The sequence below is a fragment of the Bacillus thuringiensis genome (assembly GCF_001182785.1).
Lineage (GTDB): Bacteria > Bacillota > Bacilli > Bacillales > Bacillaceae_G > Bacillus_A > Bacillus_A thuringiensis_S.
Genome location: NZ_CP012099.1, coordinates 2,412,776 through 3,335,521 on the forward strand (window position 1 = coordinate 2,412,776; position 922,746 = coordinate 3,335,521).

Genomic DNA, 922,746 nt, shown 5'->3' on the forward strand with positions numbered 1-922,746 from the left:
GTAAATCCTGAAGTAGTACCGTTTATCCAGGGGTTACAGTCTAGTAAATTATAAAATTAGAAAGGGGCTCTATATAAATAGAGCTTCTTTTTATGTTTATAAAAAGAGAAGAAGAAAAATTCTACTCTTAGTGTTAAGTTTGTTTTATAGTTTTTATCAAAACACGATACTGTCGCATGTTTATTCATTGGAGTAATTAAATTTTATTAAGGATGAAAATTTAGTGAAGCGAAGAGTATTTAATAAAAGGAGAAATCCCTGAGGGACAGGGATTCACTAAGGGAGATAATATATGTCGTACAATGTCGAAATTCAGCGTATTCGACAAAAAATATTATCACGAATTTTCAGGAGGTTACGATGGTGGATCTGTCAAAGATGTGTACAGATTTTCTATTAAAGTGACTTTCAATAGAAAAAGGAGAAAAAATTAAGTTCACTCGATCTTAAGATTTCCCCCTTGAAATTTACTATTTGTTCGTTGTAGTATATATGTCTTAATGTGGTAAATCTTCAACATGTAAAGATTGAGTGCTACCCTTTTTGTTTGAATTATGTGCCTGTTGAGATGTTTCTTGCATTTGCTCTTGGGCCTTACTAGGAGTATTTAGCGCATCTGATGACACATGATCAAGTTGTTGACTTAATATATCTTTTTTATCCATGTTATGTAGCTCCTTTTTGAACTTAGATATAAAAACGAAATGTTTTTAAATAGTTACGTGGGTATTATGTATCTTTGAATGGAATTATATACACAAACTAAATTGAGAAATTAACTAATTATAAAAATTACTTGTGATGAAAAAATTAAAAAATACAAAAATCATTAATCTAAATAAAAGCGTTATTTTAGTAGGGCGTTACAAAATTTAATTTGAAAGGCGCACCCAAATGATAAAAGAGCACTATAATGAACTGCACCCCAATTGTTAGACACAGTCTAACAATTGGAGGTGCAGTTTTTCTATGGCTAAATTTACAGCTGATGAAAAAATACAAATCGTTCTACGTTATTTGAACGGAAATGAAAGTTATCGAGAACTGGGTAGATCGCTCGGTATAAGTGACACAATCATTTTGAATTGGGTAAACCAATATAAACAGAATGGTCTGGAAGCTTTTCTAAAACGATGTACAAATTACACACAACAATTTAAACTAGACGTACTAAACTTTATGATTGAAAACGGTATGTCCTTATTTGAGACGGCAGCTATCTTTAATATTCCTGCCCCTTCAACGATTTCTGTTTGGAAAAAACAGCTCGAAACACAAGGAATTGATGCCCTTCAATCTAAGAAAAAGGGGCGTCCATCCATGAAAAAAGATTCAAATAAACAATTAAAACAACCTTTAGCTGAAGGGTCAGTCGAAGCACTTGAAGCACGCATTAAACAGCTTGAGATGGAAAATGAGTACTTAAAAAAGTTAAATGCCTTAGTTCAAAACAAGGAAAAATCACAAAACAAGACAAAGCGCAAGTAGTCTATGAATTAAGGCATAAATATTCGGTCAAAGCACTCGTGGAGCTAGCTACTATTCCTCGAAGCACGTATTATGATTTAGTAAAGAAAATGAATCGTCCAGATGTAGATGCCGATTTGAAAGCTGAGATTAAAGCGATTTATGAGGAAAATGAAGGTCGTTATGGTTACCGTCGCATTCGTGATGAATTAACGAATCGTGGCCAGAAAGTGAACCACAAGAAGGTTCAGCGCATTATGAAAGAGCTTGGGTTAAAGTGTGTTGTGCGTATGAAGAAATATAAATCCTATAAAGGAAAAGTCGGTAGAATTGCACCTAATATTTTAGAGCGTAATTTTCATACAGATGCACCGAATCAAAAGTGGGTAACAGACATCACAGAGTTTAAATTGTTTGGAGAAAAACTGTATGTATCACCTGTATTAGATTTGTATAATGGTGAAATTATTACCTATACAATTGGTTCTAGACCGACGTATTCGCTTGTTTCAGACATGTTAGAGAAAGCATTGGAACGTTTACCCGAAACCCACCAGCTACTGATGCATTCGGATCAAGGATGGCATTATCAAATGAGACAGTACGTCCGGACACTTGAATCAAGAGCTATCGTCCAGAGTATGTCTCGAAAAGGAAACTGTTACGACAACGCAGTAATAGAAAATTTCTTTGGGATTATGAAGTCGGAGTTCCTCTACATAAAAGAATTTGAAAATGTAGAGCACTTTAAAATAGAATTAGAAAAATATATAGATTATTATAATACGAAACGGATTAAGGCAAAATTAAAAATGAGCCCGGTACAATACCGGACTCACTTTTATCAAGCTGCCTAATGAAATAACCGTGTCTAACTTTTAGGGGTCACTTCATAAATCAGTGCTCTTTTATCAGAAATTGCATAGTTCTTAAAAATATAATTATTACGGACAATTCACAATGGTAATAATGACGCTAGCCATTGTTCCAGGAGAATCAAGAAGTGAAGCAGTAACAGTTACTGTTCCAGGCCCATTAGCGGCTAGAAATACAGCGGTAAAGTTACCTGAAGCATTGGTAATGACAGCAAGAGGAACCATGAAAGCAAGAGCTGGGTTACTAAATGAAAAACTGACCACTACCCCTGGAGTAGGACTACCGTTTACTAATACTTGCCCAGAAAAAAATAAAGTATTATTTCCTTGAGTGGATACACATGCTGTGGTTTCGTTAGAAGTCAAAGTAATAGATGCAGGCCCAGCAGGAAGATTAAATCCAGTTGGTCCAGTTGGTCCAGTTGGTCCAGTTGGTCCAGTTGGCCCAGTTGGCCCGGTTGGTCCAGTTGGTCCTGTAGAACCGGTGGGACCGGTAGGGAATTGAAAGGGTTGAACAGGTGGAAGTGTAGGTCCAATAGAACCCGGATTATGTGCAGCAAAAGATAAAAACTCGTCCATTATTTATCACCTCTAAAAATCGTATTACTAATAGTAAATGTAATGATAGAGTAAAGTGAAATGGACAAGTGATTGTATTTTAACAAATTAAACAAAGTAGTTATATGATAGAAAGAGAGATTCGTATGATTCCTTTAGAGATTAAATATAAAAAGGCGATTATCTTCAAATCGCCTTTTGGGTAATGCAGTGTAATTTTATTCAGTTATTTGAAATATAGTTTCATTCGGTTTAGAAAATCCATACAGTTTCCTTGCGAATTTTAAAATTTCTTCTTCACTACTTGTTAAAGCCTTGACATCATTGTTAAGGGAATGCCCATCCTTCTTTACAGAAGATAATTTTTGTTGCTCCGTATTAAGCGTGATTTGTTTTTCTTTAATCATTTCTTGTTGGTTATTCAGAGAATATTGCACGACAAAAATTATAGGTAATATAAAGACTAAAGTAGTTATAATACGGCGTCTTGTTTTTTTTATATTACCTTGTTGGGTATTAGGGCTCACTTGCTGTGAGGGTATATTTGGATTTGATTGGTGTGATGATATTTTTGGGATGTTTCCCATTAAAATGCCTCCATTACTGATTGTAGAATTTAAACCATTTAAAAGTATTATAAATGTTTAATAGGGATTTTAGAAGGTATTTTAATATAGGTGAGTTTTGTAAAGTTTAAACAAAATTTTTATTTAAATAAAAGAAACCCCGATTGTCTATAGGGCTCCTGAAGATAATCGTTAAGCAATGAAGCATTGCACTAATTAAAGATAGCATGAATTTTTTGATGAAAATATTGGTGAATTCGTCAAATCAATAAGCATCTAAAGTTTTATGCGTACGTGAAGTAATTAAAAAATCGATTTATAAGAGTCAGCTTTTTTTCTCAATACCCCACCAATCAGTAAATATATATGTCTGTCTGTTTAAGCCTTTACGTGTTCATTGACAAAAAGCTGACTATACTCAGTCAGCTTTTTATATATTACATTCTAGTATTTATCCCGCTATTTGCCGGGCAGTAAGGCCCCCACCTCAAAATTCAACGAAAGTAAGGAAGTAGGTGTGGGATCAACTATCCGTAAAAGCCCGAGTGGTCCCAAAAGACATATTCTTTCCTTTCAGTTGACATCGAAAATATTACCAATTTTTCCTTTTACAATGGCAACAAATAAAGAAACAATTACAGCGACACTTATTTCGTTTAGAACACCAATCATCATCACGATGACACTTTTCTTTAGATTTCCACCAGTCATCATCACGATGACACTTTTCTTTAGATTTCCACCAGTCATCATCACGATGACACTTTTCTTTAGATTTCCACCAGTCATCATCACGATGACACTTTTCTTTAGATTTCCACCAATCATCACAACAATGCTTTTTCTGAGAACTCCAGCAATCATTTTTCCAAGACATTCATTTCTACCTCCTTTTAATAGTGTTCATATTATTCTATGTTTTAATAAAAAAATGGCTTGTTTATTAACCTACTATTTTCCTTTTATATGATAGAGTATTTTCTACTAGATATAGAGTTCATACAAACAATGCTAATTTTTAAGAGATAATAGACAGAACTACTAGTTATGGTATTTTCCCATGAACATTTGTTAAAGAAAACATTCTGATTATAAATAATATCTTATTTTGGAGTACACTTCTCTGAATGTATATTTCACAATAGCGAAGGAAAAACGGGTGCGTCTTTCGGGGAGAGGGGGGCCTATTAAAAGAAAAAAGATTTGTTTTAGAAAGTGGATCTAAACATTAAATACAGCAGAATCCAACTCTCCTCATTAAACAACATATTAATTATGAGAGGTCTGTTTTTATAATTAATAATGAAAAGAGTGTTTAGTACAAGTGTTTGTTTTTTTCTTTCTATGTTTTTGCCTCGTACCCTTTTAAGCAAGTGGACATACTTTATTAATAGAAAGGATTAGGGGGTGAGGTTTTGGGGTCTCGATTTAATAATTGTAAAAAGAAGTGTAGATGTAAACAGGATGATTGTTGGGATGCTTTCGAAGAGTGTAAAAAAGAACATGAAGAACAAAATAAAAAATGCGATTGTTGCTGTGTTCAAGGAATTAGAGACGAGCTTAAAAAATTAGTACACAGTGCAGTGCGCATTACTACAACAGGAAATAATTTTGAAGGAACTGTTTCTTCAGTAACTTGTGATGTTGTAAGGCTTGCTAATAGTGCTGGCGTAGTTACGGTAATTATATCTGTATGTAAAATTGAAGCTATTGAACTATTGTTGACATAGGAAAAAAGCATAATTATGTTTTTTTATAAAGCCATTCACATGAATGGCTTTATTTTAATTTCATATAAAAGGAGAATATATTCTTTATATAGAAATAAGTTTGAGGCTATAAAGAGTGATGTACGAAAGGAGCATGGAAATGATCAAACTAGAAATCTTTAAAAAATCTGATTTTAAACAATTAATAAACTGGATTAATTCCGAAGAATTTCTAATACAATGGTCAGGAAATGCCTTCACATTTCCTTTAGACGAACAGCAATTAGAGAAGTATATAGAAAGTGCAAATACACTCGCTTTCAAAGTGGTAGATGAAGAGACTTCAGACGTTATTGGTCATATTTCGCTTGGGCAAATAGATAATATTAATAAGTCCGCTAGAATTGGAAAAGTATTAGTTGGTAATACAAAGATGAGAGGACGTTCTATAGGAAAACATATGATGAAAGCAGTACTTCATATTGCTTTTGACGAATTAAAACTACATAGAGTAACTCTTGATGTGTATGATTTTAATACATCGGCGATTTCATGTTACGAAAAAATAGGGTTTGTAAAAGAAGGCTTATTAAGAGAGTCAAAAAGAGTAGGAGAAACGTATTGGAATTTATGGGAAATGAGTATGTTAGAATATGAATGGAAGAAGTAGCAACAATAGTGATTTATAATTATGTTATGTTAACAAAAGGGGCTTGGTGGGTATAGTGGATAATAAAACAAAAATAATTTCAATTGCAGCTGTTTCGGGGGGAGGTAAAACTACAATTACAGAAAGATTAAAGCATAAGTTTAAAAACTCAAAAGCTCTATATTTTGATAGTTATACATTTGATAACTGTCCCGCTGATATTTGTAAATGGATTGATGATGGGGCGAATTACGACGAGTGGGTATTAACACCATTAATTCATGATATTGAGCAACTTATACAAAATAATACCTTAGACTATATTATTGTAGATTATCCTTTTGCATACTTAAATAGTGAGATGCGAAAATTCATTGATGTAACTATATTTATTGATACGCCTTTGGATATTGCGATGGCTAGAAGGATTTTGCGAGATTTTAAGGAAGGTACAATAGATGAAATATATAATGATTTGGAACATTACATGACATATGCGAGAAAAGCTTATTTAGAGGCAATTCATACTGTTAAGCCGAATTCAGATATCGTATTGGATGGTTCTTTATCTGTAAGTGAAATAATTAATCACGCTGTAGAGGAACTTGGTCGAAGAGAAGTGATTGTCAATGGTTAAATGTATAGAGGAATATATACAAGTTACTGATTTTAAAATGTATACGAAAATACTCCAAGGAAAGAAGCAGCAGCCTGTTATTATATTGGAATCAGGCTATGGCGATTATTCGAAGGCATGGAATCAAATTGCTGAAGGACTGACGGAATATGGTACGGTACTTACATACGATCGGGCTGGATTAGGCAAAAGCGGGAAGAGTTCCAAGAAACGTATTAGTTCTGAAATGGTAAAAGATTTGAGAACATGCTTAAATCTTTTACAACTGAAGCCACCTTATATTTTTGTAGGACATTCTTTTGGTGGTATAAATGCACGTTTATTTACGGATTTTTATCCTGAAGATATGTTGGGAATGGTTTTGGTTGATTCTACACCAGTAAATTATAAAGAAGCATTTTTGCAAATCATGTCTCCAGAATTTCAAGAAGCTTACTATAAACAATTTGTACATGAAAGTTCTTATGAAGAGTTTATGTTTAGTCTGGGTGAAGCAGATAAATATTGTCAGTCAACGAGAAATATTCCACTCGTCGTGTTAGCAGCTGGTAAAAAAGCTTTTTATTCGCAAGATGCACAAATAAAATGGTTACAATTGCAAGAAGAATTATTACGATTATCAAACAAAAATAAACTAATAATTGCAGAACAAAGTGGTCATTATATTCAAAAAGATGAACCACATTATATAACAGATGCTGTTAGGTGGATAATTGGAGTAGGGGAGAGATAGATGTGTACACATTATTTCAATATAATTGGCAAGTAAGAGAAGATTGGTTTAAGTGGTGTGAACAACTTTCAGAGGAAGATTTACTTTGCAAACGTGTTGGTGGTGTTGGGGGTATTTTAGAAACATTATTTCATATTGTAGATGTAGAGTATAGTTGGATTAGTGCTCTTCAAGGAGAAGATGATAGAGAACCGCAATTTAAAGATTATCAATCGATTCAAAAAGTGAAAGCGTTATCTGATTTATATAAACGAGAATTAAAAGCTTTTTTGCAGTTGTGGTCATCTAGTCTAGAATGTAAGATGTTTAATGCTTCGTGGACAGATAAAACATATACATACGGTGAAGTTTTAAGACATGTAATCGTACATGAAATCCATCATATTGGTCAGCTATCTATATGGGCGAGGGAGTTAAACTTGCAACCAGTTTCAGCAAATTTGATTGGAAGAGGATTATAGAATTAGAAACCGACTTGCATCTTAAACGCAAGTCGGTTTTTATATATAAGAAGATTTCTTAATTGAAATCCTCGGATTTTTTCTGACGTATATGTAAAAACATTAAGGTGGTAATGATTAAGAAAATCATTATAGTTTGTATAATTAAGTTTTTAAACTGAAGCAATATTGTCCAAGATGTAAGGGTGTCTTTAAAAGCTTGGAGTGCAGAGTACGAGGAAGGATCAAAACCATACTGTAGCAACTTTTTTGTTTCAATAAATGAGATGTTTTCTTCATCTGCATCTAATATTACTGAAATTAGTCTAGTATCTCCTAGTTCTGCTGTACTGACAAAACTATAATTACCGTTAGTTGAAAAACTAGTTTGTAAGCCATCAACACCTTGAAGTTTAATGTTTTCATTAAGGGAATATATCATTTTATTCGTATTGAAAACCTGGGAATCTTTGAAGGTAAATTGGTAAGAGGTTAGTTTCGTAATATTCAATACATCTGGAAAATCTTTTACTAATCGTGCAGCTAGTTTAGCTGCGTCTATTGCTGTTGTAGTTGATTGTTTATTTGTATCATGATTAATTCCAGTAGAGTTTAGAAATGGAGATGGTTGTAATAACTGTAGTTCTTTTGCTTTTTTATTCATTAATATTGTAAAGTTATCTTCATTTCCAGCAATGTGTTCTGCTAGAGCGAGTGCAGAACGATTATTCCCTGCCAGTAGCAATGCATGAAGTAAATCACGAACCGTTGTTTTATCATTCGATGTTACTTGTATAGGGCTTGTCTCTACTCGGAAAACTTCGTTACTTATTTGTACGAAGTCATCTAACTGTATTTTTCTATCATTTAGTTGCTCCAATACGATATATTCTGTCATTAATTTAGATAAAGTAGCTGATTGTACTGGAGTTTCTTCATTTTTTTTATAAACAATTTCACCCGAATTAGCATTTATTAAAATAGCTGATTTAGCTTGAATAATCGGACCATTTACATAAAGGTAAAAATATAAAACGATAAGTGCAGTAATGAAAAAAGATAATAATAAAATAGCGAATTTTTTTAAGAATTGCATAAGCGATCCTCCTATTATGACATCAATAATAGTATTGTAAAAAGGAATGCTTAATTAGGAAGAAAGAAAAGGTAAAGAATTTCTAAAGAATTATAAAGGATTATTAAATTTAGGGAAATAATAGAAAAAGTTCAATTTCTTATATGATAAGAAACTGAACTTTTTATTTGTAATATTAACATTTGTATGGAAGTAGTTTTACGGTGAATGTTGTTTTTTCGTCATCACTATATACTTCAATTGTTCCTTTATGCAACTCGACTATACTTTTTGCAATTGCTAATCCAAGTCCAGATCCACCAGTGTTTGTAGAGCGTGATTTCTCAACGCGATAAAAACGTTCAAAAATATGAGGTAAATCCGTACTAGGAATAGGTTGTCCGTAATTTGTTATATCAATTGTAATCATATTATTGCTTTCATAAGCAGTAAGGTCAATATAGCGACCTTCGCTTCCATAAGCGATAGCGTTTATAATAAGATTTTCAAACACACGCACTAATTTGTCACCATCAGCTAATACCATGAGCTTTTGAGACGGGAAAGAAGGCCGACATTCTATATTAGCTTCTTGAACCTGTATGCGGAATTGAACAGTTAATTGTCCAAGTAACTCTACAATATCAATAGGGACAGAATACAAGCTTAATTCTTTATTTTGAACACGTGTATATTCGAACAAGTCATTCATTAATGCATTAAGACGAGTTACTTTATCGTAAATGACTTGAATATAGTATCGCAATTCCACTTCATCTCTATAATTATCATGATGGATTAAATTTACGTATCCAACTATAGAAGTAAGAGGAGTGCGTAAGTCATGTGATACATTTGTAATAAGTTCACTTTTTGCTTGTTCCGCTTGTCTTTCTTCATCAATTGAGACTTTTAATTGTTCAACAATTTCATTGACCCCGATTGCTAACTCTTCCAGATAGTTATGATTTACAATAGAAACTTTATGATTGAAGTTTCCATTTGCAATGTAACGAATTTCTTCTATCATTTTTTTAATACAAGTTTCATAGTAAAGTTTTCTCTCGTGACGATAAAAAATGTAAAGATAGGATGAAAAAATAGAAAATAAAAACAAATAAGAAACAATCATCATCCATAAAGACTCTTTAATCCCTTTATACTTTTCATAACCAAAAATTCGAATGAATTCTTTACCAAGTTCGGTTAGAGTAAGTGAACTCTCAATTACACTCGTAACGAGGCGATAAATAATTAATTCAGTAATAGGAGTGAGTGTGATAGCTAATAAGAGCCAAAAAATAAGTTTCCATTTAGGAATATCTTTTAATATATCAAATGCTTCATTTCTCAATTTTATAGCCAACTCCCCAAACAGTATGAATCAATTTTTCTCCATTCATTACTGTTTCAAGTTTATCCCGTAAGTTGCTAATATGGACCATTACCGTCTTATTTGAACCATAACCATCTTCATTCCAAACGCGTTCGAAAATTTCTTCTGAACTAAATACTCTTCCTGTATTACTCGCAAGTAAATATAAAATATCGAATTCAATAGAAGTGAGTTTAATATACTCTCCATTTACTTTAACAGTATGATTATGTTTGTGTATTTCAACAGAGCGAATACGAATAATACCATCTTCATTCTTTTGCGAAGTAGCATTTTGGAAAGAGGATCTTCGTAATAAAGCTTTTACTCTAGCTACTAATTCTAATGGATTGAATGGTTTGATCATATAATCATCGGCACCTGTCATAAGACCTAATATTTTATCCATATCTTCTGCTTTTGCACTAAGCATTAGAATTGGTACAGTATTATTTTCACGTACTTCCTGACAAACTTCTAATCCGTTTCGTTTTGGCATCATAATATCCAAAATCATAAGGTCAACTTCATATGTAGAAACCTTTTGCAATGCTTCATCGCCATCATAAGCTTTATAAATGTTATAGCCTTCATTTCGCAAATAAACAGCAAGTAATTCAACAATCTCTTTATCATCATCAATAATTAATATATTTTTATTCATTGTGTAGTTCCTTTCCTTACAAATCATCAACATTACTATAATATCAAACATTTATGTACTTGTAGCGATGATTCTGTATAAAATTTCATGTAACGTATTAAAAAGGAGTAAAAAGATTAATAACGAATATAAAATAACAAGGATATTTAGATTCCACATTATACTGAAAGTTAGTTATAAGGGGGATTTTCTATGCTATATAATGATATATATTCATTTACTCCAACTGGAAAAATAGAAAATGATATTAAAGATTTTCTACTAAAATATAATAAAGAGTTTACATATAAACATTCAATGCGTTTGGCAAATGAGGTAAAAAAGATTGCGGAAAAGTTTCACGTAGATAAAGAAAAAGCAGCAATTGCAGGATATTTACATGATATTAGTGGCATTTTTCCGAATGAGGAGCGGATTGCAGTTACTGAAGAATTTGGGGTAGAAATAGTGGAAGCAGAAAGAAAATTTCCTATGATTATTCATCAAAAATTATCGAGAGTAATCGCAAAAGAAATATTTAAAGTAGAAGATGAAGAAATTTTAAATGCAATTTGTTGCCATACAACGTTGCGTAAACATGCAACGAAAATGGATTTAGTATTATTTGTTGCAGATAAAATAGAATGGGATCAAAAAGGGACACCACCATATTTAATAGAAATAAAAAAAGGATTGGAAAAATCTTTGGAAAAAGCAGCTTTTGTATATATTTCATATTTGTGGGAAAGGAAAGATACATTGAAAGTTATACACCCGTGGCTAGAAGAAGCATATTGGGATTTAAAAAGAATTGTACAGTAGAAAGGACAAGGAAATACAATTAAAAGAATATATGAATCAAGCATTTCCAGGAGTTACATTAGGACCCTACTTATTATCTCAGTGGGAAAATCATTTACATTTTGATTTCGGAAAAGATAAATATCAAATTGTAGAAGGAACCGACGATTTAAATATGGAATACTTTTCTCAACTATATACATATAATAAATTCTTATTTGAAGACATATTTTCAAAAGAAGATGTAGTGTTTGTAGTGACAAATGTTTATAGATTTAAAAAGGAAAACATAAAAACTCCACAGAAAATAAATGTATACAATAAATATATTAAGAAAAGAGATTTAAGATTTCATATAAGACAAGAAACGTTACCGTTTCTATTTGAAGATGAAGAAGCAGATTTATCCCGCATTAACGGGCAGTAAGACCCCCACCTCAAAATTCAGCGAAAGCAAAGAAGGTAGGTGGGAATCAACTGCCCCTAAAAGCCCGATTGGTTCAACTAATAATCAGTGGGGATGAACAAAACCCCCACTGATTAAAGTTTCACTTTATATTGTACATATCAATTTTCTTTAAAATGTCTCGTAGAAGATATTAAGTATGAATCGCTTATACAAGCTGCTAATCATGAGGATTTCTCTGCTCTGTATCCTCGATTTGGACGAAAAAAAGAAATTTCTTATCCAGATGTATTTCTCATAAATGAAACGAAAGATATTGTCATGTTTATGTATGATGATAGAGGATGTGAAGTAATTGCGAAGAATAAAGAAATAATACGAGATTTATATAAGAAATACAAAGAATGGATTCCAGATTATGAACGAGAAAGTATAGATAACTTATTTAAATGACAATAGGGGAAGTGAAGCGTGTAATGAAACGTATTGCAATTGTATCTGCATGGGAACCAGAACTGACATATTTGCATCAACATTATCCGAGTGAACGTGTTGAAAAAAGAGCAGCTTGGGAATTTCATTTTCATACTATTAATGAGCTGGAAATTATATCAGTTGTTACTGGTGTCGGTAAAGTAAGCTGCGCTAGTTGTGTACAATTGTTAATTAGTGAGTTTCAGCCAGATGAGTTGTTTATGACAGGAATATGCGGAAGTTTATCAAACAAGGTGAAAAACGGTCATATTGTAGTGGCACTAAACGCAATACAACACGATGTTACTGCTGCTGGCTCAGGGGAAAATGTTTTTAATTTATATAACGGTAGAACAGCACCTATTGAAACAACAAAATCACTTGTAAGAAGAATAAAAAAAATACGATCGTATGATCCAATACATTTCGGTACATTTTTATCAGGAGATCAACGTATTCGTAGTTCAGAAATGAGATATTTACTCCATACCGTATATGGAGCATTGGCAGTTGATCAAGAAGTAGCAGCTTTCGCCTATGTGTGTCAAATAAATAAAAAACCATTTCTATGTTTAAAAGCTGCTTCAGATCAAGCGAATGATAAAACGAAAGAAGAACAAAAAATCTTTAAAATGCTAGCATGCGAAAGAGCATGTGAGCATTTAATTGCTTTTTTACGTGTTTATGAGATTAATGTAGTAAATAATAGATAGTTAGAGGGTTTTAAGCTTGGAAACTACAAATAAAATAGCTATTTTGGGTGCGAATGGAAAAGTCGGGAAATTCCTCATAAATGAAGCGTTAGAACAGGGATTTCAAGTGAAAATATTAACGAGAAATTCTAAAAATATGCCGATAAATAATGAGAATATAGAGGTTATCATTGGAGATGCCCGTGATTTTTCTTCAATCCAGGAATTACTTCAAGGTTGTAGAGCTGTGATTAATGCTGTCGGTCAACCGAAAAATGAATCTTATATTTTTAGTACAGTTACAAAGCATATTTTAAAAGTAATGAAGGAATATGAAATAAAACGTTATATTCTTATTTCTGGTGGCTCTATAAATGTTGTTGGAGATCAGAAAGGGATTGTAAATAAAATGGGGGCTAACTTGTTTAAATTATTTTTACCAAAAATGATGCAAGATAAATATAAAGAGTTACAAATTCTCCAAAGTAGTGATGTAGATTGGACGGTTGTTAAATTACCATTTGTTATAGAGGGGAATGGTATAGGAAATATAAAAGAGAGTTTAGTGGATATGCCAGGAATTAAAATTCAAAATGGAGATATTGCACCGTTTGTTATAAAACAAATTAATAGTAAGTTATATGTAGGGAAATGTCCGTTCATTTCAAATTAAGAGCTGAAATTTATAATAGATGGAATATATTATATGGGTACATGTTGAGTTTAATACAACCAATTGGAGGACAATTTTATATGATTCAATATAAAAGATGTAGTGAGGTGAATATTGATTTAGTATATGAAGCTTTTAAAGATGGATTTTCCGATTATATTATTAAGATGGAGGTTTCAAAAGAGGATTTTATACAACGTTTTTTGGGACCAGAAGGTAATTTGCTAGAACATTCTTTTCTTGCTTTAGACGGTGACAAATCTGTTGGCGTAATACTAGGTGGTATAAAGGATTATGAAAGTATAAAGACTATGCGCTGCGGAACATTGGCGGTTCATCCTAATTATCGCGGTATTGGTGTGAGTCGAAAATTATTTGAACTGCATAAAGAAGAGGCGATTCAACATGGATGTAAGCAACTTTTTCTCGAAGTCATTGTAGGAAACGACCGAGCGATTCATTTTTATAATAAGTTGGGCTATGAAAAAGTGTACGATCTTTCTTATTATAATTTAAATGATTTGACTAAAATAATGAATAAAGTTTGTAAGGATATTGAAGTAAAACAATTAGAATTTCCAACTTTTAAAGATGAAATTCAGAAATGGTTAAACTTCCATATAAATTGGCAAAATGATATTGATTATATCGAACAAACAAATAATATATTTTATGGTGCATATGTCGATAATGAGTTAAAAGGCTCTCTATGTGTAAATGAACAAGGTAAAATTAGTTTTATTTTCGTAGACAAAGATTATAGAAATATTGGTGTTGGGATGACATTATTACAAGTAGCAAGAGAAGAATTACATTTATCAAGTTTATCAATTGGGTTTCCTAACAATAATTTACTGGATGGTTTTTTAAAGAAATGTGGATTTGAAAAGAATTCTTTAGCACAATATGAAATGTATTTATTACTCTAAAAGCGGAAGGGATTTATTCTTTTCGCTTTTTATTTTTTCTGTTAAGTTGGTAAATTCTTCTCAAATATAATTTGTAATGAGAGGAATTTGTTTATCCTTAAGTTATCTTTTTAATTGTCAATTTTATGCTAATAATTTTCTTTGTATAATATTCTAATTTTATGTAGAATAGATACGATGGGAGGGGATGAAATGAATAATGGATTAAAGTTTAAGATTTTTGAATTGCATTGTCTTGTTCAAAAGACTTATTCTGATATTAAAATAGCGTGTGATATTGCTATTTATCAAGAAAACACTTCTAAATATTTAATTTCATTAGGATTTTTAAATAAATCATATATGACTTATATAGAAGCAAAAAGATTCTATCGCGAAAATGAAGAGCTTGTAAGTGTAGAATTTGATAATTTCTTTGATATGTATGATAAATTAGAAAACGAATTAAAACAAGTTATTTCAACTGAAGATAAAAATCCTTCATTGCTACATAGCAGACTTGATCAGTTTCATCAGAAAGTTGAAAATATAAATGACCTAATAAAAGTATTGCAAAATGCTCGTTAATGAATGCTTTTTTCTTTTTTGTATAGAAATTATGTATTAAAAACATTTTAGGGATATTACATATTAAAGAGGTGGCTTTTGTTGATTACAAAAGTCATCTTTTTATGTTAGGAATAGATTGTATACATTTTAGCAGTTTCATATAAATAATAGGAATTTATACGAGGTAAATATCATGGGAAATAAAAAAGAAATAGCTATAGTTGCATTAACAACAGGATTCGTTTTAACAAGTGTAACACCATATGGAGTAGGTCATGCAGAGGAACCTGTTCAAATGCAAGTTGAAATTCAAGAGGATTCGTTCCGTACAGGTGATCTTACACAACCATCAAAAAAAGCGCCAGAGAATGTAGTGAAAGATGCACTTAAGGAAAATACGGAGCATGCTTTGTCTCCAAAACAAGTTAGTGCAGAAACAGGAGTAGATTACAAGGTTCTTCAAAAACGTGGTTCTTATGATGGAACTACACTTGTGCGCATGCAACAAATATATGAAGGAAAAGAAGTGTATGGCCACCAGTTGACTGCTCACGTAGATAAAAAAGGTATTATTAAAAGCATTTCAGGAGCTAGTGCACAAAATTTAACACAAGAAGATTTAAAGAAACCTATTAATTTATCAAAAGAAGAAGCGAAACAATATATTTATAAAAAGTACGGAAATGAGACTAAATTCATTTCTGAACCAGAAGTTAAGACGGTTATTTTTGTTGATGAAAATCATGGGCAGGCTAGCAATGCATATCAAGTTACATTTGCTGCTACAACACCAAATTATGTATCTGGAACTTATTTAGTGAATGCTCATAATGGTGAAATGTTAAAAGATATGGTACAAGAATCAAGTTTGAAAATAAGTGAAGAGTATGTTCAATCCGTTAAGGAAAATAAAACTAGCAATTTCACATCATTAACTGGAACAGGAAAAGATGATTTAGGCGTAACTCGTACATTTGGTATTTCTAAACAGACCAGTGGGAATTATGCGCTTGCTGATTACACAAGAGGACAAGGAATTGAGACATATGATGTAAATTATAGAGATATTACAAATGAAGAAAGTTATTATCCTGGTATACTAACAACTAGCGTTTCAACAACATTTAATGATCCAAAGGCGGTAAGCGCTCATTTCTTAGCAACAAAGGTATATGATTTTTATAAAGAAAAATATAAGCGTAATAGTTTTGATAATAAAGGGAAAAAAGTAGTTTCAGTTGTACATGCATGGGATTCCGGAGGAACAAATGATCCTGAAAATTGGGAGAATGCATTTAGTACTAATATTAATAACATTAGTATGCTTTTATATGGAGATCCTATGGTAAAAGCGTTCGACATAGCGGGTCATGAATTTACACATGCGGTTACATCTAGCGAATCTAACCTTGAATTTTCAGGAGAATCTGGGGCGATTAACGAGGCATTATCTGATATTATGGGAACGGCTATAGAGAAATACATAAATAATGGAGAATTTAACTGGACAATAGGAGAACAAACGGGATCGACTTTTCGTAATATGAAAAATCCAACTGCAATTAATTTTTCAGAAGGACTACCGTATCCTGATGATTATAGTAAATATAATGATTTAAATGGAGAGGATTATGGAGGCGTTCATTTTAACTCAAGTATTATTAATAAAGTTGCGTATTTAATTGCACAAGGTGGTACTCATAACGGTATAAATGTAAATGGTATTGGTGAAGATAGAATGTTTGATATTTTCTATTATGCAAATACTGATGAATTAAACATGACTTCTGATTTCTCTGAATTGAGATTGGCATGTCTTACAGTTGCAACTAATAAATATGGAACGAACTCAATTGAAGTTCAATCAGTCCAAAATGCTTTTGATGCGGCAAAAATTACAGGAACAGTGAAAGAAAACGAAAAAACAGTAGAAAACCAAGCGCCAGAGTTAACTGTACCGAGTACCATTACACTACGTGTAGGAGATACGTTTGATCCAATGAGAAATGTAAAAGCTGTTGATAAGGAAGATGGTGATTTAACAAATAAAGTAAAGCATAAAGGCGATGTAGATACTTCAAAATCAGGTACATACATTATGGAATACATGGTTGTTGATTCTCAAGGGCGGAATGCAACGGCAACACAGACTGTAATTGTAGAGAAAAATGGAGAAACATCAGATTTAGAACCTAAATTAACAGTGCCTGTTGGAGCGACAATTCATGTAGGAGATTCATTTGTTCCAATGGCAGAAGTATTAGCTATCGATAAAGAAGACGGTGATCTCACTTCTAAAATCAAAGTTGATGGTGAAGTAGATACATCTAAAGCTGGTACTTACGTATTAACGTACACGGTTACAGATTCTAAAGGTCATGAAGTAACGGCGGAGCAAACTGTAACGGTCAAAGTTAGAGAAGAAGTTAAAAATGATAAACCAATACTAAAAGTACCTGCTACAACTTCAATTACTGAGGGTGATCAATTTGATCCGTTAGTAGGAGTATCAGCTACTGACAAAGAAGACGGTGACCTTACTTCTAAAGTAGCGTATGAAGGAACTATAGATATAACTAAAGCTGGTACTTATGAAATAATATATAGTGTAAGAGATTCCGTGGGTAATGAGGTAAATACAATACAAAAAGTGTTAGTGAAAGATAAAGAAACTAGCAAACCTAATGGTCTTGCTAATAAGACAAACAACAGTAATACCGATAAAAAAGAATATACATATAAGGAGCTTCCAAAGACGGGTGTAAGTACAACTAACAGTGCAGCAATCGGCATATTGATGATTCTTACAGGTACAGTACTCATTTTGGTTCGCAAATTTAGAAAGATACAAAAATAATAGTAGGGATTATTCGTTTGAAGAAAAGAGTTCATTATCCAGAAGAAATAAAGTAGAAAGTAAGTAAAAAGAAATATGGATTTTTTACTTAATAAGATTTTAGTAGTTAAGCGGTACATTTGGATTTTGTAAAAATTTACAGTTGGATGCCATTTTGTCTACAGAACTATATTACATATAAAACACGTTACTATTCTCATTAAAATAAAAGAATAGTAACGTGTTTTTTGATTTGAAAATAGCATAAATCCTATAGCTCATGAATATAGGAGTACTTCTAATTTGCCATTGATAAGTTACTGAAAATACTTTGTTTTAATGGAAGTGTCACTCTAAATGACAACATGAGATTTTCGGTATTTACCAGGTGTTTCGTTGGTGAATTTTTTAAAAATTTTAGTGAAATAGCTTTGATCGCTAAAATTAAGCGAAGCGCATATGTCTGATAAAGGATAGGTGGTGAAAGTTAATAATTTCTTTGCTTCTTCGACTCGTTCACGTTGAATGTACTCAATTAATGAAATACCGACCTCTTTTTTAAATAATATAGATAAATAATCTGAATTCACATTTGCAAATTTAGCAAGTTGTTTAACAGATATTGGATTGTAAATATTTTTAAAAATATAGTTTTTGCAGATAGCAATAGTCTGTGAATGTTGCTGTGTTTTTTGTGCCTTTACACGGTCTGCAAAGGTACAAAAAGCATTTTTTAACAAATCCCAAACAGATTCTTTGTCTTTTAAATCTTCTGTTCTTTGAATATGTAAATCATAAATTTTGTAAGCAATCCCAGATGGAAGTCCCCCTTTTATCGCATATCTAGTAGCGAGCGTGATGGATGAAATACAAATGTTTTTATGACGTCTTAATTGATGGAATGAAGATAAAGATGAAAGAGTCTCTTGTTGGAATTCGTAATAATATTTGAGTACGGTTTCTTTATCCCCGTTTTCTATAGAACCAAGTAATTGCTGCTCTATATATAAATTATGATAAATGGATTCGTCTTTTTGCATTGAAATATATACATCTTCGTTTAAGATTCTGCTATGACTTATATGAAGTGAATCACTGTTATTTGAAAAGGTGCTTACATCTGAATTTTTTTTATAGAGAATGTTATAGAACAATATTGCTATATTTACAAAGAAATTTTGATCTTTGACTGACAATGAAAAATAATGGTCTCTTGTTCTTTTATAATTTGGAATGAAATTAAGGTTACTATCCGTTTTACTTGTAGAAAAATTTACATGTGCCAAGGGCCCAATAATAACAGTACCGTTCACCATATAATCGCTCTTTATGTGAATTAAAATGAAGTGCCCTAGATGTTCGTGAGTTCTGAAGATGGGTGAATTATATGTATCATTTCTCTGAAAAAGCACATGTAACTGTTCTATTTTTGATGTATACAACGAATGTGAATCATTTTTTGATGTGAATTCTAAAAGAATATTTTTGTTACAATCTAAAAAACAAACTGGAATTTCAAAAGATTGGAAAAACATATTGCAAATGTACTCTATCTCAACTAGACTGAGCTTTTTAGTCATATTCTTCCTCCTTACAGTTATGCGTAATAGTTAAATAAACATATATTCCTTTTTTCATAAGTAGAAACGGAAAATCTTTATTAATAAAAAATATAAATAAAAGTTATAAACTTCTAAGAATAATACCATAATTTAACATGAATAGCACATATTATTTGAATATACAGGTAATAGTTTTGGGCAGTAGCGTAAAATATGAATCGTCACACTTATTTGTTGGTTATTACTTATATGTATTAAAAATGATTAAGGTTGGATTTTAAATAGGGATAGGAAGTGAGAAATTAATAGATTGACAGTAAGTGACTAGTCGAAATTAGCAGTGAAAGCTATTATGTAACAAATGTAATGATTTTTGAAGTAGAGATATAAGTGTAATTTAGGGGAGAAAATTACATATATCATGTGGAGAGACAACGTAATAATAGAAGATAAGAAAAGTGAATAAGTGATTGTAAACAATGGATTGTTGGACGACTATGTTTTATGTTATTCGTTTAAATCTGATACTTGGCACACTATTGCTTTTAAGAAGGTAATAGTAATAAAGAGATTTTTAAAATGATAGAAGTAGTAAAGGGGATAAGAGAAATGAAAAAAATATTTAGTGTGCTTTTAGTGTTATTCTTAACATTTTCTACATGGTCTAGTGTATTAGTAAAGGCAGATTCACCATCTAAAGGTACTTTAACGATTCATAAGTATGAACAAGAAAAAGATGGAGCGCAGGGACTAGAAGGTGACGGTTCTGCAAATCAAGAGGTGCCAAAAGATGCGAAACCATTAAAAGGTGTAACGTTTGAAGTAAAAAAGGTTGCCTCGTTTGAAAAAATTTCAAACGATGGGAAAATCGTAAAAGAAGATGTGAAACCTGTAATGGGAGCAACTCCAACGCAAGTAGTAACAGATGATAACGGACAAGCTGTATTAAAAGATCTTCCGCTAGGACGTTATGAGGTGAAAGAAGTGGCAGGACCTCCACATGTTAATCTAAATCCCAATACGTATACAGTGGATATCCCATTAACGAATAAAGAGGGTAAGGTGCTAAACTATGATGTTCACATGTATCCTAAAAATGAGGTTAAACGTGGTGCAGTGGATTTAATAAAAACTGGTGTAAATGAAAAAGCATTAGCAGGTGCAGTATTCTCTTTATTTAAAAAAGACGGTACAGAAGTGAAAAAAGAGTTAGTAACAGATGCTAATGGTCATATTCGCGTGCAAGGATTGGTGTATGGAGAATACTATTTCCAAGAAACAAAAGCTCCGAAAGGCTATGTAATAGATCCAACTAAACGTGAGTTTTTTGTTAAGAACTCCGGAACAATTAATGAAGATGGAACTATTACTTCTGGTACAGTAGTTAAATTAGAAGTGAAAAACTATGAAGAACCAATAATTGATAAAAAGATTAACGGAAAATTGGAAGCGTTACCAATCAATCCGTTAACTAATTATAATTATGATATTAAAACATTAATTCCAGAAGACATTAAGGAATACAAAAAATATGTGGTAACAGATACTTTGGATAATCGTTTAGTGATTCAAGGAAAGCCAATTGTGAAAATTGATGGAGCAGAAGTAAATGCAAGCATTGTAGAGGTAGCTATAGAAGGTCAAAAAGTAACAGCTACAGTAAAAGATTTCACAAAATTAGATGGTAAAAAAGAATTTCATTTGCAAATTAAATCTCAAGTAAAAGAAGGAGTACCATCTGGTTCGGAAATTTTAAATACAGCAAAAATTGATTTTACAAATAAAAATGATGTAATTGGAGAAAAGGAATCTAAACCTGTAGTTGTTGTTCCGACAACTGGAATAATTGAGTTAACAAAAATTGATGGTGCTAATAAGAATAAATTAAAAGGTGCAGAGTTTGTACTTAAAGATAAAAATGGAAAAATAGTTGTTGTAGCAGGAAAAGAAGTAACAGGTGTATCAGATGAAAATGGTGTTATTAAATGGTCTAACATTCCATATGGAGACTATCAAATTTTTGAAACGAAAGCACCAACATATACAAAAGAAGATGGTACAAAAGCTTCTTATCAATTATTAAAAGATCCCATTGATGTAAAGATTAGCGAAAATAATCAAACGGTTAAATTAACGATTGAAAATAATAAAAGTGGATGGGTTCTTCCGGTAACGGGTGGCATAGGAACGACTCTTTTTACTGTAATAGGCCTTACGTTAATGGTTACAGCGGCATTTGTTTTCTTTAGAAAAAAGTTTGCTAATAATTAAGATTTTAGGAACATGTAACTATGGGAAAAGGGGAGAAGCAAAATGCTTCCCTCTTTTCGATATTTAAGCATATACAGAGGTGGAAATATGAAACGAAATCTTGTTTTGGGAGGTATTTTTTTATTTGGATTAGGTGTTTTTTTATATCCTACTATTAGTAATTGGTTGGCGACTCGTGCACATTATTCTGAGATTAGCTCTTACGATAAGAAGATCAAAGCGCTACAAAAGAAAGAAGTCGAACGTAGGGAAAAAGAAGCAGCCGAATATAATAAACAAGTTCACACTTCCACGAAAACATTTACTGATCCATTTTCTGAAAAAAAAAGTAATCATCAAGCATATGCTGATGCGTTAAATTTAGGAGATGTAATGGGGTATATTGAAATATCGAAAATTAATATAAAACTGCCAATCTATCAAGGGACATCTGAGGAAGTATTGAGCCGCGGGATAGGTCATTTAGATTTTTCTTCGCTCCCGATAGGTGGAGAAAATACGCACACTATTTTAACAGGGCATCGTGGTTTACCATCAGCAAAATTATTTACAGATTTAGATAAGTTGAGCGAAGGAGATCTCTTTTATATTCATTCTTTAGACAAAGTTCTTGCTTATAAAGTAGATCAAATTAAAGTAGTGTTACCACACGAAACGGACGATCTACAAATTGTAGAAAATAAAGATTATACAACTTTAATTACGTGTACGCCTTATGGAGTAAACACCAATAGATTGCTAGTTCGAGGTGTGCGTGTGGAGTTAAACGAGAAAGAAAAACAAAAAGTGAGTACAGAGATATTTATATTTAATAAGTGGACTGTAATAGTTCCAATCCTATTGTTATGTGTGTTTCTAGTCGTAATTTATAAGAAAAGGTTAACTCGATAGAATGTATTTATTTATCCTGCATTAATGGACATTGGGATCGGAAATTCAGAGATAAGTAAAGAAGGTATATAGGGAATGAAGTAAATCCTCATTGATAAACATGTCATTTTATTCGACTATAGAAAAAATACGGTAAAGGTGGGAACAAAGGAATTGAGGCTACGATTAAAGCTGGTAAGTATTCATTTTATTGTTTTGTTAATGTTAAGTGTAAGTTTTGTCGTATATGTACCACAAGAAGCATATGGATCCACGACAAACTTAGAAGGTCTAGGTGATATATCGCGTTATAATGCAGTTGTCTTTGGTAACCATAAAGCAATAGGTGGCGACATTGAAGGAGCAATTGCAGTTCAAGGTGATATGGATGCATCGGGGTATACAATTGTAGGTGCTGCAGCGGGAACATCTAATATAGTAGGTGAAAAATGGGTTGATGAGGGATATCCGTCCTTGTTATTGTCTGGAAAATTTAAGAAATCAAGAGAAGAATCTTTTATCATTCAAAACGGAATAGTCGTAATGACAAAAGAGAGTGATCCAGATCGCATCATACAATCTTCTTATGATCATATCGTTTATAAAGAAAAACTAGAAATTGACGCGAAATTTAATGAATTTCGCAATATAGTGAACCAAGTCAGTAAAAATGCTGGTCAATATAAAACGAATACCCCAATTCCAAATATGAGTTATGGAATCGGAAAAGATATAAACAATTCTAATATTTATGTTTCATCAGAATTGACAGGGAAAAACAATTTAGATATAAGAGATGTATTTTTACCGAGTGCTAAGGACAAAGATTTTATTGTTATGTATTCGGATGCAACAGAGGTTACATTTAAAAATGGGTCTATACTATATGACACGAACAATATTGGAAGGGCTACAGATATAGTTCCTACATCACAACCATATTCTCCTAATTCCCCGTTTACTGAGCTATATGGGAAAGTGATTTGGGTTTTTCCAAATGCGAAAAAAATTACAACAGAGGGATATGGTGTCGTTGGGAGTGTGTTTGCCCCCAATGCTGTATTAGAAACAAAAGGCGGTTCGATTAATGGACAAGCATTTGTCGGTGCGGTACAACAAACTGGTGGATTTGAATTTCACAATTTCAAATTTAACTGGCAACATTGGAACAAGCCTAGTACTGGAAAAGTAAAAATAAAAAAGGTTGATAGTAATAATGATAATAAAAAATTGGTGGGAGCAAAGTTTCATATAGAAGATTCAAATAAAAAAGTAGTTGGAGAACTAGTAACAAATGAAGAAGGAGAAGCGATATCAAAAGACTTACCAAAAGGAAACTATACCCTTGTAGAAATAGAAGCGCCAAAAGACTATGAATTATTAAAAGATAAAATAGCTGTAAAAGTAGAAAAAGATGCAGTAGTAGAAATTAAAATAGGAAATAAGAAATTGCCAGATCCAATGGGAAAAATGAAGTTAGTGAAAGTAGACATAAGTGATAAAAATAAAAAGCTAGCAGGGGCAAAGTTTCATATAGAAGATTCAAAAGGAAAAATAGTTGGAGAACTAGTAACAAATGAAGAAGGAGAAGTAATATCAAAAGACTTACCAATAGGAAACTATACCTTAGTGGAAGTAGAAGCACCTAAAGGTTACGAATTATTAAAAGAAAAAATAACTGTAAAAATAGAAAAAGATGCAGTAGTAGAAATTAAAATAGGAAATAAGAAATTGCCAGATCCAATGGGGAAAATAAAGCTTGTGAAAGTAGACATAAGTGATAAAAATAAAAAACTAGCAAGGGCAAAGTTTCATATAGAAGATTCAAAAGGAAAAATAGTTGGAGAACTAGTAACAAATGAAGAAGGAGAAGTCGTATCAAAAGACTTACCAATAGGAAACTATACCTTAGTGGAAGTAGAAGCACCTAAAGGTTACGAATTATTAAAAGAAAAAATAACTGTAAAAGTAGAAAAAGATGCAGTAGTAGAAATTAAAATAGGAAATAAGAAATTACCAGATCCGACTGGACAATTTGAAATTGAGAAAGTTGATGATAAGGATATCAATTTAAAACTACAAGGCGCTATATTTCAAGTCTTAGATAAAGAGGGTAAAGAAGTGGCTAGATTAACAACGGATGAAAAAGGAAAGGTGATTTCCAATCAATTAGTACTTGGAAAATATACGATAAAAGAAATAAAAGCGCCAAACGGATACATGTTACTTAGAGATCCAATAGAAATAGAAATTACAGAAGCAGTAAAGACACAAAAAATAACAGTGAAAAATGCGAAGAATAATTGGGTAATTCCTAATACTGGTGGGAGCGGAACAACAATTTTTTACGTAATTGGTATTATGCTAATGTTTGGTGTGCTATATTTCTGTAAGAAAAATCGTATATCATGAACTAATTTTATAAAGTTAGACAGATTGTTACATTAGAGAGCTTATAGGACATGAGTTCGGTATTGTACTGGACTCATGTTACAAAATTTTGAAGGAGGAAGGATAATAGTAAACATAGAATATATTAATGAATTAAAATATTTAAGAGGTGAAAATGGTGGCAATAAAACAAGAGGAAATTAAAGTAGTTGTCGGAGCTGGAGTGTTTAATAATAATCCAGGCTGGATTCAAACGCAAGAAGGTGAACTTAACTTACTAGATAAAGCTACGTGGGAAGGAAGATTTGAATACAATTCTATTTCAGCTATTTTAGCTGAGCATGTATGGGAACACCTTACTTTTGAAGAAGGTGTAAGAGCAGCTGAAATTTGTTATGAATTTTTAAAACCATCTGGTCATATTCGGTGCGGAGTCCCTGATGCATTCTTTCAGGATGAGGCATATCAAAATATAGTTCAAATAGGGGGCCCCGGTCCGAAAGATCATCCAGCAGCAAGTCATAAAATCGTTCATAATTATATAACATTAACGAAAATGTTTGAAACTGCTGGATTCGAGGTAGTTTTACTTGAATATTGTGATGAAAATGGTCGGTTTTATTACAACGAATGGGATGCAAACGACGGTGTTATTTTCCGTTCGAAAAGGTATGATTCTAGAAATAAAGGCGATAAACTTGGTTTTCCATCGCTAATTGTCGATGCGATTAAGCGTTAATCATTCCACAAAAACAGGAGTTAATCCTATGATTTCATAAGTCGCAAATGCGGCTTTTTTTATTTGTACGTAAATCTATATTTAATTTTCAATATTATATAACTCGATTTAGAAAATATTTAAGTTTTTCTCAGCACCATTCACTTTAAATTAACACTTCGTTGTTATAAATATTTATTTTATATTTATATTCGTGTAAAATGAAGTGAGAACATACATTCTATATAAGGAGGCAATCAAAATGATAGCTGAAATTGGGAAACTAACTGATGGATATATTGTAAAATTTGAACGCGAATTTCCATATACGGTAGAGGAAGTTTGGTCTGTATTAACAGAAAACAGTAAGCTGAAAAAATGGATGTCCAATTTACAGATTGAAAGCCTTAAAACTGGTGGAATAATAAAGTTCGACATGATGGACGGTTCATTCATAAACATTGATATTTTAGAATGTCAACTAAACTCAGTACTTGAATTTACTTGGGATAAAGACCGTGTCCGATTTGAAATACATAAAGAGGAGAATGGTACTTTGTTACTTCTTAAAGAGTACATTCATGAATTAACAGATCATACACCGAGAGATATAGCTGGTTGGCATATTTGTTTAAATCTTTTTTCTTACGTTTTAAAAGGAGAAGAGAAAGAATTTTCTAAAGATGAATGGCAACAATGGTTTGAAATATACAAGGATAAGATTCATGAAGTGAGAGGATAATTGCATAATAGGTAATATTCATTATGTAATTATTATATTTTAAAAATGCTTTTGTGAATAAATAAGAATAGAGGTTAATATGAAAGTAAATCAATTAATTGCTAATAACATAAATAAATTAGATGCAACTATACCGTTTAATAAATCGTTTGGAATTGCTGGGTTATCTGGATCGGGTAAAACAACTTTTTGCCAAACAATTGGTGAAGAGTCAAAAAAACGATTAGTTTCTTTATTACCAAAGGCTGAATATCAATATTTATTTCCTAACATTATGGAAACAAATTTTAGTGCCATTAAGATGGAAGAAATGCCTTTAGTACTTTTTCTAGGAAAATCATCGATTTCGTCTAATCCGCGTTCAACGATTGGTACTCATACTGGTGTTTTTACAGAGGTTCGGGAAAAACTTGCTGAAGTTTTTAATCTTTCTCCAGAGGTCTTTTCATTTAATAATCAATTTGGCTGGTGTACTGGTTGTAAAGGCCGTGGTACTACAAAAAATGTTGAGTGTAAAAAATGTAAGGGAAAACGTTATAGTGAAGAAATTGAACAATATGAAATTGATTTGTTGGACAAGCCACATTCAATCTCAAATATTAATGATTTAAGTATTGAATCTATTCTTTCACTAGCAAAAGAGTTAAATATTAGTGAAGAAAAACAGCATATACTGCAAAATATTATTAATATGAACATTGGTTATTTAACATTAAATCGAATTATGGGTACGTTATCAGGTGGAGAGTTAACACGACTTTATTTGGCCGAATTCATGGCAGTAAGTGAAAATGCTGTAATTATTATTGATGAGATTTCAGTTGGACTTGATCATGAAACATTATTACAAATTTTAGAAGAAATTAAACGACTAGGGCGTAAAAATCAAATTTGGCTTATTGATCATTCAGATACGGTACTAGATACAACTGATGAGCAATTGTTCTTTGGACCTGGTAGCGGAAAATATGGCGGGAAAATTGTGAAAGAATCACCAAGACCAAAGTCAATACTGTGGGATCGAAATAAAGAAATACCAACAGAATATTATACATTCTATGATTTATATTGCCGTAATATCCAAATGGAGGAGTTTCAAATTCCTAAAAACAGGCTTGTAACGGTTACAGGAGAATCAGGATGTGGGAAATCTACACTTGTCAACGAATGTCTAGCTACAGATTTTTTGAAACGATATCCAAAAGATAAATTAGTTATGGTAGGACAAGACCGAAATCAATCAATTACAAGTCGATCAACTGTAGCAACTTTCCTAGATATTAAAAAGAAACTGACAAAGTATAGTGAAGACATTGATGATATTTTTGAGCGCTCGATTGAGGATATTATTGATGAACTTCCAAATGAAGATATCGCTTATAAACGTTTGAGCCTACTAATTAAATTAGGACTTGGCTATTTAACATTAGAGAGAAAAACACAAACATTATCGACAGGTGAGTTTCAATGTGTTCATTTAGTTTCGGAATTATTTGCAAACACTAGAAATCCACATACATTATTCATTTTTGATGAGCCTTCAAAAGGTTTATCACAAAATATTTTAAATCATTTTATCGATAGTATTAGAGGTATTCTGCAAGATGAATCAGTTTCTATCATTATGATTGAGCATAATCGTTACATGTTAGAAAGCTCTGATTATATAGTTGATTTTGGAAAAAGGCAGAATGAATCTGTAGAGCATTTGGATGTTGTTAATCATGAGGATTACTATCGTCAAAAAAGTAATGTGAATAGCACAAAGAAAATAAATATCTCTTCAATGCTTAAGCAGAAAAAAGGAGTTCACTATTTAGAAGAAAATCATATTAACTATTTTAAAAACGCCGAAAATGTTTATAAGGGCGGTATTTTAAAAAGTTTATCATCAATGGCTAGGTTAATTTATGGTGAATATGAATCTGATACAATCGCACCTGTTATTGCTATTGATCTTGAAAGACATTTATATAGTCAATATAGTTTCTTATATGAGATTGGTGGATTAATTAATCATATTGTAGCTGCTCATCCAATTAATAAAGATACGAGAAGTTTTGATTTCTATTCACAGGACAATCATTGTCCATCTTGTTCTGGACGTCTTCAAATTGAAGTTTTTGATAAAGATATTGCCATTCAAGATAAAAGTGTTCCATTTTGGGATGGGCTATTCGATCCAGAAATCATGAAGGTATTAAAATTTTATCAGCATGAAAAAATAGAATTTTTATTCGAAGAAATAAAAAATGAGCTTGGTCACGATTTGTCAAAGAGCTATAATGATATGTCAGAAGAAGAAAAGCATACGTTTTGGTACGGATATTTTGAAAAATCATTTTATGATAAAAAAGGAAAGACACGCAGAACATGGGTAGGGTTTAATACAATTATTGGTGGATATATTGTTATTTCAAAAGCACCTATTAAAGAAGAAATTAAGAGTTCAAAAAAAATGATGAAATGTCCAATTTGTGAGGGGACGGTTTTAAATCATCATAAGCCACTTAAATTTGGTAACGTAGATATTCGTGAAATAATCAATCAGCCTATTAATAAAGTATTGAAAACAGTTGGTGATTTACCGGCACTTGTTAAATTGAAGTCTATTGTTGGTGGCGATATGGTATTGACGGAAGATGTTTCTTTATTGCCAAGAAAAGCACAAGTTGCATTGAAAATGTTTGAATTAGAACAAGCAAGCTTTTCAAACTATGAAATGGTGTTACAAAATGTCTTACCATTCTGGAGCGAAATAAAAGGAAATATCGAATCCATTAGTGTTAATAATCAGGTAACTGTTTGTGATTTCCCTAATGTTTATGAAACGAGAGAAACCATTATAGATAAGTATTTCACAAATGGTAAATATAAAAAACTTACGTATGTATACGAAGCGTTTGGATACAAAAAATTAGTTACCCAAATTAATAAAATTAAAAAAAGTAATCCATGTCCATTTTGTAAAGGTAAGAAAGTGATAACCGAAGATAATCTACATGATGGTGTCTTTAAACTAACAATTCCATGTGTAACTTGTAATGCAAGTGGTATTAATGACGAAGGGTTAAAAGAAGTTGTTGAGGGCGTGGATGTACAAACGTGGTTAACTGGAAAAGTAAGTGATGTTGTGAATGAAAGCTTATTAACAGAAGCTGTTGGAGAAATACCAATTTTTAATCGCATACGTGAGTTGGATAAACGAGATATGATGGCGGTTTATGAATGTCTTGAGAGTAATCAGTAAATTTTATTAGTTTATGTGTTATTAACATAAATTAATAAAACATATATTCTTTATAATGTATATATTAGCGCAGTATGACTAATACAAGGTAATGAAGGTAATGAAAGAAGATCCAATTTCTTAATATCAAAATTAAGAAATTGGATCTTTTAGTATTTTTATGTCTCCATACAATATTTTTCAATAAGAAAAGAAGTAATATGGAAGGAGAGATAAAAAACTAATAGTGATAAACGATTAATATATTATGTAATTATTATATTATAAAATCTAAAATTAAGGTTGAAAACGGTTCGTAAGTGATATATTTTGTTTATTAATCTATTTCGCATTGTCTGATTTTTTGAATTTAACAGAAATATATACTTGAATGAAGTATATATTTCTGTTAAATTTATCCTATGGATAGAACAAGTTTAATTAAAGGTCATTTAGAAATGTGTGTATTATCTATTTTGTCGAAAAAGAAAAGTTATGGTTATGAGATTATGAAAGAACTTGAAATAAACAATTTAAAATTGAAAGGAGTAGGAAGTATTTATCCTATTTTAACTAAGTTGAAAAATCAAGAGTGGGTTAATACTTATCAAGAGGTAACAGACAGTGGTAAAGTAAGGATTTATTATGAAATTAATGAAAATGGGAAAATACGTCTTGAGAAGAAAATTAATGAGTGGTTAGAATTGCAATTGGACATTCAAACATTATTAAAAAGCGGTTTGAAAGGAGACCTTCTGAAATGAGGAATAAATTGATAGGTAAAGAAAAGCAATTTTTAAGAGACGTACTTAAGGAATTAAAGCAATACGATATTAGTTTAGAAGAAAGGGAAAATATTAAGCGACAAATATTAGAACATATTCAAGAGTGTCGTGAACATGGTGAAGACAGTATAGATGATTTAGGTACCCCTCAATTATTTGTTAAAGATTTTATAGAAATAAATGAAATTGATTTACAAGTTAAAATGAAACAACTTCAAAATGAAAAAGGAAAATTCAACACATTTATCTTACGTGGCATATTCATCGCATTTATTACTTACCTCATCTCGCAAACTACATTTTCAATATTTTTAACTGAATCATTTAATTCAACTAATAGAAAAAATACATTTAATTATAATATTTTATATCGCATATCAGAGAATCAATGGTGGAACGTTTTATTAATAATGATTAGCTTTATGCTCTCTGTAGTAGTGTTTATTAGCTTAGTAAGTTATAAAAAAAGAAAGCTATCTAAAGTATAATGAAGAAAACTATCTATAAACTATTTCAAATCTATATTCTTTGTAATGTAATAGCATTATGTATCATTCATCCAAAATCATATGCTCAGCAAGATATTAAAGCTACTTTAGATAAGTATATTGAAAAATTTATAAAGGAACAGAATATTCCAGGGGCTGCTGTTGCAATTGTACATAATAAAGATGTATTCTTCACTAAAACGTGGGGGATTACTGGGGAATCTGAAAAAAAAATAACTAGTAAAACACCATTTGCAATCGGCTCAATAAGTAAATCTTTAACAGCTTTAGCTATAGTGAAATTAATAGAAGAAAAAAAGATAAAATTAGAGGATTCAGTTCAACAACATCTTCCTTGGTTTAAACTAAAAGATTCTCAAATATCCTCATCTATAACAATCCAACACCTTTTAACTCATACAAGCGGAATAAACACATATGAAGGCTTATTAATATCAGATAAGCAATCCAAAAGTTCTACAGCATTAAAAGAAAATGTAATGAGACTTTCAAATGTAAAATTAACTGCTCTACCAGGAGAAAAATATCAATATAGTAATGCGAATTATATTGTTTTAGGTGCACTTATTGAGGAAATTACAAATGATACATATTCCTCATATATGGAAAAACATGTTTTTCAGCTATTAAATATGAATGGTGCGTCAGCAAGTAAAGAAACTGCATATGAAAAAGGCTATTTAACAGGTTATCAGTCGTGGTTTGGCATACCAAGAAAAAGTGTAGTGTCCTATGATAATGCTGGGGCACCGTATGGTTATATTACCGCGAATTTGGAAGATATGATTCAATTTATTATGTTTTTGAATCGGCAAGAAGACACTCAATTTTTAAAGAAAGAAAACATTGACCTTTATCTATCACCACTTTATAACATAAATTCAGAAAAAAGCTATGGTTTTGGATTAAGAACAACAAGTATAAATGAAAGCGAAACGATGATTTGGCATTCAGGATCAACGCCCGATGCTCGTGCAGAAATATTTACTTTAAATAATAGTGGCTGGGGTGGTGTGATTTTAACAAATAAAAATCATGTATTAGAAGAACCAGCACTTTCAGTATTAAAAAAGGGGATTATTAATATTTTGAATGAAGAAGAACCGGTTGATCCCCATAAAAGTATACCGTTTACACAAATTGTTATGTGTACAGTTATACTCGCGCTTTTCATTTCTTCAATTATGTTAATTAAAAAATATAAACATAAGAAAACTGTAAAAAAACTAACTTGGTTATTCATAGGGAATCTATTCCTACTATTATCTATTATTTTCATCCCACTTCTTACTTATAGTACAAGCTCACCATGGCGTACGATAAAAATATTTGCGGCAGATGTTGGTTTACTTACAAGTATTATAGTAATTTTATTAGCTGTGAACGGATTATTATCAATCTTTATAGGCATAAGACGGTATAAGGATAAATAATTAAAGAAATATAATTCAAGTGTTATAAACAGTTGACTCTCACACAATGTCATTGTTTAAGATAAAGTTGAGCTTCAAAGTAGATGTAACTTATAGGAGGAAATCATGTTTAAAATAGGGGATTTTTCTAAACTATCTTCCATTAGCATACGTATGTTGAGACACTACGATAAAGTGGAATTATTACAACCAGTAAAAGTCGATGAGCAGAGTGGATATCGATTTTATTCAGCTGACCAATTAAAAAAGGTAAATCAAATTCAAACATTAAAAGCTATGGGGTTTAATATTGCTACCATCAAAGAAATAATAGAATGCGATAATATAGATAGCATAAAAGAGCAATTTTTAAATCGTAGTGCTCAAATTAAAGAAGACATGAATAACCTCCAAAAACAATTACGTCTCCTCGAAGACTCAATGAAAACGATGAGAGAGGATGTTGTTGAGATGAATTATCATGTTTCAATAAAAGAAATTCCAGAAAGAACTGTAGCTAGTGTTAGAAAGATTATTCCATCGTATAATTGCGAAGGTGATTTATGGAGTGTATTAATGCAAGAAATTCAAATGAAAAATATTAGTATTGCCCAACCGAGTTATAGTATTGCGGTTTTCCATGATCGTGAATACAAAGAAAATGATGTAGATATAGAAATACAGCTAAGTATTCTAGGTAAGCACGAAAATACAAAAGACGTTACATTTAAAAATATGGAATCGACTAATGTAGCTTCTATAACAGTTAATGGAAGTTATGAACAGATGACAGCTGTAAATGAGGCTGCGGCAAAATGGATTGAGACAGAGGGTTACAAATTAGCAGGCCCGATGTTTAATATTTATCATGTGAGCCCAGCGATGGAATCCGATCCTAATAAGTGGGTTACAGAAGTTTGTTATCCAGTTAAATGATGATAAAGAAAAAAGGCATTATTTATATGCCTTTTTTCTTTGTAAACTTATCCGTAAATCTCAAGACAAATTACTTCTAGATTCGATTCGTCCAACTACTAGCACAATTTTATTTGCAAATGTACAAAATGAGCGGATTGTAATGGATTCCTTTAATGAATCATCTAAAAACCAACCTGTTGGTACTAAAGAAATGTAATCATCTTTTTGGAAATTTCAGCAATGTTTAAATGAGCAACAAAAGCCACCGTAATAAGGGGCTTTTGTCTTAAATAATTTAATGATATGTGTATCCTCCATCAGGAAACAATACATTACCCGTAGTAAAACTATTTTGCATTAAATATAGGACAGTATGTGCAATTTCATTATTATGGCCAGGCCTTTTTACAAGAGAAAGAGATTTATAAGATTCATAAGCAGCTAGTCTATTTTCGTTTTGTTCATTCTCTCTTTGTATCGTTCCAGGAGAAACAACATTAACTCTTATAGGAGCTAATTCAACAGCTAAAGCTTTCCCTAAACTTTCAATAGCACCATTGCAAGCTCCATAAGCAGGTGCGCCTTTAAGTGGTCTTTGACTAAATGCACCGGACATTAACACGATAGATCCAGAGTTTGAAAGAAAAGGAATTGCATATTTTACGGCATAATATTGAGGCCAAAACTTTCCGATGAAGCTACTTTCAGCAATTTCCTCTGTAGAGGTAATTGGTCCAAGTGTGTAAGAGGCTCCCGGTGTGAATAAATGATCAAAGTTCCCAACTGTCTTGAAAAAATTTTGTAATTGCTCTTTATTTTGATTATCCAATATATAAGTTTGAAGATGATTGTTATTTATTACTTCTCGAGCAACTTTTAATTTTTCTTCCGAGCGTCCGGCAATAATAACATGTGCGCCTTGTTTAATTGCTTGTGTTGCTGTTGCTAATCCAATACCAGAACTCCCGCCAATGATAACAATACGACTATTTTCTAATGTAGTAATAGACATATTTTAGCCACTCCTTTAATAAAAAATTTAGAATATAACTGTGCTTATGCTTTTATTATTCGCTAAAAGGGAGCAAGTGAAAAGTACGCGCTTTATATGTACATAGTCGTAAATTTCGTACTAATCGCTATACATGCGGATAAGTAATTGGAAAAATCGCTAAATATGGTTTATCCCGCATTAACGGGCAGTAAAACTCTCACCTCAAAGTTAGGAAAATGCAAGGAAGTTAGGTAAGAGGTCAACTGCCCGTAAAAGCCCGATTGGTTCAACTAATAATCAGTGTGGGATGGACAAAACCCCCACTGATTAAAGTTTCACTTTATGATATCTGAGGAGAGGTGAGAAAAATGGATTTACAAGAACAGAAGTTAAAAGGAGTAATAGCAACATTACAAATAATCGGTGGGAAATGGAAGCCGCTCATTTTGTTTATTTTGCTAACAGATGGAACGAAGCGTTTTGGTGAATTAAAGCGATTAATACCAGATATATCTCAAGGGACGTTAGCAAAGCAATTACGTGAATTAGAGCAAGATCAACTAATAAAACGCGAAATTTATCAAGAAATACCACCTAAAGTAGAATATAGCTTAACTCAACATGGAAAAACAGTCAGTACTGTTTTGGATAGTATGTGTAGTTGGGGAAGAGGGCATTTAAAATATATAGATAAAGATAAACCATAAAAATGTTATGTAAACTTATTGTAGTGTGAAGGGAAATGTTGTTTTAATAATTTGTATTTTATAATATATAATTAAGGAGTGTCGTAGGTTATTATACATATTTAATTTATTTTTACAAAGGGGAAGTAATAAGATGAACGAATTAGAGTATAAAAGCTTCTATGATAAAGTAGGAAGATTAAATGGATGGGATTTTAGTAAAATAAAATGTGAAACTGTAGGAGATACGTGGGACTTTTATAGTGAGGTAAAAGAAAGGTGCAAACCATCACATATTTTACTTGATGTTGGTACAGGTGGAGGGGAAAATGTACTTAATATAGCATCTTCAGCCAAATTATTAATTGGGATAGATAATTCTAACGGCATGATTGAAACGGCACATTCTAACTTGAAAAAATCAGGTGTACAAAATGTTGAGTTTCTTCAAATGGGTTCTGAAGCTTTAACATTTCTACATGCACATTTTGATATTGCTTCAAGTTGTCATGCCCCGTTTCTGGCATCTGAGTTAGCGAAAGTAATGAAAAAGGGTGCATTTTTCTTAACACAACAAGTAAGTGAGAATGATAAATTAAACCTGAAAGAAGCATTTGGTAGAGGACAATGCTTAGGTGAACGGGATGGTACTTTAAAAGAAAAGTATATGAATGAACTTATTAGTGCAGGATTTGATCTCGTGCAAGTACGTGAATATGATGTTACTGATTATTACAGTAGGTCTGAAGATCTCATTTTCTTATTAAAACATACCCCTATTATTCCTAGATTCGGAGAACAGGAAGAGGATTTTACTATTTTACAAAAGTTCATTGATACGTATAGTTCTGAAAAAGGGATTCGTACTAATTCAAAAAGATTTATGATTATTGCTGTTAAATTATAATGTTTTTTAGTATAAAAGCAGCTTTTTATTTAAAGAAAAGCTGCTTTTTGTGTGGGAAAAAATGAAGGGGAAATTTGAAAATAATAGAAATAAATAAAGTGTAAATTGAAAAATCAAAATATGGAGGATAAGTGTTTTGAAACGTTACTATATTAGCAATGAAAAAATAAATGTACATATTACTGAATGGGGGAATAATGACAAGCCCGTTATCTTTTGTTTACATGGATTAGGTAGTACGAGTTTAAGTTTTATAGAAATTGCTGAGGAATTAAAAGAAGAGTATAGATTTATCTCCGTTGATGCACCTGGACATGGTAAAACACCCCCATTTGAAAGAACAGAAGATTATGAGATGCACAATTTAGCAAATTGGTTAAATGAAATAATAAATGAATTGAGAATCGAATACTTCTATTTTCTATCACATTCATGGGGAAGTTTTGTAGCGTTATTTTATTTGTTAAATCATCCAGAAAAGGTATTAGGGAGTATTCTCATTGATGGAGGGTACCAAACGAAAAGGTTTCAAGAAGAAACCTTGGAAGAAGAAATTGCTTATTATGAAAAGGACTTTGAAGAGTATGTATTTGATAGTTGGGATGATTTCTTTAAAAGTGAAAAAGAAGTGTATACAAGGTGGTCTCCATTATTAGAACTTGCAGTTAAGGATCTTGGTATAGAAATGGATAATAAAGTATGTTGGCATGCGAGGGGTACAACAGCTGGTAATATCGTAAGAGGTATGCACAAGGATGAAACAATGGATATATATGAGGAGTTACCATCTAATATAATATTACTTCGTGCTACAGTACCAGAAATTTGGGATGAATATAGAGGGAAGACAGGGAGTATTTTTAGTGAGAGAACGAGAGCGACAGTAAAACTAATCCCAGATTCTACTCATCTGTTACATTGGGATTATCCGGAAGTTATAGTAGAAGAAATAAGAAAACATTGGTAAAGTCCAATATAACTTAAAAAGGTTGATTCTTGTAATGTATTAGAATCAACCTTTTTGAAGTGTATGTAATAAAACGTATTGAGTAAGTTGTTTGCTTAAAGTGTTATTTTTTTGCTGGTGTATTTCCCATCGCAATAGAAATTCTATTCCAACTATTAATTTGATTAATAATCAAGACAAGGTCAATATATTGTTTTTCATCATAATGTTCACGTACTCGTTTATATAGGGGATCAGGAACTCTTTTAGTAGGAATAAGTGTAATATGTTCAGCTAATTCAAGAGCGACTTTTTCCTCTGCTGTATAAAAAGTGCATTCATCCCAAGTACTTAAGCAATAAATTCTTTGCTCAGTCTCTCCCATTTTTCGTGCATCAGATGTATGTAAATCTAAGCAGTAAGCACAGCCATTGATTTGAGAAACTCTAATTTTAATAAGCTCTCTAGTTGTTCGATTAATTGGTGATTGCTTTGTGTATTTTTCCATGTCCATCATAATCTTCATAGCATCAGGTGCAGCATCATAGTAAGAAATTCTTTGAGTCACAGTACAACACTCCTTTTAGCTTAAGATGGTATTCATTATATCTTGATGTGGTCGTTCATACCAATTATTTGTACTAAAAACGCAAACTGCTTAAAATTCAGATCGTATTGCATTGGCTGAAAATGTTAACGTAACAGCTCTAATACAAAAGTAGTAGTTTGTTAATTAAAGTTTCAATCTCCAGATGGATTTTTCCTGTTAGTTTTTGAAATACAATACTAATAGAAATAATAAATTTGGAGGTTTATTATAATGATTACACACATTTCAGATATTAAACTACAAACAGTTTCTATAGAAGGAGTAAAACAAGTATACAGAGATATATTATCTTTTCCAATAAAAAAAGAAACAGCGTCATTTATTCAATTTGAAGTAACGCCATACACAACAATTAGTTTTCAAGAAGTGTATGAACCAATTGCACCTGCACATTTTGCTTTTGAAATCCCATATTCAAAATTCCATGAAACAGCAAGATGGCTTGAGGAGTCTGGATTACTCATTGTAAAATGGAAAGATGGTCATATAATTGATGAAGAGGATGGTCGATTCAATTTATACTTTAAAGACGGAGATGGAAATCTACTCGAAATTATCGCGCATAGTTATGTTAAAGAAGATGTATTAGTACCGCAGTCACCTTTAAACATTTTATATGTAAGGGAAATTGGTCTTCCTGTTAAAAGTGTACCTATTTTTACGGAATGGCTGAAATCAAATCTAAATATGAAAACGATGGAAGATGGGGATATTTTCAACTTTGTTATAGGTGGCACTGCATATATCGTCGCGACTTGGTGGCAGAGACCTTGGATTCCAATCGCAATGAAAGCTTTACCACCGAAAGTTCATGTTTCTTTCGGAACACCGGATTCAGCATTTTTACAGCGAATCCAAAATAACTTTAAGAAAAATAGTGTACCATTTGAATGTAAACGTAATGAAGTATCATTTATTGAGCAAGGATATGCATTTTCAATTGTGCATACATCAGAGTTTCATTCGGATATTCCTAAACAATTAAACTTACAGCTTTCTATTTAAGGGTGGAAAGCTGTAAGTTTTTTGTATATTCGTGAAGAAGGTTTTAGTTAGGATTATAGTGAATTTAAAGAGAAGTATAAGGTGTTATTCTAATTTATGTTAAGGGGAGAAATGAAGTGGTTTTAGGTAATCCAATTGCAAAAGGGAATACTGCAGAAATTTATTTAACTGATGATAAGGTTGTAAAATTATTTAAAGATTACCTCCCAGATACAGAGTCTATGAATGAAGCAAAAAAACAAAAATATGCCTATTCATGCGGGCTGCCAGTTCCAAACGTATTTGAAGTGACAAAGATACAAAATAGACAGGCAATTATTATGGAACATGTAAAAGGGGACAACATTGGTGATCTTCTGCTTAATAATTTAAATGAGGCAGAGCGTTATATCGGCCTTTGTGTTAATGAGCAAAAAAAGATTCATGCTATATGTGTGAATACCGATGATATGGAATCAATGAGAGAAAAGTTAGAACGACAAATTAAATCTGTACATAAATTGGATGAAAAACAAAAGGAAAATATATTGAATAAGTTACATTCAATCAAATTTGAACCTAGATTATGTCATGGTGATCTTCATCCGTTTAATCTAATTTTCAGTAATGGTAACGTGAAAATTATAGATTGGGTAGATGCTAATTTAGGTGATATTCGTGCAGATGTATTTCGGACATATTTATTGTACGCTCAAGCTTCAGTAGAATTAGCTGAAATGTATTTACATATATATTGCAGGAATACGGGTTTATCAAGAGATGAGATTTTTCAATGGGCTCCTATTATTATTGCAGCTAGGTTAACTGAAAAGGTGTCAGCTAATAACATTGAATTACTAAATAAATTAATGATTCAGTATTGTAATTAAATGAGTAAAATTATTGGATTTTGCTTACAAAAAATAAAGTAGTAAAAAAAGGAGTTCGTTTTATGAAAACTGATGAATCGATTTCATTGACTACCGAATTTGAGAAATCTGCTCCTGCGCTACAACTTTCGAAATTACATAAGCGGTTCGGTGAATTTATTGCAGTCAATCATATTGATTTAATTATTCCAAGGGGATCTTTTTATGGAGTTGTTGGTCCTAATGGAGCAGGAAAAACTACATCTTTATCGATGGCTGTAGGTTTGTTACGACCTGATAGTGGAAACGCTAAAGTTTTTGGGATTGATGTTTGGGGTAATCCAAAACAAGCTAAAGCGCTGATTGGGGTATTACCAGATGGGTTAGCTTTACCGGAAAGGCTTACTGGTCGTGAATTATTAACATATATGGGATTATTAAGAGGAATGAATGCCAAGGAAATTGCTCAGCGGACAGAAGAATTACTTGAAGTATTGGAGTTAAATAATACTGAGGGGACTTTAGTTATTAATTATTCTACTGGTATGCGCAAGAAAATTGGCCTTGCACTTGCACTTCTTCATGCGCCAAAATTACTCGTTCTCGATGAACCGTTTGAGGCGGTAGACCCCATTTCTGCAACTACTATTAAAAAGATTTTACAGAAATTTGTTAGTTCAGGTGGTTCTGTAGTATTTTCTAGTCACGTCATGGCATTAGTTGAACAACTTTGCGATCATGTTGCGATTATTTCGCAAGGGGGAGTACTTTCATCTGGAAAGATGGAAGATGTTTGTGGTGAAGAAAAACTAGAGGATATTTTCATTCGATTAGTAGGTAAACCCGCCAATAAAGGAGGGGAATTGTCTTGGTTAATGTTTTAATTCAAATGAAGTTATCAATACTTAAACATTCAATGAATCGTGGCAGTGCAGTTCTATTTATTATGACAGGATTAGTTGGTTTGTTGCTAGCGATTGGAACTATTCTACTTTTTTCTTTTTATCCAACAGAACAAACTATATCAAAAAGCATTTTATATGTAACATTCGCTATTTGGACACTAGGGTGGATTATAGGTCCGATGCTTACTGGAGGAGACGGAATATTACGTCCTGAATATTTTGTGTTGCTTCCGCTCAATTCTTATAAACTAGCGAGGATGCTTCTCGGTGTAACTTTTATAGGAGTAGGCCCACTGGTTAGTTTTTTAGCTTTCATAGGATTATTAATTTATGCAGCTAGAATTAGTATATATGCAACTGTAGTTGCGGTCCCGGCAATTATTTTACAGTTAGTTTTTGTAGTGTTGTTATCAAAAGTAATAGTTAGTATTATGGGTGAGGCGATGAAATCAAGAGTCGGTATGGAAATGGGAGCCATGTTCATTGGTTTTATCATTGCATTTCTAAATGTGGGCTGGTATGCCCTTCCTGTAATCAATAGAATAATATTTAATGATACCGTGCTACTTTACGTGATGCCATCTAGTTGGACGATACTTGCTGTTGAGTACGCAAGTCAATCTAATTGGCTATTAACCAGTGTTTTCTTGAGTGCAATAACGATATTATGTGGAATTCTTTTATTTATATGGACTACATTATTGACTAGAAGTACAGTGAGAGATTCTAAAAAAATCAAAAGTGAGATTACTAATAAGCATTATAGAAAAGTTTTTAAAATCTTTTTTGAAACTAAAATAGGAGCGATCATAACTAAGGAGCTAAAAAGTTGGGGGAAGGATCCACAACGAGGGCGCTTCTTGCGGATGGGAATATGGATAGGTGTATTTTATGGGATTATAGTTACAATTGCGGATATACCATACTTAATGCCTTGGGCGGGAGTAATTATGATTGTATTTACAAGTATGTTTGCTTGTAATTTATATGGTTTCGATGGAAGCGCATTATGGTTAACGTTGGTGACACCTGGCGCAGAAAGGATTGACGTGCGTGGCCGCCAATTAGCTTGGCTGATAGCTATTGGTCCTGTAGCAATTTTAACTACAATAATTTTTACTTTTACTAGCGGACTTACTTACGTTTATCCATGGGTATTTGCAGTAGTCCCAGCTTTACTTGGTGGGGCAGTCGGCCTTATTGTCTTATTTTCTATAGTTAATTTAATTCCAATTACTGATCCACATCGCCGTGGAAGAGGAACGATAATATCTGGTGACGATATGAATGCGAGTAAAGTGTTTATAACCACGTGGTTCATGCTGTTGATGGTGCTAGTAACAACGATACCCTCGTTACTAGTTGTATGGTTGGGGACATCATTACATATACAATTCATACAATGGTTAGGTGTACCGACTGGGGTTTGTACGGGAGTGCTTTTAGCATGGCTATTTGGGCGCATCGCTTACAAAAAACTTGAAAGAAATGGCCCTGAGTTGCTATTTGAAATGAAAAGTGGGATGAAAATAAATAATGATAATAACAAAAATAAAGTTCGTAATAAAGCAATTGAATTACCCAAGAAAAAACTTGCCGTTGTTGTTCTTCTTGTATTTATAGGAATCTTTTTTTTAGTTCACCAAAGTATAGTACCAATAGTCTTTGAAATATTTGATGTGGATGAAAGAGTCCGTCTTTTCTTTCTTCCGCGCTACCTTCCTCATATTGCTCGTATTCCTGTAAGTATCATTTTCGCTGTACTAGGTATTACTTTTTTGTATAAAGCAATATTAATTAAGAAACAGCACGTAAAAGAATCACAACTAATAAAAGATGAAATGTAAAACATTCTTAATCAATCGAGTTTTTAGCGGATGTTGTTAAACTATAGTTAAGCTCAATATAAAAATAGAAGGGGCGTTTAAAATGAATATTTCTAGAAAAATAGAGGTTGAACAGTTACGAGATAGGAAGAGTGAGCTATTTGATAAAGAGGTACTTAACATATTAAATGGTCAAGTTATGTATGAAGAATTTAAAAACGAAAAGCTAATGGGTGATTCTGATTATGCCCCATTTAATGAGGCAATGTGTGTGAACTCGGCTACTACTCAAGTTTTTAATGAAGAGTTTATTAAAACAAGAGCGAAAGGACATAACAGTTCAGTAGAAAGTTATATAAAAAAGGTTATAGATCCGTTAGAAAACCTTTTTACGAAAAAGTATAAATGTATTGTTCTATGGTTTGGTGAAGATATGTTTTGCCAAATGAACCTACTTACCATACTTTCTCATCTTGAACAGTCTGCTTATGAAGGGAAGGTATACTTAAATAGCTTTAGAGAGGATGAATTTAAAGTAAATCAAATTGAACTTGAATTGGGGAATTATTCTTCTATATACAATGAAGTATTAGTAAACCATAAAAAGACCTCTCATAAAGTACCACCTGTAATGTATCAGGCTATAGACTTATTTTTAGAAATGTTAACAGAAGATAATGCAGTAATGAAATTCATCTCTAAAAATAAAGATTTATCAACTCGTGAATTATTAATAAAGTTGTTTTATCTTTTTCCAACAATCGGATATGGAGATACTCAGTACATAGAGCTGATTAATAAAATAAAGAAGAAAGCTACACCCAAAATATAGGTGCAGCTTTCTTCTTATAATTGCTCAAGTAATTCTAATTCTTTTTCTACAAATAGCATGAGTTCTTTAATTGTTTCACCAGAAAAATCAAAACGAATACCGGCTGCATCATACACTTCTTTTATAGATTGCGAGCTTCCTAGTGATAATGCCTTTTTATAATTTTCTAGCGCTTGCTTAGGATCCTCTTTATATTGTTTATACATTTGTAATGCACCAAGTTGGGCGATCGCATATTCAATATAATAAAATGGTACTTCAAAAATATGGAGTACAGGTAACCAACTCGTTGCTATCCAGTTTTCGTAGCCATCAATATGTATGACGCTAGACTGATAATGTTTTTGAAGTTGTAAGTATTTTTCATTTCTTTCTTCAGAAGTATGACTTGGATTTTCATACAGCCAGTGTTGAAATTGATCGACAATAAGCATAACAGGTAAATATGAAATAACATCTTTAAAGAAGTTAATTTTTGCTTGTTTTAAATCTTTTTTGTCTGTATAGAAGGTATCCCAATAATTAAGCGAGAATAACTCCATTGTCATACTGGCTAGTTCAGCTGTTTCAGCTGGAATTTCTATATACTGTCGTAATTTTAATGATTTTATGAGTTCGTTATGAATACTATGACCCATTTCATGTATAAAAGTGACAATATCATCTTGTGTATAATTTAAGTTCATAAAAATATAAGATAATTGTGAAGCTGGTAAGTACTCACAAAAGCCACCAGCTGCTTTTCCTTTGCGGCTTGTTAAATCAAGACAATTGTGTTTATACATTCGGTTTAAAAGTGCTGAAAATTCAACATCTAGTTTATTAAAGATATGAGTGCTCTTTTCAATTAAATCATTTTCATTTGCAATAGGTTTAAGTACTTTTTGATCTGGAGTTACAGCTGATACATCCCACGGGCGAAGCGTATCAATTTGCAGTTTATCTTTTTTCTCTAGCAATATTTTATCTTTAAGAGGCACAACATACTTACGTATGGATTCAGCTAGTTCATAGCAATCTTTCGCTGAATAATCAAAACGCTCGTATTTTTTGAACATATAATCGCGATAATTCTCTAGTTGAATATTTTTTGCTTTTTGATGGCGAATTTCAATTAATTGATTTAATATGTTTTGGAGTTCTTTTTCAACAGATAAAAATTGTTCAGAAATAATGGTTTTTGCCTTTTTACGGGTGTCACGATTCGAATCTTGTAAATAGGATTGTAATTCTGTTATCGTTTTTTCTTCTCCGTCCCAAATTCCACTTAATCCTCCAGTGATTTCAAAGTACTCTGTGATTAATTTGTCTTCCTTTATTTCTAATTCGATATTTTCCTCACAAAATAACTTTTGAGCATTTTTTATTTTTGTATCTAATAAACCATATACGTTAGAATCTAATTCCATTCGAAAAGGTGACTCTAAATATTTATTATTCAATAAATTTTGGTACCGCTTTAAAAGTGGCTTTACAAATTGTTGATCATGTTCAAAAGTATCCTTTATTTCTTCATCATCCGTATTACATTGAAAGGCGATGTAATGTGATCTTAATTGTTCTTCGATGTCCCAAATAACTTTTGACTGCTCTTTTAACCAATTTTCAAGGTCTAGTTTTGAAGAAATCATTTTATTTAATAAAGTCGAAAGAGTTTTTTCCAATTGTAGTACATTACTAATATCAATCGTATTTACACGTTGCATTATATATCCCTCACTTTTTATTTATTCATAGAGATATTCTATTTATTAATTGTAATTCCCTTGTTAAGTGGGGGAAATGTGAAATAATGTTAAATTTAATGATTAAAGAAGGTATTTATATGTCAAAGTAAAAAGTTTATCGTAAATGAAAATATATGGAGGGGTGCTACATGAGAAAGGGAAAGAAGTTACTTGTATTATTATTTCCATTTGCTTTATTATGTGCCTGTGAGAATGACATTGAAGATGCTAAAAGTGAAGATTCTATAGTGATGGATATTGCCACAGCAGCGGTAAAGGAGGAATCTTTTTTTAGTGCTGCTATAAGAGATGAAAAAGAAAGAATATTAGATTTAGAGATTGTTGATAGCGAAGATAGTAACGAAATAAAAAATGATATTAATAAAAGATTGGCGATACAAGGTGTAACGGCTTATAAAATCAATATAACTCAAAGAAATAGAGAAGTTGTAAAGGCAGAGAGTAGATGGAATCAAGTTTTTGGACATATATTTGATGACGCATTCAGAAAAAACGGATATGAAGGGTTTAGTATTCAGCAAATAAATTATATAAAGAATCAACCTGTTACCATTGATATAAAAACTAAGATTAGCGATGATGAAGTAGGGGCGAGAGAACTTGGACAGAAAATAGAAAAAGAAGTTGAAGGTGTACTTAAAACAGAAGCAGTAAAGAAATGGATTGAAAATGATTCATATGCTATTGGGATTTACGATATAGATGATCGGAAAATTAACTAATTGAGGAATGAATGCTATATGAATAGAAAACCGATGGAATCAAATATAGAATTGTTGGAGGAGGTGTAATATGTATAAGTATTTACATATTTTAAATGACATTGAAAATAAGATTCAAAATGGAGATATAAAAGAAGGAAAGAAATTACCGTCTATACGGTCACTTGTTACGCAATATGAATGTAATAAGGCAACAGTTATACGTGCGCTTCATGAATTAGAAAAGCGTCACATTATATATTCTGTCCCTCAAAGTGGATACTACGTTGTTAAAAAATCAGAGAATACTATAGAAAATAACGAGATAATTGATTTTGCTTCCTCAGCACCAGATCCAGATGTTTTTCCGTATTTAGATTTTCAACATTGTATTAATAAGGCTATTGATACGTATAAAAATGATTTATTTGTATATGGAACGCCGAAAGGGTTACCATCTTTAATACCAGTTATTCAAAAACAATTAGCAAATTATCAAGTCTTTACAAAAGAAGAAAATATTTTTATAACATCAGGTGTTCAGCAGGCACTTGCTATATTAACTTCTATACCATTTCCGAATGGAAATGAAACCATATTAATTGAACAGCCAACATATCATCTATATATTGATTATCTAGAAATAAATAAAGTTCCTGTAATCGGTATTAAACGTTCGAATGAAGGTATCGATTTGAATGAATTGGAGCAAATTTTTCAAACTGGAAAAATAAAATTCTTTTATACGATACCGAGATATCATCATCCGCTTGGAACTTCTTATTCTAAAGATGAGAAAGAAAAAATCGCACTATTGGCTAAGAAATACAATGTATTTATAGTGGAAGATGATTATTTAGCAGATTTAGAAACTGATTTAAAAGCAGATCCGTTATATAGCTTGGATAATTGTAGTCATGTCATATATTTGAAAAGTTATTCGAAGATTATTTTTCCAGGTTTACGGGTTGGAGTTGCAGTCATCCCACCATCCATTGCAAATGCTTTCTATACATACAAAAAGATACTAGATATTGATAGTCCGATGATTTCTCAAGCGGCTTTAGAAATTTATATAAAGAGCGGTATGTTTGAACGTCATAAAACTAAAATTAATTCTTCCTACTACAATAGATCAATAAAACTAGCAAAAACATTAGAAAAAGTGCAAAATGAAAATCCATCATTATTTACATATAATAGACAAAACCCATTTGGAATACACACTTGTTTAGAGATGCAGAAAAACACAGTTACAGACACACTTATACAAAAATTAGGTGACATTCAAATAAGTGTCGATACTATTGATAAGAATTATATGAGGAATTTTCCTAAAGAAAAACTGTTAAAGTTAAATGTTTCGAATGTAAAAGAAGATAAGATTGAAGAAGGTATTCGCAAAGTAATTGAGGAAATCAAGCAATCAGGACAGTTGAATTTTCAGTTCAAAAAAGAATAATTTGAATTAGGAGGTTTGTTGTGAGGCGCAAAATCATTCTCTTGTTTGTATGTATCACTATAATAATTGGAGTAATGGTTGTGACTAAAAATTATAAAAAAAGAGGATCAATGCATAGCCGTTGCTAAGTATTCAAGAGGTATTATCGTAGATCAAAATAACGAACCTATATTTAATGTGAAAATATATGAAAATTCAATTGAAAGTAAGGAACGCAGTATTTCAAATGCACAAGGTGAATTTGAAATACTAGATGGGGTTTGTGGTGTGATTGTTTTACAATTAGTTACTCCAGATGGAGAAATCTATACGAGAAAATATGATAGTAAGTATATACCAGAAGTAATAGAACTGAGTTATAAAAAGTAAGGGGAATTACATGTAACCATTACAAGGAAAATGAGTTAAATTAATATTTTTTAGAGCACTCAATAGCTGAGTGCTCTTTTTATTTATGACATAAGTATTTAAAATGGGAATAAACTACCAATTAATGATATTCTTAAAGTATAGCTTTTATTTTGAATAGGAGGGTGATGGAGTTTATGGCGGTACGCATAGTCGATGATTTACAGCAATTATCATTGTTACTTATGTTTTTAAGTACATTCATATTTTACAGATACTTAAAGAAGGTTAAACGAGAGAGAAAATTGACTGGCTTTGAATGGACAATGTATTTTGTCACTCAATTTGCGACATTAATTTGGGCAATTACTTATTTTATTAAACACTTAGCTGAATCGTAAATACTAATCATTCAATCTAGTTTACTGTTATCTATTTGGGATATAAATATAGTCCGTATCTAAATCAATGACAACATTGCTTATGACGTCTTCTTGTAGTAACTTTGGAATTTTTTTGTAATGATAGCGTACACAAAATAAGCTTAGCAGATCCTCATTAGATATCTCTTCATTTTTTACATTTAAATACATCGTTATTAATTCGTTAATAGAACAGTTACGGCCAATAACATACTCGTTTATTCCATATCCATCAAATTCAATTATCATGTTATCACTGTTGGGTGCTAGCCAACGCTATAGCTTTAATTTTGGATGAATCTATTATACATTGTTTGAAATTTAGTGAGAATATATTTTTATAAAGTGAGAGGATACGAATGGAACATAATAAGTTATTTTTAAAAGGGCCTAAACAACTTGAGTGGGAAACAAATGAAATTAAGGACATACAGGACGATGAAATTATCGTTAAAACAATCGCAGGAGCGATAAGCATTGGGGCCGAGTTACCACAGTATAATGGATCCGATGTTACAGATACGAATCCTTTTTATCTAAGAAAAACTGGATATGAAAGTTATGGTGAAGTGATTCAAGTTGGTAATAAAGTAACACATGTAAACGTAGGCGATAAAGTAGTTTCTTTTTATGGACATGAAACGATAGGGATAGTTAAGGGTTATAAAGTGATTCGAGTGCCTAGTTCTATACAACCTAAAGTTGCTTTATTATCTATTCTTTCGTGTGATGCCGCTAAAGGGGTATTGAAACTAAACCCGCGACAGGATGAAAAAGTACTTATAACTGGAATGGGAGTTATTGGTTTACTCGCTTGTCATTTCTTAAAATACTATGTAGGCGTTGAGCACGTGGATGTTGTTGAGCCTAATAAAAATAGAAGAGATTTCGCAAAGAAGTTTGGTGCGAAAAACATATATGATTCAGAAGAGAAAATAATAGAAACATATAATTATGGTTTCGAATGTTCTGCTACAAATAGTGGGTTCCATACTTTGCAAAAAGCTCTCAAAACTAATGGTAAAATATGTATACTGTCTGATGGTAATATAGAAGAATTAACATTAACCGCCAAATTTTATCAGAAAGAATTGCAAATCATTGGATCAAGTGACGGATACGATTATCAAAAACATGCAGATTGGTTTTTTAAAGAAATAGCACAAACACCATTTATAGAAGAAATCTTTCAATATGAAATACATTATACTTCACTCATACAATGCTTTGATGAATTGAGTTTAGGGATAATTAAGCCATTAAAAGTATATGTTTCATATGAATAACGAAATAATTGAGCAAATATTTGTCACATACCTAACAAATGTTTCGTCACATTTATGATTACTAAATGAGGAGGAACATATATGAAAATATTTGTAGCAGGTGCAACTGGTGTAATAGGACGTTCTTTATTGCCAATGTTAATAAAAAATGGGCATACGGTGTTTGCGATGATTCGTAATACTTCGCAAGTAGAAGCAATGAAAAAGGTTGGTGCCATACCAGTAATAGCTGATGTATTTAATAGAAAGGCTGTGTTTTCTGTATTAGAAGAAACAAATCCCGATGTAGTTATTCATCAATTAACGTCATTGTCTTCATGGAATTTTGAGGATAATGCAAAAATTAGAACAAAAGGCACTCGTAACCTTGTCGATGCCGCTAAGAATGTAGGGGTACAGAAAATAATCGCTCAAAGTATTTCATGGGCGTATGAACCAGGGGAGACATTTGCGACTGAAAAAGACTCACTACATATTACTGCTTCTATGCCTCGGCAAGTCACTGTTAATGGCATATTGAAATTAGAAGAAGCTGTTACTGAGTTACCTGAATCGGTTATACTTCGTTACGGCACATTATACGGACCAGGAACATGGTATGCGGAAAACGGATTAATAGCAAATCAAGTTCGTAATAATGAAATTATCGCATCAGACGGGATAAGCTCGTTTATACATGTTGAAGATGCTGCAAGAGCTACTATGCTAGCCCTTAATTGGCCTTCAGGAATCGTAAATATTGTAGATAATTATCCAGCAACTAGTAAAGAATGGTTACCAATATATGCAGCAGCGATAGGGGCACCTAAGCCTAAAGTTCAAGATGGGAAAAATAGTTGGGAAAGAGGAGCTTCAAATAATAAGGCACGTAAAGAGTATGGATGGACACCTTTATTTCCATCATGGTCTGAAGGGTTTAACAACTTGATAGGTAAGTAAAATACACCTTTAATGGGAATGGTAGTAATATTCACCATTAAAGGATTGGGTTATTATGAATGTAATTTGGGAAAGTATTATATTAACTCTTACTGGAATAATTGTTTTGAAAATGACAGGTAGTACATCTGTCAGCCAAATGACAAGAGCTGAAATAATTATAGTTGTTTCAATTGGCCGTATTATTGTAGAACCTGTATTAAGTAGAAAAGTAGTCCCATCTCTATTTGCAGCTATCATATTTGCAAGCATACTACTTACCATTCATTTCTTTGAATTGAAATCAAGGAAGGTGGAACAATTCCTAAATGGAAGTAGCATTATAATTGTTGAAAACGGAGAGATTGTAAAAGAGAATTTGATGCAGGCAAAAATGTCGGAACAACAACTTTATATGCAATTAAGAGAAAAAGGGATTCATGATGTGAAGAGTTTACAGCAAGTTACAGCAGAACCGAATGGGCGTATTGGTTATCAATTAATAAAAGAAGCACAACCAATAACTTTAGAAATGTTAGAAAAAGTATTAGATCGGTACAATATAAAAAGATAATTTCTCATGAGAAACAGCCAATACTACAATAAAAATATTGGCTGTTTTTTTATTTTCTATAAACGTAAGGATTAATAAAATAGGGTAGATTTTTAACCAATCTTTATATTAGATATAGGCTTATTATTATGCTATATTCAATGGTGTTACGATGACTAAGGTAAGTGGTATGAATAGAAGAAAAAACTGTATAGCAAATACAAAAAATGCTTTTAATTTGATACTAAAAATGGATTAGAAATAAGGAGATAGATACATAATGGAATTTTGGGAATCAAGTTTTATTGAAAAACAAACGATGTGGGGATTTGAACCTACAGAATCTGCAATTTTGACAAAAGATTTTTTTCTTGAAAAGAATGTTAAGGATATATTAGTTCCAGGTATTGGATATGGAAGAAATGCAAAGGTTTTTATCGATAATGGTATAAATGTAACAGGTATTGAAATTTCAAAAACAGCCATTGATTTAGCAAAGCAACATGGACTGGAAGATATTAGCGTTTATCACGGTTCGGTAAATGAGATGCCTTTTAATAACAAACTGTATGATGGTATATATAGTCATGCACTTTTGCATTTGTTGAATAAGCAGGAAAGAGAGCAATTTATTAAAGATTGTTATAATCAGCTAAAACCAGGTGGATATATGGTTTTCACAACTGTTTCTCAAAAAGCTCCAATGTTTGGCAAGGGAAAACAGTTGGATAAAGACTATTTCGAAATAATGGAAGGAGTAAAAATGTTCTTCTATAATTCTGAATCTATAAAACGAGATTTTAATAAATATGGACTAGTACAAGTTTCCGAAATTGATGAACCAAATAAGCACATGGAAAATAAACCTTCAATCAATTTCTTAATGATAAAATGCCAGAAGGAACTATAAATAAAAGTTTTTAAATATTTCTAAAGATGTTTATATATTGATCATGCACAAATAAAAAGGACAAGCATATAGTATAAATACCTCTTAACTTTAAGTAACCTTAACTTTCGTTAATAGGTTATCTCAAAATCCCCGAAAAGAGCACTTGCGGAAACAAGTGCTCTTTCATTTGGAATTTTACACCATAAATATTGCATAAAATGTTAAACTGAAAAGAACACTTGTTTTAATTAAGAGTGTAGCATATGAATGGAGTGTTATTGAATGCAAACAAGAAAAGCCTATCTATATGTATTTGACACGATGTCTGATTGGGAGTACGGACATTTAATTGCTGAACTTAATACAGGGAGATATTTCAAAAAAGATGTAGCGCCTTTTAAAGTTGTAACAGTTGGAATAAATAAAGAAACGATTATTTCAATGGGGGGCTTGAATATAAAGCCGGATATTTCCCTAGATGAATGTATCCTTGAGAGTAACGATTTATTAATTTTACCTGGAGGGAATACTTGGAGTGAAGAAATACATAAACCTATTTTGAAAACAGTTGGTGAAGCTTTAAAAATTGGTACAATTGTAGCAGCAATTTGCGGTGCAACTATAGGTCTTGCAAATTACGGTTACTTAAATTCTAGAAAGCATACAAGTAATAGTTTAGATTATATGAAGATGGTTTGTCCTAATTATAATGGAGAAAATTTTTATGAAATGGGACCTGTAGCAACCAGTGAAAATCTTATTACTGCATCGGGTGTAGCGCCTCTAGAATGTGCAATGGAAGTACTGAAAAAATTAGATGTATTTGCGCCGGATACACTTCATTCATGGTATAAATTGAATGAGACTCATGAAGCAGAATATTTCTTCCAGTTAATGAATTCAATTAATAGCTGAGTAGTATTTCGAATGAAAAGTATATTTTAGATGATGCGAAAACTAATAACAAAATAATTTTATGAAAATAAAAGGTAAGGGTATTCCTATGAATATATGAGGAAATATCCTTACTTTTTATAGTATTATTTCTGAACGACAAACGTAATGGCATTTGTTTTTAATTGAATGTGTCTTTCATTTCGAACAATATCATAAGCTAATTCTTTTATTTCAACTTTTAGTTCTTTCCATTCTTTATAAATGCTTTTTAAAGTACTTATCATTTCTTCGGTTGAAAGATTAATTTCAATTAAAGCTTCTAATTTTTCATTCGTTATTGAATCAATTTCTTGTATGTTAGAGTTAATAATTAAACAATTAATACCACCGTTTTTTGTACCTCTTTTCATAGAGTGGAGTACATTTTTAAAATCTTCTTCTGATCTGACATGCTCTAAACTTGATACTGCAACGATATAGTCATAAGTATTAGGTCTAATATGATAGTTTTCAATTGCTGCTTCTTCTGTTTTTATAACCTCGAATACGTCATGTTCTTTGCTATAAATTTGTAGCTTTGTTAAAGCGGAATCAAGTAAATCAATACATGTAACAGTTCCGCTAGCATTTTTAATCTTTTGTGCAATTGGAATGCTATTTCTACCGACGCCAGAGCCAAGGTCAAGCACTTGTAATTTGTTTTTCTCTTCAAAGTAGTCCATTAAATCCATAACTGTTTTAACCGGCTTGTGAAGCCAAGATCCAGTTTCAAATAGTTTATATTGTTCATAGCAAAGATCGTGATAGTTCTTTTCTTCTTGTCTTATGTAATCGATACGGTTCATATTGTTTCAGCTCCAATATTTTTATTACAAAATGAATAGGTGGGGCAGCCTTTAACATTTGTTTGAATTCGAAAAATACCACCAGCATGTGGATACTCTTTTAATTCGTCATCCGTCATTCTTGTTCTGGCTGTTGTAACATATAAATCAGTTAAGTTAGGCCCACCAAATGTACATGATGTTACATATAACGCAGGAATTGGAATACTTAATATTTGTTCTCCAGTAGAGGGATTCCATCTAGTTATTTTTGAACCTCCCCAATGTGCAATCCATAAACAACCTTCTTCGTCAATTGTCATACCATCAGGTAGACCATCATTTTCAGAGAAAATGATTACATCACTTGGATTATGAATGTCTCCAGTACGTATATTATATTGATAGCGAACCACTTTTTTAGTAGGTGTATCTATAAAGTAAAGGTATGTATGATCAGGTGACCAAGCGATTCCGTTTGAAGTATTTACATGTGAAACTTTTTTCTTTACACTCAAATTATTATGTAAACAATATAAGGAACCTGCAGCATTCATACCGTATGTATCTGTAGTACCTGCCCAGAAACGACCAGCTGGATCACATTTTCCATCATTAAAACGATTTTCTATTAAATGAGGTTCGGGGTCAAAAATATGTGTCAGTTTTTCTGTATTTACATTAATAGAATAAAAGCCGTTTTCCATAGCTAAGAGTAATTTGTCCTCTAAATATGGAACAACACAGCCAATTTGTTGATTGAGAGCGATTACTTGGTTCGTATTGGTAGTAGGATTATATATGCATAATTTTTTCTCCATAATATCAACCCAATATAAAAGTTGCTTTTTTTCATTCCAACATGGTCCTTCAGCTAAACTTGCTTTAACATTTAAAACTAAGTCTATATTACTGAACAAGATGTTCACCTCGCGTTATAAGATATTAATATAATTCGATAAGAATAGAGGTAAACCTTTTAGTCAGAGGATATTATGATTTGTGCTCTAGAAAACTAATCTTCTCAAGTGATTAAAAGGTTTATAAACACGGAGAGGAAAATGCATATGATGTTTTATGAGATTGTTTGCTTTTCTTGTAAGAATATATTTCGTGTTTACGAAGGTAGTGAAAAATATAAGCGATTTAAAGAGAAACCAAAAGGGGCATATTGTTGTGATGAGTGTAGCCACAAAATTCAATTAGAAGCGATAAAGAATTTTTTTAGATAATTTTACGATTTCGATTCGGAAAAGTTTGACAATAAAAGTGTTATAAATTATCATATTAAAAAACTAATATTTAAGGCATAGAAGAGAAGAGTAGTTAAGAAAGAATACGTACAGAGAGCTCTGGTAGCTGAGAAAGAGCGGTATACATCTTAATGAAAAAAGACTTGGAGCTGCGCAAGGAACTAATTTATTTAGGGATGGTGCGACGGGTTCTCCCGTTATAGAGATAGGGTATAAGCATATTTTGCCGTACCTGAAGAGGTTAATATGGTGACATATTAACAAACTGAGGTGGTACCGCGAAGCTAACAACTCTCGTCCTCAAGATGAATAATCTTGGGGGTGGGAGTTTTTTTGTTGCATAAAACTGGAAATGAGAAACGAAAAATAATTGAGGTGAGTAATATATGCATTGGGCGTATGAAGTAGCGCATGAATTAATTAGGAAACATCCAAATAAAGAAATGTTTGTTTGTGCATCTGGAATTAGTCCGTCAGGTTCTGTTCATATTGGGAACTTTCGTGAAATCGTAACGACTTATTTCGTAGTAAGAGCACTTCAAGATTTAGGGAAAAAGACTCGTTTTATATTTTCGTGGGATGATTATGATAGGTTTAGAAAAGTTCCAAAAAATATTGATCCATCTTTTGCAAAGTATATTGGTATGCCATACTGTGATATTCCAGATCCGTATGGATGTCATAACTCGTATGCGGAGCATTTTGAAAAAGAGTTTGAAAAATCGCTTCAAGCATTTGGAATTGAAGTAGAATTTATTTATCAACATGATGAATATAGAAGTGGAAGGTATAATGATAATATTTTAGAGGCTTTGTATAAACGAAAAGAAATATATGATATTTTAATGGATTTTAAAACTGGAGAGTGTAGTGAAGAAGAGCGAGAGAGCTTTTATCCAGCTACATTATATTGTGAGAGGTGCGGAAAAGATACAACAACTATTACACATTTTAATGAAGTATTAAAAACAGTCCGGTATGAATGTGAATGCGGAAATGAAAAAGAGTTATCCGTATTAAATACAAAAAAAATGAAATTGAATTGGAAAATCGATTGGCCGATGAGATGGATGATAGAGGATGTTGTTTTTGAACCGGGCGGTAGAGATCATTCATCAGAAACGGGTAGTTATAATGTATCAAAAGAAATTGCAAGGAAAATATTCAATCGAGAAGCGCCTCATTACGTTGCTTACGATTTCATTGGTATTAAAGGGAATCATGAAAAAATGTCTAGTTCTTCAGGGAATAGTATTACACCAAGCGATATATTGAAAGTGTATATACCAGAAGTAATTCTCTTTATGTTTGCAAAATACAAACCAGGCGCTGCTTTTCATATTGGGTTGGATGAAGATGTGATTCGTAATTATACAGAGTATGAACGATTGAAAGATAGTTATGAAAATAAAACGCTCAAAAATGAAGATTTATTTAATGCAATTAAAATCTCTAAAGTTGATAGCGAGTTTAAAGAATATCCGAAATTTAATCAAGTAGCAGGAACGTTACCATTATTAAATTTTGATTCAACTATTTTACAGGGGATATTAAAGAAAATAGATAGGAGCTATGCATTAGATGAAATGAGAGCGATAAGTAATCGCGCAGAGTATTGGATAAGAAACTTTCAATCTGAAAAATTAATCGCGGTAAATCAGGAGAAAAATGCAGAGTTTTACTACACATTAGATGAAAGGCAGAAAGAATGGCTAGTAGAAGTTTGTAAAATACTTCGTTCTAATAAAGATTACTCTAACTTAATGGAGCAATTATATGCGATTTGTCATCATGAAAATAAAAAAATAATGAAAGAAAATCAAAAACAATTATTCACTATTATATATAAGCTCATTATGAATCAATCAAATGGTCCTCGTATACCATTATTAATACATGTGGTAAGCATAGAAAGATTCATCACACTATTAGATTTCTAAAGCACAGTTATAAGCAACGCAAGTACCAAAATTTCTAAGTACTTGCGTTGCAAATTTTACTATCGTGAATACATTTTCGGACATTCATCACCACTTGGTTCATAAAAACAATGGCTTTTAAACTGTCCTACAAATGGCTGGTTATACCATTCAGGTGGACAAGCTCCAACTGGACGGAAATACCAAAGAGCCCATCGTGCAGGCCAGCGCCATTGACCTTGTAAAACTTTTCTTGCAATTTCTTTTTCTGAATCACGAGCGCGTTGATAAAAATACCCGTATTGCACTGCTTCGAATCCGCCGGGGCTTTGGTATACTGCATCACGTACAGACCGGAGTTGTTTAAAATCTAAGCAATCACAAAATACACGATTTACGACAACGCATCCAACAAGCTCCTCACCTTGGCGACCTTCGCCTTCAGCTTCAGCACGAATTAAACGAGCTAGTAAATCAACATCACTTTCGTTGTATGGAATAAGGGGCATAGTGATACCACCTTTCTGTTATAGTAAAGAGTGTATGTTATAAAACAATCTGCGTGCTTTTTTACATAAAAATAACATTTAATTTTAAGAGGAGCTTGTATAAAAAAAGCTAATTAGTAATAGTAGATAAATATAAAAGGGAGAGGTATTATGTATCGAATTCATAAAGATAATATCATTTACTCAATGTCACCAGAAAATAAGCCGTGTATGGAAGTAGAGAATGGGAGTAGGCTTGTGTTTGAAACGTACGACTGTTTTGAAAACCAAATTGATTCTGAAGATGTCGTGTTTCAAGAATTAGATTGGAACCGAATTAATCCAGCGACTGGGCCTGTATATATTAAAGGAGCAGAACCAGGCGATATATTAGTCGTAACGATTGAAAAAATTAATATTGCAGAGCAGGGTGTTTTAACTACAGGTGCGAATCTTGGTGTAATGGGTGATGAGTTAAATGAAAATATAGTAAAAATCGTCCCAATACATTATGAACATGTTGTGTTTTCAAGTGAACTACAAATCCCGATTAATCCAATGATTGGGGTAATTGGTACTGCGCCGAAAGAAGAGAGCATTTCATGTGGCACACCGCATGATCATGGCGGGAATATGGACTGTAAAGAAATTAAAGAAGGAACAACATTACTACTACCAGTTAATGTCCCAGGGGCACTATTAGCGTTAGGTGATTTACACGCAGCAATGGGTGATGGGGAAATTGGTGTTAGTGGTGTAGAGGTTGCTGGTGAGGTAACTGTAACAGTTCAAACGATAAAAGGAAAACAATGGCCATTACCAATGGCTATTCAAAAAGAAAAAATGATGACGATTGCTTCAGAGAAATTGTTAGATGATGCAGCAAATCGTGCTGTACGTAATATGGTGACATTTTTACATGAAGAATTAGAAATGTCTAAAGCTGATGCAACGCTTTTATTATCAGCAGCAGGTAATTTAAAAGTTTGCCAAGTTGTGGATCCGCTGAAAACGGCGCGTATGGAACTAGGAATGGATTATGTGGAGAAACTAGGATTTACTTTTAGTAAATTTCATATTAAATAGATAAGGGACGAAAAAGGATACTTTTGTATAAAAGCATCCTTTTTTTAATTTACGGATTTTGTGAAAAGAGGTAGTATTTATTTTATATAAGTATATTTGAGATTGTGGATTAAAAAGGAGTTCAATAATGGTCAAAATTATGATTGTAGAAGACGATATGAAAATTGCAGAACTATTATCAACACATGTTGCGAAATATGGTTATCAAGGAGTTATTGTATCGGATTTTCAAAATGTATTAAACATTTTTTTAGAAGAACAACCAGAGTTAGTTTTATTAGATATTAATTTACCGAGTTTTGATGGGTACTTTTGGTGTCGTCAAATTCGCGGAGTTTCAACATGTCCGATATTATTCATTTCGGCCCGTGAAGGCACGATGGATCAAGTGATGGCGTTAGAAAACGGTGGTGATGATTTTATTCCGAAACCTTTTCATTATGAAGTTGTAGTGGCGAAAATTCGTAGTCATTTAAGACGTGCATATGGAGATTATGCACCGAAATTAGAAGAACGAATGATTGAACAACAAGGTCTTTGTTTATATCCCGAAAGACTTGTATTGAAACTTAGAAATGACGAGATTGATATAACGAGAAACGAAGCTATTTTTTTAGAGACATTAATGAAAAATTATCCGCGTGTTGTGAGTAGAGAAGTCTTACTTAATAAATTATGGGATAGTGAATCTTATGTTGATGATAATACATTAAGTGTAAATACAACACGTGTGCGTAAAAAGTTACAAACGTTGCATATAGAAGGTGCGATTGAAACGATTCGTAGTGTTGGATATAGATTTCATATTACTTGGGATAATGGTATAGAAAAATGATAAGGTTGTTTATACGTGATCATATACCACTTATTTGCTTTACCATAATTCAACTACTAGCTATATTTCTCGTATATTGGTTTGATGGGCATAATCATATTACAACGGCGTTATATGCAATGTTTCTAGGTGTTTTCTTTATGGGAAGTTATTTAGTGTTTCGTTATTTTACACATCGTTCTTTTTATGAGCGCCTAGCAAACCCGATGCAATCTTTGGATGAATCTGTTCAAAAATCTGATTTTGCAGCTGTATCGGCTGCTCTTCAAGAACTACTTGAGGTGCAATATAGACATTATCAAAATCAGCTGCAAATGCAAGAGAGAAAAAATAATGACCATTTAACCTTTATGAATCAGTGGATCCATCAAATGAAAACACCTTTATCTGTAATAGAATTAATTACACAGGATGAAGTAGATTCACGTTTTGAAAGTATAAATGAGGAAACTGATCGATTAAAAAAGGGATTAGAAATGGCTCTGTATGTCGCACGTTTAGAAGCGTTTACACAAGACTTTTATGTAGAAAGGGTACAACTACATAAAATAGTGAATGATTCGGTACATGAACATAAACGATTCTTTATACGAAATTTTGTATATCCAGAGCTTGAAATTGATAAGGACATTACTGTAGAAAGTGATGTGAAATGGTTACAATTTTTAATCGGACAAATACTATCGAATGCGATTAAGTATTCATCAGGTAGTAGAGAAAAGATTAAAATGAAAGCTTGTAAGGAAGGTAATACCGTTATACTTGAAATTGCTGATAATGGCGTAGGTATACCAAAACAAGATTTACCAAGAGTATTCAAACCTTTCTTTACAGGAGAAAACGGTAGAGATTTTAAAGAATCAACAGGAATGGGGCTATACCTTGTATATGAAATTACAAAACAATTAGGACATAGTGTGGAAATCCATTCAGAAGTTGGTAAAGGTACGGTAGTACGAATAATATTTTTTTAATGTGTAAAAAAGTAAACAAGGCTAAAGAACTTTGGAGATAAGTTTTTTAGCCTTGTTTTGTACCCTTGATAACATCGGAGAATGAAATGTTATATAGATAAGAGAGACAAAACGAACCCGATAAGAATAAATGTAAGACTACTTACATGAACCATTTTTAATAATAAAAATAGAATCTTATAGAAGTTGCGAATGATAGGAGGATTGAAATGGATATTCGTAAAATGAGATATTTCATAACAGTGGCAGAAGAATTAAACTTTAGTCGTGCAGCAGAGCGTCTTATGATGGCACAACCTCCTTTAAGTCAAGAAATTCGAAAATTGGAAGAAGAATTAGGAGTTCAACTTTTTCACCGGACAAAAAGAATGGTTGAACTTACCGAGGCGGGGAAAATCTTTTTAGAAGGTGCTAGGCAAACATTACTTCAAGTAGATAGAACTATTAAAGAAACACAGCTTGCAGATGAAGGGAAAATCGGGCATTTAATCATTGGTTTTGTCGATTCTACAGAAACAGTTATAGACATATTAAACATATTTCGAGAACGGTTTCCAAAAATTCAGCTCATATTACGTGAGATGACAACAGACCAGCAAATAAAAGCGCTTTACGAAAAACAAATTCATATTGGATTTATTCGTTCGGAGCAAAATAATGAAATATTATCTTCTGAAGTTTGTTCTGAAGAGTGTTTAAAGCTGGTTTTGTATGAAAATCACCCTTTCGTTTCGTTACCTAATATTTCAATCAAATCATTAGTGGATGAACCATTTATTTTATTTCCTCGTCATTTCGGTACAAATTTTTATGATTTAATTATTAGTTACTTTTGGGAACATAAAGTAAGTTTAAATATTGTTCAAGAGGCAGTTCAAATGCAAACAATTGTAAACTTAGTTGCAGCCGGAATAGGGATTTCAGTCGTTCCATCATCGGTGGAAAGCTATAAAAAATCAGGAGTCATGTATAAAGATATTCAAGAAAATACACCAAAAATAAATTTATATGCTGGATGGAGGAAGGATGAAAAGTCTGTCGTGTTAGAGAACTTTTTAACAGCTGTTAGAGAAGTTTATACGACTTCACAATGTGAACTTAACAGATAAAAGCCCATCTTGATAGGATGGGCTGTGGGAAGTTGGTAAGGGGTGTTTATTTATAGGTAAAACTCACTCATGGTTCAACCTGTTTTGCTAGAATCATACTCAGCGAAACCTTTTAATACACGATCAATCTGATCCATAATTTCAGGTTGCAATGTAATACTAGAAGCAATTACGTTTTCTCTTACTTGTTCCGGATTTGAAGCACCAATAATTGCAGAAGAAACAGCTGGATTTTGTAACACCCAAGCAATTGCGAGTTGAGATAGGGTAAGGTTAATTTCTTGTGCGATGGGGTTAAGTTTCTGGATAGAAGTAAGCACATCATCACTCATCCAACGTTGCACGAGTTTGTCAAAAAACGGTTTTCCAGCATCAGAGTTAGCACGCGATTGATTCGGTAATGGTTTACCAGGTTGATATTTTCCAGTGAGAATGCCTTGTGCGAGTGGGGACCATACGATTTGGCCAAGTCCCTCACGTTGACATGTTGGAATTACATCAGTTTCAATAACTCGCCATAACATTGAATATTGAGGTTGGCTAGCGATAAGTGGAATGTTTAATTCCTTAGCAAGTGCTGCACCACGGGTAATTTGTTCTGATGTCCACTCACTTACGCCTAAATAAAGGACTTTACCTTGTCTTACAAGATCTGAGAAAGCTAACATCGTTTCCTCAAGAGGAGTTGTTTTATCAAATCTATGTGCATAATAGACATCGATATAGTCTGTCTGTAATCTTTTTAACGATGCATTACAATTTTCTATAATATGTTTTCTTGATAATCCACGATCATTTTTTCCAGGGCCGGTCGGATGGCATACTTTTGTACATAGTTCTATACTTTCTCGGCGTATATCTTTCAAAGATTGGCCAAGTACTTCTTCGGCTATCGTATCTGAATAAACATCAGCAGTATCAAACGTTGTAATTCCGACATCTAGAGCGGTTTTCACACAATCATTTGCAGTAATCTCATCCACTTTTCCACCATGGTTTATCCAGTTCCCGTATGCAATCTTGCTTACTGTTAATCCACTGTTTCCTAGTTTACTAAATCCCATTGTAGAACCCCCCTTAAAAATGATACCTTTATTATAAGAACTGAAATTTAGTATGTATAATATATGATTTATGATGAATGTATATAAAAATTATATAAGAGGGGATGCTTACAATTTTATTGCTAGGGAAAGCTAAAGCAAATAGTACAACAAATGTGTTTGATGCTTGTTCGATATGAAGTGAAGAAATAATAAATAGACTTTAAAAGAAAGCAATCTTTTTAGCAGCACAAATAATTGCATTTACTCATACAGTACTATTATGGTACAATATGGTTACTAATGACGGAAAGGAATGATGGGTGGACGATGATTAACTAATCTTATTTTTAAATGTTGAAATGAAATAAATTTCAATTTATAAAAATTAGGATTAGTCTGCCCAATTCCAAACAACGGTATTGCTATTTGATTTGCGTAATAGCTTATTTGGGTATAAATAATGTAATGACTAATCCTGCCAAAATTACTTTGGGAGGATTTTTTTGTTCTCCTTTAATGAAAGGGATCGGTAATATGAAAGGAATTTTAAAATTAAATGATGTTTATGTTGAAATAAAGGAAAATACTTTGTTAGAAAAAATGAATGTAGCAGTGAAACAAGGGGATGTTATCGGATTAATTGGTAAAAATGGTGCTGGTAAATCAACGTTACTTCAATTAATAAATGGAAAGATTGAACCTTCAAAAGGGATTGTTGAATGGCAACAAATGAATATGACAACCGCATATGTTGAGCAAGAAATAGAATCTTTTATTAGTAATGATGTGATTTCGCAAGAAGCAGAACTTCTTGCGAAATGGGGCGTGCCAACGAACGATTTTCATACTTTAAGTGGTGGTGAAAAGCTGAAAATTCGATTAGCAAAAGGATTTGCCGAAAATCCTAATGTTTTAATATTAGACGAACCGACAAATCATTTAGATGAGATCAGTACGGGATTTCTCATTAAACAAATAAAAAAGATGAAAGGTACTGTTATCGTTGTATCGCATGACAGATATTTTTTAGATGTTGTCGCAACCAAAATATGGTCAATTGAGGACAAAAAAATAATTGAACATAGTGGTAATTATACGAGCTACATGAAAGCACGTGAGCAAAGAAGGAAGTCGCAGCAGCGTGAATATGAAAAGCAGCAAAAAAAGATAGAACAAGTAGAAACACATATAAAAGAATTGAGTTCATGGTCACAAAAGGCACACGCGCAGTCTACAAAACAAGAAGGTGTGAAAGAATTCTATCGTGTAAAAGCGAAGCGAATGGATGCGCAAGTGAAGTCAAAACGAAAACGACTCGAAAAAGAGCTGGAGAAAACGAAAGTAGAACGTGTGAAAGAAGAGTATTCAGTTGAGTTTTCTATTCAAGCGAACAAAAAAGTAGGAAAACGCTTTTTAGAAGTAAAGCAATTAAAAAAAGACTTTTATGGGAAAGTATTATTTGAAAACGTTAATTTTACAATTCAGCACGGTGAGAAAGTTGCGATTGTTGGACCAAACGGTAGTGGGAAAACAACACTACTGAAGATGATTATGGGAACGGAAACTGCTGAAGGAGAAATATGGATTTCACCATCTGCAAACATCGGCTATTTAACACAAGAAGTTTTTGATTTACCGCTTGATAAAACACCAGAAAATTTATTTTTTAAAGAGACGTTTGAAGAAAGAGGAAAAGTCCAAAATTTAATGAAACATTTAGGGTTCCAAGATTCTCAATGGAAAGAGCCGATTGAGCATATGAGTATGGGAGAAAGAGTAAAATGTAAGCTAATGGCTTATATTTTAGATGAAAAAGATGTACTCATTTTAGACGAACCGACGAATCACCTAGATCTACCTTCACGTGAACAACTTGAAAATACATTAGCTGAGTATAACGGAACATTAGTAATTGTTTCTCACGATCGATATTTTCTAGAGAAAACTACTAACACAAAACTCGTGTTTTCAAACAATACGATACAAAAGCAGCTAGAAGAGCCTACTAAAACAAGAGATAATATTGAAGAGCTACGTTTAACGTTAGAAACAGAGAGACAAGAAGTATTAGGGAAATTAAGCTTTTTAACTTCTAACGACAAGGAATATAAAGAACTTGATGAACGATTTATAGAACTTACGAAGCAGATAAAGGCGCTATAGCGTACGTAAGGGGGATTAGCATGGGAGAAGAGAGTTTGACTAAGTTATTTAGAATAGATTGTGGAGAAATATACTTGCAAGAGTTTATGGTCAAAGATGCAGAGAGTATTTATAAAATAGCAAATCAATCGGAAATAGGAAAGTTTTTACCAGACTGGAAATCAACGAAAGAACAAAGGATGGATTGGATTGCAAATTATGAAATACCAGCAAACAAAGCATTTCTTGAGGCAGTGAAAACTACGAATAACATAGATAATCATATGTTAAAGCTAGGAATATTTAAGGAAGCTACAAATGAATGCATTGGATGGTGTTGCACAGGAATGAAAGAAGAACTCCCTTCACCAAACAGAGAGATAATGTATGCTATCTCAAATGAACATCAAAATCATGGCTATGCTACAAAAGCGACTAAAGGCTTAATTGACTATTTGTTTAAAGAAACAAATTTAAACGTCCTCAACGCAATTGCTTTAATTAACAATGTACCATCAAATAAAGTTATTAAAAAATGCAGGTTTACTTATTTGAGTGAACAGAAGATAGAAAATCAAATATATAATCATTATGTATTGAGTAAATCTGAATGGATAAAAAATATTTCTCTGTAAAAGGAATTAAAACGAAATCATAAAAAAGCTTAGAGCTAAAATTCTAAGCTTTTTTATATTTATTTTATCCCGCATTACCGGGCAGTAAAACCCCCACTGATTAAAGTTTCACTTTATACCTGCTAACATATGAAAGGTACAATTGTAATGACTTCTTGAAGGAATTGCTTTTCAACAAAATAGGGAAATCAAGCTGTACAGGGGATATCCAGTTGAAAATCATTTATGAAAAGGTAATTGGAAGATTTTGTCGAATTTATGTATCAATGATAATACAAATTTCTTACTCAAATCATTCTACAGATGAATTACTTGAAAAATGGAAGGGAAAAGAACAGAACAGTGGGCGGTATAAAGAAGCATTTAGTCTTAGTCAACAAAAATTGCTGGTAAGTCTATTAAAGAGTTACATATAAAACTTACGGTTGAGTGCTAGTAGATTAAATCTTTAAGCCAGGAATTAGTTTAAATGAGGGAGGGGAACACGTATTATAATTTGGTTTCGTCACTTGCCACAAATAAGTATGGATTTTTCAGAATGGACTCCTTTTATACAGAATAATTGGTACCGAAAACATTATATGAAGTTTGTATATTTACTTCAGATAATCATTTTTATAATACCTTATTTTTTTGAAACAGGTTTCACTCATATTAATATATTTTATCTTATCATAATAGGTACCTTAGTCTTCATCATTCACGAATGTCTACACATTTTAGTAATAAGTAAACAAGGGGATATTAGCTTAACGTTTAGTAAAAGATTTTTTTGGTTAAATACAAATGCAGTCTTATCCAAAACGAGATTTTGGGTCTTTATGAGCTTGCCTATTATTGTATTATCAGTAGTTCCTGCCATGATGTCGTTCTTTGTATCAGGAAATATTAAATCAATTTTATTATTTATATGTTGGATAAACGCATTCATTTCCGCCTCAGATATTTACAATTCGTTTTTGATTGCAATGAAACCGAAGCACTCATTTTTTTGCAGAGGCTATTATAAAGTGAAATAGTATTTAATGGGTAACTCAAATATGCTTCAACTACATACAACAGTTAAAATATAATATTTGAAAGTAAAAAGACCGATAAAAAAATCGGTCTTTTCTTATTAATAAAATAAAGATTAGAAAATAGCATTGTAATTCAAACCAATATGCAAATATTATAAGATAGATATGCTTTGTTATAGATTGAAAATAGGTTTGTTATCAGTTTTTTTAGAAATCTTACAAGCGTGTAAGATAAATGAAAGATGAATCAATATGAGCTATAAGACAATTCATTTACACTCTATAGTGAGCGGTGGAAATGAAGGGAGAATATAAATGGAAATTTTACAGGCAAAAAGTATTAGTAAAGTATATAAAGGGAAAGTACCTTATAAAGCATTAGTAGATATTGATTTATCAATTCAAGAAGGTGAATTTGTAGGAATTATGGGCCCGTCAGGTAGTGGGAAAACAACGTTATTAAATATGGTATCTACTATTGATTCTCCATCATCAGGAGAAATATTTATTAATGGCACAAATCCTTTTCAATTATCATCAGAAGAATTAGCATTATTCCGTAGAAAACAATTAGGATTTGTATTTCAATCATTTAATCTTCTTAGCACACTTACTGTAAAAGAAAACATCGTATTGCCGATGACTTTAGATGGTGTTTCCGTCCAAGAAATGAATAAACGAGTGGAAGAGATTGCAGAGAAGTTAAACATTACTGATATATTGAGTAAAAGAACGTTTGAAATATCAGGGGGGCAAGCTCAAAGAACAGCAATCGCTCGTGCGATCGTTCATAAGCCGCAATTATTACTTGCAGATGAACCAACAGGGAACTTGGACTCTAAATCTTCAAATGATGTAATGGAGATGCTTGATACTCTAAATAAAGAAGAAAAAGCAACGATGATGTTAGTTACACATGATCCGTATGCAGCGAGCTTTTGCAGCAGAGTAATTTTCATTAAAGATGGTCAACTATATAATGAAATTTATTGTGGTGAAAGCAGGCAAGCATTTTATCAAAAAATTATGGATGTCCTTTCTTTGTTAGGAGGGAAAAGGCATGACTTTTCGTCAGTTCGCATTTAATAATATCTTTCGTAATAAACGTACCTATGTAGCTCATTTTTTAAGTAGTGCATTTTCTATTATGATTTTCTTTACGTATGCTCTTTTATTATTTCATCCTGATTTACAAGGTGAGTTGAAATCGACAAGTGCAACAATAAGTGCATTTGGTACATTGGGATTTTCAGTTTCGCAAGGATTGATTTTTGTATTTTCATTTTTCTTCATTCTATATTCAGTTAGTTCGTTTTTAAAGACGCGTAAAAAAGAATTTGGTATTTTAATGATGCAAGGTATGTCAATGAGACAGCTTAAGAAATTATTATTAATTGAAAATATGTTGATTGGACTTGGTTCAATTTGTATAGGGATTTTCATTGGACTCATATTTTCTAAACTAGTCTTATTAATAAGTGCAAGTGTATTAATGATTAATAATGGTTTACCTTTTTATATACCAGTTCGGGCTGTATTATTAACAGTTATTACATTTCTTTTCTTGTTTTTAATTGTTTCATTATTTACATTTAAAATGATAAAAGTAACGGAACTTGTGGAACTTATTCGAGCAGAGGAAAAGCCAAAACCTGAACCGAAATCTTCAGTTTTATTATCGATACTTTCTTTAATTAGTATAGGGTATGGATATTTTTCAGTATTTCGCTTCATACCAAGTACCAATTTTATTACGCTTGGAATAGGTGTGCTTCTAGTAATTATAGGAACGTACTTTTTATATACTCAGTGTAGCGTTTATATATTGCACCTTGCTAAAAGGAGAGAATCTTTCTTTTTAAAGAGAACAAATATATTAACATTTTCTGAATTAATTTACCGTATGAAAGATAATACAACGATGTTTTTTATAGTATCTATTGTTTCAGCAGTTGCATTTACAGCAATTGGTACAACAGCCGCAATTGGAAATAGGGATTTGGTAAGGATGACAAATCCGTATACATTTTTGTATGGAAGTTTTGAAAATGACAAAGTATTGAATAAAAATCTTTCTATTATAAAAAAACACCTTTCTGATGCTAATATTCCGTATCGAATGGCTTCATCTTCATATATATACACAGAAAATGGCGTAAATGTAATGAAGTTAAGTGAATACAACGATCTTGCTAAAGCACTAGGCTATCAACAAGAAACAATTGAAAAAGAAGATGAAATTTTATTAATTCCTGGAGTCGTATCACAAAAACAAGAATTTAAAAATGGCGAGTATAAAAAGAATATAGAAGTCATTCAAGGTGACTGGACAAAGACATTTCATGTGAAAAAAGCTGTAGAAAATTTAGTTTTACCACATGATTCTAGAACTATTTATATCGCTGTTCAAGATCAGGTATATGATGGAATACCTCTTACTAGTGACCCAGTTAATAAAGAAATTCCATATCGTACTTACGGATTTGTTGTAGATGATTGGATAAAAACGAAAGAGATTTCAAATCAATTAAAGAGTATATTCGATAAAGATCTTAGGGACAGAGATTTCTACTTTGAAGCTTTAACATTAAACTTGTTGGAAGCAAAGCAAAAGAATGGTTTATTACTTATGGTAAGTATTTTAGTTGGAATCGTCTTCTTTACATTCGCCGCTAGTTTTATTTATTTTCGATTATATACAGATTTGGATCGCGACCAACAGCAATATAAAATGATTTCGAAAATGGGATTAAGTAAAGGTGAGTTGAAAAAAGTTGTAACGAGGCAGTTATTATTAATGTTCTTTTTACCAATTGTCGTTGCAGTGATTCATACTGTAGTTGCTTATACAGCATTACAGCAATTAGTCGATTTTTCTATCATAAATAGCTCTATCGTTATTTTAATTTCATTTATATGTATACAAGTTTTATATTTCTTTATAACCCGTTGGCGTTACCTACAAAAGCTTTATAAAACTATGGAACAGTAGAGAACATCAGCAAGTAACATTGCAGAAAAGCATGTAAAAAAACAATATGAGTTATGAAAGGAATTGTAATGAAAAAAACATTATCAATTTTCATATTATGTATATTAATTTTAATTAGTTTAAGTGCATGTGCTAAAAGTGAAGAATTATTTCCAGCTAACGGTGTATTAATCATTGGAGATGAGAATCATACTGGAGCAATTATGAATCGTTATAAGGAAAATACGAAAGAACATGAAATTTTTCCAGTGAAAACAGGGGAATTTGAAAAAGGAAAGGTACTAATATTAAATGAATCTACTGCACAAGCGATGATTAAAGCAAAGATTTTTCGTAAACGTGACCAAGTAGCCCTTTCCAAACTGGTAGATACGTTACCGAATTTTCCAAAAGAAAGCTCACTACTATTTATAAATGAAGAAGAAAAGAATATTAAAAGTATTAAAATAGAAGGAAAAGAGATACCAGTTGCATATGATAGCGATGCTTGGCTTGGCAATAAACGTGACTATGGAGCACTATGGTATATCATTGTGGCGAAAAATAGTGTGTATAAAGAAATAAAAGCGAATGAAACGAGTATGCAACTTCTACATCTGAAAAAGTCGTTAGGTGATGAAAAACCTAAAATGTCGACAGATAATACATTGATTAATGAAAAAGTAAAAGTAAGAAAGTTAATTGAAGGTTTTAAAGAGAAAGTATCAGTTCAGTTTGTAACGATCGGAGAAAAATCTTAAAAAAGAGTTCGAGGTTGATAGAAAGTTTATCAATCTCGAACTCTTTTTAGTTTATAGACAAATCAATTATTATGCTTTACATTACTTCATTTAATCGAGTCTCATTTGTTTCCTCAATCGCATTTGAATTTTGAACTGAATTATTTTGGGCTTCTTTTTCTTTACGAGCCTTTTGTAGCATTTCAAGGATGATCCATAAAGGAACACCTTTATCCTTTAACATCTTCCATAAATCTAATTCATTAAATTTATGCTCAGGCTGTTTCATTTCTTTTTCAGATGAACGAATATCAAACTTGATAGGATCATTTACTTTCTTACTTTCAAGTTTAGTAGAAGAGATAGTATTATGCTCAAGAGTAGATGGAGTTATTTTAGTAGGTTGAGATAATGTATGAATATTTGATCCGATTTGCATGTTTTTTCCTCCTTTTCAAGCAATGAGATTAGTTTTCTTATGGTTTTTAAATCTTTTTAACATGAGGAAACTATATCTAATTATAAATTCAAATAAACAGATTTACAAGTTGTATTGTAAAAAGTAAATGTTTACTTGAATTAATATTTATCAACATTTGTATATGTTTTCTATATATACAACGTATATAAAATATTTTACATTATGTTTAAGTTATTAAAGTATTCTGTTGATTTTCAAAAAAGAAAAATGTAAACGTTTTAATAGGGGGAGAAAGTATGGGGAAGTTAGTTTTAAAAATATGTTTTTTCGCATTAGTGACCGTATGTTCATTCGAAGCGAAAATATCATACGCTGAAGAGAGGCCACAAAATAATTATCCTATCATATTGGTGAATGGATTTGCTGGATGGGGTAGAGAAGAAATGCTTGGCGTAAAATATTGGGGTGGTGTTCATGATATACAGGAAGATTTGAAACGAAATGGTTATACGGTACATACCGCAGCTGTTGGACCTGTTTCTAGTAACTGGGATCGTGCATGTGAATTGTATGCGCAAATTAGCGGTGGAACAGTAGACTATGGTGTCTCGCATGCTGAGAAACATGGACATAATCGTTTTGGCAGAACTTATAGTGGTTTTGCGCCGAATTGGAGTGAAACAAATAAAGTTCATTTAATTGGACATAGCATGGGTGGACAAACAATTAGAACATTAGTACAGCTATTAAAAGAAGGGAGTTTTGAAGAAAAGAATTATGTGAAAAATCACCCAGACACCAAAATATCACCACTATTTGAAGGCGGAAAATCATATGTTCATAGTGTTACAACATTAGCAACCCCTCACAACGGTACAACACTTGCGGATGGGAGTCTTCTGCTACCGTTCGTTAAAGATTTACTCATTACAGCTGCGAGCTTCGGAGGAAACAATAATTTATCGTTATATGATTTTAAATTGGATCAATGGGGTATAAAGAAGAATGCTGGAGAGTCCTTTTTCCAATATAGTAATCGTATTCTAAATAGTTCACTTTGGAAAAATACAAAAGATATAAGTCAATGGGATTTAAGTACAGATGGTGCAAAGGAGTTAAATAATTGGGTAAAGACGCAACCGGATGTGTATTACTTATCCTATAGTGGACATGCATCACAAGCAGCACCTATAACAGGTTTACATTTACCTCATATAACGATGAACAAAGTGTTGATGGGGAATGCATTTTTCTTAGGTTCTTATGCGAGATATGAAGAAAACCGTCCGTTAGTTGATACTTCTTGGTGGCAAAATGATGGTGTAGTAAATACAAATTCCATGATTGCACCATCTTCTAATGTTGCTGTAAATAATAATGAGTCATTACAGGTTGGAAAATGGAATCATATCGAAACGAAAGCGAATTGGGACCATCTCGACATGGTAGGATTAAGTGTTTCAGACTCTTTAGGTTTTTCTAGCATTCAAGAGTTTTATAGAACAATTGCTGAAAAGCTATCACGTTTACCGAAATAAGTAATAATAAAGCGCTCTCGATGGAATTCGAGAGCGCTTTATATTATATTGAAAGAGGGATTTGGTAGAAAAAATATGGGGGGATATTATGAAAATTCAAGTTGTATTATCAGGATACGGAACAGTAGGCAGAGAGTTTATAAAATTATTAAATGAAAAATATTCATATATATATGAAACATATGGGATTCAATTAGTTGTAAGTGGCGTATTAGGGAGAAATATTGCAATACATAATGAAGACGGCCTATCTCTTCATCATTTATTAATGTATGGTGGCGGTACCGCTGCAATTGAAAAATATTTAGAGTATCATCCAAAGGAACGTGCGACAACTAGCATAAGTGGTACTGTATTGGTAGAATCAACAGTCACAAATCTTAAAGATGGAAATCCAGGGAAACAATATATGAAACAAGCGATTGAGAAACGGATGGATATAGTAGCAATTTCAAAAGGTGCGCTCGTTACAAACTGGAGAGAAATAAATGAAGCAGCAAGAGGTGCAAATGTACGAATTCGATATAGCGGTGCAACAGCCGCTGCACTACCGACACTAGATATCGGACAATTTAGTTTAGCTGGTTGCAGTATTGAAAAAATAGAAGGAATATTAAATGGAACAACTAATTATATTCTTACGAAAATGTATGAGGAAGATATGACATTTGAAGAAGCGCTGAAAGAAGCACAAAATAAAGGAATTGCTGAGACAAACCCTCTATTAGATATAAGTGGTTCAGATAGTGCGTGTAAATTGTTACTTTTGACAAACAGCTTAATGGAAACAGAGAAAACACTTGCTGATATACATATAAAAGGAATCGAGCACGTTACAAAACAGCAAATACAAAATGCTAAGGAACACCATAAAATTATTAAATTAATAGCATCAATATATAAGGATGCGGGTGGCAATGTGAATTTAAATGTTGAACCGTGCGAAATAGAAAAAGATCATCCGTTAGCAAAAGTAAATGGGAGCGAAAAAGGAATTACGTTCTTTACAGATACGATGGGGCAAGTTACTACAATTGGCGGGGCTTCTAATCCACGAGGCGCAGCAGCTGCAGCTTTAAAAGATGTAATTAACTTATATCGAAAAGATTTGTAAGACCGTACCGCCCTTTATAAAAAATACATATGTTGTGGACCTTTTGAGAATGAAATAAATATGCAAAAATGATTGCAGGGGGTAAGGAATTGTTTAAGGATTTTAAAGTTGTTAAAGATCGTCCCGTTTATATTCAATTGAAAGATTATTTGAAGAAGATGATTATGAAAGGGCATTTGCTCGGGGATCAAAAAATCCCATCAACAAGGGAACTAAGTGAATTACTAAGTGTGAGTAGAAACACTGTACTCGCTGCTTATGCAGATTTAGAGCAAGAAGGACTCATTTATGCAGTTAAAGGAAAAGGGAACTTTGTTGCGAAGGTGGATATATCTAACACTTCGTCAGTTGAAATAGATTGGAAAAATAAACTTAATACAGTGACCGCATTAGCGGATGAATTAGATTTAATGAAACATGGTGTTCGTTGGGAAAAGGGAATGATTGTTTTTAATAGTATAGCCCCGGATGAGAAGCTATTTGATGTTGAAAATTTCAAAAGAGCTTTTCTTACTCGTATGTCCATTGAAGGGGACATCGTATTGAACTACGGATATGCAAAAGGATATAGACCATTAATGAATTACTTACTTCATTATATGGAAATGAAAGGTGTAGACATTTCTAATAAAGATATTCTAATTACAAATGGATTTACAGAAGGATTGGATATTGTACTCTCTTCTTTATCAAAAAAATCCGGTCGTGTCATTTGTGAGAATCCAACTCATCACGCTGCACTAAAGCTGTTCCGCTTACATGGCCTTGAAGTTCATGGGATTGATATGAATGAGGATGGTATTGATACGAATGAAGTTGAAAAAAGCTTGCGTGAAAAAGATTTTGATTTTGCATATTTAATTCCTTCTTATCATAATCCAACTGGTATTGTTACGAGTTCAGAGAAAAGAACGGAATTGATGAGATTATTCTCAAAATACAAGGTTCCTATTATAGAGGACGGATTTAATGAAGAATTACGTTATTCAGGTTCACATTTAGCTCCATTATTAACGTTTGCTGGAGCTGGCAATAATGTGATTTATATTAGTAGCTTTTCAAAGGTACTTTTCCCTGGTTTACGTGTAGGCTGGATTATTGCAGATAAAGAGCTGATTCATTATTTAGAAAGCGTAAAAAGAGCAAGAACGATTCACACATCTACGTTAGATCAAGCTGTTCTGTTTCAATATTTACATGAGGGATATTTTGAAAAATATTTAAAAAAGGCAAGATCTGTTTATAAGAAAAAATATGATTTAGCTGTCGGGGCATGTAACCAGTACATTCCTTTCAAAAGAATGACTGGAGATGGTGGACTTCATTTATTTATAGAGCTAGAAGAGCATATGAATGCTCGCACACTTTTACAAAAGTGTTATGAGAAAGGCGTTACGTTTTCACCTGGAGATGTTTTTTACTCTGGTGAAGAAGGAACGAATACTTTCCGATTAGGATTTTCACGCTTGAAAGAAGAAGAAATAGTTCGGGGAATCAAAATAATTGGTGATACAATAAAAAATGAAATTTGGAGTTGAGGGAATGAGAATTGGCGTTATTATGGGCGGGGTATCGTCTGAAAAGCAAGTATCAATTATGACTGGAAATGAAATGATCGCACATTTAGATAAAAGTAAGTATGAAATAGTTCCAATTACATTAAACGAAAAAATGGATTTAATTGAAAAAGCGAAAGACATTGATTTTGCATTGCTCGCATTACATGGAAAATACGGAGAAGATGGGACAGTTCAAGGAACACTGGAGAGTTTAGGGATTCCTTATAGCGGAAGCAATATGTTATCTAGCAGTATATGTATGGACAAAAATATTTCGAAAAAGATTTTACGTTATGAAGGTGTAGAAACACCAGATTGGATTGAACTTACAAAAATGGAGGATCTAAATCTTGATGAGTTAGATAAGTTAGGATTTCCATTAGTGGTAAAACCAAACTCTGGCGGATCGAGTGTCGGGGTGAAAATCGTTTACAATAAAAATGAATTGATCTCAATGCTAGAAACTGTATTCGAATGGGATTCTGAAGTAGTAATTGAGAAGTATATAAAAGGTGATGAAATTACATGTTCCATTCTGGATGGAAAACAGTTACCTATAGTTTCAATTCGACATGCAGCCGAGTTCTTTGATTACAATGCAAAATATGATGATACTAGTACAGTTGAGGAAGTTATCGAACTTCCAGCAGAAATTAATGAACGTGTAAATAAAGCATCACTTGCTTGTTATAAAGCATTAAAATGTAGTGTTTATGCAAGAGTTGATATGATGGTGAAGGACGGAATTCCATATGTAATGGAAATTAATACATTACCAGGGATGACACAATCAAGTTTATTGCCAAAAAGTGCAGAAGCAGCGGGAATTAGTTATAGTAAACTATTAGATATGATTATTGAAACATCATTAAAAGTGAGAAAAGAAGAAGGTTTTTAAGATAGTTATATAACGAATTCTTTTGACAGTTTCACGAAGTATGCTATGATGAATACATTATAAAAACAAAATATTTATCCACTAGGGGGGCCTTTTATAGGCTGAGATCAAATGTGATTTTGAGACTCTTAGTACCTGATCTGGTTAATGCCAGCGTAGGGAAGTGGGAAAGACGTTGCTATTTAATGAGTAAATAAATACTGTCAATTTCACTTTCTTTACGCCTGTAAAGAAAGTTTTTTTATTTTACAGCTTTAATAATTGTGGATAAATACTTATATTTTATACATTATTGGAGGGATTTTAATGACTTTTTCACAATCATTACGTAAAGAAGTAGATTCAATTTGGGAAGCGAGTTTTAACCATCCTTTTGTAAAAAAACTTGGTGAAGGAACGTTAGATTTAGCTAGTTTTCGCTATTATGTGCTTCAAGATTCATATTATTTGAGTCATTTTGCTAAAGTACAAACTTTAGGAGCTGCAAAAGCTCTTGAATTAGAGACGACAGCTCGTATGGCACATCATGCTCAAAATACATATGAGGCAGAGTTATCTTTACATGAGAATTTTGCTAAAAAGCTAGGGATAACAAAAGAAGAAAAAGATAATTTTATTCCTGCACCAACTGCATATGCGTATACTTCACATATGTATCGTGCTGCGTATGAAGGACATTTAGGAGATATCATTGCAGCAATTTTACCTTGCTATTGGTTGTATTATGAAATTGGTGAACGCTTAAAAGAGTGCCAGCCGGAAGAGCCAATTTATAACGAATGGATTTCTGCTTATGGATCTGATTGGTTCCGTACGCTAGTTGAAGAACAAATTACACGTTTAGATACTATCGCTGAAAAAGTAACAGAGGCAGACCGCAAGCGTATGAAACAGCATTTTATTATTAGCAGTCAATATGAATATTCATTTTGGGAAATGGCTTATACATTAGAAAAATGGCCAGTGGATACAGACGTAAAAGATGTAATTGGATGAAGAATAGATGTAATGTTATAGATAGGTATGGATAATATCTATCTATATATATTTCTTATCAAATTTGCGCAAAGTCGATAGTGCTGAGGAAATGCTGAAATGGCATATCGATAAGTTAGCTAGTTTAATTGTCTACGCATTAAATGGATAAACTACTGTCACATATATTTTACAATAAAACGGATATGTTACTAAGCTAACTTCAGATGCACAACGTAATGAGATGAAATTTTACCTTGAACGTAAAGCTTGGAGGTATGAAGTTAAATAAGAAAAGAAACCCGCACTGTTAGCTGTAACGGAGTTGTTTTTTCTTTGCAGGAATTTCTAAATTACCATGAAGTGCTGTTAACACAATATGCAAATATGCATATTGTGTTTTTTTGAGTTCTTTTTGTGTTAAAATCAAATATAGAGATATGGAAAAATAAAGAAGTAAAAGCAGGAATATCCAATGAATTTTGAGAGGTGTTATATGTTTACAAATAAGAAATTAATTCGATTTGGTTTATCATTGTTTGTATTTTTAGGAATCATTAATTTTACAATCAGCTATTTCCAAACATATCTTGAAACAGCAGCAGATATTAAATGGGTAATTCCGGGAATTTGGCAAACTATTTTAATAGATGTTCCTCAAGGTATACTTGTTCTTTTAGGCGCAATTGCTTTATATGATTTCACAAAAGAGGCATCACAAAAAGACGCATCAATCTAAATGCGTCTTTTTTCAATTAGCAATTTCATAGAGAGTTTTGCTAAAGAAATAGAATGAAAAGCCCTAATTAGGGCTTTTTTCTTTGTAGGAATTTCTTATCCGTCATAGAAACCGGTCACTAGGAAATGTTATAACGAAACGCATTTACAGTACAGAAAAATCTAAGTGACAGACGGAAATATATAGGATATGGCACCATAATTATTGAGAAATTAATTGAATTTAGTAAGTATGAAGATATGACGCTAGAATTCATATTTTTTAATTTTTATTTGTCCCGCATTAACGGGCTGTTCGTAAAAGCCCGATTGGTGAGGGCTAATAATCAGTGGGGGATGAGCTAACCCTCCACTGATTAAAGTTTCACTTTATAAAAATGAGCCCATAGTAAAAATAGGTATATGAACAAGGTGCATCATTTAATGATAAGTCATACTTTGTTGGTGTACGTATTGAACTTAGTTTATAGTGCTATTCCTACTTAAATGTAACGAACAGAAACATAGGGAAGCATCGATGAGGTTGTATTTTATAAACGGAGGTTATGAAAATGAATCAGTTTCAACAAGAACTACAAGCGTTAAGTCTTAATGATTACCGATCTGGAAATATTGTCTATTGGGACCAGCAAAATCAATATCCATATTACTATATTGAAGATGCTGCTCGTCGCTGTGGCGGTTGTGGTCGTTGTGGTGGTTGTGGTGGAGGTCGTTGTGGCGGATTCCGTTGTGGTGGATTCCGTTGTATTGGTTGCTTCGGTTGTTTTGGTTGCGGGGGTTGCGGAGGTTGTGGCGGCTGTGGTGGTTGCTCTAACTGTTTTGATGGTTTTAGTGGTACTACTGATACTACTGGTACTATTATAACGTATGAATATTGATTGCATTTATCCTGCTATTTGCAGGGCAGTAAGACCCTAAAAAAATTCAGCGGGAGCAAAGAGAAGTTAGGTGGCGGACTACCCATAAAAGCCCAATTGGTGAGGGCTAATTAAAGTTTCACCTTATCAATTAAAAAACATTAGTTTTATATATGTACGTGCCGACAAAGAATATAGCCATTATTAATGGATATATTCAATCATTCAAGTGAAATAGTAACAATAAGATATATAGATGTAATCAAGAGGTGATAGATAAAGCAGTGACTAGATTTAAAATCTAATCATTGCTTTTTTCTTATGGTTTTATCATCAAATATCTGTCTGGTTTAGGGATTGATTTCTTCTAGCTAATGAATTTATTACAACTTTGTAAGGTTAATGTAATGTTAATCGATAGTAAATGAAGATGCTTGAGTGTAATTTAAATAAGATTAAAAAGTACTGTTTATCTATAAAATAATCGGGTAAATAATATGTAATTAGGAAGTGTATGAATATGATTGGACTAAAATCTATTATCCATTCGTATAAACGAAAGAGAAAAATAGCTAAAGATTTATACGGAAAAAGAGATGAATTGACACTGTTATTAAATGAATTTAATAAAATGAAATGTACAGTAACAACTGAAAAGAAGAAAAGCAATATATTATCTCGTTTGCAACTAATTTATCAAAATATGAAATTAGATAAGCAGTATCCTCTATCAGTTGCTTTTGATAGTAAATTATTGGAGCGATTAGAAAAAGAACCTCTACATACTATTGAGGATGGTGTAACATGTTTACATCTAATGTTAGATGTGAATTATGAGAAAATAAAACAATATGGTTCGAGTACAAGTAGGTCATTTGTTCCATTATCGCAGTCTTCTGTTTGTCTTGCTGATTGTATTTGTTTAACAGGAGTTGTAGTAGGTTTACTAGGAGCAATTTCATTTGGAGGATTACTGTTATCTATATGTTCAATTACATAACGGTTTATATTTGTAAAAAGGGCACCGAATTAAGGTGTTCTTTTTTGGTTTTTTTGTAAAGTTACTGTAAATGATAAGTACAATATATTATATACATTGTATAATTCAAATGTATTGAAATACAAATATAAAGAGGTGTTGTATATGATAATTACTTTTAATTTTTAAAAGAGTCGGTTTGATAATGATTTATGTAGATAAACAGTTTTTACGTTTCTTTTAAATACTTTGTTTAAATGGATTAGATTAAGTAACTATTTCTAGCTTTTTGATAATCAAGACAACTTAAGAAAGGAAGGAATCATTTTATGAAAAAATTAAGGCTGCTAACATTTGAAAATATAGTAGAACCTCTATTAAATGAAAAGGTATCATTTATATACTTTCCTATTGAATGGCTGGACATCGTAGAGATACATTATAAGACGTTTTTATTAACGAGTAAGTTGAAACGTTTGAATGAAAGATTGTATGATATGTTTTCGGATATATTGTTTATTCAGCATAATCCATACGTATTAAATGAAAATACACCATGGATTGTATCGAAAGAACCTATTAGACAAGAACAGCTCGATTATATTTTTCAAAGTTGGTATGAGATTATTCATGATTGGAAACCAAATCAATTAGTTGAGCCACCAAAATATGAATGGCAATCCGATTTGATTTCTAATTTGCCAGTACTACATGATAATGAAACGTATTCTAAGTGGGGGCCCGCTTTAATCTCACATATTTTTTGCGAGCGTCCTATATATTTAGAAAATACAAATGAAGAAGAGATCTATTTTTCTCCTCTTAGATCACAAAATATTTGTGAGGCGATGTCAGGACCGATAAAAGATGAAAAAACACAAGATTTTTTCTCCTATGTATATCGATTCGAATGCATAAGCCGTGGTGGTGAGAACGCTCCATTATTAAATATTTCAATAGGAATTCGGAGATTCTATCAAGAATATAAGATGATAGGTCAAACAAACCTTGATATAACAACGTTTGTTTGACCTATTTTAATGAATTGCAAACATTTTGCAAACATACGTTATCCAAAGATGCTTTTACCAAAGTTTTTAACGGCTTCTTCTTGCATATTCGGTAAAACATGAGAATAGACACTTAATGTCATTGAAATATCTGTATGACCTAATCTCTCACTGATGATTTTAGGGTTAACTCCTTGTTTCAATAGTATAGTTGCGTGTGTATGTCTTAAATCATGGAATTTAATTTCTTTTATACCTATTTTGTGTGTCGCCCTAATGAAACTTTTTCTGAAAGGTGCTCTTTTTATGATTCTTCCAAACTCATTACAATTTATTAAATCTTGATCTAGATAAGCAGAACCAAACCTTAATTTCTCTTTATTAATTAAAATTTTATGTTTTTTTAAGGCGGCTATTGTTTCATCAGGTACAGGAATTGTGCGTTTTGACGAATTTGTTTTTGCAGTTTTTTTGATCTTATTGTCATGGCCAGATGTTTGATTTATTGTAACGGTATGTTTTTCAAAATCAACATCCTGCCATCGTAAACCTAAAACTTCTCCCAGACGCATACCTGTAGTTATTGCAAGTAGATACCCAATGTGATATCGTGATTCTTGTGAATGAGCTAAAAACTTTTTTACTTCTTCCTCTGTCCAAGTCTGGATAGGGGTTTTTTCTTTTTTAGGTATCTCAGCAAAATCTGCTGGATTTCGAGACATAATATTTTGTTTTACGGCTAGGTTTAAAGCGCTTTTTAAAATTCTATGCATAAGCAGAATAGAATTGCTTGCAATCCCTTTATCTATCGCAGTCTTATAGCATTTTTGAATGTGCATAACATTTAATTTATGAAGCGCGACCATTCCTATACTAGGTATAACATGTTGGTTGATAAATGCCCTATAGCCAGCAAAGGTGCTCTTTTCTATGCTCATACTTTTAATTTCTAGCCAATGATTTAGATAATCTTTTAATGTAACTTTAGAGGGCTCTATAAAAGTTCCTTCATTCAACTCTGTAATCTTTTTTGCTACATCGGCCTGTGCTTCTTTTTTTGTCTTATATCCAGAAAACCACTTCTGTCTTCTTTTTCCTGTCTCTGGATCAGGGCCGATATCAATAACGATGCAATATTTATTTCCTCTTTTTCGAATATGTCCTTTCACTTAAAACACTCCTTCATTTGTTTTGAATCATGTTGTATAAGTCTAGTTGTAATTTTGCTGCTATGAAAATTACATGTTTGGACATATCAGCGATGGATATATTTTACCATATATAAATAAATTCAGTTATAGGATATGATTGTCTGCTCTTTGTAAATTATAAAAATATTAACGGATTTGTATGAAGAGAGAAGGGGTGAGAATATAGAATGTTTACAAGAAAATAAAAAATAATTTTAGAGAAAAAACTCCTTTAAGTATTTTACACTGACTTGCATTACTTCAATATATTTCGAATAGTTATTTATTTTAAATTCATATTGTAATCATTTCAACAGGAGAATGTAATTTAGGTTTAGTGAATTATGATAGAAACAAAGAGCGCCCTTTATATTAGGGCGCTCTTTGTTAAATTGCAACAGTCTTTTGCATATTTTTTCTAATGTGTTTGTTTATCTCGTTGTTTAATTCTTGTTCCCGATCAAAAATCAGTACTTTAGCATCGTTAGAATCTTGCATGTAAACCTTTACTAGACAATCATTTTTATCAAAATGATAGAAGTATAAGAGATCGCTACCGTCTTTTACTGTGCACTTCATTTCGCAGACAATCCCAATTTCATTTTTGTAGTAGTTAACATAAAAATAATTATCCAATTTTACATTTTCTAATAAATTATAGGGTGTCAAAACAGGGGAGTGTAATAAATCATATATCCGTTTGACATCAGTATTTGGCATTTTTTACTCCTCCAATTGTTATTAATATAACCTCTATCGTATTGTAACAGATTCTTTACGAATTTATATTATCCTCCAACACTTTTTCTACAAATTCTATGATTTGAGGTAGTTTTTCATAGGCGATATCATAATCTTCTATAGTCCATTCTTTTTTTGGAGCGCCAATTTCAGCTTTAAGATAAGTACTAAAGTACACGGCTAACATTCCACCATTATCGCGAATTTGTCTTGGAATCCAAGAGTATTTTTGCCTAAAAAGACTAATGCTCTTCAAATCATCGGCTTTTTTATCTATAGAAAATTTAACCAATAAATCTGGAACAATTTTTTCTTTTATTGTGATATCAATATCTTTTCTTTTGCTTTCGAAATAAAGGTCAGGGCGTTTAATAGCAGCATTTTCAGCTGAAGCCTGATTAACGATTCTTTCCGCTTCTTCCCGTTTAAGGTTTAGTAGCTTTTGTATATCGAGAATTTTTTGTTCTCTTTCTCTATCTTCCAGTCTCTTTTGTTCAATTAGTTTTGTTGTTAAATACGTATCACCTATAAGTGTCCCCGATCCACTTTCTGTTGCTTCACCAATTGGGTCATCTCGATGTTTAGTAGAAGAAGATGAGTTAGGCGTATTATTTTCTTCCGTATTATCTAAACTATCATACGCTTTAAGATGTCTAATGACTTCACTTTCCTGAATTTCTGTTTTATAATATTCCCATAATTCATCTAATGCTAAATGCTTATGAGCTACAATTTGTCCAACATTATCATCGGCTTTTTTTACCTCATTTTGTGGAATGGATCTTAAAATTCTACCAACAAATTGAGCATAGGGTAAGGGATTACGGAATGCTCTAAATATGGCAGCAATAGAAAGGTAGGGGTGATCATATCCTTCACCTAACATAGAGACATTAATAACGACTTTTACTCGATGGTTTTTTATATTACTAAACGCTCTTTCTTTCTCTTCGGGAAGTAAATCACTATGTATTATAGCAGTGGAATATCCTTCTTCGTTGTAAAGTCTTTCTATCTCTTTAGCATGTGTTATATCTGATGCTACGGCTATAATCTTATGAGGAACAGTTGTATTTATTAATTTTTCTTCGAGTAAATTAATACTTTTCTGAACAACGCTTTTGGAACACTCAGTAGAATAAGCTACCGATCTACTGACCCAATCTTCATTTTTTAATCCTAATTTATAAATTTCTTCTATTGAATGTTTTTTCGTATAATCTCCATCGATTGTTAAATATAGCTTTTCTGGTATGTATTTAAAGTTTTCTAAAGATTTTACATAACCATTTGCCATCGCTTGGCTTAATTTATATTTATATATTAGTTCTCCAGCTATTTTTTCTTTATCCGTTCTGAAGGGGGTTCCTGTTACCTTAACAACTTTTGCTTTTGAAAAATATTGAGTTGTTTCTACCCATGTTTTAGCTACAGAATGATGTGCTTCATCTATTATGATTAAATCAAAAAAGTTGTCTGGAAGGAAATTTAAGGGTGATGAATTTAATCTACTTTGAAGCTTTTGAATATTAACTACTACGATGTTTGCTGCTTCTAAAACTTCTCTCCTTGTTTTTGACCCTTCAAACTCAACTAATGCAGGTAAATCACTTGGACGATCAAATACTTTTTGTTTTAACCAAAAATTATTAGGTAATATGGGGTTTAATGCATCTATTACGGTTTCTTTGATGACAATTTGAGGTGCAATTATTAAGACGCGTCCTTTACTAATTCCATATGGAAGTAATGCCATTACACCTGTCTTGCCTACGCCAGTAGGGAGAACCATAACTGCGTGAGATGTTTTTTCTTTGATAATAAAATGTTCGTATACATGGTAATACCCTTGTTTTTGCGGTTCTCTCAAATGTTCATTTTCATAGATGGAAGGTTGCGCATCTATAAAGTAATTAGGATTATAATCGAAGCCCATTTTAAATCTCTCCTTCTATTAGTTTGGTTATAGGAAAAGGAATACATTAACTATAATTGAATAATAGCATGTTAACCTAATTACTGTAAAATTAAATTCAGAAAAGAAAGAATATACAGAAAGATATAGATGTTTGAAGGGGATAAATAAGCTGAAAACGAAATAAAAAAATTTAATTATAAAATAAATACTGAATTATATGGATAATCTATATTTCTCAAGTATTTTCAGAATATGAGAGAATAGTTGTTTGAATTATTTATGATAGAATATTCTTAATAATATAATTTGACGGAACGAAAAAGACCCATAGCGTGTGTAATTGTGCTGGGAACACTTTTACACCGTTTGCCCTAATTGTAGTAGGGAAAACATTTGCCATGAGCCTTTCAGTTACGACTATGCGTAACATATACGGCTAGTATAACACAGCTTTTAGATGTAATTCATCATTAAGGTGCGTTTTCATGATAGGGAAGTGTGTCTTGTTCCAATAAGGGGGACAAAACATGTGGAAAGCTCTAAATCAAATTGAAAAAGAGTTATGTGCAGCTGGGATAAGGAAAAATAAACTAGCAAATTATTGGGGAGTTAAGCCAAGTACTGTTACAAAAATTTTTAAGGGTAACACAGACATGAGTTTTGGTTTTCTTTCCAAAACGGTCATTCTATTAAACAAGAGAATACAGGTTCAAGAAAATATATTAACAGATTATATAGATGTAACAAAACCGAAATCAGAAAACTTACGTGAAGCAATGGAGGATCTAGCTTTAAGAGGAAAGTTTAATCTTTTAATTAATATTATTAATAGTGAATCACAATCAAAGGTATCAGAAAATAGAGAATTCGCTAATGTGTATCGAATTATTTACAAACGATATATAGGTGAACTTAATACGGCGCATTACCATCAGGCATTAAGCTTGGAGAGTAAATCAATAAGAACTACAGAGATGGAAGTGTTAATTGAAATTTTATTATGCCAAGCGCAATATCAATCAGGAAACTTTACTTCTTTAAATGAGCGATTGAAAGCTCTTGAAATAAAAATAAGTAAAATAAGTAATAGATACATTAGAGAGTGCTATAAATTACGATATAAAGAAGCTATTGCCGTTACTTCTTTACAGGGTGGTGAAGTCATTGAAGCAAGACAAGTTTGTATGGATCTATTAGATGATCTTGAATGGGATAACTTTTTTTCTTTTCCAAAATTAAATGCATATTTAAAGTTAGGTGAATCGTATATTTTTTCAGCGAATGAATATGAGAGGGCAAAATATTATTTGGAAAAGACCCTAGAAGTGATAGGGAATAGCAAGACTAATGGAATTGAGAGAAAAAGAAAAATGGTGCAACATACATTAGCATTTCTAAAGATTCATCATGATAAAGAAATTAGTAGCTTAGATGTTGTTCATCCAGGTGAACTAGCATATTTAAGGATTAAACAAGGTAATAGGATGGAAGCGAGAAAATTATTGGACCAATTACAAGAGAAGAATGGAAGATTAACAGACATACAGACTGCATATTTAGGTTTAACATATGAAGGTACTAAAAAAGAAGAGTTAATGAAACGTTCTCTTTTGATGTGTCAAAAATCAGGGAATATATTTTATTCGAATTTACCAAAAATTCACTTGGGTTTAATTTGAATAATTGGTATAATTATCTTTGGAAAGAGGTGAAATAATGAAGAAAATAATTACAATCATTCCTGCACTATTAATAGCTGCTACATTATTCATTAACACTGATTCTATAAAAGAAAAACCTAGTACAAATGATTCAAAACCTACAGTTCAACATATGATGGTTGATCCTGGTGGAGGTTGGTAAAATACATAATAAATAAAGGTTTATATATATTACAAATGACATCGTCTTAATTGACGATGTCATTTGTAATTTTAGGAGAAATTTCTTTTTCCGCTGAAAGAAGAAAAAAGAAATTTTTGTAAAAAAAATACAAAAATATAAAGAGGGAGATTGAAGAAGATGAAGAGCAAAGAAGGGGAAGTTAATCTAATTAAACAAGCTTTATTACTTTTGCAAGAAGAGGATAATCCAAAAGAGAAATTATTTTCTATTTGTTTGAGTGAATCCAAAAAAGAAAAAGTTATGTAAAAAAGACTATCTAACTTTTGTGATAGTCTTTTTACACTACATATTTCCTTTAGATTTCTCGTAGTTCACAAACATCTCTAATTGCTCTAATGCTTTTTTTCGTTGTTCTTCGGGTAAGTCATTAATGATCTGAAGAATTTCGTGTGCTTCCTTTGTTAGCTGTAAGTCTTCGCCTGCTGTTAAATCTGGTGAATCAGATAAACCTAACAAGTAATCTGTTGTTACTTTTAAATAATTTGCTATCTTCTGAAGTGTACGTGTACCGGGTGCTTTTTTCCCCTCGACATAATTATAAACAGAAACATGACTAACACCAATTGCATCAGCTAACTGTTGTTGGGTGATGCTCTTTTTTTCAATTAATGATTTCAACCTCTCATGACTAAACATAATAAAAAACACCCCAAGTTTATTTTATATGAAATTATTTTTTCTTAACTACTATTATGGTGTCACACTGTCATTATATATTAACTATCAGTTAAGTGGAAAGGTAATTTTTTGGGTAAAAGTTCTAGGAAACACTTGAACTTAACTTTAGGTTAAGTTATTATGTAATTAACAACAAAAACGGAAGAGAGGAGTTGTTTATGAAAACTCTAAAGCAGCTACGTGTAGAACAGGGATATACATGTAGGGAGGTAGCTGAAGCCGTGGGTATTACTGAAGTTTATTATTGGTATATAGAAAACGGGAAGCGTCGACCTTATTATGATTTAATTGTGAAAATTGCTGAGTTTTTTAAAGTGAAATTAGATGCAATTAAAATTTTTTGTCCTTAACTTAACCTTAAGTTAAGTTATTGTTGGTTAAGTAAATTAGAAAGGAGCAAAACAAAATGGGATTAGATCAAATCATTAAAGAGTCAATCCGCGAAGTTGTTCGCGAAGAAATTCAAGCAGCTTTAGCTTCATTTCAACAACAATCACAACCAAACAAGGTAATGAGGGTGAAAGAAGCAGCTGCTTACCTCAATATAGCAGTTTGTAGAATGTATGAATTAGCAAATCATCCACATTTTCCAGTGATTAGGGAAGGACGTAAATTACTTTTCTTGCAAAAGGATTTAGAAGCTTGGCTTGAAGCACAAAAGGAGGTGATTTAGTGGAAGACACAACATCATTAGCTATATTAGCGATATTAATTGCATGTGGTTCATGTTTGTTTTATATAACTTATGAGCCGATAAAACAATGGGCTTGGAGTGATGTGAAGAAAAGAAAAAAGACCCATGGCAGTGGGTCCTTTTCAAAAAACAAGTTGTTATAAGTATACCACGGAAAGTAGGGAAATAGCACATTGGTTTGATGAAAAGGAGTGAAAGTTATGAACAACAACGTATTACAAATAGGGCAAATAAATTTTCGTGGCAATGTTATAGACCATGGATGGTTTAAAACACTTACATTAGATAATGGTAAACCTAATATTGTTGCAATTACTATCTTAGGAGAAATTGTTTATTGGTATAAACCTACTGAAGTAAGAAGTGAAGAATCTAGTCAAGTTCAATATAAACAAAAGTTTAAGGCGGACACGCTTCAAAAGAGTTATCAACAATTAGCCGATTCATTTGGATTTACAAAAAGACAAGTAAAAGAAGCATGTGACTTTCTGAAAGAACGTGGACTTATAAAAATTGAATTTAGGACAATTCTTGTTAACGGAACTAGGTGTAATAACGTTATGTATGTTGAACCTGTACCTGAAATGATTCAGAAAATTTCCATCATGTATTGGGGAAATGGCAACCCTCCTACACTGAAAAGTGATAGCCCTGTGACTTTAGAAAGCAAGAGGGTCTTACATTCTAAAGCAATACCCTCCTCCGATAAAACGGAAGAGTCTCTTACACTAGAACGTAAGACAAATACAGAGATTACTACAAATATTACTACAAATATAAATGATGATGCTACTTCATCTCAGAAATTAATAAATCAAGAATTTAAAATTAGTTACAACTTTTTACTTAAAAAGGGAATTCCGTTAAGTGAAATTGCAATTCAAGAATTAGGTGAGTTTTGCGATAGATTCGGTAATGAATTAATTATTCACGCTGTTAATAAAGCAATTGATGAAAATGTACCAAAGTGGAGATATATTCGCAGTATTTTAAGTAGTTGGGAAAAGGAAAAAGTAAAAACATTAAATGATGTTGCTGCTTTAGATACTCGATTTGAAATGAGTAAGAAAAACAACAAACGTACTGGTAAAGGTTATTCCAAACGAACTGAAGTTGTACCGGATTGGTTACGCAAACAAGAAGAACAAGAGCCAATACAGCAGCCACAGCAAACTCAAAGCGATAATCTTGAAGATAATAAGAAACGTTTGGATGAGATTCTAAATAAATATAAAAATACTAAAGGAGAGTAAGGTATGAAAAATACAGGCGTTGCAAGAAAAGTGGACGAGCTAGGTCGTGTAGTAATTCCAGTAGAGTTACGCAGAACTTTAGGTATTACCAAAGGAACGGCACTAGATTTTCATATCGATGGTGAAAACATTGTTTTAAGAAAACATGAAAAGTCATGCTTTGTAACGGGTGAAGTTTCTGAAACCAACATAGAGTTGCTTGGTGGCCGAATGTTTTTAAGCAAGGAAGGGGCAAGTGAATTACTGGATTTTATTCAGAAGAGTGGGATGGCACATGCCTAAGCAACTAAATATTTTTGATGTAGAGCCAGCAATTTGTGAGTTCGATGCAATGAAGGCAAATGTGAAGAGAGGAACTGGACGCACTACATACGCTGACGTACGCGTCCAAGTTCCAACGAATGCGAAGTGTACGGATGAATTACCACGCACAACTAAACAAGATGATCGCTATGATATTTTTGAACAGTATGTAATGGCAATATGGAGATTTCAAAGAGCTGTAGATAAGTTTTTTAATTGGGATACAGCTGAAGAATTGTGTAAGGCAGCCAGGGATAAAAAAGAAATAATTCCGGTACGGGTTTATTTAGGAAGTGGTTTTAAACCTGATGTTGTCGAGTACATGCGGTAGTAAAAAGGAGAGGGACATATGAAAAAAATAGAAATTGATGTTAGTAGCAACAAACTTTTAATAGTGAAGGACGGAAATGTAACAGCAGTAAATCCACCAATGAGTGGATTCGGTGAGCAAGTTGCGGTTTGGGTAAACGGTAAAGTTGATCGTGTAGATACTAAGTTTACTGAAAAGATAAAATAATTTTTTACTAGAAAGTAGGTTCGCTTATGAGTGTAGCGAGAAACCATGAAGCGATGAAGGAATCACGGTTGAAGGTATACATCGCTTTAGAAGAAGCTAACTTCATTTGGGATGAAAGAGATGTAATTCGTTTTCGTGAAATGTGGAGTCAGGGCATGAGCTTGCCAAAGATGGCAAAAACGTTAAAAAGGCATCAAGCGGAAGTTGCACTCCTTGTAATAGATCAGGCTGATAAGTATTTAATTGAAAATCGTCCGTTAGGATTAGGAATTTGCTAAATAGGAAGGGGAAAATAAAATGAACGTTATGGAAAACGGTGTATATGAAACAACTAAATTAGTTAGTAAATCAAAGGAAGGACAAGCTGTAATGAATATCAATCATATTTGTGAATTAGATCAATATCAAGAAGCGGCATTACGTACATGGAATACAAATAAAGATTTCGGTGGACGTGTTTTAAATGCAGCATTAGGTCTTACGGGAGAAGCTGGTGAGGTTGCCGATGTTGTAAAAAAAGCAATTTTTCATGGTCATGGATTTGATCCAGCTCATTGTCCAGGAGAAGAAGAAGGAAATACACATAAAATCGCTTTAGAGCTAGGGGACATCTTGTACTACATTTCAATTATGTCTCATGAAATGGGATATACCCTAGAAGATATTGCTCAAATGAATATATCTAAATTAGAAAAAAGATACCCAGCCGGATTTAGTCGAGAAGCTAGTCAAAATCGTGTAGATATGAAATGAAAATTGTAATAAAAAAGAGCCATGAGTGGAAAGGCTCGTAGCTCTTTTTTATAAGGGTAATGATTTTATATATAAATATTATCATATAATCCCAAAAAATTCAATGTCAGTCAATTAATTGGTATAAAAATTAGTCAGAAGGGGTTTCCTTAACAACAATTGGCTATTGATGGTTAAAGTGTATTTCAAAAGAGAAATAAATTAACTTTGTAATTAAACTTTAAATATTAATTACTGTAGCAGTTATATTTCTTTCACTAATAGTGTTAGTTGATGTACCAATTCCCGAGGCATTCAGAGATAGACTGTATACATATGTGCCAGGGGGAGGGGTATCTATCCAGACTATTGAAACGTTGTGTGTTAAATTTGTTGAAACATTTATTGGTTTTTGAATATCGTCTTGAAGTTCCATCTGAACCGCAATAGTAAAGACACCTCTTTTTAGAGCAAGAATTGAAGATACAGTAAATTCTGTAAGGGGGCCTAGGGAAACATAATCAGATCTAAAAACTCCTTCTAACTTTACTATTTGATTAACCCCTACACTAATAGCTGGTAATACAAGGTTAGTTGGACTGATTGTAGGAATATGACTTTGGTTAAATGTAAGTGAAACAATGCCAGGTGGCCCGGTATCTCCCGTAGGTCCAGTGTTACCAGTAGGCCCGGTATCTCCCGTAGGTCCGGTGTTGCCAGTAGGCCCGGTATCTCCTGTAGGCCCGGTGTTGCCAGTAGGTCCAGTGTTACCAGTAGGCCCGGTATCTCCCGTAGGTCCGGTGTTGCCAGTAGATCCAGTGTTACCGGTAGATCCGGTATTACCAGTAGGTCCGGTAGCACCCGTTGCTCCAGTGGGACCTGTAGGGAATTGGAAAGGTTGCATAGGTGGAAGTGTAGGTCCGATTGAACCTGGATTAAATGCAGCGAAGGATAAAAACTCGTCCATTATAATTCACCTCTAAAAAATTCGTAGTACTAATAGTAAATGCAACAGTAGAATAAAGTGAAATGGACATGTGGTGGCATTTTAAAAATTAAATAAAAGCCATTATTTTATAAAAAAAGAGCAGCTAGCAAAAGCTAACTGTTTGGCTTGTTAAAGGTAGAGAATATAATATTTTTAATCAATTAGATAATTCTGGTAATATAACGATTTATAAATACGAGGGGATTTTTGTGTATATGAAAAGTTTTAAAATGTTTTTTGATGTATTAATGGTTAGGAAAACATAAATCAGGAAATAAAACCTGATATTCCTGGTTTAATCGAAGGTCAGTAGTTGAGTTTGTAAAGTGTATATAATTTTTTTCTAATTTATCTAGTGTTACCAGGTGATAAGTACCTAATCCATGCTGGATGCTATGTTTAGAAAGAGTAGGACCAATTTGTAATTTTCGATTTTTCATAGCTGTATTCCAGGGGCTGTAAAAGAATTTTAAAACGAAAGCGGGATACATGTAAATCATAAATGGATGCGGTGACCAATGTCGTCCTGCCCAATAACTACCATGAAAATAATTGTGGACTAATCTACCGCCATAGTATGGGGCAGGTGGATTAGGGGTGAGTATTTTCCCATGATAACGTTGTTTGACAAGGGGAATTCCGTATCTCGGATTGGTATAACCGTGAGTAGGATCATCTATCATCAGAATAGTCCTAATAGCGTACATGTTTTGCCCTAAAGTAGCAAGAGATGAGAAAAAGGCATGCTTATCAACACAGCAAAGAAATTCAGTGGTATTTAACACCATTTTCCATCCCATAATTTCTTTTTCTATGTTCATTACTTCTTGATCAACTAATATGGCATCAAATTCTAATACTTCTGAATCGCGGATTTCCCAATGAGGTGCAAATAATTTGCAAATTTCAACTGAACGATCAGTAGACCCACGATTAATAAGAATGCCGTGATCAAATAATTTTGTGTGGTGCATTAACCACCAAGGGAGTAGATACTCTTCATTGTAGAAATGGGAAATTAAAGTTGCATTAATGATAAACCCTCCTTTTAGAAAAGGATAAAATACATTTTGCTCTAATATAGTATGATGCTTATCCTTATAAGCCTTAGTTAGAAATAAAATAGAAAAAAGGCACTATAAAATAGTGCCCACATTCAATTTGCAGGAGTATTATGAGGAAACTTAAGTAGGTGGCTTAAGTTTCTCTGTAATAATTATGAATCTATGATTATAAAAATGCCTATATTTTAGAGGGGAGTTAGGGAGTATTTGTATACAGTGAAATCCTTTTTGAAAATATCTTCAACTAATTGAATAGTTTCGGAGTCATAAAAACTTTCATATGTTGGGAGTCGTGGGAATAGAGGGTCAGTAATATCAGCATCTGCATAGTTACCTTTAAAAATGGTGATCTCACTTTGATGATGCCATGACTTAGTTAATATATCTAATGGGGACTTCTTTAAGTCGTATATCTTCTCTAAATTTGAGATTTCAGAAGAGAAATTTTCAAGGTGAATATAGTTTTTAACAAACTTTTCTTCATCTTGGACATATTGTTGCACATAGTGGGGGTTCACATCATCTAAATTATTCATATGTGCTTTTAAGTAATATAAAAAAAGTTTAAAGGAGATTTTTTTATTACAGTTTTTATCATGATATAAAAACTGTCTAATTGGGTGCCATTCGGGATGTTCAATATTTGGTGGAGGAATTAGTGAGAGAAATGAACTTACTGCCCTTTTATAGGGATTTCTTACAAGTTTATATGTCGGTTTTTCATTTGTGGATAATGCATTAGCAAGTCCAGTAAAGTAGTATACTGAATTTTTGTAAATGTCGAACTCATAATTATGGATGAATGGGTTATATTTAATAGCTTCCTTAAACAAGTTGATTTGATAAAAAAACCAATGAGCAAGTGATGTACATCCACTTTTTTGACTCCAAAATAATATTATGGGGAATTCTTGATGAAAATGGGGTCCACGGGCGTATTTCATAATGAAGTCATAAATATTTGAGTTAGTCATATGTTACCTCCCATCATATTCTAGAAATCTCATCTTTGTATATGGTATGGAGAAAATTCTATATATATGATAAAAGGCTTGCAGGGCTATCAATTACTTTATAAAAGCGTTAATTTAGCAAAAAGAGTATCTAACATAAGTTAAATACTCTTTGACTTAAAATAACTCTTTAGATGTATCTCTAATTGAATAGTTCTCACTAAAATTTACAGTAGCAGAAATCTTTTGTTCTTTATCGTCAGCAACGTATCCGGATAGGTAAATCTCATGTGTTCTATATTCTTCCGGAGGCTCAACTTTTTCAATTACAATATCAAGGTGCTTCTCTTTTTTAAAGTAACCAATTGTAACTAGTTTAGCAGTTTGTTTTACTGCTGGCCATTCTTCGCTGTATTCTTTTGGAATGGATTGAGACGATACAAAATGAATAAATATAATCGGGATAGTTAGAAATAATATACTTACAATTACGTAGCGTAATAATTTTCTTCCCATAATGTGTCACCTGCTTATGATGTTTTATTTAATTTAGTCAACGTTTTGTATGATAAACCAACATTAACCAATTTACTATCAATTTAGGTGACATTAATATTACAAATTTGTAAGGTTTGTAAGAAAAATAGACCAATAAAATTTAACAAAATAGTTATTTGATAGAATTTTGATAAAAAGCGATGATCATTTACTCACTCCTTGATTGATGACAATCGCTTATGTATTGAAAAGTTATTCAGCTATTTGAAATATAGTTTCATTAGGTCTGGAGAATCCATATAGTTTCCTTGCGAACTTTAAAATACCTTCTTCGCTCTCTGTTAAAGTTCTAACATCGTTTTCAAAATAACGTCCTATTAGTTCTAATTCAGACAATTTTTTCTTTTCTTTATTAAGGGTAATTTGTTTTTCTTGAATCATATCTTCTTGTTTATAAATGCAGATTTGAATGGAAATAACCATAGGTAGCATAAAAGCAAGTGCTAATAACAGACGACGTCTTAGCTTTTTATTCGTTTGTTGATTCTTATTAGGTTCAATTTGTTTTTTTGAGATTGATTGTTGTGGTGTTAAATTTTGGACACTACCCATTTTAAAGCCTCCATTACTTATGTATAGAATTTAAATTGTTTAAAAGTATTATATATGCTAAATAGCTAAATTTGAATCTATTTGGATAAAGGGAGGTTTTATTAAATTTAAATAAAAATGTTATTTGAATAGAGAAGCCCTAGATTTAGGGGGTCTAGGGCTTCAAATCTGAGTATATCTCACACGGCATTATAAAGAGAAAAGAACGTACTGAAGATAACATATGAATGTTTCATAAATGTATCAAAAAAGCGAACAAATTCTTTATTTCAAAACTAAAGAGCGCCTTTTAAAGCGCCCTATGACTAAGATGTATATTGAAAAAAAGGTTCACATCATATTGTATGTATGTTTTTAATGATAGTGCAATTTTGAAACAAAATCGTTATTTTAATTAGTTTAGCCCCTTGAAGGGCGCTCCAAGGGGCTAAGATTCGAGAACTTGTAAACTCTTGTTTAATTACATGAAAACTCCCTAAGGAGAATCTAGGATATTGTAACACTCAACTGATTATTTTGACAACTATATATTGGTAAAAGAAGCCCCAATTATCTACGAGGCTTCTAAGGGTAATTGTCAAGTGATGACGTACTCGACTAATTAACAATATCATGAATTTTTTGGTAAAAATACTGGTAAATGTGTCCAAATAGGTGAGGTGTGATTTTCAACAAAAACGCTATTTTAATAAATAGGGAGGATGAATGATGGTTGTAGAAGCGAAGGTGAAATTTGAATTAGATGAAGAACAAAAATTACAGTTTCAAAATGTAAGGGAAAACGAAGGGGAACAAGAAGCGTTTTACTTTCTAGAGGAATTGATAATGAAAGGAATTGATTTAGCTGAATTTGTAGAGATGGAGTACAAGGATAAAAAATAACATTTCAGTCAAATCGAAAGGGGAAACTGTAATGGAAGTAGTGGAGATCGAAGGGCAGTTATCGATATTTGAAATAGATGAAACGAAAATTAAGCTGTATGAAGTCCTGGAGGCTAATGGCTACCATTGTCAGATTAGAAGCTATTACTTACACAATGATTACATGGGTGAAGTTAAGTACTTCTATATTAGAACAACAGACGACACAATTATTGATATGTGTTTGAGCGAGTTTCCTGAAGTATTTACGGTGTATGAGGGATTCAGTGAAGTGGAGATCCAGAAGATATACAAAGGAAGATTACAATAAAAATTTCATTTTGTTATAAAGAAAAGACACTAACAAGAGTGTCTCAATGGGAGTTATATCTTTCGGAACGGGATGTTGCTTTGTCTCGATTTACTTGCGCACTTAGTTTAATTAATAGGTCACGATCTATAAGTAATACATCGTTGGCATGTGCTAATTTACGTGCTGGTTCTGTGAAATAGTTATTAGTTACAACCCAAGCGTGAGCAGCATCGTAATATCTTTTAGCTCCAACAACTTCTTGGACTGATTGAATACCAACTTTATTTTTATAGCGTTTTGCTTGTACAACAATTTTGTTACCATTATTTTTTAAAATCAAGTCGGCTCCAAAGTCACCAGAACTTTTAGTAACTTCTGTTTGGTATCCGAGGGATTGGTATAAGGAACTTAAATATTCCTCAAATCGTCGACCATTCATTTGATCAATTTGATTAATGTTGGATTGACGAAGTTGATTTAAATAAATGTTATATGCCTTCTTATTTTTATGTTTCTTGTAACGATCTAGAGGCCAGAAGATAATTAAAATTAGTAGGCATAATGGCCAAATTTCTTCAAACATAATTCGAACTCCTTTTTTGCAAATATAGCTATATATCAAATTATATATTAATAGATTTATATTTGAAAATAAATATGTGTATGAGAGAAAAACTCAACAAAATAATCCTTTTGTTTATAGAAAAACAAGCTACCACGTTTCATTGATTGGGAATCTTTTCTAAGGTATGCTTAAGGGGATGGGAATAAAAAGAATATTTTCAAGAGGAAAGGGATTAATTTATGTTAGGAAATTGGTTTAATAAATTAAAAGAACCTAAATGTATACATAAATATAAACTTATTAAAAGTCATGACAATGAAGATTTTAAAGCTGGTAAGATGGGGATAGTTAGTCATTATAAATGTGAAAAGTGTGGGACAGAGAAGGAAATTAGCAAATATACTAATGATGTTAATAGTGACTATTGGGATATTTAAAATAACATTCGAATATAGTCCGGCTAGAAAACTAGAGGACACCAATTCATTAAAGCAGCCATTAAAGCTGTTTTAGGAATAGGTGTCCTCTTTATTTTGAAAAAGGAGATGGGGAAATGAAGGTGTTAAAGGATCAGCTATGTGAATGGAAAAAGCAATCAAACCAACCGAAAAAGAAAAATAAGAAAAAACGAGAAGAGAAATTTAGCACTCGTGAAATTGAGGATTTAATGGGCATGCATAGACCTTGTTATGAACGAAGACGTGGAGCAATAAGACAAAAGTAATTTAAAAATAAAAAGGAGTGGTCTTACATGACTAAACAATTATCTTTCTTACCAAAAATCGATAGAACAGCGACACAAGAGGAATTAGAAGGCGTCTTGGAAAGTGTACGTATACATAGACAATTTGGGATGATGCGTAAAGAAATGAAAGTCACTCCTTCTTATGAAGTACGTGAGCATGGTCCTACACATACAGTTGGGAAACCATTAGAAGATGTTGCTTTAGCAAATATTCAACAAAGTAAACGAGAAGAGAGGCTTGAGAAAATGTCATTACGTATTGATCAGTTTCTAACGCGATTAGGAAACGGACGTGCAGGAAGCATTCAAAGAGATATTATTTATAAACGTTATTTAGAAGAAGAGGACGTATGTGATTACATGGTTTATAACGAAATAGGGATGTCAGAGCGTACTTATCGACGTTGGAAGTCTAAAGCTTTTTATAAGCTTGCTTTTGCACTTGGATTAGAAGTTTACGAGACAGAAGAGACTGGAGGTAATGAATAATGAATTTTGTTCAGCCAATACGTAATCCAGAAGAAATACAGCAGTTAAAAGAATATTTTAAAGAAAAGAGCTTACGTAATTACATTCTCTTCATTATGGGAATCAATACAGGCTTGAGAATCTCGGACATTTTGAAATTGAAGGTAGGAGACGTCAAAGGTAGTCATATATCTATGAGAGAAAAGAAAACCGGGAAACAGAAACGAATACAAATTACCGCAGCATTAAAAAGAGAACTTAAATGGTTTATAGAAGAAAGAGAAGATCATGAGTATTTGTTGCAAAGTAGACAAGGGAAGAATCGTCCTATCGGTCGCAGCATGGCATATAAGATATTAAGTATAGCCGCAGCAGAGTTCGGGTTAGATGAAATAGGAACACATACGTTAAGAAAAACATACGGGTATCACATGTACATGCAAACGAAAAACATAGCGTTACTCATGGAGATATTCAATCACTCGTCAGAGAAGGTCACACTACGCTATATAGGTGTAAACCAAGATGCAATGGATAAAGCAATGACTAGGTTTAAAATCTAATTATTGCTTTTTTCTTTTAAATCTAGGGATATCGTAGCATTTTGGGAAAAAAACACGTTAAAAGTATACAAGATTTTATACAGTTCCAGTAACAAATAAGAACCCTAAAACCGCGCTAGGATAGGAATGTATAAAAAAATGCATAGATCCATAGAACAAAAAAAGAAGGTTCCTTGGTGAACTTACGGTTTCCTCTTTTCATTGCTACCGATAAAAAGACGTTATGTTAACTGATCATGTATACAATATACAACTAAAATCATACAACATATCCTCTCTCTTAAATGGTAAAATAGGGGAAAAGAAAAAAGTAAAGGGGGGGGGCATAAGTGAAATATATTAATGGATTGTACATATCACTTATATTGATGATGTTTATTAATTTATCTAATATCACAATATTTAATAATGAATACTCAGGGATAGCAATGTATATCTCTTCCGTTATATTCATAATTGGAACCGCGTTTTTTGGAAGTGCAAAACGGCTTAAAATTAGTGAGGAAAAATAAAACAAAAAGTAACTTCCAATAATGAGACGTTATGTTAACTTTCTATGAATAGTGTATTCACTTAAAAAACATTACCGAACCCAAAATAAAGGAAATTTAATTATAAGAATAACTTGATAGAAAAACATGATACAATAGAAAAGTCTAAAAATTTTAAATTTAAAGATAACTAATGATAAAAGGGGAAAATTTATGATTAAAACCGCTGTAAAACTTGTAGAATTAAATGCAGAAAACTGGTATGAATGTTGTGAATTAGAATTATCCGATGGACAAGCAGAATATATTGAATCCAATGCTATTTCAATAGCTCAATCAAAATTCGAACCAAATTTAAAACCTTATGCAATTTATTGCGAAGAAAAAGTGGTAGGATTTTTAATGTTTAATTCTGAAATGGAAGAACTTGATGGGTATTGGGTATATAGAATAATGATTGATAAGAAATCCCAAGGTAATGGTATAGGGAAAGCAGCAACTAATTTAATGATTGAAGAAATGACTAAATTACCAAATGCAAAAAAAATAGTAGTGGGTTATCATCCTGAAAATAAAGGGGCCCATTATTTATATTCGAGTTTAGGTTTTGTTGATAATGGTGACAGGTTCGGTAAAGAAATGGCAGTTATCAAATATATAAATGATTAAGAGATCAATATAAAAAAAGAAAAACTCAGAGTCACCTTTTACTTCCGCTAACGAAAATTATGTAAATAAGCTGTCCACATGGGCAGCTTATTTTATTTTTCCACATAGCGTAGGTTATTTTGTAAAATGCTGGTGGTATCCCTATACAGTTACTCATAATTTTCGTACTGTGTAACTCAAAAGAGAAAGTTAAATGAAATCAATGATACCAAGGGATTCAGAAAAAGGGGCAGTTACACACAATATAAGATATGGGTAAGTCATTATACAATTGTTAATTGGAATATTGTATTATTGTATATAAGAATTTAAAGAGGGAGTGTAGCTAATGAGTGTGTTGGAAAATTTAACTGCTTATGGGTTTGGAACAGCTGGCGTTGTATATCTTGCTAAGCAAGGTTTTTTACATGCAATAAAAAGATTAGAAGAGAATCACAAAAGTGAACTTAGAAAAAGAGAAGAAGATTATAAAAAAGAACTTAATAAAGAACTGAAAAGGATTGATGCAAAATTTAAAGTGTTGACTGATAGACAAATAGAAGAACATAAGTCGGAATTAAAGAAAGTTAATGATAAATATCAGATTAGATTTAGTAAATTACATATAGATAGAGCAGAAGCTATAAAGAATTTATACGGAAAGATGAGTGACTTAGAATTAAGTATAAAGAGATTATTAGGGCTCGAAAGAACAATGGATGAGGAACTCTCAAAAGATGAAGTGAAAAAGAAATTTGATGAAGCCAATCGTAAGCTAGGTATATTAATCGAATATTACATGATTAATCAAATTTATTTCCCCGAAGAAGTTTGCGAAACATTTGATGTTTTACAATCGGATTCAAGCTGGACGGTAGCGAATTTTTATTCGTATTATGCGGAGGGCGGAGAAGGAAATAAAGAAACAGAAAAACATCAAATAGAGAGCTATATTAATAATGAATTTCCGAAAATAAAGAGGTCTCTTGAAATTCATTTCAGAAGATTACTAGGAGTAAGTGGATAGTGATTTATTTTATTTAGTGGCAGAGTCATGACCGCTTTTTGGCAGGAAATGTGCCGGTTGTTTTGGAATTAACGTGATATATTTGTATTGTGAGAAGTGGCGGAAAACACAACTCATAATATACCTTTATAATCTATATGTTGTCCAAACGATTTTATAATGATGGTACATAAAATCCGAAACCAGCAGGTGGTAACGATTGAATGATACCGTTATTAAGGAGAGTTTTTGCTCTTCTTCCAGTTACTTAATATTGTTGATGTATATCAGTAGATCTTCATTAAGTGATTGGAAGAAGTTTGAAACTTCACGTACCATAATTGAATTAATAATATAAATCAAAGCATCCATTTGGGTGCTTTTTTATTTTGGAGAGGATGGTTTATATGACGGCATACCATAGGCCGGTTTTGACAGAAAATGTGGATACACATACAGCAGTTTGGGTGAAAGGGTATTCTATTGACAATCCGACTATAGGAACCGAAGTGAAAAGTCAGCTCAATCTTGAACTGACTTTTATGAGTAATGATTATTCGCCAAATAAGTACAAGATATTTTTAGAAGAATTTGAACGATTTCTAAGTAAATACGGGTACTTAAATGGTGAACATAGTTAAGATAATCCTATAAAACCAGTTGTCACTTTTACAGCTGTTGCTGAGAGTACACTTAAAGGAACACTAGATAACTTTTTAGTAAGTTTTTTTGTTTTAGCCCAAACTTTTGAGTCTCTAATAGTATCTAGGAATTCATGTCCTGAAAAAGTAATCGATCCTATTCCTAGAGCATAAATTTCATCTCCATCAAACTGGTAAGAGCCGTTTATGTATCCAGCTTCTATAAGTTTTAAAATGGCGTATATAGATTCGTTTTCGCCGTACTTGTTAAAAGTATTAAATTCTTTTAATTGATGAAGATGAATGTGTTGACCTAGGTTTAATTTTTCTTCTAGTTCCAAAAGAACAGAACGAATACAATCTTGATTTAATTTCATGTTATCACCTCCTTACATTCTACAAATTCGACAAAAAAGAAGGTAATCCTACAAATTATAGAATAGGAAAACAATTGGTAATAAAAGCATTTAATTAGAAATTTTTATTTTGAAGGAGGATGAATGATGGAATGTAAAAAATGACACTTAAACCTTTAAAGCAATATAAGATTGGTCCAAATAAAATCCAATCATTAGATGATGTAATTACTATTTTAAGAAATGTGATGATATGCGTGAATGGTGGAGAAGCGTTGGAAGGTCTGGAGCATTTAATCGAAAAGGGTGACGAATAATGAAACTAACTAAACTAACTAAACAAGAACAAGCGGTTGCAATTGGTACATTCATTTCAATATTAGGACAGGACCTTGTAAATGAATGTATTGATAAACAGAAATTAGAAAGTGTAATTCCAATCTTTAATGAGTTGGAAGATAATACAACACCAAAGCAAAAGAGAGAAGCGATGATTAGTTTGCTTGGTAAGGCAATGGATGAATTTGTTTAGAATAGGGAGTGATGATAGATGCAAGTCTATTGTTCTAACTGTAATAAGGATTACGATATGCAACCACAAGTAGAGCAACTTCCAAAAAGAATTGAGAGGTGTTTCTTTATTTGTCCTCATTGTAAAAATGAACATATTGCTGCATATGTGAACGATAAGATTCGTAGGTATCAAGCGGACATTGCTAAGTACTACGAACGGATTAATAAGAAGAATCTAAACATCGAGGATGAAATGAAACGGTTGAGGAAGAGGATGGAAGGTGCCAAGTAAACCATTCAAGCCGTGTAAGTCGTTAGGTTGCAACGAACTAACACGGGATAAGTATTGCGCTAAACATATTGAAAAGGAAAAAGAAACCGTAAGATATTATGACAAACATATTCGAAACAAAAGCTCACGTTCATTCTATAACTCCAAACCATGGAGAGTTATGCGTGAGTTTGTTTATCGTAGAGATCATGGCTTATGTGTTCAATGTAGAATGAATGGCATTATTAAGATAGGCGATGTAGTCGATCATATCATTCCGTTGCTTGTGGATTGGCTAAGGCGGTTAGATCCAGCTAATTTACAAACACTTTGTCACGCTTGCCATAACAAGAAAACAAAAGAAGATGAGAAGAAACACTGAAAATAATTTGAAAGGAAAAAATTCATAAACAGCCCCCCACCCTGAAAAAGCAAAGGACGGCTCTCCGTAGACCGCCGCCTAGCTTTCCGTGTAAAAAGTTCGTTTTATTCTATAAAAGGGGGTTCAGCCGAGGGAGGTGGTCCGCATAGGAAGGAAAGCGAAGCCGATTCACTTGCATTTGTTAGAAGGTAATACAAATCGATTGACAAAAGATGAAATCGAGCAGCGATTAAAAGCCGAAAAACAGTTACAAGCAAAAAAGGATAAGGTAAAGCCACCAACGTGGTTAGATTCAGTTGCCAAGAAAGAATTTAGACGGATTGCTGGTGAATTACTAGAGCTAGATGTTATTACAAACATAGATGTGAATGCATTAGCAACGTATTGCGATGCTTACTCTGACTATGTTGAATGCACCAAAATTATACGAGAAGAAGGACTTCTTGTTGAATATACCAATAAGGCAGCTGAAACCAATAAAGTTCCACATCCACTACTTACAAAAAAGAAGCAACTGCATGAACAAATGAAGGCTTTGGCTGTTGAGTTTGGTCTTACACCGAGTGCAAGAGCAAAAATTGTAATTCCAAATATAAAACAAGGTCCGAAAACTAATGTAGAAAAGGAGTTTGACGTATAACATGATTAAGCAATGGATGTTGGATTATTGTGATGATGTACTAAGTGGTGAGGTCGTTGCCTGTCAAAAACATAAACAAGCTTGTAAACGATTTTCAAGAGATATTGAGCGTGAAGGTTCTGAAGATTTCCCTTATGTTTTTAATGAAGAGAAGGCACTTCGTTTTTTTAAATGGATGTCTTTATTTAAACATACAAAAGGGAAACTGGCTGGACAAAGGATTGAACCGCATTCTATACAAATCTTTGTATTTAGTAATATTTATGGATGGGTTCATAGAAATACGGGATTACGTCGATTTAAAAAAGCTTATTGGCAAGTAGGTCGTAAAAATGCAAAGTCACAATCTTTAGCGTGCGTTGGTTCATATGAAGCAATGGCCTTTGGTGAGAATATGTCTGAAGTATATGTTGGCGCCACAAAAACAGAGCAAAGTAAAATTGTCTGGAATGAGATTAAAGCGCAGATGAATGGATGCGAGGATTTAAAAGGAAAATTTAATATTGCTTATGGAAAAATTGAACATTTAAAGACAAACTCTTTTATCTCAGCATTATCAAAAGATGCTGGTAAGTCTGGTGACGGTTTAAATGTTCAATGTGGGATTATTGATGAGTATCATGCCCATGCTACTTCTGAAATTTATGATGTCCTTGTATCCGGTTCGGGTGCGCGACCAAATCCATTAATGATGATTATTACAACGGCAGGTTTCAACTTGAATAATCCATGCTATCGTGTGGAATATCAATATGTTGCTAAAATTTTAGACCCAAATATTGATATTGAAAATGAAGAATACTTTGTAATGGTCAATGAATTAGATAAGGATGATGAAATTACAAACCCAAGTGTATGGGAGAAGGCAAATCCTATTCTATGTAGTTATGAAGAAGGGTGCTCTTTTTTAAAGGGAGAGTTACAATCAGCATTAGATGTGCCAGAGAAAATGCGGAATTTCCTTACTAAAAATATGAATCGATGGGTTGATATGAAGGAAAACGGCTACATGGATATGAAAAAGTGGAAAGATTGCGATGGAACTGTTGAATTATCTGAATTAAAAGGTTTGGAATGTACAGTAGGAGTAGACTTATCAGCCAAAATTGACTTAACGAGCATTTCATTTGAGTTCAAGAAGGATGATAAGTATATTGTTTTAAGTCATAGTTTTATGCCGGAAGATACATTAGCTGAGAAGAGACAAACGGATAAAGTTCCTTATGATCTGTGGGTGCAACAAAAATGGATCACGCCAACGCCTGGTGCGGTAGTTGATTATGAATTTATCAAAACACATATTAGAAACATGGAGAAAGAGAATAAGTTCAAAATTAAAGAAATATGTGCTGATCCATGGAATGCAACACAATTTATGCAAGACATGGAAGCTGAAGGATATACGATGATAGAGATACGCCAAGGAATGGCGACTTTATCAGGCCCTACAAAAGATTTTAGAGAACAAGTGTATCTAAAGAAAGTCATCCACAATAACAACCCTGTATTGAATTGGGCAACTAGTAATGCTATAACGAGGCAAGATGCCAATGAAAACATTATGCTGGACAAGTCAAAAGCAACAGAAAGAATCGATCCGATTGCGGCTGTAATAAACTCACATGTTCGTTGTATTCTCAATTCTGGTGAGATGGATTTAAATTCATATATCTTAAGTCAAGATTTCTCATTTTAGGAGGAGTTACATGCGTTTTTTATTGTTTTTTATTAGTATTTTAGAAGATATTTTACTTGTTTCGGGGTTGTCCATCATTGTTGGGACGACTTTTTTTATTAATCCAATTTACGGCTGGTATCTGTTAGGGTTTATTCTCATAATGCTGGGGGTGGTAATGATAAGAAGGTAGAAAGGAGGTGAAACTTTTGATTTTTCGGCATTTATTTAAGAATCAAGACACGACGGATTTGAAAAATCCGTCTCCTTGGTTTAAAAGTCTATTTGGTTATCAAGCCGCAAGTGGTGAAAAGGTTACGGTTGAATCATCTTTAGGAGTCCCGACAGTATATCGATGCATTAATATCCTTGCAAACAGTGTTGCAATGCTTCCTTTTCAAGTTTTTAGAAAGACGTCAAAAGGAAGAGAACGAGATAAGATGCATCAAGTGTCATTTGTTTTGGAAAGACGGCCAAACCCTTATCAAAGCCCATTTAAATTCAAACATTTAATCGAAACGCATCGCAATACATGGGGAAATGCTTACATCAATATTCATTGGGGTGTGGATGGCAGACCGAAAGAATTATGGGCACTAAATCCGGCTGTAACAACTCCAATCGTGGACCTGAAGACAAATAAGTTATGGTATTTTACGAATTTACCAGACGGTACACCTATTAAAATAACTGATGATGACATTATTCATCTTACTACGTTGTCTACTGATGGACTGAAGGGTAAACCACCTATTCAGATTGCAAGAGAGTCTATAGGTAGTTCACAAGCGGCACAAAAATTTAAAGGTAAATTCTTTACAAATGGTGCAGCCCATAGTGGGATATTGAAAACACAACAAGCCCTTGGAAAAGAAGCAAAAGATGTACTTCGTGATGCTTGGGAAGAAGCAAATACAGGTTTGAATAATGCTCAAAGGATAGCGATTTTGGATGCTGGTTTAGAATTTGAGAAAGTCGGGATGCCATTAAAGGATGCTCAATTTATTGAAGGTATGAAGTTCGATAAGGCTGAGATTGCAAACATCTTTAATATTCCATTACACATGATTAATGAGTTAGATCGTGCTACATTCTCAAACATTGAGCAACAGGCATTGGATTTTATCCAAAATACATTGAGTCCAATTCTTATTCAGTATGAAGAAGAATTTTCTTATAAAACATTTTCATTTAATGAACAAAAGCGTTATTATTTGAAATTTAATCTAACAAGTTTACTTCGCGCTGATTCTAAATCTAGAGCGGAATTTTATAAGATTATGTTAGATGCTGGTGCTTTCTCAATCAATAAAGTATTAGAGCTTGAAGATATAGATGGAATTGGAGAATATGGTGATAAACATCGTGTCGATCTAAATCATGTATCCATTGAGATTGCGGATGAATACCAATTAGCGAAAGCTAGTGGAGGTTTGTCGCTGAAAGGAGGTGAGGACAATTAAAGACGTATTCACTATTAAAAATCAAACGGAATCGTCAGCTGACCTATTTATCTATGGTGACATCATAAATAATACAGGTTGGAAATGGGATGATTCTGACATTATGCCTGATGATGTGAAAAATATTTTGGGGCAATTGGATGATAAAAGTAACCTTAATATCTATGTAAATAGTGGCGGTGGCTCTGTATTTGCTGGTTTAGCCATTTATAACATGTTAAAGCGCAATAAGGCTCAAAAAACTGTTTATGTAGATGGTGTTGCAGCTTCTATCGCTTCCGTAATCGCCCTGGCTGGTGATCGTGTTGTTGTCCCTTCTAACGCATTCTTAATGATTCATAAACCATGGACTGTTGGTGTAGGGAATGCAAATGACCTTCGTAAAATGGCAGAGGACTTAGACAATATTGAGTCAGGTATCATGAATGTATACAAAGAAAACTTAAAAGAAGGCATTGAAATTGAAGAAATTCAACAATTAGTAGATGCTGAGACTTGGTTAAGTGGTGAAGAAGCTGAAAAATACTTCGATATTGAAGTTGTGGAAGCAAAAGAAGTTGCCGCTTGTATGAGCGATTACTTTGATAAATATCAAAAAACACCTAATAAAGTAGTTGCAAAAGCTCCTTTTATTCCAAAGAAGGACAATAATGAACAATTAAAAATTCAAAATGCACTAGACCTGTTAGAACTATAGGTCTATTTTTTGTGCCAATATAAGGAGGAAATACCGAATGGATAAACGTGAACAAGAATTACGTCAAAAAGTTTCTGACTTAAAAGCGAAAGCAGAAGAGTTTAATAATAGCGGTAAATATGAAGATGCAAAGGCAAAAATTGAGGAAGCAAAAAACGCGAAAAATGAATTAGATAACTACCTAGCAATGAAGCAAATTCAAGTTCCTGAGCCTGTAAACTCACAAGCAGGAGCGTTACCTCCAGCATCAGTTAAAAATGAAGATCCATCATACAAAGACGTATTTATGAAAGCTATTCGTGGTCAAAGTTTAAGTCATGAAGAAGTAAGTGTTATGCAGGAATATAAAGCAGCTTTATCTGAGAATACAGGTAAAGATGGCGGTTATATTGTTCCAGAAGATATTACTACAACTATTAATCAGTTAAAACAAACGGTTGATAACTTAGAACAATATGTAAATGTACAACCTGTTTCAACAAATAAAGGAGCTCGTACATTAGAAAAGCGTGCGGCATCAACACCATTTGCTCCATTATCTGAGTATGGTAAGCCGAATGCAATGCAAGAAATTGCTTCTCCTGAATTTGATCGTTTATCTTATGCAATTGAAGATTACGCAGGATTCTTACCAGTACCAAATGATTTATTAGATGATACAGATCAAGCTTTAGAAGAATATTTACGCCAATGGATCGCTAAGAAATCTATTGCTACTCGTAACTATCTAATTTTACAAGAACTTAACAAATTGACAAAGGTTGATTTTAAAGATTATAAAGGCATTAAAACAGCGTTAAATGTTACATTAGACCCGGCATTTGCAGCTGGAGCTAATATTTTTACTAACCAAGATGGATTCAATTACTTAGATCAGTTAGAAGATAAAAATGGTCGTCCGCTTCTTCAACCAGATCCAACAAATCCAACACGTAGTTTGCTGTCAGGAAAACTGGTTATTACTTTGTCCAATAAGACAATCGCCACAGATAAAGATGGGAAAGCACCTTTCATTGTTGGTAATTTAAAAGAAGCCATCATTCTTTGGGATAGAAAACAATTATCTATCGATATGACTACAGAAGGTGGAAACGCTTGGAGAACAAATACTTCTGAATTCCGAGCAATCGAGCGTGAAGATGTTACGCCATGGGATACAGAAGCAGTTGTGTATGGACAAATTATTGTTACGCCTAAAACAGGAGCTTAATAAGGTAGGAGGTGTCCTTCTTGGTGCTAAAATTAGAAGAAGCAAAGAAGTATCTTCGTGTGGATGGTGATGAGGAGGACGATCTCATTACATCTTTCGTAACAGCAGCTGAAATATATATTAAAAATGCTACAAGTAAAAATGTGGATTTAAAAAGCGAGCTTGCTAAATTAGCAGCTCGCATTTTAATCGCTCATTGGTATGAAAACCGTGAAGCGGTTGGAAAAGCTGAACAATTGGCATTTAGTTTGCAGTCGATATTAGTTCAGTTGCAATATTGTGGTGGTGATTCAAGTGAATCCAGCTAAATTAGATAAACGTCTTACATTTCAAGTGAAAGACGATGAAGCAAAAAGCCCAGACGGTGATCCAATCGAAGGTTATAAAAATTCTTTTACTGTATGGGGCTCTTTTATTTTTTTAAAGGGAAGAAAATACTTTGAAGCAGCATCAGCTAATAGTGAAGTTCAGGGTGAAACGGAAATACGATTTCGCGCAGATGTGAATGCTGATATGAAGATTAAGTACAAGAACGTAATGTATGACATTATTTCAGTTATTCCAACTGAAAAACATACTTTATCAATCATGTGGAAGCGTGGTGGAATGAATGGCTGATGGTGTTGATTTTTTAGGTTTTGATCGCTTGATATCCGAATTAGAACAAATGGGTCTACGTGGGGAAAAGATTGAAGATAAAGCTCTTGCAGCTGGTGGCGAACCGATTCGGAAAGCTATTTCTGAAATAGCCCCAAGAAGCGATAGCCCTAAAAAAGCAACAAAAAGTGAACCTTGGCGTACGGGGCAACATTTAGCTGATAATATCCGTGTTACAAAAGCTAAAATGGAAGGCGGCATAAAAACTATTAAGATTGGAATAGATAAAGCAGATCGTTCTCCATATTTCTATGGAAAGTTCGTAGAATGGGGAACATCTAAAATGCCAGCACAACCATTTATAGAACCAGGCTTTAATTCTTCAAAAGAAGCCGCAATTCGTGCTATGACAGACATCTTGAAGAATGAAATGAGGCTGAATTTATGATGAATTTACGCCCCGAAATTGTGCAAGCTCTTGAAAATAATCAGGAGCTTGTTTCTTTATTAGGTGGAAAACGTGTTTATTATCGTAAAGCCAAAAACGCTGAAGAGTTTCCGCGTATTACGTTTTTCGAACTAGACAATAGACCAGATGGCTTTGCAGATAACAAGGAAAGTGAAAGTGAAATTACATTCCAAATAGATATTTGGTCAAAAGGCAGTACAACAGCAATCCATCAAAAAGTGAATGAAATCATGAAAAGTATTGGTTTCTCACGTTATGCAGTTGCTGATTCATACGAAGATGATACACAAATTTTTCATTACGCGATGCGATTCGCGAAAGGAGTGGAGTTATAAATGGCTGGAGAAATTATTACAATTAGTTCGACTGTAGGTGTTGATAGTCTTGTTTATGCAAAACTAACAAAAGATAATGTAACAGGTGTGGAATATGCAACGGTAAAGAAAATGGAAGGTGCTGTAAAGGTTAAAACATCTAAAAAGGTATCTTCTGAGATTATGTGGAGCGATAATAAGAAATCAGAAATTGCAGAGTCTGACGGTGAAATTGAGGTTGAAATCGAACTTCGTAGTATTTCGCTTTCAACTAAAGCAGACATTGAAGGATATCCTGAAGTTAAAGATGGCGTATTAGACGAAAAACGTGAGGGTGAAAAGCCATATCTAGCTATTGGATATCGTTTTTTAAAGGCAAATAATAAGTATCGTTATGTTTGGCTACTTAAAGGAAAGCTTTCACAAGAGGAAGAAGAGGGTGAAACTAAGAAAGATAAGCCAAACTTCCAAACAACTAAACTAAAAGGAACTTTTATTGAGCGTGATTTTGATGATAGACCAAAATTTACAGCTGATGCAGATGAACCTACATTTACAAAAACGGTAGGTGATAATTGGTTTAGTAAGGTATATGAAAAACCAGTAACACCGCCAGTAGGAAAGTAAGGGGGAGCAAAAGCTCTCTCTTTTTTATTAACTAAGGAGGAATAAACTATGAAATTAACTTTACGAATCAATAAGGAAAATAAAACTTTTAATTTACCAGAGTTCATTCCAGCTCGCCTAATCCGTCAGGCGCCTGAGCTTGCCGATATTCCAAATAACCCTGGTCCAGAGGATATGGATAAAATGGTTAAATTTGTGGTGAATGTTTATGATGAACAATTCACCTTGGATCAATATTGGGATGGTGTGGATGCCCGTAAATTCTTATCAACAACGTCAGATGTAATTAATGCTATTGTCAACGAAACTGTGGATGCAGCTGGTGGTACACCTGGAACTGGAGAAGAAGAAAACCCAAACGCTTAGAGGGGGGAGGGCTGACGTTCAGTGAGTTTATGGACGAGCTCTACCTCTCTTTATTACGTCAGGGATATAAACACCATCACATCGATAACGAAATGGATATTTGGCATTATTTAAGGTTGAATCGCAAGCATCGTGATCAAAGTAATTCAAATAGTACAAATCAAAATTCAAATGAAATTGAAGTTCCAGCGGAAAACATTATCTAGCAAGGGGGTGAGACATTGGCGAATGAAATGAATAATCTAGTAGTTAGGCTTTCCCTTGATAATGTAAATTTTCGCCAAGGTATTGCGAATTCAGGACGTGCAGTAAGGACTTTACAGAATGAATTGAAATCAATTAGTACTGGTATGGGTGGTTTTGCAAACGCTAGTGAGCAAACACGAGCCAAAACGGATGCACTTAATAGATTAATTGAAGCACAAAAAGAAAAAGTTAGAGCATTACGCCAAGCCTATGATCAAAATAAGGCTAAGTTGGGTGAAAATGATGCAGCAACTCAACGATACGCTTCACAGGTTAATAAGGCGGTCGCTGATTTAAATAGATTCGAAAATGAATTAAAACAAGTAAACCGTCAAGCTGAACAAAAAGGGATGGATAAGTTAAATAATTCTTTGAAATCCTTACAGGCTGAATTTCAGTCTATTACAACAGGCATGGGCGGTTTTTCAAATGCAACAGAGCAAACACGGGCAAAAATTGATGTTCTCACTCGCATGGTGGATAAGCAGAAAGAAAAGATTAGGGAACTTCAACAAGCCTATAATCGTGCAAAAACTGAAGAAGGCGAAGCGAGTCAATCGGCACAACATTATGCTGAACAAATTCATCGTGCTACAGCTGAACTTAATAGATTTGAAACTGGGTTACAGCAGTCAAATCGTGAATTAGAGCAGCAAGGTAATCGTTTATTGAATTTTGGTAATCGTATGGAGACATTAGGTAACCATTTGCAAAATGCAGGAATGCAAATCGGTATGGTGTTTGGCGGTATGACTTATGCGATAGGACGTGGTTTAAAATCCGCGGTTACTGAATCAATGAATTTTGAACAACAAATGGCGAACATTAAAGCAGTATCTGGTTCTACTGGAGAAGAAATGAAAAAGTTAAGCGAATTAGCTATTAACATGGGAGAAACGACAAAGTACTCTAGTGTTCAAGCAGGACAAGGTATAGAGGAATTAATAAAAGCAGGAGTTAGTTTAACAGATATTATAAATGGTGGTTTAGAAGGTGCTCTTAACTTAGCTACAGCAGGAGAGCTAGAATTAGGCGAGGCGGCAGAGATTGCATCCACAGCCTTAAATGCATTTAAAGCAGATCACCTTTCAGTAGCAGATGCAGCTAACATATTATCAGGTGCAGCAAATGCATCAGCTACAGATGTACGTGAACTAAAATATGGTTTAGCGGCATCGTCAGCAGTAGCAGCAGGGGCTGGAATGACGTTTAAAGATACAGCTACGACTCTTGCAGTATTTGCTCAGAATGGGTTAACATATAGCCCCGTTGCGGAGAGATTCGCAGCGTAAAGGACGTGAATTGCTGGGAAGCTAAGGTTATATAACTATGCTAATCAGCAGCCGAGTCATTTAGGAATAAATGAAGGGTTCAGAGACTAGGGTATGGAGTCCAGAACGGACAGTAAAACCCCACGAGCGCGCCCCATCCTAAGGTGTAAGGCGAGGATGATGATATAGTCCGATACTCCAGTGAAAATTGGAGAATATGAGATAAAGAGCTCATATATAACGAATGTAAAAGGGTCTGATGCAGGTACTTCACTAAAAACAATGCTTATGCGGTTAAACCCATCTACTAAAGAAGCGTATAACAAAATGAAAGATTTAGGTCTTATCACATATAACGCCCAAGCGGGTTTTGATTTCTTAGTAAAAAACGGTATTCAACCAGCTTCAAGAAATGTAGGAGATATAGAAGTTGCTTTAGAAAAATACGTAATGAAAACCGAAGGGGTAACAAAGTGGAACGATAAATGTGATACAGCATTCCGTGAGTTAGCCACAAGTTCGGCTTTTTTATCATCAAAATTTTATGATCAACAAGGGCATATTCAAAGTCTAGAAAATATTTCAGGAACACTTCATGAGTCTATGAAAGATTTAACAGACCAACAACGAAGTATGGCTTTAGAAACATTATTTGGTTCGGATGCTGTACGTGGTGCAACTATTCTCTTTAAAGAAGGAGCAAAGGGTGTTAATGAGATGTGGGATTCCATGTCGAAGGTTACAGCGGCTGATGTCGCAGCAACTAAAATTGATACTCTACAAGGACGAATTACATTATTAGACTCGGCATTTTCTACAATGAAAAAGACAATTGGTGACGCGCTTGCCCCTGTGGTTAGTGCTTTTGTTGCTGGATTGCAGAAACTTGTGGATGGATTTAACTCATTACCAGGTCCAGTACAAAAGGCCATTGCAATTACAGGTGGTATTGTTCTTGCGCTAACGGCGGTAGCAACGGCAATAGGTGTAGTTCTTGCTGCAGTTGGGATGATCATGTCTGGGATTGGAGCATTAGCAACAGCATTAGGAATTGCTGGTGGTGCAGCGGGTCTGGCAGGTGCTGCAGTTGGGATGTTAGGAAGTGCATTGGGAGTGCTTCTTGGTCCAGTTGGCTTAATTGCAGCCGCTCTCATTGGAACTGGGGTTGTCGCATATAAAGCATATCAAAAAGCAACAGAGGACAGTATTGCTTCGGTAGATCGTTTCGTTACGAATACAGAGGGGAAAGTAAGTTCATCCACAAAGAAAGTTCTTGGTGAGTATTTCAAGTTATCTGATGGTATTAGACAAAAGTTAACTGAAATTAGATTGAACCATGAAGTGATAACTGAAGAACAATCACAAAAGCTAATCGGACAGTATGACAAGTTAGCTAACACAATTATAGAAAAAACAAATGCAAGACAACAAAAAGAGATTGAAGGCCTTAAAAAGTTTTTCGCTGATTCATATGTTTTAACAGCAGAAGAAGAAAATAAGCGCATCGAGCAACTAAATCAGCATTACGAACAAGAAAAATTAAAGACCCAAGAAAAAGAAAATAAAATCAAAGAAATTCTTCAAACCGCAGCGAGAGAAAACAGAGAGTTAACAACATCAGAACGCATCTCCTTGCAAGCTTTACAAGATGAAATGGACAGAGTTGCTGTAGAGCATATGTCTAAAAATCAAATGGAGCAAAAAGTTATTCTTGAAAATATGCGCGTACAGGCTAGTGAGATTTCAGCTAGACAGGCAGCGGAAGTTGTAGAGAATAGTGCCAAAGCAAGAGATAAAGTTATTGAAGATGCGAAAAAGACGCGCGATGAAAAAATTGCAGAGGCAATTCGTCAGCGTGATGAAAATAAAACAATTACTGCTGATGAAGCGAATGCAATCATTGCTGAGGCAAAACGTCAGTATGATAGTACAGTTTCCACGGCAAGAGATAAGCATAAGGAAATTGTGAGTGAAGCAAAATCCCAAGCTGGGGAACATGCGAATCAAGTAGATTGGGAAACTGGACAAGTAAAATCTAGGTTTGAAGTTATGAAAGATGATGTTGTTCGAAAAATGAAAGAAATGGGTTCGGATGTTTCCAATAAATATGATGAGATGAAAAATGCAGCCAGTAATAAAGTAGAAGAAATCAAAAATACTGTTTCAAGAAAATTTGAGGAACAGAAAAAAGCTGTTAAAGATAAAATGTCAGAAATAAAACATGACATTGAGGATAAGTGGAATACAGTCGAAAAATACTTTAGCACTATAAATCTACGTTCCATCGGTAAATCAATTATAGAAGGGCTTGGTAAAGGATTAGATGATGCTTCAGGCGGTCTGTTCAGTAAGGCAGCGGGAATTGCAAATGATATTAAAAAGACTATTTCTGGAGCGTTAGAAATTAACAGTCCATCTAAAGTGATGATACCAGTCGGTAGTGCAGTTCCAGAAGGTGTTGGAGTTGGTATGGATAAGGGGAAACGATTTGTTGTGGATGCAGCAAAAAATGTAGTTGGAACGGTTAAGAAACAGATGGGGAATATGCCATCTGTTTTTGATTTTGGATTCCAAACGTCGCATTATAGTATCCCTTATAATGCATTGGGTGATTTCAATGGGTATACGCAACCACAATCATCCTATAACAATGCACCTACAGCAAAAACTATGTTCTCGGATAGATCAGGTAGAGAACAAGAACTGAATGTAACGGTAAATATGACAAACGTTTTAGATGGAAAAGAATTAGCGAATGGAAGTTACGCATATACTACAAAGCTTCAAGATCGTGAACAAAAAAGAAGAGCGGAATTTTAAGGGTGGTGAGCACGTTGGGGAAAATCAGTTTTACTTTTAATAAGATCAGAAAAGATTATATTCAAATGCTAGTTGGAAGAAAACGCCCTTCCTGGGCTCCAGTTAAAAGAAAATTAGTAAGAGTCCCTCATCGCGCAGGGGCTCTTTTTCTTAATACAGAAACGGAGGAACGTCGTATTGATGTTCCTCTTGTAATTAAAGCGAAAAAAGATATGGCTGATTTACAAAAGGTAAAAGAAGATTTAGCGGATTGGCTATATACAGAGCAGCCAGCCGAACTTATTTTTGATGATGAATTAGACAGGACATATCTAGCTTTAATTGATGGTTCTGTAGACTTGGATGAGATAGTCAATAGAGGAAAAGGTGTCATTACTTTTGTTTGTCCGATGCCATATAAATTAGGGAAACAAAATACTCATACGTTCTCTCAAAATGGCTCTACAGAAGTGGCGACTTCTTTTATCAATCAAGGGAATATAGAAGCACCTCCAATTATTGAAGTGGAGGCCCAAAAACCAAGTACATTTTTAGATGTGTGGTTTGGTGAGCAGCCGTATAATCGTGATTACTTCAGAATTGGTTATCCTTTGAAAACAGAGCAATTACCTGTAGAAAGAAATCAAAGACTTATATGGGACGAAATGGCTACCACTGTAGGGTGGAGTAAAGTCAGTTCAATGGAAGACGGCAATCTAATTGGTGAAATGAAGACAGATAAATACCAATTCTATTGTTCTGATTTTGGTACCAGTACAGGTAAAGGATGGCATGGTGCAGCTGTTAAAAAAAGTATCCCTGGTGGCCCAGTGCAAGATTTTATTATGCAAGCCTATGTTACATGTAAGAGTAAAAAAATTAATGAAATGGGCCGAGTTGAGATAGCGATACTCGATGAAAATAGCAAGGTTCTTTCCAAAATTGCTATGAACGATCTCTTTTGGCAAGCTGAGCAAAATTTCGGAACGATGGTTATTGGATATGATAACAAACCAGGGAAAACGGGATTGATTTATGAGAGTGGTGATTATCCGAATACTTGGAATCAGTATTTTGGTCGATTGTGGATAGCTAGAACCGGAAATGTATGGGAAGCATATATTTCAAAATTCTTGCCGGGGACAGAGAAAGATGATTCAGAACGTTTTGCACGGTGGACAGATGAAAATAATTATCATATGGAAAAAGCCGCACAAATTCAGATTAGTATTATGCAATGGCAAGACGTTCCACCAGTAGAAGCGATGTCAGTTAGCGATTTGAAATTTTGGAAAGTGAATTTAAATACCAAAAACGATCCGCCTTACATTTTTGACGCAGGAGACAAAATTATTATTGATACGGAAAAAAGTCTTGTAACAATTAACGGTAAGAATGCAATTAATTTAAAAGACATTTTTAGTAATTTTCCAACTGTAATATGTGGTGAGAATCGTATCAATATAATGCCAGCAGATGTTAAAGCGACTGTTAGTTATAGGGAGAGATATAGATGAGAACACCAAGCGAAATTTTGCATATTGTGGATTTTAAAACAGATCAAATCGTTGCAGCTATTCAGCCACAGAACTATTGGGACGATAAAAGGCACTGGGAAATCAAAAACAATGTTGATATGTTGGATTTTACAGTTTTTGATGGCACAACTCATTCGGCTACGTTACAACAACAAAACCTTGTTTTAAAAGAAGTACGAGACGGAAGAATTGTACCATATGTTATTACAGAAGCTGAGAAGAATTCGGATAAACGATCCATTACCACATATGCTTCAGGAGCTTGGGTTCAAATCGCTAAGTCAGGCATTATAAAACCACAACGAATAGAAGGTAAAACAGTAAACGAATTCATTGATATGGCCCTAGTAGGAATGAAATGGAAACGTGGAAAAACAGATTATGCAGGATTCCACACAATGACTATTGATGAATTTATGGATCCGTTAACGTTTTTAAAGAAAATAGCTTCTTTATTTAAATTAGAAGTCCAGTACCGCGTTGAGATTCAAGGTTCACAAATCATTGGATGGTATGTTGATATGATTCAAAGGCGTGGTCGAGACACGGGGAAAGAAATAGAACTGGGGAAAGATTTAATAGGTGTTACACGTATTGAACATTCAAGGGATATTTGTACAGCACTAGTTGGCTTTGTGAAAGGTGAAGGCGATAATGTAATTACTATTGAAAGTATCAATAGGGGACTTCCCTATATTGTTGATAATGATGCATTTCAACGATGGAATGAACGTGGTAAACATAAATTTGGTTTTTATACACCAGAAACTGAAGAATTAGACATGACTCCAAAACGTTTAATGACTTTAATGGAAATAGAATTAAAAAAACGTGTCAATTCTTCAGTTTCTTATGAAGTAGAAGTACAATCGATTGGACGTATTTTCGGACTAGCACATGAACTAATTAATGAGGGAGATACGATCCGAATCAAAGATACAGGATTCACACCTAAGTTATACCTTGAAGCACGTGTAATTGCTGGTGATGAATCTTTTACGGACCCTACACAAGATAAATATGTGTTTGGTGATTATCGCGAAATTACTGATCCAAACGAAGAACTACGAAAAATTTATAATCGAATCTTAGGGTCATTAGGCAATAAACAAGAGCTGATAGATCAGTTAGATAAATTAGTGAAAGATGCAAATGAAACAGCTAGTAATGCTAAGAAAGAATCCGAAGCAGCGAAAACACTGGCTGAAAAGGTTCAAGAGAATCTTAAAAATAACACGGTAGAAATCATTGAAGCTAAGAATCCACCGACAACGGGGATGCAACCTTATAAAACACTTTGGCGTGATATTAGTAATGGGAAGCCTGGTATTTTGAAAATATGGACAGGCGCAGCTTGGGAATCGGTTGTACCAGATGTTGAATCCGTTAAGAAAGAAACACTTGAGCAGGTTAATAAAGATATTGAATCAACAAAAACAGAATTAAATCAAAAGGTTCAAGAGACACAAAATCAGGCGACGGGACAATTCAACGAAGTAAAGGAAAGTTTACAAGGTGTCAACCGTACAATTTCTAATATTGAAAATAAACAAGGTGAAATTGATAAGAAAGTAACTAAGTTTGAACAGGATTCTAATGGATTTAAAACTTCTATTGAATCATTAACGAAAAAAGATACCGAAATTAGTAATAAATTAAATACTGTCGAATCAAATGCGGAAGGTACAAAAAGGGCTATTTCTGATGTGCAACAAACAACTAATGATCTAAAGAAGACCACAACTGAAGTTAAAGAACAAGCAGGAAAGATTAGTGAAAAGTTAACAACTGTAGAAACAAAGGTTAATAGCGATAAAGCCGGTGGACGTAATCTGTTATTAGATTCAAATGCTAAATACGAAAAAACGGATTATTTAATCAATGTATTTTCGCTAACTGAAAATTTTGTTGCAGGTGAAGAATATACTTTTGTAATTAAAGGGAGTGTACCTGCAGGTCAAAAGTTTGGTATTTGGATGAATGGTGGGTCTAGTAATGTTGGATATGCAACAAGTGTTTATGCGAATGGAATTACCTATGTAACTTTTAAAGCTGTAGCAGTAACGAGTGGAAATGAAAGAAAGTTGAGCCTATATAACTTTCCGAGTAACACTACAAAAGCCACTGTAGAATGGGTCGCTTTATATAAAGGTAATAAGCCACAGGATTGGACACCAGCTCCAGAAAATCAAGTAACGAATGATGAATTCACTAAAAAAACAACCGAGATTGAAAAAAATGTGGATGGTGTAACAAATACTGTATCTAAGGTGAAGAATAGTCAAGATGGATTCGAAAAGCGCATAACTACAGTAGAACAAACAGCAACTGGATTATCTTCCACAGTGAACGAATTAAACAATGTTGTATCAGATCAAGGGAAAAAGCTTACTGATGCAAATACAAAACTCGAACAACAGGCAACAGCAATTGGTGCAAAAGTTGAGCTTAAACAAGTAGAAAATTATGTTGCTGGATTTAAGATACCTGAGTTGAAGCAAACAGTCGATAAAAATAAACAAGATTTGTTGGGCGAATTAGCTAACAAACTTGCAACTGAGCAATTTAATCAAAAAATGACTTTGATTGATAACCGCTTTATTATCAATGAACAGGGGATTAATGCTTCAGCCAAAAAGACAGAGGTATATACAAAAGAGCAAGCAAATGGGCAATTTGCCACATCATCTTATGTAAGAGATATGGAAACCCGTCTTCAGTTAACTGAAAAGGGTGTTAGTATATCTGTAAAAGAAAATGATGTAATCGCAGCATTCAATATGAGTAAAGAAAACATTACTTTGAATGCGAATAGGATTAACTTAAGAGGTTTTATTACAGCGGATCATATCAAAGGGCAAGTTTTAGAAGGAGTAACACTTAAAACGAGTGGAAACAGATTTGTTGAAATAAATAAACAAGACATGAAGATTTTCGATTTAGATAAGCCACGTGGTTATATAGGATTTATGGAGACAAATGATGGAAGTATTCAACCTTCATTAGTCCTTGGTTCTGATAATAGAAAATACGCTGGTACAGGATCATTTTATATTTATCAAGTCATGCCGCGAATTAATGGAGTCGATCAACCTTCTAAAGCGTATGCAAAATTTGGGGTTTCTAAAGGAGAAAATGCAGAAGGAACTAATATTTGGTCAAATTATATTCAAATGCAGAATGACGGTGGACATCTGAGCGTATATTCAGATGGACAATTTCGTTTTCAAAACTTGAATGATATTATTTTTGAATCTGAAGGGTGGGCTCCAGGATATGGTTACTTCTCTGTAACTACAACTGAACCGCATATTTTTAACAATAACAAGGGACAGTTTACTTTCAAAAGAAAAGGCAGTGACTATAAAATACATTTCATAAACGGCGCCACCGATCATGATTTAATCATGGGTAATGCAATGATAAGATCAAGTTTTGTACAAGGTTATAACAACGGATTACAGATTAAAGATATGATGGGTCAAGGATGGAAAGATATAGAATTAAGAACACTACGAGCGCAAGAAAATATAAATGCTAATGGTCAAATGTGGGCGAAAGCATTTAATCCTACGTCAGCTAGAAATATGAAAGAGAATATAAAAGATATTCCTTTCTCAGCTCTTGATAAAATCATGAGTTTGGCTATAAAACAGTACAATTTCAGAGACGACATGTATGATTTGTATCAAATGCGTGTGAACAAACCAGAAGAACAAACAGAACCATATACAACAAAAGAAATTGAAACGTATTTCGGTATGATTGCAGACGATACGGACGCTATATTTACAGATAAAGAGAAACGGGCTATAAATTTATATAATACTGTTTCTATCTTTATTGTAGCTTTCCAACAGCAGTATCATCAATTTAACGAAGAGTTAACTACTGTTAAAAGTGAGAATAAACAACTAAAAGAGCAGGTTACGACCCTAGCAAGCGATGTGTCCACATTAACAGATTTAGTTCAAAAATTAATTAGTGAGAAACCAGAGCAGCTATAAGCTGGTCTTTTTTTATTGCTTAAAAGGGGTGGTCAAAGTGGAAGGGTTACAAGATGTACGAAGTGATGTTCAAGAAATAAAGCAAGATATTAAGGACATTCGCTTAGAGATTAAAAGTTTAGAAATGCGGACAACAGGCAACGAAAAAGACATTATCAATATCAACAAACAGCTAGATAAAATCAGCGCCAATACTACCTGGATTTTACGACTTATTGTCGGCGGAATTGTTGGAGCAGCTCTCACTTTCTTTTTGAAAGGAGGTGGTATGTAATGTTTGAAATTACTGTAATGATTGGAATTGTAGTAGGTCTTTCACAGATTGGAAAAACAATTGGATTACAAACAAAATATGTTCCGTTACTAAATTTAACGCTTGGCATTATGCTTGGCGTTTTATTTATGGGCGGAGATATCAAAACAAATGTATTCCAAGGAATCATCATTGGACTATCAGCAAGTGGATTATTTGACCATACAAAAATTATGAAAAAGGATGTTGATGCTAAATGAAAAAGACAATGAAACATATTACCTCATTACTTATGATTCTAGTACTTGCTGTTTCTTTTGCTACAAGTGCTTTTGCTGATCGAACACTTATTATTCCTGATTTACCGAAACAACCATACCGTTATGGTATAGGTGCTTATGAGGGCGTTGTAGCACATTCTACAGCAACTCCAGAAGCTCCAGCTATTAACATTCAAAAATATGAGTCTCGAACATGGAGAAATGCATTTGTTCACTATGCAGTCGATTGGGATGAAATAATCCAAATTGCTGATACAAAATACATTGCTTATGGTGGCGGTCCTGGTGCTAATAAACGATTTGTACATGTAGAGTTATGCGAAACAGCGGACTATACAAAATTCAAACGCAGCTATGACAAATACGTTAAGTTACTAGCTAAAATCTTACGTGACCGTGGGTTATCTGTAGAAAAAGGATTGTGGACACATAGCGATGTAACTCATTACCTTGGCGGTACGGATCATGAAGATCCAATTGATTACTTAAAGTCTCATGGCGTTTCAGAAGCTCAATTTAGAGCAGATGTACAACGAGCATATAATAATTCTAGTGTGGATGTTTCTGTTCCTAAAAAGCCATCTAAACCAGCGGAAGTACCAACAGCAGTAACAGACGGTATCGCCTATATTGAAGGTTACAACGTTAACTTACGTAAAGGACCAGGTACAAGCTATTCTAAGATTCGTCAATTAAACAAACCAGAATCTTATATTGTGTGGGCGGAAAAGGATGGGTGGTTAAATCTTGGTGGAAATCAGTGGATTAAGAACGATTCATCTTATGTGAAGTTTAATAAGAAAAGTACAGTAGATTCTTCTATTGTTGGAAAGCGCGTTATTTCAAAAGTTAACAATCTACGTTTCTATGATGCTCCATCTTGGCAGGACAAAGATGTTGCTGGTTTCGTAGATGCAGGTGAGGGATTTACAATTGATGGGAAGTTAAATGTGAACGGTTCACTACAATTGAAGGTGCACAATAGTATAGGGAAAACATATTATATTACGATAAATGAAGTTTATGTATATGTAAGATAACTGTCATACCATAATATAGTACACTCATAGGAGATAGTTAAGTGTTTGATAAAAATGAAATACAAAAAACAAATGGGATATTTCAAACTAATGCATTAACCCCAAATTTAATTGGCCCCACACTCCCGCCAATCCCACCATTTACTTTACCAACCGGCCCCACGGGTCCAACAGGAGGGACAGGCCCAACGGGAGTAACGGGTCCAACAGGGCTAACAGGTCCAACGGGAGTGACGGGTCCAACGGGAGTGACGGGTCCAACGGGAGTGACGGGTCCAACAGGGATAACGGGTCCAACGGGAGTAACGGGTCCAACAGGGATAACGGGTCCAACGGGAGTAACGGGTCCAACAGGGATAACGGGTCCAACAGGAGTAACGGGTCCAACAGGGATAACAGGTCCAACGGGAGTAACGGGTCCGACAGGGATAACAGGTCCAACGGGAGGGACTGAAGGTTGTCTGTGTGATTGCTGTGTTTTACCTATGCAAAGCGTTTTACAACAACTTATTGGAGAAACTGTGATTCTCGGCACTATTGCAGACACACCAAACACGCCCCCACTTTTCTTTCTATTTACTATCACTTCCGTAAATGATTTTTTAGTTACAGTTACAGATGGCCCCACAACCTTCGTGGTTAATATTTCTGATGTAACAGGGGTAGGTTTTTTACCACCAGGACCACCTATCACATTACTTCCACCTGTCGATGTAGGATGTGAGTGTGAATGTCGTGAACGACCAATTAGACAATTATTGGATGCGTTTATTGGATCTACAGTAAGTCTTTTAGCAAGTAATGGTTCTATTGCAGCAGATTTTAACGTGGAACAAACAGGACTTGGTATAGTGCTAGGTACATTACCTATAAATCCAACTACAACCGTTAGGTTTGCTATTTCAACTTGTAAAATTACAGCTGTAAATATAACTCCTGCTACAATATAATAGATTTCTTTCAGAAGTATCTATTTAATTTCATTGATAATGATTATGTCATACAAACATACTTTGAAAAATGAATAATAAATGCACTACCAAAAAGGCAAGCATATACCAATGCTTGCCTTTCTTCTAACGACGATGTTCAACAAGGTCGATTACACCTAAAACGACGTGAGCTAAACCAAAACCAAATACTGTATTTGCAATCATTTTATTAGTTCCACGAGTTTGTTTAAGAGCATAACCTGCTGCTGTCACTGCTGTACCTAGAGCTGTTGGAATTAATCCTTCACGAATGTCCACAGTGATGCCTCCTTGTTCCGTAGTTAGTAAATTTGTTTTAATGCATTGAAGTAAAGTATTAAAACAAGTATTAGTATTTTACTTTTTAATAAAACTATGTAGAATTTCCATGTTATATAATTAGACAAATTTAACATTAAACATACAGTATATACGAAGGAGTATGTGTATTATCTGAACAAAAAAGTGCTAACAAGTTTGAAAATGAACTTGCTAGCACCTATACAAAATAGACATAAATTATCGCTGATATGTCTTCTTCAACAATAGCCATAATCAATTAAAACACACTAATATGAAATGCTCATAAACACATTCTTAATATACATGCAAATATACTCTTAGGCAATGCATATAATATAAATAGTTAATTAGATACATAGGAAGGTGGGATATTGATGGAGAGTGCATCTATTTCTAAAAAGTTTAACGTATTATTTGTTAAGTCTAGTGTTCCTGTATATTTTCCGGTACTAGAAGAATCTATATTTAACAGTTTGAAAAGAGCTATTGATGACGTGACGATGGTTACATACGAAAACTTGGTAAAAACAGCTTTAGAGATACAACCGAGTCTTATTATTGTATTCCATGGTTTTGAAGAAGGAATAAGTAAAGGAATACAAGATTTAAAACAATATAACTTTAAGACCGCACTTTGGCTCACAGACGATCCGTACTTTACAGATGTAACGAAAACCTTGGTAATGGATTATGATTATATTTTTACGCAAGATACAGGGTGTATTAATTTTTATAAAAATCTTGGATGTAATCATGTATTTTATTTACCTCTAGCAGCAGAACCCCCTGCATATACCCCCATATTTAGAGAAGAAGACTATATGTATGATATTAGTTTTATAGGGACTGCTTTTGAAAATCGGCTTGCTTTCATCGATTCAATTTCCGAATACTTGGTGACTAAAAACACCCTAATTTTAGGGAATAATTGGAATAAATTGAAGAGTTATGAATTATTGAAAGAGAAAATCGTACTCTTACCATTTTTAGTTTATGAAAATAATACAAAATATTACAAAAGTAGTAAAATTAATATTAACATACATCGAACTATTGAGGATTCAACATTTAATAGAAATGAACTAAAAATAAATGCTTGTTCAATTAACAACCGGACATTTGAAATAGCTAGTACAGGCTCTTTTCAAATGACAGATATTCGTTCAGATTTAGAAAAATGTTATATTCCAGGGGTACAAATTGAGACATTTACCTCTTCAGCTGATTTTATAGAAAAAGCAGAAATTTATTTAGCAAATCCAGAAAAAAGAAAAAAAGTCGCGATGGAGGGATTCAAGAGGACACTCATCGAACATACATATGATGAAAGAGTGAAACAGTTGTTAAAAATAATTGAAATCAACTTTAAAAAAGAAAATTAAGGTTCTGTGGCAAAGTTTTTTCTTTTTAATTTTCAGAGTAAAGGCGCGAATTAAAAGGATAAATGTTATGAATGTACAAAAAACTTTGTTTATTCAATCGGATATTCTGTTTTATTATCCAGAATTAGAAACATCTATTTATAACAGTCTTAAAAAAACGGATAAAAGGGTGTATCTATTTTTTAGATATGTTTCATTTAATCGAGGTAGATCCCTCACAGAAAATGAAACTGTATAAATAGGAGTGAATATTTTCTATACAAAAGTATGATAGAGTTTTAAGGTATAGTAGCGATAGAAGGACTATAAAAAGTGCTAACAAGTTTGCAAACGAACTTGCTAACACTTATACAGAATAGACATAAATTATCGCTGATATGTCGTCTTTAAAAATAGTCTTAATCAGTTAAATCACACTTATACGAAACGTTCATAAAAACCGTCTTAATATCAAGAATATAATCATCCAGATATTCCTTTACTTTTGAGGCGAAAACGAGGCATGATATTGATTTCTACCCCAGAGCTTGCATCAAATAATAAAAAAATACGGTTTGTAAAACTAAAAATACAACAGGCTACAACCGGCATGAAATGGATTAAGATATTTAGAAATTTAAAAGATAATTTTCATATAGGTGGAGAGGTGGATTTAGACCATATTCTCCAATATCCGAAAGATTATATTGTAGGGGCAAATAAAAGAGTGTTATTTCCATACAATGAGAGAATATATAAAGTTCCAGGCACTAAAATAGAACCGGGTATAAAAGTAAAGGAAAGAGAGTATTTGTTTAAAGAATTCCAGCGCAAATTCTCTTATTTCACAATACTTCCAGAATGTAAAAAGGTAGCAACAAATAACGAAAATGAATTATTTCCTTTATTTGCACCAAAAGGATTAGAGACATTAACATTAGAAGTTTGGTCTGAAAATATAGCACTTGACATAGAACAAGCATTACTTGATAGCGAAGTTGTTTTGGCTAAAATTGGTGAAAATTCTTATGTATTGAATACAGATTTCCCAGTGTTATTAAAGATTGTGAGATACAATATTGAAAAGGTGTTACAAAATCCATATAAAATGCAATATTGCCAAAAATACAAAACAAATCTTGTAGATGATGTTACGAAAGCTGTCTATGCTACCGCGGGTGAGCGTAGTGATGCGACATTAGCATTAATCGCAATGAAAAATTGTGATGGACGCGAAAAAATTGATCCAAAACAAATCATTAGAGAGGGATTTGCACGAACAAACCGTATTTCAACATTTATTAATTTATTTATAGGCCAAAGTGTATCACGTAACACAATTGTAAATAGTGTTTTTAGTTTATTAGAACAAAAAGGATTTTTGAAGCGTGGTTGGAATAAGATAAATTTACCTTGTACATATGTTAATTTATCAATTGAACGAATATCGAAATTTGATTTCTTACCCATTTTTTCAAAAATAAAAGGAAAAGAAATTTTATATAAATTATATGGGAATACAGAGTGGCAAACGATTGATTACGTATTATTAAATATAAATAAACATAATGCATTTTTACCACAACCATCAAAGAGAAATGATATGGGGGCTCTTTTTAAACAATATGTTTTCGAAACATTAATGGAAATCGTACAATATGCAAAAGAACAAAATGAACAAGTTTACTTCATTGTAGATGCGAATTTGAGAAAATATTGGATAAAAGAGTTACAAAATAAAGAAATTAATACAGATATTTTACCTGATATTGTTCCTGAGGTGTTAAAGGTTCCAAACTTAAATCTTATTAGAATAAATACAGGTTTTGATGTACCAAGCTACGGGGCAATAGAACGTGATGATGCTCTAGATAGCATTGGCTTATATGCAGATCAAAAAGGGATGTATTATAGCACTGGTGAATATTCACTTAATTGTAGTGAAATTTTTCAGCGATATATACTTGAAATTCTACCATTAGGTGTAAAACCTGTAGAAAGGGATTATATCGCTAAAATGATACATTACATGTGCTGTAATTCTAGTATGCTTTCGAAAAAGAATATACATATGATATATTCCGTACATATGGAAAAAATAATAAAGAGCTATATTACTGACATAGATGCAAGAGAGTTTAAAGAGTTTGATGATGAATTGGATGTAGATGTAGTAAAAGTAGAAAAAAAAGATACAATTATTCTACTTTAAATACTAGTAAACAAATCCTGCTCGTTATATCGATCAGGATTTGTCATTTTTTTATGTAAATAAGGATATCTTTTGTCAAGTATCTTTTCGTTTACATATTTACTTTATGTGCAGACAGGATTAATATGTTTTTTAGAAATACAAAAACTATATCATATGGAAAAACGATTTTTATTAATTGAAAAAATTTGAAAGGAATGGGGAATTGTGAAGAAATTAGATGTGCTCTTAATGCTACTGAGCGGCCTCTTTCCAATTGCAGGACTTACAAAGCAAATCCCTCTAGAACAATCTCTATTTATTGGAGGGCTTTTATTTTTTACTAGTTTCGGTAGTTATTTTGCTAAAAAGATGTATTCACGTATATGCAGCTGGATAGCGTATGCGCCATTTATAACATTACTGTTAGTTATTTGGCATCAGGATATTTCAACAAGCTCAATCATAGCAAATGCGAAAATTGCTGCATGTGTCGCGTTAATTCCATGTTTATTCCGTTTTCGTACATATGGACTTACTTTGGGCTTATTCTCATTATGGGCCGCTTTACTATGGGATATAAAAGAGGTACAGTCGTTAGTCATACTTGAACGCATGACGAGTTTAATGACAAGCCATTATGTATATATATTACTATTAATTGGAGGGCTTGTATTAGGAGGATTACTTGCGATGTTCATTCACCGCAAAAAGAAAGATAATAATAAAGAAAATATAAATCTACTTGGACCAAAAAAGAAACGCAAAAGATTATCAATTAAGATTCGTCTTCCAAGATTGCCGAAATTAAAGATGAAACTATTTAAGTTTGGTGGGAAAGAATCTAAAAGTAAAATGCCAGAAAAGATCCATGAGTATAAGTACGAAGAACCAGTTGCAACATATGAAATGACTGAGCAAATAGATTCATACAAAGAAAATGCAGTTCAAGGTCAAACAAGGATGGAACGCCGAAGAAATAGGTATAATGCATAATGCAGTTTAATAACCCCGTAATGACTTATCTTAATATTGATAAATCATTACGGTTTTTTATGTAATTAAATAAAGATTGCTAATGAGGGAGGAATAGCATATTTTATAGGTGGGAACTTAAATAAAATAAGGAGAGGATAAAATGCTTATCATTACATATATATCTGCTTGTATATTATTCTTAGTTAGCTTTTTACATGTATATTGGGCTTTCGGAGGTAATTGGGGGACAAATAGTGTTATTCCAACTAAATCAGGGGAAAAGGCGTTTACACCTCGTGCCGGAATGACATTGTTCATTGCATTATTATTAAGTATGGCAGCAATAATTTTGTTGCAACAAGCAAAAATTGTTCATTTTGCAGTTCCTAATGTTATTATTCAAGTCGGTTCCTGGATTTGTATGATCGTCTTTTCTATTAGAGTAATTGGTGAGTTCAATTATTTTGGTATCTTTAAACGACAAAAAGATACGCACTTTGCTAGAATGGATACCGGTTTATATATTCCACTTTGTGTATTGTTATCTTTATCTTTCTTATTAGCAATAATTTTGTGAGTAAATAATAGTAGTTTCTTTTCTCAAAATATATGTAAACGTGAGAAATCTAAGAGTAAATAAAAAGGATGTAAGCGCCTTCTTGTCGAAATGTAAATTATTATGAAAGGCGGTGACACTATGAAGTATGTAAAAGTTAGTATGAATGGTGGAAGTGAACACAAATTTTCAATGACTTTAGATCGGTTTGAAGAACTTATTACTACAGAGAATGGGATATTAGAAAATAAATTAGTATGTATTGAAAATGTAATGATTAATCCTACTAATATATCTTCTGTAGTTGAAAAAATTGGTGTACCGGCTAAGTTTATGGAAGCTTAAAATCGTTAGATAAAAAACATCCATTGAGGATGTTTTTTTAATTTATAATTATGAAATTGTGAAGTGAATTTTTGAGTAGATTTTTTAGCAATGACTATGCATATATTAAGTACCTGAACATGGTGCTTAATATATGCACGAAATAATAAGTACAAGCATATATTATGTAGTAGGACAAGATCTTCGTGTCCTACTTAATACTCAGAAAAAACCTCTAATCACATAAGAGCATCCAATTGCAGGGTGCTCTTATTTTTTATGAAAATCTACTACGAGCCTTATTTTATAGTAGGATGCAATAATAAAGGGCTATTTTGAAATAGTGTTCTTTAGCCTTTAATTTTAAATTTATCTTTAATGTTAATAAATATTAAAAATAATATGATAGCAGAAATTAAGTTAGATAAGTAGAAATCTTGATGAAACAGTAGTTCGAAGATGACATAGAAAGTAACTAATAAGGCGATAGCAGGTAGTATGCAAATAAATATAAATCTCCAATTTTTTAAGTAATGTTTATAATTTGTAAGTACTCTATCCATAAATATAACTCCTATATTTTTGTTTTTATATAATTATACATTTAGATACAAGGATTTTCAAAGTAAAAATATTTAGCAATTCAAAAATATAAGGAGAGCTTTTGTTGAAAATCCAGATTGTTTTAGCAATCCGGATTTGACTTTAAAGAACTATACTAAAATGATACACTATAATCTACGTTATTTTTGAAATGAATAGAGGGATTTGTGTGATAGATAAAATTAAAAATGCTGTAGAGGATATGTACGAAGATGAGGCTAAAGATTTACTTCAAAGCATTCTCATACAGTTGAATTTATTAGAAGAAAACTATAGTGAAGATACAATTAAAAATTTGATGGATATTCCAAAACAATTAACGAGTAATCCTACTTATAAAAGGAATGTAAAAGAAAGTACGCACGTACATATTGCCTTTGATGATTCAACGGCTGGTTGCTTAAAATATATGTTAAATCAAGAAGAATTATATGAAGAGAGTATTGTTACTTTTTCTGAATTCTTTTCAATTGGACCAATATATAAGTTGCATACGAATGAGGGGCAACTAGCAAGACAGAAATGGTTAATAAATAACTTAACTGCTTATGATAGTTATTTTGAAGAAGAATATTTATCAAGATTTATAGCAACTATAGAAGAACTACATACTATTCCTGTTGAAACGCCTATTACAATTTGGAAGGCTGATAATGCACATGAACATGTAGGCTTAAGTTTTGTAATGGCACAATTAAAGGATAAGAAAAACATTCGAGTTATTAATACGTCTGAAGCAAGTAGAGAAATATTAAAACAAGAGTATGATATTCGTGGAACGGGAGAATTACCACCTGAAAGTTTAGCTCTATTCCAAAAAAGTTTTATAAAGCTACCTTATTTAACTGAAGAGAAGCGCATGAAGCTTGAAAATGAGTGGGAAAGATTATCGAAAAGCATAGAATGTTTAAGAGTGTGGGAAGAAAATGAAGTGCATTCTGTACAAGAAGATTATTTTGATCAATTTATAATTGAATGTGCGAAAAGTGTGGGTGCTGATCGAGAGTTCCTCAAAGCTCCTAGAGTAATTGGTGAAGCACTTGGTCTTGTTGAACAATTGGTTGGAGATACTTTCTTAGAATATCGCTTGAAACAATTAATTAAACAAGAAGTATTTGAATTTGAAGGTTCGTTAGATGAAATGCGTTTTTATAGTGTGAAGTTAAGGAAATAATAAACAAATTCTATTTTTAAAAAGCTCGTATTTTTAATAATACGAGCTTTTTAAGTTGAATTTGGGCTATACATAAGCTTCCCAGAGAGGGCATATCACATATGAATGTTAAAGGTAATGAATGAAAAGAAGGTGATTTATTAATATGTATAACCAACACAATTATCCATATGATCAAGCGATGTATTATTATCCACAAAACTACGGGTATGAACCTACAAATGAAGTGAGAGATATTGAACAAGAAGACTATAGACCAGATGATGCGGAAGATGCTCCAACGTCACCACCGCCGTCGCAAGCTCCGTCGTTACCGTCTACGTTTGCGTCTCCAGCTCAAGCAGGCAATATGAAATCATGGATGTGTAACTGTCTAGGAAGATGGGGCTATTTACGTTTACATCGTCCTGGTCCTTTTGGAAGAGATTTATGGTTCTTTCCAACTGAAGTGAGAAGAAATGGGGTATCGGGTTACACTTGGCAAGGTGGTCGTCGTCGTAAAGTAAGTTATCGCTATCAACAAATTAGTAATTTTATGTGCTTCGCATAAAGAGAAGTGGGTGAGTGAAACAATTTTACTCTCTCACTTTTTTATTTTTCAATATACGAAGTAAGATTTTGGTTAAAAATTTACAATTTTCACGTTTTTATTGGAGTATAATGCATATGTTGGGTTGGTTTTCAAAAACAAATGAGAGTGAGGGAATACAATGTCAATGAAAAATAAAGTTGGACTAAAAATAGAGGATGGCATTAATTTAGCTTCAGCTCAATTTAAGGAAGATGCGTATGAAATTTATAAAGAATCTAGAAAAATGCAACCTATCTTATTTGTGAATAAAACTGAACTAGGTGCGGAATGGCTTATCACAAGATATGAAGATGCCTTGCCGCTTTTAAAAGACAGTCGCTTAAAAAAAGATCCAGCCAATGTATTTTCTCAAGATGCATTGAATGTGTTTCTTACCGTTGACAATAGTGATCATTTAACTACTCATATGTTAAATTCAGATCCACCTAACCATAATCGTTTACGATCACTCGTACAAAAAGCTTTTACACCGAAGATGATCACGCAATTGGAAGGAAGAATACAGCATATTGCAGATGATTTGTTAAATGAAGTCGAGCGAAAGAATTCATTAAATCTTGTTGATGATTATTCATTCCCTTTACCGATCATTGTAATAAGTGAAATGCTCGGTATTCCAAAAGAAGATCAAGCGAAATTTAGAATTTGGTCTCATGCTGTCATTGCTTACCCAGAAACACCAGAAGAAATAAAAGAAACTGAAAAGCAACTATCTGAGTTTATTACATACCTTCAATATTTAGTTGATATTAAACGAAAAGAGCCAAAAGAAGATTTGGTGAGTGCTTTAATACTTGCAGAGAGTGAAGGACATAAACTTAGCGCTCGGGAACTATATTCAATGATAATGCTACTAATTGTGGCGGGACACGAGACAACGGTAAATTTAATAACAAATACGGTATTAGCGCTTCTCGAAAATCCAAATCAATTACAGTTATTGAAAGAAAATCCAAAATTAATTGATGCCGCTATTGAAGAAGGATTACGATATTATTCTCCAGTTGAGGTTACAACTTCAAGATGGGCAGATGAACCTTTTCAAATTCATGATCGAACAATTGAAAAAGGAGATATGGTTGTCATTGCCTTAGCTTCTGTAAACCGTGATGAAACTGTATTTGAAAACCCAGAAGTATTCGATATTACTCGGGAAAATAATCGCCATATTGCCTTTGGTCATGGTAGCCATTTCTGCTTAGGAGCTCCACTTGCGAGGTTAGAAGCAAAGATTGCTATTATTACTTTGTTTAATCGAATGCCTGAACTACAAATAAAAGGCGATCGTGAAGAAATTAAATGGCAAGGTAACTATTTAATGCGTTCTTTAGAGGAATTGCCTTTAACTTTCTAGAATAGTTAAAAGGAGACATGCATACATCGAAAATAATTTACATAGAGTATGTATGTGTTATTTAAATTCGAAACGGAAGGGTGAAAACATCCCAATGATCAACTAATTCTATTTGTAAGAGATCTTCGTTAAAAAACGAAATATTCTTCTGAATAGGGTTAGTCTGTACATTTATAGAAAAGGGATGTATTTCGCTCTGCGAATATATAGTCTTTTTATATGATTTGTGCTGCCTCCTGTTCAGAACATGAAATAGGAGGCTTTTTTATGTCGACAAATGTAGTAACGAAACAAAACAATGGGGTATCACAAGTATTAAAAAATCGGTTTGTACAAGGGATTTTAGCATCAGCATTATTTTTACAAATAGGAATATGGGTTCGAAACTTTGCGGTATTACTATATGTAATGGAAATGACAAAAGGTGATGCTTTTGCTATTTCGATGATTTCAGTTGCTGAATTCGCTCCAATTTTTATTTTTTCATTTATTGGCGGTACTTTTGCTGATAGGTGGAAGCCAAAGAAGACAATGATATGGTGTGAAACGTTAAGTGCCATTTCAGTATTCGCTGTATTAATTACGCTTATGTTTGGAACGTGGAAAATTGTGTTTTTTGTGACACTCATCTCTGCAATCCTTTCACAGTTTTCACAACCATCTGGCATGAAGTTGTTTAAACAACATTTATCAACGGAACAAATCCAATTAGCAATGTCCATATATCAAACGATATTTGCAATATTTATGGTATTAGGACCAATCCTAGGGACATTTATCTTTCATAGTTTTGGAATTTATATTTCAATCATCATAACAGGTATCTCTTTTTTACTTGCGGCAGTTGTATTGTTATTTCTTCCGAAAGATCTTGAAAACGACGTAGAAAAGAAAGATATCACTCTGCTACAGGAGATGAAGGATGGTATTAAGTATGTCAAAAAGAAAAAAGCATTAACTTTGCTAGGGCTTTGTTTTATGGCTGCAGGACTAGGTATAGGATTAATTCAGCCATTAGGTATATTTATTGTGACTGAGCAGTTAGGATTATCAAAAGAGAGTTTACAGTGGCTACTAACAGTAAATGGTGCGGGAATGATTGTTGGCGGAGCATTAGCAATGGTATTTGCGAAAAACGTTGCTCCGCAAAAGATGTTAATTATCGGTATGCTTGGTCAAGCAATTGGTATTGGCATTATAGGATATTCTACAAATTTATGGGTGACACTTACAGCTCAGCTTTTTAGTGGCTTAGCTCTTCCTTGTATCCAAATTGGTATTAATACGCTTATTATTCAAAATAGCGATACTGATTTTATAGGTCGTGTAAATGGTATTTTAAGTCCGCTATTTACCGGATCAATGGTAGTAACGATGAGTATAGCTGGCTCATTAAAAGAGATGTTTTCATTAAGTATGATGTATGAAGGGACGGCTTTACTTTTTATAATTGGATTATTGTTTATTTTACCTATATACAATTTAAAGCCAGTAATAGCGGTAGAAAGTGAACTAAGTGGTAAAGGAAGTGCCGTACAAAATGAATCCTAATCCAAATATTAAATACCCTATTGAAGGAAATCAAAACGTTCAATTTATAAAAAATACAATAACAAAACCTAATATACTTGTTGGTGATTATTCTTATTATGATGCGAAAGATGGAGAAACATTTGAAGATCGAGTATTACATCATTATGAATTTCTTGGGGATCTCCTAACTATTGGAAAGTTTTGTTGTATTGCATCTGGAGTTAACTTTATTATGAATGGAGCGAATCATCGGATGGATGGATTTTCGGCATATCCATTTAATATCTTTGGAAATGGGTGGGAGAAGTATACACCTAGTTTGTCTGATTTACCTTACAAAGGCGATACAGTTATAGGAAATGACGTTTGGATTGGTATGGACACAACTATTATGCCCGGAATAAAAATAGGGGATGGTGCAATCATTGCAGCTAAATCTGTTGTGACTAGAGACGTCGCACCATATACAATTGTTGGTGGAAATCCTGCAAATAAAATAAAAGAGAGATTTTCAAATAAAATAATAGAAGAATTATTGCAAATTCAATGGTGGCATTTTGACATTGAAAAAATAACTGAAAATATAGATGTGATTGTACAAGGAGATATTGAACCATTAAGAAAGCTAAAAAGGGAATAAAAAATGCATGACAAAGAGTATCATACCTCCGAATTTTGTTAATGATAATAGAACAAGGAGGTGTGATACTATGGCACAAGACGTTTTATGTGAAGTAAACAACTGTAAATTTTGGGCGAACGGTAATAAATGTAGTGCAGAGGCAATTTACGTAGTAAGTCATAAAGGTAAACATGCATCTACAACGGAAGAAACAGATTGTAAAACTTTCGATCCAGAAGTGTAAATTTTTGAAGGGTAGCCAAATCGTGGTTGCCCTTTTATTAATTATAGTATTGATAATAAATATCATTTTCATTCATTGTTTTTAACTTTTCTTGTTATTTTTTCATATTTTTTTCATAAGTGATGTAATCCAACTCAATTCATGTTCAATTCGTGATTTACTAAATTCAATGACTTCAGTAATAAAAGATGAGGTAACATCTAGAGACTGAATAGCAGTAAGCTGATTATGTAGTACGTTTTGACGTACAGTCAAAATCTCTTTTCTAGCCTCATAGTCAAGTTTTTCAAATAGAGCGATACGAACAAGAAATTCTGCATTGTTTGTCGCAAGTTTTTCGGGAAACTCTCGTAACATTTCAGAAAAAATTTCTTCTCCTGTTTCTGTTATATCGTACATATTTCGGTTTGGTTTTCCGACTTGTTTATGTATTTTTTTCGTTATAGCACCCATATTTTCAAAACGCCGAAGGGCAGGGTAAAGCATGTTGTGATTTAATTCGAAATTCTCACCTAAACGATTTTGAACATTTTTTTTAATTTCATATCCATGTTTTGGTCCTGTCGTTAATTCTGCTAGCAGTAAAATGTCAACGTACATAAAAATCCCCCTTATATATTTCTCAAGTTCTCTAATGAAAAATCCCCTTTAGTATATGTTAAAATAACATATGTTAGTTTATACAACTTTGAACTGCCGACCTATCACTTTTATTGTAAAAGAAAAGGGAGGAAAGAACTATGGCTTCACCTGAAAATGTTATTTTAGTTCATGAAATTTCAAAGCTGAAAACAAAAGAAGAATTATGGAATCCGTATGAATGGTATCGTTTGATGAGGGATAATAACCCGGTTCATTATGATGAAGAGCAGGATGTATGGAATGTTTTTTTATACGATGATGTAAATCGTGTTTTATCAGATTATCGCTTATTTTCAAGTAGAAGGGAGCGCAGACAATTCTCAATCCCTCCTTTAGAAACTAGAATAAATATAAACTCTACAGATCCACCAGAACATCGCAATGTACGCTCCATTGTTTCTAAGGCATTTACTCCAAGAAGTTTAGAACAGTGGAAACCTCGAATACAGGCTATCGCAGATGAACTTGTACAACATATCGAAAAATGTAGTGAAGTTAATATCGTTGAACAATTTGCTGCACCTTTACCTGTTACCGTTATTTCTGATTTATTAGGAGTCCCAACAACAGATCGTAAAAAAATTAAAGAATGGTCTGATATTTTATTTATGCCGTATAGTAAAGAAAAGTTTAATGATCTGGATGCCGAGAAAGGGATAGCATTACATGAATTCAAAGCATATCTTCTACCGATCGTTCAGGAAAAGAGATATCATTTAACCGATGATATCATTTCCGATTTAATTCGAGCTGAATACGAGGGCGAAAGATTAACAGATGAAGAAATTGTAACCTTTTCATTAGGTTTATTAGCGGCTGGGAATGAAACCACTACAAATTTAATTATTAATAGCTTTTATTGCTTTTTAGTAGATTCACCTGGAATTTATGAAGAGTTAAGAAAAGAGCCTAACTTAATTTCAAAAGCGATTGAGGAAGTATTACGCTATCGCTTTCCTGTTACATTGGCCCGGAGGATTACAGAGGATACAAATATATTTGGTCCATTCATGAAAAAGGATCAGATGATTGTTGCGTGGGTTAGTGCAGCGAATTTAGATGAGAAAAAATTTTCACAAGCCTCTCAATTTAATGTACATCGAACAGGAAATGAAAAGCATTTAACTTTTGGGAAAGGTCCTCACTTTTGCTTAGGAGCACCACTTGCACGTTTAGAAGCTGAGATTGCATTAACTACCTTTATAAATGCTTTTGAAAAAATAGAGCTATCTCCATCTTTCTGTTTAGAAAAATGTATATTGGAAAATGAACAAACATTAAAATACTTACCTATTCGATTGAAAGTCAAATAAAAATCTTAACAAGGTGCATACATTTGCATCTTGTTTTTTGTTTCTCAATTGTGAGTTTTAGATAATTACCTTAATATGGAATTGTATGAAACGTAGAGGAGGATTCTTATGTTGACTTGTAATGGAAGTAAATCATTTCAAAAGTTTATTAAAGGTGTTACAGATCTTATGGAAAACGGTTTATTTGAAGAAGAAATAGTGTGTGGCATTGAAAAGTTACTAGAAGAACTTTTAGAAAAGAAAACATGGCTTCCGTTAGATAAACAGAAGGCGAATTTGACTCAATATGCACGACATTTATTGTATGAAGATCCGCTCAAACGTTTTGAAGTACTAGCTCTCGTATGGAAAAATGGACAATCTACCCCTTTACATGATCATGATGGCACATGGGGGGTAGAAGGCGTTTTTTCAGGAAGGATTATGGTGCAGAACTTTATACAAACGAAACAACTTGGTAATTCACTTGTTTATTTAACACATACAGGAAATCTTTATTTGGGAGAAGGAGAAACTGATAAAGTAATTCCGCCAGCAGATTGTCATATTCTTGAAATCAGCAAAAATGAAAGCGTTATTACGATTCATGTCTATGGAAAACAGTTAGAAAAGTTTAAAGTATATATCCCAACTGAAGAAAAAAATGTGTACATGTGTGAGACAAAATACATTAGTTACAATTCATAGTTTAAAATCCAAAGCTTTTTAAAAAGAAAAGCTTTGGATTTTATTTTTAATTATTTCTTGACCTGAAACGCTTTTCATAAATTATAAATAAGAAGTACCTCACGAGGATTGTATGAAAACGATACCTAATAATTAATTGGAACTCGTGTATTTATAGAAAGTGGTGAAGAAATAATGAAATTAATCGCAATTGATTTAGATGGAACTCTTCTTTCGGGGAATAAAATGATAAGTAAAGAAAATGCAGAAGCAATTCGAACATGTCAAGAAGCTGGCCATGTCGTAGCAATTTGTACAGGACGTTCTATTGTTGACATTGAGCGATTATTGTTAGAAGTTGATTTAGAGTGTCCAATCATTGCGGAAAATGGCGCGCTTATATATAAAGATAAGAAAATGATGAAGAGATATCCAATTCAAAATATGCAGGCACTTGAAATTGTAGAATATCTTGAAGAGAATGGTTTATATTATCAGCTCTATACTGATAAAGGTGTGTATGTCCCGGATTATGGAGTAGAGAGTGTACGTAATGAAATTGAGTATGTGAAGAATTCAAAAGAAAATTTCGACTTGAAAGAGTTAGAAACAATCGCAGCATTATATCTTGAGCATACAGCGTTTCATAGTGCGGAAAGTTGTAAACCAATTGTAGAAACAGATATACATGTGCATAAACTATTACCATTTTCTTATGATATTGAGAAATTAAAAAAACTAAAAGAAACATTTCTTCATAATACAGATTTAGCAATTACATCTTCATATTGGCACAATTTAGAGATTAATCATCGAGATGCTCAAAAAGGGAATGGATTATATACTTTAGCAGAACATCTTAATATTCCGGTTGAAAACACTGTAGCGATAGGTGATGGGCTAAACGATGTTTCAATGATGGAAAAAGCGAACATATCAATTGCAATGGGGAATGCAGTTGAAGAAATAAAAGCAAGGTGTAAACACGAAACGTTATCAAATGAAGAACATGGTGTGGCACATGCTTTATATAAATATGTAATGTAATTAAAAAAAGAAAAAAGAATCCAAATGGATTCTTTTTTCTTTTTTATTAGGGGTAAGGTATTCTATGAGATTCATAGAAGCCTTATTACATTTCATTATATAGAATATATTGGAATAAATGTTTATATTTTTCATAAAAATTGTGAATATTTTATGAACTTTATACTTATTGCATGTTTATACCGCTATTAGTGAGGCGTATGACTCTCAAGTGAAAATTCAGTGAATGTAAGGAGGAATTCAAGTTACCTAGACAATAAATGAGGAATGAGCGAAATATATACTAATTAAAGGTGTATTCAGTATGTATATTCTTTTCTTATTTTAATTGAAAAATAAAATTTATTTGAATAATTATTCTACAGCTATATACCTACACTAGCTTTCTTCGTATAATGGAGAAGTATGAATTTTAGATTTGTATTAATTTTACATATTGAGGTGAAAAAGGAATGAATTCGCGGCTAATGGAACTTATTGATGTGAGTACAATAGAAACCATGGCAGAACAATTTTATAAATTAACTAACATATCACATCAACTTCTTGATGCTGAAAAAGAGTGTGTTTTTTCATTCGGAATGAATGAGATAAAAAAGAGTAAACTTCCAAAGATTGAAATCCCCATTTTCTTATACAATCAACATTTAGGTTCTTTTGTTGTATGGTCCAAAAAAAGTGAAATTTTCAGTTGTCAAAAATACTTTGAAATGCTCTCAAGTTTAATTTTAGATGGCGCAATAAAAGTATTTCAAAGTAAAAATACAACGTTGCTTTCTCGAAAAGAGGAGGAACTACATACGATTTTACAAAACATGCCTGTTATGGTCGATGCGCTTGATTATAATGGAGATTTTGTTTTGTGGAACCGAGAATGTGAAATTGTAACAGGTTATACCGCTGAAGAAATAATTGGAAATCCAAATGCACTGCAATTATTGTATCCTGATCATAGTTATCGGCAGCAAATACAAAAGAAATTTTTAACTTGTGGAAAGAATTTCAGAGATTGGGAAATGCACTTAACGTGTAAAAATGGTGAAATCAAAACAATAATGTGGTCGAATATATCAGAACAGTTTCCTGTAACAGGATATAGTTATTGGGCTGTTGGTGTAGATATTACGCATTTAAAAGCGATAGAAGAGCAGTTAAAACAACAAACATCTGAACTGGAATTAATTTTTAAAGCTTTACCAGATTTATGTTTCTTAACAGAAGATGATGGCACGATTATTGATTACAAGGCAGGATCTCCTACGAAGTTTTACGTACCCGCAGAAGCTTTTATGGGAAAAAAGTTTTACGAAGTATTACCATCTTCAGTAGCGCAGCAGTTTCAGGAAGCCATTAATCAAGTGAAGGAAAAAGGAACGAATGTAATTGTAGAATATCCACTCACACTTAATGGAAGTATTGATTTCTTTGAAGCTAGGTGCTTACCATTATTACGTGATAAAATTATGATTATTGTACGCGACATTACAGAGCGAAAAAAGACAGAAGAATTGTTAAACAAATCAGATACGCTTGCAGCAATTGGTCAATTAGCAGCTGGTGTAGCTCATGAAGTGAGAAATCCTTTAACTGTAATTAAAGGTTTTATACAGTTATTCCAAATTAATAAAGAAGATCAAGAAAAATATTTTGATCTTATGCTTTCTGAAATTGAAAGGATAGAAGCGATCCTGCAAGAATTTCTGTCAATTGCTAAAACAGATGAGATAAATACAGAAAAGAAAAATATTTATCAAATTTTTAAAAATGTCGTATCGTTAATGAATACAAAAGCAATTATGACAAATATTCAAGTTGAACTATTTACGGATGACAAAGATATAATTATTGAATGCTCAGAAAATCAATTGAAACAAGTATTTATTAATATTTTGCAAAATTCAATCGAAGCTATGCCAAATGGTGGGGAAATTTCAATTCACATAAAAGAAATAAATGATGATGGTGTCATCATTCATGTAATAGATGAAGGAATAGGCATACCTGAAGAAAGAATTAAGAGATTAGGTGAACCTTTTTATAGTACGAAAGAAAAAGGGACTGGTATTGGATTAATGTTAAGTTATAAAATTATTGAAAGTCATCAAGGGACAATTAGTATCATGAGCGAGGTTGGTGTCGGGACAACGGTAACTATTTACTTACCGAAAGTACAAAGTAAACAACCTCTGTCGAATTGTGACGATAAATGTATAGCAGTACGCACTAGTAGTAATTCTTAAATCACTTAATACCCAATAACAAAGCGATTAGTGAAAGCTAAGCTTTTTGTTATTGGGTATTTTTATATTAAATTTAGTAACCTTTACTTTTTCTTTACCTTTGTTTTAATTTCTATTAAGTTTTAAACATTATATTAATATTTGTACAAAGCAATGTATAGAAAATGTACATTACTTTTAATATAGAAATGTGATTATTATTTGGAATATTGTAAGGAGGAGATTATGACGAGGTGAAAAAGCAAGAGAAGAAAAGTGGTAGAGTATTACCTCTCCGGTTAAATATTTTATTCCTTTGTGTATTTTTATTATTTTCTGGCATTATTATTCAGTTAGGGAAAGTGCAAATTTTTGATGGAGAAACATATAAAAATGAAGTAGAGAAGAGAGAAAATGCAACCGTGGGCCTTTCTGTACCACGTGGGAAAATATTTGATCGTGAAGGAAATCCAGTAGTTGATAATAAGTCTTTACGTACGATTACATATACAAAGGTGAAAGGTGTAAAACAAGAAGAAATATTAAAATCAGCAAGACAACTTGCAGACATTATTGAAATGCCACAAGAAGATATTGATAAGTTAACTGAGACTGATAAGAAAGACTTTTGGATGCAATTAAATCCAGAACTTGCTCAAGACTTAGTATCCAAAAAAGAAATAGATAAGTTCCGAAATAAGGATATTACCGGAAAAGAGCTAGACAAAAAAATAGAAGATTTAAAAAGGAAGCGCGTTACAGATAAAAATCTTCAAGAACTAACAGCTAAAGATATAGAAGTGTTAGCTATTAAAAGTAAAATGACCTCAGGTTTTCAAATGGCACCTCAAATTATTAAAAAGGACGTTAGTGAACAGGAATATGCGGTGATTAGTGAAAATTTAGCGAACCTCCCAGGGGTAGATGCATCAGTTGATTGGGAGAGAATCTATGTAAATGATGGTCTATTCCGTTCTGTCCTTGGTAACGTTTCAAATGCTGATGAAGGATTGCCACGTGAAAGATTAGATTATTATTTAGTGCGTGATTATAGTCGAAATGATAGGGTCGGCAAAAGTTATATCGAACAGCAATACGAAGATGTACTTCATGGTACAAAAAAAGAAGTAAGAAGCATTGCTGATAAACAAGGAAATACTATTAGAACGGAAACTGTTACTGAAGGGAAAAGCGGTAAAAATTTAACTTTAACAATAGATATGGAATTGCAAAAAAAAGTAGAGGAGAGCATAGAAAAAATATTAAAACAATATAAAGGATCAGAATCAATGTTAGACCGTGCTTTCGTAGTGATGATGAATCCCAAAAATGGTCAAGTATTATCAATGGCTGGGAAAAAGCTTGTAGAAAAAGACGGGAAAATGGAAGTAGAAGATTACGCTTTAGGCACGCTGACTAGTTCTTATGAGCTTGGATCAACGGTTAAAGGTGCGACAGTGTTAACAGGGTTTGAAACAAATGCAATAACTCCTGGAACACATTTTTATGATGCACCTATGAAGTTTAAAGGAACTAAGGAGAAGAAGTCTTGGAAAAATTTTGGTGATATAGACGATCTAAGAGCGTTACAAGTATCTTCAAACGTTTATATGTTTAATATAGCATTAAAAATTGCTGGAGTGGATTATGTGAAAAATAGTTCACTAGATATTAAACAAGAATATTTTGATAAAATGAGGTATTATTTCAGGCAATTTGGATTAGGCGTACAAACTGGTATTGATTTACCAAATGAAACTGCAGGACAAATTGGAAGAAAAGATCATCAGCCTGGTTTCTTATTAGATTATTCTATTGGACAATATGATACGTATACACCACTTCAGCTTGCACAATATATTTCGACTATCGCAAATGGAGGGTATCGAATGAAACCACAAATTGTTCAAGAGATTAGAGAACAAACCGTTCAAAAAGATGAGGTTGGTAAAGTAGTACAATCAATAGAACCCGTTGTTTTAAATAGAATCGATATGAAACAAGAATATATTAATCAAGTAAAAGAAGGATTTAGAAAAGTATTTCAAGAAGGAGATGGAACGGGAGTAAGAGTGTTCCAAAAAGCACCATATAAACCAGCTGGTAAAACAGGGACCGCACAAACTGTATATGGTGGAGAAAATGAAATTGGGCGAAATGCGAAAGGCGATCGTAGAGAATGTTATAACTTAACATTGGCTGGATATGCGCCATATGATGATCCAGAAGTAGCATTTTCTGTTGTAGTACCGTGGGTTGAAAATGATAAATCGGGCATTAACTCCGATATTGGAAAAGAAGTTTTAGATGCTTATTTTGATTTGAAAAATAAGCGATTAACTGGTGAAGCGCCAAAAACAGATAACTCTAAAGAGAATTAAAATGGACGAAACGTCTCTAGCATTCATGTGAACTAGAGGCGTTTTTATCTGGGGATAGATTGGAAATGAGGTATATATGAAGCTGTTTATTCTAAAATATTGGAGGAACATATGTAGCTACATCTTAATTATAATAGGGGTTATTTTTATTAATAAGTCATTTTTATTTTGTATGGTAGAAGGAATTTCGATGCAACCTACTTTAAATGAAAAAGATTATATACTTGTTAATAAGGTAAACGTCTGTTTATCGTCTTTTCATTATGGGGATGTTGTCATCATAAAAAAAGAAGACGAGCCTATTTACTATGTGAAACGAATTATTGGATTATCGGGGGATAATATACAATTAAAAGAGGATGAGGTATATATTAACGGTAAAAAGCGTGATGAGTCGTATATACATTTAGATATGTTACAAGTATCCAATCGTTTTTCAAATTTTAGAGAAATAAAAGTTCCTACGCATAAATTATTTGTGTTAGGTGATAATCGTAATCATAGTAAAGATAGTAGGAATACACTTGGACTTATTGATGAGTCAAATATAATAGGTAAGGTAGAAATGGTATTTTATCCATTTGATCATATAAAATGGATAAAATAATTCTATTAACGATTCACATTTTATAAAATAAATCATATATTGATAGCATAGGACAAGCAGAAAAGCTTGTTCTAACCTCACAGAACACTCCTTATCACGGTTAGGCATCTACATAGGTAGATGCTTTTTTTATGTTGATGACTGAAAATTATTTATCAACATAATGTAACAAGCACTTTAGGACTATTAGGGGACGATTACATGTACAAATAACAGTATGCTTAATTAAAACAGTGAAATGTAAGGAGTGAGGAATAAGTGCTAAATATTTTAGTGGTTAATTTTCCAGCAGAGGGACATGTAAACCCTACATTAAATTTAGTAAAAGCCTTTACTGAACGAGGGGATCACGTACATTATATTACAACGGCAAACTTTAAGGATAGAATTGAAGATTTAGGAGCTACTGTACATACTCATCCGGATCTATTAAAGGAGATTTCTATTGATGCTGAAACCTCATCTGGGTTAAATGCTTTCTTTCATGTGCATGTTCAAACTTCTTTATATATATTGGAAATTACGAAAAAATTATGTGAAAGTATAAATTTTGATTTCGTAATTTATGATATATTTGGCGCGGGAGAGTTAGTAAAGGAGTATTTACAAGTTCCAGGTGTAGTTTCCTCACCTATATTTTTAATTCCTTCAGAGTTTTTGAAGACATTACCTTTTCATCCAAATGCAGATATACCATTCCAACCAGAGGAGATCTCTGAAAAATTACTAAATCAGATGGAACATAAATTTGGAGTAAAACCAAAGAATAATCTTCAATTTATGAATAATAAGGGTGATGTTTGTTTCGTATACACAAGTCGTTATTTCCAACCTAATAGCGAATCGTTCGGAGAAAATAACATTTTTATTGGACCGAGCATTTCAAAGCGTAAAACAAATATAAAGTTTCCACTGGAATCACTTAAAGAGAAGAAAGTTATTTACATTTCAATGGGAACACTGCTTGAAGGACTCGAACCATTCTTTAATACTTGTATTGATACTTTTTCAGATTTTGATGGGATAGTTGTAATGGCAATTGGTGATAGAAATGATATTTCAAAAATAAAGCAAGCGCCAGATAATTTTATAATTGCTCCATACGTACCTCAATCAGAAATATTAAATGAAGCAGATGTTTTTATTACACATGGTGGTATGAATAGCGTACACGATGCCATTCATTATAATGTCCCATTTGTAATAATACCGCATGATAAAGATCAGCCTATGATAGCGCAAAGATTAACTGAGCTTGAAGCGGCACATAGACTATTGAAAGAACATGTTAATGTGCACACTTTAAAAGAGGCTGTAACAGATGTTCTTTCAAATGAAAAGTATAAAAATGGTATAAGAAAACTGAATGATAGCTTTATAGAATGTGGTGGTTCAAAAGAAGCAATTGCAGTTATTGAATCTCTTTTAAATAAATAATTGTAATAATATAAAAGCATAGAGGTTCTCACCTTTATGCTTTTATATTCCTATCCAGCAAATTGCACAGCAGTATTTGCATGTAAAAAAGCAGTATCAAAAACGGGAATAGTGAGATCATTTTGGGAGATGAGTAAAGGTATTTCAGTACAGCCTAATAATATACCTTCAGCGCCGTTTTGAATTAATGATTTTGTAATTTGTAATAACTTTTCTTTAGATGTTTCTGAAATGATCCCTCTACTTAATTCATCTAATATGACATGGTGGATAAAAGTTCTTTCCTCGTCATTTGGGATAATTGTCTCAATGTTATATTTCGCTAATCGTGATTTATAGAAATCTTGCTCCATCGTTTGTTTTGTTCCTAATAGTCCGATACGTTTTATATTCTGTTCTACCATTTCTTTAGCACTTACATCACCAATGTGAAGAAGCGGGATAGATATTGCTTGTTCTACTTCCTCGGCAAATAGATGTACGGTATTTGAACACATTAATAAACATTCAGCCCCAGATTTTTCAACTTTCTTTGCAACTGTAACTAGTTCATTTTTCACTTCTTCATATTGATGGTTTTGTAATAAAGTAGTTACTTCACCAAAATCCATACTATATAAAACTAACTTTGCATTTTGATCGTATTGAGAGAGTGTAAGCGTATTAATATGTTTATAGTATAATGATGTAGATTCCCAACTTAATCCTCCAATCAAACCAATAACTTTCATAATGCATTCCTCCCGAAACGATTTTGAATTCATTATTTCACAATTCCGATAAGAAAACAATGATTTAAATGTGCCATTTAACAAAAAATAAAAATAGTAAGAAAAGTGTTGAAATTTACACTTTTTAGTGCCATAATACGAATTACAAATTAATACTTATCCAGAGAGGTGGAGGGAACGGCCCTAAGAAACCTCAGCAACCCCTATGCAATTTTATAGGAAGGTGCTAATTCCGCAGAGGACACGTTGTGTTTTTTGAAAGATAAGAGGATTCTTGAACGTGAAAGAAAATGACCTCTTATATAAGAGGTCATTTTTTGTTGTATAGAAAGGGAGTGTAGATGCATAATTCATTTTTAAATTAAATATAGAGTAATAAAAGTTGACTAATATGAGAGGGGAATTGTAATGAACAAATTATCAACAAAGTTAGTAGTAGCAATCGGTATTGGAGCAGCATTATACGGGATATTAGGACTTTGGGGATTTTCTATTGCACCGAATACATTTATTAAACCAGCATTAGCTATATTAACTGTTTTTGGAGCATTATTTGGTCCAGTGGCAGGACTGTTAATCGGACTTATAGGTCATACAGTAACAGATACGATTGCTGGCTGGGGGATTTGGTGGGGCTGGGTTATTAGTTCAGGGATTATTGGTTTTTCGATGGGTCTTATTCAAAAAAGAGTTGGTTTTAGTGTGAAAAACGGGTCGTTTAACAAGGGGCATATTTCTTATTTAGCAATTACTGGGTTAGTTGGTATTGTCATTGCTATTATATTTGCTGGGGCATTCGATATTATTGTGATGGGAGAACCATTTGACAAAATTGTTATACAAGTATTAGGAGCAACAATTTCCGATGTTATCGTTTTCTTAGTAGTTGGATTGCCACTTACAATTGGCTTGGCAAAATCTAATAAGAAACATACACATTTAAAAATTGAAAAGTAGGGATGTTAACATGCAACCAATTATTTCGTTTGAACAATTTACCTTTCAATATGGGCATGCTGCGCAGCCTACTTTAAGTGATATTACCTTTCATATATACCCTGGAGAAAAGGTGCTAATTGCTGGACGAAGTGGTTCAGGAAAGTCGACATTAGCTCATTGTATCAATGGGCTAATCCCATTTTCTTATGAAGGGATTAGTACTGGTAACGTTTTAATTGCTGGAAAAGATCCGCGAAAAGGCAGCATTTTCGAGCAGAGTAAAAATGTGGGAACAATTTTGCAAGATCAAGATGCTCAATTTATTGGTCTGACAGTAGAAGAAGATGTAGCTTTTTATTTAGAAAATGAATGTGTAAATCAAGATGACATGAAAAAGATTGTTTCGGACTCATTAAGAAAGGTGAAGATGCATACGTTTCATAAACAAAGTCCACATGAATTATCAGGAGGTCAAAAGCAAACAGTTTCTCTTGCTGGTTTATTAACAACAAATGCGGATATATTATTGTTCGATGAACCGTTAGCGAACTTAGATCCACTAAGCGCCGTACATACGATAGAACTTATGAAAGATATACATGAGCAATATAATAAAACGATTGTCATTATCGAACATAGGATAGAAGAAATTTTAAAGCTGGATTTAGACAAAGTTATATTAATTGATGAAGGTAAAGTCATTGCAATAGGAACACCAAAAGAAATCTTAGCGTCAAATATATTGCCACGTATTGGCTTAAGAGAGCCTATTTACATCGAAGCATTAAAGAGATTACATTTTGATCGTAATAATGACGTAATATATCCAATGGAAAACCTTCAAAAAGAAAAGATAGGCAACGTTCTAAAAGAGTGGATGGAGAAACAAGTCATATTAAAAGGTAATACTAAAAACAAGGAATTACTTAAAGTGGAGAATTTATCATTTTCATACCCTAATAAACAAAAAGTATTAGAAAATGTAAACCTTTCAATATATGAAGGAGAAATTGTGGCACTATTGGGACATAATGGAGCAGGGAAATCCACATTAGCTCATAGTCTTATAGGCATAAACAAAATAAAAAATGGGAAAATCTTGTTAGAAGGTGAAAATATTAGTTCTTGGTCTATTCGTAAACGTGGGAAAATCATATCTTACGTGATGCAAAATCCAAATCATATGATTACACAGCCTACTGTTTTTGAAGAAGTTTCATTTACATTAACATTACATAATTTTTCTAAGGAAGAAATTAAGAATAGAGTAGAAGGAACTTTAAAAATTTGTGGTTTATATCCATTTCGTAATTGGCCAATTCAAGCACTAAGCTATGGGCAAAAAAAGAGATTAACAATCGCATCTGTATTAACAACAAATCCTAAGCTTATCATATTAGATGAACCGACAGCGGGACAAGATTATTATCATTATAAACAATTTATGTCGTTTATTAATAACCTAGCTAAAAAGGGTATTTCATTTATTTTTATCACTCACGATATGAATCTCGCACTAGAATATGCAGACCGTGCAGTAGTTCTACATGAAGGGGAAATTATTGCGGATAATACAGTGTCTAATGTATTTGGTGATCAAGAAACGTTACAAATAGCTAACTTAAGAGAGAGTTCTTTAACCAAGCTTGTTAAATTTAGTGGGATTGCATGTCCGGAAAAATTTATGGAACTTTATTTAGATAGTAATAGGAGGGAGGAAGGTGCATAGTACATATTTTCATCGTATGGATGGGGTAGTGAAATTGTTTTTATTTATTTTTTGTATGACGCTTACTTTTTTGTTTTTTGATTTTCGGGTGTTGCTAATATTATTTATCATTGGGTGTATCGGACTCAGCATTGCTAAAATTCCATTTCATAAAATTTTAATTGTTTTTAGTGTCATATTTACATTTAGTTTATTAAACTCTGTCATGATTTTATTTATTACACCAACTCATGGATCTGAATTAACTGAATCATATACCTCGTTTTTACATATTGGATATGCAACGATTACATATGAAACATTATTTTATGCAGCTACACTTTCATTAAAGTATTTTACGTTATTACCATTTACACTTCTTTTTATATACACGACAGATCCAAGCGAATTTGTAAGTAGTTTAAGTAAACTTGGTATCCATTATAAGATTACATATGCAATAAATATTGCACTACGTTATATTCCTGACATCCAGTCTGAGTATAAAATTATTAAACACGCGCAAGAAGCGAGAGGAGTGGCTTTTGAAAAAGGAGAAGCAAGTTTATGGGTTCGTATGAAGAACCGTGTTTTAATTTTCTGGCCACTAATCATTCATTCTCTAGAAAGAATAGATACGGTTTCAAATGCAATGGATTTAAGAGGATTTGGAAAGAAGGATAAACGTACATGGTTTTATACAAGTAAGGCGAAACGTAAAGATTTCATCGCTTTATTTGCCGGTGTTTTCATATTCATTGTTGCGGTATATTTAAAATTAAACGTATTTCAAAACTTTTGGTATCCATTTTAAAGCACTCTTTAAACGAGTGCTTTTACTTATTTTTATGTAGACATGCTCAAAAAAGGGATATACACATAATGTATAATACGAACCAGTTAAAATGATCAACTACCTATTAGTTTTCAAACCAAAAGGAGGAGAAAATATGAGTTACGGTGGTTCTTGTGGTTTTGGTGGAGGTTTCGCTTTATTAGTTGTGTTATTCATTCTATTAATAATTGTAGGATGCAGCTGCTGGGGCGGAGGATACTAATTTTTAATTAGTCTTCACAAATGTAAACTAAAAAAACATTGAAGATACTTATGTATCGAAACAAATAAAAAAGGAGCAACTATGCCCCTTTTTTATTTGTTTAAATGCGTATTCTTACTATATTTCGGGAACGTAATCGTTAAAGTTGTTCCTTTACTAACGATACTTCGGATTTTTAAACTTCCATGCATCGTCTCAATAATCTTAACAGCAACCATCGTACCTAAACCAGTGCCTTTTGTTTTTGTACTAAAATACGGTTCACCGAATCGATTTATTTGCTCCTGTGACATTCCAACTCCGCTATCTTCAATTCGTATTTCAACTTTACTATTATTGATAGATGAGGAAATATTTAAGGTACCACCATTAGGCATTGCTTCAATACTGTTTTTTATTAAGTTTAAAAAACATTGTTGAAAGTGCTGTTTATTACCAACAATGGTTGCCTCAGAAAAATCCTGTGTAATATGTATCGTATTCATATTACATAATGGCAATATCATATTAATAACTCGATTTAACTCTTGTTTTACTGAAATTTGATCTAATTTTTCTGGAGCAGGTTTGGCAAACGTTAAGTAATCATCGATAATTTCTTGGGCACGATTTAACTCTTCAAGTATATGTTTAATATATTCGTCTCTTGATTCAGGAGTTAAATTTGGTGTTTTTAAAAGCTGTGTAAATCCTTTTACGACCGTTAAAGGATTCCTTACTTCGTGCGATATACTTGCAGCGAGTTGGCTAACAATCTCCATTTTTTCCATTTTAATTAATTTTGAGCGCATTAATACAGCATCTTTTATAACTTCATTTATATAAACAATAAATAACATTAAAGTAGTCGGTAATACCATGAAATAAATAATATATAAATTATTCACTTCAAAATCTGATAAAGTTAATACAATTACAGTTGTAAATATTGCTAGGAAAAAGGTTAAAAACATGGAAAAAGCTACTTTAAGTTTTCTATTATATGTATTAAATTTTGAAGATGCGAGTGCTGTAACGATGAACATTATTCCGTAAACAACGACTGTTAGCATGTTAAAACCATAAAATATAAATCTTGTAATTAATAAAATTGTAAACAATATGATACCGACAGGGAATCCACCATAAAGCGTACCTATTATGACCGGAATTTGTCTTAAATCATGAATACAACTTTCATCCATATAGATAGGGTATCGCATACATAAAATAAGCGGGATACTAGAACAAAGGGTAATCAGTAGTATTTTATATTTCTTTAAATAGTGCCGGCTATCATATATGAAATAAAAAACAAATATACTACATAAAATGTATAGAAGATTATTTAATACGTTTTGATTAATATAAACAAAGTCCATAATATTTGCCTCGTTATTCTGAATTTACTTAACATATGTATTATACATGATAACATATGTTAAAGTGAATAAACCTTGTTAATACAAGATTTGTTTGGCTTTTTGTTATAAAATGCAAACATTCTACAAGCGTTAGCTATCCAAAGATACTTTTACTAAAATTTTTTACTCCTTCTTCCTGCATGTTCGGTAAAACATGAGAATAAATCCTAAGAGTTAATGAATACACGGAGATTTCAAAGAGTTGTAGACAAGTTTTCCAATTGGGGTACAGCTGAAGAATTGTGTAAGGCAGTGAGGGATAAAAAAGAAATAATTCCAGTAAGGGTTTATTTGGGAAGTGGCTTTAAAACTGATGTTGTCGAGTACATGCGGTAGTAAAAGAGAGATAGACATATTAAAAAAGTAGAAATTGATGTTAGTAGCAACAAACTTTTAATAGTGAAGGATGGAAATGTAACAGCAGTCAATCCACCAATGAGCGGATTTGGTGAGCAAGTCGCGGTTTGGATAAACGGTAAGGTTGATCGTGTAGATGTGAAGTGAAAATCGTAATAAAAAAGAGCTATGAGTGGAAAGGCTCATAGCTCTTTGTATAAGGATAATGGTTTTATAGGTAAATATTGTTATAAAACCCCAAAAAAATTCAATGTTAGTAAATTAATCGGTATATGATATGGATTTTATAGAAAGAGAGCAGCTAGTTGCTCGGCAGGTTCTGTAAGACAAAACAGTAGAGAATATTAACAGAATATAGAGGGTTATTCTAGTTGTTTGAACGTAGTTAAAGAAAGAATATCACTTACTATCAATGTTATTAAAAACTATCTGTGACTTTCATTTCTTTATTTTATTCACAAATAGTTCCAGTAGCTATTCCGGTTGGAGCGACACCTACTGGGACATTAGTGATAACAGTATTCGTAGCAATATCAATAACGGAAACAGTATTACTAGCTTGATTTGTAACATATGCTCGAGTGCCATCAGGTATGATGGTTACTTGATCAGGAGATAAACCAACAGAAATTGTATCAATCACAGTATTTGTCGCCACATTTATTACAGATACATTATTACTAACTTTATTTACAACGTAAATAAGATTTCCACCCGGTGTAATATCTATACCAACAGGTTCGGTACCTACGTTAATTGTATTAATAACTGCATTGGTAGTGGTGTTAATAACAGAAACAGTATTGCTGTTTTGATTCGTGACATACGCACGAGTGCCATCTAGTGTAAACACGATTATTCTAGGACGAATGCCAACAGGGATGGTAGCGATAACTGTGTTGGTAGCAGTATTAATGACAGAAATTGTGTTGCTTAATTCATTTGCAACATATGCAAAGGCTCCATTTGGGGAAACAGTAATCCCTTGTGGAGCGATGCCAACAGGAATGGTATTACTAACTGTGTTTGTTGCCGCATTAATGACAGAAACTGTATTATTACCATGATTTCCAACATAAACAGTTGTGTTATTTGGAGAAACAGCTACACCTATTGGATTAGTTCCAACAGGAATGGTACCAATCACAGTATTCGTAGCAGTATCAATAACGGAAACGGTATTAGAAAAAATATTAGTAACATAGGCACGAGCTCCATTTGGTGAAACCGTTACTTCAAGTGGTGCATTACCTACAGTAATTGTATCAACTACTATATTTGTTCCGGTGTTAATTACAGATACTGTATCATTTGTAGGGTCATCTATGAGTCCTGCATTTGTAGCATATACTAGGAAATTACATGCAGGTCCGGTTGGCCCGGTTGGCCCGGTCGGTCCAGTAGGTCCCGGTGGACAATCACAATCTCCAGTAGGGCCCGGTGGTCCTTCAGGCCCTTGGATTCCTTGCACACCTTGAGGTCCAGTGGCTCCTGGTGGTCCTTCAGGCCCTTGAATTCCTGGCACACCCTGAAGTCCAGTGGCTCCTGGTGGTCCTTCAGGCCCTTGAATTCCTTGTACACCCTGAGGTCCAGTGGTCCCTTCCGGTCCTTCCAGTCCTTGAATCCCTTGGATTCCCTGAGGCCCAGTAGGTCCCGGTGGTCCAGGAATTCCCATTCCGGTCCCTGAACCAGTAGGCCCAGGTGGTCCTGGTGGTCCTTGAATCCCTTGTACACCTTGAGGTCCTTCCGGTCCTTCTGGTCCTTCAGGCCCCTGAATTCCTTCTACACCTTGAGGTCCTTGAGGCCCTTCAGGCCCTTCCGGTCCTTGAATCCCTGGCACACCTTGAGGGCCTTCCGGTCCTTCTGGTCCTTCAGGCCCCTGAATTCCTTGCACACCTTGAGAACCCTGAGCGCCTCTAGGTCCAGGAAATCCTCTAGGTCCAGTGGCTCCAGTCGGCCCCGGTGTTCCGATGTTGCTTAATAGCGAACTATTTAAGATTCCTTGTAAAATTAAGTTGAATGTTTGCTGTAATAAGGGGTCCGATATATTTGAACAATTTATAAGTGAAGACAAGCTTTGGAATAGAAATTGGAATAATGCTGAGATTTGAGTGAGAGATGCGGTAGGTAAAGAATTAATTAATTGATTTATAGTTCTTATAACTAAATTTCTATTTCGTGTATTTGGTTGTACTGCTATTAATAAATCATTTAATGCCTGTAATGCTGATTGGAGTATTTGTATAGTTGTTGGATTTGGTGTTGTGAAAAAAGAAAGGATGGCTTGATTTAATTGATTTATTATTTGCAATAATTCTTGTTGTTGAGCATTCGAGAAAAAAACAGGTGTACAGCAATTACTTTGATCACAAGGGGATATAGAAACAAAGCAGGGTTGCTGAAATTTATCACACGAATTTGATTTTCGATTATATCTCATAAATACCTCCTTTAAAAAATTAAATGTTAAGTAATTTTTGGTAAATTATTAGCAACTGAATTTGTAGGTATATGTTTAATTGAAATGTTTTTTCCTTCAAAGTATATGCCAATAAAATTGTGGTGTTCATATGGGGGATATAGCCAATACTTGGTTGCTAGGAGGAAATTGTAATCATAGGAAAGGAAATGAAGGTTACAAAGTTTATAGAAAAACGATTGTATTTTAAAAAAGCGTTATTGTAATAAAAGTTGAAGTTTATTAAAAAGAAGGAATGAAGGAAGATGTAAAAGATTTTGAAAGATCCATAAAAAAAGAATTCAATAAAATTCTGAATTCTTCTACACGTATTTTTATTTGTTAATCCATTTGGAAATAATAGGATAATGAAAGTCTTTTTCTTGTAGCACATATAAAATTCCTTTTATAGGTCCAAAAATTAACAAGAGAAACAGTATTAGATATAAAGGAGCTACCCGGAAAATAATCAAAGCGTTATTTGAAGCCAAGTCTAAATTAGACCAAAATAGCATTAAGATTCTTGTTATGAAAAGATTCCAAATTACCGTAATTATCCAAATGAATAGTTGGTAAAAAACAGCTTCAAGGATATTTTTCTGAATGTTTTGTGATTTGCATACAAAATAGAAAACCAAAGGTATATAAAAAATTGTGACACTAAAGAAAATAAGAATAAAAAAAGATAATAATGTAAGAAAATGCATAATTAATTTTATGTTCTTTTCTTGAGTTAGGATCATTAAGGTCCTCCTATATTTATGAGATTTGTTGTGCCTATTAAAATATGTACTGTTGGTAATTATAACATGAAAATGAATTGTAATAGAATAATGCATTAAAAAGAACAAGTAATAAATTAAACAAAAGCTTTATTTTGTTATAGATAAATAGGTGACTCAGCAATTGTGCTAGCCGAGTCACCTAGTACTATCGAACCAAATAATGTTCTTTTTCTATATGTAGTTATGTGGAGTTCTTAGAGGCTAGCCCAATAGACAATTAAGGGACAAATAGAATCATTTTAGAGAGTTTTACATTTTATTATGTTAATGCTACAACAGCAAGAGTTAAGCCCAACGTATTTAATGTATTAGAATATGGTCCTACATTAACAGTAAGAGTACTTGTTATACCTGGAGGTGTAGTGAAAATTGCGGGGGCTGATACAGAAGTGAATCCGGCTGTATATCCTAGAGAAGTACCTGATCCAATGATTGGATTATTATTCAGATACATAGTGATACCTGCCGAATTACCTCCTGGTTGAATGATAACTTGCACTTCATAGATTGCCAAATAGGTTCTTCCACCTTCAAGTAAAACAGTTGTTGGTGGTGTGAATGAGATTGCCGTGCCATTAGAATTTACCACGGTATCTAGTGGAATCGCAGAGTTTACAGAAACTATTGATGAGGTAGTTTGAACAACATTTAAACTGTTAGCCGTGGGAGATGGACAAGAACAAGGTTTGTGAATGTTAGAGTTGTTATCATTTTGATAATTCACAAATAATCAAGCTCCTTTACGTAAGATAATTTTTTATCCTATATAAAACGTAGCTTTTTTGTATCTAAGTTATTTTTAATAAGTTTTTAAAGATAAGTCGAATATTATTGGTCAGTCAACTCTTAAAAGTATTTGATACTCTGGGATTTAAAAGTGCATCTGATAAATATATATGAATGTTTTTTAAGGACATTACTGTAAGTTAGGAAACATAATAAAATTGTTATTTGGAACTGTCCATGAAAAAAGAGCACCACCGAAAGTGCTCTTAGAAAATACATTTTATATTCTGTTTTGAGCTACGATTTTTATATTCTCTGGTGGAATGATATCTTGAATTTTTTCTTTTAAATCTACTTGGACCATTTCTTCAAGATGTTCAAGTGAAACTTCAAAGTTTATACATTCCGCAGTTGGGATGATTAATAAAGAATAATTTTCATTCCTTTTAACAACAAGATATTGCGATTGATCTGTTATTACTATACACCCTTGTTGAATGCCTAATTTACGATTGTCTTCAAAAGTCATAAATGTTTCTCCTTTTATATGTATTGCCGATAAATAGTTTACTACATAAATACATTGGTTCATATTGAGAAACCTTACATTAGTATTACAATTTCATATGGTTTCTGAATATCTTGTGGGCTAGTAATACGGAGAGTGTAAGAAGGTTCAATTGAATATTTAACAAAATCCTTATTTGAAAACAAGAGCCCTAGAGTTAGGGCTCTAGGGCTTCTTGTTTTGGTATTCTCACATGGTTTTTCAAAAAGAATAGAACATATTGAAGATAACATGTGAATGTTTCATAAATGTATCAAAAAAGTGAACAAAATTGCTATTGCAGAAGAAGCGGAAATGAAGTTTCTAATACATAAGTACGTGCAAGGTATTATTTCCATTGTATAAAATGCGTATGGGACACCTAATCTTTGTTTTATTGGGGGAAAAGAATATGTTATGAACTTGGTTGAATGAAAAAATGAAAATTTTACTTTTAGAGTGAAACTAAACAAAAACGCTATTTGAATAAAAGAAGTTAGACAAGAATGAAGAATAGTCATTTCTTGAGCTGGGGAGGTTAACGGATATCCAAATTAAATAAGGGTGATTATGTGTTAAAAGGTAAAGTGATTAGTTTGTTTTTTGGAATTGTAATGGCAGTTTCATTTTTAAATCCGTTAGATATCAAAGCGGTTAATAGTAATGATCAAGAGCTTTATGATTCTTATAATACTTTATTAGCGCCATATGCAAGTCAAGTTATCAGAAGCAAGCTTGGACCAGATCATCAGTATAGTTTAACGGACACAAAAATTATAAAAATTGAACGTTTTCCAGAAGAAAGCTTTAATTTTATTGTTACAGTTCAATATAAAACTTATATAGGAGCTCATAACCCTCCGAATGGCATAGAAACTATTACTTTTAATATAGATCCAAGTGGAGTAAAGGTTATAAATTTTGTTCATAAGGATACTTGAAGAAAAAGTGATATTCTTCATACCTTGATGAGAAGGATATTTGAATTGAAAAATGTAATAAAAGAACCCGTTTGTTATAAACGGATTCTTCTCACAAGATTTGCAAGAAATTCAAGGTAACTAGACCGGAGCACTTATTGAATTTCTTGTGATAATACTGTATGCAAAGGAATCAATAAGGTTAAAAAAATTTAAACAAAATCCTTATTTGCTAATAAATAAAAAGAGCGCACTTTTATATGCACTCTTAGTAAGATAGGCGAATGTCTCATTAAATGCAAATCTAAAAAGTTGTAATCAGATTTTCACGAGTGAATTTTTAATATTGTATGCTTTTCTTGGAGTTATGGAGCCTGTCATTAAAGGAAAGAGACAAGTTGGATTAGATGAAATTGGTATACATACATGAAGAAAGACGTACGGGTATCTTATGTACATGCAAACAAAAAACATAGCATTATTCAATCACTCGTGAGAGAAGGTCACCTTACGTTATATAGGTGTAAACCAAGATGCAATGGATAAAGCGATGACTAGGTTTAAAATCTAATCATTGCTTATTTCGTTTTAAATTTAGGAGTATCGTCAGCATTAAAAAAACGCTATGGGCATGCAAGATTTTATGCAGTTTTTCGGCTAACCCAGTAACAAATGAGACACCTAAGCTGTGTCAGAATAGAAATGTTTAAAAAACGCATAGATTGATAAAAGGGAAAGGCTAGTCCCTTATGAGAATAAGGAATAATAACATTTTCATTACTATTTTCTTCTATATTTATATATAATTAATCTATATTTTATATATAAATAGGAGGGAATTTATGACTACAAATAAGGACTACATTCGTTATATTCGGGGAAAAGTAGGGCACGATTTAATAATTCTTAATTTTGCTGGAGGTATTGTTTATAACGAACGAAATGAAATTCTTTTACAAAAACGGGGAGATAGAAATGAGTGGGGTCTACCAGGTGGTGCTATGGAACTTGGGGAATCTCTTGAAGAAACCGCTAAACGAGAAATATTTGAGGAGACAGGATTAAATGTTGAGGTTGAACATCTTATAGGTGTCTACTCTAAATATTCTGGTGAGTTTCCGAACGGAGATAAAGCTCAGACTATCACTCATTGTTTTCAATGTAAGCCAATTAGCGGAGAACTTACCGTAGATGGTATTGAGACTTTGGATTTAAAATATTTTCCAATAGACCAAATACCAAAATTATTCACAAAACTACACGAAGATGCCTTAGAAGATTGGCTTTCCAAAAGAAAAGGTGTATTTAGATAAAACACTTTCAAATTAATTATCCATAATCTTTAACTAACGGGCGCTTTAATTGAATAAGAAAATAAAAACTTTTAACTGCCGCTAAAGATAATTATGTTAATGATCTAGTGATGGCGGTTCTGGTAAGGACAAGAAGAGGAACGTATAAAAATAGAGTTGTAGAAATAGAAAGGGTGGATTCCTTGAGAGAGAGTAAGGGTCCACCTATTTTTTGCTATCGATAATGAGACGTATGTAAACTTCAGATGAATATGTTATACAATAGATTTAAAAAGAGATGGGGAGAACAATGTGTATAAACTATCCATTTAAACCAAAATCAAATTACTATTTAGTACCAGGACAATTTTGGACTATCCCTTTAGATAACAGGAAATTTGCATGTGGTAGAGTAATTGAAACAGCCCCAAATAATAGAAGGGGATTTTAATTTTTATGATATTTAAAATTTGCTTTTAGATAATGCTTTAAGTTAAGTCTTTACAATTAAGCCCATTAAACGAAAGCCTTTAAATATAGAGCGTACAACTTTCATGAAGATGCCCCCTAAAAGAAATATTAAGTATGTATTATTTCTTTTCTTTAACTTCGTATTTAGCTTCAATAAAATTTAATAATTTACCTTTTGGATCATCATTTTCTTATATTCCCTTATCGTATTGTATAATTGATTACGAGTTACTCTTTCTATTTTGATGTTCCTCTACTTTCTTATCATATACCTTAGAGAAATCATCCTTGTTTTCTTTAGCTAATTGGTAAACTGCTTCTTTCCACTGTTCTCTATCCATGCCTAACAGGTGGGGGAAACTATTCGCAATAACTACACTAACTTCTTTTACATCTTTACCTTTTGCTTCTAATATTGGTTTTGTACCTTTTCTTGCATCCTCTACCCCTTCTAAGATGAGTTTATGCGTGTCTTTATACTTATCAGGTACTTTTACGTTCTCCATTCGGTCTAAAGCTTCATCCAAAATACTTACTGTTTTGAATACCTCTTTATACTTTTCATCACCTTTTTGTGCATAACCTAAACCTATTATTATGTCATCCTTATTAAAGTTAAACTCTAGTAATTGCTCATAAATATAGCTTGGATACTGTGTCTCAGATATTGTAGTTTTTAACATTGCTTTACTAGTTTCTTCAGTCTTAGGAGTAGAATTTTTATCTCCTAGCCCACAACCGAACAATAATAGAACTGGTACTGTTAATGCTATGAGTTTCGTGGTTTTCATTATGTATTCCCCTTTCGGAAAGAATTGTAATTAATTAACATATTGTACCATGACATAAATTATGAATATTAGATATACATATTTCCTATCTTTACCGTGGAATTCATTTATTGTATTAATTAAGAATATGATACACATGCTTGAAAATGAAAATAAATTTATAGCTCGTGAACTGAACAAATACAAAGAAAAAGAAATATTTATATTTTCATCACCCTGTACCATCCATTTTGTCTAAAATATGGGTAGTCAAACCCACACATTAGTACACAATTGGGAACATAATCAGTATATTAAGAAAGAATGTGGGAATTATCTAAACAAACTTGCTAACACCTATAAGAAATAGACATAAATTATCGCTGATATGTCATCTTTAATAATAGCCATAAACAATTAGAACACACTAATACCAAGGAATCATAAAAACATTCTTAATATACATGATACTAGTATAAACTCTATATTTCTTTTAATAATTTAAGGTTATATCTTTTCTTCATTAGCCGCTTTTAACCACGCTTCGTAGAATTCTGTAACTGATGCATATCGTTCTGCTCGATTGTTATTTACAGCACGATACGCTACCTCATATAATTCCTTACTTGCTTCCCATTTTATAAAGGAACGATCTTTTTCACCGCCTAAAAGTGAGAACGCCATTGCTCCCATATTAAATACATTTGTTCTTTCATCAATTATAGCGTTTAGTTCAAATTCCTCTGGTGACATAAAACGGGAGGAACCCCAAAGCCGACCCATTTTATTTATGTAAGGTTTCTTACTGTATAAATCTATATCACAAATTTTTGTCTCGTTTGTATTGAAATTATATAAAATACTACCGTCATAAAAATCTATCGCTACATAGTTTTTCTTTTCTACATAAGTATGGAAAGAAAAAATGGAATGTAAGGAATGAATTCGTTCTATAGCAGATAAATGTCTAAATTTATAAAATGGAGAGTTTGGATTTTTATATTTTTCAGGAGGTGGGAAACGCCAATGCGAATGAAGACATTCACCATCAAACCAATCGAAAATTAATACATATCCAGATTGAACTGGCAAATGATCAATTAGTCCTATGAGCGAGTCATGCTTTAATTCTTCATAGATAGTAACTGAATTTTTTAGCCTTTCAATAGCATCACCCGATGTTCCTTCATATGCAATTGTTTGTGCTCCTGCGTATTTAATAAATTTCTTATGACCATCTTTTTCTATACCAAAACTTATATTACCTGAATCTTGTTGGTCAAAAACTGCAAATACGGTCCCTAATTTAATAAGCCAATCAAAATTATGATATTCTTTTAATTGGAATGTTACGTTATTTAACTGAATTTCCACGGAATTATCTTTCATAGATTACCTCACATTTCATATAATTAAGTTGTACATTCCACTATTCGACATATTTTATGGAAATCCTATGTTAATAATATAAAATTTTATAAATATAATGATAAACACTTATAAAGAGGTGAATACAATGAATCAACAAATTGTTATTAAAGCATATCAAAAAGACTGGGTTGAAGAGTATATAAAAGAAAAAGAGAAATTCTGTTCCTTGTTAGGACAAGAAATAATTGCTGTTGAACATATAGGAAGCACTGCAGTAGCAGGATTAGGAGCTAAACCTCTTATTGATATGATGATTGGCGTAACAGACTTGCAAATAACTGAAAACTGGATTGAAATTCTATCGGAAATTGGATATGAGTTTGTTCCAAAAGAAGCTACGAATTGGCGTTTTTTTAGAAAGGGAAAATGGAGAGCGGGTACTCATCATTTGCATGTTTATATTTATAATAGTTACGAGTGGAGAAACAATATTTTATTTCGTGACTTTCTAATAAGCCATGAATGGGCACGTAAAGAATATAGAGAATTAAAAGAGATGCTTGCTATTACATATGCTTTTGATCGTGTCTCATATACAAAGGCGAAAGCGCCGTTTATTCAAAATATAATAAAGTTAGCTAAAAAAAATCAATAGTAATTGATATTGAAATTCTCATTTTATTTTAATCTTTTTCTCATGTTCTTTTCTTTTTTATTTGATAGACTGCTTGTTACAAAGCCTTTATTAGTAAGGGGATTAAATAAAATGGAGAAGATATTAAGAAATAAATATTTGCATGTGTGTGTTAAAATTATAGGCATTACTATTATTATTTGTAGTGTAGAATTGCTATTTATTAATGTTATGTACGGCAATGCACTGAATGTAAAAGGATTAAATAAAAAATTAGGCTCTTTTGGTGAATATGGGGCGATTATCGCTGCTTCACTATGGTTTTTACGGCATATATGGTTGTTTTTAAAGAATAAAAATATACAAGGATTTAAAAAAGTTAAAGAAATATATCTATTCGCCAAAAAGTTTCATGTATTAATTGGTTACGCTGTAATAGCTGTTACGATTACTCACGGTGTTTATTTTTTAATAAAAGGGAGTCGTCATATTTTACTCATATACAGTGGTATATTTTCTCTATTAGCTATAATTGTACTAGGGATTGTTGGGTTTTATTTACAGCGAATAAATAATAAAGAAAAATTTGTGATGTATAAAAAAGTGCATCAAATCATTGTAATTATTTTTGGAATAGGATTATTTATTCATTTAATCGTCTAGGAGGAACTACTGTTGCAACACATTTTAATTATTGAGGATGAGGAAAGTTTAGCAGATTTTTTAGAATTAGAACTAAAATATGAAGGGTATCAAGTAGATATACAACTTGATGGGAGAAAAGGATTAAGCGCAGCACTTGAAAAGAATTACGATCTCATATTGCTGGATTTAATGCTGCCTGGATTAAATGGACTAGAGGTATGTCGTCGACTAAGAGCTACTAAAAATACACCTATTATTATGCTGACTGCTCGTGATAGTATTATGGACCGTGTGACAGGTTTAGATAGTGGAGCTGATGATTATCTTCCGAAACCATTTGCAATTGAAGAACTGTTAGCACGTATGAGAGTGATATTTAGACGAGAAGAACATAATGAAAACAAGCAGGTTTCATTTCTTACATTCAAAGATTTGCAACTTCAGATTGAATCTCGAACTATAACTAAAGGAAATGAAGAAATTGAACTTACAAATAAAGAATTCGAGTTATTGCTTATGTTTATGAAAAATATTAATCGCGTACTTACTCGTGATATTTTATTGGACCAAGTATGGGGATATGGTGCAATTGTTGAGACAAATATCGTTGATGTATATGTTCGTTATTTGCGAAACAAGTTACATAGTGTAGATAAGGAGGAGTATATCCAAACAGTCCGTGGTGCGGGATATATAATGAAATGATAAAAAATATTGTGTTTCGAATTCGAAATCTACCTATAAAGTGGAAACTAACACTTTGGTCCACTACACTAGTATTTATTTTATTCATTTTATATAGTGCATTACAGTTTATTGTAATTAATAAGTGGACTATAGATTATGAACAGAAACAAATAAATAGGCAAGTGACGGAAATAGCGGCATATTTCCAAGATAAAAATGATACCCTTTCGAGTAAAACATTTGAAAATAGTAAAGAGTTTCTAAACAATATGATTGATAAGCATCAAATGATTCGTATTATTGACATGAATGGGGAGCCGATTATTACTGTTTCACGAGATTTTAATGAAACGTGGATAAAACCGAAGCAGGTTATAAAAGATGAGACATTTATAAAAAGGCATTTAGAAGATCGAATATTAGTTAAGCGCATACCAATAAAAACGAAAGACTTTACTGGCACTATTGAACTTACGAAAAACCTAGAGATATTTGATCATTTATTAAAAATTATTTTAGTGGTAATGGTTATTGCTGGAATATTCGGATTGATATTTAGTTTTTTAGGCGGGATACTTATAACGAAGAAACTATTATCAAGTGTCCAAAGTATAACAGATACGATGAAACGTATTAAGAAAAATGGACTAAATGAACGAGTTCCAGTACGAGAAAATAACGATGAGCTTGCAAAATTAGCACTTCTTTTTAACGAGATGATGGATGAAGTAGAAACTTCTTTTACACAACAGAAACAGTTTGTTGAAGACGCATCTCATGAATTAAGAACACCGTTAACAATTATTCATGGGCACTTAGCGATGTTAAATCGATGGGGGAAAAGTGATCCAGCAGTATTAGATAAATCTCTTCAATCTAGTTTAAAGGAAGTAGATCGTTTAAATAAATTAGTTTCAGAATTGCTAGAACTATCAAGAGCTGAATCTGAACAATTGCATCCAATAGCAGCTGAGCCAGTCCATGTAAATAGCGTATTAAAACATGTTACACAAAACTTTGTAGTACTTCAAAGTGATTTTCAATTTGATATGAAATTTGGGGATGATGCAGCTTATGTGTCAATGCCATCATCTTACTTAGAACAAATTATTATTATCATAATGGATAATGCAGTTAAGTATACAAAAGAGATTAATAAATATATTTGCATAGAATCTAGTTTACAATCAGGGAAAGTTAAAATTTGTGTAATAGATCATGGAGCGGGAATACCTGAATCCGATTTACCATTTGTTCTTAATCGGTTTTACCGAGTTGACAAAGCGAGAAGTCGAAAACAAGGTGGTAACGGGCTAGGCTTGTCTATTGCCAAACGACTTGTAGAAAAATATAACGGAAATATTCAAATAGAGAGTAAAGAAAATGAAGGAACAATCGTTACGATTACATTACCTTGTATAATAAAATAAGCAATCAAAGAAGGGATGCTTTTTGCATTCCTTCTTTTTTTACGATCAAATCATTTTGTTTATTTCGAAATTTCTAGTACATTAAAATTATTAAGGGGGAATAATAATGAAAGCTATCGTACATCAATATAAAACTGGATTTGACGGTGTAGAATATAAAATATCACCTGGGAGAACACTTAATGATGGGGAAGTTAAAGTGAAATTAAAATCAGCAGGTTTAAATCATCGGGATTTATTTATTATGAATAATAGAAAAGAAATGCAATTACCTTTAATCTTAGGATCAGATGGTGCAGGTATTGTTACGGAAATTGGAAATGGTGTTTCTGATAACATACTACATACAGAAGTTATTATTAATCCTAGTATTGGATGGGAACATGCTACTGAAGTACCGGAGTTACCGGAAGTGCTAGGTGGACCAAAAGATGGAACGTTTGCTGAATATGTAATTGTACCAGCTGAAAATGTAGTAGAAAAGCCGTCATATCTTACTTGGGAAGAATCAGGTGTTTTATCTTTATCCGCATTAACTGCATATAGAGCGCTTTTTACAAAAGGTAGATTGAAGTGCGGCGAACACGTTTTAATTCCGGGAATAGGCGGTGGTGTTGCTACTTTTTCCATGTTATTCGCGAAAGCAATCGGCGCAAAAGTGAGTGTTACTTCAAGGGTAGAGAATAAAATGGAACTTGCTGAAAAATATGGTGCAGATATTTCGTTTCATAGTGCCGGAAATTGGGGAGAGAGCTTACAAGGTGAAAAAGTAGATTTAATAATAGATAGTATAGGTCCGGCAACTTTTTTGAAATATTTTGATGTATTAAAACCAAATGGAAGAATCGTGAATTTTGGTGCAAGCTCAGGAGATAAAATTGAATTACCATTACGCGCATTATTTTATAATCAAATTGATATTATGGGAACATCCATGGGTAGCCGTGAGGAATTTAATGAGATGATAAAGTTTATAGAAAAACATCAAATTAAACCAATTATTGATAAAGTTTACTCGTTAGAAGAAGCAATTAGTGCGCTAAGCCGTATGGAGATTGGAGAACAATTCGGAAATATTGTACTTCAAATGAATTAAAAAATATGATTTTGCAATTAGTATATTTAAATGAACATGTTATGTATCCAAAACAAGAAAAAATACGAACCGCCTTATTATAAAGGCTTACCGGCTTTATACATAAATAGCGTATAAAATTTGTTTTATAATTGTCACATGAGTAATAGTAAAATGAGAATTAGATGAAAAAAGTTTAAGCCTATTTTCATAATGGTATTGTATACTGTGTAAATCAAGAACACTTGTATGTAAGGAGAGAGTTTAATGAATTACACAGTATTTCAGTGGTTTAATAATTTTGCTGGTTCATCCAAACTATTAGATACGCTAATGGTTGCTATTACAAATAGCGCTGCATACGTAGCCATTCTATTTATGCTTATCTTATGGTTTAATAATGGAAAGAAAGAGAAAGCAATTAGAAAACAATATACAGTTTTATATACGACGCTTTCGGTTATTATTGCATTATTAGTAAATGTTCTTATACACGCGGTATATTACCATCCGCGTCCGTTCGTATCACATGATGTACATCAATTAGTACCACATGCAGCAGATTCATCATTCGTTAGTGATCATTCTGTACTTGTATTTTCAATCGCCTTCGTATTTATTCTTAGAGGAGAAAAACTGAAATACATCGCGCTATTATGGGCAGTGTTAGTCGGTATATCACGTATGTACGTAGGTGTTCATTATCCTTTAGATATACTTGGTGCAGCATTCTTAACACTTATTACGAGCGCTTTAGTAATGCAAAGTACACGTATGTTTGAACCAATAGCGAAACTTGTATTCAAAATGTATGCATTAGTAGCGAGACGAATTCCTTTCTTAGCGAAATATAATCATATCGCGTAATTTTCTTATAAAAAGTTCCCCTTTGGACATCCGGAGGGGAACTTTTTATAGTAAATACGAAAAGAGTGTAGAGTGCTATACATTCAAGTTTCATTAAGTAATATTCAGAAATTTCACGCACCGTATTTTAAATAAAAAAATAAAGACACAAAATAACAATAGTCAGTTTCGCATTGTTTTAAAGGAATTAAAAAGAAAACTTCGAAACATATAGTATTGCAAACAAAAACTACAAATTTCAAACCATATCTTCGTATAAATCAATCCAAAAAGAAAGGAGATAAATATGCAAAAACTTCAAACGAATAAAGGCGCTCGATATATGATGATTGCTTTTATTGTTTTGTTTCTTATTATGATTTTGCGTATATTCTATATCCAGGCAGTAGGAGTCGTGCATAATGTGAATGTAAAGGATCTTGCGGATGAACAACATAATAAAAAAGGTGTTTTAGAAGCGAATCGTGGCACTATCTATGATCAAACCGGAAAGGTGTTAGTACAAGATTCTACAACGTATCGAGTTGTTGTGAATTTAAAAGGAAAAGATAAAGTGAAAAATAAAGATGAAACCGCACAACAATTAGCTGATGCGCTTGAAATTGATAAAGAAGAAGTATTAAAAAACTTTCATGAAGGACGTACGCAAGTTGAAATTGGAAAAATCGGTCGGAACTTATCTAGGGAAATGAAAGAAAAAATTAATAATTTAAAAATACCAGGTGTATCTTTTATGTCGGAAAAAGCAAGAGTGTATCCAAATGAAGACTTTGCATCCTATATACTTGGTTTTGCTAGACCAGATGATAAAGGGAATACGGAAGGGAAATTTGGACTTGAAAAGAGCTTGGATAAATATTTGCGCTCTACAAACGGGAAAATAGAATATGTGGGTACACGAAGGGGGATTCCGCTTACGAATGATATAGGTAAAGTAGAACCTGCTAAAAATGGGAATAACGTATATTTAACGCTTGATAAACAAATTAATAGCTTTTTAGAAGAAGCGATGAACAAAACACAAGAGCATTATGATCCTTCTATGTTAATTGGAATTATTGCTGATCCAAAAACAGGAAAGGTTTTAGCGATGTCTAGTAAACCTAGTTACAATCCTAATGTAGGTGATATCGAATACTTTTTAAATGATCCAATTGCAAATGCATATGAACCAGGTTCAACAATGAAAGTTTTTACGTTAGCAGCTGCCATTAATGAAGGTGTATATAACGGAAAAGAATATTTTCAATCTGGAAAATATTCCGTTGGTTCATCTGATATAAAAGACCATAATGGTGGATTTGGATGGGGATCAATTACATTTGATGAAGGTTTTGAAAGGTCATCAAACGTAGCTTTTTCTATTTTAGAAGATCAGTTACTGAAACCAAATAAATTTAAGCAATATATAAATAAATTTGGATTCAATCAAAAAACAGGAATAGATTTACCTGGTGAAAGTAAAAATACTTTATTATTAAATACACAAATTCAACAAGTTACAACTTCTTTCGGTCAAGGTTCTACAGTTACTCCGATTCAATTAGTCCAAGCGGCTACTGCTATAGCAAATGACGGGAAAATGATGCAACCATATATCGTTGATAAAGTTGTAAATCCAACAAACAAAGAAGTTATTATGGAAAATCAACCGAAAGAAATTGGGAATCCGATAAAAAAAGAAACAGCGGACAAAGTTAGAAGCTTAATGGAGCGTGTCATAACATCTTCAAAAGGAACTGGTACAATGTATAAAGTGGATGGTTATCCAATTGGAGGTAAAACAGGAACAGCACAAATCCCGAATCCTGAAAACGGCCGATATATGGAAGGGAAAGAGAATTACATTTTCTCCTTTTTAGGAATGGCTCCAATTGATGATCCGGAGTTAATCGTATACTTAGCTATTAAGCAGCCAAAGTTAAAAGGAGATGAGTATGGAGCTCAGCCTCTTGCTGAAATATTTAAACCTGTTATAAAAAACAGCCTTGAATATTTAAAGGTGAAACCGTATACAGAAAAACAAATAGCTGATGCAACGAAGCAATCTCAATTAAAAGTACAAAATTATGTAAATCAATCGATGGGTACAGCAGAGAAAAGTGTAGAAAAAGAGAAGCTACAGCCAATAATTTTAGGAGAAGGAAAAATAATAAAACAATATCCACAGTCTGGCGAGGTCATGAGTGAAGGTGATCGTATATTTTTATTAGGGAATAACGCACAAATGCCAAATGTAAAAGGTTGGTCCATGCGTGATGTTATGTATTTCTCTAAGCTTTTAAAATTAGATTTGAAAACTTCTGGTACGGGTTATGTAACGAGCCAAAGTATTGAAAAAGGACAAGATTTACAAGAAGGAGATACACTAGAACTAGAATTAGAACCGCCGTTACAACCGTTAACAGAGGCGAATACGAATTAATCCAGGCATTTGGAAGGAGCTATATGAAAATAGCTCTTTCTTTAGAGTTGCAAGTAATTTCACGCACCGTAATTTTTAGAAAAAATAAAAAATAAACGAATTAACAATAATACGTTGTTAAATATCTGATTATTTTTTATTTACAGTTAAAATTATTTGTGATAATATGGAAAAAATCAAATGCAGTGAAGAGAATAGTAAATAAAATGAATTTTTCACAGAGAGCTCCATGTAGCTGAAAAGGAGTAAAAATTCTTTATTGAATCAAGCCTCTGAGCAGTACACCGGAACCTGATATGAAGGGGGTGGTGTGACGGGAGCTCCCGTTATAGAGCTATGGTATAAGCATGAATGAGAATGCAGTACCTGATAAGGTTAATATGGTGACATATTAACAAACTAGGGTGGCACCGCGATGATAAATCTCGTCCCTAAGATTAAAAGTCTTGGGGGTGGGGTTTTTTTATTGTTTTAAAACAATTTGGAAAGCGGGGGCCAAAAATGAAAAACTTACTTAAAGATTGGAAATATCCTTTATTACTACTGTCCGGAGTTGGTATTGCGAATTTAGGGGCATGGATTTACTTAATAGCACTGAATGTACTTGTCTATAATATGGGTGGCTCAGCCTTAGCTGTTGCTACTTTATATGTAATAAAACCATTAGCCACTTTATTTACAAACGCTTGGTCTGGGAGTATGATTGATCGTTTAAACAAACGGAAATTAATGATTCACCTCGATATATATCGTGCGTTATTTATCGCTATTTTACCTTTACTTCCGTCACTTTGGATTGTTTATGTATTCGTATTCTTTATAAGTATGGCCAGTGCAATTTATGAGCCAACTGCTATGACGTATATGACGAAATTAATTCCAGTAGAGCAAAGACAACGTTTCAACTCATTACGTAGTTTAATAGGATCTGGTGCATTTTTAATTGGTCCAGCAATAGCAGGGGGATTATTAATTGCAGGTACACCAGAGTTTGCTATATATATAAATGCTATAGCATTTCTCTTATCAGGATTCATTACATTACTTTTACCTAATCTTGATAAGAAAGAAGCTTCGGATACAACAAGTAATACATTATCTCTTACAGTATTAAAAAAAGATTGGAACACTGTTATAAATTTTAGTAGAAAACATGTATATGTCGTATGCGTGTACTTCTTATTTCAAAGTATGTTCGTATTAGCAACCGCTACTGATTCACTTGAACTATCGTTTGCGAAAGAGGTATTACTACTAACAGATAGTGAATATGGTTTTCTAGTTAGTATAGCTGGTGCAGGATTTATTTTAGGTGCCATAACAAATACAATTTTGTCAAAGAAATTAGCACCTTCACTTCTAATTGGAATAGGATCATTATTCATTGCAATTGGTTATTTAATTTATGCTTTTTCAAATGTATTTTTAATAGCTGCTATTGGATTCTTTATTTTATCTTTCTCTATGGCATATGCAAATACAGGATTTTATACGTTTTACCAAAATAACGTTCCCGTTCATATAATGGGACGGATCGGAAGTATATATGGACTTGTTATTGCGTTAGTAACAATCTTTATTACAATAGTATCTGGTGTTGCGACTCAGTTCATTTCTATACAACTTGTAGTTATTGTAGGTTCATTGATCATGTTATTTATTACTATCGTCTTGTGTGTGTTTACGTTATTCCCATCACAATCTAAGTTGTATTCTACTGAATCAATAAAGTGAAACTTTAATCAGGGGGGCATCCCCCACTGATTATCATCCCTCACCAATCGGGCTTTTACGGGCAGCAGGGTCCCCACTTAACTTCTTTGCTTTCGCTAAATTTTGAGATGGGGGTCCTACTGCCCACAAATAGCGGAATACATTCGAAATGAACTTTGTGTTCTCATTAACAATTTATCGTATTTAATAAAAGGGTTCTTTCCCCTTTATATGGAAAAATTAATAAGGGTAAAGAACAATACCGAAAGACAAGGGTGGTTGTCGTGATAAAAACAAAAGATGAAATTAATAAAATTGTAAAAGAAATACAAAAGAAAATAGATTTCTCTGGGGTAGTTTTAGTAAAAAAAGAAAAAGACTTAATCTATGAAAAAGCAATGGAATTGTAAGAAATGTAGGCGGGAATATTTTATTATTAATGCCTTTAGGATTTTTAGCACCAATCTTATGGGATAAATATACGAAATTCAAAAATACTATTTTATTAGGATTTACTATATCAGTTAGTATTGAATTGCTACAATTAATTCAGTCTTTATTTAGTGGAGTGGGACGTATTACTGATATTGATGATGTAATCTGTAACGTTCTAGCTTCTATTTTGGGATATTGTATTTATAAAATCTTTTTAAAAATGGCTAATAAATGTAACATTCGAGTGTTAGATAAAACTAATTCTAAAGGTGTAAAATTAGTTGATAAATAGGAGTTTAAACTAGTTATTAAAGGCGTACGAGTAAAAAGTACGTCTTTTTATTTTTATAAATAATGCTTAAGGCTGATGAGGAATCACATTTCCCATCTTACAATTGAAAGTAGCTATCGTATTTCAAGTATGGAATGAAAAGGGGAGAATATAATTTTTAAAGATAAACAAGTTTATGGGAGGATTCTAAATGGATATTTTACTTGTTATTCTTATTATTGTTTTGATGCAAAGTAAAGAACGAAAAGTGAAAATAAACCGTATTTGGCTCATTCCGGCTTTGTTGTGCTTTGTAACAATCCAGTCCATTATTCATGCGGGACAAATAACTTTGTTGCAAGGACTACTGTTTGTTGTAATGCTTGGAATCGGCTTAGGTCTTGGAATTATACGAGGAAGAGCTTTAACATTTCGAGTAGATAGTGAAACAGGTCATGTACTACGAAAAGGAAATTGGGTAAGTACAATAATCCTTCTTGTTATTTTAGGAGCAAAAATTATGATTAAACAAAGTATGTTTTCTGGTAGTACGCACCAGACATTAATGGTTGTAACAAACGCCTTTTTATGTATTACATTAGGCACTGTGATTAGTAGACGTTATTATATTTGGAAAAAATATAATGAATTAACACAAAAAACGTAAATATATTCACCCCCTGTTTAACATTGCTAAGAACGGTAATACTAATTAACATTGAACTTTTACAACAAGGGATGATAATATGATATACATTTACACAGACTTCGGCGGTACTCATACAACTTCACTTGCTGCAGCGTATCATTTAAATAAATTACCAACGGATCGTAAGTTAACGAAAGAAGAAATTTTGAATGTAGATTACTTTAATAAATTGAAAACAGAAGATATGGGAAAAATTATTTTTCATGGAATCGATGAACATGGTCATCCTGTATATACGATTGGATGTGGCGCATCAAAAGTTGTTGTACCAGCGATGAAGCATTTAGGAGAAATCTTGCAAAAACATTATCAAAGCCATGAAAAGATTATATTTTCTAACACATCACCAACAGTGCCTTTACCAATGACTTTCGGTGGGCTGTTTTCTAGAAGGTTCCATATTGATTTTATTGGCGTACCGTTACTCGTATGGGGAGCAAAAATTTGCTGTGATAATATACAAAGGCTTGTTAGTTATACAAAAGAAGCTGGAAGATTAACGAATGATTATGTTGTAATTTTAGATAATGAAACTTTTAAATAGTATATGATAAGAAGAAAATCGAGCAAATTCCTTGATTTTCTTTTTTATTTGTGAAATAGACAAGAAATAGTCACATTTAATATGCATCTACTATAGCCAAAACAATAAAGTCCTGTTACTATTACAGGGATATTCTCTTTTTATAACATAAATATATAGAAAAATTAGAAAAGAGGAATTGAATTAAGGGAGGAACAACATGAAGCGTGTTGCTTGGATTACTGATAGTACAACTGCGAATTTTAAAACAGAAGGAGATAACTTTGTTATCCCAATCGAAGTTATTATTGATGGAATGTCGTACAAAGATTGTGAAGAAGGTGTGCGTGAACGTGTTTATAATGCGTTAAACGAAGGTAAAACAGTCACTACTTCACAACCTAATATTGGGGAAATGGTAGAGTTATTTACGAAATGCAAAGAAGAATATGAAGAAGGATTTGCAGTTGCTATTAGCGGAAAAGTAAGTGGAACCTATCAAAATATGAAGCTAGCTGCAGAAATGGCAGGTTTTCCATTAACGGTATTAGATAGTGAAACAACAAGTTATCCAATGGATGAACTAATTAGAAAAGCGAAATCGTTATACAATGATGGTATGACTTTACAAGATATACACAAAACATTAGTAGATGAAAAAAGAAGACCTTTTCATGTATTCCCAAAAAGCTTAAAAGGTTTATATGCAAGTGGTCGTGTAAAGGGCATTCAATTTTTACTTGGAAGTTTATTAAGTGTTAACTTAATATTAGAAGTAAAAGGTGGAGAGCTTTTACTTGAAAAGAAAGTTCGTAAAATCCAAAAATGTCGAGAATATATTAAAAATGAACTTGAAAAAGAATTACCAAAAGTACTTCACATGTTCCATGCTAATGATAAAGATGGAGCCGAGGAATGGATTGCAGATATTAGACAAGCATTCCCTGAAATGGATTTCAAATTATATCCATTACCAATTTCATTTGCGGTTCATGCAGGTGAAGGAACAATAGCAATTAGTTATTAAAGTAAAACCCGTGAATAATTCACGGGTTTTTTATTTAATTAAAATGAAATTAGAATACAGAAGCTTAGGAATATTGGATATAAAATATGATAAATACGAGGCATAAGCAAGTTTACAATTTTCATGTCAACACTACAAACTTGACATGTTTATTAAGAAAGAGTGAGAATGAAAATATAACACTTATCCGATACATTCAGGGGATATTAGAATTGGATTTATTTTTAAGGGGGATGTTTAATGAAACCGGAAATAATTATCAGAAATTTCTTTAAAGAAGTGCGTTCAGGGATTAATCCAGATTTTTCAAATCGATATATGGCAAATAAAGTATTGGCACATCAAGTTATATCTGAAGAGGAACAAACAGTATACAGATCGCCGAAAGACTACGCTGAGCATGTAAGAGAGATGATTGAAGTATATGGGAATTTCTCTTTAGAAATTCAAGAATTATTAGTACAAGATAGTAAAGTATATGTACGCTGGAAACAAGTAGGTACACACATAGGAGAAATAGATGGGTATGAACCTACAGGTCTCCCTATAATTCAAATAGCAAGTGCAGTGTATAGAATAGAAAATGGGAAAATTTCAGAGTATTGGATTCAAATTGATAGATCAGGAATTCAAAATCAATTAGAGTGCAATAAGAATATTCAATAAATTATCTTTAAGAATAATAGAAAAAATCATAAAAATAAGATTTTTAAAATACTTATTTCTGTTACATAAAGGATACAAATCAATGTACTTTTTTACTGAAAGATTCATTCAAATTAAAAAAGAGAGCATGTTTTAATAAATCTTTTAAAATATGCTCTCTTTTATTGTTTCTATGTGTACTTACATCAGTTTGATGTAACATTATTATACAGTAACAAGAAATATAGGCATCTGTTTATGAACCAAAAAATAGTGACAATGGTTCATATGGTTTAAATTCGGTATACGCTAGTTAATAATGAAAATAATAGAATCAATTTGTAATGTGTATTTCGTTTTACACTGTAAATCATTCATATTGAGTAATAGAATTGTAGAAACATATAATAGAATATTCGCACTAATATTTATACAGCTACAATCTATTTACATATAAGATTATTAGGATTATATTGACAATGAAAGAGAAAACAATAGATGGAAGGGGATGTTTTTTATGTTTAAAAAAGCAGCACTAGGGATTTCATCGTTAGCAATCACAGCGTTCATCGGATTAGGAATGGCAACAGAAGCTTCAGCTGGACCAGCAGCACCACTTACTTCACTGAACGTCGTACAAGTAGAGTCTGAGTTAGGCGGGGTAGAAACAATTAATCAGAACAGCTTCAGCACATCGCGTAACCACGGGGGAAAATACTTATATATTACAACGAAAGAAATGGGCTATGGCCAAAACCCATTTGCTAAAATGAATGGTTCTAATGTAAAAAGTATTGATTCCACTATAATTGGCGGAAGACCAATCGTTGGCTGGTATTATAAATGGGATGCTTCTGGACACCAACAAGGAACTTTTGAGTACCAAAAGACATCTATAAATGCACCATTTAATACAATGCGTACATCAATTTATATCCAATAATTTTGAAAGCGTTCGCACATATAGAATAGTAAAAAAGGTACTTCTAGGAGTACCTTTTTTTATTTGAATCACGTTCATCTATATTTACAATCCCGATTCCACAGCAAGAATACTACCCATAAAACAAAATCCTTAAACGTCTATAAAATTAATATGAACGCGTAGTACAAGTCCGCTACAGTTAAAGTACGTAACTTTACATATTTCAACTCAATGAAGAAGGAAAAAACTGTAGTACTTACGCCGCAGTTTTTAATTCATCCATGAACTCACAGTTTATAGATATATAAACATAAACGTACTACCTGCTCCTCTTTTTTAAATTCAAGATTAAAAAAGAGGAGCTAAACTTATATAAGCTTAGCTTGATGGGTATGTGGCGTAACTTTAAAATTAATTACATCTTTTTCATAGCATAAATAATTTTGTATAGGGAGATGAAAGGATTTTTTAAAATAATAAAGAAGTATGTATAAACAAATATATAAATGGTAGTGATTAGGATGAAAATCAGTAAGTTTGCAGAAGTAAATAATGTAAGTGTAGATACGATTAGACATTATATGGACCTCGGACTCGTTATTCCTGAGAAAAAAGGAAGTCACTATTTTTTTGACGAGTATTGTCAAAAGGATATAGAACTTATATTAGAGTACAAATGGCTAGGGTTTAGCTTGTATGAAATTAAAGAACTGTTTCTTTATAAAAATTTAGGGAAATCCTTAGACTATGAAAAGGATAATTTGTATCAATCTTTATTTAAAGTAAAATATGAAAAGATTGAACAAGAAATAAAAACTTTAGAGGAACGAAAATGCAAATTAAAGGAAGCGTTACATAATTTATCTATAGAAACTGAAATTTCAAGTTCAATTTTAGGGGTAGATTTAAAAGTACTTCATTTGTTTAAATGTGTTAAGTGTAACGGAAATTTAATTCTTGAAGATGGCATTATTAATAAGAATCAAATTATTGAGGGAAAGTTAATTTGTAATTGTGGTGAAGAATACACGATTATTTCAGGGGTTTTAACAGCTGGCAACTCAGTGAAAGCGTATGAAAAGAAATCACTTGAAGATTCTATTTCGGATTATATTCATGAAACTGATACTGCTTTTTTGGAAAATGTTCAAAGAGGAGGAGAATGGGCGAAAAAGAAAATAATGCAATTAGATTTAAATGAAAAAATACTACTTGATTTAGGGTGTGGTATTGGGTTCTTTTTACGAAATATTTATGAAGAACTACCGGAAGAGTGTTTATATATTGCTGTTGATCGAGATTTGAATAAACTTTTACTTTTAAAAGATGTAATTGAGAGAAGAAATGTGAAAAGAAATATTGTATTTATCTGTGCCGACTTTCTAAACATACCTATTCAGAATAATTCTGTTGATATTGTAATCGATCAATCAGGTACAAGTAATTATAGTTTTGAACATGAGGAGTTCTTATTGTGCGAATTAAATTCCCTTTTTAAACACAATTGTTATTTATTAAGTTCATTTATTTTATTTAATAAATTTAGTATAAATAGCCAAATTGCACCTAGACTCAGAGAGAATTTTACATCTGCAAAAGTAACAAAAGAAATCGAAAATTTACAGTTTCAATCTATTGATGAAAGTACTTCAAATTATTTGATACGAGGGGGAAGGTACGAGGATTTCTTTGTTCAAGGAGAAGAAATTTATACATATTCATTTTTCGGAAAAAGATGGGGTTAACCCCATCTTTTATTTATTTCCCCTTAAAACTTTTCAAATAGTACATATTGCTATTGGGTTGACCCTAGAACTTACAATGTACGTAACACAAATTTAGGCAGGGGGAAAAGTGATGGGAAGTTTACGATTACATATAGAAAATAAAAAAAGAAACCAAGAACTAAGAAATATTTGTTTATATTCAATTGCAAAAACAGTATCACTATTTGGTAGCTCTATTTATAGTTTTGCATTAGGATTGTATATTTTACAAATAACCGGTTCTGCGTTAAATTTTGCAATTTCGCTCATATTAGGAACGATTCCAATGATTGTTATGAATCCATTTGCCGGTGTCATTGCTGATAAGGTTGATAAAAAGAAACTGGTTATTTGTATGGATTTACTAAGCGGATGCTTATTAATAACTGTTTATATATTAAGCAGCTATTATGGATTAAACTTATTCATCATTTATACTACTACCTTTCTTATGACAGTATTTACAACTTTTTTTGGAATAGGTTTAGAGGCCGTAAAACCGAATATGGTCACTAAAGAGCGGTTAATGAGTATTAATTCTATAAGTAAAATTATCGATTCTATATCTTTAATTCTAGGGCCTATGTTAGGGGGGATTGTTTTTGCAGTCTTTGATATGAAAATTTTTATAATTATAAATGGTATTTCATTTATCCTTTCGGCTATTTCCATATTGTTTATTAACTTTAAATTGTTTGAGCAAAACATAAATGAGGAATGTTCAATTAGAGAAATTAATTTTATTGAAGATATAAAGGAGGGATACTCTTATTTATTGGAGCGGAAAAGCTTAAAAAATACTTTTAGTATTTTAATTTCTCTTAATTTCTTTTTAGGCTTTGCTGTAACTGTTCCGTTGCCATACATTATTAACACAGTTCTCAATCTTAGTTCTAAGCAATTTGGTATGATTCAAGGGACTTTCGCGATAGGTATGATAGTTGGTGCAATATTAGTTAAAAAGATAACTGATCGTTTTTCTTACGCTTATCTTTTGAAAAAGTTAAGTTTTATGTTGGCGATTTTTATGATTATTTCAGGAATTCCAGTTTTATTCAAAAATTTTGAGGTAAATGATTTTGTATACGCTATTACCTATTGTGTTGTTATGTTCTTTTTAGGGCTAATTATAGTGCTTATTGATATACCTATAGCTTATTTCATGCAAAAAGAGATTCCTAATGAATATAGAGGGAGAGTTCTCAGCATTGGATTAAGTATAAGTAAAATGATGCTTCCTATAGCAATGGCGCTATCCGGTCTATTATTAAATTATATTCCAGCCTACATGATTACAATTGTAGGGGGAATCTTATATTTAATAGTAATTAAAGTTTCATCGAATTGTTTCATATTAGAAGTTCATTCGAAAGATTATAGCGCTTAGTAGATCTTAGATTATTTATATAATGGATACTGCTACATTTTTCAAGATAAGAAATGCAAATACTATAAAATGAAAAAATGGGCTGATTTCCCATGAACTATTTTGAAAAGATTACATATTCGTTCTGGAGAATAACTTTAAAATTTTAGGTTGAGGGAATGAATATCGTTCCGAAATACAATAATAAAATTTAACTTTGTGGATTGACCTTCCCCTTACAGGAAGCAGTATATTTAAAATAATTAAATACAGGAGGTGAGTATTATGCTTTCAATTGGAGAGTTTTCAAAAATATCTCATCTTACAATGAAGACGCTGCGCTATTATGATGAAATTGGGCTTTTAAAACCAGCTTTCATAGACGCTAAGAATGGCTATCGCTACTATGATATTTTCCAATTAGAAATAGCCTTATTGATTACACGATTAAAAACTTATTTATTTTCGCTGGAAGAAATTAAGGATATTTTAGAAGATCGGGAGAATACTGAATTGCTTAACTCTAAAATGAAAGGCAAACAAGAAAATCTAACACAGCAGATAACATATTATTCTTCTTTATTAAAAGAATTAAAGCTTGATATTCAACAATTAAATGAAGAGGAAAGTATCATAGGTTACTTAAATCGTATTGAGATTAATCTTGTAAATCACTTAACCTATAATATATTATCTCAGCGAAAACAAATTAATACCGCTGATTTCCTAATACACTTTAATGAGTTGTTTAGTAAAATTTTATTTGAAAATTTATTACCTAGTGCAAAACCACTTGCTATATTCCATAGTTCAGAATATGTACCTGAAAATTATGATGTGGAAATTGCGATTCCTCTTGCAGAAGCCATAAATAAAACAAAAGTGTTTAATCCCGGTCTTTGCGCAATGGCTACGCTTATTGGTTCTTACGAAGAATTACCTTTTATTCATACAAAGCTACATGTTTGGATTGAAGAAAATAACTATAAACTGAATGGAGCTCCGTTTGAAGTTTATCAAACGAATCCTTATAGCACACAGGAGGAGAATAATATCATAGAAGTTTATTTTCCTATAAAATGAATAAAGGAAGGAGCGTATCACAATGTATGGTATAAACCGGCCAACAATAAAAGAAAAAATATTAATTTTAGTTACTGAGATTATCTATCTAATCATTGCGTATTACTTACTTTTCATTACTTATTTCAAACCAGGCATTTCAATAGGGCTGTTTATAGCTTTGATTATCACCGCTTTACGATTAACGGCTATGATGTTTATATGGTTGCCTAGAGGGATTTCATGGCAAGAAGCCATTATGAACAGCATTGCTTTTGGAATTTATTATTTAGGTTTTCCAATCTTAATGATTACTAGTAATCAGGATCCTAATTTAATATTACTTACAATAGGTTGGATATTGTTTTTAGGAGGAAGTATGTTAAACACAGTTTCAGAGCTGCTTAGAAAATCCTTTAAAGACAATCCTGTAAATCAAGGTAAGCTATATACAGGTGGTTTATTTAAATATGCGATTCATATTAATTATCTGGGGGATTGCCTTTGGGTGTTAGGTTTAGCATTTATCGCTAGCAATATTTATAGTTTATTTATACCTTTAGGCCTGTTCTTTGTATTCGTTTTTGAATATATTCCAAAATCTGATGGTTACTTACAGAAAAAGTATGGAGAACAATTTACAGTCTATAAACAGAAAACAAAAAAATTAATACCGTTTCTTTGGTAAATCAGTTTCATAAATTATAAAAAGCGCAGGATGCTAATCCTGCGCTTTTCTATCGTAATTCAGCGGTTTTTCTAATGACAATCTTATCAATATCATCTTCTTCATCACCAATAAATAATCCGCGTTCTTTTAAATATGCTTCAAAATATAAATCTGCTTCAGCGCGTTCGTCATATGGCTTTACAGAGAGAACGAAACCTAATTTGTTTTGTTCTTCTAAGTGAGAAGTGGAGATGTAAGCCGGTACATTATGGCGTAAAAAGAGTTCTTTAACCGGAATAATCATATCTTTCATTAATTTCGTTAGCATGCCCATTTCAAACTCGAAATTAAAGCGATCTATACTAGATAAATCAGCGAATACTACACCGATAAAACCTGTATTAAATACTTCTTGATATTCTACATCTTCATCATGGCCGCCATAAAAATTCTTTTCGATTAAATAATTTACAAAATAAGCAACGCCATCACTTTGTTCAAATGGTTTCGTTGAAAGAACAAAACCAATTTTCTTTTGTTTATGTAAATACACACATGACATGTATGCTGAAATGTTATGTTCTTTAAATAAAGCACTTGTTGCTCCAGAGAGACCATCTAGTACGTGATGAACAATTTGAAGTTTTTTACGAGCGAAATAATAGGATTTCTTTTGTAACTCCAATGTATCAATAAAGACAGAGCCGATAAAGCCTGTATTTGAAATAATAGGTGCTTGCTTTTTTCTTCCTCTGCGCTTTAATGGAGCCATTGTTAAAATCATCCCTTCATGTACGTTTAAAATAAAAAGAACGTTTGTTCGTATATTTATATTTTACTATTAAAACGCTCTAAAGTAAAGGGTTTTTGATGAAAATATAACAAAAAAGACACCTTATAAAAGGTGCCTTAAACGCTGTAAGGAATAGGGTTTACCCTAACTATTTATATTATGATACAGAAACAATCTCTTCTGTATCTTCTACATCTAAATGACAGTCCATAGTACGAACATCTTGATCTTCATGACTTCCGAAATAAATAGTAATTTTCATATGTATCGCTCCTTTATTCTAGGAATACCTAAAATAATTACTAGTAATGTTAATATTTATTATATACCACTTTTTTCATTCCGACAACGTTATATCATTTTTAATTATTTTAAACTATAGAGCACAATTTAAAGAGGCACTTTTTATAGAAAATGGTAAATTTCTAATATGTTATATTTAATATAGAAAAATTCGAGTGTTACTTTTTATGAAAAGGAGAACTATTGATGAATTATAAACAACTACTACTAGATAACTTTGCATTTAAAACTTCATATGTTGCACAATTTGTGCCCGGAATGAGTATAAAAAAAACGAAAGATTATATTGCTGTTGATTGTGGATTACCTGCCGATACATTTAATATCATCACTCTACTAAACAATAATTTAACGGAAGGGATCGAGAAATTATATAAAGAGGTAGAATACTATTATCAAAGAAATTTTCCAATGAGTGTTTGGTTATGGGATGAGGAGCAAGAGCGGGATATAAAAAGCGAGTTAATTAAAATCGGTTTAAAAAAAGCGGAACAGAATATTGCGATGGTAGCAGACTTAAAAACAATTTCCCCAACAATAAACATGCCAGTAAGTTTTACTATTCAACAAGCATCTTCACCTGGACAAATAAATAAATTTGGAGAAACGTTAGCTGATCTATTCGGCACATCAGAAGAAGGTATACATGTACAAGCATTCTATAATCAAATTTCTAATCTTGATATATGTAACAGTGAGAATATGAAATTATTTTTAGGGTTATATGAAGGTGAAGTCGTAACTGTTGGTTCATTGATATGTTCAAAAGATAGTATTGGTATTTATGACATAGCAACTAAAGTAGGAATGAGAGGACGAGGGTTCGGATCTGCTATGTTCAATTTCCTTCTGCAAGAAGCACAAAAATTTAAAAATACGTATTGTGTATTACAAGCTTCACCAGATGGAATCAATATTTATAAAAAATCAGGATTTCAAGCTATCGGCAAAATGACTGTATTGGAAAATCGACATTTAATTGAGTAAATCATTCAAGTTAAATCGTCTTTATATAGGAGTTTATAAATTGTTATGAAAAAGATATATCTCGTTACAATAATTTGTGCCTTTATAGTAATAAGTATCTTTGTTTTTCAGAAAATAAATGAACATAAGTATACTAAAGCTATTAATCAATCAAATCATATAAAAAATATCGCACATAGAGGTGCTTCTGCGTTCGCACCTGAACATACAATAGAGGCATATCAATTAGGCCAACAAATGAATGGAGATTATATAGAAATTGATCTCCAAATGACAAAAGATGGACATTTAGTGGCTATGCATGACGAAACCTTAAACCGTACAACAAATGGTACAGGGCTAGTGAAAGAGCATACATTAGAAGAAATAAAGCAACTAAATGCAGGTTCTTTTTTCAACGAAAAATATCCGAACTTAGCGAAGAAAGAATTTGAAAATGCTAAAGTCCCAACATTAAAAGAAATTATTGAAACGTTTGGGCATAACGCAAACTATTATATTGAAACAAAATCACCTAATGAATATCCAGGAATGGAAGAAAAATTATTAGAAATTATTAATCACTATGAAATACAGGATAAAGTTATTATTCAATCGTTTAGTGAAGAAAGTCTGCAAAAGATTCATAGCTTAAATAGTAATATATCTTTAGTACAATTATTACCTTATAAAAAAGCAGTTCAATTAACAGAATTAGAGATAGAAAAGTATAAAACGTACTGCATAGGTCTTGGTATGAATTACAAATATATTGATTCAGATTATGTAAATAAAATAAAGAAAAACGGATTAGAAGTTCATCCATTTACAGTAAATAATGAAAAAGATATGAAAAATTTACTTTCATGGGGAGTCGACGGGATGTTTACTAATTATCCGAATCGTTTACATTCCATATTGGATTTGAAGAGTCATGAATAAGAAGTTTTATTCATAAAGGGGAAATTTACACAACCTATATATTAGGATTAATAATGCAAGATGGCATGTTGCATATAAAAAGAAAATACCAAAAACCGCAACTAGAAGACCTGGGTTGCGGTTTTTTTATTGCTTCGATTTCAGTTTACAAAGTTTGAAGCTAGAAATGTAAATCTATTTAGATGAATTGGCTTCTTATGTATTTGTACTTCGGATCGTTCTAGGTATATGTACAACCCATGAGACGAGTTTTGCATATGATAATAGAAAAGGAGATGTTGCATATTGAAATACCACACTAGAAATGTAAATAATCTGAATAACTTAGCGGATAATACGAAAGCTGCAGCTTTTAAGTGGTATCAGTACTGTATTGACAATGGAATTGAAGTATTAATTTATGAAACAATCCGTACGGTCGAGCAACAACGTGAATATGTTCGTAAAGGAGCATCACAAACGATGCGATCATATCACTTAGTAGGACAGGCATTAGATTTTGTTCCAATTCAGTCGAATGGTACAGAAGATTGGAATGGCTATAATAAAGAACCGTGGGCATCAGCAATTCGTTATGCTAAACAAATTGGTTTTGAATGGGGCGGTGACTGGAAAGGATTTGTGGATAGCCCGCATTTGCAATATAACTACAAAGGGTATGGAACGGATACTTTTGGAAAAGGTGCTCAAAACGTAGCAACTCCTCCCATGTCGAATGATAGTGTAGGGGTTGCTTATATTAACGGTAGTAATGTAAATTTACGAAAAGGACCCGGTACTGGATATGGCGTTATTCGTCAATTAGGGAAAGGAGAGTCCTACAAAGTATTTGGACAATCAAATGGCTGGTTAAATCTAGGTGGCGATCAGTGGATTTATAACGATCCATCATACATTCGTTATACGGGAGGAAATGTACCAGCAACTTCACAATCATCAAACGATGGTGTAGGTGTAGTTACTATAATAGCGGATGTATTGCGTGTTCGTACCGGCCCAGGAACAAATTACGGCATTGTGAAAAACGTGTACCAAGGTGAAAAATATCAATCGTTTGGATATAAAGATGGTTGGTATAATGTTGGTGGAAATCAATGGGTTTCTGGTGAATATGTTACGTTTGTAAAGTAAAAATAAGAGCCGTCCTGCTGGGCGGCATTTTATTTTAAATATTCATAGGACGAGCATTCATAATATCATTTGTGATACATAGAGTATAATTTTTCATTCTAATAATCAGAAAGTAATCAAAATGTAATTAATTTCAACTACGCTTTTTATATTTTTTTGATACACTGGCTACGAGGGGGATACCAATTAAGGTCGGTAAAAACCAAAACCATATAGGCGGAAGTAAATTTATAATGGGAATATGGATGCCGACATTTACTAAAAGTGCGGTGACTGCACCAATATAAGAACCTAACATGCCTCTAATGTGGTGATGGAGCCAATTTTTCCAACGTTTTTTTCGTGCAAGGTATCCATAAATTGCAAATGAATAAGAGAAGATTGCTACATAAAATAAATATGCGATTTTATCCCAGTTGATAATGGATAATATTATTGCCGTAAGGGTGATGACAACATAGGATGCATGATATATTTCGCCCCATTCGGTATGTTTTCCTTTCTTTTTTTTGGCAACCATCGCTACAATTCCAGTGATTAAGCATATTGTTCCAAATAGTATGTGTATGGTTAAAAGAATGTTAAAAATGCTCATAATAATTCCTCCTTTTTTATTTTTATAGTATTGCAGTATAGGAGAAAAGTTGAAAAATATAGTTAGTTCGGCTTAATATATTGAAATAAAGGTATTCCTAGAACAAAAACCAATGATTTAAATGTTTTCTCAAATTTAGTGAGATGATTATTATGTTAAATGAAGGAGAGACTTCTATGTTTACATCTATTACATATTTACAATCGGGCAATGACAAGCAACAAAAAATATATGATGTTTTGAATAGCCTAAACATAATGGAGGATTTAGCTTTATATAATCCCGTTCTTTGCGGGACAATCCCCATAAGAATTGATACTCCTCAATCTGACTTAGATATTGTAATGGAAGTATATAACTTTGATGTTTTTGAGCAGGAAATGAGATCTTTATATGGTTCTTATGGAGGGTTCAACATAAAAAAGAAAAAAATTAAAGGTACTGAATCGATAAAGGTGAATTTTGAATTCGAAGGTTTTGAATTTGAATTATTTGCTCAACCTAAGCCAGTGCGTAATCAAAATGCATATAGACACATGATAGTGGAGCACATGCTATTAATGCAGCATCCGCATATAAGGGAAGAAGTTATTCGCTTAAAGGAACAAGGTTTAAAAACAGAACCTGCTTTTGCTCAAGTATTAAATATTGACGGAGATCCTTATGAAAAACTTATTTTATTAGGGCAGGAAATGAAATTGTGGTAAATAAGATACGTAAAAAATCCTCCAAAAACAAAAGAGGATTTTTTTATGCTGTTAACTTACGAATTAATTCACTGAGCAATTTAATACCGTTAGTCATTTGTTCTGGTGAAGCATATCCATATGATAAACGAATGTACTGATCTGATTCTTCTTCATAAATACGTCCTGGGTTTAAAAGAATTCCTTTTGATAAAGCCTCTGAAAATAGTTTTTTCATCGGAATGTTATGTACAACCTTTAGCCATATAAAAAATCCACCACTAGGAATATCCCACGATGCAATATCTGCACAATATTTATTTAAAGCTCGTATCATTATTTGTCTTCGCTCTTTCAGGTGCATTCTTACGTTTGCTACATATTCTTCATAAAAACCTTCATTTATCCATTCAGCAGCTACTCTTTGAGATAAAGAGCTGGATCCATAGTCTGTTTGCATTTTTATATCTGACAATCTATTAATAACGGGTTCTGGTCCGATTATCCATCCAATTCTAAGTCCTGGGCTAAGTGTTTTAGAGAGACTACCAATATATAATACATGTCCATGTTTATCCATCGACTTTAAAGGAGCTGGAGGTGATTCGTCAATCCATAACTCTCGGTATATATCATCCTCGATGATAGGCAACTGCTCCTTTTCACATATTTTTAATATTTCTTTTCTTCGCTCTTTGGACATCAATATCCCCGTTGGATTTTGAAAACAAGGGATTGAATATAAAATATTATTCTTTTGACTATATTTAATTCGTTTTAATAAGTCGTTAGGTAAAATACCGTGATGGTCCATTGATATACCGGATAAATTTATATTTGCTGATTGATAAACATGAAGTGAATATAAGTAAGAAGGTTGTTCAAATAAAACAGTTGATTTTCTATGTAATAGACCAATCGATATTAATTGTAATGCTTGGAGTGCACCAGAGACTATTAATATAGAATCCGGTGATGCATGTATTCCAAATGATCTTACATATTTGCTTATTGCTTCACGTAACGGATAAAAACCTTTTTGTTCTTCGTATCCGAAATAATCTAATTCCTCACTGACGTTTTTTATTATAGATTGCATAGTTTCGAGCGGGAAAAGATGAGGTGCAAGTTCACCTTTACTAAGATGGATAAGCGTTTTATTTGCTTCTGCTTCATTTATTTCTCGCACCATTAACTTACTTGGCTTATGAATACCGGCTTTTACATATTCACTCCAATCGGGCGGAGGATTAGTTGCTAATAATGACCATGTATTATTCATTACAATTGTTCCTGCTCCGATTTGTCCTTGAATTAAACCATCTGCCATAAGTTCATCTAGCGCAGTAATTACAGTACTTCGATTTACATTAAATAATTTTGCTAACTGCCGCTGACTAGGGATTTTACTTCCAATTGGCCATTCTCCGTTTTCTATTTTATCTTTCATATAGTCTATTATCTGCCGATATTTGGGCATTTTTTTATCGGTTGTCATATAAAAAACTCCTTCGTTAATTTAAAAGATCCAAAGTGGTTGGTTTTTCCGATAAATAACTGGTTGAAGACATTGTATCAACTATTAAATATGATGAAAAGAAATAATTGGTAATTTAAAAATGGTTGGTTTTTAGGGAAGGAGAGAAAATATGCATAATAAAAAATGGGATTTACGCATTATATGTGCTCACGCTTTTACAATTCTTATATGGGGAACTGCTTTTCCAGCAATTCGTATGGGACTTGAATCTTATACGCCTGAACACCTTACTTTACTACGCTTATTAATCGCCTCATTTATACTTTTGTTATTTTCATTTATATACAAACTACGACTACCACATTTAAAGGATATCCCAGCAATTTTCATATTTGGTGCTCTAGGATTTACTATTTATCACATCGCATTAAACTACGGCGAAAAAACAGTAAATGCTGGATCTGCAAGTTTAATCATTTCAGTCACTCCAATAGTAACGGCAATTCTTGCTTCTGTTTTTTTGAATGAAAAAATGAAATTAAATGGCTGGATCGGTGGTGTAATGAGTTTTGCAGGAATTGCCTTAATTTCATTTAGCCAAGGCGACGCTATTCAATTGAATAGCGGGGGATTATTTATATTATTAGCGGCGATTTCAGAAAGTCTATTTTTCGTTTTTCAAACATCTTACTTAAAAAAATACGGCTTCTTACCATTTACCATATATACAATTTTGTCTAGTACTGTATGTATGCTTATTTTCTTACCCGGAGTTTATCAAAAAATACTAGCAGCTCCTCTTGAAGTTAACTTGAGCGTTATATATTTAGGTGTCTTTCCAACAGTACTCCCGTATATTGCATTGGCCTATATTATATCTCGTGCTGGTGCTTCTGAAGCAACAAGTTCTCTATATTTAACACCAATAACTGCGTGTTTCATTGCTTGGATATGGTTAGGAGAAGTGCCAACTTTAGTTTCGATAATTGGCGGAGGAATTACTATACTTGGAATTGTGATTGCTCATATACCAATATTAAGAAAAGAAAAACATAGGAATTTAGCAAATAATCAATCCGTATAATGTAATTCAATAATGATTTTATGATACTTTTTTATATAGTTTCTTTCTTATGTTGATAAATATAATATTTTGTATTTCAGTTAAATATTGTATGTTACATTTTATGTAGTAAGCATTTTAAAAGGAGCTGACAACATAATGAATGGAAAAAGAAAAATTTTCACATGTATTTCTATTGTAGGAATCGGACTAGCTAGTTTTTCTAATTCTAGTTTCGCAGCAAGTGTAACGGACAATTCAATACAAAATTCTATTCCCGTAGTTAATCAACAAGTAGCTGCTGCAAAGGAAATGAAACCATTTCCCCAGCAAGTTAATTATGCAGGTGTTATAAAACCGAATCATGTTACACAGGAAAGTTTAAATGCTTCTGTAAGAAGTTACTACGATAATTGGAAAAAGAAATATTTGAAAAATGATTTATCTTCTTTACCTGGTGGTTATTACGTAAAAGGAGAGATTACAGGTGATGCGGATGGGTTTAAGCCACTTGGAACTTCAGAAGGTCAAGGGTATGGGATGATAATTACAGTATTAATGGCTGGTTATGATTCGAATGCTCAAAAAATCTATGACGGTTTATTTAAAACAGCAAGAACTTTTAAAAGCTCTCAAAATCCTAATTTAATGGGATGGGTTGTCGCAGATAGTAAAAAAGCACAAGGTCATTTTGATTCTGCTACTGATGGAGATTTAGATATTGCGTATTCTCTTCTTCTTGCTCATAAGCAGTGGGGATCTAATGGAACAGTTAATTATTTGAAAGAAGCACAAGACATGATTACAAAAGGTATTAAAGCTAGTAATGTTACAAATAATAACCGACTAAATTTAGGAGATTGGGATTCTAAAAGTTCACTTGATACGAGACCATCTGATTGGATGATGTCACATCTTAGAGCTTTTTATGAATTTACAGGTGATAAAACTTGGCTTACTGTTATTAATAATTTGTACGATGTTTATACGCAATTTAGTAATAAGTACTCTCCAAATACAGGGCTTATTTCAGATTTTGTTGTAAAAAACCCACCACAACCCGCACCTAAGGATTTCTTAGATGAGTCAGAATATACAAATGCATATTATTACAATGCTAGTCGGGTACCATTGAGAATTGTAATGGACTATGCGATGTACGGCGAGAAAAGAAGTAAAGTCATTTCTGATAAAGTCTCTTCATGGATTCAAAATAAAACGAATGGAAATCCTTCAAAAATTGTGGATGGTTATCAATTAAACGGATCAAATATTGGTAGTTATCCAACTGCTGTATTTGTTTCACCGTTTATTGCTGCAAGTATAACGAGTAGCAATAATCAAAAGTGGGTAAATAGCGGTTGGGATTGGATGAAGAATAAGAGAGAAAGCTATTTTAGTGATAGTTATAATTTATTAACTATGTTATTTATTACAGGAAATTGGTGGAAACCTGTACCTGATGATAAAAAAATACAAAATCAAATAAATGATGCAATTTATGAAGGAAACGATAATTAATTAAATTTGAGAATGGTTACTTAAGAAAGGAATTAGCATACGCTAGTTCCTTTTTAATGTTTTGTAAAACATTATCCATTCTAAAATTCGCATAGATCTACTTGCTTTTTTCATATACATAGTTATTGATGACTCTATGTTTTTATGAAGGGAGAGTATTTCTTGGAAAAAGTATTATTTTTCGGAGACCCAGGTATTGATGACTCATTTGCCATTATGTATGGTTTACTGCATCCCGAAATTGAAATTGTAGGTATTGTAACTGGATACGGAAATGTTGAGCATATACATGCTGCACATAATGCAGCGTATATTTTACAGTTAGCAAATAGACAAGACATTCCTGTCATTAGTGGTGCAACAAAACCACTTACAGAAGAAATTACTACGTACTACCCTGAAATTCACGGGGCAGAAGGATTAGGGCCCATCCATGTTCCAGAAAGCGTATTATCTATTCCAATATACAATTTTGGTAGTATCGCTGCGATTCTTGTAAAGTACGGAAAAGATTTAACGATTGTCGATGTAGGAAGATCTACCTCGTTAGCAATTGCTTTTAATTTATGGAGTGACTTAATGCTGAATGTAAAAGGAATCTATTTCATGGGTGGCGTCTTTTTAGAAGTAGGAAATGTAACACCATTAGCGGAGGCAAACGTGTATGGAGATCCTATAGCAAGTAAAATTGTTTTCCATCAAGCAAAGAATTTATTAATATTCCCTTTAAATGTAACAAACAAAGCTGTGTTAACACCAAATGTATTTAACTATATTCAAGCTAATACAAAGAATCCATTTCATATGATAATGAAACCAATGTATGATTACTATCTATCCGCATACCAAAAGCTTAATCCATCTATCGAAGGACCTTTGCTACATGATGTGGTTGCAATAAGTGGATTAGTAAATCCAAGTTTTTTTGAATTTGTGCATCGTACAGTAAATGTAGATACATACGGAGATACGAAAGGGCAAACATTTGCTGATTTTCGCCCTAGCTCTATATCTGATGGAGCACATATAGCACTAGAAATAGATGAACAAAAATTCATTCAAGATTTTATAAAAATCATGTTATAAGTTGCTGTCGAAAAAGGGAATTATTTCACTACGTTGAATATAAACATACATCCTCTATATAAGGGAGCTTACAATATTGAATGTACAGTTAAAGGTTGTTACGAGAGAAAATTGGGAAGAGGCATTAAAGTTACAAGTTAAAGAAGATCAAAGAAAATTTGTCCCCGCTGTAGCAGTTTCACTTGCTAAAGTATATATAAAACCAGATGGTGACAATGTAGAGTACATACCATTTGCTATATACGATGGTGAGCTTATGGTTGGTTTTGTTATGCATGCTGTTGTAATAGAGACATCGGATATGTATTGGATTAACGGATTTATTATTGATCAATCGCAGCAAGGTAATGGTTATGGAAAAGCAGCATTACAAGAAAGTATTAATATAATAAAAAATACTTTTAAATCGTGTAAAGAAATAAGATTAACCGTACATAAAGATAATCTCTCTGCAAAGAAATTATATGAACGATATGGTTTCATATCATTAGGACAGGAGTATGATGGTGAGCAAGTGTATCGTTTATTTGTTTAACTATTATGAAGTAAAGGCGTGAAATTTGAACAAGTATAGATTGAATGACTAGGAGGAATATCAATTGAAAAGTAAATTCCATTATATTGTACGAGCAGTCATGATAAAGGATGAAAAATTATTAGTTGCTGAATATATCGGCCATCATTATTTTTTACCTGGTGGCCATGTTGAAATTGGAGAATCAGCAGAGAATGCATTAAAAAGAGAATTAAGAGAAGAACTTGGAGCAAACTGCAGTATAAAACGATTTTTAGGAGTTATAGAACATCAATGGCAAGATAAAGAAGTGCTTCATCATGAAATTAATCACATTTTTGAAGTAGAGTCACAAGATTTACATACGGACTTAACACCGAAATCTAGCGAGTCTCATTTAGCATTTCACTGGATAGATTATAATAAAGAAGCCTTAAATCATTATGAAATCATGCCAATGCCTTTAGTAAAGGAATTACTAGAAAGAAAGTTAAATGATGAACTACTAAATTGTTGGATTAGTAATTTTTAAATTACTTTATTTATAGTAAATACGTCCATCGAATGAATATAAAGAAAATAGGCTGAAAAACAAGGTACATCACCTAGTGTAAGTTCATATTTTGTTGATGTACGCATTTAGTCTATAGTCTTGTTTCTACTTTGTTTAAAAGAATTTATTAACTTTAATATTTGGACGGAATTTACATTTATAAATGGAGGGTTTCATAATGAATCAGTTTCAACATGAACTACAAACATTAAACCTTAATGATTATCAAACTGGTAATGTTGTGTATTGGGATCAACAACAAAGTCAATATCCATACTACTACATTCAAGACGATGCACGTCGTTGCGGCGGATGCGGAGGGTGTGGTGGACGCTGTGGCGGTTGTGGTGGTGGTAGATGTGGCGGTTGTGGTGGACGTTGCGTAGGTTGCGCTGGCTGTTTTGGTTGCTTTAATTGCTGGAACTGGTGGGTTATTTAAGTATAGAAAATCCAAGTTGTTTTATATGAAAGAAAGGTGTAAATACTGTTTATACTTTTCTTTCATTTTGTAATTTTGTATTAGTGTTAAGGGGGATTTATTTGTATACATACGAAAAGTTGATTTCTTGGGTAGAGAATATAAAAGAAAAAAATTATAGTTCTGCTACAGCTCTTTGTATTATAAAAGATAATAAAATCGTACTAGAGCATTATAGTGGTTATCACTCAAATACATCTACAACCAAGAGAGTAACAGCATCTTCACAATTTAACGTTGCTTCTGCTAGAAAAAGTTATTTAGGATTAATGATAGCGTATGCGCTATACGAGGGGAAAATAAATTCTATTGATGATGAAGCGATAAAATATTTTAAAGACTTTGATCCTGTATTGCTTGGTAAAACGACGATAAGACATTTAGTAACACATTCGCACGGATTAGAAGAAACGAATGACGGGACAATTTTTCGTGAATTTGAACCGGGACAATCATGGGCGTATAGAGATATTAATGTAAGAATGATGACACGTCTTATTTATCAGCTATATAACAAAAGTTTTCCTGAATTGTTAAAGGAGCGTGTGTTTAAACCTGCTAATTTTCAAGAAACAGGTTGGAGAGTTCAGCGAGATGAAAATTTAGTTGACGTTGTTAATAATCCAAATGAAGACGCAATTAGTGAAATTGGTACGGTAGATGACGGTACTGAAAAAAATTTATTTGTCTCAGCTAGAGAATTTGCGCAGTGGGGTAATCTTCATTTAAATCAAGGTATGATAGATGATAAACAAATCGTTCTAAAAGAAGTTATAAAAATCGCTACGAGTTTGCAGAGCCCAACATTTATAAACAAAGAGCTACCACAAAATGGGGTGTTTTGGTTCATCCAAAATGAGCCTGCACAATTAAGCGAACTTGGTGAACGTATTCCAAAAGGGTCGTATCAAATATTAGGGATTACTGGACCGACTATTTTAGTAATACCTGAATATAATGTAGTTGTTGCAAAAATGTATAATAAAAGATATAACTACGGCGGTGATAATTACTTATATTATTTACGTGAATTTAGTAATTTAGTCGCTGATACATTTAGTAACGGTAATAGGGCATAATTACTCCTATAACAAAAAGGAGTGATTGAAAGTGAAAGATAAAGTGAACAAAAATAAAAAGCAAAATATAAAAGATGTAAATACAGAACAAAATGCAATTTATAGCGATCCTAAAGATGCAGCTAATATGCAAACTGTACCGCAGCCGAAAGATTTTGATGAAATCGAATATTAATTTTTCATCCGACTATATGATGAATAAAAAATACGTCTTAAGTCTCATCACATATAAGAAATTATTTGATAACATATATACATAAGCATTTGAAAATGTCTTATCTTAACAAAGCTTTCTTTAGAAATATCTGATATAACCTGCAAAAGGCACTTCTTTATGAAGTGTCTTTTTGTGTATATGAACTTAATTACCATTTTCCGTACAGTATCTTGCAATTTATGATGGATATACTAACTGTGAAAATTCATGTCAAGATAAAAGAAGGGGACAGTTAGTATGAAACAAACTTCTATAAATCCGTTACTAATTGTTCTAGGTACAATCATTGTTCAAATTGGCCTTGGAACAATTTATACATGGAGTTTATTTAATCAACCCCTTGTAAGTAAGTTTGGATGGAATCTTAATTCAGTAGCGATAACTTTCTCCATAACAAGTTTTTCTTTATCATTCTCAACTTTATTTGCAGCAAAGTTGCAGAAAAAATTAGGACTGCGGAAACTTATTGCTACTGCAGGAATTGTTTTAGGACTCGGCTTAATACTTAGTTCACAAGTTTCTTCCTTACCACTATTATATTTATTAGCTGGTGTCGTTGTTGGTTATGCGGATGGAACAGCTTATATTACATCACTATCTAATTTAATTAAATGGTTTCCAAATCGGAAAGGGCTTATTTCAGGTATATCTGTATCAGCGTATGGAATGGGCAGCTTAATCTTTAGATATATAAACGGAAATCTTATCGATAACCTTGGTGTATCACAAGCATTCTTATATTGGGGTATTATCGTGTTACTTTTAGTATTAATCGGATCGTTCTTCTTACGTGAGGCAATTGTAAGTAATGCTGTAACTGAAACATTACACAATGACTATACTCCGCGTGAAATGATGCGAACGAAACAAGTATATCTGCTATTTTTTATGTTATTCACCTCGTGTATGGGTGGTTTGTATTTAATAAGTATGGTAAAAGATATCGGCGTACAACTCGTTGGACTTAGCGCAGCAACTGCTGCAAACGCCGTTGCTATGATTGCAATCTTTAATACAGTAGGTAGAATCATTCTTGGGACGTTATCAGATAAAATCGGCCGAATGAAAATTGTCTCTGCAACATTTATTATTATAGGATTGTCAGTCTTTACTTTAAGTTTTATTCCGCTAAATTACGGAATCTATTTTGCTTGTGTAGCAAGTGTCGCCTTTTGCTTCGGCGGTAATATAACTATATTCCCAGCTATTGTCGGAGATTTCTTTGGATTAAAAAACCATAGTACAAATTACGGGATTGTCTACCAAGGTTTCGGATTTGGTGCGCTTGCAGGATCATTCATTGGAGCGATACTTGGAGGATTTCAACCAACTTTCATTATAATTGGTGTTTTAAGTATTATTTCCTTCATTATTTCAATATTAATCCGTCCACCAACTGCAGAGAAGACAAAGGAACTAAAACATCTACATCGGAAAGTGGCGTAATACTAAAAAGAGTCCTAATATAGGGCTCTTTTTAGTACAAAACATTTTTTGTGTAGAGAGAATAGAGTTATTTAATTTAAAATGAAATGAGTAGCAGATACTTAGAATATTCATATTGTTTTATAAAGGAACTAACATGTTGCTAAAAACATTTAGAAAATTACAGTTAACCAACTTTGTGATGGAACGTGCACTTCATTCATAGACCATTATTTTCTTATAAGTTTACAATGAAAGTAGTTGGCTTTTATTGATTACAACCATAATTTCTTCTGTTGTGGCATTCGCTACAACAAATATTGATGACATTTTTATACTACTTGTTTTATTTTCACAAGTAAGAACAGAAGTAATTAGGAATGAAGGAAGAGCTGTCCGCGAAAAAGCTACGAGAAAAAAACTTTATATTGTTATTGGACAATATTTAGGATTTAGTATGATTATTTTTCTAAGTATCATTGGGTCTTTAAGCTCTTTTTTTATTCCTGTTTCGTGGATTGGATTATTAGGATTAGTGCCAATTTATATGGGGGTTAAAGGACTATTGTCACTTCGTTCTTATAAAAGTAATGAAGTTATCGATAACGTTACTGTTTCATTATTTAAAGTAGCTTCAATTACATTAGCTAATGGAGCTGACAATATTTCGATTTATATACCAATGTTTGCTAGTCAAACACTTGAAACAAATATCGTTACATTAGTTATCTTTTTTTCCATGATAGCGATATGGTGTTTTATTAGCTACAAATTGATAAAAGCTCCTATACTAGCTAAAGTACTTGAGGAAAACTGTCATATTATTGTTCCAATTGTTCTAATTGGTTTAGGAATGTTCATTCTTTTTCGTAGTGGTACAATTGGACTATTCTCCTAAGGTGTTGAAATAACGGAAGTTTTCATAAAAAAGAATTGAACAACTTTAATATTTTTTTGAGCAATTACATTCATTGAGATTAATTAGATTCTACACAACGTATATAAGTCTTATTACAGATGAAATGTAGTAGGGCTTTTTTTATTTTAGTGAAATGAAACAATTGTATTAGTGATCTACGACTATTATTTAAACAGGACATTAGAATTATGAAGTTGAATAGCTATCGTAAAAGGAGTGTGATACTTAAAATGAAAATAGTACAGCAGTGGGTACAAGAAGATAGTGATTACATAAGAGAGAAAGTAATTGAATACAATCAAAAATATCTCGCAGATGAAGAAAAAACACCTTCAGAAAAGGTTAGTTTCATAGTAAGAGATGAAAAAGAAGAAATCGTAGGCGGGGTAACAGCGATAACTTTTTGGCACCATATACACGTTGACTTTCTATGGGTTTCTGAAGAATATAGGAATGAAGGTTACGGAACCAAGTTAATAAAACTTATTGAAGAATTTGCAATTGAAAAAGAGTGCAGGTTAATCAATTTAGATACTTTTAGTTTTCAGGCACCTGATTTTTATAAGAAGCATGGATATAAAGTAATCGGAGTAAGTGAAGATCATCCGAAAGGACACAATCGATACTATTTAGAAAAAAGGTTATAAAGTATATAGAATTCAAAAATGAATCAATTAGAGCATAAAGAGCGTACATTGAATAATCAATTTCAAAATACGCTCTTTTTTATTTTGTAATGAAGGACTATCGATTATTAACTTTGCTAAGAGCAGATAAATGAAATACTCAATTAACTTTTTTATATTTTAAAACGAATAAATGGTAGAATGTAACAAAGATAGAAAATTCCCATTATTAGAGGTGGACTTAGATGAAAAAAGTAAATGTTACATATGCACTTTTATACGATAAAACAAACGAAAAGATCTTAATGGTAAAAAACAAAGGGGAAAATGGTTCTTATTATACATTACCAGGTGGCGCAGTTAAATTAGGAGAAACGTTAGAAGAAGCAGTAATTCGAGAAGTAAAAGAAGAAACAGGGTTACATATAAATGTAAACGGGATTTGTTCTATCAGCGAAGCCTTTTTTGAGGAAAGAGATCATCATGCAATTTTCTTTAATTTTCTAGGTGAAATAATTGGCGGAGAGACATATATATCAAGGCCAAAAGAAATTGAAGAGATCACTTGGATGGAATTACATATAGCAGCTCCATATTTACGCATACCAGAACATTTACTAGATTTATTACAAAGGAAAGAAACAGTACCGTACTTTTTTAACGGAACAATCGTTCATCAATCTTCATAAAAATATTATCTCATGTAAGGTGGGGAAAACATGGAGTTCATCGTTAATCACAAACAATTTACTCAAGCACTTTCAGAAGTTAACAAAGCGATATCAACAAAATCTTTAATTCCTATATTATCTGGTATAAAAATAACTGCAGATCAATCTGGAATTACTTTAATTGCAAGTAACTCAAATATTTTTATCGAAAAATTCATTCCTGTTTCAATTGAAGACGAAAAGATTGCAACTATTATAAAGGCAGGAACTATTGTTGTACCTGCAAAGTATTTCATTGAAATAATAAAGAAAATGCCAAGTGATATAGCAATAAAAAGTAAGAATGAGCAATTAATTACGATACAATCAGAAGAAATCACATTAAGTTTAAATGGATTTCCTGCAGATGAGTTTCCGAATGTACCGCTTATAGACAATCATGCAGAAATCAAAGTAGAGACAGAGCAATTGATTGAAGTATTTAAACAAACAGTCTTTGCGGTAGCGAAAAATGAATCTAGACCTGTTCTTACTGGGGTGCATATAGAGTTATCTAATAATAAGTTAATTTGTGCTGCAACTGACTCACATAGACTAGCGATACGTGAAACATTGCTTTCCTCAGATGTAAAAGCAAATTGTATTGTACCAAGCGCAACCATTAGTGAACTTCTAAAATTAATGAACAGCAATTCGGAATTCGTATATATCTACCTTTCAGAGAGTCATATTATATTTACGCTCGGAACAACTACATTATATTCAAGGCTAATTGAAGGGAAATATCCTAATATTTCTAACCTTATTCCAAATGACTTTAAAACGATTATTAACATAGATAGAAAAAAGATATTACAAGGTGTAGACCGATCAAGTTTATTAGCAAGTGAATGGGCCAATAACAATGTTAACTTAGAAATCATAAACGAATCTACAATTAAAATTTCTTCAAACGCTTCTCAAATTGGGCAAATCTCCGAAACGCAACAAATAGATGCGATTCAAGGCGAAAAACAATTAAATATATCTTTCGATGGGCGTTTTATGGTTGATGCTTTAAGAGCAATAAAAGAAGAAACGATTACTTTAAGCTTTGGCGGTTCTATGAGACCGATATTGATTGAAGCAGGAGAGCAATCTGCAGCAGTACATCTTATATCACCAGTAAGAGCTTATTAGGGATAGAGGAAGGGATTACATTATGTACAAGCAGACTTTTGTTTTATGAAATCATAAATTAATACATTATAAGAATGATGTATTAGTATAGCAAACAGTTTACTAATTCCTACATAATATAATTCATAGACAAAGCAGCAATGGTAATCTGAAATACAAAGCAAAATAATAATAACCTAAATATAAAAGCCATAGATTAATCGATATGGGGTGAGTACGATGAAGAAAATAATTGTTTTACTCATTGGTATAGTTTTAATTATTTTTGCTTTTTATCAATACAACAAAAAAGACTATGCAGCTAAAAGTGCTAACTTGTATGTAGAAGACTTTAAAGGGGCAAATGATTCAATAAAAATACAATCTGCTATTAATAAAGCAGCGTCTAGTAAAATAAAAACCGTATTGCTTGATGATAAAAAGTATAAAATCACGTCACCAATCACTGTTAAAAAAGGTGTGAAATTATTATTTGGTTATGGATCACAATTTGTGGTTGAGGGAAACTTTAGAGTTCTAGAACTAGAGAAAAACGCATCCATTGAAGGAGCGTATATAGCTATTGACGATCCTAAATTTAACTCTGAAGTTATTTATTTAGACGGTAAAAATAAGTATTATAACACTTGGAACAAAACACAAATAAAAGATATAAATATTATCAATTGGACGGAAACGAATAAAGGTACCGGAATTTCTTTATACTCTGCTGGAAAAGAAAATGAAATTTCGTTTGTTAACTTCGAAAACATTAAAATTGTAGGAATGGAAACCGGACTAAAATTAGTAGCAAAAAAACCGAGCACCGGACAAGCTTGGATAAATGCCAATCGTTTTATGAACTTTTCTTTAGAAGACTGTGTAAATATGATTTATATGGATAGTCAAGTAACTACGCCAAATGAAATTAGTGGGAATCAATTTACAAATCTTCAAATACAGCCTTCAAATAAAACAAAAAGCATTATACAGGTAAGTGGGCAGCATAATGAATTTCATGGGATGGTATGGGATTTAAATAAAATAAAACATGAAAACGAACTCGTTGAACTGACTGATAAGAGTATGAATACAGTGGTTGAAATGTCCAGTGTACCAGCAAATAGAGTTTTAGATAGTGGGAAATCCAATATAGTGAAATAAGTTTAAATACAGAAAACAGAGCGAATTCTTTATAAAAGGATTCGCTCTGTTTATATTTTAAAATTAAATTTCCTTCCACCAATCTGATGAAGGATAATTTGTAGATTTAAACGTAATAGATTCGCCAATTTGAGGCGTTGTAATTTTAACTCCTAAACGGTTAGCTTCTTTCGTAACACGTTCTATCGGGTCACTCCATTCGTGTAATGCTAACGTAAAAGCACCCCAATGAATCGGAAGAAGTAATTCTCCTTTAACATCAATATGAGCTTGTACCGTTTCTTCAGGCAACATATGAATCGCAGACCACCTCGGATCATATTGCCCGCATTCCATTAATGTAAGATCGAATGGACCGTATTTATCACCAATTTCCTTAAAGTGAGGGGCATAACCGCTATCACCACTAAAGAAAATTTTAGTCTCTTGACCAAGAATAAGCCATGAACACCATAATGAACGATCTCTATCTGTCATACCACGTCCAGAGAAATGCCTTGCAGGTGCACATACTAACTTAATATTATCAAACGTAATTTCGTCCCACCAATTATGCTCACTAATTTTACTAGGCGAAACACCCCATTTAATAAGATATTGTGCAACTCCAGTTGGAACATAAAAGTGCTTTGCGCGATCTTTTAACTGCATAATACTTTTGTAATTCAAATGATCATAGTGATTATGAGAAATGATAATCGCATCAATTTCTTGAAGGTCATCACGTTCTAAAGAAAAAGCACCACTATAGCGTTTACTATTAAACAAAGGAAATGGGGAAGAGGCATCTCCAAACATCGGGTCTAATAACAGTTTTTTACCTTCGATTTTCAAAAGAGAAGCAGAATGGCCAAACCATGTAACACTCTCTAACGATTCATTATCTTTATTTGATAAAACGATAGGCAAATCCTTTATAGGACGCAGCTTTGATTTTATTTTAAAGTAATCCGTCATTAAACTTATAATATCTTTCGGTTTAAAACTCATATCAGTATGAATTTGATTTGTATATTTCTTATTCATTCGTTCTCCTTTTTACGATTAACAATTTACGTATGTTGTTATTGTAGCTATTTGTAGTTTAAACTATATTATTTTACCTTTCATCTAAAATGCCTTGTATTTCATAAATTCGTCAAATTCATTATTTGTATCTATAAAGTACAAATCGCACAGCAGCAGCTAAGACAAATATTAAGTACATGTAAATTGTTTTTATTTAGTAAATTCCTTCTTATACGCAACGAAGAACATACGTTTCGTTGTATGTTATAGAAGAAAATATGTCTCTAATAAAAGAAAGGAAGGAGAGGATGTAAGTGCACATAGAACGAAAAAAGAAATCAAAATGTAAACTATCAAAATCTGAAATCATGCATTTGTATATTGAAGGGAAGAGCACCTCAGAAATCGCTATGCTTGCTAATGTGTCTGCAAGGTATATTCGTATGGTTCTAACAGACAACAACGTTCCAAGGCGAGCTATAGGGAGCTGGAAGAGAAAGTATGACATAAAAGAAGATTATTTTAAAACTTGGTCAAATAATATGGCTTATATATTAGGGTTTATAGCAGCAGACGGTGCTATACCAAAAGAAAATCAATGTGTCAGTATATCACAAAAAGAAAGTTATATTTTAGAAGATATAAAACAAGAACTAAACACCAACCAGCCACTATATCGAAATAAAAAAACAGGCGTATATATGCTAAACATTAATAGCAAAGTAATAAAAGACGATCTAATGAATATTCACGGAATCATGCCATGTAAATCTTTTAACATTGAATTTCCTTTAGTACCAGAAGAATATTTACATCATTTTGTTCGTGGATATTTTGATGGGGATGGTTACGTCAAGTATGAAACTTATACAGTAAGCTTTGTAGGAGGATCATATAACTTTATGAATTCTTTAAATCAGGTACTACAAAATCAAAATTTACCAGCCGATTTACTAAATCAAAATAAACATTATCGCGTCATTTTAACCGGAAGAAAACCAATACAACTATTTTCAAAGTGGATTTATAAAGACAAAGATATTTATCTGCATAGAAAATATGAAGAATTTCAGAAAGAAAGTCTAAGTCTAGATCAATTAAAAGATCGAAAGCTAAAAAGAACTCAAGCTGCTGTTAAGCAGAGAAAACAAAATTTCCTTAAGGAATATATGAAAAATAAATGTATCGCTAAAACTTGTTCCATTTTAGAAATAAAGGAGCCAACTTTTAAAAGTTGGTTAAAAAATGATAATCAATTTAAAAAAGACTATGAAAGAATTCATTCATTATAAAAACGCAAGAAACCTTAGTATATCTATGCTAAGGTTTTTAATTTTGGATTCTTAGAGGACACTCATTTTCGTTTATAGAACTTAATAAATACATAGATTTTACAATGAATTTATTAGTAAGGAAGGGAATATGAAATGCTCACTAATAATAGTCCGGAGAATATATTACATACGGCTTATGAAACTAAAATGATTTCATCTGGAGATAATTCGCCATCTATAAAAATAAAAGGAACGAAACTTCAATATTTACTTGTATTGGTTCATCTTGGTTTTGAGTCAAATGCTATAAAAATGATGCTAAATTGGACAAATGATGAATTTGAAAAGCACGTTAATTCATTAGAAGTAGAGGGGCTATTGAAACAAACAGGAGGGAGGTACTATCCAACGTGCATGGTGATAACAGCTTGTGAAGGAAAAAAACTTTATAACCTTTGTGAACCTCTAATTAAACCAACACTTAAGATCATTGAAAATCATTCAAATCAAATTGAATTTATTTCAAAAAGAATCGACACGTTTAATCATTTATCTAAAGAATCGTATAGTCTTTTACTGTATAGTGGTGTGTTATTAGATTTTGGACAAATAAATTACATTGAAGAAAACTATTTAAAAAAGAAACGACCTTTAAGAAATAAGAAACGATATTATTATGCTATTCAAGAACAAGAACTAGCAGATATAGAGGCTTTCGGGATGTATGGTAATACGTATTTAGATTTAGGAGAAGTTCAAATTGGTCTTTATGGAAATTCTCGATATTCAACATTAAATTTAATAACAGCAAATAACGAAACATTTGAAGAATATTTTCAAAACACTAATACTGATATTAATTATAAGAAAAAGCAATTAGTAAAAGGTTACGTAGCAGCAGATAGACAAATAGATTTACATTTAAATGTAGTTTATGAAAAATTAGGTTTATATCAAAATTCAAAACCTGTTATCCCTGTATTTAAATCAACAGACTTATCTATACTTAACGAAATTGCAAACACGATCAGTAAAGATTTAGTCTTATTATTTAAAGAAAACGATAAGCCTTTAAAAGAATACTTTGCGAGCAGCAGATACTCACAAGAAATAACTTATGAAGAGTTTTTTATCTGGTGGTATCACTTTTTCTATACAAAAGTAACTGAAGAATTAATAAAACAAGGTGTAATTATAACAAGCGCACAAGAAAATCAAACGTACATAATCCATTAATAACTTTAAATTAAAGTGCTAATATACTTTTACAAATGTAGCAGCTAAATGGATAAATAATTATTAGTAAATAGAGGATAATCTGAAATTAAAATCTAACATATGAAGAAAATGAAATATTTAAAGGGGAGTAGAGCCGTGCAAAAGAAATTTATCAATCCGGAAACGATGTCACCAACTTTTGGATACTCGCATGTAGTCGAAGTTAGTAACGCTAAACGAACAATTTACATATCTGGACAAGTAGCGATCAATACCGATGGTCAAATAGTTGGTGTTGGCGATATAGCTATACAAACGCGACAAGTATTCGAAAACATTAAAAGTGCATTAGATACTTTGGAATTACAATTTAATGATGTAGTAAAATTAACATTTTTCTTAACAGATATTTCTCAAATGGCCACTGTTAGAGATATACGAGATCAATACATTGATACTAAAAATCCACCAGCAAGTTCAGCTGTAGAAGTTAGAAAGTTAATTAACGATAACTTTTTAATTGAAATCGAAGCAATTGCTGTAGCAAACTAATTTTAAAAACTTATTATGAATCATATCCATGCAATTCGTTTAATGCGTTCATTTAAAACGAATTGCATTTTTTATTGTCTTAAATATAATTTATATCTGGAGACATTATCATCAACAACTCATAAAACAAAAACAAATAAGCACACAATCGATTACACAGAATGAATCCGATGAAAAGGGAAGCGTAACAATCTGCACTAACATATAATAAGTTTATTACTTTTATCCAGTTAACATAATATATATTATAGGCAGTTATAGAAACAAAGCAATATCAGGTATCAAAACCCAAGTAAACTATACTTAATGAGACGAAACGGAGATTTTTAGTGAGATTCACAAGAAATCTTATCTAAACAAATTTCTTCAGTTTTTATCGTTTTTATTTGTTATAAATTCATCACAGCAAATCTTAATCAATAATCACTTAAGATTTAACGAATTAAAAACATTTTTGATTGGTAAGAAATTTTTATACAGAAAAATTATTTCTATACAAAATATAAATTAGTAATTTTATTTTATGTTTTACTTAATGAATTTATTGCTATTTGCACATGTTTTACAACTTTACATTATTTGTTGTTATTTCTGTTATTTAGGCTTGACTTTCATTACACATTGTTTTTTATTCTAGTTAACATAACGCTTATTTTTAACATAAAAAAATCCTCCTCACCTTCAGGAAGATTTTTTGTTTGCTATTATTTTATTTATATCTTCTAGTAACAATCCCAATTGTAAATGACATTGAAAAAATCTAGATTTAACAAATCTTCCTTACGTATAAAGAAATTAGCAACCCCAGAATCGCCCCACATAATATTTAATGAATCGTCTGTATCGATTTGCAGCAATAATATGTCATGTTGCTGGTATTTTTCTTCCCATTCTCTCGGATCTGTCTGTGTGAAAAATGGATAACCACCAATTTTATGTCCTTGATCTTTACATAAATCATCATACAGTTCGCCTAATTCTGTATTATTTTCTTCATCAACAATTTCTTCCCAATCAATGTTATCACTAAAAATCATTTCAAATCGATAATCTCTTGGTGTTACTGGTTGATATGCCAACTCAAACTTTAGTTTTGCTGCTTCGGGTATGATAAAATTCTCTAAATCTAAAGTGTTTAAATAACTAAAATCAGTAATAACCTTATTTAAATCTTCTATAATTGTAGAATGATAAATAATTCGAAAGTCTTTTTGGACTGTTGGATGATCAAAATCTGCTCCAAAAAGATCTTCTTCAGCACTTATGAAAAACTGTAACATTCCATGTTGAGGCATATGTTCAATGTTTGGTATTTCTTCAAGGTTTAACTGCGCAAGTAGCATCATAGGTTGTCCGTTTGAGTCTTTAGGATGCTCTTGATCTATAGGTAAATACGGATATCCACCAAACTTACTTTCAAAAAGCGTTGTCTCTGCTTGAGTTCCAGACACTTTAACATACGGTTTCACACTTTCTTCTAAAATACTACGATACTGTTCTAGTTCTTTCGGAATTTGAAGTTGATACGTATTCTTCACTACATTTGCCTCCCTTTAGTAATGAATTGAAAATGCCTAACTTAATTATATAGCAAGCGATAGCTTAATTGAAAATCGTTAAAAATCCATTTTCACCCTCATTTTTTGCGCGCTTGGTGGACAAAGTAGATTATGTTCTAATACCTTTTTATTAATAGTTCGAATTAAATCCGCTGCTTCTGCAGTATTTGTATTTTCTTTTAGCTTTTCTTTTAAATCGTCAATTTCTTTTGAAAGCTCAATCCACCTAGGTAAAACATGATTATTTGCTAAAGTTCTATAAAGTTGCTTTTCAGGATTGTAAGAAAGATCTTTATCAAGATTAAGAGGTTTCCCTTTACCAGGTAAATTATCAAAAGCTCCTTTCTGTTCTGCTTGTTTAACGATAGAACTAATATGATCCTCATACGTATAGGACCAAACTTTCTCATCTTTTACTAAAATCTCTTGTTTTTTTAGTTTTTTATCGAGTTCTTCCTGCTTCATAGATTTTCTCTCCTTTTTATTTTAAAGTGTGGTTTTTATCTATTTCAAAGCTTTCAATCCATCAAACAACTTTTTTCACCCTCACATGCTATCATGACCGTCTTGAAACTCTTCATAAGTGGTTTTGTACCCTTTATCTTTTAAAGCTCTATACAAGTGATTATTGGCCGTTAAAAGAGGTTTATTTTCAAGTTGTCCTGCTACCATATAAAAGTGAAGTTGAGTTGCATTAGAATTTATAGATGAAATTTGATTTTCAATCCAAGGAATATCGTTTTCAAAAGTTAGTTCTTCTAGCTGATTAACATGATCACAGCAATACATGGCGGTATTCCATTTTCGTAAATTAAATAATTGAGTGTTTTTGCGATTGAAGATTACTTAATGCATGGATTTTTATTAAAGACAATGAAATGTTCTTGAAGATGTGAAGTTTGAGAATAATTATGAGGTAGATCAAGATGTTTTGCCCTTGCTGCAATGTGGCAGTAAGGATATTTAATTTTGATAGAATGATATAAGAGCCTTGCTACACTTTTGTAATAAGACTCTTTAAATGAGTTATTTACTAGAATAATTGTCTATTGCTTGAATAGAAAGTTCCAACGATTTTATTCTTCTTTCTAAAAGCGTTCTTTGAGGACTCCCAAGCTTTGACTTAACGTAAATCTTTTCAATTGATGGAAGCAAACCAATTAGAACATTACGAGCTTCTGCTAAATCTTCCTGAGTATAATGATGAGTTTCTTGCTTCCAAACACTTTCTAACATAGCTAAGCCGATACTAGCTGCTTTGAGTCTTTTTTTCACTAAAGTAGTATTTGATCCTTTTTGAGTCATCTGTGATAAGGCATTTTCAAGTTTACTAATTGTTGACTGTAAAGATTTTATTGATTCTACTTTATCTATATTTGATACGTTTTTCATGTTAATGTTATCCCTTCTACGTTGCTAACTTGTTTTGTTTAATGTTCAATGAAATCCTTAAAAGTTTGATTTCACTCGAAATATTTTAACATAAATAACTAACTGTATTCGAGTTGGACAATAACTTAAAGCAAAACAGCTATTCCTCTCTCCTCCCCTGTAGCATTCTATTATATGTACTTCTTTCTTCTCATTAGAATTCCTATATAAACTAGTTGTTAATATTGAATGTTTTATGAACAAAAAAACGTACAAGTAATGTAACCTGTACGTTTTCGCTTTTATTCAGTAAGGTAATAAAGTAATAGCTTCCTGGTCTTCTCATAACTTATGAAATCTCTATACAAAATGGGATAATTCACAATTTCTGTTTCTAGAAAACGATATTGCGGAAACCACTCAAAAAACGATTTTCTTAACCACTTTATTTGTTGAAACGTAATGTTCTGTTCGTTTCCATTTAGTACAGAATTTAAAGTAGCTGCTGTATGCATCCAATAATGATTAAAATCAGCGTTTATACAATCATCTTCGGTAAATTTACTTTTTAAGTCTCGCTGCAATTTTGCTGTAGCACGATAAGGAAACGGTTTATGCAGTGGACTATGCATTTTCTGCAATTCTTTAAAAATAATTTGTTTTCCTAACTTCAACTTTCTCCTCCTTTATTTCTCTATCCAATTTAATAAGTTTTCATAATGATATTGAGCATCTATATACCCAAGATTATATAGATTAACGAGCTTTTCCTTATTTCTTTCTATTCCGCTTATAGGAAGCTGTACACTTGGTTGAATTACATAAAAATTATCGTTTTATTCTTCTCGATTCATATAAGATATCGTCTCATTATAAAAACGATAATGGTCTACTAAATTCTCTGCGATTTTCGGATATTTTCTATATAAAATTTTAGCCAGGCCTGAAAATTTATTTCGCTGCTTCTCATATCCTTCTGGCTTTGTCATAATGACAACGTTCTTTTCATAACCATCCTTTTGGGCTTTCAAAACTGGTATAGGGTCTATAATCCCTCCATCTAATAATTTTCGATTATTATATTCTACAGCAGGTGCTATAAACGGTACAGAGCTTGAGGCGCGAATGATTTTTAAAATATCGTTTCCGTGTTCTGCTTTATTATAATAAATGGCTTGTCCTGATTCGCAATCAGTCGTCCCTATGACAAACTGTTCATTACATTTTAAGAAAGTTTGAAAATCAAATGGTACAATTTTATTAGGTACTTCATCAAATAAAAAATCCATTCCGAATAATTCGCGTTTTCGAATCAAATTTCGATAAGATATATAACGGTGATCTGCTACTAGCTCTGTATTTACTTTCTTATTTCTCCCTTTTTGACGTGATAAATATGTTGCTCCCATACAGGCTCCAGCTGATACGCCGACTACATACGGAAAGAATAAGTTCTTTTCCATGAAATATTCGAGTACACCTGCAGTATATAAACCTTTCATTCCTCCGCCTTCTAATACTAAACCTATATTCTTCATGCTATATCCCTCTGCTTCTTTTTTCTTAATTTCATATTAGCACAAGATTTTAAGATGAGGTTATATAAACTAATTACAACAATAACCAGAAACTACTAAAGTAATGTCATAATATCTTTGTGAGTAACATGTTACAATATAAGTAATTCATTCCACATATATTAAAGGAGGAATTTAATATGGGTTTATTTAGCGGTATTTTAGGAAATGCATCAAATACGAGTTCTGAAAGTGTAGAACGTGATTTAGAGAAGATTATGCTAGACGATGAAAAAGTAGAGCATGCTTATAAATTAATTCGTGATCTAATCGTATTTACAAATCGTCGTCTTATTTTAGTAGATAAACAAGGAGTAACTGGCAAAAAAACAGAATACCATTCTATTCCTTATAAAAGCATTACACAATATAGCATCGAAACGGCTGGGCATTTTGATTTAGATGCAGAACTTAAAATTTGGGTCTCTAGTATGGAGGATCCAATTACGAAAGAATTTAAAGGTGACGATAGTATTTTAAGCATTCAAAAAGCGTTAGTAACCTTTACGACAAAGTAGTGGTTTTCGTATTTTTATTCATTTTTAAAATTACCAATCCGAGTATTTTGGAAGAACATACATTATTTTTGTATATTTAATCTAAAATAACATAAAAAGGTAAAGCGTATTTTATATGCTTTACCTTTCTTTTTTGTAATAAATAAGTGTAGTTTCATCATTTAATTTCTTTATAACTTCTGTTCTTTTATACTCCATCTTTTCATACAAAAAACAATTTTTCTCTTCTTCTAAAATAGTAGCAAGTTCCCAGCTCGTTGCTTCAGGAAACATTTCCTCAATTAATGTAAGTACCTTTTGGGCAATTCCTTTTCCTTGATAACTCGGATGAATAAACATTGGACTGATCCAAAATTTAGAGGGTGTTTCTTTTTGTGAAATGCATATCGCTCCAACAAGATTCATTGCCACTATTATTTTATAGAAGCCACCGTCTACATGATTTATTCTACAAATAGTTTTTTCGATAGTTTCATTTGCTGGATTAGTTTCATAGTCTTTATATTTATGTAATAAAGGGCTAAATGAGTCTATTTGCATTTGAAATATAACTTCTGCATCACTTTCTGTCGCCTTCTCTAATATAATATCCATGTTACCAATTAAGTCGCTTTCTTAACGAGGTAATATGAGCGGTATGATGACGACCATGCCATGCGTATAGTCCTATTGCAACAGCAAGTTTTGTTTCACCAGTTTCAGGATGGTTAAATGTCTTTTCTAAATCTTCAATTTCTAGAGAATATAAAAGGTTAACCCATCTTTTATGTAATGAATCTAGCATAACTAGTGAAACATCTACCGGTAATTTTGAATCGGGTAACTCTGCCCACTTCTCTTCTTTATACGGCTTAATAGTTGGATTCTTTTCTGTCAGTGCTAATTTAAAGCGTATGTAGCTATTCATATGGCTATGAACAACGTGATGAACTACTTGACGTACAGTCCACCCTCCAACGCGATATGGTGTATCTAACTGCTTCTGATCTAAATCTTTAATTGCCTTTGTTAGTTCATGAGGTAAATCTTCAATTTCTTGAATCCATGTATCAATCATTTCTTCAGTTATAGGACGTTTGTATGTAAATTGGCCAATTGGATAACGTAAATCATTCATGAATAAGTCCTCCTTATTATAAGCGTGAAGTATTTCTCCAAATATAATGTACAAACTTCACATGTTCTCCATTTAATTCTACAGAAGTTGTATCTGATTCGTTTTGATAAGAAGAAAATCCGCTTTTTTCTAGTACAATTTTTGATGCGAGATTATTAGTAGTTGTTTTAGCATGAACCCCATGAATTTCATTATTTTTCGCTACGTCTAAAATTAATTTTACGGCTGCTGTTGCAACTCCTTTTTTAGTAAATTTTTCTCCGACCCGATACCCTAGCGAACTAATTCGAGTTTCTGTATCTATATCTACTAAATTTATTCTTCCTACAATTTCTTTTTCTTCATTACGAATTAAATAAAAATAAGAATCTCCATCCGCCTGTTCTATTAATAAATCGTCTAGTAGTTTTTGGAAATATTCAAATTCAAAATATTTCGAGCCGCGATTTGGTACCATTGTTTCAAAAAAAGATTTATTCGTAAGTTCAAACGTAAATAAATCCTTAGCATCTTGTTTCTTTAGTTGCTCTATGTATATTTCCATCCCGTATTCTCCTTCATGATTTACTAACTGTTATACATTCTTTTTTAATCAATTATATTCCTGCTATTTCTTTCGATTAAGCAATACAGATAGTAGCACTTTCGGATGAAAAAGATGAAATGGACTACGAATCAAATTCATCACTCGTACTAACCGAATATAAACATCAGAATTACTTGCGGATAGTCGATATATTTGTTTCGTATACCATAGCTGAAATTTTTGTTTTGTAGTTAATTCTCTCTTTAACTGCGGGTGACGTGATATTTCCGTTGTTGTCATATCCCATGGGGTTTCTATTATATTAGCTGCCTTTTTATAAAATTGTTGTGTAAATGTTTTATCAAGTTGTTTTCTACCTTGCAGAAGTAATTGCAATTGGTGAGCCTCCATAGCAGCAACTGATACACCTTGGCCGAAAACGGGATCAAAACGACATTGCGCATCTCCAACAACTAATAATCCTTCTGGTACATTATTCACTAAATCAAATCGCCGGCGTACTTGATAAGGAATTTTGTATGTCTTTATATCAGTAATTCCCTCAGCCTTGTTTAGGAAATCTGTAACATTAGAAATTGATAGGTTTTCAGCAAAATCATAAAACTCATCATCTGTTTGTGGTGCTTTCTCGTTTGCGTATCCACTGAAAGTAACAAAATAACGATTATCTTCTATCGTTTGAATAAGAACGCCATAAGGGTTATCAGGGAAACTCGGAGACATTAACATATTACAACAGTCTAACTCCTCATTTTCTTTAAGTTTGAACATTTTCGTTGCGTAAAATAAATCAATACGAACTTTCTCTTCTTGTACTTCAATTCCGTATTCTCGTAACCACTCTATACTTTTTGAGCCAAATCCACTCGCATCAACAACAAGATCTGCATGGACTTCTTCTTGTGTATCAGTCTCTAAATATTTAACTTTTACTCCACACACTTTGTTAAGCTTTTCATCTATCAATAACCCTTTAACCAATGTTTCATATTTAATAGTAATATTTGAAATTTGATGTATTCGTTTTTGAATATGCCATTCTAGCAAAGGACGACTTTGTTGAATCATATGTACTTCCCCTATGAACGGTTGTTTCCATAGACCGAATTGATGCCATTTCAAATCACGTGTAAAGTTGTTTATAATACTGCCCGCTTCTATTAATTCATGCGTAATAGTAGGAAACAATTCTTCAATTGCTTTTTCTCCACCTTTTAATAACACGTGAGGATGATTACTTTGTGGAACTCTTTTTCTTGAAGCTTTTCCATCCCATTTTTCACCGACTTCTAAAATGATTACTTCTTTAAAAGAAGTTGATAATGCTTTTGCTGCAAACTTTCCTGCCATACTTCCACCAATAACGATAGCCTTATTAAACATGTTTTCCCCCTTAATAAAAAGAGATCCTGCCTTGTATGAATGAAACAGGATCTTAAACTAATTAACTTCTTTTTCATTATACTTAAAATACATCAGTAAATTGCAACGTTAAAATTAAAATACCTAATCCCCATACGTAATACGCGAATACTTTTAAGGAGTGGCGTTTTAAATATTGAATCATCCATGAAACGGCTATGTATCCAAAAAACGATGCTGATAATGTTCCGACAATTAAAGATGTACTAGAAATAGATTCTGCTTTCCCTTGAAAAACGTCTACAAATTGCAAAATGATAGCTCCGGCGATTGCTGGTGTCGAAAGTAAAAAAGAAAAGTAAGCAGCTGTTTCACGGTCTAATTTTCTCCATAATGCAGCGACAATTGTCATTCCAGAACGGGAAATGGCTGGAAAAATAGCAGCCGCTTGAAATGAACCGATAATTAATGCGTCTTTATATGTTATGTCATCCATTTTTTTACGACCATTCTTTTGTTTATCTGCCATGTAGAGAAAGAATCCGGTCACTAAAAACTCCCAACCGATTGTGATTCCTGTTTTTGAAATATCTTCAAAGAAGTCTTTAAACAATAAACCAATTACAACTGCGGGTATTGTCCCAACGATAAGTAATAACATGAGCTTTGAAAATGGGTTTTTAATTAAATATATAAATTCTTTTTTGTAATAAATAAACACTGCAAGTAAAGTCCCAATATGCAACATCGTATCTAAAAATAAGCCTGCTTCATCTAATTGAAATAAATGTCTTCCTAAATAAAGATGTCCGGTACTACTGATTGGTAAAAATTCTGTTAAACCTTGAATTATACCTAATATGAAAGCTTCTAACCAATTCATGATGGTCTCCTTTCTCTTTTGCTTGTACCAATATATGAGGGTTAAATTTTTGATATGAAAAAAACTATATTTCTCTATGAATTTACTTTTAATTTATGGATATATATGTAAAGAGAATTAAGGAGGGTTATTATGTGGAAGCACACAAAATTCGGTAATGTATTACTTTGGATGGGCCCTATCCTTGTATTTTTAGGACTATGTATGACAAATGTTATTTCAGATATTCCTTTCTTTGAGGGAAAACATAAAACGCTTGGTATTGTACTTATATTTATAGGGATATTCTGTTTTATTGTGGCTAATCATTTAAAAAAAGGAGAAAGATATGAAGAATAAATCTAAATAAAAAACAATCCTGGCATATTAGCTAGGATTGTTTTTTATTAATGTTGATTATTTGTAGAATACTTTATCAACGTTATATTTCGCTTTGTATTCATTAATGATATATGTTTCGTAAATTTCTCTTTCTGTTGGATCTTCTACGATACATGCATCAATGCGGTATACTTCATCACGGTGATTTTTAATTGGTGAAACATTATCTTCAAAATGCTTCTTAATACGTTGTCTAATTTTACGAGCTTTACCTACGAAAAGTAGTTCGTCATTAATATTGTAAAACATAAAAATGCCACCTTTATCTCTAGGGAACAAGTGGAAATCGATAAATCCATTAATTGGAGTAATGATTGGCTCGTCTCCTTTAATAACTTGTTTACGTTCAGTAATTGTAACATCAACTTCAGGGATACTAATTTTAATCAAGTTCATTCACGTCCTCTTTTATTATAAAGATAAATAATAGCATACATAAGTAAGAAAAGCTATGTTCAGGGGCATATTTCATTTTATAATTCAAATATTATAGGTGTATCATGTAAACTTTTCTTCCAAATCATATGATCACTGGATTCTCCCCAGTAATCTTTCAATACATAGCTAGGTTTTCCGAACTTTTTCATCCATATACTTTGCGCATTTTTATATCCACTATCTAAACAATATTCTGTTATCCCTCTGCTAAGTAATGTAAGAAACATTGTATGTAGTAATAAACTCCCTATTCCCTTTCTTTGATACTCCGGAAGTATGAATACAGTTCCTATTTCATACAAATTTTTAAGTACACCACCTGTACAACTAGTAATCAATGTACTTGCTGGACCGGTTTCGATTGTTCCAATGATTTTATCATTACTTGTATCAATCGCTAATAAAAAGTAACGACTTTCTCCGTTACTTTCAAAATCACTTTTCAAATACTGCTTTTTTGAGTTAATTTCATTTTCTATATCATCCAATAATTGTGACAATCCTTCATTTTTGTATGTATTCGTAATAACGATACGGAAAAATAAATATAGTTCATCTACATCATTCAAATTCGGTCTTCTAACTGCAACGTTAGTCATGAATGCATTCTCCAATCTTCATTATGCCATTGTCAATACAACACTTTACATAATCTATTCATCATTATTCTGCAAAAACCTGCATAAATCCAGCAGTATAGAAAGCTCAGTATAAATATTGATAAAATAATTTTTATGTCCATAGTTGTATGAACAGTAGGACCAAGTACCGGAAAACGGAAAATATCGAGAACGATCATAATCCCTATAAGTAGACAAGTCGCTGAAAAGGAAACAATCCAAATTCTCCTCTTGAATTTTAAAAAGGCTAGTCCTAAGGCTAGACCTAATAAGCCTGTAGTAAAAGGAAAGACAATTAGTTCACTTGGCTCAATAATAAATAATAGAAAAATAGTAAGAATATAAGAAAGTATTCCCTCACGAATAGAATAGAAAATAGCAAAAAAAATTGGCAATGTCGAAAATGGACTAATGAGTAAACCTATACCAGGAACTAAGTTTCCTGCTGCTTGAAACATGGTGGCCAATGCACTCATTAAAGCTGTAAGTACTAACTTATTCGCAAGGGACAATTTTCTTTTATGAACAAAGTTCGTATCATGTTCTATCATCAATTGATACCAATAACGTACAAACCAATTCATTAAAATACCCCCTAAAGATACCTCATTCATTACTTTCTATATTATTCATACACTAGTGGTTTATGAGCTGCTTTCTACTTGTTATGAATTACTAGACAATAAAAGACTTTTAGGGGGATAAATTGTGCGTTTTGAAACAAAATGAATTCCCTGGATTATTAAACTGCGAGTGTATATCGCATCAAGGAACAATTTCGAAAATGGTACCTTTGTTAAAATCAGTTACTTTCATAGAACCGTAAACTCCTAAATATAATCTAGTTTGATTCAAATTTGTTCCTAAACTCATATAATAAGCTTCTTGCGTACCAAAATCATAATTGGTTTCAATAGCATGAAACTCAGCATGTTTACCGTCTGTACCTGCTCTAGTATAGGCTAAAACCCCCTTAACTGGAGACTGTGATTCTTCTTTCTGGGCAAGGTCAGTAAATACGACGCTACTTGTTAAATTCGGGATTGCAGTTCCCATATACGGCTGAACTCCTGTAAGTGAAGTTCCTCCAAATTTATCGGGTCTGGAATCTTTATGAAAATAACTAAGTAGAGGCAGAATACGCTTCACTGAAGTTTGTATCGTTTCATCATAATAAGCCATTGTTCTCTCATCCAAAGTCTGATTCTCAGAACAATGTCGTATAAAAGAAGTAGGTAAATCCCCTTCCCATCCTCGCCATCCAAAATTGATAAACCCATCTTGAGTGGGAGTTAGCCTCATAAAATGCATTTGAACAAGTTCTGTAACCGGTATAGGTTTATATTGAATAAATGAAAAAATAGACTCTACAATATCCTGTCCGACATTTCCGGTGTATTTGATATATTGATTATAAAACCTTTGAAATGAAATGCCAGTTATATTACGTACTCCTTTTGCAATTACTGTAAGTGTTTCTTGTATAGATAAAGGAAGTTCATCGAAGCGTGTAACTACAGGAGGGTTATTTATAAATGTATTTTTACTTACATCGATTTCAATTATTTTACCTGCTATTTCTAAATCATCTTGGCTTAAATTAAATGGATCATAACCTGATCCGCCATCTCCATTTGTAAAAACAAGTTTTCCAGTCTCAGGTGAAAAGTTTAAACTATTGACTCCGTTATGATTAAAAAATGGTCTTCTTACATTCAGTAATGTTCGTCGCTTTTGAGCTTGACCATTAGATTGTAAATTCCATTCTTCCACAGTATCAATGTGATCATATTGCGTATTTCTATTAACCCACTTTAAATTTAACGTTTTAGGGTCACAAGGATTCGGTTTAAATTGTTCAGAAAGTGCACCTAGCCCTTGAGTTCCGGCTACTGAATAATGAAGATAAAATAACCCATTTTGATAAAATTTTGGATGGAACGCAAGTCCTAGCAATCCGCGTTCATCATAACCGCTACTAGAAACACCTTCTTCAAATGTACCTAATTTAATAATTTGTTGACGAATATCTAAAAATGTCTTTATAACGCCGTCCCCTATGTAAAAAATCTCTCCTAATTGGGTTGCGATAAATAGTCTTTCGGTCGATTCACCTGGAAGTATCGTTGTTTTCAATACGGTTGGTAAATTTATATTATGAACAATGGGTCGTAAACTAACTTTAACTTTTGTCAATTAACTGTACACCCCTTTTTCTTCTTTTTTATAGAAGAATATGATTAGAGTAGTTCTGTTAGTATCGAATAAGTCGCATTCCTTTTTATTACAATTTTGTATATAATATAATTATAAATACTCTGGGGGACGAACTATGATAATCGTACTACAAATCATCTTACCAATAATTTTCGCAGTCTATTTATTTACCCTCTATCGTAATACGACTATTGGAAAAGCCGCTTTTCTTTTAGCGATCATTATAGGGATTTTCGGTTTAGAGAATATTTTTCAATATGCTAGTCTAACAGATCATGCTATTTATCCATATTGGGGAAGTTTGAAGGCTGTTGTTATCGTTTTATCAGTCGTATTTCTATTTAAAAAAGGTGGTTTAACAGGAAAATATTGATTTGTAATGCGTTACATATTTTCTTGTTAAATTGCTTTTATTTTATAAAAGAAGAAATATTTATGTGAAAATAAGAAGGGATGTGTTACATATGTCTATAAATATTATTTCAATAATCTCTATCATAATATGGATTGTGTTAATTACAGAACTTATAAAACCTTCAAAAGAACAGAATGGACGAAAAATAGTAACTTTAGTAACTGCTGGTTCCGTATCAACACTTATTTTGACGGTTTCATTTATTCAAAATATCCCGTTTTGGAATTGATAGTGATATAACTAACAAAAATATGTATAAATAAAAAGATTAGGATTCACTCCTAATCTTTTTATATTTTGGGATAGCACCACATGCCCAGCAAGCTAAGGTCTTGAAGTAGCCCCTAAACAAAATTTTAAATTTTTCTAAAGTTATTTATGTGAATTCAAATCATTTTTAGGAACAATGCATTTCTTAAGTTTATGGCGATGTAGCGGGATAACCATTTGTTCAACTGGATACTACATGAAATTATAAAATTAGTACCGTACATATTAGACATATCTAAAATGTACGGTACTTTTGTTTACTATTGGTACACTTATCTACTTAAAGATAAGTATGTGGTCCTTTTACAATTTGAATTTCTTTTTAAGTTTCTTATATTTTCTGTACGAACGTCTAACAATGTTTAACATAAAATACGGTATTTTAACGGGGAGAGGCAATTTATAAATGAAAGGAAAATAAAAGGTGAAATATGCCTTTTCTAGGTCTCTCCACTTACTATCTTCTTTTGTTTTTAAGAAATCAGATACATCGACTACATATCCCCTTCCTTTTTCCATCATCACATTTTTCCCGTGAACATCACAAGGAGTTAACCCTTGTTCCCTCGCATACTCTAAAGCCTCATTAATATCAAGTATTACTTGCTTAGGAATTTTAATCCCCTTATGAATAGCATCGTATAAGGTAATTTCTTTTAAACGTTTCAATACTATGAAATTTTCTCCTTTATATATAAGCTTTGAATAAGAAGGATGATCTCCAATTCTTCGGTATACTTCTGACTCTTTTTCAATTCCTTCTCCTTCTCGCACGTAAACTTTCACTACCCAATCTTTGTATTCTTTGTGCATGAATACTGCGGCATAATTACCTGTTCCTAAACACTTCCAAAGTCTAGGAATATCTTTAACTACTACAGGCTCGAATTCATCCTCACTTCTTATACTTACCTCTTTTAATAATTCATCCTTTATCAATCCCACAAAACTATTTATACTCATCATTCCCACTCCGGTTTTGCTAAAAGGGGGCCCACCCACATTTTAACGAAAATATACACTAAGCGAATTTTAGCATAAAACGAGTCATCTTTCTTCTTAAAATAAAAAGCTAACTCGTTTTATTTAAACTGTTGAATACTTAATATTTATTCCGTTATTCATAGCCAAAAACCGTACGATATAAAAATATTTCTAACTATTTTCATTTTTTCAGAGTCAACTGTATAGGGCTTTTCTTAGTACAAGTTCTCTTAGTAAATTACCTATACAAAATCTATATTACTCTATTTTATAATCTAAAACATTGTTTAGAAGTGTAGCAAAGGTTTGTTAATGGTTCAATTCTTGTTCCACTACTATCTTTGTTAGCTAACACTTTTATTGTTTTAATAATCTTTTGTTTAATTCCCACAATGCTGTTTTGTTACTATCCCATTTCAAAAGCGTTACTGCTTCCTCAAAGCATAACCATTTATAATGGAAGTGTTCTTTAGATAATGATATGTTTTTTGTAGGGACTTTAACTCCAAAAGAAAATTCTTTTATTACATAAATCTCTTCTCCCCAAAGGAATCCTCCAACTACATCCTCTACTGGTAGTGAAGACACAGAATCTAATTGTATATATGGACATTCTCTTGTAATACCAGCCTCTTCAAACGCTTCCCGTTTTGCTGATTCAATAGGAATCTCACCGTCTTCTCCGCCACCAGCTATTCCTTGCCAATAACCATAATCACTTCGGTTAAAAATAGCATATTGAATAGAATCGTCAGTTTTTATATAAGGAAATATCAATACTTGATATGGTGCTCTCATTACTTAACCTCCTCTCGAAAATAAGTTTTAAATCAATATGAATAAAGAGCCGACATCACAATTCTACATTATTAATGCAGGTTTATAATGTTGGCTCTCTATTTTTAAAGAATTTTATTTTTCATAAACAGGCTTACTCTTAACAGAGGAAAAACTGCTTATTCTCTGTCGAATTTGTTTAGCATGGTTTTTCCTAAATGTTAGCAGTACCCTATATTATTCAATTGCGCCAGCAACGTCATAATCATTTAAATCTAATTCAATCGGTTGTCCGAGCGCTAATTTAGCAAGTTCCGCTCCTAAGTATGGACCAGCTGTTAAACCCGAAGCTCCTAATCCATTCGCAACGAAAATTCCTTCAAAGTTAGGTAGCGGTCCGATAACAGGTAAGAATCCTGGTGTGAATGGTCTGAATCCAACTCTCGTTTCAAGCATTGTAGCATTTTCTAAGCCAGGTGCAACTGCTAATGCCTTATGGAATACTTCATGTAAACCACCTGCTGTTACACGATGATCGAAACCAGTATCATTCTCATGTGTTGCACCAATTACGACATGACCATTGTCAAACGTTAAAATATATTGATCGTTTGGTGGCATAACAACTGGCATATTTTCTGTTGCTGTATTTTCAATTTGCAGATGAACAATTTGTCCTTTTTGGAATGTAACTAAGAAATTAATTCCTAATGGGTTCAAGATTTCATTCGCCCATGCGCCTGCAGTTACAATAACCTTTTCCGCTAAAATTGTTTCATCGTTTACTGTAACTCCAGTAATATGATTTCCTTCACGGACCAATATGGCATCGCCTTTTATAAAAGTTGCACCATGTTTTTTCGCAGCACTTATTAATGCATTGCGTAATAATCTTCCATTCACTCGTGCAGCACCACTAATATGAACAGAACTATATTCGTCTGATAATGCTGGGAATAATTTTTTTGTTTCTTCAGCTGATAAGCGAGTGATTTCACCAATCTCTGGGGCATCTTCACGTCGTTTATAAGCTCGCTCTTCCATTTGATCTAACTTTTTCTCGTCAGTATGTAAACTAATTGCACCCACACGATTATATCCTGTGTCCGTTTCACCGTCTTCTTCTAATTGCTGAATTAACGAAGAATAGTAACGTGCACCGCCTTTAACAATTTTATACCATGCTTTATTACGACGCTGTGATAGCCATGGACATACAATACCTGCTCCTGCATCAGTTGCTTGCCCTAATTGTTGGCGATCCACGATAGTAACATTCGCACCTGCCTTAGCAAGATGATAAGCAGTAGACGCTCCTAAAATTCCAGATCCAACTACAATATACGATTTCATTTCAAACACCTTTTCTCTTTTGCTAATTATATAAATATAAGAACATTCCTTAGTATAATGGAAGGAATACTTTTTTCAATGTACTCATCACAATTAATTGTTGCAGCATTGTGAATTTCTTAATCATCATTTTTTCTTCTTACGGAATAACTCAATTGTTTTATAGCCTTGTGAAAGGATTTCTATCATTTTCTCTAGACGTTTTTCACGTGTTTTTTCTTGTTTTACAGAAAAAAGATTACGTGCCCAATCTTTCTGATATCCAGGCGTTAAACTTTGATAAAACTTAAGTTCATTTGGGTGATTTGTTAATAATGCTTCAACATCTTTAATTTGATCTGCATAATCGGCAACACATTGACTCATAGCAGATGTTTTCGTTGTTTTTTTCTTTTCACGTTTTAAACCTACAACAGTAAAGACTTCATCCATACTTACCATTCGTGCAAATTTAATATCGCTTTCTCCCACATAACCATCTTCTCCAACGTTTAATGCCGGAAACATCTCATCACGGTGAATAAACGTACTATAACGAGCATTACCTTTTTTCGGATATGCGAAGAATACGTAACCTTTTTCAATTAGTAATTCTTCATTACTAATAATAAAATTCGTTTGTTTCACCATTTCATCAAGCGTTTCTACAAATATAAAGATAGCATCGTGTTCTTTTGAGAATGCATTTTCTTTACCTGTAAAAATGTCATAATCACTTGGTTCGTTAATAACGACCATATTTGTATACTTATTAAGTTTCAATTTATCAATAACTGACATAATAATCTTCCTTTACATTCAAAATTCATTGTACATACTTTTTCGTACTGTTCTAGTGTATTATATGTATTAAGAAAATCAAACTTTAAATCGTGTTGTTCTGCCGCAAAAGAACATAATTCTTTAATAGATAGGGTGGTTTTATGCCATATGTAATCCGAGATGAAGGGCTAGTTTTACAAGGGGATGATGGAAAAGAACCAATTTTTCATACATATGAAGAAGCTGAGGAAACATTAAAAACATTAACTATACCGCAGTTTCCGAAACATATTAGAAGAAAACCATTTACACCAAAAATAATAAAGATAGCCGCTTCTGAATAAGAACCGGCTATCTTTATTATTCATAACTTAATAGCAAATAAAGTATATAAAAACTCTTTATATTGATCTTCTGTAATTTCACGCTTATTTTTTTCCCCATGAATAATTTCGGTTAAACTTGTATTCGTTAATGAAATATGGCCAGAGTTCGTCAACTTTACTGCAATTGGTCCCTTATTAAAAATAGACTTCTCATCTTCTATCACTCTTCTTTGAACATCATTTACTACTATCTCATCAATAATATGTTTATAAAAAGCATGACAAACTTTCCATTCTCCAGCAGCATCTTTTCTTTCTAAAACATAATTTCCTTTACTCGTATCTTTTCGTCTCACCCGGTACGAACCATTTTTTGAAGAAACAGACTCGCCAGTAAAAGGTACAGGAACAAGAGGTACTAACGAAGCTATACCTACATCAATTAAATACTGTACATTATCATAAGTTAAAATAATTGTTATATGGCCATCCTCAAGTGCCCATGCTTTTATATCATTTTTATAAACCGTACCTAATGCCAGTTGTACATCATAGCCACAGTCTTTTAAGAAATAGTAAAAAAGGGTGTTTAATTCATAACATAGGCCACCACGAGAGTTCATTAAGATTTTCTCTTGTAAGTTTTCTTTAGAAATTACTTTTGCATTACCCGCTATAACATCTAAATTCTCAAATGGTATAGTGTGTGCAAATGCAAAGAGAATTGTATTTAATTCTTCAAACTTCACTTCAGTACGCTTTGCAAGATTCAATCTTGTAAAAAGCTTATGTTGTAGACTTGTCATAGTCAGCACCCCTTAAAATGTATAAGTTAAAATAGTATATGTTGATTGTAAATTTGATGGGGTACTGAAACAATGTACATTTCGTTTAACTGTACCGGTACAAAAAGTCTAACCGACAAGATCACTTAAGATAAGAAGCTACGAATAGAAATTTAATAGTTTGTCTATAGGTAGATTATTATGATCGCTTAAATCAACAAAATACTGAAGTTGCCACATTTGGCTCTTTTTAGCTTGATTGCTAACAGTGGTATCCCAAACAGGATAAATTCTCATTGCCATTTTCCCTGTTTGACTTGGTGTTCTCAATATTTTTTCTTTAAGAAGAATCTCTTTAGGAAAAATAAATTGCCCTTGTTTATTATCAGCAATACAAGTGATTACTAATAAATCAGGAGCAGCTTCATAAGAGAAAGCTCTATTTCGCATATTTTCATCTTTCTCCCAAAAAGAAACAAATTGCCCAATTTTATTAGGAGTAACTTTTGATTTTCTAAAACGAATGGTTTTGTTATTTAAGTGGAATAAACATCCTGCATATTCTGCGTTTTGCTTTTCTTCTTTTAGATTCGTAATCATTAAATTGTTAGGTTTGTAAACTATATTATTTAAATTTTGGATTATATTATTAAAATTGTTCAAAAAAACTCCCCCTTTATTCATCTCTTAGTTTACCACAAACATCAGTTCTTCTATATCGTATATAATTATGAACTAAGTGAAATGGGGGAATTTAGCAGGATATAATTATTACTTTAATGTACTTAGTTTTTCAATTGCTTGTTGTTCAGTTGCTAAGTAAAAAATGTCATTCCCTTTATTACATTCATAAATAAAATCCTTTAAGCTTTTACTAGTATACATAGAGAAATCCCCAACAATAGCAATCTTTACCTTGTAGTTTATAAACTTTTGAAGGATATCCCCCGCAAGCCGTGTTTTTAGATTAAAGAAATCTTCACTTATTAAAGATTTATGGATAATAATATGTTTCGCATCTACCTCATATTGAACTGTTGCCATAGTATCTAATGCAGACTGAACATCCGATATTAATACCTTATCGTTTCTAATGACCGCAATATTGATTCCATCGATTACTAATTTCTTTATTTCCATAGTCCCACCCCTTTATAATTTACACAGTATGAGTAAAATTGTTTTACAAAACTTCGTATTAATCATAGATTAAATTAGCCTCAGCTATTAAAATCGCATCTATTTTTTATTGTAAATATCTATTTTTTATTACTAATACGGTCAATGAAATTAATGATAGTTTCTCTTTTTTTATATTTTTGAATATATATAGAATTACTTTTACTTGTTATAAAAATATTGCGGAGTAACATAACTTAACAAACTATCCAAAGTGTTAATCTCGGCATATGGTTGTATTTTGGTAGTATTTTTGATTTTCTGAGGGTTAAACCACACACCTTTTATATTTACATTTTGAGGACCAGCAATATCCTTTTCTAAGTCATCACCAACAAATAAAGTATTTTCCGGCTGTAAATTTAGCTTATTTAATGCTAGTTCGAATATACGTTTATCAGGTTTACTAAATCCCACTTCTTCAGAAATAATGATTGTTTCAAAATACCTATTTAAATTCGTGTTAAATATTTTAGCTTTTTGCCTCTGAGTTGAGCCATTTGTTATAATTCCAACTTTAAAGTGCTTCTTTATTTGATTTAAGAAATGAATAGTATTTTGGTCTATTGAAAAACATCTAGGGAAATTATTATTCCAAAAATCTTGGATGTAATTGCGTGGCAATCTATACTTCGGCGGGAATTCATCAAACAACGATTCTAGAACTGTCGTTTTATTACTTATGCCATATTTTCTTTTATCGTATTCTTTGAATTTCTGTAACATGTTGCTTTTAGTCACACCATCTACATTTTCATAACACTTTTCTAAAACAATTAAAAATAATGCTTCTACTGCTTTATCCCTATCAAGTAATGTATCATCTAAATCAAACAGCATCGCTTTATAACCCATCAAATAATTTCACAACCTTTCTTACATTATATAAATCTCTCCAAGTTTGTACCTTTAAACTTTTGGTTTAGCCAGAACATTGTTATGTAGTGATTAACGATTAAATAGAAACTAGATGAGAGAAATCCAAAGTTCTTGGCACACACTCTAGTATTACAGTAGCTTCTTCTATATTGAAATTCCTTTTCCTCTTTTGGTAAAGAAGCAAAAGTATATTTTCGTAAATTTTAAGAAAATACATACAATTCGCATTATTATACATTAGTTTTTCGTAAATATTAATCGTACATCAATTCATACGATAAGTTTTTTAAAGCAATTATTTCTCCATAAAAAAGTAATATAGCTAATATTACTTTTTGGTAGTAAACGTCCTATGAAGTTTACTACTGTATCTCCACATAAACTCCAGATAGTACGGCTATAATGACTACCAGAGGTGATATTATGAAAAACTATCATATTCTCGTGGTAGAGGACGATCAAGAAATTCAGGAATTAATTAAACAATTTTTAATGACACAGCAGTATACAGTGGTAGTCGCTTCAGATGGACTAGAGGGTATGACACAATTTAATAAGCAATCATTTGATTTAATTCTTCTAGATGTCATGATGCCTAATCTTAATGGATTTGAAGTTTCTAAAATGATCCGAAGTCAGTCAAACGTACCAATTATTATGCTAACTGCGTTGGAAGAAGAGGAAGATCAAATGAAAGGATTCGATCTTGGGATCGATGATTATATAACAAAACCCTTTTCATTTCATGTTTTGATTAGACGAGTCGAAGCTGTACTTAGAAGAAGTTATGATAAAAATGTAAATAATCATTTGATATTTAAAGAAGTTCGTATCGATGTGGATGCATATAGAGTGTATGTAAATGACGTTGAAATTATATTAACGACAAAAGAGTTTGAAATTCTACAACTACTATTTCAAAATGAGAGAAAAGTACTTACAAGAGAAAATATCGTAGAGAAGGTTTGGGGGTACGATTATTTTGGAGAAACACGAATAATTGATACACATATTAAAAATCTACGTAAAAAATTAGCTATCCCTTATATTAAAACAATAAAGGGTATTGGTTATAAAATTGATGAATAGTATTGTGAAACTCATGAAAATGAAGCAAATTACTTATAAACTCTTTATGACTACATCTCTCATTTTGTTATCCTTTGCAGTATTGATTTATTTAACTTTATACTTCTTTCTCCCTACATTTTATGAGCAATACAAAACAGATCAACTTCAAACAGGAATAAAAGAAATCATTGATAAGTCTAAAGATCTTACGTTTCAAGATGCGAAACCACTTTTTGATGAATATGCAAAAAAAAATAATGCGATGCTTTATCTTCAAAATAATGAGGGAATAATTAAATACTCTCCTTCATTTTCTTTTACTCAAAGTGGTTCGCAAACAACAGTAGTTACTAGAGCAACACGGTTCGAGAATGTAGGTACCCTTAGCAATTCATATAACGTTACGAAACCAATTCAATTTCAAGATGGTAGTTTAACGCTTGTAGTGTTTGCTACATTTCAACCGATTGATGAAGCTTCACAGGTTTTAGTACGCTTTCTCCCCTATATTAGTATCATTGTACTCGTAATTGGTATAGGGAGTGCTTATTTTTATTCCAGGTTTATTACAAAGCCACTTATTTATATTAATGAAGGTGCACAAAAGATGGCAAATTTAGATTTCTCCGAAAAAATTGAGGTTCGCTCTACAGATGAGTTAGGAGAATTGTCTAATAGTTTGAATGACATGTCTATTAACTTACAACAAGCTATGTTTGATTTAAAAAAAGCAAATGAACAATTAAAAAATGATATTGAAAAAGAAAGAGAAATAGAAACAAAACGCAGAGAGTTTTTTGCGATTGTAGCACATGAATTAAAGTCCCCTCTCACTGTAATGAAAGGATACTTAGAAGGGATGATATACAATATTGGCCCTTATCAAAATCGCGATCAATATTTAAAGAAAAATCATCAAATTATTGAAAGTATGGAACAATTAGTTCGTGAAATTTTAAGTGTATCGAAATTAGAACAACACACCTTCAAACTAAAAGTAGAGGAAGTTAATCTTTCAAAATTAATAGGTACAATTACAAAAGATCTCGAATTTTTTGCTTCTCAAAAAAGCATCGAAATAATAAAAGAAATTGATTTTGACCTTTCTATTTATACAGATTGTGCTCTTTTAGAAAAAGCATGTAAAAATATTATCCATAATGCGGTTATGTATTCCCCACATAATGAAAGAGTCTATATAAAATTAAGTGAGGATTCTAAACAAAGTCAAATCGAAATGCAAATTATAAATACAGGTGTCAATATTAAAGATGAAGATTTACAACAAATTTTCAAACCATTTTATCGAATTGAAAAATCAAGAAATCGAAATACTGGAGGAAGTGGTTTGGGGCTATATATTGTTAAACAAATTCTTGAGACGCTAGATATAAAGTATTCAATAAAAAATATGGAACATAGTGTGCAATTTCGCATGAGTATTCCATTATCTAAACATAAAAAAACAAACAAACTCTCCTTTAAATAGGACGAGTTTGTTTGTTTTTTTGTAGTAAATATAAACTTATTAACAGGTTTTTCATTTAATGACATATGCTGCTTTTTAAATGGCGATTGTCATAAGTCAACTTAAATATTTACCTTCTACTATAACAGCAAAAAACGAAATTCCGCTTAGCAGCAAATTAGATTCTCTTATTTGACATGCATTTCATCTATGAAACTGAAAAGGAGGATGAAAAATGCATATTTGCCTCCATTTTTCAGATTAATTTGGAATTCTTTTATGATAAGCTATATGTAAAGATTAAACATAAAACATAAAGGATGATTCGTATGCAAATAAGACCAAAGATAAGTGAATATAACTCCTATTATGCAACGTATACCAACTTAGTATCAGACGGAAATATCATACATATTCTAGAACAACAAATGAAGGAAACAAATCTTTTATTAAAGGGAATTTCTGATAGTGAGGGACTTTTCCGGTATGCTCCTACTAAATGGAGTATAAAAGAAGTAATCGGTCATATAGCAGATACAGAAAGGATTATGGCGTATCGATTGCTATCTATCGCTCGAGGCGAGACAGCAGAACTTCCAGGCTATAATGATGATATGTATGTTCTTAGAGCTGCTTTTGATAAGCAATCTATGCAAGATCTTCTTGGAAATTTAATAGTTGTTCGCCAATCTACCCTGTATTTACTTAGAAGCTTAGATAAAGAAGCTTGGTCTCAAAGAGGAAATGCGAACAATTCTGAAGTTACAGTTCGTGCATTAGCATACATCATTGCTGGTCATGAGCTTCATCATCTTCAAATAATAAAAGAACGTTACCTTGGTTCTGATGCATATCCAGCAAGTTAATATTTAAAGAAAAAGAATCCTATTTATGTAGGGCTCTTTTTCAGTATTTATAACGGATTAACGCTTAGAAACATGGCAATTAAATGCATTTATTTATAAAATTCACCACATAATATATATGCTATCCCCTCTTATTCTGTACATAATTTTCTTTGGGCTGATATACTATAAATACAATAGTTCTGGAAAGGTGATGATATTATGTATGAACAACAAAATAATAGAGATAGAGATCAAAAAATGATGTTTTCTATGCAGGGAGTTCCCTCAAATAAAATTAACATGAATCAATTACCTAAATGGATTAGAATTTTTGGCTATTGTGCGTTTGGTTGGATAATAGTATTTTGTTTAATTATGATTGTAGGTTTAATTCTGCAATAACTATACAGATACACAGTTAAACGGGACAGTATTTAGATTATATATCTAGGTAATGTCTCGTTTTTTTATGTGTGATTATCCCATGATATAGATAACTAATTATAATAAAAAGAACTTGTAGAATATCCTACAAGTTCTTTTTCAAATATTATTAAAACGGGAACAACAAACTATTTTAACATTCAGTACAGGGAGACCATTTTGGTTATGGCTTGATTTTATTATAAATCAAATATAAGCTTTTGAAAGAGATAGATTTTGAAAATTATGTGAATTGAACAGTTATGATGTTTATATTAGATTTCATTTACGACCAACTTCTTCTTACTTAAATACACTGCACGATCTGATTTTTTAGCAACCTCCTGTGAGTGCGTCACAACAATAATGCATTTATTCTCTTTATGTGCAAGTTCTTGAAACAGTTCTATTATATCCATTGCGGTTTCCTCGTCGAGGTTTCCTGTCGGCTCATCTGCAATTAGTAAATCAACATTACACGATAGTGCTCGAGCAATTGCTACACGCTGTTGTTGTCCACCGCTTAGTTGCAGGACGTTTCGTTTCGCTTCAGCTTCTGAGAGTCCTACCCTCTCTAATAATTCTAATGCTCTTGCTGTTTTATTTTGCACTTTAACACCTGTAATTTCCATTGCTGTTAAGACGTTTTGAAGAGCGGTCATATAGGTAATTAAGTTATAAGATTGGAAAATTACAGATACATTTTGATTACGGTATCGATCCAAACCGATTTTTCTAATATCTTTGCCATTATACAGTACATAACCATTTTTAGGGACATCTAGTCCACAACCTAAGCTTAGAGTTGTAGTTTTACCAGATCCAGATGGTCCTAAAATCGTGTAGAAATGTCCTTTTTGAAAAGAAAAGTTAACATTATCTAGTATCGCTACATTTTTTCCATTACTTTCATAATAATAATCCAAATTTTTAAACTGTAAAATCGTCTCCATATCGATCCTCCTCATTCATCTTTTAAAAGAATTTGTTTTGGGTTTAAACGTAGAATAGATAATGCTGGAAGAAGCGTTGCTATTATAGCAATAGCTAGTCCAATTCCACCCATTTTCCCTACATCTTCTCCTGTTACACTTACATCAATTTTATCAATCGGATCTTCTTTTTGATTTTGTAGAGTACCACCAGATCCAGCCATCATTACAGTACCATGTTGTGAGGTATCTGTTTCTTCGCTTGCAGTAGCTATTTCATTCGAAAGTAAATTATCCCCGATATATTGAGAAACTTTAGCTCCTGTTGTTATGGATAATCCAAATGCTAAAATAGCGACACATACTACTTCTACTACGAACTGTGCCATCAGTTTCCACTTTTTCTCTCCAATGGACAATAGAATTCCCATTTCTTTACGACGTCCTTTAATTGATAGCATAATGATTAATCCTAAAATAATCGCACCTGCAATCGATACAATATAAATAATCATTTGAGAAGTCGAAGAGATATTTTCGATAGGACCAATCATTTGCTTGTACAATGAATCATGCGCATCTAATTTATAATAATTAAAATCAATATTAGATTTTTTTGCTTCTTTTTTAAATGCATCAATATATTGTGGGTCATTCAAGAAATACACGACTTGAACACTACTTATACCTTGATCCACTTCTAATTTTTTCATAGTTGAATGTGGCATATATAGTTTATTAGCCGGATCCATTATAGGAGGAGCCTGTTGACTCATTGCTTGCTCATTGGTTTCGTAAATACCGATAATTTCAACCTCAAGGGTTTCCTTCTTATCCCCTGATTGTACTTTAACTTTGTCTCCTACTTTCAAATTGTTTAATTCCGCTAATCGTTTTTCCATTAAAGCTACATTCTGATCCTTCATTTGCTCTGTAATTGGTTTTCCATCAATGATTTTACTTTTTCCGTTTTTAAAGCTTTCTTGTAATGCAGTCTTGCGAACTCCCTCAATCATAAAAGAAGCATTCATATCTATTTCTGTACCAGAGCTTGAACCGCCTCGCACAGCCGCCATTCCCACTTTACCTTTACCTTCTTCTTCTCCTTCTGAAGCTCCTACTAGTTTAAGTCCATCAGAAATACCGAATGTGTTAGCTATGTAATTATAGTCTTTTACATACTTGGACTTTGCTAATTGATCTGTTTCTTTTGTATCGAGCTGCGGCGGATTTGGCATTTCTCCAGCTTCCTTAGCTTTTTGACCTAATTTGTCGAAATCAAGACCTAAAGTAACATCTGCACCAAGTTTTTTTCTTGCAGCATCCGCTGCTTTTTTTGATGCATTTTGGATTGTGAAACCTGAAAGAACCAAATTTGTAACAATCAGAAAAACTGCCATCAAAATTAATGATGTTCCTATCCTTTTTTTCATACTGAGAATTGCTCGTTTCATAAAATTCATTTTTTCTTACCTCCTTGATAACTTGTATTCTATATAGGTTATCTAGAGTTTATATGGAGCTAGTCGGTAGTTTAACTAGAGATATAAGGAGTTTATGTGTAGTTATTTACTTGTTCCAGAAAAGCTAGAACACAAATTCAAAAACGCAGCCGTTTTTGAATATTGGTAAGGAGTTATTCCGTTTAATAAATTTATATAAAAGGTTAAGATTAATTTAATGTATGTAGCACAAAAAATATTTACTGTGTAATTTCTATACAATAAATATAGAGAAACCTATTTGGATATCTATAATAGGGATTTTAATATAGTTACTGTATCTCATACAAATCACGTCACTTTAAAAGGTGCATCTTTTAATACGAAAATAAGCAAGTTAATATTCTCTTATATGAATAAGAATATTAACTTGCTTTTTAGATTTTAGTATAATTTATTTATAGTTTTATTTTATTGCAAGCTTTATAATATGATATACAAATTTATCACCTACTATTAGGAAAAGAGAATATTTTATAATTAATTTACACCATAAATTTTGTCCATGTTTTAAACAATATGTATTTTGGAGGAGGTTAATTTGATTTTTTCAAAACTCATTGATCGGTACGCTTTATATGATTTACACAAAAAAAGAAGTGTAGCGTTTCAGTATACTTCCCTTTCTAACACTTCATTAAATATAAAGGACATAGAATCTTTTTATAAAGTAAAACCATCCTATATTCATTTTGACATTAAGCATTCAAAACAGGAAAAGGAATACATGGCTGGGCAATTCAAATATAAAAGCTCAGTTCAATCCGGTGATTCACGCAACGACTCTGTAACTGGGGAATTATTCTTACATAAAAATGAAGAATGGATTCTAACGAACGTGTGAAAAGAATATTCCACGATCATATGACCAGCCTGAAGTGGAATATGTATTATTTCACTCTACCCTATCATTTTGAAAGAAAACCCGATCAATCCTTTTTCAGTGGAGAGTATATGGTAAGTGCAAATATTGAACGAACAGTACAAGCAACTAGACAAGCGGTAGCTGATTTACGAGCTTTGATTAAATGGATTAAAGCAAATAAAAATGGTCCCCTGATTCTAATAGGAATTAGTTTAGGTGGATTTATTACTAACTTAACCTCTCTTGTTGAAGAAGAAATTGATGTGTTAGCATCCATTTTCTATGCAAATCGACTTTCTTATTCTATTTGGAATACAACTCCAGGTAAATTTATTAGAGAAGACTTGGAACATCATGGTGTAACGTATGATGATTTAATAGATTATTGGAAAATCACTGAACCGAGTCAAGCATTACCAAAAGTAAAAAAAGAAAATATTTTATTAATTTCAGGTAAACAGGATTTATATGTGCACTCTGAGGATACAGACTACTTATGGGAAGCTTGGGAAAAACCTACACGATATATTTATACATGTGGGCATGCCGGAATCGTTCTTAAACGTAAAAAAATTGCCGCTGATACTATCAATTTTATTCAAAATCGATTGAACGCCTCGCACTCATCCAATGACAGGTCTTAAATTGTGAGATTACTAAACCAACATTCGTACACTAAGATTCTTTCAACATAAAGATTGTTGATAACTTGTACGTGTCAGTAATGCTGATGTTACTTTAAATACAAAGAGCATGTTTTAAACAAATGATAATAACATGCTCTAAACTTATCTATTTATTTTTATTTCTTACAGATATCTATAGATAATATTGAAACATCTCATGTATTAAAAAGTGTTCCCTGCAGTGCTTTTATGTATCGATCTGCTGACTTCTGAACAGCAAGGTCCACATGCTTTGACACGACTCGATGAAAAGCATTATAAATACGGTTGAATGGTAGCCCTTATACTATATCCGTCAGCTATTTTACTTTACTAGCAGTGGATGTAGATAACTGTACATGAAACTCACTCACTGACAGTTGGCAATCACTTGAAAAATATCACCTGTTAGCAAAATGTCTTAATATAATTTCCACCTTTCCAGTGTAAAACAGTTCTTCCTTTAAAATGACCTCCAAGACGATTTAATGTAATGACATTTGTTAATTCAAAAGACTCACATACTTGTATACTCAAAATCCCTTTGATTTGTTTTTTGATGGTAAAACATGTTTCTCTACTCTTCCATATAGAGTAAGCAAGTTGTTGATAAAAGAAAATTTCGGTATAAACCAATACGAAAATAACGCTGAAACACACCCTATTAAAGCCCCTATTACAACATCAAAAGGATAATGAACTCCTACCCAAATACGAGAGATTGCCACACAAAATGCAAGTATAAGCCATAACCATCCAGTCTTCTTACGAACAAGCCAAAATGAAAAACAAATCGAAAAAAAGAGAATCGTATGGTCGCTAGGAAATGAATTATCTATAGCATGATTGACAAGTTTATTAACATCAGGCAATACTGCAAACGGTTGATAATTCAAATGAAATTTCCCTGCTATTTTCCCGATTACCTCAGCAATTACAAAAGCAACCAGCGCTTGAATAACCATCATTCTACTTTTTTTGGACCCAGTAAACCAATAAGCTAAAATAATTAAAGCAAAAATATATACCATATATTCTGCCAAAAATACCATAGCTGAGTTTAGGAATGAATATTGTTTACCTAAATCATTAATTGCTCGAAATATATCAATATTAAATTGAGAAAAAGACATTTCAAATCCCTCCTTTTTAGTAAGGTGTTTTACTGATTTCCATATACTTTCATTACATAAATAGTTTTGGTTATTGTATCCATCTAAAAATATCAACCTCTTATGACATCACTTTCTTCTTTTTCACTTTAATAAAAAAAGAAAAAGGAAAACATCGAACTTTCTTACAAACATTCATGCATTCTTACAGTTTTGTCATTTTCTTGTCATTTTGTAAATAGGTTCATCGTCTTGCCTTTTGCTATTTTCAAGAACTCTTATATCTACAATTATGGAAACCCTAATTTCACATGAAAAAGAGAAGAACCTTGGTGAGTTCTTCTCTTTTTGTTTATTAAATTGTAATATAATTACAGTATGTGAAATTATATTATTTTAACTTTAAAACAAATGAACTTAATGCAGGAACTTTAATTTTATTGTCATGGACAACATAAAGTGGTTTACTTCCCGCCTGCTTCCCGTCTACTAGTACTTTCCAAGGCCCTTTCGATGGAAGTGTTATTTCAACCGCTTCTCTATTTGCATTGTGAGCCACCGTAAAGTATTCATTTTTATTCCCCTCTATTGTATAAGCTATCGTATTTTTCGGGGCACCTATAAATGAAACTTGTGTTTTTATTTGCTCTGCAGTTGTCATTCGAAAAGCTGCGTATTTTTTGCGTAAATCTATTAATCCCTTCATATAATCTACTTCATTATTAAACGTTGCACGGCGCAGCCAATCCATCTGGTTAATTGAATCTGGAGATTTGTAACTATTATGATCACCATATTTCGTACGCATAAACTCTTGCCCTGCATGTAAGAATGGAATACCTTGTGATGTTAATAAAATCGAAGAAGACAATTTGTGCATTTGTTTTCGCACTTCTTCACTGTCACCTGGATTAGTTAACTCAAGTTTATCCCATAATGTATGATTGTCATGCGCTTCCACATAAGTTAGTACCTGTTCCGGATCTTGATAAGTAGACGAATTTGTATCGTAGTCAATACCTGCTGTAATGCCTTTTTTAATACGATCTTCCATGTTTTGCTTTCCATTTACAAATCCATTTTCTTTCTCCTCAAATACACTACCTTTCAATCCATCACGTATATCATCGTTGAAATGTGCAATCCCTTTCATTTTCTCCGCATTTTTTTGATTTGCTTTCAACTCAGCTGCAAGAGGTGTATTTAAATCCCAGCCTTCTCCATGCAGTATAATAGAAGGGTCAATTTGATTAACAGCTTTACGTATTTCATTCATCGTTTCATAATCATGAATACCCATCAAATCAAAACGGAATCCATCTAAATTGTATTCTTTTGCCCAGTATGCTACAGAATCGATCATAAACTTCCTCATCATTTTTCTTTCTGAAGCAGTATCATTTCCTACACCGGTTCCATTTGCAAATGTTCCATCTTCATTGTAACGATAATAATAACCTGGAACTAGCTTATGGAAATTAGATTCAGCAGCGTTATACATATGGTTATATACTACATCCATTACCACTCGAAGATTATTATCATGTAGTGTTTGAACCATTTGCTTTAATTCAGTTATTCGAACAGTTGGCTCATATGGATTTGTAGAATAGGAGCCTTCTGGAACGTTGAAATTTTTAGGATCATATCCCCAGTTATATTGCGGTTCATTTAAAGTCTCTTCATTTACAGAAGCATAATCAAATATCGGTAAAAACTGAACGTGAGTAACACCTAAATCCTTTATATGATCAAGTCCTGTTTTTACACCTTCTGGCCCTTTTGTTCCTTTTTCTGTTACACCTAAATACTTCCCTTTCTGTTTAATGCCACTTTCAGGTTGGATGGAAAGATCGCGTACATGTAACTCATAAATAATAGCATCTTCCGGATTTTTAAATTTTGGCTTTTTGTTTGCTTTCCATTTTTTTGGATTTGTTTCTTCTAAATTAACGACTGCACCTTTATCCCCATTTACAGAAGCAGCACGCACATATGGATCAACTGCTTCAGTCCACTTATCACCAATTTTGATCTTATACGTATAAAATAGCCCTTTTTGGTTCCCTTTTAATTCTGATGTCCAAGTTCCCTTTTCACCTTGTTGCATGTTTATTTCAGTACCTATTTTATCGTTCCATTTTTTATATGTAACTAACTTCGCTTCACTTGCAGTAGGAGCCCATAAACGGAACTTTGTATGTTGCGCGGTATATGTATTCCCTAAATCGTTACCACTATAATAAAATAAATTATCAAATTCCTCGCTACGAATGACTTTACCAATTTCAGTATTCGTATCAGCTAAGTTTTCTATTTTAACTTTGTATGTTTGTTTTAAATCAATTTTCTGTTCCGTAATTATTTTAACCTTATTAGTAATATCTCCACTGTTTATATCATAAGGACTAATATTCTTAATTTTAATGCCTTCAATTTCAATTTTCTTTTCCCTAATATTAAATGGGACATTAGTCGTTACAGTAATTTCATGGAAACTATCAATAGTTGCTTTTTGAATTGAGAGATCTGAAGAAGGCTTAGAGTTATATACTTTTTCATCACCCGAAAGAATCCATACTTCAGCACGACCATCCTTTATATTTTCAATCCAACGATCTCCACCATCTTTTTCCCATTCATTTGTTCGAACTATAAATCCTACACGATTATAGTCACCGTCTATTTTTATCTTAGCGTATTTTCCAAATTCATCTTCACCAGTAAATTCATAAGATGTACCATTTGCATTTTCTCCCCATAACCAAAGATTCCAGTCTTTTGTATTTCCAAGCTTCTCTTTGTAATGAATGATAACTTCAGTTGTTTTCGAATTTGAAACTGCCCTCACACCCTGAAAGGAGAAAACAGATGATAACATAACGATTAAAGTAAGTAATAAAACTGTTTTGTTAATTAATCTTTTTGTAATTTGCACCACATACACCCTTTCTTCAAATATTACTAGCGATTTATTATGCTTACACTGAATAACACTTCTTAAATTAATCTAGAAATCTCTTTTAATTCACCTCCATATTGGCTATTTTCACGTATGTATTTCAATGACCTTTTAATACGAAAACGTTTGCATTAATAGTTAAAAAAATAGATTTGTGTATGCCCTCATATATTTGTAAATGCTAAAAGGTCAGGGAAATCATTTTAAAGCAATCGTTTGTTATCGCTTTCATTTTATAGATTTTCTATCAAGAGGTCAATATATTATTAATTTTCTGTTTTTACACACTTTAAACCTTATTTATTTGTCGCAACTTCTTACAGATAACGCACCTAATTATTGCTTAGTCAGTTTATTTTCAACAATACATAGTTACGTAAAAAAACAGCTAATATCCTTAAAATGATATTAGCTGTTTTTCATAATGTATTAATATATGAATGATGACTATATTTCTAAATTACTTAATTTTTGCTGCATCAAATGCCTTTTGAACTGCTTGAACTTCAGCTGTATTCGCACCATATTTATTAGTTGCCACTCGAATACATGCTGATCTCAATTCTTTGAAATTAGAAGTCATGTTTAACTCATCAGTATTTGCATAATAGAAAATATCAAACATTTTATCTTCACCAATTCCTTTAACAGTTACTCCGTTATGAGTACCGCCTTTTGCAATGAGATACGCAACTTTATTAATAATACTTGAATTAAAATGAACACCGCCTTGATCCCATCCATTAAAATCGTTAAATTCACTGTAATCATCTGGATAAGGTACTCCTAGTGAAGATGGAACAGAAGCTGGGTTTTCCATATCACGGAAAACAGATCCTGTTTGTTCTCCCATTGTCCAGTTAAAGTTTCCATTATTTACGTATTTCTCAATAGATGTTCCCATAATATCAGATAGTGCCTCATTAATCGCACCAGATTCCCCGTAATATTCAAGATTAGATTCGCTAGAAGTAACAGCATGTGTAAATTCATGTCCAGCTACGTCATATGCTTTAACAATAGGATCACCATATACAAGCATACTTCCATTATTAGCACTTAATGCATTCTGCCAATTCTTCGGATCATTCGTCTCTTCAGAATCCCAAGCGTGTACAACTGAAACTACCTTTTGTCCCTTATTATCAAAGCTATTACGCTTGTATTTATCTTTATAAAAATCAAATACTTTTGTTGCTAAGTAATGAGCACTTACCGCTTTTGGATCGTTAAATGTTGCCGAAGTACTAGTCGCTAATGTACCAGGATAATAGCTTTCTTCTTTAGTAATATCTTTGTAATTCACATCATATGTTTCAATTCCTTGCCCTCTTGTATAATCAGCAAGAGCATATTTGCCATTACTTTGTTTAGAGATACCAAATGAACGAGAAATACCTAAATCATCTTTTCCTGTTCCGGTTAATGATGTAAGACTGCTTTGTTTACTTTTCTTTAAAGCTCCAACTAGTTTGTCACTGGCCTTTAAGTTAGATTCTTGTACCATATTTTTTAACATATCACCATTTTGTGCATTTACTAAATAAGTACCAGAAACATAGTTTGGTGTTGCAGCTTCAAATTTAACTTGGTATGCATTTTTAGCTTGTCCATTATTTTCATCAACAAAAATAACCTCTTTAACTTCTGGCTCAGTAATAAACTTGATATCGTTCCCGTACTTCGTATAAATAAATTGTTTTGCTTCATCTTTTGATAGATTAATAGTTTTTTTCAATTCTTCTTGTTTTAAATTTTGCGCGCTATCACCTGAAACACTTTTAATAACACCATTATTATCTACATGTGCAGTTAATTGATGGCCATATACTTCTTTTCCTTCGTATGTTTGCTGCATACGTATAAGTGTAGTTCCATCATACGAACCACGTTTTTGAAGGACTTTATAATCTACTCCTGCTTCTCCATTGACTTGTTTTTGGGACAGAGCTTGCTCTGTTTTCTCCTTAAGTGCATCCTTTACTACATTTTCTGGTGCCTTTTGTGACGGTTGTGTAAGTTCACCCGAACGGAACGATTCCTCCTGAATTTGAACTTGTAGCTGATCTGTTTCCTCTGCATGACCTACCCCATATGGTGCCACAGCTGTTAAAACTAATCCTGTTGTTAATGCTACCTTAGTTAATGTCTTTGTGTTTTTCATTATTTCACCTCGTATAATTTTTGAAATAGAAAGCTTGTACAAAGTATACTGTCTATTCCTGTCGGAAAAAAGAGAAAATACACAATTTATGTAACATTATGCAAAATTACATAAATTGTGGTCAATATTATAAATAATGAACGGAACACATATGAACATTAATTTGAATAAAAAAGAGTCCTTTTAGGCGCTCATCCAATTGGTTAATTATTAATTATCTATATTCATTCTAATAAAAGTACACTTACATCTAAATACCAACATAAAAACCCACTCTTTACTATTGTAAGAGTGGGTTTAATGCTATTAAAATAACAATTACTATAAGAAACCTTATAATTTATATTTTTTTAGTAATCCTACTAAGTTTTTTGTAAAATTCACCTTTTGTTTTTATATGCTTAAACTGATTTGGATTAATATTTGCTTTTTGTGAGAGTGCTACAATCTCTTCTTTTGTAATTGAATCTTTCGTATTTATAGATGCTATATTTGTGTATTTTCCGTCTTCTGTTTTTGGAATTTCTAAAATCCCTTTATTCACAAGATCAACTACAGCCTTATGCTCTGAAGAATGTAAATCTACACCAGTAATTTTCCAATTATGCATAACTTTTGGTGTGTATACACCGTTCTTTACCTCTTTTAAATATGTAATAGCAAGGTTACGAATGGTTCCACCTGTTTCTCCGAATGCATTCTCTTGTTTAGATGACCAAATTTGTTCAAACTTACGCCCCTCTAAAGCTCCCCCTTTTGCCTGAAGAGCCTCCATTCTATATGCATTCATTCCCAGCGTCATAACATCGCTCATTTTGATTGGTTTATTTGTACGAATAGAACGTAAATTTGTAATTCTACTTCCATATGGTTTTGTTAAGTCAATTTCGTATTTTACGCCTCCAAAGAAATCGTTCGTACTGTATTTAGATGCACGGCGGGTTTTATCAAAGCTAACGGTTACATCTCCAGCACGAGATGAGTTAAAATATCCCGCTGCCCATTCCATATAGTCTTTTAAATCTTTTCCAGAAATCTTATATACTGTAATTTCTCCCAAGGCATATTGGTAATTGTACGCAATATCTTTTTTCTTAATAGGACCTGTATCCAAACGGGCATAATCATTATCAATTTGATGGGCTACTACATCTGCTTTACTGTAGTAGAGCATGACTTCATGAAAGAAATCTGATAAAGGTGTTTCTTGAATCTGAACACTTGGAATACCCTTTATTTCATTTTCAGGAACAAGATTTCTACCCTTTAATTGAGCGACTACAACATTTGCATCTCCTCTCGCATATTCGTGAAAAGGTGTTAGTGTTTCTTCAAGTGTAGGATCAGATAATATCGTTGTTCCATCAGCATTTTTTACAGGTATAGCGGTAGCAGTTTTATCTTTTAAAACCAACTTCCCATCTTGCTTTGTAAAAGTAAGGTCAATACGTGAAATATGTGTTCCATATTTATCTGGCTCTGTAATAATTACGCCATTTACAACTTCTTTTTTTACAAGTTTATGCATGTGAGCCGCAAAAATAGCGCTTAGTTCCGGACAAGCATTTGCAATATCTTGAACACCAGTACCAGGGATACCATTCTCATTTTCTAATCCCATATGCATAACTCCTACCATTACATCTACTTTACCTTCTAATTCCTTAATTGCCTTTTTCGTCTCTTCTACCGGATTTTTCACCACTAAACCATCTAAGTGATCTGTCCCTTTTTCAAAATCACTAATCATTGGTGTATTCATACCAATAATCCCAACTCTAATTCCACCTTTTTCTACAATTGTATATGCAGGAAGAAAGCGCTCTCCATTTTCCTTATAAATATTACCTGCTAACGTTTTTCCCTTATATTGCTCACTAACTTTTTTCAATGTATCTAATCCAAAGTTGAATTCATGATTTCCAAATGCCCAGGCGTCATATCCCATTGTATTCATCGCTACCATCATTGGCGATTGTGGCTTATCGTTGAATAATTCTACTGAGTTTCCTTGAATTGTATCCCCGGCATCTACTAATATGGTATTTGGATTTTCTTGACGGACCTTCTTTATAACCGTATAAAGCTGCGTCAAACTTCCACTCATATTTGCTCCATCAAGTGCATAATCCCACGGCATAAATCTACCATGAATATCTGCAGTACCTAACAATGTAATATTAACTTCAGATTCCTCAGCCATAGAGATAGGTGGTTTGACTATGACTGCTGTTCCGAGCAGTAATAGAATTACAAAGTAACATACATAGTTCTTCCATTTCATTCTTTGCATAATAATAATATTTCTCCCCTTTTTGTACTTTCGTAAAGTTGTTTGAACTTTAAAAATGTAACTTATTATTCGGGAAACTTCAACTACAAAAGATAATTTTGAAGGTGGTTCTGTTGCAAAAATAAAAAGAATAAATTGCATACATCCCCTAACAGAATTGTATTTTATCGTTTCCTGACAGAATACCCCTTCCTTAAGGGTGTGAAGTGTACTTTCAAAATAAGGACATATCATTCATCATCATTTCAATTTATTAAAACGGGCATATACAATATGTTATGATGATTAATTTTTTGAATTTCGTTGCTGATTTATTTCCTTCTAAATAAAAATACTTTCAAAAAAAATAACCCCGCTCTTCATTTAAGACGGGGTTACACTTATACAGAAAATCGGGTAGTTTCATATTTTCTTAAGTTTATTGGTTACTTTCAACTAATTTCATTCTACTTTTGTTTTCTTCTAAATCAATATGAATCAACCGTTTTCCCTGTTTATAATACGTATCAATAAATAGGGGGGATTTTTACTTTTCAATTTCACAAAGCAATTTTATTTCTTTAATTTGTTCTATATGACGCTGTTCATGCAGATAGATCAGTTCTATCCACTGATCAAGGAGTAATTCTCCAAGAGCTGGATGCATCACTGATTTTTTCGCTAATATAGATTCATCTTCTATTGTACTCAGGAAATGCATTAATTCTTTTCTTGATTTGCTTAACATATTGAGCATTTGCTGCACTTCAAATGGTTCTATACTTGGTTCAATCATTTCTGGAGCTATAAACTTTTTCGTTCTATCTAATAAAATAGTGTGAATTTCTTTACGCTCATTTTGGGTACTATCTAACTTTTTTAATCCTGACGAAATAACTGTTATAACTCTCTCATCTAATAAAACTAAATGATGACAAACTTGTGCAATACTCCATTTATCCTTATCTGGTTTCCTATTAAATTGAGCATCACTTAACAAAGTAATTTCCTCAACTAATTGATTTCTCGTTTCATAAAACCTGTCATTTACAAATGTATCCATGTGGATTCTCCTTTCATTGCAACCTACATACTTAAATTCCTACGCTAGAAATATTATCTTCGAAAAAAGATTTTCCTTCACTACTATGCCAATCAAATCTTTTCTTGCTTTTTTATAAATTATCAAGTTTCATTTTAAATCCACAAATAAAGTTATTTGTTTTTTTGTATATTTTTAATTGGCACAAATAAATCAACTTTTAACTTTCCTTCTATATTTTCAGCAACGTTATTTAAGCAAAACTCTAAATTATCTCTATCATAATCTGCATCATACTCACTATTTGGTAGCCACTCTGCATACATGTATTGATACGCTTCACTTAATTTATGAGGTTCATCATAAAACTGGTATAGACCATAGTTACCTCCATCTAACCTTTTAAATTGCACATCATGATACTTTTCTTTATCGAAGTTTTCAGGAATCGTAACACATGCATCATGCCGGCACTTATGGCTTGCAACAAGTTCAGGATTATCTAATGATATTCCAATAAATGATTGCTCTGGTGGATACAGTTTATTTTCAATTGACCAGTTCAGTAACTTCCTCCAGTGATCTTGCGGTTCAAAGTAGCTACCAGTTCGTCTTATATACGCTACTTCTAATGGTGGTAATTTTTTTATAACAACTTTCATTTACATCTTCTCCCCTATAAATACGTACACTGTTTATTTAGCTTTCTTTAATATTTATTCCTTCTTAAACAAAAAGAATTTTCTAATCACATAAAGTGAAACTTTAATCAGCGGTGGTTTTGTTCATCCCCACTGATTATTAGTTGAACCAATCAGGCTACCAGTTAATGCGGGATAAACTTTAATTGATAACATGTATAACAATCTTGAATAATAATGTCCTATCAATTTATCATTAAATAAATGTAAAAAATAACTCTATTTATTCATTTTTAATGCGTATGTATGTACATTTGTTAATTTATTCGATATATTATGGGTATTGAATGATTACGTAAAGTGTAAAGGTCGCTTATATAACACCTTATATTTTTATATCCGTGAAAACTACAAAGTGTATGAAAATCCATTTGTCAAATGAATTTAGTGCGGAAGGAGGTTTGTGGTTACTTCATAGGGTATAATAATCAGTTTTTACTGATAAAAATATAGGAGGCGACATAATGTTTCGTACGATTTCAAATTTCATGAGAGTAGCTGAGATAAGAAGGAAAATCCTTTTTACACTAGCGATGTTAATCGTTTTTCGAATTGGCACGTTTATTCCAGTTCCTCATACTAACGCAGAGGTATTAAAAGTACAAGATCAAGCTAACGTTCTAGGTATGTTAAACGTATTTGGTGGAGGAGCGCTGCAACATTTCTCAATCTTTGCTGTAGGTATTACACCATATATTACAGCTTCCATCATAGTACAATTACTACAAATGGATGTTATACCTAAGTTTTCGGAATGGGCAAAGCAAGGAGAAATGGGCCGTAAGAAATCAGCTCAATTCACTCGATACTTTACAATCATTCTCGCATTCATACAGGCCATCGGAATGTCTTATGGCTTTAATAATATAGCAGGTGGACAATTAATAACAGATCAAAGCTGGACTACATACTTATTTATTGCGACAGTTTTAACTGCAGGTACTGCATTTTTACTTTGGTTAGGCGAACAAATTACCGCTAACGGAGTTGGTAATGGTATTTCGATGATTATCTTCGCAGGTCTCGTTGCCGCGATTCCAAATGTTGCAAATCAAATTTATTTACAACAATTCCAAAATGCTGGCGATCAGCTATTCATGCACATAATAAAAATTGTTTTAATTGGACTCGTAATTTTAGCGATAGTTGTTGGCGTTATTTACATTCAACAAGCTGTACGTAAAATACCGATCCAATATGCAAAAGCTGTTTCAGGAAACAATCAATATCAAGGAGCAAAAAACACTCATTTACCGCTTAAAGTAAATAGTGCTGGTGTTATACCAGTTATCTTTGCTTCTGCATTTTTAATGACGCCGCGTACAATTGCGCAGCTCTTCCCTGATTCAAGCGTATCAAAATGGTTAGTTGCAAATCTTGATTTCGCACATCCAATTGGAATGACACTTTATGTCGGTCTTATTGTTGCTTTCACATACTTCTACGCATTTATTCAAGTAAATCCTGAACAAATGGCTGAGAATTTGAAAAAGCAAAATGGATATGTTCCTGGTATTCGTCCTGGTAAAGCAACTGAACAATATGTAACTAAAATTTTATACCGTTTAACATTTATCGGTGCAATTTTCTTAGGTGCAATTTCTATATTACCGCTCGTATTCACGAAAATTGCTACGTTACCACCTTCTGCTCAAATTGGTGGTACAAGCTTACTTATCATTGTCGGTGTAGCACTAGAAACCATGAAGACTTTAGAAAGCCAGCTTGTAAAACGTCATTATAAAGGCTTTATTAAAAAAGTGAATTAATTATAAAAAACACACTATATTTTAAAGACATAGTGTGTTTTTTATTTTATATAAATATCGCCATTAATTCTCGATTTTAAAATCCTTATTATTGTGCATGTAAAATACCTTGAAGTACAACTTCTAATCCCCAGCGGAACCTTTCTTCTCCACCAGACAACATATCATCTTTTAAGCTTACAATCATCGGATACTTTACTACATCTAATGTTTCGTACGAAGCACGAATTGCGTCAAGTGTAGTTCCCTTTTCTTTACGTGCTGTTTGTTCAAAGGCGACTGAAGCAGCATATAACAGTAGAATATCTACTCCCCATGCTGATGATTTCGCATTTACTCCTCCTAGGTGTAATTGGTGCAAAATCTGTTCGGTAAGAGCTAACGAATTTGGTCCAATTGGAATTGTCATTAAAGCCAATTCTGCCATTCCAGGGGAATTGAACAAAATTCTGAAATATGAATATACAAGTTCAAATAATTCTTTTTTCCATGTTTCATTTTTGACATCTATTTCTTCAATCTTTCCTAGACCATAATCTAATACAAACGCTCTTAATTCATCAGCATTTTTAACATAAACATATAAAGAAGATGGTCCTGTATCTAGCACTTTTGCAATTTTTCTCATACTAAGACCTGATATTCCTTCAGACTCCAGGAGGTTATATGCGGTTTTCACAATGATTTCTTTACTCAATGGTTCTTTTGCTGGTCGCGAACGACGGCTATTCGTTGTATTTGTTTTCTCTTCCATAGTTCTCCTTAATTACATCCAGTTTTATTGTTGTCCATGAAGTTGATTCATAAGATTGTACATTTTAATAGCAGCATCTTCTGAAAAAAAAATTTCAAGGTTATCATTTGAGATAGCAGCAGATTGTGAAGAATAATCGTACATTTTTCCTTCATAAGTTTTGATTGCTTCGTTCAAATCGTCATACTTTACAATAGCCAGTGCAAGTTCTGCTGCATCACGCATAGCTAGGTTCACACCTTCTCCAGCAAATGGAGACATTAAATGAGCAGCATCACCAATTAAAGTAACACCAGGTGTACTATTCCAAGTTAGCCCCACAGGTAACATATAAATTCGTCTAGGAAAGATTGCACCATCTGCACATCTAATATAATTTTTAAGAGTTTCATCCCAGTCCTCAAAATATTGTAGAAGTTGACTCTTTGCTTCTTCTACATTTTCAAATGGAATCCCACAATTATCAAGCCATTCTTTATTAGTTCTAAAACTTAAGTATACTCGAATACTGTCATCTCCATTTAACTGTGCCAAAATACCTTTTTGATCCGAAAGTGCAAAGACTTTACCACGCCGATTAAACTCCGCTATTCCCGGATGATTTTCCGTGACATTTTGCAAATTCAATTCAATCATACTAATTCCAGTATATTGTGGTACCGAATCTGTGACAAGTGGGCGAATTTGTGAAAAAGCTCCATCTGCCGCTACAACTAAATCCACAATATCTACATGTCCATTTTCAAAATGAAGTTTATGCATACCATTTTCTAGAGAAACGGCTTTTATTAAATTATATCCCCAATGTATACATTCTGAATCAACAGAGTTTAAAAGCAACTCACGCAAAGTACCACGATCAATTTCAGGACGATCCCCGCCAGCTGAATCTGCTTCTTCATCTAAATATATTTTTCCACTTTTATCAAATAAGCGAAAATCTTCTCCCTCATATCTAGCAAATTCATAAAATTTCTCTAACAATCCTGCTTCTTTTAGCGCTTCTTGACCAGAATCATGATGGATATCTAATGAACCTCCTTGTTGACGACTCATTGGGGATGTTTCTCTTTCATACACCACACTTTTTAAACCATGTTGTTGTAATGTACGAGCTAATGTTAATCCTCCTGGTCCAGCGCCTATAATGGCAATTCTTTTTTTCGTATTTTTCGTTCTTTCCATCATTAATCACACCTTACATGTTTTTGAATTACTTGTTTTATTTATAACATAACGAACAGTGTTCGTAAAGTACAGCGTTCGTTATTCTCCCAAGGAAATTATGGTAACGGCTCCAATAAGAAAAACATGCTACAAATTAGTAATAGCATGTTTTTTGTATCATCTATTTATTTAAGTTCTCAAAACACTTCAGTCGTTTCTATTTAAAGCTCCTTCTTTAATAGCTTCCCTTGCTTAAAATAAGCTCCAATTGTTGTACGGTTTGCTAAAAATACACCTATCAAAATGAAACAAGCCCCCATTCCCATTGTAGGATTTAAGGGTTCTCCTAATACGATATACCCTACGATAATTGCTATTAATGGTGATACATATAACCACGTCGATGGAAATACTGGGTTTGTCTTTGATAAGAGCCAGTAATATAATCCGTGTCCACCGATCGATCCGATAAATATGAGATATAAAATAGGCCATTGTACACTCCATGAAGTTAATACAGTTACATTTGGTTGTTCTACAATAATAGATGCGATTAGTAGTAAAATCCCTCCATAAAACATTTGAATTCCGTTTATAAGAAATGGTGATACATTTGATAAATCTGAAAGTATTTCTTTCGAACGAATAGAGCCTATTCCGTAAAATAACTCTCCTATAACTAAAACAATACAAGCAATACTCCATATGAAACTTACTTGTTGATGCATTCCTGGTAAAGAAACAAATATAACACCTATTAGTGCAATAACTAAAGCAACGAGTTGTTCCTTTTGTAATTTCTCCCTATTCCTCTTTGCTTGTATTAATAAAATCATCATTGGTCCCGTAGCAGACAGAACAGCAGCTAATCCCGAAGAAATATATTGTTCTGACCAATATAAACTTGCGAATGTCATAAATGTTAAACAAAATCCAGCATACATAATGCGTTTTGAAAATATATGTGGCATAATTTCTTTTCGCTTTAATTTAAAAATAATCATAAGGATTATACCCGCTAAAAAGAAGCGAATTCCTGCTGAAAACAACGGTGGCGCCCCTGCTTCAATTCCAATTTTTATCGTTAAAAATGTTGTCCCGAAAATAATACATACTAAAATGTAATTAAAAATGACCATTTTTCTTCCTCCTTTTTACTCTTAAAATGAGTATAGAGGGTATGGTGTATAACAGTGTATCGGTACATATAACAGTTACTTCAAGTTGTAGTTGATTCCCTATATATTTTTCGCTTTAATTAAATTAAAAAGAAAAATAGGTGAACCTATGAAGATTGTATTGCGTAAAGAATCAAACATACCGTATTACAAGCAAATATATATGCAAATTGTTGAAAGAGTACAAAGTGGTATGCTTTCACATGGTGAATCCCTTCCTTCTTTACGTTGTATGGCCACAGATTTACAAATCAATGTATTAACTGTTCGTAAAGCTTATAAACAGTTAGAAACGAAAGGATATATACGCATCGAACAAGGAAAATGTGCTTACATATATAAACGTGTAAAGAAAGATTTCAAACCGATACCGTATAAATGGCAACAATCAAAATCTATTAATGTTATGCGTTCTCAATATGTAATGAATAAACACCGTAAATATTATGATTTTTCACAAGCCATTCTGTATCCCCGTCTGTTACCAAATCCATTTTTGGCAGACGAAATGCATAAATTGCTGGATAAAAATCCGATGTTGTTAGCAACTTACGGGCCCGTTCAAGGCGATTATGAGCTGCGAGTTGAAATAGCAAATTACTTAAATGAACACCAGAAATTAGTGACGGACCCATCTCAATTATTAATTACAAGCGGAGCACAACAAGGAATTGATTTAATTGCTCAAACATTATTAAAACCTGGAGATACTGTATTAGTAGAAAGTCCATGTTACAGTGCCGCGCTTGATATTTTCATCAATAAAGGTGTTCAAATCATTCCCGTTCCTCTTGATAATAATGGAGTTCGCTCCGACTTAATTGATGATATTTGTCAAAGTAAAAATCCCGTTTTATTGTATACGAATCCCACCTTCCAGAATCCGACAGGTACAGTAATGAGTAAAGAACGAAGAATGGAACTTATAGAACTAGCGGAGCTATATCAATTTTTTATTATTGAAGATGATTCTTTCGGAGAAATATATTTTGAGGATGCTATAGTCCCGCCCCCAATCAAAAGTTTTGATAAAGATGGCCACGTAATATATATAAAAGGATTTAGTAAAACGTTAGCACCAGGACTGCGTATCGCAGCACTTATTGCCGATGGCCCTATTTTTGAATGGCTATATGCAGTGAAAGGTTCAATGGATATCGGTAGTCCTTTATTAACACAAAAGGCACTTCTACCGTTTTTACGTGCGGAACGTATGAAAAATCATTTAGAAAAATTACGAACAGCTTTACAAATGAGACGTGATTTAACAATTGATATATTATCGCCATTAAAAGAACTAAACTTTGAAATCCCAAATGGCGGTTTTAATTTATGGGTGACACTGCCTGATTCGATAGATCCCTTTACCTTATTACAAAAAGCAAATGAAGTAGATGTCTCTTTTTTACCAGGAACAGCTTGTCTATTAAATTACGAAACAAATGATAACCAATTAAGAATTAGCTATTCAATGTTAAACGAGAAAGATATGGCGATTGGATTAGAGAAATTACATGATACAATACGAAACAGTATAGGTTAGAAGTACTATCACAATGGCCAACAATAAATAATATCCAAAAATGAAAATGTGTAGTATGGGATATTATTTATTGTTGAGCTTTTTCGTTATTCAAATCTAGTTACTCTATAAGCTGTAATCTTCATTATCATTCCACTTTAACTACAATCTTTCCTCTAACATGTTGTCCTTCACTCAAAATATGAGCTTCTCGAACTCCTGCTTCATTAAATGGCACCACTTTACTTATGATTGGTTTGATTTTTCCGTTTACAATTAAAGCTGATAATTCTTCTAATTGTTTTCCATTTGGTTTTAGCCATAAAAATCCTGATTTTATTCCTTCTACTTTTTGTAGTGGTTCATGAACAATGGAAACTAGAACACCACCAGGTTTAATAATTCGAAAACTTTTTTCTTGCACTTCGCCACCTATTGTATCTAACACAATATCAAAATCTGATACTAGTTCTTCAAATTTATCTTTTTTATAATCAATAACGAGATCCGCTCCTAAAGACTGTAAAAATTCTTTATTTTTACTACTAGCAGTCGTTGCAACAAAAGCTCCAAATGATTTTGCGATTTGGATTGCCAAACTTCCAACGCCACCAGCTCCAGCATGAATGAATACACGGTCATTTTCTTTTATTTTTGCGTAATCTACAAGACTTTGCCACGCTGTAAGTCCTGCAAGAGGAATAGAAGCTGCTTCTTCGTAACTAATATTATTAGGCATATGTGATACTAAATCTAATTGTACTGCAATGAATTCAGCATAAGAGCCGCTTCCTATATTTTCAGGTTTCGTAAACACTTTATCTCCTATATTGAAACACTCTACATCTTCTCCAACTTCTTCAATAACTCCAGCTACATCTAATCCTAAAGTGATTGGAAATGAAAAGCGTAACTGTTCTTGTAAGTCACCTTTTCTTATTTTCCAATCAACTGGATTAACAGATGTTGCATGAATACGTATTAATACCTCATTATTCTTAACAACCGGTTTTAAAACTTGTCTTTCTTTTAATTCTTCAACACTGCCATATCGATCAATAACAATTGCTTTCATTTCCTCTCCTCCTTGCTGTTTATTTTAATAACATACAATTATTTCTCAAAATTTTTTGCCTTGAATTACCATATACTTATTTTTGGGGGTAATTATGCATGAATCGTTGTGAATTCCAAAATGAATCTTACACACACCTTAGAATCATTCAAAATTGTATTTTTAATTAAATTCAAAAGAAATGGAGTGAACTCTATGAGTGAAAAGATATTTAAAATAAACGGTATTGATATATGTACAGAAAGCTTCGGTAACTCTAATGATCCCGCTATTTTATTAATTATGGGAGCTACTTGTTCAATGATATATTGGGATGAAGAATTTTGTGAACAGTTGGCGAACACAGGGAAATTTGTTATTCGCTTTGATAACCGTGATGTTGGACGCTCTGTTACATATGAACCTGGCACTTCAAATTATTCAGTAACAGATATGGCTGAAGATGCAATCGGGGTATTAGACGCTTATCATATTGATAAAGTCCATCTTTTTGGTATGTCATTAGGTGGTATGATTGCTCAAATTGCAGCTGTAAAATATCCTGATAGAATTTTGACGCTAACTTTACTAGCGACTAGTGTAATAGGATCTGATGACAATACTCGCGATTTACCCCCAATGGATGAAAGGATTTTAACACATCATGTAAATGGCACAAGTATAGATTGGACAAATAAAAATGATGTGGCAGAGTATTTAGTTTCAGGATCTCGTCTATTATGTGGATCAGAACGAATATTTGATGAAAATAGAGTTTATACACAAGTAAAACAAGAAATAGAACGCGCAAACAATTTATTAAGTATGTTTAATCACGCTTTACTTCAAGGTGATGATGCATATGAAGGTGTACTTCACTCCATACAAGCACCAACATTGGTTATTCACGGAACAGACGATACAGCACTCCCACTTGAACATGGCCTCGCACTAATTGATGAAATTCCAAACTCAGTACTATTAACTCTTAAAGGGGCAGGTCATGAAAATCATCCAAATGATTGGGAAAGCATAATTACTGCCGTTTCTAAACATACATCTGAAATTTAGACAAACAAATAATTAACAGAAGGGGCACAAATTGTATTGTGCCCCTTCCATTTACAAACAAAACCCCATCACTGTATTCGTATGTATAGTGATGGGGACTTCTTATATTTTTCTATGTTTAAAAAAATGGACAATCTAATTGATCAACAGATTCCCATAATTTTTTTTTTGCATTTTCGGTGGATGTATTTGCTTCTAGTGTCATGTTTTTAAAAGGGTTTACTTCGACTTTTAATAAGGATGAAGGCTCCACATATAATGAGAAAACATGGCTGCTTGGTAAAGCTTTTGAAACGTCAATATCTCCTACTTGTTTAAATAGTTGCTGCGCAGCAAAAAAGAAGAAATTAGTTGGATTTGATTGTTTATTCAGCCACGCAAGCATTTCAGGTGATACCGATTTATGAATATTGATTTTTACTCGATCACCACGTTTATATCGCCTAGATCGCATACTTCCACCAACTAACTTATCGTTAAGTTTGTAAATCCTAACTCTTTTTGCTTATGCTCTCTATATTTTGGCGAACAAGTATAAACTAATAATCCTCGTGCATTTGTAAATAACGGATTATCTACAAAGATTACATTTTTGAGTCGTCCTTTTTGCTTTAAAATCATTTTTAAACTGTTTTTAATAATTACTGCGCCCCCGCCATAAATAAACACGTATGGATCGTCTTTCATATCATCGATTTTATTTATAATATCTGTTGCAACACGCGCTGCTAAACCTAATAGTGCCGGCTGTGATTCCTCAACTAATAAGATATTTCTCGGATGCTTATCATTTAAATAAATTTGATTGAACTCTGTAATGCTATCAATCGTCTTAGTTGGATACTTCCGGTTCCATCTCGTAATGATTTGTAGTAACGTTTCTTTTACACCATAAGATAAACCTTTACTTAGTTGCGGACGGAAATTTACCCCTAATGAAACAACTTCTTCTGTCGTCCCTGCACCAATATCAAAAGAGAGTAGTGTTTTATCTACAAAATCAATTTCAGAAACTTGATTTTGCTCACATTCTATTTTATGTTTCACAACATTTCCTTCTTCATCATATACAATGCCCCACGTCCCAGAAGCGCCCTCAGGCAGGCATTTACAAAACTCAATTGAAACATTAATTGTCACATCGCGTCCGTTCGGATAATGGAAAATAACCTTATGATTTCCCATATAACGTTTTGCATTTTCAGCAGCTATTTCTTGTGTAATAAGCTGCATAGGAAGAGCGACAGATAAATCATAACGAATATTAATATGGCTAGAAGTTGGACTTTGACGCATAGCGCTTACCGCCAAACCTGATAGTATTGTAATAACCATTAACTCATCCGTTGACTTATTCGATTTTTTCTCTACCTCAGTACCTTTTAATTGATCTTGAATGACTTTTTCTCCAACGATGTATCGTACATTATTTAGCATTAACGATGGCGAACTTATAGTCACATCAATGTGGTTTTCTAATTCTGATAATGAAACATCTACCTCATCTAAGAGTCCTGTCGGCTCACCTATATATAAAGAATAAATACTCGGAATAAAAATAGGGTCTTGCCCTTTCACCATTAACTTCAAACCGTTGTTTCCTGCATCTGCACCAGCTTTTAAAAGTATAGACATAACTACCCCCTAAATTAATCTGACATCCCTTCCAAATATATGCGAGCCCATTCTTTTACATTCAAATGTATTGTAATTTTTTACTTATCATAAAAACAAAATATTACACACTTACATATTGCATGTAAAAAGTATTTGACATGATACTTCTACAATTTTATACTTATATTTGTAAAGAGTTTTTTACAATCGAGGGGGGCAATTATTTATTGAATACTAAAAAAACTATTTTTATAATCATTGTTTTAGCATTAATTGCAATACTAGTACATGGCACATATAAATACATCACTGAAGGTTCTATTTTGGGAGGTACAATTTTTGCTATTTCGTTAATACTTAGTAACTTAATTAATCACATTACTTGGGGAGATCCCCACGGTGTATCAGAAGAAAGTCAAGATGAGATGGGACAACAAATTACATATAAAAGCTTTAAAATTGCGTATTTTATGCTTGTAGTTGTAATGTTCCTTTTATTAATCTTCTCCGAAGGATTTTCTATGGGGGCTAATTTAGATGGCGTTAAAAACCTCCCTCTGTTCATCGCAATTTGCTCTTCATTCTTTATTTATCCTATTGTCGAACTCATAGTTGCAAAACAATATAAGTAAAAAGATGAGGTTTTCTACATGTAGAAAACCTCATCTTTTTATATTTACATACTCTCTACAATTGCTTTTAATTTATTCACAGTACGCCAATTCCTAACTGTAGCTGGTGTATGTAATTTCTGAAACTGGTTCATTAATTTAGAATTTCGAATGCTATTTTTGAAAAACAAATAAGCAACCTTCTCATCTATATAGCAATCTTCAAGTTCACTTTTAAATGTAAGCAATTGACTACTTTCCTCTTCAGAAAGTACATTAGCTAAAAAAGCAACATGAACACTTTCTCCTTCTAACAATGAATGAACTTCATACGGACATTGTTTAATAATATTTATAAATTCACCATATGTTCTTAGCATGACTGGAACATCGAAATCAAATTCATTTTTTATTTCAGATTGTATTCGGTCCTTTAGAAAGTTTATATCTTCCTCAGATTCGAACACGATATTACCACTTTGTATATATGTTTTCACTTGTTTTAACCCTATTGATTCAAACACTCGTTTTAAATCAGCCATTTTGATTACTTTATGTCCACCGACATTGATTCCTCTTAGTAATGCAATATAAAGTGTCATATTATTCCCCCACAATAAAATAAACTTATCAATTGAATCGATTTTCCCACTCATATTTCTCGGATATTTGTTTTAATTCTTCTAACATATCATGAATAGATAATACCTCAAATAAAATAATAGACTCACTTGAAAAATGGTGATGATAATGATTTGGTTTATAATCTTTTAAATCATTTTTATAACTCCAAAATTGCTTGTCTAATTCAGCAATAAGTTTAAAATGTTCCTCATCAATTTCATTACAACGGTTTCTCAATATAGCAATTATAGAATGAATTGTTCGTTGTAATATTTCCCTTTCACTTTGTGACCAGTCACAAGTCTCAATTGACACTCGAGCTAAATTATCTATATGGTAAATGATTTGCTGTAATATATGAAGTTGGTTCTGCATGGTTAAAAAGCTTCTCATTTCCTTCATTGTATGTTGATGATATTTCCAATCTTTCTGCTCATATTGAACAAATTGTATCGCCTTATGCAATAATAAAGTCAATTTAGATAAATCCTGAGCAGTCTCCTTTTTCATACTTTTTTCTGCAACTAATGCAGCAGTCCATTCTTCCATAATATTTGCTGTTTTAGCAAATAGATCCTCTGTACATCCAAAAATCGTTTTCGTGTAGTGTGGTGGGAAAATGAAAAAATTCACTAAAGTAGATACTATAATACCAGTAGATGTAGTAGCTAAACGAATTAAAAATGCAGTGAAATAATGATCTGCCGTAATTGGAATCATAGCTACAGCAGTTAAAGTTGCGACTAATGTTCCCGCGTGTAACCTTAGTTTTTGACATGTAACGATCGTAAACATTGCAGCTAATGCATAAGAAATTGCTTGGTGGCCTAGGAAAAATGTGAAAGTCATGGCATATGCCGATCCAATTGTTGAGGCCGGAAAGCGAATAAGTCCTTTTTTTATTGAGTCTGTTGCAGTTGGTTCAATTGTAACAATTGCTGTTATTACAGCAAAAATAGTTGGGATGTTGAAAAATTCACAAACTAACACTGTAAGAAAAACTGCAATCCCAGTTTTAATTACTCTTCCCCCAACGATATTCCATTTTCTATCTTGATTCATTTTTTATATCCTTCATTTCTATTTCATTTTATATACATATATTATATATTGTTAAAATAAAAAAACCTACTACATGAATATTCAAGAGTAAGTTTTCTATCTCATTATTTCATTATAGGTAAATGCATTATTATTTGTTGGCCAATTGGTCCCATTCTTCTAAAACCTTTATCCTCGAAGCCGACTTTTGCATATAAATTTTGTGCAGGAATATTTCTTTCATTCACAGCAAGTACAACTTCATTTTTTATTGGAAAATAGCGTTTTACAAACTCTTCTAATAATAACAATGACTTTTTAGCGAATCCTTTTCTTTGTCTATTGTGATTAATAGAAAATGACGTTAAAAGTAAAGCATCCTCATTATCTGTGAACTCCTTTACTCTATCTCCCGTTTCCAATGCGAAAAGACCCACCGGTACCCCATTGTAATCTAAAATAACAATCACATTTTTTGTACGATCACTTTTTGCTTTTTCCAGTAATGCGCTTGGATCTGCTGTAAACTGAACTTGTTCACTTGGTAAAGTAAATGTTTGTATAACTTCTTTATATTTCTCCTTATACGGAACTAATTGAATTTCCCCTGTGTGTGTGTTCATGCTAAACTCTCCCATTTTTTAGCTTATTAACTTATACCTTGCTGTGCTTTTGAATGCACTCTTCCATCTAAAAAGGTAATTTCAACAAATGAATTTGGATCGTTTCCTTTCCAAGCAAAAATTTGTTTAATTTGTGTAGAATGTTCTACCCCTTCTTCTATAAGTAAATCCCCTTCAAAACCAATTAAATCTTTCACTTCTGTATAAGTCATTCCTTCATTTATGTTCGAGAAATGATTTATATTGATAGATTCTTTCTGTTGCCTTTCCATCACAGTAGAAGAAGTTGCTGTTTGATTTTTCACTTCTTTTCTCTTTTCACACGCTGTCATACTGAAACCTAAGCATAAACTAAACAATATACATGCGCTTTTTTTCATCATAACAGTTGTCCCTCCCATCATAATTAAACCATATATTCCCTTAAAAATAAACTGAATATTTAATATTATACTTAAAAACCTCGCACAATTAAGTACGAGGCTAATTTCATTTATTCAAATGATTATTTGATTGATCATCCTGTTCTTTTCTTAACTCTTGTTCTTCATCTTTTGGTAATTGTTTATCATTATCTTTAATTGGATTCGTTTCTCGATTTTCAATCATATCATTTGGAACTTGTGGCATTACTCGTCCCACAATAGCCGCTAATTCATCTAGTATACCTTCACCTGTTTTTCCTTTTTTAATTTGCTTTCCGATTTGTTTGAGGCGTTCATACGTATCAACATCTGCTACAACGACTGCATTAGCACCGTCAGGGTCATTTTTTAAACTTTCTGCAACAGAATATTTAATTGATTCAACACGAGTTCGATCAAGTTTTGCTTTTACGTCTATACCTACAATAGCATATTTTCCAACAACGACCGCTGTCGCATCATTCACACCTGGCACACTTGCTGCTAAAGATGCTAAATGATCTGCTGCTTTTTCATTTGGCTTATTTGATTTATTCGTATAATTAACATTTTTCATTGAGACATTTTTTTGTTCTGGTTTTTCGTTTGGATTATCTTTTTTTCCGATACTACATCCAGTAATAACGAAACAGAGCATCAACATATATATTAGGGTTTTCACTATTTTCACCACTTTACTATTAAAGTTTAATCATAAATTTTTTCAACAGCTTGCATTTTCTTTACCTTTTCCTCGGCCCCGCTATTAGCATTAATGAATATTTGGTACGTATCTTTTCCTAAAGTACCTACAAATTCATAGCAAAGTACTTCATTATGCAAATCATTAACTACTACAGCTTTACGTTCTTCCATTACTTTTACATCCGGATTGATTTTCTTTCTTGCTTCTGCTGCAGTTAGCTTTGCCGATGGAACTGTTCGTTTTTGATGTGACGCTAAATATTCTTTTGCGGAGAACCCTACGATAGAACCGTCATCTAAAGCAATTTTCATTTGGATTGCTTCTGGATAAATTCGTACTCCATTTTCATTTACTACATACGTAAATACACCAACATTATCATATTGTGAGCTATTATAAAGCTCCATATTATTAAACTTATGGTCCTTTAAAAATTTTAAACCTTTACTACCTGCATCGTTTAAACTAACTTTCTGTTCTTTAATTTCGCGGTTATTCATAACCCAAATTGGATATCCGCCTTTTCCGGTAATATCCATATAGAACTCATTGTTCGTTGCTTCATCTTTAATTTTCACACTATAGAAGGATTCTTTCGCACCTTTTCCACTTTTCTCTACATCTACTTTTTCATTTCCTTTTAAATTCAAAAACGATTTGGCAATTTTCGCCGCTTCATCTTTAGAAATTGCCTTTCCTTCCGCTTCAAATCCGCCTTTTTTATTTTTTTGCGCACTTGTAAAGGTCGGTCCGAAGTTTGTAGAAGAATATGATGTTACGTTTTTCTCTACAGTTTTCAATCCATCAATAATTGTGTTATCTGCTGGATCACGATTTGATGCAAGTGCCATTTCTACATCCATCCAGCGTAAATTATTTTTCAAAACAAGATGTTGTACTTTTCTTAGTTCATCTTGTATATTTCCTGCATTTGAATATAAAGTTTGTAGCGTTTTATATTCTTGCTCATTTAACGGCTCTTTTTCTAAATCACGAATGGCTGCACGGTAACTGAAATCACCGATATTCGCTAAAAATTCTTCCGTTTTATTAAATGGCATTAATGTTAAAGGAAGTTGTCCTACATCTGAGCGAGCTTCAGATGTTAAACGCCATACATCCGCTAATGCAGGTGATAAAGATGATCGTGAATTCATCGCAAGTGTTGTGCCAATTTTATCGTGTAATAAATCGACTTCGTATGCTAAATCATGGAATGCACGTTGATAGCTATTTTCCGCTCGAATTAAAACCGCATTTTTCTCTTGGTGCTCTTTATAGCCCCAATAGCCTGTTCCTACTACACCGACTGTTAATAATACAATGATAATACCTCGTAACATTGTCCCACCTCCGCTCTATTTACAGAAAATATGTTTACCGATTTTTTTAATTTGTGGACGAGTCCAAATCCATTTACTAGTCGCAGTATCTGGATTGAAATAATATAAAGCATTTCCTGTTGGATCCCATCCGTTAATCGCATCTAAAACTGCTTTTTTTGCTGTTTCATTTGGCGTTAAATATATTTGTCCATCGGCTACTGCTGTAAATGCTCTAGGCTCAAAGATTACACCTGAAACAGTATTTGGGAATGACGCACTTGTAACACGATTCAAAATAACAGCAGCTACTGCAACTTGTCCTAAATACGGTTCACCACGTGATTCTCCGTATACTGCGTTTGCCATAAGCTGAATATCATTTTGAGAATAACCGTTCGGAACATTTGTCCCTTTATTTTGAGGTGGTTTATTCTCTTGTGCAGTTCCGCCGCTATTTCCTTTATTCGTTGTCGTCCCTTTGTTAGCAGTTGACTTGTCATACTTCGTTGCCTTCACGAGCATTTGCTTCGTTTTAGCTCCAGCTAAACCATCAACGGGTAATCCGAATTTCTCTTGAAAATTCCGAAGTGCCCAATATGTACCCCATCCGAAAACACCATCCACTTTTCCCGTATAAAATCCGTTATATTTCAAACGAGATTGCAGTTCAATGACATCTTCGCCAGATGCTCCTCTTTGAATGACTTGATTAGAAAAAGCTTCTACATTCTTTAGTTGTATACTACTGACCATTAAAGACAGTCCTATGAACGTAAGTAAAACTGCTATTTTAAAAATAGCTTTTTGGCGCATAATTTTCCCTCCTTAATTACGGAAATGATTTCTTGGTTATGTTTTGTAAAAGCCTCGCTTTTATGTAAAGAAGACAAAAAAATCCAAACTAATATCGTTGAAAAAATATGTAAACAATATAAAAAAAGGATAAAAGGAGTTCATCATGAAGAAATCGTTAAAACGTGTCGCACTCGTCATTCTGTTCCTAACAACATGTTCAAATATATATACAGGCTCATCAATTGTTCATGCGCAGCCGCCGTATGCCAAATGGGGTAAACTTGCCGTAGAAAAGACGAAAGAACAATACCCAAAAGCAGAAATTATTGACTATCTTCATATAGGTAGAAAACCAAAAACAGTTCAAATAACTATTGAAAAATTTAAATTGTGGTTACGTGAAGATGGAAAAGAATATGGTGTTTTTGTTGATGTAGAATTTGAAACGAAGACGGAGAAATTTATAAAGTTGTCGTTTCAGAAGACGAGTAGATAAAGTGAAACTTTAATCAGCCCTCACCAATCGGGCTGCCCGTTAATGCGGGATAAAATGAAACCCCACTGTTAAAAATGGAAACAGTGGGGTTCCTTGCATTTCTAAAATTCTTTCCTAAAGTTTCGATTCCCTAAAAATCTTACCAATATACAAATAGCGCCAATTACTACAGCTATCCCTATACTATATAAAAGTACTTTACCATATCCACCTATTCTCGGATCTAAAAACGGATATGGATACCAATTCACGATTGGACCACGTATTAAGCTATATACAACGTAAAAACACGGGAATAAGAGCCAACTTGCAGCTTGTTTCCAAGTGATTTTCTTAATAGGTGGATTTAAAATCCAATCTAAAAGCATTGCAATCGGCATGATATAATGTAGCACAGTATTTACCCATGGTATTGCCGTTTGAAGTGACTCTTCTAACCCTCTTAGTAACAAAAAATAAACGAGTCCTGTCGTAAGTATATATACCGTCGCCGCACCACGAAGTATACTAAACTGTTCTGAGCGACCAAATGTAGCTGTTCCGATACTGCTTAAAAGGAGAATACATGCAACTAAAATGTTACTTTCAATAGTGAAAAAACTAAAAAAGTTAACTGGATTAAACGGCTTCACTTGTGCCCTAATTATGAATTGCGTAATAATGGCGCTACACGCTAGAAGACTTAAACATATTCTAAATAAAGATAAAGTTTTTACATCCCTCATACATTCCCTCCTTTTCTTATATATAATCGGAATTATTCTGTACATGCTCAATAAATAATTTCAATGGAACGAGCCCACGTTTTGGCATATGACTACTTATAATAGCTACTATTTCTAACTGAGGAATGATAACGATGTATTGTCCGCCGTATCCCATAGCAAAATATATACAATACGGTATGTGAAATCTTTCGTTATGTAATACCCACCAGTGATATCCATATGCACCGACATGTTCATATGTTTCAAATAGAGCCCTACTTGACTCTTCTAACCATTTCGCTGATACAATTTCTTTTTCATTCCAATATCCATTTTGCAAACATAACTTTCCTAATTTTAACAAATCGGTAGATTTCATTTTCATACCGAAGCCGCCGATATATATACCTTGCGGATCTTGTTGCCACTCGTATTCGTTAATTTCTAATGGATCAAATAAATATTTCTTTGCAAACCGCTCTGTCGACATTCCAGTAGCTTCTTGAATAATATAGCTCAGTAAATGAGAAGAACCTGAATTATAATTCATTTTTGTAGCGGGTTCTTCAATTATTGGCTTTTCTAATATGTACTGTACCCAGTTCTCTGATTCTACAAAGTCATTTGGGAATACTACTCCATTTCCAAACTCTTTCCAATCCTCACCAGTAGTCATTGTTAATAAGTGATAAAGCGTCAAATCATGTTTTTCCCCAGGTACTTTTTCAATCCACTCTGTAATCGGTGTATGTATATCATTTATATAGCTCTTATCAATTGCAATACCAATTAATAAAGATACAATACTTTTTGTAATCGAATTTATTTTATATAAGTTATTTGCACATTCAGGTGTTTTATAATACTCAGTTGTTAATTCCCCTTTTTGATAAACAAGAAATGTATTCACTTTTTTCTTTTCGAATTTATTTTCTAGTTGCTTGAAATCCAAAAACTTTACCTCTATTTAAATAGTTACTCCATTTATTATATCTTGTTACTTCATTTTAAACATAATTGTGCTCAAATAAAAATAAACCTGTCAGCCATAATGAACTGACAGGTTTATTTTTATAATTTCGTACGAACATTCCAAAGCTCTGGGAAGAATTGTTGATCAAGTACTCGTTTTAAATAAGAAACACCGGAGGATCCACCTGTACCCATTTTATGTCCAATAATTCGTTCTACTGTTTTCATATGACGGAAACGCCATTGTTGTAGCCAGTCTTCAATATCAATCAATTTTTCAGCAAGCTGATATAAATTCCAATATTTTTTCACATCCGCATACACTTCTAACCACGCCGCTTCTACTGTTGCATCTTCTTCGTAAGGTTGCGTAATATCACGGTTTAACACATCTTTATGAATAGGGAATCCTTCTTTTACTAATGCTTGAATTGCGACATCATATAGACTTGGTGCATGTAGCGCTTTATGAAGTCGTGCATGTAATTCTGGATCCTTTTCATAAATTTTTAATGCGTGTGGCGTTTTATAGCCAAGTGCATACTCAATCATACGGTATTGATACGATTGAAAACCTGAAGCTTGACCGAGTGAATCACGAAACTCAATATATTCTGATGGTGTTAATGTCGCTAGAATATCCCAAGATTGAATAATTTGAGACTGAATTTTTGATACACGTGCTAACATTTTAAAAGCTGGTTGTAATTTATCTTGTTTAATAGATTCAATCGCCGCATCTAGCTCATGTAAAATGAGCTTCATCCAAAGCTCACTCGCTTGGTGAATAACGATAAATAACATTTCATCATGATGGTCCGATAATCTTTTTTGAGAAGATAGTAAACTATCTAATTGTAAATACTCCCCATACGTCATATTCTCTTTAAAATCCGTATGAATCCCTTTTTCCATAATTACTTTTTCATTTTCTTTCATATTAGCCAAACGCCCCTTTTATATAATTCTACTTATATTGGTCTAATAACGGCTCGAACTGGACTTCCATCTGCATCAGTTAATGCAAGTGGTAATGCAATAAGTTCATAATCACCGTCTGCTACATGATCTAGTACGACATTTTCTAAAATATGAATTCCATGTTTAAATAATTGATGATGCGCTGCTAATTCTTTATCATCTAGCGGATCAACTGATGGTACATCTACTCCGATTAAACGAATACCTTTCTCTGAAAGAAACGACGCTATGTCTGCACGTAAATGAGGGATCACATTTGGAAATTCTTCAGCTTTTCCATGTGAAGATGTACGTAATAATAATCGTTCTACACCTTCTAAATGAAAGCTTTCTAATTCCTTTTTCCCGATGCTTTCAAGATTAGAAACGTCAATAATCCGTGCTGGGCCAACATACACTTGAACATCTAAATCCAATACTTTCTTTCCATCATTATCAAAATGAAATGGTGCATCAATATGAGTGCCTGTATGAATACTCATCGTTAACTTTCCGACATTTACCGAGCCACTTTCTTCTTTTGACCATGAAACTTCATACGAGAACGGTGTATCTCCTGGCCACGTTGCAATATTATTATTTAGCGGTTGTGAAATATCAATCCATTCTGATGTTTTCATACTTATGCCACAACCTCTCGCTTATTTTCAAACTGCTTATACTCTTCATTTTCCATAATTTTCTTTAATATCTGTACAGATTTCCACACTTCTTCGTATGTGTTATATAAAGCGACTGGCGCGAGTCTCACTCCATTTGGTGCTCTAAAATCTGGGATTACTCCATTTGCCTTTAGCGCTTTACATATACGTGCTGCTTCTGTATGCTCTAAATAAATGTGCCCGCCTCGACTTTCATCCTCTAATGGATTTCCAATTGTAAATTCGAAATCTTTTAATTCATGATCAATTAAATTCAACATGTATCTCGTAATATGTAAAGACTTCTCGCGTAAACGTTCAATACCAGCATCTTTGAAAATTTCAAGAGAACCAATTAATGGTGCTGTACTTAATACGTGAGGTGTACCAATTTGATAAGCACCTGCATGATCAGCCGCGGTTAATGTATGCTCCATATCAAACTGCTTATCTTTTCTAGAACTAAACCATCCAGATAATCCTGGCAGTCTATTAAAATGTTTATTATTTACATAAAGTCCTGCAACACCACCCGGTCCTGCATTTAAATATTTATAATTGCACCAAACAGCAAAATCGACATCCCAATCTTTGAAATGATGCGGAATAGATCCTATTGAATGGCATAAATCAAATCCGATATGAATGCCGCGTTTATGAGCTTCCGTTGTTAAACGTTTCATATCCAGAATTTGACCACTTCTATATAAAACAGAAGGTAATAAAATTAAAGCGATATCATCTTCCATCGCATGAATAATATCTTCTTCAGAAAGTGTTCTACCATCTCGGCTTTTCACTCTTACTAGATGCTCCTCTGGATCTAATCCTTTTAAACGAATTTGACTTTGAAGTGCATAAATATCTGACGGGAAAGTCAATTCATCCGCAAGTATTTTTGTACGAATTCCTTTCGGCTCATAAAACGTCGCAATAACTTGGTGTATATTTGTAGTCGTAGAACCGGTTACAATAGTTTCCTCCGGTAAAGCTCCAATAAGAGGGGCTGTAAGTTTACCTAATTTCTCTGAAAGGAAGAACCACGGGTGCTCACCTTCAGTCCAGCCGTCAATTCCATATTCTTTCCACGAATCTAGCAACGTAAGTAATGATTTCTCTGCTCTTTTTGAAAGTAGCCCTAATGAGTTTCCATCTAAATATATAGTACCTTCTTTTTTATAGAATTCAGTTTGAAAATCTTTCAGTTCATCATGTTTATCACATTCAAGCGCATACTCATAAGTTGGTTGAAATGGTTCTTTATACATGGTGTCACCTTCTCTTAATTTTCTTTTTATTCTAACTAATTGAAATATAGCACCTTAATTGATATAACGTCAATGATATTATGTCAGTTGACTTTATATATGAACTTCTTTTACAATACAGTTATATTTTCAGACATTTCAGTATAAAGAGGTGATTCTTTGAAAAACTCTACTCTTTCATCAAGAAAACACCGCTCCTTAGAAACGAAGAAGAAACTATTACACGCTGGTTACACTATTTTTATAAATAACGGATTTCAAAAAACGACAATTACACAAATTATTAAACATGCAGAAACCGGTTACGGAACAGCATATGTATACTTCAAAAACAAAGATGATCTCCTAATTAGTTTAATGGAAGATGTTATGAATCGTTTTTATAATATCGCTGAGCGCTCTTTTTCTCCACAAACAAAAGAAGAAGCACGTATAATGATCCAAAATCAAGTTAGAGCATTCCTGCAATTAGCAGATGAAGAACAAGCTATTTTGCAAGTTGTAGAAGAAGCAATAGGATTATCAAGAGAAATACGTCAAAAATGGGATGAGATTCGGGAACGTTTTATAAAAAGCATTAAACAGGATATTACATACTCTCAAGAAAGTGGATTAGCACAACCTAATTTAAATAAAGAGATTGTAGCACGCGGTTGGTTCGCGATGAATGAATCGTTTCTTTGGACTATTATGCAAAATGATAAAAAGATTAACTTAGAGGAAATTGTGTATACGTTAACGGAGATGTATACGACCGGGTTATATAAATAACACACCTTCAATAAGTAAGGTGTGTTATTTTACATCTATAAAAATATATTATCTGGGTATGGTAGTGCTAAAGTAGGCTTTTCAGAAAATGAGAAATATTGTAGTTTTAAAGATTCACCATCTATCGATTTCAGTTTTCCACTAGTAATTTCACATTCAAACACAACAACAATATATTCTACTTGATCGCCATTCGGATATATATGACGGAACCTTTCCCCTCCAAATACCCCTTTTTGTTTTTTTACTTGCACTTTCAAACCCGTTTCTTCCCACACTTCACGAACTACCGCTTCTTCTGGAGTTTCACCAAGTTCAATTGCTCCAGCTGGCAAACTCCAGTATTCCCCGCCAGGATATTGAAACAAAATATCTCCCTGCCCATTTTTTATAACAGCAGCTACACTTGGCATGAATATTAGTTCATGTCCTAATTGCTCACGGATTTTTTTATAATATAGCGACATTGACATACAATTCTCTCCTAACCTATTAATAACTGTATTTTCTGATATTAATTGTATAATATTCTTAATACAAACTACTATATAGAAAGGATAAGAACATGTCACAAGAAAAACTTGTAAACAAGTTTCTATCGTTTTTAGGTGCTACAAAACAACCTACTAGCTTAAAGTTTTTAAATGAGCTTATTAAAGCTCATCAAGAAAAGGTAAAGTGGGAAACGCTTACTAAAATAATTGACTGGGAAAAAGGTAATGAAACAGAGGATTATTTTCCTTACATTGAGACATACATAAACCGTATTACAACAAAAGGTCTCGGGGGTACTTGTTGGACGCACTCAATTGGATTCCATTGGTTATTATCAAATCTTGGTTTTAATGTTCATTATATGTATATGGATCCCGGACATTTATGCTTACGGGTTAACTTAGACCAACCTTATTATGTTGATGTTGGTTATTGTGCACCCTTATTCCAAGCTTACCCACTTTATGAATCATTTCAAGTAAGTACTGTAAGAGAAACTTTCACTTATCAAGTATCAAATAAGGAAATTCATATTACTAGAGATCCTGGTCCAACAAAATCCTTAATTACAGAACCGATACAATTAACAAGTATGAAAAAACAAATTATAAAATCTAATGATTGGCGTACATCTCCTGTATTAAAAAAGATTCAGATTTTCGGTTATGTTGACAGTGTCCCAACTTCTATTAATGGGAATGTATTAAAGCAATATTTCGCAGATGAGAAAATGGAACATATCCTTAGCACTCCTGAACTTACTTATTGGATAACAAAAAAGTTTTGTATTGATAAAGAAATATATGAAAGAGCTATTAAGATTTTCAATGAAAAATCTTCAAACAGTAAAAGCGTTACTCATGAGATTGAGTAACGCTTTTACCTTAATATATTTTTAATATCAATCTTCTTTATGATAAGCAGCTTCTACACATTCTGCTAGACGTTCCATTTGTTCCATAGTTAAACCTCGTGAAATCCAGCCTGTTAACTTATACATCATTTTATAATAAAAATTACTAGGTTCATATTCTGAAATTAATGTTAGTGCTGTACCTTCCTCATCTTCTTCTAACATATAAGTCATTGCTGAATATCCTTGCTTCATTTCACTACCAAGTGAAATAATATGCGGTGCATCGTATTCAAGGATTTCTACTTCAGCCTCGAATATTTTCTTACCGACTTTTTGAACAGTAATATATTTATCTCCTACACGTGGATTCTCTTTATCCATATTTGAAGGATAGCGATTTTCTATTATAAACGTATTCCATTCTTTTATTTTTTCATCTTCTATTATGTAGTCACATACAATATCCAATGGTGCTTTTATTACTATTTCAATTGCAAAACTCATTATACTGCCCCTCTCAAATACCCTATCCATTTCTATTTTAACTAAATTATTATGCCATATTTTATATAGTGAAATACAAGTAGAATTTTAACTTTTTATTGTGAGGGGGATTCAATAAATAATCATTTTTTATTAATTTAAAAACTTATTCATACAAAATATTTTATTAAAGATACAACAATTAAAAACAAAGCCACGAGTAGTAAAGCAATCCCTATACTTCTATTTTCTTTTTCGTTATTTTTTAAATTTTGCACACCTAAGCTAACTAACATAAACCCTAAAAGCGTTTGTAAAATTAGTACACTCTGTTTTGAATCATCATTCCAGCTATAAATAGAATACCCCATTACAATTATTGCAAGTAAAATCGTTAAGATCCTATTCATACAAAAATCCCTCCTATTTAAAAAGAAGCCGCTAATTTTCCTTAGCGGCTGTATTAACATTCTATATTTGCAAAATTACTTTTTATGAACTTGATATAAGTCCAAAGAATTTCCTAGCCAATATAACTACGCATGTTAGCCCACTTCTTCTTTATCCAGTCTACTTACAATTCCAACTATAAATTTATATTCAATCCTCCTCTTCTTAACCTTTTTAAACCTTTCTTTCGTATCAAAAATTAAACACGTTTTCCGAAACCACACTCGTACATATAAAGACTCAAAATAAATAGGTTTTATAATTCCTCGTTCTTCAAATTCAGTTCCATCTTTATTTTCAGTTTCCGTTCGAACAAACCACTTATTCCCGATTCCAATTTCAATGTACTTCACACACTAACCCCCATTAGGAAATTTCCCTTCTAACAATTCTATTATTTCCCCGGTAAGCGCACATTCCGACAGAACATGAGCCCACAAAGAAAAAGTAGATTACAGAAATCTACTTTATAACTTATATTTTTGCATTCGTTTATAAAATGTACTACGGGGTACATCTAATAGTTTTGCAGCTAATGAAACATTTCCGTTTGTCTTTTGTAATGCTTCAATCATGCTATCACGCTGTATTTTTTCGCGAAAATTCAATGTATGTTCGGTTTTATTTTCAACTTGTAACTCAAGTTGTTGTTGATTTCCCATCATTGTTTGTATCAAAAGAGCGACTTGTTTTTCGCATATTTCCCGTCCTTGCGACAAAATGTAAATACGTTCTAATGCATTTACTAGTTCTCGAATATTTCCGGGCCATGTATGTTGTATAAATTGATTGCAAATACTCTTCGGAAATACAACATTCCAATTCTTCCGTTCGCAAAAGTGTTGTATAAAATATGGGATATCCTCTTTTCTTTCTATTAACGATGGAACATATAACGGATAAACGTGCAAACGATAATATAAATCTTGACGGAATTTCCCTTCTTCTACTAACCGTAGTAAATCTTTATGTGTGGCAGTAATAATACGAATATTTACTGGTACCTCTTTTGAACTTCCTATTGGAGTTATTGTACGTTCTTGTAAAACACGCAATAATGCTACTTGCATCTCTGGTGGTACTTCACCAATTTCATCTAAAAATAATGTTCCTCCATTCGCTTGTTCAAATTTCCCTTTATATCCTTGACGTCGCGCACCTGTAAATGCCCCTTCAGCATAACCGAACAATTCACTTTCCATTAATTCTTTAGGCAAAGAACCGCAGTTAACAGCTATAAAGGGCCCGTCTTTTCTTGGACTATTTTCATGAATCGCTCTCGCGACATATTCCTTTCCCACTCCTGTCTCACCACATACATACACACTAGCCTCAGTCGGTGAAACAAGCTTAATTTCTTCTAGTGTGTGTTGAAATGCTTTGCTTGTCCCAGTAACTCCTGGAAAAGTAATTCCTTTTATAAATGTGAGAGCAGAATATGTATTCATTTGTTTGTTTTCCTTTAAATACATACATTTCCCAATCATTCTTTCATTACTATATACTGGTATCTCTAATTTAGTTTCTAATCCATGGTGCATTAACTCTTCAAGTTTCATTCTTGACCAATTATTTATTCGTTCACGAACGCTCTTACTCGCAGAAACGATAACATCACGATGATTACAAATAACTACTTGTTCATCACTATCAATGACATCTAAAAAACGATGAATTAAGTGTAATTCATTTTGATGAACTCTTATGCTACATTCACGTTCTATCGCATGTGCAATTGAAGTTACCATACCGAGCATATATGGATGCGAAAATTCAATTGGACAGGAGAAATCTAGAACACCAATTAATTTCCCGTCATCATTATGAATGGGAGCAGCCGCACAACTCCAGCTATGAGATGCCACGGAGTAATGTTCAGTACCACTTATCATAATAGCTTCTTCAATTTCTAGCGCTGTTCCTATTGCGTTTGTCCCCACAGCTGCTTCCGTCCATTTTACACCTTCAATAAAATTAATATGTTTCGCTCGCTTTAACGTTTGTTTATTTCCACTTAACGATAGAACATAACCATCTGGATCGATTAATAATGCCATCATTTGTAGTTCATCAATGGTTTTTCTCATATTTTGTATTTGAGGGATTGCGATATTTAGGAAGATTTCACTCTTTTTCTTTTGATCTTGAAAAATATTAGAAGACAAAATTTTCTGGTCTTTATTCATGTGAGGATTCACATTTGCTTGTTTACATCGATGCCATGACTCTGAAATTCTTTCGTTTATACGGTTCGAATCAAGGACTCCTTCATTAATAAACTTTTTCCATGTATGTAAGTAAAACGGTGAAGCTAACATTGTATCATCTCCCTTTTAATTGTTTTGGAGATTTATAAAACATACTTTTATTATAAAACTGAATAAAAGCGTTTTCAACACAACTAGCAAGACGACACAAATATGTTAATAATTTGAATATCCTAATGCGCTTTTTTATTCTTTTTTAGTAGCACTATATTTTGTATAATGGACGCAAAGAAAATAAAGAACCAAAACCACTTTTGTGGATTACCGTTTATAAAGAAAACAATCACGGCTATTGCAAATAAAATAGTGGATGCTAAACTAAAATATAATTTTGTTTTCATTCCTATTATCCCTCACCCCTCTATTACTTTACAGTACATACTAACTCTTCATTTTTCATCTCTACTATGTACTCCTGTAAAACATATTCTTTCCCGCCATGGTTTTCATACCATTCATGTATTCTTCTAATATGCCTCTCGTCACTTCTAATTTTCGATTCTATTTCTTTATACTGTTCATAACTATCATATTCCCATATGGCAAATACTTCAGACGTACCATTCTTATTATCTTTCATCCAGCGTCCTATTAGCTTAGAACCATGCTTTAATTGATTAGGTAAGTTCGTGTTATTGAAATGATCATTAAATACTTCTATGAATTCATTTTTCACTACATAGTACTTCCTTCTGTAAAACATACTTCTTCACCTCTTTTATGAAAAGTATCAGTAAACCTTCCCATCACTACCGTATTATAATACTTTCCGTCCGATAGTCTTTTGTCATTTTTCAAAACGCCTTCTACTTCAAAACCTAATTTTTTATAAAGATGAATAGCTTTCTCGTTTGTCTCTAATACTTGTAAAGATATTTTATTTACTGCATTTTCGTCAGCCCATTTAATAGATTGTTGTAATAGGCTATTACCCATTTTATATCCCCAAAACTCTTTTAAAATGCAAACGCCAAACTCCACTTTATGAGATAATCTCTTAAAATTTGATCCTTCACACCTTGAAAATCCAACGATTCGATTGTGCACTTCTGCAACTAAAAAGAGATTCTTCGTCTCTTCACTATCTGTTTTTATTATTTTTTGAAATCCTAGATTATCTATAAATCCCTCTCCAGCATCTCTATCCATATTTTCAGTTTCTCCATCAATCTGAACTCTAATTTTCGATAACTGGTCAGCATCTTTCTCAGCTGCAGAACGAATTGTATAAGTTAATCCATTTATATGAAACTCTTGCTCTTTTACAATCATGTCAAACTCCTTTCAAATGAATATAATGGCGCTATTACAACTTGTTTACCTTGTTTCTCAAATTCCTGAACAGTTTCTTTACTAGCCTCTTCGTCAGTTATAATAAGGTCAATTTCTTTTAGAGACTCTCCTCTTATAAAACAATCTATTCCAAGTTTATTATGCGGGGCTAAACAAATATTTTTTCTAGCAATTTCACTTACTCTTTTACTAAAATAAGCAACTTCAGGTGTTGCAGTACTAATACCTTGTAATGAAATGCCTCCACCTGTAGAGAAATAAAGATCAATAGAAAATCTACTTATCAATTCAGAAGCAAGTGTATCAGTAATATTCCCTGAAGGTTTTACTTTTCCGCCAATTAAATACGTATCAATATTCTTATATTCTCGTAGATAACCAACTATTTCTATAGAATTCGTAATAACCGTAAATGATACTTCCGGTAAATATTTCAGCATCGCATTATGAACGGAAGCCCCACCAATAAAAATCGAATCACCTTCTTGTATATAAGATGCTGCAACTCTTGCGATTGTGTCCTCATATATTGAACTATCACTATAACGCTTAGCTGGTTCCACAGCTAAGTTTCTCACTCGCGTAAGTTCAATTGCACCTCCGTGCGTTCTTTTTAATAAACCATCCTTTTCCATAATAGACAAATCTCTTCTTATAGAATCAATAGACATATCAAATCTTTCCGCAAGATCCTTTGCTATTACCCTTCCATCTGTATTAAGTAGTTCTAAAATTTTCTCTCGACGTTCTTCAGTAAACATGTTATCACCACCGTTATTGAAGGTTCAGAAACTTAAACTTTATTTTAATTATATGCATGCCTCTTCCGTTTTACAATATTTTCAATTCTTATTTATTCCGTTTTATACAGTCTTCTCCCTCTTTCTATCCTGTTAACTTGACAACCAAATAAATGTATATCTGTATATTACGCAAAAATACTTCCATTTACCTTCCTATTGATGTAAAATTATTCCTATGTTTTACTTTTTAATACAGAAAGGGATTACTATGAACTCTTTAATTAAAGTAACTTGTACAGCATTATTATTTACAGGAATATTAACAGGATGTAATAGCAATACTTCACAAAAACAAGAAAAGAGCGCTCTCAATAAGAATGCAATGCACTATGGAGAAATAGTTAAAAACGAATACTATAGAGCGACAGTTGAGAATGCAAAGTTTGAAAAAATAGACAAAGAGCGGCGCCTTACTACTCGTGTTATGATTAATAATGTTCGAGACGATGGACAAACTATTGATCTTTCGGAAATAAAATATTTCATACAAGATGAAAAAACTGGTGAGAAATATGAAGGTGAAGCTCATCCGATAGATGACGAGCACTATAAAAATGTTCCACACGAATTCTCTTTAACTACTGACATTGTGTTTGAACTGAAAACTTCACCAAAAGATTTAAATAATATGTATTTATACATAGATAGCAAAGCTGCGCCGTTAACAAATACATATTGGAAGCTTGATAATTTAGTATCTAAATAGAAAGACCAGTCTTAAATGACTGGCCTTTTTATATTCATACATTTACCTTTCATTAGCACTTATATTAATTTTCTAATAACAACTTGAATAACATCAGCTAAACCAGTGTGCCCTTTCCCTTCAACTCGCTCTTGTTCTCCATTAAAAAAATGAATTACCTTATGTTCTTCACACCAAGTAAGGATATCAATTGGATCATACAGCATATCAACATCTTTTGGTCCACCAGTACTATAGTTTATTTGTTTTTTTGAGTAAACTTCAAACATAATTAATCCACCAGGCTTTATCGTTTGTATCATTTTACCTAATATCATTTTTTTATAATCATCATGAAAATGTCCAAATACCATAATTGCTGCATCATATTCATTTTCTGGCAAACTATCAGCTAATAAATCTACTTTTTTTGTATGCACGTTTACGTTATGCTTCTCTGCCAATTTTTTTGTCTTTTCTAATCCATCTTCCGAATAATCAATAGCTGTTACTTCGTTCCCTTGTCTTGCTAGAAATACAGCATTTCTACCTTCTCCCTCCGCAAATGCTATTACTTTATTGTGATTTGCTAAACGAAATGCTTGTTCTTTAATAAATGTATTAGGTTCTTCCCCGTAAAAATATTCATCTGATTTATATCGATCATTCCAAAAATTATTCATCATCTTCTCTCCTTCTACATATCATTTTCTAACTACAATTAAAGATATTAAAGAGCCTTTTTATCCTTAATTAATTTAAAAATAAAAGCAGATTAAAAATCCACTTTTATTTTTTTCGCAAGATCTACGATTTTTTGATTTCTTAACTCTTCTTCCATTTTCTCTTCTGCTGCGAGCATTGCCTCATTAATTAAACATCCAGGTTTGTCATGTAAACAACAGTCAAACAATGATGTTTTCCCTTCAATTGCATGTATAATATCTAAAAATGAAATATCTTCCCAATTCTTACTAAGCGAGTAACCGCCCTTTGGACCAGATGATGAATGTATCATCCCTTCCTTTGTCAACTTAGTTAGTATTTTAGACAAGTACGTTGGTGAAACATTTTGCATTTCTGCTAATTGGTGAACACTAACTAACTTATTTGGTGTGGCCTTTGCCAGAAAAAGCATTGTATGAAGAGCATAATTTGTAGCTTTAGAATATTTCATAGTACAGCTCCTATTGTAGACTTCATGTATCTACAATAACTTTATTTTTTTATTATGTCAAACGTTTGTAATACTCCATACAACATTATTTCTTCACAAGTAATACATCTGCTGCGCAAATCGTCACTTCTCTAAATGGAGAGTCAAATAAAACACCTAGTTCAAAACCATCTTCAGTAAGAGCTATTTCATGATATAGCCACCAAGCACTTTCAAAGTTTTCCGGCATAGAACACTTTGTTACTCCTATAAAGGTTACTTCAAGTTTATCAAATTCACTAAAAGTACCACTGCAATCTAATACGATAGACAAAGTATCTTCTGATTCTCTCTTTATTACTTTCATTACACTATCGTGTAGTGATGTCTTGTGTAACTGAGCGACATTTGACGGAAGTTTTTTCTCAATGGAATTAAAATATTCTACGTATGATTGATCTAATTGTGCCACTCTTTTCTCATAATCTGTTGTCCACTCTTGCATACGTTTTTTCAGTTCACCTGATGGGTATTCTGAATTAATTGTGATGTTTTGTATAATTGAGTATATCGATTCAGGAAGGAATTTTAATAAATCTATTTTCCTTTCCTCTATTTCTTCCTTTAAACTTTGTATATCTATTTCTGACCATTCTTTTATAGACTCTATAAAACTTACAAATTCTAAAACTTGCATTTTTTTATACCATTCTCTTGTAAAATATTTCAATGACACCTCTCCTAAAACATCTTTACATCCAGTAAAAGCAATACATTCACTTATTATATCATTCCAATAACCATTTTTTCTAAAGAAATAATGTAAAAATGTAAATATTCCGCCTATTATTTCTAAAACTTCAGAATATTTACAAAAGTATAAAATTAGAATACATTTTAGCTGTACAAGATTCACCTGTACAAAAATTCAAACAAAAAGGGATGGTTATATGTTGAAGAAATTAGTAGCAGGGACATTAGTAGCGGGTTTTGCATTAACTGGAGGACTAGGTGCAGTAAGTGCTGAGGAAAAAAGTAACACAATTAAGTCATTTGATTATTTAAAAGTGGATGAACAAAATGTTAATTCATTTGCAAAATTAAGTGATCAGGATAAGAAAGATATCCAAATTACTATGGTATTACCTAAGCAAAATGAAAATGGAGATTGGCTAGCTTATGGTTTTACTAGCCGCGAAACATTGGATGCGTATATTGCAAAGGATAAAAAAGCAATTAAAAATAATATTAATCCTTTAGGTAGCGGTGCTGGTAGTACTGATTTTTACGAACATAAAGATAAAGGTGGTCAATATATTTACTGGAGCAGCGGCTTTAAAAACTTACCATCTAGCTGGAATGACAGAATTTCTTCTGTAAGTACAGCCTCACCTTCTGCAAGTTATTCAACGACACTTTGGGAGCACACTTCAACACAAGGATATGGAAAAGGTGTTATATTTAAACACGCTGATTGGTATGGTAAAACTGCTAATTTAGCTCCTGATTGGAACGATATTACTTCAGCGATTGAAATTAAATAGTAATAAGATATTTAATTTCTTCTATAAAAATTCAAACCACTATTCTCTCTTTCATTTAGAGAATAGTGGTTTATCATATTTCCATTTAAGCATGTACAGCATGTCCTACCGCTTGCATTAACGCTTCATGAATTGCTTCTGATAAAGTAGGGTGTGCTGCAATATAATCTCTCATTATATCAGCGGTAACTTCTGTATGAATCATTACGGTTCCTTGACCAATAAGTTCAGTTGCATGAGGACCGATAATAGAAATCCCTACAATTTCTTGGTATTTAGGTTCTACAATGACTTTTACTTTACCTACTTGTTCTCCTAAAATAAGAGCTTTTCCGTTCGCTGTAAAAGGAAATTCTCCGATGAGAATATCATCATATTGTTCTCTTGCACCTTTTTCACTTAACCCGACACTAGCTATTTCTGGAGTTGTGTATATACAACGGGGTACAGCGCGATAATTTACTTTCACGTCTTCTCCGCTTGCGTGTAATGCTGCTGTCGTTCCTTCATGGAAGGCAACGTGAGCAAGCTGAATTCCACCGATCACATCACCAGCTGCGTAAATATGCGATATGTTCGTTTGCATATGTTCATTCACAGCAATCCCTTTATTTGAAAACTGAACTCCTGCCTTTTCTAATCCTAATTGTTGCACTCGTGGTTTTCTTCCTACAGAAACAAGAACAAATTCTGGAGTTACTTCGTGAGTAATTCCCTCGTATTCAAATGAAGCTTGCTTCTTATAGTTATTTAAACCTTTTAAAACTGCTCCCGTAAAAATTTTCACCCCATCTTTTTCTAATTTCTCTCTTAAAGTATTCGCGATATCTTCATCTTCACCAGGTATTAATTGCGGTGCCATCTCAACTATCGATACTTTTGTGCCAAGTCTACTATAAATACTTGCAAACTCGCATCCTATTACACCACCGCCAACGATTAACAATGAAGATGGTACACTCTCAAGAGACATTGCATGGCTACTATTTAAAATCCATTTTCCATCGAACGGAGCGAATGGTAATTCTGTAGGCTTGGAACCAGCTGCGATAATAAAGCTCTCTCCATCGATTAATTCTTCTTTATTTTCTTGTACAACTCGCACACGATGATCCGTTTCGAATTTCGCTTTTCCTTTTACAACTTTAATTTTATTTTTCTTCATTAAATATTGTATTCCTTGGACAAGTTGCATTACGATTTGTGATTTCCTCGCCTGTATTTGATCCCAATCAATTGAGATATTTTCTGTATTAATCGTAACTCCATAAGCATTCGCTTTTCTCACAATGTCATGTACTTCAGCACTTTCTAACAGTGATTTCGTCGGCATACACCCAACATTTAAACATGTTCCACCAAGGTCAGCTTCATCAATAAGAGTGACATCTTTGCCATTTTGAGCCGCGGTAATCGCTGCTACATAGCCAGCAGGTCCGCCCCCAATAACAACTAATTTACCCATTCTCTCACCTTCTCTTTATAAAAGAATTGTTATAGGTTCTTCTAAATAATGTTTAATTGTGCGTAAAAATGCAGCTGCTGGTGCACCGTCTAGTACACGATGATCGAATGTTAAACTTAAAGGTAACATACTACCTTTTTTCAATTTTTCCCCTTTATATACAGGAACATGTTCAATTGCACCTACACCTAAAATACCAGTTTCAGGTGTATTTAATACCGGCGTAAAATATTCAATACCAAAGCTACCTAAATTACTAATTGTAAATGTCGTTCCGTGCATATCATCACTACTTAAGCTACCTGCTCGTGCCTGTTGTGCCACATTCTTAATCTCTTTAGACAACTCTACTAAAGATAAATTATTTGCAAAGCGAATAGCTGGAACGACTAACCCTTTTTCTAATGCGACTGCCATGCCTAAATGCACATGTTCAAATTGATGAATTGCATCATCTATATAAGCGCTGTTCATTTCTTTATGCTCTCCAAGTACTAATACAACAGCACGCGAGACGAAATCCGTAATGGTTAATTTATTATCATATCTTTTTTGTACAACTTCCGTTATTTCTTTATGTAAAGCAACTAAATCTGTTACATCTACTTTCATCGTTAACGTTAATTGTGCACTATTTTGTAAGCTTGCGTGCATACGATTTGCGATTGCTTTACGCATACCAGTAACAGGAATCGCTTTACTTTCTTCTTGTTCAGATATTTCCGGAACGTTTACTCTTACCTCAAGTGCTTTTAATACATCTGCCTTTGTAATCCTTCTGCCAGGACCTGTACCAACTAATGCCTTGATATTCAGATTTTCAGACTTTGCAATTTTCTTCGCTACAGGTGAAATTTTAATTCTTTGCTTCGATACTTCTTTCCCATTTGCTTCTTGATTTTGTACATTTTGTACTTCTATATTAGATGTTTTTTCTTCTACAACATGTGTGCTTTCCTGCATTTCTACTTTTTCATTCGGTTTACCGATGTAGCAAATTACAGTACCAGGCGGTACTCCTTCATCTTCACTTACAGCTATATCAAGTACCGTACCATCAGCTGGCGCTTCAATTTCTGTTTCAATTTTTTCTGAGTTAATACTAGCGATCAGTTCTCCTTTTGCTACATTATCGCCTACTTTAATATTCCAGCTCGTAATAATACCTTCTTTCATCGCCATACCTAACTTCGGCATTACAACTTCTACAGCCATGTGTCTCTCTCCCTTCTCATCGTTTTATTACACATGTAATAAAGATTGGTCTCCGATCATTTCTGATACAGTTTCAATTACTTTTTCTGGCGTTGGCAAATACAACTTTTCAAGTGGTGGTGAGAACGGAACAGGTGTATGTGGTGCTGTAATTCGTTTAATAGGTGCATCTAACAAATCAAAACCTTTATCCGCTACAATTGCCGCAATATCTGTTGCGATACTACATCTAGGATTCGCTTCGTCAATGACGATAAGACGATTTGTTTTTTCAACAGATGATAAAATAGTATCTTCATCAAGCGGTGATAAAGATCGTGGATCAATTACTTCTACTTCAATCCCCTTTTTCGATAATTGCTTTGCAGCTGCAAGCGCTGTATGAACTTGCTTTCCGATTGCGACAATTGTTACATCAGAACCTTCCCGTTTAATATCTGCTTTTCCTAATGGAATTGTATAGTATCCTTCTGGCACTTCACCTTTCATATTGTAAAGTGTTTTATCCTCAAAGAAGATTACTGGATCATCATCTTCAATTGCCGCTAATAATAAGCCTTTTGCATCATACGGTGTGGAAGGAACAACAACTTTAATACCTGGTATGCTCGTAAATAATGCGTACAAACTTTGTGAATGTTGAGCTGCTGCACTAAAACCAGCGCCATGCATCGTACGTACTGTAACGGGTACTTTTGCTTTACCTCCAAACATATAACGGAATTTCGCACCTTGGTTTAATACTTGATCAAGACAACTACCGATAAAATCATTAAACATTAATTCAGCTATCGGACGTAACCCAGTTGCTGCAGCTGCCATCGCAGCTCCCATATAACCCGCTTCAGAAATTGGTGTATCCAATATACGATTTCGGCCAAACTCTTGTACAAGTCCTTTCGTAACACCAAGAACACCACCCCAAGCTTCATCATCTTGCAGATGATCAACTTGTGCACCGCCTGCAACATCTTCACCTATTAAAATTACATTTTCATCACGACGCATTGAGATTTTCATCGCTTCATTAATTGCAGTTGACATACTTACTGTTCTAGTCATAATTTTTCACCCTCCTCTTATTTGTAAGAAACGTATACATCTTTTAATAATTCTTCATCGTCTGGGTATGGACTATTTTCACTAAATTCAATGGATCTTTGTACTGCATCATCTACTGCTTTTTCCATATCAACAAGTTCAGATTCCGTTAATAAACCTTCATGAATTAAATGCTTACGGAAATTCACAATTGCATCTTTTTCATTTAAATGTTCTTCTTTTTCTTCTGATGTTTTATATGTTTGCGCTTCACCTTCGAAATGACCATAATTACGATATGTCATACATTCAATAATTGTTGGACCATCACCATTACGCGCACGTTCCACTGCTTCTGCAGCAGCTTTATATACAGCTAAAAGATCTTTTCCATCTACTTGAACACCTGGAATATTATAAGCTTTTGCGCGATCAGCAATAGAATCACAACTTGAAGCATATTCAAATGTAGTTGCTTCACCGTAACCATTATTTTCTGCGATAAAAATAACCGGTAACTTCCAAATCGCTGCTAAATTAACCCCTTCATGAAATGTCCCTTCATTATTTGCTCCGTCACCGAAGAAGCAAACACTTACATCTTTTGTTCCTTTATATTTAGCTGTTAATGCTGAACCGCAAGCAAGTGGGAAACCCCCGCCTACAATGCCATTCGCACCAAGCATTCCTTTATCTAAATCGGCAATATGCATGGAACCGCCTTTACCTTTACATAATCCTGTCGCTTTCCCGAAAAGTTCAGCCATCATACCGTTTAAATCACAACCTTTTGCGATACAATGTCCATGACCTCTATGTGTACTTGTAATACTGTCACTATCCGTTAAGTGGGCACATACACCAACTGCTACCGCTTCTTCACCTGCGTATAAATGAACGAAACCTGGCAAAACGCCTTGCGCGAACAATTCATGCACCTTATCTTCAAACTTACGAATTTCTAACATTTTTTCGTACATCCAACGAGCTTGTTCTTTCGTAATTTCATTCCCTTTACTTTCAGTTGTTTTTAACATGTCCAGCCCTCCTATTTTTTTGTTCGTCTTTTATATTGCAAGTATTGTGCCAATTTTGAATCCTTGATTTAATAGGTTTTCTCTATCTTTTAACAATAAAAAAGTGGACAAAATGAGACGTTTGTCTCGTTTTGTCCACTTTTGTTCCCTTAATAAGAGAATTGTTACTTTATTCATTATCAAAGCTCTTCTGTAGTTTTCGGATGTAAATAATTTGACCAATATGATATGCATTATGAGTTGTTACATTCGCTAGCACTTCCCACCACTTTGCAGAAACAGGAAATCCCACTACATCACTTTCAACCTTTTCTTCATTTATGAGATTTTGCCATTGTAACAGTTTTTCTAGTAGTTTTTCCCGTAATTCATCGAAAGTTTGATTATCTGAGAGCATAAAACTTTTGTTATTATCTCCTATAGCGGGTACTGCATTCACATTTGATTCTTTATACCTAGTTTGCCACGTAGAGTTCCAATACAGTAAATGTTGTACGATTTCAGCTATACTATTACTCTCTTCATTCGGTTTCCAGAAAGCTTCCCTCTCAGATAAATCCTTAACTGCATCTGAAAATGGCATATACCAACTAGGATCATTTGCATTCGCTAATAGCTGATCTGCTAATACATCTTTCACATGGACCATTTTTCTCCCTCCTGTTAAAAAGATTCATTTCATGACAAGACTCACTTCTCTAAATACGCTGAGTTTGTAAGATTTCCTCTTTTTAAACGCAATCCCATACATATGCACATAAAGAAACTGAAAGCACCTAATCCATAAGCTGCTGTATAACCACTTTCCCCAATAATCCAGCCCGCAAGTCCTGGTCCAATCATTTGACCAACTGCATAGAAAACAGAAATAAAACTAATTGCCATTGATACATATTTCCGAGATACTTGCTTTGAAGCTGCAACTTGAATTAATAAAAGTATACCTCCGAGGCTAGAACCCCAAATAATTGCCGACACGATAAAACCAACTATATTTCCAAATATAATTGGAACCATATCACCTATAACAGCTAATAAAAGTGCAATACATAAACTCTTCTTTATACCTATCCAATCCGAAATAAATCCCCAGCCAGGTGCTCCTGCTATTGAACAAATACCAGCAATCGCATAAACAGTTCCCGAAATTGATGCTGAAATACCACTATCAATCATAAAACTAGTTTGATATAAATTTGGAATTAAATATACAACACCAACAATAAAATACATCCATGCTATGATATAGAGCTCTTTCGTTTTCCATAAAAACGATTTATTACCCTTTTTTTTCTCATCTTCAGTAACTTCTGGATTTTTCAAAACAACTGAAGCGGCGAATACAACGATACATGTAATAACTCCAAACAAAAACCATGCACCACGCCAACTATACTCAGGAAATGTGTGCACTACATAAGGAACAATTATTCCACTAAATAGCATACCTATACCTGCACCGCTTAATAACAGCCCCATTACAGTTCCTCTTTTGTCTGGAAACCACCCTACCGTTATTGACATGAGTGGTGTATATACAAGAGCACTACCAACTCCAGCACATAGCATACAAAAAGCAACTATCCAAAATGAAGAAACAAACGCTAATCCCATTAAGCTTATAACGACGAACCAACAGCCTATTAATAAAACTGATTTTGCGCCAAAACGGATAGTAAATATTCCAGATGTTCCTACAGTTAATAAATAACCTAAAAAAAGTATGGTTCCTAGCATACCTGATTGAGCCGTAGACAAGTAAAGTCCTTCCTGCATAAATGGCAGTATTATTCCATATTCCATACGGGCGAAACCAGTTGTTGTTATAATAAGAAAGATTCCTATTAATACAAATATCCAAAAATGACTTTCATTCCGCTCTTTCATTTAAATTCCTCCATAAAAAATTATTTCCAATTGGATGTTGATTGTAATTATAATGATTATGACAAAATACAACTACCAAATGGCGGAGGAGTTTACGGTATAACGGATTTTTAATACATACGCAAAATTTCAGAAGGTTTCATTCCATATTTCTTTTTAAATGACTCTGAAAAATGACTAATATTATTGTATCCAACAGCAACTGCCGTTTCGGTCACATTACTAGTTCCCGAACGTAATAAAAGCATTGCTCTTTCCATTCGCTGTTCTCTTAAATATGCAAATGTGGACGTACCAAATAATTCTTTAAAACCAATTTTTAATTTATAATCATTTAATCCTACTATTTTAGCCAATTCTAATAATGATGGGGGTGACTCTATTCTTTGAAGTAAAATTTCTTCAGCTTGTTTTATTTTATTCAAATCCTTTTTGGATAATTGACTCCTTTTATTTGCGTCACGATCATTAAGTAATACTTTCCCAAAGTATATAGAAAGCAATTCGAGCGCTTTGCTTTCTATTTCGAGTTGATTAATACGATCCTTTTGGGGATTCTCTAACATTCTCTTAATAATATTAGATGTTAGGGAATCAATGGGGGTTTGAAACTTTTTAAAACATTGATTTCCTATTATAGTATGAAAATCATGACTTTTTTCAATAGCGTAATTTAGCATGAAATGATTAAACAACTGTACAGGAATTCCAATTGCTAATGAATATAGTGGAGTTTCTTTTTCATATTCAAATAGAACTTCAAAGTCATTCATAAAATATAAATAGCTATTCCCAGCCATTAATTTATTTGTGGAGTGACCAACTTGTACTTCCCCGGATCCTTGTAAACAAAAATTAAGTTCCACCATTGCTGCATCCGATGCAAATTGAATGCGATGGTTTTTATGAAACTGATAATTTGATAGTACTATTTCCATCCCAGAAAACGAGCTCCACCTTCGCACTTCACCCTTACCTATTGTTTTTGGCACATACATATATCTTTCTTCTACAACTTGTAACCCATGAAAATATTTATTAAAAATGTCATGAAAACTGTTAGTCTTCATGAAATCCACACTCCTTTTATATACAAATTACAATCAATTGATAATCATTTTCAATTATAACAAATATTTTTATACAATAAATAGCTTTTACCTTTATATCTCGTTATGATAAAAGAAAAAGAAAGCGAGCCGACAATGAATAAAAAAATTGCAATTATTACTGGGGCTTCAAGTGGATTCGGCCTATTAACAACGCTTGAACTTGCAAAAAAAGACTATTTAGTCATTGCTACAATGCGACACCTAGAAAAACAAGGAACCTTACTATCTCAAGTTACTAAGCTCAACTTACAGCACAATATAAAAGTTCAACAATTAGATGTAACAGATCAAAATTCTATACATAATTTCCAATTGTTTTTAAAAGAAATTAATAGAATAGATCTCCTAATAAATAATGCAGGATATGCAAATGGGGGCTTTGTAGAAGAAATCCCAGTAGACGAATATCGAAAGCAATTTGAAACGAACCTTTTTGGAGCTATATCAATCACTCAGCTTGTTTTACTATATATGAGAAAACAAAGAAGCGGAAAAATCATTAATATAAGCAGCATTAGCGGCCAAGTTGGATTCCCTGGCTTATCTCCTTATGTATCTTCAAAATATGCATTAGAAGGCTGGAGTGAATCGCTTCGCTTAGAAGTAAAAACTTTCGGGATAGACGTCGCTTTAATTGAACCTGGTTCTTACAACACAAATATATGGGAGGTTGGTAAACAACTAGCTGAAAACCAATCTGATACAACATCTCCTTACAAAGAATATATGGATAAAATACAAAAACATATTAATAGCGGTAGTGATACATTTGGTAATCCGATAGATGTTGCTAATAAAATTGTAGAAATTGCTGAATCTAAGCGTACAAATTTACGATATCCAATCGGTAAAGGTGTGAAATTTATGATCTTTGCAAAAAAAATTCTTCCTTGGAGATTGTGGGAACACCTTGTTTTGAGAAGCTTTAAGAAAATGTAATAAACTTTTTGAAAACTATTTTGAAAGAGGTGCTAATTAAATGTTAGGTTTACCGCATGGGAAAGTGTTTTTAGTGCCGTGGACTGAAGAATGGGAAATTGAGTTTATGAAAGAGAAACAAATCATTGAGGAACAAATTGGCGAACATATTTTAGCGATACACCATATTGGTAGTACTTCTATTCCACATTTAAGTGCAAAGCCAATTATTGATATAGCAATAGAACTAAAAAATAATGCAGTTGGCATACAATGTATCGCAAAGTTGGAACTACTAAATTATAAATACAGAAAAGATGTCTTGCCTGAAAGATACTATTTTAATAAAGGAGAGCCACGAACTCATCAAATTCATATGTATGAACAAGGAAATAAATATTTAATAGAACAATTACAATTTCGAGATTACTTAATAGACAATAAAACTGCTCGTATACAGTATGAACAGTTAAAAATTCAACTTTCACAAGCTAATCCTACTGATAAACATAAGTATGCGGAGGATAAAACAAATTTCATTACATTCATACTAGCTAAAATAAATGATTGAATGAAGAAGACCGAATTTCATACACAGAATAAGAAACCATGTATTCCTAAGTAAATGGTTTCTTATTCATTAGTTATCTCATTATTTGTACTATCAATTTTTTATTATACAGCAGGTGGAACGAAATAAAATAGTATTGAGAGCATCAATATAAGTGCAACCATTCCCGTTATTGAAAGTATATACTCTTTTGATTCTCTATCATACTTCCAATCCATCCATGCTCTTAAAGTCCAAGATATTCCTAAATAAGTGAACATGACATAAGCCATTTTAGAATTTTCAAATTTAAACATATAATAACAACTACCTATTACATAAATAATAATAAGCCCTATTTCTAATTTTACATGTAAACTATTCACATGCTTATATCCAAAGAAGCCTCTTTTCTCCATATTCAATTTTTTTCTTAAAAACTGTTCTAAAAAGTAACCACCTATACCTAGTCCAATAATAATAATCAAAATTGTAGAGGTCCCCATTGTTATCCACCTCCTATTCCTTTATTTATTTTTAGAAATAAAGTGGACTATATTTCGGTTATTCTCTTCTAAACAACTTACAATTCCTTCAGGATATGTTGGTTTCTCCTTTAATTCGTCTAGACTTTTCCAAATTAATATAATATCCTCATGCTCTTTATGCCTTATTTCATTTGTAATTATCTCTTCAACCGTTCCCCAATGTATGAATGTACAATGATGTCCTATTTCGTTGTTCCATTCGAAAATATGCTCATTTTCAGCGGCTAGTTCTTGAACATCAATCTTCAAATCGTATTCTTCCATTAATTCTCGTATTATTGCTTCTTTTGCCGTTTCACCAAATTCAATAGAGCCACCTGGAAAACGATAAAATGTTTCTCTTAAATCACATTGTACAAGTACTTTAGAATGATTTTCATTTAAAATCATTGCTTCAGCACGTAATTTAGCCATTTTCATTTTTTCTCCCCATTCATTCCACATATAATTAAATCCAATAGCTATAAAAGAAAAGGTTAACCATAATTCCTGTTATTACTAATAGCGGAACCGTTCCTAAAGAAATGACATATTCCCTCGATTCTTTATCAAATTTCCACTCCATATATGATTGAAAGCAGTATAAAGTTATTAAAAATAATATGGGTAAATTACTAATATAAATGGGATTTAAAGTAGCGCATATCATCGTAACAATTATATAAGAAATGATAAGAGCCCTAGTACCCCATTTATGAGAGTTGTTTACATATTTACTATTCCAGTCAGTCTGTTTCGGTATATTTAATTTTTTTCTCACTACTTTTTCCAAAATAACTACAAATATGATCCATAATACTAATAAAATTACTTTAACTAAAAACAGTGATGTCTCCTCCTTTACCTTTTATCTGGCTGGTCACTCGGATACGTAGCATTCTCTTTGTTTTCAACGTCCCAACTAATAATTGTCGCACTATCTCGTCCGAATTGATGATGAACGTGCTCTAATACATGATGAACACTTTCTTCAAGCTCTATTATATTTCTATTCATATCATTATACAGATTTAATGGTGTTTCATAGTGTCGTTCCCCGCACTCTAATACTCCATCTGTGACCATTACAATTCGGTTCTTTCCAGTACGTAATTCACGAATGCCTGTTGAATAGCAAGGGACTGGTAAATGAAATGTGTTTATATTTCCAATCCATTCATAAAAATGACGCTGATTTAATGCATATTGCCCTAACTTATGTAATTCTTCATGAAATACATAAATGAGGCAATCGCCAATAGATAACCACCATATATAATTTTCTTTTCTTACACATATTAAGCAAGCTGTTTCACCTTTAATCTTTTGACACTTTTCTTTAAATGAAGAGGACTGAAAGATTGTAAGTATATGATTTTCAACAGATCGAAATACAGTATCAATCGATTCATTCATCATTACTTTTATATTTTCATATTCTTTTTGGATTGTATTTACTACTAAATCAACACTTTCCGCACTATTATGTCCATCTAAAATAGCTGCAAATTCCCAATCATCATTTGACCAAACTAACGCGCCATCTTCGTTCTTTTTTGCTCCAGCGTTTATATTACCGCCATATATACCGAGTACGATATCACCATATTGTTTTACTGAAACTTCGTCTAAACACATCTTCTTATTTCCAACCCATGAGTATTGTCTATTATTTGTTGTATGCATATTCACTCACCAACCTTTTCATATATAATATCATAAAAAAAGGAAAAACAGGATTTATATTCCGAAAATTCATTCTTTTAATCAGGTAATTTTTGAAATAAATTTAATACTCACTATTTCTTCAAAAACGCAATCCCAATTATAATCCCAATCACAATTCCGATTACTAAATTATTTGTAAAGTGCCCTTGAAATACACCGATTACAACCCCTATACCGACACCTATTGCCAAAGCATCATTTCTTTTTTTATTTTTAGCCAAAATTGCATCTCCTCCCATCATTTCTCCCTAAACAACATGCATTCACTTAAATGTATTAATATACGCACTATCTCGCTTGAATCTTTTCAAAAAATGCACTTTAACTTCATATATAATATTTTCCATTTTCTGTACATACTCCTTTTATAATGAAAAAATTTCAAGTAACCATTAAATATATATAGGCATTTACTATAAGAAAGATCCGTAATTTATTGAAGGAGGAACGATTCAAATGCATCCTCATTGGAATCCAAATATAAATCAACAGTATGTTTATTCCCCCCATCCTGTAAGGAATACATTGCATCATGATTCACAATATATGATGCAGCGCATCGCTAGCCTTGAAAGTCAGTTAGCTAAATTAATCTCATTAATCGAAGAAAATAATCAATTAATTAAATCCATGGAACAACAGCAAAACCAAGTTTGTGCACCAGCTGGAGGTTCTGTTATCGTTCGTATGTAAACTGGATGCAATAAAAAACACACTTTGTAGTATAAAAGTGTGTTTTTTGGTCATTATTTTCTTTTCGTATGGAACCCTTGTGTAATTCGGTCTAATATAATTGCGATTACTACGATAGCTAATCCAGCTTCAAATCCCATTCCGATATTAACTTGTGTTACCGAGCGATATACATCAACTCCAAGTCCAGGAGCTCCTACAAGTGACGCTGTTACAACCATCGATAACGAAAGCATAATACTTTGGTTCACACCAGCCATAATCGTTCCGGTTGCAAGTGGTAATTGTACTTTAAATAGTTTTTGTGATGCAGTGGATCCAAATGCATTCGCTGCTTCAATTAAATCTTCTGGAACTTGTCTAATTCCTAAGTCAGTAAAACGAATTGTCGGTGGCATTGCAAAGATTACTGATGCAATAATTCCAGGTACTACACCTACTCCGAAAAATGTGATCGCTGGAATAAGGTATACGAATGCAGGCATTGTTTGCATAAAATCTAATGTTGGTTTTAAAAATTTTGAGAAACGTTCATTTTGAGATGCTAATATACCAATTGGAATTCCGACAATAATTGAAATAATAACTGACGTAAGTACGAGTGCCAATGTTTGCATCGTTTGTGCCCAGTAGTTAATATTCAAAATAAATAATAATCCAATAAGCGTAAAAATGACTAAAGATAGTTTCCTCGTTGTGTACCAAACGAGGAAACATAAGATAATAATCATCAATATGGCAGGTATTATTGTTAAAAAATTAGTGAGTAAATCAACGAATCCTCCGATAATATAAGAGAATCCTCGGAATAATCCTTCAAAGTGCTCATATAAACTTGCAACAAATGAGTCGACCCATTCCCCTAATGGAATACGCGGTATACTATTCATCGTCTTTCACCTCTTCCTCAATGTTTCCTGCAAGAGCTTGAATGACACTTTCACGTTTAATAATTCCTCTTAGCCTTTTCTTCTCATCGATTACTGGTAACGGATATTTCATCTCCGCCATTTTTGCATACGTCTCTTCCAGTAAAGTATCTAAATACACATGTGGAATATCATTAAGTAATAAATCAGCAATCGGCCACTGTTTTTGTACTGCCTTACTCGCATCATCCGCAGTTAATATACCTAAAAACTCATACTTTTTGTTTACAACATATACAGTTGAAACACCAGCATTCCTCATAATTTGAAGGGCTACACGAGGCCCACGATCAATTAATAAAGTTTCTGGTCGTTTTAAAATAGACTCCGCCGTAATTACTTTTCCTAAATTCACGTCCGCAACAAACTTTTCTACAAATTCATTAGCGGGGCTCATCATAATTTCTTCTGGCGTTCCAATTTGGACAATTTCTCCATCTTTCATTAATGCGATACGATCTCCAATTCGAAGCGCTTCATCTAAATCATGCGTAATAAATATAATTGTTTTTTCCATTTTATCTTGTAACTCTAACAATTCATCTTGCATTTCTTTTCGAATAAGTGGATCTAATGCACTGAATGACTCGTCCATTAGTAATACATCTGGATTATTCGTTAGTGCCCTTGCGATTCCAACGCGCTGCTGCATACCACCACTAAGTTGACTTGGATAGTTATCTTTATGATGATCGAGTCCTACTAACTGTAGCGATTCTAACGCTTTTTTCTCTCGCTCTTCAACCGGAACTCCTTGTATTTCTAAACCATATGCAACATTTTGTATAACCGTACGATGCGGAAATAGAGCGAACTTCTGAAATACCATACTCATTTTCGTTCTTCTTACTCTCCGTAACTCTTCTTTTCCCATCGTTGCGATGTCTTCACCATCTATGTATATATGACCTGCGGTTGGTTTAATCAATTGATTTAACATACGAACTAGCGTAGATTTCCCGCTACCAGACAAACCCATAATAACGAAAATTTCTCCAGAGTATACTTCAAACGTTGCTTTTTTCACACCAACGTTCATTCCTGTCTCCTTTAAAATTTCCGATTTATTTTTTCCTTCTTTCAATAAGGAAAGGGCTTTTTGCGGATGTTTCCCGAATACTTTTGTTACGTTTTCAACACGCACCTTTGTATTATCCATGTCACTACTCCTTTTCTACCCATCTATTCACATAGTGTTGCGATTTTACAAAGAAATATTACATAAAAATGACATTCATAAGATTTCTTTAAAATTCTCGTTTCCGTTCATAATAAGAATGCTTACTTATACATTTATTTTATAAGGCAAACGTTACTTAGGAGGTTTTCGATGCGAAAGAAAATTTGGTTTATATGCCTTGCATTATTTATTACTATGATTTTCACTTCATGTAATGCAACAAATGCAAATTCGAAAGGAAAAATTAAACTTGGTGTAACAAGTTGGAAAGAAAATATTGCAACTGCAAACATGTGGAAAGTTTTATTAGAAGAAAAAGGCTACAAAGTTGAGCTTATGTATTTAGAAAAAGCTGCAATTTGGACTGGTGTTGCTCGTGGTGATGTTGATGCGAATTTAGAAGTATGGCTACCTGTTACGGATAAGCCGCTAAACGATCGTTATAAAGATGATATTGTCTTAAAGTCAAAATGGTACGAAGGTACTGGACTTGGTCTAGTCGTACCTTCTTATATGAAAAACATAAACAGTATCGAAGATTTAAATGCTCATAAAGATGAACTAGATAATAAAATTGTCGGTATCGAACCCGGTAGTAGTCTTATGAATTTAACGAATAAAGCAATGAAAGAATATGATATAAAACTAAAACTTGTCCAATCCTCTGAAGCTGCGATGATGAGTGAACTAAAGAAAGCATATACAAAAAAGAAACCAATCGCTGTTACGCTTTGGAATCCGCATTGGGGTTTTTCAGAATTTGACTTGAAATATTTAAAAGACCCTAAGAAAGTATATGGTGAAAAAGATGACATTTATTACTCCGTTCGTAAAGGTTTCGAAAAAGATCACCCAGATGTTATAAAATACTTTGATAAATGGAAAATGAACGATGAACAGCTCGGTACGTTAATGGTCATGTTAAATAAAACAAAAGATCCTGAAGAAGCTGCGCGAAAATGGATTAAAAAAAATCAAGCATTAGTTGATGAATGGGTAAAGGATTAATAGAAAGGCTAGAGAATTAACATATCCTCTAGCCTTTTTCATCTTATTTTTTCGTAACAACATCATCTACAATCCCATATGCCTTCGCTTCTTCTGCAGTCATAAAATAATCTCTTTCTGTATCATGTGCTACTCTTTCAATCGGTTGGCCTGTTTTTTCTGCAATCATTTTATTAATATCATGCTTTAACTTTAATATTCTTTTTGCTGTTATTTCAATTTCTGTCGCTTGCCCTTGTGCACCACCAAGCGGCTGATGAATCATAATTTCACTGTTAGGGAGCGCAAATCGTTTTCCTTTTGCTCCAGATAATAATAGCAATGCACCAAATGATGCCGCAAAGCCCATGCACAGCGTTTGCACATCTGGTTTAATTAAATTCATCGTATCTAATATTGCAAAACCTGCTGTCGTTGAACCGCCGGGGCTATTGATGTATAAGAATATATCTTTCTCTGCATCTTCTGCTTCTAAAAATAATAATTGAGCTACGACACTACTCGCTACTTGATCATTAATTTCTGAACCAATAATAATAATGCGGTCTTTTAATAACCTTGAATATATATCATAGGAACGTTCTCCTAATTTTGTTTGTTCTACTACATATGGAATTGCATTCATTTTAAATCCCTCCAATACTTGTTATGCTGCGCAAAGCATACAACTGTAGGAAGAAGGTTGTTTCACATTAAATAGTAAGACTGGCTGTTTAGATGGTAACTTAGTAAAATCTATTGACGGAAGCAATTTCGTTAATAATTCCGGTCTCTCTTCTCGAATAGACGTTACTACAACTTCCATATCATCTGTGAATTCGACTATCTCGACCCCTTCTTCACTTACAGTTTTCAGCCTATTTCTACTCCGAAATAAAGAAGCTTTCACTGCACCTTCTGATACAGAACACACTTTAGCAATATCAGCGATACTATATTGAAAAACATCTTTTAATAATAAAATTGCGGATTGCTGTACATTTAATGAAGACAATACTTTCCCTACCATTTCATGCAAATCTGCAATGTTCTCATGTGGTTCTTCAAAAGTGATTTGTTCTCTGATTTTTTCATGAACAGACTTAGACTTCATCTGATCTAACCAACGATTTCTTGCTATTTTATAGACGAGTGTCATACAAATATCTTTATTTCTATATTTTTGAAGCACTTTACACACTGTTTCTTGGGCGAGATCTTCCCCATCCCATTTGTTTTTCGTTAAAAAAGTACAGTATCTTTTTAACTCTCCATATTGTTCAATTAAAAAGTTTATATTTGAATGATTCATATCGATACGGTTCTTTAAAACATGAGTTACTTTTGTGCACAAAATAACCACTCCTTTTCAGCGCTTACTTAATAAACGATTCAACATTAAAAAAAGTTACGGGGATATAAAAAAATAATGTTTATGTTCAATAATTCGCGGTCATAAATATGTTATGTACAATTTTACGTGAGGAGGAACAAATTTGCCAAAATTAACAATTGAAGGTGCGGGAACATTTGATGTAAAAGAAGGAACGAAGTTAGTATTAGCAATTGAAGATAGCGGTGTCAACATTCTTCATCGTTGCGGCGGGAATGCACGTTGCACAACTTGTAGAGTAGAAATACTAGCAGGTGATTTCTGTGAAGCGAGTGCGAATGAGAAACATGCAATGACGGAAAAAGGGATTGAAGATCATTTACGATTATCTTGTCAAATGCGTGTACATAAAGATATAGTCGTTCGTCCGGTACTTACAGTTGAAAATTCAGGTCTTGATGCTGGGCCACGTCCCGCGGAGTAAAGCGATGAATTTAAAACAGCTCGCTGGCGAATATGCTGCTAACTTTGTAAACGATGGCATGAAGATTGGGCTTGGTACTGGTTCTACTGTATATTGGACAATACAAAAATTAGGTGAGCGTGTAAAAGAAGGATTATCATTTCAAGCTGTACCGACATCAAAAGAAACTGAAGCATTAGCACATCAACTAAATATCCCCCTAATTTCGTTAAACGATGTACAAAGTCTTGATCTTACAATTGATGGAGCGGATGAAATTGATTCAAATTTACAACTTATAAAAGGCGGTGGCGGTGCATTACTTCGTGAAAAAATCGTTGCCTCTTCCTCTAAAGAACTAATTATCATTGCTGATGAATCGAAACTTGTAACACATTTAGGTACTTTTCCATTACCTATTGAAATCATCCCTTTTTCATGGAAACAAACCGAAAATAAAATTCAGTCTTTAGGATGTCAAACAACATTACGTTTGAAAAATAATGAAACCTATATAACCGATAACAATAACATGATTATCGATTGTATATTCCCTAATCATATTTCTAATCCTGCCCATTTACACACTCAATTAAAAATGATTACTGGTGTAGTTGAAACAGGGTTGTTTATAAGTATGACGAGTAAAGTAATTATCGGCGCTAAAAATGGGATAAAGGAATTGTAATAAAAGCTAACTTTTTAAAGTTGGCTTTTTAGTGTGTTCTTTTTCTCTTGATAGCGCTTTATTATGATATACTATGAAAACACATCATACTAGAAAGGACTGAACATTTTGCAATCCAAACTTATAACAGAACTTACTGATTTAGAAACTGCCTTTCATATTCGAAAAGAAGTATTTGTAAAAGAACAAGGTGTCCCTCTTGCAGATGAATTCGATACATTCGATGAAATCGGAGAGCAATGTAAACATATTTTAGTTTATTATAATGAGCTTCCTGTAGGTACAGGGCGTATACGATTTGTTGATGGCTTCGGAAAATTAGAACGTATTTGCATTTTAAAAGATTATCGTACATACGGATTAGGTAAAGTCATCATTCAAACGTTAGAAGAAATTGCTCGTAACGAACAAGCTACAAAAGTGAAACTACACGGGCAAACACAAGCTGAAGGATTTTATAAAAAATTAGGTTATGAAACTTCTTCTGATATATTTATGGAAGATGGCATTCCGCATATACTTATGACGAAAATGTTATCATAATAAAAAGGGTAGTGTATGAATCTTATGTATTCATACACTACCCTTTTTTATTAATAGAAAAGTGAATTCTCAAGATTCCCTTTTTCATCAAAGCCCATCATCTCTTAGTTCATATCTAGGTAAAGCTTACACTGTTTTCCATAATGATAATGCATAAATCCAGTTCGGATCACCATTTCCTTGATAACTCTGGACTGCTTCATATACTTTTCCTTCGTGTAGAACTCTATCTCCCTTTTTATATGCTTTTTTTGCATCCCACGCTTCATATGAAGCGCTTTCAGTTTTTGTAGTAATTGTGAATATATCACTCTGTACGGATTCATTTCCAGCTACATCAACAGCTTTTACTACATATTTATAAGTAGTATTAGCGAGCAGATTTTTATCCATATAAGAAGTTGTATTGGATGTTGCAATCTTTTTCATTGATCCTTCTGTTTCTCTATAAATTTCGTAATGGTCTACACCAATATTATCGTCAGATGGACTCCACATTAAATCCACACTTGACGCTGTCGTTCCCATACTATGTAATCCTTTTGGTTGTGTTGGTGCTTCTGTATCAGGAATCTCAACTGTTGTTTTTACTGTAAGCGCTGTACTTTCCTTCGATACATTGCCAGCTGCGTCAATTGCTTTTACAGTATAAGAGTATTCTGTGCTTGGTTGTAATTTCTTATCAATAAAATGAGTGCCTATTACTGTATCAATCATCTCTCCGTTACGGAAGATTTGATATCCTTTTACCCCTACATTATCCGTAGAAGCGTTCCATGTTAGTTCTACACTATTTGCTGTTACTTTTTGCGTCTGAAGTCCATTTGGAATACTTGGCGCTTCTATGTCTGGTTTCACATCATTAATAAGATTAACATCAATTACATTATAGAATGCATTTGCTGTATCAGCTACATCCCATACTGCTAAAATCACATGATATCCACTACGATCAGTAGGTACATTGATTTTATGAGTTAAATTATTTGAAGCTGCAGAACCATCATGTTGTACAGTTCCAATTGGTTCGAAATCTGCTCTTGTTAGCGCTTTATTTGGATTCCACCCTTTTTTAGTAATATAGTAATGCCACTTACTCGTTAAGTGAGGCGCAGTATACTTCCAAGTAAATGTATTTTCCCCACCAGTGATTGTATTTTTAAACCAACGATTTGCTGTTTGTTGATCTAAAATACCACCAAATTTTCCGCCTGCTGAAGCAATTTGTCCATCTACTGAACCACCTTGTGGGAACCCTTTTGGAGCTTCTAAACTTTGTGGTTCATACATAACACTTCCACAGTTTACATTTAGCGCACCATAAGTTGAACTACATAAAGCGGATCGGCTACCGGGCTTTTCAACAAAACCGTGCGCATAAGCATTTTGAGGAATAAGTGTCGTACTAATAATTCCAGCTGTTAATGCTACAGCTCCTAAACTTTTTTTGTTCATTTTCATATTTTGTAGTTGTTTTAAAAATCGATTATTCATGTTCATGTCTCCTTCTTGTTATACTTTGTAGTGGAATGTGGGCTTTGATGTAAAAGAATAACAAGAGACAAACTTGTACCGATGTATGTGTTAATTATGCATACACCGCAGTGAAAATATATTTTTTTCTTGTGAAATATTTCACTTTATGAATATATCATGACATAGAAATCGCCAAAACATGTGCAGAAGTTGTGCAGAAATAGTGAAATTATTACTAACACGTAAAACTAAGTCCTAACATTTTAAAATACAATTTGAATATATTTATCTATCATCTTTACTTCATAATTAACAATATATTTAACTGGTTAACTTTTATTCTTATACTTATATCTTTCAGTGCCTTAGTTTTAACCATACTAGATATTAAAAATAAGAATTATAAAGTTAAATAAAAGGCATCCTATTTAGATGCTTTTCTAATGTATAATTTCATTTTTTTCACTGACCTACAAATATAAAAATTTCATCAACAGCTTCCTTATATCCACCTGATTTTTGGAAAGATTCCTTCAAATTCAAAGCAGCTTCTTTATATGAAGGATTATTTAAAATTAGTTCCACATTTTCACGTAGTTGCTCTTCAGTTAATTCCTTCATCTGTAACTGAACTCCCGTCTCAAGACTCTCCACTTGCTTTGCGACTACTGGCTGATCTGCACTTTGCGGTATTACAACGAGCGGAACCCCGTTATACAGTCCTTCATGCGCACTGTTCATCCCGCCGTGTGTAATAAATAGTTTCGTATATGTAAGCAGCTCAGTTTGGGGTACATAGTTTTTCACAATGAAGTTTTTAGGGATTTCGCCTAGATCACTTATTTTTGTTTTATTACCAATAGACATAACAATTGTATGCTCACTATTCTCAAAGGCCTTCATACACAGTTTATAAAAGTCAATCGCTTCATTAAAAACAGTACCTAATGAAATATAAATCGGACTTTTTTCTTCAATCGAAGTAAAATCAACGTCTCTGTTTTTCATTTGTGCAGAGATAGATGGTCCTACAAATTTATATGTTTCATCAAACGTATCACCAAAAGGCTGGAACTCCTTAATTGTATACACAATAGTAAGGGGTGCAGGATTACAGAAAACTTCATACAATGATTTTATTTCAACACCATATTTTTCAGCAATTCCCTTCGTTAAGTTTTGAAAATCATTCTGTATTTTATCATGAATTTCTACTGGGATATTTTTTGACAGATGACCTAACATTTGCTCAAAAGATTTTTCATCCTGCGCAAAAGATGTACATGAATTTATGGATGGCAATTTAAGAATTTGAGCAATTAAGTGCCCACAGCCAAACATAGAATCATGAATTATGTAATCAAAATGTTCACCTTCAATTTGTTCTAGAACATTAGGTATAACAACATCTGCTGTATGTAGAAGACCGTTTATTCTTTCCTGTAAATAATTTCTGCCTCCAGATAGAAACGCTTTTATAAATTTTTGATCGTCAATCGTTCGTACAGTAGCACCTGTCTTCTCAATTCGTTCCCTAAAAGCTTCTATTGAAAAATAAACGACCTCTTCACCGCGAGAAATCAACTCTTCTACAACTGGCAAAGTTGGATTTATATGTCCTTCTGATCCAGCGTTAATAAATAAAACACGCGCCATTATAAACACTCCTTACGTTAGATCATTTCTATGTTGGAAAAGTACGGATTCTCTCCATACTCTTTTCTTAGTTGTTCGTATCATATTCCTGCTAAATTGACCTAGCGAGTCTAAAACCGAGATCATCTATATGAAATGTAGGATGGCTTCGACGACGACAAGTAGTGCCGCACCCTCTCGCTGTTTCAGCCCAACTACCACCACGAAAAATACGGTATGATCCGTACACTGTTTCATCATACAAATCATAACACCATTCCCAAACGTTCCCTAGCATATCATAAAGTCCCCATGCATTCGGTTCTTTTTGGCCAACGTCATGAATCTCTCCATTTGAATTTTCATTATACCACGCTATATCATAAAGTTTCCCGTATGTATATCCGGTTGTACTTGCTTTACATGCATATTGCCACTCCGCCTCAGATGGTAATCGGTAGCCATTTGAATCTAAATTACATTTCACAATTTGACCACCATCACTAATAGAATAATATTCTTTTAATCCCGCTTTTTTTGAAAGTACATTACAAAATGCAATGGCATCGTTCCATGAAATATTGACAACTGGTTTATGATTTTTATCAAAATTATTTAATGTACTATTTGTAATAGCATCATATAGTTCCATTGTTACAGCATACTTTGCAAGAAGAAATGGTTGAATTTGTACTAGCCATTCTTTTTTTATTCGATCATCTCTTAATACTACCTCTCCAGCTGGAATATTGACCATTAATGAATCGATTAGTTGAATTAAATCGTTAGTCATTTTCTATTCCTCCAAACGTTCATTTTATATGAACTTAAAGTCATATACTCATTACAAAATACATTTTTCAAAAAGCGTTAAATTTTTCATAATAAAAAACGATTAGTTTAATTAAACTAATCGGTAAGATCCACAAAGAATTGTTGTGTCACATTCTATTATTATATGTGCTCTAAAAATTTCCGAACCTCATTTGGAGATTTTAAAACAATAACCTTTTTCTCTTCGGACAATTGCTCTAACTCTTTTAAAATTGTAGGTCGTTTAGCATTAGGATATTCCCATATCCATTTAAAAAATTGTAAATCAAATCTTTCTTCACATCCCGCGCCCATATCCGGTCTAGTTTTATTTCGATATTTTGCAATTCTTTTAAAAGCCCTATAAACACAAATTGTTCTATGAATATCAAGGAAGATAATTGTATCAGCTGCATTCAGTCTTATACCCATCGTCCCGCCGTAATTCCCATCAATAATCCATTTCTCATCTTTAATTAAGTTATTTTGAACTGTTATTTGTTCTTCTCTCGGAACACCTTCCCAATTCGGTTTCCAAAATAATGCATCAAGATGATGCACCTTAATATTTAATTTATTCCCTAACTTCCTTGCTAATGTAGATTTTCCTGAACCACCAGAACCAATTAATATTATTTTTTTCATAAAGGGCTCCTTTTTAAAATCGATTATTTCCTCCGTAACATAAACTCACAAAGTATTCCCACTCCAACACCAATTGTATAAGCCACTAAATCACTCCACAAAAAACCGTATCCCAACACGAGTCCGCCTAAAGTCGTTGCACGAATGCTATCTATCCACTCCGCATGATACAATTGGCTCACTTCAATCCCGTAGCAAAACATTAAACTAATAAAAGCCAACTTCTTCGTCTCTGTTTTAGGAAACAAAAATCCAAAGCCAGTGAAAATCATTAATGCCCATAAAGCATCGCCTAAGTAATCATTTAATAGATGTGGTAGTGCAAAAGAAAATTTTCTTGAGCTAAGACCTAAAATAATAACAACTATAGTAAATAGTGCATATAATACTCTATTTCGTTTCGTATTCATTTTAAAGTCTCCTAATATATAATGTATAACTGTAAATAGCTAGTAAAATAAAGTTATTTTACTAGCTATTTATTAGTTGCTTTTATGATAAGAAAATGTGGATTCGTATTTAGATAATAATATGATTTTTCGTCTACTTCTTTCATCTTTTCAACTGCCTTCGGTTCCACTATCTCTTCTAATACAAAATAATTTGTAGTTTCATTTATTATGTCTTGTAGTGACCTTCTGAAAAATTCGACTTCAATTGTAATGTTCGGTTTAACCCAAGTATCTATTAATAACTGTTTTTCAAAATAACTTTCACATGGAAACTTTGTGAAATCCATAAAAGGATGATGGATAGAATATATAAGTTCTCCACCCGGCTTCAATACGCGACGAAATTCTTGAAATACTTGATTCCAATTTTCTAAGTAATGAAGAGTTAACGAACTTACAATCACATCATACGTATTATCTTCAAATGGCAATGTTTCTTGCAGATCATGACAAAGGAGCGTTGCTTTGTCCCTTATACTTTCTTTCGCGGCTTTTACCATTTCAGGACTTACATCAATTGCTGTAACATTTGCTCCTCTTCCTATGAATTGAGAAGTATACCATCCAGCTGCACATCCAGCATCTAGTATCTTTTTTCCTTCTAGTTCCTTTGGAATAAGCTCCATCATCGCCGGTCTTTCATAATAACTGTTATATGGATTTGCGAAATCTAGATTTTCTTTATATGTACTCGCTAATTTATCATACGTATCTTTAATCGAATCTTTCATTACACACACTCCTAATACATATTAATCCATTAACTCCTGCTGCTTTTTCTTTGAAAATGATTGTAGTACTAAATCATACGACCAATCAATCATTTTATTTATTTGCTCCTGTTCTATACCCTTATGAATATAAACGGTATTCCAATGTTTTTTGTTCATATGATACCCTGGAATAATTGTTTCTGGATAATCTTCTCTTATTCTTAATGCGACTTCTGGATTACACTTCAATGTAATCGCAGCTTTTTCACCTTCTTCATGATTTACTATCGCAAATATTTTATTATTAAGCCTCATACATGTTGCACTCCAACCATCTGGAGAATCTTCTGTCGCTTTTTTTTTCGATAAACAGTACGCTCTTGTTGCATTCATTTTAATTGGCACCTCTTTATTCTTTCCCTATTTGATTGCGGTGCATCACAATTTGCTTCGTCGCTTGAAATTGCTGCTCACCGTAAAAGTTTATTAGCTTCTCTCCGCAAAATAGACTAACAATATCAATATGTGATATTTCTCGAAGTAATATTTTAAGCATCTTCTCTCCAATACCTTTACTTCTTACACTCTCATGTACGACAACATCTTCAATGTATGCTCGAAAAACACCATCAGAAACGACTCTAGCAAATCCAACTAATTCATTTTCTTCCCATACTGCAATGGCTATGCTATTCTTTAACATTTTTTCAATATCGACTTCTTTTCTTTCTGGCCACCAACCGACAGAATCATAAAGTTTTTTTATTTTTTCTGCACAGATTGGTTGTTCTTGTTGCAATTTATACGTGTACATATTCTTTCTCCCATCAAACAGTATACATAATATTATTATAATCTCTTTTCAAAAAAGTGCTGACTATGACCTTTCGGGTGATCTTCAACAATTCCATACTCCCTGTAACCATGCTTTTTATAAAATTCTGGTGCTTGAAAACTAAATGAATCTAGTAGTATTAATCTACACCCTTTTTCCTTCGCAATCCCTTCAATTTCATGTAAAAGTTGACTGCCATAACCGTCATGACGAACTGATTCATCAACCCATAAAAAGTCGATATGAAGGTGATAAAAATACATCGTACCTGTTACGCCACCAAAAATTTTTCCTTCTTCATTTTTTACTACGAGGCGTACTTCTTCCATCGTCTGTCTTGCCTCATCTGTTAAGATGGACATATTATATTGAATAACTTTATTTTTAATATATTCTCCTTCAGTGCGTGTACCGTTCTTTATATGTTTCATTTATATTGCTTCCTTTCAGCTTAGTAATCTACATTTTATTTTTTCTCTTTAAAATACTAATACATACGAATCCACCGTATGTAACAAAGCATGAAAAGCCAATTATCCCTGGTACAGAGACATATCCTATCCTTATGTAACTTATAACCGCAAAACAAACGATAGACAATAAAATAGATGGCCAAAATATAAGAGCTGTTTTTCTTCTTCCTCGTTTCGATGTACTTTCTTTCTCTCCAGAAACACGTGTGCCAAAAAGCAATACAATACAAATAAGGATCGCTGTAAAGTAAATTGTATCTAATGACAAATCGTGATCATATAGTGCGATTCCAACTTCAAGAGCAATAATCGTTAAAATTAAAATAATGATTGTTGAAGTCTTTAAGTTTCTTTTCAACCGCTCACTCCTAGCATGTTTTCACTATATTCTTTGTATATGTACTTTAAAACTACTGCAAAAGCTTCATCTACCTCTTTATTTTCACGTCGATTCGGTAAATCTTTTCCCCCAATCACATAAAGAAGCGGAAATTCGTTAAACATTCCTATTATACCAATATTTATTGTAGCTGTGAGCAATCCACCTGTCATATGAGCTAAATGATAATATGGGATTTCTTCATACTCCCCTTGTTGTCTTACCATACCACTAATAATTGGTTCCCATAATTCTGGTTCTGATTTATAACCTTGAAAGGTTTGTATCAAAAGGGCAAGAACTTCAATTAAGTCTCCAATATTTTTCTCATCTCTAGCGTTTTCTTGTATATGAATTTTTGAAAAGTACGTTTGTACATACATTTTCACAGCATCCCATCCACCACAGTGCATTACAACTGACTGTGCAACATAACTATCATGACAAGCTATCATTACCTCGACCGCTTGACTAAGTGTTAAAGAAGTTCTTCCTTGTAAGTGCGGATATAACTGTGCACTATCTTCATGCGGATTAAATTTAATGTGATGAAGTATATCATTCCAATTATGTTTATTTTCCTTCACCATTTGTGCTACTACAAATCCAATAACTAATTTTGCTGCTGATGCTAACGGAATATTTAATTCACTATTATATGAAGCAACTATACGATTGTTTTTTGTAGAATAAATTTCCATTCCCACATAATTAGATTGTACCTCTTTTATTTTATTTATGACAGTTTCCATTTCCATCCCCTCTTTTCATATCGTTATATTAATTTCTAATGATTCAATATTGAATATAAAAAACCTTTTCATCAGCTATTAAAATAAGAAAAAGGTAGCATGAATTTTTTCTTGCTACCGAAAAATATTTATCCTTCTATAGGATTTTCAGGACCGTTAAGCTCCAGCTGATAAAAAGCTAAATCTAGCCATTTATTAAACTTATAACCAGCTTTTTTTATTGTCCCTGCATGAACAAATCCATAGTTTTGATGCAAGGCAATACTTTTCTCATTCTCTGCATCAATTCCAGCAATTAAGGTCATATACTCTCTTTCCTTCGCAATTTTGATTAATTCTTTCATTAATGAAGACCCAATGCCATTTTTTCTATATGCCTTATCTACATACACAGAATGTTCAACTGAATATTTATAAGCAGGCCACGCTCTAAATGGGCTGAATGTCGCAAATCCTACTACTTTATTATCTAATTCATATATGAAAATAGGATACCCTTCAGCCTTTTTTTGTTCATACCAATCTATTCTATTTTCAAGGGTTACAGGTTTATACGCATATACAGCTGTTGTATAAAGTATCGCTTCGTTATAAATATCTAAAATGTATGCTAAATCTCTTTTCGTTGCTTCCCTTATCATTATTTTTTTCCTTTCATCATGTTCATCTTATTTCACTATCTTTTTAATAGTTTTATTTTATCGAAATTTCCGATTTTTATCTACATACGAATACTAGCTTTTCGGAAACCATCAAATATATTTATTGCAGCAGATAACATATAAAAGAAAATTCCTCCCCCAATGAGCCACGTTTTAAACTCCTCTGGGGAAATAGTAAATGCATTTGCCAAATACGTAATAAATCCTGCGTTAAATAAATGTGGATTTACTACAATTACAATGAATACTATCGTCCCAGCTACTTGAAGAATAGCATTTCCAATCGCCAATCTTTGCGTCCATTTTCCTTGTACTAATTTATAAAGGGATATACCTATTTCAAAAACGATCATAATTACAACGATTGGCCAGTACTGCAGTAAAATATCTTGATTAAAAGTTGGCGAGACAAACTTCAGTCCATTTGCCGTACCATGATATACGCCAACAAGATGATTCGCATAAAAGTAAAGTGTAGCCCAAACTGCTGTCCACATTAAACCTCCAAAAACTTCAAACTTCGAGATTGCTTTTTTCTTTGGGATATACGAGATGTTTTTCAAATCATCTGGTGTCCATTTTTTAAAACTTGTCGTCAACGGCTGAATACCTTTGTCTTTATCTGTTCTTTCTAAAATAACAAACACAAGTGTCAACCAGAAAAATACATGAAGACCCACTTCAAAAATTTCCCCAATACCTTTACCTATCAATTGTAAAATAACATTTAATACCGCTTGATCACCACTATAGCCTATAAAATTTTCTGCAACCATTGATATGAGTGCAATGATTGCTGCGATTGGTATAATCATTTTTAACAATGTCGTATATACATCAAAATAACGTGGTCCAATTAAATGCATCGGTCTATCCAAATAACCATTAGCCAATGAAACCGGACTCCCCAATTTTTCGAGAACGCTCTTTACATCTTCTTCATTATAATCTTCAGGTAACATATCCTCTATAGTTGACCTTAGTTCAAGTGTAATATCTTCACGATTTTTTTCAGGTAATCTCTTCGCAACTTCCTGGATATAGAGATCAATTAAATTCATTCTCTTCCTCCTCCTTTAATAAGTTATAAAGTTCTTTCGAATCCTTTATCCATTCCTTTTTTAACTGCAAAAATATTTCTAATCCATATTCACTTAAAACATAATATTTACGAGGTCTACTCTCCGTTTTATCCCAACTACTCGTTACTAGCTCCTGCTTTTCTAATCTGCGAAGTAGTGGATATAAAGTACTTTGATCAATTGTAATCCCTGATTGCTCCAATAACTGGACAAGTGAATATCCGTACTGCGGCGTTCTTAATTGGCTTAAAACGGCTAACGTTAATGTCCCTCTTCTTAACTCAGTAATTAACGAGTTTAATAAAGTATCCATTCACTCACCTCATTTCCATTACTATATGTCATACAGTATGTGTTTTATACTATGTATCGTACAGTATTAGTGTGACAAAAACTGTGCTTTTTTTACCAAAAACAGATAATAAAAAGCGCAAATTATATGATTTGTGCTTTTTTAGCTAAGTTATATATATCTATAACACTCTAAAAGGTAGCAACCTTAACTACTAATTTTGAAATTCCAGTAATGCTATATTAAGTTACAAGTATCGTACACATATGATGTGACCATAACATATCACTATAGGAAGCTAATAAAACGGAAAATTACCATGGTTGAATGATTCCTGTTTTATTCTTTAGGCACTGTTGATTTCACACTGTTTTCAGCACCTAATCAACGTTATTTCCTTCATAAACTTCATCTTGTTCAAAATCTCTATTTTTATTTGGTTTATTAAAGTAAAATAAAAAAACAATTAAATTAGGTTAATTGTTTTTCAAATGCAAAATCTTTATTTTTTTAAATAACCTATGATATTCGAAAAGACAAACTCTCCAAATGCAAGTGGTATATAAATAAACCATAACTTTAATATTGCCTTTGTTTCTTTGTGATCAGAATCCCCCATTAAAACCAACCCAATCCTTTTTCTTCTAATATTTTCATTTTAATTCCAATAACAAGGAAATTATACCATTTATTAATATTATAGTCTATGTTTTCTAAAAATTAGATAAATAAAACTCTTGTATTCCCTCAATATTCAGATAAAAATAATAATTTTTTTACGTTTCATCTTCAAAGTCTATAATGAGTCCTGTTAGAACTGCTTCATTACCAATCGATTGGATCCCGTGACCAATAAAATCCATCTTAAATTCTTCCCACTCTAACTGCTCTTTTGTGATTCATCGTCACATTATGATGAATTACTCATACATTATCTAGAAGTAAAAACCCTAATTTACTTTTCTCTTAAAGAGCACAATTCAAATGTGCTCTTTTTAAGTCTGTTCGAATAAAATTAAAAATCCTACTGATAAACAAAAAATCTCGTTTATCAATAGGATTCATTAGCTATATATAGCAATTATAGCGAACTCCATCGCCTATTACTAAAGTCGAACTGATTTAAGTAATATAAATTCCCCGTTTTCTTTAGAAAATGGAACAACCTCTACAATCGCCTCAACATTAATTACTCCGTAAACATGCGGATATTCTTGACCGTTTGAAGCAAGTTCATATTTTACTTCTGCTTTTAATAGGGCTGGATCAATTGTAAGTAATAAAACATCTTCTTCATGCTTGAAATATTTTTCTGCAACTCTTAAAGCTTGATCTACTAATGAACAATGAATAAATCCCTCTTCTATAAGGGAATCTTCATTAATTTTTCCAATTATTTTTGCGATTTCCCAATTACTTTTCTTAATTACTTTTGTAATCATAGTAACTCTCCCTTTTTAATTTATGTAATGATATAATAACACTAAATTTTGAACACGTTCTTAATAGATTGGGGACTTATAATGGATAAACCTCTCACTACATTACAAACTATTATTATACATATGAATACAAATGAGCATTGGCATGATTTTATTTGTTACTGTCAGCATCGCGAAGCGGGACTTCGAAAATTGGCTTATAAACATTTAGAGATATTTATTTCAAATGCAAAGAAATGGAAAATTAAAAGATCAAGAAGAGTTTGCCATTTCGCTGTTTACTATTTTAGATGCATTAAACGAAAAAGATGAGGTGTTAACTTTCTCACTAAATAGTTTTCTAATTGACATTCTATATAGATGGACAGAAAACAACCCGATTGATTCAAGACCTTTTAGATGGATAGGAATTTATATGGACTCTAGCAATAAAGAAGACGATTTAGAAAAATTCCTTCGAAAAGCGATTGAATTAGGTGGTGATACCGAACAAAAAGCCATGATATACCTAGTTTCTAATTACATCAATACTTTAGAATTTGGTACACATGAATTCCCGTCAGGTTATTGCGGAGATTTAAGCGAATGTATAGAAAAACTACCCTACATGCTTCAATTAACTAATAGAATTCAGAATAAGAACAGTAAGGAACGAAATATTGGGCAATTACAAGTACAACTACACTCAATTCTAGATTGGTTAAAACATACACAAACTCCAGTAGATGCTGTTCGCACATGGGAAAAAGAACAAACTAAGGAATTAGAAAAAAGCATCGTATATCATTTAAACAACAGCTCAAGTCATTAATTCGTCTACCATTTCAATATAAAAAAGAGGATCTTCATACTGTACTAGAAAATCCTCTTTTTATATTTATCCCACATTAACTTGCAGTAAAACTCCCCACTGATTATAGTTTCACTTTATTTTAATCCTTTAATTAAAGGTGACGCTTTTCCGCTATGGAAAATCCATAAATCATGAAGTGATCTCGTACATCCGACATATAGTAACTTTGCATCATGTTTTGTATTTTTGTAATGTTCCTCATCCACATCAATTAAAAGCACTGCATCAAATTCTAAACCTTTCGCTAAATAGACAGGTACTACAGAAATACCGCCTTCATATTTACTTTGGTTTGCTTCAATGACGTTTACCGTTAAACCTGCATCAGTTAATTTCTCATACATATGACGGCATTCATCTTCTGTTCTTCCTATTACCGCAATTGTTTTCACATCTGCATTTTGCAAATGTTTTATCGTCTTCACAATTTCAATAAATTGATCTTCTGCATAAATCACTTTCACATCTTCTCCACTGCGGAAGACTGGTGTTGCGAGTCCTACTGGAATTTCTGCATTTTTAATTATTTCATTAGCAAATTCAATAATTTCTTTTGTAGAACGATAACTTCTTGTCAGTTCATAATATCCTGTTTCTTGGAATACTTCCTTAAAAGCACTCCAATCTTCAATTCCTTGGTAATCATAAATCGCTTGCGATAAATCACCTAATATAGTGAAAGAATTACCTAGTGTAATTTCTTTTAATACATAAACTTGGAAAGGCGAAAAATCTTGCGCTTCATCAATAACAACGTGATGAAACTTCTGCCCGATTTCAATCCCTGTTATACGATGATGTATGTATATTAAAGCTGGTAAATCTTCTACATACACTTCTTTTTTACGACAACCCTTTTCTGTTTCTTGAACAAGTTCTTCAGGTAATACTTCGAGTATTTCTTTGCTTTTCAACATTGAACTGTATAGTGAAAGTGGGCTCATTTTTGGCCAAAAATTCATATAGGTGTTCAATCTCTTTGTTGCTTCTTTTTTTAGTAACTTTTTCTCGTTTGTTTCTCCATACTTTTTAAGTTCAATTTCAATCCAACGTTTCATACGGCCGACTAAACGTTCTCTTCTCTTCTTTAATGGATAATGTTTATATTCCACTTGCATCCATTTTTTAACGTCTTCCACTGGAATAACAGCTTTATCCCATGCCTCAAAATCTTTTGTTGGCACTAAATCGTTTTCAAATTGAGTCATTCTTTCTTCTATAAACGCCTTAAATTCTAGCGTACCTTTTAATTTACCGATCATAATCTTTCTTTCATCGCGATTAATTGAAAAGGCTTCTTTCAGTTTTTCTTCTGTCTGCTTTAGTTTCACGGAACCCTCTAATGTACGTAATGCCCAATCTGGAAACGTTGTTTGACTAATATTTCCTACCCCTAATTCAGGAAGTACGCTGGAAATGTAGTCTAAAAATAAACTGTTTGGAGCGAATACAATCATTCTCTCAGCTTCTAGCTGCTCACGATATTCATAAATTAAAAAAGCAAGGCGATGTAAAGCGATTGTTGTCTTTCCGCTCCCTGCAACCCCTTGAATTAATAATGGCAAGTTTCTTTCCGCACGAATAATATCATTTTGTTCCGATTGAATCGTTGAAACAATATCCTTTAGCTTATTATCTTTATTCTCACCTAATCGATATAGAAGAAAATCATCGGCATGCGATACATCTTCATTTCCTTTTACATATGTATCAACAACACGTTCAAGTTCTCTTTTTCGAATAGAAATGTTTCGTTTTAAATACACATCACCTTCTACTAACCCATCTGGTGATTGATAAAATGCTAATTCTTCTCCACCGGTAAATGAATAAAACATACTTGCGACAGGTGCTCTCCAATCAATAATGATTGGTTTCATCGTGTCCATATCCGAAACCCCTACTTTTCCAATATAAATCGGCATAACTGCTTCTTTACCATCTTCCTGAAAATCTAACCTTCCAAAGTACGGCTCTTGCACACCAATACGTAAATTTTGTCTATTAGACTCTCTCATACTTTCAAGAATTTGCTCCTTAAAATCTTCCCCATAATAAACTGGGATTTTTTCAAGCTTATCCAATTGCTCATCCATCGTATGTAAAGTATCCTTCATTTTTTGTAACTCATCTTCAAATATGTTGCTCATTTCGACGATTCCCTCCTGTCCGTTCTAATTTTTCAGTCGAATTATCATTGTATTAAAAATTCAATCGTAAAGTCAATAGTTTCAATTTAAATTTTCCGAAAAAACTTACTTTTATACAACATCTAAATCACATCACTACACATATAGTATAGTGATGCATACAAAAGATACCACTTTCTATTTGTCACCTATTTAATTTATATATTGACAAACAATGTAAAAGTCAAAGATACATAAAGTGAAAATTTTATAAGTGTGGTTTTACTGCCCACAAATAGTAGGATAAATTAAAGTAAAGGAGTCTATTCAAATGAAAGTCGCGAAAAAGAAACCGCTAAAGTTATATTTACTTATTTTTGTATTCATTATTTTGGCCAGTGGATGGATTGGGGTATTTCTAGATTTTCTTCTAACAGATCAACCTGAAGGAAACACTTTAGGTATGGGATTATGGCTAATATTCCCTTTCCTCGTAAGCATTTTCCTTAGAGTCATTAGCCGAGATTGGAATGATTTTGGCATCAAGCCCAATTTAAAAGGAAACTTTATATGGTATTTCACTGCACTACTTATTTATCCATTCGTTACAGTAATAACGATAAGCATATCGCTCATTTTTGGAGTAGCTCATATTTCTAGTTTTGATATATCCACGTTATTGTCACTCATAGTCATGTCTACTATTGGTAACTTTATTAAAAATATTTTTGAAGAGTTTTCTTGGCGTGGTTATTTAACTCCAAAGTTGATTGAACTAAATCTAAACGATTGGTACATTTATATTATTTCTGGTTTAATTTGGGCACTTTGGCATGCTGCATATTATATAGTCTTTTTGCCAAATGAATATTTTGAATCTATCTCAAGATTAAATACGCTTTTATCTGGCTGTATCCTTATGGTTTGTTGGTCAATTATGTATGTTGAAATATATAGACTTACAAAATCAGTCTGGCCATGCGTTATCATGCATGCGATCGAGGATGCTGTTCCTACTGTTTTAGTTACAATAACAGGGATTATTACTCTTACAAACAGTAGTGATTTTTGGTTAAACCCTATTAGCGGGGTCGCTGCTACTGTTTTATTTCTCGGAATTGGAATCGTACTAAGAACTATAAGAATAAAAAGAGAACGACATTTATTCACACAATAAAAGTAAAAAGAGTAAGGATTTAATCCCTACTCTTTTTCACTTTTACTCGATATGATAAACATTCATTTAAAGATGATTGCTCTTTATATTTCCCAGCTTCAAAATCATACGCTCCTCCTGGGAAAATCCCAACTATACTTAAATGAGCCTCAGCACATAAATTACTAATCTCATCTACAGCATAGCAGCGTAAAGATTGTGTCACGATATCATTTGAAGAATCTATTTCCCACCAATGGTCTAGCATTCTTGCATTTTCACTATCATATTCATACTTTCGCATTGCAGAACCTATCGGCATTTCTTGTCCATTGGCCTTTTCCCAATATAACGGTTGATAAATATCAATAAGTGCACATCCATCATCTTTCAACCAGTTATGTATACGTTTTAATAAAAATAATTGTTCTTCATCGGTTCCTACACCAAATCCGTCTAAATAACAAATAACATCAAACTTTTCTTTAAAGTTAATTTTATAAAAATCGGCGCAATGAACCTCAATGTCATTAGTAGAATGTTCTTTTGCAAACATAGCTAACTCCGGTACAAGCTCAACAGTAGTCATTTTTACATTCAAATTAGACATCGCCCTTGCAAATCCGCCATTTCCAGCCCCTAGTTCTAACATCGTCTGAATTGGATATCCAACTTGTTCTTGCACTTCTTTAGCAACTTCCTGTAACCAATTTTCATTATTTATATCATAGCTTATTAGTTCAAATTGTTTTTTATAAAATTCTTTTACATTTAATTCGTTCATTATTATTCTCCTCCTGCAAATTATTTTTCTGTTACAGGTGAGAAACTAAATTTTTAATCCCCATGAAAAATCCTCCTTTTGATTTCACTATATTTACAATTTATCAAAATAATAAGAATTTTGAAAGTGAAAGTATAAAAAATAGATAATGGATTATACCACTATCTACTCTTTAGCTACTCTTATTTTTCTTTTTGATACTCCACCCAGTCACCAGAATCAATAACTTTTAATATCATCTTTTTATCTTGAGCGATATACACATATGCCTCTATTTTCCTATCAGCAACATATACTGTTTGCGTAATTCGATCATATAAATCAGTCTCCGCATTACCTGTATATTCTTCTAGTTCATCTAACTTACACAATATCTCATCATTTACTACATAAACTTCTCCATACACCTTTTCTTCAATCGAATAAGTCATGGCCGGATATCCTTCGTTCGTATCAAATAATTTTCCATATGTCCAAGCTCTGTCTGGAATGCAAGTTGCACCTAGCATATAATGAGCATTCGTTTGTCCTCTTCTTAACGTGCCATAAACGAAAACATGATACATAAATTCTTATCCCCTTTATATGTCTCTACTTTCTTATTTGTAAATAAGCACGAATCATAAAGTAACTCACTTCATTCGGAAGCTGTTCTTTAATAGATTTCAGACCACCCTCTGCATTTTGAACGGCAGTTTCAATAAGAGATTCATACTCTGCCGGAACAAAACTTTTCCACTCTACTTCCATTCCATCCTCGTAGCAGCGAATTAAATGGTTTTCTATTGTTTGTCTTGATAAGTTGCGTTCTTTTGCAATCTCATTCAAATCAATACCTTGTTTATACATTTCATACGTTTCTAAATGAGAATTCGCGGACGCTTTTCCTGCCTTTTTACGCTCTGAAACTACTTCTGTCTTAATCGTTTCAGCATAATTTGGATTTTCTTCAATAAAATGCTGAACTGCTTGTAAGAAGTGCGAGCCATATTTCACAAGTTTGTGTTCTCCGATACCTTTTACCGTCAACAATTCGGAATCACTTTGTGGCATTTTCACGCACATATCTTTCAATGTTTGGTCAGAGAAAATAACGAACGGAGGTACACCTTCTCCTTGTGCAATTTCTTTACGTACTTCACGAAGCACTTCAAATAAAGGATGGTCTTGAACAATTTGTCTTGTTTCTACTCGTTCTTTTCGTAAAACATTCTCTTTACCAAGTAATACTTCTTTCCCTTTTTCTGTTACTTTTAACGTCGGATAAGTGCCATGTTCAACTGCAATTAACTCATCTGAAATTAAAAACTCAATAAACTCACTGACCTCTTTTACACTACGGTTCGATAAAAGCCCATACGTTGGTAAAGTATGAAAATTAAATTCAATAACTTTCTTATTTTTCGAACCCGTTAATACTTGCGCTATCATTTGCTTTCCAAAGCGTTGGTTCGTTCTAATCATGCATGATAAAACCATTTGTGATTCCCTTGTCACATCAATGCTCTCACGATCGTCTGTACAATTACCACAGCGTCCACAATCTTCTTTCGGTTCTTCTCCAAAGTATTGCAAAATGAATGATTGTAAACATTGTTCTGTATGACAGTAATCGGTCATATTTTGCAATTTTTCAAGTTCATTTGAAAAACGTGATTCTCCAGTTGATTGATCAATTAAAAAACGCTGTACTTGTACATCTTGAGAAGAATATAACAATATACATGTACTATCTAATCCATCACGACCAGCACGTCCTGCTTCTTGATAGTAACTTTCCATATTTTTTGGAAGCTGATAATGAATTACGTAACGAATATTCGATTTATCAATACCCATCCCGAATGCAGATGTTGCTACCATTACACTTACTTCATCTCGTAAAAAGAGTTCTTGTTGCTCATTTCGATCACTATCACTCATACCAGCATGATATTTTGATACAGAAACTCCTGCCTTCATTAAATCTTCATATAACTGATCGACTACTTTTCTAGTAGCTGCATATATAATCCCAGATTCCTTTTGATTTTGACGAATATAATCCGCCAAATATGCATTTCGATCTTGTCCTTTAATGACAGAAAACGATAAGTTCTCTCGCTCAAACGTTGTCATAATTGTATTTTCTTGATTAATTTCAAGTGTGTTACAAATATCATCACGTACTTGCGGTGTTGCTGTTGCTGTTAATGCTAATACGAGCGGTTTTTCTGGAAGATAATCTAATATGCGATGTATATGTAAATAACTTGGACGGAAATCATGTCCCCACTGTGAAATACAGTGTGCTTCATCAATCGCAATCATAGGGATTTTCATATCGATAAGTTGGTCAACAAACTCCATCGAATCAAGACGCTCAGGCGCCACATAAAGTAACTTGTAATGTCCTTGTTTCGCTAATTGAATTCGCTGATTTGCTTCAGCAATAGAAATAGAACTATTAATATATGTAGCTGAAATGCCATTCTGTACCAATGTATCTACTTGATCCTTCATAAGTGATATTAAAGGGGATATAACCAACGTCGTTCCTTCAAATACTAATGCCGGAATTTGATAACAAATCGACTTACCGCCACCTGTTGGCATAATACAAACTGTATCTTTCCCATCTAGTACATTTTTAATTGTTTCATCTTGTCCTCTTCGAAACGAAGAATAACCAAAGTAGGACGCTAAAAGTTCTTGTGCTTTAGTAAACAAAAAAGAGTCACCTGCTTTTCTTTATCTTTCATCTACTTCTATTATATCAATCACTTATACGACTTGAAAGGGATGAATAAATGCTTATTGTTTTTTCATTATTCTATATTTAATATGAATTAGCATCCGTGTTTTATATGTTTTACAACATTTATAACGTAAATCCAGTACACATGAAGAAAGAGTTTCAATTTAGATGTTCATTTTATTTCCATTTCTTGAATACTACTAATTGTATACATATAAATTCAGGAGGTTACTATATGAAACATCGTAATATGAGTTCCATCACGGCAAAAAAGAAAACAACACAATTCCAATTCTCTAATAATGATGCGTGGAAATATGAATCATACTATAAGTATCAGCCATTATTCTCTTATAAAAAGCTTTTACATTTTCTTTCTCAATTTTTTAGACGTTAATATATGCGCAAAAAATGTATCATTCACAGAAGTTTTCTCAATATTAAATGTATAGACTTACTACAATTCAGTTGTTACCATATATAATAATCTGTTGAATAAACCCCTTAAGTTGACCTGCTCATATTAGCAGGTCTTTTTCATGATTACATACTTCTGTCCACTTCAATCTCACTTCCAAGTCTTTTCTCCATTTTATAACCATATTTAAATCCCAACAATTAATGATAATCATAAATTGTTGGGATTTAAATTGTTCACATATAATTATGCAATTCTTCTTTCTCAATACACAAAACACATTTTACTTGTTACTATAAAAGTACTCCAGATGAGTTTTTGCTCATCGACATTATCTAGTTAATGGGGCCTGCCGCGGGAAGCAGGTCCCTTTGACTTTATGACGGTACCAATTTCATTTGGACACATTTACCAGGTTTTTTCAAAAGAATTTTATGATAACATTACGTAGTCGAGTCCGACATCTCGGCAATACCCTTTTGAGGGTCTGCAACTTCCCTTGCAGACCCTCTTTTACTTTATATTCATTTTATTCATATATACCACAACACCATTCATTGAATTTCTCCATTTCAAATTCCCTAAAAATAATCTAGGACACGTAACTAAAAATAAATATTTATCATACTTTGAGTTATACATGTTCAAAGGAGTGTTACTATTTATGTATTCTTATTGGCAATCGTATTACTCCCCCTACCATAACCCTTATGTAAACTATGATTTATCCGTACGTAACTACCGAATTAGTAAAAACGAGAATTTTTTAAAAGGGTATATGCGTTCTTTATGGGAACAACACGTCGCTTGGACGAGATTGGCTATTATAAGTATTGTATTTAATTTACCAGATGTTAACGTTACTGTTGGACGGCTTCTACAAAACGCAACACATATGGGACTATCACTTGAACCGTTTTACGGTGAGGATGCAGTGAAAAAATATAGTGCATTAATTAAAGATCACTTAGTAATTGCAGCAGATCTTGTTAAAGCCGCAAAAACTGGTGATCAAAATGCAGCGGCCGCTATAGAGAAAAAATGGTACGCTAATGGTGATGAAATTACTGAATTTCTTAACAGTATTAACCCATATATTGATAAAGAAGAATTTAGAAAAATGTTTTATGAACATTTAGCACTAACGAAAGCAGAAGCACTTGCCTTCCTAAACAAAGATTATGAAGCAGGAGTAAAACTTTACGATAAAATTGAAAAAGAAGCATTAGAAATGGCCGACATGATAACAAACGCAATCGTAAAACAATTCCCGCAAGTATTTCAATAAAGTGAAACTTTAATCAGAGTAGGTTACTACTCATTAATACTGGATAAAAATAAGTCGATTTCCCAACATAAATCGACTTATTTTCATCCATGATATTTCACCTCTCCTCTTTACATTTAGCTTATATCGATATATTTTATTAATATCCGTTTTTTATAGGAGGAAATAGTTTGATTAACGCCATTGGTCTCGTTTTTATACTCACAAATAAACACGAGAAAAAAAAGAAAGTTTACCTAAATGAAAAATTTGCACTAATAGATATTATTGATTCTAAAGAAGTATTTGATGATGAAGGTAATCCTTTAGTAGAACTAACATGTAAATACAGCATATATTTAGACGAAAAATATTACTGTAAATCTCTCGATGATTATACCGGACAAGTATTTCCTTTCTTAAGTGCAAAAATAGGAAAAGGTCTTCTAAGAAACTTAAACTACTACTTTTCTTACGTTGATGCCTATGATAAGAAACCACCGGTTAAAGAAATAAGACCACTTATGAAACATGTAACTAACAGATAGCGAAAAATACAAAAAAGAAAGCATCTAACTCTGGATGTTTTCTTTTTTATTGAAAACTCATTCACCCTCATCCCCTTCTAAAAATACGTATCCAAGCATAATTTAAATTAAAAACATTGGAGGATTAGACTGAATGAAATACTCAGAAACAATTATAAGCAAACGACTTCGAATACTTAAAATGACGGGTATGTTTTTCATGCTAGTATTAATAGCATGGATTGGATATACAAAATTACTTTATGAAAACGGATTCCTTCAAGAAAAAAAGAATTCAGTAGAAGTAATGAATACTAGCATTACAGGAGAAATAGAGCAGCTTTTTCATATAAACTTGCAAGGTTATCGAAAAACAGGCCTTGATGCTGTTATAGAAGCAAGTAAAACCGATCCAAGCGAACTATCCCTAATTGAACTGGTCAACAAATCCTGCTCGCGAGATTGCATAGGCGAGCCAGTAACATATGTAAACTCAAACAATGGATATATCTTTTATAAGGAATCTAATGGAACTAATGTAGCTATAACGGTTAAAAAGAAAGACACATGGGTAATTGTAAAGAAATCTGTTCAAGATGGATTATAATTGAACTGCACCCCAATTGTTAGACACAGTCTAACAATTGGAGGTGCAGTTTTTCTATGGCTAAATTTACAGCTGATGAAAAAATACAAATCGTTCTACGTTATTTGAACGGAAATGAAAGTTATCGAGAACTGGGTAGATCGCTCGGTATAAGTGACACAATCATTTTGAATTGGGTAAACCAATATAAACAGAATGGTCTGGAAGCTTTTCTAAAACGATGTACAAATTACACACAACAATTTAAACTAGACGTACTAAACTTTATGATTGAAAACGGTATGTCCTTATTTGAGACGGCAGCTATCTTTAATATTCCTGCCCCTTCAACGATTTCTGTTTGGAAAAAACAGCTCGAAACACAAGGAATTGATGCCCTTCAATCTAAGAAAAAGGGGCGTCCATCCATGAAAAAAGATTCAAATAAACAATTAAAACAACCTTTAGCTGAAGGGTCAGTCGAAGCACTTGAAGCACGCATTAAACAGCTTGAGATGGAAAATGAGTACTTAAAAAAGTTAAATGCCTTAGTTCAAAACAAGGAAAAATCACAAAACAAGACAAAGCGCAAGTAGTCTATGAATTAAGGCATAAATATTCGGTCAAAGCACTCGTGGAGCTAGCTACTATTCCTCGAAGCACGTATTATGATTTAGTAAAGAAAATGAATCGTCCAGATGTAGATGCCGATTTGAAAGCTGAGATTAAAGCGATTTATGAGGAAAATGAAGGTCGTTATGGTTACCGTCGCATTCGTGATGAATTAACGAATCGTGGCCAGAAAGTGAACCACAAGAAGGTTCAGCGCATTATGAAAGAGCTTGGGTTAAAGTGTGTTGTGCGTATGAAGAAATATAAATCCTATAAAGGAAAAGTCGGTAGAATTGCACCTAATATTTTAGAGCGTAATTTTCATACAGATGCACCGAATCAAAAGTGGGTAACAGACATCACAGAGTTTAAATTGTTTGGAGAAAAACTGTATGTATCACCTGTATTAGATTTGTATAATGGTGAAATTATTACCTATACAATTGGTTCTAGACCGACGTATTCGCTTGTTTCAGACATGTTAGAGAAAGCATTGGAACGTTTACCCGAAACCCACCAGCTACTGATGCATTCGGATCAAGGATGGCATTATCAAATGAGACAGTACGTCCGGACACTTGAATCAAGAGCTATCGTCCAGAGTATGTCTCGAAAAGGAAACTGTTACGACAACGCAGTAATAGAAAATTTCTTTGGGATTATGAAGTCGGAGTTCCTCTACATAAAAGAATTTGAAAATGTAGAGCACTTTAAAATAGAATTAGAAAAATATATAGATTATTATAATACGAAACGGATTAAGGCAAAATTAAAAATGAGCCCGGTACAATACCGGACTCACTTTTATCAAGCTGCCTAATGAAATAACCGTGTCTAACTTTTAGGGGTCACTTCAATCGTACTCTTTTTTATTATTAATCTCCTTCCTCTTCACCTCTACAATGGCATTTCGGTTTTGTTTTACAATGACATTTTTCACACTCACATTTCGTTTTCTCTTTGCAACAACATTCGTGAAAATCTCTGCGTTTACATCTACATCTCCCAAACATTAAATCATCCCAAAATTTATTACAATTTCGGGAATGCCCACAATGACAAGTATTCCCCATGAATATACTTCCTCCTAAATAGAATTCATCATATTCTATGTTTGAAAGTATACAAAGGCTTGTATATTAGTCTATTTTCTCCGTATCATAAGTAGAGTTAGCAGATTACATTAAAATAAAAATAAGAGCCGTCACATGACGGCTCTTATTTTTATTTAGCAAGCTACTCTTTTGTATAAAAAAATTTAATTCCTTTCGTATCTAACCAAGCCGTTGCTTTGTCCAGTTCGTTCCCTTGACGATAATCTGTCTCAAAATACACAAGCCCTTGGTTATTTCCGCGAGATATTATTTTAGAAGTATATCCAAGCTTATCCATCATTTGAATCATGTCAGGAATTAAATTTACACCAAATTCATAAGTAACTACTTTGTTATATTTATTCACTATAATTCCAACCCCTTCTTGTTTTTTTATTGGCTCAACAGTTTGATTTGTGAACCAAGCTAACGGTTTATTTCCAATTAGCTCATTTAAATCACACTTTCCGATACCAGCTACATTCCCTGTTTCTGTGTATTGCCAAATATCACATGGATACGCCGGTTTGTTACCACCATAACGAGGAATCCATATAAAATCAGAATTGACATTTGCCATTCCAAATGGAGCATACATATGATGAGCAATATATAAACCGACTTTCTTAGCTCCTAATCTGCGTAATTCATCAATAAAGGCTTGTGCACCCGTTCTCATATCGTTCATTGTTCTTACTTCTACGTCAGCTACCCAAACTGTTGCATTTTTATCACCACGGTTCCAAAAGTCTCTCGCTTCTATCCGTGCATCCTCTACTGAAACGAAACGACAGAACGCGTAATTACCAAACGGAATATTTCTTACTTTCATTGCTTGTACATAATTTTTATATAAAGGATCAACATAATTTGAACCATCTTGCACACGTGCAATTACGAAATCTAATTGTGGGGCTGCGATATCCCAGTTAATATTGCCATTCCATTTTGAAATATCTACAATGTAACCCATAATTCATCATCTCCTTTTTTATTATCATATTCAGAGCTTGTATTTTTTGCTCTTATCCCTTAAACAATCAAGTCAGTTTTTTAATTAGCAGTAGAGATTTTGTATTAATTGATAATGATTTAAAATTTAACTTATGTATCGAAAAATAGAATATTATTGCAGATTTAAAAGATGATTATTCCAAAAACTAAAGTATATAATTAAAACAATAAAAGCCAACTTGTATTTTCAACCCACTAATCATTAGTTTTACCCCGCATTAACGGGCAGTAAGACCCCCACCTCAAAATTCAGTGGAAGCAACGAAGTTAGCTGGGGGCGGGCTGCCCGTAAAAGCCCGATTGGTGAAGGCTGATTAAAGTTTCACTTTATCTCACATACTCATAGTACCACTTACGTGCATCTAACCAAGCTGTAAATTTATCGATATTTCCAGCTTGGTAGCCATTCGTTATAGCATAACCAATGCCATCTTTCTGAACGATAATTTGTCCATCAATACCTGCATCAACCATTGCTTGAGCTAAGGCTTGTAAATTACTAAATGCTACACCGCCAGTTTTTACTTTGAGCAAATCCACTGCACCTCCTCCAGTTTGTCCTGTAAGAGCAAATACAATAGAATTAGCGATTTTATCAACATTCCATTTTGCCATGTCGGACTCATTGTCAATAAATCCTAATTCTATAAGAATAGCAGGTGCTTTCGTCCCATTTAATACCGCTAAATCTGTACGCTGTTTCGCACCTCGATCACGCCATCCAATATCTTTTGCTAGTTGAGCTGAGATTTTAGCCGCTAAGTCTTTCTGATCATAATACAGAACCTCAACACCCTGTCCATTTCCATTGCTCGCATTAAGATGAAAAGAAATAACTAAATCCACAGCATTGGAATTGCTTTTACGAATGATATTATTTAAATTTTGTGATTGAGTTGTCCCTACCTCGTCCGTATCGTCATAAACCGTGTGTCCTAAGGCTCTTAACTTAGCCGCCACAGCATCTTTAACTTGCCTATCTAGAACGTGTTCTCTCCGATTCCCAAAATTAGCACCTTGAACAATACTATTGTGTCCTCCGTGCAAACTATATCTGGCCATTATTCATCAACATCTCCTTTCTTAATATCCTATTCAAAACTTGTCTTATTGCTATTCCCACTTACAATCTTAACTGTACCCATATATCCTACATTTTCTAAAGGTGAAGGCAATTCGTTTTCGATTTTAAAAAGAGATGTCACTTCACAAATCGGATTCTTTGTTCTCTAAATTGCATTAACTTGAATGGTGACACGAACAAAAAAGCATCACCTTTTTGGCGATGCTTAAAAACTCTATTTTACGTTTTAGTTCCCTAAATAAAGTTTAAGATCATGGTGATCGAAACTATACCTATATTTCCGCCTCTTCCTTCACTGCCTCTTTCAACCTCTGCAACATATACCCAATCCCTTTGCATCCTTCTAACGGATATGTAATCATTTCTTCTGGATATAACTTTGTCACTACTTTTTTATGCTTTTTTCCCGCTAGTAAGACGATTTCGTCAAACTGTAGTAAACTTTTATCTACCATCTGTTTTTGTAATTGCTCTATACTTATTACCTCATCGCTTTTTGAATCAAATGCAAGATCATAGTTTTCTAATACAATATCATTTGGTCTTAAAAATCCATGTTTCGCTGATAATATAACCCAGTTTTCGAAAAACATAGTTGCGTACGCCTGACATGCTTTTCCGAACGGACTAATATATACATCTTTTGCTTCCATCGGTCCGTAGTTTGAATACTTATCCCAAATTTTCTTTTTTCCACATGGAATTATACATAGCCTTTTCATATATATTTCTACTCCCTTTACTTCTGTAAATAAAATTCGTTATTTTGTACATTTTTCTCTCGAAATACTATATAATAATTCTGAAAGTTAAAATTACACATTTTACCATATACGTACTATGGATTACTCTCGTTGCAAATATTATAATACCATAAAATTTTTGCATTTTTTCTTCAAAATATTAAAAACAAATTGTAATATTAGGATGTATGAATAAAATTAAAAAGGAGGTTCATAAAAATGAAAAATATTATCCCTGCACTATTAGTCTATTTTATCGTTTGCGTTATTTCCGTTATCATTCCAGCATCTGAAGGCTATAATTATGTCAGCTGGAAGTTATTTGTTGGGCAAGTGTATGCGATACCTATTTTCTTCATTACTACTATCATTACATTTTATATAAACAAGAAAAAATCTTACGAATAAACGATTATAAGGATAGCTAACGCTATCCTTATTTTAATTCGTTAATCAAATCTAAAATAGCCCTTGCAGTACTTTGTATCCTTTCTTCCGAAAATTCAAACGCAACACCTGTATTTTTATATATTTCCTGTATAGATAAATTCCAATCTGAACTCGCTCCCTCTTTAAAGAAAGCAATCGCTTGTTCCGGATTCTCTCGATAAATTTGAAACAATTGCATTGCTCCTATTTGTGCAATTGCATATTCAATTTTATAAAAAGGAAACTGAGCAAAGTGAAATGACTCAAACCAACTCGAACCAATTTCATTCTCTACTCCTGCAATATCAACTGATGAATATTTATACCTTTTACATAGTTCAATATATTTCTCATCTCGCTCTTCTGGTGAATGGTTTGGATTTGTGTAAAGCCAGTGCTGAAATACATCTCCTGAAACTGACGATATTAATAACGATAAAGTACGATATAATTGAACTCGCTGTACTTCTTTATAATCATCCTCTTGCGTATAAAAAATATTAAGCTTATCCATTAATAGCAACTCCAGGCTAAGGGAATAAAGTTCCGCCACCTCTTCACGAAGGTACCTTTCCTGCATACTACTTTCATTGTTAAATTGTTTATAAAAATGAAATGCATGCCCCAATTCATGTATTAATGCATTAATTGCATAAAATGAAGGACTAAAATTAGAATAAACAAAAACGTCTTTACTATGAGGTAAGGTAAAGCAAGCTGCCCCTGATGCTTTATTTTTCCGTTCTTGTACGTCAATTAATCCCGCTTTCCTTATATGAGTAAATTCCTCATGAAAACATGAATCTGTCTTCCGAAACATTTCTTCAACCCCATCCAATAAATCAATGTAATTTTCAAATGAAGATTTTTGCAAATTACAAGGAGCAAGATCCCAAGGACGATACGTTTTTACATCAAGATTCTTTTTAAAAAGACTTCCTAACTGTTTCCAAATTGGTACAACACACTTTTCTATCGACTCATGAAACTTATAACAATCTTCAATACTGTAATCTCTATTTTTTTGTTTAAAGGCATATTCACTATAATTATTAAACCCTGCATTTAAAGCCATCTGATTCCGCAATTGTACGAGTTCCTTCATAATACAATCTATTTCTATTTTTATTATACTTCTTGCTTCGCACAAAGCGTACCAAGCTTTTTCACGAATAGCTCTATTTGGGTTATCTAGCCTTGCTTTTACGTATGCATACGTCTTTTGCTCGCCTTCCCAATTAATAGATATGCTAGACATTATTTCTCTATATTTCGTAATAAGTTCTTGCTCTTTAACGGAAAGCGCTATGTTCTTTTCATTAAACATCTCACTCTTCACAAATCTTGCTTTTTTCATAAATCCATATTTCTGCTCATCTAATAAATCAGAAAACGGACAATCTCTAAATTTCTGGTCAAATTTTGCATTGTATCTTTTTAAAAGTGGCTGAATTTCATTTTGGTTATACATATGTATATCACGTATATTACTATCTTTTGTATTTCTATACATAGCGATTAAATTGATCGTTAACTCCTCTTCTATTTCTGTGTTTAAACGCAGCTCCTCCGAAAGCCAGCTCTCTAATTCTGAAACCGACGTAATATTTCGCTCTAAAAGTGACTGTAATTTACTCTCCAAATCATTAAACATACACAATCCTCCCGTTTTTAATTTTCTGTTTTTTAGAGATAAAAAAGGACAAGTAGCCAATCTGACTACTTGTCCTTGCTGTTTATGTGTACTCAATAAAATTAAGCTTGGAATGCTTCTGTTAATACTGGTACGATTTGTTTTTTACGAGATACAACACCTTTTAATGTAGCTGTGTTGTTTTCTAGTGATACGTTGTATGCTTTCTCAACTACGTTTGCTGCTTTACCGATCGCAAGACCGACAGAATCGTTAGTTAAGATATCAGTTACAACGAATAAGAATAGGTCTAAACCTTTTTCTTCTACTACTGCAGAGATTACTTTTTCAAGTTCCGCTTGGTGTACAAGAACGTCGTTTGTATCAACAGCGTTTACTTGTGCGATTTCAACTTTCGCATTACCCATTTGGAATTCTTTAGCGTCAAGAGAGATTAATTGCTCCATTGTTTTTCCGCTTAAGTCAGCACCAGCTTTTAACATTTCTAAGCCGTAGCTATCAGCATCTACACTAGCGATTTCCGCTAATTCACGAGCAGCTGCTACGTCTTGTTCTGTGCAAGTTGGAGATTTGAATAGTAAAGAATCTGAAATAATTGCAGATAACATTAAACCTGCAACTTCTTTACGAATTGTAACGCCATTTTCTTTGTACATTTTGTTTAAGATTGTAGCTGTACATCCCACTGGCTCACAACGATAGTATATAGGATCGCTTGTTTCAAAGTTAGCAATACGGTGATGGTCAATAACTTCTAACACACGAACTGATTCGATATCGTTAGCACTTTGTTGACGCTCGTTATGGTCAACTAAAATAACGTTGTCCACTTCGCTTGCTACTGTCTCAACAAAACGCGGTCCTTCTACTTTAAAATAGTCTAACGCAAATTGAGTTTCACCGCTGATTTCGCCTAAACGTACAGGCTCAGCATTCATTCCTAATTCTTTTTTCAATTCTGCATAAGCAATTGCAGAACAAATTGCATCTGTATCTGGGTTTTTATGCCCGAAAACTAGTACTTTTTCCATGTTTTCCACCTCTTCATGAAAAGGATATCTTAAAGAAGCAAATATGACAATATTTAAAGCATATTTTTTTATAAATAATTGCACTTTCTTCTATATTTTTCATCATTTTCATAAAAAAAATCATCTAAAATGAATTAGATGATCGAAATATATGTTTCAATTAAAATAGTGTAGGAGTTTGCACTACATTGTTAAAAGCGAAATTTGAAGCTAAGCCATTATTCACAAGGTTTACATCTATAACTTGATAAAACGCATTTCCAGTGTCTGCAATTTCCCAAACAGCTAAAATAAGATGGTATCCACTACGGTCAGTTGGTACATTTGCTTCGTGCGTTACTGTTGTCCCCGGTCTAGCTCCACCGTCATTTTCCACATAGAATGGCACTAAATCTAAATCTGATCGCGTTAAAGGTTTATTTGGATTCCAACCTTTTTTCGTAATATAATATTTCCACTCTTTCGTACTATGAGGAGCCGTTAGTTTCCACTTGAATGTATTCGTCCCGCCATTTAACGTAACTTTCTTCCACCTATCTACAGTTTGAACATCTAAAGCGGGAAAGTGACCAGCCCCTGCAATTTGTCCATCAGAAGGTCCTAGTTGCGGAAATCCACCTATCCCTTCTACACTTTGTGGTTCATATTGAATTGGTCCACAATTTACATTTACCTCTTGCTTACATAAATAAGATCGGCTCGCTGGTGATTCTACATATCCATGAGCTGAAGCCTTTTCTGAAAATCCAAATGTTAATAATCCCGTAAGTAATACGCCACCACTTAAAATAACTTTCTTCATCTTTTGTAAACTATTCTTTTTCATTCTTTCATCCCCTTCCGATAATAAAGCGAAAATAACTATAGTTGGCTAGTCATCTTCTCTACATTTATTATAAGACGAGAATCATTACTAAAAGAACCCTCTAAAAACTTTCTCAAATTCATTTAGTGCGTTAAATGGATTATATCAATAAATTTATTTAACACCGCCAGAAAAATATAGACGGTGTTAAAATAGTTTCTTATTATTCAGTATGATAACCTTTTAATCACAATTTATATGCATTTATAATAAAGAACCGTAGCATCTAACTTTCCATTCGGAGAAATTGCATACCCTGGTATTGTTCCAACTTCTTGGTAGTCTAGTGATTTGTACAATTTATTGGAAGGATCTCCTTCTCTAGTATCTAATACTAAAAGAGACCTGTTTTCTTCCTTCGCTCGTTCCTCTGCTTTTTGCATAAGCAATCGTCCAATACCGTTACATCTAAAGTTTGGATGAGTCATTAATTTGCAAATCTCGGCTCTATGAATTCCGTTTGGCTTTGTAACTAATTGTAATTGAATACTCCCTGCTACTTCGTTGTTTATTTTAGCCACATACAATATCACTTCTGGCGCTAATACTGTTTGCCAATACTTTGTTGCGTCTTTTTGTTCCAGTGGAGGCAAAAAACCAATTGATGCCCCATCATTTACAACCGTTTTCAAAAGTTTCGAAAGTTCTTCCATATCATTTTCTAGTTGCTTAATTTCTTCAATTACTAAATTTCGCATTACTTTTCCCCCTTTTGTTTCATTGTAACAATTTTTAAAGAAGGAATAATGAAATAATAAGATGAATTTATTTAGGATATGATTTTTTTAGTGAAAGGATAACTATATGAAATATATATTAGATAGAACATATGCAAAAGAATTACTCGAATGGGCATATGAACAAAACCCCGGCCCTTGGTTTGGACATTCAATACATGTTGCTCATGCAACTGAAAACATAATTATAGAGCTTATCAAAAAAGGGTATGACCTAGACGCTGACATAGCATATAACGCTGCCCTTTTGCATGATATCGGGAGATACAAAGGTTTTACCAAATCGGTCATTCATTCCTATGATGGTTATATGTATATGAATGATTTAGGATATACAGGAAACGCCATTATTTGTGTGACACACTCATTTCCCTGTAAAAATGAACATATAGATATCGCAGCGGAATGGAATCTCGTTCCTGACCATATGAAAAGCCGCTTAGTTGCAATATTGAATGAACATAGTAACTACGACTTATATAATAAAGTAATTACTCTTTGTGACGCTCTTGCTGACGCAGATGGCTTTACTACGCTGGAAAGAAGATTAATTTCAGTTGGTTTGCGTCATGGTACAACATCTCATACATCTTTACATTGGAAAGGTTTTTATGCAATTAAGCAAGAATTAGAAGTTTTAATCGGTAAGAGTATATACACAGTTCTTCCTGATGTAGAAACATCTATTTATAAAGATATGAAATATTAAAGTGAATACAAACTGAAAACGATAAAATTTGTATGTGTGTTTCTAAAAGACTCTTTCAAAAGTGGAGGGATTTCTTATTAGTAAAATAGGATTTGACTTGATAAACCTTGAGGCGAATTTTGATTTTGGATATGAAGATATAAAAGAGATTTCTATGAGATGTAAATTTTCTAACTGTTCACATACAAACGAACCATACTGCGCGGTTAAAAGAGCTATCTCTGACAGAGCTCTTTCTGAAGAAGTAGTAAACAGTTACTATAGAGATTTTCATGAAGCACATTATGTTTCTAAACAGAAAAACAAAACAAAAGCTATTGATTATATGAAACAATTGAAGCTTTTTACAAAACCTTAAAATTAAATAAATAGTTGTTATTTCTCATTCTTACTAAATTTGAAATTCTTCCTTTATTGTATAACCATAAATTGAACCCATCCTAGATAATTTTTATACTCAAATTTAATTTCACATAAAAAACGTTTTAAACATAAAGTTTAAAACGTTTTTCTATTCAATGCTTTTGATTTTTCAGTTCTGTTAAACATTCTTGTACTAAAGTTACCGCTTGACTCATCGCAGCTCCGCCAGCAAATGCTGCTGAAACACCACATGCTTCCAGAATCTCTTTATCCGAACATCCTTGATCAAGACAACCTTTTGTATGATAAATTGTACAATACTCATCTTGCGTTGCTAAACTAATTCCTAATGCAATAAGTTGTTTTTCTCTTTTTGTTAAAGTACCCTCTTGAAAACAAGCTTGCGTGAACGCATTATATGTCTCAGCGATTTCAGGAATTTGATTTGTAAAACTACCTATACCTTCTTTATAATGGTGTAGAATATCATTTATCGAACTATGTTGCTCATGTTCCATCTTATTCCCTCCAGTCATTTTATCCATACCTATTGTAGTATGTGATGAAATGAAGGCAATATACCCCTTTAAAATTAAGAATTTTCAGTTAATTTAGGTTATAATTTTAAATTATCATCTACTATAACTTTTTCTCTAGAACTTTTCCTTTCAACCTCTTTACTTCTTTCTTCCCAAAATGTTAATCCTTCAATCCCTACATTTTTAGGATCAAATACTGGATCTTTCCCTTCTTTTTTCTGCGTTTCATAGTCTTTTAACACTTTTAATGCGATTTTACTTAATAATAGAATCGCGATTAAGTTTAACCATGCCATACTACCAATTCCTAAATCTCCAAGATTCCATAAAAGCGACGCTGATTCAACACTACCGATGTAAACCATAATTAAAAATCCAAATTTTAAAACTGGTTTTAACCAGCCATACTTCAATTGACGATCTAAATAAGTAAGTGTTGTTTCAGCGATATAGTAGTAAGCGAGTAACGTTGTAAATGCAAAAAAGAAAATCGCAATTGAAATAAATATTGGACCAAACCCTGTCATCACAGTTTCAACTGCTTGTTGCGTATAAATTGGACCTGCTTCCACATTTCCTATGTTTTTTACAATAGCGCTTTTCCCTTCAGGTATAACATTATACATACCTGTAATTAATATCATAAGAGCTGTCGCTGTACATACGACAATTGTATCGATATATACGGAAAACGCTTGAACTAATCCTTGTTTTGCAGGATGCGATACTTCAGCAGCCGCCGAACTATACGTCGCTTCTCCGACACCAGCAACGTTTGAAAATACAGCGCGTTTGACGCCCCATGCAATAGCTGCACCAACAATTCCACCAAACATTTCATTTACACCAAATGCGCTAGAGAAAATTAAAGCAAACATACTTGGAATATCCGATACATTCGCAATTAATATGATACATGTAACAATTACATAGCCAATTGCCATAAATGGAACAAGCATTTGAGAAACGCCAGCAATTCTCTTTACACCACCAAAAATAATTGCTGCTAGTAACACGACTAAAAATATACCAGTTATATATTTGTTAATACCATTAGAGTTTTCAAATCCAACTGCGATACTACTAGATTGAATACCTGGTAATAACACGCCATATGAAAGTGTTACAACTACCGCTACAATGACTGCAAACCATTTCATTTTTAAACCTTTCTCAATGAAATATGGAGTACCGCCGCGATATTCATTCCCTACTTTACTTTTGTATACTTGAGATAATGTTGATTCAACAAACGCGCTCGCTGCCCCTAACAAAGCCATTACCCACATCCAAAATACAGCTCCAGGCCCGCCGAAAGCGATTGCTGTCGCTACCCCTGCGATATTACCAATTCCAACTCTTCCTGATAAGGCTAAACAAAATGCCTGAAAAGATGATATTCCCGTCTCTGAACTCTTTCCTTCAAATAATAGTTTAATCATCTCTTTAAAATAACGAATTTGCAAAAAGCGTGTTGCAATCGTGAAATATACGCCTGCCCCTAATGCAAAAACAACTAAACCGATACTCCACACTTGCCCTACTAACCATTCTACTAAATTCTCCATCCAAATCCCCCTTATCATTCTTTTGAAAAACAATTTTGTATATAAGAAAACGGACAACTATTATCAAACTTTCTAGTTGTCCGCATCTTTCATTATTTCATCCCTCAATTTTTGTCAGTAAAACGCCCTATTACTTTATATTTACCCAAACACTTTTCACTTCTGTATAATTGTCAAGCGCATATGAACCTAATTCGCGGCCAATACCAGATTGTTTGTATCCACCAAATGGTGCAGCTGCATTTTCTAAGTTATAATCATTAATCCACACTGTTCCTGCTTTTAATTTATTTGCCACTTGATGACCCGTTTTGATATTTTGCGTCCATACACCCGCAGCAAGACCATAGGATGAGTTGTTCGCTCGTTCAATTACTTCTTCTGTCGAATCAAATGGAAGTACAACAACAACTGGTCCAAATATTTCTTCCTTAACGATTGTCATATCGTCTGTAACGTCTGTGAATACAGTTGGCTTAACGAAATAACCTTTTTCAAGCGCACGTTCGCCACCAGCCGCAACTGTAGCACCTTCTTTCTTCCCTTGCTCAATGTAATTTAACACACGCTCTTGTTGTTTCTTAGATACGAGTGGACCCATCTCCGTTCCTTTCTCCATACCTGCTCCAAGTTTTACGTTGTTCGCCATTTTCACAAGTGCATCTACTACAGTTTCATAATGTTTACGATGAACAAATACACGTGATCCTGCGCTACAATTTTGACCGTGATTATACATAATACCTTGGAATGCACCACTAATTGCTTCTTCCAAGTCCGCATCTTCTAAAATGATATTTGGTGATTTGCCGCCAAGCTCTAACGTTACATGCTTAATCATTTCTGCAGACTGACGCATAATATACTTTCCTGTAACAGTAGATCCTGTAAAAGCAACTTTATCAATGTCATGATGATTTACAATTGCCGCTCCTGCTTCAGGACCAAAGCCTGGTACAAAGTTTACAACACCGTTTGGAAATCCAGCCTCTTTAAAGAGTTTTGCTGTATATAGTAAGGATAAAGGTGTTTGCTCTGCTGGTTTTAATACGATCGTACAACCTGTCGCCAGTGCAGCTCCCATTTTCCAAGAAGACATAACGAGCGGAAAGTTCCACGGAATAATCTGACCTACAACACCTACAGGTTCATGTCTCGTATAGTTTAAGTAATCTTTTGAAATCGGGATTGTTTGCCCAATAATTTTTGTAGCCCATCCTGCGTAATAACGATAATTTTCTACAGTCGCTGAAATATCATCCTCAAGTGCTACTTGATACGGCTTCCCATTATCTAAAGCTTCTAATTGCGCTAACTCTTCTCTATGTTCTTCAATTAAATCTGCTAATTTATAAATAAGATGCGCTCTTTCAGCAGTAGTCATTTCTGCCCACGGACCAGATTCAAATGCAGATCTTGCTGCTTTTACTGCAGCATCAATATCCTCTTCTTGCGCTTCACATACGACTGCTAGAACATCTTCTGTTGCTGGATTGTACGTTTCAAACGTCTTTCCGCCAATAGCAGAAACAAATTCGCCATTAATAAACATTTTAATTTCTTCATTTAAAAACGCTTCCACTTTTGGTTTCAGCTCAATATTTGTCTTTAACATTATGTTCTCCTCCTTATTTAAACAGCTGCATGAGCTGCAATATTTGATAAAATCGTTTGAAGCTTTTGATCTTCGTTAACAGTTAATCCTAGTCTTGGATAGCGAGAAGGTCCTCCCGCTTGCCCATGTAATTCCATGGAACGTTTAACGATTTGAACATATTTCCCTGACCCTTCAAGAAACTCGCAAAGTGGTAAAATAGCATCGTTTATTTCCCATGCTTTTTCTAATTCACCATTTTGAAAATGCTCATACATTTTTGTAACGAGACCGGGAACGATATTTCCTGCTACTGAAACCCATCCCGAAGCACCAACTAAATATGATTCCATAACTAAATCTTCAGAACCACAGAAGACTTGGAAAGCCCCTTCACTTTGTCTTACTAAATCTCTCGCTTTTCGAATATCTCCGCTAGATTCTTTAATATGTGTAACATTTTCACACTCTTTTCCAATACGGAGCATTAGCTCTGTACTCATATCAACACCAGAAGTAAATGGATTATTGTATAACATAATTGGTATATTTACAGAGTTTGAGATTTCTTTAAAATGAAAATAAATCTCCTCTTCCTTCGGTTTACAATAGTAAGAGTTTATAATTAATGCACAATCCGCTCCGTGTGCTTCTGCATGTTTCGTATATTCAATTGTTTCTTTCGTCGTCTCTGCTGCAGTTCCAACAATGACTGGAATACGGCCATCAATTTCTTTCAACACGGTTTCTACCATTTTAAATCGTTCTTCTTTTGATAAACTTACAAACTCTCCTGTACTTCCATTAATGATGACACCTGCAACCTTTTGTTCGATAAAGTAATTTACATTTTGTTTTACCCCATCCCAATTAATTTCCTGAAATTCATCCATCGGTGTTATTAATACTGGAAATGCCCCTTTAATTTTTTGCATATTTATCTCTCCCTATCACATTTTATTTTAATAAGAAACCTGCCGGAAACGGATCCGTAGGGTCTAATAGAAACGTCTGCATCCCTGTAATAAATCCTCTACTTTCAAAACGGAAAATGTATCCTAGTTCCTCCTTCTTCACTTTTTCCACAGTTATAAAACTATTAAATATACTTTCATTTTTAAAAGGTTGATCCGCCATATAATCATTTTTAAATAATGCATGAACATAGGAAACAATAGTAGAAACAAACCCCGGTGAACGAACAATAAAATTATTTTCATGAAATGTAATCGATTTTATATGGTTTTCCTCTTTATTCAAGGAATCTATTAATATAAGTCTTTTTATAAGTAGTTCCTTTTTTATAGCTTGAAGCGTAGCTTCTCCCCATTTTTTTAATTCAGAAATATTTTCCATACAGATTTCTGGTGAATACGCATCCTTTTCTACTACTGCATATACTTTATCTGCCTGTATGAGAGAGTAAGTGATATTACCACTCTTTAAATTTTCCTCAATCATATAGCATAGTTTGCTTTCAAACGAAACAGATATAACTTCATCATTCTCTACATACGCATGAACTAAAAATATTCCAGATAACGTTTCAATTTTATATTGATTGGACTCTCTCTTTTTTAAATACCCACTTTCGAGTAACATCGTTATTACCGCAACAATGCCCCCATAATGAAGCGGAATCGAACCTTCATGATTAAAAAATAATACAGCTGCATCTACTTCATTATGGATAGCTGGAACGACAATACACCCATTCAAACCAATAAAACCACGTGGTTCATTTAATAAAAGCTGCATCTCTTCTGCTAATTCACCTGAAAATTGTTCATTTAATTGCTCCAAACTGTAGTAGTATTTGCATGGTACGTCCTTCATTACACGAAATGCCTCGCCATTTACATGTACGTCTACTGCTGTATACATTTTTTGAATGTTCATTTTATATCCTCCGTTTCATGTTCCATCGGCGGAATTAGCAAAAATCCTTCTTTGAGTGGATCCATTTCATTGTAAAAAAATTTATGCATACCCATAAGCCAAGCTGATCCCGTAATTTTCGTTATGACAGCTTCAATATTTTCAACATGTGTCGTATTCATGACATATCCTTTAAATAAAGAACCAACGATACTCTCATGAATGAACTCTTCACCAATTTTGATTTCTTTCTGAGCGTATAATACAGCTAGCTTCGCAGATGTTCCTGTACCGCATGGGGATCGATCTATTCCGCCTGGTGGTACAACAACTGTATTTTTCACATGCGCACATTCATGAGTAGCATCTGTATAAAATTCAACATGTGTTAATCCTCTTATAAACGAATACTCTGGATGAGTAATTTCAAACTTCTCATTAATTGTGTTTCTTATATGAATCGCCTTATCGATGATTGTAGATGCATTTTCTGGTACTAATTCTAGACCTACTGACTTCGCATCAATAATGGCATAAAAATTCCCTCCATACGCAATATCAGCCTCTACAGTTCCAATGTCTTTGACGTGTACAGTAATATTTTTCAATAAAAAAGCTGGTATGTTACAGAAAGATACCTCTTTTGCTTTTCCATCTTGAACAGCAATATCTACTTCCACTAAGCCAGCCGGGGTATCTAGTTTTAAAGAAGTAATCGGTTCAACTACTGGAATTAAACCTGATTCAACTAACGCTGTACATACACCGATTGTATCGTGACCGCACATCGGTAAGTATCCACCTGTCTCTATGTATATAACACCTATATCAGCCTCAGGATGACACGGGTCTGTTAATAATGCCCCTGACATTACATCATGACCACGCGGTTCATTCATTAACAATTTTCGAATCCAATCATATTCCTTTTTCATATGTAACATCTTCTCTGCCATCGTCTCTCCAATCAACTTTGGAAGTCCGCTAATTAATGTCCTCGTTGGATTCCCGCCCGTATGTGTATCAATAGTCGTAAAGACTCTTTGTGACCTCATCCGTTTAACACCCTTTCTGTAAAACGACTCAAACGAAGTGGTTCAATAGGAATAATTGTCTCTTTTTCATTTAATAACTCTTCAATTACTTTCCCAGTAACTGCTGCAAGACTAATCCCATCACCTTCATGTCCTGCGGCAATGAAATAATTCGGAATATGTTCCACTCGTGAAATAATCGGCAAATGATCTTCTGTCCACGGACGTAAACCAGCGTAAGAACGTATTACCATCATATCTGCCATTTTCGGATAAAAGCGAATTGCTCTATTTGCGATACATTTAATGACTTCATTGTTTATCCTCGTATGAAACCCTACAAATTCACGGCTACTTCCAATTAAGAAATTTTGACTTTCAGTAGGCTCAAATACGAGCGCAACCCCGTATTTTTCAGTTAAAGCATCTACTTTTCGTTTTCCGCCAAATTTAGAAATTAAATAACCGAATTCCATTACTTTACGGCACCCTACGTGTTGTTGCCTTGAAGCTACAATAATATGCCCTTTTCTCGGTTCAATTGGTATATTTATATCCAACATCTGTCCAATCTTAGTAGCCCATACACCGGCTGCATTTACAACTTGTTTTGCTGTAAAAGTACCATTTGTAGTTTCTACAACAAATGAACCATTCGTCTCTATTTTCATACTCTTTACTTCGGTCTGCTTAAAGGCTTTTGCGCCAAACTTTTGTGCCTCTGACAGAAGCGAGAAAGCAAGGAGATATGGATTCACAGTTGAATCCGTCGCACATTCTAAACCTCCTAATAAATCATCAGCAAAAAAAGGCGACTCTTCTCTTATATCTTGCCTATCAAGCATTCGAAACGGTAATCCAGCTTCTTTTTGCCGATTTACCCATTGCTGCGCAGCTTCCATCTCTTCGTCTGACTCACATACGAGAATACTTCCTGGTGCCCTATATTCAAATGAATGCTCTAATTTTTCACTTAAATCAGTTACTAATTTTTGACTTACTAAAGACATTTGACTATCAAATCCCGGATCTTTATCAATGGCCAAAATATTCCCATCACACCGTGAAGACGTCCCGCTGACAAATTCTCCTTTTTCAATGATTGTTACGTCTCTTCCGTATTTTGAAGTGTAATAAGCGATAGAACACCCTATTATTCCACCACCTATAATTAAAACGTCGCAGTGCCTCACAATATACTCCTCCTTTCCCTAAACCTCTCACTTTCTTTTATGCAATTGACGTGCCAATTCTTCATATATACAATTTCCATAAACAATATTTTTATTTGTAAAAATAATTCAAATTTATAGTAAATAGGTGTATTATTTTTTTATCACTGTCAAAATTTTTATACATAACGGGAGGGCATTATGGCATTTTCATTTCCGACTATACAAGAGTTTTTGGAACGTGTTTTAATCGATCATACATGTAGCCTTAATCACATTAAGCAAGTAAACGAAAAGTTTTATTATCTCCCTTCTACTACAGAAGAATATAATTGCACCATTATTTATGTAGATGACTCATTCACTGCATTAATTGACGCTTTTTCTTATGAATTAGCTGTTATCATCCTTAACGAAAACGATGAGCCGATATGCTGTATAACTTCTCAGCAAATGATTCCATTTCTTTATAAGTCCTACAATGAACTACAGGCATTTTATGACACCGTAATAGAAACAACTGACTCTTCTGTTACAGTCATTGATAGTAAAGAATGCGTTCGAACTTGGACAGATGGTGCTGAAAAAATATTTTCAGTCAACCATAATGAAATTATTGGGCAACCGATTACTCGTTTTTTTGATTATAAAGACTTGGAAATTTTACAATCTTTACATGATGGAAAAAGCATAGTCGCTCAGTTCCATCAGCCTCGTCCCGATTTATTCGTATTAATTAATTCAAATCCAGTTTATTGTAATGATGAAATTATAGGAGCAGTCGTTTCAGAAACAGATGTTACAAATCAAGTCGCTTTAAATGAAAAACTATTTAATATGTCACATGAAATGCACCGTTTAGAACAAGAAGTGGCAAAGTATAAAGATGAATCCGATCCATTTCTTGCGATGAATGGAAAAAGTCCTGTTATACAAAGAACAATACAATTAGCTAGAAAAGTTTGTTCGGTGAAATCAACTGTTTTAATACTTGGGGAAAGCGGAGTTGGAAAAGAAGTATTTGCGAAAGCAATTCATGAAGCAAGTGAAGCAGTGAAGGCGCCTTTCATTTCGATTAACTGCGGGGCAATTCCAGAAGCGTTATTTGAAAGTGAATTATTCGGTTACGAGCGTGGGGCGTTTTCTGGAGCTAATAGTAAAGGGAAAAAAGGTAAAATTGAACTCGCACAAGGCGGTACTTTATTCCTCGATGAGATTGGCGAAATGCCGCTCGATATGCAAGTAAAACTGTTACGTGTACTACAAGAACGAAAGTATTACCGAGTTGGCGGAGAAAAAGAAATTAATATTGATTTTCGCATTATCGCTGCTACAAATCGGGATTTACAAGAAGAAATGAGAAAAGGAACTTTCCGAGAAGATTTATATTATCGTTTAAATGTAGTTAGCCTGCATATTCCACCGCTGCGTGAAAGACGAGAGGATATTATCGAACTCACATACTCATTCTTAAACGATTTTTCAATTAACTATAACAGACCAATTCGTGATTTACCTTCAAGCATTATGCATGAACTGCTTCATTACAATTGGCCAGGTAATATTCGCGAACTTCGAAACGTTGTTGAACGACTTGTGGTATTTGCGACAGACGGAATTATAAAACAAGAATATTTACCATTTCATACAACCGAAAATTTAGACAATCATACAGCTCATTCCCTATTACTCAGCAACAATAATACAATCCTTTCTTTACAAGAAGAGATGGATGAGCATGAGAAAAAAGTTATTGAAAGGGCTTTACGAATTTTAAATGGCAATAAATTAGAATGTGCAAAACAACTTGGCGTAACAAGGGCTACTTTATATAACCGTTTAAAAAAACTTGGACTTCAATAAAGAAGCAGTATGCACCGATTAGGCGTTTACAGGTAGCTCTCTCCCTCCTCTATATTGGCATGATTTTTGCATATATAATTTGTGCAAACCGAACTAGAGGAGGAATACATATGACAAATAAAAACAACTTAATCGTTTGTCGTTGTGAAGAGGTTACATACGGACAACTTCAATCGACAATTGCTGAATATAACTGCTCGGCAAGAGAATTAAAACTAAGAACACGTGCTGGCATGGGATTTTGCGGCGGTCGTACATGCAGAATAATGATAGATCGAATGATTGAAAATGCGAAGCCTGGCGTAACTCTTAATGAACTACCGTTAAAATATCAACCACCAATACGTGCAGTTACTTTTGGATCGGTAGGTGAAAGTAAATGAGTAGAATTACACATCACCCTATTTTAGGTACTTTACAAAGTAGTGAGCGTATTACTTTTCAATTTAACGGTCATCAATACGAAGCATATGAACATGAAACGATAGCTGCTGCCCTGTTAGCAAATGAAATACGGACATTAAGAGTTCATGAAGATAGCGGGACACCGCGAGGTATTTATTGTAATATCGGGCACTGTTCCGAATGCCGCGTGACAGTAAACAATCAAACAAATGTACGCGCATGCTTAACTGTTGTAGAAGAAAACATGGTTGTTGAAAGCGGGAAACAGCATCCGAATATCGTGAGAGAGATGGTGAAAAAACGATGAGTGATGTAATTATTATCGGTGCAGGGCCAGCGGGATTATCTGCTTCTATCTCTTGTGCTCGTTTCGGACTAAAAGTGCTCGTTATTGATGAATTTATGAAGCCGGGCGGGAGATTGTTAGGACAGTTGCATCAAGAGCCTACTGGAGAATGGTGGAACGGAATAGAAGAATCGAAGCGACTTCATGAAGAAGCAGAATCACTTTCAGTACATATCAGGTGCGGTGTGTCGGTCTATAATTTAGATAAAGATGAAAACAATTGGTTTGTACATACTAATATCGGTACGTTAGAAGCGCCATTCGTACTACTTGCTACTGGTGCTGCGGAATATTCTATTCCCCTTCCAGGCTGGACACTTCCAGGAGTGATGTCAATTGGAGCAGCTCAAGTTATGACAAATGTTCATCGCGTGCAAGTTGGAAAAAAAGGAATCATTATTGGTGCTAACATTTTGTCTTTCGCCATTTTAAGTGAATTGCAATTAGCGGGAATTAAAGTAGATCATATTGTACTCCCTGAAAAAAGCGAGTTAAGTCAAAAAGCTGGTGAACCTGAAGAAGTTTTAAACTCTCTTTTAAATGCAGCACAACTCGCTCCTTCTGCTATTTTACGAATAGGTAGCCACTTTATGAAATATGATTGGATTCGAAAAGCTGGATTAACATTCTATCCAAACAGCGGAATGAAAATAAACGGAACGCCACTTCACCTTCGGAAAGCAGCTCTTGAAATTATCGGAACAGATCAAGTTGAAGGTGTACGTATTGCTAATATTGACTCTAAAGGAAATGTTATTAATGGATCAGAGAAAATATATGAAGCAGATTTTGTTTGTATTGCCGGGGGATTATATCCACTTGCCGAACTTGCAGCTGTAGCTGGTTGTCCCTTCCATTACATTTCAGAATTAGGCGGACATGTTCCTCTCCATTCCGAAACAATGGAAACCCCTCTTCCTGGTTTATTTGTAGCTGGCAATATTACAGGCATTGAAAGCGGAAAAATTGCGATGGCGCAAGGAACAGTTGCAGGTCTATCAATTGCTAAATACGCAGGTGAAAAACATGATATAGTCGACCAACAATTATATCACGCCATTCAAAACGTTCACTCTGTTCGTCAAAAAGCTGCAATTCAGTTTAATCCGATGGTAGATATCGGTAGACGAAAGATGAATGAAATTTGGCGTGATTATTCTTCTACATATGCACATACTAAAAAGAGCTGCTGAGATTATTCTCAACAGCTCTTTTCTCTACTCATCCGAGTTATTAAATTTCGCTAATGCGTAAATACCTTCTTCATCATCTAATTCAAGTTGTAATCTCGCTGCGAATGAATTGACATTATATTCTCTGTCAAGCAATAAGCGTAATGCTTCGATTAAGTTTGCTTGAATTAAAATTTGCTGGCGACCATTTACCTCTACTTCCGCAGAGAAACCGTAGTCATCGTCATACATGAGTTCAACTAACACTTCTTCTGGACCCACTTGTCTTTTTTCAGCTATATATACGCAAAGCGCATTTATTAATTCTTGTTCAGAAATTTTTATTGTTTCCATGCTACTTCATCTGCCTTCTTCTTACGTTGGTCTTTGAAGTATTTAAATGCACGAACTGCTAACATTACGATACCAGCCATTACTAACATATTTACCATAAACGCTAATACAGAACCAAGAGCTCCCATATTTGCAAATAAGCTACCCATTAGTAAACCACCAAGACCACCTAGTAATAAACCTTTCATAAAGCTTCCTTTATTACTTTTTGGTGCTGTGTTTGTTGCTTTCGTTTTTGAATCTGGAGTCGTTTTTTGAGAATTTACATTTGAGTCTTTTTTGTTTAAATCAACTTTTGACTTTTGACCTGAACTTGGTGTAAATGATTTTTTACCAGATTTGTAACTTTTCGCTGCTGCATGATCTACGAACATAAAGCTGCTAGCCCCAAAGATAACCATGAATGCTGTCATTACTGCTACAAGTTTTTTCAACATATTATATCCATTCTCCTTTTATATAGATATATGTGAAATCTATCTTTCTAGTAAATTCAGAATGATAGATTTGTTTTTAAGAACATTTTAAAGGTTCTTATGAACTTATTATATGAACTTTTGTCGAAATATGCAAGTATTATTTACTTTCAACAGTTTGGTGACAAAGGAAAAATTAAGCAAAACAGAATTGACTTTAAATGAAACAAAACATATTATAAGTTCATAAGAACTTTTTATTATTTTGGAGGTGAAAAGATGGAAACATTTCATCTCACACGAAACGAAATGGCTACCCTTCTTCTATCACTAAGAGGATGGAATACGAAAAAGCCTCTCGGTATTTTACAAGAAGCTTGGGCAAAGTCACATAAAAAAGATATTGAAAGCGGACAAAGCGTTACAGCTTTTATTACTACCGCACTTTCACCTATTTTTGAAAAGCTGATTAAAATTGACGATACTGATGTCGGTTTTTCTTTAAATGAAATAGTTGCGCTTGGCAATCAGATTGAAAACACAAGTTTCTCTGTAACTGCTATGCAAAACTGGGTGAAACGAGATATAAAAGAAATGATTGGCTCTCCTCAAAAAGGGAAAAAATATTCGATTGAACAAGCAGCCTTACTGTTCATTGTCGAAGATTTAAAAACAGCACTTGATTTTGAATCAATTCGTAAGCTATTACGCCTTATCGTTAATGACCCAGCCGATCGAAGTGATGATTTAATCAATCCTGTTCATTTATATGTAGCATACTCTTCTCTATTTGAAGAACTCAATCAAGGGAATTGCTTACAACTAAATGCAACAGATACAGTTCATACAATTGAAAACATCGTAAAAGAAAAAGCTGATAAAATCGCAAGCAAGTTCGATCAAATTAATAACGAACAACGCGAAGCAATTCGTAACGCTATTATTATTGCGACCCTTTCTGTACATACCGCTTATGTACAAATGTTAGCAAAACGTTACGTAACAGCAACGTTATTTTTACAGAACTTAGATGTGAAGCCTTAAAAAATAGGAGCAGAAATGCTTCTATTTTTTTATAACGGAAACAAGCAAGCATCTGTTCCAAATATACAACAAATGCTTGCTTGATTTATTTAAATTTAAGTTTCATTTCATATAAAGCCGTAGTATTACGCATATCTACAAGTAGTGTCATTTAAGGTTCCATATATCCCTCTAACCCTCATTACATTCAGAATTAACTTTTTTTACCGTGCTATTTTCTCATTCTTAATTCTATGCATATCATACACTTTCACTTCATTCTCTATATATGATTTTACTTTTTTAAATTCAGCTTTCTCATAACAACGAATTGCCCTTTTGTTATCTTCCCTTACCTGTAATACAACTGCTTGTATATCGGAATCTAAAAACGATTTACTTATGAAATACTTTGTAATTTCTGTTCCAAGTCCTTTTGAATATAAATTCGAAACGCCAATAAGAATAGAGTATTCCATCACATAGGTATCATCATATTTCGTCTTTTTTAATCCGACTCTTCCTATTACTTCATCTCCCACTATTATTACATGATAACTTGCATAAGACCGCGCTAATTTTTTAGTCCAATACTCCCGAAGTTCTTCTATTGTATATCGCTTAAATGGTTTCACATCTGCTATGTTATGTAATTCTTCGTCGTTATATCATTCTAATATAATTGGTAAATCATCCAATTCTAGAAGACGTTCTTCCCAGTTCACATTTCCACCCCATCTATTTTATGTTTTCAAACCAATTTAAAAAGAATATGCATATTCTTTTTTAGGTAATCTCACTATCTGTTGAATAAAAGGGGATTTTTCTACAATATCCTCTAACTGCCCCTCACTATAAACGTAAATACCACCTACATATGAACTGTACGCCTTTTTCTCAGTTATTATCGCTAAATTGTTATTTTCCTTTTTAAAATCACCCTCCACTCCTTTTTGAAATGATAAACTTTTAGTTGGTGAAACATAAAGTTGAATTAAAGATACTATTTCAACATCATCTGATTTTGCAAAGCACTGTATTTCATTTAAAATTATTTCATCTTGTAACGGAAGAAAGTCTTCTACTTCTAACTTCTCTCCTTTATGAAAAAAGTTTTGAAGTTCAGGAGTATAGAACGAAAGATTTTTCTCCTCTATCATTTTAAAAATTGTTTGCAGCAATATGTCTTTTCCTATCACAAACGGGTGGCCAAATCCATTATTGTAAAGCCCCTCTTTCATTTTCATTAATTGTTCGATGAAGGGGATTCCCGATTCTTCAATAACAAGTTTACCGTCAATTAAACGCATGTTAGCAATCAATTCTTCTATCTGTAAACCTTCTAATTCAAGCGATGAGTAATATAAATCTCTATTCCAAAAATCTAATTGATCCATTCCTAATGAATTAAATAAGAGCTCATCTATAATCGGAAAAACTCCATCTTCTGTTAAAACTTTCGTTACATCACCTATTAATCCAGTTGTTTGATTTAAAATCGTACGTATTTCTTCGTCCTCTTGAATGATTCGTACCGTCCACTCACCATGATCTTCACCCGATATTTGCTGAAAACAATGTGAATATGGCCCATGTCCAACATCGTGTAAAAGGGCTACAGTAGATACTAGCTTTCGTTCATATTTCGATAAATGTATGTCACCAATCTCAGTAAGATGTTCTATCACTTTATTTACTAGCACATATACACCTATCGAATGTTCTTCCCTCGTATGTATTGCGTTCTCATGTAAAAGATAAGTATGTCCTTGTTGTTTAATATTCGCCAACCTTTGAAATGCTTTTGTATCTATCAATCGAAGGATATCTCTATCACGAATAAAGATTGGTCCATAAATCGGATCTGTAATATACATACGTTCTCCTCCTATTTTTGTAAATGAAAGACCTATGCCATTATACTTAATTTTCAGTCTATTATCATTGATATATGAGAAATTTTTAATAATCTTTTCATTAACCCTTCATGAAAACGCGGCTTATATCCTTTACTATAATACTTATGAGAGACATAAAAGAATTGAAATAGCAATCCCCTATGTAAATAAGGTATAATCTACATATAGTGAACCTTTTACGTTATTAAATAAAAGGTTCTTATACTCAAAAATTCATAAACTAGAAGGTGCAACAATGTTAAGTAGTTTTATTCATTCAGTATTAACGTTTTTTGAAGGATTAGGTTATTGGGGCATTATGCTTGGACTTATGATTGAGATTATTCCAAGTGAAATAGTCCTTGCTTATGCAGGTTACTTAGTATTCAATGGTAGTATCTCATTTATAGGTGCAGTCGTATTCGGTACAATTGGCGGTGTTATTGCCCAAATCTTTATTTATTGGCTTGGACGATACGGCGGACGCCCCATATTAGAACGTTATGGAAAATATATTTTCATACATAAAAAACAAATAGATGCTGCAGAAGATTGGTTTAATCGTTACGGAACTGGCGTCATTTTTACAGCACGCTTCATTCCAGTAGTACGTCATGCGATTTCAATTCCTGCTGGTATTACAAAAATGCCTTTACTACGTTTCACTACATTAACAGCACTTGCGATTATCCCTTGGTCTATTATTTTCATTTATTTAGGTGAAAAACTAGGCGAAAACTGGGAGAATATAAACGATATTGCTGGTCCGTATGTGAAATCATTTGCAATTGGTGGCGTCGTACTTATACTTTTATACTTCGTTATAAAAAAATGGACAAAAAAGCGCAAAAATCTTGCTTAAGAATATAATAAAAACCGCTATAAATTCATTCGGAATTATAGCGGTTTTTTATTTATATATGAATTAATCTTCAGGAATTATATAACACCTTTCCATCTACATTTACATGGATAAGCAACCATTCGATCATTCTTTTCGTATATTATCTCAAAAAGGAGTGATTCCCCTATGCATTGGCAGCAAAAAATACCATACTTAATCGGACGCCCTATCGGTATTTCCTTCATAAATGGGCAAGGAACTTCTGGCGTATTATGTTCAGCGCATGATGGTCAATTATATGTGTATGAATACCTTTATCAAGCTCAGTTCGCAATGAAACATTTTGATTATAGACAGGTTCAAGATATACATGCATTCCCAAATTGCCCTCACCAAAATCCTCTATACTAAAAAAATCGGAACGGCTCATAGCCATTCCGATTTCTATACTTTATTTCTCAGAATAAAATTTCTGCACTGCTTCATCAAAATAAATCCAACCTTTCCAGCCTAAATGAATCGTATCTTTTAAGAAATACTTATCATATTCATGACCAGAGAAATCAACTACTGGATATCCTGCTTTCTCAACCTGTTCTCGAACTTTATTATAATACACTTCACGGCGTTCTTTCGGGAAGCCAGTATAATCATACCAAGGCCCATTTACAGGTACAGAAATAAAGAGTGGTTTGACATTTTTCTCTTTAAATAAATCTAAAATAATTTGTAAATCATCATATTCTGGTGATTCATCATATGTTTCATTTGCTCTAAAGTTTTTTAAACCTTTTAGTTTTTTCTTCAGATTATTCTTATGATAATACGGATTTTCAATTCCGAATGTATTTGTAGTAGACTCAGCTTTCCCTTCTTGTTCCGCGTGTTTACGTGCATCTTCCCAAGAAATTGAACGAAGTCCGATATTTGTTTTCTCTTTCATCGGTTCGATTTTAAATAAAGAGTTAAATAAATCTCTATGATCTAAAATATTTCGATGCATATAAGCAAGTGGTTTAGCTAAACCTGCTTTTATGTTATGTTTTGTATCATTATATACAATACCTTCTAATGAATTTTTTAATATATCATCTTCTTGAACAACTTTATAATCTAATAGCCGTTTCGCGATTTGCTTCTTCATTTCAGGATTTATCTCATCATTAAAAATAAAATGATATGCTTGTTGTTTGGAGAAATTATTAGTGAAATCCCCTTGTGAGACACCAGTCTTTGTAAACCATTGTGGTGAAAGAACAAAGACTACTTTTTTACCTTCTAATTCATCCATAGTAGATGTCATATTTAAAATATGAGCTAAGCTTTGTGTACCGCCAGTTCCAATTAAAAACGGTGTAAAACCAGCTGGATTTACTTTGAAATAATTAGACGGATGATATGCATCCATTCGTAAAAATTCTGATGAACCGTACATCGGTAAATACTGTGAATTCTCTAACATTTTTTGCTGTAAGAAAGCACTTTGTAATTTCTCTTTTTGTAAAGAAGTTGCCGCATCTTCTACCTTCTTATCACTAATAAGCGATACTAAACTTTTCGATGGGATTAGAATGATAATGAAAAACAGCACACACGCTAAAATTATAGGACCAAAAGCATGCTTCATTTTCATTTTCTGTCCCTCTTTCTATCGTTATTAACTTGTAACCCTTGTTTTTGACACGCCATCTTTTCTCTCCTTTTTCTCTATACATGTTCCATTCTATTTATCTATTATATACATGTATGTATTTCCTTCCTTGTTCTATTAAGCCCTATATAAATAGCGCCAGAAAATGTTTCCATAGAAACACGTTAATTATACAAGATTCTACATAAATTTCACACTGGAATTTTAGTAATAATTTTATTTTTAAGTCGTGAAAAAACATATGAAATGTCTATATTTCATTCGGAACTGTACAAAAAACAGACTATCACACACGTGAAGTCTGTTTCCCCATTCTTTTATTTTTGTACATCTGCCCATTTTAAACTTGTAGATGGACCAAATTGATGTACATATAAATCTTTCACATATGGTTTTTGTAAGTAAGATAATCCACGCTGGAATACCGGTGCAATTACTGCATCATCAAGTAGCATTTTTTCAGCATCTTGCATTGCTTTCCAGCGAGCCTTTTCATCATTACCTAATTCTGTTTTAATCTTCTTAATTAACGCATCATATTCTGGGTTTGCATATTCTGTATTATTAACACTGCTTCCAGAAAGGAATACTTCTAAGTAAGTCATTGGATCTGGATAATCCGGTAACCAGCGTGATAACGACATTTCATATTCTTTCTTCTTCTCAAGTGCTAATTTTTGCGTATGTGGCTGTAATTTCACATTCACTTTTAATCCAGGTAAATTTTTCTCAAGCTGCTCTTTAATGTACTCTCCGACTTTTTTAAAGTTTTCTAAGTCATAATTTAATAGTTCTAACGTCACTTCATTTGTACCTGTCTCTTGTTTTGCTTTCTCCCAATATTCCTTCGCCTGTTTTACATTCGTCTTATTAAACTCAACAGCCGTACTTCTAAAATCTTTCTTATCTGGGCCTTTTAAGAATCCTTTTGGTACGTAATAATTTGCAGCAACCGAACCATCATTTAAAAATGAATCCGCAAGTCCTTTCTTATCAAAAACTGTACTTAGCGCAAGCCTTGCATTTTTATTTTTAAGAATCGGTACATTTTCATTAAATCGGAAGAAGTACATAACTGGATCTGTGTATTGTTTTAGCTCTTGATTATTTTTATATTTATCTACGAATTCTGTAGAAATAACAGCTCTATCAACTTTATCTGTTTCATATAAATTTACCGCAGTTGAAATTTCTTTTACAATTTGATAGTTTACTTCATCTAACTTCACTTCTTTTTTATCCCAATATTTATCGTTTTTCTTCATTGTAAAGCTAGCTTCATGCTTCCACTCTGATAATGTAAACGGTCCATTATATACCGCTTTATTTGCTTCTAATCCGTATTTATCACCTTGCTCTTTCGCATATTTTTCGTTAATTGGATAGAAAGATGGTAAAATTAATAATTTCGTAAAATACGGTACAGGATGTTCTAGCTCTACGACGAATGTTTTATCATCTTTCGCTTTTACTCCTAATTCATCTAGACCTAGTTGTTTTTTATTTATCTTCTCAGCGTTTTTCACATCGTACGCAATGTATGCATATTGAGAAGCGGTATCTGGATTAATCAATTGCTTCCAAGCGTATACGTAATCATGAGCAGTTACTGGATCTCCGTTAGACCATTTCGCATCACGCAATTGGAATGTATATGTCTTTCCATCTTTACTCACTTCATATTTTTGTACGCCTGCCTCAATTACTTCATCATTTTTCGATAGACGGAATAGTCCTTCCATTACGTTATTCAAAACGTTAAACGAGACTGCATCTGTGACTTTCCCTGAGTTTAACGACGGAATTTCACCCGTTTCTAGTAACTGTAATACTTTCTTTTCATCTTTCGGCTTTGTTGTAGTTTTTTCTTTTGCGCAGCCAACTAAAAATGAAGAAACTAATAGAGTACTAACTAATGAGTAACGAACAACTTTTTTCATTTAAAAACCCCCTCTATTTTTAAGGTAAGTAACGACGAGCACCAGCGTATTCTTCTATATATCCTGGTGTATTTAGTGGTATAATCTCTACCGACCTTTCAGCTCTTGGTGAGTGAATCATATTGCCATCACCAATATACATTGCAACGTGATGGACACTACCTTTCCCTTGATTATGCGCAAAGAAGATTAAATCTCCCTTTTGTAAGTTTTCTTTATCAACTGCAATTCCTGCTCTTGATTGCGGTCCAGAATCTCGCGGAATTGTAATGCCGTGCGATTTATAAATCGTATGCGTGAAGCCAGAGCAATCAAATCCAAAACCACTTGTACCAGCCCATATATAAGGTAAACCTAAAAACATTTTCCCTGTGTTAATTAAATCATCAGCGGTCGGTTTTGGAATATCAGTTTGAGAACGGTAAACTGTTCCATCATTTTTTCGTAGCCATGCTTTCTGACCATTTGGCAACAATACACGGTATGACATTGTGTCTTCACTTAATAGCGGCAGTCTTGTATTATAACTGACTTCAAGTGATTTATGTTTTTCAGAAGGATTTATATATAAAATCGCTGTTGGCTTTGTTATTAACACAAAAGGTTCATTTGTTTTATCTGCAAATTCTTGATTATATGTTAATTGCTTTTCAGGCATCCAGCCCGGATAACCTTCTTCATTTCGTGGTGTTGGCTGTCCATGCACTAATACCTTCACCCATTCGCCTTTCTTATCAATAACAGTTACTTCTTGACCGAGTAACGCTTGTGTTTCTAATTTATTTGCATTTGTTAACCATAGTTTCTCGTCAAGTGTCATTGATTTTGTCCATTTCCATAGATCCACTGGGTTTGTTGCACTTGGTGTATCGATTGACCTTAATGAATCAGGTGCTGTCCATAACGTTGCAGCAGATACATCTATAAATGCTTTATTATCCTTCTTTTCTTCAGCATTTGCCGATGTAAACGATGAAAATATAAATAAAGTTGTTAAAAATGCAGTTCCTACTTTTTTCATATATATCCCCCTTAAAAAAATAGTTTACTAGTCTCTTCTCCTAAGACTTACTATTCACTGTCGATTGAAGGTTTACCTTTGATCCAGAATAAGTCATTCCTTCCGGCTCTTCCATTAACCAAAGCGGTGCATCAAGATCAAAATAATGAATATTAGGATGCGCTGCCGCTAAATGCGCAACAGCACTAACGGAAAGTGAAGATTCCATCATGCTTCCCACCATACACTTCACACCAGCTGTTTCTGCGATATCTGCAATACGCCATGCTTCACGTATGCCACCACATTTCATTAATTTAATATTAATTAAGTCTGCATATCTTCCTTGAACGAGCTTTAATGCATCACTTGCTGAAAATATACTTTCATCGGCCATAATTGGCGTTTGCACACGATCTTTGACGTACTTTAACCCATCCCAATCTTTCGCGTGTACTGGTTGTTCAATAAATTCTATATTTAAATTACGATTTTCCATCTCTTGAATGATAGAGACCGCTTCTTTTGGACTCCAACCTTGATTCGCATCTAAACGTAATGTCGTATTTCTTGGTACCACATTTCGAATTGCCTCAATACGTTCCAAATCTAAATGCGCCTCTTTACCCACTTTAATCTTTAATGTTTGAAATCCTTTTTCTATATGTTTCTTCGCTTCTTTTGCCATTAATACAGGCTCATCCACACTCACTGTAATATCCGTATAAATTTCTTTCTTCCCGCCTAACAATGCATATAACGGCACATTTTGATATTGGCAATATACATCATATAAAGCGATATCTACCGCTGCTTTCGCACTTGAATTTCCAATACAACTCATTTGAATGCGCTCTAGTAACTGCTGAAACTGAATGATATCTTGACCAATTAAACATGAACGCATCGGTCCTAAAATCGCTTCTTCCATTCCACTGGTGAAATCACCCGTAATAACTGGCGTTGCGGCTGCAGCCCCCTTACCAATCACTCCTTCGTCTGTATGAATATAAACATCTATACTTTCAATTTCTATTACAGTACGAAGCGCGGTTTTAAACGGTGTATGAAGTTTTATACGTCTACGATTTACTTTTACGTCTGTAATTTTCATTTTGTTCATCCTTTCGTTCTCCAATGAAGTGAAATCTTAATCCACCGGAAATTTATACCCACAGATTATTAGGTAAACCTATTGAGCATTTACTCTCCTATCTCTCTACTTTGCTTTTGATGTAGGACTTTAATGTGGAATAAAAAAATCCAGCCATAAGAATGATTCTTACGGCTGGATTTTGTCTATGATTGAGTAGACAAAGCAGCAATCTGATTATATTTTTTCTGTGCATCTTTTAGCGCTACAAGTAACGCTTTTTGAGAAGAACCGAAATATCGATTCTTTACTTCCATTACTAACGCCGGGTCATTTATATTTTTATGTAGAAATAAATATTTAACAAATTGAGATGTTAATGCAATTGTCGCTGAGCAGTCTGCATCTACAATTTCCCCTGTATCCTTAACAAGAACAAATGCTACGAAATAGCTTTTAAACTTTTCAGTAATGGGATTATTTTGAGGTGCTTTCGCATCCCCTACGACATAAATTGTATTTGAAGCGTACACAGCTACCTTCCTTTCTTATACGAGGATAACGGGTTTCTTAATAGTCGTATGAGCGATGAACTCAACGTTGATTAAAAAATGTATCCGCTTATCTTGTATTATAATGCAATTAACAGAATTTTAACAATATTTATTTCAGTGTATATTCCATAATTGTGAAAATATCTCAAACTCTTCATTTTTACAATATGTGATTGTTCCTTGTACCATGACATTTAAACATGAAAAAACAGTTAGCTATGGCTAACTGTTTTTTCATTACTTTGGCATCACAAATATAGTTTCATTTGACTTAGAAAATTGATACTCTTTTCTCGCAAACTTCAAAATTTCTTCTTCATCGTCTGTTAATTTTTCTATGTTAGTCTTTAAAGAACCTTTATCTTTCTTTAAAGATACTAATTGTTTCTTTTGATCCATAATCGTATCTTTCTTTTTATCAATTATTTCTTGTTGTTTCGTTAAAATATATTGAACGTACAAAGTAGTTGCCGCAATAAAAAGGACCATTAAAATAAGTCGCCTTAACTTCTTTTTATTTACCCTACGCTTGTCACTAGGTTGTGATAATTGCTCTGGTATATTAGGAACATTTACTCGTTTGAGTTTCCTCATTCAAATCCCCCTAACCCATATTTTTCACTACCATCGGCACGTTTTCTTACTAAACTAAATTCTATTCTTATAAAATAAACTCCTTCACAAAAATATCCCATAAATTAACCAATTAAAGATAGCATTCGACGACATTTCCATATTTACATCGAAATTTTTTATGTATGCTGCTATAAAATAGTAGTTTCTGTAATTCTTTTTCTACTATTGTAGAAGAGTTTTTTTACACACAAAAATCCTTGCCTACATATCCATGTTATAACATGCTTATAAGGAGGGAAAATATGCATTACCGTACATTAGGTAAAACTGGAATAACTGTTTCTGAAATAGGTTTTGGGGCATGGGCAATCGGTGGTGATGAATGGGGACCGGTTAACGATAAACAATCTATAACCGCTATAAAAAAAGCAATTGAGTGTGGTGTGAATTTTATTGATACTGCGGATGTGTATGGTTTAGGACATAGTGAAAAGTTGGTGGCTACCGCGATTAAAGGACATCGTAATGATATTATCCTATCAACGAAAGGTGGTTTAATCGGACACCACTACGACCCTAATGGAGTTCCTGTATATGATACTCCCGAAAAAATCATCGCCGTATTCGAAACAAGTTTACAACGTCTTCAAACAGATTATATTGATCTTTATTTTTGTCATATTTGGTGGCATAATCGTAGAGAAACAGAAGCATTTCTACGTGCATTTGACATATTAAAACGTGATGGCAAAGTAAGAGCAGTCGGTGTTTCGACTCATGATTTACAATACATTCATCATTTCAATAAAAACAACGAAATTGATATCGTACAACTTGATTACAATATATTAAATCGAAAACCAGAAAAAGATATATTACCATTCTTACAAGAGAAAAATCTAGGAGCTATTATTCGTGGTCCATTAAAAATGGGCATTTTAACTGGAAAATTCACAAATAAAACAATTTTTCCAGATGGAGATTTACGCAAAGAATGGCCAAATGAAACTTGGTTTCAAGAAGACTTACAAACCGTAGAAAAACTTAGGTTGCTCTCAAATAAAAATCAGACCCTAGGGCAACTTGCACTTCGCTATATACTCTCTCATCCGGCAGTAAGTGTTGTAATTCCTGGTGCGAAGTCAGGAACGCAAGCACAAGAAAATGCAAATGCATCTGTTCGCCCTATTTTGAGTGATGAAGAGCTTAACTATATTCATTCAATATAAAAAGCCCAATCCGGGCTTTTTAATTTGGCAAACTAATATCATACTCCATTCGCTTCGCTGTGTCCTCCGCAACATGCACACCTAACAAGTTTTTCACAATATGAAATGCCATATTAATTCCAGCTGAAATTCCGGCAGATGTTATAATATGTCCTTCATCTACAAACTTTACATTTTCTATAACTTCAACATTTTGAAACTCATTTTTAAACTTTTCAATACTAGCCCAATGTGTTGTTGCTTTTAAACCTGCCAATAAACCTGCTTTCGCCAGTAATAGCGCTCCTGTACAAACTGACGTCATCAGCTTTACTTCTTTCATTTGCTGGCCAATCCATTTTATTACTATTTCATTTTTTATTTCATATTCTCTAGCACCTAGCCCACCCGGAATTATTAAAATATCCACTGGTGGTAAATTTTCAATACTATAATCTGGCTGTACCTTCAATCCGTTCCTTGCTGTAATTATTTCCCCATTCTCGCTAACTGTATAAACAGTAAATGTTTTTTCTTCATTCACCTCAGTTACAGAAAAAACTTCAAATGGCCCTGCAAAGTCTAACACTTCTACTTCATTAAATAAAAATATACCAACACTCCATTTATTCATCATAAGTTCACTTCCTGTTTCAAATGATGTAATAGGTGATCATATCCTTTTTCTAATGCAATTTCATACGCTGTTTTCCCATCATTTTTCTTAATCATCTTATTAGCTCCATTTTTAAGGAGTAACATAATTATTTCTTCATTTCCTAATAATGCTGCTTCGTGAAGTCCTGTCCAGCCACCACTTTGCATAATATTTACATCTGATCCTTTTTCAATTAAGAAAGTGACAAGTTCACTTTGCTTGTTCGCAATTGCTGCTTGCAAAGGTGTATTTTCATTTTCGTTTTTTGCTCTACTATGTATATCTGCACCGCTTTCTAAAAGAAAACTCGCTATTTCTTTCTGTCCAAAATAAGCTGCTAAATGAAGTGGTGTCCAGCCATCTTCACTACATTCGTTAACAATACTTGGACTCGCCTTTATAAACTCCACTACTTTTTCCCTATTACCACTTATAACAGCTTGTGCTATTGATTGTAAATGCTTCATAATAATCTCCCATCCTTCAAAATATTTAAGCATCCCCCTTCTACATGTTCTATTAATTATTACATTTCCCTTTTAAAGCCCTAAGTTTACATAATAATATTATATATTACTTTTTGTGCTTAATATTGAATAGCAATAATGTTAAAAATAATGCCTTTAAACAATGAAGACTATGATTTCATTATAGTTACTGAAAAAGCAATCAAAAAAAACTATACACATAGTTTTCATCATATTTGTCAATTGCATGAACTAAAACAGGTAATTTCTATTACTGCCATTCATGCTTTCAACATATCAAATAATATTATTCCAATAAAAAAACAATCCTTTTTAAAATGGATTGTTTTTTTATTTCTGTTTTATGCAGTTTATTTTATTTTTGTATTTTCAATAACGAAATAATTACATTCACAAAAATGAAATGCTACTAACTTAACCACTCTTATAGTAAGATTCTCGTTTGAAAACAAAAAACACATTTTCGCCTTACGATTGAAAAAAACATATGTAAAAGCTTCTAAAACAGCCGCCTTATCATATTAATCTATAGCAATTCTGTCTTCTTCCCTTACCTGTTTCCTTTAACACATACGATTTTAAAACTAGCGCCGTTAATGAATCTGTTAATGTTTTATATGATAAATTTGATAATGCCAATAGATCGTTCGTATATAACATTCTATGCTTCTCTAATAGTAATAGTACTAATCGTTCAGACGGTTTTAATGCCTCATCACTTTCTAGTATAAAGTCTATATTTTTCATTTCTCTAATTATTACTCCTTATATAAAAAAATACTTTAAGTGCTAATTTAATATAAAAATAATACACAACAAACTTTGAAATATATTAAAATAACATTACTTTAAGACACTATTATACTATAACATATAAAAAGCATTTGCCGAAATAGGAAATGCTTTTTATATTGCTTATATAATTCTTCAAAAACTACATTTAAAAACGGTTGGTCATTCTCTAAATATGAATGACTAACCGTTTTCCAGCTTCTTCTCAATTACATGTTTTACCTTAAATATTTCTTGCAATATGTGGCTTACTGTAATGACTTGTTCCACCGCCACCTACTACTACTTTACCGCCTTTTTCGAAAATTAATAATTTACTTGAACCATCTGCAAGAAGTACTATTACTTCAGCATTATTACTTGTTGCTACATAAATTACATAACCACTCTTTGATATACAAGTTTCCCAATTCGCATCAAATTCTGATCTTACTACACGATTTGAATACACTTGATTTTCAATTCTATCTTGTTCTATATTTTCCAAATTGATTCCTCCCACTTCACTAAAATAGCATTTATAGGAAAATGACAGCCCTATATAAAATAGTAGCTGACTTTAACATAAATAGTATATGTAGTAAGTAGCAGAATGCTTGGACAATGAAAACCTAATAACATGTAAGCGATATACAATTAAAATAAGGCAATCGATTATTATATCAATTGCCTTATTTTCATAGATAGTTCTTTTATTTCTCGTTCCGCACAGCTTCAAAAGTAATCATTTGATTTGCATTTGACGGTTCTTTTTCATAATCATATTCGGCAGAGCAAGTAATGTTAGAGAAACCTATACTTTCTAAAAGGAGTTTAAACTCTACTATTCCATACCAGCGCAGCGCAAAACGTTGTAACTCTGTTTGTACTAGCTGTCCTTTACTCCACTTTTCATATTTCAAATATGATACAGTAACTTGGTTCAGCCAATCTATTTCAATTGATTTATTTTCTAATGTGATTCCGTCTCCGCTCGGCAAAGAAAAAGTCAATGTATGAATTTCCCCAGTCTTCCAGTCATGCGGAAGCATAATATCTACGATTAATCGTCCGCATGGATTAAGATGTTCATAAAAACATTTCAATGCGTTTATAGAATCCACACGATTTTCAATTAAACAAAAAGATCCAGTAGGAATGATAATTGCCTCATATTTATACGGAAGTGAAAATTGTTGCAAGCTTCCTTCATATAAATTAGGATGTAAGCCTCTCTCTTTACACCGCTTACGGCAAGAATCAAGCATTTCAGGTGAATAATCTATCCCATCAACTTTAAAACCAGCTTCAAGAAACGGAATAATGACACGTCCCGATCCTACTGCAGCTTCGAGAATTCTTCCCTTACAATTTTTTAAACGTTCTTTGTAATACTCAATATCACCATTTAAAGAATAACCGACTGGTTTTGTGTAATCATACAGTTCCGTACAAAGTGTACTATAAAAACTAAACATTTATTTTCTCCTCCGTTTTTACGTACGGAAGATTTCAATTAAACTAATCTTCTCGTACCTCTAATTTTAATGCGCTTTCGAAAGAGCTGACTGTCATAATATATCACTCACTTTCCATAGAATATAATGATATTGTATTACATAACCTTCCAATCCGAAATATAAAATTAAAAATTCAGACTATAAAATAAAAAGCTTACTTTAGTAAGCTCTTTGTAAAAAATATTTATTTCACAATCGGCAATGTCACTTCACTTAATTTCACTGTAAGTTTCGTGCCCGCTTTCGGTCTAATTGTATAATCATAGTCGCTAGCAATTAAAACAACCCCTATTTGATGTCCAGCTTTAAAGACATAATCATCTGGCTGCATGTCCCATGTAAATGTATAATCTTTGCCCGGTTGAATCACTGTTGAATTTTCTATACTCTTTAAGTTTTGTGGATCCATCCAGCCTCGTGTTACGATTTCCGGCTTCGTTCCTCCATAGTCAACAAGTAATGCTGTTAAATTTGATACAGATCGATCAATATTTCCTGTAATTGAAATCTTTGGTGTACCACTTATGCGTGTATCTTTTTGAAGTACAGGCATTGTATATACTAATCGATTGGCTACTTCTAATTCTGGGTTTGCTACTAATTGATTTGATTTCATTTGTGTATCATCTAAGAATGAGAAAACTTTATTAGCCGATCCCATACTTAGTGGCAAATTGACTGATTTATCACTTAAATACATACGGATTTTTGAAGGTACAGCCGCTGGATCTGGCCAATTTTTTATCTTTTGCCACGATTTATTTTCTCTTTGCACATCAACCATTGGTTCATCCATAATTCCATTTTCAATTCCATACAACCAATAATCTAACCATTTATTTTGTGTTTGCTGCCAGTTATTACTTGATGTCCCACCATGACCACCTTGGTGTAGCCACATTTTACGAGGAACATTATTTTCTCCGAGTGCATCCCACCATTGCGCGAACTGCTTCGTCTTAACATTCCAATCATTTAAACCATGAACAACAAATACGCTTGCTTTTACATTTTTAGCATCTTTTACATAATTGCGTTTATCCCAAAAATCATTATAATTACCAGTTTTCCGGTCCTGACCAGCTGTTAACTCTTTTATTACTTGCCCGCAAACTTCAGGATTTTCTCTTGTTAGTACTGCTTCTGCCATATTATCTGTATCTTCTCCTTGATATCCACCTGGCGCAATGACTGCACCATTTGCACGATAATAATCATACCAACTACTAATTGCTGCGATTGGAATAATTGTTTTTAAACCTTCAACTCCAGTAGTCGCAACAGCATTTGGTAATGTACCATTATAAGAAACTCCAGTCATACCTACATTTCCTGTAGACCAATTTGCCTGAATTTCCTCACCCTGTTCTGTAAATGCTTTCGCGCGACCGTTTACCCAATCAATAACAGACTTTGTACCGAGTATTTCTTGTTCATCTCCAGTTGTAGGGCATCCATCTGATTTTCCAGTACCGATACTTTCGCCTAGAATAACTGCATAACCTCTTGGCACGTAATAGTTCCCATACGAACCAAGATTAACCGCTCCATACGGTTTCCCTTCATACGCATACAATTCTTCATCTACATTATATACAGGAACATCTTTTAATCCAGATCGATATGGACTCATTTCATAAATAACAGGAACCTTCACATTCGGATCTGTCTTTGGACGCATAACTTTTATCGATACTCTGTCTTTCTTACCGTCGCGATCACTATCAACTTCTGTCTCTACATATAAATTTTCGATAATGGCTTCATCGAGAGAATAAATCGGTTTTGTCATCCCATTTTCTAATTCAATTTTCGTATTTTTAGTCTCTTCCTTCTTCTCTGCATGCACATCCATAGTAAAGCTAGGTATAATTGTTGCAGATAGCATTGCTGACAGTGTAATTGCCATTTTCTTTTTACTCAAAATGTTCCCTCCCCTTATTCGTTCTCTTTTACTATATAACAAAATAACTGAAAATTCAGTTTTATTTTTATATAAAAGTTGAGAAACTCAAAGATTTCTTATTAAGTAAAATTTAATGCAGGTGTGAAAGTATTTTCCCACTCCCTCCTTCTTTATAAAGTGAAACTTTAATCAGCACTCACCAATCGGGCGTTTACGAACAGCAGGGCCCCCACCTAACTTCTTTGCTTCCGCTAAATTTTGAGGTGAAGGTCTTACTGCCCGGCAAATAGCGGGATAAATAGAGAAAAAGACAACCAATATTTCTATCGATTGCCTTACATTCCATTTATTATTTTTCCAACTCTTTAAAGGTATCTTTCAAGTCTTTATCAGATATCTTTATATCTGCATTTTTAAGCAGATCTCTAGTAACTTGTTGATGGAATTGAGGATCTTGTATACGTTGCTGTTCTAATTCTTTACGAATATTCTCTTTCTCTTCCTCATACGGTTTAAGCTCTTTTTTATCCGTTAACTTAATAATATGATATCCGAAAGAAGATTTAACAGGTTCACTCAATTGACCAACTTCTAACTTATACGCAGCATCCTCAAATTCTTTCACCATCATACCAGGTCCAAATTCAGATAGTTCTCCACCTTTTTCTTTAGAACCTGGATCCTCTGAATATTGTTTAGCCAATGCCGCGAAATCTTCGCCACTATTTAATTTTCCTTTAATTTCTTTTGCTGTCTTTTCATCTTTCACTAAAATATGGCTAACTTGAAGCTTTGGCTTATAGTGATCTTTAATATCTTTTTCCGTTACGGTTGCTTTAATAGCTTTTTCAAAAGCGAAAGTAAGCTTTAATTTCTCTTTCAACTGATCTTCATTTTTCACACCATTAGATTCCATATATGTACTAAAATTATCGCCCATCTTGTCTTTTAATTCTTTCAGTTGTTTCGTTACCTCTTCATCCGTAACTTTATATTTATCATTTAATACTTTCTCTACTACCATTTCAGATAAATTCTGTTTACCGTAGTTTTCTTTTAATTTTTTGTTAAAATCACTTTCTGAAATGCTTCCTGATTTTGTAGTTACAATATTATCTGATGAACCACATGCAGATAAAGATAACGTCATCCCCATTAAAATGCTACCAATTACTAATTTCTTTCTTTTCAAATCCGAATACCTCACTTCATTAAATTCAAATGTAACTATGTAAATATAACGTTTCCCTGTGAACTTCACGTGAATTTAATGAAAGTAGAACATTTGCTAATTCTCCATTTAATACATCGATTTTGAAAATTATGGTGATTCATCCTGTATCGCTAACCTCTAAAGCTGCAAAAAGGACTAATATTTTCATTAATCCTTTTTCACATTTATATAAAATTGAATTTCTCCATCTATAGAGGAAACTCCATATTCAAAACCATGTCTTTCTAAAATACTTTTCACTATCGCTAGTCCTAATCCTGTACCTGATTTTTCTTTACTACGAGAAGATTCTAGTACGTAAAAAGGCTCCCAAATTTTATCGATATCTTTAATTTTTTCCGTATGAATGCCATTTTTTATTTGAAAATATATACTTTTATTTCTATCTTCTAAAGTAATTATTATGTTTTGATTTGCTGAATATTTTATTGCATTAGAAATTAAATTTTGAAACACCATTCTCATTTTATTTAAATCTGCATAAACGATTGTATCGCTCGTATTACAGTTTACTTGCAAGTTAATTTCTTTCGAATCCAGTTCTATCTGATGCTTATCTAATATACTCTGGACCAGTGATTCAATGGGGAATTCTTCTTTTTGTAAAATATCTCTTTCTAGTTTAGAAAATCGTAATAGTTCTTCAATTAAATTTGATATTTGATCTGTTTGTTTAATAATTGTATCTACGTAAGTCCCATCATCTAATCCATCTTTAATCCCCATAGAGTATGCTTTTACTAATGCGATCGGTGTCTTTAATTCATGCGTCACATCACCCATAAATCGTTTTAAATGTTCATTACGATCAGTTAAGTCTTGATGTGCTTCATGTAGTTTTTCACTCATGATATTAATACTATTGGCCAACTCTCCTATTTCATCATTCGTTTTCACTTTCGTTCTTTTAAACTGCAAATGTGAAATATCCTGAGCCACATCACTTAGCTCCTTCAGTGGCGTCGTTATTATTTTTGAAAGTATCCACACAAGTAAAATAATAAGAAGGAGCGAGAAACATACGATGTATAAGTAAAATGTATTTAACGTATTTATAATTTCATTTGAATTCGCAATGGAAGTCCCAATTAAAATTATCGTATCATCTTTCGCAATATATTTAGCAAAAAAACTCGCTTTTACTTTTCCTTGATCGTACAGTTTATTCGATTGTCCTTCCGTCTTCACTTTCATAACTTCGTCTTTCGTAATCCAAAGCTTATTTAAAGTTACTTTCTTTTTCGTAAGTTGCATGCGTAACGCTTCGTTCATAGCATCTTCTGACTGATTAATTGGCGTATACGCAATTGTAACGTTATTTTCACTTTCAATTGTATGAATAACATCCTCTATATTTTCCACTGTTGTATTTTGAATTTGTGTTGTAAATTTATTTAAGTTTTCACGTGTTTTATAAATATTATAGTTCGGTAAGAGATTGTTAATGAATAATAATGAAATCATAAAGATGAGAATAACAGTTGCAGAAATACTGAAAAATAACTTTTTCCCAAGTTTATTCACTTTGTTCCTCCAAACTATAGCCCAGCCCGCGATGCGTCTTAATAATATTTTCTCCAATTTTTTTACGCAGCCTTCTTACATGTGTATCAACCGTTCTCTCTTCTCCAAAATAGTCAAATCCCCATACAATATCTAGCAATTTTTTACGAGTTAAAATCGTTCCTTTATGATTTAAAAAGCATTTTATTAATTCGAGCTCTGTTTTTGTAATTTCTAACTCTATATCATTTTTATATACTTTATTTTTGGCGAAATTTATCTTTACATCTTGTACTTGAATAATATCATCATGCTGAATAAGCTTTTTCGCTCGCGTAATTAGTACTCCTGGATGAAATGGTTTTTTTACGTACTCATCTGCCCCACTTTGAAGCGCTGCTAATTCATCTTCGCTTTCACTTTTCGCCGTAAGCATTAACACTTTTACGCTTGAATTCTTTTTTATTTCCTGACAGACAGTAATACCACTATGTTTCGGCATCATCCAATCCAAAATAGCTAAATCAATTTTTTCATCATAAAACATTTGAAGTGCTTCCTCTCCGTCTTTCGCTAATAAAACTTCGAAGCCTTCTTTTTCAAAATAAGCTTTTAAAATTCTTAACATATCTTGTTCGTCATCTGCAATTAAAACTTTCATATTTTTTCCTCCATTGCTTTTAAACAAAAACCAATTGTATCATACAACATCTTTGTTACATGAATGTGACAGAAAAATATTTAAAGCTTTTGAGGGGATAGTAATGGTGAGGTGTTGTATTATGATAAAAAAAATCGGGGTCATTTCTCTTCTTTTATTTCTATTATCAACAAATGCGTTCGCAAATACAAATCAACAAATTGAAGTGTTTGATTGTCAAAAAGAAATGGTCATTCAAAAACAATCTTTAGATCCAGTAGTCCAAAAAGAAGCAGTTCAATACGCTAAAGCAATTACTGGTCCATTTAAAAACTTAAATGTCGTTCCAAAAGATGGCTATATGATAAAAATCCCATTATCTAAGCCGGTTTCTATTACTAATCAATGGTTACACACTACAATAGACGAAGTACTTATACTACTCCCACTAAATGAAAAGCCTTATATTATGCTTTACGATGATGAAAATAATCCGCATTTTTATTATGTAAAAGGTAAACCAGGATTATTATTGAAACAAATGAACGTTAAAACGTAATTGACTGAAAAGGAGCCACCTTATAAGCTAAATTTTAAAAGCTAAGGTGCTCTTTTTTATAATAACAATTTAGTAAATGAAATTATAAAAGTTGTTTTTTAATATAAGGGTCGCAACTTCATATATATATCAGCGATTTTTAAGATATATCGATTTACCAACAAAAACCCTGTTCGTAGCTATTCTTTGGATAGCACTCGCTATAATAGTTTGTAGTGACTCGATCCCTTATATAATCCCCCTTTTACAAATCCATTTTCAGTATAAAACACATCCCCTTGCTTTGTGTCAGCATATAATACAATCACTTCAAAATACTTTTCCGCATGACATAATAGTTGGTTTAATAATAAGTTCCCTAACCCTATACGCCGAAAATCCTTTGAAATATAAAATCTCCTTAACCGCCCAATCTTATTGTCTTTTGTGTACGGATCCTCATTTAAACCTCCAACTCCAATTAACATATCACCTTGAAAAATACCATATAAACATTCTCCAGTTTTATTGAATGTATTTATTTTGTTTTTATATTCATTTATTAGCCTTATAAGGAAATTAAAACCTTCTTCTTCACTGTCTTGAACGAGATGACTGAATTCATATTCCATTAAATTTTCTATTTGTTGAATATGTATATCTTTCAAGTCCATTCCCCCTAAGTATGAAAATACATAAAAACGCTCGAGAATCATTTATTCTGAGCATTTTTATGGTTGTTAACTTATTTAATTCATAGCGTGCGTATTCTTCACTTCATATCTAAACCGATAATATAGTTGATTAATTTTATTATGAAAATATAAGAGCCTTGCTACAATCTAGTGTGTGATAAGGCTCTTTAAAGTTGTTTAATTCTTATTGAATTAAAGCATGTGTTTGTTTAAGTGTATACATTCACCATTTATAAATTCTCTCAAATATACTATCAGTTTATATATTTCTCATTCTTCTCTAACAGGTTCAAAATAAATTGTAATTGGTTAATCGATATGTTTGTGTAACCACTGTTCAAATATCTTTAACTGTTCTTCAGTATGAAAGTAATGTTCACCCGTCTCCATAACTTCTAATTCACAACGATGTTTTTTTGTAAAATAGTTAATAGTTTCAAATTCGCACAGTTCATCCTTGGCTCCGTACATAATATATGTATCTGTATTCCATGTACTAATAGGATGCTCTTTTACATAGCATAAATAATCCCAATATAACTTTTGACCAATAGGTGTCTCTATAGTCATTTCTTTTTCTAAAAGCTCCGGTGTTACATTAAACCATTTCATCATATTTTCGATAATTCGTTCCATATTAACTACTGGTGATAAAAATAATGCCTTTTCTATCACATCATTTCGAAAAGCTAAAAGGCTAAAATACGCTCCCATACTACATGCAAACACGTTTATTTCTTTCCAATGTTCTTTTGCATAATTCATAATTATAGATAATTCACTAACACAAATCTGTACTTTGCAAGGAGTGTTATCATTTTTTCTTTCTCCATGCTCAGGTAAATCAAAGCTTAGTACTTGATAACCTTTTTGATTAGCTTCTTCAGCTAATATTTGAATAATTGCATATTCCTTATTTGACATATTTCCATGTATTGCAATAAAAACTTTTTCACTTTTATCTCCCCACAAAACCGCGGGAATATTACTAATGTTAAAATTATCTTTAAGCATATTTCCTCCATGGAATAAGATATATAGGAATTGGTAAAAAACTGCACACACTTAATAATCCTCTACTCAGTTTTAAAAAAATCAAACTATTACTAATTTATCACAAATGAATTCTACTCCGTTCGTGGAAGAAGGATTTTTAAAATATTATATGATTTTTCAAATGACTTTATAATCTCTGCACAGTAGGCAATATTTCCTTCAACTCCATTAAATCATCTATTACTATATCAGCCTGAGCAAGTTCATCTTCTTGCGCAAAATCAAAATTACACCCAATTGCAAGTAAACCGTTGTCTTTCGCTGCATTTATATCAGATAGCCGGTCACCAACTACCGCTGCCTCTTTTATATCATATTTATTCATAATACTTTTAACTAAGTCACCTTTATTTAGCGATTGTATTTGTTCAATACTAAACGTTTCAGTCACCCACTTGTCTAAAGCATAATAAGTTACGATTGCTCGTAAATATTCTTTCAAACCATTACTAGCAATGTAAATTGAACAATTATTTTCTTTTATATATGTAAATATTTCTTTTACATTTGGATATAAAGCGCCTTTTCCGCTTTTTATGTTTTCAATAAGTCTATCTAAAAAATATGCATCTGTTTGTTCTCTTACTTCAATAGAATGGTCCGGTAATAAAGCTTCCCAAACTTTCGGTAACGGCACACCCATAATTTCTCTATATTTATCAATTGGTGTTACTGTATCCCATAATTGTAGTGATCTTAAGTGATCAAAAGTATCATCTAACGATAATTCTAAAATTTTATCTGTTTGAAATAACGTTCCGTCCATATCAAAAATTAATGCTTGTAACATCTCATTATCTCCTTTTGAACTATAGTACAGTTTTACTCGTTATATTTTTAAGCATCTCAATAATAATTTCTGAGCAATAATTCGCAGCAGTTTTCGCGAAGTCATCATAAGAAATTTGAGCTTCATCATCTGCGCTGTCAGAAATACATCTTATAATGAGAAACGGTATATCATTTATGTAGGCAACATGTCCAATTGCTGCCCCTTCCATTTCTGTACAATGAGGTGCGTATTCGTCTATTAATTTCGCCTTTAACTTTGAATCTTCAACAAAACATTCACCGCTGACAATTCTTCCTTCATGAACTGCAATCTGTAAACTACTACTAATACAAGCTTTACGTGCTAACTCTACCAATTCCTTACTTGCTATAAATTCCTCTTGGAACGGAAATAAATTTTTCATTTGAGTTTTACTTACATCATGATGAGTAACGTTAGTTGAAATAACTATATCGCCGACTTTTACATCTGAATGTAATCCGCCAGCAACGCCCGTATTAATAATAGAGTCTACATCAAATTTATGAATTAATGTTTGCGCGCATGCAGCTGCATTTACTTTCCCTACACCAGAACGTGTAATAATTACTTCTATTCCCATGAATTCTCCAATATAAAAAGGCATTCCCGCTATCGTCTGTTCCTCTTGTATAACTAGTTTTTCTAAAAGTAAATCTATTTCAATTTGCATTGCTCCAATAATGCCGATTCTGTTCATGTATGTAGTCTCCTCTTTATTTATAAGTCGGCCAATATATTATGTAATACACCATAATTTTCAGCTATCCAATTCATTTCATCTGCAAAGCGTGAAGGTGGTACACTATGCTGATCCATATTGGCATGAATCCACCAAGTACTTTCCATGTACCAAAGGATTTGAATTGCCCGAACAATATTCCCTACTGGAAAGTCTACTTCATTGCGGTAACCTTCTAAAAATGATGCAACAAGACTCTTATTTAATACTCCGTCACTTAATGCACACGATATAACTACACGGCCAATATCTAACTCTACATAATCGTAATCCATGCGATCAAAATCAAGAATCGCTGATACTTTATCATTAAGAAACAAGAAATTATCTACCCATAAATCACGGTGCACCCATCCACATTTGCTATTATGAAATTGATCTACACTTACCAATTGTGTTGCCTCTTGTTGTAATTTTATATAAGGGAGAATGTGCTCTTTTCCTAGATTCTCTACTTCTCTCCTTTTATCTTCCCAATGTTTCAATCTTGCCTCTTTAGTAGGTGGAACAAATTTAGGATTTTCTCCTTTTATTAAAGAGCCATCATTTAACAAGTTATGCATATAACCTATCGTCTGACCAAGAGAGTGAATTTCCTTTTGATTCACTTTTCCTGGTGAAACTAAGCTACCTTCCTTATGTTCTAATACTATAAATCTTTCATCACTTTTTGATATATGCATTACATTATTTTTATAAATTAATACCTTTGGACAACTTACACCATTATTATGTAATCTTTGCTGTTGTTGTAATGCTTGTATTAAAAGGTCCGAGTTATACATTTTGTACCGTTCTTGATTATATTGCTTTAATACAAAATCCCCTGCATCCGTTTCGAGTTTCCACTTCAAATTTAGCCAACCACGATGAATAGGTATTGCATTTCGAATTTTAAATTCAAATAAAGTTTCGCATTCTACTTTCAACTCTTGAAAAATGATTGTAGCTTTTTCATTAGATAACGGCTCTATCATCTTACTTGTCCTTTCTTAACTTGGCATTCCTTTCACTCTCTCTAACATAACCGACAATAAAAATTTCGGAAGTACAAGTTGTCTCTTTAACCTTTTTGGCTGTGAGAGTAACCTATACAGCCATTCAGTTCCAGTATCCCTCATTATTTTCGGCGCTCTTTTTACAGTACCAGATATTATATCAATCATGCCTCCGATACCAATAGATAGCGGAACGTTTAATGTTTGTATGTTTTCATAGATGAACTCTTCTTGTTTTGGTGAACCTAGTCCTACGAGTAGTAAATGCGGCTTGAATTGCTTAATTTTTATTTTTATTTTTTCTATTTCTTCACCATTTACAAATCCATGCTGTCCTTTAAACTGTGCTCCTGGGAACTGCTCATTTAATTTTTCTAATGCCTTTTTATTACTTTCTGGAGCGGCTCCAAAAAGAAAGACACGATATTCATTGTCGTTACAATATTTTATTAAATCGTGAGTTAAATCCGCCCCAGTAACACGTTCTTTCAAAGTTCCTTTTAATATTTTCGAGCCAATTATGACACCAATCCCGTCCGCTGTTATTAAATCCGCAGATAGTAACATCTTTTTAAACTGCTTTGATTTTTCCGTATTTTCCTTTGCAGACATAACAATTTCAGGATTTGCAGTTACTACAAACCTTGGTTTCTCTTGCTGCTCATGTAGCCAACCTTTTAATAAACTTATAGCTTTTGCATATTCTAAAGTTGAAAAAGGTATACCTTTTATAAACTGCTGATCCACTATACTCTCTCCTTAAATAAGCTGCAAATATTCATCAATGTCTTTAGAAATTTGAATAAAAGCCTTATTCCAAAATTCATAATTCCTTATATCTATTTCAAAATATTTTTTCATAAGCTCCTCTACTGGAGCCTTTCCTGTTTCTCGTAAAAACTCTTTATATTTCGGATGAAAAGTACCTTTACTTTCTTGAGCTATTTCTAATAAACTAAAACTTACTAAATATCCAAATGTGTATGGATAATTGTAAAAAGGAACATCTGCTATATAAAATTGAATATATTTCATCCATACAAACGGCTGGTATTCACTTAAAGCATTTCCATATGCTTCTTTTTGTGCCATTATAGATAATTTCTCAATTTCATCAGCACTTAATGGACCCTCTTTACATTTTTCATAAAATGTTCTTTCAAACTGATACGATGCTCGTATTGCCATTACATAATTAAAACTATTTCTTATTTTCCAGCTAAGCAATGCCTTTTTCATATCTTTACTATCCGTTGTTTCAATTAGATAATTTAAGAGTACCGTTTCAAAGAAAATAGATGCTGATTCAGCCGTACTCATCGGCAAATAATCATCTAAAAAAGATGTAGATTGTTCAAAACTCATATTATAAAAATGCCAAGCATGTCCTAATTCATGAGCGAGCACTCTTACACTATCTATACTCCCATCATAACGCATGGAGATTCTCGATTCTTTCTCACTGAAAAATGGAGCACAAAACCCACCTGATGGTTTATTCTCTCTCGGTTCAGCATCTATCCATCCACTTTCTATCGCATTACGTGCAAATTCTGCTAATTCTTCATCAATATTCTTACATGCATCATAAACGTTTTGTACTGCTACTGAAAAAGGAATAGTAACCTCATTACTTTCCTTTACTGTCATAAGTTCATGCCATGTAATCGAAGCCTTCCCTTTCTTATACATGTTTAAAGCACTTACTAATTTATCAAGATTTTCTTCTGTCACATTCCACATTTGTAATAATACAGTTTCTGAAATGCCATTCGCATGAAAAGATTGTGTTAAAATCTCTCTATCTTCTATGTCATTACTCTTTGTATTACGCAATCTTCCTATTTGATTTAATACAGTAGCAAAGATTTCTTTTTCTTTATTTAATGCATTTGTAAGTAACTCGAATACTTCTAATCTTTCCTTTTCATTATCACTATTCATTGCAATAGTATTTGCTTGTCCAAAGGATAAAAGTTTATTATTGTGCTCTATTTCTATTCTATCCCGTAATTGTATGTACATATTTTCCCACGCATTAAGTTCATCTTTTATTAACTTAGTATTATCTGAAGTTTCCACTTCATTATGTTTTATTACTTGCTGTACTTCACTTTTTAGTTCCTTCACTTTCACAGTCAATTTAGTAAGGTCAGATGAAACACTTTCTTCAACCGATTGACAGTAGAAATAGTATTCCGCTTTTTCAATAGCTTGTATAAGCTTTGAAAGAACCTCTACATCTTTTGTTACAAAATATTGCTCTTTCAACTCCAAAATCGGAAATAGAATATCCTCATTCAAATACAATCGATTTAAATCCCATCTAGAAATTTCTTGCATTTTTATAGCCGCCTCCTATTTTTACAAATAGTTACAGATATTTCTCCCTACACAATTATATATGAAATAGCAAAATTTCGATATCATTAAATATTCAGATTCCTATAAATACATTCGTATTTATACTCTTTTCTTCTACCATTAAGTATCATTCCACATATAAAAAATACTCCCTCTACAAGAGGGCATTTGATATAGGAAAACTTCAAAGATTTTATCTTCATCAATACCATATCGACCGATTATCACAGATTAAAAAATAAAAAAGGATTGATCAAAAGATCAATCCTTTACTCTACTTCATTTAAGAAAAATAACGTTATAACGCCAGGACCTGTATGTGCTCCGATTGCTGCACCAATTGTATTTACGATAAATACTTCACAGCCAAATCTTTCCGTAATTAATGATTTTAATGCTTCAGCTGTTTCTAAGTCGTCGCCATGAGTCATAGCAATTGTTTGACCTTTAAGGTCTTTTCCGCGCTCTTCCATAATATCTACAATTCGGCCAAGTACTTTCTTTTTCCCTCGTACCTTTTCAAGTGGTACAAGTTTTCCTTCTTCCACGTTTAAGATCGGCTTAATGTTTAGTAAACCACCGATAAAACCAGCTACTTTACTTAAACGTCCACCTCTAACAAGGTACTGTAAGTCAGCTACAGTAAAGATGTGCTCCATATGGTTCATTAGAAAAGCGACACGGTTTAAAATATCTTCTTTTAATGCGCCGTCTTTTGCCATTTTAGCAGCTTCTAAAACGACAAGACCTTGACCAAGCGAAGCACATTTCGTATCAATAATTTCTAAATCTAAATCTGCATATGTTTCTTTTACTTCCTCTTTAATGACAACTGATGATTGATATGTACCAGATAGTTCAGATGAAAAAGCTAAATATATACAAGGATTACCTTCTTTTGCATAAGAAACAAATTTTTCTTGGAAAGTTTCAAGTGAAGGCAATGACGTTCTATAAACAGCGCCTTCTCTCATTTTTTGCAATAATGTAACTGACTCTAATGTTACTCCATCTAAATACTCTGTTTCTGCTTCATCATATACACGGAGTGGAATTAAATCAATATCATATGCTTGCAGCAATTCTACTGGTAAATCCGCCGCACTATCCGTAATGATTTTAACACCCATTTTTAAACCTCTATTCTGTTATAAATATAAAATAATAAAATAAAAATAGTACTTTTAAATTATATACGTAAAACTTAAATGAAGAAAGGAAAACACTTTATATTGTATGCACTATTCTTCAAAACTTGAACTATTAATGAAAATTATGCGATTCCAACTACTTTTTCCCTAAAATTATTTTCTATATAATGAAAATAGCGCAATTTGGCCAAAGGAGGATGCACATGAGTATTCAACTAGCTACATCTAATGATTTAGAATGGATTAATAATCAATATGAATCGATAGGGTTTGTAAGAAGTGATTTAAAGAGAGATAAAGTTGCAATTATTACATATAACAACGAGTATGCAGGTGTTGGACGATTAGTCCAACTAGATGCAGATACTTTAGAAATGGGCGGAATTTTTATTCTGCCTCAATTTAGAGGGCTACAATTAGCTGGTGAGCTTGTTTCATTTTTAGTAGAAACTGCGAGAAAATCACAAATACAAGATGTATATTGTCTTCCTTTTGAGGAATTAGAAAACTTTTATAAGAAATATGGCTATACTGAAGTCGATACTACGAAAGAAGCAGTCCATCCAATTATTCTAAAAAAATATAATTGGTGTTTGGAGAACTACGAAAAACACGTTCTACTATTTAAATTGTAAATGTAATAAAGTGAAACTTTAATCAGTGGGGGTTTTACTGCCCTTTAATGCGGAATAAAAAAGTATATTCTCAATCGTTTTTCTATCAGTACTCCTAATCGGAGCCTAAGGATTAATCAAAGATATTTTATCTCTCCTTTTATAAATGGCTGATTAAAACTTAATGTTCCGTCAATACTATAGGTAACATGATTGTATTTCTCCATTCTCCCTTGGAGAGGAGCAGTTAGCTTTTGCTAGCTGCTCTTTTATTTTTTCAAAAAGTTACATAAATATCTTTAATTCCAAACATTCAAAAGATAAAATGTGATAAGATTGTTATGAAGATATTTACCAACTAATAAATGCGCCCTAGACTTATGTACTAGGGTGCATTTATTTTTTAGTATGTAATTCCTTCACTCATCTATTATCCACAAAATAAGTATCATACGCTTTATCAAAAACATATCCTAACTTTTCTGCCAGGTTAGCAGATGTAGTATTCGCTGCGTCCCAGTTTGGATACTTTCCATTTTCTAAGCAATCCAATATAAGAGCTGCACTAACTACAGTTGCCAAACCTTTTCTTCTATGATTGTGATCAGTCGCTACTTCAATTTCAATTCCATCATTATAAATACTATACGAGGATGCACCGCATACAACTTCTCCGTTATATAAAATGCTATAACCTATACCACGGTTTATATAATCTTCTACCGACTGAAATTGACTTGTAAAATCTTCGGAGATCTTATGTAATGTAGGGCTATTTGCGATATGCTCATCTATTCTTTTTAACTCATATCCTTTTGGAAGTATTGATATAAAAGACTGTAATTTTGAACGATTAAAACCTTCTGAATTTCGTTTGAACTTATAGCGTAAAAACTTATCTATTTTTCTTTCATGGAATGTTTCTAAGCGTTGTTTCCACTCTTCACTATTTACGATAACTAAAATTCTTTCAGGAATATTACGTAATAACTCTTCTATTTCTTGCACATTTGGGTCTCCAGCGTAAAATGTGAAAATTCCTACCGTAACTTGTGCTACTGTTGGATTTTCAAGATCATTTACCCAAGCAGTACCCATATGCCCTTGTAAATAAGAAAGTAAAACAACGTTATTGAAATCATTAAACATAGAAACTAGTTTTTTTCTTGTATGCATATCCGCTTCATATATCATTTACATTCCCGCCTTCTATAAAATCAATCTTATTCTAAATCTTTAAGAATCAACTTATATAATTTTTCAATCGACCATTTACCATATAAGCAAACACCTATCAAACTAAATTTTTATATAATTATAAATCATTCGCAAATATAAAATTATTATAACATCTAATAAAAAAAGAGTACCTCACTTTTTCGACTTCAGAATATATATCTTATTATCTAAATGAAACCTATTTGTTGATAAAGTTTTAACCATATATCCAATTAAGCTGAATAAATGTAAGATTAATTTATAAATAAGCTTTTTAAGGGGGATTATAAAATGTCTGATTTCTATTCTCGTCTTTCAAAAAGTGATGCCGCTGTTCTTTTAGTGGATCATCAAACTGGTCTTATCTCCAGCCTTGTGCGTGACTACGGTGTTGATGAGTTCAAGAACAATGTTTTAGCGCTTGCTAATACCGCTAATTTTTTTGATTTACCAGTTATTTTAACAACTAGCTTCGAAGACGGTCCTAATGGTCCACTTATGCAAGAATTAATTGAATTATTTCCGAATGCGTCTAAAATAGCGCGCCCTGGACAAATTAATGCATGGGACAATGAAGAGTTTGTCAAAGCTATTGAGGCAACTGGTAAAAAACAATTAATTATCGCAGGAGTAGTTACTGATGTTTGTGTTGCTTTCCCAGCGTTATCAGCTGTAAAGGCAGGTTATGAAGTGTTTGTTGTAACCGATGCATCCGGAACTTTTAGTAAACAAGTTGCTGATGCTGCCCTAATGCGCATGGCCCACGGAGGAGTCCAATTAATGAACTGGTTTAGCGTGGCAGCAGAATTACAGCGTGACTGGCGAAATGATATTGAAGGCTTTGGAAATTTACTTGCTAAACATCTCCCAAGTTACCAAAATATCATCGGAAGCTATAGGACAGCTCAAAAAGAATTTAGTAAATAATTCAATTCTTGATCAAACATTATATCAGTTTTGGAAAACTTTACAAAAACAATAAAGACTTCTAAGAGCTAATTACATAATTAAAAAAGGGCTGCTTAAATAGCCCTTTTCTTATTTGTTTTACCTATATTATCTGTTACGCCCTTACTATATTTAGATTACTTAAATAGTATTTCCCTAGCTTTACTGAAATAATTTATTGTAATAAACAGTTCTGTAATAGGAAATTACTCTTACCTATTAATAATTAACTTTTAACACTCCTATTAACAAAGCACTTACTTTAATACTACAATCCACCTCATATATGTAAAAACCCTCAATATAATGTAAGAGGGTTAATCAATAGATATGTTATAACTCATTTTTATAAATAAAAGATTCCGTCGCGCCGTTCTTATATACTTTAGTCAATTTAACAACCGATTTGTACGTGTTATCGTCATCCTTTATCATTTTTTTCAGATCTTCTATTTCGGCATTACCAGTTCCACTATCTATTTTTAAACAGTTCGAAATGGAAAGGTATCCACTTGATGCCAATATAAAAATAAAAATTGCATCAGGAAAATTAATAAATAACAATCCGTAGTTTAAAGGATCTCCAGCTGGATGCGATAAAAGCAATCGAAAACCTAACAGTTCAGGCACTTGAACGAAATCCCTAGAAACAATCGCCTCGCCTACTATAGTAATTTGCTTTACTACATTCCCAAGTTCATCTGTAAATTCAGTACATCTAGGTGGATTAATTGTTGTTGCTTGGAAAGACACATTTAATTCCGGATTATTAAAATCGAAAAAGATTCTACTCCCCTCCGTTAAACATTGCGGGCAAACATTTCCTAGCAGGCTAAAGTCCTCTTCAATATATTTAACTTTCGATTTGCAACTACAAACTTTTCCTATTCGGATTGCATCAATTTTTGAGCAATCTACAAAAATAACCTCACTGTCTTCTTGTACGAATGATACAATCCCTTTCATCGCATTAAATGAAAGAAAATAGGATACAACGATTTCGTTTCCTGCTATTACAATACTTTCAACTTTAGTATACGGTTCTAGACTTTGTAAAAATTCACATATACTATTTTGGCAACATCCACAATCACGTTTCGGCTCACAATCCACTTACACTCCATCCCTTCTCTATATAGAATAACTAATACATATATATGAAAGGAAAACAAAAAAGCTTGGACAATATAACTTTAACGTAGGAATATCGTTTATTCATAATATTAGTAAGGTAATTACACCAATAATGAGTAAGAACACATAATTTTTACTATAAATACATATAACAATTTCATCTTTCATGAAAAAAACGTTATAATGAAGTGTAGCCTCTACGATTACGTTATAAAGGAGATTAAAACAATGGCTAAAATTAAAGTATACCAAGTAAAAGAAGAAAATATGGAAGTAGTAAAAAACATCATTGATGTTGAGGAACAAAACCCAACTGCTGAAAACTTACAAAATCTATACGCATGTGTATTAGAAACTGAAGATATGGCATTGCCTGAATCATACATTGAAGAAGATATCTTAATTGATTCTATGGAAGTTATGGTTAACGCTTCTCAAAGCAAAGTAAGAGACTTAGGTGCATACGATGTAATCGAAGTTCAAAACAAAGGTAAGAAAACACAAATTTTATTACTTGCAGACGAAGAATACGAAATTATCGAAGGCTAATCTAACACCATACATACGAAAAAGCTCCTTTCCAATTGGAAAGGAGCTTTTTCATTACGCTTTTGATGTTTCGCTCTTTTTATTTTTTTGTTGTTTCTTAATTACCATGCGCTCATTTCCCATAAAGAAAATGAATATGAATGCTAATCCAGCTGGTACCAATGCCCACATGAATGTTTGAACAATTGAACTAGAAAGAGCGTCAATAATCTTATCTAATATTTGCGGAGGTATTTGAGATCTTGCCGATTCTGATAAAATGGCTCTTGAATCCCCTAATTTTGTATTCATTCCCCCGCTCATACCTTTAAACGCTTCTTCTAATTGATCTTGGAAACCTGTTCTTTGGATCATTCCGAAGATTGTAATACCAAGTGTCATACCTAATGAACGAATGAAATTACTCGTCGAAGTCGCAGACCCGCGCTGTTCCATACCGAAGTTGTGAATAGCTGCCATACTTAGTACAGAGAATGAGAAACCGACTCCAAATCCGATAATAATCATATAAACTGTTAATAATGCACGACTTGTTTCTGGCGTTAACGTGCTTAATAAGAATAATCCAATTAGCATAATAACCGCAGAAATAATCATGATGTTTCGGTAGCTAAGTTTAGTTGTTAAAAATCCGCCTAACTGCGCTGTTACGACTGATCCTAACATCATCGGTAAAAGTAATAATCCTGAGTTTGTTGCGGTACCACCGTATACACCTTGAATAAATAACGGAATGTACACAGTTGCTGACATAAACGCAGCTCCGTAACATAAAGCAATAATTGTACTCATTCCGAACAAACGTTGTTTAAACATCTCAAATGAAATGATCGGTTCTTCTACTTTACGTTCAATAAAAATGAATGCAATAATTAAAATAGCGAATCCACCAAATAAACTTAAAATAAAGTTAGAATCCCAATCATACTTTTGTCCGCCAAGTTCAAGTGCAAACATTAAAGAAACTACTGCACCAACTAAAGTAATTGCGCCAAACCAATCAATTTTTTGCTTTCTATAAACTCGTGATTCTTTATAAAAGAATGTAATAAAAATAAGTGCTAAAATGCCAAGTGGTAAGTTAATATAAAATACCCAGTGCCAGCTTATGTAATCTGTAATATACGCACCAAGTAACGGCCCAAAAATACTTGATAAACCAAATACCGCTCCGAATAACCCACCCATTTTCCCGCGCTTTTCAGGAGGGAAAATATCAAAAACGATAGTAAACGCGATCGGCACTAATGCCCCGCCGCCAATACCTTGAATCGCACGATAAATACCTAACTGTGTAATATTTTCAGCAGTACCACAAAGTGCCGAACCAATCATAAAGACGATTAAACCAAAAATAAAAAATCTCTTTCTACCATACATATCTGATAGTTTACCGAATATCGGCATACCTGCCATTTCTGCGACCATATAGGCAGAAACGACCCATACAAAGTTTTCAAGGCCTCCTAAGTCACCAACAATCGTGCCCATCGCTGTTACGACAATGGTATTATCCATTGATGCCATTAAAATACCTAGCAATAAGCCCGCCACAACAAAGCCGAGCTTATTATTCTTCTCAACCATAACCTTGCTCTCCCTCGTACTACTTATATTTGTTTATGTTCTTTTACAACTGCATTACCTTTTTGGTTAAAACTAGTATGATATTCTACAACACTAATTTCACATCCTGGACCAATGGTAACGTTGTTTCCTCTTACCACTTCAGCAATCGTATGCTCTAAATAAATCTCATCTCCTTCAATGATAGACGTTTGGAGGCTTCCAGCATGATTTGTAAATGGAATAAATCTCGCTTTTTTACGAACGGTAATCTTCTTACCGCCAATTTCTCTTACTTTGCTACCTTCATAACGAAGTGAAATTTCAATATTTTCAGCATTAAGTAATCCATCACTTTCAAGGCCACCAGTTAGTGATAGTTCTTCAACTTCAATATCTCCTTTTACATTTAAAGCGCCTTTCACATCTACGAAATCACCAGTTAATTTCCCCTTAACTTCTATCATACCTCTTACTTTTATTTTTTCAATATGAGCATCACTATGCATTTGTGTATTTCCGTATACTTTTACATATTCCGCATCTACATTTCCTTGTACTTCACTATCTCCATACACGACATAACTTTTCACTTTCATATTACCGCACACTTCACTCGTGCCGTACGTTTTAAATTCATTACAGCTCATGTCATTAGAAATCGTTCCTTCACCGCGAATCTTCACTTTATTATAATCTCCGCCTGCTGAACTACCAGAACCATTAACAGTAAGACTATGTTGATGTTCCATATCATTTTCTCCCTTCCATTAAATCTGCTTAATTTCTTTTACATTTGCGCTTTTATCAACAGTAAGAACACCCGTATATTCGATCAGTTCAATCTCACAGTTCGGTCCTACCGTAACATTATTTCCTCTTACCGTTCTTATGTGAGCATAATCAATATCGATATTGTCACCTTCTAATAGTTCAGCCTCTAATTGCATACCAAATACTGATTTAAACAGCCTACTAAAAGTACTTAGTCTATGTTTTACTTTAATCGTTTGACCACCAATTTCTTTCGCTCGACATGTACCGTGAATATTAATATTTATTTCATCAGCGCTTAGTAATCCACCAATTGTAAATTGTCCTTCTGAAGAAAACGTATCCACTTCACAATTACCATCAATTGTCGCTTGACCATTGAATTTAAATTCTTCACCAGTAACATTTCCACCTACCGTACCTTTTCCTGCAATTTTCAAACTGTTTGCCTTCACATCTTGCGTAATTGTTGCTTTTCCATCAATTCGCATCGTTTCAGCATGAACTGTACCGTCGATTTTACCTGATCCACTAATTCTTGCATTGCTACTTTTCAAATTTCCAGTAACGGCACCGTAACCGTTACATTCAAATTGGTCACATTCAACATTTCCATTCACAGTACCTTTTCCGTTTAATTGCACTTTATGAAACTCGCCACCATTCGATGAACCGTAACCATTTATAATCAAATTATCTGTACGCATACTTTCTCCTCCACTACAACAATTTCGTTTTTAATGCTTCGGTATATTTCATAATCGCTTCGCGTAAAACGATTTTAGTGCCTTTTTCAAAAATTAAATCTTCCACGTTTGAAACTAATAAACATGTAGAAATCCCTAACTTTCGTACAATGATTAAATCACAAGTTTTATGTTTAATTGCTTCATAATTTTCACGTAAAACTTGCAAGACCATTTTTCCTTCTTCTAAACTAATATCTCCCGATTGTAATAATTCTTCTAACATGTACACATAAAGAATATCTACAAATTGAAACTCTGCTGTTTTATTCGTTTGTTCTATGAAAAATTGTAAAACTGGTTCTGATGCAATCTCCTTACGTAAAATGTCTTCCTTTGTTAAAAGAATTTCTCTCACACTCGGTGAAAACATATTCGCTAGTTCATCAAGTGATAAATCCTCTTTCATCGTTTGGATTTTATCAATACGCTCTAATATCTTTTCTTTCGGAAAAAATGTCTCTTGACCCGTGAATGTTGACTTTCGTACAAACCAATCTTCCGGTATTAAATTTTTTCTTTTCCACCTATATAACTGTCCGTATGAAATGCCAGTTAGTTCTAATAAATCTTTTTTTGAAATCAAATCTGTACTCAACTGTATAACACTCCTTCCTGATAACAATGTAACATAACACTGTTACGCTGTAAATAGACTTTTATCACAAGTAGCGTAACAATGTGTAAAACAAACCTATTCCCACATACAAAAAAGGCTCTTACACATCTTATGAAAATGCGCAAAAGCCCTTATATATCAAGATTTAAACCAAATATTATAAAAATCAATCCAACCTTGTGAATTAATCATTATATTTTGGACTTTTTCATGTGTACTTACCTCTTGTTTATTACGATACAAAGGAATAATATGAATTTGACGTAACAAAGTATCCTCAATATCGCGTAACAATGTAACTCTTTTCTCTAATTCTTCTTGTTTAAAATAAATAGACAACTTTTCATAAAAGTCCATGTTGCTTTGTCCATGAATAAAACTATTTTTTGTAAGAAACATATATAATAGACTATCTTCTATTCGTTCGCTTATTGTGGCACTATCATGCATCATATCAGCCTTTTGTATCGTACTTACTTCCAATAGCTCTTCTATATCAAGAAAATTATTTTCTACACGAATCCCGTACTTCGCACACTCTTTTTGTATCCATTGTGCATCTTCAACATGATCTCGTCCTGTAAATGTGTAGAGCTGTAGCACTTCATTATGATAAGTACTCCTTTTAATTAAACTTTCTACATCTTCCTCAATCTCTACAATGCTTTCACCTGCTAATATTAGTTTCTTTGCCACTTCTCCACGTTCTCCGCCGAGTTCTTGAACGATTGTATAACCATGAATGATTTTATATAACGCTTTCCGAAATAACTCATCTTGCATTGGTCCTTCTTTCGTAAGATTACATGTTATATATGTCACGTTCGACTCAAGCCGAGACAATTCTTTATTATGTTTTTCTTTATCTTTATACTGCGCCTTTACTAAAACATCTTATGTACTTACACCTTGTTCTACATTCCACAACTCAACACGATCTAAAAAAGGGCTTTCACGAAAATATAAAGGATGACCTTCTAAAATGAACAGATTTTCATTACTTTTATATAATTGAAAAGGCCCTGTTCCAATTAGCTCTCCTGCTTCATCTTCATTCACGATAGAACACTGTTCTGCACTTATCATATGTAAAAACATTTTATTTTCCGTATGTAATTGAATTTCGACAACATAGTCATCCACTGAACGGATACTTTCAACGTGTTGTAACATCCATGCGTGTGCATTATTTTCCAGCTTCATAAATCGATTCAATGAGTATATAACATCATGTGCAGTAAGTTGTTTTCCATTCTGAAAGTGAACTCCTTTTCGTAAATAAAACGTCCATATTTTTTCAGCGTCATTATATTCCCAGTGAAATGCCAGTCTTGGCTCTATAATGTTTGTATTACCGTCTACATACACGAGTGTGTCGAATATATGTTTTACCATATGACATTCTGAACGCATTGTAGCGTATACAGGATCTAATGTGATATCTAAATTCATTTGTACTTGCAACCGGAGTACATCTCTTCTCCCTTCAGATGTCATTTCAATCTTATGACCAAATATTGAATCCACCCAGCAGTGATATTCTCCCTTTACTGACGGAAAATGTGAGCTATAGCGTTCCACAAATATGCTTCCGCTTTTCACATCCCCTTTTTTCGTTATTTCTTTTCCTCTATCTAAAATTAAAGATATCGGGTGCTTTTGAAATATTAACTTAGAACGATTTCCCCTGCCGCGACCTGGAAACCACTTGATCCAATTTAACTCATCTAATTTTTTTATAATTAATTTACTATTACGCTCTGTACAAAATAATGTTTCAGATATATTTTGCACTGTTACTTCCAATCGTGCTCCCTCTTTTTTCCCTTTTCCATAAGCAATCCATAGTTCAATGTATTGATCTAAAATAAACATCATAATCCCCCTAAAAGGTGAAAAATACTCCCTATTGTTTCTACCCTTTTTCCAATTCTTCTTTCATCTTATCATTTCAATATAGAAAGGAGGAATTAATATTGAATTATCTCTTACTTCGTTACAATAAACCTATTTTTATTAGACTGTGTGGTGAATTATTAACCCGAACGACTGAATCTATGCTAGCTATCATTATGATTATTTACGTTAATAAAATGTTAAACGGCAATGTAATAATAACTATGCTGATTTTCGGATTACAGCCACTTTCAGACATTTTATTTACACTTATTGCTGGAGGGATTACTGATAAATATGGTCGAAAAAAGATTATGTTACTCGGCTTATTGCTACAAAGTGTTGCAATCGGTAGTTTCGTTTTCGCTCAATCCGTTTTTATATTTGTACTGTTATATGTCATTAATGGCATTGGCCGTTCCTTATATATTCCGGCTCAACGTGCACAAATTGCTGATTTAACAAAAAAAGAGCAGCAAGCAGAAATTTTTGCTCTTCTACAAACGATGGGAGCAATTGGATCTGTAATCGGCCCTTTAATCGGTGCAAGTTTTTATAATACTCACCCAGAATATTTATTTATCGTGCAAAGCGTAACCCTTACGATATATGCCGTTGTTGTTTGGACACAGCTCCCAGAAACCGTTCCACCTATAAGTAAGTCAAAACAAACAGTTGAGGCAAGTTCACCAAAGCAATTTGTTTTTAAACATTACGCCATATTCGGTCTTATGGTTTCTACACTTCCTATTAGCTTTTTTTATGCACAAACTGAGACGAATTATCGTATTTTCGCAGAACATGTATTTCCTAATCTCGTATTCATACTCGCATTTATTTCAACATGCAAAGCCATTTTGGAAATCATTCTACAAATCTTCCTCGTAAAATGGTCTGAACGATTTTCTATGGCGAAAATCATCCTTATTTCTTATACCTGCTTTACAATAGCTGCAGTTGGCTTTAGTTATTCAACGACGATATTGTCGTTATTCTTCACCTTACTCTTTTTAGTCATTGGAGAAAGTATTGCTCTAAACCATTTATTACGATTCGTTTCAGAAATTGCACCTCCTGATAAACGTGGGTTATATTTTTCAATTTACGGTATACATTGGGATATATCTCGAACGTGTGGACCAGTTATTGGTGCAGTTTTATTAAGTAAACTAAGTGGTAGTATGCTTTTTTATATTTGCGCTTGCTTCTTATTAGTTGGGGGCATCGTTCAAGCACTGTTTGTTCAACATTTGGAACGTAAAAAAATCGTGAACCATCCTACACATAATTTATAGGTTACTACTTTTTCAGTAGGTCAACATTCCTTATTGGATGCATGCAAAAAAACAAAAGTGAAGTATTTCGCATATGAAAGGAGACGTTCCTTGTTTACAACTAAAAACACCTCACTTAAAGAAAGTGAGGTGTTTTTGAAATCACTTAATTTCTTATCCTGCCATTTTATTAATACTATCCTCTGGTGAAAATACGGAAATATGATCTACCTTACCAGTCGATTTTGAAATGACAAATTTCAATTCATACTGTTTATTTACTTTGTATACATATATTTTGTCTTCACCATTCTCTTTAACTGAAGATGGTTTTCCTAATGCTTTTTCAATTGCTTGTAATGTAATCGATTTTAGTTCTGCATGATATGAGCGTACATCAAAAACTTGTGACCCTTTATTAAATCCAAAAACAACATTTTTATTTGTAAAAGTTGCATATATTCCGTTCCCTGCTTGTTCGGTTTTATTCGCTTTCCCCCATGCTTTTTCTATTTCTTCAATATCCCCTGTATGGGCTCCAAATGGTACATTAGGTACTTTTCCTTCTTTTGCTAATTCAAACAAATCTTTAACGTGGTTAATCGATTTTTGATTAAATGTTCTATTTTTCGAATCTGGCTCAGTTGATGGTTTTGTTGTTTTTTCATTACTTGGTTTTGCTTCAGGATTTTTCTGTTCTTCTGAAGAATTGCTTTGTTCATTTTTATTATTTTCCAAGGTCGGATTTGTTTCCTTTTTTTCGTCTGTCCCTTTACATGCTGCTAGCGCAAACATGCATGCTAAAGCCAAAAATAACATGACTATTTTCAAATACCCTTTCATCATTTTACCCCCTATTGCATCTTATTCATTTCGATAACCAACCCATTACACTACTTTTCAAATTATGTTTGTTCCAAAAAGTCAGTGCTTCATTCTCTCCAAAGGCTTGTACAAAATATGTTACAAGAGCTGTTCCTAAAAAGTAACCAAGTCTGTTATATCCGAAATAACTACCTCCCGATAAACGGAACCATTCTTTCTCTTTTTCATCTGTCCATCCTTCAACATAATCTTGTAAAAAACGTTTCTTTATTTTCTCTTCATTTTCTTTATAATATTGTAGCCATGGATCACCCTCACTATTATATGAATAGTAAACAGACTCATTTAAATCTTTAACGATTTTTTTTGATAAATAAGTTGCAACACCTTCACGATACAAACTTACCGACGCATCGGTCCACTCAGCCCTAGTCCAATCCATCCCATTATTTTGTAGCATAACATTATGATATATATGACCTATTTCGTGAGCAGCAATAACACGAAGATGATTCAAATCAGGAGATAATTTTTCTGCCGCAAAAAATATGTCTCCAATGATTTCCCTTTCTACAAATGCATTTGAACCAAATCCTCCAACGAATAAATGAAATTTCATATTTACATCAAAGTTATATTTATTACGATATTCATTTGTTACCTCTTGAATAATGATTGGTAATGATTCTGCAATAATACGAATATCTTCTATTTTTGCGGGATATTGTTTAATGGCATTTGAAAGACGTTCTTTCGTTTTAGGACAATGATACTTAAAGTATTCTTCAAATATCTCTGAATGTGAAGTAAAGTATCGATTAAGGACTTCTAATTCTAAATCGTCACTTTCCCATAATTTTAAAAAACTTGGAATTATATTGTTAATCACTGTATTCATCTCCTTATTTAAACCTTCTCTTCTCAATGATAATATCCTCTATCTATAACTTAAAACATGCTGTCACAACAGCTCCTTGAAACAGAAAAAAACCAGTAGGAAGTGATTACTCTTTTCCTACTGGTTGAAATGAAATTAAACGGTAAATCTTAGTTTCTTAAAAAATGTAGCGATAGCGCTTTTTACAGTTTCAAAATTATAAGCAAATGCATTATCTCCACTTAATGATGAAATACATGTTAAACCTGCAGCTTTAATAAAAGCTTTTACATCTACAAGCATAGAATTAGCCTCCATGAATTTAATTATAATCATTATAACAGGTGTTTTACGATGCTAACATGAAAGTAATAAATAATCCTACTTAACAAATAAATTTCTATTATTAATTTATCCCGATATTTGCCGGGCAGTAAGATCCCCACGTGGAAGCAAAGAAGTTAGATGGGGGTAAGGGCTGCCCGTAAAAGCCCGATTGGTAGGGCTAATAATCAGTGGGGATGAACCCCCCCACTGATTAAAGCTTCACTTTATTTAGCTCAAAGTACACCATTTCAATGTCATATAAAAAAGCTGCCCCAAAAGGACAGCTTTAAATATGTATATTACACTTCGATTGACTTACCGTCTTCAACAATATGATAAAGTAAGTGAGCTAAATGATGAATTGGACCATATTCTTCCTCTTCCTCATCTGTTTCACCTTGGTATTCCAGATCATTTAAGTATAGTGCTAAAAATTGATAGTATAGTTTTAAATCAAATCCATAACACGCAGTTGGTTCTTCATGATCTCCTTCATATTGTAACATTAAGTATTGATCATTTCCTTCTGCATCTTCTGCATCAAAGAATACGAAGAAGCCAACGTTTGTATCTAAATCAAATAAATGACGAGTACCTTTTTCAGTTGCTTTATTGAAGTCCTCTTCACTTAATTTATGTACTGTTGTCGCTTTTGCATTATCTTCTTGATGGAAATTTACTGTAAATGATTTCAATGCTGACACCTCCTGATTGTATAATACTAGCATAACATATAAAAAGGACTGCTTACAAATGTAAACAGTCCTGCTACATTCATTTCCGCATTGCTCGTAGTAAAAAACTCACAATGAAGATCAAAATAACCGCACCAATTAAAGCAGGAATGATTGCAAATCCGCCTATTACAGGACCGAAACTACCAAGTAATTTCGTACCAATCCAAGAACCGATAATACCAGCAATAATATTACCAATTACACCACCTGGTACATCCCTTCCAGTAATTAAGCTTGCAAACCATCCTAATAAACCACCAACGATTAAAGACCAAATCATATAATAACCTCCTTTATATTTAACCAATCAAAATATAATTAGAAACAATTGCTTACCATTAGTTATGTGACATTTTTCATAAGTTATTCATGCTGCTCAACTATAAGATTTTTGAGAATAATACACACCGATAAACTATTTTTCGAACTAACGATTTATCCGACTTGTTATTACACACATTAAGGACAATCTGGCTTCAATATTGTTCGCATAAACTCTTCTTTAAAAGCAGGATAGTTAAAACCAACAGCAATTCTCTGAATCGGCCGATCATCAAACCTTGTTGGTTCAGCTATTTTTCTAAAGTCAGCTACACTTTGGCCCCTAGTCACATCATTTGTCGTACTAATCCACACTGCCGATTTTTTATATTCGAAAATACTATCATTTATAAACGAGACAAACGGTAGTAAATCGTGTATAGGACTTCCACCAATACCCGGATATTCTTTTTTATAAAAATTCTCATAATAAAAATCAATCATTGGTTTAATGAGTTTCGCCTGTCCAGTTCCTTGTTTATCTATTATATTGGCCATTTCAGGCGTAATAAGCGCACCCTGTGTTACATTTAACGGGTATATAGTAGCGTTTTTCGCATATTTCATAACAATATTTGCTGCAATTGGATCACCATAAAAATTCGCTTCAGATACTGGTGTAACATTACCTGGAAATAGGAAAGCGCCGCCCATTATATAATACGAACAAATACGATCCATTATATTTGGATACAATAAAAATAACGTAGCAAGCGTCGTTAGTCTTCCTGTCGCCACAATTATAATATCTTCTGGACAAGGTTCGATTAATTTGATTAATTCACAAAAATTTTCTCGTTTACAAATTCTCATCTCAGGTGGAATAATAGGACCTAAACCGTGATCCCCATGGATTTCAGGGAAAAACAAAGGTTCTTCAGCTGTCATCGGCCTACTCGCACCTTCAATAATTTTCACTTGTGTAGCATAGTACCTTTCTAAAAAATAAACATTTTCCGTAACGATATCTCGTGATACATTCCCGTACTCTGCAACAATACCTAGAATATCTAATTTACATGTTTTATTTGCATAAATTAACGCTACGGCGTCATCAATACCAAAGTCTCCAAAAAAGATGATTTTCTTATTAACTATTCTCACCTCTCTTCAGCATAATCTACTATTATTATTATGTGAAAAAGACAAGGCGGTGAAACAGCGCAAACTAAAAAAGCCGCCTATTTATTGGCGACTTCAATCTTTTTATAAGACAAATATGCTAGTACATTTTTACTTGAATCGTATTTCGGGTTATTTCCTTTTCTTGGCTCTCTCATATGTGTCTTTTCAAATCCAGGAATGTCCGGCATTTTCCCCATAAATTCAAGCATTTCTTCCTCAGTACCTTCAATGCGTACACGAATCATTATAACTATTCCTCAATTCTCAGTTTCTCTGTACTTAGTATATCGTACTTCAGAAAGACTGCAACACATTTATCTTTTTATTGTTTTACTTTTTTTACATATAAACATAGCCATTTCAGTATAGAACGAATCTACTTTATTATTTTTAAGTTGAATATTAAAATATTCTTTCATTTCGTTTGGTGCTTTCATCATACATTCTGTTAATTTTTCACGCTTTTGTACAGGGACATCCATCATATTACACCACCAGTCAAAATCAAACTTCTTATCAAAAGTAAGACATGACTGCATTTGCAAACCGTTTTTTTCTAATAAAGTAAGCCATTCTGTCTTTTTTAGAGCTCGTTCATGACTTGGGTCCCGCTTTTTTTCTATAAAATTATAAAATGTATCATATTCATTATTTTCTGGCGAAACATTATCTATTAAGATGAACAATCCATTATCCTCCAACGTACGATTTACTTCATAAATAAATTGAGCCGGATTCGTAAAATGATGGGCTGCAATCCGGCATGTAATTGTATCAAAAAAATGGTCTACAAATGGTAAATCCTCTGCGTTTCCTGCTACAAAAGACACATTTTCATGACCATTCTGCTTTATAAAACCTTTTGCTTTTTCTAACATCTGTTCTGTTAAATCAAGTGCAACTACTTCTTCAAACATAGGTGCTAACATATTCGCAACATGTCCGCCACCAGTAGCAACATCAAGAAGACGATTATTATGGCGAGATTCAACTTGTTGAACTACATGCTGTAAGTCCTGTCCTTTAGCATGTATTTTACTATTCACATACTTATCTGCATTTCTGCCAAACTGTTTTTTCACAAGTTCTTCTTTACTCATATTATCATCTTCTTTCTATTGTTATTTACATATACGATTCATATAATTATTACAATTCTCTTCATGTATTTTCAAATCCTCTTTTCATCTCACTTCTCATCACATTTACCTAGCATTAAAATAGCATAATTTTACGTTTTGCTATTAAACAAAAAAGGCTACGGGAACTTGTCCCATAACCTGACTAAATATTTATTGCATTTTTGTTTCTTCGTATATGTCTATATAATATAAATCCTCTTTCAACTTCATAATAACATCTACTTCGTTATAAGTAGCCTCACGAGCATGTAAACCTAATTGATCCATGCCAATCCATATCCACCCAGGTGTATGATATAAAACATCTATGTTAAAATAATCTAATTTAGTAAGCTCCGATGTAATAAATTTATCTTTATTAGCGATTTGTTTATCTAGTAAACCGTATTCTTTTCCATTTTCAAATAGCGATATAAATTTCCCTACAATCGGATGTTCACGAACGATAAAATGATATTCCTTTTCCTCTACATTTGCCACAATCAAACGAGAAACAGATAAATCAGCCCCCGAATTCGACATATTTGTTTATTCACCTCCTTATATAGGTTCCTTCAATATAATAACAAATGAATATTCAAATTAAATTAATATAATGTAAAAAATAAAAAAGCTGACTTCCCTATAGAAATCAGCCTTTACAATTTGATCAACTTTATACTTTTACAAATCATTATAATGTTTCTTTTTCCTCATCATTTCCGGAAACTAAACTTTCTATAGCATCTGCTGTTACTTCCACTACAAATTCACAAATACCTGCTACAACTTCTCCAATTACTTCATCCATCTTTTTACCCCCTTATTTTATGTAACTTATTTGTAGTATAGAAGAAATTGATGAATGTAAACTATCGAAAAAGGTGACATAAACCTTACAGAATTGTAAGCTCTTTCATCCCTTTACCTCCCCCCTTTGAAACTCCAAGTATTTTTAGAAGACATATAGGCCATCATAATATGAAGCAAGTAATAATCAAGTATCAGGAGGCGTTTAATATGTATTACGTAAAATTAATTAAAGGTCAATCATTCTACGCTTTTGATCATCGTTTCTTAGTGTCTGAAGAAGAAAAGGTTTCAGAGAAAATTTATAATTACTTACGACGCAATGAATTTTTTGAAGTACGTAAAGAAGAATATTCTGCTTAATTACAAAAAGCATTAAGAAAAATATCATCTTATTGTGATATATTCTTGATGCTTTTATGTAAATTACTTCTTTTCAACAATTGTTGTGTACTCTATTAAAATATTCTAGTATTTGTCCAAGCTAATTCATCACTGCTTTCATATTTTAGTATATGAGGAGGTGACGAACATGACTCATATCATTGATTACCAAGCTACTCAACCTATTAGTAAAACTGGTGAAACAACTTTTGCAATTCCAGCTTCTCCAGATAAAGCAATTCTTGCACAAATTAAATTAAAAATTTCAAGAAGAGACGCACGTAATAATCGTGTGGAATTAATTGCTACAGTTGGAGTTGAAGGTATAACTGAGATTTCACAAGTTTTATTCCGAATTTTCCGTGATAACGTTGAAATTTTCAATGCACAAGTAGGTATTGAATCAACAGACTCTGAACAATTCTACGCTCAAACATTTCAAGCTATAGATCAAGATTTAAACTGCGGCACTCATGTATATTCATTAACTGTAGAAAACCTTACTAGTGGTGCAAGTGCAGAAGTTGTTGGTCCTCTATCTTTTAGCGCTTTAGCTATTGGACAAGAGCGTAAATGTTGCTAAGTGAAATTAATGTTTAATTTTGTACTTGAGAAAAGCAAGACGTAGTTATACGTTCTTGCTTTTTTATATTTATCCTTACTTTCTATTAGCTTTAATCATAATTTTTTGCATTTTGATTCACTTATTTCATCAATTAATACATTAAATTTTTGACAAATCAAAAAGATTGAAATCCAATTATGAAACACGTAATATAGACTCTGACTCTAAAAAAGTTCGTATAAAAATACTACATAAATAAGGAGGTTTTATATACGAGTTTTTCATTTTAAAAGACGGAGAGGTTTTATGTTATGTGGCGTAATAAAAACGTTTGGATTGTTTTAATTGGGGAGTTTATTGCAGGTCTAGGATTATGGCTTGGTATTCTTGGCAACCTTGAATTTATGCAAAAATATGTCCCTTCTGATTTCATGAAATCAGTTATATTATTTATCGGACTATTAGCCGGTGTTCTAGTTGGACCTATGGCTGGCCGTGTCATCGATCAGTATGAAAAGAAAAAAGTTCTTCTTTACGCTGGGTTTGGTCGAGTTTTAAGTGTTATTTTCATGTTTTTCGCTATTCAATTTGAAAGTATCGCATTTATGATTGCATTTATGGTTGCTCTTCAAATTTCAGCAGCATTTTATTTCCCTGCATTACAATCTGTAATTCCACTCATCGTACGTGAGCATGAGTTATTACAAATGAACGGTGTACATATGAATGTTGGTACAATTGCTCGTATTGCAGGTACTTCACTTGGTGGAATTCTTTTAGTTGTGATGAGTTTACAGTACATGTATGCCTTCTCAATGGCAGCATACGCCTTATTATTCCTCTCGACTTTCTTCCTACAATTTGAAGACAAGAAATCAACAGCACCAAGTAAACAAGCTGCAAAAGATAATAGCTTTATGGAAGTATTTCGTATTTTAAAAGGAATTCCTATTGCTTTTACAGCACTTATATTAAGTATCATCCCTCTATTATTTATAGCGGGGTTTAATTTAATGGTTATTAACATTAGCGAAATGCAACATGATCCTACAATTAAAGGGTTCATATATACAATTGAAGGTGTCGCATTTATGTTAGGTGCCTTCGTAATTAAACGTCTATCTGATCATTTCAAGCCTGAAAAATTACTATATTTCTTCGCAGTTTGTACTGCTTTTGCACACCTATCATTGTTCTTTAGCGATATAAAATGGATGGCTCTTACATCATTTGGTTTGTTTGGGTTTAGTGTTGGCTGCTTCTTCCCTATTATGTCGACGATTTTCCAAACGAAAGTTGAAAAAAGTTATCACGGTCGCCTCTTCTCATTCCGTAATATGTTTGAGAGGGTTATGTTCCAAATCGTCTTACTTGGCACAGGGTTCTTCTTAGATACAATTGGGTTGCAATATATGGTTCTCATCTTCGGAGTCGTTTCATTATTGATTATTTCTATTTCCCTTTCTAAGCAGAAAGATTATGAAAAACAGCATTCGCAATCTGCGAATTTATAAAATAAACAAAGAAGTATGGATATAATATTGAATCCATACTTCTTTGTTTTATAATACGCCTATTTATTACGTTTATTGAAATTACCTAAAGGAGTATCCCCCTTTTATTTCGAATAGATTATAAAAAGTACTCTTCATAAAAGGAGTGGTAAAGTGTCTGATGGCATCGAAGTATTTATTGTCCTGCTCTTTGCAATTGCTCTGTTTAGCATCCTAAACTTTTTAGCCATTTCCTTATCTGGACATAGTTTTAAAAAAAGAATCGTGGCAGGTTTCATATTTTTACTACTAACTCCCATTATCTTATTGACTATCACAACATTTGCTTCTATATTCGATAAAGCAGGATTTGGTGCAGGTACTTTAGCCTTTATGATTGCAAGCGGATATATATTAAATGGAATAGTGCTTCTGCTTTCCTCTTTATTTATCCTCAAAAAAGACATAACATAGGCTATAGTACTAGCATGAATCTGACTTTACACTAGATTCATGCTTATTTAATTTCTCCTAAATTTTTATATGAAATTAAATAATTCTTTAAAAAAATTTAAACTTTATTTATTATAATATCCCTATCGTATTCGAACGTTTATTCAAATTTAAAAGAAAGGAGCACAAAATGAAAAAGGTTCTACTTACAATTCCTATACTAATCATCCTACTTAGTGGATGCAGCAATAACGATATATACGGTTCTTGGGAAGTCGTTGACAATAAAAATGGTGAATGCCCTGTATATTATAAATTTGAAACAGTTGTCAAAAAAGAAAATAAAGAGGAAATTGTGCAAAATTTAGTAGAAATGCAAACAACAAAGAATAAAGACGATTTATATAAAGGCTCATTTGTCAAAAATTCTAATGTATATCACATTGATTATGGTAATTCATTTACATCAGAGCAAACTTTAAAAGTTGCCGACGGTACATTAAATGTATACTTTTTGACAACTGAAAAATTATGCACGTATAAAAAGAAATGATTACATTTCAGAGGAAACGCAGAAAATATTTTCTGCGTTATTTCACTTTAGAAATCTTCCACAAATACTTAATAAAAACTATAAAATAACTTAAGTTATATAAAATGAATCATATAATAGATATTTCAATTAACACGTCTACGCTATTTACATCGATACTTTTTCAAAACAGGCTAATCCTTCCTCTAAATTTGTCAATCGTTTTAATTTTCATAAAAAAATGATAAAATGTAAACATGTGTTTTCAGAATAATTAAAAACGCAGAATGAAAGCACTGTTTTTAGGAGGGGTTTTGATGACTTACACGTTAGCAACTAGAATGAAAGCATTCCAATCTTCTATATTTAGTGAATTAGGGGCCTATAAAAAAGAAAAAATTGCAGCAGGTCATAACATGATTGATTTAAGTATCGGAAATCCTGATATGCCGCCCGCTGATTTTGTAAGAGAAGCAATGGTACATACAGCGAGTGAAAAAGAGAGCTACGGATATACATTATCGGGTATTCAAGAATTTCACGAAGCTGTAACTGAATATTACAACAACACTCATAACGTTTTATTAAATGCGGATAAAGAAGTTTTATTATTAATGGGTTCACAAGACGGGCTCGTTCATTTACCTATGGTTTATGCAAATCCAGGTGATATTATATTAGTTCCTGACCCAGGATATACAGCTTATGAAACAGGTATTCAAATGGCTGGTGCAACATCTTACTACATGCCTTTAAAGAAAGAGAATGATTTCTTACCAGACTTAGAAGTCATCCCTGAAGAAATTGCCGATCAAGCGAAGATGATGATTTTAAACTTCCCAGGGAATCCCGTTCCAGCAATGGCCCATGAAGATTTCTTTAAAGAAGTAATCGCATTCGCGAAAAAGCATAATATTATCGTTGTCCATGATTTTGCTTATGCTGAATTTTATTTCGATGGTAATAAGCCAATTAGCTTTCTCTCTGTACATGGTGCTAAAGAAGTTGGCGTAGAAATCAATTCTTTGTCAAAAAGTTATAGTTTAGCTGGTAGCCGAATTGGATATATGATTGGAAACGAAGAAATTGTTCGTGCACTTACTCAATTTAAATCCAATACCGACTACGGTGTATTTTTACCAATTCAAAAAGCGGCATCTGCAGCACTAAGAAATGGCGCTGCATTTTGTGAGAAAAACCGCGATATTTATCAAGAACGGAGAGATACTTTAGTCGATGGATTCCGAACATTTGGTTGGAATGTCGATAAGCCAGCCGGTAGTATGTTTGTCTGGGCTGAAATTCCACAAGGATGGACTTCTCTAGACTTCGCTTATGCATTAATGGATCGTGCGAATGTCGTTGTTACACCTGGTCATGCATTTGGACCTCACGGAGAAGGCTTCGTACGTATTGCACTCGTTCAAGATAAAGAAGTGTTGCAACAAGTTGTTGAAAACATTAGAAATAGCGGCATTTTCGCTCTTGAAAAAGTAAATGAATTAGTTAAAAATTAGTTCCCACTCCCCTGCTTAACTTTAGCAGGGGTATTATTAATTGGAGGTACTTTCATATGCATATTAAAGACACACTTCCCCATCGTTATCCATTTTTAATGATTGATAAAGTAACAAATGTAAAACAAGATGAATTCGTTACAGGATATAAACTCATTACAAATAACGAATGGTTTATAAATGATAGTCACAAACATATGCCTCATATGTTAATTGTAGAAGCACTTGCTCAGCTTAGTGCATTTGTACATACAAGTGATTCTGAAGGACTAGGATTCCTCTCCTCTTTAGATGGAGTTGAATTCCATGGAAAAGCATATCCCGGTGATAAACTTGATTTACATTATGAGCTAACGCGCAATCGCCGAGGTTTTGTTCTTGGTAAAGGTATTGCAACTGTAAACGACCAGCCTATTGTAACTATAGAAAAACTATTAATATATCAAGCAGATTAAAGTGTTCCTTATATCAGTTGGAAATATCTATTCTCAACCAATTAAATAAATAGGAAAACATATTACGTAGTTAGGAGCAGGAAAATGGAACGTACTATCGGTATCGATGCTGGAGGCACATTAACGAAAATAGCTTATTTTAACGAAAAAAAGCTATTAACTTTTAAAAAATTTTATTCTCATGAACAACATAAAATAATAGATTGGGTTAAAAGCAACAATGGCATAAAACAAATATGTATTACGGGTGGTAAATCGAAACTATTACAGCATCTGCTTACAGGTTCATATAAAATAATAGAGCTAAACGAATTTGAAGCTACTCTTGCAGGTGTCCGATACATATTAAAAGAAGAAAAACATACTATAAACAATTTTATTTTAACCAATATCGGTACAGGTACTTCTATCCATTACGTTTATAATGAACAATATATTCGCGCTGGTGGAACCGGAGTTGGCGGTGGGACTATTATGGGATTTTCAAAATTGTTAACAAATATAGATCATTTTGAAGATGTAATCCCTCTAACAAAAGTAGGCTCTAGAAAAGAACTAGATATTACGGTTGGAGATATTTATGGTGGTATTCTTTCCCCAATCGATAATAACTTAACTGCTAGTAACTTCGGGAAAGCAGCTATTACAGAATCAAATAATAGTAGCTCCGATATACTAGCTACTGTACAAGGACTTGTCGGTGAAGTCGTTACTGCATTAAGCCTTCAATTCGCTGAAACAAAAAACATTGAACATATTATTTATATTGGTTCGACTTTATGTAATAACGTACAACTTCAACATATTATTAGTAGCTACACCGAATATCAAAATAAAACACCAATCTTTTTACAAGATGGTGGTAATAGCGGTGCAATTGGTGCATTACTTCATGCTACGAAATAAAAAGCTGACTTTTGTCAGCTTTTTAGAAATGGCACTTCAAATTCAATAATTGATTCCCCGTTCTCTCCAATTCGCTCCACGCTTATTCTATCAATCACACAATTTAACTTCCCATGAAAACTAGGAATCTCCTTCACTACTTCAGCAGCTAACACGGCACTTTCTTTTCTTCCGACTGTTACATGCGGGATGTACGGAATGTCTTCTTTCAAAAATTGTAATAAAGGTCCTGTATATAGAATATTATGTAGTTCCTCTATTTGTTCTTTTCCCCTTTCAACTCGTAAAAACAAATATTCTCTTTCACTAGTAATTTGATTCTTAAATTCAATTTCTATATTCTGTATCGGTTTTGATACATTTATAATATGTAATTTCAGCTCATCATTTGAAATCGAACTTTCAAATGGGAATACAATTGTAATATGCGGTGGAATTAATCCAAATAAAGGATCATGTTTTTGCCTAATGTTCTCGATTTCACTAATGAACATGTTGTTTAGAAAAAGTAAAATTGTACGCATTTTGATACTTCCCACTTTCTCGCGTAGTTTTTATATTTATCATATTGAATAGTAACTTGCACTTCAACAAATTATTTCGCTTACACATAAAAACAAAAAACTTCTCAAATAAGAAGTTTTCATATAGCATGATTATTATTTTCCCGCCAAACTTTTCTAAACTTTATATAACAAGCAATTCTCCATGGAATAATATACGAGACAGCAACAACGTAAAATAATAAACCAATCGTTTGTTGATCTAAATCAACGATAAATTGTCTTGAACCATATCTTAAAACAACAAGCGCAATAAAAGTAATTAAAAAAGCTGCACTTTTTTTCGTATAAATATTCCCATCATCTCTTCGCTCATAATTTGTTAATACTATAAGCGGCACAGCAAAAAGCACACCAATAAATACCGCTATAATTACTTGTAATATAGCTGGATGTACGGGACCTAAAAACCACACTATACCTGGTGTTAAAAATAGTAATGGCCATAAAATACGTTTTCCCGATCCCTTTATTGGCTTATGCATGGAGCGATAACGACGCCAAAATATTAGTAGTGCAATGCATAAAAAGACGGTTATTAGTGAGGACGTGTCTCCCATATATTTTCCTTCTCCCTAAAAGAATAATCTATCACTATTTTAAACTGTTCGTTCAAATGATACTTTACGAATAAATATACTACTAGTTATGATATAAAGAATTGTTAATCCAATTGAAATAACAATAAAATAAGGGATATCTATTAAAGATACATCATTTGTAAATAACAATCCTTTTATCCCTACTTCTCCATACAGCACACTATTTGTTGAAAGGAAAAGCGACCCACCAATCATGAGACCAATCCATTGAAATCTTTGCTTAAAAATTACTACTACTTGAAAGAAACATGCTATCGTAACATAAAATAAAAATTGTAAAATAAACTGTTGTATTAATTGCTCTCCAAAGTTAACATTTACTAAGTTATATTTTATATCTTGTAAAAACAGTATTTGAAGGAATGAAAACAATGCGGATTGCAACACAATATAACAAATCGCTCCGATAAAATATTGTATTCTCGTTATACCAAATGAAACTGCTAAACGAAATAAATCATCTTGAACAATGAAAACACTCCCTACTATAAAAATCATAATTGCAATTGAAGGATTATTGATAATTTCGGGTAAATAACCAACTTTCGCTTCATTTAAATGAGCAGCATATAAAGCTCCTTTTATTAATAAAGCTACAATCCAAAATATTAAAATTGCTTTATAATGAAAATTTATATGTAACCTCAATTGTTTCATTAACATCGTCATTCCACTTCACCACCAGTCATGTGAATAAATAGTTTTTGTAATGTAATTCTATCAATTACTAAACCTTCTTTTTCAAGAGAGTAACAATCTTCATTAGAAAGCTCTTCCCATATAACAGCAATACCTTTATTCCCATAAATTTCTTTATTTATAACTTTTTTATTAATCAAGAACTCCTCCACTTTACCTTTTTGCCCTGAAATAATATGACCTTGTTGCAATAAATCTTCCACTGTTGATTGAACAACAAGTGCACCTTCTTTTATGATAATTACTTCTTCAATAACATGGGTTACTTCTTCTACCAGATGTGTTGATAATATAATTGTTCTGGGATACTCCCCGTAATCTTCTAGTAGTAAACTATAAAATAACTCACGATGTGCTGCGTCTAATCCTGTAGTTGGTTCATCAAAAATAGTAATTGTCGCTCTGCTTGCTAACCCTTTAATAATTCCTACAACTGTTTGCATGCCATGAGATAGTTTATGGTATTTCTCTGTTATATTAAGCTGAAATTTACCCGCCAGTTCTTCTGCAAACTTCTGATCCCAATTTTTATAAAACATGTTACATATCTTAAAAATTTCTTTTACTCTATAACTTAAATGAGACTCTTCTTTTACTCTAACGAAACAAATATTTTGCATTGCTTTACTATTTTCAAATACATTTTCACCAAATACAGTTACGCTTCCACTACTTGAAGTAATTTGTCCTGCTAGTAAATTTAATAAAGTCGTTTTCCCTGCTCCGTTCCTTCCAAGCAAACCATATATTTTATGCTCTTCCAATGAAATCGTTACTTCATTTACAGCTATTTTCTTTTTATATTTTTTCGTTACATCTTTCGTTTCAAGTGCAATCATTCCTCTTTCCCCTCCTTCGTAATCTTTTGAATCATATCCATCAATTCATCTTTTGATATTTCTAGTACTTTCGCTTCTTCCCACACTTTAGGTAAATATTCAGTCATAAAATTATTTTGTCTTTTTTTAAGTACAACTTCTTTTGCTCCTTTTGCAACAAACATCCCGATCCCTCTCTTTTTATATAAAATCCCCTCATCCACTAATACATTCACCCCTTTAGCTGCAGTAGCCGGATTTATTTGTAACATCTTCGCAAATTGATTTGTCGATGGAACTTGTTCTTCTTCAAGCAATATGTCTTTTAAAATATCAGATTCAATCGTTTCTGCAATTTGTATGTATATTAATTTATTTTGTTCTAGAGTCGGCTTCACATTTTCACCACCTTAGGTTCATAGGTTCATTACTTATGTAATTAACCATATCACATAGAATTATTTTTTTCCATAAATTTCTTTTACAAAAAAAGAGAGTCATTCAATTAAGAATGTCTCTCTTTCTAAAAATTCGAAGTTTCAACTCTTGTTCTCAAATTCTTTTCATTTATACCATTTTGACAAAAATTAAACTGTTGTCCCTCAATACATTTTGTACGATCTACTACTTGCCCTAAATGATAGCTTGTATGCTCAACTAAATGTAATAGACTTTGAAGATCAATATGCCTTTTTTCTTCCCAGACCTGTATATATGCTTTGCCCCACTCATCAAATATTTCTTCAACAGTTTTTAACAAAGCTTCAGAGCTTATTTGTTTCACTGGAAAATATTCTTCAATTCCATTTTCAAAAACTATATTTGGATCCTTATAACGCCTTGTATTTCTCTATAAATGTTCACAAATATGTAGTACGATTCCACCAATTGAATTAACAGAGGTCTCTTGTTTCCACAAATCTTCTTCACTAACGAGCCTAATTGCCTGTACTAATTTAGGTAAATAATGATCCTGCATTCTATGATAAGAAATTTTGTATACTAACTCCATCTTCTCCCCTCCATTATTTCAACTGGCTCACTGGATATTTAGCAAATAAAGATTTCCGAAAATCTTTATCTTCCACAAGCATTTTAATTTTTTCTTCATTGCCGTTAAAAAACTTTATAACTTTATTTTTATCCCATATATCTTTTTCTTTGGGAAAATCATCGAATTCCCTATGCAAAATTGATAACATTTCTTCCCTCGTTATCTTAAAGTTTTTATTTTCTATTTGAAACTCATAAGCTTTTGCGTTTGGTACTAAAATTACTAGATAGGTAGCATTAAAGAGAAAATTCTTCTTCATCGTATCTTTCTCATCAAACCAATACGTCTCAATCATTTCTTCTGTAAGAGCCCCACTCTCTTTTGCACCATAGTTCACTTTTATATTTTCATTTTCTAAACTTATACTTTGAACTGTTCCACCACCGGGTAAATGATTAATAATTGCAACCACATCTGAATTATTACCAACGTATGTCCCAGTATATTTCTTAAAATCATCTGACCTAACATCATATATATCTTTTATTCTTTCTCCGTTAGAACAAGCCGTAATGAATAAAAAAATTGTTAGCATAACGATCATGTTATGATGCATATATTTCATTTAGCATCCCCCATTTTTATCGATATTTCGTTAATTACAATATTTACTTTCAAATCCCTTTTAAATATACGCATTTTAATCAAAATTAAAAATTTTCATTTTTTATGTTTACAATTATCCATTAATTGTATATACTTACTAACGTAAGAAAAAAATTCTAAAAGGAGGTCGAAGGAAATGATGAAATTACAATTACATGCATTAACTTTAGCGTTAACTGCACCTGTGTTTTCTGGACAATTAAATATGAATTCGACCACCCTAATGGAGAATTGAAAATCGTACTTTATTTCATTTAATTCATAAATTCGCCACAGGAGGTCGTATACTTTCCTGTGGCTTTTTCACGCCCAGCCATAGGAGAACTGTATCTTCCTGTGGTTTTTTTGCGCGATTTTTTAGTCTCTTACATTATTTTTCTAAGAAAGGAGCAACATTCAATGACTATTAGCGTATTGTTTTTAAGTATTACGATTCAAAGAAATACAATTTCCAAAGATGAAATTCTTCATAATGAGCAAATTGAAAAAGCTATGAATGATGTTAAGGAGCGCCAAGCACTTTACTGTGATCACCTGTAATTCCTTTTCGAAAGGAGGAATTCATTTATGACTTTTCATATTTTCTTTTTTACGACTGTGCTTCAAAAAAATACTTTATCTGAAACTGAAATCAATCGTAAACAACAGTTAAAACAACTGACTGATAAAATAACTGATATTAAAAGTTCATACTACACTCAAATGTATTAAAAATATATTTTAAAGGGGTCATATATTCATGAAATTTAAAGCATTCTTTTTAACTATCACCATTCAAAAACGTAAGCTTTCACAGAAAGAGATTTTACGTGAGCAACACATTCAAAATATTATGGACGAAGTAAAAGAGCGCCAATCTTCTTATTACACTCGTCTTTTCTAAATCACTTATAAAGGGGTTATTATCCAATGAAATTTAAAGTATTCTTTTTAACCATTACCATTCAAAAAAATACATTTTCCGAGTCTGAAATGCTTCATGAGCGACAAATTAATCAGGCTATGGATCATGTAAAAGAAAGACAAAGTCATTACTGTAGTCACCTGTAATCACCTGTAATCACCTGTAATCACCTGTAATCACCTGTAATTTCTTATTACACTCGTTTTTTCTAAATCACTTATAAAGGGGCAATTATCTAATGAAATTTAAAGTATTCTTTTTAACCATTACCATTCAAAAAAATACATTTTCCGAGTCTGAAATGCTTCATGAGCGACAAATTAATCAGGCTATAGATCATGTAAAAGAAAGACAAAGTCATTACTGTAGTCATCTGTAATTCCAATTCGAAAGGAGGAATTCACATATGAAGTTTCACCTTTTCTTTTTAACGATTACGATTCAAAAAGAAACAATATCTCAAAATGAATTAAAACAGGAAAGACAATATAAACAAGTTATTGATGAAATTCGAGATCGTAGAAGCAAATACTACACTCACCTTTAATCGTTTAACTATATAGAATTGAAAGGAGTCGATTATGATGTTGATAGCACGCTGTAAGGAAATGATTTGGATAGTTCAGAGGGATTCCACATAGTTTTATATAGCTTATATCACACAAGTTTATCACTGAATTTGATGTATAAAAAATATATAATAAAATCAAATCAACCCGCTTTTAATTATTTATTTATAAACAAAAGATACACCACTTAAAAAGCGGTGTATCTTTCTCAGGTTTCACTATTTCCGATTACTTCTCTTTGTCTTAAACAATCTCACTAAGTTCGAAACAACAGTTTTTGTTACTGCATAAACTGGTACTGCTAAAATCATTCCGATGATTCCAGCAAAGTTACCTACCCCTAAAATTAGAATAATAATTGTTAATGGGTGAATATTTAATTTCGAGCTCATAATACGTGGTGAAATAATATTACTTTCAAACTGTTGTACAATTGTTACGATAATAATTACGTATAATGCTTGCATCGGAGATACGAACAGTCCTACAATAACAGCTGGTGCTGCCCCAATAAATGGCCCTAAGTTAGGAATGATGTTTGTAAATGCTGCAATAATTCCTAAAACGAACGCGTACGGTAAATCGATAATTAAATAACCGATAAAAGTAAACGCACCTACAAATATACAAACGAGCGCTTGCCCTTGAATATATGCAGATAATGTTTCGTTCGTTTCCTTAATGATACGAAGCCCCTCTTCACGGTAAGACTCGGGTAATAAACTTACCGCTTTTCCTGGAAAGGCATGTCCATCTTTAAACATGTAAAATAAAATGAACGGTACAGTAAATACAACTAATGCAACGTTCGTGATAATACCAAATAAAGCCGTTGCACTCGACGTAATTGTATTTGGTATATCTTTTAAGTATTCAATCGCATTTTTTTCAATTGTTTCAATGGAAACGTAGTTTTGTGTAGATAACCATTCAAACAACCTATGATGTGATAATTCTTGTATGTATACTTTTCCCTCTTTTATGTAGCCTGGCATATTTTTTACTAAGTCCATTAGCTGTTGTGAAATCGTAGGAACAACTACTCCAACGCCAACCGCAGTTAATGTTATGATAAAAAGATATAACAGTAATATCGCTAAATTTCTAGGTACTTTTTTATTCTCCAAAAAGATTAATACAGGATTAAATATGAAGTATAAAAAAAGCGCGATTAAGATTGGGAAAAACAATGTTGATATGAAGATACCAATCGGTTGAAATAAAAATGATATTTTTGTGCAAATAAATATGATTCCTACAACCATTAGCACTTCTAATGTCCAAAAGTGCACTTTTGATTTCAAAAAAACGGCCTCCTTTAAACTAGCACTTCTCTTCATTGTACCAAAATAAGCATGAATTTCACATAATATTTTCCTTTACAATATTCCAAAATGCCGATAAATACACTACAATGAGATTACATACAAATTTGCAGGTAAAGGTGATAAAAATGACACAATGCATCATTTGCAGAAAAGATACGAAAGAACTTAGTGAACAATATGTCATTCCAGAAATATTATGTGGATATTATTTCACAAACTCAATTTGTGATACTTGTCATGAACAAATGACAACAAATATTGATCGTCCTTTAATTAGGCATAAATTGAGTCAATTTAAGATTGAACAAATGAAAAGACAAATTGATTCTCCACTCTATACGAATGAGCACGGTGAGGAACTTGCGGCTGCTGAGACTGATGTTGTCGAAGTAAGCGACGAGATTCTTTATTCTAATGCATTAATTATGAAACTATGTAAAAAGCACGATATTTCCTTACATAATGAAATTTGGAAAGAGGAACGTGTAACGAAAGTAGCGAGTTCTATTCAACGTGAATTACTATTAGATAACCGTAAATATAAAATGAGTGTATTAAAAATGGCTTATACATTCGCTGTACAAGCAGTTGATGGCTACTTTGAAGATCAAGATGCAATTGATATTTCTACCATTCTCTCAAATGCAGATTTCGTGGAACTAAAAGAAAAAAGCATTGTACGTGATTTAAGCAAAAGTTCTTTATGGAATACGCTAAATACAAGTAGTGAAAATCATTACTTTATTTTACTTAGCGATAAAGACGGCCTGTTTTGCTTCATTCGTTTGTTTGACATCTTTGATGTTGTCGTTCATTTATCAGAAAAAAGATTTGACCTTCCATCGCCAATTGTCGGTGTAAATAATGTGAGTATGCAGAAATTTTATGTCCAAAGTTTAAAACAGTATATGGATGGGCTGTTTAAAGAAAAAGCACCTACTATATAATAGAAACCAGAACATACGGTCTCCTTTCTTGATGAAAAGACACTGTGTTATAATGAGTATGAAAAGAACAATACAATCACATAAACCAATTATAAATTGTATATAAATAAAAAAGACTAGTGTGCGGCTACACACTAGTCCACGTAACTTAGCAGATTGGATTGTTCATTTATCCTATTTGTTTCTTACAAACAAAACAACCCACATTCTATAAGCATAGGTGGGTTGTTATTTTTTGAGCTTGTCTATTAAAACGACGACGAACGTTAACAATGCAACGAGAAACAGTCCACCTTGCAGTAGCAACGCTATTTCACTCACGTATTATCACCCCCCTCCTACTCGGAGAAGTGATAATTGAACAACCAACCGCACCTTAAGTTACCCTTTAATTTTACCATATTTTCTAATAATTTACGATGAAAACCCGCAAGCGAATAACTTGCGGGTTTTTTATCCCGTATTAACAGGCAGTAAACAAAATGAAGCAATAAATAGGTGAAACTTTATTTCTCACTATTTTTTTAATGCATATGCATCAGCAATCATTTCACCAACAATTTTATTTTCTTCTTTCTTCTCGTCTTTCAATAATGGGAATAACAATTCTGCGACCTCATACGCTTCTTCTAAATGCGGATATCCTGATAAAACAAACGTATCAATTCCTAACGATTCATATTCTTTTATCCTTTCTGCTACTGTATGTGGATTGCCTACAAGTGCAGTACCTGCCCCACCTCTTACAAGTCCGATTCCAGCCCATAAATTAGGGCTTATCTCTAACAACTCTCTCGTACCTTTATTTAAATGTGTCATCCGCTTTTGACCAACCGAATCATATCTTGCAAATGTCTTTTGAGCAAGCTCAATTGTTTCATTATCCACATATTGAATTAAACGTTCTGCCTCTTCCCACGCTTCTTCTTCTGTCTCTCTTACAATTACGTGTAATCTAATGCCAAATCGTATTGTACGCCCCTTCTCTTCTGCAAGTTTTCTTACTTCTTCTATTTTCTCTTTCACTTGCTCTGGCGGCTCTCCCCACGTTAAGTATACATCACTATGCTCAGCTGCTACTTCTTTTCCAGCAGTTGATGATCCTCCGAAATATATAGGAGGATATGGCGTTTGAACAGGTGGGAATACAACTTTACTATCTGTAACTTTAATATGTTTTCCTTCTAAAGAGATCGTTTCACCTTGCAATGTCGATTTCCAAACTTTTAAAAATTCATCCGCTGCTTCATATCTTTCATCATGCTCAAGATATAATCCATCTCCTTGTAGTTCAACTGGATCTCCTCCAGCTACTACATTAATAAGTAGTCTTCCATCTGAAATTCTATCAAATGTAGATGCCATCCTCGCTGCAACTGTAGGTGACATTAGTCCTGGTCTCACTGCTACTAAAAATTTTAGTTTTTCTGTTTCAGCAGCAAGAGCTGAAGCTAACACCCAAGGGTCTTCACATCCTTGACCAGTTGGAAGTAAAACACCCGTATATCCTAAATAATCAGCTGCCATAGCAACTTGCTTATAATAACCATATTCAGCTGCTCTTCCTCGTTTTGTCGTTCCTAAATATCGACCATCTCCATAAGCTGGAATAAACCATAATAATTCCATACCTTTACACACCCCTTATTTATTTTGAAATGTATACTAACACATTCTATATAAATTACCCCTAATAATTTATATGTTAATTCCCTGTCTCACCTTTAAAATTATCTCGCCATCTTAAAAACTTCACTTCTAGTAAACGTACTAGAGAGTCAGAAAACTTCCCAACAAATGCAAAGATAATTATGCCGACAAATACGATATCTGTATTTGAAAATTGCCTTGCATCCATAATCATATAACCAATACCTTCTGTAGATCCCATAAGTTCTGCTACTACTAAACTCACCCATGCAACACCTAACGATAACCTTGCTCCTAGTAAAAGGTTAGGCAATGCGGCTGGTAAAATTAGTTTCGTGATTAATTTTCTTTTGCTAAACTCTAACACTCTCGCAACATCAAATAACTTTGAATCCACACCTCTAATACCTAAAAATGCGTTTACGTATAAAGGAAAAAATGCACCATCTGCAATTAATAACACTTTCGATGTTTCACCAAAACCGAACCATAATACGAAAAGCGGCGCAACAGCTAAATGAGGTACAGTTCTTAACATTTGCACAGATGGGTCTAAATATTGCTCACTTCTCGTTGAAAATCCAACAATTGTTCCTAAAATGATTCCTAAGCCCCCACCAATAAAGAAACCAGCCGCAGCCCTGAATACACTAATACTTAAATGGCCGAATAACTCTCCTGTTTTAATAAACTCTTGGAAAGCTAGAAAAATATCTAATGGTGTTGGTAAAACTGTTTTAGAAACAAGACCGAATACGCCAGCCAACTGCCAAATTATTAATATAATAACCGGTATAGTAATCGCCCTTACTAAAACTTTTACATTTAACTTTCGTACCTTCTTTATGCCATTTTTCTTAATCGTTATACTCGCTGGTTTCATAACAGCTTTCGTATTTTCCACTTTACAAAACCTCTTTTCACTTCGCTTTCAATGCTTTTTCTACGAAAGAATTATCTATAACTTTTTCCGTCTTAATTTCTTTCTTTATAGAACCGAGCTTATATTGAAAATCCGCTGTCTTTTGTTGTTCTGCTATTATTTCCTTCGTTACCGGAACTAAAATTGGTTTGTCGTGATTAAACACTTCTTTTACAATCTCTGCATCTATCTTTTTTACAGAAGTGTATACTTTTATTGCTTCATCTAAATTAGCATCTTGCCATACACGTGCTTTCTCATAAACTTTGAGAAATTTCTCAACTAATTCTGGATGTTCTTTCGCAAATTTTGTTCTCGTAATTAAAAATTCTGGTGAAGAGACATTTAATGTTTCACCGTCTGCAATCACCTTCGCACCTTTATTTAACGTATGTAATGATATGAAAGGGTCCCAAATCGCCCATGCATCTACTGATCCTGATTCGAATGCAGGCTGCGCTTCATCTGGTTGTAATTGAATGACATTTACATCTTTTGCATCAATACCTTCTTTATCAAGTGCTCGATACAATAAATTAAAGGCACTACTTCCTTTTGCTACTGCAATTTTTTTACCTTTTAAATCCTTTACACTCGCAATCTTGCTATCTTTTTGAACGAGAATTCCAGTTCCTTTTCTCGCATAACTTGTATTGGCGATTTCGGTAAATCCAATACCTGCTGCTTGCGCTGAAATGACTGGAGAATTCCCTACTTCACCAAAGTCTAACCGGTTTGATGCGATTGCTTCAAAATAAGGAGGTCCACTTTGGAACTCTGTCCATTTCACTTTAACTCCTTCTTTTTTAAACTCCTCTTCAAACCATCCCTTTTTCTTTGCTAGTAATAGCGGGCTTAATCCTTGCTGTATACCAATTTGTATTGTTACATCTTCTTTCTTACTACTTGCTGTACTTTTTTCGCATCCTAATAAAAACATTGATATAGCTAAAGCAAAAGAAAGAACTTTAAATTTTTTATACATATAAAATCACCCTTTTCCTATATACTTGTTTGAATCAATCCTCCATATTCAAACTGCTGTAATACTTTCGTTCGAAGTTGTTGGAACGATTGAGAAGTTTTATTTCGCGGATAAGGCAAATTATTTTCAATCACTTTATGTATTTTCCCTGGTTTTGCATTCATAATGATGATTCGATTTGAAAGATATATCGCTTCGTCTATATCATGTGTAACGAATATCATTGTTGTTTTTTTCTGCTCCCAAATATTTAGCAATACTTCTTGCAAATGACTTCGAGTAAAAGCATCTAGCGCTCCAAAAGGTTCATCAAGTAATAATACATTCGGATCTCTTAATAACGCTCTCGCTATCGCAACACGTTGTGACATCCCGCCTGAAATTTCTTTCGGATACGATTTTTCAAAGCCATCTAACCGAACGATTTCAACCCATTCTCTCACCTTATCTTTCACATACTTATCTTTTAACGACAAATCTGCCGCTATATTTTCTTCAACCGTTAACCACGGGAAAAGCCTATGTTCTTGAAAAATAAAACCTTGTTTCTTACTCGGTTTTAAGATAGGCTCCCCGTCAATAACAACTTCCCCTTCAAAATCATTATCTAGACCTGCAACAATTTTTAGTAATGTGCTTTTTCCACACCCACTCGGACCAATTACTGTAACAAAATCCCCTTTCTCTAATTGAAAATTAATATTCTCTAATACTTGAACAGTACCAGTTTGTTTCAAAAAATATTTTGATACCCCATCAATTGAAACAGTCATTTCTTCCCCTCCTTAAAATGATTCATATAAATGAACAGATTCAGTATTTGTGCAATAAAAAAACCAAAGGCATTTTATCAACAGATAAAATGCCTTTGGTTTCTCCAATCAGCAATACGTTATGGAATTAAGTACATATTATACAAATATTTCCGATAAGTCAACTAGGTTTTATCAAAACATACATATGATTCGTTTGAACATTTCTACTGTTGTTTATTTGAACGATATCATTTACTTACTATTTTTTTCTGATCTTTAATCCACTGTAACCAATAAGAAAACTCACATGCTAAATGCATTTGATGGGATTTAATTAGGCTATTCGGACAAAGGGCTGGGAACTCAACAACTAGACTTACTTCTATCCCTGTATCAGTATCTTTAAATTGATGTCGAACTCCACCAATAGTAGTACCATCTTTCATACGTGCAACACCTGTTGATTGGTATTGATAAGATTTATCTCTCGGTGTTTTCAATCCGGTTTCGTCACCAAAAACAATGAAAAATTGAACTGGAAACGGAGAATTACCAGTAGTTTCGATAACCTCTAATTCATTTTCCCCAAAGGGTCTTAGTACATAGTGATCAGGACAAGCAGATAAATTCACTTTGTTGTTTTCACGTGATTGTTCAAGCATCAAACTATCAATTCCATGTATAGCTACTTCTGCTGTAATCCCGTCTAAATAAATACTAGTTTTCGAAATTTTTCGTCTATCACCAGATAAAAGAGTACAGATACGCATACCTATTGCACTTAATCTAAGTTTTGATTTCAACTTTTCGTACATTTCATTGTATGTATATCGCAACTTTATTTCCGTTAGCTGTTTTATCATGACGTCTGTATCATTTATTTCAAGCTCTTTATGTCCTAATGTATATAATACTTTTTTTATCCGTTCTCTTTTCCATTTTATAAGTTGTTCTTGTGAGATATTATTTCCATCGATAATAATTTTCATAAACTTTCTCCTTCCTTTTGATTGTATCGTAGTGTAGTTAATACTAAATTAACCATTTCATGTTTTGTATCTAGATTCAACTTTACTTCTGAATGAGCAATACTGCTAAGACCGTATAGAATAAACCCAGAAGCTAATAATGAGTTATCAGTATAAAAAAACCCTACGTTTACTCCCTCTTCAATTACTTGTCTAATTAACGGTTGCATACGTGCGAATAATTTCTGTTCCAGTTGAAAATGTTGTTCCGTCTGAAACGAACTCACATTTTTATAGGGTGCTAACTTTTCAATAAATGTCCAAAATATATCTAGTGAATCTTTCATCTTTTGCATGACAGACCGTTCATTTGAAACAAGTATTTCTTCAATTAACTCCATATTTTTCACAATAAAGTCATTTAAAACTTCATCAACAAAATTCTCTTTAGACTTGAAGTAATAATAAAATAAGCCTGTTGCTACATCAGCACGATTCACAACATCTTTTATGCCAAATCCTTTCATACCATTTTTCATATATAGTTCAAAACCAATATCCATTAACTCTTGCCGTCTTATATCTGGTTCTTTTGATATTCTTTTCATACGTCATCTCCTACAATGTTTTCACCACGACTGAATCTGATTCAATCATAAACGACTGAACTTGATTCAGTCAATATTATTTCATAAATTTTAAATCCATTTAATAACTAAGCAACAAAATTTCTACCAAAAAAAAGTAATCTCAAGAAATATGCTACTAACCTTAGATTTATCAAAAAAGTTAGACCATATAACTTGAGACTACTCATTTCCATTCAAAATATTTATGTAATTAAATTTTAGTTCTTCTGCACCCTGGCTGTCTCCAAAACTATTTGTGGAAGCTCTTTTTGAATGATTTCTTTCAGTCCATAAAGAGCTTTCTTCACATAACCACCTTCGAAATTTCCTAATGGTTCTGGTAATTCATCCTCATCTAATATGAAGTATTCTCCATTTGGAAGTACCATAATATCGATGATTAAATCTTCGAAGGAAACCACTTCGCCTTTTATTTGTGTGTTTTTTACGATATTAAAATAGGAACCTAAATACTTCCCTTTTATATCTCTCCATACGTATAAATTGTACGGACGATCTTTCCAATAATATGCGATTGTATAACTCCCTTTTGGGATTGTTAACTTAGTATCATTTGCAGTCATTGTAAATGAATACTGCACCTCGTGAAATAAAACGATACTTTGTGATTGCTTTTCAAGTAATAAACAATTGTGATCTACTATTGTTGAGTTATACCGGATTTTTCTTTCTATAATTTCACTTTTCGATGTAAGTAACTTATTCATTATTTTATTTCCCCTTGCACTAGTTCTATCCTCAATTATATACTTCTTTATCTAACGATAAAGAAGTATATAGTTTTTTATATAATGATTTATACAAGTACACAAGAAAAACTCCTTCTTATTTAGAAAGAGTTTTTCACTATCCATGTTTCATATTTTTTCACTTCTAACGGAAGCTCATTTGTTTTTATGTAACTAACAGCACTATTACTCATGTTTTAACTTTTCCTTAACCGCATCATAAAATTTTCGTTCTTCATCAACATTTAAGTGCACACGACTTACTGTTTTAGAAAATCCATATAACAACTGTGCTTTCACTGGCTCTTTTAATGTTATTTCAAAAGTAGCAGGTTCTTTTATGAACTCCATAACAGTTGCATCCAATACCTGTTTCCCTTCTTTTGCCGTTAGCAATTCATCACCCTTGTAGAACGCAATATTATCAATTTGTGTAAATGGTATAACAATTTTCTTTCCTAATCCAATTTGAATGATTACTTGTTCTTCTGTTACGATAAGTGGATTTTTACGCATCGCTTGTATTTCAGCTATAAAATAAATCATCGCGTATACATTTACAATAAGTAAAATCCATGCTATTACTGGATTCCACTGGTGTAGCAAATAATGAAAACCAATACTTTCTATTAAGGTCGCATGGATGATCATGATATATACACCTATTGCACCAGTCTTTTTGTGATATGAGTATACGGATTCACCTTCTGGTACTTTTTCACGCCACGATAAAAATGCATAATAGATTAACTTACACTCCGTTACAATGATATCTATTAATTTATTTCTTTTCATAGTAGCGTCAAACGCAGCATCAATTGCATAAGAAAATGAAGAGTACTCACTTTTATATTCTTTATATTTTTTTATTATGGTAGGAAGCTTTCTAACAATTTTATATAGAAGGAATAACTCTAAACATACAAAAGCAATTTCTCCTGCAACTATAATATAAGAAACGTATGAAAAATCTTGTAAATAGTCACTTGGAATAATAAATCTTGCAAAAATATAACCAGCTATTACAACAGGAACTATATACGTTAACGAGTATCTTTTTCGAATAATGAAGAAATACGTGATGATTGGAATGACAAACATGCAATCTAATAATGACCCAAGCACAACTTCTTTCGGCGCAGCTGGTACAATTGGAAGAGCATACAATAAATAGTTTGATAGCATAATTAAAGAGACGAGTCCAATCCAAATACCTTTTCGCCTTCGCGATAGTGTAACATTCATACGTTCACTCCTTTATTTAAAAACCTCATTTAAGTGGTCTTTATAAAATGAAATGGCACGTTCAAATTCTTTTACTTCCTCTACTTTCACGACAGTTTCAAGTAATAATTTCATCGCTGACTCGTGATCGTTTACGTTATATTTTGCTAATGATAAAAATACTTTCATTGGATCGTTCTCTGGGAATTTTTTCACCCCAGCTTCTAATACTGTAATTGCCTTTTCATATTCCCCTATACAACGATATGTACTTCCTAGACCAATATAAGCACCGCAAAGGGATTCGCCATCAAGTCCATTTGCGATTGCCTGCTCATAATACGGAACTGCTTCTGTTTCTAGCCCCATTACATCATGTATCCACGCACACTGATACAGTACTTCTGCATCCTTTGTAAAGTTTGTTAATCCTATAAGCATCTCTTTAGACTGCGCATATTTCTTTTCGTTTCTAAGTTTAATAGCTTGCTTTAATAAATGTTCCATAGAATCCACTCCTCACCAATTATTCTGTGTATAGCTCTTGATTGATATACGCTTCACATTCGTGTAAAAGTAAAATTCCCACCAATTAAAGTTTCGCTTACTTATTACTATGCGGATTCATTCTTATCTAAAAACTTAATTTTAAAAAGCAGTGACACGATTACATAATACCTCTAAGCTTTTGACAATTTCTTTCGCCGTTTCATCTTTTCCATTACACAACTTCCCTTTACCATCCTGTCCAATTACATAATGTACAGCTCCACGCGAATATAAAGAATGTGGTGAATTTGCAATCATTACATTCGCCCTTGCTTCTTTCATTCTATTTTTCGCTCTTTCAAACAGTTCTTCTTCATTTAAATCACTTTCAAGTTTAAAACCAACAAGTACTGTTTCTGGGTCCCATTCTTTTATTTGTTTTAATACTTTTGGAGCCTTTTGAAAGTGAATAATCGGTGCTATATCACTTGAAATTTTCCCGTCCATATTAAGAACATTACCATCTTGATCACAAATTTTCTCCACAATCCAATCTGATCCAGCCGCTGCCATAATGACTGCATCAACCTTTTCATGTGTGACGATACTTTTCATTTTATCTTGTAAATCAACAATTCCTTCAAATGGATGTAATTCTAACCCTCTATGTACATCGCTCGGTTTCTCCGCAAAATAACCGTGCAAATATATAACATGTGCCCCTTTAGCTATAAGTTCTTCTGCGATTATCCTTCCGATTGTACCTTTAGCCATATTCGTATGCCCGCGTACTTGATCCCATTTTTCTAGACAACCACCGCTCGTAATTAATACCTTTTTCCCCTTCATTGTAACCATCCCTTACTAATTTTTCTTACGAAACCATTCTGTTCCAAAGTCAACTATATCACGCTGTTTCATTAGACGACACGTTGCATTCCCTATCTTCCCGTTTTTTACAGTTCCTTTTCGCTCAAACTCCACACCAATTTCTACAAACTTCTCAGATTCGTAATCCATTTCAACAAACTCTTTCCACACTCTTTCACCGTTTTCTATAATAGGTGCTCCTACTTGTATTAACTCACATGCACCAGTACGCACCTCGGATAAATGAACAGACGTATTTGAATCATATCCAACACCAATTAATAATACGTACCCGTCTAAATCGTATATTTTTCTTAATGGGGATTCTTCTCCAAAGCTCATTGATAATGAATGGTTCATTGTTATTTCTACTGCATGTTTTCCCCATGCAGCAAAACTTCCTAACGGATGATTACTACGTACTACATTCGGATATGTACGAAAACATTCAACTATTTCACCCATTCCCCTTGTTGGGGTTATACGTGAATCAAATGCAGGGACGTTATCTCGGATAATTTGCCACCAGTCTTCCGGTACAGGTGGTCTTGACCAATGTTTCGGATCGGACAAATCCGAAGATTGCGTTGGCATTATTATCGTTCCTTCTTCCGTAACAACTTTCATTAATGCTTCTACTACGGCAACCGCACCACCAGATATCCATCCGATAGAACTTAGTGATGAATGAACGATAATTGTCATTCCTTTTTCGATTCCTAATGCTTTTAAATCTTTTGTTATTGTTTCGATTGTATTTGGAAATTGTGTGCTTGCTACTATTTCATTCATTTTCATATTGGTTCCCTCACTAGCCACGTAAATTTAAACTTTTATATAAATATATTATCATATTTTTCTTAATTTTTAACTTAATCATATTCATTACTACAAAAATATGTATATTGGTGTACTGAAGCCTCAAAACTCTATTAAAATCGTAGATATTGATGAGCGAGAGTTTTTTGAAATGAAGAAAAATGTAAATCTTATTTTTTTAAGCTATACTCCATATGCATATTTTTATACTATTTTTCCAAATAACAATGAAATCTTTCGATTCCCGTATATTTTTCTCCTAAACTTTTAACTTGAAAACCCATTCTTTTATAAAATTCTACCGCCCCATCGTCTGTCTCTGCTTCTATATAAGTCAATTGATATATTCTTACAATCTCTTTAATCATTTGCAGTGCAATTCCTTTTTGACGATAATCTGAAGCCACTGCTATATGACATACTCGTGCTTTAGTTGCTCCGATTACTTCAATACCTATACAAGCTTTTTCTTCATATTTGTACAAAGTCCCTTTATTACTTTGGTAAAATAATACTGCCTTCTTTAAGCTTATTTCATTTGGACCGACGGCATATTGTAGCACATTTAATATTGAATCTTTTTCAATTTGTTCAACACGCTGTAAATTCATATTTTCATCCCTTTCTATGAAAAAAGACTAACTCTTAATAAAAAGAGCTAATCTCATTACGCCGTTATTTTTTCTTCTTTTTTTACAACGAAAGCCACATAACTATGAAGTATCATTCCAATAATAACGAGACTCATACCAACCCAAGATAAAGATGACGGAATTGGTGCAGATAACCAGATCAGCTCTCCTACTAGCGCAAATAAAACTTCACCTGACTGCGTCGCTTCCACTGTTGCTAGTTTTTGTGGATCATCTTTTACAAGATCTGTTGCAAAGAAAAATAATATTGTCGCGATTAACCCAGAACTAACTGCTACAATAAAACATTGAAAAACTTGGCTACTTGACGGTAATCCGCCAGTTGATACTTCGTAACCAGATAATAAAAACCAAAATGGTAAACTTGCTAATGTCATACCGAGTACTCGCTGAAATACATCTAATTCCCCTTTACAAACTTGCATCATTTTTCGATTTCCAAGAGGATACGCAAATGCTGCAATAAGTACAGGAACTACACATAAAACGGTTTCACGAATACCTAATGAAGAAGCATGTTCTACTTGCATGAGAACAACACCGAATAAAATAATGCCCGACATAACTAATTCCTTCATCGGAAGTTTTTTATGTAGTGGATCCACCGCAAAAAATGGTGTTAACAAAATCCCTGCAACGATTGTAATTTGCCATGTTGATGCAACGAGCCAACCTGGTCCGAACGCTCCAGCAAAACTAAGCGGTGCATAAAAGAGACCAAATCCAACGATACTCCATACTAACCATTCTTTCGGATTGTTTTTCATATATTGAAAGAGTTGCTTTAAGTTCCCTCTATACATAACAATAAGTAATAGCATTGGAACCATAAAATAATACCGTAATGATGCACTCCAAATCCAGCTTCCACCTTCTAAGTCCATTGCCCGGTTTAAAACAAAGGTAAAGGCAAAGAAAAATGATGCCAGTATCCCTATAACAATTGCTTTCATTGTAAAACCCCTTGTATTTAATTTTTAATCTCTACAACATATATTTTAGTATACGCGATGAAAAATCTACATACAAACTTACATTTCACTTTCCATTCACTTGCAATGAAAAAGATAATAATACATTCATTTATTATACTTAATATAAAAACATTAAACAGAAATAATTTTAAAAATAAGTTACTTCTATGGATGTGATAACACTGAAAATATACAGAGCCTCTATACAATCTATTTTATTTGTACTTTCTTTCGGAGTTGTTTTCCTTCTAATAAGTGTTTTATCTTTAATGGAAGAATTTGATTTACTAGGAATTATTTCAATATTTTTCTCCTTATGGCTACTAAAGTATGCACTAACCTTATGGAAAACACGTGCAAGCGATATAGGTTCCTATTGGGATGATGAAGGAATTGTAGTAGATTTTCATGGGAATAAAGTGTATTGGTATGAAATCAAGGATATTACATACCAAAATTTTCAAGGGTCAAAATCTACCTTAATCTCGACCCACTATACTCACCATGAAAATATACGAATCCGCCATAAAAGATGGCTACCAACTATTGCACATTCAATTTACTGGTTTTCTATTGAAAAACCAAAAAATCATCATAAAAATTTAATGATAGCTTGGGAAGAAAAACAAACGAATAAAAATAAACACCTCCTTTAATTATTATTTAGGGGCGTTTGTTTATTCAAAAATTAAAGAATATGCAGTTTATATTCTCTATATAATTTCCTCAATCGACTTATATGAGCTTGATGATACCTATTATGATCTGCTAAATGCCATATTCCCCATCTTATAGTCGCATTTTCCCCTTTTTCATACAAAACTTCCTCTCTTAAAAGAACAACACCATATGTTCATCATCACTATACACACCATTCATTTTTATAGCCCTTTTTTCAATTCCGTACGTTTTAAATCCCATTGATTCATATAATCGTTTGGCTGGTTCGTTCGTTGACACAACCCCTAAATTCAATTGCTCTAGCTTCATCTCTTTTGCCCTTTCAATTGCTTTACGTATTAAATCACGTGCAAGACCACTTCTTCGATTTTCAGTATCTATATACATTGCAACGATATGTCCTTTATGCTTATATGCGTCCTTTTCTTCTGTTAATAAAGTAACAACCCCAACTAAACGATTTTCATTATTAAAAGCACCAAATGTAAAACTACTGTTGGATGAAAGATTACTAGCAACTCGTTCAAGAGGGTTTTCTTGACGTACTGCTTCTTCATAAGTCGTTACAAATGCTTCTGGATTTACTTGTAGTGCTTGTAAACGTAACTCCCAATATTGTTTTGCATCCGCTTTTGTAAGTAATCGAATCATTTTATCTTCCCCTTTTTAATTGACATAATATTTTTATAGGTTATTATTTTTTGATTCATACTCTTCTTTTAATATACTGTAACGATAGCGATGAATGAACTTTCCCTGTCTTAATCGATCATTTCTCATTAACCCTTCGCATACAAATCCGGCATTTTCATAAATCTGTTTAGCTTGTGTATTATCTTCATCTACACGTAACCAAATTTTCTCCAATTCAAACTGGGAAAAACCTATTTGTAACATGCTGTTTAGAGCTGCCATTCCAAATCCTTTACCCCAATAGTCTTTATTTCCAATCGCAATTCCTAGTTCTGCATTTTTATTTGTTTTATCAAAATTTTTAAGGTCTACCCATCCAATATGTATACCTTTCTCAGTAACGATCGCCCTTTGTTCATAACCATTTTTTCGGCTTATACAAGCTTCAATCCAGATTCTCGTATCTCCACGAGTGAACGGAGGATATTGGTTTGGTACGACTAAATGCTTTGTTACATCTCTATCTAACGACCATTGATAGCGATCTTCTACATCATCTAATGTCAATTCTCTTAATTGAACATATGGTACATTCATTTTTCTCTCCCCTTTTTATTTACCAATAGAAAATCCTTCGAACACTCTTCCACCATACTGTTCTAACGTCATTTCTATAAAATGAATTAATTCATTTTTCTCTCCCATTTTATAAAAATGATCAAAAGCCGCTACAAATTTGTTTGCATATTGCTCATCATATCTTCTTAGCACTCTAATAAACCATTTTGAACTCCCAAGCCACCTACCATTTACTCTTAATACATATTCATGTACTAAATCCGCTAATAAATTAGCGATAAACAATTCTTCTTCTCTTTTTGTTGCACCAATAAAGTCATCTAAAGTATCCGTAATAAAATATCGCTTCTGCTTAATCGTTTCTTCGGTCCATTTAGCTGGTCCTTTATGTAGTAAATCATTCGCTTCTTTTTTTAATTTCTCAACAATTTCCTTTTCCCCTTTTAATGCAACCCCTTCTGAAACTAATTGTGGTAACGACGGTCTCCCTCGATCACAATCCATTTTGAAAAAGGTTTTATATGTTGTAAAATTATGAACAAACACCTCAACAGGCCATCCATTACTATAGAAAGATTCTCTATAACAAGAAGTTAAACTTTGGTCAACTATTACAATATCAAGGTCAGATGTTTTCGTCGCTTCTCCTCGTGCAACGCTTCCACCGAGTAAAGCTACATCACAATTCGGAAATTGTGATGTAATTATGCTTTGTGCTGCTTCAATTGGTTTCATAGCCGTTCCTCTTTTCTTATTTCACTTTCTTTTTTTCAGCTCTTTCTCTCGCTTTTTTTATATAGCTTTCTGCATCTGGTGTTTTACATGATGTTGCACCGTGATTAACCTCTACTTTTCCAATTTCACGTGCAATTTCAATTGCTTGTCGCTCTAAGTCTTCATTACGAATTCCTATTGCGATTAAAGCACTATTCATCGCTTCTTTTTTTCTATTTTTTTCATTATGTATATTTTCTTTAATCTCTTCTAAGTATGGAGAGAAGAAACCATCATGTAACTCTTTATTTTTAATCGATATATTTGCTAACAAAGACCAGCCAGCTCTTCCAATCCATTCATCATTAGACTTTGTCCACTCTTCCATTCTTTCTATTGCAATTGGCGAAGTACATATAGATGTCATAAAAACATCCATTAAACAGTAATAATCAACATCCTGAACCCAACTATTAAGCTGTTCTGTTGTTAAATTCTTCGGGTCTAAAATATAAGTTGCTAATGTCATTGCGTCCATATTTTTCGTTTCCCACAATTCAACTGCTAAATCGTGATCTTTTTTTATTTTCTTTTTTAACAATTTTAAATTTGCAAAACTAACTCCGAATAGTGGCTCTTTCGCTCCGTGGTTTTTATACGTTTTACGATTTTGTTCTGTTCCATATTCCTCTAGTTGCTGCATTACTTCCTCAAGTAACATATACCCACCTCTTTATCTTTTCTGTTGACTGTATATATGTATGTACGATATATTCTACATTACTTTTCGGTTTTCCTATATTTATTTTTAAAATGCGGTATGTGAAATTTCTAAAGATTGCACAGCTACACCATCAAAAAACTGTACATGTTAAACATACAGTTTTTTGATGGTATCAATTTTGCGTAGAATAAGATATAAACTACGAAAGAACTTTTAATGGTCCTCTCAATCACCTATTTTTTCAACTAAATTTTTTACATCTGACCACTCTTCTATTGATCCTGCGTCCGGAAAAACTGTAACTACATTAAAATTCGCACCTTTTTCTTTCCCAATTTGTTTAGCTGCTAATAAATTCGCTGCCGCAGAAGTTCCTATTTTTATACCAGTATCTTTGTAAAAACGTGCCATTTCATACAGGGTATCTTCATATGAATAAGTCCATTGTTTTTCTATCAAATTTTCTTCCTGTTCTATGAAATGTTGTTTCCTTCCTAAGCCGAACCCACCTGATCCAGCATATTTCTTTAAATCATTTGGTGGTTGTTCCGAACCATAAGGCAATTCAGCAGGCATTACTAAATGTAGTTCAACATTTTTTGTATAATTCTTTATTGCTGTATAGACTCCCATTAGAGTTCCACCAGTACCAGCAGATGCTACCCATGCATGTATTGGTTTTCCAATCATTTGTGCAATAATTTCTCGCCCTGTACCTTCTATATGACTTACTAGATTTGCATTATTATAATGTTGGAATAAAAAGTATAATTCTGGCTTTTGTTTGCTAATCTCTATTGTTTTCTCAATTACTGCGTAGAACCCTTTACATTTATCAACTAAGATTACGTTAGCACCATAACGATCAAGTTCATTTAATAGAGATTTACCGGTTCCAGAACTTAAAACTAACGTGCATTGAATCCCTAAATAATTACAAATACACCCAATTGACCTCGCTAAGCTTCCACCACTATACTCTAAAATATTTTGTTTTTTGTCCGCTTCTTGTAAATATTTATTAATCATTCCAAGTGCCGCCCTATCCTTAATTGACCCTGTAGGGTTATGCCATTCACATTTAGCATAGATAGAAAGGTCCTTCGTTTCTTCGCATTTTAATTTCATGAGAGGTGTATTTCCAACATGTTTAGAAAACTCTTCAAAATGGTTTACTATCATACTTTTATACCTCCTTCATAAATTATGTTTATTACATTTGTTCTCAGCCAAAATACTTTCTACATTTTAATAACTCTCTCAATAAGATCTTCTTATATAAAAATCCCTACAAACACTGTAGGGATTTATGTCTAAATCATTTTGTTACACTCTATTTCATATGAAAATAGTTTCTTTATTCAGATGCATTCATAAGCACAATTCTCCAACCATCTGGATCCTCTATTGTGGTTCCTTTCTCTATCCAATACGGGTTTTCTGGTTCCACCTCATGATAGCCCATATTACTTAATCGATTCACTATCTTTTCAATTTCATCTTTAATAGGCATATAAAAAACTAGTAAATTATCTTTTGTCGGTGCCGGACATGGACTTCCATTAACATGTGTAGTAAACTCCAAATGATACTCTTCATCTGGTAAACCAAACATCACCCCGTCATATCCTTCATGATTGTGAAATTCCCCTATACGTTTTAATCCTAATCCTGTTTCATAAAAACTTATCACTTCTTCAAATTTATCTGTTGGTCTTGCAATTCTAAATTGAACCCAACTCTTCATGCAAATCTCCTCCTTTTCATTTTCCAAAGCTTTATAGTAATTAGTATAGGTTACATATATTCCCTTTAACATCCCTCATTAGTGTGAACTTCCTAAGTTGAAAGACCTATTAGTTAATAAACAATAGGACTTTAGTATAAAATTCATATAAAATTAGTTGTATAAATGTAGAGATGAATTACAAGCTATTACGTATGAAATAGTTCTCCTTGCAGGGCCTTTATATACCGATCAGCAGATCTTTGTACAGCTTTATTCGCATCTTCCACCACACCATGAAATGCATTATATAGTCGACTAAATTGGATATCTTTTACCTTCTCTGCCATATCTCTAACTTTATTCGCTGGTAATGGAATGAGATTGGGATAACTATACATAAAACTTACCCATTTTCGATCCGAAACTACTTGTATAATATCACCTGATAACAAAATACCTTTCCCTTCATTACCGTCTATCCAATGTATAACAGTTCCACCCTTAAAATGGCCTCCTAAGCGATGCAATGTAAGTTCTTCCGATAATATCAGATGCTCCCCAGACCAAAATTTAATTTGCTTACTCGGACGAACCACCCACTCTTTATCATCTTCATGAATATAAATAGGTACATTGAATGTTTCCGCCCATTTAACTTGTGTAGAGTAATAATGTGGATGAGAAAGTGCTATTGCTTGAATACCACCTAAATCATATATACGTTTTACCGTTTTATCATCTAAATAACTAATGCAATCCCACATAACATTTAGAGTTTTACTTTGTATTAAAAATGCTGTTTGTCCAATCGCAAATTTAGGTTTAGTAGTAATGCTATACAAACCGCTTTCTTCTTTTATTATTTCGTTTTTGTATAAATTGCTATTTTGCATCGTTTCTAATGTTGTCCATGACTGCCCAATTGGATTAACATATTGTCTTTCCTCATTACAAATTTTACAGCGAGAAGGTGGTTCTTCATTTTCGGGATACTGTACTCCACATGTAGTGCAAATATAATTATCCATATTCCCACTCCTTTTTTCATGTAATTGTTTCTTTACCAATATTTTAATAAAAAAACAAAAATATTCGAATCAATAATTGGAACGAAAATGAAATGATACGAAAGTATGATTAGTCTCCTTTCGTTTTAAGACTTTAGCCTAAGTACTATATTTTTCATTTCTTCTTTCTGTGAAAGTTGCATATCGTTTTTAATAGAAATTCCAAGTAAATTTAACTTTTTACCCATTAAATAAGTGAATACATCTTTTCAAAATAAATGAACCTATTCATAGATTTCGTCACACCTTTGACACAGTTGCACTAAGCGATACACATTAGGGGTATAGTATATTTAAAGTAACGATAAAAGAATATTCAATAATTTTATCTTCCTTATCGTTACTAGATTCAATTCGTAACAAATAAAGGAGAGGTTTTAATGGAAATCGTTATTATGCTCTATGATGGAATTACTGCATTAGATGCTATTGGTCCATACGAAGTATTTGCTGCAGAAAGCAATAACAACATAAAATTTGTTGCTAAAACGAAGGGATTAATAAAATTAGATTCGAAAATGGGCTATTTACATGCTGATTACAATTTTAATGAAATTACTTCAGCAGATATTCTTGTTATTCCTGGATGTCGTCCGCCTAACTTTACACAACTTATGAAGGATGAAGAAACTCTTAATTGGATTCTCCAAATACATAAAACGACAAAGTGGACTACAACTGTATGTACAGGCTCCTTAATCTTAGGTGCTACTGGTCTACTAAATGGTGTTAAAGCTACTAGTCATTGGAGCTGTTTTAACTTACTTCGTTCTCTCGGAGCTATTCCAACTGAAGAGAGATTCGTGCGCCATGAAAAAATTATAACAGCTGCTGGTGTATCTGCAGGTATTGATATGGCCCTTCAGTTAATAGCTTGGGAATTTGGAGATGAAAAAAGCAAAGCAGTTCAACTCATGTTAGAATACGATCCTAAGCCTCCCTTTGATACAGGTTCTCCTAAAAAAGCACATGCATCCTTATTAGAAGATTTAAATTTGATGATTGAAAGTTTAAATAATAAAGTTTAAATTCATCCTATTTTTCAAAACTGCAATTGATATAAAATCTTGCATACTTTTGAGTAAACTTTTTTACACTTGTAAAAAAGTTTTTTTGCATTTCCCTACCTATAATTGCTAATATAGTAGAGTAGAACTTTTATAGAGAGAAGGAAAATTATGCACAATGGAATTCGAATGACAACTTTAGTAAAAAGGGCTATGTTAGTTTGTGCGGGGGTATTATTCACATACGAAGCGGCTTTTGGATCAGTACATACTGCTCTAGCTAGTACAGAGGATGAAGCAAAATCTGTTCAACTTGTAAGTGAGATTCAAACATCTCTTGCTCCGAAAGAAGCTCCTAAACATTATAACGGGCAAGTTAGAAAAGTCGCTTATTTAACATTTGATGACGGTCCTGGAAAATACACAGCTGAGCTTTTAGATATGTTAAAGAAAGAAAATGCAAAAGCAACATTCTTCCTAATTGGTTCAAACGTAAAAGCTTTCCCTGATCTTGTAAAACGCGAAGATGCTGAAGGCCACTACGTTGGGATGCACAGTATGACTCATAACTACAAGAAACTTTACACAGAAGGTCATTACGTAGATGAAATGAAGGAAGACCAAGGCTTAATCGCTGGTGTTTTAGGTAAATCACCAGTATTAACTCGTCCATCTTACGGCTCTATGCCAGGATTAAACGAAGCTCTTCGCAACAAAGTTGTAGAAAATGGCTTAAAAGTTTGGGATTGGACAATTGATTCTTTAGACTGGAAATACAACAAAATGCAAGTTGATGCTGCATCTGCTAAAATTGTAGAGAACGTGTTACATGGTGCTACAAATCCAACAGAAGTTATCCTTATGCATGATATTCATCCACAATCAGTAAAAGCAGTACCTGGAATTATTAAAGGACTGAAAGAAAAAGGATATGAATTAGAAGCATATAATGAGAACGAACACTTCCCATTAAACTTCTGGCATGATAATCGTATGTAATGAAAAGACTTGATTCCCTCTAGTAGGTTATCAAGTCTTTTTTTATTCCATATATTAAAAAATATAACCTACTAACTTCACAATTTCACTAATCAAAATACCGATCACTGCGAAATCAGAATCCCCGAATGTTGTATTTTCAAATCCTAAACCACCTAATATAGGTAATAATATCGCTGGTAGGAATGAAATTAGTAACCCATTTACAAAAGCGCCAAGTATCGCTCCCCTTCTACCTCCTGTTGCATTTCCAAATACAGCTGCTGTTGCTCCTGTGAAGAAGTGAGGAATTAATCCCGGTACTATTATACTTAAACCGATAAATGGAAGAAGAAACATGGAAAGGAGTCCAGCAATAAAACTTGTTAAAAAGCCAATAATAACTGCATTTGGTGCAAACGGAAAGATTGTTGGACAATCTAATGCCGGTTTTGCATTTGGTACAAGTTTATCTGCAATCCCTTTAAATGCAGGTACAATTTCTGCAATTAACATACGTACACCTGCTAGAATAATATATACACCTGCTGCAAACGTAATGGCCTGCATGAAAGAATAAACGAGATAATTTTGTCCGTTACTTAATTCAGTTTCGATAAACCCCTTACCAGCAAATGGCGCGACAATAAAGAACAATACAGCCATCGTTAATGACATAGATACTGATGTATCACGTAAGAAACCAAGTGATTTCGGAACTTGAATTTGTTCTGTTGATTTTTCTTTATTTCCAAATTTACTTCCAACAAACCCTGCCGCTAAATATCCAACAGAACCGAAATGGCCAATTGCAATATCATCCATCCCTGTAATCTTTCTAACATACGGTTGTAGTAATGCTGGAAAAATCACCATGAGTGCCCCTAAAATAACTGACCCAATAATGACTAGTGAAGCGCCTTGCATCCCTGTAGTTGAAAATACCGCTGAAATTAAACATGCCATGAAGAGCGTATGATGACCAGTTAAAAATACATATTTAAATTTCGTAAATCGTGCAATTATTAAATTTGTAATCATACCAAATACCATGATTAATGCCGTTTCTTTTCCTAATGTTTGCTGAGCTATTGCAACAACAGCTTCATTATTTGGAATTATACCTTTAATATGGAATGCTTTATCAAATATTTTACCAAAAACGTCTAAAGCTCCTACTAATATAGTAGCTCCGCCTCCTAAAACGACAAAGCCCATAATTGTTTTTAAGGTTCCTGAAACTGTGTCTGCAAAGTTTTTCTTTTGCAGTAGTAAACCACACATAGCAAATAATCCAACTAATATTGCAGGCTGTCCCAAAATATCCTTCATTATTATATCAAACATAGCATTACTCCCCTTTCACTGTACTACATCAGGTGTTTTTGTAATGCTTCTTTAATTTCATTTTGATCTAAAATATTTGTTAAACCAGCAACTGTGCGTGTGCCATCTTCAAGATTACAAATAATATCTTTTGCACCTAAATATAAATCAGCTTGCTCAGATTTACTAGAAGCTAAATCTGTATGAGATACTTCTGCTTGTAATCCTAGTTCATTTAAAATTTTCTTCACATTCATTTCCACAATAAAACTACTTCCTAAACCATTTCCACATACAACTAATACTTTTTTCATTTTAATTTCCCCTTTAATTAGAATATTTAGCTATCATTTCTAATAATTTATCTTTTGAATCTGAATGAATTAGCATTTCCACATTTTTTTGTTCAGATAGCATTTCACTTAATTGTGCTAATGCTTTTAAATGTGTTTCATTATCTATAGCCGCTAGCACAATAATCAAATTAGCAGCATGCTCTTGTTTTTCTGAAAATGAAACACTTTCTTTTAACTGTAGTAAACTCATTCCTAGCTGCTTAACTCCTGCTTCTGGACGAGCATGTGGTATTGCAATTTTAGGTGCAATAACAATATAGGGACCTAATTTTTCTACATTTACAATCATTTCATCAATATATTCTTCAATGATATATTGATTTTGTAATAACGGTTCAGCTGCTACCTTTATCGCATCTTTCCAATTATCAACTCGATTTTGAAGTTGAATAAACTCTTTAGTTAAAAGTTCGTTTAACATTGGTTTATATTTCTCCTCCTTCTCAAAATACACCGGACCACTCATAGATTCAGTCAATTCTCTTTTTAAAGATTGTTCATCTACTACATCCGAATATTTTCGAATAATTCCCATGACTACATCAACAGAATCCTTTTGATTCTCACCATACAATACTCCATTTACGTTTCTTAAAAGAGACGCTTTTTCAGAATCAGTTAGAATTGGATTCACCTTAAAAACAGGTACCCCTCTCTTCTCAATTTCAGTAGTTGTAATAATACAATCTACATCAAATGTATTTGATTCATATTCTCGCTTTGAAATTGCATTTAATATATCCACATTTGAAAATAATTTTTCTAATTGGTATTGCAACATACGTGATGTTCCAATACCATTCGGACATACAAGTAGCGCAGTTTTCCGCGGATTGGGAACGATTCCTTCTTTCCTCATCCACGCTCCAAAATGCATAGTAATATATGCAATCTCATCATCTGAAACAGATTTTCTCACATATTCTTCAAAATGATGAATCACTTTTTTCGTAAGACAATATACCTCTTTATAATTTTGCTGAATCGTATTTAGTAATGGATTTTCAATATCTATTCCATACTTCACCCGATAAAACGCGGGTTTCATATGCAAATATAGGTCTGAAGACAGCCCGTTAAAATCTTCAAATATAACGCAAGCATAGTCCTGAAATTCTTTAATCATCCTGTCAACAACCAAATGTATTTCATCCTTATTATTTTTTTCATACATATTTTCCTGGTAATTTACTTTTGCACCTAACAAATGCGTCGTAATATAATAAATTTCATCACTTGGGAATTTAACAGCAAACTTTCGCTCAAACTGCTTCGCGATATACTTTGCTGCTTCAAATTGCTTTGAATCTCGAAGAACATTTTTTTCTGCTTCTTCCATTTCAATGTACTGTCCTTTTAAAATACGTCTATGGAACAAATACATGTAAACGCTTAAATTTTCAAGCACCTCATCTGTATATTGGATACCTAAAAATTCTTCACAGTTTGAAAGAATATTTTTTATGTTGTAAAGTGTTTCTCTTTCCAGAGTATCTTTTTCATTCCTCATGTCAGTTATAATGCATTTTACTTGTGATATTAAATACTCCCAGCCGTTTTTGGAAATAATGTGAGAGAGACTGGAAATTAACAAATTTCGTTTATCCTGTTCATCTCCAGCAATTTGATAGCCTTGTTTACGCCCAAATTGTAATAATAAATCATACTTATTTAGTTCTACTTTTAGCTTTTTTAAATCTGTAAGAACAGTATTACGACTTACTTGTAAAAGGTCCATTAAGTCTTCTAATAAAATTCTGTTTTCCTTTATGAGTAAGCATAAAATTAACCATATTTTTCTTTCTTGTGGAGAATATTCATATTGATCACTCGTAAATTCATTTAATTTTTTTACTATTATCTGTTTCGTTTCATTATTTAAGCAATAACCTAGAGGCCGGATATATTCAATTGAATGTAGCCCTTCCTCTTCTAACCAATCTTCAATCTTCTTAATATCATAATAAATTGTTCGCTTAGAAACTTGAATTACATCAATTAATTGATTTATAGACACATAACCTTCTGCTTGAATAATTTGTTGCAAAATATTTACACTTCGATTATCTAATATCATATATGGTGTACACCCTTTCTATACTTGTTCACTAATTGACTTGCAAGTATAGATACTAACTTTGCAAAATTAGATTTTGTAATCGTTTTCTATTAATATAATATCTTTTATTACCTCCAAATATAAGTCCAAATTTTGTTTTCTATGTAGTGCAATGATTGTGCTTTAAAAATTACTTCAGCATACCTTCCCCCGATGGAAGACATTATTTACCTTTAATTCTAAAGTTCCCCTCATTATTCATTTACACCAATGACAAAAAGATCTTTAGAATTTTTAATTTAGCTTAGTACATATTAATCATAAGGAGTGATATGTATATGGAGTTTCTCTCATCCGAATATTTGTCTGCCTTGCTTGCCATCATTGTAATCGATTTAGTGTTAGCCGGAGATAATGCCATCGTAATTGGATTAGCAGCAAGAAGATTACCGAAAGACCAACAAAAAAAAGTTATTATATGGGGAACTGTCGGGGCGATTGCTATTAGAGCCCTCGCTACCTTAGTTGTCGTTTGGTTATTAAAAATACCTGGTTTACTCCTAATTGGCGGTGTACTTCTTATATGGATCGCTTACAAGTTGATTGCTGAGGGCAAAAATCATGATATTAAAGCCGAAGAAGGATTTTGGTCTGCTATTAAAACCATTATTATCGCTGATGCGTTAATGGGCATTGATAATGTACTCGCTGTTGCAGGAGCTGCCCATGGTAACTTTTCTTTAGTAATCATTGGATTATTAGTGTCTATTCCTGTAGTCGTATGGGGCAGCACATTGATTCTAAAATGGGTGGATCGTTTTCCTGTCATCATTACGATTGGAGCAGCCGTTTTAGCTTATACTGCTGCAAAAATGATTGTAGATGAGAAATGGTTTGCTGGATTTTTCGAAAATAACCCTTTCATTAAATGGGCATTTATCATTATTATCATCGTCGGTGTAGTTTTCTTCGGAAAGGCAAAACAAAAAGCAACAGCTAGTTCTGTCTAATAATGATGGTATATTTACAAATAAAAAGCGCTATTCATATGAATAGCGCTTTTTATTATTTATTTAGCTTCCCCTTCCGGAGTCGTTTTTACCTTCGTTTTGTTTTTATCACGATTGTTATAGTTATACTTCGAACGATCTACTGGAGTGAATCCTTCCGGTGTGTAGAATCGTAATAAGTCACCATTTACGACTTGGTCAGAGTATTTTAGTGAGTTTTGAACCATTTGTTCATTTTTCTTTATTTCATCTGTAAATTCTACAGGTTTTCCAGTTGTTGTATCATAGTATTTGCCGTTCAGTGCAGTAACAGTTGGGCTTACGTAGTTACCGTTACGGAACGCAACGACTTGTTTATGCTCTGGTGATAATAAATCTGAACCGAATTGAACATAGTTTTTCGTATCTGTACCTAGTAAGTGTAATAACGTAGGAAGAACGTCAATTTCACCGCCATATTGATGTTGTACGCCACCTTTCACTCCTGGTACACGAACGATTAAAGGCACACGTTGTAACTGTGCATTTTCAAATGAGTTCATTTCTTTACCCATTACTTTTGACATTGCTGCGTTATGATTATCTGAAATACCGTAATGGTCTCCGTACATAACGATAATTGAGTTATCATATAAACCAGATTGTTTCAAGTAATCGATGAAACCTTTTACAGATTCATCTAAATAGCGTGCTGTTTGGAAGTACGTATCTACTGATGAATCGCCTGTTGTCGCTGGTTCAATTGTTGCTTCTGCCTTATCGATTGGATAAGGGAAATGGTTCGATAACGTAATAAACTTCGTATAGAACGGTTGTTTCAACGTTTGTAATAACGGAATAGATTCATTAAAGAACGGTTTATCTTTTAATCCGTAGTTTACTACATCTTTTTCATTCATATCATAGTATGACGCATCAAAGAATTTATTAAAACCAAATGATTTATAAATATCGTCACGGTTCCAGAATGTTTTGTAGTTACCGTGGAATACTGCTGATGTGTATCCTTGTTGTCCTAAAATAGCTGGTGCTGATTGATACGTATTATGAGATTTCGTTGTAAAGACAGAACCTTGCGGTAAACCAAACATTGAATTCTCTAACATAAACTCCGCATCAGATGTTTTCCCTTGTCCTGTTTGATGGAAGAAGTTATCAAAGTATAGTGTATTCGCATCTTTTGTAAATGAGTTTAAGAACGGTGTAACTTCTTGACCATTTAATTTGTAATCGATTAAGAAGTTTTGGAATGACTCTAAATGAATATAAATTACGTTCATTCCCTTTCCTTTACCAAAATACTCAGGATTTGGACTTGCATAAGTTGATGTTAAATAATTTCTTACTTCTGTCATATTATCCCCATCAGCTAATGCTCGTTCTGTTGATGCTTTCGCACTTTGAATACCATCGTAAATTGTGTAGTTGTATGCCCCTAAATATTTCACAATATAATTTCTATCGAATGTTCTTGTTAATAATTCAGGACGGTCGGATTCTGCAAGACCTAAGTTAACACTGAATAATAAAATACCTGCTACAAATACTAGAGATAATTTATGCTTCGCAACACGAATTGGTTTTGGATTTGCGAATTTTGTTGCGACTAACACAATTAATATAATCGTGTCTAAGAAGTATAGTGGATCATAAAGATGTAGCAACGCAAGAATACTACCACCTAAATCTCCAAAGTTATTCGTTTGTGTTAATGTCGGGAACGTAATAAAGTCACTGAAAAAGCGATAGTATACTACGTTTGCGTATAAAAGAATCGACAATAACAAGTTGATAACGATTAACCAAATATAAGATCGTTTCCCTTTTGCAAATAATGCAAGTCCTAAAAATAGAACTGCTGAACTAAGCGGGTTGAAAAACAGCAAGAATTTTTGGATTGTGTTTGAAATTCCTAAATTAAATTCCGTTACATAGGCTGCATACGTTTTGAGCCACAATAAAATAACGGCAAACAGAAAGAATCCAAAATGATTGCTTAACACACTTTTGCTCTTTAATAAGAACTGTTTCATTTCTCCACCTCTTTTAATCATCCAAGGCTTATTTTTTATAAGTCTGTCTCTCTATTCAAATTTTCTTCTTCAAATAGATTATCTTTATTTAACTATATGAAGAATATTAGTAATTATAATTTGAAGCTAGTATTTATTCAACTATTTCTTTTTAAACATTTTGACCTTGGTTTCTATTTAACAAAATAAATTTGTAACATTTCCTGTTTTCTCCCAAGATTCATCCACTAATTATGACATCCCATACTATATACCTTTATAAACTCATTCGCAAACTATTCTATCTCCAATTTTGGTACATATTTCACATGACAAAATAATGTTATTTAATTATATTGCTCACCTTACATTCCCCTGCTTCAACTAAATCTTAAAGTCATTACATCTCTTCCATACATGAAAAATCCTCATGTTCACTAATATTATATTTGAATAATTATTCATTTACCCCACCAGTGGTGTTATGTTTTCTCGACAAAAAAACTCGCTCTAAAAAGAGCGAGTTTTTTCATGATATATTATTGACCTTTGTACATTGCATCTACTTGTTTTTGAAGTTCTTCATTTTCTAAGTACTCATCGTAAGTTGCCTCTTTATCGATTACACCGTTTGGTGTTACTTCGATAATGCGGTTTGCAATTGTTTGTACGAACTGATGGTCATGAGATGTGAATAACATTGTACCTTTGAAAGCAATTAAACCGTTGTTTAATGCAGTGATAGACTCAAGGTCTAAGTGGTTCGTTGGATCGTCAAGTGTGATTACGTTCGCACCACTTAACATCATTTTAGATAACATACAACGAACTTTTTCGCCTCCAGATAATACAGAAACGTTCTTCTTAACTTCTTCACCTGAGAATAACATACGGCCTAAGAAACCACGTAAGAAGCTTTCTGACTCATCTTGTGGAGAGAATTGGCGTAACCAATCAACTAAGTTATAGTCACTGTTCTCAAAGTATTTAGAGTTATCTCTTGGGAAGTAAGATTGAGATGTTGTAACACCCCATTTGAATGAACCGCTATCTGGCTCCATTTCACCCATAAGGATTTTAAATAATGTTGTCATCGCGATATCGTTACGACCGATAAATGCAACTTTATCACCTTTATTTAAAGTGAAGTACACATTATCTAACACTTTTTCGCCATCAATTGTTTTAGAAAGGCCTTCAACAGTTAATAAGTCATTTCCTATTTCACGCTCAGGTGTGAAGCCAACGAATGGGTAACGACGTGATGATGGTCTAATATCATCTAATGTAATTTTATCTAATAATTTTTTACGAGAAGTTGCTTGTTTCGCTTTAGATGCGTTTGAGCTAAAGCGTGCAATGAAGTTTTGTAACTCTTTTACTTTCTCTTCTTTTTTCTTATTAGCATCTTGTGTTAATTTTAAAGCTAATTGGCTTGACTCATACCAGAAGTCATAGTTACCAACATAAAGTTGAATTTTACCGAAATCAAGATCAGCCATGTGCGTACATACTTTATTTAAGAAGTGACGGTCATGGGATACAACGATTACTGTATTTTCAAAGTTCATTAAGAAGTTTTCTAACCATTGAATCGCTTTTAAGTCCAAGTGGTTGGTAGGCTCATCTAGTAATAGAATATCAGGTTTACCGAATAATGCTTGAGCAAGTAATACTTTTACTTTCTCTGCACCAGTCAATTCTGATAATTTTTTGTCATGAAGATCTTCACCAATACCAAGACCTTTTAGAAGGATTGCAGCTTCTGACTCAGCTTCCCAACCGTTAAGCTCAGCGAACTCACCTTCAAGTTCTGCAGCACGCATTCCATCTTCATCACTAAAGTCTTCTTTCATGTAAATAGCATTTTTCTCTTGCATTACTTTGTAAAGTTGCGTGTGACCCATAATTACTGTTTCTAATACTGGGAACTCTTCATATTCGAAGTGGTTCTGTTTTAATACTGCTAGACGCTCACCTGGCGTAATATGTATGTCACCTGTTGATGGTTCAATTTCTCCAGATAAAATCTTTAGAAATGTTGATTTACCAGCACCGTTTGCTCCGATTAAACCGTAGCAGTTACCTGGCGTGAATTTTATGTTAACATCTTCAAATAATTTGCGATCCGCGAAACGCAAACTAACGTTACTTACTGTAATCATTTGTGTCCTCCTACTAATACCGCTTATTTCAGCGTTTTCTCACCGATTGTCTTAAAAAATCGCATATTACGACTCAATTATTGTAGACTATAGCTATTATATAGTAGAAGCTGGATGAATAGCAACGGTTGATTACCTTTCTATAATGAAATCGGATAGTTTTTATCCATTCCCCTAGCTATTGTATGTATATCATCGACCTCTTTCTCATATAACCATTCACTTCTCATTCTGTAATACATTAGATTCATTTTTCATTCGAAATTTTATATATAGAAAAACTGTAGAGAAATCATCCCCTACAGTCTTCACTTATTTCGTATTTATTATCTTTTCTTTATAACTCTTCAATCTACTCGTTAATCCCATTAAAGCAGGTAACAATATCGGCATCACGATTAAAGCTAATAGTAATAGTGCAACGCCAACAACTGATGCTACTTGTATAAGTGTTAATACACCTGAAGGGATTAATGCTGCAAATGTCCCTACTAAAATTAGCGCCGCTGATAATACAACTCCTCCTATATGACGAGATGCAGTTACAATTTTCGTTACCGAATCCCCTTCTATCTCGTTATAGCGCATCATTACGAAAATACTATAATCCACTCCTAAAGCGACAATCATAATGAAGCTAAAGAATGGAACATTCCAGCTTAATGACTCTACATGTAATACATGTGCACTAATTTGTTCGCTTATACCAAGCGATGCAAAGTACGCTAATAGTAATGAGCCAATAATAAATATTGTATTTAATAATGAACGTGTAATTACAATTAATACAATCGCAATTCCAATTAACATAATCGTAGCTGTACGTAAGAAATCTTGCCCTGTTACTTCTTTTAAATCAACGTTTCTAGCTGTTGTTCCGCCAATTGCTGTTTTCGCATCATGTAATTCCGTTCCCTTTACAGTGCCCTCGATTGTTTTATTGATTTCTTGAATAATCGGCATTGCTTCTTTTGAATACGGATTTACATCTAAAATGATGGTCATTTTAGCAATCTTTCTATCTTGTGACATGTACGTGTTCAATGCTTTTTGGAAATCGTCTCCCTCTAACACTTCTTTTGGAATATAAAACTTCTCAGAGCTTTTCGATTCATTGAGCTCCCCTAAATATTTCTGCGCGTCATGCAGGCCATTGCTTACTTTTCCAAGCCCTTCTGTACTTTTAGATAAACCAGATTGTAATTGCCCCATCTTTTCCTGCAGGTCTTTAAGGCCCGTTAAAAATTGCCCTTGCCCATCGTTTATTTTCGTTAATCCAGATTGTAACTCAGCTGATTTATTCGCAATTTGTTTTGAACCTGCAGAACCTTCATTTAATCCATTTTTAAGATCCGCTGCCCCCTTTTGTAACTTATTAATTCCATTGTTCATTTCTTTTAAGCCGTTATCCACTTTCAGTAACGATTGATTCGCTTCTTTAAATGAACTCATCGCTGCTTTATGCTGCGTTGCTAATTGATTTAATTCTTTTGAAAGTATATTTAATTGTTTTTGAGCTTCTTTAGCAATTCCTATCGTTTGTTGTATGTTTGAATCATTCGCTAGTTCTGGTTTCGTTTGAACGAAATTGGTCATTAACATTTCAATTTGTTCATATCCCTTTTTCGCACCATCAATTGCTTGAGAAATACTTCCGAAGTATTGATCGTAAGAGCTTAAACCTTTTTCTAACTGTGCATAACCAGCATGCAGCTGCGACGTTGCATTAGATAGAACATTTATATTTTCGTTTACTGAAGCTAAGCCACTCTCAATTTGCTGTGCTCCTTGTGCACCGTCGTTTATGCCATTTGATAATTGATGTAAAGCTGTTCCTAATGCTGATACCCCGTTTTTCGCCTCGTTCGTTCCATCAATTAATTTTTGAACATTCGCAAGACTATTTGAATCATTACTTCCCATTTTATTTTTCGCATCCGTTAATCCATCATTAATTTCCTTTATGCCACCATCGGCATCTCCTAATCCTGTATTCAATTCTCCCGCTTGCTTATTTAAATATAATTCTTTTATCTTCTCACCAGTTGGACGTGTCGGTGCATATACTTCTGATACACCTTTAACTTTCGAAATTTTATCAGTTAATTCGTCTAAAATTTGTAGAGAAGTTCCTTCATCCAGCTTTTTATCAGATTGAATGACTAATGTACTCGGTGAAGAGAAACCAGGCGGAAAATGATCCTCTATTACGTTAATACCCATCTTTGATTCATACTTATTATCTACTTCAAATAAATCATTGTAATTTAGTGTATTAGAGTATTTTAATATGAAAGGAATCGATATTAAAAATACGATGATTAAAGCGATAAATGGCCTTGCTACTGAGTTTTTCGCAAAGAATCCCCATAAGCGACTATCCTCATGACCTTTAAATGTTTTAACTGGATAAAACATTCCTTTTCCTAAAAGCACCATAAAAAATGGATTTAAAGTCGTTAATACGAGTAGTAATACTAAAACACCAATTGCTACCGCTGAAGTAGATTGATATAATTTAAAACTCGCTAACGCAAGTGATGCAAAACCAATTAGCACCGCTATACCGCTATATAATACGGTTTTACCTGCCGATTTAAATGTTTCTTTCGTGGCCAAAAATGCATTTTCTTGTTTACTTAATTCTTCTTTAAACCTCATATATAATAAAATGTTATAATCTGTTCCTACTCCAAAGAGGACGACGACTACGAACACTTGTGTAAAGTTTGAAAATGGGAAATTAAATTGATCTACAAGCTGAGCAATAATCCCCATTGAAACTAAATACGACACACCGACTGTAAGAAGAGAAACAATCGGAACAACTGGTGAACGGAATACGAGGATTAATACTACAAGAATGAAGATGATTGAAATAACTTCTGTCTTTTTCACTCCCTCTTGAGAGGATTTAAGAAAATCACCCGCTATTAAGTCACTTCCTGTTAAATACGTTTTTACCCCTTTCGTTTGCACCTTTTCATGAAGATTATTTGAAACCTTTGATATTTCACCATGTTTTTTATCTATCGATATTTGCGTTAAAATAGTCGTATTATCTTTAGAAACTAATTGTTTCTCCAAGTCTTTATTATCTAAATGCGAAACAACTTCCTTAATTCCTAATTGCTCTTTTTCATTTTGCAGGGCGTTGATCGTTTTTGTTATTTCCTTCTTTTGTTCATCTGTTAAAGCTGCCTTATTGCCACTATTAAAAACGGCTATAATTTCATACTTTTCAACCCCTTCTTTATCCATCTCTTTAATTATCTTGTCAGCAATGCTGCTTTGTTCTGTATTAGGGATTGTAATTTTCCCTTTTTCCTTCACTAATTTATCCATATTAGGCATCGTTACAACCATTATAATAGTAATAACTATCCATAATAGAAAAGATAAACTTCTCCAACTTTTTAACTTGCTCATTTAAATCATCTCCCATTATGAAATTTACACGCGGAATGAATATTCATTCCTATTCTTTTGAAAATCCTTTCGGAATGAACGTTCATTCCTATCATTCTATTAAATTATTCATTAACTTTATTAAACTAGGTAATACGGAATGAATATTCATTCCTTTAGTTGTAAAGATTTATCATCTCCTGTTATTCTTTTTCATACCTTTCTCGGAATGAATGTTCATTCCTGTCCTTATAAGGCTATAGAATCAAATGATTCTAATAGCATTCCAACAACTTTCTTCCAATTCCTTTACTAATTCATCTGTATATTCTAACTGCCCTGTTTCCATTACTTTAATTAATTTTTCAATTGGTTGATATACAATAATAATTAAAGCAATTGGTGGTAATGGACGAAGCAAACCTTTTTCGATTCCATCTTCAATCAAGTTCATGAAGAAACCCATGAAGTCCTCGAATATTTCATTGCTATGTTCATCTAGAAAATAACTATCACAGTGAGAATTTGTAAAAAGAAAAGCATCTGCATTTTGTCTCGCAAATTCAAATAAACGGTTGTATGTATGGCTAAACTGTTCACGAATATTTGCATCGACCGGGAAATCATTTTTTATTAATTCCGATAGTTGTAAAACACTTTTCGTAAATAAAGAATTAACAAGCGCTTCTTTATTTTCAAAATAACGATAGATCGTACCTGCGCCTACTTTTGCTTTTTCGGCAATCATCGGAATTGTTGTACCATCATAACCTCGTTCTGCAAAAAGTTGTATTGCAGCGTCAAAAATATCCTCTCGTTTGTTTTTAGCCATTTTTCCACCTCAATTTCCAGGAATGAAAATTCATTCCGTTTTTAATTATAAATTACATGAGTTAAAAGTCAAGTGCGTGACAAAGTATAACTGTGCTGTTTTATCCTCTATTTGTGAATGAAATTATATGAGCGACTTTCTGGATATATTGGCGCTACTCTAATTATATCAGCGATTCTCATGATATATCGACTTACCGACAAAAATTCACAATATAAGAGGAAGCTATCCCGAAATTTCACTTGGGATAGCCCACCTTCATACATGCAAATTAAAAGAAATCATAAATAAATGGCTTACGCACTGGTACTAAATTCTCAAATGACCGTATTGCCTCGTCACTTCCACTAATTAATTCAAGTTCATTTAGTTCTAATGGACGTTTATATCCAAGCATTATTGCTGATAGTGCAGTTATATCCAGTTTAATTCCTTTTTCCGTTGTTTCTTCTACAATTGTTATTTCATGATTTGCAAGTCTCACTGCTACGTTATTCCACGGAGCAAATGCGTCTGTAATGTGTAGAATCACTTCTTGCTGTACATTGTTCCAGCTCAACTCATATTGTTTTAAGAACTGCTCTACATCTACAATTCTTCCCATAAAATATGGTTTTATTTCTGTCTTCACGCGTGGCTCTTGCAATGAATATAGCAACGGTTCGGTTTCACTTACTGTCATTTCAAGTTCTTTAATCATAGAATCATGCTGGCAAATAAAGTTCCACAGACCATTTCGTGCTTCATTATGCAGTGGTACAAATTCTTCTACTGTCATTTTATAGTTTTCTATTTTGTATAACATGTAACCTGCTGCCGTTTTATCTTCATCATAGTAAATCGCTAATGTTAAATCATCATAAACTGCTTGTAACCACCAGTTCTTCTCTCGAACTAACATACCTGAAAAACGTTCTGCAAATACTTCATAGAGCTTTTCGACCTCTTCTGGATGATTTTCTTTATTGAAACGTTTCACAGTTCCATTTACTTGTTTTTTCATCACTAAATCACTCTTATTCATATGACATATGAGTAGATTCGCACAAAGTTCCCAACCGTATTTACGGTAAAATGAAACCGCAAATGGATGTAACATAGAGACTGTATAGCCATCTTTTTTCATCGTTTGAAGTGAATATTGAAGTAGCTCTTTTACATACCCACTTCTTCTGTACTCTGGATACGTCGCTACTCCTGCAACGCCACCCATTTTAAATTTTTCTTTACCTATGTAAATATGAAACGGAATAAGATGTAGTTTTGCTGCTAAGTCTTCCCCTTCCATAATGCCGTATATTTCATGACTTTCCTTCATCTTTGTAAGTTGCTGCTGTAATCGTTCCTCATCTACTTTATATTGAAAAGCGTATTCTGATAAACGTAATGCTTCTCTGAACTTATCTTCTTTTAATTGTATGACATTCATATAATTCTCCTCCATTCCCTGTTTGAATTGTATCATAATTCTTACTTTTGTAGTTCGGTAAGTGAAATTACAAAGACGTTTTAACAAAAAAAGCAGATACATCACGTATCTGCTTTCCATCCTTATTATTTAGCTAACTTTTGAAGTTCATCAAAGAATGTAGGATATGATACACCTACGGCTTCTGCATCTTCAATAATTGTTTTTCCTTCTGCCAGGCAGCCAGCAATCGCAAGCATCATTCCGATGCGATGATCACCATAACTATTTACTGTATTGCCTTTTAGAGCTGATTTTCCGTAAATGATCATGCCGTCATCAGTTGCTTCTATTCGAGCTCCTAGTTTCGTTAACTCAGCAACGACTGTATCAATACGATTTGTTTCTTTTACTTTTAATTCGTGTGCATCTTTAATTACTGTAATTCCTTCCGCTTGCGTTGCCGCTAATGCGATTACAGGAATCTCATCGATTAATCTAGGGATAATATCTCCGCCAATTTCAATTCCTTTTAATGAAGATGTTTCAATTGTAATATTTGCAGCTGGTTCTGATGCCCCTTCGTTAATTAGATCTACAGTGAACGTAGCACCCATTTTCTCTAAAACATCAATAATACCTGTACGAGTTGGATTCATTCCTACATTTTGTAATACTAGTTTACTATTTGGGATGATTGCACCTGCTACTAAGAAAAATGCTGCTGATGATACGTCACCTGGCACTTGAATGTCTGTTGCTGTTAATTTTTGTCCACCTGATAGCTTCACTGTTTTCCCTTCGCGAGTTACTTTAACACCAAATGCTTCAAGCATTCTTTCCGTATGGTCGCGTGAAATATGTGGTTCTGTAACAGCTGTTACACCTTCTGCACGAAGACCTGCAAGTAAAATAGCTGACTTTACTTGTGCACTTGCAACAGGAGAAATATATTCAATTGCTTTTAAATCTCCGCCACGTATTGTTAGCGGTGTAAATGTTCCTTCTTCTCTGCCGTCAATTTTTGCACCCATTTGTTTTAATGGGGTTGTTACACGCTTCATCGGTCTTTTTGCGATAGACTCATCACCTTGTACGCAAGAGAAAAATGGTGTGTTAGCTAATATACCTGACATTAATCGAATTGTTGTACCAGAATTACCAACATCTAATACAGCTTTCGGTTCTTGTAAACCTTCTAATCCTTTACCAACTACAGTAACTTCATCACCGTTTTGCGTAATTTCTACTCCCATTTCTTTAAAACATGAAATCGTACTTAAACAGTCTGCACCGGGCAAGAAACCTTTAATTGTTGTTTTCCCTTCTGCAATCGAACCGAACATAACAGCACGGTGTGAAATGGATTTATCACCTGGGATTGTAATATTGCCATTCAATCCGTTATTAACAGGTTGTATTGTTCTTTCTTTCACGTTTTTCACCTTCTCATTTAAATTGTTTCATAAGTTTGGTATTCTTCTTCTCCAAGCGCTAGCTTTGCTTTCATACGATCTTCTTCCCTTTGGAAACTAATACGTAATACCCCAAGCAGTCCTTCACGCGCTTCTAATATTTGCAAGTTCGTAATACTAATTTCCTCGCGCGCTAAAATACTCGTAATATGAGCCAATGCCCCCACCTTATCTAATACATCAACGTATAAGTCGTGATAGGCAGGAATTGCACCACTCTTTCTTACTGGTAAAGAATCACGGTATTCTTTCGCATCTGCAAAATAGTTTTGAATCTCGCCTGCATCTCCGGTAGAAACTGTCTTATATAAACCTTCCATTTCAGAGATCCACTCTTTTAATAATACCATTAAATGCTCTCGATTTTGCTTTACAATATCACTCCACATTTTCGGACTACTAGATGCGATACGTGTAATGTCTTTGAAACCTCCAGCAGCTAGTTGATGAATGAGCGGATTATCTCCTGCATGTTTCTCAACTTGCTTTACTAAACCTGCTGCGATAAGATGCGGGAAATGACTAACAATCCCTGTTACATAATCATGTTCTTCTGTATTTAAAACAAGAAAATGAGATCCTGTTCCTTTTAACCATACTTTAAGGTCTTCCACTTGTTCATTTAGTACATGATTCATCGGTGTTAAAATGTAAAATGCATTTTCAAATAAATGCGCCTTTGCGCTTTCAACTCCCGTTTTATGAGAACCCGCCATCGGATGTCCCCCAATGAAAGAAACTTCCTTTGAAAATAAAGCTTCCGCTTCACTCATAATAGACCCTTTTGTACTACCAACATCAGTCACTATAACATCTTCTCGTAAACGGAATGACGCAAGTTTGTGTAATAGCTTCTTCGTTTCTTCAACTGGAGAAGCAAAAATAATTAAATGTGCCTCTTCACATGCATGTTGTAAATCAACTGCTACTTCATCTACTACGTGTAATTCTTTTGCACGCTCTACTTGCTCTTGAAATATATCGTAACCTGTTATCGTTACATCGTGCTCTTTCTTAATTGCTAAGGCGAGAGAACCTCCTATTAAACCTGTTCCAATTAATACTACCTTTTTACGCATTTTCCTCATCTCGAGACTTACTTTTTTTATTTTCAAAGTGCTGTTTTAACACTGAAATCACTCCTTCATTTTGCTCCCTTGTTCCAACTGTAATACGGACACCATTTGGGAATGGACGAATAATAAACCCTGCATGTGCACAAGCTTCATAAATCTCTCCAGCATTATCTACCGGTAAGAAGATGAAATTAGTTTGTGACGAATAAAATGGTATTTCGTTTTCCTTACAGAAACTCTCGTATTGCTGTAATCCTTCTGTATTCACGCGAACTATTTCTTCAATAAACTCGTCATCACCAAAAGCAATCGTAGCTGCTTTTTGCGCTAATGAAGATACGTTAAATGGTAAACGTACGACATTTAATTTCTCAATTAGCTCTTCCTGTCCGATCGCATATCCAACGCGGAAAGAAGCTAATCCGTATGCTTTAGAAAACGTTCTAAGTACAAGAATGTTTTTATGTTTTTCTAAAAGCGGTAATGTCTCAGGGAAATCTTTTGCTGTTACGTATTCATAGTACGCTTCATCAATGACAATTAACGTATTTTCACTAATGCCTTCAATAAATTGAGTCAATTTTTGCTCATTCACATATGTGCCCGTCGGGTTGTTCGGATTACAAATCCATACGATTTTCGTATTATTATTTACCACTGACGAAATTTCGTCTAAATCGTATACACCGTTATTTAAAGGAATTTCTTTCACTTCACAGCCTTCAATAATTGCATGATGACGGTACTGCGGGAATGTTGCACCAGCCGTTACGATATTATCTCCTGCTTTAAGTACTGCACGGCTTATCATTTGAATGACTTCATCTAAACCACTACCACAAAGTACTTGTTCTAATTGCACATGCAACTTATCCGCGATTGTTTGACGGAGCGTTGTAGCACCTCCGTCAGGATATAAAGCATGTTCCAACCAAGATTTTTGCAACTCATCTAAAACTCTCGGTGAACAACCGAATGGATTTTCATTCGATGCTAATTTCACAAACGAATGATCTCCGTATACTTCTTTCATTTGTTCTGGTGATTTGCCTGGTTTATATGGTTGTAATGATGATAGTTGCTCTTTTACTTGCACGTTAAACCCACCTTTTTATTAAAATTCTTTTGCGTAGTTATTATGTTGCATAATGTTTTGTTTTAATAAATCCATACGATCTTTTCCGAATTGTTCGACTAGTGCATCTGCAAGTTCCCATGCTACAACAGATTCAGCTACTACACCCGCTGCTGGCACTGCGCAACTATCAGATCTTTCAATACTCGCTTGGAATGCTTCCTTCGTATCAATATCAACGCTTGCTAACGGTTTGTATAATGTAGGAATTGGCTTCATAACGCCTCTTACGACAATTGGCATACCTGTTGTCATACCGCCTTCTAAACCGCCGGCATTATTCGTTTTTCTCGTGTATCCTTTTTCTTCATCCCACAGAATTTCATCATGCACTTTACTTCCTGGTTGTCTTGCCGCTTCAAAACCTACGCCAATTTCAGCACCTTTAAATGCATTTATACTCATAATTGCACCAGCAAGTTTTGCATCTAATTTACGATCGTAATGAACGTAACTACCAACGCCAATTGGCATACCTTCTGCAATGACTTCCACAATACCACCGATTGAATCTCCGCTACTTTTTGCGTTGTCAATCGCATCCATCATTTCTTGCTCTACTTCTTTATCTAAACATCGAACTGGTGAGTTTTCAGTTATCGTTTGAATTTCTTCAATCAGTAAGTTTGAAATATGTTTTGCTTTTACTCCACCAATTTCAAGAACATGTCCTGCAATTTTTACGCCTAATTCGCTTAAAATTTGTTTTGCAACTGCACCAGCAGCTACACGAACTGTCGTTTCTCTTGCAGATGAGCGCTCTAATACGTTTCTTATATCACGATGGCCATATTTAATTGCTCCATTTAAATCCGCATGTCCTGGACGTGGTTTTGTAATTGTACGTTTCATGTCTTTACTTTCTTTTTCCGAAATTGGCTCTGCACCCATTACTTTCGTCCAATGTTTGAAATCATCGTTTTTTACAATTAACGTAATCGGTGATCCGAGTGTCATCCCGTGACGAACACCACTTACAATTTCAACTGTATCTGTTTCAATTTGCATGCGTCTTCCGCGTCCATGACCTTTTTGTCTTCTTAATAATTCTTTATTAATATGTTCCGCCGTAAGTGTCAAACCTGCTGGTACACCTTCTAAAATAACTGTTAACTGCGGTCCATGTGATTCTCCAGCTGTAATGTATCTCATTTCTCTTGCCCCTTTACTATTTTTTTGTACAAAAAAGTCCCTACTGAGCGCTCAGTAGGGACGATGTTTATCGCGGTACCACCCTAGTTGTAGACAACTGTCGTCTACCTCTCTTCTTCTTTAACGATCGTTTGACCGTCTTCCCCTCCATAAGTTGTCGGGAAAGATGCTCCAAGGCTGTAATTCATGCTTACCTTTGTACTGATTTACACCAGCCATCAGCTCTCTTTAACAGTGAGATAAGCACTACTGTTTCCTCTTCAACGCATATATGATATGGAATTAAGATAATTTATTTTTGAAACCTTTTAACTCATCCATGAATCTATGGAATTCTGGAATGTCCATTTGTTGTGCAGAATCTGACAATGCAACCGCTGGATCTGGATGAACTTCAGCCATTACTGCATCTGCGCCAATTGCAAGTGCCGCTTTCGCTGTTGGTAATAATAAATCTCTGCGTCCAGTTGAATGTGTTACATCAACGATAACTGGTAAATGTGTTTCTTTCTTTAAAATTGGTACTGCAGAAATGTCTAATGTGTTACGTGTTGCTCTTTCGTATGTGCGGATACCACGCTCACAAAGAATAATTTGATCGTTACCTTGCGCAATGATGTATTCCGCTGCATTAATGAACTCATCAATTGTTGCTGCTAATCCACGTTTTAATAATACTGGTTTGTTAACTTTACCTACAGCTCGTAATAAATCGAAGTTTTGCATGTTACGTGCGCCAACTTGAATTACATCAACGTAGTCTAATGCCATTTCAACATCGTTCGGATTTAAAATTTCACTAATAATTGCTAAGTCGAACTCGTCTGCTACTTGGCGTAAAATTTGTAGTCCTTCTACTCCTAAACCTTGGAAATCGTATGGAGATGTTCTCGGTTTGAATGCACCACCGCGCATTAATTTTAAGCCTTGGTCTTTCATCGCTTGCCCTACTTGACGAACTTGCTCTAAGCTTTCTACTGCACAAGGTCCCATGATGAACGTTTGTGTTCCGTTTCCAATCAATTCACCTTTTACATCAACGATTGTATTTTCTTGTTTCTTTTTACGTGATACTAGTAACGCTTTACGGTTATCATCTTCTTGTAACTCTAAGCTTGCTTTGAAAATCGTTTTGAAAATATGTTGAACTGTTGATGTTTCGAATGGTCCTTCGTTATGCTCTGCGATCATATCAAGTACTTCACGCTCACGTACTGGATCAAAGCGTTTCGTACCTTGTACTTGCTTTTGTTCTCCAATTTTTTGAACGATTTCACCACGTTTGTTTAAAAGGTGTAATAGTTGTAAGTTAATTTCATCTACCTGTTTACGTAATTGATCTAATTCATGATTTGCCATTTGGAAATCCTCCTCTAATGTTTTAAAAGTATAGTAAGAGAATAAAAGATTCTCTATTTTCTGAACTGGTTAATTATACAAATTTATAGTGGAATCGATACCTCTTCTTATTTTAAACTAATAATTCGTACAAAGACATGAACTACTAGTTAAAAAGCCACTTTTTTGTACAAAAAAGCCCTACTGATCCAATCAGTAGGGACGATATTTATCGCGGTACCACCCTAGTTGTAGACTTCTTTCGTCTACCTCTCTTCATTGTTAACGATCATCTGACCGTCTTTCCCTTCATAAAGACAATACTATCTTTACTACGAAAAAGATGCTCCAGGACTGTAATTCGCTCTTGTTTTTGTACTGGTTCGCACCAACCACCAGCTCTCTGTTACAGGGAAACAACAACTACTGCTTTTCCTTTCAATGCATGACTATTTTATTTTCAAGTTGGACCACTAAAATACAAAAAGTCCCTACTGAATAAATCAGTAGGGACGATATTTATCGCGGTACCACCCTAGTTGTAGACTAACTTTCTGTCTACCTCTCTTCACTGTTAACGATCAATTGACCGCTTTTTCCTCATAAAGACAAACTATCTTTATTACGAAAAAGATGCTCCAAGACTGTAATTCATGATTATCCCTGTACTGGTTCACACCAACCACCAGCTCTCTGTTACAGTAAGACTAACCACTACTGTGATCTCTTCATTGCACTTTGTTTATTCAAATGTTTTTGAAATTGAATAAGTATGATTCGTATTATAGAACGCTTTTCAAAACACTGTCAACAACTTTTTATATATTTTTTAAAATTCCACTTTCGTCCTATAATTCTTCTTGTAAATCACCCATTACAATTCCTATGCGAATTATTTCATTTTCTAGTAAATGTAAAACATATTCCTCTACTCCATACTGAACTAATAATTCTTTTATTTTTATGATTTCTTTTTCAAATAAAACGGCTTCTTGACATGTTTGTAGTAAAATAAAAAACACATTTGCAAACATTTCTTTATGCGCTTTCATACTTTCTTTCTTATGAAGCATTTCAATCAATAACTGCTTCATTTCCTCACCTGTACATTTACCATTTACACTTAAAAATGCACGAGACATAATACATAATCCTTTTTCTAATATTTCATCCATGTATAAAATAATACGTAAAAGCATTACATATTCTCTCGCTGTTATCTCACCCATTTTTGGTCGTTCTCGCAAAAATACACTGAGCCAAGCTGTCCAAAATTTTTGTTGTTCTTTTACACTTAATGTTTTGACGTAATAGCATAAAAACTGCATAAATTTAATTTTATTTTCTTCATTTTCTAATACGAGTAAAGGGTATAACCAATCTGTTTTTTGCTCCCAATATAGTACACATTTAATAAATACAAAGCTAAGCCACTTCAAGAAAGCTTCCCTCGTATGCGGATGTAATACTTCCAAATGTTCTATCGCATACTTAATAAAACGCTTCATTTCTGTAAATAAAGGTAAATTTATTTGAGTGTAACACAAGCCCGCCCATGCATATTCCGTAATTTCATTTTGTTTTTTTAAATCTAAGTATGGTAACAAATATTTCCGGCACCATTGTTTTTCAATATGGTATAGAAATGTAATATCTGCTATTAAACGAGCAAACATAAAGTTTGTTCGTTCCGAATTAACTCTTACTTGTTCTTCAAATAAAAATAAATATTCATATACATTACGATCGTATAAATGATCATATGATAACAACTTTAATAATACAGCCGTCATTTTTCCAACAGGATGCTGAATTGATTCATTGTAAAAATCTTGTTTTCCAAGCTTAAAATCCGTATCACTCTTCATAACTTGAGGAAACACTGAAAAAGCAAAGCGTTTTACAACACGTATACTATTCTCTTCTAACTCTTCTAGTCGATTACTAATTTCATATAGAAAACTACTAATTAACCAATGAAAAGCAGTATTTCTAACAAATTTCTGCAATAGCGGAATAATTTTTTGGATTTGATCATTTGTCAATCCTCGGTTATTTCGCCATTCTCTAATACAAACAAACCATACTTCATTACTTATTTCTTGCACTCCTACTAATTGATATGCGAATGAAATACTCCACTCTGTATTCAATTTACATGCTTTTGATAACATCTCTAAAAAATGGCGTTGTTCAAAAACACCATCTTGCGAAAATTGCCGAACTTGCTTCATAATTTCAAAATCTTTCAGCTGCAATAATCCGTCAGCTGTTACATTACAAGTAATGCTTTGCGCTGTATCCTCTTTCTTTTGTACACTGTATTGTTCAGAATGAAAATGAGGATGCTTTTGCTTCATTAACTCATACCCATTTGCCGTAGATGGACTATTTGAATCACACTTGAATAATAAGTCTAATACGAGACATGCATCAAATACTCTCTCTTCTGTAAGACGCTTTATTACAGTTCGAGTGACTTCTTCTTTTGTTTTTTCCAAACAATTTGCATAATGACTTTTTAAAAGTTGGAAAACTTCGTGTTTATAAGTGAAATCTAAAAGAAGTCCTTCATGTAACAACCATTTCATTTTGTCATCTACACGAACAAAAATATTTTTATTCATCGCATCAATTGCAATTCGCTTTTGAAGTACACTATTCGCTTCTATCATTTCTGTAATATAATAATCCGCTTTTTTCTCATTGTTTTCACATAAATAAGTTAGACACTCTTTTACAATTTGTATTAAAAATGCAAGATCATTTTGATGAAACTCTTTTTCTACATCTTCCGTATTTCTTTTTTTCAGTGCCGTTTGTCTTAACGACAACATTCTCAATTTTTCTAATCCGATCATCATAATTGGAACAGCATAATAGGCGATATATGGCCTCATCTTTTCGTTCCAAATTTGCTCCACATGAGAAAATGTTGATACTGGTAAGCGACTCGATTCCTCGAGTTCTATTGCTTCTTGCGTATCATTTCCCCATTTTCTTACACGTTTCAACTTCAATTTTCCGTCTAAAATAAACGTTAGTAACAATAACGCAATTTCCTTATGCTCAGGAAAAGAACATTTTTGCAGTAACTTAGAAATCTTTTCTATAGAGCTACTATCTTTTTCAGCAGTTTCTAATAAAAGGAGTGTCCACCTGGCAAACAACAATGGGTCCATCTTACTCTTCGTTTCGTTTAAGTAGTTACAAATTGTTCTCCATAATAACGGTGATATTTTAGAATAGTTTTTATAAATTAATTGAAATAATTCTTTCTGATGACTAAAAAGAAATTGTTCCACTAACCATTCTGCAAGTAATTCATCTACTTCATTATAGTTTGGCGTAAGCATAAACAAATTTTGTAATTTACCTTCTGCTTCTAACCATTCGACCCATTCATAATCATGAGCAAATTCCACAAAGTAACGAACTGTTTCAATTTTTTTAATTGATTGCTTTATGTATGATAATTGTTCCTGTTCTACTGACGGGGGAACCGTTACAATATCCCGAATACGCATTCTTTTCGTAATATAATTATCACCCATTAATTCCGCCCAGCGTTTTACCGCTTTTACGAGGGATTGATGATTATTCACTTTATTCGGATACACAATTGGTCTTATCCCCAAATGTTCCCAGTGGTACGTATTTTCTCCTTGTGCGACAAAAGCAAATCGCCTTGTACTTGGTGGTAAACCAGTTGCTAAATATTTCATTACTGGGTCATTATGACTATATCCAACGAATAAAACGGTGTAATTTGAGAATAGATCGACTAAAAATCTTCTCGCCCACCCTTCCGTTAAGTAAGCCCTTCCAAAATCACCGTCTGTTAAAATTAAAGCCTCTTTCTCCTGTTCTACATTACCATGTATATAAGCAAGACCTTTAAAAGCTCTCCCCGTCGGTAAAGCTGGAGCGTAATAAACATTGATATCTCTATTTATTTCTTTAATTGCAGTTGTAAAATGTTGATCAAAATTTGTTGTTACAATGCGGATATCTGTATCTAACGGAAATAACCTTGGAATTGCATAATGTAATGGATTCGGTTTTGATTTCTCTATATGAACAAGATCTCTTGCGACTTGATGTACATCTTTTGTTTTCGCAATTTTACCAAGATAATAATCATGTGGTTCTGTTATTTCACGTTTTTCGACATATAACGTTTTTGCAATTTCATCAACTAAATCATCAAAATTCGGTAAGTTTGATTTCCCTTTCATAGAAACTCCCGCTCCAACAAATAACACTAACTTTCCTTGCTCAATGTGATCAATTAACTCATCTGGAATTTCTACTTCTGAAGTAATCCACATCCTGGATTCCCCCTTACCTAAAAATGTCATACACTCTCATTTTACTATAACATTTTTTCGTTATTTTTATAATATTTAGACTAAATTCCGAACATGAAAAAGTTTTATGTAAATAAATCCGTTACAATGTATGAACTCCAGAATTTATTGCAAAACTATGTATAAATCGGAGGTGTAAATTTTGAATGATTTCACAGTAGTACTTATCAAGTTTATATCGTGCATTATCGCATTTAGCATTGGGCTTGCTTTATTTTTCCCTGCAACGTTTGTTCAAATTATTTCATTCAGTCTCTTTGTTACAATCGTATCCTACATGTTCGTTGATAAAATTATTTTAAATCGAATTGGCAATACTGGTGCCATTATGTCGGATTTCTTATTAACATATTTAAGCGTATGGATTTTCGGTAATATTTTATTAGACAACTATATGCAAATTGCATGGGGCAGTATCCTTTCTGCCATCGTCTTCACTTTATCTGATGTAATCGTTCATCGCTTCTCTAACTCTCATACAAGGCACAACAATGATAACATTCGTATTAATCGCCGCTTTGCATATGGTACGGAGTTTGCTGAAGAACAAAATATATTGGATAAAGACAAGAAAAAGTAACATTTTAATGCAGGAGCACCCTTTTTAATTATGTGGTGCTCCTTTTTTATATATTTTCATTATGGTACGTGAAATTATATAAACGATTATTTCAAAATATCGACTTACCAACAATATTTGACGCTATTTTTCTAATAAAAAAACTGCCTCTTATTTAGAGGCAGCCACTTTCAAGTCTTTTAATGCAACAACATCCGCAAACGCTCCCAATACTGCGTTATGATGTTTCACAATATCTTCAGCACGTAACACTTCTGCATCAAATGTACTATGCGCATCACTAACTAACGTTACTTTATATCCTTCACTACATGCTCTGCGCGTTGTCGTATCTACACAATACTCTGTTTGCATTCCCGAAAGAATAACGTGTTCAATTCCTTTCTCTTGTAACACTTCGCTTAAGTTTGTCTTATGGAATGAATCTGGCGTCGTCTTTTCAACAATATCATCCCCTTCTTGCGGAGCGATTGTTGCATGGATTCGCCATCCATCCGTACCTTTTTCTAACGGATGGTCTTTAGGACCGTTATGTTGGACATAAATAACTGGAATATCATTTGAACGACATTCCCCAATAAGCTCTTGCAATGTTTGTAAAAATTTTTCCCCATTATGTACTGGCATTCCAGCTGTATACATACCCGCTTGTACATCAATTACGATTAATGCTTTTTTCATTTCCCACAGCTCCCTTCGTTTATATAAGCCATTTCATATTCATTATAATTGTTTATATTCCATCATCCAACAATCTTCTAGTTTCCCCTCATGCAGCTCATGTTCCTTTAAAATCTTTACTTTTTTAAATCCGCATTTTTCATAACACTTTATCGCTCGTTCATTATTTACTTTCGGATCCATTGCGATTGCTTCTGCTCCCATTTCACCCATAATGTATGTAATTGCTGCCTGAACGAGTTTTTGTCCAATTCCTTTTCCCCAATAGGCTGGTTCACCGATAAATTGATCCATTCCCCATACATTTTGTGATTCTTTATAGCCATATATCGCTTTCCACTCTGAATCAACTGGGTACATTTGTATGTAACCAATCGGAACGGTATCAAATTCTATTAAACATCTTTTTTCATTATTGTTTGGATTATGTATAAAATGATCAAGCACCTTTTCTACAGATTGCGGATTATCTCGTCCTTCGTAATACTGCAGGACTTCTGGGTCCGTTAACCATTTAGAAATGATAGATACATCATCTTCCATTACGTATCTAATCAATAACCCTTCTTTTTGAAATAGCATATTATACCTCTATTATTCTTTTATATTTTTTCTTGATATTATATCTTTCATTGCACCTACTAATGCATATGGTAGTAATGTTATCGTAAAAAATGCTGTAAATACGTTAAATTGCGGGATTGTATAGAGTGTGAACCATTCTGTGAAAAATTGAGAATTTAATATTCTATTAAAAAACTCTCCGCCTGGTCTAAGGTTTGGTGCCCACGCAGTTATTTCACACAAAATAAAGTGAAACTTTAATCAGTGGGGGTTTTACGGGCAGTTGATTCCCCACCTAACTTCTTCGCTTTCGCTGAATTTTGAGGTGGGGGTCTTACTGCCCGTTAATGCGGGATAAACAGTAACTGAACAATAAAAAATGCCCCTAGATAACGAAACCAAGTCCGTTTCCATATAGGTTGTGCATTTTTTAATATGTCCCCCATCTAATCCCCTCCTTAAATATCCATCATATTAATTATACACTTTCCTCACTTTATTTGTTAAAATTTTCTATATAGTTAATACCGTTGGGGGAATACATTATGTCTAAACCTATACTTACATCCACTTTAATCATTCTTAGAGGAAACTCCGCAAATGGTAAAACAACGATCGCAAAGCAACTACAAGAACATTTCGGACAAGGTACACTTTTAGTCTCTCAAGACGTCGTGCGTAGAGATATGTTAAGAGTACACGACACGATGGGGAACTTATCTCATGATCTACTATTTGAAATTACGAAGTACGGAAAAAGAAAATGTGAATTTGTTATTTTAGAAGGTATATTGAACAGTCGTAGGTATGGTGAGATGTTAAAAGAATTAATTCGTTATTTTGATGAAAATGCATTTACATATTACTTTGATTTATCATTAGAGGAAACTATTAGACGACATAACACAAGGGACAAACGACATGAATTTGGTGAAGATTTCCTACAAAGATGGTATAATCCGCACGATACAATTGAGGTTGCCAGAGAAACTATTTTTACAGATAACTTTACGCAAAAAGATATATTTGATGTGATTCTTAATGATGTTGCGATACAAAAACAAGACTAACATAATATGTTAGTCTTGTTATGTACTTTGTGTTTCCGTTTTTATAATTGAACAATCTTGACATAAATAAAAATAAATATCCATTTCCCCAAACTGGAAATCAACTACTGAAATAAGTCCGCGTTCCTCGATATCTTGTGTAATTGTAGCAACATACTTCATCTCTTTAGAACAAGTTGGACACGCCAAATCCTCTGGAAGATCCGCATATAATGGTGCCCCTAATAATCTACATACATATTCAGAACCGAACAAGTCAAAAGCTTCCCAGTAACTATCTTCATCTGTAGGTATATCTTCATTTTTCATATTTATAAGCTTTACCGTTGTTTTTGGTAATGAAACTGGTAACTTATCTTCCTCTTCCATTATCCATTCTTCTGTATTTTGCTGCTGTAAGATTTGAACTGTTTTACCTCCATCACTTAACTGAAAATATTGCGGTTCCCACACCATCGCGCAGTTCAAGCATGAAACGAATGGTAAAATATTTAGTTCATTACTTTTAAGTTCAGCAAGTCTCCCATCTTTTAAATCAAAACAGAGAATTTGATGCATCTTCTCACCGCATAACTTACATACTGGCAAATTACAATCTTGACCGCCAAAGTAATGATTATATGAACCTCTTCCTTCAATTACTCTATACCCTTTCCGCTCATTACAATGTGCGCCATATAATTCTATTGTCATATTCTATCCTCGCCTTTTATAAGAATGATTCACAAAATGATAATAATTAAGACTAAAAAACATCGTCTTCCTGAATAGTTTCCATAATAAATTCTTTTAAACTCGGAGATATTTCTTCCATTTCGTCATCCGCGTGATACCAAATATATATTTTATCATCCATTTTTCCATTATTTATTTTAAAGCACAATTTATCCCCTGAACCATCGTCACCAATTATGATAAGATTTTCTGGCATAGACTCATCTCTCATGTCAATGTTTTGTCTAACTATATCATCCCAAGTTTTCGTTACATTTCTATTATCTTTAATCGGATATAGCATCCATACCCCTATTTCAGCATTATTAACTAATTTAATAAGATCCCTATATTGATTTGGGAAAGCAACACCTAACTTTTCTTCCGTTTCTTTTATTTGCAACTCCAATACACCTTGTTTCTTTGTTTCAATATATTCTCTTACTTCTTTCATGAAATACACCTATCCTTTGAACTTAATTACACTATTATGAGTGAACGTGTTTAGTAAACGATTTGATCCGATTTATATATTTCATTATACGTTAACCCTTCGTTTTCAACATACTATTCTTCTCTACTTCTCAATAAACTTCTGTTCTACTTCCTTACCTCATTCTTAATAGTTTTTCTAAACATGAGACAATTTTTATGTTTTATTACAGGTTTATTAATAAGTCATTTAAAAATCCTATTATACTTCCACTAAAAAAATAAAAGCCAGCCTCAATAAAGAGAACTGACTTCTATTTGGATCATTATAGTTACTATAAAATTTTTACTTTAACAGTTTTTCTTCCCCAATTCATAGCTTTACTTTTTGACCCCATTAATACATCAATACGATTACCTTTAATTGCGCTTCCAGTATCACCAGCGATAGCTTCTCCATAACCTTCTACCCATACTTTAGATCCTAATGGGATTACTTTCGGGTCGACTGCGATAATTCTCATATTCGGATTTGCCGTTAAATCATGCCCCATCGCAGTTAAAACGCGTCCACCATATGTACCATTTTCACTTGGATCAGCAGTATACGCTGTCGCTACTACCGTTAATTCACGTTTAGCAGACTGTATGTTGTTTTTTGATACTTCTTTCGCTCTTTCTTCTTCTTTAGCTTTTGCTATTTCTCTTGCTCTTTCTTCTTCCTTAGCTTTTGCTATTTCTTGCGCTTTCTCTTCTTCTTCTTTAGCTTTTGCTATTTCTCTTGCTTTCTCTTCTTCTTTAGCTTTTGCTATTTCTCTTGCTCTCTCTTCTTCTTTAGCTTTTGCTATTTCTTGCGCTCTCTCTTCTTCTTTAGCTTTTGCTATTTCTCTTGCTTTCTCTTCTTCTTTAGCTTTTGCTTTTGCTATTTCTCTTGCTCTCTCTTCTTCTTTTGCTTTTGCTATTTCTTGCGCTCTCTCTTCTTCTTTAGCTTTTGCTATTTCTTGCACTTTTTCTTCTTCTTTAACTTTTGCCTCTTCTTTAGGCTTTACTATTTCTTGCGCTTTCGGTTCTTCTTTAACTTTTACTTCTTCTTTGACTTTTGCCTCTTCTTTAGGCTTTACTATTTCTTGCGCTTTCGGTTCTTCTTTAACTTTTACTTCTTCTTTGACTTTTGCCTCTTCTTTAGGCTTTACTATTTCTTGTGCTTTCGGTTCTTCTTTAACTTTTACTTCTTCTTTAACCTTTGCCTCTTCTTTAGGCTTTACTATTTCTTGTGCTTTCGGTTCTTCTTTAACTTTTACTTCTTCTTTGACTTTTACTTCTTCTTTAGGCTTTACTATTTCTTGTGCTTTCGTTGTTTCTTTCGCTTTTGCTACTTTCTGCGTCTTTACTTCTTTCTTTTCTTTAACTGATTTTTGTACTTTCGTTACTTGCTTCGTTTTCTCTTCAGTTTTCTTTTCAGTTGGTGCTGTACTTGATAGGAAAGAAACGTTTGCATAAGCAGTTTTTCCTTTATACTCAAATTGCAGCCATCCGTCTTTTACTTGATGCGTTGATTCAATTACATCATCTTTTTTTAGTCTGCCAAGAATTTCTGAATCTGTGTTTGCTTCGGTACGTACATTTAACAAATTCGCCGTTACATGATACACATCTTTTGTAAACTCCGAACTTACAAACACTTCTTTACCGTTCAATTCAATTTTTGACCAGCCATCTTCGGTATTGATGACTTTTAACTCTTGCCCATTCTTTACTTTTTCGACCACTTTTGATTCTGTAGTCGGTTTTTCACGTACGTTAAGTACATCTGCTGTTACGATTGTTTCTGCGGTAGCAGTTGTGGTAAACGCCCCCAATCCAAAAATAGTTGCTGTTGCTGCGCCAATTACTTTTTTCATATTAGCCTCCATTATATTTTTTTGAATTTTATCAAATGTCTCTGTAAAATTGTATAATTTTACATAATATCAAAACATTTGCAACAGTATATTAATACGGCTTAATATACTGTTATTAAAACTCCTCACTTCAATACTAACAAATTCTTATTTCTAATTCTATATATTATAAATCTCCTTATCTTTTATAAAAGCCCCATGCCCTTCTTCACACTAAATAGTTGTTGCAATTCCCGCCAAAAATAAACTTACGATTGCTAAAATTTGAGTAGCGACTATAGCCCCTCTTAAATGAAACTTATAATCTTTATATCCTTTCATACCTGCCGTACTAGGAATCACAACAAACCTTGGAGTAATCCAGCAAAAAATTAGCCAATCAATTATAAGTAAATCTACTAAATTGAAAATCATTAAAATACCAAAAGTGTGTAAATAAGCATCAATATACAATAATTTTTCATGCTTATGTAATATATATGTAGAAACGAAAGGACAACCGAAAAGAATAGCATTATATACAATATTAAAGTAAATGGTTTGCTTTTTTTCATGAATCGATTTTGGAAAAACTACTTTTTGAATATCTTTCGGATAATCAGTTAACGATAGTCGAGGATTATAATATAAGGACCCTAAAATCATTACGGATAGTACAGTAGACATGATGACACCAACGTACATCATTTGCTCAAATTGATTCATACGCTTCATTCACCCTTTCTGTAATTACTATGTTGATCATTCACTTAATTACACATTGTATGTACGTACATAATCAAAAATTAACAACTAGCTTTAATAGCGAAGCAAACAGATGTAAACGTACTAAAAGCAATGATCGATCCAAATAATATCCCTTCTCGTAAAATTTTACTAAGCGTAGGTTTTACATCGGAGAAAGTTTGTGAGATTGATGGATTATCTGGGGAAATTTTGAGCACATACATATAATTACAAAAAGGCAGTGCTACTTATGTAGCACTGCCTTTTTCTTTATTGGAATAATCCTTTTCCTTTATTCATTTACTTATAAAGTATTGTCAGTTCTTCTTTATGTTCTGTATTTCCACATTATAAATATTTCACGTCAAGGAGAGATGACTGAAATGAATAATCAAAAAATTGAACTTACTGGTCGTATCGTTACACCTAATGATCCTGATTATAATTCAGCGCGTGAAGAATTCAATACATTCTTCAACAAATTTCCGTTAATCATTGTTTTTGCTCAAAATACACAGGATGTAGTAAACGCGGTTCGCTGGTCAAGGCTACATAACGTTCCTATACGCATGCGCTCTGGACGTCATAATTATGAGGCATTATCCGTCAGTAATGCTGGTCTTGTAATTGATGTAAGTGAAATGAAACAATTAGAAATAGATCACAATAATGGAACTGTAACTATTGGGACTGGATGGAGAAATATTTCTTTAATTGAAACACTTGCTGCTGAAGGGTTAGTTGTGCCGAGTGGTGTTTGTCCTACTCCCGGGATTGCAGGTGTTACTTTAGGTGGCGGACATAGTATTCTCTCTCGTCCGTTTGGATTGACTCTCGATCATTTACTTGAATTAGAAATGGTAGACGCGAATGGTTGTATAATACGCGCTAACGCCAAGTGTAACTCCGATCTCTATTGGGCTTCGCGCGGTGCTGGTGGTGGTAACTTTGGAATATGTACTTCGTTTAAGTTTAGAACACATAAAATTAATACGGTAGGATTTGCAGAAATAAGCTGGGGGATATCAGATTTAAAACCTGTATTAACCTCTTGGCAAGAATATACGCTACCTTGCGCTAATAAACGACTTACAACTACTCTTTTTATGTCTGCAGGATTAGAACCATCATTATTAATGCAAGGTGTATTTCTCGGTTCTGTTCAAGAATTGCAGACGCTACTACAGCCATTATTAGAAGCCGGTTCACCACTGCAAGTAACTATCGAAGAAATACCATGGGCAGAAGCAGCAGCGAAAATAGCTGAGAAGCAACCTGCAACACCTTTACCATTTAAAAGTGTAGGTCCATATGTGTATGAACTACTACCAGAAGAAGGACTATCCATTATCGATCACTTTATTAATAATGCACCTCCCTTTTCCACCACCTCCGTATTTTTCCACGGATTAGGCGGTGCTGTTGCTGAGGTGCCAAATGAGGCGACTGCTTATTTTTACCGAAAAGCACTATCAAACATGTCAATATTCGCTACTTGGGAGCAACCAGAAGGTGCTGGCGGAAGTATTCGATGGGTTGAAGACTTCCGTTTGGCAATGCTTCCATTTACAAAAGGTGTCTATGTTAATACTCCTGACCTATCCATTAAAAATTGGCCAGATGCATACTTCAGTTGCAACTTTGACCGATTAATGGAAGTAAAAGCAAAATATGATCCGAAAAATGTCTTTAACTTTCCGCAAAGTATTCCGCTTTTTTAACTGTTTAAATATTTTTCAAACTGCTAAGTAAACATGCATGTTATATTGTTTATTTAGCAGTTTAGTATAAAGGCTCTTTTGTTTACATAATAATATTATGTAGTGCAATGTATTGCTCTTTCATTTCTCTTTTTACTTATAATGACTCTTCCTATACTAAAAGCAAAAGCAATAAAAAATATAGTACTACCCATTAGAAATACTAAATTATAACTACGAATAATTCCTTGCTTATATTTTTCCTTTAGTTGCTTGTAAATCTTGTTCTCCTCATCAGTTTTTAATACTATCTGTTGTTTTTTATTTATTGCTTGCAATACTTGTTCCCTTTCTAAATTTGACAAATCACTTTTTTTAATCACCGTCACTACTTCCCTATTTATCTTCTCTTTTTCAACTAACAACTGATGATTCAGAAACATCACCAGTATTGCTACCCCAACAATACTTCCAACTGTTCTAGAAATATTACATATACTTGCAGCAACACCTGACTTTTCAATCGGTACACTTAAAACTGCTGTTGTTGTATACGGTGCTAATGTGCACCCAGTTCCAATCCCAACGATTATTAATCGCCAAATATAATCCCATGTAGTAAAATTTGAATCTATTTGACTAAATAAATATGATGCTACGATAAATGTTAATAGCCCTATACTACCTACTAATGAGCTTCCCCGCTTTGCTGCAATTGGTGTTACGATTACTGTAACAAGCATTGAAACAATCGCTAGTGTGCTAATTATTAAACCTGACTGTAATTCAGACATACCTTCTACTTGAACGAAATAAAAAGCAAGTATAAACAAAAAGTTCATTAATCCCATTCCAACAAAGAATAAAGAAAAATTCGAGATTGAAAACTCTTTATTTGTGAATAACTTTAATGGCAACATTGGATTTTCACTTTTCTTTTCAATGATAAAAAATAATATAAAACCTATGAGTGAGAGCATAAAAAGAAGTATTAAGCTTATCGTGCTTAAATGGTTTGTATTTACTTGTATGAGTGCATATACAAGTAAGCATAGTGCAGATGCAGAAGTAATCATACCTGCCCAATCTATTTTAGAGCTTGCAGCATGATCATAGGATTCCTTAATACAAAGAATCACGAAGATGAAAGATAATATACCAACTGGAACATTAATAAAAAACACCCAGCTCCAATTCAATTTGTCAGTTAAAATGCCTCCAAGTGAAGGGCCAATTGCCGCTGCTAATCCCCCAAAAGCTCCCATGATGCCTCCTATCATACCTTGTTTCTCTCTCGGTACTAAATTAAGACCTAGCGGCATAGCAACTGGTACGATAACTGCTGCGGAAATTCCTTGTATTATCCTAAAAGCTACTAATGTATGAAAAGAAGTGGCTATACCACACATAAACGAACTAATAGAAAATCCCAATAAACCAATAATATATAGCTTCTTGCGACCAAACTGATCCGCCAGACGTGCTGCAATTAATAAACACGATACAAAGGCGACATTATAACTATTAGCAACCCAAGAAATTGTATCAATTGAAGTATGAAATGTCTTTGTCATTTCTGGTAATGTGATATTCACAATATTTGAATCTAAAATCGCCATAAAAAAGCCTGCAATTAAAGCTATTAATGCAAATTTATTCCTCATTTCTGCCACCCTTATTCGTTTTATTGATTTAAAATGCCACTCACAAATAAATTTACACATGTCTCTATATACTCTTCTAATTGAATTTCTTCTTCCGATATACTTACATTCATAATGTATAAAAACAATTGTCCATAAAACATATTCGCTATCAAACGGTAATTACAGGTAGAAATGTGTCCCTTCTCACCAAGTTGCTTTAAATATTTTTCTAAGTGGTTCACTAGATGTGAATTCAACTCATGTAGTAATGCTTTCATTTCACTATTTTGTCTTGATTCTATTAGCGCAGCCCAAATATAATTTAGCTTTGGCAAATTGATTTGAATGTATGTTTCCGCCACTTTCGTCAAATCCTTATGTAAATCACCAGTAAACTGCTCTTCTATTTCATCTAACAAAGCCACTGGTGTCGTACGTAATATAATGCTCTCCCTAAAAAGATTTTCCTTATTTTTAAAATTACGAAATATCGTTAACTCGTTTACCCCTGCTTTTTCTGCTACTTCACGAATTGTTGTCGCTGTATATCCTTTTTCACCAAACAATAACGTAGCAGCTTCCATAACTTTTTCTCGTGCTGTTAATTTCCCCATCTTTATTCCTCCAATCAATATGTTAGTAAGTACTTACTAACATATTATCATAAAAGAAAAATGAAAGTAACTAGTTACTTTCATTTTTCTGAAATCTCATTCTCTATTCCACCACCGAAAGTAAAACTTTCTCAAGCTCATTTTTAGACAACATACTATCATTTATATACACTTGATATGCATTTCTTCCTTCCCTTGCTGGCACAACTATTTTCATAGCCCGTACATGCGATTCTTTATACTCACCGAATGTAACGTTATAGCCATTTAATTTATATTTCTTTATATCTCCAGTAAAATTAGGTCCTCTTTCAGATGGTTTATCAAATGGTCTATCAATAAAGTAATCTTTATATTCTCCTTCAACAATTTCTAATTGATGAATTGTAAAACCTAATTCTGCATCTGAAGTATGTGGCTGTTTTTTTACATTTTGATTTTCATATCTCATCGTAATAAGCGGCATAGGTTTTCCAAGTGTTGCTTCGGCTTTTACCTCTTCCAATACTAATTGATGTCCAACTGGAATATACGTTGGATGCTTAACCGGAAAACCAGTTATTTGTTCAGCTTGTTCAAATGTATAGGTAAAATGTTGATCTATTCTTTCTTCATATGTATGTAATTGTTCCATTACTTCTCTATCTCTCGTTTCTTCATCAGCATTTAGACGATCGGTTGCTGTATATTGTCTTTTTCCATTCTCTACGACACTTACTTTTTTATAAAAATAGTACGATTCCTGTAATAAAGTTACATACTTATCAAAGTCCTTTTCTGTAAATATACTTTTAGCAATTTCTATACGTTCCATTACGCCATTATAACCATCCTCAGTCATTCCCATATCTTGTCTTGCTTTTTCTGGTGTCCCTACAATTTTATCCATTAATGTTGTACCTGCAAAAGTACCGGTCGGTATTAAAATTGCCGCAGCTACAAAGCCAAGTAATAACTTTTTCTTCATAGAAACCTTCCTTTTCATTTTCGACTGTTGGTATTTATAAAAAGAGGTTTGCACTTTATTATCTAAATTTGGAGACGGCTCTATATTCTCTGCTTTTCTTTTTAGTTCATTTGTTACATATCTTTCAAAATCCATTTACTTCTTCCTCCCTTTCGTTTGGCATTTGCTCCATTTCCATTCTTAATCGTTTTAGTGCTGTGTGTAGTCGAGATTTCACTGTACCAATAGGGGTTTGAAGAAGTGCAGCAATTTCATCCAATCTATATTCATGGAAGTAACGCATAATAACTACTTCACGATGTTTATAAGATAAATTTTGTACAACTTCTACTAATTCACTTCGTGTTTCTTTATGTAAAATAGCTTCATCCATTATGTAAGACCGATCTTGTTCATACATTTTCTTCTTTTCAAAGATTCGAAATCGTCGCCACGATTTACGACGCCAATCCTGTACTTCCTTGACAACTAGTCCATGTAACCAAAAACGAAATGAACGATTCCTATCATAGTTTGTTATGGACTTCCACATGTTGATGTACACTTCATTAACTATATCGTCTACATCTTGGTTTTGACTTCCTACTAAAAATACTACTGTTCTATAAATATCTTTACATGTATATTCATAAATAATCTGAAAGGCTTCTTGGTCCCCAGACTCCATTTTATATAGCCATTCTTTTAATTGTACTTCATCCAAAGTTTCGTTCCCCTCTCGTAATCTTTCACACTATATTCGCTCGTTTTTTACAAAAGGTTCATTTTACATGAAAATTTATTTATTACAATAAAAATATAAGGTATATTTTTAAGAAAAGGAGGATTTCAAGAATGAATCAAGAGGATAAAATTTACGCTGAAAAAGTGTTAAAAAATCTATTCATCGGATCACAAGTTGATGGATTACAATTTGGTATTTCTCCAGCCGCTATAAAGATTCATTTCACAAACTTTCACGACTCAGTTGATTATGACGGACAATTATATATCAATATCGAATCCAAATGGTGTTTATTTAATAAACCTCAAAAAAGATACCCATTAAATGAAGATGAATTTGAAGTTTATTCTGAGGAAGAAGAATATGAAAGAATATTTAAGGTAAGAAGACAAAAAGTTACCGATATACAACTTGGCTTAGAAAGCCCTCATTTAATTATTACATTAGATAGTGGACAAATTATTTTTGTAAATGGTTTTCATGATTATTATGAATGTTGGCAATCTGGTGTTCTATGTGAGCAATGGCTTGTAGTCGCTGCACCTGGGAATGAAATCGCCACTTGGGCTCCCGATGAGTTTATCGATAAATAAACTGTCTTCACGAAGAAGAACCGAAGATATTTTATGAACTACATAACTATTTCTATTACACTTAAACGAATGACCATTTTACTTTAATAGAACTCACTTTATTAAAGCTGAAAGGATGATAATGATGGCATGTGTCCATGATTTTGGAATAATTGACCATTTTACTTCTCAAAAAAATTACGAAGATTATACACCAGAGAAATATCATTGTATTTCTGTTGATGATGATATTATCAGTAGCTTAAATCGAAATTTATCAATTATGAAAACCTACTTTCATACAGTCAAAAATCAAGAACACGGTTTAGCTCATTACGGTATTACAATTATCCCGCCTGAATCATTAGCAATTTTCTATGAAACAGTTACATCTTCAAAGTTCTTCATAAATTCTGATGAGCTGAATGAGTTAGCTTCAAAAATTGAACAAGCTACAGCAGAACAAAAGTACATGATCCATTATGGGCTTTAAATGTAATACAAAAAACGCTTAGGATTTCTCCCAAGCATTTTTTGTATGTTACTAATAAATTTATTCCTTAACCATTTAGTCCATGATTGAGCCTATGGCCCCATCTTTTACAAGTGAGGGCGCCCCTATTAATCTAAATAAGCGTCTCATTTCCAATCTTCCATCTAAACCATTTCCCATGCCCTTCTGTTTCTCCAACCGTTTCACGATATTCGTTTCCGTTAATATAATAATCAATATGAAGGTCACGATCCCACATGTTGTTATAAAGGTGGAATACATCACGTTTTGCGCCAATTTCTTGTATTTGTTTTTCTAACTTATGTTTTACTTGTTCTGGTATTTGATTTGCGACGTGTGTATGGAAAATACAAATAACAGCTTCTTCACTTATTTGTTCAATAATAGATGATAATAGCTCTACACCGTCTCCTTCTATGAATTGGACAGATTCATTTTTCACTAAAGATGCAGCTTGATCAAACATCTCAAGCCTTTCTTTATGTTCTGGCCAAATTAAAGCACGTAACCATAAATAATCTTCCTCATTATGTAAATCATTCACATGTAAGTCCAGTCCGATTCTTTCTACGACAGATGGGCTTTCTTTTAGAAAACGCGGCACATTCTCTCCTCTTATTTCAGAAGTTACATGCACATTTGAATTTATATTTCCGTACATTTCATCCGTTCCGTACGAATAACGATATTGGTCCCAGAACAGTTGTAACCCAGAACTTGTCCCAATTTCAATTAACGCTAACGGCTTCTTCACTTTGTTAAATATGTAGCAGAAACTTGGGTATAAGTATGCACACCGTCTTACTTCATTCGTTTGAACGAGTTTTGTTTGTAACAATGTAATGATGTCTTCTCGGTACTCTTTACAGAAATCTTTAAAATGATCAAAAGCTTTATCTAAATTTGTATCAGCATTTTCAACTAAACTACTATAATACGTTTTTAAATGATGTTCTTTCCCTGCTAATAATAAATAATGTACTGCACCTAATAATAAGTTTGGGACTGGTTGACCTGCTTGAGCATAGAACGATAGTGTAAGTACTTCCTCATCTTCAGCAATTTTCATTGATAAATATTCATATAAATCACTTGACCCTGTACATTCCTTTATTGAGAAGTTTCGAAATAAGTTTGAAATTTGTTCTTTTGTACGCATTAGAATACCTCCTTTTTATTTTTCAGAATAATCTTACCATTACAGAAAGAAAAACCCCATAAAAAGGTACTCGATTTAGTCACTTAAGGATACGTAAGCTTTTTCGAGATAATTTCAAACTGTAATTTTTTTCTATTTATCACCTTAAAAGAGCTTGTTAAATAAGATTTTTAGCGAATAAAACGTTAAATAGTTTAAAATTATCAGATAACACTAGATATTTTAGTCTATTAATTATTATAATAGAGTATGAGATGGTTATATAATTGAGACAAAAAAGGTATACACCTAGGTGGGGCCTAGGCGGTGTTTCTCTTTTACGGCTTAGACATAGAAAACACCTACACTTTTTTGCCAATATAGGGGATGGAGAGATTATCATGAGCAACATGCAGCAAAAAACAGACGTTATCTTAATTGGTGCAGGAATTATGAGTGCAACGTTAGGCTCATTACTAAAAGAATTGGCACCAGAATGGGAAATTAAAGTTTTTGAAAAACTCGCAAGTGCCGGGGAAGAAAGCTCTAACGAATGGAATAATGCAGGTACAGGGCATTCTGCGCTATGCGAACTGAACTATACTTCCGAAAAATCTGACGGATCTATAGATATTAGTAAGGCTGTAAAAGTGAATGAGCAATTCCAGCTTTCAAGACAATTTTGGGCATATCTTGTAAAGAGCAAATTAATTCGTAATCCACAAGATTTTATTATGCCACTACCTCATATGAGTTTAGTACAAGGGGAAAAAAATGTTGAGTTTCTAAAAAACCGTTTTGAAGCGCTTTCAAAAAATCCGCTGTTTCAAGGAATGGAATTTTCTGATGCTCCTGAAACATTAAAAAAATGGCTTCCACTCATTATGGAAGGCCGCACATCTAATGAAGCGATGGCGGCAACGAAGATTGACTCTGGAACAGATGTTAACTTCGGTGCATTAACACGTATGTTGTTTGATTACTTAAAAACAAAAAATGTCGAGCTAAACTACAAGCATAGTGTCGAAAATATTAAGCGCACGAAAAATGGTTTGTGGGAAGTAAAAGTACACGATATGAATAGTGGTAAAATTGAACATCATACTGCTAAATTCGTCTTTATTGGCGGCGGTGGCGGTAGCCTACCTCTACTTCAAAAGACTGGTATCCCTGAATCAAAGCATATCGGTGGATTCCCGGTAAGTGGACTATTTATGGTATGTAAAAACCAAAAAGTTGTAGAGCAGCATCATGCGAAAGTGTACGGTAAAGCTAAAGTTGGCGCTCCGCCAATGTCTGTACCTCATCTAGATACGAGATATATAGACAATAAAAAAGCTTTACTGTTTGGACCATTCGCAGGCTTTTCACCTAAATTCTTAAAAACTGGCTCAAACCTTGACTTAATCGGTTCTGTAAAACCGAATAACGTCTTAACGATGTTAGCTGCTGGTGTAAAAGAAATGGGACTTACAAAATACTTAATTCAGCAAGTTATGTTATCACACGAAAAACGTATGGAAGAATTACGCGAATTCATTCCGAACGCGCAAAGTGAAGATTGGGATATTGTAGTTGCTGGACAACGTGTACAAGTAATTAAAGATACTGATGCTGGCGGTAAAGGAACACTTCAATTTGGTACAGAAGTAGTAAGTGCAGCTGACGGCTCAATCGCCGCATTACTAGGCGCATCACCAGGTGCTTCTACTGCTGTTCACGTCATGCTTGAAGTATTAGAAAAATGTTTCCCAAGCCGCATGGTAGAATGGGAAGAAAAAATAAAAGAAATGATTCCTTCATATGGCATTTCACTAACTGAAAATCCAAGATTGTTCCAAGATCTTCACACTTCGACTGGTCGTACACTTGGATTAAACGAAAAAGAAACTGTTCATAATTAATGAAGAAATAAAAAAAACGTCCAATATATTCGGACGTTTTTTTTGTCTATTAAAAATTATACTTATCAATATTATCTTTCATAAATACAACTCGTTCTGGCAATACGATAATTCCGTTTCCTTCTGCCTCATAATCATATCCTTGAATGGAGTTTGGCTCTACTTTCACTTTTCCGATTCCTTTTACTTCAAAGCTATCCCCTACTTTTAACTTCTTTCCTTTTACAACAATTTCATTTGCTACATAAGTTGCCAACGCACCTTGCTGTTTGACATCCCATAATCCGAATTGTTGTACTGTTCCTCGTTTTACATAATCACGCATAACGTTCGGTGTAGAAAATCCAGTTACCACTACTTTTTTATCCATTTTTAAGTTTTCAGCTGCTTGCGCCATGGCTGGGAGTGCTGTTGCATCTGGACAAATAACTGCGTTAATATCTGGATACGTTTTTAATATGTTCTCCCCTACAGATAAAGATTTTTGTGCATTATTTTCACCGTACTGCGTCGTTATAATTTCCCAGTTCGGATATTTCTTTTTAATAATTTCTTTCGCTTTCGTTACCCATTGGTTTTGATCTGTTACTGTTGGGCTAGAGTAAAAGAAGGCTACTTTTCCTTTATCTCCAATTTGCTTAGAAGTCATTTCAATTAATAAGTTAGCAAGTTGGTCTGGTGTTCCTTGGCTGATATAAAAGGAACGGTCTTTCGGATTCACATCAGAATCCCACGTTAAGACGGTCATTCCTTTTTTCTTAGCACGTTGCAATGATTGCGATAAACCATCAACTGATGTAGAGGAAACCATAAGTGCATCATAGTTTTGGTTAATAAAATTATTTATATACTTTACTTGCCCTGATACACTCGCTTCAGACGGCCCATCATATTTCACTTGTACGCCTAGCTTCTCTCCCATCTCCTTTGCTCCTTCACCTCCCGATGTAAAGAAGCCAACTCCAGTTAACTTCGGGATAAATGCAAATTTCACATCATCAGCTTTTTTCTTATCTGCCGTTTGACTGGAACAAGCGATTAAACCAATTAAACAAATACATACAATCAATACAATCCCTAGTTTTCTCTTCATGACATTTCCCCCTTATGCAAATTTCGTCTTTTCCCTGCTAAGAATTGATGTAATTTGAAATGTCTCATAATAACTGAAAGAATAAGAATCATACCAATTACTACGTTGGATTGTTCATTTGTTAAACCCGTCATTTGCAAACCATACTGCATGAGCCCAATAAAAATACTCGCTAGTACAGTACCAATAATACTTCCTTTTCCTCCCGTAATAAGTGTCCCGCCTAATACGACTGCTGTAATGATTGGTAAAATTGTTTCATTTCCCATATCAGCACGTGCGGAACCAAAATATGCGGTTAAGAAAGCACCTCCTAATCCACCTCCTAACCCAGAAAGTATGTAAGCGATAATGACTACTTTTTTCGTTTTAATCCCGGTGTATTTTGCTGTATTTTCGTTCGCTCCTGTTAATTTTACATGGCGCCCGTATATAGTTCGGTGAAATAATACAGTATATAAAACTGTTAATACGATCAGTAGCCATAATAAATTCGGTATTCCTATAAAACTACCGTTTGCCAGTTGTACAAATGTGTCAGGTAAACCGCTTATTCCTTCATACCCAGAAGCACCTGCTCCTCCTGAAATGACGAGTGCAATTCCTCCGTATAAAAACATCGTTCCGAGTGTAACGACGAGTGGTTCTACATCCGTCATTTTTATAATGAGTCCGTTTAAAGCGCCTGCTAAACAACTAATTATTAGGGCGATTATGACAGCAAACAAAATAGGTATTCCGTTCATCCAAAGTACACCAATCAAGATCGAAGTGAGCCCCATTATTGATCCGACCGATACATCAATTCCTCCTGTTACAATAACGAAAGTCATTGGTATCGCCGCAATTGCGATAAATAGGAAATCATTTGTACTAAAAAGGAGATTACTAATATTTAAGAAATCACTATTTATAAAACTAAAAAGGATGAATTCTATAAGAAGTAATACAATTAGAACCCCTTCCCATCTATATAAATACTTCATAGATTCATCCTCCTTTTTGCCTTCCACTTTTTCATAACACTATCTAATATGATGATGAGTAATAATAAAAAACCTGAAATGGCATTATTCCAAAATGCTGGTATTTTTAAAAAGACGAGTGAGCTGCTTATTGTTTCTAAAAATAACGCTCCTAATGCAGCTCCAAATATAGAACCTGTTCCTCCTTTTAAATGAATTCCTCCTAGTACAGCGGCTGCGATTACTTGTAATTCTAATCCTGTACCTGTTTGATTTGGGACGAACCCGATATTCATAACAAATATGCAACCAGCGAGCGCAGCGCTTATGCCTGAAATCATAAACGCATATATCTTCACTTTATTAACAGGTATACCAATAAGCCTCGCGCCATCTTCATTATCACCTACTGCATAAAAGTATCTTCCCAATGGCACTTTTCTTAAAAAAAAGTATAGTAGTAGTAAAATAATAAAAACGAACCATACAGTTATAGGTAAACCAAGAATGATGATAGATGACAGCTGCTTAAAATCGTTTGGAATATCTTCAATCCACTTCCCGCCTGTGAAAATTAACATTGCACCTCTAACAATTCCTAACATGCCTAATGTCATAATAATGGCTGGTACCCGAAACTTTGCAACGCCAATCCCGTTTATGAAACCGATAATAGCACCAAGCATTATCGCAGCAAGAATTGACATGAATGCATTATACCCGTTCGTTAACAACATCCCGCAAACTGCCGCGCTTAATCCCATAATTGAGCCAACTGATACGTCTATATTTTTCGTAAATAAAACGAACGATTGGCCAATTGCTAGAACGACTAAAATAACGCTTGATTTCATCATTAATGATAATGAGTTAAACTGAACAAAATTAGGATTTATTATCCCGACAATAGCTATATAGATTAGTAGTAACAGTATGATAGACATTTCGTGCATTTTATACATACGTTTCATTTCGCTACACCTCCGTATGCAAGACGTGTAACTTCTTCTAAACTTATTTGTTCTTTCTCCAAATGAGAAACAAATTGACCATTTCGCATGACGTATACACGGTTAGCTAATTGGACAATTTCCTCAACGTCTGAAGAAATGAATAATATGGCGAGTCCTTCCCTTTTCATTTTTTCTATCGTCTCATACACTTCAAGCCTTGCTTTCGCATCAATTCCGCGAGTCGGTTCATCAAGAATAATGATTTTTGGATTACACGCGAGATATTTCGCAAGTACGACTTTTTGCTGATTACCTCCCGATAAAGATGCGAGTTCTTCATTCATATTCTGTACAACAATTCGGAATTGTTCTATAAACAAATTAACTAAAGCGCTTTCTTTTTCTTGATTTATAAAAAAGCGATTATTTTGATATAAACTTGCTGCTGCAATATTTTCTTTAACAGAAGCAATTGAGAAAATTCCATTCCTCGCCCTATCCTCTGGCACATAAACTAGTCCTTCGTCTAGCCTTTTATGCAAAGAACACGTATCAATTGATTTTCCATCTAATAAGATAGACCCTGATTTTATAGTTTTCAATCCAAATATCGCTTCTGCTAATTCCGTTCTGCCAGATCCTATAATGCCAGCAACACCTACAACCTCTCCCGCATGTACAGTGAATGATATATTTTTGAATGCGTGACCATTTATATCAACCACTTCTAATATTTTTTTCGTCCTTGCTGTCTCTTGAACTACTTCTATTTTCTCCTTCTGTTTATATCCTTTTGGCAATAGTCCCTCCATTAGCATGTCATATGTATAGTCACATACATCACCTTGGCTTACAATCATTCCATCACGTAGTATTGCTACTTTGTTAGCAATTTCAAAGATTTCTGGAAAACGATGCGTAATATAAATCATCCCAATTCCTTTTTCTTGTAAACTTTTCATCAACACAAAAAGACTCTTAATTTCGTGTGTTGTTAATGTCGATGTTGGCTCATCTAGAATAAGAATCTCAGCTTCTCTTATTAATCCTCTAACGATTTCTACTAACTGTTGCTGCGCAATGGATAATGATGCTCCTAACTCATAAAGGTCAATATCCCACCCTAGACTGTTAATCAATTGCTGAATCTGTACTCTTAGTTTCTTTTTCTTTTCTTTTAACCCGATACATATATTTTCTTCAATAGTCATATGCGGAAAAATGAGTGGTTCTTGCGGTATTAAATAAATACCTTTTCTATGTGCTTCTGACGGATTTGAAAACTGTTGCTTCATTCCTTTTACATACATCTCTCCATCATCATACGAATATAACCCCGTTAATATTTTCATTAATGTCGATTTCCCGGCGCCATTGCCACCAACTAAAGCGTATATATCACCATGCTCTACTTGTAAGTTCACTTCCTTTAGCACAAGTTGATTCGAAAACGCCTTACTCATTTTCTTCAATTGTAATAAGGGCACATTCTCCACATGATGTCACCTGCCTTTATCCAGAACATTTTTTGAGAAAATGATTATTTGTTCTACTTGTTTTGTAGCATTGTATATTCCTTTTTTCATATCTAGAACACTTTTTTCAATGTACTATTAATCGTTTCAACTGGAATAAACAAAATATGTGACACATATGTTTAAGCATTGGTCAATTGTTGAAAGGGATGAAGAGTATGTCACAGCTGAACTTTGAAGAAAATTTATTAACTAAAGTAGCCTGGTACTATTATAAAGATCAATTAACACAACAAGAGATTGCTTCACTTCTTCATATTTCAAGAAATAAAGTCGTCCGGTTATTAGATAAGGCACGCAGTGAAGGTATCGTTACATTTCACGTAAAAGGAACCGGTTTGCATTGCTTGAGCATTGAACGTGACTTAATGAAAAAGTTCCACTTGAAAGATGCCTTTATTATCCCTACTCCAATAGACAATTATGCTACTTCTCTCGGAAAAGCCGCTGCACAATATTTAGAGACTCATCTCCAACAAGGTGATTTACTCGGCATCGGCTGGGGTGAAACAATAAGTAAAATGCTAGAAAACATTCATTTTGAAAGTTCTATTAATCTTTCATTCGTAACGCTAACAGGCGGAGTAAACCACTATCTTCCAAGAAAACAAAACTATTTACACTACATGCAAGGTGATCTTCATATTATTCCTACTCCTTTTCTAGCATCTTCTACTGAAATGGCACAAAGTATTTTATCAGAACCAAGTGTGAAAGATATGCTTCATGTCGCTTCACTTGCACATACAGCAGTTGTCGGTATTGGCGGGTTATCTCAAGACGCTACGATTGTAAAAGAAGAAAAATTAACGCTACGTGAAATGACATATATTCGAAGTCAAAATGGGGCGGGCGATATTTTAGGACAGTTTTATAATACGAATGGTGAGTTATTAGAGCTCTCGCATCATAATCGTCTAATTGGCACACCACTTACGATTCTTCGCAGTATGAAGCATGTCATTGGTGTGGCTGGAGGTACTCAAAAGATAGATGCCATTTATGGGGCTTTAAAAGGGAGATTTATTCATACATTAATTACTGATGAAGAAACTGCGCTCTCCTTATTAAGAAAGGAAGGTGATTCTTAATGTCTACTTTATTAGCTTTCGATGCTGGTACAGGAAGCATACGAGCTGTTCTCTTTGATTTACATGGCAATCAAATTGCAGTAAGCCAAAAAGAATGGGTTCATAAAACTGATCCTCGTTACCCCGGTTCTATGAATTTTGATGTAAAAGAAAACTGGCAACTTGTACAACAGTGTACGAAAGAAGTTCTGCAAAAAAGTAATATACTTCCCTCTTCTATTCAAGCTATTAGCGCTACAAGTATGCGAGAAGGTTTTGTTTTATATGATAAAAATGGGCAAGAAATATGGGCATGTGCAAATGTTGATGGCCGTGCATCCGCTGAAGTTAGTGAGCTAAAAGAAATCCGCTCACATCTTGAAGAAGATTTATACAGAAAATCTGGGCAAACTTTTTCATTGAGTGCTTTACCACGTCTACTTTGGATTAAAAAACATGAACCAGACGTCTACAACAATATTCACTCCTTTACGATGTTAAATGATTGGATTTTGTATAAATTAAGCGGCGTACTGCAAATCGACCCTTCCAACGGTTGTACGTCCGGAATCTTTGATTTACAAAATAGAAATTGGGATAACGATGTCGCTAAAGAATGTGGTATAACGTTGCCATTTTCACCAAAAGTAAATGAAGCTGGCACTGTGATTGGTAATGTTACAAAAGAGTGTGCAGCACTAACTGGTTTACTTGAAGGGATTCCTGTCGTCGCTGGCGGCGGTGATGCTCAAATGGCAGCACTCGGGACTGGAGTCGTAAAGCCAAATCAAACTTTAATATGCGGCGGCAGCTTTTGGCAACAGGAAGTGAATATTACAGAGTCAACAACGGATCCAAATGCTGCAATTCGAGTAAATTGTCACGTCGTTCCGAACCTTTGGCAATATGAAACGATTGCCTTTTTCCCTGGCCTCGTTATGCGTTGGTTTCGAGACGCTTTTTGCCAAGAAGAAAAAAAGTTCGCTGAAAAACTCGGTGTAGACGCTTATGAATTATTAGAAGAACAAGCGAAAGACGTACCTGTAGGTTCATATGGTATTATCCCTACTTTTTCAAACGTTATGAACTACATTTCTTGGCGTCATGCCGCACCTTCATTCTTAAATTTAAGTTTAGACGCTGACAAATGCGGAAAAAAGGAAATGTTCCGTGCTATTGAAGAAAATGCGGCCTTCGTTACACTTGGAAACTTAAAACTAATTGAAAATCTTACTGGTACATTCCCTTCTGAAGTTGTTTTTGCTGGCGGTGCGGCTAAAGGGAAACTATGGCCACAAATTCTATCAGACGTACTCGGCATACCTGTAAAAGTACCAGTTGTGAAAGAAGCAGCTGCTTTAGGAACTGCGATTGCTGCTGGAGTTGGCGCTGGCATATATTCATCTATGGAAGAGACTGCCGAACAATTTGTACAGTGGGAAAATACATTTGAACCAATCACTGAAAATCACGAGCTATACAAGGAATTCTATGAAACATGGAAAACCGTGTATAGCAGTCAGCTCGCTTTAGCTGACAAAGGACTTACAACACATATGTGGATTGCACCTGGTGCACTGTAACTCATTTACATAAAGGAGTGAACTGTATGTTAAAAGCGAATGAAAATGATTTCTCCTATCGCTTCGGTGATAACGGGCCGAAATATTTAATACAAGGCCCGAATATTGATCTTGGTCTTGTTGTCATTCAGCCTGGGCAAGAGTTTCAAAATCACTATCATACAACGTGTGAAGAAGTTTTTTATGCGTTAGAAGGTGAAATAGACTTCTATGTAAATAACGAAAGAGTTCTGATTAAACAAGGTGATGTCCTGCAAGTTCGCCCTCATGAATCTCACTATCTGATTAACCATTCTGATAAACCTTTTAAAGCTGTTTTTATAAAGTCACCACATTTACCAAATAAAGATACGGTACAAACGGAAAATCCAACATTAACGAAGGAGTGATTTCGAATGACTTGGGGATTTAAAAATCGATTAAATACAATTTTACCTGATGGTAGAGCGGTTATGTTAGCAATAGATCACGGATATTTCTTAGGACCAATTCACGGACTAGAACAACCACTTGAAACAGTAAAAAACTTACTTCCTTATACAGACTCCCTCTTTTTAACGCGCGGTGTACTTAGCTCCTGTATTCCTGAAAACTGCAGTACACCGATGGTTATGCGTGTATCTGGCGGCGCTACTGTCGTCGGTAAAGATTTAGCGAATGAAACAATTGTTACACCTGTAAAAGAAGCAGTGAAGCAAAACGCAATTGGCGTTGGCGTTTCTGTTTTTGTCGGATCAGACTATGAAACACAAACTGTTTCGAATCTCGCAAATGTAGTTTCTGAAGCTCACGATTACGGCCTACCAGTACTCGGTATTACCGCAGTCGCAAAGGAATTACAAAAACGTGAAGCTCGCTTTCTAGCACTTGCTTCCCGCGTATGTGTTGAAATGGGTGCTGATATTATTAAAACGTATTACTGCGAAGGATTCGAAAAAATAACGAGCACATGCCCTGCCCCAGTTGTCATCGCGGGTGGCCCAAAACTAGATTCAATCGAAGACGCATTAAACATTACGTACAATGCACTGCAAGAAGGCGCGATCGGAGTAGACATGGGCCGAAACATATGGCAATCTGAGCACCCAGCTGCGATGATTCAAGCAATACATGGTATTGTGAAGAATAGATTGAATGTGAAAGAGGCGCTTGAACTTTATGATGATGTGAAGAATTAATGTAAAAAGACAGACTATTTATTAGTCTGTCTTTTTTACTTTACAGTGAAACTTTCTTAATTCGTCTTCTAATATGATACATACTTAAATTTTATACACCTTCAAATGATTACTCTTGGTGATTACTATTAAGCTTTGAAATTTTCTTACCTTCTCTATAATTAAGACAAGACACTTCAATTAATAAGCCATTAAATACTGTAAAATAAAAACCATAACTACTACCTCGCATCGAATAAGGTTCCTTATCTATTTCAATGCCGCCTGCTACTAAAAGATTATACGCTTGATCCACTTCATTTGTAGTTTCCACTAAAAAACCAATATGAAAAGCTTCCGGATACGTAACTTCCTTATTCCCTTTAAATGCTTTTGGATCACTTAGCACAAGTATAAATCCACTTTCATCACTCATCACTACTAGTGCCTTTCCCTTTTGCTCCAAAAATTGAAAATCAAAAAATGTTTCAAAGAAATATCTCGCTTCTGATAAATCATCAACACATAAATTCAAATGATTTAACTTCATTCACTCATCTCCTTTTCAGCAGAGGGTATGTAGACTCATTTTCATAACACTTAAATATGCAAGGTAAGATATTCAAGCGTTCCGTCTAAGACTATGCTTTATAAGTCTAATACTTTTCTCCATAGCCTAGAACGTTTTTTATGACTGCAATTATATAAACCGTTCGACGTGAAATATTAATGTACCTATATAAAATAGCTCCATTATTTATTTTCCAAATTGTGTAGAACCCACTCAACCAAGAAAATTGCTGAAGGGATGCGCTCTGTTGTATCACCTAAAAATAGTTTATTAAGTAACTCATCTAAATGAATTGGCTTATTCGGCAACGTTTGAATATACCTTAAAGCAGATCCCGCTGGCGGTACTGGCTTATTATTAATAGCCCATATCCCTTCTAACAATGTCCAAGTTGATGTATGAACTAAGTATGAAGCTTTTAACTCATCATTTGCTTTTAAAGCAGATTGAATTTTAATAAGCGAACTATGCAACCAATGAGAAATGCCCTTCATTTTGTCACTTGAAACACGATAGTTTTCAAATTCATATGTAGCTATTTCCTTTAACTTTTTTAACTCACCGCTTTTATCAAACAAAATTTTCCCTTCTAGAAATGAGTATAGTTCCATCGGATTGTTTTTAAAGTTTACTTGAATTTGATTAAAATCTGCACTCTTATATTCAACTAAAATATCTTCTCTCATTTCAGAATGAAATTTCTTCTTTTGTCCGTCTTCTAAAAGAATATAGAAGTCTAAATCAGATTCAGGATATGCATCGCCTCTTGCGACAGATCCAATTAGCATGAATCCATTTACCTTTTCCATAGATAAGACTTCCGCTACTATTGTTTGCACTAATTTTTTATATTGTTCATATGTAATGAATGAAAGATTTCCTATCATTCCCATCCCCCCAGTAATAAAAAAGAGGATACATGTTTGCTTCTACAACATGTATCCTCTGCTTGTATATTAAGACTGCTGATAAGCCGATTTCGATGATTTCACATAATAAACTGCGTGATCCACATTAATAATATGATCTGGTTTTGGTTTACCACGGCCTGCTCTATGTCCAGCTAAGTGTTCTTCACTTGTTTCCCAGTTTTTCCATGCTTCTTCAGATTCCCAGCGAATCATTACGACAACTTCTTCGTCGCCGCGTCTTACTTTTTTCACGAGAACACTTAAATCGATGAAGCCTTCAAATTTTTCAATAATACCTTCTCCAGTGAAACGTTCTACAACTATATTTGATGTACCTTCTTTTACTGTAAATGTTTTCGTTTCGATAAACATATATCCCACTCCCTCTTTGTTATACGAATACTAGTATTCTTCTATTATAATTGATTATGATAATTATTTTCAATTGTAAAGTTTTAATTTTTTGAATTATGCTGATTTCTTTTCTATCGCCTCATCTAAAAATTTGAAATACGGAAGTAACATCCCTATTAAAGATGTAACACATATAATTGCACCGATGATTACATATAGCGCTCTTACTCCCCACATTTCACTCAATATTCCCCCTACTAACACACCTAATGGCATAGCGGATCGTATAAAAAATAAACGCACTGAAAATACTTGTCCTATCATATTATTTGGGACGGTTTGTTGGCATATTGTCGTGTTATGAACATTGAAAAATGCAATACAAATCCCTGCTATTACTTCAATTATTATTGCAATGATAATACTATGATTGAACCCTAGCGAAATGTATGTGAGTCCCCCTATAAACAATCCTCCAAGCATAAGTATACGCCGGCTTTTATATGTTACTTTTCCGACTAATACTGAGCCAATTACGTAGCCAAGTGGAAAACCTGCCATGAAATAGCCGAACTCTGCATATCCCGCTGACAGCTCATCTTTTATATATGGAAGATTTGTAACCATCGTTACCCCTACTCCAAACTGTACGAAAGTAAGAAATATACCGAGCCAAACGATGATTGGTTTTGTAAAAAAATATGTAAAACCTTGAAGGAATTGTTCTAGCCACGTTTTTCGTATATCTGTTGTAGTTCTCCTTTCTTCTATATAAAGTAAGAAAGCACCACTAACAAATAGACAAATACATACGAAAGATAATGTAAGTTCTGTTCCAATGAAATGAATTACTACTCCACCTAATACTGGCGCAAGAAACATCATGAGACGAGTCATTCCATCAATATACGCATTTGCGTCTTGAAGTTGTTCTTTACTTACAATGCTCGGTGTAATTGCCTGACTCGCAGGTGTATAAAGAGGTGTAATAAGTCCCACTACAATTTGAACAACATAAATATGCCAAACTTCTATACTACCTGTAACTAGCATCATCAAAGGTAATAAGAATACGGATGATCGTATCCATTGTGAAAAAATCATAATCCACTTTCGGCTCCATTTATCAATAAATGGGCCACTTATTAATTGCAGTATGAGTGATGGGATGAAATATAATAGCCACATACTACTTAAAGCCATTTCCGATCCTGTTAACTCATATACTAGAATTGAATTACATAACGTTCCGAAAGCCCCTCCTAATTCTGAGATTGCACTACCAATCCACATAAAAAAGAAAGAACGATTTTTCAATACACTCTTCACTATAGCTCACCAACTTTTCTCTTAAATTCCTCCCTTTATGTACATTCTCGTTGTAAATTATCTATTTAAAAATACATCTAATTCTTTCGCTAACGACTGCACTGCTTTCTTCCTTAATACATACTTTCCGTCATGTATATCAACTAACTTCGCTGCACGTAACAATTTCAAATGATGGTGTACTGTCGATTTACCAAGCTGCAATCTTTCCGTTATTTCCTGTAATGTACGTTCTTTTTCAAACAACATTTTTATAATTCGCAATCTCGCCTCATCCCCAAGAGCCTTATGTTTTTGAACTAAAAAATAATTCGGCTCATACGGATCTTCGGGATGAATGCTTTCATTCGCAACTGGATAATGAAATACTTTCGTATCTTCAATATCTGCTTCAATATTCCACGGTCTGTACGTCATTTGCGGAATAAGAAGTACGTGATGAACACTTGGCTCTGGCATATAGTTCACTCCGCCAGTCGCCCACTCGACAAACTCTTCCGGTTTCATCTTTTTATTCATTTCATTTTTTGCTTCATAATCTCGTTTTAATATAGAAAGTATTTCTTCTTCCTCTTTCTTAATTATGCTCTCATACCAACCTGTCATTACAGTGATTAAATGAGATTTCAGCACTTGTACATCTACATCACATATAAAGCTAATATAAGTAGAAAAAAACGGATGATCCTGCGTTAATTCCTTTAGTTCATGTATTGCAGTTACATCTCTACTTGCGGCTAAACGTCTTTTCTCTTCATACTTCTCCCCTAAAAACGGTAAACATATAAATTTCAAATCTTCTTCTGAAAGTAAATCAATTTTAAAATTAAACTGCGATAAATCTTGAAAATCCTCTTCATACAATAACTGAAGCAATGCTTTCCACGTATTATGTTCTTCTACAAACTGCAAGTGTTCTTCCATCTCATCTGTTAATGATTGTCTAATTCCTTTCCATTCACTTTCAGTCTTTTCAAGAGTATCAATTAACCTTTTATGAGTAATTGCTGCAATGCCAAGTGCACATTCGAAAAGTATCGAATATTTCACCTGAACGTTGTATGTTTCCCTCTTTTTACTCTTTATGTGATAGACCTCCATTTTTATCTCCTCCTTGTTTGCTATGTATTAAATTCTATTTTTATCGAATTTATCCTTCTATATTTTTGGGATTTACAAAAATATAAATTAAACCACATTCATTCTAAATTAAGAAGAATAAGAGCTTTTTTATATACAAATAATAAAGCTCAAGGAGTGGTTGACATGCATTTCATATTAAATATGTTAGGGATTTTCGTTGTCATATTAATCGTTTTCTTATGTTCGCCTAATAAAAAACATATAAAATGGAGACCAATTGTAATCCTCATCATATTGGAGCTTTTTATTACGTGGTTTATGTTGGGCACAAAGCTAGGCAGTATTATCATTAATAAAATTGCGTCATTTTTCAGTTGGCTACTGGCATGTGCGAATGAAGGTATTCGCTTTGCATTTCCTTCCGCTATGGACAGTCCACACATTGATTTCTTCTTTAGCGCGTTACTTCCTATCATTTTTGTTATCACGTTCTTTGATATTCTTTCTTATTTTGGAATCTTAACTTGGATTATTGATAAAGTAGGTGCAGTTATTTCAAAGATTTCTCGTTTGCCAAAGTTGGAAAGTTTCTTTTCCATTCAAATGATGTTTTTAGGGAACACCGAAGCACTTGCAGTTGTTCGTGATCAATTATCTGTTTTAAAAGAAAATCGTTTGTTGACTTTTGGAATTATGAGTATGAGTAGCGTTAGCGGATCCATTCTTGGTGCTTATTTATCAATGGTTCCAGCAACATATATTTTCAGCGCAATCCCATTAAACTGTATTAACGCATTAATTTTAGCCAATGTATTAAATCCTGTGGAAGTTTCGAAAGAAGAAGACGTTGTTTACACACCTTCCAAACATGAAAAAAAAGATTTCTTTTCTACTATTTCAAACAGTATGTTAGTTGGAATGAATATGGTTATCGTTATTTTAGCCATGGTAATTGGATATGTAGCTTTAACAGCATGTTTAAATGGGATTTTAGGCTTTTTTGTAACGGGGTTAACAATTCAAAAAATCTTCTCCATTATCTTTAGTCCTTTTGCATTTTTACTTGGTTTATCAGGCAGTGATGCTATGTATGTAGCTGAATTAATGGGGATCAAAATAACGACGAATGAATTTGTTGCAATGATGGATTTAAAATCAAACTTAAAGTCGCTACAACCGCATACGGTTGCGGTTGCAACAACATTTCTAGCTTCTTTTGCTAACTTTAGTACAGTAGGTATGATTTACGGAACTTACAATTCATTATTTGGCGGAGAAAAATCATCAGTCATCGGTAAAAATGTTTGGAAGCTTCTTGTTAGCGGGATGGCTGTTTCTTTATTAAGTGCTATGCTCGTTGGGCTATTTGTATGGTAAATAATTTTTATAATAAAAGACACCCAAGCCAATTGAGTGTCTTTTATTATTATTTTCGAATTTGTCCATTTCCACGAATCACATATTTTGTAGAAGTTAATGCTGGAAGCCCCATTGGTCCTCTTACGTGTAACTTTTGTGTACTGATACCAATTTCCGCTCCGAATCCAAATTCGGATCCATCTGTAAAACGAGTCGATGCATTATGATAAAGTGCCGCGGCATCTACAGAGGTGAAAAATTTGCTGACATTTTCCTCGTTTTCAGTAATAATCGCTTCAGAATGCATAGATCCATACGTATTTATATGATGAATCGCTTCTTCAACAGTGGAAACCACTTTCACTGCTAGTGTGAGAGATAAAAACTCTGTTTCCCAGTCTTCTTCTGTCGCAATTAAGATAGAAGGATCAATCGCCACTGCTTTATTATCACCACGTAGCTCCACTCCTCTTTCCTTCAATGAAGAAAACAACTCGCTACCATATTGCTCTGCCCAATTCTCATGAAGTACAATCGTCTCAATTGCATTACATACAGATGGACGCTGTGTTTTTGCATTAATAATAATATTAAACGCCATTTGTTTATCTGCTGTTTCATCAATGAATATATGACAATTTCCCGCACCTGTTTCAAGTACTGGAACAGACGCTTCTCTCACTACTGTATCAATTAATTGTTTACCGCCTCTTGGTATAAGAACATCCAAGTACTCGTTCAATGTAAACAACTGTTTTGCACTATCTCTCGTTGTATCTTCTATGAGCTGTACACTTTCTGAAGACAAGCTAGTTTGCTTAAGCGCACGGTGAATCACGCTAACGATGGCTTTGTTAGAATGGATAGCAGAAGAACTACCACGCAGTATTACTGCGTTTCCTGTTTTTAAACAAATTGTAGCAGCATCTACTGTCACATTCGGCCTCGCCTCGTATATCATTCCGACAACACCAAGTGGTACGCGCATCTCCTGAATAGATAGTCCATTTGGTCGTTCCCATGCACTTACACATTCTCCAACAGGATCACGTAAATCAATTAACTGCTTAATACCTTCAGCCATATCAAGAATGCGCTGTTCATTTAGCATAAGACGATCAAGGAGAGAATCGGAAAATCCTTTCTCCTTACCTTCTTCAATATCCCGTTTGTTTTCTTCTAAAATATAAGCTGTTTCTACTATTAACTGATTAGCAATTGCAGCAAGTGCTTCATTTTTTTGATCTGTAGTTTTAAGCACAAGTTCTCTAGCAACCTCTTTTGCTTTTATCCCCTTTGCCAACACTTCATTCATTTTTATTTCCTCCTTTTTAAAGTGAAACCCAATGATCCCTATGGATGACTTCATAACTATGTCTCTCGCCTCTTGACTGAATATCTTGGCTTTGCATACCTTTTACATCTCTTAGTTCCTCTGCACTATATGTGCATTGTCCTTTTCCTATTACGCGCCCTTGTTGCGTTACAACCTCTACAACTTCACCCACTTGGAAAAATCCTGATACATTCGTAACACCAGCTGGAAGTAAACTCTTTCCATGCTGAATGATGGCAGTAGCTGCCCCAGCATCTACTTCAATTTGTCCGTTAACAAGCGAATGCAAGGCAATCCATTGCTTGTTCATCTTCATTTCTTTTTGAGGAGCATTACCGACATACGTTCCATCCCCCTTACCCTTCAAAACATCTACAAACTTTTCCTGGCCACGTCCTGTTCCGATAAATACACTCACACCAAGAGAGAGTGCTGTCTTTGCAGCATCGATTTTTGATTTCATACCGCCAGTCCCAAGTTTTGAGCCGGCATCTCCTGCAAGAGAAGAAATTTCTTCCGTAACTTCAGGAAGAAAATAATATTTTTTTGCATCCGCATTTTTCTGAGGATTTTTATCATATAACCCGTTCACATCCGTAAAGATCATAAGCATATCCGCCGAAACAAGCCCGCTTACTAAAGCTGACAGCATATCATTATCACCGAACGTCAGCTCCTCTAAAGAGATGGAATCATTTTCATTAATAATTGGAAGAGCGGAACGGTTTAGTAATTCTCCTAAAGTAGCATAAGCATTACTATATTGTTCTTTTCTAGAAAAATCACTTCTCGTCAGCAAAAGTTGCGCAGTAACGATGCCATATTTACGGAATTCCTCCGTGTACGCCTGCATTAACAAACTTTGTCCGACAGCTGCTGCAGCCTGCTTCCCTTTAATCGTTACAGGTCTGCTAGGATATCCTAGCGCTGAAAAACCTGCAGCGACGGCTCCAGATGTAATTAACACAACCTCGTGCCCATCTTCTTTCAACCGAGCCAATGCAGCAACGTGATCTGAAAGCTGTTCTGTTGAGATGCCTCCATGACTATCTGCCAAGGAACTACTTCCAATCTTTACAACAATTCGTTGTTTTTTCACTTTTTTATCCCCCAAGTCTAAAATCAAAGTTTTTATAATTTACACTTCATCCACTTTGCAACTATATCTATTCTCATCAATGCAGCACTGAAGTATTTAAGAGCAAAATAAAAATGACCGCTTCGCCCTTAATAAAATAAAAAGGACGAAACGGTCATTGTTCCGCGGTACCACCTTAATTGATATACATAGATATCCACTTGGTGCCTATAACGCAGGCGAACGCCTAAACTTTCATTTAAGACTCAGGGATAGGTTCGATACATTCTATACGAGGAATCTTTCAGCCGGTGAATTCCACTCTCTTTCGCAAGAAGACATATGTACTAATTCCCTTCAACGATTTTCGATCTAATTTTTTTATATTATGCGATATAGTTCGATTCGGTGTCAAGAGGTATTTTAAAAAATAAATAGAGCCACAAGTTACTTGTATGAAATTATTGCCCTACTGAATGAAAATACAAATTGATATAAGTTTAACTCATATTCATAAACATAAAACCTTAAATTATAGTGTATATATTTACATAATGTCGAATATAATTAATTTTTATCTTTTATTGTTGCAAAAAGGAATATATTCTCTTAGAATGTTTCTTTATATTGCACAGGGATGTTATTCTTATTCTAAGATAATAATATCAAACCGATATAATTGATTATAAAAGGAGCAAGATTGAGTTATTATGGATAAACAAATTGGATTCATCGGTTGCGGAAATATGGGAATGGCTATGATTGGCGGAATGATAAACAAAAATATAGTGTCTTCAAATCATATTATTTGTTCAGATTTAAACACTGCTAATTTAAAAAATGCTAGTGAAAAATATGGGCTAACTACAACTACCGACAACAATAAAGTAGCTAAAAATGCTGATATTTTAATTTTATCAATCAAACCAGACCTATACGCATCAATAATTAATGAAATAAAAGAAGTAATCAAAAACGATGCTATCATCATTACGATCGCTGCTGGGAAAAGTATTGAAAGTACTGAAAATGCCTTTAATCAAAAATTAAAGGTTGTAAGAGTAATGCCTAATACTCCTGCTCTTGTTGGAGAAGGAATGTCTGCATTATGCCCTAATGAAATGGTGACAGAAAAAGATTTAGAAGATGTACTAAACATTTTCAATAGTTTTGGTCAAACAGAGATCGTAAATGAAAAATTAATGGATGTTGTCACATCCGTAAGTGGTTCTTCACCAGCTTATGTATATATGATTATAGAAGCGATGGCAGATGCTGCTGTACTAGATGGTATGCCAAGAAATCAAGCATATAAATTCGCTGCTCAAGCTGTGTTAGGCTCTGCAAAAATGGTACTAGAAACAGGAATACATCCAGGTGAATTGAAAGATATGGTTTGTTCTCCTGGTGGAACGACAATAGAAGCTGTAGCGACATTAGAGGAAAAAGGATTACGAACAGCGATTATTTCAGCTATGCAACGTTGTACGCAAAAGTCTGTTGAACTATCTGGTCAAACTAAAAAGTAAAACTATAAAAGAGATTACGTCAGCTATGAATTCACATGAATTTAATTAAAAATTCACTACATGATAAACGGCCAAACTCATATATAATTGAGCTTGGCTGTTTCGTTTTTTAATTATATTAAAATAATTTAATTCGAATCTTCTTTAAAGGCTCTGTTTTATCCCTTACCTATTCCCTACTATGATTGTGTAATTTTATTAGAAACTAATAATTTTTCAATGCATTTCGGTAACATATCTAATAGTGTTTCAAATGCGTAGTTTACATCTAGACGTTCTGTCCATTGATGTGCATCTTTTCCTACCGGCCCCATATTTAATACTGGAACATCAAATTCTTCTAATTCCTGAAGCGGAATTGAATAACCTTTATCCCATAATGGCATATTGTCTACAAGCGAACTCATTGAATCCAGTGGATACTGCAAGCCTACATAGCTTAAATCTGAAATCCCCCCAAAATAATTTTGGTTTTCAAATGTAATTTTATGATTGTAGTGTGCATATTTTTCCATCTCTACAACTACCTCTTTTATTAAAGGATTGTTGCGTGAACTCACAGCTGGATAGTACGGCGGAGCGAAGAAAAGTACAATCATCGGTGCCTTTTCTTTACATAAAATCGCTAATTTATCTACTAAATCAATCGTTACCGCACGATCATCTTTATCTTCTCTATTTTTTATAATATTAGATTGAATATGATTTATTTTTTCTTGTCCATGTTGCTCAATTGCATATGTGATAAGCTCTTCATACGTTAATACATTTACTTTGAGATTAGGTGGTATGAACGGATTATATTTAGAAAAACGATATGCATGTTTTTCATACGAATCTTCTATTTTCTCTGCCACTTTCGTTACTTTTTGACGTAACAATGAAACTACATCTGTCATTGATTTTTCTAATAAAAACAAATTAAATAATGTAACTGCACGATGTGGAATTTGTACAGAATAATCCTCTTTTAAGTCCCTTTGAAGTAAGTTAGTTGGCGGAGGACTCGCTTCCCCTTCTACAATATCACAAAGGTCTGTGTTTAACTCTAATTCTGCTGTTATTAATGAGGCCATATAACTCCCATTTAAGCCTGCAAAAGGTTCACCTACATGTGTCTCTTTTCCGTAGCAAAGAAAACCAGGTAACACTTTACCAATAGAGCCAGTGTAAATATACTTATTTTGGTCACCAGGATGTCTTGAAAACATAGGCTCTGAGTTTAAGACCGTTTTATAATCTAAGTTATGCTCTCTTGCTAAATCTAACAGTCTCGGAACAGCGGCCCTCATCCCTACAGAATTCACTTCTTCATCTGGTACAGCCAATAAAAGAACATTCCCATCGAATCTTCCTTCACATGCTTGTTCAATCATTGCCATTTGTAATGCAAGGCCGCATTTCATATCCATTGTTCCCCTACCAAACAGCCATTCTCCATGTTCTATATCTTCACGTACATGGTCTGGAAGTTCATCTTTATGAGAATAAAACATAGATGTTAACTTTTTAGGATTAAATGCATCTTCTTTCCACACTCCGTAATCTTGTACATCTACAACATCAAAGTGACTTACTAGAATTACAGTATTTTTTGTACTATCGCTTTTCTTTACTAGTGCTGTAACAAAATATCGTCCGTCCCCTGTCGTTTTTTTTTGTAAATGCTGCGGGTTTTCTTTGAAATACTGTAATTCAGATAATTGTTCCACAACAAAGTCTGGCAATATTACTTCAGCTTCTGAACCGGTAATACTAGGAATTTCAACAAGACTGCTTAATAATTGAATCAATTGTTCTTTTGATTGCCACTTTGACATATAAATCCCCCTATTTTTCCGCATTATGAAAACAAATTCCAGTATACGAATAAAAAATGACGACAGCTATCAAAATTATATTTCTGATGTACTGCCGATTTTTATTGATATTTCATGAGCTGCTTGTTTTACCTTGCTAATAAGAAAAGATAGTCGATCATCATTAATACGATGACTAATTAATCCAACACTTAATGCTCCTACTACTTTATGATTAAATCCGATAATAGGTGCAGCTACTGAAGCTGTCCCTTCTGTTTTTTCACCATAACTGACAGCATATCCTTCATTTTTTATTTGCTTTATTTGATTAAGAAGAATTTGCTTTTGTTCTGGTAATGAAGAAAGTAAATTTTCTACAATATGTTCCATTTCATTCGTTTTCATATTGGCAAGCATCGTTTTATTTGCGGCACCAATTGAAAGTGGAATTTGTTCCCCTAGATTATCGATAACTCGAATTTTTAAAGGACTATCAATTCTTTCAATGATAATAGAATGTGTTCCGTTTGGAATATTTAAATAGACACTTTCCTCCACTTCAGCAGCCAAACGTTTCATCACTTCTCTTGCAACAGATCTGTAGTCTACCTTCTCCAATTGACGTAACCCTATTTCCATCCACATTGGTCCAATTTTGTACTGTTTTGTCTCTGAAATTTGTGTAACTAACCCATGCTCCATTAAAGAGTTAAGTAATCTATGTACTGTACTAACCGGGAGATGTGTTCCATCAGCTATATCAGAAATAGCCCAATACTCTTTTTCATTTGTAGAATTCAATAATTTAATAATACTTATCGCTCGATCAATGGACTGTACCATAACTCGCCTCAACTTTACTCGTAATATGTTAGTATGCTTAATTAACTATCAATTTAGCAAACATTCGAAATGAAATCAATCTATTTATTTAATTTTCTAACAATAAAAACATATCACTAACAAAGAATTGAAAACGCAAACAAAAAAATATTGACTTTTCTTTTTAATTATCTGAAAATTATAACAAGATTTCACATCACGGAATACATTCCATAATACGGAAAAACACCAAACTTTATTCTATCAACTATGAAAGTGAGGAAAACAATGGCGCAAGTAAGCAATACAAACAATGAATTAAAACGGACGATGAAAAGTAGACACTTATTCATGATTGCACTCGGTGGTGTGATTGGAACGGGGTTATTTAACGGATCTGGCTTTATTATAAGTCAAGCTGGACCTGGCGGATCCGTACTTGCCTTTATGGCCGGTGGATTATTAATGTATTTCGTTATGCTATGTCTTGGTGAACTTGCTGTAGCCATGCCTGTTTCAGGTTCTTTCCAGGAATATGCCACTAAGTTCATCAATCCTGCAACTGGCTTTACAATCGGATGGTTGTATTGGTTAAGCTGGGCGAATACGACCGGTCTTGAATTTACAACTGCCGGCATTACAATGCAGCGCTGGTTTCCTGATATTCCTGTTTGGGTTTGGTGTTTAATATTTGGCGTTACAATCTTCACTATTAACGCATTATCTGCTCGTAGTTATGCAGAAACAGAATTTTGGTTTTCAAGTATAAAAGTATCTGCCATTATCGCTTTCATTATTCTTGGCGGCGCCGCTATGTTCGGTTTTATTGATTTAAAAGGTGACGAACCCGCTCCGCTATTATCAAATTTCGTAAATCATGGTGGTTTATTCCCAAATGGACTTGCCGCTATTCTTTTAACAATGGTTACAGTCAACTATTCCTTCCAAGGTACAGAACTTGTTGGAATCGCAGCAGGTGAAAGTGAAGATCCAGCAAAAACTTTACCTCGTTCTATTAGAAATATTATATGGCGCACAATGTTTTTCTTCGTCTTAGCAATCTTTGTTCTTGTTGCTTTAATTCCTTGGGAAGAAGCTGGATTAACAAAGAGCCCATTCGTTGCTGTTTTTGATAATATCGGTATTCCATATGCAGCTGATATTATGAACTTTGTTATTCTTACTGCTGTTCTTTCTGTTGCAAACTCAGGACTATACGCTGCTACTCGAATGCTTTGGTCTTTATCAAAAAACGAAATGGCTCCAGCCTTTTTAAAGAAATTATCATCACGTGGGATTCCTCTCAACGCTTTAATCATGACGATAGCTATTTCTGCTTTTTCTCTTTTGACAAGCGTAGTAGCTGCTGAAACGGTTTACTTATGGCTCATTTCAATTTCCGGAGTCATTACCATTATTGTTTGGATGTCAATTTGTGTTTCTCAATTCTTTTTCCGCAAACATTATTTAGCAGACGGTGGAAAATTAGAAGACTTAAAATTTAAAACACCACTTTATCCACTCGTACCAATTCTTGGTTTTGGATTGTATGGCATTATATTAATCAGTCTTATTTTTATCCCAGAACAACGACTTGGAATCTATTGCACTGTACCATTTATCATCTTTTGCTATACCTACTATCACTTTAAAGTTAAGAAAAGAATATCTACTAACACTCATAGTGAAAGTAAAATTAGCGAGACTTCGTAATATTTGACGATACATAAAAGACCACACATGGCGTTTCACTTCATGTGTGGTCTTTTATCGTTCCTTCTCTCATTTCCCCCTACTATTGAAAGAATTATTTATAACACTTTAAGTTCTGGATTGCTCAGGTAAACTTTGGGTTGAAAAATGAGCATTTCTATACCTTTCCCAAAATTTCAAGTTCTGCTAATGATGTTGTAGAAAGTGTTAATGTAGTAAATACTATAATACTAACAATTACTATTTTTACTATTCATAAGTTGATGATTCTGCTTACTATTACTGTTTTGTTTTGATATATTTAATATATATTTAAAGACAGACAGGAGTTAGATACGATGATAAAAGGTTTTGGAGGAATATTTTGGAGAACTAAGAATCTTGATGTTATAAAAAAATGGTACAGTGAAGTGTTGAAACTTGATATAGAAGATTGGAATGGAACTGTGATTAAACCCCAGTTAGGAAATGAGACCATCTTTTCTTTCTTTACAGAGAATGACAATTATTTTCCAAAAGAACAACAAGTGATGTTAAATTTCGAAGTACATAATCTAAACGAGACTATAAAGAATCTTGAGAATATTGGTGTACCTCTTGAGAAGAAAGAAGAAATCAGTGAATTTGGAAAGTTTATTTGGATTAAGGATCCTGAAGGTCGATTGATCGAACTTTGGGAGAAATAGTGGATTATACTTATTTACTATTAAGTTAACAGCTGCGTTAATACATCAAGGTAAATAAAAAAGTCGATTCCTTTAACTCCACAGGAAATCGATTTTTTTGTGGAGTTAAACTTCTTAGCTTTGTAAATCCTCATTTTTCAAATTCTACCCTATGGCCACCAACTTAAAAACATAAAAAACGCTATTCTTACGAAAAGAATAGCGTTTTTCATTATTTAAATATGATTTCATCTGAATTTAATAGATATATCCCCTCTCCTACAAAAGTAGTAGAGTGTTCATTTAAACACTTACTACCTCAGTGGGATTTATCACATTCCAATTTCAATATAATAGTAAATAGGTATATCGGATATAGATGTACATTACTAGGCTTATACATATTTCAACTTTAGAATTACATTCACTATTTAATTGGTAGTTACCAATAAAGAAAGGAATGATCATAATAATACAGAACATATACGAAACTCATTTACATGTAAGAAATTTAGAAAAGGCAATAAATTTCTATCAAAACAAGCTAGGATTAACATTAGCAAGAAAACTCTCCAAAAGAAGAGTGGCTTTCTTTTGGGTCGGAGAAAATAAACAACAAATGCTTGGACTATGGGAAGTAAATAATATCGAAGACTTTGAGCCGAGACATTTTGCTTTTGGTGTAAATTTAGAGTCTTTAATGACTTCTAAAGCGTGGTTAGAGGAACGTGGAATAGAAGTGATAGGAAGTCAAGGAAAAGGAAATCAAGAGCCAATTGTCCAAAGGTGGATGCCCGCTGCAAGTGTATACTTTCTAGATTGTGATGGAAATAAATTAGAATTCATTTCTATGTTACATGAGAATCCAGATGAATTAGAATATGCATCCTATTTAAGTGTATGGAATACGGAACACCAAGAAAAATGAATGAAATCTCCGTTCAAGTCTTTTCTTATTTTTAGATATAATGTTGTACTATCCCCATGCCCATCAACTTAAGAATTTAGAATTCCCCCCCAAAAACGAAATTTCGTCACAAGTTGTCACAAAATTTCGTTTTTTAGGTAGTTTTATTTTCTTAGCTTGATTTCGATGAGCGGTACCCCATAAAGGCCCCTGATACATAATTGATGTTCTGCTATTTGTAGAAAACAATCCACTTATACCATTTTAACAAGAAGAAATATCTCGTCCATGTTGTAATATTGGCTTACGTTAAGCTTGTGAAAAAATCATATTCATGTATAATACAATTGATGTATGATACAATAGTTGTAGGAGGGTGACCTTTTTGAAAAGAGAAGATGCCTTAAAACTAAGAAAAGATATCAAGAAAATGATTATAATAACCGGGGTTTTTGAATCTCAAAATTTGCCCAATGGACCATTTGAAAAACCTTTACCAACTTCTCAAATGATGGCGTTAGAAGAACTAGAGGTGGAAAAATTAACTGTTTGGCAACTATCCAATAAACTTAGATTAGAGACTTCAACTGTAAGTAGATTGGTAGATAAGTTAGTAAAAAAGGGGCTTATTTATCGTGAAGTAAATGAAAAAAATAGAAGAGAACTTTTTCTGCACCTCACAGAAAAAGGTCACATAACTGTTAATTGCTTAAGAGAGCAATCCATTACATTTTATCAAAGTATTCTCAATAATTTATCAGAATCAGAACAAAAAATAGTTGTGGATGGTTTTGAATTATTTATTGATTCTATTTCTAAGCCTTTTGATTAGAGTGAGGTAAGTCATAACATTTGGAGGATAAAATGAGTTTGCATTTTGAACGTCCTATTATTGAATTAAAAGAGAAATTTGATGAATTAAAGAAAATTATGAAAGAAAATAATGTAGATTTATCGTCAGAAATTCATGAATTAGAAAAACGTTTAAATAAAATGCAAGATAAAATTTATTCTAATATTACACCTTTTCAACGAGTTCAAATTGCAAGGCTACGTAATCGACCCACGACATTGGACTATATACCTTTATTGTTTACAAACTTTCTCGAACTTCATGGTGATCGATTATATGGTGATGATAAAGCAATGATAGGTGGTATTGCAAAATTTAAAGGAATGCCCGTTACGGTTATTGGTCATCAAAGAGGTAGAAATACAAAGGAAAGTATAGAAAGAAATTTTGGAATGGCACATCCAGAAGGTTATAGAAAAGCGCTAAGACTTATGAAACAAGCTGATAAATTTAATCGCCCTATTATTACATTTATTGATACAATAGGCGCCTATCCAGGGATAGGGTCTGAAGAACGTGGAATTTCTGAAGCGATAGCTCGAAATCTATTTGAAATGACTACACTTAAAGTGCCAATTGTTTGTATTGTAATTGGAGAGGCATCAAGTGGTGGAGCTCTTGGCATTAGTGTCGGTAACCATATCCATATGTTAGAGTATTCATGGTACTCGGTAATTTCGCCCGAAGGAGCAGCATCTATCCTATGGAAGGACGCTAAGTATGCTCCAGAAGCTGCTGAACATATGAAAATTTCAGCAAAAGATTTAAAACATTTAGGAATTATTGATGAAATCATTCCTGAAATTAAAGGTGGAGCACAAAATGATATACAATTACAGGCAAAAATGATTGAATCTGTAATCGAATCATCTCTAAAAAAATTGATACTATTATCCTCGGAAGAGCTTATACAACAGCGATATGAAAAGTATAGACAAATAGAGAATTATAAATGAAAGTATTTAAAGTCCGTATTACATTTCGGAGGATTATCGCAAAAAAATTCTAAATATTTTGTAAGTAAACTCTTAAACTGGGATATGCTGATACTATCACTCTACAAAAGATGTGTGATCGGTATGGAAAAGGATAATTTGTTCAAATGGATCAACGTGGTGTGTACTATATATCGCGACTCAAATTAAACAATAGGATATATGTCAAAAATGAATTTCCTGAATACTTTCGAAACGGAACAATAAAAAAACAATATCAGTACATCAAAGTTGATTTAGAGCACATCATGGATACCTTAAAACCAGGAAAGTCCTATGAAATAAAAGAAGCTTATTTTGGAAAGGATAAAAAACTATTCACTCGGGTGATTATGTATCGATTAACAGAAAAACAACTTCGTGAGCGTATGAAAAAACAAGTGTACACAGAAAGTACACTTTGTTTTCATTTTTAAGTTGATGGGCATGTGTACTCCCCCCTTTTGCTATTAATTTTCCGTTATGAACAGTTATCATAACGGAAAATTAATGACAACTCCATTTGTTAACATAATGTATTTACTGTCAACTTATATTTGTACTTACGTACAAGCAATTTTCTAATCTGCTTCAATTATAATTTAAATCATTTAATTTTTCTTCTTATCTGGCATCTACTCTTTAAACAAAAACTCCCCTTAAATCGAAAATGATTAAGGGGAGTTTTATATACGATGCAATTATAGTTCAGATTTCACCCGAACAGAAACATTATTTTTAATTATATTTTTGACATCTTTAAAGCTAACAAAATTGTTACTTTTCTCATCCCAAAGACGGAAACGGAGTGAACGCAAGCTTGTAGCAAGCGTAATCGTTGGTACATTTTTTAAAGGAAGCGTATTGTTGTGTGCCTCTTCTAATTTATAGTTAGGTACTCTTGGACTTAAATGGTGAACATGATGGAATCCAATATTACCCGTTAGAAATTGCAAAATTTTTGGAAGTTTATAAAAAGAACTTCCCTCCACTGCCGCTTTCACATATTCCCACTCTTTATCTTCTTCAAAATAGGAATCCTCGAATGTGTGCTGTACGTAAAACAACCAAATACCTATTGAACCTGCTATTAAAAATATAGAACCATGTACTAAAAGAAACGATTGCCATCCAATTGCCCAGCAAAGCATTCCTATAATAGCAACGATTAAAATATTCGTTAAATAAGTGTTCATACGTTCTTTTTTTCTAGCACCTTTTCGGTTAAATCTATTTTTAAGCAGGAAAACATAAATCGGGCCTAACCCAAACATAACGAATGGATTGCGATATAAACGATATGCTAAACGGAGTCTAAATGGTGCTGCTACATATTCATCTACTGTAAGCGTCCAAATATCTCCTGTACCCCTTTTATCCAAATTACCACTCGTAGCGTGGTGAATAGAATGCTCATGCCCCCACTGATCAAATGGGAATAATGTTAAAACACCCATACACGTTCCAACTATTCTATTCGCACGTCGACTTTTAAAAAACGAATAATGGGTGCAATCATGAAAAATAATGAAAATCCTTGTCATAAATCCAGCGGCTAACAGTGCTGGAACTAATGTTAACCAATAAGAAACTGACAAACTTTTATAAGCAAGGTACCATAAAATAATAAATGGCACGATTGTGTTGATCAGTTGCCAAACACTTTTTTTAATCGTTGATTTTTCAAAAGGAGCAACTTGTTTTTTTAAATTTTTAGTATTTTCTAAGGTCATTGTTCTAATTCCTTTCCTTTTTGTTGCTAATTCATATTATAGCACACTATTAGTATCAGGTGTTAAAAGTAGCTATAATAAATATTTTATACTATAAAAATCTCTTTTTTCTTACTCATTACTTACAAATTTCTTACGTCCAAAATAGCTTCTATAATTGGACAAACGGAGCATTATATATATCAAAGAAACTTCGAATTTTTCCAATAAGTACATAAAAAAACAGAGAGTTTTTTCACAAGAAGAAAAGAGCTACCATAAGTCAATTTCACCGACTTATGGCAGCTCCTCTTCTTTTTACCTTATTTTATCGATGAAGCCAAACTGCACCTGCAGACTTGTCTTCAGCTTGGCCTACCACTTCAAACTTCAGTCCTAATTTTGGTAACTTACGTCCTGCATCAGGAATAATGCTGTTGATGTATTGCTTAGAATCATCAAATTTCGCCACTCCTGGTAATCCTTTATAATCAAAGATACCGCGAGTTGGTGAATTTACTTTCCATGCTGGCGTTTGATCAAATGAGAATGCCGCATCGGCAATTTGATAACGCGTACTGCTCTTCACAGTAGGTTGTCCGTTTAATGTCCCTACAATTGCCTCTGGATGAGAATCTACAACTCCTAAGAACCCTTCACCTGGATGAACGCCTACCCAGTTATCTGTAAAGCTTTGATCCGCATACCATACAACCATTCCTGTATTAAATACTGGGCCACGTGCATGTTGTAACGCAGTGTCAGAACCAGCGTAATTTCTCCACTCTACATAGTAATTATGTTTTTTCTGTTCAAATCCGTTAGACACAGTAAAGCCTTTTAACGTCATTGCTGGCTGACCTTCTGCATCATCAGAGAAAACAACTTTTCCATCTACAGTTAAGGCTGCATTATCTAACGCAAATCCTTTATAAGCTACTGCAATATCTGTTAAGTACTCAAATTGCAGTTTTACTTTTTTTCCTTTGAATTGGCTTAAATCGTATGATTTATCAACCCATTTACCATCAGTTGTATCCGCGCCGCCTTTTACATCTTTTTCGCCCATTCTATCAATGCGTGTCTTCGTTCCATCTTCTGCAATCGCATATACGTCAAGGAAATCATACTTCGCTTCAAGTTCGTAAAATGCCTTATAATCGAACTTAGCATCCTTTGCATTTGTTAAGTCAAATACTGGTGTCTCAAGTGTTGTATGAATGTCATTTCCTTTTGTACTATAATAGAACTTCTTACCAAACGCCGATTCGATATTTTTTATATCTTTGTCCGGCAAGTTAACACGAACGATTCCAGGTCGTTTAGATTTTGTAGTACTTTGATCTACATATGTTGCAACACCGATGCCTTTGCTAAGTTTGTCATAATCTACTTCAAGGATATTCGCCCAGTTCCCCTTCATATTCTTTTGGAAAAACTCTTTATTTTGTGGTGAGAAACTCGTTGGCTCTGTTCCTGCAATTTTTCCAGCCCAGCTACCACCACTCATAATAGACCATGACTCAACAGGTTCACCTTGTCCTGAGTACTTTGTATCATATTCATCTGGTAAACCTAAATCATGACCATACTCATGCGCAAACACACCAACTGCTCCGTCTTCAGGCTCGATTGTATAATCATATGCAGCCATCTTTCCACCCCAGTTCGAAACAGAAGATTTCGTGCCATCAATTGCATATGGTTTTGAACCTAGTTTTGAACGATGTGACCAAATCGCATCATCTTTCAATTTACCGCCGCCAGCTTCTTGACCAACGCCAGCATGTACAACCATTAAATGATCAATAATGCCATCTGGCTCATTTTTATTTCCATCACCATCTTGATCGTATTGATCAAATTGGTCATAGTCTGCTAAATTGATTCCTTTTGCTACTGCTGCTTTTAATGCTTCTTTCACAAAATCTTTTGGTCCTAAAGGCCCCTTGTTATCATGCCCAGTACCCGCATCAGCACCATAATCTGATGCTTTTCCTGGAACAGTAAGCCATTCTGTTACAGTCCCATCAACTGTATAGCTACCACCAGATTGTTCTTCATAATATTGCTTAAATGTGTTAATCTTCGATCCATCAAATAAAGTGAATGGTTCATCACCAAATAACATTTTTTGATAATGTTCACGATTAAAGTCCTTAGAATACATGTATCCTGGCTCTTGATCAATATTGTTATGCTTAAAATCGCTAAATTCTACAAGTAAAACAAGTACTTTATCTTTTCGAACAGCTCCATTGTATTCTTCTTGCTTCGCTGATGTAGTAGGTACTTTTCCATTTAATTTCCCTGGATTTAATGCTGCACCTTGTCCAGCTACTGGGCCTACTTCAGGCTGCTGCGCCTGCTCATTTTCCTTCATTTTTGCATCTTTTACTTTTTTCATAAAATCAGAAGCTTCTTGTGTAAGACTATCTCCTGTTAAGATTTCTTTCCCAGGGTTTTCCCCTTTCTTTTTCTCAACATATTTTTCGACAGCCTTTGACGTCTCAGCTTGTGATGCAGATTGATCAATTACCCCCCGTTGTTTTAGTGCTTCTGCCAAACGCTCCTCCGGTATTAAGTGCTCATCTATTGGTAGAGATGATGTTGGTGTCTCAGCATACGCTGCGTGACCTCCAAAAGCAAACGTACTACTTAGTACCGCTGCTGTTGTTAATACCGCTAATGGTTTTAATTTCTTTTTCTTTTTCAATGCATTTCCTCCCCAGTGTCTGCAAATTATCGTTTTTTGCCGATAACAACATAATATTCGTTATAATACGAATATTCAATCTTTTTCAACAAATAAAATGTTGAGAAATATTTTTTTATGCAGAGTGAAATACAAAAGATAGAAAAACAAACAGGCTCTCCTATAAATAACAGTGAACTTTTATATGTTCTTAGTTACAATCAAAATCCAGTAAATCTGAGATTTATATTTTTTTAATAAAAATAAGAATTAAATATTTTCTATACTATTTAATCTATGGATTACCATATTACTCACTATTCTCATTATTACAAGCTAATAGTGGTTCATACATCATTATAGCGTGATTCTCCGTTACATATTGATCTTCTATTAACTGTTTCTGTTGATTATATACTTTACGTTGAATCACATTATGTCGTATATAACCGCCCCAGTATGCAGGTTGAATTGAGTGTTCTTTCTCATACACTTCATATTGATAAAGTTGCGGATAGACTGTTCTCCATTCACCAACTAAATATTCATCTGTCATATAAAGGTGAAGTTGATACGGTTGGTCCGTTTCATTTTTAATTTGTAAATCCAAATAGTTATAGGAACAAGTCGCTCCACTCCCAAACGGTTGAGTTCGCCTAGAATCAGGAAAGACATCAAAGCTATGACGATATCGTTCTGTTACTGTCAGTGGTGTATGTAAAGTCATCCAATATATTAAATTCGAAAGCTGACAAAGACCTCCTCCAATACCTGTTTGAAAAGATCCGTAGTGTAATACCATACCTTCTACATACCCTTTTTTCCTCGTAGGCTTACCTATTAAACGCCAGTAAGAAAATGTTTCTCCTGGTCTAATGACGATACCATTTAGTTTTTTAACAGCAATTTTCAAATTAACAACCTTATTCTGTTGATACCACATATCTACATCTTTGAGCTTACGAAGTAATATCGTTCGGTGCTGAATTGCTGTACAAGGTAGCTTTTCTTGTTGGAGCCTTTTTGCATATGTTTTTCCGTCTACTAACCACTGAATGTATCTCTTTGTAGAGTAATACCACGTCCCTAGCATAATGCGATACTTAGACCGCTGTTTAGGACGTAAGTGCACTATATTCATTTTATTCCCTCTCTCTTTCTTCAACTAAATTCTAATATACCTCTAATTCAATGAACTACAGTTTTCTTAGCTGCATAATAATTTTCGTAAATAAAGTGAAACTTTAATCAGCCCTCACCAATCGGGCTTTTACAGGCAACCCGACCCCCACCTAACTTCTTTGCTTCCGCTGATTTTTGAGGTGGGGGTCTTACTACCCGGCAAATAGCGGGATAAAAAAGACGCAAAAAAATAATAAATTTACTCTAGTGGAGATTTTATTTTGAGGATTGCTTTATAATTATATGAAACTGCGCTGCAATACGATAAATTGAAATAAACACATTATAAATATAACGAATAATATTAAATAAAAAATAATGAAAATTAAAGAAATTCTAAAGTATTAATATATTTTTCGTAAATATTAATTGATAATACATTAGACTTTACTATATGTATAAATTCTCTATTCTACAAAACGAAATTTTTTAATGTAAGAAAAAAATATAATCCCCCTTTAACGTTTATACAAGTCTCATCTGGAAAAATCCCCAAAACAATCCGAACCCTTATATTTAGAATAAACGCAAAAAATCGCCACCAGTTAGCTTAACTGGTTGGCAATTTTTTAACGAGAATGCTGTACAAATAGTTGAATTGCTTCTTCTGGTACATAGCACTTTCCATTACTCTCTACAATAATACTTCCTAATTCATACCCTTTACCATTGATACGAATTATATTTTTGTTACTGAATAGTTGTGCTTCTACTTTATTATGTTTTACCACGAGTAACGGGTTTGCTCCTTCGGTTTTGTCAGCTGTTACAGTTGCACTGACTTTCTTAAAGGCTTGTTCACTCTCTAAAAATATTTTATTCGTTACTTCTTCTAAGTTAAAGCCCATCGCTTTCGCCATCGTCTTCGCAATGTCTGTATTTTGGATTAAGCCTTCTGGTTTTTGAGGTCCATAAGAATGTAAAAATACATCCTCACCTGTATGTCCTCCTGTCGTAAAGCCGATATTTGCACGATTAGCCAATAATGTAGTAAGAATTCGTCCTACATCCATTTTCTTTTTTGCCGCTTTTAATTTTTCTTTTTCATCATGAGTTAGATTATCCAAACCGTATAGTTTAGCTACATCTTCTACATTTGATAAATCAGATTTCAGTTTATTTATAGTTCCTTCAAGTGTCATTTTCGCCTTTTTCAATGAATCAATGTATGCAGAAACCGGTGTAGTATTGTATCCTTTTGTCGTATATCTATTCCCTATAGAGATACCGCTGTTACCATGATCAGTTAAAGCTATGAGCATCGTATCCCCATCTTTCTTCGCAAATTGTAACGCCTTTGCTACCGCTTCATCAAATGCCAATACATCACTAATCATCCCAATTGGATCATTAGCATGAGCTGCCCAATCAGGCTTACTACCTTCTACGAATAAAAAGAAACCATCTTTGTCTTTTGATAATGTTTGAATTGCTTTTTCTGTCATTTGAGAAAGTGTTGGTTGTTCTGGATTTGTTGCTATACGATCTATATCAAACGCAAGAGCATGATTTGAGAAAGAGCCCCAAATTTTATTAGATTTGGAGTTCAATAACGCATCTTTCGTTTCAACAAAATCGTATCCTTTGTCTTGAATCACCTTTACTAAATTTTCACCATCTTTTCGGATTCCATTACTTTTCATAGGTAGCAGCGCCGCTTTTCCCCCGCCTAATACGACATCTATATTTTGATATACTTGCTGCTTCGCAATTACGTCAAATTGCTTGCGATTGACATGGTGAGCCGAGAATCCCGCCGGAGTAGCATGCTGAATTTCAGATGTAGCAACAATTCCAGTTGCACGGCCAGTACGTTTTGCACCTTCCAATACGTTTGCGACCGGCCGTAACTTGTCCTCTTCTTTTATTGGCTTTAAGTTAGGTGAATTTACAATAGAAGGTAGTACGCCTACATATCCTGAATTCGATTTATTTCCAGTTGCTAATGCTGTTGCTGCTGGCGCTGAGTCTGTAATAGCTGATTCTGCAGAATATGTACGAACACCTCCTGTTACAATTTGATCTAACGTAAGCGGTGCCCCTTTATACCAGCGAGCCAATGTTGTCGCCGTTGAACTCGTTCCGTCCATAACCATCATAATTATATTTTTAGGCTGGTGTTCTACTTTTTTCACCTTAGCTTTGGCCGCATGATAATTCATCATACTTTCCGTACTTAATACGCTTACTATTATAGCTCCCACTAATAGTAATTTTTTCATCTTCACACCATAATTAACCATGATTGTTCCTCCATAAACTTTGCATTCATTTCAATACACCTTATTTCCTTTTTCATTCCACAACCTACATATGTTTTATTAGTTCCCAATTCTCATAAAGCTAACAATAGTTACTTTCTCTTTCTTTCCTTAATTAAATACCTGTATGTGTCATCTATCTTATAAAAAAGATTTAGCATCCTTTTCATCAATTACTTGTTTAACAATAAATCCTCGATTAAAAGAAATAAAAATTTATTGTTAAACAATAAATTTCGTGTTAAATTAATAAGATAATAAATAAATGAGGTGCTTTTTATGAAACAAGGATCAACACTCTTTTTAAAGACCGTTGTGATTCTGATCGGTATCCCTGTTCTTGCTATGTGCATTTTTTTAGTCCCTAAAATAGGAAATTTCGCCGCAGAATTATATCCGGATATTGCATATATTAAATATCTTGTATTTATCAATTTATACGCAACAGCAATACCTTATTACTTCGCACTGTACCAAACATTTAAGCTTTTAAACTATATTGATAAAAACAACGCATTCTCAGAGTTATCTGTAAAAGCTTTAAAAAATATTAAGTACAGCGCATTGGCAATTAGTGTATTATATGTATTAGGTATGCCACTTTTCTATCTCGTGGCAGAGAGAGATGACGCCCCTGGCATTATTATTATCGGAATGATTATGATTTTTGCTTCAATGGTAATCGCGGTCTTTGCTGCCGTTCTCCAAAGACTATTAAAAGATGCTATAGATATAAAATCAGAAAATGATTTAACGGTCTGAGGTGAATAATATGGCAATTATTATTAATATTGATGTAATGTTAGCAAAAAGAAAAATGAGTGTAACAGAACTTTCGGAGAAGGTTGGAATTACAATGGCTAACCTTTCTATCTTGAAAAATGGAAAAGCAAAAGCAGTCCGTTTTTCAACTTTAGAAGCCATTTGCAAGGCATTAGAATGCCAACCGGGGGATATTTTAGAATATCAACCTGAAGATACCGAATAAAAAGAGTCCTTCATATGAGTAATGGGTTCAGTTTAGGAAGAGAAAAATGCTAATAAACATTAGAAATAACAAACTAAAACGCTCAGAAAATATTCTGAGCGTTTTTTATTTCCTTCTTCAACTAAAGCACCAGTTAGTGTAAAAAGCTATTTCACCATTTGTATGGCTAACTTATCTTTTAACATTGACCTATATGAGTCAATTTCATATTTTGTATTATTGATTGTTTCTTTTTTCATTTTTAACATATCGAATATTTCTAATTCTAAATTCCTTCTAGCTTCAAGAACTTTTATCGCTCCTTCTACACCTGAATGGTGATGTTCTTTCCCATAGCCTTGGTTAGTGTAATAGTCGATAATTCCTGTGGACCATTCTGGAGTTCTTTCTTTTAACGCCTTCCTAAATGAAAATTCAAGATTATCTTGTTCTACATACAATAACATTGGGTTTAAATTCTCTATGATTTTTGCAACTTTCATTACATAATTTATTATTTTTTCTTTTTGTTCACCATATTTAATCATCCCAATAGTTAATGGATTTTGTATGAAACAACATTCAAAGATATAAACCTTATTGTCTTCTAGAGCGATTTCAGCAAAGTCATTCCATTTGTCAGCAATTAATTCAACATTTTTATCGAATGGTAATTCGTATATATCATTTTTTAAAATAACGTTAAATAATTCGTCCGAAAACTGGTCACCAAACTCATTTTTCATCTTTCTGTATGGTAATAAATAATTGCTTCCTTTTTTTAGAACTTTCTTAAGGAGCACTTCTTTAAAATCTCCACTGTTAGATAATAATCTATTGAACTCAAATTTATTAAAACAAGATACACCATCATAGTCGGCTGGGTGGTTCAAATTTCCCTCTAAAAATAGTTCAACTTCAATTTTATTTTGGCTTAGAATTTCATTTATTAGCTTTGCAGTGGTTGATTTTCCAAATCCAGGTAACCCTTCTACTATTATTAGTTTTGTATTCATAGTTATAAACCCCTATCTTCAAAGTATTTAACCAAGATTAAAAAAATCACTTAATCCACTACAATCACCCCTTCAAAATATGATATTTACCATTTCCTTTAAAAAAACCTTCTTAAAGTAATCTGAACGCTAGTTTAAGAACATTTTTTCACAATCTCTATAATTATTTTAACATAAATTTTCCATTTATCTTATTATTTAGAACACTATTTAACTATATAAAAGCGCTTAAACACTGAAATAACAATAAAAAAGGGATGCTAAATCATATGTGATTTACATCCCTAATTTGTGTGTTATTTTATATTTTCTCTCCCGTAACTGAACCCGTTATCATACGAAAAGGACTCTTTTTATTTCACATTACGGTGCAAAACTAATTTGACCAGTAAACAATAGGATAATTGCTATAATCCAAAATATAAAAAATGATGAGGACAGTATTAATGAAAGAATAGCAACCCCCTTCTTTTCTGTTTTTTTCGTCATTGTGATTATTGAAAGCATGATACCTACACCTGTCAGGGCAATTGTAATATAATCTCCAACTATATTACCTGCATTCGCTATCCTTGTTGGCGTTATAAAAACGAATAGAAAACACAAAATGCCGATGAGTAAAGATATATAGCTTATTATACTGTACTTCTTTTTAGGAACTATTTCTGTTTTCATACTAATCCCCCCCCTTCTATATAGCTATGAGTTTATATTAGTATGAATAACCATAATTTGGTTATAATAAAAAGCAGATAAAATGGACACTATCACTTTATCTGTCAGTTTATTTCTATCTAACAACTAACCTGACTATTTCTTTACTAAAGATAGACAATCATTCTTTAATCCACGGCAATTGGTATATAATAGCTCTAAAAAATAAAGACTGTACCTTTAAAATGAAAGATACAGTCTTTATTAATAACTTTTTTTATAAAGAAAACTCTCTATCACTCACTACCTTAAAAAACTCCGAGTAATGTGATAAAGAATAATCCGCTACATCACAATTACCTTGAAACATACATGTTGAAATACCTAATTCTTTTGCAGGTAATAAATCTAATTCTCTATCTCCAATAGCTAAATCAATATTGTATTTTTTATGCAGATGATCGTAAGCTAAAGAGTTCGGCTTTCGGGGAAAGCCATCGTCAATTGTAACCATATCTACAAAGTATTTTTCCCAGCCATAATATTTTAAAACATCCATAACTCCAGCCCTATGTTTATGGGTCATAATCACATTTTTATCTGCAAATTTCAAAACCTCTTCGACACCTGCAAAAGGTTTCATATCTTTTGGCGTGAATTTTCCCTTCAAAACTTTAATCTTTTCTTCCTGCTCGCATGAAATATTATAATACTGAATTGCATGAGAGTATGATATTTTTAAGTTTTTGTATATTTCTTGTTTTTCTACTGAATCACCTAATATTTCAGAAAGCATCATTGTATATGCAGGATACGTATCAAATAACGTCCCATCAAAATCCCATAAAATATTCATTCTATTCACCTTCTATTTTCAAATCATTCAATGACTAAATCCGCCCTATCCCTCGGCAATTCCGTTTCTAAGTAATAATCCTCTGCTTTCCAATACCTATTTTCAAACTTTGAAAGATTTTCCTGCGTTTTTTCACTCTCACGTAGAAACCTTGTTTCTCTTGGACAGTCCAAATAGACCATATAATGGAAGAAATCTCTCCATTCTTTTCTCTGCAGAAAAACTCCTTCAATAACAATTACGCCTACAATAGGAATCTGTACTTTTTTCATTTCACATGAGTCTGTTTCCTCTTGATAAAAAGGCAAAGTCAATTTTGTCTCATGTTGTAACTTCTGAAAAAACTTCTGCCTTAAGTATGTAATATCCCACTGTAAACAATAATACTCATACCATTCTTCATGGTTTGTATAATAGCGTCGATTACGCTCCACTATATGATCATCAATATGGAAAATATGAAACGGAATGCCTTCTTGTTTCATATTTTCTTTTAAATTTGCTACGAATGTTGTTTTTCCTGAACGACTTAAACCATCTATACCTAAAATGAATCTATTTTCCCTATGATTCTTCATAATCGTTATAAGTTCGTTTGTACTCATTACTTCTTCCACTCTTCTTTTAATAAAGAATATAAAATGGTATCATGAGCAACTCCATTTTGAATCATATGTTTTCGAAGTAATCCTTCTTCTTGAAATCCTGCTTTTATTAACAACTTTTGAGAAGCTTTATTTTCTACATATACAACCGCTGCGATTCTTATCAGTTGCAGCATTTCAAATCCGTAAGCTAAAATCGCTTGTAATGCTTCCGATGCATATCCTTGTCCCCAATATGTATCATCTAATTCATAACCAATTTCAGCTCGTTTATGATTATTATTAATTAAATGAAATCCGCACGTTCCGATTAATTGGCCCGTCCCTTTTTTCTCGATTCCCCAGCGAAATACACTGCCCTCTTCATAACGATTTTTAAACGTTTGAATCGTTGTTTTCGCTTGCTCAATATTTTCAAAAGAATCCATTCCGAAATAACGTATAACTGATTCTTTCGAAAAATATTGGAACATCGTTTCTGCATCTAATAGTGTAAGTTCTCTTAAGAGTAAACGTTTTGTTTCTAGTTTTGGAAATCCCATCTCTCTTTCTCCCTCTATTCTAATGAACTGCAAATTTCAATATAATTTCCATCTGGATCAGCAATGTAGGCAATTGTTTGTCCCCACGGTTTTACAATAGGTTCAACTAAAATCTTGATTCCTTGTTCTCTAAATTGCTCAATCGTTTCTTGTACATTCTCAACAACGAATCCTAATTCGAAATGAGAAGACTTTAATTCACCTTCTGTAAGCGGTAGTCCTGTTAATTCTTTCACATCTTGCCGCGTATTCATCGCTAAAATAGTAGTTCCAGTATTAAATTCAATATATGTACCGTGCTCTGCTTTTATAGGTAACTGTAAAATATCTTTATAGAATTTTAAACATTCCTCAAACTTTTCTACATATAAAATGATGTACTTCATTTTCAAATCCATTTTACATCCCCCTTTATATCTATCCCTAAAATTTCGACAAAAGTCTCATAAAAACCTTGTTCTTTGTTGTAATGAGCAAAAAAAATGAGGCCGATTTCTCGGCCCCCCAGCTTATTGGCATAAAACAGGAGATTTGGTTTGGACATAACCAGTTCGTACTTTTATTATATTTTATTTTTTCTGAATTTTGAATACATTAAACACCTATTTATATTGAGAAAGTTTTTTGCTTGCATAAAATTAAAGATTTTAAGAAATGATACAAATGGAGGTGTATACATATGGAACCAATGCTATGTCCAAGCTGTAAAACGAACCGTACTCGCTTTAATATTCTTGAACAACAAATAAAACCAGTCAAATTAAATCCACAAACTGGTCAAGTAGAAGAAGAATACACAAATGAAACGATGAATGCTTTTCATATGGCCTATCAAGGACCTACTTACCGCGTCCAATGCGCTGTATGCGGACTCGTTGAAAACCCAGAACAATTTATTAAACCTGCGCAAAATCAGTCTTTCTAATAAAAACATTATTATCCCTTGTAGAAATAGATTTTTCTATAAGGGATTTTTCCATTTAATAAGTTAATTAAAGATGTATTTCTTCCTTATTATATATTAAAACCCACACCCTTTTGGTAATATTTACATAAGTGAGGTAAAACAAATGATTTTAAATAAAAAGATAATGCTTCCATCAACATTTCTACTAGTAACTTGCCACATAGTCATCTTTTACTTTTTGATCTTCGATTTGGAAAAAATAACGACTCCTTACGGTCTAACAATATGGATTGTTTCTACTATTTGTGGTCTTTTACTTTATTACCATTTTAAAAATCAAAAATCTAATAAAGTGATATTTATTGCTAATTCTTTATTATTAATTATTTCTTCTTCATTTGTGATTTTTTTAGGTATTGTTACTGGTATTATCTTTGTAACTGTTAGTTCTATGAATTAAATATATATTTTTATTATATAAAAAATAGTTAACAAAATAAATATATATAAAGATTAGAGAAGATGATTTCCCAATTATATATCTCCTCTAAGAATATCACCCTTTGTTAAAATATTTCCTTTTTCATTTTTTTAAGCTTTCTAAATAAATTAATAAACGCATATGAATATATACAAACTAAAAACCCTACCATACCTCTATATAATCCTGATTCTGATACTCCAAGAAAACATAAGTAAAGCACTGGAATTAACGTTACAAACATAATTGCAACGAACTGTATCAATTCAACAAGTTTTTGTATCTTCGTTTCTTTGTCTGAATAAATATCAGGTAACTCATTTTCCTCGTCTACTTCTTTACAGAAATAATTCCATTTCGCAAAACTCGTTACATGTTTCCAGCCACACATTTCATATATATCAATATATTCTAGTTGTTTTTCTTTCGAATCTTTATAATCCAGTCTAAAATCCGCTTTATATATTACATCTTTCGGTTCAGTTTTCTTAAACGTATACATTACATTATACTTTTGTAAAGCCCATCCTTTTTGATGCATTTTTCTTAAAAAAGCTTCTTCTTTTTCCAAGCTCCATATCGCGAAAGGTTTGAATACCTTCTTTGTCTCCATATTCCATTCACTCCCCTAATATACTATTCCCATTCCTTACAGATCTCTGTAACCTGTTATACTCGAGCTCTAACACTTCTCTCCCAAACGTTGTTAACTCATAGCACTTCTTTCTATCTGTAGAGGCTACTTCAACTATTAACTTCTCTTTTAGTAACTTTGTCGTATTCCCGTATAAAGTACCTGGACCGAGCTTTACTTCCCCATTTGTCATCTCTTCTACCATTTGCATAATTCCGTAACCATGCATTGGTTTCACTAGTGATAACAGTATGTAATATGTCGCCTCTGTTAACGGAATATATTTTTTCGCTTTCACATTCATTATAACTACCTCCGATACATCGCTTTCTGATATATCGACTCGCGATACATCGTATACCGATATTGTATAATCATATTCCAAAATATGCAAGAGTAATTTAATAATTAAATATCTATTTCTTTGAATTTAAAAATGATACAAATTTTCTGAATAATTTGTTAAAATATAGAAATATCCGTTTTTATTTTGAAAGGAATGATACATATGATACATAAATTGAAAGAAAACATAGGATCAGTTTTTGTCGGTAAAGAAAATGTTATTGATCTATTACTCGTTTCATTGCTTGCTGATGGACATGTACTACTCGAAGACGTGCCTGGTACTGGGAAAACGTTACTGGCGAAAACCATTTCAAAAAGTATTGGCGGTAGTTTTTCTCGTGTTCAATTTACCCCTGATGTACTTCCAAGTGATGTAACAGGTATTGAATACTTTAACCCAAAAACAAGTGAATTTGAGTTAAGAATTGGACCCGTTATGACAAACATTTTGCTAGCAGATGAAATTAACCGTGCAATGCCGAGAACACAGTCTAGTTTGTTAGAAGCGATGGAAGAGCGACAAGTGACGCTTGAAAAACAGTCTACTCCTCTCCCGAAACCGTTCTTTGTTATTGCAACGCAAAACCCAATTGAATCACAAGGGACTTTCCCTCTTCCAGATGCACAGCTTGATCGCTTTTTAATGACGATTTCAATCGGTTATCCAACTCCTGAAGATGAGTTACAAATGATGCGACGTTTTCGTAACGATTTACCATTAGAAAGTGTCACATCTGTCATCTCATTAGAAGATATTTTAGAAGCTCAAAAACGAGTAAAAGAAATATTTGTTTCGGAACCGTTAGAACATTACATTATTAAACTTGCTCATGCTACAAGAAATCATGATTATATCGCTAACGGTGTAAGCCCACGTGCCACACTTTCTTTAGTGCGCGCAGTTCAAGCATACGCCTTCTTACGCGGGAGAGAATATTGCACCCCTGAAGATATACAATTTTTAATTCCTTCTATTTGGAATCACCGTATTGTCTTATCAATGGAAGGTGCCCTGCGCACGACAAAAAATGATATAATGCAAAGTATTTTAAAAGAAATTGACGTACCTGTGGAGATTGAGCAAGCATGAATGGACAGCGTGTTGTAACTGTACCTTTATTTTTTCAACTCCATATTATTCAACTAACTGTGCCAGGCGCTATACTATTTACGTTTTTTATGCCGCAACGAATTATAATGTTTCTCTTTTTCTCCTATTATTTATTTGCGATTTTCATTTATAAATATGTCGCTTACATAGAGAAAAAATTTGAAGTTATAAACGAGAGACAAACAACTCGGCTTTTCCCTGATGAATCTGGAAAGTTTTTTATTCATTTGAAAAACGGTGCAAATATCCCTCTCGTTAATGGTGTTTGTTATTTTCATTTAGATTCGTCTCTTATACAGCATAAAGATCAAGGAATTGAACGAATATCAAAAACGTTATTCTCTTTTCCATTTTCACAACCTGCACATTCGGCGCAAAAATGGGATTTAACATTAACCGCAACGAAACGTGGTGTGTTTCAAATTGAACAGTTCGAATGCGTTTTAAAAGATCCTTTTCATTTATTAAATGTACACTTACCTGTTTTCGATAAGTTAAAAACTGAAATTATTGTGTATCCTTCTCCTAAAGAAGTAGCAGGTTTGCAAGAACTTCAGCAACTTCTAACTGGTTCTTATCGAACTAATTTTTCTTTTTACAATGATGAAACATCTATTATCGGTGTAAAGCGATATGAGCGTGAGTCTTTCCGCTCTATTCATTGGAAGGCATCTGCTAAAATGCAGGAATTACAAGCGAAGCAATATGAACCTGTAAAAAATTATAGTTGGACGATTTGTCTTTCTTTAGCTGCCGATCGTGGATTTGGTTGGAAAGATAATGTTGAAGATTTAATTTCATTCGCAACATACATTTGCCAATATGCAACGAAGCATCACATACCGTTTGAATTATTTATTAGTGTATTAGCAGAAGGTGGTGCATTACATTTATCGTTACATGAAGGGCAAACACAATATGCAAAAGCTTTAGAAGAATTAGCACGTATTTCAGATGATAGTACGTTACTTCCGAAACAAGGATTCCTTCATTATGTAACGAGAAAGAGAGAACGTTCGTCTACAATGATATACATTGGTTTACAGAAAAATGAACTACCTCTTCTCTCGCAGCCAACGTTCCTCATTAATAGCGAAGGGATGGTGGAATCGGTTGAAAACTTGGCTCTATCACGTTAATGACTTTATTTTGCTTCTCCTCCTTTCATTATTAACAGAAAGGGATGACCTTGTTGCTATTGCCATATTTTTAGCAACAGGCTATGTAGGCGTATTTCTTATTCATAAATTTATGAAGAAAAAAACAACAGGATTTGTCATACTGTTCATTACTCAAATAATCGGTTGTTCTTTCCTTCTCCCATTCTCTCTATTCGGCACAATTATGTTACCGCTTTTCTTCTTTATCGTACATGTAGTCGGACCAGGATATCCAGTTCAAAAATCGTTAGGCGGTATTGTTTGGTTTAGTATTTCAGCCATATTTTATACGCCCTTTCCACCTTTGTGGAAGCTATTACTATTAGTTATACACATTATGATTACATTTTGGTTAACTGGGGCAAATCGGAATCAACAGTTATTACGTTTCATTTCTATCATTACGATTGGTGTAATGAGTATAGTACTTGTTTTAGTTTTTCCTTTTATTCGTCTTATTTTTAGCTTTATCACAGAAGTAGTCGCGTTAGGAGTCGGTTATGTTATAAATCCATTTCTCATAGCAGCTGAATTGAAAGATACTGAAGGGGTTTGGGCAAGTAAAGGGCATCTCTTAAAACCTAAAATTGAAGACAATGGGGAAAAACTTCCTGATTTTGACCCCACACTCATAAATAGCATTACCATAATAGCATGTACAGCTATCGCTATTTACGTCGTTTGGAAAATAGTAAAAAAACGAAAACAATTCAGTTTACCAAATATGCCCGCCTTCGAATCTACTATTATTACTAATAAAGAAGGAACAAACCAAAATCGTTTTAAACGAAATAAACCGCCGCATAACGAAATTCGGAAGGAAATTTTCAAGCTAGAGAGTAAGTTAACCCCTCCTTTAAATAGAAAACGGGGAGAAACTGTTGAAGCTTGGCTAGAAAGAATAAATGATGAAGAAGATGTAAATATTCAAAGTGATATTATTATAGATGCTTATAATACGGTGCGTTATTCAAATGGTAAAAGCATTGTACTTCTGCATGAATTTAAGGAAGAGATTCATAAGCTTTATGCCTATCAGAAAAGTTTGAAGAAACGAAAGAAATAACGTAACAAAAAGACTCCTATATTCATAGGAGTCTTTTTATACTTCTACGTTGCTTTTTAAATTGAAGCATTCTTCCCTGCTTCAATTTCTAATGACTCTTCATGCCACCAAAGTGTTTCTTCAGGGTCTTCTTTAGCGATTAGGTGTGCTTCTTTTTTCGTTTCTACTGTAGGATATGAACCTTTTAGCGCACGCCCTGAAGTCGTAACAAATAATACACTAAATACAACTAATCCAATAATACTTACACCCGTCAAATAAAATGCTGGCGCAAGCGGGTTACCAGTTGCATGAACTAAGTATGAACATACGAGCGGTGTTGTACCACCGAATATCGATACAGAAATATTAAATGAGATCGAAAGTGCTCGATAACGTACATCGGTGAAAAATAGTGATGGTAATAATGAAGGTAGCGTTCCTTCATATACACTTAGGAAGAATCCTAAAATGAAAATACCTGCAAATATAGCTGCAATATGTCCGTTACCTATTAGTAAAAATGCTGGAATTGCAAATACAGTTAAACCAAGTAAACCAATTTGCACGACGCGTTTATTACCAATTTTATCACTTAATTTACCGAAATAAAGTGCTAGCGGAATCATAAGTGCCATCGTAATTGAAATAATTAATAAGCCAGTTGTTTCTTTGACTTTAAGTACTTGAGTTAGATAAGAAGGAATATACGAAAGAATCATATAATTCGTAATATTAAAGAAGGCGACAATTACTGTGCTTAATAAGAAGTCTTTTTTGTGATATTTTAATATATCCATAAATGAAAATTGTTCGTTGTCTTCAGATTCCTCTTGTGCTTTTTCCATCTCTTCAAAGATGGGAGATTCATCTAAATGACGGCGTAAATATAAACCGACCAAACCAATTGGTGCAGCTATTAAGAAAGGAATACGCCAGCCCCAGCTGAGCATTTGTTCATCTGTTAACAATAACGTCAAAATGGTAACAATTACCGATGCAGCAATGTAACCTGAGAGTGTTCCAATTTCAAGACCACTACCGAGTATACCACGCTTTTTATCTGGAGAAGATTCTGCGATATAAACCATTGCTCCTGAATATTCGCCGCCTGTAGAGAAGCCTTGAATCATTCGGGCAACTAAAAGTAGTATTGGTGCCCATACACCAATTTGTTCATAGGTTGGTAGTAATGCGATGAATAATGTAGAAAGTGCCATTAAAATAATAGTAGTACTTAACACGATTTTTCGGCCGTACTTATCTCCTATTCTACCAAAGAATACACCTCCGATTGGTCGAACGAGAAAGGCTGCTGCAAATGTACCGAATGTAAGTACAAGTTGCAATCCACTATTATCAACACCTGAGAAGAATAATTGACTTAAGATAACCGCTAAATACGCGTATAATCCGAAGTCAAACCACTCCATTGCGTTCCCTATGCCAGTAGCAATTACTGCTTTCCTGGCTTGTTTAGGATTGACAATATTAACGTCTTGAGGTTCAAAATTTAAATCATTATTTTGTTGCATATAATAAAACAGCTCCTTTTTAATTTAACTTCTTTAAGCACACCTTCTCTTATTGAATAAAATTAATTCGAAGCACTTAAGGAAAATTAACGTCTCCTTATCTGTTATTATTGTTTCACATAATTAAATATTTGTCCAATGAGATGCTCCATAGGTTAAGTAATTTATTAAAATTAAAAAGCTGAAGAAGGCGCTATATGAGTACCTTTTTCAGCTTTTTAATTTAATTTGTAAATTTATTTTTTTCACCCTTATTTTCTTCCTATTTGAATAGAAATCAAGGTACTTTTTCATTAAAGTTTTTAAACACTTGTAGCTGCTAAACTATACATACAAGAGATAAACTCCTTAACAAATGCATCAATTTCTTCTTTTGTAATTATATATGGAGGAAGTAAACGAATGATGTTCCCTTGTGTAACATCAACTAATATCCCCTTCTCCATTAGCTCTACCTGTAATTTCTTCACATTTTCATTCGTATCATTCAAACTAATTCCAAACATCATGCCAGCATGACGTACTTCCCCAATATAATAAGAATTTTCTTTCTGAATTTCTTGCAATTTATCATTCAAATAAAGTGACGTTTCATACGCTTCTTGCATTAAACCATCGTCAATCAATGCGTTTAATACCGTTAACCCTAAAGCCGTTCCCATTGATGAATGAGCAAATGTTGTGCCGTGATCTCCTGGTGCGAATACATCACATAACTTTTCACCTACAATAATTCCGCCAAGCGGTATCCCGCCTCCTGCACCTTTACCAATTTGAATAATATCCGGTGTAATATTGAAATTTTGATAAGCAAATAGTTTGCCAGTTCTCCCCATACCACTTTGTACTTCATCGACGATCAGTAGTACATTATATTTCTCACATAAGTTTTGAACACCATGTAAATATTCACTTGATAAAGGGTATATCCCCCCGCTTCCTAATACAGGCTCTAGCATAATCGCAATTGGATTTTCTCTAACAATTGTTTCTTCTAATTGCTCTATATTCTCGCGCTCTACTTCATATACTGGAATCGATGTTTTAGGGAAATTTTGATATACACTTTCCTGTCTCGTAAAATGAAGTGCTCCTAACGTACGCCCGTGGAAACTATTCTTCAGTACTACAATTCCTTCACGTTCTTCACCCTTATTAGCTCTATATTTATCAATTAATTTCAACGTTGTTTCTGTCGCTTCCGTACCAGAGTTTGTAAAAAAGACTTTTCCGTTTTTTAAAGAGCAATCAACTAATTTCTTTGCATATTCAATTGCAACTGGGTTTAAGAAATGAAACGGTAAATGTAACGATTTCGCAACTTGCTCCATTGTCGTTTGGACAATTTTAGGATGATTGTATCCTAATACATTTACTCCTACGCCAGAAAATAAATCTAAATACTCTTTACCATCTACATCATACAGTTTACACCCTTCTCCTCTTTCCATTGCAACCTCTGTACGACAATATGTAGACATCATATATTCTTTATCTAATTGAAACCAATCCGACATGTTAAATTCCTCCTAGTTATTTTCCCTTTTTTAACGTTCATTCTCTATATAATCGTTTATAAATTAAGTTTTAAGATTGAAATTTTAATAGTTGTTTTTTTCCACTTTTTTAGTAAAACGTGTGCTTTCTCTTCCCGATATTCATTTTTCCATAATTTCTTCTATTTCAACAGGTCCACTACATATGTGTTTTTTTCATCTAGCGGTATGTTACTACTTTGAACTTTGCATGTCGTACATAATTAGGGCTATAGAATCATATTTAGTAACAATGGACAAAAAAGATTTGGAGGCTATATCGATGGATGAAAACTATGATAAACAAGGGCAACCTATACTAGGGAAAGACTTTAATGAAAATGACGAACGTAATGAACAAGCTAAACTTCACTCTCAAACAGTTGGTTCACGTGGACCCGTACTAGAGCAAGATAGTGTACTGCATGAGTCATTACAACAATTTATTCATGAAAAAATTTTAGAAAGACCCGTTCATGTAAAAGGATTTGGTGCGTTCGGTTATTTTCAAACGATATATTCGATGTCTGAACATACTAAATTAAGTTTTTTACAAAATTCTAATGAGAAAGTTCCTGTTATGGTGCGATTTTCGTTAGCTGTTAGTACGAAAGGAACACCGGATACTTCTAGGAATGTACGCGGTTTTTCCACAAAATTTTATACAAAAGAAGGCATTTTTGACCTTTTATGCAATCACATCCCTGTTTTTTCTGTTCGTGATCCGATGCGTTTCCCTGAAACGATTCAAGCATTATTGCCTTCACCTAAAAATAACTTAATAGACCCTGATAGATTTTGGAGTTTTGTCGCTAAAGCACCTGAATCTATTCATTTTGTTGTCCATTTATACTCTAATAATGGTACAGCCAAAAGTCTTCGCCACATACCAGGACATAGTGTAAATACATACGTTTGGAGAAATGCGGAAGGTAATCGAAAGTATGTAAAGTATCATTGGTACCCATTTGAAGGTGTACAGTACATTACTAGTAAAGAAGCAATTAAACTAGCTGCCGAAAATCCTGATTATAGCGGGAAAGATTTATATGATGCAATTGAAAATGGTAAACCAGTGGAGTATGGTTTATACGTCCAGCTCATGGATCCGAAAAATGAAGCGCACCTTTCTTATGATCCTTTAGATGACACAAAAGTATGGGATGAACAGACGTATCCTCTCATACCAGTCGGGAAAATGGTATTAAATAAAAACCCTGAAAATTTTATGGAACAAGTAGAAAAAGTCGCATTCTCCCCTTCTAATTTACTGGATGGCGCAGAACTATCAGATGATAAAATGCTTCAAGGGCGCGCTAACATTTACAGTGATTCACAAAGAAGAAGAATTGGTCCCGAATTTCGCAAATTAACGATTAACCAACAACAAGATTGGACACCCGCTAATCAAATTACAAGCGGTGACGGAAGATACGTTGAAGGTAAACTTGAAAGAACTTCTATAACAAAACAGAATGACTTTACGCAGGCTGGGGAATTTTATACGAAGTTAAAACCAATAGAAAAAGAACATCTCGCTGAGAACTTAGCTAGTGATTTGAAAGTTATATCCGATGATATTCGAAAGGTAGTTTTGGGGTATTTTCATAAAGTTTCAGCTGATTTGGTGAATAAAATTGAGAGTGCAATACAAAAGCTTTGAGAATATAAAAAAACGTCATTTTTAATCTTTAAAATGACGTTTTTTTATGGTGAAATTACTAGGAATTTCTATCGCCTCATTTACAAGTATTAACGAAATTTTTCTCCTTCAAAATTTCCGTTATTTCATTTTGGATTATGATACTCATTTCTCTTTTTCAAATAATCTTTTTCACATTGCAACGGTTTGTATTCCACTATTTTCCCTTGCTTCTTTTTCGTTTCAGTAACAACCCATTCCCCTTTTTCAAGTTCAAGATGTTTTATCACATTTGTATCGTCTATTTCTTTATAGAGTAAAAATGCTTCAAGCGGCTTTACAAACAATCTTGGCTCTCCTCTATATCCACCACTTTCAAAAGCTTTAGTTAACGAATTATAATACGTATCATCAATCCGACCACCATACATTAAATGTGCAGCTTCTAAATCTCTTTTATTAACTTCCAAAAAGCCACCTTCATCAAAATTCAAATGAAATACGGATTTAATGTCCTTCATAATATTTTCCACATACTTTTCATCCCGAATTTTACTTTCTTCGAGACAATCTGAAGTTAACTCTGGTGCATCTGTTTGAGAATGTACAACGTGTTGTATCGATACACACAAAATAAATACGCTTAAGATGTACAATATTTTTTTCATAATTACATATCACCTCAAATGATTTAGATACTATATTATTTGAGGCTTACAATATTCTTATGCTAATAATGTAAAAGGCCCTATAATTCAGACTATTATAGGGCCTTTCATATTAATATTGCTTTATCAAATTCACCGGCGAAGCCAGTACCTTACTACTCTTCACATCATATAAGCCTATAGGCGTTACTCTTATAAAAGGCAAGTGCGTCGCAGAAAAGAATAAAATTGTAAATGCTGGATCGTCATAAGCATATCCTCTTTCTTGCAGTAGGTTCACCATCTTTTTCTCTTTCTGTATTACATTACTCATCTTTTCATCTGACATAATCCCAAGTAGCGGTAATGCAATTTCATGTAACACTTCATTATTTTCAGCTATCACCATTCCTCCGCCGAGCTCTTTTACTCTATGAAAAGCTGTAAGCATATCTTCTTTACTTTTTCCAATGAGAATCATATCACCTGTGCCGGAATAAGAACTAGCAAGACCACCTAATTCTTTCGCAAAACCTTTTACAACTGTATTTACTCGCCAAGTACCATCACGAGCAATCATCATGAGGAAGCATTCATCATGATCAATAGAAAGTTCATCGTGGTTCAAGTCAATTTCACTTACATATGGTTTTGTTATAACGTTATTTAATAAATGCATACCCGTTTTATTAGGGAAAATCATATCCCCTTTCTCTATGGACCAGTCTAATGTTAGTGGAGTTACTTTGAAGTTACTCCATTCTATAAGTAACGATTCATTTTTGTTTATTCCGGCACGCTTTACCCATTGTCCCTTTGTAATGACACTGATTGGTACTGGGTTTTCTTTACTTTCTAAAATATTCATATTGGCCACTCTACCTGTCGCAATTGAACCATGCACATGCTCCATATTATAATAACGGGCAATATTATAACTAGCCATTTGGTACGCATCTATTACCGGTACCCCTTGCTCTATCGCTATTTCTATCAAGCGATTCGTCATGCCGTTTTCATAAAATGACGGATGCGAACCGTCTGTTGTAAAAAAGAATCTATCAAACTGCTTCACGCCTAATTCCAACAATTCTTTTAATAAAACTTCTAAATCCGGTCTAATGGAAGAATTTCTAAGTGAAACGGTGTAGCCTTGCATAAGACGAGTAAAAGCTTCCTGCCCTGTCATCGCTTCATGATCACAATCTGTACCTAACAACTTTAACTTTGCTAACGTTGCTTCAGATGCACCTGGGAAATGTCCTTCTACTTTTTTCTGTAATCGCTTCGTTTCCTGCACCCAAGTTAACATTTCATCATCACCATGTAATAGTTTTGGCCACGCTGTTAACTCTCCGCCTTGAAGAACCGCTTCATGCTGCAGCCACTCTATTATTTCTTCACTATTAAATAAAGATTCCCCGTTTTGCAATTCAGTCTGTCCATCAAAACGGCACCACCAATACATACTTGCTGGAATCTTATTGAATTCATCTAATAAACGAAATGATTCTTCACGTTTTAATGTGAAAAATAGAGTTAAATTATCATTAATAAAAGTCGTTGTCCCAAATTGCATCGCATGATTTGCTAGCGTCTCTGGGTTATACAACTGATATGGATGTGCATGGGGTTCTATGTAACCGGGTACGACATACTTTCCTTCGCAATCAACAACTTCACAATCCGTTAATTGCTCTGGCAGCTGCTCCCCTACGTATACAATCCGATCATTATATATCCAAATGTTTGCTGTCATCCACTCGTGCATATAGGAATTTAAATATGTTGCATTCTTTAATAAAATGTGCGGACTTCTCTTGCCATCTACTACTTCAACATGTTCTCGTAATTGTTGATTACGCCATTTATACTGATTTTTTTCCATTGTATTCAACTCCACTATTATATTAGTTAAGCTTAAAAATAATTAATCAAATAAACAATTATTCATTTCATATCCCCTTGTATTTCCCCCTATTACGTCTATTATATTGAATAATTATAAAAACAACAATTTTCAGAATTATATCACGAGTACATTTCTTCCCATATTGAAACATGAACATTTCTATGAATGTGTTTTACTTATACTTAAAAAAACTGATGACTATTTCATAAAAATAAAATAAACGTCCACCTTAATAAGATGAAACGTCTTTTTTATTTTGCATGTGGAATTATGATTCGTTCATACTATTTCGAAGCTGATTTAAAAATGCATTGGCCGCATTAGAAAACACTTGATTTTTCTTCCAAATAATATTTAAATTCGCTTCTAGATTAGGGTGTAAAGGTCTGAAGCAAAGTTTACTGTTTCCCGATGTATTAATAAGTTTATCTAAACATAATGCATACCCAATACCTTCTTCAACCATAAGTGCTGCATTATAAAGCAAATTATAAGTTGCAACGACATTTAAATTTTCAATATTTTGCCCAAACCACCCTGCTAATTCATTACTAACAGTTGTTTGCCGTGAAATGAATAATGGCGTATCTATTAAATCCACTGGGCTAATAAACTGCTTGTCCGCTAAAGGACTATCTTTACACATTAAAACACCCCATGTATCTTTAGCTGGCAATTGTACATATTCATATTTTTGTTTATCTGTTGGCTCTATAACGATACCAAAATCTAATAATCCACTATCTAATTTACTCTTAATATCATCAGCATTTCCGCTATATAAATGAAACCGAATACCCGGATAATCTGTACGTAATTCTTTTAATGTTTTAGCGATAAGGTGCATCGCTTCAGTCTCACCGCCACCAATGTAAACTTCTCCGCTTATTATTTCTTTTGAATCTTTTAAGTTTGCTTCGGTTTTATCTGCTAACGCAACAATTTCCTTCGCCTGTTTTAGTAAATACTTTCCCTGTTCTGTTAAAGAAATTTTTCTATTTCCTCTTATAAATAAAGCTGTATCTAATTCCGTTTCTAGATCTTTCAGTTGCCTTGATAATGTAGGTTGCGACAAATGTAACTGTTTTGCGGCTGCTGAAATACTTTCTTCATTTGCTACAGAAATAAAATAGCGTAACACTCGAATTTCCACGATAGTCTCCTTATATATACCTAACAGGCATACGAATGTATTTAATATAGGTATTTGATATTGGAATCGTATCATTTTATGATTGCATTGAAAAGATTAACACCTTAAAGGAGGAGTATAACAATGGATATAAAAGACTTTATAAACTTTTGCAAGGAAGGTAATCCTATTTCAGGTGAGGATAAAGAATTACATGAGCTATTAGTTCAATGTAGCTATGAAGCGCAAAAGATTACAATGTCATTGAATACATCCTATCATTCCAGAGAAGAAATTGTGACGCTTTTTAGCGAATTGACAGGAAACAATATTGATTCATCTTTTATGTGCTTTCCGCCGTTTCATACAGACTTCGGTAAAAATATAACGATTGGAAAAAACGTATTTTTTAACACTGGGTGTTCTTTTCAAGATAGGGGCGGAATTCATATAGGAGATAATTGTATGATCGGTATGAATGTTACAATTGCCACACTTAATCACGGGCTAACTTTAAAAACTAGAAATACAACATACGCCTCCCCTGTTACAATTGGTGAAAATGTATGGATCGGATCTAGTGCAACTATACTTCCCGGTGTGACTATAGGAAACAATTCAGTTGTTGCTGCAGGTGCAGTTGTTACGAAAGATGTACCTGAAAATACTGTCGTTGCAGGAGTACCTGCAACAGTTGTGAAGGTCATATCTAACGATTGAAAGTGAGTTCATATTTATATTTATCACTAAAAAAGAACGTGTTTATATTTAGTTATAAACATGTTCTTTTAAACGTTTCAAACCCTTTGTTCCCTTTTACCATCCAGCACTAGCATTCATACCATTTCAAGTAATACTAGCATTAACTAACGTAAGCAGTACATTTAGAAGTATAGGTATTCTATATCCACCAGTGAAATTCTGATTTTTACGATTAACAAATACGAGACCAACTAATGATATTATGGTCGTTTAAAAGAATACTAACATTAGCAACCAATACCAAACCATTATGCCCATACTCCATCGTGTTAATAGCTCGTGCGTGATACAACTTATAGCAGATTTTTTTCATCTATTTATTAAATTCAATTTGCATCATTTTATTTAACTGCGGAACAATATCGACCCCACCTATAGAGTTAAGACTGATAGCCAATGTATGTTTGCCTCCAATTACTCCCCCAGCAAAAGTTGTAAATCCAGGAATTCCTCCTCCATGCCCCCAAACTGAAATACCGTTTGGAAGTTTAGTCTCATAGATTCCAAGACCGTATGCGTCACCAACCCCTTTTCCTTCTACAGGAACTGTAGTAAGCATTTCTTTTAGCTCGCGTTCCTTCAGTAACTTACCACCGAGTAAAGATGAAAAGAACTTATTTAAATCATCCGCATTAGAAATCATATCTCCAGCTGCATTAGCTAAACTCGGATTATAATACGTAATATCTTTCAACTCGCCTGTTCCTTCCATTTTCACATATCCACGAGCATGGTGCTTTCCTGGGATGACAGGTGAATTTCCTGGTAAAAACGTATTGGATAGGTCCAAAGGTTCAATAATTCGCTTTTCGATTTCTTCCGCATAACTATTACCAGTTATTTTTTCAATAAGCATCCCCAAGATTACGTATCCTGTGTTTGAATACAACCAATCTTTACCCGGCGAGAAATCTGGAGGCAGAGAAAGGCCTATTTTCACTATTTCTTCTGCGGAATACGTTTTTTTCGAATTCATTATATCCGCGTCTTTTGACTTTAAGTATTCAGCGATACCACTCGTATGATTCAAAAGTTGTCGTATCGTAATTTGATTGCCATCATACCCATTTCCTTGCACGAGACCTGGTAGCCACTTTTCAATTGGATCGTCAAGTTGTACGCGATTTTCTCCTACTAATTGAAGAACAGTCGTGGCAGTAAAAGTCTTCGTCACACTACCAATCCGAAAGCGATAATCCGATTTCACCGGTTTCTTTGTACTTAAGTCCGCCACGCCAGCAGTAAAACTATTAGTTTTTCCGTTGTTAGACGCCTTAGCTAATATTCCTACAGCACCAAGCTGTACTGTTTCCTGCATTACTTGTTTCCAGCCATTACGATTCTTTTGATCATGTACTTGTGACGAACTAGAAATATTTTGATTTGACTCTGCAGTCACAGTAAAACCTGGCGTGAATAGAGTAGTACCCGCTAATAAAACTGCTAAACTTGCCAACTTAATTTGATTACGTGTTTTCATAAGGATTTCTCTCCTCTATTAATATCGTATTGATTCAAGCTATACTTTCATCCTATATGATAAACCTCTCTTTTTTCTTATCCATTCCTTACGAAATACTTACGTTTAAATTTAAATAGGGTAAATTGAGCAAAAGTTATGCATGCAAATAAAAAGAGAACATATTTTCATTTTTGATGTAAACATGTTCTCATAAACGTTTAAAATTCTATATTAATTTTTCATCCTATTCTTTAAACAACTAATCTAAATTCCTTTTACCAGCCCGCACTAGCATTCATACCATTTCCAATAATAGAGAGTAATAGCGGCCATAATACTGGTCCCAATGTAAGAAATACATTTAGAAGTATGAGCATTCTATATCCAACGGTGAAATTGTGATTCTTACGATTAACAACTACTAAACTGATTAATGATATTATAGTCGTTAAAAATAATACTAACATTAGCAACCAATACCACACCATTAAACTAAGACTCCATGGTGTTAATAACTCATGTATGATACAAAATGAGATTCCTAATACAGCAAAACTAAAACTAGTCACCGATGTTTTTATAAGCCATTTATTTATTTTTTTATCGTATGTATTTTTACGATATAAATCTATTAAAGTATATAAAGATAAATATGCCATTAATACGCCTATCCAAGATAATAACCAATCACCGTCCCCTTGAAATAATAAGAACAGCAACCAACACATACCTACTGCTGAAAAAACAAAGGAAATAAGTATGCTTTTTAATACCGATTTCAATATAGTTCACACCCTTAAAAAATTTAAAAATAAATTATAAGTTATTATTTACATACTGGCCGTGTACCTTTTAACTCTAATATATTTCTTTTTCTTTCTATTTTAATAAAACAAGGATAAATACATTAAAAAATTAAATATACATTAACACAAAATTAAGTATAAGTAAAATAAATTAATTTAAATTTAATTTATTTTACTTATTTAAAGGTGATTACATACATGAAGAAGAATAATAATGTTGATTAAAAAATCCCAACAGAATTAACTAATATAACCATTTCAACCTTAAATTAAAATAAAAAAGATGACTTCAGCCACACGCTAAAGTCATCTTTTTCCACCTTCTTATTTTACTAACTCTCCATTATAAGCTTTTATATTAAGCGGAGCAGTTAAAAATTGTGCTGCTTTACTAACGAAAGATGTGAAGTGTTCACTCGTATTATGACTCGCAACTGCTGCTTCATCTTTCCATACTTCTACCATCGTATAAACATTTTCTTTTTCTGTATCTTTATATAAGTCATAAGATACATTTCCACTTTCTTCTCTTGAACCATGAAGTAGTGGCTGAATTTCTTCTAAAAATGATTGTTGTTTTGCTGGGTCTACTTGAAATATTGCGTGAATAATAATCATGGTGTTTCCCCTTTCATCTTTCACTTATTGAAGTTCTTTTATAAAATTATTTCCACTCTGCAACTTTTTCAATTGGAAGACGTACTGATTGGTAACCACCGTCAGCAGCTTTTCCGATTGAAATTAACATTACTGGTACATAGCGTTCTTTATCTAATCCAAATGCTTCTGCGATTTGGTCTTTTTCAAATCCACCAATTGGACAAGTGTCATAGCCGTGAGCACGTGCTGCTAACATAAATTGCATCGCTACAAGACCACCGTCAATTAATACAGTGTCTTTCATTACTTCTGGTGTAACCATTGAAAAGTAACCTGAAAGTTTTTTCATTTGATCTTCTTTTACTTCTGCTGGCATTAAACCGCGTTCTACTGCTGTACCGTAAATTTCTTCTGCGTTATCAAAGTTGTTTAAGTCACCAAACACAGCGATCATTGCTGAAGATGTTTCTACTTGAGATTGATTGAATTTCGCAAGTGGCGCAAGTGTTGCTTTTGCTTCGTCACTTTCAATCACAAGGAATCTCCATGGTTGCATGTTTACTGATGATGGTGCAAGTGTTGCTTCTGTAAGAATTTCTGTCATTTCTTCTTTGCTAATTTTCACTGAAGGGTCGTACTTACGAATTGAACGACGTCCTGTTAAAATTTCGTTAAAATTATTTGTTTTTACTGAGTTAGTCATAGTTGTATTCTCCCTTTTTTATAATTCTTTTATATTTTCTTGAATGTGATTTAACATATTTAAAAGATTGTCGCGTTCTTCTTCACTTAATCCTTTAAATGCAGATGCTGCAAAACGTTCTTTTTCCTCTTGAAACGCCTGAATTTTATTTCGTCCCTCTTCAGTAAGAGAAACTAACGTAATTCTGTTATCATCTGGATTTTTACGTCTTGTAATCATTCCATTTGCTTCTAGCTGTTTTAAATGCCTCGTTATCGCAGCATTATCAATATTCACTTCTTGCTGAAGTGCTTTTTGACTAATTTCACCTACTTCATATAACTGAAGTATAAGCTCTAATCGAGACTGGCTCATACCCGTACACCCTTCAAATTTCGAACTTACTTCTTTATTTAGAAAGTGTAATTTATATAAAATAATCGCTTCTTTTGAGCATGAACTTGTCAAATTACCCCTCCTTTACAATCAAAACAAAAACATTTGATGTATCAATAGTTGATATGTCAATTAATATAATCTATATCGATTTAGAATGCAAGCATTTTGTTTTCACTTTATTTTTTCCAAATTAAGGCGCTTTGTAGCGTTACAAAAAATGTAAATTACATTATAATAGTAATAATTTAAATGACTGGAGAGTGATTGTAATGCGGCAATACACAAATAGAAATGAGGAAATGAAAATGGAAAATGAAATGAGGATATTTAAATATGACAACAATAAACATAGGGATTGTCGCGCACGTAGACGCTGGCAAGACGAGTTTGACTGAGCGTATTCTTTATGAAACAAATGTAATTAAAGAAATTGGCCGAGTAGATAGTGGTAATACACAAACTGACTCAATGGAATTAGAAAGACAACGCGGAATTACGATTAAAGCATCTGTCGTTTCTTTCTTTATTGATGATGTAAAAGTAAATGTCATTGATACACCTGGACACGCTGATTTTATCGCTGAAGTGGAGCGATCATTCCGCGTTCTAGACGGTGCAATTTTAGTTATCTCTGCCGTTGAAGGTGTGCAAGCACAAACAAAAATTTTAATGCGAACATTACAGAAACTAAACATACCGACAATTTTATTCGTTAATAAAATTGATCGTAGTGGAGCAAACACTGAAAAAGTTATGAAACAAATAAAAGAGGTTCTTTCAAATGAAGCATTCCCCTTCTACTCTGTTCTAAACGAAGGAACGAAAGAAGCCCGGATCATTGAATATAAATCATATGACGATTGTATGGAACTGTTAGCACCATTTAATGAATCATTACTTGAATCATATGTAAATAACGAAATAATACCGGACGCACTATTAAGAGAAAAACTAGAACAGCAAATACAGCAAGCAAGTGTGTATCCAATCTTTTTCGGTTCAGCAATGACAGGTATAGGAGTAACAGAACTACTTGAAAAACTTCCGGCCCTAATGCCAGCTCTTACATCGGCACAAGAGGAACCATTATCCGGTGTTGTTTTTAAAATTGAACGTGAACCTTCTGGAGAAAAGGTTGCTTATATAAGAGTTTTTTCAGGTAGCTTACATGTTAGAAAATATGTTGATATACAGCGCGATGAGTCTCTACAACATAAAGAAAAGATTAAAAAAATGTGCCTATTTCATAATGGAAATGCCGTTCAAACTACTACTGTTCCTAACGGTGAATTTTGTAAAGTGTGGGGACTGAATGACATTAAAATTGGTGATATTATTGGTGAACGTACGGATTATATAAAAGATATTCACTTTGCCGAGCCACAAATGGAAGCAGCGATTGATGCGGTACCTAAAGAGCGAATTCATGATTTATACGCTGCACTTATGGAACTCTGCGAAGAAGATCCACTCATTAAAGTGTGGAAAGATGATGTTCATAAGGAACTATACATTCGCCTTTTCGGTGAAGTGCAAAAAGAAGTGATTGAAACCACACTTTTTGAGAAGTATAATTTGCAAGTTACTTTTTCAAATACGCGAGTTGTATGTATCGAGAAACCAATTGGCTTAGGCAATTCTGTTGAAGTAATGGATGAAAAAGAGAATCCATTTTACGCAACAGTCGGATTCAAAGTTGAAGGTGGTGAACTTAACTCTGGCGTAACATATCACTTAGGGGTTGAACTCGGATCACTACCTTTAGCATTCCATAAAGCGATTGAAGATACGGTATTTCAAACGTTAAAACAAGGTTTATATGGTTGGGAAGTTACAGATATTATCGTCACATTAACACATACCGGTTATGCTAGTCCTGTTACAACAGCGAGTGACTTTAGAAACTTAACACCGATCGTATTAATGGATGCTTTAAAGCAAGCTGAAACACATGTATATGAACCAATAAACGAGTTTGAATTAACTGTACCGGAGCACGCAATTAGTACCGCGATGTATAAGCTCGCTGCCGTTCCAGCAACTTTTGCAGAGCCTATATTCCATTACAATTCTTATCAGTTAACAGGATCATTACCTGTTGCGAAAACAGAGAATTTTAAGCAAATGCTTCATTCATTCACTGAAGGAGAAGGCATTTTTACAACAAAGCCATCTGGTTACAAAGAACTGAAGGCTCCCTTCCCTACTCGAAAACGTGTTGATTATAATCCGCTGAATCGTAAGGATTATTTACTTCATGTGCTTAGGGCTTATTAAATAAAAAAGAGGTGCAAATTGCACCTCTTTTTGCATGTATTGATAGGTTAGTTTGTCCTAACAACCTCTTTAAGCTTTTCTATTATTTTTGCTATTGCTTCGATTGAATTCTCGGTTTCATATTCTCCAACATTTACAGAATGATTTGCGTTTTTGACAACTTCAATCTGTAAATTCGTTTTATGTAACTGATCGATTTGATTTGCATTATATTGGTGATCTTTATCTCCAATTACTAATAGCCCTTCATGATGACTATGTAGGATTGAATCAAAAATGGAACCAAACGTTAGTAAAGGTGTAAGTAGTATCATTTTTGACTGTAAAAACTCTTCTCTCTTCATTACATCATTTGCAATCGGAATGGTTCCAAGTGACTTCCCTAAAAACATTGTATGATTGTATTGCTCATTTTTTAATACTTCCTTCATTATAGGATGAATATCATCCATCATTACTTTCATTACTTCTTCCATTGGTTTATTCATTAATTGTCCATCATAAGAATAATGAATATGTACGACATCAATTTTATGTTCAAGCATTAACATCGTTGCATAATAAAATAACGGTTTATCGTAATTGTATCCTGAACCTGAGAACATAAAGCAAATGGAATTAGAACCTTTTTCAATGTGTGTATACGGAATTACTTTTCCATCTATATGAGCCTCTTTTTTAATCCCCTTCACCCTTTTCCCCTCCGTATACATTTAATCTTGTAAGACGATATGTTCTGTATGAACTGCTATATCCTTTACTTTTTCTTTTATAAACGCAGGCTGTAAGTTATATGCCTCTAACTCTTCTACCGGCACCCACTTAAATAAATATGTTCTACCCTCTTCTTCCAAAATATATTGATCTGCTCCATTTGCAGGTAACTCATGTAGCTCTACTTCATAATAGAAACTAATTTCATGAAACTTTCGCTCAGAAAGTGTAAAGAAATTTTCTACTGACCATATTAATCTCTTTCCTTTCATAGGAACACCTAATTCTTCTGCAAGCTCTCGTTTTAACGCGTCTTCACTATTTTCTAGCATTTTCACTCTTCCGCCTGGTACATACCAATAATCTTCCCCTTTGTTTTGAAGAATAAGTATTTTATTATTCTGTTTACAAATTGCTCCAACGCGGTAATTAAAACATGTTTCCTCTACTTTAAACGTAAGATCCATCCGTAACGCCCCCTTATATAAATATCGAATTATTACAAAACAATTATGTAATTACTGTACAAATAAGGTTACTAAATTTATCCACTTCATTCAATCGTTTTCGAATTTTCCGAACTCTTATTTTTCATCATTACAAGTGTATATACATATGTTACAATCACATTGCACACTAGAAAACATTATGGGGGTACGGATGGAAACGTTATTAATCCAGCAAACTGAGAAATCAAATAAGTTTTGGAAAATCGTTGTGAAAGAAAAGGATTATGTTGTGTTTTACGGAAAAATTGGCACAGCTGGCAGTGTGAAAGCGAAAGAGTTTGAAACAGAAGAAGAATGTATGAAAGAAGCTAATAAACTAGTTGCTTCCAAACGTAAAAAAGGATATACAGACCCGTTGCCTGGGGAAGATTACATAAAAGAAAAAACGATAACCGAAGAAGAATTTTGGGAACTACTTCATCGTGCAAAAACGAAAGGTGAGGACCAAGAAGAACAAATAGAATGGCTTACTTCTCACCTTGCTAAACGTACAGTACATGAAATTGTAGCTTTTGATACGCATATGCATCGTATTTTGAAAGATTCCTATACCACCCGTTTATGGGCAGCAGCCTATATTATTATGGGTGGCTGTTCAGATGATACTTTCGATTACTTCCGCGGATGGTTATTATATCAAGGAAAAGAGACATACGAAGCTTGTATTGAAAATCCAGAACGATTAATTCCTGTATTAGAAAACTTGAGTAAGTATGACGTCCCAGAGATTGAAGAACTTACTCTATATTTCGGGCAAGAAGTTTACATGGAGAAGACTGGGGATGAAGATGATACTTACTTTACACTATACCATGTCTTAACAAATGAAGAGTTTGAGGAAGTTGATATCGAGTTAGATTGGGATGAAGACGATGAGGAAGGTTTAAAAAAGATGTTTCCTAATCTATGGGAGATGTACGGGGAAGAACCGATTGAGTGGTAGATTCATATTAGGACTCTGTTTAACCAATAAACAGAGTCCTTTTTTCACAAGATTCTTATTTAAACTCTCTTTATTCCATACCACTTATCCAATAACATCTTTCCTCTTTCCCTTGAAATCCCTGCTTTTAATTCCCAATTCTCCATACTCTTCATCCAATCATACACATCTGTAACTGTATGTTCTAAACTTCTAAAAGTAAGTCCTTCTTTAACAGCACTTGCAATACTAATAGAAAACCCACCTTTCCACGGCTTCGTTTCCCCTTCTAATGGAAAAGTTTCTGGAATCCATAAAGGCATTTCTGTCCAAGGCTGCACATTATGTTCACTCATAAACGATTCGTCTATCCAAACAAATTCAGCATCGCTATTCGTAACCTTTTTACACGTATTTAATAGTTCTTCCATCGTCAATTCATCATTCGGACCTGTTATATTGAATGTACCTGTTTTATTATTTTCTGCCATGTTGAGTCCAAAGCTCGCGACATCTTTTATATCAACTATTTGCATTGGACGATCTTTTCTTCCTGGTACTAATACTTTTCCTCCCTTTGCTACACGCCCGATCCAGTATGGAAGTCGATCTGTATAATCGAACATTCCTGAAAGAAGTCCTGCTCTTACGTGTAATACACGCCCCGGCCAATACTTCTCTGCTTCTTTTTCACATAATACTTTCAGTGCACCATAATACTCATAAGGTGAAACTTCACCATTCTCTACAGCCTTTATTTGATCACCCGTAAGTTCGGGTTGTAATATATAATCTTCTTTAATATCATGCGGAATCCAATCTTTATATACGGAGAGACTTGAGATGAATATATAATGCTTTATATTATTTTGTAAGACTTCTCCGACATTTCTAATGTGATGCGGAGAAAATCCACACGTGTCGACTACCGCGTCCCATTTTCGATTTTCTAAACTTGATACATCACCATTTCTGTCACCGATAAGCTGCTCCACTTCAGGAAAAATTTCTTTGTTTGTTCCGCGGTTAAATAATGTAACTTCATGCCCTCTGTTCAAAGCCTCTTCTACAACAGCTCTTCCCAAAAATCGTGTACCACCTAGTATTAAAATTTTCATGGTTCTCCCCCATTCATCATTAAAAATCCTTTCTTTTGTTAAACGAATTTCTGTTATAAAAAGTTACGGGAGGATTTGTTATTTTACTTTAATCCTACAAATAAAAAGAATCCATTTTGAAAAATTAATCAATACGGATTCTTAAATTAGATATAATTATTGAATTACTAACTCCGCACAACTTCCCCATCAACTAACTCAATAATTCTATTACACTTATTCGCTACTTCAATATCATGCGTTACAATAATAATCGTTCGGCCTTCTTCATTCAGTTGTAATAGCAAATTCATAATTTCTTCTCCTGTTTTTCTATCTAAATTTCCGGTCGGTTCATCAGCCAATATTAATTCTGGTTCACCTACTAACGCTCTAGCAATTGCGACGCGCTGCTGTTGTCCACCTGATAGCTCGTCCGGTGTTTTATACATATGTTCTTTTAAACCTACTTTTTCTAAATAGAACTTCGCCTTATTTTTTCTTTCCCGTTGCTTTAGCTTTCTATATGTGAGTGGTAGCGCTACATTATCCAGTACAGTATGTTCTTTTAACAATGCAAAATATTGAAAAATAAATCCGATCATTTCATTTCTTGTTTTATGAACTTTATTTGCTCTAATTTCAGTTAATGTTTTTTCATTTAACGTATATTCACCCTCATTTGGCAAATCAATTAACCCGATAACATTTAATAGCGTACTTTTCCCCGACCCTGATCGACCCATTATCGCTATAATTTCGCCCTTATTTATCGTTAAGTTTATACCATTTAACGCGAACGTATTATGGTTCTTGTTACTATACACCTTCTTAATGTCTTTCAATACAATTAAACTCATTATTCCATCCCACCTATTAATGTTTTTGGTTCAAGCTTTCTAATAAATAAGAAGACAATTACATTTGAGACAACGATGATCAATAATAAGAATAGAAATACTAAAAATAATATAGGCATATTCAATTTAAAGTCTAATACCGTTGATTCCTTTAAATCCTTCGACATTTGTAATAGAACCCCATATCTCCATGAAAAGTAAACTAGTGACATCCCTAAGCCAACTATTGCTACAATAATGTTCTCTAGAACAATTTGAATAAACATTCCAAATTTACTTTCGCCAAAAGCTATTTTTATACCAAATTCCCGCTTTCTCATCAAGATAGAAATAATAGTCGTTACTACAATTCCGACGATTGAGAATAAAATAAATAAGATTCCGACTATCAGTTGAGGTATTTCAGAATAGCTGTTAAAAGTAACATCTTCATTTATTTCATCACCCAAATTTTTTAAATAAAACGTACCGCCGTTTCCTTTAAGTTGAATTGATTCTTCTAGTTTCTTTACATCTGCATCTTTTCGTAAATATAAAACTGTACTTTGATGTAGTCTTAAAAACATTGCTTCATATTTTTCAACTCTATTAGATGACATAGGTATTATCATTACGTAATCCAACTTCGAATATGCGTTCGTCGTATTATTATTTACGATAAATTTATTCTCCGGCAAAAAGCCTGTAATTGTATATTGATTATTAATTGTATCTCCAACTTGAAAATATTTCTTAAAGTATGAACCCATTAAAACCTTTGTTTTCTCTTCACTATTTTTTTGAAAATCTTCATGCAAGAAACCTTCTTCAGATTTTAAAGGTAACTGTAACATTTTATAGTAATTTTCATCTACAAAAATTGTTGTAATAGTAGGTCTGTCATCGCGAAACGTTTTATGTTTCAAATCAGTAATCATACTATTTTGAAATGGTCTATTACTTGACTCTATTTCAATAACTCTCGCCTCGTATGTACCATACGAAATCACATCTTTATTTTGTTGAATCGTTTTATAAACTTCTTGAATTTGCTCTTTATTAAATTTATTGCTTTGTAACTTATCTGTCGTCATTTCAAAAGTAACTAAATATGTTTTATCCGCATTTAATACCGAGCTGGATTTATCATTCAGATGGTGTAAATTATAAAATACATTAATTGAACTCGTTATAGTTGCTAATCCAAATGTAATCTGTATTAGAAGAAGTACCGAAAATAGAAATCTCTTTTTTAATGCTAGGAACGCACTTTTTATTCTCATCATGTTTACTCCTTTAATGCTTTAGCAGGTTCACTTTTAATCACATATACAAATGGTATTACAGAGAGGATAAAAGCTATAGTAAGTGAAAGAAATACACACATTACAATATGAGTAGACTGTAAACTAATACTATAACTTGTAAACTCTATAATATTTTCACTCAAAATGCTAAAAATCCATTGTATGCATATTGCACAGGCTGATGCAGCGATTGCACATAAAAACAATTGACTAAATATAAAAATAAAAAGATTTACATTACTTGCTCCCAAAGCTTTCCTTAACGACAAACTCTTTTTCTTCGTATAAATCCAATAATAACTGACTATTATACTGGTAATTAAAGCTATACATAAAAGCCTATTTGGAAAACTGAGTAACTCTTCTACGGCTTCACTAGAGTTTTTTTCCTTCTCATAGTTCTCTTTTTCACTAATCACTTTGGCATTTATATCTGTATTGTTCTGCTTTAAATGCTGTATGAAAGTTTCTATCTCTTCTTTAGGGTTTTCGTTAGAACGAACGATCATTTGGAATGTCTTTTCATTTTGTATCACTTGTTTCACTTCATCTGGCATGTCATTTAGAGAGACATAAATTTTCATATTATACTCATATTCGGTACTTACTCCAGCTACGCCTTTAACTGTATATTCCTTATTAAATAGTTTTATTGTTTCCGTATTTTTATAAATTTTCTTCCCGACTATTACACTATTTTCCTCATGTTGTTCTATCTGAGAACCTTTTAGCAATGGTGGAGACCAATTTTTATTAAGGAGACCATTCATTGTTACTCGGCCGATACCTGGAATAGTAGTACGAATATCATTTGTAATAACGCTAGCGTTTTTAAAATCAGATTCTACTAACGTCTGAAATTGTTTGAAATTGAATTCCCCCATATTAGTAAGTTGAACGGAATAGTAATAATTAAAATAACCATTTTTACTATCATAAAATCTTTCATCATAATAATCTTTCGTCGACATTGCGATAAGTATCGGCCATATTGTCAATACAAACGTAATAAATAACATAATGAATATCGCTTTGTTCACCACTATTTCTTTTATTACTAGATTCATATATCCTCCTCATTTTAAAAACCGTGAAAATGGTATTTATCCTTTTTCACGGTTTTTGTTGATTTTTATTTAATTACCATTTCCTTAGAAGTGTACGCACTATCCCCTACCATTATCCATTCATGACCCGAATAACCTCTGGTCACCGGTCCTTTGGATGCAACGCTAACGTTTATACGATCTGAAATTTTAGCATCATACAATGCTAACTCTTTAGAAGTCCCATCATCAAAGCTAGCTCTTACAGTCATCTTGTAAAAATGAGGTTCGTTCTTTTTCGCAGTATAGGCAGTTGCCTTAGCTTTTGCTCCGCTTCCTGTCCACGTTGCATTATTATCCCAACTAATCGAAGCAAATGAAACGGAAGAAACCATACCTAATAAAGAAGCAGTTAATCCTGTAACAGCTAAAGTTTTTTGAAGTAAGCTTTTCATATATCCTTAATCTCCCTTTTTAAAATATTCACTTAAATATTTAAGTATTTTTAGGCCTTGTCCTCATTATACATAAAAAAATAATCATATATCGATAAAACTTAATATTTACATTTATTAACACGATTCTTACATTCCCCTGAACTTTCCGTCATAAAACAAAAAGATGGTATGAAACTCCAATTCACACCATCTTTTTGCTATCATTATTGATTTGACTGTATACAAGGAAGAATATATTTCACAATCAATTCCCATCTATCCCGTGCATTCGGCATAATTTCAGAAGCAATTACTATAACCAAATCCTTCTCCGGAATACAACAAATCATATTCCCACCGTCACCCATAGCACAGTATGAAAAGATTCCCTCTTCTTCTCGTAACCGCCATAAATAACCATATTGATTTTGGTTCATTTCTGTCGATTCTTTTATCCATGATTTTGATAGTATTTGTTTTCCATTATGAATACCTTCATTCAAATAAATCTGTGCAAACTTCGCCATATCTCTAACCGTTAACGTTAGTCCCCAGCCGCCCGTCGAAATACCATTTGGATCGTGAACCCATCCTTTCACATCTTTTCCGAATAAGTCATCAAATCCAAATGCTTTCATATTATAGTTTGGAATTTCTCTCATGCCCAGTGGCTGAAATAAGTATTCATTCGCAAATTCACGCGCATTTTTTCCTGTTGCGTTCGTTATGATCGCTGATAGTATATGAGCTCCTGCAGATGAATATTTAAAAGATCCAATTTCTCCGCCGCTTCCTATCCTATTTAACGTATATTGTATCCAATCTTGTTGTGTACATAGTTCTTCTAACGGTTCCTGCCAGTCTACGAATGGATGTGGAGCTGTCATCGTTAGAAGATGGCTTACTGTTACTTCAGATGAATTAACGTTATATTCCGGGAAAAATTCTATTACTCTTTGATCAACGCTTTTTATATAGCCCTTATCTATACATATCCCAATTAGCGCAGAGATTATCGTTTTTGTGACTGACGCTATGTGAAATGCATCATCTGGACCGTAACCGTTATAATATTTTTCAAAAATAACATTACCTTTCTGCACTACTAACATACCATTCATATTTTCATATTCTTCTTTTATAATCTGATTTAACTTTTCAGCATTTTTCATCATTCATTCCCCTTTAACCTGTAATTAAAAAGGTTCGATAGGTACATATATATCAACTATATGTTTCTTTTCTGGGTGCTGCTCTGGATTATTTTTATACACTTCAAAAGGATATGAGTCTCTCGGTTTATATCCGCTATTTGGCAACCATTCACCGTATAAGTAATCCCACGCCCCTTTATATTCATCTTGGCGTATTTCAAAAGGACCTACCGCATATTTCCCTGAAGGTATTACCATTATTCCTATGTCGTTCGTTTCTACTGTGGATTCATCGGGAATTGTTATACATAAACTAGTTCTTAAATGATTGTCCTCAGTAAATTCATGATGATCGTGGTAAATGGTTAATACTTTCGTATCCTCAAATACATGATAGTTTTCCTCTGCTGCGTAATGAAATAATTTCTCTATCATGTTTGGAAAAGCTAGCGTTAACTCTTCATATGTACCGATATGTCTTATGTATGCGACGTTTATATCGTCCGCTGTTACAATTTCAACATTTCCTCGAACCTTCTTACATTCATTGTATTGAGGAATTCCCCTTACGTCTTTGCAATTCTTGCTATTGTCATTTCGATATTGAGACGGACTTACACCGTAATAATTTTTAAATGTTCGGGAGAAAACTGCTGAATCTGTGAAACCAAAATGGTAAGCGATATCCGTAATCGTCATATCCAATCGATATGTAAGAAGGTTTGTTGCCCTTTCTAACTTCAATCGATTTACATATCGTGATAACGGCTCGTCTACTATTCCTTTAAAAATTCTATGAAAATGAAACTTCGAAAATCCTGCTATATCCGCTAGCTTTTCAATGGATAGTGAACTGTCTATGTTTGATTCTATATAATCTTGAACCTTATGTATGCGTCTTAAATACTCATTTCTACTTTGTTTACTCTCCATATTTCTAGCTCCTCACAACAAAAAGGCTAACTTTGTGCTAGCCTAATTTTACACATTTTTCAAAAATAATACTCTACTACCACCATTCCCATCATAATTTGTATGTACCGATACACCCTCTATTTCATCATCCCCAGCCTCAATTCGAAAGCCAATCTCCCTATGAAACTGTATTGATTTTTTATTTACTGGTGACGTGATTGCTTTTACAACTTTACGGTTATTTGCACGAGCAATATCAAAGAAATAAGAATACAATGTCGATGCAATTCCTCTTCTTCTATACTTCGGATTCACACCGATAAAATGAACGTATGCTTCATCTTTATATGTTTGTGAAAAAAAACCGCATAAGAAACCTAACGTTTCTCCCTCTTCTTCAATAATAAAACTCGTTTCTTGAAAGTGAACGAAAAACAATTTTGGCAACATACCAGTCATATCTCTCCCGCCCCACCAATCATTTAAAACAGAATGAATTTTTACATAATCTTCCCCTTTGATGTTTCTTACTCGCATATGTTTCTCCCTCTCACTCACTTCATTTTTTCATAAATTTTAATGACCGTTTCTACTAAAAGGATGAATACCCATATCCCGCAAAATACAAGAACAGACTGGAATAAAGAACCTAGCATAACAATACTTATTAAACCTAATTCTGATCCTGAAATGGACATTTCATCAAACCCCAGGTTATGTATAAATGGACCAGTTGAAAAAGCCATTAAAATAGATCCTATTAAATAAATCACACTCATTATTTTTAATATTTTTATAGAAAGATACGAAGTTTGTTCTTGCTCCACTTGTGATAATTCGATTTCACCGCTCGCAATTCCTTTTTGCAAACAGTCCTCACATAGAAATTCTTCCTTAATTTTTTTACCACCGTGCAATGTACCTGTAATTTCTTTACACCTTGAACATTTTCGATTTATCATGTTGTTACCACTCCAATCTATTAAGATTATACTTATATAATTCTATATTTACCTTAATATCCCTTTTATGTATTTTATAGAGAAAGGTCGTGTTTTATGATTTCAAAACTCACGTTTGGCTTGAAAAAACCTACTGTTCATTATGAATTAAGACCTAGTTGTTATGCGATTATTTTTCAATCATCTTCTTCAAAGATTGTTATTATCCAAAAAGGAGACCGTTATTTTTTACCTGGTGGTGGTATGGAAGGTACCGAAACAAAAGATGAATGCTTACATCATGAACTACTAGAGGAATTAGGATGGGCAATTGAAATTGATCAGTATATCGGTAATGCAATGCGATATTTTTATGCGGAAAAAGAAGATACTTATTATTTAAACGATGGGTTCTTTTATATTGCGAACATGGTGCAGACACAAACTAAAAACTGTGAGGAAGATCATGTTTTGCGGTGGATGTCTCCTTTACTTGCTGTAGAGCTTCTCATTCATGATCATCAAAAATGGGCTGTTGAACAAGCGCTTTTATTACAAAAACCAAAAGGATCTCCTTCTATATGAAAGAGATCCTTTTTATTGTTAACTTACTTTTTTCAAATTGAGAGCTGGCTTTTGAATTCCACCCTTTTTTACAACATATAAGCCAATAAAGATTATAAGTCCGCCAACGAGTTGCATCGTGTTGATTTGCTCTCCGATAGTTACTGCCGCGAAGATAACTGCGAACAATGGTACAAGATACATATAAACCATTACTTTCGTTGAGCCTATTTTACTAATACCGACATACCACATTGCAAGTCCGAAGATTGTCGCGAAGACGATTGAATATGCTAGAGACCCCCAGCTTGGCATGTCTACTGGCCACGTTAATGTATTTACGTTGAATAAACAATATACAACGAGAGGTACAATTCCAATTAAAGTTGACCAAGATGTGACTCTCATTGCGGAATATTTTGTTATAAGAGGTTGCGCTAATATTGGATACCATCCCCACGCAATCGCTGCGACTAATCCAATTATGTTTCCGAGCCACGCATATTCGTAAGTAGTTCCTCCTGTATGTCCTGTTAATAAAACGAATGCTGCACCAATAAACGCTACTATTGAACCAATTTGTACCTTCATCGAAAAACGTTCTTGTTTGTGCAATACTGCTAATATCCCTGTAAAAATAGGTGACATCGCAATTAATAATGAGGCGTTCGTTGCTGAAGTATATTTCACAGATAGCATAAACATCGTTTGATACATTGTCGTACCAACGATACCGACTGCTACTAATCGTAACCAATCTTTTCTTTCAATACGTAATGAGCGTTCCATTATAAAAGTAATAAGTAATAATACCGGTGATGCTACTAAAAATCGTAAACTATTAAATTGAATGGATGACATAAATGCCACGCCATACTTTCCTATTGTATAATTTGCTCCCCATACTAATGCAACTGATACTAGGAGCCATTCCATTTGCCATCGTTTCATCCGAATCTCCCCTTCCATATTTAGCATAGTAAAATTGGCTGGATATAACACCGTCCAATTGGCTGTTTTTTTACCCAGCCAATTTGCTATACTGGATGTATATAAGAGATACGGAGGCGTTTTTTATGGAATGGAAGCTAGATAGTGACAGTAAAATCCCTATTTATCAGCAAGTTGTTGACTTTATTGAAAAACGTATTACATATGGAGAACTTCCTCCAGGAAGCTTCCTCCCTTCAGAACGGAAATTAGCTACGCAGTTAAATGTAAACAGAAGTACAGTAACGACTGCTTATAATGAACTACGTGCTATGGGAATTGTAGAAAGTACGACTGGTAAAGGTACACGTGTGAGTACACATATGTGGGGCGTTTCTCCAACATTAACGCCGAACTGGAGAAATTTCGTAGAAGGTGGTACTTTTTTACCAAACTTACCACTACTTCGCCATATTCGGGCAGAAGTACAACAAAATGAAAATATTATAGATTTCGCTAATGGAGAACTCGGTTGTAATCTTTATCCTCATGATCAACTACAAGCGATTTTACGTGAACAACCGTTAACGCATTCATTAAGTTACGATCATCCGCAAGGCTATCTCCCGCTAAGACAAGCGGTCGTAAAATATATGAAGGAATATTTAAAAGTTGAGGCGACTGAACAATCCATTATGATTACATCTGGCGCACAGCAAGCACTTCACCTTATCGTGCAATGTTTATTAAATCCAGGTGATGCTGTTGCTTTCGAAAGTCCTTCACACTGTTATTCCTTGCCGTTATTCCAATCAGCAGGTATTCGTATTTTCCCATTACCTGTCGATGAACACGGCATTAATCCAGACGATGTACAAGAGCTATACAGAAAGCACCGCATTAAAATGATTTTTTTAAATCCAAATTTCCAAAACCCTACGGGGACGATGCTTCATCCAAACCGTAGAAAAAAACTATTATCACTTTGCGCAGATTTACGAATTGCAATCGTTGAAGATGATCCATCTAGTTTGCTGACGCTAGAAAAGAAACAACCTTGTCCTACTTTGAAATCAATAGATGAAAACGGAACTGTCATTTATGTACATTCTTTATCAAAAATGATTGCGCCAGGATTACGAGTCGGTTGGCTTGTCGCCCCGCAGTCTGTCGTAGAGCGATTGTCAGACGCACGGCACCAAATGGAATTAGGAATGAGTATTTTCCCGCAGTGGCTTATGCAGCAATTTTTCGAAACCGTACCATTTCAGTCTCATATCGTACCGTTACGAAAACAATTAGCAGAAAAAAGAGACGTTATCGTTCGTGCCCTAAACGAGCAACTTCATGATAAAATCTCTTTTTCAAACCCTACTGGTGGTATATACATTTGGGGGAAATTAAAAGAACCTATAAACGAAAAACAACTCATTATGCAAAGTTTAAAACAAGAAATTGCTTTTATGCCAGGTAGTATTTTCGGTGCGAAAGATGGTTATATACGTTTATCTTATGGAAAAGTGGATATTGATCAAATTGCGGAAGGTATTTCTCGTTTACGCCAGGCTATTTTGGTATGTGAAAATAACTTTAAATAAAGCTTTCTCGTTTGACAAAACCTAAATCTACCATTATTATCAACTCGAACCTATTTATAGGAGTGATAAAATGAAGATTTACGTTGATGCAGATGCTTGTCCTGTAAAAGATGTGATTATTTTTGAGGCTACGAATGTGGAAATTCCTGTTACCCTCGTTACTAGTTTTTCACATTATTCTAATGCAGAGCAGCCAAAAGGTGTCGAAACAATTTATGTTGATTCTGGAGCAGATGCTGCAGATTACCGAATTATGCAGTTAGCAAAAAAAGAAGATTTAATCGTAACACAAGATTACGGTCTTGCTTCGCTCGCTTTAGCAAAAGGCTGTATCGTTCTTCATCATAAAGGTTACAAGTATACGAATGATAACATTGAACAATTGCTACAAACACGATATTTAAGTGCAATGGTTCGAAAAAGTGGTAAACGTACAAAGGGACCGAAACCATTTACAGCAGAAGACAAAGAGAAATTTAGAGAGCTCTTTAAAAGTATGATTACACTTCAGAAATAAACCTTCTATTTATAGAGAAAGAAAAGAAGAGAATATCCAAATGAACATTCTCTTCTTGAGGTTTACCCGTTTAAAATGAAGGTAAATTATCTAAGTTATTTTCCTTTATACCATCCGGTTCACTACGTATAATATCTCTACCATACTTATGAAATACGTCCACATGAGCTAACTTCCCTGATTTTGCTTCATTAAGAGCAGTCATATAATCTAACTCTCTCCCGCTACTTGTTTTAAAGGCTATTAAATCTCCATCATCATTTTTACGAACGGCAACAATTTGTTCTACTCCTGAATTGACTTCATGGTCTACTTCAAATTGCGCTTGCTCTTCTCCTTGATGTAAGTATTCATTGTAAACTTTTTCAAAGTCTTTTTTGTCCATCAAACTCACCTCCAACACATTTTATTAGTATGGTTGGGATGTAGTGGTTTTATGTACTTTTCTCTTAGAAAAACGTATTTTTAATACCTACGCAACCCTTTCAAAGTCTCCAATACATCATCTGTAAAGGCTGTACTACCCTCTGTCTCTAAAACTCTAAAATATAAACTTCTTAAGAAAGCTCTAATATTTTGTACTAAAATAGCATGCTGCGGATGTCGGATGTCTTCAACAGTTGCTATACTATGTAACCAGTTGCTCCACTCTTCTTCAGTTAAAAGATTTTGGTTACGTAACGACATAATTGGTGCTACTAATCTCTCATCCTCAAAGTGAATGTATACGTAGTCATGTAAGCGTACCTTCTGACGAACGGCAGCTAGTATTGCATATGAGAACTCACGATTTTGGATTGTACGTGCTAAAGCATCGAGCGCATCTGCTGCATGTGCAGTAGAGTGTGCCCAGCCTTTTCCTTCTACGTAGCCTCTTACATCTTCTTCTAAATATACATATTCCAGCACTTGTTCTGCCACACTGTACAGTTGTTCTTCAGATAACAGTGGTTCTCTTTCATGAACAGATAAAATAAGTGGTGGAATTAATACGGAGAATGCACGTTTAAAAACAGAGTCTGTTCCCTTTTCACCAATTTTATAAAATAAATAATCAGGGCTAATTGCTTGCAGCATTAATCCTCGTAATTCTTTTTGTCTAAATACATCATTTGTAATCCATTTGTGAAGCGTACTATATATCAAATCATCACGCAGTTCAGCATCAGGTGATCCGATATAATCTAACATCCACTGCGCATATGGATATGCATCTACGTCTTCTGGTACAGCATAATTGTTATTTTTAATTTGTAGTAGTTCTTCTTTTAGTTCTAGTACTTCATTCATTATATTTCTTGTCCCCTTTTTTCGTTTTTTAACATATTTTCGCCTTATCCCCTGTAATTGCCTATCCTTATATGAACTTGATTCAATTATATATAATTTATCCTAATAAATAAAAGGAAATACATTAAAACATCGCAGTCTATCACTTTGTTTACATGCCTTTCATGTAAGTTTAAGTTATAAAATAAAGTTTGTTTTTTCTTTTGTATTCAAACGTAGTTACAATCCAAGGTTATATCATTTTAGAACTTGTTTAATAAATTCTGTTTTAGCTTTTGTGTATGCTTCTCTATCTTGTTTAAATTTTTTAGCTAAATCTTGTTTAAGATTTGAATACTCATAAACTAATTGTGGATTTTCTCGTAAGCGGTTGCGAAATAAAAGTTGTTGCTCCCATCTCTCAGTTCCTTTAACCATCAAATGCAGGTGAGCTACACGCCTATTATTCTTAACTTTCACAAAGAACCTTCTCCAAGGTCTTTCATCTAATTCTGGGCTTACATAATGCCAATTATATATGGCCAATGTAGCTGAAATATCTAGTACTCTTTCAAATGAGTCTATTTCAGCCATTAGATCAATGATAGGTTTTGCAGGTAAATCAGGTATGGATGTACTTCCTATATGTATTACTTTGCTTATACCGAGAGGAGCAAGCAGTTCATATAGTTGCTGTTCTTCACATCGGCCTTTATCTTGCCAATCAGGATTTGCACTAACTATCTCTACTGACTCATTCGCCCATACAGGCCAATCGTTCGGATTCTCTTTTTTATCCATCTAATATCTCCCCTTATGATATTCTCCCCTGTAATTAGTCTACATAACATAATTACAAACAACAAATATTGATTTATATTTCTCCTTATTTCCCCTTAAATCCTCGATACAATGCAGTCCGTAACTCTTGTTTGTATTCTGCAATTTCTGGCATTTCGAGTTCTTCTGCTAGTCTGATAGCTAATTCAATATCATACGGTACTCGTACAAGTTGAATAGAAAAGCTCGCTGCTTCTTTTTCATTGTAAGTTCCTTCAAATATTAAATAGGAAGCTTGTGTTATTTCAAGTGGGTTTCCTACGCTACCGGCATTACATAACGTTTTCCCTCTGAAATTTTGAACGAACGCTTGGTGAACGTCACCGTAACAAACGACATCTGGTTTTCTTTCCCCTTCTATATTTTCAGTCAAATCACTATTTTCGAACATACTAATACGCTCTTCTCTTGAAGCGTGTGGTTGAATTCTTTCATACAAACTTCTCGGTGAAGCGTGGAACATACGAATGAGTTTTCCACTCATATAAAACTCGATTGAAAATGGTAAGCTTCTTAAATAGTCATTTTGTTCTTCTGATAATTGTTTTTGATGCCATTTTAATGCTTCAAATTCAGTCGGCTTTGTAATAAAATCATCCCAGTTTCCCATTACGACTACTTCACATTCTTTACGAATGATTTCAATTGCTTCACTGGAATGAGGTCCTTTTCCTACTAAATCTCCAAGACAAATAATGCGCTCGATTCCTCTTAATTTAATGTCTTGTAGCACAGATTCTAAAGCTGGAATATTACCATGTATATCTGAAATTATCGCTATTTTATCCATATGAATCCCTCCGTTATTTATTATTTATTATATCTACATGTTGTGATTGATACCATTTTGGAATATAAGATGAAAAATGATTATGCTCTTCTAAAATTCCGTTTAATCTTTCCTTCATATCATCTACTAAATGCGGCGTACTTCGGTTCGTCCATACGATATCAGCTGGGAATGTCATTGCTGCATATAACGAATACAGTTTCCAAAAATGAAGCGATGGTTCGCCTCCGCAATAACCGTGAACTTGTCCAACCGCAAATGGTTTACTTATTCTTGTAGTAAAAATCGCTACATTATAAAAATCGTGTATTGGATCGCCAAAATCATATCCACCAAAATCAATAACGATAAACTCCTTATTATGAATCATACTATTTGCTGGATGGAAGTCATCATGTAAAAATCTTATTGGACGATTTTTCAATAAATCTTTATGATTCTCTACAAAGGTTAATACTGGCTTCAAATCCAGAAAATTCACCTCGTAATCTGCTAGTGCCTCTATGTATCTTTCGTATTTATTCCATCTAGATGTTTCCCATTTATTACTTGCACTTTCTCTTTCAATTGAGTGAATCCTCTTTAATACTTCCCCCGCTTTTCTTCCTGCATTATACTGTTCTTCCACCGATAGCTTCGTTAAACCTTCTTCACCATTTATACCTCGGGTCCATTCAAATACTTGAACACATTTATTTAATTTCTCAAGTATTATGAAATGAATTAACTTGGGCGTTGGAATATGTAATGACTCTAATTGTTTCATATACGTATATTCTTCTTGTTTACGTTCAAAATGAACAGCATCACATACTTTTGCAAAATAAGTTTCTTGATTCTTTAATTCAATTTTATACTTCTCTTCATGTGAAAAACCTTTTGAAATAGCTGTACACTTTGCAATACGAGGCCATTCTAGTTTTCTCTCTATCTCTCTAAGCATTTCTTCCACAACGTTCACCTCTATTAATATATGTACAAACTACCTAGCACTTCATGCTCTCTTTTATTTCCACCTTTAAACTCTACTGCAAATGGATTTTCGCCATTCTTATTCAAATGTTCTAGCACTAGCCCTTCTCCAATCGGTTCACAAAACTGTACATGAATATTTCCAAACACTACACTTTGACACTCAGCATTCCATTTTTCATTTTTCACAACTGAGCTTGTAGATAGTCTCATTACTTCTTTCCATTTCCGCACCGTTTCTCGAACGTTTTTCACTGCATAATGGATCGTTTCAATTTGTTGTACTTTGTTTTTATGTTCAGTGATCGTTCCTATGTTACGTAAATCGTTTCTTCTTTCTTCGTCCGTTTCATTCCACTGTATAAAGAAAGGTAATTTCGGTCCGTTCTCTTCTTGCTTAACAAATAACATTTTCCATTCTAGAAGCCGGCCATCTTTTCTCATGCGTTTCCCTTCAAATGGCCCTATCGTATGTAAGCCGTACTTATTAAAGTTAACTGCTAGCTCCTCAATTACATCTGTTCGGATTGCGATTTGTAGCATTCCTTCTCCATTTTGTAGTTTCACCACTGTTTCTTGTACTAATGGATTTTCTGCTTCTTTCGCTTTTTCTTCATGTTGAACTGTCAGAAATTCTATGTATGATAAGTCAAAATAACTTAAACTATTCCAAGTACCCCAGTTCGTATGCTCTCCGCCTAATACAGTATGAAATCCAAGTTCCTGCATTTGTTTTGCCGCTTCCTTCGGTGTATCATGAACTGCGTGAACGAGATGATCAAATCGTAACATGTCTTTCTCCCCTTTCTCTCCATCCTTTTATTGTATATTTTATTTTTCTTTCATTCAATTCAAAAACTTTAAAACCTAGTTGATTTATACGATTAATATGTATTATAATGAAACAAATTTAATTATTGCTGATTGGAAAAACCAAAGGCACTTTTCTCATACGGGAAAAGTGTCTTTTTCATTTATTATTACAGGGGGATTATTTATGCAGAAATTAATTGTCTTTGCTATTATTGGATTTTTCGCTCAATTGATCGACGGAGCACTTGGAATGGCGTATGGGGTAACGTCTACTTCACTATTATTAATGTTTGGTATTGCACCGGCTGTAGCTTCCGCATCGGTTCATTTAGCTGAAGTCGTTACAACTGCAGCTTCTGGCGCATCTCATATCAAATTTGGAAACGTTGATAAATATACAGTTTCCAGGCTTACATTACCTGGGGCAATCGGCGCATTTGTTGGGGCATGTTTTTTAAGTAATTTGCCTGGAGATGTGATCAAACCGTACATTTCCATATTTTTATTCACTTTAGGGGTTTACATTTTATTACGATTCATCATTCAAAAACAAATTGTCACTTCAAATAAGCGTATGTCTGCAAAACAACTTGTGCCGCTTGGTTTATTCGCTGGATTCGTTGATTCAACTGGTGGCGGTGGTTGGGGGCCGATTACGACACCCGTTCTTCTAGCAAGAGGAAATGAAGCTAGAAAAGTTATTGGATCTGTAGATACGAGTGAATTTCCTGTTTCACTCGCTGCAACAATTGGCTTCTTCATCTCACTTGGCTGGGAACAAGTAAGCTGGGTTTGGGTATTTGCGTTAATGCTTGGCGGTATTGTCGCAGCTCCAATTGCTGCATGGTTAGTTCGTATCGTTCCAGCACATTTACTTGGGGTATTAGTTGGCGGTCTTATTATCTTTACGAATATACGTACACTGCTTACTACATTTAAAGTGGATCCAACTATTATTTCACTTTCTTACGTTGCAGTTGGTCTTGTCGTTATTATTTCTATTTTCATTGCTGTTCGAAATCATTCCAATCGTCCTAACGCATCAACAGCTGAGTATCCAAATGATCAGAAGCAAATGCTACCATAACTATAAAAAATACCGCCCAATTTAGAGCGGTATTTTTTATTTTTCTATTTTCCAATTAATCATCGTTTCTGTAGCATTTACTCTCTTCATATGTAACTTTTCTAAAACACGAATCGAACTATAATTATCTAGAAGTGTCTCTGCAATTATTGTTTCTACCTCTCCTGTTTTGAAAGCCCAATCGATTAGTTCTCTTACAGCTTCTGTTGCATAGCCCATATTCCAATATTTCTCAATAAATCCATAGCCAATTTCCACTGTTTGATTCTCGTTTGGTCCACCTTTAAATCCAATATCACCTAAAACGCTATCATCTTCTTTCCGAAGAACATACCACGCCCCCCATGGTAATAAAGCCACATCTTGTTTTACATTCTTTACATGCCATACAATATGCGGACCGCTATTGTATCCTTGCTCGTTAGCAATTTGAATTCTCTCTTCTGTACACGGCACTATATAGAGCCTTTCTGTTTCTAATTTCATATTGATTTCCCCTTTTCAATTAAACAATACCTCAATTTTACTAAAAATAAAAAGAATATTCATCCTATTCGTTAAATTTATACTTATTCTTTGAAACGAATTTAAGGAATAATCCTCTTTTGATAGTTATGTCGAATTATATTTTTCTGAATTTTCTTTTAATTTAGAGGGTTTTTCAATATTTTTTGCGAAACATTTGTATAACAATTTTTTCTTTGCTTATTGCTACATAATAGTAGGTTCGGGTGGAGTTTTGCAAGCGTTTCCTATACAATAACCGAGATTTTTTGACTTTTCCTAACAAAATATCTTGCAATATATTCAGAAAGTCATTACAATTGCCATATATTAAAAATCTTAGCAATATATAAATCCTCATCAATCCGATGAGGTAGAGGTTGCGACTTTTAATAGTAAAACGGACGAGACACAGAGAATGTCAGCTGACTCCGTTTGAAAGGAAAAGTTGCCGAAGTTTATATTTCTTCTCTGGAAATATGAGCTGGGGCTGTCTCCGAAAGGAACAGAACTGTCACGTTTACAAAATTACCGTGTAAACGTGGGGTGCTATCTTAACGGAAGGGTATGATGGGGTGGTTATTTGTGAAACGTTCCGCCAAATTCCTTTGGCGGTTTTTTGTATTTTTCTCCCCCGCTCCTTCCTAACCTACAAGAAAAGGAGTGTTGAACATGAATAGCGCAACAAATCAATCTACCTCTAAAACGCAAACTACACAAGGACAAGGTGAATTAAAACGCGGATTAAAATCTCGTCACCTTACGATGATTTCTCTCGGTGGTACAATTGGTACCGGACTATTTCTTGCCAGCGGTGGTGTCATCCATACAGCTGGACCTGGTGGCGCATTAATTGCATACGCCGCAATTGGAATTATGGTTTATTTTTTAATGACAAGCTTAGCTGAACTTGCAGCTTACATGCCTGTTACTGGATCTTTTAGCACGTATGCAACAAAATTTGTTGATCCATCACTTGGCTTTGCACTTGGATGGAACTATTGGTATAACTGGGCAATTACGATTGCTGCTGAACTTGCAGCCGTAACATTAATTATGAAATTTTGGTTCCCAGATACCCCTTCTCTTATTTGGAGCGGATTATGTTTAGCTATTATTTTCCTTTTAAACTATTTATCTGTTAAAGGGTTTGGTGAATCTGAATATTGGTTCGCACTTATTAAAGTAGTTACGATTATTATCTTTTTAATTGTTGGTTTCATGATGATTTTTGGAATTATGGGCGGTGAAACGGTTGGCTTTAAAAACTTCACTGTTGCAGATGCACCATTTAACGGCGGTATCATGGCAATTATCGGTGTATTTATGGCAGCTGGTTTCTCATTCCAAGGTACTGAACTATTAGGAGTAGCTGCTGGTGAAACGTCTGATCCAGAACGTAATATCCCAAAAGCAATTCGTTCAATCTTTTGGCGTATTCTTTTATTCTATATCCTTGCGATTCTCGTTATTGGTTTATTAATTCCTTATACAACTGAAAGCCTTGCTGCAAGTGATGTTACAGTAAGTCCGTTTACACTTATTTTTGAAAAAGCGGGCGTTGCCTTTGCTGCTTCTGTTATGAACGCTGTTATTTTAACTGCTGTACTATCTGCTGGTAACTCTGGTATGTATGCATCAACTCGTATGCTTTGGGATTTAGCTCGCCAAGGAAAAGCACCAAAGTTTCTTGGTAAATTAGATAGCCGCGGTGTACCTGTTAACGCGCTAATCGTAACGTCAATTGTTGGTAGTATTGCTTTCATTGCTTCTTTATTCGGTGATGGTGTTGTATACATTTGGTTATTAAACGCATCTGGAATGTCTGGTTTTATCGCATGGGTCGGAATTGCAATTAGTCATTACCGTTTCCGCAAAGCATATATCGCACAAGGAAAAGATTTAAAAGACTTACCCTATAGAGCAAAATGGTTCCCATTCGGTCCAATCTTCGCATTTACACTTTGTATCATCGTAATTTTAGGACAAAACTACGGCGCATTTATGGGTGAAGCAATTGATTGGAACGGTGTACTCGTTTCTTACATCGGTTTACCACTCTTCTTAGTACTATGGTTAGGTTATAAATTTACGAAAAAAACAAAAGTGATTCCACTTGATAAATGTGAACTAAAATAAAGTGAAACGAGCAAACAAATTTGTTTGCTCGTTTTTTGTTACAAACCTCTTTCCTTTATTATTGCTCCTGTTTTTGCAATAATAAAGGAAATATAAATAAAGGTTGGGATACAATGAACATTCGTATTACTGATGAAGCAAAAGCAGCTATACATAGATTAGAACTTGAAGATAAAAAGATCGTTCGCATTAGAGGAACAATGACGAACTCTTGTAGTATTTTCGTTGATGTCGATTTAATTTGGGATACATATAACGCAGATGATGTTGTATATGAAGATGCAGAGCTTATCGTACAAATGGATTCATTCACGAAAGACTACACTGGTGATACGGTGAAACTTGATTATAAGACGACAGGTTTTAGTATTACGACTCCGAGTGAGACGTTAGTTTATGGATTGTCGATAAAAAAATAAAAATTGTTTTCATTTGACCACCGAGGTGAAAAAATGGGTAATTATGTTCCGTTAAAATTTTTATTTAATGAAGAATTAGCAGAAAAAATAGCTGATTCTATTTGTAAACACGATCCTAATTTTTCTAAAAGAATCTTTGTGGATTCTGTAACATATAAAGTTGAAAATTTAGAGTTAAAACAACGTATTGAAGTAATGGCAGATGAATTACACAATGCTTTACAAAAAGATTTTAATGAAGCAATACATATATTACTGAAAACATTAGGACCAGAAAATACAACAGAAGTAGGCACATTTACAAATGGATATATGTACATGCCTCTTGCAAAATACGTTGAAAAATATGGACTTTACGATTTTGAAACCTCGTTCAATGCAATGTATGAAATAACGAAAAGGAATACTGCTGAATATGCCATTCGGCCCTTTCTTGAAACATACCATGAAGATACACTAAACATATTACAACAGTGGATTCATGACGAAAACAGCCACATTAGGAGATTAGTTTCTGAAGGTACAAGACCAAGGCTTCCTTGGGCTAAAAAAACAGGAGCTCTAAAAGGTGATTTTAAGTACAATTTACAGCTTCTTGAACCATTAATGAATGACCCTTCTAAATATGTTCAAAAATCTGTAGCCAATCATATTAACGATATTACGAAAGAAGATAAAGAACTCGTTTTTCAGTGGTTACAGCAATTACGTGATAAACAGCATCCTGTTAACGCTTGGATTATAAAACATGGGTTAAGAACGGTGATAAAAAGTGATGCTTTGCCAAAAGATTTTTCTTTTTAAGTATTTTAAAGAAAACCGCTTATGCTTCAAAAATGAAGTATAAGCGGTTTTCCTCTTTCAAACATTACCCTTGCCTTAAAATATTTTGAAACATTTTCAGCTTATTTCGTTCAAAGCTTTCTATAAGTTCTTTTCCAAATATCGTTATACTCTCTTCCCAAGGCTGGCCTAAATAGCCCCACTTAAAGTCTTTTTGAATGAAGAAGTAGTAATCTCCATTTGGAAATACAGGTATCATCCACTCATCAAATTCATTTCTTTCAAACTCTAAATGGGGATTCACCCAATAACACTCATGTTACCAATCTAGTGCCATGATATATTCATTCGATGCTGTAATTTCTTGAAAGGCTTGTAACGCTTTACTTTCCAGATCATTTATCGACTCTCCAAAGTAATGAGAAATATCATATGTAACAAAAGGACTTGGCACCATAAATGATGGAAATGTAGAAACACCTGGCGAAAACTCAAGCTCACTATATACCCTTTCCAAAATTCGCTCGTCCTCTTTGTCTGTAAACTCAATCCAATTCTCCATTAAACATCTACCTTTCCTTTATATTTTAAAGGAATTCCACTCGAAAATCCCGAATATATAAATAACAATTCTCACAAGGAGTAACGTTATATGAATCTATTCGAACACGAAACGTAAAACCGTTTCTCTTTAATAAGAGGTCCTCCGCTTTTTTTCTCATCATATCATCTATTAAAAAATAGGAGGACAAAATTATGAAACGTGATCCATTATTTTTAACTTTATTAGAAAGCGCAAATACAAATTTTATTGGCTGGGATTTTTCTTTCATTTCAGAAACAGGTCGAATGAAGAGCGAGCCATTACCATGGTCGTACGGCAGTACTGCTTTTCAGCTTATGCAACGTGCAGAATCAATGCTCGATATGGGTACTGGCGGCGGAGAGTTTTTATCTATGTTACAACCGTTCCCGTCAACTATATTGGCTACTGAGGGCTACGCTCCAAACGTGCCAATTGCTCGAAAGAAGTTAGAGCCTTTTGGAGTTACTGTTGTAGCGGTGAACGATGATACTGTTTTACCATTTCAAAATCGTCAATTTGATTTAATTATAAATCAACATGAATCGTATGCTGCTTCTGAGGTAAACAGAGTCCTTTCTCCAAGTGGCGTTTTTCTTACACAACAAGTTGGTGGTCTTGATTGCGCGGAACTTAATGCGCAGTTTGGCTCACCACTAAATAGCGAATTTGCAAGTTGGTCTCTCGAAACCGCATGCAGGGAGTTAAAGGAAAATGGATTTACTATTTTAGAAGAAAAAGAAGAGTTCCCCTTTCAACGCTTTTATGATATTGGCGCTATCGTCTATTATTTAAAAGCGATTCCGTGGCAAATTCCTGATTTTACTGTTGAAAGGTATTATGAGGATTTATATCGCATACATGAGAGCATCTTACAAAAAGGATATTTTGATGTGAAGCAACATCGATTTATGATTAAGGCGATTCGTGACTAACGGAACAAAAAGGAGGTGGCAAAGCCACCTCCTTTTTGTTCCGTTTACGTATATTCTCTACTCTTTCACCATAAGAAAAGTTATATCATACATATTACAATTATGACCAATGAATTGTATTTCTGAAGCATATAATCACCTCGCATATATAATGAAAGCAAAAACGTGATTTTTCACTATCCTCTTCTATTGAGAAACGAGTTGTTTTTCATATCGTTTGTTCGCATCATCTTCTGTCAAACATGCAGTTGTGTAATTAATAATATTCCGGTTATCGTAAGTGAATATATGTTTTAACTTATTTTCTTCTGTTAATACTATCGGTAAGTATTTTGGTAAATTGCTAACTACTCCTCTATTATCACCATCTAATATCCAATCAATTTCTTTCCATTCTAACAATCCTTCAGCCGTACGTAATGGTGTATTCATTTGCATTCCATCTGGCAAATCAGCAACGAACACATACATTCCTTCACTAGCCTGGGGCTCATCTTTACCTTTAAAAACAACAGTCCCTTTATACGTTACACTTGAAAGTTCTATGCCCGTTTCCTCAAACGTTTCTCTAATTATTCCATCGTATGGCGTTTCATTCTCTTCTATTTTCCCTCCGACACCATTCCACATCCCCATATTCGGCTTTTTATTTCTATTTAATAGCAGTATTTTATCGCTTTTTCTAATAAAGCAAATTGTGTATTTGTACATACGATCATTTCCTTTCATTTTCCACATGAGTTATTTGGCTTATTTTCAATTAAAAACACTCGCCTTATAATTCCTTACTACATAATATATAGTACAACTTTCATGCGTAAACACTTTACGTCAAACGAGAGAATCCTTTTTAGAAAGGAGAATTTAAAATCGATAATATAAGCAATGAATTTTTAAACCAATATTACAACAGCCTCGTGTGGTTAAACGATACACACTGGTTCGGGGTTCCAATCTGTAAACTTCCCTCTGATCTCTTTTTGTATCAAGAAATTATTTATGAATTAAAGCCCGATTTAATTATTGAATGCGGGACTTTTCACGGTGGTAGTGCACTGTATTTAGCTTCTATGTTAGATTTAATTGGAAAAGGTCACGTACTTACTATCGATATAACTCCGCAGCCAAATCGGCCATCACATAATCGGATTACGTATTTAACAGCATCTTCTGTTTCTGTGCAGGCCATCCAAACAATAGTAAGTATGCGCAAACCTGATGATGTGATTTTAGTTATTTTAGATTCTGATCATAGTAAAGAGCATGTATCCAAAGAACTCTTACTATATAAATCTATCGTCACTACTGGCAGTTATATGATTGTAGAAGATACCTCCATTAACGGAAATCCGCTTCTTCCCTATTGGGGTCCTGGCCCGATGGAAGCTGTGGAAGAGTTTTTAACTAAAAACAATAACTTCATAATCGACGAGTCTAAACATAAATTTTTCATATCATTTAATCCAAAAGGTTTTTTAAAGAAAATAAAGTGAAACTTTAATAAGTGGGGTTTTGCACATCCCCACTTATTCTATCATTTTCATTTTTGAAAAAGGATAATATACAAATTCCACCTTGCCAATTATGTTATCTTCTTCAATATATCCTAAGCCATTGCGACTATCTCTACTCACTTCGCGGTTATCTCCCATTACAAATAACTTATTTGGCGGAATTTTTGTCTTTTGAAAGTTATAAAACACTTGTGTGTTGTTAAATAAATCTTTGTTCGTATATGGTTCTTCTTGCTTTTTATCGTTCACATATACCTTTCCATTCGTTATGTTAATTACATCACCAGGAAGTCCTATTACACGTTTCACATAATATTTCGATTCATCCTCTTCCTTTATAATGACAATTTCTCCGTGCTGTAAATTAGAAAGACGTACTACTGCTTTATTTACAAATACGTAGTCTTCTTCATATAAAGTCGGCTGCATCGATTCGCCTTCCACTTTACATAAAGTAAAAGAATGGTAGCCTATTACCATCACAAATATAAATAGTATGTACTTTCCCCAGCCTCTCTTAATCTCCTTTTTCATATCCATTCCCACCTTATAAAGCGCTTTTTAACTCAAAAAATATATCACTGCACAATATGTTTCCATGCAGTGATACTATTTTTACTGTGCCTTGTTCGGTTGTTCTACTGGAATTGAATTTGTATTTGATCTATTTGTTTTTAATTCAAAATACGCATCCAAAATCTCTTTACCAATCGCAGAATTAATTCCTGATTTATCATCATTCACCCATGGTACAACAACTGAAAAAGCTACTTCCGGATCAGCATCATATGGTGCATAACCGGCAAGAGTTAAATTATAACATTTTTTTCGGTTGTTGTTCTCATCTCTTCCAATATCACTTTCTCCACCATATACTGTCTCAGCTGTTCCTGTTTTTCCCGCTGGTTTATATGGTAGACCTTTAAACGTTCCGGTACCTGTTCCGTCAGCTTCTTGAAAAACTCTTCTAAATCCTTCTTTTACATGATTAATGTACGAAGTGTCCATATCCAATCTATTTAATACAACTGGTTCAATCGACCGAACGACTTTTCCTACATCCTCTGGTCTATTCGGTTGCTCTCTAACTTCTTGTACAATTTGTGGTTTCATTCGGTAACCGCCATTTGCAATTGTGGAAATATATTGTGCAAGCTGAAGCGGCGTATATGTATCATACTGTCCAATCGCGTAATCAAGTAAAAATCCGGGTATGTTATCAGTTCTACCTATTTGACCGATTGATTCATTTGGCAGGTCAATACCAGTCGACACACCTAGGCCAAATTGTCTAAAATAGTAGCGCATTTTATTAAATGTTTCTTGTTTAATGTCTAATGGATTATTTGGGACATAATTAATGCCTGCCATTTTTAAAGCTGTATTAAACATATAAACGTTCGATGACACTTGTAAAGCTCTTAAATCATCAATATCCCCAAATTCTTTCCACGATTTCTTCGGCTTAGAACTTCCTTTAAAATACATTGGTGCATCAAAGAAATGTGTATACGGCTTAATCGCTTCTGTTTGATATCCAGCTAATAAAGTAGCCCCTTTTACAGTTGATCCTAACTCATAAGAACTTGTCATCGTTCCTAATGCATAATCTTCTATTTGCATACCGCCATCTTTATTTACAATTTTCTTTCCTGCCATTGATAAAATTTGACCGTTTTTCGGATTCATCATTACTACGAACGCACGATCCATCATCGGCTCTGCAGCATGAAAGGCTCGTAAATTCTTTTCAAGACTTCCCTCTACTCTTTTCTGCAAATCCATATCGACTGTTAACATTAAATTATTTCCACTTTTTCCTTCGGTCACTTTTTCTGTTCGAACAATCTTCCCTGCTTTATCCATAATATTTTTAGACTGTTCTTTCGTTCCATGTAGTGCATCTTCGTATTGTTTTTCGATGTAACTTTTACCAATACGGTCGTTTCGATTATAATCACGAACTAAATAATAATCTAATTGCTCTCTTGGCAACCCTTCATTTTCATTAGAAACGCTACCTAGTATAGAGCGCAGTATTTTATCATTTGGGTATTCACGTTCCCAATCTACTGTCGTATCTACCCCTGGTAAACTTGCCAACCTTTCACTAACGACAGCATATTCATTTTGACTTACATCTTTTTTAACGATTTGCGGTGTCATTTTATATCCTGCATTCATTTTGCTTTTAATTACTAATACTTCTATATCTTCCTTTGAAAGCTCATTTAATTCTTCTTGCGTAATTCTTTCCCGGCGCAGTTCTTCTACTTTTTTATCTAATTCTTTTCCTTCTATTTCTTGCTTTCTAAATTTACTCTCATCTTCTTTCGTTACTTTCGCTGCTGCCCGCTTTTCATTTAACTGCATCCAAAAATCTTTCTTATCTGTCTCCGTTAACTTATCCATGTCCTCTTGCGACATTTCAATTAGCTTGGCTAAATCTCTTGCTACTTGTAAAACTTCTTTCGAGTCTACTCCTCTCATTTTCGTATATGTAACGGTTCGCAATGGTTTATTATTTACAATAACGTGACCTTGCCGATCAAACATTTTCCCTCTAGGAACGGGAGTGCTTACCGTTACATCTTCCTTTTTGTTTACTTCATTTCTATACGTTTCTCCATCAATGATTTGTACTTTACCTAATTGAATTATAATAGCTGAAAATAAAAGAAAGACAATAAAAAATAGTACATTTAACCGAAATGGAATATGAGTCTTTTTCTTTTTCGATTGTTTTTTCTGCTCCTTTTTCTGTCTCATTTCGCTCCCTCGCTTCATTCTATTAACATTTCTACGCAAAATCATTATGTATCAAATTTATTTCTATGATATATATAGAATTTTATATTAATTACTAAAGAAATAAAAGATTTAATTTTCAGTTTTTTAATTTTATAACCTATTTATTACCATTCCCCTTCATACGTCATAACATGAATTTTATTCAAACAAAAAACTGAGGTGTTCTCTATACACCTCAGTTTTTCATAAAAATAATAACTTATTTAACCGACGATAACCCTTCAACAAACTCACCAATCTTATTTTGAAAAACAAAATCAAAGTTATATTCCTGTCCTGTTAACTCTTCATTTACTAAAATAGTTGTTGCTCCCACTTCCCTCTTTGCAATTTGCGGGAATGAAGCGACAGGCTGTACTTTTAGTGACGTTCCCATAACGATAAGCACATCTGTTTCATATAAACGTTTGATAGCATTTTGATATTGCGGCAATGTATCTCCGTATAAAACAACGTCTGGATTTAAAATGAAATTACACTTCTCACAACGCGGTACTTCATGATCAATCATATACTGTAAATCATATCCAGATTTACATTTTGGACAATGTGCTGTTTGAAGTGTTCCATGTAAATCAATGACATGCTTACTGCCACCTAATTGATGTAAACCGTCAATATTTTGCGTTAAAATCGTAATATCTTTCCCTTGTTCTTCTAGCGCAGCTAAAAAGCGATGGCCACGATTTGGTTTATATTGATGGATCGTATTAATTTGAAAAATTTCTTTATAATGCTTCCAAAATTCTTTCGGACTTCGGTTATAGTACCCTCTTGATAAGTACATCTCCACATTCGCATCAGCATACAATCCATTTGCTGAACGAAAATCTGGGATACCACTTTCCGTACTTGCACCTGCGCCTGTTAATACTGTAATTTTCTTCGCTTTTTCTAAAATTGAACGTACTTCTTCAAATTGTTGCACAAAAATCACCTCTATGTATTTTCCTATTCTTATTATACCAGTTGTTTACAGGAGGTGTTGTACGATTCGTTTTATTTAATGCGTCGTGCCCCCAACCTCTACAATATCTACCTCAACTATCGTCGTTACCTCAACTGCCAATTCTATCCCCTTACGAATAGTAGAAAGTGACATACTCGGTTGTCCTGGATAATTACTCGCTTGTTCTGGTAAGAACGGAATGTGAATGAATCCGCCTTTTATTTTCTTATCATGTTTCTCTAGTTCATGCATAAGTCCATAGAATAAGTGATTACAAACGAATGTACCTGCCGTTTGTGAAATAGATGACGGTATGCCTTCTTCGCGAAGTTTTTTTACAATTGCTTTCATCGGGAGTGTGGACCAATAGGCAGCCGGTCCTTCTTCTACAACCGGTACATCTACCGGCTGATTCCCTTCATTATCAGCAATTCTTGCATCATCAATATTAATTGCGACACGTTCTATCGTAATATCTGGTCTGCCCCCGGCTTGTCCAATGCATATAATAATTTCCGGCGCTAGTTCTTCTATATACTCTTTTAATACGCTTATTGATTTATGAAATACTGTTGGGACTTGTTTGCTTATTATCTTGTATTCTCCAATTGTTTTTTCATGCAAACCTTTTGCTACTTCCCAAGCTGGATTGATATTTTCTCCGCCAAACGGATCAAACCCTGTTAATAATACTGTTTTCATAGTTTTATCCTCCTAATTAGAAACGATATACAAGGCCGTACATAATAAACATATTTATGATAAAAATTGAAAGAGCAATTGGTACTTGTGCTTTAATAACCGCATTTTTATCCTTTAGCTCTAAAAGCATCGCAGGTACGATATTAAAGTTTGCTGCCATTGGTGTAAGCAGCGTTCCGCAATATCCAGCAAACATACCGAGTGCTGCCATAATTGCTGGGTTTCCGCCGTGCATTTGAACTATTAAAGGTAAGCCAATTCCGCCAGTAATAACAGCAAACGCTGCGAATGCATTTCCCATTACGACTGTAAATAGCATCATGCCTAAACAGTACGCCATAACAGCAACGAACGGATACTCTGTCGGTAACACTTGTCCGACTAAATCTGAAACAACTTGTCCAACGCCAGACTTCGCGAATATACCGCCAAGTGCTGCTAACATTTGTGGTAAAATTACAGCCCAGCCGACAGCTTGTAATAGTCTGCTTCCTTCTTGTACAGGCGTTGTTATTTTTGATTTTGTAATACGCATCGCCGCAACGAATGCGAGTAATGCACCAAGCGCTAATGCAACTAATGTTACTTTATCTGGATCAACAAGAGAGACATTACCCCATTTAATTTTCCCTAACGTCAACGTACCGATAATTGTAAAAATAGGAATTAAAAGTGCAGGCATAAAAATTTTATTTTTTAATTTCTCAGCATGTTTTACACGTTCTTGTACTGGAACTTCTTTCTCCTCTGATTTTGTTACTTTATTTAGTGAAGCTAAAACGACCATAGCGAGCACTATACAGCCAACGTAAAACGAAGGGATTACATTTCCGAATAAAAATGTAACTGCAAACAATGCCCAAAATAAACTAGAACCGAATCTGTTTGGATGTTCACGATCGAATGCGATACGAACAGCGATAAAAGCAACGATTATCCCTAATAGATAATAGATTGTATCCATTGTGATGATGTTCATATTAAATTGCCTCCTTCTCTTCTTTTCCTTCTGCCTTCATTGTTTTCTCTATATATTTATCAAACCTTCTAAATCTAATCCAGCTTACAATAAGTGCAGATATTGCAGTTGGAATGCCCCAAAGTGCCATATCCCATACTCCGACATGCATACCTACTGAATCGAAGAATCCTTTCATTAATAAAATAGCTCCAGTTGCGATGAAAATATCTTCTCCGAAAAACCAAGCTGTATTTTCAGCAGCCGCTGCGTTTGCTTTAATCTTTTCTCTTAATTTTTCAGGAAGTTTACCGTATTTACCTTGCGCGGCCCCTTCTGCCATCGGTGCAACGAGCGGTCTTACCGTTTGTGCATGCCCACCAATATTAAGCCCTAGTGCTGCTGATGATTCTCTTATCGTAAAATATGACATTAATACTCTTCCAGTTGTTGCTCCTTTTGATTTCGTTATAAGTGCTTCTGCTCTTTCTTTTAAACCGTAACGCTCTAAAATTCCGATTACCGGTAAAGTTAATATAATTGGCATAGACATATATCTATTTTCTATGAAAAATTTGCCGAACATGCTGATCACATCATAAAAACTTAATCCTGAAACCATACCAGTAACAATACCTGCAACCATAACTACTAAAAGTGTATTTAATCTAAATAAAAAGCCCACTGCAACAAGTAGTATCCCGATTAATTTAATCATTTCTAGCACTTCCTCTCATTTTTTATTTCGGTGCACAAATAGAAATCCCATTAAGTTCGAATGTTCTGTATATTCTTCCCGCAAATTGCACTGCTTTTTCCCCATCACCGTGTAAACAAATTGTTTGCACCTGAACTGCTACTTTCTCTCCATTGACCGCATTTACATGGCCTTCTTTCACCATTTGAAGCACTTGCTTTATCGCTTCGTCTTCATCTTTTATAAGCGCATTTTCTTCTGTACGGCTCGTTAACGTACCATCTTGCTTATATGTACGATCCGCAAAAGCCTCTTGTACGAGAGTTACATTGTATTTTTCTGCAGCCTGTATAAACGCCTCGCTATTTGCTAATCCGTAAAGTAATAGATTTGGGTTAATATGATAAATTGCCTTTACGATTGCATCTGCAATTTCCGGATTAGTTGCCGCCATATTATATAGAGCGCCATGCGGTTTCACATGATGCATCTCCCCACCAGCCACTTTTACAAACCCGTCTACTGCCCCAATTTGATATAAAACATAATCATATACTTCACTTGCTGAAACATTCATGTTTCTTCTACCAAATCCAATTAAATCTGGAAAACCAGGATGTGCCCCTATCGCTACGTTATGCTGCATTGCCTTTTCAACCGTCTTCCTCATTACAGACGGATCACCCGCATGAAAACCGCAAGCAACGTTTATAGAGGAAACGAACGGAAGAATTTCATCATCATTCCCCATTTTATAAGCGCCAAAACTTTCTCCTAAATCACAGTTTAAATCAATTGTAGTCACAATGTATTCCTCCTAATTTCAGCTTCGTAAAGCGATGAATTTCTTTAAGAGATTTATATTTACTTCTTGTTCTATGTACAATTGTTCCGCTTCTTCAAGCATAATTTTCTCAAAAGAAACATAGTCCCCCGGCTTTAGCTGGGCAAGAAGAGGTAAATCTACTGAAATGATATTTCCCATTCTCGGATAGCCACCTGTCGTTTGCCTATCTGCCATTAATATAATCGGCTGTCCACCATTAGGAACTTGAATGGTTCCAAATGTAACAGGACTCGATAAAATCTCTTTTTCTTCAATCCTATTTAAAACTTCTCCCTCAACCCTATAGCCCATACGGTCAGCATAATTAGATACCTTATACTCTTTCGTAAAAAATGCCTTTCTACTTTCTTCTGTAAATTGATCATATTCAAAGTCAGTTATGACACGAAGCTTTGGATGTTTCTTATACTTTGGTAGTACGCTGTTGCTAATTGCCCATTTCGTTTTTATTCTCGCATCTTTTTGTAAGTCTTGAATGAAACGACTCGCCATTTCTGGTTGTGCACCAATTTGGAAGTAGTTACCCTTTTTCAACATTCTTCCTTCTATACCGCCAATCGCAGCACGTATGTACGTACTTTTACTTCCCATTGTACGCTCAATATGGATGCCACCCGCAAAAGTTACATACGCTCTGCAACCACTTTTCACTTTTCCAAAACAAAGCATACTACCTTCTTCTGCTAAAATGGGCCGCCATAACGGGATACGTTCTCCATTCAATAACGGTTCCATATCTGCTCCGCCAATCGCAAGTAAAGTCGTTTTCTTTATTAACAACTTAGGTCCCATAATCGTCATTTCGAGTCCCGCTTCATTCTCTTCATTACCAACTAACATATTGATCATCCGAAGTGCACTTTGATCCATCGCCCCGCCAACTGGCACACCGTATTGTTGATAATGAGATCGTCCTAAATCTTGGACTGTTGTAAACATTCCTGCATGCAAAACTTCTACATCCATTCTTTAGCCCCCTCAAATGATACGTACTCTTCCTTCGTTATTGGGATAAATCGTAAATACATACCACTTTGAATATATGTTGGTATTTCTTCTTCTGGATTAAATAATGAAATAGGAGTTCGGCCGATAATATTCCATCCTCCTGGTGTTTCAAGCGGATATATACCTGTTTGATTTCCGCCAATACCTACTGAACCAGGAGAGATTTGTAACCGTGGTGTTTCTTTTCTAGGTGTTTCTAATTCTTTTGAAAGTCCTCCTAAATACGGGAACCCTGGTGTAAAACCTAGCATATATACAAAATATGTAGTTTCACTATGTATTCGAATCACATCTTCTACTTGTAAACCTTTATAATGCGCAACCTCTTCTAAATCAGGTCCATATTCTCCCCCGTAGCACACTGGTATAGAAATATGTTTCACATCCTGTTTCACTTCTTCTTTATAAGAATCACACAGCTCCTTTATATACTGGCGAACGTAATCATATGGCCTTTCACTTCTCTCATTTCTCTTCCATACTTCGTATACATTGTAGTAAACAGCTAATGAAGTAAACGACGGAACGCACTCAATCATTCCTGCAAACGGATGTTGCTGCAGTGCTTGAAATAACCGCTGTACTTTCTCATATATATCCATCTTAATTTCTTCACCAAATGTAACAATAATTGCTTGATCCCCTAACGCAGAAAATTTCATCCTACTCCCTCTTTCTATGCCAAAAAGCCGAGTTCTTTCGAAATGCGATGCGCTGTTTCTTTCACCTTCGCGATAAAATATGAAATGTTACTTTCGCTGTACTCAATTGCTAATCCCGAAATACTCATACCTGCTACAACCGTTCCATCACTTGCGAAAATGGGCGCTGCTATTGCGGCTGTATGATTTTCTAACTCAGAATAACTAATTGTGTAGCCTTCCTTTTTTGCCATTTGCAACACTTCTAGCAATTGTTCCTTATCCACAATTGTTCCATCTGCAAACTGTTTTAAATCCACTTCCTCTATGTATCTCCGTTTCTCTTCCTCAGAAAAATACGATAGTAAAATTCTCGGACATGCACCAGCATAAAGCGGTGCTCTTCTTCCAACCGCCGTATACACGCGTACTGGCTGAACACCTTCCATCTTTTCAACATAAATTGCGTCATTACCATCTTGAATTATTAAATTAACTGCCTGTCCTAAACTATCTCTAAGTTCTTTCATATAAGGAATTGCTATATTCCTTACTGATAATCGTTGTGAAACAAGTTGACCGAACCGTAAAAATACGACCCCTAAACGATATTTCCCCTTTTCGTTTTTTTGTAAAAACTCCATCTCTTCTAACGAGCCAATTAAACGATAAACAGATGTTTTCGGCATATTTGTAAGCTGAACCATCTCAGTTAAACTTAGCTCTTCATGCTCATAAAACAACTCTAAAATATCCATTGTCTTAACTGCCGTTTTATTTATACTCATTCTATCTCCCTTTCGTTCCGAATTACGGAACTTAAATTCCGTTTTTCGAAACAAACATATAATTTAAAATTATAAAATATTCTTTCAATTCTATCAATATTTTTTTCACGTACATAATCCGATATATTTTGTCCGCTATTAAAAAACAAAAATAATATGTGATTTATATAAAATGAAAGGCTCTTGGATGATTGAAAAAACTTTAACACGTGAAGAATGAACTATTAGTGAATGTAATTTATATTGGAGTGATTCGCTTCCTGACAGTGAATATAAAATTAACCCTAGAAATCACGACGGTTCAATTTCTAAAGTTCACATTGCTACAAAACTATTAGAATAAAAACTGCAATAAAAAAGTAAATATAAAGAGCATGTATTGATCAATACATGCTCTTCTCATAGTTATTCAAATTATTCTTTTTTAACATGATTGAATGTTCCTTCGTACAACTACCGAGTCTATTAGTTGTATATTACTTATTTTTCAAAATCGTTCTTTTAGCTTTTTTAATAATTCTACTAGTTGATTTTATGTCAGCATCCTTTTCCCATTCTTTACACAGGTTCATTACCCAATCCGGTTTAGTTTTACTTGCATCATTTAACCAGTTTCCAACCGAATCTTGTACATATTTTGATGGATCTGATTTAAGTAAATTAAGAATAGGAAGTGCTTTTTCAGGTTCTTGTTTTAATATTTCAATATGTTTACTCCATACACCTCGAGGACGAATAGATTCTACAGAGAACCTGCGAATATTCTCATCTTCACTTTTTGCCCATTCTACTAACAATTCCACACTTTCTTCTATATTTTGTGAAAGTTCTTCTCTAATAGACATCCAAGCAATTTCTCGAACACCAAAATGATGATCCGCCGCAAAAGGTCGAATGTATGTTAATGTATCTTTTAATGTGTCATTTGATTTTTTATTCATAAACGCTGCCCAACATCGTACACTATCTGAAATATGATTAGATAATTTTAACAGTACGTCTTCCTTGTTTCCATCATTCTCTTTGAGTATAATTTCATCCAATAAAGTCCCTGTTATTCGTATGACTTTCATTCCTGTTTCAACGTTCTGTTTTTCTAATTCAGCTACTATACATTCCAAACTATTCTTGAGTCCTATTGAAGGTAAGACATTTTTAAGTAGTTCAATATGATTTATAGCTAGCCATTCTGTTAGATTAACACTTTCTACTTTCCCTTGCTGTAGTAATTGTAAGACCTCTTTAGGAATTTCGTTTACTTTCCTGGCTCCTTTCCTGTTTAAGATAATTTCTGATTCTTTCTTTATCATTTAAATTCCCTCCTTGCAATACTATCTTCAAATAAACAGAGGCCATTTTGAAAAGTAATAATCAAAATGACCTCTGTCTTTCTTAATTGAACATTCAGTTTTACAAAAAAATGTAATTTAAATCCACCGGAAGAATATTTCTCCCATACTTTTTCTTTATAACGCTCTTACTTGTTCCAACGGCCAGAAAACAGCTTGTCCTTTTCCGACAATTTCATCTTCTGAAATAAAGCCAAACATGCGACCATCCTTAGAAACTTCACGATTATCCCCTAAAACAAATACTTGGCCTTCTGGCACTTTCGTTTTCCCTGTGATTTGTTCTAACGTAAAGTCTGGAGTTAATACACGGCCTACTGCTTTTTCTTTAAACTTTTTTAAATATGGTTCTTCCATCGCTTTTCCGTTTACATATAAAACATCATTTTTATACTCAACTGTATCGCCTGGCAAACCAATTACTCGTTTTACTAAATCGTATCCTTCTTTTCCGTGGAAGACGATAATATCAAAGCGATCTAATCCACTTATACTATAACCAATCTTATTCACGAGAACTCGTTCGTTATTTTTTAAAGTGGGCATCATTGATTCACCTTGTACTAAAGAAGGTGTAAATAAAACACCGCGAATAATAGCAATTAATACAAGGGTAAACCCTATCGTTTTAGCCCAAGAGAATAATTCTTTCTTCGTATTTTCCTTCATCGTTTCTCCTCTTTCTTAAGCACTTATTTTATTATTTCAACTAATTCTTGTACTAAATTAGGATCTATTTCAGAAAAACATGATTTTCCTTCTCTTACCGCTGTACCGACATGAGCTTGCGAAATTCCAGTTTCATCTAGCAATCGCTTTATATTTTCTTTCGTCACCCCAGCTCCAGCTACAAGCTGAATTTGACCATCGCTTACCTTTTGCATTTCTGTAAGCACCGGAATATTCTCTACTATATTTCCTTGTCCACCTGAAGTTAAAACGTGAGTCACTTTATGAAACTTCTTTAAAGTGTTCATTGCTTCTACTGGATTTTCTATATCATCTATCGCACGGTGGTACGTTACATTTATTCCATCTACAACAGATAGTAAGTTCGCTAATTTCCCTTCATCCACTTCATTTCGTTCATTTAATACACCTAATACAACACCAGCTACTCCTAATTTCTGAGCAACTACAATATCTTCTTTCATCATTTCAATTTCTTCTTCCGTATATGTAAAAGACTTCGCATGCGGACGAATCATAACATGAATTGGTATACTTACCGCTTCTACCGCTTTTTTTATAAAAGCATAACTCGGTGTTAAACCACCTTCTGTATAAGATGAAATTAATTCAATCCGCTTCCCGCCAGCACTTTCAATTCGTTTTACATCTTCTAAACATGTTGCAATAACCTCTAGCATGAGATGACCTCTTTTCGTGCTTTTTTCTTATTATAACATTAGTAAAAATAAGAAGCCTAGCTTTCTCCTTTAAAACTTAAAAAAGAAGAATGAAAAGAAAGATTTTTTTATTGCCAACAATTATTTGTGACATCCTATTATTCATGTACACTCCTACCATAATGAAAAAACCCGTCATTTTAACGGACTTTTCTAATTTCAAGCTTTTCTTTCCTCAGTTTTCATATCTATGCCTAATTGATCTTCCAATAACTTTACACCTTTCTTTGTAAGATGGACAGCTCGGTTCTTATCCGTTTTCGTAATCCATCCCTGTTCAAAAAGTAGTTTTGCAATTGCAGACCCTAACCAACCCGAAATATGGTAGCGCCGTTCACTCCAATCAAGGCAAGGTTTTGCAAATACCCTCCTTTTTGTATCTGCCTCATCAACATTTATTCCAAAATTCAGAAACCATTTCTTACCTTGTTCCGTTACAATGTATTCTCCATCCTCTAAAATTATAAATTGCCTATCTAGTAATTTTTCAGTTATCTCTACACCGAGTTTGCCTGCAAGATGATCATAACAAGTTCGAGCATAACGAATTTGTTTTAGTTGGCTTGATTGTTTTAAAGAGCGAACTTGAACTGTTGGTGCAATTGTCCCTAACTTTTCAAGCACTTCTGCAACTTCTTGATTAGCAAGTCGATAGTAACGATGTCTACCATGTTGTTCAACTGTAAGTAAATTCCCTTCTACTAATTTAGAAAGATGCGAACTAATTGTTGGATGTGACACTTTTGCCATATAAGCCAATTCACTAGCAGGTAGTGCCTGATTATTCATTAGACAATCTAAGATGATTGCTCTTGTAGGTTCAGCAATTAGTTTAGCTATATATGAGATATTCGGATATACATTCATATTTCGATGATACCCTAACTATTAAATTGATACAATTATTTTAAGTTTAATAGTAAAGGAGAATGTATTATGAATGCAATTGATCTTAGTATATTAAATTTAAAAGAAACGAGAAGGCGCTCAGAAAAATTATGGAATTCTCTTCCCGATAATTTTCTTAATTGGAAGCCTGATCCTGAGGCTATGTCCTTTGGTGAAATGATTCGTCACGTATGGAGCTCAACTTTTTACTATCATATGATTATAAAAAACAACGGTTCAATAAACGACATACGTATCCCGTATAATGACGAGCCAATTACTTGTGTAAAAAAAGAAATTGAATTGGCACAATCATACTTTACTGACTTCATAGAATATGTTCAATCAATAAGCATAGCCGAGCTAGATTCAAGGCTTATTGATAGAAGCGATGTTGGCTATCAACGATATTTAGGTGATATGCTATTACGAATTGCCTATCATGATGCGGTCCATACAGGTCAATTTTTACAATATTTACGAATGGTAAACTTAGAAAGACCATTAATTTGGGATTAAATACGAAAAATGTTTATACAGCCTCCAAACTGGCATTACAATAAGAATTTTTCAACAAGACACAATCAAAAAAACATGATAATCATTTATATTAAAAACCTACATCCCAACCAAGTACTTCATACACATAAAAAGCACGGGTTTGATTACTAATCAAACCCGTGCTTTCAAAACAACTATATTGTACATAGACAATAAAATTCAAGCTAAAAAACCTACGACCGAAACGCCGCATCCGCCAACATAGATAGTGTTGCATCATCCATCGGCGGATTGTGTAGTCCTGCTCTAACGTTTAAATAATAACGGTGAAGCGGATTTTTTTCTGATAAACTTTTTGCTCCTACGATGCGCATCGATTTATCCACTATGGATATCGCCGCATTTGTTACAGCATATTTCACGGCTGCTAATTCTTCTTGCAGTGATAGTTTATCTTCTGCCTCATCGTACTTTTTCGCAATTTGATATAAAAAGACACGAGCTTGCATAAGCTCAAGTTCTAATTCTCCAACTAATCTTCTAACATTCGGCAATAAACTAATAGAATGATTTAAACTATTTGGTTTGTATGATCCCGCAAATTGAACTGCATAATTTCTTGCTGATTGTGCAATTCCTAAATAACATGCTGGTATATGTAGCAACCAGCCAATACCCTTTTGTTTTACTTTTCCGCCCTTCACATCCGTAAAAAAGCGGCTTTCTATCTCTACATTTTGTAAGACAAGGTCGTGGCTAGCAGTCCCTCTCATTGCAACACTATCCCACGTTTCTTCAATAGATACACCGAGTGTATTTCTTGGAATGACAAACTCACCAACTTCTTCTTGGCCTTCAATACTCGCTGAAATAATAAAATAATTAAGTACTGGCGCCATCGTTGTAAAAGTTTTCCTTCCATTTATAACCCACTTCTCGCCTTGTTGAACCGCTATTGTTTCTGGTTTGCCGCCACGCGTCGGACTCCCTGTTTTCGGTTCTGTTGCTGCCCTGTTAAAGAGCACACCATTACATACTTCTTCGCAAAACCATTTGAACATCTCATCATTCCAAGAGCGATTTTCCGCTAGCTCTTTCACAATGCCAAGATGCCAGCCAATCGATAATGCAGTAGCTCCGCAGCCTTCCGCGATTTTCTCTTGAAATAAAACGAAGTCATATAAAGAAATCGCACTACCACCAAATTCCTTCGGTAACGTTAATTTCGTATATCCGATATCTTTCAAATCATTTATATTTTCATACGGAAATGATCCTAATTCACTTAGCTGATGCTCCCTTTCCATGAACTTCGGAATCAATTTATTTATTTTCTCAATAATTAAAGACTGTTCTTCTGTTTCAACAAATGAGAGTGCCATACTATAATCTCCTTTATCCCGCATTAACGGGCAGTAAAACTCCCACCTAAAAATTCAGGTGAAGCAAAGGAAGTTAGGTGGGAGATCAACTGCCCGTAAACGCCCGATTGGTTCAACTAATAATCAGTGAGAAACCCACCCACTGATTAAAGTTTCACTTTATGCTCGATTCATAAACCGTTCATTTTGTCATTATGATTATATGAAGCTACCTCTCTATTGTTTCACTATTCCGATAAAAATACAATGTTTTTGACTAATAAGAAAAGTTCCTATTTAACGATAGGTTCTTTTCTTATTAGTCTCCCTTTAATGCCTTTAACGGCAACGAGGTTACATATCCAATATACGAGAATAATTCTTTAAAGAAGAATGGTATTTCTGTATCTAACGTTTTATATGCTGATGTCGGCGTTGGTGAAGCATACGCTTCAATATTAATATGTTTTGCGATTCTCATTGCGCGTTTCATATGAAGTGGATCACTTACAATCGTGTATGTTTGTATGCCGTTCTCTATTCCAACTTGCTTCGCATTTTTTAAATTTTCTTCAGTGAAAAGGGATTTAGTTTCAATTAAAATATCTTCCTCTTTTACACCTTGTTTCATTGCATATACTCTTGCAGTACGTGCTTCCTCAAGTTCTGCCTCGAACTTTGTACCACCTGTAAAAATAATCTTTTTAATATTTCCGTTCCTATATAAAGAAATCGCATGATTAATTCTTTCTTTAAATACAGGAGATGGTTTTCCGTTCCATGAAGCTGCTCCTAGTACGATACCAGCATCCGTTTTCACGTCATCATTTGCTTTAAAACGATAACTCCAAATATCGTAAGCTGCATAACTTACATATAAAATAGCAGAACAAATCATTAGTAAAAATACTTGAAAGATTCGTCTTTTCTTACTCTTCTTATTTTCTTTCATTTGTAATTGCCTCCGTACATCATCCATACTTCTATAAAAAACATTTATATCAAATCGTTTTGTTTGAGTTTATTTAAAAGAAGGAACTTTACTTGTTATTTATGTATAAAAGGGTTTTCATTTAAAATTGAGGATTATCAATTCATTTTCATTTGCGGTTTTCATTACATTTTTTAAATTCATAAGTTTATTACCATACAACTACATTGTAACGAATTTTTTCTCAGAAGGGAACGATGAAACAAAAGGAATTAAAATAAAGTAGCATTTTGTAAGAAAAAAGGTATATTTTTCATGCCTCACGAACAATATACCTTTCAAAACACGAATTATAACTTTTCTTTATACAACTCTAATTTTTCTAACAATTGTTCTTTTACGCCTGGCCATTCACTCGAGATAATACTGTACACCACCGCATCTCTCACATAACCATTCGGTAATTTTCTTTCATTTCTAAGCACACCCTCTTTTATTGCGCCTAACCTTTCAATTGCTCGTTGTGCTTTTTCATTTCTTGCATCCGTCTTAATTTGCACTCTCAGCATATGCAATTTTTCAAAAGCATACTGAAGAAGCATATACTTACACTCTGTATTTATACTCGTACGTTGCACACTCGGATGATACCATGTTTGCCCTAACTCAACTGTCTTATCTTCTACTGAAATATTATATAAACGTGTACTTCCTACAATCTTATTCGACTGTTGATCTACGACTATGAAAGGTATTTGAGTACCTCTTCCGTAACCCTTTATCGCTTTTTGAACGTATTGTTGCATATCTTGCACACTATCCATTTTAGAGATTAAATACGCCCAAATATCCCGATTTCCTTCTACAATCGAAAACAAAGTTTCGACATCAGTATTATCCATTAACCGCAACTTTGCTCTTTCGTGAATAATTTCCATTTTTAAGCCCCCTTTGTTGTTACTATATCATATAAAATAAAAACGTTTTATAATAATAAAAGAATATAATTGAAAGAATCATTTTTCGAATATACTCTGCATATCTAGGGTGGGATAGATCATCGATAAACATTAATATCGCAATTATAAAAAAGAAAATTCTGGTAAATCCCAATAAATTCTATATAATAATAAACGGGAGGGGATAAAAATGCTAGATCAAATTACTTGGGGAACGCCAGGCAGCTTATTATGCTTAGGATTCTTTTTTGCAGGACTAGGAATCTTCTTGAGAAGCATTACGTCATATACGAAAAATAAATAAAAATACCCCGCTTTTAATCAAAAGAAGCCTTCCTTTTACAGAAGGCTTCTTTTGTTATAGATTTATCTTTTTAAAACTTTAAAGCAACAAATAAGCAATCGGTGTAATAATCAGTAACGTTAATATCGTTCTTTGTACATAGAGAATAATAAGTTCCGATACTTTTAACGGAATATCTGTCGATAATATACAAGGAATGGAAGCGGAGAAAAACAGTATAGATGATACGGAAACAACTGCAATGACAAACTTTGTCACAAGTGGTGCACTTACTACTAATAATGACGGTAAAAACATTTCTGCAATACCAACTGATGCAGCTTTAGCAGCTAAGTCTGCTTCCGGTAATTGTAATAGCCATGTAAACGGATAGAAAATATAACTGATCCAATCAAATATTGGCGTGAACTTCGCTAAGACGATACCAATTAATCCTACTGACATAATAGTTGGTAAAATTCCCATCGTCATAATAAATCCGTCTTTTAAATTCACTGCAATATTGTTCATTATGCTCGGTGCAGACTTTGATACTTCTAACGCATCCTCCCAAGCACGTTCTAGCATTTTTTCTTTATAAACAGGCTCTGGAAATCCTTCTTCTGTTACATATGTATCTGGTTTTCTACTAAGGGGCGGGATTCTTACGGTGATAGCAGTCACGATGAATGTTACAACAAGCGTAGTCCAAAAATAAACATTCCATAAATGCATAATATCTAATGTTTTTGCGATGATGATCATAAATGTAGCGGATACTGTAGAAAATCCTGTAGCGATAATTGCTGCTTCTTTTGTCGTATACTTTCCTTCTTTATACACACGATTCGTAATAAGAAGGGCAAGCGAATAACTTCCAACGAAGGAAGCAACTGCATCAATCGCCGATCTCCCTGGCGTATTCCATAATGGCCTCATAATCGGACGACAAAATGTACCGATAAATTCAAGCAATCCATATCCAACTAATAACGCTAAAAATGCCGAACCAATTGGAACGAGCAAACTTACTGATATGACTAGCTTCTCATACAAAAACGGCCCAACATCTGGCGCAAAGAACCAAGCTGGTCCTACTTTTAAACAATATAATATGCCAAAAACAACGCCAACTACTTTTAAAATAGAAAAACAAATGTCTACGATAGATGCATTCCATTTCTTCGTATAAAATGGATAAATCGCACCAATCGCCATAACAAACAATGCATAATAAGGTACTACGCCTGGAACGGAAGCCCTGATCCACGATACGATATGATCAATCATAATAGACGATGCACCGTTTATCGTAACAGGAACGAAAAACATAAACACTCCAACAAGACTAGCAAGTATAAACCGAAGAATAATCCCCTTCTCTCGCCCTGTCTTAATTACATTACTCTTTAATTCAATTTCACTCAAAATTCGACACCTCCTATTATCTAAATATTCTGTATAATAATGTTGTATTCCTTCTTTCCATTTCTACTATTTAATCATATGAAAAAGCCTATTTTAAAATAGGCTTTTCTATTACCTCTCATAATCATCCACAAGCACTTGAATGATACGATAAGATTCTTCTGCTACTTTTTCATTACTACCCCTATTCGCATCATATGTAATTAACGCCTTCCAAAGTGCCCATCCTCTCGCTCTATTCCACGTTTCTTCATCCATGCGTAATACTTCTTTAAATACATTTCTACTATTTTCATCAAAAAACGTCCAAGCCATCGCTGCATCACAAGCAGGATCTCCTACGCCTAAAATACCAAAATCAATTACAGCACAAAGTTTTCCATCTTTAACGAGTAAATTACCCGGCGCTACATCTCCATGCACCCAAACTGGTTCACGATCCCATGTTGAACTAAGTGCTAAATTCCAAAGATGCTTTAATAATGCCTCGTCAAAAACATCCTTATTATTTTCAATAGCAGCTCTCGCCTCTTCATCATATACCGATATAAGTCCGCCCCTGTAAAAATTATGTGCTCCAGCTAAAGGGCCGTTACTCGCATCAATAGATTGTAATTCTACTAAAAACGATCCTAAGTCCGCCGCAAATTCACTTAAGTCACGAACATTTTCTTTCGTAACTGTATCCCCTTCTATCCACTTATTAATAGACCAAGGCCATGGATACGCTTCAGACGAATTCCCTTTCGCAATCGGTGTAGAAATCGGTAAAGAAAGCCCCTTACTTAATATAGGGAGCCAACTATTTTCTTTCTCTACTTGCGGTGCATATGCCACATCACTTGGCAATCTTACACTCATCTCATCCCCTAAGTGAAACGTCCTATTATCATGCCCACTAAACTTTACAGGTTTCACTTCTAAATGGGCCCATTCAGGAAACTGTTCCTGTATTAACTTTTCAACTAAACTTACGTTAATTGGATGCATTCACATTCTCCTTTTCTTTTGAAACTTACTAAGCCCATCCGTACTCCCAACATATTCAAACTCATTTTTCTTATAAAAATCATTCAACGTACGATTATGCCCCACGCAATCTAACTTCAAATACTCTTTGTCATGTTGTACATTCTCTTCTATCCACTGTAAAATCCATTCTCCAATTCCGTTCCCCTTATACTTCCGTTTCACCGCAAATCTATGAATATATAATGAATTAGAAACTTCCTCTTTACCAAAAATATGTTCATCCCATTCATTTTGTTTAGGAGAAACTGTAACCGTACCAACTATTTCAGCTTCTTTCAGAACAACATATGTATATTTCTCTCTTATACATTCTAGTATTTCAGCCGTAGCTTCCTCTCCTAAAAGATACTGCCACTGATCCACTTCTTTATATTGTAGCCATTGTGCTACTTCTTTTAATAAAATGATAATACTATCACTTTCATTTTCAGTAGCAATTCGAATTGCATATTCTTTACTTATATTTCTCTCCATATTGCCGTTCCCCTTTCAAATTGCTACCATACTGACAAACGCGTTCTACCATCGTTTTCGTCTGTAACGTATTCAACATAAAAACCTTGATTCCGTGCGTTTTCATACATCAATTCAATCGCTTTTTGATCTTTCGCATAAATTTGTATGTATTGAGCATCCACCGCTAATACAACTACCTCACACTTGCTTTCCTTAAACTCTTCGTATGTTTCAATATCTATCGCTATTTCTCCTTTAGGATATGCTTTTAAATCTGCAAAAATAAGATAATATACGTTGTCTTTAACTAATTTTTTCAACGCTAACCCTTCCACTACACTTGGTTCTTCTGGAAATAATGCCTCATCCAATTCACCACGTGCTATTAAATAGGACTCTTCATTCCTCACTCGCCAATCAAATACAGCAATATCAATAGGCTTTAACACTTTCCAAAGTACATTGCTGTATTCATTTGGAATATCTACAAAAACCCCTCTTTTCATATGTCTGCTCCTAACTTATTCATTTTCGTTTCATACATTATATATCGAATTTAATTACTATATTTTGTCGATACATATGTACATCATAAAAAACCGCTCCACTACTAGCGAAACGGTTTCCTTCTGCTTACATTTAAATATTTCATTCAATTGTTTCACTGCGTTTTAAAATATTTTTTAATATCTTCACCACATCAGTCGTTCATTCTTAATGCTCACTTCGACTTCACGAAGTAATATAAAAACCATACCGCATGATTTTGTTCATCCGCAGCTATTCTCCGTAACAACTCTTTCAAATGTGCATCCGATGTCTCATCTGAAATTTCCAAATAAAAATCTACTGTCTTTTGTTCATCTTGTATAGCGAACTCTAATCCTTGTAAGTAGGTATTCGGACAGTCTTCGGTGATCTGTGGTTTCGGCTGCCTGCCAGTTAAGTTCGTATAAATTTGTACAAAGTTGTGGAAATGCTTTATTTCATCATTACGAATTTCAAGAATTTGTTTTTGTTCTACTTGATTTGGAGCCATATTCGCTAATTTTGCATAGCAGCTTATAGCGCTATACTCTCCATTTATAGCTTTTTCAATATCACTAATCAACTTATCATTTTGTCTATACCAATCATAATAATTCGGATTATACATCGTATCCCTCCATACTTTTAACATTTTATGCATTTAGAAATAGTAGGAGCCTGTATATATAACGGGACGGCTTTAGATTGAAAGTAAAGTTTAAGAAAAGGGTCTATTTTGCAAAGGAATTGCTTATTCATAAAGTGAAACTATAATCAGTGGGGATTTTACTACACGGCAAATAGCGGATAAAATATCACTATTTTTTGTACGCTGTTGCTATAAATTCGCGAATGAATCAGGTTTCCAACCAGATGTGGTGTTGAGATGCGAAGCTATTATGAATCCAGTCATATAACTAGGAGGTACCACTATGCCATCTTTATTTAAACCTATGGCCTTCCAGCTGAAAACCGAAAGACTTGAGCTTAGTATGTGGGAGGAATCCGATTCCGTTTGGCTGAGCAAATTAATTGGCGAACGTGGTGTGGACATTCCAGCCGTTGATTCCGTTCGTAGCTGGCTTATTGAGATGCGCAAAAAGGCAGACGAAAATGGCATTTCCCTTCTCACTATTCGGAGGAGAGACGAAGGCGATTTCATCGGATACTGCGGCTTAATTATCGGTCGTTCCACACTTGAAGAGCCGGAGATTGCATACGAGTTGTTTCGCAGCGCCCATGGTAAAGGTTATGCAACTGAGGCGGCATCCGTTGTACTGGACGCTGCGATTGCTACTGGGCGTCATAGACTTTGGTCGACTGTAGGCGCTTGGAATATCGCTTCCCTCCGGGTACTAGAAAAGATAGGATTTAAGCGTCATCACAGTACGTGGGATGATGAACGTGGTGAGATTGTTTGGAACGTACGCGATTTTTAAAGATTCCGACTTAATTCTAAACACTACACTTTTCAACAATCAGGCATTTACATTGAGAAAAAATCACAAACAAGCCGTTTCACTAATTAGTGAAACGGCTTGTTTTTAAGCGTTCAATTCTGTTTTATGCCCTTTTACTACAACTACACTACGTTTGAATGCAGTTGCTAATATAGTAACCATACTTACTATACCAATCCAAACGAGTACAGTAACAGGTGTATTCCAGCTTAACCCTTTTCCGAAGAAGAAGATTTCTCTTAGGCCTTCAATCATAAATTTCATTGGTAACCATGAGTAAACCCAGTCTTGATAAAACGGAGACAACATCTCAGGTGCTAACGATAATAACGGCGCCCCGAAGAATAGTAATAAAGCGAATAAACCGATTCCTTTTAGCCCAACTAATGAAAGTACCGCAGATATCATTAAGAAGAAACTAAAAGAAGTAATGGATAAGAATAGAGCTGTATCCGTGAAGTTCGAAATATTTAATCCTACCATCCCATCTGCAATCCATGTAAGACCAAATCCAATTACAAGTGTCGCAATAGCTCCTGTTACGATTTGTTTTACTTTTAACAGAAAGTTTTCTTTTCTTGAGCTTACTGGCATTTTACTAATCGCAATAAAAATAATCGCTGCACTAGCTAAACTTGCAATCCATAACGGCTGGAACAATGATATTGGTGAGTTACCGTTCGCACTATTTTTGCCAACCTCATTCACATTTTTCACGTTCTTTACAATAGGTGTTACTAATTTCGCAGCTTGATCTGTTGTTACAGTAGCTCCTTTTGCTTTCAACCCTTCTAATATTTGCGTACGGACATTATTGTTCATATTATCAACTACACCATTTAATATTTGCCCTGCCATAGTTGATGCAACCGTATTCATTCCTTGATTAATATATATTTCTATCTCTGGTGAAGATGGCTGTGGTGTTCGTAATGACGCTTGCTTTGCGCTAAATTCTTTCGGAATGACTAACGCTGCATAATACTCTTTATTATTTAACCCTTTTTGAACTGCTTCCTTATTTTTCACTTCTACCCACTTTACCGCAGGTTCTTCATCTGATTTCGATGATTTTTTCACCATATCAACAATTGTTTGCCCCATATTCATTTTCGATTGATTCGGAATTTCTATACCTTGATCCTCATTTACAATTGCAATTGGCAAGTTTTTCGGCTGCGGTTGAACAGTTGGAAATAACGTTAATGAAAAAACAAAAACAACAAGTAGTGCAATAACTGGTGATAACAATAAAAGTTTATTTTTAAACATCTTCTTTTCTCCTCCTTTAATTTGATTTATAATAATCAACAACGTGTTGTTTATTTATATTTTGAATTATATGTTCGAGTTGAACCTTATACAATAATCAAAAATCGTGAATGTGTCGGTTATAAGACACATTTTCTAAATGTGTTGAGTAAAATTAAGGAGGGACATGCTTTGCGCGATAGTAATTTAGATTTGCGTGTTGTTCGTACGAAAACTGCCATACGAAATGCATTGGTGGAGCTAATTGAAGAAAAGGGTTTTGACGCCATTACAGTGAAAGATATCACAACGAAAGCAAATATTAATCGCGGTACTTTTTATGCGCACTATCAAGATAAATTTGATTTAATGACAAAATGCCAAGAAGACATTATGTACGAGTTTTCTAACATTGCTAAACAGAAATTCCCGGAAGTTATTGCTGACCTTGGATCAAATCCTTCTCCAACAATGCCATTTATACTTATCACTTCTATTCTTGAATTTCTAAATGAAAATAGTGATTTTATGAAAGCTGTACTAAGTCCGAAAGGAGATTTATCTTTCCAAACAAAACTGAAAGACTTTATGTGGAAAACATTATTTGAAGATACGAATGGTCCTCTCATTAATAAGGAGAATTTACTTGTTCCAAGCGAATACTTAACTTCTTATATGGCATCTGCACATATAGGTGTCATCCAGCAATGGTTAAATAATGGACAAAAAGAAACACCTGAGGAGATTGCTCGCTTTTTATCAACTATTGCAGTTCATGGACCTTTTTATGCAGCTGGCTTAAAAAAATAAGCCAGCTTGCTTAGTAATTTCTATTATTTTATTAATAACTTGAAATTTATATTTCTGTAAAAAAAGCTGTTGAAAGGACTCCTCTTCAACAGCTTTTACATTATTAACGATATAAACGAACTGCACCTGCAGAATTATCATCTGCTTGTCCAACTACTTCAAATTTCAATCCAAATTTCGGTAATTTACGTCCTGCATCTGGGATTAAATCATTTATATACAATTTAGAATCATCAAACTTCGTTACACCTGGTAATCCTTTGTAATCATATGTTCCACGTGTTGGAGATACGACTTTCCATGCTGGCGTTTGGTTAAGGGAGAACGCAGCATCTGCGATTTGGAATCGTGTACTATTTTTAACAGTTGGTTTTCCGTTTAGCGTTCCAACAATTGCCTCTGGGTGAGAGTCAACAACTCCTAAGAAACCTTCACCTGGATGTAAACCAACCCAATTATCTGTAAAGCTAGAGTCTGCATACCATACTAGAAGACCTGTATTATACGGTACACCATTGCTATATTTTAACGCTTGATCAGCACCAGCATAGTTTCTCCACTCTAAATAGTAGTTATGCTTCTTCTTATCAAAGCCGTCTGCTACAACGAAACCATTTAATTTTAATTTCGTTTCGCCTTCTGCATCATCAGAGAACACAACATTTCCATCTACAGTTAATGTAGCATTATCAAAAGTAAAACCGGTCGGCGCTAAACCACCATCTGTAATGTATTCGAATACTAATTTTACTTTTTGACCTTTAAATTTGCTTAAGTCATATGACTTATCTACCCATTTACCATCTGTTGTGTCTAGACCATTTTTCACATTCTTTTCACCAATTCGATCCACTAACGTTTTCGTACCATCTTCTTTCACTGCATGTACTTCAAGGAAGTCATAATCCGTTTCAATTTCATACATTGATTTGTAATCAAACTTCGCATTTGTTGCATTTGTTAAATCAAACACTGGCGTTTCTAATGTTGTATGAAGGTTATCACCTTTTGTACTATAGTAGTACTTCTTACCGAATGCAGGCTGAATACCTTTCACCTCTTTATCTGGTAAGTTAACGCGAATCAGTCCAGGACGATTTGATTTCGTTACACTTTGATCTAAATACGTCGCATAGCCAATACCACGATTTAATTTATTATAGTCAACCTCTACAATATTGGCCCAGTTTCCACCTATGTTCTTTTGAAAGAACTCTTTGTTTTGCGGAGAAAAACTCGGTGGCGTTGTTCCTGCAATTTTACCAGCCCAGCTACCACCACTCATAACAGACCAGGAGTTAATTGGCTCACCTGCTCCTGTGTACTTCGTATCATACTCATCTGGAAGACCTAAATCATGACCAAATTCATGTGCGAATACACCAACCGCTCCGTCTTCTGGCTCAATTGTGTAGTCGTATGCTGCCATCTTACCGCCCCAGTTATCAACTTTTGCTTTTGTTCCTTCAATTGGATATGGTGTTCCAAGGTGCCAACGATGTGACCAAATTGCATCATCACCTAGTCTACCACCACCTCCATCTTGCCCAACTCCAGCGTGAATGACCATTAAGTGATCGATTAGACCATCTGGTTCATTTTTATTGCCATTACCATTATTGTCATATTGATCGTATTCGTCAAATTCAGATAAATCAATACCGCTTTCTACAGCCGCATTTAATGCCTCTTTTACAAAATCACGAGGTCCTTTCGGTCCCATATTATCATGACCGCCATCTCCTGCATCTGCGCCATAATCTGCCGCATTACCAGGAACTGTCAACCACTTTGTTACTGTGCCATCTACTGTATAACTACCACCAGATTGCTCTTCATAATATTGTTTAAATGTTGGTACTTTTGAACCATCAAAAAGTGTAAATGGCTCATTACCAAATAACATTTTTTGATAATGTTCTGGATTAAAATCATTTGAATACATATAACCTGGTACTTGATCAATATTGTTATGCTTAAAGTCAGCAAACTCTACTAGCAATACGAGAACTTTATCTTTACGAACATCACCGTTATATTGTTTTTGCTTCGCTGAAGTAGTTGGTACTTTGCCGTTTAATCCCCCTTTAACCGGCTCTTGTCCCGCTACTGGACCACTAGCAGGTTGATCTGCTTTTTCTTTCTCATCTGCTTTTGCATCTTTAACTTTTTTCAAAAAGTCAGCAGCTTCTCTCGTAACACTATCCCCTGCTGCTGGTTCTTTTCCCGCATTTTCTCCTTTTTTCTTCTCTACGTATTTTTCAACAGCTTTTAATGTGTCTTCTTTCGACGTAGATTCACTAATTACACCGCGTTTCTTGAGCGCATCTGCTAAACGCTCCTCTTGAATTAAATTTTCATCAATCGGACTTAAAGTTCCTCCATTAGACGGCGTTGCCGCATAAACAGATTGACCCCCATACCCAAATGTGCAACTAAGCACAGCTGCCGCCGCAAGCGTAGACAGCACTTTAAAAGGCTTTTTCTTCATCCCTATTCCTCCCCAATATAAAATACGATACAACGTTTATATAATAATGAAAATTCAGACAATTCACAAGATGTTGTCTGAATTTGTAATATTTTTGAAAATATTCTTTAGTTCAAATTGATATACATTCTGATTCAACAATGTTCCGTGTTAGTAATATCTGGATGAAAAATAAAGAGATCATCCACTATAATTAGTGATTGATCCCTTTATTATCTAAGGTGCAACTATAACACTTCAATATACCCTTCTGTTCCATGCACCCGAATTCGTTGCCCATCTTTTATTAATTTCGTAGCATTCTCTACTCCAACGACTGCTGGTAATCCATACTCACGTGCAATCACTGCTCCGTGCGTCATAAGCCCGCCGACTTCAGTGACTAACCCTTTTATAGAAACAAACAAAGGTGTCCAGCCAGGATCGGTAAATGCCGTAACTAATATATCTCCATCTTCCAAATTCGCGTCTTCCATATTTAAAATAACGCGTGCTCTCCCCTCAACCACTCCAGAAGAAACAGGCAAACCTACTATTGCTTCAGCTGGGAGATTTTCTCGGTTGTACTTACCTGTAATGATTTCTCCATCAGACGTGATAACACGCGGGGGTGTTAGTTTTTCATATAATTTGTACTCATTTTTTTGTTTATGAATAACCTCGTCATCTAGTTTATTCGTGCGGACGACTTCGTGAAGTTCTTCAAAAGTTAGATAGTATATATCTTCTATTTCATTAATAACGTTATTTTGCACAAGTTTCTCTGCTTCTTTCAGTAATGCCTGCTTATATATGAAATAACGATGAATCATGCCGTATTTCGGATATTCACGATAACCGATGAAATTGCGGATGTTACGAATCATTCTCTTCGTCTCTTCTACTTTTTGTTCCCCATCCGGCAAGTGCTGCAATCGCTCTAACAACTCTTCTTCTTTTTTCAAAGCTTCCTGCAGCCCTTCTGCAAACTTCCGTTTACTAGCACCATATTCAAAGTCTCTTATATGATTTAAAATCATCGGTATAATTGTAGCTGGCTGTTCACTCCAGCGCGTTTTCGTAATGTCGATTTCTCCGCTACATCTCATTCCATATTTATTTAGAAAAGCATCGATTGCATCTCGAGCTTTCTCCCCGCCTTTAAACTGAACTAATTCATCTAAAAAGCTATCATCTTCTACATGCTGTAAATACGCAATGACTTCTGGATACGGCCGAATCACATCTGCCACATCCAATAACGCTAGCCCCATTTCTGACGTAATATTATTTTGTACGGATTGAGAAAGCGTGTCTGCTGCGTTTTTTTCACCTAACCATTGTTCCATCTTTTCATTGATCCATGTCGAAGCATTCATACCTGCCATAATAATAGCTATACTTTGCGGACTAAATAATACTTTCTTTAATTGCTGAATGTCTTCTAAAATAAAATCAAGTACATCCACCCCTGATTTCGTTTGCATGTTTCGTTTTAACTCTTCTATTGATGATTGGCTATTCTTTATTAAATCCGTAACGATTTCTGGATCGTTTTCATGTTGTGGCTGCGAATTTGCAGGTGGCACACTTTTACTAAGATTCTTTTCTTTTTCATCATCCGATAACAATTTAATAAAATTCTCTCGCTCAATTACAGTCGTTAATGCATCTCGTATGAGCGGATCTGATTTGCCTAAAGTGTTGATTAAGTAATCTCTGCTAGCAGGTGAAGCTAATCTTTGCGTAGCATCAACAAATAGTCTTCCTCCAGCTTTACACATAGGTGCACTAGTCGTTAACAGGAAAAAAGATAAACCTAATGGTTTCATCGCATCCGTCATCATTTGCTGGTGACCAACCGATACATACACGTGATTTTCCCCATCATTTACTTCTGGAATTGGATATAAAGTCGTAATCGGCCTACTTTGGACTATATAAAATGTATCATCAACTAAGCACCATTCAATATCTTGTGGACAACCAAAATAAGCTTCGATTTGTCTTCCGATGCGTGCTAGTTGTAAAATTTGTTGTTCAGTAAGTGTTTGAACTTTTTGCTGATTAGGAGCAATTTTCTTTCTCACTGTTCCGCCTTCTTTTCGTCCATAGATGGCTAATTTTTTCGTTGCGATGACCTTTTCGACGATTTCGTCTTCTTTTACCCTATAATTATCGGCAGAAACCAATCCAGATACTAGCGCCTCGCCAAGTCCAAAGCTGGCATCGATTGATAACACCTTCCTATTCGAAGTAATCGGATCCGCAGTAAATAAAATCCCTGAAGCCTCAGGGAAAACCATTTTTTGAACGACAACACATATAGAAACTTGATTATGATCAAAACCGTTTTGCATTCGGTATATAACCGCTCGATCTGTAAATAAAGAAGCCCAGCATTTTTTAATATGCTGCAAAATGTTTTCTTTTCCAATAATATTTAAATACGTATCTTGTTGACCAGCAAACGAGGCATACGGTAAATCTTCAGCAGTAGCACTCGAACGCACTGCATACGCATGTTCATCGCCAAAGTGCGAAAGATAATGAGCTACTAATTCCACTACATCAACTGGAATTTCCACCGCCATAATGACTTCTCTAATCTTCTTACTAATTTCACCAATTTGATCTCGTTCCTCAATTTTTAGCATTGCTAATTGATTCAACAAAGTTTGAAACGCTTCATTTTTTCCGATGGCCTGTTCATACCCTACCGTTGTAACACAAAATCCTTCTGGCACTTGTATCCCTTGAATATTGGATAACTCCCCTAAATTCAATCCTTTTCCACCAACGAGAAAAAGCTGCGTTTTTTCTATTTCCTGAAAATCGAGAACGAAAGAACTCATTTGGCACCTCTCCTTACTATTCATGTGTTCTTGATTGTAACAGCAGTAAATGAGAAGAAACAGTCTATTTCGAACGTAAATTACATGATATAATTAAGTTAGGAAGATGTCATCACTTCTATTTCCCCCTCTAATTCACTTCAATTACATCACCAAACTTAAACAGTCTTTGATTATGAAAAGCATCTGTACAAGTAATCGTCTCATTTAATGGATTAATATCCACGACTGTTATGTAATTTTTATATAAATAGCCGTCTTTATAATATGTAAGTAAAACCTCTTCTTCACCTAAAAATGAAGTTAATAGCTTATTTTCAATCATTTCTTTTGCATCTTGCGTTACAATTGGACGCGAGGCTTTCGTTTGCTCCTTTATCATTTCTTTAATAACTGCAAATTGCTCTGGCATACTAGCAAACGGTTGCCACTTCACCATTCCTCTTCCTTTTGGCATGTTAGCATTCTTCACGATTTATGCCCTCCTAATAATGTGTTTCTATATCTTGCTGTTGCGACGCTTGTGTAGGAAATCCCTCGTAAAATACTGTTCTTACCAAACCGTGTTCGAATTTCGTCCATAACTTTCGTTAATCTCATTTCTTTTTCTCTTTGTACAATATTATCGAAAAGCGAAATTTGCTCTTCCCCTTCATTTATTAAATTGGTTAGCGAGATACTTATTGATCGAATTGGTTCTCCTGTATGTCTCTCGTATAAAAAATATGTACAAACATTATATATATCCATTGTTAAATTTGTTGCTCTATTTAACGTATGTGCCTTTTTTATTCCCCCGCCGTATTCCTTGCTATATCCAACCGAAAAATGAATTGTTTGCGCGCATTTCTTTTCTCTCCTCAACCTATAACAAATTTCTTCTATGTGCTCTAGTAAAATAACGATGAACTCTTCTATCGAATAATCACGTAATAATATTTGGCTTTTCGCTATAGATGTTGTTGCAGGAACGTATTTTTCTGCTATTCTGCTAAAATCAATCCCGTTACTGTGTAAATGTAATTCTTCTCCTATTACACCGAACGACTGCTTTAAATATTTCAAAGGGTACTGCGCTAACTCCCCTATTGTATGTATACCTTTTCGGTTCAATTTCATTTCCGTTTTATACGATATACCCCAAAATTTACTAAGCGGTCTAATGCCCCATAACTTCTCGGGTATATCGTCATACGTCCACTGCGCTATTCCATCTTTATTCTTTTTTGCTTCCACATCCATCGCAACTTTACTCAATAATAAATTAGGCCCTATACCAATCGTACTTTCAATCCGTGTGCGTTCATATATTTCTCGCTTGAACTTTAATGCGAACTCGCGCGGATTACTGGCAAACAAATGAATGCTTGCAGTCATATCCATAAAAAATTCATCGATACTATATTGATGAAAATCTTCCGGCGCGACATACTGCAAAGCTAAACCCGTTATGAAAGTTGAACACTTCATATACGTATGCATAATTGGATTCACAATAATAATATCTGGTCGCTTCGGTATTTCGTACAAACGAGCCATCTTCTTTATTCCTAACGCTTTTAATGGCGGTGTTGCCGCTAATACAATTGATCCGCTCTGATTCACATCCCCTACGACAGCCAATTTTGTATATCTTGGATCAAGTCCTTTTTTAATACATGATACACTCGCATAAAAGCTACGAAGATCTACACAAAGAATAATACGATTCGGTAAAAGAAAATAATCATACAAGGTAATCACTCCTAAATAAAGAACGTTTGTTCTCATTATATACGAACTCTTGTTCTTTTTGAAGGTATTTCTATGAAAATTTTGGTTAAAATAACCTTTACTAAATTCTAAGAAAACCTTAAAGAATTTCCCTCTGTATTCATAGGAATTGTTTTCTATACCGAAAAATATAAATAGATACAGGGAGAAACAACTAAATTCTTCGTGAATAGGTACGGTATTTTAGAACTCATTTTTTAGTAGTGTTTTTTTATAGAAAACAAAATATTATTGGTTATTTTCTCAACGTTGTTTTTCTAGTTTTATCATTCAAATTTAAATACATATTTATTTAATCTACATAAACTAAAAATATGTAAGTGCATACTTTATGAATTTTTTATAATAACATCTCGAACAGACTATCATAAATCGTAAGTTTAATAACTCGGATACATTAATCACCTCCAATAAAGTTCCGAATAGCCAAGTACTATAGCTTGTATTTCTTTTAAAATAAACATTCAAATCTCTAATTATATAATTTTGTACGAGAAAGGGATTGAATTTATGCACAATCTTAATTTCATTTGTGAACAATTTGCTACAATACTTAAAGGAAAAAGTAAAATAAGTCAAGGTGGTTGTTCGGTGTCTTTTCACCGCGATTTTAGCGTGCTTGTTCAAGGAAAACGGAGTACCAATGTAGTACCCGTCGGAGTAAGTTTTGAATCGTTGGATCAAAATGGTAATGCATTAAATTTAGGCGAAATCGCTGTTCTACAAGAAGAGATTCCTGCATTTATGCAATCAATTATACAACAAGGAATTATTGTCAGTGCTTTACATAATCACTGGCTGTACATGAATCCCTTAATTATGTATATTCATGTCCAATCGGTAGAGCCCCCATTACATTTTGCACAAAAGTTGGCGAATTCTTTTTTATCCTTAAGTAGCTATCCTATTGCTAATAATGAAGGGCAATGATTGGTGTTTGGAATAATTACATTTTCTATATGTGTAAACATAATAAAATCATTTCACTTTTTGCCAAAAAGTAAAAAAACTGCCTATCAAATTTTTAGATAGGCAGTTTTTGAATCTATTAAAATAAAGTACCCTACTATTTTATAAAATATTATTGCCTAAACAAAAAATACAGATTTTCAATTCACTGTGGCTTTCTTATCTCATATATTCCTCTAAAGTTAGTTTTTCCTTATATATTTTTTAGCAATTTCTCCTACATAGCGAATATACCAAGGCTCATACGCATAAACAGTCATATTTCTCTATTCTTTTGGATAACAAATGATATATCCTGCACGATGCGTATTTTCTTTCGGCCACTTCCCTTCCTTCGTCTTAGCACACCATAACTCTAATTCATTATTTGTATCTTTAACATCCATCGTTAAGCCTAGTTGATGTTCGATATGTCCCGTTTTTTCAAAAAAGCCCCCCTATACGTTCAGGATATCGACTTTTGTTTACTTCACTTTTTTTCGGCACTCTGCATCTATACAGTATATCCATTGACCACGGTAAGATTTATTTCAAACCCACAAAAAATAGATTACCTGCACATTAAGAAGTATAGCGTACAGGTAATCTATTTGTTTTTGAGATTAATAAAAAACTAATTTATTTTTTGAATTCTTCCATCAATAATAGACTGAATTGGTTCTTTTGATTTTTTTATATAATCTACTAATGCTTCAAAATCAGTTGGTCCTGTTTCAGCATCTTTACCGTTTCTAAAGGATACAAATCCATCTCCACCTGAAGCTAGAAATGCGTTCGCAACGACGCTGTAAGTTTTAGAAGGAATAATTTCTTCTCCATTTGTTAAGCGAATACTTGTTACTTTTTCTCCATTAGGCTTGTTCGCATCCCAAGTGTATTGGATCCCTGAAATTTGAAGCATTCTTGTTATATCTTTTTGCCATTGTTGATTTAAAATATCACGAATGTCTTGACCTGTTAAATTTACTTTTATTAATTGATTTCCGAATGGTTGAATACCATATATCTCTCCCCATGTAATATCACCAGCATCTAAGTCATTACGAATACCACCAGGATTCATAAGTGCAATTTGGGATTGCATTGTTGCACGCTGGGCATCAGCAACCAAATTTCCCAGAGTAGATTCACCAGCCGTATTGAGTTTGCGATCTAGTGGAGCAATAGACTTACCTACAACTTCATTAACAAGAGGTGCGATTTTTGCTTGATATTTCTCCATCTTCTTCTTTATTTTTTTATCAGGCTCCATGCCTTCATGGTAAGTTGTAACAATTTCTGCTTTTTTCTCAACAATATCTTGTGTCTTACGATCAATCTTTACATCAACATCAGCAAAAGCCATACCATATGAATTTGCTTGTACGACAAGTTTATTATTAACAGTTCCATTTACATAAGTGTGGCTATGCCCACCAAAAATAACATCGACTTCCGGATCAGTCTCATTTGCTAATCGGACGATATCACCATTTGTTACTCCGTTCCCATCTGTTGTACCTCCGTTATGTGCAAGAACAACGATAGATTTAACGCCTAGTTTTTTTAATTGCTTTACGGATTTGTTAATAGCTTCAACTTCATCTGTAATTTCTACATTCTTTAGCATAGTAGGCATAACAAGGTTAGGAACATCCGTTGTTACGACTCCGATAAAGCCAACAGGAACTCCTTGTACCTTTTTTATAGTGAATGGTGGTAAAAATAAACGACCGGTGGATTTATTATAGAAATTCGCAGCAACATATGGGAATTTTGCTCCTTTAAAATTACCTGTTTTCTCATGGTATCCACCATAAATAAGGCGATGCATTTCCTCAACACCTTCATCAAATTCATGATTTCCTATCGTTCCAACATCGAATTTCAAATCATTTAGAAATTCAATTGTAGGTTCGTCTTGTAATAATGCTGAAACAGGAGTACTTGCTCCAACAACATCTCCAGCATGTACCTTTAATGTATTTTGATTTTGTTTTTCACGATCACGTAAATAAGCCCCTAAGTACTCAATTCCCCCTGCATCTTTATTGTTAATTTTTTTTACAGTGTCTAGTTGCCCATGAAAATCGTTAATACCGAGCATTTGTACATCTATGTAGCGGTTTTGTTCTGTATTCGCTTGGATTGAAGGTGCAGCAAATACACTAGTAAAAGTAACTGTACTTAATGCTAAAGCAACTGGAATGATTTTTTTCAACATAAAATTTCTCTCCCCTAATTAAAATCTGACATAATACGATGTTATTTTAATATATTAAGAGAATTATTTCCATAAAAATTCTACCAATTATAAAAATTAATAAGATTTTATTGTTTTCTGACAAGATATTTCTTCCTCAAAAAAATGTACATTTTTTTGTTTTGAGGATTATTCAAAATATTATCTTGATAGTAATATAACAATACTTCTAAGAAATCTAAAAAACTCTAATCAATACATTTTAGCTGTTAAGAAGAATATTCAATCCAAAATTAATGGATATTTATCAGCCTAACATCTCAATATCACCATTTAAAAAGATGCTCCTGGATTTATCCAAGAGCATCTTTTTTTAGATTTATTTTTACTTGTTTATAATTTATCAATTAACAATTATATAGTTGTAATCAGTCCTTTAAAAATAATAGGAGTGCTTCATTAAATTCTTTAGCATGCGTTGCATTTAGCCCATGTGGACCGCCCTGTATTAAAGCGAGTTTACTACCAGGAATGGCATCATATGTACGTTTTCCACTTAATTCAAAAGGTACAGTTGCATCAGAGTCACCGTGAATAATAAGAGTAGGTATATTAAACTTCTCCAAGTCTTTTCTAAAATCTGTCTTACTAAAGGCGGTAATACAATCAAGCGTTCCTTTAGGTGATGCACTGGCTGCAATATCCCAATTATATAAACGGAATGGTTCACTAACTAAATCTGTTCGATTACCAGCCGCGAAAAATCCCTTAGTAAATTCATCAAGAAATGCAAGGCGGTCATTTATCACACCACTTTTGAATGCTTCAATTGTAGCATCATCTAATGCCCCTTCAGGATGATCCTCTGATTTGTATAAATATGGAGGAACTGCTCCAGCAAAAACAGCCTTTTCAATACGATCTGTTCCATACGTACTAATGTACCGGGCTACCTCGCCTCCCCCCATAGAAAAACCAACAAGTGTGACATTTTGAAGCTCTAAATGTTCTAATAGTTGATGTAAATCAGAAGTAAAGGTATCATATTCATACCCTTCCCACGGCTGAGATGATTTTCCAAATCCTCGTCGATCATACGTTATAACTCTATATCCAGCCTCAACAAGAGCTGGAACTTGGTATTCCCAAGATCGACCACTTAACGGCCAACCATGAATTAGTACAACTGGTTTTCCTGTGCCATGATCCTCAAAATATATCTCAATTGGTGCTTGATTTTCGGTTCCTACAGTAATTTTCGCCATGCTTCTACCTCCAAAAAATATTCTAATATGTATCCTTTTCTTCAATACTCCGGATGAATGTCATAACCTATTCATGCACGTTTATGTTGTGAAATCTAAGTATGAAACTCTATTGTTCCAACGCATTCATTTTCTCCTTTTGGAACAATCCCCCCTCTAATACCTTTTTCATCATAAAATAATTACTGAACATTACTCATATTCAATTGTAATAACAAAAATAGGTGACTATCAATATTGTTCTATCTATAGGATGTATAGGTAAAACCAATCTATTTTATAGTGAAAACAACTATAGTTACGACCTATACGAATTATAGATAATTTAGAATTGATTAACGAATCAGTTTTAAAATACTATAAATTTGTATAGCACTTCATGTTCTGTGAATGCTGCTATAACCAATATTATTGGTCAGCTTAGTTATAAACGAAGAAACTTATGATAGTATTCGACTATTTAAACTTTCTTCGATTACTTAATTTTTAGGAGGAATACATAATGACTGATCTCTATTCTCGTATTAACAAAGATGATGCTGTCGTTCTTTTAGTAGATCATCAAACTGGTCTTATGTCCGGACTAGTACGTGACTATGGTGTTGATGAATTCAAGAACAATGTTTTAGCTCTTGCTCATACTGCTAAGTTTTTTGATTTACCAGTTATTTTAACAACAAGTTTTGAAAACGGGCCTAATGGACCTTTAATGCAAGAATTGGTTGATCTCTTTCCTCATGCACCAAAAATAGCTCGACCTGGACAAATTAACGCATGGGATAATGATGATTTTGTAAAAGCAATCGAAGAAACTGGAAAAAAGCAACTTATCATCGCGGGCGTAGTTACGGACGTTTGTGTTGCTTTCCCTGCACTTTCCGCTATAAAAGCTGGATATGAAGTATTTGCTGTTACTGATGCTTCAGGAACTTTCAGTAAACAAGTTGCAGATGCTGCAAATACTCGTATGGCACATAGTGGTGTGCAACTTATGAACTGGTTTAGCGTAGCTTGCGAATTACAACGCGATTGGCGCAACGATGTCGAAGGTTTTGGCAATTTGCTTGCTAGCAATCTTCCAGGCTATCAAAATATAATTGGAAGCTATAGGGGAGCTCAGCGAGATCTTAGTAAACAAAATGCATAATAGCTTTTCTTTCAAAAAACTAGATAGTATACATTTAGTGCTGATTAAATCAGCACTCTCTTTTAAATTAAAAGGTATAGCAAATATTTTATTTTTACGATTACAGGTTTAATTAACAGAAAATATATTTTTTCAATAATATTAATTTTAAACAATTAAAAAAGGAGCTGTTTATTATGAGTAATTTAGAATTGTTAAATCCGGAGAACAGTGCATTAATTTTAATTGATTTTCAACCTCAAATGACTTTTGGAGTTGCAAGTATTGATAGACAAACATTGATTAATAACGTTATGCTGCTTGCTAAATCAGCAAAAACTTTTAACGTACCTACTATTCTTACTACAGTTGAAACACGCAGCTTTTCTGGTTATTTTTGGCCACAAATTCTTGATATATTCCCAAACCATGAAATTATAGAACGTAGTTCAATGAACTCTTGGGAAGATCCGAAATTTGTTGAGGCAGTTAAAGCAACCGGTAGAAAGAAATTAATATTTGCAGCACTTTGGACTGAAGTTTGCCTTGCATTCCCTGTGCTTGAAGCAATTAAAGCTGGCTATGAGGTGTATGCAGTTGATGATGCTTCAGGTGGTACTAGTTTGACAGCACATAACGCTGCTATGCGTCGTGTAGAACAAGCTGGTGCAATTCCAGTGACAGCAATTCAAGTTTTACTTGAATACCAACGTGACTGGGCACACAAAGACACTTATGATGCTGTAATGGAGATTGTAAAGGAACACACTGGTGCTTATGGTCAAGGTGTAGAATACGCATATACTATGGTGCATGGCGCGCTTCCAAGCAGGAAAATATGAAACAAGAAGGAGTAGCTGTCGAAGAGACTTATACAGGGAACACGATGGATGCTGGCAATCCAGTAACAACGATTGTTACATGGGAAATTCAAGAAGGTAGAGAAAAACAGTTTGAAACATGGAGACATGAAATTGAGGCTGCGGCTACTAAATTCCCAGGACATTTAGGTGTAAATCTAATAGTCCCAAGTAACGAATCCAGAGAGTATACTGTTATTTTTCGCTTTGATACGTATGAGCATCTACGTGCTTGGCAAGAATCAGATGTTCGCCGGGATTTGTTAAAAACGGCCGAGCAATTTCAAGCCACTAATCCAACTTATAAAACTGAAAGCAGTTTGGCTTATTGGTTTGTTACTCCGAAAACGCCAGTTCCACCTCCAAAATGGAAAATGTCTATCGTTACCCTTCTGGGTGTATGGCCTCTTAGCATGTTAGTTCCTAAAGTGATAGGACCTATTATAAAACATATGAATCCTATTATGTCAGCTTTTTTTGTTTCTGTATGTATAGTGTCCTTGCTATCATGGGTAGTCATGCCGATTTTCGGTAAATTATTTCATCCATGGTTACAAAATAATAGAAAGTAGACGAGGTGTGAACATGAATTTACCGGATATGATCTTATATAACGGAAAAATTACTACCCTTGACCCTTCTCAGCCTGAGGTATCTGCTATCGCCATAACTGATGGTTTAGTCACTGCAGTAGGTGGAGATGAGATTCTTAATAGTGCCACGGAAAAAACAAAAAAAATAGACCTAAAAAGAAAGAGAGCTATTCCAGGCCTGAATGACTCTCATATACACGTTATTCGTGGTGGTCTGCATTATAATATGGAATTACGTTGGGAAGGCGTGCCATCACTTTTTATTGCTCTAGAAATGCTCAAAGAACAGGCAAGGCGTACACCTGCTCCTCAGTGGGTAAGAGTAGTTGGAGGTTGGTCTGAATTTCAATTTAAAGAGAGACGGATGCCAACATTAGAAGAGATTAATGCTGTTTCTGAAGACACGCCTGTCTTTGTGCTACATCTTTACGATAGAGCACTTGTAAATCGTGCAGGGCTACGTGCACTGGGATACACGAAAGATACCCCAGACCCTCCAGGCTGTTTAATTCAGCGGGATAAAAGAGGTAATCCAACGGGCCTTTTAATTGCTAACCCTAACGCTTCTATTCTTTATTCAAGTTTGGGTAAAGCTCCAGTACTTAATCTTGACGACCAGATTAACTCAACTCGTCATTTTATGCGTGAATTAAATAGATTAGGTATTACAAGCGCCATCGACGCAGGTGGTGGCTTCCAAAATTACCCTGATGACTACAAAGTTGTTGAACATTTAGCCGAGAAGGAACAATTAACTTTGCGTATTGCTTATAATCTATTTACGCAAAATCCTAATCATGAATATGAAGACTTTGCTTCATGGGCAAAAATTGTTTCTCCTGGTCAAGGAAATGATAAGTATAAAATGAATGGTGCCGGAGAAATGTTAGTATTCTCGGCAGCCGATTTTGAAAAATTTCAAATGCCACGGCCCGAACTAGCTACAGTAATGGAAGCCGACTTAAAGAAAGTAATTTCTCTATTGGTGGAAAACCGTTGGCCATTCCGTTTACATGCAACTTATGACGAGTCAATCACACGTTTCTTAAATGTATTTGAGGAAGTTAACAGAGAAATTCCTTTTAATGGGCTACGCTGGTGGTTTGATCATGCAGAAACAATCTCAGATCGTAGTATGGAACGTGTTAAGGCTTTAAATGGCGGTATTGCCATCCAAGACCGCATGGCTTTTCAAGGTGAATACTTTGTTGACTTATACGGAAAGGAAGCTGCAAAGCATACTCCTCCGATTTATCGTATGTTAGATCTTGGTATACCTGTTGGCGCCGGTAGTGATGCAACCAGGGTTTCCAGCTATAACCCTTGGGTCGCTCTTTACTGGATGGTTGCCGGAAAAACCATTGGTGGTCTTTCCATATACGATGAAAAAAATAAACTTGATAGAAAAGTAGCCCTGGAATTATATTCAAAAGGAAGTGCGTGGTTCTCTGGTGATGAAGGTAAAAAGGGAACCCTTGCAGTAGGTCAGTTTGCTGATATTGCTGTATTGTCTTCTGACTACTTTACTGTGCCAGAAGAAGAAATCAAAGACCTTGAATCATTACTCACCATTATGGGTGGGCAGGTTGTTTATGGAAATGATGAATTTAAAAATTTATCACCTGAATTGCCGCCAGCATCACCTGATTGGTCACCGACGGGCGTTTATGGTTATGGTGGTGCTAACCTAGCAAACACTATACTTTCTCACGATTCCCATGATAACAAGTTACATAGTTGTAGTAACCCTCTCCATCAACACACTCATACCGTAATAGGAAAAGATGGAACTAAATGGGGGATTGGTTGTACTTGCTTTGCTTTCTAAATCAAAACCACCGGTATAATGCCGGTGGTTTTCTTTCTACAATAAGGATATGTAGATTCAAAATAGCAGTGTATATCCCCATATGGAATCTGTTACTATGCGATAAGACCAAAGAATTGATTGATTAACTTAACTTGTTTTTGATAGCCTTCTCTCCTTGTAAAGTCCGTCCTTTTTTCCTTAATTAAAAGTCAGCGGTATCCCCTTTTGATCGACTACACCATACATATAAATCCACTACCCTTTGACTTTAATATAGGTCTCATCTCAAGACGTATAGATTTTTTCAATTGTTACACTAAAATCATTATTATACTAATACCTTTTGAGGATTATTTAACTTCTGCATAAAGATACGTGCTGCAAAACTTAAAAATTTATCATCAAAATGAATAAGATTAATATCTTGCCTTGGTGTTGGATCAGTAATACGAACTATGCTCAAAGTATCATTATTAACAAAATCAACTAGTGAAAGAGGTATTATGGCAACCCCATGACCATTGTATACAAGACTCAATAGAGAAATAGAAGATTTTGTTTCTATATTTGCTTCAGATAAAGATAACCCTAAACTCTCACAATATATTTTAATAGATTCACGACAACTACATGAAACCATTATTCTACTCAGTCCTACTAATTCTCGAAAAGAAACAAATGGTTTTTCATCCAAAGGATGGTTTTTTGGAATGACAAGGACAAGCTCTTCGCTATACAAAAGGGTGCTTGTTAATGTGTCTGGAATTTGAGCACTACGTGTAATCCCTATATCAATATTTTTGTTAACGATTTGATTTACAGCAACTTCGGACTCTATAATTTTTACAACGATGTTAGGATACTGTTGTTGAAACTTCATAATATAAGGTGTTAAATAAGTGAGATCCTCTAATAAACCTCCTATAGTAATCACACCTCTTTTTACACCCTTTAATTCAAAAATTTCATTATAAACGTCATCAAATTGTTGCATGATAAATTTTCCTTTATCAAATAGCAGCTTACCCGCTTCTGTCATTTTGATACCTCTTCCAACTCGATGAAACAATGGTGTATCAAGTTCACCTTCTAACACACGGATTTGTTGGCTTAAAGTCGGCTGTGAAATACCTAGAACTTCCGCAGCTTTAGTAAAACTATTATTATTACAAACTTGAATAAAATACTCTAAATGACGTAATTCCATTCTTGATACCCACTCTCCGCTTTATGAAAGATTTATAATGAAAAGGACAATATGTATACGTTAACAGAACAACTATCTTTCCTACTATATCAATTGCAATTACATAATTTCTTTATTTTGTACTACAATACATTTACTACTATTTATTGATTTTCCCTCCTATTTATTTAATTTATATTTAATTAGGATATTACTAAACAGAAATAACCTCTAAAAACTTACAATTTCTGTGCATAATATCCTAACTTTTTCAACTGTTTAATTATCATTTTTTCTCAATATAGTCCAAACTACCAAATATTTTCCGAATCCCCTCTTTATGCTGAGGAAAAATTAGTGTCACCAATTCAATACTTTCTGAAGTAATTGATGCATACGTGATACTACTACTTGCAAGTAATATTTTGGTCTCCAATTTTTTTATAGGCTGATCAGCTTTACTGTATTGTATAGTAGCTCAAGCACTGCAAATTCAGTTGAATTAAGTCCATAAATTTTTATATCCTTTTCAATACGTTTAGTGATTAACTGTAATTCCCTTGATAATATAACAAATAACTTTAAAGATAAGCTCTCATCGTTAATCACGCTCATAATTACCAATCCTTTACAACTTATCTTGAATTCGAGATTCATTATATTATCGTCAAAATATTATGTCAATCATTCATTTTAGCTTTATCAAGCCACTTATAATTTATTTCTCAACATAAGATATATGGAATTAGAAGAGAACAATTGTTACTATATAATCTTCATGGTATCTTTCCTCCTTTAGATTTTTTATTTAGTTGTTATGTAATATGTAATACACCTATTTTAAAGATGTTAAATCTAAATTTTCAAAATTTTAACACAATAAGTTATTCATGTTTTTAATATCAAAGAAATGTCACAAGAACTTTGCTTTGATAAAAGCGCTACAAATAACGATTTGTTTGGAAGGCAAGCCCATTGTTTTATAGAAATCATAGAAAAATAAAAAAGCACTCCTTTTCAAAGAGTGCTTTAAAAAAACATATAACCTAATAAAAATATTTCTATTTTGATTACGGAAAGAAAGTCTTTATTAAAACATATGGTTGCTAATTTAATTGCGATTTGCCTTGCACCCAAGCAGCAATATCATTTATAACATACTCAGGGATATTAGCAGGACTATAATATTCATCTGGCTTACTTATTTCCCCATCACCCTCTGTAAAGAAATGATTTAACTTTGGATATAGTCGATAATCAACGTTATCTCGTTCTTTTAATTGTTCTTTCCAAAGAGGGATTTCGATTTTTGATTGAACTTGATAGTCTCTTTCTCCTTGAATAATAAGAAGCGGTATCTTTTGTTCTTTTGACATTTCTGCCGCTTTAATTTTACGGATAGAATCCCAAAATACTGCTGATCCTAAGTAAAAATCTTTTGGGGGATTCTGACCAGAGAAATTGGGATCATTTAATAATTCAAATTGCGATTTGTAGAATTTATATTGATCCAGGTTCATTGCTCCAATAGAGAAAAGGTACTCAAATTGATCTAAAACAACGTCTTGGATCGTACGAGCTGGCCCTCCCATTACAATTGCCCCAGCAATATTTTTATTTTGGTCTTTTTCAATCATTTTCGGAAGCATCATTCCACCTTGACTATGACCAAGAATATATATTTGATTCTTATTTATTAAAGGCTCATTTTTAAGAAATTGAGTTACAAGAAGAGCATCATCTGTTGTCTCTTTATCAACTGTATAAAAGGGACTGAATTGTGTTTTTAACCCATGTTCATAAGTTCTTTTATTATAGCGAAGGACAGCAATTCCCTTCGATGCAAGACCTTCAGCTAAATCGCGAAATGGTTTTAAAGCAAACGCTGTTTCATCCTGATCAGTTGCTCCTGATCCTTGAACAAGAATAACCGCTGGAAAAGGACCCTTTCCTTTTGGAACCGACAATGTTCCTGGTAATGGAAATGCACCACTTCCAACTACTACTTCTTTATCAATAAATGATTCAGGCTTACTATATGATGGACGCTCTGCAACAGGACTAAACGACATGCTGAGTTGAAAATCGTCTATTTTTCCAGATGGATCTAGTTTAATTAGTAAAGGTACAGTCATTTTTTCAAAAACTAATTGAATCTCCACATTTGTATGAACAGGATTTGTCTCTTTTTGTGTAACCTCTCCAATTTCTATAAAAGAACCTGCTTGTAATTGCACTGGGAGTCCCTCCCAATAGCTCTTCAGCCATTCTTCGGATATTATTTTCTGTAATGACCTTGAGGTTAAATCAAATGCAGATTTATAATCTTCACTATTCATATGGCGAATAAATGAAAGAGTAGTAGATATAATAGGATTTTCCTCATCACTATTGTCTACTTTTTTTATAGTTGTGTTTGCTTCCTTTAATTTCGAAATAAATTGATGGTTAAACGGATAATTATATGTATCAGGATATAAGCTTGTTTTCAATACTTCCGTATTCCGTCCCTCATACAAACTTGAAGAACTCGTAAAATTTTCAGGTAAAATTACTTCCTCCGCATATGAGACTGAGGGAATTGTTATTGAAAAAATTGCACTAACAAGTAATAACTTATTACTTGTTCTTCTTTTCTTACCCATAATTATTGATTCTCCCTTCAAAATTAAAAATTTCTAATACAATATGCCAACTATAAGGAAAATAAAAATTATCAAAGAGATTAATAATCTATTTTACGATCCCCCCTAACTAGTTAAAAATCTATCATTAACAAACTTCAATAAAAAATGCCTTCCCCCTCTTTTTTTATCATTGGATTTTTCAGTGCCATAGAAGCACAGCCCTGCATTGCATGTAACTGCCCCATGGGATTCTCTATTCCAAAAGAAAGCAGCCCCCCACAAGATACTTTATTTAATTGTTATCACTCTAATTTATTTAGATAATTCTCTTATTACTGTAAGATACATTTATTCTAAATCCTAAAACACACTTATTTCTTGATAGGTTCTTAAGAAATATCAAAAAAGAAAGAAAAAAGTTATTTGGTTATTCATTCCGTAAGCTTAATGCTCAAGTTAGTTTTTTTCACACGGTTAAACTTTATTAAGAAAACTTTAAGGAATTTCCCTCTATATTCATAAGAATTTTTTTCTATACTGAAGCATGTAAATGAACAAGAGGAGAAACGATAATGAGAAAATTTGTAATTTGCATATTAGGAATAGGCCTTCCTATATACTTACTACCTTTCATATTACGCGGGGATTTAGACAGATTTAATCCGATTGCTGAAGAAAAAAATGTATACGCCGTCGCGAAAGGATATGGCGTTCCGGATTACCATCATAAAGGAAGAGCTATGTACTCACTAAAAGGTGTTGATGAATTAAGCAATGAGAAAGAATATAAAGTTGGAACGAACACACCTAATGATTTTATAAGAAAAACTTACTTAAAAATTCATGTGAAAGGAAAGTATGTGTATTCTTACGATATTATTTCTAAAAAGGATATTCCAGAGAAAATAAGGGGACAATTGGAGCTAGCAGATAAATAAAAGAGCCAATTCATACGATTTGGCTCTTTATTACCTCTCCCACCTACCGCTCGGAGAATTTTTTCGGTAGATTTATTAAATTCGTTATCATTGTTTTAATAACCATTCTTCAATTACTTTCACGGTTTCATCACGTTGTGCTTTTGGCGTAATCAAGCTCGCATTATCACCTTTTTGCTCACCATACATGCCAAAATTAGCATGATTTCCCCCTTTTATCATGTGCATAGTAGTATTCTTTGACATTAACTTTTTATTGTTCTCTATTTTTTCGACAGTTGCTAAAGCATCTACTTCCCCGTAAATTGATAACATTGGAATCAACTTAGTAGAGAAGTCATCTGCAGGATAAGAACCTAAGAAAATGATCCCGTCTACCTTTTCTTCATGTTGAAATGCATACTTAGAAATCATGGCTCCCCCCATTGAATGCCCAGCAACATACCATTTTTGAACTTCAGGATACTTTTCAATTACACTGTCTACCTCATTTATTCCAAGTATCGCTAAGTTTAATGGTAACTTAGGCATTACTACAAAATGCCCATCTTTTGCAAGAGCTTCTCCTAAGTAACTATAAGCCTCCGCTTCTACTTTAGCTCCTTGATAAAAAATGACTCCTATTTTTGCATCTTTCTCTCCAAAAACTATATAATTTTCATCTTTTTTATCATCTACTAACGACAAAGCCTCTTTCGTCGGTTTATAAGTAAACTGAGACCAAGTCAAAAACGTAATACTTCCTATAATTAAAATACCAAGTAAAGAGTACAGAGTAATTTCTATCCATTTCTTCACATATATGCCCTCCCTAAGATGTGTATGTTCTATACTTTAATTATTATTTATATGATTGTCGAATAATCTTAACTAATAAGTTTAAAGAAAATAATACGAGTCCTCAAATTCTGTTTTAAAATAAATTCAATATATTCATCCTAAAACAAGGACTTCATACGCAAAGTACAATTTTATAAAAAAAGCCGATTTCTTTATAAAATAAGAAATCGACTTTTGGCTTAGTTATTGATTTAGTAATGGAAAACACCTTTTTAAGATAATTATGTTTATACTATAGACGTTGATCTTTCTGAAAGTTTAGTTGAAAATGATCCGCTTCATTGTATACCCCAAATTCATATCCTTTTTCCTTATAAAATTTAATAATTTCCGGAAGCGCTTGTAATGTCTGTGGTTTTTCATGCATTAGAACTACTTCCACATCTTCTGTTGTTGTACGCTTTACATTCTCTATAATTTGCTGCGGGTTACCTTTTAATTTCCAATCATTTGAATCTATCGTCCAATCCCAAACTTTTATTCCTGCTTCTACAATTTGATTACGAATTTCCTGCCCCTTTAATCCTGGTGCAGATCCATATGGAGGACGGACTAATTTAGGAGTTGTACCCGTAATATTATGAATAAGAGCTAACGTTTCTTTCATCTCCGGTACAAATTGTCCTTTTTTGTATAGCTTATCACTATTATGCGTCATACTATGTGCACCAATATAATGGCCTTCTTTTACTGCTCGTTTTACATTTTCCTGAAAACTTGTATTTTGCAAATTGCTACCTTGCATAAAAAATGTCGAAGCAACATTTTGCTCTTTTAGTACGTCTAAAAATTTCCCAGTTAATTCGCTAGGACCATCATCAAATGTTAAATATACAACCTTTCCTACTGGTTTTCCATCAGGTCTTTTCTGTTTTGCCAGTGATGTGTCCTCTTTCTTTTCTTGTTGTTGCATATTAGCTAGCTTAATACTTTCATTAGCTACCCCTTTCGCTGGGATAGCGTTCCATTTCCCTATTAAAAAGAACGTGAAAAAGGTCGTTGCTAAAACAACTCCTAGAGATAGTATTGCATTAGTTACTACATTTGTTTTTTTCTTATTTTGTGATTCTTTCATTATATTTCGATCCTTTCCCTACTCATTTTCATATTCATTATTTATGCAGCTAAGTATTAACTTCAGCTGATATTTACAATAAATAGATTAATAGAGGAAGGTGAAGATAAAATGCAGATAATGTCGAAATTAGTTAAAGAATAGCGTATTGCATCCACTCTTTAAAAAAATATTTGTTTCTCTACTACAGTTAAATTTGAAACCTGGATATACATCCAAAATAAAAAATACTACTCTTTCTAAATAACATTTTTACATCAAGATAACAGCATACCGGCATAAAGATAAAATACAGAGATGGCCGTACTATTGAAATTCTATTATAATTTTGTAATTGGAATTCATTTGAACCAAATGAAGAACTAGAAGAAATATTATTATGTGGAGGTACTCCGATGAACCTTGTAATTAGAGAGTTAGAAACAAATGATTTAGATAATCTCCCAGAGATTGATGACAGTTTTATAGTGAATGCTCGGTTAATTCTTTCTCTTTCCAAAGGAAATAGACATATAGCATATACAGTAGAAGACGTTCCGAGTTATGAAAAAAGTTATTTACAAAATCAAGATGATAATGAAGAACTGGCTTACAATGAATATATAAATAAACCTAATCAAGTCATTTACATAGCACTGTTACATAACCAAATCATTGGATTAATGGTATTGAAAAAGAATTGGAATCACTATGCTTACATAGAAGATATAACGGTAGATAAAAAATATCGTACAATCGGAGTTGGTAAAAGATTAGTTAATCAAGCAAAGCAGTGGGCAAAAAAAGGAAATATGCCAGGTATCATGCTTGAAACGCAAAATAATAATGTCGCAGCATGTAAATTTTATGAAAAATGTGGATTTGTAATTGGTGGGTTTGATTTTCTTGTTTATAAAGGTTTGGATATTGAAAGTGATGAAGTTGCGATTTATTGGTATTTTCATTTCAAATGAAACTTTTTTAAACATGAAACAAAGTCAAAATAAAAACCCCAATCTCTCTATATTAAAATTGAGAAACTGGGGTTAAGTTACTTAACAATATTTTTCATTTAAAACAAATAACTAATTAATAATCCTGCTGATAACAAGAAGCCGAAAATCGTATTTGTCATCGCTGTTGATTTCATTGCGATGCGCATATATCCAGGATCCTTTGCCCCTTTTTGGAAACTTTGAATTGCAGAAATTGGCTTTCTCAAACCTAGGAACATAACTAATGCCCAAGGGCTTATATAACCCATTAATACAATTACGGCAATCCATAAATACGCAATGAAAAAGGCTACCGCTAGTGTTACCACAGCTTTCTCTCTCCCAAGGAGGATTACTAATGTCTTTCTTCCACCTTTAATATCTTCTTCGATATCTCGGATGTTATTCGACATATTGATTGCACCTACTAAAATTCCAATTGGAATGGAAATCAATACACTTTCAATCGTTACAGTATTCGTTTGAATAAAGAAAGCAATGAGTACAAAACATGTCCCCATTAACAATCCAGAAACTAATTCTCCAAACGGGGTGTACGCAATTGGTAATGGACCGCCTGTATATAAATAGCCAACCGCCATCCCAATTAAACCAATAACTACTAACCACCAGCTACTATTCATACAAATATAAATGCCAATAAAAGCTGCTACGACATACAATAAAAGCGCAACTGTTAACACATTTTTTGGCTTCAATCCATGACGGACAATCCCGCCACCAATGCCAACAGAATCAGCGGTATCTAATCCACGTTTGAAATCATAGTACTCATTAAATAAGTTCGTTGCTATTTGCAGCGCTAAACATGCAAGCATCATCGCAATAAATAAAAGCCAATCAATTTTGGCAACATAAAGTGATGCCACTGTCCCTAAAATTACAGGAGAAAACGTCGCCGTTAACGTATGTGGGCGCGTCATCTTCCATATTAATTTAGCGGAACTAATTTCCTTTTCATTCCCCATAACTCTGTTCAATCTCCCTACATTTTAAGTATAAAATCGCTAGAAGTATCTTTCTATCTATTGTCTACTTCACATCCATTCATTATATCAATAAATGATTATCCTTTCTAACAAATCTACTTTTAATAAAGTAAAAAATTATAAAATGAAACTTTAATCAGGGAGGGCCCATCCCGACACTCCCTCACATTCGCCGAATTTTTAAAGAGGGAGTCTTACCCGCCCGCAAATATTGGGATAAATAAAAGAGCCAACTCATATGAGCTAGCTCTTTCATTTCTTATTTTATAAAAATTCAATAGTTACGCTACATTGAAAAACAGATAGATCCTACTTTTGTAGCCCATTAATAATGGTATCTATATTCCATTTCATCATTTTCAAGTAAGTATCTCCATCCTCACCTGATTTACCTAGTGAGTCTGTAAAAATTGTCCCTGTAATCGGTACGTTTGTTTCTTTTGAAACAGTTTCCATGCTACGTCGATCTACACTTGTTTCAACAAATAAAGCTGGCACTTTGTTTGTTTGAATTACACTTACAACATCTCTAATTTGATCTGGCGTACCTTGATTTTCTGAGTTAATTTCCCAAATGTATCCCGTCTTAATGTCATATGCTTTTCCAAAGTATTTAAAAGCACCTTCGCTAGAGATTAAGAAACGTTTTTCTTCAGGGATTTGATGAATTCTATTCACTGTCTCATCGTGTAATTTTTGAAGTTCTGCTACATACTTATCGGCATTTTTAGTATAGAACTCTTTATTTTTAGGATCTTCTTTAATTAATGCCTTCTTCACATTTTCAGCGTATAAAATACCATTTTTAATATTCATCCAAGCATGTGGGTCTGGTTCTTTTTCTAATCCTTTTGTTTCTAAGTAAATAGCTTCTACACCTTCACTTACTTTATAAACCGGTGCATCTTCCGCTGATTTATTTGCCGTTTTTAATAGCTTTTTAAACCATGCTCCGCCCTCTTCTAAGTTTAGCCCATTGTAAAACACCATATCTGCATCTGTCATTTTCATAACATCTTTTGGTAGTGGATCATATTCATGCGGGTTAGCTCCGATTGGAACAAGACTATGAATCTCAACTTTATCTTCACCAATTTGCTTCACCATATCATATATAATAGAGTATGTAGTTACAACTTTTAAATTTCCATTACCCTCTTCTTTTCCATTTGTGTTACTAGAACACGCTGTTAATGCAAATACGAAAATACAAAGTATTGATAATAAAACATTTTTAAATTTCATCTTTATCCTCCAATCAATTATGACAACTCTGCTCTATTTTTTCTAATTTTGATAGCTCTCCAAAACAAACCTTGTGACGGTGAGAAAAAGAATGCCAATGCGAACAAGAATGTTGCGACAAGAACAATTGTTGCACCTGAAGCGAGATTATAAGAGAAACTAAAATATAGCCCTACTACAGATGAAAGTGCACCAATACCTGCCGCTAAATAAATCATGACCCATAAACGGTTTGTTAATAAATAAGCTGTAGCCGCCGGTGTGATAAGCATCGCAACAACTAGAATAATTCCTACAGTTTGAAGTGATGCTACTGTAACCATTGTAAGTAGGATCATTAAGCCATAATGAATCCATTTATTCGGTAATCCATAGCTTTGCGCCATCGTTGGATCAAAAGTGGATACAAGTAATTCTTTGTAAAACAGTATCACAAGCCCGATAATGACCACCCCAATAATCAGTGTCATCCACATATCTGAAGAACGAACTGATAGGACGTTCCCGAATAAAATATGATACAAATCTGAACTACTCTTCATAAAGGTAATTAAAATAATCCCTATAGCAAATACAGAAGTGAACATAATCCCTATAGCCATATCATGTTTGATTCTACTGTTCTGACTTACAAACCCAATTCCAACCGCAGTAATCACACCAGTTAAAACGGCCCCTATAAAATAATTCATACCAATCATATAAGAAAGCGCTACTCCTGGAAGAACAGCATGTGAGATCGCATCACCCATTAATGCCATACCTCGTAAAATAATAAAACATCCAATTACACCGCAAATAATTCCTACCATAACGGAAGTTAATAACGCCTTCTGCAGAAAACTATACTGCGTTAATGCATCTATAAATTCTACAATCTTCATGATGAATGTACCCCCGCTGCATTATTAAACAATATTCCTTGATTCACATACGCTTTTGACATAATAGTTGGTTCTAACACTTGCCTTACTTCTCCGTAATGAATTAAGCTTTTATTCATTAATAGTAATTTATCAAAATACGATTCTGCTTTACTTAAATCATGATGGACAACGACAATCGTTTTTCCTTCTTTACGTAATTCTCTAAGAATTTTAATAATTGTCTCTTCACTTGTTACATCAATTCCGACAAACGGCTCATCTAAGAAGAATATTTCCGACTTTTGCGCTAAAGCTCTCGCCAAAAAGACACGTTGTTGTTGTCCACCTGACAACTCACCGATTTGGCGATTTTTAAACTCTTCAATTCCGACTTTTTTTAAGCAATCAAACGCCCAATCCCGATGCTCTTTCTTCGGTCTTTTCATCATACCTAAAGATGGATACGTTCCAATTAGCACCACATCTAAAACTGTAATCGGGAAGTCCCAATCTATATCACTTCTTTGCGGTACATATGCAACACTCTTTCTAACGCTTCGAATATCCTCTCCAAGAATTTGAACAAACCCCTTGTCATTTGGGATTAAATCTAATACAGCTTTCATTAAAGTAGATTTCCCCGCTCCGTTTGGACCAATAATCCCAACAAGCTTTCCTTTTTCAATCTCAAAGGAAACTTTTTGAACCACTTGATTCCCTTGATAGGATACAAATAAATCTTTGACAATTATAGCCTTAGTCATTTTTCATGCATTCTCCCTTCTTTTTTTCGTCCGTATAATTATTTTGCGCAAAGGCAACTTTTAAACAAAAAATATAATACGAATGTAAATTCGCACCTAAGTTTCCTTAGGGAAACTTTTTTATATGAGTCAAATTATATAAGTTTGATGCAAATTTGTAAACTATTTTTTATGAATTTATGAATATATAATAAAAATCATTATCATTACTATATAAAATACATTATTCATTTTATGATTTTTTTAAAATGATATTACGGTAAAAAATTAGCACTATAGTATATAAACGAAAGAGCCTACTCATGTAAGTTGGCTCTTTCTCTTTGAAAATATCCAATACGCTCTACAGTAAAAACTATGATTAAACTAATAAAAACTCACCTCCAAACAACACCTCGCCTCTCATATTCCATTCTATATTCAACAGCAGCTGCAATTTGTGGGCTTGCGAACCTTTCCGTGATCCAAAGGCCTAAATCAGTTCCTGAAGTAACTCCTCTTGCAGTAATAATATCGCCTTGATCTACAATTCGGTAATGAAGAAGTTCTGCCCCATATTTACTCATTTCACTCTGCGCCAAATGATGCATTGTTGCCTTTTTATCATTCAATATACCGGATACAGCTAGTAGCATACCTCCTGTACAAAATCCAGCAACAGTCGTTCCTGCTTTGTGCATCTCGCTAATCATTTCGGTCAAAGTACCAAGCTCTGCTTGCTTTCGTGCTCCCTGTTCAGCTTTATGATTCCAGCCACCACCAGGTACAATTAACAAATCTGGACGGTTATCCATTCGTAAAAAATCATGTAGTTTAACCGTAACTCCAAATGAAGTAGTAACTTCTTGTTTTTGTTCACTTGAAACGAATTCAACCGTAAATGGAGCCCCTTCTTCTATTGCTCTTTTGAGTACCTCAAAAGGTGCAAAGGAGACAAGTTCTCCGAAACCATCAAACAATACTATTTGTATTTTCATTTTTAGAACACCTCATATGGTTTCTTTTTGAATCCCAAATTAGGAGGATACATGTTATTTACAAATTAACAATGAAGATAGCCTTTCTCCTCTTACTCTATAAACTTCCAAATGTTCTTCTAATTCCCTCTCTGCACTCATTACACTTAGCGTTTTCTTCACAAAATTCCAATTCAAACTGCCGGATAACCATAGTAACGAAGAAAGTCTTTTATAATCATTTGAAGTTAAAATGTTACTAGCTTTATACCCTTCTAAAAATGCTCTAGCAACTTCCGAACATACTTTATGCGACTGTATTCCTTCTGTCCGGGAATACCACTTTATTAAAAAGGCTAGTCCTTCCATACGATCAACATATGCAATGGATTCAAAATCTATAATTCCTTTTACAGATTGATTGGAATTCCATATGACATTTAAAGGATTTAAATCAGTTTGTACTATATACTCTAGATCATTCTTATGTGCGCTTTCTATATGATACTTAGCGAGATCTATATACCCTCTTAATTCCTTACATGTACCACCCTTATTTTCTAACAGCTTTATAAACTCAACATACCCATCCAAGTGAGATTTCTTTTGAAAAGTCGAGCTTTGAAACGTATTAGAAATGTCATGTATCTTTCTTGCTTCCTTTCCGAAAACTTCTGCCATCGTTTCTGTACAATGAGTAACATGTTCCCCTTCAATCCAAGTAGACAATACAAACCGGTACTGTTCATCATTCCAAGTGACAAATGTAAATGACTCTCCCGCCCTATTCTCCTTAATCTGCATAAATGGGATTCCATGCTCTCGTAAATAATACGTAAACCGTACTTGCTCTTTCAATTGTTCATTTGATAACGTCCCAAAGGCTGGATTGCTTGTTCGATCGCTATTTATAAACCGCGCGGAATATCGATTTCCATTTACGATGATTTTATAATGCAAATCTGTATGCCAACTGTTCTTATGTAATTCTTCTTCTACTACTAATGTATGAATTTCTTTAAAATAATTTATTACTACGTCTTTTATTACGTGTTTCATACTATTCTCCTTACATACAAAAATTCATTTTTGTACTTCCGAATATAAAGCTTTTAAGGTGAGGATTTTTAAGATACACCTAATGTATTCAAATAAAAAATCCTATCCTACTGTGAGTAATAATACCGTTATGTAATTTTGCCGCCAAAATTACAGTAGCCTTCTTTCATCTATATAGATGAAAGAAGGCTACTAAATCTTTTTAAAAATCTAGTTATTTCATAGTGAATGTATTATTGATTAAATAATACATTTGTTTAACACAAATACTAAATAAGAAAAACTAACCGTCATAATGCAATTAACAAATTGAGGATTTTCATTTAAACTTTATAAAACTCAAATGTATTTTTTTCTAAACATATTGTTTCATCAGAAGTTTTGATAATGATATCAAAACGCTGACTATACGAATGCATAAATACTTCATATTGAATCCGGCGTTCTTCATGAGACTGCCTTAAATAATTTATATCAGCTCCCCTTTCAGCTATATCCCGGCTTGATCTTCTCATTAGTTCCGTTTCACCATCTGTATAAAAATAAATTTTCAAATCAAATAAATTAGGATTAATAAATGCGGCGCTCATTCCTTCCACAATCGTTACTTTATTTTCCGAAGAAATCAACTCACTTTTCATATAATGCGTATCTATCGTATAAAAATCTAGCCCAGCTCTAACCATATGAATATCTCTTTCTAAAGCTCCCAAATGATGCGCCGCTGGATGACAAGCTGTCATTTTATAACGATGATTTTCATTTTGATATGTATAGTGAATCACTGCATGCTTGCGGATATCCGAACTAACAATGTAAGGATCTGTATTAATATAATTTACTTCATTTTGATTTAGTAGCTTTACGAGTCTATTAGTAAACGTCGTTTTTCCAGCTGCACCATGTCCTGAAATACCGATAACAATTTGTTCATCTCTCATCTTTAACCAATTTATGATTTCTTGTAACAACTTATCCATCATTCTCCCCCTTGCGCTAATATACTACCCTTTATTTTAATATCCAAAAATCCTTTTATCTAATTATACATAAAAAGGAAAAGATAGTGTGATTATTCATCATACCATCTCTAATTCTAAACAACTTTATGATCTTTTAAATGACTTTATTATTTGTGAACACCTACATGATTAAATACATTTCTAACTTTATCAATCCAATAGAAAATCCTCTATTTTTCGGTAATTTATGCGAACCAATGCAGTCATGACTAATAAAAAAGAGCCAATCTCCTATATGATAGAAGATTGGCCCTTTCCTTTATTTACTCCCCTGTTTCAGAAAATCGCTTTATACGTTCACCAATTTCATCGCGAACACGTTGAAATTCAGACCATTCTTTTCCTGCCGGGTCACCAAATCCCCAGTGAACACGATTTACGTGCGAAGGTGTCGAAGGACAAACAGAATCCGCATGACTACAAAGTGTAACGACTAAGTCAGCACTATTTAAAATGTTTGCATCAATTATATCTGATGTTTGATTTGTTATATCGATATTCACTTCATTCATTGCTTTAATCGCATTTGGATTCACTCCATGTGCTTCAATACCTGCAGAATACACATTCCACTTATCCCCTAAATATTGTTTGCCCCATGCTTCTGCCATTTGGCTTCGGCATGAATTTCCTGTGCATAAAAAGTAAATTGTCTTTTTGTTTGCCATGTTGTTTTCCACCTTTGTTTTTAAGTTGATTGATTATTAAAATATTTACGTTTAAACCAAAAAGCGATATTTACAAGTGCAATCATGACAGGTACTTCGACTAACGGTCCAATGACAGCTGCGAATGCTGCGCCCGAATGAATACCAAACACACCAACCGCTACCGCAATCGCTAACTCAAAGTTATTACTACCTGCTGTAAATGCTAACGTTGTTGTTACCGGATAGTTTGCACCAATTTTTCTTCCCATAAAGAAAGAAACGAAAAACATTACAATAAAATAGATTAATAACGGAATCGCTATTCTTACTACATCAAGTGGTACACTAACAATCATCTCCCCTTTTAAAGAGAACATAACGATGATCGTAAATAGCAATGCAATTAATGTAAGTGGACTAATTTTAGGTATAAAGACCTTTTCATACCACTGTCTTCCTTTTAACTTAACTAATACAAAACGTGTTAACATACCTGCTATAAAAGGAATTCCCAAATAGATAAATACTGATTTCGCTACTTCTGCCATTGTAATATTAACGATAGCCCCTTCAATTCCTAACCATTCTGGGATTACTGTTACGAACACGTATGCATAAACCGAGAAGAACAACATTTGAAATACCGAGTTAAAAGCCACTAAACCTGCCGCATACTCTTTATCCCCATCAGCAAGGTCATTCCAAACAATTACCATTGCAATACAACGTGCTAACCCAATCATAATGAGTCCAACCATGTATTCTGGTTTATCAGGAAGAAAAATAATTGCTAAAACAAACATAAGTACAGGCCCAATAATCCAGTTTTGTACTAAAGATAAAACCAATACTTTTACATCTTTAAATACTCGGCCCATTTCCTCGTAACGAACCTTTGCTAATGGTGGATACATCATGACAATTAAACCAACAGCAAGCGGAATAGACGTCGTTCCAACCTGTAATGTATTCAGTCCGTCTACTACACTAGGGAACACAAACCCTAAACCAATCCCAACAGCCATCGCTAGAAAGATCCATAGTGTTAAATATCGGTCTAGAAAAGATAAACGTTTCATTTTATTTTCCATCTCCTATTAACAACAAGAATTTTTAGCTACCTCATTTGAAGTCGTGCAACAAGATGGATCTTCAATTTTATGAACATCACTTTGTGCTTTCGTATAAAAGAACTCCCACTCGTTCCCATCAGGATCCGTTATCCAAAACTTATCTTGCACTGCATAGCAACAAGTCGTATCCATCTCATCACGCGCAAAGAAACCTTCTTTTTCTAATCGTTCTTTATGTACTGTAATTTCTTCAGCTGTATCCACTTGAAAACCAAAATGATTTACCTGATTTCCATTCACTTCATCTCGTACGTTCAGCGTGAAATTAAGTCCTGGCGTCTCTAATAAAAATTTTGCATAATCCGTTTTCACCTTAACTGGTGATACACCAAATACCTTTTCATAAAATTCAATAGACTTCTCTAAATTCGTAACGTTTATACCAACGTGAACATATCTCATACCTTATTCCTCCTCTTTATATATCATTAATCAATTTTTTTTGATTAATAGTACAAAATTTTAACAGCAACTACCTTTTCCTGTTTTTCTAAAGATACAGCATAATTCTTCTGATAATAAATTGTTTACTTCCGCATCATTTAAATCATAATAACTCCACGTACCTTTTGTTTCTTTTACAATTAAACCTGCATCTAATAAAATCTTTAAGTGATAGGACAACTTAGATTGCGTCATTTCAAAAATCTCTGTTAAATCACATACACAAGTCTGGCCTCGCTGGCAAAGTTCATACATAATCTCTAAACGTTTTTGATCAGCTAATGCTTTAAATTTTTTCTCATATAACTGAAAATTTTGTGCCATTGTAGTTCACTCTCCTTTCATCAATTTTTTTTGATATTTATAGTATATACGCCGTTTAGTTCTTTATGCAACTAATTCATCAAGTTTTTTAATTTTTAAAAAACCTTCCTCGCATTATATCTTTACAATTAAAAAGACCCTAGTTTATTCAAAAATGAAAACTACGGTTCTTTTTACAACTTAGTAGTTAAAATATTTCTAAGGAATGGAGTTTCTATAGCTACTAAAAAATATTAATCTGATGTTTATAGGGTGCTGCCCCTATAAACAAAACCCACCAGAAACATCTAAAATCTGCCCTGTTACCCAGCGACTATCAGAAGAAGCAAGGAACGCTACTGCATCTGCGATATCTTCAACTTGCCCTATTCGTCCGAAAACAGATGAATTCGTAGCAAAATTTCGTATTTCCGGATTATCTAGCAATTTTTCATTAATATCTGTCTTCGTATATCCAGGCATAATTGTATTCACTGTTATACCTCTTTCTCCAAGATGCTTAGCTAGAGGAAGTGTCATCGTATTTAATGCACCTTTACTTAAACCGTATGCAATTGAGCCTGTAAAACCGAGTCTTACTTCAGCTGACGAAATGTTAATAATACGCCCCTCTGCTCGTAGTAACGGCAATGTTTGCTGAATTAAGAAGAACGGCGCCTTAATATTTACGGACATAATTTCATCAAAAACTTCTTCTGTCGTATTTTCAATCGTTCCTTGTGTACCTATCCCTGCATTGTTTACTAAAATATCAATCTCTGATGTACCAACTTTTATTTGTAATTCATTCTTTAACTGTTCTACTAGCTTTTTGACACCATCAATTGAATTGAGTTCAGCTTCAATTAAGAACGCTTTTCCTCCATTAGATTCAATCTCACTAATCGTTTCATCTGCAGCTGTTTTATTTCGGCCGTAGTGGATTGCAACTAATGCTCCATCTTTCGCCAATCTCATCGCAATCGCACGGCCAATTCCGCGACTCGCTCCTGTTACTAACGCTACTTTCCCATCAAGATTCTTCATTTTCTCCATCCTTCCTAAATTTCCGTTTGATGAATGCTATACTTATATTTTCATACAAACACCAATAATTTTAAATATAGATTTATAGGCAATTTAGTTCGTTCACTTATGATATTATAGTTATAATTTGTGATTTACTTAAAAAAATAAAATAAGGTGGCTACACAATGCAAAACGCAGTAAAATTGGATGAAATCGATCATAAAATTATGAACTTGTTGTATGAAAATGCGAGGATTTCTGTTTCAGAAATCGGACGAATTATATCCATGACGCAACCTGCTGTAAAAGAACGAATTAACAAGCTTGAAGATCAAGGAGTTATAGCAGCTTACCGAACGAAATTTGAGCCTTCCAAAATTAATAAAAACATTCAAGCATTCATCATGTTTAAAACGAGCCAATGCTCTGATTTTATCCAATTTTGTAATGCCGCTCCTGAAGTAACAGATTTATATCGAATTAGTGGGGAGTTTAATTATATGATGAAAGTCATGAGCGATTCGATGGATTCTCTCGCTGCATTTTTAGACTCTTTAATGCAATTTGGCTTGTCGTCTCCTTTAATTGTTTTAAAGAGTGAGTTTGAGGAGAAATTGTCGTTCTAATAAGAGGACACTAAGGTAGAAATATCAAGTGTATGTGAAAAAATTCTTTTATAATATAATAAAACCAGCCATAGGCTGGTTCTTTTTTCATTCAATTTCCTACTAAAAATCCCGGGTATAATCCCCCTTCTCACTTACCCTTGATTCCTCTGCGCCTCTTTAAACTCCTCCTTCACCTTCTCTAACAACCCTTCTTCCGTAATTAATCGATACGCCGTATTTGCTAATGCTTTTGCCGATGTAATTAATGCTTTATCTCCAAGTTCTGAACGTGCTGCTTCTCTAAATTCATTCGTATGTGCAATTAAGTCATCTGGTCCGATTTTAATGTACGGATGGATTGTCGGTACGACTTGACTTACGTTTCCTGCGTCGGTTGAACCGATCCCTACTCTTTCTTTACGATTTACATCTTCACCTAATAGTTCTAGTTCTTCCGCTACGATATCGTTATATGTTTTTGTTACGAGTAATTCATCGATTTCATTTTGGAATTGATGGATTTTTACTTTTGCACCTGTTGCTAACGCTGCTCCCTCAGCAACGTTTCTTACTTTTTCTGTTATTTCTGCACATCTTTTTCGCGTTGCTGCGCGGATGAAGAACCTAGCTGCGGCATAGTCAGGAATAATATTAGGTGCTTTTCCGCCCTCTTTAATAACGCCATGAATTCTCACGTCTGACGGAAGTTGTTGGCGAAGTGCGTTAATACCGTTATAGAGCTGAATAACCGCATCTAATGCATTAATCCCTTCTTCTGGTGAAGCTGCAGCATGAGCTGTTTTTCCGTAAAAATGAAAATCAAGTGGATCGACTGCTAGTGAAGGACTCGTTGTCGCTGTCTTTCCGCTTGGATGAATCATAAGCGCCGCATCAATGTCTTTAAATAAACCTGCCTTTACATAACTTGATTTCGCGCTACCATTTGGCCCGCCTTCTTCTGCTGGTGTACCAAACACAACAACTTCCCCGCCAATTTCTTCAAGCGTTTCTGATAATGCAATTGCTGCTGCAACGCTAATTGTGCCAATTAAATTGTGACCACACGCATGACCGAGTCCTGGTAAAGCGTCATACTCTGCTAAAAATGCGATGACTGGTCCTTTTTTTCCTGAACTTTTTCGCGCAATAAAACCTGTTTCATGTCCAGCTATATTGTGTTGCAGCTGAAAACCAGCACTCCCTAGTAATAAACTTAACGTTCTTGATGCGTAAAACTCTTGGTTTCCGATCTCCGGATTCGCATGAATGTCATGACTTGTTTCTATGTACTTTTCCTTATTTCTTTCTATACTTTCTTCAATTGCTTTTCTTTGTGACGCTACTCCTGTCGCTCCCATTTTTCTTCCTCCTTTATTTTCACGTAAAAAAGCCTCTTTCTAAAAGATAGAAAGAGGCTTCTGTATATACAGTCAAAATGAGCTTCTTTCTTATCTTTCAAGTTACCTTGCTGGAATTGGCACAGTATTCATAACGAATCCGCTGCCGAGGTATCATAGGGCCAGTCCCTCCACCTCTCGCGATAAGAATTTTCATAAAATTATATTAAATTACATTTATTCTAAGTTCATTCCAATTAAAAGTCAAGGAATTCCTATCCGAATTTACCGAATATCTAAAAATCCTTTTAATACACCAATTGTTTCTGGTGCTTGCAGTCTTGCACATATGTACGGGAATTCCGTACTACCTTCAAACATCATTTGAGATGTGAGAGGTGCGCCTGCCCAGAAGATTTCATCATCAATTACAATAAACGGGAATGCTTTATTTTGTCTTTGTAACTTTACATTTTTCAGCGGAACTGGTCCGTCACTATAAACTGTTATTTGTGCATTTGTACGCATTAACGCTTGCCATACTCGTTTATCTACTTGTTTCGTACTTGGAAGTGAAATAATAATGTTTCGTTTTGCGGCTAAAATATCTTTTAATAGCCCTTTCGTTTCCTCAAGATTCATTTCCATAAACCAGCGTAGACGTTTCGAAATTTTCCGTTCCCACAATTGTCTTGATGTCGTGCGGTCATACACATCTCCATGACGTTCTATATGAGCTGTTAATTGTGATAACGATTGTTTTCTCGAAAGGTTTTTACGCATATAATGGCAATCTGATAATTGAATGAACTTCCCTCTCGCCCTTGTCACTGCTACATTGACGAGCCGATGATTTTTATGGTCAAAGAATAACACGCCAGGTCGTTCTTGCGGATAACTGTCAACCGTATCAAAGATCATCATATCTCTTTCAGAACCTTGGAACTTATGAACTGTCGCCACTAAAACTGGTATGTTTTGATATTTCGTTCTCTGCAACATTTCTCTAATACACGTCGATAAAAAACGTGACTGCGCCCTGTAAGGTGTCACAACACCAATCGACTGAACACCGTCTAACAATCCGATTAACATCATTTGCATCGCTACTAAACCAGACATAATGTTAAAACGTGAACCAGAAGCAGCATCTTTTAACGAAAAAGCTCCCATTTGGCTCGTATCAAATAAAACACTCGCTTCATTTGCGAACGGCTGCAATTGCGCAAGTTCTTTACGCTCTGAAACAGACGGATGATCATATACTCTGTTTTTATAAATAAATGAATTCGTAAACTTCGATATATCCGCATGCATACGTCTTTGTTCCTGCAACATAAATAGATTTGGATGTGCTTCTGATTTATTTACAGAATCAACAATCCCAGCGTGGTAAAACATATCTTCCCCAAGCCATTTGCGAACGAGTTCATGGTTCGCCATCGCAATTGGAGGTAATTGTAAAAAATCACCACAAACGACGATACGTTTTCCAAGTGAAGCAGCTAATGCGATTTGCGGAACGAACGCCATACTCACTTCATCTACGACAACTAAATCAAATGTACGCTCATAAATTAGCGCATCAATTGCACATTTTGATAGAGTTGCACCAATTACTTTCGCATTTTCAATATATTCTTTTTCTACTTCTTTAATTTTCGCTTTTTGCTTTCGAAGATCACTTTCAATCTCTTGTATACGCTTCTTATCAGCAGATGTTGCTTTATACGATAAGATTTTTTCACGAAGATCTTGTCGTGTCTCTTCTAAATAGAGTCTTTCCTCACCCCAAGATCCGTTCGTCGTTTCAACTAACTTAGATGCAAGTAACGTTTCATGATTTCGTATATGTTCATGTTGACTATAACCGTAACGAACAATTTCGCCAGGCGTCCATTTCTTTTTCTTTTCAATTTGCTTCGTTACTTCACTCATTAATACGTCTACTGCCGCGTTACTATGAGCTAACACAAGTACCGATTTTCCTTTTTGATAATGAGCCGAAATAATACGTGATAAATTGTAAGACTTCCCTGTTCCAGGTGGTCCCCATACGTACGTTGTCGGATTGTAAAACGAGCGATATGCCAGTTCATTTTTCGGATTTTTCATCTTCTCAATATGCTTCGGACTACTCGTCCCATCAACGAGACGCTTTATACGATTACGTTTCAACTTATCTTTACGTGCTTCTTTCAATCGCTCTTGCAGTTGCTCTAAAAGTTGCCACGGTTCACTGTATAAAACCGCTTCTCTTATTTCACCTTGTATATAATCATTTAATTTCAATTCTATTTCTAATCCATGTACAGATAATACTTCTCCTGTCGCTTCCTCACCATCGAACTCAATTCGAATTGGTGAACCTTCAGGTAAGCTTACTTCCGAAATAAGCTGAAATACATACACTGTATTCTCATAATCTGTATATAAAAAACGACCGTTCATGATAGAAATTTTACTACCACCTATCGTTTTCCAATGTTTAATTTCATATGCTAATGCATAATGCCACTCTTTCATCGTTTCCGATAATGAAGGAGTTTGAGTAGGTGTATTCATCGTATAATCTCCTTCCTTCTCCCCAAACATACTTTCTCACTATACCATACAACACGCTAAAATTTGTAAGGTTTTTATCTTGCTTATTTTCTCAATTTTCAATATTATTTTATATATAATTTTCAGAAAGAAGGAATCTACATGCCAGTTAGAAGAATCGAACACGTAGGACTTATGGTTGCAAACTTAGAAACATCTATCTCATTTTATGAAGAAGTAGTTGGCTTACAGCTCATTAAACGTATGGGACACCCGAATCCAGACTTAAAACTCGCTTTTTTAGGTGTAGAAGAATCGAAGGAAACGATACTCGAACTCATTGAAGGCTACAATTCTTCTCTTCCGGCAGAAGGAAAAGTACATCACATTTGCTTTAAAGTGGATTCATTAGAAGATGAAATCGAAAAACTAAGAAAACACGAAGTAACTTTTTTACTAGGAGATGCAATCGAAACATTACCAGATGGAACACGTTACATATTCTTCGCTGGTCCTGATGGGGAGTGGATTGAGTTTTTTGAGACGGAGAGATAGAGTGAAACTTTACATCAGAGGCCATCCCCTCTGATTATTAACCCACATCGGTCAAGCCATTTAATCGAGCTAGTTTGTGGGAGGTGGAAAAGCATGAAAAAATTTTCTCGAATAGGAAAAATATTATTAGGTTTTGGCGCGGGTCAATTGTTTTGGGGGCTTATAATGCTTAATGGAACTAATTTATTTGAGCACACAGGTAGCACTGTGAAGTATAGTATTCTAATCACCGGAACAGTTTGTTGCATTGCATCTAACTTTTTTAGAGAACCACAGAACTAACTAATAAGTGAGTTATACTTCCTGTTATAAATAACTTTATTATCAACATAAGGAGTAGAAACTGATGAATACAGTTTTTATTATCGTTTTTTGGGTACTTATACTATTTCCACTTCTTAATATAATCCTGATAAAGAAGTGGAATATAAGTCCCATTGATCTCATGGGGGTGTAACACCTTCTTTTTCAAATTCAAAGAAAAGTTTTTATTTTTCAGCATAAAGCATTATAACTCAACTGTTTTCATACAAAATTTTATGCCAAAAAAGAAAAGCGAGGATTCCTCATATCCCCGCTACATCAATGATGTATAAAATCCTATATAAGAGATACATAGACAAAAAAACAAGAACCCCTGTACATACAAGGATTCTATGAAAGTATTTGCTACCGATAATGAGACGTTATGTTAACCGAGCATGTATAGAATATTCATCTTATGTTGTTCCATTAAAGGGCCAGTTTAATTCAGCAAAAAGGAAAATTTATTAGACATAGAGAAATACAAGTTTGTTAGCAATTGAGTAAGTTAAGGAGATTATATTTATAATGAATACTATAAAAACCACAGGGTGCTTTACTATTGTTGATAATAATGAAGGCAAAATATTGCTAGTTAAACGAAATGATTATCCTATCTGGGATTTGCCTGGGGGAAGATTAGAAGAGAACGAACAGTTAGATAAATGCGCTATAAGAGAAACTGAAGAAGAAACGGGCTATATAATTGCTATTGAACGTAAAATAGGAGAATATCACCAGCCTGAATACAATGATATGCAACATATATTTTCAGGAAAATTACTAGGAGGAGAACCAATAAATAATGGACCTGAAACTGCAAAAATTGGATGGTTTAATCCTAGTAGATTACCTTTTTTAATGGTTCCAAATAGAAAAAAACAGATCAATAATTTTATGAAACACAAAAATTCACTAATAAAAGAGACATTAAAGACACCATTTATGGTAAAGGTATTGAAAAAAATTATGTGAGATGGTTATTGAATTAACGGGTGCTTTTCTTGAATAAGGATCAGTTCTTAATTTCTTGTATCTATCAAAAAAGATAATTTTCACTTCCGACTTCGATAATTATGTAAATAAGCAGTCCATGTAGACAGCTTATTATTTTTTTGCTTAGCGTGCAAAATTCGCATCTTGTGGGTGGTACCCCATCGCTGTCCAGCTAAGCTCATACAACATCAAAGTCATTACAGCTCCATGAGTGCCTAATACTACTTTCTGTCCTCGGTAGGTGTTTAATAATTCTTTTAAGACTTTTATAGCATGTTTCTGACAGTCGATATTAGACTCTCCTCACGTTAAAGGAAATTCGGGGTCTAAGTTAGGATTTTTACTTTCAAAAATATCTTAGCGTATAAGGGGATAGGAAACAATTCCCGGTATTAGGGGCCACTCTGGGATTTGATTACAAATAAAAAAGAACTTTATTCAAGTCCCTTTAATCTACGATAAAGATCGACCTAACTTACACATGTAATTTTTCATATTTGTTTAAAAATCAAATATATATTCTCTACACTCCCCAGTTATCAGTAGTTCATGTATTTAAAAATCTCAAAAGGTCCTTTTAGATTTTCTGAAGAGACTTTTTACTTAAATAAAGTATACTAAAAGCCGTAGGAGTTTAATGCCTACCACTTTGTAAAAGGATCTTGATTCACTATAAAATATCCTCTATAGGTTTATTCTTAAAATTTACTTTTAACTTGATGTTGATGTGACGTAATCTTAAATATTTAGAAATTTAAAAAGCCCCCTAATATTGTTAAAGGGGCTTTACTCATACGAATGATAATTTTTATAAATAATTGCTAAATAGTGAATTTACATAAATGCTTTTAGAAGCTCTTGAACTAATGGGATTGCTCCACCTATAAATTTTAAAACTGCCATTGCGATTTCCATATTATTTCCTCCTCTTTTGTTAGTACTGGGATGTGATTAAACTTTATACCCTTATTATAGTAAACGCTTACATTTGTAACAATACATTTCTGTATGCAATATTGCATATTTATACGTTTTGACAATATTTGACCTCTATTAGTCATTCTTTAATGGTACCATAACGAAGTGAGAGTCTTTAAGGGTTCTCCTTAATAGGAGGAAATATGGAGAAAGTGCAAGATATTTACAGTAATCTAAAATTTAAAAGTTGGTTTAAACAAGTATTAGCTGTAGGAGGAATATTAGGATTCTGCTACTTGGTGTTATATGGTTTCTGTTTTTTAGTTGATATGTAAATATTATACAACTATACTAGTGGAGTCTTGCCTACAGAGGTAAGACTCTTTTATTGTACTTGAGATGAACAAACTACATACAATAGTCTTCAGTTTCTCTTTATGGTTCCTTGTTCCTCTATGTTCTAGACCCACTATTCCCTATCATTGAAAGTAAATAAACTTCTATTTAAAAATTTCCATTTATATTAAAAAGCAAAGCATAAGTTGTATTCCATTTCGGTACAATTTTTTATCTTTGAAAAGGACTTAAATCTTATTAATAGATTTGAGTCTTTTTGCATACGTTAATCTCTATATAACCATATAAATATAATATATTAAAAACAATTTAAATGCAAGAATACTTGTAGAGGAACCGCCAGCACTTCGGAAAAAAACAAGTTTAGCTAAAAAATACAATAAGCTGCCCATATGGACAGCTTATTTACATAATTTTCTTTATTGGAAGTACACTTAAGGCCATTTTTAACTTAATAGGAGTCTAATATCTCAAGTTTCTTAGCTAATACCCAGCTATTTAGACCTAAATATGCATAAATATTGTAATAAAAATAATTCCCGTTTCTCAATGTTTCCTATAATCCTTTAATATCTTCATAGAATATAGGCCAACCTTGCATTAAGATATTATATATATATTTCTTACTACAATTATGGACGGTATTATCCTTGTTGCAGTTTTAATTTTAATCAAGTCTATTGTAATTATACAGATTGAAATACCTATTCAATTTCAAAAATAGTAAAGGAAATGTATATAAAAAGATCACTTGTCTTAGAAACAAGTGATCTTTTCATTAGATATACTGCAACTTGCTAACAGCAGGTAATTGTTATCCTATTCATCTGTTCAATAGGTATTATAATACATTTTTTAGTTATATAGACGGAATTGTTTCTAATGAAATGAGACCAAAAATATTTCAAAAGGTACCATAAATTATTTAGTGCTTTAAAAATGCAATTTTGAACCTTTCGAAGCACTAAATCAGGTAGGTTTTAATAAACTTCAAACTTTGTCTGCATCAGGATCTCACAATTGAGCCTGAGTAATTAATGCTGTCAACATAACAAAAAGAGTCCTGATTGAAACAAACTCTTTTATGAGTTTTTACAAGTATAAACTTTTAAACACATAATTACATTTCTATTATTTATTTTACCACTTGTACAGATGCTGGTTTCCACCCCTGATTCTCTACCCAATCAATATTAACCTTATATTTTTTATTACTTTGTTTATCTCGTACATTACCGTAGGCTTTATTATTACCATTATTTCCAATAAAATCGAAAATCAATTGGCTCTCAGGAACATCAACAGCATAAGAGATTGCTTTTTTCATCTCACTCCAATCTACTGTTCCTTCTTTAAATTTCATTTCAGGTTTTGCTCCTTGCTCTGTACCAATTGGCTTCCATGACGGATTAGTTTGAGGATCCTTTTCTTGAGATACTGTTTTTTCTTCCTCTTTATTTTCATTTCCGTTCGTTTTTACCGATTTTTCTACTTTTTGTTTCCCTTCTAACTGTGCTGCTTCTTTATCTTCGCTTTTCTTTTCTTCTATCTTTGCTATTTCTTTATCTTCAGTTTTCTTCTCTTCTAACTTTATTGCTTCTTTATCTTCAGTTTTCTTCTCTTCTATCTTTGCTGTTTCTTTATCTTCAGTTTTCTTCTCTTCTATCTTTGTTACTTTCTTTTCTTGAGCAATTGCTTTCGTTGATGTATTAGAAGGGGTAAACAATTGGTATGTCACTATACCAACTGTCACTAATACCAAAGTAAATGCAATATTAAAAATTGCCTTTTGACGACGATTCTGTTGTTTTTCCTGAAATCTGCTTACTTGTCCCATTCTTCAAACCTCCGTGTTTACTTTCTCCTCTACTCTTTATGTATTATCCCTAAAATTCTTAATATTTTTATTAAACAATAGAAATAAACTACACTTTCCATACAGGATTTCATATCATAATAAAATTTGTGTTTTTTCAAGTATCTGACATATGTTATTCAAAATAGTTTAATACATTAAAAATTGATAAGCTTCTGCATTTAAGAAACCTTCAATTTTATTCAAAGGTGATTCCAATTACGTCCACATTAGATCTCCTGTAGAAAGCTTTTTAACAATTAAGCCTCTTCTTCCCTTATTTATAATTTTTAAATTAAATTTCCCTCTATAGTATAATAAAGATGTTTCGTTTTCTAATGGGGTATGTCGTAAAATCAAAAGAGATTTTATCTCTTTTACCTTCTTTTCAGAGTAAATTTCACCACTAGGAAATTCTATTATTCCTAATGTAATCTTTAATTCGCTCTCATCAAAAGTCCACTCTTTATTAAGTTCTCTTATCTTTTGTATAAAGCTTCTTTTGGTTTGTCCTATATAGAGCAATGTTACATTCTTAGCATATACTCTAGAGATTGCAAATATCCCCTTCTTAGAAGCTTCTTCCCTATTATAAAAGTCATTTATACTATACATGCCATACCACTTAATATGTACTGTTTCTATGAATCTCACCTCGTTTTTAGACAATATTATAATTTCTGAATGTTCAAATTATTATTGGTGCATATGCTTGATTACTTGAATTATAAATTGTGCTTTTCAATAATACATTTTATTATTACTAATTTCAATAATGAAGAAAAATACAATACTATAGTTTAATTACAAAGCTGTATAAAAAACAAAGTGATGTCGTGCCACATATTTTCTTTTTTTACAATATCAAACTATCGTGAACACAATTTTAAAAGTTATGGAATAAAAATAGAAATGTATGTACATACATTTCTATTAATTGAAGAAACCTTCTTAATTGAGGTCGTACCCCAATTAAGAAGAAAAAGAGTAGAAATTTAATCTCTCTACGCTGTTGAAATTATTCAACTCCCAAAAAACTGTACATCTTCTAGAGATACTAATTTTCTAGTTTTGATGTTTTTATAGTGCTTGAGCGTGATATTATTCAAGTTTTTTCATTGAGAATGCATAAATACAAACAAAACCAGTAATACATCTTTTCTGTACCGTACTGGTTTTGTTTAAGTTCATCTTAAATTGTAGCTAGTTCACCGAGATTGCAAATTCCGATTTCGGTGCCCCAGCGAATACGATTGTTCCGTTCTTCGGAAGTTCCACCTTGTTATTTCCACTCACAATGGTGAAGTTGACGCAAACTCCCTTCTCATCATACACCGCAAATGAACCATTTGATGGCAGCGTCACGGTCATCCTTTTGTCTGTTGCCGCTTGTGGAATTGTAAACCATTTCGCATGCCCATTTGCATCCAACGTAACTTTGGATGATTGGCCTACATCAATTGGTTTTACATTAGATTCACTTACGTATAACAATCCAGCCATCTCCATATATTCATTGCCGCCTTCTGTATAGAAATGCGTTTCCGTCGTATCACGACCATTCATCACGGGTACTTGGATCTGATGCACCGCGGTGTTCGGACCTGTAATTTTTCTGCCATCCCAATAGCCTGCTGGGCCTTCCTTGCGAGTAATTTGAGTACTAAGATGTTTCGACTGAACAAGATATTGAATAGAACTAAATTTCTCGTTTACACGATAAAACTTAACACCTTCCCTCTTTGCCCATGCAGCAGCCGTTTTCTTCGAAAGCACGTTGTCTTCTAGTTTCTCAGCTAAATAGTGAGTCATCACACTTTGCCCTAAACCTGGATGAGACTTATATGCGCTTTCCTTCAAATAAGTTCTTCCATTCTTCTCGGTTACGAAGTTGAGCTTGGAAGTACCCCCCTCATTAATAAAGCTTCCATCAGCAGTATATACATATTTTTCTTCTGGATTAGATGGTAAGAATAGTTCACCGTTCTTCGTAATTTCAATTTTGAAACTAGTTTCGCTATTGCCATAAAATCCTGCTTTCTTTGCTACGCCTTGAGGCATTTTGACTTTGACCGGCTTGCCAAAGGATTTGTTCGGCTTGATGTCCTTAATAGTACCTTTTTCTTTAAGCGTGGCGAGCAGCAATTCAGTTGCCATTAGTTGATTTGTAGAGCTCCGTCCACCAGATGACAATACAGCCGCTGCTATTTTCTGTTCCGGAAGCACGACTAATATAGCATGTTGCAATGCCGTATCGCCTCCCTTAGCCAAAGCTTTGATCCCATATTCACTGAATGGGTATAGTTTTACACTATCCCAGCCAAGACCATAGTTAAAAATATTCTCGCCAGCCCCCGGCCACATTCCTTTTTTATATTCCTCTTGCTCCATTGCCTTAACTACCTTATCAGAGAGGATTCCTTTTCCCTGTCCCATAAATAGTTGTGAGAATCGCACCATATCTTCTGACGTGGAAGATATGCCTCCCGTACCAATAACATTCACCGATTCAATTGGAAGTTGTCCTTGGTACGCCGGGTAATATAGTCCAGCCCGATTTTCATCCCTCCATTTGTTCTGCGGCGTTTTCGTATGATTCATCTTTAAAGGCCCTGTAAAGTTTTGATGTAGAAATTCAGTAAAGCTCATACCACTAACTCTTTCCACCAAAATTTCGGCCAGCGTAAAGCCATCGTTACAGTATACCGAGAAAGCACCAGGGTCCGCCTTCAAGTTTTGATTTGACAATTGCTGTAACAAGGTATCATGGGCATAGGTATCATTATCGTTAAATAAAAATGCATTACCTAACGTAGAACCTTGCAATCCAGAGGAGTGATTCAATAACATACGCGTTGTAATGCTTTTGTATCGACCGTCTTTCATCTTAAAATCAGGAACATAGCGGACAACAGGAGCATCTAAATCGACTTTTCCTTCATCGACCAATTTCATTACAGCCGCTGTTGCATACATTTTACTAACTGAACCAATCCCGTATAAAGTATCTTTGGTTAGCGGCTTTTCCCCTGCCATATCGTTCTTGCCAGCCTGACCCGACAAAATAAGTTTTCCATTATCAATTAGTGCATACTGCACGCTATTCGCTTCATGAGACTTTGTAAGTAGCTCCGCCTTCTCTGCTGCAATCTTCTTCAGTTCCTGACTAGCTACTTCTTCACCAGTTACAACAGTAGTCTTACTTTCAGAAAATGCTTTCGCTCCTGTTGGTAGAATCATAGTTATCGCTAATGCAGTAGCTAACACACCAGTTAGCTTATTTTTCATCACGGAATTACCTCCTTAAATAATTGATCGTTTTCATCATTAATTTGTTTAACTATGAAACTATGATAAATTTTACCCGTTTTTACTTTTAGACTACTTGCTAAATTCAGCAAGTAAAATATTTTTAAAAGGAGGAGGACTATCAGCTATAAGGCTGTTCACATTGACGGCCAATGTATGCTTGCCTCCAAGTGTGCCCCCAGCAAAAGTTAAAAAGCCAGGAATGGTTCCTCCATGCCCCCATATCGATTCACCGTTTGAAAGCTTCATTTTGAAAATTCCAAGCCCGGAATCGCCAAGCTCATCTACTCCTGTAGGGACTGTTGTAAGCATTTGCTTTAGTTGCTGTTCTTTCAGTAATTTGCCTCCAAGTAAATAAGAAAAGAATTTGTTTAAATCATCAGCTGTAGAAATCATCTCTCCGGCCGAGCTCCCCGTACTTGGGTTATAATAAGTAACATCTTTTGGCTCACTTGCTCTGTCTAATTGGATATATCCACGGGCATGCTTAGTTCCTGGAATCACACTTGAATTTCCAGGTAAGAATGTATTTGATAATTCAAGTGGTTCAATAATTCGATTTTCAATCTCTTCCGCATAGCTGTTCCCAGTTACTTTTTCAATAAGAATTCCTAGTAATACATATCCTGTATTTGAATACGACCAACTCTTTCCTGGAGCAAAATCTGGAGGCATGGATATTCCCATCTTTACTAATTCTTCAGCAGTATAAGATTTTTTGTATCCATCATATTAAAATCCTTTGACCCTGTGTAATTAGCGATACCACTTGTGTGATTCAATAATTGCCGGATAGTAATCTGTTTATCATCATATCCATTTCCTTGAATGACACCAGGCAACCATCTTTCAATAGAATCGTCTAGATTTAGGCGGTTTTCTCCTGCTAATTGAAGTACAACTGTTGCAGTGAACGTCTTTGTCACGCTGCCAATTCGAAATCGAAAATCTGTTTTCATTGGTTTCTTGGTACTTAGATCCGCTACACCAGCCGCATAACTCCATGTTTTTCCACCCTCAGAAGTTTTAGCAAGTATCCCTGGATATCCAAGTTTCAATGTATCCCGCATTGCCTCCTTGACGGAATTACGGTCTCTTTGATTGCTTGTTTGTAACGAGTTAGATACATTTTGAATGGACTCCGCTTTTACACTTGAGGTTAGAGGTGTATAAAACAGGGAACCTCCAGTTATTAAAAGAGCTAAACCTGTACATGTAATTTGACTATGCTTTTTCATCAAAATAATCCTCTCCCCTATTCATATTGTATAAATGGTTATTTGCTGTTTGGAACTAATCACACAGCTTTCTTCTTAACCCACTGCAAAAGGACGACATTGAATCTGTAATGTCTCTTTTCCTCCAAACAAGTCTTATTAATTGATTTGTTTTTTATAGAAATATATAGTATTTTTCTCCTCTCACTCTTCTTTACATTTTCATCTTACACAATGAAAATCTCTTTTTTCTTACCTCTTCCTTACAAATTCCTTACGTTCAAAATTACTTTTATAATTGATTATTTTTTATTTTAATAACATTTAGTTGTATTAATTTGATAGGAATTTGACTTCACATAAAAGTTTATTTATTTTGAAAAATGAATTTAAATACAAATTAACTATTTAATATTCAACATCTCACCTATACATGTCCTAACATAAGTTCCTATCATCTATATGTATTATTTATTACAACAGCTTTCACGCTAAAAATAAGATATTTCAAAAAAGAGAAATATAGGTATCTCAACAAGAGATTACCAATATAAACAATGTGAAAATGTAAGAACCCCTGTATTACTGCTGATTTCCCTCTAACTAATACAGTTTCAAACATTAGACACAAATACTACATGTAATGTTGAATTTATTACCTATTCAAAATTCTGTTTGTTCATTTTTTCTTAAAATACAAAAATATTCAACTTATAAATATACAAGCTATAATAGGGACGTCTAGGGATAACCTATTAGCACCTTAGAAAATATCAACTTTCTAAAATTGGACAAGATGAAAAAATCACTCACAGAAAGGTGTGTAATCAAAAAGAAAATTCATTAAAAATTCTTTAGTAGCAAAAGACATCGCATTAGCTATGCCTTAGCAATATCTACAATGTTGACGAGGTTATTGAAGCGATATAAAGGGATGGAAAACAGATGTCTCACGAATTAAAAGCAATAGTTTTAGGGGGAATTCTGGACATACTTACAATTTTTCAATCCTTATTCACTTAAATATACCCATCTACAATCAAAAGATTTTGAAAGCGTTCACAAACATTAGGTTTTAGATTCAATTAGAGAAGAACACACGATTTGAGGAACTTGTAGGAGATTCATTTTCCAGAACGACTTATATTCCTAAGACTTAAGAATAGGATACAAGGAGGATTTATTATATGAATGGGAATACTGCTAAAAAAATAGAATTGCAATCTAAAAATACTGTGATTACAAACGAGAAATATTTGGATCCTAAAAAGTGGCATAAGCAAGATACTACGTGGGCATTGAGCCTTTTCGGGACAGCGATTGGAGCAGGAGTACTCTTTTTACCAATTAATGCAGGTTCAGGTGGTTTATTATCATTATTACTCATTACATTACTTGCCTATCCAGTTATGTATTACTCACATAGAGCGCTTGCTAAAATGATATATGCTTCCAATTCTGCCAATGAGGGAATTACGGGTACAATAAGAGAGTATTTCGGAAATAAGGCGAGTATTATTTTTAACATCGTATACTTCGTCTCAATTTATACAATTGTCTTGATGTATTCAATTGCACTTACAAATACTGCAAGTAGTTTTATTGTGAATCAATTACATATGAAAGAGCCCTCAAGAGCCATTTTATCGCTTGTTTTAGTACTGGGTCTTATCGCTATACTAAATTTCGGTCAAGATATCACTGTAAAAATTATGAGCTTGCTAGTATACCCTTTCATAGCTTCTCTACTATTTATCGCAATATCTCTAATTCCTCAGTGGAACACATCAATGCTTAGTTTTTCAGATGTCTCTACTGCTTCAACCGGAACAGGTTATTTGGGAACGATATGGATGATACTACCTATCATAGTGTTTTCATTTAACCATTCTCCAATGATTTCGTCTTTCGTGATAAAACAAAGATCTACGTATGGAATAGAAGCAACTGATGCTAAATGTGCTCAAATACAAAAAGTTTGTTATATCATGACGTTCGTTGTTGTTATGTTCTTCGTTTGGAGCAGCGCACTAAGTTTGACTCCAAATGATTTAAAAGTGGCAAAAGAGCAGAACTTATCAATCCTATCCTATCTCGCTAATGAACTTAATTCGCCAGTAATTACGATTGCAGCTCCTATTATTGCTTTTATGGCTATAACAAAGTCTTTCCTTGGCCATTATATAGGATCATATGAAGTAATGCGTGACATGATTATCAAATTTGGTAAAACACGCGGAAAAGATATAGAAGAAAAAACAGTTAAGACAGTAATTCTTACTTTTGTCGTATTAACATGCTGGTATGTTGCTTATGCAAATCCAAGTATTCTTGGGCTCATTGACGCTCTAAGCGGTCCATTAGTTGCTGCTATCTTATGTCTATTACCAATGTATGCGATCCGTAAAGTACCGGTATTAGCTCAATATAGAGGTAAAATAAGCAATGCATTTGTTATTATTGTAGGAGTACTTACAATCTTAGCAAGTATTAAATCTTTATTCTAACTTACTAGTTAATTATCGTTATTACAAATCAGAATAACAAATTATCAAAACGAAAAGAAGTTGACGAACGATGTGTACAAACATAAAAAATCTATATATATTCAAAATTTAATTTACGTTTGTCTATATTAATATACTAGGATTAACAAAGAAGCATCCAACAAATTATTATTAATCACTACATTTTCTTTCATAGTATGTCAACGTATAAAAAGACACTTTCTATAGTGTCTTTTTATACGTTATAAGATGAATACACTAACTACATACTTATAATTGGAGAGCTTTTGTGAATATCTTCTGTGAGTTGGTCCTTTTCTTTCCCCGTTCATTTCTTCTTTTGAAAAGGTACCACTATATGGACTAAATATCATAAAATGTTAATTTTCTTTTGCTTGCCTATATATTCAATCGCCATCCAGCCATTTTTCGGTATGTTCGATAAAACGTTTTGTCGCTGGTAATGCGTGTTTAATTGAAGTAAGTGACAACCCAAGCGATCGTTTAGGTTTGTCTTCCAATTCCACAACCGTAACATTTTCGCATTGTCCTTGTAATGCGAGTTCAGACATGACACTGATTCCAAGCCCGTTCTCCACCATCGCGACAATCGCATGATCATCACCGGTTTCAAATTGGATATCGAGATGAACCCTAGCAACTTCTAATACTTTCCTAACATCGTAACCACATGAAGAAGCAGGCATAATAAAAGGCTCTTTCTCGAGCTGATCGTACTGAATTATAGATTGTTTACTTAATGAGTGATTTTTAGGAAGGACACATAGCATTCGATCTTTTCTTAGTGGAATAGATTCTAGATGGCCCGACGACGGTAGTGACATAAAACCTAAGTCAATCACCCCTTGTTGAATCCACGTTTCAATCATTCCATAATCACCTTCCATTAATTTGATTTCAATTCGAGGATATTCCAAGTGAAATCGATGAATGATTGCAGGCAACCAGTGAATAGAAACGCTTGTAAAGGTTCCGATGCGCAAGGTTCCTGCCACTATCCCATTAATCTCTGCAACAGTTTGCTTCAATCGCTCATTATGATTTACTACTTCACGAACATGCATTAAAACACGCTCACCATTTCCTGTTAATCGAACACCTGTTTTATTCCGGGATAACAGTTGAAAACCATACTCCAATTCAAGACTTCTAATCGCATGGCTGACACCTGACTGAGTCACATTCAGTGCTTCGGCCGCTCTTGATAAGTTCCCCATTTCAACCGTCTTCAGAAAGATTTCTAACTTAGTCAGACTCATCGATTCTCCTACTTTCTCATGTATGAATTTTGTTCAAGTATAACATTACATATATTCGTTTTACTAATACTTGAATTACAATTAAACTAAGTACATAAAAATTTTAAAGGAGAACTAAAAATGAAACCAATAAAGGCTAATCTTATGATCTTACTTGTTACAATGACCTGGGGTACTTCCTACCTTTTTATGAAAATCGGATTGGAAACTGTCCCTTCATTTTCTCTTGTTGCATTACGCTTTGGTATTGCTTTTTTGGTTTGTGCTGCTGTTTTTTTTAAACAATTTCGTTCAATTCATTTTGTCACCTTAAAATACGGCTTTATGCTAGGATTTTTACTTTTCGTTGTATCTGCTTCAGTCATCTTAGGTTTAAAAACGACATCAGCTTCAAATGCTGGTTTTCTAGCCAGTTTGACCGTAATCTTTATCCCTTTATTATCTATCGTTCTGTTTAAGGATCGACTGAGCTACAGACTAATCATTAGTTCCCTTGTTGCAATGACTGGAATTGGTTTACTGACTTTGAATAATCAATTAACACTTAATTCTGGAGATTTACTCTGTATACTCGCTGCTTTCTTTTATGCTTTTCATATTATTGTCACCGGAAGGGCGGCTAAAGTTGCCAATACATTGCAGCTTGGAATTCTTCAGTTGGGATTTGCAGGAGGGTTTGGCGTACTCTCTGCCCTGATTTTCGAAGAACCGCAACTTCCATCCACTAAAGAAAGTTGGATCGCTGTACTGGTATTAAGTATATTCTGCAGTGCTTTTGCCTACATCATTCAGGCGATGGCACAGAAATACACAACACCGACACATACAGGACTCATTTTTTCATTAGAACCTGTATTTTCTGCACTATTTGCATACCTGTTCATGAACGAAGTATTGTCACTCAAAGGGTATATCGGAGCATTACTTATTCTAAGCGGTGTTATACTTGCTGAGATAAAAGTAAAACGAAAATCTACATTATTGCTCTAAACCTAATCGTTCTTAACATAACAGAATCGGCAATTGCTGTCTCTGGTTTATATATTATTAGGGCTTAATCAACATTGTTTACTAATATTTGGTCAAGAAGTCTTGTAAATCGTTCAAATAAAAAATATCTCATGATAGCACTAGGTTTATTTTTTATGCGAGCCCCCTCACCATCAATTTAAGAATTAAAAAAGAGGGGATTATCCCCCTCCTTTTTACGCTTGCTCCGACTGTCGGAATTATTTAATAAAACCACGATTCAATTTAGTTAAATTTTCATTGATGGTAAAAATTCTTACTCTAATATCTTTAACACCAGCTGCTTCAAGTCTGCTCTTGTGCATTTCCGCGTATTTTTCAGCATCTTGTTTTTCTTCAAATACATAAATGCCTCCAGCTTCTTTTGTTTCTTCATTCTCAGTCCATATTTTCCAGTGGAATCCTTCTTCTTCGTTAATACTATTTGCTAAATCCCAAAATCCTTTTTCCATTTCTTCACCATAAGGACCTTCAAACGGAAAATCAACTTGTAATAAATATGCCATTTTCACTCACTCCTATTTTTAATATAAAATTCATCGGGAATTCCTTTGTATAAAAATTCTTCCCATTCTTTTACTGATCATGATTCGAATGATAGTAATGTCTAAATTCGTATTGCTATTATTATTCAAGCACTAATTGGAGAATCCCCCTATTTGTAACATAATCACAAAACGATAGTAACTTGAACGCATAAAGTGAAAGTTTAATAGTTTTCAGTTATGTTTAAAAAATATGATACAAACTTACCCCTAAACTAAGGACAAACAAAACAAGCGCAGGTATTGCTTTCTTAAAAGGATCTCTCGCTAATACAATTAGAGTTAATGCGGCTGCAAGCATCGTACCGCCTAATAACAATCCTGCCCATAAAGCTACTACTGGAATCCAGATTCCTATCAACATTCCAATCGCTCCTACAATCTCAAAAGCTCCAGTTAAGAAATTAAAAAACGAAGGTAAACCAAATCGTTTGAATTCATCTGCCATTTTCCCGGATATAATTTTCGTTCCTGTCATTAAAAAGAACAGAAACAACACTATTTTTACAATATTGATGAAAATTAAAATAGTAATCACACCTTTCTTATTATTTGATAAAAACTCAGTATTGTTCAGGTAGTAGTCACTACCTTTATCCTATTTCCTGAGATTACCCGTATGGAAGTCGCTTCAATTTATATTACCCTTCTCAATATTAAAGGGCCGGAAATTACATGCTATAGCATATATAATTCGAAAATTTGACTGGTACTAAGCAAAAAAATGAACCTGAATCAGATATGATACAAAATAAAGTTATCTTCCCATTCGTCCAAACAAACAAAAATTATATGTTGCAGCATATATAATACCTAAAACAAAGTTTGTTCCTTATGAATAGCATAGCATCAATAAGGAACAAATATTAATAGTGTGTATCATACAATTTGTTTAATAACGATTGTAATACTTTAATTTCTTCCTCGCTCAAATTACTCGTAACAAAATGGTGAGCGTCTTTCACTACAGGCAAGATTGTTTTCTTTAATTCGTCACCTTTTTCAGTTAAAAAAAGGTTATGTGAACGCCTATCTTGGTCATTCAAAGCCTTCTTTACAATCCCTTTTCTCTCCATTGACTGTATCATTCTAACAACAGTAGTTTGATCTTTATCAATAGCTTCCGCCAACTCTTTTTGAGTAGTGCTCCTTTGGCTACAAAGAACACTAATGATCCCCCACTGCTCTGGCGTAACTCCATACGGCTTTAATTTCTTCGTAAAATAATTGGTCATTTTCACGTCAGTACGGTGAACAAGATAGCCTATTAAATCATGTAAGTTCATATATCACCTCTATAAATTAAGATATAAAAGGATATAGCATACCAGTCAATCATTCACAATGAATGTATTTGTTTCACCATATATATGCTATGGCACATATATTAAAGTAGATTATTTTAATTGTCAAATGATTTACCTATTATTTTTCAAAAACAAAATCGCCCCCTTAGATTATAGAAGGAATGACTAATTTGACGTATTTCTCCCCTGTCGTTTTATGATATTCTAATAACACTTGGTAAAATATGGTATCTACAGACAGTCAAACACCTTTAAAGATACCTACCCCAGTTGTTGCTGTTACAAGATAAACAGCATATAATCAGTTAATCACCCACATTAGCAACGAAAACATAAAGAAAAGGCATTCCAAATATGAAACACCTTCTTTCGTTTTATAAAGTGAAACTTTAATCAGTGGGGGTTTTGTTCATCCCCCACTGATTATCAGCCCTCACCAATCGGACTTTTACGGACAGTTGATCCCCCACCTAACTTCTTTGCTTCCGCTGAATTTTGAGGTGGGGGTCTTACTGCCCGTTAAAGCGGGATAAAACCATCCAACACGCTGAACTTTTCAATTTAATATAATCACTCGTTTAACTAAAGAAATTGATTACGTGCATAATGCTCTTCTGACTTTTCTTGCGAAATTTAGTGGATCATCAACATCTTCAATATTAACGTAAATCAAATTTGGATCATCACATAACCACTCATTGTGTATAGACGAAACGATTATTCCTTGTTTAATAATTGTCGCAACAAATTCAGTGACTTCTCTTTGTAAGAGTGCTACTCGGCCTAAGCATAAAGCCCGTCCAGTTTTATTGTCTCGTGATTCGAATGAAAAGGAAGTTGTTACTCTAAAACGTTTTCCCAAGATTGTTGCTCGTATTTCATCCCTGTTTATTGTTGCCACGCATTTTCCACCGGCGAACCCTTCTTGGCCACCGATAATTTTTGCAAACTGTTGACAAATTAATTCATCATTAAACGCCATACCTTTAATCATCCCCCCTTTTACTGTTAGGTTATGAATGAATACATAGGTCTGAAACGGTAATGAATCTAATCTATTAAAAAAAATGATGACAATCTACCGAAAGCTATTAGCTCAATTATTCTTGATTATTTAAATTAACTCGGCTATATATGTTAAAACATTTTTAAAGAGCATAAAAAAGACACCTTAAGGTGCCATTCTCCGATTTGAGAATCATATCTATGTATGGAGAAATTTAGAAAAGAGAAGCTTCTAACTATAATTTATAGAGCTCTTATGCCATTAATTACTTACATACATATTTCCTTATTTACCGGAAGAAGAATTCCAATTATATTACTTTCTGATCAGTCTCGTTAAAGCCATACCAAGAAATCCAGCGCCCATCCCTATTAGCCATCCATTGTGGGCATCACCTAACATAGACCCCACTCCTCCGCCAAGAAACATGCAGCCAACAAATACTAATCCTCCAATTCCCCAATTCGGCCGTTCCATAATTCAATCACACCCTTTCAATAAAACATATGCGATTAACTAGCTCAACTTTCTTGCATAGGATAGTTAATTATTTTACTTAGGTTTAGCACTATCAGGGAATTCGAAAATTTCTCTTTTTATATAGACCATTCATTTGCCACATTTCTGTTTACTTATATTTTTTAAAAGAAGGTTTCCATTCTGTTAAATCCTGATAAACAAACGTTATATTGTTACATATTCCCTCTACAACTTCGTACATACGTTTCATATCACTAGTCGTAAATAATATAGATCCTTTGCGTTGAGTGCTATCTACAATAGTTGGTATGATGTCTCCCTCTTTTACTAATAGATCAATTAATACGACCTCGGATATGTTAGTTAACTCCTTATACTTGATTTCTTTTAAGCAACCTGGTTTTGGAATCAAGCTTAAAGACATAGCATGACATTTTGAAGATACACATCTAAATTCATCTATAGTCTCAGTAGCTAACGCATCATAATAGTATCCGAATTGGGATATGCCGGTTGTTAGTTCCACCATCTTCCAGATATTACCGCCACCTATTCTAACTTGAGATTCTATAATTATTGGCTTATTTTTTTTGTCTATCTTTACTTCTGTATGAGTAATGCCGTTTTCCATTTGCATGTCGTCCAAAAATATCATTACTTTTTCCATAATTAATTGTTTTTGAGATTCATCTATAGGTGCTGGCATAATAGTATAGTTTATTATAAACGTATCTTCTTTAAATACTTCAGCTGATATCGCTATTATAGAATGTTTTTTGTTATAAGAAACGGCTTCGACCGTATAAACTACATCACCTTCAATGTACTCTTCCACTAAAACAGGTAGTTGAATACCATTTTCTTCAAAAAATACCTCTACGTCATCTCCCTTGTCTAGCTTAGATACACCTTTACCACCTGCGCCAATCGGGGGCTTTATTATAATACTATCTTTTTTGTTCAAAAATTCATTAATATCTTTAATGTTATTGCAAACTGTCGAATCTATCGAAAAGTCTTTACCTGCTAGCATTTCACGCATCATGTCTTTATTGCGGGTTATCATATTAGCATTGTAAGAAGGCCCTTTAACATTAAAAATCTTTGCAATTATGCAAGCCGTATCTAATGCTGTTTCGTTGAAAGATACAACCACATCAAATGGTTTCTCTTTGAATAATTCTTCAGCATAGTATATAGACAAGGGTATATTTGTCGTGTCTAATTCTTTTTTATAGAAACATTTTTCTAAGATAGTCCCATCAAAATATATGTGTTTAGCGTACGATCCTATGTACGAAACAATATAGCCACTGTCTAATGCATCTTGTATAGGCTTTGTCCATCCCCCTATAAATAAAATGTGGGGTTTATTTTCTATGTCAGTTCCTTTTAATACCTTATGCATCACAATCATCTCCTCTAAAATGAACTCGTATATTCAATATCATTTCCTTTTGATACACCTCGTCTTAACAACGCCACTAAACACAATGTTGTTCCGAATCCCCCTATAAATAACGTAGTTTGAAGCCCTAATATAGAAATTAAAAATGCACTAGCAAAACTCCCCAATGCCCAAGCTCCCCAATTCAGCGTACGCTGTACAGCATTTACTCGGCCTAGCATGTGATTTGGTGAGGCAAGTTGTCGTATAGTTGCAGCGTAAGGGCCAAATACACCTTCTCCCATACCGTGTATGATACTTGCGGCTACTATACCGTAAACTGTTCCCATATATCCCATTATCGGTATAAAAACCAAACCGGTAACTGATACAGTAGCACTATAAATAAGCATTTTTGTATTATTAATTTGTTGACTTTTTTTCATGAGTATCGTATTACCTATTAAAAATCCGACTGCTGCTGAGCCTACAACAAATCCTATTTCAATTTCAGATAGACCCATTACCTTATAAAGGAATATTACTAAAATGCTATTTAATATGTATTTAAAAAAACCGTAAACAGCACCACAAGTTACAATCGGCTCCAATACAGGGTGTTTTTTGAAATATACCAAACCTTCATATATGTTTTGATATATAGATTTTAAATTTACGTCTTTTAAAGAACCTTCTGTATGCGGTTTAAACTTTGAAATAATTAATACAAACATAAAACAAACAAAATACGTTACTGCGTCAACAGTAAACGAGCCTGTTAATCCAACTAGAGTAATGACGATTCCAGCTAGCATAGGACCAATTACTATAGAAAGAGACTCCGAAAGTGCTAGTTGAGCATTTCCTTTTTTTAAATGGTCTTTATCTGTTACTATTTCAGGTAAGAAAGAAGGAATGGCAATGTTGTAAAACGTGGTGAATATCCCATTTAAAAACATGATAAATACCAGTAAAGGGAACGTTATAATATTTGTTACAGTCAGTATGAATACTGATAAAAACAATACTCCTTGACATAAACTACAAATTAGCAAGACATTTTTCCTATGAAAAATGTCTATTAAAGCACCGGCTACTAACCCGAAAATTAAATAAGGGACGAATATAACCCCACGAAGCATAGCAGCATTTGCTTCACTTGTTTGTAACACCTCTAATGCAAAAAGTGGCAAAGCTACTATTGTAAACTGAGTACCTAACAAACTTATAGACTGTCCTAGCCAAAGCTTGTGAAAATTAAAACGTTTGCTATCTTTCATAATATCCCCCCATTAAATTCATATTTATAAATTATCAAGTTAACGATATAAATAAGAACAGGAAAAACCTATATTTCAACTAATGTCTGTACCACATAAAGTGAAACTTTAATCAGTGGGGGTTTTGTTCATCCCCCACTGATTATTAGTTGAACCAATCGGACTTTTACGGACAGTTGATCCCCCACCTAACTTCTTTGCTTCCGCTGAATTTTGAGGTGGGGGTCTTACTGCCCGTTAAAGCGGGATAAAAATTCGAAGCCTAATATAAAAGCGATTTTAGTTTCAAAATGAAGACTTGATCTTTAAAGCTCTCTTGGCTATTAAAAAGCTCATTTTCCGATTTTATGTCACTTTGAATCACCTCCAGCATCAGTATAACCTTGAAGGCACGCTGTTGTACGCATTTTGGAATGTAACAGCAAGATATCAAAGTTACGATGACAAGTTTTTATGTAATTATACGTAATCAAATCTGCACGATTTGAGGAAAAGAACAATCTGTAAATCTAAGGGTATCAAGTTTGAATTCAACTCGTCCAAATATACACTTGGATTGGAACGATACTTTTATAGCGATGATATATCAAGTTACCCTTTCCTAGGATTCTTCAGAAAGAACAGCGTATTTTTTCATATTAGGTGTTATTTTGTTTTGTTAGTTTAATAGCGATGTAGCACTCCCCTTTCAAAATAGTAAAGTATAAACATGAAAAAACTCCCAACAAATTTTGTTAGGAGTTTTTTCAAATACGCGATATTTATTTAATCTTCATTATTGAGTTCTATTGTACCTGTTCTAGCACTAACCTTTAAAATATTTAACAAATTATCAGGTGTCTTGATTTCTACTTCATATTCAAATTTTGATTGTGCTAAGTTGTCATCTTCTAATTCGAATTCTTTTTTCACATTAATAATTTCTCCATTTGTATGAGCTAAAGAAATTTCACGAACTTGTTTCTCTGTGTAGTTTTCATTCTTTTTTGCATAATTGTAACCCATACCATAATATCCACCGACAATAGCAATACCACTTACTAAAATAGCAATTACACTTATAATTATTTTCTTTTTATGCTTTAACATTTTCATCCACTCCTTAATGATTAATCCTCTATTCCAAATCTTGCTTCAAGCGCATTTTCTGCTTGCTCTAATTGATCTTCCAGTATATCGTGTTCTTTTTCTTGCGTTTGATATTGTTCAACAGTTATCGTTCCAGCGTGATAATCTGCTTCTAGCTGATTATCAGATAGATCTATCTTGTCATCCAATTGGTCAATTTCTTTTTTTGCTGCTAAGTACGTATTTAAGTTATCTTCTTTTGCTCCAACTGGTTTCGTGTTATTTTCCTTTTCTACAATAGATATGACTTCGTTTTTGAAATCTTGTGTTTGCTTCGTATCATTTGTAGCAGCTTGTGTTTTGTTTGGTTCTTGTTGTAGTTGAGCGACTTCTTTTTGTAATTTATCATTTTCCACTTTCAGTTGTTGTACTTCTGTATTGTTATCAGCTTGAGTAGAACAAGCTGTTAAGAATAAACAGGACATTGCTCCAATCAGCATCCATTTTCCCATTCTGTTTTCCTCCCTTTACATGTGCACCTTATCCTTGCCTTTATATTACTGAACAAACATTAAAGGAAGATTAATGTACAAAAAAATAAAGTGAAGGCTTTTACAGGCAGTTAATCCCTACCTAACTCCCTCGCATTCACCAAATTTTGAGGGAGTAGTCTTACTACCCGTTAATGCGGGATAAAATGATATAATTAACTAGTTTCTAATCTTTCTTTAATGTTTTGGAATTATAGTGATACATATTAATAAGAAGAAAAGGAGAATGTTAATGCGAGTTCTTATTGTCGAAGATGAACAAGACTTACAAAATATATTGGTGAAACGATTAAATGCAGAACATTATAGTGTCGATGCATGTGGGAATGGAGAAGATGCCCTGGATTATATAAACATGGCTACCTACGATTTGATTGTCCTTGACATTATGATTCCCGGAATAGATGGTTTACGCGTATTACAAAGATTACGCGCGGACAATAATGCAACTCCTGTCTTGCTTCTTACAGCTAAAGATACAATTGATGATCGTGTAACAGGACTCGACTTAGGTGCGGATGATTATTTAGTAAAGCCGTTTGCTTTTGATGAACTGTTAGCAAGAATTCGAGTGTTAATGCGAAGAAAAACAGGAAATACATCTAATGTGTTTGAAATCGCTGACCTAGTGGTAGATTGCAATATGCATAAAGTAACACGAGGAGACCAAGTTATCACTCTTTCCAGTAAAGAATTTGCTATTTTAGAATATATGATCCGTAATAAAGAAGTTGTGCTGACACGAGATAAAATTGAGCAACATGTGTGGAATTACGACTATGAAGGTGGCTCAAATATTATTGATGTTTACGTCCGCTATCTTCGCAAAAAAATTGATAGCCAGTTTGAAACGAAGTTAATTCATACAGTGCGCGGAACTGGTTACGTATTGCGAGTAGAATCATGAAAAGACTATCAATAAAAATGAAAGTAACCCTGTGGTATACGGGGCTAATTGTAATTATTATGGCACTCGTGTTAGCCTTTATTTTAACTTCTTCAGATAAAGTTTTGCTTTTTAATATGAAAGATCAATTAAAGAGCACAGTAAAAGAAAGCATGGAAGATATCGAATATAAGCATGGGCAGTTAAAGATTGACGATGATTTTGAAACCTTAGAAGATGGAGTAAATATAAGCATTTATAGTAAACAAGGTGAGCTGTTGGTAGGACATAGTCCAACAAGCTTTAATAAAAAGATATCGCTTAAATCCGATGAAATACAAACCATTAAAGACGGTAATAAAGAATGGATAGTATATGATTTTCTCCATAATGCAGGCGGCGATGAGCAAGTCTGGGTTCGTGGAATAATGACTATGAACCAATTATCTTCAACGATAAATACACTTATCGTGGTAACAATCATCTCATTCCCATTACTTATTCTTATTGCGGCATTCGGAGGATATTTTATCACGCAAAGGGCGTTTCGACCTGTGCAACAAATGAGTGATTCAGCCAGTAAAATTGGTGATGGTAAAGACCTTTCGAAGAGAATTAATTTACAAGGTTCACCGAAAGACGAAATGTATCATTTAGCACAAACCTTTGACAAAATGTTTGAGCGATTGGAGACATCATTTGAAAGTGAAAAACAATTTACATCTGACGCATCTCATGAATTAAGAACACCAACATCTGTTATTATTTCACAATGCGAATACGCTTTATCGCAGAGGACTAACCCGAAAGAAATGGAAGAATCGTTAGAAGTAATTTTAAAGCAATCACATAAAATGTCCGCTCTAATCTCACAACTCTTATTATTAGCACGAGCTGACCAAGGAAACCATAATACTTTCCAATTTGAATGTATCAATATGAGTGAATTAACGGAAATCGTTGTAGAAGAACTTTCATTAATGGTTCAAGAAGCTTCGATTGATATAACAACTCATATAGAGGAAGACCTGTTTATTAAAGCAGATCAAACATTGATGATGCGCTTATTAATGAATTTACTAACGAATGCGATTGCTTATAGTAAAGCGAGCGGAACTGTGCATATGCAACTATTCCGTGATGAAACCAACATAATAGGTAAAGTCTCCGATAATGGCATCGGCATCAGCGAGCAACATATTACTAAAATATGGGACCGCTTCTATCGAGTTGACGCAGCACGCACATCTTCAAACATCGGAAACACAGGTTTAGGATTGTCAATGGTAAAATGGATTGTCGAACTACATGGAGGAGAAATTACAGTTGAAAGTAAATTAGGAGAAGGCAGTACTTTTACATTTAAACTACCAATTGAAAAAAGAGCATAATTTATACGTGTCTGTCGCTTCAGAATAAAGATTGATTCGAAGGCTCTCTTCAATCCTTATGTAAAAATAACTGACGCATTTTAAACATCATCGATTTTATCATTTTGGACAACCTATTCTGTTAATTTAATATACATGCGAAAAAACTATCAAAATAAAACCCCAGAAATCCAACGGTCTCTGGGGCTTCATTATATATTTAGCTCTTTTTGCTTTTTGTTTTGTTTATGTCTATACAGTAACTTTCGACTTATTAGAGAAATCACTAATAAGGTCAGAATTAATAAGATAAGTTGCATAAATGATAAATCAAAATATTTAGCACCTGTAACGATTAAAAGTGTAGAAATCGTGCCTTTTACAACGAAAAAAATAATAACCCATAACCCGCCTTTTTTCCAGTTCATTTTATATTACCCTTTCCTACGTTTAAATTCTTAACATATTTAATGATAGTTCTTAAATGTGAAAACTTAATAGAAATCTATTATATTAAAAAAAAATTCATGTCTAATTAAATGCGACGATTCTATATTAAGTGAAAATGATATTCATTGTCAATTTTATTGACTATTTGAATACTTATTCTCAATCTCTTTCTACTTTGTTTCTTATAAGCAATACACTTTTATATTCAAACAAAAACACCTCCATTACATTTGCACACTTAGTATGCGAATGCAAGAGGTGTTTTTTCATATAACATCAAGTAAGATTTCCTACTTTGTTTATTTCTAGATACGTAGCTATTTTTTAGTACACAATTACTGGATCATACGTGTTCAAACTATCATATACAGTTTTTGCAACATTAGGAAGAAGGTTCACACACCCGCCTGATCCACCTGTTAAATATGCATTATTTGCCCAGTCTTTTCGCCAGCCGGCATCGTGGAATCCTTGACCGCTATTTGTGAATGGAACCCAGTAATCTACTTTAACCGCATAATCAGCTTTCCCTACTGCGCTACCTCTTAGCGTATATGGTGTTCGTTTGTATAGAACGTACCAAACACCTGGTGATGTATCTTCACCCGTGCTATGTTTACCCGTTACTACATTTGTTGTAACGACTAATTTCCCATCTTTGTAAATCCAAATTTGTTGCTCTGCAATTGAAACTTCCGCATACGTGTCTCCGATGCCATTATTCGATGTTGTTTTATAACCGATACCTTCCTTCTCCCAACCATTTCCGTGAATATTAGAAGCAGAAAGCGACTTTTCGCCTTTCTCAAAGGCTTGTTGAACTTGTTTAGTTTCTTTTTCAACATCTAGTGCCCAGCCGTAGCCTTGCCCTTTTACTGATATGACTGAACCGGAATGCGTTTTAAATGAGAAATCTTTATTTAATGTTGATTTGGCATTATTAATTTCAGTAATTTTCTTCTTAATGTCACTAGCATCAATTGTAACTTTCATATCCTTTGACATAGAGGCATTTTGAATTAAATCTTTCGCTTTTAAAGGATAAACTTCATCCTGCACTTTATACTCAACAGACTGCCCAAGAAGATTCTGTAGTGCTTTCTCCTCTTTTTTGACAATCGGATCGTCTTCTTTAATAGGTTTTATGTATGCAGACTTCAGATGAATTTCGCTTTTATATTTTTGCTTATCGTAATCTTTCAGTAGACTAGTAACGTCATACTGTTTTCCTTCAACACTTTTCGAAATAACAATTTTCCCTTGTTCTAACTTCGCCATAGCATCTTGAGGCGCTTTTAATTTTTCATTCATAGAGATGAGCGTTTCTTCTACAAGTTTTTTCATCGTTTCACTACGATACTGATCTGCCTTCTCTGGTAGTAATGAATAATTTTCTCCCTTTGAGGAAGGGAAAAATGTCCACTGACTTTTTAATAGTTTCTTAACTTGAGGCAAATCTTTTTCCGTAAGTTCCGTTTTTGTATCTTTTTCATCTAAAATTTGTTGTTGATCAACATAGACTTTGTTTGCTAGTCCAGATGTCTTTAATTTCTGTATCGCCTGATCAGCGCTCAGACCACCAACTTTTGTGTCATTAATTGTAACATTCGAATTGAAGTGAGTTGCCTGATAATAACTCATTCCCCCAATAAGAAGTGCAATTACACCAATACCCACTGCGATAAACTTCCAATTTGTATAACGTTTTTTTGATCTTACTCGTTTTTGATCAATTTCTTCAACTGATTCATTTGTTGTATTGTTGTTCATCAATCTTTCCCCCGTATGCATTAACGTCAAACGATTTTCAACTAAAATCATAGACTAGTGTACCTTATTTTTCCTAAAATTTCATTATTTCCGACCACATTTTATCGCAATTTAATAATTAAATTTAGATTTTTTAATAGTACGATGCATTGAATAGCCCTTTACAAGTCATAAAGTGAAACTTAAATCAACCGTCACACCAAGAGATTTAGCTTAATATTCTAGGGGGAAATTTTTTTCTTTACGTAAAATACGAATTATATTATCCATTTTTATGAACATCACCCCCTAATTTTGTCAAAAAAATAAACGATAGTCCTTCTACATTTTTGATAAAAGGACTATCATTTTTTCAGTTAGAGTATTTGTATAATCGTTTAACTTTTTATTTCCTGAAGGTCAAACTTGATGAAGATGATGAAATTTCATCTCATAGCCTTTAAATGAAAACATTATGTTTTTTATGGCAACCAAGTTTATTTTCTTAGCTTGATGTCCCCCACATATCCAGCAGCCTAAGATGAAATAAGAGTCTGTTCAACTAGATTTTTTCTAATATTTTTAGGAGCATCTTATTTCACCTCGTCATATTTCACTAATTGAATTTAAAACACATCTGTATGCTATTTAGTAAAATTTACGATTCGAGTCATAATTATTGCAGTAGCCAAGATAATAATAGCGGTTATCAAACCAGATTCTCCAATCCAAATCTCAGTTTGATACCCTGTACTTGCACGTGCGAAAGGTCCTTGAATAATGGCATTCCAAGTAGTATGAATGATAACCGAAGGCCAAACGCTACCTGTGATAAGTCGTAAATAAGCTGTAATATAACTGAATGGCACAATACAAAAATAGATGCCAAGTACTGAAAGTAGGGCAGATGCTCCCTCTACATATAGACCAGCAATAACAATTGGAACATGCCACGTTGCCCAAATCAATCCGCTAATAAGGATTGGGCGTGAAAACTCTGCATCGATTAGTCTTGTAAGCATATAACCTCGCCAACCCATTTCTTCTCCCATAACTGGAATTAAGTTAAGCAGGCTACCTAAAACTCCGCTCAATACTACTATAAAAATGAAACTTAATGGTATCGGTAGATACTGAAATCCAAGTATATGATAAATAGGTTCTAGCATACCACCTTGCGGGGGCTGAAACCTCGCAATTCCGCTCAACCAGGCGATAGAATAAGTAATTCCACAAATAATCATAGGTATTAGCAGCGCAAAACCAATCCCCTTCCATATCTTTAAGTTACCGAGACTAAAAGATACATCTTTAAACCCTTCTTTCAATATTATGCGAGTCAAAATAGAAGAAAATGCTGGGATAAACATATATACCACAATAAGTGGCATACTTTTAGTAATCATTACTAGTACATTTAGGATAATAGAAGTAATGGTTAAGATACTTAGAAAGAGTTGAAGTCCTATTTTAGCACGTTGGATTTTATCTTTATTGTGGAATGCTTCTCCGTGTAATAACATTGTAATCCGCCCTTCCCCTTTTATTCATTTGTTTATCAAATTTACTTCCTGTCATTTCAACAGCTACAACTTAGAATAAAAATATTTTGACATACAGATTCATTCAGCTTTAAAATCCCTCCCAAATTCATAATCTAGTCTTACTTGCGATTCAACAATTTAATTATTATTTATAAACTGTCATAGCCGATAGTACAAAAGTGTAATGATTAACCTATGACTTGTGTCAATTAATCTTATGACAATATGTAACTAGAAAATATGATATGGAATAAATAACAATTGAATTAAGGCAATTGATTCGTGCAACTACATGAATCAATCTTGCTTTTGAAAATAATTCAATTGAGGTGGGCAAAAATGAATAAGAAAAGAATGATTGCAATGGTTAGTACAGCTTTATTAGTCACAGGATGTGTGGAAGTAGGAAACGCTCAAACTGTAGCAGTCGAAAATTCAGGTCAATCAGTCCAAAAAAATATAGTTAAATCCATACAATCACAGGCTAACCCATTAAAAACGATAGAGCCGTCAAAACCATTTGAAGATCTAAGACCACTTAAGAAAATGATTGGGAGCGCGCAATATGTAGGATTAGGAGAGAATACTCATGGAAGCTCTGAAATTTTTACTATGAAGTTTCGACTTGTGAAATATTTGGTTACTGAGATGGGTTTTACGAATTTTGCAATGGAAGAAGATTGGGGAAACGGCTTAAAACTAAATGAATATATCCAAACAGGAAAAGGAAACCCTAGGGAATTTTTAAAATTGTTATATCCTACTGATGAAATTATAGCCATGATTGAGTGGATGAAAGATTATAATGCTGATCCATCCAATAAAAAAAAGATCCAATTTATTGGGCTCGACTTAAAAACGTTAGACCAAGATAGCTTTAATAAAGTAATTGATTATGTAAGAGTGCATCGACCAGATTTGCTGGCAGAAGTAGAAGAAAATTATAAAGAATTGTCTTCTTTTACTGGAAGTATACAGGAATATATGAAACTTGCTCCTGAAAGGAAAGAGAAGTTTAAAGCAAACGCTGAGAGAGTAGCCCGATTACTAAAAGATGAGAATGAGCAAGCCAACATAGAAATAATTCCATCCGAGTACATCTGGGCGAAAGCAACGGCAAGTGCAATAGAGAAATTTACCACAATGCTACTTCCTAACGACTATCCAAGTATGATAAAGCTACATGAGCAATACTTGGCCGATCATGCGATGTGGGCACAAGAGACATTTGGTGGTAAAACGATGGTATGGGCACACAATATTCATATAGCTAAAGGAATTATCGATGAGAAATTATACCCTTATGTTGCGGGGCAATTTTTGAAGGAACGTTTAGACAATAATTATGTCACAATTGGTAGTACAACTACGGAGGGGAATTTTACCTTATACAGCGAATATGATCCTTCCACTGGAGGTAAGATTACAACCGACACTATTCCACAAGATGTAAAAAGTTTCAATTATACTCTCGGAAAAGTGCCATATAAAATGTTTTTATTGGATAACCGTCACCTTAAAGGACAAGCAGAAAAATGGGTTAAAGCAAAAAGACCATTACTAAGTATAGGGGGACAAATCCTCCCGAACAGTTCGGTGTACTTTGATACTTCATTGCTTGAGCAATTTGATATTATTTTTCATATTCGAAAAACAAGTCCATCTCATATTAAATAAAAGTACAAAACAATCCCGTTCTTGCAGATGTAAGAACGGGATTGTTTTGTGGTGGATTAATAAAAGCATCTTTTTTAACCAGAAGTAAGCTGCTCTCCCCTTTTTAACATCATTTAGAACTGTCATATGACACTTTTACACTAGTGAGAATGACAAAAAAAGCAGTATGATGCGGTTATTACATAGATAGGAGCGATGAACTTTATGAAATCAAGATTCATCCAGAATGGTTATTTTTTATTGCTAACTTTCGTTACAGGATTGTTTTATTTTTGTTTTTATCTAATAGCTCTGCTATTTAGTTTAACCCTTTCATTTACTGTTGTTGGGATTCCACTAGTTATACGCGTACTACAGACTACCACACCCTTTATCCAATTCGAGCGCATACAGACGAAAATTTATACAGATATTTCAACAGACTCTTACGATAGAAGTATAACAATGGATACATCGAACTGGTCTCAGGTGAAATTAGTGCTTACAGATCGTCGCACTTGGTGTGCTGTCTATTGGTTAATGCAGAAATTTGCGATTGGCATTTTCAGTCTCATTAGTGCAATCATTTTTTATGTAATGCCACTTATGTTCCTGTTGGCACCACTACTGTATCGATACATCGATATGAATATTATATTTATACAAATAGATACTTTTGCCAAGTCACTCTTTGTAATGTTTATGGGTATAGTATTTACCGCCATAAGTATTAGAATAGTCGATGGTTTGACAAAGAAAATTGGGGGCTATACACGTAGTATGATTCGGCAACTAAATCAATAGAAGTTTGCAGTCTGTGAGTAGTATCGTAGTTTTAAATTAAAAAGTATAATAAGGCAGGAAGGATTAAATTATAATATAGGAAGTAAAATGGTAGGCTATTTAGGGGGTAAAGGACTTGTTAGATATGGTTAAGTATTGGTTTTGGTATGATTGGATTATGTTAGGGGTACGCCTACTTGCTAGTGTGTCTATCATTCTAGCTACATTAAATTTTCAGGATGGTTTAACATTACCACTTTGGATTATTATTCTTTGGGAAATTATTGCCTTCTCTGTTCCATGGGTAGCCTTACTATTCAATTATAAATATTATTTGTTCACAGAAATACTGCTGTATGGTGGACTATGTATATATTTAACCTCATTATTTCCAGGGGCTTACAACACATTTCTTATATCAGTGTTTCTAATTGCTGCGAATAGTAAGCATTTGTCCTATTATTGGACAGCTCCAATAACAGTTTTTGTAACAAATGGAATTTTCTATACGGTTGCACCAAGTAATAGCTATTGGGTTATGGTCACCTATTATGGATTCGCATATGTAATGGGCTTCGCTTTTCATTTATTAATCGTCAATCATAAACAAAATGAATCAATTCGTAAACAAAACGCGGTACTTGAGCAATATATGTCTCAGATTGAACGCATTACACTGGCGGAAGAACGAAACAGACTGTCGAGTGAGCTTCATGATACAGTTGGTCACGCTTATACATCTATTATTATGGGGATGGAAACGTTGCGCACCGAACTTGCTACTGAAATGGGTATACAGAGGCTAGATTCTCTGCTTGAAATGGGACGTAAAAGCATCGAGGACGTGAGAGGTTACCTACATCAAATGGAGTCTCCTTGCCAATCGCCTTCCTTAATTCAATCTCTCCAAAATCTTGGAGCCGAATTTCAGGAGCACGCTCAGGTTAATGTAAGTTTTCGGGCATACGGAGAGGAATATGAAATGTCTCGGCAAGCGAAGATAGCGTTCATTCGTTGCTTACAAGAGTCCCTTACGAATGCAGTACGTCATGGTCAAGGAACTGAAATTATAGTTTCATTGCAGTTTGAACAACAATATACGAGATTAGAAGTTCAAGATAATGGAAAAGGAAATGTAGAATGGCAAGAAGGCTTCGGTCTGAATGCAATGAAAGAACGAGCAATGAATTTGCAAGGTCAATTGTCTGTATATACAAAGCCAGATGAAGGAATGCTTGTTACATGTACCATACCGCGACAAACTGAAATAAAAGATGGACTTATTCGTTTGTTAATTGTAGACGACCAGCCGTTTGTTCGGGAAAGTTTGAGGACACTACTCGATAGATATGAAGATTTAAATGTAGTCGGTTTGGCCGAGGATGGCAATGAAGCCATCGATTTGTGTGGGCGCCTTCAGCCTCATGTTATACTTATGGATTTAGATATGCAACACATGGATGGAGTCGAGGCAACCAAAAAGATTAAGCAACAATGGCCACATATCCGCATATTGATTTTTACCACTTTTCAGGATACCGAACAGGCGTTGGAATCGCTTCGCAACGGTGCGGATGGTTTTTTACTCAAATCTATTGAAACATTGGAGCTAGCTAATACGATCCGACTTATTCACAAAGGTGGGACACTGATTGATCAAGGAATGTCTCACAAAATATTTGAGAAATTTGATGAGCAAAAAGAGACACCACAATCAAAAGCAACCGCTTATGAGCTAACAGCTAGGGAGATAGAAATATTGCAACTAGTAGCCAAGGGACTTCGATACACTACCATAGCATCAAGGTTATATTTATCGAATGGTACGGTCAGAAATTATGCTTCCACAGCTTATACAAAGCTAGGAGTCCGCAACAAAGAAGAAGCTGTGCAAAAGGCTCTAGAAATTGGAATTATTGAATAAAAAAATGTTTTTTGTTTCTTTACAGCAAGGTAAAATGTAGTTACAAGGTACAGTAAAAGATAAAGTGAAACTTTAATCAGTGGGGTTTGTTCATCCCCACTGATTATCAGCCCTCACCAATCGTGCTGCCCGTTAATGCGGGATAAACAACATCATTACATTAATCTTTTTTAGGGAGTACAATTCCTTTAAATAATTGAACAGTAATCCAGTAATACATCGAGTAAATTACTACAAAAATAACAAGTGGTAACCAAATGCGAGAGTACGGATCGATTACAAGAGGGCTAAACATGTTCATACCAACTAATATATGAGTAACCCCTACAATTGCTGGGAATAAGAATATTAAGAATAACTCTTTATAAATTGATTTTGTTAATAACTCTCGGCGAACACCAATTTTATGAAGCATTTGATAACGTGTTACATCTTTTGATGCTCCCGACAGAACTTTAAACATTAAGCAGCTTGCCATCATTGCTAAAAATGCAATTCCAACGAAGAAACCCATAAACATTAGTCCGCTGGCAAAATCATGACCCATAATATATGCTTGATACTTACTATCCAATTCTTCCGCTTTCACATTTTTATATTTTGCTATTTGTAATTCATCAAGTTTTTTCCATTCTTTTATGTATGATCCAAAATCATCTGTTTTCCCCATAAACACAATACTTTCTTTACCCTTCAATCCATTGTATATGTTATAATCTACAATTTTCATTTCATAATCAGGATATAAATAATTGGGCTGGATTGTTCTGAAAGCCTGAATCCATTGTTTTGTGTCTGTCTCTCCTTCAGCCCGTTTTATTGAAAATGCACCAATGGGTAATTCCTCTGAAACTTTCTCTATTTTCATACCTTGTATGAAAGGGCGATTTTTCTCTACATCTTCTTTAAGATAATAAACATACTTATCATCCACTTTGTAATGATATTCTAGTTTTTCTTGAAATAAGATACCACCCAAAATTGTCTTTTCTTCCGCTGTTGGATTATGAATGACTGAATCGTAAATTTCTCTTTGCTCTGTCATTTTTAGGATGTTGTTTTTAAATGCCATACCACAAGCAATTCCACCAGCACCAAGAGCCACTAAGATTGCTACTGTTGCAAGCACATTTGTTAGACCATTAATGCGGAAATTTAATTGTGCAAAAGTAAAAGCATTGAGGCCTTTTTCACTACGTTTTTTATTACTCTTTAGCTTGTTAATCATAACTGGGAGAAGTGATCCGAATATAAGGTAAGTACCAACGGTTGCTGAGATTAATCCAACGGCCATTAATCCCAAAACAATTAGCGAATTTGCATATGATATATAAATAAGTGATGCATAACCAATACCCAATAAAAGAATACCAAGGAATGCAACTACAACTGTCATTTTTCCTTTAATGGCAACACGTTCTGTTTGTTCATCAGCATGTACAAGTTGCAGTACAGAGATACGAGATAATTTAATACTATTCATAATTGCAGATAATACAAAGAGTGCAAAGAAGAAGATGCAAGTAATAGCTATAGATGGCAAATAAAATGCTTTATAACCTTCACCAGCAAACTCGAGTTGTTTCATTAATAGCTGACCCATACCTTCTGCAAGTCCTACACCAATTGTAATTCCAATCAAAAGAGAGGTGGCACCTAATATGATTGTTTCGATAAACATAAGTAATGTAACTTTATGCTTTTTTGCTCCTAACATCATATACATACCAAATTCTTTTTGACGAAGAGCTGATAAAAAAGAGTTTGCATATAAAATATAGAAAAATGTGATAATCGCTAACAAAACGGAACCAATTTTAAAGACAGCCACAATATCCCTAATAGAAGAGTTAGATTCAAGGAACGTTTTATTGGATGCTAGCGTTTGAAACATATAAAAAGTTGAAATAGAGACAATAAGACCAACAAGTAAAACAATGTAATCTTGCAACTTACTTTTTAGGCCTGACATAGAGAGCTTAAATAACATGATTGAACTTCCTTCCTTACGCTTTTTGTGTGCCTAAGTTTGCAAGCACATCTAAAATTTCTTTATAGAATTCTTCACGGGTACTACCGCGATGAATTTCTTTATATAACTCACCATCTTGAATGAATAAAATACGTTGACAGTAACTTGCGCTGTAAGGATCATGCGTAACCATCATAATGGATACACCTTGCTCTTTATTTAAGCTTGTCATGGCATTAAGTAAACTCGTTGCATTTTTAGAATCTAGAGCTCCAGTCGGCTCGTCTCCCAAAATAATTGCTGGTTCATGAACTAACGCACGTGCTGCTGCGGAACGTTGCTTTTGTCCACCAGATACTTCAGAAGGATACTTTTGAAGTATCGCTGTAATGCCTAACATATCAGCTACCTTTTCTACTTTCTTTCCAATATTACGAGATGAAACACCTTGAAGTGAAAGTGGAAGGGCAATGTTCTCATAAATAGATAAGTTCTCTAATAAATTAAAGTCTTGGAAAATGAACCCTAACTTTTGTGAACGGAAATCAGAAAGTTCACCTTGCTTCATTTTCGTAATATCCGTTCCTGCAATTTGAACAACGCCGCCCGTTGCTGTGTCTAACGTTGAAATTACATTTAATAATGTTGTTTTACCAGAACCAGATGGCCCCATAATACCAACAAACTCCCCCTCTTGAATTGAGAATGATACACCTTTTAATGCGTGTGATTGATTCTCACCTTTTTTACCGTACAATTTTTGAATGTTTTTTACATCTACAACTGGATTTATCATTTATATCCTCCTACATTTTTTTATTTCATTACAATAAGCTACTAAATTTGTTTACTACTAACAAAATAGATATGTTACCTCCACCCTTAAGCTACAATGAAATCTTTCCTTTTATCTTCTTCACTCACCTCATCACTTTGAATACATCCATGATAAACTATGAAAATTAGGAAACACCCTGTAAAATTCTTAAGAATTCTTAAGTTTTATAAAAAAAAGCTTATGGAATCTGTAATTCCATAAGCCAGTCTATTTGATTGGATGTTCAACAATAAAGGACATCCAGCCGTCTTTATATTCTGCATGTATATTACCATGATGAAGTTCAACAATTCTTTTTGAAATAGCAAGCCCCAGTCCATTTCCCTGGTCATCTTTTCTTGCCTTGTCCCCCCTAAAAAACCTTTCAAACAATTTATTTGGATCGCTAACAGGCGGTTTCTCGACTTTATTTGACACTTTCAACATTGCCTTGTTACCTATTAGTTCAAGACATATAGATAATTCGGATGGTTTCATGCTGTACTTTATCGCATTCATAAAAAGATTTTCATAAACACGTACCATTTTTTCTACATCTATGAAGATAGGTATTGTTTCTTGCGTGATTGATTTTTGAACGATTAAGCTTTCCTTTTCAAATATAGGAATGTATTCTCCAACTATTTGCTCCAACAAACCCGATAAATCAACTTCATTAAGATTTAACTTAGCATCTATGCCTGATAAACGAGTATATTCAAACAACTCATCAATTAAATATTTCAATCTCTTTGATTTTAAATAAGTGGTTTCAAGGTATTCCTGTAATTGTATTTTACTGTTGTATTGCCCTCTTTTTAATAAATCTATATAGCCAATAATAGATGTTAACGGTGTGCGTAAGTCATGAGATACATTGGTTATAAGTTCATTTTTTGTACGTTCTAATTGTCTTTCTTGTTCAAATGTATTTTCCAATTCCTTGGACATATAGTTGATATTTTGAGCAAGTTGGGTCAATTCGTCCTTCCCCTTAATCCCAATTGTTAAACCCAGTTTTCCATTTGCAATATCATTCACATTATCAGAAATGAGCTTCAAATATATTATTTTCTTTCGAACCAATATTAAAAAAAGGATTATAAAGGTAAAGATTGCGAACGCGAATAAGAACAACAATACCAAATTGAATTCAAACATACCAAATTCTTCGTGTTTTATAAATAATGGATCTATGACGTATGCCAAAATGAGGATTGTTAAACCAAATGAAATAAAAAAACTAACTGCAACAGCACCAAGAAGTTTTATAATGATCTTATTTCTGAAACTAACATTCTTCATATTTTATACCCAATTCCCCAAACAGTTTTAATATAAATAGGATGTTTGGAATCCTCTTCAATTTTGTCTCTTATTTTTGTAATATGCACCATGACGGTATTATCTGATTTATAAAAAACTTCTTTCCAAACTGCTTCATATATTTTTGCTACACTCAGGACAATCCCTTTGTTGCGGGCAAGTAGTTCGAGAATAGCAAACTCTTTTGGAGTTAACCTTGTTTCTTTTCCCCTTACCCATACTTGACGAGTATCTGTATTTACGGTTAAGTCACCAATTTCTAGAATGCTTTTATTATGTTCTATGGACGTATTGTATTTTTTAAACCTTCTTAATTGGGATTTTACCCTAGCGATTAATTCTAGTGGGTTAAACGGTTTTGATAAATAATCGTCTGCACCAGAAGCTAGGCCCTGAATTTTGTCTATATCCTCAGATTTTGCAGATAGCATAATGATAGGCATATTGCGATCTTCCCTAATTTTCATACATGCTTCAATGCCATCCATATTCGGCATCATAATATCTAAAATAATCAAATCAAATTCCTTTTCTTCTAACAGTTGTAAAGCTTGTATAGCATCTTCTGCCTTTTGAGTTTTTAGACCTTCATTTTCCAAATATACAGAGATTAGATTTCTAATCTCTTTATCATCATCAACAATAAGAATTTTTGACTCCATTTTATTCCTCCACATTAAATGCAATAAGTATACAATAAAGCATATATTTGTTGTTACTTAGTTAATAAACTTAATAGAGATGATTTCTATCTTTTTTCTTTACTTAAGACGATTCTTTGTAAAATACATAAAAAGACCGTCACAGTATTGTGACGGAAAAACAGGAAAATTTCAATAACTAATTACTATTATTATTTATTTGTAGTTTTTAAGGCATCTAACACTATTTTGGTTGCTTCTGCAATAAGCTTATCATCGTATTTAGCATCCTCTTTATCATGATTAGAAAGTATCGCAAGAACGATTGGCTTTTTATTTGGTGGCCAAATAATTGCGATATCATTTCTGGTTCCATAAGATCCCGAGCCCGTCTTATCAGCTACTTCCCATCCTCCTGGAACTCCAGCACGAATTAAGTTGTCTCCCGTAGTATTCCTTTTCATCCAATCTATTAATAAATCCCGTTTCTCAGTTGAAAGTACATCTCCTAGCGCAAAAGCCTGAAGACTAGTAGCTAATGCCTTTGGGGTACTAGTATCATGTACGTCTCCTGGATGCACTTCGTTTAACTCTGGTTCAAAACGTTCAGGATTTGTAACGGTATCTCCTATTTCTCTCAGTGATTTTTTGAATTCACTAGGTCCACCTAATTGTTTAAGAATAAGATTTTGTGCAGTATTATCACTATATCGAAGGGAAGCATCTGCAAGCTCTTTCAGAGTCATACCCCTATCAACATACTTTTCTGTAATTGGATTGTAATTAACAAGATCTTCACGAGTATACAAAACTCTTTGATTTAGATCTTCTATTGATTTCTTTTGTAAAAGTACTCCCACAGCTAAAGCTTTGTGGGTAGATGCGTATGCAAACCGTTTATCTGATTGATACGTAACGGTTTGATTCGTATCAGTGTCCAATGCATAAATACCGAGTTTAGCATCAAATTCTTTTTCAAGTTTAACAAAAGAATCATTACCAGTAGTTTCTTGTTTGATTTGATTTGTTTGTTTCGTTTGTTTAGGTGATTCAGACTGAGTATTGCCATCGGAACAGCCTATAAGCGTTGCACATGAAAGAAATACTACAGGTACCATCTTTTTGTAATGTAAAATGTTAAAAAACTTGTTTAAGACTATCATACATTTTCAACCTCTTTCAAGAATATATGGTTTTTCTAGGTGTTATACATACCGATACAATTAAAGAGTGTATCGGATATCACTCTTCTTGCATCTCACTTTTCATAAAATGATTGAACTATCATGAACACCTGTTTTATACGTATACTTAATAGACAACCTAAGTAACAAGTTTGTTCCATTTTTATCAGTAGTCGTATCTAGAAACCTAAAAAAGTCCATTTAGAAGATTTAAATGGACTTTTTCACTCATATAATACTATCTATAGTTAAACGAATAAGATTAAATACATTTAAATTTTCTTGTTTTATCTAATAAACTGTTTAGGCATTTCTTTAACGTGCTTATCATCATCACGCCAATCATAGGTTTCTTTCTGCGAAACATCTAAAGTTTGATCTCCAATTCTAACAATATTCTTATTTACCCATTCAATATATGGATCGGTATCTGGATAATTCCAATATATATTTTTCTCTGAATCTGTATCAAGGTTAACTAATTCACCCCTAACAGCATCCGCACTTAATGATCCTGCATTATGAAAATAAGTCTTGATGAGATATTTTCCATCTGGAGATTTCACTGTTCGAATTAATTCCCCTTTTGGAACACCTTGCAAACTAAAAAGTTTCCAATATCCAAATCCAATTATAATTACTAACATAGTAAGTATAGTTAGTAATACTTTTCTTTTTGTTTTTTTAATTTCACCTTTTGTATTTATAATACTCATTCAACTCCATTCCACAGAATACATACCATATTATACCATTAAATAAATGGTATAATATATCAAAAATAAAAATCCTCTCGTAATAGTATTATAAAAAGGGCATGGGATGGTCTCCCTATTTATAAAGTGAAACTTTAATCCCCCTCACCAATCGGGCTACCCGTTAATGCGGGATAAACATGAAAATTCCCCTTTAAGAAAAATATAAAAAATCAGACAGTATACTTGAATTGCTTTTCGCAAGAGAATATACTAGTAAAACAGGCTATGACGTTCCTTCCTTCTAACTTCTTTGGCGAAATAGGGATGTTACTTTCCTGTTAAACACATAGGCTATGACAATTCTTCCTTCTTTGTAGAAATTTCAAATTATTTTAGAGTTGTCAATTTCCTATGAAAAATAATTAGACTATAAAACCTCTTTCTTCTTTGGGATTGAATAAACTCTAGTTTATCAACCATTGATGTAGAGGTTTTCTTTTCTTAATTAACAAATTACCACTTAACAACTAAATGTTATACCTCTAATTTTTCACTAAAAAATAGCTATGTACCCTCTGTGCATTTCTCTACAATTAGTGTGTTTATGCATGTAAAAATAAAAATCTACCACTGAAAGGAGGACAGTCAGACTATTCCCCTCTTTTATAAGGAGTGAAGAGCTGGCGTTCTCATGAAAAATTCTATTTACATAAGAAGAAGTTTGAAAGTAATTATAAAAAGAGAAGAAAATAAACTACCGAACATTTATTTAGCCACTGTTTTAAAAAACTTGGAAAGTTTAGGATTTACTTTCTCCGAGCCTTTAATAGAAGAGTTGCAAACACTTTCGGTTGATGCATTCACATCGTTTTACAAAGAGTTAGTAAAACATTTAAAAGAAATGGTTGGTGCACATATTCAATTTACTCCTATGTATCCAAACTTTCCGCAACAAATGATGGATTTAAGTGACGCTGATTTATACATCAATGCCGTTATTCATTATGTGACGTTACGCCTACCTGTATCAAAAGTAGAAGAACGACTTCCTCTTTTAGATAGAGTTGATTTGAAAGTTATTGACTTAGGAGGTGAAGAAGATTTCACTCAAATGATTTCTCAATTGATTAGTGCAAACAGCTCTATTTCCTCAACTGATAAGACAGATGTAGAATGGGCTATTACACATACTGAAGATGTTTCCTGTTTTCTACCTAATGTAATTCCTCATAAGGAAAATATGTCTTTTATAATTGGGGTTTTATTAATAAACAGAAAAATATCAGCCGATGCTGCTGCAAAGTATTTTAAAACAGCAACTGATGTTCTTCGCCTTGCAGTTGCTTTATCTGAAGGCGATGTGAGTTTAGCAACCTCTGTTCGATTCAAGAAGTTTAACCGAACAGAAAGACGCTTCCTTTTAGGCTTGTTAGAGCAATGCGGAAACAGTACCGAAGATATGCTTCGATACAAAAAACGTTGGATTCGTTTAGGTGAAATTCTTCATCCAGCAGAATATCATACTCGTTTCCCAAAAACCCACCGAGCGTTTGAGATTCTTCGCAACAACATTAAAGTTGAAACATTTAATGGAAAAATAGAAGCAGCTTTGTTGAATCGTGATATCATGACAGCGAAAAATCTTTTAAAAACTCGCCCGGGGGAATTTGCCAGACGCTTGGATCATTTAATCCGTTTATGTAGTGATAAGTCAACAGATGTTTTCAATATTCTCGAAGAGTTTCTAAGTATAATAGGAAACGTTTCTACTCCTGTATTACTTCAACTCACGGCTCATTTTAAGCATCGAAATGATAAAAATGAATTTCGTACCTTTTTTCCAAAGGGAAATGTAGCCAAAGCTATAGGTATTGAAAATACACTTCCATTTATCTCAGAGGATATTTGTTTAATGATTGTAAAAATGTGTGAAGATACTTTAAAAAAGCGCTTCGCAGAACTTCCAAGTCTCGGAAAAGTATTTTTGGATGAACAGTTAAAAAATCACTTAGTTCCCTTCTCTCAACGTTCAGCCAGCAAAGCGCTTCGCACATTATCTCGAGGAAGTAAAGTAGATTTACCAGAAGGAGATACAATTCGTTTTTTCCTATGGTGGAAAGAAGGCTATGTGAATGGACAACATACAGGACGCGTTGACATTGATTTGTCTGCTGCAATGTACGACGAAGATTGGCAATACAAAGAACATGTCTCCTTCACAAACTTACGTTCAAAAAATTTCAAGGCCTACCATAGCGGAGATATTACTTCTGCACCAAAAGGGGCATCTGAATTCATTGATTTCGATATTCCGTCTGTGCTGAAATATGGTGGACGCTATGTGGTCATGACTTTGCTTTCTTACACAGACCAACCGTATAAAGATTTACCAGAATGCTTTACTGGTTGGATGGTTCGTCAATATCCTGGTTCAGGTGAAATATTTGAACCTTCTACTGTTCAAGATAAAGTGGATATTACTGCCGACACCCAAATCTCTATTCCAGTTATTTTAGACTTAAAGGAACGAAAATTGATTTGGACAGATTTGTCTCTTACAAGAGATCTAACTTATGATAATACCATCGAGGCTAATCAAAAAGGTATGATACTAGTTGGAAAGGCTTTAACTAATTTAGTTAAACCGAATTTATATGACTTGTTCCGATTACATATTGAAGCTAGAGGTGAACTCGTTCAAGACATCAAGGAAGCAGAAAGCATTTTTTCTTTGGATAAAGGGATTACTCCTTTCGATATCGAAAAAATAATATCTGATTTTATAGCTGACCCACAAGGCTAACTACATTACAGACATTGATAATGTGTGGAAAATATCATCTATATGAAACAGGACCTGACAGATGAATATCAGGTCCTGTTTTTTATTTAGTAGATACTAAAATAGTCCGGTTAATCACTATTTATCTAAATACACTATACTAATGAATAAGCAACGCTACTAATAATGCCGACACACTTAACATACACGTTAAGGTACGCAAGTGATTCAGCAATGTCCAACGTGATTCAAATCGGACTCTAAGTTCAGCCCAACCAGAATCTCTTACAGGTAGTTCCGCCGAGATGATTACTCTATTCATCGGGAGGTTTCCTGTGAAGGTGATCAGTAGCGTGGCGACATAACTGATCAATGCGATTGCGCCTAAAACGACTGTATCAAATTGCTGTAAGTAAACGGATAATACAACAAAACCAACCTGTGCTATAAGAGCACCGTTTGAAATAAAAAGAAACATCGGATTGGCCACTGATGAAGTAAAGTGTCTAACGGAAAGAACGAAGGTACGATCATCCGCATTACGAAGACCAGGCATGACTGAATTAGAGTATGCAAAAACAATTCCAGCAACAATACTTGTCGTTAATATAGAAAAAAACGCTAAGAACTTAAATAATAATAATTCATTCATATGTTTTCACATCCCCTATTTATAAAATAATTACAAAATGATTTCAACTTAAACGCATAGCGTGTAACGGTTTTTAGTTATGTTTAAAAAATATGATATAAACTTACCCCTAAACTGAGGACGAACAAGACAAGCGCAGGTATTGCTTTCTTAAAAGGATCTCTTGCTAATACAATAAGAGTAAGTGCCGCCGCAAGCATCGTACCACCTAACAAGAATCCTGCTACTAAGGCTGCTACCGGAATCCAAATACCTATCAACATTCCAATCGCTCCTACAATCTCAAAAGCTCCAGTTAAGAAATTAAAGAAAGAAGGTAAACCAAATCTTTTAAACTCATCTGCCATTTTCCCGGATATAATTTTCGTTCCTGTCATTAAAAAGAACACAAATAACACAGCTTTTATAACATTAATTAAAATTAAAATAGTAATCACATCTTTCTTATTATTTGATAAAAACTCAGTATCGTTCAGGTAGTTGCCATTACCCTTTTCAATAGGAAACAGATAAAACTACATGCTATAGCATGTATAAGACAAAAATTGAGTGATATTAGATATGAAAATGATTCTGAATCCATATCATACAAAATACAACTCTCCCTATCCTCCTTCGAAAAAAAAAATATATGCTATAGCACATATATAACAAAGCTTGTTCCTTATAAATAGCATCAATAAGGAACAAGTATTAATAGCGTGTACCATATAATTTGTTTAATAATGTTTTTAATTGTTCGATTTCTTCCTCACTCAAATTACTCGTAACAAAATTGTGAGCGTCTTGAACCACAGGCAAGATTGCTTTTTTTAACTCGTCACCTTTTTCAGTTAAAAAAAGGTTATGTGAACGCCTATCTTGTTCATTCAAAGTCTTCTTTACAATCTCTTTTCTCTCCATTGACTGTATCATTCTTACGACTGTAGTTTGATCTTTATCAATAGCTTCTGCTAATTCTCTTTGGGTAGTGCTCCTTTGGCTGCTAAGAACACTAATAATACCCCACTGCTCTGGGGTAACTCCATAAGGCTTTAACCTCTTCGTAAAATAATTGGACATTTTCACATCAGTACGATGGACAAGATAGCCTATTAAATCATGTAAGTTCATGTATCACCTCTATAAATTAAAATATAAAATGGATATAGCATACGAGCCAATCATTCACGATAAATTTGTTTGTTTCACTAAATACATGCTATGACATGTATATTAAAGGAGGTCATTTTAATTGTCAAATTATTTATCTATTCTAAGGCAAAATTCATCCCATACGTTATAGAAGGTATCCCTAATTTGATAAATCCCCCAACGATTTGACACTGTGCTTAAAACTGTTCAGCCAGTGTGCAAAGGTTTATTTTAAATTCCATCAAGAAATTAGTTAACACCTTGCCCTTCAAGCAAAGATTATATAGCTTTGGTTTCATATGAGATTTTTTCTTTTTCTACAGTATCAGTCCAGCTTATTAAAAATAAGAAAATCCCGTATTCAATAATAAATACAGGATTTTTATAAATGAGTTATTCACTTATTCGAAAGAAGTTCATTAGTTACTACGTATATAATTAAGACAAACTCAGATACCAGCCCAAACATCTTTTCCATATCGTCCTTCACTTTGCAAACGATCCAACCAATTTCTTGCTTCTTGTTCACTGACTTCATGAATTTCTTGATATGCTTGACAAAGGGTATCTTCTACATCCGGAGCCATTTTACTTCCATCACCACATATATAAAGATGAGCTCCATTATCTAATAATGAAATTAAATTGATTCTATCTTGTTTTATTAAATGCTGTACATATGTTTTTGGATGTCCCTCTAGACGGGAAAAAGCTGTATGTAAAGAGATTAATCCATCTCTTTCATCATTTTCTAGTTCTGTACGATAGAGATAATCTTTTTCAGGATGACGACAACCAAAATATAGATGCGCTTGTCCTAATTTAATACCTTTTTGCTTTTGAACACGACGCGCTTGCAAGAACCCACGGAATGGTGCAATGCCAGTACCTGGCCCAACCATGATAATTGGGGTTTCTGGATTTTCAGGTAATTGAAAGTTTGATTGTGGCGTTCGAATGAAACAAATAATCTCATCTTTATTATTACGCCGAGCTAAGTAATTAGAAGCGACTCCTTCATATGTCCCTTCCCCACTCCATGCAGGCGCATTAACAACACCGACCGTAATGCTCAGACGATTCTGTGCAACGAGTGGAGAGCTTGAAATAGAATAGTAACGCGGTTTGAGCGCAGGAAGAAGTTCTAAAAAGCGTTCAAATCGGATTTCACAAGCCTCATACTTTTCAAGAAGATCCAACATTGAAATACGTTTCTTTAATATTTGTTCATGATAAACTCCTTCTTCTAATAATGATTCCAATTCTTTTTTATGAGGAGGGCATGCTGTGAATGTTACCATTTCTCGTATTTGTGCTCGAGTGGATGCTTCTTGAACTTCGACACTATAACTAAGAAGGTCCAATAAACTAACAGGACTGTCTAAAGGTATGTGATTTATACTTCGTCCACTTGCACTCAGTATGACTTGATCCTTCCCATTTAATCCAAAGCGTTTTAAAATTCGGTTGATATTTTTCTCGCTATTAATTGGCAGCACTCCAAGATGGTCTCCTTCTTGATACGTAGCACCTTCTGGCAAGGATACCTCGATATGTCGCGTACTTCTATCACTGCTGGATGATTGGAGTTCACGATTTTCTAGTATAGATGCATAAACTGCTTCATATGTTCGTGCAAGAGGAGATCCTCCAAGACGACTGACAAACTGTAGACTCAAAGTACTGCGTTCTTTTTCCATATTTTTGTTGAGTTCCAATCCAAATGCCTTCATCGCATCAAACCACATGCTTTGTTTCCATTGCTCGAGCTGTTCCTCGAAATCACCACTTGCATCCGCTTCTCCGCGTTTAGAAAATCTTGTTGCTCCTTTTTGAGCCATCTGCTCATCAATGTATCTTGGAATCCGTTGATAGGTACTAGCCCAATTATGATCTCCACAACCAAAAACTGCGTATTGAACACCTTTTAGCTCATCCGGTTTTAGTTCCTCCAACCACTGCACAAACTGTCCTGCATTACTTGGCGGTTTTCCATTATAAGAAGAAGTTACAATAAGAACCGCTCCCTCTTTCGGCAAACTTCCAATTCGATCGTTAAGAGCTACTACTTCCGTTTGAACCCCTTCTAAACTAGCTGTATCCGCTAGTTCTCTTGCAATACCTTCTGCTACACCTGTATCCGAACCATACAGAACAAGAAGCGAAAGATTATCGGCCCCAATAATAGAAGATGTCTTCTGAACGTGCTGCTTAATTTCATGGGTTTTCAGCTTTTCCTCTATAGGTGCAAGAACAGTAGGATGGCTAATAGTTTGTTCTCGGGGTACAATCCTAATCTTAAAATCACCGGGCTTTAGCGTTAATGTTTGTTTTACGTCCAACTGATAGTTTTGATAATCGATTAATTCAAAATGTTGAAGAAGCATTCCCATTACAAGAGTGGCTTCATGAAGTGCAAACTGCATACCGATACATGCTCTCTGGCCATTTCCAAATGGCTTATAAGCATGATGAGGCACCTTATCCAGCTCTTCAAATCGTTCAGGTTGGAATTCTTCCACATTGTCTCCCCATGCATCTTTATCCCTATGTAGCTGTGGAATAAGAACAGAAATACGATCTTCTCCTTTCTTAATTGGGTATTTCTCACCAATTACTGTATCTTCTTTTGCATAGAGACTGAAGGCTGGAGCAGTAGGCCATAGACGTAGCGATTCATTTAAAATCATCCGTATATACTTAAGTTTCATAACTTGTTGGTATGTTGGAGTAGCATCTGTCAAAACACGGTCTACTTCTTCATAGGCTTTTTTCAATTTATCTGGATTCTTTAATAAAAAATAGATTGCAAAAGATAACAACCCACTTGTTGTCTCATGCCCAGCTATTAAAAAGGTAATAATTTGGAAACGAATATTTTCATCATCTAATTTTTCCCCAGTTTCCGGATCCTGCACATTTAACATACGGGAAAGTAAATCATTTTCATCTTGATTTCCATTACTTTTACGTTCAGCAATAATATTATCTACTAAAGAAAACATGGATTGAATATCATGCTGAAATTGACGTTTCGTTCTCCACATGAGTTTGTCTTCTATATCCAGTCGCTGCAATTGGTGCATAGCCTCATCTAGAGCACGGGTCATGCTAGTGATAAAAGGATGAGATGTCTCACGATAAAAGCTATTGAATCGGTAATTAAAACCACATAAACCAATTGTATCTAATGTAAGTCGAGTCATATCCTCCGGAACATCTACGTTTTCATTCGGATTAAGTCTTGCCCATTTCTGAACGAGTTGTACGGCAATATCGACCATCATGGCATGGTAATCTTTCATTGCCCGTTGGCTGAATGTAGGCATCAAAATATTATGAGCTTTTTTCCAGTTAGGCTCGTGAGTCTCACTTGTAAATAATCCGTCTCCAGCAAAGGCACGAACTTTTGCTAAAGCACCCTCTATACTTTTATCGAACCGCGTTTCGTCACAGACTTCTGCTACCAGTTCATGTCCGGAAACGACAATTATGGTATCACTTAAAGTTTGAATTCGAAAAATGGGACCATACTCTTCCGCCAGCTTAATAAACGATAGAGTCGGTTTATCTTTATCGATTAATGGGAGATTACCCAGCGGTCCATATGTTTTCGGCTGAGGAATGGCAGATACTTTTTTTTCCATTTAAAACACCCTTTCAAAAAAGCATGAAATAAAGTGAAACTTTAATCAGTGGGGGTTTTGTTCATCCCCCACTGATTATTAGCCCTCACCAATCGGGCTTTTACGGGCAGTTGGTCCCCCACCTAACTTCTTTGCTTCCGCTGAATTTTGAGGTGGGGGTCTTACTGCCCGGCAAATAGCGGGATAAAATATCCCATTTAATAAAGAGGAAATAGCAACTAATCTCCTGGGATACAGATATGTAATTGATTACCTTATTTTATCTTTTCCCTAACTATTCATGATTATGATATTGCGTATAAGCTTGGCAATTAGATTTATAACTTGTAGAAAAATACTAAATTAAAATGCAGCGAATTAATATAATTGGAGCCTTTTAATGTTGGTGTTAAAAGATAATCTAAAATTGTAATGTTTATGAGAAATTGCAAACGGATCTCATCTCTTGTATTTGTTTATAAAAACGATTATTTTGATTCATTTTCTTCTAAAACACCCCAAAATAGAAAAGTTGACGAGCTTAAGATTGTAGTATTCGAAAAATCAGTAGTTTAGTCAAACCAATACGATAAGCAAGTATACCTTGTTATTAATGAAAGAGGACCTGATATGAACATCAGGTCCTCTTTCACTATATAATTATTTCCCTGCTTCTTTTAGTTCTTTTCCAGCTTTAAATACCGGCGCCTTAGCAATTAAAAAAACTTGTAGGAATCATTATCAAGCGTTTTATTTTTCTCTACCGATTTAGCTTCTCGACAGCTTCCACACTTATATCTACACGTTTAACGAAAAAAACTAATAGTAGCGCAACAACATTCATGCCAAGCGCTACATAAAATGAATATTGAATTCCAGATAATAAAGCCTTCTGAGTTACTATTGCCTTCGTAGTTTCTGTGAAGGTTGTTGGATCTATATCAGACAATAAACTTTCCGCTTTTGTTTTTGTTACAGAATTCATAATCGTAACAAGAATAGCAGTACCAATCGAACCGGACACTTGTTGAGCTGTATTATTAACAGCTGTACCGTGCGGATTTAAGCGAGTTGGCAATTGATTAAGACCATTTGTCATAAGTGGCATCATCACCATCGCCATTCCAAACATCCGCAGTGTGTAAATAAGAATAATATGTGTGTGACTAGAGTCAATTTGCAGGTTTGCCAACATATAAGTTGAAACAGCTGTAATGGAAAGCCCTACTATGCCAAGAATCCGCGGGCCATACTTATCAAATAGTTTACCTGTAATTGGTGACATAATCCCCATTATAACCGCACCTGGAAGCATCATCAGCCCAGAGCTTAGCGGCGAAATACCACGGACGTTTTGTACATAAGCTGGTGTTAAAATCATACCCGAAAACATGGCCACCGCGTTGACGATTGCAATTACAGACGCAAGTGCAAACATTGGGTACTTATAAACACGTAAATCCAATAACGGCTCATCCATTTTTAATTGACGGATAATGAAAGCAATTAGGGAAATAGCGCCTATGATTAAGGTTGTTAAGACAACTTTATTTGTCCAACCATCGGAGCTTGCAGAACTGAATCCATATAACAAACCGCCAAAACCGACAGAAGATAATAGTAATGAGAGATAATCAAGTTTTGCATTTTTGTTTTGTTTCATGACATTCTCAGATTTCCAAATTCCTAACAGTAAGCTAATGATTGCTAACGGTAAAATCATTTCAAAAAGCAAACGCCAGTCATAATACTCTACAATATAACCTGATAGTGTCGGTCCAATTGCTGGAGCTGTAATCATAACTAGTCCAAAAATCCCCATTGCTGTTCCCCTTTTTTCTCTTGGAAAGCTTACTAGCATAATATTCATTAACAAAGGCCCCATAACTGAAGAGCCTGCCGCTTGAACCATCCGGCCAGTAAGTAATAAACCAAAGTTCGGCGCTACAGCCGCTAAGGCCGTACCAAAAATAAAAATCACCATAGATGTAATAAATAAACTCCTATTTGAGAAACGCGTTATTAAAAATGCTGATGCCGGAATTAATATACCACTTACAAGCATATACCCTGTAGAAAGCCATTGGATCGTTGAATAATCTTTAATGTCTAAACCTTTCATTATTGATGGCAAGGCTACATTTAAAAGCGAGTTATTTAAAAATGAAACAAATGCCCCAACAAAAAGGATTACAAGCATTAAATATGGTGGTTTTCTTTTATGTAATGTTTCACTCATATATTTAATTGCCCCTTCATTATAAATTTCATTGATTCGTTTAAATCATTTGCATATTTGCACAAGAAAACATTATCCTTGCAGTATTTTGCCAAACTCTTCGAATGGATATTCTCTTTTTAACAATTCCACTTGCCCAACATAACATTTTAAAATCTTTTTGTTGATTAAACCTTTATAAAAACGTTTGTTAACGGAAATTAAATTAGGCTGAAATACACAAAAGAAGCAACTGAAAATCCCCTCCTAAAATAAAATGAAACTTTAAATCAGTGGGACTTTTACAGGCAGCGAGAAAAATCAACCAGACCACGCACCCATTCCTTTAAATACGGGCTTGTAGATCTAGTTATGTAACCATCCATAAAAAGGAATATTACATAGGCTAAGTCTAACATTACATTTTTAAAGTGAGGGGAATAAGCGTATGCACCAATATTGGTATTTGAATTCAAAAGGAAACGGGGAACAATATTCTAACCAAATTTCATTATATTCACAGCCCAAAATAACTAAATATGAGGTAATGAATGATTTGAAGATTCCTGAGAATTGGAGTTGTCGAGTCTATCCAGTTAGTTGGGATTCATCAGCCAATTATACGGGGTTCAGTCCCCATCCCCCTCCCTTCTCTTGGGGGCAGCCAATCAATTATGCAGGGATAATGCCCCAAGGACATTCTGCTAATTGGGCTCCATTACCAGGCCATGCAGGTTTCAATTTTCAAAAACCTCCCTCCCCCTGGATCCAACCTTTCAATCATACAGGGATGTTCGCACAAGGGAATCTTGCCGCTTTACTATCGCCGCCAGCCAATCCTTTTAATTTTAGTACCAATAAATGGGGTGTTTTTGGAAACCCTCCAGGATGGGGTGGACAGGTAAGTCCCATAGGATGGGGAAATAACGGAGGTAACGGTCAGCTAGGAATGCTTGGAAACTTACTTACAGCAGGAAAAGGCACCATGAGTGGGATAGGAATGATTAGTAGTCTAATCGGGATGGGGAAATTCTTCTTTTAGTTAATTAAAGTGATAGAATTGGTCCGTAGCCCAGACATTCCAACAAAACATTTCATTTTCCATTGATTTAATCTTTTCAAATATGCACTCCTCAATATATTTATTGTGTGCTTCCAGTACTCCATCCAAGTTCGTCTCCTTGTCTTTCAATTTATAAAAAAATCTGTTGCAACTCTTTAGACAACAATTCCAGTTCATCCAAAATCGATAAGTTCATAACAAAAACGCTATCCTTTCCTATGATTCTAGGGAAAGAATAGCGTTTTTGTTACGTAACGATTAAGTTGTTTCATTCTTATTTATTCAATAATTGAATTGTCACTTCACTGTATTTTTAGCCTGATAGCGATATTATCATGCCCCGTAAAATGCCATTACTTTCACTTATGCTTTGCTAAAAATTCTGTTATGCGACGATATACATATATTTCATTTTCTTTTTTTGAAAATCCATGCCCTTCATCGTCTAATACTAGGTATTCTACATCTACTCCTTGTTCTTGCAACGCTTGAAAAATTTGATCCGATTCTTCCTTTACAACTCGTGGATCATTTGCCCCTTGGATGATAAGAAGTGGTTTATTCATTTGATTTAAGTAAGTAATTGGTGAATCTTGTATAAGCTTATCTTTATCATTATTAATATCACCTATTAAATTAACTGCGAGCGGTTTCCAATTTTCAGGCATAGATTCGATAAAACTAAATAAATTGCTAGGTCCAAAAATGTCAATGGCTGCACGGAAATACTCTGAATGACGCCCGTGAAGCAATAAGGTCATATATCCTCCATAACTACCACCCATAACAAATAATTTATCAGGAGTTGATATACCCTGTTCAAATAGCCATTCGATCCCTGCTACACAATCTAAACGCGGTGCTTCTCCCCAATCACCTTCAATCATTTTTGTAAACGTTGAACCATATCTTGTACTACCTCTAAAGTTTGGTGCAAAAATATTATATCCCTGCCTTAATAAATATTGAAATAATGCTCTGAAATCTTTCGTCTCAGCACTTTGTGGACCACCATGAGGCCAAAATATTGTATATCCGTTTTGTACTTCTCCTTTCGCCCGGAATAATAATGCTTCTATGTTTAACCCATCAAAAGAGGCATATGTTATAACATCCGGTTCAACAAAAGAAGATTCAGATAGACCAATAACATAGTTTTTTGTTAATGCTGCCCATTCTGCATCTCTATTTTTCTTGTAATAGATGTTTGCTGTTTTCGTCGCGCTTTCACCTAGTAAATATAAATTTTCCGATTTTGTAATTTCAATTTGACTTATCGTATCTACCGGAGAATTCAATAGAATTAACTCTTTTTTATCCCATACAAATTTATATAACCTATCTGTAACACCTTTCGACGAAACAATGTAGCCATTTTTTGTTTCAGCATGCCATTTTATATCAGATATATCTTCCTTCTCTATTTTACAAATTGGTTTGAATTCCTGTTTATTTAAATCAAAAGAAGCTACATAGGAAAACTCTTCTTCATAATTTGTAACAAAAATCACTGTATTTTCATCAATATAACAAATGGACCCTACAGTATGTTCTTTCTCACTGGAAGGTACTAAACAAATAAGTTCTTCTCCCTTTTTTACATATCCTACATTATATGTATTACTATATGACTTTAAAACAATGTAACTTGATTCATTCGGACTTACTGCCTCTACATATGTAGGTGTCTCCACACCAGTTAACAACAGCGTATCTTCTTTTGTGCGTATATTATAACAACGAGAGTTTAAGAACATTGGGTTATCTTTACTTGTGACATAGTATAATCGTTCCCCATCCTCTGTTAAATGCACAAAGTAATCCTTTTCTGTATCTCCTGCTGGAATCAATTCAAGCAATCCACCACCCTCTGGTTTTAATGCATAAATATGATAATTTTCATCCCCATCTTTATCAAATCCAGCTAAAATAAATCGATTTAAAGAATCCATTTTAATAAAATTGCTTGATTGATTACAATATGTTAATGGATAAGGGGATAAATTGGGTAAATCCATCGCCCATAAATTAGAATGACCATTTAAGTTTGTACTAAAAATTACTCTTCCTTCATCTTCACTAACTGTAAACCTACCAATACTATAGGATCTAAAAAATTGTTCAGCATCTTCCATAGGAAATTGAATCATCTTTCTTCCTCCACTCTAACTTATATCTAAAAATTCAGAACATCTTATATATAAAGGTTCTACATTTTCCTATTTATCCCTTTTTTATTTTATTTAGATTTACTTCTACCCTCTACTTCTTCTTATTAACATTACATAACGATGCGGAGAGTTTTTTAAACAACTCTTCTTTTAGCCGTAAATATATTCTTTACTATTTCACGATTACTTCTCATTCGATATTTCTCACTAATTATCCCTCAAAGCGAAAAATAAGCGGGGAATTAGAGAGCAAAATCTACCATATACTTTTATTCAGCTAACTTCTCACCAGTAACAATCTTCATAAAAGCAGCTGCGTCTTTCTCTTCTAATTGAGCGTACTGATTATCCCTCGCCATTATTTCTACTTTATCCTTATTAGAATTAATCCACATTTGATATAACACAGCTTTCGCCTCTATTTTCGGATTTTTAAACTGAAAAACAAACTGATAATCAGCTGAACGAGACATTTCCACCTTTTTATTTTCAAAGTTAGTATCATTTAATATTTTCTTTACTTGCAATACTTTATTCTTGTCTGTAACTACCTTCAAATCCTCATAATGATTATCACCAGCATGTTTTTGTACTTCGATTGTTTGATTATGATTTCCTATATTATTTGAACAGCTGGTTACTACAAATAAACAAATCACGCTGAAGACTAAATACATACTTCTCATTTGCATAGCGCTCTCCGCCTTTAGTGTATATAATAGTTCACTTCCATTACGCTTTTAAAATGTAAAGTAAGAATACACCCCATAAACTACAAATAAGATTAATAGAATAGAAATGCCGAGTACCGTATATATGATCCATTTTAAATTTGAGTTCATATAATCCTCCTCCTACTTCCCAACAATTCCAGTATATAACAAAAAAGCATTGGTTACCCAATGCTTTTTACACTTACGCAAATAGAGACGTATTCGCATATAAAGCTGGTGAACCACCTGAATGTACGAATAAAATATTGTCTTCCTTATTAAAATTACCTTTTCTAATTAAGTCGATTAATCCCGCTACTGCCTTACCTGTATACACTGGATCAAGTAAAATACCTTCTGTTTTCGCAAGTAACTGAACTGCCTCTACCATTTCCGGCGTTGGTAACGCATAGCCTGGCCCTACATATTCATCAAAGCACGTAACAGCGTCGCGCGGGATAAAGTTTGGAATACCAACGTGTGCTGAAGTTTCATCTACAAGTTTTCCTACTTTCTCTTCTTGCTCAGCTTTTCCTCTACTTACGTTAATCCCGATTACAGGAATATGGCTTTGCGTTCCAGAAAAACCAGTAATTAAACCCGCATGCATACCGCCGCTTCCACTTACACAAACAACTGAACTGAAATCAATTCCTTGCTCAAATGATTGCGCCATAATTTCTTGGGCACAAGCAACGTATCCCATTGCGCCCGTAGGGTTTGATCCACCAACTGGAATTACATATGGTGTACTACCTTTTTCACTTACTTCTTGTGCTACTCTATGCATCTCTTCCATCAGGTCTGCTCCGTTCGGTACAACAATGACGTTTTCAGCACCTAATAAGTGATATAAGAAATAGTTTCCGTTAAAGTCTCTCTTCTCTTCTGGCTCAAGCCCTTCCTCTAATACAAGAATACATTTCATTTTTTCTTTTACCGCAGCAGCAAGTGTCAGGCGGCAATGATTTGACTGAATACCACCAGCTGTAATTAACGTATCTGCACCCTTTTCCTGTGCATCCGCAACTAAAAATTCTAACTTTCTCGTCTTATTACCACCGGCTGTTAAACCAAGTAAATCATCTCGTTTAAAATAAATAGTCGGGCCACCAAGTGCTTCAGAAAAATTGTTTAACTTTTCAATTGGTGTATATGATTCTGTATATTTTTTTCTCGGGAATTTAGCTAAATTCATTGTAACGCTCCTTTTGTACTTCTTTCGCAATATATGTAACGTTACTATTATTACATGTAAAAATGGTGAAGTCATCTTTCTCGGTTAAAAATGTATTAGAATTTCATTTTGATAAGTAAAACCGTATTAATGATTTTAACTTAGTTACGGTACATGAAATTTATATCAACGATTTTTCAAATATATCGATCGTAACTTGCAGTATATCAACGATTTTCTTAATATATCGATCTATCGACAAAAAACGACAGACAGGCAACCCCTTTCTCCTCAACAAAAAAAGAGCCCACACATTCAAATGCAGACTCCCTCCAATCACTTATTTACCGAAAAACGAAGTAACTGCGTTAATCCCGGCTCTAAATTCATTTCACCTTTATGGCGTACGTATACGACTTTATCTCCATCAAATTTCGGAGGATTTGCTTGACTATACGTATGCCACTCATTCGTTCCTTCTATAGAATACTCCATATATTCATTTGCACCGACAATTATATTTTTACGATCATCTGCCGTTACATTTGGTGCCATCTGCGCAATTTTTGAATCACTAATTAATAACTTCTTTATATCCTTATCACGTTTGTAATCGTAAGCTGTCACAATTACATCGTTACCATATGCTTTTACTTGTAACCCTTGTTTAAATGAATAGCCATCTGGAGCAGTTTTCTCTCCTCCATTTGGTCCTGCTGACATCCAGCCTGTTTCAATCCCGCCCGTATTTACAACAGTGAAACCTTTTTCATCTCCGCCTGTAATTTTCTTTTTACCAGCCCAGTCAGGTAAATTTAAATCCCAATGTGTATGACTCGTGAAGAAAACCACTTGCGGATAGTCTTTTAATATATCGTACAATTTATCCACGTTTAAATAATCTTGTAAGTAAGGTGATTGTCTTGATCCAGATACTGTATCAGGTAAAACGTGATGAGAGAAAATAAAGATTGGCTTATTTTTATCTTTTTGACTATACTCTTCTAAATTTTGTTTTAACCAACCTAATTGCTCATCACTCATATATACTTCGTCCCACATTTTTGAATCGTGGTATTTCATATATTTTTCAGTTCCTAAAAATAAAAGTGGATAGCCATCTAATTCTTTTTTATGATATACCTTTTCTTGTCCGCTAAATTGTAAGTAGCGACCAAATAGTGTTTCTTCCGTTACACCATTTGGCCATGTATTTTGAGAGAGTTTCCCATCCGCTGTCCATTTACCAGCATAAAACTCATGATTCCCAACAGTAGACCATACATTTTCTGGATGCTTATTTTTATTTAACACACGCTTTACATCATCATATTGTGACTGTTGTCCAGTTGGCGTTATATCCCCATTCATAATAAGCGCTCTAGAAAGTGGCGTCACTTTGTTCATATCTTTTAGCACATGATCAAAATCCCCTAAATCCCCTTGAATATCACTAATAACGTTAAAAGTTGTAGCTGATTTTCGGACTTGCTCTTTCCCTTCCGCATGCACTGAAAACGTCGGTAATAATGCCGCCATAACTGCTAACGAAGCAACTGTCTTTTTCATACAAATTCTCCCCCTAATAATAGAATGTACAAACTGACATGTTCTGCTTTCTCTTAGGTGCTTGTCCAATTCACATTATAGGGGGAGATTGTAAAGATTGATGGAGTAAAAATTTAAGTGTTTTTTAAGAGATTTTGTCTTTTTTTCACACTCCACAATTAGTAATTCGCGCCAATCTAGATTTCTAGTCTTTAACATTACATAAATGTAAATGAATATGATGAATCTCTTCGTTTGATATGTTGTCTTTTTAATCTTTGTTATATAACCGCCACAAAATACGCTCTCTTTTCAAGTTCTCTTCATTTAATAAACGTTACTCCTCTTTTAATTAGCCTTAAAATTATAAATCGGCTTAATGACATGCTTGATATCAATTGTGTCCTTTGTATTCTCAACAATCTCATCCATTGGCTTATATACCATTGGCGCTTCATCTAAAGTACTTTCTGCAACAGATGTAGTCCAAACCTCTGTCATTGTATTTTGAAAATCCTCTAAGTTCAGTACTTCTTTCGCCTTCTTACGGCTCATAATACGTCCTGCTCCATGAGGGCCAGAAAAGTTCCAATCTGGATTTCCTTTACCAAATGCAATGATAGAACCGTCTCTCATATTAATTGGAATGATTACTCGTTCATCTTTCTGAGCTGAAATAGCACCTTTTCTTAGAATCATATTGTCCATATCGATGTAGTTATGAATTGTAGTGAATTGATCTGTTACTTTCCAATCCATTTTAGTGACGATTTCATCAATCATTGCTTTACGATTTAACTCCGCATATTTTTGAGCAATTTTCATATCATTCATGTAATCTTTAAATCCTTGTCCTTCTAAATAAGCTAATTCTTTGCGAATCACCGGTTTCTTAATTTTACGTAAAGCTTCATGTATTTCTCGTTGTCTACCTTCTTTCGTTAAACGCTCAATCATTTCTTCTTTAATAGATTTAACATTTATAAGTTGCTCGTAAGCAAAGTTTTGATAATACTCTGCTACTTGTTTCCCTAAATTACGCGAACCACTATGAATGACAATGTATACATTTCCTTTATCATCCTCATTCAGTTCGACAAAATGATTGCCCCCGCCAAGCGTACCAATACTCTTTTGAGCTCGTTGCAATGTAAATGGGGCTCTTACACTATTAAAATCAATCATTTTTGAAAATCTATGTTCCTTATCTCGAATACGAAAACCACTTGGGACAAATTTACGTATCGTTTCGTCTAAGTGATCGAAGTTGATTTCTTCTTTCTTTTTGTCGATCATAACAACTTCCATGCCACAACCAATATCGTACTGACCTCCCAGTTTCCTGAAAGAGTGGACTATACCTTCTCTACAGTCATCGAGATATGCAGTCTCTACTGTAGGCTCACCGTATTAATTATTCCTCTTCAACTCAAAATGGATGAAGAATAATTCTGTACCTTAGTCTGCTAACATGGTACAAGTCTCTGAACCATTCGATTATGTCACCATAACCACTGGCTGCTGATTGCCCTCGCCTTTTATCGTTAGGGTTCCCAGTCAATTGAGTGAGTAGTTTAAAGTCTGAGCCGATTAGTTAACCCCGACTAAATTAGGAACAATTTTATCTTGAATCGTCATTGTTGTCCCAATCGTACAACCTGCACCCGCATGTGTATCTGGCATAATACGAATCTTGCTACCCTTTACGAATTCTTGGTTACAAAGATCAATAATTTGACCTGCTGCCGTTTTTTCTACATTCGTAGTATACACTTTCGCTTCATTGTATTTTCCTTGTAATTTCAACATCTTCTATTTCCCCTTTCCTTTATTATCTACAAAACATTAATTTATATATATTATATATTTATAATTATATTTTCCACCACTACAGCTCATTTCCTTTTTTATAAAAAAAGACACAGAGATTCCTCTCCATGCCTGTTAATTTCCTACCTCTTCACCGCATGCAAATAATGTACCGTCTCAAAAGCTTCTAAATAATCATTTCTTCCTTCAAAATATAATTTATTTATGTCTTCTGGTGATAAATGCTCATAAATGAGTAAGCCCGCCTTCTCTAACAGTGCTTCCATTTCAGCATAAGAATAACATGATTTCATCGGTTCTCCGCCTACCGCAGCCATTTTCAACTCGATTGGACAGTCCCTTTTCTGTAAACAAGTTTTCATCGGGATAATCGAAAACGATAGAACTCCCTGCCGGAACCATCTCGAATAAACATTCTAATAAACTAGCAAGTTCCTCTTTCGTTAAATAGTACGTAACACCTAAAAGGCTAAAGAAAGTCTTTTTATGTTCAAACCCTTCATTGCGTAACTGTTCATAGGAAAATCCTTTCGTAAAATCCATTGAAACAAAATGAAGGTTATTTGGAACTTCAAGTTCTACTTCTTTTATTCTTTCCTTCTTAAACGCCTGTGTAGAAGGATGATCCACTTCAAATATTTCTATTTTATTTTCTAATTCTCGGTGTCTAAAACTGAACGTATCTAAGCCTGCACCGAGTATGGCGTATTGTTTTGCTCCTAATGTAATTTCATGTAGTAATACTCTTTCACAATATGCGGCACGTGCTAAAGGTGTTGGTGATAACTGAACTTGCGTAATCCATTTTAATATTTCTTTTGGATTGTCTTGAAACTGCTCTGCAATTTCTTTATTGAAAAAGTGCATCCCTTGAACCATGTTCGTTTCAATATTGTTACGTTCTTTTTGTGAAATGAAATCTTTAGCTACATAATCATCAAAGATTTTAGGATTATCAAATTCACTATGATACGCCCTTCCGAAAGCTGATACTAACGACGTTACACTTGCTTCACCTTGTTTCACGCACATACACTCTCCTTCATGTTCACAACAAAAATAGGGTTCCCCTGGCCAGGAGAACCCTATTATACACCTTATTTTTATATTGGTAAATTATAGCATAAATAAGTTTTTTTGTCAAGTTTTCAGCCTACTACGCTCCAACAATTTGTGTAATCTCTAGCAGGAAGATTTCGATCTACACCGAATATTCCAGTTCATAACAATACAAATGGAGGGCGTCATGAAAAGATTAGTCATCATTACAGTAGGAAAAACACACAGTGGAAAAACTACATTTGCAAAAGAGCTAGAAAAAGAGTTACCTAATTCTTTTATTATGGACCAAGACAACCAAGCTGAATTTATTAACACACATTATGAAAAATTACAGCCGACAGAAGGATCAAATACACTAAAGCACAGTCTTTCAAAATTCATTGTTGATTATGCGAAAGAACATACAAATTTACACCTTATTATTTGTAACTCCAATCGCAGTAAAAACGGAAGGTTCTATTTACTAAACGAATTATTTCCACAGAATGAATATGTACGCATATTAGTTCACTTTGACATCCCAGATGATGTACTTTACGAAAGAGTGGCTAGAAGCACGCAAAGTACGAATATTTTTAGAGGTGGATATTCTAGTTTCAAAGAAGTACTTGATCGACAACAAACTGAATCACTTCACGATGATGTGGTAGATCCTATAGAAAACGAGGCTGATTATTTGTTTGTTATTCGTAACAGTAAGGATGTAAACTCTACTATATTAAAAATTATTCATATCGCTAAAGAGTACTCCCCTATCCGAAATAAGAGATTATAAAAATCACATAATCATAGATTATTATGCAAATACTTCCTCTAGACGGCGCAGATGGTATATAATAATGGAAGAATCTACTTCTATATGCTCAATTTTACACAAAACAGCTCATGCATATGAAAGAAAAGAGGTACAAAAATATGAAAACAAAACAAACAATTGCTGCGTCTACACTAGCTTTAGCAATGATTGCTGGCGCGAACTCTGCTCATGCGGAAGTAAATGATGCTACTCCTCAGCAAAGTACGGGAGATCGATTAGCTGAAATTAAGCAACATAAGCAAGAGTTAGATGCGAAATTACAGCAGCACAAAGAAAACGTGGATCAAACATTAAATGAACTTAACAAAGTTAAGGAAAATGTTGATACAAAGGTGAATGAACTACATGAACGTAAACAAGTTGCTGATGAAAAAATTAACGAAGTTAAACAGCATAAACAAGAACTAGATGCAAAACTTCAGCAAGACAAACAAATCGCCGAAGATAAAATCGCTGAAATTAAAGAGCATAAAAAACAAGTAGAAGATAAAGTCGCTGAAGTAAAAGAACATAAGCAAAATATCGATAACAAAGTTAATGAGATTAAAGAACATAAACAAACTGTCGATGAAAAAGTGAATGAAATGAAGCAACATAAAGAGAACATTGATCAAAAGGTTAATGAACTTAAGGAAGTTAAAAAACAAGTAGATGACAAATTAGCTGAGTTAAAGAAAGCGAAACAAACTGCTGAGGACAAACTCGCTGAGCTAAAAGAAAACAAGCCGAATACTGGTAACACGTTAGAGGAACTTAAGAAAATTAAAGGCAATTTAGATAGCCTTTCCGCTAACTTAGAATTAGCTAAACAAGATGTAAAAAACAAACTAGCTGAATTACAAAAGGCTAGAGAAGATTTACTAAATAAAATTAACGAAATTAAACAATCTAAACAAACTGTTTCAGACGATTTAACAAAGAAAAAACAAGACTTAGATATTAAAATCAACGACTTTAAGCATACTGAGAAAAAAATTGACGACAAATTAGCTGAGTTACATACAACGAAGCAAAATGTTGATAACAAGATTAATGAAGTATCACAATCTAAACAAACGCAAGCAGATAATGGTACTAAAAACAATAACGCTAAAGAACTTCCTAACGCTGGTAGCGAGCAATCAAACAATATGGCTCTAGGAATGCTATCTGTATTAGGCGGTGTTTTATTACTTACTCGTAATAAAATTAAAAAGTATTTATAAAACAGCTATCATTTTGATTATATAATCTACTGTCCCTTCTCTAAGAAGCCTATGCATAGGCTTCTTAAGGAAGAGACCAAATATAAGTACGTTTACAAACTAGTTATCCCTCTACAGTTAGATTCTATTTCTATCCACATATCATTTGTTGCAGAGCCCAACCTTTCACTTTTTCATTATGATAATACCTCAAAAATAAATATAATTATCAAATTTCAAACTTAGATTAGTTCCTTATACTTTAACAAAACTGAAAAACTGTCATTCCCCTAAGTCATACTAATAGGAAAGTGTACAATTCTTTAACAATACTAACTCTTAATTCATACACTACTAATAGAACTTGTGTAGCAATAAAATTTTCCAAATCATCTAAATCACCATATATTTAACCTCTACTCGTACCTACATGATATTTTCATCCCCCTCTCATAAAGTTCTTATTCTTCTAATTACTACATGACCATGTTCCATTGCTACATTAGAACGACATCTATAAATATTGATAAGGAGTGAAATACATGGGTTCAACAAAACTTACAGGACGAGTAATTTACAAAGGAGATCCCGGTTATTTAGAAGCTATTAAGAATTGGAATCCTTACGTTGATGTCTTCCCCCTCGTCTTTGTTTTTGCACAAAATTCATATGATGTTAGTAACGCCATTAAATGGGCTCGCGAAAATCATGTTCCGTTACGTGTTAGAAGTGGTCGACATGCACTAGATAAAAACCTTTCTGTAGTAAATGGCGGCATCGTTATCGATGTAAGTGATATGAACAAAGTAAGTTTAGATAAAAAGAATGGTATCGCAACCGTTCAAACTGGAATTCACGTCGGGCCACTTGTAAAGGGACTAGCTAGAGAAGGTTTTATGTCACCGTTTGGAGATAGTCCTACAGTTGGAATCGGTGGCATTACAATGGGCGGTGGTTTTGGAGTAGTCTCACGAACAATCGGTCTAATAAGTGATAACCTTATTGCTTTAGAAACAGTAGATGCGACAGGCCGAATCATTCAAGCAGATCAATGTTGCAATAAAGATTTATTATGGGCTTCTAGAGGTGGTGGTGGTGGAAACTTCGGATACAACACTGAATATACATTGAAGCTTCATCGTGCCCCTAATACTGCCACAGTCTTTAATATCATTTGGCCATGGGATCAGTTAGAAACTGTTTTCAAAGTTTGGCAAGAATGGGCACCTTTTGTAGACTCACGATTGGGCTGCCTTCTTGAAATTTACAGCAAAATAAATGGACTTTGCCATGCAGAAGGTATTTTTTTAGGTTCCAAAAGTGAACTCATCAAACTATTAGAACCTTTAACAAATGCTGGAACTCCAACACAAATTGTTATAGAAGAATTACCTTACCCAGCCGCTATCGATTTCTTAGATCCAGATGAGCCAATCCCTGGTCGATCTGATCAAAGTGTTAAATTCTCTTCTGCCTGGGCACTTAACCTTTGGCCAGAAGAACCTATTTCCATTATGAAACGATTTTTAGAAGAAGCTACTGGAACAGAGGCTAATTTCTTTTTTATTAATTGGGGAGGTGCTATTAGTAAAGTACCTAGCAGTAAAACAGCATTCTTTTGGCGTAGCCCGTTATTTTATACAGAATGGACTGCTAGCTGGAAAGACAAGTCTGAAGAAGCTGCCAATCTAGCATCAGTTGAAAGAGTTCGTCAATTAATAAAGCCGTATGTAACTGGTTCTTATGTTAATGTTCCAGATCAAAACATCGAAAATTTCGGACAAGAATATTACGGAGCAAACTTTGATAAGCTGCGGAAAGTAAAAGCAAAATATGACCCCGAAAATCTTTTCCGTTTCCCACAAAGTATACCTCCCTCTTCCTCTTGTTAATGCTTGAAAAAACAAAAAAAAGAACTCTTACAATTGTAAGAGTTCTTTTTTTCATCATACCAATTTCCCATCTCTCAGCGTCAATATACGATCACATACATCAAGCATTCTTTCATCATGTGTAATCATAATTGCTGCTTTTTGGCTCTCTTTCACTTCACGTTTCATCATTTCAACAACTTCACGTGCGCGTTTTGAGTCTAAGCTTGCCGTTGGCTCATCCGCTAATATTAAATCCGGATTGTTCATGAACGCACGAGCGATTGCTACCCTTTGTTTTTCCCCACCAGATAGTTGATTTGGATAATGATTTTTTCTTTCTCCTAATCCAAATGCCGCTAATAAATGATCTGCACGCTTTTCGGATTCTTGTTTACTTTCCTTTTTTAGCTTTGCAATATAAAGCAATTGTTCTTTCACATTTAAATATGGAACAAGGTTTGCAAACTGGAAGATGAAACCGATTTTTTTCAAACGAATGTCTGTCATTTCCTTTTCCGATAACTGTGTAATATTTTGCTCACGAATGTAAATATCTCCTTTTGACGGTGATAATAAAGCACCCGCGATTGATAATAATGTACTTTTCCCTGATCCAGAAGGACCAACGATTCCGATAAATTCTCCAGCTTTCACATCAAGCGACATCGGATGAAGGGCTGTTACTTCCGTATTTCCTTCTCCGTACACTTTACTTACTTTGTCTAATTTTAATAATGAAGTCATTACATCCCGCCTCCAATTGCTTCTAATGCATCAACTTTTAATACTTGGTATAACGAAATAAGTGTTCCTAAAATACTAATTACGATAAAGATTGCTGCGTATTGTGCAATCATCGGTGTTGTTAATAAGAACGGCATACCCGCTGGTAAAATTTGTTCTAACCCTTGTACAAGAACGATACTAATTACCATCGCAACGACTGATAAGAATAACGCCTGTACGACTAAGCTATTTGCTAAATACGAGTTCTTCGTACCAATTGCTTTTAATACACCTAGTTGCTGTGTTTTTTGCAGTGTAATGACGTAGAAGAATACACCAATTAGTAATGCAGCGATTACAAGTAAGAACGCAATAATCATCGTTAACGTTCCTTGCTCTTCTTTAAATCCTGGAATACTTTGCAGTACTTCTTTTTTATCGATAACGTGAGCATTTTTAATTTCTTTATCTGTGTTAAGTGCGATTGCACTATAATCTTTTTGGTTTGGTTGTGAAATAGCGCCCCATACGTCTTCATTTACATAAACGACTGGTGTATGGCTAAACATTTGATCTTTCGTAAATCCGACGATTTTAAATTCTTTCTTTGAAACAGGATCGATAATTGTATCCCCAATATCGATTCCTTTTTCTTTAATTGATTCATCAGCAACCATCTCGTTGTTTGCTGTACCTAATTTCTCACCTTTTACAATGTTCGGTTCTAAAAATGAATCGCGTTCACTTGAGAAAATAGCGATATCAACCTTTTTCGAACTATCTTTCTTTTCATACGTTGAAACTTTCACCCGAAATGGAACTGCCTCTTTCTCGCCCACTTGATTTACTACGTTATCTACATCGTCTTTCTTAATTTGTGAACGAAGTAATTTATTTTCCGCATCATCTGCTAAAACGAACTTATTTGCCTCCATATTTTGAATCGATGAAGCATTATCATATGATAATCCATTTGCTAATCCCGAAATGACAAGAACTAAAAATGATAGTAACACCATAATCAGTCCGATTAATCCGTATCTTAATTTTGATTGTTTCAATTCACGCAGAGCTAAAAACATTTCGCTCGCTCCTTCCTCTTTCTTTCTATGCACTAATCATAAAAAAGAATTATGAACGGAATATGAACAGAAGATTACAGAGAGTAAGATTTAATTTTCAGAAAGTATTGAAAATATTTGAAATCCTTGATACAATTCAGTCAAATAATATTGACCGAGTAATTTAATTCAAGGAGTTGATCATGTTGAAGCCCGTATTAACACTAACTACTTATAGCCAACTAAAAGCATTAAGCGATCCACTACGTGCCGAAATGATGATACGTCTATGCGAACGTCCTTATACTGGACAATTACTATCTGAGAAATTCGGCATTTCAAGGGCGAAAATTCATTATCATTTAAAAGAATTAGAAAAGAATGGTCTTATAGAGATCGTTTATACAGAAGAAAAGAATGGGATTATTCAAAAGTTTTATCAATCTGTCGCTAAAGGCTTCACCCCTGCCGCAGATCTATTACCTCATTTAGAAATATTAAGCGAATCAGGTCGTCAAATCTTTTTACAAATGATAGAAAGAACGAAAAGCCAAATTCTCGCTGCACCAGAAGAAGCTTTTACATTACGAAATGCAAGTGAAGATCCAGCTAAGTGGAATTACGTTTCATCCTGCTGGGAATTTGATGCTACGCCAGAACAATTTCAAGTGTGGGTGAAAAAGTTTTATGAATTAATGGCTGAATTAAACGAAATCACAAAAGGTGCAGATAAAGATCCGAATAGTAAGCCTTATTATATTTCTACTACTGCACTTCAAATCGCTGAGAGAACAATGCAGCAATTTATTAAAAAAGAAGAAAAATCGTAATACGATTTTTTTTACATAAACGGTCAAATTTATTTTACCGAATAAATTTATTATAAAGGAGTAGATAAAGTGGACATATTAAAAAACCGGAATTTCCTCTTATTATTTTTAGGAAGAATTTTTACAAACATAGGAGATAGCCTGTATTATGTAGCAGCGATGTGGCTCGTATACAAATTAAGTGGTAATCCTTTTTATTCTGGATTGGCTGGTTCCCTAACGTTATTACCTTCTGCATTACAATTTCTTACTGGTCCATTCGTTGATAGATGGTCAATAAAAAACACCCTCGTCATCACACAAGTTTTGCAATGCATTCTTATTTTAATCATTCCTATTACACACTACTTCGACCTATTAACAGTCCAACTACTACTCATCATCATGCCCATCGTAGCCTTTATCGAACAATTCGCCTATCCCGCACAATCAAAAGCTTTACCACTTCTACTGCATAAAACACAATTATTAAAAGGAAATTCACTTTTCTCATTTGCATACCAAGGCATTGATTTAATTTGCACGACTCTTTCCGGAATATTAGTAGCACTATTTGGCGCAATTACTTTATATGTGATCGACTCTATTACATTTGCGATTACTGCCCTTTTGTTCGTTTCATTGAAAATGCCAAAACAAACCGAAGCAAACACAGTACTTTCAACCAAGCAATATTTCACTGATTTAAAAGAAGGGTTTTCAATCGTCTTTCGTTCCTTAATGGGCGTCTTCTTAATCGGTTCCGTTGTCGCTAATTTTTCAATCGGTATGACGATGGCCATACTCCCTTCTTTCGCTGATTCTTTAGGTGGTGTGAGATTATATGGGTTCTTTTTAGCCGCTATATCAGCCGGTTGTTTAATTGGAGCACTATTCAGTTCATGGGTTGGTAAACATAATGTTGGCCGTGTCTCCATTATTAGCTTCGCAACTGGCGCTTTCTTTTGGTTTCTCTCTACGATTGTACCATTTCAATGGTTATCCATTTTTTTATTTGGCTTAGCTTGGATACCAATTGGTGCGACCAACATATTATTTGCGACTATTGGTCAAATTGTAATTCCAAACCAATATCTTGGGCGTATCAATTCAGTCACACGAAGCATGGGCACAATTGCTATGCCGCTTGGCTCTTTAATTGGCGGATACACTGCGAATGTATATAGTAGCCAACTCATTTTCGCGCTTGCTAGTATTGGGATTTTATTCATTTCCCTCGTATGGCTGCTTCATCCAAAATTACGGGCTTTGCCGAAAGCTGATGAAATTACAGCGGATACTTTTGAGCTTCGGTTTAAAGAAGAGTCCGGGAAAGGTGCGGCTTTATAACAGAACAAACATAACCCCGTTCTAAATTGGGGACGGGGTTAAAAATATAATTATTTCATTTTGGATGTAAAATACTTCACTAAAAATATAACAATAAAATCGTTTGAATATCTAAAATTTATTCAACAATAGTACCAACTAAAACGCTCCGTTAACGCTTTGATGGCCATGCCCCCTGCATTTTCCTTAATTGAATAATTTGGCCTGTATGATAAGCATCATGAAGCATAATGTCCAGTAATTTACCTTCAAGTGAATTTTGCTCAAGTTCTCTTTCAGAAATTGCACTTAATATCTGTCTTAAATTACGCTGAGCATTTTCAGAGCGTTCAACGACTTCCTTCCATTCCGTATCATCATTAGATTGCTTAGTAAGATAAAAGGTGTCATTACCATCAAGATTATGTGTCCATTCACGTCCTTCCAAGTTTGCAGCAAGTCTTTCTTTGTAATAAGTGAGATGATTAACGTTCTCCCAAATGGTATTCGTTGTCTCTCCAGCTGGTTTCCACATAGCCTGTTCAGCTGTAAGTCCTTCTATAGCATGTTTAAACGGTGCATACCAACTCTCTTTATCGAATGTTGAATCTAGTACGTTTAATAACAAGTCAATTCGTTTCAAAGTAATTTCCTCCCTACACAGTTCAAGTTTTAATACACTCCCTCTAACTCTGTAGAGATTCTACATTTTTAAATAAACTTCCTCCTAATCCCACTCCATAAACTCATCCGATTATGCAATTAAAATGACTCATATTTTTTCATTTTACACGTATACTAGCGACAAAAAAAGAAGAGGCTGTTCCCAAACAGCCTCTTCTATCTATTTAGGAAGCTCCACCCGAACAGTCGTCCCTTCCCCTTTCGTGCTATATACCGAAACGGTCCCTTTATGCAGTTCAACAATCTTCTGCACGATTGATAATCCTAAACCGCTACCTTCTACGTTTCTTGCCCTTGCTGTATCTACTTTGTAAAAACGGTCAAAAATACGATCCATTTCTTCTTTTTTCATACCGATTCCGTTGTCTGATATAGAAATTATAACGCTAGACTCTAACTCTTCCACGAAAAACTCAATCGTTCCACCATCGTTTGAAAACTTAATGCTATTCGTAAAGATATTACTCCATACTTGATGAAGTAAGTTTTCATCACCTTTTATAGTGATATCTGGCACATCAAATTCAACAGCGATATCTTTTTCACGCCATTTCCATTCGAGCATAAAAATAACGTCTTTAATTTGCTTCTGCAAATTGAATTCTTTTATTTGTAGAACTTTCTCTTCTTTATCTAGTGATGCAAGCGTGAGTAACTGTTTACATAAACTAGACATTCGCTTACTTTCACCCTCAATAATTTGTAAGTAATGGTTTCTTTCTTCCACGCTCATCTTTTCTGTTTGCAACGTCTTCGAAAAACCTTGTATAGAAGAAAGCGGCGACTGAAATTCATGTGAAACGTTCGAAACGAATTCTTGTCTCATTTCATCTAGTTCTTTAATACTTTTCGTCATCTTTTGGAAGCTCGTAGATAACGTTCCTATTTCATCTTTTCGTTTTACGTCTAATTCAATTTTATATTCCCCACTCGCAATTTTTTGCGTAGCCTTCGTAAATTTACGGATTGGGCGAACGATATAACCTGCTGCAATCGCTATAAAAATAATACTTAATAGTACGATAAACCCAAGTAATACCGCTAAGAAAATTCGCATTTCGCCAAATTGGTTCTGAATGTCAGGACGAATAAATAAAGCGTACTGTTTATCACCGTGTTGCACTGGTACACCGACGCTATTAATTAATTCATTATCGAAAAACCCTGTAATAAAGAGACGAGTTGGATAGGTGGAAACACCATTAAACGTTTCTCCTTGCAATACTTTATGAACAGTAGCATCGCTAATAGACGTCTTACGAAACGCATTGCCAATACGCTTTCCATTCTTTTGATCATCGACAATATAAATTTCATACCCTAACTTTGCGATAGAATGTAAGTACGTCTCTTGATTTTCTTCACTTTGCTTTTCATATAACGATTTAACTTCTTCAGCATACTTTAAAATCTTTTCACTATTATACGGTTTTAGCTTCACTTGATAATATACGTTCGTCAATAAAAAGCCGATAATACTACTAAGAAGCATAATACCGACTGTCATAAAAACAAATCTAGAATATAGTGATTTCATTTTATTTCAACTCCAACTTGTACCCGAGTCCGCGCACTGTCGTAATTTGAAAATCATCCGTTCGTTTTGAGAAACGATCTCTCAGCCGCTTCACATGAACGTCAACCGTTCGTTCATCTCCTTCAAAATCCATTCCCCATACTAATTCAATTAGCTCTTCTCTTGAAAATGTTCTTCCAGGATAACTAGCAAGTTGTGATAATAACTCAAATTCTTTTAATGGAAGCAAAATCGTCTGCCCGTTACACTTCACTTCAACACCTTTACGATCAATTGTCGTTCCGTGGAGTGTAATAATGTCAGCACTCAGCATTTGATAACGACGCAATAAAGCTTTCATACGGAAAATGACTTCAGCTGGTTCAAATGGTTTTACGATATAATCATCCGTACCAGAAATAAACCCTTTTTCTTTATCGACTAACTGATCCTTTGCAGTTAATAAAATAACAGGAATATCATGATATTTCCGGATTTCTTCACATAACGTATAACCATCAACGAACGGCATCATAATGTCTACTATCGCAAGATGAATATTTTTGTTCTCTAATACGTCTTGCGCTACCTTTCCATCTTCCGCTTCAAAAACTTTAAACCCCTCTTTTTGTAAATGGTAATGCAACAATTCTCTAATATGCTTATCATCATCAGCTAATAAAATATGTATCATCTTCATTAAACCCTCTCTTGTTCATCCTTCTACATCCTTACATTAAGAAACAATTGGATTTTTTGCAAGAAAAAGAAAAAGAATCTATTTTGAAAAAAGATTATTCAAAATAGATTCTTACGTTTTAGTATTAAGATTATTTTAATGAAAAGTAATTTCTATGCTTTAGAAATATCAACGAATCCTTCTCCAAATACGTCACGAACATCGTGTATAGCGATGAACGCAGCCGGATCTGTAGTTTGAACAATCCGTTTTAGCTTCACTACTTCTTGCTTATTAATAACAACATAAAGAATTTCCTTCGGAGTTTTCGTGTAATAGCCATGACCTGAGTACACAGTAACCCCTCTGCCCATTAAGGTAGTTACCTTCCCGGCAATTTCATTCGGATTATCAGAAATAATCGTAATGGCTTTCTTCGGATTTAAACCTTCAATTACAAACTCCATCACTTTCGTTGCTACATATAGCATAATAATTGTTATCATCAGTTTTTCTGCACCAATAATGAAATAAGATGAAAACGCAACGATTAAATCGAAGAACAGTAGACCGTAGCTAATGCTCCATCCTAAATATTTATGTGTCATCCTTGCTAAGATGGTTGTACCTGCAGTTGTTCCGCCAACGCGAATAATAAGACCAATCCCGCACCCGATAAATATTCCTCCGAAAATGGCATTTACGAGCAGTTCATCCGAAGTAATCGTCCAGCCTTCTGTCAAATGAAGAAATAGCGAGTTCGTAACTACAGCGATAATCGTATAAATTGTTGTAATCTTATTTAAAAACTTATAACCGGCTATTAACAAAATCGCATTTAAAATTAAGTTAACTAAGCCCGGTGACCATTCAAATAAATAGTACGTAATAATCGTGATGCCTGTTACTCCGCCCTCACCAAATTCGTTCGGGATAACAAACAAATTGACACCTAACGCAAAAAGAAATGCACCGATAATAATAAAAATAATGTCTGTCGTTCTTTTTTTCATACAGTACCTCACTTCTTATGTAAATATTTATTCTGTCATAAACTCTCACCATTATATCGTGGAATATTCAAATCGAACAGTGGTTTATTTTTATTTTAATATAGGGTAATAAATCAACTTCATCCTACATCCACAAGTAATTAAAAAAGTAAAACAACTGTATTTATTATGTACTACAAATAAAGTTTTGATTTCACATGCAGTTCATCCTAAAAAATGAATATAAACACTCTCACTCGCACAAACTTCGAATGCAAAGCAAATAAGCGAAGCTATAAAATAGACTTCGCATCAAGCGTGTGATCATAGAAATTTATATGAGATTTTATATTCATACGTTCCAGAAATAAATTCACTTATCTTTCTCCATATATTCTTTAATCTTTCGTTCTTCCCACTCTTTCCCGAATATCCCAACTGGAAAAGTTGTCAAACCGTGTATAACGATACCAATTCCCCAGCCTGCAAGTGGATATAAAAACCATAATTTACTTGAATCAGAACTTATATTTATAATAAAAAGCATTAAGTTCACTAGTATATAAACCGTTAAATGAATGTAAAAAGCTTTTAAATTCTCCACCCTTTTTTTAGCTCGTAAATAAACATCATCTTGCTCCACCCTTGAACACCTCTTTCAATATTGTATTTTTTCACCTTCGCTCCAATGTTAACATCATATTCTTATTGGAAATCCGTTATTCTCAAAAAAACACAAAACAAAAAGTACCCATCAAATTGTTATACACATAATAATTTGATGGGTACTGCATGATACATTTAGTTTTTACATGTATTGTTTGGAGAAAAATGCAAATAACGACTTATACTCACCTTATTAAGACCAAATCCAAACATCATCATTATTTTCAACGTTGCTCTTTACCTCATGAACTTTTTCAATGTTATCCGTTGTGTTCCAGTTAATAGAACTTCCACCCCAGCCCACGTACTTCATATCAATTTTTACTTTCTCGCCCGTATTAAATACTTGTCCCTTTGTTAAGAAAACATCAATAATAACTTTCTTACCATTTAGCGATGGATACTCAACTACGACATATTTAGTAGCACCGTCTCCTTCATCTTCCATCGTTCCTACTTTTGATACTTTCCCAATCACATAATCAGGCGAACCATCTTCTTTCATGTGCATACCTAACTTGTTTGTTGTATTTTCAACTGCAGTTGCAACCATATATTCTGTAAAATTACGCATCATAGATCCAGTAGCTTTTACTTCATCTCCTACTTTCACGTTTGAAAGTGAATCAATATACACACTAACAGGTTCCTCATATTGCTTAGATTTTACAACAATCACACCGTTATCTACTTCTACTACTCGTCCTTCTAACGTTGAGAAATTCGATTCAATTGAAGCTGCACTCGCTTTTGTTAGTTCTAATCCTGGTACATTCGTTCCTGATAATGCTGCGATCCCTAAAGCACCTGCTAAAATTATTTTTTTCATACCCATATGTAACATCTCCATTCATGATGATTTTATTTTTTTGATTGGTATCGACCAACCTGTAATCATTATAGTTACAGGTTGTGAAAATAACAACCGTTTTCCTCATGCAATGATGCATACTGTGATTTTTAAATATACAACAATGAGACTAGATTCTCGAGTTACAGCAGGTGAAATTGTTGATGATGAAGAAACTAATGTCATGCATCATATTTTTCAGCGCTACGGTTTGTATAATCGTAGTTCATTACATTATGTAGGGGCGGAATTCATATGTTAATAAAACCAAAGAGATTACAGCCAGGAGATATCGTAGCAACAGTAAGTGCTTCATGGGGAGGAGCGGGTGATTCTAAGCTAAGATGGCGTTATGAGCAAGGAGTAAAGAGATTAGAAGACGTATTTGGGCTTACAGTTATCCCAATGCCAAATAGTTTAAAAGGTAGCGAATACCTTTATAACAATCCAGGAGCTCGTGCGGAAGATTTAATGACAGCATTTAAAGATACGCGTGTTAAAGCAATTATTACGAATATTGGTGGTGAAGATAGTATCCGTTTACTACCTTATATTGATTTTAATGTGATACGTGAAAATCCGAAAATTTTTATGGGGTACTCTGACGATACCGTTTCACACTTATTTTGTCATAAAGCAGGAATTTCCTCTTTTTACGGTCCAGCAATCTTAAGCGATTTTGCTGAAAATATAGAGATGGATTCATATACGATTGAAACAGTGAATCGAACTCTCTTTTCAAATGAGATTATTGGTGAAATTCAACCAGCTAACGAATGGACGAGTGAGCGTTTAGAATGGATAGAAATAAATAAAGATACAAGACGTACGATGCAGCAAAACAACGGATATGAGGTCCTTCAAGGATCTAGGACTGTACAAGGGCGTTTAATTGGTGGTTGTATTGAAGTATTGGAATTCGTAAAAGGAACGGAACTTTGGCCTGAGAAAAAGCATTGGGAGAATAGTATTCTATTCTTTGAAACATCTGAAGAGCATCCAGAACCAAATTATATAAAGTATTGGTTACGAAATTATGCAGCGCAAGGTATTCTTCAAAAAGCAAAAGGAATCATTTTTGGTAAACCGAAAGATGAACAATACTATGAAGAATATAAACAGGAAATATTGCAGGTTATGAAAGAACATAACTTAGAAGATTTGCCGATTCTTTATAATTTAAGTTTTGGCCATACTGAACCGAAGTTTATTTTACCTTACGGCGCGCTGGCGGAAATTAATTGTGAAAATGGGTCTTTCTCTATTTTAGAGAGTGGCGTGGAATAAAGGAAAACTTTAAATAAGTATCTAATTGGAGGGAGATTACGTGTATGGAAGTAACATTTACAGTAAGTAAGTGGGATGAAAAACCAATCGATGATAATAAAAAAGATTTCCCTATTAATATTGCTCATGTCGAATATGATATTGATGGGGAATTAAAAGGAAAGGCTTTTGTTGAATACTTATTATATTATTTAGACTCAAATATAAATGATGGTCACTTAGCTACTGCTAAAATTTCTGGATTTTTACACTTTGAAGGGATTTATAAGGGGCAACAAGGGACATTTACAGCTATAGAGCAAGGAATATTTGATAAAGGAAATTTAGATTCCCCAGGAACAATTATTAAAGCTACCGGTAACTTAGAAAACCTGAGAGGATCCTATAATTATCAGTTTACAGGTCAAACTAGTAAACTAATTTTAGAGTTTGAATTTCAGCAAAATACCTTATAATTTAGTGGAAAGGACATTTCTTGTAATACTAGGAATGTCCTTTTTGTTGACGAGTTTATTCAAGTTAAAAATGAACAGAGTATATTATCAGTATTCAGCAATGCATAAAATTTTCTTCATGGGGGAATTAAAAATCTACGCCCTAGAGACATCATGCCCCCACCTATTCATTTCTTTTCTTACTAATTAAAGAATAATCCCCGAAAAACTCCCCTTCATAACTTCCTTTTCAAGTTGATTCCTACATATAAACGTCGCAATAATTTTTGTACGATTTTTTTCATCAGGCTCAAATTGTTCAATAGTTACGTCACAACGAATCGTATCCCCACTAAAAACAGGACGTAAAAATTCAAAATCCATTTTGCGAGCTAGTACGTTATAATCACCGCCAATTTTTGTAGGCAATGTTGATGTTAACAGCCCTTGTACAACAAATCTTCCCTGCTCATCTGGTGTAACATGATGAACACCTTCATCTTTCGATACTTCTGTAAATAACGCAACATCCTCTTTCGTAAAAGTTCGTTCAAAGGTGATTTTTTCGCCTACTTGCAATTTCATTAATACCCCTCCTCGAAAACACTTTTAAAATAAGAAAAACCGAAACTAAAAATCATTTCGGTTTTTCTAACTAAAGAAGTCTATTTATTTTAAAGAATGAACAAACAACCCGCTGCGAAGTTTCGGTTCAAACCACGTTGATTTCGGCGGCATGACTTCTCCGGCATCTGCAATTGCTAATAAATCTTCCATAGATGTCGGATATAATGAGAATGCTGCTTTATATACACCGCTGTTCACAAGGCGTTCTAGCTCTTCTAGCCCCCGAATTCCACCAACAAAATCAATGCGTGAATCAGAACGCGGATCATGTATTTCAAGTACTTGGCTTAATAAATGATCTTGCAGGATAGATACATCTAAACCTCTAACAAGATCATTCGCATCAAATGTTTCCTCTTTCACAGTAAGCTTATACCACTTCTCATTTACATACATACCAAATGATTTGGGCTCATTTGGTTTATACGGAGAAACAATTGCTCCTTCTACATAAAAGTACTGCGTAATTTGATTTAAAAACTGTTCCTCTGATAAGCCATTTAAATCTTTCACAACGCGGTTATAGTCCCAAATTGATAATTCATCATAAGGGAATAGAACCGATAAGAAGAAATTAAATTCCTCTTCTCCTGTGTAATTTGGATATTGTTCTCTTCGCATAAGCCCTACTTTTGCAGCTGATGCAGAGCGGTGATGCCCATCCGCAATATAAAGATTAGGAATATCTTCAAATGCGTTTACTAAAGTCGCAATTACTTCTTCATCTGCAACCTTCCACGCAACATGCTTAACACCATCTTCTGCTGTAAATGTATAAATTGGCGCATGCTCTTCTTTCCAGCTTCTAATCAAATGCTTTACTTCTTCTTTTGTACGGTACGTTAAAAAGATAGGACCTGTATTTGCGTCACACACATCTACGTGGCGAATACGATCTAATTCTTTTTCATGACGTGTTCTTTCATGTTTTTTAATTGTATCATCTTCGTATTCATCAATAGATGTACAAACGACAAGGCCTGACTGCGTTCTTCCTTGCATTGTCAGTTCATAAATATATAGCGCTGGCTCTTCATCTTGTATGAACACTTCTTCTCGTACAAATTGCTTTAAATTGTCGCCCGCTTTTTCATACACGCGATCATCATACGGTGACAGTTCAGGATCTAAATCAATTTCTGCTTTATCAACATGCAAGAAAGAATATGGATTCCCTTTTACAACTTCCCTTGCCTCTTCACTATTTAATACGTCATACGGTAAAGCTGCAACTTGTGCTGCTTTTTCCTCTACTGGACGAATGGCCCGAAACGGTCGTATTTTTGCCACATTCCTCTCTCCTTTACACAATCATTCGAACGGCTACAACACCTGTAATTTTGCTTATATTTTCTACAATATTCTCTTTTATTATATCATCAATTCCGTTATCGATATCAATCATTGTGTATGCCCAAGAATGTTTACTACGATTAATCATATCAGCAATATTTATATGATGTTCTGCTAAACATCCTGTAATTTGTCCTACCATGTTTGGAACGTTTTGATGCATAATTGTAATACGTTTCTTTCCGATATATGGAAGCTCGACGTTTGGATAGTTTACTGAATTACGAATATTTCCTGTCTCCAAATATTCACGTAATTGACGTGCTGCCATTACTGCACAATTTTCTTCCGATTCAGACGTAGATGCACCAAGGTGAGGCGTCGCTGTTACATTTTTCATCTTTATTACATTTTCATTTGGGAAATCCGTTACGTAATGTGTAATAATATCTTCTTCTAATGCTTTTTGAAGAACCTTTTCATCTACAAGTTCTCCTCTAGAGAAATTAAATAGACGCATCCCTCTTTTCATCTTCTCTACAGCGTGTTCCCCAATAATCCCCTTCGTTTGATTCGTAAGAGGAATATGCAGTGTAATATAATCACACGTTGCAAAAATTTCATCAAGGCTAAACGCTCTTTGCACATGTGTAGAAAGACGCCAAGCTGTTTCAACTGAAATATAAGGATCATATCCGATAACATCCATCCCTAACGCTAACGCATCGTTCGCAACTAAAGCACCGATTGCGCCAAGTCCGATAACACCTAGACGTTTCCCTGCAATTTCTGATCCAACAAATTGTTTTTTTCCTGATTCAACAAGCTGTGGTACTTCTTCACCTTCTAAGTTTTTCGTCCAACTTACACCATTAATAATGTTACGTGAAGACATAATAAGACTGGCAATAATGAGTTCCTTTACGGCGTTTGCATTTGCCCCCGGCGTGTTAAATACTACAATTCCTTTTTCTGTACATCGCTCGACAGGAATATTATTTACACCAGCGCCAGCTCTTGCAATCGCCTTTAAGTCTTTTGAAAACTCTTCTTGATGTAAAGAGTAGCTACGAAGCAAAATCCCATCTGGGTGATTGAGTTTATCCCCTACTTCATAACGTTCTTCAGTAAAAACTTGTAAACCTTTTTCTGCAATTTGATTTAACGTTTGAACACGAAACATATCCCCATCTCCCTATCTATTCTCAAGCTCAAATTCCTTCATATAATCTACTAATTGTTTTACACCGTGTGCTGGCATCGCATTGTAAATACTTGCACGCATACCGCCGACTGAGCGATGTCCTTTTAGCGTAACGAAACCGCGTTCCTTCGCCTTTTGTAAAAACTCATTGTTAAGTTCTTCTGACGGTGTTGTAAATGGAATGTTCATAAGTGATCGATACGCAGGGTCAACTGGTGAAGTAAACAATTTAGATTCATCTAAAAAATGATAAAGAAGTGAAGATTTCATTTTATTTTGTTCTTCAATCGCAGATACTCCGCCTTGCTCTTTCAACCACTCTAGTACAAGTTTTGTTACGTAAATACTAAAGGATGGCGGTGTATTATATAAGGAGTTATTTTTACTGTAAGTTTCATAATTTAACATTGTCGGACAAGAGCGATCTGCTCCCCCAATTAAATCTCTTTTTATAATAGCAATCGTTAAGCCCGCAGGTCCTAAATTCTTTTGCGCCCCCGCATATATAAGACCAAACTTCGAAACATCATATCTCTCTGATAAAATATTTGAGGACATATCCGCAACGAGCGGCACTCTTTCTACATGTGGAATTTCCACATATTTTGTCCCTTCAATTGTATTATTCGTTGTAATATGTACATAATCTAGTTTTTCATCACTTAATAAACCGTCCAGTTTAGGAATCGTAGTAAACTTCTCTTTTTCAGAAGAAGCAATCACTTGTACTTCCCCAACTTTTTCGGCTTCTTGCAGTGCCTTTTTAGACCATGAGCCAGTTAGTACGTACCCAGCTTTTTTATACGTATTCATTAAGTTCAGTGGTATCATAGAGAATTGTAATGACGCACCGCCTTGTAAAAATAAAACTTCATACTCATCAGGGATGCTCATTAATTCACGAAGTAAGTTACTTGCTTCCTCTATAATACTTTGAAAATAAGAAGATCGATGACTCATTTCCATAATAGACATGCCTGTCCCGTTATAATTTAATAGCTCCTTTTGCACTTTCTCTAAAACTGGCAAAGGGAGTATTGATGGTCCTGCTGAAAAATTATAGACTCTCTCCATCACCCTCATAACCTCCCTATTTCTCATTCGATTATTTTTTAAACTTTCTGAATTATAACCTAAAATATAATATACGGTCAATTTGTTTTCTATTATTACGGCGCAAGACGCGATGGAATCGCTTGCAAGTGCAGACTTTTTATATACACATAAAAAAGTGTTAAGTACATAATCGTACTTAACACTCTAATAATAAAATAATAATAGCTAGTCGTTCGTAAAGAACCGATCAAAGATTTGATAAATAGCAGAAAGACCAAAGAGCCAATAAATAGTGTCCACAAGCGCCGGCATAGAACCAAACCATTTCTCAACTACATTGTAATCTAACGCTACAAATAACCAATTCAAACCGCCAAGAATCACCAAAATTACTGTAAGGTAAGACAAAAATTTCATTATGATTGCCCCCTAGGTGATAAGATGGTGAAAGGCCTTTCACTAGAAATATATGTAGTAAACTTTAAAACTTACCTATTTTATAAAATTTATTTTCGGTACCACCCGTTAATAACTGCCTCTGCTTCTTTACTATGTATTTGATACGCATGTGTACTATCATTAGAGCCAATAAACCAAATTGAAAAACCTTTAAAATATGGTTTCGGTTCTAATACATCGCGGTAAGCACGCCATCCATTTAATTGTACATCTTTCGAAAACACATTTGAAACATCTGGATTCCATGGATTTTGTAATCCAAGTTCACATGCTGGAACGTTAAATCCACCGAAGTAAACTGGCTTTCCTGTTGCATTATGTAATTGTTCCAATTGCTGAACAACATTTTGCCCACGATTATATACTGTTGTCGCAAACAAACTTTGCTTCACTTCTTCATATGTTGGATTTCTTTTTCCTGAAACTTCAAACCAACTGTCTATGCTAACAATATCCACCTTTTTTAAATACGGGCGATTGATTTTTTCTTTAAACTTAGCTTCATAAGAAGAGTCCCAGCTCGCTGTTAACCACCAGTTCATTTGATACAAAACATTTCCTTTATACTGCTTACGAACAAAATCAATTGTATCGCTCCAGTATCCTTCTGCATACTCCATATTCACGAAATTAGAAGCAATCTTTAGTCCATACACATCGTATTTACTTGTAATGGAATTAAAAATATCTTGCAGAATAACCGTCTTCCAATTCCAGAAGAAATCATTAATGTTACTTGGGTTCCATTCTGTCTCTCCAACATTCCCCTGCTGAATATACGGGAACGGTTCCACTATAACTTGAATATTACGCTTTAATAATTCTTGAATTAAAATAATAGCTTGTTGCTTTTGCGCTTGATTAATTACCATGTTAGTAGAAGTCACATTCGGGATATCCACTTGAATCGGTACATTTACTGTATTTAAATTTAAGCGCTCCACATCCGCTAATACTTTCGCTACATTTCCAACTTCCCATACTGTTACGTTTCCTGATTTGATTTTTCCAGATTGAACGGTATTTACATCTGCCTGTACATTTCCTTGAAAACAAAAAGAAAACAACATAATAAACACTCCTAAAAAACTTATTAAACTCTTATTTTTCTTCACAACTTTCCCCCTATATTTTTTGGCTTTCTTGATTATTTTATACAACGTTTCATATATATTCCACAAAAAATCCAATAAATTTTTATTGATAAAAATGCTATTCATCCTTTATTCACATCTTACTCATACTAAACTCCTAAAAATAGTAAGATAAATAAAAAAGGAACGGATTTCCGCTCCTTTTTTATCTTTTTACGATTATCAATCCATTTCCCTTTTAGGCTCTACCAACATGATGTGGGATTCCTTTTCAGTGAAAGGTTTATGCTCAACGCCTCTCGGGACAATAAACATCTCGCCCTTAGAAATTTTCACCTGTCCATCACGGAAATCGATGAACATCTCCCCTTCAAGCACAATAAATAGCTTATCCGTATTAGGATGCTCATGCCATATAAAATCTCCATTAGCTTTAAAAAGCTGAATTTGATCGTCATTCATTTCACCAATCACTTGTGGATACCAATAATCGTTAATTTTAGATAACTCGTCATTTAGTTTAATAGGTTGGTAATGGATAATAATCCCTCCTCACTTTCAAATTCCACTATATTACAGTAATATAAGTAAAAAAGTCGTTATTACGCTTAAAAAGAAAATGCTCCGGCCAGAACTTTTCATTCAGATAGTACAAAGGAGTGATTTCAATGAAAGTACTTTCAATCCAATGTTTCCTTTAACTCTCCATAAGTATAGAACAGTGATTTTCAAATAAGAATGGACCCCTGTTGACATTAGTATGGATTATTGATGAACTTCTCGCGATATTTAGTAGGCGAAATGCCAACTCGCTTCTTGAAAACTCTACTAAAATAAAAAGGGTCTGCGATTCCAACAGCCTGCGCAATTTGTTGTACAGGCACATCACTTGTACATAACATTTTTTGAGCCATCTTTATACGATAGTTCAATAAATATTCTGCTGCCCCCATACCTGCATGCTTTCTAAACACGTAAGAAAGACGATTTCGATTAACATTATTTTGTTCTGTAAGTGTATGAATTGTAATATCTTTATAATAGTATTTACGAACGTAACTAGATATTCGTTCGAATAAAGTATGCGACTCATAATTGCTTTCTCTATTGAAAACACTTAATAAAGCTTCATTCAACGCTTCGCGAAACAGCATTTCGGTCTGAAACATCGAAATGCCTCCACGCTGATTATATACATCCCAAAGACGCATAAGTAATTCGACAAGACGAGGAGATTGTCCTGTTAATAATTCAAAATGCTGATGAGTAAAGCCAGAGTCTTCTCGTTCTGAATTGCTTATCCGATATAAAACAAGAATATATTCCCAGTTTATTTCACCAAGCATTTTATGGGCTAATGTCATTTTTGCACCCCCATGTATAACTTTTCCTGGGGAAAGGATATACGGCGTACCATTAAATTGAAATTGCGTCTTCCCTGTAAGTGGAAATACAAATCCTGGGAAAGAATCTGTAGACTCAGCACAAGGCACACCTGGATTTTTAGCATAACGATATACTCCTTCTACTCGGAAAGGATTATTGGCAAGATACTCTGCTAACTCATTCACGTCCAACTTCACAATGCACGCCTCATTTCAATAATAGTTTTCTTGTAATTCGCGAGATTAATTGGTGTACATTCTGGGTAACGCTAAACTAAAAATAGTACATACGGCTTAACAAGATCTGGTTATTAACCTATAAATATATTGTTTTTCATTTATTGACAAAAGTATCCTCCCTATATTATTGATAATGATTTTCATTGTAGTTTGATAAAAAAACATTTGTCAAGTTGGATGGCGTAGAAAAATGACGAAACAAGGGGTACAGAGGGACCGTTCTGTTGCAAATAATACCTGGTCTTTGTTAACTAATTCCCCTCAAAACTGGAATAATCATGTTAATAGTTGTAATGGCTTTATTTGTTACAGCACTTGCAGCATGTGGAAATAATCGTAATCCTGAAGAAGTTGCTACAGCGTATTTCGAAGATGGAAACAGCCTACTATCAAATTAAATGATAGTAGGCTGGCTGTTAAAATTATTTAAGAACTGGGTTATGTTCTAAATGATAAGCTTTCATTATCAAAAAGATTATTACTAGTCCCTCCACAAACAAAAACACCCTATCACTTCGGTTCTAAATTTAGCACCTTCCCCTCTATTCCCTCCGTATTCAATGTAGTCGTATGATACGTGCCACTTACCCAATCATCTATTTGATCATGATACCAATCGCTTCTAAAATGTCCCGACTGTCCTGGTCCTACGATATGATAACCGTTTGACATATCTTTTGTATCAATAACGAATCGCCAAGAAGCTCCGTGATTTACAATGCCGTTCTCGCCGTAACTTGCTGCTTGGACGGTAACTTGACTTCCGCCAATTGGAACTGGTTTCTCACGATTAAAAGCTAGTAATGCTAACATACTCGATGATTTCGAAATTGGATGTGTAAAAGCGAGTTGATGATAATCGCCCCACTTCCAGCCCCCAACATCGGGTCCATATTCCTTCTGCAATTTCTTCATTACATTCTCGTACGATGTATGCACAACTTTTGTGAAACCTCCGTGCTTAGAAAACCATGCACTATTTTCTCCTGCTACTTGTTTCCGGATTAATTCATCCACAACTTGTGACTTCCCTTCAAATAACTCCATTACATCTTTCGGTATTTCTTTTGAAAATAACGTATTCGAAATCTCTTTCATTAATAAATGAAAAATTAGTGGTGCCGCTTCATCTTTACTATCGTAAAAATTCCACTTTGTTAATTGGTTTACACCTTCTTTCTCTACCTCATTTAAAGATGCTTTATTTAACTCTTTTAAAAATATAGGAGTAAACTCTTTCCCGTATAAATTCTTTTGATCCATCTGTAACTCTTCTAAATCTTTTACCGTATACTTTTCCTTCTCTTGCAAAAATTCTTGAATACGCAGTTGCCTATATGGCTGTGCCCACGTATTGCTAATATGATACGGATAATCATCATCAACAATTTTATTATTCGCAGTTGAAATAAACCCTTCTTTCGGATTTATAACTTTCGGCAGCTGATCAAATGGAATATATCCTTCCGATTCATATTCATCTGTCCATCCTGGAACAGGCAAGCTACCATCGCCTTTTTTACGCACTGGTATATTTCCATTCGCTTTATAAGCAATCGTGCCATCGTTTGATGCAAACACAAAGTTTTGCGTTGGTGTATGAAAATCTTGAAGAGCGGTTTCAAACTCAGTCCAGTCTTTTGCTTTGTTCATATTTAATACAGCTTTTAACTCAGCTGACGGTTCTAAAGCAGTCCACTTTAAAGAGAATACGGTTTTCGTTTTCTCCTTCCCCTTATCCGCAAACTCTGAAATTACTGGCCCATGCCTCGTAATCGTAACGTTATAAGGAATTGTCTTCCCGCCTTTTACTTTAATCGATTCATCAACTACCGTAGCTTTCTCCCATTTATCGTTATACAGAAATTCATTTTCATTATTAGGATTTCTCTTCTCAATATATAAATCTTGCACATCAGGCCCCGTATTCGTAACGCCCCACGCTATTTTGTCATTGTGGCCTAATATAACACCTGGTACTCCAGCGAAAATAACGCCACTCACATTTAAATCTTTCATTTCAAGTCTCGTTTGATACCATATAGAAGGTGTCGCAAGGGATAAATGAGGGTCATCTGCTAAAATCGGCTTACCTGACGCACTCTTCTCACCGCTCACAACCCAGTTATTACTACCGTTAAACTCCGGGGGAATTATCGTTTTTGAAAAACTTTGTGCTACGTCCACATTTGTAGTTTTTAGTTCAGCTAGCAATCTAGGTGCATCTTTCGGATATGTAGGAAATAGCTCATTTGCTTGCTCTTTCGGAAGGTTTTTCAGCGCCCAATATCGAAACGCCTGTCCATGCCAATGTCCCCCTAAGTCAAACGCCATATACTTCCCAATTGTTAAAGAATCAACAATTGACCATTCAGAAGGCTCATAACCTAATATAGTAAACTCAACTGGTAATTTCTTTTCCGCTTTCGCCTCACGTATAAAAGCGTTCACCCCATCAGCAAATGACTGCAGGGCATATTTTGCTTCTCCATCATATTGACTAACTGAAGCTTCTGCCGCTCGCCGTAAACCGAGTGTTCGAAACAATTTATCTCGGTCAACGGCTGCTTCCCCAACAACTTCACTTAACATACCAGAAGCTTGTCTTCTACTTAAATCCATTTGAAACAACCGATCTTGCGCTTGTACATATCCTTGTGAAAAATATAAATCATGTGCATTTTCCGATTTAATATGCGGTACACCTTTACTATCCCGCTTCACCGTCACAGCGTGTTGTAAATCCTCTAGCTTTATCGTTCCATCTATCTTTGGCATAGATTTCAACGTATATATGTTCAAAAAAATCGCAGCGGAAATAACTAACAAGAGAACGATACTACTAGCCCAAATAAAAATTCTTCTTCCCCTTTTTCGTTTCTTCTTTATAACGACTTCCATATAACCACCCCTTTCTCACACTATTCGCTTCTATTGTGAAAGAACCTTTTAGAAAAGAAAAGATCCTTATCCAAACTATGGATCATACAAATCGAATACTTCTCTCCTATGCATTCCTTCACTAAAATTTACTCGTTCTTTCTTACACCAATTCCTCAAAATCCCCTTCACATAAGCTAACGTTTTCTTATTATTTTCAAACGCAATTTTAAGTGCCTCTAACACTTTCTCTCCAGAAAATCTTTGTATCCAATTCTTCAATTCTTTCACAATATATGGGGATAAACTACTAATATTTTGTTCATAAAACTTATAAACTTCACTATTTGGAACGTCCTCTTCTATACTTTCTACCTCTTCCGCTTCTTCTTTCTCTTCAATAACTACTTGTGAACCACTATTATCCTCTTCTTTTGGCATACCAAAATGCTGCAATAATAATGGAATCGTGTATTCTTCTTCAAGGCATTTACGTAAAAACATATGTATGAACTCATTACTTTTTACAGTCTTTAACTCACGTAATACGCACTTTTCTACATTCGTATTTGAAATAGGGTTATAGTGTAACCAGTTTATTATGAATACCTCTTTCGTTTCCGTATCATATAAAATCTTTCCATACTCAACAAACCTGTTTAGCAACTTCTCAACAGTCTCCATACTATAACCTGTTTCAAGCTCTGCCACACGCTTCGGTAATATGTAAATACCACATTGCTTCGTTTTCGTACCAGTTAACAAATATATGTAAAAATAACGCTCCTCTGGCGTTAAATCTAATATGAATTCATCTTGCCAAAATTTCACCTGCACATTACGGTATACCGCCATATGTTTCCCTCCACTCTTTGCTAGTAAATAGGAAGATTTTAATCCTTTATTATAAAAATAGGAATGCTGGAATGGTTTTGGCATTCGAATTACAATTTTTTTTACTACTACAACGCCGGTTTCATTTTTTCGTGCTTGTTTTGTTCTTGTAGTTGTTTTTGTTTTTGTTTTTTCTTAGTGATTTATTACTTGGTAGGGGCTTATGAGGGGCTTGGAAGGGCATTCTACATTACAATCTATGAAATACAATTTGTTCTTCCTACTAAATAGGAGCTATTCCAAATTATTATTTTGGATAGCTCCTTTCAAATTCTTCTTATTTTTTACTTCTACCAATGTCAGCTTCTACATACAATTTATTCTACTATTTGCAGGCAGTAAAACTCTCATTTCAAAATTCGGTGAATAAACTGCTCGATTGCAACGCGAGTGGCCCCACTGATTCAAGTTTTATTTTATTTTTGCATTGAATCTAACATCTTCACAATAAAGGCAGCTGCCTGACCACGAGTTGCTGTACCTCGGGGATCAAACTCATTATTTCCAACACCATTAACTACCTTTAAGCTGTATAATCGTTGAACCGATTCTTTGTATGTTATTAAATGCTTATCTGTAAATGGTAATGCTACTAACTCACCTGTAATTCCTTTGTATCGTAGTGCTTTGTCAATCATAATAGATACTTCTTCACGAGTAATTGGTGAGTTAGGATCAAAAACCCCTTCACCACGACCATTAATAATTCCTGCACTTGCACAACGTTTAATACCGTCATGAAGTGATGGATGTGTCTCATTAATATCTACAAATGACTTATTTCCCTCTGGTAGTTTAAGAGCATTCGAGATTAATTTCGCAAACTCCGCTCTCGTTACATTTCGATATGGTGCAAACACACCATTACCTTCACCTTGCATAATACCTAGACTGTTTAATTTACGAATATGCCCTTCAAACCAGCCACCTGTAATATCATCTTTTGGTTTTTGTACTTCTTCCTTAGGCTTTTGTACTTCTTCCTTTGGTACATTGTAGTTAATTTTAATCCAACTTGGGTCATAGAAAATCCATTCTCCATTACCTACTTTATACCAACCATTTTTAACCGCTAATACTTTGTAACGATCTCCGTTTGAAGCTTTACGTACAACACGATGTTCAATACCCGCATCACTACGCACATTGATGCCGCTACCATTTACCACTAGTTCCATGCTAGGTTCAGCTGGATTATTTTCATTTGGATCAAATGATTCATTTTTATCTTGTAAAGGCGTATCAATCTGCGCATTTATATTTGCATACCATTGAATTCCTTGTACGAAACCAGCCCAATTACCACGTGAAATTAAAATATCAGGACATTTTTTCCCGCTCCATTGTTGATGCTTGTAAATATGATCTGCACCAATTCCTTCTTTGTTCATTAAATAACCTGCAAGTCGTTTTGCATTTTCTAACGCTTTATTGTAATCACCGTCTTGGTTAACCGCGATCTCAATACCGATAGACTCCCTGTTTCCAGATCCATCTCCATCTCCTGCATGCCAACCATTTTCGTTTGTTGGTAAGTGTTGATAAATTTGTTTATCGTCTACAGTAAAATGCCATGAAGCTGTTCGGAAAGTGCCTTCCGTTGCTTGCTTATATAAATATTTCGCATGATTTTCAGCATTAGCACCAGCGGCCGTATTTGCCGTCTCATGGATTGTAATGTAACGTGCTTTCATCGGATTTGCAGGACGAATATCAGAGTTTCCTGCTGGAACAATCCACTCTACAAATGGAACTCCTGCAAGTGTTCCATATTTCTTCGTACTCGGTGCACTATATTGAATACCTCTTGGCTTTGCAACAGGTTTCATTTGACGATCAGATCCATCATTTCGACCATCTACAGATTCAAATGCCTTTTCAATATTTGAAATAGCTTCCTTTTCTGCTACTTGCCCCTTCTTTGCATCTTTCATTTTGTTTAATTCTTCTGTTTCATCATGTTTATGCTTATATTCTTCTAAAAGCATTTTTTCATTTTCAGATACTTCTGCTTCGTTAACTTGTACATGATCAGGAACTTCCAACTTGAAATTAGAATAATTTAATCCGCTCGTTCCATGTTCTCCTTCAGCAATATTTAGTTGATCAGTTTGAGATTTGTTTATCTCTTCTGCTGATGCTGATAAAGGTACACTCCCTAAAATCACTAGGCTTGTTGATAGTGCGATTACTTGTTGTTTGATTGTCTTATTCATTATTATAAATAGATATACACACATTCCCGCCGTGTATATATCTCAACCTCCCTTTGTTGTCACATTAATTTTAAAAATATGAATCTACTATGTACTTCTAATATATTTTCTTTTTATTTATATATTTAAATTATATTATTTTATGCCCGTTAAGAAAATATTTATATGTCATCCCTACAAATGAATTTCATCTAACATACTTTTTACAAAATCCGTCAACAAAAATTATTTTACAACTAATTACAAATACCGTCAAAATAATCAATTTAAACTTAGACAAATAACTGGCATACAATTTCATAATAAGAGATCCTATACTATCGACATACATCTATTCCAAATTCCCTTTAACGTTTTCAACAAGCTCATTTATCGTATTCCGATCAAACTTATCACTAATTTCATATGACTCACGATCTCCTACGAATTGCACGCCCACGATATCATTGCGATCCTTACCGTATTGCACTTCAATAATAGATCCACGCTCTATTTGTTTCCAAATGAGACCTGCTTTATCTTTATTATCTAAAATAATGCAGTCTTCAATATTTTCGTCAATTCCAATTAACTTATTATCATCCATATATCCAATCTCGTATTGTTGCCGTTCTTTCGCTTTGCCACTTACTAATATACCTTTGCTACCATATGAATAATCCATATAGTCCTTTTTCTCCGTTTGTACCACTTTCGGCTTTTGTGCTTTTGTGCTTCAGTTTTTTCAGTAACCCCACAACCCGTAATAAGACCAATTGACATAACCATAGTTAATACTACTCTAGTAAATTTCTTTATCATTTATAACTAACCTCACATACTTAATTTAAAATGCTATTTATTTCCTTATTATAAAATAACATGATAATACAGAGAAAGAGCCAAAGATAAAATATTATTTACATCCGTATTGTCCCTCCCTTTACATTAATATAGTATCCTCATAAGTATGAATAGCTAGGCTTTCAAAATTAATACGGGAATATTATAGAAAGTAGACATCCTACTCACATACGATTAGTATTAGAATTGAAAATATATAAACTAGATGATTACTTATATTGAGGAAGGAAGTGCACAGCTATGGATTTTAAAACAGTCATACAAGAGCTTGAAACCCTTGGTAAGGAAAGAACGAAAAAAACATACATCTCTAACGGTGCACACGAGCCGGTTTTTGGCGTAACTACAGGTGCTATGAAACCAATCGCTAAGAAAATAAAAGTAAATCAAGAGTTAGCTGAGGAACTTTATGCTACAGGTAACTACGATGCTATGTACTTTGCAGGTATTATTGCAGATCCAAAAGCCATGAATGAATCTGATTTTGATCGCTGGATCGACGGGGCATATTTTTATATGCTATCTGATTATGTAGTGGCAGTGACTTTATCGGAGTCAACTATTGCACAAGACGTTGCTGATAAATGGATTGCAAGTGGGGACGAACTACGAATGTCAGCTGGCTGGAGTTGCTACTGCTGGCTTTTAGGAAATCGCAAAGACAATGAATTTGTCGAAAGCAAAATTTCCGATATGCTTGAAATTGTAAAAAATACAATTCATACTGCGCCAGAACGAACAAAATCTGCTATGAATAATTTTATAAATACTGTAGCAATTTCATATGTGCCACTACACGAAAAAGCAGTCGAGACTGCAAAAGAAGTTGGTATAGTTGAAGTAAAACGTGATAATAAAAAAAGCAGTTTGTTAAATGCTTCCGAAAGTATTCAGAAAGAAGTCGATAGAGGAAGAGTTGGTTTCAAACGTAAATACGTTAGATGTTAGATTATTAAAAAAGGTGTCAATCAAGAAAGATTGGCACCTTTTTTTAATGTAGAAGTAGAAAATGAACTACCTTCCTGAAAATCATTCATGTTCCTCTGTACATCTTATATGTTAGAAAATTCTTCTTTCACTTTATACACCCTATCTCTTTTCTCATCATTTTTAACAAAAGTAAGCTTTCCTTCTGTAACAAAGCCTTCCAATGCTAAGCATACTTGTCCATATGCTTTTGGCTTATTCGTTGTAAATCTTTCATCTGATATTTTACCAGATCGTATTAACTGTTCGCATAGCTCCAGTGCACTTATTTCTTCAGAATCCATTAATTCTAATATATTTTTTTGCAATGTTGATAAAGGTGCAGGTATTTCGGCTACCTCTACCTTTTCTTGTTTATTTTCTTTTTCGTCTTCAAATAAATCTTCAAATGAAATTTGATTCATTACATCTTTTCCTTTCTCATAACGAATTTGCTTAACATGAACTGAACCCTATATGTACTAGAACTTTTACATTTAATTATTATTATGTAGTCCTTACCTCTTTACATAAATTTTATAACTCATGTGCATTATTTTACGTAGTATATTTCCATTATACCAAATATACGTTCTGTCATCTATTGCAGAATTCTTTATTGTTGATCTGAAAGCAATAGTAAACAGCCAGTGCACAAATCATGCTAACAAAAAACACTGCTAATCGCATTGTTTGAGCTATCTCCACATGTCTATCAAGCTAAGAAAAACGAACATCCAAAATAAAAAAGCAAAGTTACTATTGTAGTACCTGAAAAGCAGGTAGTCTTTAAGGATTAGTTAAGTAAGTATTCTATGTTGCGAATGAAAAAGGATCTGATATGAATATCAGATCCTTTTTCATTGCTTCTTTTATAAATGTAACTTCTTTATTCATACATCGTTTCACACGATAACTGATTCATACGTGCTTACATTATCATACACAGTTTTCGCAATTCTAGGAGGAAGATTAACACACCCTCCAAATCTGACTTTTTAATAGAATCAAAGTGTATTTTTACTTACCAGACTTAATTTTTTCGTTATATTCTTCTAAAGTTAACCCTTTTTCTTTTAGATAAACAGCAACTTCTTTCCCTACATAACGATAGTGCCATGGCTCATACTTAATGCCAGTAATATTCTCTTTATCTTTTGGATAGCGGAGAGTAAATCCATATTCTGCAGCGTTCTTATCTAACCATTTGAATGCATCGGTAGTTTCAAATTTTGCATTTAAATCTTCTACAGTATTCTGCCATTCAACTGAAATAATGTCTAACGCTAATCCAGTATGATGTTCACTTGCACCAGGATACTGAAGATATTCCAATGCCTTAGCACTAGCCTCTTTATCCGACAAACCTTGAGATTTATAGCTTTTAACTGAAGCATCATAATAAGTTTGTTGTAATTTTATAGCTCGATAACCTGATCTTAAATAAAGATTGATTCCCTCTTTTTTTGCAGCTGCTACCATATCCTGATAGGAAGTTGCAATTCTACTATCTATTTTCATATTTGGCTTCGCATTTTGGGTGATACTTGTTAATTCAATTCCTAGTTCCTTTGATAACATATGCTCTCTATTTACAAGGATAATTCTCCAATCATTAACATCAGAAATAGGTAAAACATCTTTTTTCTTCGCATGTATTTCATTTTTATTTTTATTTTTATCGTTATTATTAGTAGTTTCCTGAGATGTTTGCTTTCCACTACAAGCAGCAAGACTCCATCCCATTGCCAATACCAATGCTAAAATTATAAATTTTTTAATTGTATCTCATTCCCTTTTTGTTTATTAGTCTTTATACCAATTTCCCAACACGTCTCTAGGAATCTCCTTGAAATCCTTCAAAGAAACGGGGCCGACAAACTTTTTAATTCCATGTTTTTTAGAATTTTCATCCGAGTAATCTTTTAAGAATTGAATTTTAAATTGTTTCTTACCATCAGCATAGTCGGTTACTGTCGGTACGATTGCCGCTTGTCGTATACCAAAAGTTTTATCTTCATACTTAACAAATTGTACATAAGATAATCCTCCAACTAATGTTTCTAATTTTTCTTGCGCAGAAATAAGATTTCCAAGAGAATAATAGATTAGCGTTTCATGTCCATCTTTATTTTTTTTCCACTCAATTGGTTGAATTACATGTGGGTGATTTCCAATTACTACATCTACACCTAAATCTGTTAAATATTGAGCAACTTCTTTTTGTTGCTTTGAAGGTGTAGATGTATATTCTACTCCCCAATGCACCATAACAATCACCATATCAGAGCTACTCTTTGCCTTTTCCACATCATTTTGTATCGCTTTTTTATCAATTAAATTTAAAGCCCAAGACTTATCAGCCGGGATTTTAATTCCATTCGTACCATATGTATAATTTAGTAATGCAAAGCGAATACCATTTTTTGTAATCGTTTTTATTTCATTACGCTCGTTTTGATTCTCATTAATGCCTACTGGGATAACATCCGGATATTTCTTCCAGTATTCTCTTGTATTCGCAACACCTTTAATACCCATATCCATAGCATGATTTGTCGCTTGAGTCACTATATTGAATCCAGTGTCCACTAAAGATTGTCCTACTTCTTCAGGTGTATTGAAAGTCGGATATCCCTGTACTTTTAGATTATTTCCTGCAATTGGAGTCTCCTGGTTCACGATAGCAAGATCACTTGATTTAACAGCTTTTTTGATATTTTCATAAATATAGTTATAATCATATGAACCGTCTTTTTGTTTGCCATCTTTAATTACTGCGTCATGATATAAATTATCACCCGTTGCTATTAAATTCACAACCGATTTTACTTTTTTATCTTCCGTAAAATTAGGAGACTGTTGGATAGGACTCTTCTCTACCCAATTTGGTGCTTTTAATGATGTATCTATATTAGATTCAGCCGGTGGTAATGAAGCTTTAGATGTCTTAACATCTGTATTACCACAAGCAGTTAAAAGCACTAAAAAAATAAGACATAATAAAAAAAACTTTTTACTTCTCTGTAAAGTATCTAACATGTGATCCTCTTTTCTGTTTTATTACTTATAACCAGTTCTAACAAATCATTCTTTAAAACAACGTATTTTGGTTTTACCCTTAATTATGGACGGACACTCTGTTACATCTGCTTCGGAATATACAGATAATCATTTTCCATTCTCTAGCAATCTATCAATTCCATCAGAATTGATAGATTGCTAGAAAAACATGATCCATCAGGATGTCGACTAGTTTCATATACCTGTTCCAATTGCAGTAACTCGTTTAATCTAAACAAGATAGAAGAATAGTTCATATAGCCTCTTCTCTTGCTTTACGTTTGTGAGTGGCTCCAAAAAGAGGGGATCGTTGCTGTACCCCCTTTAAATATTATGGAATCTTTGTAACTAATTTCTTTACGTTAAGCGACAAACATTATACCGATAACAATAAGTAAGACCCAAGAACTTATTTTACCAATATACGAAAAAAGTAGCAATCTTTTGACCCATATAAAGAAGCCAATTAGGAGAAATGAAAGGGAGATTCATTTTAATTAATTCCTTCCTTCATTGATTAATAAAAAAACAAGCCACCCAGCTATTGGATGGCTCTATACGATAAAGAGAATTTGTTATTGGATTACTTCAATTTCCCTTCAAAAACAATCTTCCTACCGCACGGCTCAACTACTGTTTTGCCGTCTTTCTTTACTTCATGAAAGATCGGCTCTTCCATACGACGAGACGGAGCGTAGCCTTCTTGTTCCATACGTGCTAAGCAGTCTGTAATTGTTTCATTTTCAAGTACTTCAAATTTCTTTTTATTAGGTTGTTTTGTCATGCCCTAACCTACTTTCTATTTTTCTTGATGCGAATTGATTCTTCATGTAGACCATGTATAACATTGCTAGAATTCCCATTATAATCATAACCGCAATAAAAAAGCTTGTATACTGTATTTTTTCTATAAATACGCCGCCTAATACAGGCCCCATAATACTTCCTAAACTAAAAGCGATTCCGGATAATATATTACCTGCCGGTAGTAAGTGTCTCGGTAATAAATCAGTCATAAATCCAAGCCCTAAAGAGAAACACGATCCAATAACCATACCCGCTAAAAGCATGCAGGCAAAGACGATCCAGTAATATTGATCAAATACGGCGGCAAGTAGAAAAATGCCCGTACTTATGCTAAACGTCCACGTTAATATACGATCCCTTCCGTATTTATCACTCAATATACCGAGCGGAATTTGTGTAATAATACCCCCAACTGCAAATGCTGGTAATAAGAAGGATACATCTGAAACAGACCACCCTTTACGAAGTACGTATACTGGTAAGTTACTATTTAACATGGCCTCAAGTACACCGTATGCAAGTGGTCCTAGTAACGCAATCCACCCTAATCCAACAACTTGTTTATAACGAGAAAATGATGATTCACTCTTCACTTCTCTTTCATCTTGCGCTGGGAATGCATTTTTTGTTGGAAGTAGTAAAAGCCAACCTATTAAACAAAGTATAGTAGATATAATAAATGGTGTTGCAAGACCGTACTGCACAGTGCTTGCTAAATACGGACCAACAGCAAAACCAATTCCGAAGAATACACCGTATATCGATACTTGTCTCCCTATTTTACTTGGGTCTGATGTTGTCGTGATCCACGTTTGCGTTCCGACATGCAGCATATGATCTCCGACTCCAACTAGAAATCTAAGGATAAACCATACCCAAAACGAAAATGTTTGTGTAAAAAAGAATAATGAAATAATAACGAGAAACCCACCTATAACGATAATTGGCTTCATTCCAAACCTTTGCATCGGTTTTTCAAGAAACGGCGAAATAACTAATATCCCAATGTATAATGCCGTTGCATGAATACCGTTAATACTTGAACTAACCCCTTCTTGTTCAAAAATCATTGCAATGGCAGGTAAGAGCATTCCTTGTGATAAACCAGAAATTGCTACAATCCCAACCATAATCCAAAATGTAAAACGCATTGACATCCTTTGTCCCTCTCCTTCTCACGCTTCCACTTTTCATTATAAACTGTTTCTTCAAATGCGTGTACGAATATTCGCAATAAAAAAGAAGCTAAAAGAATGAACCTTTTAGCTTCCTATCCTTCCCAAACTTGTGCTTTCACATTGTTATGAAAGTGCTTGAAATATGGATTTTCATAAAATGATGGTCCATATAAGTAATGTTGCATGTGAGCTGCTAGTGGCTGCTGCATTTGTAAAGGAACTACAGCTGGTAAAACTTGCATATACATCGGGTCTATCATTATTTTTTTGTATATTTGATGATCATATGGCGAATAAGCGATTAAGGATGGTTTATGCATTGATAATCTCCCCTTTTACATACAAATGTTATAGTATATGCAACACTTTTCATTTTGGGGATTCTTTCTATTTTAACCAATCTTCTACATGTTTTATAAATACATCTAAACAATCAATAAACGGTGAGTGTCCGCAATCTTCTAATACCTTCAACTCTGCATTTGGCAAATGTTTCGCTAATTCCTCACCGACTACTTGCGGTACGACATAATCCCTATCACCTTGTATGACGAGTGTCGGCGCTTTAATACGATGAATTTGCTTACTTCCCTCTACAACCCCATTATGTTCATCCGAAATATTAAATGTGATGAGCGCATAATTCACATCTACGAAATTACGCTGCGTTAACATATCATCCAAATACTTTTCATAACGGTCCGGTTCAGGTTGATTATGTGTATATATTAATAGATTCCATACTGTACGGTAATATAGTTTGTTCATATTTTTTATCGCGTCTAATACTGGAGCGATTTGTACTGGATCTTGCGCAATTTCTTCTTTCGTCTTTACTAAACTTGATACGATTGGCTGCCCATTCGTATCTTTTTTAAAGATTGGGTATCCTTTCATTCCTACTGATTCTACTAAAATTAACTTTTCTACAAAAGTTGGGTGATTCGCTGTAAATTGCATCGCAACACCACCGCCCATTGACCAGCCCATTAATGAGAATTTCTCTAGCTTTAACTCGTCGATAAATAATTTTACATCTTCTGCAAAGTCTTGTAATGAATCTATCGACTGATTATATGTTGATTGTCCAAATCCTCTTAAATCAAGAGCGTAAATATGGTATTGATTTTGCAACTTTTCAATGACTAAATCCCAGTGTTGTGACGATGTCATGTTCCCGTGAATGAGTACAAGAATATCTGTATTTCGCCTTCCAACTTCCTGATATGCAATCGTTTCTCCGTTCGATAGTGAAACAAACTCCATTGTTGCAGGCTTAATCATCACAAGTTCCCCCATTCTATTTAATAGAAAGAAAATTCTTTACTTAATTAAAGAATAGCACGTAGAATATACGTTCGCAACATAAAACCTATAAGAATTTTTTACATAAATCAACATGTCTATTACTAGACAATTATTATAAAAAAGTATATAGTTAGCTAGGTAACTAATTTGAAAGGATCAAAATACATGGACGAAAAACAACATTTTTTTCATATCGTCAGCCAGACTTCTCGAAAGTTTACGAAGAAATTTAATGAGCGTGTATCTCCAACTGGGTTATTTAGTGCGCAGTGGGCTGTTATTTTCCGCATTAATCAAACTGGTTCTTGTACCCAAACAGAATTATGCCAATATTTAAATGTTGAATCACCAACGATGACTCGTACGTTAACACGTATGGAAACGATGGGATGGATTATTCGTACAGAAGGTAAAGATCGCCGCGAGAAGCTCATTTCTTTATCCGAAACAGCGATAAAGATGGTTCCAGTATGGCAAGAAGAAGTTGATACTTTCGAAGAAAAAACGCTAGAAGGTATTAACGAAGATGATTTACATCAAGCATTTCAAGTGTTACAACAAATTATTAAAAATTTAGATTAAATTGGAGGGATGACGATGCAAAGTGAGAAACTTTGGACGAAGGATTTCCTCGGAACTTGTTTTAGTAGTCTATTTCTCTTCTTAACATTTTACATGCTTATGACTACTCTGCCTGTCTATGTAATAGACGGCCTAAAAGGAAAACCTGAGGAAATTGGTTTAGTTGCAACTGTGTTTCTTATTTCTTCTGTTTTATGTAGACCATTCACAGGAAAATGGCTCGATGATTTAGGAAGAAAGAAAATATTATTTATTTCACTTTCATTATTTTTAGCCGCTACTGTTATGTATTTCGGTGCGCAAAGTTTATTTTTATTACTTGCCCTTCGCTTCTTACACGGTATTGGGTTCGGGATGGCAACGACAGCTACTGGTACGATTGTAACTGATGTTGCGCCAGCTCATAGACGAGGCGAAGCACTTGCATATTTCGGCGTATTTATGAGTCTGCCGATGGTAATTGGTCCTTTTTTAGGTTTAACAATTATTTCTCATTTTTCGTTCACTGTGTTATTTATCGTTTGTTCCGTATTTTCATTACTTGCATTTTTATTAGGACTACTTGTAAATATTCCGCATGAAGCACCTGTAAGCAAACAAAAACGCGAAAAAATGAAATGGAAAGACTTAATTGAACCATCTTCTATTCCGATTGCACTTACAGGATTTGTTTTAGCCTTTTCTTATAGTGGTATTTTATCCTTCATTCCTATTTATGCGAAAGAAATCGGTTTAAGTGAAATTGCAAGTTATTTCTTCATTGTATATGCACTTGTCGTTGTAATTTCTCGTCCATTTACAGGAAAGATTTTTGATCGCTTCGGTGAAAATGTACTTGTTTACCCTGCTATCATTATTTTCACAATCGGAATGTTCATATTAAGCCAAGCACAAACGTCATTTTGGTTCCTTGGCGCAGGTATGCTAATCGGTTTAGGTTACGGAACATTAATTCCGAGTTTCCAAACGATTGCGATTTCTGCAGCTCCAAACCATAGACGTGGTTCTGCGACAGCTACGTATTTCTCATTCTTTGATAGTGGTATTGGCTTTGGTTCTTTCATTCTAGGTATTGTCGCAGCCAAATCCAGTTATCATAATATGTATTTTATCGCAGCTATTATCGTTGCTTTCACTTTACTTTTATATTACGGATTACACGGACGAAAACAAAAATTCAAGAAACAATCTACAGACGGAAAAATTTCTGCTTAACGTTAATAAGGAAAGTAAACTTCCCCGTTTACTTTCCTTATTTTGTATTTCTTTCAATAGAAGCGTATACTTATAATAGAAATAAAAAGGAGGGACCTATATGAAACTAAAAAAATCTCCCCTACTCTTACTCATACTAACATCCATATTTGTAATTACAGGGCTTGGGTTTACTTACTTCAAACAAAATAAAACGACCCCATCAAAACATAATGTGACGAAAGAAAACTGGTTAGATGACCCTTACTTACGCTGGTCGTACACACATATGAAAGAATTCACTTTAGTTAATAACGTAAAAAACAATCCTGATCAAATTGCTCACTTCCCTTCCGCACTACAAAATTTAGACGATTTTGCTGTGGAGCGTAGATTCGGAAATACAACTCCTCTAAAAAAACTTTTAGACGATAACAAAACGGATGCTTTTGTCGTTATACATAATGAACAACTTGTTTATGAACGATATTTCAATAAATATAACGAGAGTGAACCTCATGGTATGGCGTCATTAGCAAAGGTCTTTACCGGGGCAATTATACAATCTCTCGCTGAAGAAAAACGTATTGACTTAGAAAAAACAACTGACACATATATAAAAGAATTAAAAAATACACCGTTCGGTAATGCCACACTTCAGCAATTATTGGACATGCAAGTTTCTGCACAGTACCCTACTCACGGATATGAACATCCAGCATTAGAAAATCAAGATACACAACTATATTTAGCGAGCAATATTTTACCTCGAGGTAAAAACTACGACGGTCCGATGAAAATTTACGATATGTTACAAGAAGCAGAAGAAACTGCACCTCCTGGTTCCGATTTTTCTTACGATAACGGATCAGCGGAAACACTCGCTTGGGTTATTCGAACTATCACTGGTAAATCATTAGCTGAAAATGTTAGCGAACGAATTTGGTCTCAAATTGGTATGGAAGAAAACGCGTATTACGTTACAGATGAAACGAAAATAGAACAAGCAAGCGCTGGCTTAAATGCAACTGCTAGAGATATGGCGAGATTCGGGCAATTACTATTAAACAACGGGGAATATAACGGAAAACAAATTCTCCCTTCTTCTATTACTGAAGATATAAAAAATGTCCAAGAAGGTGAACTTGCAATTGGCCCTGGAGCTTCCATTTCTTATCATAATCAATGGTGGATTCCGCACAATGAACAAGGTGCTTTTGAAGTGTTAGGTAGTTACGGACAAACACTTTACATCGATCCAAAAGCAAATATGGTAATTGTCCACTTCTCTTCTAACGCTACGCCAAGTAATGAAATACATTCAGTTTACTCAAATATGTATATTGATATTGCACATCATTTAGAAAAGCTTCCACAGTAGTGGAAGCTTTTTCTTGTTGGGATATTTCATTTATACTCCTACATATTAGAAGATACTGAAAGAATAACTGCTTAAAACACGCCTATCAAAATTTCTATAAGCAGTTTACATGTTTAATTAAGTGTTTAACTAATACATCCACATCTTTTGGAGAATGCGTTAAAACACTTCCCTTACAAATATTGTCTGTTCATATTCGTCGAAAATTTCTTCTATTGATGAAAATAAAGTTTCTTCCGGGATGATGAACTTTACTTTTTGACCATTTTGTAATATAAATGAAATTTTCCCATTATCATTAAAACCTGTATGAAACGTTCCTCGTTTATTTAATAGTACCTCTTCAATTGTATTTGTTTTAATGGAAAAGTTATTCTTTAATTGCAAAAGTTCATGTACATCTCCAGTATGTATTTTTGTATCTATTTCAGTTTCTAAGTTTAATTGTTTTTTCTCGATTTTTTTGAAGCAAAACAAAAATAGTAACTCAGAAATACCAGGTAACTGTTTTTTATAAGCATGTCGACTATGAAACTGTCCGCCAATCTTTATAAAATATATACAGTCACCTGTAATAAAAACTTTATAATACATATCTGCCGTAAACATTTTAGGCTTTAAAAGATAAAAACTTTTAATCATAACCCCCCCTAAATATTAAATTTATTTGTATAAACATTTTAACTAGATTTGTGCTTAAACATATTTCTCATGTAATACAACACTATTGTATTGAGTATCCTCTCCCTTTGCAACAGTTGTTTTGAAACCAGCTAGTAACCTTTCTCTATACTCTCCCAATAAGTGCTAGCCACATTTACAACCGTTTTTCTTCTAGTATATTAAAAGCAGTATCTGATACGAGGCTCTATATCAATCTATCAATAAATTACCACCCTATAAATATCTGAATTTTCTTTACATTAAAGGTTATCTCTCAAATAACCTCGAATAATTGTAATACATATACATAAGGAGGTTGATCTATTTTGTTTCGTTCTTTTACAAATGGTTGCGTCGCCTTAGTGCAACGCTTCTTGCCAGAACCGTTTATTTTATCATGTTTATTAACTGTTTTCGTTATCTTCTTCGGTATGTTTGCGACTCATCAAACACCTGTAGAAATGATCAATCACTGGGGTAATGGAATTTGGGGGCTTCTCGCCTTTTCTATGCAAATGGCACTTGTACTCGTGACTGGATCTGCTTTAGCAAATGCTCCTCTTATTAAAAAAGGATTAACGAAAGCTGCCAGACTACCAAAAACGACTGGACAAGGCATTATTGCCATTTCCATTGTAAGTTTACTTGGTGCATACATAAACTGGGGCTTTGGAATTGTTGTATCTGTTTTATACGCAAAAGAAGTGGCAAGACAATTAGAAGGATTAGATTATAGACTAGCAATCGCCTCTTCTTATTCTGGATTTCTCATTTGGCATGCGGGGCTTTCTGCTTCTATTCCTCTGACATTAGCAACAGGCGGGGAAACGTTAATTAAAACGACAGCTGGCAGTATTAAAGAAGCGATTCCAATCTCAGAAACGCTATTCTCACCATACGCTCTCGTTCCAGTTATTATTTTTCTCGTTACGATGCCTCTCATTAATAAAGCGATGCATCCAGATGAAAAACATACGATAACTGTAGATCCTAGCGTGTTCCATGAAGAAGCTGCTGCTCAAGAAGTAGAAAAAAATACATTCGCTGAAAAAATGGAAAATAGCATCATTATTACACTTTGCGTTGGATTGTTAGGTCTCATTTATATTTTCAATTACTTTTATACGAAAGGATTTAATCTTACTCTCGATATCGTAATTTTTATGTTATTAATTGCTGGACTTATTTTCCACCGCACTCCGATTCAGTATATTCGCGCTTTTTCAGACTCTACGAAAAGTGCTTCTGGCATTTTACTTCAATTTCCGTTTTACGCAGGAATTATGGGGATGATGATTGGAGCAAATAGTGAAGGACTTTCACTTGGAGGAGCTATTTCTAATTTCTTTATTAGCATTTCAAATGAAACGACTTTTCCTCTCTTTACATTTTTAAGTGCTGGCATCGTTAATATCTTTGTTCCATCAGGAGGCGGTCAATGGGCCGTGCAAGCACCCATTATGATTCCAGCTGGCGCTGAACTTGGTGTACCTGCTGCAAAAACAGCAATGGCAATTGCATGGGGCGATGCTTGGACGAATTTAATTCAACCTTTCTGGGCATTACCAGCATTAGCGATAGCTGGTTTAGGTGCTCGTGACATTATGGGATTTTGCGTTGTTAACTTACTATATGCAGGTTTCATCATTAGTCTATGCTTCTTAGTTATTTAAACGAAAAGCTAGTTTTATACTAGCTTTTTTACATAATAAATCATTTATTTCCCATGCAATTTATAACTGTATCCCACTCTATGTCCTTAAGATGTAATGACTCAAATGCAAAAAAATCTTCGCAAATTTTTCCAATCAGGTGTGGATGTTCCCTCAAAAAATTCCACTGTAATACTTTAGGAAGAAAATGCATTTCATATTCTTTACTTCCCCGTACTACCTCATCAACTTCTCTTTCACAAATTCCCCTTATTAAATAATCATTTCTTAACTCTATTTGAATTTGTTGAAATGTATCGCTGCATTTTTTCAATTGAAGTAAACACGTAATATACTTCCGAAAAAGTTCGTTATCATACTGACAACAGTTTATAATACGATCGACTTCATTCATAATGTACGAGCCTTTTCTTCTATTTGTAATAACCATTTTTCGCGCTTTGATACTTTACTCGTTTTCACAGATTGAAAAACTGACCGTTTTATATCACGAATGCCACAAAAACGTAAAACACCTCTCTTCATCATAATCCAATCTGCTGATCGATATAACAATGCGACGTACCATAGAGGCGAGTCTAACGTATTAATAACCCAAGCTTTCTTACCTTTCAATAACCCTTTCGGAAGAGCACCTTCATATTTATAAGCAAATCCAGCTACGAAAATACGGTCAATAAAACCTTTTAAAATAGCTGGCATCCCCCACCACCATATCGGATATATAAAGAGAAGTGTATCTGCTTCTTCCACTAATTTTCTATACCGCGCTGTCTCTTCTTCATTTACTAAATCACGTCTTTTCTTCTCTTCATTGAATACAAGTACCGGATCAAATTGTTCCTTGTATAAATCAAGCAACGTAACCGAATGATTTGTTTCCTGTAGCCCTTTTTGCACATGCTCTAAAATTGCCCCGTTAAAACTTGAAGGATTAGGATGAGCGTATATAATCAGTACGTTCACTACAAAACAACTCCCTCTATCTTTAAAGTTACCCCTTCTTTAATAACTTCTCTACAATTTGTACGTTTTTCGAACTTTGCAACAGTCGATTTAATACAGTAAGTAACTCTTCTTTTTCTAAATCTTTTAGTTTCTCTTTAACTGCACTCTCACCAGCACCTTGAATATCATAAACAACTGCCGCCATATGTTTACAATAATTTTCATACGGACATTCGCAACTACTTTTTGAAAAATCTTCGAGATCGATAACTACTTCATAATTCCCTGCATTTCCAGTAACGAATGCAAACACTTTGTTATCTTGTATTTCAACATCTTCTATATGTCCATCTTCATAATATTCATATCCCTTATCTACAACGTACTTTGGGATCCATTTCGTTATATCTTTTAATAAGTAAGCGTACATAATTGTACCCCTTCCTTTAATTCCCTTTTGACTTCCAAAACCCTGCATGTTATTCTAAGAACTGTTAAATAGCAAGTCTATTTTACAAAACGACTGACACCTATTCGGCGAAGGTGTCTCTTTTCATTTGCAGCCGATACGAATTGCCTCTTTCAGGCACATTCAATTTTTGACACTACACACTCAACACCATTCCCTGTATCAGGCTGCTTTAGCAGTCTTTTACTCTACATACTCCGTTATTTTTAAAAAAAGAGAGCTTAGCTCCCTTTTCTCGCCTTATAAAATACCCCTTTTTCAGTATAGAGATATTCATCAGCTAATGTAATTTTCCCATCCAGTTTCAGTTCGTCTAATAGCCTTGATAAATAAAATTGATGTAACATTTTTTTCGTGAATTTTCCTTCATGATGCGAAACGATATGTTCTTGAATATCTAACAATGATATCGGCTTATCTTGCTCTATCATATATTCATAAACTGTACTACGCAGTTTTACGTATTTTTCGAGTGTCACAGTAATTCGCAACCCCTTTCTTCTTAATATAAATTTTCGTAATCGGTTTTTTTACAACAAAAAAACCTCTCCGATAAGAAGAAGTTACGTATATATCTTCGTCTTATCTCCCAGAACAAATATGTTCTGCTGGAATTAGCACCTGCATCGCGGTTGCTGGGTTTCATCGGGCCAGTCCCTCCACCTCTCTGGATAAGAAAATATTCACTTAAATCTTACTATACGTAATTTCACTTTAATTGTCAAACAAATATAATAAATATAACAAATTATATTTTCTTTCTTACTGTTCATACTACTCGTATATGAACAGCCAAGGAGGATTATAAAATGCATCAAAATGCTCGCGGATATGTACAAGATTCTTTTCAATCATTACAAGAAGCAAAACACTGTTTAGAAGAAGCACTTGAAACAGTTGAAAAAGATTTTAATCGTGCTCGTATTGAACAATCACTTTATGCTGTTGAACAAGCTATTCAACGTTGCGAGTACACCGTTCACATTTTAGAAAAAGATTAAAAACTTCCCATCTATCGATGGGAAGTTTTTTCAAATGGCATACTTCATAATTATTGCCGTTATGATTAAAAAATATACAGAATTAGCAATTTCTAAAATCCCTACTTTTATAATAGAGATTTTTTTGCCATACAACACAATTGCTCGAATGACACTTGGTATAAAAATAAGAGAACACCACGGATTAATCATAAATACAATTATAGTTAATACGATATGATATCCCCAAGATATAAGACGATACTTCGGATTATTTTTTTCACGAATCATCGTTTTCACATAAAACGTACTACCTAAAAAGTATAAGAATGAAATAAGCGCAATGAATAATGCTATATGATCGATTTGCTTCATTGAAAAATAATAACTAATTAACCCACCGATACAAAATACAATAATTGCACAAATATCATTTAATAGTGCTCTTTCATTTTTTTGACGAGCATAATACATATTTACTATAAATAATGGAATCATTACTATTACGAATAAAAGAATTCGCCACTCATATAATAAAGAAATCATCCCAAATAGGAACGCAATACTAAAATAAACAATTGCGGCGTGTAAAAGCTCTTTTTTTCGTCTTTGCTTTATGTACGTAAGAAATGGATATGTAGCTAAATAGATAAAAAACCATGCTATAAACAATGGAATATGATAAATAGTAGGTTTCCCAAGTATGACACTTAATAGAAAAGGTATAACAAGCATGGCCCATGCACCATGTTGCTTCGGAATAACTAACTTCATTAACTATACACCTCCCTCTTGAAAAGAGTTCTCACGTACTATTATACAAATAATTTTATATAATAGCGGGTGCATATTGAATCTATTTTTTGACAAAAAAATGCTCCTTACAATATGTAAGAAGCATGAAAGAGGCAAACGAATATGTAAGTCGCGACCCTACCTTATATGAGTATGCTTTTCTATGTCACGTTATGCTCATCTAATATACCGTATTTCTTTTTAAATCTTGTAAGAATCGTAATCCAAGACGTACTAAATAGTAGTAAGAAAATAACATTCGAAATCGCATGACTCAAATCAAAATAAAAACTTGCGATATAATACGAAATGACAGTCTCCCACGTTGCTTCTCGTATAAAACCGAGAAGACCCCAGAAATTCATAATCCAGCCAAATAAAAATCCAACGATTACTCCGTAAAGAAGTCTCCCCCATAGTTTTTTCATTAAAAATGTATTACGAAGTAAACCTGCTATAAAACCAATCATGCCCCACGAAAACATTTGCCACGGTGTCCACGGACCTTGTCCTAAAAAAATATTAGATACGATCGCTGCTGTGGCACCAATCATAAAACCAGTTTCACTTCCAAATACAATTGCAGAAACAATAATGACAAAAGAAGTTGGTTGTACACTTGGTAAAATAGAAAATGGCACTCTGCTTACTGCTGCAATTGCCGCTAATACAGCAACGAGAACAATTTCACGTGAAACAAACGCCTTCCTTTCAAAACGGATATAGAAAGGTAACATAATAACCGCTAATATAAACAAACTACTTAACATGTAATAACCGTCCATGACAAGTGTCGTAAGAAGTAATGTGCCTATTATTACTGCAAAAATACATATTATGAATGCAACATATCGTTTGGACACGCTTCGTACACATCCTCCCACGTTAATGCATATGGCAATTCTTTTCGAATGAATCGATTAATAGATGTTGTATAAAAGAAATTGCCGCTAAAAAATTCTTTCGGTGCATCATTCATAATGACTGTTCCGTCAAATAACATCATACATTGATCAACGTATTTCGCTGCAAATTCAATGTCATGCGTTGCCATTATAATTGTTGTTCCTTCTTTTTGTAGCTTCCTAAATAGTTCTCCTACTCTTTCTTTCTTCCACGGATCTAGCCCCTTTGTCGGTTCATCAAGTAATAATAAAGTTGGCTTTGATAATAACGTTGTACATAACGCAAGTAGTTGTTGCTCTCCCCCGCTACAATCATGCGGATGGCGTTCTTTAAGCGAGTACAACCAAAACTTCTTCAACATATCTTCTGCTATTTCTTTTCCTTGTTCTCCGTATAATTCACGTGCACGTTCATACACTTCATCCCACACTGTATCAAATGTAAAATGATAATACGGATGTTGCGATACATACCCGATCCTTTTAAATCGTTCTTTCGAATCAATTTTATGTATCACTTTCCCGTTCCACTTTACTTTCCCTCTTCTCGCTTTTTGTAATCCTGCTAAAATCGTTAACAGTGTAGACTTACCTGTACCGTTCTTCCCAACGAGCGCTACCCATTTTCCTTTTTCAATCGAAACTGATAAATCACGTAAAATAAGCGGACTACTTTTTTCGTACTGGAACGAAATATGCTCTGCGCTTAAAATTACCTCTTGCTTTTCACTTTGTGCTATTGGCTCATTTACATATGATATCGCTGAAAAATTATTCATTTTCATTTGCGCCTCTCGCACCGTAAACGGAATATCTCTCACATTCCACTCTAAAAATAGCCTTGGAATTTGCGGAATAAATGGACGGAATGTTTCTACTCCCCACATATTCGTAATAACAGTTTTAGGACTACCATCATACATAATACAGCCATTATCCATACAAACAACGCGTGTTGCAAGCGGGATAACTTCATCTAAACGATGTTCACTTAAAATAATCGTAATTCCAAGTTCTTCATTAATCCGTTTTAATAATCCTAAAAACTCTTTCGCAGCAATTGGATCTAACTGGGCTGTCGGTTCATCTAATAATAGTAACTTCGGCTGCATAACTAATACCGCAGCTAAATTGACAAGTTGCTTTTGCCCGCCAGATAACGTGTGAACAGATTGATGCAATAAATCTTGAAATCCTAAAAAACTAATAAGCTCCGCTATTCTTTTTTGAATAATATGTGATGGTAATCCGATATTTTCTAAAGAAAATGCTAATTCTTGAATCACTGTATCCATTACGAGTTGATTTTCTGGATTTTGAAATACCATACCAATTTCTTGAGCAGATAACAAATCAGGTACATTTTCTAATAAAGTACCATCATAATATGTATCCCCAGTACGCTTACCAATTGGAAGTAATTCTTTTTTAAAATGTTTTAATAAAGTCGTCTTCCCGGATCCTGATCCGCCGGCAAGTGCAATAAACTCTCCTTTTTGAATAGAAAGAGAAATATGCTGTAACGCTTTTTCGTTTTCATCAGCATATACAAATGATAAATTGTTTATTTCTGCATGCGCCACCATAACCATTCCCTTCCTTCCATTATAATTGGTAAACTAATAAACATCGTAAATACGATAAACATCATCCCATCGTATTGCTGAAATAAAATAGATTCGACTTTCGGATAAATGATTAACTTTCCTCTGCCATACGTACTACATATGATAGCAATTATAAATAGAATACTTAAATAACTGAGCGTATACCAATCTCGTTTTTCCATTCTATAGCGAATATATGTCGTACGTTTCGTTACACCAAATCCACGAGCTTGCATAGAATCTGCCGTTTGCAGTGCATCTTCTAATGAACAAATTAATAATACTTGCAGCAATTGCATACCATTTTTCACGCGTTCCATCATTGAACCTGAATCTACCTGCACACCTTTCGTTTTTTGGACGAGTGTGATTTTCTTTAATCGCCTTATAAACAAAGGAACAAATCTCACTGTAATCATCGTTAACAATGCAACTTTCGGTGAAATTCTTGAAAACAGATATAAAAATTTATGACTGGAAATAATATCATTGTATGACGCAAACGTAAACATAACTGCAACTAGTAATAACCCCATTACTATTCCAAACATAATCGCCTCAAGCTTAATACGGCTATCACCTAACCAAAATAACGTAGTTCGACCTCTATGCGTTAATAACGAATTAAATAAAATTACCATAAAAAAGAAAACAATTGTGCTCGGTAGCATCTTTCTTATCTTTTCGCTATTTCCTTGCATCACATTTAACATAATAATTAATACTATTGCTCCAATTAAAAAAAGAGGATGAAGACACATCATACATAGTATCATCACCCCGATATAATAGAAAAAATTCACAAAAGGATGTAAAGAAGAAAAACTTATTTTCATAGCCCTTTACCGAATGCCTTTCTTATTGTAATACGTATACCCACTCAATTGTATCTCCTGGTTTTACCGTAGCTACACCAGCACTATGGTTTGGAAAAGCACCGTTCACACGATATTTCCATCCACTAGTATCCGCAATATCTTTTTCATATAAATCATTAATACCTTTTACATAAATACTATCTCTAGATCCGCTTGCATCAACATCTAATCCTGTACGTTGTAATACTTTATACACAGTATCGCCATCTTGTACATCCATCTTTTTCGCACCCATTATATATCCGTTATTTCCTTTTACCGAGATTGTTACTTGTTTTGCTTGTGGTTTCGGTACTGGTACTGGATCTGGTTTTGGTGGTTCAGGTTTTGGTACTGCCGGAGTCGGTATCGTTTTCTCCGCTTTATTCGGATCAACTTTTTGCTCCTGCTTCGGTATTTCTTTCGGCTGATTCACAACCTTTGCTTCTTCTTTTACTTCTGGTGCTTTCGGTTGTTGTTTCTCTTCTTGTGCTTGTTGCTGTTCTGGTTGCTTATTTACAGCCGGCTGTTCTTTCGGTTGTTCCTGTTGTTTCTCTTCTTTCTTTACCTCTGGTTGTGCCTGCGGCTTTTCCTCTTTCGGCTTCTCTTCTACTTTTTGTTCTTGTTTCTCTTTCTGTTCTTCTTGCTGCTTTTGCTCTGATTCAGCTTGCTTTTCTTCTTTTTTTTCTTCCGGCTTCGCTTCATCTTTTTGTTCTTCTTGTTTCGCTACCTCTTCTTGCTTCGGTTCTACCTTCTTCTCAGGCTTTACAGCTGCCTCTTCACATCCGGCAAGTAGCCCGAGCGAAAGCAGTAAAGAAATGAACCATTTCACCTTACTCATCCTATCTCTCACCTTTCATACGAAAATTAGGAGCAAATAATTGCTCCTAATTTTTTGTTAAGCTGCTTTACGTCTCCATAATACATATGCAGAAGCAATACATAATACACCCATACCTACTTCTGTTGCTGCACTATGAGAAGATGCTCCTGTTTTTGGTAGACTGTTACCGTTTCCGATTTTTTTATTCTTAACCGGTTCGTTATCTACAACTACTTTTAGATTTTCATCTTTTGTTTCTTGTTGTACTTGGTTTTGTTCTTTCGGTTCTTCAGTAACTTCTTTTTCTACTACATTATTTTCTGGTTCAACGACCTTTTCTGGCTCTTCAATCGGTTTTGGCTTAATTACATCACCAGCGTCTACATTAGACCAATCATAAATAGATTTTCCCATTTCCTTAAATTGAAGTAATGCTAAAAGAGCCTGTTCTGTAGCCATTCCGTTACCATTTTGATCACTTGGTAACCATTTAAATTCACCATTTGAAAGTTGATATGATAATAGGTTTTGCATTGCCTTATGAAGACGATTTTGATCTACATCTTTAACAAGAGATAATCCAATAATTGCTTGCGCAGTACTATTTGAATTTTCTTGTCCATCAGCTGAAAAACCGCCATTTTGCAGCTGTTCGTTATATAAATACGCAACAGCTTTTTGTATAGCTGGTTTCACATCTGATCGCTCTTGATAAGGAGCTAATGCTGATAAAACCATACCTGTTACATCAACGCTACTAGCACTATCTTTACTACCTGAACTATTATAAGTCCATCCACCGTCTGTATGCTGATTATTTAACAGTGCTTCCACTAGAGCAACTCTGTTCCATTTTGATTCAACTGGAATCTCATACTTCTTCGTATCAAATGCAAGTAAAGCAAATGCATAACCTGTAACAGAATTCACTTTATCTGACTCATACAATTTTTGAACTAAATTATGTCCACCTACATTTTTAGGGTCTGCACTCATTGCATTCATCATAATAATTGTTCTAGCTAAATCTGTCGCTGAAAAACGATTAATGCGCTTTTCTACTTTTTCAGTTACTGACTTAACATAATTTAATTTTGCCTCAATTGGCACATTCTTTCCAGAACGAGAAAGCGCTACAGCTACCCAATCACTTTCAATTCCATCTTGTAACATCTTGTCTGATGTTTTAGAAATGGCTTCATTTAATTGTGCACTTGGAACTTGAATGTTCTCTTGCTGTGGTTGTTCTGGTTTTTTCCCATCTGGCGTTTTACCGTCTTGATCACCTTGGTTTTTCCCATCTGGTTTTTCACCGTCTTGATCACCTTGGTTTTTCCCATCTGGCGTTTTACCGTCTTGGTCACCTTGATTTTTCCCATCTGGTGTTTTACCGTCTTGGTCACCTTGATTTTTCCCATCTGGTGTTTTACCGTCTTGACCTTCTGGTTTTGGTTCTTCTGTTTTGCCACCGTTAGGTTCTTCTGTTTTACACGTTCCGAACTTATCTAACGTTTCTTTCAATGTTTCCTGGCTCATATTGCTCCAGTCTGAAACAAAGCGAAAGACAACAACATCTCCAGACTCTAATTTATAACTATCTGCCCCAACTTGTGCAGATGTATCATTTACATCGTATGTCCAACCACTTGTAGCTCCGGCCATTAAACCATCGATGCCTTTTACATATGTTCCAAACGACATCGTTTCAGATTCTACTTTGTCCCCCATGACCTTTTGCAGCAAACTTAAAGCTGTTTCCCCATCTTTAATTTGCTCTTCTTTCGGACATAACATAATGCCTTTTTGTGATTCCCCAATAATTGCAAGTTTTGCTGTATTTCCTTCAGCAAACGTAATATGTACTGTATTCGCAAAAGAAACAAATACAAGTGTCACTGCCATTAATGATGTAAGCAGCCATTTTTTCAACATTGCCATCCCAAAATTTCCTCCCTTACTACCATTTACACAAAAAAAGGCCCTTCAAGGGCGTGCGATTGACACTCTCTTTTTGTAAGTGTCGAACAAAAATGTACAACACCTCCTACCCGCATTATTCGCGGCTATATTTGTATAGGAAAAATAATTTTGTTTATGAACGTATCATTGTGATAACATTCACTTTTCTTGGCACAACTTACTTCCATTTAAGTTATCGTAAAACGATAAACCTATACATTCTGTAAATTTTAAATTTCTGTATTATTTTACTATTGACAAAGAATTTTGTCCATGCTTTATCGGATTTATTTTCTAAGAATAATAACTTATTAACTCTTAACTATGTAAACTCTTTTCACTAATAATGACGCCATCTTCATCCGCATAGACATATTCATTTGGATTCCATTCCACTTGTCCAAAGTGCAGTGAAATATTTCGTTCTCCCTTTCCTTCTTTCACACTTCTATTTGGCATCGTCCCTAACGCTAAAATACCAATATTAATATTCTTTAGTTCACTAGAATCACGAACATATCCATTCACAATAATTCCTGCTAGCTTTCTTTCTTCCGCAATAGCTGCCAAATTATCACCAAGTAACGCACAATTCGTAGACGCTCCGCCATCAACAACTAATACTGTTCCTTCTGGGAGTGTTTGCAATCCTTCCTTCACTAGTACATTATCATCTTTCACTTTTACAGTTGCAATTTTCCCGTGGAATTGTTCTTTCTTCCCAAAAGACCGAAAAGACTGGCGACATATTTGTAATTCCTTTTCAAATTCATCACATAGATCCGTAGTTTTCCACATTTTGTTCCCTCTTTTCCTTTTTCTTTCTATTTAACATATTCTTGGCTTATTTTCGTTTCCCTGTCTAATATTGCAATAATTTGTATGTACGGGAAAGGATACAAAAACTATTGCCTTAAGAAGCCACCTTTATTATAATCTATTTCACAGATTAAATTCAGAATATTAAAAATTAACCAAGTGAAGAAGGAGGAATTTTATGCAAATACAAACTGAGGCAAAAAAACAACCTAGTAAATCAAAGTTTAAAATGCCTGATGCGTACGTACTACTATTTTTTATTGCCTTACTTTGCGCCATCGCTACTTATTTCGTTCCTGCCGGAGAATTTAAAAGGGTTACAAACGGGACCGTTACAACAACAATACCAGGTAGCTATCATTCTGTTCCGCAATCACCCGTAGGCTTTGTTTCTTTTTTTACCGCTATTGAAAAAGGAATGACACTTGCTGCTCCTATTATCTTTCTAATTTTATTTACAGGTGGAGCTATTGCAATTCTTGAAAAAACAGGTGCTCTTGACGGTTTAATCTATCATGTTATTAACAAATTTCGGAATCAGCAATTACTTTTCATTTGTATAGTTGCTGCGCTCTTTTCTATTCTTGGAACGACTGGTATTATCGTTAACTCAGTTATCGGTTTTATCCCCATCGGTATCATCGTTGCACGCACGTTAAAATGGGACGCTATCGTCGGTGTAGCAATTATTTATTTAGGTACTTATGCTGGTTTTAATGCTACTATTTTATCTCCCTCACCTTTAGGCATTTCACAAAAGATCGCAGAACTTCCGATGTTTTCCGGGATTGGTTTACGCACCGCAATCTATATATCTTTTTTACTTGCCACTATCCTTTATATAAATTGGTATGTAAAACGCTTGAAAAAATCAAATAAAGGAAGCATTCTTGGCGACAACTGGTTTCCAAGTAACGCTCTTTCAAGCGAAAAAGAAACAGAGAAAAAAGAAGTTCCTTGGACGATACGTCATAAATTAATTTTACTCGTTTCAGCTTTATCATTAATTGCATTTTTAATAGGCGCTTTTCGTCTACATTGGACGGACGCAGAAATGACTGCTACTTTTATTTTCATAGCAATTACAGCGGGAATAATAGGTGGTATGAAAGCAAACGATATCGCTTCTACTTTTCTAGCAGGTTGCCAAAATCTCATATACGGTGCTTTAATCGTCGGAATGGCTCGTTGTATTTCAGTCATTTTAGAACAAGGAAAATTGCTTGATACGATTGTTAACCAACTCGCACAAGCTCTCGAAGGACAAAGCCCTGTATTTGGTGTTATCGGCATGTATGTGAGTAGTGCCGCATTACATTTCCTCATTTCATCCGGGACAGGAGAATCGGTTATTTTCATTCCGATATTAGCTCCATTAGCTGATTTCATGCACATTACACGCCAAGTTACAGTACAAGCTGTTATGCTTGGAGAAGGTGTAGTAAACTGCTTAAATCCAACTTCCGGTGTTTTAATGGGCGTTCTCGCAGCAAGCGGTATTTCTTACGGAAAATGGATTCGTTTCATGGCTCCACTTGCATTCATTTGGTTTATCATTGGACTTGTTTTTCTTATTGTTGGGGTGAATATTGAGTGGGGACCGTACTAAAAGACTCATAATATACTTAACTTGATAAATAAGTACTATCGTTTCATAAAAATATCTATTCTATTTTCCTCTCCAATCCTATAAAAATCATTTATTCTAGTATAGATATAAGAAGGGATTGATCATAATAATCAATCCCTTCTTATCAAAATATAATACCTTTAAAAATCTTAGTTCCAAATTTCATTTACCCATTCAGGATGATCAATAAAAGGATTGCGGTTATGTTGATATTTTGTAAAAATCACTTCATTACGCTTTCGCTCTAAATCATCCACCGGGTCTTGTTCATTCCATTTTAATAAAACAGATAGTTTCCCCATGTATGGATCTTTATTGTTATTCACTTTTTCATTTAGTTCTAAATCTATTTCGCCGTTGTCTCCCTCGTAACGAACAGCCATATAAAACAGCATTCTAGCAATATCTCCTTTTACACTATCACGAGGTTCCCAAGAATCACTATCATATTTACATTCTGTCGCTTCAGAATGATTTACACCACCATTATCAAAATCTAGATTTCCACGTGAACTATTTACAGATACATCCGTCGCTCTTAAATGATGTAGATCTGTTCCAGGTCCTGCAGTCGTTCCAAAGTCACCGTGAGATTTTGCCCAAACATGCTCACGGTTCCAGTTATTTACTCCTGATCCATTCGTAAGCTTCCCTTGCGAACGACCAGTATATAAGAGTATCACATTATTTTTATTATTTGGATCTTCATCAGTATCTCTTAGTGCTTCCCAAACCGCACTGTATGATAACTTTGTATGATTATCAATAATATTATGCAGTTCCTTCTTTAATTCTAAGCCCGTTTTTCCTATTGCGTTATTATAATATGTATCGTCATAACTTTTTACAATAATCTCTTGTGCTGATGCAGGAGCTACTTCACCGTGTATAGTATCTGTGAATGATAGAGATGCAGAACCTAAAATAAAAAATGAAGATAGTGTAATCATAGCAATCTTTGTCTTTCGAAACTTCATATACCCATTCCCCTTTAAAATATAATTTGAAGCTACTAACTAAAAAATGCTTTCTCCCCCCCAAAACTTTTAGAAACCCATACCCACCCTTTTCTTTTTATTTAATACAAAACTCTATTGAGTTTATATCATTTCCAAACTTTTTGTTTATCTACTTTCCAAACAATTTTACTTTTCACAAGAAATATCCTTCTCCCGTAAAGATTATTAAAATATTCTTTACAATTAAAAAGTAGTTTAATATTAACTTATAAATTTAAATTTTTTTATGCAATAATGCATATTTGATAAATACTAAAAAAACAGTTTGAATAAAAAGCATTCAAAGAAAACCATGCAACAAAAAAGGTAGCGTTTAGGACAGAAATAATAAAAATCAAGATGATAGCTCTACTTTTCCTTTTTCCATAACTGTCTTTATTTTTGTGTAAAACCTTTCTTTCTCTGAATAATACGTACAAAAATAGATTGGATACCATATAGGCACCAATCTATTTTAATTAAAGAAACTGTGTCAATTCTGAGTTCACAACACGTTGTGCAGTAATGATAACACTGTCAGCTGTTAGTCCATAAACACTATATAGTCCACCAGGTTGATTAGGAACAATTTGAACTTCATATTCAAATGCTTGTCCAAAAGCAGGATGAACTAAACTTAGAGTTTCAAAAGTTGAAGCATTAGAATTCACATTGAAGTTTACCTGTTCAATTAATACTAATGAACCGTCAAGTCTAAAAACTCTAGCTACTCCAGTAAGCGGGCCCGCAGTACGGTTAAGGATCTTCACCCTAACTCTATTTGCATTAGCAGGTTGATTTCCTACGTTTTCAATTGGTCCTGTAGTAAGAGCCATATAACATCACCTCCATTATATTATTATGATATTCAATGATGCACATTGATGTTATAGTTTAATTATCCAATTTATTTTAAATAAAAAAGCTTGTTTCTTATATTTTTTATAAGAAACAAGCTTTTCTTTCTCAACTACCATTCCTAAGACAAGTTTATCCGTCTCGAAAGCATTTACAGTTACTTGACGTTTATGCTGGGACAGAACTACTACTATTTACTTTGCATTGAATCTATATATTTTTTAACTACTTCATATACATATTCTTGATTTGCCGCTGCTGTATTTGGGTTGTATTTCCCGCCGTTTGTTTTATTATTAGATAACACTCGAATTCCTAAAAATGGGACATCATAAGCTTTCGCGATTTGAGCTGCTGCAGCTCCTTCCATTTCTTCTACAGATGTACCGTATTTTGTATGGAACCACTTAATTCTATCAACTTCATTATTCCAAACGTCTGCTGAACCAATCGTACCTTCAACTACTTTACCTTTTGTATACTTATCTTTCACTGCATGAGCCGCTGCAAGTAATTCCTTATCTCCTTCGTAGTATCGGATTTTCTCAGCATTTGGATCTTCTCCTGCACTTCCTTCAGAAGCCATTAAGTCCATAGATATCCATTTTGTCGGCTCAATTCCTTGGTTCTCATCCTTATTGGTTGTTTTTAATGAACCTATATTTGCAACTTGTTTTCCTAACACAATATCAAATACATTTAAATTTGGATCATGTCCACCTGATGTTCCTTGGTTAATAATTGCTGTAGGTTTATATTTTTCAATAGCCACCGCTGTAGCAGCTGCTGTATTCTCCATTCCTTTACCTGTTTTCGCAACGATTACAGGATAATTGTCGACAGTTCCTTTATAAAATACAAAAGTTCCAGACTTTTCTTCTTTCACATTTTTTAGCCTTTTCGCAAACTTTTCTGCTTCTATCGGCATTGGCCCTTGAATTAAGATTGGTTTTTGATTGCTTTTTGCCTCAACTTGTTTCGGACTCGCATCACATCCTGCAAGTATCGAGAATAACAATGTAACAGTAGTTACTAGCGCAGCACATTTTTTCAACGTATTCTTCTTCATAAATAATCTCTCCTCTTTCTCTTGTTGTTTTCTATACTCGATGCTTTTGGTCCAAACAAAAAAAGTTCTAGAAATTGTAGAAGATTCTCTACTTTCTAGAACTACGGTAGTCAAAGTTAATGAAGCAAAAGATGAGACCAATGCTACATTATAGAACGGTAGCGCACATTACACAGGGCGACCGAATACTTTAACCCGTAGTCCAGTTCTTTCATTGGGAACTAGGTAGAAACGCTCGGACCATATTACCGAGTATATACGAGTGATGTTATTCAAAATTATTATATGGATAATATAACAAACTACTAGTATATGCGCAAGAAAAAAAGTGAACATTTTCGATACAATAACTTAAAATGTTCGTTTTTAAATGAAAATCAGACAAAAAACCTATCTCTTAACAGATTTTTTCATTAAAAACTTTTATATACTAAACTAGATTCCCACTCAACAGCCAATCTTTTACAAGCAGTTTCTTTCTTTCCCAACTTCCTCACCTAATTTTGATGTAAAAACCTTACTGCCCGGGATAAAATGTGCTTCCATCCAATTCACAATTATTTCTTCCAACTCTGGATGAAGTGGCTTTCCTGGCGATTGCTAGTACTGGACATGTTACTTGTTGTAAATCTTTATAAATATCATGATGAAAAATTAACATATGAGACTAGTAACAAGACACCTATGGGCATTTACAGAAAAGTTGTCGCATATACACTCGTCTTTGTAATGCTTTTCAAAAAAAACGTGGTTGCCACATAAAAAAATGTAGCAACCACACTATATGTAATTCCATCTCATTCAAGGGATGATGAACAGCAATTCTTTGTGGTTCCACATCTCGTTCTTAAAATCCCCTTTTATAAGCCAAACCGTAAACAAAAATATAGCAGCACATACTAAACGAACAAAAACGAGTTCAATTGAGAAAAGTCCTGTGAGACGAGAAAAGAAGCCAACAGAACCAAATATGGACATAGCTAGAGCTAGTTGTGTTAATGCTTTTTTGTTCATGATGAATCTCCTTATATCTGCACATATTTGTAAGATATGATTATCGTTTTTCTGGCATACCATCTCGAGTGATTATGTTAGCCCACATTTGATTAGGGATTTCTAATTTACTTCTGCTATCTCGAGGCAGGATGATCACAATATTCTCTTCTCTGCCTTCCTCTACTTTTTTCACCCAATCTGGTTCCATTAATATCTCTCTACCTAATGCAAATAGAGGTACATCTTTCTCCAATACATCTAGCGCTTCATCAGGTGTATAAATGGATCCTAGTGAAATAAAACTAGTTCTGCCAGCAATGACATCTCGAAAGATTTCTGTCCGTGTTAATGTTCGATTTGAACCGCTCCGCGGAAGAGACCACACATTCTTTACAGAAAGATGTAGATAGGAAAGCTCTTGGTCAGCCAACCTATTTACAAATGCTACTGTATCATCCATCTTTATACCCGATTCCTCCTGCTCTTCAGGTGAAAATCGATAGCCTATAATAAATTGCTTGCTAGCATAGTGATCACGTACACGTTTTACTTCTTCTATAACAGCAAGTGGGAAATTCATTCTTTTCTCTAATGAACCTCCCCAATGGTCGCTACGGTGATTAGAATAAGCAGAGAAAAATTGTTGAATTAAATATCCATTCGCACCATGAATTTCTACACCATCAAATCCCGCTTTGATAGCTAAATAGGTTGCTCTTCCAAAGTCTTGAATCGTAGATACAATTTCATCTTCACTTAACTCACGGGGGGTATATTCTTCTCCAGCTTCTTTATAAATGCTTGCTACAATACCGCTTGGACTAACCATTTGTTCTCCGCCTGTATACCCTGGAAGAGATTCACTACCGCCATGATGAAGCTGTAAAATCGCTCTTGCCCCTTTTTCTTTAATTGAAGTTGCTAGATTTGTAAGACCACTGATACTCTTCTCTTCATACACTTTCATTTGTCTAGGAAAGCTTGTAGCTACAGGTGAAATCGTAGCTGCAGCTGTAATAAACATCCCTGGACCTTCTGCTCTTCTTCTATAGTAGGCAAGCTCTTCGTCGGAAACACGCCCGTCTTCTTGACCGGAGTAAGTTGTCATAGGTGCAACTACAACTCTGTTTTTAAGAGTAGTTCCATTGGCAAGATTATATGGCGATAGTATCTTGTTATATTTTTGTTTCATCATTGTATCGATTCCCCCATCATTCTATTTTTCTGAAGCTGAATTCATTGTATTCTTGATTATCACATAAGTAAAATGAATGTTTTTCATTTATTGCATTCGACTTTCTCATGTATAATAAAAAGAAGAAGGAGATGAAAAATATTGAATTTTTTTCAGTTAGAAGTCTTTTTAAAAGTTGTAGAGAATGGAAGTTTTACAAGAGCAGGAGACCAAATAGGACTTACTCAATCAGGAGTCAGTCATAATATAACAGCGCTAGAGACAGAACTTGGTGTGAACTTATTAAAACGTGGACGAAATGGAGTATCTTTAACCACTGCAGGTGAGTATATTATCCCCCATATACGTGCAATTGTTGAAAATATGGCACATATTGAGCAAAAGGTTGCAGCTGTGAATGGGATGGAAATGGGAAAACTTTCAATTGGGAGTTTTCCCAGCTTTACTGCTAGATTTATACCATCTTTATTTTCTATCTATAAAGAAAAATTCCCTAACATAGAGATAAGGCTTTATGAAGGAGGTTACGATGAAATCATAAAATGGGTAGAAGAAGGAACCGTAGATTTTGGTTTTGCAGCATTACCAGTCAAAAGTGTTAAATTTATTCCTCTGTTAAATGATCCCTTATCCGCTGTGATATATGAAGGTCATCATTTCGAAAATAATTCTATTATCAATTTAGAAGACTTTATTGGAGAAAACTTTATTATGTTGCGATCCGGCTGTGAAACACTGATAGAAGAAAAATTTCGTGAAGCAAAGATAAAACCAAACATTTCATACGATATTAAAGATAACCAAACAGTGCTTTCAATGGTTGCTGGAAAGCTAGGAATTACAATTATGCCTGACCTAGCCTTATCCAAAGAACTAAAAGATATACGTAGTCTACCGCTGAATCCCAAAATCTTCAGAGAGATTGGATTGGTTAAGAAATCAGCAAAAGAACTAACTCCAGCCGCAACAGAATTTTCCAAGATTGTTCAAGACTATTTTATAAACCGCTAATGCAAATACGATCTTATATAAAACAATAATTCAATTAAAAGCTCATTTTGATCAATTTTTTCAAGAATAAAAGGGCTTATTTTATCCATCAAAGTTTTAAACTAACATTTGTTATGTTGAATTAAAATTATGATGGATAAAAAATCTAACTTGCAGAATATTTCTTTATCCCGCTATTTAAGCGGTAGTCAAACTCCCACAAATAGCGGGATAAATCATTATCTAAATTAGAACTTCTTTTCCCTATGTATATTTACTTCGTTACCTCTCCAAACTGCGCTCTCGTCACTTTCGCCAAGTCATCTACTTTAAGCTCAATTTGTATACCAATTTTCCCGCCACTTACTATCATCGTTTCAAGTGATTGGGCACTTTCATCAATACATGTAGAAAATAACTTCTTCATTCCGACTGGTGAACAACCACCACGAATATATCCTGACACTTTCGTAATATCTTTCACAGCAATCATTTCAATCTTCTTTTCACTTACTGCTTTTGCGGCAGCTTTTAAATTTAGTTCCTCATCTACCGGAATAATAAACACATGATAATTTTTACTATTCCCTTGAGCGATTAACGTTTTATATACTTCTCTCACTTCTCTTCCAATTTTCTCGGCTACTGATACGCCATCAATTTTCCCATCGTCTGGATCATATGACATCATCGAATATTCAATTTTTTCTTTATCTAATATTCGCATCGCATTTGTTTTATCTTTTTTCATAACGTTCTCCTTAAAAGGTTATTTCATATTATTAAGTTTTATTATACACCCTTTTCCATTTCTCCTACATAACTTCACGTATATTTCAAAACTAAAAATATTGATAATTCAAAAATCATCTGATATAATTTGGAAAAACTTATGTTAAGGAGAGATTTGTAATGCGAAATTTTAATACTTCTTTCCAACTTCATCATCATACGTAACGCCGTGTATCCGAAGAAAAATTTTTCTTCGTGGGTACAGGGCTTTTCCTGTTGACCCACGAAGCGTTCATAAAGCTATGTGGGTATTTTTATACCCGCATAGCTTTTTTTAATTTTAAAATAGGAGTGATTACAATGGAAATGAAAAATGTAAAAGGCACAAAAGACTATTTACCAGAGGAGCAAGTGCTGCGAAATAAAATTAAAAGGGCTTGTGAAGATACGTTTGAACGATACGGATGCAAACCGTTAGAGACACCAATGTTAAATATGTATGAGCTTATGTCTTACAAGTACGGCGGTGGCGATGAAATATTAAAAGAAATATATACACTAAAGGATCAAGGAAAACGTGATCTTGCCTTACGATACGATTTAACTATTCCATTCGCAAAAGTTGTGGCAAAGAATCCGAACCTCCGCCTCCCTTTTAAACGTTATGAAATCGGGAAAGTATTTCGAGATGGGCCAATTAAACAAGGAAGATTTCGCGAATTTATACAATGCGACGTTGATATAGTCGGTGTAGAATCAGTCATGGCAGAAGCGGAACTCATGAGCATGGCGTTTGAGCTGTTCCAAACATTAAACTTAGAGATAACGATCCAATATAATAACCGAAAATTGTTAAATGGTATTCTTCAGGCCATTAACATCCCTACTGAATTAACAAGTGACGTCATTTTATCATTAGACAAAATCGAAAAGATTGGGATTGATGGTGTACGAAAAGATGTATTAGAGCGCGGCATTTCTGAAGAAATGGCTGATACAATATGTAATACTGTATTATCTTGTCTAAAGCTTACAATTGTTGACTTTAAAGAAGCTTTCAATAACCAACTCGTTGCCGATGGCGTAAACGAATTACAACAATTACAGCAATATTTAATCGCTCTCGGAATAAGTGAAAATACAATATTCAATCCGTTTTTAGCAAGAGGACTCACAATGTATACAGGGACTGTATATGAAATCTTCCTAAAAGATGGCTCAATTACATCTAGCATAGGTAGTGGCGGCCGTTACGATAACATTATTGGAGCATTCCGTGGTGATAATATGAACTATCCAACAGTCGGTATCTCATTCGGTTTAGACGTTATTTATACAGCACTTTCGCAGAAAGAAACAATATCATCTACAGCGGATCTATTTATCATCCCACTCGGGACAGAGTTACAATGCTTACAAATCGCCCAGCAATTACGTTCTACCACTTCCTTAAAAGTTGAACTTGAGCTAGCTGGACGCAAATTAAAACGTGCCCTTAATTATGCCAACAAAGAGAATATCCCTTACGTGCTTATTATTGGTGAAGAAGAACTTAGTACAAACACTGTTGTGCTGCGGAATATGAAGGAAGGTAGTGAGGTGAAGGTTCCCCTTTCTTCTTTGAAAGATAATCCATTTAATAATTATTGTAATATGCCTAGCACGTTATGATTGTGAAATGTGCTCAAAATGTAAATCAGGTAAATTAAAAAAGGGCTGTCCGCACATAACAGCCCTTTTTCCTAAACGAACAACACCTTCGTAAGTGAAATTATATTAACGATTTTTCGAATATATCTATCATAACTTACACTATATCAACGATAAGTAGATATTTTCATTTTATAGATAATCAAGCAATCAGTTTACATAAAATAATTATAATCAATCTAATCCTACAAATCTTTAACATCCCATTACCTATTTTGATAATATACGGTTTTCCAATCCCACTACCAATTCAAGAAAAATCCACAGCCGTCTCTACTATAGCACTTTACCTATTAACTTTTATTTTGTGTATTCCGACTCTCCAAAACCTTCTCCATATTATGAGTTGCCCATTCCATCATTAATAGAATCACTGGACGAAGTGATTCACCAAGCTCAGTTAACGAATATTCTACTTTTGGCGGCACTTCACGGTATACTTCACGATGTATGATGCCATCTGCTTCAAGTTCTCTAAGCTGAAGTGTTAACATTCTTTGTGTGATATTAGGTTTTAATCTTTTTAATTCATTAAACCGCTTTGTACCATCTAATAAATGATACAAAATTACCCCTTTCCATTTCCCTCCAATCACCTCAACCATAGCTTCAACTGGACAAGAATATTTATTTAAAAATGGGTAATTTATATTATTTTCATTCGAACAATCCATAATAAATCCCTTCCCTTAACATTAGTATCTTTTTTGATACTATACCACATAAATGTGCGTACTTGTATCTACGTTACTTTAAAAATATAATTTACTTACAAAAATAAATCCATGAAAAGAGGAACTTTTATGACAAATACAAACCAAATTACAAAAGAAAAAATTATGGAGGCTTTTCATTTCAGACATGCATGTAAAGAGTTCGATCCTATGCACAAAATTTCAGAAGAGGACTTCAAATTCATTTTAGAAACAGGAAGACTATCCCCTTCTTCTTTTGGATATGAGCCTTGGAAATTTATTGTCGTACAAAATAAAGAATTAAGAGAAAAACTACAACCGTATTCATGGGGCGCTGGTGGGCAACTTGCAACAGCAAGCCACTTCGTCATTGTTCTTTCAAGAAACATTAAAGATATGCACTATGATGCAGAGTATATTAAATATATGATGAACGATATTATTGGATTGCCTGAAGACACTCAAAAAATTAGATATGAATTCTTCAAAAAGTTCCAGGAATCAGATTTTAACTTATTACAATCCGATCGTGCTGTATTTGATTGGGCATCTAAACAAACTTATATTGCTTTAGGTAATATGATGACGAGCGCAGCTCAAATCGGTATTGATTCTTGTCCAATAGAAGGGTTTGATAAAGAGGAAGTAGATTCTTTACTTCGTCAAGAAGGCATTATACAAGGTGATAATCTTGAAGTATCAGTTATGGTTGCCTTTGGTTACCGTAAAGAAGAGCCAAAGCGTGATAAAACAAGACAGACTATGGATACAATTGTTGAATGGATTAAGTAATATAGCACAGACAAATAATGCTCCTAATAGCTGTATACTCATACTAAAGAAGAATCAGTTGTTTTCTTACGTATGAATTTGGTTTTTCATGGAAAGATATGTTAGTATGTATACAGTTTGAGTGCTCTATTTTTAGAGTCGAACAGGAGGAGAATGAATATGTCTGATATTGAAGTTGGCGAAGTGTTTACTCTTAGTGATGAGAATAACGAAGAGCAAGAAGTAGAAGTACTTGGAGCGATGGATGTCGAAGGCGCAGAGTATATTGCAGTTGCCTTTGTTGAAGATATCCAAACAGAAACTGAGGAAGACATTGATATTTTCTTTTTAAAAGTAGAAGAAGATAATGAGTTTTCATACATTGAAAATGATGAAGAGTTTGATAAAGTATCTGCTGCTTTTGATAAGATTTTAGATGAACAAGAACAAGAGTAAACACGAGGGGGATGCATATCCACCCTCTTTTTTTATTCATCACTCATTCAGTGATTTATGCAGTAACTCCAGTACATCTTTCATCGCAAAAGGTCCATCTTTTTTAACATGCTCCGCAAATTCTGAAACGAGACGTAATGTTCTCACACTTTCGATTGGATGTTCTCCTGATGCACTTTCAGCTGAAAGCATAACTGCATTCGTCCCGTCCAGTACAGCTTGAAACACATCAGTCACCTCTGCTCTTGTTGGAATAGAATGATCTACCATAGATTGAAGCATTTGTGTTGCTGTAATGACATATGTATTTGTTCGATTACATTCCTGAATCATCATTTTCTGTAAAAGCGGAATGCATTGATATGGTAACTCTACTCCTAAATCGCCCCTTGCAATCATAATTCCATCTGCTGCTTTACATATATCTTGAAAATTCTCGATTGCTTCCATCGTTTCTATTTTTGCAATTAAATTAGGTGACGTTTCTTTATACTGTTGTATAAAATCTCGTATTTCTTTTATATGACTAGGTTTTCTTACGAAAGAACATGCGATAAAATCAACATTCTCTTCTAAAAGAAACTGAATATCTTTTTTATCTTTCTCTGTAATAGCTGGTAAACGAACAACCGCACCTGGTAAATTAACTCCTTTATGAGATGAGATATTGCCACCTGTTTTAACCTTTGTTTCTATTTTGTCCGTACTTATCTTTTCAACAATTAATTCAACTTCTCCATCATTAATCAAAATTCTACTGTCTACTTTCACATCATTCGCAATTCCTTCATAATCAACACTTGCTTCTGTATTACTCCCTGTAACTGGTTTTGTATGTAAAATAAAAGAATCTCCTGCCTGAAGTGTAATTTGCTCTCCCTTCACTTCACCCAATCTTATTTTAGGACCTTGTACATCACCCAAAAATTTAATAGAGTCATCTAATGATTTCACTAAACGAATGATGTCTTTATGACTTTCATGCGTGCCATGCGATAAATTCAGTCGAACAATTTTCATACCATTCTTTATTAACTGTGCTAACGTTTCTTTATTATTACTTGCGGGTCCAATTGTACAAATTCGATCGATTGTCATTTTTGTCACCATCCTTTTTTTAATAAGTTTCCCATATGAACTTAAAAATAACAGAGATAATGACATGAATAGATTTAAATTTACACGAATTTCATAAAGTTAAACCTGTATCCCTTGCTGGCTAAGCATTAGAAGATATATTCGCTTTTTTGCAAATGAAGACATGTTGAATCGAAAGTAAAAGAAAAGTTAAGTATGGGATAAACCATTGAGAGTTTCGAAATTTTCATATATTGTATGAATTGAGTTCGAACTCAAAAATTTAAAAAGGTGGGAAAATTAGTGAATATGAAAAAATCTTTATCGGTGACAACTTTAGGGTTAGCGGTTTTAGGTTTTGGTTTTACTAATAACGCAAGTGCTTCAGAGGTCGATACTGTAGACAAGCAGCCCGTTTTAGTTGACTTTGATACAATTCAATCAACAAAAACATCTAGTGTTCCTAGTTTGACTGTTGCAGCTGCACCTAAGAATGACTCTAACATTAGCGTATATACTCCCTTTTTTGGTAACCCATATGCAGTTGCGAAATCGAAATCAACTACGACCGAAGACTATGTTTATGCAAAAGCAAGAACTTTCAATGGCGATGGCTCATTAGTAAATACGAAAAGTAATAGTGCAAAAAAATCATCCTTTGTCAGTGCTACAGCGACCAACACAAGCGTTTATTATGGAGATGATTACGCTATCGGTAATCACACCTATAAATTAAGTGGTTATAATGATGTGAATCACGAAACAAAAGCCTTCTGGTAAGAAAGAGAAAAAAGATATGCATCTTGCATATCTTTTTTCTCTAATACTTTACATATATTGAGGTGCTATTTATGAAACAAATATATATTATTATCGGTGTTTTACTTATTTCATTACTTACAATTTATATTTTGTTCAATACTTCAATCATACAACCTCATACACCTTCTAAAGAAAATAAGAGAGAGCAACAAACCAATACTATTTCTTACGGATTGAAGGATAATCAAGGCCAACATATTAACAACGGTAGTACAATTACTAGTGAGGATAATAAAATTAATGTATCATTATCATTCGTACATACTATTAACGAAAACCGAAAATATGGATTAATTGTTCTAGAAAATTACGAACAAAAACCTTTTAAAATAGAAGATACTACTAATGAAATATCACACTATTTTTTTGATATGAAACCAAACAGTTCAATTACTACGAAAATCTCTTTACACATTTCTCCTAATGCAAGTGAATTAACCTTTTTAATAATTAAAAAACCTGAATACAAATTAAAAGATAATAACTTAAATAAAGCAGCCATTTTAGAAGATATTCTAAGTATGCGATACTCAATGCATCCTCCTCAGAAAGAAAGCGAAAAAATAAAACTCTCCCTTATAGATCCAGATGCTATTTTAAAAGATGGTCTTTACGAACCATTATTTGTTACGAACCGTGAAGAGAACTTACAAACTGTCTTCTTTGAAAAGGAAGGCAAGCAATTAACCCTATCAAACGGTAATGAAACAAAAGATGAAATGACTTACGCAATCGTGGCTTTTAAAGATTGGAAACAAGTTGAAATATTTAACAATAGAAAAGTCGTTTATACTAAGGTTGCACCTGAAACGAGACAAATCTTTAATTTCACATTGCCTTCAGTGAATCAGGAAAGTAATTTTCAACTCGTCGCTTTTCCATTTCCTTTTAAAGTTAGCGAAGAAGATTATGTCAGTCAACAAGTATTCAGTTCCTTTCGCATCGTAATTGAAAATGAAAATAAATAAGTTATACTGTGCACATTACAACAACCAAAAAAGGCCTACTCACACGAGTAGGCTTTTGAAACTACGAAAGTTTCGTCAATAACTGATTTAAATCTTTTTTCGTTTTCGTCGTTAAAGATTTCATTTTATTAATATCGATTTTTTCTTTCTCCGCTCCTACAATTAACGGATACATACTTTGACCGATTGTTTTAGAATCCGTCGGATGTGATGCCTCTAGCTCTTTTTCAATCACATCCCACTTTTCATTAATTTGTTTGCCAAGCTTATTCACTGTTTCCAATTTCGGATTAGCAGCTAACTGCTTGTCCAAACTATCAATTAATGCTACAACTTCTTTAACATTCGTTTTCACAGCAACACTTTTCTTCGGATCTTTCGTTGTCTTTCCGTTATTGTTTGTGCTTGTACTTGTGCTTTGATCTGTTGTTTTCCCGCTAGTCGTTTGATCATTCGTTTTTCCTGTCGTCTCTTTTTCTTTTGTTTTTACATTTTCGTTTTGAGTTGACGTTTTGCCGTTACTTTCTGTCCCTGATGATTCTTTCGTATTTTTTGCATCCTTATCTGTTTTTTCAGTATCTTTCGTTGTTTTTGACGCTTCATCTGCACTTGTCGTTTTTGCTTCTCCATCATTTTGCGCAGTTACTTGCTCTTTCTTTTCCGTTTCTTTATCTGCTGAAGGACTACAAGCTGCCATAGTAAGCATTGTACCAATTGTTATCGATGCGATAGCGACCTTTTTTAATTTCATATAAATCCCCCTATGTTTTACATAATTTATCCTCCCCTTTACGATTCGATTTCCCCTTAAAAAATCCCTTTTCACACGAATTATCATCTTTCCGACAGTAATCTTCATAATAATACGGACAAAAACCGATAAGCTCATTTTAATATTCGAGTTTCTTCTACTTCATTTTTCTGCTCGCCAGTAAAAGAAAAAGAGTATATTGTCACATTAAGAATTACTATCTTCATATGACGATATACTCTTCTATCAAATTTTTATCTTTCTTGACATTTTATTTATACAAAAAAAATAAAATTTTCTTTCGTTTTTTGCTTCTCAATATTTGTTAACATAATATTTTTATGAATAACCACCATTCGAGTGAATGACTTGCCCAGTAACCCATTTCGCTTCTTCACTTACTAAAAAAGAAATTAAGCGCGCAGCATCCATTGTTTCTCCAACTCTACCTTGCGGGAATTTCCATACTAAATAATGTTTTAATTCTTCTGTAATCCACCCTGTATTTGTTGGTCCTGGATCAACGGCATTAACAGTAATCCCCTTCTCCATCGCTACTGGTGCTACTGACTTTGTAAATGCTTCAATTGCTCCCTTCGTTGCTGCATATGCTAGTTCATCTGGCATTGGACCTACTGACTGCCCTGAAGTAAGATTAATAATACTCCCGCTCGTTTTAAGTGAATAATGTTTTATAAACAATGAACTTAATAACATAGTAGCCCGAACATTAACTGTATAATGTTTATCCAACTGCTCTACATCTAATTCCTCAATTCTCGTATGAGTAGAATACACTGCATTATTAATTAGAATAGATGGATCACCTAACCGTTCTGATACCATATAAAACAAACGATTTGGCGAATAAGACTGCGATAAATTGATTTCTGCCATTTCACATCGCACATCGTAACTTTCAATTTCCTTTTTCAGCAAAAAGGGTTCTTGATCACTCATTCCCCATGGCATCGCTTTATCATACTTTGGCCAATACGTGAAAAAAATGTCTATCCCCTTTTGAGCAAGCACCTTGCATACAGCTGCACCAATTCCATTCAGACGAGTTGCCCCTGTTACAATTGCTATTTTCTTCACCTTTTTCTCCTCCATCTATACACAGATCCCCTGCATGAATACAGAGGATCTATCTTCTTATTGAATATTTGACAGTATACGTTCAGCACCTAATTTTAACATTTTAATAAAGATATAATTTACAATCGTAAACATTACAAATAAAACGATAAACATAACCCACAGTCCGACATGAAGGAAGAAGTATAATACACTTACTCCCGCTACAATAATTAAAGCTATTAAAATATTAGCTAAAAAATTCCACAATGTTGTATATCGGCTTTTAAATAATTTCTGTTCTGTATCCCAATGTATATCTGCAGTTTGTGCATCCCAGCGTGTACCGATTAAATTAATTAACAATAACCCGTTCGCACTTAGTAAAAACCACAGTAACATGAAAACAGGAGAAATTCCTGCTACAACTGCCATCGTAATACCGAATACTGCTAAAATAATTACATTAATTAACCAAGCCGTTATTGCTTTCGCAAAAAAGATGTCCGAAGCTTTTACAGGTAAATAACGATTCACAAACCAAGAGCTTCCATCTCGCGAAAATGACGTTGTTGCAATGACGTTACTACCCATTAAAAATAACGATGCACAAAGACCAACACCAATTGCGAATCCTGTTGTCTCTGGATTGTTAATATACTCTGTAATAAACTTTAAATTTCCATCTTGCACAAATAAAATAAAGAACAACATAATTGGCATAACGAAAGTTTGTACAATACAATTTAAGAAAAATTGTGGTGTACGGAATAACGTTTTAAATTCTTTTTTCACATACGCTTTTAAATGCGAACTTTGTACTGTTGATTTCTGTAAACCTTCCGCCGAAATAACTTGTTTCTTTGCTGTACTCGTTGAAAGTCCAATAACCCCTTTTAAATATGTACGCTCTGCAACGTAATAAAACAACACAAAGAAGACAAATGAAATAACTGCAAAGATTATTACATATAAAGGACCTTTCCAATTTGCACTTTCTACTAATGCCACTGCTCCAAAATATGTAGTTGGAAAATAGTTTGTCATTTGTACTATAAGAGAAGATTGATTATTTACAAGGTATTCCGCAGCCCCGTCTCCAGAAAACGCACTTTTATTTCTCCACTGCATAAATACGTTAATTCCTACAATAAATAGTATACTTACGATTCCAATAAATATATTTCCTCGATCTTTATTTTTCGCTATATTTGTATACCTCATAATAATTGTCATCAGTAACGAAGCTAATATTAACGGCACGATTGGGAAGAGTAAGTAAATAAAAATCATATATATGTAATATGTAATAAATGCGCCACTTTTTAAACCGTACGTAATGAAGATTGGTAATAAAATGAATGAACTCATTACGTACTGTGTAATTAATACCGTTAAAAATTTTGCCGAAATAATTTGCGCTGGTTTTAATGGTAACGGCAGTAACATTTCAATGTCATTGCTGTAGTAAAATACAGTTAAAATGTTCGTTATACTTATTAAAAATACCCATATACTCGCAATCGCAAGTCCCATTGCAATAATCATTCCCGGCTCTTGCCCTAATTGTTTCAGACCTTCATACATTCCGTGCGTCATCGAACCAAATATTAAAAAGCCAACAAATAAAATAGCTGCAAATGAAAATAAATACGCCCCTCGCTTCTTTTTATCTGTTATAAAATCTGCATAATTTAATTTTAATAGTACCTTCGTTAACGTCCAAATTTTACTCATTTCCCGTCATCTCCAAGAACATTTTTTCAAGTGATTCATTGGATTTAAAATGATCTCTCATTTCATCTAAATTCCCTTTAAACTGCAAATTCCCCTTATTAATAATCGCGACGCGGTCACAGATTTTTTCCGCTACTTCTAATACGTGTGTAGAGAAAAATACAATCTTTCCTTTATCCGCGTGTTCTCTCATCATTTCTTTTAAAATATATGCAGATTTCGGATCAAGCCCTGTTAACGGTTCATCTAAAATCCATACATCTGGTTCATGCACGAGCACACCAATAATAACGATTTTTTGTCTCATACCGTGCGAATAACTTTGAATTTGATCAGATAATGCATTATAAAGATCAAACTTCTTCGCTAAAGACTCTATTCGTTCTTGTCTTACTTCTTTCGGCACTTCATACATATCAGCCATAAAGTTTAAATATTCAATTCCTTTTAAACGTAAAAACATATCCGGACTATCCGGCACATAACCAAACGTCTTCTTCGCTTCCATCGGCTCTTCCATAATATTTTTTCCGTTAATCGTAATAGTCCCTTTGTCCACTCCGTGAATACCAGTAATCATCTTAATTGTCGTTGATTTACCCGCACCATTCGGTCCTAAAAATCCAAAGATTTCGCCGCTAGGTACAGATAAACTTAAATCTTTTACTGCATAAGTAGACCCATTATAACTTTTTGACACATTCGTAATTTCAATCATTCCATCCAATCCTTTCCTTAATTACCAAATAACTATATTGATATTATAGCATACTTCTATTTTAAGATTTTTACATTTTTCAGTTTATTTAACCTTTAAAATAAATATACACCCCTAATCCAACAACTAAAACGACAGCTAGTATAATATAAATCATTGTTAATCGTTTAATATTCCCCTTTGTCGCTTTGCTATAATTTGCATCACCATTCCGCCCAATTAACACCGTCGCAATGACAGTAATCACTACAAGTAATACAACGATCATGATCCAAGTTAGCATTTCTTCCTCCCCCTCCTTACAACCATTTTACAATATTATCCTCTTTATTTCGCAGCATATTTCCTCTTTTTACTATTATTATGAAGCAAACTGGAAAACTATTATTACCATTCCTATCCAATTGTGATATATTTGTAACATAACGTGACTTATTTCTAACAACGTAAGGAGGACCTATCATGAAAACAACTTGGATAAAATATTTAGGATTTCTCGGTTTCTTCGGTTTCCTCGGATTTTTTTATGAAAAAGGATTGTTTACTATGTTCTGTTTCTTCTCCTTTTTCACATCGTATAGAACAGTTCAACACGATGAACTGTTTGAACAAATTGTCAATAAATCGTGCCGCAATGCATTTATCGTTACGTTACTAACTACCGCAATCATTATGTTTATTGAAATGTTATTTCCAAACCCGGCGCTACAAGAAATTGATATCGCTCTTATTTTCGGTACACTCATTCTTACGTTCGGTTTTTCTATGTTCTTTTATGATAAACCTGTTGATGAAATGGAAGATGCACCATGGCGTTCGTAACGAGGATAAAAGAATACCGCGCCAAATTGAACATGACACAAGAAGATTTAGCAAAGAGCATTGGTGTACGCCGTGAAACAATTAGCCACCTTGAAAAAGGTAAGTATAATCCTTCATTGCAACTCGCTCACGATATAGCGAAGGCACTTCATAGTACGATTGATGAGATTTTTATTTTTGAGGATTAATTAAGGGTACAAAATCACCAGAACCACGTAAAAATACCGGCATCCTTCCTATGAAGAATACCGGTATTTCTCATTTATCATCCATACAAAACCGCATGAAATACGCCTAACAGTAAATATTGATCGTCTATATAATCCTCATCATATAGATTCATCTCAATGTAATACATATCTTCCTCAAGACGAATATTCCAATCTGCAGTTACATAGCCGTTTCGTAATAACTTTCCAAGCCCAATTGTAGTTTTGTGAACAACAAATTCTTCTCTCTTATATGTAAAGGTAAATAAGAAATTTGCATCCAATAACTTTCCGTCACATACAAGTATTTCATGCTCTGCATCATTATTATCGATGTACGTTACTAAAATCTTTCTTTGGCGCTGCCTACTTACATCCTTTGCAATGACGCGAATATTTTTCTTAATATCCTTTATTTCATAAATGATATTACTACCAATTTTCGGAATAAAATCCAGCACTCTCATCAGCGTATTTTTATAATAGCCCCTTACTACGCCTACTTGCTCGCTTCCATTATAAACCTCTATCGGCGTCGTATCTGCTTTGCTATCACACGGTCGTTTGTAAGAAAGCTGCATCATTCGCTCTCCTCTTAAGTACTGATCAAACGTCACAGGATATTCTATCGCACGCAGTTCCTTATTTAGCTCATATAAATAGCATTGAACGCTCTCTACTAATGTTTCAGTAGAGATACGCTCTTGAAGTTCAAATTCTTGCCAGCTGGAAGAAACATTCCATTGGTTATGATCCTCTTCATAGAAGAAGCCAAGAATGACCTCTTCACGGTCAGCCGTTTCATATTTCATAGGCACGTTTTGCCCGTGTTGAACTTGTTCCATCCACTGACCTAAATAAATGCCCAGCTCAGCAACCTTTATACTTGATTTTTGAAAAAATACGCTTTCACTCGCGCAAATCGTTACATCTCCTTCGATAAAGCCCTTTGAATAAGCATCATACCGCGGCTCATCCTTCTGCGGAAGATTCTTGTCTAACTCAAATAAAAACGTTACCATCCTTTATTCACCTCTAGTTGTTACACAGCTCTTACCTATATTGACCGTAACTAAAAATATATCAATACAATTAAAATGAAGCTACCTTTTCTTCAGCCACTTCTGCAATTTCTAAAATTTGTAGAAGACTCTCCACTTCATAAGTCGGCTTAACTTCTGCCCTATTTTCTTTCAAACTCGGATTATACCAACATGTATCAATGCCGTAGTCTTCTCCGCCTTTCATATCAGAAGTTAACGAATCTCCAACCATAAGTACACTTGATTTATCCGTAATTCCAAATTTCTCAAATGCATAATCAAAAATCTCACGTGCTGGCTTTTGATGACCAACTTCTTCAGAAATAATAATATGATCAAAGAAATTACATAAAGGCGAATTTCCGATTCTTGATTGTTGCACCTTCGTATATCCATTCGTAATAATACCTAGCTTGCAATCTTGTAGATTTTCACATAATTGCACAGCACCTTCTATAAGATGTACTTCTTTCCCTAAGTTTTCAAGATATACATCGCTAAATTGCTGTGCATCTACGTCTATATTATGAAGTGCAAATAATTGTCTAAATCGATCTACTGCTAATTCACTTAGCGTAATCATTTTATTTTCTAAATCTCTCCATAATCCATTACTAATCTCTTTATAGCTTGCAAGATAATCATTATACCCTGTAGGCATGCCGAACTGTACAAACGCATTGTGTAATGCATTTCTTTCCGTTTCAGGGAAATCTAATAATGTATCGTCTACGTCGAATAGTATTACTTTGTATTTCATGATGTTTTCCTCAACTCCTATATTCTCATTGCTTAATTATAACAACAATAGTAAAAGGAGGCTAATCCAAATCAGCCTCCTTCTCATTATTAATCTTCCAGCAATAACACTTTCATTTCTTCTAACGAATCTTTCGTAAAGCCAAGAGCTTTTTCGGCGTATGCTTCAACTGATCCGTATTGCTTTTGGATTCCATCAATCGCAGCTTGTAAATATTCGGCGCGCGCTTCAAACATTGCACCTAATATTGCTCTGCTCTCATCATTTTGTAATTTCGCACCTAAAAAGGCCATCATTTTTTCATTTAGCTTTTCACGGAATCCGTTACTTAATAAGTAATCTTCCATTACTGTTTTTTCCGGTACACCTAGTAAAAGTAATAAAAGCGCTGAACCAAATCCAGTACGATCTTTTCCAGCTGTGCAGTGGTTTACTAATGGTAAGTTTTCCGGGTTTTGCGCTAAGTTTAAGAAGCTCACGAATGCCTCGTTACCACTTACGAAATCTTGATTCATTTTCACAAGATACTCACCTGGTTTTCCTAACATAGAAAGGTCACCAACTTGGAAAAACTCATTTATATTTAAGTCTTTCGCTAAGTCTTGCATAACTGGTAAGCACACTTGACGAGCACCCGTAATTTCTGGATTCGGCTTATGCTTCACTTCAAAGTCTGTACGGTAATCACAAATTAACTTTAAACCAGACTTTTGTAAATACGCAATATCCCATTCTGTTAGTCCTGCTAATTCTTCAGAACGGTATAATTTGCCCCATTTCACTTTACGGCCTTCTGTCGTTTCATATCCTCCCATATCACGGAAGTTAAACGCGCCTTGTAATGGCAGTCTACGCTCAGCTACTGTTACTGCTTGTCCATTACTTCCTACTAATCTAAAATATGGACGTTCATTTTCACTCGGGTTTTCAATTGTATATGATAATTCTCCATTTACCGTTGCAAGTAATTCTCCAGTTTCTTCAATATGTTCTGGTGAAGTACTCCAATAAATACGAACTTCTTCTATATTATTTTCCCATTTTATTTGTAACGTATTATCTTCAATTCTTTCTACAGTTGCTTGTAGCCAATTTCTTTGCTGCTCCATTCTTTCACCAACGCTTTCTCTTATAGTAAAATCTTACTCTATTTTATTATAGGAATAACTACTTTGTCGTTCTCATTTTTCTTTTTATCTTACAAACAGGCGAAAAGTTCTTTTACTTGTTCAAAATTTGTACACGGGTTCCCACTAGATGTGTCCCAGAGTATATCTTAAAACTCCCTCACATACCGCTCAGTACAACTCAGCAACTGACATCCGTTCTTTTCAAAAACATCCTTCATCCACTCATTTTGTATATTTGTCTCACCAATATAATAAGATGCACCTATTTCCTTTAAGACAAACATCGCACCTGCAAATAGTGCAGCTTCATATCCCTTGTTACGCATATTTGGAGTAACTGCGAAGTACATAAGTTTCCCTTCTTCTAACGTACCTCTTTCAATACGCGGGATTACAATTCCTATCGGCTCTTCATCGACACTCGCTGTTAAGCAATGTTCTTTCCAGTGCTCACCAATTTCTTGTAGCATCATATGCACAAATTGATCATGAGCGACTGGTTCTCCCGTCGCTTCATTCCACAGTGAATAAAAAGCCTCTTCCCCTACTTCTTCAATTAACTTAAAATCAACTTCACTTTCTACATCTTCTACTTCGTATATATCTTTAAATACAATCATGTTTTCCTTAACATATTCAAATGAATACGTTTCAAAACATTTTTTATACACATCATAATTTGGACTTTTTGAAGAGATTTCAAAATGTAGTTTTTCTAATCCATCTTTTTCAGCTTCAGCAACGTAATATTGCACCATCTCTTCTAATTGCTCTTCTGTAAAAACCTCTGCATTATTTTCTTTTATCATAATAGAAGAAGCACTTCTTCTTATTTTAAAATGTTTTTCTAACTGTTCTATCATCGTCATATTCTTCCCTCATCTATATCATACTCGAATTTCTAATCGTTCTCCTTGCATGAGCAGGATTGTCCTTGAATATATAGAATACTAGAAAAGATCGCATCTTTAAAGTGCGGAGGAGGTTCTCCATTGGATATTACAGCATTGCAACAACAGTTAGAGCTTATACAACAAAATGACTATACGCAACTGCAACATATAGACGTAAATGAGTTAACTTTGAACATGCTTCAGTATATCGGAACGACTGATAGTTACGTTCGTTACCAACTTATATATAAATGTTTTGCACATTTTATTCATCATGAATTCCTTATGGACGATCAACTGAAATTACTGTTGCAAACTTGTTTAAGTGATGAGTATTTACATTGTGACATTTACTCCCCACATACAGATGGGGTTTTCACACGTTCTTACACTGTTTCGTTAATTGCATTAATACTCCAATTCGCTAACTCACACTACTTTTTTACAGAGGAAGATATCGAGGAAATAAAAAACAAACTTATTACATATACAAACTTAGAAACGGATTTTCGTAGCTATATCGAAAATAAAGGATGGGCTCATTGTCTTGCCCACGTATCTGATGCCTTTACTGAAATTGTTCATAATTCTTATACGACCTTTGAATGGTATGAAGAATTAATTCATTGCTTATTAAATAAAATCTTTATTCCATCTGACCTTTTTCATAATAACGAAGATGAACGCATTGTTACTCCATTACTAGCAATGCTGTATCATGATTTTCCTCAAAACGAGTTAATTTCTATTATTCATAAAAAAATAAAAAGGCTTCCTCAAATTAGAAAACGCCTTTCGCTTAATGAGTATTGTATTTTATGTGCCAACATTAAAACCTTTTTACGCACATTATTTTTCAGAACGAAAGATGACCATAACTTAGCCTTTACAGCACGTAAAACAGAAAGAATGTTAAAGGAACTTCCAAATTATTATTAGCTATAAGGAGACAACTATGGGTTATATTGAAGATATGAGAAATCTAGTAGGAAATCACCCACTGATTTTAATAGGATCACACGCCATTATATTAAATGAAAAAGATGAAGTATTGCTGCAGCTTCGTACAGATTTTAACCGCTGGGGCATTATTGGGGGTACCTTAGAATATAACGAAACGTTAGAAGATGCTTTAAAACGAGAAGTGTTTGAAGAAACTGGACTTATTATTAAAAATCCAGAACTAATCCGTACATACTCAGGGCCAGATTTCTTTCAAATCTATCCAAATGGCGATCAAGTACACGGTGTACTCGTTGTTTATATTTGCCGAGAATTTCATGGGGAGCTTGTATGTGATAAAACTGAGTCAAAAGAATTACGTTTCTTTCCGCTTGATGAGTTACCTAGTACTCTTCATCCAGTCATTGAGAAGATTCTTCGCGATTTTCATCACTCCAATAAAAAATAGAAATCAAACAACCTCATTTCCCGTCATTACAACGTGAAATGAGGTTGTTGTCGTTCACCGTAAATCCCTATTTCCCCAAAATGATATTAACGCTCTCTTTTTACAACTTTATATCCCTTTATAAAAAGGATAGTTATATAAGAAACAATAAATGAAAGAATAGTATACATGCCCACCCAAAAGAAAAATGCTGAATCGTGCACTGTAACATTTAACATAAGAAAGATAAGAAATGTTACTATTGGCATCACATAAAATGTACCTACTTTATATGCTCCAGCTATTGAAACAATACAAACAAGCAATGGATATATACAGAAAATAAAAATGATTTCACTCAACGTTATGTCCCCCTTTCTGCAGAAATAATAGGTTTCTCGTACACATTTGGGGGAACAACAAAATTTTATTTTTTATCAATTATTAGTAAATATAATGTTAGATTGTTATCTCAATCTGATTTCCTTCAGGATCACTTACTACACTTTCATAATAACCATCCCCTGTAGTACGCGGCCTGTTTAGCACTGGGTATCCTGCTTCTCTTAATGTATTAGTTAATTCGTTCACTTTTTCTTTGCTATCTACTGAAAAAGCAATATGCGCATATCCTATTGTTTTTGTTTGTACTTTCTCGTCTATCCCTACCTGCTTCATAAGTTCTAGACGCGCACCGCCTTCAAAAGTTATGAAATAAGATTCAAACTGCTTTTTCGGATTGTGATATAAGCTATTTTCTTCACCACCGAAGTACTGTTTATAGAAATCACGCATTCTTTCTAAATCATTCACCCAAATTGCTACATGTTCAATTTTCATAATCGACACCTTTTCTTTTATGTTATTCAACTGGCAATTGGATGCTTCATTGCCAGTACATTTAATTTTCTTTATTTGTTCTCGTAATCATAAGATCAAGTCCAAGGCTTTTTAACCCATATAAATAATCTTCTTTCCAGTTGCTCACTGTTATTTTCGGAATATGTTCTGCCGGAATGTACTGGGGACAACTTTTTACAATTTGATCTATTACAATTTGGTTCACTTCATCATCACAGAAGATGAATCCATGAGGGTTAATAATAGCTATACATGTAGCTATTAAACGAGTAATAGCATCTATATTATATTCCTCTGAATTATTCGAATCTTCACTTCTCAAAGCTTGCAAGAAATTTTTATTATCGTACTGCGGGACGAAAGATATCTCTCCTGAGAAAAATGTACTTCCGCGTACGACATCTCCATTTACCATAATCCCCGCACCTGGGCCATTTTGACCTGAATACAAATATACAAGAGAGGAATTTTCATTGTTTCCAGTATTTTTATGATAGCCGAGCACTGCAGCATTCATATCGTTTTCTATTACTACTGGTATAGAAAACAGTTCCTCCAAGTGACTTTTTAAATTAAAATTTTGGAACTTTTCATATCCAGGAATATAGAAAATACGCCCATTATCGACAGCACCAGGAACACCAATTGAGATTGAACTTATCTTTGGAAACGTAGCTATAAGACTTTCTATATGTTCTGTTAATACACTTAGACCCGTATCAATTAATGTACTTGAAGTACTGCCTTGTTCTTTTACTTCCCCTAAACAGTTAAAAATTGTATAGTTCGTCTCATTTTTTTCTAAAAATATCGCTAAACCTAACATGTATTCTGGATTATATTCATATCGTTTTGCTCTTCTTCCACCACTTGAATCATCTAAACCGGCTAAAGTGACTTCACCGTCTTGTTTCATTTTTTCTATAAATTTACTTATCGTTGGAAAACTGATTTCTAATGTATTACTAAGTTCAACTTTCGTTGCACTACCTCGCTCTAGAAGAGCTGTACGAATGCCGCGAAGGATCGTCTCTTTAATCGATTTTTGAGTAACAAATTGTTCACTCAAATCGCTCACCACCTTAATCAACATACTTATTAAACACTTTTAATAAGTTGCGTTGACAATATATCATACATCATTTTCTAAAGCAATAGAGATGATATATTTCTACTAGCGGCACTCCGTATTTAACTCGATGTATTCTCTCTCGTAACAGACGATACAATTCCAGACAAGATAACAAATAATAAAACAGCTAGCAAAGCATTACGTATTCCGAATGCTTCTCCAAGTATTCCTAAAAATGGTGGTCCGACTAAAAACGCTGTAAAACCGATGATAGAAACTGCAGCAACATTAGAAGTCGCATTTTCACTGTCATCTCGAGCAGCAGAAAGCCCAATTGGGAAACCTAACGCAGCACCAATCCCCCACAGTACTACACCAATTGCTAGAAAATATGAGTTACTCCCAAATCTGACGATTGTCATTCCTATAATCGCCATCATAATAGTAGCACGCATAACCGCGACACGACCGAATCGATCAAGAAAATAACTACTGCACATTCGAGCTAATGTCATTGCCAATACAAAAATAGTGTACATAATAGAACCTGTCACTACACTTTGCTCATGTCCATCTACCATCACAATAGGTAACCAATCATTTGCACTTCCTTCTGCAAATGCCATTCCAAGCACAAAAAGACCAAGTAAAAGCACCTTTTTTTCCATCCGTAAAGAAGTATGCTTCGCTCGCTTTTTGTTTCGCGATTCCTCCTTCTTTCCTGTCCCATGCGGAAGAAAACGATACAACATACATACAAGTAATACAAACATGACCGAAATCGCAAGAAATTGATACAGAATTGGGATGTGAAGCGAGATGGCGGCAGAACCACTGAGCGCGCCTACTAAAGTTCCTATACTAAAAAAGCCATGGAATTTCGGAAGAAGAGTTGTTCCTAATTTCTGCTCAATGGCAGAACCTTCTACATTCAATGCGACTTCTGCTAATCCATATCCTACTCCAAATACTAGTAAGCTACCAAAAGCCCCCATACTAGAAACAAAATAAATAGTAATACCTAAACAAAGCAATCCAACAATCATAAAAAACATACTGCCTATAATAACGTCTCTAGCTCCCTTACCGTCAATAAAATGACTTGCACTCAGTAAACCAATTATTGAACCGACAGATAATCCGAACAAAATCCAGCCCATTTCTGCATTTGACACTGCTAAAATATCTCGAGTAGCTGCTGTTCTAGAAATCCATGTAGCAAATGCCACACCTGGCAAAGCAAATAAGAGGAATAGAGCATTTCGAGAGGCAAGTAGCGTCTTTGTATCATTTTCCGCAAAATCTTTCTTCATATGAAACACCTTTCAAATTGTCTATACGATAATTTATACTCTAATGAAAACACCTTTTACTCTTCTATCGTTTTAATAACTTTAGCTGGGTTACCACCAACAACTACATTATTAGGTACATCTTTTGTCACAACTGCCCCTGAAGCAATTACAACATTATCTCCAATTGAAATACCAGGGTTAATAATAGCGCCTCCGCCAACCCAAACATTGTTACCTATCTTTACCGATTTTCCATATTCTTTGCCAGAGTTTCGTTCCACCGGATGTAATGGATGAGTAGCAGTATAAATGTGAACACCAGGTGCAAACATACAATTATCACCGATTCGAACTTCACAAACGTCCAAAATCACACAATTGAAATTTGCGAAAAAGCTCTTTCCAACATGAATATTGTAGCCGTAATCACAACGAAAATCAGGATTAATTTGGGCTTTCCCATCAGCTGAAGAACCTAAAAGCTGATTTAATAATGTAAAACGCCTCTCATCTCCTGTCTCCATCGCCTCGTTATAAAGGCGTGTTAAACGTTTTGCCTCCACCCTATCAGCCACCAATTCTTCGTCATCCGCAATATACATTTCTCCTGCCACCATCTTTTCTTTCTCCGTTTTCATACAATCCTCTCCTTTTTTATTATATGGGAGGCACTTATTAAACATCTTTAATAAGTGCCTTTAATTAAACTTATTAAACACGTTTAATAAGTAACCCTATATTAGCATACTTTTTAATATATGCAACTAATAAGTTCGGAAAAGAAGTGCGAACTCCTTGCTCTATGTATCGATATGAAGAATAATTGATATCGAAAAACGAGGGAACGCTCAGCGCCCCCTCTCAAATCCAATCCGTTTTTTAATTTCCACTAAATTTATCTTCGCGATTTTTCTTGCTCGCTCAGCACCTTTTTCTAACGCTTCATATAATAAATTCGGCTCATTCATATACATAGTATATTTCTCACGAGGTCCAGCTAACTCACGGTCTACAACGCGAAATAACTCTTTTTTCACATCGCCCCATCCGATTCCAGTCTCATACTTTTCACGCATCGACTGTATTTCATCTTCCATCGCAAACTCTTTATATATCATAAATAATGTTTCTAATTCTTTCGGTTCATTTGGAAGTGAAGAATCTGTTTTGATTTTAAATATTAACTTTCGTAGTTTTTCTTTCTCTGCAAATAACGGGATTACATTCCCGTAACTTTTACTCATCTTTCTTCCATCAAGTCCTGGTAATATTGCTCCTTCTTCTTGCACTACATACTCCGGAAGTGTAAATGTCGTGCCGAATGTATGATTAAAATACGTCGCAATATCACGTGCAATTTCAATATGCTGAATTTGATCTTTCCCAACTGGTACATGAGTAACTTGAAATAGTAATATGTCAGCCGCCATTAAAATCGGATACGTATATAATCCCATATTCACTCCTGCATCTACCTCTAAACCCGCTTTTTTATTTTGCTCCACCTTCGCTTTATACGCATGAGCACGGTTCATAAGACCTTTCGGAGTTAGGCAAGCTAAAATCCAAGCTAATTCTAGAATCTCCGATACTTCTGTTTGCCGATAAAAAATAACATCTTCCCCAAGTCCAAGCGATAACCAAGTAGCTGCTACCTCTTTCGTATAACTGCTGAACTTTTCTGAATCATGCACAGCATTTAACGCATGATAATCCGCTATAAAATACAATGCTTTTCCTTCATTATTCTTTGACATTTGCAATGCAGGTTTAATCGCACCAATATAATTTCCTAAATGCGGATAACCTGTCGGCTTAATTCCTGTTAACATTATTTTTTCACTCACACTAACTCCTCCTTTCTCAAAATAAAAAGAGCCTCTCATCCTTAAAAAGGACGAGAAACTCCCGCGGTACCACCTTAATTAGCTATCATTATAGCTCACTTCAACTTCTTAACGTGAAGTAACCGTCTTTACCTACTCTTTTCAGTTAGAAGCTCCAGAGCCCATTCCATATTCATCCCTTACTGATTCCCACCACATATCAGCTCTCTGAAAAGTTTCGAATATGTACTCTTCTCTTTCATTGCTTTTTCGTTATTTTTTACAGTTTATCACATTTCACTTCCAAACAAACCCTAGTTTTCTATTTTATATAGCAGGAATTTCCACTTCAATTGTCTAATGTTATATAGGTTTGCAGAAATATTCGAAACAACTTTGGAGGTTTTTTCATGGTAAAATATATATCAATTTTAGGTTCAACAGGATCCATCGGCACATCTGCATTAGATGTCGTTTCAGCTCATCCTGAACATTTTAAAATCATCGGTTTAACCGCAAATTATAATATCGATCTTCTTGAGCAACAAATCAAAACGTTTCAACCTCGTATTGTAAGCGTTGCGACAAAAGACTTAGCAGACAAGCTTCGTACGCGTATTTCAGCAAATACAAAAATCACACACGGGACTGATGGCTTAATCGCAGTAGCTACTCACCCTGATTCAAATCTTGTATTAAGTTCTGTTGTCGGTGTTTCAGGATTACTCCCAACAATTGAAGCATTAAAAGCGAAGAAAGATATCGCTATTGCTAATAAAGAAACTTTGGTTGCAGCTGGACATATCGTAACTGAACTAGCGCAACAAAACGGATGTCGCTTAATTCCAGTAGATAGTGAGCATTCAGCTATTTTCCAATGTTTAAACGGCGAAAATAATAAAGAGATTGAGAAGTTAATTGTAACAGCTTCCGGTGGTGCTTTTCGTGATAAAACACGTGAAGAAATGCAAACATTACAAGCTAAGGACGCTTTAAAACATCCAAACTGGTTAATGGGTGCAAAACTAACGATTGATTCTGCCACATTAATGAATAAAGGCTTTGAAGTAATGGAAGCGAGATGGCTATTTGATATTCCGTATGAAAAAATTGATGTAATGATTCATAAAGAAAGTATCATTCATTCTTTAGTAGAATTTATTGATGGATCAGCTATGGCACAGCTCGGTGCTCCTGATATGAGAATGCCGATTCAATATGCGTTTCACTATCCTACTCGGCTACCTTCTTCCTATGAAAAATTAAATTTATTAGAAATCGGTAGTTTACATTTTGAAAAACCAGATTTAGAGAAGTTCCCTTGTCTACAATACGCATATGAATGTGGCAAAATCGGTGGTACTACTCCCGCTGTATTAAATGCAGCAAATGAAATTGCGAATGCACTATACTTAAAAAATGAAATTGCCTTTTTCGATATTGAAAAAACAATTTACAAAACAGTTGAAGCTCATCATAATGTAAAAGATCCTTCACTTGATGCTATATTGGAAGCGGATCAATGGGCGCGCCAATATGCAAATGAATTGTTAATAAAAAAGAGCTAAAACAGTTCCCACTGTTTTAGCTCTTTTTTCATGTATTCAACTTAACAAATCTATAACCGTGCGTAACTAACACTTTCAATATCGCATATCCTGGAATGGCTAAAATAATGCCCATAATCCCGAATAAGTTTCCGGCAGTTAAAATGATAAATATGATTGTAATCGGATGAATATCTAGCTTTTTCCCCATTACTTGCGGAGAAATAAACTTACCTTCTGCTAATTGTACAACCATCATAACGATGATTACTTTTAACACCATTGCTGGCGAGTTGATAAATGCGATAATTAACGCTGGTGTAATAGCGATAATTGGCCCTACGTACGGAACGATATTTACAATCATCGCTAAAATAGCAAGTAATACAGCATATTTAATACCGATAATAAGGTAACCGATTAATAACATAATACCGATAAACAAGCTCACGATAATCTGCCCTCTAATATACGAGCTAATCGCATAGTGCATATCATCTAGTATTCTCATTGCTGCTGGTTGTCTTTGTTCTGAAATGAACTTTAAGAAGTGCTTCGGCAATTGTTCGCCATCTTTTAAAAGATAGAACAATATAAATGGAACCATTACAAATGTTAAAACAACCTCTGTAACAGTACTCAAAAATCCAGTTACATTCCCAGTTACTGATGATAATGACTTTGTAAAATCAACTGTATATTCTTTTACCATATTCGCAACATTAATATTTAAATTCTCCTGAATTTTACCGAGTAAATTACTTTCCCCAAATCTACGTGCTGCTCGTTCAATCTCATGGCCGAAATACGGTAAGTTATCAATTAATGCATCAATTTGATCTTTAATAATAGGGATAACCGTTACAACTAAAAATACAAATAACCCTAGTACGATTAAATATATGGAAGCTATCGATACAATTCTTGAAACACCCTTCTTTTCTAAAAGCGAAACGAATGGATGCAAAATATAAAATAGTACGCCCGCTAATAGTACTGGGAAGAAAATTGTTTTTAAAAATACGATAAACGGTGTAAAAACAAATGATATTTTTGTTAGCAATAAAATATTAATGAACAATAACGCAAATCCAAGTAATACCGCCAAATAATTTTGTTCTCTAAAAAACTTTCTTAACTTATCTCTTTTTCTTATATTTATTTTCTCCAATGAAACCACCTCTTCGAATGATGAAAAGCCCTTATTCAGGGCTCTTCATCATAATCTATATCTCTATTTCCTTGCAGCTTTCACTACAAATGATACAATAAGAATTAACACGATTGCACCTAATAATGCTGGCACGACATGAATCCCACCAAATGATGGCCCAAAGGATCCAAATAATCTACCACCTAACGAAGCACCTAATAAACCTGCGATAATATTTCCGAACATACCACCTGGGAAATTTTTACCCGTTATAGAACTAGCAATTGCACCTATAATAGCACCAACTATTAATGTGATAATCCATCCCATTTTTAGTCCTCCATTTCTATTATAGTTTGTATGATTCAATACAAACATATGTATTTATCATTGCTAATCATATTTCACTATAGAAATATACTTACTACTATTTTACATATGGAGATACATATATTATATGCAAAAAAGAAAAATATTGTCAAACTCACCCATAAAGAAAATATATTAATATACCATATTTAAAGGAGGCTTCATTTTCTATGATTCTTAAGTTAAACTCCTGTTCTTTTGAAGTAGCAACATCCATTTTACAAGCTCAAATTCCAGCTTATAAAGTTGAAGCGGACTACTTAAATAGTACTGCCATACCTCGTTTATATGATACTGTAAACGATATTCAAAGTTGCGCTGAAACATTCTATGGATATTTTTCTGAAAATAAACTTGTCGGTTTTATTTCTTTTGTACAAGAAGAAAAACTAATCGATATCCACAGGTTAGTTGTATCGCCCGATTCTTTTCAAAAAGGAATCGCAACGAAACTCCTAATTTATATATTTAACATGTTCCCTTCTTCAATGACATACATTGTACAAACGGGTAAAGCGAATACCCCTGCTATTAATTTATATAAAAAACACGGATTCATTACAGTATCAGATACAATACTTCCTGACGGTATGATTCTTACGCAACTCAAAAAGACAGAAAACACAAAATAATTTGACTTGTTCACTCCTTTATGTTATTTTTTACTTTATAAAACCTTTTGCTGAGTCCAAATTTTGGAGCGGGGGAACCAATTTTGTAGCTATGCTACTTGGGGCGAATCTTTTTTAAGTAGGGAAACTCTCACTTCCCGAGTCCGACAGCTAACCTCGTAAGCGTAATGGGAGAGGAAGGTGCTTTTTGCCTATGTTACACATTTTGCCTCCTTAATTATAAATATGGGATCGATATCAAATAGTCACCTATATTTATAGAAAAGGAGAATGTATTATGTTACGTTTATCTGATCATGCAATAAAAATGATGGAGCAAAGACTTCGATTAGAACAACATCGCACATATCAAGCAAATAAAGTTGTAGATAACTTACATCACAAATACTTCTTTCAACATATTTTTCAGCCGAAAAGATAAAGAAAATGTTTATTTAATATTAAAAAACACAAGGTGTGTCTTACAAAGACATTTCTTGTGTTTTTTATATTCTTTATAAAATTCTCACTACATTTAAACTTGCCGTAATTGCACCTGCTATAGTGGTCACATGCCCTACACCTAACGGGCCATTTTGTAATATTAATGTTGAATTAGCACTCGTTACATTCACAAGAAGTGTATTTGAAATGGCTGGTTCGATTACTACAGTTGATGTCGTTACGTTTTGTATAAAACTCCCTGTTAGTTGCGTTCCATTTAATAGCAATCTAACAGATACTGTCTCATTCCCCCCATTTGCATCCCCTTGAAAATAGTAGCTTACTAAATATATTCCTGGCGTCGCTACTGTGACTGTCGTAGCACTAGTTAAAGATACACCAGTGCCATATACAGTGGACCCTGAATTAATTGGAATGTTGGCATTTGCAGCAATTGTACTTGTTGATGTAGAAAAGAAATATCCGCCACCTGTCGATATAGCAGATGATCCGGTTGCTCCTGTCAAGCCAGTTGGACCCGTGGCACCTGTTGGACCCGTTTCCCCCGTTCCCCCTGTTGCTCCAGTGATTCCTTGTATGCCTTGTATTCCGGTCGGTCCAGTTGCACCAGTCGCTCCCGTCTGGCCGGTTGCTCCCGTTGGACCGGTTGGGCCGGCCTGACCGGTTATTCCTTGTAGACCTTGAGGGCCGGTTGGACCAGTTGGCCTTGGGGACCTTGCACTCCTTGTATCCCCTGAATTCCTTGGAGACCCGTTGGACCGATAATTCCTTGCACTCCTTGGACTCCTTGCACTCCTTGCGCTCCTGTTGGACCCGTTATTCCTTGTAATCCTTGAGGACCTTGCAAACCAATAGCTCCAGTCGGTCCTATTATTCCCTGCACTCCTTGAGGACCTTGTGCACCTTGTGTGCCTGTCAATCCGGTAGTCCCTTGTATCCCTTGAACCCCTTGAGGACCTTGTATTCCAGCTGCTCCTGTTTCTCCTTGTATCCCTTGAACTCCTTGTATACCTTGTGCTCCAGCAGGACCAGTTGCTCCTCGGATTCCTTGTGCACCTTGAGCTCCTTCCGCTCCTGTAACACCAGCTAGACCAGCTACGCCTTGTATTCCCACCATTCCTTGTGCACCAGTTGGACCTATTACACCTTGAATACCTTGAATACCTTTAGGACCTTCTGCACCAGTTGGACCAGTTACTCCCAGCGGACCTTGTATTCCTTGAGAACCTTCTGCACCAGTTGAACCTGTTATACCTTGGTTACCTTGAGGACCTTGTGCACCTTGTACTCCAACTGCTCCAACTACACCTTGAGCTCCTTGTGCGCCTCTTACACCTTGAGAACCTGTTGGACCTGTTATACCTTGCACTCCTTGCGCTCCAATTGGTCCTATCCCTCCGCTTACACCTATTGAACCAGTCGCTCCTGTTGGACCCGTTGGACCTCCTGGTGGACCGGGTGGACCTGATGGACCAGTCACTCCACTAGATGGACCAATTGGACCGGTTGTTCCCATCGGACCGCCCGGTGGTCCTTCTGAGCCTTGAATACCAATACTACCCGTAGCTCCTGTTATACCTCTTATTCCCTTTATCCCTTGAAAACCTGTTGTTCCCGTTATACCTTGTATTCCTTGCGCACCTTGTGGGCCTTGTAAACCTATTGCACCTGTTATCCCCTTTATTCCACTTATACCTTGGGCACCTTGCATTCCAGTAGAACCAGTTGGCCCCACTTCACCTTGTATTCCTTGAGCTCCTTGTGGGCCTTCCTCTCCAGTAATTCCTTGTATCCCTTGGAGGCCGTCTTCTCCTTGTATACCAGTAGCCCCTTGCTCCCCTTGTATTCCTTGAACACCTTGAGGACCTTGGGGGCCAGTTACACCTGAGACTCCAGTTTCGCCTCTCTCTCCCTGCATTCCTTGTGCTCCCGTTTGTCCCCGCTCACCTATTTCCCCTTGTATTCCTTGTGTGCCTTGTATACCTTGACTACCAACAGGACCCGTAGCTCCTTGTATTCCTTCTAATCCTTGTACTCCAATATCACCAATTGGACCTTGGTTTCCGATTAATCCTTGAGCACCTTGGAGACCAGTTGAGCCAGTTATACCTTGCTCTCCTGTATCACCAATAGCTCCTTGTATTCCTTGTGCTCCTGTTGTCCCTCGGGGACCTTGTATCCCCCTGATACCTTGAGGACCTTGGGGCCCAGTTGCTCCCGTCGGTCCAGTCACCCCTGTAGGACCAACAGGACCTTCATGCCCTCCAGTTGGACCGATTGGACCACTATTACCTGTCGGACCAGTTGCTCCTATAAGCGGAAGAGGCAGTGCCACTCCGAATTTTTTGCAATTTCTATGATGACGCACAACAATCCCCCTCCCCAAAAATAATTACACTTTTTATATGAAATGCATTTTTATAACAAAAGTACACATTTAACCTCAATTTTATTAAAATAAAGAAGCCTATCATTTTTTTGAAATGATAGGCTTCTTTTATAAAAACAGTTTACTTTCTAGCTTTCATAATAAAAGTAGTCGGCACCATTCTAGCTTTATATAAAGAATAATATTTCGTAGACGGCTCAGCTAGTTCTTCATTAAAAAAGCTCGATGGTTCAGGCTCTTCTATTCTCTCAATTTTAAATCCTGCTCTATTTAACTCATTTATGTATGTACTTATTTTTCTCTTATATAATGTCGCTTGTACATTTTCTCCTTTAAATGTTTCAAACGTAATAGGAGTTTCTTCGTGATAAGAAGAATGTAAAACAATCTTCTCTGTTCCGTACAGCAAGTTTGAATATATTGGATGCTCCCAGCTAAAAATAAAGCTTCCTCCTGGTTTTAAATATGAATAAATAAGTTCTAATGTTTTTTCTAAATTTGAAGTCCAACCTAATGCATAGATGGAATAGACAATATCAAAATACTCTTTTGGAATTTTTGTCTCTTCTTCCATTGCCCCACAGACTAACTTTGGATTCCAATCCTTTAACGTTTTATTCGCTATTTCAATTTGTGCACTCGAAAGATCAAGCCCCCATAATTCCTCTGCCCCTTGTTCCGCTATATATTGCAACGAATGTCCACTTCCACACCCAATATCAAGAACTTTTTTATTTCTAATTGAATCGAACAAATGAATTTCATCTTCAGACGCTGTATATGGGCCATATTTCGGTAAACAATCCACTTGAAAGAAATAAGGTGCAACTGTATCCCAACACTTTTTATTTAATGCTAACATTTGCGTACCTTTCATATTCTACATTCCCCCATCCAATTTTCTTTCCCTAATATAAATTAGACATTATAACCCGATCTCCCTTTTCTCTTTGCTCGGTAGTTTTTCACTTTTGCAATCGTACCGCACGCTCTTCCTCCTTCTTCTCCAGCGTACATACCGCACCATCTTTTACTTCCATTTCGTGAATTGTCATAAAATACCCAGCGGCAATCTGGACATGCTTTTAACCTCCCCCATAAATTTTCTTGAACTGCTATTAAAACAATGCTTAATACTTTTGTATATACAGTTTCTTCGTGTATTGGTTCATACGTAATACCTTTCATATCTTCCATTACATGTACATGAAATGGATATTTCTCTAACCACTTTTGCAATGATCCTTCACCTTGAATTGCCGCCCGAATATCTTCTCGAAAACTTTTTAATTCTTCTATCGTATGAAATGGAAACTCTTCATGAAAATATTCTTTCATAAAAAGCTTTATATCCTCTTCTGTTTGTAGCAAGTCAATTGGCTCTCTCGTATCGTTTGGTATTTTCCATGTATTTAAAAATTCCCGAATATATTCTAGTTCATTTGGTGCATTTTGATTCAATTCCATCCACCTTCTTCTTAAAATTTACTTTTTTCTGACTTTATGTATAATTATAATATAAAATAGTTAACCGTTAAATCATTTTACCGGTTACAATATTAGGAGGAGTTCTATGAAAAGTTTCCCAATACCGATACGTTTCATGCTTATTTCTTCATTTTTTATGTCTTTTGGGTATTTTGCGGTATACGCATTTTTAGCTATTTACCTATTAACCTTTCTTCATTTTTCAACTTTGCAAGTAGGGACAGTGTTAACGGTTATGATAATTACATCACGCGTTATCCCTTTATTCTCAGGATTAATCGCTGACAAAATAGGATATATCATTATGATGATAGCTGGATTATTTTTAAGAGGAATTGGATTTATCGCTTTAGGAATATGCTCTGATTTCTATACCATTTCTATTTCTTCTGCACTTATCGGCTTTGGAACTGCATTTTATGAGCCTGCTGCGCGCGCCATATTCGGCTCACAACCAGCTCATACAAGAAAAAAATTATTTATATATTTAAATCTTAGTTTTAATTGCGGTGCAATAATTGGACCAATTGCCGGAGGGTTCTTACTCTTACTCGATCCAATCTACGCTTTTTCTCTAACAGGATCTCTTATGCTGTTATTCGCTTTTATCTTTTACTTACTTAAAAATCACTTCCAAGTCACTACTGAAAACACGTCTATTACATTAGGAATACAGGCCATCTTACAAAACAAGTCTTTCCTTCTGTTTTCCTTTATCATGATTTTCTTCTACATTATGTTTACTCAGCTTACTGTCGCACTTCCACTTCATATGAAAAACATTAGTAATAGCAATCAACTTGCTACACTCGTTATTACGATAAATGCGATAACAGGCGTCATATTTATGGTATTATTCCGAAAATTATTCCACAAATACAACACACTTTCGATTATTAAATACGGTGTTTTATTAATGAGTATTTCCTTTTTACTCATTCCTTTATTTCAACACCCATATTGGCTCTTTATTTGTGTAATTTTATTTACAATCGGTGAAACGCTCGTATTACCTAACGCTGATATCGCTATTGCAAATTACAGTAATGAATCATATACAGCCACTTTCTTCGGATTTTATCAACTATCACTCGCATTTGGCTTTATCATCGGTAATTATACCGGTACATCTTTTACAGCCAACTTAAGCGGAATGTATACACCATGGCTTATTTTCGGTGGAATAGGACTTATTGGTTTTATTTCATTACATATTTTAAATATGAAAAAGGATTTCCTAAAGAAGATATATGCCTACTGTAAAAATACTAATTTACGGCAATAAGTAAACTTTCATTCTCCCTTAAATTGGATATACATCCTGTTTCATTTTACATATTATGGTACAATCAAGAGGGTATTAACTAAACATTTACGCTCCACACTAGTAATCTAGCAATACCAAAATCAAAAATCACATGGAATTGAGGGATGTTATGAAACAGAAATTAGCTGTTCTTCTATTCACTGGAATCATATTATCAGGATGTTCAACTATAGCAGAGAATTCTTTAGAAAGCGGGAAAGGCAGTATGGAATTATTAACACCAACGATTACAGCAAAAGACAATGAATTAGAAATTAAAACTAAAGGCATTGATGAAAATAAAGTAACTTTTATTTATGTTGCTAATAAAAAAGTGTTGGAACAAAAACTAAAAAATGGTGAATCCTACAAACTTAACATTAAAGATATCGAACACGCTCATAGGACGGACTACAAACCAAAAGTTCAACTTTTACAAACGAAAGACGATGATGATGATGGAGAAATAGTAACCTTCAAACAAGTTAGATATACAGTTAAAAACTGATTTTAAAGTTGTTTCATTATAAATGTAACAAACGAAAATATACTTTTAACAGTAGATAAATGTAGGGGGTGCTAACATGAAAAAACGATGGATTTCTTGGTGGATTGGTAACATATTTTGGATTATCATTTTTGGAATATGGGCAGCTATTATTTGGCTACGAGATGTTGATGGTGCTGGTGTTACTCAAACACCCGAAATTAAATCAATATCACTTATCGTTTTATTAATCGCGTTTATTATACCGGTATTTATTCAAGTTGTATGGCTAATCATTAATTTGAGAATGAGTAAAAAAAAATAATTATACGATTTAGTTTTTTTAATTAATAGATGAATATTTCCCATAAAAAAAGAGAGGAATCCACATCAAAATAGATTCCTCTCTTTTACAATTGGACTTATACTGCGCTTTTAATACAGCACTACTCCTCTTTTTTACGATGCATGTTCATCTTTCTTCTTCATTAACGCTCTCTTCTTCATCGCCTTCGTTAAATATCCACCTTTAAACGAGCGAATTTCATACGAAGACATAAACGCTTTCGGTGCAATTTCATTAATGATTTCTAAAAGCTCTTTCTCTCTAGAACGCTTTGCGACGATATCTAAGCGATAACGTACAGAATTAATTCCTTCACCTTCAAATACTGTAACACCAAATCCAGAATGGCGTAATTCATCTACTAATTCATTACAACGGTCTAGCAAACTAACTTGATACGTAATATAACCAATTGCTAATTTATTCTCTATATAACCGCCTAATAACAGTCCCGTACTAAAGCCAATGACATAGGCAACGATGTTCATCCAATTTGATAAATCTTGAAACACAATACCTAAACTGACAATGTAAATAGCTCCTTCTAACAATCCTACGCCAGCAGCGGATCTTGTTTGATTCTTTACAAGCAAAATCGTACGGATTGTTAATATTGGAACGTAAATAATTTGAAGCACAAAAATAAGTAGCGCTTGTAACATTGGTATCCACCTCTTTCAAAAAGTCTTTTGTCATAATAACATACATAAGCTTTAGAAATCGATGGGTTTTTTAAAATTTTTTTATTATTTTTCATACTATTGAAAAACGCAAAAAAGAAGCGTATTATATTTGTCGTTAATTTGATTACTTGTATAATATCGCTAAACTAAAAAAGGAACCCGATTAGGTCCCTTTCATCATAGCTCTATGTTTTTCGAAGCATTTTCCCTTTGCTTCTCTTCTTCTTTCACTAACTGCATATTTGCATAAACTAAATTTGCAATCATTAAAAAGTGACCACCTAAAATCCCTGTACCGAATGCCCACATTTCCATTTCATGCTCAATTTCATACATGATGATAGCTCCTAAAATAGCAGCTGCAAATCGGTTTAAAACTCCTAATCCAGGAGCCTTTTCCTTCATTACAATACTTTTTCCAAGCTTCTCCACTCTGCGAGCTAATAACCAAAGACAATAGGCACTTACTGCTAATCCAATACCAAACCCTGTCACTTGTTTTCCAAACGGAGTAATCGTCCACATAAGTAGTAAACCACTAAAGATCACATACAATTGTAATCGATATACACGTAAGGCTTCTTGAATCAAAATATCCGCTCCTAAGTTCTCATTTTTTGTACTTTAGAAGAAAAGCAGCAACTTACACAGTTGCTGCTTTCTCTTCTTCTTGTTCTTGTTCCATCTTACGAATTTCAACACGTTTAATTTGGTAAGCGTCTTTTTCTAACACTTTAAATTCATAACCTTCCGCCTCAACGTGTTGTCCTTCTTCGATTTCATGATTTTGCATCATAATCCATCCACCGATTGTATCCACATCATCTTCTTCGATGTGTAATCCAAATAAATCTTTCACTTCTGAGATAAGCACTTTCCCATCAACAATAATATGTTGCTCGTTCACATGTTGAATTGGTGGTGCTTCATCTTCATCATATTCGTCACGAATTTCGCCGACGATTTCCTCCAAGATATCTTCAAGCGTTACAATTCCAGCTGTTCCTCCGTACTCATCATATAAAACAGCCATCGGAATTCGCTTCTTCTGCATTTGAAGTAATAAATCGTGAATTGGAGTCGTTTCCATCACTTCAATAATCGGACGCATATACGAGCGGATAGATGATAAATCTTTTTGATCCTCGGTCATATATCGAATAAAGAAATCTTTTACGTTGACCATACCGATAATATCATCTTTATCTTCTCCAAAAATCGGATAACGTGTGTATCGCTCATTTTGGATTACTTTCATGTGTTCTTCTACTGAATCTTCCAGGTAGAAACCAATGATTTCTGTTCGCGGTACCATAATCTCTTTTGCAATACGATTATCAAATTCAAAAATGTTATTTACGTACTTGTATTCAGCTTGATTAATTTCGCCACTTTCATAGCTATCTGAAAGGATAAGACGTAATTCTTCTTCTGTATGAGCTACTTCATGTTCTGAAGCTGGCTTTAAACCAAATAAACCAGTTATCACACGAGCTGAACCGTTCAATACCCAAATAAATGGATACATTACTTTATAGAACATCATTAATGGACCTGCCAATAATAACGTTACCCTTTCAGCCTTTTGAATTGCCATCGTTTTTGGAGCTAATTCTCCTACTACAACGTGTAAATACGTCATAATCATAAAAGCAAGACCAAATGTTAATACTGATGAAATAGAAGGATTTAAGTTCCATTTCTCAAATAACGGGTGTAATAACTTTTCAATTGTCGGTTCACCTAACCAACCTAATCCCATAGCTGTAACTGTAATACCTAATTGACAAGCAGATAAATATTCATCTAAATTTGTTGTTACCTTTTTCGCTGCTAAAGCACCGCGTTTTCCTTCCGCAACAAGCTGATCGATACGGCTTGAACGTATCTTTACAATCGCAAACTCTGCTGCTACGAAAAATCCAGTAAATGCGATTAAAATCGCAACCATGACTAAATTAAATATTTCCAATGAATCCCCTTAGTTAAAAAACTAAGGTGTCCACCTCCTGTATACTATAATGTTTTCTTATTTGTTTGTTAGAAAACATAGCCCGATACAAAAATTAAAGAGGTCGGATTTCACCTATTCTATAATAATAGAGCAAGTGTCTGTATTAAAGCTGTCGTTTGACCTGATAAAGATTTCGATATTTTTTCACGTTGTGAATCAGTCAATTCATCTAAAAGCGGCTTTAACTCTGTAAGCTCCACTTCTAATCGATGAATATGGTCTGTCACTTCATTCACTTGTTTCGAAACGTGTTCATTGATACCGAGCAGCTTCTTCTTCTCCTCGATTTTCTCTTTAATCTCACAAAGCGGCATATGCATTTCTTTGCACTTCTCAATAAATTGTAATGTCTCAAATGCTGTTTCGTCGTAATAGCGATAATTAGATTGAGATCGCTCCGCTTTTAAGATACCTAGATTCGTATAATAATCAATCGTTCGTTTCGACACGTGAGCCATGAGAGCCAACTGTCCGATTCGATACACCTTCCCAACGATCTTCCCCCCTTGTTTATATTACTTACATCATACAACACATAAACTGTACAGTCAAACGTGACGGTTTATTATTCACAATTTATACATAATTCCAATCTCCAGCTATTATTATTCAATACGAGTAATCTACACTCATACAATAAAATCACTAAACTATTACCTAATCACTACATTGTCTGCCACTTTTAACCTTTCTTATTTAAATGCATATCCTACTAATAATGATTGCTTGTATTGGAGGGAATTAATATGAAAAAGACAATCATTTCTCATTTTTATAATGAAGAATACCTACTTCCATGGTGGCTTATGCATCACACGAAAATATTCGATCACGGCATTTTAATTAATAGAGGGTCTACAGATCGTTCCGTAGAGATTTGTAAACTATTAGCACCCCACTGGGAAATACGAAATTCCAGATTTCTTGAGTTTGATCCAACTAATACTGATATTGAAGTGATGGAAATTGAAAGAGAAGTTTCAGGTTGGAAAATCGTTTTAAATACTACTGAATTCTTTTGTTGTAATAATACTGAAGAATTTTTTTCATCTCTTCATACACTAGGCCAAAACATGTATGCGATTAGAATGATTTTAATGATAGATAATCATAATTATAATTATTCAAAGCCTAGATATTCTATCCCCTTAGTAGAACAGCGATACCACGGTGTCTTCCCTTATAACCCAAATCTCGGATGTTCTTGGAGATTTATTCACAATCATCTAGACGGTGCATATTTACCTGGTAGACATCATTCGCGGCATGGATATATAATTTATGACTATCCTTCATTTATTTTAAAATTTTATTTTAGCCCTTGGAATGAACAATCAAAGGCAAGAAAATTACAAATTACGCCTACCCTTTCAAAGAGGGGTGTTCAAATGGGGCTTCAAACACATTACGGTCAATCTCCTGAAGTACTGGACATACGTTTTTTAGAGCTGAGTAACCTAACACAAGACCTACGTAATAACCCCGAATACCAAGAATTATTTCCAAAATTCAAACCGTAATATTTTCTGTATTGTCATCACCTCAAACAATTTCATTCACTTAATCAAAAACAATCTCATTTGCATAAAACATGAATACTGTATAAATAATAAATTTTTATTTTAGGAGGAAAAAATGAAAGCTGTTATTCTTGCTGGTGGGTACGGTACAAGAATTGGGGAAGAAACACATTTAAAACCGAAACCTATGATTGAAATTGGAACAAAACCCATTCTATGGCACATTATGAGTTTGTATAGTCATTACGGGATTACTGAGTTTATTATTTGCTTAGGCTATAAAGGATATGCAATTAAAGAGTTCTTTCTAAACTACAACTTACACATGTCTGATTTCACAATACATTTAAGCGATAATACAATTACTAGCCATTCACACCCTATCGAACCATGGAAAGTTACACTAATCGATACTGGTGTAAATACCGAAACGGGTGGCCGAGTGAAAAAGATTCAAAATTATGTCGGAGACGAACCTTTCTACCTCACTTATGGTGATGGATTAAGTAATGTAAATATAAAAGAACTTATTACATTTCATAAACAACATGGGAAAATGGCTACTGTTACTGCCGTACAACCTCCTGGTAGATTTGGTTCTCTCATATTAGATAAACAGTCTGTAACATCTTTTCAAGAAAAACCATTAGGTGATGGCGGATGGGTTAACGGTGGATTTTTCGTTTTAAATCCTGAAGTTTTCAATTACATTAGTGGAGATAAGTCTGTTTTTGAAACAGACACTTTAGTTCAGTTAGTAAACAAAAATGAATTGGCCGCATATCAACATTCTGGTTTTTGGCATCCGATGGATACATTGCGCGATAAAAATAAATTAGTCGAGCTATGGGAAAGTAATAACGCTCCGTGGAAGGTTTGGTAATATGGCTTCATCATCTTTTTGGAATAAGAAAAAAGTATTTATTACGGGACATACTGGATTTAAAGGCTCTTGGCTCACCCTTTTCTTAAGTTCTTTAGGCGCAGAGGTAATTGGATACTCTTCTCACCCTCCATCAATCCCTAATCTTTTTGAACAATGTAACGTAGCAAAAGAGTGCACGACAATGAAAGGCGATATTACAGATTATGATTCTTTATTCCATGCCATAAATCAGCATAAACCCGACATAGTATTTCATTTAGCAGCTCAGCCAATCGTAACCACTTCATACAAAAATCCCATTAATACATTTAAAACGAATGTTTTAGGAACTGTTCACGTACTAGAAGCGGCAAAATACAGCGAAAGCGTACGTATCATTATTAATGTGACAAGTGATAAATGTTATGAAAATGACGAGAGTGGCGACCGAGCATTTGTGGAAAAAGACCGACTAGGAGGCTTTGATCCTTATAGTGCTAGTAAAGCTTGTGCTGAACTAGTTGCAACGTCATATCAAAAATCATTCTTCCACACTAACACTCTTAAACTTGCCTCAGTCAGAGCAGGTAACGTCATCGGCGGTGGTGATTGGGCAGAAGATCGATTATTCCCAGATATCATTCGTGCATATTTACAAGATGATACATTAAATATTAGAAACAAAAACGCTATTCGCCCGTGGCAACACGTATTAGACCCTTTACACGGCTATATTCTTTTAGCTGAAAATCTTTGGCAAGACGCCGAATATGCAACAGCGTGGAATTTCGGCCCGTTGAACGAACCTAACAGAACAGTTTATGATGTCATTCAATCTGTAATAAAATTATGGAATAAACAACTAACAATCCTTTTCCCCTCTACAAATACTCCTTATGAATCACCTATCTTAACACTGGACAGTACAAAAGCAGTAAACAAACTCGGCTGGACTCCTAAGTTATCAACAGATCATTCTATCGCTTGGACTGTTGATTGGTACAAAAAATATGCATCTGGTGAAAATATAGAATCTTTCACACGACAACAAATCGATGCATTCAAAAATTTATAAGGGGGCTATAAAATGGAACAGAAAAAATGCCGTTTTTGCCACTCATTACTAACCAACACTTTTTTAGATTTGGGCGTTTCCCCTCTCGCTAATTCATTTGTAGCTCCTGAAACTTCATATAAAATGGAACCTTTTTATCCGCTGCACACATTTGTTTGTCACTCTTGTTTACTCGTACAGCTAGATGAATTTGAATCCCCGCAAAATATTTTCCATAACTATTTATACTTCAGCTCTTACTCCTCAAGTTGGCTACTACACGCTAAACAATACGTAGAAATGGCGATTAAGCGTTTCAACTTAACGAAACATTCAAAAGTAATTGAAATTGCAAGTAACGATGGGTACTTATTACAATACTTCCAAAAAGAAAATATCGAGACGCTGGGAATTGAACCAGCAAAAAACGTAGCAGACATCGCTATCCAAAAAGGAATTCCTACTCATGTGAATTTTTTCAGTAATGACTTAGCAACAAAATTGCCACAAGCTGATTTAATCGTCGCAAATAACGTATTAGCGCACGTTCCAAACTTGCATGATTTTGTCGCTGGTTTAAAAACACTATTAAAACGTGATGGTACGATAACAATTGAATTCCCGCACTTATTGAATCTTATATCTTTTAAGCAGTTCGATACTATCTATCATGAACACTTCTCATACTTCTCACTCATAAGCCTTCAAAAAATTTTAGCTCATCATCATTTACAGATTGTTGATGTAGAAGAGCTTTCAACACACGGTGGTTCATTGCGTATTTTTATAAACCATCTAAGTGCCCGATCCACTATCCATTCCAATGTTACAAAATTAATTCAAAAAGAAGTCGACCACGGATTAGATATTTTAGATTGCTATCTACTTTTTTCTAAACGAGTGGAACAATTGAAAATAAATATTTTAAAGTTTTTTATTGAAGCGAAAGCTTTAAACAAACAAATTATCGGTTACGGTGCTCCAGCTAAAGGGAACACCCTTTTAAATTATTGCGGGATAGGTAAAGAATTTCTAGCTTATACAGTAGATAAAAATCCTCACAAACAAAATCTTCTTTTACCAGGAACTCGTATTCCAATAAAATCTCCAGAAGAAATTAAACGTACAAAACCTGATTACATTCTCATACTTCCTTGGAATTTGAAAGACGAAATTATGAAAGAATGCTCTTTCATTCGTCAATGGGGCGGTAAATTTTTAGTGGCGGTTCCAGAAATTGAGGTGATCGAGCCATGAAGAAAGTTGTTGTAACAGGTGGTAGTGGCTGGATAGGTAAATATGTCGTACATTCACTTATACAAAAGGGATATGAAGTACACGCCACGTACAATAAAAATAAACCCTCTCACCTCCCTTGCCATTGGTATAAAGTAAACTTGCTTCGCGATGACGAAGTAAAACAATTCATTTACGACGTTCAGCCTAGCCATCTCATTCTCCTTGCTTGGGAAGCAGTACCACCAGCATGCTATGTTTCAATTAATAATTACTATTGGCTAAAGTCTAGTATTTCATTGATTCAACACTTCACAACATGCGGCGGAAAGCGCGTCGTCGTTGCAGGTACTGGCGCAGAATATGAATGGTTTAACGGCGTATTATTTGAAGACTCACCGCTTCTTTCCTATAAAACCCCGTATTCATTATGTAAAAATGCACTGCACTCCTGGTTAGAAACGTATGCACAACAAACAGGCCTCAGCATGTGTTGGGGCCGCATTTTTCATATGTATGGCCCTCACGAACAAGGTAATCGGCTCTTTTCGAACATTATCACTTCCTTATTAAAAAACGAGGAAGCACTATGTACACATGGAAAACAATCGAGAGATTTCCTCCATGTGAGTGACGTCGCTGACGCTCTCGTAACAGTATTAGAACATGGCGTTACAGGCACCATCAATATCGCTTCAGGTCAATCTGTACAAATTAAAGAACTAGCTTCTATCATCTCTAAAAAAATAGGGAAAGAACATTTAATTAAACTAGGCGCGATTCCCTTCTCTAAGGATGAACCTTTATTCGTCGGCGTTAGTGTAGAACGTTTAAAGACTGAAGTAAACTGGAAACCACAATACGATTTAAATACTGGCATTGAAGATACAATCTTGTGGTGGGAATCATTTATAAAAAAGCATAACGATACGCAGCATTAAACCGTAAATCCTTCGTTCCTCTCGCTAATTCCTTATACCATTCTTCTAATCTTTCCGGCGTAACAATATGATGCGTACCCATTCCTCCATGCTTACTAGCTTCAGAAAGAGTCGGACCAATTTGTAACTTTCTCTTTCTCATCGCATCGTTCCACGGACTAAATCCAAACCATAATATACAAGCAAGAGGTGGATAGCTCATAGATTCATGCGCGGATAAATGTCTTCCAACCGTATAACTTCCGTGTTCATGGTTATGAATAAATCTACCTCTTCTCCATAACGCCCAATCTTCTGGTAAATAACCGTGAAATCGTTGTTTCATTAAAGGGATTCCAAAGTTAAGGTCCGGATAATTATAGTTAAGATTATCGACCATAATAAGCCCTTCTAGCCAATACATCCTCCCTCCCAATTTATTTAGTGATTTCCAAAACTGATTTTTATCTTGCACACAAAGAAACTCAGTCGTATTTAAAATCATTTTCCATCCTTTTACTTCTTGTTCTACCATCATTACTTCATGATCTGTCGCAAATGCATCAAACTCTGGATTCACAGAATCTCGCACTTCCCAATGCGGTGCGAATTTTTTACAAATTTCGACTGAACGATCTGTAGAACCTTTATTAATTAAAATGCCATGATCAAACAGTTTCGTATGATGCTTAAGCCACCATGGTAATAAATACTCTTCATTGTAAAAATGAGAAATAACGGTTGTAGTTATAATATTCTCCTCCTCTTTCTCTATTAATCTACTTTTTCATCCTACTCTTAATATACTTCTCAGTTATGTAATTGGTTTCTTTTATTTTTAAAATATGTTTTTCTACCATATACTATGCTTTCTTAGACAATTTCCATTTTCTAAAGAATCAACTCCGTACAATAAACACCCCCAATAAACTGAAAATTAAGTTATAATATCATTATAAAATACGAAGGGGGAATGCACGCATGTACTACAACACTTCATTCGAAAATGATCAACCTGTAGGCCGTCTATAAACTAAGACGGGCATTCATTTAGCACATACACTATGCCTCGTCTTAGGGAACTCATATTACCCTAAAAATAGACGGAGGTACTTTACATGAAACAAACAATTTTAGGAGCTATATGTTTATCACTAGCAGCAAGTATATGGGGCGGTATGTATGTTGTTAGCAAATACGTACTCGATTTTATCCCACCACTAACACTCGTTTGGCTACGCTTTATTATCGCTTTTGTTGTTTTGTATTTCATTTTGAAAATAGCTGAGAAAAAGCAAAAGAAAAAAGTAGTCATTCGCAAAAAAGATTGGCTCCTATTCGCTTGGATTGGATTTATCGGCTATTTCATTTCGATCACATGCCAATTTATCGGAACAAAATTATCCGACGCTCATACAGGCTCGTTAGTTACATCAGCTACACCTGCATTTATGGTTATATTTGCAGCGCTCATTTTGAAAGAAAAACTAACTGCTCGTAGACTTTTATCTACTATAATAGCGACAATCGGTGTCATTATCGTAATCGGGTGGGATATCGAAATTGGCTCCTATTTTATTGGGACAATCATTTTAGTTGGAGCCGCTATTACATGGGCTTTACTATCTATTTATGTAAAAATCGCTTCAATCCAATTTTCATCCTTAGTTATTACAACGTACGCAATTTTCTTTTCACTCTTTTTTATTACACCTTTTATGATATGTGAGCTACAAACGGCCTCTATCGGAACAGTAAATACGTACGTAATATTAGGCGTATTATACTTAGGAATCGTCTCAACAGCAGGTGCCTTTTTCCTTTGGAATAAAGGATTAGAATTACTGGATGCAAGCATCGGTTCCTTATTTTTCTTCTTCCAACCTATCGTTGGATCGTTACTTGGTTGGTTGCTCTTAAATGAAACATTAAATAGTAACTTTTTTATTGGTGGTATTCTTATTATATGTAGTGTTTTAATTACTACTTTTGAAAAGAAATAACAAAACAGGCAGAGATTCTTAATCTCTGCCTGTTCGCATAATTGGGTCTTGATCATGAAAACCAATACAAATCGGTATATTACTTTGCACTTCACTACGTACACTTATAAAACTACACAGCGTTTTAGCAATTAAATATAAAGTGATACCGATTGCTTTTTCACTTGTGTCAAAGCCATTTTCATTATACATATCCGCTAATTCTACAGACCCTGGTCCCTCAACATCATATGTCCATTCAGAAACCCAATCATCATCCTCTTCTTCAAGTGGAACGTATTCCTCACAAATATAAAACTGACTAGTCCACTCGTTATCAAGGTCATACTCAAAATAAATCGCTTTTGCTTCTTCATTAGTAGCCATTTCTACAGCTGCATCCAAACCTACTCGAATACTTTCATTATATGACTCTAAATCAATTGCTTTAATTCGTTCTGCATATCCTGTAGACGCCAACATGCAACAAATATCATAATACTTCGCTTCTATTTGCTCTACTGCTAACGAAAAGACATCCTCTTGCATCTCTTCTAAATACTGAAATATATCCACACTAAATACTCTTCACTCTTTACGCACTCCAATGCGATGGACAGGACAATAATTTCGGTAATTTCGTATATTTGTCCCCTCTCGCCGCATTTACTTGAACTTGCGTCAGAAAAATACTATTAGTAAAATCAGTCCCGCGAATATCTGCATCTCGCAAATCTGCTCCGATGAGATCTGCTCCTCTTAAATCTGCACCATTTAAGTTAGCCGCAATTAAGTAAGCTCCTCTTAAATTTGCACCTTGTAAATTTTTCTTTTTCAGATTCGCTCCCATAAGGTCTGCTCCGCGGTGTATGATTCGTTTCTTACGCGCAGTATTCATTTCCTTCCATACTAATTCGCTCGTTTCTAAAAGAAGAATGTTCACCTCTGCCCTATGCATTGGAACATTTATTTTCATTAACTCATCTGGATTTAAATTCGAAAGTCGCTCTGTCTCCTCAATTGCGGTCTCCAGCTCTTTATGAATTGGCTGTGTTGCCTTTAAAAGAATCGCTTCATTCAAATACCAAAGCATTTCATGAAGTTGATGCATAACCGGAAAAGCATCGTACATTTTTCTTGCATGCTTTGCATCTTTCCGCCAATCAATTCCTTTAAACGTAACTTGAGAGATTTTCTGCCCAGCACCGAAACATTCAAATACTGTACAACCTTTATAGCCATTTCCTCTAAGATTTTTATGTATACTACATTTATAATCTGATTGTAAATTAGAACATGGCTTCCCACCATCTTTATTCACCGCAAAATCTACCGATGCTGCGAACGGTAATGCAACGCAACATAGACCGAAGCATGTTTCGCAGTTTGCTTTTAAATGATCGTTATGATTAGTCAAAATCTATACCCCCTGTTGTCTTTTGACTATTTCATAATATTCCAACTGTAATAAATAATCAATTTTAAAATAAACTAGCATCTTTCATTTCAATTCATAACTTTATCATTCGATTTCCTTTCAATTGAAAAGGACTATTTCTATTTAATGAATTATAATTAAATTATAAATTTTTAAACTAAAAGGAGGCTTATTATGGCACTAGAAATGAAAACAAACTGTCAAATTTGCGATCAATCGCTCGAGCAAAATTCTGAAGCTTACATTTGTGTATATGAATGTACATTTTGCGCACCATGTACAGAAGAAAGACAAAACGTTTGTCCAAACTGCGGCGGCGAATTAGTACGTAGACCGAAAAAGAAACAATAAAAAGCAAAGCGATATCGCTTTGCTTTTTATTGTTTTCTGAGTATATGAAATTATATCGAACACAACTTAAACATTTAAAAACTTCACACAAACAGGCTCTGGCACAGCAACATCAGATTGTAAAAGTGTTAACTTTCCTGTAGATTCATTTCTTGAAAATAGCACAAGGTTATGTGACTTTTCATTTGTAGCAACAAGAAACTTTTCAGTAGGATCTAATACAAAGTCCCTCGGCCAATTTCCTTCTGTAGATGTATGTTCCACAAATGTAAGCTGACCTGAATTTTGATCTACGCTATAAACAGCGATACTATTATGACCACGATTACCTGCATATACAAAACGGCCGTCAGAAGAAACATGAATCGCACTTCCTTGATTATTTTCATCAAACTCTTCTGGAACAGTAGAAATATACTGTAATTCTGTAAAGGATCCTTCTGCAGGATTATAGGTTAACACAATAACCTCTGAACTAAGCTCCGTCATCACATACGCATACTTTCCATTCGGATGAAAAGTAATGTGTCTTGGACCACTTCCTGGTTTTACAGATAAACTATTCACTTCTGTTAATGTACTATCTTTTACTTCATACGTAATTATTTTATCTATTCCTAAATCAACGCCCACTACATATTTTTCATCAGGAGTGTACCCCGCGTAATGTGCATGTGGTTTTTCTTGTCTTTCTCTATTCGGACCTGAACCTTCATGTGCCATAATAGATGAAGCAGGATTTACAGTTCCATTTTCTTCATTTATTTCAAAAGACTCAATCGTTCCTTTATGGTAATTCGCTGTAACTACTGTATGATTTTCACTATCAACACTAATATGACAAGGAGAAGCACCTTCTACTACTTGTCTATTTTTCGCTTTTAGTTCTCCAGTATGACTATCAATGGAATAAGCAGCTACACCGCCAGATTCGCCGTCCTTAACAACGGAATAGAGATATTCATTATTTCGGTTAATCGTTACATATGTAGGGTTATCCAGCTTAGCGGCAAGTGTTACATTACTAATTTTTTTTGCTTCTACATCTAGCGTAAATTTATATATTCCTTCGCTATTTTCTTTCGTGTAAGTTCCAACATATCCAATAAACTCTTTGTTATCCTTCATTTTCATAACCCTCTCTCCCTATATTTTTCGTTCATCATGCTTCTTAAAATATTTTATGTTGAAAGAGTATCCTAAAAAATCGGAGTACCTCTTTATACGTTACCATATTTTCTTGGTAAATAGCTTTTAAACCCACTTTTTTTGATACGCTGCTATACTTTCATATTCTTCTTCCAATTGACGGGACAGACGGATATAGATTGGCGTTAAATCTTTATATTTTTCCACACTTTCCATGTTTGGCTCATGATGGAAATCTGCACCTACCATTTCAGAAACTACAGATAATGTATCTATTTCACCTAAACTATATAAACCGAGGATTGCAGCTCCTAAGCAAGAGCTTTCGAAACTTTCCGGAACATATACGTCTTGATGGAAGATGTCCGCCATCATCTGTCTCCAAAGTTCCGACCTTGCAAAGCCGCCTGTCGCTTGAATTTTTTTCGGTTCGCCAATTAACTCTTTTAAAGCGAGAAGAACCGTATATAAATTATAAATTACTCCCTCTAAAACAGCACGGATAAGATGTTCTTTCTTATGATGCAATCCGAGTCCAAAGAAAGATCCTCGTGCATTTGCATTCCATAAAGGAGCTCTTTCCCCCGCTAAATACGGGTGAAACAATAAACCGTCAGATCCAGGATTCACTTTTGCTGCTATTTCAGTAAGTACTTCATATGGATCTTTCCCTAAACGCTTCGCAAGTTCAATCTCTGAAGTACCCAATTGGTCACGAGCCCATCTGAAAATCATACCGCCGTTATTCACTGGTCCACCGATTACCCAATGGTCTTCAGTTAACGCATAACAAAAGATTCTCCCTTTTGGATCTGTTACAGGACGATTTGTTACAGCACGTATCGCACCGCTTGTACCAATTGTAACAGCCACAACGCCAGGATCTATTGCATTTACACCTAAATTAGATAGTACTCCATCACTCGCTCCTACTACAAAAGGCGTAGAAACAAGTACATTCATCTCTTTGGCAAGCTCTTCATCTAATCCTGTTAAACTGTGCGTTGTTGGAACAAGCTTTGAAAGCTTTTCATCTGTAATTCCCGCAACATGTAAAGCCTCTTCATCCCATTTTAAAGATTTCAAATTAAACATCCCTGTTGCTGACGCTATAGAATAATCAATTACATACTCTTTATATAACTTGTAAAAAACATATTCTTTAATAGAAATGAATTTATAACTTTTTGCGAATAACTCTGCCTGCTCATTCTGTAGCCAAACTAATTTCGAAAGTGGTGACATCGGATGAATTGGTGTCCCAGTACGAAGGTAAATTTCATGACCATTCATATCATTCTTTATTTTCTCCGCCCAGCTTGCACTTCTATTATCTGCCCAAGTGATACATCTCGTTAACGGCTCTCCCTTTTCATCTACGGCAATGATACTATGCATTGCCGAGCTAAAAGAGACACAAAGAATATCACTTGGCTGTACACTACTTGATTGTATAGTTTCTTTAATCGTATTTATTACTGCACGAAAAATTTCTTCTGGGTCTTGTTCTGCTGTTTCAGGCGTAGGAGAATATAAAGGATATTCAATTCCATGACTAGCAATAACAGATCCATCAGTAGAAAATAGAACTGATTTTGTACTAGTTGTCCCAATGTCTACACCAATCATATATTTTGAGCTCACCATTTCTTCCTCCTAACAAAAAATCCCTACAGTATCCTAATAATATAAGAACCATAAAAATACATTTATTTTATCTATTCATAACGTTATGTGCTAAAGTTATCTCTCTACATTCATATAAAAATATCCTTATTTTAAACAAACATATCGAGTATTAAAACTCCTCCAAAAGCGATAAATGAAAGTAACGTTTCTAATACAGTCCATGTTTTAAATGTTTCTTTCACTGTTAACCCTAGGTATTCTTTTACCATCCAAAAACCAGCATCGTTTACGTGTGAAAACATAAGTGCTCCTGCACCTGTTGCAATAACGAGTAACTCTAAATTCACACCTGTCGTATTTTCAACGATTGGTGAAACGATGCCCGCCGCTGTTGTTAAAGCGACTGTCGCTGACCCTGTCGCAATTCGAATTAATCCAGCTACTATAAATGCTAATACAATTGGAGATAGCGCTAAATGCTCAGACATTTGAGCAATAGCATTCCCTACGCCACTATCGATAAGAATTTGCTTAAATCCCCCGCCAGCACCAATAATCGCAACAATTGAACCGATTGGTAATAAGCTATCTTCTGTTATCTTCTTAATAGCTTTTTTATCGATACCTTGACGAAATCCAAGAAAATAGAACGCCGCAAAACATGCAATCAATAGTGCAATGATAGGACTACCGATTAATGTGACAATCTTCATCAAAGTAGTAGAAAGAGGCACATAAGGAGCTGCTGCAGCTAAAACCATTAACATAACAGGTAACAATATAACTAAAAATGAAACTCCTATTCCTGGTAATTTCGTTGATTTTGTATTTACACGAATCAATTCTGGCTCATTTTCAGGAATTACACGTTTGTGAATCCATTTCGCAAATATAGGACCTGCAATAATCGCTGCAAAAAATGTAATAATGAGTGAATACATTAGTACCTTCCCAAGATTCGCTTTATAAATACCAATTGCTACAATTGCCCCTGGATGCGGAGGAACAAGGCCGTGTACGACAGATAGCCCAGCAATTGCTGGTAATGCTATCAATAAAATATTTTGTTTCGTTGTTTTATGAATTGAAATTACTAACGGCAGTAATATTAAAATACCTACTTCAAAAAACACCGGAATTCCAATAATAAAACCTGCAATTAACATAGCCCATGGTAAGTTTTTTATCCCAAAAGATTTAATAAAGAACTCTGCCACTTGCATTCCAGCACCTGACTCTGCCATCATTTTCCCTAAAATTGTACCCAATACTAAAATACCTACTAAATGCCCGAGAACACTTCCGACTCCCGTTTCATAAGCGCTCACTATTTTATCCATTGGCATTCCAGACATAATTGCTAAAAACAAACTTGCAACCGTTAAACTAATAAACGCATGCCATCTCCACCACGATACCCCTAAAATAACAATTACAATTGATAATAATGTAATAATTAAAAGGTACATATTCATACTCAATCCCCCTTTATGTAAACCCTTTCATAATTACTATATAATTAAAAGAACCTATATAGTTCTTACTTGAGTAAAAGATACCTTTACATATTGCTATACGTTTAAAAGCATCTTCACATCATAATGATTTATATAAAAAGAATCTCCCTTATTAGAGATACACTATAACTCATCTCTCTAATAAGGGGATTTCTCTTTCATAATTATAATGTTATTGTGATAAACGCTTCGCGCGATCAATTTTTCCTTTTTTAAAAGTGAATGACACTTTCATCTCTGCTTTTTTCACGTAGTAAGACTACAAAATGAGGATCCAGTTTAAACGATGAAGTTACTTAGGATTTGTCCTCTCATGAAAAGCAATTTTCGGAAAGCACCTTCACTTTCATGCATTATAATTTAGGAGCTTTCGCCCAATCCGCAGCAAATTTCTCAATACCTTGGTCTGTTAATGGATGCATAGCAAGTTGCTCGATTACTTTATAAGGGATTGTTGCAATGTGAGCACCTGCCATCGCTACACGAGTTACATGATCTGGATGTCTGACAGAAGCCGCAATAATTTGTGTATCTAATTGATGAACATCGAATAATTCAGCAATTTTAGCAACTAATAGTACACCATCTTCAGAAATATCATCTAAGCGTCCTAAAAATGGAGAAACATACGTTGCACCTGCTCGAGCAGCTAAAAGTGCTTGGTTCACAGTGAAAATAAGTGTAACGTTCGTTTTCACACCTTTTTCAGTAAGATAGCGACAAGCTTCTAATCCTGCTAGCGTCATTGGAAGTTTTATCGTGACATTTTTATCGCCACCGTTAATTTTAATTAATTCTTCTGCTTGAGCAATCATTTCTTCAGCTGTAACAGCATCTGGCGTTACTTCTGCCGAAACAGACTCAACTTTAGGTACTGCCTGACAAATTTCTGCGATACGGTCTTCAAACTTAACGCCCTCTTTTGCTACTAAAGAAGGATTCGTTGTAACACCAGCTAAAACTCCAAGTTTATATGCTTTTTTTATGTCCTCAAGATTTGCAGTATCAATAAAAAATTTCATGATCAATTCCCTCCAGTTTTTAAACGTTGATGAGTTACATGTTTAATATGCTTATCCCGTAAAAGCCCGATTGATGTGGAATAAAGCCCCTACTTATTAAAGTTTCACTTTATTTCTTTTCTACTGCATGTCCGCCAAATTCATTGCGCAGAGCTGCTACTACTTTTCCTGTAAATGTATCATTGTCTAATGAGCGGTAGCGCATTAATAGAGACATTGCGATAACAGGAGTTGCTGTTTGAAGGTCTAATGCTGTTTCTACTGTCCATTTTCCTTCACCAGAAGAATGCATAACGCCTTTAATTTCATCCAGTTTTGCATCTTTAGAAAATGCATTTTCAGTCAATTCCATTAACCAAGAACGAATTACTGAACCGTTGTTCCATACTCTTGATACTTTTTCATAATCGTAGTCAAATTCACTTTTCTCTAGAATCTCAAATCCTTCACCAATAGCAGCCATCATACCGTATTCAATTCCGTTATGAACCATTTTTAAGAAGTGACCACTACCAGCTTTTCCAGCATACAAGAATCCATTTTCTACAGCAGTATCGCGGAAGATAGGTTCAACGATGTCCCAAGCTTTTTGATCTCCTCCGATCATGTAACAAGCACCATTACGAGCGCCTTCCATTCCGCCAGAAGTTCCTGCATCCATAAAGTGAATGCCATCTTTCTTTAATTGCTCATATCGGCGGATAGACTCTTTATAATGTGAATTACCAGCTTCAATTAAAATATCTCCTTTTGATAAAAGTGGTGTAACCTCATCAATAACAGAATCAACAACAGCGTGTGGTACCATTACCCAAAGAATTCTTGGTGATTGTAATGACTGAACAAGTTCACTTAAACTAGATGTACCTGTTGCCCCGTACTCTTTCATTTCTTCTACTGCGCTCGTATTTAAATCAAATGCTACTATTTCATGTTTATGATCCATTAAATTTTTCCCTAAATTTAATCCCATTTTACCTAACCCAATTAATCCTACTTGCATAATATAATTCCTCCTCAAATCATCTTTTATTAAAAATCCATATCACTACAATCTGGAATACCTTTCAGCACTGAAGTGTTAGTATGTACAGAAAGGTATTCACAGTCATAGCTTAAGAATTCAACACATTTTTGTAATTTGAACAACATTTTCTGTCGTAAATCCAAATAGATTCATGACTTCAGCTCCAGTTCCTGAAGCTCCAAATGTTTCAATTGATAGTACTTTTCCTTCGTGTCCTACATAACGTTCCCAACCGAGAGATACACCCATCTCAAGAGATACTCGTTTCGTTACAGAAGACGGAAGAACGGATTCTTTATATTCGTTCGATTGGCGATCGAATAACTCCCAGCTCGGCATTGCAACGATGCGAACAGAAACTTGTTCTTCTTCTAATTTTGCTTTCGCACTAGCAGCTAAGGATACTTCAGAACCTGTCGCAATTAAAATTACATCCGGATTTTCATTTGTTTGTGTTAATACGTAAGCTCCTTTAGAGAGATTCTCTATGTTCGCTTTCGTTTCATTAAACACCGGTAAATTTTGACGGCTCAGTACTAAAACGACTGGACCATCCGTTTGCTGTAAAGCATACGCCCAAGCACTTGCTGTTTCATTTGCATCTGACGGACGGATAACTGTTAGACCAGGAATTGCTCGAAGCGCTGCCAATTGTTCAATTGGTTCATGCGTTGGACCATCTTCTCCTACAGCAATCGAATCATGTGTAAATACGTAAGTAACAGGTAACTTTTGCAGTGCAGCCAGTCGAATCGATGGACGAAGGTAATCATTAAATACAAAGAATGTACTTACGAAAGGTTTTACTCCTCCATGGAGAGCCAGTCCATTCGCTGCCGCGCCCATTGCATGTTCACGTACACCGAAGTATATATTTCGTCCAGCATACGATTCTACCGCGTACACAGCTTCACCTTTTATATCTGTCATAGTGGAATGAGAAAGATCTGCACTTCCACCGAAAATAGAAGGAATCGATTTCACATAATGATTAATAGCTTCCCCACTTGCAACACGAGTGGAAATCGTTTTTTCAATATCAAAGGATAGAATGTCTTTCGCTTCAATTAAAACATCACCTGTAATCGCTTTTTCTAATTCATCTGCTAGTGCAGGGTTCGACTCTCTGTATGAGTTGAACTGCTCATTCCAGTCATTTTCTTTTTCAATACCTTTTTGTTTCAGTTCATTAAAATGAGCTTTTACTTCTTCAGGTACAAAGAAATCTTCCTCATAATCCCAACCATACACTTGTTTTGTCGCTGTTGCCTCTTCTACTCCAAGCGGATTACCATGTGCTTTGTTCGTTCCAGCAACTTTTGGACTTCCATAACCTATAATAGTTCTAATTTCTATAAGAGTAGGTTGATCCGTATTTTCTTTCGCTGATTGAATAGCTTTTGTAATAGCATCGACATCGTTTCCATCTTCAACTCTTACATATTGCCAATGTACAGATTCTGCCCTTTTCTGAATATCTTCAGAGAAAGCAATGCCTAATTCACCATCAAGTGAAATTTCATTTGAATCATACAGTACAATTAACTTGCCAAGTTTCATATGTCCTGCCATTGACATCGCTTCATAAGCGACACCCTCCATTAAGTCACCATCCCCGACTAAAGCGTACGTATTGTGATCTATAATAGAGTGACCATCCTTATTGAACTTCGCTGCTAAATGCGCTTCTGCCATTGCCATTCCGACAGCATTGGCAATCCCTTGTCCTAACGGGCCTGTCGTCGCTTCGACTCCAGAAGTATGACCAAACTCAGGATGTCCTGGTGTTTTACTGTTTAACTTTCTGAAGTTTTTCAAGTCATCAATTGAAACATCATATCCAGCTAAATGAAGCAGGCTATATAACAGACTAGATCCATGTCCCGCCGATAAAACGAAACGATCACGGTTAAACCATTCTGGGTGATTAGGATTGTAATTTAAATGATTCGCCCATAATGCATAAGCCATTGGTGCTGCTCCCATCGGAAGACCTGGATGACCTGAGTTTGCCGCATTAATAGCATCAATCGATAACGTACGAAGTGTATTCACTGCTAATTGATTTATGTTTTGTGTCATAGTAATCGTCCCCCTAAATGCTTTCATGAAAGAAAGTACTTATTTTTCCGTCTCTTGATCTAACCACCATTTAAATCCACTTTCTTGCAACAGTTCATTAGACGCTTCTGGACCATATGAACCAGACTCATATTCATGAAGCGGTAATAAGTTTTCCTCGAACGCTTCAAGAATTGGTTGTACCCATTCCCATGACAATTCAACTTCTCTCCAATGTGCAAAGAATGTAGCGTCTCCACTCACAGCATCATGAATGAGTCTTTCATACGCTTCAGGTACTCCCACATCCGCTTGCTCACAAGTAAAGTTAATACGCATCGGTTCAATTTCTCCATTTTTCAATGGATTTTTACTATTTAACTGTAATGAAACATTCTCACCTGGGCTAATTTCAATTATTAATAAGTTAGGTTCTGCATTTGGATTATTATCTTGATATTGCTGTTTTAACGTATTTTTAAATTCGATTACAATACGAGTAGACTTTTCTTTCATTCGTTTTCCTGTTCGTATATAAAATGGAACGCCAGTCCAAAACGGATTATCGATCCACAAGCGAGCAGCAACAAATGTGTCTATGTTAGAAGAAGGATTTACTCCTGGTTCCTCTTTATACGCTACAACTTGCCCGCCCTTTATCTCTCCTGAAGAGTATTGACCGCGAATGATATGGCTTTGAACGTCTTCTTTTTTTACTTTGCGAAGCGTCTCCATTACCTTTCGTTTTTCCTCTCGAATTTCACATGCGTTAATTTTTTCCGGCAGATTCATAGCAGTCATCATTAATATTTGCAACATGTGATTTTGAACCATATCTCGAATGGCTCCTGCGTGATCATAATATCCAGCTCTTTCTTCAACCCCAACCGTTTCACTAGCTGTGATTTGTACATTTGCTATATGTTCTTTGTTCCAAATCGATTGGAGAACAGGATTTGCAAATTCTAGTGCTTCTAGGTTTTGAATCATCGGTTTACCTAAATAATGATCAATACGGTATATCTCGTCTTCTTCAAACGTGCGACTAAGCTTATCATTCAGCTCACGAGCAGATGTAAGGTCGTGCCCAAACGGTTTCTCAATCATCAGGCGTTTCCATCCATCCGTTTTATCAAGTCCGCTTTCCTTAATATTTAAAGCAATCGTCTCGAAAAATTCAGGAGCAACTGAAAGATAGAACATTCTATTACCTTTTATATGTAGTTCTTCTTCCCTTTCACGAACGACTTGTAATAATCTCTCATAGTCTTCCGGCTTACTCACATCTAATGGACAATAACGAAAATTATCTAAAAAACCTTCCAGTTCCGGAGTACCTTCTTCCCTCTGACGAGAAAACGTCTCTATTGATTCTTTTATTCTTTCTTGAAAATCTTCATGAGATACTTGACGTCTTCCAAGCCCGATAACAGATATTTGCTTTGGAAGCTTTTGATCTCTATATAAGTTATATAGCGCGGGGTAAATTTTGCGTTTCGCTAAGTCCCCTGTCGCTCCAAATAAAACAAAGGTCATTGATTCCAAGTTCAGTCCCCCTCTTGTTGTATAATCCTCGTCAATATACTAAAAATGAATTGTACAGAAGCTCATACTCTTATACTTCCTGTTTTTATAAAAAACAAAGAGTTATCTAATTCCAATTCTTTTTATACCTTTCGCTCTCTCATTGTCCCCAATATTAATAGTGGCAATTCAAAGCATTTCTACTGCAACTTACTTATTTATAGAACTTAACAAAATATTTTATATCTGATTACTTTTAGTAATTAAGTAATCTTATGTCTAGTATATTAACCACATAAATTATTATCGTCAATAAAAATGTCTTGAATTAAATACTATTTATTTCGTAATACTTTTCTAAGTGTATTCCTAGTTACCATTCATTTTTAAAGATAATGAACAATATAATAAATATCAGTTTCATCAAAATCTTCAATTAATTTTCTGTTAAACTCGCGAGCAGACGTTACATTATAATCAAAAGGCTTCTCTATAATAAGACGGTTTAATCCTTTTGTAGCCCACAATCCACTCTCCTTAATATTTAAAGCGATCACATCAAATACTTCTGGTACAACAGATAGATAAAACATACGGTTTTCAGGAATGTTTAATTCTGTTTCACGCTTTTTTACAAGGCTAAGCAAATCTTGATAGCCCACTATATTCGCTGTATTTAATTGACAATAACGAAATGTGCTAATAAATTCCTCTACTCCTGATTGGTCATCAGTAGATATTCTAGAAAATGTAGTAAGGGATTGTCCTACTATTGTTTGAAATTCCACATCTGACATTGCCCTTCTGCCAATACCGATAATCGAAATAGATTGCGGTATATTTTGATTACTAAATAGATTGTATAAAGCAGGATAAATTTTACGTTTCGCTAAATCCCCTGTCGCTCCGAATAAAGTGAAATTTTAATCAGTGGGGGTTTTGTTCATCCCCACTGATTATTAGTGGAACCAATCGGGCTTTTATGGGCAGTTGATCCCCCACCTAACTTCTTTGCTTCCGCTGAATTTTGAGGTAGGGGTCTTACTGCCCGTTAATGCGGGATAAAAGAAATGTCATTGAATCCATTTGTTCTCTCCCTTTTAAAACAATTGCTAGAATAGAATATATAAGCTCATTCGCTACTTAGTACAATACTGTCTCTATAACCTCATACTTTACCTAATATTTCTTCAATACAATTTTGCCAAGAGCACGTTCTGACTCACTTATGTGGTGTGCTTTTTTTACACCTTCTACATGTAAAGGCAACACATGCGTTACGACAGGTTTAATCTTCCCGCCCTCAATTAATTCTGTAATAAGAGAAAGTTCATATCCGTTAGGTTCAGTAAATATATGTTCAGCCTGAATATTTTTCTCTATAGATATTTCAGTTCGCGGGACTTCTATACCCTTTGGACCATAGATGGACGCTAACTTTCCATTTTGGGCAAGCACTTTATAACTATCCTTTAGTACATCCTCGCCTAACACATCAAATACAATATTGTAATTATGCAGGAGCTGAGAAAAGTCTTCTGTTTTGTAATCAATGACAGTATCAGCACCTAAACCCTTTACAAACTGTATGTTTTTCGTACTAGTCGTAGTTGCAACATGTGCACCGAAGCTTTTTGCTAGCTGAATAGCAAACGTACCAATCCCGCCAGATCCAGCATGAATTAAAACCTTATTATCCTTTTGAACATTTGCGAACTTCACTAAACTTTGCCAACTTGTCAAACCTACTAGAGGGATTGATGCTGCTTCCTCAAAAGATAGATTTCTCGGTTTTTTCGCTACATACTTCTCATCTACTGCCACGTACTCTGCATAAGTACCATTTCGTTCAATATCTGGACGACTATATACTTCATCCCCTACTTTAAATGCTGTAACGTTTGGCCCTATAGCAGTAACTACACCTGCAACATCCCATCCTAAAACGAGCGGGAAGTCATAAGAAATTACGTCTTGAAGTAAACCTTCACGTATTTTCCAATCCACAGGATTTACACCAGCTGCATATACTTCAATCAGTATATCGTTGTCTCCCAATAGCGGTGTCTGCATTTCAATCTCTCGTAGTACGCTTTTATCTCCATATTGCATAAGTCCTATCGCTTTCATTCTTTTCACTCCTTTACAATGCTGGGAAATGAGGTAGTACTTCTTCTCCTAGCTCATCCAATACTTCGTCAGCTGGACGTTGACCATCAAATAGAGCAAGGAATAAATGATTCACACCAATACTTTTATATATATCAAGTAATTCAATTAGTGCCTTACGCCCTGTACGGTAACCTAAACGGATCGGTGTAGGACGTTCATTTGGATCTTCAGATAAATCTAAATGCATCGGTTGTATAAATGGTTTGAATACATCTGGATGATAATCCTCTACTAGTTCTCTCCATTGTCCAATTGCTTCCGCCTGATGTACTGGACTACGTGGATAATACATCCATCCATCTCCATGTTCAGCGAACCAGTCCATATTTTGCTGACTAAAACCTGTAATAAAGGTTGGAATATGCTTAGACGGTTTTGGAACTAAATTCGCACCATGAACTTCTCCTAGTGTCGACTGGATAGACGGGAAGTTTTTATACAAAATTTCTTCCAAGTAAGCAAACGCTTCTCTAAACTTTTCACCTCGTGTTTCATGACTAACACCTAACGCCTTGAAATCAGCACGTCTGTCACCGGATGAAACGCCAAGCATAATTCTTTCTGGAAATAGTTGATCTAATGTAGCAATTTCTTTCGCCACACGCAATGGATGACGAAGTGACAATACAGTTGCCGACGTTCCAAATGCGATTTTCTCTGTTTTGCTTGCTAAATATGTCAAATAAATCATCATATCGTAAATTTGACCTGTTGCAGGATCACCAAAGTCAGGGTCTTGCAGCAATACATCGCGAAGCCATACACCTGTAAAACCGTATTGTTCTGCTTTTTGCACTAACTCTACTTGCTTTTCCATCGTTGGCGCATGAAACTGATAATTTTCAATCGGAATGTGAACTCCTAATGTAAGTCGATCTTTCGCAAACATACGATTATATCCAAAATGATTCGCAAACTTTTCCATGTGTTTCACTCACTTTCCTTCATTCATATAAATCTATACTTTTCTTTCCTTTTGTTATTTCTTTTCAAATTTCATAGGCAATGCTGTAACACCACATTGTTGCCGATTGTAATCGTTATAACTTTCTTTGTGCTACGAGTGTTATTATAAATCGGCCATAACATGAATAACAGTACGTACTTTAAAGTGATGTAGGCACTTTTAAGTACCTATAGTAAGTGAGTAATAATAAACGTAATGAATAAATCATGCCGTAAAAATAACATCTATTCTTTCTTCAAAAAGCTTTACAATTGCTTTCACAAGTACGTTGCATTGTTTCACGCACTTCCCTCTTCTTTATATAAAATTCTCACTAACCAAATTCAAAATATTATACTTATTTTCCGTACTTTGCTATGCTATAACCACAAACAGGAGGTATAAACAATGAAAGCACAAATTATCCATTCTTTTGGGGACTCATCTGTATTTCAATTAGAAGAAGTTTCAAAACCGACACTTTTACCAGGTCATGTTCTAATCGATGTAAAAGCAACAAGTGTAAATCCAATCGATACAAAAATGCGTAGTGGCGCTGTTTCAGCAGTTGCTCCTGAATTTCCAGCTATATTACATGGCGATGTAGCTGGTATTGTTATTGAAGTAGGAGAAGGTGTTTCGAATTTCAAATCTGGGGATGAAGTATACGGTTGTGCCGGAGGTTTTAAAGAAACTGGTGGTGCACTTGCAGAATTTATGCTTGCTGATGCACGATTAATTGCTCACAAACCTAAAAATTTAACAATGGAAGAAGCAGCTGTCTTGCCATTAGTTGCAATTACAGCTTGGGAATCTTTATTTGATCGTGCAAATATTAAACCTGGTCAAAATATTCTCATTCATGGAGCTACTGGTGGCGTAGGACACGTAGCCATTCAACTAGCTAAATGGGCAGGCGCTAAAGTTTTTACAACCGCTTCTCAGCAAAGCAAAATAGACATCGCCCATCGTCTAGGAGCCGACATAGCTATTAATTATAAAGAAGAATCTGTTCAAGAATATGTACAAAAACATACGAACGGAAACGGATTTGAAGTTATATTTGATACAGTAGGCGGCAAGAATCTTGATCATTCTTTTGAAGCTGCTGCGGTCAACGGAACTGTCGTAACAATTGCAGCTCGTTCAACCCATGACCTCTCTCCTTTACACGCAAAAGGACTCTCTCTGCACGTTACTTTTATGGCGTTAAAAATATTACATACAGATAAACGTGACGCTTGCGGGGAAATTTTAACTAAACTAACGCAAATAGTAGAAGAAGGACACCTTCGACCATTGCTAGATTCTAAACCTTTTACGTTTGATGAAGTTGCACAAGCACATGAATATTTGGAGTCAAATAAAGCAATTGGGAAAATAGTGTTGAAAAACGTTTGGTAACTTTCACTAAATAATACAAATAACAGTGGGATTGCTTCGCCTTATCTTTGTCTTAAGAGGCGTGCCACAACCTTAAAAACTTTCCATCCTTTACAACAAGTAAAAAAATAACAGCCGAATTTTTCTTATAGTAGAAAATTCGGCTGTTTGCATGTCGCAATTTGCTTTTTATATATTTCCATTAATAGATAAAATACAACTCATTTGCCTTACCATCTTTACCTTCAACAGAATATTATGTTGTTTTTAATTTTTTAAAACACACTACGTACTAATCCCCCGTCTATTCGCAACGCGGAACCATTAATTGCTGAAGAAAGTGGGCTGCTTAAGAAAGTGACAAGATTGGCAATTTCTTCTGGTCGAATAAGTCTTTGAATAATAGAGGTTGGTCGATTCTCTTTCATAAATCGCTTCTCAGCTTCTTCTATTGTCAATTGCTCATTAGGATAAAGACTATTTAACATAGTCTCCACTCCTTCCGTTAAAGTCGAACCGGGCATTATAGTATTAACAGTCACATTCGTTCCTGTCGTCAGCTCAGCTAAACTGCGAGAAAGTGAGAGTTGCATCGTTTTAGTCGCACTATAATGAGCCATTTCTTGAGATGGCATAATAGCTGCTTCGCTAGCAATAAAGATGACTCTTCCTTCTTTTCTTTCAATCATTTGTTTTAAATACGAGCGAGTAAGTCGAACACCACTCATAATATTGACTTCAAACAATTTAAACCAATCTTCATCAGGAATATCAAAATATTCTACAGGTTCAAAAATTCCTAAGTTGTTAATAAGAATGTCTACTTCAGGGTACTTTTTAATCACATTTTGGCACCCTTGTTCTGTCCCTAAATCAGCTACTACGGGGTGAAGGATAGCATCAGGATACTGCGCTCGAATTTCTTTTATCGTTTGATTAACATTTTCTTCACGGCGTCCATTAATAAGTACAGTAGCTCCTTCCGCTACTAAAGAAGTGGCAATTGCTTTTCCAATCCCTGCCGTAGATCCAGTAACCAGTGCTGTTTTTCCTTTTAATTGCGTATGCATATAGATTCCTCCAAATTCATGTGCTAAATGATTGACTTACGTTGGAATAAATAATTACGTTTATATTGTGGTGCACTTCTCTTATCTTTAACAGAAAATAAGCAAATCCACACTTGTTTCGAAAGAGTATAAAGTGAAACTTGAATCAGTGGGGGTCTTACTGCCCGTTAATGCGGGATAAACGAAAATTATGTAGCTATGGGACTCTGTACTGAATTAAAAATCGAAATTATCATCATTTAGATCTACTCGATAATTCTGATTCTAATCATTGTAATGTTAAAAAATCACATCAACAGCAGAGTAAAGCTAAAACCAACTAGTAAATACCATTATGATATATATTAACTAGAAAGAAAATTACGCACTTTAAAGTTCCATAGGAACAAAAAAGTGCCCTATTTACTATAATTTCTAACTTTTTATATTTACTAACGTAGTATCCTTTTCCATCATAGAAAAGAATGTAAAATTACACATTCTTACATACAGTTATAAGATTATTTTTATCCTAATTAACTAAAAACCATATAACATAAAGTGAAACTTTAATCACCCCGACCCCCACCTAACTTCTTGGCTTCCGCTGAATTTTGAGGCGGGGTCTTACTGCCCAGCAAATAGCGGGATAACATTCAAAAAAACCTTGCAGAAAAATTCTACAAGGTTTTTGTCTATACATACAAATTAATCAATATATTAAAATAAAAGAGTTTGTAATTCATCACAATAATATTAAATATAAGCTGCTTTAAAGGCTTGTTGGACAGCTTGTACTTCTAATGAGTCTTTACCATATAAGTTCGTTGCTACACGAATACAAGCTTCTTTTAATTCTTTAAAGTTAGAAGTCATATTTAATTCATCCGTATTTGCATAATAGAAAATATCAAACATTTTATCTTCTCCAATGCCATGTACGTTTACTCCATTATGGTTTCCACCACTAGCAATCAAGTAAGCTACTTTATTAATAATGCTAGAGTTCGTGTGTACACCACCATGATCGTGGTCAGCATCGATAGGTAAGTTATTATAATGTCTATAGTCCTCCGGATATCTAGAAGAGATAGATGATGGGTTTTTCATATCTCTAAAAATACGACCTGATTGTTCTCCCATTGTCCAATTGAACTTTCCGTTATTGGCATACTTTTCAACTGCTACTCCTAAAATATCAGATAGAGCCTCATTAATGGCACCAGCTTCTCCTGCGTACTCAAGTCCAGACTCATTTCTTGTAACCGCGTGTGTAAATTCATGTCCTGCCACATCAAATGCTCTAACAATTGGATCTCCGTATACTAGCATAGCTCCATTACTAAATGCATTAAACCACTGCTTAGGATTTCCTTTATTCGTACCATTTGTGTTCCAACCATGAACGACAGAAATTACTTTTTGCCCATTATTATCAAAGCTGTTACGGCCATATTTTTCTTGATAAAAATCATATACTTTCGTTGCTAAATAATGGGCACTAACTGCTTTAGGATCTGTAAAATTTGTAGAATTACTTGTTACTAAATCATCGAGATACCCCCATACATTTCTTCTATAATTATTATAATCTTTATAATTAGCAGTATATGTTTCAATTCCCTTACCACGAGAATAATCTGCCAGCATGTACGTTCCATCACTTCGCTGCGTAATTCCAAACGTACGATTAATACCTAAGTCATCTTTTCCTGTACCTGTTAATTTTGAAGGATCTTGTGATTTATTTGCTGTCACAGATTGGACAATACTACTATCTACTTGTATACCCAATTTTTGAACGAGTTCTTTTAATAGATTTCCACCAAAAGCATCAATTAATACTGTACCAGATACATATTCAGGTGTAGATGCACTAAAAGTAATTTGATATGCGTTTGTAGCTTTATTTGTATTTTCATCTACATATACCACTTGTTTAATTTCTGGTTCTTCAATAAATGTGAGATCATTTCCATAGATGTTGAAAAGCTGTTTCTTTGCATCCTCTTCTGATAAAGTAATAGGTTGTTTCAAATCTTCCTGTTGTTGTAGATCTTGGGCACTATCCCCCGAAACGCTCGTAAGTACACCATCATCATTAATATGTGCTGTTAGTTGATATCCGTATACATCACGTCCTTCATACGTTTGTTGAAGACGTACCAATGTAGTACCATCATAAGATTTACGACTTTGCGTAACATTATAATTAACTTTGGATTCCGTATTAACTTGCTTTGATGATAATGCTTGTTCTGTTTTTCCTTTTAGTGCATCCTTTGCTACATTTTCTGCCGAATTTTGAGAAGGTGCTGTTAAATTACCTGTTCGGAACGTATCTTCCTTTGTTTCCACTTTTAAATCTTCTGTTTCCGCATGTACTCCTCCAGAGGGCATAATCGCCGATAACACCACACCTGTAGTTAAACCTACCTTTACGAAATTATTCATACTCTTACTCCTTTATAATCTTATTATTAAGTTAAATAAATGTTATTTAGAATTGGAAACATAGATATTTCAAACTATCTATGTTTATCTACTGTTTATGAATTGTGATTCCTCATAATATAGATAGATTGCGTCGTTACTTTTAGATTCATTTCATTTCTCAAAAATTACTCATTATATAAGCTATCTTTATATTTATTTATATACGTTATTTTTTGTGGTTCTGATAACATATTTATCGCCATCCACACATTCTTTTTCATTTCTAATTTTTGCATTGGTATCTCTTTTAAAACTGGATTACCTATAATTTCTTCCATTTCTTCATCAATTCTTTGCATAAGATTTTCTTCTGGATTATTTTTCAAATAAGTATTTTTCAATCCCCATTTTGTCATTATAAATTCATTCGTTTTATTCATAGGATTAATAATAGTAGCTGTACTAGTTAATCGTTTTTTTATTTCATCATGATAGATTTTAATTCTATATCCTTCTTTTAGTGAAATGCTATCGTTTACTATCGTTACATTTGTTCCTTCCATTTCCTTCGTATAAATTTTTCTCCCTTATCATTAAACACCTCTATTGATGCGTATTTTTCATCTGTATAATAGCTATGAGGAGTTTTAGTAGTAACCGTAAAAACAGCTTGCTTTTGCTCTAAGTCTGTATTTAATTCGGCAAACTGGTCATCTCCTAATCCTAGGAATTGAATTGTTTGATTTACCAACTTACTCACTTTCATTTCGTTAACATCAATCGTTAGACTATTATCTTTTTCTTTTACATAGGCATAATACGAACTAAAATGGTACATACTATCCGTTTTCCCACCTGAAATTTCAACTGTATAAACTCCATTTGGTACGTCTTGTAAATTGATATCTGTTGTTTCAATTGTTTTCTCTTGAACAACTGTATTCCCTTCTTTTAATTTAATTTTTCCCCCTTTCAATGTATCTATTTCATTTGTATTTAAATGGATATGCAAATTCCCTTTTAGCCCAAGTGAAGCAATTTGCTGATTTGTAACTATTTCAAAGTTGGAGTTTATCGTAATATCAGAATCAACTAGAGCTCTCGCTTTAGCTAATTGTGATTCAGGCACTATATAGGCTAAAGACGTAACAGCCGGATAACCTTTCGCCCTATTTATCTCTACTTGTTTATTATTAAGCTTAAAGCCCCATCTTTCAAACACGGGTGTAAAATCAACTTGTCCATTCTCACTATAATACTGATTCATTAAATCCGGTAAAGAATGATCATCCTTTTTGAAAGCAGCATTGCTAGCTAGTTTTCGATAACCTTGATACATTTTTGCAAAAGCTTCATCACCAGCTTTTTGTTTCGCCATCGTTAAAAGAATAAGTTTTTGTCGTAAATCTAAATCATCATAATTTTTATTTTCTTTCATTAAAGCATTATATAAATTCCGTTCTACTTGTTCCTTTTTCCCGAAATTAAACAACCAACCAACTTGATCTGCTTTTTTTCCATATTTACTATATTGATATTGAGCACCGAATAGATTATTAGAAACTTCTCCTGTAAATATTCCTTGATTATCAAAACCAGCTTGGTATCCGTGAGCGATTTCATGTAAAGTTCCCCAACTTAGTTTATCTAACCACATTTTTGTACTATCTGAACTATTCGCTGTCCAATTTGTGCCATAATAGGCACCGCCAGCACCAGATATATCTGCTTTTAAAAAATAACGATTTTGACTTTTTTTATTTTCAACCGCTGAACCATCTAAACCAATAATTGAATCATACATCGCAAAAATATCTTCATAATACGCAATTAACTCATCCAATGATTGAAAATCTTTTAAAGACCTTACTATTTCTTTATCTTTTTTAGGTATAAATAATTGAAAACTCTCCCCTTGAAGTAACGCATACTCTCCATCAAATTGATCCCATGTACTAAAAAATTGAGATACACTTCCTTGTTGTTTATAAATGGGAAGAGGTTTAGTAGCACTTTCATTCCCTACTTGGTACTCAAGTACAGCGTGCTCTTCACCATACGGAGTATCTATGAAAGGAACTAAAGGCGTATCACCTTGAATGGTAATCCATTCATTTCCTACTTGTATGGATTTTTCATTTTTAGAGTCATTAGACAATAAACGTAATGTTAATTTGTCTTTAAAATTAGGATTCGTTTGTCTTACCTTTAATGGTGTATTTCTCTGCAAAATAAATCCTAAATCTTGTCGATCGTGATATTTACCCTTACTTATGCCCGCCTGAAATATCCAAGTAGGCTCTTCTAAACTAGTAATTTCTTTTACATTTATTCGTTCATCAGCATGTAAGTGTATATTTCCTATTAGGAAAAACATTGTATACATTATGCCTATAACAAGTAACCTTTTCATTTGCATATCTCCTTTTCTATTTTTTTATATACAAAATACAATAAAACAAATTCCTCCTTCCTCACTTATAATTATGGGCAGCAAGTTATTTATCAGTGTAATTATTATAGTTACATTAATTCATGATTATCAATCATTTAATGTATGTAATTTTGCATATATGAATATTTTGTGATAACTTCCGAAATATCGTATAATGATCAATATTTTTTTCATACATTATTCAATAAAAAAACACGAAGACCCTTAAGTCTTCATGTTTTTATACTTGTGATTGAATTAATTACTAAAATCTTTTTAATCGCGAAAAATCAATTATTTTTAGGCTGATAGCCGTACCTAAACTTTTACGATTTACTCATCCTTTTTGTTCTGTAATATTAAATTTTGAAACCAATTCCGTTAATTCTTCTACCTTTTCTTTCATTTTGTTGGATTGAATTGATATTTGTTCAATTGATACGACCTGTGATTGAATTGACTTTACTGTTTGAAGAGTCTCCTTCTTTACATCTGTTGCAGTTTCAGAAACTAGCGAAAGAGAAGCATTTACTTCTTCTGTACCAGCAGACATCTCTTCTGTCGCTGCGGATACTTCTTGAATTTGACCTGTAATTTTATCAATATCTCTCATAATAGACAAGAATGTTTGATTCGCTTTGTGAGCAGCTTCTTTTCCTTCTACTGCCTTTTGTTGTCCTTTTTGCATGACATTAACTGTATCTTGGGTATCTTTTTGAATGGATTTTATTAAATGATTAACTTCTTTTGCAGATTCTTTAGATTGCTCAGCCAAGTCTCGAACTTCTGCGGCAACCACTGCAAATCCTTTCCCATTCTCTCCAGCACGTGCCGCTTCAATAGCAGCATTTAAGGCAAGAAGGTTCGTTTGTTCGGCTATATTAGTAATTGCAGCGAGAGCTGTATCAATCTGTTGTGTACGTGTAACAAGTTTATTTATTACTTTTGATGTTTCCTCGACAACATCATGCACACTGTTCATTTGAAGAATAGAGTGATTTATCACTTCACTACCGATATTTATTCGTTCTGTAGTCGTTACTGCTACCTCAGCGACTACTGCTGAAGATTCAGCTACAGTTTGCACCCCAGTTGTAATTTCTTCCATTGAGGATGAGCTCTCCTGAATACTAGTTACTTGTCCTTCTATTTTTGTTTTTACTTCTAAAACAGTCTGTACAACCTCAGTTGAAATATTAGATGCTCGCTTTGTATCTTGTAATACGCCCTCTGTAGAAGAAATAACCTCTTGTGTTGTCATTTTAACATTCGCAATTAATTGTTGAAGGTTATCTAACATACTATTAAAAGACTGGACAATATGTCCTAACTCATTATTTGCTTTATAAGGAGTACGTGTTGTTAAATCTCCAGCTGCTACTTTTTCCATATCATTTTGTAGTAACGCAAGTGGTTTTCGGATAGTTAATTTAATAATATATCCAATGAATATAATTATTAAAATTGCTAAAATCGAAATACTAACAAACATTATCATTGTATTTTGAGCACCATTATTATTTTCCTTTTGTAAAAACTCTGCATTATTACTATTATATATAATCAATTCACGAATTGATTTAATTGATTTTTGCATATTAGGTTCAATCTCTTTTAAGTAATATGCATATGCTTCCTCATTATTAGATTTCCCTAATTCTTGCGCTTTCTTCATTTGAGTTCTTAATTCATTAAATGTTTCATGAAACGTGTTATATACTTCTTTTTCTTTAGTAGAAATAACTTTAGCCTCAAACTGCTTTAAAAGATGATCATTTTCCTTACGAATTCCATCCATTTCTCTTATTAATTCGTTCATTCTTTTTTCATCTTTTGATAACATTATTTCCATAAAGTTCATATTAACGTGATAAAAATTAGATTCTACAATCCCAATCCACTCAATTGGTAGTAAATTATCCTCATACATATTAGAGGAAGTATTTTTCCCTCTTTCTAATCCCCAAAACCCTATTAGGGATAATACTATACATGCAATACTTGATATAGTTATTAATATGTTTAGTTTTGTACCAACCTTACTGTTTCTTAATAATTCCAATTCCATATTCTCCATTCTAATATATAGTTTAAGTAATGTATTTTATAATAAGAATCCAAAAATTACGATGTTTATTTTGCGATATGCAATTTTGCATATCATCAACTACTAAATCAAAATAATCTAACATTGTAATTTTAGTTTTCCAAAAATTCATGATTATGAACACACCCCATTAAATCTTGAACTTCTCATCCAAAATATCCACAAATATTGTGGCACCAGGGGAACCCATCATTGATATATAAATTATACTTCCATACAAGACTAGCTTAAAAATATTTTTCTTATTGCTCATTTTTCTATTTTCTCTCTATTAGAAGTACTCCTAGTACATCACACTAATAAAAACGATAGTATTAAAAAAATAAGGAAAGACATAACACCCATGTCTTTCCTCTAAAATTGTAATACTCAATATGCTCTTAGCTCTATTTGATTTTCTAGTTAAATCCTTACATATCTTTCTTTATAATATCCCCTAACTCTGTCCAACTTGTAATACGCGGGATATTGAGATGTTGATTGTAAGAAGTAGTTTTTGCATACACTTTTATTGGCTTTCCTATTAACGTTTCTAAGACAGCTGGCTTATCATCAAAGAAATAGTTTAATTTTATTTCTTGTATGAAGTGTATTTTTTCTTCATCCCTCATTCCATAGAAAAAGCGATCTTCATGTACCGGAAACCCTTGTTCTATTAACCATTTTTTTGTTTGCTCTCCATGTTCTTTAGGTCGCGCCGTTATATAGTATATTTCATGCCCTTGTCTTTCTAATTCTTGTAAGGTCTCTATTGCATATGGAAACGGTGAACAAGAAGTATAATAAATCTCATCCAGCAAACTATTCCACATCTGACTGCCTTCCTCGGAAGTCATGCCAAATGCTTCATGAATTTCAATTGTTTTTAAAGTATGAAATACATCCAAACCTACTTTTTTGTTTAATTTTTTGTTATATAAATGAAAAGCATGCTGTCTTAAATCAATTAACGTATCATCGATATCAAATCCAAACTTCACTCTTCATCGCTCCTTTCTGTACTTCATTTATTGAAAAATATAAGTATTTTTTTATTCTCCTTATTCCTCTTCTTTGCGATATTTTGGATAGCCAATAAATCTATAATCTTTTCCAACCTGGGTAAAGGATATGTCCTTAAACTCAATCGCATCTTGCATTTTAGCAATACCAGCACCCTCTACAAAGCTAGGCGCCATTCTACCCCCAATAATTTTAGGTGCAATATATAAAATAAGTTTATCTATTAATTTATTTTCAATAAACGAAGCATTTACCTCTCCACCACCTTCAATAAGTAGGGAGGAGACTCCTTTTTGCCCTAAAACATCAAGCATTTCATGTAAGTTTATATGCTTTTCTCCGCTAGTAACAAATACTTTGACTCCTGCATTTTCTAATGCTTTCTTTTTTTCCGCTGCATGATTACTTGTTGTAAATATCCAGATAGGAGCTTCTCCATCTGTAACAACGTTAGCTTCCATCGGTATACGTAATGTTGAGTCCAATATAACTCGAATTGGATTTCTTCCATTTGGAATACGCGTTGTCAATGATGGATTATCCTTTTGTACAGTATTCGCTCCTACTAAAATAGCCGCATTTTCGTTTCGTATTTGGTGTACTTCCTGTCTTGCTTCTGTAGATGTAATCCACTTACTATCCGATAAAGAAGTAGCAATTTTCCCATCTAATGTAATTCCTGATTTAATCGTTACAAATGGACGCTTTGTCAAAATATATTTATTAAAGACCTCATTCATCTTTTTAGATTCTTCTTCACACACTCCCACAAGCACTTCAATACCGGCATCTTGTAGAATTTTAATTCCACGGCCAGAAACAAGTGGATTTGGATCAAGTGTAGCAACTACTACCCTCTTAATTCCTGCTTGTACAATTGCCTCTGCACAAGGGCCTGTTCTTCCATGATGAGAACAAGGTTCAAGAGTTACATAAATTGTACCACCACGGGCCTGTTCTCCCGCCATACGTATCGCATGTATTTCGGCATGTGGTTCTCCAGCCTTCATGTGTGCTCCAATCCCTACAATTCGATTATCATTTACAATTACAGATCCGACCAATGGATTAGGAGTGGTTTGTCCCTTCATAGCCTTGGCATTTTCTAATGCTAGCTTCATATACAATTCATGCTCAAGCATGTAAGTGTCCCCCCTCAAAATGTCCAGAACGCTGAACCTTCGTTTGCAAATATTTCTCATTAAACTCTGAGACATCACCCCATAACGGTTCACGACTTGTAACATTTAATCCAGCTTTTTGTAACGCTTCTAATTTTTTCGGATTGTTTGTAATAAGTTTTACAGGTTTTGAGCGTAGCGCTTTTAATACTTCAATTGTGTCATCGTAATTTCGAATATCATCTTCAAAACCTAGGTTCAGATTGGCTTCCACTGTATCTAACCCATTTTCTTGCAAGAGATACGTCATCGCTTTACTAAACAAGCCAATTCCTCTTCCTTCATGATTCGCTAAGTAAAATAAAGCACCTGAACCATGTTCTGTAATCATTTGTAAAGACTGCTTTAATTGGAATCCACAATCACAACGTTTACTACCAAAGATGTCACCAGTGTGACAAATACTATGCATACGAATTAGGGCATCTTCAGAATTCTTAAAATCACCATACACAAGCACACTAGATTGCTGCATATCAGCTAAATTAATAGATGAAAGCTTTTCAATAATTCCTTCTACACTATTTGTAACCTCACTACATTGCAACCAAGAATACCATTGGAAAACTTTAGTCTCCCCATATAAATTAATTGGCAATTTGATAGGACCTACTAAATAAATATCCTTTCCATCTTGATGTATAAATTGAATTTTATCTTCTAACATATGAATTGTATCTGTTGTAACCATTAGGTACCTCCTAGTATAGAGAATCTCTAAAAAATTCTCTTCCATTGTTATATTTTTTATTGTTTAACTTACACAGCGTAAGTGTTTTTACAGATGATATTCTTTTTTCTCTCAGCTTATATGCAATATGTATCATTACAACCTTGGCTATTTAAAGAAAAGAATTCCAGTTACATAAAACAACTTAGTTACTTTATGTAAGTGAGTATACATTCGTAATTAATTTACGTCAAGTAATTAATTATAAAAATATTTGTTACTAACTGTAAGATGTTATATAATTTATTTTAGGAGGTGAAGGAAAATGAATGATTCTACATTATGCCCTCGCTTTGAAAAAGGAATGAAATTTTTTAGTCAACGATGGACAGCACTGATTATTTATCAACTTTTCTCTGGATCTCAGCGCTTTTGTACACTTGAATCTTCTCTTCCTGTTAGCGGAAGATTACTTTCAGAAAGATTGAAGGAATTAGAACTAGAAGGAATTGTCGAACGTAAAGTCTTTCCTGAGACACCAGTTCGTATAGAATATTCTTTAACTCAAAAAGGATTTGCTTTAGAAGCTATTATTCGCGGAATAGAAGAATGGTCACAGGAATGGATAGAACTTGAGGAATAACATAAAAGCTTTTTCGTATATAGTTTTAAGTAATCAAATTACAGATACCTATTATTAAAACGCTAGTTTTTCAAGCATTTATGAAAAGCTAGCGTTTTTTAATGAATAAAATTAAATTTAAGAAATGAAACAAGATGATCAAACCGATCACCTTGTTCCTTTAAAGATTAAAATAGTGATTTTAACAACTTTTATTAATACATACTCGATTAACAGAAATAATAAATAGAATTTTTGTAACTAAACAGTTTTATTTTCGCAATACAGTTATCTTATCCCGCTATTTGCGGACAGTAAGACCACCACTGATTAAATTTCCATTTTATTGCATTTGAATATTACTTATGAAACTTCACACGCTCTTCAAGTGGTTGGAATTCTTTTTCTCCTGGTGCAGCCGTTGGATTACCAAATGGCATTTGCGCAATCAGTTTCCAATTAGCAGGAACATTCCATTCTGTTTTTACTTCATCATCAATTAATGGATTATAATGTTGTAAAGATGCCCCTAATCCCTCTGCTTCTAAACCTGTCCACACGACTAATTGGTGCATACCTGATGCTTGGTGTGACCAAATTGGGAAGTTTTCAGCATATGCAGCAAATTTTTCTTGAAGCGATTTAACGATAGCCTCATCTTCAAAGAATAGTACTGTTCCATAACCAGCTTTAAAAGAATCCATTTTTTGTTGCGTTCCTGAGAAATCTCCATCTCCAACTACTTTTCTTAATGTTTCAGTTGTAATATCCCATAATTTATCATGAGCTTCACCAAATAATACAACTAATCGCGCAGTTTGAGAATTGAAAGCTGATGGAGTATATTTCACAGCAAACTCCACAATTTCTTTAATTTTTTCATCCGATACTTGTACCTCTTTGTTAATTCCATAGTAAGTACGTCTTTCTTTCAGTGCAGTATAGAAATCTTTTGTCATAATTCATTTCCTCCTAAGTTTTAATATTCTTCAAAATGATACATTGCGAAGAGAATATGAGTTGAAATGAGTTCATTTTTGAACCATCGAACACCATAACACCAATTGCTAGTCATTCTGAATCTAAACCACTGCTTCTTGCTTCAGTTTACCTAAAAAAACTCTTATAGCATCATTGATACAATCTAGTGATCATTCGGTATTATTTTACCCATTCTCTATTCATGTATCCTGCTTGTTTCATATTTACACAAATATGAAAATAACCTTAAATTGCTGGTCAAAAAAGCCAGGTAGTATGAATAACACATTACCTGGCTTTTTACATTTTTAATTTACATTCAACTAAACATTACCAATGAATAGTAGTAAAAACTATACCCGTCACTTATTTAATAATTAACATCTCATAAGGATGTTGTTCCATAAATCTATTCTCCCAAGGAATCTCTAATGATGTCCAATTTGAACCACCGTCTACTGACTGATACACTCCTTTATTGCTAAACAGATAAAACGTTCCATCACTTGTTGCCTTTAATACTGGTATGATTGCCCCTTTAGGAGTTGGTAAACCTGCATTCATTTCTGCCCAAGGCTGATCTTTTTCTTTCTTATAAATAAATGATTCACAATTTCCATTATTGTAATCATGCGCTACGTGTGGATTTGAAGATGTCGCGATGATAATATTTTCTGGATCATTTGGGTTCACTGCCATTTGATATGCGTAATGATGCTTTAGCCCACTACACATATAGTTCCAAGTCTTACCTCCATCATTACTCTCCGCATACTCTTGACCTGGTTCTTTCAAGAATGAATCACCTAACACCCCGTATAAACGATTTGGGGCATTGCGATGTGATTTAAGAATGTGAATATCTTGAGGATAGTTCCCCTCTTTTTCCTCAGTCCATGTCTTACCTCCATCTACACTTTTAATTAATCCGCCTACCTCAATAGTCGTATAAATAGTTTCTGGATTATTAGCATCAATTTCAATATGTTTTACATGGTGTGTATATGTTCGTTGAGGAAAGAACCATGATGAATATGATGGCATTTGTCGATAATCTGTTAGCAGCTCAAAACTGTCTCCTCCATTTTTGGATACGAACATTGCACTCGGTTCAGTTCCTACATATACAATCCCGTTACCGTCATCCCCCTTCGCTGGAGATACAGAAACTGCTGTAATAGCTCTCATATGAATAGCATTAGCTGGGAACACTTCACCAAATGAAGGTAACGCACCAATTGCTTCCCATGAACTTCCTCCATCTTTACTTCTCCATAATCCCCTATCAAAAGTACCACAATACATTCTTTCTGGATCGTATGGATCTGAAGCTAACGCAACTGGATTCGCACCTACAAACTGCGATTGGACGCTCCATGTTGAGTCTTTTTTTTCTGCAATTACAAGTTCTCTATCAAACGCTAATATGAATTTTTCCATAACTAAAATCTCCTCGTTTCATAATATATCTGGTATTATTTGAATCTTTACCATTACAAGTTAAGAGGTGACATTTATGCGCTATAGCATATAAAAGGTAAATTTTATATGCTATATGTGATTAAAAACTTACATTATATAATTTGTTAACTTCACATCCGTATGATGAACAAGATGTCCTGTTAACTCATATAAGTCCATATGCCACCTCCAAATAAACCGCAATTTATATGCTATAGCATACATAATATAGAATGCATTATTTTATGTCAAACTTTAATACTGTTAATCAGTTCTTTAGCTCGCCTAAAGTAATTTAAAAGTCATAATATAAACAGAAACATTTTATTGAATAGAAATCAATGAAAAAATACACTTTTCCCGTAGAGGCAACTTTAGAGGACATTACTTAAACATATAAAGGATCATGTTCATTACCACAGACAAATAATAAAAAGGCAAAAACGAACAGAAATGTGTTCATTTTTGCCTTTTTTATTTAACGATTAAAATGTACGACTTCTGGAAAGGAAATCTGCATTAGCTCCTGTTACACCACTTTGTCCCCAGTTCCCTGGAATCATTTCGCGAATAAGAATTAGTACTTTATCCAAAGGTGCATGAGTATATTTAAATGTTACTTGTGTAAGTTCGTTTACCCACTTATCCTTTGTCTCTTGATCAAATGTATTCCATATATCAATCTTAATAATAGCCATTCCATCAACGTTACGACCTGGTGTATCGTAAGACTCTTTTGTCTCCCAATTGGACACCCTACTTTTCTCAGCAAAGGTAGCATCACTTGCTACAGCCCCAGCTTTCCCCCAGTTTTCTTTCTCAAGTTCCGTTATCAACACTTGAATTTTGTCAGGGACAATTTTTAATAGTTTTATTGTAAGTTCCGTTACATTATAAATGAATTCCTTCTTTTCTTCTGTTGACATGGTTGGCCAAGTATTTAGCTCAATTAATGGCATAGTATTGCCCCCTAAAATTAATTATCTATTCACTAGTTACAACTATTGGTTCAACTGATGTTTAACTGCTCTTACTACCAATTCGTGATCTTCTTCTGGTGGTAATCCTGAAACTGTTATCATTCCAATAACCCCTACGTTTTTTATTCTGATAGGAAAGCATCCACCAAACGCAGCATATTCCGAAGTATCTAAAAGATATTTTTCATTATATGAAATTCCAGTTATTTCACTTTGTATCTGCATATAATACGAGCTACGATCATGCAGGGAAACGACTCGTTTTTTACGCTCAATCCATTTCGTATTTTCCGCATTTGTCCCTGTCATCTTGAAATGAAATAATTGCACACCATTTTTCGTTATATCAACAGCAATCAATTTTCCCTCTCGCTTTGCTGTTTCAACGATAAATAAACCTAGTTGCAAGGCATCTTCATTTGTAAAAGAGGAAAATTGAAGTGTTTCCTCCTCTTTTACAATTTGTTTACTTATTTCATTCAAATTTGAAGTACTCATATCTTTAACCTCCATAATTGTTTTATGCCACACCGACATTTTTTCGAAATTATTAGGCCATATAGTACAACCTTTCAATCAATCTGATTCCAAATAAACTGCTGTAACATCGTTGGTAACTAGTACCGTAAAGCTTGTTTTCTTCTTACTGGTGCTATTATGAATGATATTCAAAGTTATAAAAAGTACGCACTTTAAAGTGCTATAGGTACTTTAAAGTACTATTCTACTTATCCCTATCTTACAGAGACTATTATGAAATATATTTAACATCTTAAAAATGTATGTACTAAAGAATAATATTTTTAATCACTAACTTTTTTGATCAGTCGTTATAATTCAATTTCATCAAAATTTTTATCAATTATTACACTATCCAACAATAGGAGGAAACAAAGATGGATGAAAATATATCCAAAAGCTGAAAAGCAGTTGAGTCCCTTGAGGAAATAGTTATAATTCACTACTTATAGAAATAGGCATACAAAAACGCCATCCTTTCCTATAATTCTACAGAAAGAATAGCGTATTTTTCAAAAATGAGTTCTTTTATTGAGAAACTTTGATTCTATATCATACATAAAAGGGCAATCAGTGCTAAAACAGCCGGAAGTCCTTGTTTCACAATAATTGATTTATTAGATGTGAAACCTCCGAAAATAGCTGCTATCACCACACAAATCACGAAAAATAATTGGATCATATAACCAATTGGATTGAGCCCAAGTACAAGTCCCCAAATGAGACCAGCCGCTAAAAATCCATTATATAAACCTTGGTTTGCAAACATAATGGCTACGTTTCGATCTCCTTCTAAATGCTTCGGTAATTTGAAAGCACGTTTCGCTACTTTTGAATCAATAAAAAACATTTCAAGGATCATGATAAACAAATGTTCTAATGCTACGATCCCGACTAAAATAGCTACGATTATTTCCACACTATTCTGCTCCCTACACTCTCTATTCTTTAATATTCTCTACATTTTTTTGCATCTGTAATAGAACATGAATAAGTATTTTGCGTTCTTCTCCACTGATATTTACGAACATTCCCTTCATGAAACGTTCCTTTTCTTTCTTGTCAAAATATTAATTGATATATCAATTAATGATACGTCAATTAATATACATCTCTCTTTTTATTTTTGCAAGTTTTTTTGCTCAATTGGTTTTATTTTGTTCCAGCAACTTTAAACCAATTCAAAACATCAGTTCGCATTTCTAGAAATCATAATTACTTTAAGTTCATTCTGACAATCATATTTAACTAAATATATAAAAGAATTGAGTTATATCTCCATCAATTTATAAAAATTAATTTTTTCTAAAAACAGATACTTTACGTTTTTTATAGTAATAAAAATCATTTTTTTTCAGAGGCAATCCATTTTGTTAGCCTGATGGGCATAAGATAGCACCCATATGGAGAACCAATTATCTTTCAAGAAAACGGCTTGAAATCTGGATTTGGTACAGGAGTTGCCTACTTCCGTAATCCAGATGGTACTAATTTAGAGCTAATTGCTCCAAAAGGGCCATTTAGACGTGACTAATTAAAATATATTAATACTGAAAAACCACCTTTATGAGAGGTGGTTTTTGTTGCTAATGGTCAAGATTAATATTGAGGTCTGATTGACACCTATTCCTTTTCCACATCTTTCATCATACCATCGAAAGAATAGTCTTATAGCTATTTCAAATATTTCGGCTGTACTATATTGCTAGCAAGCTAAAATTTCATGGTACTCCCCAAAAAAATCTGCTGAATCATAACCAAAAGTTCATTTTATCATTTCAAGGTAATTCGAAATTCTTAAGTTGTTGGGCACGGGGTACAGCTGAAAAACAGTGTATATTCATTAACTTCAAACTAATTTTGATGTAACAAAATTGTATTTATACTTTTTTAACAAATTCAGATTTTAATTTCATAGCTCCAAAACCATCAATTTTACAATCAATATCATGATCTCCATCAACTAATCGGATACTCTTTACTTTTGTACCAATTTTTACAACTGATGAAGTTCCTTTTACTTTAAGATCTTTAATTACTGTTACAGAATCACCATCGTTTAAAATATTTCCATTTGCATCTTTAATTACCTTTGTATCTTCACTATTTTCAGCTTCTAATTCTAAAGTCCACTCATGAGCACATTCTGGACAAACAAAAAGATTCCCATCTTCGTAAGTGTATTCTGAATTACATTTTGGACAATTTGGTAAATTAGACATATTTTTATTTCCTCCACTCGTTTTCGTGTATTCTATTAAATAAATATTATTTTTAATTTCCCTTTTCCGTTTAAATATACGGAAAATATTCTCTTCTTACTGTTTGATACTTATTTGTTGAATGTATAAAAAAAACTACTTGTTCACACCTTGTAAAAAATCTTCTCCACATTCTCCAAAGCAAACTTTCTTCTTCTCTATTTTTTAATAAAATGATGAAAAAGTAGATTAAATCAAACAAACTTTGTATGTGAAGTGAAATTTTTAAAAATCTAATGCATTTACTTTATTCTTTATTGTATTGATTTCCTGCGATTGCTTAGAAAGCCCTGTACACTCATGAAAAGCAAAATGCTTACACCCTATACATTTTTTTGTATTCAGATGTCCTAAAGCACAATTAATTGCTTCCCCGGTATGATCAAAAAAGTTTTCTTTCCCAATCTCAGCGTACAATCCATTCTTATCTAGATTGGCTTTTAGCTCTGATTGAATTCCAGAAATAAGAAGTACGCCACCTTGTTTTTTGAAGTGCTGAACAATATTCCTAAAGTAAGACTCTCCTGTGGTATCAATAAAAGGAACTTTTCCCATACGTAAAATTAAAACTTTAGGTTTATAATGAATAGTCGCTAAAATATTTTGTTCAAATGTTTGAGCAGCCCCAAAGAATAATGGGCCTTCTATTGTATAAATACTAATTTGTGGACAATCATGAGCTTTATTTACCACATGCGATAACAATTTTTCATTCTTTTTTGTATGATCAGGAAGCACTTTAGATATAACAAGCATATTACTCATACGTTTTGTAAACAAAATAACAGCTAAAATAAGACCGATCTCCACAGCTGTTGTTAAACTAGTAAATACAGTAAGTAAAAATGTTACTAGTAATACAAGGGAATCTCCTGTCTTCATTTTGAGTATGTGATAAAAATGTTTTTGTTCGCTCATATTCCAAGCTACCACCATTAAAATGGGAGCCATACTAGCAAGAGGAATATGTGAAGCATATGGAGCTAACAGTAAAAGTGTCAATAACACAAATCCCCCATGAATAATACCCGACATCGGAGATACAGCCCCACTCTTAATATTAGTCGCTGTACGAGCAATTGCTCCAGTCGCTGGAATTCCGCCAAATAACGGGGTAACAATATTTGCAATCCCCTGACCGACAAGCTCTTTGTTACTGTTGTGTTTACTATTTGTCATACCATCTGCCACGACAGCGGATAAAAGCGACTCAATTCCACCGAGCATCGCAATAACAAATGCAGGACCAATTAACTGTTTTATACGTTCTAATGTGATTTCTGGTATATCAAACTGAGGAAGTGTATTTGGAATCGTGCCATATGCTGTACCAATAGTAGGTACATGACCTGAGAAAAATACAGTTGCAATTACAGTTGAAATAACAACACCTACTAATGAACCAGGTACTTTTGGTAAAATCTTTGGTGTTATGAGTATAACAAAAAAGCAAATCAAAGCAGTTATAACACTATAAAAATTGGTAGTACTGATATGAGTGAAGAGTTCCTTCAAATTTGCTAGAAATTCCTCATGCTTTTTTATACCTGTTAAACCTAAAAAACTAGCAATTTGTCCCGTAAAGATAATAACAGCAATACCTGAAGTAAAACCAATTGTTACAGGACGTGGAATAAACTTAATTAAAGAGCCTAGTTTGAAGATTCCCATAAGACATAAAATAATTCCAGCTAACAAACCCGCGAGTAGTAAATTTTCGTATCCATAGGTAATTACAACTCCTAAAAGAATCGGAACAAAAGCACCTGTAGGTCCTCCAATTTGATACTTCGAACCACCAAACAGTGAAATGAGTATTCCAGCAATACAGGTTGTATAAATCCCATACTCTGGCTTAACACCAGAGGCTATAGCAAAAGACATAGCAAGTGGAATCGCAACAACTCCAACAATCATTCCTGAAAGAAGATCCTTTTGAAAATGTGCTAATGAATATCCTTCAAACCTTCCTGTAAATAACTTTCTCATTACAAACCCTTCTTTTCTATTTTTAATAGATCTGGATTACAAATGTATTTCTCGGTCCCTTATACAGAAAATTGTCCTTTTCACAAAAATAAAAAACACCCTAATATTTACTATATGTTTTACTTAAATGACACTCCAATTCACCTATATCTCCACCTTGTTGTACATAGGATTTCAATCTTTCTGCTAAACGTTCTCCGGCTCGACTATCTAGCTTCTTTGTATCAATAAACGATCTAATCCTTACCTTATCTGGAGTAATATCTCTACGAAACATTTGTCCTGGAATTTCACTCCAAAAACGATTCCATTCATCCAGTAATCCTATTTGATCAAATAAAAAACCTTGAATTCCACATAACCAAGCTGTACAAGCAGTATTTCTTTTTCGACATCCAACTCCATCTTGTAAATGTTGGCATGAAAAACAACAAGAATTTCCACTTTTTATACAAACTTCACAAACGTAATGAGCTCCTAATGAGCGAAATGTTTCAATTCCATGTTGGATGATATCTTCTTTCTTAACCTCAATACTCAACCTATCCCTCCTTAGCCATCATTTCACTTTCTGCTCCATCTAGCTCTTCTAACATTGAAATCGTATCGATTAAATGGTTGTTAAAAATCTTCCGTGCAACCACCAATAAATCCACAATAATAGGGTCTCGTAAAGAATATAAAACTCTTTTTCCATCTTTTCTACCAACAACAATGTTTTTTGAACGTAGTACACTTAATTGCTGAGAAATAGCTGAACCTTCCTTATTTAGAATATCTTGAATTTCGTTTACGCTTTTTTCACCTTCTGACAATAATTCTAAGATACCTATTCGCAAAGGGTGTGCTAAGGCTTTAAAGAAATCTGCTTTAAATTGTTGCATTTCGTTTCCCATTGAAATCCCTCCGTTACTTTTCCTCAATTTCAAAAGTATCATATACATCTTCAAATGTTTGAATATGTATATGATACTTTTAAAACCTCGAATTTTCAATACAAATTTTACAATATTAAATAAGCATCAAATAGAGAAATATACTATTCAAATTTAAGTTCAAAATTTATTATCCAAAATAAAAACGCCTAACATATTAGGGATATATAATACGTTAGGCGCTTGATATTTAAAATTTTTCGTTTTAGGTCTTGATAATATTGGATGAGTATATGACCAAAACGCTAGATGACTAATATGAATAAACTTATTTGTAAAATTAATTCCTTAGAATATTTTAAGAGCAAGTTTTGAAAAAAACTATTCAAAACTTGCTCCTTATTTTCTCAGATCCAACTATTTTGATACTAAAACCAACAGTAGTGAATTAGAATAATGACTTAATACTTGCTAAAACTGTAAGTACACCTACAATAATAACAAATACGTTACTCATTTTCCCTTTGTATTTAGCTAGTACTGGTACTTTTTGAATCGCATACATCGGTAATAGACATAAGATAGCAGCAACTAAAGGACCGCTTAGAGAATCAATAAGTCCAAGAATACTTGGATTTGTATAAGCAACAAACCAGCATGATAATACAACAAAAGTAAGGATTATTGTCTTAATTGTTTTTTCTTCAATATCTTTTCCACGTGATTTACCGAACTTAATAATCATGTCACGCATTACTTCGAATGCTCCTATATAATGGCCAAGGAAAGACTTTGTAATAGCCACAAAAGCAATAATTGGAGCTGCAATAGTGATTACAGGCGAATTAAGCTCATTAGCAAGATATGAAAGGATTGATAAGTTTTGTTCTTTTGCCATTTTTATATCATCTGGAGTCAAGCTCAATGCGCTACTCCAAACGAAGAACATAACAACAGCGAATGTCATGATATAACAAACCTTTTGTATTTGCGCACATTTAGCATCAGTGGCTTCGATTCCATACGTAGCTCTCTGTTTCACAACAAATGATGAAATCATAGGTGAATGATTAAATGAGAATACGATGATTGGTAGAATCATCAATATCGTCCCAAAATAGCCTGTTCCTGTTGAAGCAGTTGAAACAGCTGAAAAACTAAGCATTGACGTATTCCACTGTGGAATTAAAGATATTGCGATAAAAAGTAGAGAAACTATGAAAGGATACACTAGCATACTCATGATCTTTACAGTAATATCTTGACCAAAATTCAGTATAGCGATAAGACCAAGAACTAATACAAGTGATAAAATAGCCCTTGGAGGCTCTGGCATGTGCAATTGATGCACGATAAAACTACTTGCAGTATTTGTAAGCGCAACCGAATACATTAGTACGATTGTATAAATTGAACCGAAATATACGATGTTAAAAATGATACTCGCTTTATTTCCGAAATACTCTCTAATTGTACCTGTGATCCCCTCATCAGCAGAATTAGAAGCGTATATCATTTTAGCAAGCGCCCTATGTGAGTAGTACATAACTGGATATGCAAGTAATGTAATTAGTAGTAAAGATAATAAACCACCTGAACCTGCATTAATCGGTAAAAAGAGCACCCCTGCTCCAATTGCAGTTCCAAATAGACTGAGTGCCCATGTAGTATCCTGCTTATGCCACTTTTTCGGATCTGCATATTGCTCATTTTTTAGTGCGGTATTTTCAGCTTGAACTTCTATTTTCTTTGCAGTATTCCCGTTCATATAATAACTCCCCCTTGTATCTATTCCTACATCTCTCTTTGCATCTAACAAATATTCCCTTTTCGGAAAATGAATTCCTTACAAGTTGCCCCACATTGTATGTCCTTCATCATAATGAATCCAAATTGAAACATTCGCTAGTTAGCGTCCTAATATAATTGTTAGCGTTCACAAAAAAGTTTACTCAAAGTATCCGCTCTTTATATAAAGACCCCTTAAGAGAACAATATAGAATAGACTTCATAAATACGTTGCAACATTTCTAATAACAGTGTATTACTTTAATGGTTTCTCTTTTTTACTTTTAACAGTAATTTTAGCTAAACCGGCCTCTCTTCATTTGCGAGGCATTTCTTTCTCAATTCTATACATTACTTTCATAACTTCGGTAGCACTGATGATATTGCTTACACAAGCCACTGAAGCACATTACATACATTTCGCCTCTAATCACACACCTTTCTTACTAAGAATCGCATTTTTTATATTTTCTCCAGAGATAATAAAATTTCTCTCGACGCCCTCATTATAACGTGTATATTTATAAAATTAATATTTTTATATTTTCAGAAATATTAAAGCGGAATAATTTTATATGGATAATATTTTACAGTTAGCATGTAGCCATTGTTTTTATCGCGTAAAGCTGAATTAGTTAGTAAAAATATACAATTATACATTGTCTTTCTAGGTGACTCATTCTAAAAATACTTATATCCCCTTTTATCAAAAAAATTTATTTTAAACATAAAAGATATTCTAATAAATAATTAATGTAGGCAAAAAGAAAAGATTCACAAAATACAAAAACCAATTTTTAGGATATATATTATCAATATTGAATTCATATACACTTTTTTAAAAAAATACACTGAGCAAAAAACAAAAAAACTGCCCCATATGGACAGCTCATTTACATAATTATCGTTATCAAGGATTCACAAACAAATCACTTCAATGTCATCTTAATTCTAGTTTGTTCGACTCTTCTTCAGAGATATCTCTATGTTTGTAATGAATCGTTTTTAGATCATTTCCTTTTATGCGAAAAGTAATTGTGTCCTCTCCATAAGGCGGATTGTGTGCACCCTCAAAAGTTTGAATTTGAACAGTTACATAAAAAGTATAGTTTGTTGTATCTTTTTTTATTTCAAGTATTTTTTCAGAACCTCGATACCAAAGTTTTGGTTCCTTATAATAGTTTTCAACCTCTTTGCTTATCGGCTCCAATAAGAGCTCAATTACTACTTCTTTTAAAAGTTTTTTTGGTACAGGTATTCTGTTGATTTTCTTTCTTTTTACATCTATAATCCTCCAAAAATCCCCGCTCTTTTCAACGGTATAAAGAACATTCGTACCGTCCGCTTTCAAAAGATGAAAATAACCTTTATTTCCCTTAGTATATAATCGTGGCTCATTAATCCACTCACCTTCTGTTTGCACTATCCCTAAAAACAACTGAGTAAGTGGCGTTATCTTATAATCTAATTGGTTAAAGTCACCAAACGAATAAAGTTCATAACCGGTTAAATCTATGCTAAAATTTCTGTTTATATCATTTTCCTTTTTTACAATTGCTTGAGCAGAAATGCAGGGTAATAAAAAACTAAACAGACATATGACGCTAACCATTGTTAATCTTATTTTCATAACATCAATCCTCTCTTTTATTAAGATGCAACAAAAGAGAGGATATTATTGATTAGGGCATAGGCTAAAAAATTAAACTCCCCCATTAACTAGCTCGTTTATCGAGTTTAATTTTGAAGAAAGCTCGATAAACCATTCTTCATCCCCTGTTAATAATGCAAGATCTATAAGATAAAGGATTTGTTCCTTATTTATTACCTTTGATTCAGGGAGTTTGTTAACGTGTTTACTAAAGAGTAAAATCGCTTCGTTTATTGTGTACTGGCCGTCACGTTTCACAATACTAACTGTAACTATATCCTCTACATCATCAAGTGATACAATATAACCAACTATTAATTCACCTTCATTTGATATTCCACGAACCCAATCTCCTACTTTTAAAACATGATTATTATTTGACATCATACCGTTTCACCTTCCTATAAATATTTTTTGTGACGATAAAAAAGATATAAAAACAAATCATACTGTAATATTTTTCATTACATTTAAGTGTTAAGAACTCACGGCTATATAATAATTAAGCCGCTTAACGCTCTTGATTGATAAGGTCAACAACTTCTTTCATTGTATAATTCTTTAAGTATTCACCTAGATGTTCTTCAGCACCTAAGAAAATAGCGAAAAGAACTTTTCGCATGTTCGAACCTACAACACACTGATTGTTTGATTCCGGACACTTCGGCTGCAAAGCACCTTCAGAGGTTATCTGATAAATATGCCAAAGATTAATTTCATCTAAATCGCGAGCAAAAATAAAACCTCCACCAGTTCCCTCTTTTGATTGTATAAATTTATGTTTTTTTAACAAACTTAGCACTTTACGAATACGTACTGGATGTACACCTGCACTTTCTGAAATAGCATTACTTGTTGACATCCGGTCTGGCTGTAAAGCTAAATAAGTTAAACTGTGAATGGCCAAGGTAAAGTCGCTGTTCATGATTTTCCTCCTACGATTAAAAATATTGTTTCTCATATATTAACATACTGTAGCCATAAATATTACAGATTGGTTAGAACGTTAAAACATATAGAATACTTCTTACCATAAAAAAATTAATTCCTTTATATTCTATCCGGTCTCACCTATATCCGATAACTTCATTTAGCTTTTTAAGTTGAAAATAAAATTAAACACTCCACTGTTTCTTCACTTGTTCTTCTGCCAGTTGTTTAATTTTTGTCCAAATCGTATCTTTACTCACAATAACATTTGTTTGATAATTTCTATCATTATAATTAACTGTAACACATACTTCAATCATCTTCTGCTTCCTCCTTTCAAGAAAATTTTCCGTAAGAAATATTATTTTTTAATTAGCCAACTTTTGTAATTCAATGCTTAAAAATGTTCGGACGCTACGTGGTAAAAATTTGCGGATTTCTTCCTCATTAAAACCAATCTGCAATCTTTTTTCGTCCAGCATAATCGGGCGACGTAACATTAGTGGATGCTCAATTATTAATGTATAAAATTCATTAAGCGAGAGCTCCTCAATATTTATATTTAAGTCCTGAAAAGTTTTGGATCTAGTTGAAATAATTTCAGTAGCCCCCTCTTCAGTTAAACGAAGAATTGATTTAAGCTCATCAACTGTCATAGAATTTGATACGATGTTTTTTTCAATATAATCAATTTGATGCTCTTCAAGCCATGCTTTCGCTTTTCGGCATGAACCACAGCTTGCTGTTGTATATAGAATTACCATATTTAACTCACTCCTTTAATGTTATCAAACGTACATTTTAAATATCGGTTATTGAAATGTATTAAAAAAAATTACAGTTTAGAATCAAATACACATAATATTATTTTTTCGGGAATATTTCATTTATCTACATTTTACAGACGATAACAACTCACTTCTAAAAACTATACTGTAATTTTAAACTTTACAGTTCTATTAATCAAATGTTAAGTCTTGGATACATTCTATTGAACGTAACAAATCATTTTTTTATATGAATGTCCCCATAGTGTTACGCTAACCAATTCCCAATGTACTTTAAAGTACATTTTATTCATTTCTTGTTTACATGTGCTATTATGAAATATATTTAACATAATAAAAAGTACGCACTTTAAAGTGTTATAGGCACTAAAAAGTAATAATTTTGGCACGAAAACATATGTAACCCCAAAACGGAAATCTAAACTCATCAAAGGAGGTTTTTTTATGAAAACATACAATATTCCTGTAGAGGCGACTTTAGAAGTTATTGGCGGAAAGTGGAAAGTTGTTATCCTTTGTCATTTAAAAAAAGGAACAAAAAGAACGAGTGAATTAAAACGATTAATGCCTGGTATTACGCAAAAAATGTTAACACAACAATTACGGGAACTAGAAGAAGATGGTGTAATCCAAAGGAAAGTATATGACCAAGTACCACCGAAAGTAGAGTACTCTTTAACGGATTACGGTTCGTCTTTAGGAACTATACTCGATTCACTTTGTGCTTGGGGAGAAAATCATCTTGAAAAAAACGGGAACACATCCATGCTGATTACAGCCGATGAATAATAACTGTACGTGTAAATTATATTGAAGACATACAACAGATTGAGACAATATTTACCTCAACCTGTTTTTTATGACTCTTTATAACTTTTTTGCCGTAATGACTGTTTCAAACTCAAAGGTTTCCGGTAGATGATCTGCATAAGAATATTCAAAAGTTCGTCCATCCGTTAAGTAAGCTACTTGTTCAACTCGCATGAGGAAATCCTGATTTGTTAAATTCATAAACTGCTTTTCCCTATCATCTGGGCGAATTCCTTTAACTCTGACAACAGATGTCCCTACTTCAAAACCAAGTTTATTTTGAATATGTGAGTATATCGACTCCTCTAAAACAGAAGCCTCAACACCTGGGATAACCGAGATTGGCATCCATGTATGCTCCATAATCGTCGGAATGCTGTGAATGATGCGGAGGCGAATGATTTTATAGACGAAATCACCGATTGAAACTCCCAATTTCTCAGCAACTACTTCATCAGCACCAACAATCGCAAACTCTATAATTTTACTTTCTACCTCACTGCCGTAAACAGCTTTCGTACCTGTTAAAGTTTGAATCATTCGTGCCTTTTCCTGCTGACGCCAATCTTGCACCACTGTTCCACTTCCGCGCCGGCGGATGATGTAGCCGTCTCTTACTAACAGATCCAGCGCTTTTTTAATAGTAAGTGCTGAAACATCAAATTCTTCAGCAAGGACGGGGCTACTCGGAATTTTTTCATTGATTTTATATTCACCGTCTAAAATTTGCTGTTTAATCTTTTGATAAATGCCGAGGTATTTTACTTGTGTTGATCCGCTTGCCATTTCCATACCTCCTTTATACTGCATACTCGCTTCTATTCATTCAAATGTAAAGCCTCAAGTTTGTAGACTGAAGGTGATGGGGCAGCAAATCCATTTTCTAAGATTTCAATATTCGTTACCGCTTCTTCATCTTTCACAAGTTTTGGTGCACCATTTACAATTGTGTCATAAGCTGCATCATAGAAACGACCGTAATCACCAAGCGGCGTTTTAATTTGTTTTTCAATCCAGTCACCATTTGCATTACGATACTTAGCAACTCCATAGTACATCGGTGAATCTTCACCAAATCCTGCACTCTCAGGCATAATACCCGCTTTCAAATCATTTTCCTGCTGATCTTCACCGTATTTAATAAATGATCCATTTGTTCCATGAACGATAAAGCGTGGATAATCTTTTGCTACGACATGGTTCGTTTTCAGCTTAATCTTCAACTGATTTCCGTAATGTAGACCAACATCGAAATAGTTATCAACCGCACCTTCCATTTCATTATTACGAATATCGTATGTCACCGTATCTGGACGGCCGAATAGTGAAATCATGCGGTCCATCGTATGAATACCTAAACTGTAAAATGAACCTTCTTCTTTTGGAGCTTCATGAGTGATTGAACCAGGACGGAAATAATCAATATGCGATTCAATCTCAATAATATCACCAAGGAATCCTTGTTCAACTACTTGCTTCACAGCTAAAAAATCACCATCAAAACGGCGATTTTGATAAGGCATAACGACTACACCTTTCTCTCGTCCTAAAGCTAATAATTCTTTCGCATGTTCTACTGTATCGCAAAATGGTTTTTCAACGATAACTGATTTTCCGGCTAGTATAACTTTTTTTGCTAATTCATAATGCGTATGTGCTGGCGTACAAATCGTCACTACTTGAATTTCATTGTCATTCAACAATTCGTCCAAATCAGTAGTGAAGTAAACACCTTTTTCCTCATATGGAGCCGCTAATTCTTCATTTATTTGACGCACAAAAATCGTTTTTACTTTTATATTTTTACGTGTCTTCAGATAAGGTAGGTGATAACGGTTAGCTGATTTTCCAAATCCAATAAAGCCCATTGTTAATGTCATGTTCTTCAACTTCCTTGCTCATAAATTTTCGTTTCTACATTTATTATATATTTTTATCTTTAAAAGTATATAGTTTTGATTTTAAAATTATATATTAAAAAGTCGAGATAGAAATCATTTTCTGATCCCCATCTCGACTTTAAGTTATAGACTTATATCCTATCATCATTTTATTTATACTCAATGACTTGAGAGCTAATTGGTTATATACTCTTATTCATACATATACGAACGTGTCATCGGAATTGTATCATTAATCCCTTTTGTAAATACAAATTGATGTAAATCAATATTACCTGTAAAGAACGAAGCTGCACATGCATTTAAATATAAACGCCACATGCGGATAAATCGCTCATCTTTCGTTTTGCAAACTTCCTCTAGTACGTTTTCAAAATTTCGAGCCCAATGTTGTAATGTATTCCCGTAATGTCTACGTAAGCTTTCCACATCAACAATGAAAAATTGTTCGTTTGTCATGTTCGTGATTAATTCGTTAACAGCAGGAACATACCCACCAGGGAATATATATTTTTCAATCCAACCATTCGTAGCACCACCATTAGCCGGAGAAGTAATGCAATGCAGCAGAGAAATCCCGCCATCATTTAGTAGTTTGTTAACTGTTTCAAAGTATTGCGTAATGTTGTCTTTTCCTACATGTTCGATCATACCTACACTAACAATTTTATCAAATTTACGATTCTTAATATCGCGGTAATCAAGTAAAGATACTTCAACTAAATCCGTAAGTCCCTCTTGTTTAATTCGCTCGGAAGTCTTAGCGTATTGTTCCTCACTTAACGTTACTCCCATCGCTTTCACACCGTACTGTTTAGCGGCAGCTGTAATGAGTTCACCCCACCCACAACCGATGTCTAATAGCGTATCACCTTTTTGAAGGTTCAACTTTTTCAAAATATGATTCACTTTATTATGCTGCGCTGTCGTTAAAGAATCTTGTTCATTTTGGAAATACGCACAAGAATATGTCATTGTCTCATCAAGCCATAATTTATAGAAATCGTTCCCAATATCATAATGGTGAGCAATATGTTCTTTATTTTTTTGTTTTGAGAAATTCCATTTACTTTTGAAATATTGCAACTTACTATCTCCTAAAAAGCTATCCTGCCTTTTATAAATAGATTGAATTGCTTTTTCAAGATTCCCCTCTATTTCAAGGTCCCCATTCATATATGCTTCACCGAATGCAATAGAAGGATCCTTAGCAATTTCTTTTTTTGAGAGCGGCTTATGGAATGTTATATGAAATTGCGGTTCCCCTTCGCCATATTGTATTGTTTCTCCATTCCAAAGTGTAATTTGAACTGAATCTGAAAACAGATTTTTAAGTATTTTTTTATAAAAAAGTTCTTCAACCATAAAAACATCTCCTACTAAAAAATTGAACAAAAAACTATACTAGTTAATAAGTCTTTTTGAACATAGCTTAAAATCGTTATGACTTTTTGCTACGAGTGTCATTATAAAACGGTTATATTATGAAGCATAGTACGTACTTTAAAGTGATGTAGGCACTTTTAAGTACCCATGACTGAAACAGGTCCTCAAAAATTTTACTTTTCATCATAACAACTTTCTAAAGTTTTAAAACGAAAAACACCACCTCGTCATTAGGTGGTGTTTTCAATATTACATATAGAGATTTCACTTAACTTCTGTGTTTTTTCTATCTATGCATCGTTCTCCCCATGCGGTTAATTGATTTAATACATTTTGTAAAGACCACCCATAATCGGTTAGGGAGTATTCTACTCGAGGGGGAATTTCTTTGTAAATTTCACGTGTAATCACACCATCTTCTTCCAGCTCGCGTAGTTGCTGCGTTAACATTCTAACAGAAATTTCAGGAATCAAACGTTGCAACTCACTCGTTCGCTTCTTCCCTTTCGTTAAGTGACATAAAATGACGACCTTCCACTTTCCACCGATAATTTCTAAAGTTGCTTCTATAGGTATATTATATTGTTTCACGCGATCTCCTCTCCTTTTTTATAAATTCCTTATCTATTGTTACGTAAAAATAAATAATTTTCTATACGGCACATTTTAGTTCCTACAGCACAAAAAAGTACCTATATTACAAAAAAGTAATTATGCTGCTTAAAAATCTCCCTCTATACAAAAAGAAAAAACGAACGTATTCTCGTTCGTTTTTTCTTTCTTTATTCAGCTGCGGTTATAAGCATAGACGTGTTACCATTCTTTTCAAGATGATTTTCTCCCCAGTTACAAAGAGTATCGAGTATAGAATCTAAAGAATGACCGTAATCAGTTAAAGAGTATTCTACTTTTGGTGGCACTTGGTTATACACTTTTCTCTCGATTACACCATCTTCTTCTAATTCACGTAATTGTTGCGTTAACATCTTTTGTGTAATACCAGACATTAATTGTTTTAATTCGCACGTTCTCTTTTTGTCTTTCTTTAAATGACAAAGGATAACTACTTTCCACTTTCCACCGATAACCTCTAAAGTTGCCTCTACAGGAATATTGTATGTTTTCATATAAAAATCTCCTTTAATAATTTTATAAGACAAATAAGCTAAAATATTTAAATATTACTTTTAAGTATCTATAGCACCTTAAAGTACGTACTTTTTATTGTGTTAAACATGTTTCATAATAGCATACGTAAACAGTAGATGAGTAGTACGGTACTAAAAAGTACCTGTGTTACTTTTAAGTATCTATATCACTTTAAAGTACGTACTTCTCATTATGTAAAATACATTTCATAATAGCATTTGTAAGAGTTGAGTGAGTCATGCAGTATTAGAAATTACCTGTACTTTAAAGTGAGTATTTTTATCATACATTTTGTCAGACGATGAAATGACATGTTTTAATTTTCAAATACATTTTAGGAGGATATCTATAATGAGTAAATTACTAAAAGAAAAAATCGGTTTTGGTACAGCACCACTAGGAAATATGTACCGTAATATCCCAGAGGAAGAAGCAATCGCTACAGTGGATGCTGCTTGGGACAATGGTGTTCGTTACTTTGATACAGCTCCACTTTATGGATCTGGCTTAGCAGAAATTCGTCTTGGTGAAGCACTGTCAAAAAGAAATCGTGATGATTACTTTTTAAGCACCAAAGTAGGTCGAACGATTTCAGATGAACTAGAAGATCCATCTGCACGTGATTTAGGTGAAAAAGGCGGACTTTTCGAATTTGGTCGCAAAAATAAAATGATCAATGACTATAGCGCAGATGCAACACTTCGTTCTATCGAGCAAAGTTTGAAACGTTTAAAAACAGATCGTCTAGACTTTGTATTCATTCATGATTTAGCACAAGACTTTTATGGTGATGAGTGGATTTCACAATTTGAAACAGCTCGAACAGGAGCATTCCGTGCGCTAAAACGTTTACGTGAAGAAGGAGTTATTAAGGGCTGGGGGCTTGGAGTAAACAAAGTAGAATCAATTGAACTTATGCTTGATTTAGAAGAAGCGAAACCAAATATATCCTTATTAGCTGGTCGCTATTCATTATTAGACCACGAACGTGCATTGCAACGAGTAATGCCTGCAGCTGTAAAGCATAATATGGATATTGTTGTTGGTGGCCCATATAGCTCAGGTATTCTTGCTGGCGGCGCTCACTTCGAATATCAAAAAGCATCGCCAGAAATTATTGCAAAAGTTGAGAAAATGAAAGCTCTTGCAGATCGTCACGACATCAGCATCAAAGCTGCTGCACTACAATTTTCACTAGCTAATCCAGCAGTTGCTGCTGTTGTTCCTGGTGCAAGTAAACCGGAACGAATTGTAGAAGACCAAAATGCATTAAACACAGTAATTCCAGCAGCATTCTGGGAAGAAATGCGCGAACAAAAACTAGTAGCACCTAATGCACCACTACCAATCAACGTAAAATAATAATGTAACTTTAATCAGTGGGAGCATCCCCCACTGATTATTTACCCGTAAATACCGGGATGAAAAGGAGCGTAATGAATATGGCACATACTACTACATCTATGGAAATTTTTGCTTCACCTGAACAAGTATGGCAATTAATCGGAGGTTTCAACTCCCTTCCAGACTGGTTACCTTATATACCTAGCAGTAAATTAACTGAAGGCGGTCGTGTACGTCATCTTGCTAATCCAGATGGCGATACAATTATAGAACGCTTAGAAGTATTCAATGATAAAGAGCGCTACTACACGTATTCAATCATGAATGCACCGTTCCCAGTCACTAATTATCTATCTACAATCCAGGTTAAAGAAGGTACTGAAAGTAACACATCGTTAGTAGAGTGGTCTGGTACGTTCACTCCTGTTGAAGTTAGTGATGAAGAAGCAATTAATCTGTTTCATGGTATTTACAGCGATGGACTGAAAGCATTACAGCAAGCATTTCTAGATTAATTCATGTAATTGATTGAGACGAAAAATTTAATTAACAGTCAAATATTCGATTTTGTTGTTAAATTCATTATGAAAGATAAACAAATACAGCTTTCATACCTGCTTGTTAATTACAAGAAATAAAAAATACTACCTCCAAATGGAAGGTAGTATTTTTTATTAGTCCGGAAAAACAATTAATCCCTCTTCTTTTTCATCCTGCTTTAAATCTTCTTCTGGGAAGTTTACAGTTGAATTTTTATCCCCTGTTCTTTTTGTTTCTTCACCTGGAAATACGAAAGTTGAGTTTTCTTTTCCTTCATTTTTTTCTACGTTATCTGGAAATACCATAGAATCTTGGGTAGTCAAATCACTATGAAATCCAAGGTTAGACAAAATCGCTCTTAAATCTGGTAAAACCCCTATTTTATCTGATGATGGGTTATTAGACTTTGTGCCTGTATTTGGATTACTTAAAATTGCTCTCAATTCTTTTGGTGTATATGCCTTACCTAAATGTTCTTTAGCAATCCCTTGAATCGATACAGCAGCCCCAGCAATTATAGGCGAAGCGCTAGAAGTACCACGAAAATTAGAAGTATAACGATTAATTATGTTCTGATCTGTAACTTTTTGTCCTTCATTATTTTGATTTTGATATGTATCTAATGTATCAACATACTCTCCCCAACCATATACATCAATTCTACTACCAGAGTTAGAGAAAGCTAAACGTTTATGAGGAACTCTTGCAGTAGATGCTCCAACTATAATAGCTCCTGAATCTTTAAAGTCTGGACTATTTCGATTTAAAATCTGTTTACCATTACGGTCTTTAAATTCATCTAAATCAATCCCACCATTACCAGCTGCTTCTACAATAATAATGCCTTTATCTGTACCTTTGCGAATTGCATTAAATATACTCGGGTATACTTCTACTGGTAAAGGGTCATCTCCATATCCATCATATTTAAAGGACTCTTCTATTAATAAAACATCTCCAGCCTGTAAAGAATCTACGGCACTTAAAATAGCATCTCTTACATCGATTCTCCCATTATCTCGGATCACTGAAATTACTTTTGCCTTTGCTTTTGGTGCAATCCCAATATTCCCAATCCCATTGTCAGCTGCAGAAACAACACCTAGAACTGAAGTACCGTGAGAAAGATCATTACTCATTTTTCCAGACATAAATTCAATATTTTGACCGACTAAATCTTCATGATTTAATAACCAGCCTTCTTCCAAATCTACAAAAGTTGCTCCCTGACCATTTCCTCCTTTAATTCCCCAAGCATAAGGAGCATTAATTCCTAAAGGTGCCTCTTCAAGATATCCCTGTCTCGAAAATCTAGGTTCATCATAAGGATTGACTGATAGTACAGGCAATCTCGAGCCAGTTGTTGTATTTATACTCTTATTAGAACGAACTTGTATTTTACTAGAATCGTTATTAGCAGCATATACTGTATTTGTTACAAATGTCGTACCTATCCCAGCAAAAGTTGTAATTGCAAGTGATGATATTAACATACCTTTAAAATTCTTCATTTTTCCACCTCTAGTTTTCTATTAGAAATAACATATTTAATAATGTGTATGACTCGAAAAATATTTTATCTTATTATAAAAATTAAAAGATTTTTATAACTTTTTGATTTACATAAAAACTCCCTTCATTCTTGTAATTCAATGTGTACATTTCAAAACAATGCACTTACTGTAACTATTATAGTTACACCTTTATTAATTTTCAACTACGAAATATAAATTTTAAAAAATAAATTTATATTACTTTAAAACAGCACTAGCCTTTTACGTACATAAAGTGAAACTTTAATCAGTGGTTTTTTTGTTCATCCCCACTGATTATTAGCCCTCACCAATCGGGCGTTTACGGGCAGTTAATGCGGGATAAAAATGCAAAATATCCGTCCAAATTACAGCAATCAATAAGTTTATGGACTACGAAAGAAATACGAAAAAGCAAAGCACTAAGTGCTTTGCTCCTTATAAAATCCCTTTTAACTTTTCACCAATTAACTTCGCTACATACTCATAACCTTCTGGCCCAAAGTGTAATCCATCTTTTTCATCATTTTCTACAAATCTTTTATAATCCCGTTCTTGAATCATTTCAGCGAATACGTTTAGAAAATAACTTCCTGTTTCTCTCGCCACTTTCTCCACCACGTCTGCATATTGACTAAGCACTCTATTTGTTCTATTATGCTGTCTTTCTTCATCAACTGGTGCAGGACTAATCAGTAGTACTTTATCTGATGAAACTTGGTTCACAATCTTCTCTAAGTTTTCTTTATATGCTTGTAATGACACTTGAGAAAAAGAAACTGCATCATTCGTACCAAGAAAAACTGTTACGAAATCTGGTTTATATGATATTACATCTTCTTCAATCCTATTTAACGCATCGAATGTATTATCACCTGGAACACCTGCATTCACTACTTTCCAGTTCGGAAACATCTCTTGCAAACGTGGTGTTAATCTCGGCATTCCATCAAAAAATGTTTCATCAGCTGTAATACTATCTCCAAAACATACTAACGTTTTCATTAAGCTACTCTCCTTTTACGTATGAAACAACTTTCCTTCTATTGCTTTTATATATCTGTCAGCAGAACGTTCAACTGCCTCATTTGCATTTTCTTTTACTACTCGATGAAAAGCGTTGTATAAACGATTAAACTGTAACGGCTTCACTCGATTCACCATTTCTTCCACTTTTCTCGCTGGTAGTGGAATTAAGTTTGGATAGCTGTACATGAAGCTTACCCACCGCTCATCTGCTACAACTTGAATAATATCACCTGTTAACAAAATCCCTTTTCCGTCATTACCTTCTTCCCAATGCAATACAGAACCACCACTAAAATGTCCTCCAAGACGATGTACAGTAATCCCATCCGCTAATTGTAAAGACTCACCAGACCAATAAATAATACGACTACTCGGACGCATCACCCACTCTTTATCATCTTCATGTATATAAATTGGTACATCAAATGTCTCTGCCCATTCTACTTGCGTTGAATAATAATGAGGATGAGACAATGCAATCGCATCTAATCCTCCAAGCTCTTTTATTTTCGTAATTGTCGTTTCATCTAAATACGTAATACAGTCCCACAGTAAACGATATGACTCTGTTTTCACTACAAATGCCGTTTGACCGATTGCAAATCCTGGTTTTGTTGTAATGCTATAAAGTCCACCTTCCTCTTCGATTATTTCATTTTTATATGTATCACCAATTTGTAAGCTTTCCAGTGTCGTCCAAGATTGTCCTTTTGGATTCACATATTGCCTCTCTTCATCACAAATATGACAGCTCACCGGTTCTTCTACACTCGCCGCATACTGCACGCCACACGTTGTACAAACGAAATTTTCCATAATAATTTCCCCTATCCCTATATTTTTATTAAGCTAATTTTTGTTGATAATGATCTGCTTTTTTATTTTCAATTAATAAACTTATAAAAGTAAGTAAATAGACAACTGTAACCGATAACGGAATTACAGTAAATCCTTTTTCTGCAAAAAGAATCCCGCAAACTGACGTTACAAATACAATCCCTACTGACAATAAACCATAGCTTTTACTTTCATAAATCCATACGTACGGAATAAAATGAACACCTATTAACATCGCTACTACAAAAGGTAACCATTCTGGAAATTGAAAATAGGCAAGTAATACAAGTGGAATATTCAATACATTTATCCCACCAATTAAGCCTGCCAAAACCCCTAACGGATTTCCTTTCGCAAACATATCAATTTTCAATATAGCAGCTATCATTAAGCCGAAAGGAAACACACAGCCCATACCGATTAAATATACCCACACCACTTGTTTTTCAGAAAGAACAAATCCCGTTATACTCATAACTATCCAAAATAAAACGCCGGCTAATATAATCGGTAAGCCTCTCTTCGTTTTGATTGCTAAATCCTTTTTCGCTTCTGCAACATTCATCTCACTATCTCCCCAAAATATTTGTGCTATAAAGTAGTCTCAACCTCACCCATCCAATAACGCCAAGCTGCTAAATAATCTTCTAAATCTTTCGGGTGGTGCCGTAAACACCTATCTATACGTAAATATAAGCCTATGACTATTTCTTCATATAAATCACGGTCTTTTTTATGAAATACACATTGTTTCATCGCATAATCGATTGTTTCTTTTGTTAAATTTTCCGGAGTTGAACAAAACGCATACATTAAATCATACATAGGATCTCCTAACACTGGTAAAGGATCAATTACACCGTGCAGCTCATTCTCTTTAAATATAAAGTTATGAAATCCAAGATCACCATGCAATAAAAACGGCTGATTTATTCCAACGTCCCTATTCGCTAACTTAAGAACCGTTCTATACTCTTCTTCACTTATGTAACGTCTTACATTTTCATGAGCTTCTATCACATTTTTTGTTAAAAATTCACTCCAAGATTGAACCGGACTTTCTTTCCATCCCCAGCCATCTACCTCTGTAGCTACTTCATACTTATTGATAACTTCCTTTACAAGTTTACAAAGAACACTCCGTTTATGGCCTAGTTTGCAAGAAGTTGTGCCCTCAAGGAATGAATAAACAATATGGCGATTTAAAGGTTCCTTATATAAAAACTTTGGAAATAATTCGTCCTGTTTATAAAACTGAAGAAAATAACCTTCTTCACGTATGACATCCGATTCATTCAACTTTACAACGTATTGTTCATCTAACAAATATATAGTACTTGTCGTACCCCCGTTTAATGCTTTTACGCTATTTGGATAATGTGAAATAACTTTTTCCTTAACTAGTTGTGCAGTGATTATTGAAATGTCCATTCTCTCACCCTTTAATTCGGAAGATTCCCTTAATTCAAAAGACAACTTTACTATTATTTGACAAACGCAAGGAAAATCCTCCCAACCATCCTAATATAACAAACAACAATTTTATTTTATTACAATGGCTTTCTTCAATATCCCATTTATGATAACGTGATTTTATCACTCTAAATGCTCTTCATATACTCTAATAATTTCTATTGCAGGGTCTATGTCTTGTAATTTATGAGCCAAACTTTCTACACCAAACACTTCTGTAAACGTATGACTGCCTACAATTAAATTAATCCCTTTAAATTTCGCATGTTGAACTGTATATAATGTTTTTTCACCTGTTATGTACGTGTCACACCCTTTTTCTAATGCACGTTCAATCAAATTTGTATTGTTTCCTGCACCGGTTAAAATCGCAATCCGTTTTACTGGTTTATCGTGATTTCTCCAGCTCTTCACTTTCTCTTCCATTTTTTCTTCAAGTTTTCCAACTAAGTTTGAAAAAGGAATCGCTTCTTTATATTCTCCTATTCCCGGTAGTTCTTCTTCCTCATACGTGGAATATTCCAGTATTGTATCTATCCCAATTCCGTTAAATAACGATGTACACGTGCCAAACTTTACAAAATCTAACGGCAAATGAACCCAAAAATGATTCATTTCATATTGCTTCAATTTCTCAATACAAGCCTCTTCCATACCAAATAAAAAACTCCACGGCGCATGATGTGTAACTATCATATCGACTCCATTTCTATACGCTTCTTCAATAGTTTCTAACGTTAAATTTGTTGTGTAACCGATTTTGTGAAATTCATCTTTACTTATATGAGTAAAACCATATTCATCATCGCCGTATTTATGAAGATGCTCTCCAAATAGTGATGTTATATGTTCGTTAAACTGCTTTATATTCATTTTATTTCTCCTTTCATTTACTTTTATATTTCAAAAATAAGGAAATACTAAATAAAAACGTTACATACATATAGGAGGACACCATGAAACCTGAATTTTTAAAAGCTATACATGATGCCATTGGAAATGTTGAACACATTCATATAGAAGAAAGCGGTGCTGACAGCTTACTTATCCATCATGATGATGCACAGCAATTACAACAAGTCGCTAAAACGCTAGAAAATAACAATTTTCGCTCTGCTTTAAGAACAACTGGAGATGCTTCGTATATTGAAGTATTGAACAGATAGTGAAAGTCCGGATGTATGCCGGGCTTTCTTTTTTTATATTGAAACTTCAAACTCTTTCACATACACCGCTGTTCCAGCGATATCTATTTGTAACTTTTCGTTTTCTATCCCTTTCGTTACATAAACGGTTACACGACCATCTTTATTTATTTCCTGTCCTTGCTCAACGATTAAATCCAATTCATGTTCAAAATCTTTCTCTAAATACTCCGCATAATACGCTCCCATTACACCTGAAGCTGTTCCTGTCACTGGATCTTCAATCGTCCCAGCGTAAGCTGATGAAAAATGACGGCCGTGCATTTGTGCTAGTTCATCATAAGTTTCTAGACAAATTGGGTGAATAGAAGCATTAGGTATTTCTTTTAATACTGATGGAAATGCAGCATTATTAGGTTTCATTCTCTCACATGCATTAAGATTTTTAATCGGTACAATTACAGTCCAATTTCCCGTACTTCCATATACAATCGGTAAACTTACATCTAAATCATTTACTTCTAAACCAATACTATGAGCTAATTCTTCTTTTGAACCTGTAAACTCTTTAAACTGAGGTGCTGCCTGTCTCATTTTAATAAAGGTTTCTCCATTTTCATTTACACGTATTTGTATCGGTAAAATCCCAGCCTTCGTTTCAATCGTAAGGTTACTTTTCTCTTCTAATAAACCTTTTTCGTGCAAGGCATATATCGTCCCTACTGTCCCATGACCACATAAATCCATTTCAAAACCAGGTGTAAAATAGCGCATTTTTATATGTGCTACTTCTGAAGAAAGAACAAAAGTTGTTTCGTTAAATCCAATTTTTTCAGCAATACGCTGCATTTCCTCTTCCGTTAATCCATCTGCATCTAATACAATACCTGCTGGATTTCCCTTATTTGGTTTATTCGTAAATGCGTCGTAATGAAATACGTTTATAGTCTTCATTTTCTTTTCTCCTAATCTACTTTAAAAATTTTATAATAAAGCTCTGTCTCCGTTTTCATCGAACAATTATTTCTCCAAAATATCCTCTGCATCTTTTCATTTGAAGTATGCGTGCTTCCGATGTAATAAGTAGCCCCCATTTCCTTTAACATATGTAAAGATTGAAGATGCATATGAGAAGCAACTCCTTTCCCGCGATAATAAGGCATTACTCCAAAGTAAAATAATCGTCCTTCACTTTCTGTTCCAGTTTCTATATGTGGTATGGACATACCAATTGACCCAGTTTTATCATAAAAAACAATACATGACTTTTCCCAACCCTTACCTAACTCTGTTTGCACGGAATAAAAATGTTCATCGATAGTTAAAATTGAAGTTTGATTCCCTGAACCCGACATACATTGTTCCCAAATATATTTAAATTCTTTTTCCGATAACGTTCCTTCTGCTATTGATCGATATGTATATTGTTTTTCAACCATCTCTACATTGTTTAACTCCCTACACACTTCTATCTTTGCTGCATGTAAAGAAAAACCCGCATCAAGTAAGACTTTTGCACTTGTGTTATAACTACTAAACCTTTTGTTTAAGACAATACTTGCTCTTTTTAACTCCCAATTAAAACAAACCTCTTCAAATCTACTTATCTTTTCTTTATATGTTTGTACGTTATACAAAACATCTTCTTCTATTTCTTCAATTGTCACTGCATTTGGTAAGCCATTTAATACTTTTTTAGAAGGACCAAATAAGTTTTTAATGACTGTAAGATCGTACTTCACCACTTCACCTCCAATCTACAATTTCTATCCGTAATAACCACTCTCATATACTCATCTCCTTATTTTTAAAATAAATAAGAAAATCCATCCACTTACCATTCTCTAATGAAAATGCCTCTCTCTTGCATTCAAATGAAAAGCCTGCGCTTTCCGCAAGACGCACTGATGGCTCATTATCAACATGTATATGTAATTCGATTCTATGAAAATTAAGGCTATTAAAAAATAACGATAACGTAGCGTTTACACTTTCTACCCCATATCCATTTTTCCAATATTGATTATGAATAGAGTAGCCCATCATTGCCCACTGATAATCCATACGTAAAATTTTTATTAGCTCTAGCTTTCCAATATTAGCCCCATCTTCTTTACGAAAAATACCTAATACATACATCTCATCTCGATGTGCTGCTTCATCAAACCCTCTAATCCATTCCGTGAACCATTCTTTTGTTGGTGATGCCATAACTTGATAGCCATCGTCATATTTATACTGCGATGGCAGTCTCTTATTAAATCCATCTAACCAACTTTCGTAATCATCTTTTTGAAATGGACGGATAATGAGTCTATCCGTCTCTACTTCTAATAACGGTAGCTTCATTTACATCTCTTCCTCCAGTAATTGATTGAATATTCTTTGTTATCTTACACGAAATACAAAATCTAGTAACAAACCTTATGCCCATCAACTTAAGAAATTAGTAGTTCCCCAATACGAAAAAAATAAGTCGAATTCTATAATTAACTGTATAAGGGGAAATTTTTCATTTTGAGGTAATTCCAAACCCTTGGCTTGATAACGATGTGACGGTCGCCCTCCTTAGGAGAATTACTTGGATTCACTAATGAAAAAATTGTACAAAAACGTCATTTTAAATAATCAAGTCAGATTATCTATTTCTAACTTGATTATTTAAAATATAAACCTTTGCCCACTGGCTGAACAGTTTCAAGCACAGTGTCAACCATTTCTTCATTAATCAAGGTTCTTATAATCCAAGCTGAGAGGTCTTGAGCAGCAAAACAACCTGCGGCAGTCGAGATATTCCCTTCGTTTACGAATCTTTGTTCAATAACGTCTACATCAAATTCTTTAAGTTGTTCTACTACAGATGGATATGTAGTTGCTTTTTTGCCAGTTAACAATTTTTTAGCTCCTAGTAGTAGTGAACCAGAGCACATAGAGCCTATTAATTGTCTTTGAAGATCTACATGAATGCTATTAAGATATTCTTGATTTTGATATAAACCTTGGACCCCCTTGCCACTTGCAAATATTACTGCGTCAGCGGAAGGTATATCAGATATGCTTCCTGTCATGGGGATACGTAAGCCAGACATGGATATATGAGTTTTTTCCGTTCCTAATAGCTGGACATTCCAATCAGAAATACCGCCAACTAAACGTACACGATTTAATAAATCCCATGGTAAAAAAACATCTATATCAGTAAAGTTATCGAAACAGGCTATCGCAATTTTCATTCTCTAGCCTCCTAATTATTGAAATATTAAAAACATTTTAATTATAACAATTTCAAGTGGAGGTAGCGAGGTTTAAGTTGCCTAATAGCCGAATATCGTTCGAGCGTTACCAAGCTAAAAAATTGCATCAAAAAAACAAAAACGTTTATACTCTCCACTAACAGAAACATTAACAAAAACCCAGTCATGCTTTATACATAACTGGGTTCTCTATCGTTTCATAATTTTCTATTTCACAAGAACTACATCTCGTAATTCCCTCTTCAACACTTTTCCTAAAGCATTTTTCGGTAACTCATCTATGAATACCACTTCTGGTATTTTGTAACTGGCTAATTTCTCCTTACAATACTGAGTAATACTTTCTTCTGTTAATGTTGTTTCGTCATCCTTCACAATGTAAGCTCTTGGAACTTCTCCCCAAAAGTCATCTGGAACTCCAACTACTGCAACTTCTAAAACACCATGTATTTCATGAATGACATCTTCTACTTGATCTGGATATACGTTGTCACCACCGCGTATGATAACGTCTTTATATCTTCCCATAATATGCAGGAATCCATCATCATCTATCATGCCAGCATCACCCATGTTAAACCAGTTATCTTTTACTACCTTCTTTGTCACCTTTTCATTATTCCAATACCCTTTAAACATGTATGGACTTTTCACATGAATCTCTCCAACTTCATTTGTTATTAGTTCATGTCCTGTTTCCGGATGAACAATTTTCACCTCTACATTTTTCAAAGTCTTTCCTACAGAAGACATCTTTTCTTTTCCCATCATTGGATGCCATGAGGTTACAACCCAACCTTCTGTACTACCATAACCTTGCACCATATATATTCCTTTTTCCATATATTTTTGAATGAGTGTTTCTGGCACTTTTGTACCACCGCTTTGTGCTACTTTAAAGGTTGAAATGTTACGTTCTTTTTTATTTAATTCATCAAGCATGTAACTATAAACAGCTGGGAACGCAAGCATCGTAGTAATTTTCTCTTCTTCAATCTTATCCCAAATAAGAGTAGGATTCGAATCAGCTAAGAAAATCATCGTAACGCCATGATAAATACAATTTAAAATAGAAAGCACGCCACTCATATGGAACAATGGATGCACAGATAAAAAGCGTTCACCTGCTGGAATTTCTCTTTGGCCCGCAATTTCAGCAAAATAATGATGCAAGTTTTTATGTCCAATTACACATGCTTTCGCCTGTCCAGTCGTTCCTGAAGTAAATAAGTAAATGGCATCGTCTTCTTCATGAACTTCTACGTTCGGTTCTGTCGTTGGCTGTTTTTGCAACTCTAATTCAAATGAACCAAAGCCTTCTTTTGTCGTTTGAATTACATAAGGGATTTCTTTTACAGCATCAATCTTTAATAATACTTCACTAAATTCTTCATCAATAACTAACACTTTTAATTTCGCTTCTTTTACAATCGTTTCTAATTCATAAACAGTAAGCTGATGATTTAGCGGAATAAATACCGCTCCAATTTTTAGACATGCCATCATAACGCTTGGAAATGGGTGATTATTTTTGCATAGTATTCCTATACGCTCTCCTCTTTGCACACCATTATGTAACAAATATTGTGCAAGCTGATTTACTCGTTCATTATATTGCTGAAACGAATATCTTTTCTTTCCCCCTACAAGCGCTTCCAAATTTGGTGATTGCATTGCTCTCTTTTGTAATAATTGTCGCATCGTTCTCAAGTAAAACTCCCCTTTATATATGTTAGGGTTTTTATTTTACCAGATTAACTATTAATTTACTAAAGATTACACTTAGTGAATATAAAAAGAATATAAAATAGCCATTTACTTGTGAAGTAAATGGCTATTTTTCATTATATATTAGAATACTTCTTGTTCATCACATATTGCACATACTCAGGTGCACTTTTATCAATCTCTTCATCACTTAGTTTATATTCTGCACCATATAAATAAAAGGAAGGCATAAATTCCATACCCGTATATAAGCATGTAGCTTGGAATGGTTTCGTCAACTCATCCATTGTAATCCCACTATTTTCATAGTCTTTTTCTAATCCACCTATAGAAATAGCTACACCAAATTCTTTCCCCTTTACTTTATCTCCTTGTGATCCGTATGCAAATCCATATGTTAATACATCATCGAACCACTTTTTTAATAATGGTGGCGTGCTGTACCAGTAAAGCGGAAATTGAAATATATATCTGTCATGCTCTACTAATAACTTTTGCTCTTCTTCAATATTAAACTCCCAATTCGGTGCCACCTTATATAATTCATGCACCGTAATTTCATCTGAATGTTTCTCAAGTTCTTCTATCCATCTTTTATTAATTTTTGATTTTTCAATATGAGGGTGTGCTACAATTACAAGTGTTCTCATCATTTTCCAGCCCCTTTATAAATTAATCAATCCTTTACGTATTAGTATGAATGAGTTACATATAATTGAAAAGTACGTACTTTCAGGTACTATAGGAACCTTGAAGTACCTTTGGAGGTGTTATATGAATCAAAATGATAATTGTCCAATTGCAACAACACTCGATGTAATCGGTGGAAAATGGAAAGTTCATATTTTATGTATTTTGTCGGATGGAAAAATGCGAACAAATGAAATTAAACGAGAAATCCCAAACATTACACAAAAGGTTCTTACACAACAACTTCGGCAACTTGAAGCTGATGGGATTATCTATCGTACCGTATATCAAGAAGTACCACCAAAGGTTGAGTACACACTAAGTGAATACGGAAAATCTTTAATGCAAATAATGAATGATCTGTTTGAATGGGGAAAAGATCATCAGATTAAAAGATTACATGACTAAAAAAGCACTATATACTTTGTTTAATCCTCTACGTTCATATTTTTTATTTTTATAAAGTTCATTTTCATCATTTTTTAGCTAACTTGTTTTCTTAGATTGATGGACGTGACCCCACATCCATCAATCTAAAAAGATACAATTAGAAAAATGAGATTTCTATAAAGTTTCGCATATAAACACTACTTCCGCCTCATTAAACGCTCGCTCTACTTTTTCTAATCTCAATTGTACGTAAGCTATAAAGAAGCACCCCTAAACCGAGAATTTTTTCATTATTAGACGCATTAGAACCTAAGGTAATAGTAGCTACATTTAAACCCATAAACCTTCCACTCCATTCTATAGGCATATAAAAAGATACTCCTTAAAAGTAAAAAACGCTATTCTCTCTGTAAAATCATAGAAAAGAATAGCGTTTTTTATTTTGAAATAGAAGTCATTATTTAAACTAAACATGCTAATATTGATTTTGTGCGATTGTCCGTTACCTCATAATAAATTTCTAATCCTTTCCGAGTACCTGTAACCATTTTAGCAGCTTTTAGTTTAGATAAATGTTGACTAATTGTACTTTGAGGCATTTGTAAATCCCCATACATTGTTGTTACATTAGTAGGGCCTTTTGCAAGCATTATTTTTACTAAAGATAGACGAACCGGATGCGCCAATACCTTTAACACCTCAGCGATTTCTTGAAACATTTCTTTTTTTTCTTTCATCTTATTTCTCCCCTTTTATATACATATTTATGTTATCCATATATATAATTCGAAGGTATATGCGTTTTTGTGTCCGTCATTTTAAAAAAATATAAAAAAACTTTTGTCCGAAACTAAAGAAGTATCTTAACATAACGTCTCACTATTAATGATGAATAGAAATCTCGTTATAGACGTAGCAGTTTTTATGCTACAACTCTACATTCAACTAACTAAAACCAATGAAAAAAAGAGCAGATAGTCCGCTCTCTTATGATGCCTCCTTATGCTCCGTGGAATGTTTAACACTCCCCATTCTCTTTAGTTTATTCCACCCTACCGCTACTCCTCGAAGCGATGAGAATATAGATTTAATGACAACATAAGTCATAAATTGACGATAAATAAAACGTTGTAAAATTAACCATACCAATGGTTTTGGGTTCTCTTCCTCTAATTTAAATGCGAACAGAGAAGCGAGAAGATCCATTAAAAAGAATACAAGATAAAATCCTAAAACTTTTAGCGGATTACTACTAAATAGTCCCATGATCATTAATATATCTGCAAAAGGAGCAATGAATTGCAGAACATATTGGAATAACCACATATTAGGCAGTGCAATAAACCCTAATGTTTTATGTTTTGAATTACACAACGCTTTTCGATGTTTCCAAAGACATTGAAGTGTACCATATGACCAACGATATCGCTGTTTAATGAGACTTTTCACATCCTCAGGTGATTCCGTAAAAGCATGCGCTTTTTCTTCATATACAATTCTATGCCCTTGACGTAAAAATGTAATAGTAAGATCCGTATCTTCTGCTAATGTATCTTCGCTTAAATATCCAGACTCAACTACATTCTTCTTGCGCCACGCCCCAATAGCTCCTGGAACTACTGTAATACAATTTAACTCATCAAAAGCTCTACGTTCTAAATTAAACCCTGTAATATACTCAACATGTTGCCAAGTAGTTAACAAATTTCGTCTATTCCCCACTTTGACATTACCTGAAACTGCAGCTACATTCTGATCTTCAAAGTGTCTAATCATTAAAGAAATAGCGTCTTTCGCAATAATAGTATCCGCATCTAAAGTGACAATGATTTCTCCTCGCGATTGTTGAAACCCTAGGTTCATTGCCGATGATTTCCCGCCGTTTTCTTTCTGAATGAAACGAACTTTAGAGTGTTTAGAAAATGTTTCTTGCATTACTTTTGACGTACCATCTGTCGATCCGTCATCCACAACAATAACTTCAAATTCTCTATAATTACTATCCAAAATTGAGTGAATCGTCTTGGCTATCACCTTTTCTTCATTATATGCCGCTATGACAACACTAACAAAAGGTTGATAAGACGAATTAATATAGCGAGATAACGTTTTTCTTTTCTGCTTCCATGCAAAATAAATTAAGAATAAAAATCGAAAAATCCCTAATCCAATAGCAATATAAAAAATAGTAGTTAATATATGCTTAAAATATCCGGCTCCTGAAAAGACAGCTTTATTGTAAAGTAAATATTGCTTCCCCTCAGAAGAAACAGGAGGCATAATTTCATCTCGTTCTTTATTCATTAAATCTGAAATTGTTACAAAACTATATCCATGCTTTTTTAGGTCTTTAATAATGATCAGGAGCGCCTCTACTGTATTTGTACGATTCCCTCCTGCATCATGGAGAAGAATAACATTTCCCTCTCCCTTATAAACAGGATTAAGAGCACGCTTTACTAATTCATTTGTTGATGGTGTTGCCCAGTCTTCAGGATCAACTTTTTCCGCTACCATTGTATAGTTCATATTTTGTGCACGTAAAATAGGCAATATTTCATTTGCTGAATCCGGGTTAGCATCTGCTTCATATGGCGGTCTAAATAAAACCGTAGAATGTCCAGTTACTTCCTGAATTAAACGTTGCGTCGTATTAAGTTCTACTTTCGTTCGTAATAAAGACGTATCAGCTATGTTAGGATGCTTGAAAGTATGATTGCCAATTTCATGCCCCTCATCGTATATTCTTTTTACAATACTAGTATTTAGTTGCGCGTTTTCACCAAGTACAAAAAAAGCAGCTTTTATTTGATTCTCTTTTAATATATCTAATATTTCTGGCGTATATTTCGGGTCTGGTCCATCATCAAATGTTAGTACTACTTGTTTTCCATTTGGTTTTCCATATCGTTGCACTTCATATGCAGATGGTAAGGATTGATATACTTCATCTGTAAGGTAACCATCTTTGCCTACTTTAAAATCTCTCAATCCATTTTTTCTTTCATTCTCAATCTGTAAAATTTCACCTTGTCCGGAATAATTTACTTCATCTAAACTATTGATTTTATGTAATACATTAGGATTTTTTTGTACCTCAATAGGATTTTTTAAAACTTTCCATATTGTAGGGTCTTCTGCTCCTAATCTCCATAACGCAAATCCCTTTGCATTATTGTCCATTGCGATTTTCACTTGATTATAAAGAGTTACACCGTCTAAGAACCAAGCAGTATGTTCTTTCCCTTCTGTTTTATACCTAAAATAAGGGTTTCCACTCATCTTATCCCATTGAATTTTCATATTTGAATCATGAGCCATTGCCATAACTTCTGAGAAAGTTAAAGACTTCGCAGCTTCTTTACTATTTACTTCCCAATCATATCCATAGTTACCGAAAGCAACTATAAGCTTATTAGACAGAATATTCAGTTCTTTTAATGTGTGTTGGAACCATTTATTTGAAGCAATTGGTCCTGGTTCCCCGGCTCCATAGTGCTCATCGTACATCATTACAATCATTCGATCTATTATTTTTGCTAACGCACTATAATCAAAAGCCTTATCATTAGCTGGAACATCTTGTGTAACGAGCAAATCATGTTGATGAAATTCCGTAGTAAGTTCTTTCATAAAATTTGTTAAGTTTTCTCTATCACTTTCAGGTACGGCCTCAAAGTCAATATTAATTCCTGAAAAATGATTCTTTTTAACTTGGCTTACTAAATCATTAATAAACTTTGTCTTTACATCATTTGAGGAATTCAGTAACTTATGAATTAGCCCACTATCAGGACCAGAAGCTTCCTCAGTATAGTTAGTAAGCAAAGGCATAATCTTCACTTGATTTTTTTCTGCCAACTTTACTATCTCAGGTTTGATCTCACTTCTAATCGTTAAATCTGCTTTTAAATGATACCACTCTGGTACTAACGTAGTTAAGGAATCGATATTTTCTTTTAAAGAAGCGGTACTATTTTCATCCCAGTTTACATAAAAACCATACACTTCTTTAGGTTGTTTACTATCCTTCGGCGAATTCACCAAATTTTTATTATCCTTCGTTTCGGTATTTGGGTTAAATTCTTCCTTCTTTAACTGCTGATCACTAAGTTTTTGATTAATTGGTACAAGTTTAGTATCTTGTTGTACAGCGGTATTCATATTTGGAATTTCTGGTGTTGAAAAAATACTTTGAAAGAAAAAATAAAATACAACACCTACACTAACTATTGAGATACATAGAAACCAAATAAAGGCTATGTTTCTCCTTCCTTTCGGATCATAAAAAACAGGTTTTTCTTTATCTTTCTCTTGTTGAATGTTTTTCTCCATTATATTTTTCACATACTCCTTCTTAATAGAACTATAGAATAATAAAGTGCAACTTTAATCAGCCCTCACCAATTGGGCATTTACAAGCAGCTCAACTCCCACCTAACTTCTTTTCCCAAGCCAAATTTTGAGATGGGAGTTTTACTGCCCACAATAGCGAGATACATCCTTTTAGCTTTGAAATGAATCTCTCACTTCCAGATTCTATTGATTCTTCTTTTCATTCCCTTGCTGGTGGCCTCTATTTTCTTGTTGAGACCCCCTACCGTTGTTCCCTTGCTCGTTTCCATCATTTTCTTTCTGGGATCCTCTTCCATTGTTCCATTGCTCGTTTCCGTTATTTCCCTGTTGAGATCCTCTTCCGTTGTTCCCTTGCTGATTCCCATTATTTCCTTGTTGAGGATCTCTTCCATTGTTCCATTGCCCATTTCCATTATTCCCTTGTTGAGGCCCTCTTCCATTGTTCCCTTGCTCGTTTCCGTTATTTCCCTGTTGAGATCCTCTTCCGTTGTTCCCTTGCCCATTTCCATTATTCCCTTGTTGTGATCCTCTCCCGTTGTTCCCTTGCCCATTTCCATTATTCCCTTGTTGTGATCCTCTTCCGTTGTTCCCTTGCTGATTCCCATTATTTCCTTGTTGTGATTCTCTACTGTTATTCTCCTGTTGATTCCCTCTATTTTCTTGCTGTGATCCTCTTCCATTGTTTTCTTTTATTTGCTTCGATGGCTGTTCCTCTGTTTTCTTTTGTTCTTTCTGCTCTTGCTTTTCATATTTTTTTTCGTCTACAGGAGATAAATCCATTGATGCATCAGGAGATGACTCCGGCTGTGATTGCACCTCTTCTTCATTTTCCACCGGATTAGGCGGCGTGGCAGGAGGAGTAAGCGATTTGTTTTTCTCATTCTCTTGCTTTATATAGACACCTGTGCCAATTCCAGCTTTTCTAGCATTCTCTCGTACTTGCATCGTGCTACTTTGATATTCAACTGTAATATGTTTTAACTCATATTCTTTCTTCAATTCTTTCATTGCCTTTTCTAACTGTGGTTCTAGCGCCTTGTCCTTTGCAACAGCTGTTAGCATAACTTGCTTATCATTCGTTAAATACTTATCCTCTTGGCTTTGCTGTATAATAGTACGTACTACTTCTTGCAATTGTTTATTTTCCCATTGCTTCAATTCTTTTAAAATACGCCTTCCATCATCATTACAAGCCTGCAAATCTATAACACGGAAATCCTTCGTTACGCTCACCTCTAAACTTGGATTTATATCAACTGAGACGTAAGCAAATACTTTTTCTTCTGGTTGGTTGTAGAAAAACAGCACTGCAAATAGAAAACAAGCAACAAGTATTGATGCAGGTTTTAAAAAGGAAGGGATCGAAAAATGCGATGCTTTTTGTTCTTGCTCATCAAATGAGATTTCCTCCCCGATTATGCAAGAATCCCCTTTTCTTTTACACGTAATAAACTCTCCATTTGGTGTTAAAACAACTACGCTATGCTTTTTTATATCCATCACAATTCCTTTATTCATCATGCTTTTCCCCTCTTATGTAATCCAGAATATATGTATAGTTGTTTGCAAAAATAATACACATTGCAATAATGTATTTTCTATGTCGTTCCAACGTTTTACGACTCACCCTAACACGCGGTTCAATATGTTTAAGCGGTAACTTTTTCTTTCGGAACAGCTCTTCCATCATTTCCTCTTCTTTTATAATAATTTTCACAATTTCTATTAAGTGCTCACGCGTATCACGATGCTTAGGAGATTCTTTAGCAAGCTCTGAGAATGTGATTTTAAACTCAGCTAGCACACTTTGAAAATGAAGAATTTCCTCCTTACGGTTACTATTTTCCATCTCTTTCATATACTCCGTAAGCGACACTTGCATTTCTAACATTTCCTCTTGCTCATCTTCTTTTAAAAAGACAAAGTTATGTTTAGACTCCTTACGTATATAGTCAATTACATCTCTTTTTATAAGAAGATCAGCAAACGCTAAAAAGGATTTTCCTTTTGTATAGGAATACTGTTCAATTGCTTCGTTAAACGCAAACAATCCAATGCTATATTCATCATCCTGTTCTGTAATATATCGGCGGCAGACAGATGAGATTGATTTTCTAATAAAAGGCTGATACTGTACGATAAATGCTTCTTTATCTTCTTCGTTGTTTTGTATGTTACATACGATATCTTCTATTTTCGGTTTTCTTAAGATCTTCATTACTAAACTCAACACTTGTAATCTCCCAGCCTCCTTCAAATAGCAAAATGGCCACTACACAAGTGACCATTTAACCAGATTTTCTTGGTACTTTTCTTCGGGCTTGTCTTCTTGCTGTTAGTTATATTTTTCGAGTCTAACTTTTCCCAACGTTTTCTTAATGATTTTCCTTTTCTCTCGGCACTAAAGTTAAGTTTATATTTTTATCTACTTTCTTATTTTCTACCGTTCGTTTTGCTTATTCTTTTTCTATTTTATCTGCAATCCTTGAATAACTCTTCTCTATATCATTGGTAATTTCATCCTTTTATTTTGGATACCCACTTAATCTAGTAATTTTATTAATGCTTCTATATTCTTTCCTAGTCATTTTTCTTCTATTAATTTTCTTCACTATACATATTCGGAGGAATACATAGTTTTATGGGGGTCAAAAAATATTTTTATAAAAAAATATATATTTATTTCAAAAATAAAAACCATCAATTTGAAAAAGGATAATCAAATTGATGGTTTTCTTATAATATCTATTAAATTAAGTTGGATTCTCATTATATCTAAAAAAGTACTAGCTATCCTCTGCCGATTTTCTCCATTTTTATCTTTCTTGGTTATCATAATATGTCTTATCTGCGTATTTTCTATCATTTCCTTTTAGATAAGCTAAAATTACTTTTGGATTTTTAAGTAAAGTCCAGTCTCCATATGTATCAAATCTTCTGCATGAAGTTATCATTCCATTTTTAATAGTACCGAATTTCTTATTATTTTTCTTTCCCCATTCTTTTAAACGTTTAGCGAAATCTGCATCTTCTGCCATAAGCATGTTTTCATTAAATCCGTTGATTGCCATAAAGTCTTTTCTATAGCACCAAAAAATCCCTACAGATATAGCTCCGTACTTAAAAAGTAAAGGGATTATGATTAACATTGCGGAGAGAAATATTCCTAAAGATATTCTTTCAAACTTCCCATTCACCCCACCACCAATGTATGTACCTGAAGCTAAATATTTATCTACATTAGACAACATAGACTCTGTCATTATGGTATCAGCGTCTATAGTAACGATTATTTCTCCACTAGCTATTTTAGCCCCTGCATTTCGAATTTTAGATAAGTTTTTATCGTTATTTTTCAATGTAATACAATTATAAGATTTTGCTATTTCCTCTGTTTTATCTGTACAACGATTTAAAACAACTATAACTTCCGTTTGCTCTTTATATGCCTCTGATGCCTTTGCAATTGAATCTAAACATTTTCTAATGTACTTTTCTTCATTATGTGCAGGAATTATAATGGAAAACTTCACATCTTATTTCAAATTAACTCCTGAAGATTCGTTTGTCTCAGTCATAATATTCCCCCCTATTTTATAAGGTAAATATCTACTATACATAAATTATATTAATATTTATTAGGTTATATTATAGAAACTGACGGTAAAGAGGCTCTTACTGTCGACGTTCAAAAGCAAGGCGTATAGCAAGCCCCGTTAAAACACTTGCCATAAGCCAACGCTGTACTCGTAGCCACGTCGGGCGTGTGCCAAACCATTTTGCAATTTTACTTGCTGTACATACAATTAGGAGGTTAACTATAAAGCTAACAGTGATTTGTGTAAGGCCCAAAACTGCACCTTGAAAAAGCAACGATCCCTTCTCTGGATCTTCAAATTGAGGTAGAAGTGATACATACAAAATAGCAATCTTTGGATTCAGAAGATTCGTCATGAGTCCCATCAGAAATAATTTCCTTGGTGGCTCATTAGAAATCGTACGAGGTTTCATAATAGATGTAGCACCAGGTTTTATTGAATTCCAGGCGAGCCAGAGCAAGTAAGCAGCACCTGCCCACTTTACTGCTTCATATACAGCGGGAACAGCAACGAATAGAACTGTAAGTCCAAACATAGTTGCGATTATATAGATTACAAATCCGAGCATGATGCCCAATAAAGAAATAAATCCCGCCATACGTCCCTGCGTAATGGAACGGGAAATGAGGTAAATCATATTAGGCCCAGGTGAACAGACCATGCTAAGCGAAACAATTGCAAAAGCTACCAAGGTACTCAAGCTGACCATAAACCTTCCCCCTTTATGTTACATAAAATTTCCTATTGTACATTTTATCATGATTGAGGAGAGAAAAGATTAATATAAATCGATGCAGCTAAGTAATATTATCGAATCGAATGTATTGTAATCACATACTTCTCATTCTCTTAAGTAAGGATCTAAGAGTACCCTATCCATAGAGCTACTAAAACCACTACAAATAAAGCAAAACAACATGTGATATTTCGAATCCATTTTTGTATATCACCAAAATACCTTTCTATAAATATAGCGTTGATAGTAAGCATAAGAAATAAAACAAAGAAAGGCAGCGAGGTATAGGTCCATTTTTATCTTCATGGCTGGAATTATACCCCTTACCAAACTTCTAAATAAAATGTATAGCTGAGTAGTTACCTTATTTTTCAAAAAAAATTCTAATTATTTCTTTTTCACTTCTTCTACAAATTCCCATGTCTCTCCGTTATCTTTTGATTGATAAAGTGCACTACTATCGCCATTGTAGTCTCCATCTGCCCCTTGTCCAACTAACATATTAAAAACCCCATCTTTCTCATATGGCATACTAGGTGAATCAAAAGGACTTATTGTGGACTGTGTATGATCTAATTTCACTTCATGCGGCGGATATTCTACCTTTTTGAAAGATACTCCCCCATCATCTGTGCGATATAACTCTCCTTCATTACCAGAAGGCCTAATTGCTCCTAAAAATCCAAGTTTATCATTTATAAAAGTGATTCCTGATACACTACCAATCCCCCCATTAAATGGGTCTGGATTGATAACCTCCCATGTTTTCCCTTCATCACTAGTCTTGCTTAATGAATAAAAGGCGCTCCCTAATGCTTTATCTGTCATATTTAGTTTATAACCAACTTCTTTCGATAGGAAAAACTGTTCTTTTTCATTCTTTAAATCTTGTTGTTTCTTCTCTTTAAGCACATCTTCTTTTGGAGGCGTCTTTGATTTACTCCAACTTGCGTCACTTATTAAATTATATCTAGCAGGGACTAGCTCTTGCTCTTTTCCAGGGACAAATATAGATACAGTATATCCAATGATATCAGAAGCTGCTTTTTTAAGACTCTGCCCCTTACCATCCTCAGTAATATTAATAATTCCCTCTGTATTGGATCCCCAATTTCTTTTTCCATAATAAATCAACCCATACTTATTTTCATTCCATTTTCTAACCGTTTGCTTAACTGGAATCGCCTTAACCGTTTCAATTAAAGGTTCTACTAATTTATCATCATTATAATCAGGCTTTGCGTATCCGTCTCGTATTATAGTAATATCTTCTGACTTCTTCTTATTATAAGAGATTAAATAAGTTTCTTCTTTCCCATCATCATTTTTCCCATAAACAAATGTATCAAACGCTGTGATTGTTCCATCTGAATGAAATGTAAGATCAAAATCAGTTGCCATATACAATTTCTTTGGCAAAGGATATTTTTTATTTATATCTTCAAAAATACCTTCTACTCCAGACTTATATATATTATTATGTTTAAGTTTAACTGACCTTTCATGTTTTAACTTTTCTATAAACCATGCCAATTTACCATTGTAATTTATTGCACTTTTATAAATCTGCATCCCATAAAATGATGTAATTGCAACAATAATGATAATAGAAATGGATCTCCATGCTATTGAATTTGTTAATTTTTTAGATTCATATTCTCTATTTTTTATCACCCGCATTGTAGTAAATGTAGTTATGGATATAAAAAGTACTATACATAATAACAAAATGTAAATATTATAATTCATTCTTCCGTACTTACAGTATAAGGCCAAATCATAACAAAAAATCCCATATACAATTATTAGTATTGGGTTTGTTACTAATGACAGAAGTATCCTTTTTGTATTTTCTCTAAATATAGAAACCACCCCTAATTACATGAATTACTGATATTAAGTATACTTTATTGTAAAGTAACAAAAAAGCTATTTAATCTTGCCGCAAAAAATACAATAGACATCTTTCTATTAAAGCCGTTTACAAATCTAGTTGTTTCATAGACAATGGATTTTTGAGTGAATACTAAAGTTGCTTCATTTATATGAATTACAAATCCAAGCATGATGCTCAATAAACAAAATAAATCCTGCCATACGCCCCTACGTAATGGAATGAGAAATAAGATAAATCAAAATAGGCTCACCATACTAAGTGAAACAAGCGCAAAAGCTAGCAAAGTACTCAGGCTCACCATAAACCTTCCTTCTTTATCTTACATAAAATTTCCTATTGTACATTTTATCCTGATTGTGGAGAGAAAAAATTAATATAAACCGATGCAACTAAGTAATATTATCGAATCGAATGTAGTGTAATCACATATTTCTCATTCTCTTAGGTAAGGACTAAAAATAACCTATCCATAGAGCTACTAAAACCACTACGAATAAAGCAAAGCAACATGTAATATTTCGAATCCACTTTTGTATATCATCAAAATACTTTTCTATAAATGCAGTGTAAATAGAAAGCATAAGAAGTAGCACAATGAAAGTAAAGGATCCCAATTTATCGTTAAATTTTTCATTAGTAAATGTACTTACATGAAGGAATAGAAAAACAAACGTTACTATGAATAGCTCAAATAATCTTTTTTTATTCAATCTGCCACCACCTTACAGCAATTCCCTTTTATTCCATTTTATCAGAACATACTGTGTAGCAGTATATGAATATTATATTCATTTCAAAAAGGCCAACAATACAAGATCGTTAGCCTCTAATTTCCATATTCGCACCTTTTATCACTTTACTTCCTAACAACAGGAATCCACATTTCACCAAATACTAAGCCATTTCTCTGCTCCATCTCAACCGTTGTATTCGGTCCACCAACATAGGCAAAATCCTTTGCTTCTGGTAAAGCTTGACCGAAGGCGATGCCAGTAAGCTTATTACTTAGCTCTTCAGCCGTTTTGTCTTCCCCTTTCACTACTAAGTATTCTCCCCTCGGAAACTGAATCACTCTAGATTCTTCTTCTATTTGTGCTTCTGTCATGACACCCGCATAATACATCATTTTGTTATTCACCGCTTCGCTCACGGAAAAAATGTATTCATTTGTAGCTAAAGCTTTTAAAGTGTCCAGCCTTCCATCTTCTTTAACAGCCGACCAAAAGTCTTCCTTTTCTTTATTTATTCCAGCAAAGTCTGTGTATTCACTCTTAATTTCAGTTCCAATACCTAACACAATAAAGCTATCTTTTTCTTCTATAGTATAATTTTTCATATTCAAAACCTGCCTCTTTTTTTATTAATCAAACGATTTATCTTTTCATCTGATACGTTTATAATACCTTTAAACCATGTCAAAAAATGATACTGTTTAGGAGACCAAAATGAAAAAAGTTGAACGGATTAATACAATTATGCGGTATATCAACAACCGCTCTCACTTTACAATTTCTGAAATTATACAAGAATTTAACATATCACGGTCGACAGCTATTAGAGACATTAGAGAAATTGAAGCTATGGGAATGCCACTTGTCGCTGAAGTTGGGAGGACCGGGGGATATTTTGTTATGCACAACTCTATCCTGCCCGTTGTTCGCTTTACTGATAATGAAGTGAAAGCTCTTTTTATTGCCTTTATGGCTACGAGGAATCAACAACTTCCCTACCTAAAGAGTCGTCAATCTTTAGCCGAAAAACTACTAGGACTCATCTCAGAAACCCAGCAAGATGATCTCGTTCTTTTAAATCAACTCTTGCTTTTCCAAGGGACTAACCCTCATAATCCCGATCTCCTTGAGCTTTCTGATCTCCCCCATCCTATGTTAGAAAAACTCATTCAAATCCTTCTTTTGGATAACCATTTATTGATTACTATGAAAGAAGATGAAGAAATCAAGTCTTATCCAATTTATCTATTGCACCTTTATCAAGAAAAAAGCCATTGGATCATTGAAGGGTTTGACTTAAAAAAAGAAAAGAAGATAATGTTTCCTGTCGATGACCTCACCAATATCGAACCATACACGACGAAAAAAAGGCTAAATAAGAAAAAGATTTTAGAAAAACTAAGTAAGAAGGACGAAATAATCAACTTGGTACTTGAACTTGGACCAAAAGCAATTGCCCAGTTCAAAAAATACCATCCTTTAAAAATTTCAATATCTTATACTAATCCTTACCAATCCACAGCCATTTTAAAAACTTTTATCAATATTAACAATCCCGATGAAGTGACGGAAATAATAAATTGGCTGCTTTTTCTAGGGAAGGATATTAAAATCAAAGAAATACCCGATGAAGTATTAGCAGATTTAAAAAAACGAGTGTGCTTATACATTCCATAAGCAGTGAGCCTCAAATATTAAACTTTATCACTGGACAATTATCCTATTTTTAAATACCATTTCATTTACTATAATGAGAGCATAATAAATAATAAAAGCACGGAAAATCTCCCGTGCTTTTCTAAATATATATTATTCCTGAAGGTTTCGTTTATCTCGTTTCTTACCCTAACTGACGTTTAAATGCTTTACTGGCGAAAATGTAAGAGATAACCATTATACCTACGCACCAAGCGAGCGCAATCCAAATGTCGTTGCCAACAGTTCCTTCATATAATAAAGCACGGATCGCATTCACGATTGAAGTTACAGGCTGATTCTCAGCAAATGCACGAATAATTTTTGGCATCGTTTCAGTAGGTACGAAGGCCGAACTAATAAATGGAAGAAAGACTAGCGGGTACGAGTAAGCAGTCGCCCCTTCCATAGACTTCGCTTTCAATCCTGGAATGATAGCTAGCCATGTTAGCGCCAGCGTAAACATCCCAAGTATCCCAGCTACCGCGAGCCAATCTAGAATATTAGCACTAGAACGGAAACCCATTAAGAGTGCAACAATAATAACCACCACGATAGTAAGTACATTAGCAACTAGAGAGGTTAAAACGTGAGCCCACAATATCGATGAGCGCTTAATAGGCATCGTAATGAAACGTGCCATCAGCCCACTCTTTACATCCGAAAATAGTCGCACAGAAGTGTAAGCTACACCGGATGCGATAGCCATTAGCAAAATTCCCGGCAATAAATAATTAACGTAGTTTTCCGTTCCAGTTTTTATTGCGCCGCCAAACACGTAAACAAATAATAGCATCATCATAATCGGTGTAATCGCTACTGTAATAATTGTATCCGGACTGCGCATAATGTTACGCATTAAACGACCTAGTAATACACCTGTTTTACTTTTCATTTACATCCCCTCCTTTTTACCGATAATCGCAAGAAAGATTTCTTCCAATGTCGGTTGCTTTTCGATATACTCTACTTTTGCTGGCGGGAACATCTCTTTTAGTTCAGCAAGAGTACCTGTCGTAATAATTTTTCCGCCATGCAAAATAGCGATACGGTCTGCCAGTTGTTCTGCTTCTTCCAAGTACTGAGTCGTAAGAAAAATAGTTGTACCGCTACCGGCAAGCTCCTTAACTGTATCCCACACTTCGATTCGCGCTTCAGGATCAAGTCCAGTCGTTGGTTCGTCAAGAAAAATAACTGCTGGCGCCCCAATCAAACTCATCGCGATATCAAGCCGGCGCTTCATTCCGCCTGAATACTGATCTGCCCTTTGGTTTGCCGCATCAGTCAGGCTAAATCTTGCAAGTAGATTGTCAGCAACTTGAGCGGGATTGGAAACACCACGTAACTTGGCGATCATTATCAAGTTTTCCCTCCCAGTCAGCATACCGTCTAAAGCTGCGAACTGCCCTGTCAAACTGATACTTTGACGAACATGATCTGGTTGACGCTGTACATCAAATCCGCAAATACTTACTTCACCGCTATCTTGCTTCATTAGTGTCGAAAGGACGTTGACCGTTGTCGTCTTTCCCGCTCCATTTGAGCCTAGCAGCGCGAAAATTTCTCCACGCTGCACCTCAAAATCTACCCCTTTTAAAACTTCCTTGTCTTTAAAGGATTTTTTCAAGCCTTTTACAGAAATCGCTGCATTACTCATACTTTTTTCCTCCCTATAAAGTGAAATTTTAATCAGTGGGGGTTTTGTTCATCCCCCACTGATTATTAGTTGAATCAATCGGGCTTTTACGGGCAGTTGATCGCCCACCTAACTTCTTTGCTTACGCTGAATTTTGAGGTGAGGGTCTTACTGCCCGTTAATGCGGGATAAAAATGTTTTGCGAAGATAATTTATTTACCTCTATCTATTTAGTATCACTGATATTCTGTATTACTTAGTACCGAGTTAAAAATATAACTGAATAGCTATGGTGGCAATTCATATGTGTAACCAGCTAATCAGTCGGTACTACTTATTCCATTTATTTTTTTCTCAATTTCTTCATAATACTTTCATTCAAATCTTCACGATACTTGGAGACGTAAGTTTTAGCGTTTGCCACTAGTTCGTCAGCAAAGGAAGCCACGTCATCCCCAGTAATGTCAAGCACTTGTCTTCCTTCCGCTGCACCCGCTTCGAACAAATCGATTAATTCATACTGTATGTGTAACATATCCATCCCGTTACCCGCTGAGAAATTCCACATGTAGTTTTGAATTTTCTTAAATACAAATTGGTAGTCCTCTGGCAGAGCCTCAACTCGTGCCATCATCATTTTGTACTCTTTTTTATCACCAATTAACTTTTTGAACATTTCTAACATCTTATTTTCCTCCTTTTTTATAAAACCGAACAAGAAATTCCCAAAGTATCGGCCAGAACATTTTATCTTATGAACCTATTTTGACTTCAAGACGTTAATTTTTGACGATACAAAATCCCATTTTTTCCAAAACAATTCAAGCTCCTGGCGGCCTTCTTCATTTAATGAATAAAACTTACGAGGCGGTCCCATATCTGATGGTTTCTTTTCAATATTTACAAGCTTTTTCTTCTCTAATCGTACGAGGATAGTATACACCGTACCTTCCACAACTTCTGTAAACCCAAGATCATTCAGGTGGCGGGTAATCTCATAGCCATACGTTTCACGGCGACTAATGATTTCCAGTACACACCCTTCCAGTGAACCTTTCAGCATTTCAGTTAAATTTTCCATGTCCAGATCCTCCTTTACCCCCTATTCTGTCTGACTTATATTCAGTATCACAGAGTACTAAGGCGAATTTTTTACTGAGTAGTTTTTGTGAATCCGAACTATTCAGTATCACTTATTACATCTACATTGTATGACTAAGTAGTTATGGATGTCAACTGATTTTTAAATTTTTTCTAAAATCCGCTATTACCTATTGTCTACTGAAAATATTTTGAGAAACAACACTACTCAGTATTGCTTACTACAAGTACATTGTATGACTAAGTAGCGATGAATGTCAACTCGATTTTTATATTTTTTCTAAAATCAACTATTACCTATTCGATACAGCCTATTTTCTTTTTTTATTTTGCCCCATACCTATCCCACTAAGAAAAGAAAATACCCCAAAACAAAAAATTCTACATTTTTATTTTGGGGCGCTATACTATACCAAAGTTAATGAATATGGCTAGCTCTTCTTATTAATAAGACAGATCATTTTTTGTTACGATAACATCATAGCCATGTCTTCTGCTGCATTTGTAATCAGTTTTAAACCGAATGTTTCTTGTAATACATCAAGTACGCCAGGTGAAATAAATTCAGGAGCCTTTGGACCGATGCGAATATCTTGAATCCCAAGACTAAATAGCCCTAGTAAAATAGCAACCGCTTTTTGTTCAAACCATGATAGGACAATACTTACTGGCAATTCATTCACTTCACATTGAAAAGCATCAGCTAAAGCAGCCGCTATTTTCACTGTAGAAATTGAATTATTGCACTGTCCTAAATCAATGTAACGCGGAATTTCCGTACCAGGTACAACACCGTAATCCACATCATTAAAGCGGAATTTCCCGCAAGAAGTTGTTAAAATAACCGTTTCTGGCGGAAGTGACGTTGCTAATTCACGATAATATTCTCCGCCTTTTCCCGGTGCATCACAACCGGCGATAACAAAGAAACGCTTTATTTTCCCTTCTTTTACTGCGTCAATAATTTCTGGAGCTAATGATAATACTGTATTATGATGAAACCCTGTCACTAACTGTTCATCCGACTCCATATGTACTTCTGGAAGTTCTAGCGTTTTTTGAATTAATGGTGTAAAATCATCATTTTCAATTTTTTGTACACCTTCTAAACCTGCAATATCATATGAAAAGAATCGATCAGAGTATGATCCTTTAATTGGCATAACACAGTTCGTTGTAGCTAATATGGCACCAGTAAATTTTTCAAAAAGGCGTCTTTGATCATACCATGCCTTACCGATGTTTCCTTTTAAATGTTTATATTTTTTCAGCTGCGGGTATCCGTGTGCTGGTAGCATTTCAGAATGTGTATAAATATTAATGTCTTTTCCTTCTGTTTGCTTTAATAGTTCTTCTAATGCAAATAAATTATGGCCCGTAACTACAATTGCTTTACCTTCTACACGATTTTGTGTAATTTGGACAGGTTCTGGCACACCAAAATGATTCGTATGTGCCTCATCCAATAACTCCATCACCTGTAAAGCTGATTTCCCAACTTTCATAGCCATATCAATATGCTCTTGTTCGTTAAAATTAGAATTTGTTAATGTCATATATAAAGCTTCTTGTGTTGTAGCATCTACAAATGCATCCGTATACCCTAGCTGAGCAGCATGAGTACGATAAGCCGCAATTCCTTTTAACCCAAACACAATCGTATCTTGTAAACTAGCAATCGTTTCATTCTTGCCACACACACCCATTACTTTGCATCCACCTGTTGGCGTTTGTTCACATTGATAACAAAACATATCATCCCACCCTCTCCCAATCATTCATTACACCTTAAGCATAATACCCATTGAAAAAAAGTGATGTGATATCAATCACAATAATATATAAAGATTTGTGACAGTTCATATTGTTGACATAATATTTTTATTGACACTAAAAAATACATTAGTGTGCACACACCTTTCGATACTTTTAAATAGCTAAATAATTAATTTGGAGAAATATATACAAAGAAAAAATTTTTTTGAATCCCTTATACAAATAGTTGCAATTCATCACATATGAAAATAGACATACAAATACGCTATTCTTTCTATCATTCAATAGAAAGAGAATAGCGTATTTTTTATTTTAAGGAACTATCATTTTTTTATTAAAGCCTTTATTGTAAACCTCTTTATTTACAATACATTTACACTATCTTAACATTACTTACATTATTTATATGATATATTTATATAGAAGCTACTTAAGAAATTTCATATACATTTTATCTTTATGATCTCTAATCTAATCAATAAAAAGATCATGTTATATTTTTATAACAGGGGTGAATTACGATGACTGAAACTTTAAAAACACTTATAATGCTTGATGCTACTTACGTTGTTATTGCAATTATGACAGTACTAGTATTTGTATACTTGGAATTAAAATCTCAGTAATATATGCTGGCGTAATCGACAGATTCAGCATTTAAATATAGTTAGAAGAAAGAGAGGAGAAAATTATTTCTCCTCTCTTTTGTATTTCTACAATTTCTTATTTTAATAAATCCAATGTATGTAAAAGTAATCCCTTGTCTCCTACTTCTCCATGACCAGGTACTACCGAATTTATATTTCCATATCGCTTCAGCACATTTTCAATCGATGTAGACCATTCATTTACGTACGCATCCGCAACATTTCCTAAATCTTTAGCTTCCGCAGATTTTACTAAACAGCCTCCAGCTAAAATTTGATATTGTGGCAACCAAACAACAATATTATCTTCTGTATGTCCTTTCCCTGGATAGAACGTTTCTACTTTTGTATTGCCAAACTTCAAACTCGTAATTGTTTGTAAATCTCCAAGCGGCTCTTCATATCCACTTTTCTTTGCTAGTTCTGCGGTTAATGCTGTACTATGCGCTTTAATGCCTCTTTCTTTCAACGCTGTTATTCCGCCAATTCGATCAGCGTGCGCATGTGTAATAATGACATCCGTTACGCACTTCTGAAATTTCTTTTCTACCATTTCTATTAGTTCCTTCGTTAACTTATCATCCCAAGAAGAATCAACAAGTACTAAACCTTTAGAAGTATTAAGAACTAGACCGTTCGAAGGAACTGCTTCTCCATTAAAATAACCTAACTCCGTATGAACCCATACATTCTTGTTTAACTGAGATATTGAAATGGTTCCCGTCTCATTTTTTATTACTTTTTGCTCTACCTTTTGTGATGCTTGTACAGAAGAAATCGTGCTAACAAATTGAGTTGTTCCTAGTAAACTTACACATAATCCTACTTTTAACAACGTATTCTTTTTCATGTTATCAACCCTTTCTTTCAAGCTAAATAGTTATTACCTATATTAGACAATTCATCTCAAATGTTTGTTCCATCTTCATTTGCATACTTTTATGTAATTAACAAAAAAGCGTACAAAATTTTGTACGCTTTAAAACTTAATCTTCCATTCCATAATTCTCAAACTCTTCCTCATTCCCATAAAATACATTCAAATCAATATACTTTTCTTTTCCATTATAACCGCTTAATCTCCCGCGGTTCGTGTATTGCCAAAACGTCCATTTTCTCTCATCAGATAAACTTGTTTTTGTAAGAACACTACGAATCCATATATCACATTTTGGATACGCATCCTTTATATATAAATCATACGCCTCTTGCGTTGCATACAATATTACTTTCTTATCGTAATGTTTTTCTAGCATTTCAATCATGACCGCCAACTCTTTCGTAACATCTTCACGCTTAGGTGGATTATCTTTTTTGTTAGCGTAAAACTCAACATCAATCACGGGTGGCAGTGCTTGTTTATATTTTGGAACAGTTCGTATAAATTGCTCTGCTTGTGTTTCACCCTTACTATCGAAACTAAAAAAATGATACGCTCCGATACGCATATCTGTCTTATTCGCATTCCTCCAATTTTTCGAAAAGTACTCATCCACAAACGAACTTCCTTCAGTCGCCTTTATAAACGCAAACTTCATATTTTGCTTTTCCAACTCTCTCCAATCTATATCCCCTTGATACGATGCGACATCTACACCTTTTATTTCATACTTATCAGCACTTATTTGATTCGGAATGAATATGCCTTGAAAAACTAAGTAAACGACAACACTTATTACACTAATTAAAGTAAAGATTCCTCCTATAAAAAGCTTCTTTTTCATTCATATCACCCATCTTTACAAATTAAAATTCTACTTACCATTCACGCTTTTTATTAATTTTCATTTTTTCTTTAAACGCCTTCTCTAAATCAATATTTAATTTATTTGCTAAATCACATACATTCCAAATTACATCAAACATTTCTAAACCGATCTCTCTTTTCGCATCTTGTATTGTATCACGCTTTAATATGACTTCCGCTAATTCACCTAATTCCGCTATCGTATATATCGTACGCTCTTCAATTGTTGTGTCTTGAAATCCTTTTTTTTTACTGAAATTTGATACATACCTCTGAAATTCCACAATATTCATACTTAATCTCCCCTCATTACAAATACTCCATTTTTCTATTACCCTTAAAATCAAAATTGCATTTTGTTAAATTATAACATTCAGACTATAATTTATTTATAGCCTATTAACGGAGGTGTTTTCAATGACTCTCTTCGCTTCCCCATCATTATTCATAGTGGCAATCCTTTCATTTGCACTAGCTTATTTCATTGGAGTAAAACAATACACTTGGCTCTTATCAGGATTCAACGAACGCCGCGTGCCTGATAAAGTGAAGTTATCAAAAATAGTTGGTCTTTATAATTTAGTTGCTGGTGTCATTGCCACAATCGGTAGTGTCTTCACTACTCCTAATGTCACAATCGTTATTCCTATCATTATAATTGGACACTTTATTATCGCCGCTTATGTAAATACACGCATGGTGCAGTGAAAAAAGATCACCCAAATGGATGATCTTTTTTATAATTTATCAACATATTGCTTCGCTTCTAGTAAGGAAAAACCAAAAGCTTCTCTTACTCTCTTAACTGCTGTAATTTTTTTGCCTTCTTCTACAAGCTGACGTAGTTCTTTATTAATTTCAGGTTCTCTTTCTATAATTCCCATTTCTTTCGTAATTAATTGTAATCTATCTTCAATTCTCTTTAAACGCGCATCATTTTTCTTTTCAATTGTAGTTAATTTTTCAGCGATATAAATGAAACCAAAGGCTACTATCGGTATAACCATCCAGAATTCCATGAATGTTCCCCCTTACTAACTTTCATTTGTTTTATCTCACTAACTTATGTAAATTTTACCACATAACACATTTAATGTATAATATCACTATATCAAACTGTTAATAAAACCTATTATTTTAGGGGGACACTTTATGAAAAGATTTTTATATACGTTACTTCAATTTGTAGTTCTTTCAATCGTGCTACATTTATTATTTGATATAGTGGGTTGGCTGGTTTTCAATGCACCAATTAAAAACAAACAAATCATTATTTCTTTAATAACAACCTCATGGGTTATGTACATGTACCGCGATAAATTTTTTCAAAAGTTCACTTCAAACTAACTAAAAGAGAAAACACTTCATTGGTGAATGACGGAGTGTTTTCTTTTTTTACTACTGTATAATAAAATTAATATTCTGTTTTTAAAAGAAGGAGTCACCATGAACTTAAAAAGTAGCAATATATACGAGAAAATGAACCAATATTCCGTTGTAGGTTTAAGCCTCGCTGTTATACGTAATGGCAAACTAGATGAAGCGACTGCCTTTGGAACACTTGAAGCTGGAACAACTAGAGCTGTTACTACAAATTCTCTCTTTAATTCTTGCTCTATTAGCAAATTCATCACTACAATGCTCGTACTAACATTATCAGAGCATGGTATCGTGCATTTAGATGAAGACGTAAATGATAAACTCACATCTTGGAACATTCCTACCAATCTATTTACTTCACAAAAAAGCATCACTTTGAGAAACTTATTAAGCCATCAATCTGGACTCATTGATCCACCTAATAGTTTTGAACATTATACACCTGCAAAAGGATTACCTAATATGTCTGAGCTCCTTTCCGGTAAAACACTATATTGCCCTGTACCTATAGAGGTAGCTTATAAACCAGAAAGTGAATTTCATTACTCGGACGCAAACTTTTGTATAATCGAACTACTACTAGAAGATATTACAGGAAAATCATTTAGTCAGTTATTAGAAGAACATATCTTCCAGCCACTACAAATGAAAAATAGTACACTCTTCTCTCCAAAAGACATAGATAAAACCGATGTTTTTGCTTGCGGCCATAATAAAGATGGAACTGTAACAAATGAGAGATTTCCATTTTATCCATTCGCAGCTGCTTCAGGTATTTGGACAACACCAACTGACTTATCAACTTTAGTAATTGAAATTATTCATTCCTTACAAGGAAAGGGCAAACTAAAACTTTCTCAAAAATTAGTACTAGACATGATTTCTCCTCAAGGTTGTTCAAAATGGACTGGATTAGGTGTTTTTCTAGATGATTCTAATGAAGAATTACAGATTTATTCACTCGGATGGGGCGTTGGATTTCAATGTATGATGGTTTGTTATCCATACTGCGGGAATGGGGCTGTTATTATGACCAATTCCGATTTAGGTGTTCATCAAATGGAAGGGATCATTGGTGAGGTTGTAAAAACGTTATCCTTATAATGAAAATAAAGAAGCTGTTCCTTCCAGCTTCTTTATCTATATAACATTTTTCGCAACAATTTTTATATGTTCTGGTGCGATAATTTCCGTTATACTTTCCTGGAAATCTTCATGTAACATTTCTTCCAAATGTTCTAACTGCACTTCAACATGAGTGCATTCTAAATTATGTATATTTAATAGTGCATAATGATCTTTTTTCTTAATTACTAAATATTGATTTTCCTCTGTCACAAGTACAGAACCTAATCGGACTCCTAGTAAGCGTTGATCATCAAACTTCATAATTACTTCTCCTTCCCTCATATAAACGAAACTACAATTAAAATAATTACATTTATGGAAAAAAACACTTATTTTGACTATATCATAATTTGCTAAAATATAAATATCATTTTTCCTTTTAATAAAGTGAAACTTTAATCAGTGGAGGCCTTACTGCCCGTTAATGTGGGATGAAAATCCCTATTTTTTCATATATTTCGATACAAAAAACTTTCTCAACATAAAATTAGAATTTTCAGTTTTTATTTTTATGAAAATCTATTATAATAAAGTTAATAAATGTTTGACCTCTCCTAATTCATGTACATATGGATGATCAGTAGTTATTGCTACTGATCTATTTTTTTGATTTCAGAAAGCAAATATGCTGCATCCTTTCCTACACCACAAATAAGTGCGGAACCCCTTTGAGATTGCCATGGCAAACCGATATAATACAATCCTCTTACTGGACTAATTCCCTTTATATGATTAGGAAATCCTTTCTCATTCACTGCCTGTTCAATTTCAATCCAATTATAATTTTGAACAAAACCAGTTGACCATATAATGCTTTCTGCACTATAAATATTACCATTCTGAAACATAATGTTATCTCCTGATGCACTTACTACTTTTTCTTGCAGTTTGATTGCTCCATTACGAATAAGTTTCTTACCTTCAAAACCGAAAATAGGGTCCTTTCTCTTCTGAAACCATCTCCCCCTCTTTGTATTTATTTCAGCGTACAATAAACCCACTCTTTCTAGCAGATTAAAAATACTTTTTCCAAAAAGTTGTAACGGTAAAAACGTTAAAGGATGACTAATAGACATCGTAACTTCATGAGTTTTTGCAAGTTCTACTGCGATTTGCATTCCTGAATTTCCGCCCCCTACTACAAGTACCTTCCCCTGTGGAATTTGCGATAATGATTTATATTGTGATGAATGTATTTGAAAAATATGTGGTGAAAGATTTTCTGAAAACGAGGGAATAAATGGATGCTGAAAACCACCTGATGCGATAATAACTTTTTTCGTTTGTAAAATTTCTGTAGGAGTGTGTAATTCAAATATTTCTTTTTCTTTCTTTATCTTTAAAACTTCCGTTTGCAATTGTACCGGTAATTGAAAATGTATTGTATATTCTTCTAAATAAGTTGCAATTTCATCTTTATATGGAAATTCATTTTTTTCACCTATTAACGCCATACCCGGCAAGCTACTGTAAGACCTTGGGGTAAAAAGTTGCAAAGAATCATATCGATTTCTCCATGAATTACCAACCCGTTTTCCTGCCTCAAGTAATAAAAAATTATATCCTACCTGCTTCAAGTAGTATCCTATTGTCAATCCCGCTTGACCAGCTCCAACAATGATTGCATCTAACATCTTTTCCCTCCTCCTTACAACAAATGAATATATGCTCATTTGTTCATGTATTTTATCATACGATTTATTTTTCAATAATTCAATCTGTTTAACAACATGAAAAAGAGCAGTTCACTACTTTATGAACTACTCTTCATTCCATTTACCACGTAACTACACTACTTAACCCATGAATATTTGTATATGAATCCTTTCTACTCCGACAATTTTCCCTCATAAAATATAATTCTATTTAAAAACGGATCAATCACAGTTAATTCGCTTGTCCCCCAAGATGTTATTTCTATATCAGGCTTCGAATAAGCATATTCTTTACTTGATAATACAGCATGATAAGCCTTTACATTATCTATTTTGACCCGAATTGCACCACCTGGTGAAGCATCCCCATGATGCTCAGATAAATGTATCACAGTATCATCTAACGAAATTTGTATATATAATGGCATATTTTCCTCATACCGATGTTCCCAATCCAGTTTAAAACCTAAAAAATTCAAGTAAAATAACTGAGCCTTTTCAACATCAAAAATTCTAAATATAGGTGTAATCATTTATAACTTCATCTCCTATTTATAAACATCCGCAGCCAATTCCCTCAAAACTTCTACATTCACTACTTCAAAACAACCATTGTTTTTCTTGATTATATTTTTATCACAAAAGAGATTCAAAGTACGTAATAAATGCCGATAACTCGTTCCTAACAATTCCGCTATTTCCGTTAAATTCCCACTAAACACAATTCTATTTTCATGCTGAACTGCTCGTTCCCCTGCTGCTAACATGTAACTCGCAAGTCTATTTTCAAGCGGATACAATAAATTAATTGTACTGTTTTTTGAAAGTCGGTTTAATTTATGTGCTAATGATCCGCAAATACATCTTAAAAATTTCGCATCATGAAATAGCTTATTTCTCACTTTTCCTAAAGGTAACCCCACACAATACGAATCTGCCATCACTTGTACGTTTGAAGTGATTCTTTGAGAATGAATTAACTCCACATCTCCAAGTAACTGCAAACTATCGTAAAAACATAATAATACCGATTTCCCGTTACTTAATGTGTTAAACGCTTTCGCTTTTCCTTCAACAAAGAAATATAAATAATCTATCTCTTCATTTTCTCTACAAATAAACTCATTCTTTTTAAAAAATATAAGTTCCATATATGGCTTCATATCATTACTAAAAAATGAATCAATATTATTTTGCTTCATATACTCTGCTAATTTAATAGAATTACATACTTTCTTCATAGTCCCCCACCTTTACAACTCATCCCCATTGTAATCAAAATTTTCTTCTTCCACTATGACATATGTCATAACAATACACAATTTCAGCATGATACAGTCATTACAAATATGAAATATAAAGGGGATATTACATTGTATAACTTTCTTTCTGTCTTTATTGGTGTGCTCATCGCCGTTATGCTTCCATTGAATGGAATTTTATCCGAGTTAATTGGGAAGTATACAGCAAGCGTTGTCATTCACCTTGTCGGTTTAATTGCAGTTATTTTCATTTTAATCTTAAACAAACATAAAATTCATTTCGATAAAAGTATTCCGCTTTTTTTATATAGCGCTGGAGCAATTGGAGTATTCACTGTTCTTTTTAATAATATAAGTTTCTCCGTCCTCGGTGCCTCTATTACAATCGCATTAAGTTTACTCGGTCAATCTATTGCTTCCATCGTTATTGATCATTTCGGCTTATTAGGAATGAAAGTTGCAAAGTTTGAAAAGAAGAAACTAGTTGGATTAGCATTCATTTCTTCTGGGATTATTATCATGACAATTTATTAATGGGGGACGAAAATATGTTATATATTACTATCGCTATTTTAGCTGGTGTTTCTATCGTTGTTGCTAGAATTATTAACGCGAATTTAGCAAAGGAAATTGGAAACTGGGAAGGCACGTTTTTCAATTATATTACTGGATTATTTTTCTCTATGTTATTTTTAATTTTCAGTTCAGATTCATTGTATATTCCTATTCATACGTTGCAATCTATTCCTATCGCCGTGTATTTAGGCGGATTAGTAGGCGTTATCGTTATTTCATTATCCAACTATATTACTCCTAAAATATCAGCCTTTTATTTAACATTACTCATCTTTATCGGACAATTATTTGCGGGGACTATTATTGATTTCTTCCTGACAAATGAACTCTCAATCGGTAAAGTTATCGGTGGCATTTTCGTATTAATTGGGCTCACTTACAATTTACTCATAGATCGCCCGATAAAAACTGTGAAGCATAACCAAGTTCAACTATAATACTTTACGCTTACCTATCATATATTAATAGAAAAGCTCTTCACACGAAGTAATAGAGAGGAGAAAACCCTATTAAAAAAATTATTTTATTGCTAGGTAGCGTATTAATTATTTCTGGAATTGTATGGTTTATAAACTCGGGAAAATCTATTCAAGATCTCTATACTGCAAATCAACCGAAAAAGAAAGCTACTATTATTTCAAGCTCGCGAGATCCAAATGAGCCCCCTGTTTTTTTAGGAAAACAGGAAATAAAAGATATACATGTAGAATCAATTAAAACAAAAAAGGATATCTTTCTCACAAAAACAGATGAATTAAAAACGTTTATTACGAGTATGAATACCGCAAAAAAAGGAAAATTAACATTGGATGAGGAAGGATCAGATTTAATAGATTGTGATATGTGGATTACATTCGAAGATGGAACTTATAAAAAATATTTCATATGGGTAGTTGATCATCACAATAGCGAAGTGATGATTGCGCAACAAGATACTCCTGATGATGTAAACCTTACGTATTACCAATTAAATGAAGACAATTCGAAAAAAGTATATAACTTATTCAAAAAAATTATTTAAACGAAAAAGTCATGAGCACGCGAGCTCATGACTTTTTGCACTATATATACTCAGGGAACACTCTACAACCCTTTTCCTGCTCTATATCATGGCCAAAGAAAACAATCGGTTTCTCTTTCGTCACAACTTCTTTTAAACGTTTAATTGAAGATAAAGCTAATTCTGGATCAAATCCTGCGAACGGCACTTCATCTTCAAAATTCTCTTTCGTGTACGATGCGTCAATCGTTAATAAAACTGGACCGGATTGCTCCGTCTCAATGAATAACGACTGATGGCCTGGAGAATGCCCTGGCGTATACAATAATTGAACACCGGGTACCACTTCATAATCCCCTTCAATAATTTTGTAGTTCAAATGCAGTAATATACATTCGTCCATATATTCTTCTCTATGAAGTGCTGCCTCATATTCCGTTCGTTGTACAATAATCGGTGTATTTGTAAAAGCACCGTTTCCTCCTGCATGATCAAAATGTAAGTGAGAACTAATAATATATAGAAGGTCTTCTGGCTCATACCCTACACGCTTTAAAATATTGACAATTCTATCTTCTTCAGTCATTTTCGGTAAGATCTGTCCTTCAACAAATGTACCGTTAAAAAGCCCTGCATTATTAACTGCACTTTCTGGCATACCAGTGTCTACTAAAATAGGACCTTCTTCCGTCTCCAAAAGATAACACCAAACCGGCAAGTCTAATAGTTTCCCTGGAGTTAAAGTACCGTTAACAGACGAATGATCCAACATACAACGACCTGCTGGGATGAAATAAAGTTTCTTTACTGTCATTATGTATCCACCTTTACATTTAGTTTTGGATAAAGTAATACAGTAAAAAATTCTTCTTTTTAGAAATAAACTCCTTCTAGACTATCAGTACAGCTTGCATAAAAATGAAACATTAACACCGATTAACGCTGAAAACTTAAAGAAAGCACATGCACTACTTGAAAGCGGGCACACCATTGGAAAAATCGTATTAGAGAAATTTTAATCATGATAGTGACAGATAGTATGTAAAATTATATTAACGATTTTTCGAATATATCTATCATAACGTACAATATATCAACGATTTTTCAAATATATCTATCACAAACCAAATTATATCAACGATTCGACAAGGTATATCGATTTATCGACAAATAACAACAATAAGAAAAGGCTGTTCCAGATGAACAGCCTTTTCTTTATTTACTTGAAATCTCTTTATTATTTTGAACGTCTAACGGAGCTCGCTTTCCTATTCCAAAAGCATAGAAACTAATTGTAACGATAGCTAAGAAAATAATACCTACAACTAATGAAATACGAGTATCATCGTTAAACCACATTCCGATTAATACCATAATTAAAAAGGCAATCGTTAAATAGTTTGTTACAGGAGCAAATGGCATTTTGAACGGATGATCTTTCATCTCTGCTCCCTTTTCTTTTCTAAAATTAATTTGACTAATTAAAATGACAAACCACGGTACCATACCAGGGAGTACACTCGCACTATATACATATACGAATAAATTTTTCGGTGCGATGTAACTTAAAACAACACCAACCGCCAGACCGATAATTACGCCAACTGTACCGAATAAAGGTACACCATTTCCAGAAAGTTTCGTGAAATATTTCGGTGCTTGTCCATTTACACCTAACGTATAAAGCATACGTCCAGCACTATAAATACCACTATTACAACCAGACATTGCCGCTGTAATTACAACGAAGTTAATAAGTCCAGCTGCTGCCGTAATACCAACTTTCGCAAAAGTCGCTACGAACGGGCTACCAATTGTACTTAATTGATCCCACGGATATACAGTTACAATAACGAAAATAGCACCAATATAGAATATTAAAATACGCCAAATTGTACTTTGAATCGCTCTTGTAAGTGTCTTCTTCGGATTTTTCGCTTCGCCAGCAGTAATTCCGATTAATTCCACACCTTGATACGCTCCAACTACAAGTGATAATGCAAAGAAGAATCCTGAAAAACCACCTGTAAAGAAACCGCCATTTGACCAAAGATTAGATATGCCAATCGCTTCTCCGCCGTTACCAATTCCAAAGAAAATAAGGCCAAACCCTGCAATAATCATTAATAGAATCGTAACGATTTTAATCATCGCAAACCAAAATTCAAATTCACCAAATGACTTAACAGAAATTAAGTTAGCTGCGCCAAGAATAACCATTGCGATTATACCTGGTATCCAAGCTGGTAAATCCGGGAACCAATATTGCATATACGCTCCAACCGCGATAATTTCTGACATCCCAACGATAACCCACTGGAACCAGTTACTCCAAGCTGTCATATAACCAGCTAGCGGATGAATATACTTATGACCGAACGTCGCAAATGAGCCTGTACTTGGCTCCATATACAACATTTCTCCCATGGCACGCATGATGAAGAAGATGAAAATACCTGCAATTGCATAAGCAAGCATTACTGACGGACCTGTCCATTTAATTGTGCTGGCTGACCCCATAAACAAACCAACACCAATCGTTCCGCCTAAAGCAATCATTTGAATATGACGTGCTTCTAAACCTCTTTTCAATTCTTTGTTTGCCACTTCACTTCCCCCTCTTAGATGATTCATAGCCGCATTTTAAAACAAGATGCTTTCCCCTAATTCCTTTCGGCCCTGAAAATGATGAAGCAAACGTCATTTTACACTAGCTTTAAAGCTATCCTAAAATCGTTTTGTGCTCCTAATAAAATTCTCAAAACCTTTCATCTTCCAATATTCTATAAATCTTAAAATTACTTACCTTATATTAATTCATTAATCTGAAAAATTCAATTATTTTTTCAATAAATCAATATGCATGATCGCACTTAATTTTTAACTAAATTAACAATAAAATACATCTATTCAATATGATTCCGGCATGTATATTATTACAATATAAATAACCGAGGAGATCTTATCTTCCTCGGTTTCATACTTCATGCACTTCAATCTTCATAGTTGATAACGTAATTTCCCAAACGCTAGATTCATATACCAATCAGAAATTTAATATATTAATAAATTACTAACTTCTTTAGTCCAGTCCAATTTTGAGGCATAAAATATAAAAGAGTCTCATTAAAAAATGAGACTCTTTTACGATTTCATATTTAAATCGATTTCGAAGTTTTCTTACCAAAGATAAACACTTTAGTAAACATTGCCATTATAACTACAATAACCAGAAAATAAAGTGGCATCACCAGTAACGAGCCTGTATGCAGCTGACTCATTCCCCAAATTGTCATCGTTACAATTACATAGTACCCTAAACTAAACAATGCACCTGCTGTACCAATAACATCTTGAAAATCTACTAACGCTAAACTTAAACAGTTAGGTAACGCTACTCCAATCCCTAATAACAATATAAACATCGCTATTAAAAATACAACCATATATATAACATTCGGATTTGATCCAACAAACGTAATAACAGATAAAAGGATAGCTCCTCCTATCATTACGAGACAACCGATATATATAATTTTCTCTGGTTTATAAGTAGCAAGTAAACGTTTTGAAACTTTCGCTCCAACAATAGAAGCAGACGCTACAACAATTCCTAAAAATCCATACATACTAGGTGATAATTGAAAGTATTCAATAAAGATAAACGGCGCTTCTGCATAATAGCTAAATAAAACACCATTTGCTCCTCCAATTAATAGCCCATATGTTACTACTTTCGGATTTGTAATTAATCTTTTCAATACTGAAAAGACATTTATTTCATTTGTCACTGAGTCCGTTTTTGTTTCTGGAAGAGAAACAAACGTATACAGAAAAATCCCGACACTCATAACAACTAAACTTAAAAATACTATTTTAAATCCAAACATTTGATCAAGAAAGCCACCAATTAACGGTCCTATAGCTGGTGTAAAAGCAATGACTGCCGAAATTTGAGCGAACATAACATGCCGCTTATGCCCTTCTACACTTTCCCGAAGAATCGTTTGTGTAACCACGGATCCTGCACTTGCTCCAAACGCTTGAATAAAACGACTTATCAATAAAACTTCAATGGAACTTGCAATATAGCATAAGAAACTCCCAGCGCCATATATGAAAATTCCAAGTAACATCGCTCGGCGACGACCAATTATATCTGATAACCACCCAATAAAAAATACACCTAACGCAAATCCAGCAAAATACACACTAAGTGTTAACTGCACCTCATTATTACTTACATGTAACGCCTTTGAAATGTCCGGTAAAGACGGTGTGTAAATCGTTTCACTAATTTGCGGAAATGCGACAAGAATAATCATTAACAAAAGTGATGGTACTGAGACTTTTTTCATTTTTCATACCCTCCTATAACTTTGAAAATCTCAGAAATAAAAAGACTTTCCTTAGCTACGGAACAGGAGGGGCCATTATAGAAATTCGATCATAAAACAACAAAGAAAACACCTCAATTACGTATGTTAATACTTATAGGAGGGTAATATTAACATTGATTTTTAAATATACTTTTTCAATTATATTACATATTGCGTTTCTTTTACTAGTGCTCGGCCTTGGAGGATTGTTAAAAAGATAACTTGATGCAGTCACCTTTTTATGGAATAATTAGAAATAGTTTGAATTCATAAGTTTAATTATTAAACGATAGACTAGTATATTTTAATGTCACAAGCTTACAAACAGGAGGACTTTCGTAATGATTGAAATTTTAAGGACAGTAGTAAACTTTCTAATTTCTCTATTCTCAGGAGAATTACCAATTGTATATTATGTATGGATTATTAGCCTATTCCTAATTCAAATAACCCAATCTACTCTGAACTATAAGCTTTTTAACAAGAAAGATAATTTCAGCACTTATGTATCGGAAGAATTACTCGCTTTTATTATTTTATTGTTTGGAGGCATGTTAGTATCTAAGTTACTTGCTTACATAATAGACGATCCTACTATTAGTATGACAAATGTAACACATTATTTTATTTCTCTTATCATATTAACTATTTTTGTCGTAATAACCTGTATTAAAGACTTTATAGAGACATATCTCTTTTGAGCTTTTTAGTAATTTCCTTAATAACAAGTATACTTTCATTCAAGTTTTTATCACCTTTAATTGAAGGTTCTTTTTCTCTTTCTAAATCTTTTATAACTACTTTAATTATTCTAGTAACTGTATCCATTCCTCTATTAATTTCTTTAGAGGAAAAATATGCAGGTGAAAAGGAAACGGAAAATTTATAGCTTCTCATTTACAGAAAAGAAAGAGGGAGCTCCCCTCTTTCTTTTCTATCTTTCTATTTCACAAGACTAAATCATTCCTTTTAATATTAATCCTAAAACTGACATTATTATCGCGCTAATAATAATCCGCAAAATCCAAGTTGTGTTTGTACTTATTTTTTCTAATTGCTTATTGATTGTTGCTATATCTTTCTCATTAATAGTAGTACGCGTTTCTAAATTTCGAATGTCTCTCATAATTTCTTTTTGCTCCGCTTTTAAACTGTCAATTTTAGCGTAAACATCTTCCATATATTCACACCCTCTGTTCATCTTAATAGAAAAATCTATATATATTATGAGACAACCCTCTTACCTGTGAATACATTGCGTATATCCGCGTACCAAATTATTTGTACAATCTAATTGAATTACTCACATGTTTCCATTCTTCTATTTATAAATTAGCGTTAAGATAAATTAAAATTAGAAAAGGAATCCCTTGTTTATTTAACAACAAACAAGGTGCAATCCAACATTCGGGAGCACCTACGATAATTTCTATTGTTTTCATCACCATTTTCATATTTACAACTCAATATAATCAGTATGATTTTCTGAAGAATCCACTTTTTCAGCTGCTTAATGTATACTAATATTAATACGAAATAGCTGTATTGATAAACTCTCTAGAACAATAAATATACTGGCTGAAACGGATCTATATCCGATATTTTTTCCAGTAACATGAATGGTTATTTCTGATAAATGCGTTTGTATATCATTGTTTTCAATAATTTCATCCTCAACCTTTACAATATCTGCTTCACAATCTACTTCTTTAAAAGTTTTCAATAATTTTGTTTCCAATAAAATACAATCAAAATTCTCATCTTTTATTACAGCAAATTTAACCTTCATATCGATTTCCCCATTTTTAACAAACTAAAATCATTAAATCAATATAAATATATATTATTCTATTAAATAATTCAAAATATACGCTTCTTATATACATTATTAAAAATCAGTTCTAAAGAATTAAATGCAAAAAGAAATTAAATATACAAATCCCCTTTTTCAACCAATCAATATAGAATTCCCTTATGCCCTATGATTAAAATTTTTTCATTTTAAAGCCGTAGATTCTGAGGATTTTTTGTTTTTATATTAATAATTCATTTCTTGAATTTTGTAGCATCGGAAATAATAATATAGTGAAACAAATTAAATATTAGGCGTTCCACTGATCTTTCGTATAATTCGTCTCTTAATTATTTTGCTCATTGCGCTTTTTTATTTCCATCCCTATTTCAACTGAACTTTGTGTAATAATGCATATTTCAAATACATTATTTCCTTTCACTCATACTTTTATCATTAAGTTTTTATTCACAAATTCGTAACACATATATATGAGTTATCATGCTAAAATTAGTTTATTCACAAGAAGAAGTTATTCTTAATAAATCAATAATTTTTAATACCCTGTTTAAAGCCTTGCCCCCCTGCAAGGCTTTTTCCTATTTAACTAGAGTAGTAGTTTTCGTTATGCATCTCTCTTCTTTGTTCCTTACCCTACAAATAATACTGCATGTTTATTTTAATTTTTCAGCATCCGTACTCGCTCTGTTCGAGAGCTCTTTACCAAATATTCAATCTAATGATAAAATTGACCAAATTAATATTTTCGTCCATACCTGTATCAAAAAGTACACTAAAGAAAAAAAGCACTCTCACGATTAAGTAAACGCGAGCTTTTTCTTCTATCTACTTACTATTTAAGGTTAATAGTTTAGTAACAAGATTTAAAAATTCGACTTAAATTCATTGATGAATGGAGAGGTTTATATGAAATTAAAAGACAAAGTAGCAATCATAACTGGTGGTGCAAGTGGAATTGGCGAATCTACTGTTCGTCTTTTTATCGAAGAAGGTGCAAAAGTAGTTATTGCTGACTTTTCTGAACGTGGAAAAGAACTATCAGATGAATTGAATGCACATGGATATAATACGTTATTTATTAAAACCGATGTAACAAAAGAGGCAGATATTAAACAGCTAATTCATGAGACAGTAAGTACATACGGTAAATTAGATATTATGTATGCCAATGCCGGCGTTGCTGATGATGCACCGGCAAACGAATTATCCTATGAAAAGTGGAAAAGAACTATTGATATTAATTTGTCTGGGGTATTCCTTTCTGATAAATATTCGATTGAACAATTTCTTAAACAAGGTACAGGTGGTGTCATCGTTAACGCTGGTTCGATTCATAGTTTTGTTTCATTACCTACCCCAACAGCATACTCCTCTGCAAAAGGTGGTGTGAAACTATTAACTCAAAATTTATGTACTGCCTACGCTAAATATGGAATACGTATTAACGCGGTGTGCCCTGGTTATATTGACACCCCTTTACTAGGTAGTGTTAATCCTCAACAAAAAGAATATTTAGCTTCACTTCATCCACAAGGCAGACTTGGAACACCAGAAGAAGTCGCTAAAGCTGTCTTATTTTTAGCAAGTGATGATGCTAGTTTTGTTAACGGTACAACACTTCTTGTTGATGGAGGCTATACTGCACGTTAATTTTAAAATTTTGAAGCACCCTAAGAAATATATAGTCTTCAACAAGAAAAAGCGCCATCACAAGTGACGGCGCTTTTTCTATGTAAGAGCAACTAGAAGATACCCTTCTAGCCTACTCCCATTTATAAGTCCAAAATTGTTCAAGTTGCAGCCATTTTAATGTTGCTGCATCTTTGTTTTTTATTTTTGCATGCGTGTCTTCAAGCATTGCTTCTGTTTGTGAACGGTGCGCACCTAGTGCAGTTAATTTATGATCAAATACTTCACTAATGTTATTTACAACATCCGGTTCTCCTAATACTGCTTCACGATTTTTCGTAATCGCAACCGCATGGATAACTGGGCGCTCTTCTTTTGGCATACGTGATACAGCGCGAACGACAGCGCGGCCAAATGCATTATGATCTGGATGTACACCGTGCTCTGGATAAAATGTAATAATTCGAGATGGATTTACTTCTTGAATGATTGCTTCAATTTTGTCAGCAACGAAATCAACATCTTCAAATTCTAACGTTTTATCATGGAAGCCAAGCATTCTTAAATCTTTAATCCCCATCGCTTCACAAGCATCTTTCAATTCTTTCTCACGGATATTTGGAATCGTTTCACGGTTAGCGAATACGTTCTTACCCATGTTACGTCCCATTTGTCCTAGAGTACCACATGCATATGTTACAGGTACTCCTTGATCTGTTAATAAGCGAATTGTTCCTCCCGCAGCATATGCTTCATCATCTGGATGCGGAAATACAACAAGTACATGTCTCTCCATAAGTTTCCCTCCTTCTTACTTAAATGGTGTTAAGCTTAACTCAAGTGCGACTGCTAGACGACCTAAATTATCATGTCCAGCTAGTAATAAACGCTCTTGACCGTCTACTTCCCAGTGCGTAATACCTTCAGCATATACCCAACCATGATCCATTTTTAAACCAACTCGGTATGGATTTGTTCCAGTTATCTTCCCGCGTTCAAAACGGATAATTGCATTTCGAATGAAAGCACCAACTGTCATCATCTTTTCATTTATGTGTGATGCATACGCTCCGTTTGTCGTTTCTAAATGAATATATACATCTTTATTTACAAAACGTTCAATTTCATTTTGAATAAGAGAACTATCTTTTACTATTTCCATCGGAATTCACCTCTTTAAACCATTTTACGCAAAAATAATGTAAATTGCTATCTCTATATTAGAGGACAACGCTCACTTTTCCTAATAATTTGCACTGTGTTTTTTATATTTTTTATATGATATGTAAAAAATATATTTTTTCCTTCACTTTGTTAAATAGTTTTCTTTCTTTTTTGAATTTGCTACAATATATTTTATCCCGCATTATTGCAGCGAGATACATTTCGACAATTGAATACATAATTTAAAGAAGGTGACATGATTGGAACAATCAGCACATGAAGTAGCAAATTGGCAATATTATTTTGCAATTGCCGTATTTTTAATCACGTACGGATTTATTATTTCTGAGAAATTGAATCGTGCTGTAATCGCACTATTCGGTGCTGCTATTATGATTATTTTTGGAGTTGTAGATTTACATACTGCTTTCACATCACATATTCAATGGGAAACGATTACCCTTTTAATTGGGATGATGATTCTCGTACATATTACGAGTCAATCAGGCGTCTTTGAATTTGTGGCCATTAAAGCGGCAAAAGCGGCTGGCGGAAAACCGATTCGCATTTTATTATTACTATCCCTATTAACTGCTGTCGGATCAGCATTTTTGGACAATGTAACGACTGTTTTATTAATCGTTCCTGTTACATTATCCATTACACGTATTTTAAAAGTAAATCCTGTGCCTTATTTGATTTCAGAAGTGCTGTTTTCAAATATAGGCGGAACAGCAACATTAATCGGTGATCCACCTAATATTATGATTGGATCAGCAAACAAGCATTTAGACTTTAACGCCTTTTTACTTAACTTAGCTCCAATCGTAATTATTATTTCTATCGTGACACTTGGCATTATTTACTTCATGTATCGTAACAAACTAAAAACAACACCTGAACAAATCGAAAAACTAATGGCATTAAACGAAAAAGATTACATTAAAGATCAAAGCCTCCTTTTAAAATCTATTTCGATTTTAGGACTAACTATTTTAGGCTTCGTACTTCATTCGATTATTCATGTAGACGCTGCTGTTATCGCGATGACAGGCGCTACACTTCTTATGTTAATCGGCGTGAAAGAACATGATATTGAAGATGTATTTGCCCACGTTGAATGGGTAACCATTTTCTTCTTCGCCGGACTATTTGTTCTCGTTGGCGGGTTAATTGATATCGGACTTATCTCTTCACTTGCAAAAGAAGTAATCGACGTAACAAACGGTGACATCGGATTCGCAGCTATACTTATTTTATGGGTATCTGGCATCGCATCTGCGACAATCGACAACATCCCATTTGTCGCTACGATGATTCCTCTTATTCAAGACTTAGCTACAGGACTCGGACTATCTGTCGATTCTCCGCAAATCGAAGTACTATGGTGGGCGTTATCTCTTGGTGCTTGCTTAGGAGGAAATGGAACGCTAATCGGAGCATCTGCAAACGTAGTCGTTGCTGGTATTGCAAAACGTGAAGGACATGCTTTCTCTTATATGGACTTCTTAAAAATTGGTTTACCATTAACTATTGTTGCACTCTTGTTATCACATGCTTATATATATTTACGTTATTTAATGTAAAAGTTGTATTGCATGAAATTATATCGTCAAATACAAAAGGTTTGCAGCATCGTGCTGCAAACCTTTTTTCATCACCAAAATATACCGATAATTGCTAACCCACCTAAAATCATACCACCAATTTGTCCGACAATTGTTGGTGATAATTGAACACCTTTTCTCACTTCAACAACTGGTCTTTCGTGCCTTAGTTGCTGCACTTCGCTTTGCAGTTGATGTACACTTCCGTGTAACTCTTTAATTAGTTCCTTTAATTCAGCGACCTCTTCATTTACTGGTTTTGCTTTTTCTAAATTCATTTTACATAACTCCTTATAAATTCAATCAGTTCACTGTAAATTTTCGCCAATTATCATTATATCTCCTGCATACTACATATATAATATTGAATGTATTCGCTAATCTTACAGCTCTATCCATTCATCCCGCAATATCCCCATAATCATACGATCAAAACACTTCCCATCTCTTTGAACTGCTTCTCTCATACAACCTTCCATCTGAAAACCCATCTTTTTATACAACTCAATCGCAGCTTTATTATAAGAGATAACATCAAGACCGACGCGGTGCAAATTCAATTCATAGAAAGCATATTTTAAGATAAGATGGATCGCTTCTTTTCCATATCCCTTCCCTCTATCATTCGCATCTCCTATACCAATTGCTAATAACCCTGTTCTGTTATTCCACTCTATGCCATGAATCGCCACAAAACCAATTAAACGATCATCTTGAACTGTCCTCAACATGAAAGATACACTATTCGATTTCCGTCCTTTTAATAGCCCATCACTTGCTATTTCTTGTATCGATTGCGGGAATGCTACATCTGTATCTACATTTCTTAAATATTCACTATCCTCTTGCCACATAGCCATTACTTCAGCATCAGCTTCTCTAATAGCTGATAATTTAATCGTTTTATTTCGAAAAAGATTCATTGTCATTTCAAACTCCCCTTTTTTTTAATAGCGGGGATACTTATTTTAGCCTATTTATCCCCTTGTTTCATAAACGGGATACTTACAATAAGCGCTGACATTGGCATATCTCCTCTACGTTAAATTAAATTCATTGTATAATTTTTCATTTATTCTAACAATAAAAAAAGACCCTCAAAATTTATAGGGTCTTCCTAACAACGAATCGATATTATTTCGTAAACATTTTCTCCGCTTCATCCATTGCCATTTTGTTTCCTAAAGCAGAATAGTCAAGCCATGGTTGATCATTGATAATGTATACGTGCTTGCCTTTAACTGCTTTTAAATCTTTCCAAATTGGTGTTTCTTGAAGTTGTTTAAATGCAGCTTTTGCCTTATCATCTCTGTTTACAACAACGAAAATCGCATCTGCATCAAAGTCAGGTAATACTTCTTGTGAAATGACTTCGAAAGGACGGTTTCCATCAATTTTCTCTACACCGTTTGCAGGTTGTAATCCTAAGTCTTGGAATAAAATTGGTCCCATCGGTCTTTTCGTACTAAATACACGTAATTCTTTTGCAGTAACGCGAATTGCCATTACTTTTTCGTTATTACCTAGCTCTTTATCTATTAAACTTTTTACTCGTTTTGATTGCTCTTCGTAATCTTGAATATATTTATCTGCTTCTTTCTCACGGTTTACAAGTTTACCAACTTGTTTTAAATGATCTCTCCACGTACCTTCATCTAAATTGAAAGAATGTGTTTTTGCAATTTTTTCGTATTTCGCTAAATCTTTGCCAGCGTATTTTTCATCCACATAAATTTCAGATGGCTTTAACTGAAGTAACGCTTCCATATTCGGATCTGTTACAACACCAAGCTTCTTCGTATCTTTCAACTTCTCTTTAGCATGCGGTAAGAAATCTTTTAAATCTCCACCAATAACAGAGCCTACAGGTGTAATTCCTAATGCAAGTAAATTATTCGTTAAGTGAATGGACATAGAAGCGATTTTCGGATTATTACTTTTTTCAGTTTTTTTCGTTGCCTCTTCATTAGCTTTCGTTTGACCACATGCTGCTAATACTAAAATACACATGATGCTAAATAAAATAGTAAGTTTCTTTTTCATATGTTCTCCTCTTTGAAGTATTTATTTTGTTTTTGTAAGTAAATAAAGAAAATAAGGTGCTCCTAAAGCTGCCACTACTACACCAGCTGGAATAGAATTTGGCTCGAATATAGAACGACCTATCGTATCTGCTAGTACTAAAATAATCATTCCGATAATGCCAGCTAGCGGAAGAAAATGTTGATAGGTAGTACCTACTAACTTTCTTGCAATATGTGGAGCAACTAAACCGATAAAACCAATCCCTCCTGCCATCGATACACTTGCGCAAGATAATCCAACCGCTGTAGCTAATAGTAATAACCGTTCTTTTTGAACAGAAACACCAAGTCCTGCCGCTACACTATCACCTAGTGACAATGCATTTAACGTTTTAGATTTTAGCCACGCATAAGGGGTTAGTATGAAAATCCAAGGTAATAATGCAAGGACATGAATCCAATCCCTTCCCCACACGTTACCAACAAGCCATCTAGAAGCGAATGTATACGTCTCATCATTTAACTTGAGAGAGAAAAATAACGAAATTGCACTAAAACCAGCTGAAACTGCAATACCAACGAGAATAAGTCTAATGGGAAGTAAACCATTTGACCGATCACTCGCAAGTAAAATAATAAGAAATGCAGCTAATACTCCTCCGCCAAATGTAAATAACGGTATTAAAATGGATGCACTTTCATTAATAGAATGAAAGAATGTAACGAATATAATTAGCCCGAAAGATGCACCTGAATGCAGTCCAAGAATACCAGGGTCTGCAAGTGCATTACGTGATAATCCTTGCAAAATCGCACCGGAAATCCCAAGGCCAATACCGGCTAACATTGTGATAATAATTCTTGGCATACGATAATCGTATAGCACGGTTGCGCTCTCAAAATCACCATAACCAAAAAGTGTTTCAATTACTTTAAGTGGCGCTATACTCAGTGTCCCTGTATTTAAACTAATTAAAATTACAGCGATACTTACACATCCGAAGATTGTAGTTACAGTAATAGCTTTCTTTTTATCCGTGTTAAAAAGATCTTTCACTTATAGCTCCCTCCCGACTTTACGTGCTATATAGAGGAAGAACGGAACTCCAACAAGAGCTACCATAATCCCTATCGCAAGTTCCTTAGGAGGATTTACTGTTCTTGCTCCTAGGTCAGCTACAACTAATAACATAGCTCCTAATAATGCTGACATAGGAATAATGAGTCTATAATTAACACCAACTAATTTTCTAGCAATGTGCGGGATAACTAATCCTACAAATCCAATAGAACCAACAGCCGAAACAGAAACACCTGCCAGAATAACTACTATAGTCATCCCTAGTATTCTCGTTCGGTTCGTTTTCACTCCTAAATTTGTAGCAACATCATCCCCCATTGATATGAGTGAAATAGATCGCCCTAACACTATCGCAAAAATAATCGTTATAAGAATAATAGGAACTAAAAATTTCAAGTGTTCCCACTTAACCCCTGCAACACCACCAGCATACCAAAACGCTAAATCTTGGCTTAAATCATAATAAATCGCAACACCTGAACTTAATGAATGTAAAAGCGCTGCCATAACAGCTCCAGCAATCGTTAACCTCATTGGTGTTAACCCACCTGATGTTGCTGATCCAATAACAAAAATAAGTACTGTACTTAAGACTGCTCCAATAAAGGAAACAATCATTAAATAGGAATACGGCATATGCGGAAAAAAAGCAAAACTAAGTGCTACTACAAACATCGCTCCTGCATTTATGCCAAGTACACCTGCATCAGCTAAAGGATTTCGTGTTACTCCTTGCATAACCGCTCCAGCGACCGCAAAAGCTGCCCCTACAACTGCTGCTCCAATTACTCTCGGGAGCCTTAATTCATAAATAATTTGGTGCTGCGTTAATTTCGGATCGTAATCCAAAACCGCTGCCCACACCGTTTGTAAATGAATATCTTTTGCACCAAATGAAATGGCTAAAAATATAGATCCAATTAAACATAAAATTGTTAAGCTCATGAAACATATGAACTTAATATGTATCCAGCGGTTATTACCAGCATGTACAGTAGACTTATGTAACATGTTTCATTTCATCCTTTATATTCAGTTGTTTTTTATAATTATTTTTTATTTGTAATTATTATTGATAATAATTATCATTTTCATTTAGATATTATATCCCCACTTTTTTTAAATAGCAAACTATTTTTTTACTTTTCTACAATATTAAAATACTCATTACAATTCCCTTCTAAAACTTACAAATACATGCAAAATAGACTACTGGATTATTTTTTAAATTGTAGTATAATTATTGATTATTTTGATTTTTCCAATAAAAAAACATCGAAGGTGACACAATGTTCTATATAAAACAACTACTACATTTCACTTACGAACAAGCATTATCTTGCTTATTCCCAGTCATTATTTTCTTAACACTAGCCCTTTCAAAAATTGTTTCAATCCCAGAGTTATACCGCTATGATTTCATACTCATCGTATGCCTTCTTATGCAGTGGATTATGTACAAGACTGGTCTTGAAACAAAAGACGAACTAAAAGTAATTACCATCTTTCACCTCATCGGCCTTTTACTAGAAATATATAAAGTACATTTCGGTTCATGGAGTTATCCCGAAGAGGGATATTCGAAGGTTTTTGGAGTTCCGCTTTACAGCGGTTTTATGTACGCAAGTGTCGCGAGTTACATATGTCAAGCGTGGAGAAGGTTGCATTTAAAAATGCATCATTGGCCGAAAGCCATTTTTGCCGTGCCGTTAGGAGCTATGATTTACTTCAATTTTTTCACGCATCATTTTCTATACGATTTTAGATGGATATTAACTTTACTACTATTCATCGTTTTCTTTCGGACATTTGTGGAATTTTCATTACGAGGCGTTCCATATAAAATGCCACTCGTTCTCTCCTTTTTCCTTATCGGTTTCTTCATTTGGGTTGCAGAGAACATCGCAACATTTTTCGGAGCATGGCAATATCCAAATCAACGGGAAGCATGGAGTCTCGTTCACTTAAGCAAAATTAGTTCATGGTTTTTACTCGTTGTTATTAGCATTATGATTGTCACACAGCTCAAACATTTGAAGGAATCAAAAAGATAATGCTGATTATGTAAAAACAGTTAGCCCATCACTCATTAGAGAGTGATGGGCTAACTGTTTTTAGTAATATTTTTTAAACCTTCCTTATCAAGGGAGTTATAATTTACAAGAGTATAAGCAATTAAACATTATGAACTGCTACTAGCAGAAGATGTTGCTGCAGATGAAGCGGCAATCGTTGCCATCATGGCTGCCTGTTGTGCTTGTATGAGGACTTCTATCATTGTTTGTAAACCTGTGTTAGTAGCTTTACTTTCCTCACCTTTCTGACTTACGAACAGTTGAATAGCAATAAGAATATTTGTATCTGTATGCCAACGGAACAATTTATCCCCCTGCAATTTTTCAATAAATGCTCGAATAGAATGAATCTCTTTTTCTCCGTCCTCGAGTAACGCTAGTAGCCCGATAGCTGGGTAATGCATCTGTTTTACTTTTACCTTTTCTTGCTTTAACAAATTCCATATATTTGTACATTTTGCAACTAATAGTTCTTCCCTGACATCCTTCTTTAGTGAAAGAATATGACTCAAAAATTGAAGATCATTCCCTTTACGCAAACCAGCTGTCGCTAGTTTCTGATAAAGACGTTCCACTCGATCCATAAGTGTTTCTACATGCTCTGATTGTCCTGCTAATAAAACTGCGAGCGGATAATCATTTGTACTTGTAAGAAAGAGGTGATCCTTTTTCATGCGTTTATATACTTGCATCGAACGCTGAATATGTGTGCCATGCTGTTCATTTTCTTCTGTTAAAAGCACAGCTGCTGCGAGATAAGTAAATATACTCCGGCTAAAGCCACCAGTGACCAATTGTTCATATAAATCTAAAAACGTCCGAAAAGCTTCCTTGTAATCTGTAAAGTGAATATCTAATGTTGCGGCCACTACAAAACGATGATAAGACTTTAAGTATGAAAACATCCCTACCTGATTCTTAATATAACTACTAATTTCTAAAAAACGTCCGAGATCAAACAATTTATCACTACCTGCATACATAGCAGCAATCATCATTCCTGTTCGAGAATCACTCGTTTTCCATTTTAGTTCTCCCTTTAACTGTACATATGTATGTTTATATTGCTCCAACTTTTGTTCTAATGTAATCATAGTATTCACCCCTATTTCTAGTTCTTCTCTATTATTATACGCATATTCCATATTTAGGAATACTATAATTAATAATCACACCATAAAAATTATAACATTCTCTTATCCTTCTTCATCAGCACCACGATGATAATCCCTAATCCTTCAAGAAGTTATACAAAAAAGGTAGATAATAATTTATCTACCTTTTTTGTATATATTATTTAACATTACAACTGTATTGCTTGTTATATGCAATTAAGACTAAAGAGCTTTAATAATACGTTCCATCGCTTTCATTTGCCCAATATGATCAGCTTCATGATAAAGCATCATACCGTAAAGCTCCCCTACTGTTTCCAATCCTAGGAATGGCTCTGGCAGTTTATTTTCAAATGCTTCTGCTGGAATTTCGTTAATACGTTTTGCTTGTTCTTTTAATTGAGCCGTTAACACTTCTAACGATGGTCCTTCTGTTTTCCATTTAGATGGTCGTGATCCATACCCAAACATACCTGGATATTCAGTTGGTAATTGTTTGAATTCTTTTCCAAACATGAAAACTTCTGCTGCTGTTAACACGTGACCGATATGCCAACGAATTGTATTGTTAAAACCCTCTGGCTGCGTATCCGCAGTTTTATCATCTAACGTTTCCATAAATTTAAGTAACGCCCCGCGCGTTATTTCAAATTGTTTTAAACCCACTAGTCTGTTCATGTTATCGTTCCCCTTCTTGATGTACAATTTATTATGAACTAATAATGTTCAACTTATTAAAGTTTCACCTTGTTTAATCTATCAGAAACAAATAAGAAATACATCTAATATGCTTATTAAAAATAATAAAAAGGTTCACTCCTCGTAAATATAGAATTACTTACTATGTAAATAAAAGAGGAGTGTACTTGCATGTTACATATTTTAAAACAGCAATATAATCTTATTAGCTCTACAAGAGAAACTCTATTCACATTTTTAGAAGAAATCCCATTAGAAAAATTACATAGCACTGTTCCGAATTTCGGGAGCGGTAGCATTATAAAGACACATATTCATGTAGCCGATTGCTATCGATACTGGCTTGGGTCATTCGCATTCAAGCAAAAAAGAGCAGATTTTTCATTTGCTAGCGATTACGAAATTGAGCATGCAGATGTCGCGAAAGTCCGTGCTAGATTTAAATTAGTAGATGAGACTGTACAAAGTTTTTTAAATGAATACAATGATTGTTGGCTTGAAAACATAGCAAATGAAGTGAAATGGCAAAGAGAACCTTGGAGCACAACTCCGCTATGGCTTTTAACTCATACAGAGACTCATGAGTTTCATCATAAAGGACAAATTGTATCAATGGCTCGTCACCTTGGATACAATCCTCCTGATACAGACCTTAGTTAATTCAATGGTCCATGATTACCGAAAAAATTAGAATGAATACAAAACGAGCATGTTTTGAAATCCAATCAAAACATGCTCTTAAAATATTCTATCTTACAATCTCCATATCCTCATCAATACCAAATAGTCTCCGTATAATTATAAGCATCACTATTTGGTATTGCATGTTTCCCCTGTGCTTGCGCCTTTCTTGGATCTAAGTCATATACCATTGGCGTATAGCATGATGTTTGCCCTTTATTTACAACACCATTTCCTCCAGCACTTCCACAAGTGTATGCCTTTCCATCTGTTTTTCTAACAATCCTTGCATCAGCTTCGTTATTATAAACTGCCAGGCGAGTTACAGTAACTTTTGCCCACGCTGTCTTACACGTCGTGCTAAATTTTAATTCCACATAAGAATTTGAATCAATCCACTTCTTTTCTTTCGTTACTGCAGATTGATCACAGCTGTTATAATAAGGACTTTTCCCATCATATGAATGGTCTTCTGCGTATGCTTTATCGCTATTAGTCGTGCTAAACATACTAGTTACAACGAGTAAAGATAGCAATAAACATGCACTCGTCTTTTTTAAAAGTTTCATATCATTTCACTCCTTTATTAATAACGTGCTGTTTTCCCGTAACCGTTATTAAACGTAACTGCTTCAGCATCTGCTGTGTATCCGAAATCAGCAGTTAAATCAAATACCATTCCTGTATAAGTGCTCGTTTGACCTGTTTTTATTGTGCCGTTCCCCTGATTAGAAGTAACTGATTTTTGGAATACACCATTTTTATATTTATTCACAACAGCGTACGCGTACACTCCTCCTGAAACAGCTGGTGCTGGTTGATCTAAAACAAACTTAGCCCATGCTGCATGACATTTATTACTGTAACGTAAATACACTGTCCCTACTTTTTTACTACCTTCATATACAGCTGTAGATTTTGCATTAAATCCATCTGCATCACACGTCGTACTTCCCCCGTATACTTTCGTTGTTGCTGGATTTTTCCCGTCATAATAACTACTTAAATCAGTAGCTGCAAATGTACTTCCTTGAAAACTAAATAATACACCTATACTTGCCGCACTTAACACGCATACTTTCATTAACTTTTTAAACATTTTAAATTCCTCCTCACAATAAGTACGTATACTAAAGACAAGCTATACTGCTATGTAAGTCCTCCTTTCACGCTTCCTAGAGGCATCTTACAGAAACGAATAAACGTTGTAAATTCCCTTATGATTATTGGAATATACGAAGAATTTTACTTATCCTTGTAAGAAAAAAAGTTGAGAAATACACATTTTATAGCATTCTATATTTAAAACATAAAAGAACCAATACTTGTTATATTCAAGCATCGGTTCTTTATACAAAATTGCCATTTTTTCTTTTATATAAAATAAATATTTCTCCACTTAATCCGTTACAAAAAACTCCCTCGTTACATCAATAAATTGTCGCAGTGGCACTGTCATCCATTTGTCTTTATGCCAAGCGATTTGTGTATAAATTGGAGATATTGTTTCGTTTAACATTAACTCCTTTAACGTCCCTTCCCGTATATCTTTTTCTACTACTATCGCTGGTAAAACGGCTATACCTAAATCTGCAATAACACATTGTTTAATTGCTTCAACACTAACAAATTCAATTTTATTTGCTGGATATACATCTTCCCAGCGAAATAACTCTTCAAATAAAGTCCGATACGAGCAGCCTAATTCTGTTAGTAAAAGTGTTTCACTCTCTAAATCTTTTATAGAAACTGAAGGTTGTTCAAGTAAACGATGCATAGGAGCAGCTACTACTTTTAATTCTTCTTTCATAAGTGGTTCCACATGTAAAACATCTTCTGTTTTACATTCGTCCAAAATAAATGCAAGATCTACTTTCCCCTCCATCAATTGTTCCTTCGCATCTTTATTGGAGTGTGCTGGTTTAAATATAAGTTTTATTTGAGGAAATTGTGCTTTAAACTTCTTTAATATAGAAGGCAGTCTGTATGTACATTGACTTTCTTGTGCACCAATTATTAACGTACCTGCTATTTCTTCATCATCTTTCACAGCCATTTTCGCTTCGTTACTGAGTGCAATCATCTTGTCGGCATATAGTTGAAACTTCCTACCTGCTTCAGTTAAGAAAAGACGTTTCCCTAATCTCTCAAATAGTGGTGTACCGAGCTCAGCCTCTAATGTTTTAATTTGTGCTGTAACGCTCGATTGGGCAAAGTTTAATTTCTTCGCAGTTTGTGTAAAGTTCAAAGTATGTGCCGCTACTTTAAATGTAATTAACTGTTTTATTTCCATTTATCATCCCTCTTTTCAATCGATATTTTCGATTGATTCCATCGAAATAATCCTCTTTGTCTATTGATATTTGTATTGTATGATAAAGAACATCTATAAACAATATAAATGGAGGTATTCCATATGAAAGCACTTTGTTTCGAAACATTCGGAGACGCTAATGTTCTACACTATAAAGAAATACACGATCCAATCATAAGTCCAAATGAAATTCTTGTCCGCACGAAAGCAATCGGATTAAACTTCGCTGATATTTATAGACGCCGCGGCGATTATCATCTTGCTGGCAATCCGCCTTATGTATTAGGTTATGAAGGAGCTGGAATTGTTGAAAAAGTAGGAGCTGACGTTACTACTATCAACCTAGGAGACCGTATTGCATTTGCGGACGTCCCATTTGCAAATGCAGAACTAGTTGCCGTTCCATCTGAAAAAGTAATCCCACTACCAGATTCTATTTCTTTTGAAACAGCCGCTTCTGTCTTATTACAAGGATTAACTGCACATTATTTAACGCACGATAGCTATCAACTAAAACAAGGTGATATAGCTTTAGTACACGCTGCAGCTGGTGGCGTCGGTCAACTTCTTATTCAAATGATTAAACTACAGGGCGGAACAGTAATTGGTCTTACATCATCAAAAGAAAAAGCAAAGATAGCTACATTAGCTGGGGCCGATCACGTATTTTTATATAACGAAGAATGGCATACGAAAGTACTTGAAATGACTAATGGAACTGGAGTAAATCTCGTATATGAATCAGTAGGTTCTACATTAGAGGAAAGTTTTAACGCTACTAAAATTGGCGGTACTGTCGTATTTTACGGAATGGCTGGTGGTAATCCTGCTCCAGTTGATCCACGTATGCTTATGGATACTTCAAAAACTTTAACTGGCGGAGACCTTTGGAACGTTCTTACCACTTATGAAGAACGTAAAAAACGATCTACTCAATTATTCGATTGGATCGCAACTGGAAAATTAAACATTTCAAATCCTACTACATTCTCTTTACAAGACGGTGCTCTTGCTCATGAATTATTAGAGAGCCGTAAAAGCACAGGGAAGATTTTATTAATCCCATAATTCACAAAATGAAAAGGAAGCCAGATTTATCTACCTTCCTTTTCTTATTTCTATTTGAGATTTAATTATATTTCCACACTTTCTTTCCCTTTTGCAACATAACTCATATCTCCAACCGACTCGACTGTATATGTTCCATCTTGATATACAATCTTCGTCACACTAGCATTTTCCACCCCAAGTTTTGTTTTGCTACTGTCTAACATTTCTATTAAGGTAGTAATCAAAAGCCCATGAACGACAACTAAAACGTTACCGCCACCATTTCCAGCAGCTTCTTCACTAATTTTATCTATCTCAGCTTTTATACGAGTAGAAAATAATTCCCAATCTTCCGCCTGTTTTGTAGGATCTGCTACTCTAATAAGATTAATCACTTCTTGAATAGAAAACTTCATAAGTTCTTCTGGTGATGCAACGCCTGCAGCTTTTCCAACCACATCCCACATATTCTCAAGTTTTTCACCTTCAAAAATACCGAAATTTAATTCTCGCAAATCTTTTCTTTGCTCAAGTTTTAATTTTGATTGCTCACTATATTTTAATACTAAATTAGCAGTTTCAATCGCTCGGCCGCTATCACTACTATACGCATTCATAAAATGAATATCTTTTAATCCTGTTCCTAAATTTGTGGCAACTTCAACACCTTTTTCTACTAATGGAGAATCAGCCCAACCTTGCGCGCGATGATTCGTATTTAATATTGTTTTACCGTGTCTTGTAACATATAACGTAACTGCATTCTCATTGCTATCTGTTTCTCGCTTATTCATTTCATTCTCTCCCTTTACGTTTCTATATCAATTTTACCACCTCAATTATTCATTGAGCAAAATATACGTCAGTAGATCCGCTTAATAAAAAAAGCTATCTTTCTGTATATCCATACAAAAAGATAGCATCTTTTATGATTACATTTCTTAACCGTTACTCCTACTCAGCAAAAGCACTCGAATATTGTACAATTCCTTCTACACCTCGAAGAGAATTTTCTGTTAATTCCATTATCATAAATACCTCTTCAGGCACTTCAAACGGTGCTTTTATATTCCACTCACTTGCTTTCTTAAAACCAAATTTCGGGTAGTACTCTGGATGTCCCAATACTACAACTGATCCGTATCCAAGTTCTTTCGCTTTTTCTAATGCAGCTACAATCAGGTTTCCACCAATTCCTTTTTTCTGATGACCCCTAGCAACTGAAACTGGTGCAAGTGCTAACGATTCTACAGAAGTTCCATCTTGTTCTATTGTAATTTTCGATAACATAATGTGACCAACCATATCTTCATCTACCGCAACAATTGATAACTCTGGAACAAACGCGTCACATTCTCTAATACGTTTTACAAGTTCATGTTCTGTTTTATCACTAAATTCTTCCTTTAAAAATGCTTCTTTTATGACTTCTTCTGTTTTTCTATAATCATTTTTTTGTTCTTGTCTAATCGTTACCATTTTAACTTATCCTCTATTCTTTCTTATTTCTTTTTGAATTTTACGCAGTGCTTTTTTCGATCCGCGCTCAATATCGTGTTGCATTTTTCTTTCTTTATAATCAACAAATAGTGTATTTAAATCGTATCCTTCTGGATATAACTCCTTCGCTGCTACTTCTAAAGTAATACGTTTTACATTTACTTCAACGAATTCACCGTTATAATATACAACAACGTTATAAAAATTATCTTTTTCCTTATAGATGATACCAAAATCATCATGATCCAATAAATTCACACGATCGCCGATTTTGTACTCATAATGAGATTCTCTTTTTTCTTGTACAAATTTCGGTTTTCTAATTTTACTTTCATTCACTTTTTCTAAAGCGTACTCTTTATTTCCCATATACTCTTTCGCTCTTTTCAGTACATGTTCTTTTACGCTCATTTTATTCGCAATCCAAAGTGCATTACTTTCTCCTGATTTTCCGATAACTAATTTATAAAGCGGCTCTAGCGTTTCACTATTAAACTGCATCGCTGCATTCATAAATTCATCATGCATTTCTGAGAATCGTTTAATTTCTCCGTAATGCGTACTCGCAACGGTAATACATCCCGCAAGATAAAACTCCTCTAAAATAGAAATTGCAAGTGCTGCCCCTTCATTCGGTTCAGTCCCGCTCCCTATTTCATCAAATAAAAGTAACGTATTATTATTTGACATCCTCATAATCTCAGACAGATTTTTCATATGAGACGAAAATGTACTTAGTGCATTTTCAATACTTTGATTATCACCAATATCTACGAATACATTTTCGAAAATAGCGATTTCTGTACCTTTATCTCCTGCAATATGAAGACCTGACATTGTAGCTAATGTTAACAATCCAATCGTTTTTAACACAATTGTCTTTCCGCCCGCATTCGGCCCTGTAATAATTAAACTACGATACTCTTGACCAATTTTAAAATGTAACGGTACAACTTGCCCTGTTAAAAGCGGATGCTTACAATTCACTAAATGAATGTAGCCATGATCGTTTAACTTCGGTTCTATTCCATCAATCGATTTACTAAACTTCGCTTTCGCGAATACCATATCATACTGACTAATTAGTTCCATGTTAATCTTTATACTATAAATGTTTTCTAACACCATTCCTGATAAAGTCGCTAAAATCTGATACTCTTCAACCGCTTCTTCTGCTTTCAAGCCTGCTAATTCTGCATTCAATTTCGTAACCGTATGTGGTTCTATAAATACAGTAGAACCTTTTGCCGAGGCTTCAATAATACTTCCAGCAACTTGATTTTTATAGGAAGATTTAATTGGAATCGTATAACGGTCATCCTTTTTACTAATAAAGGATTCCTGAATGAATTTCTTATTTGCACTACTATTTAAAAACTTCGTTAAACGTTCTTTTATTTTCCCATCTACAGAATCGATATTATTTCGAATTCGCTTTAGCTCTTTACTTGCAGCTACATCAATACTATTTCCTTTAATTGAAAAGTTAATTTCCTCTTCAATACTTTTATATTCAGTCATTGAATTTGCATAAGAAGCTAATACTGGTGCAAAAAATTCTTTATCTAACATAAACTTTTTAATCTTTCTACACCCACGTAAAAAGTCTGAAACACTTACTAATTCTTCTGGGTCTAAAATCATCCCTTTTTCTAATTTTTGAATTGTACTAGCAATATTAGAAATGCCGAAGAAAGGAACATGCCCCTCTGCATCTAATATAGCTCGTGCTTCTGTCGTTTCATTCAAGCGATTTCTCACTACTTTTAGACTCGTACTCGGCTCTAATTTGTTTAATAATTCCTTACCTAATCCACTTACACAATAAGATTTCACTATATCCTTTAATTCGTTATATTGTAACTTTTCAAAAGTCATCGTATTCATTTTGTTTCTCCTCACAATGATTGATTTTTATCATAAATGAAGATACCTACTCATTAGATTCCAATGAGTTCTACATTATTCAATTACCATTTTTATACATTAAAAATATATACAAAAAAGCTGCGGGGATACCGCAGCTTTTACATTTACAAGGCATGTGCAATAACATATGAGGAAATAAACCATAAAAAACGGATGGCAATCCCCTTATTACACGCTTTATAAAGTGTTGTAGGTATCTTCATAGGTATCGAAATAAATCCATGACAAATTTAGGGGTATGATACACATAAAAATCCCCTGATTTTATCCGATTTATTTCATTAAATTTTTCCTATTTAGTACCTACCGCACTCACAAAAAAGCACCTCTCATTAATTTATATTATAGTCATTGAAATCTAATTTACTGAAATCATCATACTATATGTTAAGTGAGAAGTAAAGGTGTCATACCTTTATAACTATGCAGCATGTAAAAAAGAAAGGGGAAACCTACCGCTGAACATATATGGAAACTGATCCTCCACTTACTTGGAACTGTCCCCAACCATCCTTATTAATTGTTACAGTATTTGTTTGATTACCCGTAATATCGTACCATACTTCCCCTGCATTATTCTTTCCAACATCCATCCACTTTGACCCTCCTGGTCCATCAGAGATTAATGTTGCTAAACCAGAATTAGCATGTACACTATCACCTTCTCTTGTCCAGCCAATTACATCTGGATGATCAAAATAATCCCGCTGCGTACCATATGCAAAGTTTTTTCGTGCCGTCAAAATCGGATCAATTTTGTCCTTTAACGCTGGAATTTCATAGTTACTATTTCCTTTTGTACCATAGTAATCACCATAGAAAACAGAAGGATATCCCTCTGCACGCGTTAAAATAAATGCATATGCCAACGGTTTGAACCAAGGGCTCACTACAGATTCCAATGACTGACCAGGCTGTGAATCATGATTTTCAACTAGAGTAACCGCAAGTGTAGGATGATTCGCAACTACCGTTCCTTTTAAAATATTTCTCATATCATAATTCCCATTTCCTGTTGAAGCATAATGAAAATTATAATGCAGTGGTGCATCGAACACAGATTGATTATAATTGACCTTCGCTAAATAATTATTTAGAGTCTGGATATCATTTTGCCAATATTCAGCTACTGTAAACATTTCTTTCCCCGTTTGCTGTCTAACATGATTTACCCAATCGCGCAAATATTCATGATCAATATGTTTAACAGCATCTAAACGAAAGCCATCTAAATTTAATTCCTTCGCATACCACGTTCCCCATTTTTTCATTTCATTCGCAACATCTGGATGATCAAAATCAAGATCCGCGTACATCAAATAATCATAATTCCCATTCTCGCTAGACACTTCCCAGTCCCACGCTTTACCTATGCCCCTAAATTTATAAATTCGGTTTAATTTCTTTCCTTCATCCCAATCTGTTCCGTCAAAATGATACCATTTCCATTTGAAATTAGAATAAGAATCTCCACGCCCTGGAAAGTTAAAGCCTGTCCACGCACTAATTTCATAATCACCTGATACTTCAACATTTCGATTGCTCGGGTCTACTTCAACTGCTGTGACAGTTTCCGTATAATCAGCCCCACCTTTATGATTCATAACTACATCACCATATACATCGATGTTTTTCTTATGTAAAGCGTCAATTGCAGATTTCAATTGTGCTTTCGTCCCATATTTCGTCCGCACTGTTCCCTTTTGATTGAATTCCCCCAAATCATATAAATCATACGCTCCATATCCTACGTCATTTTGCGTAGTTCCTTTATATGCAGGTGGTATCCAAACAGATGTAATTCCTTTTTGCGCTAAATTTTCAGCATCAGTACGCAAACGATTCCAATGATCCCCATCATTCGGAGCATACCACTCAAAATACTGCATTAACGTTCCATTCTTAACTGTATCTGCATATGCTCTACTCCCCTCATATATACTAGGTAAAAACATAACAACTGACAATCCGACTATTGTTATTCTTTTAAACATCTGTACACCATCCCCTTCTAAGAAAGCGTTTGCATAGTTTATCAGAATTATTATAATATTCGTCCCACCGTTAGTAAAGTAGCAATCTCTCACTCTCCCACATTTTTTTAATCTCACTTCAAATATTCAACGTAGTTTTAATTTCACATCCTATTCAAGATTGTTTACAATTTACCTATAAAAACATAACGGAGGGATTTCTATGACAGACTTTCAAAAACAATTTTTCGCACGATTATATATAGAAGAAAAAGACACAGTTTCATTTGAAGATTTATCTAACATTATGTACGCAATGGCACAAACTGTTCCTTTTGAAAACTTAAATATTCTCGAAAAGAATTTTAAAGAAATATCAAAAGAAAATTTGAAAGAGAAAATTTTAGTAAATAACCGTGGCGGTCTTTGTTATGAACTCAATCCTACTATGTATTACTTCCTTAAAGACGCTGGATTTGATGTTCATCTCGTTTCAGGAACAGTTTATAACGCTGCAAACTCCATATGGGCTGTTGATTCTGGCCATATCGCAACCGTTTTAACACATCATAATGAATCTTATTTAATTGAAGTAGGATTCGGATCATACTTACCTCTTGCCCCTGTCCCTTTCTCAGGTGAAGTCATTCACTCTGTTACAGGAGATTATCGTATTCGTAAAGAAATGACCGAAAAGGGAAACTACATTTTAGAGATGCGGAAAAACAATGAGTTCTTGGATCAATCTTCTGCTGATGATTGGACGTTAGGTTATGCATTTTATATAGAAGAAGTGGATGAAGAAAAAGCAAATACAGCACAAAAAATTATCGTTGAACATGAAGGGTCACCCTTTAATAAAGTACCTCTTATTGTAAAACTAACTGAAGATGGGCATGCCTCTTTAACGAAAGATAGCCTTACAGTAGCGAAAAATGGTAAAAAAACGAAAGAAACCGTTACAGACATGCAATATACAAACCTTTTACATTCAAAATTCGGAATTACACTATAAGTATGTAAGCCTTGTTATTTTAGCAAGGCTTTTCAATTTTCAGCAGGGATTTTTTGCAATTTGTTGTATTTCATAGTTATATAGAAATATAACTACATGTTTAGAAAGGAAATGATTATGACAGAACTTAAAGATCGATTACAAGTAGCTGATATAGAAAAATGGGATTTAACAGACATTTACCATACAATTGAAGATTGGGAAAGTGATTTTCATAAAATTGAAGTATTAACGAAGGAATTACACGAGTTTAATGGCAATATTCACGATGGCAATAGTTTATTAGCTTATTTAACGAAGAGTGAAGAAATTTCTAGCATAATATCTTTAATGTTCGCTTATGCACGATTACAATCTGACCTTGATACACGCGATACTGACGCGCAATCTCTTGTCGATAAAGTATCACAATTACACGTGAAAGTAAGTGCAGCTAAATCTTTCTTTTCCCCCTTCTTACTTAGCATTGACGAAAGCACATTACATTCTTACATAGAAGAAACAGAAGGCTTACAATATTATAAAGAAGACTTGTTTGAATTATACCGTTATAAAAAACATGTATTGAATAAGGACCAAGAAGAAATTTTATCACAGATGGGTGAAGCTCTTTCTTCTCCACAGCACACATTTGGTATGTTAAACAATGCAGATATATTATTTGGTGAAGTGACGACTGACGATGGAGAAAAAGTGAACTTAACACGCGGAATGTATGCAAAGTTAATAGAAGATACGAATCGTGAAAAGCGTAAAGAAGCTTATAAAGCATATTACAAACCATATGTTCAGTTAAAGAATTCCATCGCATCTACTTTATCCGCTGCTATTAAAAATAATGTTACCGTTTCGAAGCTAAGAAACTATCCATCAGCGCTAGAGAAATCATTATTTGGCGATATGGTTCCGAAAGAAGTATATGAAAACCTTATTGATACAACGAAAAAAAACATTCAAACATTACATACATACAATGAAATTCGAAAAGAAAAATTAAACGTAGATGAACTAAGACAATACGACTTAGGCGTCGATTTAGTAGAAGGTGCAAAACAAGACATCCCATATAGTGAAGCATTTGACATTATGATTGCATCACTAGCTCCTTTAGGAGAAGAATATATTGAGACATTAAAAAGTTTTAAAGATAAACGATATATAGACGTAAGAGAAACACCAGGAAAACGTTCTGGTGCTTATAACTTTGGTGTATATGGTGTTCACCCTTTCATTCTTTTAAATCATCACGATGATTTAAATAGCCTGTTCACTCTTACTCATGAATGCGGGCACGGTATGCATACGCACTATTCACATGGATACCAACCAAGAATTTCTGCACATTATTCTATCTTTGTGGCAGAAGTCGCTTCTACAGTAAATGAAGTGTTATTAATTCACTATTTATTAAAAGAAGCAAAAGAAACGAACGTGCGTAACCATTTAGTTAACCATTTTATTGAAAAATTCAAAGGTACTTTCTTTACACAAATTATGTTTGCAGAATTTGAAAAAATCACACATGAAATGGCGGAACAAGGTAAACCATTAAATGCACAAGTCTTCAGTGAAATTTATGAAAAACTATTTAAAGAATATAACGGTGATTCACTTGTATTTGATGAAGAAGTAAAATACGGATGGGCTAGAATCCCTCATTTCTACCGCCCGTTTTACGTATACAAATATGCAACTGGATTCGCATCTGCCATTCAAATCGCTGATAAACTATTAAGCGGTGATCCGAATGCTCAGAAAAATTATATTGAATTCCTGAAAGGTGGAAGTTCTGATTATCCACTAAACCTATTGAAAAAAGCTGGTGTTGATTTAACTACGCCAGAACCGATTGAAAGTGCATTGAAACAATTCACTCAACTTGTTGAGGAGTTTTCAGCATTATAAAAAGCATGCAGAGTATATGCTCTGCATGCTTTTTCATTTGAATTACTCTATTCTATATGCTGCTGCGTCACACAGTGAATCATACCACCATACGCATACAATTCATTCACATAAATACCGACAATTCTTCTTCCTGGAAACTGACCTTCAATAATTTGCAGCCCTAACTTGTCATGTTCATCGCCATATACAGGAACTAATACGACTTCATTACCAATATAAAAATTCAAATATGAACCCTTACAGTCTGCTTCTTTTACCACTTTTCTTGTTACTGGTACTGGAATGAGCTGAAATGGCTTTCCATCTATATTTTTCGCTCGTCGCAATTCTTGATAATGCTTTTCGTACGCCTCCAAAAGGTATGGCTCTCCTTCACCGAAAGGATCATATTCATACAGTATCGTATTTTCATTTACAAACCGTGCCGCGCCATCAATATGATAATCCGTATCTTCATCATAATTATCTTCTCCGCGTATACCAGTTATCCATATAAAATTCGTTACTCCTAAATATTTCGTTAACTCCATTTCAATTTCTTTCTGACTTAGTGTGGGATTTCGATTTTCATTTATAATAGACGTTTTCGCCGCCATTAAGGTCCCGTTTCCGTTTATCTCAATTCCCCCGCCCTCTAGACAGACACTAGATTCAACTTTTGGAATGCGATACATTTCACTTATTTTATTCGGAATATTAGCGTCTTTTTCGTACGGATATTTATTTCCCCAACCATTAAATATCCAGTGCGTTAGGCAGCGATTCCCTTTCTTATCCGTTACAAAGATTGGTCCGTTATCTCTTATCCAAATATCATCAGTTTCTTGAATTAAGAAATCAATTTTATCCATATTTACATTAGCTTCCATTAACTTCGATTGGACATGTATTTTCTCTTCTTCATCACATACAACAATATGGACATTTTCTCCATAGTGAAGCTCCTTTGCCATCGATATCCAAATATCATCTAACTTAGCTCTATAACCTTCACCTCTATGTGCTTTATCATGTGGCCATTGGAGCCATGTACCTTCATGTTTCTCCCATTCCGCAGGCATATAAAACAAACTATTTTCTATATTTCTCATACGTGTTCACCCCTTATATGAATGTACGTACAGTCTATACTTTGACATCGTGTTAAGGTCAACAGGAATATCTTCATTTACTTGTAGGAACTTTATAAGGTGACTCTTTATTTCGCCTTGTGATACACTACTTCTCCTTGTAAAACCGTCACTAATACTTTCGCATTTGGAATCTTATCGGCACTCATTTTAGTAATATCTTCATTTAGTAGTATCATATCAGCTGACTTTCCAACTTCTATCGAGCCAGTTATATTATCAAGCCCTAATGCTTTCGCTGGCTTAATTGTATAAGCATCAATAGCTGCGTATACATCAGACAAACCCTTTTCATCAATGCTTAATGCATTCGAAATCGTCACAAGCGGATTCAGTTCATTTACATCCCAATCACTACTAAGTGATACATTCGCACCGGTTTTCCAAATTCGCCCTAACGGCATAATTCGTTTCATTTGCTGATTTGTAAAATACGTACTTGCCCAGCTTTGTTTTGAATCTTCCGCAAAATCATGACCTACTTGAAAATCAGCGCTAATACCTAATTTAGCAAAACGATCTATATCACTATCTTCTACCATTTCCACATGCGTAAGTGTATACGGCTGTTTTGCGCCTTCTTTTTTCGCTGCTTCAATCGCATTTAAACTCTCTCTTACCCCACCATCACCAATTGTGTGAATGAGTGCACCGTAACCAATTTTATTAAGCTCTGTTAACCACCATTTCATTTTTTCTTCCGGAATATAGTTCAAGCCATACGGGGTTCCTTTAAACCACTCAAATTTATATTTTTCTAGTGTTTTTGCAGTACTATTAATACTAATTCCATCACTATACATTTTCACTTGATTAATAAGCATGCGGGATGACAGATCATCACGTTTAATTTTTTGGAAATACTCCATTTGTTCTGTTTCATTTAAATTTGGATATACCCATGGACGAAGTACTACTCGCGTTGTTAGCTTTTTTTCGTCATTTACTTTATTCCAAACTTCTAACCAACCTCGCTTCCAATAAAGACGTCCATCACCAACTGTAGTAATACCATTCTTCGCAACCTCATCTAAACCGTCTAACAAACCTTCATAATTTTTTTCAAAGAGATTTGGTTGAGAGTTCCATGCTTTTTCCATCACGATATCTCCTGCTGTATCATAAAGAATACCAAACGGTTCTCCTGTCTCGGAATCCCGAATAATCCTTCCACCTTGTGGATCTTTCGTATCTTTATTTATTCCAGCTAACTCGAGTGCCTTTGAATTAACCCATACAGAATGGGACGTTCTTTCCATAATTAATACTGGATTATTAGGAAATAACTCATCAAGAACTTGTAATGGGGTTTGTTGTTCTGATTTTTCGTCCATATCTTTTAACAGCTCTTCCAAACTGAATCCCGTTCCACTTATCCATTCGCCATCTTTCACACCTTTTTTACAAGCCTTTAAATACGAGCGTTGTTTTTGCAGAGAAGCATCTGATGAAACACTACAATTTCCTGCTGCTGGTGATTTCGCTTCAAATATATGATTATGATTGTCCACAAAACCAGGGAGGATAAAACGTCCTTGTAAATCCACCACTTTCGTATCTTCATTTATAAATGCCTCTACATCCTTGTTTGAACCAACAAATGTAATTTTCCCCGCTTTAACGGCTACAGCCTCTACGATATCTTGCTTTTCATTTGAAGTATAGATTGTACCATTTTTAAACACTACATTTTCAGGTAACTGATTAGGTAGTACAGCGCTACCACTCTCACCTTCTCCTACTCCAGAAGTACATGCCGAAATCCATAGCATACTTAGAACTAGACAAATAATCATGATTGTCCTTCTCATATTCTCTCTCCTTTTTATTATGATAAATTGCTTTCGTACATAGAATAAGGATTGACATAATGTTAATGTCAATCCTTATTCTCATTCTATTTTCGTAACTAAAAAACAAATTTGTGTCACATACTCTTCTGCTAAACAATCACATTCAGGTCCCTTTATATAAACCTCATATGGCGAATTAACTATTACATACCCATTTTTTTCAACCCATTCTTCTAACGCTATATAAGCGTAACCTATATAGTCGTAACTTCCATAATGCATAGTAGTAACGATTTGATGTGGACTTAGTTTTTTCATTTCATATTCTTGTACTACGTCTTCATCATTCCCCTGCATAACCGGGATTCTTAATTCAATATCACTGTTACTTGGAATATATTCTTCATCATAAAAGACTGCAGATGGCGAACCGACTATTTGAAAATCATTTTTTTGTACCTCTTCATATAAGTCATAAAAATAATCATCCATATCATCTATATCTATTTTTACTCTTTGAGTAATTATCGTTACTTCATTCCTCATTCCCATTAATATATCGTAATTTCTATGACGAGCAATATTTAGACTACTATTCACCTTTACCATTTCATTCATTTCTGAAATAACCTGTAAATTTTGCTTCACTTCATGAGACAACTCGATAATTTGTGATTGTATATGTTGAACAAACGAATCTTGATCTGATGACTGCAAAACAATTTTAATTTTTGGAAGAGGAAATTTATACTCCCTTAGCTTTTTGATTTTCAACGCTACTTCCAGCTGCCCTTGTTCATAATACCTATACCCATTAACCGGATTCACATATGCCGGTTTTAATATCTCCTCTTTGTCATAATGTCTTAACATCCGCGTACTCATTTTACAAATCCGAGAAAACTCAGCGATGGTATACATATCAATACTCCTTGAATATATTTTCTTTTCATTACTTATTTATTAAAACCAATCAAAAATCTTCTTCATTGAAAAATCTTCATTCTGATTTTTTAATCTTCTCATTTTTGAAGGTAACAAATGACTTGGACAATACCATGTTAAACAATTCATTGCGCCTCCCATTGTTGATATTTCTCCTACATGAATTTGAATAACTTGCTTCTCCGTATACTGTTGAATATATCGTAAAACTTCCTCATCTTTAGCTAGTCCAAACTTAGGAACATAAAGAGCATCACATGATTCTAACATATTTATATACAACCCTTTTGCCGATGCTATCTCTTGATCATATTGTCCTTTCTCTGTATATGATGAAGGAACAACTATAAATGCAGCTTCTGGCATTTGTTCTTGAATAATCTCTTGAACACTATATCTAAATTCATGATCCCCTAAAAAATCACTAATAAACATTGTATGTTCATCAATAAATTTAACCATTCCGTCTGCGTGTGCTAGTACATCCCCTTCTTCAGCAGGAATAATAATAACTCGACTCACATCTAAATCCCATTCTAACTGCTCAATAATTTCCTCTTCTGTCCAATCATCGTTATCATCAAATATACGTTCTGTTAATATTACGGTATCTTTTTTATTCCAAATAAGATTACCACCATCTAATATTAATGGGGATTTCACATATTCAAAATCGTTCTTTTTCAACCATTTATTAAACTGTTGATCTAAATATCGCCCCTGATCATCCGGCAAATAATTTGGTCTATATTTAAATTTAACTAGATGAGTTGTGACAACCGGTGCAACATCTCTTAGCCAAATATCATCATACTCAAAACAGCTCGTATGAAAGTCTTGTTCTTCAACAGATAAAGATATAAGTTGATCTGCAATTGATTTCTTTTCATTTAAACATTCATTAAAGTAAATCAAGTCTTCATAAAATGGTTGATAATATTCATTCGATTCGTCTGGTATTGCAGTAAAAATAATGCCATTATGTTTTTGTTCCATATTATTTACCTCGCTTTTTAATAGTAGTTACATAACTGATTTCACAAAGCAAACTATTCCTAAATTTATATCTTTTTTCATTACAACTCATGCAACATGTACATTTCATGAATGGATTATAGCATGGAGAAATATTATATATTTATATAAAAAATATAAAGCTGACGTTAAGCCTTAAATTGACTCTTGACAAGTTTTTTAAATAACTTATTTTAAAACAACAATAAATGATTAAATGATTTTTTTATCACGATTCAAACCCATTGCTTCTAATAGATTGTTTTGATTATATAGATTCACTAAATGCGCTTCTACTCCTATACAAATTCCTTCTAGCGGAAGATCATTTGGATCCTGACCAAAGGGATCTTCAATTTCAACCCCTATTGCTTCAATACCTATGAATGCAAAACTTATAAACGTAGTCGCAAGTACTGTAAACCATCCGAGACTATCAACAAGACCAATCGGTAAAGTCGCACAAAATATAATCAATAAAATTTTTATATGAGCAAAATATGCAAAAGGAATAGGTGTTGTTTTGATACGATCACATCCCCCCACAGATGTAAGTAACGTATTCAAATCCGTTTCCATACTAATTATCGCATTTGGATGAATTTGCCCCGTTTTCAAACCTTTTGATAGTATAGTTTTTAACATAAAAACTATACTAATCGGTAAATGATTGGACTCAACCAAAAATGCTTTTTCCTTCTCAGAACAGACAGCAAGCAATGATTTCACTTCAGATAAATCTTTTTCCTCTCTCAAGTGTCCTTTCGCTAACTTTGGAAATGCAATTAATAGATGTAAAAATTTTATTTTTTCCTGCTCCATACTCTTCCCTTTAGAATCCCAATGACACAAAAAACTAATTGCTAAATTTCTAGTACAAGCACCAATCGTGCCAAACAGCTTTCTACCTTCCCAGTACCGATCATAGGCAGTATTCGTACGAAACACTAATAGTAATCCTAAAGCTCCTCCGACGATTACCCAGGGAGTCTGATTTATATTTATTTCTGTATAGTAATAATTAATCACAGCTACTATCGTTGAAATACACGTATATAATACGATTTGCGGGAAAATATCTCTTATAATTGTCCCTTTTAATGTAAATATTTGATGTAAACTATTTTGATTATTGTAATGAACCATATTTACAAAAACCTCTTTCTCTATTAACCTTTTATTCTTTTAAATCATGAAAGTATACAATTAAATAATAGAATCATAAATCCTATCATTATGAGGCTGGTTAAGATTATTTCTTTCAATACTGTTACTCCTTTTTTCAAAAAGATAAAATATCTTATTTAATTCAACAACAAATGTTCACTATTCTAAATCCCGACGCATCATTTTAGAATTCGCAATGAACAACGCACTAATTAATACAAAGATTGCACAGGCATATAACAATAAATCTAACGGACTATCGTGATCTATAATAATAAGACGAACAATAGCTGTTATACCTATATATATAAAATATCGTAATGGAAAATGAAAATTCATTTGAAAATACTTTATAATCATTACGATGAATTCGAAGTACAGAAAGAATACGACGATACTATCAATTAAATGATAACTAGATTCATTACCATCCAATTTCAGTTCTTGTATAAACTGAATGACTTCTTTCATAAGAAATACACTTAGAACAACCCCTAAGCAAATTAAAGCTACATTTAAAATGTACTGTAAAACGATAGGGAAATACGAAAACACTATTTTAAAATTCTTTAACACAAACATTTTTCTCCTTTACCATATAAAACGAAAAGCGAACATACACTACAATTCAATTATCATTATATTTAATTTTTATTTTTACAAATAATAAGGAACGACAAAATAGGTAAAGATAAGATTTCACCTATTTTGTCTATATAGCAGCACAACGAAATTACAATTAATTACTTCAATGCAATTGGTTGTTGTTGTGTCACACAATGAATCATACCGCCGTTTTTATACAACTCTCTCACATCAATACCGACTACTTTACGATCTGGGTATAACTTCTGAATCGTATCGTTTGCGATTTTATCATTCGGATCATTATAATTAGGCACTAATACAACTGTATTCCCAATATAATAATTGATATACGATCCCTTATAATCGAGAGTTTTTCCATTCTCTAAAGCAACCTTTTCTTTACTAAGCGGCAAGTATTCATACTTATATTTCTGTCCTGAAGCATTTTTGGCATCTAACAATGTATCCATATCTTTATTGGATAAACCCCATTCAGCTAGGTCATCTTCTTTCATCGTTACAATGGTAGATTTATTATGGAATTTAGCAAATCCATCAATATGAAAGTCCGTAATATCTAAATTAGGTACTCCATCTAACCAAATAAAGTTTGATACCCCAAGATCACTTATATATTTTTCAATTTCCTTTTCTGATAAATCAGGATTTCTATTTTTATTCGTTACCGCACTTCGAGTTAATAACGCAGTCCCATTGCTGTCTAATTCAATTGCGCCGCCTTCAAGGACAAATTTCCCCCAATCAATTCTTTCAATTCCTGATTGCTTACTAACATTCTTACGTATTTGAGCATCATTTTTATAAGGTGTCTTCTTCCCCCAACCATTAAATGCTGGATCTAATATTTTGAGATTTTTGTTGCTGTCATAAACAAAAATTGGTCCACTGTCCCTTGCCCATACATCATCAGTAGGCGCGATAAAGAAATCAATCTTCTCCATATTTAACCCTTCATCTGTTAAAAGCTTATTGATTCTTTCTTTTTCTTCCTGGTCATATGCAATAATGTGGACTTTCTCACCCTCAGTTAAAGCACTTGCCATCTTAACCCAAATAGGTTCAACTTCCTGCTTATACTCTTCGCCATATGTGTACTCATGTGGCCATTGCAGCCATGTACCTTCATGTTTATCTTTTTCATCTGGCATCGTATATTTCCCAGCATTTTTCTGTACCTCTACTTTTTCTCCTTCTTTCCCTTTAACATTTTCATTGTTACCCTCAAAAGAGCATCCACTAATAATCGTTGTAGATAATGTAGCTATTAAACAAAACTTTATTGCCTTTTTCATTTTTTCAACCTCCTGTTCTTGTCTCCAATAATGTAAAGCTTCACATAGTGTGAAGCTCAAGCTTTTTTATCAATGTAAAAATTACCAATTGTTCTTTGCATTACTTATCATTTAACTACCTATTTAGATTTATTCAAATGCCAATCACCTTTTTTACCTATTTATCCCGCTATTTATGGGCAGTAAGACCCCCACCTCAAAATTCAGCGGAAGCAAAGAAGTTAGGTGGGAGATGAACACACCCCACTGATTAAAGTTTCACTTTATTCAGTAAGTAAAACTTTGCAAAATAAAAAAATCGGTATTGATAATTACATATCAATACCGATTTTTTATAATTATTTTCCTTCTATTAAATCATTCGCCATTTTCCTAAATTCTTGATTAAATGCATCATTCATACCATTTTGGACGTTAGAAAATAATATGACAAACGTTCGTTTATCCCAGTTAAAATTATTAAAAGTGTTCCAGCCAGCTAATACACCGTGGTTATGATAATAATCTGGGTAAATATAGAAACTAAATCCATATTTTCTTGCAGGTGATGCAGAAAACATATCTGATACACTTTGTTTAGAAAGTAGTTTACCATCCATAATAGCTTCATCTAACTTTTTCATATCTTCAACAGTCGTATACATTTCACCACAACCATACAGCCAGTTCATTTTTAAGCGAGGCGTGGCTATTAACTTATTATCTTTTTTCGTATACCCTTCTGCTAAGAAAATATCTTCTGGGAGTGTTGCGCCCATTCCAGATTCATGCATTTCAACAGGAGTCAAAATATTTTCTTTCACATATTCAGCAAGTGGTTTATTCGATATTTTTTCTACAATATATGCAAGCACCATATAATTATAATCTGTATATTTCCATCCTGTCCCTGCTGGAAATTGTAACGTTTGTGCCCCAATCCATGTTACTAATTTTAACCGTGATGCTGCGTCAACACTACCTTGTCCCTGTTCTGGTAATCCAGACGTATGTGTTAACAAGTTTCGTAACGTAATGTTTTTATCTGCCGGAAACGATGGGATATATTTATTTACATTGTCTTCAATGTTCAACTTCCCTTTTTCTTTTAGTTGCATAATAGATATTGCAACTACTGTTTTCGTAATAGACCCAATGCGATATTTCGTTCTTGGCGTCGTTAATACTTGATCTTTCACATTCGCATAACCGTAGCCTTTTCGTAAAATGACATGATCTTTACTTGCTACAAGAACACTCCCATTAAATCCTTTATCTTTTAAGTACTGATCTAGTTTTCCAGCTGCAATTTCATAACGCTTTTTCTCATTCGCATCAACTTCCTGCTTAACATCTTTTTGCTTACTATTTACATTAGAAAATGCCTTTGCATCATATTTTTTTCCTTTATTTGCATGTATTAGTGTAACAACACTTCCACAAAAAACAGCAAAAATAAAGAAAACGATTAACCATTTCTTTAACATACTAGGAACCCTCTTTTATCTAGTTTCACTTAACGTAGATCCATTCTATTTTATATCTTTTAATTATCAAGTATATTATAATATTATTTAATATTCACTCTGTTAAAACTAGATTCCTTTTTCTCATTTTCAATTTTTACTACTCTCTATTGTATTTCTTTCTTGCAAAATTTCCAACATACAATCGGATGCATTACACTATAATTTCAAATTCTTTTGTAACATTTGTTATATACTAAAAAGAATGGAGATGTAATATGAAAAATACCGATAAACGCAATCGTTTAGATGATAAGATGTTTCATTATCGGATAACAAAAAACAACATGGTATCAATTGAATATTACGGAAAACAAATTATAACATTAAAAGGAAATGATGCTGAAAAATTTTTAAATAAAATAAATCATGCAAATAACGATAAAGAAAAACAGCTAATTATGGCTAAAATTACAGGTAATTTCAAAAGAGGTAATGAACGAAATTGAAAACGAATCTCATTTACATTTTGATTATACAACAAATAAAAAAAGAAATGTCGCTCATTCAACATTTCTTTAGACTTTCTTCATAAAAAATTTACATTGCTAACATTCCTTCATTTTCTATACTTCCTATATAAGCTAACCGCTGAAATAGTTAGTAATACAACTATGCATAACCACGCGTACGTATATCCCTTCTTATCTACAATATAACCAAATAAAGCAGGCGCAACAATAATGGCAATTTGATTTAATGTAAGTGCAAAACTCACTGTCATCCCTACCGATTCTTCACTTGCTGATTCTGAAACTTCAGCTATAAAAAGACTAAACCATCCAATTGAAAAGAACCCTAACAATGCACTTACACCATACAATACATTCGTTATTGTATGTATGCTCATTACTAATATTAGAATGAAGAAAATAGAAATACAAACAGTTATAAATAAAGGGGTCCGCCGATTCCCCTTATAAAACAAATCACTAGTAGCTGCTAATATAACCCTACCAACCATTCCAGAAAAGAACATAACGGAAAATACTTTTCCGGCTAAAATTGGTGTAATTGATTGTTCTGTTACTAAAAATTTTATAAAATGTCCAACTAACACCATTTGCAATGAAATCATACAAATACCAGTTATATAAATTGCATACAACTCTTTTTTACACATCACTTCTTTTAACTGCATCCAAAAAGAAAGTTTACTACGTTCTTGTTTAACTTTCTCTTGAATATATGGTTCCTTATAAAATATAAAAAATAAAAACCCTCCAATTATACAAATGCATGCAATGCTATTTACCGCATAGGCCATATTATATTTTATTGTAAGAAACGGGATCAATACTCCCGCTAATGTACCACCAATCGGTATACCGGCTTGTCTAATCCCCATCGCTAACCCGCGATTTTCTTTTGAGAACCACTTCATTATCACCTTACTTCCTCCTGGCTGCGAAACACTATAAAACGTTCCTACTAATAAAAGTACAAAGAGTAACCCATTAAATCCATTGACCATATTAGTCAGTAAAAACGAAACCCCTAGTAAAAATAAACTTATCGAAATTAACAACTTTTCATTGTATTGATCAAGTAGCCGCCCAACAAAAAGCATACAAAATAGCGGTCCTATATTTACAACACTTACTAACAATCCACTCTCCGTATTCGTAAGTGCATATTCTTCTTTCCAAAATAAAGCAAATGCTCCAACACCATACGTTATAAGTGTCGCTGTTGTTTGAGCAACTGTCGCAAAAATTAACATAACCCACTTATAAGTACCATTCATCCTTTCTTCCATTAACACAATAATCCCTCCATCCCCTTCCATTGTATGAAAGTTCTGATATCATATAAAATAAAGATTTATCATGTAATCCATCAAAAAAAATGATACCTTTTATGGAGGGATGATACTTGGATATAAAAGATTTAACTGTATTTTACGAAGTTGCGAAAGAAAAAAACATATCTCACGCAGCTAAAAATTTAAACTATGTACAGTCTGGCGTAACAATGCGTATAAAACAACTAGAAAATGAACTAGGTGTACCTTTATTTTACCGAAACGGAAAAGGTGTAACTTTAACTTCTAACGGTGAGATTTTATTAACATACGCTAAACAAATTATCCACTTAATGGATCAATCTGTTAAAGCAGTTCAAAGTAATGGGATCGAACCAAGGGGCACTTTAAAAATTGGATGTACAGAATCTACAACCGCTGTAAGACTTCCATCTATATTAACGGCCTATTATGAGGAATACCCAAAAGTCGAATTGATTTTAGAATCAAATACGACGGAACAATTGATTAGACTTGTATTAGAACGAAAACTAGACGGGGCGTTTATCGCTGGAACCACTCAGCATGCTGAACTTCATACAAATATATTTCATGAAGAAGAATTAGTTCTCATTAGCAAAAAGCCTTTATCTTCCTTTAAAGACATAGGAGACATGAATTTACTTGCATTTAGTCACGGGTGCTATTATAGAAATTTATTAGAAAATTGGCTTCAAGAAGAAGGAATTTCACCTAAACGAGTATTAGAGTTTGGAACAATTGAAGCGATACTCGCATGTGTAAAATCAGGTATGGGCGTAGCAATTATGATGAAGTCTATTTTAAATGGTCATAAACATGACATATCATTCAATCCTTTGCCAAATAGCTTCAAAAAAGTTCCTACTACTTTTATTACTAGAAAAGATATATATCACTCTGCTGCATTACAAAAATTTATGGAGATGACTCTCAATGCGTGAAAAGAAAATACGTGGTATGAAACGAAAAACAAACACTATGATAAAGCGAATTGAGGAACATACAAAAACGTTCCCTTCTACTTTCTATAACGATGAATATTGGAATATGCTATTGCCAGTTTCGCAAGCTTTTATTGACTCTCGTAAAACACCTAGAAAAGTAAAGCGATTATGTATTCAAACCTTATTAAATCAAGCAAATCATTTAATAAATATGAAACCGAGCGATACACATACATATCGAGTTGTTGTTTTGATTTCTATAAATAATTTGTGGGATTCGCAAATCATTATATTTAAAAATGAGGACTACTTTCATAATTTCTTTAATGGAAATAGTGAATTTCAAAAATGGATTCTTCTTTCAAATGAAATTGATTTTGGGAAGACATGGGAAATGCCAGTTTGTCATTCCTTCAAAACGCTTCACTTTCAAGAAATTATTTATGATGAAGATGAATGCTATGAAAAAGAGATTTTGTTTATTGGGGAGTTAGATTAAAAAGGGTATACCAAAACAATGGCATACCCTTTTTCACTTATTTTTCTTTCAATACACTATGTAATCGATCTGGATAATTTGTAAACATTCCTGTAGCACCCCATTTGATTAACAGTCTCATATCTGGTTTCTCATTAATTGTATAAGGGTGAATTAACAGTCCATTTTTTCTAGCCATTTTCATATATGATTCATCAATAATTAGTTCTCCGTTATCATTACGTAAATTTGGCCCAATACCGGCTGCATACTTTTTAATTTCTTGAAAATCATCATTCGTTACACTTTTCGGCTCATGTGTAATGCCAGACCATTCGACAATTTCATTGTTATCATTTGGATAATACCAAAGCAATTGAACTAGCGGGATATTTTCATTCATACTATGAATCTTTTTCAAACTATCTTTACTAAATGATTGAATCATTACTCGGCTAGAAGACATGTTTTGACCTACTAAATTATATTTTTGTAACAACGCCAACAATTTCTCTTCCATTCCTGGATATACATCTGGTGATTTTGTTTCAATATAATACTTCATGCTTCTTCCGTACTTTTGGAAGATTTCTTCAAGAGTCGGCACTTTTTGCCCAACATACTCTTGTTTAGCCTTTTCTGGATACGCTTTATTAAACCATGATCCTGCATCTAAACTCTTTATTTCGCTTAACGTTTTATCTCGTACTTCGCCTGTTCCATTTGTAGTACGATCAACTGCCGTATCATGCATTGCAATTAATTGGCCATCCTTTGTTAATTGAATATCTAACTCTAAATAATCCGCTTTCATTTTTTTCACTAGATCATAAGAAGCAAAAGTGTGCTCAGGTGCATGTCCACTTGCTCCGCGATGTGCAATATTTAAAAACTTATTCGCATTCCACTCATGCTTTCCTTCTGACTTTGCATGAACAGCTCCCCCAGCAAAGATACTTCCCATCGTAAAGAAAATAACTAATACGCTAATAATCTTTCTCATCCTTCAAACCCTTCCTACGTTGCAAATTTCAACAAGCTAATGAGATTTACACGAAATAGAAGACATACTTTCATTATTTTTATAAGCTTATATTAAAATTCCAATCTTAAAAATATATTCCCTCTATGTTATTAATATAAAAAATTGTTACTATACTATTTAATTCCTATAACCCTCCTTTTCACATATAACTCCCTATTTTGTACGGTTCATTCAATAAAAAAAAGCCATAAATTATTTAGAATACACTCCTGTATCCCCAAATAAATTTATGGCTTTTCTCAAATATCTCCGGCCTCTATTAACTTGTCGAATTTAATCATATCAAACCTATTTAAATTTGTGAATATTATTTTAAGAGATAATCTTTACGCTAAAGCAGCTGGCGCCATTAATTGTGGCCCTTTCCCCGTACGCGCCAATACCCAATCATCGTAATACCACATTTCTGTCTGACGGCGGCTCATCATATAATCCCAGCGTACTTCGCGCTCAAATTCAATGATTTGTCCTTCTCCGCCAATTGTTACCCAGTTGAAACTGCCGTTATGATGCATCATTTTCACCCACAAAACAGGGAAAGTAACAATTTCTCTTTCCTCTTTATACTGTCTCGTTTGTTTTTCTATGCGTAGTAAAGTTAAACCACTTGCATATTGTTGATCAACCTTTTCCATTACATCCATCGCTATTTTTTCCGCCTCATCTTTATGAGGTAATGTATTAGCGTATACCGGCATCATACTCGTATAGCTTAATAAACGCTTACCATTTTGAGAAGTAATAATTGTAATGTGAGCACCGCCGTAATGTAACGGCTCCTCTGCTTGATAACGCTGAATGGCAACATTCACACCGTCACGTAATTCATTATGTTCCCGTACTAATTTTACATACTTCGGAATTGGTAATACCAACGCAACTTCCTTACTACAATTTTGAAAAATATTATATTGATTCGTCATCTAACATTTCTCCCTTATATATAATTTTTCTGGAACATGCGTCAGGAATTCCGTTAGTTCTCCAGCATAATATACATATAATTCATGCATAGCCCTCGTACATGCTGTGTAAAACAAATTGCGTTCAGACTCTCTATAGTAGCTGGATTTAGAAGCATCAAATATAATAACAGCATCAAACTCTATCCCTTTCGCCAAATAAGCTGGAATAACAACAACGCCTTTCTCATAAGTTGTATTCTCTTGTTGCATAAGATGGGCATGTAATGTATCCCCTATTAGCCATATCACTTTCATACATTCTTCATTTGTTTTACAAATGATTGCAATTGTTTTATGTTCTTTTTCTTTTAACTCTTTCACCTTAAGCACCATATTCTCTACACGCTCTCGTTCATCACTTACTTGTATATAAACGGGCTTCTTACCATCCCTGTTAAAAGCTTCAATATCATTTCCATTTGAAATCATACACTTTGTAAATTCAATTATCGGTTTTGTCGATCGATAACTACGGTTAAGCTGGACTATTTCTACCTTACGATCTGCAAATAATGTGGAGACGATATTGTTCTCTCTATTAAGATCATGAGAGAAAATATTTTGATTACAATCACCAAGTAACGTCCATCTCACCTTCGGAAATAGTCGTTTTAAAAATACTAATTGAAAAGGTGTATAATCTTGCATTTCATCAACGAATACAAACTTCACAAGATGATTCGTTTTAAACCCTTCCAGTAATTCTTTTAAAAACAAATACGGCATAGCATCTTCATTTGCTAGTTGTTTGTTCTTCAAACGCTTCACCGTTTGCTTACATATATCTTCCCAACAATTTGGTACGAAAAGATCTTTCTGAATGCTTTCAAATAACTGCTCAAAAATCGCAGTATGATTTATAAAAGCATATTTTTTCACCTTTCTACGTAACGAACGAAAATGTTTCTTCACTACATATTTCGTTAATAGCTCATGTTCCTTCTCATAATAATCAAATTGATTATCTTTCTCTAATTTTTCATATAAGCGATTGTAATCTTCTTTATTTAAATACTGAATTTCTCGTTCCACCCAATCTTTTTTCGCTTCTATCTTTTCAAATTCATGTAACTTCTGAAGAATCCATTCCATTGTAAGTTGCATTCGATTCGGTATAGCAATAGAAATATCTAAACTATAAAAATATTCACATATGGATTTTGCCTCTATGAGCACTTCACCTCTACATGTAACATCATGAAAGTGTAAACCTTTTTCACTTAAGCTTCTCGCGTATTTCTCAAGTAGTCCCATAAATTCAACTGAGGATTTATACCGAATTCCTTTCACTCTAGTTTCATACGTACTTTCATGCTTTTTCGTTAAAACGTATTCTAACTGCGCGAATGAATCTTCTACAGTAAAGCTTTTTCCAATCATATGTTCCACATACGATTGGAAAGTCGTTTGTTGCATATTCTCTTCCCCAAGCTCTGGTAAAACATTCGCGATATAACTATTGAACAACTCATTCGGAGAAAACAGTAAAATTTGATCCGCATGAACTATCCCGCGGTAACGATACAATAAATAAGCAACACGCTGCAGTGCTGCTGAAGTTTTCCCACTCCCAGCAGTCCCTTGCACAATTAACACATCACTTTTATCATTTCGAATAATTTGATTTTGTTCCCTTTGTATTGTCGCTACAATACTTTTCATTTGTTCACTTGCATTGCGTCCAAGTACTTCTTGTAATAATTCATCACCTATCGTCACACCTGTATCAAACATACTTTGAATCGTTCCGTTTCGAATCATGTATTGACGTTTTAGAAGCAAATCGCCTGAAATCGTACCAATAGGCGCTTTATACTGTGCCCTTCCTAAAGTGTAATCATAATAAAGACTCGAAATAGGTGCCCGCCAATCATATACTAAAAACTCATCACTTTCTTTATCATAAAAAGAGCCGATACCAATATACATTTCATCGGTATCCGCTTCAGCATCTTCTTTAAAATCAATCCGCCCAAAATACGGCGTTTCTTTTATTTTCGTTAAAAGGTTATATTCATTTTTCGTATGACGATGTGTATGTTCTCTTTCAGCAAGAACTTCTGCCTCTTGCCTAATACTCGCCGCCGTTTCAACCGCTTCTTTAATATTATCTATATTTACTTTTACATCTTCCCAAAAGTTTTTTCCAATACTAACAATTTCAGACTTCACCGATCCAACTCGGACATCAAGCTCTTTCAGTTCTTCATCTACTTTTTCAATGACTACATTGACACGTTGTTGCTCTTCTTTATAATGACTCATATAATCTCCCCTTCTCATACTATTTGAAAGCCTTATATGATACGTAACCCTTTACTTTTGAAAAATGCCACAGGCAACAATTTCCCATGACTTTTGAAACTCTTCGTTGATCCTCTCTTCTTTCCATCTCTCAGAAAAAGCAGGGTGATAAAACGATGCAAGTAACCCAAATAACGTATGTGCTAAAAATAAACTATCCTGTTTTTTAATCTCATTGCGTTCTATCCCGCGATTTATCACTTTCTCCAGTTGTCCAACTAATCTTTCTTCATGCTTTTGAATCACCTTATTCTTTTGCTGCACTAACGAACTATTCAATGTAAATAACTCTTCGTTTTCAAGTAACTCTTTCTTTTTAAGCTGAAATAAACAAACGAACCACTCTTGTAATATGATTTCTGTATCTCCATCTTTTCCCACAATTTGCTCAAGCTGATCCGAGTACTTAAGCAGCCACCTTTCTAAAATGGCATCGCGTAGCGTGGCCTTACTCCGAAAGTAAGAATATAAAGCCGCATGACTAACATCAAGTGACTTCGCAATACTAACAAGTGTCGTCCTACTCCATCCATATTTCATTAACTCTTTTTCCGCTGCATCTAAAACAACATTTTTCGTTAACGCCTTATCTGTCATTTTTCTCACCGTCCATTTTATTTACATAATAATATTATTTAAATAACAACTTACATTTTTTATTATTTGTAAGTTGAGTGCAAAAAAATACTATTTCAATTAGGTTATAAGATTAACATATCCTTTTTCAACTTACAATATTTTTATTTTGTAAGTTGAAAGGGAATAGAAGAATTGCCTTATATAAGACAATTCTTCCTAGTTAATTAAAAGTTACACAATAAATGATTCATTACTTCGTTAAGCACTGTATCTAGATTTGATACCTCTTTTGCCGAACGCCATCCGATAAAGCCATCTGGTCTAATTAATACAGCACCTCCATTCTCTATACCATATAATTTGCTAAAAATATCTTCTTGAACAATAAAGTCTCCACTTAAGCCAACACGATACCCTTTTATATTTATTCCTAATTTAGCTGAAACAGTATGTGCTGCTTCAGCCCAAGAACTATTTTCTACTCCTGTAAGTAATACAAAACTGTTACCGAATAAGTCTAATATAGAAACTTTCTTCCCTGCATACGTTCCCCATACATGTGGCGCTCGCGTTCCAGATCTGCCGTTCAACTCTACACTATCCATTCTATGCGGAGTGACTGAATCATCTATAATCGCCTCTGAACAATACTGATATCCAACTGTAACAGCTAAACCATCCATATTATTCAAACTGCCTTCCTCTCTATTCGCAGCACGAAACAGTAAACTACTTGCATAAGCTGTCGTTAATTTTGCAACAGAGTGTCTCTCTTCATGATATGTTTCTAACAATTTTGGTTTTGCCTTCCCTTTTATAACAGCCGCTAATTTCCAAGCTAAGTTATGCGCATCTTGTATTCCTGTATTTGAACCAAATCCGCCTGTTGGCGGCATAATATGTGCTGAATCTCCAACTAGAAAGACTCGATTTCCTTGAAATTTCATTGCTGTACTTTCGGCCGCTTCCCACGGTAAAACACTTAATATTTCTGACTCAACATTTGTACTTCCAATTGCTATTTCAATAATTTGTTTACAACGTTCTATAGTGAAATCCTCTGGTCCCTCTCCTTTTAATGGATCGTAGGCTACATGGTAAATCCATTTTTTTACGTTATCTACTGGGATCAGTGCACCAAGAACCTCTGGATGAAGTGAAGTGAACCCGAATAGTGGTACATGAAAAAAACACCTCCTGAATTCGCATACTAAGTATGCAAATTCAATGGAGGTGTTTTTGGTTTGAAGACAAGAGTTCATTACCCAGAAGAAATAAAGTGGAAAGTGATTGAAATGAAAAAGGATGGATATTCCAATCGGACCATTATGGAGAAGTTTGGAATTAAAAATGTTTCCCAAATTAAGACATGGATGAAGTGGTATCGTACCGGTCAAACGTACCGTTTTCAACAACCTGTAGGAAAGCAATATTCTTATGGAAAAGGGCCAAAAGAGTTAAATGAATTGGAACAGCTACGGTTAGAAAATAAACAGTTAAAAACAAAATTACTGATATGGGGAAAGTATCCGGAAATCGAAAGGAGTTGAACCTGGAAACTGTAGTTACTTTATGGACCGATTTCAAAACAAAACTAACGGTAAAAGAATTGTGTAATGTATTAGAATTACCCCGGTCTACATTTTATCGTTGGTTACAACGAACAGTGGACCTAAGAGATGAGATAGAAGAGAAAATAAAGGATGTTTGTCTTCGGCATAAATTACGATATGGATATCGAAGAGTGACCGCAACTCTTCGGAAAATGGGACTGTGTGTGAATCATAAAAAAGTATTACGAATCATGAGACAAAATCAGATTCTCTCAAAAGTTCGTCGAAAGAAAAAGAAATATATCAGTGGTGCGGAGCCAGTAATAGCCCCTCATCGATTGGAACGCCAATTCGATGCATCCGCACCAAATGAAAAGTGGTTTACGGATGTGACGTATCTATTATTTGGAGAGCGTACCTTGTATTTATCAACGATTATGGATGCCTTTAATCGTGAAATTATTAGTTATGTCATCAGCGAGTCCCAAGCACTGCCATTAGCAATGAAGACATTAAAACAAGCAATGAGAGGGCGAAAAGTAAAAGATGTCCTTCTTCACTCAGATCAAGGAAGTATTTATACAGCGAAGGAATTTCAAGCATATGCCAAAGAAAATGGCATTATCACCAGCATGTCCCGGAGAGGAAATTGCCATGATAATGCCGTCATGGAAAGCTTCTTTGGTCATTTGAAAAGTGAAGCCTTCTATTCACAAGAGATAACAAAAGTATCCAACACAACTGTGCGAAAGATTGTGCTAGAATACATTCATTACTACAATTGTGTGCGAATTCAAGAAAAATTAAACCACCTATCCCCTAAAGAATTTAGGGAACAAGTGGTTTAGGTGTTTTGATAGGTGTCCCGTTTTCAGGGTTCACTTCAGAAGTACCATAGAAAAACCGAATGCGTCTCCTTGTATAAACTCACTTAAATCTGCTTCAAAATAAATATTCATATAATAGCCACCAATGGTCCCACGCCCCTCAGTTTTAATCCCTAACTGCTCACGTATTTTACTTTTCGCTCCATCTGCTGCAATTACATAGTCACAATGTATGACACTTTCTTTTTCTGTTTCACGATTTCGAATCGTTGCTTTTACCCCGTTTTCATTTTGTTCAAATGAAACTAATTCATGATAAAAAGATAGTTGCCCGCCTAATGTTTTCGCTTCTTGTAACATCATCTCTTCTAAAATAATTTGATAACAAGCAGTTTGTTTTGATGGACTAATCTTTTCTATTTTTTGAAGTAACTCTTCATCGTTTCCGTATTGCGTCGCTCTCATTTGTTCCAATTCTTCTTTATTCGCCTCAGCTATTGTATGAACTGCTATTCTTCCTCGGCAGTTCTCTAATGCTTTACCTGCCAATGTAATTCTTTTTTCCAAGCCTAATTCTCGAAATAACTCCATTGTACGTAAAGTAAGACCGCCTGCTTTCGGATGAATGGCAGTAGACGGATGCCTTTCAATAAATAAGTACTCAATGTTATGTTTTGCAAGAAATAACGCAGACGCTAACCCAGATAATCCCCCTCCAACAATTAAAACTGGTACATAATTCGATTTCATATATTTACCCTCCACATCATTGTTCTGAGCTCAGTGACATAAATATAATCAAAAAAAACATTAAAATATAGACTTATATTTCATTTTGAATTATCATATAGATAGATTACGCCCCAAAATTCCTTTTACCTTTTCATACATCTATAATCCACCTGAATTGTGGCTGTATGAAAGTGTAAAACAAAAGAACGTACTTTACGTTGAACCATGTTCTATCGTAAAAATCAAAAATAATACAAACATTATAAGCAGTCGTAACCTTATGGATTATACAAGGTTACAACCGCTTATTTTATTGTTACATCATTTTTTGTTTTTAAAACTTCATCTATTGTGTTATGTAATCCTTCCAATGCCTTTTCTATCTCCCTATAATTTTCAACAATAAAAAATTCATTCGTCTCGATTTTCTTTCTCAATATTGCACCTCATACAACAATCATGTAGCATTACCGTATCGAAATAATGGTTCATCATCTTAAACCTTTCGACTAATTACCTGGAGGCGAAGTGATTGAAATGAATAAACAAGAACAATTAAATATTATAAAAAAAAATTTTATTGATTCTCAAAAAGTATTATTGGCAATTGGTGATGAAACGCGTCAAGCTATTTTATTAGTACTAATGGAAACGGAATGTCAAACAGGCTTACGTGTAGGAGAAATCACGAAGCAAACACACCTTTCCCGTCCAGCAGTATCACATCACCTTAAGATTTTACGAGAAGCTGGCATTATTTTAATGAGAAAAGAAGGTACAAAGAATTTTTATTATATTGATATACGCACAAAATTAGGTTTATTAAAAAATCTTGTATTAGATATTGAGAAGCTATTGCAAAACTTTTATTAAAACTTGGAGGTATAAGAAATGAAAGCAATGATAATTGATAAGTACGGAAAAGTCCCAATGCGTATGGCAGAGGTACCTACTCCTGAAATTAATGAGTATGAAGTGCTCGCAGAAATTCATGCAGCTAGTATTAATCCAATTGATTTTAAAATACGCGATGGAAAAGTGAAGATGTTGCTTAAATATGAGATGCCCCTAATCCTTGGTAATGACTTTTCCGGTGTCATCGTAAAGGTTGGGGCAAAAGTGACTAACTTTAAAGTCGGTGATGAAATATATGCACGCCCAAGAAAAAATAAGATTGGTACTTTCGCGGAGTATATAGCCATTCATGAAGATGATATAGCTTTAAAACCGAAAAATTTAAATTTTGAGGAAGCTGCTTCGATTCCACTCGTTGGCTTAACATCATATCAAGCATTACATGACATCATGCAATTACAAAAAGGACAAAAGATTTTAATTCACGCTGGATCCGGTGGTGTTGGTACTTTCGCTATTCAGTTAGCAAAAATAATGGGTGCCATTGTTACAACGACTGCTAGTGAAGCTGGTGCGAATTTAGTAACGTCTCTTGGCGCAGATGAAATTATTAATTACAAAACAGAGAAATTTGAAGATATACTAAAAAATTATGATGCGGTATTTGATACAATCGGAGGTGTAACACTTGAAAAATCATTCAATATTATAAAAAGCGGAGGAAACATTGTTTCCGTTTCAGGCATGCCGAATGCTCGCTTCGGTAAAGAATTTGGTTCAGGATTCTTTAAAACTCTCTTATTTTCATTAGCCAGCAAAAAACTTACTGCACTTGAAAAAAAGCATAATGCTCAATATTCATTTTTATTTATGAAGCCAAGCGGGGATCAATTACGTACTATTGCAAACTATATTGAAGCTGGACAAATCAAACCTGTAATCGATCGAGTTTTTCCTTTTGAAGATGCGCAAAAAGCAATGGAATATTCAGAGTCTGGAAGAGCAAAAGGGAAAATAATTGTAAAAATAAAATAATAATAAAACCTCCATTTTTAAAAATGGAGGTTTTAAATTTGCTGTTAAATAGACATAGTGCAATGAAGTCCTTACAATAGATTGCAAGGGGAAATATTATATTATACTTTTAGTTAACTTTACAAAGAATACATACGTACAAATACATAATTTAAAATACAAAAAGGAGGAGATACAATGACTAAAAATAATGAAACAGGTTGGAATTTAGATAATAGTTATATGACTTTACCACAATCATTTTATACAGAAATCCCCCCTACTCCCGTAAGTTCACCTGAGTTAGTTAAACTAAACCATTCATTAGCGATATCTCTTGGCTTGACCCCTGAAGAACTGAAAAAGGAAGCTGAAATTGCCATTTTCGCTGGTAATGGACTCCCAGAAGGAGCTCATCCATTAGCTCAAGCATATGCTGGTCATCAATTCGGACATTTTAATATGTTAGGCGACGGTCGTGCTCTTTTAATTGGCGAACAAATTACTCCTTCAGGTGAGCGTTTCGATATTCAACTGAAAGGTTCTGGCCCTACTCCCTATTCACGCCGAGGAGATGGCCGTGCTGCACTCGGTCCGATGCTACGTGAATATATTATTAGTGAGGCAATGTATGCACTTGATATTCCGACTACTCGTAGTTTGGCTGTTGTCACAACTGGTGAACCTACATATCGTGAAACAAAGTTACCTGGAGCAATTTTAACTAGAGTAGCTAGTAGTCATATACGGGTCGGTACATTTCAATATGCTGCAGCTCGTGGTTCAATAGAGGACCTTAAATCGCTAGCTGACTATACGATAAAAAGACATTACCCAGAAAGTGAATCCCATGAAAACCGATATACTGCATTACTACAAGAAGTCATTAAAAAACAAGCAAGTCTTATCGCAAAATGGCAACTTGTTGGATTTATTCACGGCGTAATGAACACTGACAATATAACGATCAGTGGCGAAACAATTGATTACGGTCCTTGTGCATTTATGGACAATTACGACCAAGGAACCGTATTTAGCTCTATTGACACACAAGGCCGTTATGCATATGGAAATCAACCATATATGGCCGCATGGGACCTCGCCCGATTAGCAGAATCTTTAATACCAATTCTGCACGAAGATGAAGAAGAAGCACTAAAAATCGCTCAAGACGAAATTTCGAAATTTAGCGTACAGTATGAAAACAATTGGTTCCTTGGAATGAAAAAGAAATTAGGACTATTTAGCAACGAAGAACAAGATCAATCACTTATTGAGCAACTTTTAAAAATGATGGAGAAATATAAAGCGGATTATACAAATACATTCCGTTCATTAACTCTTGATGCTATCGAAAATACAGCTCTATTTGAAAGTCCTGAATTTAAAGAATGGTACAAACTGTGGCAATCTCGATTAGAAAGACAAGAAGAATCGAAAGAAAACGCCTACGAGATGATGAAAAATAATAACCCATCAATCATCCCAAGGAACCACCGTGTAGAAGAAGCACTAGAAGCAGCTGTTACAAATGAAGACTATAGCGTAATGGAGCAACTTCTTGAAGCTTTATCAAACCCTTATGCGTATTCTACAGATCAAGAAGAATACTGCATTCCGCCTGCACCGACGAATCGCCCTTATCGTACTTTTTGTGGCACTTGATTGTTTAATATGTAAAAAGATGCGTTCATATAAATTGTGTGAACGCACCCTTTTTATATCCCCCCACTCAACTAAAACTTTAAAATGCACATCCCCCGATGCCATTTCTTTAATCCAAAATAAATTCTACACTATTCCAATAGAATTACTCGTAAGCTTGTTAAACAAATATTGAGAAATATAAAACATCATTTCTAAATATTTTTATTTTTGATACTATATTTTATAAGAATATTCAAAAAGTGAGGGGATTTCATGAACGTTCAACTACAAGGTAATGAACAAATTACAAAATTATTTAATGACTGGTATTTAACTATGTTAAAACAAGATGTGTCCCAAGCGACAAACTTAAAGCATGAAATTGAGGAAAAGGAACTAAACTTTGAAGAAGATGAAAACTTAGCATTATATCATTCCTTACTAGAGTTTCGACATAAAGTTTTGACAGATAGTTTAAGTATTTCAAAAGATAGCTTTGATAAAATAGATTCTTACGTAATCTCATCCAATCATCCACTGTCTTACTACTATCATTTCTTTAAAGGCATTTATGCAACTTTAACCACAGACTATAACTTAGCTAGCGAACATTATGAACAGGCTAAGTTATTATTAGTAAATAACACTGATAATCTAGAGCATGCTGAATTTTATTATCGAATGGCGATTTTCCATTATCACTTTTACCAACCAATTGAATCTATTGAATATGCAACTAAGGCTAAAGAGATTTTCGATAAACAAACTGGCTTTGAAGTTAAAGTTGGATTATGTAAAAATACATTAGGTGCCTCATTTGTATATTTAAAACAATATGAACAAGCGGAAGAGCAATATAATTCAGCAATACACCTTTTACAAAAATCTGATGAAAAAGAATTAATTTTAAGTGTACGTAATAATTTGGGTTGGTTGTATGCCAGTCAAAACCTCTCCACACTCGCAATCCGTCACCTATCAGAAGTGACCGAAAAGAAACCAACACATTTCAAGGCTCTCTTCTTGCAAGCAAGAGAACACTCTAAACTAGATGAAACAAGTATCGCTGAAGGATTAATCCAAAAAGGGTTAAAAATTTGTACGGAATTAAATAATGAAGAATATATATATCATTTTAAAATTCTAAACGAACTAAATAATAATGTTGGTTCTGAAGAATTAGAAACAATTATCCTTAAAGGAATTACGTTTTTCGACAAAGAATTATTATATAACTACACTCAAGAATACTCAGAAAAATTAGCCGTTAAATTTTATAGTGAAAATAACCACATTAAGGCAAGTGAATATTTTCATAAAGCGTTACAAGCAAAAGAAAAAACGTTTGAGAAAGGGGCATTGAAATGATTAAAAAAATTAGCTCTGTTTTTTTAGGACTATCTGTTTTCGGTATTTTGGCTACTGGTATTCATAGTTCATTTACATACCAAGCGGGTCATGCTGATCTTCCTGCACCACAAAGACCTGACCTTGTTCAATCCGTTGACGTAAGTAAAGACTACAACTCAACAACAACTGAAAAAGCACTTTAAAAAACGGAAGACCTTCAATTAAGAAGGTCTTTTTAAATACGCTTATTTAGAATATTTTCCTTTCATGTAGACTTTATTTTCTCATCAACTCCGCAATCCTCTTACTCCCCTCACTACCAACTTTCTCAAGTTTCTCCACAACTAAATTTCGTCTCTCTACAGAATGATTTTGACTTAACTTCGCTTTTCCTTCTATTTTATTTATCTTTATTTTGAATCCAACTATTCCCTTACTTAATCCTCCCATATAATTTGGATCTACATCATTAAGTGAGTAGGTGCTCTCTGGATCTTCATATTTATTTACTAAATCTTGAAGAGAATCTACTAATGTCTTCTCATCTTCAACAATTTCTAATTCACCATATACATGCACTGCAACGTAATTCCATGTTGGTACTGCATTGTTTGTTTCATACCATGACGGAGAGATATAACTATGTGGTCCTTGAAATATAGCTAGTACTTGCTGAGTCCCAATATCTTTCCACTGTTCATTCGGTCGTGCGAAGTGACCATGTAAAGTAAGAGTTTCCCTATTTAGCAACAACGGCAAGTGCGTTGCATATGGTTCTCCGTTATGTTGAGAAAATAATGTCGCAAAGCTATTTTGTTCCATTATTTCGTACTTCATCTCTTCATCTTGTATTGCAAAGTATTTTGGTATGTACATAAGCTCCCTCTTTTCCGCTCTTTTCTATTTTGTTTCCTATTATATTTAGTAACCGCATCAATCAACAGGGCCAGTTTGTATTTGTTTTATAATGGCAGCTTTCTATTTCAAAACAATAGGCAGCATGTATTCCATGCTGCTTTAGTTTATTTTTTCTAATATATTTGTAATAAATACGGTCTTACCCTCAATATAACTAGATCGATTTTTCGACTCTCTTGCTAACTCTTCCTTCAAGTTTCCATACTCATTAGCTACTTCAGTATGTTCACGAAGGTAATCTCGAAACACTATATGCCTTCTCAACTCTTCACTATTTTTATCACACACATATAAATGATGTTCCATCCAAACTGTATTTCCCTCGTTCCATGGAACGAACGTATCCTTTCTTCCAAACGCCTCTCTTCCTTTAAAGCTCCATTCTAACTGATGATAGTACCCTATCTTCTCAAGTTTTTTTACTACCTCATGAAAAATTTCGTACTCTTCTATTACAATATCGATATCTAGTATTGGTTTTGATACAAGCCCTTTAACAGATGTACTCCCAACATGTTCAATAGATACAATGCTGTCTTCCATTACATTGTTAATAAGAGTGTATATTTTATTAAATTCACTTTCCCATTTGACATTATATTCTTCGATAGCAATTCTCTGCTTCAACGTACCCCTCTTCTCAAAACAAATTATAACCGTTGAATATGAGTATCCTTAAAATCCGTCTCATATTTCAATCCATATCCAAACATTCGATCCATTCCAATATGTGCTGTCCATATTAAGCCAATCATTATAACGATATCCATCTTAAAATAGACACCTATTAGAACAATTAATATGGATATGATATATGTGTGACATACATTATATATTTTCGCACCAACGTGATTATTAATCCCATATGCTAACATTGATAGATCCGGCGCTAAAAGGAATACAAAAAATATAATCCAACTAAACTCATATATCGAATACATATAAATCGTGGCTATAAATACAACCATTCCTTCAAAATGTACAATACGTTTTTGCATTATTTATCATTCCTATTTTTCTATATTTATTGATACATTTTCATCGCTGAAAGTATTCTTTTTATTTTTTGACCAGATGGTTGCTAATATTGGCCCTGCAATGTTATGCCATACTGCCGCTAATACACTTGGGAGTGCAGCAGCAGGTCCAAAATGCGCTGTCGCCAGTGCAACACCTAAGCCAGAATTTTGCATTCCTACTTCTATTGAAATAGCCCTTCTTGTCCCTTCGTCTAGTCCAAGTACGAACGCAGTTATATATCCGAGCAAAAAACCGAAAGCATTATGGAGCATCACCGCAATAAAGATAAGAAGTCCTGAAGAAGTAATGCTACTTACATTCGCTGAAACAACTGCAGAAACAATTATGATAATTGCTACAACTGATATTAAAGGAATAACAGTCATTCCTTTATTAACGATATGAGGGAAAAACTTTTTCACTACTAGTCCTAAAATAATAGGCACAATAATGACTTGTACGATAGAAAGAAACATGGACATAGCATTTACTGGCATCCATTGCCCCGCAAGTAATAGTAGAATGAGCGGTGTAGCAATTGGTGCTAGTAACGTTGATACTGAAGTCATTGCAATAGACAACGCTAAGTTCCCTTTTGCTAAATAAACCATAACATTTGATGCAGTGCCACCCGGTACTGAACCGAGCAACACTAATCCAGCTGCTAATTCCGCTGGCAGGTCCATAACGTAGGCTAGTACGTATGCGACAAGTGGCATAATAATAAACTGAGCACATACACCGATAATAACTGGCAATGGTTTTGTAGCGATGATTTTGAAATCAACAGCCTTCAATGTTAATCCCATCCCAAACATTACAATCCCAAGTAAAATCGTTATGTAACTAGTTAACCCGAGAAATGGCGTGGGAGTGAAATATGCAATAGCTGCCATACAAATAACCCAAAATGCAAAATACTTTCCAGCTATATTACTTATCGCTTCTAGTACTTTCATCCACTCAGCCCCTATCTTTTAATTGAAACACCTTATTCGGATTCAAAATATTTTGCGGATCAAGAGCTTTCTTTATTTTCTCCATTACAAATAATGCCGCCCCATGTTCTTCTTCTTGATACTTTCGTTTTCCGATTCCAACGCCATGTTCTCCTGTACACGTTCCTCCTCGTTTAAGAGCATACAAAACGATACTTTCGTTTATTTCGTCTGCCTTCTTCACTTCCTCTTTATCATTTGCGTCAATCATTAAGAGTACATGGAAATTCCCATCCCCAACATGACCGAGAATACCACCAATAAGGCCTACTTTATCTAATACCTCTTTCGCATGTTGAATTGCGCCAGCTAATTCCGAAATTGGCACACATACGTCTGTACTCATTAGCTTTTTACCAGGATAACTATGCACGTAAGAGTACGCTAAGTTATGTCTTGCATCCCACAGTTTATTTCTCGCTGCTGTTTCCGTCTCAAATGCAATTTCTATACATTTATGATCAAGAACGATTTCTTTCGTAAATTCAATATCTTGCTTTAACCCTGCTTCATTGCCGTGAAACTCTAAAAACAGTGTCGGTTCTTCTCTGTAACTTGTTTCATTGTAATGATTTACTTGTTTCATAGATAATTCATCAACGAGTTCAATTCTCGCGATTGGAATACCTGCTTGTAATATGTTAATTACAGCTTCTACTGCATCATTTATAGTTGGAAACGATGCCCTCGCAGCCATAACATGTTCTGGTATACCGTATACTTTTAAAGTTAACTCCGTGAAACATCCAAGTGTTCCTTCTGATCCTACGAAAATACCATTTAAATGATAACCTGATGATGACTTCGCCGCTAAATTCCCGGTATGTATTACTTCTCCATCAGCAAGAACGACTTCTAAATCTCGCACTTGATCACGCATTACACCATACTTTACCGCTGTCGTTCCGCTCGCATTTGTAGCAGCCATTCCTCCTAACGTTGCATCAGCTCCTGGGTCTACACTAAAAAATAATCCATACTTTTTCAATTCTTTATTAAGCTGAGAGCGCGTCACCCCTGGCTGTACTCTCACAAGAAAATCCTTTTCTCTTATTTCAAGTATTTTATTCATAAGAGAAAAGTCCATTGTAATTCCTTTTTCGTAAGGAATTACATGTCCCTCTAAACTGGACCCTACTCCAAATGGAACGACAGCTGTCCCATGCTGACTCGCTATTTTCATTATCGAGCTAACTTCTTCGGTCGTTTTTGGAAAAACAACTACATCAGGTAAACTACTAACATGGTAAGATTCATCTTTACTATGTAACTCTCTTACTGTCATATTTATTACTACTCGATCTTCAGGAAGTATGCCTTTTAATTCATTTACTACATGTTCAATTGTTATTTCCATAATCAACTCTCCTTTTTAATTTTAAAACAAGTATACCATCTTTATATAAAATAATTAGAAAAATGAGATTATTTAAATCTGAACATACAAAAAAGAACCTGCAGCACACGCTACAAGTTCTTTTTTTACTACATTTTAAACGATTTTTTTATTAACAACATAAACCAAATTAAAGTAACTGCCATCAACGAATGAGAAAACCCTACAATATAAGTTAACCCTTTAAAGTCAGCTCCATTTAACTGAAGAAGCCCTCTCGCTGCTAGCGAACCTAACATTAATGTTAATGCAATGTTATGTAAAACAAACCACTTATTAAACCCTTGCACTTCATGAAACGCGAATACTTTTGCTAATCCTAAAGCAATTAAAAAGAAGAAAAATCCAAGTACAAGTGTATGTGTATGCAAAAGATTTAATAAAGTAGATCCTAAAATCCCTTTATACTTACCATACTCCCTGGCGAAAATCCCTGATAATAAACCGATAATCAAATACGTAAACGATGCATTATATAATTTCTTCATTATGTACCTCCTTGAGTAGAATGTGTAGTGTGTCATATTTAGTAATAATGATAGTTATATAGTAAAAACTCCTAGTCACCTAGGAGTCATTGTATAAGCATCTCACTCTTTACAATCAATCCTAATTATAAAATATCTCTCTATACAAAACAAACGAACTTTATGTGAACAAACACCCCTATTAAAATATGTTGCACTTTTGTTTTACACAATCCATACTAATTGTTATAACTTTTTAAAGGTGGTGTAATAATTGATAGTTCTTAAAACTGAACGTCTTAATCTTCGTTGGTTTGATATAAAAGACGCTCCTTTTATTCTTGATTTAGTAAACGATCCTGCATGGATTCAGTTTATCGGTGACAAAGGAGTTAGAAACTTAGAAGATGCAAAAAATTATATTGTAAACGGTCCTATCGATATGTATAACAAACTCGGATTTGGCCTTTACTTAGTAGAACGCAAAGAAGATCTCACTCCACTTGGTATGTGTGGCCTTATTAAAAGAGATTCATTAGAAGACGTTGATATCGGATTTGCCTTTTTGGAAACATTCCGTTCAAAAGGATATGGCTACGAGTCAGCTTCTGCGATAATCGAATACGGTGTACAAAAGCTCGGCATGAAACGAATTGTAGCAATTACTTCTATAGATAACATCGCCTCAGGAAAGCTTTTAGAAAAAGTAGGATTACGATTTGAGAAAATCATTTCAGATTCAGGAGAAGATTTAAAATTATTTGGGTATAACGCATAGTAAAGAAGGTCGCCTTGAATGGCGACCTTCTTTACTACTTTACTGATCTCGTAATAATACTTTTAGTTACATTATAGTTTTGCAGTAATTCTTGTGATTACTACTATTCCTTTCATATCACATTTTTGGAAATTCATAGAAATAAAACTTTCACTTCCAAATAAATTATATTAATATATTAAATAAAGGAAGTGAGAATAAATGGAACAACCGCTATTTTTATTAGTTCTTCAATTCATTGCATTTGTATTAATCATTTGTATCGTATATGGGATCTTGTACAATACCGTATTAAATTTAAATATGCCTAAATGGACTGCACATATAGTAGCTACGGTATTTACACTTGGTATCGCCTATCAAGTTTTTATAAATTTTATTTGAAAAAATTTTTTAGCAATTACTTCTATTGTTGATGCAGTAAAGCTTTTAGAAAAGCAGAATTGCAATTTAAGAGGATTATTTCAAAATCAGGAAACGTAGCCATTTTTTATAAAGTCTGTCCTGCGCAAAATAGTAAAGAAGTTAGTTCCGCTGAAAATGTGTTTGCATAACAAGAAATGAATTTAATTGATCCTGCAAAAATTTTATTTTAATTCTAGTTCTATTGTTTGAAATCGTTCTAGGGTACCATTTGTGTGGACTTTAAAATTTTTCATTTGCGTACCAAAATGTTGCGTTAAGTAAAATGTATCACCAGTTATTAAATTTCCAATCTTCCAATGAGGTTGATATGTACTTTCCATGGAACTTTCTAAACCCCTAATCATTACTAAATTGATATATATAATGATGATGAACTATTCAACATTTTCGTTAAAGATAGTCTCTAACTACCTAATGAACTCAAGTATACGCATCTTCAGTCATTTTAAGAGATACAAAAGGCACCCTTTCGGGTGCTTTTTGTATAAAAACCCCATTTTATATTCGATACCAACCACGAACCTTTTTAGAATAATAGTATCATTATGTCTCCTTTTTAGAGATTATTTTTAATTACCTTGAATTTTTTGCACCAGAACCGGAAAATCCCTGACTACTCGAAATATCAACTATCAGGTGCTAATATTCAATAACGCGTACCGAAAATGATTAAACATTATTATAAATCAGCGTAACGTTTAGGAAGTCGATTTTTCTCTTATCGAAATTTAATTAGCTTACAGTAATACAATAGTCATATATTTTTAAGAATAACGGAAGAATATATAGAAATCGCTACAAAAATGTGAAGTTTAATTAATTTAGGAGGAACAAACTTGTTTAATCAGATTGTGAAAGTTATACCAAATTTATTTACGATTGGAAATTTATTGTGTGGTGTTTTCTCAATCACCTTAAATATGAGTGAATATTTGGGATTAGCCTCTATTTTCATTTTCTTTTCAGCTGTTTTAGATTTTCTTGATGGAAGAATTGCGAGAAAATTAAAAGTGAATAGTGAGTTTGGTGTAGAATTGGATTCCTTAGCTGATATTGTTAGTTTCGGCGTCGCTCCTGCGCTTTTATTTCATACGATAGCAACACCTTCTATTTTAACTTCTTTGGCATTTATCCTTTTCCCAACAATGGGTGCTTTAAGATTAGCTAAATTTAGTATTAAACCAACTATTGGATATTTTAAGGGATTACCTATTCCAGCTGCAGGATTATCATTGGCTGGTATGGGATTGTTTTCATATAGCAATACATGGATTACATTAACCCTTGCTCTCTTAATGGTAAGTCCCATTAGGTTTAAAAAATTTTAATTGAAGTCCATTAAGAGAGCATTTCAAATGAATTTAACGTTTCAATAAGTATAAAAAAGTGGGACAATAATATTAAATTAAGTGCCATTCGTAAGAATTTAAACCTTGTATTTATGACTATTGGATTAATCCATCGATATGTTGTTGTAGAACGTCAATATACTTTTAACAGGAGCTCCCTTAATCAAGAGAGCCCCTGTGCTTATTTCTTCTTCTTTTCTGTCGGTTGGCTTTGTTTAGCGAAATTAGATGAATCATCAAATTTCGGTTTCTTTTTACCAGCATTATTACTTCTACCTTTTCCCATATGTAATGTACCGCCTCCCACCCTCACTATTCGCAATAAAAAATTCTCTTGTATCCAAGAATTTTTTTTATTGGGTTCTTATTGATAATGCCTAAGTCTTCTAACACTGCCATTCCGTAAAAGATGGATCCACTGTAAAATTCTTTAATGCTGAAACATATATTACATTTTTATATCTAACCGGATAATCAATTAATAATCCTAATGTATTTCCTGAAGCTACAATAATTATGATTTCCTTGTCTAACACTTCATCTATAACTTCTTTTAATTATTCTTACCTATCATTTTCCTACACATTGAGATTGCATATTGTATAAGGAAGCCCTTCTTCTTTCCATGCAAGAAATCCTCCCTTTAAATTCACTACTTCCTTTATACTAGCTCTTTGTAAAATACTAGCTGCTATAAGGGAACGCAATCCGGTTCGACATTGCAAAACTATTGAACAATTTTTCGGTATATAATCTAATTGTTCAAATAGATTGCCTAAAGTGATATATTGCATCATGAAGGTTTCCTTCCTCCCACTCTGCTGTACTACGCACATCGATAACCTTAACACTTCCACTTTTTATATACGGATATAATTCAATCGATGTTTTTTCTTTGTAACTTTCAAATCTATTAAGTTTCTGTATTACTTTTTAGGGTGCAAAAGCAATAATATTATCTAACCCAATAGATTCAAATTCTCTAATAACTGCCTCCACTTTAACCTTTTCCTCATCTAAAATTATTAAAGTTTCTGTTTTATAATCTAATAACCATCCACATCAAGTTGTGAAAGAATTTTTATAAGGTATGTTTATTGACTTCTCAATATGACCTGCAGCAAAACTCGATACATCTCTTATATCAACTATTTGGTGAACACTGCTCAAAATTTCTTGAAATTCTTCTACTGTATTAATAGCAGTTCTCTTTCTTTTCTTGCGAATTTTGGGACCATACTTATTTAAATTCTTCATTTTTTGTATATAATGCGATAAAATTGTGAAATTTTATCGCATTATGCAAGACATTTAATATCAAATATATTACTTTTACTATGAACTAAATGCGTTTATAGGAAATGTATAGATAAATAACGTGCTAAATTGATTCTTATGCAGTAATTACTGTTTAATTTGTCTAAAAATTGAAAAAACATGTGTAGATAGATATTATTTAAAATACATATATAATTAATTTTAATTTTCTGACACATTTTTTCACATAGTTCTTAAACTAGTTTTTTGCGTACATTATGAAAAAATTGTACCGTGTCAATCTTAAAAAATTATATATCATAACTTTAAGAGAGGAAGGAAAACTATGAAGATGAAACGAAAAATCATTATGACAACAGCACTTGCAGCTACGTTAGCTACAGGTGCACTACCTACTACCTCAGTGTTTGCTACAGAAAAGGAGGCTCCCATTCAACCAAAAGAGGCACAATTAAGTATTCAACCTTTTGCACAAAACAATTTGGAAACAGCCGTTCAAGCTGCCTTAAATGGTCCAGAAGTCAAAAAAATCAAAGTATTTGAACATGAATTTAATGTAAAAGAAATAGAAGTAGTAAATCTAGGTGCAGGAAAAAAATATGTTAAGGGGCAAATCTCTCATCATTTAAGTTTTCGTCCAGATGATCAATTTTATTATGAGTTTACAGTACAAGATGGAAAGGTACTAGATAAACCTGTATTTAATATTGATAGAGGTGGTTGGACACCATTTGCTGCTCCACTTTTATCAATTCTTGCTGCGTATAATGGAATTCCAGTTAATCCAAATGATTTAAATGCACTTGGTCAGCAGATTGGTAAAGTTATAGATGGAAGCTGGGAACATGCAGCCCAATCAATTGCAACTGTAGTTAGTCTAAGTTTTAATGAGTAGAATTTTTCAATTTTTATTAGCAGTATAGAGATCCGCTTTTTGTAATCAGCCTTGTTATAAGAGATTCTAAAACAGCTATTAATAAATTTTTACCACTCAATCACATTATCTTGATTTGTTTACCACTTTATCATTCATTATATGTCACAAAATAGAAGTCTTTTTTAGGACTTCTGTTTTGTTTGTATTTAATACGATAAACAGTTGTTTTTTGGAGGCTATACTTCGAGTTTTCAAGAATCCGTTTGGCTATTAGGGAAAATTTATAATAAAAAATTATTAAAGTCTAAAATAACTTACTCCCCCTATTGTTAATTATTTTTAAATACAAAAATTTATTATCTTAAGAATGAAAAACAATAAATATAGTAGAAAATCATCTAACAATTGTTTAAAGGTCAGGAGAGAAAAAATGAACAAAATAAAAATGAGAAATTTCTTTAAAATTAGTATCCTTACTTGTATTACACTAGCAAGTTTAAGTACACCATCTACTATTTTAGCTGATAGTCATCCAGGTTACTCCTATGAATCCAATATAGGGTATCAAAATCCATCGTGGATGTCGAAAATAGAAGATTCAACAAAAATAAGTGAAATATCTATTCCAGGGACTCACGGTACGATGGCTTTACATGGAGCGAGTTTTCTTGATGAAAATTTGACAAGAAATCAAACTATGAGTTTATCCCAACAATTAAATTCCGGAATTCGATATGTAGATATGCGTGTTAAACGTGTAAAAGATTCTTTTACAATGTATCATGGCGTTGTAAATCAAAAAGCTGTGTTTGAAGATGTATTAAAAGAGACCATTCAATTTTTAAAAGATCATCCAACAGAAACAATATTAATGCGCTTAAAAGAAGAAACTACTCCTGAAAGTGGATCTCTATCATTTGAGGAGATATTTTTAAAATATAAAAACGTTAATGCTTCATATTTTTGGGATCCTAATTCCGTACCAACTTCAGATAGAAATAACCCTACTTTAGGAGGTACCCGCGGAAAAATTGTAATCTTACAAAACTTTACATCCGCTCAATTGTACGGGATTGATTACGAAGGTTTGAATATACAAGATAAATTTGAAATTGGAAGCGGACCAGACGAAATATATACAAAATGGATTGCGATAAAAAACCATCTACATAATACAAATATTAATTTTAATAATGGAAAAATTTATCTCAACCATTTTAGTGGTACGGGAGGCGCAGCCGCATTTTTAAATAATGTATATCCTTGGTTTGTTGCAAGCGGAAAAGAAAGCAGAAATACTGACAGTAGTCCTAAATTGATTCAAACGAATTCCACTAATGCGTGGAGTGATTTCCCTCGCGATAGAAACGGACAAGTATACTATGGGGGGATGAATACACTTGGGACCGAACTCTTACAACAAGGCGCAATTAAACATTCTGGTATCATCGCGGCTGATTTTCCCGGTCCAGGTTTAATTGATAGTATCATTAAATTAAATGGTATACATTCAAATGAAAAAGAAATATTAATTTCACAAATATCATCTGAATCTAGTCCTTTATCAGGGCAACAAAATCGATCCAGCCAAAACTTTAAAATTGATAGTTTACCTGTAGGTACCAAAGAATTAAAATGGGTTATTGAGCCTTCAGAAAAAGATTATCCTTATACTATTTCTTTCAATGTAATGATTGATGTTTCCCTAGGAATAGATTCTACTCGTTGGAAAAATATTTCACATGAATCTAGGACTGAAGCTTACACAAATACTAAATATTATATTGCAAGTCCAATTGGTGCCACTAGCAAATTCACAGTGAAAATATACGCTATTACAAATTAGAAAAAAAGAATCCCATTGGGATTCTTTTTTGATTTCATTTCGTAAATATTAGGATGGCGATTAAATTTTCACTTTATTAACATATCATTTAATCCATTAGATAATTATATTTGGAACGGCCCTTAATTTTTAAAGAGAAATCCAAAATTGTTAGCTACCTTTTTCAGCTTATCATTTATTCAAAACTGGCTTCCAAAGCGATAAGGCAAAAATCCAATTTGAGTCGCCATTTCCTTGATGATCTTGAACCGCTTCATACACTTTTCCCTCATGTACTACCCTATCACCTTTAGTATATACTTTTCTTGCATCCCATTTTTCATATGTGGAATCCTCTAACTTAGTAGTTACATTCAAAACATCACTTCTACTAGATTCATTTCCAGCTAAATCAACCGCTGTCACTACATATTTATACGATGTATTAGCCTTCAAACCTTTATCTATAAAGGATGTATTAGCTGATGTCCCAATTTTATTCATAACCCCAGCGCTTTCTCTATATACAATATAATGGTCAACATCTACATTATCTTCTGACGGACTC

933 protein-coding genes, 42 pseudogenes, 8 riboswitches and 7 other annotated features (2 of these 990 only partly in view) are annotated in these 922,746 nt (G+C 33.8%); of the genes and pseudogenes, 384 read left to right on the forward strand and 591 right to left on the reverse strand.

Annotated elements, in window-relative coordinates; all coding sequences use genetic code 11:
* A protein-coding gene (locus AC241_RS12405; RefSeq protein WP_029442752.1) for an AMP-binding protein crosses the window boundary here: on the forward strand, positions 1-54 show its final stretch. Its footprint begins 1,887 nt before the window's first position; only the last 54 of its 1,941 coding nucleotides appear in the window; its start codon lies off the left edge, out of view; its stop codon occupies positions 52-54.
* A 443-nt stretch (positions 55-497) separates the two neighbouring features.
* Here the strand turns inward: AC241_RS12405 and AC241_RS34770 are convergent, their stop codons facing one another.
* A complete protein-coding gene (locus AC241_RS34770) occupies positions 498-665 on the reverse strand; it encodes a hypothetical protein (RefSeq protein ID WP_016081562.1) in 168 nt (55 codons plus the stop codon).
* Positions 666-969: 304 nt separating this feature from the next.
* Between AC241_RS34770 and AC241_RS32895 the strand changes: the two genes are divergently transcribed.
* Positions 970-2,324 (forward strand): IS3 family transposase gene (locus tag AC241_RS32895; RefSeq protein WP_098630116.1). Its coding sequence is split into 2 segments (ribosomal slippage): positions 970-1,423 and positions 1,423-2,324, totalling 1,356 coding nucleotides; the frame shifts between segments, so codons are not numbered across the junction.
* Positions 2,325-2,411: 87 nt separating this feature from the next.
* Here AC241_RS32895 and AC241_RS35885 read toward each other — a convergent pair.
* From AC241_RS35885 to AC241_RS12430, 3 genes are all read right to left on the reverse strand, one after another.
* Positions 2,412-2,921 carry an exosporium leader peptide-containing protein gene (locus AC241_RS35885; protein ID WP_050843646.1) on the reverse strand — a complete coding sequence of 170 codons (510 nt, stop codon included), beginning with the start codon at positions 2,919-2,921 and terminating at the stop codon, positions 2,412-2,414.
* Positions 2,922-3,118: 197 nt separating this feature from the next.
* The gene (locus tag AC241_RS12425; RefSeq protein ID WP_050843649.1) at positions 3,119-3,487 is read right to left on the reverse strand and encodes an FtsB family cell division protein; all 369 of its coding nucleotides are present in this window, start codon (positions 3,485-3,487) and stop codon (positions 3,119-3,121) included.
* A gap of 552 nt (positions 3,488-4,039) precedes the next feature.
* Positions 4,040-4,330, reverse strand: coding sequence for a hypothetical protein (locus AC241_RS12430; protein WP_050843651.1), 291 nt, complete (start codon positions 4,328-4,330; stop codon positions 4,040-4,042).
* Positions 4,331-4,881: 551 nt separating this feature from the next.
* On the opposite strand from AC241_RS12430, the gene exsK reads away from it, so the two are divergent.
* From exsK to AC241_RS12455, 5 genes are all read left to right on the forward strand, one after another.
* Entirely contained in the window at positions 4,882-5,196 is a 315-nt protein-coding gene (gene exsK, locus AC241_RS12435; RefSeq protein WP_016081557.1) for an exosporium protein ExsK, read from the forward strand.
* A gap of 139 nt (positions 5,197-5,335) precedes the next feature.
* Positions 5,336-5,845: a GNAT family N-acetyltransferase gene (locus AC241_RS12440; RefSeq protein WP_050843653.1), complete on the forward strand. Its 510-nt coding sequence runs from the start codon at positions 5,336-5,338 to the stop codon at positions 5,843-5,845.
* Between the two features lie 46 nt (positions 5,846-5,891).
* On the forward strand, positions 5,892-6,461 hold the full coding sequence (locus tag AC241_RS12445; RefSeq protein ID WP_413541761.1) for a nucleoside/nucleotide kinase family protein: 570 nt from the start codon (positions 5,892-5,894) through the stop codon (positions 6,459-6,461).
* Entirely contained in the window at positions 6,454-7,194 is a 741-nt protein-coding gene (locus AC241_RS12450; protein ID WP_029442350.1) for an alpha/beta fold hydrolase, read from the forward strand. The genes AC241_RS12445 and AC241_RS12450 overlap by 8 nt, the downstream gene beginning before the upstream one ends.
* Positions 7,195-7,196: 2 nt before the next feature.
* Positions 7,197-7,655 carry a DinB family protein gene (locus AC241_RS12455; protein ID WP_016081554.1) on the forward strand — a complete coding sequence of 153 codons (459 nt, stop codon included), beginning with the start codon at positions 7,197-7,199 and terminating at the stop codon, positions 7,653-7,655.
* A gap of 58 nt (positions 7,656-7,713) precedes the next feature.
* On the opposite strand, the gene AC241_RS12460 is transcribed toward AC241_RS12455, so the two are convergent.
* The 3 genes from AC241_RS12460 to AC241_RS12470 form a co-directional block, all read right to left on the reverse strand.
* Positions 7,714-8,730 (reverse strand): D-alanyl-D-alanine carboxypeptidase family protein, encoded by a 1,017-nt coding sequence (locus tag AC241_RS12460; protein ID WP_029442352.1) that lies wholly within the window; start codon positions 8,728-8,730, stop codon positions 7,714-7,716.
* Positions 8,731-8,905: 175 nt separating this feature from the next.
* A complete protein-coding gene (locus tag AC241_RS12465) occupies positions 8,906-10,063 on the reverse strand; it encodes a sensor histidine kinase (protein ID WP_029442353.1) in 1,158 nt (385 codons plus the stop codon).
* Positions 10,053-10,748, reverse strand: coding sequence for a response regulator transcription factor (locus tag AC241_RS12470; protein ID WP_001038809.1), 696 nt, complete (start codon positions 10,746-10,748; stop codon positions 10,053-10,055). The genes AC241_RS12465 and AC241_RS12470 overlap by 11 nt, the downstream gene beginning before the upstream one ends.
* A gap of 192 nt (positions 10,749-10,940) precedes the next feature.
* Between AC241_RS12470 and yqeK the strand changes: the two genes are divergently transcribed.
* From yqeK to AC241_RS12510, 8 genes and pseudogenes are all read left to right on the forward strand, one after another.
* Positions 10,941-11,549, forward strand: a complete 609-nt coding sequence (gene yqeK, locus AC241_RS12475; RefSeq protein WP_050843655.1) for a bis(5'-nucleosyl)-tetraphosphatase (symmetrical) YqeK — start codon at positions 10,941-10,943, stop codon at positions 11,547-11,549.
* A 13-nt stretch (positions 11,550-11,562) separates the two neighbouring features.
* Positions 11,563-11,931 (forward strand): annotated as a pseudogene (locus AC241_RS12480) (DUF3885 domain-containing protein); the annotation flags it as partial.
* Between the two features lie 150 nt (positions 11,932-12,081).
* Positions 12,082-12,387: pseudogene (locus AC241_RS34290) on the forward strand (DUF3885 domain-containing protein); the annotation flags it as partial.
* Entirely contained in the window at positions 12,384-13,121 is a 738-nt protein-coding gene (mtnN, locus tag AC241_RS12490) for a 5'-methylthioadenosine/S-adenosylhomocysteine nucleosidase (RefSeq protein WP_029442355.1), read from the forward strand. The pseudogene AC241_RS34290 and the gene mtnN, both read left to right, overlap by 4 nt.
* A 16-nt stretch (positions 13,122-13,137) precedes the next feature.
* On the forward strand, positions 13,138-13,773 hold the full coding sequence (locus tag AC241_RS12495) for an SDR family oxidoreductase (protein WP_050843657.1): 636 nt from the start codon (positions 13,138-13,140) through the stop codon (positions 13,771-13,773).
* Positions 13,774-13,853: 80 nt separating this feature from the next.
* Positions 13,854-14,702, forward strand: a complete 849-nt coding sequence (locus AC241_RS12500) for a GNAT family N-acetyltransferase (RefSeq protein WP_050843659.1) — start codon at positions 13,854-13,856, stop codon at positions 14,700-14,702.
* 192 nt (positions 14,703-14,894) lie between these two features.
* The gene (locus AC241_RS12505) at positions 14,895-15,269 is read left to right on the forward strand and encodes a hypothetical protein (protein WP_016081548.1); all 375 of its coding nucleotides are present in this window, start codon (positions 14,895-14,897) and stop codon (positions 15,267-15,269) included.
* Between the two features lie 175 nt (positions 15,270-15,444).
* Positions 15,445-18,108, forward strand: a complete 2,664-nt coding sequence (locus tag AC241_RS12510; protein WP_050843661.1) for a M4 family metallopeptidase — start codon at positions 15,445-15,447, stop codon at positions 18,106-18,108.
* Positions 18,109-18,440: 332 nt separating this feature from the next.
* Here the strand turns inward: AC241_RS12510 and AC241_RS12515 are convergent, their stop codons facing one another.
* A complete protein-coding gene (locus AC241_RS12515; RefSeq protein WP_016081546.1) occupies positions 18,441-19,667 on the reverse strand; it encodes an AraC family transcriptional regulator in 1,227 nt (408 codons plus the stop codon).
* A gap of 591 nt (positions 19,668-20,258) precedes the next feature.
* Between AC241_RS12515 and AC241_RS12520 the strand changes: the two genes are divergently transcribed.
* The 10 genes from AC241_RS12520 (at position 20,259) to AC241_RS12565 (ending at position 33,512) form a co-directional block, all read left to right on the forward strand.
* Positions 20,259-21,920: a SpaA isopeptide-forming pilin-related protein gene (locus AC241_RS12520; RefSeq protein ID WP_080990887.1), complete on the forward strand. Its 1,662-nt coding sequence runs from the start codon at positions 20,259-20,261 to the stop codon at positions 21,918-21,920.
* Between the two features lie 87 nt (positions 21,921-22,007).
* Complete coding sequence (locus AC241_RS12525; protein ID WP_075719284.1) at positions 22,008-22,811, forward strand: class C sortase; 804 nt, start codon at positions 22,008-22,010, stop codon at positions 22,809-22,811.
* Positions 22,812-22,964: 153 nt separating this feature from the next.
* Positions 22,965-25,202, forward strand: coding sequence for an MSCRAMM family protein (locus AC241_RS12530; protein WP_050843665.1), 2,238 nt, complete (start codon positions 22,965-22,967; stop codon positions 25,200-25,202).
* 157 nt (positions 25,203-25,359) lie between these two features.
* Positions 25,360-25,920, forward strand: coding sequence for a class I SAM-dependent methyltransferase (locus tag AC241_RS12535; RefSeq protein WP_048564656.1), 561 nt, complete (start codon positions 25,360-25,362; stop codon positions 25,918-25,920).
* Between the two features lie 241 nt (positions 25,921-26,161).
* Positions 26,162-26,641, forward strand: a complete 480-nt coding sequence (locus AC241_RS12540; RefSeq protein ID WP_050843667.1) for an SRPBCC family protein — start codon at positions 26,162-26,164, stop codon at positions 26,639-26,641.
* 79 nt (positions 26,642-26,720) lie between these two features.
* Positions 26,721-29,891 carry an ATP-binding cassette domain-containing protein gene (locus tag AC241_RS12545; RefSeq protein WP_050843669.1) on the forward strand — a complete coding sequence of 1,057 codons (3,171 nt, stop codon included), beginning with the start codon at positions 26,721-26,723 and terminating at the stop codon, positions 29,889-29,891.
* Positions 29,892-30,292: 401 nt separating this feature from the next.
* Positions 30,293-30,634: a PadR family transcriptional regulator gene (locus AC241_RS12550; RefSeq protein ID WP_000376286.1), complete on the forward strand. Its 342-nt coding sequence runs from the start codon at positions 30,293-30,295 to the stop codon at positions 30,632-30,634.
* Complete coding sequence (locus AC241_RS12555) at positions 30,631-31,143, forward strand: DUF1700 domain-containing protein (RefSeq protein ID WP_141540853.1); 513 nt, start codon at positions 30,631-30,633, stop codon at positions 31,141-31,143. Before AC241_RS12550 ends, AC241_RS12555 begins: the two co-directional genes overlap by 4 nt.
* Entirely contained in the window at positions 31,143-32,597 is a 1,455-nt protein-coding gene (locus AC241_RS12560; RefSeq protein WP_048564652.1) for a serine hydrolase domain-containing protein, read from the forward strand. The genes AC241_RS12555 and AC241_RS12560 overlap by 1 nt, the downstream gene beginning before the upstream one ends.
* 105 nt (positions 32,598-32,702) lie before the next feature.
* Entirely contained in the window at positions 32,703-33,512 is an 810-nt protein-coding gene (locus AC241_RS12565; protein WP_025688582.1) for a MerR family transcriptional regulator, read from the forward strand.
* A gap of 277 nt (positions 33,513-33,789) precedes the next feature.
* Here AC241_RS12565 and AC241_RS12570 read toward each other — a convergent pair whose 3' ends face one another.
* Complete coding sequence (locus tag AC241_RS12570; RefSeq protein WP_043937915.1) at positions 33,790-34,506, reverse strand: SDR family oxidoreductase; 717 nt, start codon at positions 34,504-34,506, stop codon at positions 33,790-33,792.
* Positions 34,507-34,856: 350 nt separating this feature from the next.
* On the opposite strand from AC241_RS12570, the gene AC241_RS12575 reads away from it, so the two are divergent.
* The 3 genes from AC241_RS12575 to AC241_RS12585 all read left to right on the forward strand — a co-directional run bounded on the left by AC241_RS12575 (position 34,857) and on the right by AC241_RS12585 (position 37,048).
* Positions 34,857-35,195 carry a winged helix-turn-helix transcriptional regulator gene (locus AC241_RS12575; RefSeq protein ID WP_050843672.1) on the forward strand — a complete coding sequence of 113 codons (339 nt, stop codon included), beginning with the start codon at positions 34,857-34,859 and terminating at the stop codon, positions 35,193-35,195.
* Positions 35,196-35,328: 133 nt separating this feature from the next.
* On the forward strand, positions 35,329-36,081 hold the full coding sequence (locus tag AC241_RS12580) for a class I SAM-dependent methyltransferase (RefSeq protein WP_050843674.1): 753 nt from the start codon (positions 35,329-35,331) through the stop codon (positions 36,079-36,081).
* 136 nt (positions 36,082-36,217) lie between these two features.
* Complete coding sequence (locus AC241_RS12585) at positions 36,218-37,048, forward strand: alpha/beta fold hydrolase (RefSeq protein WP_050843676.1); 831 nt, start codon at positions 36,218-36,220, stop codon at positions 37,046-37,048.
* A gap of 103 nt (positions 37,049-37,151) precedes the next feature.
* Here AC241_RS12585 and AC241_RS12590 read toward each other — a convergent pair whose 3' ends face one another.
* Positions 37,152-37,595, reverse strand: a complete 444-nt coding sequence (locus tag AC241_RS12590) for a carboxymuconolactone decarboxylase family protein (RefSeq protein ID WP_029442370.1) — start codon at positions 37,593-37,595, stop codon at positions 37,152-37,154.
* A gap of 252 nt (positions 37,596-37,847) precedes the next feature.
* Between AC241_RS12590 and AC241_RS12595 the strand changes: the two genes are divergently transcribed.
* The 5 genes and pseudogenes from AC241_RS12595 to AC241_RS12615 form a co-directional block, all read left to right on the forward strand.
* Positions 37,848-38,642, forward strand: a complete 795-nt coding sequence (locus tag AC241_RS12595; RefSeq protein WP_043939022.1) for a VOC family protein — start codon at positions 37,848-37,850, stop codon at positions 38,640-38,642.
* 116 nt (positions 38,643-38,758) lie between these two features.
* A complete protein-coding gene (locus AC241_RS12600) occupies positions 38,759-39,511 on the forward strand; it encodes a phosphotransferase family protein (protein WP_050843677.1) in 753 nt (250 codons plus the stop codon).
* Between the two features lie 62 nt (positions 39,512-39,573).
* Complete coding sequence (locus AC241_RS12605; RefSeq protein ID WP_050843679.1) at positions 39,574-40,374, forward strand: ABC transporter ATP-binding protein; 801 nt, start codon at positions 39,574-39,576, stop codon at positions 40,372-40,374.
* Positions 40,359-42,242: a hypothetical protein gene (locus AC241_RS12610; protein ID WP_050843680.1), complete on the forward strand. Its 1,884-nt coding sequence runs from the start codon at positions 40,359-40,361 to the stop codon at positions 42,240-42,242. Before AC241_RS12605 ends, AC241_RS12610 begins: the two co-directional genes overlap by 16 nt.
* A 40-nt stretch (positions 42,243-42,282) precedes the next feature.
* Positions 42,283-43,053 (forward strand): annotated as a pseudogene (locus tag AC241_RS12615) (AraC family transcriptional regulator); the annotation flags it as partial.
* 14 nt (positions 43,054-43,067) lie between these two features.
* On the opposite strand, the gene AC241_RS12620 reads toward AC241_RS12615, so the two are convergent.
* Entirely contained in the window at positions 43,068-44,759 is a 1,692-nt protein-coding gene (locus AC241_RS12620; protein ID WP_050843682.1) for a M3 family oligoendopeptidase, read from the reverse strand.
* Between the two features lie 170 nt (positions 44,760-44,929).
* Here AC241_RS12620 and AC241_RS12625 point away from each other — a divergent pair, with 170 nt between their 5' ends.
* The 4 genes and pseudogenes from AC241_RS12625 to AC241_RS12640 all read left to right on the forward strand — a co-directional run bounded on the left by AC241_RS12625 (position 44,930) and on the right by AC241_RS12640 (position 47,713).
* Entirely contained in the window at positions 44,930-45,523 is a 594-nt protein-coding gene (locus tag AC241_RS12625; protein WP_029442375.1) for a DUF4030 domain-containing protein, read from the forward strand.
* A gap of 70 nt (positions 45,524-45,593) precedes the next feature.
* Positions 45,594-46,964: an aminotransferase-like domain-containing protein gene (locus AC241_RS12630; protein WP_050843684.1), complete on the forward strand. Its 1,371-nt coding sequence runs from the start codon at positions 45,594-45,596 to the stop codon at positions 46,962-46,964.
* A 20-nt stretch (positions 46,965-46,984) separates the two neighbouring features.
* A pseudogene (locus AC241_RS12635) lies at positions 46,985-47,333 on the forward strand (carboxypeptidase regulatory-like domain-containing protein).
* A 176-nt stretch (positions 47,334-47,509) separates the two neighbouring features.
* Positions 47,510-47,713, forward strand: coding sequence for a hypothetical protein (locus AC241_RS12640; protein WP_000290886.1), 204 nt, complete (start codon positions 47,510-47,512; stop codon positions 47,711-47,713).
* 27 nt (positions 47,714-47,740) lie between these two features.
* On the opposite strand, the gene AC241_RS12645 is transcribed toward AC241_RS12640, so the two are convergent.
* On the reverse strand, positions 47,741-47,983 hold the full coding sequence (locus AC241_RS12645) for a hypothetical protein (protein ID WP_048564712.1): 243 nt from the start codon (positions 47,981-47,983) through the stop codon (positions 47,741-47,743).
* Positions 47,984-48,093: 110 nt separating this feature from the next.
* Here AC241_RS12645 and AC241_RS12650 point away from each other — a divergent pair, with 110 nt between their 5' ends.
* The 5 genes from AC241_RS12650 (at position 48,094) to AC241_RS12670 (ending at position 52,298) form a co-directional block, all read left to right on the forward strand.
* Positions 48,094-49,020 carry a zinc-dependent alcohol dehydrogenase gene (locus AC241_RS12650; RefSeq protein WP_029442377.1) on the forward strand — a complete coding sequence of 309 codons (927 nt, stop codon included), beginning with the start codon at positions 48,094-48,096 and terminating at the stop codon, positions 49,018-49,020.
* 81 nt (positions 49,021-49,101) lie between these two features.
* Positions 49,102-49,959: an NAD-dependent epimerase/dehydratase family protein gene (locus AC241_RS12655; protein ID WP_048564714.1), complete on the forward strand. Its 858-nt coding sequence runs from the start codon at positions 49,102-49,104 to the stop codon at positions 49,957-49,959.
* Between the two features lie 55 nt (positions 49,960-50,014).
* The gene (locus tag AC241_RS12660) at positions 50,015-50,512 is read left to right on the forward strand and encodes a DUF421 domain-containing protein (RefSeq protein ID WP_029442379.1); all 498 of its coding nucleotides are present in this window, start codon (positions 50,015-50,017) and stop codon (positions 50,510-50,512) included.
* 259 nt (positions 50,513-50,771) lie between these two features.
* Complete coding sequence (locus tag AC241_RS12665) at positions 50,772-51,401, forward strand: class I SAM-dependent methyltransferase (RefSeq protein ID WP_029442380.1); 630 nt, start codon at positions 50,772-50,774, stop codon at positions 51,399-51,401.
* Positions 51,402-51,665: 264 nt separating this feature from the next.
* Complete coding sequence (locus AC241_RS12670; RefSeq protein WP_029442381.1) at positions 51,666-52,298, forward strand: type 1 glutamine amidotransferase family protein; 633 nt, start codon at positions 51,666-51,668, stop codon at positions 52,296-52,298.
* A gap of 125 nt (positions 52,299-52,423) precedes the next feature.
* Here AC241_RS12670 and AC241_RS12675 read toward each other — a convergent pair whose 3' ends face one another.
* Entirely contained in the window at positions 52,424-53,125 is a 702-nt protein-coding gene (locus AC241_RS12675; RefSeq protein WP_029442382.1) for a class I SAM-dependent methyltransferase, read from the reverse strand.
* Positions 53,122-54,024, reverse strand: coding sequence for an SMP-30/gluconolactonase/LRE family protein (locus tag AC241_RS12680; protein WP_050843686.1), 903 nt, complete (start codon positions 54,022-54,024; stop codon positions 53,122-53,124). The genes AC241_RS12675 and AC241_RS12680 overlap by 4 nt, the downstream gene beginning before the upstream one ends.
* A gap of 141 nt (positions 54,025-54,165) precedes the next feature.
* Between AC241_RS12680 and AC241_RS12685 the strand changes: the two genes are divergently transcribed.
* Both AC241_RS12685 and lysS read left to right on the forward strand, forming a co-directional pair.
* Positions 54,166-54,336 (forward strand): DUF2197 domain-containing protein, encoded by a 171-nt coding sequence (locus AC241_RS12685; RefSeq protein WP_000551042.1) that lies wholly within the window; start codon positions 54,166-54,168, stop codon positions 54,334-54,336.
* Positions 54,337-54,405: 69 nt separating this feature from the next.
* Positions 54,406-54,662, forward strand: a binding site (T-box leader).
* Between the two features lie 81 nt (positions 54,663-54,743).
* Positions 54,744-56,297, forward strand: a complete 1,554-nt coding sequence (gene lysS, locus AC241_RS12690) for a lysine--tRNA ligase (RefSeq protein ID WP_029442384.1) — start codon at positions 54,744-54,746, stop codon at positions 56,295-56,297.
* A 59-nt stretch (positions 56,298-56,356) separates the two neighbouring features.
* Here lysS and AC241_RS12695 read toward each other — a convergent pair whose 3' ends face one another.
* On the reverse strand, positions 56,357-56,785 hold the full coding sequence (locus AC241_RS12695) for a cell wall hydrolase (RefSeq protein WP_016081517.1): 429 nt from the start codon (positions 56,783-56,785) through the stop codon (positions 56,357-56,359).
* Positions 56,786-56,935: 150 nt separating this feature from the next.
* Here AC241_RS12695 and AC241_RS12700 point away from each other — a divergent pair, with 150 nt between their 5' ends.
* From AC241_RS12700 to AC241_RS12715, 4 genes are all read left to right on the forward strand, one after another.
* Positions 56,936-57,850: an acetamidase/formamidase family protein gene (locus AC241_RS12700; protein WP_029442385.1), complete on the forward strand. Its 915-nt coding sequence runs from the start codon at positions 56,936-56,938 to the stop codon at positions 57,848-57,850.
* 127 nt (positions 57,851-57,977) lie between these two features.
* Positions 57,978-58,685 (forward strand): response regulator transcription factor, encoded by a 708-nt coding sequence (locus AC241_RS12705; RefSeq protein ID WP_050843688.1) that lies wholly within the window; start codon positions 57,978-57,980, stop codon positions 58,683-58,685.
* On the forward strand, positions 58,682-59,659 hold the full coding sequence (locus tag AC241_RS12710; RefSeq protein WP_016081515.1) for a sensor histidine kinase: 978 nt from the start codon (positions 58,682-58,684) through the stop codon (positions 59,657-59,659). Before AC241_RS12705 ends, AC241_RS12710 begins: the two co-directional genes overlap by 4 nt.
* Before the next feature lie 209 nt (positions 59,660-59,868).
* The gene (locus AC241_RS12715) at positions 59,869-60,768 is read left to right on the forward strand and encodes a LysR substrate-binding domain-containing protein (RefSeq protein WP_029442386.1); all 900 of its coding nucleotides are present in this window, start codon (positions 59,869-59,871) and stop codon (positions 60,766-60,768) included.
* A gap of 74 nt (positions 60,769-60,842) precedes the next feature.
* Here the strand turns inward: AC241_RS12715 and AC241_RS12720 are convergent, their stop codons facing one another.
* Positions 60,843-61,832: an aldo/keto reductase family protein gene (locus tag AC241_RS12720; RefSeq protein ID WP_050843691.1), complete on the reverse strand. Its 990-nt coding sequence runs from the start codon at positions 61,830-61,832 to the stop codon at positions 60,843-60,845.
* A 516-nt stretch (positions 61,833-62,348) separates the two neighbouring features.
* Here AC241_RS12720 and abc-f point away from each other — a divergent pair.
* The 6 genes from abc-f (at position 62,349) to AC241_RS12755 (ending at position 69,342) form a co-directional block, all read left to right on the forward strand.
* Positions 62,349-63,977, forward strand: a complete 1,629-nt coding sequence (gene abc-f, locus AC241_RS12725; protein ID WP_050844837.1) for a ribosomal protection-like ABC-F family protein — start codon at positions 62,349-62,351, stop codon at positions 63,975-63,977.
* A gap of 20 nt (positions 63,978-63,997) precedes the next feature.
* A complete protein-coding gene (locus tag AC241_RS12730) occupies positions 63,998-64,591 on the forward strand; it encodes a GNAT family N-acetyltransferase (protein ID WP_029442389.1) in 594 nt (197 codons plus the stop codon).
* Between the two features lie 524 nt (positions 64,592-65,115).
* On the forward strand, positions 65,116-65,610 hold the full coding sequence (locus AC241_RS12740) for a DUF3267 domain-containing protein (protein ID WP_048564795.1): 495 nt from the start codon (positions 65,116-65,118) through the stop codon (positions 65,608-65,610).
* Between the two features lie 315 nt (positions 65,611-65,925).
* On the forward strand, positions 65,926-66,696 hold the full coding sequence (locus AC241_RS12745; RefSeq protein ID WP_016081509.1) for an ABC transporter ATP-binding protein: 771 nt from the start codon (positions 65,926-65,928) through the stop codon (positions 66,694-66,696).
* Positions 66,671-68,602: an ABC transporter permease gene (locus AC241_RS12750; RefSeq protein ID WP_050843692.1), complete on the forward strand. Its 1,932-nt coding sequence runs from the start codon at positions 66,671-66,673 to the stop codon at positions 68,600-68,602. The genes AC241_RS12745 and AC241_RS12750 overlap by 26 nt, the downstream gene beginning before the upstream one ends.
* A gap of 68 nt (positions 68,603-68,670) precedes the next feature.
* Entirely contained in the window at positions 68,671-69,342 is a 672-nt protein-coding gene (locus AC241_RS12755) for a lipoprotein BA_5634 family protein (RefSeq protein ID WP_050844838.1), read from the forward strand.
* Positions 69,343-69,418: 76 nt separating this feature from the next.
* Here the strand turns inward: AC241_RS12755 and AC241_RS12760 are convergent, their stop codons facing one another.
* Entirely contained in the window at positions 69,419-69,760 is a 342-nt protein-coding gene (locus tag AC241_RS12760; protein ID WP_001165517.1) for a DUF3914 domain-containing protein, read from the reverse strand.
* A 278-nt stretch (positions 69,761-70,038) separates the two neighbouring features.
* Between AC241_RS12760 and AC241_RS12765 the strand changes: the two genes are divergently transcribed.
* From AC241_RS12765 to AC241_RS12805, 9 genes are all read left to right on the forward strand, one after another.
* Positions 70,039-71,280 (forward strand): esterase/lipase family protein, encoded by a 1,242-nt coding sequence (locus AC241_RS12765; RefSeq protein ID WP_043937204.1) that lies wholly within the window; start codon positions 70,039-70,041, stop codon positions 71,278-71,280.
* A gap of 88 nt (positions 71,281-71,368) precedes the next feature.
* Positions 71,369-72,394, forward strand: coding sequence for a homoserine dehydrogenase (locus AC241_RS12770; protein WP_029442394.1), 1,026 nt, complete (start codon positions 71,369-71,371; stop codon positions 72,392-72,394).
* Positions 72,395-72,483: 89 nt separating this feature from the next.
* A complete protein-coding gene (pdxR, locus tag AC241_RS12775) occupies positions 72,484-73,932 on the forward strand; it encodes a MocR-like pyridoxine biosynthesis transcription factor PdxR (protein WP_016081504.1) in 1,449 nt (482 codons plus the stop codon).
* A gap of 4 nt (positions 73,933-73,936) precedes the next feature.
* On the forward strand, positions 73,937-74,851 hold the full coding sequence (locus AC241_RS12780; RefSeq protein WP_050844847.1) for a D-alanine--D-alanine ligase: 915 nt from the start codon (positions 73,937-73,939) through the stop codon (positions 74,849-74,851).
* A 73-nt stretch (positions 74,852-74,924) separates the two neighbouring features.
* Positions 74,925-75,030, forward strand: a riboswitch (TPP riboswitch).
* Positions 75,031-75,157: 127 nt separating this feature from the next.
* A complete protein-coding gene (tenA, locus tag AC241_RS12785; protein WP_016081502.1) occupies positions 75,158-75,847 on the forward strand; it encodes a thiaminase II in 690 nt (229 codons plus the stop codon).
* Positions 75,848-76,301: 454 nt separating this feature from the next.
* Entirely contained in the window at positions 76,302-76,565 is a 264-nt protein-coding gene (locus AC241_RS12790; protein ID WP_029442397.1) for a DUF3937 family protein, read from the forward strand.
* A gap of 550 nt (positions 76,566-77,115) precedes the next feature.
* Positions 77,116-77,445, forward strand: a complete 330-nt coding sequence (locus AC241_RS12795) for a heterocycloanthracin/sonorensin family bacteriocin (RefSeq protein WP_048564718.1) — start codon at positions 77,116-77,118, stop codon at positions 77,443-77,445.
* Between the two features lie 493 nt (positions 77,446-77,938).
* On the forward strand, positions 77,939-78,424 hold the full coding sequence (locus AC241_RS12800) for a hypothetical protein (RefSeq protein ID WP_050843695.1): 486 nt from the start codon (positions 77,939-77,941) through the stop codon (positions 78,422-78,424).
* A gap of 308 nt (positions 78,425-78,732) precedes the next feature.
* Positions 78,733-79,434, forward strand: coding sequence for a pPIWI_RE module domain-containing protein (locus tag AC241_RS12805; RefSeq protein ID WP_050843696.1), 702 nt, complete (start codon positions 78,733-78,735; stop codon positions 79,432-79,434).
* Between the two features lie 38 nt (positions 79,435-79,472).
* Here AC241_RS12805 and AC241_RS12810 read toward each other — a convergent pair whose 3' ends face one another.
* From AC241_RS12810 to AC241_RS12820, 3 genes are all read right to left on the reverse strand, one after another.
* The gene (locus AC241_RS12810; protein WP_050843698.1) at positions 79,473-80,582 is read right to left on the reverse strand and encodes a site-specific integrase; all 1,110 of its coding nucleotides are present in this window, start codon (positions 80,580-80,582) and stop codon (positions 79,473-79,475) included.
* A 408-nt stretch (positions 80,583-80,990) separates the two neighbouring features.
* Entirely contained in the window at positions 80,991-81,323 is a 333-nt protein-coding gene (locus AC241_RS12815; protein WP_050843700.1) for a hypothetical protein, read from the reverse strand.
* A 55-nt stretch (positions 81,324-81,378) separates the two neighbouring features.
* On the reverse strand, positions 81,379-83,280 hold the full coding sequence (locus tag AC241_RS12820; protein WP_050843702.1) for a DEAD/DEAH box helicase: 1,902 nt from the start codon (positions 83,278-83,280) through the stop codon (positions 81,379-81,381).
* 509 nt (positions 83,281-83,789) lie between these two features.
* Between AC241_RS12820 and AC241_RS12825 the strand changes: the two genes are divergently transcribed.
* The 3 genes from AC241_RS12825 (at position 83,790) to AC241_RS35695 (ending at position 85,413) form a co-directional block, all read left to right on the forward strand.
* On the forward strand, positions 83,790-84,941 hold the full coding sequence (locus AC241_RS12825; RefSeq protein ID WP_050843704.1) for an AimR family lysis-lysogeny pheromone receptor: 1,152 nt from the start codon (positions 83,790-83,792) through the stop codon (positions 84,939-84,941).
* A gap of 37 nt (positions 84,942-84,978) precedes the next feature.
* On the forward strand, positions 84,979-85,125 hold the full coding sequence (locus tag AC241_RS12830) for a hypothetical protein (protein WP_050843706.1): 147 nt from the start codon (positions 84,979-84,981) through the stop codon (positions 85,123-85,125).
* A gap of 159 nt (positions 85,126-85,284) precedes the next feature.
* The gene (locus AC241_RS35695; protein ID WP_000836783.1) at positions 85,285-85,413 is read left to right on the forward strand and encodes a hypothetical protein; all 129 of its coding nucleotides are present in this window, start codon (positions 85,285-85,287) and stop codon (positions 85,411-85,413) included.
* A 36-nt stretch (positions 85,414-85,449) separates the two neighbouring features.
* Here AC241_RS35695 and AC241_RS12835 read toward each other — a convergent pair whose 3' ends face one another.
* Positions 85,450-85,803 (reverse strand): helix-turn-helix domain-containing protein, encoded by a 354-nt coding sequence (locus AC241_RS12835; RefSeq protein ID WP_000491236.1) that lies wholly within the window; start codon positions 85,801-85,803, stop codon positions 85,450-85,452.
* Between the two features lie 200 nt (positions 85,804-86,003).
* Here AC241_RS12835 and AC241_RS12840 point away from each other — a divergent pair, with 200 nt between their 5' ends.
* Genes AC241_RS12840 through AC241_RS12880 form a run of 9 tightly spaced genes read left to right on the forward strand, consistent with a single transcriptional unit; the run spans position 86,004 to position 89,365 of the window.
* Complete coding sequence (locus AC241_RS12840) at positions 86,004-86,195, forward strand: helix-turn-helix domain-containing protein (protein WP_000854271.1); 192 nt, start codon at positions 86,004-86,006, stop codon at positions 86,193-86,195.
* Positions 86,196-86,251: 56 nt separating this feature from the next.
* Complete coding sequence (locus AC241_RS12845; RefSeq protein ID WP_000522030.1) at positions 86,252-86,518, forward strand: helix-turn-helix domain-containing protein; 267 nt, start codon at positions 86,252-86,254, stop codon at positions 86,516-86,518.
* Complete coding sequence (locus tag AC241_RS34775; protein ID WP_050843708.1) at positions 86,518-86,682, forward strand: hypothetical protein; 165 nt, start codon at positions 86,518-86,520, stop codon at positions 86,680-86,682. The genes AC241_RS12845 and AC241_RS34775 overlap by 1 nt, the downstream gene beginning before the upstream one ends.
* Before the next feature lie 57 nt (positions 86,683-86,739).
* The gene (locus AC241_RS12855; protein ID WP_050843710.1) at positions 86,740-87,792 is read left to right on the forward strand and encodes a DnaD domain-containing protein; all 1,053 of its coding nucleotides are present in this window, start codon (positions 86,740-86,742) and stop codon (positions 87,790-87,792) included.
* A 3-nt stretch (positions 87,793-87,795) separates the two neighbouring features.
* Complete coding sequence (locus AC241_RS12860) at positions 87,796-88,074, forward strand: AbrB/MazE/SpoVT family DNA-binding domain-containing protein (protein ID WP_050843712.1); 279 nt, start codon at positions 87,796-87,798, stop codon at positions 88,072-88,074.
* Positions 88,067-88,426, forward strand: coding sequence for a hypothetical protein (locus AC241_RS12865; protein WP_001125949.1), 360 nt, complete (start codon positions 88,067-88,069; stop codon positions 88,424-88,426). Before AC241_RS12860 ends, AC241_RS12865 begins: the two co-directional genes overlap by 8 nt.
* 18 nt (positions 88,427-88,444) lie before the next feature.
* Positions 88,445-88,612, forward strand: coding sequence for a DUF3954 domain-containing protein (locus tag AC241_RS12870; RefSeq protein ID WP_000717826.1), 168 nt, complete (start codon positions 88,445-88,447; stop codon positions 88,610-88,612).
* A 26-nt stretch (positions 88,613-88,638) separates the two neighbouring features.
* Positions 88,639-88,890 carry a hypothetical protein gene (locus AC241_RS12875; protein WP_025709558.1) on the forward strand — a complete coding sequence of 84 codons (252 nt, stop codon included), beginning with the start codon at positions 88,639-88,641 and terminating at the stop codon, positions 88,888-88,890.
* Positions 88,891-88,909: 19 nt separating this feature from the next.
* Positions 88,910-89,365, forward strand: coding sequence for a nucleoside triphosphate pyrophosphohydrolase family protein (locus tag AC241_RS12880; RefSeq protein WP_050843714.1), 456 nt, complete (start codon positions 88,910-88,912; stop codon positions 89,363-89,365).
* 220 nt (positions 89,366-89,585) lie between these two features.
* Here the strand turns inward: AC241_RS12880 and AC241_RS35890 are convergent, their stop codons facing one another.
* The 5 genes from AC241_RS35890 to AC241_RS12905 form a co-directional block, all read right to left on the reverse strand.
* A complete protein-coding gene (locus tag AC241_RS35890; protein ID WP_050843716.1) occupies positions 89,586-90,311 on the reverse strand; it encodes an exosporium leader peptide-containing protein in 726 nt (241 codons plus the stop codon).
* A 266-nt stretch (positions 90,312-90,577) separates the two neighbouring features.
* Complete coding sequence (locus AC241_RS12890) at positions 90,578-91,306, reverse strand: hypothetical protein (RefSeq protein ID WP_050843718.1); 729 nt, start codon at positions 91,304-91,306, stop codon at positions 90,578-90,580.
* A gap of 275 nt (positions 91,307-91,581) precedes the next feature.
* Positions 91,582-92,370, reverse strand: a complete 789-nt coding sequence (locus tag AC241_RS12895; RefSeq protein WP_050843721.1) for a sulfotransferase family 2 domain-containing protein — start codon at positions 92,368-92,370, stop codon at positions 91,582-91,584.
* A gap of 156 nt (positions 92,371-92,526) precedes the next feature.
* Entirely contained in the window at positions 92,527-92,865 is a 339-nt protein-coding gene (locus AC241_RS12900; RefSeq protein WP_050843723.1) for a hypothetical protein, read from the reverse strand.
* Between the two features lie 234 nt (positions 92,866-93,099).
* A complete protein-coding gene (locus AC241_RS12905) occupies positions 93,100-93,459 on the reverse strand; it encodes a septum formation initiator family protein (protein ID WP_050843725.1) in 360 nt (119 codons plus the stop codon).
* A gap of 708 nt (positions 93,460-94,167) precedes the next feature.
* Between AC241_RS12905 and AC241_RS34780 the strand changes: the two genes are divergently transcribed.
* Both AC241_RS34780 and AC241_RS12910 read left to right on the forward strand, forming a co-directional pair.
* Positions 94,168-94,341 (forward strand): hypothetical protein, encoded by a 174-nt coding sequence (locus AC241_RS34780; RefSeq protein ID WP_176521904.1) that lies wholly within the window; start codon positions 94,168-94,170, stop codon positions 94,339-94,341.
* A gap of 31 nt (positions 94,342-94,372) precedes the next feature.
* Complete coding sequence (locus AC241_RS12910) at positions 94,373-94,651, forward strand: hypothetical protein (RefSeq protein WP_050843728.1); 279 nt, start codon at positions 94,373-94,375, stop codon at positions 94,649-94,651.
* A gap of 43 nt (positions 94,652-94,694) precedes the next feature.
* Here the strand turns inward: AC241_RS12910 and AC241_RS12915 are convergent, their stop codons facing one another.
* Positions 94,695-95,216 carry a restriction endonuclease gene (locus tag AC241_RS12915; protein ID WP_050843730.1) on the reverse strand — a complete coding sequence of 174 codons (522 nt, stop codon included), beginning with the start codon at positions 95,214-95,216 and terminating at the stop codon, positions 94,695-94,697.
* 221 nt (positions 95,217-95,437) lie between these two features.
* Here AC241_RS12915 and AC241_RS12920 point away from each other — a divergent pair, with 221 nt between their 5' ends.
* The 8 genes from AC241_RS12920 (at position 95,438) to AC241_RS12955 (ending at position 99,760) form a co-directional block, all read left to right on the forward strand.
* Positions 95,438-95,635 carry a hypothetical protein gene (locus AC241_RS12920; RefSeq protein ID WP_050843733.1) on the forward strand — a complete coding sequence of 66 codons (198 nt, stop codon included), beginning with the start codon at positions 95,438-95,440 and terminating at the stop codon, positions 95,633-95,635.
* Positions 95,636-95,751: 116 nt separating this feature from the next.
* On the forward strand, positions 95,752-95,922 hold the full coding sequence (locus tag AC241_RS34785) for a hypothetical protein (RefSeq protein WP_050843736.1): 171 nt from the start codon (positions 95,752-95,754) through the stop codon (positions 95,920-95,922).
* A 27-nt stretch (positions 95,923-95,949) separates the two neighbouring features.
* Positions 95,950-96,432: an ArpU family phage packaging/lysis transcriptional regulator gene (locus tag AC241_RS12930; protein ID WP_050843737.1), complete on the forward strand. Its 483-nt coding sequence runs from the start codon at positions 95,950-95,952 to the stop codon at positions 96,430-96,432.
* Positions 96,432-96,974, forward strand: coding sequence for a site-specific integrase (locus AC241_RS12935; protein WP_050843739.1), 543 nt, complete (start codon positions 96,432-96,434; stop codon positions 96,972-96,974). Before AC241_RS12930 ends, AC241_RS12935 begins: the two co-directional genes overlap by 1 nt.
* Positions 96,975-97,303: 329 nt before the next feature.
* Complete coding sequence (locus tag AC241_RS35180) at positions 97,304-97,486, forward strand: hypothetical protein (RefSeq protein WP_029442416.1); 183 nt, start codon at positions 97,304-97,306, stop codon at positions 97,484-97,486.
* Between the two features lie 192 nt (positions 97,487-97,678).
* Complete coding sequence (locus AC241_RS12945; RefSeq protein ID WP_050843740.1) at positions 97,679-98,134, forward strand: GNAT family N-acetyltransferase; 456 nt, start codon at positions 97,679-97,681, stop codon at positions 98,132-98,134.
* A gap of 328 nt (positions 98,135-98,462) precedes the next feature.
* Complete coding sequence (locus AC241_RS12950; protein ID WP_050843742.1) at positions 98,463-99,140, forward strand: hypothetical protein; 678 nt, start codon at positions 98,463-98,465, stop codon at positions 99,138-99,140.
* Positions 99,141-99,526: 386 nt separating this feature from the next.
* A complete protein-coding gene (locus AC241_RS12955; protein ID WP_050843744.1) occupies positions 99,527-99,760 on the forward strand; it encodes a hypothetical protein in 234 nt (77 codons plus the stop codon).
* Here the strand turns inward: AC241_RS12955 and AC241_RS12960 are convergent.
* Positions 99,757-100,137 carry a DUF2513 domain-containing protein gene (locus AC241_RS12960; protein WP_050843746.1) on the reverse strand — a complete coding sequence of 127 codons (381 nt, stop codon included), beginning with the start codon at positions 100,135-100,137 and terminating at the stop codon, positions 99,757-99,759. The two genes, AC241_RS12955 and AC241_RS12960, sit on opposite strands and share 4 nt — an antisense overlap.
* Before the next feature lie 140 nt (positions 100,138-100,277).
* Between AC241_RS12960 and AC241_RS34790 the strand changes: the two genes are divergently transcribed.
* The 24 genes and pseudogenes from AC241_RS34790 to AC241_RS13070 all read left to right on the forward strand — a co-directional run bounded on the left by AC241_RS34790 (position 100,278) and on the right by AC241_RS13070 (position 121,725).
* Positions 100,278-100,433, forward strand: a complete 156-nt coding sequence (locus AC241_RS34790; RefSeq protein WP_196303429.1) for a hypothetical protein — start codon at positions 100,278-100,280, stop codon at positions 100,431-100,433.
* Positions 100,433-100,648 carry a hypothetical protein gene (locus tag AC241_RS12965; protein ID WP_050843748.1) on the forward strand — a complete coding sequence of 72 codons (216 nt, stop codon included), beginning with the start codon at positions 100,433-100,435 and terminating at the stop codon, positions 100,646-100,648. Before AC241_RS34790 ends, AC241_RS12965 begins: the two co-directional genes overlap by 1 nt.
* 18 nt (positions 100,649-100,666) lie before the next feature.
* Positions 100,667-100,921, forward strand: coding sequence for a hypothetical protein (locus AC241_RS12970; RefSeq protein ID WP_050843750.1), 255 nt, complete (start codon positions 100,667-100,669; stop codon positions 100,919-100,921).
* The gene (locus AC241_RS12975; RefSeq protein WP_050843752.1) at positions 100,911-101,282 is read left to right on the forward strand and encodes an HNH endonuclease; all 372 of its coding nucleotides are present in this window, start codon (positions 100,911-100,913) and stop codon (positions 101,280-101,282) included. The genes AC241_RS12970 and AC241_RS12975 overlap by 11 nt, the downstream gene beginning before the upstream one ends.
* Positions 101,283-101,418: 136 nt before the next feature.
* Positions 101,419-101,922 (forward strand): phage terminase small subunit P27 family, encoded by a 504-nt coding sequence (locus AC241_RS12980; RefSeq protein WP_080990785.1) that lies wholly within the window; start codon positions 101,419-101,421, stop codon positions 101,920-101,922.
* 1 nt (position 101,923) lies between these two features.
* Positions 101,924-103,618: a terminase large subunit gene (locus AC241_RS12985; protein ID WP_050843754.1), complete on the forward strand. Its 1,695-nt coding sequence runs from the start codon at positions 101,924-101,926 to the stop codon at positions 103,616-103,618.
* A 188-nt stretch (positions 103,619-103,806) separates the two neighbouring features.
* Entirely contained in the window at positions 103,807-105,060 is a 1,254-nt protein-coding gene (locus AC241_RS12990) for a phage portal protein (RefSeq protein WP_050843756.1), read from the forward strand.
* A complete protein-coding gene (locus tag AC241_RS12995) occupies positions 105,047-105,757 on the forward strand; it encodes a head maturation protease, ClpP-related (RefSeq protein WP_050843758.1) in 711 nt (236 codons plus the stop codon). Before AC241_RS12990 ends, AC241_RS12995 begins: the two co-directional genes overlap by 14 nt.
* A 37-nt stretch (positions 105,758-105,794) precedes the next feature.
* Complete coding sequence (locus AC241_RS13000) at positions 105,795-106,967, forward strand: phage major capsid protein (protein WP_050843760.1); 1,173 nt, start codon at positions 105,795-105,797, stop codon at positions 106,965-106,967.
* Between the two features lie 20 nt (positions 106,968-106,987).
* Positions 106,988-107,275 (forward strand): head-tail connector protein, encoded by a 288-nt coding sequence (locus tag AC241_RS13005; protein WP_050843762.1) that lies wholly within the window; start codon positions 106,988-106,990, stop codon positions 107,273-107,275.
* Entirely contained in the window at positions 107,262-107,585 is a 324-nt protein-coding gene (locus AC241_RS13010) for a phage head closure protein (RefSeq protein ID WP_050843763.1), read from the forward strand. Before AC241_RS13005 ends, AC241_RS13010 begins: the two co-directional genes overlap by 14 nt.
* The gene (locus tag AC241_RS13015; RefSeq protein ID WP_050843765.1) at positions 107,578-108,012 is read left to right on the forward strand and encodes an HK97-gp10 family putative phage morphogenesis protein; all 435 of its coding nucleotides are present in this window, start codon (positions 107,578-107,580) and stop codon (positions 108,010-108,012) included. Before AC241_RS13010 ends, AC241_RS13015 begins: the two co-directional genes overlap by 8 nt.
* A complete protein-coding gene (gene gp17, locus AC241_RS13020) occupies positions 108,009-108,368 on the forward strand; it encodes a tail completion protein gp17 (protein WP_050843767.1) in 360 nt (119 codons plus the stop codon). The genes AC241_RS13015 and gp17 overlap by 4 nt, the downstream gene beginning before the upstream one ends.
* Entirely contained in the window at positions 108,369-108,974 is a 606-nt protein-coding gene (locus AC241_RS13025) for a major tail protein (RefSeq protein ID WP_050843769.1), read from the forward strand.
* A 48-nt stretch (positions 108,975-109,022) separates the two neighbouring features.
* On the forward strand, positions 109,023-109,340 hold the full coding sequence (gene gpG / locus AC241_RS13030) for a phage tail assembly chaperone G (RefSeq protein WP_050843770.1): 318 nt from the start codon (positions 109,023-109,025) through the stop codon (positions 109,338-109,340).
* Between the two features lie 29 nt (positions 109,341-109,369).
* Positions 109,370-109,546: a hypothetical protein gene (locus tag AC241_RS34295; RefSeq protein ID WP_000344056.1), complete on the forward strand. Its 177-nt coding sequence runs from the start codon at positions 109,370-109,372 to the stop codon at positions 109,544-109,546.
* A gap of 15 nt (positions 109,547-109,561) precedes the next feature.
* Positions 109,562-110,842, forward strand: a pseudogene (locus AC241_RS13035) (phage tail tape measure protein); the annotation flags it as partial.
* A gap of 216 nt (positions 110,843-111,058) precedes the next feature.
* A complete protein-coding gene (locus AC241_RS13040) occupies positions 111,059-113,677 on the forward strand; it encodes a phage tail tape measure protein (RefSeq protein ID WP_050843774.1) in 2,619 nt (872 codons plus the stop codon).
* Positions 113,678-113,691: 14 nt separating this feature from the next.
* Entirely contained in the window at positions 113,692-115,173 is a 1,482-nt protein-coding gene (locus tag AC241_RS13045; RefSeq protein WP_080990786.1) for a distal tail protein Dit, read from the forward strand.
* Complete coding sequence (locus tag AC241_RS13050) at positions 115,170-119,201, forward strand: phage tail spike protein (protein WP_050843776.1); 4,032 nt, start codon at positions 115,170-115,172, stop codon at positions 119,199-119,201. Before AC241_RS13045 ends, AC241_RS13050 begins: the two co-directional genes overlap by 4 nt.
* 37 nt (positions 119,202-119,238) lie before the next feature.
* A complete protein-coding gene (locus tag AC241_RS13055) occupies positions 119,239-119,475 on the forward strand; it encodes a hemolysin XhlA family protein (RefSeq protein ID WP_050843778.1) in 237 nt (78 codons plus the stop codon).
* Positions 119,475-119,714, forward strand: a complete 240-nt coding sequence (locus AC241_RS13060; protein ID WP_000461723.1) for a hypothetical protein — start codon at positions 119,475-119,477, stop codon at positions 119,712-119,714. Before AC241_RS13055 ends, AC241_RS13060 begins: the two co-directional genes overlap by 1 nt.
* Positions 119,711-120,775, forward strand: a complete 1,065-nt coding sequence (locus AC241_RS13065; protein ID WP_050843780.1) for an N-acetylmuramoyl-L-alanine amidase — start codon at positions 119,711-119,713, stop codon at positions 120,773-120,775. Before AC241_RS13060 ends, AC241_RS13065 begins: the two co-directional genes overlap by 4 nt.
* Before the next feature lie 41 nt (positions 120,776-120,816).
* Positions 120,817-121,725: an exosporium leader peptide-containing protein gene (locus AC241_RS13070; RefSeq protein ID WP_050843782.1), complete on the forward strand. Its 909-nt coding sequence runs from the start codon at positions 120,817-120,819 to the stop codon at positions 121,723-121,725.
* A 126-nt stretch (positions 121,726-121,851) separates the two neighbouring features.
* Here the strand turns inward: AC241_RS13070 and AC241_RS13075 are convergent, their stop codons facing one another.
* Complete coding sequence (locus AC241_RS13075) at positions 121,852-122,025, reverse strand: hypothetical protein (protein WP_000354585.1); 174 nt, start codon at positions 122,023-122,025, stop codon at positions 121,852-121,854.
* 398 nt (positions 122,026-122,423) lie between these two features.
* Here AC241_RS13075 and AC241_RS13080 point away from each other — a divergent pair, with 398 nt between their 5' ends.
* The 5 genes from AC241_RS13080 to AC241_RS13105 all read left to right on the forward strand — a co-directional run bounded on the left by AC241_RS13080 (position 122,424) and on the right by AC241_RS13105 (position 127,480).
* Positions 122,424-123,431: a CgeB family protein gene (locus AC241_RS13080; protein WP_050843784.1), complete on the forward strand. Its 1,008-nt coding sequence runs from the start codon at positions 122,424-122,426 to the stop codon at positions 123,429-123,431.
* Positions 123,432-123,939: 508 nt separating this feature from the next.
* Complete coding sequence (locus AC241_RS13090) at positions 123,940-125,622, forward strand: RNaseH domain-containing protein (protein WP_155417076.1); 1,683 nt, start codon at positions 123,940-123,942, stop codon at positions 125,620-125,622.
* 207 nt (positions 125,623-125,829) lie between these two features.
* Entirely contained in the window at positions 125,830-126,597 is a 768-nt protein-coding gene (locus AC241_RS13095) for a DUF3959 family protein (RefSeq protein WP_050843788.1), read from the forward strand.
* 142 nt (positions 126,598-126,739) lie between these two features.
* Complete coding sequence (locus AC241_RS13100) at positions 126,740-127,156, forward strand: DUF3995 domain-containing protein (RefSeq protein ID WP_050843790.1); 417 nt, start codon at positions 126,740-126,742, stop codon at positions 127,154-127,156.
* 120 nt (positions 127,157-127,276) lie between these two features.
* Positions 127,277-127,480: a hypothetical protein gene (locus AC241_RS13105; RefSeq protein ID WP_000878369.1), complete on the forward strand. Its 204-nt coding sequence runs from the start codon at positions 127,277-127,279 to the stop codon at positions 127,478-127,480.
* 329 nt (positions 127,481-127,809) lie between these two features.
* On the opposite strand, the gene AC241_RS13110 is transcribed toward AC241_RS13105, so the two are convergent.
* Positions 127,810-128,022: a hypothetical protein gene (locus tag AC241_RS13110; protein WP_016081449.1), complete on the reverse strand. Its 213-nt coding sequence runs from the start codon at positions 128,020-128,022 to the stop codon at positions 127,810-127,812.
* Positions 128,023-128,231: 209 nt separating this feature from the next.
* Between AC241_RS13110 and AC241_RS13115 the strand changes: the two genes are divergently transcribed.
* The 6 genes from AC241_RS13115 to AC241_RS13140 all read left to right on the forward strand — a co-directional run bounded on the left by AC241_RS13115 (position 128,232) and on the right by AC241_RS13140 (position 133,581).
* Positions 128,232-129,236, forward strand: coding sequence for a DUF1835 domain-containing protein (locus tag AC241_RS13115; protein ID WP_050843794.1), 1,005 nt, complete (start codon positions 128,232-128,234; stop codon positions 129,234-129,236).
* A 145-nt stretch (positions 129,237-129,381) separates the two neighbouring features.
* A complete protein-coding gene (locus tag AC241_RS13120) occupies positions 129,382-129,786 on the forward strand; it encodes a hypothetical protein (protein WP_050843796.1) in 405 nt (134 codons plus the stop codon).
* 160 nt (positions 129,787-129,946) lie between these two features.
* Positions 129,947-131,182 (forward strand): cytochrome P450, encoded by a 1,236-nt coding sequence (gene cypA, locus AC241_RS13125; RefSeq protein ID WP_048564721.1) that lies wholly within the window; start codon positions 129,947-129,949, stop codon positions 131,180-131,182.
* Between the two features lie 267 nt (positions 131,183-131,449).
* The gene (locus AC241_RS13130) at positions 131,450-132,733 is read left to right on the forward strand and encodes an MFS transporter (RefSeq protein ID WP_016081445.1); all 1,284 of its coding nucleotides are present in this window, start codon (positions 131,450-131,452) and stop codon (positions 132,731-132,733) included.
* Positions 132,723-133,355: a Vat family streptogramin A O-acetyltransferase gene (locus AC241_RS13135; RefSeq protein WP_043938198.1), complete on the forward strand. Its 633-nt coding sequence runs from the start codon at positions 132,723-132,725 to the stop codon at positions 133,353-133,355. The genes AC241_RS13130 and AC241_RS13135 overlap by 11 nt, the downstream gene beginning before the upstream one ends.
* A gap of 70 nt (positions 133,356-133,425) precedes the next feature.
* Complete coding sequence (locus AC241_RS13140; RefSeq protein WP_000046095.1) at positions 133,426-133,581, forward strand: DUF1540 domain-containing protein; 156 nt, start codon at positions 133,426-133,428, stop codon at positions 133,579-133,581.
* Positions 133,582-133,683: 102 nt separating this feature from the next.
* On the opposite strand, the gene AC241_RS13145 is transcribed toward AC241_RS13140, so the two are convergent.
* Positions 133,684-134,181, reverse strand: coding sequence for a PadR family transcriptional regulator (locus AC241_RS13145; protein ID WP_016081443.1), 498 nt, complete (start codon positions 134,179-134,181; stop codon positions 133,684-133,686).
* Positions 134,182-134,321: 140 nt separating this feature from the next.
* Here AC241_RS13145 and AC241_RS13150 point away from each other — a divergent pair, with 140 nt between their 5' ends.
* The 7 genes from AC241_RS13150 to AC241_RS13180 all read left to right on the forward strand — a co-directional run bounded on the left by AC241_RS13150 (position 134,322) and on the right by AC241_RS13180 (position 143,893).
* Complete coding sequence (locus tag AC241_RS13150; RefSeq protein WP_016081442.1) at positions 134,322-135,536, forward strand: cytochrome P450; 1,215 nt, start codon at positions 134,322-134,324, stop codon at positions 135,534-135,536.
* Positions 135,537-135,644: 108 nt separating this feature from the next.
* Complete coding sequence (locus AC241_RS13155; RefSeq protein ID WP_043938199.1) at positions 135,645-136,223, forward strand: cysteine dioxygenase family protein; 579 nt, start codon at positions 135,645-135,647, stop codon at positions 136,221-136,223.
* A gap of 174 nt (positions 136,224-136,397) precedes the next feature.
* Positions 136,398-137,249 carry a Cof-type HAD-IIB family hydrolase gene (locus tag AC241_RS13160; protein ID WP_050843797.1) on the forward strand — a complete coding sequence of 284 codons (852 nt, stop codon included), beginning with the start codon at positions 136,398-136,400 and terminating at the stop codon, positions 137,247-137,249.
* A gap of 452 nt (positions 137,250-137,701) precedes the next feature.
* Complete coding sequence (locus AC241_RS13165) at positions 137,702-139,489, forward strand: PAS domain-containing sensor histidine kinase (protein WP_029442444.1); 1,788 nt, start codon at positions 137,702-137,704, stop codon at positions 139,487-139,489.
* Positions 139,490-139,722: 233 nt separating this feature from the next.
* Positions 139,723-141,849 carry a peptidoglycan D,D-transpeptidase FtsI family protein gene (locus tag AC241_RS13170; protein WP_050843799.1) on the forward strand — a complete coding sequence of 709 codons (2,127 nt, stop codon included), beginning with the start codon at positions 139,723-139,725 and terminating at the stop codon, positions 141,847-141,849.
* A 76-nt stretch (positions 141,850-141,925) separates the two neighbouring features.
* Positions 141,926-142,456, forward strand: a complete 531-nt coding sequence (gene lepB, locus AC241_RS13175) for a signal peptidase I (protein WP_029442446.1) — start codon at positions 141,926-141,928, stop codon at positions 142,454-142,456.
* 258 nt (positions 142,457-142,714) lie between these two features.
* A complete protein-coding gene (locus AC241_RS13180; RefSeq protein WP_029442447.1) occupies positions 142,715-143,893 on the forward strand; it encodes a macrolide family glycosyltransferase in 1,179 nt (392 codons plus the stop codon).
* Positions 143,894-143,943: 50 nt separating this feature from the next.
* On the opposite strand, the gene AC241_RS13185 is transcribed toward AC241_RS13180, so the two are convergent.
* Positions 143,944-144,624: an aspartate/glutamate racemase family protein gene (locus AC241_RS13185; RefSeq protein ID WP_016081435.1), complete on the reverse strand. Its 681-nt coding sequence runs from the start codon at positions 144,622-144,624 to the stop codon at positions 143,944-143,946.
* Between the two features lie 153 nt (positions 144,625-144,777).
* A riboswitch (SAM riboswitch) is annotated at positions 144,778-144,893 on the forward strand.
* A 139-nt stretch (positions 144,894-145,032) separates the two neighbouring features.
* On the opposite strand from AC241_RS13185, the gene AC241_RS13190 reads away from it, so the two are divergent.
* From AC241_RS13190 to AC241_RS32905, 4 genes are all read left to right on the forward strand, one after another.
* The gene (locus AC241_RS13190; protein WP_001038211.1) at positions 145,033-145,581 is read left to right on the forward strand and encodes an ECF-type riboflavin transporter substrate-binding protein; all 549 of its coding nucleotides are present in this window, start codon (positions 145,033-145,035) and stop codon (positions 145,579-145,581) included.
* Positions 145,582-145,591: 10 nt separating this feature from the next.
* Entirely contained in the window at positions 145,592-147,292 is a 1,701-nt protein-coding gene (locus AC241_RS13195; protein WP_048564725.1) for an ABC transporter ATP-binding protein, read from the forward strand.
* Positions 147,285-148,085 carry an energy-coupling factor transporter transmembrane component T family protein gene (locus AC241_RS13200; RefSeq protein ID WP_029442450.1) on the forward strand — a complete coding sequence of 267 codons (801 nt, stop codon included), beginning with the start codon at positions 147,285-147,287 and terminating at the stop codon, positions 148,083-148,085. Before AC241_RS13195 ends, AC241_RS13200 begins: the two co-directional genes overlap by 8 nt.
* Before the next feature lie 136 nt (positions 148,086-148,221).
* Entirely contained in the window at positions 148,222-148,329 is a 108-nt protein-coding gene (locus AC241_RS32905) for a YjcZ family sporulation protein (protein WP_000120182.1), read from the forward strand.
* Between the two features lie 92 nt (positions 148,330-148,421).
* Here AC241_RS32905 and AC241_RS13205 read toward each other — a convergent pair whose 3' ends face one another.
* Together AC241_RS13205 and AC241_RS36015 are read right to left on the reverse strand one after the other, a co-directional pair.
* Positions 148,422-149,690 (reverse strand): sensor histidine kinase, encoded by a 1,269-nt coding sequence (locus AC241_RS13205; RefSeq protein ID WP_043938208.1) that lies wholly within the window; start codon positions 149,688-149,690, stop codon positions 148,422-148,424.
* A 136-nt stretch (positions 149,691-149,826) separates the two neighbouring features.
* Positions 149,827-149,913 (reverse strand): annotated as a pseudogene (locus tag AC241_RS36015) (tyrosine-type recombinase/integrase); the annotation flags it as partial.
* 173 nt (positions 149,914-150,086) lie between these two features.
* Between AC241_RS36015 and AC241_RS32910 the strand changes: the two are divergent.
* Positions 150,087-150,236: a DUF3954 domain-containing protein gene (locus AC241_RS32910; protein WP_080990788.1), complete on the forward strand. Its 150-nt coding sequence runs from the start codon at positions 150,087-150,089 to the stop codon at positions 150,234-150,236.
* A gap of 304 nt (positions 150,237-150,540) precedes the next feature.
* Here AC241_RS32910 and AC241_RS13215 read toward each other — a convergent pair whose 3' ends face one another.
* The 4 genes from AC241_RS13215 to AC241_RS13230 form a co-directional block, all read right to left on the reverse strand.
* Entirely contained in the window at positions 150,541-152,529 is a 1,989-nt protein-coding gene (locus AC241_RS13215; RefSeq protein WP_050843802.1) for a YVTN family beta-propeller repeat protein, read from the reverse strand.
* A 353-nt stretch (positions 152,530-152,882) separates the two neighbouring features.
* A complete protein-coding gene (locus tag AC241_RS13220) occupies positions 152,883-153,290 on the reverse strand; it encodes a magnetosome magnetite crystal formation protein family (protein WP_016081429.1) in 408 nt (135 codons plus the stop codon).
* A 301-nt stretch (positions 153,291-153,591) separates the two neighbouring features.
* The gene (locus tag AC241_RS13225; protein ID WP_043938212.1) at positions 153,592-154,056 is read right to left on the reverse strand and encodes a hypothetical protein; all 465 of its coding nucleotides are present in this window, start codon (positions 154,054-154,056) and stop codon (positions 153,592-153,594) included.
* A 282-nt stretch (positions 154,057-154,338) separates the two neighbouring features.
* The gene (locus AC241_RS13230) at positions 154,339-154,587 is read right to left on the reverse strand and encodes a hypothetical protein (RefSeq protein WP_016084535.1); all 249 of its coding nucleotides are present in this window, start codon (positions 154,585-154,587) and stop codon (positions 154,339-154,341) included.
* A 590-nt stretch (positions 154,588-155,177) separates the two neighbouring features.
* Between AC241_RS13230 and AC241_RS13235 the strand changes: the two genes are divergently transcribed.
* From AC241_RS13235 to AC241_RS34300, 4 genes and pseudogenes are all read left to right on the forward strand, one after another.
* Positions 155,178-155,546 (forward strand): DUF3888 domain-containing protein, encoded by a 369-nt coding sequence (locus AC241_RS13235; RefSeq protein WP_016081426.1) that lies wholly within the window; start codon positions 155,178-155,180, stop codon positions 155,544-155,546.
* Between the two features lie 376 nt (positions 155,547-155,922).
* Positions 155,923-156,096 (forward strand): annotated as a pseudogene (locus AC241_RS32915) (site-specific integrase); the annotation flags it as partial.
* 271 nt (positions 156,097-156,367) lie between these two features.
* Entirely contained in the window at positions 156,368-156,838 is a 471-nt protein-coding gene (locus AC241_RS13240; protein WP_016081425.1) for an NUDIX hydrolase, read from the forward strand.
* A 289-nt stretch (positions 156,839-157,127) separates the two neighbouring features.
* The gene (locus tag AC241_RS34300) at positions 157,128-157,268 is read left to right on the forward strand and encodes an Imm26 family immunity protein (protein ID WP_162200714.1); all 141 of its coding nucleotides are present in this window, start codon (positions 157,128-157,130) and stop codon (positions 157,266-157,268) included.
* Positions 157,269-157,509: 241 nt separating this feature from the next.
* Here the strand turns inward: AC241_RS34300 and AC241_RS13245 are convergent, their stop codons facing one another.
* Both AC241_RS13245 and AC241_RS13250 read right to left on the reverse strand, forming a co-directional pair.
* Positions 157,510-158,079, reverse strand: a complete 570-nt coding sequence (locus AC241_RS13245) for a hypothetical protein (protein ID WP_016081423.1) — start codon at positions 158,077-158,079, stop codon at positions 157,510-157,512.
* A gap of 486 nt (positions 158,080-158,565) precedes the next feature.
* Positions 158,566-159,447, reverse strand: a complete 882-nt coding sequence (locus AC241_RS13250; protein WP_016081422.1) for a protein kinase family protein — start codon at positions 159,445-159,447, stop codon at positions 158,566-158,568.
* A gap of 127 nt (positions 159,448-159,574) precedes the next feature.
* Between AC241_RS13250 and AC241_RS13255 the strand changes: the two genes are divergently transcribed.
* The 19 genes and pseudogenes from AC241_RS13255 to AC241_RS13340 all read left to right on the forward strand — a co-directional run bounded on the left by AC241_RS13255 (position 159,575) and on the right by AC241_RS13340 (position 178,322).
* On the forward strand, positions 159,575-160,084 hold the full coding sequence (locus tag AC241_RS13255) for a GrpB family protein (RefSeq protein ID WP_043938397.1): 510 nt from the start codon (positions 159,575-159,577) through the stop codon (positions 160,082-160,084).
* Positions 160,085-160,195: 111 nt separating this feature from the next.
* Positions 160,196-160,726, forward strand: coding sequence for a hypothetical protein (locus tag AC241_RS13260; RefSeq protein ID WP_016081420.1), 531 nt, complete (start codon positions 160,196-160,198; stop codon positions 160,724-160,726).
* Positions 160,727-160,738: 12 nt separating this feature from the next.
* Positions 160,739-161,413 (forward strand): response regulator transcription factor, encoded by a 675-nt coding sequence (locus AC241_RS13265; protein ID WP_016081419.1) that lies wholly within the window; start codon positions 160,739-160,741, stop codon positions 161,411-161,413.
* Positions 161,410-162,825, forward strand: coding sequence for a HAMP domain-containing sensor histidine kinase (locus tag AC241_RS13270; RefSeq protein WP_050843804.1), 1,416 nt, complete (start codon positions 161,410-161,412; stop codon positions 162,823-162,825). Before AC241_RS13265 ends, AC241_RS13270 begins: the two co-directional genes overlap by 4 nt.
* Positions 162,826-162,931: 106 nt before the next feature.
* Positions 162,932-163,921 (forward strand): zinc-binding dehydrogenase, encoded by a 990-nt coding sequence (locus tag AC241_RS13275; RefSeq protein ID WP_048564730.1) that lies wholly within the window; start codon positions 162,932-162,934, stop codon positions 163,919-163,921.
* A gap of 246 nt (positions 163,922-164,167) precedes the next feature.
* Positions 164,168-164,767: an undecaprenyl-diphosphatase gene (locus AC241_RS13280; protein ID WP_016081416.1), complete on the forward strand. Its 600-nt coding sequence runs from the start codon at positions 164,168-164,170 to the stop codon at positions 164,765-164,767.
* 286 nt (positions 164,768-165,053) lie between these two features.
* Entirely contained in the window at positions 165,054-167,192 is a 2,139-nt protein-coding gene (locus AC241_RS13285) for a penicillin-binding protein (RefSeq protein ID WP_048564731.1), read from the forward strand.
* A 176-nt stretch (positions 167,193-167,368) separates the two neighbouring features.
* Positions 167,369-167,628 (forward strand) — a binding site (T-box leader).
* Between the two features lie 65 nt (positions 167,629-167,693).
* Positions 167,694-168,926 carry an MFS transporter gene (locus AC241_RS13290; protein ID WP_050843806.1) on the forward strand — a complete coding sequence of 411 codons (1,233 nt, stop codon included), beginning with the start codon at positions 167,694-167,696 and terminating at the stop codon, positions 168,924-168,926.
* Positions 168,927-169,189: 263 nt separating this feature from the next.
* Positions 169,190-169,306 (forward strand): annotated as a pseudogene (locus tag AC241_RS35185) (penicillin-binding protein); the annotation flags it as partial.
* A 2-nt stretch (positions 169,307-169,308) separates the two neighbouring features.
* Positions 169,309-169,632, forward strand: a pseudogene (locus AC241_RS13295) (VanZ family protein); the annotation flags it as partial.
* A gap of 190 nt (positions 169,633-169,822) precedes the next feature.
* A complete protein-coding gene (locus AC241_RS13300; RefSeq protein WP_050843809.1) occupies positions 169,823-170,278 on the forward strand; it encodes a CcdC protein domain-containing protein in 456 nt (151 codons plus the stop codon).
* 79 nt (positions 170,279-170,357) lie between these two features.
* Complete coding sequence (locus tag AC241_RS13305) at positions 170,358-170,864, forward strand: DUF3189 family protein (protein ID WP_000639421.1); 507 nt, start codon at positions 170,358-170,360, stop codon at positions 170,862-170,864.
* Between the two features lie 199 nt (positions 170,865-171,063).
* The gene (locus AC241_RS13310; RefSeq protein ID WP_000831923.1) at positions 171,064-171,870 is read left to right on the forward strand and encodes a DegV family protein; all 807 of its coding nucleotides are present in this window, start codon (positions 171,064-171,066) and stop codon (positions 171,868-171,870) included.
* A gap of 240 nt (positions 171,871-172,110) precedes the next feature.
* Positions 172,111-172,536: an ester cyclase gene (locus tag AC241_RS13315; protein ID WP_050843810.1), complete on the forward strand. Its 426-nt coding sequence runs from the start codon at positions 172,111-172,113 to the stop codon at positions 172,534-172,536.
* 496 nt (positions 172,537-173,032) lie between these two features.
* The gene (locus tag AC241_RS13320; RefSeq protein WP_016081408.1) at positions 173,033-173,458 is read left to right on the forward strand and encodes a DUF4879 domain-containing protein; all 426 of its coding nucleotides are present in this window, start codon (positions 173,033-173,035) and stop codon (positions 173,456-173,458) included.
* 503 nt (positions 173,459-173,961) lie between these two features.
* A complete protein-coding gene (locus AC241_RS13325) occupies positions 173,962-175,185 on the forward strand; it encodes a MerR family transcriptional regulator (protein WP_050843812.1) in 1,224 nt (407 codons plus the stop codon).
* A 112-nt stretch (positions 175,186-175,297) separates the two neighbouring features.
* Positions 175,298-176,593: an MFS transporter gene (locus AC241_RS13330; protein WP_050843815.1), complete on the forward strand. Its 1,296-nt coding sequence runs from the start codon at positions 175,298-175,300 to the stop codon at positions 176,591-176,593.
* Between the two features lie 264 nt (positions 176,594-176,857).
* Positions 176,858-177,655 (forward strand): MerR family transcriptional regulator, encoded by a 798-nt coding sequence (locus tag AC241_RS13335; protein WP_050843817.1) that lies wholly within the window; start codon positions 176,858-176,860, stop codon positions 177,653-177,655.
* A gap of 22 nt (positions 177,656-177,677) precedes the next feature.
* Complete coding sequence (locus AC241_RS13340; protein WP_050843819.1) at positions 177,678-178,322, forward strand: methyltransferase family protein; 645 nt, start codon at positions 177,678-177,680, stop codon at positions 178,320-178,322.
* A gap of 49 nt (positions 178,323-178,371) precedes the next feature.
* On the opposite strand, the gene AC241_RS13345 is transcribed toward AC241_RS13340, so the two are convergent.
* Complete coding sequence (locus AC241_RS13345) at positions 178,372-179,076, reverse strand: hypothetical protein (RefSeq protein ID WP_000035355.1); 705 nt, start codon at positions 179,074-179,076, stop codon at positions 178,372-178,374.
* A 510-nt stretch (positions 179,077-179,586) separates the two neighbouring features.
* On the opposite strand from AC241_RS13345, the gene AC241_RS13350 reads away from it, so the two are divergent.
* The 3 genes from AC241_RS13350 to AC241_RS13360 all read left to right on the forward strand — a co-directional run bounded on the left by AC241_RS13350 (position 179,587) and on the right by AC241_RS13360 (position 182,439).
* Positions 179,587-180,387, forward strand: coding sequence for a GNAT family N-acetyltransferase (locus AC241_RS13350; protein ID WP_050843821.1), 801 nt, complete (start codon positions 179,587-179,589; stop codon positions 180,385-180,387).
* A 45-nt stretch (positions 180,388-180,432) separates the two neighbouring features.
* Positions 180,433-181,308, forward strand: coding sequence for a glycerophosphodiester phosphodiesterase (locus AC241_RS13355; RefSeq protein ID WP_048564733.1), 876 nt, complete (start codon positions 180,433-180,435; stop codon positions 181,306-181,308).
* A 285-nt stretch (positions 181,309-181,593) separates the two neighbouring features.
* Positions 181,594-182,439, forward strand: a complete 846-nt coding sequence (locus tag AC241_RS13360) for an SH3 domain-containing protein (RefSeq protein ID WP_029442468.1) — start codon at positions 181,594-181,596, stop codon at positions 182,437-182,439.
* A 133-nt stretch (positions 182,440-182,572) separates the two neighbouring features.
* Here AC241_RS13360 and AC241_RS13365 read toward each other — a convergent pair whose 3' ends face one another.
* Positions 182,573-183,034 (reverse strand): DUF2306 domain-containing protein, encoded by a 462-nt coding sequence (locus AC241_RS13365; protein WP_016081401.1) that lies wholly within the window; start codon positions 183,032-183,034, stop codon positions 182,573-182,575.
* Between the two features lie 176 nt (positions 183,035-183,210).
* Between AC241_RS13365 and AC241_RS13370 the strand changes: the two genes are divergently transcribed.
* Positions 183,211-183,741 carry a DUF4269 domain-containing protein gene (locus AC241_RS13370; protein ID WP_029442469.1) on the forward strand — a complete coding sequence of 177 codons (531 nt, stop codon included), beginning with the start codon at positions 183,211-183,213 and terminating at the stop codon, positions 183,739-183,741.
* A gap of 43 nt (positions 183,742-183,784) precedes the next feature.
* Here AC241_RS13370 and norG read toward each other — a convergent pair whose 3' ends face one another.
* A complete protein-coding gene (norG, locus tag AC241_RS13375) occupies positions 183,785-185,218 on the reverse strand; it encodes an efflux pump transcription regulator NorG (protein WP_050843823.1) in 1,434 nt (477 codons plus the stop codon).
* 151 nt (positions 185,219-185,369) lie between these two features.
* Between norG and AC241_RS13380 the strand changes: the two genes are divergently transcribed.
* The 14 genes from AC241_RS13380 (at position 185,370) to AC241_RS13445 (ending at position 197,674) form a co-directional block, all read left to right on the forward strand.
* Entirely contained in the window at positions 185,370-186,284 is a 915-nt protein-coding gene (locus AC241_RS13380) for a DMT family transporter (RefSeq protein ID WP_050843825.1), read from the forward strand.
* Between the two features lie 138 nt (positions 186,285-186,422).
* Positions 186,423-187,784, forward strand: coding sequence for a family 8 glycosyl hydrolase (locus AC241_RS13385; RefSeq protein WP_043938407.1), 1,362 nt, complete (start codon positions 186,423-186,425; stop codon positions 187,782-187,784).
* A 162-nt stretch (positions 187,785-187,946) separates the two neighbouring features.
* Positions 187,947-188,870, forward strand: coding sequence for a nucleoside hydrolase (locus AC241_RS13390; RefSeq protein ID WP_050843827.1), 924 nt, complete (start codon positions 187,947-187,949; stop codon positions 188,868-188,870).
* Positions 188,871-188,946: 76 nt separating this feature from the next.
* Entirely contained in the window at positions 188,947-189,405 is a 459-nt protein-coding gene (locus AC241_RS13395; RefSeq protein ID WP_050843829.1) for a GNAT family N-acetyltransferase, read from the forward strand.
* Positions 189,406-189,469: 64 nt separating this feature from the next.
* A complete protein-coding gene (locus tag AC241_RS13400) occupies positions 189,470-189,916 on the forward strand; it encodes an NUDIX domain-containing protein (protein ID WP_029442475.1) in 447 nt (148 codons plus the stop codon).
* Between the two features lie 199 nt (positions 189,917-190,115).
* A complete protein-coding gene (locus AC241_RS13405; RefSeq protein ID WP_001071343.1) occupies positions 190,116-190,376 on the forward strand; it encodes a heterocycloanthracin/sonorensin family bacteriocin in 261 nt (86 codons plus the stop codon).
* A gap of 101 nt (positions 190,377-190,477) precedes the next feature.
* Positions 190,478-191,494: a serine hydrolase domain-containing protein gene (locus AC241_RS13410; RefSeq protein ID WP_050843831.1), complete on the forward strand. Its 1,017-nt coding sequence runs from the start codon at positions 190,478-190,480 to the stop codon at positions 191,492-191,494.
* Positions 191,495-191,525: 31 nt separating this feature from the next.
* A complete protein-coding gene (locus AC241_RS34795) occupies positions 191,526-191,669 on the forward strand; it encodes a hypothetical protein (protein ID WP_000653680.1) in 144 nt (47 codons plus the stop codon).
* A gap of 279 nt (positions 191,670-191,948) precedes the next feature.
* Positions 191,949-193,157 (forward strand): L-lactate MFS transporter, encoded by a 1,209-nt coding sequence (locus AC241_RS13420; RefSeq protein WP_029442476.1) that lies wholly within the window; start codon positions 191,949-191,951, stop codon positions 193,155-193,157.
* Between the two features lie 250 nt (positions 193,158-193,407).
* The gene (locus AC241_RS13425) at positions 193,408-194,034 is read left to right on the forward strand and encodes a cadmium resistance transporter (RefSeq protein WP_029442477.1); all 627 of its coding nucleotides are present in this window, start codon (positions 193,408-193,410) and stop codon (positions 194,032-194,034) included.
* A 251-nt stretch (positions 194,035-194,285) separates the two neighbouring features.
* Positions 194,286-194,702, forward strand: coding sequence for a GNAT family N-acetyltransferase (locus AC241_RS13430; protein WP_029442478.1), 417 nt, complete (start codon positions 194,286-194,288; stop codon positions 194,700-194,702).
* A gap of 224 nt (positions 194,703-194,926) precedes the next feature.
* Positions 194,927-195,370: an NUDIX hydrolase gene (locus AC241_RS13435; RefSeq protein WP_029442479.1), complete on the forward strand. Its 444-nt coding sequence runs from the start codon at positions 194,927-194,929 to the stop codon at positions 195,368-195,370.
* A gap of 30 nt (positions 195,371-195,400) precedes the next feature.
* The gene (gene dnaN / locus AC241_RS13440; RefSeq protein ID WP_029442480.1) at positions 195,401-196,531 is read left to right on the forward strand and encodes a DNA polymerase III subunit beta; all 1,131 of its coding nucleotides are present in this window, start codon (positions 195,401-195,403) and stop codon (positions 196,529-196,531) included.
* Positions 196,532-196,750: 219 nt separating this feature from the next.
* Positions 196,751-197,674: a hypothetical protein gene (locus tag AC241_RS13445; protein WP_043938411.1), complete on the forward strand. Its 924-nt coding sequence runs from the start codon at positions 196,751-196,753 to the stop codon at positions 197,672-197,674.
* 63 nt (positions 197,675-197,737) lie between these two features.
* Here AC241_RS13445 and AC241_RS13450 read toward each other — a convergent pair whose 3' ends face one another.
* The gene (locus AC241_RS13450) at positions 197,738-198,700 is read right to left on the reverse strand and encodes an MBL fold metallo-hydrolase (protein ID WP_050843833.1); all 963 of its coding nucleotides are present in this window, start codon (positions 198,698-198,700) and stop codon (positions 197,738-197,740) included.
* A gap of 296 nt (positions 198,701-198,996) precedes the next feature.
* Between AC241_RS13450 and AC241_RS13455 the strand changes: the two genes are divergently transcribed.
* From AC241_RS13455 to AC241_RS13465, 3 genes are all read left to right on the forward strand, one after another.
* Positions 198,997-199,974: an LAGLIDADG family homing endonuclease gene (locus tag AC241_RS13455; protein WP_050843836.1), complete on the forward strand. Its 978-nt coding sequence runs from the start codon at positions 198,997-198,999 to the stop codon at positions 199,972-199,974.
* A gap of 135 nt (positions 199,975-200,109) precedes the next feature.
* Positions 200,110-201,192: a hypothetical protein gene (locus AC241_RS13460; protein ID WP_050843838.1), complete on the forward strand. Its 1,083-nt coding sequence runs from the start codon at positions 200,110-200,112 to the stop codon at positions 201,190-201,192.
* A 138-nt stretch (positions 201,193-201,330) separates the two neighbouring features.
* A complete protein-coding gene (locus AC241_RS13465; RefSeq protein WP_050843840.1) occupies positions 201,331-201,726 on the forward strand; it encodes a RidA family protein in 396 nt (131 codons plus the stop codon).
* Between the two features lie 722 nt (positions 201,727-202,448).
* Here AC241_RS13465 and AC241_RS13470 read toward each other — a convergent pair.
* The 5 genes and pseudogenes from AC241_RS13470 to AC241_RS13495 form a co-directional block, all read right to left on the reverse strand.
* Entirely contained in the window at positions 202,449-203,264 is an 816-nt protein-coding gene (locus AC241_RS13470) for a YwqG family protein (RefSeq protein WP_050843842.1), read from the reverse strand.
* Positions 203,265-203,342: 78 nt separating this feature from the next.
* A pseudogene (locus tag AC241_RS36020) lies at positions 203,343-204,223 on the reverse strand (DnaJ family domain-containing protein); the annotation flags it as partial.
* Between the two features lie 88 nt (positions 204,224-204,311).
* Entirely contained in the window at positions 204,312-204,677 is a 366-nt protein-coding gene (locus AC241_RS13485; RefSeq protein WP_029442483.1) for a hypothetical protein, read from the reverse strand.
* Between the two features lie 281 nt (positions 204,678-204,958).
* Entirely contained in the window at positions 204,959-205,330 is a 372-nt protein-coding gene (locus AC241_RS13490; protein ID WP_029442484.1) for a YxiJ-like family protein, read from the reverse strand.
* 12 nt (positions 205,331-205,342) lie between these two features.
* Positions 205,343-206,194, reverse strand: a pseudogene (locus tag AC241_RS13495) (patatin-like phospholipase family protein).
* A 179-nt stretch (positions 206,195-206,373) separates the two neighbouring features.
* On the opposite strand from AC241_RS13495, the gene AC241_RS13500 reads away from it, so the two are divergent.
* Positions 206,374-206,751, forward strand: a complete 378-nt coding sequence (locus AC241_RS13500) for a PH domain-containing protein (RefSeq protein ID WP_000522472.1) — start codon at positions 206,374-206,376, stop codon at positions 206,749-206,751.
* Positions 206,752-206,871: 120 nt separating this feature from the next.
* On the opposite strand, the gene AC241_RS13505 is transcribed toward AC241_RS13500, so the two are convergent.
* The 5 genes from AC241_RS13505 to AC241_RS13525 form a co-directional block, all read right to left on the reverse strand.
* The gene (locus AC241_RS13505) at positions 206,872-207,345 is read right to left on the reverse strand and encodes a GNAT family N-acetyltransferase (protein ID WP_029442486.1); all 474 of its coding nucleotides are present in this window, start codon (positions 207,343-207,345) and stop codon (positions 206,872-206,874) included.
* A 1-nt stretch (position 207,346) separates the two neighbouring features.
* A complete protein-coding gene (locus AC241_RS13510) occupies positions 207,347-207,868 on the reverse strand; it encodes a YfiT family bacillithiol transferase (protein ID WP_050843846.1) in 522 nt (173 codons plus the stop codon).
* A gap of 16 nt (positions 207,869-207,884) precedes the next feature.
* Complete coding sequence (locus AC241_RS13515; protein WP_029442487.1) at positions 207,885-208,412, reverse strand: GNAT family N-acetyltransferase; 528 nt, start codon at positions 208,410-208,412, stop codon at positions 207,885-207,887.
* 63 nt (positions 208,413-208,475) lie between these two features.
* Positions 208,476-209,798: an FAD-dependent oxidoreductase gene (locus tag AC241_RS13520; RefSeq protein ID WP_050843848.1), complete on the reverse strand. Its 1,323-nt coding sequence runs from the start codon at positions 209,796-209,798 to the stop codon at positions 208,476-208,478.
* A gap of 82 nt (positions 209,799-209,880) precedes the next feature.
* Entirely contained in the window at positions 209,881-210,660 is a 780-nt protein-coding gene (locus AC241_RS13525; RefSeq protein WP_016081372.1) for an undecaprenyl-diphosphate phosphatase, read from the reverse strand.
* A 132-nt stretch (positions 210,661-210,792) separates the two neighbouring features.
* Here AC241_RS13525 and AC241_RS13530 point away from each other — a divergent pair, with 132 nt between their 5' ends.
* Complete coding sequence (locus AC241_RS13530) at positions 210,793-210,999, forward strand: hypothetical protein (RefSeq protein ID WP_000265470.1); 207 nt, start codon at positions 210,793-210,795, stop codon at positions 210,997-210,999.
* 57 nt (positions 211,000-211,056) lie between these two features.
* Here the strand turns inward: AC241_RS13530 and AC241_RS13535 are convergent, their stop codons facing one another.
* The 4 genes from AC241_RS13535 to AC241_RS13550 form a co-directional block, all read right to left on the reverse strand.
* Positions 211,057-211,437: a nucleotide excision repair endonuclease gene (locus tag AC241_RS13535; RefSeq protein ID WP_001048947.1), complete on the reverse strand. Its 381-nt coding sequence runs from the start codon at positions 211,435-211,437 to the stop codon at positions 211,057-211,059.
* 77 nt (positions 211,438-211,514) lie between these two features.
* Entirely contained in the window at positions 211,515-212,078 is a 564-nt protein-coding gene (locus AC241_RS13540; protein WP_016081371.1) for a GNAT family N-acetyltransferase, read from the reverse strand.
* 32 nt (positions 212,079-212,110) lie between these two features.
* Positions 212,111-212,683, reverse strand: coding sequence for a hypothetical protein (locus AC241_RS13545; RefSeq protein WP_043938419.1), 573 nt, complete (start codon positions 212,681-212,683; stop codon positions 212,111-212,113).
* Positions 212,684-212,864: 181 nt separating this feature from the next.
* Positions 212,865-214,295 (reverse strand): PQQ-dependent sugar dehydrogenase, encoded by a 1,431-nt coding sequence (locus tag AC241_RS13550; RefSeq protein ID WP_029442492.1) that lies wholly within the window; start codon positions 214,293-214,295, stop codon positions 212,865-212,867.
* 136 nt (positions 214,296-214,431) lie between these two features.
* Here AC241_RS13550 and AC241_RS13555 point away from each other — a divergent pair, with 136 nt between their 5' ends.
* Both AC241_RS13555 and AC241_RS13560 read left to right on the forward strand, forming a co-directional pair.
* Entirely contained in the window at positions 214,432-214,689 is a 258-nt protein-coding gene (locus tag AC241_RS13555) for a hypothetical protein (protein WP_016081368.1), read from the forward strand.
* A gap of 91 nt (positions 214,690-214,780) precedes the next feature.
* Complete coding sequence (locus AC241_RS13560) at positions 214,781-214,960, forward strand: hypothetical protein (RefSeq protein WP_000026312.1); 180 nt, start codon at positions 214,781-214,783, stop codon at positions 214,958-214,960.
* Positions 214,961-215,304: 344 nt separating this feature from the next.
* On the opposite strand, the gene AC241_RS13565 is transcribed toward AC241_RS13560, so the two are convergent.
* From AC241_RS13565 to AC241_RS13580, 4 genes are all read right to left on the reverse strand, one after another.
* On the reverse strand, positions 215,305-215,964 hold the full coding sequence (locus tag AC241_RS13565; protein ID WP_016081367.1) for a protein kinase family protein: 660 nt from the start codon (positions 215,962-215,964) through the stop codon (positions 215,305-215,307).
* A gap of 378 nt (positions 215,965-216,342) precedes the next feature.
* Positions 216,343-216,783 (reverse strand): NUDIX hydrolase, encoded by a 441-nt coding sequence (locus tag AC241_RS13570; RefSeq protein WP_048564750.1) that lies wholly within the window; start codon positions 216,781-216,783, stop codon positions 216,343-216,345.
* A 216-nt stretch (positions 216,784-216,999) separates the two neighbouring features.
* A complete protein-coding gene (locus AC241_RS13575) occupies positions 217,000-218,115 on the reverse strand; it encodes an NAD(P)/FAD-dependent oxidoreductase (protein ID WP_016081365.1) in 1,116 nt (371 codons plus the stop codon).
* 126 nt (positions 218,116-218,241) lie between these two features.
* A complete protein-coding gene (locus AC241_RS13580; protein WP_029442494.1) occupies positions 218,242-218,895 on the reverse strand; it encodes a YdeI/OmpD-associated family protein in 654 nt (217 codons plus the stop codon).
* 143 nt (positions 218,896-219,038) lie between these two features.
* On the opposite strand from AC241_RS13580, the gene AC241_RS13585 reads away from it, so the two are divergent.
* Complete coding sequence (locus AC241_RS13585; RefSeq protein WP_001147158.1) at positions 219,039-219,221, forward strand: hypothetical protein; 183 nt, start codon at positions 219,039-219,041, stop codon at positions 219,219-219,221.
* A gap of 20 nt (positions 219,222-219,241) precedes the next feature.
* On the opposite strand, the gene AC241_RS13590 is transcribed toward AC241_RS13585, so the two are convergent.
* From AC241_RS13590 to AC241_RS13605, 4 genes are all read right to left on the reverse strand, one after another.
* Positions 219,242-220,009, reverse strand: coding sequence for an arylamine N-acetyltransferase family protein (locus AC241_RS13590; protein WP_050843850.1), 768 nt, complete (start codon positions 220,007-220,009; stop codon positions 219,242-219,244).
* Positions 220,010-220,147: 138 nt separating this feature from the next.
* Positions 220,148-220,651 carry a MepB family protein gene (locus AC241_RS13595; protein WP_029442496.1) on the reverse strand — a complete coding sequence of 168 codons (504 nt, stop codon included), beginning with the start codon at positions 220,649-220,651 and terminating at the stop codon, positions 220,148-220,150.
* Between the two features lie 108 nt (positions 220,652-220,759).
* Positions 220,760-221,128 carry a DUF4180 domain-containing protein gene (locus tag AC241_RS13600; RefSeq protein ID WP_029442497.1) on the reverse strand — a complete coding sequence of 123 codons (369 nt, stop codon included), beginning with the start codon at positions 221,126-221,128 and terminating at the stop codon, positions 220,760-220,762.
* Between the two features lie 201 nt (positions 221,129-221,329).
* Positions 221,330-222,022 (reverse strand): HAD family hydrolase, encoded by a 693-nt coding sequence (locus AC241_RS13605; protein WP_050843852.1) that lies wholly within the window; start codon positions 222,020-222,022, stop codon positions 221,330-221,332.
* Positions 222,023-222,469: 447 nt separating this feature from the next.
* Here AC241_RS13605 and AC241_RS13610 point away from each other — a divergent pair, with 447 nt between their 5' ends.
* The 4 genes from AC241_RS13610 (at position 222,470) to AC241_RS13625 (ending at position 225,835) form a co-directional block, all read left to right on the forward strand.
* Complete coding sequence (locus AC241_RS13610) at positions 222,470-223,135, forward strand: response regulator transcription factor (RefSeq protein WP_000800739.1); 666 nt, start codon at positions 222,470-222,472, stop codon at positions 223,133-223,135.
* A complete protein-coding gene (locus AC241_RS13615; protein ID WP_050843854.1) occupies positions 223,128-224,606 on the forward strand; it encodes a sensor histidine kinase in 1,479 nt (492 codons plus the stop codon). Before AC241_RS13610 ends, AC241_RS13615 begins: the two co-directional genes overlap by 8 nt.
* A 308-nt stretch (positions 224,607-224,914) precedes the next feature.
* A complete protein-coding gene (locus AC241_RS13620; protein WP_029442499.1) occupies positions 224,915-225,451 on the forward strand; it encodes a DinB family protein in 537 nt (178 codons plus the stop codon).
* A 201-nt stretch (positions 225,452-225,652) separates the two neighbouring features.
* Positions 225,653-225,835 carry a hypothetical protein gene (locus tag AC241_RS13625; RefSeq protein WP_029442500.1) on the forward strand — a complete coding sequence of 61 codons (183 nt, stop codon included), beginning with the start codon at positions 225,653-225,655 and terminating at the stop codon, positions 225,833-225,835.
* A 296-nt stretch (positions 225,836-226,131) separates the two neighbouring features.
* On the opposite strand, the gene AC241_RS13630 is transcribed toward AC241_RS13625, so the two are convergent.
* On the reverse strand, positions 226,132-226,809 hold the full coding sequence (locus AC241_RS13630; RefSeq protein ID WP_000447852.1) for an ABC transporter ATP-binding protein: 678 nt from the start codon (positions 226,807-226,809) through the stop codon (positions 226,132-226,134).
* 11 nt (positions 226,810-226,820) lie between these two features.
* Positions 226,821-228,251, reverse strand: coding sequence for an ABC transporter permease (locus tag AC241_RS13635; RefSeq protein ID WP_048564755.1), 1,431 nt, complete (start codon positions 228,249-228,251; stop codon positions 226,821-226,823).
* Positions 228,252-228,831: 580 nt separating this feature from the next.
* Between AC241_RS13635 and AC241_RS13640 the strand changes: the two are divergent.
* Positions 228,832-229,799 (forward strand): annotated as a pseudogene (locus tag AC241_RS13640) (alpha/beta hydrolase family protein).
* Positions 229,800-230,353: 554 nt separating this feature from the next.
* Here the strand turns inward: AC241_RS13640 and AC241_RS13645 are convergent.
* From AC241_RS13645 to AC241_RS13670, 6 genes are all read right to left on the reverse strand, one after another.
* On the reverse strand, positions 230,354-230,953 hold the full coding sequence (locus AC241_RS13645) for an undecaprenyl-diphosphatase (RefSeq protein WP_050843856.1): 600 nt from the start codon (positions 230,951-230,953) through the stop codon (positions 230,354-230,356).
* Between the two features lie 370 nt (positions 230,954-231,323).
* Positions 231,324-233,870 (reverse strand): type I pullulanase, encoded by a 2,547-nt coding sequence (gene pulA, locus AC241_RS13650; RefSeq protein ID WP_050843858.1) that lies wholly within the window; start codon positions 233,868-233,870, stop codon positions 231,324-231,326.
* A gap of 484 nt (positions 233,871-234,354) precedes the next feature.
* A complete protein-coding gene (locus AC241_RS13655; RefSeq protein ID WP_029442504.1) occupies positions 234,355-236,058 on the reverse strand; it encodes a M4 family metallopeptidase in 1,704 nt (567 codons plus the stop codon).
* 340 nt (positions 236,059-236,398) lie between these two features.
* Complete coding sequence (locus tag AC241_RS13660; protein WP_029442505.1) at positions 236,399-238,351, reverse strand: bifunctional metallophosphatase/5'-nucleotidase; 1,953 nt, start codon at positions 238,349-238,351, stop codon at positions 236,399-236,401.
* Positions 238,352-238,877: 526 nt separating this feature from the next.
* Positions 238,878-239,393, reverse strand: coding sequence for a DinB family protein (locus tag AC241_RS13665; RefSeq protein ID WP_050843860.1), 516 nt, complete (start codon positions 239,391-239,393; stop codon positions 238,878-238,880).
* 152 nt (positions 239,394-239,545) lie between these two features.
* The gene (locus tag AC241_RS13670) at positions 239,546-240,034 is read right to left on the reverse strand and encodes an AraC family transcriptional regulator (protein ID WP_050843862.1); all 489 of its coding nucleotides are present in this window, start codon (positions 240,032-240,034) and stop codon (positions 239,546-239,548) included.
* A 503-nt stretch (positions 240,035-240,537) separates the two neighbouring features.
* On the opposite strand from AC241_RS13670, the gene secY reads away from it, so the two are divergent.
* Positions 240,538-241,842: a preprotein translocase subunit SecY gene (gene secY, locus AC241_RS13675; protein WP_000490135.1), complete on the forward strand. Its 1,305-nt coding sequence runs from the start codon at positions 240,538-240,540 to the stop codon at positions 241,840-241,842.
* Positions 241,843-241,930: 88 nt separating this feature from the next.
* Here the strand turns inward: secY and AC241_RS13680 are convergent, their stop codons facing one another.
* The 3 genes from AC241_RS13680 to AC241_RS13690 form a co-directional block, all read right to left on the reverse strand.
* Positions 241,931-242,596 (reverse strand): TetR/AcrR family transcriptional regulator, encoded by a 666-nt coding sequence (locus AC241_RS13680; RefSeq protein WP_016081346.1) that lies wholly within the window; start codon positions 242,594-242,596, stop codon positions 241,931-241,933.
* A gap of 24 nt (positions 242,597-242,620) precedes the next feature.
* The gene (locus AC241_RS13685; protein WP_050843864.1) at positions 242,621-243,784 is read right to left on the reverse strand and encodes an FAD-dependent oxidoreductase; all 1,164 of its coding nucleotides are present in this window, start codon (positions 243,782-243,784) and stop codon (positions 242,621-242,623) included.
* Between the two features lie 200 nt (positions 243,785-243,984).
* A complete protein-coding gene (locus AC241_RS13690) occupies positions 243,985-244,902 on the reverse strand; it encodes a DMT family transporter (RefSeq protein WP_000234338.1) in 918 nt (305 codons plus the stop codon).
* A gap of 148 nt (positions 244,903-245,050) precedes the next feature.
* Between AC241_RS13690 and pdxR (AC241_RS13695) the strand changes: the two genes are divergently transcribed.
* On the forward strand, positions 245,051-246,484 hold the full coding sequence (gene pdxR, locus AC241_RS13695) for a MocR-like pyridoxine biosynthesis transcription factor PdxR (RefSeq protein WP_050843867.1): 1,434 nt from the start codon (positions 245,051-245,053) through the stop codon (positions 246,482-246,484).
* Between the two features lie 127 nt (positions 246,485-246,611).
* Here the strand turns inward: pdxR (AC241_RS13695) and AC241_RS13700 are convergent, their stop codons facing one another.
* Complete coding sequence (locus AC241_RS13700) at positions 246,612-247,538, reverse strand: NADP-dependent oxidoreductase (protein WP_029442511.1); 927 nt, start codon at positions 247,536-247,538, stop codon at positions 246,612-246,614.
* Between the two features lie 195 nt (positions 247,539-247,733).
* Between AC241_RS13700 and mle the strand changes: the two genes are divergently transcribed.
* Positions 247,734-248,588: a BCA family alpha/beta fold macrolide esterase gene (gene mle, locus AC241_RS13705; protein WP_029442512.1), complete on the forward strand. Its 855-nt coding sequence runs from the start codon at positions 247,734-247,736 to the stop codon at positions 248,586-248,588.
* A 118-nt stretch (positions 248,589-248,706) separates the two neighbouring features.
* Here mle and AC241_RS13710 read toward each other — a convergent pair whose 3' ends face one another.
* On the reverse strand, positions 248,707-249,042 hold the full coding sequence (locus AC241_RS13710) for a hypothetical protein (RefSeq protein WP_001257761.1): 336 nt from the start codon (positions 249,040-249,042) through the stop codon (positions 248,707-248,709).
* A gap of 11 nt (positions 249,043-249,053) precedes the next feature.
* Positions 249,054-250,223: a ParM/StbA family protein gene (locus AC241_RS13715; protein WP_016081340.1), complete on the reverse strand. Its 1,170-nt coding sequence runs from the start codon at positions 250,221-250,223 to the stop codon at positions 249,054-249,056.
* A 209-nt stretch (positions 250,224-250,432) separates the two neighbouring features.
* Between AC241_RS13715 and AC241_RS13720 the strand changes: the two genes are divergently transcribed.
* A complete protein-coding gene (locus tag AC241_RS13720) occupies positions 250,433-250,837 on the forward strand; it encodes a hypothetical protein (protein ID WP_050843869.1) in 405 nt (134 codons plus the stop codon).
* A 44-nt stretch (positions 250,838-250,881) separates the two neighbouring features.
* On the opposite strand, the gene AC241_RS13725 is transcribed toward AC241_RS13720, so the two are convergent.
* The 7 genes from AC241_RS13725 to sleB all read right to left on the reverse strand — a co-directional run bounded on the left by AC241_RS13725 (position 250,882) and on the right by sleB (position 256,352).
* Complete coding sequence (locus AC241_RS13725; protein WP_000177384.1) at positions 250,882-251,418, reverse strand: DUF1697 domain-containing protein; 537 nt, start codon at positions 251,416-251,418, stop codon at positions 250,882-250,884.
* 28 nt (positions 251,419-251,446) lie between these two features.
* Positions 251,447-252,502: an aromatic acid exporter family protein gene (locus AC241_RS13730; RefSeq protein WP_050843871.1), complete on the reverse strand. Its 1,056-nt coding sequence runs from the start codon at positions 252,500-252,502 to the stop codon at positions 251,447-251,449.
* A 104-nt stretch (positions 252,503-252,606) separates the two neighbouring features.
* On the reverse strand, positions 252,607-253,119 hold the full coding sequence (locus AC241_RS13735; RefSeq protein ID WP_141542537.1) for a GNAT family N-acetyltransferase: 513 nt from the start codon (positions 253,117-253,119) through the stop codon (positions 252,607-252,609).
* Between the two features lie 11 nt (positions 253,120-253,130).
* Positions 253,131-253,487 (reverse strand): hypothetical protein, encoded by a 357-nt coding sequence (locus AC241_RS13740; RefSeq protein WP_050843873.1) that lies wholly within the window; start codon positions 253,485-253,487, stop codon positions 253,131-253,133.
* 106 nt (positions 253,488-253,593) lie between these two features.
* On the reverse strand, positions 253,594-254,190 hold the full coding sequence (locus AC241_RS13745) for a YhcN/YlaJ family sporulation lipoprotein (RefSeq protein ID WP_043315256.1): 597 nt from the start codon (positions 254,188-254,190) through the stop codon (positions 253,594-253,596).
* A 26-nt stretch (positions 254,191-254,216) separates the two neighbouring features.
* Complete coding sequence (ypeB, locus tag AC241_RS13750; RefSeq protein WP_050843875.1) at positions 254,217-255,557, reverse strand: germination protein YpeB; 1,341 nt, start codon at positions 255,555-255,557, stop codon at positions 254,217-254,219.
* Between the two features lie 15 nt (positions 255,558-255,572).
* Entirely contained in the window at positions 255,573-256,352 is a 780-nt protein-coding gene (sleB, locus tag AC241_RS13755) for a spore cortex-lytic enzyme (protein ID WP_050843877.1), read from the reverse strand.
* Between the two features lie 145 nt (positions 256,353-256,497).
* Here sleB and AC241_RS13760 point away from each other — a divergent pair, with 145 nt between their 5' ends.
* Complete coding sequence (locus tag AC241_RS13760; RefSeq protein ID WP_050843879.1) at positions 256,498-256,830, forward strand: DUF3889 domain-containing protein; 333 nt, start codon at positions 256,498-256,500, stop codon at positions 256,828-256,830.
* 101 nt (positions 256,831-256,931) lie between these two features.
* On the opposite strand, the gene AC241_RS13765 is transcribed toward AC241_RS13760, so the two are convergent.
* The 5 genes from AC241_RS13765 to kynU form a co-directional block, all read right to left on the reverse strand.
* On the reverse strand, positions 256,932-257,555 hold the full coding sequence (locus AC241_RS13765) for a Pr6Pr family membrane protein (protein ID WP_050843881.1): 624 nt from the start codon (positions 257,553-257,555) through the stop codon (positions 256,932-256,934).
* A gap of 16 nt (positions 257,556-257,571) precedes the next feature.
* Entirely contained in the window at positions 257,572-258,489 is a 918-nt protein-coding gene (locus AC241_RS13770; RefSeq protein ID WP_050843883.1) for a serine hydrolase domain-containing protein, read from the reverse strand.
* A gap of 119 nt (positions 258,490-258,608) precedes the next feature.
* The gene (kynA, locus tag AC241_RS13775) at positions 258,609-259,448 is read right to left on the reverse strand and encodes a tryptophan 2,3-dioxygenase (protein ID WP_050843886.1); all 840 of its coding nucleotides are present in this window, start codon (positions 259,446-259,448) and stop codon (positions 258,609-258,611) included.
* A gap of 32 nt (positions 259,449-259,480) precedes the next feature.
* Positions 259,481-260,110, reverse strand: a complete 630-nt coding sequence (kynB, locus tag AC241_RS13780; protein WP_016081330.1) for an arylformamidase — start codon at positions 260,108-260,110, stop codon at positions 259,481-259,483.
* 2 nt (positions 260,111-260,112) lie between these two features.
* The gene (gene kynU / locus AC241_RS13785) at positions 260,113-261,399 is read right to left on the reverse strand and encodes a kynureninase (protein WP_016081329.1); all 1,287 of its coding nucleotides are present in this window, start codon (positions 261,397-261,399) and stop codon (positions 260,113-260,115) included.
* Between the two features lie 159 nt (positions 261,400-261,558).
* On the opposite strand from kynU, the gene AC241_RS13790 reads away from it, so the two are divergent.
* On the forward strand, positions 261,559-262,170 hold the full coding sequence (locus tag AC241_RS13790; RefSeq protein WP_043935590.1) for a TetR/AcrR family transcriptional regulator: 612 nt from the start codon (positions 261,559-261,561) through the stop codon (positions 262,168-262,170).
* A 35-nt stretch (positions 262,171-262,205) separates the two neighbouring features.
* Here AC241_RS13790 and AC241_RS13795 read toward each other — a convergent pair whose 3' ends face one another.
* The gene (locus tag AC241_RS13795; RefSeq protein WP_016081327.1) at positions 262,206-262,643 is read right to left on the reverse strand and encodes an NUDIX hydrolase; all 438 of its coding nucleotides are present in this window, start codon (positions 262,641-262,643) and stop codon (positions 262,206-262,208) included.
* A 92-nt stretch (positions 262,644-262,735) separates the two neighbouring features.
* On the opposite strand from AC241_RS13795, the gene AC241_RS13800 reads away from it, so the two are divergent.
* Positions 262,736-263,539: an arylamine N-acetyltransferase gene (locus AC241_RS13800; protein WP_050843888.1), complete on the forward strand. Its 804-nt coding sequence runs from the start codon at positions 262,736-262,738 to the stop codon at positions 263,537-263,539.
* 27 nt (positions 263,540-263,566) lie between these two features.
* Here the strand turns inward: AC241_RS13800 and AC241_RS13805 are convergent, their stop codons facing one another.
* From AC241_RS13805 to AC241_RS13840, 8 genes are all read right to left on the reverse strand, one after another.
* Positions 263,567-264,025 (reverse strand): SRPBCC family protein, encoded by a 459-nt coding sequence (locus tag AC241_RS13805; RefSeq protein ID WP_043935593.1) that lies wholly within the window; start codon positions 264,023-264,025, stop codon positions 263,567-263,569.
* Between the two features lie 149 nt (positions 264,026-264,174).
* Positions 264,175-264,414: a DUF3953 domain-containing protein gene (locus AC241_RS13810; protein WP_043935594.1), complete on the reverse strand. Its 240-nt coding sequence runs from the start codon at positions 264,412-264,414 to the stop codon at positions 264,175-264,177.
* A gap of 135 nt (positions 264,415-264,549) precedes the next feature.
* Entirely contained in the window at positions 264,550-264,807 is a 258-nt protein-coding gene (locus tag AC241_RS13815; RefSeq protein WP_050843890.1) for a DUF3977 family protein, read from the reverse strand.
* Positions 264,808-264,921: 114 nt separating this feature from the next.
* A complete protein-coding gene (locus tag AC241_RS13820; protein ID WP_050843892.1) occupies positions 264,922-266,772 on the reverse strand; it encodes a sigma-54-dependent Fis family transcriptional regulator in 1,851 nt (616 codons plus the stop codon).
* A 122-nt stretch (positions 266,773-266,894) separates the two neighbouring features.
* The gene (locus AC241_RS34800) at positions 266,895-267,062 is read right to left on the reverse strand and encodes a hypothetical protein (RefSeq protein WP_016081323.1); all 168 of its coding nucleotides are present in this window, start codon (positions 267,060-267,062) and stop codon (positions 266,895-266,897) included.
* 23 nt (positions 267,063-267,085) lie between these two features.
* A complete protein-coding gene (locus tag AC241_RS13830) occupies positions 267,086-267,424 on the reverse strand; it encodes an NIPSNAP family protein (RefSeq protein ID WP_000499988.1) in 339 nt (112 codons plus the stop codon).
* Positions 267,397-267,993: a GNAT family N-acetyltransferase gene (locus AC241_RS13835; RefSeq protein WP_016081322.1), complete on the reverse strand. Its 597-nt coding sequence runs from the start codon at positions 267,991-267,993 to the stop codon at positions 267,397-267,399. The genes AC241_RS13830 and AC241_RS13835 overlap by 28 nt, the downstream gene beginning before the upstream one ends.
* Positions 267,990-268,775, reverse strand: a complete 786-nt coding sequence (locus AC241_RS13840) for a DeoR/GlpR family DNA-binding transcription regulator (RefSeq protein WP_050843897.1) — start codon at positions 268,773-268,775, stop codon at positions 267,990-267,992. The genes AC241_RS13835 and AC241_RS13840 overlap by 4 nt, the downstream gene beginning before the upstream one ends.
* Before the next feature lie 250 nt (positions 268,776-269,025).
* On the opposite strand from AC241_RS13840, the gene AC241_RS13845 reads away from it, so the two are divergent.
* Positions 269,026-269,523, forward strand: coding sequence for a hypothetical protein (locus AC241_RS13845; protein ID WP_043935601.1), 498 nt, complete (start codon positions 269,026-269,028; stop codon positions 269,521-269,523).
* A gap of 59 nt (positions 269,524-269,582) precedes the next feature.
* Here the strand turns inward: AC241_RS13845 and AC241_RS13850 are convergent, their stop codons facing one another.
* From AC241_RS13850 to AC241_RS13860, 3 genes are all read right to left on the reverse strand, one after another.
* The gene (locus AC241_RS13850; RefSeq protein WP_029442524.1) at positions 269,583-270,188 is read right to left on the reverse strand and encodes a class I SAM-dependent methyltransferase; all 606 of its coding nucleotides are present in this window, start codon (positions 270,186-270,188) and stop codon (positions 269,583-269,585) included.
* An 89-nt stretch (positions 270,189-270,277) separates the two neighbouring features.
* Positions 270,278-270,679: an Rrf2 family transcriptional regulator gene (locus AC241_RS13855; RefSeq protein WP_000877649.1), complete on the reverse strand. Its 402-nt coding sequence runs from the start codon at positions 270,677-270,679 to the stop codon at positions 270,278-270,280.
* Between the two features lie 85 nt (positions 270,680-270,764).
* A complete protein-coding gene (locus AC241_RS13860; protein ID WP_016081318.1) occupies positions 270,765-271,388 on the reverse strand; it encodes a DUF4085 domain-containing protein in 624 nt (207 codons plus the stop codon).
* A 220-nt stretch (positions 271,389-271,608) separates the two neighbouring features.
* Here AC241_RS13860 and AC241_RS13865 point away from each other — a divergent pair, with 220 nt between their 5' ends.
* Positions 271,609-272,202, forward strand: coding sequence for a hypothetical protein (locus AC241_RS13865; RefSeq protein WP_016081317.1), 594 nt, complete (start codon positions 271,609-271,611; stop codon positions 272,200-272,202).
* An 85-nt stretch (positions 272,203-272,287) separates the two neighbouring features.
* Here AC241_RS13865 and lpdA read toward each other — a convergent pair whose 3' ends face one another.
* The 8 genes from lpdA to AC241_RS13900 all read right to left on the reverse strand — a co-directional run bounded on the left by lpdA (position 272,288) and on the right by AC241_RS13900 (position 279,917).
* Entirely contained in the window at positions 272,288-273,667 is a 1,380-nt protein-coding gene (gene lpdA, locus AC241_RS13870) for a dihydrolipoyl dehydrogenase (protein WP_050843899.1), read from the reverse strand.
* Positions 273,668-273,682: 15 nt separating this feature from the next.
* Positions 273,683-274,882, reverse strand: coding sequence for a dihydrolipoamide acetyltransferase family protein (locus AC241_RS13875; RefSeq protein ID WP_050843901.1), 1,200 nt, complete (start codon positions 274,880-274,882; stop codon positions 273,683-273,685).
* A gap of 27 nt (positions 274,883-274,909) precedes the next feature.
* Positions 274,910-275,944 (reverse strand): acetoin:2,6-dichlorophenolindophenol oxidoreductase subunit beta, encoded by a 1,035-nt coding sequence (gene acoB, locus AC241_RS13880; protein ID WP_043935606.1) that lies wholly within the window; start codon positions 275,942-275,944, stop codon positions 274,910-274,912.
* 17 nt (positions 275,945-275,961) lie between these two features.
* Positions 275,962-276,960: an acetoin:2,6-dichlorophenolindophenol oxidoreductase subunit alpha gene (gene acoA / locus AC241_RS13885; RefSeq protein ID WP_000921275.1), complete on the reverse strand. Its 999-nt coding sequence runs from the start codon at positions 276,958-276,960 to the stop codon at positions 275,962-275,964.
* A gap of 30 nt (positions 276,961-276,990) precedes the next feature.
* Positions 276,991-277,137 carry a hypothetical protein gene (locus tag AC241_RS34805; RefSeq protein ID WP_016081313.1) on the reverse strand — a complete coding sequence of 49 codons (147 nt, stop codon included), beginning with the start codon at positions 277,135-277,137 and terminating at the stop codon, positions 276,991-276,993.
* Entirely contained in the window at positions 277,130-277,609 is a 480-nt protein-coding gene (locus AC241_RS13890; protein ID WP_000233794.1) for a DinB family protein, read from the reverse strand. The genes AC241_RS34805 and AC241_RS13890 overlap by 8 nt, the downstream gene beginning before the upstream one ends.
* A gap of 41 nt (positions 277,610-277,650) precedes the next feature.
* Positions 277,651-278,847 carry an MFS transporter gene (locus tag AC241_RS13895; protein ID WP_050843903.1) on the reverse strand — a complete coding sequence of 399 codons (1,197 nt, stop codon included), beginning with the start codon at positions 278,845-278,847 and terminating at the stop codon, positions 277,651-277,653.
* A 110-nt stretch (positions 278,848-278,957) separates the two neighbouring features.
* Positions 278,958-279,917, reverse strand: a complete 960-nt coding sequence (locus tag AC241_RS13900) for a helix-turn-helix domain-containing protein (protein ID WP_016081311.1) — start codon at positions 279,915-279,917, stop codon at positions 278,958-278,960.
* A gap of 135 nt (positions 279,918-280,052) precedes the next feature.
* Between AC241_RS13900 and AC241_RS13905 the strand changes: the two genes are divergently transcribed.
* Positions 280,053-280,898: an oxidoreductase gene (locus AC241_RS13905; protein WP_050843905.1), complete on the forward strand. Its 846-nt coding sequence runs from the start codon at positions 280,053-280,055 to the stop codon at positions 280,896-280,898.
* Between the two features lie 40 nt (positions 280,899-280,938).
* Positions 280,939-281,448 (forward strand): GrpB family protein, encoded by a 510-nt coding sequence (locus AC241_RS13910; protein WP_050843907.1) that lies wholly within the window; start codon positions 280,939-280,941, stop codon positions 281,446-281,448.
* A 104-nt stretch (positions 281,449-281,552) separates the two neighbouring features.
* Here AC241_RS13910 and AC241_RS13915 read toward each other — a convergent pair whose 3' ends face one another.
* The 5 genes from AC241_RS13915 to AC241_RS13935 form a co-directional block, all read right to left on the reverse strand.
* Positions 281,553-281,933, reverse strand: a complete 381-nt coding sequence (locus AC241_RS13915) for a DUF4181 domain-containing protein (protein WP_050843909.1) — start codon at positions 281,931-281,933, stop codon at positions 281,553-281,555.
* A 21-nt stretch (positions 281,934-281,954) separates the two neighbouring features.
* Entirely contained in the window at positions 281,955-282,395 is a 441-nt protein-coding gene (locus AC241_RS13920) for an NUDIX domain-containing protein (protein WP_050844852.1), read from the reverse strand.
* Positions 282,396-282,423: 28 nt separating this feature from the next.
* Positions 282,424-282,747 (reverse strand): DUF4181 domain-containing protein, encoded by a 324-nt coding sequence (locus AC241_RS13925; RefSeq protein WP_080990794.1) that lies wholly within the window; start codon positions 282,745-282,747, stop codon positions 282,424-282,426.
* A gap of 68 nt (positions 282,748-282,815) precedes the next feature.
* Positions 282,816-283,640, reverse strand: a complete 825-nt coding sequence (locus AC241_RS13930) for a PP2C family serine/threonine-protein phosphatase (RefSeq protein ID WP_080990795.1) — start codon at positions 283,638-283,640, stop codon at positions 282,816-282,818.
* Between the two features lie 113 nt (positions 283,641-283,753).
* Complete coding sequence (locus tag AC241_RS13935; RefSeq protein ID WP_000508401.1) at positions 283,754-283,921, reverse strand: glycine zipper domain-containing protein; 168 nt, start codon at positions 283,919-283,921, stop codon at positions 283,754-283,756.
* A gap of 217 nt (positions 283,922-284,138) precedes the next feature.
* Between AC241_RS13935 and AC241_RS34310 the strand changes: the two genes are divergently transcribed.
* Positions 284,139-284,375: a hypothetical protein gene (locus tag AC241_RS34310; protein WP_016081307.1), complete on the forward strand. Its 237-nt coding sequence runs from the start codon at positions 284,139-284,141 to the stop codon at positions 284,373-284,375.
* 53 nt (positions 284,376-284,428) lie between these two features.
* Here the strand turns inward: AC241_RS34310 and AC241_RS13945 are convergent, their stop codons facing one another.
* Together AC241_RS13945 and AC241_RS13950 are read right to left on the reverse strand one after the other, a co-directional pair.
* Positions 284,429-285,265, reverse strand: a complete 837-nt coding sequence (locus tag AC241_RS13945; protein WP_029442536.1) for an ABC transporter permease — start codon at positions 285,263-285,265, stop codon at positions 284,429-284,431.
* A complete protein-coding gene (locus tag AC241_RS13950; protein WP_050843913.1) occupies positions 285,258-286,463 on the reverse strand; it encodes a quaternary amine ABC transporter ATP-binding protein in 1,206 nt (401 codons plus the stop codon). The genes AC241_RS13945 and AC241_RS13950 overlap by 8 nt, the downstream gene beginning before the upstream one ends.
* Before the next feature lie 171 nt (positions 286,464-286,634).
* On the opposite strand from AC241_RS13950, the gene AC241_RS13955 reads away from it, so the two are divergent.
* Positions 286,635-287,492: a glycine betaine ABC transporter substrate-binding protein gene (locus AC241_RS13955; protein ID WP_001227615.1), complete on the forward strand. Its 858-nt coding sequence runs from the start codon at positions 286,635-286,637 to the stop codon at positions 287,490-287,492.
* 43 nt (positions 287,493-287,535) lie between these two features.
* On the opposite strand, the gene clpP is transcribed toward AC241_RS13955, so the two are convergent.
* A complete protein-coding gene (gene clpP / locus AC241_RS13960) occupies positions 287,536-288,117 on the reverse strand; it encodes an ATP-dependent Clp endopeptidase proteolytic subunit ClpP (protein ID WP_000991610.1) in 582 nt (193 codons plus the stop codon).
* Between the two features lie 21 nt (positions 288,118-288,138).
* Entirely contained in the window at positions 288,139-288,825 is a 687-nt protein-coding gene (locus AC241_RS13965) for an RNA polymerase subunit sigma-70 (RefSeq protein ID WP_000337521.1), read from the reverse strand.
* A gap of 142 nt (positions 288,826-288,967) precedes the next feature.
* Here AC241_RS13965 and AC241_RS13970 point away from each other — a divergent pair, with 142 nt between their 5' ends.
* The 3 genes from AC241_RS13970 (at position 288,968) to AC241_RS13980 (ending at position 290,498) form a co-directional block, all read left to right on the forward strand.
* Positions 288,968-289,288, forward strand: coding sequence for a 2Fe-2S iron-sulfur cluster-binding protein (locus tag AC241_RS13970; protein ID WP_001125388.1), 321 nt, complete (start codon positions 288,968-288,970; stop codon positions 289,286-289,288).
* A 4-nt stretch (positions 289,289-289,292) separates the two neighbouring features.
* Complete coding sequence (gene rpiA / locus AC241_RS13975; protein ID WP_001049982.1) at positions 289,293-289,955, forward strand: ribose 5-phosphate isomerase A; 663 nt, start codon at positions 289,293-289,295, stop codon at positions 289,953-289,955.
* A gap of 108 nt (positions 289,956-290,063) precedes the next feature.
* Positions 290,064-290,498, forward strand: a complete 435-nt coding sequence (locus tag AC241_RS13980; RefSeq protein WP_029442538.1) for a GNAT family N-acetyltransferase — start codon at positions 290,064-290,066, stop codon at positions 290,496-290,498.
* Positions 290,499-290,624: 126 nt separating this feature from the next.
* On the opposite strand, the gene AC241_RS13985 is transcribed toward AC241_RS13980, so the two are convergent.
* The 15 genes from AC241_RS13985 to AC241_RS14055 all read right to left on the reverse strand — a co-directional run bounded on the left by AC241_RS13985 (position 290,625) and on the right by AC241_RS14055 (position 302,149).
* Positions 290,625-291,992, reverse strand: coding sequence for a lytic polysaccharide monooxygenase (locus tag AC241_RS13985; RefSeq protein ID WP_050843915.1), 1,368 nt, complete (start codon positions 291,990-291,992; stop codon positions 290,625-290,627).
* Positions 291,993-292,436: 444 nt separating this feature from the next.
* A complete protein-coding gene (locus tag AC241_RS13990; protein WP_050843917.1) occupies positions 292,437-293,630 on the reverse strand; it encodes a macrolide family glycosyltransferase in 1,194 nt (397 codons plus the stop codon).
* Between the two features lie 91 nt (positions 293,631-293,721).
* The gene (locus AC241_RS13995) at positions 293,722-294,402 is read right to left on the reverse strand and encodes a formylglycine-generating enzyme family protein (protein WP_050843921.1); all 681 of its coding nucleotides are present in this window, start codon (positions 294,400-294,402) and stop codon (positions 293,722-293,724) included.
* Positions 294,403-294,563: 161 nt separating this feature from the next.
* Positions 294,564-295,067 carry a DNA topology modulation protein gene (locus tag AC241_RS14000; protein WP_048564787.1) on the reverse strand — a complete coding sequence of 168 codons (504 nt, stop codon included), beginning with the start codon at positions 295,065-295,067 and terminating at the stop codon, positions 294,564-294,566.
* Between the two features lie 23 nt (positions 295,068-295,090).
* Positions 295,091-295,477: a ribosomal maturation YjgA family protein gene (locus tag AC241_RS14005; RefSeq protein ID WP_050843924.1), complete on the reverse strand. Its 387-nt coding sequence runs from the start codon at positions 295,475-295,477 to the stop codon at positions 295,091-295,093.
* 65 nt (positions 295,478-295,542) lie between these two features.
* Positions 295,543-296,250 (reverse strand): class I SAM-dependent methyltransferase, encoded by a 708-nt coding sequence (locus tag AC241_RS14010; RefSeq protein ID WP_016081297.1) that lies wholly within the window; start codon positions 296,248-296,250, stop codon positions 295,543-295,545.
* A 21-nt stretch (positions 296,251-296,271) separates the two neighbouring features.
* Positions 296,272-296,625, reverse strand: a complete 354-nt coding sequence (locus AC241_RS14015) for an MmcQ/YjbR family DNA-binding protein (protein ID WP_050843928.1) — start codon at positions 296,623-296,625, stop codon at positions 296,272-296,274.
* Between the two features lie 16 nt (positions 296,626-296,641).
* Positions 296,642-297,046 carry a GNAT family N-acetyltransferase gene (locus AC241_RS14020; protein WP_050843930.1) on the reverse strand — a complete coding sequence of 135 codons (405 nt, stop codon included), beginning with the start codon at positions 297,044-297,046 and terminating at the stop codon, positions 296,642-296,644.
* Positions 297,047-297,081: 35 nt separating this feature from the next.
* Positions 297,082-297,498, reverse strand: a complete 417-nt coding sequence (locus AC241_RS14025; RefSeq protein WP_000680536.1) for a GNAT family N-acetyltransferase — start codon at positions 297,496-297,498, stop codon at positions 297,082-297,084.
* A 28-nt stretch (positions 297,499-297,526) separates the two neighbouring features.
* Positions 297,527-297,898 carry a hypothetical protein gene (locus AC241_RS14030; RefSeq protein WP_050843933.1) on the reverse strand — a complete coding sequence of 124 codons (372 nt, stop codon included), beginning with the start codon at positions 297,896-297,898 and terminating at the stop codon, positions 297,527-297,529.
* Positions 297,895-298,671 (reverse strand): serine hydrolase, encoded by a 777-nt coding sequence (locus tag AC241_RS14035; protein ID WP_050843935.1) that lies wholly within the window; start codon positions 298,669-298,671, stop codon positions 297,895-297,897. Before AC241_RS14035 ends, AC241_RS14030 begins: the two co-directional genes overlap by 4 nt.
* 128 nt (positions 298,672-298,799) lie before the next feature.
* A complete protein-coding gene (locus tag AC241_RS14040) occupies positions 298,800-299,312 on the reverse strand; it encodes a GNAT family N-acetyltransferase (RefSeq protein WP_029442545.1) in 513 nt (170 codons plus the stop codon).
* Between the two features lie 80 nt (positions 299,313-299,392).
* A complete protein-coding gene (locus AC241_RS14045; protein WP_001048883.1) occupies positions 299,393-300,394 on the reverse strand; it encodes an HAAS signaling domain-containing protein in 1,002 nt (333 codons plus the stop codon).
* A complete protein-coding gene (locus AC241_RS14050) occupies positions 300,381-300,728 on the reverse strand; it encodes a PadR family transcriptional regulator (protein WP_000380295.1) in 348 nt (115 codons plus the stop codon). Before AC241_RS14050 ends, AC241_RS14045 begins: the two co-directional genes overlap by 14 nt.
* A 1,027-nt stretch (positions 300,729-301,755) precedes the next feature.
* Positions 301,756-301,817, reverse strand: a riboswitch (Fluoride riboswitch).
* Positions 301,814-302,149, reverse strand: a complete 336-nt coding sequence (locus AC241_RS14055) for a DUF952 domain-containing protein (protein ID WP_050843937.1) — start codon at positions 302,147-302,149, stop codon at positions 301,814-301,816. It overlaps the preceding riboswitch by 4 nt.
* Before the next feature lie 81 nt (positions 302,150-302,230).
* Between AC241_RS14055 and AC241_RS14060 the strand changes: the two are divergent.
* Positions 302,231-302,960, forward strand: a pseudogene (locus AC241_RS14060) (hypothetical protein).
* Between the two features lie 116 nt (positions 302,961-303,076).
* Here AC241_RS14060 and AC241_RS14065 read toward each other — a convergent pair.
* Complete coding sequence (locus AC241_RS14065) at positions 303,077-305,152, reverse strand: HelD family protein (protein ID WP_050843940.1); 2,076 nt, start codon at positions 305,150-305,152, stop codon at positions 303,077-303,079.
* Positions 305,153-305,462: 310 nt separating this feature from the next.
* Here AC241_RS14065 and AC241_RS14070 point away from each other — a divergent pair, with 310 nt between their 5' ends.
* Positions 305,463-306,308 carry a CPBP family glutamic-type intramembrane protease gene (locus tag AC241_RS14070; protein ID WP_050843942.1) on the forward strand — a complete coding sequence of 282 codons (846 nt, stop codon included), beginning with the start codon at positions 305,463-305,465 and terminating at the stop codon, positions 306,306-306,308.
* 19 nt (positions 306,309-306,327) lie between these two features.
* On the opposite strand, the gene AC241_RS14075 is transcribed toward AC241_RS14070, so the two are convergent.
* From AC241_RS14075 to recQ, 3 genes are all read right to left on the reverse strand, one after another.
* Positions 306,328-307,071: a class I SAM-dependent methyltransferase gene (locus tag AC241_RS14075; RefSeq protein ID WP_016081287.1), complete on the reverse strand. Its 744-nt coding sequence runs from the start codon at positions 307,069-307,071 to the stop codon at positions 306,328-306,330.
* A gap of 182 nt (positions 307,072-307,253) precedes the next feature.
* Positions 307,254-307,637 (reverse strand): gamma-glutamylcyclotransferase family protein, encoded by a 384-nt coding sequence (locus AC241_RS14080; protein WP_050843944.1) that lies wholly within the window; start codon positions 307,635-307,637, stop codon positions 307,254-307,256.
* Positions 307,638-307,662: 25 nt separating this feature from the next.
* Positions 307,663-309,780, reverse strand: coding sequence for a DNA helicase RecQ (gene recQ / locus AC241_RS14085; protein WP_016081285.1), 2,118 nt, complete (start codon positions 309,778-309,780; stop codon positions 307,663-307,665).
* Positions 309,781-310,043: 263 nt separating this feature from the next.
* On the opposite strand from recQ, the gene AC241_RS34815 reads away from it, so the two are divergent.
* The 5 genes from AC241_RS34815 (at position 310,044) to AC241_RS32945 (ending at position 314,038) form a co-directional block, all read left to right on the forward strand.
* A complete protein-coding gene (locus tag AC241_RS34815; RefSeq protein WP_016081284.1) occupies positions 310,044-310,205 on the forward strand; it encodes a hypothetical protein in 162 nt (53 codons plus the stop codon).
* A 685-nt stretch (positions 310,206-310,890) separates the two neighbouring features.
* Positions 310,891-311,514 carry a hypothetical protein gene (locus AC241_RS14095; RefSeq protein WP_016081283.1) on the forward strand — a complete coding sequence of 208 codons (624 nt, stop codon included), beginning with the start codon at positions 310,891-310,893 and terminating at the stop codon, positions 311,512-311,514.
* Positions 311,515-311,684: 170 nt separating this feature from the next.
* Entirely contained in the window at positions 311,685-312,041 is a 357-nt protein-coding gene (locus tag AC241_RS14100) for a hypothetical protein (protein ID WP_016081282.1), read from the forward strand.
* A 133-nt stretch (positions 312,042-312,174) separates the two neighbouring features.
* The gene (locus AC241_RS14105; protein ID WP_050843946.1) at positions 312,175-312,627 is read left to right on the forward strand and encodes a hypothetical protein; all 453 of its coding nucleotides are present in this window, start codon (positions 312,175-312,177) and stop codon (positions 312,625-312,627) included.
* Positions 312,628-312,683: 56 nt separating this feature from the next.
* A protein-coding gene (locus tag AC241_RS32945; protein WP_098630116.1) for an IS3 family transposase occupies positions 312,684-314,038 on the forward strand; the annotation gives its coding sequence in 2 pieces (ribosomal slippage) (positions 312,684-313,137 and positions 313,137-314,038; 1,356 coding nt in all).
* Between the two features lie 33 nt (positions 314,039-314,071).
* Here AC241_RS32945 and AC241_RS34820 read toward each other — a convergent pair.
* The 4 genes from AC241_RS34820 to AC241_RS14130 all read right to left on the reverse strand — a co-directional run bounded on the left by AC241_RS34820 (position 314,072) and on the right by AC241_RS14130 (position 317,132).
* On the reverse strand, positions 314,072-314,227 hold the full coding sequence (locus AC241_RS34820; RefSeq protein WP_196303423.1) for a hypothetical protein: 156 nt from the start codon (positions 314,225-314,227) through the stop codon (positions 314,072-314,074).
* A gap of 227 nt (positions 314,228-314,454) precedes the next feature.
* Positions 314,455-315,285, reverse strand: coding sequence for a GH25 family lysozyme (locus tag AC241_RS14120; protein WP_029442550.1), 831 nt, complete (start codon positions 315,283-315,285; stop codon positions 314,455-314,457).
* A gap of 368 nt (positions 315,286-315,653) precedes the next feature.
* Positions 315,654-316,388, reverse strand: coding sequence for an N-acetylmuramoyl-L-alanine amidase (locus AC241_RS14125; RefSeq protein WP_029442551.1), 735 nt, complete (start codon positions 316,386-316,388; stop codon positions 315,654-315,656).
* Positions 316,389-316,682: 294 nt separating this feature from the next.
* Positions 316,683-317,132 (reverse strand): DUF6884 domain-containing protein, encoded by a 450-nt coding sequence (locus AC241_RS14130; RefSeq protein WP_016081278.1) that lies wholly within the window; start codon positions 317,130-317,132, stop codon positions 316,683-316,685.
* A 240-nt stretch (positions 317,133-317,372) separates the two neighbouring features.
* Between AC241_RS14130 and AC241_RS14135 the strand changes: the two genes are divergently transcribed.
* Positions 317,373-317,561, forward strand: a complete 189-nt coding sequence (locus tag AC241_RS14135) for a DUF4017 family protein (RefSeq protein ID WP_016081277.1) — start codon at positions 317,373-317,375, stop codon at positions 317,559-317,561.
* Positions 317,562-317,589: 28 nt separating this feature from the next.
* Here the strand turns inward: AC241_RS14135 and AC241_RS14140 are convergent, their stop codons facing one another.
* The 4 genes from AC241_RS14140 to AC241_RS14155 all read right to left on the reverse strand — a co-directional run bounded on the left by AC241_RS14140 (position 317,590) and on the right by AC241_RS14155 (position 321,830).
* Positions 317,590-319,236, reverse strand: coding sequence for a M3 family oligoendopeptidase (locus tag AC241_RS14140; RefSeq protein ID WP_029442552.1), 1,647 nt, complete (start codon positions 319,234-319,236; stop codon positions 317,590-317,592).
* Between the two features lie 101 nt (positions 319,237-319,337).
* On the reverse strand, positions 319,338-320,267 hold the full coding sequence (gene ppaC, locus AC241_RS14145; protein WP_029442553.1) for a manganese-dependent inorganic pyrophosphatase: 930 nt from the start codon (positions 320,265-320,267) through the stop codon (positions 319,338-319,340).
* 160 nt (positions 320,268-320,427) lie between these two features.
* Entirely contained in the window at positions 320,428-321,093 is a 666-nt protein-coding gene (locus AC241_RS14150) for a lytic polysaccharide monooxygenase (protein WP_050843948.1), read from the reverse strand.
* A gap of 233 nt (positions 321,094-321,326) precedes the next feature.
* Complete coding sequence (locus AC241_RS14155) at positions 321,327-321,830, reverse strand: GNAT family N-acetyltransferase (protein WP_029442555.1); 504 nt, start codon at positions 321,828-321,830, stop codon at positions 321,327-321,329.
* A gap of 106 nt (positions 321,831-321,936) precedes the next feature.
* Here AC241_RS14155 and AC241_RS14160 point away from each other — a divergent pair, with 106 nt between their 5' ends.
* Together AC241_RS14160 and AC241_RS14165 are read left to right on the forward strand one after the other, a co-directional pair.
* Positions 321,937-322,578 (forward strand): HD domain-containing protein, encoded by a 642-nt coding sequence (locus AC241_RS14160; RefSeq protein ID WP_043935642.1) that lies wholly within the window; start codon positions 321,937-321,939, stop codon positions 322,576-322,578.
* 61 nt (positions 322,579-322,639) lie between these two features.
* Positions 322,640-322,936 (forward strand): P-loop NTPase family protein, encoded by a 297-nt coding sequence (locus tag AC241_RS14165; RefSeq protein ID WP_224413438.1) that lies wholly within the window; start codon positions 322,640-322,642, stop codon positions 322,934-322,936.
* A gap of 157 nt (positions 322,937-323,093) precedes the next feature.
* Here AC241_RS14165 and AC241_RS14170 read toward each other — a convergent pair whose 3' ends face one another.
* The 7 genes from AC241_RS14170 to AC241_RS14200 all read right to left on the reverse strand — a co-directional run bounded on the left by AC241_RS14170 (position 323,094) and on the right by AC241_RS14200 (position 330,747).
* The gene (locus tag AC241_RS14170) at positions 323,094-323,486 is read right to left on the reverse strand and encodes a carboxymuconolactone decarboxylase family protein (RefSeq protein WP_172452194.1); all 393 of its coding nucleotides are present in this window, start codon (positions 323,484-323,486) and stop codon (positions 323,094-323,096) included.
* A 71-nt stretch (positions 323,487-323,557) separates the two neighbouring features.
* Complete coding sequence (locus AC241_RS14175; protein WP_016081269.1) at positions 323,558-325,048, reverse strand: alanine/glycine:cation symporter family protein; 1,491 nt, start codon at positions 325,046-325,048, stop codon at positions 323,558-323,560.
* Positions 325,049-325,178: 130 nt separating this feature from the next.
* Entirely contained in the window at positions 325,179-326,663 is a 1,485-nt protein-coding gene (locus AC241_RS14180) for an aldehyde dehydrogenase family protein (protein ID WP_000920977.1), read from the reverse strand.
* A gap of 17 nt (positions 326,664-326,680) precedes the next feature.
* The gene (gene dapA / locus AC241_RS14185) at positions 326,681-327,577 is read right to left on the reverse strand and encodes a 4-hydroxy-tetrahydrodipicolinate synthase (RefSeq protein ID WP_043935646.1); all 897 of its coding nucleotides are present in this window, start codon (positions 327,575-327,577) and stop codon (positions 326,681-326,683) included.
* 22 nt (positions 327,578-327,599) lie between these two features.
* Positions 327,600-328,541 (reverse strand): proline racemase family protein, encoded by a 942-nt coding sequence (locus tag AC241_RS14190; protein WP_050843950.1) that lies wholly within the window; start codon positions 328,539-328,541, stop codon positions 327,600-327,602.
* Positions 328,538-329,575, reverse strand: coding sequence for a proline racemase family protein (locus tag AC241_RS14195; RefSeq protein ID WP_016081265.1), 1,038 nt, complete (start codon positions 329,573-329,575; stop codon positions 328,538-328,540). The genes AC241_RS14190 and AC241_RS14195 overlap by 4 nt, the downstream gene beginning before the upstream one ends.
* A complete protein-coding gene (locus tag AC241_RS14200; RefSeq protein WP_029442560.1) occupies positions 329,572-330,747 on the reverse strand; it encodes an NAD(P)/FAD-dependent oxidoreductase in 1,176 nt (391 codons plus the stop codon). The genes AC241_RS14195 and AC241_RS14200 overlap by 4 nt, the downstream gene beginning before the upstream one ends.
* A gap of 180 nt (positions 330,748-330,927) precedes the next feature.
* Here AC241_RS14200 and AC241_RS14205 point away from each other — a divergent pair, with 180 nt between their 5' ends.
* From AC241_RS14205 to AC241_RS14220, 4 genes are all read left to right on the forward strand, one after another.
* The gene (locus AC241_RS14205; RefSeq protein ID WP_043935647.1) at positions 330,928-332,589 is read left to right on the forward strand and encodes a sigma-54 interaction domain-containing protein; all 1,662 of its coding nucleotides are present in this window, start codon (positions 330,928-330,930) and stop codon (positions 332,587-332,589) included.
* A 110-nt stretch (positions 332,590-332,699) separates the two neighbouring features.
* Complete coding sequence (locus AC241_RS14210; protein WP_043935649.1) at positions 332,700-332,972, forward strand: (2Fe-2S)-binding protein; 273 nt, start codon at positions 332,700-332,702, stop codon at positions 332,970-332,972.
* A complete protein-coding gene (locus AC241_RS14215) occupies positions 332,969-333,301 on the forward strand; it encodes a (2Fe-2S)-binding protein (protein ID WP_000087063.1) in 333 nt (110 codons plus the stop codon). Before AC241_RS14210 ends, AC241_RS14215 begins: the two co-directional genes overlap by 4 nt.
* Positions 333,298-334,533, forward strand: coding sequence for an NAD(P)/FAD-dependent oxidoreductase (locus AC241_RS14220; RefSeq protein WP_043935651.1), 1,236 nt, complete (start codon positions 333,298-333,300; stop codon positions 334,531-334,533). Before AC241_RS14215 ends, AC241_RS14220 begins: the two co-directional genes overlap by 4 nt.
* Before the next feature lie 24 nt (positions 334,534-334,557).
* On the opposite strand, the gene AC241_RS14225 is transcribed toward AC241_RS14220, so the two are convergent.
* Together AC241_RS14225 and AC241_RS14230 are read right to left on the reverse strand one after the other, a co-directional pair.
* Positions 334,558-334,866 (reverse strand): YxcD family protein, encoded by a 309-nt coding sequence (locus AC241_RS14225; protein WP_000447759.1) that lies wholly within the window; start codon positions 334,864-334,866, stop codon positions 334,558-334,560.
* Positions 334,854-335,303 (reverse strand): hypothetical protein, encoded by a 450-nt coding sequence (locus AC241_RS14230; protein WP_000914478.1) that lies wholly within the window; start codon positions 335,301-335,303, stop codon positions 334,854-334,856. Before AC241_RS14230 ends, AC241_RS14225 begins: the two co-directional genes overlap by 13 nt.
* A 258-nt stretch (positions 335,304-335,561) precedes the next feature.
* Between AC241_RS14230 and AC241_RS14235 the strand changes: the two genes are divergently transcribed.
* On the forward strand, positions 335,562-336,326 hold the full coding sequence (locus tag AC241_RS14235; protein ID WP_000447231.1) for a DUF1836 domain-containing protein: 765 nt from the start codon (positions 335,562-335,564) through the stop codon (positions 336,324-336,326).
* A 203-nt stretch (positions 336,327-336,529) separates the two neighbouring features.
* Here AC241_RS14235 and AC241_RS14240 read toward each other — a convergent pair.
* A pseudogene (locus AC241_RS14240) lies at positions 336,530-337,030 on the reverse strand (GNAT family N-acetyltransferase).
* Positions 337,031-337,066: 36 nt separating this feature from the next.
* A complete protein-coding gene (locus tag AC241_RS14245) occupies positions 337,067-338,182 on the reverse strand; it encodes an HD domain-containing protein (protein WP_016081260.1) in 1,116 nt (371 codons plus the stop codon).
* 277 nt (positions 338,183-338,459) lie between these two features.
* On the opposite strand from AC241_RS14245, the gene uptA reads away from it, so the two are divergent.
* Positions 338,460-339,065, forward strand: coding sequence for an undecaprenyl phosphate transporter UptA (uptA, locus tag AC241_RS14250; protein ID WP_000952913.1), 606 nt, complete (start codon positions 338,460-338,462; stop codon positions 339,063-339,065).
* 168 nt (positions 339,066-339,233) lie between these two features.
* Positions 339,234-339,458 (forward strand): hypothetical protein, encoded by a 225-nt coding sequence (locus AC241_RS14255; RefSeq protein ID WP_050843952.1) that lies wholly within the window; start codon positions 339,234-339,236, stop codon positions 339,456-339,458.
* A gap of 40 nt (positions 339,459-339,498) precedes the next feature.
* On the opposite strand, the gene dltD is transcribed toward AC241_RS14255, so the two are convergent.
* The 6 genes from dltD to AC241_RS14285 form a co-directional block, all read right to left on the reverse strand.
* The gene (gene dltD, locus AC241_RS14260; RefSeq protein ID WP_043935655.1) at positions 339,499-340,680 is read right to left on the reverse strand and encodes a D-alanyl-lipoteichoic acid biosynthesis protein DltD; all 1,182 of its coding nucleotides are present in this window, start codon (positions 340,678-340,680) and stop codon (positions 339,499-339,501) included.
* A gap of 335 nt (positions 340,681-341,015) precedes the next feature.
* Positions 341,016-342,638 carry a peptide ABC transporter substrate-binding protein gene (locus AC241_RS14265; protein WP_050843954.1) on the reverse strand — a complete coding sequence of 541 codons (1,623 nt, stop codon included), beginning with the start codon at positions 342,636-342,638 and terminating at the stop codon, positions 341,016-341,018.
* A gap of 19 nt (positions 342,639-342,657) precedes the next feature.
* A complete protein-coding gene (locus AC241_RS14270) occupies positions 342,658-343,659 on the reverse strand; it encodes a C40 family peptidase (RefSeq protein ID WP_029442566.1) in 1,002 nt (333 codons plus the stop codon).
* 40 nt (positions 343,660-343,699) lie between these two features.
* Positions 343,700-344,761, reverse strand: coding sequence for a dipeptide epimerase (locus AC241_RS14275; RefSeq protein ID WP_016081256.1), 1,062 nt, complete (start codon positions 344,759-344,761; stop codon positions 343,700-343,702).
* 176 nt (positions 344,762-344,937) lie between these two features.
* Entirely contained in the window at positions 344,938-345,264 is a 327-nt protein-coding gene (locus AC241_RS14280) for a DUF3870 domain-containing protein (protein WP_000271322.1), read from the reverse strand.
* Between the two features lie 258 nt (positions 345,265-345,522).
* On the reverse strand, positions 345,523-345,879 hold the full coding sequence (locus AC241_RS14285; RefSeq protein ID WP_050843956.1) for an FtsB family cell division protein: 357 nt from the start codon (positions 345,877-345,879) through the stop codon (positions 345,523-345,525).
* Between the two features lie 284 nt (positions 345,880-346,163).
* Here AC241_RS14285 and AC241_RS14290 point away from each other — a divergent pair, with 284 nt between their 5' ends.
* Complete coding sequence (locus AC241_RS14290; RefSeq protein ID WP_050843958.1) at positions 346,164-347,090, forward strand: aldo/keto reductase; 927 nt, start codon at positions 346,164-346,166, stop codon at positions 347,088-347,090.
* A gap of 19 nt (positions 347,091-347,109) precedes the next feature.
* Here AC241_RS14290 and AC241_RS14295 read toward each other — a convergent pair whose 3' ends face one another.
* The 9 genes from AC241_RS14295 to AC241_RS14335 all read right to left on the reverse strand — a co-directional run bounded on the left by AC241_RS14295 (position 347,110) and on the right by AC241_RS14335 (position 355,810).
* Positions 347,110-347,706 carry a DJ-1/PfpI family protein gene (locus AC241_RS14295; protein ID WP_050843960.1) on the reverse strand — a complete coding sequence of 199 codons (597 nt, stop codon included), beginning with the start codon at positions 347,704-347,706 and terminating at the stop codon, positions 347,110-347,112.
* Positions 347,703-348,194, reverse strand: coding sequence for an ankyrin repeat domain-containing protein (locus AC241_RS14300; RefSeq protein WP_029442569.1), 492 nt, complete (start codon positions 348,192-348,194; stop codon positions 347,703-347,705). Before AC241_RS14300 ends, AC241_RS14295 begins: the two co-directional genes overlap by 4 nt.
* Before the next feature lie 537 nt (positions 348,195-348,731).
* Positions 348,732-348,962 carry a hypothetical protein gene (locus tag AC241_RS14305; RefSeq protein ID WP_000789030.1) on the reverse strand — a complete coding sequence of 77 codons (231 nt, stop codon included), beginning with the start codon at positions 348,960-348,962 and terminating at the stop codon, positions 348,732-348,734.
* 268 nt (positions 348,963-349,230) lie between these two features.
* Positions 349,231-349,494, reverse strand: coding sequence for a hypothetical protein (locus AC241_RS14310; protein WP_016081250.1), 264 nt, complete (start codon positions 349,492-349,494; stop codon positions 349,231-349,233).
* A gap of 205 nt (positions 349,495-349,699) precedes the next feature.
* Positions 349,700-350,464, reverse strand: a complete 765-nt coding sequence (locus tag AC241_RS14315) for a class I SAM-dependent methyltransferase (RefSeq protein WP_050843962.1) — start codon at positions 350,462-350,464, stop codon at positions 349,700-349,702.
* Positions 350,465-350,690: 226 nt separating this feature from the next.
* Positions 350,691-352,430 (reverse strand): Xaa-Pro dipeptidyl-peptidase, encoded by a 1,740-nt coding sequence (locus AC241_RS14320; RefSeq protein WP_050843965.1) that lies wholly within the window; start codon positions 352,428-352,430, stop codon positions 350,691-350,693.
* A gap of 331 nt (positions 352,431-352,761) precedes the next feature.
* Complete coding sequence (locus tag AC241_RS14325) at positions 352,762-353,604, reverse strand: peptidylprolyl isomerase PrsA (RefSeq protein WP_050844855.1); 843 nt, start codon at positions 353,602-353,604, stop codon at positions 352,762-352,764.
* A 189-nt stretch (positions 353,605-353,793) separates the two neighbouring features.
* On the reverse strand, positions 353,794-355,170 hold the full coding sequence (locus AC241_RS14330) for a sensor histidine kinase (RefSeq protein WP_029442574.1): 1,377 nt from the start codon (positions 355,168-355,170) through the stop codon (positions 353,794-353,796).
* The gene (locus AC241_RS14335) at positions 355,163-355,810 is read right to left on the reverse strand and encodes a response regulator transcription factor (protein ID WP_000865984.1); all 648 of its coding nucleotides are present in this window, start codon (positions 355,808-355,810) and stop codon (positions 355,163-355,165) included. Before AC241_RS14335 ends, AC241_RS14330 begins: the two co-directional genes overlap by 8 nt.
* 121 nt (positions 355,811-355,931) lie before the next feature.
* Here AC241_RS14335 and AC241_RS14340 point away from each other — a divergent pair, with 121 nt between their 5' ends.
* The gene (locus AC241_RS14340; protein ID WP_016081245.1) at positions 355,932-356,348 is read left to right on the forward strand and encodes a hypothetical protein; all 417 of its coding nucleotides are present in this window, start codon (positions 355,932-355,934) and stop codon (positions 356,346-356,348) included.
* Positions 356,349-356,548: 200 nt separating this feature from the next.
* Here AC241_RS14340 and AC241_RS14345 read toward each other — a convergent pair whose 3' ends face one another.
* From AC241_RS14345 to AC241_RS14380, 8 genes are all read right to left on the reverse strand, one after another.
* On the reverse strand, positions 356,549-357,043 hold the full coding sequence (locus AC241_RS14345; protein WP_155417062.1) for a GNAT family N-acetyltransferase: 495 nt from the start codon (positions 357,041-357,043) through the stop codon (positions 356,549-356,551).
* A 288-nt stretch (positions 357,044-357,331) separates the two neighbouring features.
* Entirely contained in the window at positions 357,332-358,036 is a 705-nt protein-coding gene (locus AC241_RS14350; protein ID WP_050843969.1) for an alpha/beta hydrolase, read from the reverse strand.
* Between the two features lie 169 nt (positions 358,037-358,205).
* Positions 358,206-358,868, reverse strand: a complete 663-nt coding sequence (locus tag AC241_RS14355; RefSeq protein ID WP_048563771.1) for an HAD hydrolase-like protein — start codon at positions 358,866-358,868, stop codon at positions 358,206-358,208.
* Positions 358,869-358,887: 19 nt separating this feature from the next.
* Positions 358,888-359,589 (reverse strand): 5'-methylthioadenosine/adenosylhomocysteine nucleosidase, encoded by a 702-nt coding sequence (locus tag AC241_RS14360; RefSeq protein WP_025118011.1) that lies wholly within the window; start codon positions 359,587-359,589, stop codon positions 358,888-358,890.
* Between the two features lie 20 nt (positions 359,590-359,609).
* Positions 359,610-360,608 (reverse strand): phosphotransferase, encoded by a 999-nt coding sequence (locus tag AC241_RS14365; protein ID WP_050843971.1) that lies wholly within the window; start codon positions 360,606-360,608, stop codon positions 359,610-359,612.
* Between the two features lie 15 nt (positions 360,609-360,623).
* The gene (locus tag AC241_RS14370) at positions 360,624-361,376 is read right to left on the reverse strand and encodes a WecB/TagA/CpsF family glycosyltransferase (protein WP_050843974.1); all 753 of its coding nucleotides are present in this window, start codon (positions 361,374-361,376) and stop codon (positions 360,624-360,626) included.
* Between the two features lie 12 nt (positions 361,377-361,388).
* Complete coding sequence (locus tag AC241_RS14375) at positions 361,389-362,972, reverse strand: M3 family metallopeptidase (RefSeq protein ID WP_050843976.1); 1,584 nt, start codon at positions 362,970-362,972, stop codon at positions 361,389-361,391.
* 290 nt (positions 362,973-363,262) lie between these two features.
* Entirely contained in the window at positions 363,263-364,123 is an 861-nt protein-coding gene (locus tag AC241_RS14380) for a DegV family protein (RefSeq protein WP_050843978.1), read from the reverse strand.
* Positions 364,124-364,347: 224 nt separating this feature from the next.
* Here AC241_RS14380 and AC241_RS14385 point away from each other — a divergent pair, with 224 nt between their 5' ends.
* The gene (locus AC241_RS14385) at positions 364,348-364,779 is read left to right on the forward strand and encodes a GNAT family N-acetyltransferase (RefSeq protein WP_016081237.1); all 432 of its coding nucleotides are present in this window, start codon (positions 364,348-364,350) and stop codon (positions 364,777-364,779) included.
* Between the two features lie 402 nt (positions 364,780-365,181).
* Here the strand turns inward: AC241_RS14385 and AC241_RS14390 are convergent, their stop codons facing one another.
* Positions 365,182-365,952 carry a GNAT family N-acetyltransferase gene (locus tag AC241_RS14390; protein ID WP_016081236.1) on the reverse strand — a complete coding sequence of 257 codons (771 nt, stop codon included), beginning with the start codon at positions 365,950-365,952 and terminating at the stop codon, positions 365,182-365,184.
* 315 nt (positions 365,953-366,267) lie between these two features.
* Here AC241_RS14390 and ycaC (AC241_RS14395) point away from each other — a divergent pair, with 315 nt between their 5' ends.
* A complete protein-coding gene (gene ycaC / locus AC241_RS14395; protein ID WP_016081235.1) occupies positions 366,268-366,903 on the forward strand; it encodes an isochorismate family cysteine hydrolase YcaC in 636 nt (211 codons plus the stop codon).
* Positions 366,904-367,257: 354 nt separating this feature from the next.
* Here ycaC (AC241_RS14395) and AC241_RS14400 read toward each other — a convergent pair whose 3' ends face one another.
* On the reverse strand, positions 367,258-368,037 hold the full coding sequence (locus tag AC241_RS14400; RefSeq protein ID WP_029442582.1) for a BC_2878 family exosporium-associated protein: 780 nt from the start codon (positions 368,035-368,037) through the stop codon (positions 367,258-367,260).
* Positions 368,038-368,286: 249 nt separating this feature from the next.
* On the opposite strand from AC241_RS14400, the gene AC241_RS14405 reads away from it, so the two are divergent.
* Positions 368,287-368,607 carry a hypothetical protein gene (locus tag AC241_RS14405; RefSeq protein WP_016081233.1) on the forward strand — a complete coding sequence of 107 codons (321 nt, stop codon included), beginning with the start codon at positions 368,287-368,289 and terminating at the stop codon, positions 368,605-368,607.
* Positions 368,608-368,661: 54 nt separating this feature from the next.
* On the opposite strand, the gene AC241_RS14410 is transcribed toward AC241_RS14405, so the two are convergent.
* The 5 genes and pseudogenes from AC241_RS14410 to AC241_RS14430 all read right to left on the reverse strand — a co-directional run bounded on the left by AC241_RS14410 (position 368,662) and on the right by AC241_RS14430 (position 374,187).
* The gene (locus AC241_RS14410; RefSeq protein ID WP_050843981.1) at positions 368,662-370,194 is read right to left on the reverse strand and encodes an MDR family MFS transporter; all 1,533 of its coding nucleotides are present in this window, start codon (positions 370,192-370,194) and stop codon (positions 368,662-368,664) included.
* 23 nt (positions 370,195-370,217) lie between these two features.
* Positions 370,218-370,925 (reverse strand): polymer-forming cytoskeletal protein, encoded by a 708-nt coding sequence (locus AC241_RS14415; protein ID WP_000401031.1) that lies wholly within the window; start codon positions 370,923-370,925, stop codon positions 370,218-370,220.
* An 18-nt stretch (positions 370,926-370,943) separates the two neighbouring features.
* Positions 370,944-371,654: a polymer-forming cytoskeletal protein gene (locus AC241_RS14420; protein WP_050843983.1), complete on the reverse strand. Its 711-nt coding sequence runs from the start codon at positions 371,652-371,654 to the stop codon at positions 370,944-370,946.
* Positions 371,655-371,667: 13 nt separating this feature from the next.
* Positions 371,668-372,291: a YhbD family protein gene (locus AC241_RS14425; protein ID WP_016081229.1), complete on the reverse strand. Its 624-nt coding sequence runs from the start codon at positions 372,289-372,291 to the stop codon at positions 371,668-371,670.
* A gap of 159 nt (positions 372,292-372,450) precedes the next feature.
* Positions 372,451-374,187, reverse strand: a pseudogene (locus tag AC241_RS14430) (ABC transporter substrate-binding protein).
* Between the two features lie 101 nt (positions 374,188-374,288).
* Between AC241_RS14430 and AC241_RS14435 the strand changes: the two are divergent.
* Entirely contained in the window at positions 374,289-375,503 is a 1,215-nt protein-coding gene (locus AC241_RS14435; RefSeq protein WP_050843985.1) for an MDR family MFS transporter, read from the forward strand.
* Positions 375,504-375,656: 153 nt separating this feature from the next.
* Here AC241_RS14435 and AC241_RS14440 read toward each other — a convergent pair whose 3' ends face one another.
* From AC241_RS14440 to AC241_RS14480, 9 genes are all read right to left on the reverse strand, one after another.
* Complete coding sequence (locus AC241_RS14440) at positions 375,657-376,328, reverse strand: YjgB family protein (RefSeq protein WP_050843988.1); 672 nt, start codon at positions 376,326-376,328, stop codon at positions 375,657-375,659.
* 22 nt (positions 376,329-376,350) lie between these two features.
* On the reverse strand, positions 376,351-377,205 hold the full coding sequence (locus tag AC241_RS14445) for an aminopeptidase (protein ID WP_043315751.1): 855 nt from the start codon (positions 377,203-377,205) through the stop codon (positions 376,351-376,353).
* 135 nt (positions 377,206-377,340) lie between these two features.
* The gene (locus tag AC241_RS14450; protein WP_029442588.1) at positions 377,341-377,487 is read right to left on the reverse strand and encodes a hypothetical protein; all 147 of its coding nucleotides are present in this window, start codon (positions 377,485-377,487) and stop codon (positions 377,341-377,343) included.
* Positions 377,488-377,810: 323 nt separating this feature from the next.
* Positions 377,811-378,206 carry a hypothetical protein gene (locus AC241_RS14455; RefSeq protein WP_000834885.1) on the reverse strand — a complete coding sequence of 132 codons (396 nt, stop codon included), beginning with the start codon at positions 378,204-378,206 and terminating at the stop codon, positions 377,811-377,813.
* A 79-nt stretch (positions 378,207-378,285) separates the two neighbouring features.
* On the reverse strand, positions 378,286-378,528 hold the full coding sequence (locus tag AC241_RS14460) for a GlsB/YeaQ/YmgE family stress response membrane protein (protein WP_000638310.1): 243 nt from the start codon (positions 378,526-378,528) through the stop codon (positions 378,286-378,288).
* A gap of 179 nt (positions 378,529-378,707) precedes the next feature.
* On the reverse strand, positions 378,708-379,673 hold the full coding sequence (locus tag AC241_RS14465) for a nucleoside hydrolase (protein WP_001223685.1): 966 nt from the start codon (positions 379,671-379,673) through the stop codon (positions 378,708-378,710).
* 77 nt (positions 379,674-379,750) lie between these two features.
* The gene (locus AC241_RS14470) at positions 379,751-379,939 is read right to left on the reverse strand and encodes a DUF3970 family protein (RefSeq protein WP_000621885.1); all 189 of its coding nucleotides are present in this window, start codon (positions 379,937-379,939) and stop codon (positions 379,751-379,753) included.
* Positions 379,940-380,008: 69 nt separating this feature from the next.
* Entirely contained in the window at positions 380,009-380,794 is a 786-nt protein-coding gene (locus AC241_RS14475; RefSeq protein WP_016081223.1) for a class I SAM-dependent methyltransferase, read from the reverse strand.
* Positions 380,795-380,986: 192 nt separating this feature from the next.
* A complete protein-coding gene (locus AC241_RS14480; RefSeq protein WP_050843990.1) occupies positions 380,987-381,358 on the reverse strand; it encodes a hypothetical protein in 372 nt (123 codons plus the stop codon).
* A 477-nt stretch (positions 381,359-381,835) separates the two neighbouring features.
* On the opposite strand from AC241_RS14480, the gene AC241_RS32950 reads away from it, so the two are divergent.
* The 8 genes from AC241_RS32950 to coaW all read left to right on the forward strand — a co-directional run bounded on the left by AC241_RS32950 (position 381,836) and on the right by coaW (position 387,930).
* Entirely contained in the window at positions 381,836-381,988 is a 153-nt protein-coding gene (locus AC241_RS32950) for a YqbF domain-containing protein (protein WP_000291907.1), read from the forward strand.
* A gap of 169 nt (positions 381,989-382,157) precedes the next feature.
* The gene (exsC, locus tag AC241_RS14490; protein ID WP_016081220.1) at positions 382,158-382,592 is read left to right on the forward strand and encodes an exosporium protein ExsC; all 435 of its coding nucleotides are present in this window, start codon (positions 382,158-382,160) and stop codon (positions 382,590-382,592) included.
* A gap of 293 nt (positions 382,593-382,885) precedes the next feature.
* Positions 382,886-384,088, forward strand: a complete 1,203-nt coding sequence (locus tag AC241_RS14495) for an MFS transporter (RefSeq protein WP_043938026.1) — start codon at positions 382,886-382,888, stop codon at positions 384,086-384,088.
* Positions 384,089-384,241: 153 nt separating this feature from the next.
* Complete coding sequence (locus AC241_RS14500) at positions 384,242-384,541, forward strand: hypothetical protein (protein ID WP_016081218.1); 300 nt, start codon at positions 384,242-384,244, stop codon at positions 384,539-384,541.
* 169 nt (positions 384,542-384,710) lie between these two features.
* A complete protein-coding gene (locus AC241_RS14505) occupies positions 384,711-385,073 on the forward strand; it encodes a hypothetical protein (RefSeq protein ID WP_016081217.1) in 363 nt (120 codons plus the stop codon).
* 296 nt (positions 385,074-385,369) lie between these two features.
* Positions 385,370-386,569: an LL-diaminopimelate aminotransferase gene (locus AC241_RS14510; protein WP_050843994.1), complete on the forward strand. Its 1,200-nt coding sequence runs from the start codon at positions 385,370-385,372 to the stop codon at positions 386,567-386,569.
* A 56-nt stretch (positions 386,570-386,625) separates the two neighbouring features.
* Positions 386,626-387,024, forward strand: a complete 399-nt coding sequence (locus AC241_RS14515; RefSeq protein WP_000547649.1) for a 3-hydroxyacyl-ACP dehydratase FabZ family protein — start codon at positions 386,626-386,628, stop codon at positions 387,022-387,024.
* An 84-nt stretch (positions 387,025-387,108) separates the two neighbouring features.
* Positions 387,109-387,930: a type II pantothenate kinase gene (coaW, locus tag AC241_RS14520; protein ID WP_050843997.1), complete on the forward strand. Its 822-nt coding sequence runs from the start codon at positions 387,109-387,111 to the stop codon at positions 387,928-387,930.
* Positions 387,931-387,944: 14 nt separating this feature from the next.
* Here the strand turns inward: coaW and AC241_RS14525 are convergent, their stop codons facing one another.
* From AC241_RS14525 to AC241_RS14555, 7 genes and pseudogenes are all read right to left on the reverse strand, one after another.
* The gene (locus AC241_RS14525) at positions 387,945-388,454 is read right to left on the reverse strand and encodes a 2'-5' RNA ligase family protein (protein ID WP_048563765.1); all 510 of its coding nucleotides are present in this window, start codon (positions 388,452-388,454) and stop codon (positions 387,945-387,947) included.
* A 119-nt stretch (positions 388,455-388,573) separates the two neighbouring features.
* Positions 388,574-389,053: a CcdC family protein gene (locus AC241_RS14530; RefSeq protein WP_029442597.1), complete on the reverse strand. Its 480-nt coding sequence runs from the start codon at positions 389,051-389,053 to the stop codon at positions 388,574-388,576.
* A gap of 39 nt (positions 389,054-389,092) precedes the next feature.
* Entirely contained in the window at positions 389,093-389,764 is a 672-nt protein-coding gene (locus AC241_RS14535; RefSeq protein WP_000178200.1) for a DUF4052 domain-containing protein, read from the reverse strand.
* Positions 389,761-390,633: an ABC transporter ATP-binding protein gene (locus AC241_RS14540; protein ID WP_029442598.1), complete on the reverse strand. Its 873-nt coding sequence runs from the start codon at positions 390,631-390,633 to the stop codon at positions 389,761-389,763. Before AC241_RS14540 ends, AC241_RS14535 begins: the two co-directional genes overlap by 4 nt.
* Positions 390,630-391,010: a GntR family transcriptional regulator gene (locus AC241_RS14545; protein WP_050843999.1), complete on the reverse strand. Its 381-nt coding sequence runs from the start codon at positions 391,008-391,010 to the stop codon at positions 390,630-390,632. Before AC241_RS14545 ends, AC241_RS14540 begins: the two co-directional genes overlap by 4 nt.
* Positions 391,011-391,135: 125 nt before the next feature.
* Positions 391,136-391,624 (reverse strand): annotated as a pseudogene (locus AC241_RS14550) (DinB family protein).
* Between the two features lie 13 nt (positions 391,625-391,637).
* Complete coding sequence (locus AC241_RS14555) at positions 391,638-392,231, reverse strand: DUF4825 domain-containing protein (RefSeq protein WP_029442600.1); 594 nt, start codon at positions 392,229-392,231, stop codon at positions 391,638-391,640.
* Positions 392,232-392,671: 440 nt separating this feature from the next.
* Between AC241_RS14555 and AC241_RS14565 the strand changes: the two genes are divergently transcribed.
* From AC241_RS14565 to AC241_RS14590, 6 genes are all read left to right on the forward strand, one after another.
* Complete coding sequence (locus AC241_RS14565) at positions 392,672-392,812, forward strand: YrzI family small protein (protein ID WP_000156193.1); 141 nt, start codon at positions 392,672-392,674, stop codon at positions 392,810-392,812.
* Positions 392,813-392,839: 27 nt separating this feature from the next.
* Positions 392,840-392,983: a YrzI family small protein gene (locus AC241_RS14570; RefSeq protein ID WP_000142729.1), complete on the forward strand. Its 144-nt coding sequence runs from the start codon at positions 392,840-392,842 to the stop codon at positions 392,981-392,983.
* 28 nt (positions 392,984-393,011) lie between these two features.
* Positions 393,012-393,155 carry a YrzI family small protein gene (locus tag AC241_RS14575; RefSeq protein ID WP_000668963.1) on the forward strand — a complete coding sequence of 48 codons (144 nt, stop codon included), beginning with the start codon at positions 393,012-393,014 and terminating at the stop codon, positions 393,153-393,155.
* A gap of 26 nt (positions 393,156-393,181) precedes the next feature.
* On the forward strand, positions 393,182-393,322 hold the full coding sequence (locus AC241_RS14580) for a YrzI family small protein (RefSeq protein ID WP_050844001.1): 141 nt from the start codon (positions 393,182-393,184) through the stop codon (positions 393,320-393,322).
* A gap of 92 nt (positions 393,323-393,414) precedes the next feature.
* Complete coding sequence (locus AC241_RS14585; RefSeq protein ID WP_043315273.1) at positions 393,415-393,555, forward strand: YrzI family small protein; 141 nt, start codon at positions 393,415-393,417, stop codon at positions 393,553-393,555.
* A 27-nt stretch (positions 393,556-393,582) separates the two neighbouring features.
* Entirely contained in the window at positions 393,583-393,723 is a 141-nt protein-coding gene (locus AC241_RS14590; RefSeq protein WP_000668497.1) for a YrzI family small protein, read from the forward strand.
* 240 nt (positions 393,724-393,963) lie between these two features.
* Here the strand turns inward: AC241_RS14590 and AC241_RS14595 are convergent, their stop codons facing one another.
* On the reverse strand, positions 393,964-395,049 hold the full coding sequence (locus tag AC241_RS14595; RefSeq protein WP_000837892.1) for an AI-2E family transporter: 1,086 nt from the start codon (positions 395,047-395,049) through the stop codon (positions 393,964-393,966).
* A 149-nt stretch (positions 395,050-395,198) separates the two neighbouring features.
* Here AC241_RS14595 and AC241_RS14600 point away from each other — a divergent pair, with 149 nt between their 5' ends.
* Positions 395,199-396,020 (forward strand): HNH endonuclease, encoded by an 822-nt coding sequence (locus AC241_RS14600; RefSeq protein WP_016081205.1) that lies wholly within the window; start codon positions 395,199-395,201, stop codon positions 396,018-396,020.
* Positions 396,021-396,248: 228 nt separating this feature from the next.
* Here the strand turns inward: AC241_RS14600 and AC241_RS35205 are convergent, their stop codons facing one another.
* The 14 genes from AC241_RS35205 to AC241_RS14670 form a co-directional block, all read right to left on the reverse strand.
* Positions 396,249-396,341 (reverse strand): putative holin-like toxin, encoded by a 93-nt coding sequence (locus AC241_RS35205; protein ID WP_001289320.1) that lies wholly within the window; start codon positions 396,339-396,341, stop codon positions 396,249-396,251.
* 195 nt (positions 396,342-396,536) lie between these two features.
* Entirely contained in the window at positions 396,537-397,649 is a 1,113-nt protein-coding gene (gene ssuD / locus AC241_RS14610; protein ID WP_050844002.1) for an FMNH2-dependent alkanesulfonate monooxygenase, read from the reverse strand.
* Between the two features lie 76 nt (positions 397,650-397,725).
* Positions 397,726-398,574: an ABC transporter permease gene (locus AC241_RS14615; protein WP_050844004.1), complete on the reverse strand. Its 849-nt coding sequence runs from the start codon at positions 398,572-398,574 to the stop codon at positions 397,726-397,728.
* Positions 398,575-398,590: 16 nt separating this feature from the next.
* Positions 398,591-399,577: an aliphatic sulfonate ABC transporter substrate-binding protein gene (locus tag AC241_RS14620; protein ID WP_029442606.1), complete on the reverse strand. Its 987-nt coding sequence runs from the start codon at positions 399,575-399,577 to the stop codon at positions 398,591-398,593.
* A 17-nt stretch (positions 399,578-399,594) separates the two neighbouring features.
* Positions 399,595-400,350, reverse strand: a complete 756-nt coding sequence (locus tag AC241_RS14625) for an ABC transporter ATP-binding protein (RefSeq protein WP_016081201.1) — start codon at positions 400,348-400,350, stop codon at positions 399,595-399,597.
* 230 nt (positions 400,351-400,580) lie between these two features.
* A complete protein-coding gene (locus AC241_RS14630) occupies positions 400,581-401,321 on the reverse strand; it encodes a hypothetical protein (RefSeq protein ID WP_050844006.1) in 741 nt (246 codons plus the stop codon).
* Positions 401,318-401,908, reverse strand: a complete 591-nt coding sequence (locus AC241_RS14635) for a TetR/AcrR family transcriptional regulator (protein ID WP_029442608.1) — start codon at positions 401,906-401,908, stop codon at positions 401,318-401,320. Before AC241_RS14635 ends, AC241_RS14630 begins: the two co-directional genes overlap by 4 nt.
* A 239-nt stretch (positions 401,909-402,147) precedes the next feature.
* The gene (locus AC241_RS14640; protein WP_029442609.1) at positions 402,148-402,657 is read right to left on the reverse strand and encodes a ribonuclease FAU-1 family protein; all 510 of its coding nucleotides are present in this window, start codon (positions 402,655-402,657) and stop codon (positions 402,148-402,150) included.
* A gap of 207 nt (positions 402,658-402,864) precedes the next feature.
* On the reverse strand, positions 402,865-403,923 hold the full coding sequence (locus AC241_RS14645) for a hypothetical protein (RefSeq protein WP_016081197.1): 1,059 nt from the start codon (positions 403,921-403,923) through the stop codon (positions 402,865-402,867).
* Positions 403,924-403,935: 12 nt separating this feature from the next.
* Positions 403,936-404,409 carry a tetratricopeptide repeat protein gene (locus AC241_RS14650; protein ID WP_000400637.1) on the reverse strand — a complete coding sequence of 158 codons (474 nt, stop codon included), beginning with the start codon at positions 404,407-404,409 and terminating at the stop codon, positions 403,936-403,938.
* A gap of 141 nt (positions 404,410-404,550) precedes the next feature.
* Complete coding sequence (locus AC241_RS14655; RefSeq protein ID WP_000676701.1) at positions 404,551-405,240, reverse strand: phosphopantothenoylcysteine decarboxylase domain-containing protein; 690 nt, start codon at positions 405,238-405,240, stop codon at positions 404,551-404,553.
* A 15-nt stretch (positions 405,241-405,255) separates the two neighbouring features.
* Entirely contained in the window at positions 405,256-406,059 is an 804-nt protein-coding gene (locus tag AC241_RS14660) for an AAC(3) family N-acetyltransferase (protein WP_000783341.1), read from the reverse strand.
* A 230-nt stretch (positions 406,060-406,289) separates the two neighbouring features.
* Positions 406,290-406,691, reverse strand: coding sequence for a GNAT family N-acetyltransferase (locus AC241_RS14665; protein ID WP_016081195.1), 402 nt, complete (start codon positions 406,689-406,691; stop codon positions 406,290-406,292).
* Between the two features lie 56 nt (positions 406,692-406,747).
* Positions 406,748-407,686, reverse strand: coding sequence for a DMT family transporter (locus AC241_RS14670; protein WP_050844008.1), 939 nt, complete (start codon positions 407,684-407,686; stop codon positions 406,748-406,750).
* Between the two features lie 290 nt (positions 407,687-407,976).
* Between AC241_RS14670 and AC241_RS14675 the strand changes: the two genes are divergently transcribed.
* Complete coding sequence (locus tag AC241_RS14675; RefSeq protein ID WP_224413445.1) at positions 407,977-408,363, forward strand: hypothetical protein; 387 nt, start codon at positions 407,977-407,979, stop codon at positions 408,361-408,363.
* Positions 408,364-408,395: 32 nt separating this feature from the next.
* Here AC241_RS14675 and AC241_RS32960 read toward each other — a convergent pair.
* The 8 genes and pseudogenes from AC241_RS32960 to AC241_RS14710 all read right to left on the reverse strand — a co-directional run.
* Positions 408,396-408,542 (reverse strand): annotated as a pseudogene (locus AC241_RS32960) (DinB family protein); the annotation flags it as partial.
* Positions 408,539-409,039 (reverse strand): GNAT family N-acetyltransferase, encoded by a 501-nt coding sequence (locus tag AC241_RS14680; protein ID WP_048563759.1) that lies wholly within the window; start codon positions 409,037-409,039, stop codon positions 408,539-408,541. The gene AC241_RS14680 and the pseudogene AC241_RS32960, both read right to left, overlap by 4 nt.
* A 33-nt stretch (positions 409,040-409,072) precedes the next feature.
* Complete coding sequence (locus AC241_RS14685; protein ID WP_029442615.1) at positions 409,073-409,618, reverse strand: GNAT family N-acetyltransferase; 546 nt, start codon at positions 409,616-409,618, stop codon at positions 409,073-409,075.
* A gap of 15 nt (positions 409,619-409,633) precedes the next feature.
* On the reverse strand, positions 409,634-410,335 hold the full coding sequence (locus AC241_RS14690) for a nucleotidyltransferase domain-containing protein (protein ID WP_029442616.1): 702 nt from the start codon (positions 410,333-410,335) through the stop codon (positions 409,634-409,636).
* A 16-nt stretch (positions 410,336-410,351) separates the two neighbouring features.
* On the reverse strand, positions 410,352-411,035 hold the full coding sequence (locus tag AC241_RS14695) for a DNA alkylation repair protein (RefSeq protein ID WP_043938056.1): 684 nt from the start codon (positions 411,033-411,035) through the stop codon (positions 410,352-410,354).
* Positions 411,036-411,263: 228 nt separating this feature from the next.
* Positions 411,264-412,220 carry a PLP-dependent cysteine synthase family protein gene (locus AC241_RS14700; protein WP_016081189.1) on the reverse strand — a complete coding sequence of 319 codons (957 nt, stop codon included), beginning with the start codon at positions 412,218-412,220 and terminating at the stop codon, positions 411,264-411,266.
* 175 nt (positions 412,221-412,395) lie between these two features.
* Complete coding sequence (locus AC241_RS14705; protein WP_050844012.1) at positions 412,396-412,785, reverse strand: VOC family protein; 390 nt, start codon at positions 412,783-412,785, stop codon at positions 412,396-412,398.
* A 188-nt stretch (positions 412,786-412,973) separates the two neighbouring features.
* Positions 412,974-413,795 (reverse strand): MBL fold metallo-hydrolase, encoded by an 822-nt coding sequence (locus AC241_RS14710; RefSeq protein ID WP_029442619.1) that lies wholly within the window; start codon positions 413,793-413,795, stop codon positions 412,974-412,976.
* Positions 413,796-414,214: 419 nt separating this feature from the next.
* Between AC241_RS14710 and AC241_RS14715 the strand changes: the two genes are divergently transcribed.
* Together AC241_RS14715 and AC241_RS14720 are read left to right on the forward strand one after the other, a co-directional pair.
* Positions 414,215-414,862: a DJ-1/PfpI family protein gene (locus AC241_RS14715; protein ID WP_016081186.1), complete on the forward strand. Its 648-nt coding sequence runs from the start codon at positions 414,215-414,217 to the stop codon at positions 414,860-414,862.
* Between the two features lie 150 nt (positions 414,863-415,012).
* Positions 415,013-415,840, forward strand: a complete 828-nt coding sequence (locus tag AC241_RS14720; protein WP_000551445.1) for a peptidoglycan-N-acetylglucosamine deacetylase — start codon at positions 415,013-415,015, stop codon at positions 415,838-415,840.
* Positions 415,841-415,894: 54 nt separating this feature from the next.
* Here AC241_RS14720 and AC241_RS14725 read toward each other — a convergent pair whose 3' ends face one another.
* Genes AC241_RS14725 through AC241_RS14735 form a run of 3 tightly spaced genes read right to left on the reverse strand, consistent with a single transcriptional unit; the run spans position 415,895 to position 419,578 of the window.
* On the reverse strand, positions 415,895-417,166 hold the full coding sequence (locus AC241_RS14725) for a PTS ascorbate transporter subunit IIC (RefSeq protein ID WP_050844014.1): 1,272 nt from the start codon (positions 417,164-417,166) through the stop codon (positions 415,895-415,897).
* A gap of 23 nt (positions 417,167-417,189) precedes the next feature.
* Positions 417,190-417,459, reverse strand: a complete 270-nt coding sequence (locus tag AC241_RS14730) for a PTS sugar transporter subunit IIB (protein WP_000757316.1) — start codon at positions 417,457-417,459, stop codon at positions 417,190-417,192.
* Between the two features lie 13 nt (positions 417,460-417,472).
* Entirely contained in the window at positions 417,473-419,578 is a 2,106-nt protein-coding gene (locus AC241_RS14735; RefSeq protein ID WP_050844016.1) for a BglG family transcription antiterminator, read from the reverse strand.
* Positions 419,579-419,898: 320 nt separating this feature from the next.
* On the opposite strand from AC241_RS14735, the gene AC241_RS14740 reads away from it, so the two are divergent.
* Positions 419,899-420,570, forward strand: a complete 672-nt coding sequence (locus tag AC241_RS14740; RefSeq protein ID WP_050844018.1) for a TerC family protein — start codon at positions 419,899-419,901, stop codon at positions 420,568-420,570.
* A 59-nt stretch (positions 420,571-420,629) separates the two neighbouring features.
* Here the strand turns inward: AC241_RS14740 and AC241_RS14745 are convergent, their stop codons facing one another.
* From AC241_RS14745 to AC241_RS14795, 11 genes are all read right to left on the reverse strand, one after another.
* Entirely contained in the window at positions 420,630-422,603 is a 1,974-nt protein-coding gene (locus AC241_RS14745; RefSeq protein ID WP_029442622.1) for a lipoteichoic acid synthase, read from the reverse strand.
* 518 nt (positions 422,604-423,121) lie between these two features.
* Positions 423,122-424,747 (reverse strand): ABC-F family ATP-binding cassette domain-containing protein, encoded by a 1,626-nt coding sequence (locus AC241_RS14750; protein ID WP_000633860.1) that lies wholly within the window; start codon positions 424,745-424,747, stop codon positions 423,122-423,124.
* A gap of 312 nt (positions 424,748-425,059) precedes the next feature.
* The gene (locus AC241_RS14755) at positions 425,060-428,176 is read right to left on the reverse strand and encodes an MMPL family transporter (protein ID WP_050844020.1); all 3,117 of its coding nucleotides are present in this window, start codon (positions 428,174-428,176) and stop codon (positions 425,060-425,062) included.
* Positions 428,177-428,420: 244 nt separating this feature from the next.
* The gene (locus AC241_RS14760; RefSeq protein WP_050844022.1) at positions 428,421-428,987 is read right to left on the reverse strand and encodes a TetR/AcrR family transcriptional regulator; all 567 of its coding nucleotides are present in this window, start codon (positions 428,985-428,987) and stop codon (positions 428,421-428,423) included.
* A 271-nt stretch (positions 428,988-429,258) separates the two neighbouring features.
* Positions 429,259-430,416: a GNAT family N-acetyltransferase gene (locus tag AC241_RS14765; RefSeq protein ID WP_048563752.1), complete on the reverse strand. Its 1,158-nt coding sequence runs from the start codon at positions 430,414-430,416 to the stop codon at positions 429,259-429,261.
* Positions 430,417-430,541: 125 nt separating this feature from the next.
* Positions 430,542-431,831 carry a 3-phosphoshikimate 1-carboxyvinyltransferase gene (gene aroA, locus AC241_RS14770; protein ID WP_050844024.1) on the reverse strand — a complete coding sequence of 430 codons (1,290 nt, stop codon included), beginning with the start codon at positions 431,829-431,831 and terminating at the stop codon, positions 430,542-430,544.
* Positions 431,832-431,848: 17 nt separating this feature from the next.
* A complete protein-coding gene (gene tyrA / locus AC241_RS14775; RefSeq protein ID WP_048563751.1) occupies positions 431,849-432,949 on the reverse strand; it encodes a prephenate dehydrogenase in 1,101 nt (366 codons plus the stop codon).
* Positions 432,942-434,042 (reverse strand): histidinol-phosphate transaminase, encoded by a 1,101-nt coding sequence (hisC, locus tag AC241_RS14780; protein WP_050844026.1) that lies wholly within the window; start codon positions 434,040-434,042, stop codon positions 432,942-432,944. The genes tyrA and hisC overlap by 8 nt, the downstream gene beginning before the upstream one ends.
* Positions 434,043-434,060: 18 nt before the next feature.
* Complete coding sequence (gene aroC, locus AC241_RS14785) at positions 434,061-435,233, reverse strand: chorismate synthase (protein ID WP_048563749.1); 1,173 nt, start codon at positions 435,231-435,233, stop codon at positions 434,061-434,063.
* 53 nt (positions 435,234-435,286) lie between these two features.
* Positions 435,287-435,506: a binding site (T-box leader), on the reverse strand.
* Between the two features lie 9 nt (positions 435,507-435,515).
* Entirely contained in the window at positions 435,516-436,592 is a 1,077-nt protein-coding gene (locus tag AC241_RS14790; protein ID WP_001273575.1) for a bifunctional 3-deoxy-7-phosphoheptulonate synthase/chorismate mutase, read from the reverse strand.
* 194 nt (positions 436,593-436,786) lie between these two features.
* Positions 436,787-437,022: a binding site (T-box leader), on the reverse strand.
* A gap of 54 nt (positions 437,023-437,076) precedes the next feature.
* Positions 437,077-437,312: a binding site (T-box leader), on the reverse strand.
* A 107-nt stretch (positions 437,313-437,419) separates the two neighbouring features.
* Positions 437,420-440,902 carry a DUF4020 domain-containing protein gene (locus AC241_RS14795; protein ID WP_050844028.1) on the reverse strand — a complete coding sequence of 1,161 codons (3,483 nt, stop codon included), beginning with the start codon at positions 440,900-440,902 and terminating at the stop codon, positions 437,420-437,422.
* Positions 440,903-441,083: 181 nt separating this feature from the next.
* On the opposite strand from AC241_RS14795, the gene AC241_RS14800 reads away from it, so the two are divergent.
* Positions 441,084-441,521: a YndM family protein gene (locus AC241_RS14800; RefSeq protein WP_050844030.1), complete on the forward strand. Its 438-nt coding sequence runs from the start codon at positions 441,084-441,086 to the stop codon at positions 441,519-441,521.
* Between the two features lie 150 nt (positions 441,522-441,671).
* Here the strand turns inward: AC241_RS14800 and AC241_RS34315 are convergent, their stop codons facing one another.
* From AC241_RS34315 to AC241_RS36025, 3 genes and pseudogenes are all read right to left on the reverse strand, one after another.
* Positions 441,672-442,202, reverse strand: a complete 531-nt coding sequence (locus tag AC241_RS34315) for a cysteine hydrolase family protein (RefSeq protein WP_016081173.1) — start codon at positions 442,200-442,202, stop codon at positions 441,672-441,674.
* A gap of 42 nt (positions 442,203-442,244) precedes the next feature.
* Positions 442,245-442,784, reverse strand: coding sequence for a GNAT family N-acetyltransferase (locus tag AC241_RS34320; RefSeq protein WP_000898782.1), 540 nt, complete (start codon positions 442,782-442,784; stop codon positions 442,245-442,247).
* Between the two features lie 12 nt (positions 442,785-442,796).
* Positions 442,797-443,212: pseudogene (locus AC241_RS36025) on the reverse strand (YfzA family protein).
* Between the two features lie 99 nt (positions 443,213-443,311).
* Between AC241_RS36025 and AC241_RS14820 the strand changes: the two are divergent.
* Entirely contained in the window at positions 443,312-443,836 is a 525-nt protein-coding gene (locus AC241_RS14820; RefSeq protein WP_050844032.1) for a kinase, read from the forward strand.
* A gap of 18 nt (positions 443,837-443,854) precedes the next feature.
* On the opposite strand, the gene AC241_RS34330 is transcribed toward AC241_RS14820, so the two are convergent.
* From AC241_RS34330 to AC241_RS14840, 4 genes are all read right to left on the reverse strand, one after another.
* The gene (locus AC241_RS34330; RefSeq protein WP_050844034.1) at positions 443,855-444,529 is read right to left on the reverse strand and encodes a hypothetical protein; all 675 of its coding nucleotides are present in this window, start codon (positions 444,527-444,529) and stop codon (positions 443,855-443,857) included.
* 52 nt (positions 444,530-444,581) lie between these two features.
* Complete coding sequence (locus AC241_RS14830) at positions 444,582-445,004, reverse strand: SMI1/KNR4 family protein (protein WP_050844036.1); 423 nt, start codon at positions 445,002-445,004, stop codon at positions 444,582-444,584.
* A gap of 313 nt (positions 445,005-445,317) precedes the next feature.
* Positions 445,318-446,883, reverse strand: coding sequence for a cell wall-binding protein EntB (entB, locus tag AC241_RS14835; protein WP_050844038.1), 1,566 nt, complete (start codon positions 446,881-446,883; stop codon positions 445,318-445,320).
* 213 nt (positions 446,884-447,096) lie between these two features.
* A complete protein-coding gene (locus AC241_RS14840) occupies positions 447,097-447,588 on the reverse strand; it encodes a nitroreductase (protein ID WP_029442623.1) in 492 nt (163 codons plus the stop codon).
* Between the two features lie 84 nt (positions 447,589-447,672).
* On the opposite strand from AC241_RS14840, the pseudogene AC241_RS34335 reads away from it, so the two are divergent.
* Positions 447,673-447,837, forward strand: a pseudogene (locus AC241_RS34335) (GNAT family N-acetyltransferase); the annotation flags it as partial.
* Positions 447,838-447,992: 155 nt separating this feature from the next.
* The gene (locus AC241_RS14845) at positions 447,993-449,330 is read left to right on the forward strand and encodes an FAD-binding oxidoreductase (RefSeq protein ID WP_050844040.1); all 1,338 of its coding nucleotides are present in this window, start codon (positions 447,993-447,995) and stop codon (positions 449,328-449,330) included.
* Between the two features lie 95 nt (positions 449,331-449,425).
* Here AC241_RS14845 and AC241_RS14850 read toward each other — a convergent pair whose 3' ends face one another.
* The 4 genes from AC241_RS14850 to AC241_RS14865 all read right to left on the reverse strand — a co-directional run bounded on the left by AC241_RS14850 (position 449,426) and on the right by AC241_RS14865 (position 453,239).
* A complete protein-coding gene (locus AC241_RS14850; RefSeq protein ID WP_050844042.1) occupies positions 449,426-450,973 on the reverse strand; it encodes an MFS transporter in 1,548 nt (515 codons plus the stop codon).
* 20 nt (positions 450,974-450,993) lie between these two features.
* Positions 450,994-451,569, reverse strand: a complete 576-nt coding sequence (locus tag AC241_RS14855) for a TetR/AcrR family transcriptional regulator (RefSeq protein WP_050844045.1) — start codon at positions 451,567-451,569, stop codon at positions 450,994-450,996.
* A gap of 103 nt (positions 451,570-451,672) precedes the next feature.
* The gene (locus AC241_RS14860) at positions 451,673-452,671 is read right to left on the reverse strand and encodes a hypothetical protein (RefSeq protein WP_050844047.1); all 999 of its coding nucleotides are present in this window, start codon (positions 452,669-452,671) and stop codon (positions 451,673-451,675) included.
* The gene (locus AC241_RS14865) at positions 452,661-453,239 is read right to left on the reverse strand and encodes a sigma-70 family RNA polymerase sigma factor (RefSeq protein WP_050844049.1); all 579 of its coding nucleotides are present in this window, start codon (positions 453,237-453,239) and stop codon (positions 452,661-452,663) included. Before AC241_RS14865 ends, AC241_RS14860 begins: the two co-directional genes overlap by 11 nt.
* 131 nt (positions 453,240-453,370) lie before the next feature.
* Here AC241_RS14865 and AC241_RS14870 point away from each other — a divergent pair, with 131 nt between their 5' ends.
* On the forward strand, positions 453,371-453,853 hold the full coding sequence (locus AC241_RS14870) for a hypothetical protein (protein WP_050844050.1): 483 nt from the start codon (positions 453,371-453,373) through the stop codon (positions 453,851-453,853).
* Between the two features lie 121 nt (positions 453,854-453,974).
* The gene (locus tag AC241_RS14875) at positions 453,975-454,325 is read left to right on the forward strand and encodes a hypothetical protein (RefSeq protein ID WP_050844052.1); all 351 of its coding nucleotides are present in this window, start codon (positions 453,975-453,977) and stop codon (positions 454,323-454,325) included.
* A 133-nt stretch (positions 454,326-454,458) separates the two neighbouring features.
* On the opposite strand, the gene AC241_RS14880 is transcribed toward AC241_RS14875, so the two are convergent.
* Positions 454,459-455,505, reverse strand: a complete 1,047-nt coding sequence (locus tag AC241_RS14880) for a DUF2332 domain-containing protein (RefSeq protein ID WP_050844054.1) — start codon at positions 455,503-455,505, stop codon at positions 454,459-454,461.
* Positions 455,506-455,885: 380 nt separating this feature from the next.
* Between AC241_RS14880 and AC241_RS14885 the strand changes: the two genes are divergently transcribed.
* Positions 455,886-457,388 (forward strand): malate:quinone oxidoreductase, encoded by a 1,503-nt coding sequence (locus tag AC241_RS14885; protein ID WP_043936175.1) that lies wholly within the window; start codon positions 455,886-455,888, stop codon positions 457,386-457,388.
* A 49-nt stretch (positions 457,389-457,437) separates the two neighbouring features.
* Here AC241_RS14885 and lsrB read toward each other — a convergent pair whose 3' ends face one another.
* The 4 genes from lsrB to AC241_RS14905 are packed head-to-tail and all read right to left on the reverse strand — an operon-like array spanning position 457,438 to position 461,895.
* A complete protein-coding gene (gene lsrB / locus AC241_RS14890; protein WP_048565504.1) occupies positions 457,438-458,481 on the reverse strand; it encodes an autoinducer 2 ABC transporter substrate-binding protein LsrB in 1,044 nt (347 codons plus the stop codon).
* On the reverse strand, positions 458,478-459,467 hold the full coding sequence (locus AC241_RS14895; protein WP_048565503.1) for an ABC transporter permease: 990 nt from the start codon (positions 459,465-459,467) through the stop codon (positions 458,478-458,480). Before AC241_RS14895 ends, lsrB begins: the two co-directional genes overlap by 4 nt.
* Positions 459,464-460,417 carry an ABC transporter permease subunit gene (locus tag AC241_RS14900; protein ID WP_050844056.1) on the reverse strand — a complete coding sequence of 318 codons (954 nt, stop codon included), beginning with the start codon at positions 460,415-460,417 and terminating at the stop codon, positions 459,464-459,466. Before AC241_RS14900 ends, AC241_RS14895 begins: the two co-directional genes overlap by 4 nt.
* Positions 460,414-461,895, reverse strand: a complete 1,482-nt coding sequence (locus tag AC241_RS14905; protein WP_016081159.1) for a sugar ABC transporter ATP-binding protein — start codon at positions 461,893-461,895, stop codon at positions 460,414-460,416. The genes AC241_RS14900 and AC241_RS14905 overlap by 4 nt, the downstream gene beginning before the upstream one ends.
* 179 nt (positions 461,896-462,074) lie before the next feature.
* Between AC241_RS14905 and AC241_RS14910 the strand changes: the two genes are divergently transcribed.
* Genes AC241_RS14910 through lsrF form a run of 4 tightly spaced genes read left to right on the forward strand, consistent with a single transcriptional unit; the run spans position 462,075 to position 465,765 of the window.
* Complete coding sequence (locus AC241_RS14910; RefSeq protein ID WP_141553222.1) at positions 462,075-463,025, forward strand: sugar-binding transcriptional regulator; 951 nt, start codon at positions 462,075-462,077, stop codon at positions 463,023-463,025.
* Positions 463,025-464,587 carry an autoinducer-2 kinase gene (gene lsrK / locus AC241_RS14915; RefSeq protein WP_016081157.1) on the forward strand — a complete coding sequence of 521 codons (1,563 nt, stop codon included), beginning with the start codon at positions 463,025-463,027 and terminating at the stop codon, positions 464,585-464,587. The genes AC241_RS14910 and lsrK overlap by 1 nt, the downstream gene beginning before the upstream one ends.
* A 26-nt stretch (positions 464,588-464,613) precedes the next feature.
* Positions 464,614-464,976 (forward strand): cupin domain-containing protein, encoded by a 363-nt coding sequence (locus AC241_RS14920; RefSeq protein ID WP_016081156.1) that lies wholly within the window; start codon positions 464,614-464,616, stop codon positions 464,974-464,976.
* A gap of 6 nt (positions 464,977-464,982) precedes the next feature.
* Complete coding sequence (gene lsrF, locus AC241_RS14925; RefSeq protein ID WP_000219780.1) at positions 464,983-465,765, forward strand: 3-hydroxy-5-phosphonooxypentane-2,4-dione thiolase; 783 nt, start codon at positions 464,983-464,985, stop codon at positions 465,763-465,765.
* Positions 465,766-465,874: 109 nt separating this feature from the next.
* On the opposite strand, the gene AC241_RS14930 is transcribed toward lsrF, so the two are convergent.
* From AC241_RS14930 to AC241_RS14950, 5 genes are all read right to left on the reverse strand, one after another.
* Positions 465,875-466,294 (reverse strand): VOC family protein, encoded by a 420-nt coding sequence (locus tag AC241_RS14930; RefSeq protein WP_050844058.1) that lies wholly within the window; start codon positions 466,292-466,294, stop codon positions 465,875-465,877.
* Between the two features lie 203 nt (positions 466,295-466,497).
* Positions 466,498-467,202, reverse strand: a complete 705-nt coding sequence (locus AC241_RS14935) for a nucleotidyltransferase family protein (RefSeq protein ID WP_016081153.1) — start codon at positions 467,200-467,202, stop codon at positions 466,498-466,500.
* Positions 467,203-467,271: 69 nt separating this feature from the next.
* Complete coding sequence (gene hmoA, locus AC241_RS14940) at positions 467,272-467,598, reverse strand: heme-degrading monooxygenase HmoA (protein WP_000469498.1); 327 nt, start codon at positions 467,596-467,598, stop codon at positions 467,272-467,274.
* Between the two features lie 96 nt (positions 467,599-467,694).
* The gene (locus AC241_RS14945; RefSeq protein ID WP_016081152.1) at positions 467,695-468,909 is read right to left on the reverse strand and encodes an MFS transporter; all 1,215 of its coding nucleotides are present in this window, start codon (positions 468,907-468,909) and stop codon (positions 467,695-467,697) included.
* A 57-nt stretch (positions 468,910-468,966) separates the two neighbouring features.
* On the reverse strand, positions 468,967-470,010 hold the full coding sequence (locus AC241_RS14950) for an ArsR/SmtB family transcription factor (protein WP_016081151.1): 1,044 nt from the start codon (positions 470,008-470,010) through the stop codon (positions 468,967-468,969).
* A gap of 165 nt (positions 470,011-470,175) precedes the next feature.
* On the opposite strand from AC241_RS14950, the gene AC241_RS14955 reads away from it, so the two are divergent.
* A complete protein-coding gene (locus AC241_RS14955) occupies positions 470,176-471,369 on the forward strand; it encodes a NupC/NupG family nucleoside CNT transporter (protein WP_000545482.1) in 1,194 nt (397 codons plus the stop codon).
* A gap of 49 nt (positions 471,370-471,418) precedes the next feature.
* Here the strand turns inward: AC241_RS14955 and AC241_RS14960 are convergent, their stop codons facing one another.
* Together AC241_RS14960 and proB are read right to left on the reverse strand one after the other, a co-directional pair.
* The gene (locus AC241_RS14960) at positions 471,419-472,666 is read right to left on the reverse strand and encodes a glutamate-5-semialdehyde dehydrogenase (protein WP_050844060.1); all 1,248 of its coding nucleotides are present in this window, start codon (positions 472,664-472,666) and stop codon (positions 471,419-471,421) included.
* Between the two features lie 16 nt (positions 472,667-472,682).
* Positions 472,683-473,786 (reverse strand): glutamate 5-kinase, encoded by a 1,104-nt coding sequence (proB, locus tag AC241_RS14965; RefSeq protein ID WP_050844062.1) that lies wholly within the window; start codon positions 473,784-473,786, stop codon positions 472,683-472,685.
* Positions 473,787-473,924: 138 nt separating this feature from the next.
* Positions 473,925-474,135: a binding site (T-box leader), on the reverse strand.
* 340 nt (positions 474,136-474,475) lie between these two features.
* On the opposite strand from proB, the gene proC reads away from it, so the two are divergent.
* Positions 474,476-475,294, forward strand: a complete 819-nt coding sequence (gene proC, locus AC241_RS14970; protein ID WP_050844064.1) for a pyrroline-5-carboxylate reductase — start codon at positions 474,476-474,478, stop codon at positions 475,292-475,294.
* Positions 475,295-475,473: 179 nt separating this feature from the next.
* Here proC and AC241_RS14975 read toward each other — a convergent pair whose 3' ends face one another.
* On the reverse strand, positions 475,474-477,138 hold the full coding sequence (locus tag AC241_RS14975) for a M20/M25/M40 family metallo-hydrolase (protein WP_155417063.1): 1,665 nt from the start codon (positions 477,136-477,138) through the stop codon (positions 475,474-475,476).
* A gap of 51 nt (positions 477,139-477,189) precedes the next feature.
* Positions 477,190-477,939, reverse strand: a complete 750-nt coding sequence (locus AC241_RS14980) for an IclR family transcriptional regulator (protein WP_043936197.1) — start codon at positions 477,937-477,939, stop codon at positions 477,190-477,192.
* Between the two features lie 267 nt (positions 477,940-478,206).
* On the opposite strand from AC241_RS14980, the gene AC241_RS14985 reads away from it, so the two are divergent.
* The 6 genes and pseudogenes from AC241_RS14985 to AC241_RS15010 form a co-directional block, all read left to right on the forward strand.
* Positions 478,207-479,631, forward strand: a complete 1,425-nt coding sequence (locus AC241_RS14985) for an amino acid permease (protein ID WP_016081145.1) — start codon at positions 478,207-478,209, stop codon at positions 479,629-479,631.
* 338 nt (positions 479,632-479,969) lie between these two features.
* Positions 479,970-480,317, forward strand: a complete 348-nt coding sequence (locus AC241_RS14990; protein WP_050844070.1) for a VOC family protein — start codon at positions 479,970-479,972, stop codon at positions 480,315-480,317.
* Between the two features lie 448 nt (positions 480,318-480,765).
* Positions 480,766-481,224 (forward strand): VOC family protein, encoded by a 459-nt coding sequence (locus AC241_RS14995; RefSeq protein WP_029442645.1) that lies wholly within the window; start codon positions 480,766-480,768, stop codon positions 481,222-481,224.
* Between the two features lie 364 nt (positions 481,225-481,588).
* Positions 481,589-482,035, forward strand: a complete 447-nt coding sequence (locus AC241_RS15000) for a MarR family winged helix-turn-helix transcriptional regulator (protein ID WP_000817653.1) — start codon at positions 481,589-481,591, stop codon at positions 482,033-482,035.
* A 32-nt stretch (positions 482,036-482,067) separates the two neighbouring features.
* Positions 482,068-483,012: an acetyl-CoA carboxylase carboxyltransferase subunit alpha gene (locus AC241_RS15005; RefSeq protein ID WP_050844072.1), complete on the forward strand. Its 945-nt coding sequence runs from the start codon at positions 482,068-482,070 to the stop codon at positions 483,010-483,012.
* Between the two features lie 143 nt (positions 483,013-483,155).
* Positions 483,156-483,446 (forward strand): annotated as a pseudogene (locus AC241_RS15010) (IS4 family transposase); the annotation flags it as partial.
* Between the two features lie 285 nt (positions 483,447-483,731).
* On the opposite strand, the gene desA reads toward AC241_RS15010, so the two are convergent.
* The 4 genes from desA to AC241_RS15030 form a co-directional block, all read right to left on the reverse strand.
* Entirely contained in the window at positions 483,732-484,763 is a 1,032-nt protein-coding gene (desA, locus tag AC241_RS15015) for a Delta(5) desaturase DesA (RefSeq protein ID WP_000171497.1), read from the reverse strand.
* A gap of 307 nt (positions 484,764-485,070) precedes the next feature.
* Complete coding sequence (locus AC241_RS15020; RefSeq protein ID WP_000727446.1) at positions 485,071-487,458, reverse strand: immune inhibitor A domain-containing protein; 2,388 nt, start codon at positions 487,456-487,458, stop codon at positions 485,071-485,073.
* 289 nt (positions 487,459-487,747) lie between these two features.
* Positions 487,748-488,578 carry a VanW family protein gene (locus AC241_RS15025; RefSeq protein ID WP_016081140.1) on the reverse strand — a complete coding sequence of 277 codons (831 nt, stop codon included), beginning with the start codon at positions 488,576-488,578 and terminating at the stop codon, positions 487,748-487,750.
* Between the two features lie 610 nt (positions 488,579-489,188).
* Positions 489,189-490,862 (reverse strand): alkaline phosphatase, encoded by a 1,674-nt coding sequence (locus AC241_RS15030; RefSeq protein WP_050844074.1) that lies wholly within the window; start codon positions 490,860-490,862, stop codon positions 489,189-489,191.
* A gap of 297 nt (positions 490,863-491,159) precedes the next feature.
* Between AC241_RS15030 and AC241_RS15035 the strand changes: the two genes are divergently transcribed.
* A complete protein-coding gene (locus tag AC241_RS15035) occupies positions 491,160-491,642 on the forward strand; it encodes a DUF2975 domain-containing protein (RefSeq protein ID WP_001977318.1) in 483 nt (160 codons plus the stop codon).
* A gap of 10 nt (positions 491,643-491,652) precedes the next feature.
* A complete protein-coding gene (locus AC241_RS15040) occupies positions 491,653-491,868 on the forward strand; it encodes a helix-turn-helix domain-containing protein (RefSeq protein WP_000974619.1) in 216 nt (71 codons plus the stop codon).
* Positions 491,869-492,014: 146 nt separating this feature from the next.
* On the opposite strand, the gene AC241_RS15045 is transcribed toward AC241_RS15040, so the two are convergent.
* The 6 genes from AC241_RS15045 to AC241_RS15070 all read right to left on the reverse strand — a co-directional run bounded on the left by AC241_RS15045 (position 492,015) and on the right by AC241_RS15070 (position 495,918).
* On the reverse strand, positions 492,015-492,863 hold the full coding sequence (locus AC241_RS15045; protein WP_050844076.1) for a P-loop NTPase family protein: 849 nt from the start codon (positions 492,861-492,863) through the stop codon (positions 492,015-492,017).
* A 363-nt stretch (positions 492,864-493,226) separates the two neighbouring features.
* Positions 493,227-493,538, reverse strand: coding sequence for a hypothetical protein (locus tag AC241_RS15050; protein WP_029442651.1), 312 nt, complete (start codon positions 493,536-493,538; stop codon positions 493,227-493,229).
* A gap of 256 nt (positions 493,539-493,794) precedes the next feature.
* Positions 493,795-494,373, reverse strand: a complete 579-nt coding sequence (locus AC241_RS15055) for an HAD-IA family hydrolase (RefSeq protein WP_050844077.1) — start codon at positions 494,371-494,373, stop codon at positions 493,795-493,797.
* 23 nt (positions 494,374-494,396) lie between these two features.
* A complete protein-coding gene (locus AC241_RS15060) occupies positions 494,397-494,978 on the reverse strand; it encodes a kinase (protein ID WP_050844079.1) in 582 nt (193 codons plus the stop codon).
* Positions 494,978-495,520, reverse strand: coding sequence for a GNAT family N-acetyltransferase (locus AC241_RS15065; RefSeq protein ID WP_050844080.1), 543 nt, complete (start codon positions 495,518-495,520; stop codon positions 494,978-494,980). Before AC241_RS15065 ends, AC241_RS15060 begins: the two co-directional genes overlap by 1 nt.
* A 14-nt stretch (positions 495,521-495,534) precedes the next feature.
* Positions 495,535-495,918 carry a VOC family protein gene (locus tag AC241_RS15070; RefSeq protein ID WP_000364497.1) on the reverse strand — a complete coding sequence of 128 codons (384 nt, stop codon included), beginning with the start codon at positions 495,916-495,918 and terminating at the stop codon, positions 495,535-495,537.
* Between the two features lie 281 nt (positions 495,919-496,199).
* On the opposite strand from AC241_RS15070, the gene AC241_RS15075 reads away from it, so the two are divergent.
* Both AC241_RS15075 and AC241_RS35210 read left to right on the forward strand, forming a co-directional pair.
* The gene (locus AC241_RS15075; RefSeq protein ID WP_016081132.1) at positions 496,200-496,445 is read left to right on the forward strand and encodes a hypothetical protein; all 246 of its coding nucleotides are present in this window, start codon (positions 496,200-496,202) and stop codon (positions 496,443-496,445) included.
* A 145-nt stretch (positions 496,446-496,590) separates the two neighbouring features.
* Positions 496,591-496,887, forward strand: coding sequence for a hypothetical protein (locus tag AC241_RS35210; protein ID WP_080990806.1), 297 nt, complete (start codon positions 496,591-496,593; stop codon positions 496,885-496,887).
* A 106-nt stretch (positions 496,888-496,993) separates the two neighbouring features.
* Here AC241_RS35210 and AC241_RS15080 read toward each other — a convergent pair whose 3' ends face one another.
* Positions 496,994-497,449, reverse strand: coding sequence for a DUF2812 domain-containing protein (locus AC241_RS15080; protein ID WP_306795453.1), 456 nt, complete (start codon positions 497,447-497,449; stop codon positions 496,994-496,996).
* Between the two features lie 79 nt (positions 497,450-497,528).
* Entirely contained in the window at positions 497,529-497,846 is a 318-nt protein-coding gene (locus AC241_RS15085) for a PadR family transcriptional regulator (protein WP_050844082.1), read from the reverse strand.
* A 204-nt stretch (positions 497,847-498,050) separates the two neighbouring features.
* Here AC241_RS15085 and AC241_RS15090 point away from each other — a divergent pair, with 204 nt between their 5' ends.
* The 3 genes from AC241_RS15090 to AC241_RS15100 are packed head-to-tail and all read left to right on the forward strand — an operon-like array spanning position 498,051 to position 501,227.
* Positions 498,051-498,980 (forward strand): AAA family ATPase, encoded by a 930-nt coding sequence (locus AC241_RS15090; RefSeq protein WP_050844084.1) that lies wholly within the window; start codon positions 498,051-498,053, stop codon positions 498,978-498,980.
* Positions 498,977-500,140 carry a DUF58 domain-containing protein gene (locus AC241_RS15095; protein WP_050844085.1) on the forward strand — a complete coding sequence of 388 codons (1,164 nt, stop codon included), beginning with the start codon at positions 498,977-498,979 and terminating at the stop codon, positions 500,138-500,140. The genes AC241_RS15090 and AC241_RS15095 overlap by 4 nt, the downstream gene beginning before the upstream one ends.
* On the forward strand, positions 500,115-501,227 hold the full coding sequence (locus tag AC241_RS15100) for a DUF4018 domain-containing protein (protein WP_050844088.1): 1,113 nt from the start codon (positions 500,115-500,117) through the stop codon (positions 501,225-501,227). The genes AC241_RS15095 and AC241_RS15100 overlap by 26 nt, the downstream gene beginning before the upstream one ends.
* Positions 501,228-501,283: 56 nt before the next feature.
* On the opposite strand, the gene AC241_RS15105 is transcribed toward AC241_RS15100, so the two are convergent.
* Together AC241_RS15105 and AC241_RS15110 are read right to left on the reverse strand one after the other, a co-directional pair.
* Positions 501,284-502,741: an MFS transporter gene (locus AC241_RS15105; RefSeq protein WP_050844090.1), complete on the reverse strand. Its 1,458-nt coding sequence runs from the start codon at positions 502,739-502,741 to the stop codon at positions 501,284-501,286.
* 302 nt (positions 502,742-503,043) lie between these two features.
* Complete coding sequence (locus tag AC241_RS15110) at positions 503,044-504,258, reverse strand: aspartate aminotransferase family protein (RefSeq protein WP_048565480.1); 1,215 nt, start codon at positions 504,256-504,258, stop codon at positions 503,044-503,046.
* A gap of 301 nt (positions 504,259-504,559) precedes the next feature.
* Between AC241_RS15110 and AC241_RS15115 the strand changes: the two genes are divergently transcribed.
* Positions 504,560-505,939: a catalase gene (locus AC241_RS15115; protein WP_029442666.1), complete on the forward strand. Its 1,380-nt coding sequence runs from the start codon at positions 504,560-504,562 to the stop codon at positions 505,937-505,939.
* A 125-nt stretch (positions 505,940-506,064) separates the two neighbouring features.
* On the opposite strand, the gene AC241_RS15120 is transcribed toward AC241_RS15115, so the two are convergent.
* The 3 genes from AC241_RS15120 to AC241_RS15130 all read right to left on the reverse strand — a co-directional run bounded on the left by AC241_RS15120 (position 506,065) and on the right by AC241_RS15130 (position 509,630).
* Positions 506,065-506,586 (reverse strand): hypothetical protein, encoded by a 522-nt coding sequence (locus AC241_RS15120; protein WP_016081125.1) that lies wholly within the window; start codon positions 506,584-506,586, stop codon positions 506,065-506,067.
* A gap of 112 nt (positions 506,587-506,698) precedes the next feature.
* Positions 506,699-508,453: an adenine deaminase gene (locus AC241_RS15125; protein ID WP_050844092.1), complete on the reverse strand. Its 1,755-nt coding sequence runs from the start codon at positions 508,451-508,453 to the stop codon at positions 506,699-506,701.
* Between the two features lie 292 nt (positions 508,454-508,745).
* Positions 508,746-509,630 (reverse strand): LysR family transcriptional regulator, encoded by an 885-nt coding sequence (locus tag AC241_RS15130; protein ID WP_050844094.1) that lies wholly within the window; start codon positions 509,628-509,630, stop codon positions 508,746-508,748.
* Between the two features lie 123 nt (positions 509,631-509,753).
* Between AC241_RS15130 and AC241_RS15135 the strand changes: the two genes are divergently transcribed.
* Positions 509,754-510,329 (forward strand): sugar O-acetyltransferase, encoded by a 576-nt coding sequence (locus AC241_RS15135; RefSeq protein WP_016081122.1) that lies wholly within the window; start codon positions 509,754-509,756, stop codon positions 510,327-510,329.
* 126 nt (positions 510,330-510,455) lie between these two features.
* Here AC241_RS15135 and AC241_RS34340 read toward each other — a convergent pair.
* The 6 genes and pseudogenes from AC241_RS34340 to AC241_RS15160 all read right to left on the reverse strand — a co-directional run.
* Positions 510,456-510,662 (reverse strand): annotated as a pseudogene (locus tag AC241_RS34340) (DUF3902 family protein); the annotation flags it as partial.
* Between the two features lie 22 nt (positions 510,663-510,684).
* On the reverse strand, positions 510,685-511,851 hold the full coding sequence (locus tag AC241_RS15140) for a serine hydrolase domain-containing protein (protein WP_050844096.1): 1,167 nt from the start codon (positions 511,849-511,851) through the stop codon (positions 510,685-510,687).
* Between the two features lie 257 nt (positions 511,852-512,108).
* Positions 512,109-512,615, reverse strand: coding sequence for a DUF3902 family protein (locus tag AC241_RS15145; protein ID WP_050844098.1), 507 nt, complete (start codon positions 512,613-512,615; stop codon positions 512,109-512,111).
* A 348-nt stretch (positions 512,616-512,963) separates the two neighbouring features.
* Entirely contained in the window at positions 512,964-513,257 is a 294-nt protein-coding gene (locus AC241_RS15150; protein WP_050844099.1) for a putative quinol monooxygenase, read from the reverse strand.
* A 46-nt stretch (positions 513,258-513,303) separates the two neighbouring features.
* Positions 513,304-513,942, reverse strand: coding sequence for a nitroreductase family protein (locus AC241_RS15155; protein WP_050844101.1), 639 nt, complete (start codon positions 513,940-513,942; stop codon positions 513,304-513,306).
* An 18-nt stretch (positions 513,943-513,960) separates the two neighbouring features.
* Positions 513,961-514,389 (reverse strand): MarR family winged helix-turn-helix transcriptional regulator, encoded by a 429-nt coding sequence (locus AC241_RS15160; RefSeq protein WP_050844104.1) that lies wholly within the window; start codon positions 514,387-514,389, stop codon positions 513,961-513,963.
* 264 nt (positions 514,390-514,653) lie between these two features.
* Here AC241_RS15160 and tet point away from each other — a divergent pair, with 264 nt between their 5' ends.
* Entirely contained in the window at positions 514,654-516,597 is a 1,944-nt protein-coding gene (tet, locus tag AC241_RS15165) for a tetracycline resistance ribosomal protection protein (RefSeq protein WP_050844106.1), read from the forward strand.
* A gap of 47 nt (positions 516,598-516,644) precedes the next feature.
* Here tet and AC241_RS15170 read toward each other — a convergent pair whose 3' ends face one another.
* Together AC241_RS15170 and AC241_RS15175 are read right to left on the reverse strand one after the other, a co-directional pair.
* The gene (locus AC241_RS15170) at positions 516,645-517,310 is read right to left on the reverse strand and encodes an alpha/beta family hydrolase (RefSeq protein WP_196303424.1); all 666 of its coding nucleotides are present in this window, start codon (positions 517,308-517,310) and stop codon (positions 516,645-516,647) included.
* On the reverse strand, positions 517,311-517,778 hold the full coding sequence (locus AC241_RS15175) for an NUDIX hydrolase (RefSeq protein ID WP_050844111.1): 468 nt from the start codon (positions 517,776-517,778) through the stop codon (positions 517,311-517,313).
* Positions 517,779-517,971: 193 nt separating this feature from the next.
* On the opposite strand from AC241_RS15175, the gene AC241_RS15180 reads away from it, so the two are divergent.
* Positions 517,972-518,763: a DUF4240 domain-containing protein gene (locus tag AC241_RS15180; protein ID WP_050844113.1), complete on the forward strand. Its 792-nt coding sequence runs from the start codon at positions 517,972-517,974 to the stop codon at positions 518,761-518,763.
* A 59-nt stretch (positions 518,764-518,822) separates the two neighbouring features.
* On the opposite strand, the gene AC241_RS15185 is transcribed toward AC241_RS15180, so the two are convergent.
* From AC241_RS15185 to AC241_RS15225, 9 genes are all read right to left on the reverse strand, one after another.
* Positions 518,823-519,860, reverse strand: coding sequence for an SDR family oxidoreductase (locus AC241_RS15185; RefSeq protein WP_050844115.1), 1,038 nt, complete (start codon positions 519,858-519,860; stop codon positions 518,823-518,825).
* A 167-nt stretch (positions 519,861-520,027) separates the two neighbouring features.
* On the reverse strand, positions 520,028-520,699 hold the full coding sequence (locus tag AC241_RS15190) for an ABC transporter ATP-binding protein (RefSeq protein WP_050844117.1): 672 nt from the start codon (positions 520,697-520,699) through the stop codon (positions 520,028-520,030).
* Complete coding sequence (locus AC241_RS15195) at positions 520,699-521,964, reverse strand: ABC transporter permease (protein ID WP_042968976.1); 1,266 nt, start codon at positions 521,962-521,964, stop codon at positions 520,699-520,701. The genes AC241_RS15190 and AC241_RS15195 overlap by 1 nt, the downstream gene beginning before the upstream one ends.
* Positions 521,965-521,966: 2 nt before the next feature.
* On the reverse strand, positions 521,967-523,052 hold the full coding sequence (locus tag AC241_RS15200; protein WP_050844119.1) for an FtsX-like permease family protein: 1,086 nt from the start codon (positions 523,050-523,052) through the stop codon (positions 521,967-521,969).
* 65 nt (positions 523,053-523,117) lie between these two features.
* Positions 523,118-523,486: a hypothetical protein gene (locus AC241_RS15205; protein WP_023522327.1), complete on the reverse strand. Its 369-nt coding sequence runs from the start codon at positions 523,484-523,486 to the stop codon at positions 523,118-523,120.
* A gap of 206 nt (positions 523,487-523,692) precedes the next feature.
* On the reverse strand, positions 523,693-524,640 hold the full coding sequence (locus AC241_RS15210; RefSeq protein WP_029442685.1) for a serine hydrolase domain-containing protein: 948 nt from the start codon (positions 524,638-524,640) through the stop codon (positions 523,693-523,695).
* Positions 524,641-524,664: 24 nt separating this feature from the next.
* Entirely contained in the window at positions 524,665-525,555 is an 891-nt protein-coding gene (locus AC241_RS15215) for an AraC family transcriptional regulator (RefSeq protein ID WP_050844120.1), read from the reverse strand.
* A gap of 48 nt (positions 525,556-525,603) precedes the next feature.
* Complete coding sequence (locus tag AC241_RS15220; protein WP_016081102.1) at positions 525,604-526,074, reverse strand: GNAT family N-acetyltransferase; 471 nt, start codon at positions 526,072-526,074, stop codon at positions 525,604-525,606.
* Positions 526,075-526,091: 17 nt separating this feature from the next.
* Positions 526,092-526,499 (reverse strand): DUF3980 domain-containing protein, encoded by a 408-nt coding sequence (locus AC241_RS15225; RefSeq protein ID WP_043936996.1) that lies wholly within the window; start codon positions 526,497-526,499, stop codon positions 526,092-526,094.
* Between the two features lie 96 nt (positions 526,500-526,595).
* Here AC241_RS15225 and AC241_RS15230 point away from each other — a divergent pair, with 96 nt between their 5' ends.
* On the forward strand, positions 526,596-527,063 hold the full coding sequence (locus tag AC241_RS15230) for an NUDIX hydrolase (protein WP_050844122.1): 468 nt from the start codon (positions 526,596-526,598) through the stop codon (positions 527,061-527,063).
* Between the two features lie 18 nt (positions 527,064-527,081).
* On the opposite strand, the gene AC241_RS15235 is transcribed toward AC241_RS15230, so the two are convergent.
* A complete protein-coding gene (locus AC241_RS15235; RefSeq protein ID WP_050844124.1) occupies positions 527,082-527,993 on the reverse strand; it encodes a DMT family transporter in 912 nt (303 codons plus the stop codon).
* 125 nt (positions 527,994-528,118) lie between these two features.
* On the opposite strand from AC241_RS15235, the gene pdxR (AC241_RS15240) reads away from it, so the two are divergent.
* Positions 528,119-529,570 (forward strand): MocR-like pyridoxine biosynthesis transcription factor PdxR, encoded by a 1,452-nt coding sequence (gene pdxR / locus AC241_RS15240; RefSeq protein ID WP_000454918.1) that lies wholly within the window; start codon positions 528,119-528,121, stop codon positions 529,568-529,570.
* 70 nt (positions 529,571-529,640) lie between these two features.
* A complete protein-coding gene (locus AC241_RS15245) occupies positions 529,641-530,087 on the forward strand; it encodes a YaiI/YqxD family protein (RefSeq protein WP_050844126.1) in 447 nt (148 codons plus the stop codon).
* Positions 530,088-530,157: 70 nt separating this feature from the next.
* On the opposite strand, the gene AC241_RS15250 is transcribed toward AC241_RS15245, so the two are convergent.
* From AC241_RS15250 to AC241_RS15275, 6 genes are all read right to left on the reverse strand, one after another.
* Entirely contained in the window at positions 530,158-530,472 is a 315-nt protein-coding gene (locus AC241_RS15250) for a DUF3892 domain-containing protein (RefSeq protein WP_050844127.1), read from the reverse strand.
* An 80-nt stretch (positions 530,473-530,552) separates the two neighbouring features.
* Positions 530,553-531,377: a DUF2785 domain-containing protein gene (locus tag AC241_RS15255; protein ID WP_050844130.1), complete on the reverse strand. Its 825-nt coding sequence runs from the start codon at positions 531,375-531,377 to the stop codon at positions 530,553-530,555.
* Positions 531,378-531,614: 237 nt separating this feature from the next.
* The gene (locus AC241_RS15260) at positions 531,615-532,157 is read right to left on the reverse strand and encodes a GrpB family protein (RefSeq protein WP_050844131.1); all 543 of its coding nucleotides are present in this window, start codon (positions 532,155-532,157) and stop codon (positions 531,615-531,617) included.
* Positions 532,158-532,242: 85 nt separating this feature from the next.
* Positions 532,243-532,986, reverse strand: coding sequence for a metallophosphoesterase family protein (locus tag AC241_RS15265; protein WP_050844133.1), 744 nt, complete (start codon positions 532,984-532,986; stop codon positions 532,243-532,245).
* 13 nt (positions 532,987-532,999) lie between these two features.
* Positions 533,000-533,938: an aminoglycoside phosphotransferase family protein gene (locus AC241_RS15270; protein ID WP_050844135.1), complete on the reverse strand. Its 939-nt coding sequence runs from the start codon at positions 533,936-533,938 to the stop codon at positions 533,000-533,002.
* Positions 533,939-533,952: 14 nt separating this feature from the next.
* Complete coding sequence (locus AC241_RS15275) at positions 533,953-534,750, reverse strand: VOC family protein (protein ID WP_050844137.1); 798 nt, start codon at positions 534,748-534,750, stop codon at positions 533,953-533,955.
* A gap of 205 nt (positions 534,751-534,955) precedes the next feature.
* On the opposite strand from AC241_RS15275, the gene AC241_RS15280 reads away from it, so the two are divergent.
* The gene (locus AC241_RS15280; RefSeq protein ID WP_050844139.1) at positions 534,956-535,858 is read left to right on the forward strand and encodes a sulfite exporter TauE/SafE family protein; all 903 of its coding nucleotides are present in this window, start codon (positions 534,956-534,958) and stop codon (positions 535,856-535,858) included.
* A 36-nt stretch (positions 535,859-535,894) separates the two neighbouring features.
* Here AC241_RS15280 and AC241_RS15285 read toward each other — a convergent pair whose 3' ends face one another.
* Positions 535,895-536,344: a GNAT family N-acetyltransferase gene (locus tag AC241_RS15285; protein WP_050844142.1), complete on the reverse strand. Its 450-nt coding sequence runs from the start codon at positions 536,342-536,344 to the stop codon at positions 535,895-535,897.
* Positions 536,345-536,728: 384 nt separating this feature from the next.
* Positions 536,729-536,922, forward strand: a riboswitch (Lysine riboswitch).
* A gap of 112 nt (positions 536,923-537,034) precedes the next feature.
* Here AC241_RS15285 and AC241_RS15290 point away from each other — a divergent pair.
* The 3 genes from AC241_RS15290 (at position 537,035) to AC241_RS15300 (ending at position 539,724) form a co-directional block, all read left to right on the forward strand.
* Positions 537,035-538,501 (forward strand): amino acid permease, encoded by a 1,467-nt coding sequence (locus tag AC241_RS15290; RefSeq protein ID WP_001083394.1) that lies wholly within the window; start codon positions 537,035-537,037, stop codon positions 538,499-538,501.
* 113 nt (positions 538,502-538,614) lie between these two features.
* Complete coding sequence (locus AC241_RS15295) at positions 538,615-538,920, forward strand: iron-sulfur cluster biosynthesis family protein (RefSeq protein ID WP_001026167.1); 306 nt, start codon at positions 538,615-538,617, stop codon at positions 538,918-538,920.
* A 33-nt stretch (positions 538,921-538,953) separates the two neighbouring features.
* Positions 538,954-539,724: a DNA alkylation repair protein gene (locus AC241_RS15300; RefSeq protein ID WP_043937009.1), complete on the forward strand. Its 771-nt coding sequence runs from the start codon at positions 538,954-538,956 to the stop codon at positions 539,722-539,724.
* A 64-nt stretch (positions 539,725-539,788) separates the two neighbouring features.
* On the opposite strand, the pseudogene AC241_RS15305 reads toward AC241_RS15300, so the two are convergent.
* Positions 539,789-540,265, reverse strand: a pseudogene (locus tag AC241_RS15305) (DUF2716 domain-containing protein).
* 194 nt (positions 540,266-540,459) lie between these two features.
* Between AC241_RS15305 and AC241_RS15310 the strand changes: the two are divergent.
* On the forward strand, positions 540,460-541,221 hold the full coding sequence (locus AC241_RS15310; RefSeq protein WP_043937011.1) for a class I SAM-dependent methyltransferase: 762 nt from the start codon (positions 540,460-540,462) through the stop codon (positions 541,219-541,221).
* Between the two features lie 186 nt (positions 541,222-541,407).
* On the opposite strand, the gene AC241_RS15315 is transcribed toward AC241_RS15310, so the two are convergent.
* Entirely contained in the window at positions 541,408-541,932 is a 525-nt protein-coding gene (locus AC241_RS15315; protein WP_016081084.1) for an NUDIX hydrolase, read from the reverse strand.
* Between the two features lie 158 nt (positions 541,933-542,090).
* On the opposite strand from AC241_RS15315, the gene AC241_RS15320 reads away from it, so the two are divergent.
* Complete coding sequence (locus tag AC241_RS15320; protein WP_268998439.1) at positions 542,091-542,714, forward strand: cephalosporin hydroxylase family protein; 624 nt, start codon at positions 542,091-542,093, stop codon at positions 542,712-542,714.
* 33 nt (positions 542,715-542,747) lie between these two features.
* Here AC241_RS15320 and lepB (AC241_RS15325) read toward each other — a convergent pair whose 3' ends face one another.
* The 14 genes from lepB (AC241_RS15325) to AC241_RS15390 all read right to left on the reverse strand — a co-directional run bounded on the left by lepB (AC241_RS15325) (position 542,748) and on the right by AC241_RS15390 (position 555,761).
* Positions 542,748-543,269 (reverse strand): signal peptidase I, encoded by a 522-nt coding sequence (lepB, locus tag AC241_RS15325; RefSeq protein ID WP_016081083.1) that lies wholly within the window; start codon positions 543,267-543,269, stop codon positions 542,748-542,750.
* An 81-nt stretch (positions 543,270-543,350) separates the two neighbouring features.
* The gene (locus AC241_RS15330) at positions 543,351-545,504 is read right to left on the reverse strand and encodes a peptidoglycan D,D-transpeptidase FtsI family protein (RefSeq protein ID WP_016081082.1); all 2,154 of its coding nucleotides are present in this window, start codon (positions 545,502-545,504) and stop codon (positions 543,351-543,353) included.
* A gap of 241 nt (positions 545,505-545,745) precedes the next feature.
* Positions 545,746-546,474 carry an NAD-dependent protein deacylase gene (locus tag AC241_RS15335; protein WP_043937015.1) on the reverse strand — a complete coding sequence of 243 codons (729 nt, stop codon included), beginning with the start codon at positions 546,472-546,474 and terminating at the stop codon, positions 545,746-545,748.
* A gap of 75 nt (positions 546,475-546,549) precedes the next feature.
* Positions 546,550-547,197 carry a pyroglutamyl-peptidase I gene (gene pcp / locus AC241_RS15340; protein WP_016081080.1) on the reverse strand — a complete coding sequence of 216 codons (648 nt, stop codon included), beginning with the start codon at positions 547,195-547,197 and terminating at the stop codon, positions 546,550-546,552.
* A gap of 16 nt (positions 547,198-547,213) precedes the next feature.
* Positions 547,214-548,176 (reverse strand): DUF979 domain-containing protein, encoded by a 963-nt coding sequence (locus AC241_RS15345; protein ID WP_050844144.1) that lies wholly within the window; start codon positions 548,174-548,176, stop codon positions 547,214-547,216.
* Between the two features lies 1 nt (position 548,177).
* Complete coding sequence (locus AC241_RS15350) at positions 548,178-548,873, reverse strand: DUF969 domain-containing protein (protein WP_000593392.1); 696 nt, start codon at positions 548,871-548,873, stop codon at positions 548,178-548,180.
* A gap of 22 nt (positions 548,874-548,895) precedes the next feature.
* Positions 548,896-549,657: a 5-oxoprolinase subunit PxpA gene (gene pxpA / locus AC241_RS15355; RefSeq protein WP_050844146.1), complete on the reverse strand. Its 762-nt coding sequence runs from the start codon at positions 549,655-549,657 to the stop codon at positions 548,896-548,898.
* An 18-nt stretch (positions 549,658-549,675) separates the two neighbouring features.
* Positions 549,676-550,665 carry a 5-oxoprolinase subunit C family protein gene (locus tag AC241_RS15360; RefSeq protein ID WP_029442703.1) on the reverse strand — a complete coding sequence of 330 codons (990 nt, stop codon included), beginning with the start codon at positions 550,663-550,665 and terminating at the stop codon, positions 549,676-549,678.
* Entirely contained in the window at positions 550,656-551,369 is a 714-nt protein-coding gene (gene pxpB / locus AC241_RS15365) for a 5-oxoprolinase subunit PxpB (RefSeq protein WP_029442704.1), read from the reverse strand. The genes AC241_RS15360 and pxpB overlap by 10 nt, the downstream gene beginning before the upstream one ends.
* 14 nt (positions 551,370-551,383) lie before the next feature.
* The gene (locus AC241_RS15370; RefSeq protein WP_000026366.1) at positions 551,384-552,136 is read right to left on the reverse strand and encodes an IclR family transcriptional regulator; all 753 of its coding nucleotides are present in this window, start codon (positions 552,134-552,136) and stop codon (positions 551,384-551,386) included.
* A 476-nt stretch (positions 552,137-552,612) separates the two neighbouring features.
* A complete protein-coding gene (locus tag AC241_RS15375) occupies positions 552,613-553,446 on the reverse strand; it encodes a DNA alkylation repair protein (RefSeq protein ID WP_029442705.1) in 834 nt (277 codons plus the stop codon).
* Between the two features lie 156 nt (positions 553,447-553,602).
* Positions 553,603-554,154 (reverse strand): signal peptidase I, encoded by a 552-nt coding sequence (gene lepB, locus AC241_RS15380; protein WP_000662498.1) that lies wholly within the window; start codon positions 554,152-554,154, stop codon positions 553,603-553,605.
* A gap of 23 nt (positions 554,155-554,177) precedes the next feature.
* Positions 554,178-554,855 carry a copper homeostasis protein CutC gene (locus AC241_RS15385; RefSeq protein WP_000895115.1) on the reverse strand — a complete coding sequence of 226 codons (678 nt, stop codon included), beginning with the start codon at positions 554,853-554,855 and terminating at the stop codon, positions 554,178-554,180.
* A 198-nt stretch (positions 554,856-555,053) separates the two neighbouring features.
* Complete coding sequence (locus AC241_RS15390) at positions 555,054-555,761, reverse strand: ArsR/SmtB family transcription factor (RefSeq protein WP_001103807.1); 708 nt, start codon at positions 555,759-555,761, stop codon at positions 555,054-555,056.
* Positions 555,762-555,830: 69 nt separating this feature from the next.
* On the opposite strand from AC241_RS15390, the gene AC241_RS15395 reads away from it, so the two are divergent.
* Positions 555,831-556,301, forward strand: a complete 471-nt coding sequence (locus tag AC241_RS15395; protein ID WP_016081075.1) for a DinB family protein — start codon at positions 555,831-555,833, stop codon at positions 556,299-556,301.
* Positions 556,302-556,516: 215 nt separating this feature from the next.
* Here the strand turns inward: AC241_RS15395 and AC241_RS15400 are convergent, their stop codons facing one another.
* The 8 genes from AC241_RS15400 to AC241_RS15435 form a co-directional block, all read right to left on the reverse strand.
* Positions 556,517-557,665, reverse strand: a complete 1,149-nt coding sequence (locus AC241_RS15400) for an acyl-CoA dehydrogenase family protein (protein ID WP_050844148.1) — start codon at positions 557,663-557,665, stop codon at positions 556,517-556,519.
* Positions 557,666-557,963: 298 nt separating this feature from the next.
* Positions 557,964-558,596: a YdcF family protein gene (locus AC241_RS15405; RefSeq protein WP_000662218.1), complete on the reverse strand. Its 633-nt coding sequence runs from the start codon at positions 558,594-558,596 to the stop codon at positions 557,964-557,966.
* A 329-nt stretch (positions 558,597-558,925) separates the two neighbouring features.
* The gene (locus AC241_RS15410) at positions 558,926-559,513 is read right to left on the reverse strand and encodes a GNAT family N-acetyltransferase (protein WP_050844150.1); all 588 of its coding nucleotides are present in this window, start codon (positions 559,511-559,513) and stop codon (positions 558,926-558,928) included.
* A gap of 403 nt (positions 559,514-559,916) precedes the next feature.
* On the reverse strand, positions 559,917-561,245 hold the full coding sequence (locus AC241_RS15415) for a YjiH family protein (RefSeq protein WP_016081073.1): 1,329 nt from the start codon (positions 561,243-561,245) through the stop codon (positions 559,917-559,919).
* Between the two features lie 111 nt (positions 561,246-561,356).
* Positions 561,357-562,235 (reverse strand): aminoglycoside phosphotransferase family protein, encoded by an 879-nt coding sequence (locus AC241_RS15420; RefSeq protein ID WP_029442710.1) that lies wholly within the window; start codon positions 562,233-562,235, stop codon positions 561,357-561,359.
* Positions 562,236-562,751 carry a GNAT family N-acetyltransferase gene (locus AC241_RS15425; RefSeq protein WP_043937021.1) on the reverse strand — a complete coding sequence of 172 codons (516 nt, stop codon included), beginning with the start codon at positions 562,749-562,751 and terminating at the stop codon, positions 562,236-562,238.
* A 23-nt stretch (positions 562,752-562,774) separates the two neighbouring features.
* Complete coding sequence (locus AC241_RS15430) at positions 562,775-563,239, reverse strand: DUF2691 family protein (RefSeq protein ID WP_029442712.1); 465 nt, start codon at positions 563,237-563,239, stop codon at positions 562,775-562,777.
* A 215-nt stretch (positions 563,240-563,454) separates the two neighbouring features.
* Complete coding sequence (locus AC241_RS15435) at positions 563,455-563,889, reverse strand: ferritin-like domain-containing protein (protein WP_016081069.1); 435 nt, start codon at positions 563,887-563,889, stop codon at positions 563,455-563,457.
* Positions 563,890-564,193: 304 nt separating this feature from the next.
* Between AC241_RS15435 and AC241_RS15440 the strand changes: the two genes are divergently transcribed.
* Positions 564,194-564,700, forward strand: coding sequence for a GNAT family N-acetyltransferase (locus AC241_RS15440; RefSeq protein WP_050844152.1), 507 nt, complete (start codon positions 564,194-564,196; stop codon positions 564,698-564,700).
* A gap of 105 nt (positions 564,701-564,805) precedes the next feature.
* On the opposite strand, the gene AC241_RS15445 is transcribed toward AC241_RS15440, so the two are convergent.
* Positions 564,806-565,993 carry a YhgE/Pip domain-containing protein gene (locus AC241_RS15445; protein ID WP_050844154.1) on the reverse strand — a complete coding sequence of 396 codons (1,188 nt, stop codon included), beginning with the start codon at positions 565,991-565,993 and terminating at the stop codon, positions 564,806-564,808.
* Between the two features lie 171 nt (positions 565,994-566,164).
* Here AC241_RS15445 and AC241_RS15450 point away from each other — a divergent pair, with 171 nt between their 5' ends.
* Complete coding sequence (locus AC241_RS15450) at positions 566,165-566,782, forward strand: TetR/AcrR family transcriptional regulator (RefSeq protein ID WP_050844157.1); 618 nt, start codon at positions 566,165-566,167, stop codon at positions 566,780-566,782.
* Between the two features lie 103 nt (positions 566,783-566,885).
* Here the strand turns inward: AC241_RS15450 and AC241_RS15455 are convergent, their stop codons facing one another.
* The 4 genes from AC241_RS15455 to AC241_RS15470 all read right to left on the reverse strand — a co-directional run bounded on the left by AC241_RS15455 (position 566,886) and on the right by AC241_RS15470 (position 573,841).
* On the reverse strand, positions 566,886-569,273 hold the full coding sequence (locus AC241_RS15455; protein ID WP_050844158.1) for an immune inhibitor A domain-containing protein: 2,388 nt from the start codon (positions 569,271-569,273) through the stop codon (positions 566,886-566,888).
* 227 nt (positions 569,274-569,500) lie between these two features.
* Positions 569,501-572,107 (reverse strand): phosphoenolpyruvate synthase, encoded by a 2,607-nt coding sequence (gene ppsA, locus AC241_RS15460; protein ID WP_050844160.1) that lies wholly within the window; start codon positions 572,105-572,107, stop codon positions 569,501-569,503.
* A gap of 130 nt (positions 572,108-572,237) precedes the next feature.
* A complete protein-coding gene (locus AC241_RS15465) occupies positions 572,238-572,579 on the reverse strand; it encodes a YolD-like family protein (protein WP_016081061.1) in 342 nt (113 codons plus the stop codon).
* Positions 572,576-573,841 carry a Y-family DNA polymerase gene (locus AC241_RS15470; protein WP_029442718.1) on the reverse strand — a complete coding sequence of 422 codons (1,266 nt, stop codon included), beginning with the start codon at positions 573,839-573,841 and terminating at the stop codon, positions 572,576-572,578. The genes AC241_RS15465 and AC241_RS15470 overlap by 4 nt, the downstream gene beginning before the upstream one ends.
* Before the next feature lie 549 nt (positions 573,842-574,390).
* Here AC241_RS15470 and AC241_RS15475 point away from each other — a divergent pair.
* Positions 574,391-574,810, forward strand: coding sequence for a DUF1259 domain-containing protein (locus AC241_RS15475; RefSeq protein WP_016081059.1), 420 nt, complete (start codon positions 574,391-574,393; stop codon positions 574,808-574,810).
* A gap of 198 nt (positions 574,811-575,008) precedes the next feature.
* On the opposite strand, the pseudogene AC241_RS33015 reads toward AC241_RS15475, so the two are convergent.
* The 3 genes and pseudogenes from AC241_RS33015 to AC241_RS15485 form a co-directional block, all read right to left on the reverse strand.
* A pseudogene (locus AC241_RS33015) lies at positions 575,009-575,280 on the reverse strand (M15 family metallopeptidase); the annotation flags it as partial.
* Positions 575,281-575,462: 182 nt separating this feature from the next.
* Positions 575,463-577,052, reverse strand: coding sequence for a bifunctional metallophosphatase/5'-nucleotidase (locus AC241_RS15480; protein ID WP_050844162.1), 1,590 nt, complete (start codon positions 577,050-577,052; stop codon positions 575,463-575,465).
* A 407-nt stretch (positions 577,053-577,459) separates the two neighbouring features.
* Positions 577,460-578,296, reverse strand: coding sequence for a bromoperoxidase (locus AC241_RS15485; RefSeq protein ID WP_050844164.1), 837 nt, complete (start codon positions 578,294-578,296; stop codon positions 577,460-577,462).
* Positions 578,297-578,798: 502 nt separating this feature from the next.
* Here AC241_RS15485 and ycaC (AC241_RS15490) point away from each other — a divergent pair.
* The 4 genes from ycaC (AC241_RS15490) (at position 578,799) to AC241_RS15505 (ending at position 582,703) form a co-directional block, all read left to right on the forward strand.
* A complete protein-coding gene (ycaC, locus tag AC241_RS15490) occupies positions 578,799-579,443 on the forward strand; it encodes an isochorismate family cysteine hydrolase YcaC (protein ID WP_000131214.1) in 645 nt (214 codons plus the stop codon).
* A 176-nt stretch (positions 579,444-579,619) separates the two neighbouring features.
* Positions 579,620-580,264 carry a hydrolase gene (locus AC241_RS15495; RefSeq protein ID WP_000067162.1) on the forward strand — a complete coding sequence of 215 codons (645 nt, stop codon included), beginning with the start codon at positions 579,620-579,622 and terminating at the stop codon, positions 580,262-580,264.
* On the forward strand, positions 580,261-580,854 hold the full coding sequence (locus AC241_RS15500; RefSeq protein WP_000806856.1) for an antibiotic biosynthesis monooxygenase: 594 nt from the start codon (positions 580,261-580,263) through the stop codon (positions 580,852-580,854). The genes AC241_RS15495 and AC241_RS15500 overlap by 4 nt, the downstream gene beginning before the upstream one ends.
* Before the next feature lie 13 nt (positions 580,855-580,867).
* The gene (locus tag AC241_RS15505) at positions 580,868-582,703 is read left to right on the forward strand and encodes an amidohydrolase (protein WP_050844166.1); all 1,836 of its coding nucleotides are present in this window, start codon (positions 580,868-580,870) and stop codon (positions 582,701-582,703) included.
* A 310-nt stretch (positions 582,704-583,013) separates the two neighbouring features.
* On the opposite strand, the gene AC241_RS15510 is transcribed toward AC241_RS15505, so the two are convergent.
* Complete coding sequence (locus tag AC241_RS15510) at positions 583,014-583,892, reverse strand: LysR family transcriptional regulator (RefSeq protein ID WP_016081051.1); 879 nt, start codon at positions 583,890-583,892, stop codon at positions 583,014-583,016.
* Positions 583,893-584,110: 218 nt separating this feature from the next.
* Positions 584,111-584,486: pseudogene (locus tag AC241_RS15515) on the reverse strand (MarR family transcriptional regulator).
* Positions 584,487-584,781: 295 nt separating this feature from the next.
* On the opposite strand from AC241_RS15515, the pseudogene AC241_RS36030 reads away from it, so the two are divergent.
* Positions 584,782-584,859: pseudogene (locus AC241_RS36030) on the forward strand (acyl dehydratase); the annotation flags it as partial.
* 118 nt (positions 584,860-584,977) lie between these two features.
* Here the strand turns inward: AC241_RS36030 and AC241_RS15520 are convergent.
* On the reverse strand, positions 584,978-586,516 hold the full coding sequence (locus AC241_RS15520; protein WP_043937149.1) for an alpha/beta hydrolase: 1,539 nt from the start codon (positions 586,514-586,516) through the stop codon (positions 584,978-584,980).
* 554 nt (positions 586,517-587,070) lie between these two features.
* On the opposite strand from AC241_RS15520, the gene AC241_RS15525 reads away from it, so the two are divergent.
* Positions 587,071-587,436: a YxeA family protein gene (locus tag AC241_RS15525; RefSeq protein ID WP_016081048.1), complete on the forward strand. Its 366-nt coding sequence runs from the start codon at positions 587,071-587,073 to the stop codon at positions 587,434-587,436.
* Between the two features lie 87 nt (positions 587,437-587,523).
* Here the strand turns inward: AC241_RS15525 and AC241_RS15530 are convergent, their stop codons facing one another.
* Both AC241_RS15530 and AC241_RS15535 read right to left on the reverse strand, forming a co-directional pair.
* The gene (locus AC241_RS15530) at positions 587,524-588,234 is read right to left on the reverse strand and encodes an alpha/beta hydrolase (protein WP_050844168.1); all 711 of its coding nucleotides are present in this window, start codon (positions 588,232-588,234) and stop codon (positions 587,524-587,526) included.
* A gap of 274 nt (positions 588,235-588,508) precedes the next feature.
* The gene (locus AC241_RS15535; RefSeq protein WP_050844169.1) at positions 588,509-589,351 is read right to left on the reverse strand and encodes a polysaccharide deacetylase family protein; all 843 of its coding nucleotides are present in this window, start codon (positions 589,349-589,351) and stop codon (positions 588,509-588,511) included.
* Positions 589,352-589,746: 395 nt separating this feature from the next.
* Here AC241_RS15535 and satA point away from each other — a divergent pair, with 395 nt between their 5' ends.
* Positions 589,747-590,304: a streptothricin N-acetyltransferase SatA gene (gene satA, locus AC241_RS15540; protein ID WP_050844171.1), complete on the forward strand. Its 558-nt coding sequence runs from the start codon at positions 589,747-589,749 to the stop codon at positions 590,302-590,304.
* Between the two features lie 98 nt (positions 590,305-590,402).
* Here the strand turns inward: satA and menA are convergent, their stop codons facing one another.
* The 12 genes from menA to AC241_RS15600 all read right to left on the reverse strand — a co-directional run bounded on the left by menA (position 590,403) and on the right by AC241_RS15600 (position 600,824).
* Positions 590,403-591,314, reverse strand: a complete 912-nt coding sequence (gene menA, locus AC241_RS15545; protein WP_029442725.1) for a 1,4-dihydroxy-2-naphthoate polyprenyltransferase — start codon at positions 591,312-591,314, stop codon at positions 590,403-590,405.
* Between the two features lie 330 nt (positions 591,315-591,644).
* Positions 591,645-592,580: a manganese ABC transporter substrate-binding protein/adhesin MntA gene (gene mntA / locus AC241_RS15550; protein ID WP_050844173.1), complete on the reverse strand. Its 936-nt coding sequence runs from the start codon at positions 592,578-592,580 to the stop codon at positions 591,645-591,647.
* A 17-nt stretch (positions 592,581-592,597) separates the two neighbouring features.
* Positions 592,598-593,464, reverse strand: a complete 867-nt coding sequence (locus AC241_RS15555; protein WP_029442726.1) for a metal ABC transporter permease — start codon at positions 593,462-593,464, stop codon at positions 592,598-592,600.
* Positions 593,461-594,210, reverse strand: coding sequence for a metal ABC transporter ATP-binding protein (locus AC241_RS15560; protein WP_050844175.1), 750 nt, complete (start codon positions 594,208-594,210; stop codon positions 593,461-593,463). Before AC241_RS15560 ends, AC241_RS15555 begins: the two co-directional genes overlap by 4 nt.
* Before the next feature lie 377 nt (positions 594,211-594,587).
* Positions 594,588-595,187: a DJ-1/PfpI family protein gene (locus tag AC241_RS15565; RefSeq protein ID WP_050844177.1), complete on the reverse strand. Its 600-nt coding sequence runs from the start codon at positions 595,185-595,187 to the stop codon at positions 594,588-594,590.
* A gap of 54 nt (positions 595,188-595,241) precedes the next feature.
* A complete protein-coding gene (locus AC241_RS15570) occupies positions 595,242-596,225 on the reverse strand; it encodes a phosphotransferase enzyme family protein (protein WP_029442729.1) in 984 nt (327 codons plus the stop codon).
* 323 nt (positions 596,226-596,548) lie between these two features.
* Positions 596,549-597,205, reverse strand: coding sequence for a uridine kinase family protein (locus AC241_RS15575; RefSeq protein WP_029442730.1), 657 nt, complete (start codon positions 597,203-597,205; stop codon positions 596,549-596,551).
* Between the two features lie 305 nt (positions 597,206-597,510).
* Positions 597,511-597,915, reverse strand: coding sequence for an arsenate reductase (thioredoxin) (gene arsC, locus AC241_RS15580; protein WP_050844179.1), 405 nt, complete (start codon positions 597,913-597,915; stop codon positions 597,511-597,513).
* A gap of 20 nt (positions 597,916-597,935) precedes the next feature.
* Positions 597,936-598,976, reverse strand: coding sequence for an ACR3 family arsenite efflux transporter (gene arsB / locus AC241_RS15585; protein WP_029442732.1), 1,041 nt, complete (start codon positions 598,974-598,976; stop codon positions 597,936-597,938).
* Between the two features lie 18 nt (positions 598,977-598,994).
* A complete protein-coding gene (locus AC241_RS15590; protein WP_016081036.1) occupies positions 598,995-599,432 on the reverse strand; it encodes an ArsI/CadI family heavy metal resistance metalloenzyme in 438 nt (145 codons plus the stop codon).
* Positions 599,433-599,492: 60 nt separating this feature from the next.
* On the reverse strand, positions 599,493-599,798 hold the full coding sequence (gene arsR, locus AC241_RS15595; RefSeq protein WP_000068188.1) for an arsenical resistance operon transcriptional regulator ArsR: 306 nt from the start codon (positions 599,796-599,798) through the stop codon (positions 599,493-599,495).
* 261 nt (positions 599,799-600,059) lie between these two features.
* A complete protein-coding gene (locus tag AC241_RS15600) occupies positions 600,060-600,824 on the reverse strand; it encodes an SDR family oxidoreductase (RefSeq protein WP_016081035.1) in 765 nt (254 codons plus the stop codon).
* Positions 600,825-600,991: 167 nt separating this feature from the next.
* Between AC241_RS15600 and AC241_RS15605 the strand changes: the two genes are divergently transcribed.
* Positions 600,992-601,432 (forward strand): Lrp/AsnC family transcriptional regulator, encoded by a 441-nt coding sequence (locus tag AC241_RS15605; protein WP_001178565.1) that lies wholly within the window; start codon positions 600,992-600,994, stop codon positions 601,430-601,432.
* Positions 601,433-601,566: 134 nt separating this feature from the next.
* Here AC241_RS15605 and AC241_RS15610 read toward each other — a convergent pair whose 3' ends face one another.
* A complete protein-coding gene (locus AC241_RS15610; RefSeq protein WP_050844181.1) occupies positions 601,567-602,772 on the reverse strand; it encodes a M20 family metallopeptidase in 1,206 nt (401 codons plus the stop codon).
* 87 nt (positions 602,773-602,859) lie between these two features.
* Positions 602,860-602,961: riboswitch (SAM riboswitch) on the reverse strand.
* Between the two features lie 75 nt (positions 602,962-603,036).
* Positions 603,037-605,346 carry an AAA domain-containing protein gene (locus tag AC241_RS15615; protein ID WP_050844183.1) on the reverse strand — a complete coding sequence of 770 codons (2,310 nt, stop codon included), beginning with the start codon at positions 605,344-605,346 and terminating at the stop codon, positions 603,037-603,039.
* A 111-nt stretch (positions 605,347-605,457) separates the two neighbouring features.
* On the opposite strand from AC241_RS15615, the gene AC241_RS15620 reads away from it, so the two are divergent.
* From AC241_RS15620 to AC241_RS15630, 3 genes are all read left to right on the forward strand, one after another.
* On the forward strand, positions 605,458-605,850 hold the full coding sequence (locus AC241_RS15620; RefSeq protein ID WP_043937132.1) for a VOC family protein: 393 nt from the start codon (positions 605,458-605,460) through the stop codon (positions 605,848-605,850).
* Between the two features lie 93 nt (positions 605,851-605,943).
* Positions 605,944-606,132 carry a hypothetical protein gene (locus AC241_RS15625; protein WP_016081030.1) on the forward strand — a complete coding sequence of 63 codons (189 nt, stop codon included), beginning with the start codon at positions 605,944-605,946 and terminating at the stop codon, positions 606,130-606,132.
* A 549-nt stretch (positions 606,133-606,681) separates the two neighbouring features.
* Positions 606,682-607,128 (forward strand): NUDIX hydrolase, encoded by a 447-nt coding sequence (locus AC241_RS15630; protein ID WP_001092198.1) that lies wholly within the window; start codon positions 606,682-606,684, stop codon positions 607,126-607,128.
* Between the two features lie 153 nt (positions 607,129-607,281).
* Here the strand turns inward: AC241_RS15630 and AC241_RS35220 are convergent.
* Positions 607,282-607,491: pseudogene (locus AC241_RS35220) on the reverse strand (histidine phosphatase family protein); the annotation flags it as partial.
* Positions 607,492-607,983: 492 nt separating this feature from the next.
* Positions 607,984-608,171: pseudogene (locus AC241_RS35895) on the reverse strand (hypothetical protein).
* Positions 608,172-608,270: 99 nt separating this feature from the next.
* On the opposite strand from AC241_RS35895, the gene AC241_RS35700 reads away from it, so the two are divergent.
* Positions 608,271-608,402, forward strand: coding sequence for a hypothetical protein (locus AC241_RS35700; RefSeq protein ID WP_254913550.1), 132 nt, complete (start codon positions 608,271-608,273; stop codon positions 608,400-608,402).
* A gap of 1,157 nt (positions 608,403-609,559) precedes the next feature.
* On the opposite strand, the gene AC241_RS15640 is transcribed toward AC241_RS35700, so the two are convergent.
* The 4 genes and pseudogenes from AC241_RS15640 to AC241_RS15655 form a co-directional block, all read right to left on the reverse strand.
* On the reverse strand, positions 609,560-610,261 hold the full coding sequence (locus AC241_RS15640) for a YrrS family protein (protein WP_050844185.1): 702 nt from the start codon (positions 610,259-610,261) through the stop codon (positions 609,560-609,562).
* 237 nt (positions 610,262-610,498) lie between these two features.
* Positions 610,499-610,933 carry a hypothetical protein gene (locus AC241_RS15645; RefSeq protein ID WP_002094078.1) on the reverse strand — a complete coding sequence of 145 codons (435 nt, stop codon included), beginning with the start codon at positions 610,931-610,933 and terminating at the stop codon, positions 610,499-610,501.
* Positions 610,934-611,482: 549 nt separating this feature from the next.
* Positions 611,483-613,567, reverse strand: a complete 2,085-nt coding sequence (locus AC241_RS15650) for a serine hydrolase domain-containing protein (protein WP_050844187.1) — start codon at positions 613,565-613,567, stop codon at positions 611,483-611,485.
* 93 nt (positions 613,568-613,660) lie between these two features.
* Positions 613,661-614,826 (reverse strand): annotated as a pseudogene (locus tag AC241_RS15655) (serine hydrolase domain-containing protein).
* Positions 614,827-615,992: 1,166 nt separating this feature from the next.
* On the opposite strand from AC241_RS15655, the gene AC241_RS15660 reads away from it, so the two are divergent.
* Positions 615,993-617,312 (forward strand): aromatic amino acid transport family protein, encoded by a 1,320-nt coding sequence (locus AC241_RS15660; protein ID WP_050844189.1) that lies wholly within the window; start codon positions 615,993-615,995, stop codon positions 617,310-617,312.
* Positions 617,313-617,719: 407 nt separating this feature from the next.
* Here the strand turns inward: AC241_RS15660 and AC241_RS15665 are convergent, their stop codons facing one another.
* Complete coding sequence (locus AC241_RS15665) at positions 617,720-618,592, reverse strand: LysR family transcriptional regulator (RefSeq protein ID WP_050844191.1); 873 nt, start codon at positions 618,590-618,592, stop codon at positions 617,720-617,722.
* A gap of 120 nt (positions 618,593-618,712) precedes the next feature.
* On the opposite strand from AC241_RS15665, the gene AC241_RS15670 reads away from it, so the two are divergent.
* Positions 618,713-619,582: a DMT family transporter gene (locus AC241_RS15670; protein WP_050844194.1), complete on the forward strand. Its 870-nt coding sequence runs from the start codon at positions 618,713-618,715 to the stop codon at positions 619,580-619,582.
* Positions 619,564-619,734 (forward strand): annotated as a pseudogene (locus AC241_RS35225) (MFS transporter); the annotation flags it as partial. The gene AC241_RS15670 and the pseudogene AC241_RS35225, both read left to right, overlap by 19 nt.
* Before the next feature lie 87 nt (positions 619,735-619,821).
* Here AC241_RS35225 and AC241_RS15675 read toward each other — a convergent pair.
* The 9 genes from AC241_RS15675 to AC241_RS15710 form a co-directional block, all read right to left on the reverse strand.
* Entirely contained in the window at positions 619,822-620,127 is a 306-nt protein-coding gene (locus tag AC241_RS15675) for a monooxygenase (protein ID WP_050844196.1), read from the reverse strand.
* 223 nt (positions 620,128-620,350) lie between these two features.
* The gene (locus tag AC241_RS15680) at positions 620,351-620,701 is read right to left on the reverse strand and encodes a DoxX family protein (protein ID WP_043939997.1); all 351 of its coding nucleotides are present in this window, start codon (positions 620,699-620,701) and stop codon (positions 620,351-620,353) included.
* A 331-nt stretch (positions 620,702-621,032) separates the two neighbouring features.
* The gene (locus tag AC241_RS15685; protein WP_001048563.1) at positions 621,033-621,452 is read right to left on the reverse strand and encodes a MarR family winged helix-turn-helix transcriptional regulator; all 420 of its coding nucleotides are present in this window, start codon (positions 621,450-621,452) and stop codon (positions 621,033-621,035) included.
* Between the two features lie 616 nt (positions 621,453-622,068).
* Entirely contained in the window at positions 622,069-622,467 is a 399-nt protein-coding gene (locus tag AC241_RS15690) for a DUF1259 domain-containing protein (protein WP_043315288.1), read from the reverse strand.
* A gap of 327 nt (positions 622,468-622,794) precedes the next feature.
* Positions 622,795-622,956 (reverse strand): hypothetical protein, encoded by a 162-nt coding sequence (locus AC241_RS34830; RefSeq protein WP_043315290.1) that lies wholly within the window; start codon positions 622,954-622,956, stop codon positions 622,795-622,797.
* A gap of 151 nt (positions 622,957-623,107) precedes the next feature.
* Entirely contained in the window at positions 623,108-624,367 is a 1,260-nt protein-coding gene (locus AC241_RS15695) for an ATP-grasp domain-containing protein (protein ID WP_050844198.1), read from the reverse strand.
* Between the two features lie 14 nt (positions 624,368-624,381).
* Positions 624,382-625,626 carry an MFS transporter gene (locus AC241_RS15700; RefSeq protein ID WP_043938797.1) on the reverse strand — a complete coding sequence of 415 codons (1,245 nt, stop codon included), beginning with the start codon at positions 625,624-625,626 and terminating at the stop codon, positions 624,382-624,384.
* Between the two features lie 765 nt (positions 625,627-626,391).
* Positions 626,392-626,715 (reverse strand): PepSY domain-containing protein, encoded by a 324-nt coding sequence (locus AC241_RS15705; RefSeq protein WP_000912131.1) that lies wholly within the window; start codon positions 626,713-626,715, stop codon positions 626,392-626,394.
* 20 nt (positions 626,716-626,735) lie between these two features.
* Complete coding sequence (locus AC241_RS15710) at positions 626,736-627,206, reverse strand: hypothetical protein (protein WP_050844200.1); 471 nt, start codon at positions 627,204-627,206, stop codon at positions 626,736-626,738.
* Positions 627,207-627,477: 271 nt separating this feature from the next.
* On the opposite strand from AC241_RS15710, the gene AC241_RS15715 reads away from it, so the two are divergent.
* Positions 627,478-628,152 (forward strand): response regulator transcription factor, encoded by a 675-nt coding sequence (locus AC241_RS15715; protein WP_001264528.1) that lies wholly within the window; start codon positions 627,478-627,480, stop codon positions 628,150-628,152.
* On the forward strand, positions 628,149-629,522 hold the full coding sequence (locus AC241_RS15720; protein WP_050844202.1) for a sensor histidine kinase: 1,374 nt from the start codon (positions 628,149-628,151) through the stop codon (positions 629,520-629,522). Before AC241_RS15715 ends, AC241_RS15720 begins: the two co-directional genes overlap by 4 nt.
* 191 nt (positions 629,523-629,713) lie before the next feature.
* Here AC241_RS15720 and AC241_RS15725 read toward each other — a convergent pair whose 3' ends face one another.
* The 3 genes from AC241_RS15725 to AC241_RS15735 form a co-directional block, all read right to left on the reverse strand.
* Entirely contained in the window at positions 629,714-629,929 is a 216-nt protein-coding gene (locus AC241_RS15725; protein WP_001104104.1) for a hypothetical protein, read from the reverse strand.
* Between the two features lie 346 nt (positions 629,930-630,275).
* On the reverse strand, positions 630,276-631,721 hold the full coding sequence (locus AC241_RS15730; RefSeq protein WP_043315293.1) for a L,D-transpeptidase family protein: 1,446 nt from the start codon (positions 631,719-631,721) through the stop codon (positions 630,276-630,278).
* Positions 631,722-632,344: 623 nt separating this feature from the next.
* Complete coding sequence (locus tag AC241_RS15735; RefSeq protein WP_050844204.1) at positions 632,345-633,223, reverse strand: CPBP family intramembrane glutamic endopeptidase; 879 nt, start codon at positions 633,221-633,223, stop codon at positions 632,345-632,347.
* A gap of 360 nt (positions 633,224-633,583) precedes the next feature.
* Between AC241_RS15735 and AC241_RS15740 the strand changes: the two genes are divergently transcribed.
* The 3 genes from AC241_RS15740 (at position 633,584) to AC241_RS15750 (ending at position 637,607) form a co-directional block, all read left to right on the forward strand.
* Positions 633,584-634,921 (forward strand): erythromycin esterase family protein, encoded by a 1,338-nt coding sequence (locus tag AC241_RS15740; protein WP_050844207.1) that lies wholly within the window; start codon positions 633,584-633,586, stop codon positions 634,919-634,921.
* Positions 634,922-635,125: 204 nt separating this feature from the next.
* Positions 635,126-635,704, forward strand: a complete 579-nt coding sequence (locus AC241_RS15745) for a sensor domain-containing protein (RefSeq protein ID WP_043937117.1) — start codon at positions 635,126-635,128, stop codon at positions 635,702-635,704.
* 115 nt (positions 635,705-635,819) lie between these two features.
* Positions 635,820-637,607: a helix-turn-helix transcriptional regulator gene (locus AC241_RS15750; protein WP_043937119.1), complete on the forward strand. Its 1,788-nt coding sequence runs from the start codon at positions 635,820-635,822 to the stop codon at positions 637,605-637,607.
* A 160-nt stretch (positions 637,608-637,767) separates the two neighbouring features.
* On the opposite strand, the gene AC241_RS15755 is transcribed toward AC241_RS15750, so the two are convergent.
* The 6 genes from AC241_RS15755 to AC241_RS15780 form a co-directional block, all read right to left on the reverse strand.
* Positions 637,768-639,597: an FtsX-like permease family protein gene (locus tag AC241_RS15755; RefSeq protein ID WP_050844209.1), complete on the reverse strand. Its 1,830-nt coding sequence runs from the start codon at positions 639,595-639,597 to the stop codon at positions 637,768-637,770.
* Between the two features lie 16 nt (positions 639,598-639,613).
* Positions 639,614-640,375 (reverse strand): ABC transporter ATP-binding protein, encoded by a 762-nt coding sequence (locus tag AC241_RS15760; RefSeq protein WP_016081009.1) that lies wholly within the window; start codon positions 640,373-640,375, stop codon positions 639,614-639,616.
* A 249-nt stretch (positions 640,376-640,624) separates the two neighbouring features.
* Positions 640,625-641,701, reverse strand: a complete 1,077-nt coding sequence (locus tag AC241_RS15765) for a HAMP domain-containing sensor histidine kinase (RefSeq protein ID WP_016081008.1) — start codon at positions 641,699-641,701, stop codon at positions 640,625-640,627.
* Complete coding sequence (locus AC241_RS15770; RefSeq protein ID WP_016081007.1) at positions 641,698-642,384, reverse strand: response regulator transcription factor; 687 nt, start codon at positions 642,382-642,384, stop codon at positions 641,698-641,700. The genes AC241_RS15765 and AC241_RS15770 overlap by 4 nt, the downstream gene beginning before the upstream one ends.
* 191 nt (positions 642,385-642,575) lie before the next feature.
* The gene (bla, locus tag AC241_RS15775; RefSeq protein ID WP_016081006.1) at positions 642,576-643,526 is read right to left on the reverse strand and encodes a class A beta-lactamase; all 951 of its coding nucleotides are present in this window, start codon (positions 643,524-643,526) and stop codon (positions 642,576-642,578) included.
* A 308-nt stretch (positions 643,527-643,834) separates the two neighbouring features.
* Positions 643,835-644,263 carry a DUF5412 domain-containing protein gene (locus tag AC241_RS15780; RefSeq protein WP_000022542.1) on the reverse strand — a complete coding sequence of 143 codons (429 nt, stop codon included), beginning with the start codon at positions 644,261-644,263 and terminating at the stop codon, positions 643,835-643,837.
* 673 nt (positions 644,264-644,936) lie between these two features.
* Here AC241_RS15780 and AC241_RS34350 point away from each other — a divergent pair.
* Positions 644,937-647,048: a TerD family protein gene (locus AC241_RS34350; protein WP_016081005.1), complete on the forward strand. Its 2,112-nt coding sequence runs from the start codon at positions 644,937-644,939 to the stop codon at positions 647,046-647,048.
* A 139-nt stretch (positions 647,049-647,187) separates the two neighbouring features.
* Here the strand turns inward: AC241_RS34350 and AC241_RS15790 are convergent, their stop codons facing one another.
* The 5 genes from AC241_RS15790 to AC241_RS15810 all read right to left on the reverse strand — a co-directional run bounded on the left by AC241_RS15790 (position 647,188) and on the right by AC241_RS15810 (position 654,678).
* Positions 647,188-647,679, reverse strand: coding sequence for an anthrone oxygenase family protein (locus tag AC241_RS15790; protein ID WP_016081004.1), 492 nt, complete (start codon positions 647,677-647,679; stop codon positions 647,188-647,190).
* A gap of 83 nt (positions 647,680-647,762) precedes the next feature.
* Positions 647,763-648,113 (reverse strand): DoxX family protein, encoded by a 351-nt coding sequence (locus tag AC241_RS15795; RefSeq protein WP_043937129.1) that lies wholly within the window; start codon positions 648,111-648,113, stop codon positions 647,763-647,765.
* A gap of 259 nt (positions 648,114-648,372) precedes the next feature.
* A complete protein-coding gene (locus AC241_RS15800; protein WP_048565120.1) occupies positions 648,373-648,792 on the reverse strand; it encodes a MarR family winged helix-turn-helix transcriptional regulator in 420 nt (139 codons plus the stop codon).
* Between the two features lie 470 nt (positions 648,793-649,262).
* The gene (gene cypD, locus AC241_RS15805) at positions 649,263-652,460 is read right to left on the reverse strand and encodes a bifunctional P-450/NADPH--P450 reductase (RefSeq protein ID WP_050844211.1); all 3,198 of its coding nucleotides are present in this window, start codon (positions 652,458-652,460) and stop codon (positions 649,263-649,265) included.
* Between the two features lie 739 nt (positions 652,461-653,199).
* Positions 653,200-654,678 carry a DHA2 family efflux MFS transporter permease subunit gene (locus AC241_RS15810; protein WP_050844213.1) on the reverse strand — a complete coding sequence of 493 codons (1,479 nt, stop codon included), beginning with the start codon at positions 654,676-654,678 and terminating at the stop codon, positions 653,200-653,202.
* A 427-nt stretch (positions 654,679-655,105) separates the two neighbouring features.
* On the opposite strand from AC241_RS15810, the gene AC241_RS15815 reads away from it, so the two are divergent.
* Positions 655,106-655,699: a hypothetical protein gene (locus AC241_RS15815; protein WP_048565118.1), complete on the forward strand. Its 594-nt coding sequence runs from the start codon at positions 655,106-655,108 to the stop codon at positions 655,697-655,699.
* 380 nt (positions 655,700-656,079) lie between these two features.
* Here AC241_RS15815 and AC241_RS15820 read toward each other — a convergent pair whose 3' ends face one another.
* From AC241_RS15820 to AC241_RS15855, 7 genes and pseudogenes are all read right to left on the reverse strand, one after another.
* The gene (locus tag AC241_RS15820) at positions 656,080-657,870 is read right to left on the reverse strand and encodes a S9 family peptidase (RefSeq protein WP_043938170.1); all 1,791 of its coding nucleotides are present in this window, start codon (positions 657,868-657,870) and stop codon (positions 656,080-656,082) included.
* 290 nt (positions 657,871-658,160) lie between these two features.
* Positions 658,161-658,583 carry a YhfM domain-containing protein gene (locus AC241_RS15825; protein ID WP_029442784.1) on the reverse strand — a complete coding sequence of 141 codons (423 nt, stop codon included), beginning with the start codon at positions 658,581-658,583 and terminating at the stop codon, positions 658,161-658,163.
* 223 nt (positions 658,584-658,806) lie between these two features.
* A complete protein-coding gene (gene cuyA, locus AC241_RS15835) occupies positions 658,807-659,802 on the reverse strand; it encodes a D-cysteate sulfo-lyase (protein ID WP_050844217.1) in 996 nt (331 codons plus the stop codon).
* A gap of 315 nt (positions 659,803-660,117) precedes the next feature.
* Entirely contained in the window at positions 660,118-661,350 is a 1,233-nt protein-coding gene (locus tag AC241_RS15840; RefSeq protein WP_016080994.1) for a DUF4073 domain-containing protein, read from the reverse strand.
* Positions 661,351-661,677: 327 nt separating this feature from the next.
* A complete protein-coding gene (locus AC241_RS15845) occupies positions 661,678-662,637 on the reverse strand; it encodes an RtcB family protein (RefSeq protein WP_043315296.1) in 960 nt (319 codons plus the stop codon).
* A 282-nt stretch (positions 662,638-662,919) separates the two neighbouring features.
* Positions 662,920-663,138 carry an RtcB family protein gene (locus AC241_RS15850; RefSeq protein WP_016080989.1) on the reverse strand — a complete coding sequence of 73 codons (219 nt, stop codon included), beginning with the start codon at positions 663,136-663,138 and terminating at the stop codon, positions 662,920-662,922.
* A gap of 143 nt (positions 663,139-663,281) precedes the next feature.
* Positions 663,282-664,191: pseudogene (locus AC241_RS15855) on the reverse strand (class I SAM-dependent methyltransferase).
* A gap of 214 nt (positions 664,192-664,405) precedes the next feature.
* Here AC241_RS15855 and AC241_RS15860 point away from each other — a divergent pair.
* From AC241_RS15860 to AC241_RS15870, 3 genes are all read left to right on the forward strand, one after another.
* Positions 664,406-664,996, forward strand: a complete 591-nt coding sequence (locus AC241_RS15860) for an ATP-binding protein (RefSeq protein ID WP_050844219.1) — start codon at positions 664,406-664,408, stop codon at positions 664,994-664,996.
* Between the two features lie 140 nt (positions 664,997-665,136).
* Positions 665,137-666,243: an LPXTG cell wall anchor domain-containing protein gene (locus AC241_RS15865; protein WP_043938179.1), complete on the forward strand. Its 1,107-nt coding sequence runs from the start codon at positions 665,137-665,139 to the stop codon at positions 666,241-666,243.
* 521 nt (positions 666,244-666,764) lie between these two features.
* Positions 666,765-668,114: an FAD-binding oxidoreductase gene (locus AC241_RS15870; protein WP_016080985.1), complete on the forward strand. Its 1,350-nt coding sequence runs from the start codon at positions 666,765-666,767 to the stop codon at positions 668,112-668,114.
* Positions 668,115-668,168: 54 nt separating this feature from the next.
* On the opposite strand, the gene AC241_RS15875 is transcribed toward AC241_RS15870, so the two are convergent.
* Positions 668,169-668,840, reverse strand: a complete 672-nt coding sequence (locus tag AC241_RS15875) for an ABC transporter ATP-binding protein (protein ID WP_029442791.1) — start codon at positions 668,838-668,840, stop codon at positions 668,169-668,171.
* Positions 668,840-669,904, reverse strand: a complete 1,065-nt coding sequence (locus tag AC241_RS15880; RefSeq protein WP_043936638.1) for an ABC transporter permease — start codon at positions 669,902-669,904, stop codon at positions 668,840-668,842. The genes AC241_RS15875 and AC241_RS15880 overlap by 1 nt, the downstream gene beginning before the upstream one ends.
* A gap of 185 nt (positions 669,905-670,089) precedes the next feature.
* Between AC241_RS15880 and AC241_RS15885 the strand changes: the two genes are divergently transcribed.
* Together AC241_RS15885 and AC241_RS15890 are read left to right on the forward strand one after the other, a co-directional pair.
* Positions 670,090-670,713 carry an ArsR/SmtB family transcription factor gene (locus AC241_RS15885; RefSeq protein WP_024927960.1) on the forward strand — a complete coding sequence of 208 codons (624 nt, stop codon included), beginning with the start codon at positions 670,090-670,092 and terminating at the stop codon, positions 670,711-670,713.
* A 69-nt stretch (positions 670,714-670,782) separates the two neighbouring features.
* Positions 670,783-672,042: an MFS transporter gene (locus AC241_RS15890; RefSeq protein ID WP_050844222.1), complete on the forward strand. Its 1,260-nt coding sequence runs from the start codon at positions 670,783-670,785 to the stop codon at positions 672,040-672,042.
* A 151-nt stretch (positions 672,043-672,193) separates the two neighbouring features.
* Here AC241_RS15890 and AC241_RS15895 read toward each other — a convergent pair whose 3' ends face one another.
* The 6 genes from AC241_RS15895 to AC241_RS15920 all read right to left on the reverse strand — a co-directional run bounded on the left by AC241_RS15895 (position 672,194) and on the right by AC241_RS15920 (position 677,393).
* On the reverse strand, positions 672,194-672,664 hold the full coding sequence (locus tag AC241_RS15895) for a DinB family protein (RefSeq protein ID WP_016080978.1): 471 nt from the start codon (positions 672,662-672,664) through the stop codon (positions 672,194-672,196).
* A gap of 201 nt (positions 672,665-672,865) precedes the next feature.
* Entirely contained in the window at positions 672,866-674,242 is a 1,377-nt protein-coding gene (locus AC241_RS15900; protein ID WP_043936640.1) for a sensor histidine kinase, read from the reverse strand.
* 1 nt (position 674,243) lies between these two features.
* Positions 674,244-674,921 (reverse strand): response regulator transcription factor, encoded by a 678-nt coding sequence (locus AC241_RS15905; protein ID WP_080990814.1) that lies wholly within the window; start codon positions 674,919-674,921, stop codon positions 674,244-674,246.
* Positions 674,922-675,073: 152 nt separating this feature from the next.
* Positions 675,074-675,913, reverse strand: coding sequence for a YitT family protein (locus AC241_RS15910; protein WP_050844224.1), 840 nt, complete (start codon positions 675,911-675,913; stop codon positions 675,074-675,076).
* A gap of 352 nt (positions 675,914-676,265) precedes the next feature.
* A complete protein-coding gene (locus AC241_RS15915; RefSeq protein ID WP_016080975.1) occupies positions 676,266-676,535 on the reverse strand; it encodes a 2TM domain-containing protein in 270 nt (89 codons plus the stop codon).
* 216 nt (positions 676,536-676,751) lie between these two features.
* Positions 676,752-677,393 carry an ATP F0F1 synthase subunit alpha gene (locus tag AC241_RS15920; protein ID WP_043936641.1) on the reverse strand — a complete coding sequence of 214 codons (642 nt, stop codon included), beginning with the start codon at positions 677,391-677,393 and terminating at the stop codon, positions 676,752-676,754.
* 34 nt (positions 677,394-677,427) lie between these two features.
* Between AC241_RS15920 and AC241_RS15925 the strand changes: the two genes are divergently transcribed.
* The 3 genes from AC241_RS15925 to AC241_RS15935 are packed head-to-tail and all read left to right on the forward strand — an operon-like array spanning position 677,428 to position 679,150.
* Positions 677,428-677,670 (forward strand): hypothetical protein, encoded by a 243-nt coding sequence (locus tag AC241_RS15925; protein ID WP_043936642.1) that lies wholly within the window; start codon positions 677,428-677,430, stop codon positions 677,668-677,670.
* Complete coding sequence (locus tag AC241_RS15930; RefSeq protein ID WP_043936643.1) at positions 677,664-678,695, forward strand: S66 family peptidase; 1,032 nt, start codon at positions 677,664-677,666, stop codon at positions 678,693-678,695. The genes AC241_RS15925 and AC241_RS15930 overlap by 7 nt, the downstream gene beginning before the upstream one ends.
* A 44-nt stretch (positions 678,696-678,739) precedes the next feature.
* Positions 678,740-679,150 (forward strand): DUF3224 domain-containing protein, encoded by a 411-nt coding sequence (locus tag AC241_RS15935; RefSeq protein WP_029442801.1) that lies wholly within the window; start codon positions 678,740-678,742, stop codon positions 679,148-679,150.
* A 186-nt stretch (positions 679,151-679,336) separates the two neighbouring features.
* On the opposite strand, the gene AC241_RS15940 is transcribed toward AC241_RS15935, so the two are convergent.
* The 12 genes and pseudogenes from AC241_RS15940 to AC241_RS15995 all read right to left on the reverse strand — a co-directional run bounded on the left by AC241_RS15940 (position 679,337) and on the right by AC241_RS15995 (position 693,278).
* On the reverse strand, positions 679,337-679,714 hold the full coding sequence (locus AC241_RS15940; RefSeq protein WP_000776360.1) for a MaoC family dehydratase: 378 nt from the start codon (positions 679,712-679,714) through the stop codon (positions 679,337-679,339).
* 84 nt (positions 679,715-679,798) lie between these two features.
* Entirely contained in the window at positions 679,799-681,046 is a 1,248-nt protein-coding gene (locus AC241_RS15945; RefSeq protein WP_043936644.1) for a DUF1015 domain-containing protein, read from the reverse strand.
* A 13-nt stretch (positions 681,047-681,059) separates the two neighbouring features.
* A complete protein-coding gene (locus AC241_RS15950; protein ID WP_029442803.1) occupies positions 681,060-682,232 on the reverse strand; it encodes a 3-phosphoglycerate dehydrogenase family protein in 1,173 nt (390 codons plus the stop codon).
* 12 nt (positions 682,233-682,244) lie between these two features.
* A complete protein-coding gene (serC, locus tag AC241_RS15955; protein ID WP_016080970.1) occupies positions 682,245-683,327 on the reverse strand; it encodes a 3-phosphoserine/phosphohydroxythreonine transaminase in 1,083 nt (360 codons plus the stop codon).
* A gap of 207 nt (positions 683,328-683,534) precedes the next feature.
* Entirely contained in the window at positions 683,535-683,726 is a 192-nt protein-coding gene (locus tag AC241_RS15960; protein WP_000670801.1) for a DUF378 domain-containing protein, read from the reverse strand.
* Between the two features lie 89 nt (positions 683,727-683,815).
* Positions 683,816-684,883, reverse strand: a complete 1,068-nt coding sequence (locus tag AC241_RS15965; RefSeq protein WP_050844226.1) for a glycoside hydrolase family 113 — start codon at positions 684,881-684,883, stop codon at positions 683,816-683,818.
* A gap of 201 nt (positions 684,884-685,084) precedes the next feature.
* Complete coding sequence (locus tag AC241_RS15970; protein ID WP_000997182.1) at positions 685,085-685,324, reverse strand: cupin domain-containing protein; 240 nt, start codon at positions 685,322-685,324, stop codon at positions 685,085-685,087.
* A 293-nt stretch (positions 685,325-685,617) separates the two neighbouring features.
* The gene (locus tag AC241_RS15975; RefSeq protein WP_043936646.1) at positions 685,618-686,445 is read right to left on the reverse strand and encodes a helix-turn-helix transcriptional regulator; all 828 of its coding nucleotides are present in this window, start codon (positions 686,443-686,445) and stop codon (positions 685,618-685,620) included.
* A gap of 552 nt (positions 686,446-686,997) precedes the next feature.
* Positions 686,998-689,388, reverse strand: a complete 2,391-nt coding sequence (locus AC241_RS15980; RefSeq protein ID WP_050844227.1) for a penicillin acylase family protein — start codon at positions 689,386-689,388, stop codon at positions 686,998-687,000.
* Between the two features lie 75 nt (positions 689,389-689,463).
* On the reverse strand, positions 689,464-690,306 hold the full coding sequence (locus AC241_RS15985) for a DnaD domain-containing protein (protein WP_155417066.1): 843 nt from the start codon (positions 690,304-690,306) through the stop codon (positions 689,464-689,466).
* Positions 690,307-690,677: 371 nt separating this feature from the next.
* Positions 690,678-692,477, reverse strand: a complete 1,800-nt coding sequence (locus AC241_RS15990) for an S-layer homology domain-containing protein (RefSeq protein WP_043315772.1) — start codon at positions 692,475-692,477, stop codon at positions 690,678-690,680.
* Between the two features lie 331 nt (positions 692,478-692,808).
* Positions 692,809-693,278, reverse strand: a pseudogene (locus AC241_RS15995) (hypothetical protein).
* Positions 693,279-693,560: 282 nt separating this feature from the next.
* Between AC241_RS15995 and AC241_RS16000 the strand changes: the two are divergent.
* Positions 693,561-694,268, forward strand: a complete 708-nt coding sequence (locus AC241_RS16000) for a DNA alkylation repair protein (RefSeq protein ID WP_050844231.1) — start codon at positions 693,561-693,563, stop codon at positions 694,266-694,268.
* Between the two features lie 104 nt (positions 694,269-694,372).
* On the opposite strand, the gene AC241_RS16005 is transcribed toward AC241_RS16000, so the two are convergent.
* The 7 genes from AC241_RS16005 to phaZ form a co-directional block, all read right to left on the reverse strand.
* Positions 694,373-694,711 carry a DUF3895 domain-containing protein gene (locus AC241_RS16005; RefSeq protein WP_050844234.1) on the reverse strand — a complete coding sequence of 113 codons (339 nt, stop codon included), beginning with the start codon at positions 694,709-694,711 and terminating at the stop codon, positions 694,373-694,375.
* Positions 694,712-695,306: 595 nt separating this feature from the next.
* Complete coding sequence (locus AC241_RS16010) at positions 695,307-696,044, reverse strand: M15 family metallopeptidase (RefSeq protein ID WP_080990816.1); 738 nt, start codon at positions 696,042-696,044, stop codon at positions 695,307-695,309.
* A gap of 48 nt (positions 696,045-696,092) precedes the next feature.
* On the reverse strand, positions 696,093-697,328 hold the full coding sequence (locus AC241_RS16015) for a CapA family protein (protein WP_050844236.1): 1,236 nt from the start codon (positions 697,326-697,328) through the stop codon (positions 696,093-696,095).
* Positions 697,329-697,932: 604 nt separating this feature from the next.
* The gene (locus AC241_RS16020) at positions 697,933-698,133 is read right to left on the reverse strand and encodes an NETI motif-containing protein (protein ID WP_000166303.1); all 201 of its coding nucleotides are present in this window, start codon (positions 698,131-698,133) and stop codon (positions 697,933-697,935) included.
* Positions 698,117-699,313, reverse strand: a complete 1,197-nt coding sequence (locus AC241_RS16025; RefSeq protein ID WP_050844238.1) for an MFS transporter — start codon at positions 699,311-699,313, stop codon at positions 698,117-698,119. The genes AC241_RS16020 and AC241_RS16025 overlap by 17 nt, the downstream gene beginning before the upstream one ends.
* A gap of 113 nt (positions 699,314-699,426) precedes the next feature.
* Positions 699,427-699,654 (reverse strand): hypothetical protein, encoded by a 228-nt coding sequence (locus tag AC241_RS16030; RefSeq protein ID WP_016080942.1) that lies wholly within the window; start codon positions 699,652-699,654, stop codon positions 699,427-699,429.
* Positions 699,655-699,721: 67 nt separating this feature from the next.
* Complete coding sequence (gene phaZ, locus AC241_RS16035) at positions 699,722-700,618, reverse strand: intracellular short-chain-length polyhydroxyalkanoate depolymerase (protein WP_050844241.1); 897 nt, start codon at positions 700,616-700,618, stop codon at positions 699,722-699,724.
* 189 nt (positions 700,619-700,807) lie between these two features.
* Between phaZ and AC241_RS16040 the strand changes: the two genes are divergently transcribed.
* From AC241_RS16040 to AC241_RS16050, 3 genes are all read left to right on the forward strand, one after another.
* Entirely contained in the window at positions 700,808-701,224 is a 417-nt protein-coding gene (locus AC241_RS16040; RefSeq protein WP_016080940.1) for a MarR family winged helix-turn-helix transcriptional regulator, read from the forward strand.
* Between the two features lie 15 nt (positions 701,225-701,239).
* Positions 701,240-702,439, forward strand: coding sequence for an MFS transporter (locus AC241_RS16045; RefSeq protein ID WP_016080939.1), 1,200 nt, complete (start codon positions 701,240-701,242; stop codon positions 702,437-702,439).
* A 100-nt stretch (positions 702,440-702,539) separates the two neighbouring features.
* Positions 702,540-703,799 (forward strand): serine hydrolase domain-containing protein, encoded by a 1,260-nt coding sequence (locus AC241_RS16050; RefSeq protein ID WP_050844243.1) that lies wholly within the window; start codon positions 702,540-702,542, stop codon positions 703,797-703,799.
* A gap of 159 nt (positions 703,800-703,958) precedes the next feature.
* Here the strand turns inward: AC241_RS16050 and AC241_RS16055 are convergent, their stop codons facing one another.
* Complete coding sequence (locus AC241_RS16055) at positions 703,959-704,441, reverse strand: hypothetical protein (RefSeq protein WP_050844244.1); 483 nt, start codon at positions 704,439-704,441, stop codon at positions 703,959-703,961.
* 347 nt (positions 704,442-704,788) lie between these two features.
* On the opposite strand from AC241_RS16055, the gene AC241_RS16060 reads away from it, so the two are divergent.
* A complete protein-coding gene (locus AC241_RS16060) occupies positions 704,789-706,135 on the forward strand; it encodes a short-chain fatty acid transporter (RefSeq protein ID WP_016080936.1) in 1,347 nt (448 codons plus the stop codon).
* Between the two features lie 40 nt (positions 706,136-706,175).
* Here the strand turns inward: AC241_RS16060 and AC241_RS16065 are convergent, their stop codons facing one another.
* From AC241_RS16065 to AC241_RS16080, 4 genes are all read right to left on the reverse strand, one after another.
* On the reverse strand, positions 706,176-706,529 hold the full coding sequence (locus AC241_RS16065; protein WP_029442825.1) for a hypothetical protein: 354 nt from the start codon (positions 706,527-706,529) through the stop codon (positions 706,176-706,178).
* Positions 706,526-707,101, reverse strand: coding sequence for an NAD(P)H-dependent oxidoreductase (locus AC241_RS16070; RefSeq protein ID WP_029442826.1), 576 nt, complete (start codon positions 707,099-707,101; stop codon positions 706,526-706,528). Before AC241_RS16070 ends, AC241_RS16065 begins: the two co-directional genes overlap by 4 nt.
* A 28-nt stretch (positions 707,102-707,129) precedes the next feature.
* Positions 707,130-707,513, reverse strand: coding sequence for an SWIM zinc finger family protein (locus AC241_RS16075; protein ID WP_016080933.1), 384 nt, complete (start codon positions 707,511-707,513; stop codon positions 707,130-707,132).
* Between the two features lie 260 nt (positions 707,514-707,773).
* The gene (locus AC241_RS16080; protein ID WP_000171478.1) at positions 707,774-708,031 is read right to left on the reverse strand and encodes a hypothetical protein; all 258 of its coding nucleotides are present in this window, start codon (positions 708,029-708,031) and stop codon (positions 707,774-707,776) included.
* Between the two features lie 100 nt (positions 708,032-708,131).
* Positions 708,132-708,230: riboswitch (SAM riboswitch) on the reverse strand.
* A gap of 131 nt (positions 708,231-708,361) precedes the next feature.
* Between AC241_RS16080 and AC241_RS16085 the strand changes: the two genes are divergently transcribed.
* Positions 708,362-708,553: a hypothetical protein gene (locus AC241_RS16085; RefSeq protein ID WP_016080931.1), complete on the forward strand. Its 192-nt coding sequence runs from the start codon at positions 708,362-708,364 to the stop codon at positions 708,551-708,553.
* Positions 708,554-708,583: 30 nt separating this feature from the next.
* Here AC241_RS16085 and AC241_RS16090 read toward each other — a convergent pair whose 3' ends face one another.
* The 7 genes from AC241_RS16090 to rraA all read right to left on the reverse strand — a co-directional run bounded on the left by AC241_RS16090 (position 708,584) and on the right by rraA (position 716,276).
* Entirely contained in the window at positions 708,584-709,306 is a 723-nt protein-coding gene (locus tag AC241_RS16090) for a YwiC-like family protein (RefSeq protein WP_043936663.1), read from the reverse strand.
* Between the two features lie 182 nt (positions 709,307-709,488).
* Positions 709,489-710,190, reverse strand: a complete 702-nt coding sequence (locus AC241_RS16095; protein ID WP_016080929.1) for an ECF transporter S component — start codon at positions 710,188-710,190, stop codon at positions 709,489-709,491.
* Entirely contained in the window at positions 710,163-711,824 is a 1,662-nt protein-coding gene (locus tag AC241_RS16100; protein WP_050844246.1) for an ABC transporter ATP-binding protein, read from the reverse strand. Before AC241_RS16100 ends, AC241_RS16095 begins: the two co-directional genes overlap by 28 nt.
* A complete protein-coding gene (locus tag AC241_RS16105) occupies positions 711,797-712,675 on the reverse strand; it encodes an energy-coupling factor transporter transmembrane component T (RefSeq protein ID WP_050844248.1) in 879 nt (292 codons plus the stop codon). The genes AC241_RS16100 and AC241_RS16105 overlap by 28 nt, the downstream gene beginning before the upstream one ends.
* Before the next feature lie 22 nt (positions 712,676-712,697).
* Positions 712,698-713,537 carry a DUF4430 domain-containing protein gene (locus AC241_RS16110; RefSeq protein ID WP_043936666.1) on the reverse strand — a complete coding sequence of 280 codons (840 nt, stop codon included), beginning with the start codon at positions 713,535-713,537 and terminating at the stop codon, positions 712,698-712,700.
* Between the two features lie 57 nt (positions 713,538-713,594).
* A complete protein-coding gene (locus tag AC241_RS16115; RefSeq protein ID WP_050844250.1) occupies positions 713,595-715,457 on the reverse strand; it encodes a DUF4430 domain-containing protein in 1,863 nt (620 codons plus the stop codon).
* 339 nt (positions 715,458-715,796) lie between these two features.
* Positions 715,797-716,276 (reverse strand): ribonuclease E activity regulator RraA, encoded by a 480-nt coding sequence (gene rraA / locus AC241_RS16120; protein WP_029442832.1) that lies wholly within the window; start codon positions 716,274-716,276, stop codon positions 715,797-715,799.
* A gap of 199 nt (positions 716,277-716,475) precedes the next feature.
* On the opposite strand from rraA, the gene AC241_RS16125 reads away from it, so the two are divergent.
* Entirely contained in the window at positions 716,476-717,906 is a 1,431-nt protein-coding gene (locus AC241_RS16125; protein WP_016080924.1) for a YfcC family protein, read from the forward strand.
* A 170-nt stretch (positions 717,907-718,076) separates the two neighbouring features.
* Here AC241_RS16125 and AC241_RS16130 read toward each other — a convergent pair whose 3' ends face one another.
* From AC241_RS16130 to AC241_RS33065, 6 genes and pseudogenes are all read right to left on the reverse strand, one after another.
* Positions 718,077-718,904 carry an endonuclease I family protein gene (locus AC241_RS16130; protein WP_043936668.1) on the reverse strand — a complete coding sequence of 276 codons (828 nt, stop codon included), beginning with the start codon at positions 718,902-718,904 and terminating at the stop codon, positions 718,077-718,079.
* A 500-nt stretch (positions 718,905-719,404) separates the two neighbouring features.
* Positions 719,405-719,761, reverse strand: a complete 357-nt coding sequence (locus AC241_RS16135) for a hypothetical protein (protein ID WP_016080922.1) — start codon at positions 719,759-719,761, stop codon at positions 719,405-719,407.
* Positions 719,762-719,973: 212 nt separating this feature from the next.
* Positions 719,974-720,852, reverse strand: coding sequence for a 5'-methylthioadenosine/S-adenosylhomocysteine nucleosidase (locus tag AC241_RS16140; RefSeq protein ID WP_016080921.1), 879 nt, complete (start codon positions 720,850-720,852; stop codon positions 719,974-719,976).
* 178 nt (positions 720,853-721,030) lie between these two features.
* A riboswitch (purine riboswitch) is annotated at positions 721,031-721,134 on the reverse strand.
* Positions 721,135-721,314: 180 nt separating this feature from the next.
* Positions 721,315-721,504: pseudogene (locus tag AC241_RS33060) on the reverse strand (hypothetical protein); the annotation flags it as partial.
* Positions 721,505-721,653: 149 nt separating this feature from the next.
* The gene (locus tag AC241_RS16145) at positions 721,654-721,866 is read right to left on the reverse strand and encodes a hypothetical protein (protein ID WP_029442835.1); all 213 of its coding nucleotides are present in this window, start codon (positions 721,864-721,866) and stop codon (positions 721,654-721,656) included.
* Between the two features lie 40 nt (positions 721,867-721,906).
* Positions 721,907-723,043, reverse strand: a complete 1,137-nt coding sequence (locus tag AC241_RS33065; protein WP_080990818.1) for an NADH-dependent flavin oxidoreductase — start codon at positions 723,041-723,043, stop codon at positions 721,907-721,909.
* 141 nt (positions 723,044-723,184) lie between these two features.
* On the opposite strand from AC241_RS33065, the gene AC241_RS16155 reads away from it, so the two are divergent.
* The gene (locus AC241_RS16155) at positions 723,185-724,054 is read left to right on the forward strand and encodes a LysR family transcriptional regulator (RefSeq protein ID WP_029442837.1); all 870 of its coding nucleotides are present in this window, start codon (positions 723,185-723,187) and stop codon (positions 724,052-724,054) included.
* A gap of 253 nt (positions 724,055-724,307) precedes the next feature.
* On the opposite strand, the gene ybaK is transcribed toward AC241_RS16155, so the two are convergent.
* Positions 724,308-724,784 carry a Cys-tRNA(Pro) deacylase gene (gene ybaK, locus AC241_RS16160; RefSeq protein ID WP_000710852.1) on the reverse strand — a complete coding sequence of 159 codons (477 nt, stop codon included), beginning with the start codon at positions 724,782-724,784 and terminating at the stop codon, positions 724,308-724,310.
* A gap of 341 nt (positions 724,785-725,125) precedes the next feature.
* Between ybaK and AC241_RS16165 the strand changes: the two genes are divergently transcribed.
* Complete coding sequence (locus tag AC241_RS16165) at positions 725,126-726,436, forward strand: histidine--tRNA ligase (RefSeq protein ID WP_050844252.1); 1,311 nt, start codon at positions 725,126-725,128, stop codon at positions 726,434-726,436.
* 332 nt (positions 726,437-726,768) lie between these two features.
* Here AC241_RS16165 and AC241_RS16170 read toward each other — a convergent pair whose 3' ends face one another.
* Positions 726,769-727,149, reverse strand: coding sequence for a winged helix-turn-helix transcriptional regulator (locus AC241_RS16170; protein WP_048564578.1), 381 nt, complete (start codon positions 727,147-727,149; stop codon positions 726,769-726,771).
* Positions 727,150-727,278: 129 nt separating this feature from the next.
* On the opposite strand from AC241_RS16170, the gene AC241_RS16175 reads away from it, so the two are divergent.
* Entirely contained in the window at positions 727,279-727,962 is a 684-nt protein-coding gene (locus AC241_RS16175; protein WP_029442840.1) for an NAD(P)H-dependent oxidoreductase, read from the forward strand.
* Positions 727,963-728,115: 153 nt separating this feature from the next.
* Entirely contained in the window at positions 728,116-728,397 is a 282-nt protein-coding gene (locus AC241_RS16180; protein WP_025118598.1) for a DUF1292 domain-containing protein, read from the forward strand.
* 39 nt (positions 728,398-728,436) lie between these two features.
* Here the strand turns inward: AC241_RS16180 and AC241_RS16185 are convergent, their stop codons facing one another.
* Positions 728,437-729,495: a pyruvate kinase gene (locus AC241_RS16185; protein WP_016080912.1), complete on the reverse strand. Its 1,059-nt coding sequence runs from the start codon at positions 729,493-729,495 to the stop codon at positions 728,437-728,439.
* Positions 729,496-729,777: 282 nt separating this feature from the next.
* Between AC241_RS16185 and AC241_RS16190 the strand changes: the two genes are divergently transcribed.
* Positions 729,778-730,254, forward strand: coding sequence for a hypothetical protein (locus AC241_RS16190; RefSeq protein ID WP_001056356.1), 477 nt, complete (start codon positions 729,778-729,780; stop codon positions 730,252-730,254).
* A gap of 71 nt (positions 730,255-730,325) precedes the next feature.
* Positions 730,326-731,264, forward strand: a complete 939-nt coding sequence (locus AC241_RS16195; protein WP_029442842.1) for a hypothetical protein — start codon at positions 730,326-730,328, stop codon at positions 731,262-731,264.
* 61 nt (positions 731,265-731,325) lie between these two features.
* Here AC241_RS16195 and AC241_RS16200 read toward each other — a convergent pair whose 3' ends face one another.
* The 5 genes from AC241_RS16200 to AC241_RS16220 all read right to left on the reverse strand — a co-directional run bounded on the left by AC241_RS16200 (position 731,326) and on the right by AC241_RS16220 (position 735,830).
* On the reverse strand, positions 731,326-732,015 hold the full coding sequence (locus AC241_RS16200) for a hypothetical protein (RefSeq protein ID WP_050844254.1): 690 nt from the start codon (positions 732,013-732,015) through the stop codon (positions 731,326-731,328).
* 339 nt (positions 732,016-732,354) lie between these two features.
* On the reverse strand, positions 732,355-733,113 hold the full coding sequence (locus tag AC241_RS16205) for an SDR family oxidoreductase (RefSeq protein ID WP_016080909.1): 759 nt from the start codon (positions 733,111-733,113) through the stop codon (positions 732,355-732,357).
* 57 nt (positions 733,114-733,170) lie between these two features.
* Positions 733,171-734,829, reverse strand: a complete 1,659-nt coding sequence (locus AC241_RS16210) for a putative ABC transporter permease subunit (RefSeq protein ID WP_050844256.1) — start codon at positions 734,827-734,829, stop codon at positions 733,171-733,173.
* A complete protein-coding gene (locus AC241_RS16215) occupies positions 734,822-735,547 on the reverse strand; it encodes an ABC transporter ATP-binding protein (RefSeq protein WP_000570204.1) in 726 nt (241 codons plus the stop codon). The genes AC241_RS16210 and AC241_RS16215 overlap by 8 nt, the downstream gene beginning before the upstream one ends.
* Positions 735,548-735,635: 88 nt before the next feature.
* On the reverse strand, positions 735,636-735,830 hold the full coding sequence (locus AC241_RS16220; RefSeq protein ID WP_000958863.1) for a hypothetical protein: 195 nt from the start codon (positions 735,828-735,830) through the stop codon (positions 735,636-735,638).
* A 179-nt stretch (positions 735,831-736,009) separates the two neighbouring features.
* Between AC241_RS16220 and AC241_RS16225 the strand changes: the two genes are divergently transcribed.
* Positions 736,010-736,369 carry a DUF3796 domain-containing protein gene (locus AC241_RS16225; protein WP_000859213.1) on the forward strand — a complete coding sequence of 120 codons (360 nt, stop codon included), beginning with the start codon at positions 736,010-736,012 and terminating at the stop codon, positions 736,367-736,369.
* On the forward strand, positions 736,357-736,557 hold the full coding sequence (locus AC241_RS16230; protein ID WP_029442846.1) for a helix-turn-helix transcriptional regulator: 201 nt from the start codon (positions 736,357-736,359) through the stop codon (positions 736,555-736,557). Before AC241_RS16225 ends, AC241_RS16230 begins: the two co-directional genes overlap by 13 nt.
* A gap of 77 nt (positions 736,558-736,634) precedes the next feature.
* Here the strand turns inward: AC241_RS16230 and AC241_RS16235 are convergent, their stop codons facing one another.
* The 4 genes from AC241_RS16235 to AC241_RS16250 all read right to left on the reverse strand — a co-directional run bounded on the left by AC241_RS16235 (position 736,635) and on the right by AC241_RS16250 (position 740,380).
* Entirely contained in the window at positions 736,635-737,600 is a 966-nt protein-coding gene (locus tag AC241_RS16235) for a tubby C-terminal domain-like protein (RefSeq protein ID WP_050844258.1), read from the reverse strand.
* Between the two features lie 70 nt (positions 737,601-737,670).
* Positions 737,671-738,381, reverse strand: a complete 711-nt coding sequence (locus AC241_RS16240; protein WP_050844259.1) for a YjjG family noncanonical pyrimidine nucleotidase — start codon at positions 738,379-738,381, stop codon at positions 737,671-737,673.
* An 89-nt stretch (positions 738,382-738,470) separates the two neighbouring features.
* Positions 738,471-739,490 carry a tyrosine-protein phosphatase gene (locus tag AC241_RS16245; protein WP_043936674.1) on the reverse strand — a complete coding sequence of 340 codons (1,020 nt, stop codon included), beginning with the start codon at positions 739,488-739,490 and terminating at the stop codon, positions 738,471-738,473.
* Positions 739,491-739,657: 167 nt separating this feature from the next.
* Positions 739,658-740,380 (reverse strand): GNAT family N-acetyltransferase, encoded by a 723-nt coding sequence (locus tag AC241_RS16250; RefSeq protein ID WP_050844261.1) that lies wholly within the window; start codon positions 740,378-740,380, stop codon positions 739,658-739,660.
* Positions 740,381-740,503: 123 nt separating this feature from the next.
* Here AC241_RS16250 and AC241_RS16255 point away from each other — a divergent pair, with 123 nt between their 5' ends.
* Both AC241_RS16255 and AC241_RS16260 read left to right on the forward strand, forming a co-directional pair.
* A complete protein-coding gene (locus AC241_RS16255) occupies positions 740,504-741,343 on the forward strand; it encodes a DUF2785 domain-containing protein (RefSeq protein ID WP_016080900.1) in 840 nt (279 codons plus the stop codon).
* 16 nt (positions 741,344-741,359) lie between these two features.
* Positions 741,360-741,815, forward strand: coding sequence for an NUDIX hydrolase (locus tag AC241_RS16260; protein ID WP_050844263.1), 456 nt, complete (start codon positions 741,360-741,362; stop codon positions 741,813-741,815).
* A gap of 86 nt (positions 741,816-741,901) precedes the next feature.
* Here the strand turns inward: AC241_RS16260 and AC241_RS16265 are convergent, their stop codons facing one another.
* The 6 genes from AC241_RS16265 to AC241_RS16290 form a co-directional block, all read right to left on the reverse strand.
* On the reverse strand, positions 741,902-742,156 hold the full coding sequence (locus tag AC241_RS16265; protein WP_050844266.1) for a YbeF family protein: 255 nt from the start codon (positions 742,154-742,156) through the stop codon (positions 741,902-741,904).
* Between the two features lie 97 nt (positions 742,157-742,253).
* Positions 742,254-742,634: a VOC family protein gene (locus AC241_RS16270; protein WP_050844268.1), complete on the reverse strand. Its 381-nt coding sequence runs from the start codon at positions 742,632-742,634 to the stop codon at positions 742,254-742,256.
* Positions 742,635-742,695: 61 nt separating this feature from the next.
* On the reverse strand, positions 742,696-743,724 hold the full coding sequence (locus AC241_RS16275) for an ROK family transcriptional regulator (protein WP_050844270.1): 1,029 nt from the start codon (positions 743,722-743,724) through the stop codon (positions 742,696-742,698).
* 122 nt (positions 743,725-743,846) lie between these two features.
* On the reverse strand, positions 743,847-745,040 hold the full coding sequence (locus AC241_RS16280) for an MFS transporter (protein ID WP_050844272.1): 1,194 nt from the start codon (positions 745,038-745,040) through the stop codon (positions 743,847-743,849).
* Positions 745,041-745,096: 56 nt separating this feature from the next.
* On the reverse strand, positions 745,097-745,660 hold the full coding sequence (locus tag AC241_RS16285) for a maltose O-acetyltransferase (protein ID WP_050844274.1): 564 nt from the start codon (positions 745,658-745,660) through the stop codon (positions 745,097-745,099).
* A gap of 210 nt (positions 745,661-745,870) precedes the next feature.
* Entirely contained in the window at positions 745,871-746,869 is a 999-nt protein-coding gene (locus tag AC241_RS16290; RefSeq protein WP_050844279.1) for a tryptophan--tRNA ligase, read from the reverse strand.
* Between the two features lie 43 nt (positions 746,870-746,912).
* Positions 746,913-747,120: a binding site (T-box leader), on the reverse strand.
* 138 nt (positions 747,121-747,258) lie between these two features.
* On the opposite strand from AC241_RS16290, the gene AC241_RS16295 reads away from it, so the two are divergent.
* The gene (locus AC241_RS16295) at positions 747,259-748,416 is read left to right on the forward strand and encodes a 1-deoxy-D-xylulose-5-phosphate reductoisomerase (protein ID WP_050844281.1); all 1,158 of its coding nucleotides are present in this window, start codon (positions 747,259-747,261) and stop codon (positions 748,414-748,416) included.
* A gap of 28 nt (positions 748,417-748,444) precedes the next feature.
* On the opposite strand, the gene AC241_RS16300 is transcribed toward AC241_RS16295, so the two are convergent.
* Positions 748,445-749,566 (reverse strand): AI-2E family transporter, encoded by a 1,122-nt coding sequence (locus AC241_RS16300; protein WP_050844282.1) that lies wholly within the window; start codon positions 749,564-749,566, stop codon positions 748,445-748,447.
* Between the two features lie 63 nt (positions 749,567-749,629).
* On the reverse strand, positions 749,630-749,878 hold the full coding sequence (locus AC241_RS16305) for a GlsB/YeaQ/YmgE family stress response membrane protein (RefSeq protein ID WP_000539733.1): 249 nt from the start codon (positions 749,876-749,878) through the stop codon (positions 749,630-749,632).
* 209 nt (positions 749,879-750,087) lie between these two features.
* Between AC241_RS16305 and AC241_RS16310 the strand changes: the two genes are divergently transcribed.
* A complete protein-coding gene (locus AC241_RS16310; RefSeq protein ID WP_050844284.1) occupies positions 750,088-750,549 on the forward strand; it encodes a GNAT family N-acetyltransferase in 462 nt (153 codons plus the stop codon).
* A gap of 38 nt (positions 750,550-750,587) precedes the next feature.
* Positions 750,588-750,730, forward strand: a riboswitch (cyclic di-AMP (ydaO/yuaA leader).
* Between the two features lie 96 nt (positions 750,731-750,826).
* Positions 750,827-750,970: a hypothetical protein gene (locus AC241_RS34835; RefSeq protein WP_000945246.1), complete on the forward strand. Its 144-nt coding sequence runs from the start codon at positions 750,827-750,829 to the stop codon at positions 750,968-750,970.
* Positions 750,971-751,043: 73 nt separating this feature from the next.
* Here the strand turns inward: AC241_RS34835 and AC241_RS16320 are convergent.
* The 3 genes and pseudogenes from AC241_RS16320 to AC241_RS16330 all read right to left on the reverse strand — a co-directional run bounded on the left by AC241_RS16320 (position 751,044) and on the right by AC241_RS16330 (position 754,843).
* Positions 751,044-753,361: pseudogene (locus tag AC241_RS16320) on the reverse strand (collagen-like protein).
* Positions 753,362-753,503: 142 nt separating this feature from the next.
* The gene (locus AC241_RS16325) at positions 753,504-754,259 is read right to left on the reverse strand and encodes a class I SAM-dependent methyltransferase (RefSeq protein ID WP_050844286.1); all 756 of its coding nucleotides are present in this window, start codon (positions 754,257-754,259) and stop codon (positions 753,504-753,506) included.
* Between the two features lie 41 nt (positions 754,260-754,300).
* Positions 754,301-754,843, reverse strand: a complete 543-nt coding sequence (locus AC241_RS16330) for a CGNR zinc finger domain-containing protein (RefSeq protein ID WP_043936683.1) — start codon at positions 754,841-754,843, stop codon at positions 754,301-754,303.
* Positions 754,844-754,955: 112 nt separating this feature from the next.
* On the opposite strand from AC241_RS16330, the gene AC241_RS16335 reads away from it, so the two are divergent.
* From AC241_RS16335 to AC241_RS16345, 3 genes and pseudogenes are all read left to right on the forward strand, one after another.
* Positions 754,956-756,155: an MDR family MFS transporter gene (locus AC241_RS16335; protein WP_043936684.1), complete on the forward strand. Its 1,200-nt coding sequence runs from the start codon at positions 754,956-754,958 to the stop codon at positions 756,153-756,155.
* A 133-nt stretch (positions 756,156-756,288) separates the two neighbouring features.
* A complete protein-coding gene (locus AC241_RS16340; RefSeq protein WP_002041528.1) occupies positions 756,289-756,684 on the forward strand; it encodes a hypothetical protein in 396 nt (131 codons plus the stop codon).
* Positions 756,685-756,760: 76 nt separating this feature from the next.
* A pseudogene (locus AC241_RS16345) lies at positions 756,761-757,001 on the forward strand (DUF3923 family protein).
* A gap of 121 nt (positions 757,002-757,122) precedes the next feature.
* On the opposite strand, the gene AC241_RS16350 reads toward AC241_RS16345, so the two are convergent.
* From AC241_RS16350 to AC241_RS16365, 4 genes are all read right to left on the reverse strand, one after another.
* A complete protein-coding gene (locus AC241_RS16350) occupies positions 757,123-757,671 on the reverse strand; it encodes a DUF2179 domain-containing protein (RefSeq protein WP_016080887.1) in 549 nt (182 codons plus the stop codon).
* 198 nt (positions 757,672-757,869) lie between these two features.
* On the reverse strand, positions 757,870-758,283 hold the full coding sequence (locus tag AC241_RS16355; protein WP_050844288.1) for an ATP synthase subunit I: 414 nt from the start codon (positions 758,281-758,283) through the stop codon (positions 757,870-757,872).
* Positions 758,284-758,335: 52 nt separating this feature from the next.
* Positions 758,336-759,664 (reverse strand): hemolysin family protein, encoded by a 1,329-nt coding sequence (locus AC241_RS16360; RefSeq protein ID WP_000402255.1) that lies wholly within the window; start codon positions 759,662-759,664, stop codon positions 758,336-758,338.
* 119 nt (positions 759,665-759,783) lie between these two features.
* Complete coding sequence (locus AC241_RS16365; RefSeq protein WP_000285639.1) at positions 759,784-760,191, reverse strand: MerR family transcriptional regulator; 408 nt, start codon at positions 760,189-760,191, stop codon at positions 759,784-759,786.
* 261 nt (positions 760,192-760,452) lie between these two features.
* Here AC241_RS16365 and AC241_RS16370 point away from each other — a divergent pair, with 261 nt between their 5' ends.
* From AC241_RS16370 to AC241_RS16390, 5 genes are all read left to right on the forward strand, one after another.
* Positions 760,453-761,226 (forward strand): glycosyltransferase family 2 protein, encoded by a 774-nt coding sequence (locus tag AC241_RS16370; RefSeq protein WP_050844290.1) that lies wholly within the window; start codon positions 760,453-760,455, stop codon positions 761,224-761,226.
* A 115-nt stretch (positions 761,227-761,341) separates the two neighbouring features.
* Positions 761,342-762,109, forward strand: a complete 768-nt coding sequence (gene rfbF, locus AC241_RS16375) for a glucose-1-phosphate cytidylyltransferase (protein ID WP_050844292.1) — start codon at positions 761,342-761,344, stop codon at positions 762,107-762,109.
* A 1-nt stretch (position 762,110) separates the two neighbouring features.
* Positions 762,111-763,166, forward strand: coding sequence for a CDP-glucose 4,6-dehydratase (gene rfbG, locus AC241_RS16380; RefSeq protein ID WP_050844294.1), 1,056 nt, complete (start codon positions 762,111-762,113; stop codon positions 763,164-763,166).
* 12 nt (positions 763,167-763,178) lie between these two features.
* On the forward strand, positions 763,179-764,402 hold the full coding sequence (locus AC241_RS16385; RefSeq protein ID WP_016080882.1) for a class I SAM-dependent methyltransferase: 1,224 nt from the start codon (positions 763,179-763,181) through the stop codon (positions 764,400-764,402).
* Entirely contained in the window at positions 764,399-765,322 is a 924-nt protein-coding gene (locus AC241_RS16390; RefSeq protein ID WP_050844296.1) for an NAD-dependent epimerase/dehydratase family protein, read from the forward strand. The genes AC241_RS16385 and AC241_RS16390 overlap by 4 nt, the downstream gene beginning before the upstream one ends.
* On the opposite strand, the gene AC241_RS16395 is transcribed toward AC241_RS16390, so the two are convergent.
* A complete protein-coding gene (locus tag AC241_RS16395; RefSeq protein WP_080990822.1) occupies positions 765,291-766,076 on the reverse strand; it encodes a glycosyltransferase family 2 protein in 786 nt (261 codons plus the stop codon). The two genes, AC241_RS16390 and AC241_RS16395, sit on opposite strands and share 32 nt — an antisense overlap.
* Before the next feature lie 343 nt (positions 766,077-766,419).
* Between AC241_RS16395 and AC241_RS16400 the strand changes: the two genes are divergently transcribed.
* A complete protein-coding gene (locus AC241_RS16400; protein ID WP_050844300.1) occupies positions 766,420-767,304 on the forward strand; it encodes a DMT family transporter in 885 nt (294 codons plus the stop codon).
* 18 nt (positions 767,305-767,322) lie between these two features.
* On the opposite strand, the gene AC241_RS16405 is transcribed toward AC241_RS16400, so the two are convergent.
* Positions 767,323-767,859, reverse strand: a complete 537-nt coding sequence (locus tag AC241_RS16405) for a hypothetical protein (RefSeq protein ID WP_050844302.1) — start codon at positions 767,857-767,859, stop codon at positions 767,323-767,325.
* Positions 767,860-767,878: 19 nt separating this feature from the next.
* On the reverse strand, positions 767,879-768,700 hold the full coding sequence (locus AC241_RS16410; RefSeq protein ID WP_050844304.1) for a pentapeptide repeat-containing protein: 822 nt from the start codon (positions 768,698-768,700) through the stop codon (positions 767,879-767,881).
* Positions 768,701-768,895: 195 nt separating this feature from the next.
* Between AC241_RS16410 and AC241_RS16415 the strand changes: the two genes are divergently transcribed.
* A complete protein-coding gene (locus AC241_RS16415; RefSeq protein ID WP_016080876.1) occupies positions 768,896-769,072 on the forward strand; it encodes a DUF1272 domain-containing protein in 177 nt (58 codons plus the stop codon).
* A 66-nt stretch (positions 769,073-769,138) separates the two neighbouring features.
* Here AC241_RS16415 and AC241_RS16420 read toward each other — a convergent pair whose 3' ends face one another.
* The 10 genes and pseudogenes from AC241_RS16420 to AC241_RS16470 form a co-directional block, all read right to left on the reverse strand.
* A complete protein-coding gene (locus AC241_RS16420; protein ID WP_080990823.1) occupies positions 769,139-770,206 on the reverse strand; it encodes a lactonase family protein in 1,068 nt (355 codons plus the stop codon).
* Between the two features lie 120 nt (positions 770,207-770,326).
* Complete coding sequence (gene gntK / locus AC241_RS16425) at positions 770,327-771,868, reverse strand: gluconokinase (RefSeq protein WP_050844308.1); 1,542 nt, start codon at positions 771,866-771,868, stop codon at positions 770,327-770,329.
* A 131-nt stretch (positions 771,869-771,999) separates the two neighbouring features.
* On the reverse strand, positions 772,000-773,325 hold the full coding sequence (gntP, locus tag AC241_RS16430; protein WP_050844309.1) for a gluconate permease GntP: 1,326 nt from the start codon (positions 773,323-773,325) through the stop codon (positions 772,000-772,002).
* A gap of 395 nt (positions 773,326-773,720) precedes the next feature.
* Positions 773,721-774,389 carry a fructose-6-phosphate aldolase gene (gene fsa, locus AC241_RS16435; RefSeq protein ID WP_000667692.1) on the reverse strand — a complete coding sequence of 223 codons (669 nt, stop codon included), beginning with the start codon at positions 774,387-774,389 and terminating at the stop codon, positions 773,721-773,723.
* A gap of 109 nt (positions 774,390-774,498) precedes the next feature.
* Positions 774,499-775,392: a phosphogluconate dehydrogenase (NAD(+)-dependent, decarboxylating) gene (gene gnd, locus AC241_RS16440; RefSeq protein WP_050844311.1), complete on the reverse strand. Its 894-nt coding sequence runs from the start codon at positions 775,390-775,392 to the stop codon at positions 774,499-774,501.
* A gap of 120 nt (positions 775,393-775,512) precedes the next feature.
* A complete protein-coding gene (gene tkt / locus AC241_RS16445) occupies positions 775,513-777,498 on the reverse strand; it encodes a transketolase (protein WP_050844313.1) in 1,986 nt (661 codons plus the stop codon).
* Between the two features lie 39 nt (positions 777,499-777,537).
* Positions 777,538-779,022: a glucose-6-phosphate dehydrogenase gene (gene zwf / locus AC241_RS16450; RefSeq protein WP_050844315.1), complete on the reverse strand. Its 1,485-nt coding sequence runs from the start codon at positions 779,020-779,022 to the stop codon at positions 777,538-777,540.
* Between the two features lie 365 nt (positions 779,023-779,387).
* Positions 779,388-779,903: pseudogene (locus tag AC241_RS16455) on the reverse strand (glucose-6-phosphate dehydrogenase); the annotation flags it as partial.
* Positions 779,904-780,180: 277 nt separating this feature from the next.
* Positions 780,181-781,131 (reverse strand): NADP-dependent oxidoreductase, encoded by a 951-nt coding sequence (locus AC241_RS16465; protein WP_050844317.1) that lies wholly within the window; start codon positions 781,129-781,131, stop codon positions 780,181-780,183.
* Between the two features lie 13 nt (positions 781,132-781,144).
* Positions 781,145-782,098 (reverse strand): LLM class oxidoreductase, encoded by a 954-nt coding sequence (locus AC241_RS16470; protein WP_050844319.1) that lies wholly within the window; start codon positions 782,096-782,098, stop codon positions 781,145-781,147.
* A gap of 429 nt (positions 782,099-782,527) precedes the next feature.
* On the opposite strand from AC241_RS16470, the gene AC241_RS16475 reads away from it, so the two are divergent.
* Complete coding sequence (locus tag AC241_RS16475; RefSeq protein ID WP_050844321.1) at positions 782,528-783,523, forward strand: zinc-dependent alcohol dehydrogenase family protein; 996 nt, start codon at positions 782,528-782,530, stop codon at positions 783,521-783,523.
* A 254-nt stretch (positions 783,524-783,777) separates the two neighbouring features.
* Here the strand turns inward: AC241_RS16475 and AC241_RS16485 are convergent, their stop codons facing one another.
* The 7 genes and pseudogenes from AC241_RS16485 to AC241_RS16515 all read right to left on the reverse strand — a co-directional run bounded on the left by AC241_RS16485 (position 783,778) and on the right by AC241_RS16515 (position 794,402).
* The gene (locus tag AC241_RS16485) at positions 783,778-784,572 is read right to left on the reverse strand and encodes an SDR family NAD(P)-dependent oxidoreductase (protein WP_050844325.1); all 795 of its coding nucleotides are present in this window, start codon (positions 784,570-784,572) and stop codon (positions 783,778-783,780) included.
* A 735-nt stretch (positions 784,573-785,307) separates the two neighbouring features.
* A complete protein-coding gene (locus AC241_RS16490; protein ID WP_016080865.1) occupies positions 785,308-787,005 on the reverse strand; it encodes a M4 family metallopeptidase in 1,698 nt (565 codons plus the stop codon).
* Positions 787,006-787,172: 167 nt separating this feature from the next.
* Positions 787,173-789,400: pseudogene (locus AC241_RS16495) on the reverse strand (putative mucin/carbohydrate-binding domain-containing protein).
* 358 nt (positions 789,401-789,758) lie between these two features.
* On the reverse strand, positions 789,759-791,483 hold the full coding sequence (locus AC241_RS16500; protein ID WP_050844327.1) for a methyl-accepting chemotaxis protein: 1,725 nt from the start codon (positions 791,481-791,483) through the stop codon (positions 789,759-789,761).
* A gap of 455 nt (positions 791,484-791,938) precedes the next feature.
* Entirely contained in the window at positions 791,939-792,508 is a 570-nt protein-coding gene (locus AC241_RS16505) for a 5' nucleotidase, NT5C type (RefSeq protein WP_016080862.1), read from the reverse strand.
* Positions 792,509-792,568: 60 nt separating this feature from the next.
* Positions 792,569-793,672, reverse strand: coding sequence for a bifunctional diaminohydroxyphosphoribosylaminopyrimidine deaminase/5-amino-6-(5-phosphoribosylamino)uracil reductase RibD (ribD, locus tag AC241_RS16510; protein ID WP_016080861.1), 1,104 nt, complete (start codon positions 793,670-793,672; stop codon positions 792,569-792,571).
* Positions 793,665-794,402: a GTP cyclohydrolase II gene (locus AC241_RS16515; RefSeq protein WP_016080860.1), complete on the reverse strand. Its 738-nt coding sequence runs from the start codon at positions 794,400-794,402 to the stop codon at positions 793,665-793,667. Before AC241_RS16515 ends, ribD begins: the two co-directional genes overlap by 8 nt.
* A gap of 304 nt (positions 794,403-794,706) precedes the next feature.
* On the opposite strand from AC241_RS16515, the gene AC241_RS16520 reads away from it, so the two are divergent.
* The gene (locus AC241_RS16520) at positions 794,707-795,024 is read left to right on the forward strand and encodes a winged helix-turn-helix transcriptional regulator (protein WP_001000104.1); all 318 of its coding nucleotides are present in this window, start codon (positions 794,707-794,709) and stop codon (positions 795,022-795,024) included.
* A 338-nt stretch (positions 795,025-795,362) separates the two neighbouring features.
* Here AC241_RS16520 and AC241_RS16525 read toward each other — a convergent pair whose 3' ends face one another.
* The 5 genes from AC241_RS16525 to AC241_RS16545 all read right to left on the reverse strand — a co-directional run bounded on the left by AC241_RS16525 (position 795,363) and on the right by AC241_RS16545 (position 799,863).
* The gene (locus AC241_RS16525; protein WP_000158940.1) at positions 795,363-795,962 is read right to left on the reverse strand and encodes a nitroreductase family protein; all 600 of its coding nucleotides are present in this window, start codon (positions 795,960-795,962) and stop codon (positions 795,363-795,365) included.
* 388 nt (positions 795,963-796,350) lie between these two features.
* Positions 796,351-797,424, reverse strand: a complete 1,074-nt coding sequence (locus AC241_RS16530; protein WP_043938930.1) for a WD40/YVTN/BNR-like repeat-containing protein — start codon at positions 797,422-797,424, stop codon at positions 796,351-796,353.
* A gap of 506 nt (positions 797,425-797,930) precedes the next feature.
* The gene (locus AC241_RS16535; RefSeq protein WP_043938932.1) at positions 797,931-798,404 is read right to left on the reverse strand and encodes a tautomerase family protein; all 474 of its coding nucleotides are present in this window, start codon (positions 798,402-798,404) and stop codon (positions 797,931-797,933) included.
* Positions 798,405-798,446: 42 nt separating this feature from the next.
* Positions 798,447-798,962, reverse strand: a complete 516-nt coding sequence (locus tag AC241_RS16540) for a heme-degrading domain-containing protein (protein ID WP_155417067.1) — start codon at positions 798,960-798,962, stop codon at positions 798,447-798,449.
* Positions 798,963-799,491: 529 nt separating this feature from the next.
* Positions 799,492-799,863: a DUF1304 domain-containing protein gene (locus tag AC241_RS16545; RefSeq protein ID WP_043938934.1), complete on the reverse strand. Its 372-nt coding sequence runs from the start codon at positions 799,861-799,863 to the stop codon at positions 799,492-799,494.
* Between the two features lie 480 nt (positions 799,864-800,343).
* Between AC241_RS16545 and AC241_RS34355 the strand changes: the two are divergent.
* Positions 800,344-800,478 (forward strand): annotated as a pseudogene (locus AC241_RS34355) (VOC family protein); the annotation flags it as partial.
* A 346-nt stretch (positions 800,479-800,824) separates the two neighbouring features.
* Here the strand turns inward: AC241_RS34355 and AC241_RS16550 are convergent.
* From AC241_RS16550 to spxA, 10 genes are all read right to left on the reverse strand, one after another.
* The gene (locus AC241_RS16550; protein ID WP_000067658.1) at positions 800,825-801,166 is read right to left on the reverse strand and encodes a zinc ribbon domain-containing protein YjdM; all 342 of its coding nucleotides are present in this window, start codon (positions 801,164-801,166) and stop codon (positions 800,825-800,827) included.
* Positions 801,167-801,430: 264 nt separating this feature from the next.
* A complete protein-coding gene (locus AC241_RS16555) occupies positions 801,431-803,194 on the reverse strand; it encodes a SulP family inorganic anion transporter (protein WP_050844331.1) in 1,764 nt (587 codons plus the stop codon).
* A 100-nt stretch (positions 803,195-803,294) separates the two neighbouring features.
* Positions 803,295-803,735 carry a hypothetical protein gene (locus AC241_RS16560; protein ID WP_000021461.1) on the reverse strand — a complete coding sequence of 147 codons (441 nt, stop codon included), beginning with the start codon at positions 803,733-803,735 and terminating at the stop codon, positions 803,295-803,297.
* 1 nt (position 803,736) lies between these two features.
* Positions 803,737-804,090, reverse strand: coding sequence for an ArsR/SmtB family transcription factor (locus AC241_RS16565; protein ID WP_016080855.1), 354 nt, complete (start codon positions 804,088-804,090; stop codon positions 803,737-803,739).
* A 427-nt stretch (positions 804,091-804,517) separates the two neighbouring features.
* On the reverse strand, positions 804,518-805,837 hold the full coding sequence (locus AC241_RS16570) for an aromatic amino acid transport family protein (RefSeq protein ID WP_016080854.1): 1,320 nt from the start codon (positions 805,835-805,837) through the stop codon (positions 804,518-804,520).
* A 960-nt stretch (positions 805,838-806,797) separates the two neighbouring features.
* Entirely contained in the window at positions 806,798-807,487 is a 690-nt protein-coding gene (locus AC241_RS16575) for a DUF3888 domain-containing protein (protein ID WP_043938896.1), read from the reverse strand.
* Between the two features lie 72 nt (positions 807,488-807,559).
* A complete protein-coding gene (locus AC241_RS16580; RefSeq protein WP_000987464.1) occupies positions 807,560-807,895 on the reverse strand; it encodes an IDEAL domain-containing protein in 336 nt (111 codons plus the stop codon).
* A gap of 124 nt (positions 807,896-808,019) precedes the next feature.
* Positions 808,020-808,433 carry an Rrf2-family transcriptional regulator SaiR gene (gene saiR / locus AC241_RS16585; RefSeq protein WP_001083465.1) on the reverse strand — a complete coding sequence of 138 codons (414 nt, stop codon included), beginning with the start codon at positions 808,431-808,433 and terminating at the stop codon, positions 808,020-808,022.
* Positions 808,434-808,623: 190 nt separating this feature from the next.
* Positions 808,624-808,758 carry a BA3454 family stress response protein gene (locus tag AC241_RS16590; protein WP_000573532.1) on the reverse strand — a complete coding sequence of 45 codons (135 nt, stop codon included), beginning with the start codon at positions 808,756-808,758 and terminating at the stop codon, positions 808,624-808,626.
* A 48-nt stretch (positions 808,759-808,806) separates the two neighbouring features.
* On the reverse strand, positions 808,807-809,202 hold the full coding sequence (gene spxA, locus AC241_RS16595; protein WP_016080851.1) for a transcriptional regulator SpxA: 396 nt from the start codon (positions 809,200-809,202) through the stop codon (positions 808,807-808,809).
* Positions 809,203-809,670: 468 nt separating this feature from the next.
* On the opposite strand from spxA, the gene AC241_RS16600 reads away from it, so the two are divergent.
* Positions 809,671-810,015, forward strand: a complete 345-nt coding sequence (locus AC241_RS16600; protein WP_016080850.1) for a winged helix-turn-helix transcriptional regulator — start codon at positions 809,671-809,673, stop codon at positions 810,013-810,015.
* Positions 810,016-810,093: 78 nt separating this feature from the next.
* On the opposite strand, the gene AC241_RS16605 is transcribed toward AC241_RS16600, so the two are convergent.
* The 5 genes from AC241_RS16605 to AC241_RS16625 form a co-directional block, all read right to left on the reverse strand.
* Positions 810,094-810,822 (reverse strand): GntR family transcriptional regulator, encoded by a 729-nt coding sequence (locus AC241_RS16605; protein WP_016080849.1) that lies wholly within the window; start codon positions 810,820-810,822, stop codon positions 810,094-810,096.
* Positions 810,823-810,854: 32 nt separating this feature from the next.
* The gene (locus AC241_RS16610; RefSeq protein ID WP_016080848.1) at positions 810,855-811,916 is read right to left on the reverse strand and encodes an oxidoreductase; all 1,062 of its coding nucleotides are present in this window, start codon (positions 811,914-811,916) and stop codon (positions 810,855-810,857) included.
* Between the two features lie 213 nt (positions 811,917-812,129).
* The gene (locus AC241_RS16615) at positions 812,130-813,302 is read right to left on the reverse strand and encodes a cyclopropane-fatty-acyl-phospholipid synthase (protein WP_016080847.1); all 1,173 of its coding nucleotides are present in this window, start codon (positions 813,300-813,302) and stop codon (positions 812,130-812,132) included.
* A 285-nt stretch (positions 813,303-813,587) separates the two neighbouring features.
* Entirely contained in the window at positions 813,588-813,914 is a 327-nt protein-coding gene (locus AC241_RS16620) for a winged helix-turn-helix transcriptional regulator (RefSeq protein WP_029442872.1), read from the reverse strand.
* 191 nt (positions 813,915-814,105) lie between these two features.
* Complete coding sequence (locus tag AC241_RS16625; RefSeq protein ID WP_000860820.1) at positions 814,106-814,450, reverse strand: winged helix-turn-helix transcriptional regulator; 345 nt, start codon at positions 814,448-814,450, stop codon at positions 814,106-814,108.
* Between the two features lie 373 nt (positions 814,451-814,823).
* Between AC241_RS16625 and AC241_RS16630 the strand changes: the two genes are divergently transcribed.
* Both AC241_RS16630 and AC241_RS16635 read left to right on the forward strand, forming a co-directional pair.
* Positions 814,824-815,834 carry an aldo/keto reductase gene (locus AC241_RS16630; RefSeq protein WP_050844333.1) on the forward strand — a complete coding sequence of 337 codons (1,011 nt, stop codon included), beginning with the start codon at positions 814,824-814,826 and terminating at the stop codon, positions 815,832-815,834.
* A gap of 80 nt (positions 815,835-815,914) precedes the next feature.
* The gene (locus AC241_RS16635; RefSeq protein ID WP_016080843.1) at positions 815,915-816,331 is read left to right on the forward strand and encodes an SRPBCC family protein; all 417 of its coding nucleotides are present in this window, start codon (positions 815,915-815,917) and stop codon (positions 816,329-816,331) included.
* Positions 816,332-816,490: 159 nt separating this feature from the next.
* Here AC241_RS16635 and AC241_RS16640 read toward each other — a convergent pair whose 3' ends face one another.
* From AC241_RS16640 to AC241_RS16665, 6 genes are all read right to left on the reverse strand, one after another.
* Positions 816,491-817,867, reverse strand: a complete 1,377-nt coding sequence (locus AC241_RS16640; RefSeq protein ID WP_050844335.1) for a S8 family peptidase — start codon at positions 817,865-817,867, stop codon at positions 816,491-816,493.
* 459 nt (positions 817,868-818,326) lie between these two features.
* Positions 818,327-818,893, reverse strand: a complete 567-nt coding sequence (locus AC241_RS16645; RefSeq protein WP_029442875.1) for an SGNH/GDSL hydrolase family protein — start codon at positions 818,891-818,893, stop codon at positions 818,327-818,329.
* A gap of 15 nt (positions 818,894-818,908) precedes the next feature.
* On the reverse strand, positions 818,909-819,733 hold the full coding sequence (locus AC241_RS16650; protein WP_029442876.1) for an MBL fold metallo-hydrolase: 825 nt from the start codon (positions 819,731-819,733) through the stop codon (positions 818,909-818,911).
* Positions 819,734-819,761: 28 nt separating this feature from the next.
* Positions 819,762-820,319, reverse strand: coding sequence for a DUF7010 family protein (locus AC241_RS16655; RefSeq protein ID WP_050844337.1), 558 nt, complete (start codon positions 820,317-820,319; stop codon positions 819,762-819,764).
* A gap of 26 nt (positions 820,320-820,345) precedes the next feature.
* Positions 820,346-821,185, reverse strand: coding sequence for an aminoglycoside phosphotransferase family protein (locus tag AC241_RS16660; RefSeq protein ID WP_050844338.1), 840 nt, complete (start codon positions 821,183-821,185; stop codon positions 820,346-820,348).
* 165 nt (positions 821,186-821,350) lie between these two features.
* Positions 821,351-822,100, reverse strand: coding sequence for a Nif3-like dinuclear metal center hexameric protein (locus AC241_RS16665; RefSeq protein WP_001022440.1), 750 nt, complete (start codon positions 822,098-822,100; stop codon positions 821,351-821,353).
* Positions 822,101-822,183: 83 nt separating this feature from the next.
* Here AC241_RS16665 and AC241_RS16670 point away from each other — a divergent pair, with 83 nt between their 5' ends.
* On the forward strand, positions 822,184-822,393 hold the full coding sequence (locus tag AC241_RS16670) for a hypothetical protein (protein ID WP_001992924.1): 210 nt from the start codon (positions 822,184-822,186) through the stop codon (positions 822,391-822,393).
* A 33-nt stretch (positions 822,394-822,426) separates the two neighbouring features.
* Here the strand turns inward: AC241_RS16670 and AC241_RS16675 are convergent, their stop codons facing one another.
* From AC241_RS16675 to AC241_RS16700, 6 genes are all read right to left on the reverse strand, one after another.
* Positions 822,427-823,326: a PhzF family phenazine biosynthesis isomerase gene (locus tag AC241_RS16675; RefSeq protein ID WP_050844340.1), complete on the reverse strand. Its 900-nt coding sequence runs from the start codon at positions 823,324-823,326 to the stop codon at positions 822,427-822,429.
* Positions 823,327-823,337: 11 nt separating this feature from the next.
* Positions 823,338-824,114: a GNAT family N-acetyltransferase gene (locus tag AC241_RS16680; protein ID WP_029442880.1), complete on the reverse strand. Its 777-nt coding sequence runs from the start codon at positions 824,112-824,114 to the stop codon at positions 823,338-823,340.
* A 43-nt stretch (positions 824,115-824,157) separates the two neighbouring features.
* On the reverse strand, positions 824,158-824,721 hold the full coding sequence (locus tag AC241_RS16685; protein ID WP_016080834.1) for a GNAT family N-acetyltransferase: 564 nt from the start codon (positions 824,719-824,721) through the stop codon (positions 824,158-824,160).
* Between the two features lie 308 nt (positions 824,722-825,029).
* Positions 825,030-825,605: a DJ-1/PfpI family protein gene (locus AC241_RS16690; RefSeq protein ID WP_050844342.1), complete on the reverse strand. Its 576-nt coding sequence runs from the start codon at positions 825,603-825,605 to the stop codon at positions 825,030-825,032.
* A gap of 228 nt (positions 825,606-825,833) precedes the next feature.
* A complete protein-coding gene (locus AC241_RS16695; RefSeq protein ID WP_080990892.1) occupies positions 825,834-827,327 on the reverse strand; it encodes a class I adenylate-forming enzyme family protein in 1,494 nt (497 codons plus the stop codon).
* A gap of 143 nt (positions 827,328-827,470) precedes the next feature.
* Entirely contained in the window at positions 827,471-828,004 is a 534-nt protein-coding gene (locus AC241_RS16700) for an NAD(P)H-dependent oxidoreductase (protein ID WP_016080832.1), read from the reverse strand.
* 124 nt (positions 828,005-828,128) lie between these two features.
* On the opposite strand from AC241_RS16700, the gene AC241_RS16705 reads away from it, so the two are divergent.
* Complete coding sequence (locus AC241_RS16705; RefSeq protein WP_016080831.1) at positions 828,129-828,452, forward strand: winged helix-turn-helix transcriptional regulator; 324 nt, start codon at positions 828,129-828,131, stop codon at positions 828,450-828,452.
* A 193-nt stretch (positions 828,453-828,645) separates the two neighbouring features.
* On the opposite strand, the gene AC241_RS34840 is transcribed toward AC241_RS16705, so the two are convergent.
* The 11 genes and pseudogenes from AC241_RS34840 to AC241_RS16765 form a co-directional block, all read right to left on the reverse strand.
* Positions 828,646-828,801: a hypothetical protein gene (locus tag AC241_RS34840; protein ID WP_050844346.1), complete on the reverse strand. Its 156-nt coding sequence runs from the start codon at positions 828,799-828,801 to the stop codon at positions 828,646-828,648.
* 94 nt (positions 828,802-828,895) lie between these two features.
* Positions 828,896-829,171, reverse strand: a complete 276-nt coding sequence (locus AC241_RS16715; protein WP_000660066.1) for an ArsR/SmtB family transcription factor — start codon at positions 829,169-829,171, stop codon at positions 828,896-828,898.
* A 250-nt stretch (positions 829,172-829,421) separates the two neighbouring features.
* Positions 829,422-832,769, reverse strand: a complete 3,348-nt coding sequence (locus AC241_RS16720) for a trifunctional glycoside hydrolase family 18/polysaccharide deacetylase/glycosyltransferase family 2 protein (RefSeq protein ID WP_050844348.1) — start codon at positions 832,767-832,769, stop codon at positions 829,422-829,424.
* Between the two features lie 204 nt (positions 832,770-832,973).
* Entirely contained in the window at positions 832,974-834,311 is a 1,338-nt protein-coding gene (locus AC241_RS16725) for an anti-sigma factor domain-containing protein (RefSeq protein WP_050844349.1), read from the reverse strand.
* Positions 834,301-835,023 carry an RNA polymerase sigma factor SigI gene (sigI, locus tag AC241_RS16730; protein WP_002082432.1) on the reverse strand — a complete coding sequence of 241 codons (723 nt, stop codon included), beginning with the start codon at positions 835,021-835,023 and terminating at the stop codon, positions 834,301-834,303. The genes AC241_RS16725 and sigI overlap by 11 nt, the downstream gene beginning before the upstream one ends.
* Positions 835,024-835,606: 583 nt before the next feature.
* Positions 835,607-836,323: a glycosyltransferase gene (locus AC241_RS16735; RefSeq protein ID WP_155417068.1), complete on the reverse strand. Its 717-nt coding sequence runs from the start codon at positions 836,321-836,323 to the stop codon at positions 835,607-835,609.
* A gap of 142 nt (positions 836,324-836,465) precedes the next feature.
* The gene (locus AC241_RS16740; protein ID WP_029442885.1) at positions 836,466-837,098 is read right to left on the reverse strand and encodes a LysE family translocator; all 633 of its coding nucleotides are present in this window, start codon (positions 837,096-837,098) and stop codon (positions 836,466-836,468) included.
* A gap of 152 nt (positions 837,099-837,250) precedes the next feature.
* A pseudogene (locus AC241_RS16745) lies at positions 837,251-837,406 on the reverse strand (DUF3963 domain-containing protein); the annotation flags it as partial.
* Positions 837,407-837,512: 106 nt separating this feature from the next.
* Entirely contained in the window at positions 837,513-838,997 is a 1,485-nt protein-coding gene (locus tag AC241_RS16750) for a WD40/YVTN/BNR-like repeat-containing protein (RefSeq protein ID WP_080990826.1), read from the reverse strand.
* A 477-nt stretch (positions 838,998-839,474) separates the two neighbouring features.
* On the reverse strand, positions 839,475-839,732 hold the full coding sequence (locus AC241_RS16760; RefSeq protein ID WP_001036208.1) for a DUF3963 domain-containing protein: 258 nt from the start codon (positions 839,730-839,732) through the stop codon (positions 839,475-839,477).
* 146 nt (positions 839,733-839,878) lie between these two features.
* Positions 839,879-840,358 carry a GyrI-like domain-containing protein gene (locus AC241_RS16765; RefSeq protein WP_050844868.1) on the reverse strand — a complete coding sequence of 160 codons (480 nt, stop codon included), beginning with the start codon at positions 840,356-840,358 and terminating at the stop codon, positions 839,879-839,881.
* 109 nt (positions 840,359-840,467) lie between these two features.
* On the opposite strand from AC241_RS16765, the gene AC241_RS16770 reads away from it, so the two are divergent.
* Positions 840,468-841,430 (forward strand): helix-turn-helix transcriptional regulator, encoded by a 963-nt coding sequence (locus AC241_RS16770; RefSeq protein WP_043936312.1) that lies wholly within the window; start codon positions 840,468-840,470, stop codon positions 841,428-841,430.
* Positions 841,431-841,593: 163 nt separating this feature from the next.
* On the opposite strand, the gene AC241_RS16775 is transcribed toward AC241_RS16770, so the two are convergent.
* The 8 genes from AC241_RS16775 to AC241_RS16810 all read right to left on the reverse strand — a co-directional run bounded on the left by AC241_RS16775 (position 841,594) and on the right by AC241_RS16810 (position 848,648).
* Positions 841,594-842,343 (reverse strand): ABC transporter permease, encoded by a 750-nt coding sequence (locus tag AC241_RS16775; RefSeq protein ID WP_029442888.1) that lies wholly within the window; start codon positions 842,341-842,343, stop codon positions 841,594-841,596.
* Positions 842,344-843,105: an ABC transporter ATP-binding protein gene (locus tag AC241_RS16780; protein WP_050844352.1), complete on the reverse strand. Its 762-nt coding sequence runs from the start codon at positions 843,103-843,105 to the stop codon at positions 842,344-842,346.
* 322 nt (positions 843,106-843,427) lie between these two features.
* On the reverse strand, positions 843,428-843,769 hold the full coding sequence (locus AC241_RS16785) for a DUF1048 domain-containing protein (protein WP_000891986.1): 342 nt from the start codon (positions 843,767-843,769) through the stop codon (positions 843,428-843,430).
* 75 nt (positions 843,770-843,844) lie between these two features.
* The gene (locus tag AC241_RS16790) at positions 843,845-844,165 is read right to left on the reverse strand and encodes a PadR family transcriptional regulator (RefSeq protein WP_000429488.1); all 321 of its coding nucleotides are present in this window, start codon (positions 844,163-844,165) and stop codon (positions 843,845-843,847) included.
* Between the two features lie 487 nt (positions 844,166-844,652).
* Positions 844,653-845,939 (reverse strand): hydroxylamine reductase, encoded by a 1,287-nt coding sequence (gene hcp, locus AC241_RS16795; RefSeq protein WP_016080816.1) that lies wholly within the window; start codon positions 845,937-845,939, stop codon positions 844,653-844,655.
* A 745-nt stretch (positions 845,940-846,684) separates the two neighbouring features.
* Positions 846,685-847,458: a BcII family subclass B1 metallo-beta-lactamase gene (bla2, locus tag AC241_RS16800; RefSeq protein ID WP_043936313.1), complete on the reverse strand. Its 774-nt coding sequence runs from the start codon at positions 847,456-847,458 to the stop codon at positions 846,685-846,687.
* Positions 847,459-847,594: 136 nt separating this feature from the next.
* On the reverse strand, positions 847,595-848,332 hold the full coding sequence (locus tag AC241_RS16805) for a glycoside hydrolase family 25 protein (protein WP_043936314.1): 738 nt from the start codon (positions 848,330-848,332) through the stop codon (positions 847,595-847,597).
* A gap of 34 nt (positions 848,333-848,366) precedes the next feature.
* Positions 848,367-848,648 (reverse strand): MazG nucleotide pyrophosphohydrolase domain-containing protein, encoded by a 282-nt coding sequence (locus AC241_RS16810; protein WP_029442894.1) that lies wholly within the window; start codon positions 848,646-848,648, stop codon positions 848,367-848,369.
* Positions 848,649-848,772: 124 nt separating this feature from the next.
* Here AC241_RS16810 and AC241_RS16815 point away from each other — a divergent pair, with 124 nt between their 5' ends.
* Positions 848,773-849,063: a DUF3784 domain-containing protein gene (locus AC241_RS16815; RefSeq protein ID WP_000171769.1), complete on the forward strand. Its 291-nt coding sequence runs from the start codon at positions 848,773-848,775 to the stop codon at positions 849,061-849,063.
* Between the two features lie 29 nt (positions 849,064-849,092).
* On the opposite strand, the gene AC241_RS16820 is transcribed toward AC241_RS16815, so the two are convergent.
* A complete protein-coding gene (locus tag AC241_RS16820; protein WP_000397728.1) occupies positions 849,093-849,374 on the reverse strand; it encodes a hypothetical protein in 282 nt (93 codons plus the stop codon).
* Positions 849,375-849,507: 133 nt separating this feature from the next.
* Between AC241_RS16820 and AC241_RS16825 the strand changes: the two genes are divergently transcribed.
* Positions 849,508-849,702 (forward strand): hypothetical protein, encoded by a 195-nt coding sequence (locus tag AC241_RS16825; protein WP_016080811.1) that lies wholly within the window; start codon positions 849,508-849,510, stop codon positions 849,700-849,702.
* Positions 849,703-849,801: 99 nt separating this feature from the next.
* A complete protein-coding gene (locus AC241_RS16830) occupies positions 849,802-850,839 on the forward strand; it encodes a serine hydrolase domain-containing protein (protein WP_029442895.1) in 1,038 nt (345 codons plus the stop codon).
* Between the two features lie 36 nt (positions 850,840-850,875).
* On the opposite strand, the gene AC241_RS16835 is transcribed toward AC241_RS16830, so the two are convergent.
* The 4 genes from AC241_RS16835 to yeiL all read right to left on the reverse strand — a co-directional run bounded on the left by AC241_RS16835 (position 850,876) and on the right by yeiL (position 853,759).
* Entirely contained in the window at positions 850,876-851,124 is a 249-nt protein-coding gene (locus AC241_RS16835) for a hypothetical protein (protein ID WP_000666947.1), read from the reverse strand.
* 329 nt (positions 851,125-851,453) lie between these two features.
* Complete coding sequence (locus AC241_RS16840; RefSeq protein ID WP_050844354.1) at positions 851,454-852,497, reverse strand: flavin-containing monooxygenase; 1,044 nt, start codon at positions 852,495-852,497, stop codon at positions 851,454-851,456.
* A 194-nt stretch (positions 852,498-852,691) separates the two neighbouring features.
* Positions 852,692-853,051 carry a glyoxalase superfamily protein gene (locus AC241_RS16845; protein WP_050844356.1) on the reverse strand — a complete coding sequence of 120 codons (360 nt, stop codon included), beginning with the start codon at positions 853,049-853,051 and terminating at the stop codon, positions 852,692-852,694.
* Positions 853,052-853,066: 15 nt separating this feature from the next.
* The gene (gene yeiL / locus AC241_RS16850) at positions 853,067-853,759 is read right to left on the reverse strand and encodes a transcriptional regulator YeiL (RefSeq protein ID WP_016080807.1); all 693 of its coding nucleotides are present in this window, start codon (positions 853,757-853,759) and stop codon (positions 853,067-853,069) included.
* Positions 853,760-853,867: 108 nt separating this feature from the next.
* On the opposite strand from yeiL, the gene AC241_RS16855 reads away from it, so the two are divergent.
* The 3 genes from AC241_RS16855 (at position 853,868) to AC241_RS16865 (ending at position 855,377) form a co-directional block, all read left to right on the forward strand.
* A complete protein-coding gene (locus tag AC241_RS16855) occupies positions 853,868-854,314 on the forward strand; it encodes a DMT family transporter (RefSeq protein WP_015000769.1) in 447 nt (148 codons plus the stop codon).
* 14 nt (positions 854,315-854,328) lie between these two features.
* Positions 854,329-854,793, forward strand: a complete 465-nt coding sequence (locus AC241_RS16860; protein WP_000965812.1) for a DMT family transporter — start codon at positions 854,329-854,331, stop codon at positions 854,791-854,793.
* 89 nt (positions 854,794-854,882) lie between these two features.
* Positions 854,883-855,377: a hypothetical protein gene (locus tag AC241_RS16865; RefSeq protein ID WP_029442898.1), complete on the forward strand. Its 495-nt coding sequence runs from the start codon at positions 854,883-854,885 to the stop codon at positions 855,375-855,377.
* A 40-nt stretch (positions 855,378-855,417) separates the two neighbouring features.
* On the opposite strand, the gene aiiA is transcribed toward AC241_RS16865, so the two are convergent.
* The 3 genes from aiiA to AC241_RS16880 all read right to left on the reverse strand — a co-directional run bounded on the left by aiiA (position 855,418) and on the right by AC241_RS16880 (position 859,714).
* Positions 855,418-856,170, reverse strand: coding sequence for a quorum-quenching N-acyl homoserine lactonase AiiA (gene aiiA, locus AC241_RS16870; protein WP_050844358.1), 753 nt, complete (start codon positions 856,168-856,170; stop codon positions 855,418-855,420).
* A 401-nt stretch (positions 856,171-856,571) separates the two neighbouring features.
* Positions 856,572-857,963, reverse strand: coding sequence for an amino acid permease (locus AC241_RS16875; RefSeq protein WP_001284410.1), 1,392 nt, complete (start codon positions 857,961-857,963; stop codon positions 856,572-856,574).
* 551 nt (positions 857,964-858,514) lie between these two features.
* Positions 858,515-859,714 carry a multidrug effflux MFS transporter gene (locus AC241_RS16880; RefSeq protein ID WP_043936321.1) on the reverse strand — a complete coding sequence of 400 codons (1,200 nt, stop codon included), beginning with the start codon at positions 859,712-859,714 and terminating at the stop codon, positions 858,515-858,517.
* A gap of 362 nt (positions 859,715-860,076) precedes the next feature.
* Between AC241_RS16880 and AC241_RS16885 the strand changes: the two are divergent.
* Positions 860,077-860,624 (forward strand): annotated as a pseudogene (locus AC241_RS16885) (DUF5823 family protein).
* Between the two features lie 66 nt (positions 860,625-860,690).
* On the opposite strand, the gene AC241_RS16890 reads toward AC241_RS16885, so the two are convergent.
* Positions 860,691-860,915 carry a hemolysin XhlA family protein gene (locus AC241_RS16890; protein ID WP_000390462.1) on the reverse strand — a complete coding sequence of 75 codons (225 nt, stop codon included), beginning with the start codon at positions 860,913-860,915 and terminating at the stop codon, positions 860,691-860,693.
* Between the two features lie 330 nt (positions 860,916-861,245).
* Positions 861,246-861,524, reverse strand: a complete 279-nt coding sequence (locus tag AC241_RS16895) for a hypothetical protein (protein WP_050844360.1) — start codon at positions 861,522-861,524, stop codon at positions 861,246-861,248.
* A gap of 930 nt (positions 861,525-862,454) precedes the next feature.
* Between AC241_RS16895 and AC241_RS16900 the strand changes: the two genes are divergently transcribed.
* Entirely contained in the window at positions 862,455-863,198 is a 744-nt protein-coding gene (locus AC241_RS16900) for an SDR family NAD(P)-dependent oxidoreductase (RefSeq protein ID WP_000768018.1), read from the forward strand.
* Between the two features lie 112 nt (positions 863,199-863,310).
* Here the strand turns inward: AC241_RS16900 and bshB2 are convergent, their stop codons facing one another.
* Together bshB2 and AC241_RS16910 are read right to left on the reverse strand one after the other, a co-directional pair.
* On the reverse strand, positions 863,311-863,973 hold the full coding sequence (gene bshB2, locus AC241_RS16905; RefSeq protein WP_000439487.1) for a bacillithiol biosynthesis deacetylase BshB2: 663 nt from the start codon (positions 863,971-863,973) through the stop codon (positions 863,311-863,313).
* Between the two features lie 15 nt (positions 863,974-863,988).
* Entirely contained in the window at positions 863,989-864,339 is a 351-nt protein-coding gene (locus AC241_RS16910) for a YojF family protein (protein WP_000407046.1), read from the reverse strand.
* A 262-nt stretch (positions 864,340-864,601) separates the two neighbouring features.
* On the opposite strand from AC241_RS16910, the gene AC241_RS16915 reads away from it, so the two are divergent.
* Positions 864,602-865,927 carry an ArsB/NhaD family transporter gene (locus tag AC241_RS16915; RefSeq protein ID WP_043936322.1) on the forward strand — a complete coding sequence of 442 codons (1,326 nt, stop codon included), beginning with the start codon at positions 864,602-864,604 and terminating at the stop codon, positions 865,925-865,927.
* A 71-nt stretch (positions 865,928-865,998) separates the two neighbouring features.
* Here AC241_RS16915 and AC241_RS16920 read toward each other — a convergent pair whose 3' ends face one another.
* The 5 genes from AC241_RS16920 to AC241_RS16940 form a co-directional block, all read right to left on the reverse strand.
* Positions 865,999-866,226: a coiled-coil domain-containing protein gene (locus AC241_RS16920; protein ID WP_001047304.1), complete on the reverse strand. Its 228-nt coding sequence runs from the start codon at positions 866,224-866,226 to the stop codon at positions 865,999-866,001.
* Positions 866,227-866,331: 105 nt separating this feature from the next.
* Positions 866,332-866,877, reverse strand: a complete 546-nt coding sequence (locus AC241_RS16925; protein WP_050844362.1) for a GNAT family N-acetyltransferase — start codon at positions 866,875-866,877, stop codon at positions 866,332-866,334.
* Between the two features lie 205 nt (positions 866,878-867,082).
* Positions 867,083-867,991 (reverse strand): iron-hydroxamate ABC transporter substrate-binding protein, encoded by a 909-nt coding sequence (locus tag AC241_RS16930; RefSeq protein WP_029442903.1) that lies wholly within the window; start codon positions 867,989-867,991, stop codon positions 867,083-867,085.
* Positions 867,992-868,012: 21 nt separating this feature from the next.
* A complete protein-coding gene (locus tag AC241_RS16935) occupies positions 868,013-869,029 on the reverse strand; it encodes a FecCD family ABC transporter permease (RefSeq protein ID WP_050844364.1) in 1,017 nt (338 codons plus the stop codon).
* Positions 869,030-870,064, reverse strand: coding sequence for a FecCD family ABC transporter permease (locus AC241_RS16940; protein WP_050844366.1), 1,035 nt, complete (start codon positions 870,062-870,064; stop codon positions 869,030-869,032).
* 278 nt (positions 870,065-870,342) lie between these two features.
* On the opposite strand from AC241_RS16940, the gene AC241_RS16945 reads away from it, so the two are divergent.
* Positions 870,343-871,107 carry a DUF817 domain-containing protein gene (locus tag AC241_RS16945; protein WP_050844368.1) on the forward strand — a complete coding sequence of 255 codons (765 nt, stop codon included), beginning with the start codon at positions 870,343-870,345 and terminating at the stop codon, positions 871,105-871,107.
* 128 nt (positions 871,108-871,235) lie between these two features.
* Here the strand turns inward: AC241_RS16945 and AC241_RS16950 are convergent, their stop codons facing one another.
* A complete protein-coding gene (locus tag AC241_RS16950) occupies positions 871,236-872,273 on the reverse strand; it encodes a DUF4003 domain-containing protein (RefSeq protein ID WP_155417069.1) in 1,038 nt (345 codons plus the stop codon).
* Between the two features lie 192 nt (positions 872,274-872,465).
* The gene (locus AC241_RS16955; RefSeq protein ID WP_001081119.1) at positions 872,466-872,921 is read right to left on the reverse strand and encodes a DinB family protein; all 456 of its coding nucleotides are present in this window, start codon (positions 872,919-872,921) and stop codon (positions 872,466-872,468) included.
* A gap of 192 nt (positions 872,922-873,113) precedes the next feature.
* Between AC241_RS16955 and AC241_RS16960 the strand changes: the two genes are divergently transcribed.
* Positions 873,114-873,602, forward strand: coding sequence for a DinB family protein (locus tag AC241_RS16960; protein WP_050844373.1), 489 nt, complete (start codon positions 873,114-873,116; stop codon positions 873,600-873,602).
* A gap of 113 nt (positions 873,603-873,715) precedes the next feature.
* Here AC241_RS16960 and AC241_RS16965 read toward each other — a convergent pair whose 3' ends face one another.
* The 3 genes from AC241_RS16965 to AC241_RS16975 all read right to left on the reverse strand — a co-directional run bounded on the left by AC241_RS16965 (position 873,716) and on the right by AC241_RS16975 (position 875,916).
* Positions 873,716-874,192 carry a DUF2690 domain-containing protein gene (locus AC241_RS16965; RefSeq protein WP_050844374.1) on the reverse strand — a complete coding sequence of 159 codons (477 nt, stop codon included), beginning with the start codon at positions 874,190-874,192 and terminating at the stop codon, positions 873,716-873,718.
* 17 nt (positions 874,193-874,209) lie between these two features.
* Positions 874,210-874,722, reverse strand: coding sequence for a YjfA family protein (locus tag AC241_RS16970; protein ID WP_000473732.1), 513 nt, complete (start codon positions 874,720-874,722; stop codon positions 874,210-874,212).
* A gap of 300 nt (positions 874,723-875,022) precedes the next feature.
* Positions 875,023-875,916, reverse strand: a complete 894-nt coding sequence (locus tag AC241_RS16975) for a LysR family transcriptional regulator (protein WP_000403893.1) — start codon at positions 875,914-875,916, stop codon at positions 875,023-875,025.
* Between the two features lie 123 nt (positions 875,917-876,039).
* Between AC241_RS16975 and AC241_RS16980 the strand changes: the two genes are divergently transcribed.
* Positions 876,040-877,005, forward strand: coding sequence for a quinone oxidoreductase family protein (locus AC241_RS16980; RefSeq protein ID WP_000645266.1), 966 nt, complete (start codon positions 876,040-876,042; stop codon positions 877,003-877,005).
* Between the two features lie 65 nt (positions 877,006-877,070).
* Here the strand turns inward: AC241_RS16980 and AC241_RS16985 are convergent, their stop codons facing one another.
* The 4 genes from AC241_RS16985 to amyS all read right to left on the reverse strand — a co-directional run bounded on the left by AC241_RS16985 (position 877,071) and on the right by amyS (position 882,410).
* Positions 877,071-877,781: a histidine phosphatase family protein gene (locus tag AC241_RS16985; protein WP_001042044.1), complete on the reverse strand. Its 711-nt coding sequence runs from the start codon at positions 877,779-877,781 to the stop codon at positions 877,071-877,073.
* 160 nt (positions 877,782-877,941) lie between these two features.
* Positions 877,942-878,466, reverse strand: coding sequence for a GNAT family N-acetyltransferase (locus tag AC241_RS16990; protein ID WP_050844375.1), 525 nt, complete (start codon positions 878,464-878,466; stop codon positions 877,942-877,944).
* A gap of 6 nt (positions 878,467-878,472) precedes the next feature.
* The gene (locus AC241_RS16995; protein WP_050844376.1) at positions 878,473-880,374 is read right to left on the reverse strand and encodes an endonuclease MutS2; all 1,902 of its coding nucleotides are present in this window, start codon (positions 880,372-880,374) and stop codon (positions 878,473-878,475) included.
* Positions 880,375-880,868: 494 nt separating this feature from the next.
* Positions 880,869-882,410: an alpha-amylase gene (gene amyS / locus AC241_RS17000; RefSeq protein WP_050844377.1), complete on the reverse strand. Its 1,542-nt coding sequence runs from the start codon at positions 882,408-882,410 to the stop codon at positions 880,869-880,871.
* A 202-nt stretch (positions 882,411-882,612) separates the two neighbouring features.
* Between amyS and AC241_RS17005 the strand changes: the two genes are divergently transcribed.
* Both AC241_RS17005 and pepF read left to right on the forward strand, forming a co-directional pair.
* A complete protein-coding gene (locus AC241_RS17005) occupies positions 882,613-883,404 on the forward strand; it encodes an arylamine N-acetyltransferase family protein (RefSeq protein ID WP_029442915.1) in 792 nt (263 codons plus the stop codon).
* Between the two features lie 117 nt (positions 883,405-883,521).
* The gene (pepF, locus tag AC241_RS17010) at positions 883,522-885,309 is read left to right on the forward strand and encodes an oligoendopeptidase F (protein ID WP_029442916.1); all 1,788 of its coding nucleotides are present in this window, start codon (positions 883,522-883,524) and stop codon (positions 885,307-885,309) included.
* A gap of 47 nt (positions 885,310-885,356) precedes the next feature.
* Here the strand turns inward: pepF and AC241_RS17015 are convergent, their stop codons facing one another.
* The 8 genes from AC241_RS17015 to AC241_RS17050 all read right to left on the reverse strand — a co-directional run bounded on the left by AC241_RS17015 (position 885,357) and on the right by AC241_RS17050 (position 894,728).
* Positions 885,357-886,403: an agmatine deiminase family protein gene (locus AC241_RS17015; RefSeq protein ID WP_029442917.1), complete on the reverse strand. Its 1,047-nt coding sequence runs from the start codon at positions 886,401-886,403 to the stop codon at positions 885,357-885,359.
* A gap of 107 nt (positions 886,404-886,510) precedes the next feature.
* Entirely contained in the window at positions 886,511-888,253 is a 1,743-nt protein-coding gene (locus AC241_RS17020; RefSeq protein WP_050844378.1) for an amidohydrolase, read from the reverse strand.
* Between the two features lie 81 nt (positions 888,254-888,334).
* A complete protein-coding gene (locus AC241_RS17025) occupies positions 888,335-889,156 on the reverse strand; it encodes a MerR family transcriptional regulator (RefSeq protein ID WP_016080775.1) in 822 nt (273 codons plus the stop codon).
* A 42-nt stretch (positions 889,157-889,198) separates the two neighbouring features.
* The gene (locus tag AC241_RS17030) at positions 889,199-890,176 is read right to left on the reverse strand and encodes an agmatine deiminase family protein (protein WP_016080774.1); all 978 of its coding nucleotides are present in this window, start codon (positions 890,174-890,176) and stop codon (positions 889,199-889,201) included.
* A gap of 231 nt (positions 890,177-890,407) precedes the next feature.
* Positions 890,408-891,340, reverse strand: a complete 933-nt coding sequence (locus tag AC241_RS17035) for a bestrophin family protein (RefSeq protein WP_029442920.1) — start codon at positions 891,338-891,340, stop codon at positions 890,408-890,410.
* Positions 891,341-891,520: 180 nt separating this feature from the next.
* A complete protein-coding gene (gene psiE, locus AC241_RS17040) occupies positions 891,521-891,937 on the reverse strand; it encodes a phosphate-starvation-inducible protein PsiE (RefSeq protein WP_000916570.1) in 417 nt (138 codons plus the stop codon).
* 167 nt (positions 891,938-892,104) lie between these two features.
* Positions 892,105-893,262 (reverse strand): agmatine deiminase family protein, encoded by a 1,158-nt coding sequence (locus AC241_RS17045; protein ID WP_050844379.1) that lies wholly within the window; start codon positions 893,260-893,262, stop codon positions 892,105-892,107.
* A gap of 338 nt (positions 893,263-893,600) precedes the next feature.
* A complete protein-coding gene (locus AC241_RS17050; RefSeq protein ID WP_029442921.1) occupies positions 893,601-894,728 on the reverse strand; it encodes a serine hydrolase domain-containing protein in 1,128 nt (375 codons plus the stop codon).
* Between the two features lie 257 nt (positions 894,729-894,985).
* On the opposite strand from AC241_RS17050, the gene AC241_RS17055 reads away from it, so the two are divergent.
* Positions 894,986-895,216 carry a hypothetical protein gene (locus AC241_RS17055; protein ID WP_050844380.1) on the forward strand — a complete coding sequence of 77 codons (231 nt, stop codon included), beginning with the start codon at positions 894,986-894,988 and terminating at the stop codon, positions 895,214-895,216.
* 110 nt (positions 895,217-895,326) lie between these two features.
* Here AC241_RS17055 and AC241_RS17060 read toward each other — a convergent pair whose 3' ends face one another.
* Positions 895,327-896,556: an MFS transporter gene (locus AC241_RS17060; RefSeq protein WP_050844381.1), complete on the reverse strand. Its 1,230-nt coding sequence runs from the start codon at positions 896,554-896,556 to the stop codon at positions 895,327-895,329.
* Between the two features lie 86 nt (positions 896,557-896,642).
* Here AC241_RS17060 and AC241_RS17065 point away from each other — a divergent pair, with 86 nt between their 5' ends.
* Positions 896,643-897,494, forward strand: a complete 852-nt coding sequence (locus AC241_RS17065; protein WP_043936335.1) for a LysR family transcriptional regulator — start codon at positions 896,643-896,645, stop codon at positions 897,492-897,494.
* Positions 897,487-897,996, forward strand: a complete 510-nt coding sequence (locus AC241_RS17070; protein WP_050844382.1) for a DUF3916 domain-containing protein — start codon at positions 897,487-897,489, stop codon at positions 897,994-897,996. Before AC241_RS17065 ends, AC241_RS17070 begins: the two co-directional genes overlap by 8 nt.
* Positions 897,997-898,033: 37 nt before the next feature.
* Here AC241_RS17070 and AC241_RS17075 read toward each other — a convergent pair whose 3' ends face one another.
* The 5 genes and pseudogenes from AC241_RS17075 to AC241_RS17095 form a co-directional block, all read right to left on the reverse strand.
* Positions 898,034-898,978: a glycerophosphodiester phosphodiesterase gene (locus AC241_RS17075; protein WP_029442925.1), complete on the reverse strand. Its 945-nt coding sequence runs from the start codon at positions 898,976-898,978 to the stop codon at positions 898,034-898,036.
* Positions 898,979-899,346: 368 nt separating this feature from the next.
* The gene (locus AC241_RS17080) at positions 899,347-899,943 is read right to left on the reverse strand and encodes a hypothetical protein (protein ID WP_016080765.1); all 597 of its coding nucleotides are present in this window, start codon (positions 899,941-899,943) and stop codon (positions 899,347-899,349) included.
* On the reverse strand, positions 899,944-902,250 hold the full coding sequence (gene helD, locus AC241_RS17085) for an RNA polymerase recycling motor HelD (protein WP_050844383.1): 2,307 nt from the start codon (positions 902,248-902,250) through the stop codon (positions 899,944-899,946).
* Between the two features lie 51 nt (positions 902,251-902,301).
* On the reverse strand, positions 902,302-902,886 hold the full coding sequence (locus tag AC241_RS17090; RefSeq protein WP_050844384.1) for a TetR/AcrR family transcriptional regulator: 585 nt from the start codon (positions 902,884-902,886) through the stop codon (positions 902,302-902,304).
* 206 nt (positions 902,887-903,092) lie between these two features.
* Positions 903,093-904,043: pseudogene (locus AC241_RS17095) on the reverse strand (FAD-dependent monooxygenase); the annotation flags it as partial.
* Between the two features lie 69 nt (positions 904,044-904,112).
* Between AC241_RS17095 and AC241_RS17105 the strand changes: the two are divergent.
* A protein-coding gene (locus tag AC241_RS17105; RefSeq protein ID WP_155417042.1) for an IS3 family transposase occupies positions 904,113-905,269 on the forward strand; the annotation gives its coding sequence in 2 pieces (ribosomal slippage) (positions 904,113-904,362 and positions 904,362-905,269; 1,158 coding nt in all).
* Between the two features lie 39 nt (positions 905,270-905,308).
* On the opposite strand, the pseudogene AC241_RS17110 reads toward AC241_RS17105, so the two are convergent.
* Together AC241_RS17110 and AC241_RS35705 are read right to left on the reverse strand one after the other, a co-directional pair.
* A pseudogene (locus AC241_RS17110) lies at positions 905,309-905,998 on the reverse strand (FAD-dependent oxidoreductase); the annotation flags it as partial.
* A 287-nt stretch (positions 905,999-906,285) separates the two neighbouring features.
* Positions 906,286-906,417, reverse strand: a complete 132-nt coding sequence (locus AC241_RS35705) for a hypothetical protein (RefSeq protein ID WP_029442929.1) — start codon at positions 906,415-906,417, stop codon at positions 906,286-906,288.
* 91 nt (positions 906,418-906,508) lie between these two features.
* On the opposite strand from AC241_RS35705, the gene AC241_RS17120 reads away from it, so the two are divergent.
* The 5 genes from AC241_RS17120 (at position 906,509) to AC241_RS17140 (ending at position 911,049) form a co-directional block, all read left to right on the forward strand.
* Complete coding sequence (locus AC241_RS17120) at positions 906,509-906,853, forward strand: ArsR/SmtB family transcription factor (protein ID WP_017763468.1); 345 nt, start codon at positions 906,509-906,511, stop codon at positions 906,851-906,853.
* Between the two features lie 18 nt (positions 906,854-906,871).
* Positions 906,872-907,870 carry an NADP-dependent oxidoreductase gene (locus AC241_RS17125; protein WP_043936338.1) on the forward strand — a complete coding sequence of 333 codons (999 nt, stop codon included), beginning with the start codon at positions 906,872-906,874 and terminating at the stop codon, positions 907,868-907,870.
* A gap of 177 nt (positions 907,871-908,047) precedes the next feature.
* Positions 908,048-909,514, forward strand: a complete 1,467-nt coding sequence (locus AC241_RS17130) for a protein adenylyltransferase SelO (protein ID WP_050844385.1) — start codon at positions 908,048-908,050, stop codon at positions 909,512-909,514.
* A gap of 255 nt (positions 909,515-909,769) precedes the next feature.
* Complete coding sequence (locus AC241_RS17135; RefSeq protein WP_029442932.1) at positions 909,770-910,864, forward strand: response regulator aspartate phosphatase; 1,095 nt, start codon at positions 909,770-909,772, stop codon at positions 910,862-910,864.
* Positions 910,861-911,049: a Phr family secreted Rap phosphatase inhibitor gene (locus AC241_RS17140; RefSeq protein ID WP_000592016.1), complete on the forward strand. Its 189-nt coding sequence runs from the start codon at positions 910,861-910,863 to the stop codon at positions 911,047-911,049. Before AC241_RS17135 ends, AC241_RS17140 begins: the two co-directional genes overlap by 4 nt.
* A gap of 73 nt (positions 911,050-911,122) precedes the next feature.
* Here the strand turns inward: AC241_RS17140 and AC241_RS17145 are convergent, their stop codons facing one another.
* The 6 genes from AC241_RS17145 to AC241_RS17170 form a co-directional block, all read right to left on the reverse strand.
* Positions 911,123-911,722 (reverse strand): FMN-binding negative transcriptional regulator, encoded by a 600-nt coding sequence (locus tag AC241_RS17145; protein ID WP_016512491.1) that lies wholly within the window; start codon positions 911,720-911,722, stop codon positions 911,123-911,125.
* A 141-nt stretch (positions 911,723-911,863) separates the two neighbouring features.
* On the reverse strand, positions 911,864-912,391 hold the full coding sequence (locus tag AC241_RS17150; protein WP_029442933.1) for a GrpB family protein: 528 nt from the start codon (positions 912,389-912,391) through the stop codon (positions 911,864-911,866).
* 23 nt (positions 912,392-912,414) lie between these two features.
* Entirely contained in the window at positions 912,415-912,762 is a 348-nt protein-coding gene (locus AC241_RS17155; RefSeq protein ID WP_029442934.1) for a DUF4260 domain-containing protein, read from the reverse strand.
* A 12-nt stretch (positions 912,763-912,774) separates the two neighbouring features.
* Positions 912,775-913,743 carry a bile acid:sodium symporter family protein gene (locus AC241_RS17160; protein WP_050844386.1) on the reverse strand — a complete coding sequence of 323 codons (969 nt, stop codon included), beginning with the start codon at positions 913,741-913,743 and terminating at the stop codon, positions 912,775-912,777.
* A gap of 4 nt (positions 913,744-913,747) precedes the next feature.
* Positions 913,748-915,139: an FAD-binding oxidoreductase gene (locus tag AC241_RS17165; RefSeq protein WP_029442936.1), complete on the reverse strand. Its 1,392-nt coding sequence runs from the start codon at positions 915,137-915,139 to the stop codon at positions 913,748-913,750.
* Between the two features lie 128 nt (positions 915,140-915,267).
* Complete coding sequence (locus AC241_RS17170) at positions 915,268-915,666, reverse strand: DUF2871 family protein (protein WP_000737896.1); 399 nt, start codon at positions 915,664-915,666, stop codon at positions 915,268-915,270.
* Between the two features lie 253 nt (positions 915,667-915,919).
* Between AC241_RS17170 and AC241_RS17175 the strand changes: the two genes are divergently transcribed.
* Together AC241_RS17175 and AC241_RS17180 are read left to right on the forward strand one after the other, a co-directional pair.
* Positions 915,920-916,423, forward strand: coding sequence for a GNAT family N-acetyltransferase (locus AC241_RS17175; protein WP_029442937.1), 504 nt, complete (start codon positions 915,920-915,922; stop codon positions 916,421-916,423).
* Between the two features lie 201 nt (positions 916,424-916,624).
* Complete coding sequence (locus AC241_RS17180) at positions 916,625-916,807, forward strand: hypothetical protein (RefSeq protein ID WP_029442938.1); 183 nt, start codon at positions 916,625-916,627, stop codon at positions 916,805-916,807.
* Between the two features lie 203 nt (positions 916,808-917,010).
* Here AC241_RS17180 and AC241_RS35900 read toward each other — a convergent pair whose 3' ends face one another.
* A complete protein-coding gene (locus AC241_RS35900; RefSeq protein ID WP_029442939.1) occupies positions 917,011-917,193 on the reverse strand; it encodes a hypothetical protein in 183 nt (60 codons plus the stop codon).
* A gap of 492 nt (positions 917,194-917,685) precedes the next feature.
* On the opposite strand from AC241_RS35900, the gene pssA reads away from it, so the two are divergent.
* Positions 917,686-918,177, forward strand: a complete 492-nt coding sequence (gene pssA / locus AC241_RS17190; protein ID WP_016080752.1) for a CDP-diacylglycerol--serine O-phosphatidyltransferase — start codon at positions 917,686-917,688, stop codon at positions 918,175-918,177.
* 599 nt (positions 918,178-918,776) lie between these two features.
* On the opposite strand, the pseudogene AC241_RS17195 reads toward pssA, so the two are convergent.
* Positions 918,777-919,467, reverse strand: a pseudogene (locus AC241_RS17195) (rhodanese-like domain-containing protein); the annotation flags it as partial.
* Between the two features lie 334 nt (positions 919,468-919,801).
* Here AC241_RS17195 and AC241_RS17200 point away from each other — a divergent pair.
* Both AC241_RS17200 and AC241_RS17205 read left to right on the forward strand, forming a co-directional pair.
* On the forward strand, positions 919,802-920,371 hold the full coding sequence (locus tag AC241_RS17200) for a hypothetical protein (RefSeq protein ID WP_029442941.1): 570 nt from the start codon (positions 919,802-919,804) through the stop codon (positions 920,369-920,371).
* Positions 920,372-920,783: 412 nt separating this feature from the next.
* Positions 920,784-922,199, forward strand: a complete 1,416-nt coding sequence (locus AC241_RS17205; protein WP_029442942.1) for a phosphatidylinositol-specific phospholipase C — start codon at positions 920,784-920,786, stop codon at positions 922,197-922,199.
* A 171-nt stretch (positions 922,200-922,370) separates the two neighbouring features.
* Here AC241_RS17205 and AC241_RS17210 read toward each other — a convergent pair whose 3' ends face one another.
* On the reverse strand, positions 922,371-922,746 hold the final stretch of the coding sequence (locus AC241_RS17210) for a lytic polysaccharide monooxygenase (RefSeq protein ID WP_029442943.1). Its footprint extends 1,001 nt past the window's final position; 376 of the gene's 1,377 nt are visible here — the last part of the coding sequence; its start codon lies off the right edge, out of view — the gene reads right to left on this strand; the stop codon is at positions 922,371-922,373.

Bases quoted from the DNA above. Each gene is read 5' to 3' on its own strand.
- AC241_RS34770 (WP_016081562.1), bottom strand. From the start codon at position 665: ATGGATAAAAAAGATATATTAAGTCAACAACTTGATCATGTGTCATCA.
- AC241_RS35885 (WP_050843646.1), bottom strand. From the start codon at position 2,921: ATGGACGAGTTTTTATCTTTTGCTGCACATAATCCGGGTTCTATTGGA.
- AC241_RS12425 (WP_050843649.1), bottom strand. From the start codon at position 3,487: ATGGGAAACATCCCAAAAATATCATCACACCAATCAAATCCAAATATA.
- AC241_RS12430 (WP_050843651.1), bottom strand. From the start codon at position 4,330: ATGATTGCTGGAGTTCTCAGAAAAAGCATTGTTGTGATGATTGGTGGA.
- AC241_RS12440 (WP_050843653.1), top strand. From the start codon at position 5,336: ATGATCAAACTAGAAATCTTTAAAAAATCTGATTTTAAACAATTAATA.
- AC241_RS12450 (WP_029442350.1), top strand. From the start codon at position 6,454: ATGGTTAAATGTATAGAGGAATATATACAAGTTACTGATTTTAAAATG.
- AC241_RS12460 (WP_029442352.1), bottom strand. From the start codon at position 8,730: ATGCAATTCTTAAAAAAATTCGCTATTTTATTATTATCTTTTTTCATT.
- AC241_RS12470 (WP_001038809.1), bottom strand. From the start codon at position 10,748: ATGAATAAAAATATATTAATTATTGATGATGATAAAGAGATTGTTGAA.
- yqeK (WP_050843655.1), top strand. From the start codon at position 10,941: ATGCTATATAATGATATATATTCATTTACTCCAACTGGAAAAATAGAA.
- mtnN (WP_029442355.1), top strand. From the start codon at position 12,384: ATGACAATAGGGGAAGTGAAGCGTGTAATGAAACGTATTGCAATTGTA.
- AC241_RS12500 (WP_050843659.1), top strand. From the start codon at position 13,854: ATGATTCAATATAAAAGATGTAGTGAGGTGAATATTGATTTAGTATAT.
- AC241_RS12505 (WP_016081548.1), top strand. From the start codon at position 14,895: ATGAATAATGGATTAAAGTTTAAGATTTTTGAATTGCATTGTCTTGTT.
- AC241_RS12510 (WP_050843661.1), top strand. From the start codon at position 15,445: ATGGGAAATAAAAAAGAAATAGCTATAGTTGCATTAACAACAGGATTC.
- AC241_RS12515 (WP_016081546.1), bottom strand. From the start codon at position 19,667: ATGACTAAAAAGCTCAGTCTAGTTGAGATAGAGTACATTTGCAATATG.
- AC241_RS12520 (WP_080990887.1), top strand. From the start codon at position 20,259: ATGAAAAAAATATTTAGTGTGCTTTTAGTGTTATTCTTAACATTTTCT.
- AC241_RS12525 (WP_075719284.1), top strand. From the start codon at position 22,008: ATGAAACGAAATCTTGTTTTGGGAGGTATTTTTTTATTTGGATTAGGT.
- AC241_RS12540 (WP_050843667.1), top strand. From the start codon at position 26,162: ATGATAGCTGAAATTGGGAAACTAACTGATGGATATATTGTAAAATTT.
- AC241_RS12545 (WP_050843669.1), top strand. From the start codon at position 26,721: ATGAAAGTAAATCAATTAATTGCTAATAACATAAATAAATTAGATGCA.
- AC241_RS12550 (WP_000376286.1), top strand. From the start codon at position 30,293: ATGGATAGAACAAGTTTAATTAAAGGTCATTTAGAAATGTGTGTATTA.
- AC241_RS12555 (WP_141540853.1), top strand. From the start codon at position 30,631: ATGAGGAATAAATTGATAGGTAAAGAAAAGCAATTTTTAAGAGACGTA.
- AC241_RS12560 (WP_048564652.1), top strand. From the start codon at position 31,143: ATGAAGAAAACTATCTATAAACTATTTCAAATCTATATTCTTTGTAAT.
- AC241_RS12565 (WP_025688582.1), top strand. From the start codon at position 32,703: ATGTTTAAAATAGGGGATTTTTCTAAACTATCTTCCATTAGCATACGT.
- AC241_RS12570 (WP_043937915.1), bottom strand. From the start codon at position 34,506: ATGTCTATTACTACATTAGAAAATAGTCGTATTGTTATCATTGGCGGG.
- AC241_RS12575 (WP_050843672.1), top strand. From the start codon at position 34,857: ATGGATTTACAAGAACAGAAGTTAAAAGGAGTAATAGCAACATTACAA.
- AC241_RS12580 (WP_050843674.1), top strand. From the start codon at position 35,329: ATGAACGAATTAGAGTATAAAAGCTTCTATGATAAAGTAGGAAGATTA.
- AC241_RS12595 (WP_043939022.1), top strand. From the start codon at position 37,848: ATGATTACACACATTTCAGATATTAAACTACAAACAGTTTCTATAGAA.
- AC241_RS12605 (WP_050843679.1), top strand. From the start codon at position 39,574: ATGAAAACTGATGAATCGATTTCATTGACTACCGAATTTGAGAAATCT.
- AC241_RS12620 (WP_050843682.1), bottom strand. From the start codon at position 44,759: ATGCAACGTGTAAATACGATTGATATTAGTAATGTACTACAATTGGAA.
- AC241_RS12625 (WP_029442375.1), top strand. From the start codon at position 44,930: ATGAGAAAGGGAAAGAAGTTACTTGTATTATTATTTCCATTTGCTTTA.
- AC241_RS12630 (WP_050843684.1), top strand. From the start codon at position 45,594: ATGTATAAGTATTTACATATTTTAAATGACATTGAAAATAAGATTCAA.
- AC241_RS12640 (WP_000290886.1), top strand. From the start codon at position 47,510: ATGGCGGTACGCATAGTCGATGATTTACAGCAATTATCATTGTTACTT.
- AC241_RS12645 (WP_048564712.1), bottom strand. From the start codon at position 47,983: ATGATAATTGAATTTGATGGATATGGAATAAACGAGTATGTTATTGGC.
- AC241_RS12650 (WP_029442377.1), top strand. From the start codon at position 48,094: ATGGAACATAATAAGTTATTTTTAAAAGGGCCTAAACAACTTGAGTGG.
- AC241_RS12655 (WP_048564714.1), top strand. From the start codon at position 49,102: ATGAAAATATTTGTAGCAGGTGCAACTGGTGTAATAGGACGTTCTTTA.
- AC241_RS12660 (WP_029442379.1), top strand. From the start codon at position 50,015: ATGAATGTAATTTGGGAAAGTATTATATTAACTCTTACTGGAATAATT.
- AC241_RS12665 (WP_029442380.1), top strand. From the start codon at position 50,772: ATGGAATTTTGGGAATCAAGTTTTATTGAAAAACAAACGATGTGGGGA.
- AC241_RS12670 (WP_029442381.1), top strand. From the start codon at position 51,666: ATGCAAACAAGAAAAGCCTATCTATATGTATTTGACACGATGTCTGAT.
- AC241_RS12675 (WP_029442382.1), bottom strand. From the start codon at position 53,125: ATGAACCGTATCGATTACATAAGACAAGAAGAAAAGAACTATCACGAT.
- AC241_RS12685 (WP_000551042.1), top strand. From the start codon at position 54,166: ATGCATATGATGTTTTATGAGATTGTTTGCTTTTCTTGTAAGAATATA.
- lysS (WP_029442384.1), top strand. From the start codon at position 54,744: ATGCATTGGGCGTATGAAGTAGCGCATGAATTAATTAGGAAACATCCA.
- AC241_RS12695 (WP_016081517.1), bottom strand. From the start codon at position 56,785: ATGCCCCTTATTCCATACAACGAAAGTGATGTTGATTTACTAGCTCGT.
- AC241_RS12700 (WP_029442385.1), top strand. From the start codon at position 56,936: ATGTATCGAATTCATAAAGATAATATCATTTACTCAATGTCACCAGAA.
- AC241_RS12705 (WP_050843688.1), top strand. From the start codon at position 57,978: ATGGTCAAAATTATGATTGTAGAAGACGATATGAAAATTGCAGAACTA.
- AC241_RS12710 (WP_016081515.1), top strand. From the start codon at position 58,682: ATGATAAGGTTGTTTATACGTGATCATATACCACTTATTTGCTTTACC.
- AC241_RS12715 (WP_029442386.1), top strand. From the start codon at position 59,869: ATGGATATTCGTAAAATGAGATATTTCATAACAGTGGCAGAAGAATTA.
- AC241_RS12720 (WP_050843691.1), bottom strand. From the start codon at position 61,832: ATGGGATTTAGTAAACTAGGAAACAGTGGATTAACAGTAAGCAAGATT.
- abc-f (WP_050844837.1), top strand. From the start codon at position 62,349: ATGAAAGGAATTTTAAAATTAAATGATGTTTATGTTGAAATAAAGGAA.
- AC241_RS12730 (WP_029442389.1), top strand. From the start codon at position 63,998: ATGGGAGAAGAGAGTTTGACTAAGTTATTTAGAATAGATTGTGGAGAA.
- AC241_RS12740 (WP_048564795.1), top strand. From the start codon at position 65,116: ATGGATTTTTCAGAATGGACTCCTTTTATACAGAATAATTGGTACCGA.
- AC241_RS12745 (WP_016081509.1), top strand. From the start codon at position 65,926: ATGGAAATTTTACAGGCAAAAAGTATTAGTAAAGTATATAAAGGGAAA.
- AC241_RS12750 (WP_050843692.1), top strand. From the start codon at position 66,671: ATGACTTTTCGTCAGTTCGCATTTAATAATATCTTTCGTAATAAACGT.
- AC241_RS12755 (WP_050844838.1), top strand. From the start codon at position 68,671: ATGAAAAAAACATTATCAATTTTCATATTATGTATATTAATTTTAATT.
- AC241_RS12760 (WP_001165517.1), bottom strand. From the start codon at position 69,760: ATGCAAATCGGATCAAATATTCATACATTATCTCAACCTACTAAAATA.
- AC241_RS12765 (WP_043937204.1), top strand. From the start codon at position 70,039: ATGGGGAAGTTAGTTTTAAAAATATGTTTTTTCGCATTAGTGACCGTA.
- AC241_RS12770 (WP_029442394.1), top strand. From the start codon at position 71,369: ATGAAAATTCAAGTTGTATTATCAGGATACGGAACAGTAGGCAGAGAG.
- AC241_RS12780 (WP_050844847.1), top strand. From the start codon at position 73,937: ATGAGAATTGGCGTTATTATGGGCGGGGTATCGTCTGAAAAGCAAGTA.
- tenA (WP_016081502.1), top strand. From the start codon at position 75,158: ATGACTTTTTCACAATCATTACGTAAAGAAGTAGATTCAATTTGGGAA.
- AC241_RS12790 (WP_029442397.1), top strand. From the start codon at position 76,302: ATGAATTTTGAGAGGTGTTATATGTTTACAAATAAGAAATTAATTCGA.
- AC241_RS12795 (WP_048564718.1), top strand. From the start codon at position 77,116: ATGAATCAGTTTCAACAAGAACTACAAGCGTTAAGTCTTAATGATTAC.
- AC241_RS12800 (WP_050843695.1), top strand. From the start codon at position 77,939: ATGAATATGATTGGACTAAAATCTATTATCCATTCGTATAAACGAAAG.
- AC241_RS12805 (WP_050843696.1), top strand. From the start codon at position 78,733: ATGAAAAAATTAAGGCTGCTAACATTTGAAAATATAGTAGAACCTCTA.
- AC241_RS12815 (WP_050843700.1), bottom strand. From the start codon at position 81,323: ATGCCAAATACTGATGTCAAACGGATATATGATTTATTACACTCCCCT.
- AC241_RS12820 (WP_050843702.1), bottom strand. From the start codon at position 83,280: ATGGGCTTCGATTATAATCCTAATTACTTTATAGATGCGCAACCTTCC.
- AC241_RS12825 (WP_050843704.1), top strand. From the start codon at position 83,790: ATGTGGAAAGCTCTAAATCAAATTGAAAAAGAGTTATGTGCAGCTGGG.
- AC241_RS12830 (WP_050843706.1), top strand. From the start codon at position 84,979: ATGAAGAAAATAATTACAATCATTCCTGCACTATTAATAGCTGCTACA.
- AC241_RS35695 (WP_000836783.1), top strand. From the start codon at position 85,285: ATGAAGAGCAAAGAAGGGGAAGTTAATCTAATTAAACAAGCTTTATTA.
- AC241_RS12835 (WP_000491236.1), bottom strand. From the start codon at position 85,803: ATGTTTAGTCATGAGAGGTTGAAATCATTAATTGAAAAAAAGAGCATC.
- AC241_RS12840 (WP_000854271.1), top strand. From the start codon at position 86,004: ATGAAAACTCTAAAGCAGCTACGTGTAGAACAGGGATATACATGTAGG.
- AC241_RS12845 (WP_000522030.1), top strand. From the start codon at position 86,252: ATGGGATTAGATCAAATCATTAAAGAGTCAATCCGCGAAGTTGTTCGC.
- AC241_RS12855 (WP_050843710.1), top strand. From the start codon at position 86,740: ATGAACAACAACGTATTACAAATAGGGCAAATAAATTTTCGTGGCAAT.
- AC241_RS12860 (WP_050843712.1), top strand. From the start codon at position 87,796: ATGAAAAATACAGGCGTTGCAAGAAAAGTGGACGAGCTAGGTCGTGTA.
- AC241_RS12865 (WP_001125949.1), top strand. From the start codon at position 88,067: ATGCCTAAGCAACTAAATATTTTTGATGTAGAGCCAGCAATTTGTGAG.
- AC241_RS12870 (WP_000717826.1), top strand. From the start codon at position 88,445: ATGAAAAAAATAGAAATTGATGTTAGTAGCAACAAACTTTTAATAGTG.
- AC241_RS12875 (WP_025709558.1), top strand. From the start codon at position 88,639: ATGAGTGTAGCGAGAAACCATGAAGCGATGAAGGAATCACGGTTGAAG.
- AC241_RS12880 (WP_050843714.1), top strand. From the start codon at position 88,910: ATGAACGTTATGGAAAACGGTGTATATGAAACAACTAAATTAGTTAGT.
- AC241_RS35890 (WP_050843716.1), bottom strand. From the start codon at position 90,311: ATGGACGAGTTTTTATCCTTCGCTGCATTTAATCCAGGTTCAATCGGA.
- AC241_RS12890 (WP_050843718.1), bottom strand. From the start codon at position 91,306: ATGCACCACACAAAATTATTTGATCACGGCATTCTTATTAATCGTGGG.
- AC241_RS12895 (WP_050843721.1), bottom strand. From the start codon at position 92,370: ATGACTAACTCAAATATTTATGACTTCATTATGAAATACGCCCGTGGA.
- AC241_RS12900 (WP_050843723.1), bottom strand. From the start codon at position 92,865: ATGGGAAGAAAATTATTACGCTACGTAATTGTAAGTATATTATTTCTA.
- AC241_RS12905 (WP_050843725.1), bottom strand. From the start codon at position 93,459: ATGGGTAGTGTCCAAAATTTAACACCACAACAATCAATCTCAAAAAAA.
- AC241_RS34780 (WP_176521904.1), top strand. From the start codon at position 94,168: ATGGTTGTAGAAGCGAAGGTGAAATTTGAATTAGATGAAGAACAAAAA.
- AC241_RS12910 (WP_050843728.1), top strand. From the start codon at position 94,373: ATGGAAGTAGTGGAGATCGAAGGGCAGTTATCGATATTTGAAATAGAT.
- AC241_RS12915 (WP_050843730.1), bottom strand. From the start codon at position 95,216: ATGTTTGAAGAAATTTGGCCATTATGCCTACTAATTTTAATTATCTTC.
- AC241_RS12920 (WP_050843733.1), top strand. From the start codon at position 95,438: ATGTTAGGAAATTGGTTTAATAAATTAAAAGAACCTAAATGTATACAT.
- AC241_RS34785 (WP_050843736.1), top strand. From the start codon at position 95,752: ATGAAGGTGTTAAAGGATCAGCTATGTGAATGGAAAAAGCAATCAAAC.
- AC241_RS12930 (WP_050843737.1), top strand. From the start codon at position 95,950: ATGACTAAACAATTATCTTTCTTACCAAAAATCGATAGAACAGCGACA.
- AC241_RS12935 (WP_050843739.1), top strand. From the start codon at position 96,432: ATGAATTTTGTTCAGCCAATACGTAATCCAGAAGAAATACAGCAGTTA.
- AC241_RS12945 (WP_050843740.1), top strand. From the start codon at position 97,679: ATGATTAAAACCGCTGTAAAACTTGTAGAATTAAATGCAGAAAACTGG.
- AC241_RS12950 (WP_050843742.1), top strand. From the start codon at position 98,463: ATGAGTGTGTTGGAAAATTTAACTGCTTATGGGTTTGGAACAGCTGGC.
- AC241_RS12955 (WP_050843744.1), top strand. From the start codon at position 99,527: ATGACGGCATACCATAGGCCGGTTTTGACAGAAAATGTGGATACACAT.
- AC241_RS12960 (WP_050843746.1), bottom strand. From the start codon at position 100,137: ATGAAATTAAATCAAGATTGTATTCGTTCTGTTCTTTTGGAACTAGAA.
- AC241_RS34790 (WP_196303429.1), top strand. From the start codon at position 100,278: ATGACACTTAAACCTTTAAAGCAATATAAGATTGGTCCAAATAAAATC.
- AC241_RS12965 (WP_050843748.1), top strand. From the start codon at position 100,433: ATGAAACTAACTAAACTAACTAAACAAGAACAAGCGGTTGCAATTGGT.
- AC241_RS12970 (WP_050843750.1), top strand. From the start codon at position 100,667: ATGCAAGTCTATTGTTCTAACTGTAATAAGGATTACGATATGCAACCA.
- AC241_RS12985 (WP_050843754.1), top strand. From the start codon at position 101,924: ATGATTAAGCAATGGATGTTGGATTATTGTGATGATGTACTAAGTGGT.
- AC241_RS13000 (WP_050843760.1), top strand. From the start codon at position 105,795: ATGGATAAACGTGAACAAGAATTACGTCAAAAAGTTTCTGACTTAAAA.
- AC241_RS13015 (WP_050843765.1), top strand. From the start codon at position 107,578: ATGGCTGATGGTGTTGATTTTTTAGGTTTTGATCGCTTGATATCCGAA.
- gp17 (WP_050843767.1), top strand. From the start codon at position 108,009: ATGATGAATTTACGCCCCGAAATTGTGCAAGCTCTTGAAAATAATCAG.
- AC241_RS13025 (WP_050843769.1), top strand. From the start codon at position 108,369: ATGGCTGGAGAAATTATTACAATTAGTTCGACTGTAGGTGTTGATAGT.
- gpG (WP_050843770.1), top strand. From the start codon at position 109,023: ATGAAATTAACTTTACGAATCAATAAGGAAAATAAAACTTTTAATTTA.
- AC241_RS34295 (WP_000344056.1), top strand. From the start codon at position 109,370: ATGGACGAGCTCTACCTCTCTTTATTACGTCAGGGATATAAACACCAT.
- AC241_RS13050 (WP_050843776.1), top strand. From the start codon at position 115,170: ATGAGAACACCAAGCGAAATTTTGCATATTGTGGATTTTAAAACAGAT.
- AC241_RS13060 (WP_000461723.1), top strand. From the start codon at position 119,475: ATGTTTGAAATTACTGTAATGATTGGAATTGTAGTAGGTCTTTCACAG.
- AC241_RS13065 (WP_050843780.1), top strand. From the start codon at position 119,711: ATGAAAAAGACAATGAAACATATTACCTCATTACTTATGATTCTAGTA.
- AC241_RS13080 (WP_050843784.1), top strand. From the start codon at position 122,424: ATGGAGAGTGCATCTATTTCTAAAAAGTTTAACGTATTATTTGTTAAG.
- AC241_RS13100 (WP_050843790.1), top strand. From the start codon at position 126,740: ATGCTTATCATTACATATATATCTGCTTGTATATTATTCTTAGTTAGC.
- AC241_RS13105 (WP_000878369.1), top strand. From the start codon at position 127,277: ATGAAGTATGTAAAAGTTAGTATGAATGGTGGAAGTGAACACAAATTT.
- AC241_RS13110 (WP_016081449.1), bottom strand. From the start codon at position 128,022: ATGGATAGAGTACTTACAAATTATAAACATTACTTAAAAAATTGGAGA.
- AC241_RS13120 (WP_050843796.1), top strand. From the start codon at position 129,382: ATGTATAACCAACACAATTATCCATATGATCAAGCGATGTATTATTAT.
- cypA (WP_048564721.1), top strand. From the start codon at position 129,947: ATGTCAATGAAAAATAAAGTTGGACTAAAAATAGAGGATGGCATTAAT.
- AC241_RS13130 (WP_016081445.1), top strand. From the start codon at position 131,450: ATGTCGACAAATGTAGTAACGAAACAAAACAATGGGGTATCACAAGTA.
- AC241_RS13135 (WP_043938198.1), top strand. From the start codon at position 132,723: ATGAATCCTAATCCAAATATTAAATACCCTATTGAAGGAAATCAAAAC.
- AC241_RS13140 (WP_000046095.1), top strand. From the start codon at position 133,426: ATGGCACAAGACGTTTTATGTGAAGTAAACAACTGTAAATTTTGGGCG.
- AC241_RS13145 (WP_016081443.1), bottom strand. From the start codon at position 134,181: ATGTACGTTGACATTTTACTGCTAGCAGAATTAACGACAGGACCAAAA.
- AC241_RS13150 (WP_016081442.1), top strand. From the start codon at position 134,322: ATGGCTTCACCTGAAAATGTTATTTTAGTTCATGAAATTTCAAAGCTG.
- AC241_RS13155 (WP_043938199.1), top strand. From the start codon at position 135,645: ATGTTGACTTGTAATGGAAGTAAATCATTTCAAAAGTTTATTAAAGGT.
- AC241_RS13160 (WP_050843797.1), top strand. From the start codon at position 136,398: ATGAAATTAATCGCAATTGATTTAGATGGAACTCTTCTTTCGGGGAAT.
- AC241_RS13165 (WP_029442444.1), top strand. From the start codon at position 137,702: ATGAATTCGCGGCTAATGGAACTTATTGATGTGAGTACAATAGAAACC.
- lepB (WP_029442446.1), top strand. From the start codon at position 141,926: ATGAAGCTGTTTATTCTAAAATATTGGAGGAACATATGTAGCTACATC.
- AC241_RS13185 (WP_016081435.1), bottom strand. From the start codon at position 144,624: ATGAAAGTTATTGGTTTGATTGGAGGATTAAGTTGGGAATCTACATCA.
- AC241_RS13190 (WP_001038211.1), top strand. From the start codon at position 145,033: ATGAACAAATTATCAACAAAGTTAGTAGTAGCAATCGGTATTGGAGCA.
- AC241_RS13195 (WP_048564725.1), top strand. From the start codon at position 145,592: ATGCAACCAATTATTTCGTTTGAACAATTTACCTTTCAATATGGGCAT.
- AC241_RS32905 (WP_000120182.1), top strand. From the start codon at position 148,222: ATGAGTTACGGTGGTTCTTGTGGTTTTGGTGGAGGTTTCGCTTTATTA.
- AC241_RS13205 (WP_043938208.1), bottom strand. From the start codon at position 149,690: ATGGACTTTGTTTATATTAATCAAAACGTATTAAATAATCTTCTATAC.
- AC241_RS13215 (WP_050843802.1), bottom strand. From the start codon at position 152,529: ATGAGATATAATCGAAAATCAAATTCGTGTGATAAATTTCAGCAACCC.
- AC241_RS13220 (WP_016081429.1), bottom strand. From the start codon at position 153,290: ATGATCCTAACTCAAGAAAAGAACATAAAATTAATTATGCATTTTCTT.
- AC241_RS13230 (WP_016084535.1), bottom strand. From the start codon at position 154,587: ATGACTTTTGAAGACAATCGTAAATTAGGCATTCAACAAGGGTGTATA.
- AC241_RS13240 (WP_016081425.1), top strand. From the start codon at position 156,368: ATGACTACAAATAAGGACTACATTCGTTATATTCGGGGAAAAGTAGGG.
- AC241_RS34300 (WP_162200714.1), top strand. From the start codon at position 157,128: ATGTGTATAAACTATCCATTTAAACCAAAATCAAATTACTATTTAGTA.
- AC241_RS13245 (WP_016081423.1), bottom strand. From the start codon at position 158,079: ATGAAAACCACGAAACTCATAGCATTAACAGTACCAGTTCTATTATTG.
- AC241_RS13250 (WP_016081422.1), bottom strand. From the start codon at position 159,447: ATGAAAGATAATTCCGTGGAAATTCAGTTAAATAACGTAACATTCCAA.
- AC241_RS13255 (WP_043938397.1), top strand. From the start codon at position 159,575: ATGAATCAACAAATTGTTATTAAAGCATATCAAAAAGACTGGGTTGAA.
- AC241_RS13260 (WP_016081420.1), top strand. From the start codon at position 160,196: ATGGAGAAGATATTAAGAAATAAATATTTGCATGTGTGTGTTAAAATT.
- AC241_RS13270 (WP_050843804.1), top strand. From the start codon at position 161,410: ATGATAAAAAATATTGTGTTTCGAATTCGAAATCTACCTATAAAGTGG.
- AC241_RS13275 (WP_048564730.1), top strand. From the start codon at position 162,932: ATGAAAGCTATCGTACATCAATATAAAACTGGATTTGACGGTGTAGAA.
- AC241_RS13280 (WP_016081416.1), top strand. From the start codon at position 164,168: ATGAATTACACAGTATTTCAGTGGTTTAATAATTTTGCTGGTTCATCC.
- AC241_RS13285 (WP_048564731.1), top strand. From the start codon at position 165,054: ATGCAAAAACTTCAAACGAATAAAGGCGCTCGATATATGATGATTGCT.
- AC241_RS13290 (WP_050843806.1), top strand. From the start codon at position 167,694: ATGAAAAACTTACTTAAAGATTGGAAATATCCTTTATTACTACTGTCC.
- AC241_RS13300 (WP_050843809.1), top strand. From the start codon at position 169,823: ATGGATATTTTACTTGTTATTCTTATTATTGTTTTGATGCAAAGTAAA.
- AC241_RS13305 (WP_000639421.1), top strand. From the start codon at position 170,358: ATGATATACATTTACACAGACTTCGGCGGTACTCATACAACTTCACTT.
- AC241_RS13310 (WP_000831923.1), top strand. From the start codon at position 171,064: ATGAAGCGTGTTGCTTGGATTACTGATAGTACAACTGCGAATTTTAAA.
- AC241_RS13315 (WP_050843810.1), top strand. From the start codon at position 172,111: ATGAAACCGGAAATAATTATCAGAAATTTCTTTAAAGAAGTGCGTTCA.
- AC241_RS13320 (WP_016081408.1), top strand. From the start codon at position 173,033: ATGTTTAAAAAAGCAGCACTAGGGATTTCATCGTTAGCAATCACAGCG.
- AC241_RS13325 (WP_050843812.1), top strand. From the start codon at position 173,962: ATGAAAATCAGTAAGTTTGCAGAAGTAAATAATGTAAGTGTAGATACG.
- AC241_RS13330 (WP_050843815.1), top strand. From the start codon at position 175,298: ATGGGAAGTTTACGATTACATATAGAAAATAAAAAAAGAAACCAAGAA.
- AC241_RS13335 (WP_050843817.1), top strand. From the start codon at position 176,858: ATGCTTTCAATTGGAGAGTTTTCAAAAATATCTCATCTTACAATGAAG.
- AC241_RS13340 (WP_050843819.1), top strand. From the start codon at position 177,678: ATGTATGGTATAAACCGGCCAACAATAAAAGAAAAAATATTAATTTTA.
- AC241_RS13345 (WP_000035355.1), bottom strand. From the start codon at position 179,076: ATGGCTCCATTAAAGCGCAGAGGAAGAAAAAAGCAAGCACCTATTATT.
- AC241_RS13350 (WP_050843821.1), top strand. From the start codon at position 179,587: ATGAATTATAAACAACTACTACTAGATAACTTTGCATTTAAAACTTCA.
- AC241_RS13355 (WP_048564733.1), top strand. From the start codon at position 180,433: ATGAAAAAGATATATCTCGTTACAATAATTTGTGCCTTTATAGTAATA.
- AC241_RS13365 (WP_016081401.1), bottom strand. From the start codon at position 183,034: ATGAGCATTTTTAACATTCTTTTAACCATACACATACTATTTGGAACA.
- AC241_RS13370 (WP_029442469.1), top strand. From the start codon at position 183,211: ATGTTTACATCTATTACATATTTACAATCGGGCAATGACAAGCAACAA.
- norG (WP_050843823.1), bottom strand. From the start codon at position 185,218: ATGACAACCGATAAAAAAATGCCCAAATATCGGCAGATAATAGACTAT.
- AC241_RS13380 (WP_050843825.1), top strand. From the start codon at position 185,370: ATGCATAATAAAAAATGGGATTTACGCATTATATGTGCTCACGCTTTT.
- AC241_RS13385 (WP_043938407.1), top strand. From the start codon at position 186,423: ATGAATGGAAAAAGAAAAATTTTCACATGTATTTCTATTGTAGGAATC.
- AC241_RS13405 (WP_001071343.1), top strand. From the start codon at position 190,116: ATGAATCAGTTTCAACATGAACTACAAACATTAAACCTTAATGATTAT.
- AC241_RS13420 (WP_029442476.1), top strand. From the start codon at position 191,949: ATGAAACAAACTTCTATAAATCCGTTACTAATTGTTCTAGGTACAATC.
- AC241_RS13430 (WP_029442478.1), top strand. From the start codon at position 194,286: ATGAAAATAGTACAGCAGTGGGTACAAGAAGATAGTGATTACATAAGA.
- AC241_RS13435 (WP_029442479.1), top strand. From the start codon at position 194,927: ATGAAAAAAGTAAATGTTACATATGCACTTTTATACGATAAAACAAAC.
- dnaN (WP_029442480.1), top strand. From the start codon at position 195,401: ATGGAGTTCATCGTTAATCACAAACAATTTACTCAAGCACTTTCAGAA.
- AC241_RS13445 (WP_043938411.1), top strand. From the start codon at position 196,751: ATGAAGAAAATAATTGTTTTACTCATTGGTATAGTTTTAATTATTTTT.
- AC241_RS13450 (WP_050843833.1), bottom strand. From the start codon at position 198,700: ATGAATAAGAAATATACAAATCAAATTCATACTGATATGAGTTTTAAA.
- AC241_RS13460 (WP_050843838.1), top strand. From the start codon at position 200,110: ATGCTCACTAATAATAGTCCGGAGAATATATTACATACGGCTTATGAA.
- AC241_RS13485 (WP_029442483.1), bottom strand. From the start codon at position 204,677: ATGAAAAACGTATCAAATATAGATAAAGTAGAATCAATAAAATCTTTA.
- AC241_RS13500 (WP_000522472.1), top strand. From the start codon at position 206,374: ATGGGTTTATTTAGCGGTATTTTAGGAAATGCATCAAATACGAGTTCT.
- AC241_RS13505 (WP_029442486.1), bottom strand. From the start codon at position 207,345: ATGGATATTATATTAGAGAAGGCGACAGAAAGTGATGCAGAAGTTATA.
- AC241_RS13510 (WP_050843846.1), bottom strand. From the start codon at position 207,868: ATGAATGATTTACGTTATCCAATTGGCCAATTTACATACAAACGTCCT.
- AC241_RS13515 (WP_029442487.1), bottom strand. From the start codon at position 208,412: ATGGAAATATACATAGAGCAACTAAAGAAACAAGATGCTAAGGATTTA.
- AC241_RS13520 (WP_050843848.1), bottom strand. From the start codon at position 209,798: ATGTTTAATAAGGCTATCGTTATTGGTGGAAGTATGGCAGGAAAGTTT.
- AC241_RS13525 (WP_016081372.1), bottom strand. From the start codon at position 210,660: ATGAATTGGTTAGAAGCTTTCATATTAGGTATAATTCAAGGTTTAACA.
- AC241_RS13530 (WP_000265470.1), top strand. From the start codon at position 210,793: ATGTGGAAGCACACAAAATTCGGTAATGTATTACTTTGGATGGGCCCT.
- AC241_RS13535 (WP_001048947.1), bottom strand. From the start codon at position 211,437: ATGAACTTGATTAAAATTAGTATCCCTGAAGTTGATGTTACAATTACT.
- AC241_RS13540 (WP_016081371.1), bottom strand. From the start codon at position 212,078: ATGACTAACGTTGCAGTTAGAAGACCGAATTTGAATGATGTAGATGAA.
- AC241_RS13545 (WP_043938419.1), bottom strand. From the start codon at position 212,683: ATGAATTGGTTTGTACGTTATTGGTATCAATTGATGATAGAACATGAT.
- AC241_RS13555 (WP_016081368.1), top strand. From the start codon at position 214,432: ATGATAATCGTACTACAAATCATCTTACCAATAATTTTCGCAGTCTAT.
- AC241_RS13560 (WP_000026312.1), top strand. From the start codon at position 214,781: ATGTCTATAAATATTATTTCAATAATCTCTATCATAATATGGATTGTG.
- AC241_RS13565 (WP_016081367.1), bottom strand. From the start codon at position 215,964: ATGAGTATAAATAGTTTTGTGGGATTGATAAAGGATGAATTATTAAAA.
- AC241_RS13570 (WP_048564750.1), bottom strand. From the start codon at position 216,783: ATGAGAGCACCATATCAAGTATTGATATTTCCTTATATAAAAACTGAC.
- AC241_RS13575 (WP_016081365.1), bottom strand. From the start codon at position 218,115: ATGAAATCGTATATTGTAGTTGGATCTGGAATTTTAGGAGCGTCTACT.
- AC241_RS13580 (WP_029442494.1), bottom strand. From the start codon at position 218,895: ATGTCAGTTATTGATAAATTGAAACTTAATAAGTATACAAATATGGTC.
- AC241_RS13585 (WP_001147158.1), top strand. From the start codon at position 219,039: ATGCCATATGTAATCCGAGATGAAGGGCTAGTTTTACAAGGGGATGAT.
- AC241_RS13590 (WP_050843850.1), bottom strand. From the start codon at position 220,009: ATGACAAGTCTACAACATAAGCTTTTTACAAGATTGAATCTTGCAAAG.
- AC241_RS13600 (WP_029442497.1), bottom strand. From the start codon at position 221,128: ATGGAAATAAAGAAATTAGTAATCGATGGAATCAATATTGCGGTCATT.
- AC241_RS13605 (WP_050843852.1), bottom strand. From the start codon at position 222,022: ATGGGTTATAAAGCGATGCTGTTTGATTTAGATGATACATTACTTGAT.
- AC241_RS13610 (WP_000800739.1), top strand. From the start codon at position 222,470: ATGAAAAACTATCATATTCTCGTGGTAGAGGACGATCAAGAAATTCAG.
- AC241_RS13615 (WP_050843854.1), top strand. From the start codon at position 223,128: ATGAATAGTATTGTGAAACTCATGAAAATGAAGCAAATTACTTATAAA.
- AC241_RS13620 (WP_029442499.1), top strand. From the start codon at position 224,915: ATGCAAATAAGACCAAAGATAAGTGAATATAACTCCTATTATGCAACG.
- AC241_RS13625 (WP_029442500.1), top strand. From the start codon at position 225,653: ATGTATGAACAACAAAATAATAGAGATAGAGATCAAAAAATGATGTTT.
- AC241_RS13630 (WP_000447852.1), bottom strand. From the start codon at position 226,809: ATGGAGACGATTTTACAGTTTAAAAATTTGGATTATTATTATGAAAGT.
- AC241_RS13635 (WP_048564755.1), bottom strand. From the start codon at position 228,251: ATGAATTTTATGAAACGAGCAATTCTCAGTATGAAAAAAAGGATAGGA.
- AC241_RS13645 (WP_050843856.1), bottom strand. From the start codon at position 230,953: ATGTCTTTTTCTCAATTTAATATTGATATATTTCGAGCAATTAATGAT.
- AC241_RS13655 (WP_029442504.1), bottom strand. From the start codon at position 236,058: ATGAAAAACACAAAGACATTAACTAAGGTAGCATTAACAACAGGATTA.
- AC241_RS13660 (WP_029442505.1), bottom strand. From the start codon at position 238,351: ATGCAAAGAATGAAATGGAAGAACTATGTATGTTACTTTGTAATTCTA.
- AC241_RS13665 (WP_050843860.1), bottom strand. From the start codon at position 239,393: ATGGATACATTTGTAAATGACAGGTTTTATGAAACGAGAAATCAATTA.
- AC241_RS13670 (WP_050843862.1), bottom strand. From the start codon at position 240,034: ATGAAAGTTGTTATAAAAAAATTACCACCATTAGAAGTAGCGTATATA.
- secY (WP_000490135.1), top strand. From the start codon at position 240,538: ATGTTTCGTACGATTTCAAATTTCATGAGAGTAGCTGAGATAAGAAGG.
- AC241_RS13680 (WP_016081346.1), bottom strand. From the start codon at position 242,596: ATGGAAGAGAAAACAAATACAACGAATAGCCGTCGTTCGCGACCAGCA.
- AC241_RS13685 (WP_050843864.1), bottom strand. From the start codon at position 243,784: ATGATGGAAAGAACGAAAAATACGAAAAAAAGAATTGCCATTATAGGC.
- AC241_RS13690 (WP_000234338.1), bottom strand. From the start codon at position 244,902: ATGGTCATTTTTAATTACATTTTAGTATGTATTATTTTCGGGACAACA.
- pdxR (WP_050843867.1), top strand. From the start codon at position 245,051: ATGAAGATTGTATTGCGTAAAGAATCAAACATACCGTATTACAAGCAA.
- AC241_RS13700 (WP_029442511.1), bottom strand. From the start codon at position 247,538: ATGAAAGCAATTGTTATTGATCGATATGGCAGTGTTGAAGAATTAAAA.
- mle (WP_029442512.1), top strand. From the start codon at position 247,734: ATGAGTGAAAAGATATTTAAAATAAACGGTATTGATATATGTACAGAA.
- AC241_RS13710 (WP_001257761.1), bottom strand. From the start codon at position 249,042: ATGCGATCTAGGCGATATAAACGTGGTGATCGAGTAAAAATCAATATT.
- AC241_RS13715 (WP_016081340.1), bottom strand. From the start codon at position 250,223: ATGTCTATACTTTTAAAAGCTGGTGCAGATGCAGGAAACAACGGTTTG.
- AC241_RS13725 (WP_000177384.1), bottom strand. From the start codon at position 251,418: ATGACACTTTATATTGCATTACTAAGAGGAATCAATGTCGGTGGACAT.
- AC241_RS13730 (WP_050843871.1), bottom strand. From the start codon at position 252,502: ATGAATCAAGATAGAAAATGGAATATCGTTGGGGGAAGAGTAATTAAA.
- AC241_RS13735 (WP_141542537.1), bottom strand. From the start codon at position 253,119: ATGGGAGAGTTTAGCATGAACACACACACAGGGGAAATTCAATTAGTT.
- AC241_RS13740 (WP_050843873.1), bottom strand. From the start codon at position 253,487: ATGATGAAAAAAAGCGCATGTATATTGTTTAGTTTATGCTTAGGTTTC.
- ypeB (WP_050843875.1), bottom strand. From the start codon at position 255,557: ATGTTACGAGGTATTATCATTGTATTATTAACAGTCGGTGTAGTAGGA.
- sleB (WP_050843877.1), bottom strand. From the start codon at position 256,352: ATGCGCCAAAAAGCTATTTTTAAAATAGCAGTTTTACTTACGTTCATA.
- AC241_RS13760 (WP_050843879.1), top strand. From the start codon at position 256,498: ATGAAGAAATCGTTAAAACGTGTCGCACTCGTCATTCTGTTCCTAACA.
- AC241_RS13765 (WP_050843881.1), bottom strand. From the start codon at position 257,555: ATGAGGGATGTAAAAACTTTATCTTTATTTAGAATATGTTTAAGTCTT.
- kynA (WP_050843886.1), bottom strand. From the start codon at position 259,448: ATGAAAGAAAATGAAAAAGTAATTATGGAAAAAGGGATTCATACGGAT.
- kynB (WP_016081330.1), bottom strand. From the start codon at position 260,110: ATGAAAACATCAGAATGGATTGATATTTCACAACCGCTAAATAATAAT.
- kynU (WP_016081329.1), bottom strand. From the start codon at position 261,399: ATGTATAAAGAACCATTTCAACCAACTTATGAGTATGCGCTTGAATGT.
- AC241_RS13795 (WP_016081327.1), bottom strand. From the start codon at position 262,643: ATGTCAATGTCGCTATATTATAAAAAAATCCGTGAGCAATTAGGACAT.
- AC241_RS13800 (WP_050843888.1), top strand. From the start codon at position 262,736: ATGTCACAAGAAAAACTTGTAAACAAGTTTCTATCGTTTTTAGGTGCT.
- AC241_RS13805 (WP_043935593.1), bottom strand. From the start codon at position 264,025: ATGAGTTTTGCAATTGAAATAGTAATAAAAGCACCATTGGATATTGTA.
- AC241_RS13810 (WP_043935594.1), bottom strand. From the start codon at position 264,414: ATGAATAGGATCTTAACGATTTTACTTGCAATAATTGTAATGGGGTAT.
- AC241_RS13820 (WP_050843892.1), bottom strand. From the start codon at position 266,772: ATGTTAGCTTCACCGTTTTACTTACATACATGGAAAAAGTTTATTAAT.
- AC241_RS34800 (WP_016081323.1), bottom strand. From the start codon at position 267,062: ATGAAAACAAAATTATATTTTAGTTTAGCATCCACTATTTTATTTGCA.
- AC241_RS13830 (WP_000499988.1), bottom strand. From the start codon at position 267,424: ATGTTTTACAGAAGGAAGTACTATGTAGTGAAAAATGAATTCATAGAA.
- AC241_RS13835 (WP_016081322.1), bottom strand. From the start codon at position 267,993: ATGATTGTAAAAGAGCAAGAGTTTCATATAAATGGATTAACTTATACA.
- AC241_RS13840 (WP_050843897.1), bottom strand. From the start codon at position 268,775: ATGTTTACTGAAGAACGTCGAGAGAAAATTTTAGAACTACTTAATACA.
- AC241_RS13845 (WP_043935601.1), top strand. From the start codon at position 269,026: ATGAACTCTTTAATTAAAGTAACTTGTACAGCATTATTATTTACAGGA.
- AC241_RS13850 (WP_029442524.1), bottom strand. From the start codon at position 270,188: ATGATGAATAATTTTTGGAATGATCGATATAAATCAGATGAATATTTT.
- AC241_RS13855 (WP_000877649.1), bottom strand. From the start codon at position 270,679: ATGAAATATTCTAAAGCTACAAATTATGCTCTTCATACAATGCTTTTT.
- AC241_RS13865 (WP_016081317.1), top strand. From the start codon at position 271,609: ATGTTGAAGAAATTAGTAGCAGGGACATTAGTAGCGGGTTTTGCATTA.
- lpdA (WP_050843899.1), bottom strand. From the start codon at position 273,667: ATGGGTAAATTAGTTGTTATTGGGGGCGGACCTGCTGGCTATGTAGCA.
- AC241_RS13875 (WP_050843901.1), bottom strand. From the start codon at position 274,882: ATGGCTGTAGAAGTTGTAATGCCGAAGTTAGGTATGGCGATGAAAGAA.
- acoB (WP_043935606.1), bottom strand. From the start codon at position 275,944: ATGACTAGAACAGTAAGTATGTCAACTGCAATTAATGAAGCGATGAAA.
- acoA (WP_000921275.1), bottom strand. From the start codon at position 276,960: ATGTTAAAAACAACTGAAAGTAAAGGGAATGAAATTACGAAAGAACAA.
- AC241_RS34805 (WP_016081313.1), bottom strand. From the start codon at position 277,137: ATGAATAAAGTAACAATTCTCTTATTAAGGGAACAAAAGTGGACAAAA.
- AC241_RS13890 (WP_000233794.1), bottom strand. From the start codon at position 277,609: ATGGTCCATGTGAAAGATGTATTAGCAGATCAGCTATTAGCGAATGCA.
- AC241_RS13895 (WP_050843903.1), bottom strand. From the start codon at position 278,847: ATGAAAGAGCGGAATGAAAGTCATTTTTGGATATTTGTATTAATAGGA.
- AC241_RS13900 (WP_016081311.1), bottom strand. From the start codon at position 279,917: ATGAAGACTAACAGTTTTCATGACATTTTTAATAAATATTTTCATGGG.
- AC241_RS13905 (WP_050843905.1), top strand. From the start codon at position 280,053: ATGAATAAAAAAATTGCAATTATTACTGGGGCTTCAAGTGGATTCGGC.
- AC241_RS13910 (WP_050843907.1), top strand. From the start codon at position 280,939: ATGTTAGGTTTACCGCATGGGAAAGTGTTTTTAGTGCCGTGGACTGAA.
- AC241_RS13915 (WP_050843909.1), bottom strand. From the start codon at position 281,933: ATGGGGACCTCTACAATTTTGATTATTATTATTGGACTAGGTATAGGT.
- AC241_RS13920 (WP_050844852.1), bottom strand. From the start codon at position 282,395: ATGAAAATGGCTAAATTACGTGCTGAAGCAATGATTTTAAATGAAAAT.
- AC241_RS13930 (WP_080990795.1), bottom strand. From the start codon at position 283,640: ATGCATACAACAAATAATAGACAATACTCATGGGTTGGAAATAAGAAG.
- AC241_RS13935 (WP_000508401.1), bottom strand. From the start codon at position 283,921: ATGGGAGGAGATGCAATTTTGGCTAAAAATAAAAAAAGAAATGATGCT.
- AC241_RS34310 (WP_016081307.1), top strand. From the start codon at position 284,139: ATGCATCCTCATTGGAATCCAAATATAAATCAACAGTATGTTTATTCC.
- AC241_RS13945 (WP_029442536.1), bottom strand. From the start codon at position 285,265: ATGAATAGTATACCGCGTATTCCATTAGGGGAATGGGTCGACTCATTT.
- AC241_RS13950 (WP_050843913.1), bottom strand. From the start codon at position 286,463: ATGGATAATACAAAGGTGCGTGTTGAAAACGTAACAAAAGTATTCGGG.
- AC241_RS13955 (WP_001227615.1), top strand. From the start codon at position 286,635: ATGCGAAAGAAAATTTGGTTTATATGCCTTGCATTATTTATTACTATG.
- clpP (WP_000991610.1), bottom strand. From the start codon at position 288,117: ATGAATGCAATTCCATATGTAGTAGAACAAACAAAATTAGGAGAACGT.
- rpiA (WP_001049982.1), top strand. From the start codon at position 289,293: ATGAATTTAAAACAGCTCGCTGGCGAATATGCTGCTAACTTTGTAAAC.
- AC241_RS13985 (WP_050843915.1), bottom strand. From the start codon at position 291,992: ATGAATAATCGATTTTTAAAACAACTACAAAATATGAAAATGAACAAA.
- AC241_RS13990 (WP_050843917.1), bottom strand. From the start codon at position 293,630: ATGGCGCGTGTTTTATTTATTAACGCTGGATCAGAAGGACATATAAAT.
- AC241_RS13995 (WP_050843921.1), bottom strand. From the start codon at position 294,402: ATGACTAACGATTTAATTCAACTAATCGATTCATTAATGGTCAATATT.
- AC241_RS14000 (WP_048564787.1), bottom strand. From the start codon at position 295,067: ATGAAAAAAATAATATTAATTGGTTCTGGTGGTTCAGGAAAATCTACA.
- AC241_RS14005 (WP_050843924.1), bottom strand. From the start codon at position 295,477: ATGAATACGAAACGAAATAGAGTATTATATGCACTATTTACTATAGTT.
- AC241_RS14010 (WP_016081297.1), bottom strand. From the start codon at position 296,250: ATGAAAGATTCGATTAAAGATACGTATGATAAATTAGCGAGTACATAT.
- AC241_RS14015 (WP_050843928.1), bottom strand. From the start codon at position 296,625: ATGAATGCAACAAGAGCGTACTGTTTATCGAAAAAAAAAGCGACAGAA.
- AC241_RS14020 (WP_050843930.1), bottom strand. From the start codon at position 297,046: ATGTACACGTATAAATTGCAACAAGAACAACCAATCTGTGCAGAAAAA.
- AC241_RS14025 (WP_000680536.1), bottom strand. From the start codon at position 297,498: ATGAAACATATAAAGAACGGTACACGCACTGAAGGAGAATATATTAAA.
- AC241_RS14035 (WP_050843935.1), bottom strand. From the start codon at position 298,671: ATGGAAACTGTCATAAATAAAATAAAAGAGGTACAATCTAATTATGTG.
- AC241_RS14040 (WP_029442545.1), bottom strand. From the start codon at position 299,312: ATGATAAGGGAAGCAACGAAAAGAGATTTAGCATACATTTTAGATATT.
- AC241_RS14045 (WP_001048883.1), bottom strand. From the start codon at position 300,394: ATGAATTTAATTGATCTCTATATCCAGGAAGTTGCGAAGAGATTACCT.
- AC241_RS14050 (WP_000380295.1), bottom strand. From the start codon at position 300,728: ATGGATACTTTATTAAACTCGTTAATTACTGAGTTAAGAAGAGGGACA.
- AC241_RS14055 (WP_050843937.1), bottom strand. From the start codon at position 302,149: ATGATTACAAAAGTAATTAAGAAAAGTAATTGGGAAATCGCAAAAATA.
- AC241_RS14065 (WP_050843940.1), bottom strand. From the start codon at position 305,152: ATGAGCAACATATTTGAAGATGAGTTACAAAAAATGAAGGATACTTTA.
- AC241_RS14070 (WP_050843942.1), top strand. From the start codon at position 305,463: ATGAAAGTCGCGAAAAAGAAACCGCTAAAGTTATATTTACTTATTTTT.
- AC241_RS14075 (WP_016081287.1), bottom strand. From the start codon at position 307,071: ATGAACGAATTAAATGTAAAAGAATTTTATAAAAAACAATTTGAACTA.
- AC241_RS14080 (WP_050843944.1), bottom strand. From the start codon at position 307,637: ATGTATCATGTTTTCGTTTATGGCACGTTAAGAAGAGGACAAACGAAT.
- AC241_RS34815 (WP_016081284.1), top strand. From the start codon at position 310,044: ATGAAACATCGTAATATGAGTTCCATCACGGCAAAAAAGAAAACAACA.
- AC241_RS14095 (WP_016081283.1), top strand. From the start codon at position 310,891: ATGTATTCTTATTGGCAATCGTATTACTCCCCCTACCATAACCCTTAT.
- AC241_RS14105 (WP_050843946.1), top strand. From the start codon at position 312,175: ATGAAATACTCAGAAACAATTATAAGCAAACGACTTCGAATACTTAAA.
- AC241_RS14120 (WP_029442550.1), bottom strand. From the start codon at position 315,285: ATGGGTTACATTGTAGATATTTCAAAATGGAATGGCAATATTAACTGG.
- AC241_RS14125 (WP_029442551.1), bottom strand. From the start codon at position 316,388: ATGGCCAGATATAGTTTGCACGGAGGACACAATAGTATTGTTCAAGGT.
- AC241_RS14130 (WP_016081278.1), bottom strand. From the start codon at position 317,132: ATGAAAAGGCTATGTATAATTCCATGTGGAAAAAAGAAAATTTGGGAT.
- AC241_RS14135 (WP_016081277.1), top strand. From the start codon at position 317,373: ATGAAAAATATTATCCCTGCACTATTAGTCTATTTTATCGTTTGCGTT.
- AC241_RS14140 (WP_029442552.1), bottom strand. From the start codon at position 319,236: ATGTTTAATGATTTGGAGAGTAAATTACAGTCACTTTTAGAGCGAAAT.
- ppaC (WP_029442553.1), bottom strand. From the start codon at position 320,267: ATGGAAAAAGTACTAGTTTTCGGGCATAAAAACCCAGATACAGATGCA.
- AC241_RS14150 (WP_050843948.1), bottom strand. From the start codon at position 321,093: ATGAAAAAGAATAGTTTACAAAAGATGAAGAAAGTTATTTTAAGTGGT.
- AC241_RS14155 (WP_029442555.1), bottom strand. From the start codon at position 321,830: ATGCGAAATTTAGTAATTGAAGAAATTAAGCAACTAGAAAATGATATG.
- AC241_RS14160 (WP_043935642.1), top strand. From the start codon at position 321,937: ATGAAATATATATTAGATAGAACATATGCAAAAGAATTACTCGAATGG.
- AC241_RS14170 (WP_172452194.1), bottom strand. From the start codon at position 323,486: ATGGATAAAATGACTGGAGGGAATAAGATGGAACATGAGCAACATAGT.
- AC241_RS14175 (WP_016081269.1), bottom strand. From the start codon at position 325,048: ATGGAGAATTTAGTAGAATGGTTAGTAGGGCAAGTGTGGAGTATCGGT.
- AC241_RS14180 (WP_000920977.1), bottom strand. From the start codon at position 326,663: ATGTTAAAGACAAATATTGAGCTGAAACCAAAAGTGGAAGCGTTTTTA.
- dapA (WP_043935646.1), bottom strand. From the start codon at position 327,577: ATGCAAAAAATTAAAGGGGCATTTCCAGTATTAATAACACCGATGGAT.
- AC241_RS14190 (WP_050843950.1), bottom strand. From the start codon at position 328,541: ATGAACATTCAAAAAATGTATACAGCAGTAGACGTACATGTAAATGGC.
- AC241_RS14195 (WP_016081265.1), bottom strand. From the start codon at position 329,575: ATGAGGTCACAAAGAGTCTTTACGACTATTGATACACATACGGGCGGG.
- AC241_RS14205 (WP_043935647.1), top strand. From the start codon at position 330,928: ATGGCATTTTCATTTCCGACTATACAAGAGTTTTTGGAACGTGTTTTA.
- AC241_RS14210 (WP_043935649.1), top strand. From the start codon at position 332,700: ATGACAAATAAAAACAACTTAATCGTTTGTCGTTGTGAAGAGGTTACA.
- AC241_RS14215 (WP_000087063.1), top strand. From the start codon at position 332,969: ATGAGTAGAATTACACATCACCCTATTTTAGGTACTTTACAAAGTAGT.
- AC241_RS14220 (WP_043935651.1), top strand. From the start codon at position 333,298: ATGAGTGATGTAATTATTATCGGTGCAGGGCCAGCGGGATTATCTGCT.
- AC241_RS14225 (WP_000447759.1), bottom strand. From the start codon at position 334,866: ATGGAAACAATAAAAATTTCTGAACAAGAATTAATAAATGCGCTTTGC.
- AC241_RS14230 (WP_000914478.1), bottom strand. From the start codon at position 335,303: ATGTTGAAAAAACTTGTAGCAGTAATGACAGCATTCATGGTTATCTTT.
- AC241_RS14235 (WP_000447231.1), top strand. From the start codon at position 335,562: ATGGAAACATTTCATCTCACACGAAACGAAATGGCTACCCTTCTTCTA.
- AC241_RS14245 (WP_016081260.1), bottom strand. From the start codon at position 338,182: ATGTATATTACAGATCCGATTTATGGACCAATCTTTATTCGTGATAGA.
- uptA (WP_000952913.1), top strand. From the start codon at position 338,460: ATGTTAAGTAGTTTTATTCATTCAGTATTAACGTTTTTTGAAGGATTA.
- AC241_RS14255 (WP_050843952.1), top strand. From the start codon at position 339,234: ATGCATTGGCAGCAAAAAATACCATACTTAATCGGACGCCCTATCGGT.
- dltD (WP_043935655.1), bottom strand. From the start codon at position 340,680: ATGAAAATGAAGCATGCTTTTGGTCCTATAATTTTAGCGTGTGTGCTG.
- AC241_RS14265 (WP_050843954.1), bottom strand. From the start codon at position 342,638: ATGAAAAAAGTTGTTCGTTACTCATTAGTTAGTACTCTATTAGTTTCT.
- AC241_RS14270 (WP_029442566.1), bottom strand. From the start codon at position 343,659: ATGAAAAAAGTAGGAACTGCATTTTTAACAACTTTATTTATATTTTCA.
- AC241_RS14275 (WP_016081256.1), bottom strand. From the start codon at position 344,761: ATGAACAAAATGAAAATTACAGACGTAAAAGTAAATCGTAGACGTATA.
- AC241_RS14285 (WP_050843956.1), bottom strand. From the start codon at position 345,879: ATGAGGAAACTCAAACGAGTAAATGTTCCTAATATACCAGAGCAATTA.
- AC241_RS14290 (WP_050843958.1), top strand. From the start codon at position 346,164: ATGCATTACCGTACATTAGGTAAAACTGGAATAACTGTTTCTGAAATA.
- AC241_RS14295 (WP_050843960.1), bottom strand. From the start codon at position 347,706: ATGATGAATAAATGGAGTGTTGGTATATTTTTATTTAATGAAGTAGAA.
- AC241_RS14300 (WP_029442569.1), bottom strand. From the start codon at position 348,194: ATGAAGCATTTACAATCAATAGCACAAGCTGTTATAAGTGGTAATAGG.
- AC241_RS14305 (WP_000789030.1), bottom strand. From the start codon at position 348,962: ATGAAAAATATAGACTTTATACTAGAAAGTGATGAGGCATTAAAACCG.
- AC241_RS14315 (WP_050843962.1), bottom strand. From the start codon at position 350,464: ATGTTTAGTTTTTATAGTACACTTTGTACGGAACTGTATGATTACACA.
- AC241_RS14335 (WP_000865984.1), bottom strand. From the start codon at position 355,810: ATGAAAGTTTTAATTGCAGATGACGAACAAGATATGTTAAGAATTTTA.
- AC241_RS14340 (WP_016081245.1), top strand. From the start codon at position 355,932: ATGATAAAAAAAATCGGGGTCATTTCTCTTCTTTTATTTCTATTATCA.
- AC241_RS14345 (WP_155417062.1), bottom strand. From the start codon at position 357,043: ATGATTCTCGAGCGTTTTTATGTATTTTCATACTTAGGGGGAATGGAC.
- AC241_RS14350 (WP_050843969.1), bottom strand. From the start codon at position 358,036: ATGCTTAAAGATAATTTTAACATTAGTAATATTCCCGCGGTTTTGTGG.
- AC241_RS14355 (WP_048563771.1), bottom strand. From the start codon at position 358,868: ATGTTACAAGCATTAATTTTTGATATGGACGGAACGTTATTTCAAACA.
- AC241_RS14360 (WP_025118011.1), bottom strand. From the start codon at position 359,589: ATGAACAGAATCGGCATTATTGGAGCAATGCAAATTGAAATAGATTTA.
- AC241_RS14365 (WP_050843971.1), bottom strand. From the start codon at position 360,608: ATGATAGAGCCGTTATCTAATGAAAAAGCTACAATCATTTTTCAAGAG.
- AC241_RS14375 (WP_050843976.1), bottom strand. From the start codon at position 362,972: ATGCAAGAAATTTCTAGATGGGATTTAAATCGATTGTATTTGAATGAG.
- AC241_RS14380 (WP_050843978.1), bottom strand. From the start codon at position 364,123: ATGGGTGTTAAAATCATTACGGATAGTGCGGCGGATTTACCAGTAGAA.
- AC241_RS14385 (WP_016081237.1), top strand. From the start codon at position 364,348: ATGAGTATTCAACTAGCTACATCTAATGATTTAGAATGGATTAATAAT.
- AC241_RS14390 (WP_016081236.1), bottom strand. From the start codon at position 365,952: ATGATATATGAAGCGGATATGCATACAAGAAAAAAACTAGTTTCTATG.
- ycaC (WP_016081235.1), top strand. From the start codon at position 366,268: ATGTCTGATTTCTATTCTCGTCTTTCAAAAAGTGATGCCGCTGTTCTT.
- AC241_RS14405 (WP_016081233.1), top strand. From the start codon at position 368,287: ATGGCTAAAATTAAAGTATACCAAGTAAAAGAAGAAAATATGGAAGTA.
- AC241_RS14410 (WP_050843981.1), bottom strand. From the start codon at position 370,194: ATGGTTGAGAAGAATAATAAGCTCGGCTTTGTTGTGGCGGGCTTATTG.
- AC241_RS14415 (WP_000401031.1), bottom strand. From the start codon at position 370,925: ATGGAACATCAACATAGTCTTACTGTTAATGGTTCTGGTAGTTCAGCA.
- AC241_RS14420 (WP_050843983.1), bottom strand. From the start codon at position 371,654: ATGCGTACAGATAATTTGATTATAAATGGTTACGGTTCATCGAATGGT.
- AC241_RS14440 (WP_050843988.1), bottom strand. From the start codon at position 376,328: ATGATGAAAGGGTATTTGAAAATAGTCATGTTATTTTTGGCTTTAGCA.
- AC241_RS14445 (WP_043315751.1), bottom strand. From the start codon at position 377,205: ATGAATACAGTGATTAACAATATAATTCCAAGTTTTTTAAAATTATGG.
- AC241_RS14450 (WP_029442588.1), bottom strand. From the start codon at position 377,487: ATGCTTGTAGATGTAAAAGCTTTTATTAAAGCTGCAGGTTTAACATGT.
- AC241_RS14460 (WP_000638310.1), bottom strand. From the start codon at position 378,528: ATGATTTGGTCTTTAATCGTTGGTGGTTTATTAGGATGGTTTGCAAGC.
- AC241_RS14470 (WP_000621885.1), bottom strand. From the start codon at position 379,939: ATGATTCGTGTACGCATTGAAGGTACTGAGGAAGAAATGCTTGAATTT.
- AC241_RS14475 (WP_016081223.1), bottom strand. From the start codon at position 380,794: ATGAGTAAAGAAGAACTTGTGAAAAAACAGTTTGGCAGAAATGCAGAT.
- AC241_RS14480 (WP_050843990.1), bottom strand. From the start codon at position 381,358: ATGTCGAATTCGGGGGCTGATTTATCTGTTTCTCGTTTGATTGTGGCA.
- AC241_RS32950 (WP_000291907.1), top strand. From the start codon at position 381,836: ATGTATTACGTAAAATTAATTAAAGGTCAATCATTCTACGCTTTTGAT.
- exsC (WP_016081220.1), top strand. From the start codon at position 382,158: ATGACTCATATCATTGATTACCAAGCTACTCAACCTATTAGTAAAACT.
- AC241_RS14495 (WP_043938026.1), top strand. From the start codon at position 382,886: ATGTGGCGTAATAAAAACGTTTGGATTGTTTTAATTGGGGAGTTTATT.
- AC241_RS14505 (WP_016081217.1), top strand. From the start codon at position 384,711: ATGAAAAAGGTTCTACTTACAATTCCTATACTAATCATCCTACTTAGT.
- AC241_RS14510 (WP_050843994.1), top strand. From the start codon at position 385,370: ATGACTTACACGTTAGCAACTAGAATGAAAGCATTCCAATCTTCTATA.
- AC241_RS14515 (WP_000547649.1), top strand. From the start codon at position 386,626: ATGCATATTAAAGACACACTTCCCCATCGTTATCCATTTTTAATGATT.
- coaW (WP_050843997.1), top strand. From the start codon at position 387,109: ATGGAACGTACTATCGGTATCGATGCTGGAGGCACATTAACGAAAATA.
- AC241_RS14525 (WP_048563765.1), bottom strand. From the start codon at position 388,454: ATGCGTACAATTTTACTTTTTCTAAACAACATGTTCATTAGTGAAATC.
- AC241_RS14530 (WP_029442597.1), bottom strand. From the start codon at position 389,053: ATGGGAGACACGTCCTCACTAATAACCGTCTTTTTATGCATTGCACTA.
- AC241_RS14535 (WP_000178200.1), bottom strand. From the start codon at position 389,764: ATGACGATGTTAATGAAACAATTGAGGTTACATATAAATTTTCATTAT.
- AC241_RS14540 (WP_029442598.1), bottom strand. From the start codon at position 390,633: ATGATTGCACTTGAAACGAAAGATGTAACGAAAAAATATAAAAAGAAA.
- AC241_RS14555 (WP_029442600.1), bottom strand. From the start codon at position 392,231: ATGAAATATATGCATCATAACATGATCGTTATGCTAACAATTTTTTTA.
- AC241_RS14565 (WP_000156193.1), top strand. From the start codon at position 392,672: ATGACTATTAGCGTATTGTTTTTAAGTATTACGATTCAAAGAAATACA.
- AC241_RS14570 (WP_000142729.1), top strand. From the start codon at position 392,840: ATGACTTTTCATATTTTCTTTTTTACGACTGTGCTTCAAAAAAATACT.
- AC241_RS14575 (WP_000668963.1), top strand. From the start codon at position 393,012: ATGAAATTTAAAGCATTCTTTTTAACTATCACCATTCAAAAACGTAAG.
- AC241_RS14580 (WP_050844001.1), top strand. From the start codon at position 393,182: ATGAAATTTAAAGTATTCTTTTTAACCATTACCATTCAAAAAAATACA.
- AC241_RS14585 (WP_043315273.1), top strand. From the start codon at position 393,415: ATGAAATTTAAAGTATTCTTTTTAACCATTACCATTCAAAAAAATACA.
- AC241_RS14590 (WP_000668497.1), top strand. From the start codon at position 393,583: ATGAAGTTTCACCTTTTCTTTTTAACGATTACGATTCAAAAAGAAACA.
- AC241_RS14600 (WP_016081205.1), top strand. From the start codon at position 395,199: ATGACACAATGCATCATTTGCAGAAAAGATACGAAAGAACTTAGTGAA.
- ssuD (WP_050844002.1), bottom strand. From the start codon at position 397,649: ATGGAATTATTATGGTTTATTCCAGCTTATGGAGATGGTCGATATTTA.
- AC241_RS14620 (WP_029442606.1), bottom strand. From the start codon at position 399,577: ATGTATAAAAAATTTAAAGTTCTTTCTTTTGCTTTAGCTATATCAATG.
- AC241_RS14625 (WP_016081201.1), bottom strand. From the start codon at position 400,350: ATGACTGTTTCAATTGATGGGGTATCAAAATATTTTTTGAAACAAACT.
- AC241_RS14630 (WP_050844006.1), bottom strand. From the start codon at position 401,321: ATGAAAATTATTATCGATGGAAATAATATCTCACAAGAACAACTTATA.
- AC241_RS14635 (WP_029442608.1), bottom strand. From the start codon at position 401,908: ATGAAAAGAATATCAAAAGAACCAGATATAAGACGGCAAGAGTTAATG.
- AC241_RS14640 (WP_029442609.1), bottom strand. From the start codon at position 402,657: ATGAATAAGTTACTTACATCGAAAAGTGAAATTATAGAAAGAAAAATC.
- AC241_RS14645 (WP_016081197.1), bottom strand. From the start codon at position 403,923: ATGAATGTTACACTATCGCGAAGGCGAAAAGGTATTTGGATTGGACTC.
- AC241_RS14650 (WP_000400637.1), bottom strand. From the start codon at position 404,409: ATGGAACATTTATTAAAGCAAGCTATTAAACTTAGAAACGAAAAGAAA.
- AC241_RS14655 (WP_000676701.1), bottom strand. From the start codon at position 405,240: ATGAAGGGGAAAAAGGTATTAATTACGAGCGGTGGTTGTCTAGAAAAA.
- AC241_RS14660 (WP_000783341.1), bottom strand. From the start codon at position 406,059: ATGAAAATGAATGAAATAGTAGCAAGCACACAATTTCCAAATACAATC.
- AC241_RS14665 (WP_016081195.1), bottom strand. From the start codon at position 406,691: ATGAATTTACAGCGTGTTGAACAAATTGAAAAAGATTCAATATTAAAT.
- AC241_RS14670 (WP_050844008.1), bottom strand. From the start codon at position 407,686: ATGAAAGCAATTGTTATAGGGATACTGGCATCATTTTTCTTTGCCTTT.
- AC241_RS14675 (WP_224413445.1), top strand. From the start codon at position 407,977: ATGGAAGAATTTGATTTACTAGGAATTATTTCAATATTTTTCTCCTTA.
- AC241_RS14680 (WP_048563759.1), bottom strand. From the start codon at position 409,039: ATGATTCGATTACTTACAAAAGCGGATGCAAAACAATATTGGGAGTTA.
- AC241_RS14685 (WP_029442615.1), bottom strand. From the start codon at position 409,618: ATGAATGTACCATATGTTCAATTAAGAGAATTGACATTAGATGATGTA.
- AC241_RS14690 (WP_029442616.1), bottom strand. From the start codon at position 410,335: ATGAAACCAATTGAAGCAGCACAAAGCATAATTACATCACAATTTCCG.
- AC241_RS14695 (WP_043938056.1), bottom strand. From the start codon at position 411,035: ATGTTACTTGAGGAAGTAATGCAGCAACTAGAGGAATATGGAACAGAA.
- AC241_RS14700 (WP_016081189.1), bottom strand. From the start codon at position 412,220: ATGATAGTAAACCATTTTGAAGAGTTTTCTAAACATGTTGGAAATACA.
- AC241_RS14705 (WP_050844012.1), bottom strand. From the start codon at position 412,785: ATGAAGAGTTGGGTTCAATTTAGAATTGCAAGACCAACAGATAAATTT.
- AC241_RS14710 (WP_029442619.1), bottom strand. From the start codon at position 413,795: ATGGATAATTATATTTGCACTACATGTGGAGTACAGTATCCCGAAAAT.
- AC241_RS14715 (WP_016081186.1), top strand. From the start codon at position 414,215: ATGGAAATCGTTATTATGCTCTATGATGGAATTACTGCATTAGATGCT.
- AC241_RS14720 (WP_000551445.1), top strand. From the start codon at position 415,013: ATGCACAATGGAATTCGAATGACAACTTTAGTAAAAAGGGCTATGTTA.
- AC241_RS14725 (WP_050844014.1), bottom strand. From the start codon at position 417,166: ATGTTTGATATAATAATGAAGGATATTTTGGGACAGCCTGCAATATTA.
- AC241_RS14730 (WP_000757316.1), bottom strand. From the start codon at position 417,459: ATGAAAAAAGTATTAGTTGTATGTGGAAATGGTTTAGGAAGTAGTTTT.
- AC241_RS14735 (WP_050844016.1), bottom strand. From the start codon at position 419,578: ATGATATTAGATAATCGAAGTGTAAATATTTTGCAACAAATTATTCAA.
- AC241_RS14740 (WP_050844018.1), top strand. From the start codon at position 419,899: ATGGAGTTTCTCTCATCCGAATATTTGTCTGCCTTGCTTGCCATCATT.
- AC241_RS14745 (WP_029442622.1), bottom strand. From the start codon at position 422,603: ATGAAACAGTTCTTATTAAAGAGCAAAAGTGTGTTAAGCAATCATTTT.
- AC241_RS14750 (WP_000633860.1), bottom strand. From the start codon at position 424,747: ATGATTACAGTAAGTAACGTTAGTTTGCGTTTCGCGGATCGCAAATTA.
- AC241_RS14755 (WP_050844020.1), bottom strand. From the start codon at position 428,176: ATGAGCAAGTTAAAAAGTTGGAGAAGTTTATCTTTTCTATTATGGATA.
- AC241_RS14760 (WP_050844022.1), bottom strand. From the start codon at position 428,987: ATGGCTAAAAACAAACGAGAGGATATTTTTGACGCTGCAATACAACTT.
- AC241_RS14765 (WP_048563752.1), bottom strand. From the start codon at position 430,416: ATGAATGTCATACAATTAAAAGAAGATAAGTTCAGAGAAGCATTACGT.
- tyrA (WP_048563751.1), bottom strand. From the start codon at position 432,949: ATGCGTAAAAAGGTAGTATTAATTGGAACAGGTTTAATAGGAGGTTCT.
- aroC (WP_048563749.1), bottom strand. From the start codon at position 435,233: ATGAGATACATTACAGCTGGAGAATCACATGGACCGCAGTTAACAGTT.
- AC241_RS14790 (WP_001273575.1), bottom strand. From the start codon at position 436,592: ATGGCAAATCATGAATTAGATCAATTACGTAAACAGGTAGATGAAATT.
- AC241_RS14795 (WP_050844028.1), bottom strand. From the start codon at position 440,902: ATGTGGATTACTTCAGAAGTAGAAATTCCAGATGAGTTAATTGATCAC.
- AC241_RS34315 (WP_016081173.1), bottom strand. From the start codon at position 442,202: ATGAAAAAAGCATTAATCGTAATTGATGTACAAGCGGGTATGTATACA.
- AC241_RS34320 (WP_000898782.1), bottom strand. From the start codon at position 442,784: ATGCTATTTCAAAAAGAAGGGTTATTGATTAGATACGTAATGGAAGAT.
- AC241_RS14820 (WP_050844032.1), top strand. From the start codon at position 443,312: ATGTCTAAACCTATACTTACATCCACTTTAATCATTCTTAGAGGAAAC.
- AC241_RS34330 (WP_050844034.1), bottom strand. From the start codon at position 444,529: ATGACAATAGAATTATATGGCGCACATTGTAATGAGCGGAAAGGGTAT.
- AC241_RS14830 (WP_050844036.1), bottom strand. From the start codon at position 445,004: ATGAAAGAAGTAAGAGAATATATTGAAACAAAGAAACAAGGTGTATTG.
- entB (WP_050844038.1), bottom strand. From the start codon at position 446,883: ATGAAAAAAGTAATTGGCGCAGCAACAGCAACTATTTTTGGATTGGGG.
- AC241_RS14840 (WP_029442623.1), bottom strand. From the start codon at position 447,588: ATGAATCAATTTGAGCAAATGATGTACGTTGGTGTCATCATGTCTACT.
- AC241_RS14845 (WP_050844040.1), top strand. From the start codon at position 447,993: ATGAATAATCAAAAAATTGAACTTACTGGTCGTATCGTTACACCTAAT.
- AC241_RS14850 (WP_050844042.1), bottom strand. From the start codon at position 450,973: ATGAGGAATAAATTTGCATTAATAGCTTTAATTGCAGGCTTTTTTATG.
- AC241_RS14855 (WP_050844045.1), bottom strand. From the start codon at position 451,569: ATGGGGAAATTAACAGCACGAGAAAAAGTTATGGAAGCTGCTACGTTA.
- AC241_RS14860 (WP_050844047.1), bottom strand. From the start codon at position 452,671: ATGGATTTTGAAAGATATGTAACAAATGAACTAAAAAGAAAAGCAGAG.
- AC241_RS14870 (WP_050844050.1), top strand. From the start codon at position 453,371: ATGAATCAAGAGGATAAAATTTACGCTGAAAAAGTGTTAAAAAATCTA.
- AC241_RS14875 (WP_050844052.1), top strand. From the start codon at position 453,975: ATGATGGCATGTGTCCATGATTTTGGAATAATTGACCATTTTACTTCT.
- AC241_RS14880 (WP_050844054.1), bottom strand. From the start codon at position 455,505: ATGCGTACAAAAGAACAAATTTCAAACTTATTTCGAAACTTCTCAATA.
- AC241_RS14885 (WP_043936175.1), top strand. From the start codon at position 455,886: ATGAGCAACATGCAGCAAAAAACAGACGTTATCTTAATTGGTGCAGGA.
- lsrB (WP_048565504.1), bottom strand. From the start codon at position 458,481: ATGAAGAGAAAACTAGGGATTGTATTGATTGTATGTATTTGTTTAATT.
- AC241_RS14895 (WP_048565503.1), bottom strand. From the start codon at position 459,467: ATGAAGTATTTATATAGATGGGAAGGGGTTCTAATTGTATTACTTCTT.
- AC241_RS14900 (WP_050844056.1), bottom strand. From the start codon at position 460,417: ATGAAACGTATGTATAAAATGCACGAAATGTCTATCATACTGTTACTA.
- lsrK (WP_016081157.1), top strand. From the start codon at position 463,025: ATGTCTACTTTATTAGCTTTCGATGCTGGTACAGGAAGCATACGAGCT.
- AC241_RS14920 (WP_016081156.1), top strand. From the start codon at position 464,614: ATGTTAAAAGCGAATGAAAATGATTTCTCCTATCGCTTCGGTGATAAC.
- lsrF (WP_000219780.1), top strand. From the start codon at position 464,983: ATGACTTGGGGATTTAAAAATCGATTAAATACAATTTTACCTGATGGT.
- AC241_RS14930 (WP_050844058.1), bottom strand. From the start codon at position 466,294: ATGAAGTTAAATCATTTGAATTTATGTGTTGATGATTTATCAGAAGCG.
- AC241_RS14935 (WP_016081153.1), bottom strand. From the start codon at position 467,202: ATGATAGGAAATCTTTCATTCATTACATATGAACAATATAAAAAATTA.
- hmoA (WP_000469498.1), bottom strand. From the start codon at position 467,598: ATGTTTATCGAAACGAAAACATTTACAGTAAAAGAAGGTACATCAAAT.
- AC241_RS14950 (WP_016081151.1), bottom strand. From the start codon at position 470,010: ATGGAGGTCTATCACATAAAGAGTAAAAAGAGGGAAACATACAACGTT.
- AC241_RS14955 (WP_000545482.1), top strand. From the start codon at position 470,176: ATGCATTTCATATTAAATATGTTAGGGATTTTCGTTGTCATATTAATC.
- AC241_RS14960 (WP_050844060.1), bottom strand. From the start codon at position 472,666: ATGAATGAAGTGTTGGCAAAGGGGATAAAAGCAAAAGAGGTTGCTAGA.
- proC (WP_050844064.1), top strand. From the start codon at position 474,476: ATGGATAAACAAATTGGATTCATCGGTTGCGGAAATATGGGAATGGCT.
- AC241_RS14975 (WP_155417063.1), bottom strand. From the start codon at position 477,138: ATGCGGAAAAATAGGGGGATTTATATGTCAAAGTGGCAATCAAAAGAA.
- AC241_RS14980 (WP_043936197.1), bottom strand. From the start codon at position 477,939: ATGGTACAGTCCATTGATCGAGCGATAAGTATTATTAAATTATTGAAT.
- AC241_RS14985 (WP_016081145.1), top strand. From the start codon at position 478,207: ATGGCGCAAGTAAGCAATACAAACAATGAATTAAAACGGACGATGAAA.
- AC241_RS14990 (WP_050844070.1), top strand. From the start codon at position 479,970: ATGATAAAAGGTTTTGGAGGAATATTTTGGAGAACTAAGAATCTTGAT.
- AC241_RS15005 (WP_050844072.1), top strand. From the start codon at position 482,068: ATGAGTTTGCATTTTGAACGTCCTATTATTGAATTAAAAGAGAAATTT.
- desA (WP_000171497.1), bottom strand. From the start codon at position 484,763: ATGACCTTAGAAAATACTAAAAATTTAAAAAAACAAGTTGCTCCTTTT.
- AC241_RS15025 (WP_016081140.1), bottom strand. From the start codon at position 488,578: ATGAATATAGTGCACTTACGTCCTAAACAGCGGTCTAAGTATCGCATT.
- AC241_RS15030 (WP_050844074.1), bottom strand. From the start codon at position 490,862: ATGGTTAATTATGGTGTGAAGATGAAAAAATTACTATTAGTGGGAGCT.
- AC241_RS15035 (WP_001977318.1), top strand. From the start codon at position 491,160: ATGAAACAAGGATCAACACTCTTTTTAAAGACCGTTGTGATTCTGATC.
- AC241_RS15040 (WP_000974619.1), top strand. From the start codon at position 491,653: ATGGCAATTATTATTAATATTGATGTAATGTTAGCAAAAAGAAAAATG.
- AC241_RS15045 (WP_050844076.1), bottom strand. From the start codon at position 492,863: ATGAATACAAAACTAATAATAGTAGAAGGGTTACCTGGATTTGGAAAA.
- AC241_RS15050 (WP_029442651.1), bottom strand. From the start codon at position 493,538: ATGAAAACAGAAATAGTTCCTAAAAAGAAGTACAGTATAATAAGCTAT.
- AC241_RS15055 (WP_050844077.1), bottom strand. From the start codon at position 494,373: ATGAATATTTTATGGGATTTTGATGGGACGTTATTTGATACGTATCCT.
- AC241_RS15060 (WP_050844079.1), bottom strand. From the start codon at position 494,978: ATGAGTACAAACGAACTTATAACGATTATGAAGAATCATAGGGAAAAT.
- AC241_RS15065 (WP_050844080.1), bottom strand. From the start codon at position 495,520: ATGGGATTTCCAAAACTAGAAACAAAACGTTTACTCTTAAGAGAACTT.
- AC241_RS15070 (WP_000364497.1), bottom strand. From the start codon at position 495,918: ATGGATTTGAAAATGAAGTACATCATTTTATATGTAGAAAAGTTTGAG.
- AC241_RS15075 (WP_016081132.1), top strand. From the start codon at position 496,200: ATGGAACCAATGCTATGTCCAAGCTGTAAAACGAACCGTACTCGCTTT.
- AC241_RS35210 (WP_080990806.1), top strand. From the start codon at position 496,591: ATGATTTTAAATAAAAAGATAATGCTTCCATCAACATTTCTACTAGTA.
- AC241_RS15080 (WP_306795453.1), bottom strand. From the start codon at position 497,449: ATGCATCAAAAAGGATGGGCTTTACAAAAGTATAATGTAATGTATACG.
- AC241_RS15085 (WP_050844082.1), bottom strand. From the start codon at position 497,846: ATGAATGTGAAAGCGAAAAAATATATTCCGTTAACAGAGGCGACATAT.
- AC241_RS15090 (WP_050844084.1), top strand. From the start codon at position 498,051: ATGATACATAAATTGAAAGAAAACATAGGATCAGTTTTTGTCGGTAAA.
- AC241_RS15095 (WP_050844085.1), top strand. From the start codon at position 498,977: ATGAATGGACAGCGTGTTGTAACTGTACCTTTATTTTTTCAACTCCAT.
- AC241_RS15105 (WP_050844090.1), bottom strand. From the start codon at position 502,741: ATGCAACAAAATAATGATTTAAATTTTGAACCTCAAGACGTTAATATT.
- AC241_RS15110 (WP_048565480.1), bottom strand. From the start codon at position 504,258: ATGTCGGATTGGTTTCAATTAGATAAAGAATATATGATGTCTACATAT.
- AC241_RS15115 (WP_029442666.1), top strand. From the start codon at position 504,560: ATGGATGAAAACTATGATAAACAAGGGCAACCTATACTAGGGAAAGAC.
- AC241_RS15120 (WP_016081125.1), bottom strand. From the start codon at position 506,586: ATGAAAAAAATATTGTACATCTTAAGCGTATTTATTTTGTGTGTATCG.
- AC241_RS15125 (WP_050844092.1), bottom strand. From the start codon at position 508,453: ATGGAAAAAAATCAGTATAAATGGCGTAATCAACAATTACGAGAACAT.
- AC241_RS15135 (WP_016081122.1), top strand. From the start codon at position 509,754: ATGGATATAAAAGACTTTATAAACTTTTGCAAGGAAGGTAATCCTATT.
- AC241_RS15140 (WP_050844096.1), bottom strand. From the start codon at position 511,851: ATGAAAACACGTAATCAAATTAAGTTGGCAAGTTTAGCAGTTTTATTA.
- AC241_RS15150 (WP_050844099.1), bottom strand. From the start codon at position 513,257: ATGATTATTATTCACGCAATATTTCAAGTAGACCCAGCAAAACAACAA.
- AC241_RS15155 (WP_050844101.1), bottom strand. From the start codon at position 513,942: ATGACTAACTCAGTAAAAACAAATAATTTTAACGAAATTTTAACAGGA.
- tet (WP_050844106.1), top strand. From the start codon at position 514,654: ATGACAACAATAAACATAGGGATTGTCGCGCACGTAGACGCTGGCAAG.
- AC241_RS15170 (WP_196303424.1), bottom strand. From the start codon at position 517,310: ATGTATACGGAGGGGAAAAGGGTGAAGGGGATTAAAAAAGAGGCTCAT.
- AC241_RS15175 (WP_050844111.1), bottom strand. From the start codon at position 517,778: ATGGATCTTACGTTTAAAGTAGAGGAAACATGTTTTAATTACCGCGTT.
- AC241_RS15180 (WP_050844113.1), top strand. From the start codon at position 517,972: ATGGAAACGTTATTAATCCAGCAAACTGAGAAATCAAATAAGTTTTGG.
- AC241_RS15185 (WP_050844115.1), bottom strand. From the start codon at position 519,860: ATGAAAATTTTAATACTAGGTGGTACACGATTTTTGGGAAGAGCTGTT.
- AC241_RS15190 (WP_050844117.1), bottom strand. From the start codon at position 520,699: ATGAGTTTAATTGTATTGAAAGACATTAAGAAGGTGTATAGTAACAAG.
- AC241_RS15195 (WP_042968976.1), bottom strand. From the start codon at position 521,964: ATGATGAGAATAAAAAGTGCGTTCCTAGCATTAAAAAAGAGATTTCTA.
- AC241_RS15200 (WP_050844119.1), bottom strand. From the start codon at position 523,052: ATGAATCTAGTAATAAAAGAAATAGTGGTGAACAAAGCGATATTCATT.
- AC241_RS15205 (WP_023522327.1), bottom strand. From the start codon at position 523,486: ATGAAAAGCTTACTTCAAAAAACTTTAGCTGTTACAGGATTAACTGCT.
- AC241_RS15210 (WP_029442685.1), bottom strand. From the start codon at position 524,640: ATGAAAAATGCTGAAAAGTTAAATCAGATTATAAAAGAAGAATATGAA.
- AC241_RS15215 (WP_050844120.1), bottom strand. From the start codon at position 525,555: ATGGAGAGTAAACAAAGTAGAAATGAGTATTTAAGACGCATACATAAG.
- AC241_RS15220 (WP_016081102.1), bottom strand. From the start codon at position 526,074: ATGCGAGTAAGAAACATCAAAGGGGAAGATTATGTAAAAATTCATTCT.
- AC241_RS15225 (WP_043936996.1), bottom strand. From the start codon at position 526,499: ATGATAAATCGAAAATGTTCAAGGTGTAAAGAAATTACAGGTACATTG.
- AC241_RS15230 (WP_050844122.1), top strand. From the start codon at position 526,596: ATGATTTCAAAACTCACGTTTGGCTTGAAAAAACCTACTGTTCATTAT.
- AC241_RS15235 (WP_050844124.1), bottom strand. From the start codon at position 527,993: ATGAAACGATGGCAAATGGAATGGCTCCTAGTATCAGTTGCATTAGTA.
- pdxR (WP_000454918.1), top strand. From the start codon at position 528,119: ATGGAATGGAAGCTAGATAGTGACAGTAAAATCCCTATTTATCAGCAA.
- AC241_RS15245 (WP_050844126.1), top strand. From the start codon at position 529,641: ATGAAGATTTACGTTGATGCAGATGCTTGTCCTGTAAAAGATGTGATT.
- AC241_RS15250 (WP_050844127.1), bottom strand. From the start codon at position 530,472: ATGGACAAAAAAGACTTTGAAAAAGTTTACAATGAATACTTACATCAA.
- AC241_RS15255 (WP_050844130.1), bottom strand. From the start codon at position 531,377: ATGAATGAAGTACTAGAACTAAAAGAAGAACTACTACAAATTAAAAAT.
- AC241_RS15260 (WP_050844131.1), bottom strand. From the start codon at position 532,157: ATGGATAAAAAAGAGAATCCGAACGATTGGCCTGTATGGGCGAATGAG.
- AC241_RS15265 (WP_050844133.1), bottom strand. From the start codon at position 532,986: ATGGATAAAATAGCGATAATTTCAGATATACATGGTAATATTCCAGCT.
- AC241_RS15275 (WP_050844137.1), bottom strand. From the start codon at position 534,750: ATGTTACGATTTGATCATCTCGTTCACGCAGTTCATGATACACCGAAG.
- AC241_RS15280 (WP_050844139.1), top strand. From the start codon at position 534,956: ATGCAGAAATTAATTGTCTTTGCTATTATTGGATTTTTCGCTCAATTG.
- AC241_RS15285 (WP_050844142.1), bottom strand. From the start codon at position 536,344: ATGAAATTAGAAACAGAAAGGCTCTATATAGTGCCGTGTACAGAAGAG.
- AC241_RS15290 (WP_001083394.1), top strand. From the start codon at position 537,035: ATGAATAGCGCAACAAATCAATCTACCTCTAAAACGCAAACTACACAA.
- AC241_RS15295 (WP_001026167.1), top strand. From the start codon at position 538,615: ATGAACATTCGTATTACTGATGAAGCAAAAGCAGCTATACATAGATTA.
- AC241_RS15300 (WP_043937009.1), top strand. From the start codon at position 538,954: ATGGGTAATTATGTTCCGTTAAAATTTTTATTTAATGAAGAATTAGCA.
- AC241_RS15310 (WP_043937011.1), top strand. From the start codon at position 540,460: ATGAAACGTGATCCATTATTTTTAACTTTATTAGAAAGCGCAAATACA.
- AC241_RS15315 (WP_016081084.1), bottom strand. From the start codon at position 541,932: ATGTACAAATACACAATTTGCTTTATTAGAAAAAGCGATAAAATACTG.
- lepB (WP_016081083.1), bottom strand. From the start codon at position 543,269: ATGAAAAAGGAGATTAAGAGAGGCTGGGGAAAGTACATACTATTTATA.
- AC241_RS15330 (WP_016081082.1), bottom strand. From the start codon at position 545,504: ATGAGACAGAAAAAGGAGCAGAAAAAACAATCGAAAAAGAAAAAGACT.
- pcp (WP_016081080.1), bottom strand. From the start codon at position 547,197: ATGAAAACAGTATTATTAACAGGGTTTGATCCGTTTGGCGGAGAAAAT.
- AC241_RS15345 (WP_050844144.1), bottom strand. From the start codon at position 548,176: ATGAACATCATCACAATGGATACAATCTATTATCTATTAGGGATAATC.
- AC241_RS15350 (WP_000593392.1), bottom strand. From the start codon at position 548,873: ATGATTAAATTAATCGGGATACTACTTGTTGCAGTGGGCTTTTTATTT.
- AC241_RS15360 (WP_029442703.1), bottom strand. From the start codon at position 550,665: ATGGATGTAGAAGTTTTGCATGCAGGAATGTTTACAACAGTCCAAGAT.
- pxpB (WP_029442704.1), bottom strand. From the start codon at position 551,369: ATGAAATTTTCTGCGTTAGGGGATCAAGCAATTATTGTTACATTTGGT.
- AC241_RS15370 (WP_000026366.1), bottom strand. From the start codon at position 552,136: ATGAGTATAAATAAAACGGCAGTTAAGACAATGGATATTTTAGAGTTG.
- AC241_RS15375 (WP_029442705.1), bottom strand. From the start codon at position 553,446: ATGATAAAGAAAGAATCAGAAATTATCTTAAACAGGAAAGGAGCCAGG.
- lepB (WP_000662498.1), bottom strand. From the start codon at position 554,154: ATGAAGGAAAATACGAAGAAAGAATTATTCTCTTGGGCTAAAACGATA.
- AC241_RS15385 (WP_000895115.1), bottom strand. From the start codon at position 554,855: ATGCTAGAGGTTATTGCAACATGTTTAGAAGATGTAAAACGAATTGAA.
- AC241_RS15390 (WP_001103807.1), bottom strand. From the start codon at position 555,761: ATGAATGTATATCCGAATATCTCATATATAGCTAAACTAATTGCTGAA.
- AC241_RS15395 (WP_016081075.1), top strand. From the start codon at position 555,831: ATGAATGCAATTGATCTTAGTATATTAAATTTAAAAGAAACGAGAAGG.
- AC241_RS15400 (WP_050844148.1), bottom strand. From the start codon at position 557,665: ATGGCACTCTCATTTGTTGAAACAGAAGAACAGTCTTTAATTATTGAG.
- AC241_RS15405 (WP_000662218.1), bottom strand. From the start codon at position 558,596: ATGAAAGAAAATAAGAAGAGTAAGAAAAGACGAATCTTTCAAGTATTT.
- AC241_RS15410 (WP_050844150.1), bottom strand. From the start codon at position 559,513: ATGGAAATTATTCACGAAAGAGCAAAGTTGCGGTTAATGGATAATACT.
- AC241_RS15420 (WP_029442710.1), bottom strand. From the start codon at position 562,235: ATGCATCCAATTAACGTAAGTTTAGTTGAAAAGTTAATACAGGAACAG.
- AC241_RS15425 (WP_043937021.1), bottom strand. From the start codon at position 562,751: ATGGAGAGAAATATAAGTAAAGAATATGCAATTCGAATTGCTACTGAA.
- AC241_RS15430 (WP_029442712.1), bottom strand. From the start codon at position 563,239: ATGAAAAGAGGGGTTTTTGTAGATATTCCAAATGAATACAGCAATGTA.
- AC241_RS15435 (WP_016081069.1), bottom strand. From the start codon at position 563,889: ATGTATAATCCGAATTATTATGATTGGTATAGACAAAATGATAAGTTG.
- AC241_RS15440 (WP_050844152.1), top strand. From the start codon at position 564,194: ATGCCATCTTTATTTAAACCTATGGCCTTCCAGCTGAAAACCGAAAGA.
- AC241_RS15445 (WP_050844154.1), bottom strand. From the start codon at position 565,993: ATGTTTAAAAATAAACTTTTATTGTTATCACCAGTTATTGCACTACTT.
- AC241_RS15455 (WP_050844158.1), bottom strand. From the start codon at position 569,273: ATGAAGAAAAAGCCTTTTAAAGTGCTGTCTACGCTTGCGGCGGCAGCT.
- ppsA (WP_050844160.1), bottom strand. From the start codon at position 572,107: ATGAGTTCTTTCGTTCTCGATTTTCAGGAAATAGAAAAAACGCAGCTT.
- AC241_RS15475 (WP_016081059.1), top strand. From the start codon at position 574,391: ATGCACAATCTTAATTTCATTTGTGAACAATTTGCTACAATACTTAAA.
- AC241_RS15480 (WP_050844162.1), bottom strand. From the start codon at position 577,052: ATGTTGAAAAAAATCATTCCAGTTGCTTTAGCATTAAGTACAGTTACT.
- AC241_RS15485 (WP_050844164.1), bottom strand. From the start codon at position 578,296: ATGGCGAAAATTACTGTAGGAACCGAAAATCAAGCACCAATTGAGATA.
- ycaC (WP_000131214.1), top strand. From the start codon at position 578,799: ATGACTGATCTCTATTCTCGTATTAACAAAGATGATGCTGTCGTTCTT.
- AC241_RS15495 (WP_000067162.1), top strand. From the start codon at position 579,620: ATGAGTAATTTAGAATTGTTAAATCCGGAGAACAGTGCATTAATTTTA.
- AC241_RS15500 (WP_000806856.1), top strand. From the start codon at position 580,261: ATGAAACAAGAAGGAGTAGCTGTCGAAGAGACTTATACAGGGAACACG.
- AC241_RS15505 (WP_050844166.1), top strand. From the start codon at position 580,868: ATGAATTTACCGGATATGATCTTATATAACGGAAAAATTACTACCCTT.
- AC241_RS15510 (WP_016081051.1), bottom strand. From the start codon at position 583,892: ATGGAATTACGTCATTTAGAGTATTTTATTCAAGTTTGTAATAATAAT.
- AC241_RS15520 (WP_043937149.1), bottom strand. From the start codon at position 586,516: ATGGGTAAGAAAAGAAGAACAAGTAATAAGTTATTACTTGTTAGTGCA.
- AC241_RS15525 (WP_016081048.1), top strand. From the start codon at position 587,071: ATGAGAAAATTTGTAATTTGCATATTAGGAATAGGCCTTCCTATATAC.
- AC241_RS15535 (WP_050844169.1), bottom strand. From the start codon at position 589,351: ATGAAAGAATCACAAAATAAGAAAAAAACAAATGTAGTAACTAATGCA.
- satA (WP_050844171.1), top strand. From the start codon at position 589,747: ATGAACCTTGTAATTAGAGAGTTAGAAACAAATGATTTAGATAATCTC.
- menA (WP_029442725.1), bottom strand. From the start codon at position 591,314: ATGGGGAATGAAAAGGAAATTAGTTCCGCTAAATTAATATGGAAGATG.
- mntA (WP_050844173.1), bottom strand. From the start codon at position 592,580: ATGAAATTTAAAAATGTTTTATTATCAATACTTTGTATTTTCGTATTT.
- AC241_RS15555 (WP_029442726.1), bottom strand. From the start codon at position 593,464: ATGAAGATTGTAGAATTTATAGATGCATTAACGCAGTATAGTTTTCTG.
- AC241_RS15560 (WP_050844175.1), bottom strand. From the start codon at position 594,210: ATGACTAAGGCTATAATTGTCAAAGATTTATTTGTATCCTATCAAGGG.
- AC241_RS15565 (WP_050844177.1), bottom strand. From the start codon at position 595,187: ATGAAAATACAAATAGTATTGTTTGATGGTTTCGGAGAACTTGTCTCC.
- AC241_RS15570 (WP_029442729.1), bottom strand. From the start codon at position 596,225: ATGAAACACGTAATAAAAGACGTAGTAATAAATTATTTTAAAGAAATT.
- AC241_RS15575 (WP_029442730.1), bottom strand. From the start codon at position 597,205: ATGGATAAGTTGTTACAAGAAATCATAAATTGGTTAAAGATGAGAGAT.
- arsC (WP_050844179.1), bottom strand. From the start codon at position 597,915: ATGGCAAACAAAAAGACAATTTACTTTTTATGCACAGGAAATTCATGC.
- arsB (WP_029442732.1), bottom strand. From the start codon at position 598,976: ATGAAACGTTTATCTTTTCTAGACCGATATTTAACACTATGGATCTTT.
- AC241_RS15590 (WP_016081036.1), bottom strand. From the start codon at position 599,432: ATGAGATATGTTCACGTTGGTATAAACGTTACGAATTTAGAGAAGTCT.
- arsR (WP_000068188.1), bottom strand. From the start codon at position 599,798: ATGGCACAAAATTTTCAGTTATATGAGAAAAAATTTAAAGCATTAGCT.
- AC241_RS15600 (WP_016081035.1), bottom strand. From the start codon at position 600,824: ATGAAGAATCTTGATGGGAAAGTAGCGTTAGTAACAGGAGCGAGTCGC.
- AC241_RS15605 (WP_001178565.1), top strand. From the start codon at position 600,992: ATGCAAAACGCAGTAAAATTGGATGAAATCGATCATAAAATTATGAAC.
- AC241_RS15610 (WP_050844181.1), bottom strand. From the start codon at position 602,772: ATGGGAGCGACAGGAGTAGCGTCACAAAGAAAAGCAATTGAAGAAAGT.
- AC241_RS15615 (WP_050844183.1), bottom strand. From the start codon at position 605,346: ATGTTTGGGGAGAAGGAAGGAGATTATACGATGAATACACCTACTCAA.
- AC241_RS15620 (WP_043937132.1), top strand. From the start codon at position 605,458: ATGCCAGTTAGAAGAATCGAACACGTAGGACTTATGGTTGCAAACTTA.
- AC241_RS15625 (WP_016081030.1), top strand. From the start codon at position 605,944: ATGAAAAAATTTTCTCGAATAGGAAAAATATTATTAGGTTTTGGCGCG.
- AC241_RS15630 (WP_001092198.1), top strand. From the start codon at position 606,682: ATGAATACTATAAAAACCACAGGGTGCTTTACTATTGTTGATAATAAT.
- AC241_RS35700 (WP_254913550.1), top strand. From the start codon at position 608,271: ATGGAGAAAGTGCAAGATATTTACAGTAATCTAAAATTTAAAAGTTGG.
- AC241_RS15640 (WP_050844185.1), bottom strand. From the start codon at position 610,261: ATGGGACAAGTAAGCAGATTTCAGGAAAAACAACAGAATCGTCGTCAA.
- AC241_RS15650 (WP_050844187.1), bottom strand. From the start codon at position 613,567: ATGAAAAATAAGCTAACTGGTGTGTTAGCTACTGCATTAGCGATAACT.
- AC241_RS15660 (WP_050844189.1), top strand. From the start codon at position 615,993: ATGAATGGGAATACTGCTAAAAAAATAGAATTGCAATCTAAAAATACT.
- AC241_RS15665 (WP_050844191.1), bottom strand. From the start codon at position 618,592: ATGAGTCTGACTAAGTTAGAAATCTTTCTGAAGACGGTTGAAATGGGG.
- AC241_RS15670 (WP_050844194.1), top strand. From the start codon at position 618,713: ATGAAACCAATAAAGGCTAATCTTATGATCTTACTTGTTACAATGACC.
- AC241_RS15675 (WP_050844196.1), bottom strand. From the start codon at position 620,127: ATGGCATATTTATTACAAGTTGATTTTCCGTTTGAAGGTCCTTATGGT.
- AC241_RS15685 (WP_001048563.1), bottom strand. From the start codon at position 621,452: ATGAACTTACATGATTTAATAGGCTATCTTGTTCACCGTACTGACGTG.
- AC241_RS15690 (WP_043315288.1), bottom strand. From the start codon at position 622,467: ATGATTAAAGGTATGGCGTTTAATGATGAATTAATTTGTCAACAGTTT.
- AC241_RS34830 (WP_043315290.1), bottom strand. From the start codon at position 622,956: ATGGAACGGCCGAATTGGGGAATTGGAGGATTAGTATTTGTTGGCTGC.
- AC241_RS15695 (WP_050844198.1), bottom strand. From the start codon at position 624,367: ATGCATAAGGTATTAAAAGGAACTGACATAGAAAATAAACCCCACATT.
- AC241_RS15700 (WP_043938797.1), bottom strand. From the start codon at position 625,626: ATGAAAGATAGCAAACGTTTTAATTTTCACAAGCTTTGGCTAGGACAG.
- AC241_RS15705 (WP_000912131.1), bottom strand. From the start codon at position 626,715: ATGTTAAAGCATAAAAAGAAAATAATTATAAGTGTAATTGCTATTTTA.
- AC241_RS15710 (WP_050844200.1), bottom strand. From the start codon at position 627,206: ATGGGAAAATGGATGCTGATTGGAGCAATGTCCTGTTTATTCTTAACA.
- AC241_RS15715 (WP_001264528.1), top strand. From the start codon at position 627,478: ATGCGAGTTCTTATTGTCGAAGATGAACAAGACTTACAAAATATATTG.
- AC241_RS15720 (WP_050844202.1), top strand. From the start codon at position 628,149: ATGAAAAGACTATCAATAAAAATGAAAGTAACCCTGTGGTATACGGGG.
- AC241_RS15725 (WP_001104104.1), bottom strand. From the start codon at position 629,929: ATGAACTGGAAAAAAGGCGGGTTATGGGTTATTATTTTTTTCGTTGTA.
- AC241_RS15730 (WP_043315293.1), bottom strand. From the start codon at position 631,721: ATGAACAACAATACAACAAATGAATCAGTTGAAGAAATTGATCAAAAA.
- AC241_RS15735 (WP_050844204.1), bottom strand. From the start codon at position 633,223: ATGTTATTACACGGAGAAGCATTCCACAATAAAGATAAAATCCAACGT.
- AC241_RS15740 (WP_050844207.1), top strand. From the start codon at position 633,584: ATGAATAAGAAAAGAATGATTGCAATGGTTAGTACAGCTTTATTAGTC.
- AC241_RS15745 (WP_043937117.1), top strand. From the start codon at position 635,126: ATGAAATCAAGATTCATCCAGAATGGTTATTTTTTATTGCTAACTTTC.
- AC241_RS15755 (WP_050844209.1), bottom strand. From the start codon at position 639,597: ATGTTATTTAAGCTCTCTATGTCAGGCCTAAAAAGTAAGTTGCAAGAT.
- AC241_RS15760 (WP_016081009.1), bottom strand. From the start codon at position 640,375: ATGATAAATCCAGTTGTAGATGTAAAAAACATTCAAAAATTGTACGGT.
- AC241_RS15765 (WP_016081008.1), bottom strand. From the start codon at position 641,701: ATGAAGAATGTTAGTTTCAGAAATAAGATCATTATAAAACTTCTTGGT.
- AC241_RS15770 (WP_016081007.1), bottom strand. From the start codon at position 642,384: ATGGAGTCAAAAATTCTTATTGTTGATGATGATAAAGAGATTAGAAAT.
- bla (WP_016081006.1), bottom strand. From the start codon at position 643,526: ATGATAGTCTTAAACAAGTTTTTTAACATTTTACATTACAAAAAGATG.
- AC241_RS15780 (WP_000022542.1), bottom strand. From the start codon at position 644,263: ATGAGTATTATAAATACAAAAGGTGAAATTAAAAAAACAAAAAGAAAA.
- AC241_RS34350 (WP_016081005.1), top strand. From the start codon at position 644,937: ATGAAAAATTCTATTTACATAAGAAGAAGTTTGAAAGTAATTATAAAA.
- AC241_RS15790 (WP_016081004.1), bottom strand. From the start codon at position 647,679: ATGAATGAATTATTATTATTTAAGTTCTTAGCGTTTTTTTCTATATTA.
- AC241_RS15800 (WP_048565120.1), bottom strand. From the start codon at position 648,792: ATGAACTTACATGATTTAATAGGCTATCTTGTCCATCGTACTGATGTG.
- cypD (WP_050844211.1), bottom strand. From the start codon at position 652,460: ATGGAAAAAAAAGTATCTGCCATTCCTCAGCCGAAAACATATGGACCG.
- AC241_RS15810 (WP_050844213.1), bottom strand. From the start codon at position 654,678: ATGAGTGAAACATTACATAAAAGAAAACCACCATATTTAATGCTTGTA.
- AC241_RS15815 (WP_048565118.1), top strand. From the start codon at position 655,106: ATGCACCAATATTGGTATTTGAATTCAAAAGGAAACGGGGAACAATAT.
- AC241_RS15820 (WP_043938170.1), bottom strand. From the start codon at position 657,870: ATGATTCAATTTCCTATGGAAGATGCTGAACAATTTTTTAGATCCTAT.
- AC241_RS15825 (WP_029442784.1), bottom strand. From the start codon at position 658,583: ATGCAAATGAGAAGTATGTATTTAGTCTTCAGCGTGATTTGTTTATTT.
- cuyA (WP_050844217.1), bottom strand. From the start codon at position 659,802: ATGAATTTAGCTAAATTCCCGAGAAAAAAATATACAGAATCATATACA.
- AC241_RS15840 (WP_016080994.1), bottom strand. From the start codon at position 661,350: ATGAAAAAGACAGTTGCTTCGTTAGCAGTTATGGCGGCATTATTACCG.
- AC241_RS15845 (WP_043315296.1), bottom strand. From the start codon at position 662,637: ATGGAAGTTGTTATGATCGACAAAAAGAAAGAAGAAATCAACTTCGAT.
- AC241_RS15850 (WP_016080989.1), bottom strand. From the start codon at position 663,138: ATGTTGAAATTACAAGGAAAATACAATGAAGCGAAAGTGTATACTACG.
- AC241_RS15860 (WP_050844219.1), top strand. From the start codon at position 664,406: ATGAAAAGATTAGTCATCATTACAGTAGGAAAAACACACAGTGGAAAA.
- AC241_RS15865 (WP_043938179.1), top strand. From the start codon at position 665,137: ATGAAAACAAAACAAACAATTGCTGCGTCTACACTAGCTTTAGCAATG.
- AC241_RS15870 (WP_016080985.1), top strand. From the start codon at position 666,765: ATGGGTTCAACAAAACTTACAGGACGAGTAATTTACAAAGGAGATCCC.
- AC241_RS15875 (WP_029442791.1), bottom strand. From the start codon at position 668,840: ATGACTTCATTATTAAAATTAGACAAAGTAAGTAAAGTGTACGGAGAA.
- AC241_RS15880 (WP_043936638.1), bottom strand. From the start codon at position 669,904: ATGTTTTTAGCTCTGCGTGAATTGAAACAATCAAAATTAAGATACGGA.
- AC241_RS15900 (WP_043936640.1), bottom strand. From the start codon at position 674,242: ATGAAATCACTATATTCTAGATTTGTTTTTATGACAGTCGGTATTATG.
- AC241_RS15905 (WP_080990814.1), bottom strand. From the start codon at position 674,921: ATGAAGATGATACATATTTTATTAGCTGATGATGATAAGCATATTAGA.
- AC241_RS15910 (WP_050844224.1), bottom strand. From the start codon at position 675,913: ATGAAAAAAAGAACGACAGACATTATTTTTATTATTATCGGTGCATTT.
- AC241_RS15920 (WP_043936641.1), bottom strand. From the start codon at position 677,393: ATGGGTATGAAAAAAATAATTTTAGCAGGTGCTTTAGGGATCGCAGCA.
- AC241_RS15930 (WP_043936643.1), top strand. From the start codon at position 677,664: ATGTTAATAAAACCAAAGAGATTACAGCCAGGAGATATCGTAGCAACA.
- AC241_RS15935 (WP_029442801.1), top strand. From the start codon at position 678,740: ATGGAAGTAACATTTACAGTAAGTAAGTGGGATGAAAAACCAATCGAT.
- AC241_RS15940 (WP_000776360.1), bottom strand. From the start codon at position 679,714: ATGAAATTGCAAGTAGGCGAAAAAATCACCTTTGAACGAACTTTTACG.
- AC241_RS15950 (WP_029442803.1), bottom strand. From the start codon at position 682,232: ATGTTTCGTGTTCAAACGTTAAATCAAATTGCAGAAAAAGGTTTACAA.
- serC (WP_016080970.1), bottom strand. From the start codon at position 683,327: ATGGAGAGAGTCTATAATTTTTCAGCAGGACCATCAATACTCCCTTTG.
- AC241_RS15960 (WP_000670801.1), bottom strand. From the start codon at position 683,726: ATGAAATTTTTGTCTTACCTTACAGTAATTTTGGTGATTCTTGGCGGT.
- AC241_RS15970 (WP_000997182.1), bottom strand. From the start codon at position 685,324: ATGAATGACGATCAAATTCAGCTTTTTAAAGCTAATGGAGATTTTATA.
- AC241_RS15980 (WP_050844227.1), bottom strand. From the start codon at position 689,388: ATGGAAGTCGTTATAAAGAAGAAACGAAAAAGGGGAAGAAGAATTTTT.
- AC241_RS15985 (WP_155417066.1), bottom strand. From the start codon at position 690,306: ATGCCAAAACCATTCCAGCATTCCTATTTTTATAATAAAGGATTAAAA.
- AC241_RS15990 (WP_043315772.1), bottom strand. From the start codon at position 692,477: ATGAATAAGACAATCAAACAACAAGTAATCGCACTATCAACAAGCCTA.
- AC241_RS16000 (WP_050844231.1), top strand. From the start codon at position 693,561: ATGGATTTTAAAACAGTCATACAAGAGCTTGAAACCCTTGGTAAGGAA.
- AC241_RS16005 (WP_050844234.1), bottom strand. From the start codon at position 694,711: ATGAATCAAATTTCATTTGAAGATTTATTTGAAGACGAAAAAGAAAAT.
- AC241_RS16015 (WP_050844236.1), bottom strand. From the start codon at position 697,328: ATGTTAGATACTTTACAGAGAAGTAAAAAGTTTTTTTTATTATGTCTT.
- AC241_RS16020 (WP_000166303.1), bottom strand. From the start codon at position 698,133: ATGACAAAACAACCTAATAAAAAGAAATTTGAAGTACTTGAAAATGAA.
- AC241_RS16025 (WP_050844238.1), bottom strand. From the start codon at position 699,313: ATGTCAATGCGTTTTACATTTTGGATTATGGTTGGGATTGTAGCAATT.
- AC241_RS16030 (WP_016080942.1), bottom strand. From the start codon at position 699,654: ATGCATAAACCATCCTTAATCGCTTATTCGCCATATGATCATCAAATA.
- phaZ (WP_050844241.1), bottom strand. From the start codon at position 700,618: ATGATTAAGCCTGCAACAATGGAGTTTGTTTCACTATCGAACGGAGAA.
- AC241_RS16040 (WP_016080940.1), top strand. From the start codon at position 700,808: ATGGACGAAAAACAACATTTTTTTCATATCGTCAGCCAGACTTCTCGA.
- AC241_RS16045 (WP_016080939.1), top strand. From the start codon at position 701,240: ATGCAAAGTGAGAAACTTTGGACGAAGGATTTCCTCGGAACTTGTTTT.
- AC241_RS16050 (WP_050844243.1), top strand. From the start codon at position 702,540: ATGAAACTAAAAAAATCTCCCCTACTCTTACTCATACTAACATCCATA.
- AC241_RS16055 (WP_050844244.1), bottom strand. From the start codon at position 704,441: ATGATTAAAAGTTTTTATCTTTTAAAGCCTAAAATGTTTACGGCAGAT.
- AC241_RS16065 (WP_029442825.1), bottom strand. From the start codon at position 706,529: ATGAATGAAGTCGATCGTATTATAAACTGTTGTCAGTATGATAACGAA.
- AC241_RS16075 (WP_016080933.1), bottom strand. From the start codon at position 707,513: ATGTACGCTTACTTATTAAAAGATATAACGAAATGGATCCCAAAGTAC.
- AC241_RS16085 (WP_016080931.1), top strand. From the start codon at position 708,362: ATGCATCAAAATGCTCGCGGATATGTACAAGATTCTTTTCAATCATTA.
- AC241_RS16090 (WP_043936663.1), bottom strand. From the start codon at position 709,306: ATGAAGTTAGTTATTCCGAAGCAACATGGTGCATGGGCCATGCTTGTT.
- AC241_RS16100 (WP_050844246.1), bottom strand. From the start codon at position 711,824: ATGGTTATGGTGGCGCATGCAGAAATAAACAATTTATCATTTGTATAT.
- AC241_RS16105 (WP_050844248.1), bottom strand. From the start codon at position 712,675: ATGAAAATAAGTTTTTCTTCTTTACATCCTTTTGTGAATTTTTTCTAT.
- AC241_RS16110 (WP_043936666.1), bottom strand. From the start codon at position 713,537: ATGAGTAAGGTGAAATGGTTCATTTCTTTACTGCTTTCGCTCGGGCTA.
- AC241_RS16115 (WP_050844250.1), bottom strand. From the start codon at position 715,457: ATGGCAATGTTGAAAAAATGGCTGCTTACATCATTAATGGCAGTGACA.
- rraA (WP_029442832.1), bottom strand. From the start codon at position 716,276: ATGTGGAAAACTACGGATCTATGTGATGAATTTGAAAAGGAATTACAA.
- AC241_RS16125 (WP_016080924.1), top strand. From the start codon at position 716,476: ATGCAAATACAAACTGAGGCAAAAAAACAACCTAGTAAATCAAAGTTT.
- AC241_RS16130 (WP_043936668.1), bottom strand. From the start codon at position 718,904: ATGAAGTTTCGAAAGACAAAGATTGCTATGATTACACTATCTTCATTT.
- AC241_RS16135 (WP_016080922.1), bottom strand. From the start codon at position 719,761: ATGGCTCTTACTACAGGACCAATTGAAAACGTAGGAAATCAACCTGCT.
- AC241_RS16140 (WP_016080921.1), bottom strand. From the start codon at position 720,852: ATGAAGAAGAATACGTTGAAAAAATGTGCTGCGCTAGTAACTACTGTT.
- AC241_RS16145 (WP_029442835.1), bottom strand. From the start codon at position 721,866: ATGAACAAAAAAGCATTAACACAACTAGCTCTAGCTATGTCCATATTT.
- AC241_RS33065 (WP_080990818.1), bottom strand. From the start codon at position 723,043: ATGATGAAACAAAAATATAACAAGATACTATCGCCATATAATCTTGCC.
- ybaK (WP_000710852.1), bottom strand. From the start codon at position 724,784: ATGAAAAAAGATAAAACAAATGCGATGCGAATATTAGATAAAGAAAAA.
- AC241_RS16165 (WP_050844252.1), top strand. From the start codon at position 725,126: ATGGAAATGAAAAATGTAAAAGGCACAAAAGACTATTTACCAGAGGAG.
- AC241_RS16170 (WP_048564578.1), bottom strand. From the start codon at position 727,149: ATGGATTGTTCGAATGAAAATAATATAAATTACCCATTTTTAAATAAA.
- AC241_RS16175 (WP_029442840.1), top strand. From the start codon at position 727,279: ATGACAAATACAAACCAAATTACAAAAGAAAAAATTATGGAGGCTTTT.
- AC241_RS16180 (WP_025118598.1), top strand. From the start codon at position 728,116: ATGAATATGTCTGATATTGAAGTTGGCGAAGTGTTTACTCTTAGTGAT.
- AC241_RS16185 (WP_016080912.1), bottom strand. From the start codon at position 729,495: ATGACAATCGATCGAATTTGTACAATTGGACCCGCAAGTAATAATAAA.
- AC241_RS16195 (WP_029442842.1), top strand. From the start codon at position 730,326: ATGAAACAAATATATATTATTATCGGTGTTTTACTTATTTCATTACTT.
- AC241_RS16200 (WP_050844254.1), bottom strand. From the start codon at position 732,015: ATGAAATTAAAAAAGGTCGCTATCGCATCGATAACAATTGGTACAATG.
- AC241_RS16210 (WP_050844256.1), bottom strand. From the start codon at position 734,829: ATGAGTAAAATTTGGACGTTAACGAAGGTACTATTAAAATTAAATTAT.
- AC241_RS16215 (WP_000570204.1), bottom strand. From the start codon at position 735,547: ATGATTGAAATTACGAATGTGTCAAAAAGTTATAATGGGTCTACTTAT.
- AC241_RS16220 (WP_000958863.1), bottom strand. From the start codon at position 735,830: ATGCTAACTTGGATCATGATCGTTGTATTACTTGTAGTGATTACTGTC.
- AC241_RS16225 (WP_000859213.1), top strand. From the start codon at position 736,010: ATGAAAACAACTTGGATAAAATATTTAGGATTTCTCGGTTTCTTCGGT.
- AC241_RS16230 (WP_029442846.1), top strand. From the start codon at position 736,357: ATGGCGTTCGTAACGAGGATAAAAGAATACCGCGCCAAATTGAACATG.
- AC241_RS16235 (WP_050844258.1), bottom strand. From the start codon at position 737,600: ATGGTAACGTTTTTATTTGAGTTAGACAAGAATCTTCCGCAGAAGGAT.
- AC241_RS16240 (WP_050844259.1), bottom strand. From the start codon at position 738,381: ATGAAATACAAAGTAATACTATTCGACGTAGACGATACATTATTAGAT.
- AC241_RS16245 (WP_043936674.1), bottom strand. From the start codon at position 739,490: ATGGAGCAGCAAAGAAATTGGCTACAAGCAACTGTAGAAAGAATTGAA.
- AC241_RS16250 (WP_050844261.1), bottom strand. From the start codon at position 740,380: ATGACGATGATAGAACAGTTAGAAAAACATTTTAAAATAAGAAGAAGT.
- AC241_RS16260 (WP_050844263.1), top strand. From the start codon at position 741,360: ATGGGTTATATTGAAGATATGAGAAATCTAGTAGGAAATCACCCACTG.
- AC241_RS16270 (WP_050844268.1), bottom strand. From the start codon at position 742,634: ATGAAAATTGAACATGTAGCAATTTGGGTGAATGATTTAGAAAGAATG.
- AC241_RS16280 (WP_050844272.1), bottom strand. From the start codon at position 745,040: ATGAAGAAAGATTTTGCGGAAAATGATACAAAGACGCTACTTGCCTCT.
- AC241_RS16285 (WP_050844274.1), bottom strand. From the start codon at position 745,660: ATGAAAACGGAGAAAGAAAAGATGGTGGCAGGAGAAATGTATATTGCG.
- AC241_RS16295 (WP_050844281.1), top strand. From the start codon at position 747,259: ATGGTAAAATATATATCAATTTTAGGTTCAACAGGATCCATCGGCACA.
- AC241_RS16305 (WP_000539733.1), bottom strand. From the start codon at position 749,878: ATGGGATGGATTATCACATTAATAGTTGGTGCTATTATAGGTGCAATT.
- AC241_RS16310 (WP_050844284.1), top strand. From the start codon at position 750,088: ATGATTCTTAAGTTAAACTCCTGTTCTTTTGAAGTAGCAACATCCATT.
- AC241_RS34835 (WP_000945246.1), top strand. From the start codon at position 750,827: ATGTTACGTTTATCTGATCATGCAATAAAAATGATGGAGCAAAGACTT.
- AC241_RS16325 (WP_050844286.1), bottom strand. From the start codon at position 754,259: ATGAAAGGTACGCAAATGTTAGCATTAAATAAAAAGTGTTGGGATACA.
- AC241_RS16335 (WP_043936684.1), top strand. From the start codon at position 754,956: ATGAAAAGTTTCCCAATACCGATACGTTTCATGCTTATTTCTTCATTT.
- AC241_RS16340 (WP_002041528.1), top strand. From the start codon at position 756,289: ATGGAATTGAGGGATGTTATGAAACAGAAATTAGCTGTTCTTCTATTC.
- AC241_RS16350 (WP_016080887.1), bottom strand. From the start codon at position 757,671: ATGTTACAAGCGCTACTTATTTTTGTGCTTCAAATTATTTACGTTCCA.
- AC241_RS16370 (WP_050844290.1), top strand. From the start codon at position 760,453: ATGAAAAAGACAATCATTTCTCATTTTTATAATGAAGAATACCTACTT.
- rfbF (WP_050844292.1), top strand. From the start codon at position 761,342: ATGAAAGCTGTTATTCTTGCTGGTGGGTACGGTACAAGAATTGGGGAA.
- rfbG (WP_050844294.1), top strand. From the start codon at position 762,111: ATGGCTTCATCATCTTTTTGGAATAAGAAAAAAGTATTTATTACGGGA.
- AC241_RS16385 (WP_016080882.1), top strand. From the start codon at position 763,179: ATGGAACAGAAAAAATGCCGTTTTTGCCACTCATTACTAACCAACACT.
- AC241_RS16390 (WP_050844296.1), top strand. From the start codon at position 764,399: ATGAAGAAAGTTGTTGTAACAGGTGGTAGTGGCTGGATAGGTAAATAT.
- AC241_RS16400 (WP_050844300.1), top strand. From the start codon at position 766,420: ATGAAACAAACAATTTTAGGAGCTATATGTTTATCACTAGCAGCAAGT.
- AC241_RS16415 (WP_016080876.1), top strand. From the start codon at position 768,896: ATGGCACTAGAAATGAAAACAAACTGTCAAATTTGCGATCAATCGCTC.
- AC241_RS16420 (WP_080990823.1), bottom strand. From the start codon at position 770,206: ATGAAAATGAAGGATAACAAAGAGTTTATTGGATATGTTGGAACTTAC.
- gntK (WP_050844308.1), bottom strand. From the start codon at position 771,868: ATGGTGAGCTCAAAATATATGATTGGTGTAGACATTGGGACAACTAGT.
- gntP (WP_050844309.1), bottom strand. From the start codon at position 773,325: ATGAATATGTACCTTTTAATTATTACATTATTATCAATTGTAATTGTT.
- fsa (WP_000667692.1), bottom strand. From the start codon at position 774,389: ATGAAATTTTTTATTGATACTGCAAATCTTGAGGACATAAAAAAAGCA.
- gnd (WP_050844311.1), bottom strand. From the start codon at position 775,392: ATGCAAGTAGGATTAATTGGGTTAGGTAAAATGGGATTAAATTTAGGG.
- tkt (WP_050844313.1), bottom strand. From the start codon at position 777,498: ATGACACAAAACATAAATCAATTAGCAGTGAATACACTTCGTACGTTA.
- AC241_RS16465 (WP_050844317.1), bottom strand. From the start codon at position 781,131: ATGAAAGCGATAGGACTTATGCAATATGGAGATAAAAGCGTACTACGA.
- AC241_RS16470 (WP_050844319.1), bottom strand. From the start codon at position 782,098: ATGGAAAAGTTTGCGAATCATTTTGGATATAATCGTATGTTTGCGAAA.
- AC241_RS16475 (WP_050844321.1), top strand. From the start codon at position 782,528: ATGAAAGCACAAATTATCCATTCTTTTGGGGACTCATCTGTATTTCAA.
- AC241_RS16485 (WP_050844325.1), bottom strand. From the start codon at position 784,572: ATGCATACGCAATTAAAAGGAAAAACAGCACTGGTTACTGGATCTACG.
- AC241_RS16490 (WP_016080865.1), bottom strand. From the start codon at position 787,005: ATGAATAATTTCGTAAAGGTAGGTTTAACTACAGGTGTGGTGTTATCG.
- ribD (WP_016080861.1), bottom strand. From the start codon at position 793,672: ATGCTTGAGCATGAATTGTATATGAAGCTAGCATTAGAAAATGCCAAG.
- AC241_RS16515 (WP_016080860.1), bottom strand. From the start codon at position 794,402: ATGGTTACAACAGATACAATTCATATGTTAGAAGATAAAATTCAATTT.
- AC241_RS16520 (WP_001000104.1), top strand. From the start codon at position 794,707: ATGAATGATTCTACATTATGCCCTCGCTTTGAAAAAGGAATGAAATTT.
- AC241_RS16525 (WP_000158940.1), bottom strand. From the start codon at position 795,962: ATGACAAAAGATTTCTATACTGCACTGAAAGAAAGACGTACTTACTAT.
- AC241_RS16530 (WP_043938930.1), bottom strand. From the start codon at position 797,424: ATGGAAAAATTCATATTAGCGTTTGATAGAGAACTTGTAATTGCAGAA.
- AC241_RS16535 (WP_043938932.1), bottom strand. From the start codon at position 798,404: ATGCCATTAATTGAGCTAAATACTTGGCCAACCATGTCAACAGAAGAA.
- AC241_RS16540 (WP_155417067.1), bottom strand. From the start codon at position 798,962: ATGTCGGTGTGGCATAAAACAATTATGGAGGTTAAAGATATGAGTACT.
- AC241_RS16550 (WP_000067658.1), bottom strand. From the start codon at position 801,166: ATGTCTAATTTACCAAATTGTCCAAAATGTAATTCAGAATACACTTAC.
- AC241_RS16555 (WP_050844331.1), bottom strand. From the start codon at position 803,194: ATGAGAAAGTTATTTACAGGAAGGTTTGAAGGATATTCATTAGCACAT.
- AC241_RS16565 (WP_016080855.1), bottom strand. From the start codon at position 804,090: ATGGGAAACGAAATGCAACAATTTAAAGCAGATTTCTTTAAAGCCTTA.
- AC241_RS16570 (WP_016080854.1), bottom strand. From the start codon at position 805,837: ATGAACGGGAATACTGCAAAGAAAATAGAAGTTCAAGCTGAAAATACC.
- AC241_RS16575 (WP_043938896.1), bottom strand. From the start codon at position 807,487: ATGAAAATAAGATTAACAATGGTTAGCGTCATATGTCTGTTTAGTTTT.
- AC241_RS16580 (WP_000987464.1), bottom strand. From the start codon at position 807,895: ATGATGTCAAATAATAATCATGTTTTAAAAGTAGGAGATTGGGTTCGT.
- saiR (WP_001083465.1), bottom strand. From the start codon at position 808,433: ATGAACAGCGACTTTACCTTGGCCATTCACAGTTTAACTTATTTAGCT.
- AC241_RS16590 (WP_000573532.1), bottom strand. From the start codon at position 808,758: ATGATTGAAGTATGTGTTACAGTTAATTATAATGATAGAAATTATCAA.
- spxA (WP_016080851.1), bottom strand. From the start codon at position 809,202: ATGGTAATTCTATATACAACAGCAAGCTGTGGTTCATGCCGAAAAGCG.
- AC241_RS16600 (WP_016080850.1), top strand. From the start codon at position 809,671: ATGAAAACATACAATATTCCTGTAGAGGCGACTTTAGAAGTTATTGGC.
- AC241_RS16605 (WP_016080849.1), bottom strand. From the start codon at position 810,822: ATGGCAAGCGGATCAACACAAGTAAAATACCTCGGCATTTATCAAAAG.
- AC241_RS16610 (WP_016080848.1), bottom strand. From the start codon at position 811,916: ATGACATTAACAATGGGCTTTATTGGATTTGGAAAATCAGCTAACCGT.
- AC241_RS16615 (WP_016080847.1), bottom strand. From the start codon at position 813,302: ATGGTTGAAGAACTTTTTTATAAAAAAATACTTAAAAATCTGTTTTCA.
- AC241_RS16625 (WP_000860820.1), bottom strand. From the start codon at position 814,450: ATGAAAACATACAATATTCCTGTAGAGGCAACTTTAGAGGTTATCGGT.
- AC241_RS16630 (WP_050844333.1), top strand. From the start codon at position 814,824: ATGAGTAAATTACTAAAAGAAAAAATCGGTTTTGGTACAGCACCACTA.
- AC241_RS16635 (WP_016080843.1), top strand. From the start codon at position 815,915: ATGGCACATACTACTACATCTATGGAAATTTTTGCTTCACCTGAACAA.
- AC241_RS16640 (WP_050844335.1), bottom strand. From the start codon at position 817,867: ATGAAGAATTTTAAAGGTATGTTAATATCATCACTTGCAATTACAACT.
- AC241_RS16645 (WP_029442875.1), bottom strand. From the start codon at position 818,893: ATGAAAACGTTAGTATGTTTTGGAGATAGTATTACAGCTGATGAAACA.
- AC241_RS16650 (WP_029442876.1), bottom strand. From the start codon at position 819,733: ATGGAAAATTTCGTTTGTACAACGTGTGGCGTGCAGTATGCGGCGAGT.
- AC241_RS16655 (WP_050844337.1), bottom strand. From the start codon at position 820,319: ATGAATGTTGCAGAAGCGAAAAAGGATTTAGCAATCAAAACGAAGAGA.
- AC241_RS16660 (WP_050844338.1), bottom strand. From the start codon at position 821,185: ATGGACATTTCAATAATCACTGCACAACTAGTTAAGGAAAAAGTTATT.
- AC241_RS16665 (WP_001022440.1), bottom strand. From the start codon at position 822,100: ATGAATATAAAGCAGTTTAACGAACATATAACATCACTATTTGGAGAG.
- AC241_RS16670 (WP_001992924.1), top strand. From the start codon at position 822,184: ATGAAACCTGAATTTTTAAAAGCTATACATGATGCCATTGGAAATGTT.
- AC241_RS16675 (WP_050844340.1), bottom strand. From the start codon at position 823,326: ATGAAGACTATAAACGTATTTCATTACGACGCATTTACGAATAAACCA.
- AC241_RS16685 (WP_016080834.1), bottom strand. From the start codon at position 824,721: ATGAAGCTACCGTTATTAGAAGTAGAGACGGATAGACTCATTATCCGT.
- AC241_RS16690 (WP_050844342.1), bottom strand. From the start codon at position 825,605: ATGAAAATTGCGATAGCCTGTTTCGATAACTTTACTGATATAGATGTT.
- AC241_RS16695 (WP_080990892.1), bottom strand. From the start codon at position 827,327: ATGCGACAATTATTACAAAAGAGAGCAATGCAATCACCAAATTTGGAA.
- AC241_RS16700 (WP_016080832.1), bottom strand. From the start codon at position 828,004: ATGAGAACACTTGTAATTGTAGCACACCCTCATATTGAAAAATCAAAA.
- AC241_RS16705 (WP_016080831.1), top strand. From the start codon at position 828,129: ATGAATCAAAATGATAATTGTCCAATTGCAACAACACTCGATGTAATC.
- AC241_RS34840 (WP_050844346.1), bottom strand. From the start codon at position 828,801: ATGCCTATAGAATGGAGTGGAAGGTTTATGGGTTTAAATGTAGCTACT.
- AC241_RS16715 (WP_000660066.1), bottom strand. From the start codon at position 829,171: ATGAAAGAAAAAAAAGAAATGTTTCAAGAAATCGCTGAGGTGTTAAAG.
- AC241_RS16720 (WP_050844348.1), bottom strand. From the start codon at position 832,769: ATGGAGAAAAACATTCAACAAGAGAAAGATAAAGAAAAACCTGTTTTT.
- AC241_RS16725 (WP_050844349.1), bottom strand. From the start codon at position 834,311: ATGATGAATAAAGGAATTGTGATGGATATAAAAAAGCATAGCGTAGTT.
- AC241_RS16740 (WP_029442885.1), bottom strand. From the start codon at position 837,098: ATGGTCAGCTTGAGTACCTTGGTAGCTTTTGCAATTGTTTCGCTTAGC.
- AC241_RS16765 (WP_050844868.1), bottom strand. From the start codon at position 840,358: ATGAAAAATTATACTATAGAAGAAAAAGATAGCTTTATTGTGTTAGGT.
- AC241_RS16770 (WP_043936312.1), top strand. From the start codon at position 840,468: ATGAAAAAAGTTGAACGGATTAATACAATTATGCGGTATATCAACAAC.
- AC241_RS16775 (WP_029442888.1), bottom strand. From the start codon at position 842,343: ATGAAAAGTAAAACAGGTGTATTACTAGGTCGTTTAATGCGTAACATT.
- AC241_RS16780 (WP_050844352.1), bottom strand. From the start codon at position 843,105: ATGAGTAATGCAGCGATTTCTGTAAAAGGCTTGAAAAAATCCTTTAAA.
- AC241_RS16785 (WP_000891986.1), bottom strand. From the start codon at position 843,769: ATGTTAGAAATGTTCAAAAAGTTAATTGGTGATAAAAAAGAGTACAAA.
- AC241_RS16790 (WP_000429488.1), bottom strand. From the start codon at position 844,165: ATGGAAAATTTAACTGAAATGCTGAAAGGTTCACTGGAAGGGTGTGTA.
- hcp (WP_016080816.1), bottom strand. From the start codon at position 845,939: ATGTTTTGTTATCAATGTGAACAAACGCCAACAGGTGGATGCAAAGTA.
- bla2 (WP_043936313.1), bottom strand. From the start codon at position 847,458: ATGAAAAAGAATACGTTGTTAAAAGTAGGATTATGTGTAAGTTTACTA.
- AC241_RS16805 (WP_043936314.1), bottom strand. From the start codon at position 848,332: ATGAAAAAGAAGCTTTTTATAGGAGGAATCTTTACTTTAATTAGTGTA.
- AC241_RS16810 (WP_029442894.1), bottom strand. From the start codon at position 848,648: ATGAATATTGTGGAATTTCAGAGGTATGTATCAAATTTCAGTAAAAAA.
- AC241_RS16815 (WP_000171769.1), top strand. From the start codon at position 848,773: ATGACTCTCTTCGCTTCCCCATCATTATTCATAGTGGCAATCCTTTCA.
- AC241_RS16820 (WP_000397728.1), bottom strand. From the start codon at position 849,374: ATGGAATTCTGGATGGTTATACCGATAGTAGCCTTTGGTTTCATTTAT.
- AC241_RS16825 (WP_016080811.1), top strand. From the start codon at position 849,508: ATGAAAAGATTTTTATATACGTTACTTCAATTTGTAGTTCTTTCAATC.
- AC241_RS16830 (WP_029442895.1), top strand. From the start codon at position 849,802: ATGAACTTAAAAAGTAGCAATATATACGAGAAAATGAACCAATATTCC.
- AC241_RS16835 (WP_000666947.1), bottom strand. From the start codon at position 851,124: ATGAAGTTTGATGATCAACGCTTACTAGGAGTCCGATTAGGTTCTGTA.
- AC241_RS16840 (WP_050844354.1), bottom strand. From the start codon at position 852,497: ATGTTAGATGCAATCATTGTTGGAGCTGGTCAAGCGGGATTGACAATA.
- AC241_RS16845 (WP_050844356.1), bottom strand. From the start codon at position 853,051: ATGATTACACCTATATTTAGAATTTTTGATGTTGAAAAGGCTCAGTTA.
- yeiL (WP_016080807.1), bottom strand. From the start codon at position 853,759: ATGAAGAAAGTATGTAATTCTATTAAATTAGCAGAGTATATGAAGCAA.
- AC241_RS16855 (WP_015000769.1), top strand. From the start codon at position 853,868: ATGAAATATAAAGGGGATATTACATTGTATAACTTTCTTTCTGTCTTT.
- AC241_RS16860 (WP_000965812.1), top strand. From the start codon at position 854,329: ATGTTATATATTACTATCGCTATTTTAGCTGGTGTTTCTATCGTTGTT.
- aiiA (WP_050844358.1), bottom strand. From the start codon at position 856,170: ATGACAGTAAAGAAACTTTATTTCATCCCAGCAGGTCGTTGTATGTTG.
- AC241_RS16880 (WP_043936321.1), bottom strand. From the start codon at position 859,714: ATGAAAAAAGTCTCAGTACCATCACTTTTGTTAATGATTATTCTTGTC.
- AC241_RS16890 (WP_000390462.1), bottom strand. From the start codon at position 860,915: ATGGAAGATGTTTACGCTAAAATTGACAGTTTAAAAGCGGAGCAAAAA.
- AC241_RS16895 (WP_050844360.1), bottom strand. From the start codon at position 861,524: ATGAAGGTTAAATTTGCTGTAATAAAAGATGAGAATTTTGATTGTATT.
- AC241_RS16900 (WP_000768018.1), top strand. From the start codon at position 862,455: ATGAAATTAAAAGACAAAGTAGCAATCATAACTGGTGGTGCAAGTGGA.
- bshB2 (WP_000439487.1), bottom strand. From the start codon at position 863,973: ATGGAGAGACATGTACTTGTTGTATTTCCGCATCCAGATGATGAAGCA.
- AC241_RS16910 (WP_000407046.1), bottom strand. From the start codon at position 864,339: ATGGAAATAGTAAAAGATAGTTCTCTTATTCAAAATGAAATTGAACGT.
- AC241_RS16920 (WP_001047304.1), bottom strand. From the start codon at position 866,226: ATGAATTTAGAAAAAGCAAAACCAGTAAATGAAGAGGTCGCTGAATTA.
- AC241_RS16925 (WP_050844362.1), bottom strand. From the start codon at position 866,877: ATGACAATGAATCTTTTTCGAAATAAAACGATTAAATTATCAGCTATT.
- AC241_RS16930 (WP_029442903.1), bottom strand. From the start codon at position 867,991: ATGAAAAAGAAACTTACTATTTTATTTAGCATCATGTGTATTTTAGTA.
- AC241_RS16940 (WP_050844366.1), bottom strand. From the start codon at position 870,064: ATGTTACATAAGTCTACTGTACATGCTGGTAATAACCGCTGGATACAT.
- AC241_RS16945 (WP_050844368.1), top strand. From the start codon at position 870,343: ATGTTCTATATAAAACAACTACTACATTTCACTTACGAACAAGCATTA.
- AC241_RS16950 (WP_155417069.1), bottom strand. From the start codon at position 872,273: ATGGAATATGCGTATAATAATAGAGAAGAACTAGAAATAGGGGTGAAT.
- AC241_RS16955 (WP_001081119.1), bottom strand. From the start codon at position 872,921: ATGAACAGACTAGTGGGTTTAAAACAATTTGAAATAACGCGCGGGGCG.
- AC241_RS16960 (WP_050844373.1), top strand. From the start codon at position 873,114: ATGTTACATATTTTAAAACAGCAATATAATCTTATTAGCTCTACAAGA.
- AC241_RS16965 (WP_050844374.1), bottom strand. From the start codon at position 874,192: ATGAAACTTTTAAAAAAGACGAGTGCATGTTTATTGCTATCTTTACTC.
- AC241_RS16970 (WP_000473732.1), bottom strand. From the start codon at position 874,722: ATGTTTAAAAAGTTAATGAAAGTATGCGTGTTAAGTGCGGCAAGTATA.
- AC241_RS16975 (WP_000403893.1), bottom strand. From the start codon at position 875,916: ATGGAAATAAAACAGTTAATTACATTTAAAGTAGCGGCACATACTTTG.
- AC241_RS16980 (WP_000645266.1), top strand. From the start codon at position 876,040: ATGAAAGCACTTTGTTTCGAAACATTCGGAGACGCTAATGTTCTACAC.
- AC241_RS16985 (WP_001042044.1), bottom strand. From the start codon at position 877,781: ATGAATAAGCGAGAAACAGATAGCAATGAGAATGCAGTTACGTTATAT.
- AC241_RS16990 (WP_050844375.1), bottom strand. From the start codon at position 878,466: ATGGTAACGATTAGACAAGAACAAAAAAATGATTATAGAAAAACAGAA.
- AC241_RS16995 (WP_050844376.1), bottom strand. From the start codon at position 880,374: ATGAATACGATGACTTTTGAAAAGTTACAATATAACGAATTAAAGGAT.
- amyS (WP_050844377.1), bottom strand. From the start codon at position 882,410: ATGTTTAAAAGAATAACAATAGTCGGATTGTCAGTTGTTATGTTTTTA.
- AC241_RS17005 (WP_029442915.1), top strand. From the start codon at position 882,613: ATGACAGACTTTCAAAAACAATTTTTCGCACGATTATATATAGAAGAA.
- pepF (WP_029442916.1), top strand. From the start codon at position 883,522: ATGACAGAACTTAAAGATCGATTACAAGTAGCTGATATAGAAAAATGG.
- AC241_RS17015 (WP_029442917.1), bottom strand. From the start codon at position 886,403: ATGAGAAATATAGAAAATAGTTTGTTTTATATGCCTGCGGAATGGGAG.
- AC241_RS17020 (WP_050844378.1), bottom strand. From the start codon at position 888,253: ATGAGAAGGACAATCATGATTATTTGTCTAGTTCTAAGTATGCTATGG.
- AC241_RS17025 (WP_016080775.1), bottom strand. From the start codon at position 889,156: ATGTATACCATCGCTGAGTTTTCTCGGATTTGTAAAATGAGTACGCGG.
- AC241_RS17030 (WP_016080774.1), bottom strand. From the start codon at position 890,176: ATGGAACAAAAACATAATGGCATTATTTTTACTGCAATACCAGACGAA.
- AC241_RS17035 (WP_029442920.1), bottom strand. From the start codon at position 891,340: ATGGTTCATTACAATAATCAAAATAGTTTACATCAAATATTTACATTA.
- AC241_RS17045 (WP_050844379.1), bottom strand. From the start codon at position 893,262: ATGAAAAAGGCAATAAAGTTTTGTTTAATAGCTACATTATCTACAACG.
- AC241_RS17050 (WP_029442921.1), bottom strand. From the start codon at position 894,728: ATGTTAAAGAAATGGTTAATCGTTTTCTTTATTTTTGCTGTTTTTTGT.
- AC241_RS17055 (WP_050844380.1), top strand. From the start codon at position 894,986: ATGAAAAATACCGATAAACGCAATCGTTTAGATGATAAGATGTTTCAT.
- AC241_RS17060 (WP_050844381.1), bottom strand. From the start codon at position 896,556: ATGGAAGGGGATGGAGGGATTATTGTGTTAATGGAAGAAAGGATGAAT.
- AC241_RS17070 (WP_050844382.1), top strand. From the start codon at position 897,487: ATGCGTGAAAAGAAAATACGTGGTATGAAACGAAAAACAAACACTATG.
- AC241_RS17075 (WP_029442925.1), bottom strand. From the start codon at position 898,978: ATGAGAAAGATTATTAGCGTATTAGTTATTTTCTTTACGATGGGAAGT.
- AC241_RS17080 (WP_016080765.1), bottom strand. From the start codon at position 899,943: ATGACGAATCAATATAATATTTTTCAAAATTGTAGTAAGGAAGTTGCG.
- helD (WP_050844383.1), bottom strand. From the start codon at position 902,250: ATGAGTCATTATAAAGAAGAGCAACAACGTGTCAATGTAGTCATTGAA.
- AC241_RS17090 (WP_050844384.1), bottom strand. From the start codon at position 902,886: ATGACAGATAAGGCGTTAACGAAAAATGTTGTTTTAGATGCAGCGGAA.
- AC241_RS17125 (WP_043936338.1), top strand. From the start codon at position 906,872: ATGAAAGCAATGATAATTGATAAGTACGGAAAAGTCCCAATGCGTATG.
- AC241_RS17130 (WP_050844385.1), top strand. From the start codon at position 908,048: ATGACTAAAAATAATGAAACAGGTTGGAATTTAGATAATAGTTATATG.
- AC241_RS17135 (WP_029442932.1), top strand. From the start codon at position 909,770: ATGAACGTTCAACTACAAGGTAATGAACAAATTACAAAATTATTTAAT.
- AC241_RS17140 (WP_000592016.1), top strand. From the start codon at position 910,861: ATGATTAAAAAAATTAGCTCTGTTTTTTTAGGACTATCTGTTTTCGGT.
- AC241_RS17145 (WP_016512491.1), bottom strand. From the start codon at position 911,722: ATGTACATACCAAAATACTTTGCAATACAAGATGAAGAGATGAAGTAC.
- AC241_RS17155 (WP_029442934.1), bottom strand. From the start codon at position 912,762: ATGCAAAAACGTATTGTACATTTTGAAGGAATGGTTGTATTTATAGCC.
- AC241_RS17160 (WP_050844386.1), bottom strand. From the start codon at position 913,743: ATGAAAGTACTAGAAGCGATAAGTAATATAGCTGGAAAGTATTTTGCA.
- AC241_RS17165 (WP_029442936.1), bottom strand. From the start codon at position 915,139: ATGGAAATAACAATTGAACATGTAGTAAATGAATTAAAAGGCATACTT.
- AC241_RS17170 (WP_000737896.1), bottom strand. From the start codon at position 915,666: ATGAAGAAATTATATAATGCATCGTTTACGTATTTGATTATCGGTTTA.
- AC241_RS17180 (WP_029442938.1), top strand. From the start codon at position 916,625: ATGGAACAACCGCTATTTTTATTAGTTCTTCAATTCATTGCATTTGTA.
- AC241_RS35900 (WP_029442939.1), bottom strand. From the start codon at position 917,193: ATGATTAGGGGTTTAGAAAGTTCCATGGAAAGTACATATCAACCTCAT.
- AC241_RS17200 (WP_029442941.1), top strand. From the start codon at position 919,802: ATGAAGATGAAACGAAAAATCATTATGACAACAGCACTTGCAGCTACG.
- AC241_RS17205 (WP_029442942.1), top strand. From the start codon at position 920,784: ATGAACAAAATAAAAATGAGAAATTTCTTTAAAATTAGTATCCTTACT.